General features: G+C 37.8%; 692 protein-coding genes, 32 tRNA genes, 6 pseudogenes, 1 CRISPR repeat array and 1 riboswitch (1 of these 732 cut by a window edge). Of the genes and pseudogenes, 298 read left to right on the forward strand and 432 right to left on the reverse strand.

What is annotated here, in order from left to right; translation table 11 throughout:
- The 7 genes from CZ809_RS02620 to CZ809_RS02650 all read left to right on the forward strand — a co-directional run.
- Nucleotides 1-926: the 3' portion of an ABC transporter substrate-binding protein gene (locus CZ809_RS02620; protein ID WP_080156541.1), read on the forward strand. 394 nt of this gene lie to the left of the window's left edge; 926 of the gene's 1,320 nt are visible here — the last part of the coding sequence; its start codon lies beyond the left edge, outside the window; it ends in the stop codon at nucleotides 924-926.
- 141 nt (nucleotides 927-1,067) lie between these two features.
- Nucleotides 1,068-1,733 carry a response regulator transcription factor gene (locus CZ809_RS02625; protein ID WP_080155874.1) on the forward strand — a complete coding sequence of 222 codons (666 nt, stop codon included), beginning with the start codon at nucleotides 1,068-1,070 and terminating at the stop codon, nucleotides 1,731-1,733.
- Between the two features lie 16 nt (nucleotides 1,734-1,749).
- Nucleotides 1,750-3,141: a sensor histidine kinase gene (locus tag CZ809_RS02630; RefSeq protein ID WP_080155875.1), complete on the forward strand. Its 1,392-nt coding sequence runs from the start codon at nucleotides 1,750-1,752 to the stop codon at nucleotides 3,139-3,141.
- Nucleotides 3,142-3,452: 311 nt separating this feature from the next.
- Complete coding sequence (locus tag CZ809_RS02635) at nucleotides 3,453-4,982, forward strand: cytochrome c peroxidase (RefSeq protein ID WP_080155876.1); 1,530 nt, start codon at nucleotides 3,453-3,455, stop codon at nucleotides 4,980-4,982.
- 178 nt (nucleotides 4,983-5,160) lie between these two features.
- Entirely contained in the window at nucleotides 5,161-6,168 is a 1,008-nt protein-coding gene (locus CZ809_RS02640; protein ID WP_080155877.1) for a transposase, read from the forward strand.
- 167 nt (nucleotides 6,169-6,335) lie between these two features.
- Nucleotides 6,336-6,953, forward strand: coding sequence for an HAD family hydrolase (locus CZ809_RS02645; RefSeq protein ID WP_080155878.1), 618 nt, complete (start codon nucleotides 6,336-6,338; stop codon nucleotides 6,951-6,953).
- Nucleotides 6,954-7,138: 185 nt separating this feature from the next.
- Nucleotides 7,139-8,062: an arginase family protein gene (locus CZ809_RS02650; protein WP_080155879.1), complete on the forward strand. Its 924-nt coding sequence runs from the start codon at nucleotides 7,139-7,141 to the stop codon at nucleotides 8,060-8,062.
- A gap of 51 nt (nucleotides 8,063-8,113) precedes the next feature.
- On the opposite strand, the gene panB is transcribed toward CZ809_RS02650, so the two are convergent.
- Nucleotides 8,114-8,905, reverse strand: coding sequence for a 3-methyl-2-oxobutanoate hydroxymethyltransferase (gene panB, locus CZ809_RS02655; protein WP_080155880.1), 792 nt, complete (start codon nucleotides 8,903-8,905; stop codon nucleotides 8,114-8,116).
- 205 nt (nucleotides 8,906-9,110) lie between these two features.
- Here panB and CZ809_RS02660 point away from each other — a divergent pair, with 205 nt between their 5' ends.
- A complete protein-coding gene (locus CZ809_RS02660; RefSeq protein ID WP_080155881.1) occupies nucleotides 9,111-9,521 on the forward strand; it encodes a hypothetical protein in 411 nt (136 codons plus the stop codon).
- A 201-nt stretch (nucleotides 9,522-9,722) separates the two neighbouring features.
- Here the strand turns inward: CZ809_RS02660 and CZ809_RS02665 are convergent, their stop codons facing one another.
- A complete protein-coding gene (locus CZ809_RS02665; protein ID WP_144396159.1) occupies nucleotides 9,723-9,953 on the reverse strand; it encodes a PAS factor family protein in 231 nt (76 codons plus the stop codon).
- A 406-nt stretch (nucleotides 9,954-10,359) separates the two neighbouring features.
- Between CZ809_RS02665 and CZ809_RS02670 the strand changes: the two genes are divergently transcribed.
- The 8 genes and pseudogenes from CZ809_RS02670 to cas6f all read left to right on the forward strand — a co-directional run bounded on the left by CZ809_RS02670 (nucleotide 10,360) and on the right by cas6f (nucleotide 20,572).
- A complete protein-coding gene (locus CZ809_RS02670) occupies nucleotides 10,360-10,614 on the forward strand; it encodes a hypothetical protein (RefSeq protein WP_080155883.1) in 255 nt (84 codons plus the stop codon).
- A 194-nt stretch (nucleotides 10,615-10,808) separates the two neighbouring features.
- Nucleotides 10,809-11,426, forward strand: a pseudogene (locus CZ809_RS02675) (regulatory protein RecX); the annotation flags it as partial.
- Nucleotides 11,427-11,450: 24 nt separating this feature from the next.
- A CRISPR array of direct repeats spans nucleotides 11,451-12,198; the repeat unit is 28 nt; unit sequence TTTCTAAGCTGCCTGTACGGCAGTGAAC.
- Nucleotides 12,199-12,400: 202 nt separating this feature from the next.
- Entirely contained in the window at nucleotides 12,401-13,378 is a 978-nt protein-coding gene (gene cas1f, locus CZ809_RS02680) for a type I-F CRISPR-associated endonuclease Cas1f (RefSeq protein WP_080155884.1), read from the forward strand.
- Nucleotides 13,379-16,648, forward strand: coding sequence for a type I-F CRISPR-associated helicase Cas3f (cas3f, locus tag CZ809_RS02685; RefSeq protein ID WP_080155885.1), 3,270 nt, complete (start codon nucleotides 13,379-13,381; stop codon nucleotides 16,646-16,648).
- A 133-nt stretch (nucleotides 16,649-16,781) separates the two neighbouring features.
- On the forward strand, nucleotides 16,782-18,053 hold the full coding sequence (csy1, locus tag CZ809_RS02690) for a type I-F CRISPR-associated protein Csy1 (RefSeq protein ID WP_080155886.1): 1,272 nt from the start codon (nucleotides 16,782-16,784) through the stop codon (nucleotides 18,051-18,053).
- The gene (gene csy2 / locus CZ809_RS02695) at nucleotides 18,050-18,994 is read left to right on the forward strand and encodes a type I-F CRISPR-associated protein Csy2 (RefSeq protein ID WP_080155887.1); all 945 of its coding nucleotides are present in this window, start codon (nucleotides 18,050-18,052) and stop codon (nucleotides 18,992-18,994) included. The genes csy1 and csy2 overlap by 4 nt, the downstream gene beginning before the upstream one ends.
- A 19-nt stretch (nucleotides 18,995-19,013) precedes the next feature.
- A complete protein-coding gene (csy3, locus tag CZ809_RS02700) occupies nucleotides 19,014-20,012 on the forward strand; it encodes a type I-F CRISPR-associated protein Csy3 (protein ID WP_080155888.1) in 999 nt (332 codons plus the stop codon).
- 5 nt (nucleotides 20,013-20,017) lie between these two features.
- Nucleotides 20,018-20,572, forward strand: a complete 555-nt coding sequence (gene cas6f / locus CZ809_RS02705) for a type I-F CRISPR-associated endoribonuclease Cas6/Csy4 (protein ID WP_080155889.1) — start codon at nucleotides 20,018-20,020, stop codon at nucleotides 20,570-20,572.
- Nucleotides 20,573-21,288: 716 nt separating this feature from the next.
- On the opposite strand, the gene CZ809_RS02710 is transcribed toward cas6f, so the two are convergent.
- Entirely contained in the window at nucleotides 21,289-21,468 is a 180-nt protein-coding gene (locus CZ809_RS02710; protein ID WP_080155890.1) for a hypothetical protein, read from the reverse strand.
- A 243-nt stretch (nucleotides 21,469-21,711) separates the two neighbouring features.
- Entirely contained in the window at nucleotides 21,712-22,143 is a 432-nt protein-coding gene (locus CZ809_RS02715) for a hypothetical protein (protein WP_080156542.1), read from the reverse strand.
- A gap of 428 nt (nucleotides 22,144-22,571) precedes the next feature.
- Here CZ809_RS02715 and CZ809_RS02720 point away from each other — a divergent pair, with 428 nt between their 5' ends.
- The 17 genes from CZ809_RS02720 (at nucleotide 22,572) to CZ809_RS02800 (ending at nucleotide 38,495) form a co-directional block, all read left to right on the forward strand.
- Nucleotides 22,572-24,647, forward strand: coding sequence for a TonB-dependent siderophore receptor (locus tag CZ809_RS02720; RefSeq protein ID WP_080155891.1), 2,076 nt, complete (start codon nucleotides 22,572-22,574; stop codon nucleotides 24,645-24,647).
- Between the two features lie 182 nt (nucleotides 24,648-24,829).
- The gene (locus tag CZ809_RS02725) at nucleotides 24,830-25,603 is read left to right on the forward strand and encodes a DUF3450 domain-containing protein (RefSeq protein WP_080155892.1); all 774 of its coding nucleotides are present in this window, start codon (nucleotides 24,830-24,832) and stop codon (nucleotides 25,601-25,603) included.
- A 1-nt stretch (nucleotide 25,604) separates the two neighbouring features.
- Nucleotides 25,605-26,972 carry a MotA/TolQ/ExbB proton channel family protein gene (locus tag CZ809_RS02730; protein ID WP_080155893.1) on the forward strand — a complete coding sequence of 456 codons (1,368 nt, stop codon included), beginning with the start codon at nucleotides 25,605-25,607 and terminating at the stop codon, nucleotides 26,970-26,972.
- The gene (locus tag CZ809_RS02735; protein WP_080155894.1) at nucleotides 26,972-27,505 is read left to right on the forward strand and encodes a MotA/TolQ/ExbB proton channel family protein; all 534 of its coding nucleotides are present in this window, start codon (nucleotides 26,972-26,974) and stop codon (nucleotides 27,503-27,505) included. The genes CZ809_RS02730 and CZ809_RS02735 overlap by 1 nt, the downstream gene beginning before the upstream one ends.
- On the forward strand, nucleotides 27,502-27,906 hold the full coding sequence (locus tag CZ809_RS02740) for an ExbD/TolR family protein (RefSeq protein WP_036789967.1): 405 nt from the start codon (nucleotides 27,502-27,504) through the stop codon (nucleotides 27,904-27,906). Before CZ809_RS02735 ends, CZ809_RS02740 begins: the two co-directional genes overlap by 4 nt.
- Nucleotides 27,906-28,556, forward strand: a complete 651-nt coding sequence (locus CZ809_RS02745; RefSeq protein WP_080155895.1) for an energy transducer TonB — start codon at nucleotides 27,906-27,908, stop codon at nucleotides 28,554-28,556. Before CZ809_RS02740 ends, CZ809_RS02745 begins: the two co-directional genes overlap by 1 nt.
- Nucleotides 28,556-29,743 (forward strand): hypothetical protein, encoded by a 1,188-nt coding sequence (locus tag CZ809_RS02750; RefSeq protein WP_080155896.1) that lies wholly within the window; start codon nucleotides 28,556-28,558, stop codon nucleotides 29,741-29,743. Before CZ809_RS02745 ends, CZ809_RS02750 begins: the two co-directional genes overlap by 1 nt.
- 233 nt (nucleotides 29,744-29,976) lie before the next feature.
- Entirely contained in the window at nucleotides 29,977-31,626 is a 1,650-nt protein-coding gene (locus CZ809_RS02755) for a phosphoethanolamine transferase (protein ID WP_080155897.1), read from the forward strand.
- 285 nt (nucleotides 31,627-31,911) lie between these two features.
- Nucleotides 31,912-32,541, forward strand: a complete 630-nt coding sequence (locus CZ809_RS02760) for a PepSY-associated TM helix domain-containing protein (RefSeq protein WP_080155898.1) — start codon at nucleotides 31,912-31,914, stop codon at nucleotides 32,539-32,541.
- A gap of 37 nt (nucleotides 32,542-32,578) precedes the next feature.
- Nucleotides 32,579-33,103 carry a DUF2271 domain-containing protein gene (locus CZ809_RS02765; protein WP_080155899.1) on the forward strand — a complete coding sequence of 175 codons (525 nt, stop codon included), beginning with the start codon at nucleotides 32,579-32,581 and terminating at the stop codon, nucleotides 33,101-33,103.
- 14 nt (nucleotides 33,104-33,117) lie between these two features.
- Nucleotides 33,118-33,951, forward strand: coding sequence for a DUF4198 domain-containing protein (locus CZ809_RS02770; protein ID WP_080155900.1), 834 nt, complete (start codon nucleotides 33,118-33,120; stop codon nucleotides 33,949-33,951).
- Between the two features lie 98 nt (nucleotides 33,952-34,049).
- Nucleotides 34,050-34,373, forward strand: a complete 324-nt coding sequence (locus CZ809_RS02775; protein ID WP_080155901.1) for a hypothetical protein — start codon at nucleotides 34,050-34,052, stop codon at nucleotides 34,371-34,373.
- Nucleotides 34,370-34,954 (forward strand): DUF6162 family protein, encoded by a 585-nt coding sequence (locus CZ809_RS02780; RefSeq protein WP_080155902.1) that lies wholly within the window; start codon nucleotides 34,370-34,372, stop codon nucleotides 34,952-34,954. Before CZ809_RS02775 ends, CZ809_RS02780 begins: the two co-directional genes overlap by 4 nt.
- 69 nt (nucleotides 34,955-35,023) lie before the next feature.
- A complete protein-coding gene (locus CZ809_RS02785) occupies nucleotides 35,024-35,932 on the forward strand; it encodes a metal ABC transporter solute-binding protein, Zn/Mn family (protein ID WP_080155903.1) in 909 nt (302 codons plus the stop codon).
- Nucleotides 35,929-36,684 (forward strand): metal ABC transporter ATP-binding protein, encoded by a 756-nt coding sequence (locus CZ809_RS02790; protein ID WP_080155904.1) that lies wholly within the window; start codon nucleotides 35,929-35,931, stop codon nucleotides 36,682-36,684. The genes CZ809_RS02785 and CZ809_RS02790 overlap by 4 nt, the downstream gene beginning before the upstream one ends.
- Complete coding sequence (locus CZ809_RS02795; protein ID WP_080155905.1) at nucleotides 36,684-37,559, forward strand: metal ABC transporter permease; 876 nt, start codon at nucleotides 36,684-36,686, stop codon at nucleotides 37,557-37,559. The genes CZ809_RS02790 and CZ809_RS02795 overlap by 1 nt, the downstream gene beginning before the upstream one ends.
- A 27-nt stretch (nucleotides 37,560-37,586) precedes the next feature.
- Nucleotides 37,587-38,495: an ABC transporter substrate-binding protein gene (locus CZ809_RS02800; protein ID WP_080155906.1), complete on the forward strand. Its 909-nt coding sequence runs from the start codon at nucleotides 37,587-37,589 to the stop codon at nucleotides 38,493-38,495.
- A 74-nt stretch (nucleotides 38,496-38,569) separates the two neighbouring features.
- Here the strand turns inward: CZ809_RS02800 and CZ809_RS02805 are convergent, their stop codons facing one another.
- The 3 genes from CZ809_RS02805 to CZ809_RS02815 all read right to left on the reverse strand — a co-directional run bounded on the left by CZ809_RS02805 (nucleotide 38,570) and on the right by CZ809_RS02815 (nucleotide 40,855).
- Nucleotides 38,570-39,127 (reverse strand): manganese efflux pump MntP, encoded by a 558-nt coding sequence (locus CZ809_RS02805; protein ID WP_080155907.1) that lies wholly within the window; start codon nucleotides 39,125-39,127, stop codon nucleotides 38,570-38,572.
- Between the two features lie 150 nt (nucleotides 39,128-39,277).
- The gene (locus CZ809_RS02810; RefSeq protein WP_080155908.1) at nucleotides 39,278-39,793 is read right to left on the reverse strand and encodes an NUDIX hydrolase; all 516 of its coding nucleotides are present in this window, start codon (nucleotides 39,791-39,793) and stop codon (nucleotides 39,278-39,280) included.
- A gap of 9 nt (nucleotides 39,794-39,802) precedes the next feature.
- Nucleotides 39,803-40,855 (reverse strand): GGDEF domain-containing protein, encoded by a 1,053-nt coding sequence (locus tag CZ809_RS02815; RefSeq protein WP_080155909.1) that lies wholly within the window; start codon nucleotides 40,853-40,855, stop codon nucleotides 39,803-39,805.
- Between the two features lie 340 nt (nucleotides 40,856-41,195).
- Between CZ809_RS02815 and CZ809_RS02820 the strand changes: the two genes are divergently transcribed.
- The gene (locus CZ809_RS02820; RefSeq protein WP_080155910.1) at nucleotides 41,196-41,405 is read left to right on the forward strand and encodes a DUF465 domain-containing protein; all 210 of its coding nucleotides are present in this window, start codon (nucleotides 41,196-41,198) and stop codon (nucleotides 41,403-41,405) included.
- A 58-nt stretch (nucleotides 41,406-41,463) separates the two neighbouring features.
- On the opposite strand, the gene CZ809_RS02825 is transcribed toward CZ809_RS02820, so the two are convergent.
- Entirely contained in the window at nucleotides 41,464-42,342 is an 879-nt protein-coding gene (locus CZ809_RS02825) for an alpha/beta fold hydrolase (RefSeq protein ID WP_235865764.1), read from the reverse strand.
- A gap of 334 nt (nucleotides 42,343-42,676) precedes the next feature.
- Here CZ809_RS02825 and galE point away from each other — a divergent pair, with 334 nt between their 5' ends.
- Nucleotides 42,677-43,696 carry a UDP-glucose 4-epimerase GalE gene (gene galE / locus CZ809_RS02830; RefSeq protein ID WP_080155912.1) on the forward strand — a complete coding sequence of 340 codons (1,020 nt, stop codon included), beginning with the start codon at nucleotides 42,677-42,679 and terminating at the stop codon, nucleotides 43,694-43,696.
- Nucleotides 43,697-43,761: 65 nt separating this feature from the next.
- Here the strand turns inward: galE and CZ809_RS02835 are convergent, their stop codons facing one another.
- Nucleotides 43,762-44,367 carry a DUF2238 domain-containing protein gene (locus tag CZ809_RS02835; RefSeq protein ID WP_080155913.1) on the reverse strand — a complete coding sequence of 202 codons (606 nt, stop codon included), beginning with the start codon at nucleotides 44,365-44,367 and terminating at the stop codon, nucleotides 43,762-43,764.
- A 222-nt stretch (nucleotides 44,368-44,589) separates the two neighbouring features.
- On the opposite strand from CZ809_RS02835, the gene CZ809_RS02840 reads away from it, so the two are divergent.
- Entirely contained in the window at nucleotides 44,590-45,927 is a 1,338-nt protein-coding gene (locus tag CZ809_RS02840; protein ID WP_080155914.1) for a DEAD/DEAH box helicase, read from the forward strand.
- A 101-nt stretch (nucleotides 45,928-46,028) separates the two neighbouring features.
- Here CZ809_RS02840 and CZ809_RS02845 read toward each other — a convergent pair whose 3' ends face one another.
- Complete coding sequence (locus CZ809_RS02845) at nucleotides 46,029-46,601, reverse strand: SPOR domain-containing protein (protein ID WP_080155915.1); 573 nt, start codon at nucleotides 46,599-46,601, stop codon at nucleotides 46,029-46,031.
- A gap of 341 nt (nucleotides 46,602-46,942) precedes the next feature.
- Between CZ809_RS02845 and CZ809_RS02850 the strand changes: the two genes are divergently transcribed.
- Together CZ809_RS02850 and CZ809_RS02855 are read left to right on the forward strand one after the other, a co-directional pair.
- Nucleotides 46,943-47,143: a hypothetical protein gene (locus tag CZ809_RS02850; RefSeq protein WP_080155916.1), complete on the forward strand. Its 201-nt coding sequence runs from the start codon at nucleotides 46,943-46,945 to the stop codon at nucleotides 47,141-47,143.
- A gap of 294 nt (nucleotides 47,144-47,437) precedes the next feature.
- Complete coding sequence (locus tag CZ809_RS02855; protein ID WP_080155917.1) at nucleotides 47,438-48,751, forward strand: anaerobic C4-dicarboxylate transporter family protein; 1,314 nt, start codon at nucleotides 47,438-47,440, stop codon at nucleotides 48,749-48,751.
- Between the two features lie 127 nt (nucleotides 48,752-48,878).
- On the opposite strand, the gene CZ809_RS02860 is transcribed toward CZ809_RS02855, so the two are convergent.
- The 6 genes from CZ809_RS02860 to CZ809_RS02885 form a co-directional block, all read right to left on the reverse strand.
- Nucleotides 48,879-49,826 carry a YeiH family protein gene (locus CZ809_RS02860; protein WP_080155918.1) on the reverse strand — a complete coding sequence of 316 codons (948 nt, stop codon included), beginning with the start codon at nucleotides 49,824-49,826 and terminating at the stop codon, nucleotides 48,879-48,881.
- Nucleotides 49,827-49,947: 121 nt separating this feature from the next.
- Entirely contained in the window at nucleotides 49,948-50,289 is a 342-nt protein-coding gene (locus CZ809_RS02865) for a YdbL family probable chaperone protein (protein WP_080155919.1), read from the reverse strand.
- A gap of 32 nt (nucleotides 50,290-50,321) precedes the next feature.
- Complete coding sequence (locus CZ809_RS02870; RefSeq protein WP_080155920.1) at nucleotides 50,322-50,537, reverse strand: YnbE family lipoprotein; 216 nt, start codon at nucleotides 50,535-50,537, stop codon at nucleotides 50,322-50,324.
- 17 nt (nucleotides 50,538-50,554) lie between these two features.
- Nucleotides 50,555-54,022 carry an intermembrane phospholipid transport protein YdbH family protein gene (locus tag CZ809_RS02875; protein WP_080155921.1) on the reverse strand — a complete coding sequence of 1,156 codons (3,468 nt, stop codon included), beginning with the start codon at nucleotides 54,020-54,022 and terminating at the stop codon, nucleotides 50,555-50,557.
- Between the two features lie 244 nt (nucleotides 54,023-54,266).
- Nucleotides 54,267-55,151, reverse strand: a complete 885-nt coding sequence (locus CZ809_RS02880; RefSeq protein WP_159447927.1) for a DUF4344 domain-containing metallopeptidase — start codon at nucleotides 55,149-55,151, stop codon at nucleotides 54,267-54,269.
- 140 nt (nucleotides 55,152-55,291) lie between these two features.
- Nucleotides 55,292-57,961, reverse strand: a complete 2,670-nt coding sequence (locus CZ809_RS02885) for a bifunctional acetate--CoA ligase family protein/GNAT family N-acetyltransferase (protein WP_080155922.1) — start codon at nucleotides 57,959-57,961, stop codon at nucleotides 55,292-55,294.
- Nucleotides 57,962-58,230: 269 nt separating this feature from the next.
- Between CZ809_RS02885 and CZ809_RS02890 the strand changes: the two genes are divergently transcribed.
- The gene (locus tag CZ809_RS02890) at nucleotides 58,231-59,934 is read left to right on the forward strand and encodes a GGDEF domain-containing protein (RefSeq protein WP_080155923.1); all 1,704 of its coding nucleotides are present in this window, start codon (nucleotides 58,231-58,233) and stop codon (nucleotides 59,932-59,934) included.
- A gap of 198 nt (nucleotides 59,935-60,132) precedes the next feature.
- Here the strand turns inward: CZ809_RS02890 and CZ809_RS02895 are convergent, their stop codons facing one another.
- Nucleotides 60,133-60,642 carry a hypothetical protein gene (locus tag CZ809_RS02895; RefSeq protein ID WP_080155924.1) on the reverse strand — a complete coding sequence of 170 codons (510 nt, stop codon included), beginning with the start codon at nucleotides 60,640-60,642 and terminating at the stop codon, nucleotides 60,133-60,135.
- A gap of 218 nt (nucleotides 60,643-60,860) precedes the next feature.
- Between CZ809_RS02895 and CZ809_RS02900 the strand changes: the two genes are divergently transcribed.
- Both CZ809_RS02900 and CZ809_RS02905 read left to right on the forward strand, forming a co-directional pair.
- Complete coding sequence (locus tag CZ809_RS02900; RefSeq protein WP_080155925.1) at nucleotides 60,861-61,988, forward strand: SPOR domain-containing protein; 1,128 nt, start codon at nucleotides 60,861-60,863, stop codon at nucleotides 61,986-61,988.
- A 224-nt stretch (nucleotides 61,989-62,212) separates the two neighbouring features.
- A complete protein-coding gene (locus CZ809_RS02905; protein ID WP_080155926.1) occupies nucleotides 62,213-63,211 on the forward strand; it encodes a D-alanine--D-alanine ligase in 999 nt (332 codons plus the stop codon).
- A 107-nt stretch (nucleotides 63,212-63,318) separates the two neighbouring features.
- Here CZ809_RS02905 and CZ809_RS02910 read toward each other — a convergent pair whose 3' ends face one another.
- Nucleotides 63,319-64,284: a tyrosine-type recombinase/integrase gene (locus tag CZ809_RS02910; protein ID WP_080155927.1), complete on the reverse strand. Its 966-nt coding sequence runs from the start codon at nucleotides 64,282-64,284 to the stop codon at nucleotides 63,319-63,321.
- Between the two features lie 168 nt (nucleotides 64,285-64,452).
- Between CZ809_RS02910 and CZ809_RS02915 the strand changes: the two genes are divergently transcribed.
- Nucleotides 64,453-64,809 carry a DUF3319 domain-containing protein gene (locus CZ809_RS02915; RefSeq protein ID WP_235865765.1) on the forward strand — a complete coding sequence of 119 codons (357 nt, stop codon included), beginning with the start codon at nucleotides 64,453-64,455 and terminating at the stop codon, nucleotides 64,807-64,809.
- A 50-nt stretch (nucleotides 64,810-64,859) separates the two neighbouring features.
- Here the strand turns inward: CZ809_RS02915 and CZ809_RS02920 are convergent, their stop codons facing one another.
- Nucleotides 64,860-65,384: an ATP-dependent zinc protease family protein gene (locus tag CZ809_RS02920; protein ID WP_080155928.1), complete on the reverse strand. Its 525-nt coding sequence runs from the start codon at nucleotides 65,382-65,384 to the stop codon at nucleotides 64,860-64,862.
- Between the two features lie 98 nt (nucleotides 65,385-65,482).
- The gene (locus CZ809_RS02925; protein ID WP_080155929.1) at nucleotides 65,483-66,088 is read right to left on the reverse strand and encodes an HAD family hydrolase; all 606 of its coding nucleotides are present in this window, start codon (nucleotides 66,086-66,088) and stop codon (nucleotides 65,483-65,485) included.
- Nucleotides 66,089-66,209: 121 nt separating this feature from the next.
- Here CZ809_RS02925 and yciH point away from each other — a divergent pair, with 121 nt between their 5' ends.
- Nucleotides 66,210-66,533: a stress response translation initiation inhibitor YciH gene (gene yciH, locus CZ809_RS02930; protein WP_080155930.1), complete on the forward strand. Its 324-nt coding sequence runs from the start codon at nucleotides 66,210-66,212 to the stop codon at nucleotides 66,531-66,533.
- A 275-nt stretch (nucleotides 66,534-66,808) separates the two neighbouring features.
- Complete coding sequence (gene dtpA / locus CZ809_RS02935; protein ID WP_080155931.1) at nucleotides 66,809-68,263, forward strand: dipeptide/tripeptide permease DtpA; 1,455 nt, start codon at nucleotides 66,809-66,811, stop codon at nucleotides 68,261-68,263.
- 92 nt (nucleotides 68,264-68,355) lie between these two features.
- On the opposite strand, the gene CZ809_RS02940 is transcribed toward dtpA, so the two are convergent.
- A complete protein-coding gene (locus CZ809_RS02940; RefSeq protein WP_080155932.1) occupies nucleotides 68,356-69,420 on the reverse strand; it encodes a threonine aldolase family protein in 1,065 nt (354 codons plus the stop codon).
- 207 nt (nucleotides 69,421-69,627) lie between these two features.
- On the opposite strand from CZ809_RS02940, the gene opgC reads away from it, so the two are divergent.
- The 5 genes and pseudogenes from opgC (at nucleotide 69,628) to CZ809_RS02965 (ending at nucleotide 76,937) form a co-directional block, all read left to right on the forward strand.
- A complete protein-coding gene (gene opgC, locus CZ809_RS02945) occupies nucleotides 69,628-71,151 on the forward strand; it encodes an OpgC domain-containing protein (protein ID WP_159447928.1) in 1,524 nt (507 codons plus the stop codon).
- A gap of 362 nt (nucleotides 71,152-71,513) precedes the next feature.
- Nucleotides 71,514-73,883, forward strand: coding sequence for a cellulose-binding domain-containing protein (locus tag CZ809_RS02950; RefSeq protein ID WP_080155934.1), 2,370 nt, complete (start codon nucleotides 71,514-71,516; stop codon nucleotides 73,881-73,883).
- A 459-nt stretch (nucleotides 73,884-74,342) separates the two neighbouring features.
- Nucleotides 74,343-75,254: pseudogene (locus tag CZ809_RS02955) on the forward strand (ISNCY family transposase); the annotation flags it as partial.
- Nucleotides 75,160-75,571: pseudogene (locus CZ809_RS21605) on the forward strand (secretin GspD/PilQ domain-containing protein). The pseudogenes CZ809_RS02955 and CZ809_RS21605, both read left to right, overlap by 95 nt.
- A gap of 418 nt (nucleotides 75,572-75,989) precedes the next feature.
- Nucleotides 75,990-76,937, forward strand: coding sequence for a hypothetical protein (locus CZ809_RS02965; protein WP_080155935.1), 948 nt, complete (start codon nucleotides 75,990-75,992; stop codon nucleotides 76,935-76,937).
- 635 nt (nucleotides 76,938-77,572) lie between these two features.
- Here CZ809_RS02965 and CZ809_RS02975 read toward each other — a convergent pair.
- Both CZ809_RS02975 and CZ809_RS02980 read right to left on the reverse strand, forming a co-directional pair.
- Nucleotides 77,573-77,788 (reverse strand): DUF3653 domain-containing protein, encoded by a 216-nt coding sequence (locus CZ809_RS02975; RefSeq protein ID WP_080155937.1) that lies wholly within the window; start codon nucleotides 77,786-77,788, stop codon nucleotides 77,573-77,575.
- Nucleotides 77,789-77,828: 40 nt separating this feature from the next.
- A complete protein-coding gene (locus CZ809_RS02980) occupies nucleotides 77,829-78,749 on the reverse strand; it encodes a LysR family transcriptional regulator (RefSeq protein ID WP_080155938.1) in 921 nt (306 codons plus the stop codon).
- 134 nt (nucleotides 78,750-78,883) lie between these two features.
- Here CZ809_RS02980 and CZ809_RS02985 point away from each other — a divergent pair, with 134 nt between their 5' ends.
- Complete coding sequence (locus CZ809_RS02985) at nucleotides 78,884-79,975, forward strand: alkene reductase (RefSeq protein ID WP_080156545.1); 1,092 nt, start codon at nucleotides 78,884-78,886, stop codon at nucleotides 79,973-79,975.
- Between the two features lie 27 nt (nucleotides 79,976-80,002).
- On the opposite strand, the gene CZ809_RS02990 is transcribed toward CZ809_RS02985, so the two are convergent.
- Nucleotides 80,003-80,263 (reverse strand): helix-turn-helix domain-containing protein, encoded by a 261-nt coding sequence (locus CZ809_RS02990; protein WP_080155939.1) that lies wholly within the window; start codon nucleotides 80,261-80,263, stop codon nucleotides 80,003-80,005.
- Between the two features lie 222 nt (nucleotides 80,264-80,485).
- On the opposite strand from CZ809_RS02990, the gene CZ809_RS02995 reads away from it, so the two are divergent.
- From CZ809_RS02995 to CZ809_RS03005, 3 genes and pseudogenes are all read left to right on the forward strand, one after another.
- On the forward strand, nucleotides 80,486-81,124 hold the full coding sequence (locus tag CZ809_RS02995; RefSeq protein WP_080155940.1) for a nuclease-related domain-containing protein: 639 nt from the start codon (nucleotides 80,486-80,488) through the stop codon (nucleotides 81,122-81,124).
- Nucleotides 81,125-81,187: 63 nt separating this feature from the next.
- Nucleotides 81,188-81,343: pseudogene (locus CZ809_RS21095) on the forward strand (DUF6559 family protein); the annotation flags it as partial.
- 153 nt (nucleotides 81,344-81,496) lie between these two features.
- Nucleotides 81,497-82,231, forward strand: coding sequence for a hypothetical protein (locus tag CZ809_RS03005; RefSeq protein ID WP_080155942.1), 735 nt, complete (start codon nucleotides 81,497-81,499; stop codon nucleotides 82,229-82,231).
- Between the two features lie 218 nt (nucleotides 82,232-82,449).
- Here CZ809_RS03005 and CZ809_RS21100 read toward each other — a convergent pair whose 3' ends face one another.
- The 4 genes from CZ809_RS21100 to CZ809_RS03020 form a co-directional block, all read right to left on the reverse strand.
- Nucleotides 82,450-82,620 carry a hypothetical protein gene (locus CZ809_RS21100; protein ID WP_158258910.1) on the reverse strand — a complete coding sequence of 57 codons (171 nt, stop codon included), beginning with the start codon at nucleotides 82,618-82,620 and terminating at the stop codon, nucleotides 82,450-82,452.
- A gap of 331 nt (nucleotides 82,621-82,951) precedes the next feature.
- Complete coding sequence (locus CZ809_RS03010) at nucleotides 82,952-83,650, reverse strand: class I SAM-dependent DNA methyltransferase (protein WP_080155943.1); 699 nt, start codon at nucleotides 83,648-83,650, stop codon at nucleotides 82,952-82,954.
- 128 nt (nucleotides 83,651-83,778) lie between these two features.
- A complete protein-coding gene (locus CZ809_RS03015) occupies nucleotides 83,779-84,549 on the reverse strand; it encodes an endonuclease (RefSeq protein ID WP_080155944.1) in 771 nt (256 codons plus the stop codon).
- A gap of 115 nt (nucleotides 84,550-84,664) precedes the next feature.
- Nucleotides 84,665-84,862, reverse strand: a complete 198-nt coding sequence (locus CZ809_RS03020) for a YwbE family protein (protein WP_080155945.1) — start codon at nucleotides 84,860-84,862, stop codon at nucleotides 84,665-84,667.
- A gap of 188 nt (nucleotides 84,863-85,050) precedes the next feature.
- Here CZ809_RS03020 and CZ809_RS03025 point away from each other — a divergent pair, with 188 nt between their 5' ends.
- Nucleotides 85,051-85,503, forward strand: a complete 453-nt coding sequence (locus tag CZ809_RS03025; RefSeq protein WP_080155946.1) for a protease inhibitor I42 family protein — start codon at nucleotides 85,051-85,053, stop codon at nucleotides 85,501-85,503.
- Between the two features lie 64 nt (nucleotides 85,504-85,567).
- Here the strand turns inward: CZ809_RS03025 and CZ809_RS03030 are convergent, their stop codons facing one another.
- The 4 genes from CZ809_RS03030 to CZ809_RS03045 all read right to left on the reverse strand — a co-directional run bounded on the left by CZ809_RS03030 (nucleotide 85,568) and on the right by CZ809_RS03045 (nucleotide 88,330).
- Complete coding sequence (locus CZ809_RS03030; protein WP_080155947.1) at nucleotides 85,568-85,840, reverse strand: hypothetical protein; 273 nt, start codon at nucleotides 85,838-85,840, stop codon at nucleotides 85,568-85,570.
- A 126-nt stretch (nucleotides 85,841-85,966) separates the two neighbouring features.
- The gene (locus tag CZ809_RS03035) at nucleotides 85,967-86,854 is read right to left on the reverse strand and encodes a LysR family transcriptional regulator (protein WP_080155948.1); all 888 of its coding nucleotides are present in this window, start codon (nucleotides 86,852-86,854) and stop codon (nucleotides 85,967-85,969) included.
- A 123-nt stretch (nucleotides 86,855-86,977) separates the two neighbouring features.
- Nucleotides 86,978-87,751, reverse strand: a complete 774-nt coding sequence (locus tag CZ809_RS03040; RefSeq protein WP_080155949.1) for a helix-turn-helix transcriptional regulator — start codon at nucleotides 87,749-87,751, stop codon at nucleotides 86,978-86,980.
- A 99-nt stretch (nucleotides 87,752-87,850) separates the two neighbouring features.
- On the reverse strand, nucleotides 87,851-88,330 hold the full coding sequence (locus CZ809_RS03045; RefSeq protein ID WP_080155950.1) for a YbhB/YbcL family Raf kinase inhibitor-like protein: 480 nt from the start codon (nucleotides 88,328-88,330) through the stop codon (nucleotides 87,851-87,853).
- 268 nt (nucleotides 88,331-88,598) lie between these two features.
- Between CZ809_RS03045 and CZ809_RS03050 the strand changes: the two genes are divergently transcribed.
- Nucleotides 88,599-88,847: a DinI-like family protein gene (locus CZ809_RS03050; protein ID WP_080155951.1), complete on the forward strand. Its 249-nt coding sequence runs from the start codon at nucleotides 88,599-88,601 to the stop codon at nucleotides 88,845-88,847.
- Nucleotides 88,848-88,946: 99 nt separating this feature from the next.
- Nucleotides 88,947-89,324 carry a cupin domain-containing protein gene (locus CZ809_RS03055; protein WP_080155952.1) on the forward strand — a complete coding sequence of 126 codons (378 nt, stop codon included), beginning with the start codon at nucleotides 88,947-88,949 and terminating at the stop codon, nucleotides 89,322-89,324.
- 455 nt (nucleotides 89,325-89,779) lie between these two features.
- Here the strand turns inward: CZ809_RS03055 and CZ809_RS03060 are convergent, their stop codons facing one another.
- The gene (locus CZ809_RS03060) at nucleotides 89,780-90,319 is read right to left on the reverse strand and encodes a TetR family transcriptional regulator (protein ID WP_080155953.1); all 540 of its coding nucleotides are present in this window, start codon (nucleotides 90,317-90,319) and stop codon (nucleotides 89,780-89,782) included.
- Nucleotides 90,320-90,440: 121 nt separating this feature from the next.
- Between CZ809_RS03060 and CZ809_RS03065 the strand changes: the two genes are divergently transcribed.
- The 4 genes from CZ809_RS03065 (at nucleotide 90,441) to CZ809_RS20995 (ending at nucleotide 93,817) form a co-directional block, all read left to right on the forward strand.
- On the forward strand, nucleotides 90,441-91,043 hold the full coding sequence (locus tag CZ809_RS03065) for a glutathione S-transferase family protein (RefSeq protein WP_080155954.1): 603 nt from the start codon (nucleotides 90,441-90,443) through the stop codon (nucleotides 91,041-91,043).
- 32 nt (nucleotides 91,044-91,075) lie between these two features.
- On the forward strand, nucleotides 91,076-91,585 hold the full coding sequence (locus CZ809_RS03070) for a carboxymuconolactone decarboxylase family protein (protein WP_080155955.1): 510 nt from the start codon (nucleotides 91,076-91,078) through the stop codon (nucleotides 91,583-91,585).
- A 385-nt stretch (nucleotides 91,586-91,970) separates the two neighbouring features.
- Nucleotides 91,971-93,419: a tyrosine-type recombinase/integrase gene (locus tag CZ809_RS03075; protein ID WP_080155956.1), complete on the forward strand. Its 1,449-nt coding sequence runs from the start codon at nucleotides 91,971-91,973 to the stop codon at nucleotides 93,417-93,419.
- A 131-nt stretch (nucleotides 93,420-93,550) separates the two neighbouring features.
- Nucleotides 93,551-93,817, forward strand: coding sequence for a hypothetical protein (locus CZ809_RS20995; protein ID WP_107275545.1), 267 nt, complete (start codon nucleotides 93,551-93,553; stop codon nucleotides 93,815-93,817).
- A 41-nt stretch (nucleotides 93,818-93,858) separates the two neighbouring features.
- Here CZ809_RS20995 and CZ809_RS03080 read toward each other — a convergent pair whose 3' ends face one another.
- A complete protein-coding gene (locus CZ809_RS03080; RefSeq protein ID WP_370738011.1) occupies nucleotides 93,859-95,103 on the reverse strand; it encodes an Nramp family divalent metal transporter in 1,245 nt (414 codons plus the stop codon).
- Nucleotides 95,104-95,555: 452 nt separating this feature from the next.
- On the opposite strand from CZ809_RS03080, the gene rpoS reads away from it, so the two are divergent.
- On the forward strand, nucleotides 95,556-96,434 hold the full coding sequence (gene rpoS / locus CZ809_RS03085; protein ID WP_080155957.1) for an RNA polymerase sigma factor RpoS: 879 nt from the start codon (nucleotides 95,556-95,558) through the stop codon (nucleotides 96,432-96,434).
- Nucleotides 96,435-96,501: 67 nt separating this feature from the next.
- Nucleotides 96,502-97,047 carry a YceB family lipoprotein gene (locus tag CZ809_RS03090; RefSeq protein ID WP_080155958.1) on the forward strand — a complete coding sequence of 182 codons (546 nt, stop codon included), beginning with the start codon at nucleotides 96,502-96,504 and terminating at the stop codon, nucleotides 97,045-97,047.
- A 43-nt stretch (nucleotides 97,048-97,090) separates the two neighbouring features.
- Here CZ809_RS03090 and CZ809_RS03095 read toward each other — a convergent pair whose 3' ends face one another.
- Nucleotides 97,091-97,387 (reverse strand): hypothetical protein, encoded by a 297-nt coding sequence (locus CZ809_RS03095; RefSeq protein ID WP_080155959.1) that lies wholly within the window; start codon nucleotides 97,385-97,387, stop codon nucleotides 97,091-97,093.
- Nucleotides 97,388-97,553: 166 nt separating this feature from the next.
- The gene (gene chrA, locus CZ809_RS03100; protein WP_080155960.1) at nucleotides 97,554-98,702 is read right to left on the reverse strand and encodes a chromate efflux transporter; all 1,149 of its coding nucleotides are present in this window, start codon (nucleotides 98,700-98,702) and stop codon (nucleotides 97,554-97,556) included.
- Between the two features lie 234 nt (nucleotides 98,703-98,936).
- On the opposite strand from chrA, the gene CZ809_RS03105 reads away from it, so the two are divergent.
- On the forward strand, nucleotides 98,937-99,857 hold the full coding sequence (locus CZ809_RS03105; RefSeq protein ID WP_080155961.1) for a LysR family transcriptional regulator: 921 nt from the start codon (nucleotides 98,937-98,939) through the stop codon (nucleotides 99,855-99,857).
- An 88-nt stretch (nucleotides 99,858-99,945) separates the two neighbouring features.
- Here CZ809_RS03105 and CZ809_RS03110 read toward each other — a convergent pair whose 3' ends face one another.
- On the reverse strand, nucleotides 99,946-101,064 hold the full coding sequence (locus CZ809_RS03110) for a 1-acyl-sn-glycerol-3-phosphate acyltransferase (protein WP_080155962.1): 1,119 nt from the start codon (nucleotides 101,062-101,064) through the stop codon (nucleotides 99,946-99,948).
- A gap of 260 nt (nucleotides 101,065-101,324) precedes the next feature.
- Between CZ809_RS03110 and CZ809_RS03115 the strand changes: the two genes are divergently transcribed.
- A complete protein-coding gene (locus CZ809_RS03115) occupies nucleotides 101,325-102,008 on the forward strand; it encodes an AraC family ligand binding domain-containing protein (RefSeq protein WP_080155963.1) in 684 nt (227 codons plus the stop codon).
- Nucleotides 102,009-102,104: 96 nt separating this feature from the next.
- Here CZ809_RS03115 and CZ809_RS03120 read toward each other — a convergent pair whose 3' ends face one another.
- Nucleotides 102,105-102,617, reverse strand: coding sequence for a hypothetical protein (locus tag CZ809_RS03120; protein WP_144396140.1), 513 nt, complete (start codon nucleotides 102,615-102,617; stop codon nucleotides 102,105-102,107).
- A gap of 56 nt (nucleotides 102,618-102,673) precedes the next feature.
- Nucleotides 102,674-103,201 (reverse strand): nicotinate-nicotinamide nucleotide adenylyltransferase, encoded by a 528-nt coding sequence (locus tag CZ809_RS03125; protein WP_080155965.1) that lies wholly within the window; start codon nucleotides 103,199-103,201, stop codon nucleotides 102,674-102,676.
- Between the two features lie 249 nt (nucleotides 103,202-103,450).
- On the opposite strand from CZ809_RS03125, the gene nadE reads away from it, so the two are divergent.
- Nucleotides 103,451-104,287 (forward strand): NAD(+) synthase, encoded by an 837-nt coding sequence (nadE, locus tag CZ809_RS03130; RefSeq protein WP_080155966.1) that lies wholly within the window; start codon nucleotides 103,451-103,453, stop codon nucleotides 104,285-104,287.
- Between the two features lie 87 nt (nucleotides 104,288-104,374).
- On the opposite strand, the gene CZ809_RS03135 is transcribed toward nadE, so the two are convergent.
- From CZ809_RS03135 to CZ809_RS03190, 12 genes are all read right to left on the reverse strand, one after another.
- The gene (locus CZ809_RS03135) at nucleotides 104,375-104,902 is read right to left on the reverse strand and encodes an HD domain-containing protein (RefSeq protein WP_080155967.1); all 528 of its coding nucleotides are present in this window, start codon (nucleotides 104,900-104,902) and stop codon (nucleotides 104,375-104,377) included.
- Between the two features lie 157 nt (nucleotides 104,903-105,059).
- Nucleotides 105,060-105,245 (reverse strand): YoaH family protein, encoded by a 186-nt coding sequence (locus tag CZ809_RS03140; protein ID WP_080155968.1) that lies wholly within the window; start codon nucleotides 105,243-105,245, stop codon nucleotides 105,060-105,062.
- 84 nt (nucleotides 105,246-105,329) lie between these two features.
- A complete protein-coding gene (locus tag CZ809_RS03145) occupies nucleotides 105,330-106,529 on the reverse strand; it encodes an NnrS family protein (RefSeq protein WP_306341416.1) in 1,200 nt (399 codons plus the stop codon).
- Nucleotides 106,530-106,660: 131 nt separating this feature from the next.
- Nucleotides 106,661-107,557 (reverse strand): DUF2861 family protein, encoded by an 897-nt coding sequence (locus CZ809_RS03150; protein ID WP_235865766.1) that lies wholly within the window; start codon nucleotides 107,555-107,557, stop codon nucleotides 106,661-106,663.
- A 19-nt stretch (nucleotides 107,558-107,576) separates the two neighbouring features.
- Nucleotides 107,577-108,236, reverse strand: coding sequence for a response regulator transcription factor (locus tag CZ809_RS03155; RefSeq protein ID WP_080155969.1), 660 nt, complete (start codon nucleotides 108,234-108,236; stop codon nucleotides 107,577-107,579).
- Nucleotides 108,211-109,650 (reverse strand): sensor histidine kinase VxrA, encoded by a 1,440-nt coding sequence (vxrA, locus tag CZ809_RS03160; RefSeq protein WP_080155970.1) that lies wholly within the window; start codon nucleotides 109,648-109,650, stop codon nucleotides 108,211-108,213. Before vxrA ends, CZ809_RS03155 begins: the two co-directional genes overlap by 26 nt.
- Before the next feature lie 171 nt (nucleotides 109,651-109,821).
- The gene (gene pntB / locus CZ809_RS03165; RefSeq protein ID WP_080155971.1) at nucleotides 109,822-111,198 is read right to left on the reverse strand and encodes a Re/Si-specific NAD(P)(+) transhydrogenase subunit beta; all 1,377 of its coding nucleotides are present in this window, start codon (nucleotides 111,196-111,198) and stop codon (nucleotides 109,822-109,824) included.
- 10 nt (nucleotides 111,199-111,208) lie between these two features.
- The gene (locus CZ809_RS03170) at nucleotides 111,209-112,762 is read right to left on the reverse strand and encodes a Re/Si-specific NAD(P)(+) transhydrogenase subunit alpha (RefSeq protein WP_080155972.1); all 1,554 of its coding nucleotides are present in this window, start codon (nucleotides 112,760-112,762) and stop codon (nucleotides 111,209-111,211) included.
- A gap of 374 nt (nucleotides 112,763-113,136) precedes the next feature.
- Entirely contained in the window at nucleotides 113,137-113,412 is a 276-nt protein-coding gene (locus CZ809_RS03175; protein ID WP_080155973.1) for an HlyU family transcriptional regulator, read from the reverse strand.
- A 305-nt stretch (nucleotides 113,413-113,717) separates the two neighbouring features.
- Nucleotides 113,718-113,912: a hypothetical protein gene (locus CZ809_RS03180; RefSeq protein ID WP_080155974.1), complete on the reverse strand. Its 195-nt coding sequence runs from the start codon at nucleotides 113,910-113,912 to the stop codon at nucleotides 113,718-113,720.
- Nucleotides 113,913-114,142: 230 nt separating this feature from the next.
- On the reverse strand, nucleotides 114,143-115,894 hold the full coding sequence (locus CZ809_RS03185) for a bifunctional metallophosphatase/5'-nucleotidase (protein WP_080155975.1): 1,752 nt from the start codon (nucleotides 115,892-115,894) through the stop codon (nucleotides 114,143-114,145).
- Nucleotides 115,895-116,128: 234 nt separating this feature from the next.
- A complete protein-coding gene (locus CZ809_RS03190; protein WP_080155976.1) occupies nucleotides 116,129-116,524 on the reverse strand; it encodes a VOC family protein in 396 nt (131 codons plus the stop codon).
- A gap of 148 nt (nucleotides 116,525-116,672) precedes the next feature.
- On the opposite strand from CZ809_RS03190, the gene CZ809_RS03195 reads away from it, so the two are divergent.
- Together CZ809_RS03195 and CZ809_RS03200 are read left to right on the forward strand one after the other, a co-directional pair.
- Nucleotides 116,673-118,346, forward strand: a complete 1,674-nt coding sequence (locus tag CZ809_RS03195) for a DUF2813 domain-containing protein (protein ID WP_080155977.1) — start codon at nucleotides 116,673-116,675, stop codon at nucleotides 118,344-118,346.
- A 171-nt stretch (nucleotides 118,347-118,517) separates the two neighbouring features.
- The gene (locus CZ809_RS03200; protein WP_080155978.1) at nucleotides 118,518-119,516 is read left to right on the forward strand and encodes a sensor domain-containing diguanylate cyclase; all 999 of its coding nucleotides are present in this window, start codon (nucleotides 118,518-118,520) and stop codon (nucleotides 119,514-119,516) included.
- A gap of 96 nt (nucleotides 119,517-119,612) precedes the next feature.
- On the opposite strand, the gene CZ809_RS03205 is transcribed toward CZ809_RS03200, so the two are convergent.
- The 15 genes from CZ809_RS03205 to rlmF all read right to left on the reverse strand — a co-directional run bounded on the left by CZ809_RS03205 (nucleotide 119,613) and on the right by rlmF (nucleotide 133,022).
- Nucleotides 119,613-120,167 carry a DUF3833 domain-containing protein gene (locus tag CZ809_RS03205; RefSeq protein WP_080155979.1) on the reverse strand — a complete coding sequence of 185 codons (555 nt, stop codon included), beginning with the start codon at nucleotides 120,165-120,167 and terminating at the stop codon, nucleotides 119,613-119,615.
- 53 nt (nucleotides 120,168-120,220) lie between these two features.
- Nucleotides 120,221-120,718 (reverse strand): chalcone isomerase family protein, encoded by a 498-nt coding sequence (locus tag CZ809_RS03210; protein ID WP_235865767.1) that lies wholly within the window; start codon nucleotides 120,716-120,718, stop codon nucleotides 120,221-120,223.
- The gene (locus tag CZ809_RS03215; RefSeq protein WP_080155980.1) at nucleotides 120,715-121,230 is read right to left on the reverse strand and encodes a DUF2878 family protein; all 516 of its coding nucleotides are present in this window, start codon (nucleotides 121,228-121,230) and stop codon (nucleotides 120,715-120,717) included. Before CZ809_RS03215 ends, CZ809_RS03210 begins: the two co-directional genes overlap by 4 nt.
- The gene (locus CZ809_RS03220) at nucleotides 121,230-122,468 is read right to left on the reverse strand and encodes an SAM-dependent methyltransferase (RefSeq protein WP_080155981.1); all 1,239 of its coding nucleotides are present in this window, start codon (nucleotides 122,466-122,468) and stop codon (nucleotides 121,230-121,232) included. The genes CZ809_RS03215 and CZ809_RS03220 overlap by 1 nt, the downstream gene beginning before the upstream one ends.
- Nucleotides 122,469-122,482: 14 nt before the next feature.
- The gene (locus tag CZ809_RS03225) at nucleotides 122,483-123,313 is read right to left on the reverse strand and encodes a DUF1365 domain-containing protein (protein WP_144396141.1); all 831 of its coding nucleotides are present in this window, start codon (nucleotides 123,311-123,313) and stop codon (nucleotides 122,483-122,485) included.
- Nucleotides 123,306-124,580, reverse strand: a complete 1,275-nt coding sequence (locus tag CZ809_RS03230; RefSeq protein ID WP_080155983.1) for an NAD(P)/FAD-dependent oxidoreductase — start codon at nucleotides 124,578-124,580, stop codon at nucleotides 123,306-123,308. The genes CZ809_RS03225 and CZ809_RS03230 overlap by 8 nt, the downstream gene beginning before the upstream one ends.
- Nucleotides 124,577-125,323 carry an SDR family NAD(P)-dependent oxidoreductase gene (locus CZ809_RS03235; protein ID WP_080155984.1) on the reverse strand — a complete coding sequence of 249 codons (747 nt, stop codon included), beginning with the start codon at nucleotides 125,321-125,323 and terminating at the stop codon, nucleotides 124,577-124,579. Before CZ809_RS03235 ends, CZ809_RS03230 begins: the two co-directional genes overlap by 4 nt.
- Entirely contained in the window at nucleotides 125,320-125,757 is a 438-nt protein-coding gene (locus CZ809_RS03240) for a nuclear transport factor 2 family protein (RefSeq protein ID WP_080155985.1), read from the reverse strand. Before CZ809_RS03240 ends, CZ809_RS03235 begins: the two co-directional genes overlap by 4 nt.
- A gap of 22 nt (nucleotides 125,758-125,779) precedes the next feature.
- A complete protein-coding gene (gene phrB, locus CZ809_RS03245; RefSeq protein WP_080155986.1) occupies nucleotides 125,780-127,276 on the reverse strand; it encodes a deoxyribodipyrimidine photo-lyase in 1,497 nt (498 codons plus the stop codon).
- A 25-nt stretch (nucleotides 127,277-127,301) separates the two neighbouring features.
- Complete coding sequence (locus CZ809_RS03250; RefSeq protein ID WP_080155987.1) at nucleotides 127,302-128,102, reverse strand: MerR family transcriptional regulator; 801 nt, start codon at nucleotides 128,100-128,102, stop codon at nucleotides 127,302-127,304.
- Between the two features lie 46 nt (nucleotides 128,103-128,148).
- On the reverse strand, nucleotides 128,149-129,096 hold the full coding sequence (locus tag CZ809_RS03255) for a YbgA family protein (RefSeq protein ID WP_080155988.1): 948 nt from the start codon (nucleotides 129,094-129,096) through the stop codon (nucleotides 128,149-128,151).
- Nucleotides 129,097-129,294: 198 nt separating this feature from the next.
- On the reverse strand, nucleotides 129,295-129,882 hold the full coding sequence (locus tag CZ809_RS03260) for a YceI family protein (RefSeq protein ID WP_080155989.1): 588 nt from the start codon (nucleotides 129,880-129,882) through the stop codon (nucleotides 129,295-129,297).
- Between the two features lie 51 nt (nucleotides 129,883-129,933).
- The gene (locus CZ809_RS03265) at nucleotides 129,934-130,479 is read right to left on the reverse strand and encodes a cytochrome b (protein WP_080155990.1); all 546 of its coding nucleotides are present in this window, start codon (nucleotides 130,477-130,479) and stop codon (nucleotides 129,934-129,936) included.
- 166 nt (nucleotides 130,480-130,645) lie between these two features.
- Nucleotides 130,646-131,740 (reverse strand): YdcF family protein, encoded by a 1,095-nt coding sequence (locus tag CZ809_RS03270; protein WP_080155991.1) that lies wholly within the window; start codon nucleotides 131,738-131,740, stop codon nucleotides 130,646-130,648.
- A gap of 259 nt (nucleotides 131,741-131,999) precedes the next feature.
- Nucleotides 132,000-133,022, reverse strand: a complete 1,023-nt coding sequence (gene rlmF / locus CZ809_RS03275) for a 23S rRNA (adenine(1618)-N(6))-methyltransferase RlmF (protein WP_080155992.1) — start codon at nucleotides 133,020-133,022, stop codon at nucleotides 132,000-132,002.
- Between the two features lie 260 nt (nucleotides 133,023-133,282).
- On the opposite strand from rlmF, the gene CZ809_RS03280 reads away from it, so the two are divergent.
- The gene (locus tag CZ809_RS03280) at nucleotides 133,283-134,416 is read left to right on the forward strand and encodes a transporter substrate-binding domain-containing protein (protein ID WP_144396142.1); all 1,134 of its coding nucleotides are present in this window, start codon (nucleotides 133,283-133,285) and stop codon (nucleotides 134,414-134,416) included.
- Between the two features lie 85 nt (nucleotides 134,417-134,501).
- Here the strand turns inward: CZ809_RS03280 and viaA are convergent, their stop codons facing one another.
- Nucleotides 134,502-135,959 carry an ATPase RavA stimulator ViaA gene (gene viaA, locus CZ809_RS03285; RefSeq protein ID WP_080155993.1) on the reverse strand — a complete coding sequence of 486 codons (1,458 nt, stop codon included), beginning with the start codon at nucleotides 135,957-135,959 and terminating at the stop codon, nucleotides 134,502-134,504.
- Nucleotides 135,960-136,019: 60 nt separating this feature from the next.
- Entirely contained in the window at nucleotides 136,020-137,675 is a 1,656-nt protein-coding gene (locus CZ809_RS03290) for an ATPase RavA domain-containing protein (protein ID WP_080155994.1), read from the reverse strand.
- 398 nt (nucleotides 137,676-138,073) lie between these two features.
- Here CZ809_RS03290 and CZ809_RS03295 point away from each other — a divergent pair, with 398 nt between their 5' ends.
- Nucleotides 138,074-138,895, forward strand: a complete 822-nt coding sequence (locus CZ809_RS03295) for a phosphate ABC transporter substrate-binding protein (protein ID WP_080155995.1) — start codon at nucleotides 138,074-138,076, stop codon at nucleotides 138,893-138,895.
- A gap of 111 nt (nucleotides 138,896-139,006) precedes the next feature.
- On the opposite strand, the gene CZ809_RS03300 is transcribed toward CZ809_RS03295, so the two are convergent.
- The 3 genes from CZ809_RS03300 to CZ809_RS03310 form a co-directional block, all read right to left on the reverse strand.
- The gene (locus CZ809_RS03300) at nucleotides 139,007-139,864 is read right to left on the reverse strand and encodes a sulfurtransferase (protein ID WP_080155996.1); all 858 of its coding nucleotides are present in this window, start codon (nucleotides 139,862-139,864) and stop codon (nucleotides 139,007-139,009) included.
- An 8-nt stretch (nucleotides 139,865-139,872) separates the two neighbouring features.
- On the reverse strand, nucleotides 139,873-140,433 hold the full coding sequence (locus tag CZ809_RS03305; RefSeq protein ID WP_235865768.1) for a nucleotidyltransferase family protein: 561 nt from the start codon (nucleotides 140,431-140,433) through the stop codon (nucleotides 139,873-139,875).
- A 76-nt stretch (nucleotides 140,434-140,509) separates the two neighbouring features.
- On the reverse strand, nucleotides 140,510-141,361 hold the full coding sequence (locus CZ809_RS03310) for a DUF5718 family protein (protein WP_370738014.1): 852 nt from the start codon (nucleotides 141,359-141,361) through the stop codon (nucleotides 140,510-140,512).
- A 197-nt stretch (nucleotides 141,362-141,558) separates the two neighbouring features.
- Here CZ809_RS03310 and CZ809_RS03315 point away from each other — a divergent pair, with 197 nt between their 5' ends.
- Together CZ809_RS03315 and CZ809_RS03320 are read left to right on the forward strand one after the other, a co-directional pair.
- Nucleotides 141,559-142,686 (forward strand): S1 family peptidase, encoded by a 1,128-nt coding sequence (locus CZ809_RS03315; protein WP_080155998.1) that lies wholly within the window; start codon nucleotides 141,559-141,561, stop codon nucleotides 142,684-142,686.
- 108 nt (nucleotides 142,687-142,794) lie between these two features.
- Nucleotides 142,795-143,733, forward strand: coding sequence for an NAD(P)-dependent oxidoreductase (locus CZ809_RS03320; RefSeq protein ID WP_080155999.1), 939 nt, complete (start codon nucleotides 142,795-142,797; stop codon nucleotides 143,731-143,733).
- Nucleotides 143,734-143,811: 78 nt separating this feature from the next.
- On the opposite strand, the gene CZ809_RS03325 is transcribed toward CZ809_RS03320, so the two are convergent.
- Nucleotides 143,812-144,285, reverse strand: a complete 474-nt coding sequence (locus tag CZ809_RS03325; protein WP_080156000.1) for a DUF1097 domain-containing protein — start codon at nucleotides 144,283-144,285, stop codon at nucleotides 143,812-143,814.
- A gap of 240 nt (nucleotides 144,286-144,525) precedes the next feature.
- Here CZ809_RS03325 and nagZ point away from each other — a divergent pair, with 240 nt between their 5' ends.
- Nucleotides 144,526-145,530 carry a beta-N-acetylhexosaminidase gene (gene nagZ / locus CZ809_RS03330; RefSeq protein WP_080156001.1) on the forward strand — a complete coding sequence of 335 codons (1,005 nt, stop codon included), beginning with the start codon at nucleotides 144,526-144,528 and terminating at the stop codon, nucleotides 145,528-145,530.
- A 55-nt stretch (nucleotides 145,531-145,585) separates the two neighbouring features.
- Here the strand turns inward: nagZ and CZ809_RS03335 are convergent, their stop codons facing one another.
- The 4 genes from CZ809_RS03335 to CZ809_RS03355 form a co-directional block, all read right to left on the reverse strand.
- Nucleotides 145,586-147,151 carry an EAL domain-containing protein gene (locus CZ809_RS03335; protein ID WP_159447929.1) on the reverse strand — a complete coding sequence of 522 codons (1,566 nt, stop codon included), beginning with the start codon at nucleotides 147,149-147,151 and terminating at the stop codon, nucleotides 145,586-145,588.
- A gap of 909 nt (nucleotides 147,152-148,060) precedes the next feature.
- Entirely contained in the window at nucleotides 148,061-148,540 is a 480-nt protein-coding gene (locus tag CZ809_RS03340) for a hypothetical protein (RefSeq protein WP_080156003.1), read from the reverse strand.
- Between the two features lie 157 nt (nucleotides 148,541-148,697).
- Nucleotides 148,698-149,384: a VC0807 family protein gene (locus CZ809_RS03345; protein WP_080156004.1), complete on the reverse strand. Its 687-nt coding sequence runs from the start codon at nucleotides 149,382-149,384 to the stop codon at nucleotides 148,698-148,700.
- A 243-nt stretch (nucleotides 149,385-149,627) separates the two neighbouring features.
- A complete protein-coding gene (locus tag CZ809_RS03355) occupies nucleotides 149,628-150,392 on the reverse strand; it encodes a hypothetical protein (RefSeq protein WP_080156006.1) in 765 nt (254 codons plus the stop codon).
- Nucleotides 150,393-150,953: 561 nt separating this feature from the next.
- Here CZ809_RS03355 and nagA (CZ809_RS03360) point away from each other — a divergent pair.
- The gene (gene nagA / locus CZ809_RS03360) at nucleotides 150,954-152,087 is read left to right on the forward strand and encodes an N-acetylglucosamine-6-phosphate deacetylase (protein WP_080156007.1); all 1,134 of its coding nucleotides are present in this window, start codon (nucleotides 150,954-150,956) and stop codon (nucleotides 152,085-152,087) included.
- Between the two features lie 96 nt (nucleotides 152,088-152,183).
- Here nagA (CZ809_RS03360) and CZ809_RS03365 read toward each other — a convergent pair whose 3' ends face one another.
- The gene (locus CZ809_RS03365) at nucleotides 152,184-152,597 is read right to left on the reverse strand and encodes an NADH:ubiquinone oxidoreductase (protein ID WP_080156008.1); all 414 of its coding nucleotides are present in this window, start codon (nucleotides 152,595-152,597) and stop codon (nucleotides 152,184-152,186) included.
- A gap of 880 nt (nucleotides 152,598-153,477) precedes the next feature.
- Between CZ809_RS03365 and CZ809_RS03370 the strand changes: the two genes are divergently transcribed.
- From CZ809_RS03370 to CZ809_RS03385, 4 genes are all read left to right on the forward strand, one after another.
- Nucleotides 153,478-154,095 (forward strand): hypothetical protein, encoded by a 618-nt coding sequence (locus tag CZ809_RS03370; protein ID WP_235865833.1) that lies wholly within the window; start codon nucleotides 153,478-153,480, stop codon nucleotides 154,093-154,095.
- 229 nt (nucleotides 154,096-154,324) lie between these two features.
- Nucleotides 154,325-155,242: a polyprenyl-phosphate transporter gene (locus tag CZ809_RS03375; RefSeq protein ID WP_080156010.1), complete on the forward strand. Its 918-nt coding sequence runs from the start codon at nucleotides 154,325-154,327 to the stop codon at nucleotides 155,240-155,242.
- A gap of 180 nt (nucleotides 155,243-155,422) precedes the next feature.
- The gene (locus CZ809_RS03380; RefSeq protein WP_080156011.1) at nucleotides 155,423-156,016 is read left to right on the forward strand and encodes an SCO family protein; all 594 of its coding nucleotides are present in this window, start codon (nucleotides 155,423-155,425) and stop codon (nucleotides 156,014-156,016) included.
- A gap of 457 nt (nucleotides 156,017-156,473) precedes the next feature.
- Nucleotides 156,474-156,737, forward strand: a complete 264-nt coding sequence (locus CZ809_RS03385) for an Lpp/OprI family alanine-zipper lipoprotein (RefSeq protein WP_080156012.1) — start codon at nucleotides 156,474-156,476, stop codon at nucleotides 156,735-156,737.
- 250 nt (nucleotides 156,738-156,987) lie between these two features.
- Here the strand turns inward: CZ809_RS03385 and CZ809_RS03390 are convergent, their stop codons facing one another.
- The 3 genes from CZ809_RS03390 to CZ809_RS03400 all read right to left on the reverse strand — a co-directional run bounded on the left by CZ809_RS03390 (nucleotide 156,988) and on the right by CZ809_RS03400 (nucleotide 159,892).
- Nucleotides 156,988-157,893 carry a L,D-transpeptidase family protein gene (locus tag CZ809_RS03390; protein ID WP_080156013.1) on the reverse strand — a complete coding sequence of 302 codons (906 nt, stop codon included), beginning with the start codon at nucleotides 157,891-157,893 and terminating at the stop codon, nucleotides 156,988-156,990.
- Nucleotides 157,894-158,184: 291 nt separating this feature from the next.
- Nucleotides 158,185-159,318, reverse strand: a complete 1,134-nt coding sequence (locus tag CZ809_RS03395) for an acyl-CoA desaturase (RefSeq protein ID WP_080156014.1) — start codon at nucleotides 159,316-159,318, stop codon at nucleotides 158,185-158,187.
- Nucleotides 159,319-159,409: 91 nt separating this feature from the next.
- Nucleotides 159,410-159,892, reverse strand: coding sequence for a hypothetical protein (locus CZ809_RS03400; protein WP_080156015.1), 483 nt, complete (start codon nucleotides 159,890-159,892; stop codon nucleotides 159,410-159,412).
- A 144-nt stretch (nucleotides 159,893-160,036) separates the two neighbouring features.
- Here CZ809_RS03400 and msrP point away from each other — a divergent pair, with 144 nt between their 5' ends.
- From msrP to CZ809_RS03425, 5 genes are all read left to right on the forward strand, one after another.
- Nucleotides 160,037-161,050, forward strand: a complete 1,014-nt coding sequence (gene msrP / locus CZ809_RS03405) for a protein-methionine-sulfoxide reductase catalytic subunit MsrP (protein WP_080156016.1) — start codon at nucleotides 160,037-160,039, stop codon at nucleotides 161,048-161,050.
- Nucleotides 161,050-161,721, forward strand: coding sequence for a protein-methionine-sulfoxide reductase heme-binding subunit MsrQ (gene msrQ, locus CZ809_RS03410; RefSeq protein WP_080156017.1), 672 nt, complete (start codon nucleotides 161,050-161,052; stop codon nucleotides 161,719-161,721). Before msrP ends, msrQ begins: the two co-directional genes overlap by 1 nt.
- Nucleotides 161,722-161,912: 191 nt before the next feature.
- Nucleotides 161,913-163,256 (forward strand): MATE family efflux transporter, encoded by a 1,344-nt coding sequence (locus CZ809_RS03415; RefSeq protein WP_080156018.1) that lies wholly within the window; start codon nucleotides 161,913-161,915, stop codon nucleotides 163,254-163,256.
- 438 nt (nucleotides 163,257-163,694) lie between these two features.
- The gene (gene pflB / locus CZ809_RS03420; protein WP_080156019.1) at nucleotides 163,695-165,992 is read left to right on the forward strand and encodes a formate C-acetyltransferase; all 2,298 of its coding nucleotides are present in this window, start codon (nucleotides 163,695-163,697) and stop codon (nucleotides 165,990-165,992) included.
- 276 nt (nucleotides 165,993-166,268) lie between these two features.
- Nucleotides 166,269-167,741 (forward strand): DASS family sodium-coupled anion symporter, encoded by a 1,473-nt coding sequence (locus CZ809_RS03425; RefSeq protein WP_080156020.1) that lies wholly within the window; start codon nucleotides 166,269-166,271, stop codon nucleotides 167,739-167,741.
- A gap of 96 nt (nucleotides 167,742-167,837) precedes the next feature.
- On the opposite strand, the gene CZ809_RS03430 is transcribed toward CZ809_RS03425, so the two are convergent.
- Complete coding sequence (locus CZ809_RS03430; protein WP_080156021.1) at nucleotides 167,838-168,860, reverse strand: methylenetetrahydrofolate reductase; 1,023 nt, start codon at nucleotides 168,858-168,860, stop codon at nucleotides 167,838-167,840.
- Nucleotides 168,861-169,121: 261 nt separating this feature from the next.
- A complete protein-coding gene (gene cutA / locus CZ809_RS03435) occupies nucleotides 169,122-169,436 on the reverse strand; it encodes a divalent-cation tolerance protein CutA (protein ID WP_080156022.1) in 315 nt (104 codons plus the stop codon).
- A gap of 301 nt (nucleotides 169,437-169,737) precedes the next feature.
- Between cutA and CZ809_RS03440 the strand changes: the two genes are divergently transcribed.
- Complete coding sequence (locus tag CZ809_RS03440; protein WP_080156023.1) at nucleotides 169,738-170,094, forward strand: YibL family ribosome-associated protein; 357 nt, start codon at nucleotides 169,738-169,740, stop codon at nucleotides 170,092-170,094.
- Nucleotides 170,095-170,263: 169 nt separating this feature from the next.
- The gene (locus CZ809_RS03445) at nucleotides 170,264-170,371 is read left to right on the forward strand and encodes a hypothetical protein (RefSeq protein ID WP_045036908.1); all 108 of its coding nucleotides are present in this window, start codon (nucleotides 170,264-170,266) and stop codon (nucleotides 170,369-170,371) included.
- An 11-nt stretch (nucleotides 170,372-170,382) separates the two neighbouring features.
- Here the strand turns inward: CZ809_RS03445 and CZ809_RS03450 are convergent, their stop codons facing one another.
- The 3 genes from CZ809_RS03450 to CZ809_RS03460 all read right to left on the reverse strand — a co-directional run bounded on the left by CZ809_RS03450 (nucleotide 170,383) and on the right by CZ809_RS03460 (nucleotide 172,881).
- A complete protein-coding gene (locus CZ809_RS03450) occupies nucleotides 170,383-171,141 on the reverse strand; it encodes an SDR family oxidoreductase (RefSeq protein ID WP_080156024.1) in 759 nt (252 codons plus the stop codon).
- Nucleotides 171,142-171,247: 106 nt separating this feature from the next.
- Nucleotides 171,248-172,447 (reverse strand): enoyl-CoA hydratase/isomerase family protein, encoded by a 1,200-nt coding sequence (locus CZ809_RS03455; protein ID WP_080156025.1) that lies wholly within the window; start codon nucleotides 172,445-172,447, stop codon nucleotides 171,248-171,250.
- Nucleotides 172,448-172,599: 152 nt separating this feature from the next.
- On the reverse strand, nucleotides 172,600-172,881 hold the full coding sequence (locus CZ809_RS03460) for a hypothetical protein (protein ID WP_080156026.1): 282 nt from the start codon (nucleotides 172,879-172,881) through the stop codon (nucleotides 172,600-172,602).
- A 255-nt stretch (nucleotides 172,882-173,136) separates the two neighbouring features.
- Between CZ809_RS03460 and CZ809_RS03465 the strand changes: the two genes are divergently transcribed.
- Complete coding sequence (locus CZ809_RS03465; protein ID WP_080156027.1) at nucleotides 173,137-174,264, forward strand: hypothetical protein; 1,128 nt, start codon at nucleotides 173,137-173,139, stop codon at nucleotides 174,262-174,264.
- A gap of 66 nt (nucleotides 174,265-174,330) precedes the next feature.
- On the opposite strand, the gene CZ809_RS03470 is transcribed toward CZ809_RS03465, so the two are convergent.
- The 6 genes from CZ809_RS03470 to ppiC form a co-directional block, all read right to left on the reverse strand.
- Complete coding sequence (locus CZ809_RS03470; protein ID WP_080156028.1) at nucleotides 174,331-174,678, reverse strand: hypothetical protein; 348 nt, start codon at nucleotides 174,676-174,678, stop codon at nucleotides 174,331-174,333.
- Nucleotides 174,679-174,960: 282 nt separating this feature from the next.
- The gene (fliB, locus tag CZ809_RS03475; protein ID WP_080156029.1) at nucleotides 174,961-176,145 is read right to left on the reverse strand and encodes a flagellin lysine-N-methylase; all 1,185 of its coding nucleotides are present in this window, start codon (nucleotides 176,143-176,145) and stop codon (nucleotides 174,961-174,963) included.
- A 134-nt stretch (nucleotides 176,146-176,279) separates the two neighbouring features.
- Nucleotides 176,280-176,750, reverse strand: a complete 471-nt coding sequence (locus CZ809_RS21000; RefSeq protein WP_144396143.1) for a hypothetical protein — start codon at nucleotides 176,748-176,750, stop codon at nucleotides 176,280-176,282.
- 122 nt (nucleotides 176,751-176,872) lie between these two features.
- The gene (locus tag CZ809_RS03480) at nucleotides 176,873-177,382 is read right to left on the reverse strand and encodes a superoxide dismutase family protein (protein WP_080156030.1); all 510 of its coding nucleotides are present in this window, start codon (nucleotides 177,380-177,382) and stop codon (nucleotides 176,873-176,875) included.
- Between the two features lie 481 nt (nucleotides 177,383-177,863).
- Nucleotides 177,864-178,313 carry a GNAT family N-acetyltransferase gene (locus CZ809_RS03485; protein WP_080156031.1) on the reverse strand — a complete coding sequence of 150 codons (450 nt, stop codon included), beginning with the start codon at nucleotides 178,311-178,313 and terminating at the stop codon, nucleotides 177,864-177,866.
- A gap of 672 nt (nucleotides 178,314-178,985) precedes the next feature.
- Nucleotides 178,986-179,267 carry a peptidylprolyl isomerase PpiC gene (gene ppiC / locus CZ809_RS03495; protein ID WP_045036901.1) on the reverse strand — a complete coding sequence of 94 codons (282 nt, stop codon included), beginning with the start codon at nucleotides 179,265-179,267 and terminating at the stop codon, nucleotides 178,986-178,988.
- Between the two features lie 262 nt (nucleotides 179,268-179,529).
- Between ppiC and CZ809_RS03500 the strand changes: the two genes are divergently transcribed.
- Genes CZ809_RS03500 through CZ809_RS03510 form a run of 3 tightly spaced genes read left to right on the forward strand, consistent with a single transcriptional unit; the run spans nucleotide 179,530 to nucleotide 181,803 of the window.
- The gene (locus tag CZ809_RS03500) at nucleotides 179,530-179,820 is read left to right on the forward strand and encodes a PepSY domain-containing protein (RefSeq protein ID WP_235865769.1); all 291 of its coding nucleotides are present in this window, start codon (nucleotides 179,530-179,532) and stop codon (nucleotides 179,818-179,820) included.
- Nucleotides 179,817-180,476 carry a response regulator transcription factor gene (locus tag CZ809_RS03505; RefSeq protein WP_080156034.1) on the forward strand — a complete coding sequence of 220 codons (660 nt, stop codon included), beginning with the start codon at nucleotides 179,817-179,819 and terminating at the stop codon, nucleotides 180,474-180,476. The genes CZ809_RS03500 and CZ809_RS03505 overlap by 4 nt, the downstream gene beginning before the upstream one ends.
- Nucleotides 180,466-181,803, forward strand: a complete 1,338-nt coding sequence (locus CZ809_RS03510; RefSeq protein WP_080156035.1) for an ATP-binding protein — start codon at nucleotides 180,466-180,468, stop codon at nucleotides 181,801-181,803. The genes CZ809_RS03505 and CZ809_RS03510 overlap by 11 nt, the downstream gene beginning before the upstream one ends.
- 95 nt (nucleotides 181,804-181,898) lie before the next feature.
- Here CZ809_RS03510 and CZ809_RS03515 read toward each other — a convergent pair whose 3' ends face one another.
- Nucleotides 181,899-182,195 carry a hypothetical protein gene (locus tag CZ809_RS03515; RefSeq protein WP_235865770.1) on the reverse strand — a complete coding sequence of 99 codons (297 nt, stop codon included), beginning with the start codon at nucleotides 182,193-182,195 and terminating at the stop codon, nucleotides 181,899-181,901.
- A gap of 236 nt (nucleotides 182,196-182,431) precedes the next feature.
- Here CZ809_RS03515 and ltaE point away from each other — a divergent pair, with 236 nt between their 5' ends.
- Together ltaE and CZ809_RS03525 are read left to right on the forward strand one after the other, a co-directional pair.
- On the forward strand, nucleotides 182,432-183,439 hold the full coding sequence (ltaE, locus tag CZ809_RS03520; RefSeq protein WP_080156036.1) for a low-specificity L-threonine aldolase: 1,008 nt from the start codon (nucleotides 182,432-182,434) through the stop codon (nucleotides 183,437-183,439).
- 216 nt (nucleotides 183,440-183,655) lie between these two features.
- Nucleotides 183,656-184,123, forward strand: a complete 468-nt coding sequence (locus CZ809_RS03525) for a DUF2753 family protein (RefSeq protein WP_080156037.1) — start codon at nucleotides 183,656-183,658, stop codon at nucleotides 184,121-184,123.
- 11 nt (nucleotides 184,124-184,134) lie between these two features.
- On the opposite strand, the gene CZ809_RS03530 is transcribed toward CZ809_RS03525, so the two are convergent.
- The gene (locus CZ809_RS03530) at nucleotides 184,135-185,841 is read right to left on the reverse strand and encodes an SgrR family transcriptional regulator (RefSeq protein ID WP_080156038.1); all 1,707 of its coding nucleotides are present in this window, start codon (nucleotides 185,839-185,841) and stop codon (nucleotides 184,135-184,137) included.
- Between the two features lie 363 nt (nucleotides 185,842-186,204).
- Here CZ809_RS03530 and CZ809_RS03535 point away from each other — a divergent pair, with 363 nt between their 5' ends.
- Nucleotides 186,205-186,945: a nitroreductase family protein gene (locus tag CZ809_RS03535; RefSeq protein ID WP_080156039.1), complete on the forward strand. Its 741-nt coding sequence runs from the start codon at nucleotides 186,205-186,207 to the stop codon at nucleotides 186,943-186,945.
- 99 nt (nucleotides 186,946-187,044) lie between these two features.
- Complete coding sequence (locus CZ809_RS03540; RefSeq protein ID WP_080156040.1) at nucleotides 187,045-187,431, forward strand: hypothetical protein; 387 nt, start codon at nucleotides 187,045-187,047, stop codon at nucleotides 187,429-187,431.
- 229 nt (nucleotides 187,432-187,660) lie between these two features.
- On the opposite strand, the gene CZ809_RS03545 is transcribed toward CZ809_RS03540, so the two are convergent.
- The 6 genes from CZ809_RS03545 to CZ809_RS03570 form a co-directional block, all read right to left on the reverse strand.
- Entirely contained in the window at nucleotides 187,661-188,245 is a 585-nt protein-coding gene (locus CZ809_RS03545; RefSeq protein WP_080156041.1) for a hypothetical protein, read from the reverse strand.
- Nucleotides 188,246-188,814: 569 nt separating this feature from the next.
- Nucleotides 188,815-189,720, reverse strand: coding sequence for an AbiTii domain-containing protein (locus CZ809_RS03550; protein WP_080156042.1), 906 nt, complete (start codon nucleotides 189,718-189,720; stop codon nucleotides 188,815-188,817).
- 145 nt (nucleotides 189,721-189,865) lie between these two features.
- Entirely contained in the window at nucleotides 189,866-190,294 is a 429-nt protein-coding gene (locus CZ809_RS03555; RefSeq protein ID WP_080156043.1) for a hypothetical protein, read from the reverse strand.
- A 630-nt stretch (nucleotides 190,295-190,924) separates the two neighbouring features.
- Nucleotides 190,925-191,527, reverse strand: a complete 603-nt coding sequence (locus tag CZ809_RS03560; protein ID WP_080156044.1) for a putative adenosine monophosphate-protein transferase Fic — start codon at nucleotides 191,525-191,527, stop codon at nucleotides 190,925-190,927.
- The gene (locus tag CZ809_RS03565) at nucleotides 191,520-191,975 is read right to left on the reverse strand and encodes a YhfG family protein (RefSeq protein WP_232599583.1); all 456 of its coding nucleotides are present in this window, start codon (nucleotides 191,973-191,975) and stop codon (nucleotides 191,520-191,522) included. Before CZ809_RS03565 ends, CZ809_RS03560 begins: the two co-directional genes overlap by 8 nt.
- A 319-nt stretch (nucleotides 191,976-192,294) precedes the next feature.
- Complete coding sequence (locus CZ809_RS03570; protein WP_080156046.1) at nucleotides 192,295-192,729, reverse strand: Ivy family c-type lysozyme inhibitor; 435 nt, start codon at nucleotides 192,727-192,729, stop codon at nucleotides 192,295-192,297.
- 243 nt (nucleotides 192,730-192,972) lie between these two features.
- Here CZ809_RS03570 and CZ809_RS03575 point away from each other — a divergent pair, with 243 nt between their 5' ends.
- The 3 genes from CZ809_RS03575 to CZ809_RS03585 all read left to right on the forward strand — a co-directional run bounded on the left by CZ809_RS03575 (nucleotide 192,973) and on the right by CZ809_RS03585 (nucleotide 195,984).
- Nucleotides 192,973-193,494 (forward strand): hypothetical protein, encoded by a 522-nt coding sequence (locus CZ809_RS03575; protein ID WP_080156047.1) that lies wholly within the window; start codon nucleotides 192,973-192,975, stop codon nucleotides 193,492-193,494.
- A 191-nt stretch (nucleotides 193,495-193,685) separates the two neighbouring features.
- Nucleotides 193,686-194,225: a heme NO-binding domain-containing protein gene (locus CZ809_RS03580; RefSeq protein WP_080156048.1), complete on the forward strand. Its 540-nt coding sequence runs from the start codon at nucleotides 193,686-193,688 to the stop codon at nucleotides 194,223-194,225.
- Nucleotide 194,226: 1 nt separating this feature from the next.
- Nucleotides 194,227-195,984 (forward strand): ATP-binding protein, encoded by a 1,758-nt coding sequence (locus CZ809_RS03585; protein ID WP_080156049.1) that lies wholly within the window; start codon nucleotides 194,227-194,229, stop codon nucleotides 195,982-195,984.
- 24 nt (nucleotides 195,985-196,008) lie between these two features.
- On the opposite strand, the gene mrdA is transcribed toward CZ809_RS03585, so the two are convergent.
- Nucleotides 196,009-198,015 carry a penicillin-binding protein 2 gene (gene mrdA, locus CZ809_RS03590; RefSeq protein WP_080156050.1) on the reverse strand — a complete coding sequence of 669 codons (2,007 nt, stop codon included), beginning with the start codon at nucleotides 198,013-198,015 and terminating at the stop codon, nucleotides 196,009-196,011.
- A 232-nt stretch (nucleotides 198,016-198,247) separates the two neighbouring features.
- Between mrdA and CZ809_RS03595 the strand changes: the two genes are divergently transcribed.
- Together CZ809_RS03595 and CZ809_RS03600 are read left to right on the forward strand one after the other, a co-directional pair.
- Complete coding sequence (locus tag CZ809_RS03595; RefSeq protein ID WP_080156051.1) at nucleotides 198,248-198,862, forward strand: 3'-5' exonuclease; 615 nt, start codon at nucleotides 198,248-198,250, stop codon at nucleotides 198,860-198,862.
- A gap of 130 nt (nucleotides 198,863-198,992) precedes the next feature.
- On the forward strand, nucleotides 198,993-200,039 hold the full coding sequence (locus CZ809_RS03600; protein ID WP_235865771.1) for an endonuclease/exonuclease/phosphatase family protein: 1,047 nt from the start codon (nucleotides 198,993-198,995) through the stop codon (nucleotides 200,037-200,039).
- Between the two features lie 110 nt (nucleotides 200,040-200,149).
- Here the strand turns inward: CZ809_RS03600 and CZ809_RS03605 are convergent, their stop codons facing one another.
- On the reverse strand, nucleotides 200,150-201,601 hold the full coding sequence (locus CZ809_RS03605; protein WP_080156052.1) for a DEAD/DEAH box helicase: 1,452 nt from the start codon (nucleotides 201,599-201,601) through the stop codon (nucleotides 200,150-200,152).
- A 170-nt stretch (nucleotides 201,602-201,771) separates the two neighbouring features.
- Entirely contained in the window at nucleotides 201,772-201,972 is a 201-nt protein-coding gene (locus tag CZ809_RS03610; RefSeq protein ID WP_080156053.1) for a DUF2986 domain-containing protein, read from the reverse strand.
- Between the two features lie 194 nt (nucleotides 201,973-202,166).
- Between CZ809_RS03610 and CZ809_RS03615 the strand changes: the two genes are divergently transcribed.
- Nucleotides 202,167-202,787 (forward strand): DJ-1/PfpI family protein, encoded by a 621-nt coding sequence (locus tag CZ809_RS03615; RefSeq protein WP_235865772.1) that lies wholly within the window; start codon nucleotides 202,167-202,169, stop codon nucleotides 202,785-202,787.
- 25 nt (nucleotides 202,788-202,812) lie between these two features.
- On the opposite strand, the gene CZ809_RS03620 is transcribed toward CZ809_RS03615, so the two are convergent.
- The gene (locus CZ809_RS03620) at nucleotides 202,813-203,139 is read right to left on the reverse strand and encodes a DUF1840 domain-containing protein (RefSeq protein ID WP_080156055.1); all 327 of its coding nucleotides are present in this window, start codon (nucleotides 203,137-203,139) and stop codon (nucleotides 202,813-202,815) included.
- 172 nt (nucleotides 203,140-203,311) lie between these two features.
- On the opposite strand from CZ809_RS03620, the gene CZ809_RS03625 reads away from it, so the two are divergent.
- Nucleotides 203,312-204,754 (forward strand): hypothetical protein, encoded by a 1,443-nt coding sequence (locus CZ809_RS03625; RefSeq protein ID WP_144396144.1) that lies wholly within the window; start codon nucleotides 203,312-203,314, stop codon nucleotides 204,752-204,754.
- A gap of 12 nt (nucleotides 204,755-204,766) precedes the next feature.
- On the opposite strand, the gene CZ809_RS03630 is transcribed toward CZ809_RS03625, so the two are convergent.
- Nucleotides 204,767-205,261, reverse strand: coding sequence for a hypothetical protein (locus tag CZ809_RS03630; RefSeq protein WP_080156057.1), 495 nt, complete (start codon nucleotides 205,259-205,261; stop codon nucleotides 204,767-204,769).
- Between the two features lie 252 nt (nucleotides 205,262-205,513).
- Between CZ809_RS03630 and CZ809_RS03635 the strand changes: the two genes are divergently transcribed.
- On the forward strand, nucleotides 205,514-205,696 hold the full coding sequence (locus CZ809_RS03635; protein WP_080156058.1) for a hypothetical protein: 183 nt from the start codon (nucleotides 205,514-205,516) through the stop codon (nucleotides 205,694-205,696).
- Nucleotides 205,697-205,770: 74 nt separating this feature from the next.
- On the opposite strand, the gene aroG is transcribed toward CZ809_RS03635, so the two are convergent.
- Nucleotides 205,771-206,823: a 3-deoxy-7-phosphoheptulonate synthase AroG gene (aroG, locus tag CZ809_RS03640; RefSeq protein ID WP_080156059.1), complete on the reverse strand. Its 1,053-nt coding sequence runs from the start codon at nucleotides 206,821-206,823 to the stop codon at nucleotides 205,771-205,773.
- Between the two features lie 451 nt (nucleotides 206,824-207,274).
- Between aroG and CZ809_RS03645 the strand changes: the two genes are divergently transcribed.
- From CZ809_RS03645 to CZ809_RS03665, 5 genes are all read left to right on the forward strand, one after another.
- Nucleotides 207,275-208,012, forward strand: a complete 738-nt coding sequence (locus tag CZ809_RS03645) for an amino acid ABC transporter ATP-binding protein (protein WP_080156060.1) — start codon at nucleotides 207,275-207,277, stop codon at nucleotides 208,010-208,012.
- Nucleotides 208,013-208,022: 10 nt separating this feature from the next.
- Complete coding sequence (locus CZ809_RS03650) at nucleotides 208,023-208,823, forward strand: amino acid ABC transporter permease (RefSeq protein ID WP_080156061.1); 801 nt, start codon at nucleotides 208,023-208,025, stop codon at nucleotides 208,821-208,823.
- Between the two features lie 26 nt (nucleotides 208,824-208,849).
- Complete coding sequence (locus CZ809_RS03655; RefSeq protein ID WP_080156062.1) at nucleotides 208,850-209,665, forward strand: transporter substrate-binding domain-containing protein; 816 nt, start codon at nucleotides 208,850-208,852, stop codon at nucleotides 209,663-209,665.
- A gap of 2 nt (nucleotides 209,666-209,667) precedes the next feature.
- Entirely contained in the window at nucleotides 209,668-210,606 is a 939-nt protein-coding gene (locus CZ809_RS03660; RefSeq protein WP_080156063.1) for an ABC transporter permease subunit, read from the forward strand.
- Between the two features lie 391 nt (nucleotides 210,607-210,997).
- Nucleotides 210,998-211,810, forward strand: coding sequence for a DUF2797 domain-containing protein (locus CZ809_RS03665; protein ID WP_080156064.1), 813 nt, complete (start codon nucleotides 210,998-211,000; stop codon nucleotides 211,808-211,810).
- 87 nt (nucleotides 211,811-211,897) lie between these two features.
- Here the strand turns inward: CZ809_RS03665 and CZ809_RS03670 are convergent, their stop codons facing one another.
- The gene (locus CZ809_RS03670; RefSeq protein WP_080156065.1) at nucleotides 211,898-212,608 is read right to left on the reverse strand and encodes a putative ATP-dependent zinc protease; all 711 of its coding nucleotides are present in this window, start codon (nucleotides 212,606-212,608) and stop codon (nucleotides 211,898-211,900) included.
- A gap of 96 nt (nucleotides 212,609-212,704) precedes the next feature.
- Nucleotides 212,705-213,595 (reverse strand): phosphotransferase, encoded by an 891-nt coding sequence (locus CZ809_RS03675; protein WP_080156066.1) that lies wholly within the window; start codon nucleotides 213,593-213,595, stop codon nucleotides 212,705-212,707.
- A gap of 601 nt (nucleotides 213,596-214,196) precedes the next feature.
- Here CZ809_RS03675 and CZ809_RS03680 point away from each other — a divergent pair.
- The gene (locus tag CZ809_RS03680; RefSeq protein WP_080156554.1) at nucleotides 214,197-215,843 is read left to right on the forward strand and encodes an ABC-ATPase domain-containing protein; all 1,647 of its coding nucleotides are present in this window, start codon (nucleotides 214,197-214,199) and stop codon (nucleotides 215,841-215,843) included.
- 193 nt (nucleotides 215,844-216,036) lie between these two features.
- Nucleotides 216,037-217,335 (forward strand): DEAD/DEAH box helicase, encoded by a 1,299-nt coding sequence (locus tag CZ809_RS03685; protein WP_080156067.1) that lies wholly within the window; start codon nucleotides 216,037-216,039, stop codon nucleotides 217,333-217,335.
- A gap of 123 nt (nucleotides 217,336-217,458) precedes the next feature.
- Here CZ809_RS03685 and CZ809_RS03690 read toward each other — a convergent pair whose 3' ends face one another.
- Nucleotides 217,459-218,478, reverse strand: a complete 1,020-nt coding sequence (locus CZ809_RS03690) for an HAD family hydrolase (protein WP_235865773.1) — start codon at nucleotides 218,476-218,478, stop codon at nucleotides 217,459-217,461.
- A gap of 96 nt (nucleotides 218,479-218,574) precedes the next feature.
- Nucleotides 218,575-220,425 (reverse strand): beta-ketoacyl synthase, encoded by a 1,851-nt coding sequence (locus tag CZ809_RS03695; RefSeq protein ID WP_080156069.1) that lies wholly within the window; start codon nucleotides 220,423-220,425, stop codon nucleotides 218,575-218,577.
- Between the two features lie 164 nt (nucleotides 220,426-220,589).
- Here CZ809_RS03695 and CZ809_RS03700 point away from each other — a divergent pair, with 164 nt between their 5' ends.
- The gene (locus CZ809_RS03700) at nucleotides 220,590-221,570 is read left to right on the forward strand and encodes a GlxA family transcriptional regulator (protein ID WP_080156070.1); all 981 of its coding nucleotides are present in this window, start codon (nucleotides 220,590-220,592) and stop codon (nucleotides 221,568-221,570) included.
- A 79-nt stretch (nucleotides 221,571-221,649) separates the two neighbouring features.
- Here CZ809_RS03700 and CZ809_RS03705 read toward each other — a convergent pair whose 3' ends face one another.
- Both CZ809_RS03705 and CZ809_RS03710 read right to left on the reverse strand, forming a co-directional pair.
- A complete protein-coding gene (locus tag CZ809_RS03705; protein WP_080156071.1) occupies nucleotides 221,650-221,931 on the reverse strand; it encodes a hypothetical protein in 282 nt (93 codons plus the stop codon).
- Nucleotides 221,932-222,191: 260 nt separating this feature from the next.
- On the reverse strand, nucleotides 222,192-222,806 hold the full coding sequence (locus CZ809_RS03710; RefSeq protein WP_080156072.1) for a histidine phosphatase family protein: 615 nt from the start codon (nucleotides 222,804-222,806) through the stop codon (nucleotides 222,192-222,194).
- Between the two features lie 442 nt (nucleotides 222,807-223,248).
- On the opposite strand from CZ809_RS03710, the gene CZ809_RS03715 reads away from it, so the two are divergent.
- On the forward strand, nucleotides 223,249-225,135 hold the full coding sequence (locus CZ809_RS03715) for an FAD-dependent oxidoreductase (protein ID WP_080156073.1): 1,887 nt from the start codon (nucleotides 223,249-223,251) through the stop codon (nucleotides 225,133-225,135).
- 96 nt (nucleotides 225,136-225,231) lie between these two features.
- On the opposite strand, the gene CZ809_RS03720 is transcribed toward CZ809_RS03715, so the two are convergent.
- From CZ809_RS03720 to CZ809_RS03740, 5 genes are all read right to left on the reverse strand, one after another.
- Nucleotides 225,232-225,522: a putative quinol monooxygenase gene (locus CZ809_RS03720; RefSeq protein ID WP_080156074.1), complete on the reverse strand. Its 291-nt coding sequence runs from the start codon at nucleotides 225,520-225,522 to the stop codon at nucleotides 225,232-225,234.
- 3 nt (nucleotides 225,523-225,525) lie between these two features.
- Nucleotides 225,526-226,179: an oxygen-insensitive NAD(P)H nitroreductase gene (gene nfsB / locus CZ809_RS03725; protein WP_080156075.1), complete on the reverse strand. Its 654-nt coding sequence runs from the start codon at nucleotides 226,177-226,179 to the stop codon at nucleotides 225,526-225,528.
- A gap of 130 nt (nucleotides 226,180-226,309) precedes the next feature.
- Nucleotides 226,310-227,161 (reverse strand): patatin-like phospholipase family protein, encoded by an 852-nt coding sequence (locus CZ809_RS03730; protein ID WP_080156076.1) that lies wholly within the window; start codon nucleotides 227,159-227,161, stop codon nucleotides 226,310-226,312.
- A 215-nt stretch (nucleotides 227,162-227,376) separates the two neighbouring features.
- Nucleotides 227,377-227,637 (reverse strand): ATP-binding protein, encoded by a 261-nt coding sequence (locus CZ809_RS03735; protein WP_080156077.1) that lies wholly within the window; start codon nucleotides 227,635-227,637, stop codon nucleotides 227,377-227,379.
- Nucleotides 227,630-228,214: a molecular chaperone TorD family protein gene (locus CZ809_RS03740; RefSeq protein ID WP_235865774.1), complete on the reverse strand. Its 585-nt coding sequence runs from the start codon at nucleotides 228,212-228,214 to the stop codon at nucleotides 227,630-227,632. Before CZ809_RS03740 ends, CZ809_RS03735 begins: the two co-directional genes overlap by 8 nt.
- Nucleotides 228,215-228,382: 168 nt before the next feature.
- On the opposite strand from CZ809_RS03740, the gene CZ809_RS03745 reads away from it, so the two are divergent.
- Genes CZ809_RS03745 through CZ809_RS03755 form a run of 3 tightly spaced genes read left to right on the forward strand, consistent with a single transcriptional unit; the run spans nucleotide 228,383 to nucleotide 232,310 of the window.
- Nucleotides 228,383-230,827 carry a DmsA/YnfE/YnfF family dimethyl sulfoxide reductase gene (locus tag CZ809_RS03745; protein ID WP_080156079.1) on the forward strand — a complete coding sequence of 815 codons (2,445 nt, stop codon included), beginning with the start codon at nucleotides 228,383-228,385 and terminating at the stop codon, nucleotides 230,825-230,827.
- The gene (locus tag CZ809_RS03750; RefSeq protein WP_080156080.1) at nucleotides 230,827-231,456 is read left to right on the forward strand and encodes a DMSO/selenate family reductase complex B subunit; all 630 of its coding nucleotides are present in this window, start codon (nucleotides 230,827-230,829) and stop codon (nucleotides 231,454-231,456) included. The genes CZ809_RS03745 and CZ809_RS03750 overlap by 1 nt, the downstream gene beginning before the upstream one ends.
- Nucleotides 231,456-232,310, forward strand: a complete 855-nt coding sequence (locus CZ809_RS03755; protein WP_080156081.1) for a dimethyl sulfoxide reductase anchor subunit family protein — start codon at nucleotides 231,456-231,458, stop codon at nucleotides 232,308-232,310. The genes CZ809_RS03750 and CZ809_RS03755 overlap by 1 nt, the downstream gene beginning before the upstream one ends.
- 96 nt (nucleotides 232,311-232,406) lie before the next feature.
- On the opposite strand, the gene CZ809_RS03760 is transcribed toward CZ809_RS03755, so the two are convergent.
- From CZ809_RS03760 to CZ809_RS03775, 4 genes are all read right to left on the reverse strand, one after another.
- Nucleotides 232,407-232,796 carry a DUF2541 family protein gene (locus CZ809_RS03760; protein WP_080156082.1) on the reverse strand — a complete coding sequence of 130 codons (390 nt, stop codon included), beginning with the start codon at nucleotides 232,794-232,796 and terminating at the stop codon, nucleotides 232,407-232,409.
- Between the two features lie 297 nt (nucleotides 232,797-233,093).
- On the reverse strand, nucleotides 233,094-233,384 hold the full coding sequence (locus CZ809_RS03765; protein WP_144396145.1) for a hypothetical protein: 291 nt from the start codon (nucleotides 233,382-233,384) through the stop codon (nucleotides 233,094-233,096).
- Between the two features lie 20 nt (nucleotides 233,385-233,404).
- Nucleotides 233,405-233,665 (reverse strand): hypothetical protein, encoded by a 261-nt coding sequence (locus CZ809_RS03770; RefSeq protein ID WP_080156084.1) that lies wholly within the window; start codon nucleotides 233,663-233,665, stop codon nucleotides 233,405-233,407.
- Between the two features lie 279 nt (nucleotides 233,666-233,944).
- On the reverse strand, nucleotides 233,945-234,973 hold the full coding sequence (locus CZ809_RS03775) for an ion channel (protein WP_080156085.1): 1,029 nt from the start codon (nucleotides 234,971-234,973) through the stop codon (nucleotides 233,945-233,947).
- 233 nt (nucleotides 234,974-235,206) lie between these two features.
- On the opposite strand from CZ809_RS03775, the gene CZ809_RS03780 reads away from it, so the two are divergent.
- Nucleotides 235,207-237,804: a hypothetical protein gene (locus CZ809_RS03780; RefSeq protein WP_080156086.1), complete on the forward strand. Its 2,598-nt coding sequence runs from the start codon at nucleotides 235,207-235,209 to the stop codon at nucleotides 237,802-237,804.
- A gap of 1,078 nt (nucleotides 237,805-238,882) precedes the next feature.
- Here the strand turns inward: CZ809_RS03780 and CZ809_RS03795 are convergent.
- The 13 genes from CZ809_RS03795 to CZ809_RS03855 all read right to left on the reverse strand — a co-directional run bounded on the left by CZ809_RS03795 (nucleotide 238,883) and on the right by CZ809_RS03855 (nucleotide 251,213).
- Nucleotides 238,883-239,125: a hypothetical protein gene (locus CZ809_RS03795; protein ID WP_080156089.1), complete on the reverse strand. Its 243-nt coding sequence runs from the start codon at nucleotides 239,123-239,125 to the stop codon at nucleotides 238,883-238,885.
- A gap of 129 nt (nucleotides 239,126-239,254) precedes the next feature.
- On the reverse strand, nucleotides 239,255-240,490 hold the full coding sequence (locus tag CZ809_RS03800; protein WP_080156090.1) for a RidA family protein: 1,236 nt from the start codon (nucleotides 240,488-240,490) through the stop codon (nucleotides 239,255-239,257).
- Between the two features lie 112 nt (nucleotides 240,491-240,602).
- Nucleotides 240,603-242,309 carry an urease subunit alpha gene (ureC, locus tag CZ809_RS03805; protein ID WP_080156091.1) on the reverse strand — a complete coding sequence of 569 codons (1,707 nt, stop codon included), beginning with the start codon at nucleotides 242,307-242,309 and terminating at the stop codon, nucleotides 240,603-240,605.
- Complete coding sequence (ureB, locus tag CZ809_RS03810; RefSeq protein ID WP_080156092.1) at nucleotides 242,302-242,628, reverse strand: urease subunit beta; 327 nt, start codon at nucleotides 242,626-242,628, stop codon at nucleotides 242,302-242,304. The genes ureC and ureB overlap by 8 nt, the downstream gene beginning before the upstream one ends.
- Before the next feature lie 9 nt (nucleotides 242,629-242,637).
- Nucleotides 242,638-242,940, reverse strand: a complete 303-nt coding sequence (gene ureA / locus CZ809_RS03815) for an urease subunit gamma (RefSeq protein ID WP_080156093.1) — start codon at nucleotides 242,938-242,940, stop codon at nucleotides 242,638-242,640.
- Between the two features lie 647 nt (nucleotides 242,941-243,587).
- Nucleotides 243,588-244,253: a YoaK family protein gene (locus CZ809_RS03820; RefSeq protein ID WP_235865775.1), complete on the reverse strand. Its 666-nt coding sequence runs from the start codon at nucleotides 244,251-244,253 to the stop codon at nucleotides 243,588-243,590.
- A 194-nt stretch (nucleotides 244,254-244,447) separates the two neighbouring features.
- On the reverse strand, nucleotides 244,448-245,554 hold the full coding sequence (locus tag CZ809_RS03825) for a polysaccharide deacetylase family protein (RefSeq protein WP_159447930.1): 1,107 nt from the start codon (nucleotides 245,552-245,554) through the stop codon (nucleotides 244,448-244,450).
- A 512-nt stretch (nucleotides 245,555-246,066) separates the two neighbouring features.
- Entirely contained in the window at nucleotides 246,067-247,086 is a 1,020-nt protein-coding gene (locus CZ809_RS03830) for a transposase (protein WP_080156555.1), read from the reverse strand.
- 166 nt (nucleotides 247,087-247,252) lie between these two features.
- A complete protein-coding gene (gene efeB / locus CZ809_RS03835) occupies nucleotides 247,253-248,494 on the reverse strand; it encodes an iron uptake transporter deferrochelatase/peroxidase subunit (protein WP_080156096.1) in 1,242 nt (413 codons plus the stop codon).
- Between the two features lie 13 nt (nucleotides 248,495-248,507).
- Nucleotides 248,508-249,410 carry an EfeM/EfeO family lipoprotein gene (locus CZ809_RS03840; RefSeq protein WP_080156097.1) on the reverse strand — a complete coding sequence of 301 codons (903 nt, stop codon included), beginning with the start codon at nucleotides 249,408-249,410 and terminating at the stop codon, nucleotides 248,508-248,510.
- Nucleotides 249,403-250,239, reverse strand: coding sequence for an FTR1 family iron permease (locus tag CZ809_RS03845; RefSeq protein ID WP_080156098.1), 837 nt, complete (start codon nucleotides 250,237-250,239; stop codon nucleotides 249,403-249,405). Before CZ809_RS03845 ends, CZ809_RS03840 begins: the two co-directional genes overlap by 8 nt.
- On the reverse strand, nucleotides 250,236-250,583 hold the full coding sequence (locus tag CZ809_RS03850; protein ID WP_080156099.1) for a cupredoxin domain-containing protein: 348 nt from the start codon (nucleotides 250,581-250,583) through the stop codon (nucleotides 250,236-250,238). The genes CZ809_RS03845 and CZ809_RS03850 overlap by 4 nt, the downstream gene beginning before the upstream one ends.
- A gap of 72 nt (nucleotides 250,584-250,655) precedes the next feature.
- A complete protein-coding gene (locus tag CZ809_RS03855) occupies nucleotides 250,656-251,213 on the reverse strand; it encodes an iron transporter (protein ID WP_080156100.1) in 558 nt (185 codons plus the stop codon).
- 351 nt (nucleotides 251,214-251,564) lie between these two features.
- Here CZ809_RS03855 and CZ809_RS03860 point away from each other — a divergent pair, with 351 nt between their 5' ends.
- The gene (locus tag CZ809_RS03860) at nucleotides 251,565-252,311 is read left to right on the forward strand and encodes a substrate-binding domain-containing protein (RefSeq protein WP_080156101.1); all 747 of its coding nucleotides are present in this window, start codon (nucleotides 251,565-251,567) and stop codon (nucleotides 252,309-252,311) included.
- On the opposite strand, the gene CZ809_RS03865 is transcribed toward CZ809_RS03860, so the two are convergent.
- The 3 genes from CZ809_RS03865 to CZ809_RS03875 are packed head-to-tail and all read right to left on the reverse strand — an operon-like array spanning nucleotide 252,283 to nucleotide 255,049.
- On the reverse strand, nucleotides 252,283-253,050 hold the full coding sequence (locus tag CZ809_RS03865) for an ABC transporter ATP-binding protein (RefSeq protein WP_144396146.1): 768 nt from the start codon (nucleotides 253,048-253,050) through the stop codon (nucleotides 252,283-252,285). The genes CZ809_RS03860 and CZ809_RS03865 overlap by 29 nt on opposite strands.
- Nucleotides 253,050-254,048 carry a FecCD family ABC transporter permease gene (locus CZ809_RS03870; RefSeq protein WP_080156102.1) on the reverse strand — a complete coding sequence of 333 codons (999 nt, stop codon included), beginning with the start codon at nucleotides 254,046-254,048 and terminating at the stop codon, nucleotides 253,050-253,052. Before CZ809_RS03870 ends, CZ809_RS03865 begins: the two co-directional genes overlap by 1 nt.
- Complete coding sequence (locus tag CZ809_RS03875; RefSeq protein WP_235865776.1) at nucleotides 254,045-255,049, reverse strand: ABC transporter substrate-binding protein; 1,005 nt, start codon at nucleotides 255,047-255,049, stop codon at nucleotides 254,045-254,047. Before CZ809_RS03875 ends, CZ809_RS03870 begins: the two co-directional genes overlap by 4 nt.
- A 369-nt stretch (nucleotides 255,050-255,418) precedes the next feature.
- Between CZ809_RS03875 and CZ809_RS03880 the strand changes: the two genes are divergently transcribed.
- The 4 genes from CZ809_RS03880 to CZ809_RS03895 all read left to right on the forward strand — a co-directional run bounded on the left by CZ809_RS03880 (nucleotide 255,419) and on the right by CZ809_RS03895 (nucleotide 261,601).
- Nucleotides 255,419-256,699, forward strand: coding sequence for a dicarboxylate/amino acid:cation symporter (locus CZ809_RS03880; RefSeq protein WP_080156104.1), 1,281 nt, complete (start codon nucleotides 255,419-255,421; stop codon nucleotides 256,697-256,699).
- 241 nt (nucleotides 256,700-256,940) lie between these two features.
- On the forward strand, nucleotides 256,941-257,792 hold the full coding sequence (locus CZ809_RS03885) for a cysteine hydrolase family protein (protein WP_080156105.1): 852 nt from the start codon (nucleotides 256,941-256,943) through the stop codon (nucleotides 257,790-257,792).
- A 432-nt stretch (nucleotides 257,793-258,224) separates the two neighbouring features.
- Nucleotides 258,225-260,222: an LTA synthase family protein gene (locus tag CZ809_RS03890; RefSeq protein ID WP_144396147.1), complete on the forward strand. Its 1,998-nt coding sequence runs from the start codon at nucleotides 258,225-258,227 to the stop codon at nucleotides 260,220-260,222.
- Between the two features lie 335 nt (nucleotides 260,223-260,557).
- Nucleotides 260,558-261,601, forward strand: a complete 1,044-nt coding sequence (locus tag CZ809_RS03895) for an oxidoreductase (RefSeq protein WP_080156107.1) — start codon at nucleotides 260,558-260,560, stop codon at nucleotides 261,599-261,601.
- Nucleotides 261,602-261,877: 276 nt separating this feature from the next.
- On the opposite strand, the gene CZ809_RS03900 is transcribed toward CZ809_RS03895, so the two are convergent.
- From CZ809_RS03900 to CZ809_RS03925, 7 genes are all read right to left on the reverse strand, one after another.
- Entirely contained in the window at nucleotides 261,878-262,426 is a 549-nt protein-coding gene (locus tag CZ809_RS03900; RefSeq protein WP_235865777.1) for a hypothetical protein, read from the reverse strand.
- A 410-nt stretch (nucleotides 262,427-262,836) separates the two neighbouring features.
- Entirely contained in the window at nucleotides 262,837-263,439 is a 603-nt protein-coding gene (locus CZ809_RS03905; protein WP_080156108.1) for a putative adenosine monophosphate-protein transferase Fic, read from the reverse strand.
- A complete protein-coding gene (locus CZ809_RS03910; protein ID WP_235865778.1) occupies nucleotides 263,432-263,887 on the reverse strand; it encodes a YhfG family protein in 456 nt (151 codons plus the stop codon). The genes CZ809_RS03905 and CZ809_RS03910 overlap by 8 nt, the downstream gene beginning before the upstream one ends.
- Before the next feature lie 660 nt (nucleotides 263,888-264,547).
- Nucleotides 264,548-265,420, reverse strand: coding sequence for a RelA/SpoT-related domain-containing protein (locus CZ809_RS03915; protein ID WP_080156110.1), 873 nt, complete (start codon nucleotides 265,418-265,420; stop codon nucleotides 264,548-264,550).
- Nucleotides 265,417-267,315, reverse strand: a complete 1,899-nt coding sequence (locus tag CZ809_RS03920) for an NACHT domain-containing protein (RefSeq protein WP_210434262.1) — start codon at nucleotides 267,313-267,315, stop codon at nucleotides 265,417-265,419. Before CZ809_RS03920 ends, CZ809_RS03915 begins: the two co-directional genes overlap by 4 nt.
- Nucleotides 267,296-267,538 (reverse strand): hypothetical protein, encoded by a 243-nt coding sequence (locus CZ809_RS21290; protein ID WP_210434263.1) that lies wholly within the window; start codon nucleotides 267,536-267,538, stop codon nucleotides 267,296-267,298. The genes CZ809_RS03920 and CZ809_RS21290 overlap by 20 nt, the downstream gene beginning before the upstream one ends.
- A gap of 719 nt (nucleotides 267,539-268,257) precedes the next feature.
- Nucleotides 268,258-269,103 carry a hypothetical protein gene (locus tag CZ809_RS03925; protein ID WP_080156111.1) on the reverse strand — a complete coding sequence of 282 codons (846 nt, stop codon included), beginning with the start codon at nucleotides 269,101-269,103 and terminating at the stop codon, nucleotides 268,258-268,260.
- Between the two features lie 680 nt (nucleotides 269,104-269,783).
- Nucleotides 269,784-269,884: riboswitch (TPP riboswitch) on the forward strand.
- 108 nt (nucleotides 269,885-269,992) lie between these two features.
- Between CZ809_RS03925 and thiD the strand changes: the two genes are divergently transcribed.
- The 7 genes and pseudogenes from thiD (at nucleotide 269,993) to thiE (ending at nucleotide 275,634) form a co-directional block, all read left to right on the forward strand.
- Nucleotides 269,993-270,835, forward strand: a complete 843-nt coding sequence (gene thiD, locus CZ809_RS03930; protein WP_080156112.1) for a bifunctional hydroxymethylpyrimidine kinase/phosphomethylpyrimidine kinase — start codon at nucleotides 269,993-269,995, stop codon at nucleotides 270,833-270,835.
- Nucleotides 270,825-271,592: an ABC transporter ATP-binding protein gene (locus tag CZ809_RS03935; RefSeq protein WP_080156113.1), complete on the forward strand. Its 768-nt coding sequence runs from the start codon at nucleotides 270,825-270,827 to the stop codon at nucleotides 271,590-271,592. Before thiD ends, CZ809_RS03935 begins: the two co-directional genes overlap by 11 nt.
- A 70-nt stretch (nucleotides 271,593-271,662) precedes the next feature.
- A pseudogene (locus CZ809_RS03940) lies at nucleotides 271,663-272,388 on the forward strand (ABC transporter permease); the annotation flags it as partial.
- Between the two features lie 64 nt (nucleotides 272,389-272,452).
- Entirely contained in the window at nucleotides 272,453-273,415 is a 963-nt protein-coding gene (locus CZ809_RS03945; RefSeq protein WP_370738012.1) for an ABC transporter substrate-binding protein, read from the forward strand.
- 11 nt (nucleotides 273,416-273,426) lie between these two features.
- Nucleotides 273,427-274,140 (forward strand): thiaminase II, encoded by a 714-nt coding sequence (gene tenA, locus CZ809_RS03950; RefSeq protein ID WP_080156114.1) that lies wholly within the window; start codon nucleotides 273,427-273,429, stop codon nucleotides 274,138-274,140.
- Nucleotides 274,133-274,966, forward strand: coding sequence for a hydroxyethylthiazole kinase (gene thiM, locus CZ809_RS03955; protein WP_080156115.1), 834 nt, complete (start codon nucleotides 274,133-274,135; stop codon nucleotides 274,964-274,966). The genes tenA and thiM overlap by 8 nt, the downstream gene beginning before the upstream one ends.
- Nucleotides 274,963-275,634 (forward strand): thiamine phosphate synthase, encoded by a 672-nt coding sequence (gene thiE, locus CZ809_RS03960; RefSeq protein ID WP_080156116.1) that lies wholly within the window; start codon nucleotides 274,963-274,965, stop codon nucleotides 275,632-275,634. Before thiM ends, thiE begins: the two co-directional genes overlap by 4 nt.
- A 109-nt stretch (nucleotides 275,635-275,743) precedes the next feature.
- Here the strand turns inward: thiE and CZ809_RS03965 are convergent, their stop codons facing one another.
- Nucleotides 275,744-276,064 carry a YkgJ family cysteine cluster protein gene (locus CZ809_RS03965; protein WP_080156117.1) on the reverse strand — a complete coding sequence of 107 codons (321 nt, stop codon included), beginning with the start codon at nucleotides 276,062-276,064 and terminating at the stop codon, nucleotides 275,744-275,746.
- 239 nt (nucleotides 276,065-276,303) lie between these two features.
- On the opposite strand from CZ809_RS03965, the gene CZ809_RS03970 reads away from it, so the two are divergent.
- Both CZ809_RS03970 and CZ809_RS03975 read left to right on the forward strand, forming a co-directional pair.
- Nucleotides 276,304-276,951 (forward strand): MarC family protein, encoded by a 648-nt coding sequence (locus tag CZ809_RS03970; protein WP_080156118.1) that lies wholly within the window; start codon nucleotides 276,304-276,306, stop codon nucleotides 276,949-276,951.
- A 211-nt stretch (nucleotides 276,952-277,162) separates the two neighbouring features.
- Complete coding sequence (locus CZ809_RS03975) at nucleotides 277,163-278,767, forward strand: ABC-F family ATPase (RefSeq protein ID WP_080156119.1); 1,605 nt, start codon at nucleotides 277,163-277,165, stop codon at nucleotides 278,765-278,767.
- 153 nt (nucleotides 278,768-278,920) lie between these two features.
- Here CZ809_RS03975 and CZ809_RS03980 read toward each other — a convergent pair whose 3' ends face one another.
- On the reverse strand, nucleotides 278,921-279,895 hold the full coding sequence (locus CZ809_RS03980; RefSeq protein ID WP_080156120.1) for a Gfo/Idh/MocA family protein: 975 nt from the start codon (nucleotides 279,893-279,895) through the stop codon (nucleotides 278,921-278,923).
- A gap of 148 nt (nucleotides 279,896-280,043) precedes the next feature.
- Between CZ809_RS03980 and CZ809_RS03985 the strand changes: the two genes are divergently transcribed.
- The gene (locus CZ809_RS03985) at nucleotides 280,044-280,544 is read left to right on the forward strand and encodes a peptidylprolyl isomerase (protein WP_080156121.1); all 501 of its coding nucleotides are present in this window, start codon (nucleotides 280,044-280,046) and stop codon (nucleotides 280,542-280,544) included.
- Between the two features lie 100 nt (nucleotides 280,545-280,644).
- Here CZ809_RS03985 and CZ809_RS03990 read toward each other — a convergent pair whose 3' ends face one another.
- The 4 genes from CZ809_RS03990 to CZ809_RS04005 form a co-directional block, all read right to left on the reverse strand.
- Nucleotides 280,645-281,013 (reverse strand): DUF3703 domain-containing protein, encoded by a 369-nt coding sequence (locus tag CZ809_RS03990; RefSeq protein WP_080156122.1) that lies wholly within the window; start codon nucleotides 281,011-281,013, stop codon nucleotides 280,645-280,647.
- Nucleotides 281,014-281,071: 58 nt separating this feature from the next.
- Nucleotides 281,072-281,389, reverse strand: a complete 318-nt coding sequence (locus tag CZ809_RS03995; RefSeq protein WP_080156123.1) for a YbjQ family protein — start codon at nucleotides 281,387-281,389, stop codon at nucleotides 281,072-281,074.
- Nucleotides 281,390-281,487: 98 nt separating this feature from the next.
- Complete coding sequence (locus CZ809_RS04000; RefSeq protein WP_080156124.1) at nucleotides 281,488-281,769, reverse strand: hypothetical protein; 282 nt, start codon at nucleotides 281,767-281,769, stop codon at nucleotides 281,488-281,490.
- A 135-nt stretch (nucleotides 281,770-281,904) separates the two neighbouring features.
- Nucleotides 281,905-282,225, reverse strand: coding sequence for a hypothetical protein (locus CZ809_RS04005; RefSeq protein ID WP_080156125.1), 321 nt, complete (start codon nucleotides 282,223-282,225; stop codon nucleotides 281,905-281,907).
- 338 nt (nucleotides 282,226-282,563) lie between these two features.
- Between CZ809_RS04005 and CZ809_RS04010 the strand changes: the two genes are divergently transcribed.
- Nucleotides 282,564-283,685, forward strand: coding sequence for a TDT family transporter (locus tag CZ809_RS04010; RefSeq protein ID WP_080156126.1), 1,122 nt, complete (start codon nucleotides 282,564-282,566; stop codon nucleotides 283,683-283,685).
- Between the two features lie 70 nt (nucleotides 283,686-283,755).
- Here CZ809_RS04010 and CZ809_RS04015 read toward each other — a convergent pair whose 3' ends face one another.
- The gene (locus CZ809_RS04015) at nucleotides 283,756-284,655 is read right to left on the reverse strand and encodes a DMT family transporter (protein ID WP_080156559.1); all 900 of its coding nucleotides are present in this window, start codon (nucleotides 284,653-284,655) and stop codon (nucleotides 283,756-283,758) included.
- A 221-nt stretch (nucleotides 284,656-284,876) separates the two neighbouring features.
- On the opposite strand from CZ809_RS04015, the gene CZ809_RS04020 reads away from it, so the two are divergent.
- Both CZ809_RS04020 and CZ809_RS04025 read left to right on the forward strand, forming a co-directional pair.
- Nucleotides 284,877-286,343: a C69 family dipeptidase gene (locus CZ809_RS04020; RefSeq protein ID WP_080156127.1), complete on the forward strand. Its 1,467-nt coding sequence runs from the start codon at nucleotides 284,877-284,879 to the stop codon at nucleotides 286,341-286,343.
- A 217-nt stretch (nucleotides 286,344-286,560) separates the two neighbouring features.
- Nucleotides 286,561-287,694 (forward strand): ribosomal protein uL16 3-hydroxylase, encoded by a 1,134-nt coding sequence (locus CZ809_RS04025; RefSeq protein ID WP_080156128.1) that lies wholly within the window; start codon nucleotides 286,561-286,563, stop codon nucleotides 287,692-287,694.
- A gap of 67 nt (nucleotides 287,695-287,761) precedes the next feature.
- Here the strand turns inward: CZ809_RS04025 and CZ809_RS04030 are convergent, their stop codons facing one another.
- The 16 genes from CZ809_RS04030 to tssB form a co-directional block, all read right to left on the reverse strand.
- Complete coding sequence (locus tag CZ809_RS04030; RefSeq protein WP_080156560.1) at nucleotides 287,762-288,436, reverse strand: DUF3313 domain-containing protein; 675 nt, start codon at nucleotides 288,434-288,436, stop codon at nucleotides 287,762-287,764.
- Between the two features lie 273 nt (nucleotides 288,437-288,709).
- Complete coding sequence (locus CZ809_RS04035; RefSeq protein WP_080156129.1) at nucleotides 288,710-289,822, reverse strand: NADH:flavin oxidoreductase; 1,113 nt, start codon at nucleotides 289,820-289,822, stop codon at nucleotides 288,710-288,712.
- 373 nt (nucleotides 289,823-290,195) lie between these two features.
- Entirely contained in the window at nucleotides 290,196-293,738 is a 3,543-nt protein-coding gene (gene tssM / locus CZ809_RS04040) for a type VI secretion system membrane subunit TssM (RefSeq protein WP_080156130.1), read from the reverse strand.
- 18 nt (nucleotides 293,739-293,756) lie between these two features.
- On the reverse strand, nucleotides 293,757-295,208 hold the full coding sequence (tssA, locus tag CZ809_RS04045) for a type VI secretion system protein TssA (protein WP_080156131.1): 1,452 nt from the start codon (nucleotides 295,206-295,208) through the stop codon (nucleotides 293,757-293,759).
- Nucleotides 295,209-295,217: 9 nt separating this feature from the next.
- Nucleotides 295,218-295,919, reverse strand: coding sequence for a type VI secretion system-associated protein VasI (gene vasI, locus CZ809_RS04050; RefSeq protein WP_235865779.1), 702 nt, complete (start codon nucleotides 295,917-295,919; stop codon nucleotides 295,218-295,220).
- Nucleotides 295,889-297,424: a sigma-54 interaction domain-containing protein gene (locus tag CZ809_RS04055; protein WP_080156132.1), complete on the reverse strand. Its 1,536-nt coding sequence runs from the start codon at nucleotides 297,422-297,424 to the stop codon at nucleotides 295,889-295,891. Before CZ809_RS04055 ends, vasI begins: the two co-directional genes overlap by 31 nt.
- Before the next feature lie 5 nt (nucleotides 297,425-297,429).
- Nucleotides 297,430-300,045, reverse strand: coding sequence for a type VI secretion system ATPase TssH (gene tssH / locus CZ809_RS04060; RefSeq protein ID WP_080156133.1), 2,616 nt, complete (start codon nucleotides 300,043-300,045; stop codon nucleotides 297,430-297,432).
- 9 nt (nucleotides 300,046-300,054) lie between these two features.
- On the reverse strand, nucleotides 300,055-300,849 hold the full coding sequence (gene icmH, locus CZ809_RS04065) for a type IVB secretion system protein IcmH/DotU (protein WP_080156134.1): 795 nt from the start codon (nucleotides 300,847-300,849) through the stop codon (nucleotides 300,055-300,057).
- 5 nt (nucleotides 300,850-300,854) lie between these two features.
- Entirely contained in the window at nucleotides 300,855-302,189 is a 1,335-nt protein-coding gene (tssK, locus tag CZ809_RS04070; RefSeq protein ID WP_080156135.1) for a type VI secretion system baseplate subunit TssK, read from the reverse strand.
- A 1-nt stretch (nucleotide 302,190) separates the two neighbouring features.
- A complete protein-coding gene (tssJ, locus tag CZ809_RS04075; protein WP_045038347.1) occupies nucleotides 302,191-302,655 on the reverse strand; it encodes a type VI secretion system lipoprotein TssJ in 465 nt (154 codons plus the stop codon).
- Between the two features lie 21 nt (nucleotides 302,656-302,676).
- Nucleotides 302,677-304,050 carry a type VI secretion system-associated FHA domain protein TagH gene (tagH, locus tag CZ809_RS04080; protein WP_080156136.1) on the reverse strand — a complete coding sequence of 458 codons (1,374 nt, stop codon included), beginning with the start codon at nucleotides 304,048-304,050 and terminating at the stop codon, nucleotides 302,677-302,679.
- 13 nt (nucleotides 304,051-304,063) lie between these two features.
- Complete coding sequence (gene tssG / locus CZ809_RS04085) at nucleotides 304,064-305,089, reverse strand: type VI secretion system baseplate subunit TssG (RefSeq protein WP_080156137.1); 1,026 nt, start codon at nucleotides 305,087-305,089, stop codon at nucleotides 304,064-304,066.
- Entirely contained in the window at nucleotides 305,053-306,819 is a 1,767-nt protein-coding gene (tssF, locus tag CZ809_RS04090; RefSeq protein ID WP_045040419.1) for a type VI secretion system baseplate subunit TssF, read from the reverse strand. The genes tssG and tssF overlap by 37 nt, the downstream gene beginning before the upstream one ends.
- A 2-nt stretch (nucleotides 306,820-306,821) precedes the next feature.
- Nucleotides 306,822-307,259 (reverse strand): type VI secretion system baseplate subunit TssE, encoded by a 438-nt coding sequence (gene tssE / locus CZ809_RS04095; protein WP_045038344.1) that lies wholly within the window; start codon nucleotides 307,257-307,259, stop codon nucleotides 306,822-306,824.
- A 4-nt stretch (nucleotides 307,260-307,263) separates the two neighbouring features.
- Entirely contained in the window at nucleotides 307,264-308,736 is a 1,473-nt protein-coding gene (gene tssC / locus CZ809_RS04100; RefSeq protein WP_080156138.1) for a type VI secretion system contractile sheath large subunit, read from the reverse strand.
- Between the two features lie 38 nt (nucleotides 308,737-308,774).
- Entirely contained in the window at nucleotides 308,775-309,272 is a 498-nt protein-coding gene (tssB, locus tag CZ809_RS04105) for a type VI secretion system contractile sheath small subunit (RefSeq protein ID WP_080156139.1), read from the reverse strand.
- A gap of 492 nt (nucleotides 309,273-309,764) precedes the next feature.
- Here tssB and CZ809_RS04110 point away from each other — a divergent pair, with 492 nt between their 5' ends.
- The 5 genes from CZ809_RS04110 to CZ809_RS04130 all read left to right on the forward strand — a co-directional run bounded on the left by CZ809_RS04110 (nucleotide 309,765) and on the right by CZ809_RS04130 (nucleotide 316,124).
- Nucleotides 309,765-310,118 carry a PAAR domain-containing protein gene (locus CZ809_RS04110; protein ID WP_080156140.1) on the forward strand — a complete coding sequence of 118 codons (354 nt, stop codon included), beginning with the start codon at nucleotides 309,765-309,767 and terminating at the stop codon, nucleotides 310,116-310,118.
- Between the two features lie 283 nt (nucleotides 310,119-310,401).
- A complete protein-coding gene (locus CZ809_RS04115) occupies nucleotides 310,402-310,920 on the forward strand; it encodes an Hcp family type VI secretion system effector (protein WP_080156141.1) in 519 nt (172 codons plus the stop codon).
- Nucleotides 310,921-311,030: 110 nt separating this feature from the next.
- Complete coding sequence (locus tag CZ809_RS04120) at nucleotides 311,031-313,073, forward strand: type VI secretion system Vgr family protein (RefSeq protein WP_080156142.1); 2,043 nt, start codon at nucleotides 311,031-311,033, stop codon at nucleotides 313,071-313,073.
- The gene (locus CZ809_RS04125) at nucleotides 313,049-313,633 is read left to right on the forward strand and encodes a DUF4123 domain-containing protein (RefSeq protein ID WP_159447931.1); all 585 of its coding nucleotides are present in this window, start codon (nucleotides 313,049-313,051) and stop codon (nucleotides 313,631-313,633) included. Before CZ809_RS04120 ends, CZ809_RS04125 begins: the two co-directional genes overlap by 25 nt.
- A gap of 16 nt (nucleotides 313,634-313,649) precedes the next feature.
- Nucleotides 313,650-316,124, forward strand: coding sequence for a LysM peptidoglycan-binding domain-containing protein (locus CZ809_RS04130; RefSeq protein WP_080156144.1), 2,475 nt, complete (start codon nucleotides 313,650-313,652; stop codon nucleotides 316,122-316,124).
- A 68-nt stretch (nucleotides 316,125-316,192) separates the two neighbouring features.
- Here the strand turns inward: CZ809_RS04130 and CZ809_RS04135 are convergent, their stop codons facing one another.
- A complete protein-coding gene (locus CZ809_RS04135; RefSeq protein ID WP_080156145.1) occupies nucleotides 316,193-317,185 on the reverse strand; it encodes a formylglycine-generating enzyme family protein in 993 nt (330 codons plus the stop codon).
- 55 nt (nucleotides 317,186-317,240) lie between these two features.
- Nucleotides 317,241-318,362, reverse strand: a complete 1,122-nt coding sequence (locus CZ809_RS04140; protein WP_080156146.1) for a type VI secretion system ImpA family N-terminal domain-containing protein — start codon at nucleotides 318,360-318,362, stop codon at nucleotides 317,241-317,243.
- Between the two features lie 365 nt (nucleotides 318,363-318,727).
- On the opposite strand from CZ809_RS04140, the gene CZ809_RS04145 reads away from it, so the two are divergent.
- Nucleotides 318,728-319,246, forward strand: coding sequence for an Hcp family type VI secretion system effector (locus CZ809_RS04145; RefSeq protein ID WP_045038862.1), 519 nt, complete (start codon nucleotides 318,728-318,730; stop codon nucleotides 319,244-319,246).
- 157 nt (nucleotides 319,247-319,403) lie between these two features.
- On the forward strand, nucleotides 319,404-319,757 hold the full coding sequence (locus CZ809_RS04150; protein ID WP_080156147.1) for a hypothetical protein: 354 nt from the start codon (nucleotides 319,404-319,406) through the stop codon (nucleotides 319,755-319,757).
- 253 nt (nucleotides 319,758-320,010) lie between these two features.
- Here the strand turns inward: CZ809_RS04150 and CZ809_RS04155 are convergent, their stop codons facing one another.
- The 8 genes from CZ809_RS04155 to CZ809_RS04190 form a co-directional block, all read right to left on the reverse strand.
- Complete coding sequence (locus tag CZ809_RS04155) at nucleotides 320,011-320,292, reverse strand: hypothetical protein (RefSeq protein WP_080156562.1); 282 nt, start codon at nucleotides 320,290-320,292, stop codon at nucleotides 320,011-320,013.
- An 89-nt stretch (nucleotides 320,293-320,381) separates the two neighbouring features.
- Nucleotides 320,382-320,852, reverse strand: coding sequence for a pyrimidine dimer DNA glycosylase/endonuclease V (locus CZ809_RS04160; RefSeq protein ID WP_080156148.1), 471 nt, complete (start codon nucleotides 320,850-320,852; stop codon nucleotides 320,382-320,384).
- A 62-nt stretch (nucleotides 320,853-320,914) separates the two neighbouring features.
- On the reverse strand, nucleotides 320,915-321,391 hold the full coding sequence (locus tag CZ809_RS04165; protein ID WP_159447932.1) for a prolyl-tRNA synthetase associated domain-containing protein: 477 nt from the start codon (nucleotides 321,389-321,391) through the stop codon (nucleotides 320,915-320,917).
- 312 nt (nucleotides 321,392-321,703) lie between these two features.
- The gene (locus CZ809_RS04170; protein ID WP_080156150.1) at nucleotides 321,704-321,952 is read right to left on the reverse strand and encodes a DUF3297 family protein; all 249 of its coding nucleotides are present in this window, start codon (nucleotides 321,950-321,952) and stop codon (nucleotides 321,704-321,706) included.
- Between the two features lie 84 nt (nucleotides 321,953-322,036).
- Nucleotides 322,037-322,432 carry an ACT domain-containing protein gene (locus CZ809_RS04175; protein ID WP_080156151.1) on the reverse strand — a complete coding sequence of 132 codons (396 nt, stop codon included), beginning with the start codon at nucleotides 322,430-322,432 and terminating at the stop codon, nucleotides 322,037-322,039.
- Between the two features lie 85 nt (nucleotides 322,433-322,517).
- Nucleotides 322,518-323,084 (reverse strand): sugar O-acetyltransferase, encoded by a 567-nt coding sequence (locus CZ809_RS04180; RefSeq protein WP_080156152.1) that lies wholly within the window; start codon nucleotides 323,082-323,084, stop codon nucleotides 322,518-322,520.
- Between the two features lie 142 nt (nucleotides 323,085-323,226).
- The gene (gene msrA / locus CZ809_RS04185) at nucleotides 323,227-323,721 is read right to left on the reverse strand and encodes a peptide-methionine (S)-S-oxide reductase MsrA (protein ID WP_080156153.1); all 495 of its coding nucleotides are present in this window, start codon (nucleotides 323,719-323,721) and stop codon (nucleotides 323,227-323,229) included.
- Nucleotides 323,722-323,898: 177 nt separating this feature from the next.
- Nucleotides 323,899-324,456 (reverse strand): carboxymuconolactone decarboxylase family protein, encoded by a 558-nt coding sequence (locus CZ809_RS04190; protein WP_080156154.1) that lies wholly within the window; start codon nucleotides 324,454-324,456, stop codon nucleotides 323,899-323,901.
- Nucleotides 324,457-324,766: 310 nt separating this feature from the next.
- Between CZ809_RS04190 and CZ809_RS04195 the strand changes: the two genes are divergently transcribed.
- Nucleotides 324,767-325,354, forward strand: coding sequence for a TetR/AcrR family transcriptional regulator (locus CZ809_RS04195; RefSeq protein WP_080156155.1), 588 nt, complete (start codon nucleotides 324,767-324,769; stop codon nucleotides 325,352-325,354).
- Between the two features lie 493 nt (nucleotides 325,355-325,847).
- On the opposite strand, the gene CZ809_RS04205 is transcribed toward CZ809_RS04195, so the two are convergent.
- On the reverse strand, nucleotides 325,848-326,489 hold the full coding sequence (locus CZ809_RS04205; protein ID WP_080156157.1) for a glutathione S-transferase family protein: 642 nt from the start codon (nucleotides 326,487-326,489) through the stop codon (nucleotides 325,848-325,850).
- 216 nt (nucleotides 326,490-326,705) lie between these two features.
- On the opposite strand from CZ809_RS04205, the gene CZ809_RS04210 reads away from it, so the two are divergent.
- Nucleotides 326,706-327,320 carry a hypothetical protein gene (locus CZ809_RS04210; protein WP_080156158.1) on the forward strand — a complete coding sequence of 205 codons (615 nt, stop codon included), beginning with the start codon at nucleotides 326,706-326,708 and terminating at the stop codon, nucleotides 327,318-327,320.
- Nucleotides 327,321-327,411: 91 nt separating this feature from the next.
- Here CZ809_RS04210 and CZ809_RS04215 read toward each other — a convergent pair whose 3' ends face one another.
- Nucleotides 327,412-328,443, reverse strand: coding sequence for a cytosolic protein (locus CZ809_RS04215; RefSeq protein ID WP_080156159.1), 1,032 nt, complete (start codon nucleotides 328,441-328,443; stop codon nucleotides 327,412-327,414).
- 234 nt (nucleotides 328,444-328,677) lie between these two features.
- Between CZ809_RS04215 and CZ809_RS04220 the strand changes: the two genes are divergently transcribed.
- The 3 genes from CZ809_RS04220 to CZ809_RS04230 all read left to right on the forward strand — a co-directional run bounded on the left by CZ809_RS04220 (nucleotide 328,678) and on the right by CZ809_RS04230 (nucleotide 331,652).
- On the forward strand, nucleotides 328,678-329,856 hold the full coding sequence (locus tag CZ809_RS04220) for a MerR family transcriptional regulator (protein WP_080156160.1): 1,179 nt from the start codon (nucleotides 328,678-328,680) through the stop codon (nucleotides 329,854-329,856).
- A 5-nt stretch (nucleotides 329,857-329,861) separates the two neighbouring features.
- The gene (gene rsgA / locus CZ809_RS04225) at nucleotides 329,862-330,899 is read left to right on the forward strand and encodes a ribosome small subunit-dependent GTPase A (RefSeq protein WP_080156161.1); all 1,038 of its coding nucleotides are present in this window, start codon (nucleotides 329,862-329,864) and stop codon (nucleotides 330,897-330,899) included.
- A gap of 87 nt (nucleotides 330,900-330,986) precedes the next feature.
- On the forward strand, nucleotides 330,987-331,652 hold the full coding sequence (locus tag CZ809_RS04230) for a DUF305 domain-containing protein (protein WP_080156162.1): 666 nt from the start codon (nucleotides 330,987-330,989) through the stop codon (nucleotides 331,650-331,652).
- A gap of 63 nt (nucleotides 331,653-331,715) precedes the next feature.
- Here CZ809_RS04230 and CZ809_RS04235 read toward each other — a convergent pair whose 3' ends face one another.
- Complete coding sequence (locus tag CZ809_RS04235) at nucleotides 331,716-332,303, reverse strand: pseudouridine synthase (protein WP_235865780.1); 588 nt, start codon at nucleotides 332,301-332,303, stop codon at nucleotides 331,716-331,718.
- A 323-nt stretch (nucleotides 332,304-332,626) separates the two neighbouring features.
- On the opposite strand from CZ809_RS04235, the gene CZ809_RS04240 reads away from it, so the two are divergent.
- From CZ809_RS04240 to CZ809_RS04250, 3 genes are all read left to right on the forward strand, one after another.
- A complete protein-coding gene (locus CZ809_RS04240) occupies nucleotides 332,627-333,007 on the forward strand; it encodes a hypothetical protein (protein ID WP_080156164.1) in 381 nt (126 codons plus the stop codon).
- A gap of 122 nt (nucleotides 333,008-333,129) precedes the next feature.
- Nucleotides 333,130-333,333 (forward strand): hypothetical protein, encoded by a 204-nt coding sequence (locus tag CZ809_RS04245; RefSeq protein ID WP_080156165.1) that lies wholly within the window; start codon nucleotides 333,130-333,132, stop codon nucleotides 333,331-333,333.
- 2 nt (nucleotides 333,334-333,335) lie between these two features.
- Nucleotides 333,336-333,872: a protein disulfide oxidoreductase gene (locus CZ809_RS04250; protein ID WP_080156166.1), complete on the forward strand. Its 537-nt coding sequence runs from the start codon at nucleotides 333,336-333,338 to the stop codon at nucleotides 333,870-333,872.
- 101 nt (nucleotides 333,873-333,973) lie between these two features.
- Here the strand turns inward: CZ809_RS04250 and CZ809_RS04255 are convergent, their stop codons facing one another.
- A complete protein-coding gene (locus tag CZ809_RS04255; protein ID WP_080156167.1) occupies nucleotides 333,974-335,464 on the reverse strand; it encodes a cobyric acid synthase in 1,491 nt (496 codons plus the stop codon).
- A 140-nt stretch (nucleotides 335,465-335,604) separates the two neighbouring features.
- Here CZ809_RS04255 and CZ809_RS04260 point away from each other — a divergent pair, with 140 nt between their 5' ends.
- The 3 genes from CZ809_RS04260 (at nucleotide 335,605) to CZ809_RS04270 (ending at nucleotide 338,592) form a co-directional block, all read left to right on the forward strand.
- A complete protein-coding gene (locus tag CZ809_RS04260; protein ID WP_235865781.1) occupies nucleotides 335,605-336,492 on the forward strand; it encodes a CPBP family intramembrane glutamic endopeptidase in 888 nt (295 codons plus the stop codon).
- Nucleotides 336,493-336,582: 90 nt separating this feature from the next.
- Nucleotides 336,583-337,677 carry a nucleotidyltransferase family protein gene (locus CZ809_RS04265; protein WP_080156169.1) on the forward strand — a complete coding sequence of 365 codons (1,095 nt, stop codon included), beginning with the start codon at nucleotides 336,583-336,585 and terminating at the stop codon, nucleotides 337,675-337,677.
- Nucleotides 337,678-337,791: 114 nt separating this feature from the next.
- Nucleotides 337,792-338,592 (forward strand): alpha/beta fold hydrolase, encoded by an 801-nt coding sequence (locus tag CZ809_RS04270; protein ID WP_080156563.1) that lies wholly within the window; start codon nucleotides 337,792-337,794, stop codon nucleotides 338,590-338,592.
- Between the two features lie 83 nt (nucleotides 338,593-338,675).
- Here the strand turns inward: CZ809_RS04270 and CZ809_RS04275 are convergent, their stop codons facing one another.
- The 3 genes from CZ809_RS04275 to CZ809_RS04285 form a co-directional block, all read right to left on the reverse strand.
- Nucleotides 338,676-339,494 carry an alpha/beta fold hydrolase gene (locus tag CZ809_RS04275; RefSeq protein ID WP_080156170.1) on the reverse strand — a complete coding sequence of 273 codons (819 nt, stop codon included), beginning with the start codon at nucleotides 339,492-339,494 and terminating at the stop codon, nucleotides 338,676-338,678.
- A 103-nt stretch (nucleotides 339,495-339,597) separates the two neighbouring features.
- Nucleotides 339,598-340,935 carry an MATE family efflux transporter gene (locus tag CZ809_RS04280; RefSeq protein WP_080156564.1) on the reverse strand — a complete coding sequence of 446 codons (1,338 nt, stop codon included), beginning with the start codon at nucleotides 340,933-340,935 and terminating at the stop codon, nucleotides 339,598-339,600.
- Between the two features lie 133 nt (nucleotides 340,936-341,068).
- Complete coding sequence (locus CZ809_RS04285) at nucleotides 341,069-341,647, reverse strand: nucleoside triphosphate pyrophosphohydrolase family protein (protein ID WP_080156171.1); 579 nt, start codon at nucleotides 341,645-341,647, stop codon at nucleotides 341,069-341,071.
- Nucleotides 341,648-341,933: 286 nt separating this feature from the next.
- Between CZ809_RS04285 and CZ809_RS04290 the strand changes: the two genes are divergently transcribed.
- The 4 genes from CZ809_RS04290 to CZ809_RS04305 all read left to right on the forward strand — a co-directional run bounded on the left by CZ809_RS04290 (nucleotide 341,934) and on the right by CZ809_RS04305 (nucleotide 345,688).
- Nucleotides 341,934-342,674 (forward strand): glycerophosphodiester phosphodiesterase family protein, encoded by a 741-nt coding sequence (locus tag CZ809_RS04290; protein WP_235865782.1) that lies wholly within the window; start codon nucleotides 341,934-341,936, stop codon nucleotides 342,672-342,674.
- 340 nt (nucleotides 342,675-343,014) lie between these two features.
- Nucleotides 343,015-344,370: a cation:proton antiporter gene (locus tag CZ809_RS04295; RefSeq protein ID WP_080156173.1), complete on the forward strand. Its 1,356-nt coding sequence runs from the start codon at nucleotides 343,015-343,017 to the stop codon at nucleotides 344,368-344,370.
- A gap of 159 nt (nucleotides 344,371-344,529) precedes the next feature.
- Entirely contained in the window at nucleotides 344,530-345,255 is a 726-nt protein-coding gene (locus tag CZ809_RS04300; protein WP_080156565.1) for a DUF4336 domain-containing protein, read from the forward strand.
- Between the two features lie 166 nt (nucleotides 345,256-345,421).
- Nucleotides 345,422-345,688, forward strand: a complete 267-nt coding sequence (locus CZ809_RS04305; RefSeq protein ID WP_080156174.1) for a hypothetical protein — start codon at nucleotides 345,422-345,424, stop codon at nucleotides 345,686-345,688.
- A 35-nt stretch (nucleotides 345,689-345,723) separates the two neighbouring features.
- Here CZ809_RS04305 and CZ809_RS04310 read toward each other — a convergent pair whose 3' ends face one another.
- On the reverse strand, nucleotides 345,724-346,593 hold the full coding sequence (locus CZ809_RS04310) for a LysR family transcriptional regulator (protein ID WP_080156175.1): 870 nt from the start codon (nucleotides 346,591-346,593) through the stop codon (nucleotides 345,724-345,726).
- 115 nt (nucleotides 346,594-346,708) lie between these two features.
- Here CZ809_RS04310 and CZ809_RS04315 point away from each other — a divergent pair, with 115 nt between their 5' ends.
- Together CZ809_RS04315 and CZ809_RS04320 are read left to right on the forward strand one after the other, a co-directional pair.
- Nucleotides 346,709-347,776 carry an HlyD family secretion protein gene (locus tag CZ809_RS04315; protein ID WP_080156176.1) on the forward strand — a complete coding sequence of 356 codons (1,068 nt, stop codon included), beginning with the start codon at nucleotides 346,709-346,711 and terminating at the stop codon, nucleotides 347,774-347,776.
- Nucleotides 347,777-347,827: 51 nt separating this feature from the next.
- Nucleotides 347,828-348,856: a DUF2955 domain-containing protein gene (locus CZ809_RS04320; protein ID WP_080156177.1), complete on the forward strand. Its 1,029-nt coding sequence runs from the start codon at nucleotides 347,828-347,830 to the stop codon at nucleotides 348,854-348,856.
- A gap of 467 nt (nucleotides 348,857-349,323) precedes the next feature.
- Here CZ809_RS04320 and CZ809_RS04330 read toward each other — a convergent pair whose 3' ends face one another.
- From CZ809_RS04330 to modA, 5 genes are all read right to left on the reverse strand, one after another.
- Nucleotides 349,324-350,091 (reverse strand): hypothetical protein, encoded by a 768-nt coding sequence (locus tag CZ809_RS04330; RefSeq protein WP_080156179.1) that lies wholly within the window; start codon nucleotides 350,089-350,091, stop codon nucleotides 349,324-349,326.
- Nucleotides 350,092-350,822: 731 nt separating this feature from the next.
- Complete coding sequence (locus CZ809_RS04340) at nucleotides 350,823-351,116, reverse strand: Bor family protein (protein WP_080156180.1); 294 nt, start codon at nucleotides 351,114-351,116, stop codon at nucleotides 350,823-350,825.
- A 176-nt stretch (nucleotides 351,117-351,292) separates the two neighbouring features.
- Complete coding sequence (gene modC / locus CZ809_RS04345; RefSeq protein WP_080156181.1) at nucleotides 351,293-352,393, reverse strand: molybdenum ABC transporter ATP-binding protein ModC; 1,101 nt, start codon at nucleotides 352,391-352,393, stop codon at nucleotides 351,293-351,295.
- Nucleotides 352,393-353,082, reverse strand: coding sequence for a molybdate ABC transporter permease subunit (gene modB, locus CZ809_RS04350; protein ID WP_080156182.1), 690 nt, complete (start codon nucleotides 353,080-353,082; stop codon nucleotides 352,393-352,395). Before modB ends, modC begins: the two co-directional genes overlap by 1 nt.
- A gap of 199 nt (nucleotides 353,083-353,281) precedes the next feature.
- On the reverse strand, nucleotides 353,282-354,055 hold the full coding sequence (gene modA, locus CZ809_RS04355) for a molybdate ABC transporter substrate-binding protein (RefSeq protein WP_080156183.1): 774 nt from the start codon (nucleotides 354,053-354,055) through the stop codon (nucleotides 353,282-353,284).
- Nucleotides 354,056-354,368: 313 nt separating this feature from the next.
- On the opposite strand from modA, the gene CZ809_RS04360 reads away from it, so the two are divergent.
- Nucleotides 354,369-355,775: an amidohydrolase gene (locus CZ809_RS04360; RefSeq protein WP_080156184.1), complete on the forward strand. Its 1,407-nt coding sequence runs from the start codon at nucleotides 354,369-354,371 to the stop codon at nucleotides 355,773-355,775.
- A 92-nt stretch (nucleotides 355,776-355,867) separates the two neighbouring features.
- On the opposite strand, the gene CZ809_RS04365 is transcribed toward CZ809_RS04360, so the two are convergent.
- Nucleotides 355,868-356,497, reverse strand: a complete 630-nt coding sequence (locus CZ809_RS04365; protein ID WP_080156185.1) for a class I SAM-dependent methyltransferase — start codon at nucleotides 356,495-356,497, stop codon at nucleotides 355,868-355,870.
- Between the two features lie 175 nt (nucleotides 356,498-356,672).
- On the opposite strand from CZ809_RS04365, the gene CZ809_RS04370 reads away from it, so the two are divergent.
- Nucleotides 356,673-358,727, forward strand: coding sequence for a hybrid sensor histidine kinase/response regulator (locus CZ809_RS04370; RefSeq protein ID WP_080156186.1), 2,055 nt, complete (start codon nucleotides 356,673-356,675; stop codon nucleotides 358,725-358,727).
- A 55-nt stretch (nucleotides 358,728-358,782) separates the two neighbouring features.
- Here the strand turns inward: CZ809_RS04370 and CZ809_RS04375 are convergent, their stop codons facing one another.
- Together CZ809_RS04375 and cqsA are read right to left on the reverse strand one after the other, a co-directional pair.
- Nucleotides 358,783-359,931, reverse strand: a complete 1,149-nt coding sequence (locus CZ809_RS04375) for a M12 family metallo-peptidase (protein WP_080156187.1) — start codon at nucleotides 359,929-359,931, stop codon at nucleotides 358,783-358,785.
- A gap of 297 nt (nucleotides 359,932-360,228) precedes the next feature.
- Nucleotides 360,229-361,396, reverse strand: a pseudogene (cqsA, locus tag CZ809_RS04380) (alpha-hydroxyketone-type quorum-sensing autoinducer synthase).
- A 210-nt stretch (nucleotides 361,397-361,606) separates the two neighbouring features.
- On the opposite strand from cqsA, the gene CZ809_RS04385 reads away from it, so the two are divergent.
- The gene (locus tag CZ809_RS04385; RefSeq protein ID WP_080156188.1) at nucleotides 361,607-362,263 is read left to right on the forward strand and encodes an HAD family hydrolase; all 657 of its coding nucleotides are present in this window, start codon (nucleotides 361,607-361,609) and stop codon (nucleotides 362,261-362,263) included.
- Nucleotides 362,264-362,339: 76 nt separating this feature from the next.
- On the opposite strand, the gene CZ809_RS04390 is transcribed toward CZ809_RS04385, so the two are convergent.
- Genes CZ809_RS04390 through CZ809_RS04400 form a run of 3 tightly spaced genes read right to left on the reverse strand, consistent with a single transcriptional unit; the run spans nucleotide 362,340 to nucleotide 365,886 of the window.
- A complete protein-coding gene (locus CZ809_RS04390; RefSeq protein ID WP_080156189.1) occupies nucleotides 362,340-362,909 on the reverse strand; it encodes a PqiC family protein in 570 nt (189 codons plus the stop codon).
- A 2-nt stretch (nucleotides 362,910-362,911) separates the two neighbouring features.
- Nucleotides 362,912-364,552: an intermembrane transport protein PqiB gene (gene pqiB / locus CZ809_RS04395; RefSeq protein WP_080156190.1), complete on the reverse strand. Its 1,641-nt coding sequence runs from the start codon at nucleotides 364,550-364,552 to the stop codon at nucleotides 362,912-362,914.
- 11 nt (nucleotides 364,553-364,563) lie between these two features.
- Nucleotides 364,564-365,886 carry a paraquat-inducible protein A gene (locus CZ809_RS04400; RefSeq protein ID WP_080156566.1) on the reverse strand — a complete coding sequence of 441 codons (1,323 nt, stop codon included), beginning with the start codon at nucleotides 365,884-365,886 and terminating at the stop codon, nucleotides 364,564-364,566.
- 820 nt (nucleotides 365,887-366,706) lie between these two features.
- Between CZ809_RS04400 and CZ809_RS04405 the strand changes: the two genes are divergently transcribed.
- Nucleotides 366,707-368,098, forward strand: coding sequence for a diguanylate cyclase domain-containing protein (locus CZ809_RS04405; protein WP_158258945.1), 1,392 nt, complete (start codon nucleotides 366,707-366,709; stop codon nucleotides 368,096-368,098).
- A 54-nt stretch (nucleotides 368,099-368,152) separates the two neighbouring features.
- Here CZ809_RS04405 and CZ809_RS04410 read toward each other — a convergent pair whose 3' ends face one another.
- The 3 genes from CZ809_RS04410 to CZ809_RS04420 form a co-directional block, all read right to left on the reverse strand.
- Nucleotides 368,153-368,575, reverse strand: a complete 423-nt coding sequence (locus CZ809_RS04410) for a PACE efflux transporter (protein WP_080156192.1) — start codon at nucleotides 368,573-368,575, stop codon at nucleotides 368,153-368,155.
- Nucleotides 368,576-368,689: 114 nt separating this feature from the next.
- Nucleotides 368,690-369,685, reverse strand: coding sequence for a RelA/SpoT domain-containing protein (locus CZ809_RS04415; RefSeq protein ID WP_080156193.1), 996 nt, complete (start codon nucleotides 369,683-369,685; stop codon nucleotides 368,690-368,692).
- Between the two features lie 162 nt (nucleotides 369,686-369,847).
- On the reverse strand, nucleotides 369,848-370,060 hold the full coding sequence (locus CZ809_RS04420) for a KTSC domain-containing protein (protein WP_080156194.1): 213 nt from the start codon (nucleotides 370,058-370,060) through the stop codon (nucleotides 369,848-369,850).
- Nucleotides 370,061-370,263: 203 nt separating this feature from the next.
- Between CZ809_RS04420 and CZ809_RS04425 the strand changes: the two genes are divergently transcribed.
- The 4 genes from CZ809_RS04425 to CZ809_RS04440 all read left to right on the forward strand — a co-directional run bounded on the left by CZ809_RS04425 (nucleotide 370,264) and on the right by CZ809_RS04440 (nucleotide 375,078).
- Nucleotides 370,264-371,253 (forward strand): CobW family GTP-binding protein, encoded by a 990-nt coding sequence (locus CZ809_RS04425; protein ID WP_080156195.1) that lies wholly within the window; start codon nucleotides 370,264-370,266, stop codon nucleotides 371,251-371,253.
- Nucleotides 371,254-371,369: 116 nt separating this feature from the next.
- Nucleotides 371,370-372,755 (forward strand): TldD/PmbA family protein, encoded by a 1,386-nt coding sequence (locus tag CZ809_RS04430; protein ID WP_080156196.1) that lies wholly within the window; start codon nucleotides 371,370-371,372, stop codon nucleotides 372,753-372,755.
- On the forward strand, nucleotides 372,755-374,098 hold the full coding sequence (locus CZ809_RS04435) for a TldD/PmbA family protein (protein ID WP_080156197.1): 1,344 nt from the start codon (nucleotides 372,755-372,757) through the stop codon (nucleotides 374,096-374,098). Before CZ809_RS04430 ends, CZ809_RS04435 begins: the two co-directional genes overlap by 1 nt.
- A 179-nt stretch (nucleotides 374,099-374,277) precedes the next feature.
- Complete coding sequence (locus CZ809_RS04440; RefSeq protein ID WP_080156198.1) at nucleotides 374,278-375,078, forward strand: TOBE domain-containing protein; 801 nt, start codon at nucleotides 374,278-374,280, stop codon at nucleotides 375,076-375,078.
- Nucleotides 375,079-375,134: 56 nt separating this feature from the next.
- Here CZ809_RS04440 and CZ809_RS21110 read toward each other — a convergent pair whose 3' ends face one another.
- Together CZ809_RS21110 and CZ809_RS04445 are read right to left on the reverse strand one after the other, a co-directional pair.
- Nucleotides 375,135-375,287: a hypothetical protein gene (locus tag CZ809_RS21110; RefSeq protein ID WP_158258944.1), complete on the reverse strand. Its 153-nt coding sequence runs from the start codon at nucleotides 375,285-375,287 to the stop codon at nucleotides 375,135-375,137.
- Between the two features lie 353 nt (nucleotides 375,288-375,640).
- On the reverse strand, nucleotides 375,641-376,375 hold the full coding sequence (locus CZ809_RS04445; protein ID WP_080156199.1) for a beta-ketoacyl-ACP reductase: 735 nt from the start codon (nucleotides 376,373-376,375) through the stop codon (nucleotides 375,641-375,643).
- Nucleotides 376,376-376,606: 231 nt separating this feature from the next.
- On the opposite strand from CZ809_RS04445, the gene CZ809_RS04450 reads away from it, so the two are divergent.
- Nucleotides 376,607-377,524, forward strand: a complete 918-nt coding sequence (locus CZ809_RS04450; RefSeq protein ID WP_080156200.1) for a LysR family transcriptional regulator — start codon at nucleotides 376,607-376,609, stop codon at nucleotides 377,522-377,524.
- Between the two features lie 67 nt (nucleotides 377,525-377,591).
- Here the strand turns inward: CZ809_RS04450 and CZ809_RS04455 are convergent, their stop codons facing one another.
- Nucleotides 377,592-379,547 carry a DEAD/DEAH box helicase gene (locus CZ809_RS04455; protein ID WP_080156201.1) on the reverse strand — a complete coding sequence of 652 codons (1,956 nt, stop codon included), beginning with the start codon at nucleotides 379,545-379,547 and terminating at the stop codon, nucleotides 377,592-377,594.
- Between the two features lie 744 nt (nucleotides 379,548-380,291).
- Here CZ809_RS04455 and CZ809_RS04460 point away from each other — a divergent pair.
- From CZ809_RS04460 to CZ809_RS04475, 4 genes are all read left to right on the forward strand, one after another.
- On the forward strand, nucleotides 380,292-382,304 hold the full coding sequence (locus tag CZ809_RS04460) for an exoribonuclease II (protein WP_080156202.1): 2,013 nt from the start codon (nucleotides 380,292-380,294) through the stop codon (nucleotides 382,302-382,304).
- A 109-nt stretch (nucleotides 382,305-382,413) separates the two neighbouring features.
- Complete coding sequence (locus CZ809_RS04465; protein ID WP_080156203.1) at nucleotides 382,414-382,980, forward strand: DUF1415 domain-containing protein; 567 nt, start codon at nucleotides 382,414-382,416, stop codon at nucleotides 382,978-382,980.
- A 131-nt stretch (nucleotides 382,981-383,111) separates the two neighbouring features.
- The gene (locus CZ809_RS04470; protein WP_080156204.1) at nucleotides 383,112-384,368 is read left to right on the forward strand and encodes a GGDEF domain-containing protein; all 1,257 of its coding nucleotides are present in this window, start codon (nucleotides 383,112-383,114) and stop codon (nucleotides 384,366-384,368) included.
- 391 nt (nucleotides 384,369-384,759) lie between these two features.
- Nucleotides 384,760-384,915, forward strand: a complete 156-nt coding sequence (locus CZ809_RS04475; RefSeq protein ID WP_235865784.1) for a hypothetical protein — start codon at nucleotides 384,760-384,762, stop codon at nucleotides 384,913-384,915.
- Nucleotides 384,916-385,048: 133 nt separating this feature from the next.
- Here CZ809_RS04475 and CZ809_RS04480 read toward each other — a convergent pair whose 3' ends face one another.
- Nucleotides 385,049-385,348 carry a PepSY domain-containing protein gene (locus tag CZ809_RS04480; protein ID WP_235865786.1) on the reverse strand — a complete coding sequence of 100 codons (300 nt, stop codon included), beginning with the start codon at nucleotides 385,346-385,348 and terminating at the stop codon, nucleotides 385,049-385,051.
- Between the two features lie 314 nt (nucleotides 385,349-385,662).
- Between CZ809_RS04480 and CZ809_RS04485 the strand changes: the two genes are divergently transcribed.
- Complete coding sequence (locus CZ809_RS04485) at nucleotides 385,663-387,048, forward strand: class II fumarate hydratase (RefSeq protein ID WP_080156207.1); 1,386 nt, start codon at nucleotides 385,663-385,665, stop codon at nucleotides 387,046-387,048.
- Between the two features lie 187 nt (nucleotides 387,049-387,235).
- Nucleotides 387,236-387,742, forward strand: a complete 507-nt coding sequence (locus CZ809_RS04490) for a hypothetical protein (protein ID WP_080156208.1) — start codon at nucleotides 387,236-387,238, stop codon at nucleotides 387,740-387,742.
- A gap of 126 nt (nucleotides 387,743-387,868) precedes the next feature.
- Here CZ809_RS04490 and CZ809_RS04495 read toward each other — a convergent pair whose 3' ends face one another.
- The gene (locus tag CZ809_RS04495) at nucleotides 387,869-389,608 is read right to left on the reverse strand and encodes an amidohydrolase (protein WP_080156567.1); all 1,740 of its coding nucleotides are present in this window, start codon (nucleotides 389,606-389,608) and stop codon (nucleotides 387,869-387,871) included.
- 230 nt (nucleotides 389,609-389,838) lie between these two features.
- Between CZ809_RS04495 and CZ809_RS04500 the strand changes: the two genes are divergently transcribed.
- Nucleotides 389,839-390,162: a hypothetical protein gene (locus tag CZ809_RS04500; protein ID WP_080156209.1), complete on the forward strand. Its 324-nt coding sequence runs from the start codon at nucleotides 389,839-389,841 to the stop codon at nucleotides 390,160-390,162.
- Between the two features lie 61 nt (nucleotides 390,163-390,223).
- Here the strand turns inward: CZ809_RS04500 and CZ809_RS04505 are convergent, their stop codons facing one another.
- Nucleotides 390,224-390,562 (reverse strand): hypothetical protein, encoded by a 339-nt coding sequence (locus CZ809_RS04505; RefSeq protein ID WP_080156210.1) that lies wholly within the window; start codon nucleotides 390,560-390,562, stop codon nucleotides 390,224-390,226.
- A gap of 251 nt (nucleotides 390,563-390,813) precedes the next feature.
- Here CZ809_RS04505 and CZ809_RS04510 point away from each other — a divergent pair, with 251 nt between their 5' ends.
- Together CZ809_RS04510 and CZ809_RS04515 are read left to right on the forward strand one after the other, a co-directional pair.
- Nucleotides 390,814-391,533 (forward strand): HAD family hydrolase, encoded by a 720-nt coding sequence (locus tag CZ809_RS04510; protein WP_235865788.1) that lies wholly within the window; start codon nucleotides 390,814-390,816, stop codon nucleotides 391,531-391,533.
- A gap of 403 nt (nucleotides 391,534-391,936) precedes the next feature.
- Complete coding sequence (locus CZ809_RS04515) at nucleotides 391,937-392,722, forward strand: DUF2076 domain-containing protein (protein WP_080156211.1); 786 nt, start codon at nucleotides 391,937-391,939, stop codon at nucleotides 392,720-392,722.
- Nucleotides 392,723-392,874: 152 nt separating this feature from the next.
- Here the strand turns inward: CZ809_RS04515 and CZ809_RS04520 are convergent, their stop codons facing one another.
- The gene (locus CZ809_RS04520; protein ID WP_210434264.1) at nucleotides 392,875-393,339 is read right to left on the reverse strand and encodes a septal ring lytic transglycosylase RlpA family protein; all 465 of its coding nucleotides are present in this window, start codon (nucleotides 393,337-393,339) and stop codon (nucleotides 392,875-392,877) included.
- Between the two features lie 513 nt (nucleotides 393,340-393,852).
- Here CZ809_RS04520 and CZ809_RS04525 point away from each other — a divergent pair.
- Nucleotides 393,853-394,206, forward strand: a complete 354-nt coding sequence (locus tag CZ809_RS04525; protein WP_080156213.1) for an SMR family transporter — start codon at nucleotides 393,853-393,855, stop codon at nucleotides 394,204-394,206.
- Between the two features lie 109 nt (nucleotides 394,207-394,315).
- Here the strand turns inward: CZ809_RS04525 and CZ809_RS04530 are convergent, their stop codons facing one another.
- Nucleotides 394,316-394,936 (reverse strand): DUF1294 domain-containing protein, encoded by a 621-nt coding sequence (locus CZ809_RS04530; RefSeq protein ID WP_080156214.1) that lies wholly within the window; start codon nucleotides 394,934-394,936, stop codon nucleotides 394,316-394,318.
- 346 nt (nucleotides 394,937-395,282) lie between these two features.
- On the opposite strand from CZ809_RS04530, the gene CZ809_RS04535 reads away from it, so the two are divergent.
- On the forward strand, nucleotides 395,283-397,136 hold the full coding sequence (locus CZ809_RS04535; RefSeq protein WP_080156215.1) for an ABC transporter ATP-binding protein: 1,854 nt from the start codon (nucleotides 395,283-395,285) through the stop codon (nucleotides 397,134-397,136).
- A 268-nt stretch (nucleotides 397,137-397,404) separates the two neighbouring features.
- Here CZ809_RS04535 and CZ809_RS04540 read toward each other — a convergent pair whose 3' ends face one another.
- The 25 genes from CZ809_RS04540 to CZ809_RS04660 all read right to left on the reverse strand — a co-directional run bounded on the left by CZ809_RS04540 (nucleotide 397,405) and on the right by CZ809_RS04660 (nucleotide 415,763).
- Nucleotides 397,405-397,800, reverse strand: a complete 396-nt coding sequence (locus CZ809_RS04540) for an MbcA/ParS/Xre antitoxin family protein (protein WP_080156569.1) — start codon at nucleotides 397,798-397,800, stop codon at nucleotides 397,405-397,407.
- A gap of 733 nt (nucleotides 397,801-398,533) precedes the next feature.
- Nucleotides 398,534-400,153 (reverse strand): hypothetical protein, encoded by a 1,620-nt coding sequence (locus tag CZ809_RS04545; protein ID WP_080156216.1) that lies wholly within the window; start codon nucleotides 400,151-400,153, stop codon nucleotides 398,534-398,536.
- The gene (locus CZ809_RS04550; RefSeq protein ID WP_080156217.1) at nucleotides 400,150-401,010 is read right to left on the reverse strand and encodes a baseplate complex protein; all 861 of its coding nucleotides are present in this window, start codon (nucleotides 401,008-401,010) and stop codon (nucleotides 400,150-400,152) included. The genes CZ809_RS04545 and CZ809_RS04550 overlap by 4 nt, the downstream gene beginning before the upstream one ends.
- Complete coding sequence (locus CZ809_RS04555) at nucleotides 401,003-401,899, reverse strand: hypothetical protein (protein WP_080156218.1); 897 nt, start codon at nucleotides 401,897-401,899, stop codon at nucleotides 401,003-401,005. Before CZ809_RS04555 ends, CZ809_RS04550 begins: the two co-directional genes overlap by 8 nt.
- Complete coding sequence (locus tag CZ809_RS04560) at nucleotides 401,886-402,437, reverse strand: hypothetical protein (RefSeq protein WP_080156219.1); 552 nt, start codon at nucleotides 402,435-402,437, stop codon at nucleotides 401,886-401,888. Before CZ809_RS04560 ends, CZ809_RS04555 begins: the two co-directional genes overlap by 14 nt.
- Nucleotides 402,438-402,446: 9 nt before the next feature.
- Nucleotides 402,447-403,988 (reverse strand): phage tail-collar fiber domain-containing protein, encoded by a 1,542-nt coding sequence (locus CZ809_RS04565; RefSeq protein ID WP_080156220.1) that lies wholly within the window; start codon nucleotides 403,986-403,988, stop codon nucleotides 402,447-402,449.
- A 1-nt stretch (nucleotide 403,989) separates the two neighbouring features.
- Complete coding sequence (locus CZ809_RS04570) at nucleotides 403,990-404,652, reverse strand: phage tail protein (protein WP_080156221.1); 663 nt, start codon at nucleotides 404,650-404,652, stop codon at nucleotides 403,990-403,992.
- Nucleotides 404,636-405,832 (reverse strand): baseplate J/gp47 family protein, encoded by a 1,197-nt coding sequence (locus CZ809_RS04575; protein WP_080156222.1) that lies wholly within the window; start codon nucleotides 405,830-405,832, stop codon nucleotides 404,636-404,638. Before CZ809_RS04575 ends, CZ809_RS04570 begins: the two co-directional genes overlap by 17 nt.
- Nucleotides 405,829-406,155: a DUF2590 family protein gene (locus CZ809_RS04580; RefSeq protein ID WP_045029628.1), complete on the reverse strand. Its 327-nt coding sequence runs from the start codon at nucleotides 406,153-406,155 to the stop codon at nucleotides 405,829-405,831. The genes CZ809_RS04575 and CZ809_RS04580 overlap by 4 nt, the downstream gene beginning before the upstream one ends.
- Nucleotides 406,148-408,019, reverse strand: a complete 1,872-nt coding sequence (locus CZ809_RS04585) for a phage tail tape measure protein (protein ID WP_080156223.1) — start codon at nucleotides 408,017-408,019, stop codon at nucleotides 406,148-406,150. The genes CZ809_RS04580 and CZ809_RS04585 overlap by 8 nt, the downstream gene beginning before the upstream one ends.
- On the reverse strand, nucleotides 408,016-408,210 hold the full coding sequence (locus CZ809_RS04590; RefSeq protein WP_080156224.1) for a DUF6890 family protein: 195 nt from the start codon (nucleotides 408,208-408,210) through the stop codon (nucleotides 408,016-408,018). Before CZ809_RS04590 ends, CZ809_RS04585 begins: the two co-directional genes overlap by 4 nt.
- On the reverse strand, nucleotides 408,210-408,467 hold the full coding sequence (locus tag CZ809_RS04595; RefSeq protein ID WP_080156570.1) for a putative phage tail assembly chaperone: 258 nt from the start codon (nucleotides 408,465-408,467) through the stop codon (nucleotides 408,210-408,212). Before CZ809_RS04595 ends, CZ809_RS04590 begins: the two co-directional genes overlap by 1 nt.
- Nucleotides 408,468-408,478: 11 nt before the next feature.
- A complete protein-coding gene (gene lysC / locus CZ809_RS04600; RefSeq protein WP_235865790.1) occupies nucleotides 408,479-408,667 on the reverse strand; it encodes an Rz1-like lysis system protein LysC in 189 nt (62 codons plus the stop codon).
- Between the two features lie 16 nt (nucleotides 408,668-408,683).
- Nucleotides 408,684-409,034 carry a DUF2570 domain-containing protein gene (locus CZ809_RS04605; RefSeq protein WP_080156226.1) on the reverse strand — a complete coding sequence of 117 codons (351 nt, stop codon included), beginning with the start codon at nucleotides 409,032-409,034 and terminating at the stop codon, nucleotides 408,684-408,686.
- The gene (locus CZ809_RS04610) at nucleotides 409,009-409,581 is read right to left on the reverse strand and encodes a lysozyme (RefSeq protein WP_080156227.1); all 573 of its coding nucleotides are present in this window, start codon (nucleotides 409,579-409,581) and stop codon (nucleotides 409,009-409,011) included. Before CZ809_RS04610 ends, CZ809_RS04605 begins: the two co-directional genes overlap by 26 nt.
- The gene (locus CZ809_RS04615; protein WP_080156228.1) at nucleotides 409,578-409,781 is read right to left on the reverse strand and encodes a hypothetical protein; all 204 of its coding nucleotides are present in this window, start codon (nucleotides 409,779-409,781) and stop codon (nucleotides 409,578-409,580) included. The genes CZ809_RS04610 and CZ809_RS04615 overlap by 4 nt, the downstream gene beginning before the upstream one ends.
- 5 nt (nucleotides 409,782-409,786) lie before the next feature.
- A complete protein-coding gene (locus tag CZ809_RS04620; RefSeq protein WP_080156229.1) occupies nucleotides 409,787-409,984 on the reverse strand; it encodes a TraR/DksA C4-type zinc finger protein in 198 nt (65 codons plus the stop codon).
- A 2-nt stretch (nucleotides 409,985-409,986) separates the two neighbouring features.
- A complete protein-coding gene (locus CZ809_RS04625) occupies nucleotides 409,987-410,445 on the reverse strand; it encodes a phage protein (protein WP_080156230.1) in 459 nt (152 codons plus the stop codon).
- Nucleotides 410,446-411,570 carry a DUF2586 domain-containing protein gene (locus CZ809_RS04630; protein ID WP_080156231.1) on the reverse strand — a complete coding sequence of 375 codons (1,125 nt, stop codon included), beginning with the start codon at nucleotides 411,568-411,570 and terminating at the stop codon, nucleotides 410,446-410,448. It lies immediately after the preceding gene.
- Nucleotides 411,567-412,211, reverse strand: coding sequence for a phage virion morphogenesis protein (locus CZ809_RS04635; protein ID WP_080156232.1), 645 nt, complete (start codon nucleotides 412,209-412,211; stop codon nucleotides 411,567-411,569). Before CZ809_RS04635 ends, CZ809_RS04630 begins: the two co-directional genes overlap by 4 nt.
- The gene (locus tag CZ809_RS04640; protein ID WP_080156233.1) at nucleotides 412,212-412,703 is read right to left on the reverse strand and encodes a phage tail protein; all 492 of its coding nucleotides are present in this window, start codon (nucleotides 412,701-412,703) and stop codon (nucleotides 412,212-412,214) included.
- Entirely contained in the window at nucleotides 412,700-413,158 is a 459-nt protein-coding gene (locus tag CZ809_RS04645; protein WP_080156234.1) for a head completion/stabilization protein, read from the reverse strand. The genes CZ809_RS04640 and CZ809_RS04645 overlap by 4 nt, the downstream gene beginning before the upstream one ends.
- A gap of 100 nt (nucleotides 413,159-413,258) precedes the next feature.
- Entirely contained in the window at nucleotides 413,259-413,957 is a 699-nt protein-coding gene (gene gpM, locus CZ809_RS04650) for a phage terminase small subunit (RefSeq protein WP_080156235.1), read from the reverse strand.
- A 3-nt stretch (nucleotides 413,958-413,960) separates the two neighbouring features.
- Nucleotides 413,961-414,974 (reverse strand): phage major capsid protein, P2 family, encoded by a 1,014-nt coding sequence (locus tag CZ809_RS04655; RefSeq protein WP_065167598.1) that lies wholly within the window; start codon nucleotides 414,972-414,974, stop codon nucleotides 413,961-413,963.
- On the reverse strand, nucleotides 414,975-415,763 hold the full coding sequence (locus CZ809_RS04660; protein ID WP_080156236.1) for a GPO family capsid scaffolding protein: 789 nt from the start codon (nucleotides 415,761-415,763) through the stop codon (nucleotides 414,975-414,977). It lies immediately after the preceding gene.
- Nucleotides 415,764-415,938: 175 nt separating this feature from the next.
- On the opposite strand from CZ809_RS04660, the gene CZ809_RS04665 reads away from it, so the two are divergent.
- The 3 genes from CZ809_RS04665 (at nucleotide 415,939) to CZ809_RS04675 (ending at nucleotide 419,039) form a co-directional block, all read left to right on the forward strand.
- Nucleotides 415,939-417,702, forward strand: a complete 1,764-nt coding sequence (locus tag CZ809_RS04665; protein WP_080156237.1) for a terminase large subunit domain-containing protein — start codon at nucleotides 415,939-415,941, stop codon at nucleotides 417,700-417,702.
- Nucleotides 417,699-418,706 carry a phage portal protein gene (locus CZ809_RS04670; protein ID WP_080156238.1) on the forward strand — a complete coding sequence of 336 codons (1,008 nt, stop codon included), beginning with the start codon at nucleotides 417,699-417,701 and terminating at the stop codon, nucleotides 418,704-418,706. Before CZ809_RS04665 ends, CZ809_RS04670 begins: the two co-directional genes overlap by 4 nt.
- Before the next feature lie 81 nt (nucleotides 418,707-418,787).
- Complete coding sequence (locus CZ809_RS04675; RefSeq protein ID WP_080156571.1) at nucleotides 418,788-419,039, forward strand: Ogr/Delta-like zinc finger protein; 252 nt, start codon at nucleotides 418,788-418,790, stop codon at nucleotides 419,037-419,039.
- A gap of 6 nt (nucleotides 419,040-419,045) precedes the next feature.
- Here the strand turns inward: CZ809_RS04675 and CZ809_RS04680 are convergent, their stop codons facing one another.
- The 7 genes from CZ809_RS04680 to CZ809_RS04710 form a co-directional block, all read right to left on the reverse strand.
- Nucleotides 419,046-419,252, reverse strand: coding sequence for a hypothetical protein (locus CZ809_RS04680; protein WP_080156239.1), 207 nt, complete (start codon nucleotides 419,250-419,252; stop codon nucleotides 419,046-419,048).
- Nucleotides 419,253-419,328: 76 nt separating this feature from the next.
- On the reverse strand, nucleotides 419,329-421,662 hold the full coding sequence (locus CZ809_RS04685; RefSeq protein WP_080156240.1) for a hypothetical protein: 2,334 nt from the start codon (nucleotides 421,660-421,662) through the stop codon (nucleotides 419,329-419,331).
- A complete protein-coding gene (locus CZ809_RS04690; protein ID WP_065167605.1) occupies nucleotides 421,659-421,886 on the reverse strand; it encodes a hypothetical protein in 228 nt (75 codons plus the stop codon). Before CZ809_RS04690 ends, CZ809_RS04685 begins: the two co-directional genes overlap by 4 nt.
- Nucleotides 421,883-422,257: a hypothetical protein gene (locus tag CZ809_RS04695; protein ID WP_080156241.1), complete on the reverse strand. Its 375-nt coding sequence runs from the start codon at nucleotides 422,255-422,257 to the stop codon at nucleotides 421,883-421,885. The genes CZ809_RS04690 and CZ809_RS04695 overlap by 4 nt, the downstream gene beginning before the upstream one ends.
- A gap of 26 nt (nucleotides 422,258-422,283) precedes the next feature.
- Nucleotides 422,284-422,559: a phage replication protein B gene (gene repB, locus CZ809_RS04700; protein WP_080156242.1), complete on the reverse strand. Its 276-nt coding sequence runs from the start codon at nucleotides 422,557-422,559 to the stop codon at nucleotides 422,284-422,286.
- A gap of 14 nt (nucleotides 422,560-422,573) precedes the next feature.
- Nucleotides 422,574-423,095 carry a phage regulatory CII family protein gene (locus CZ809_RS04705; protein WP_080156243.1) on the reverse strand — a complete coding sequence of 174 codons (522 nt, stop codon included), beginning with the start codon at nucleotides 423,093-423,095 and terminating at the stop codon, nucleotides 422,574-422,576.
- Nucleotides 423,096-423,233: 138 nt separating this feature from the next.
- On the reverse strand, nucleotides 423,234-423,446 hold the full coding sequence (locus CZ809_RS04710; RefSeq protein ID WP_045029659.1) for a hypothetical protein: 213 nt from the start codon (nucleotides 423,444-423,446) through the stop codon (nucleotides 423,234-423,236).
- Between the two features lie 93 nt (nucleotides 423,447-423,539).
- On the opposite strand from CZ809_RS04710, the gene CZ809_RS04715 reads away from it, so the two are divergent.
- From CZ809_RS04715 to CZ809_RS04735, 5 genes are all read left to right on the forward strand, one after another.
- Nucleotides 423,540-424,151 (forward strand): helix-turn-helix domain-containing protein, encoded by a 612-nt coding sequence (locus tag CZ809_RS04715; RefSeq protein ID WP_080156244.1) that lies wholly within the window; start codon nucleotides 423,540-423,542, stop codon nucleotides 424,149-424,151.
- A gap of 32 nt (nucleotides 424,152-424,183) precedes the next feature.
- A complete protein-coding gene (locus tag CZ809_RS04720; RefSeq protein ID WP_080156245.1) occupies nucleotides 424,184-424,699 on the forward strand; it encodes a helix-turn-helix domain-containing protein in 516 nt (171 codons plus the stop codon).
- A 115-nt stretch (nucleotides 424,700-424,814) separates the two neighbouring features.
- The gene (locus tag CZ809_RS04725; RefSeq protein WP_159447934.1) at nucleotides 424,815-428,126 is read left to right on the forward strand and encodes a COR domain-containing protein; all 3,312 of its coding nucleotides are present in this window, start codon (nucleotides 424,815-424,817) and stop codon (nucleotides 428,124-428,126) included.
- Between the two features lie 883 nt (nucleotides 428,127-429,009).
- On the forward strand, nucleotides 429,010-429,438 hold the full coding sequence (locus CZ809_RS04730) for a hypothetical protein (protein WP_080156247.1): 429 nt from the start codon (nucleotides 429,010-429,012) through the stop codon (nucleotides 429,436-429,438).
- A gap of 217 nt (nucleotides 429,439-429,655) precedes the next feature.
- Nucleotides 429,656-430,681: a phage integrase gene (locus CZ809_RS04735; RefSeq protein ID WP_080156248.1), complete on the forward strand. Its 1,026-nt coding sequence runs from the start codon at nucleotides 429,656-429,658 to the stop codon at nucleotides 430,679-430,681.
- A 334-nt stretch (nucleotides 430,682-431,015) separates the two neighbouring features.
- On the opposite strand, the gene CZ809_RS04740 is transcribed toward CZ809_RS04735, so the two are convergent.
- From CZ809_RS04740 to CZ809_RS04750, 3 genes are all read right to left on the reverse strand, one after another.
- The gene (locus tag CZ809_RS04740) at nucleotides 431,016-432,515 is read right to left on the reverse strand and encodes an AAA family ATPase (RefSeq protein ID WP_080156249.1); all 1,500 of its coding nucleotides are present in this window, start codon (nucleotides 432,513-432,515) and stop codon (nucleotides 431,016-431,018) included.
- Nucleotides 432,516-433,166: 651 nt separating this feature from the next.
- Complete coding sequence (locus tag CZ809_RS04745) at nucleotides 433,167-434,546, reverse strand: D-alanyl-D-alanine carboxypeptidase family protein (protein WP_080156250.1); 1,380 nt, start codon at nucleotides 434,544-434,546, stop codon at nucleotides 433,167-433,169.
- 565 nt (nucleotides 434,547-435,111) lie between these two features.
- Nucleotides 435,112-435,996, reverse strand: coding sequence for a LysR family transcriptional regulator (locus CZ809_RS04750; protein WP_080156251.1), 885 nt, complete (start codon nucleotides 435,994-435,996; stop codon nucleotides 435,112-435,114).
- 101 nt (nucleotides 435,997-436,097) lie between these two features.
- On the opposite strand from CZ809_RS04750, the gene CZ809_RS04755 reads away from it, so the two are divergent.
- Nucleotides 436,098-436,460 (forward strand): DoxX family protein, encoded by a 363-nt coding sequence (locus CZ809_RS04755; protein WP_080156252.1) that lies wholly within the window; start codon nucleotides 436,098-436,100, stop codon nucleotides 436,458-436,460.
- Between the two features lie 34 nt (nucleotides 436,461-436,494).
- On the opposite strand, the gene CZ809_RS04760 is transcribed toward CZ809_RS04755, so the two are convergent.
- Nucleotides 436,495-437,205 carry an SDR family oxidoreductase gene (locus CZ809_RS04760; protein WP_080156253.1) on the reverse strand — a complete coding sequence of 237 codons (711 nt, stop codon included), beginning with the start codon at nucleotides 437,203-437,205 and terminating at the stop codon, nucleotides 436,495-436,497.
- A gap of 215 nt (nucleotides 437,206-437,420) precedes the next feature.
- Here CZ809_RS04760 and CZ809_RS04765 point away from each other — a divergent pair, with 215 nt between their 5' ends.
- Together CZ809_RS04765 and corA are read left to right on the forward strand one after the other, a co-directional pair.
- Entirely contained in the window at nucleotides 437,421-438,308 is an 888-nt protein-coding gene (locus CZ809_RS04765; protein ID WP_080156254.1) for a LysR family transcriptional regulator, read from the forward strand.
- A gap of 480 nt (nucleotides 438,309-438,788) precedes the next feature.
- Entirely contained in the window at nucleotides 438,789-439,742 is a 954-nt protein-coding gene (gene corA / locus CZ809_RS04770) for a magnesium/cobalt transporter CorA (protein WP_080156255.1), read from the forward strand.
- Nucleotides 439,743-439,872: 130 nt separating this feature from the next.
- On the opposite strand, the gene CZ809_RS04775 is transcribed toward corA, so the two are convergent.
- A complete protein-coding gene (locus CZ809_RS04775; protein WP_080156256.1) occupies nucleotides 439,873-443,211 on the reverse strand; it encodes an Ig-like domain-containing protein in 3,339 nt (1,112 codons plus the stop codon).
- A 537-nt stretch (nucleotides 443,212-443,748) separates the two neighbouring features.
- Here CZ809_RS04775 and CZ809_RS04780 point away from each other — a divergent pair.
- From CZ809_RS04780 to CZ809_RS21240, 4 genes are all read left to right on the forward strand, one after another.
- On the forward strand, nucleotides 443,749-444,042 hold the full coding sequence (locus tag CZ809_RS04780; protein ID WP_080156257.1) for a hypothetical protein: 294 nt from the start codon (nucleotides 443,749-443,751) through the stop codon (nucleotides 444,040-444,042).
- A gap of 243 nt (nucleotides 444,043-444,285) precedes the next feature.
- Entirely contained in the window at nucleotides 444,286-444,468 is a 183-nt protein-coding gene (locus CZ809_RS04785; RefSeq protein ID WP_080156258.1) for a hypothetical protein, read from the forward strand.
- A gap of 250 nt (nucleotides 444,469-444,718) precedes the next feature.
- Nucleotides 444,719-445,021, forward strand: a complete 303-nt coding sequence (locus CZ809_RS04790; RefSeq protein ID WP_080156259.1) for a hypothetical protein — start codon at nucleotides 444,719-444,721, stop codon at nucleotides 445,019-445,021.
- 19 nt (nucleotides 445,022-445,040) lie between these two features.
- On the forward strand, nucleotides 445,041-445,187 hold the full coding sequence (locus CZ809_RS21240; protein WP_162841591.1) for a hypothetical protein: 147 nt from the start codon (nucleotides 445,041-445,043) through the stop codon (nucleotides 445,185-445,187).
- On the opposite strand, the gene CZ809_RS04795 is transcribed toward CZ809_RS21240, so the two are convergent.
- Nucleotides 445,184-445,612 carry a hypothetical protein gene (locus tag CZ809_RS04795; RefSeq protein ID WP_080156260.1) on the reverse strand — a complete coding sequence of 143 codons (429 nt, stop codon included), beginning with the start codon at nucleotides 445,610-445,612 and terminating at the stop codon, nucleotides 445,184-445,186. The genes CZ809_RS21240 and CZ809_RS04795 overlap by 4 nt on opposite strands.
- Before the next feature lie 287 nt (nucleotides 445,613-445,899).
- A tRNA-Ser gene (locus tag CZ809_RS04800) sits at nucleotides 445,900-445,990 on the reverse strand.
- Between the two features lie 246 nt (nucleotides 445,991-446,236).
- Here CZ809_RS04800 and CZ809_RS04805 point away from each other — a divergent pair.
- The 3 genes from CZ809_RS04805 (at nucleotide 446,237) to norW (ending at nucleotide 449,461) form a co-directional block, all read left to right on the forward strand.
- The gene (locus CZ809_RS04805; RefSeq protein WP_080156261.1) at nucleotides 446,237-446,569 is read left to right on the forward strand and encodes a hypothetical protein; all 333 of its coding nucleotides are present in this window, start codon (nucleotides 446,237-446,239) and stop codon (nucleotides 446,567-446,569) included.
- A 207-nt stretch (nucleotides 446,570-446,776) separates the two neighbouring features.
- Complete coding sequence (gene norV / locus CZ809_RS04810) at nucleotides 446,777-448,297, forward strand: anaerobic nitric oxide reductase flavorubredoxin (RefSeq protein WP_080156262.1); 1,521 nt, start codon at nucleotides 446,777-446,779, stop codon at nucleotides 448,295-448,297.
- Between the two features lie 18 nt (nucleotides 448,298-448,315).
- On the forward strand, nucleotides 448,316-449,461 hold the full coding sequence (norW, locus tag CZ809_RS04815; RefSeq protein WP_080156263.1) for an NADH:flavorubredoxin reductase NorW: 1,146 nt from the start codon (nucleotides 448,316-448,318) through the stop codon (nucleotides 449,459-449,461).
- A 100-nt stretch (nucleotides 449,462-449,561) separates the two neighbouring features.
- Here the strand turns inward: norW and CZ809_RS04820 are convergent, their stop codons facing one another.
- The 17 genes from CZ809_RS04820 to CZ809_RS04895 form a co-directional block, all read right to left on the reverse strand.
- Nucleotides 449,562-450,038, reverse strand: coding sequence for a hypothetical protein (locus CZ809_RS04820; protein ID WP_080156264.1), 477 nt, complete (start codon nucleotides 450,036-450,038; stop codon nucleotides 449,562-449,564).
- 176 nt (nucleotides 450,039-450,214) lie between these two features.
- Nucleotides 450,215-450,306 (reverse strand) — tRNA-Asn (locus CZ809_RS21115).
- Between the two features lie 296 nt (nucleotides 450,307-450,602).
- Nucleotides 450,603-450,678 (reverse strand) — tRNA-Asn (locus CZ809_RS04825).
- 6 nt (nucleotides 450,679-450,684) lie between these two features.
- Nucleotides 450,685-450,769 (reverse strand) — tRNA-Tyr (locus CZ809_RS04830).
- 9 nt (nucleotides 450,770-450,778) lie between these two features.
- Nucleotides 450,779-450,854 (reverse strand) — tRNA-Thr (locus CZ809_RS04835).
- Between the two features lie 53 nt (nucleotides 450,855-450,907).
- Nucleotides 450,908-450,984: transfer RNA gene (locus tag CZ809_RS04840), tRNA-Asp, on the reverse strand.
- Between the two features lie 41 nt (nucleotides 450,985-451,025).
- Nucleotides 451,026-451,116: transfer RNA gene (locus CZ809_RS04845), tRNA-Ser, on the reverse strand.
- A 1,378-nt stretch (nucleotides 451,117-452,494) separates the two neighbouring features.
- Nucleotides 452,495-452,570, reverse strand: a tRNA-Asn gene (locus CZ809_RS04850).
- A 6-nt stretch (nucleotides 452,571-452,576) separates the two neighbouring features.
- Nucleotides 452,577-452,661 (reverse strand) — tRNA-Tyr (locus tag CZ809_RS04855).
- 9 nt (nucleotides 452,662-452,670) lie between these two features.
- Nucleotides 452,671-452,746 (reverse strand) — tRNA-Thr (locus tag CZ809_RS04860).
- 53 nt (nucleotides 452,747-452,799) lie between these two features.
- Nucleotides 452,800-452,876 (reverse strand) — tRNA-Asp (locus CZ809_RS04865).
- Between the two features lie 41 nt (nucleotides 452,877-452,917).
- Nucleotides 452,918-453,008 (reverse strand) — tRNA-Ser (locus CZ809_RS04870).
- Between the two features lie 440 nt (nucleotides 453,009-453,448).
- Nucleotides 453,449-453,533, reverse strand: a tRNA-Tyr gene (locus CZ809_RS04875).
- A 9-nt stretch (nucleotides 453,534-453,542) separates the two neighbouring features.
- A tRNA-Thr gene (locus CZ809_RS04880) sits at nucleotides 453,543-453,618 on the reverse strand.
- A gap of 50 nt (nucleotides 453,619-453,668) precedes the next feature.
- Nucleotides 453,669-453,745 (reverse strand) — tRNA-Asp (locus CZ809_RS04885).
- Between the two features lie 40 nt (nucleotides 453,746-453,785).
- A tRNA-Ser gene (locus CZ809_RS04890) sits at nucleotides 453,786-453,876 on the reverse strand.
- 104 nt (nucleotides 453,877-453,980) lie between these two features.
- Nucleotides 453,981-454,889, reverse strand: a complete 909-nt coding sequence (locus tag CZ809_RS04895; RefSeq protein WP_080156265.1) for a LysR family transcriptional regulator — start codon at nucleotides 454,887-454,889, stop codon at nucleotides 453,981-453,983.
- A gap of 106 nt (nucleotides 454,890-454,995) precedes the next feature.
- Here CZ809_RS04895 and CZ809_RS04900 point away from each other — a divergent pair, with 106 nt between their 5' ends.
- Nucleotides 454,996-455,316 (forward strand): monooxygenase, encoded by a 321-nt coding sequence (locus CZ809_RS04900; protein WP_080156266.1) that lies wholly within the window; start codon nucleotides 454,996-454,998, stop codon nucleotides 455,314-455,316.
- A gap of 9 nt (nucleotides 455,317-455,325) precedes the next feature.
- Nucleotides 455,326-455,697: a hypothetical protein gene (locus CZ809_RS04905; protein ID WP_080156267.1), complete on the forward strand. Its 372-nt coding sequence runs from the start codon at nucleotides 455,326-455,328 to the stop codon at nucleotides 455,695-455,697.
- A gap of 534 nt (nucleotides 455,698-456,231) precedes the next feature.
- On the opposite strand, the gene CZ809_RS21120 is transcribed toward CZ809_RS04905, so the two are convergent.
- The 7 genes from CZ809_RS21120 to CZ809_RS04930 form a co-directional block, all read right to left on the reverse strand.
- Nucleotides 456,232-456,321, reverse strand: a tRNA-Asn gene (locus CZ809_RS21120).
- Between the two features lie 310 nt (nucleotides 456,322-456,631).
- Nucleotides 456,632-456,721, reverse strand: a tRNA-Asn gene (locus CZ809_RS21125).
- 290 nt (nucleotides 456,722-457,011) lie between these two features.
- A tRNA-Asn gene (locus CZ809_RS04910) sits at nucleotides 457,012-457,087 on the reverse strand.
- A gap of 6 nt (nucleotides 457,088-457,093) precedes the next feature.
- Nucleotides 457,094-457,178: transfer RNA gene (locus CZ809_RS04915), tRNA-Tyr, on the reverse strand.
- 9 nt (nucleotides 457,179-457,187) lie between these two features.
- Nucleotides 457,188-457,263: transfer RNA gene (locus tag CZ809_RS04920), tRNA-Thr, on the reverse strand.
- Nucleotides 457,264-457,316: 53 nt separating this feature from the next.
- Nucleotides 457,317-457,393, reverse strand: a tRNA-Asp gene (locus CZ809_RS04925).
- A gap of 40 nt (nucleotides 457,394-457,433) precedes the next feature.
- Nucleotides 457,434-457,524, reverse strand: a tRNA-Ser gene (locus tag CZ809_RS04930).
- A gap of 300 nt (nucleotides 457,525-457,824) precedes the next feature.
- Here CZ809_RS04930 and CZ809_RS21470 point away from each other — a divergent pair.
- From CZ809_RS21470 to CZ809_RS04950, 5 genes are all read left to right on the forward strand, one after another.
- The gene (locus tag CZ809_RS21470) at nucleotides 457,825-457,953 is read left to right on the forward strand and encodes a hypothetical protein (RefSeq protein ID WP_268877578.1); all 129 of its coding nucleotides are present in this window, start codon (nucleotides 457,825-457,827) and stop codon (nucleotides 457,951-457,953) included.
- A 209-nt stretch (nucleotides 457,954-458,162) separates the two neighbouring features.
- Complete coding sequence (locus CZ809_RS04935) at nucleotides 458,163-459,164, forward strand: porin (protein WP_080156268.1); 1,002 nt, start codon at nucleotides 458,163-458,165, stop codon at nucleotides 459,162-459,164.
- 66 nt (nucleotides 459,165-459,230) lie between these two features.
- Entirely contained in the window at nucleotides 459,231-461,384 is a 2,154-nt protein-coding gene (locus CZ809_RS04940; protein WP_080156269.1) for an ExeM/NucH family extracellular endonuclease, read from the forward strand.
- A 165-nt stretch (nucleotides 461,385-461,549) separates the two neighbouring features.
- On the forward strand, nucleotides 461,550-462,083 hold the full coding sequence (locus CZ809_RS04945; protein WP_080156270.1) for a hypothetical protein: 534 nt from the start codon (nucleotides 461,550-461,552) through the stop codon (nucleotides 462,081-462,083).
- A 193-nt stretch (nucleotides 462,084-462,276) separates the two neighbouring features.
- Nucleotides 462,277-462,492: a hypothetical protein gene (locus CZ809_RS04950; RefSeq protein ID WP_080156271.1), complete on the forward strand. Its 216-nt coding sequence runs from the start codon at nucleotides 462,277-462,279 to the stop codon at nucleotides 462,490-462,492.
- 20 nt (nucleotides 462,493-462,512) lie between these two features.
- On the opposite strand, the gene CZ809_RS04955 is transcribed toward CZ809_RS04950, so the two are convergent.
- Nucleotides 462,513-462,603 (reverse strand) — tRNA-Ser (locus CZ809_RS04955).
- A 204-nt stretch (nucleotides 462,604-462,807) separates the two neighbouring features.
- Between CZ809_RS04955 and CZ809_RS04960 the strand changes: the two genes are divergently transcribed.
- The 3 genes from CZ809_RS04960 (at nucleotide 462,808) to CZ809_RS04970 (ending at nucleotide 464,922) form a co-directional block, all read left to right on the forward strand.
- The gene (locus tag CZ809_RS04960) at nucleotides 462,808-463,515 is read left to right on the forward strand and encodes an SDR family oxidoreductase (RefSeq protein WP_080156272.1); all 708 of its coding nucleotides are present in this window, start codon (nucleotides 462,808-462,810) and stop codon (nucleotides 463,513-463,515) included.
- A 156-nt stretch (nucleotides 463,516-463,671) separates the two neighbouring features.
- Entirely contained in the window at nucleotides 463,672-464,556 is an 885-nt protein-coding gene (locus CZ809_RS04965; protein ID WP_080156273.1) for a DMT family transporter, read from the forward strand.
- A gap of 111 nt (nucleotides 464,557-464,667) precedes the next feature.
- Nucleotides 464,668-464,922, forward strand: coding sequence for a hypothetical protein (locus CZ809_RS04970; RefSeq protein WP_080156274.1), 255 nt, complete (start codon nucleotides 464,668-464,670; stop codon nucleotides 464,920-464,922).
- A 64-nt stretch (nucleotides 464,923-464,986) separates the two neighbouring features.
- On the opposite strand, the gene CZ809_RS04975 is transcribed toward CZ809_RS04970, so the two are convergent.
- The 5 genes from CZ809_RS04975 to CZ809_RS04995 form a co-directional block, all read right to left on the reverse strand.
- Nucleotides 464,987-466,030, reverse strand: coding sequence for a histone deacetylase family protein (locus CZ809_RS04975; RefSeq protein WP_080156275.1), 1,044 nt, complete (start codon nucleotides 466,028-466,030; stop codon nucleotides 464,987-464,989).
- Nucleotides 466,030-467,061, reverse strand: coding sequence for a polyamine ABC transporter substrate-binding protein (locus tag CZ809_RS04980; RefSeq protein WP_080156276.1), 1,032 nt, complete (start codon nucleotides 467,059-467,061; stop codon nucleotides 466,030-466,032). Before CZ809_RS04980 ends, CZ809_RS04975 begins: the two co-directional genes overlap by 1 nt.
- A gap of 215 nt (nucleotides 467,062-467,276) precedes the next feature.
- Complete coding sequence (locus CZ809_RS04985) at nucleotides 467,277-469,214, reverse strand: monovalent cation:proton antiporter-2 (CPA2) family protein (protein ID WP_080156277.1); 1,938 nt, start codon at nucleotides 469,212-469,214, stop codon at nucleotides 467,277-467,279.
- Between the two features lie 2 nt (nucleotides 469,215-469,216).
- Entirely contained in the window at nucleotides 469,217-469,834 is a 618-nt protein-coding gene (locus CZ809_RS04990) for an NAD(P)H-dependent oxidoreductase (protein ID WP_080156278.1), read from the reverse strand.
- Between the two features lie 107 nt (nucleotides 469,835-469,941).
- The gene (locus tag CZ809_RS04995; protein WP_080156279.1) at nucleotides 469,942-470,889 is read right to left on the reverse strand and encodes an AraC family transcriptional regulator; all 948 of its coding nucleotides are present in this window, start codon (nucleotides 470,887-470,889) and stop codon (nucleotides 469,942-469,944) included.
- A 210-nt stretch (nucleotides 470,890-471,099) separates the two neighbouring features.
- On the opposite strand from CZ809_RS04995, the gene CZ809_RS05000 reads away from it, so the two are divergent.
- Complete coding sequence (locus tag CZ809_RS05000; RefSeq protein ID WP_080156280.1) at nucleotides 471,100-472,251, forward strand: iron-containing alcohol dehydrogenase; 1,152 nt, start codon at nucleotides 471,100-471,102, stop codon at nucleotides 472,249-472,251.
- 108 nt (nucleotides 472,252-472,359) lie between these two features.
- On the opposite strand, the gene CZ809_RS05005 is transcribed toward CZ809_RS05000, so the two are convergent.
- On the reverse strand, nucleotides 472,360-473,037 hold the full coding sequence (locus CZ809_RS05005; RefSeq protein ID WP_080156572.1) for a Crp/Fnr family transcriptional regulator: 678 nt from the start codon (nucleotides 473,035-473,037) through the stop codon (nucleotides 472,360-472,362).
- A 193-nt stretch (nucleotides 473,038-473,230) separates the two neighbouring features.
- Between CZ809_RS05005 and CZ809_RS05010 the strand changes: the two genes are divergently transcribed.
- Nucleotides 473,231-474,040: a methyltransferase domain-containing protein gene (locus CZ809_RS05010; RefSeq protein ID WP_080156281.1), complete on the forward strand. Its 810-nt coding sequence runs from the start codon at nucleotides 473,231-473,233 to the stop codon at nucleotides 474,038-474,040.
- Between the two features lie 83 nt (nucleotides 474,041-474,123).
- Here CZ809_RS05010 and CZ809_RS05015 read toward each other — a convergent pair whose 3' ends face one another.
- Nucleotides 474,124-474,591, reverse strand: coding sequence for a GNAT family N-acetyltransferase (locus tag CZ809_RS05015; RefSeq protein WP_080156282.1), 468 nt, complete (start codon nucleotides 474,589-474,591; stop codon nucleotides 474,124-474,126).
- A 299-nt stretch (nucleotides 474,592-474,890) separates the two neighbouring features.
- Between CZ809_RS05015 and agaV (CZ809_RS05020) the strand changes: the two genes are divergently transcribed.
- Genes agaV (CZ809_RS05020) through agaF (CZ809_RS05035) form a run of 4 tightly spaced genes read left to right on the forward strand, consistent with a single transcriptional unit; the run spans nucleotide 474,891 to nucleotide 477,484 of the window.
- Nucleotides 474,891-475,364, forward strand: coding sequence for a PTS N-acetylgalactosamine transporter subunit IIB (gene agaV / locus CZ809_RS05020; protein ID WP_080156283.1), 474 nt, complete (start codon nucleotides 474,891-474,893; stop codon nucleotides 475,362-475,364).
- 12 nt (nucleotides 475,365-475,376) lie between these two features.
- Complete coding sequence (agaW, locus tag CZ809_RS05025) at nucleotides 475,377-476,153, forward strand: PTS N-acetylgalactosamine transporter subunit IIC (protein ID WP_080156284.1); 777 nt, start codon at nucleotides 475,377-475,379, stop codon at nucleotides 476,151-476,153.
- On the forward strand, nucleotides 476,143-477,033 hold the full coding sequence (gene agaE, locus CZ809_RS05030) for a PTS N-acetylgalactosamine transporter subunit IID (protein WP_080156285.1): 891 nt from the start codon (nucleotides 476,143-476,145) through the stop codon (nucleotides 477,031-477,033). The genes agaW (CZ809_RS05025) and agaE overlap by 11 nt, the downstream gene beginning before the upstream one ends.
- Nucleotides 477,034-477,043: 10 nt before the next feature.
- Nucleotides 477,044-477,484, forward strand: a complete 441-nt coding sequence (agaF, locus tag CZ809_RS05035; protein WP_080156286.1) for a PTS galactosamine/N-acetylgalactosamine transporter subunit IIA — start codon at nucleotides 477,044-477,046, stop codon at nucleotides 477,482-477,484.
- A gap of 65 nt (nucleotides 477,485-477,549) precedes the next feature.
- Here the strand turns inward: agaF (CZ809_RS05035) and lptA are convergent, their stop codons facing one another.
- Nucleotides 477,550-478,038, reverse strand: a complete 489-nt coding sequence (lptA, locus tag CZ809_RS05040; protein ID WP_080156287.1) for a lipopolysaccharide transport periplasmic protein LptA — start codon at nucleotides 478,036-478,038, stop codon at nucleotides 477,550-477,552.
- 286 nt (nucleotides 478,039-478,324) lie between these two features.
- Between lptA and CZ809_RS05045 the strand changes: the two genes are divergently transcribed.
- The 5 genes from CZ809_RS05045 (at nucleotide 478,325) to CZ809_RS05065 (ending at nucleotide 482,728) form a co-directional block, all read left to right on the forward strand.
- Complete coding sequence (locus CZ809_RS05045) at nucleotides 478,325-479,374, forward strand: HlyD family secretion protein (RefSeq protein ID WP_080156288.1); 1,050 nt, start codon at nucleotides 478,325-478,327, stop codon at nucleotides 479,372-479,374.
- A gap of 12 nt (nucleotides 479,375-479,386) precedes the next feature.
- On the forward strand, nucleotides 479,387-480,373 hold the full coding sequence (locus CZ809_RS05050; RefSeq protein WP_080156289.1) for a DUF2955 domain-containing protein: 987 nt from the start codon (nucleotides 479,387-479,389) through the stop codon (nucleotides 480,371-480,373).
- Nucleotides 480,373-480,837, forward strand: coding sequence for a MarR family winged helix-turn-helix transcriptional regulator (locus tag CZ809_RS05055; protein ID WP_080156290.1), 465 nt, complete (start codon nucleotides 480,373-480,375; stop codon nucleotides 480,835-480,837). Before CZ809_RS05050 ends, CZ809_RS05055 begins: the two co-directional genes overlap by 1 nt.
- 178 nt (nucleotides 480,838-481,015) lie before the next feature.
- Nucleotides 481,016-481,678 carry a DUF1007 family protein gene (locus CZ809_RS05060; RefSeq protein ID WP_080156291.1) on the forward strand — a complete coding sequence of 221 codons (663 nt, stop codon included), beginning with the start codon at nucleotides 481,016-481,018 and terminating at the stop codon, nucleotides 481,676-481,678.
- Between the two features lie 21 nt (nucleotides 481,679-481,699).
- Nucleotides 481,700-482,728 (forward strand): nickel/cobalt transporter, encoded by a 1,029-nt coding sequence (locus CZ809_RS05065; protein WP_080156292.1) that lies wholly within the window; start codon nucleotides 481,700-481,702, stop codon nucleotides 482,726-482,728.
- 132 nt (nucleotides 482,729-482,860) lie between these two features.
- Here the strand turns inward: CZ809_RS05065 and CZ809_RS05070 are convergent, their stop codons facing one another.
- Both CZ809_RS05070 and CZ809_RS05075 read right to left on the reverse strand, forming a co-directional pair.
- Entirely contained in the window at nucleotides 482,861-484,165 is a 1,305-nt protein-coding gene (locus CZ809_RS05070) for an MATE family efflux transporter (protein WP_080156293.1), read from the reverse strand.
- A gap of 112 nt (nucleotides 484,166-484,277) precedes the next feature.
- A complete protein-coding gene (locus CZ809_RS05075; RefSeq protein WP_080156294.1) occupies nucleotides 484,278-484,496 on the reverse strand; it encodes a hypothetical protein in 219 nt (72 codons plus the stop codon).
- A gap of 257 nt (nucleotides 484,497-484,753) precedes the next feature.
- Here CZ809_RS05075 and CZ809_RS05080 point away from each other — a divergent pair, with 257 nt between their 5' ends.
- On the forward strand, nucleotides 484,754-485,233 hold the full coding sequence (locus CZ809_RS05080; RefSeq protein ID WP_080156295.1) for a GNAT family N-acetyltransferase: 480 nt from the start codon (nucleotides 484,754-484,756) through the stop codon (nucleotides 485,231-485,233).
- A gap of 29 nt (nucleotides 485,234-485,262) precedes the next feature.
- Here the strand turns inward: CZ809_RS05080 and CZ809_RS05085 are convergent, their stop codons facing one another.
- On the reverse strand, nucleotides 485,263-486,612 hold the full coding sequence (locus CZ809_RS05085) for a sensor domain-containing diguanylate cyclase (protein WP_159447935.1): 1,350 nt from the start codon (nucleotides 486,610-486,612) through the stop codon (nucleotides 485,263-485,265).
- Nucleotides 486,613-486,993: 381 nt separating this feature from the next.
- Between CZ809_RS05085 and CZ809_RS05090 the strand changes: the two genes are divergently transcribed.
- Nucleotides 486,994-487,067 (forward strand) — tRNA-Gly (locus tag CZ809_RS05090).
- 131 nt (nucleotides 487,068-487,198) lie between these two features.
- Here CZ809_RS05090 and CZ809_RS05095 read toward each other — a convergent pair.
- The gene (locus CZ809_RS05095; RefSeq protein WP_080156297.1) at nucleotides 487,199-488,488 is read right to left on the reverse strand and encodes a GGDEF domain-containing protein; all 1,290 of its coding nucleotides are present in this window, start codon (nucleotides 488,486-488,488) and stop codon (nucleotides 487,199-487,201) included.
- A gap of 662 nt (nucleotides 488,489-489,150) precedes the next feature.
- The gene (locus CZ809_RS05100) at nucleotides 489,151-489,639 is read right to left on the reverse strand and encodes a hypothetical protein (protein WP_080156298.1); all 489 of its coding nucleotides are present in this window, start codon (nucleotides 489,637-489,639) and stop codon (nucleotides 489,151-489,153) included.
- Nucleotides 489,640-490,113: 474 nt separating this feature from the next.
- On the opposite strand from CZ809_RS05100, the gene CZ809_RS05105 reads away from it, so the two are divergent.
- Complete coding sequence (locus tag CZ809_RS05105) at nucleotides 490,114-490,773, forward strand: acyl-homoserine-lactone synthase (protein WP_080156299.1); 660 nt, start codon at nucleotides 490,114-490,116, stop codon at nucleotides 490,771-490,773.
- A gap of 59 nt (nucleotides 490,774-490,832) precedes the next feature.
- Here the strand turns inward: CZ809_RS05105 and CZ809_RS05110 are convergent, their stop codons facing one another.
- The 21 genes from CZ809_RS05110 to CZ809_RS05205 form a co-directional block, all read right to left on the reverse strand.
- Nucleotides 490,833-491,135, reverse strand: a complete 303-nt coding sequence (locus tag CZ809_RS05110) for a hypothetical protein (RefSeq protein ID WP_080156300.1) — start codon at nucleotides 491,133-491,135, stop codon at nucleotides 490,833-490,835.
- Between the two features lie 264 nt (nucleotides 491,136-491,399).
- The gene (gene hypB / locus CZ809_RS05115; RefSeq protein ID WP_080156301.1) at nucleotides 491,400-492,473 is read right to left on the reverse strand and encodes a hydrogenase nickel incorporation protein HypB; all 1,074 of its coding nucleotides are present in this window, start codon (nucleotides 492,471-492,473) and stop codon (nucleotides 491,400-491,402) included.
- 1 nt (nucleotide 492,474) lies between these two features.
- Nucleotides 492,475-492,816, reverse strand: a complete 342-nt coding sequence (gene hypA, locus CZ809_RS05120) for a hydrogenase maturation nickel metallochaperone HypA (RefSeq protein ID WP_080156302.1) — start codon at nucleotides 492,814-492,816, stop codon at nucleotides 492,475-492,477.
- 11 nt (nucleotides 492,817-492,827) lie between these two features.
- Nucleotides 492,828-495,203, reverse strand: a complete 2,376-nt coding sequence (gene hypF, locus CZ809_RS05125; RefSeq protein WP_080156303.1) for a carbamoyltransferase HypF — start codon at nucleotides 495,201-495,203, stop codon at nucleotides 492,828-492,830.
- Nucleotides 495,204-495,221: 18 nt separating this feature from the next.
- Nucleotides 495,222-495,809: a HupE/UreJ family protein gene (locus tag CZ809_RS05130; RefSeq protein WP_080156304.1), complete on the reverse strand. Its 588-nt coding sequence runs from the start codon at nucleotides 495,807-495,809 to the stop codon at nucleotides 495,222-495,224.
- Nucleotides 495,810-495,916: 107 nt separating this feature from the next.
- Nucleotides 495,917-496,750 carry a formate dehydrogenase accessory sulfurtransferase FdhD gene (gene fdhD / locus CZ809_RS05135; RefSeq protein WP_199190760.1) on the reverse strand — a complete coding sequence of 278 codons (834 nt, stop codon included), beginning with the start codon at nucleotides 496,748-496,750 and terminating at the stop codon, nucleotides 495,917-495,919.
- A 49-nt stretch (nucleotides 496,751-496,799) separates the two neighbouring features.
- Nucleotides 496,800-498,875 carry a sigma 54-interacting transcriptional regulator gene (locus CZ809_RS05140; protein WP_235865800.1) on the reverse strand — a complete coding sequence of 692 codons (2,076 nt, stop codon included), beginning with the start codon at nucleotides 498,873-498,875 and terminating at the stop codon, nucleotides 496,800-496,802.
- 320 nt (nucleotides 498,876-499,195) lie between these two features.
- A complete protein-coding gene (fdhF, locus tag CZ809_RS05145) occupies nucleotides 499,196-501,340 on the reverse strand; it encodes a formate dehydrogenase subunit alpha (RefSeq protein ID WP_080156306.1) in 2,145 nt (714 codons plus the stop codon).
- A gap of 59 nt (nucleotides 501,341-501,399) precedes the next feature.
- A complete protein-coding gene (locus CZ809_RS05150) occupies nucleotides 501,400-501,948 on the reverse strand; it encodes a 4Fe-4S dicluster domain-containing protein (protein ID WP_080156307.1) in 549 nt (182 codons plus the stop codon).
- A 258-nt stretch (nucleotides 501,949-502,206) separates the two neighbouring features.
- A complete protein-coding gene (gene hycI, locus CZ809_RS05155) occupies nucleotides 502,207-502,701 on the reverse strand; it encodes a hydrogenase maturation peptidase HycI (RefSeq protein WP_080156574.1) in 495 nt (164 codons plus the stop codon).
- 32 nt (nucleotides 502,702-502,733) lie between these two features.
- Entirely contained in the window at nucleotides 502,734-503,183 is a 450-nt protein-coding gene (locus CZ809_RS05160; RefSeq protein WP_080156308.1) for a formate hydrogenlyase maturation HycH family protein, read from the reverse strand.
- The gene (locus CZ809_RS05165; protein ID WP_080156309.1) at nucleotides 503,180-504,019 is read right to left on the reverse strand and encodes an NADH-quinone oxidoreductase subunit B family protein; all 840 of its coding nucleotides are present in this window, start codon (nucleotides 504,017-504,019) and stop codon (nucleotides 503,180-503,182) included. Before CZ809_RS05165 ends, CZ809_RS05160 begins: the two co-directional genes overlap by 4 nt.
- The gene (locus CZ809_RS05170; RefSeq protein ID WP_080156310.1) at nucleotides 504,019-504,567 is read right to left on the reverse strand and encodes a formate hydrogenlyase complex iron-sulfur subunit; all 549 of its coding nucleotides are present in this window, start codon (nucleotides 504,565-504,567) and stop codon (nucleotides 504,019-504,021) included. The genes CZ809_RS05165 and CZ809_RS05170 overlap by 1 nt, the downstream gene beginning before the upstream one ends.
- Nucleotides 504,568-504,575: 8 nt before the next feature.
- Nucleotides 504,576-506,330 carry a hydrogenase large subunit gene (locus CZ809_RS05175; RefSeq protein WP_080156311.1) on the reverse strand — a complete coding sequence of 585 codons (1,755 nt, stop codon included), beginning with the start codon at nucleotides 506,328-506,330 and terminating at the stop codon, nucleotides 504,576-504,578.
- Between the two features lie 9 nt (nucleotides 506,331-506,339).
- Nucleotides 506,340-507,293: a respiratory chain complex I subunit 1 family protein gene (locus CZ809_RS05180; protein ID WP_080156312.1), complete on the reverse strand. Its 954-nt coding sequence runs from the start codon at nucleotides 507,291-507,293 to the stop codon at nucleotides 506,340-506,342.
- On the reverse strand, nucleotides 507,293-509,224 hold the full coding sequence (locus CZ809_RS05185; protein ID WP_080156313.1) for a proton-conducting transporter transmembrane domain-containing protein: 1,932 nt from the start codon (nucleotides 509,222-509,224) through the stop codon (nucleotides 507,293-507,295). The genes CZ809_RS05180 and CZ809_RS05185 overlap by 1 nt, the downstream gene beginning before the upstream one ends.
- Entirely contained in the window at nucleotides 509,221-509,835 is a 615-nt protein-coding gene (locus CZ809_RS05190; RefSeq protein WP_080156314.1) for a 4Fe-4S dicluster domain-containing protein, read from the reverse strand. Before CZ809_RS05190 ends, CZ809_RS05185 begins: the two co-directional genes overlap by 4 nt.
- Nucleotides 509,836-510,200: 365 nt before the next feature.
- On the reverse strand, nucleotides 510,201-512,042 hold the full coding sequence (gene selB, locus CZ809_RS05195; protein ID WP_080156315.1) for a selenocysteine-specific translation elongation factor: 1,842 nt from the start codon (nucleotides 512,040-512,042) through the stop codon (nucleotides 510,201-510,203).
- Nucleotides 512,042-513,451 carry an L-seryl-tRNA(Sec) selenium transferase gene (selA, locus tag CZ809_RS05200; RefSeq protein ID WP_235865802.1) on the reverse strand — a complete coding sequence of 470 codons (1,410 nt, stop codon included), beginning with the start codon at nucleotides 513,449-513,451 and terminating at the stop codon, nucleotides 512,042-512,044. The genes selB and selA overlap by 1 nt, the downstream gene beginning before the upstream one ends.
- 99 nt (nucleotides 513,452-513,550) lie before the next feature.
- A tRNA-Sec gene (locus tag CZ809_RS21130) sits at nucleotides 513,551-513,642 on the reverse strand.
- A gap of 205 nt (nucleotides 513,643-513,847) precedes the next feature.
- Entirely contained in the window at nucleotides 513,848-514,447 is a 600-nt protein-coding gene (locus tag CZ809_RS05205) for a hypothetical protein (RefSeq protein WP_080156317.1), read from the reverse strand.
- A gap of 62 nt (nucleotides 514,448-514,509) precedes the next feature.
- On the opposite strand from CZ809_RS05205, the gene CZ809_RS05210 reads away from it, so the two are divergent.
- Entirely contained in the window at nucleotides 514,510-515,631 is a 1,122-nt protein-coding gene (locus CZ809_RS05210; protein ID WP_080156318.1) for an SEL1-like repeat protein, read from the forward strand.
- A gap of 121 nt (nucleotides 515,632-515,752) precedes the next feature.
- Here the strand turns inward: CZ809_RS05210 and CZ809_RS05215 are convergent, their stop codons facing one another.
- From CZ809_RS05215 to CZ809_RS05260, 10 genes are all read right to left on the reverse strand, one after another.
- Complete coding sequence (locus tag CZ809_RS05215; protein ID WP_080156319.1) at nucleotides 515,753-518,512, reverse strand: hypothetical protein; 2,760 nt, start codon at nucleotides 518,510-518,512, stop codon at nucleotides 515,753-515,755.
- A gap of 17 nt (nucleotides 518,513-518,529) precedes the next feature.
- On the reverse strand, nucleotides 518,530-519,051 hold the full coding sequence (locus tag CZ809_RS05220) for an OmpA family protein (RefSeq protein ID WP_080156320.1): 522 nt from the start codon (nucleotides 519,049-519,051) through the stop codon (nucleotides 518,530-518,532).
- Nucleotides 519,052-519,068: 17 nt separating this feature from the next.
- Entirely contained in the window at nucleotides 519,069-525,650 is a 6,582-nt protein-coding gene (locus CZ809_RS05225) for a hypothetical protein (protein WP_080156321.1), read from the reverse strand.
- Between the two features lie 140 nt (nucleotides 525,651-525,790).
- Nucleotides 525,791-529,057, reverse strand: coding sequence for a beta strand repeat-containing protein (locus tag CZ809_RS05230; protein WP_235865804.1), 3,267 nt, complete (start codon nucleotides 529,055-529,057; stop codon nucleotides 525,791-525,793).
- Nucleotides 529,058-529,145: 88 nt separating this feature from the next.
- Nucleotides 529,146-529,628 carry a DUF11 domain-containing protein gene (locus CZ809_RS05235; protein WP_080156322.1) on the reverse strand — a complete coding sequence of 161 codons (483 nt, stop codon included), beginning with the start codon at nucleotides 529,626-529,628 and terminating at the stop codon, nucleotides 529,146-529,148.
- A gap of 466 nt (nucleotides 529,629-530,094) precedes the next feature.
- Nucleotides 530,095-539,007 carry a GEVED domain-containing protein gene (locus CZ809_RS05240; protein WP_080156323.1) on the reverse strand — a complete coding sequence of 2,971 codons (8,913 nt, stop codon included), beginning with the start codon at nucleotides 539,005-539,007 and terminating at the stop codon, nucleotides 530,095-530,097.
- Between the two features lie 159 nt (nucleotides 539,008-539,166).
- Nucleotides 539,167-550,908 carry a GEVED domain-containing protein gene (locus CZ809_RS05245; RefSeq protein ID WP_080156324.1) on the reverse strand — a complete coding sequence of 3,914 codons (11,742 nt, stop codon included), beginning with the start codon at nucleotides 550,906-550,908 and terminating at the stop codon, nucleotides 539,167-539,169.
- A gap of 500 nt (nucleotides 550,909-551,408) precedes the next feature.
- Nucleotides 551,409-574,208, reverse strand: coding sequence for a GEVED domain-containing protein (locus tag CZ809_RS05250; RefSeq protein WP_144396150.1), 22,800 nt, complete (start codon nucleotides 574,206-574,208; stop codon nucleotides 551,409-551,411).
- 245 nt (nucleotides 574,209-574,453) lie between these two features.
- Nucleotides 574,454-575,101, reverse strand: coding sequence for a helix-turn-helix transcriptional regulator (locus CZ809_RS05255; RefSeq protein WP_080156326.1), 648 nt, complete (start codon nucleotides 575,099-575,101; stop codon nucleotides 574,454-574,456).
- 295 nt (nucleotides 575,102-575,396) lie between these two features.
- Nucleotides 575,397-575,597, reverse strand: coding sequence for a hypothetical protein (locus CZ809_RS05260; RefSeq protein WP_036792228.1), 201 nt, complete (start codon nucleotides 575,595-575,597; stop codon nucleotides 575,397-575,399).
- Between the two features lie 622 nt (nucleotides 575,598-576,219).
- On the opposite strand from CZ809_RS05260, the gene pdxY reads away from it, so the two are divergent.
- Entirely contained in the window at nucleotides 576,220-577,077 is an 858-nt protein-coding gene (pdxY, locus tag CZ809_RS05265; RefSeq protein WP_080156327.1) for a pyridoxal kinase PdxY, read from the forward strand.
- A 75-nt stretch (nucleotides 577,078-577,152) separates the two neighbouring features.
- On the opposite strand, the gene CZ809_RS05270 is transcribed toward pdxY, so the two are convergent.
- From CZ809_RS05270 to CZ809_RS05295, 6 genes are all read right to left on the reverse strand, one after another.
- Nucleotides 577,153-577,932 carry an ABC transporter permease gene (locus CZ809_RS05270; protein ID WP_107276078.1) on the reverse strand — a complete coding sequence of 260 codons (780 nt, stop codon included), beginning with the start codon at nucleotides 577,930-577,932 and terminating at the stop codon, nucleotides 577,153-577,155.
- Nucleotides 577,929-578,606: an ABC transporter ATP-binding protein gene (locus CZ809_RS05275; RefSeq protein ID WP_080156328.1), complete on the reverse strand. Its 678-nt coding sequence runs from the start codon at nucleotides 578,604-578,606 to the stop codon at nucleotides 577,929-577,931. Before CZ809_RS05275 ends, CZ809_RS05270 begins: the two co-directional genes overlap by 4 nt.
- A 209-nt stretch (nucleotides 578,607-578,815) precedes the next feature.
- Entirely contained in the window at nucleotides 578,816-579,025 is a 210-nt protein-coding gene (cspE, locus tag CZ809_RS05280; RefSeq protein WP_080156329.1) for a transcription antiterminator/RNA stability regulator CspE, read from the reverse strand.
- Nucleotides 579,026-579,506: 481 nt separating this feature from the next.
- Nucleotides 579,507-581,498, reverse strand: a complete 1,992-nt coding sequence (locus CZ809_RS05285) for a bifunctional metallophosphatase/5'-nucleotidase (RefSeq protein WP_080156330.1) — start codon at nucleotides 581,496-581,498, stop codon at nucleotides 579,507-579,509.
- Nucleotides 581,499-581,657: 159 nt separating this feature from the next.
- Nucleotides 581,658-583,064: a cytochrome-c peroxidase gene (locus CZ809_RS05290; protein WP_080156331.1), complete on the reverse strand. Its 1,407-nt coding sequence runs from the start codon at nucleotides 583,062-583,064 to the stop codon at nucleotides 581,658-581,660.
- Nucleotides 583,065-583,441: 377 nt separating this feature from the next.
- Nucleotides 583,442-585,283 (reverse strand): hybrid-cluster NAD(P)-dependent oxidoreductase, encoded by a 1,842-nt coding sequence (locus CZ809_RS05295; protein ID WP_080156332.1) that lies wholly within the window; start codon nucleotides 585,281-585,283, stop codon nucleotides 583,442-583,444.
- Nucleotides 585,284-585,481: 198 nt separating this feature from the next.
- On the opposite strand from CZ809_RS05295, the gene CZ809_RS05300 reads away from it, so the two are divergent.
- Nucleotides 585,482-586,054 carry a cytochrome b/b6 domain-containing protein gene (locus CZ809_RS05300; RefSeq protein WP_080156333.1) on the forward strand — a complete coding sequence of 191 codons (573 nt, stop codon included), beginning with the start codon at nucleotides 585,482-585,484 and terminating at the stop codon, nucleotides 586,052-586,054.
- Nucleotides 586,055-586,125: 71 nt separating this feature from the next.
- Here CZ809_RS05300 and CZ809_RS05305 read toward each other — a convergent pair whose 3' ends face one another.
- Nucleotides 586,126-586,890 (reverse strand): TerC family protein, encoded by a 765-nt coding sequence (locus CZ809_RS05305; protein WP_045035459.1) that lies wholly within the window; start codon nucleotides 586,888-586,890, stop codon nucleotides 586,126-586,128.
- 623 nt (nucleotides 586,891-587,513) lie between these two features.
- On the opposite strand from CZ809_RS05305, the gene CZ809_RS05315 reads away from it, so the two are divergent.
- On the forward strand, nucleotides 587,514-588,365 hold the full coding sequence (locus CZ809_RS05315; protein WP_080156335.1) for an NAD(P)H-binding protein: 852 nt from the start codon (nucleotides 587,514-587,516) through the stop codon (nucleotides 588,363-588,365).
- 103 nt (nucleotides 588,366-588,468) lie between these two features.
- On the opposite strand, the gene CZ809_RS05320 is transcribed toward CZ809_RS05315, so the two are convergent.
- Nucleotides 588,469-589,140, reverse strand: coding sequence for a glutathione S-transferase N-terminal domain-containing protein (locus CZ809_RS05320; RefSeq protein ID WP_080156336.1), 672 nt, complete (start codon nucleotides 589,138-589,140; stop codon nucleotides 588,469-588,471).
- A 138-nt stretch (nucleotides 589,141-589,278) separates the two neighbouring features.
- Here CZ809_RS05320 and CZ809_RS05325 point away from each other — a divergent pair, with 138 nt between their 5' ends.
- Nucleotides 589,279-589,875: a uracil-DNA glycosylase family protein gene (locus CZ809_RS05325; RefSeq protein ID WP_045035455.1), complete on the forward strand. Its 597-nt coding sequence runs from the start codon at nucleotides 589,279-589,281 to the stop codon at nucleotides 589,873-589,875.
- 160 nt (nucleotides 589,876-590,035) lie between these two features.
- Here the strand turns inward: CZ809_RS05325 and CZ809_RS05330 are convergent, their stop codons facing one another.
- A complete protein-coding gene (locus CZ809_RS05330; protein ID WP_080156337.1) occupies nucleotides 590,036-592,285 on the reverse strand; it encodes a nitric-oxide reductase large subunit in 2,250 nt (749 codons plus the stop codon).
- Between the two features lie 194 nt (nucleotides 592,286-592,479).
- On the opposite strand from CZ809_RS05330, the gene CZ809_RS05335 reads away from it, so the two are divergent.
- Together CZ809_RS05335 and CZ809_RS05340 are read left to right on the forward strand one after the other, a co-directional pair.
- Nucleotides 592,480-593,508: a sigma 54-interacting transcriptional regulator gene (locus CZ809_RS05335; RefSeq protein ID WP_080156338.1), complete on the forward strand. Its 1,029-nt coding sequence runs from the start codon at nucleotides 592,480-592,482 to the stop codon at nucleotides 593,506-593,508.
- Nucleotides 593,509-593,571: 63 nt separating this feature from the next.
- Nucleotides 593,572-594,081, forward strand: coding sequence for a MerR family transcriptional regulator (locus CZ809_RS05340; RefSeq protein WP_080156339.1), 510 nt, complete (start codon nucleotides 593,572-593,574; stop codon nucleotides 594,079-594,081).
- 25 nt (nucleotides 594,082-594,106) lie between these two features.
- Here the strand turns inward: CZ809_RS05340 and CZ809_RS05345 are convergent, their stop codons facing one another.
- The 6 genes from CZ809_RS05345 to katG all read right to left on the reverse strand — a co-directional run bounded on the left by CZ809_RS05345 (nucleotide 594,107) and on the right by katG (nucleotide 600,205).
- A complete protein-coding gene (locus tag CZ809_RS05345) occupies nucleotides 594,107-594,640 on the reverse strand; it encodes a GNAT family N-acetyltransferase (RefSeq protein ID WP_080156340.1) in 534 nt (177 codons plus the stop codon).
- Nucleotides 594,641-594,890: 250 nt separating this feature from the next.
- The gene (locus CZ809_RS05350) at nucleotides 594,891-595,898 is read right to left on the reverse strand and encodes a transposase (RefSeq protein WP_080156341.1); all 1,008 of its coding nucleotides are present in this window, start codon (nucleotides 595,896-595,898) and stop codon (nucleotides 594,891-594,893) included.
- A 243-nt stretch (nucleotides 595,899-596,141) separates the two neighbouring features.
- Nucleotides 596,142-596,672 (reverse strand): phosphoribosyltransferase, encoded by a 531-nt coding sequence (locus CZ809_RS05355; RefSeq protein WP_080156342.1) that lies wholly within the window; start codon nucleotides 596,670-596,672, stop codon nucleotides 596,142-596,144.
- 46 nt (nucleotides 596,673-596,718) lie between these two features.
- The gene (locus tag CZ809_RS05360) at nucleotides 596,719-597,078 is read right to left on the reverse strand and encodes a VOC family protein (protein WP_080156343.1); all 360 of its coding nucleotides are present in this window, start codon (nucleotides 597,076-597,078) and stop codon (nucleotides 596,719-596,721) included.
- Between the two features lie 39 nt (nucleotides 597,079-597,117).
- Nucleotides 597,118-597,486 carry a hypothetical protein gene (locus CZ809_RS05365; RefSeq protein WP_080156344.1) on the reverse strand — a complete coding sequence of 123 codons (369 nt, stop codon included), beginning with the start codon at nucleotides 597,484-597,486 and terminating at the stop codon, nucleotides 597,118-597,120.
- 532 nt (nucleotides 597,487-598,018) lie between these two features.
- Entirely contained in the window at nucleotides 598,019-600,205 is a 2,187-nt protein-coding gene (gene katG, locus CZ809_RS05370; RefSeq protein ID WP_080156345.1) for a catalase/peroxidase HPI, read from the reverse strand.
- 416 nt (nucleotides 600,206-600,621) lie between these two features.
- On the opposite strand from katG, the gene mltC reads away from it, so the two are divergent.
- Together mltC and CZ809_RS21135 are read left to right on the forward strand one after the other, a co-directional pair.
- Nucleotides 600,622-601,746: a membrane-bound lytic murein transglycosylase MltC gene (gene mltC, locus CZ809_RS05375; protein ID WP_080156346.1), complete on the forward strand. Its 1,125-nt coding sequence runs from the start codon at nucleotides 600,622-600,624 to the stop codon at nucleotides 601,744-601,746.
- A gap of 93 nt (nucleotides 601,747-601,839) precedes the next feature.
- Nucleotides 601,840-602,007 carry a hypothetical protein gene (locus CZ809_RS21135; protein ID WP_159447936.1) on the forward strand — a complete coding sequence of 56 codons (168 nt, stop codon included), beginning with the start codon at nucleotides 601,840-601,842 and terminating at the stop codon, nucleotides 602,005-602,007.
- 76 nt (nucleotides 602,008-602,083) lie between these two features.
- Here CZ809_RS21135 and murQ read toward each other — a convergent pair whose 3' ends face one another.
- Nucleotides 602,084-602,989, reverse strand: a complete 906-nt coding sequence (murQ, locus tag CZ809_RS05380) for an N-acetylmuramic acid 6-phosphate etherase (RefSeq protein ID WP_080156347.1) — start codon at nucleotides 602,987-602,989, stop codon at nucleotides 602,084-602,086.
- Nucleotides 602,990-603,124: 135 nt separating this feature from the next.
- On the opposite strand from murQ, the gene CZ809_RS05385 reads away from it, so the two are divergent.
- From CZ809_RS05385 to hcp, 4 genes are all read left to right on the forward strand, one after another.
- Nucleotides 603,125-604,015, forward strand: coding sequence for a MurR/RpiR family transcriptional regulator (locus CZ809_RS05385; RefSeq protein WP_080156348.1), 891 nt, complete (start codon nucleotides 603,125-603,127; stop codon nucleotides 604,013-604,015).
- Between the two features lie 236 nt (nucleotides 604,016-604,251).
- Nucleotides 604,252-608,166 (forward strand): AsmA family protein, encoded by a 3,915-nt coding sequence (locus tag CZ809_RS05390; protein ID WP_080156349.1) that lies wholly within the window; start codon nucleotides 604,252-604,254, stop codon nucleotides 608,164-608,166.
- A 153-nt stretch (nucleotides 608,167-608,319) separates the two neighbouring features.
- Entirely contained in the window at nucleotides 608,320-609,843 is a 1,524-nt protein-coding gene (gene norR, locus CZ809_RS05395) for a nitric oxide reductase transcriptional regulator NorR (RefSeq protein ID WP_080156350.1), read from the forward strand.
- Nucleotides 609,844-610,022: 179 nt separating this feature from the next.
- The gene (hcp, locus tag CZ809_RS05400) at nucleotides 610,023-611,684 is read left to right on the forward strand and encodes a hydroxylamine reductase (protein WP_080156351.1); all 1,662 of its coding nucleotides are present in this window, start codon (nucleotides 610,023-610,025) and stop codon (nucleotides 611,682-611,684) included.
- 71 nt (nucleotides 611,685-611,755) lie between these two features.
- Here the strand turns inward: hcp and CZ809_RS05405 are convergent, their stop codons facing one another.
- From CZ809_RS05405 to luxC, 8 genes are all read right to left on the reverse strand, one after another.
- Complete coding sequence (locus CZ809_RS05405; RefSeq protein WP_080156352.1) at nucleotides 611,756-612,358, reverse strand: GTP cyclohydrolase II; 603 nt, start codon at nucleotides 612,356-612,358, stop codon at nucleotides 611,756-611,758.
- 65 nt (nucleotides 612,359-612,423) lie between these two features.
- Nucleotides 612,424-613,515: a bifunctional 3,4-dihydroxy-2-butanone-4-phosphate synthase/GTP cyclohydrolase II gene (gene ribBA / locus CZ809_RS05410; protein ID WP_080156353.1), complete on the reverse strand. Its 1,092-nt coding sequence runs from the start codon at nucleotides 613,513-613,515 to the stop codon at nucleotides 612,424-612,426.
- Between the two features lie 238 nt (nucleotides 613,516-613,753).
- Nucleotides 613,754-614,458: a flavin mononucleotide reductase LuxG gene (gene luxG / locus CZ809_RS05415; RefSeq protein WP_080156354.1), complete on the reverse strand. Its 705-nt coding sequence runs from the start codon at nucleotides 614,456-614,458 to the stop codon at nucleotides 613,754-613,756.
- Nucleotides 614,459-614,474: 16 nt separating this feature from the next.
- The gene (luxE, locus tag CZ809_RS05420) at nucleotides 614,475-615,596 is read right to left on the reverse strand and encodes a long-chain-fatty-acid--protein ligase LuxE (RefSeq protein WP_080156355.1); all 1,122 of its coding nucleotides are present in this window, start codon (nucleotides 615,594-615,596) and stop codon (nucleotides 614,475-614,477) included.
- A 253-nt stretch (nucleotides 615,597-615,849) separates the two neighbouring features.
- Complete coding sequence (gene luxB / locus CZ809_RS05425; protein ID WP_080156356.1) at nucleotides 615,850-616,827, reverse strand: luciferase subunit beta; 978 nt, start codon at nucleotides 616,825-616,827, stop codon at nucleotides 615,850-615,852.
- A 42-nt stretch (nucleotides 616,828-616,869) separates the two neighbouring features.
- Entirely contained in the window at nucleotides 616,870-617,943 is a 1,074-nt protein-coding gene (gene luxA / locus CZ809_RS05430; protein ID WP_080156357.1) for a luciferase subunit alpha, read from the reverse strand.
- A gap of 38 nt (nucleotides 617,944-617,981) precedes the next feature.
- Nucleotides 617,982-618,902 carry a fatty acid reductase transferase subunit LuxD gene (gene luxD / locus CZ809_RS05435; protein ID WP_080156358.1) on the reverse strand — a complete coding sequence of 307 codons (921 nt, stop codon included), beginning with the start codon at nucleotides 618,900-618,902 and terminating at the stop codon, nucleotides 617,982-617,984.
- A gap of 12 nt (nucleotides 618,903-618,914) precedes the next feature.
- Nucleotides 618,915-620,351, reverse strand: a complete 1,437-nt coding sequence (gene luxC, locus CZ809_RS05440; RefSeq protein WP_080156359.1) for a long-chain-fatty-acyl-CoA reductase LuxC — start codon at nucleotides 620,349-620,351, stop codon at nucleotides 618,915-618,917.
- A 474-nt stretch (nucleotides 620,352-620,825) separates the two neighbouring features.
- Here luxC and CZ809_RS21540 point away from each other — a divergent pair, with 474 nt between their 5' ends.
- Together CZ809_RS21540 and CZ809_RS21140 are read left to right on the forward strand one after the other, a co-directional pair.
- Nucleotides 620,826-620,954 (forward strand): sodium:solute symporter family transporter, encoded by a 129-nt coding sequence (locus CZ809_RS21540; RefSeq protein ID WP_442437220.1) that lies wholly within the window; start codon nucleotides 620,826-620,828, stop codon nucleotides 620,952-620,954.
- A 63-nt stretch (nucleotides 620,955-621,017) separates the two neighbouring features.
- A complete protein-coding gene (locus CZ809_RS21140) occupies nucleotides 621,018-621,176 on the forward strand; it encodes a hypothetical protein (protein ID WP_159447937.1) in 159 nt (52 codons plus the stop codon).
- 266 nt (nucleotides 621,177-621,442) lie between these two features.
- Here CZ809_RS21140 and CZ809_RS05445 read toward each other — a convergent pair whose 3' ends face one another.
- Nucleotides 621,443-621,814, reverse strand: coding sequence for a hypothetical protein (locus tag CZ809_RS05445; RefSeq protein ID WP_080156360.1), 372 nt, complete (start codon nucleotides 621,812-621,814; stop codon nucleotides 621,443-621,445).
- 422 nt (nucleotides 621,815-622,236) lie between these two features.
- Here CZ809_RS05445 and cspE (CZ809_RS05450) point away from each other — a divergent pair, with 422 nt between their 5' ends.
- Nucleotides 622,237-622,449, forward strand: coding sequence for a transcription antiterminator/RNA stability regulator CspE (cspE, locus tag CZ809_RS05450; protein WP_005372751.1), 213 nt, complete (start codon nucleotides 622,237-622,239; stop codon nucleotides 622,447-622,449).
- A 149-nt stretch (nucleotides 622,450-622,598) separates the two neighbouring features.
- On the opposite strand, the gene CZ809_RS05455 is transcribed toward cspE (CZ809_RS05450), so the two are convergent.
- The 3 genes from CZ809_RS05455 to CZ809_RS05465 form a co-directional block, all read right to left on the reverse strand.
- Nucleotides 622,599-624,974, reverse strand: a complete 2,376-nt coding sequence (locus tag CZ809_RS05455; protein ID WP_080156361.1) for a Lon protease family protein — start codon at nucleotides 624,972-624,974, stop codon at nucleotides 622,599-622,601.
- A 220-nt stretch (nucleotides 624,975-625,194) separates the two neighbouring features.
- On the reverse strand, nucleotides 625,195-626,073 hold the full coding sequence (locus CZ809_RS05460) for a 6-carboxytetrahydropterin synthase (RefSeq protein WP_080156362.1): 879 nt from the start codon (nucleotides 626,071-626,073) through the stop codon (nucleotides 625,195-625,197).
- Between the two features lie 171 nt (nucleotides 626,074-626,244).
- Nucleotides 626,245-626,931 (reverse strand): hypothetical protein, encoded by a 687-nt coding sequence (locus tag CZ809_RS05465; protein ID WP_080156363.1) that lies wholly within the window; start codon nucleotides 626,929-626,931, stop codon nucleotides 626,245-626,247.
- Nucleotides 626,932-627,214: 283 nt separating this feature from the next.
- Between CZ809_RS05465 and CZ809_RS05470 the strand changes: the two genes are divergently transcribed.
- Nucleotides 627,215-628,696, forward strand: a complete 1,482-nt coding sequence (locus CZ809_RS05470; protein ID WP_080156364.1) for a C69 family dipeptidase — start codon at nucleotides 627,215-627,217, stop codon at nucleotides 628,694-628,696.
- An 82-nt stretch (nucleotides 628,697-628,778) separates the two neighbouring features.
- On the opposite strand, the gene CZ809_RS05475 is transcribed toward CZ809_RS05470, so the two are convergent.
- The gene (locus CZ809_RS05475; RefSeq protein ID WP_080156365.1) at nucleotides 628,779-629,054 is read right to left on the reverse strand and encodes a hypothetical protein; all 276 of its coding nucleotides are present in this window, start codon (nucleotides 629,052-629,054) and stop codon (nucleotides 628,779-628,781) included.
- Between the two features lie 275 nt (nucleotides 629,055-629,329).
- Here CZ809_RS05475 and CZ809_RS05480 point away from each other — a divergent pair, with 275 nt between their 5' ends.
- Entirely contained in the window at nucleotides 629,330-629,569 is a 240-nt protein-coding gene (locus CZ809_RS05480; RefSeq protein WP_080156366.1) for a hypothetical protein, read from the forward strand.
- Nucleotides 629,570-629,647: 78 nt separating this feature from the next.
- On the opposite strand, the gene CZ809_RS05485 is transcribed toward CZ809_RS05480, so the two are convergent.
- Together CZ809_RS05485 and CZ809_RS05490 are read right to left on the reverse strand one after the other, a co-directional pair.
- Nucleotides 629,648-630,049 (reverse strand): hypothetical protein, encoded by a 402-nt coding sequence (locus CZ809_RS05485; RefSeq protein ID WP_370738013.1) that lies wholly within the window; start codon nucleotides 630,047-630,049, stop codon nucleotides 629,648-629,650.
- 204 nt (nucleotides 630,050-630,253) lie between these two features.
- On the reverse strand, nucleotides 630,254-630,460 hold the full coding sequence (locus tag CZ809_RS05490) for a DUF3283 family protein (protein ID WP_080156368.1): 207 nt from the start codon (nucleotides 630,458-630,460) through the stop codon (nucleotides 630,254-630,256).
- A gap of 438 nt (nucleotides 630,461-630,898) precedes the next feature.
- On the opposite strand from CZ809_RS05490, the gene deoD reads away from it, so the two are divergent.
- Together deoD and CZ809_RS05500 are read left to right on the forward strand one after the other, a co-directional pair.
- On the forward strand, nucleotides 630,899-631,609 hold the full coding sequence (deoD, locus tag CZ809_RS05495; protein ID WP_045035434.1) for a purine-nucleoside phosphorylase: 711 nt from the start codon (nucleotides 630,899-630,901) through the stop codon (nucleotides 631,607-631,609).
- A 199-nt stretch (nucleotides 631,610-631,808) separates the two neighbouring features.
- On the forward strand, nucleotides 631,809-633,299 hold the full coding sequence (locus CZ809_RS05500; protein WP_080156369.1) for a lactate dehydrogenase: 1,491 nt from the start codon (nucleotides 631,809-631,811) through the stop codon (nucleotides 633,297-633,299).
- Between the two features lie 179 nt (nucleotides 633,300-633,478).
- Here the strand turns inward: CZ809_RS05500 and CZ809_RS05505 are convergent, their stop codons facing one another.
- Nucleotides 633,479-634,462: an HAD family hydrolase gene (locus CZ809_RS05505; RefSeq protein WP_080156370.1), complete on the reverse strand. Its 984-nt coding sequence runs from the start codon at nucleotides 634,460-634,462 to the stop codon at nucleotides 633,479-633,481.
- Between the two features lie 473 nt (nucleotides 634,463-634,935).
- On the opposite strand from CZ809_RS05505, the gene cspE (CZ809_RS05510) reads away from it, so the two are divergent.
- The 4 genes from cspE (CZ809_RS05510) (at nucleotide 634,936) to CZ809_RS05525 (ending at nucleotide 639,889) form a co-directional block, all read left to right on the forward strand.
- Nucleotides 634,936-635,148, forward strand: a complete 213-nt coding sequence (cspE, locus tag CZ809_RS05510; protein WP_060997435.1) for a transcription antiterminator/RNA stability regulator CspE — start codon at nucleotides 634,936-634,938, stop codon at nucleotides 635,146-635,148.
- 631 nt (nucleotides 635,149-635,779) lie between these two features.
- Nucleotides 635,780-636,730, forward strand: coding sequence for a transaldolase (tal, locus tag CZ809_RS05515; RefSeq protein ID WP_080156371.1), 951 nt, complete (start codon nucleotides 635,780-635,782; stop codon nucleotides 636,728-636,730).
- Between the two features lie 80 nt (nucleotides 636,731-636,810).
- Nucleotides 636,811-638,805, forward strand: coding sequence for a transketolase (gene tkt, locus CZ809_RS05520; RefSeq protein WP_080156372.1), 1,995 nt, complete (start codon nucleotides 636,811-636,813; stop codon nucleotides 638,803-638,805).
- A gap of 772 nt (nucleotides 638,806-639,577) precedes the next feature.
- On the forward strand, nucleotides 639,578-639,889 hold the full coding sequence (locus CZ809_RS05525) for a cation diffusion facilitator family transporter (RefSeq protein ID WP_080156373.1): 312 nt from the start codon (nucleotides 639,578-639,580) through the stop codon (nucleotides 639,887-639,889).
- Between the two features lie 134 nt (nucleotides 639,890-640,023).
- Here CZ809_RS05525 and CZ809_RS05530 read toward each other — a convergent pair whose 3' ends face one another.
- Nucleotides 640,024-640,467 carry a bifunctional diaminohydroxyphosphoribosylaminopyrimidine deaminase/5-amino-6-(5-phosphoribosylamino)uracil reductase RibD gene (locus CZ809_RS05530; RefSeq protein ID WP_080156374.1) on the reverse strand — a complete coding sequence of 148 codons (444 nt, stop codon included), beginning with the start codon at nucleotides 640,465-640,467 and terminating at the stop codon, nucleotides 640,024-640,026.
- Nucleotides 640,468-640,622: 155 nt separating this feature from the next.
- Here CZ809_RS05530 and CZ809_RS05535 point away from each other — a divergent pair, with 155 nt between their 5' ends.
- The 3 genes from CZ809_RS05535 (at nucleotide 640,623) to CZ809_RS05545 (ending at nucleotide 643,841) form a co-directional block, all read left to right on the forward strand.
- Nucleotides 640,623-640,919, forward strand: a complete 297-nt coding sequence (locus CZ809_RS05535) for a hypothetical protein (RefSeq protein ID WP_080156375.1) — start codon at nucleotides 640,623-640,625, stop codon at nucleotides 640,917-640,919.
- Nucleotides 640,920-641,216: 297 nt separating this feature from the next.
- Nucleotides 641,217-642,548: a peptidoglycan DD-metalloendopeptidase family protein gene (locus tag CZ809_RS05540; protein WP_080156376.1), complete on the forward strand. Its 1,332-nt coding sequence runs from the start codon at nucleotides 641,217-641,219 to the stop codon at nucleotides 642,546-642,548.
- Between the two features lie 240 nt (nucleotides 642,549-642,788).
- Nucleotides 642,789-643,841, forward strand: a complete 1,053-nt coding sequence (locus tag CZ809_RS05545; RefSeq protein WP_080156377.1) for a succinylglutamate desuccinylase/aspartoacylase family protein — start codon at nucleotides 642,789-642,791, stop codon at nucleotides 643,839-643,841.
- Nucleotides 643,842-643,942: 101 nt separating this feature from the next.
- Here CZ809_RS05545 and CZ809_RS05550 read toward each other — a convergent pair whose 3' ends face one another.
- The 6 genes from CZ809_RS05550 to CZ809_RS05575 form a co-directional block, all read right to left on the reverse strand.
- On the reverse strand, nucleotides 643,943-644,512 hold the full coding sequence (locus tag CZ809_RS05550; protein WP_080156378.1) for an NTP transferase domain-containing protein: 570 nt from the start codon (nucleotides 644,510-644,512) through the stop codon (nucleotides 643,943-643,945).
- Entirely contained in the window at nucleotides 644,505-645,485 is a 981-nt protein-coding gene (locus CZ809_RS05555; RefSeq protein ID WP_080156379.1) for an XdhC family protein, read from the reverse strand. The genes CZ809_RS05550 and CZ809_RS05555 overlap by 8 nt, the downstream gene beginning before the upstream one ends.
- 74 nt (nucleotides 645,486-645,559) lie before the next feature.
- Nucleotides 645,560-646,831 (reverse strand): cytochrome c, encoded by a 1,272-nt coding sequence (locus CZ809_RS05560; RefSeq protein WP_080156380.1) that lies wholly within the window; start codon nucleotides 646,829-646,831, stop codon nucleotides 645,560-645,562.
- Entirely contained in the window at nucleotides 646,828-647,358 is a 531-nt protein-coding gene (locus tag CZ809_RS05565; RefSeq protein WP_080156381.1) for a (2Fe-2S)-binding protein, read from the reverse strand. Before CZ809_RS05565 ends, CZ809_RS05560 begins: the two co-directional genes overlap by 4 nt.
- Nucleotides 647,355-650,198 (reverse strand): xanthine dehydrogenase family protein molybdopterin-binding subunit, encoded by a 2,844-nt coding sequence (locus tag CZ809_RS05570; protein WP_080156382.1) that lies wholly within the window; start codon nucleotides 650,196-650,198, stop codon nucleotides 647,355-647,357. Before CZ809_RS05570 ends, CZ809_RS05565 begins: the two co-directional genes overlap by 4 nt.
- A 494-nt stretch (nucleotides 650,199-650,692) precedes the next feature.
- Nucleotides 650,693-651,229, reverse strand: coding sequence for a Dps family protein (locus CZ809_RS05575; RefSeq protein WP_080156383.1), 537 nt, complete (start codon nucleotides 651,227-651,229; stop codon nucleotides 650,693-650,695).
- A 254-nt stretch (nucleotides 651,230-651,483) separates the two neighbouring features.
- On the opposite strand from CZ809_RS05575, the gene CZ809_RS05580 reads away from it, so the two are divergent.
- On the forward strand, nucleotides 651,484-652,407 hold the full coding sequence (locus tag CZ809_RS05580) for a M14 family metallopeptidase (protein WP_080156384.1): 924 nt from the start codon (nucleotides 651,484-651,486) through the stop codon (nucleotides 652,405-652,407).
- 65 nt (nucleotides 652,408-652,472) lie between these two features.
- Nucleotides 652,473-652,949: a methylated-DNA--[protein]-cysteine S-methyltransferase gene (locus CZ809_RS05585; RefSeq protein WP_080156385.1), complete on the forward strand. Its 477-nt coding sequence runs from the start codon at nucleotides 652,473-652,475 to the stop codon at nucleotides 652,947-652,949.
- Here the strand turns inward: CZ809_RS05585 and CZ809_RS05590 are convergent.
- The 8 genes from CZ809_RS05590 to CZ809_RS05625 all read right to left on the reverse strand — a co-directional run bounded on the left by CZ809_RS05590 (nucleotide 652,946) and on the right by CZ809_RS05625 (nucleotide 659,984).
- Entirely contained in the window at nucleotides 652,946-653,167 is a 222-nt protein-coding gene (locus tag CZ809_RS05590; protein WP_235865806.1) for a TIGR02450 family Trp-rich protein, read from the reverse strand. The genes CZ809_RS05585 and CZ809_RS05590 overlap by 4 nt on opposite strands.
- Entirely contained in the window at nucleotides 653,167-653,826 is a 660-nt protein-coding gene (locus CZ809_RS05595; RefSeq protein ID WP_080156387.1) for an HAD family hydrolase, read from the reverse strand. Before CZ809_RS05595 ends, CZ809_RS05590 begins: the two co-directional genes overlap by 1 nt.
- A gap of 157 nt (nucleotides 653,827-653,983) precedes the next feature.
- Complete coding sequence (locus tag CZ809_RS05600) at nucleotides 653,984-655,141, reverse strand: N-acetylneuraminate epimerase (RefSeq protein ID WP_080156388.1); 1,158 nt, start codon at nucleotides 655,139-655,141, stop codon at nucleotides 653,984-653,986.
- Between the two features lie 46 nt (nucleotides 655,142-655,187).
- Nucleotides 655,188-655,655, reverse strand: a complete 468-nt coding sequence (nanQ, locus tag CZ809_RS05605; protein WP_080156389.1) for an N-acetylneuraminate anomerase — start codon at nucleotides 655,653-655,655, stop codon at nucleotides 655,188-655,190.
- A 64-nt stretch (nucleotides 655,656-655,719) separates the two neighbouring features.
- Entirely contained in the window at nucleotides 655,720-657,198 is a 1,479-nt protein-coding gene (locus tag CZ809_RS05610; RefSeq protein WP_080156390.1) for a sodium:solute symporter family protein, read from the reverse strand.
- A gap of 42 nt (nucleotides 657,199-657,240) precedes the next feature.
- Complete coding sequence (locus CZ809_RS05615) at nucleotides 657,241-658,137, reverse strand: N-acetylmannosamine kinase (protein WP_080156391.1); 897 nt, start codon at nucleotides 658,135-658,137, stop codon at nucleotides 657,241-657,243.
- Entirely contained in the window at nucleotides 658,134-658,850 is a 717-nt protein-coding gene (locus CZ809_RS05620; RefSeq protein WP_080156392.1) for an N-acetylmannosamine-6-phosphate 2-epimerase, read from the reverse strand. Before CZ809_RS05620 ends, CZ809_RS05615 begins: the two co-directional genes overlap by 4 nt.
- Nucleotides 658,851-659,114: 264 nt before the next feature.
- Nucleotides 659,115-659,984: a MurR/RpiR family transcriptional regulator gene (locus tag CZ809_RS05625; protein ID WP_080156393.1), complete on the reverse strand. Its 870-nt coding sequence runs from the start codon at nucleotides 659,982-659,984 to the stop codon at nucleotides 659,115-659,117.
- Between the two features lie 284 nt (nucleotides 659,985-660,268).
- On the opposite strand from CZ809_RS05625, the gene CZ809_RS05630 reads away from it, so the two are divergent.
- On the forward strand, nucleotides 660,269-661,162 hold the full coding sequence (locus CZ809_RS05630) for a dihydrodipicolinate synthase family protein (RefSeq protein WP_080156394.1): 894 nt from the start codon (nucleotides 660,269-660,271) through the stop codon (nucleotides 661,160-661,162).
- A 75-nt stretch (nucleotides 661,163-661,237) separates the two neighbouring features.
- Here CZ809_RS05630 and CZ809_RS05635 read toward each other — a convergent pair whose 3' ends face one another.
- The 14 genes from CZ809_RS05635 to agaR form a co-directional block, all read right to left on the reverse strand.
- Nucleotides 661,238-661,915, reverse strand: a complete 678-nt coding sequence (locus tag CZ809_RS05635) for a YoaK family protein (RefSeq protein ID WP_080156395.1) — start codon at nucleotides 661,913-661,915, stop codon at nucleotides 661,238-661,240.
- Nucleotides 661,916-662,363: 448 nt separating this feature from the next.
- Nucleotides 662,364-663,971 (reverse strand): NAD(P)/FAD-dependent oxidoreductase, encoded by a 1,608-nt coding sequence (locus CZ809_RS05640; protein ID WP_080156396.1) that lies wholly within the window; start codon nucleotides 663,969-663,971, stop codon nucleotides 662,364-662,366.
- A gap of 262 nt (nucleotides 663,972-664,233) precedes the next feature.
- Entirely contained in the window at nucleotides 664,234-664,980 is a 747-nt protein-coding gene (locus tag CZ809_RS05645) for a carbohydrate-binding family 9-like protein (protein ID WP_080156397.1), read from the reverse strand.
- A gap of 124 nt (nucleotides 664,981-665,104) precedes the next feature.
- The gene (locus CZ809_RS05650) at nucleotides 665,105-666,157 is read right to left on the reverse strand and encodes a glycoside hydrolase family 88/105 protein (protein WP_080156398.1); all 1,053 of its coding nucleotides are present in this window, start codon (nucleotides 666,155-666,157) and stop codon (nucleotides 665,105-665,107) included.
- A 12-nt stretch (nucleotides 666,158-666,169) separates the two neighbouring features.
- On the reverse strand, nucleotides 666,170-666,925 hold the full coding sequence (gene kduD, locus CZ809_RS05655; protein WP_080156399.1) for a 2-dehydro-3-deoxy-D-gluconate 5-dehydrogenase KduD: 756 nt from the start codon (nucleotides 666,923-666,925) through the stop codon (nucleotides 666,170-666,172).
- Between the two features lie 85 nt (nucleotides 666,926-667,010).
- A complete protein-coding gene (gene kduI / locus CZ809_RS05660; protein ID WP_080156400.1) occupies nucleotides 667,011-667,841 on the reverse strand; it encodes a 5-dehydro-4-deoxy-D-glucuronate isomerase in 831 nt (276 codons plus the stop codon).
- Nucleotides 667,842-667,916: 75 nt separating this feature from the next.
- Complete coding sequence (gene nagA / locus CZ809_RS05665; RefSeq protein WP_080156401.1) at nucleotides 667,917-669,071, reverse strand: N-acetylglucosamine-6-phosphate deacetylase; 1,155 nt, start codon at nucleotides 669,069-669,071, stop codon at nucleotides 667,917-667,919.
- 2 nt (nucleotides 669,072-669,073) lie between these two features.
- Nucleotides 669,074-669,517 carry a PTS galactosamine/N-acetylgalactosamine transporter subunit IIA gene (gene agaF / locus CZ809_RS05670; protein ID WP_080156402.1) on the reverse strand — a complete coding sequence of 148 codons (444 nt, stop codon included), beginning with the start codon at nucleotides 669,515-669,517 and terminating at the stop codon, nucleotides 669,074-669,076.
- Between the two features lie 85 nt (nucleotides 669,518-669,602).
- Nucleotides 669,603-670,496: a PTS system mannose/fructose/sorbose family transporter subunit IID gene (locus CZ809_RS05675; protein ID WP_080156403.1), complete on the reverse strand. Its 894-nt coding sequence runs from the start codon at nucleotides 670,494-670,496 to the stop codon at nucleotides 669,603-669,605.
- Nucleotides 670,486-671,256: a PTS N-acetylgalactosamine transporter subunit IIC gene (gene agaW / locus CZ809_RS05680; RefSeq protein ID WP_080156404.1), complete on the reverse strand. Its 771-nt coding sequence runs from the start codon at nucleotides 671,254-671,256 to the stop codon at nucleotides 670,486-670,488. Before agaW (CZ809_RS05680) ends, CZ809_RS05675 begins: the two co-directional genes overlap by 11 nt.
- 42 nt (nucleotides 671,257-671,298) lie before the next feature.
- Nucleotides 671,299-671,799 carry a PTS N-acetylgalactosamine transporter subunit IIB gene (gene agaV, locus CZ809_RS05685; RefSeq protein ID WP_080156405.1) on the reverse strand — a complete coding sequence of 167 codons (501 nt, stop codon included), beginning with the start codon at nucleotides 671,797-671,799 and terminating at the stop codon, nucleotides 671,299-671,301.
- A gap of 29 nt (nucleotides 671,800-671,828) precedes the next feature.
- Complete coding sequence (locus tag CZ809_RS05690; protein WP_080156406.1) at nucleotides 671,829-672,992, reverse strand: SIS domain-containing protein; 1,164 nt, start codon at nucleotides 672,990-672,992, stop codon at nucleotides 671,829-671,831.
- 4 nt (nucleotides 672,993-672,996) lie between these two features.
- A complete protein-coding gene (kbaZ, locus tag CZ809_RS05695) occupies nucleotides 672,997-674,292 on the reverse strand; it encodes a tagatose-bisphosphate aldolase subunit KbaZ (RefSeq protein ID WP_080156407.1) in 1,296 nt (431 codons plus the stop codon).
- A 50-nt stretch (nucleotides 674,293-674,342) separates the two neighbouring features.
- Nucleotides 674,343-675,119, reverse strand: coding sequence for a transcriptional repressor AgaR (gene agaR / locus CZ809_RS05700; protein ID WP_080156408.1), 777 nt, complete (start codon nucleotides 675,117-675,119; stop codon nucleotides 674,343-674,345).
- A 396-nt stretch (nucleotides 675,120-675,515) separates the two neighbouring features.
- Between agaR and CZ809_RS05705 the strand changes: the two genes are divergently transcribed.
- Both CZ809_RS05705 and CZ809_RS05710 read left to right on the forward strand, forming a co-directional pair.
- Nucleotides 675,516-677,069: a sulfatase family protein gene (locus tag CZ809_RS05705; RefSeq protein WP_080156409.1), complete on the forward strand. Its 1,554-nt coding sequence runs from the start codon at nucleotides 675,516-675,518 to the stop codon at nucleotides 677,067-677,069.
- Between the two features lie 102 nt (nucleotides 677,070-677,171).
- The gene (locus CZ809_RS05710) at nucleotides 677,172-677,900 is read left to right on the forward strand and encodes an oligogalacturonate-specific porin KdgM family protein (RefSeq protein ID WP_080156410.1); all 729 of its coding nucleotides are present in this window, start codon (nucleotides 677,172-677,174) and stop codon (nucleotides 677,898-677,900) included.
- 91 nt (nucleotides 677,901-677,991) lie between these two features.
- Here the strand turns inward: CZ809_RS05710 and CZ809_RS05715 are convergent, their stop codons facing one another.
- The gene (locus CZ809_RS05715) at nucleotides 677,992-678,909 is read right to left on the reverse strand and encodes a DUF808 domain-containing protein (RefSeq protein ID WP_080156411.1); all 918 of its coding nucleotides are present in this window, start codon (nucleotides 678,907-678,909) and stop codon (nucleotides 677,992-677,994) included.
- Between the two features lie 772 nt (nucleotides 678,910-679,681).
- Between CZ809_RS05715 and speA the strand changes: the two genes are divergently transcribed.
- Both speA and speB read left to right on the forward strand, forming a co-directional pair.
- Complete coding sequence (speA, locus tag CZ809_RS05720; RefSeq protein WP_080156412.1) at nucleotides 679,682-681,601, forward strand: biosynthetic arginine decarboxylase; 1,920 nt, start codon at nucleotides 679,682-679,684, stop codon at nucleotides 681,599-681,601.
- Nucleotides 681,602-681,704: 103 nt separating this feature from the next.
- On the forward strand, nucleotides 681,705-682,622 hold the full coding sequence (gene speB / locus CZ809_RS05725; RefSeq protein ID WP_080156413.1) for an agmatinase: 918 nt from the start codon (nucleotides 681,705-681,707) through the stop codon (nucleotides 682,620-682,622).
- Between the two features lie 112 nt (nucleotides 682,623-682,734).
- On the opposite strand, the gene CZ809_RS05730 is transcribed toward speB, so the two are convergent.
- Nucleotides 682,735-683,094 (reverse strand): diacylglycerol kinase, encoded by a 360-nt coding sequence (locus tag CZ809_RS05730; protein ID WP_080156414.1) that lies wholly within the window; start codon nucleotides 683,092-683,094, stop codon nucleotides 682,735-682,737.
- 127 nt (nucleotides 683,095-683,221) lie between these two features.
- Nucleotides 683,222-684,829, reverse strand: a complete 1,608-nt coding sequence (gene eptA, locus CZ809_RS05735) for a phosphoethanolamine transferase EptA (RefSeq protein WP_080156415.1) — start codon at nucleotides 684,827-684,829, stop codon at nucleotides 683,222-683,224.
- Between the two features lie 261 nt (nucleotides 684,830-685,090).
- Here eptA and CZ809_RS05740 point away from each other — a divergent pair, with 261 nt between their 5' ends.
- A complete protein-coding gene (locus CZ809_RS05740) occupies nucleotides 685,091-685,498 on the forward strand; it encodes an NUDIX hydrolase (protein WP_235865809.1) in 408 nt (135 codons plus the stop codon).
- 152 nt (nucleotides 685,499-685,650) lie between these two features.
- Here the strand turns inward: CZ809_RS05740 and ygjK are convergent, their stop codons facing one another.
- From ygjK to CZ809_RS05755, 3 genes are all read right to left on the reverse strand, one after another.
- Nucleotides 685,651-688,281, reverse strand: a complete 2,631-nt coding sequence (gene ygjK / locus CZ809_RS05745; protein WP_080156417.1) for an alpha-glucosidase — start codon at nucleotides 688,279-688,281, stop codon at nucleotides 685,651-685,653.
- 683 nt (nucleotides 688,282-688,964) lie between these two features.
- A complete protein-coding gene (locus CZ809_RS05750; RefSeq protein WP_235865810.1) occupies nucleotides 688,965-689,969 on the reverse strand; it encodes a tetratricopeptide repeat protein in 1,005 nt (334 codons plus the stop codon).
- Between the two features lie 57 nt (nucleotides 689,970-690,026).
- A complete protein-coding gene (locus CZ809_RS05755; RefSeq protein ID WP_080156418.1) occupies nucleotides 690,027-691,346 on the reverse strand; it encodes an anaerobic sulfatase maturase in 1,320 nt (439 codons plus the stop codon).
- A 231-nt stretch (nucleotides 691,347-691,577) separates the two neighbouring features.
- On the opposite strand from CZ809_RS05755, the gene CZ809_RS05760 reads away from it, so the two are divergent.
- The gene (locus tag CZ809_RS05760; RefSeq protein ID WP_235865837.1) at nucleotides 691,578-692,333 is read left to right on the forward strand and encodes a formylglycine-generating enzyme family protein; all 756 of its coding nucleotides are present in this window, start codon (nucleotides 691,578-691,580) and stop codon (nucleotides 692,331-692,333) included.
- A 20-nt stretch (nucleotides 692,334-692,353) separates the two neighbouring features.
- Here CZ809_RS05760 and CZ809_RS05765 read toward each other — a convergent pair whose 3' ends face one another.
- The 9 genes from CZ809_RS05765 to CZ809_RS05805 form a co-directional block, all read right to left on the reverse strand.
- Nucleotides 692,354-693,253, reverse strand: coding sequence for a LysR family transcriptional regulator (locus CZ809_RS05765; protein ID WP_080156420.1), 900 nt, complete (start codon nucleotides 693,251-693,253; stop codon nucleotides 692,354-692,356).
- An 80-nt stretch (nucleotides 693,254-693,333) separates the two neighbouring features.
- Nucleotides 693,334-694,671, reverse strand: coding sequence for a BatD family protein (locus tag CZ809_RS05770; protein WP_080156421.1), 1,338 nt, complete (start codon nucleotides 694,669-694,671; stop codon nucleotides 693,334-693,336).
- On the reverse strand, nucleotides 694,671-696,374 hold the full coding sequence (locus tag CZ809_RS05775) for a vWA domain-containing protein (protein WP_080156422.1): 1,704 nt from the start codon (nucleotides 696,372-696,374) through the stop codon (nucleotides 694,671-694,673). The genes CZ809_RS05770 and CZ809_RS05775 overlap by 1 nt, the downstream gene beginning before the upstream one ends.
- A complete protein-coding gene (locus CZ809_RS05780) occupies nucleotides 696,367-697,464 on the reverse strand; it encodes a VWA domain-containing protein (RefSeq protein ID WP_080156423.1) in 1,098 nt (365 codons plus the stop codon). Before CZ809_RS05780 ends, CZ809_RS05775 begins: the two co-directional genes overlap by 8 nt.
- Nucleotides 697,454-697,990, reverse strand: coding sequence for a DUF4381 domain-containing protein (locus tag CZ809_RS05785; RefSeq protein ID WP_080156424.1), 537 nt, complete (start codon nucleotides 697,988-697,990; stop codon nucleotides 697,454-697,456). Before CZ809_RS05785 ends, CZ809_RS05780 begins: the two co-directional genes overlap by 11 nt.
- Entirely contained in the window at nucleotides 697,990-698,925 is a 936-nt protein-coding gene (locus CZ809_RS05790) for a DUF58 domain-containing protein (RefSeq protein WP_080156425.1), read from the reverse strand. The genes CZ809_RS05785 and CZ809_RS05790 overlap by 1 nt, the downstream gene beginning before the upstream one ends.
- Before the next feature lie 8 nt (nucleotides 698,926-698,933).
- Nucleotides 698,934-699,932, reverse strand: a complete 999-nt coding sequence (locus CZ809_RS05795) for an AAA family ATPase (RefSeq protein WP_080156426.1) — start codon at nucleotides 699,930-699,932, stop codon at nucleotides 698,934-698,936.
- 84 nt (nucleotides 699,933-700,016) lie between these two features.
- Entirely contained in the window at nucleotides 700,017-702,212 is a 2,196-nt protein-coding gene (locus tag CZ809_RS05800) for a tetratricopeptide repeat protein (protein ID WP_210434274.1), read from the reverse strand.
- A gap of 229 nt (nucleotides 702,213-702,441) precedes the next feature.
- A complete protein-coding gene (locus CZ809_RS05805; protein WP_080156428.1) occupies nucleotides 702,442-703,989 on the reverse strand; it encodes an arylsulfatase in 1,548 nt (515 codons plus the stop codon).
- Nucleotides 703,990-704,373: 384 nt separating this feature from the next.
- Here CZ809_RS05805 and CZ809_RS05810 point away from each other — a divergent pair, with 384 nt between their 5' ends.
- Nucleotides 704,374-705,945, forward strand: coding sequence for an arylsulfatase (locus CZ809_RS05810; protein ID WP_080156429.1), 1,572 nt, complete (start codon nucleotides 704,374-704,376; stop codon nucleotides 705,943-705,945).
- A gap of 65 nt (nucleotides 705,946-706,010) precedes the next feature.
- Here the strand turns inward: CZ809_RS05810 and CZ809_RS05815 are convergent, their stop codons facing one another.
- Both CZ809_RS05815 and dbpA read right to left on the reverse strand, forming a co-directional pair.
- Complete coding sequence (locus CZ809_RS05815) at nucleotides 706,011-707,801, reverse strand: cation:proton antiporter (RefSeq protein ID WP_080156430.1); 1,791 nt, start codon at nucleotides 707,799-707,801, stop codon at nucleotides 706,011-706,013.
- A gap of 249 nt (nucleotides 707,802-708,050) precedes the next feature.
- Nucleotides 708,051-709,436, reverse strand: coding sequence for an ATP-dependent RNA helicase DbpA (dbpA, locus tag CZ809_RS05820; protein ID WP_080156431.1), 1,386 nt, complete (start codon nucleotides 709,434-709,436; stop codon nucleotides 708,051-708,053).
- A 365-nt stretch (nucleotides 709,437-709,801) separates the two neighbouring features.
- Between dbpA and trhO the strand changes: the two genes are divergently transcribed.
- Both trhO and CZ809_RS05830 read left to right on the forward strand, forming a co-directional pair.
- Entirely contained in the window at nucleotides 709,802-710,782 is a 981-nt protein-coding gene (gene trhO, locus CZ809_RS05825; protein ID WP_080156432.1) for an oxygen-dependent tRNA uridine(34) hydroxylase TrhO, read from the forward strand.
- Between the two features lie 162 nt (nucleotides 710,783-710,944).
- Nucleotides 710,945-711,262 carry a fumarate hydratase gene (locus CZ809_RS05830; protein WP_080156433.1) on the forward strand — a complete coding sequence of 106 codons (318 nt, stop codon included), beginning with the start codon at nucleotides 710,945-710,947 and terminating at the stop codon, nucleotides 711,260-711,262.
- Between the two features lie 111 nt (nucleotides 711,263-711,373).
- On the opposite strand, the gene CZ809_RS05835 is transcribed toward CZ809_RS05830, so the two are convergent.
- Entirely contained in the window at nucleotides 711,374-712,243 is an 870-nt protein-coding gene (locus tag CZ809_RS05835; RefSeq protein ID WP_144396167.1) for a glycerol kinase, read from the reverse strand.
- Nucleotides 712,244-712,684: 441 nt separating this feature from the next.
- Between CZ809_RS05835 and CZ809_RS05840 the strand changes: the two genes are divergently transcribed.
- From CZ809_RS05840 to CZ809_RS05860, 5 genes are all read left to right on the forward strand, one after another.
- Nucleotides 712,685-712,990 carry a PTS sugar transporter subunit IIB gene (locus CZ809_RS05840; protein WP_080156435.1) on the forward strand — a complete coding sequence of 102 codons (306 nt, stop codon included), beginning with the start codon at nucleotides 712,685-712,687 and terminating at the stop codon, nucleotides 712,988-712,990.
- A 91-nt stretch (nucleotides 712,991-713,081) separates the two neighbouring features.
- Entirely contained in the window at nucleotides 713,082-714,386 is a 1,305-nt protein-coding gene (locus tag CZ809_RS05845) for a PTS sugar transporter subunit IIC (RefSeq protein WP_080156436.1), read from the forward strand.
- A gap of 28 nt (nucleotides 714,387-714,414) precedes the next feature.
- On the forward strand, nucleotides 714,415-714,726 hold the full coding sequence (locus CZ809_RS05850; RefSeq protein ID WP_080156437.1) for a PTS lactose/cellobiose transporter subunit IIA: 312 nt from the start codon (nucleotides 714,415-714,417) through the stop codon (nucleotides 714,724-714,726).
- Nucleotides 714,727-714,742: 16 nt separating this feature from the next.
- Nucleotides 714,743-716,053 carry a 6-phospho-beta-glucosidase gene (locus CZ809_RS05855; protein ID WP_080156438.1) on the forward strand — a complete coding sequence of 437 codons (1,311 nt, stop codon included), beginning with the start codon at nucleotides 714,743-714,745 and terminating at the stop codon, nucleotides 716,051-716,053.
- A 55-nt stretch (nucleotides 716,054-716,108) separates the two neighbouring features.
- A complete protein-coding gene (locus CZ809_RS05860; protein WP_080156439.1) occupies nucleotides 716,109-717,095 on the forward strand; it encodes a LacI family DNA-binding transcriptional regulator in 987 nt (328 codons plus the stop codon).
- A 71-nt stretch (nucleotides 717,096-717,166) separates the two neighbouring features.
- Here the strand turns inward: CZ809_RS05860 and CZ809_RS05865 are convergent, their stop codons facing one another.
- From CZ809_RS05865 to CZ809_RS05880, 4 genes are all read right to left on the reverse strand, one after another.
- The gene (locus CZ809_RS05865; RefSeq protein ID WP_080156440.1) at nucleotides 717,167-718,171 is read right to left on the reverse strand and encodes a DUF6929 family protein; all 1,005 of its coding nucleotides are present in this window, start codon (nucleotides 718,169-718,171) and stop codon (nucleotides 717,167-717,169) included.
- A gap of 442 nt (nucleotides 718,172-718,613) precedes the next feature.
- Complete coding sequence (locus tag CZ809_RS05870) at nucleotides 718,614-720,101, reverse strand: DHA2 family efflux MFS transporter permease subunit (protein ID WP_080156441.1); 1,488 nt, start codon at nucleotides 720,099-720,101, stop codon at nucleotides 718,614-718,616.
- An 8-nt stretch (nucleotides 720,102-720,109) separates the two neighbouring features.
- Nucleotides 720,110-721,258, reverse strand: a complete 1,149-nt coding sequence (locus tag CZ809_RS05875; RefSeq protein WP_080156442.1) for an HlyD family secretion protein — start codon at nucleotides 721,256-721,258, stop codon at nucleotides 720,110-720,112.
- A gap of 46 nt (nucleotides 721,259-721,304) precedes the next feature.
- On the reverse strand, nucleotides 721,305-722,702 hold the full coding sequence (locus CZ809_RS05880) for an efflux transporter outer membrane subunit (protein ID WP_080156443.1): 1,398 nt from the start codon (nucleotides 722,700-722,702) through the stop codon (nucleotides 721,305-721,307).
- An 80-nt stretch (nucleotides 722,703-722,782) separates the two neighbouring features.
- On the opposite strand from CZ809_RS05880, the gene CZ809_RS05885 reads away from it, so the two are divergent.
- From CZ809_RS05885 to dcuC, 3 genes are all read left to right on the forward strand, one after another.
- On the forward strand, nucleotides 722,783-723,721 hold the full coding sequence (locus CZ809_RS05885; protein WP_080156444.1) for a LysR family transcriptional regulator: 939 nt from the start codon (nucleotides 722,783-722,785) through the stop codon (nucleotides 723,719-723,721).
- Nucleotides 723,722-723,924: 203 nt separating this feature from the next.
- On the forward strand, nucleotides 723,925-725,256 hold the full coding sequence (locus CZ809_RS05890; RefSeq protein ID WP_080156445.1) for a ferredoxin reductase family protein: 1,332 nt from the start codon (nucleotides 723,925-723,927) through the stop codon (nucleotides 725,254-725,256).
- Between the two features lie 399 nt (nucleotides 725,257-725,655).
- The gene (dcuC, locus tag CZ809_RS05895) at nucleotides 725,656-727,035 is read left to right on the forward strand and encodes a C4-dicarboxylate transporter DcuC (RefSeq protein ID WP_080156446.1); all 1,380 of its coding nucleotides are present in this window, start codon (nucleotides 725,656-725,658) and stop codon (nucleotides 727,033-727,035) included.
- A 177-nt stretch (nucleotides 727,036-727,212) separates the two neighbouring features.
- Here the strand turns inward: dcuC and CZ809_RS05900 are convergent, their stop codons facing one another.
- A complete protein-coding gene (locus CZ809_RS05900; RefSeq protein ID WP_080156447.1) occupies nucleotides 727,213-727,872 on the reverse strand; it encodes an inorganic diphosphatase in 660 nt (219 codons plus the stop codon).
- Between the two features lie 590 nt (nucleotides 727,873-728,462).
- On the opposite strand from CZ809_RS05900, the gene CZ809_RS05905 reads away from it, so the two are divergent.
- The gene (locus CZ809_RS05905) at nucleotides 728,463-734,189 is read left to right on the forward strand and encodes a P-loop NTPase family protein (RefSeq protein ID WP_080156448.1); all 5,727 of its coding nucleotides are present in this window, start codon (nucleotides 728,463-728,465) and stop codon (nucleotides 734,187-734,189) included.
- A gap of 403 nt (nucleotides 734,190-734,592) precedes the next feature.
- Here the strand turns inward: CZ809_RS05905 and CZ809_RS05910 are convergent, their stop codons facing one another.
- From CZ809_RS05910 to CZ809_RS05940, 8 genes are all read right to left on the reverse strand, one after another.
- Complete coding sequence (locus tag CZ809_RS05910) at nucleotides 734,593-734,991, reverse strand: hypothetical protein (RefSeq protein WP_080156449.1); 399 nt, start codon at nucleotides 734,989-734,991, stop codon at nucleotides 734,593-734,595.
- Nucleotides 734,992-735,221: 230 nt separating this feature from the next.
- The gene (locus tag CZ809_RS05915) at nucleotides 735,222-736,133 is read right to left on the reverse strand and encodes a site-specific integrase (RefSeq protein ID WP_080156450.1); all 912 of its coding nucleotides are present in this window, start codon (nucleotides 736,131-736,133) and stop codon (nucleotides 735,222-735,224) included.
- 341 nt (nucleotides 736,134-736,474) lie between these two features.
- Nucleotides 736,475-736,566 (reverse strand) — tRNA-Asn (locus CZ809_RS21145).
- Between the two features lie 99 nt (nucleotides 736,567-736,665).
- Nucleotides 736,666-736,741, reverse strand: a tRNA-Asn gene (locus tag CZ809_RS05920).
- A gap of 6 nt (nucleotides 736,742-736,747) precedes the next feature.
- A tRNA-Gly gene (locus tag CZ809_RS05925) sits at nucleotides 736,748-736,822 on the reverse strand.
- A 19-nt stretch (nucleotides 736,823-736,841) separates the two neighbouring features.
- A tRNA-Tyr gene (locus tag CZ809_RS05930) sits at nucleotides 736,842-736,926 on the reverse strand.
- Between the two features lie 9 nt (nucleotides 736,927-736,935).
- Nucleotides 736,936-737,011: transfer RNA gene (locus tag CZ809_RS05935), tRNA-Thr, on the reverse strand.
- A gap of 48 nt (nucleotides 737,012-737,059) precedes the next feature.
- Nucleotides 737,060-737,150: transfer RNA gene (locus tag CZ809_RS05940), tRNA-Ser, on the reverse strand.
- A gap of 532 nt (nucleotides 737,151-737,682) precedes the next feature.
- Between CZ809_RS05940 and CZ809_RS05945 the strand changes: the two genes are divergently transcribed.
- Nucleotides 737,683-738,705 carry an acyltransferase family protein gene (locus CZ809_RS05945; protein WP_080156451.1) on the forward strand — a complete coding sequence of 341 codons (1,023 nt, stop codon included), beginning with the start codon at nucleotides 737,683-737,685 and terminating at the stop codon, nucleotides 738,703-738,705.
- Between the two features lie 304 nt (nucleotides 738,706-739,009).
- Here CZ809_RS05945 and CZ809_RS05950 read toward each other — a convergent pair whose 3' ends face one another.
- Together CZ809_RS05950 and CZ809_RS05955 are read right to left on the reverse strand one after the other, a co-directional pair.
- Nucleotides 739,010-739,189: a hypothetical protein gene (locus tag CZ809_RS05950; protein WP_080156452.1), complete on the reverse strand. Its 180-nt coding sequence runs from the start codon at nucleotides 739,187-739,189 to the stop codon at nucleotides 739,010-739,012.
- 457 nt (nucleotides 739,190-739,646) lie between these two features.
- The gene (locus CZ809_RS05955) at nucleotides 739,647-741,005 is read right to left on the reverse strand and encodes an NCS2 family permease (RefSeq protein WP_080156453.1); all 1,359 of its coding nucleotides are present in this window, start codon (nucleotides 741,003-741,005) and stop codon (nucleotides 739,647-739,649) included.
- 490 nt (nucleotides 741,006-741,495) lie between these two features.
- Here CZ809_RS05955 and CZ809_RS05960 point away from each other — a divergent pair, with 490 nt between their 5' ends.
- Both CZ809_RS05960 and CZ809_RS05965 read left to right on the forward strand, forming a co-directional pair.
- Nucleotides 741,496-742,800: an L-cysteine desulfidase family protein gene (locus tag CZ809_RS05960; RefSeq protein WP_080156454.1), complete on the forward strand. Its 1,305-nt coding sequence runs from the start codon at nucleotides 741,496-741,498 to the stop codon at nucleotides 742,798-742,800.
- A gap of 536 nt (nucleotides 742,801-743,336) precedes the next feature.
- Nucleotides 743,337-744,659 carry an SLC5/6 family protein gene (locus CZ809_RS05965; RefSeq protein WP_080156455.1) on the forward strand — a complete coding sequence of 441 codons (1,323 nt, stop codon included), beginning with the start codon at nucleotides 743,337-743,339 and terminating at the stop codon, nucleotides 744,657-744,659.
- A 95-nt stretch (nucleotides 744,660-744,754) separates the two neighbouring features.
- Here CZ809_RS05965 and CZ809_RS05970 read toward each other — a convergent pair whose 3' ends face one another.
- The 3 genes from CZ809_RS05970 to CZ809_RS05980 all read right to left on the reverse strand — a co-directional run bounded on the left by CZ809_RS05970 (nucleotide 744,755) and on the right by CZ809_RS05980 (nucleotide 748,415).
- The gene (locus CZ809_RS05970) at nucleotides 744,755-745,645 is read right to left on the reverse strand and encodes a DMT family transporter (protein ID WP_080156456.1); all 891 of its coding nucleotides are present in this window, start codon (nucleotides 745,643-745,645) and stop codon (nucleotides 744,755-744,757) included.
- Nucleotides 745,646-745,884: 239 nt separating this feature from the next.
- Nucleotides 745,885-746,430: a 3'-5' exonuclease gene (locus tag CZ809_RS05975; RefSeq protein WP_080156457.1), complete on the reverse strand. Its 546-nt coding sequence runs from the start codon at nucleotides 746,428-746,430 to the stop codon at nucleotides 745,885-745,887.
- A 95-nt stretch (nucleotides 746,431-746,525) separates the two neighbouring features.
- On the reverse strand, nucleotides 746,526-748,415 hold the full coding sequence (locus tag CZ809_RS05980) for an acyltransferase family protein (RefSeq protein ID WP_080156458.1): 1,890 nt from the start codon (nucleotides 748,413-748,415) through the stop codon (nucleotides 746,526-746,528).
- A gap of 322 nt (nucleotides 748,416-748,737) precedes the next feature.
- Between CZ809_RS05980 and CZ809_RS05985 the strand changes: the two genes are divergently transcribed.
- The 11 genes from CZ809_RS05985 to CZ809_RS06035 all read left to right on the forward strand — a co-directional run bounded on the left by CZ809_RS05985 (nucleotide 748,738) and on the right by CZ809_RS06035 (nucleotide 761,942).
- Nucleotides 748,738-749,517: an AraC family transcriptional regulator gene (locus CZ809_RS05985; RefSeq protein WP_080156459.1), complete on the forward strand. Its 780-nt coding sequence runs from the start codon at nucleotides 748,738-748,740 to the stop codon at nucleotides 749,515-749,517.
- 326 nt (nucleotides 749,518-749,843) lie between these two features.
- Nucleotides 749,844-750,902, forward strand: a complete 1,059-nt coding sequence (locus CZ809_RS05990; RefSeq protein ID WP_080156460.1) for a PTS fructose transporter subunit EIIC — start codon at nucleotides 749,844-749,846, stop codon at nucleotides 750,900-750,902.
- Between the two features lie 60 nt (nucleotides 750,903-750,962).
- Nucleotides 750,963-751,277: a PTS fructose-like transporter subunit IIB gene (locus CZ809_RS05995; RefSeq protein ID WP_080156461.1), complete on the forward strand. Its 315-nt coding sequence runs from the start codon at nucleotides 750,963-750,965 to the stop codon at nucleotides 751,275-751,277.
- Nucleotides 751,278-751,556: 279 nt separating this feature from the next.
- The gene (locus tag CZ809_RS06000; protein WP_080156462.1) at nucleotides 751,557-752,399 is read left to right on the forward strand and encodes a helix-turn-helix transcriptional regulator; all 843 of its coding nucleotides are present in this window, start codon (nucleotides 751,557-751,559) and stop codon (nucleotides 752,397-752,399) included.
- A gap of 99 nt (nucleotides 752,400-752,498) precedes the next feature.
- A complete protein-coding gene (locus CZ809_RS06005; protein WP_080156463.1) occupies nucleotides 752,499-752,921 on the forward strand; it encodes a hypothetical protein in 423 nt (140 codons plus the stop codon).
- A 243-nt stretch (nucleotides 752,922-753,164) separates the two neighbouring features.
- Nucleotides 753,165-755,627 carry a beta-mannosidase gene (locus CZ809_RS06010; protein ID WP_080156464.1) on the forward strand — a complete coding sequence of 821 codons (2,463 nt, stop codon included), beginning with the start codon at nucleotides 753,165-753,167 and terminating at the stop codon, nucleotides 755,625-755,627.
- Nucleotides 755,628-755,782: 155 nt separating this feature from the next.
- On the forward strand, nucleotides 755,783-757,447 hold the full coding sequence (locus tag CZ809_RS06015; protein WP_080156465.1) for an ABC transporter substrate-binding protein: 1,665 nt from the start codon (nucleotides 755,783-755,785) through the stop codon (nucleotides 757,445-757,447).
- Nucleotides 757,448-757,593: 146 nt separating this feature from the next.
- The gene (locus CZ809_RS06020) at nucleotides 757,594-758,580 is read left to right on the forward strand and encodes an ABC transporter permease (protein ID WP_080156466.1); all 987 of its coding nucleotides are present in this window, start codon (nucleotides 757,594-757,596) and stop codon (nucleotides 758,578-758,580) included.
- Between the two features lies 1 nt (nucleotide 758,581).
- On the forward strand, nucleotides 758,582-759,604 hold the full coding sequence (locus CZ809_RS06025; RefSeq protein WP_080156467.1) for an ABC transporter permease: 1,023 nt from the start codon (nucleotides 758,582-758,584) through the stop codon (nucleotides 759,602-759,604).
- Entirely contained in the window at nucleotides 759,604-761,001 is a 1,398-nt protein-coding gene (locus CZ809_RS06030) for a M17 family metallopeptidase (RefSeq protein ID WP_080156468.1), read from the forward strand. The genes CZ809_RS06025 and CZ809_RS06030 overlap by 1 nt, the downstream gene beginning before the upstream one ends.
- 14 nt (nucleotides 761,002-761,015) lie before the next feature.
- Nucleotides 761,016-761,942, forward strand: a complete 927-nt coding sequence (locus tag CZ809_RS06035) for a glycosylasparaginase (RefSeq protein ID WP_080156469.1) — start codon at nucleotides 761,016-761,018, stop codon at nucleotides 761,940-761,942.
- Nucleotides 761,943-762,040: 98 nt separating this feature from the next.
- Here the strand turns inward: CZ809_RS06035 and CZ809_RS06040 are convergent, their stop codons facing one another.
- The 12 genes from CZ809_RS06040 to CZ809_RS06095 form a co-directional block, all read right to left on the reverse strand.
- Complete coding sequence (locus CZ809_RS06040) at nucleotides 762,041-762,319, reverse strand: hypothetical protein (RefSeq protein WP_045038514.1); 279 nt, start codon at nucleotides 762,317-762,319, stop codon at nucleotides 762,041-762,043.
- A gap of 341 nt (nucleotides 762,320-762,660) precedes the next feature.
- Nucleotides 762,661-763,365 carry an immunity protein TsiV2 protein gene (locus CZ809_RS06045; protein ID WP_080156470.1) on the reverse strand — a complete coding sequence of 235 codons (705 nt, stop codon included), beginning with the start codon at nucleotides 763,363-763,365 and terminating at the stop codon, nucleotides 762,661-762,663.
- Nucleotides 763,349-766,471 carry a toxin VasX gene (locus CZ809_RS06050; protein WP_080156471.1) on the reverse strand — a complete coding sequence of 1,041 codons (3,123 nt, stop codon included), beginning with the start codon at nucleotides 766,469-766,471 and terminating at the stop codon, nucleotides 763,349-763,351. Before CZ809_RS06050 ends, CZ809_RS06045 begins: the two co-directional genes overlap by 17 nt.
- Nucleotides 766,461-767,312 (reverse strand): DUF4123 domain-containing protein, encoded by an 852-nt coding sequence (locus CZ809_RS06055; RefSeq protein WP_080156472.1) that lies wholly within the window; start codon nucleotides 767,310-767,312, stop codon nucleotides 766,461-766,463. The genes CZ809_RS06050 and CZ809_RS06055 overlap by 11 nt, the downstream gene beginning before the upstream one ends.
- Nucleotides 767,309-769,336: a type VI secretion system Vgr family protein gene (locus CZ809_RS06060; protein WP_080156473.1), complete on the reverse strand. Its 2,028-nt coding sequence runs from the start codon at nucleotides 769,334-769,336 to the stop codon at nucleotides 767,309-767,311. The genes CZ809_RS06055 and CZ809_RS06060 overlap by 4 nt, the downstream gene beginning before the upstream one ends.
- Nucleotides 769,337-769,446: 110 nt before the next feature.
- Nucleotides 769,447-769,965, reverse strand: coding sequence for an Hcp family type VI secretion system effector (locus CZ809_RS06065; protein ID WP_080156474.1), 519 nt, complete (start codon nucleotides 769,963-769,965; stop codon nucleotides 769,447-769,449).
- Between the two features lie 312 nt (nucleotides 769,966-770,277).
- Entirely contained in the window at nucleotides 770,278-772,743 is a 2,466-nt protein-coding gene (locus CZ809_RS06070) for a GH92 family glycosyl hydrolase (RefSeq protein ID WP_080156475.1), read from the reverse strand.
- Nucleotides 772,744-773,002: 259 nt separating this feature from the next.
- Nucleotides 773,003-775,492 carry a GH92 family glycosyl hydrolase gene (locus CZ809_RS06075; protein WP_080156476.1) on the reverse strand — a complete coding sequence of 830 codons (2,490 nt, stop codon included), beginning with the start codon at nucleotides 775,490-775,492 and terminating at the stop codon, nucleotides 773,003-773,005.
- Between the two features lie 325 nt (nucleotides 775,493-775,817).
- Nucleotides 775,818-776,972, reverse strand: coding sequence for a M20 aminoacylase family protein (locus tag CZ809_RS06080; protein ID WP_080156477.1), 1,155 nt, complete (start codon nucleotides 776,970-776,972; stop codon nucleotides 775,818-775,820).
- A 65-nt stretch (nucleotides 776,973-777,037) separates the two neighbouring features.
- Nucleotides 777,038-778,012: a DMT family transporter gene (locus CZ809_RS06085; RefSeq protein ID WP_080156478.1), complete on the reverse strand. Its 975-nt coding sequence runs from the start codon at nucleotides 778,010-778,012 to the stop codon at nucleotides 777,038-777,040.
- Nucleotides 778,013-778,152: 140 nt separating this feature from the next.
- Nucleotides 778,153-778,941 carry a maleate cis-trans isomerase family protein gene (locus tag CZ809_RS06090; RefSeq protein ID WP_080156479.1) on the reverse strand — a complete coding sequence of 263 codons (789 nt, stop codon included), beginning with the start codon at nucleotides 778,939-778,941 and terminating at the stop codon, nucleotides 778,153-778,155.
- Between the two features lie 66 nt (nucleotides 778,942-779,007).
- A complete protein-coding gene (locus CZ809_RS06095) occupies nucleotides 779,008-780,174 on the reverse strand; it encodes a M24 family metallopeptidase (protein ID WP_080156480.1) in 1,167 nt (388 codons plus the stop codon).
- Nucleotides 780,175-780,507: 333 nt separating this feature from the next.
- Between CZ809_RS06095 and CZ809_RS06100 the strand changes: the two genes are divergently transcribed.
- The 3 genes from CZ809_RS06100 (at nucleotide 780,508) to dpaL (ending at nucleotide 782,828) form a co-directional block, all read left to right on the forward strand.
- Nucleotides 780,508-781,185, forward strand: a complete 678-nt coding sequence (locus tag CZ809_RS06100) for a helix-turn-helix transcriptional regulator (RefSeq protein ID WP_080156481.1) — start codon at nucleotides 780,508-780,510, stop codon at nucleotides 781,183-781,185.
- Between the two features lie 13 nt (nucleotides 781,186-781,198).
- Nucleotides 781,199-781,585 (forward strand): RidA family protein, encoded by a 387-nt coding sequence (locus tag CZ809_RS06105; RefSeq protein WP_080156482.1) that lies wholly within the window; start codon nucleotides 781,199-781,201, stop codon nucleotides 781,583-781,585.
- Between the two features lie 70 nt (nucleotides 781,586-781,655).
- The gene (dpaL, locus tag CZ809_RS06110; protein WP_080156483.1) at nucleotides 781,656-782,828 is read left to right on the forward strand and encodes a diaminopropionate ammonia-lyase; all 1,173 of its coding nucleotides are present in this window, start codon (nucleotides 781,656-781,658) and stop codon (nucleotides 782,826-782,828) included.
- A gap of 57 nt (nucleotides 782,829-782,885) precedes the next feature.
- On the opposite strand, the gene tpx is transcribed toward dpaL, so the two are convergent.
- Nucleotides 782,886-783,383: a thiol peroxidase gene (tpx, locus tag CZ809_RS06115; protein ID WP_080156484.1), complete on the reverse strand. Its 498-nt coding sequence runs from the start codon at nucleotides 783,381-783,383 to the stop codon at nucleotides 782,886-782,888.
- A gap of 380 nt (nucleotides 783,384-783,763) precedes the next feature.
- Here tpx and CZ809_RS06120 point away from each other — a divergent pair, with 380 nt between their 5' ends.
- The 6 genes from CZ809_RS06120 (at nucleotide 783,764) to CZ809_RS06145 (ending at nucleotide 789,059) form a co-directional block, all read left to right on the forward strand.
- The gene (locus CZ809_RS06120) at nucleotides 783,764-784,786 is read left to right on the forward strand and encodes a HoxN/HupN/NixA family nickel/cobalt transporter (RefSeq protein ID WP_080156485.1); all 1,023 of its coding nucleotides are present in this window, start codon (nucleotides 783,764-783,766) and stop codon (nucleotides 784,784-784,786) included.
- 265 nt (nucleotides 784,787-785,051) lie between these two features.
- Nucleotides 785,052-785,390 carry a TehB family protein gene (locus CZ809_RS06125; protein WP_080156486.1) on the forward strand — a complete coding sequence of 113 codons (339 nt, stop codon included), beginning with the start codon at nucleotides 785,052-785,054 and terminating at the stop codon, nucleotides 785,388-785,390.
- 12 nt (nucleotides 785,391-785,402) lie between these two features.
- On the forward strand, nucleotides 785,403-786,035 hold the full coding sequence (locus tag CZ809_RS06130; RefSeq protein ID WP_080156487.1) for a deoxynucleoside kinase: 633 nt from the start codon (nucleotides 785,403-785,405) through the stop codon (nucleotides 786,033-786,035).
- A 450-nt stretch (nucleotides 786,036-786,485) separates the two neighbouring features.
- Nucleotides 786,486-786,728, forward strand: a complete 243-nt coding sequence (locus CZ809_RS06135; RefSeq protein ID WP_080156488.1) for a hypothetical protein — start codon at nucleotides 786,486-786,488, stop codon at nucleotides 786,726-786,728.
- Between the two features lie 253 nt (nucleotides 786,729-786,981).
- On the forward strand, nucleotides 786,982-788,133 hold the full coding sequence (locus CZ809_RS06140) for an iron-containing alcohol dehydrogenase (protein ID WP_080156489.1): 1,152 nt from the start codon (nucleotides 786,982-786,984) through the stop codon (nucleotides 788,131-788,133).
- Between the two features lie 449 nt (nucleotides 788,134-788,582).
- On the forward strand, nucleotides 788,583-789,059 hold the full coding sequence (locus CZ809_RS06145) for a hypothetical protein (protein ID WP_080156578.1): 477 nt from the start codon (nucleotides 788,583-788,585) through the stop codon (nucleotides 789,057-789,059).
- A gap of 237 nt (nucleotides 789,060-789,296) precedes the next feature.
- Here the strand turns inward: CZ809_RS06145 and CZ809_RS06150 are convergent, their stop codons facing one another.
- The 5 genes from CZ809_RS06150 to CZ809_RS06170 form a co-directional block, all read right to left on the reverse strand.
- On the reverse strand, nucleotides 789,297-790,457 hold the full coding sequence (locus CZ809_RS06150; RefSeq protein WP_080156490.1) for an ABC transporter substrate-binding protein: 1,161 nt from the start codon (nucleotides 790,455-790,457) through the stop codon (nucleotides 789,297-789,299).
- An 18-nt stretch (nucleotides 790,458-790,475) separates the two neighbouring features.
- On the reverse strand, nucleotides 790,476-791,405 hold the full coding sequence (locus CZ809_RS06155) for a porin (RefSeq protein WP_235865812.1): 930 nt from the start codon (nucleotides 791,403-791,405) through the stop codon (nucleotides 790,476-790,478).
- A 667-nt stretch (nucleotides 791,406-792,072) separates the two neighbouring features.
- The gene (locus CZ809_RS06160) at nucleotides 792,073-794,748 is read right to left on the reverse strand and encodes a molybdopterin-dependent oxidoreductase (protein WP_080156580.1); all 2,676 of its coding nucleotides are present in this window, start codon (nucleotides 794,746-794,748) and stop codon (nucleotides 792,073-792,075) included.
- 385 nt (nucleotides 794,749-795,133) lie between these two features.
- A complete protein-coding gene (locus CZ809_RS06165) occupies nucleotides 795,134-798,046 on the reverse strand; it encodes a GH92 family glycosyl hydrolase (protein ID WP_080156491.1) in 2,913 nt (970 codons plus the stop codon).
- A gap of 260 nt (nucleotides 798,047-798,306) precedes the next feature.
- On the reverse strand, nucleotides 798,307-800,832 hold the full coding sequence (locus CZ809_RS06170; protein ID WP_080156492.1) for a GH92 family glycosyl hydrolase: 2,526 nt from the start codon (nucleotides 800,830-800,832) through the stop codon (nucleotides 798,307-798,309).
- A gap of 872 nt (nucleotides 800,833-801,704) precedes the next feature.
- On the opposite strand from CZ809_RS06170, the gene CZ809_RS06175 reads away from it, so the two are divergent.
- From CZ809_RS06175 to CZ809_RS06190, 5 genes are all read left to right on the forward strand, one after another.
- A complete protein-coding gene (locus CZ809_RS06175; protein WP_065193308.1) occupies nucleotides 801,705-802,022 on the forward strand; it encodes a PTS fructose transporter subunit IIB in 318 nt (105 codons plus the stop codon).
- Nucleotides 802,023-802,050: 28 nt separating this feature from the next.
- Nucleotides 802,051-804,546 carry a phosphoenolpyruvate--protein phosphotransferase gene (gene ptsP, locus CZ809_RS06180; RefSeq protein ID WP_080156493.1) on the forward strand — a complete coding sequence of 832 codons (2,496 nt, stop codon included), beginning with the start codon at nucleotides 802,051-802,053 and terminating at the stop codon, nucleotides 804,544-804,546.
- A gap of 264 nt (nucleotides 804,547-804,810) precedes the next feature.
- Nucleotides 804,811-804,963 carry a hypothetical protein gene (locus tag CZ809_RS21150; protein ID WP_158258953.1) on the forward strand — a complete coding sequence of 51 codons (153 nt, stop codon included), beginning with the start codon at nucleotides 804,811-804,813 and terminating at the stop codon, nucleotides 804,961-804,963.
- The gene (locus tag CZ809_RS06185) at nucleotides 804,960-805,895 is read left to right on the forward strand and encodes a DMT family transporter (protein ID WP_080156494.1); all 936 of its coding nucleotides are present in this window, start codon (nucleotides 804,960-804,962) and stop codon (nucleotides 805,893-805,895) included. Before CZ809_RS21150 ends, CZ809_RS06185 begins: the two co-directional genes overlap by 4 nt.
- 9 nt (nucleotides 805,896-805,904) lie before the next feature.
- Nucleotides 805,905-807,365, forward strand: a complete 1,461-nt coding sequence (locus tag CZ809_RS06190) for a sodium:solute symporter family protein (RefSeq protein ID WP_080156495.1) — start codon at nucleotides 805,905-805,907, stop codon at nucleotides 807,363-807,365.
- Nucleotides 807,366-807,406: 41 nt separating this feature from the next.
- Here the strand turns inward: CZ809_RS06190 and CZ809_RS06195 are convergent, their stop codons facing one another.
- Nucleotides 807,407-808,336 carry a helix-turn-helix transcriptional regulator gene (locus tag CZ809_RS06195; protein ID WP_080156496.1) on the reverse strand — a complete coding sequence of 310 codons (930 nt, stop codon included), beginning with the start codon at nucleotides 808,334-808,336 and terminating at the stop codon, nucleotides 807,407-807,409.
- A 467-nt stretch (nucleotides 808,337-808,803) separates the two neighbouring features.
- On the opposite strand from CZ809_RS06195, the gene CZ809_RS06200 reads away from it, so the two are divergent.
- Nucleotides 808,804-810,036: a serine/threonine protein kinase gene (locus CZ809_RS06200; protein WP_080156497.1), complete on the forward strand. Its 1,233-nt coding sequence runs from the start codon at nucleotides 808,804-808,806 to the stop codon at nucleotides 810,034-810,036.
- 313 nt (nucleotides 810,037-810,349) lie between these two features.
- Here the strand turns inward: CZ809_RS06200 and CZ809_RS06205 are convergent, their stop codons facing one another.
- Both CZ809_RS06205 and CZ809_RS06210 read right to left on the reverse strand, forming a co-directional pair.
- Nucleotides 810,350-812,629: a patatin-like phospholipase family protein gene (locus tag CZ809_RS06205; protein WP_080156498.1), complete on the reverse strand. Its 2,280-nt coding sequence runs from the start codon at nucleotides 812,627-812,629 to the stop codon at nucleotides 810,350-810,352.
- Nucleotides 812,630-812,768: 139 nt separating this feature from the next.
- On the reverse strand, nucleotides 812,769-814,769 hold the full coding sequence (locus CZ809_RS06210) for a replication initiator protein RctB domain-containing protein (RefSeq protein WP_080156499.1): 2,001 nt from the start codon (nucleotides 814,767-814,769) through the stop codon (nucleotides 812,769-812,771).
- 1,338 nt (nucleotides 814,770-816,107) lie between these two features.
- Here CZ809_RS06210 and CZ809_RS06215 point away from each other — a divergent pair.
- The 4 genes from CZ809_RS06215 to CZ809_RS06230 all read left to right on the forward strand — a co-directional run bounded on the left by CZ809_RS06215 (nucleotide 816,108) and on the right by CZ809_RS06230 (nucleotide 821,294).
- Nucleotides 816,108-817,322, forward strand: a complete 1,215-nt coding sequence (locus CZ809_RS06215; RefSeq protein ID WP_080156500.1) for an AAA family ATPase — start codon at nucleotides 816,108-816,110, stop codon at nucleotides 817,320-817,322.
- A 7-nt stretch (nucleotides 817,323-817,329) separates the two neighbouring features.
- Nucleotides 817,330-818,304, forward strand: a complete 975-nt coding sequence (locus tag CZ809_RS06220; protein WP_080156501.1) for a ParB/RepB/Spo0J family partition protein — start codon at nucleotides 817,330-817,332, stop codon at nucleotides 818,302-818,304.
- A 101-nt stretch (nucleotides 818,305-818,405) separates the two neighbouring features.
- Complete coding sequence (locus tag CZ809_RS06225; RefSeq protein WP_080156502.1) at nucleotides 818,406-820,535, forward strand: tRNA(Met) cytidine acetyltransferase TmcA; 2,130 nt, start codon at nucleotides 818,406-818,408, stop codon at nucleotides 820,533-820,535.
- Nucleotides 820,536-820,547: 12 nt separating this feature from the next.
- On the forward strand, nucleotides 820,548-821,294 hold the full coding sequence (locus tag CZ809_RS06230; protein ID WP_080156503.1) for a phosphatase: 747 nt from the start codon (nucleotides 820,548-820,550) through the stop codon (nucleotides 821,292-821,294).
- The last annotated feature ends 287 nt before the right edge of the window (nucleotides 821,295-821,581 follow it).

Raw genomic sequence — 821,581 nt, forward strand, 5'->3', positions numbered from 1 at the left:
CATCGGTTATTCATGGATTTTTTTACAATAAAACTATTTTTTCAGAATTAAAACTTCAGGTGCCAGCAACGACTGTTGAATTTAAACATGTACTTGAAAAAATCAAACAAAGCCAACGTTATACACCTATTGCTTTAGGCACCAAAGACAAATGGGAAGCCGCAACGATGGGGTTTCAGAATATAGGTCCTAATTATTGGCAGGGTGAAGATGGGCGCTTAGGCTTAATTCAAGCACAAGCACGTTTCTCTGATAGCCCATATCTGAACACTTATCGCGCTTTAGCCAATTGGACACCGTATTTAGGCAGTAATTATCAGCAACGCAGTTATGCTGAAGCTATTGAGTTGTTTAAAAACGGTCAGGCTGCAATTTATCCAACAGGTTCGTGGGATATATCTACTTTTGCTAACAGTGTCGATTTTGGTGTTTTTCCACCTCCAGTCGTTAACAAAGGAGATGAATGCTATATCAGTGATCATACCGATTTGGGGATGGGACTAAACACTAAATCAGAGCAAAATGCAGCAGCAACGGCATTTCTACAATGGATGACAACCGCTGAGTTCGCAGAATTATTAACAAATGGTATTCCTGGGTTTTTCTCGTTATCTAATCACTTTTTCGATGTTAACCATCCTATTGCCAATGAAATGATGATGTGGCGTAACAGTTGTGATTCTACCATTCGTAATTCAGCTCAAATTTTATCGCGTGGCAAACCCGATTTTGAATTGCAATTATGGGAAACCAGTGTGGGAGTACTAAATGGCACCATGACCCCAGAAGAAGCGGTAATGACGGTACAAATGGGTTTAAATAGTTGGTATCAACCACAACGTGAAGCGAAGACCTTAGCTGAAATGTGCCAAGCACTAACACTACCCATAACGGTTTCCCCACCAGTGGTTAATAATTCGTTGTAGTTAGGATGGGCTTAATTGAGTCAACAATCACTTATTTGAATTGGCTAACTATACGGAGAATAACGTGATTGTTGATGCATGGTTGATATATACAGGTTAAGCATATTACTATGCTGATGTTTTTCTTTTGGATGATTTATTGTGTCAAAAATATTAGTTGTTGATGATGATATACAGTTGTGTGAATTGCTGACTGAAGTGCTAGAAGATGAAGGTCATGATGTCAGTTGTGTTCATTGTGGTGAGTCAGCAATTGAGTATCTACAAAATAAAGGCGTCGACTTAGTTCTATTGGATGTGATGTTACCTAATCTTGATGGAATGCAAGTTGCGCGTCGTATTTGTCAGCGGTTTGCGACCCCTATTTTGATGTTAACCGCATTAGGTGATGAAGCAACCATGCTTGATGGTTTACAAGCAGGGGCAGATCATTTCATTACTAAACCGTTTAAAGTACCTGAATTATTGACGCGTATTAGTGCTATTTTACGGCGTGTAGGGCTTGAACGTCAGCGTCATAATATTCGCTCTGGTGAAGAAAATATGGCAGCAGAAATGTCACGTTTACCATTAACTAGCACAGAAGCGGAATTATTAGAGTATTTAATCAAGCATGATGGGATTGTGGTATCAAAGGCCGAATTACAAAAACAAGTGCTTAAAAAAGAATTAAGTCCATTTGACCGTAATCTTGATATGCATATAAGTAATATACGCCGTAAAATTGTATTAGCGGGTATGTCTAAGTTACATATTAAGACCGTGCGTGGCCGAGGTTATAGTTATACCGAAAGTGTTAACCAGTAAATTAAAGGATCATTAAGTGGAAAGCCTTTCCCAGCGTAAAACGTGGTATAAACCGCATCAACAACATGGCTTGGTTGTACGACTTTTTTCGTATTTTACGGTGAGTTTATTATTAATATTACTGTTGCAAAATTTAGCTGAAATTGCCTTAGTTAAAACAATGCTGCACGTACCAATGAAAGTGCAGCAAAATATACGAGTAATGGCAGAGCAAGCCCAGCAGTTAATTGATACAGGTAATAAACAACAACTGGGTCAATGGGAAAAGCAACAACCTTATTACTTATTTGTGTTAGATAAAGATCAACATGAAATGGGGGATAGAAAAATGCACCCTCATTTTGCTTTCAAACTGACTTATGCCCGTGGAATTAATGCTATTTTAGATTCTCGTGTTAATCAGCCTATATTTGCGATCCCTCTAAAAGATGGCAATCAGCTAATGGTGCAATTACCGTATCAATTACATCCTGCCAAATATTTTTCATTTTATTTTGGATTAATTCAGGTCGTGATTGCCGCATTAATTCTTTTGATGTTTTCATTTCTTATTGCTCGTTATTTACAGCGTCCATTAAATACTTTGCGAGAGGCGAGCCGTAGCCTTGCGAGTGGTGATTTTTCTGTAAGGGTAGCCAATACAGTGAGTGATAGCACCATTGAATTTAAATCACTTGCTGCTGATTTTGATGAAATGGCCGAAAAGATTCAGATGCTATCAGAACGTCAACGCCGCCTAATTCGTGATGTATCACATGAACTACGTACTCCATTAGCTCGGCATAACTTATCATTACATTTAATGAGAAAACGGGTTGCGTCTGAACATCAACATCTTGTTGATAGATTAGAGCGTGAAGCTGAAGAGATGAATCAATTGGTCAATGAAATTTTAGAATTTAATCAGCTTCAAAATACCACCGATAATGCGCACTTGATTCCAATTGATGTTGAGAGTTTATGTTTAACCACTGTGCCCGATATTGAGGCTCTATTAGGGGCACAACAGATATTAACTATTGGTATTGATAATGATATACCGATGGTACGAGGTGACAGTCGGTTGATAGTTCGAGCTATCAGTAACTTATTAGGAAATGCGATTAAATATGCGGGGAAAAATGCGCATATTAGTCTTAACTTAGCGCTGGTGGATATCGAAGGGCTGCAATTTGTACAATTGAGTGTCGAAGATGATGGTCATGGTATAGCACCACAACATCTTAAACGGATCTTTGATCCATTTACTCGTATTGAAGGTGCTCGAGATAAACAATCAGGAGGTTATGGGCTCGGTTTAGCGATTGTTAAAGAAGCAATGACGGTAATGAATGGAACCGTGAAGGCGAAGAATCGTCACCCTCATGGCTTGATAATTCAATTGTTATTACCAGTAATGAATAAATAAGAATATCATTTGAATAATTATTACTTATTGAATGTAAAGATGAAATTTATAGTTTAGTTTTTGTAGATTGGTTATATAGTTATTAATCTATTTTGTCGATTAAGTGATTAATTAATGCACTGCTTTTTAAAAAAGAATAGATAATGATTATTTTTGTGTTTTTATGATGTGTATTTTTCATTAACAACACAAAATATTCTGATACATGATATTGATTTAAATCAAGGTATTTGTTTTTTTTGTGATTTAGTTATTTTGATTATTCTGCATAGGTATATATTGCTGGCGGAAGTTTTCAAAAGAGTAATATCATGATTAATAAGAAATATATAAAAAAAGCAATTGTGAGTGCAGTAGCATTAGGTATCGTTGGCTATGGTGTAATTGTATACGCTGTGCATAAAGAAGATGTCACTTTAGCGAATAAACGCTTAGATGCTTTATCATTACATAATATTGATGATCTATCCGCACAAGCGATGCGATTATTAGCTGAAAAAGGCTGTGCAGATTGCCATACGATCAATAGCCCATTGCCTTTTTATGCTAAATTGCCAGGTGCGAAACAAACGATGCAAGCAGATATTGATAAAGCTAATCAATCGTTTGAACTTGCTCCTGTTGTACAGGCAGTTGAGCAACATCAAGCAGTAAATCAAGTCGCGCTTGCTAAATTAGAGTTTGTTCTTAACAATAACTCAATGCCAATTCCTAAATATTTAGCTATACACTGGCCATCAGCATACCTCAACAGTGCTGATCGACAGTTGCTGTTAGATTGGATCAAACACCAACGTCAACAATATTATCCAAACCCAACTGCAGCACCACAGTTTAAGAATTTGGCTATTCAACCAATTCATACCGTATTTAAAACAGATCCAGCGAAAGTTGCATTAGGGTTATCGCTTTACAATAACATCCACTTATCAGCTAATAATAAGTATGCATGTTCAAGTTGCCATTCTATCCATACTGGTGGTACCGATAACTTACCAACCAGTTTAGGTATTAATAATCTTAATGATCCTATGAATGCGCCAACCGTTTATGATTCTGCATTTAATATGAGTCAGTTCTGGAATGGTCGTGCCGCAGATTTGGCTGCTCAAGCGGCTGGCCCTATTTTTAATCCCGTTGAAATGGGATCAAAAAATTGGGGCAATATTATAGCTAAACTTAAGCAAGATCCTCAGTTAGTTAAATTATTTGATGCCTCGTATAAAGACGGTATGACAGGGGCAAATATCACCAATGCGATTGCTGAGTATGAGAAAACATTGATCACGCCTAATAGCCGTTTTGACCAATACTTAGAAGGTAATTTAAGTGCATTATCACCTGAAGAAATTGAAGGTTTTAAATTATTCTTAAAAACAGGCTGTCAAACTTGTCACGTAGGTCAAAGTATGGGCGGGCAATCATACGAGAAAATGGGTGTTTATAGTAGCTTCTTTGGTAACCTTAAGGGTAAGCATATTGAGGGTGATAAAGGGCGCTATTTAGTTACTCATAATGAAAAGCAAATGCATTATTTTAAAGTGCCTAATTTACGTAATATAGCAATAACTGGGCCTTATTTCTCTGGTGGTCGCGCAGCGACATTATCTGAAGCGGTTAATGCAATGGCGAAGTATCAGTGTAATACTGATTTTACACCAAAAGACACCAAAGCGATGGTTGCTTATCTGAAAACGTTAACAGGTGAATATCAGGGTAAAATGTTAACTAACCTTAATTGCCATGATGTGAATGGTCAGCAAGTGTGTAATAGTGCGAAAGATCAAGTTTGGAAACAAGTGACAGGACGTAAATTGCCTACTGAAATGCCGCTTAACTAAAATTAATATTGATAATAGCCGCCACGTTATATGGCGGCTTTTTTGCTTTCGGACTTAAAATATTAGGCTTTTACGCCACCATAAATATAAAAAACAGTGGACAGCCATATTCTTGATATTCTTGCACATCAATAATGAGTGACTACACTTAAGCTTCAAGTTGCTTATGGTGAAACGAATGACAATTTCAAGACGAAAATTGATAGAGCCTCAAATTACCCCTTTTTATCATGTAATTAATCGCTGTGTGCGTCGTGCTTATCTGTGTGGGGATGATCCGTATAACGGTAAAAACTATCAACATCGTCGTGGTTGGATAGTAAATAAAATCAAACAATTAGCAGCTGTATTTTGTATTGATATTTGTGCTTATGCCGTTATGAGTAACCATTATCATTTAGTGCTAAAAATAGATATTGAGCAGCAACAAAAATTAACCCCAGAAGAAGTAATATCACGTTGGTTACAGTTATTTAGCGGCCATCCTATCGCGGTTGATTTTTTAAAAGATGGGCAAATAGCCGCAGATAAACAACAAGCATTATCAAATTTAGTGGCTGAATGGCAACAACGATTAGGCAGTATTAGTTGGTTTATGCGTTGTCTTAATGAAGAAATCGCGCGAAAAGCCAATAAAGAAGATCAATGCAAAGGTGCATTTTGGGAAGGACGTTTTAAATCTCAAGCGTTGTTAGACGAACAGGCATTATTATCTTGCATGATGTACGTAGATTTAAACCCGATCAGGGCTGGCGTTACACCGTCATTAGAACAATCAGATTTTACCTCTATTCAGCAACGTATTCGTGAACATCACCAAACGAAAACATCGACACAACAATCATCATCAGATATCTCTCGTTTTCAATTATTACCTTTTGTTGGTGGTGAACATCAAGCTAAAAAAGTGGGTGTTAATGTCACTTTTGCCGATTATCTTGAGCTTATTGATTGGACGGGTCGATTTATTCGAAATGATAAAAAAGGGTTTATTGCACCCAACCAACCAAGAATTTTGCAGAAAATGGGTATAACATCAGATGCTTGGCTTGAGCATAGTGAACAATTTATGGAACATTATGCCAACGTGAGTGGTAAATGGTCTCAAATGTGTGCCTTCAAACAACGCGTTGGTGGGCAGTGGTGCAAGGGAAAATCAGCAAGCCACCAGTTACATCCAAGTTAGATGTGTTTATCTTTATTAGATAATGATACCGCGATCACAGCCAGGATTGTGGGTGTTGTCGATCCTGTTTTAAATTATTGTCGAGTATTTCTCATTTTAAAATATTAACTTCAAGTATTATTTTAAATAAATTGTGTTTAATTATTGTTATATAGAGGAGGTGAATAATGACGACTAATAACATTAAAAATATAGTGTTTGATATTGGAAATGTAGTTGTACGTTGGAATCCACTTGAAATTATTAAGCTAACTTTTGGTGAAATAGAATACCCAGAACAATTAACAAAAACTATTTTTCATAGTGAGTTATGGGCAGCGCTGAATAAAGGCGAATTGACTGAATCAGAAGCTAAAATAAGATATCAAGAGCAGCTTAAGTATTCTAAAGAGGATATTGAACGGTTATTTTATTATATAAAGCAAAGTCAAATTCTTTTATTTGGCTCTGTTGAGTTGATTAATAGGGTAAAACTAGCTGGCTACAATATTTATGCTTTGACTGATAATGTTGTTGAAATTGTTGATTATCTTAAAAAACAATATGATTTTTGGCCAATGTTTGATGGTGCGATTGTGTCTGCTGAAGTGGGATGCTTAAAGCCGCAGGTAGCAATATTTCATTGTTTACTTAATAAATATAATCTTCAGGCATCTGAATCTGTATTTATTGATGATATGTCACCTAATGTTGAAGGTGCTAGAACATTAGGTTTTTCTGCTATTCAATTTAAAGATTCAATACAATGTGAGTGCGAATTAAAATCGTTGGGGGTTTCTTTTTAGTCAACTGAGGTTTATATCAAAATAAAAAGATTTGGCTGTCCAATGAGAAAAGTACGAGATTATCGATGGTTAAACGAGAGGTTAGCGTTGATTTTTAGGTGCTAATTTATATGGCTGTCCACTATAGTCATCTCTATAGTATAGTGATGTAGCGACATGGATGTAATTAACGATAGGGAGTACGGATGAAAAAAGGTTTTGATATTATTGGTGCTCCCTTTAACCAATTAGGGTGTGTAACGACGGATAAAAATACGGTTGATGGTCTTCGTGAAATGGATGAGGGATCATGGGTCGGGCTTACTGATTGGATTCAAGTCAGAACACAACGTTGGGCCTCAGATATCATCGATATTGGTGATGTTGCGGTAACGTCTGATGTTAAACATTTCATTGATCATGGCGATAAAGACAACGCATTATTGAATTATACAAATAGTCTGAAATCAACGTTGTTAAAGAGTTATCAGAATAACCGCATTCCAATTACAATTGGTGGCGATCATTCTATTGCGGTTGGAACATTACAAGCAACGATGGAATTTTTCCAAAAAGGGAAAGGTAAAAAGGTTGCTGTTGTTTGGGTTGATGCACATGCTGATATCAATAATAGCTTAGACAGTAATTTGCATGGAAAACCGCTGGCATTATTAATGAATCAATACCCATATAATGAATGGAATATGCCTGCTGATATTGCAATTAATCCTCAGGATGTTTATTACATTGGTATTAGAGATGTTATGCGAAATGAGTTCGATTTAATAAATGAATTGAATATTACTAATTATGATATGGCATTTATTGAGGAACATGGATTTAATAATGTTATAAAAAGCTTAATGACAACATTGGAACAAGACTACGACCATATTTATTTATCATTTGATTATGATGCGTTAGATGGTTGCATCTTTCGAGCCTGTGCAACTCCAAATGTAGGTGGTTTAACCGCGAGAGAAGCATTGCGTCTTGTTTATATGCTTGCTTCTAGCCCTAAATTTATTGGTGCTGATTTTGTTGAGTATATGCCAGAGCTTGATGATAATGGAATATCTAAAGAATTAATGGTAAAACTTATTGATGCTGTATGGGGATTTCGATCGTAATAGATTCAATAAATAAAACCGATATGGTTAATCGGTTTTAAATTGTTTATTTTAGAAACTGTGTTTGTCATCAGGGAACGTTTGTTGTTCCACTTCTTCGCGATATTTTGTTACAGCCGCTTCAATTGAACCTGTTTCTGCGAGGAAATTCCTTGAAAAACGTGGAATATAATTAGCTGATACACCTAAGATATCGTGCATAACTAAAACTTGGCCATCGGTATCTTTACCTGCACCAATACCAATTACTGGAATATTGAGTTCAAGTGTAATTTGTTGGGCTAATTTAGCGGGTACGCATTCTAGAACTAACACCTGAACACCTGCTTGTTGTAACTGTTGAGCATTTTCCATTATTTCTGTGGCTTGTGCTTCTGTTTTTCCCTGAACTTTATATCCACCATATATATTAACAGCTTGTGGCATTAAGCCTAAGTGTGCACAAATTGGTACTGCCCGTTCTGTTAATATTTTAACAGTATCGATTAACCAACTACCGCCTTCAACTTTTATCATATTAGCTCCCGCTTTCATTAGCTTGGCGGCTGATTCGCATGCTGTATTAGGCGTGTGATAACTCATAAAAGGTAAATCTGAAATAATAAATGCATTTGGGCTTCCTGCTCTCACGCATTGTGTGTGGTAAACCAAATCATCAACACTGACATCGAGTGTTGTGGGTTTTCCTTGTATAACGGAACCAAGGGAGTCTCCGACAACCAATACTGGTATGTTTTGTGAATCAAAGACCTTTGAAAAACTTGCATCATAAGCGGTGATTGCTGCAAATTTTTTACCTAATACTTTCCAATTATTTAAATCTGAAATGGTGATTTTTTTCATTAGTCATTCTTTTTTGTGGTAAAAAAATGATGCTAACATGTCTTAATGTGTGTATATATTTCAATTAAGACAGACCACATTTGTTATGTGACAGCTTAAAATGTGTTATCCATCTTGTTTTTATTCGATATGTATAATATTTGTCAAAGTGAAATTAAGTATCGAGATATAAATAAATACGCGTTTATTTTTACTAAAGTAATATATGAAAGATAAAATAGTTAAATTGGGATTTATCGCTGCAGCCATGATGAATATCGGTGGTGTGTTAATTTTTTCTCGTTTATTTACTAATTCAGTTATTAATGATTTTGACCCTGTTGTTATGTCCAATTTTGGGTTGTTAATGATTGTTATCTGGGGATTGGCATATTTAGGTGCGGCATCAATAACATCTAATCTAAAGTGGTTGGCAGGAGCATTTGTTATTGAAAAATTAGTCTATGTAATATCGTGGATCTGTTGGTTTAAAGGTCATGATCTGAGTGCTGTTTATGATCAAGATTTATTTGCCGGTATATTTTATAGTATCTATGGTGCTAATGATTTTGTGTTTATGATATTTTTCTTGTGGGTGTTTTTAGCACAAACTAAAGTATTAAAACCAATAGCATAATGTTTTATACGACTTCGTATGTGACACTGTAAAGTTTGATGTTCGTAAGAAGAAACGCCTAAGGCTAATAACCTTGGGCGTTTCCGTATGTAGTTGATACGTTTGAACAATACCATACAATGATATTGTTTTTATCTGAGAGCTTTGTTTCCTCAACTAAATAGTGATTACTTTTTTATATTGTTATTAATCTTCGTTAATTTATTTTTCAGGTGTCTCAAGCGCTTTAATAGCGATATTAACTGTGTTGTTAAAATCAGTATTATTTTCTAGCATTCCTGAGCTTGCAGGTCCAAGTGCATTTGAATATAAGTCGCGTTGCTTGTTTAATGGTAGATCTAATTGGTCGTATAAATTTTGACGGATTTTTGCATGTTGTTCTGGTGCATTGTTTGATAGATCGACCAAAGTGTCATAAATAAGATTAGCGATATTATTCATAGTAACTCCTTAATTACTTAGTCGTTTATAGTTACGTTATATCGACTAAATATCTGGGATATTAGTCACATAACGCATAAGGATGTACGCAACTGATATATTAAAGTGATTATTTCGCACATCCATTCCTATGCAGTATTCATTTTATTTAAATAACGTAGCGCGTTACTTCATTATCTTAGTTCATGATTTGAAATTTTCGAGTGTAAGTTATTAAAGTCTTGATGATTTTTAGCCATATGCGTCTTTATTGACGGTTAAGGTTTAATGATGTCTAAAAGTGGAGGCTTAATGTCTGCTATTTTAATCAAAAAAGAACGAAGCATAATAGTTAGCTTCTTTCATTATCAGTATACAATGGCGAACTAAAGGTACTTTTGCTTCAAAGGAATTGACTATGTTATGGTTTTTAATGATAACGTTACCGTTGGTGTTAGCGGGCGTTCATCAGCTATTTTTGATCTTAAATCTTTATCCTCGTAATAATAGTGTATTTATTATTCCTGCCATTATTATCAGTTACTGCATTTTTGCTGTTCATTCAGTATTTGATCGTGATGCGTTACCCGCTGTAATCATTGCTATTTACTATATTGGCTTAACCGCGATTACAGTTCGAGCAACGATTCGACGATCAGCTGTGTTTAAATAATATTTTCATTCGAATTTTTATTATCAATAAGGGTTAATCATATGAAAAAACCGTATCCAGCAAAAACTATCCAGAATGTGATTAACAGTGCGATTTATCATCTCAATTTACGTGATCATACCGAGTATGAACTACGAAAAAAATTAGAGGCCAAAACAGAGCAACAAGATTGGATTGAGACTGTGTTGCAACAAATGAAAGATTTCGGTTATGTAAAAGAAGATCTTCAATTTGCACTGCACTTTAGTGAGATGGCTTTCTCTAATGAACATGGACAACAGTACATTAAACAGAAATTAAAAGGTAAAGGTATTCCTGCAATCATCATTGAAGAAGCATTAATTGAGATTATGGAGAAAAAACAAGTGTCTGAACTTGATATGATCAAAAGTCGTTTAGATAGTTATGATGATTTTAGTCAAACCACCAAAGAGAAAATAACCAACGATCTCACTAAGCGAGGGTACAGTTTTCAAGATATTTCAAGAGCGATTGCTGAACATGATGCTGCCGATACGCTATTAACTAAAGCTAAAATCAAAGGCATGAATGCGGATCTTGAAACCGAAGTATTGAAATTGGTGAGAAAGCTCAAAGGAAAAACAGTGATTAAGCAAGAGCTTAAAATGAAACATGTTGATATTACTAATCTTGAGCAAGTCTTCTATGATTTAGAGGAAGCGGGTGAGGTCGATTTTTATGAAAATTGCCAACTTGTACTAGCAAAAAAAAGGTTTGATTTATCGAATTTTAAAGACAAAAGTAAAGCCTATGCGTATTTGTCATCAAAGGGTTATAACTCAGATGAAATCAAAGAAGCAATGGCTGCAGTAAGTAATTAAAACTGCCTGTACGGCAGTGAACAACCTAAGCTTAACTTCTGTCAATGCCATGATTTTCTAAGCTGCCGGTACGGCAGTGAGCGATTTTAGAGACGAGCGGCGCTATTGGAAAATTTTCTAAGCTGCCTGTACGGCAGTGAACCGGTGATGATTATCAGTGTGCAAAATACGTATTTTCTAAGCTGCCTGTACGGCAGTGAACTCTAGCCACAAATTAAGCTCGGCTTTGTCATTTTTCTAAGCTGCCTGTACGGCAGTGAACCTTTTTTATGTGATACATTCCCCAATTCATACTTTCTAAGCTGCCTGTACGGCAGTGAACATCTATCATCTGGTAGAGCATTTATAGAATCTTTTCTAAGCTGCCTGTACGGCAGTGAACCCCAAGCCAATATGACGGTGGTATTAAGCGGTTTTCTAAGCTGCCTGTACGGCAGTGAACAGGTGTGCAGAAAGAGCCCGCGAATAAACACGTTTCTAAGCTGCCTGTACGGCAGTGAACGAAGGCTTCAAAAACCAAATAGCAGGAAAGGCTTTCTAAGCTGCCTGTACGGCAGTGAACCAGCAGCATTGATCGGCAACTGTTGACCGCCGTTTCTAAGCTGCCTGTACGGCAGTGAACAAGCTAATAATTCACGATTCGGAGCTGGATTATTTCTAAGCTGCCTGTACGGCAGTGAACGTCGGCCTGAAATTACAGTGGAAGCAAACCAGTTTCTAAGCTGCCTGTACGGCAGTGAACTGAAGCTTAATTAGTATAAGTGATTGCTTATAGAAGCTAAACAGTAAATTCCCACCAAATACCCTTATTTAAACTGATATTTTAAGTCGTTGTTTTATATAGTATGAGTTGTTATCAAATAAAAAAGGGTATTTGTGATTACACTCTAAACGAATTATACGCATTATGTATATAATTCGTTTTTTTATTGTTGGTGATTGCTATGTGCGCTAAGTCTTTCACACCGAGTGAGCTAAAAACGATTATTCATTCTAAACGTGCCAATCTTTATTATTTACAGCATTGTCGCGTGTTAGTGAATGGTGGACGGGTTGAATATGTCACTGACGAAGGTAAGCAATCTTTATATTGGAATATCCCCATAGCAAACACGACCGCCATTATGCTTGGAACTGGTACATCGATTACTCAAGCTGCAATGCGCGAATTAGCTAAAGCTGGCGTGCTAGTCGGTTTTTGCGGTGGTGGCGGAACGCCGTTATTCTCAGCTAATGAAGTTGAACCTGATGTTAGTTGGTTAACACCGCAATCTGAATATCGACCAACAGAATATCTTCAATGGTGGGTGAGTTTCTGGTTTGATGACTTTAAACGTCTAGAAGCGGCAATACTTTTCCAACGAGTCCGATTACAGCAAATTAAAAAAGTATGGTTATCAGCAACCATGCAACGCGATAACAATTTCATTATTGATGCCGAAAAACTAGAGCACATTTTATCTACGTTTGAAAATAAACTTAGTCATTGTCAAAACAGCACTGACTTATTGTTATTAGAAGCCGTCATGACCAAAGCCTTATATAAACTCGCAGTCAATACAGTGCAATATGGTGAATTTACTCGTTCTTCGCGAGGAAATAGCACTGATATTGCTAATCGATTTTTAGATCATGGTAACTATTTAGCTTATGGTTTAGGGGCGACCGCATGTTGGGTTATTGGATTGCCACATGGACTCGCCGTTCTACATGGTAAAACTCGTCGTGGTGGTTTAGTATTTGATGTTGCTGATTTAATAAAAGACGCGATTGTGCTCCCAAATGCTTTTATTGCCGCAATGGCAGGGGATGACGAACAAGAATTTCGTCAACGATGCTTGAATGGATTTAGAAAAGCCAATGCATTAGATGTGATGATCGATGCGATTAAAGACACAGCACAAGCGGTTGCAAAATTATAAATGAATATTCTTCTTATCTCTCAATGTAATAAAAAAGCCCTTGATGAAACCCGTAAAGTGCTGGATCAATTTGCAGAACGTAAAGGTGATCGTACATGGCAAACGCCGATTACGTTAGAAGGCTTAAAAACATTACGTCAATTATTAAAGCAAACCGCAAGGCGGAATACTGCGGTCGCTTGCCATTGGATTCGAGGCGCAAATAATACCGAACTAATGTGGATTGTCGGTAATAAACGTCGTTTCAATGAACAGGGTACAGTACCCACAAATACAACTGAGCGTAATATTCTGCGTTCGGAAGATGAAAATGGCTGGCAAAGTAACTATGCTGTTGCATTAATGGCATCACTTGCGGGTTTATTTCATGATGTAGGTAAAGCTAACAGCTTATTTCAACAGAAACTAACGGGCAAAGGGAATATTGCTGAGCCATTGCGGCATGAATGGCTATCGTTGTTAGTTTTTCAAGCATTTGCAAAGAATAAAACCGATGATCAATGGCTAACAGAATTAGCGGATTTATCACCACAAAAAATTAGCAAGATTGTTAATGATGTGCACTATACCCCAGCGTTGTCACCGTTTATTGGCCTGACCGAATTAGCAAAAACGATTGGATGGTTAATTGTTTCTCACCATCGCTTGCCGACTTATCAACTGTCAGACTTTAAGCCGACAATTGGTGATTCAGATGATTGGTTAGAACAAAAACTGTGCCCTGAGTGGAATGCAAAAAATCATAAAAACCCTGAGTTAATCGCAAAAATAGCGGATAACTTTATTTTCCCTCATGGTATTCCACTACAAAGTCAAACATGGCAAAACAAAGCGCAACAGCTGGCGAAACGAGCATTAGCACACCCGAATTTGCGTCATTTTGGACAATGTGAGAACGCATTTCCACTGCATATGGCACGATTAAGTTTAATGCTTGCTGATCACTGCTATTCATCAAGTCAGCCTGTTGTCGCTTGGCAAGATCCTCTCTACAAAGCTTATGCAAATACCGATCGTAAAACGGGGAAATTAAAACAAAAATTAGATGAGCATAATATCGGAGTAGCGCAGTTAGCCTATCGATTAAGCTTAGGCTTACCAAAATTACGCTTGAGTCTACCTGCGATTACTCGTCATTCGTTATTTAAAAAACGTACCACAATTAATAAATTTCGCTGGCAAGATAAAGCCTATGATCTGGCGTGTTCGGTGCGTGATATTTCTGAGGTTCACGGCTTTTTTGGGGTCAATATGGCGTCAACGGGGTGTGGTAAAACCTTTGCCAATGCGCGAATTATGTATGGATTAGCCAATCAACAACAAGGGTGTCGATTTAGCATTGCTTTAGGACTGCGAACATTAACCCTACAAACAGGGGATGCACTCAAAGATCGTTTAAAACTGGATAGTGATGATTTAGCTGTGTTAGTCGGATCGCAAGCTGTTAAAGATCTGCATCAAAGTAAGCTCACAATTCAGCAAGAAGCAAAAGCACAACAAACAGGCAGTGAGTCGGAAACGTTATTTTCAGAGCATATGTATGTTAGTTATGACGGTAGCCTTGATGATGGTCATCTTAGTCAGTGGCTCAAGCAAAAACCAACTATTCATAAATTGGTCAGTGCTCCGATTACGGTGAGTACCATTGATTATTTAATGCCAGCCACAGAGGGTACGCGAGGCGGGCAGCAAATTGCACCTATGTTGCGATTATTTACAGGGGATCTGATTCTTGATGAGCCTGATGATTTTGGCTTAGAAGATTTACCTGCATTATGCCGTTTAGTCCATTGGGCTGGCATGTTAGGTTCACGAGTATTACTGTCATCAGCGACGTTAGCACCGTCATTAATTACTGCTTTATTTAAAGCCTATTCTCATGGTCGCCAGCAATATAACCATAGCCACGGCATTACCGAAACAACAGTACAATGTGGCTGGTTTGATGAATTTAATGCGCAATCAGTTTGTATTGATGATGCTGATTTCAAACAACAACACACGCAGTTTATTACCCAACGAGCAAAAACACTGAACCGTAAATCATTACCCTTACGCCAAGCTGAGTTAATGCCTTTAGACGCGGAAAAATTAACGCAAACCGATGCGGTTAATTATCTATCAAGCCATATTCAACAGGCGATTTACACTTTAGATGAACGGCATCGCCAAGTTGCACCAAACGATAAAACCATTTCGATTGGCTTAGTTAGAATGGCAAATATTGAACCCTTAATTGCGGTGGGTGAGTCGTTATTATCAATGCCGACACCAGATAATACCTGTGTTCATTATTGTTTTTATCATAGCCAGCATCCCATGGCAGTTAGAGCGCATATAGAGCAACAGTTAGACACGGTGTTAATGCGCGATCCTGCAGATTCACAAGCAATATTGGATTTACCTCAAATCAAAACTGCATTAGAACAACAGCCTCAACAACATCATATCTTTGTGGTGGTCGCCACTGCGGTGGCAGAAGTTGGGCGCGATCATGATTATGATTGGGCAGTGGTTGAACCCAGTTCAATGCGGTCGATTATTCAGTTAGCCGGGCGTATTCAGCGTCATCGCCAATGTGTGCCTAATTCACCCAATATCATGATATTAACTAAAAATATTAAGGCATTATTAGGTACAGATGTTGCGTATTGTAATCCTGGTTTTGAGCTGCCTAAAAATGATCTAAATAAAGGACATTTGCGGTTAAATCAACATGATTTGACTAAATTGTTAGTCGCTGACGACTATCAGACTATCTCTGCTTACCCACGATTTGTGGAACCAGAACCATTAAAGCTACCATTTGGTTTAATTGAGTTAGAACACTACGCATTGATTTATACCTTATTTAAAGACAGTGCTAAGAAGGTTGAATACTGGTGGTTGCAACCGTATTTACACTTATTTGGCGAATATCAGAGCCAAACACGGTTTCGACAATCTCTACCGCAAACGGAATATTATTTCTTTATCGATGATGACGATCAAGCGCTGAGCATTAAAGTGCGTGATGAATACAGCGGTGAGTTTGTTAATAAAACCGAGCTGTTTCATCTTGCGGCGATAGACAATATCGCGAATGGAAATCAAGCGTGGTTTGATTGTCAATACAGCGCAGTGTATGACGAGCTAAGTGACATCTTTGATAAAGACAGTGAGCAGATCAGTGAATTATTTGGTGGTATAAACCTTAATGATTCGAATAAAACCCCACGATTTCATTACCATCCGTGGCTAGGAGTGTTTGAGGGGAAATATAGGACGTAAAGGTATTATTTTTTCTTTGTTTTGTAGATAATTCCTCATAAATGCATATAGATATATGTTGTAGCAATGTTTAACTTGATGCTTATATCGTTAGGTTTATATTTGGCGTGGTAAATTCGGCTCTGGAGTTGCTATGCAAATTGAAATCAGCATGTTAGTTCAAGCGTACATTGAACAACGGCGACAAACAAAATCAGATGAAATAGAAAAGAAAAAAAATGTCAAAAATGGAGTGTCGGAAACAGAATTAGCTAATTTAAATGAACTTATAAAAATTATTAATCAAGATTTTGAAGTTCAAACATGGCTTACAAATGCCGCCGTTAGAGCAAAACAAATCAGTTTAGCAACCCATGCCGTCAAGTTTACTCATGGCAGTGCAAAAGGCAGTAATATCTTAGCATTAGCCTTGAACACTGATGCTCCATATCTTGATTCTTCAGCAATAATAGCACCTGCCGTTGATGCCGTGGGTAATGCTGCTGCGCTAGATGTGGCTAAATTACTCCAGCTTGATGATGGTAATGCCACATTGGCTATTTATTTATCACAAGGGGACGATCATGTTTTACGTTCTTTGGCGAGTAGTGATGAGCAATGCCAATTATGGGCTGATGGGTTGCGTCAAGCATTAGAAGTTAAAACACCCAGTAGCCATACCTTAGCCAAACAAATATATTTTCCTGTTGGTGATAATCAATATCACCTTATTAGCCCGTTATATTCATCAGCCTTAGCCCATGAACTATTTCATCAGGTACAACATTCCCGTTTTAGTGATGAGATGAAAGTTGCCAGAGAAGCGTACCGTAAAAAGCAACCGAGTGATGTTGATGTGGTGCGTTATTCGAATTTAGCGGTAACCATTAGTGGTGGTTCAAAGCCTCAAAATATCTCGCAATTAAATTCAAAACGTTACGGTAAAACCTATTTATTCCCTTGTACTGCGCCTGATTGGAAAAGCCAATATCAACCACCCATGTTTGGTTCAAATTGGTTTGATAGCCGAGAAGTGGGACGTGATACCTATTATCTAATTAAATTACTGGCTGAATTTTTAGTCAAAGTAAAACTCTTAGATAGCAATATTCGTATTCGTCAACGCCGTGATCGATTAGCTGATCAAATCCTTGATAGTATTTTAACCTTGGCGGCTAGCCATCAAACAAATACGCGAGGCTGGAGTCAAGATAGTGAATTATCACTTGCCCAACAGTGCTGGTTAGATCCTCAAGCCGATCATCTGTATGACGGCGATTGGCAAACGGAAGTCAGCCGTGATTTTGGTTTATGGCTTAATAACCGTTTAGAAAAGGTTAGTCAGCAACAATTAATGTTAGGCAGTGAGGCATTGCAGCATTGGCAAACATTATGTCATGACGCTATTCGTGAGGCAGGACGATGAGTTTATTTATTATTAAAAATATGCACATTGAAGGTGCAAACGCGATTGCAGGCTTTACTTATGGTTTTCCAGCGATTACTCAATTTTTAGGGTTTGTGCACGCATTATCACGCAACGTTAAGTTTCAATATGGGATCAGTTTTGATGGCTGTGCAGTGATGTGCCACCAGTATCAAGTGCATGCTTATCGGGGCAGTGATTGGGATGATTATGGTTTTGCATTAACTCGTAATCCTTTAGCGAAAGACGGTAAAACAGCACCTATCGTTGAAGAAGGGAAAATGAACCTTTGTGTATCATTACTAATTGAATGCAAAGGTTTTAGTGGCGGTAACAGCGACCAAGAACAAAGCATCATTGACGCTATAAAAACGTTAGCATTAAGTCAACGTTGTGCTGGTGGACATATTACCCATATTGAAGCGTGTCATTTTAAACCAATGCCGAATGAGGCCAGTGGTTGTCGTAAACTTTTACGACCATTGTTACCAGGGTTTATTTTATGTGATCGTAGCGATTATCTACAGCAACATAATGAAAGTAATGATCAAAATATGATCATGAATTGGCTCGATTTTAGTGCCTTACGTTACCGTTATGAAACGCTGACGGAAAGTGACAGTGTAGCGGCAGAACAGGGGCAGTGGGAACGTGTCAATAAGCCTCAAAGTGGCTATTTAATACCACTGATGATCGGCTATAAACAAATTAGCGAGGTATTTGATGCCGGAGTGGTGGCTAATGTTCGTGATAACACAACCCCATTTGCGTTTACTGAAGCGGTTTATAGTGTCGGTGAGTGGATAGGCAGTCCGAGTCGGGTTGAATCTATCAATCAAATCTTATGGCGTTATCAATATCGTTCACCGTATTACTTATGCCGCGCCCAACAATCTATTCATTCTATTGAAAGTAATGAAGATTTAAACGTTTATTATTAAATTCCCAAGGATGTATACAATGATAACCAAGTTAACCACACCATCAGTTTTAGCTTTTGAAGGCAAATTGGCTTGTTCAGATGCCGTTATGGCTGCAGGTAATTGGAATGAAATAGCCACTAATATAAATTGGCGGCCTATTGCTGTGAATGAGAAATCAGTGCGTGGTACGATTTCTAATCGCATGAAAGGGCCAAAAGCAAATGATCCGGCTAAACTAGATGCTGAAATTCAAAAGGCAAATTTACAGACAGTAGATAATGCCGCATTACCGTTTGATTGCGACACGCTCAAATTGACTTTTACGTTGCGTGTACTCGGTGATTTAAATGTTCCTTCTACGTGTAATAATCCTGATTACCAAGCGGCATTAAGTCAATTGATTAAAGGCTATGTTACTGATCATGGGTTTAAAGAATTAGCGACACGTTATGCTACTAATCTTGCTAATGGTCGCTTCCTATGGCGTAACCGTGTTGGGGCTGAAAATGTGGTGGTAACAGTACAACACCAGGATCAACTGTGGACATTTGACAGTTTAGATTTCAGCTTACGTCAATTTACAGTTGCGAATGGTGATTTAGCCGCATTATCACAAGTGATTGAACAAGGTTTATTAGGCGAAAAAGCAACCTTATTAACGGTGACTGCTTTTGTACAATTAGGTCATGGTCAAACAGTATTCCCATCTCAAGAATTAGTCATGAATACGGGTTCTGGTGATAAGAGTAAGTATCTGTATCAACTAAATGGTCAAGCGGCAATGCACTCCCAAAAAATTGGTAATGCATTACGCACCATTGATACATGGCATCCTGAAACAGATGAAGTTGGACCGATTGCCGTTGAACCTTATGGTTCAGTAACGAATCGTGGTAAAGCCTACCGTCAACCTAAAGAAAAAACGGATTTCTATAACTTACTAGATAACTGGTTATTGAAAGACAAAGCGCCTGAATTAGATCAGCAACACTATGCTATGGCGATGTTGGTGCGTGGCGGCGTGTTTGGAGAATAGCTATAATGTTGTATTACATTGATATTCAAGTTCAGCCTGATTTAGAGACCTCAGCACCAGTATTAATGAATAACTTATTTGCAAAATTACACCGTCAGTTAGGCACTGTAGGTAATGGAGAGGTGGGGATCAGTTTTCCTCATGCACATAAAACATTAGGCGATACGTTACGCTTACATGGTTCTCAAGCTGCACTTGAAAAAATGATGGCTGATAGTTGGCTAAAAGGATTAAGAGATTATACCTGTGTTACTGCTATTACTGCGGTTCCGAGTAATACAAAAGGTTTTCAAACCGTAAAACGAGTACAAGCAAAAAGTGCTAACAATAAGCGTAAACGGTCGATTGCTAAAGGTTGGATCAGTGCAGATGAAGCGATTCATGCGATCCCTGACACCGCAGAGCGTAAGTTAACGTTGCCTTATATCCAAATGCAAAGCTTATCTAACCAGAACGTTATGCGGGTATTTATTGAGCATAGTAAGGTTGTAAGTGATGCAACGGATGGTGTATTTAATAGTTATGGATTAAGTGCTACGGCTACAATACCTGTATTTTAAGTTTGTTTTAATCGTAATCGCTGCGATAGGTTAGGTGACTATTTAATCTTTTTTTTTGATTTTTATTTAACTTAAACAATAGCTTATTGTAATTGAGTTCATTGTTGTACTGTTAACTTAGGGAATATACAAAATATCATGTATTGTACTACTATGTTTACTGTCGTACAGGTAGCTTAGAAATAACAACACATCTTGTGTACTGCTGCACAGGCAGTTGAGAAACTATTGACTCGATGTTTGTTCACTGCCGTACTGGTAGCTTAGAATATTTACAGATGCCTAGACATGATAGGTTTTATACACTGCTGTACAGGCAGCTTAGAAAAATTCAGAGCGCTGGCGTAGATAACCTCTAATGATCACTGCCGTATAAGCAGCTTAGAAATTGAACCCAAGCTTTCGTTCACTGCCGTACAGGTAGTTTAGAAATGATGCGAACAATCAGGGGTTAGATTGCATTTATGTTCACTGCCGAAATAGGCAGCTTAGAAAGAACTTGGCAGGTTTAACCATGATATCAATAAGTTCACTGCCGCACTGGCAGCTTAGAAATTTACACCACAGATTTAGGTGCTTATTCTGGGTTAACTGCTGTACAGGCAGCTTAGAAATCAATATGCGCTTCTATAATTTACAGTGACCTTTAAACAGGAAATTATACGACACTAAATAGTATAAGGTTGAATGATGTTTTCTTACTCATTAAACGCTGCTTACTGATTATTCTCATGTTCAAACTCGACCCACGCTTTTTCCAATTCAATTAGGCTCGCTGCAATCTCACCGTGGCTTCTTTTTTGAATGATTAATTGTCTAACGTGTTTTTGCTGTATAAAAATATGCTGACGTTTATTATCTATAAAGTAATTTCGCAATCCTTTTGCCTGATCCATATACTGATACCCAATATAAAACGCTGTATATTAAAATAGTACATTTATTGTGGTTATTCTCAAGTGTTTGATGGGCTGAATGGATAGTTCGTGCGTTTATTTGCTTATGGCGTATCAAGACTGAAACAGTTTATGCCATTATATAAAGGGGAAGGGATGTAACAAATTATACTAATTTTATATATTGGGTCGGCTAGAGAAGAAATACCCGCCATTAAAGCTTAATAACGGGTACAGATATCGCTATCGAATAACGTTTTTGAAGTGCTTCTTACGTGTAAATAAGAAGTCTACATCTGGCGGGAAGTCTTTATTGTTTTTAGCATGTGTCATCATGTCAAAGACTTTAAATTCCGCTAAGACAGCAAAGGAATAAGGGACAAATTCACCTTCGCCATTTGCTTGTAAAGTAGGATCGTAATACTTACCATCTTTAAAAATAATCGCTTGGTCAATGATTGTTGCTTCATTACAGCGATAACCTAAAACATAGCGATCACCACGACAGTAAATCACATTCATATAACTGTTATAGAATGTTTCATCTTCAGTGGTTGTACAGGCCGCTAATACCTCAGGATCCATTGCCTCTACCGTTACAATACGGACTTTCTCGGCAATAAAATTGCGTTCTTCTAGTTGTTGATGAATAGCTTCAAGACTTAATTGAGTCACTTTTAATACCGCAGAAATCAATAAAAACGGCCGAATTATACGCCCGTTTGTTCTGAATGTCTTCGAAAAAACAGTATTGAGTACGGAATAATTGTGTGTTCTAGGGCGCGCAATCCTTTCTAATTTGAGAATAGGTTGTAATTATTGATAACGAATTGATTATCAATTGTATTTATTGACAAAAAATTTACGAATGCAAAGAATGTAAATTTAATGCAAATGGTAATGGTTATCACTTATATTCCTGTTTGCGGTTTGGCTGCAGTGGCACAGATGCCAAGCAATCAAATCACCTTAAAGGTGGATGAGTTCAGGTACTGAGCATCTTCAAAAGCTAGCTGTTGTTAGTTTCTCAAGATGCAGTAATGAAGAACACCCATCTACATTGGTTTTATTCTCAAAGATACGGTAATTGGAGATAACGGAATATGTTTTCTAAAAGTCAGCTAACACTATTGATTGGTGCAGTATTATCAGCGCCGATTGCTCACGCAGAAATCACAGATACAGATGAGCACATGGTGGTCACCGGGCGTGATTATGGCTATAAGGCTGACACTAATTCGACCGCAATGCGAATGGAGATGACACAACTAGAAACGCCAGGACAAGTTGCCGTTATCGATGAGAAGCTAATTGATGAACAGCGTGCAAGTACCTTAGGGGAAGTGTTGCAAAATGACGCAAGTATTTCAGCGGGTGGCACCAGTCGTAACCGTGAGCGTTTTTCTTTACGTGGTTTTGAATTAGGCAGTAGTAGTGGTTTCTTACGTGATGGCCACCAGCATTGGTCGCATTACCGCCAACCAGTTGAGTTATTAGAGCGTGTTGAAGTTATGAAAGGCCCTGCGGGTTTGCTTTATGGCCAATCAGCACCTGGTGGCTTAGTCAATATGGTGTCAAAAAAGCCAACCTATGAAACACAAATGAATTTCAGCCAAGATGTGGGTTCAAATAATCATACCCGTAGTGTGTTAGATGTCAGTGGTTCACTTAATGCTGATCAAACACTGCGTGGACGCGTAGTATTAGCGAAAGAAGACTACGACTCATGGCGTAAGTTCAGTGATGGTTCAACGCCATCAACAGATCGCTTTGTTGGCGGTATGTTCCTTGATTATGATGTTAATGATAACGTGATGGTGTCATTACATTATGATCGCACTCAAGATAAGGGCAGTGTAGATTCTGGCGCTTATATTGTTGATGGTAAGCCAGTTATGGGCCGTGATCATGTGTGGGACGCACAATGGTCTGAAATTGATAACGATGTACAGAATGTTGGCTTTGATGTTAAAGCGCAATTGAATGATACATGGGCATTGAATACTGGTTTTAATTACCAAGATTTTGTTCGTAACGATAAAGAAAGTTACCCTAGTTTTAGTAATTTTGAAGAAAATGGCACCATTAAACAAGGTGGTAGTGATCGCCATGATGAATGGGCATTTAAAACCGCTTACACCGATTTTGTGGGTGAGTTTGATACGCTAGGCATGCAACATCAGCTATTAGTTGGTGCGAACTGGTTAGGTTATAGCTACGACCGTTTCCAGCGTTCATTTGATTCAGTCGATGTTAAGCCAGGTCAAACAACACCTACACCAGTATATTCAAATAAAGATCCAAAAGTGTCTAATTCTTCATATGATGCATGGGGTTTCTATGCGCAAGACATGATCACCTTGAATGATAACTGGCAAGTGCTGGCTGGCATCCGTTTTGATCGCCAAGTGAAGAGTGGCATTGCTGAAGAAGCAGTATCACCTAAATTAGCGGCAATTTATCATCCTGCAGAGAATGGCTCTATTTACTTAGCTTATTCTGAAAGTTTTGAGCCTCAAGGTGTGGTGTCTTCTGATTACACCAATGCTGGTGATAACCTTGATCCTCTACGTGGTAAGCAATATGAGCTTGGCACCAAGTGGGAATTATTGAATAAACGTTTATTTGCAACAGCGGCAGTATTTAATATTACGCAAGAAAATTCAAAGATTGCTGTTGGACCTGATAATAATCAAACACTAACTCAAGCGGGTGAACGTGTACATAATGGTGTCGAGTTTGCGTTACAAGGTAATATTACTGAAAAACTAAGCATGAATGCTTCTGCAATGTACCTTGATGCGGAATACACTAAAGATCAGAATTATGAAGGTAATCGTCCTGTTGATGTGCCTGAGTTTGCTGCGAGTGTGTGGTCAACCTATAACGTAACACCTGCGACGGATGTAAACCTAGGCGTTATCTACGAAGGCTCACGTTTTGGTGATGCGGCGAATACCTTTAAGAAAGACGGTTATACACGTGTTGATGTGGGCGTCGCTCATACTTATAAATATGACGATAAATTGGATATCATTGGTCGTGTAAATGTAGAGAATTTATTTGATACTGATTACATGGCGGGTGGCGGTTCAACCAGTAAAGACTATGTGGGCGCAACAGGTGTAACCCTGGGTGAAGGGCGTAACTTTATGGCAACCATTGAGTTTAAGTATTAATAAGTAAGTTGAATATTTAAGGGGGAGTCTTAACTTCCCCTTGTTGCGATCTGAATGTGGTGGTCTATAAACTGTTAATCATAATAGTTATTGTTTATAGTTCGCCAACTTTGCGGTGCTTTTTATTTTTAACACCACTTTTTTGTTTTTTGGTTATTACAGATAACGATTGATTGAATATTATGAATTTTATTAAAACGAGCCTGGCTATTGTTATTCTCAGTATTACTTCTGGAGCGCATGCTTCTAGTCTTGATAATGCACGTTCGATTGAAAATAGTACTAATACTGCATCAGCAGTGAGTCAGAATAAAATAGACAAAAGTGCAGATTCAGTCTTAGCAATGAAAGCCAGTATGGAACAGCTGCAAGAAGAAGTGAAAAACTTAACGGTTTATCATGATCACCTTGCGCGATTGGTAAAAAATCAAGCGCAAGAAGTGACGTCTATTGATCAACAAATCACTGACATTAAGCAAACCCGTCAAGGTGTGGTGCCATTGATGTACCAAATGATTGATGGCTTGAAGACCATTGTTGAGCACGATAAGCCGATTAAACGTCAAGCGCGTTTGGTGCGAGTGGGTAAACTTGAAACCATGATGTCACAAGCCGATATTAGCGATGCTGAAAAATTCCGTCGTATTTTAGAAGCTTATCAAATTGAAATGGATTACGGCACCAAGCTTGCTGCTTATCAAGCAAAAATAACCCTTGCTGATAATAAAACGATTGAAGTGAATGTGTTGCATTTAGGTCGCATTGCTTTGGTTGCCCGTAGTTTAAATGGTAGCCATTACTGGAGCTGGAATACAGCCGCGAAACAATGGCAGCCTGTTGACGCAAGTGAGGGGACAAATATCGATAAAGCATTTGCGATTGCTGATAACCAAGCTGCACCAAGTTTAATTACCTTACCTGTTTCAGGTGTATCAACTAGCGTAGAGAGTAAATAACATGAAATTAAAAACGTTAGTTGCCGCATTATGTATTGCAAGTTTGCCATTGACCGCAAATGCAGAATCTGTAGTAAAGCAAGCACAACAAGAGCATAGCCAACAGGCTCAGCATAATGTTCAACGTGAAGCGGGCTTTAATAGCACTCATCATAATATTAAAGCGCAATACAATGCGTTATTAGCTGAACGTAATAAATTAAAGGCTGCTACAGAAGTATTAAGTACAACTTTTAGTGCTAATGAACAACGTTTAGCGACGTTAGAACAACAATTACGGCTAGAAAGTGGCAGCTTAGGCGAGTTATTTGGTGTTGTACGTCAAACCGCCAAAGAAGTACAAGCAGAGCAACAACATGCTGTAACCGCGATTGATAACAGCCAAGATAACGCCGTTGTGAATGAGATTGTCGCAGCGAAAGTCTTACCATCAATGGTGCAATTGCAAGGTTTATGGCAAGCAATGACTGATCAGATCGTTGCGAGCGGACAAATTGCGAAAGTCACCGTGCCATACATTAACGGTGATGGTGAGCAAAGTGATATTCAGGCATTGCGTTTAGGCAGTATTGGCTTAGTGGGTGATAACGGCTATCTCAATTGGGATGGCAGCCAACACGTGGCAATGGCGTATTTACAGCAACCTGAACATGCACCGACATTGGCTGATTACGATCAACTAATATCAACAGGTAATGACATGCTGGTGGTCGATCCTTCACGTGGGGTGATGCTAGAGCAATTAGCCCAAGCACCGACATTAATGGATCGTCTGCAAGCAGGTGGCGCAGTTGGCAAAATCATTCTATTACTACTGGCTATTGGTGCAGGTATTGCGATTTTCCGTGGTGTGAAATTAGCCATTATTCGTCAACAAATCAAAACACAGCTAAAGCAACCTTCTAAGCCGGGTAATAATCCACTGGGTCATATTCTAGCGGTTTATAACAAAGAGCAAAGCCGCAGCGTTGAAGCGTTAGAATTGCGTTTATTAGAAACGATTGTTGATGAACAACAAGGGCTAGAAAAAGGCCTGTCAATGCTGAAACTGTTTGCTGCGTTAGCGCCGATGTTAGGTTTGCTAGGTACAGTAACAGGTATGATTGAAACCTTCCAAGTGATCACTCAGTTTGGTAATGGCGATCCAAAAGTGATGGCGGGGGGTATTTCAATGGCATTGGTGACCACGGTTCTAGGCTTAGTGGCGGCAATGCCATTGCTATTGGCGCATAACATTTTAAGTTCTCAAGCTGAAAATATTCGTATGATCCTTGAAAAACAAGGTATTAGCTTGGTGGCGGAACAAGCCGAGAAAAATGACCACCGTGGTATTAAAAATTCTGGCATAACAACTGAACAGGCCGCCTAATGGATAGCAGCGTATTACAAACGTGGTGGTTATCACTGTCGCATTTTATGGCGCAAGGCGGTGTGATTTTATGGTGGTTAGCCGCTGTGGTTGCGGTGTTGTGGTTATTGGTGTTTGAACGGGTTATTTACCTTGTGTTTTACTTTCCACAACAACAGCAACAATGGATAGTATTATGGGCAGCACGTGCTGATCATCAATCTTGGTATGCTCATGCAATTCGAGATGGCTGGTTGAGTGATGCTAAAATAGCATTAAACAAAAACCTTAATTTTATTAAAGTGTTAGTCGCTATTTGTCCCATGTTAGGTTTACTTGGCACGGTTACGGGTATGATTTCAGTGTTTGATGTAATGGCAACCCAAGGCAGTAGCCAGCCACGATTAATGGCGTCAGGAATTTCACTGGCGACATTACCAACTATGGCGGGCATGGTGGCAGCACTAGCGGGGATGTTTATTCATGCTCGATTGGCAAAAGCGTGTCAAATGCGTGAGTTAAAATTAGAAAAATCATTAAGGAGTCAGCAATGAGACTCAGTCGTCGCTCGTCAGTGCGTGAAGATGCACAAATAGATTTAACCTCGATGTTAGATATCGTTTTCATCATGTTGATTTTCTTTATTGTTACTAGTTCTTTTGTGCGTGAATCAGGGGTTGAAGTGAATCGCCCGCAAGCAAGCCATGTGGTTAGCCAAAAAGATGCGGGTATTTTTGTCGCTATTACCGCAGCAAATGATATTTATATTGATAAGCGAGTTGTTGATGCCGAACGTGTGCAAGCAACACTTGAGCACATGTTAACAGAACAACCTGATGCCGCATTAGTGATTCAAGCTGATGAACATGCCTATAACGGTACGGTCGTTAAGGTGATGGATGCTGCAAAAGGTGCAGGGGTGAAGAATATTGCTTTGGCGGCGGAGAAAAACTAATGATGCGCATATTAATGGCGTTGCCATTGGCGCTCGCGGTGGCTTTAGGTCTGTTTACACTGATGGCATGGATGGTCGATAACGGTAATCATCAATCTCAAGATAATGCACCGCCGTTAGCGTTTAATATGGTGATGGTAGAACACGAACAAGCACCACAGCGTCGTCAGCGTGTTGCTCCACCACCGCCAGAAACGCCAACGCCACCACCTGAAGCGCAACCGTCGCAGTCACAAGCGGCAACATCAACGACGATGCCAATGGCGTCAATTCCTAGCTTAGGTTTAGATACGTCTATTCATGGTTTAGCAGTTAACGCGCCTAAATTTACTGATTTCAGTAGTGCAGCAGCAATAGGTGACGGATTAGGTAAATCTCAACAAGCGATGCCTCTTTATCGCGTTGAGCCGCGTTATCCATCTCGAGCTTTACGTCAAGGTAAAGAAGGGTATGTGGTGCTTAAATTCACCATTGATACTCAAGGTCGACCAATCGATATTGCTGTTATGGATGCCAAGCCTCGTCGTTTATTTGATAAGGAAGCCATTCGTGCATTACGTAAGTGGAAGTACCAACCACAAGTTGTTAATGGCACCGCAATGGCACAACAAGGGCAGACAGTACGTCTTGAATTTAGGTTGAATCAATAATGAAAAAGATTGCTTTTATTGTCGCGTTAACCTTATCGGCCTCACTGCCATTATCAAATGCTTATGCAAGTGGTGGTCAGTTATCACAAGCGACAGCCAACAAGGTACAACGCGCTAATGACTTACAATTAAATGATAAGCTTACTCAAGCCATTGCACTGTTAATTGAAATGAACCCACGTTCTGCTTACGATAAAGCGTATGTGCAACGAATGCTGGGGGTGTTTTATTGGCAGCAAGGGAAACAGTCACAAGCTATTTCTTTGTTAACAAAAGCAGTAAACAGTGGTTTGTTGCATGATGATCAAGCATGGACGACTGAACGCATGTTGGCTGATGTTTTGTTATCAGAAGCTAAATATAGCCAGGCGCTACCGCATTATTATAAGTTGACTAAAAATATTCCTGCTAAGCAAAAAGGGGATGAATTGTGGCTTCGGATTGCTCAAGCGCATTACCAGCAAGCACAATGGCAGCAAGTTTTAACAGCGATGAAGCATTATGATGGTTATCGTCTTAAAGACGCAATGTCACCGTTATCGATTAAGCTTGGGGCACAGTTACAACTTAAACAGTGGCAAGGTGCTTCGGCAACATTGAATCGTTTAATCGCACTTGAACCAAATAAGTTAATTTGGTGGCAGCAATTAGCCAGTATTCAAATGCGAACAGGTAAAAATGCGGATGCATTAGCGACATTAAAGTTAGCAAAATATCAAGGGGTGGCACTGAGTCAGCAAGATCTTAAAGTATTAGCGCAATTATATGCTCAGCGTGGTATTCCAGAACGTGCAGCGGAACAAATAGCCGCATTGAAAGATGCCAATAGTGATAAGACGTTATTAATTGAACAAGCTAATTACTGGCAAATGGCACGTGAATGGAATAAAGCTATCGCATTGTGGGCAGTAGTAGCGAATAAAGATAACCATTATCGCTGGCAGTTATCACAATTGCTATTGCAAGAAGGACATTATCAACGAGCACTAACTGAGCTTAATCGTGTTAAACGTAAAGATAAACGCGCTGATGTTGAATTAGCAAAGGTACGTATTTATTACAAATTGAATAAATTCGATCAAGCTATTATTCATGCTAAGCAAGCAAATAACATTCAGGCATCGTCTGCCGCCAAAAGTTGGATTAAATATTTAGACCAGATGCGACAGATGGATGTAAGCGCTTAATAGCTAGTGCAATAAACTAATAAGGTATTATTTTAGAAAAGCGAGTTATTAAGCTCGCTTTTTTTATATAGAACAGAAGCTTCTTTCTCAGAAATATCATTAACTCTTCAATAAATATACACTCAAAGCATAGTTATTTAGTGCTACTATTTACATAGGCATATAGTATACTTGTGCGCATAAAAATCGTCATTGGCTGACATTTCGTTGTGTTATTATTTTAGGTTAGATAAATGAAGCGTTCTTCTTCTATTTTTAATAAAGAATTAAATTATAATATATTGGTTTTTTTTATTGCTATATATTTTGGGATTGTCTTAAATATTCCACTATGGCAAAAGTTTTATGAAATACTATCAAAACTAGAAATCGTGAGTGTGGGTTTTATAATATCACTGCCTATCTTTCTTATTGCTGCGCTTAACATTATTTTTCAACTTTTAGCGTGGCCTTATATTGGGCGTTTATTGTTTAGTGTTCTTACCTTTATTTCAGCTATAACAGCTTATGCATCCTATCATTATGGGATTATTTTTGATTATGGAATGATGGAGAATATATTTGAAACCAATAGTGGTGAGGCACTTTCTTATCTAAGTTTATCTGGTTTTATAACTATTTTCATTCTTGGTATTATTCCTTGTTTATTTATTATAGCTATAAAGGTAAAGAAGCAATCTTTTATTAAAACATTTGTAATATATAAAATAATATCCATTGTTGCATCTATTATTGTTATTGTATTAATTGCTGCCTTCTTCTACAAAGACTATGCGTCTGTAGGGCGTAATAATAAATATCTTAATCGAGTAATTAACCCGTCATATGTTTATACTGGTATTAAATATATTGATCGAACTTATTTAACTAAACCTATCCCTTATCAACACATTGGCACTGATGCTAAGTTGGTAACGGCAACAACATCTAATGGTAAACCGACGTTGTTTGTGTTTGTTCTTGGTGAAACCGCACGCTCTCAAAATTATCAAGCAAATGGCTATGAGCGCCCAACGAATCGATATACTCAGCCTGATAATATGATTTCATTTAAAAATGTATCATCTTGTGGCACCGCTACAGCAGTCTCTGTTCCTTGTATGTTCTCTGCAATGAATCGCAGTAACTATAAAAAAGCGATTGCCTATAACCAAGATACATTTATTGACATTCTGCATCGCGCTGGCATTTCGATGTTGTGGAAAGAAAACGATGGCGGAGATAAAGGCGCAGGTGATCGTATTCAAAAAATAACCTTGAATCATAGTACTGAAGATCCATTATGTGATGGTGAATCATGCCTTGATATGGCGCTATTGAATAATTTCGATCAAGAAGTGGCGAATATGAAGGGCAGCAAGTTTATTACGCTACATATAATGGGAAGTCACGGACCAACATATTATAAACGTTACCCTAAAGATCGCGCATTTTTTAAGCCGGACTGTCAACGTGCTGATATTGAAAACTGCACTAAAGAACAAATAGTAAATAGCTATGATAATACAATTTTGTATACCGATTATATGATCAGTCAATTGATCCAAAAGTTAAAAGGTTACAGTGATAAATATAATACAGCGTTGTTTTATATTTCAGACCATGGTGAATCACTAGGTGAGGGCGGTTTATATTTACATGGCACACCTTATAGTTTAGCGCCTAAATACCAAACAACTGTGCCAATGATGGTGTGGTTCTCTAACGGTTTTACTCAAGATCGCGGATTAAATCTAACTTGCCTTAAAAGCCTTGCCACTAACGCGAAGCAAGGGGATTATTCACAAGATAATGTCTTTAGTTCCATGTTAGGTATTATGAATGTGAAGACGTCTGTTTATAAACCGAAGCAAGATATTTTCCGTCAATGTCGTACTAATTAGACAGTTTATATGGATCAACGTTAAATATTACCCCTAATGAACTTTTATTAGGGGTTTATTTTTTTATAGCCTTTATTATCCTCGCACCTCGCACCTCGCACCTCGCACCTCGCACCTCGCACCTCGCACCTCGCACCTCGCACCTCGCACCTCGCACCTCGCACCTCGCACCTCTATTTCGTAACGCGTTTCTAACCAACGTAAACAATGTAAATTGAATGCCAATAAGAACGATTATCAATTAAATTATCATTATTCCAGTTACTCTTATGCATGATGTTAGTGATGGTGTTAAAAAATAAAGCCGTGCAACTATGGGCGCGACGTTTACATATTTATATTTCAATGGCACTACTGCTGGTGGTGTTATTTTTTGCTATCACAGGCATTACATTAAATCGACCGCATCTTTTTGTTAGCCAATCACCAAATGTGGTTGAGCAACAACTTGTAATTCCTAATGAGTTATTAGCGTCAGAAAAAGGGCCTTTTGCACCAAATCGCTCTGCATTAATAGCATATCTTGCCAAGCATGGTGAGGTTCGTGGAACACCGTCAGCTATAGATATTTTTACAGATATCGATGGTGATGAGTTAGTCGAAGGTGAAATTTCACTGGATTATAAAGGCCCTGGTTATAACGCCACGGTATTTATTGATATGACAACCGCACAAGCCACTATTGAAAGTACCCATTATGGTGTGATTGCAGTGCTTAATGATCTCCATAAAGGGCGTAATAGTGGTGAGGTTTGGCGCTGGTTTATTGATATTACTGCAGTATTAATGGTGTTGTTTGTTTTAACTGGCGTGTGCTTGTTGATCCCAAAAAAGAAAACTTTTCGTACTTCATTGAAATGGATGGGGTTGGGCTCTGTGGTGAGTTTACTGATTTATATTGTTGCTGTGCCATAAGCCAGTATTTGATTGTCGATTTTATTGAAGGTTCATTATGACCGTGTTTCACATCATCAAAAAACCATTATTGGTCGCGTTATTGTTAACACCATTGGCCAGTGCAATAGCTAAACCCGTACCGGAAGCAGCACAACTAGAAGTGAATTTTGCGCTACCGGCTATTGATACCACCATGTATGCCCGTCCTTATGTTGCGGTTTGGATCGAAGATCAACAGCGTAAACCCGTACGTACAGTGCAGTTATGGGTCGGTAAAGATGAGTGGTTAAAAGATTTACGCAGCTGGTGGCGAAAAGTCGGTCGTTATGATCGTGAGTTAGTTGATGCGGTAACGTCAGCCACCCGTCCTGCTGGTGAATATAAATTTGTCTGGGATGGTTTAAATGATAAAGGCCAACGTGTTGAACAAGGTAATTACATTTTCTACGTTGAAGTTGTGCGTGAACATGGTGGTCGCAACTATTTACGACAAAAAATTGAGCTAGGCGAAAACGCGTTTAGCCATGTTATTGCACCGACAGAAGAAACAGGTGCTATTCAACTTAATTATAAACTTTGAGTAATAGTAACGTTATGAAAAATAATAAAATAAAAGCGTTTTCTCTGGCATGTGCGGTGATTGCAGGCTTAACGGTATCAGCAACAGCAAATGCACACCCTCGTTGGATATTACCTTCACATTTTACCGTATCAAAAGAGGGGGGGGATTGGTTATCTTTTGATGTTACCGCTTCACATGGCACGTTTGTTTATGATAAGCCAGCAAGTACAGAAACAGCTGAAGTGATCATGCCTGATGGGCGTAATGAGCGTCCTAATTTTACTATTCGTGGTAAACGTCGTGCTATTTTTGATTTTTACTTTGAAGAGCAAGGCACACATAAAATTCAAGTAAATCAGACGCCAGTATATTTTACTCAATACAAAGCGGGTCGTCGTGACACTGTGAAATGGATCGCAGCTAATAAAGTTGAGCGTGATGCTGTATTACCACCAAAATCACGTGACGTTGTCACTCAAGTGGGTTACACCCGTGCTGAAACATACGTAACCGTAGGTAAGCCAAGCACTAAGGCAATGGAGATTACGGGCAAATATTTAGAGTTGCTTCCGATCACTCACCCAGCCGATATTATTGAGGGTGAGCCAGTGACATTCCAATTTTACTTTAATGGTAAACCACAAGCAGGCGTTGTAGCGGAAGTAACCCGTGAAGGAACGTTATACCGTAATCATCAACAACAGATTGATGTTATCAGTGATAAAGACGGTAAGGTGACTTTCACACCTGAAATTGCGGGTCGATATATTATGAAAGCGAACTACCGCGGTGATGTTGCTAATAACCCAATGGTAGATACTGCTAACGTTAACGTGCATATCACTTTTGAAGCATCGCTACACTAACTATTTATCAATGTGCTGTTTCTGATCTAGATACAGCACGTTACCTTTACCCACAATGTGTAACCTACACCCACTACATGGGCAGGTTTGAGGTTGTTATGAAAAAGCAGTTACCGATGATCACGTTATCAATCTTAACGTTAGGATTATTTTCAAGTGCCGCTCATGCACATTTTCCATTAATGAGTTGTTGGTTTGAAAGCGATAAAGTGGCATGTGAAACTGGCTACAGTGATGGCAGTAAAGCAGTTGATTACAACGTTAATATGTATGATTACGATGATAATTTGATTGCTAAAGTAAACACCGATAAACGTTCTATTGCTGAATTTTCTAAACCTGAAACTGATTTCTATTTAGTGTTTGATTCCGGGCATGAAAGTCCAGTAGAAGTCGATGTTGTTGAGATTAAAGAAAAATGATCCGCCAAGCCGTATCTTCAGATAATGGCAGTAAGGAAGGGAAATGGGTTGGCGGTATTATCGTTTCTATCCTGTTACTTGCCACGGTGTTGTTACCGTATCACCAAAATAAAACAAAAATACAACCATTGGATGCTCATCAAATTGCGGTCACTGAGTTAAGTTCAGAAGAACTCGCGATGGTAGCTGAGTTGCGTTTGGCACATGAAGAAATTCGGAATTTACATCAAGATAGCCGTGAATTTGAACATCAGAATCATTGGCCAAATATGGCTGAGTTATCTGAATTATGGTTAGCGCCATTTATTGAAGATAAAAGTTGGGAGCGTAAAGGCCGTCATCAGTGGCAGCATATTAATGACGCAATTTATCAAGGTTTGCGCCGTGACAATCAGGGGGCATCTTCCGTTATTCTTAATAGCAGTCGCCCTGAACCTGATATTTGGTTGGCTCTTTCTAAACAGACAACACCACTGTTCACTAACAATGATGGTGCTTTTGAACCGCAACAATTGATTGATCAAGGTTGGACACAGATTGTGTTTAATCACGACAGTAATAAACAAGCGTTAGCGCATTAACCTCTTTTGTTTTACTTATCGTGTATTGCTTGCGGTGTATTCATTTCTTAACATTGAAGTAAAAATATTATGAAAATAGTCATTAAAACAGCATTAACAGCTGTTGCATTATTCGCAAGCTTTTCGAGTATTGCCGCTGAAAAATTAACTATCGGTATCACATTGCAGCCTTATTATAGTTACGTTAAAGCGGTCGTTGGCGATAAGGCCGATATTCTTCCTCTAGTTGATGCAGGTTTTAATCCGCATAACTATTTACCACAACCTAATGATTTACGTCGTTTAAAACAAATGGATGTAATTGTTGTAAATGGTATTGGTCACGATGACTTTGCTCTGAAAGTGATTGATGCGGCTCAACGTGATGATTTAGTGGTTATTAAAGCCAACAATGATGTGCCGTTACTACCTGCAATGGGGCAGTCTGTAGGTGATGGTGCGGTAAACCCTCATACCTTTGTTGGTTTATCAACCACGATTCAAAAAGTGTATACCATTGCGAATAAGTTGGCTGAGCTTGATCCTGACAATGCTGCGGAATACCGAAAAAATGCCCGTAGTTATGCAAAAACATTTCGATTAATGAAACGTAAAGCCATGCTTGCACTTGGTGATTTAGATACTTCAGGAATGAAAGTTGCGACAACGCATAATGCTTACGGTTATTTATTACAAGAATTTGGTGTTGATGTCGCGGCAGTGATTGAACCAGCACATGGTGTTGAACCCAGTGCGAGTCAATTACAAGAAACCATCGAAAAAATAAAGCAATCAGGTATTGATGTATTGTTTTATGAATTAAATATGCCTAATCGTTACGTCGACACCATAGAAAAAGCAACGGGAGTGAAGTTATACCGTTTTTCACATATGACGCACGGCGAATATGAAGCGAATAAAGTAGAAATTGAGATGCAGCAAAACTTAACCACATTAGTTGAAGCAATGCAATTTGCTGTTAGTAAGGATCAAGCATGAGTTTTGGTCCTCGCATTGAGATTGCAAACCTTGAGCTGCAATACGGTGAAAACCATATTTTATCTAACATCAACCATAGTTTTGAAGCAGGGCAATGCCATGTTGTGATGGGGCCTAATGGTGGTGGGAAAACATCGTTATTACGGTCAATTTTAGGTTTAACACCGTTCAAAGGCAACGTTGATATTTTATGGAATGATGCTGCCAATAATGGTAAACCCGGCTCCGTTGGTTATGTGCCGCAAAAAGCGATGTTTGAACAAAGTTTACCGTTAACAGTGATGGATTTTATTTTATTAAATTTAACCCGTTCTCCTTTGTTTTGGCGTAAACGTCAACAAGATAAGTTGTTTGCATTAAGCCAACTAGAACGTGTCGGTATGGCCAATCGTGCTGATCGACGCATGGGGCAATTATCTGGTGGTGAACAGCAACGGGTTTTGTTTGCTCAAGCGTTATTGGATGATCCTGATTTATTAGTGCTTGATGAACCGACAACGGGCATGGATGAGCAAGGAGTTCGTTATTTAGAATCATTAATTCATGAATTTGTTGCGCAAGGAAAAACTGTATTAGCGGTTCATCATGATGTAACCGCAGTTCGACGCCTTGATGCGCAAGTACATGTGGTTAATCGTATCGTTGTTGATTCTGGTCATCACTCTGAAGTGCTGGTTCCTGAAAAAATTGAACGGTTATTTAATCATTACAGTCATGCGCCAATTGTGGCAAATCAACACGAGGTTGCGTAATGGAGTTATTACGTCATTGGGCACAACTGGGGGTTGATGCGGGATTGTTAAGTGACAGCTTTTCATATGTCTTTATGGTTAATGCTATCGTTGCCGCACTGTTATTAGGTCCATTACTCGGAGGGTTGGGTACTTTAGTTATTGCTAAGCGACTAGCCTTTTTCTCTGAGGCAGTTGGTCACGCGGCATTAACAGGGATCGCATTAGGAGTGTTATTAGGTGAACCGCCAGAAAATCCCTTTATCGGTTTATTTAGTTTTTGCATGATCTTCGCGTTACTGCTGCACTTTGTTCGTAATCGAACTAATGTGCCTTACGATACGTTAGTCGGTGTATTTTTAGCATTAGCATTAGCCGTTGGTGCTGCATTATTGATGTATGTGGCGCGAAAAATCAATATTCATATGTTAGAAAATGTTCTGTTTGGTTCAATTCTAACCGTAACAGATCAAGATTTATGGGTGTTATTAATAAGCTGTAGTTTAATTATTATGGTGCTCATACCAACATTTAACCGAATATTATTAACTTGTATCAGCCCTGACATTGCACGTATTCGAGGTTATAAAACGAATTTTTATGATTATCTGTTTGTGATCATGATAACCCTCGTCACTATTGCATCCGTTAAAATTGTGGGGGCGGTGCTGGTCGGTGCTTTACTGCTTATTCCTGGTGCAACAGCACGTTTATTGACTAAAAATATGGGTAGCTTTGTTTTGTTGTCATCGTTATTAGCGACCATAAGTTGTGTGATTGGTACTATTTTACCGATGGAGCTTAAATTACCTATTCCATCAGGAGCGGCAATTATTATTGTTGCTGCTACGTTCTTTTTAATCGCCACCTGTTACCGCATTGTTCGTAAAGGGTAGTTGCTGTATTTTGTTTAAGGAATCATCATGAGTCATCTCCAGCTTCACCCAATACGTTCACTGATTCAATCGGTTTGTGCTGTTGCTATTATTGTGAGCGGCAGCAGTTATAGTCATTCAGCAAAAGCAGAGGATATTTTAACTGCAACGCCCGTAACTTATATGTTGGCATCTGAACTGACCCATGACACAGGTATAACGACAAAATATCTGCCTCCTAAACGTTACGGTGTGTCACGATTACCGAATTGGTTTGCTTCAAAAGGTGACATTGTAACGCAAGAGGCCAGTAAAGATGCACAAGCTGTCGTGACATTAGGCGCTGTTTGGCCGCAAGACCCACTTTATATCTATGCCCGCCAAGGCAATATTAATATTATTGAAATTGATGCATCACAGGCGATTTCACCACAAGGGCAAGGTATTGCTGCATTACGTTTAGATGACGGTTCAGTATCAATGTATTCGTGGTTAAATCCGACAAATTTAAGTCGAATGGCTGCTATTGTAAGTGATGATTTACAGCGTTTATGGCCGAATAAAGCGCAACAAATTGAACAAAATCAACAGCAACTGATGGGGGATGTTCGTAAGTTGATTAATGCTCAACAACAAGTGCTAATGGATGCAGAAATTGATTCAGTAGTCTTATTATCAACTGAGCTTGAAGATTTCGCGTCTGGTAACCAGCTCTTTGTTGTGGATCGTTTAACCAAACCTGAACTTGAGTGGACAGTAGCAGATAAACAAAAACTGACAACATTGTTAGCAGAAGATAAAGCATTGTGGTTATTGAGTACAAAAAAATTAACCTTATCTCAGCAGGCTTTATTGCCTAAAGGTACATCTGTACTCATTGTTGATAGTGTTGATCGTTGGGGTCGTGTTGGTATTAATCATAGCGAGCCACTAAAACGCTGGCAGATTAAATTATAATCTTAGAAATAGAAGCCCAGATTGTTGTTTTACGAGATAATTGCTGGGCTTCATACTATTTAAGTGTATTTGTTTTAAAACGAAAAGAACAAAGACAGAATACCTAATAAAATCAGTAACCCGCCAGAGATCAAATCGTTATATTTTCCCACCATTTTTCCTATCACACTATCGCCAATATTGTTACCAGCATAAGTGAGCATCATGCCTGTAATAAAGGTCAGTGCGACAACCAAATAAATACTAAGATGAGTAATACTACCTAAAATACCCACGCCAATATTATTAATTGAAAGTAATAAACCTAGCATTACTGCACCTTTAAAATTTAGCACAGTGCTTTGCTTTTCTTCTTTTTGTTGCTGTTTTTTTAGCATATCGGCACAAATGAACCACGTTCCCATTAAAATGAAAATCACAGAACCTAATTCATTAGAGACTTGATGAGGGATCAGTTGGGTTACTAATTGTCCACCAAGCATAGAGATAAAGGTAACTAATGCAGTAATAAAAGCAATGATTGCATTAGATACAAGTGGGATCCTTTCATTCTTTACGCCATAAGTTAGGCCAATAACGAAATTATCGAGATTTGATGAAAGGGAGAATATCAAAGCGAGTAAGAAAGACACGATAGTTCATCTCGTAAAAATGCTTTTATAAACTGAAATGCAGTTTAACGCGATGTATTTGTGTGAATAGTAATTTTTCAGATATGAGCGAGATTAAACATATTGCGCTATTTATTATCGAATATCGCAATATGTTTATATTTATTTTTTTTAAATAAAGCCTGAAATCCGTGCCTTTAAAAAAGCCGCTAAGGTTTTGTTGTCTTGGATGTGGTTATCTGCAATTTTTTGTTCTACTTCAGCGACAGATAATGTCACAACATTAATGATTTCATCATCATCTAGTTGGCCTTCGGTTGCTGATAGCCCTTGAGCAACATATAAATACTGTATTTCATCACAAAAACTAGGCGCTGGAAGTAATTGACCAAGAGGGTGCCATTGGCTAGCTGCGAGGTTAGTTTCTTCTGCTAATTCACGTTGTGCACAAATGAAAATGTCTTCTTTTACTTCAAGCGTGCCTGCTGGAAATTCATATAGCCATTGGCTGACTGCTGGACGGTATTGATGAACAAGTACCAGATCACCATTATGATCTATTGGAATAATAATCACAGCACCAGGATGTTTTATACTAGTACAAGCTATTTCTCTGCCATCGGGTAGCAAATGCGGCTGTTCTTCAATACTAAAACATTTCCATTGGTAGTGTTTTTTTATGCTCATTACTATTCTCTAATCGTTGGTTGCTATTTGATTATAGCCCCAACGTTTTGCCCGCATCAATGCACTTTCGGCTTTGATGTAGTCATAGCTAAAATCTTGATATTCAATGTTAGTAATACCGATACTTACGGTGATCTTTATTTGGTGTCCAGTCGTTAGTTCTAATATCCACTGACTAATTTCATCACGAATTTTGATGGCAAATTGTTCCGCTGCTTGAATATCGGCATCTGGAATAATGATACAAAACTCTTGGCTACTTAAACGAGCAATATGCATATTATCCCCACAGGTTTCACGTAGGAATTTAGCCATCATCATGAGTGTTTTATCACCAGCATCAAGTCCAAATCGGTCATTTACTTCTCTAAATTTATCAATATTTATTAATAACATTGAAATATCGCGGCGATAACGCTTACAACGAGATGATTCGTTTTGATACAGGGGCAGTAACCCTTCACGATTGAGTAAACCGGTGAGGAAATCATTGGTAGTGGTTCTTTTCACTTGCAAAATAGCATCATAACGATGACGAGATAATAAAAAGGCCATGACAAAGATAATAGAATATGCACATATGTTTTGAAGGGCAGATGAAATCTGCATATGTTTGTTCGTTATTTCGGACACACTCAATATGATATACAACAGCCCAAAAATAGTACTATACCAAGCAGCCGTTCTGATTTGTAAAGCGAAAAAACTTAATAATGGAATTGTTAAGCCGATGGTATTACTGATATGACGAGCACCAGTAAAATAAAAACCAGTTGAGCAAATAAGTGTAGTAGCGATTAAAAAGATCCAAAAAAGAATAGTGGCAGAAAAGAGGGTTCGATTTAATGCTGCAAGGGTGTAGCACAATGTCATACCGAGTATACCGACGACAGTAAAATAATGTGCTTGTTGTGAGACGAAATAAGTAAAGGCAATAATGGCACAGATGGCGCCAGCAAAAGGAAATAATAAAGAAAGTTGTTTTTTTAATGTTTTCTCACTCAGTTCAATATAGGCAAAGTTTGTAGCTTGCAGCTGAGTACTTTTAATCAATGTAACCATGATATGAAAAAACCTTTATAACAACATTTGGACAAATACAACACATTGTACATTTTTTTGGGAAGTATATCAGTATTGCGATTGATGTCTAATTATTTTTTAACTTTAATGTAAAATAATATTTTAAAAAGAGATCTTGTTATCGTAATGAATGCGAAAGATGTGGTTTTTAGGTATAACTGTATGATATGGAAAGTATAAAAATGGATTTTATCTATGATGTCTATTTATGAGAATACAAACTTTTTAGCTTGAATGATTAAAAATGAGATCTACTCCCATGAATAATTATTCTAGTTTAGTATAAATAAAGTGTGTTTTAAAATGAGTAGGAGCGACAATGTTTCCAGAATATAGAAGCTTAATTACATCACTAAAAGGTCATGATGTGCATTTTGATCGTCTATTTAAAAAGCATAATGAATTAGATGATAAAATTAATGTAATGACTTCCGCAAATGGTTTTGATGAAACGCTCATTGAACAATTGAAAAAAGAAAAGCTGTTATTAAAAGATGAAATCTTTGTTTATTTACAACAAAAATCATAATAAATAAAAAAAGAGAAGCGTGGTCGGCTTCTCTTTTTTATTGCAGCTATATTTAGATTTATAACGATGATAAGAAATTATCAATCAAATCAGCTGTTATTTGAGGTTGCTCGTTAGTAATACCATGTGCTGTTTTTGGTAATACAATGATAGGTGCTTGAATATATTTACTTAGTTTTATGCCACTATTAAGCGGAAATATTTGGTCATTTTGTCCCCATATAATAAGCGCTTGAGGCAGTTTTTTAGGATCATATTGTTGGATTCGATCTCTGTCATTAGGCAATGTTTTAATTAATTGTGTTCGTTGTGGCTTCCATTGCGAAAAGTAATCAAGGTAAATTTGATTTGCAATAAAATCAGGGATGCGCTTTTTCTCAATAAATACGTTGTCATAAAGACGTTTAACATCATCACCACTGTTGGGCACAAATAACTCTTCTGGCGAGTTAATACCTGCGCGTTTAACTAAATCATCTAAATCGTCATCACTAAATAATGGGCCTGGGCTAGCAATGATCACTGCTTTATTGATGCGTTCAGGTGTCAACATCATGTCATAGGTGATAAAACCACCATAAGAAATACCCGCGACATCTACTTTCTTTAGCTGTAACGTATCAACTAATTGCCAAATAGCATTCGTTTGGGTTGAGAGTTGTGCGGCATTATCACTGTATGATTCACCAAACCAGAGTAAATCGGGTGCAATTATATGGTACTTTTTACTCAGCTGTAGCATTTCAGCTTTCCATGTCGCAGCCGCAGTACCGCCAAAACCATGCAATAATAATAGAGGCTGACCTTGACCACCTTCCCAATAGGTTAGTTTACCGCCTTCTTTGAGTGTTATTTGGTGCTTGCTAAAGCCTTCTTTCTCTAAAGATGACTGATCGTGTTCTGTTTTCCAACGAACAACTTCACAGCCAGTAGTCATGAAAACTAATGTCCATAAAAGGATAAAATAATGTATGAATCGTTTCATAGGTTGCTCTAATAATTGAAAAACGAACTAATTATACGATGTTTTATTGTTGTTGGTAAGAATATTCATAGCTAATAATAAAAATAAAAATGTGAAGTCTGTATTTGTTTTTTGAGTTAGCATTATGTCAAAATTCAATTTTATGTTAATCAGTATGTTGCTAAAGAAAACAATCGATAGCATAATCTTTTTCTATAATAAATTTTTATATATAATCGTATTATTGCCATACGAAATATGTATTAATATTTAGATCGAAACTACGTATTAACGACTAGGAGACACTATGCGTGTATTAGTTACTGGTGGTATGGGCTACATTGGTAGTCATACTTGTGTACAAATGATTGAAGCGGGTATGACCCCAATTATTGTTGATAATTTGTATAACAGTAAAGAAACCGTATTAGGGCGCATTAATAACTTAACTGGCGTAACACCTGCATTCTATAAAGGTGATATTCGTGATCGTAAATTTTTAGACAGTGTTTTTGCTGAAAATGATATCGATGCGGTAATTCACTTTGCGGGACTAAAAGCCGTAGGCGAGTCAGTAGAAAAGCCACTAGAGTATTACGACAATAATGTTAGTGGTACATTAGTGCTTGTTGAAGCGATGCGTGCCGCTGGTGTTAATGCAATTATCTTTAGCTCATCAGCAACAGTTTATGGCGATCCTGCATCTGTGCCGATCACTGAAGATTTTCCAACAAGTGCAACTAACCCATATGGCCGTAGTAAGCTAATGGTAGAAGAGTGTCTTGCTGATATTCAACATGCATATCCTGAAATGAGTGTGACATTACTGCGTTACTTTAACCCAGTAGGTTCGCATAAATCAGGCACTATGGGTGAAGATCCACAAGGTATTCCTAACAACTTGATGCCATTTATTTCTCAAGTAGCTGTTGGTCGTCGTGAGTTCTTATCTGTTTTTGGTAACGACTACCCAACAGTTGATGGTACAGGTGTGCGTGACTACATTCACGTGGTTGATCTTGCTGATGGTCACCTTGCAGCATTAACACACAAAGGCCGTGAAGCAGGCTTACACATTTACAATTTAGGTACTGGTAACGGTAACAGTGTATTGCAAATGGCAAAAGCATTTGAAAAAGCTTCTGGTGTAGAAGTGCCTTATAAGATTGCACCACGTCGTGCTGGTGATATTGCTGAATGTTGGGCTGATCCTGCGAAAGCAAAAGCTGAATTGCATTGGGAAGCAAAACTAACACTTGATGATATGACGCAAGATACTTGGCGTTGGCAGTCAACAAATCCAGATGGTTACCCTGACGCAGAGTAATTCTAGATTGGATTAAATAAAAAGGCGCTAATTTAGCGCCTTTTTTTATGAGGAAAGAATAGACATTAATAATGTTTATTAGTGGTAGCATAGGGTTTCGCTACAAAGAAGATGATCAAACTAGCAATAGCGCCAAGAGTATCGGCTAGCATGTCTTTTTGCGCATCCCAAATATCACCTTGGGATCCTAGAAACTCAATACCTGCTTCGCCACCAGCACTGGCGGCATACCACCATTCAACAATTTCATAAGCGGCGGCTGTTGCCATAATGGCAAATAAACCAAAGAGTGCAGCAATGATTGGTTTGCAATGGCCTTTACGTACTAAAAATTCGGCGACTGGAAATGCATATAAACCAATTGAAAAATGTGCAAAGCGATCAAACTGATTACGGTTTGAATCTAGAAGGTGGTTAATCCAATCAAAAGGGACATTTGCAAACGTGTAATGGGCACCAATATTATGTAATACCAGCCATATTGCCATTAACGTGTAAGCAAGGTTACTAAACACAAAATAACGGTAGCTGATCACTAAAAATAAAAATACGATGACGAGAGGAATAGCTTCTGCAATCCATACTGCACGAAAAGCAGGATTAAGGCCAAGCGCAATAAAAAAGATGATATAGCACAGCGCTAACCATTTTGGGTATTTGTTCCTAATCATTTCAATTCCTTATCATTAGTATTGATCCAAAGGATAACGTTTTTGATGTAGTTATAGCAATAAAGATTATCAATATGTTAACGCAGGTGAGGTGCGTTATTTTAGGTTTTTTAAAGTTGGTTTGTGTTATAATTTCCAACTAATGTTTTCACAATATTGTGATATTCATCATATTTGACAGTACACACTCATAATCTGAGTTGTTTTTACCGGAGCATCATTTTGCATTTTAAAGATCTTGGCTTAGACCCACGCCTATTAAAGAAACTGACTCATTTGGCGTTTGATCGAGCAACCGAAATTCAACAAACGGCAGTCCCTGTTGCTATTGCAGGCAAAGATATTTTGGCATCGTCGAAAACGGGTTCCGGTAAAACTCTGGCATTTTTATTACCTGCGATGCAACGTATGTACCGTAGCAAGCCATTTACTCGTCGTGATCCTCGTGTTCTAATTTTGACGCCAACGCGTGAATTAGCAAAACAAATTTTTGCACAGTTACGCACGCTTAATGCGGGAACACCGTACGATGGCACATTGATTGTTGGCGGTGAAAACTTCAACGACCAAGTAAAAGCATTACGTAATGATCCGATGTTTGTTGTTGCAACTCCTGGTCGTTTTGCTGATCACCTTGAGCACCGCAGTACACATCTTGATGGCTTAGAAATGCTGATTCTTGATGAAGCAGACCGTATGCTTGATCTGGGCTTTGAACCTCAACTACGTCGTATTAACGAAGCGGCTAACCACCGTCGCCGTCAAACATTGATGTTCTCAGCCACGATGGACCATGTTGATGTTCTTGATATGGCTTCTGAAATGTTAGATAACCCTAAGCGCATTTCAATTGGCCACTCAGCAGAAGAACACACAGATATTACTCAACGCTTTATTTTGTGTGATCACTTAGATCATAAACAAGCATTGCTTGATAAAGTGTTAGAAGTAGAAGATTACAATCAAGTTATTATCTTTACTGCAACACGTGCTGATACCGATCGTCTAACCGCTGAGTTAAATGAACGTAAATTAAAAGCTGTTGCACTAAGCGGTAACTTGAATCAATCGCAACGTAATAACATCATGAGCCAGTTTGAGCGTAATTGTCATAAGATTCTTGTGACAACAGATATCGCCTCTCGTGGTCTAGATATTGATAGCGTATCGCTTGTTATTAACTTTGATATGCCAAAACATGCTGAAGAATATGTTCACCGTGTGGGCCGTACTGGTCGTGCCGGTAACAAAGGTGATGCTGTTTCATTAGTTGGTCCTAAAGACTGGAAGAGCTTTAAAGCGGTTGAAGCATTCTTGAAACAAAAGATTGAGTTCACAACAATCGAAGGCTTAGTTGGTAAGTTTAAAGGTCTTAAACCGGTACCGAAGAAGAAGATTGTTAAGAAAACAACAACGAATAAAACGGGTACTGCTAAACAAACGCAAGCACCTAAAGCGAAGAAAAGAGTTGATAAGCGTTTTTACGAAAACCAAGCTGTGGGTAATGATGTCTTTATCCCTAAGAAAAAACGCAATACTGATGTAAGCCAAGATGACTAATAGTTAATGATTCAATAATCGTTAACAAATAAAAAACCAGACTGAGTGTCTGGTTTTTTTTGGCTACAGCATTGGTTGCAGCAAGAAGTGTCGTTATACGATTAACGTAATTGGTACACTTGACCTTCTTTATCAGCTTTAACAGCAGCAAAGCTTAATACGAATGGACCTTGCGCTTGAACAGTTGCTGGTAATGTTTGAATTGCTTGTTTTGCTTCTTCACGGGTTGCAAAATTACCGTAAGTAACTGCATACCAGTTACGACCTAGTGCATGTTTCCAGTTAACCCAAATTGGTTGATCGCTAGTGATTGGCTGAAGGTAACCACGTAGGTTACGTTCTTCACTTAATGCTAAAATCTGAATGGTAAAGTGTGAAGGGTTAATATCGCCAAACGCTTGATCGTTGGTCATTGATTCTTCATCAGCAAGATGTGCATCATCATTATTAATGTAATCACTATCAATAACTGGCTCATTAGTTACTGTTGTTTCAGGAGCAACAGTTTCAATTGGTGCTGATGTTTCTACTGGTTGTTGTTGACACTGTAGGTTTGCGCTATCAACTTTAGACGGTAACAGGTAACCAGAATCACAAGGGCTATCAGATGAAGCACAACCAGATAATGCGAATAGACCTAATACAACTGCTGCCTTTAATGGACGAGATGTCATTGTTTTCTCCGAAGAATATTTAATAATTTGTAAATGTGGTAGCAGTATTCATGACTTTTCATGACGCAAATATCACTATTAACAAATGTCTTTATACTTAGAATGTATTGTAGCGAAAAACGGCAAATAATTGACATGATAATTACAGATTACAGGTTAAATGTATGTTTTTTAATCAAGTCAACTATTCCAAATGAGAATAGGTTATATTCTCTTGAATAATTGATGTTTAAATAGGGCATATATTTTTTTACTCTTTCATAGAGGGAAACGGTATTTTTAAAACTCAAATCATTAGTTAACATATTAATAACAAGCTGAGTTTTGAATGGATCGTTTTTATGAAAGCATGGTTACTTAGAATACATGACCGTAAACGACTGATTATGGCAACCGTCGCTGCAATGTTATTGGTGGCAATTTCTTTAGTTACGACAGGGTTTATCAGTGCATTATGTGATTTAAGCGCATTTGCTATTTTATTCACTGTTGTATGGTTAAAGGTGTGTGAATCACAGCCCCGATATAAGTCGAATGAGTAATTAATTCCTTATGTAAAAATAAAAATTAAGCCCTAATAAGATGTTATTCCTATGGAGAGTGAGATAATTCCACAAGGAATAATAGGTAAAAGCAAATACAATAACGCAACAATTATGCAAATAAAACAGAACATACAACCAGTTAATCGTTTATATTCATACTTTTATTGATATATATTTTAATAAAATGTGATTAGGTGCTAATTATTGCTTCTATATAAACTTTATTATCAGCACGAATTTTTACTGAATATTACATCAGTAATGTAAACGCTGTTATTAGGGAGTATAGATGTGTTTATTATTGAATTTTTGATTGTATTGGTATGTATCTTAGTGGGTGCACGAATCGGTGGTATCGGTTTGGGTGTAATGGGGGGTATCGGCCTTGCAATTCTAAGCTTTGTTTTTGGCTTGCAACCAACCAGTCCACCAATTGATGTAATGTTAATGATCATGGCAGTTGTTGCGGCTGCGGCTGCAATGCAAGCGGCGGGTGGTCTTGAATACTTAATTAAAATTGCGTCAAATATTCTTCGTAAAAATCCTCGTCATATTACATTTATAGCGCCGCTAGTGACTTATATGTTCACTTTTTTAGCGGGTACAGGTCATGTTGCTTACTCTGTATTACCTGTTATTGCTGAAGTGAGCCGTCGCAGTGGCATTCGTCCAGAACGCCCACTTGGTATGGCTGTTATCGCATCTCAGTTTGCGATTGTTGCAAGCCCGATTGCTGCGGCTGTTGTTGCTTTAGTTGCTTTTCTTGAGCCTCAAGGTATTACATTAGCTGATGTATTAATGGTAACTATCCCAGGCACATTCTGTGGTTTAGCATTAGCGTGTGTTGTCGTTAATAAAATGGGTAAAGATCTAAAAGATGACCCAGAATATCAACGCCGTATGCAAGATCCTGCTTTCCGTAAAGAAATGGAACAAGAAGTTAAAGTAGAAGAGATCGTTATTAAACCAGCAGCAAAGAAAGCGGTTGGTCTATTCTTATTTGGTGCGTTAGCTGTTGTTATTATGGGTGCATTCCCTGGACTACGTCCTAACTTTAATGGATCTGCAATGGGCATGGCACACACGATCGAGATCGTGATGCTAGCTATTGCAGCTTTGATCATCTTGATCTGTAAGCCTGACGGTAATGTGATCACACAAGGATCTGTTTTCCATGCTGGTATGCGTGCGATTGTAGCAATTTTTGGTATTGCATGGTTAGGTGACACATTTATCGCTGGTCACAGTGAAATGGTGAAAGAGGCTGTGTCTGGCTTAGTAGAAGTTGCACCATGGACGTTTGCATTTGCTCTATTTGCATTATCTGTGATGGTTAATAGCCAAGGTGCAACAACAGCGGTACTTGTGCCAGTTGGTATTACACTTGGTTTACCACCTGAAGTTATTATTGCGACGTTCGTTGCGGTTAACGGTTACTTCTTTATTCCTAACTACGGCCCTATTATTGCTTCAATTGATTTTGACCGTACTGGCACAACAAAGATTGGTAGTTACATCTTTAACCATAGCTTTATGATTCCAGGTTTATTAAGCATGGTATTTAGTATTATCTTTGGCTTTATTTTCGCAAGTTTTGTCTTGTAAAAAGCAAGGTAAATATAACGTAAAAAATAAAGTAGATTAAATAAAAAACCTCTATATCTTCATGTTGGACATTGAAGAATAGAGGTTTTTTTATGTCAATATAAAAGCACTATTTTATTAATGTTGGTTAAAGAAATAGCTCAATGTAAGTCAATGATGCAGTACCAATTGCTAACCAAAGGATAACACCCAGTAATAAAGGCTTATGTCCTGCATTGCGTAATTTGCTGACGGTTATACCTGAGCCAATTAAAAATAGGCACACTACTAATAAACGTTTTGATGCATCAAAGATAAGAATATAGGTTGAGTGAAATTGTGGAATAAAATGCGCAATTAAGATAGCTAGGCAATAAAACACAATAAAGTAAGGAATACTGATTTTCTTACTGTCACCTTTAAACATTAAAGCACTGCCAAACGCGACAGGAATGATCCATAGTGCACGTGCCAGTTTTAATGTTGTCGCAGTTTTTAGTGCTTCATCCCCATAAGAGCCCGCCGCACCTACTACTGATGATGTATCATGAATGGCAATGGCAGCCCAAGTACCAAAGGCATGTTGACTCATTTCTAATAAATGCCCAACCGCAGGGAAAAGGAAAAGCGCCATGGCGTTGAGTACAAATACAGTGGCTAATGCTAATGAGGTTTGGTCATCACGCGCATTAATGGCAGGCGATACCGCAGCAATGGCACTACCACCACAAATAGCCGTACCCGCAGCGATTAAATGGCCGGTTTTTTTATCCAACTTTAAAAAGTGCGTTGCTAGCCAACCCAAAAATAAAGTAAAGAAAATAGAAGAGATAATAAGCCCTAATCCTTGACGGCTCGCTTCAATGGCTTCGTTTAAATTAATTCCAAACCCTAAACCAATAATGGAGTATGACAAAAGTTTTTTGGTTAGAGCAGCAAGATTAAATTGGGTCGGTACGAAACCAAAGCTGGCTAAAGTAAAACCAAGAATTAATGCAATGGGTGAGCTAATGAAAGGCGCTAAACATATTATTGCAGCTAATATAAATATAATATCAGCAGGACGTAAGTTTCTAATTTTTTGATTTAGGGTCATTTTTATGGTTGAGATGGGTTATTTATAAGATCTCGAATTATACGCACGTCATTCTATTTAGTTTAGTTAAATATTTTTAAACGAGGGTTAAGGGATATTGAATATTCATTGATGCTGATTGTTATTTTTTTTGCCATGAACCGTGGCTGTTTTGATAAAAATGACCGGCTTGGGTTTTTTCTATCGCTTTATGGTACGCCCGCTGTTTGACGGTACTTAGAGATAAATCATGCGATTGGCTAATGGCTTGGTATGTCTCTTGTCTATGGCTATTAACTGAGTTTATAAGTCGACTTACATCAGCGTTATTACTCGATTTAATCGCAGCAATAAAGCCCGTGTTTGTTTCACCGACTAAGCCTTGTTGTTTGGCTTGCTGCAATGTAATTGCAAGTACAGTGCTTGAATTGAACAACAGTAAATAACCGCCAAGTAACACAGCGTAAAGGGATGACGATTTCATAAGGTTACCTTAATATTGAATGACAAAAACCATTAAAAGACGGCTTTATTATCAAATAATTGTTCTATTTCTCGATCAACTTTTATTTTGATTTCATGTTCAATTTTAACATTAAGATTAACCTCTATTGGTTTGTCTGATGCTGCAACTTGTATGGTTGGCGTACACCCAATAAGCAATAGAACGATGATAATAGCAAATACGTAATGCAAATTGGGCTGGTGCAGTGTTGCTTGAAAATAGTTCATGCTGATAACCTTTAATGCTATGGGTGGTTAAAATGCTCACTAATTTTTTGCTCGACATTTGAAGCATTTAGCATGTTAATTGTTCTAATAAGTTCAAGAATATTATCTTCAATGGCTACGTTTATGTTGATTGGGCGACCAGATTGAAAATCAGGGTTATAGCCTTTGAAATGAGATTGTGTTTTTAACACGCCATCTTTAGCATAGTTAACTTTTATGGCTAAGGTACGATAATGGTAGTTTTTAAGTATTTCACTGACCATTAATGGACTTTGATGACCGACAGCTTTGATTTTCTCATCAATGACAGATCCTGCAATATAGCGTAATACCCCCCCAGGGTAGCGAGAGTGAAGTGTGGCATGATGAATCTCAAAGTGACCATCAACCATTGTGATCGGGATCGTACCATCAAGGATCCCTGTGAACTCAATGCTTTCATGATCAATAAGATCCGCTGCTTGTTTAATGTTAAGGCCAAAGACAGTGATGGGTATGGGCGTTAGTTTATGCAAGTTAGTAAGGCTAATATTATGTGCACTGACACTTCCACCCAGTAATGCGGCTGATATTCGATGTAATGTATATTGGTTTGTTAGCGTATTAATATCAATGAGTAAACTAGGGTTAGTGAGTATGATGCCTGCATGTAGTTGTTGTGCAAATAACGAAATAGGATGCAGGGTTTGAATCCCTTGAGGAGAGAAAGCAATATTAGCACTGCTTTCTAATTGAGTAATATTAATGCCGTAGTAACTGCCTGAAAGTAGATCTGTTGCAACTGTTGCGTTGCCGATGATGTGGCTATTACGATCAATAATAAATGAAGCGCCGTAGGTGATATTTCCGTCTGTAATATCAATCGGTAAAGTTAATGCTGGAAAGTAGTAGTTTTTTAAACTATTGGCTGGTGTAAAAGCAATGGTCTGACGGTGTAATTTAACATGGGTTTTTTGGGTTGTGAGATCAGCGTTAATATCCATTTTTGCTAAAATATCATCATGACGATTGGTCAAGGTCGCGTTAACGTTAAGTGTCTTATCTGCTAAATGGAATTTCCCGTACAGTGTACTTAACGGAAATAACTGTTTACGATTACGTTGAGCGGCATCCATGATGATTTTAAAGTGACTTGAGAATGTTGTCGGTGTTGGGGGAAATGTGTTTTTTATGGATCGGTTTTTCAAAAGAGTATCGTTTAATGGTGTCTTTTCAAATAAGAACTCATGGCGTAATAAAAATTGGCTTACATCAATGTGGAGTTGCGCTTTATAGTCAGTAATCGGTAATGTTTTTTGTGTTTGATGACGGGTTGCCAATTTGGCGGTTAGCTGTGCCTGAGTTTGTTGAGGTTGGTATAACGTCAGGGCAATGCGATCCTGCTTTTTTTCAAACAATCCAATTAATTGATTTAAACTGAAATCAATATCATCAATCTTATTACTGGCTAAAGTCGGAATACCTTTAAAGGTAAGCTTTTTGGTTTGTAAATGTGCGTGTTGTAATTGTGATATCAAGTAATTATTAGCCCACGTGGCTTTTATGTTTGATCTAAAAATGATGTCATCAACTTGACTATCAACGACGGGTCGTAATGTATTGATACTAGCATTGATCTTAGCGTTAAGGTGACATTGCAAGTTAGGGTACAAACAATTGAATTCATTAATAAGTAATTGCAGTTTAGATTTCGTTTTGGCGTTGTTAAAACTGATGGTTTCATTTTTATCACTTAAAGCGAGACTAAAAAGCTTATTTTGATAATTGATATTAAAGTTTATTTTACCATCGCTGTTCATTTGAATATTCGCGACATGTTTGGGGGCATTATTATGGCGTTTGGTTTTGTCTTTAGTAGCAAAGAACGGAGCTTCAAAGGCATATTTATTGAGTTCAATAGTAAAAGATGGCGGTAATTCAATACCAATCAAGTAATGGGCATCAACAATTTTGTTATTAATAACCATGGGATGAAAAGGTTTAGATAAACCACTCACAATTTGCTTCGCATAAAAGCGTAATGGGCCGTTTATTTTAGCGTCAGGAACATCTTCAAGCCCTAACCGATCGGTAAATTCTTTGGTGTTTTTGAAGTTAGCATTGCAATTTAAATAGTGTGGTAATGGCTGATGAAAAATGACTTTAATATCACAATTAAGGTTATTACCGTCACTTCGAGTCATTATGGTGTGAGCACGAGCGTCTGTTTTTGATAGATGATAAATATTAACATCAAGCAGGTATGGGTGTGGGCTTAACGCTTTTCCCTTAACAATAAAACGCGCTTTGGTCTTCTTTTCTGTCGCTATATTTAAATCTTTAGCTTGTTGATCTATTTTCTGACGCGCTTGTTTTCGACGTTGGCGTTGTTGTTTATTCTCACTGGTAACGGCTGAAGGCTTATCAAATGTAATTGTGCTGTGGTTGATGTTTGCAGCTGTTGCTAGGTTTGCCATTGTGGACGATGCCGCTGCTGTTGGTGTTTCTAAAATGACTTTAGCATCAATTAATAAATCACCATAAGTTAGTGCATTTACTTTTAATTTTTTAATGGGTAAACGAGCAAGATTAGCAATAGCTTGTCCGAGATGGATCCCTTTGCTATCGATGTCTGTGCGATTGATAAACGCGGGCAAATATTGAGGTTGTTCGAGCTTTACTGTTTTAGCCGCTAGTACCATTGTGGGTAAACTACGGTTAAGATCAAACGTTAACGATAATTGAGAGATAATTTGCTCAGTTAGTGTGTTATTTAGTGTTTCCCATTGCGGGTGGATAGATGCAATAGTAACGGCAACAGGGGTTTTATTATCTAGCCATGCAATTGAGAACTGGCTGTTATTATACAATAAGGAATAATGTGGTGAGGGCTGAATATGAGGAAAGAAAAGGCTCAATTTACCTTTACTTGAATGACCTGAAATAACCAGATGTGGATTATGACTGATAGTGACATCAACCTGTTCTAAAATTTGGGTTGCAGCGGCTTCTTTACCATCACTGTGTGCCGCTGACGTGGTCACCTTACGAGCATGGGCGTTAATCGCGAGCGGGTATTTAAAATCAACAAATCTAAACGTAGCATCAAAAAAGTGGATATAACGTAAATAAAGCTGTTGTTTTTCGAGTATCGCAGTGGCCGTTGGGGAAAGCTCAATTTCATATTTCTTTGCAAATAAGCGATAACTGCCTTCATCAAGGTCATTATTAGGATCTGTTTGATGTTGTAAAGCAAGCTGGTGGAAGGTGACGTTGTAACTGAAAATGCGTAACGAAACATGTTCTGCATGAAGACCATTGTCATAACGCAGTCCTTTAAGATCAGTGATCGTTACATGGTTAATGTGCAACCATATAAGACCAATTATTGGCATCAGTAGTATCAATCCCAATAGCGATAACCCAATTTTAGTGCCGCTACGTAACCGCGACGTTTTAGCCTCCGTTGGTGGTGATGGCGTAATATTGTGCTCAGGCGATTTCACAGCGATAGGTCACCTTATGAAAAAGAATAATGTCGTTATTAGTAATAAACTACCGATAAACGATAAGGTGTAATGATGATCATTTACCTCATCTTTAAACATATACCAGATTCTACTATTCGTAAGTCATCCGCTTCATTAATTCAATAGAATTCACTATAAAGTGACTAATTATTCTTATCGTTACAAAATATACGGTGTTACATCTTTTAGTTTGAATTTCTATGCGCTTTTATTGTTGGCACTAATTGTCTAAATAATACAACCATCCTTGATAGGTGGTTGAATAAATACCGTTACATTGCCTTTGTTGCTGCTGGCGCTGTGCTAAAGGGAAAGAATCAAACAAACGTTGGTAACGAGCAGGATTACTGCCATAGACCAAACACAAAATATGCTGATAACGTTGTTGGCTAAGACTATGTTGCTGAATAAAATTGTTATTTCTAAGGTTCGAGTTATTTAAGGCTTGAGTACTAAATAAGCGACTAGCATTAATTGCAATGTCATCACCTCGATGAATATCATTAAGTAGCAAAATAACCACAAAATTATCGACGGTTGTTTCACTATTGCCTAATACGGGAATAGCACGATCTAGAATATAAGCATGGCCAATCTCATGCAGTAGTGTCAGTAATAGGGCATCAGTTGTTGCCTGATAGCGTTGTTGTTGGGTTGGATAAGCACCTGTTTTCGATACATGTTCTAAAAGTTGATCAATATATTGGTAAGGGATCTGGATTTGTCCTTTGGTTGAATCAAAATTAGGTCCTTTAGCGCTACCAAAAACGATATTTAAGCTAGGGGCAAAAATATACCGCGTCTGACTTAGTTGTTTAATGGTTGCGAGGATAGAGGAGTGTTGAATGATGTCTTTTGCTTGTTGTTGTTGGGTGTTAGCGGGCGTGAGAAAGACAAAGTTAACCGTAGGGACAGGATCTAATGCTAATCCATAGCTACCGCCGGTTGGTTGGTCTGTTCCTGCGTAACTAAAGCAAGAGAGTGTCAGGCAGAATAAGCCGTATATGAACTTTAGTGGGGATGATAACTGCGAAAATGTTGGATTAGCCTTTGCACTCACCTTTTCACCAACCAGTTGATCAAAAGCGATAAAATGTTTATTCACGATGTCACCTCATACTGCTATAGATGTATCATAAGTGATAATTATAGCGGATGAGACAATAGGTAACGCTGTAAAAACATTAAATCACCTTATTTATAACTATTAATGATTCACTGCATGTTGTTTTATATTGGCTGTGCTTATTTTAACGGTAATAGCATATCAACGATACCATCGGCCAATTGCACATCAATTTCAAACCCCATTTTTTGCGCGAGAGTGATCATGCCTCGATTGGTCGGCATTGTCATTCCGGTTAGAGTATGAAGCCCGCGTTGTTTAGCATAATCAATAAGTTTGCTCATTAACATTCGTCCTAAACCTGCGCCTTTAAGATCAGAGCGAACAAGAATCGCAAATTCAGCATCATTATTGTTGGCATCCGATAATGCACGTGCAACACCGATAATCATTTCATCATAAACCGCCACGAAGGCCATTTCACGATCGTAATCGATTTGGGTAAATTTGGCTAAGGCCTCATGATTTAATTCTCCCACATCAGAAAAGAAGCGTTTATATAGATCCTCTTCTGATACTTGGCTTATAAAAGCTTTATGGGCAGGTTCATCTTCCGGTAATATTGGGCGAAGTAATATTGATTTACCGTCTTTAAGCTGGCATTGCTGTTCATATTCTTTAGGATAAGGACGGATCGCTAATCGTTGTTGAATATCACCATTAAATGCAGCGATATCCATAGAGGCATCAATGATCGTTAATTCGTCACCAGAGATCAGTAGTGGGTGAATATCTAATGCACTAATATCAGGGCAATCAATGACCATTTGTGAAATAGTCACTAGCAATCGGCATAGTGCGGGAATAGATATCTTTTCTAAACTGCTGCGCTGCTTTATTTTGTTACGCTTTAAGGCATTAATGACCATATAACGGGCAAGTGCCATATTTAGCGGCGGTAGCGCAACCACGGCATCACGTTCAATATCCCAATGAATGGTTTCTTCGCCCAACATGATCACAGGCCCAAAAACAGGATCGTTATGGACACCAATACGCAATTCTTGCGCACCGGAGCGGTTAGCCATACGTTGAATCAATAAGCCATCAATTCGTGCACTTGGATAGTGTAAAGCGACGCGAGATAAGATGGCATCGGCGGCATTAGCCACTTCATTGGCATTTCGTAGATATAAAACAACGCCGTGGATCTCTGATTTATGACGAATATCGGGAGAGCGTAACTTCACAGCCACGGGATATCCAATCTGTTCGGCAATATGTACCGCTTCAGCGGCATCAGAGGCTATCCATGTTGGCAATGTTGTAAAACCATAGCTTTCTAGTAACGGTCGTACTTCATGAGTTTCAAGGTGGTAAATATTTTGCTGAAGTAAACGTTGTATTTCATGGCGAACATAATGCGGGTCTGCGGTAATGTCACTGACTGATACAGGAGTCTCCATTAACTGACGTTGATTACGGCGGTATTCGACTAAATGCATGAAAGCTGAAATCGCACTTTCAGGTGTACGATAAGTCGGTAAACGCGCTTGAGTAAAAAGACTACGCGCGTTGGTCGCTTCATTTTCACCTGACCAATTGGTTAAAATGTTAAATCGTTGACTGCGAGGATGCTGGTGGAGGATATCAATAATGACTTTGGCGGTGTTAGTGCTATGAGCTATCGCTGACGGGCTATGTATAATAAGTAAGGCATCAAAATCATCGCTGTCCAATAGAATATTAAGTACTTGTTGGTAACGTGCAGTATTAGCATCCCCCATGATATCTATCGGGTTTGTCTGTGACCAATAACAAGGCAATACTTGTGACAGCTTTGTTATTGTTGCCGCACTTAGTTGGGCTAATTTTCCGCCTCTGTCTGATAATGCGTCTAGTGCCATAATAGCAGGGCCACCACCATTGGTGAGAATCGCTAATCGTTCACCGCGTAACGGTACTGAATGGGCCAGTGTTTCAACCGCAGCAAATAGATCATGGGTTGTATGTACGCGTAACATACCAGAGCGTCGAATAGCGGCATCATAAATTTCATCAACCCCATGCTCACCATTGGTATGTAATAAAGCGGCTGAACGTCCAGCGCTTGTACGGCCACTTTTTAATACTAAAATACGACGGTTTCTTGCTGCTGCGCGGGCTGCTGACATAAATTGGCGCGCATCTTTAATATTGTCGATATAAAGTAAGATTGCTTCAGTTTTTGTATCTTGGCTTAAAATATCAAGTAACTCGGCAAAATTAATGTCGCAGGCATCTCCTAAAGAAATAAAAGTAGAAAAGCCAATTTGTTTATTCTGTGCCCAATCAAGAATAGTGGTACACACTGCTGCTGATTGTGAAATAAATGCGATATTGCCTTTATTAGCACGAGTAGGGGTGACGGAAGCATTTAAGTTCAACCAAGGTAAAATTATCCCCATGCTATTTGGGCCAATAATACGCATATTATAACGCTGTGCATTGGTAAGCATTTGTTGCTGGTGGCTAATAGCTTCTTTGTTGTTAGTATGAGGAGCCATACCCGCGGCAATAACAATCGTTGCTTTTATTCCTTTTTCCCCTAGCTGGTTAATAATATCGGGAACAAGCTCTGCGCGAGTACATACAATAGCAATGTCTGGAATAATGGGCATTGATTCAATGTTGCGATAAGCCAGAATTCCGGCAACTGCAGCATACTTTTGGGTGACTGGAATAATTGGCCCGGAAAAACATTCTGATAACAAATTACTAACAACTACATGACCAATTCGATTGGGATTATTTGATGCACCAATGACGGCAATACTATGTGGCTTAAAAAAATAAGTAAGGTTGTCCATACTGTATGCACTTTATATTTACATTTCTGACATTTTATATAGAAATATGAAGAATGTATCTATTTAGTGGCTATTATGTGACTTAAAATCGATAAAAGGAAAAGATAAGCGGGTAATTTTAGGTGTTTATATTCTATTTTGAATACTATTATGCCTATAAGTATTATTACGTATTTATATTGATAAACACACAATTATTGTATTGATAGTGTTAATATTGTGTGTCTTAATATATGGGTAATTAAAGCTCTAGGTGTTAAACAATTAAGATGATTCATGATTTATATTTTAGATATCAACCCAGATACTATAATGGTGAGATATACTCTTATGAGGCATTATTAAGAAGCCATATACACAATTTTAATGTTGAGGATTTTGTGTATTCAATTCAATGTTCAGCTCATTTTGATTTGAATATTATTTTGAAAGTACTTCAAGACAGAAAATCATTGCATATTTGCGATGATGTTTCCATATCATTGAATATCTCGATTGCAAGTTTACTCGATAATGATTTTATAAATCAATGCTTGGATATTTTTGAAACGGAGAAAAATATCACATTAGAATTAACTAATCATGATAAAACAGATAATTTCGACGCTATCCAAAAAGCAATATTACTTCTTAAAAATAAAGGGGTTAGGTTTGCTATTGGGGATTTTGGTAAAGGATATTTGAATACGGATAATTTCTTATATCTTGATGTAGATTATATAATTTTAGATCGTAGATTGATAAATAATATCAATGACAACTACATTACTTATTCAGTGCTTAAATCAAAATATGAATATATTGCTAATGTCCTTGGTAAAATTGTAATTATTGAAGGCATAGAAACATTTGAGCAATTTAATTTAGTAAAAGAATTTGGTGATATGCTATATCAAGGATTTTATTTCTCTCAAGCGATTGATATTAGTAAAATTCGGAAAATAGTTAATCCTCGATCTTTAAAAAAAGCACCTAAGAAAGAATTTTCATTAAAACTAGATCAAGCTATTTTTGACTTAAATCGGTCTCAAGATCCTGAAAACATACAAAAAGCTATTAATCAAATCAAAGAAATAGACAAATATAATATTATTGGATTAACATCTAATACGTTTGATCTACATAGTGAACGTCAACGGATCAATCAAAATTATCGTGAAATTACAAAAAATAAAACAAGCTCACATTTTTTACTTGCCGCATCATTAGTATGTGGTTGCGATGGCGCTGTTGTTATTCGTGATAAAGACGGCAATGTCATTTTTAACAATGAGAAATTTATCAATTTTGTTGGTATTGATCTTGTTGATATACCTGTAGAAGAAGTATGTGAAAAAATTACAGATTATCGTAGTTGCTTAAATGTTGATAATGAACTTTTATCTAGTGACTCGTGCTTTATGATGGCTGATGAGGTCATTGAAACAAAAGATAATAGTGAGCTTGTTCATACATATAGGCAAAAGGTATCTCACTTCGGCCAACATTTCATTATTTGTTCTGTTTATGGCACCGTTGATTCTATCGTTGTCGATCCTCTGACTAATTGTTACCAAAAGAATTATTTATCATCAAACTATATGAATCAGTATAAGATTTTAGTTTTTATTGATTTAGATGGCTTTAAAGAGATTAATGATACATTAGGACATTATGTTGGTGATGAAGTCTTACGTGATTTTTCTTTAACAATGAAAGATTTATTACGAGATTCTGATGTGATGATACGTTTTGGTGGTGATGAATTTGTTATTCTATTAAATAGTCATGTGATTAAAAACGTTCAGCAACGAGTTGAACAATTAAGACAAAGTATCGAATATTATTTTAGTCAGAAAAAAATACAACTTAGTTTTTCTTATGGGATAGCTTCTTTAGAAGCCGGAGTTGACTTAGCGCTTAAGCGAGCTGATATTGCAATGTATCAAGAAAAAGCATTTAGAAAAAGTAAGCGACAATCTTTATTGGCATAATATGATTGTGTTCTAACTTATAGAGTAAACCGAGTTGTCTCTATAATATTACGTGCGTATTGGATATGATTAATTAGTATAAATATCGCTTTTATAAAGCTAACAAAGTGATACACGTAAATATAAAAAAAAGAGATCATATGATCTCTTTTTTTGCTGGTGGATAATAAAGCTGGTGGCTCAATTATTATAAGTAGCTTACACCTGGTAACGGCTTTTATCACCGATATCAAAATGTAGCGGCATACGCCATTTACTAAAGGCAGCAAATGCAAGTAATGCAGCACCTACCATAGCAAAGCCAACCCCAATATTTGCAGCATTAAATACGAAGCAGAACCAAAAACCGGCTAAAGCAAGAGGGGTTAATAAGAGTATTTTTACTTTAAAGCAGAAATATTCTTTTATTGAAAGTGCGCTAAAGACAAATAAAGCAGCACCTAAGGCTAATGGTTGCCATAAGCCCGCGATAAACCAGATTGCTGAGAATAAGCCCGCGCCTTGGATTAGCCAGCGAAAACGTTTGTCATAAATATGAACAGTTGTTGATGCTAATAAAGCGACCATAACTAGAAAAGGGGTTGCGGCATTGGTTTCTGAGCCAATGATTGTCATGATAATAGCAGCAACAGTGAATGCAGATCGGTATAGGATAACGGTTAGTTTATCAAGTATATCGAGTTCGCATTTAATATGTGGATCAGCCATTGAGGCTCCTAGGCAGTAGCAGAAAAGGTGGGTGATATTATTGTTAACAAAACAATATTTATTGTGAGCATGGTAACATAAATGCTTTTCGATTGATCAATCGTTATGATCTGTTTGATCGTAATCAAAAGCTACGGCAAACTATTATAGATCCTTTGTCATTCAATTGTTTTGATGATGAGCACCCCAATATTCGGTTGAGAATAAGAGAGAATAAAATGAAAAAAATTATCACATTGAGCCTGTTATCGAGCTTAGTGGGGTGTGCTCAATTGATGCCGCCAAAAACATCATTACAAACCCCGATTGAAACCATTAATACAACACAATCGACTGAAAAATTTGTAGAACCAACGGTCGTTGCTGAGTTAGATAAATCCGTTAAAACAGACCCTCTGTATCAATCGATAGATTCGATTGCCGTCAGCGAACAAGTTATAAAAGAGCAGCCAGCCGCAAAGGCCACACTAACAACTGAAAACACCTCAGAACCTACTGCTATTGAAGAAACGAATGAGCTAGCAGTAGATACAACAACAGATGTTGATGCCGCTGCCACAGAGCCAGCCGAGAATACTGCAACAGATGTTGATTCAGCTGCCACAGAGCCAGCCGAGAATGCAGCAACAGATGTTGATTCAGCTGCCACAGAGCCAGCCGAGAATACAGCAACAGATGTTGATGCCGTAGCCGTAGAGCCAGCCGAGAATACAGCAACAGATGCTGATGCAGCTGCCGTAGAGCCAGCCGAGAATATAACAACGGATGTTGATGCAGCTGCCGTAGAGCCGGCCGAAAATACAACAACAGATGTTGATGTAGTAGCGATTGAACCTGCCATAAATGCAGTGACGGAGATGGATGCTGCATCTATTGAATCAGCTGTGAATGCGGCAACAGAAACAGATAATACGGCGGCAGTCGCTATTACGACAGCGACTGTAACTGATGAACCTGAACCAATTGAGTCATCAAATGATACTACTGTGGATGATCAAACTGTTGTCGATGACCAAGCCTCGGCGAATGAACCCATAGCAGCTGATGATGAATATAAAACAACGGTTATGCATGGTTATAGTGTGCAGGTTACCGCATCAAGAGATGAACAATCATTAGTGACATTGCTGTCGTTATTAGATAGCCAGCAACCAGCTTGGTTAAATAAGAAAATGATTAATGGTAGTCAGGTTTATACTTTATTATTAGGGCATTACTCTGATCATGAACAAGCAAAAGCGGCATTAGCCTTGTTACCTGAAGCTTTACAGAACAATGGCGCATTTGTGAGGAATTTTTATGAGATTGAACATACTCGTTCACCACAATTGAAGCAATTACAATAATTCAATAGTTAATAGCAGATAAATGGTGGTTTAATCACCATTTTTAGCACAAACTTCGCATGATTTAAAAATAAATCACGATAAGATGATGTAGAGGGTGCATTCGCATTCGTTTTTTGATTACTATATTCAGCAGTGAATGCCTTATTCTTTTTGACCTTGGTAGTGTATCAAGGCTTTTGTAATCTGCATTGTATTGTGATTGGTCTAATTAAGGAACGATAATGAGTTCTATCCATGTATTATTATTATGCGGCGGCGGTAGTGCTGAGCATGAAGTTTCTCTCGTGTCTGCAAACTTTATTGAACAACAATTAAAAGCGATTGATGGCGTTAGCTATACACGTGTTGAAATGACTAAAAATGAAGGTTGGTTAAATGAAAACCAACATTCTTGTGAATTGAACTTAGATAAAACATTATCAGCTGTCGGTGAGCAACCTATCACGATTGATTACGTGATTCCTTGTGTACACGGTTTTCCTGGTGAAACAGGAGATCTGCAATCACTGTTTGATTTAGCTGGTTTGCCTTATTTAGGTTGTGGTGCAGAAGCAAGCACGAATTGTTTTAATAAAATTACCACTAAATTATGGTTTGATGCGCTAAATATTCCAAATACGCCCTATGTTTTCTTGAGTGAGAACACTGAAGAAGCACACCAGCAAGCGTTAGCTGCATTGAATAAATGGGGTAAGGTCTTTGTTAAAGCGGCGTGCCAAGGTTCATCTGTAGGCTGTTATAGCGTCGCAAACGCAGAAGAATTACGTACAGCTGTGAATAATGCATTTGGTTACTCTAACCAAGTGCTTATTGAAAAGACAATTAAGCCTCGTGAGCTAGAAGTTGCTGCTTATCAATTTGGTGATCAACTAATCATTACCAAGCCGGGTGAAGTATCATGCCCAGATGATAAGTTTTATAGCTATGAAGAAAAATATAGCACAGACAGCTTGTCAACAACTCAGGTTGAAGCGCGTAATATCACTGAAGAACAAATTGAAGCTATTCAGCACTATGCGCGTAAAGCGTTTGAGCAAATGAAGCTGAAAGATTTATCTCGTATTGATTTCTTTTTAAGTGAAGACAATGAAATTCTATTAAATGAAATTAATACTTTCCCAGGTATGACGCCAATTTCAATGTTCCCTAAAATGCTAGAGAACTATGGCCATGACTTTACAGACTTTATTGAAAAAGCGATTAAAAACGCCGTTAAGTAATATTTGACCCAGTGTTTTATTAGCCAACCTCTTATTATACTTTCAACGAGAAAGAATACAGGGTTGGCTTTTTTTATGCCATGTTAATGCTGTTTACTGAGCCTGTGTTATTTTCCATTTTTATTGGCAAATTTCTTTAAGGTGTTATCTCGTTTAGCACGTTGACCTATATATTGAGCGGGCATAGCAGGGCTTCGCCATCGACCTTGATGCTGTATTTGATGAATAGACAACCCCGCATCGGCTAAATCTTGACTTGCTCCCACCCGTGGTGATTGACCTGAAAAAATAACATCCGCCGGCAGATCTAGTTCTTGGCTCGCTCGTCTGAAAATTCGATAAATAGATGAATGATCGAGTGGATTATCACCAATATTGTTATGTCGATCTATACGTCTAAAAACAAAACCACTATCAATCATGGATAATGTTAACCAACGATTAATCGCTTGAGAGGCCACATCACTTAAGGCAATTAAGGTTCCATTCACCGACAGGGTAATTAAGCCTTCGGGGGTTACTTCAATGTCATTGATGGTTAGTGCTGTTACTTCTGAACGTTTTAGCATAGCTTCAAAAGTCATCGCCCAAATAGCCATATCTCGTACATCTTTGGCTTTTGTTGAAAGAATAAAAACATCAAGAAGATCGTGTAAATGATTATCACGAAAGCCCTGAGCATTAGTGTAATCATCATGTTTATCAAGACGTTGTTTATGCATGGCGAGTTTAATTTCATTACTTAAACAGGGATTAGGTAATGCATGACAACGGTGCACCAAACTAATAGTGACAATGTAACGTTTAAGACTGGCTAACTTACGGGTTTGTGCCATTTTTTCTATATAGCGATGAACAATCTCAGCTGATGCTGGTAATGCTGACGCTTGATGTTGTTCACAAAAAAGTAAAAAATTATTCCAATCATTTTTAAATGCAACCAAAGTATTTTTGGCATATTGTTGGTGTGTTAGTCGTTGCCAAACGGTAATGGACTCAGCAATGGTTGAAAAGTCAGTAATACTTGCATTACGAACAGTTTCATCTTCAATAACAGTGATCTTCTTAGCCATAACACCTCTAATGCACTATAACTTTATATGATATTGATAATAACAACGATCATCGAAAAACGAAAGAATTTTTATAAAAAGCTATCCTAGCTATTTAATAATTAATATTATATAAATAGTTAACATAATGATTATTAAAGAAACTCATACTTTAATAAGGTTGGGGATATGACAATTAAAAAACGCCTTTTTCATCGTGGTTATACTATTGAAAATAGCACTGGGCTTACATCAGACTGGAAAACAACCATTAATGGGCAAACCGTCAAAGGAATGATAACCAACATTAAAAAGAGTGTAGATTGGTGGTGCGATACCAAGGCTTTTGTGCCGCCAGAAAAATTTAATACTCATCCTCAGGTAAGGCAATCAACTGTAATAGCTAAATCTGAACAGTATCGAGGTATTGTTTTAAAAAATGATAGCGGTAAAGCCAATGAGTGGTACGTCATGGTGCGCGGGCAGTTAGTTAAAGGTGATATTGTTTCAATAAAAAAATATTTAGATAGAACGCTTACAGCCTAAAAAACAGTGCCTATTGATTACAGGCACTGATTTAGTTATTTGTTGAAGAATTAATCATCATCGTCGTGTTTTGATACATCAACTAAATAACGGCCATCTAGCCAGTTCCGGCCAATAAGTAATTTATACTCTAGTTTTTTACGATCACGTAAGTTGACTGGAATTGCATGATTTTTACCATTCCAAACTAGATCCATTACAACAGCATAGCGACGCTCAACACCTTGAGCGTTACGTATCTTACTGATTTTTATTATTTTGCTTGTGTGTGTTTGTTCTTGCCCTTGTGCATTTGCTGTTTTGAAGCTGATCATTTTACCCAGGTTTTCTTGCCAGCTTTTTTTGGTATCGTTAGGGTTATTATTACCATCGATAACGTGTAAATCATACGCATTAATGGACGTAGTATTTGCTCCCGTATCAATACGCGCCTTGTAATCCATATCAAGATCTTTAACGTAAATGGTCTCAACAGGGCCAACAATGTACTTTTCATCACACTGGTTGTCAGCATAGCTCATGGTTGATAGTGTTGCCGCAGCAACGAACATGGCAGACATAAAAACTTTTTTCACATAAACTCCTGATCTTATTAGCTCTTCATTCATAGATAATAGACTGGGTGGTAATAACAATGTTCAATTTTATGTAAAATTTAGGCAATTATTTGAATTTAATGTAGAAAAAGTTGCTTTTCGATTTGCTGGAAACATGATGTTGTTTGGTCAAACTGAATAGTATTAAAACCGAGTGCTGATGCTATTTGAATATTCTCACTATTATCATCAATAAACAGACTTTCTTGTGGTGTTAATTGATAACGATCGCAGAGCCTTAGAAATATTTCTTGTTCTGGTTTCATGACTAATTCTTTGCCTGAAACTAAGCCACCATCAAAAAATGAAATAAAATGATGCTTTTCATACAGTGTATCAAAAAAGGCACTACACATATTGGTCAGATAATAAAGTGAGTAGGGTTGTTGTGTTAATTGATTAAAGAGTGTTTCTGTTTGTTGTATTTTGGTCAAACTCAATTGAATATGTGCGATAAAATCTTCTATACGTTGTGATGATATTTGAGTTCGGGCTGAAAATTTCGGGATCACCTCCGCAATAAGCATTGTACCACGATCAAGTGATAGCCAATCAGGATGTTGAAGTACATCACGCAGCAATATTTCTCTCTCTGATGGTGATGTGGTGAAACTATTAACAATATGGTGTGGATTCCATTCAAATAGTACTGCGCCAAAATCAAAAATCACATTACGAATCATAAGATGTTCCGTTAGAGTACCATTTATTGATAGTATTGGTTCATGAGTATTTCGCAAGATTGATGTGCTAACTTTTAATGTTATTCACACAATCAAGCAACCAAGTGAGATAAATTGCACAATGAGTGATAATAGCCGTTTAGTTTTCTCAACCGAAACTGGTCGAATTAAAGAAGAAAAAGAACAACCTGTACGCCCAAAAGGTGATGGTATTGTTCGTATTCAGCGAGAAACAAAAGGACGTAAGGGCAAAGGAGTTTGTATTGTTTCAGGTCTTGATGTTGAAGATACCCAACTGAAGCTCATTGCTGCTGAATTGAAAAAAGTGTGTGGCTGTGGTGGTGCAGTAAAAGAGGGTAAAATTGAAATTCAAGGTGATAAGCGTGATGTAATAAAAGCGCACCTTGAAAAGAAAGGCCATACAGTTAAATTAGCTGGCGGTTGATAGCCAATTATATACGCTAAAAATCTGATTGGTCAGTAGTTTATATGAGGCAATAATTCAAACGATTATTGCCTTAATTCTATTCGTTTATATATATAACCACCAGCATTGTAATGTTATCTATTTTAAATTCCGCTATTATTTCTAATTTCAACCTTCCTCTTAAAGATATAAACCCTATTCGATAATATCTATTTTTGAATCAGTCTCGCAATCCGCATTTTTAATATAACGACTACTATTAAAGCAATTGCGACTGATTTAAGGAAGACTGTATGTCAGATGTGAATGTTTTTAAACAACCTAAACCGTTTTATCTCATATTTTCAGTAGAGTTCTGGGAGAGATTTGGGTTCTATGGCATGCAAGCCATTCTTACTGTATATATGGTCAACATTCTTGGCATGTCAGAAGCCGAGTCATTTACCTTATTTGGTGCATTTTCTGCGTTAATATTTGGTTCAGTAGCGATTGGTGGGTGGGTTGGGGATAAGATCCTTGGTACGAAACGGACCATTACTCTCGGGGCGTTTGTTCTTACTATTGGGTACTCTTTATTAGGGCTATCCGCAGCGGGAGGGTTTGGCGGAAAAGAACTTATCTATATAGCAATGGGTTTTATCACTATGGGTAATGGTTTATTTAAAGCCAACCCTTCAAGTTTACTTGCAAAATCTTATGAGGAAAATGATCCGCGTCTTGATGGTGCATTTACCATGTACTATATGGCGATTAATTTAGGTTCATTTTTCTCAATGCTATTAAGTCCTTGGATAGCTGAAAAAATGGGTTATGGCGTGGCTTTTGGTGTGAGTGCGATTGGATTATTAATTACTATGGTTAACTTTATGGTGATGGGCCGAATCGTTAAAAACATTGGTTCAAAACCTGATATGTTGCCCGTCAATAAACGTTATTATTTCGCAGTTGTGGTTGCCACTGTCGTGTTGAGTTTTTTGAGTGCGTTTCTATTACAACACTTGTTTTACGCTCATGCCATTTTGGTTGTAGTCGGAATTACAATAGTGTTTATTTATTTCAAAGAAGCATTTAAAACCCAAGGTCTAGAAAGGGCTAAAATGTTTGTCGCTTTTGTTTTAATGCTACAAGGTATTGTCTTCTTTGCGCTGTATTTTCAAATGCCGACGTCACTTAACTTTTTTGCTATTCATAATGTCAGTCATGATTTATTTGGCTTTAAAGTAGAGCCAGAACAATTTCAAGCGCTGAACCCATTTTGGATCATGATTGCGAGTCCATTATTAGCCATTCTTTATAATAAACTCGGTGAACGATTTGCGATGCCGTTTAAGTTTGCATTTGGAATGGTGTTATGTAGTTTGGCTTTTTTAATTTTGAAATTCTCAACTGGGTTTGCAAATTCACAAGGGATCATCAATTCAAATTGGTTAGTGGCAAGCTATTTATTACAGTCACTAGGGGAGTTGTTAGTGTCAGGGCTAGGGCTCGCTATGATTGCCCAATTAGTGCCACAACGCATGATGGGATTTGCTATGGGAATGTGGTTTTTAACATCAGCTACTGCCGCTATTTTAGCTGGCTGGATTGCAAGTTTAACGGCTGCGCCAGAAGGGGTTATTGAACCAACTCAAACTCTTGTTCTTTATGCGGAAGTCTTTGGTGAAATTGGGTATGTTACCGCTGCTATTGCTATATTTACATTACTTATTGCGCCAAAATTAACGCGTATTATTCAAGGTAAAGCGTAGTGTTATATGACTAACTATACTGTAACTATAAATGTGGTGTGAAGAATAACAGCAATCATATTAGGTGATTGCCGTTATTCTTTTACTACTTACTACTTACTACTAGCTGCAAGTACATCAATAAAAGCGTCAATATCTTCAGCTTTGGTTGCAAAATTGGTTACTAAACGCGCGACACCATCACCCCAGCGATTGGCTAAAAACTCAAAGCCATGTTCATGTAAGGTTGCAATCGTCACTGGAGACATTTTACAAAATACAATATTTGTTTTTGACGGGTGGAGTAGCTCAACACCATCGATGTTCAGAATACCGTTACGTAATTTTGTAGCCATTGCATTCGCATGTTGTGCGTTGTTAAGCCATAAATTATCGGTAATATAAGCATCGATTTGTGTTGATAGAAAACGCATTTTAGACATCAAATGTCCCGCACGTTTACGGCGATATTCGATCTCATTTTTTAAGCTAGTATCAAATAAAACAATTACTTCTACGCCAAAAGCACCATTTTTCGTCGCACCAAAAGAAAGGGCATCGACACCCGCTTTCCATGTCATTTCAGCAGGTGTGCAACCAAGGGCATCAATAGCATTAGCAAAACGTGCGCCATCCATATGGTATTTTAAATTGTGGCTTTTACATACATCACCAATTGCGCGAAGTTCATCAATAGTATAAACGCTACCAGTTTCAGTCGCTTGGGTTACGCTAACCACAGCTGGTTGTACGGTATGAACATCCCCAATTTTTAAAGTAGCACGTTGACTCAATGTTATAGGGTCAATTTTACAATCATCCCCATCAATCGGCAGAAGCTTTACGCCATTACTGAAAAACTCCGGCGCGCCACATTCATCATTATTAATGTGGCTATTTGGATGACAAAGCACCGCTCCCCAAGCTGGAGACATTGCGGCTAAACATAAGCTATTAGCTGCTGTTCCTGTTGGCACTAAAACGACCGCAACATCGGTTTCAAATAACGCACTCATTTTACGATCTAATTGTAACGATAAATCATCATTACCATACGGTGTGGCATCACCAACACTATATTCAATAAGGTGTTGCAATATTTGAGGTGATACACCTGCAATATTGTCACTGGTTAAGCCGATGGGTTTTTTCGAGGTCGTTAAGGTTGAGCTTGTCATTGTTGTCTCCATACAGATTGAATTATCAATATACCTAATTTAGCGCGAAAGATAAGCAATATTATTATTCTAGTTTTGTAATTACCTGACTATTACAGTGCGAAATGTGGTGCTTCATCCAAGCTTGAGATCAAATGGCAATGAAAGATATAAAAAGGCATGTTTTTTGATAAAAATACGCCAATACAATTATTTAGAGTAACGATAATGAAAAGGATAGCAGCGTTAGATAGTATTCGAGGTTTATTACTATTATTAATGACAATCAATCACTTAATATGGATAAGTGGCGGGTATTCTGTCATTCAAAATGTGACTTTACAGCCTTTAGGGCAGTTTGGTGCTGCTGAATGTTTTGTGTTTATTTCTGGCTTACTTGCCGGGGCTATATACAGTCGAGAATCATTAACCAATACCGAGACTATCACTAAGGCATGGCACCGAGCATTTAGTATCTACCGTTATCATATCGGTTGTTTGTTGATAGTGTTTGCATGGATTCTTATCGCAGCATATTTATTACCATCAGCTTTACCTATGCTTGAACACAGTGCACAGAATGTATTAGAAAGCCCCTTTAAGACATTGATAGCCAGTGTTGTGTTGGTTAATCAACCTAACTATTTTGACATTCTGCCACTCTATATTATTTTCATGTTGTTGTTGCCTGTGCTTATTATGGCATACCGTAAAGGGTTAGGGTGGGCGGTTGTTAGCATCAGTATTATTCTCTGGATTTTTAGTAAAGAGCTTAATACAACAATATTGCTGCCTTTATTCTCGTTTGTTTTTTCGAGTTTTAAACTACAACTGGGTTATTTTAATCTTTTTGCATGGCAACTATTGTTTGTCGGCGGATCAACCCTTGGATTTATGTTACAAAATAAAACATTACGCTGGCAGCATCCTGCTTTAACCGTTATTGCCGTGATTATTGCAACGGGTCTTTTTGCTGCGCACTACGGTGTATTCAGTGATTATGGTATTCAGCGGTGGATGTTGTCTTCATATGCGGATAAACCTGAACTTGGTTGGTTACGGACCTTAAACATCACCGTATGGGTTTATTTGATTGCTGTTATTATTCAACGTTATCCTAATGCTCTTCATATTAAAGCATTAAGTTATATTGGCCGTCATTCATTACGTGTGTTCAGTTGGCAAGTTGTTATTGTCTATTTAAGCGCACCGTTACTGCATAATCTTCGTTTAGAATCATATTACATGCTACTTATCATCGCTTTTGCTGCAACATTATGGATAGCAGCATTGCTGTCGGAAAAACTAAACACACATACAGTAAGTCGCTTACATTGGGTCAGTGGCTTTAGTGTAATGTTGAGTTTCATCATGCTTGGTAATATTGTCAGCGCAGAAGGTGTTTCCCCGTTAACAATAAAAGTTACCAATATTAATGATCCCAAAACATCAGTATTAGTATTGGTTTACGATGAAAAAGATGATTTAACCCAATATCCCTCGGTATATTCAAATGCCTATTCGCCACAAAAATTAGCACAAGGAGTCACAATAGGTGCATTACCCTCAGGGAATTATGCGGTACTTGTATTTCAAGATAACGACGGTGATTATAATTTAACAATAGGTAACAATGGTATGCCTATTGAACGTTTTGGTTATTCAAACAACCCACCATTAGATACACCAGTATCAATGGAGCAAGCGAAATTTGCTCATAGAGGACCACAAACTCAAACCATTAATTTTTAATATGGTTTAAAACAGTGCACTCAATTAACAATAATTGAGTGCTGCCATTCGGTGATTTTTGATAAAAAGGGCACTTACAACAGTTAGCTACAGCTTTTATTGTTTAGGCTCAATCTCACATTTATAAAATCCATACTCTCTTCTTACTGTTTTTTTCTTTGATCAAACGATCATATTTCATTGATATTGAGTGGTTGCATATTGTGGCTTTTAATTTGCAATGATAAATAAGTTAGCAAGTAATTAAAAAACTGTTACATAAGGTGCTGTATTTATAGCCAATGAACAATATTTTTAGCCAATAACTACTCAGATTAGATTTTTGATCTATTTAAATGCATGAACATAGAAGGAATTAATTTGTGAGAAAAATAAATAAAATAACAATAGCGATATTCAGTACTATGCTTAGCGGTTATGTGTGTGCGTCTGATGTTAATCAGATATCAAGTGTTGCACCTTTGGCTTCTGCGGGATTATGTGATGAATTTAATGTTTATCCTGATTGGACGCGGGGTGATCACGCTGGTACTGGCGATATAATGGTTAACAAAAATATTGCTTATTCTGCTGTTTATTGGACTCAATCAGTTCCTGGAAGTGATAGCTCATGGACTCTACATCTTAATTGTGATGGATCTGAGCCAGGTACTGCGGCTGTACTTTCATTACCAAATCCAATGGATCCTGTACGCCTTGAAGTTGCTGGATGGCCAAATGATTTTGTGGTTGCGAGCCCAACATCAACGGCACCGCCAACAATAACTATTGCAACGAGTGCTACTGAAGATCTTGCTGATGTTAATAAGTTAACCGCTAAGTTTGTTTCTATCATAGAGACGGCGACACAAGCAGGGCGTTCATCTGTCATTATTAGCAGTGATGTGCTTGATAAAGCAACATTAGATAAAGGTCAGTCTCTGGGTGTTATTGCGGTTAAAGAGGCATTACTCAAAGCCGTAGATACAACCGCAGCTAGCATTGATATTGATAAAATTAATGCCCTTAGTGATGATTTGAAAGGTTGGTCACAAGCTCACAACTTAATTCTAACCACGCTTGCTCCTGAAGCGAGTTTTGGTTGGTCTTTCAGCATTGGTGATTTTGCATTTGATACCCATTCTGGTCGCCAATCTGTGTGGAATGCTGCATCAAGTGCCACCGCAGATCTATTAAATACTCTCGATGTTTACAAAGCAGAGTCATTAACCAAAGCTGACTTTATTAGCTTTACCAAATCAACAACAACGGCTGCATTATCAACTGAGCAATGGCACAACGCACTTGAATATGTAAAACAAGTTACGGATTATATTAAGACGCCTGCAATGCTTGCTAATATTCCAACCGAGCAAGCTGCGAATTATTTTATGGGTCAAACAACACGTGATCAGCAAATTCGTAAAGCGGCTCACAGCAATATATTTGCGATTTTATTTGATAAAGACAGCGCAGATTTAACCAGTAAAATTGAAACTTACCAAAGTGCGAAAGTGCCATTATATTACGTTGGTGAAGAACTCGAAAAAGGCTCATTAACACGTATTGAAGCACTTAATACTGAGTTAACTAATGCCTCAGATGTCATGGATAATGAAGCCTTCCTCTATGAAACTCCGCAATCACAATGGGTGCCATCGACCGTTTATAAATGGAATGACTTCCTTGATGGCCTTAATGCGATGCACAATATTGGTGTCGCGGGTAATAAGTTCTGGTTATTGACTGATGAAGCAGATGATGCCACTAATATTATTTATGCCAAAGTCGCCATTGCTGCGTTCTTAGCACAAAGCATGCAAGAGACAATCCGTTATAACGCATGTGATGAAAACAATTGGTCTGAAATTAAATATGGCGCACCTGCCGATTACCCAATGTCAGCGAGTTGTGGTCAGTTAGGTCAAAAATACGCAGACTACGGTGTTAACCCAGTATCAGGTTTAGATTATGCCTATTCTTGTCCGCGTGATAATAAAATGGAAGTCAGTGCGTTAACCCATGCAAAATGGTACGGCGCACCAGCACCTGTATTTGCAGCTCCCGATGCCGTATTAGAAGAGCAAGGCTTGCTGGTTAATGGTCATGTAGGACGCTGGACTAACAATGGTCATTGTAATGCAGTGCCAGACAAAATCGATACTTCAAAGCAAGTATGGGAACGTGATGAGTGTAAAATCTACGTTGGTCAAAAAGCTGGTACGTTCTTATGGGATGGCAGCAGCCAAGAAAGTGTTGAGGGCTGTGGTTGGTGGGGACGTGGCGTTATTCAAACCACAGGTCGTCAAAACTTTGGTACGTTAAACCATTATTTAGGCCGTTCACATGTTGATCCTGCAACAATTGGTCAAACCATTGATGGTGTAACAGTTGAAGCGCCACCTGTAAACCCGCTATATGCTGATCTTGATTTCTGTTCAAACCCAGGCTTAATCTGTAGTTCTGAGAAGAATAAAGAGATCAAATGGATTGCAGGCTTATTCTATTGGGTAACATCAGTGCAAGCATACTCTAATGAAGGTGGTGATTATGCAGATTGGAACTATTACAACGAACTGAAAAAGTATGTTAGCGGTGGCCTACAAGGAACTGAATTTATTGATGATGTTTCTGGTATTGTGAACCGTGGCTGCCCAGATTCAACTTGTTCTACAGGTGATGTTCATAACATTAAAGAACGCCAAGCCAACTTTAAGCTAGTGCTACAAAAATTAGGACTTAACCCACAGTAAGCAAAATAGTTGCTGTATTAAGTTTGTAATAAATTTAAACCCTGTTTTTCGAAACAGGGTTATTTTTTGCGTTTATATTGTGGTGATCTATTTTGTAAACCTGATCAAATTAGGTTTAATAATTACATGTTTCTAAGGGGCTACCGAATACAGAATGTCTGAGGTAGCATCTTAGAATAAGTGTTAATTATGTACTTTATGGTAAATAGCGAATACTGTTAAATACACAATCAAAAAATTGCGAGAGAGTGTATTTATCTATTATTAATCAATATCCTATGTGTAGCTGTATGATGTTATCAATGCCTGATATCCTATTTAACATAAGGTACATAATGCGCACTGAATGTGTAAGTCCCATTTAGAAATGTCCGGTTTTAACCCGTTAGAAATGTCATGTTGAACTATCTTCAGATCATAGGTTTTGCTATGAACTGGAATCAATAAATGTTGCTCACTATGACTGAAAATGATTTAAGCCGAATAAAAGTTATTCAAGATGTTTGTGATAAACAAATTACTGGTGTTGAAGCTGCCCGTCGACTTAACTTGAGTTGTCGTCAAGTATCACGATTAGTAAAACGCTTTACTCAGTTCGGTGCTGGCGGATTACTTTCACAACAACGCGGCGTGCCAAGTAATCATCGTTATGATGATAATCATAGGCTGCGTATTTTAAATCTCATCCACGAATATTACTCAGACTTTGGACCCACGTTAGCACGTGAAAAATTGATTGAACGTCACAATATTAAAATTGGATTAGAAACCTTACGCCAATGGATGATCGCTGATGGCTTTTGGGTACCACATTTCAAACGTAAGCCTCGTGTTTATCAACCTCGTCATCGTCGTGATTGTTATGGTGAGTTAATTCAGATAGATGGCTCACATCATGATTGGTTTGAAGGCCGCAGTAACAAATGTTGTTTGTTGGTTTTCATTGATGATGCCACCGGCAAACTGATGAACTTACGTTTTAGTGAAACAGAATCTGCGTTTGATTACATGGTCGCCACGCGTGAATATGTTGAACACCATGGCAAACCCACTGCTTTTTATAGTGATAGGCATGCGGTATTTCATGTCAGTAAACGGGATGCAAAAACCAACCGTATGACTCAGTTTGGTCGTGTATTGCATGACTTAAACATTGAATTGATTTGCGCAAACAGCTCTCAAGCCAAAGGTCGTGTTGAGCGTGCCAACAAAACCTTACAAGATCGCTTAGTCAAAGAAATGCGTTTACAACACATTGATAATATTGAACAAGCTAATGCGTGGCTCCCCGACTTTATCACTGATTTTAACCGACATTTTGCTAAAGCTGCTCAATATCCTAAAAACATGCATCGACCATTACGTGAATCGACACGTAGGTGTATCACTACGAGTAACACCGCATATCATTGGTGATACGGTATTGATGGACATTAACCAAACATCAAGCAGTGTCAGCAATAGTGATATAGCAAGCGACATCATCACCAATAACCGCCAGATACAGACAGTGATTCAAGCTAAAGATGGTCAATCAATCATACTTGGTTGGTGAGGAATCAAGAAATAATGATACGGGAGTGCCGATTCTAAAAGATATACCACTAATAGGCTCGCTCTTTGGTTCTACATCAGACAGAGAGAGCAATAATCAGTTATCAGTATTGATAAAGGCCACTATTATTTAGCTTTTAAAACTTTGTGGTTGGAGGCCAAAACTAAAAGCGCGTTCCCCACTCCATTAGGATTGTGGATAACGCGCTTTTTTGTTATCCACATGACGGAATATCTAATCATTACGTGTACGTATATAAAACAAATCTTATAAATTAACTTTTAAAACAAGTTGCATAATGTTAAATTTGTGCGCATACATAGGTGGTTGGCTATCTATGATTTTGTATCTATTTGACTTGTAGGAACTTTAAGTGTGTTGGCAATGTTAAAGTTAATATAGGCTAGGAATTAATTTCGAGTAAGTTGGATTCTTATTAAGTACAAAATCAAGTAATAGGAATTGTTATCAATTATGTGTGTTTTTTATTTTTCATTTAAATTAAATATTGATCATGATTTATTCTTTAACTAATTAATTAGGAGTTTTAAATGGCAGTTATTCAGAAAAAAAAAGTAACTAAATCTATAGGTTTTTATCATTTACGCGTAAAAAAATTAAGAACTCCAGTGAATGATCCCGTGTTTATGGGGGTTGATAACTTTATTAATGTAATTAATTTTATTAGAACTCTCCCTAATGAAGAACGTCTTGTGGATATTGAAATGAAAGGACGAAAAAAATTTCATTTTTTAAAGGCCATAAATGTTATTACTCAAGATTGTTATCATCTTATTTTTTCTTCGGCTAAATATGAATATAGACCGCCCGTAATTGATAAACAAACATTAGAAACAAAAGATAATCCACGAAGCATGACTGAAGGCGATGAGGAACTTACCCATGTTAAGTTATATATTAAAAAAGATTATGTTTTATTATTAATAGAAGAAAGAATAAACGGTATTACAGCAAGAGGAATTACTCAGTATTTTAATGATTTTAAACATATATTTGTTACTGGCCTTAAAAAAGATTTTGAGAATCAGCCTAAAGATATACAATTACTTTTAGGAGATAAGCCTGATGGTAGTTATAGATTCTCTACTGCATTTGTTCCTAATAATAATTTCACGGTAGCTCTTCATGATGCAACAAAAATTGGATTTGGTCATATATATATTGAGAAAGATCTAATACATGGCTCTGAGTTCGCTAGATATTCTAATAAAATGAAAACTTATACTAGTGATTTACAAATAACATTAAAAGCGACTGATGATTTAATTGATATGCTAGATGATTACTATAATGAGTATACAAAAGGAACTTCACACATAAATAGAATGAAAGTTGAGGTTTATGATGATTTAGGTAAGAAATCAATTATTGATACAGAGTTATTCAAATTAAGGAAAACTATTGAAGTTGAAACAAATATTATTGATGGTGTAATTATTTCTGATGAAATGTTTATAGAAATGAGCACATTAATATGATTAGTCAGCCAAAAATGTATTGTGAATATGTACACCCTATAAAAGATTACTTTATTATATCTCAAAGGAATGAGTTAACATTTGAATGGGGGATTTCATTTTTTTTATCTTTTGTTTTGTATTTTTTCGTTTATGAAAACATTAAAGTTTCAGAGTTAAAAGACATAGCGTCTCTAATTGTAAATTGTTTAGCTATATTAATTGGTTTCTCAATAACTTGTTTGACAATATTAGCATCTGCATCAGAGAAAAATATCACAGACCTTAAAATATCTATGACAGAAAGAGTGTTAGATAACAAAAAAATATCATTATATCGACTGCTAGTTATAAACTTTATTTTTTTATTATTATTAGAGTTATTTAATCTTTTATTTAACTTTATATTTATATCTGTTTCTAGTCTTGACTCTTTCAAAGATTACGCTGCTATTTTTTATGGTTTTATTACTGTATTTACATTCTCAATATTTTTGCTTAATATAAGGAACATAACTAACTTTTATTTTATATTATCTAGATGATTAAGTGTTGTCCCGAGGTTTTATTATACCCAACATTTTTTTCGTTTAAATGTAATTATTAATAGTCTTTGTATTATTATCGAGCCAGCCTAAGCAACAGGCTCGATAATATTATTTTAACTTTTTAAGCATCCTAGCTGTACGTAATACTTCTCGTTGAAAACGAAGTTCATCAGCTGCCCCTATCTCTATAAGAGCATTACCCATAATGATCCTATTTGGTGTTAACGGCCAACCATTAGGGGTAATCAGCTTTCCTTTAGATATCTTCCAGCCCAGCCAATCATCATCAAGGGGTGATAATTCACGATAAGCGTACATTCTCATTAAACGTGTTGCCCACGATGAGTAAAAATAATAACGACAACTACCCTAACCTTTCCGCAAATCGCGCTATCAAGAAATCAATAAACAGTCGCAGCCGTTTGGGTTGGTATTGGCGGCTTTGGTAAATCACATTTAAGTCTGCACCGGCTGATGATGTCGATGCATTGAAGTTCTTCATATATCCATCAAGCACGGTGACCAGTCGCTGTTGTTTAATGTCTTGCTCAATATCTAAAATCGACTTTAATGCTATACCTGCGCTATCTAATGCCCATTGACGAATCACTTCGCCATCATCTGAGAATCGTTTGGGTAATACGGTTATAACGTTGTGTTGGGTGTCGTCGCTAAAATGCCATGTTTTCAGTTCTTCATTACTGCGTATCATGGCTAAACAATGATGATCAGCGAGATCTTGCGGTGTGATCGGTGTGCCTTTATTGGCTAAATATTGAGGTGTTGCACACAATACGCGTCTGCTGGATGCCAGTTTGCGCGAGATTAGGTTGCTGTCTGCCAGTTCGCCATAACGGATAACAATATCTATGCCTGATTCCGCTAAGTTGGTGAGTTTATCGTCTAAATATAAGTATGGCACAACGTCGGGATATAATTCGCAAAACGCTGAAATTATAGGTGATATGTATTGCTTGCCTATGTCTCGGGGCGCTGCGATCTTTATCGTTCCGCGCACTTCTTGGCTACCGGTTTGGAGTAAGTTTTCTGTCTCTTTAACGCTGTCGATAATCTCTAAGCTGGCTTGATGATACATTGCGCCAGATTCTGTTAAAGAGAGATGCCTTGTACTGCGATTGAGTAACTTAACCCCATAGCGATCTTCTAATGCTTGCAGCCTTGCGGTGACGGTTGCTGGTGATAATCCTAGCTCTCTTCCTGCTGCCGCTAAGCCTTGGTTTTTGACGATGCTGATAAATAACGTCATGTCAGAAAACTTATCCATGCCCTTTCCTTGTGTTTATTGTTCAGCTCACCCGAATAATCATTTTAAATTTTACCCAATTATCAAATTCTATCAAATCAATATACTGACACCATCAAACAAGATTAGACAGAAAGGAAATGAAGATGTCGATGATGAGCAAGCTTTTTGAACCAACACAGCTTAAATCACTGAATTTACAAAACCGTATTGTGATGGCACCGATGACACGAGCGCGTAGTAGTCAACCGGGTAATATTCCAAACGTGATGATGGCGAATTATTATCAACAACGTGCCAGTGCAGGATTAATTATCTCGGAAGCAACCCAGATCTCAGATGATTCACAAGGCTATTCGTTCACTCCAGGTGTCTATACTGATGAACAAGTCGTTGGCTGGAAAACGGTGACTCAAGCGGCAAAAGCGAAAGGTACGGCAATGTTTTGTCAGCTATGGCATGTGGGCCGCGTGTCTCATCCTACCTTTCAAGATGGTGGTAAACCTATTGCGCCATCAGCACTTAAACCAGTAGAAACCAAAGTGTGGATTGCTGATGAACAAGGTAATGGCAACATGGTTGATTGTGTCGAACCAAGAGCAATGACCCAAGTAGATATTGAACGAGTGGTAGCTGATTTTGCTCATGCTGCGAAACGGGCGATTGATGCAGGCTTTGATGGTGTCGAAATTCACGGTGGTAACGGTTATCTTATCGATCAGTTCTTACGTACTAATTCTAATCATCGTACAGATAGTTACGGTGTCACTAGAGAGAACCGTATTCGTTTCTTATTAGAAGTCGTTGATGCGGTAAGTCATGTGATTGGTGCGCATAAAGTAGGTGTTCGACTTGCGCCTTTCATTACATTTAAAGACATGAATTGCCCTGATATTGTGCCGACCATTTTAGAGGCGGCAAAACAGCTTCAAGCCCGTGATATTGGCTATTTGCATTTGTCGGAAGCGGATTGGGATGATGCACCAGTGATCCCTGAGCAGTTTAGAATTGAGTTGCGTGGCTATTTCACCAATACGATCATTGTCGCGGGCAGTTATACTCAAGCGCGGGCTGATGAAGTGCTAAATAAAGGCTATGCTGATTTGGTTGCGTTCGGGCGTCCGTTTGTTGCTAATCCTGATTTTGTTTCGCGGTTACAACACCAACAACCGTTAGCTGAATTGGATGGTACTACGCTGTTTGGTGGGAATGAGCACGGTTATACTGATTATCCTGCTCTGGGTTAATCAAACCAACGGTTAACACACTGATGTTTACCACTCTTCACTCCATTTTTGAGTATTAGTTTGTGGCTCTGCGGTGGTATTACGAGGCTGAAGATGTAATTCGAGATCTAATGCTGCCAATAGTTTAAATAGTGTTTCTAGTTTTGTACCATCGGGATTATTTTCAAACGCTGATACTGTATTTTGTTTGATACCGACCAATTTAGCGGTTTCGCTTTGGGTGATATTACGCGTTTTTCGTTGATCTCTTACTGCATTTGCGAGCATTTTTGCTGATGTTATTTGCATCGGGTCACCATACTATTTATATCCGCTATAGGGGATATTTGAATTTTATCCCTTACAGCGGATAAGTTATATAACCAATTGACTCTTTTATCTTTATATCATGCTTAATAATCAGTCGTGTTGAATCACAGTGTTTAAAACATATAAATCTTGATGCATTAATTTGATGGTAAGTTTTTGTATGCAATGATAAATTTATGCTCATATTTTATGAGGTTGATTATGTTTAGTTTTTGGTATGTATTGGGTTTATTTGTTGCTTTCATTTGCGGCATTGTCTTTTATCATAAGAAACAGAAAGGATACACCCTAAACATTGGTGAACGTCTTGTTTCAAAAAGCGTAAATTCCTATTTAATACATGAGCAAGTGACAGGGATTGTCGTCAATAACGTGACTTTATCCATTGATGGTAGTACAACCCAAATTGATCATATTCTGATTTGCACTAAAGGCGTATTTGTCATTGAAACTAAGCATTATAGCGGTTGGATTTATGGTGATGCTAAACAGAAGCAATGGATGCAGATCTTATTTAAAAAGCGCTCACGGTTTCAGAACCCTATTCATCAAAATTACAAACATATCAAAGCAGTTCAAGCCCTATTCGATTTTGTGCCAACTGATCAAGTTAAGTCGTTAGTGGTGTTTACTGGTGATGGCGAATTTAAAACGCCACGTCCAAAAGATGTGGTGTTATTAAATGGTATTAGAGATTGGATGAACAAACATGAAGATAATGTAATGAGTTTAAATCGGATTCAGTTTTGCTATGGTCGTTTGGCGTTTTTGCGTTTGCCTGATAATGAGCAGACAGATAAATTACATTTGCAGAATTTGTCTAAGAGACAGGCTTTATAATGAATACAAATCCGTGGCTAACACTTCATGTTGCTAATTGTTCACGGTTTTATGAAGGGAATTCTGAAATTTTTACGTAATGATGTGTCACACTATTTCTTTGAAGGAAATGATTACACTGGGCAGGATGTGCTTAATCTTCTTGTTTTCGGTGGATGGAAAGGTGGTCAAATAGATGATGACATGTCAAACCGCTTTGGTATGGGGAGTCGTTATTAACGTTCACGGTAGCTACTCTACATTTATTGCGCCTTAATTGTTTCTATACTCGCAATATCATTCAAGCCCTATTTTCTACCATTCCATTCCATACAATGCAATAATATGCTTCGTGTTTATTAAGGACTGTGTGATATTAATTCAAGGATGAATATGAAGTATAACAAACTGCTTTTAATGGGCTTTATGCTTATTAGTTGCCCTTTATTTGCCTCAGAAATCTATAAGTGTTCTGTTGATGGTAAACTAACGTTTCAAGATTTTCCATGTGAAGAAGCTTACGATTATGGAATGAGTGAGTTTGCGACTTTTGATGGTTGGAAATACGGTATGAATATTTTAGCTTTCAAAAAACAAGCTAAAGAAAGGCAACTCGCTGTTAATGTTGGCTCTTCATTTATCTATGGTAAATATAATGAAAAACACATTAATAGTAACCCTGATGCACGAACCTATTCTTACAGAGCAACTGTTGCAGGAGAAAGTGCAAACATCAGTTTGTTTTTTACTCGTCAATCTCAAGCACTTTATCAAGTAAACGTTACTTTTTTCGTTAGCGGTCTACCCCCAGAAGAAAAAAAGTATTTCTATGCCAGTTTAGTTAATCATCTTAGCTCTAAGTATGGTCAATACATTGAGGCAAAAGATTATCCTATTAATGTTAATCCACTTTCAAAGGTATTCTTAAATAATTTGGTTGGAACAGAAAAAGTATGGGGTTCTAATTCTGATAGTGTGATCTCTCTCTCTGGGAATGCACCTTCAATTATCGCTTATAAGCTCGATTACAAATTTATTCCTCTTTTAAACAAAAGCATAAAAGAAACCACTCAAGCAATAATGACGCATACTGATAAAAATTTCTCTGTTGGTGCAGCGATACTATAGCCATCATTTATCCGCTATAGGGGATAAATAACAGTAGCAATAATGAAAACGGCTTGATCTACGTTGAACAATAAAGTGGTTAAAAGTCAGTGCGGATTTTAGGAGAAATGCTGCTTGCGATGGGTATGCGTGAGTAACAATGGCGGTAATGACACGGTTGACTAACCTACTACTATTGTCGAAATAGTAGTAGGCCAAACGTCATGAATAGAAAGATTCTATTCTTCAGTTTCTTTAAGCTTACTAAGCTCTATTTCAATTTTTTCAATTTCGGCAGTGTAACGTGCTTTACTTGCACCATCTCTAGTAGATTTAGACATGGCTTGTAACTTAGAAAGCTTTTTTGTAAGTGTAGCTAATTGATTCTGGGTTCTACGATTGCTGCTCATTAATAAATGGTACTCCGATAAATGATGTTATTTGTTGTATTACTACGGTTAAATTATATATCAATACAATAGTTTAACTAAGTAAATGCTCAATGCTATTGTATTTCTAGCTCGTTACATTTATAGCGTAGCATATAAGACTACAAATAATGAAATATTAATATAGTTTAGTTTGTTTTTGATAACTAACGCTTGTTATCAATGCTATCAGTGGTCGATAATTCCACCAAGATCATAACATTGGCATTACGAATATTGGTTGTTGTTAACAATTTATAAAAAGCAGAGGCAATACGTGCATCCATAATAAGATACACAGAACTAAAATTAACTAGACTTTTACTGCTTTGATAAATAGGAAGTTTGGCTTAGTTGATAAGAAATGATAGGTTTTTTCGCAAATCGTTTTTGCTTGTTCTAACACCTGACCTTCAGTTAATGCGCTGATCACCAAGCCATTATTTGTCAGTGCGGTGGTTATCTCACTTAATGCGCGACGATAAAATTGGACTTTAACGGGCTCGCCAACGGTATTCCACATATCCGTTATTAGTTCACGTTGAAAATAATTATCAGATGCAGAATCGTTGAAATCAGCAAAGGGATGGTGAGTTGAAAATACAAATTCTCCACCCTGCTTTAGAATGCGGCTAACATCTGCACATAACTTATTAAGGTCTGCAAGATAATGTATCATCAAGGCACTAATAACCCGATCAGCACTACCCGTCTCAATTACTGCTAACCCTTGTGATATGTCGATGACATGGGTATCTACCTGTGTGCCCAGTTTGGTCTGCACTATCTCTATCATCTCTGGTGATGCGTCAATGCATGTTACTTTAGCGGCATGATTATCAATAAAATATTGCGCATAAACACCAGAGCCACAGCCAAGATCAACAATATCAAGCCCTGTAACGTTACCGATTAGTGACGTCATACTTGGAAAATCATACATGGCGTTGTAAATATTGGTTTGAATCATGCCGTCATATTTAACCGCATGTTTTGAATATAACTCAGACATTGTGATCCCTTTTTATTACAATGAATTTATTGCTCTATTGTAATCGCTATTGTTGAGTTGTCATAAATCAAATATAAAAAAATCCACGTCGTTAAACGTGGATTCAGAAAAAGGTGAATACGTTAATATTAACCAATATTTTTGCAGCGTGAAGCTAAGATAGGATCAACATTGCCTTGAATCTTTTGGATTTTAGTGGCGCGTTGGCATTCCCATTTTGATACTGGGTATTGTTTGTCCCATGCACTCATAAGTTGACGTTGTTGACGGCTCATTTTGTAGCTTGGGTATACCGCTTCAAAATACATGTAAGTTCGTGCGATAACACCACGAGCGCGTTCTGGTGGCTGTGCATCATGGTCTTTTTTATCAATGATCATGTCGCAGCTACCAAATGAACGGTAGTCTTTGCTAACTGTTTTAGGCAACATGACGTAATTGTAATTTTGACGAGCCGCGTTAACCGCACCTACCGCTGGATAGAGGTTATAAAGGTCTGATTGCATTAAACGGTATTCTGCGTTTGCTTTTTCAGCACACTTACGACCTTTAAATGATTTACCTTTGCTATCAACACACACTTTTGCGCCTTCACGCCATTCTGAAAATGAGCGACCAAAGTTCTCCGCTGGCACAACATGCTCAGCCTCCCAACGTTTAACGCGCTTTTTATACACGTCTGTCGTAAAGCCTGATGGTAAGGTAACGTATTTTTTATTATTAAAATCAGCACCACAGTAAATAGTTTTCATATCAACAGGGTTAGTATAAATCTGCTGTTGCATGATTTTTTTTGCTTTGCTGAATGATTGGTTAGTTGTGTTACCTTGTGGCGATTGTGCAAATGCAAGCGTCGGCAATAGTGCCACACTGAGTAGAATAATATTAGTTCGGTTCACGGTGTTCTCTTTTTTATTAGGCGCGTTTAATTCGTCAATAGACTGACGCGGTGAAATACCAAAGCGTTATAGTTTTGGCCTAGTTATTTAAAAATTAGTAATAGTTAAACGGGGCTTATTCGGAAACGATCACTTTTACACGCCCTACATCGCCTGAGGTTAGACGTACTTTAATACCATGTGGGTGTGTGGGAGAATTAGTGAGGATTTTCTCTACCGTACCTGATGTTAGTTTTCCACTACGTTGATCTTGCTTTAATACAATTTGTACATCTAATCCAACGTGAATATTTGAACGGTTAGTGCCTGACATATTGACTCTTTTGTTTTTAATTTTTGAAATTGTATTATTGAGTTTTTACAGTAAAACGCAACTTAATATTAAAAGATGATTATTTAATATACACAATTAACGGAAGTAGCTTATTGATACAGCCTTGAGTAAGGGTTTATTGCTAGTATTAAAAGATAAATAAGCCAGATAAATAAAGGTCAAAGGATATGAAATATATTGGATTAGTCGCAGCTTTAGGATTGATGAGTTTCAATGTGGCTGCGGCAGAACAAACATCACAACCAACCTGTGATGCGGGTTTTACAAGCATTGTAACGGGCAACTATAGTAAAACACCACAACATACTTGCTTGCCAACCGATAATAAACAAGCGGTAAAAATTAAGCTTAATCAAACTTTTCAGTTAAGCCTACCAGCAAGTCCTTCTACGGGTTTTTCATGGGCATTACGTTCTATGCCAAATGCATTGATGCTATTGAGTATTGATTATCACAACTCAGAGCAGTGTCAGAAAGGCATGACAGGTTGTAGTGGTTTAAGAACTTACACTTTTAAAGCGGTAACAAAGGGAGTCGGTGAATTAAAATTAAATTATGGTCGCTCTTGGGAAAAAGAAGATTGGGAAACTAAAACTATTACGATTGCTGTCCATCAGTAATAGACGTGTTATTTATGCTAATGTAAAAACAAAGCCCTTTTGATTGAGGGCTTTGTATATAAGACTACTGTTTAAGCGCGGGACAATCTTTTGGAAGTAACTGTTCGGGTATTACAGGCCCTATTCCCATATCCGCTGTCCAACCTTTTAATCCTCCAGTTTTAGGATCAAAATCACTGCATTTATACGGCTTGTTTTTTATTAGCGTTGCTGGTGTTGTCTGTTGCGCTGTCGTGCCGTTATTTTTGGTCTGCTCACTTTTGATCATTGTAAACACTAGGCTACAGATTACGATTCCGCCAAGTACCACCAATGCAGATTTCGTTGATTTTTTCATGGGCGATCCCTTTTTGTAAAATACGGGTAATTATTTATCTTCCATTTAATATTTATTTTATAGAGAAGATCAAATTATGTAATTAAACATACCCGTTATTGCTTGTTTAATCACCAATTTAATTATTTATTGACATAATGATGTTAATAATGAGGTCACGGTTTGATAACGAATAGGTAATTGGCGGTGCTGTTTTTGAATAATGAAAAGTTGTTCAGTGACTAACTTTGGGGGGGATACAACATACAATTTATGCTTATTCGTAAAATGGTCAATGGCACTTTGTGGTAATACGGTAAAGCCAATACCTTCCGCAACAGCAACTAGAATCTGATTTAGTTGATTGATGTAACTCGTGATTGGTAATTGTTCGATTTTAACTGCGGCTAAATGTTTATGACCACAATGTAGAAAGTATTTAGATAAATAATATTGTGCATCAGGATGATCAATAAGGCCGCAGGTTGTTAGGGTTTCATCTGTAAGATTATGATCTTTGTAATGTAGCGGTAAGACTAAACATAAGGCTTCTTGTCCGATTAAGGTGGTTTTAAAGAGATCGTTTACTGGTTGTTGAGTAACAATGCCCATATCTATCGTATTACTTTCAATGTTATCTAAGATTTTATGATTAGGGGCGGCTTCTAGATGAAAATGCAATTTAGAATGTTGCTGCTGTAAGTGTAATAACTGGGGATATAACGATAATGCAAATGAGCCTGAACAAGCAAGCTTGCAGGTGCCTTCATAAGGACTGTCTGTTTGTAAGTCATTCATTAACGTTTGATATTGGTGTGTTTGCTGCTCGGCAAATTGATAAACTCGCAACCCTTGTTCGGTGATTTCAAATTGTTTGTTATAGCGTGTTATAAGTTCATAACCACAAGCGTGTTCTAATTTTTTGATGTGTTGGCTAACACCTGGTTGTGTCATATGTAAAAGATCAGCGGTTTGAGTAAAATGCCCGGTTTCGACTAGTGTTTTAAAGGTTGTTAACCATTGCGGATTTATCATCTGGCGCTCGCATAAGATCATTACAATAAATTATGATAAAAAGAATAAATGATAACTGTATTCTTATCAATTATCTTATGCAGTCACTTATTTTTATCGTTTATTACAACTGTCTATTTAAATCTAAGTCATTGTTTGTTGGTATTCTTTTAGTGATAAACCAAATTGTTTCTTAAACCGCTGTGCGAAACGTGTTTCTGACTGGTAACCACATAACTGTGCTAAATCAAGTTGTGTATAATGTTGTTGCTGTAATAGTGTCAATGCATAACCCATTCGCAACTCTGCTAAAACTTCTCGAAACTGGGTGGATTCTTCACGTAAACGTCGAATTAATGTCGACTTACTTAATCCTAAATGCTGACAGGCTGATTCAATACTATGATGCTCGCTTGGTTGCTGTCTAAATAACTCTACCAATTTGTCGCGCCATGATAAATCTTGATAACTAAACAGTTGATGAAGCTTGCCGATATTGGCTAAGTATTCAAAGAAAGCATTAACCAAACACTGCTGAACGTTACACGGTAATGACTTTGGCATGTTAACCAAGTTCATAAACAGATACTCACCTTCTTCATCAAACAAGTAATTGGGCGCAGTATTATGATGAGAATGTTGGCGAGAACGTTGAATAAGAGCTGTACTAGGTCGCGTTAAAAAGCACAATTGTAATGATGAAAAAGTGTTTTTTGAGGGCTCATTAATAAATGTATGTTGTGAATGACCGGCCGTTAGCAACCAATTATTACGATCTATGCTTATCCAATCATTTTGCCATTGCAGCTTTTTGACACCGGTTTGCACCCAAACTACCGATGGATAAATGAAGGGTACATTACGTAATGATTGTGATTTTTGCCCTGTATAATAGATGCACTGAACAACTGAAGCCAAACTATTCCCCTTTATCGATCTGCTATTATTAATGCTATCAATCAAGAAAGCCCCATAACATTTTACTATTACTGAGGCTTTTCTTTTTAATCAACATTATTAGCGTTGGTAATGCGCTGTAATGGTTGATTTAGCGAGTGCTGTACCATTAAGCATGAAACTGACTAATGCACATGAAGCATCATCAGGTACTTCTAGCTTCTCACATGGTAATGCCCATACTGTAAAGACGTAACGATGAACACCATGACCTTCAGGAGGACATGCGCCGCCGTAGCCATTAAAACCATAGTCATTACGCATTTCTAAACCAGCGGCAAGATGTGAAGATGCCCCTTCAGCTAATTCCTGTGTTGATGCTGGAATGTTAATTACTTGCCAATGCCAGAAACCACAATCTGTCGGTGCATCTGGGTCAAAACATGTTACTGCAAAACTTTTTGTACCTTGGGGTGCATTTTCCCAAGCAAGTTGCGGTGAAATATTATCGCCATCATTACCAAAACTATTAAATGAAAAACGCTTTTCGTGGTGTTGACCTTCAGTAATACTGTTACTTGTCATTGTAAATGTTGACATGATTATATGCTCTATTTGTTGTCGATGGCATTACTATACGAGTTTTTTGTGATTTATTTTCACCTTTAAGTGTCAAATTAACGCTTAATTATATTATTTTTGACTCTTTTTGTGTTTTGGTGATGTTTTTATCTGTAAATAATATGATGAATAGAGAATTAGGTTAATAAGCTCTTCCAATCAAGACCATAAATAAATTGAATTGTCTAGATAACTATACTGTAATTATAATCAGTGTTATTTTATCCAGTATAATAGATGGACTTATATGCGTATTGAATTAATGCTTAACAAAAATAATGTGCCTGAAGCTACTTTTTGCCAGGTTGAATCCGAATTTACTCGACGTATGGCAATCTCATGGCCTGATGCATTAGTACGTGTACGTTTAGGCGGAAGTAATGAAATAAGCGTATTGGGTGGTATAAAAGAAGATAAACAACAAGTTGAATTACAACTCGAAGCAATGTTTGATGAAGCTGAAGATTGGTTAGAACAACCAAATTACGATATGTAATACGTTATAATTGCACATTGAGCTTACTAAATTGATACTGATGACGTTACTAATAAGTGTTTATAATAGGTTTATTGTTATTTATTGGTAGCCTTTATTATGAATACATTTATTTCAAAAGACATTTGGTCTGATTTTACCGTTGATCCTGAGTTTCCAGGATTTAGTTTTCGAGATACAGATGAAAGTAATACCAATTGTGTAACAGCATTACTTGAACGTTGGAAAGCCGGCACAGTGGAAGATGCTCACCATCACCCACATGATGATATGTCTATTATTGTAACGGGCGAAATCGCTATTCAATTTCATCTTCGTGTTGATGGTGAATTAGTAAATGATGGCGAACCGATGATCTTAAAAGCAGGTCAAACTGGTTATATCAAAGCAAACCGAATCCACAGTGTTGTCTACACCACTGATTGTGACATGGTATATATCCAGAATAAAACCTTCGGTTTTGAAGTTGATAAGTAATTATTAGCAAAATTGTTGTATAAAAAACTCTCATTCTTTTTCTTTAAAGTGAGAGTTTTTTTAGATAAAACAATGTGTTGATTAATACTAGCTTTGGGAAGCATTAGCAATAATTTAGAAAAAAAATGCATCACTTATTTTTATTTTGTGGTTTTTATCGCATGTTATTAAAACTATTCTGACTCAATCATTTAATCCTATATATTGAACATATGTTAAATAATATGGTGTGTTTATGTATATTTTAATAAAAAATTTCGTCTGTCCAAAATGTGGACAATCAGAATATCTCGAAGGCAAAAGTATCATTTTATGCATTTGTGGCTATCGTACTGAGTACCTTAGAAAATAATAGCAACGCATTTACACTCAGATAGAATACCGCTCAATATTCTTATTATCTCGAGTGGTTATTCTTTTATGGTGTCTAAGTACAATGCTGATTGTACTTCGTTTTATTTCATAAGATTACGTATAATTTCTTTTGTATCTGAAATTAATGTTACGTCTTTATGTGCGATTAATTTAACAATGAGTCCTTCATAAAGTAATTCAATATGAAAAGCTAACTGAGAATTTTCAATGCCCAATGCAGTCAATCTTTTTTGCGTTTCAATGTAAGAAGCCTGCTTATGCTTCACTGCTAACTGATGCAATGGATGCTGTGCATCTGAAAATTCTCGACAAGCAACCATAAAGATACAACCATAGAATTGTTGGTTAGTTATTAACATTTCTAATTCACTAAATCGAGCCAAAACTAATTCTTTCTTATCCTCAATAACATTCCATTCTTCAGCCCAATTTTGTTGAATATTATGGCTAAACGAAGTTAATGCCTCGATTACCAACCCCTCTTTATTGCCAAAGTTATTATAAATTGTTTTCTTAGATATTTTAGTGTGTTCAGCAATCGTATCAACCCCCGTCAGAGTGATACCCTCTTTTTGTGCTAGTTCTAGAAAACCCGTAATTAATTTCTGCCGTTTGGTCATTTGTTATATTGCCTTATTTATTCGTTATTTTTGATTATACACAGGTCTGTATAAAAATGATTGTGTTTCAAAAAAAGTAGCTTATAATATTTTACACAGACTTGTGTAAAAAGAGATTAAAATGAAAATATATAGCTTTCCATATTCCTTACCTAGCTACCGTACGCGATTGGCTGCATCACTACTTGGTTTTAATATTGAAGATCAAATTATTGACTTGAGTAAGAACGAACAAAAATCACCTGAATTCTTAGCGATTAACCCTCTAGGTAAAGTTCCGGTCATGACAGATGATCACTTGATCGTCACTGACTCAATGGCTATTTTGCGTTACTTAGCGAGAAAATCTCAAACTGAGCATTGGTATCCAGAATCAGATATTGCAACCGCAGCTAAGATTGATTCGCTATTATCTTTAGTCAGTAATGAATTATATGAAGGAATTGAAAAAGCACGATTAATTACTGCTTTTAAAATGTTACCTGAAGAATTATTGCCACAATGTGAAATGATAACGCATGGCGCTTTACAGATCTTAAACACTCAATTAGAAGGTAACGTATTTTTAGTTAACGATACGCCAACCATTGCAGATATTGCTGTTGCTTCAACACTGCTCTTTATTGATGAAGCTTCTTTTAGTTTAGATAACTATAAAAATATTCAAAATTGGCTTAATAACATCAAATCATTAGCTGGGTTTATTCAACCAACGTTTCTTTAATTTATTTACATTCATAGTATGAGTATTTATTTATGTCAGTAATTGATGATCAAATAGCCCTTCTGTCATCGCTGTTAACAAAGCAAACAGATCTAACAAATGATAATTTAGTGTATGCAACTTGGGCGGCTGCTTTAAATTCTCAAAGTAAGTATGTTGTTGAAAATATTAGTAAACAGATCAAACGTCCAGATGTGGATACGTTACAAGATATTGAATATGCTATTTCACGAATGGGTGTTACTAACCCTTATTTTATTGCGAGACAATTTGTTGATATCAAACAAGGTGGGTCTTTAAATAGCCTTCATTTTCAACCATTACACGCATTGAATATAAAAAATGAAACTGCTTATCATTATGCGTGTGTCGTTGTTTCGCTAATGAATGGTGGCCATATGTGTCTTGCTTCTCACGTGAATAGTTTGCTAGAACGTAATGAAACAGAGCAAAGTATTGATGCTGCGATGCGTCTTGCAGCAGTGTGCTGTTCGCTCTCTAAAAGAACATTTATCGATGATATTTTAAATAATAATCACTAGTTATCTGTCTTGTTATGCAACACTCATATCATATAAATTTCGTTATCATGATATTAAATAATCCCCCTTAGATACGGTTTAGTATTACTTTTTAATATGACACCGTATCTGATCTATGATCTATGATCTTTACTCTTCTATTATTCCCTACAAACACCCTTAAAGTTACAGCGTAACACTTTAATATGGTTTAACATTTCCATACATTACCCGTTAAAATGAAAATTTAGCCTCTTTTTGGTGGTTGTTTTTTGATCAAAAATAACTGTGTTTATTGATTTTGATGATCTTGCTATTTTTCGCTAAGTAACAGATTTATATGGTTTTAATTTGTCAGTCTTATATAATATCCCTTATAGCAGATCAAGAATAAAGACTATAATCAATGACGATCGACCCTTCAAACGCGCTAGTACATAACGACTTTAATCTTAGGCAGGGAACACTACGACAACAAACCGCAGTCAGTCAGCAGATCCGTCAACGGGATCAGTTTTTAACAAATCCAGCATTAGCGTATATTAATTCATTGGCCGCGACTGATACGACCGGTGGTCAAGCAAATGCTCGTTACACAATAGAAAGATTTGGTCGATTTATGTTGGGATCAACCTTCGATCGAATGGATTGGATCACACTATTAACGAGCCCTACTCTTATTGAAAAAGCAATGGCCGCCTTTCTTATCCATCGTGCAAAAATAAAAGCTCAGATGAAGGGGCTATTTTATGATCCACAGCGATCACTAAAAAACTTACACATTAACCCCTTAAAAAAAGCACTTTTCACTGTGGGTGATTATTTTTATCAACAGCAACAGATTTCAACAGCCCAATACAAAACCTGGCAATATGCTATCAGTAATTTTTCAATTAAAAACCACCCTTCTATTAATTTAGAACAAGGTTGGCTTCCTGCTCTTATTACGGAAAAAACATTAGCGATTGAATTTACGTCTCAAGCGAAAATTATGTTGGAAGCATTCAGTTGTTTTTGTATAAGGTCATGTATAGAAAGAATGGATTGGTATAGTGTTCTTTATGCTCCAGTTCTACAAACCTCCATGCAATCTTTTTTATCTTCACGCTTAACGATGAAAAGTAGTGATAGAAAACAAGATTATGCACCGGCTACGGCTGATAATTTATTAAGAATGTTACGTGGTGTTGCTTACCATGCTTGGTTATCGGAATCGATTTCGATTGAAACCTTACAACGAATTAAGGCTATAAAGCTGCCGCGAGGCTCACGGCAATCAAGTGGACGTTATTTAAGTTATTCAGATGTTGACCAAATATCGGCACTAACTTTAACACAATCGAATAAAATAAAAGCATTAAGAGACAATGCCATTTTTTGGTTAATGTATGAATCAGGTTTACGTCGTGCAGAAGTCATTGGGCTTGATATCAATGATATTGACCTTTATTTATGCAAAATACGTGTTATGGGTAAAGGTAATAAAGAACGCTATGTCCCTTTTTCAAAAAGTAGTGATCTTTATGCCGCTATTGAAAAATGGCTTAATATCCGTTCTCAACATTCACCACAAATATCTACTTTCTTTTGTGGTGTTAATCGGTACCAGCAATTAACGTCACAACGTTTAACAACTCAAACTTTAAATGATCTTTGTAAACATATTCATCTATTGGGGTTTTCTCGTCAAATATCCCCCCATGATTTTCGTCACTCAGTCGCAACGAATTTATTACGCTCAGGGTATGATTTATTATTAGTTAGTAAGTTTATGGGACACAGTAGTATTACAACAACCCAGCGTTATGACCGTCGAACTGATGATGAATTACAAGGTGTAACTCCAGGTCGTTAATACCTCACACTATAGAAATTTTGTTTCAATATTTATTGTGAAAAATTGAGCCTAAGTATAATAACAGCATCATATTCTGCTATATATTAAAAGAAATGTTATCGTGTAAAAAATAACAAATTGGATTAATTATGTTGATATTTATACGCACATTATTATTGATGTTGTTCATTATTTTCACGGCATCAAGCTCGGCTCTAACACTTCAACAGTATACTCAACAATATGCTTTATTACCTTGTACAGGGTTAGAGACTCGAATAGATAGCTTTAAAAAAAGGTTACCAATGATGTTATCGACAGCATCAAAAAGAGAATATGAAGATTTAAAACGAGAATATAAAGCACTTAATGAATTATATAAGAAAAAGAATTGTCATAAACGAAACTCCCGCTAATAATATTAACGGGAGCTAACAAAGGACTTATGATTGTAGTTTTAAGCGAGTAATGTATAACTTAAATATAAGTTTAATGCTAATACAATAGCGACAATAACTAAGCCTAATATAGAAACAACTTTATTATTTTTGTATTTACCCATAATGACTTTGCTGTTAGTAAAGTATAATAATGGAATGATTGCAAGTGCAATACCAAAGCTAAGCACCACCTGGCTCATGACTAAAATCTCAGTAGTATTAACCGCTAGAGCGATAACGATAAATGATGGGATCATAGTGATTGAACGACGCACCCACATTGGAATACTAAATTTAACAAAGCCTTGCATTACAACTTGACCAGCCATTGTGCCGACAACTGTTGATGAAAGCCCTGATGCTACTAACGAAATACCAAATAAAACTGATGCTGATTTACCCACTAACGGTGTTAATGTTTTATATGCTGTTTCTATTTCAGCAATATCTTTATTACCAGAATAATGAAATACTGCGGCGGCCATTGCTACGATAGCGATATTAACAAACCCAGCAATAACCATTGCAATTAATACATCATATTTTGTTGAGCGTAACCGTGTTGAAACTTTTTCGCCGTACGTATTTTTAAATAATGCTGAATGTAAATAAATAACATGTGGCATTACTGTTGCACCAAGAATACCTGCGGCTAAATATATTTGGTGAGGACTATTTAATGTTGGAACAATTAATCCAGTAACTAAAGCATGTGATGCTGGCGGTGCAATAAATAATTCAAATATATAAATAACGGCAACTAATAATAATAAAGCACCAATAACGACTTCGAGCGGTTTTTGGCTTTTGTTATTAAGCATTAATATCATCATTGTTGCGATTGCTGTGATAATAGCCCCTTCCATTAAGCTAATACCAAATAATAATTGAAAACCAACAGCAGCACCAATAAACTCGGCAAGATCGGTTGCCATCGCTATTATTTCGGCTTGAATCCAATAAGGACCAACTGCCCATTTAGGAAGATGATCTCGTAAATGTTCGGCTAAATTTTTACCTGTGACTATCCCTAATTTAGCTGACAGATATTGAATCAACATCGCCATTAAATTAGCCCACAGAACGACCCATAAAAGTTGGTAACCAAAGGCTGAACCCGACTCAATATTTGTAGCAAAATTACCTGGATCAATATAACCAATAGCAGCAATAAATGCAGGGCCTAATAAAAGTAATTTCTTTTTTAACTTTAAGCTAAATGGGGTTGGCTGCATATAAAGTGCAATAGATGCTTTATTCATAAGTGACTCCTTTGTCTTGAGCCTACTTTACTTAAGATGCAAATGAGAATCAATATCATTTAATTAATAAATATGAGTGCTTATGTTTCACTTATGGTTTTTTCTATATTAATAGTTAATACCTATTGGTATGATTGCTATTTTAATTTGAGATTGTAAATTTTATCATTTTTAATGTTAAAAATGTCATCAACATCAAAAAATTGTGATCATTTGTCAAGAATAAGTATTAGAGTGTTTTATCTTTTTAAAAAGATCGATATTGTCGTCTTGTTGATTTATATATCCTTAACGCATTATAAATAGAAAATGTTAATGCTTATCAAATATATGTTTGTTTTATTATTTTAAATAGTCATATTTTTGTAAGGTTATTTATTGATAATAAACATGACAGTATACGCTATTGCTACAACTATGATGCGAAATGGATATTTAAAAAGGGATGTAATATGGAAGCTGAAGTAAATAGTAAAACACATGCTTTTGAAAATGATGTTATTCAATTATATCTTCGTGATATCTCGATGAAACCACTTCTCTCTAAAATTGAAGAAATTCTTTATAGCCGTAAAGCCCTAACGGGAGATAACAGTGCTAAGAAGGTAATGATTGAGAGTAATTTACGTTTAGTGGTGAATATTGCTAAACGTTATCGTGGTAGCTCTATTCAATTTAGTGATCTGATTGATGAAGGTAATATTGGCCTTATCACTGCGGTAGATAAATTTGATCCAGAAAAAGGATTTAGATTTTCAACGTATGCGACATGGTGGATTAAACAAACGATAGAACGTGCAATCCATAATCAAAGTCGAACAATTCGTTTACCTGTTCATGTATCAAAAGAAATCAATACTATTTTACGGACGCATAAAAGTTTATTGCATAGTCAAAATAAAGAGCCAAAAGATGAAGATGTCGCGAAAACGCTAAACCGTGATGTTGATGATATTACCACCCTATTATCTTACGATGCTCCGATTATATCTTACGATCAAACAATCAACGATGATGCTAATTCACAATCGCTAGCTGTCTTTCTTGCTAATGATAAAGAATTACAGCCTGATGCACATTTAGATGAGATGGATATTAAGCATATAACTACCTCTATTCTTGATTCCTTACCACCTCGAGATAAGGAAATCATTTGTCGTCGTTTTGGATTGCTGGGTTACGATTCACAAACACTTCAAGAAGTGGCTGATGAAGTAGGATTAACCCGTGAGCGTATTCGTCAATTACAAGTTATTTCATTGAAAAAACTCCGTAATTATTTACAACGGGATAATTATGATATCTCAATACTATTTGCTGACACAGCATGATAGATTGTTTACTATTATTTAAAAGAGCGCATCAGGCGCTCTTTTATTGTTCTAGTTAAGGTTTGTTATGCATTTAAAATCATTATTGGTTGCAGGTTCTGTCTTATTCTTTTCAGGTTGTGCTAGTTACGGTGTAACTGAAAATGAAATGCAATCTTACTTAAATAAAGAAACCCAATTTAATCATTCAGTTGGTATTCAAGGGTTAGCTTATGCAACGGGCAAGTTTGATAATATTAAAGTAGGAATTGGACGAGTCGCTAAAAATAAAGTCAATGTCGCAGCGACGGCAACGGCTGATTTAGAGTTAATGGGACAAGCGACTCAAAATATATCAATTAAAGCGAATTTTAGTGCTATCCCCTATTACAACCAAGATCAAGGTGCTATTTACTTAAAAGATCTAAATATTGAATCATTAGATGTTACACCGCAGAGGCTAAACAATGTGTTAACCAAACCAGTTATCACGCCTATTGTTTCTTTCTTAAGCCAAATTTTATCGACAAAACCGGTGTATAAACTGAATGATAATGAAATAGAACAAGCTCTTTTGAAAAAAACCAAACCTGAATTAGTGATTGAAAACCATAAATTAGTTTTAGATTGGTAATAAATAACTGTGCATATAAAAAGCTCTTAATATAAGAGCTTTTTTATTGACTATTTTCTGATTGTTTTAAAATATGCTGATTTAAGGTTTCATCCATCATTTTTACTGACCTTTCTGCTTCAAAAGAACGCTTCATTGCTTCTGCTGCATAATCCCTCATTGACGGCGTTTGACTAGTAATAATAAGCATAAGAACAAATATAATTGTAGCAACTGACAAAATAGCGACGGTGTATATTCGTCGAGTAATACGAGCTTCACTTTGTTTAATTTCTGCTTTTACTGCGCGTAGTACATCATAGTTGGTGATGTTTAAACGTATTCTTTGGTTTTTATCCATTTTAAACATTCAGTTTAATTAATAACAGGTTATTTTAACAAGCTAATCTGAATTTAAGCTTACGTAAGTTTAAGTTTGTAGATGATGGTATATTTTATTCAAAGTAAAAAGTTATAGTGCGTTAGGTGTTATAAAAAAAGCAGAGCTATTACACTCTGCTCCGTTATCAATAAGCTATAATTACAAATATTAATAATAAAATAGCTAATAGCCACACGGGGCATTGGTACTTTTTAATTAAAATATACCCTATAACAACGGCGATAACGTCAGTAATTGATTTAACTGAACTCGTTACTACCGGATTAATAAGTGCACTTCCCAATAAACCCACCACACAGGCATTTATTAATAAAATTGCTTGTATTAAACGAGGATGACTAAATAATGCTTTCCAAGCAGGAAGAAAAGCAAATAGCAATAAACTACCAGGTAGAAAAACCGCAACAGTTGCAATGATACTCCCCCAGAGAGGCATTGCTGGCATAGCTGAAGCACCTAGGTAACTGGCCATCGTAAACATAGGTCCAGGTACTAATTGTGCTGAAGCATAAGCACTTAAAAAGGTATTATCTGTGACCATACCATCAAGCATTGGTTGTAATAATGGTAACACCACATGCCCACCACCAAAAACAAAACTGCCCGCTTGATAGAAAATAGAAAATAATTTAATACTATCGTTTGTTGCTGCAATAAAAGGTAATAATGCTAATAACCCTAAAAAAGTTATAACTAATCCAATATGTGGTCGAATGGGCTTAATTAAATGCTTATTAACTACTGGCTGTGTTTTAAATGACCATAAATAACCCACTATACTAGCAATAATAATAGGGAATATTTGACCGAGTAAACCATCACTGAACATTAACCACGTCATGGTTAATAATGCTGTTGTAATAGTTGGGATAGAAGTTAAATTCTTTTTTATCATTCCCCATAAAGCATCAGTAACAACCACAACCGCTAATAATTTTGCAGCGGTAATAATCTGTTCAACAATAACAGAGCTACCAAATTTATTATTTGCAACAGCAAGGAAAGTTAATAATGCAAACGATGGTAAAGTAAAACCAATAAAAGCAGCAATCGATCCTATATAACCTGCTTTTTTATATCCAATATACATTCCAAGCTGGCTACTCGCTGGGCCGGGTAAAAACTGACATAACGCAATAGCTTGTGTGAAATCTTCATCAGTAAGCCATTTTTTCTTAACGACAAACGCTTGCTGAAAATAGCCTATATGCGCTGCGGGGCCACCGAAACTACATAGCCCTAACACTAAAAACTGCCAAAAAACCGTTACCATTAATCACATCTCCTATAGTGAAGTCATGATTGTAACGATTGTTCTTCTATTACTAAAATCGTTTGTACAGATACATATCATTAATATAATCGATGTTTAATTTCTTTATTGCGTCATATCATTTTCATAATGCACATAATCCTCTATGATAGAAATCATATTCTTCTTATGTAATAACAAGCAAAGTCATATACAGTTCTCCTACTTTGCTTTTCTCTTCAAGAGTCGATGCTTATGTTAGAAAATCTTCAACAAATGGTCATCTTGGCAGCTATCGGCCATGAGCAAAATTTCACTCGAGCAGCAGATAGATTAGGCATCTCTAAATCTCAAGTCAGTAAACAAGTGCGCTTTTTAGAAGAACGCTTAGGGTGTCAGTTAGTTCAACGCAGTACGCGCACGGTTGCGTTAACTGAAATCGGTTTACAATATGCGGATTATGGCCAGCAATTAGTTGATACTGTTAATGAAGCTGAAGCAATGGTCGCAGGCTACCGTAATGAGATTAAAGGCGTGCTTCGAATTGGCATAGCCCAATCTTTTGGCAATATTCACATTACCTCCGCTTTAGCTGAATTTCAAAAAAGTAACCCTGAATTAGAGTTAGAAATTAGTCTTTTTGATCATCGTCCTAATCTATTAGAAGAAGGTTTTGATTGCTGGATAGCCATTCATGAGCATCCGCCTGAAGGTATGGTAGCCAGAAAATTAGCGACATGTGAGTTTGTTGTAGTCGCATCACCCGATTATATTGCTCAACATGGCCAACCAGAAACACCCAGTGATTTGCGTCGCCATAACTGTATTACTTATCAAAGCCGTGAACGTAAATATGTTAACTGGGCTTTCTCTCGTGATGGCGTACAGCAATCTATTCGTGTTCGAGGGAATTACCGTATAGATAATGCCCCCGCAGTGTTAGACGCCGCGGTGAGTGGCTTAGGGATTGCCTATTTATCGACTTATCTAATGACTGATGAGCTGGATAACCATAAATTAATTCAGTTACTTCCCGAATGGAAAACAACGGTCGATTTACCTATCTATGCTGTTTATCCACGTAGAAAGTATTTAGCACCTAAAGTACGTTGCTTTATCGATTTTATGGCAGAGCGAATGGCACAAGCTCCGTACAAGAGTCCACGAGTGATATAAAACTTATTATGTTTTGATGATGCTATTACAGTTATCGAGAAACAAAAAACGCGACCGTGATGGCCGCGTTTTTATATTTAAAGGAACGTTATTCTGCTACCGTTTGTTTCTTTTGCGCAGGTAAAGCATACATTCGACGTAATATAGCCTGTACACCTTGAGGTTGATCTGCCAGTTTCTGGGCAAATAATTGCTCTTCTTCTGCCGTTACTTGATCAGATTCAATCTCTGCTGCGATATAATTCGATGGAAATAAATGATAATTTTCAGTTATTTGCTTATCAATTATAGCTGCAAGTTCATCCGGTGTTTCTGGTGCATCAGTGATTACATCACCAAAGCTGATATGAATACGGCGTTTCTGACCAACAATGCCTTGTACGATACTTTCAATATCTTCAAATTCAGATTTTTCATAAGTACCAGTGGTTTCTTTTTGGTAAAGCTCTTGGGCTTTAGCTAAATCACAGGGATCATTTTCATATGAAATAGAGACAGGAACGATATTTAAACCACTCATAAACTCAGCAAAAGGTAATTTTTGCTTACGTCCTTCCATAAAAAACATTTTTAGAATGGCTGGATCAGTTTTATCATTGCCGTCTTTTGCTCGACCTTCCTTTTGTGCAATCCAAATATTATTGCCCGTCATTAAGGAATGTGAAATATAACTAGAAAGTAGGCCTAATGACTTCATTAATTCACGCGGCCCCTTTGATGAACGTTTCACAATAAAACTCTTGTTCAAACGCATCAATTCAGTCGCACATGGCTTTTTAAGCAGGTTATCGCCAATTGCAATGCGAACAGTATTGAAGTTCTCATTGAATAAACACCAGTTCACCATCGCAGGATCCATCGCAATATCACGGTGGTTAGAAACAAATAAATAAGCTTTATTTGGATCTAATTTATTTAATCCTGTTGTCGTTACACCGTCACAAGAATGAGCAATGGTTGCACGCATATACTTAGCAACATAGTCTTGCACATCTTTAACACTTGCAACGTTTGACCACTTTTTAACAAGAAAACGTTTAATTAACGGAATAAGTAGCCAGCCAAACATACCGGATGCATGAGGAAAGCGGTATTTTAAAATAGCATTGATAAAATCTCTATCATCAATAAGGCGTTTGATAGCCCCTTTAACTTCGTTATCGTTGTAAGGGCGGATTTCTTTATAAATATCGTTATCTATACACACAATAATGCTTCATCTTGAAAAAACTTGGCTATTCTACTGATAAATGTTGTTTTACCAAATAACCTACGTCAATAAGGGAAATGGTTGGAGGTCTAACCACATGATGTCGTTGAAAATTCAACCACTATTAATTATTAAAACTACAATTTAATGCAAAAGTGACTAATCATACACTGATTTTAACTATTGTCGCCTATGTGTTGTTGACGAGGTAATAAAAACAGCCGAATATGTGCAAGATATCGAGCTAGAGAGACATTATGAAACAAGCCATTGAGTTTTCTAAAAACGAACACCCTTTTCTTTTCGTCGGTTCTCGTCGTAAAAGTAACAACGCCTATTTTATTGTTGTTACTAGCGGCAGCATATTAATACGGTTGGGTAAACATGAACACCTCGTATCCAAAGGACATGGCTTTTGGGTTCCCTTTGATTGTTTACATGCGGTAACTATTTTACCTGGCACGCATTTTTTCAACGTTGCTTTTTCAATTCGCCTGCGACAGCCTCTCTGCCGTGAAACCGGCTTCTTTGTGGTTACACCACTACTTGATGCTCTGCTAATTGAACTGGAAAAACAGCCAGCAGAAAATCACGACTGGGATGGTGTAGAAGGACGCTTACTTAAAGTGATAGCGGATCAAGTATCCACCCTATCAGCGTCAACACAATCGTTATCACCAGCTATCAATAAACAGTACCATAGTGCATTGGCATTATTATTTAATGGCAATAAAGTCACTGAAAAATCGGCTGTTCAAGCAATAGAGCCGGTATTAGGGATGACCTTAAAAGAATTTGAAGCTTGTATCACTATGCGTGAGACAGTGAAGCTAATCCGTTCAGGAAGAAAATTACCGCAAATAGCAGCCCAGTTAAATACATCCGAAGTCCTGCTGGACGCTCTTGCAATGGCTATTTTAGGTAAACCCTTTCAAAAATAAAACTGACTCTACAAAATAATGCCCATTATCGTAATGGGCATTATTCATCACGTCGAATGACGCTAATCAATGGTTATAACGTAAGTAAACATGCGTCTAATTAAGCGGCACATGAACCTGTACTGAGATGCCATCATCTACACTACTCTTGGTATGCCAGCGATAATCCAATCGTACACGTGTACTATCATCATTGGGATCACCAAAACCTAAGCTCATTTGAACGCCATGGTTAAGTACCCACTGTTCGGCATCAACAATATCTTCAACGTTTTCGTTGTCATATTGTCTTGGTAACCAAAATCCCAAGCCATAATACATTGAATCATTATATTCAGTAAAAACAGGATGATCAGCAAAGTCGTCACTCCAGTGATTCCAAAACTCACTGGTGTTATCAACCTGATCTTGTTTCCAATCATTAAACCGTTGTGATCTAGAATAAGGATCATCTTTAACCTGCAAGAAAGGGATACTATCTGCATTATTCGATAATCGACATACGGAATGATCAAACTGAAACAATTGATCTTCTGTTTTTATGGTGTTATTTGGCGTCAAGTCACATGGAAAAGCATATGCAGATGATGAATAAATTAAGTTACTCATAATAATAAGTATCAATGCTTTAATTTTATTCATATGCAATATTAATTATCCATCCATTAATCAGTAAATTTAAACCGCTCATCATTCATCAGCATCATTTTCACCGTAGGCGTCGTGTACTGAGTAATATCATGATTATGTGCCAATGCCTCTCGTATAACGGTACTACGTACCGGAACCGTTTCAGGACATGCCATTACTTGCCAGCGTTTAAGAATTTGCTCTGCTTTATAAAAGCGATGAAAACTCATAAAATTATCTGGGCCAATCACAAAAGTAATATTTGCCTCGGGGTACTTTAATTGTAAAGCTTCAAGTACGGCAAACGTTGTGACTGCATTATCATCAACCGCTATTTGTTGCTCTAATGTAGATAATTCTAGATTACTTTGTCCAATATCACTGATGAATGCACCCACAAGATCACATCGAGCCTTATAGTCGAGCATTACTTTTCCCCAAGCATGCTGATAACTAGGAAGTAATAACACCTTATCAAACTGCCCTAGTCGCTCTAGCACCGAGCGGTGACCTATACTCGGAGGATTAAATGCGCTTCCAAAAACTGCTAGTGTCTGTTTCATATTTCAATCAACTAACCTCTTATATTGCAAAACCAGCCAAATACTATCGCTATAGCGAAATGTTCCTTAGTATCGTACTGTTTTAACGCTAAAACGGGATTATTTTAAATAATTTTACGCTTGAGCATTGATCCTTAGTTAGAGTTATCGCATGATTTTGGTAAAGGTGTAATGGCTGAGTTCTCATTTTTCCATTATGCCGTTTTAAGTGATTAATATTTGGGCAAAAGCCTTAAGGATTCATTACCCATGGAACAACTTATCCGTGAACAAATGCGCGTACTTCCTACTATCGATGTTGAGTTTGAAATTCAACGCCGTGTTGCTTTCATCCAGAAAAAACTCAAACAGTCTGGTTGTAAATCTCTAGTACTCGGTATTAGCGGAGGTGTTGATTCAACAACTTGTGGCCGTCTAGCACAACTTGCTATCAATGATTTAAATACAACAACATCGAGTAATGATTATCAATTTATCGCGGTTCGTTTACCTTACGGTGAGCAACAAGATGAAGATGAAGCACAACAAGCTTTAAAATTTATTCAACCTAGTCAATCTGTTAGCGTAAATATCAAAGCAGGTGTTGATGCACTGCATGCCAACGCATTATTAGGATTAGAAGGCACAACTTTAATTCCAACAGATGCGGCTAAAGTTGACTTTGTAAAAGGCAATGTTAAAGCGCGTGCACGTATGATTGCTCAATATGAAATTGCAGGCTTAGTTGGTGGGCTTGTGATTGGTACCGATCATTCAGCAGAAAACATTACAGGCTTCTACACTAAATTTGGTGATGGTGCTTGTGATTTAGCCCCTCTTTTTGGTTTAAATAAACGTCAGATTCGTGCTATTGCCGCGACGTTAGGTGCACCAACCCATCTTGTAGTAAAAGTACCAACGGCTGATTTAGAAGAACTAGCACCACAGAAAGCAGATGAAGAAGCGCTATTGGTGACTTATGACCAAATTGATGACTTCCTTGAAGGTAAACCTGTTGATGATTTTGCTCGTGAGCGCCTAATAAGCATTTATCGTGCAACGCAGCACAAACGTCAGCCTATTCCGACAATTTATGATATTGATTGATTCAGTACTCACTGCGATAGTTCGTTGAGACAAAAACAAAAGGCCTAACAAGATGTTAGGCCTCTATATTGCTGAATAGCGAATAATTTACTTACATGGCTCAAGTTGAGGTTGATCGATAATGAGTGCATCCAGCTCTCTCCATAAATCATCACAAAGATTAGGGCGGTATACCGCTTCTTTAAACGCAGAATGCTCGTGTTGATACATTTTATAATGGCGTGGTGAACTTTTTCTACTTGAGCGCACATTAGACAAACGATCACAAACTTTCACTATTAGCGCTAAACGTGCAGCATCATCTTCAATATTTAAAGCGGATAAGCGTTGGTTAATTTCTAATTTTCTTTTCGCGCGATCTTCTAATTTCACATCAGTAACAGAATTAACTGCATCAGCAATAGTAAAACCAAAACGATCAACCAATTCATTAAAATTAGTATCCGTATCTTCGATTACATCGTGTAATTGAGCTGCAATCATTGCATCAACGCCAAATGGCTGTGCAAGTTCTGCTACGGTATTAAGATGAACGGCGTATGGGAGTTCGCCATATTTTTGGTCACCATGGCGTTTTGTTGCAAATTCTTGTGCAGCTAAATAACGACTATCCATCACTTTATCCTCGGTACTTTCTTATTATATTGACTCATTGTAGAAGTAATACATTCCTTGTTACTAGTCATTTATTTGGAATAAAATAATTCAAAAATAAAAAAAGAGCCTTTCGACTCTTTTTGTTTTTTAGATAGTTACGAATGATAACTCAGGGTTATTCTTCTTCATCTGCAGGAAGTTCGCCCGCAGCCTGACGACGCTTCATATCCGCTTCACGAATCTCATTAGCAACAATCATGATAGCTTCGCCGCTACTGATACCTGTAGCCATAAGATCATGAATACGCTCTGCGGCTACTTGCTGCTCTGAGTGTGTTAATGTCGGCGTGTGATTATACATATCATTCTTCTTAACTTCGTAAACGGGTAGGTATTCTAGGAGTAAAGTGAAACAATGTCACTGTTTATCCTCACTGAATACAAATTAACCTGGATGACCATCAACACGTGTTTTGGTTAATACTGGATAATAAACGATCGTAAAAATAGTAAAGGCAATCACCCATAAAACAGCTGAAATAACATACGCATCCATAGTCGCTATCGGCATAATCACCACTAATAATGTACGCGCCAATAATGAACCAAATAAACTTATAAAGGCAATAACCATCCAACGACCAACCTGCAACTTCCTACCAGTATGGCCTAATGAAACACGTGCCATCATTGCCAGTATCATCGCACCAATGCCACCAATAGCAATAATATGAATGCCTATTGTTGGATTCATATTATGGTTAATATAACTTCCACCAAGCCATGCTAAACCAATGATCATTGATAAGTAAGCCCCATGTAGCGACCATAATAATGGTACTGTTATTGTTTTATAACTACGCCAGCGGCACATGCGAACTAAATTAGTTACCGCTGCAATAAGATAAGTTGCCGCTAATATAGATGAAGGAACCGTAACCGGGAAAAGTGTGAATATTAATAATATCCAAATAGGTATTAAGGCTGCATATTCCAACATTGATATACGAGTAATTGTTTCCGTTTGTGTTCCTCGTGAAGTGAAAAATGGAATCACTCGACCACCAACGACAATAACAACCGCAGCAATAATAGTTAACGTTGTTAATGCGATTGCTTTTAAATCATAAGGAATAACTTTGAGCACCATTAAATGGTATTTGACGTTGAGTAACGTAAACATAATAAGAACAGGGACAAAGAACACGTTACGCCATTGCTTAACCTTGAAGATAGGTTTTGCTAAAAAAATTGTAGCTACAATAATCCAAGCACAATCAATAACCATCCATAAATAGCTTGGTGTTGCAAACATAAGCCCTAAACGCGCAATAAGCCATAATCCAAATAAACAGGCCAGCTTTGTTCCTTTAACACCAGTCTGCCCTGTCCATGTCTGTACTGCTGTGAGTAAGAAGCCAACAATAACCGCACCTGCAAATCCAAACAGCATTTCATGGCTATGCCACCATAGCGGGTTACCATACATAAATTGACTAATATGCGTATTACCAGCCCATAACAATCCCCACAATGCGATTGAAATAACGGCATAAACAGCTGCACCGATAAAAAATGGACGAAATGCGAGCCTAAATAAAGGGGGGATTTTTTCTTCTTTTGCTCGATCGATAATTTGCATCATACTACCTCACTATAAACATGCATAAATTATACATGTTTATAGTGCTATTTCTATACTTTCTCGAATTAGTTTTATTTATATGAAATTAAAGTAAAAAAAATGGCTACCACATTACTGTAGTAGCCATTTTATTATCCATTATCTTCATCATCATCGCCAACATAGTCAACAGGGCGAGTGATTCGTTGAATGTCGAGGATCGAAATTTCACCTTGCCAGCGTGTTTTTACAACGCCAACACTGAGCCAATAACGCCCTTCAGGAAAGTTTAATTTCGGTAACGTTGTCGGCCAATCAGAATCTGATTCTTGACTCCAGATAGCGTGCCATGTTGTATCGTTAAGATCATACAGTTTCGTGCTTAATGTCGGTGCAGGACAATTACCACTATTCTTATTAATATTATCAATACGCCATGTTTTACTGTCTTTCCAACTGATCTCTTGTTTATCTGCTGGTGTGGTTAAAACAATCCATCCAACCCAAGCCGGTTTATTCACCGCTGTAATTGAGAGTTTATATAACCCCGCAGATACGGGTTCATCTAGCCGTTGTGATTCAACAGAAAAATAGCCACCATCATCAATAAATGGTGCACCTCGTAATAACGGTTTATTGGGCCATTTAGTCAGACTAATATTGGTGATATCACTACGTGTAAGACCAACAACAGATATCTTCAGCAGTTGCTGATTAAGATTTTGCTCTGCTTGGCGTTCAATCGATAACTTAGGAAGCCATGTCGGTAAAACTTTACGTTCAAGACTATGGCCACAGTCTTCACTAATGGCTAAATTAAGTAATTGATCAAGATTATTGGCTTCAACACTATTAGGCGATTGTTGCCATGCTTGAATGATGGTTTGAAAAACAGCCGCGGTATCATCTTCAAGTAATTCTTTATGCGCCATCGTATAAAGATCTTTTGAAATGAACCAATCAGATGCAGCAAATGCACTCGATGAAAACAACGTCGAGTGCACTAACAATAACCCCATAAACCAGCGTTTTGGCTTATTTATTCTCATGGAACGCGGTACCTAAACCTTATGGTTTCATTCGGTATCCAACACCACGTAATGTTTCAATCTCGATATCTGGCAATTTTTGACGCAATTGCAAAATATGAGTATCAACAGTACGGGTTGTTGGGTAATGATTGTAGCCCCACACTTGATCTAATAGTTCATCACGAGTAAATACACGACCTGCATTTTTAGCTAGGAACACTAATAGTTCAAATTCGGTACGCGTTAATGTCACACTCTCATCACCGTGAAATACTTCACGACTTTCTTGGTTAATACGAATATTACCAACAGAGATGATATTAATGGCAGCCATATCGCCATCTTCACCACGTAGATGCACACGCACTCGTGCTAAGAGCTCTTCTTCAGCAAAAGGCTTGGTTAAATAATCTTTTGCACCTGAATCTAACCCGATCACTTTATCATTGATAGAAACCATTGCTGTTAATAGAATAACAGGAACATATTTCTTCTTTAACCAACCTGATAAGTAGTCAAGCGAATCACCTTCTGGTAATTGACGATCAAGTACAACAAGATCTGCATCACGCCATAATGCATCAACTTTAGTGGCACAATCAGCATATAAGCAATTGTATCCAGCTTGCTTTAAGCAATCGAGTAAACCATCAGCAAGGTTCCGGTCATCTTCAACCAGCAGCAGAGTTTGATTCACACGGAATCTCCAAAATAAACGTTGTAGGTGGACCAATAAGTTTCATTCGCCCCCCCATTCTATTAATCATCGATTCAACAATTGTTAAACCCAGACCTAAGCCTTGAGAACTAACAAATGGTTTTCTTAAACGGGACCAATCTTTTGCACTTAGTTGCCCTTCATCTTGAACAACTAATTTCAAAGTCCCATTTTTATACGATGACGATAAGCTAACAGGCACTACGCCATATTTATGAGCATTGGATAGTAGGTTATCAAGACAGGTTCCTAGCCAATAAATATTAACAAGGACACTTCTATCTTCTTCTAATTTTAGTATAACGTCATATTTTTCAGCAATATAACCTAACCATTCATTTAATGACTCTACGTTTTGAACACTTAACTGTTGTTGGTTTGCTTGAAGGTAATCTTTACTCGCTTCTGCCAATTGACGGAGTCGACGAGAATCTTCAGTTAAACGGCGGAATTCGTCATATAACCCTTCAGGCAATTCGTCAAAATGACGTCTAAAACCTTCAACTGTCATTGCTAAACTTGCAATAGGTGTTCGTAATTCATGCGTTAATATTTGTAATACTAACATACGCTCTTCCATCGTTCGACGACGGATGCGGAATCGATAAATTACCCAACTCAATAGCAAACCAGCATTCATCACAAGTAAACCTATTAATAAATAGTAAGTTACATGTGATTTATTATCTTCTCGCCAACAAATATTGCCATTTTTCGCAAGACAAAAATCATTTTCATCTAAACGTTTAAAATGTAATTGATAGCGATTAAGCATTTTCGTCCATGTTACTTGGCCAAAAACACGGTATTCATTATCATTACGAACCCAAAGTTCGCCATTTGATATAAAAAATTGCGCACCAGAAATAAATGCATGGATCTCATCATTATTCATTCGCTGCAATCGGCCTAAAATCGTTGTTGCCGCTGCAATTGGGCGTTCTTTTATATGCAAATACTTACTGTATTTTATCGCCATATCCGGATGTTTTTGAATATAACGGTAAGCATAACTACCACCACCGGGGTGAATGTACCCTGAACGTACAAACCAACTCGACGGTAATTTTGTTTTAAAACAGATAGCACGAGTAAATACGACTGGCTGAGTAACCAATGGTGATAACGGCCATGGTCCCTTACAATTTAATGAATTATGGTACAACTGACGTAATGCATTCAGTGGATATTCATTCGTTTGCGGTAATAACGTTTCAGGTACTAGTAAGGGTCCTGGGTATAAGCTCTGAAGTTTACGAAAATCGTATGTTGCTAAAGGCTTATGTTTCAATAGATCAGAACGAACCGCATTTAACCGTTCTGGAAATGTTTGGGCTTCCGCGAATGATGCAGAAGAAAAAAATAAAGAAAAGACTAACACATACGTTTTCATGCTTGTAGCTTAACATTGTAGAACCGTGTTTTGTCAAAAAAATGTCAGAGCAACAATTACTTAAAACACTAGCCTTTGCTTATAACATTTAAATTTAAAATACATTCTATTATTTATTGAAAAAAAAAAGCCACTCAACCCTGAGTGGCTTTAATTATAGTACGGATATTTTTATAAATGTTCAAGAATAGATAGACATGACGCTTTCGCATCACCAAATAACATTTGGCTATTTTCTTTAAAGAACAATGGGTTTTGAACGCCCGCATACCCCGTATTCATTGAACGTTTAAATACAATTACATTACTTGCATTCCACACTTCAAGAACAGGCATGCCAGCAATTGGACTATTTGGGTCTTCCATTGCCGCAGGGTTTACGGTGTCGTTAGCACCAATAACTAATACCACATCAGTTTTAGGGAAATCGTCATTAATTTCATCCATTTCTAATACGATATCATACGGTACTTTTGCTTCAGCCAGTAATACGTTCATGTGACCAGGTAAACGTCCTGCAACAGGGTGAATACCAAATCGAACCTCTATACCTTGTGCACGCAGTTTATCAGTGATCTCATGTACAGGGTATTGAGCTTGTGCAACCGCCATACCATATCCAGGAGTGATAATAACTGACTTAGCATCTTTTAGTAATTCAGCCACTTCTTCTGCTGTTGTCTCACGGTGTTCACCATATTCTTCATCTGACGCAGGTGCTGCACCATCAGAACCAAATCCTCCGGCAATAACACTCACAAAAGAGCGGTTCATCGCTTTACACATAATGTAAGAAAGGATGGCGCCCGAAGAACCAACTAATGCACCCGTTACAATCAGAAGGTCGTTTGCAAGCATGAAACCGGCTGCCGCTGCTGCCCAACCTGAGTATGAGTTAAGCATTGACACTACCACTGGCATATCTGCACCACCGATAGAGGCAACCAAGTGGTAACCAAATGCAAATGCAATCAATGTGACTAGGATCAATGCCACCATTGAGCCTTCAGCTTTCACAAACCACACTAGCAATGCAGCAGAAACAAGTAATGCTACAAGGTTAAGTTTATGGCGATGTGGCAACTGAAGTGCAGATGATGACACTAAGCCTCGTAACTTAGCAAAAGCGACCAATGAACCGGTAAAGGTAACTGCACCAATGAATACACCAAGGAATACTTCCACTAAGTGAATATTAAGCAGTGCGCCTTCTAGCGGTTGATGGTGTAAAAAAGTATTAAAACCAACCAGTACCGCTGCCATACCAACAAAGCTATGAAGCATTGCAACGAGCTCTGGCATTTCGGTCATTTCTACTTTTTTAGCGTAGAAAATACCAATTGCACCACCAATAATCATTGCCAGAATGATCCAAACTGTCGCTTGCGAATCTGGTCCAAAAATAGTGGCTACTAATGCAATCGCCATACCCGCAATACCGAAGTAATTACCTTTTCGTGCGGTTTCTTGCTTGGACAGTCCAGCAAGTGACATGATAAACAATACGGCAGCAACAATGTATGCCGCTTGTACGATTCCTGCAGACATGTATTACTCCTTATTTATCTTTACGGAACATTTCTAGCATACGTTTAGTGACGGTAAAGCCACCAAAAATATTGATACTAGCAATGAGAACAGCAACAAAAGCCAACACGGATACGATTCCGGAGCCTTGTCCTATTTGGAGTAATGCACCTACAATAATGATGCCTGAAATTGCGTTTGTTACTGACATAAGTGGTGTATGTAAAGAGTGGCTAACGTTCCATACAACGTAATAACCAACCACACATGACAATACAAATACAGTGAAGTGAGCAAGGAACTCAGGTGGCGAGTAATGACCAACCCATGCAAATAATGCAATACCTGCCGCCATCATGCCGTATTTCTTTATCGGTGACATAGGCTCAGCTTTTTTAGGCTGTACTTTCTCTACCGTTTTCGGTTTTTGCGCAACTGCAGAAACTTTAATTGGTGGCGCAGGCCATGTGACTTCACCCGCTTTAATAACGGTTAAACCACGTAAGACTTCATCATCAAAGTTAATATCAATCGTACCGTCTTTTTCTTTACACAGTAGTTTTAATAAATTAACTAAGTTAGTACCGTATAGTTGCGACGCTTGTGTCGGTAAACGGCCAACCATATCGGTGTAACCAATAATTTTAACGCCATTTGCAGTCGTAATAACTTTATCGGCTTCAGTGTAAGCACAGTTGCCCCCATTTGCTGCCGCTAAATCAACGATCACACTGCCCGACTTCATCGAGTCAACCATTTCTTTAGTGATCAATTTAGGTGCAGGACGACCAGGAATAAGTGCTGTTGTGATGATAATATCAACATCTTTCGCTTGCTCTGCATATAAACGCTCAGCCGCTTGGTTGAATTCATCAGACATTTCTTTAGCGTAGCCATCACCCGTCGAAGTATCTTCTTTAAAATCGACTTCGAGGAATTCTGCGCCCATTGATTCAACTTGCTCTTTCACCTCAGGGCGAACATCAAACGAGCGAACAATAGCACCTAAACTTCCTGCAGCACCAATAGCAGCAAGACCAGCAACACCAGCACCAGCAACTAACACTTTTGCAGGAGGCACTTTACCTGCCGCAGTAATTTGTCCTGTAAAGAAACGGCCAAATTCATGTGCAGCTTCAACGACAGCACGGTAACCTGCGATATTTGCCATTGAGCTTAATGCATCTAAGGCTTGCGCACGTGAAATACGTGGCACTGAATCCATCGCCATGACATTAATGTCTTTAGTGGCTAGCTTTTCTAATAATTCAGCGTTTTGCGCCGGCCAAATAAAGCTAACTAGGCTCGCACCCTCTTTTATTAAATCAAACTCATCAATGCCTGTAGCTGGATTCACCTGTGGAGCATTCACTTTTAAAATAAGATCAGCTTGCCATACGGCTTCAGTTGTTGCTAATTCAGCACCAGCAGCTTCAAAAGCGGCATCATCAAAGCTCGCTAATGCACCCGCTCCATGTTCAACAACAACGCTGAACCCCATTTTTAATAACTGCTCAACCGTTTTAGGTGTGGCAGCAACTCGCGTTTCATTCGCGAGGACCTCTTTTGGTACACCAATCTGCATTATTATTCCCTGAACATTGGCTATAGATAAATATTTTGTATCGAACCTTAAAAGCAATAGCAAGCTTTTTACAGTTAAAAACAAAAAATTCCACAAATTTCATTAATAAATAACATTATTGTCATTTTTTCATGAAATATAAGCACCTTTTCATCCATGACAAAGAGGTTAAAAAATATGTATTACATAATGTTAGTCATATTAACTAAGTCAAAAAAACAACTCAGCAAATATATCTATTAATCTTGCTTTAAACGTATTAAAAACAAAATATATTTAACAAAATAGCAACACTTAGCTACTTATTTTTAGTGCTAAAAATAAGATACCCAGCAACAAGCACGATTGCAATGAAATATGTTGTATATGTGGATTTATTTAAACATTCGCTCACCCGTTTGATCGATAAACATTTGTGCTTTTTTTAACATAAATGTTTCAGCATCAACACGTGACGGTAAAATATCAGAACGTATAAAGTAGTGTGTCTGCATTGTGTCATTGATTTGTTTACAAATACGCCCAGCAATACGAAACTGCCCACCTTCCTTTTGAGGCTCGGGATAAATCAAATAACCATTATATTCAATGGGTTCAATTGTTGTTTCAGTTGTGGTCTTTTTACCAAATAACCAAGAAAATAATCCCATTACTACCTCATGTTAATTTATCAATCGTCGCTTTATTAATCTAAGGCTATGTTTTATCCATGATACCTCTAGCCTCAAACACACTAACTTCTATTTTTACTTATCAATATAAACTATTTTTATATCATAAAATCAATACTATATGCTTTTATCTTTATCGAACATTAGTTTCTAAATCAAGATAGTATGACACCATTATTACAGGCACAAAAAAACCAGCACATTAGCTGGTTTCTTATTTTCTCTATTCGTAAGCAAAGCAATCAAACTGCTTACCTACTTATACCATTAACCATAAAAAGTAATTAACGGTAAAGACCAATATCTTTTTGAATATGTAATGGTAAATCAGAAACATTACGTAATGTTGGCGTTGAAACTGAACGGCTAAATAGAATATCACGAGCGTGGACTAGTAGGCCTTTCAACGTCAATGAATACGTTTTTTGATCATTCATTACTGCTGTTGGAATAGAATCGAAATCAAATACCTGTGCCATACTGCCTCTTCGGATTAGCCGTTATCAATGGGATTGGCAGCATAATAACGTAATGCTAAAGCGCTTTAACAATGACATTATTTAGCAATTAGGATTAGATAATCTAATCTAAAATACTAAAAACAAATAGATACCACCAGCACAGAATATCTCACTAAAAAAGCTAAAACACGCCATATTAACAGTGATTAATGCGGTTTTTTAACTCATAAAATAATAACTAATAAGGGTCAATTCTCACGGTTATCACATGGAATAAATACCGTTAAATTTTCACTTGGTTTATCAAACGTGCACTGCTGTTTTGCAAAGGCTTCAAATGCATCAGCCATTGTGACATTAAGGGCTTGAGGCTCTGTTACATAATCAAGCAAGGGAGCATATCCTTCTTTACCTGCCGCGGTATACCCTGATGACACAGAGGTATAAACAGCATCATCATCAACCGCCAACCATTGCCCATTAGTGTAATATTCTAAGCTTTCAATCCGTTGACCGCTTGGCGCACCACAACGATACACATAACGTAAATCTGCCACATAAGGAAAACTACCGTCACCCGTTCCTTCAATGTCATTATTAGTCGCATTATCAATCGCACCTTCAAGCGCTTGACGAATACGTAACCCACGTACGCTATACATCATAATCCCTATCGCAAAGGGTAATAATCGTCCCGCTACATCAGCAGGCGTTATCTCTCCTGGATTAAATGAACACCTTACGCCACCAGCATTATGAATACCGAAATCAACATGATGACCAAGCTCTCTCGCTTGCCAAACAAAACTTTTTACCACCCAAGGCGCAATATCACTCGGGCCTTTTGCATCCGGAACTCTAATATGACGAAGAGGTTCATTAATAGACGCGATTTTATCCGTTTGTAATGCGCGCACAGCAGGACGGTAATGTTGATTTAGAATGTCTTCTATGCGTGGATCTTTTACCACAAACCGAATATTGGGCTGATTTAATAAATAATCACGAACTTTATTATGGTTATCATGATCTAAATGTTGAGTCCGCCCTGCATCAATCGTAAATTTACGTCCAAGTAGGAGTTGATTACACCCGGTCGCACTTTCTACACGACCATCAGCACTAAACGCGATGGTTAATTGACCAAGAGCTAACGCATTACAACCAGCTTGAACAACGCAAGTATTATTAACCATGAAGGCATAAGTATCTGTTTTACCATATCCAACATTAGTAAAATCGCCTTGCATCGTATGAGAATGACCGCCAATAATGGCACCAATACCCTCAACCTCTTGGGCTAATGATAAATCACGGTCGTAGCCTAAATGACTTAACACAATAATTTTATTAATGCCTTTTTCTTTAAGCAATGCAATTGTATTTTTAGTCACCGTTGCTACATTACGAAAAGATGTATCAGGATCAGGATTCGCTATTCCCGCCATATTTTCAATCGCTAAACCAAAAATAGCCACGGGCTCACCATGCACATTCTTTATCAAATAATGCGCTGATTGTGTCGCATTATCATAAGCATAAACATTGTCTTTATTACGCAGAGGATTACGCTTTGTTTGATCTTCTTGCGATAAATCCCAATTGCCAGCTAATAATGGAAACGCCGTATGATCAAGAAAATCAGCAACAATGTCATTGCCCATATCAAGTTCATGATTACCTAATGCCATTGCCTCAACACCAATAGCATTGAGCAAAACTGCATTAGCCATACCTTTATAAAGCGAAAAATACAATGTGCCTTGAAAACAATCACCCGCATGTAAGAACATAAATTCACGTTGATGAAGTAATGCTTCACGCTTAATTTCAGTCACCGCAGAACAAAGACGTGAAAAACCGCCACAACTGGCATAAACCGATGTCTCTGAATTTAATACATCAGGTGAAAGTGATAAGGAAATCGCAGAAGGCTCAAAATTAGAGTGTGTATCATTAATATGAGCAAAAGTGATTGTTGCTGCGTGATTAACAGTCATAATAATTTCAGTTCCTCCAGAACCATCGGTATTACCTAACGACTGATTTATAACGCTCACAGCATTACAAAAATAAAGTTCGTCACTAAATAAGAAACCAAATTACATACAATGACATAAATATGAGATCTTTATCAAAATATACCATCTTTTCAGGAAAAACACTGAGTGAATAGCCTCTTAACACAATAGTGCTCATTTTTATTCACTCAGTGAAGATAACATTCTTAATTATTACAGGTAGCGACCATGGCGTTGTAGAAATTCAATTTTGTAACCGTCAGGATCTTGAACAAAGAAAAATTTCGCCAATAAAACACCATCTCGAAAAAATTCTTTAATTTCTGCAGGATTGTAAGCTAATGCCACCAAGTTTTGATGCTCAGCTTCAAGATCATCCACAGCAACGGCAATGTGACCATAACCTGTACCATGTGTATAAGGTTCCGTTGTCCCCTCATTCCATGTTAATTCAAGTTCCATGTCATTTTCATCATTGCGTAAGTACACCAAACTAAAACCATCAAAATCTAGTCGTTGTGCAATATCTAAGTTTAATGCTTTTTTATAGAACTCTAGTGATGCGTCAAGATCAATAACACGAATCATAGAGTGAATAATTTTAGCCATCTGATCGTCCTTTATAATTGTTTTCATTAAAAATTCATGCGGACTATAGTATCTTTTTTAATTTGAACATTGTATCAATAATGTGAGCAAAACGATCCCTTTCTAATAATCTCTGCGCTATGTTGTAAAGAAAGAAGAAGGAAAAATCATGCATTTAGAACGTATTGAAATCGCGGGTTTTCGAGGTATCAAACGATTGTCACTGTCATTTGATGAATTAACCGTTCTTATCGGAGAAAATGCATGGGGGAAATCATCACTGCTGGATGCGTTAAGCTTGGCCTTATGCCCAAGTGCTGAATTTTACGAAATGAAGTTCTCTGACTTCCATATTGATCATGCTATGGGCCATGAGCGTACATCTTCCCTACAGATAGTTCTTCGTTGGCATGAAGATTATCAAGGTGAATACCGTGCTCGACGTTATCGTGCTTTTGATCCTTTCTGGAATAAACAACATCATTTAAAACATCTTTATGTTCAGATCGATAGTCACATCAAAAACGATAAAATTATCACTCACCGTCATTTTTTACATACTGATGGTCATATTATTCAACATCCAGATACCGATAAGTTTTTACGTCAATTAATGGTCTTGCATCCAATCGTAAGAATTCGTGACGCGCGCCAATTAGAATATGGTAATACCTCTACAATTCCTACACACAATGCTACCACTGTACCACCAGCAAAAAATCGAGAATCCGAACGTATTCAACGCCGGCTTGATAATACATGCCGCCGTTTAATGACACAGCCAGGGCATGTGAGCGCGGCTGAAATAAAAAGTAGTATTAACACATTACGTTCATTAGTTGATCACTACTTTGCCTTTGCACCACATACCCGTACAAAAGCCGAGCCTCATACTTACTATCCATTAGAAAATCAATATGACGATCAATGTCTCAATCCGTTTGATCAACTTGTACAACCTAGAATGACCAAACAAGCGAAATTAATTTTAATGGGCCTACTTAACGCCTATATTCGTGCCCGCGGTCCCGTTGATCTAAAACGTATATCGCGCCCAATCATGATCTTAGAAGATCCTGAAGGACGATTGCACCCTATCATGCTCCATCAAGCGTGGGCATTTATACAAAATATGCCGATGCAAAAAGTATTAACAACCAATAGTCCTGAACTATTAAGTGTCGTTCCACTAACAGCCATTAAACGTCTACAGCGAACACCACAAAAAACGGTGGTGCATGGCGTAAATAATGGTGAACTTAATAAAGATGATATTCGTAAAGTCACCTTTCATGTCCGTATGCATCGCCCGAGTGCGTTTTATGCACGCGTCTGGCTTCTTGTTGAAGGAGAGACGGAAGTATGGCTCTTTAATGAAATGGCACACCTCACAGGACATAACCTTGTCGCTGAAGGTATTCATGTGATTGAGTTTGCTCAAAGCGGGCTAAAACCACTGATTAAGCTTGCTCGTTTATTAGGGATTGAATGGCATCTTGTCGCTGATGGCGATCCTGCAGGACGAAAGTATGCCGATAAAGTGAGAGCATTATTGAATAATGACAGCGAACGCGAGCGTTTAACCGTGCTCCCCGCGAAAGACATTGAACATTTCCTCTTTAAAAAAGGTTACGAGCCCTTATTTCGCCAACTTGCTAATATTTCAGATAATGACCAAATACCCATTCGAAAAATCATTTATCGCGCCTTAAAAAAACATGCCAAGCCTGATGTCGCTTTAGCTATCGTACAATATACTCGTGAGTCAGATTCAGACAAAATGCCATTATTAATTCGTTGGGTGTTAAAAAGAGTAATAATAATGGCAAGAGGTATAGTTTAAATGAATGAATACACTTATATTAAATGAATATATATAAGTTATTTAATGATAGATCACGAAATAAATATAATTATAAATAAATAGCATTCCTATTATTCATAATAATTAGTATAGTATGTTTCATAAAGGGATTTTAATTATTAATTTTATCTATACCATTAGGAATATAATGTGTCAGCTGAATTAATTACAGCATATCGTTCATTTAACAAAATACTGAAACGTTTACCGGTAGATAAATCGCTGGCAGACATGCTATCTCAAGTCATTGAACTAACAGAAGAAACCTTTAATAGTCGTCAAACATCGATCTTTCTTTATGATGATAATGAAAAAAAATTCACCCCATTTATAAATAAAGACAGCCATTCAATCTGTAATGAACGTTTTATGGTTAATCCGGCTCAAATACATTTTGAACACATCTGTGCAAAAAATAAACTTATTATATCCGAAAACATAACTAGCACTAATGAATACCGTGAATATTACAGCCTTAAGACTATTAATAACTTTAATTTTTGTTACGGCCAACCTATTTTATCATCACAAAATAAAATTTTAGGTATTATATATTCTCATTGTCCTCATCATTCTTCAATGACAGATAATGAATGTGAATTGCTTGATATGGCAGCAACCGTTTGTTCTATCTCAATAGAGAAAAACATAAAAGAACAAGAGCTTGATTATCTAGCTTCATATGATTTTTTGACTAACATTTGGAACCGTCGTGCGTTTTATCATCAAATAAATCAAGCTATTATCAATATAAAACGGAAAAATGAATACCTTATTATTTTCTATCTTGATATCAACAAATTCAAGATGATCAATGATAAATATGGGCATCATTTTGGTGATCGCATTCTCAAGAAATATGCTTCTAAGCTACGGAAAATCAGTAATGATACAACCGGTGTGGCTCGTTTAGGGGGCGATGAATTTATTGTTTACAGTGAAGTAAGCACTCTGGTCGATGCCAACATAAAAAAAAGAGAGGTTTTATCTGAATTACAACAAATAGAAATAGATGGTGTTTCTATTACGGCATCTATTGGTTCATATTGTATTCATTCAAAAAATATAAATAACACTAACATTGACAGTCTAATTCATAATGCAGATATGTCTATGTATAGCAACAAACATTTGTCACGGCCATGTTAGTCATATTTAATCATTCATTTATCATATTTAAAAGTACCACCAGATCCGTATTATTTTATTGTCTCTCTTTTCGTTTTTATAAAATAAGGGGGGTTATTATTTTTGAAAAAACAATGTCACAGAACCGACAGTGATCCCCCATTTTTTCATTTTAGCCACATTAAACAGCTGATTATTATCTTGATAGAACATCCAATCTTCAAAGTTAATATGGTATGTCGTGCCGTCAATATCCATCGCTAATACATATTGCCAATGTAAAGCATTCCCTTTCTCATAACCAACGGCTTCACCGACAACATCATCAGCAGTACCAATATACTGACCATTGGCTTGTTTCGTAATCGTCCATACCCGTTGTTGGGTTTCTTTATCATCAAAAACAAAATCCTCAGTAAGCACCAGTTTATTGCCAGTAATCACACCATTGAGTTCAACACTAAATCGGCGTACTTGCTGCCCTTTATAATCTTGCACCATTCCCCAGGCTTGACTCCGTCCTTCAAAGAACTGAAATAAATTAAACTTAGGTTCAGCATGTTCGTAATCTTCAATCGAGGCAGTACACCCGTTGAGTAACAATGCTAATACGCATCCAAGTAACCACTGTAAGGTGATGTATGAGGTCTGATAAATAGAATGAGAAGCCATAATCTGTTCCTCTTAACTTGCTATTGTCAATAATCAGTGTATATAACCTAGGCTTACTGACCAATGAGCTGCAAGCGTAACTTAGGGTATGCAGTGTCGGTTGATAACCAAATTCCAATAAAAGCGTTACTTAATGCTGTAGACAGTGGTTTACCGAGCGGTTTTCCTGCTTGATAAAAACGGCCCTCGGTCGCATTTTTTACAAACACTAACCTATCGCCCTGTTTTACGTTCGGCCATTGTTGCGCTAACTGATTAAGCCATTGCTGTCGTTGTTGTGACGAAATACCTAAATGTTGCCATTGCTTATCTGTTGCAATAAGAAGATCTTCTTTATCAATATCGCGTAAATAACGAATAATCAGAGCCAAATTTGGATCACTTGCAACATATTTACCCGATGGGGTTTTAAGTTGGGCGATATATATCTGCCACCAGCCCCATTTGAGTGTTGATTCCCCCACCGTCGGCCATGTATACCATGCTGAAGCCTGCACTGATGAGCAGAAAAAAGTCGTCATCAACAGTAATGCCATTAAAGAACTTTTCATACTGATCCTCTGTTGCTCATTCGCCGTAATAACCACAGTAAATAACCACTATAGATGCTCCAGACAAGTGCAATACCGATAAACGTAACAAGTTCACCATAAGGCCATATCACCGCACCTAATGTTAATCCCGTCCAATAACTAACAGCGCCACCAAGACTACCGCCAATAATCACGCCCCATAGTGGTAACCTTTGAACTTGCTCACGCATAATCCACACCATTGAGGTAAACCCTAGCCATAATAAGATTAGCCATAACGGTATAAAATAGCCAAAAGGTGCAAACAACGGATCAGTAGGCAAAGGAAATTGCATCACTCCTAATTGAAACAGAATGTAATCGCCACCAATACCAATAACACTTGCCAATAACGCGTAAGGAAAACAGCGACGATAGAATAACCAACAACCAATAAGCAGTGACATCAATAGCGTCACATACTGGTATTGCCCCCATACGGCGAGTAACCAAAACAGATTAAATCCAAGGCCTATCGCAAGATATTTCATTATTCACGCCACAGAGGACGACTAGCAACTAACTGAATGGTACTGATACTGCGTTCCAGAAATCCCCCTTCGCAATAACAGAAATAGTAGCGCCACATACGCATAAACCGTTCGTCATAACCGTAGTGGTGTAAGACTTCACTGTTTTTATTAAACATGACATGCCAATCAGCTAATGTTTTCGCGTAATCTAAACCAATATCTTTAATATCACGTGTTACAAAATCACTGTGTGATGTTAATTGTGACTGTAATACACTAATTGATGGCAGGAACCCACCGGGAAAGATATGTTTTTGAATAAAATCAACATCTTTGCTATAGCTTTTATAACGTTGATCAGCAATGGTTATGGCTTGAATAGCAAACAAACCATTAGGTTTAAGTAATGATTGGCATTTCTTAATATACGTGGATAAGTACTGCTTACCGACGGCTTCAATCATTTCAATTGACACTAATTTGTCATATTGACCCGTTAAATCACGGTAGTCTTCCAATAATAAAGTGATCTTATGCTCAAGACCTGCTTGTTTAACTTTCTCTTGCGCCCATTGGTATTGTTCCTTAGAAATGGTCGTAGTAGTGACATGGCAACCATAATGCTGCGCCGCATAAATTGCCATTCCCCCCCAACCCGTGCCTATCTCTAAGAGATGATCATGCTCTGTCAGCCGTAGTTGATCACATAATCTTGCCATTTTATTAATTTGAGCCTGAGCAAGCGTATCTGATGCAGTTAAATACACACCCGCGGAATATAGCATTCTGTCATCAAGAAAATGTCGATATAAATCATTACCTAAATCGTAGTGCGCCGAAATGTTATCTTTCGCATTATCTTGACTGTTTCTGCGTGAAAAATGGTGAAATTGTTTAATTAACCGAGTTATCCAACCAACTTTAGCTTCTATTTTATCTAGCGTCGTCATATTGCGAGCCAGAATACGCACCACATTGGTTAAATCAGGACTATCCCACCAACCATCAATATACGCCTCACCAGCGCCAATACTGCCATCAGTTAATAAACGTTTATAGAAATGAGGGTGTATGACTGTAATACTCGCTTGCAAACTTGCTTGCTTATCGCCAAAGAAATGGGTATCTCCGCCTTGTTCTGACAATGTTAACCCAACATCTGATAGCTGACGTAATATCGTAAAAATTAATCGACGTGACCGATCATGATTAAATAAACCTGTTGATGTTGCCGGCTCTAACTCACTTCTAAGCATAGTTTATTCCCTTACTATTCATTGTCATGATGAGGATGATCATAAATTGGTGCCCCTTTACGCCACAATTTAAAGGCTTGCCAATATATCCCTACCACTACTTTAATCGTCATCATTGGTGTAACGAACAAATGCCGTAGTAAAATTGCAGTCGTAAATGGCTGCTTTTGCATCGCTAATGTGGCATCAAAGACTTTTGTTGGAACCTCAACGTTATGATTGCTATTTTCATCAAATCTTTTTTCACCCTCCCGATGAAAGCTATCTTTTTTAGAATGTACCTCCAAGTGAATCTTGACAATGCTATCAGGGATGGCCAACTGCCAAACATAATCTTGATCCATAGGATTAAACGGGGAGACATGAAACGCTTTGTCATCAATAAAATGCTTTTGTTGCCAATATTGCTTGGCGGGGATCGCATAATAATGACGTTGATTCCAAGGTGTATTACTCACTTCAGCGAGAACATATTGCCAACATCCTTGTTGATCAAAAACGTAATACATATTCAATGGACTAAAATACAATCCACCATAACGTAGATGACATAACATGCTGACCTTGCCACTGATACGTTCACCCGTCAGTTCAAAAATTTTATTCTCAACTGACAAGTTAATATTTTCAGCGCCACCAATATAGTCTTGACGACGAAAACGAGCAAAATGAAACCATGACCGCCCAAAACACGTTACCCTGTCACATAATGTATCAATTTCATCAACGTCGAGATACACCATAAACATTGAATAGCGAAAACGGTGCAATACGGGCGTAAAGCGTCGATGCCTAACATGGCCACTATAAATGCCACTATTGATAATAGGCACAACCTTACTCATACGCATTTACACCATCAGCATGTGTTATTGCCTCAATAACATCTAACGCACTTTTAACGCCATCTTCATGAAATCCGTTATACCAATAAGCACCACAGAACCATGTATTATCTAGACCATTAATCAAATGCCGTTGTTGTTGCGCTTTAATACTACTGAGATTAAACACCGGATGAGCATAAGTAAATTGGCGTAATATCTTACTGGGATCGATAGCTTGCGTTTGATTTAACGTGACACAAAATGTTTCAGGAGCATCAATACCTTGTAGAATATTCATATTATAAGTTAAGGCAGGAAGCTGGTGGAGTGACCCATTACCCGTTAATGGTAAATGATAATTCCATGAGGCCCATGCAGCTTTCGCATCAGGTAAAATGCTGGCATCTGTGTGTAAGACAACATCATTATCTTGATACGCCATGGCTGATAACACCTGTTGTTCATTTACAGTACTATCAGCTAACAGTGCTAATGCTTGATCGCTATGGCATGCAAAAATAACATGATCAAAAACGTCCACACTGTTATTAACGGTGATGTGAATTTGCTCATTAATACGACTCACCTGCTGTACAGGAGAATTTAATCGAACGCAGGAGCCAATTTCTAACAATATTCGTTGCACATATTCACGTGAGCCACCAGGAATGACATACCACTGTGGACGATTAACAATATCAAGTAAGCCATGATTTAAGAAAAAACGCAGAAAAAAACCTAATGGTATATTGCGCATATCGGCCAATGATGATGACCAAATTGCAGCGCCCATCGGTAAAATATAATTCTCCGTAAAATAATCACTCAAACCATGCTGTTGTAAAAAATCACCTAACGTTTGCTGTTGCTCAATATCTTCATAAGCCGTTTGTTTTGCCAAGCGATTAAATTTAGTGATTTCATATAAGAAGTGAAAAAACTGTGGTTTAAATAGATTCTTTTTCTGAGCAAACAGTGAACTCAACCCATGACCATTATATTCCAAGCCATTATTTTCATTATGAACACTAAAACTCATTTCACTGGCTTGTCTTTCAATATCAAGCTCTGTTAATAACTGTTCAAAATTAGGGTATGTACGATCGTTAAAAACAATAAACCCCGTATCAATGGCGTATCGACCACTCGCAACCTCAACATCTACTGTTGCTGTATGCCCACCAGCATAATCATTGGCTTCAAATAACGTAATACTATGTTGATGGCGTAAATACCATGCTGAAGTTAACCCTGAAATCCCGGATCCTATAATTGCTATTTTCATGACGCATTCCTTGTCATCCGTTGAATAATAATTCGCTGTAAAGCAACAGGAAATAAAGCAATCGCTTTCAGTAATAAGGTGAATTTTATCGGAAAATGTATTTCTGCTTGTTGCTTCTCAATACCTTGACGTATCTTAAGGGATGCATATTCACAGCTAACAATCATCGGCATTGGAAAGTCATTTTTATTGGTAAGCGGTGTTGCAACAAATCCTGGGTTAACCAAAGTAACCGTCTTAACCTTGTCTTTTAAATCTATCGCTAATCCATTAGCTAAGTAAGATAGAGCTGCTTTTGAAGCGCCATAAGCTTCAGCACGGGGTAAAGCGGTATAAGCAGCAGATGAACTAATAAAGACCAAATGTGTTGTAGCGGTAAATCGAGATTGCATTGCATCTAAACAGTGAATAATGCCAAAAAAATTGACCTCAAATACACGCTTAAATACATCACTCTCAATCACACCATTATCGATATATTCACAAGTGCCAGCATTTAAAATAATGTAATCAGGTAATGTTTCAATTTCGGCTAAAACTTGCCTTGTTTGCTCAAGATTGGTGACATCAAAAACTAACGGGGTTATTTTTCCTATCGAGGTTGCATCAAGGTTAGTGACTAATTGTTCAAGTCGTCGTTGATTTTGACCACAAGCATAAACATGCCAACCACTATTCGCATAATCTGTTGCTAACTGCTGACCAATGCCTGAGCTTGCACCGGTAATAAGTACCTGTTTCATTGGCCTAACCTCGTTTTAATAGACGTAATGACATAACCAATAACAGGTAGCCCTTCATATAGCATCGCCCCTAAATCAAAAAAATCACGATGATAAATGATCTGTTGCTGTTTAATGGTTAGCTGAGTACAACCGTCTAAGGTGCGTTGCTTCCCTTGCTGTAACTTTGGATGAGAAAAAATCATTGTCCATTGTAAAAACGCACAATCGCCATCAACAACCGCTTGATTTATAGTAAAATTACAATAATTAATATTGCTGTAAAGCGTGGTAAAATAATGCTGCAATGCGTCAATACCAACAACATGGTGGGCAGGATCTTCAAATACAATCTCTGAGTGATAGACATCATTGAGCAGTAATAAATTGTCTTTATTAAGCTGACAATAAACCTCAATAAACCTATTAATTACTGTATTATTGGTTGTAACCATAATAATGTCCTTATTATTCTATTTATGCCTCACGCTGGTTGTCATACTCAGTTTTAGCTTGCTTATAACTCTCAATCGCTAACAACCGCATTTGTTTATGATCAACAATCGGCAACGGATAATTCACACAACCAAAACCAGACCATAATGATGGTGCATGGATATATTTATCAGGAACAGATTCAAGTTCGGGGATCCATTGACGAATAAACTCCCCTTTGGGATCAAACCGTTCACTTTGCGTGGTGGGATTAAAGACTCGAAAATACGGTTGAGCATCAGTTCCCGTTGATGCAGCCCATTGCCAGCCGCCATTATTTGAGGCTAATTCACCATCAATCAGCTGCTGCATAAACCACTGTTCACCAATGCGCCAATCACACAACATATCTTTAGTTAAAAAGCTTGCGGTGATCATCCGTAATCGATTATGCATCCAACCTGTTGTTGCCAGTTGTCGCATTGCTGCATCCACCAACGGAAATCCGGTTTGTCCTTGTTGCCAAGCATGAACATGATCGCTATTTTCTAACCATTGCACATTATCTGTATATAACTGAAAAGGTTGGTTTTTACTTAAACGTTCATCACTATCAAGCAAGTGATTGTAAAACTCACGCCACACCACTTCACTTAACCAGACAAAAGCACCGTTATCTTTATTTATTTCAACACATTGCGGTAAAGTTTGTAGTAAAGCAGCTAAACACTGACGGGCAGACAAAGCACCAATGGCCAAATAAGGAGATAAACAACTGGTACCATCAATGGCAGGAAAGTCACGTTGTTGCTGATAATATTCAGCTTTAGTTTCACAAAACATCTGTAATCGTTGTTGAATAGTTCCTTCATCAACCGGCCATAAGACACTGTCTTGTTTGAGGTAATTAAAGGTTTGAAGATTACAGTTAGCGTCAATATTGCCCGCAAGAAGATCAGCACATTGCGCACTAGGGGTTACGGTGTCACTATTAGTAACGGGCTGATAATTATGCATTAAAAACTGTGTTAACCATGCGTTTCGGTATGGTGTAAAAACCTTATACATTTGTTGTTGTTTCGTAACCACGCTACCTGGAGGTAAGACACAAAAATCATCACTGCAATACCACTGTTTATTTTGCATTAATAAAGCATGCTCTACCGCACGATCTCGTTGTTTTTCATTCCAACCATACTGGCGATTACAATACACTGCATTAATTTGGTATTGCTGACACAAGTTAAGAATAATGTCAGTTGCCGCAGAAAAATCATCCCCTTCAAGGATTAATAATGGAATATTGATATCATTAAACTGTTGCTTAACAACTTGCAATCTGCGCTCAATTAAATCAATTTGCCGTCCTGAAACATAATGTTGATACCACTGCATTGGGGTTGCAATATAAACTGCAATAATAGGTAAACCAGACGCTATGGCCCGATTTAAAGCGGTGTTATCCGTAACTCGTAAATCAGCCCGCAGCCATACTAATGCATGACCCGTTATTGTTGATAATTGAGGCTCAGTATTCATTCTATTATCCCTATGGCATGTGCTATTACAGTCCGTGAATTATTTTTATACTGCCAACAAAATACAGCTTCACGCCTGTTTCTTGTTGCACCATGTCAATATCAGCCAGTTGACGTCGACTGAGTTTAGTCTCGCCCACGACCACAAGATTAACGATATTACGTTCACGTATACACGCAGAGAGACCCGTTAATCGTCCTGATAAATTTGGCATAATAGTGACACCGTCACCTTTATAGCACCATGCTAGTCCTTGTTGCCAAATCTTATAACTGTTGCATTTATCAAAACTAATCAATAAGCACGTTAGTTTCTTTTCATTGTTTATTTTGGTAATAACATTAATAAAACAGACAGTTAAAACAGATATCCACAAACTTTTTTGTATTGAATATAAAGGATTATCTTGATGCTCAATAACAGCACTCACCTCGGGTAATAAGCGCTGTTGAATCACCTCATAGGGATAAATTTTTAACGCTTCATTAATTAAACGTTCTAATTTAAACCCATTTAATGCTTGTACTGCGGCAATAATATCGTCCGTAATGTCTAATACTTGCTGTCGCTCTAATATTGGATCAGCATCGCCAGCTAACAAGGGTTTCACTTTTCCAATAGAAACCCCTTTAGCTAACCAATTAAGGATCAATTTAATTTTACTTATATCGCTTTCAGTGTATAAACGGTGACCTTGAGAGGTACGCTGAGGGACCAAAAGACCATAACGACGTTGCCATGCTCTTAATGTTACAGCGTTAACCCCTGTAACATCAGAAACCTCACTGATTGTAAATAATTTAGTATCTTCAGTAAGATCACCCATAAAACCTCTTAAAAATAATTACAACTGTCACTAATACCTACTGATTTTACAATGCATAACGTAACTTCAAACTTTCAGGATAAAGATCTAAATATGCTTGATCAGCGAGATAACTATCAGGATAAACCGTTAGGTGGTGGTTAATCAGAGTTAATGGCGCAATTAATGGTAAAAGCCCTTCTCGATAGCGCATAATGACATCACGCAATTCGGCTTTTTGAGGTTTATCAAGATCACGCTTAAAATACCCCTGAATATGCATTAATACATTGGTGTTATTTTTACGGCTAGCTCTATTTTTTAATGCATCCATTAAGCGTTGGCGGTATTCAACAAAAAAAGCATTCAAGTCATCCCACTTATGAATATCAGAAACAAAAGGGCCTAATACGCGATAAGATTGTGGATCATGCGCCATCAAACACAATTTATAGCGAGAATGAAATTTAATAATATTATCGCGTGTTATTCCCCCTGCAATAGAACGGTATAAATCATCAAGCGCGTAAATACGGAAGATGAAATTTTCACGTAATACAGGGTCTTGTAAACGACCATCTTCTTCAATCGGTAACCACGGCATTTTATCCATCAACCGCTGGGTAAAAATACCGACGGCTCCCCCTGGGATTGAATTACCATTATCTAGATATAATTTCACTCGCTCCATACCACAGGTTGGTGATTTAGCACAAACAATATAACCGCGTAAATCGTTAAAGCTGGGGATTTGATTATCTGCAAATGCAACCATATCATCTGTATAATCAAGGGTATGATCTTTAGTACCAACCAAAGCAATACGATCACCGTTATCTTGTAAACGAATCGTAGGTCGTGGAACGGTCATTCCAATACCAACCTCTGGACACACTGGCTTAAAGTCAAAATATTCACTCAATTCTTCGTCAGCAAAACGGTTACGCTTATGCCCACCATCGAACCGTACTTTTTGTCCCAATACACAAGCACTAATACCAACAGGAATTCCCATATTGCCTCCAAACCAGTACAACAAAGTTGTACAAATGTTAAAAGTTGTATAGTTAATGTAGCCAAAATAAATTGGTTGTACAACTTTTTTTGTTGTACAACTAAATGACAAAAGTATTAGTAAACAATAACTCTAAATTACAGCCATAAAAAAACGACCATCAGGCCGTTTCATCATGTATTGTTTTTTACTCATTGGCTAAAGACGAATCCCCTCAACATTTAACTCTAATTCAACTATCGTAGACGCGGGACCTAAATCTGTTTCAATATTATAATCTTTCAACGCAATCATTGTTGTACCAACAAAACCTCGGCGATAGCCGCCCCATGGATCATTACCAGCACCAATATTCTTAACATCAATCGTGACAGGTTTTGTCACTCCATTTAAGGTTAAATCTCCTATCATAGTAGCTTTACCATTACCGAGGTCTTTAAAAGAGCGACTGACAAAATTCGCCTGAGGAAACTTATCTACATTTAAAAAATCTTTGCTACGCAGATGCTTATCACGCTCTGCATGGTTTGAATCTACACTTGCTGTTTCAATATTGACTGTCACTTTTGATGCTTCAGGTTGATTTTCATCATAACTAAACTGGCCATCAAATGTATTAAAGCGCCCCACTAACCAGCTGTATCCTAGATGCTGAATTCGAAATTGAATAGAAGCGTGAGAGCCAGAAGTATCTATTTTATAATCGTCAGCTAAAGCGACAGAAGATACACATGCCGCGGCCAATAATGTTACAGAAATCAAAGAGGTTAAAAGGCATTTTTTCATCATAATCTCCATTTATGTTGTGATATGTCTAATCAAATAAATCCATTATTGTTAAGCTTTACCTAGCATGCGCTTTAATGTGTCATCTTTATCTAAAAAATGATGTTTTATCGCACCAATAGCATGCAATAGTGTTAAACCAATCAAAATACAAGCGCCATACCAATGAATAACACCTGCGATATCTTCTTGATTTTTAATGTTTGTTAACGTTGCAGGCATATCAAACAAACCAAAAACACTAATAGCACGTCCATCTGCGGTTGAAATCAGATACCCACTAAGCATCACTATCATTAACACACCATACAGTGCCCAGTGTGTGTATTTTGCAAGCCATTTCTCCCATTTTGCATGGGTTGAAATAGCCACAGGTGAAGCCGTTAACATTCTAAATATCAGCCTAATCCCTACAAAAAATAGTAAGATCAAACCAATACTCTTATGTGTGTCTGGTGCTGTTTTATACCAAGCATGATAATAATTTAATTCGACCATCCACCAGCCAAGAGCAAATAACCCCATTACGGTTAATGCAACGAGCCAATGAAGCCATATAATAACGGGATGCCAGTTCTTATGCGGTCCACTTTTCACGACTATCTACTCTCTCCAAATCAAAATGCTAAATACGCGATCAAATCCTTGCTTAAATAATAACCAAATTAAACCGTTCTATGCGTTTTTTATCGTTATTTTTATTTGAGTAAAAAAAAGCGATCATCAAGATCGCTTTAATTTACTACATAGAAACTCACTAATATTATCTTTGCTCTAAAGGATATGAACGATAACTCCACATTCCATAAACACGTAAAGCATCACGATAGATCCCTAACAACTCACCATCAGTTGGAACTTTAAGTTCTTCTAATGGACGATCGTTAGCAGCATAGGTATCAAATAAAATCCCTTTAGGGCCCGTTTGCCAGCTCGCCACTTCAAATAAAGCTTGTCCTCGACGAACATGACTTGCAGAACTAATAATTGTTGCATGATCAATATCATGACGAGCTAAGGCATAACTGCTGTATAGTGCGTTTTCCACCGTACTTCTCGCGTAATTATCTTCAATAATACGAGATTTTTTTATCCCATTTTTTACCAGCCAATCAGCCATCAACTTACCTTCAGTCTTGTGATTCTTAGGTACGCCACCAGTCACTATGATGTAAGTATTAGGATCGCTTTTCGCCATCGCGAGCGTTGCATTTAATCTATCAATTAAGATTTCATTCATACTACCATCATGATTTAAAGCATAACCCAAAGTAATAATAGCATTATTGCCTTTCGCTGGTTTTTTAATTTTATTACTTAATGGCGTCGCAACGATTCTATCAATGGTAGACATGATTTTTTTCAAATCAGCAACACGCCCATTATTTAGCTGTTCTAACGCATTTAAATGTTTGGTTACTTCGCTTTTATTACCTTTAAAATTTTGCCAAATAACAAGATATGAATGCGCATCAACATCATCAGGTGCTACATCTAATATTTGAGTAAACAGTTCAATAGCCCGGTCAACATTACTGTTATAAATCTGAGCATTAGCCGCAGAAAATAATAAATCAACACGATAAGGTTCAAGTTTATAAGCATCAAGTAAATTGTTCGTGATCATCTCTACATTGCTTGGCATTTTTGCCGTAAAGCCAGCATGAGAAATACGGGCTGGATTTTTAAATATTTGGTAAGCATCATTCAGTAATTGATCAACCACCTGACGTTGAGAGGTCATTTCGGTGAAATTAGTCTGTGGTTGAACCGCATCTAATACAGCCATGCTTGGCGCTGAATAAAAAGAGCTAGAAAGGATAGCGACCAAAGAAAGAGTTAAGAATGTGCGTTTCATAATAAATCCAACTGTAAAACAAAAAACGTATTTTATGTTCTATAAGGTTGCTTTTTTGTGCATAACATCGTGTTTCTTTTGTCTATTTTATATATCTTTACAAAGTATGAACCAATATCAACATTACGCCATATAATTAAAATATAGACTAAGCAACGTCATTTAATCACATTCAATATTAAGCTTTGACTTAAACAGCCATAAAAAAAGCGACCATCAAGGTCGCTTATTATCAATACGAATATATATTACAGAAACGTTATGCCCAGCGTTCTGCTTGCCACTCTGCTTGTTGTTCTTCATTTAAGAACGTCCATGCAACAACACGCGAGATTTTCTGACCTTGTGACATTTCAATGGTTTTCACTTGGAATGCGCTTACTTTTTCAAGTTGCTTATAAAGCACACCAAGGTTTTCTTTCTTAGAAACAAGTGTTGTAAACCAGAAACATTGTGTCGCTTTGGTTGCACTTTGGTTGATCATCTTTTTAATAAAACCAACTTCGCCACCTGTACACCACAATTCAGCCTTTTGACCACCAAAGTTAAGCACTGGCGTTGTTGACTCAGATTTCGCATTAAATGCCGAAAGCTTATTACTACGACCATGGGCTTGACGCTTTTTATTTGAGTTAGTCGCAAGGTTACGCACTTTGCGCTCAGATCCAGCCATCGCTTCCGCTTCTGAACCGTGGAACGGTGGGTTACACATTGTAAAATCAAACACTTCTTCATCGTTGATCATATCAGTAAAGATATTATCAATATTATCTTGAAGACGGATCTGAATAGCGCCCTTTAAGCTCTTATTATTTGCCGCAATAAATTTAGCTGACTTAACGGCTAACTTATCAATCTCAGAACCAACAAACTGCCAACCATACACACGATGGCCAATAATAGGATAAACACAGTTTGCGCCGATACCGATATCTAAACCGCGAACACCTTTACCTTGTGGTACGGCACCACCATTAGATTGTGCCAATAAATCGGCAATGTAATGAATATAATCAGCACGACCAGGGATCGGTGGGCACAAAAAGCCCGCAGGAATATCCCAGTAGTCAACATGATAAAAATGCTTTAATAACGCTTTATTCAATGTTTTTACTGCGAGAGGATCAGAGAAATTTACGGAAAGATCGCCATAAGCATTTTCACTAACATATTGCGCTAACTCAGGCGTTGCTTGAGTTAATGTCGCAAAGTCATAACGCGCACGGTGTGGGTTACGTGGATGTAGGCCTTGTTTAGGCTGTGCGGCTTTCTTTTGGGTCATCTTTGCTACTCGCAGGAATCAAATATAATTAAGCGGTGCATTGTACATGTTAAAGCTCAATAGCCTTAGTATATTAATGATCAAATGCACAAAAAAAACACAAACATATATACAACACCTTTTGTTATTAATAGGATTAACATTACCATTAACCTATTGATAACAAACACAACCCATTAATTCAAATTAACAATAACTAAGATTATAACTATTATTAAATACGTATACTTAACAATCACCTGTTTGCTAGGAATGATGCTATGACAATGACGACTCCATCATCTCAGCTATATTACTCATATTTACACGCCTTATTATTCATATCAGCTATGGGTGTTTTGACACTATTATCTTCACCAAAAATACAAGCTGAAGAATCAATTAATGATAAAACATTACTCGTGGGTACTTATTCTTGCCCACCTTTTGTTATGATTGATAAACCCGATGATTATCAAGGGCTAACGTTTTTATTATGGGACAATATAGCAACCAATCTTAATTTAAAATACCGTGTTAAAGAGCTACCACTCAAGGAATTATTAGAAGCCGTTGCCAGTGGCAAACTCGATGTCGGTTTATCTTGTATCTCTATTACGCCAGAGCGTGAAGAGTTATTGGATTTCTCTCACTCTTTTTATGAAACTAATCTAGCCATAGCTGTAAAACAAAAAAGCCACTGGGAAACATTCACTGGCATTATTTTTAATAAAAAACTATTGCAGATATTAGCCATTGTTGCGATTGCCGCTTCAACCGTAGGTGGTATTTATTATTTACTTGAACACCGTGTAAATGACAAACTTTATTCAATGCAATCACGTTCAGCACGGTTAGTCGAAGGATTTATACTTGGGTTATTATTTATCACTAAGGGCCCGTTTAATTATTACGAATTTAAAACATTAACCGGACGTGTGGTCACAGTATTACTTGCCGTTTTTACTACCCTATTTATTGCTAGTATTACAGCCGTGCTCGCAAGTTCATTTACGTTAGGCTTAATCAATAATGATATTAAAGGCCCAAATGATTTAGATAATGTTCTAACAGGAGCAAAAGAATCATCTACCTCATCAGAATTCTTAACTAACCATAGTATTATTCACAAAACCTATCCAACCGTATCTGACATGTTAAGCGCGCTAAATAATGGTGAAGTGAATGCCATTGTTTATGATGATGCTATTTTAAGATATCAAATTAAAAAAGCGCAAAGCAAAGGAGTATTTGAACAATTACAAGTACTTCCATACCAATTTGAGAAACAAAATTACGGAATCGTACTCGGTGAAAATAGCCCTTATGATGAAGAAATTAATCGAGAGCTACTACAATTTAGAAAAAGTAATCAATGGAAAAAAACGTTGATCGAATATTTTAAGATCAAATAATACGACATATAGTTATTTAAACAGTAACAACAAAAAGGAGTACTAATGTACTCCTTGTTTTATCTATAACAAATTAGAGACACACTTAACGCCGTTTAAATAAGCGTCCAAGTTGGCTTAATGTTGATGGATGATAAGACCAACAATGATCAAACAATTCTAATAACTCAGGATTGCCATATTTCGATAAATTCACAGCATGAAAACGGTTTTTCTGCTGCTTTAACTTCTGAACTCGCGATTGCATTACTTCAGGTTGGCTTGGTGCAATAAAGTCAGATAATACGACTAAATCAGCGTTTTTATATTTACCCGCCGCCATCAGATCAATTGATTGATCAAGTACTGGTCCTAAATCTGTACCACCATGAAAGGAATACGATAAAAAGTTAACTACTTCATGTAAACCATCTTGTTTTGTCAGTTCGTAAGTGATCTGTTGTGTTGAAAACATAATGACAAAGCAATCACGCTCTTCAACAAGGGCTATTTGCATCAAACCATAAGCCAATGCTTTAGCGCAGTTTTCTGGATAACCCGACATCGAACCTGATGCATCAATGCAAACAATAAAAGGACCTTTAGGTTGATCAACCTGCTTGGTTTGTCGTTTAAAAGCTTTTACTTTTCGCAGCTTACGTTGAGTCCCCTGCATGCGATAATTCATTAACCGTTTATCCGCTAAGTGCTTATAAAAAATCACTTCAAGCTCAGGGTAAGCTAAAAACATCGCTTCATTCGGTAATAGCTTGGTCAAATCATCACTTTCATGGATGCCAACAATATCATCGGTGACATTGTCACTTATTTCTTCCACCAGCTTCATTTGTTCTGATTTCACCCGTTCTTTATTAGGATCATCAACTTCACTGGCCATACGACCTAATTTTTCAGCTATTTCTTGAAGGCCATTATTCTTTTTTAAGAATGCAGCAATTTTCTTCATCACATCAACATCAGTTTTAGTCAGCTTCGCTTGTGCCATATCCCACAAACGTCCAGCTTTACTGACATCACCAGCATCGGTTACTGTCGCCATTTTTTTCATGGTTTCAATACGTTGATACAAATCTTTTAATAACTGATCTTTTTGCTCTTCAACTTCAGACTCTTGCGCTTCTCGCAATGCATGAGCTAAATAGTCATACCATTTATCACAAAAGAAACGTTGAAACATGGGGTTATGTTTACTTTTTTCTGTTGCAAGTAAGCTTTTCGCTTTGAAATAAAAAGCGGATTGCCCTTCTAATTGCTTAACAATTTGCTCTGAGTGGGCAAAAAAATACTCTTTATTCCATGTGCAGACTTGTTGGTATAAATTAATCTCATCACTGAATTGTTCGACAACCGTGCCTTTAGCAGTTTTTCGAATCATTTGGCCACGCCACTTCATGATCTGATTTTTCATCGCCGTTTTGACACCAGGGCTTGCTTCTGCTGCCATAAGAAGTTGTGGCCTAACCATAACTTCATGGACAGCAGTATCAATAATACCTGACTCTGCAAGCATCAAAGCAAAATTTAACCCTTCAGATACTGGCATAAGCATCTATCCTTTACTTTATTTTTCATCACTCATAAAAAGTTGTTTTTAAATTAACAATCATTGTTGTGAAAAATAATCATCCATGTGAGTAATTCTAAAGGCACTCTTTTCGGCCGTTAATTTCAATTCAGCTACTTTATCAACACAGTCATTAAGGCTTTGTTCTATTAATGTTGGAAAATCGCCGCTGATAAAATTATGCGGTAATGCACCATGGAACAACGTCCGCGCTTTAATCACATTATGCTCAGAGTCCGTAATCTTAGCCATTGCTTGATCAACCAATTGTTGCCATTGTTGCTGTTGTGAGCTTGTTAAGCCTTTATTACCAGTAATACCAACAAGAACCGGACGATTAGCAATGTCTTTAATGACTAATTGATTTTCAGCGTCTATCTCAAACTGTAGTCGACATAAATGGGTATTTTTATTTACAAAGCCATAAATATCACATTTTCCTGTGCGAATTTTTTTATCAAACTCATCCCCATCAACATACACCCAACGACTATCACCCAATTCTTGCTCTGATACCGAAGTATTAGGTTGTAACATTACTAACTTAATCATACGAGGATTGTTATTGATATTAAATCGCGTTGCTGTTGCAAAATTATATTTAAACCATTCTTTACGCATCGTACTTTCACGCGTAAAGCTAACGACTAATTGGGTGCAGATATCTTGGTTAATATTATCAATAATCACATGAGCTTCTTTGGCATCAGCAATAGCATCTTGTTGATTAAAAGCATGTTTAGTCGCAAATTCTTTCATAATACTCACAATCACATTACGTGATTCAGGGCTATGCCATAAGCAATCTTGCAATAGCAACAAATCTAACGGATTGATATGGTCACGGCCGTTAAAAAATGCACTCGCTTTTAATAAACGTACTGATTTTTTCCAGCGGCGATCAGAAATATAAAGCTCACTATCCGTTGTTTGTTCAATACTTTCACCAGAATGCGCTTCTATCATTGATTTTAACTGATAAATTTTTTCAAAAAGGGGATCAGTTAATGTCACATCCTCAATATGTGCTTGCCAGCTATGGTATTCATCATCTTTGATAGTTAATGATGGATCAATCGCTGTTAGCGTTGCACCATCACCCATAAGCATTGATTTGAAATTGCGTTTTTCTTGAATTCGGTTAACAAACACGCGTACTAACATACGGTCATATAACGCGTCTAAACCACTGTCTGCATCGGGTAATTCGTTTGATGCAGTAATCAACAATCGCATAGGTATTGGTAAAATATCCTGACCATTTTTAAATGTTCGTTCATTCACTACGGTTAATAAAGTATTAAGAATAGCAGGTCCCGCTTTCCAGATTTCATCGAGAAAAACCACTTGAGCTGTCGGTAAGTAGCCATCAATTAAACGCACATACTTACCATTATCTTTTAATTCCTGAATAGATAATGGTCCAAATACTTCTTCAGGCGTTGAAAAACGTGTCATTAAATAATCGAAAAATTTACTGTCATCAAACGCTTGAATTAATCGTTTTGCAATTAAGCTCTTTGCAATACCAGGAGGGCCTAACAGGAACACACTTTCGCCAGCTAGCGCGGCTAATAGACATAATTTGATGGTTTCTTCACGTTCATAAACACCATTAGAAAGCCCACTGATCAGCTTTTGAATGCGTTCTGATAAAATGGCTTTATTCGGTGCTGCTGTTGCTACTGTAAGCATATATCCAACCTTGAATTCTTTTCTTACCCTACATGGTGTACCGTAAACAGTGTTTAATGGCTGAAAACCACACCTCTACGTTGTTGTCTCTTTACCGTTATAGCATGATTTTGTGCGCTGATACATCTTATACGAACTTTTAACAATAAGGTGTCATGTTAAAAACAAGCTATAAAACGAACATTGCTATATAACTACGTTAATATAGATATGGCTTAATAAATTTATTATACAAATCATTGTTATACCAAATTTATTTTCATTTTATATTTCTTTTAATACTAAGTTAAACGTAACTTGAATAGAGTTAAGTTAATAAAATCGCTGTTTGAGTTTCATATTATCGTCATATATACGTAATAACATATTTGCTTATCATTCACCAATGGAGCAAAGCAATGCTAATCAAGGCAACTACCCTATGGGCTCTTTGTACAACACTTGCATTTAGTGCTCAAGCTAACACTACCGTTACCGTGACTGGCTCAACATCAGTCAGTCATATTATGGATATTTTAGCTGAGCACTATTCAATACAATATCCTAATAACAAAATTAATGTACAAGGTATCAGTTCATCCGCTGGTATCGTCGCATTACAAACGGGTACTGCTGAAATAGGCATGAGTTCACGTATAATTAATGCAGATGAGCTTGATGATAACTATACAATTACCCCTATCGCACATGATGGAATTGCATTAGTCGTTAACCCTGCCAATCCGATTAATAATATCACCCACTCACAAGTTAATAATATTTATCATGGCATAACAAAAAATTGGCAACAGGTAGGTGGTAATAATGAAGAAATTGCAGTTGTGAGCCGTGAGAATGCATCAGGATCTCGATTTTCGTTTGAGCACTTTATGCAACTCACTCAAAATGTGGCAGGATTTACCGTATCAGACATCAATCCTGAGGTATTAGTGGTAAGCACTAATGGTATGGTCAAAAGTTTAATTGCACGAAATCAACAAGCGATTGGTTATTTATCTTTTGGATCAATTGATAGCTCAATTAAACCATTATCTTATAATGGAGTAACGCCCACTATTAGTAATATCCATTCAGGTGAATATAAGATGGCTCGCCCATTTTTGATTATGTATAAGAAGCAAGGACTATCAGCGAACGCTGCGAAATTTATTCAATTTTTAGCATCTGATGATGCAAAAAAAATCATTAATAATAATGGTTATATCGCAGAATCATCATAATTGCCCCTTTTAAAACAAGCATGGCTTTTAGTGAAAACACCACTAAAAGCCAATGCTAAGTTCTAGTTTTAAATCATAACTCTTTGCATTATTTGGATCGGTTAACGACAGTTATTTCACCACTGGATACTTCTCATTTGCGCCCCATTCTGTCCATGAGCCATCATAAACAGTGACATTGTCACGTCCACTAAGTTGCGCGGCTAGAGCTAAAATACAAGCCGTAACACCAGAACCACAGCTAAAAATAAGTTGTTGATCGGCAGTACTCAATGCATCAAACTTCTGCTGTAATTGTTCAACGGGCAGAAAATAACCATCGGTTAATAACTCGCCAAAAGGTAAACTTTTCGCATTTGGCATATGACCACTACGAAGCCCAACACGCGGTTCTTTTACAGTGGCGAGAAAACGTGCTGTAGGACGTGCATCAATGATTTGAATACAGGTATCATCCAGTCTTTGACACAAAGTATCGGCATCAATCACCCAACTAGATCGATATTTAGCACTGAAATCCCCAATCGCATTAGTCATTGGTACACCCGTTTGCGTCGCATAACCCGCCGCTAGCCAAGCAGGTAAACCCCCATCAAGCACCGACACATTATCATGTCCCATCGCCTTGAACATCCACCACCCACGTGGTGCTGAAAACATTCCTTGGCTATCATAAATAACAACATGGCTATCATTATTCACGCCTAATTTTGCGCCTTCTTGAGTGAATAATTCAGCTGATGGCAACATATGCGGTAAATCAGTATTCGGTGCTGCTATTTGATGGTTAAAATCAAAAAAACGTGCCGTTGGGATGCGAACCTCAATAAACTCTTGTTGCGGATCACGCGGCACATCAGGCATAAATGCACTAGCATCTAGCACTACAATTGATGCTGCCAACGAGCTATCAAATAATTGCTGATGAAGCCAAGCAGCAGACACTATATTATTAACAGGCGATACCATAAAAATCCTTAGGAATAATCCGCAGTTAAAATTTTTAACCTGGGCCACAATACCTGCCACTTTTTGTCTCGAATACGCTGTTGATAAACGGCAGGTCTTGGGTAATGTGGATTGATGCTAACATGTAATGACCAGTTATGCTCTAGTCCATATGCTGCAGTAAAAATTAATTGATTATCAACCAGTAACCGTACCCCAACACATGTGGGAACTTCTACCCAGCGAGATATGGCATCTGCACTATTTTTATAAGGTGAATGTTGATGCTTTAAATGCATTCTTGCTTGGTTTTTAACTTCCCAATTAATCATAGGTAATTGCTGTTGTAGCAATGCGGCATAATGCGCTTCAGTTACTAATGAGCAGTCATTAGGATCAAAATACACCACATCAACATCATTTAATGGTGTCATCGGTAAATGATGTAAGTGATCCCAAATAGCATTACGAACAAACCCAGCAGCTATAAACCAATCTGGTAAATTCAATGTTTGTACAGCACGTAAACATGCCATTCTAAGAGGATCTGCTGCTATGACGATGGCAGTATTTGAGACTAAGTCAGCCATATATTAAGATCCTTTACGGGCGCATGTTTATAAATAACAATAGATATAAGCAGTAACATCTGTACCTAGTAGTAAGTTACGATGTAACAACCTGTTGAATTAATACTGACATACCATCATCATTAGTTAGATCATGAGTTAATGCCATCTGCATGATTTCTTCAGCATTATAGCAATTGCCATCGTAGACAACGACGATACTAGTATCACCCGCTTGTAAAAAATGGCTTTCACCATAGGGTGTATAACGAGTCGCTCCAATGCTGATCACTGCTTGAGTTGGATACTGACTCTGTTCTAATAAATCAGCAATATTTTCAGTCGGTCCAACATCTTGCTGGTGGTTCATTCGTTCAATAATCCAATCTAATAATGTGTCATGAAAATAACTGTAACCAACCACGGCACTGTCTTCACCATAACGATGAATTTCACCGTCACGACAATGGAAACTCGCGATACGGTAACGGTCTAAAACACCACCCGCAGAAAAATGATCGATAGCAATAAGATGATCGCTCATGCCTTTACTATTTATACCCCAGTTTTTCTTTTCACTGATTTTTTTCGCATGTGGTTTTCGAATTGAACAATCGTTATAAGCACTAAATTGACGTGGAATTAAATCTGATACCGTTTGACGGCTATCATCAGCATTAGTCGTATATATAACATCACAAACCAATGCCACTTCAGGTTCAATTTGAAGATTATCAGCATCGTTAGGAGGCGTGATCTGTGTAGAAGATAATGGGTATGTTGTTAGCAATCCAGAATTAATATTAGGAAGATAAAATGGAAAAATAGCTTTTGGCTGTGTCACTTCTTTTACTGCAACCGTAACAAAATCCGCAGCTTCACCCGCCTGTTCTAAATGCCCCGCAAAATTGCCTGCTACACCAAAACCAATACATTGATTAAACACGATTTATCCATCAATAAGCAAAAAATAGTTGCTTATGATAATCAAAATTTACGTCATTTTCCGTTATCAAGTTAACAATTATTCCAACTCAATAAACAACATTCTCATTTTTGATTCAACTTTAGTCACAATTTCATCAGCCAGTTAATCTTCCGCTAACTACACTGAAGATAATGGGAAAGGTAAGATAAGGAAGAATAATGCGTTTACAAATAAAACAAAACATAACCCGTTATTTTTTTATATTCTTACTTATAGTAACGAGCGCTCATCATGCAATTGTATTTGCAGCACAACCTACACCAAAAGCAATAAACAGTAATCCAGCTACGCGTTATGCGCCATTATTATTACCGTGGCAAGCAGCAATAACGTCATCAAATGTAACCTCTGTTTTATGTGGCGCCGTTATTATTGATGAATATTGGTTAATTACCGCCGCTCACTGTACCAAAAATTATATTCGTCATGTTATTGCTGGAACTTCAACAATTCCTCGGCAAAATTCGCAACAACTCGATGCCAAATATAAATTCACCATCGTACATATTATAAATCACCCTAATTATAATAAGGAAATATTTGCTAATGATATTGCATTAATCCGTGTTAATAGCTCTTTATTTACTGTTGCTAAACCTATTGTTATTGCGTCAGTAAATGAACAAATAGCAGCTAATAATATTTTTGATAATAACTGGGTAATACATCAAAACTCAACAGCAAATCTCATTGCATCAGGCTGGGGGAAATCCAATAATGACAGTAAAATAAACTACCCTAACCAATTACAATTAATAACATTAGCCGGTGTTCCTGATCAATATTGCAATGGCCTGCAAGCCAACAAATCACAAATCATTTGTGCTGATTCAAATATTGATGGCCTTCTAAAAGACGTTTGTAGTGGCGACTCTGGTGGCCCTTTAATTTGGCAAAACCAACAACATATTGCTAATAGTGACTTTGGTTTACGTGTACTTGGCATCGTTAGTAACGGCGCTCTGTGTGAACAAAGGCTCAATAATCCAACACAGCAGTACCAACAACTGCATGGACAATATACCGAATTAGCCGCATTACATATTTGGATTGAAGACACTATTAAGCAATATGACAACCTGCCCCACTTTTCTTTAGCCACACACTATAATTCACCTAATTACAAGTACGATCCATTCATCCTTGTCGATGATTACCCTCAAGACCAAGATCTTAATCTATTATTAGTTTCAACTCAGCCTCAATCTGCTGGAAATATACCAATTAAAGTTTTGATTATACTTGTAGCAATTGCTTTATTTCGAAAAAGAATCAATTTATTATAGAAGTGTAGATCTAACTGTCTATTTATGAATAATAAAAAATACATTATTGTCATCGATAATTATTACGTAATAATAGACCTACATTGATATTTAAATGGATATTATTAAATGGATTTCTTTCCCATATTTCTAAAAATAAATAACAAACAAATCTTAGTTGTTGGTGGTGGCGACGTTGCTTGCCGTAAAGTTGATTTATTATTAAAAGCACACGCAAATGTTACCGTTGTATCACCACAACTACATCCGCATTTGCAAGAGTTATTACAACAGCAACTGATCACACATATCGAGCAACCTTATCAGTCATCACAACTTAGTGGTGCAGATCAAGTGTGGGCAACAACTGACTCAGCAGCGCTTAATCATCAGATTTACCATGACGCAAATGCATTAAAAATCTGGACTAATGTTGTTGATGACCCAACATTTTGCGACTTTATTACACCATCAATGGTTGATCGGTCTCCAATTCAAGTTGCCATTTCTAGTGGTGGTGCATCACCCGTGCTAGTACGTTACTTACGTGAACGTTTAGAAACCTATTTACCACAAAATTTAAGTTTACTCGCATCATTCTCAGGCGAACAACGCCAACGTATTAAACAACATTTCACTACCGTAGATGAACGCCGAAAATTTTGGGAACAATTTTTCAGATTAAGTGTGGTAGAAAATGCCCATACAACCGAAGAATTAGAAGTGGCTTTTCAACAATTATTAACTGAGAAGAACCAATGTGGTGGAAGCATCTACCTTATTGAAACGGGGCATGATCCTGAATTACTCAGTCTTAAAGCATTACGATTGATGCAACAGTCGGAATATGTTCTTTACCATGACGATGTAGCTGATGTGTTTGTTGATCTATGTCGACGCGATGCTGATCGTGAACGCTGTGATCATAAAAATATTCAAGCTCTCACTGAAAATCTTACCCAGCAAGGCGTGCGAGTTTGCATACTTGCCACTAAAGATAACCACCGTCCAGGTATCAAAAAATACTGTGCCAACCATAATGGTATTTTCGTACCCATTTTTGGTTGAAATATTGTCACACAGAACTAAAAACGCAGAACCGAAGCTCTGCGTTTTTGTTATCAATACTTATTCATTGCCATATTTTTAGCTATTTATTTGCTCATAATTCGGTGATAATTTTGCATGTAGCCATATACCCGTTGTTTTCATCAAATAACCAAAGATAACACCAACAATAAGAGACGGAATCACGAGCTGCCAATCACCCGCTGCTGCAAATGTTGCACAAGAACCAATGAATGTACCAGGGATAAAGCTTAACCAGTGTTTCTTTGCTTGAGCACACATCATAAATGCGACAAGAGCTGTAATGACATAACCAATGATTTCTATATTAATCATGCTTGATAGCTTAATAATCACCATAGCCCAAAAAACACCACTTAGGTTAGTCGCAATGCTTAATCCAACCCCTTTCAGTCCATCTCGTTGCAAAGCAAAGTATGTTGTACAGCCTAAAAAGCCCCCCCAACTCAGTAATCCTAAAGAAACAGCAACCCAGCCCCATATTCCAGAAAGAATACCCGTTGTTAAAGCAATCGCAATAAGCAAAGACATCATTGATCCCGCATCAATTTTCAATGGTGCGTAGTCTATATTAACCAGAGCTGCACTTGAAACGATTTAGATCACATTCAGATAAATAATCTTACATTCAGTTACCATTTAAAGTGATACGTATCACTGCTTAATTTTCTGTATCAATAACTAAAAAACACAATAAAATCCAGATTAAAAATTGCGGTTATAGCAAACTATGATAATTTGTTCGTTCTATTTGTTTGCTGGAGTGTCTTGATGGGACCTTTAATGCTTGATGTTTCAAGCTATGAACTTGATGCAGAAGAACGTGAAATTATTCAACACCCTACTGTTGGCGGCATTATTTTCTTTGCTCGCAACTACGATAATCGCGATCAACTTCGAGCACTGATAAAAGATATTCGTAAAACAGCAAAACGCCCTCTTATTATTGGCGTTGATCAAGAAGGCGGACGTGTTCAGCGTTTTAGAGAGCAATTTTCTATACTGCCACCGGCTCGTGCATTTGCAGAATCAGACAATGGTTTAGCACTTGCAACAACCGGAGGATGGCTAATGGCCGCTGAATTACTGGCAATGGATATCGATATCAGCTTTGCGCCAGTATTGGATTTAGGTTTTGATTGTAAAGCCATCGGCAATCGGGCTTTTTCTGATAATCCGGCCGATGTTATTCGTTATGCCTCTGCTTTTATTGATGGTATGGCAACCGCAGGTATGGCAGCGACAGGGAAACATTTCCCAGGCCATGGTGGTGTAATTGCAGATTCACACCTTGAAACTCCATATGACTCACGTGACAACATCAAGCAACACGATATGACTGTATTCACGGATTTAATAAGCAACAATAAGCTTCAAGGGATTATGCCTGCACACGTCGTATTCAATGCTTATGATGAACGACCTGCAAGTGGTTCTGAATATTGGCTAAAACAAGTACTTCGTCGTGATTTAGGTTTTAATGGCGTTATCTTTTCTGATGATTTAAATATGAAAGGTGCTGATGTATTAGGTACCTATGGTGAACGTGCTGTTGCCGCTCAACAATCAGGTTGTGATATGGTTATGTTATGTAATAACCGTGAAGGTGCAATACAAGCATTAGATGGATTACCACAGACTCAAGTTTCTATCTTAAATTCATTATTGAAAAAACCAACACCTGAATTTAATGCATTAATGCAAACTCGTGAATGGAAACAAGCACACCAATCTATTGCACACTTAGTCGATACGTGGAATAACAAAAATAATTAATTGACTAAAATTATCGCACTTTATTCTTCATTTTAATTGGAGAATAAAGTGCCTTTTAATTATTAACTTGATCTTGTTTGTAATAGTCATGAAATTGTTCAAACTTTAATGGTTCTGAGAAATAGTACCCTTGTTGCAAATAGACACCATTATTTAACAAATATTCAGATTGTTCTTTAGTTTCAACACCTTCAGCTATCATTTCCATACCTGACTTTTTACCAAAAGCAATAATTGAATCTAAAACAGACAGTCTATGATCAAACGTACCTATGGTATCAACAAACATTTTATCAATCTTTAAGCTTTGCAATTTCAAATGTTGTATATAACTAAAACTGCCATAGCCTGTACCTGCATCATCTAATTTGACATTGATACCTTGAGCCTTCAAATAATCAATAACAGCCGCTGCTTTATTAAGATCAGTAAATGACATTCTTTCTGTAATTTCAAAAGCAATTAATTTAGGCGAAATTGATGACTTAATAATTAAATCAACAGCTTTACGCATATGCAGTTTATTTTCTAATTGCTCAGGAACAAGATTAATACTGATAATTCCCGAGCTTTTATTCCAATCTAATGAACTTAACTGTGCTAATGTTTTTTCAAGCAAAATATCAGTAATATGTATAATTAATCCGTTGCTTTCAGCATAAGGGATAAATTCATCAGGAGAAATTAATTCTTTTTTGTTAAACCACCATCGAACCAATACTTCACAACCATACATTTTATTATTTTTAACATTAATAATAGGTTGATAATAAGGAATGAATTCTTTACGCCCTATCCCTTTTATGATTAATGAATGTAAAGATAATTGGTGCTTAGCATAAGTGTTAATGACAAAGAAAACGAGCAAACCAATTAGCCCGCCAATAATAAATAATAACGGTTTTAAATCCATAGATATAAGTGATAACAATTGAGGGTCAACATAATTTTTTAATATTAAACTGTTTTTAAAAACTTCTATATTTAAAGCTTGTTTTGATAGAACATTTTCATCATCATCTTGAGAGTGTAGTGTTTTATTATTATTTGGTATTGAAACTACAGTTAAGATACAGTCATCACAATGTTTATTACGCGTAACCTTTGATATTATTGGTTCAAAATCAATAGAAACTTTACCCTTGGTATCTTCCCATACTAATGAAAGTATTGATTGTTCTTTGTTATTATCAATAGCCCATAACGAGATGTTATCTTGAAGATTTTTAATAAATATAGCTTGAGTGTGATGTTTAGGCTTACCATTAAAACTTGAACAAACAATATTATCATGCGTTTTTATATCAATATTTTTAATATAATATTTATTATATGTTTTTGTTTTTATATATTTACGATCACTTTTACTACAATCAAAATTAATATTATTGACTACATCTGTTATAAGTTCATGATACTCACCAATATTTGTACTGTAGTTATCAACCAATTCACTAGACATAGTGTCTAATTTAGAAGACAATTGTTCTCTCGCAATATAAGGCGATAGCAAGGTGAAGCTTATAGCCATAAATATAATGATGAATATAGCTACTACCATCATAGTACCAGCATAATCCGCTATTAATCGACTTTTAAACCATGATTTTATTTTATACAAGTCACTCATTATATTTATAATGTTACTCTACTTTTAATACTTCCTATTATATTGCAAATATTAACTGATATTATTCTTATCAACAATAATAATATACATACATTTAGAACGGAAAGGAGTGGTTTTATATTAGTTTATTTTATATGACAATGATTATGTATCAAAAATGCATAAAAGTACCATTTGGTACTTTTACCATATCATATTAACGATATTTACCATAAATGTTACTTATATCTTGCGCTATAAACTATCTTTTGAATAGTCGACAGATTTTGAACATTTTTTTCTCTCTTTAAAAATAATATAAAACGCACCAACAATAAACGCTACGGTGAGTATAATTTCCATAATTGACCTTTATATCTGCTAAAACAAAACCAACTGATAATTTCCAGTTCATAAGTCATTGGAATCTGATTATCGCTTGGCTCAAATCCTCCAATAACTTACATGATTGTACTAACAACAGCTCAAATAAGTTATAAAGTTGTGACAATTTACGGTTAAAATTTACGTTCCGCACAACATTTTGCATAAAACTCACGTTATATCTAACGTTATTGAGTATGACAATTCACAACATCATACTTTGCCAAATTTATCGAATTATAAATTCAACACAAACAATATGAACATCAACTCACATTGCATCTATATGCTTAGCCTTGTACGTTATTAATGGTGTGCAATAATATTCCCTACCTAAATAATAGTCATAGATTCCAATTTATCTCATTGATCATTAGCGCAATATCTCACATTGGTATAAAACAACTCTTATTAACTATAGTATTGAATACAATGAAAATCTTATTTTTGATAAAATAAGATTTTATCAGGTGAGAATTAATAAGATTAAATTGTTATTTATCATAATGTTAACAAACAACATTCATATTGATTTTATTATTCTTGGCGAATCAATTCTAATCGCTCAACATCAGTGTAAAATGCCACCATTTTTATACGGCTAATTGCGTATTCAAAGCTACTTTTTTGACACATCAAATGCTGCGATGAAGCAATCCAATCTCGAGGATGCTGTACCCTTTTATTATTATATTGCTGCTCTAATTCAGTACAATTTGCATATCGCTGGCAAGCATCATACCGTTCTTCTTTTAGCGCTAACCAATGAGCTTCAAATTGATATAACGCATTATGCAATTCATTCAGATTATCATTTGTAATTTTACCTTTGAGGGCATTAACTTGTTGTAATTGTAAAGAAATAAAGTCATTAAAATAATCCTTAGTTTGAGGGGCTAAATACGTACCACAATGCTCTCCTTGGCGAATATTGGTACTTTTATTTAATTCAGCAACATCAGCTGATGAACATGCTATAACTAAAAATAATGTACAGAGTAATGAGAATGGCTTCATATTACCCTCCAATAATAAGTATTAACACCAGTATGACTTACTCATTGTTGGACTGCTTTGATTATGCCAAAGTTCTTATAATTAAGATTTTTACATACAAAAAAGCCAGCAATGTTGTTAGCATTACTGGCTATTATTTGTTTTAACACATTATAATTTATTGTGTTTTAAATATTTGTACTGTTTCAAGCTTAGTCATTTTACGAATTTGACGCCAAACAAAATAGAATATTCCAATCATCATGAGCATTGAAGGAATAGCAATAACGGGGTAACTTAATAACGTCATACGACCAAGTTCTTCATTAAATGCTTCCGTTCCAGCCGGACTTGTTACTATTACTGTTGCTAAAATATAATTCATAACAGAAGAAAAAACGAAGGTACTTGCAAATAAATAATTAGATTGAACTAGGCAACGATCAAAAGCTTGTTGTTGATCATATTCCATTAGCTTTTGCTTAATTAAACCTAAATTTAAAATGCCTTCATTAAATATCATTTTAGTGACAATCGGATATTTCGTAAAAGTTGAACCTAGAACAACAACGCCAATAATACCGGGTATTAATGCTTCTTTCACTGCCAGCCATTGTGTATCAAGCTGTAAAATACCAATACCACCAGTAAGTAAAACACTCACAATACCAAGTATTGCTATAAAGTTGAGTTTCTTATTTTTTAATAATTCATAGCTACCAAATGCTACAGGAAAAGCCAAAGCAACTAATAATGCCCCTACGGAGCCTAAACGATCATCACCACTCATTTTCATTAAAATGATTGATGGAACAACAACGTTAAAAATAATCTCATTTAACGGATTTGCTTTCTTTTCAGCCATAATTCCTAATAATTTCCTTTATTCATAATTATGTCACTTTGAATGGAGCTCAACATAAATACGTTAATTCCGTACAACTCTTCTAAAATTATCGTTGGTATTATAGTAATTTTAGTAAAAGCTATAGAAACTGCTCTTTCTTTGTTTTGATTGTTTCGTTTATTATCATAACTGTAAAGCACAATATCGTTACAAATCATTAAAATATTCTTCAATAAAGCAACGACATTAATTTAGTCATCATCAAAAACTACCATTAACCGCTAAACTAGCCATAACAGCTAAAGTACATGCACACGCTAATATTGCTAACACGGGTTTAGTTTTAGTTAATAATGACATTAACCATAGCCCTGTTGCGGCCACCAAGCATCCCACACCTACCATGCGCCAGATAAATGGCAATAAAATCCCGGATTGGGTTTGTTCAACAAGTGTTGCTAAATCTAGACATGCAACAATAAAGACAATAACACTAATCAATGTACCAAATAATGGTAATCCAACATTCAGAGGATCAACTTTATGCTGTGCTTTGATTAGCATTGAATGTGCTAACAGACTTCCGCCAAAACCAACACTGAAAACCGTTGTGATTATATTGCCAATATGGCCATTACCAGCATTAAAGCTTAAAATATCGACAACATAAGCAATACTCCACAATAGCATGACACCGATAATAAGCTTACGCGATCCATCTTTTCCAATTAGACGATTTTCACACAAACTATAAATTAACGTTAAAGCGACAAACACTAAAACAAACACAACCATATTCGCATTGGTGGCAATGCTACTTGATGGTAATGCCATTAAAGTCGCTTCACGTATTAACAATGAAGCAATCAATAGCCAACTAATGAAAGGTAACACTTTCATTACTCGATCATGTTGTCCAAAACATAATTTACCCGACAGCATTACCCCACCAATAATGATGAACGCCCCTATCGAAAATTGCTCTAACACTTCAGACAATAATATTGACCAATTATTCCACTGCATTTTAGCTCCTAACACAGCTTTACTTAGACATAAGATATTGGTCGATATAACCAACGTCATATATCATAACGTATTTTAGTAAATGGCTATTTTGCCTAATTGTCTGAATGAGTGCAAAAAGCTTTGGTACAAAAGAACAAATTTACTCACTAAAATAAGCACTATAAGTATTTATAAAATCAATTAAAGCAGCAGATAACAACAGTCTTATCTATAAAAGCATATAAATTTCAGTTTCCTACCATAAACCTCATTCAGTTACAGGATAAAATTTACTTTTGTATGATCTAAATATAAAAAAAGATAACGATCAGAGAATTTTTAGCATTTAATAGGATAAAAGATTGACGAAGGATGATTGAAACAGGTATCTTATTTTTTATAGTGAAATAAGATTTAACATGCCATAAAAAATCTCATTTCAACCCAATTATTCGGTGCTCTATCTATCATGTGTACATGTATTGCTCTTATTTAAATAAGGCACACTCGATATAGAGTAAAATCACCACTTTGCCTGCTAATTTATCACCAGGCTATAGAATTAAAGTGAGTAATCAGATGTTTGCAATTATTAACACCAACGTATTCGATGGTAAAACTATTCAAGAAAACCAAGCCATCTTTATTGAAAACGATCTTATTTCACGTATTGTTCCAATGTCTGATGTATCAGAAAGTGAATTACCACAAGAAACGTTTGATGCAAAAGGCTTACTCGCATCACCAGGCTTTATTGATGTACAACTAAATGGTTGTGGTGGTGTATTACTTAACACTGCTATCTGTAAAGAAACCCTTGAGACAATGAATCAAGCCAACTTAAAAGGTGGTACTACACAGTTTCTACCTACATTCATTACCAGCGATGCTGAGTCAATGATTGAAGTGCTTGATATGGTTGGAGCAATGGATGATCGCTTACAAAAAGGCGTGTTAGGTTTGCACCTTGAAGGCCCTTTCATCAGCACAGAAAAGAAAGGCGCGCACCGCGAAGAATTTATTCGCGAATTAGACAAAAATACGGCTAAATATCTTGCTGATAATGCAGATAAAATTTGCGTATTAACCGTTGCACCTGAGAATACTTCACAAGAAGTTATCGATATTGTTCGTAATGCAGGTATTACCGTATCATTAGGTCATACTAATGCAACTTACGAGCAAGTTGCAGAGAAGGAAGGTCTAACTATGGCCACTCATCTTTATAATGCAATGACACCACTAGGCTCTCGTGAACCAGGCGTTGTTGGTTACATCTTCGATAAAAAACCACATGCAGGTATTATTGTTGACGGTATTCATGCTTCTTACCCATCAGTACGTATTGCCCACGAAATTTTAGGTGAGCAACTATTTATGGTAACTGATGCCGTTGCTCCAGCGGGCACAGATATGACTGAGTTTGATATGGCCGGCTTACAAGCTTACGTAACTGACGGCAAATGTCATTACAAAGACGGTACAATCGCAGGTTCAGCGGTAACAATGGAACAAGGTCTAAATAACCTTATCGATCACGTTGGCCTTTCTCGTGAAGAAGCATTACGTATGGCTACATTGTACCCAGCAAAAGCAATTAAAGTTGATAACGAATACGGCTTACTAAAAGCGGGCTACAAAGCAAATATCACATTGCTTTCTGATAATAACCAAGTTCAGCACGTTTACCAAATGGGTAAAAAAGCATTCTAATTTAAGTTCATAGCTTAAAGTAATAAAAAAGCAAAAGGCAGTCATTCAATAAATGGCTGCCTTTTTAGCAATGCGTTTTAATTTTGATGATTACATCTACGATGATGTTGTTGGAGTTATCATTGTTACTGTACGCTTTATTGGCGTAGAAAAAACGACCGTGTTACGTTTTTCAGCAACAGACATTTGATATTCTCGCAATTTGAAATAGCCGTAACTCACCACGATAGAGAAGAACAAATAAGACAGTGAAAATACAAAAGGTGAACTAAGCAAATTAGCCTTAACAACCCAGATTACGCCAATCACAGTAATCACTAATTTCGCCATCATCGCCACAAGTAACATAAGTAATGCTAATTGCGGATAACGTGTCGCACGAAAAGCTAACCAATACGCCGTTCCTATCGCGATAGCTGCAATACCAAAGCCTGCCATAAACGAATGGAAATGCTCACCAGATAGTATTCCAGCAACGATAGATAACAAGATAACTAATCCAAATATCATATATCCTCACTTATAATATCCACAAAACATCTCGATGTAGTCTCTAAATGTATTTTCTCACCTAAAGATCAACTTGTATATATGGAGTAAAAGATTCCATTAATGGCACTGTGCGTTTCTCAGTTGCAAAAAATAACCTAAGCAATTGTTATTAAATAATTATAGACGACAAATCAACTGATAAAATACTTAATAACGATAGCGATACTTTATTATAAAAAGACTATTTTCAGTCATTAATACCATAAAAACAATATAAAGCAGTTTTTTCCACACCAAAGAAGCCAGGGATATGCCGATTTACCCACATTTAATCGTGAATATTAGATTAGAGGATTTATTTTTCATCATTAACGAAAAAACCGCTATAAGCATGGATAAACTTATAACGGCTTCAAAAACTAATGAATAACAATGAGCATGAATATACTAATAGCCAATGTTATTGCACCCACAGTTAGTAATAATTCAAAGATATGTTTGGCCATATTACACCACGTGTTCAGTTACAACGTAACTTATTGCGGTTAATTAATAGCCTCGACTTCTTATGGTTAAGCGAGGTATTAACCTTTTATTTCTGTAATAATAGTATAATTATGAATACTAAATATTAGCTGAACAACTCACATCTGAATGTTAAATATTATATAGAAATGCACGCATTCGATTAATTTTTATCGTCACTAAAATTGCGACAAAATATACACAATTGTTACTTAAATAACATTTTTAATCATATTGTTATTTATTATCCATCGCAAATCACATTAATAAAATTGCTATTTATAATTATAAATCACATAGTTAAGTTAATATTGGCTGTAATATTATCATTTATATGCACTTACTTTACTCGCTATCTGTTATTTTTTATGTTGTGACGAGTTTGGTAACAAGCTCAACACTGGCTGCCCCCATCAAAACAGTGATTAAATTATCACCAGTTCCCATAACACAACATACTGTCGAATTACCTTTAAATGAGTATCATGCTTTAGAAATCTTAGCATTAAAGAAAGTAAGCAGCAGTCAGGTTCCTCGTCCTTATGAGATCCTATCAACTAACGATAAAGTGATGAACGATATCAATCACAACAACATTCGAGATGACTATGAACGACTCTTACTCAGCCAATACCAACGACCTGAATATGTTGCTATGGGTATTTTAGCAGCAGCGCACTGGGACAGGCTCCTCGCAACACTTAATCAAAAAGATCGTATTCTCTCAATTACAGCCCTCAGTTTAATTACAAATAATATTGCTATTAATCAATGCTATTACTCATTACAACAGGTAGATAATACCTTGATATCACCCATATTAAATTATTTTAATACCGACCAGCAGCTAGTCATTAAAGATAAAGCAGAAGAAAAACTATTAGCTATTATAGCCACATCCCCATTCACTATTACCTTTGAACCACAACCTTGTCAGAGATTTACACTCTTGGCCGAGTCGATGTTACAAACTACATTCATCCCACAGTGATTGTGGTTATATATCAATAGGAATGTAAACTTACCGGCTAAATTGACACAAAAACGACACGACAATTAATATACTGTGTCATCATAATTAATTAAACAATATCCACTATATGTATATTTCTTTTTATATACATAGAAAAATACTATATTTATGATTTAATAGTGGTTTTTAGTAGTTCGCTGTATAATGTTCGACCTAAATTATTCAGCTATCACAGTTACGGAATCCAATGAGTAAAATATCAACCTTTTTAAAAGGCATGGCGATGGGTGCAGCAGATGTTGTCCCTGGCGTGTCAGGCGGTACTATCGCATTCATCACCGGCATTTACGATACGCTGCTTGAAAGTATTCGTCGTATCAATCCAAGCTTAATAAGAATAATCCGCAACGGTGGCATTAAAGCCGCATTTGAGCACGTTAATGGTACCTTCTTAATCTGTTTATTTGGTGGCATATTAACAAGTATCTTTACGTTAGCGAAAGTGATCACTTGGATGCTCCATACTCATCCAATTCCATTATGGTCATTTTTCTTTGGCTTAATTATTATTTCCGTTATCCATATGCTTAAGCAAGTTGAAAAATGGAATATTGGTAGTTTTATAGCCATTATTCTTGGTGTTGTATTTGCCTATGGTATTACCGTACTACACCCTGTAGCGATGGATCCTACGCCATTAAATATCTTTATTGCTGGCGCTATCGCTATCTGTGCAATGATCTTACCAGGTATTTCTGGTAGCTTCATTTTACTCCTGCTTGGTATGTATGCTCCTATTCTTGCGGCTGCAAAATCAGTGGATGTATTCACACTTGGTTTATTTGCTGTTGGTTGCGTTGCTGGTCTGTTGACGTTCTCTCATGTACTGTCATGGATTCTACGCAATTACCGTGATCTTGCCCTAACGCTACTAACAGGCTTAATGATTGGTACTTTAGGTAAGATTTGGCCTTGGAAAGAAGTGCTAACATGGCGTACAAATTCACACGGTGAACAAGTGCCACTACTTGAGCATAACTTATCACCATTTAATTATGAGAATGTAACGGGTCACCCTGCTCTACTTGGTTATGCTATCGCTGCCATGATTTTAGGTCTTGCCGTTGTTTGGGGTCTTGAAAAATATGCTGAACGTAATGACTAATTGCCAGTAGCCTCAAAAAACATTTAAAGAGTAGCCGCCATGGCTACTTTTTTTATTCTTTGAATCTTATCCATGCCGTTACATCACAAAAAATTACTCTGCACCTACCTTTTATAAACATCTCTATTCATAATTCATTTATGCCACATAGATTATCAGGAAACATTTAAGGATGAATGGATGAAATACCAATGGTTAGTTCTTGCTTTGGCTTTAGTTGCTGGACTGTTTGCCCGTTACATGATGGACAGTAACGATCCAGAAGTTGCACGTGAACCCTACTACCCAATGAATTATTTGGAATCAGGTACAGAGGTTATTGATTTATTTGCCCCTGAAGACGAACGTATTCGTTTAGTCTATTTTGGCTACACACAATGTCCAGATATCTGTCCAACCTCGTTAGCTGTATTGTCAGCAGCTCTAAAGGCAATTCCACAACAACAACGAGATAAATTATGGCCTGTTTTTATTAGTCTTGATCCAATGCGTGATTCAGCAGATAAAACAGCTCAATATGCGGCTTATTTTGACCCGACTATTACAGGGGCAACAGGGACAGAACAACAAATTAAATCATTAGCAGACACATACGGCGTACTCTATATTAAAAACGAATTAAATAATTCCGAAATAAAATACGTCATTGATCACAATTCTTATTTTTATTTTTTAAAACCTTCCGGTGAGTTAATTAAAAAACTCCCTCATATGGCTAGTCCTGCTCAATTAATTGCAACGATTCCGATAATAACATCATCAATAACTGAGTAATAAATGAATAAATAGAACTAAGACATAGATCATAATAGTCGACATGATTCATATCTATTATATTTAATACTTAAATGATCTATTTTTTTAATTGCATAATATAAATAGCACTTATTTTTATCACTGCTTTTTTGCTCGTTTTTTAATCTATTATGTTATTTATTTGAGTATTTGCAAAATTTTACATTTCCCTGACTTTAGGTACTATTAAAAACGAGAAATTACTTGTAACTCCTTATATTAAGCGGAGTTATGCTCAAGCCAATTTAAATATAAATGCAAAAAAACGGTTAAATATGTACTTTTTTTATTCAAAAACGCGACAGATATCGGATTTTTTTTTCTTTGCTGAAAAAAATTAATGAGCAATTATAACAAGTTATGCCATAATGAATTTGCCAACTCAAACTTTATTCAACAGTTGTAGTGGCTAAATCAATATGGAGATTATATAAAAATGAAACGTACTGTATCTATCTTAGCTGGTGTTTTACTAAGTGCTTCTCTTGTAGGTTGTTCTAGCTCTGATGAAGTAAGTCAAATGCAGCAACTAACTAACAAAGTTGACACACTGTCTGAGCAAGTTAGTGCGCTACAAGGTCAACAAGACCAAATCGTAGGCGCAGTAAATGATTCTCGTGCAGCATCTGACGCAGCATACCAAGAAGCAATGCGTGCTAATAAGCGTATCGACCACATCGCTGGTTCATACACTAAGTAATCAATACTTAGCTATAAAATATCTAAAGAGATGGCTTATGTCGTCTCTTTTTATTTGTCTATCTTTACAATAATAATTATAAATAACCCTTCTCAATTCCAACCACATTATCTCAAATAAAAATAAAATACAGATCACAATAATATAAAGTTAATACATTATTAATGTGATTATCATATTTTATTTTTCAAATAATATGCAAAAAAAAACGAGATAATATTATCTCGTTTATATAGTAACAACGGGCTTACTATGATTTTAAAATTACAGGAAGACCTGATTGTTTATCCAGTTCTGAATATAGTCGTTTCGTTGCCTTAGTATCACCTTCTACATCTTTTAATAAGACTTCTGGTGCATCAAGACTTTTCTTAACCCCTATCTGAGATTCGCTCTTTGACAGTGGTGAATGTACTTCTACAATTAACTCACCATCAGGATCTCGTGACGTTTTTACGGGTTGATTAATAATTTGAACTTGAGTACCAAGAGCTACATGTGGAAACAGCCACTCAACATCCCAAGGGTTCATACGAATACAGCCGCCACTAACACGCATACCGATACCAAAATCTTTATTGGTACCATGAATAAGGTATTCGCCATGACCGTAGGCCAATCGCATTTTATAATCACCCAATGGGTTATCAGGCCCTGCGGGAACCACAGCCGGAAGAATATCCCCTTTTGCTGCATGCTCTTTACGGATTGAGGCTGGCGGTGTCCATGTTGGGTTTTTTACTTTTTCACTGATGGAAGTAGTCATACTTGGTGTTTCACGACCAACGCGACCAATACCAATAGGAAAAACGTACACAATAGAAGCATCATCTTTTGGAAAATAGTAAAGACGTAATTCAGCAAGATTGACCACGATGCCTTTATGAGCAACATCTGGCAATATAACTTGGGTAGGTATTTGTAATAGCTTTCCTGGCTGTGGTAAAAAAGGATCAATACCTTTATTTGCGGCCATCATTCCAAGAAAACCCACGTTATATTTATTTGCAATATCAGCAAGGCTATCCCCTTGCTTTACTTCGTAATATTCTGCTGTACCAACGATATTACTACCATTGGTTGGTAGCTTATATTCAATTGCATGCGCTGCGGATGAAGCTAAACATGTGAGTGACAAAAGTAATGCGCGGTACACGACAATATCTCCGGTTAAGATCTTACAAACATTCAATCATGGATGTAAAACGCTGTAATTAATTATACATACAATAACTATATTTAATTATTACATGTGTTTTTAAGCTTTACTGCCATACTACTTGATATTATTTTAATCTACTAGTTTATCGGTAACAGTAAATCTACAATAATATTGATCACAACAAACCAAGGAACAGCATGATAGTGTCATTTGATTATAACCTCTCATAAAAAAGAGCTGTTAAATCTTGGTAAGACCTAACAGCTCAATCAGTATTTTTAAATATTAAACAGTATATTGTTGGAGTAAATACTTCCATTCTCGTCGCTGTTGATTTAATTTCTGTCTAATCAACTCATACTGTTGCATAAATTCAAAGTTTTCATAATTATTTGCTAATTTTTTTTGCTTTAAATCTATTAAGCGTTTATTTACTTGGTAATAATCAGAAATTTTACTCATTAAGGATTCATATTCAAATTGTAATTGTTGCAAACGCGCACTGTTATTTGGTAATGATTTCAATTTGTTCTGTAACCGCATAAATTCCATTTTTGTCCGCGTTTTTTCTATCCTATCTGCTGGTGTTACTTTTAAATTTGTTGTCCAGCCAAGCCATGAGCAACTTTTGATCAACCATTTTGTTGGATCAAATTGCCACCAGCAAATGCCGTTGCGGTAATCATTTTCAAAAATATGATGATAATTATGATAGCCCTCACCAAATGTTAGCCATGCAATAATGCCATTATCACGCGCACTATTTCTATCGGTATAAGGTTGAGATCCCCACTTATGAGCCAATGAATTAATAAAAAAGGTCGTATGGTGACTTAATACTAATCGCAAAACACCAACAAACAACAAAGCTCCCCATAAATTACCAAGCAATAACCCAACCACAACAGGCACCCCGATATTCATGATGGCGGCTAATAATAAGTAATACTTGTGTTGCCAGACAACGATAGGATCTTGTTGTAAATCAACACAATTTGAATAATCATGATAACGGCTAGCTTGATATTGTCGTAACATCCAACCGATGTGACTATAGAAAAATCCTTTTTTAGCTGAGTATGGGTCTTTGTTATTATTATCTACATAACGATGATGAATTCGATGATCAGCACACCAATGTAGAATACTATTTTGCAAAGCAAATGCGCCGCCAAGAGCAAACATCATTCGCAAAAAACGATTTGCTTGATAACTTTGATGTGCCCATAAACGGTGGTAACCCGCTGTAATTGACATACCACAACAGCAAAAAGCCACGATGGTCATCACGACAAGCGTAAGATCGAGGTTATAAAAATAAAGGTATAGCGGCACACCAATAATCGCGATTAAAAACGTGAGCGTAAATAGAGCTACATTTAACCAAATAATAGGCGGTTTTTGCTGTTGAGGTATCATCCTTGTTCACCTTATTTTCAGCGTACACATGTAAGCCACATTATACCGACCGCTTGAGTGATTCAACTAACCACCACAATTAGCGTTATTACTACGCCAATAATGTGATTCCCACCACATCAAAACGAGCATTTATGCAACGATAACTGGCTTCTGAAGCTTGATAATAACCTGCAGGCATTGATTCTTTTAGCCCTGCGTCTACTAACGTATTATATTCCTCTCGTGTCATGATGACATATTCAAGATGCTCATCAATAATCGTCTTAATATTGTCAATCGTTGCTTCATCATCACGTACTAAGGTTTTTAAATACCCAGTGAGCACCGATAACGGCATTATCATCTCTCTTACAAGCAATTTCCGTTCCTGAATATGATGCGCCGCAACCGTTCGTTTACCAATATTAAATATCTGTATCCAATCGGGTTTACCTTGCTTTGTCACTAATCCATGTTGGTAGCAATAATATGACTCTAAAAACGTTCGTAAATGACTATACCGCTCGGAATAAACTTCTAAATAAATATGTTGTAATTCAAGATTAGCATTAAAGTTATTGATCTCATTCATATGTATTCCTTTTATTTGCTTGTTTTTGTTTGTTATTTTTCCAAATAATAATAAAAACCAACTATTTTTGAAATTTTTATTATTCGATTACGGTCTATTCAAATAACGATAATTATCATTTTGAATATTACCAATAGGCCGCTTATGCAAATAAAAATACGCCCTCGTTGGGCATTAACGGAAAGCCAAATCACACCAGAAGATATCTATCATCAACGGCGCTCTATTTTAAAAAAATTAGGGATTGCAGCAGTTGGATTACCATTATCAACCAATGCCCATGCTGGCCTGTTTGATTTTATCTCATCTTCAGAAGAGCCTGCAATTGATCATCGTCGACAATTAGCAGGAACAACCTCGTCATTATCGAATGCAGCATTGTCACTAACACCAGAGGATAAAATTCTTCATTATAATAATTTTTATGAGTTTGGAACTGACAAATCATCGCCAGCGGTACGTGCAGAAAAATTCATCACTGATCCATGGAAAGTTACAATTGATGGGATGGTAAATAAACCATTCACACTCGATTATGATGACTTATTTAGCCAGTTTACCTTAGAAGAACGTATCTACCGCTTACGTTGTGTTGAAGCATGGTCAATGAATATTCCATGGATAGGTTTTAGCTTACGCAACATCATTAAAAAAGCCGATCCACAACAACAAGCAAAATACGTCGCCTTTGAAACCTTATACGATCCTAAGCAAATGCCAGGGCAAGCCTCATCACGACTTGGTGGCGGTATTGAATACCCCTACGTAGAAGGCTTACGAATTGATGAAGCCATGCACCCATTGACCATGATCTCAGTCGGATTATATGGCAAAACATTAGCCCCGCAAAATGGGGCTCCTTTACGGCTTGTCGTGCCATGGAAGTATGGTTTTAAAAGTATTAAATCAATTGTACGTATCCATCTTACCGATAAACAACCACCAACGACTTGGAATCGTTTAGCACCGAGCGAGTACGGCTTTTATGCCAATGTTAATCCTGAGGTTGATCACCCACGTTGGAGTCAAGCCAGTGAACGTTTTATCGGTGAAGGTAATGTCTTTAGTAGTCGTCGCCAACCCACATTAATGTTTAACGGCTACGCTGAAGAAGTGGCAGCGTTATACAAAGGTATGGATTTAAAAAGGAACTATTAATGCTCACTCAACATGCTCAAAAGTACCGCCTCACCCCTTCTCGTGTCTTAATGATAAAAGTCACTATCCATACAGTGTCTTTATTTTTTATCGTAATACTAATTTACAACACTATTAACGGTGGGTTTGGTGCTGATCCAATCAAGGGCATAGAGCATTTCACTGGTAAAGCAGCATTAAATACATTGATACTGACACTATTGTTATCACCTTTAGCAAAGCAATATAAACAAGGAGGACTGATACGTCTAAGACGATTACTCGGCGTATACAGCTTCTTTTGGGCTGCACTTCATCTTAGTGTCTATCTTGCACTGGATCTGAATTTTGATTGGTCTTTATTAGGCAGCGAGATAATAAAACGTCCTTACCTTGCCATTGGTGCTATTAGTTGGATTATCTTATTATTATTAACACTTACCTCTACACAATCGATGCAGCGTCGCTTAGGCAAACATTGGCAACAACTGCATAATTGGGTGTATCTCGCTTTACTATTAAGCCCTATTCACTACTATTGGTCAGTAAAATCAGGATTGATTGAGCCAACAATTTACTTAGGTGTTTGTGCCTTGCTGTTATATTGCCGTAAACAAAAAATCATGAAATGGTTTACCAAAAACACCAATCAATACCAGACTAAATCAGCGGCAAAAAACACCAACCGCTAGATATTCAACTATCAAATCCAAAAGGAGTGCAATGTCCTCCTTTTGGTCTTTTTATTTAATAGATAATAATATCAAAATCACGTGATCCCGACGCATAAATACAGTTAGTTGGATTGACTAACCCCATGTAGCCACAGACAATACCAACAATTTTTTACATTTAGTGCTGCGGTTCACATGGAAGCTGTCCAATGACAATATCAACATCCCAACCATTATCTTTACGTGATGATTCAATCTTTCGTCTTTTTTGGCGCTATACTTTACCTACCATCGCAGCAATGCTTATTACGGGGATCTATGTTGCCGTTGATGGAATGTTTGTTGGACATTTCATCGGGGAAGATGGCCTTGCCGCTATTATGCTCGGTTACCCTATTGGTTCTATCCTTTATGCTATTGGTGCCATGATTGGTATGGGATCATCTGCTTTAGTCTCAATAAAAATGGGAGAAGATAATACTCAACAAGCGCGTCATATTGTTGGTAATGCACTGACACTTTGTATCATTACTGGCCTTATTTTTTGCTCGTTAGGGCTGATGTTTGGGCAAGATATTCTCATTTGGATTGGGGCAAAGAATCATATTTTATCAATGGCAACAGACTATCTATTTTGGTATTTCACTATGGGTGGGTTTGCTATTGTTTCAATGGCTTTTTCTGCATTATTGCGTAACGATGGTCAGCCTAATCGCGTAACATTGATCATGATCTTAGGTGGCATATTAAATATCTTTCTCGATTGGTTATTTATTGTTGTCATTCCTTGGGGATTAACCGGTGCCGCAATTGCTACCATGCTATCGCAGGCCGTTACCTGTATCTTATGCCTACAACACTTTTTCACCGATAAAACACAATTACGTATTGGCAGAGATAGCCTTAAAATAAAATGGGATACTGTATTACAAATACTTAAATTAGGCACATCCAGTTTATTAATGTACATGTACCTATCTGTGGTATTAATTCTACATAGCAAAGCTTTTCTATTAGTAGGAAAACCCATTCATGTCGCCGCTTACAGCATCGTTAGTTACACTGAGGCATTCTTTTATTTGATTTTTGAAGGTATCGCACTAGGCACTCAACCCCTTGTCAGCTTTAATACCGGAGCAGGTCTTAAAGATCGCGTCATTAAAATTCGAAACCTTGCATTTGCCATGACCTTATTGATAGCCGTTATTGGTGTCATTACTTTATATAGTATTCCTGATGCCGTAGTGTATATGTTTGCAGGTAATAATCCGCTCCTTCAACCTGAAGCAGTGAAAGGTATGTCGCTCTATTTTTGGGGGCTGCCTTTTGAAGGAGCATTACTCATAGGTGCAACCTACTTTCAGGCGATAAATATGCCTAAAGAAGCCTCTCTATTAACAGGGGGGAAACTCATTCTAATCACAATTATTATTTTTGTGCTGGCGCATACAATTGGCGTTACTGGTGTTTGGCTCGCGTTACCTATTTGTAGTGCTTTGCTTACACTATGGATGGTATTTAGACTACGTAAACTCTCCAAAACTATTGCGTAAATAGAATATTAACCCACTGTTATTATTATAAAATCGTCATTTAATTATAGCTGACGATTTTATGGTTCAACGATCCCCACGATACAGCCTTACCTACGATATAGCCCTATCTACATCATAGATTTCTTCCGCCACAGAGCACTTATAACAATATAATCAAACAATCTATGCGTAAAAATCATAGCCAAAATGAAAACCATTCATTTTACTCATATAGATATTAGTCATACTATTCTTTCAAGATTTAAAGGCAGCATATCACACCCAAATATGGTTCAAGATAATGGCAATAATAAAAGCCAACCTATTAATATTGAAAGTAATAACCAGCACCTCAATCAACATTTATAACATTGAATAAATGGCACTTAATCAAAAAGAGAGCAATAAACAGCATTGCTCACTCGCATTCAAATTTTTATTATAGAGGTAAGTAGTATGACAATCCCAACAACTGACATGCTTGAAGCATGGCGTGGTTTTAGTAAAGGCGAATGGCAAACTAGCGTTAATACACGTGACTTTATTCAAACTAACTATACGCCATATGAAGGTGATGAGTCTTTCTTAGCCGAAGTAACCGAGACAACTACTACGTTGTGGAATGATGTGATGGAAGGCATCAAGCAAGAAAGCAGCACTCATGCTCCCGTTGATTTTGATACAGACTTACCTTCAACCGTTACTTCTCATGGTGCTGGCTATATTAATCAAGATCTTGAAACCATTGTCGGTCTACAAACAGATAAACCACTAAAGCGTGCAATTATTGCCAATGGCGGTATTCGCATGGTGAAAAATTCATGTGAAGTTTACGGCCGTGAATTAGACCCAATGGTTGAAAAAATCTTTACTGATTACCGCAAAACACATAACAAAGCTTGTTTTGATTTATACACCAAAGAAATTTTAGCTTGTCGCCGTTCTGGTATTATCACTGGTCTACCTGATGCCTATGGCCGCGGTCGTATTATTGGCGATTACCGTCGTTTAGCCCTTTATGGTATCGATTTTCTTAAAGCCGATAAAATAGAGCAATTTAACTCAACTCAATCTTTCCTTGAACAAGGCCAAGATTTAGAAAAAACCATGCGTCTACGTGAAGAGCTTGCTGATCAAGTTCAAGCATTAGAAGATATTCGCACAATGGGGCTTACATACAGCATTGACATGTCTTTACCTGCCCGCACGGCACAAGAAGCCATTCAATTTACCTACTTTGGCTACCTTGCGGCGGTTAAATCACAAAATGGCGCAGCGATGTCGCTTGGTCGTACATCAACATTTATTGATGTCTTTGTTGAGCGTGATATCGCTAATCGTTTAATTACCGAACAACAAGCACAAGAAATGGTGGATCATTTCATCATGAAACTGCGTATGGTACGTTTCCTACGTACACCAGAGTACGATTCATTGTTTTCTGGCGACCCAATTTGGGCAACAGAAGCAATGGCAGGTATGGGTGTTGATGGTCGTACATTAGTCACTAAAACCACATTCCGTTACCTACATACTTTACATACAATGGGTCCTGCTCCTGAGCCAAACATGACTATTCTTTGGTCTGAGCAACTGCCTATCGCCTTTAAGCAATACGCGGCAAAAGTCTCCATTGAAACATCGTCTGTTCAATACGAAAACGATGATCTAATGCGCCCTGATTTTGACAACGATGATTACGCTATCGCATGTTGTGTAAGCCCACAGATTGTTGGTAAGCACATGCAGTTCTTTGGTGCGCGAGCCAACCTTGCTAAAGCATTACTGTATACCATCAATGGTGGTATTGATGAGAAATCACAACAACAAGTAGGCCCTCAGGTTGCTAAAATCACGGATGAAGTGCTTAATTTTGATACGCTAATGCCTCGTTATGATGCCATGCTTGATTGGTTAGCGACTCAATACGTCACCGCACTTAATATTATTCATTACTCTCATGACCGTTACAGCTATGAAGCGTCACTAATGGCATTAATGGATCGCGATGTTCGCCGTACTATGGCTTGTGGTATTGCAGGTCTTTCTGTTGTCGCTGACTCATTAGCAGCCATCAAGTTTGCTAAAGTAACACCGATTCGTGATGAAAATGGCGTGGCTATCGATTTTGAAATTGAAGGCGATTACCCTAAATTTGGTAATAACGACGCTCGTGTGGATGATATCGCTTGTGATTTAGTTGAACGCTTCATGAAGAAGATTCAAACAATGCATATGTATCGTGAAGCAATTCCAACACAATCAATCTTAACCATTACCTCTAATGTTGTATACGGTAAGAAAACGGGTAATACACCTGATGGTCGTCGTGCTGGTATGCCATTTGGTCCTGGTGCGAACCCAATGCATGGTCGTGATGAAAATGGCGCCGTTGCTTCATTAACATCAGTATCAAAACTGCCATTCGCTTATGCAAAAGATGGTATTTCTTATACTTTCTCTATCGTGCCAAATGCATTAGGCAAAGATGAAAATACACAAAAGCAAAACCTTGCAGCATTAATGGATGGTTACTTCCACCACGAAACAGCAGGTGCAGCAGACGGTATTGAAGGTGGCCAACACCTAAACGTGAACGTATTAAACCGCGACACATTATTAGATGCAGTTGAACACCCAGAGAAATACCCTCAGCTAACTATTCGTGTATCAGGTTATGCCGTACGTTTTAATTCTTTAACACGTGAACAACAGCAAGACGTAATTGCTCGTACATTTACCAGTAAAATATAACAGCAGCAATAAAGATAGCGATAAACAAAATGGCATGACTACCTAGTTTTGTTTGTTATCTCACGCCACTTTATACTTAAATAAGGTGGCGTTTTCTTTTTACCGCACATTTACGAACCCTTCCTTGCAAAATCCACCTGTTGCATAAAAAACACGCTATTATGAATAAGAAAAACCAATTTTTTGATATTTATATCGCATAAATAACATATTAAGTAGGAATTATTAAAATCACATATACCATATAGACATGCACAACAACATAACTAGAAGATCATGACTACAACTGCCGTTAAAGAATCATTACCACCACCAGAGCCTTTCTTTGCTATCAAAATTATTCCCACCATCATCATTGTATTGCTCAGTACCCTCAGCTGGCACTTTATCGATATACCATCCGAACTAAATATTGCAGCCTTTCATACTGCTATTATTTTTATCGCCACCATTGTCGCCATCGTTGCGAATGTCTTACCCACTGGAGCTGTTGCTGTTATTGCAGTTTCCGCTTATGCCGTTCTTCATGCAGGAGGAGAAACATCAGCAAAAGCCGCAATTATGGCAGCCACCAGCAATTTTAATAATGTCCTTATTTGGTTGATCGTCATTGCCTTTATGATTGCTCGTGCCTTTGCTAAAACAGGCCTAGGTAAACGTATTGCGCTTATCTTGCTTAGTTGGTTTGGTCAGTCTTCTTTACGTATTGCTTATTGTTTAGGTGTGGCTGATTTTCTTATCGCCCCCGCTACACCCAGCAATACCGCTCGTTCAGCTATTATCTCCCCTATTGCCGATTCACTTGCAAAAGTCATCAATAAAGATGATCGCAAGTTGGGTCAATACCTTATTTCTTCAGTAAGCGCTATGAACGACGCATCAGCAGTAGGTTTTCAAACCGGGTTTGCGGGTAACCTTGCTTTAGTCGGAATAGCTGCCTCGGTTGCTGGCATTAATATGACCTTTAGCCACTGGGCACTGTATTTATTACTACCAGCAGCAATTTTACTATTAACGATCCCCTTTATTCTGTTTAAATTTATTAACCCAGAAACAAAAAAAACGCCACAAGCTCCAGCTTATGCAAAACAAGCTTTACTGCATTTAGGTCCTGTTAGTGTTGCTGAATGGAAATTAATCGCGGTCTTTATTGCATTAATTATTATGTGGGTCGGTGGACAGTCTCTGCATCTACACTCAACCACATCAGCATTTATCGGTTTATCTGCCTTATTAATCTTAGGTGTTTTAAATTGGAATGATGTCAAATCAGAAAAAGGCGCATGGGATACGCTAGTTTGGTTTGCAGTATTAATGGGAATGGCAAGCCAACTAAAAAAACTCGGTTTTACCGCTTGGGTGGGTCACGGCGTTTCTGATTTAATCAGTCAATATATGGGCCATGCTAGTTCCACACTGATTTTAATTGTCATGATGATTTTCTATCTTGTAACCGCCTACTTTTTTGCCTCAGGAACAGCAAAAGTTGTTGCTTTAGGTCCGGTGATTATTGGTTCTTTAATGGCTTTAGGTGTTAGCCCTTTAATCTCAATTTTAGCCGTAGCAGGAATTACAAATATAGGCTGTAACCTTACAACCTATAGTCATGCACGTAATCCATTATTAATGGGTTATCAATACCATAACGATAAACAGTGGATGAAAATTGGTTTAATTATCTCTGGCGGCGGTGCCGTAATATTTATGACTTCAGGTATTATTTGGTGGTCGATTTTAGGCCTTATGTAAGCCATTAATACCATCATCTCAGCACACAAATAGCACTAATAAAAAGCCCATACCATGGTAAATCAGTATGGGCTAACTTTCCTGTCTTCGCTATGACTAAATCAATGCAATTGATGCACTCGCTTTAGCTTGTAATGTTCGAAACTCATGTTTAGCTAAATGACTGTCCATTGATGCTCGAAGTAATTTATACAATAAAATAGACCCATCAATTTCTTCTTTACGATTGGTTAAACTTTCAATATTGAGCCCCAATGGTAAATCATATTCAACCACTGCATCTAAAATTTGATTAAGGCTATTGCAGCACATTTTAATCGATTCATGTAATGGATTTGTCGCATTTAGAATACGTAAACTGGTTGCCTCAGGCACACTCACACCTAACCATTCAATAAACTCTAGTGTCTTAGCACTACCACATGGTGAAAACGTTAATAAAATACGCTGAGGTTTAATACCATCTTGCTTACATTCAATCGCATAACGAGTCAAAATATCAATCGTTGCCTGAGTGTCATAAATAGCTTGAGAGATAAAGAAATTACACCCTTGCTGGTATTTTTCAATTAATCGGGCATGTTCATTGCCTTTCTTAGCATGACGTTCAGCAATCATAATGCCACCAGTAAAAAAGTTATTCTGATGTTCTGCCAATGCTTGATACGCTGTCGATAACGGCAACGATACTTCATTTTTTGCTGATGGACTTCCAACTAACACAATGTCACGTACTTGATATTCATGCCACGCTTCATTCAGCCATTCATCAAATGCTTCTGTTTCCGATTGCACCACACTTTTATAAGTAATTACCGGACACCCAGTTTTCTTATTAAGTAACGATGAATAATAACGAGGATCATGAGTCGATTTGAATGGGAATGGGCGTGGTTTTTTTGTCCGCGAAACTTCATCTTGAATGTCATACACAATCAAACCATCAATCGCGAGATCTTTAATACGATTCACTAATCGATCTGCAATGCCTTCAACTTCATCTAAAGGCGTATTTGTTTTTGGCGGCGTTGTACCAATAAAATAAACACCGCGTGTAATATCGTTATAACGCACACGAAGTTCAGATTCTGCATTTGTCGCTGACGCTTGATTTACCATTAATAATCACTTCCATGTTTTGTCATCGGCCCTAAATGTAGCCATAAATCATTAAACCGATGATGACAAATATTTCCTAACTATAGCGCTATTATGTTGCGCTATCGTTAACATCCTTGTATTAAAACTATTATAACTTCCAGAAAGATACTAATTATTTAAATGCATAAATTAGTTTCTTTTTCAAACACCTTGTTTCCTTTGTACCTAATCACTCTCTATAAATCAAAATATATCCGTTTTATTTTCAATCATATAAAATCACATGCAGGTCTGATCTATCCATGATAAGTAATCAACGGAACCTTTTGTTATCGGTAGTTGGATAATTTCAGGCGTTTCATAAAGGTGGTGTTTTACTATGATAGCTTGCACCTGCTCAAACAGATTCTTTTTAGTCTTAATGATTATTTGCTGCTCTTGATCACAGTTAATCTTCTGTTTCCAATGGTAATAACTTTTAATCGGCATAACTTGAATACATGCCGCGAGGCGCTGTTCAAGTAGAGCATTAATGATTGTTTGACCATTTTCATCATCTGAAAATGTAGTAACAATGACGCAATAATTTGTCATTTTTTGTTCCTTCTAAAAACTCATGTATTAAATTAATAATCAAATATTAGTGATAAATGTTATCAGAGCGATTCATAGCCATCGTTTTTAGCCAAAATTGTTGATGGCAATTAATGGCAGCGATATATCTAAATAGAGAAAGAGGCATATATCTCCATAAAAATGCAATTTTGAGCAAAAATAGTTGCTGGATAGCGATCCAGTTATCAAAAATATAATGTATACTAGCGGCAACTCAATACCTATTCATCGTAAACACTACGATTTAGTGTATTGCGAGTGTTAATACAAAGGTAATGAAATGAATTTAAACCAAGAGCTTCAAAATCTTAACAATCGTATGGACAAGTGCCAGCGTAAACTTGCTGCTGCTATTCAACGTGATGATAAAGTTATCATCAAGCAGTTTAAAGATGAGCTTCTTAGCCTTAACAAAAAAGCGCAAAACGTTAAACACCGTAAGTCAACAGAAGTAAGTGGCAAAAGTAAAGATGTAAAATCTCTTGCTTTTAATCGCGTGTTAACAAAAGCAGAACAAGCAGACATGGGTAAACTGAAAAAATCAGTAAAAGACCTTGTTGTTGTTCACCCAATGACGGCACTTGGTCGTAGCATGGGTATTAAAGCTGTTACAGGTTACGCACCAAAAGCATTCTAATATCTGTTTACAAGGTAACTTATAAACAAATATTGCCGAAAGGCATAAAAAAGATCGTCATATGACGATCTTTTTTTATGTCAAAAATACAGTCATACCTCAATATTAGTGCTCATTCATCCACAAACTGAGGTAGAATATATTCCTTCATCGTTATTTGGACTTTCCAATGGAAAAATTAATGCCTTATATGGCAAAATTCGCATTTGGCCTATCAATGATCATGTTTGTTGTTGGTGGCGTTTTAGCATTAGTTGCACTATATAACCACTTTTGAGTAGACTTTGATTACAATCGTAATCCACCGTCAATCTCAAGTACCCTGCCGGTGAAATAATCATTTTCTATAATAAATCTCACCGAATGGGCGATTTCTGTTGGCTCACCAATACGTGCTAATGGAACCATCGCCAACATACGTTCAATCATGTCATCGTTAATTTGTGCAGCCATTGGCGTATCAATCAGACCCGGTGCAATTGCAGCAACTCGAATACCATATTGTCCGAGCTCTCGCGCCCAACCGACAGCCATTGTCGTTACTGCCGCTTTTGATGCAGCATAGTTTGTCTGGCCAATATTGCCAGCACGAGCCGCACTAGAGATATTAATGATAACGCCTTTGGTTTCATTTTCAATCATCCACTTAGCCGCTTCTCTGCCGCATAAAAAAGTGCCTGTAACGTTAACATTCATTACAGTTTGAAATTGATCCAATGACATTTTACTAATGCCGGTCTGGTCTTTCTGCACCAACAAACCATCATCCAAGATACCAGCATTATTAATTAGAATATCAATATGCTCAAAATCTTCCATAATATGAGTAAAGGCTTCTTCTACCTGATCTTCACTTGTCACATCCGCTTCATAAATTCGCGCCATGCTATTAAGCATATGACATTGATCTTGTGTTTGTCTTAACCCTACTGTATTCACATCAATTAAAGCGAGCTGTGCTCCCATCTGTGCAAGCGTTACAGCCATCATTTGCCCAAGCCCTTGACCTGCGCCAGTTATGACAATAACACTATTCTCAATGTCCACGTTAATTCGCTCCTAAACCTGTTTATACATATATCAAAAAACACTGATTAACATTAACAATTCGAAAAAATAGAGAAAGCACAACACTGTTTCATTATTCGAATAATCACATTAAATCAGTTAATGGATTTGCTTGTTGCTGCCATAACGGCATAAATAAACTATCAACTAAGCGTATGTCTACTGTTGAAATAGTCTTATATAACCACTGAGGCTGAGCGTCTTTATCAATAAGTCGCGCTCTTACACCTTCTTTAAACTCTCCCACTAATCCACATCGAACAGACAGAGATAATTCCATCTTAAAGCATTCAGCTAAGCTTGCTTGTTGGTATTGTTGCATTTGCTGAAAACAGATGTGAGCTGATAATGGGCTTCCATTGGCAAGGGTTTGTTTTGCTTTTTCAAGCCAACATCCCAACCCGTCAATAGCATTAATTTGTTGGTAAACAATCTCAAGCGTTGGTGCCACACATGCTGCTTGAATTTGTGGAAAATAAGGAATCATTTGGCTTGGTGGACGCTGACGTTCAGAATCTATCGCAATCTCAGTTAATATCTCTGTTACAACCGCTGAAATTTGATTTTCTACTACATTTTGCCACGGATAATGCTTCAACTGTTTAATCAAACACTCGCGATCTTTATCAACGATAAGGTGATCAGCCATTGCTAAATCAAGCGCATCACTGGCATTAACATCAGACCCTGTTAGACCTAAAAATAGTCCTATTCCGGCAGGAAGCTGATTTAAAAACCATGTTGCACCCACATCTGGATATAAACCAATATTCATTTCAGGCATTGCTAACGACGCTGACGGTGTAACAACGCGATGACTAGCACCAATAAAGAGTCCCAATCCGCCGCCCATCACTAAGCCATTTCCCCAAGCAATAATCGGCTTCGGGTAACTATGAATCAAATAATCACAACTATATTCAACGGTAAAATAATCAATCAAAAACGGCTTTGCTAAATAGCTATTATCATTGTTAGCACGATGAATGTAATCATCAACTGTTGGCGTCGTCACTTGCTCTACAGCAGTCAAAGCAGGATCATTTTCAATCGCATAATAAAGCGCTCGAATATCAGCGCCAGAACAAAATGCTTTTTCTCCAACCGCTTGAATCATCACACTCACAATTTTTTCATCATGTTGCCAATGCAATAGTTGTTGTTGAATCGTTCTAAGCATTGTCAGTGTTAGTGCATTTAATGATGACGCATTATTCAGTTCTAGCACACCAATTGCATGACCACTGCCACATCGAATTTCAAATATATTTACCGTTCCAGTCATCCTTAAACCTCTTTTAAAATCCATTCAATTAGCAATAATATGCTATTTATAGCCTCTCACTGAATGATAGTTAAGAAATAGTGTTGAAAACAGAGTTTTCAATTTTATTACAGCGTATACTAATGTAAGGCAACTATCCCATAACCATATGATTAACAATTATAATCTTTAGATTTCCTAACTTCAGCTTCACATTCAGTGACAGCATCCCATAATAACTTTTCGCGTATGTGCTGCCGCTCTAAATTAGCATTAATACCATCAATAACATTTTGATCCATTGGACCTAAATAATGATCAGTTGTATCCGTAATAATGACGCGAAGTTCTTCCATTGTTGGTAAACGATTATTCGATTCTTCAAAGTCGTCAAAGATGTCATTCACTTTCCCTGACACCTCTTGTTTGATTCTTTTAAATTCTGAACTATCCATATACACCTCCAGAAAAACAACAATAATAATAGTAATAAACGATCGATTAAAAGCAATTGCTGGATCGCATTTATTGTATTAATCTATCAAAAACAAACAATAAACATACACTGTTAATCATATCACTTAACAAAATAACCATAGGATATTACTCTACACTATATGTATTTAGACCTATTTTCTTAATCAGTATAGTTGTCGTATGCGAGATAAAAATGAAATTTATACGACAAAAAATAAGGATATGACACTCAGTTGAAGACTCTAAATCACACTATTCGGTTTTATCTCTCGTTACCATTGTCATTGTGTGTGTTCTATACAGCGACAGCTAATGCAGCCCCTCTCGCTCAAAATTCCTTAGACAAGAATCAGACAGAAACCAGTGTATTACCGCAGACAACAACACCAAGTAACGACACTAACGACGACAATACACCGTATAAAATGAAGCAATGGATTGATAGCTCTCAACAATCAATGACCGATTCAGTACACACCGTCGGAGAATATATAGATCAAAGTCTAACTAAAGATGAGAATGAAGCCGAACTGACCAATCGCAGTTATCTTCGTATTCGTCAGCGGGCGATATATTCATACCGAGGTAAATTAGAAAATGATTTCAAGGTTTACTTTAAACTCGATTTACCGCACGTTAAGCGTGATTGGAAATTAATCTTGGATTCAGAGCCCAGTGATTATGACAGCCTAGAAAGTAAACAACGGGGTATCGCCTCTGGCAGTAAAACCCAAAATGGAGACACTGTTGGTGGCTTTAGACTTCAAGATGCACAATTTGGTAACTGGAGCTCTGATTTTGATATTGGTATTAAGCTCAAATTCCCTATCGATCCTTTTGTAAAAGCTCGCCTGACTCGAGTGGATAATGTCAGTAAAAACTGGACAACTCAACTTGAACAAGAGGTGTTTTATTACCATTCAAAAGGTTTTGGATCTCTCACTCAATTAAGCGGATTTTATGCACTAACTTCCGACCACAAAAATATTTTTAGAACCACAACCAGTGCACAATATTTACAAGAAGATGATAAATGGGAATTGGTACAACAATTTAATGTTTATCAGCGAGCAACAGAAAGGGATTTATTTGAGTATTCAATGGGAATAAGTGCAGATACCGATGAAATGAAAGAAATCACTAACTATTGGGTATCGGCTGAATGGAAACGACGTGTGTATAAGCACTGGCTTTATCTCGCGGCACGACCACAACTTGAATTTCCGCGAGATTATAATTACCACGCTAACTTAGGTATTATGATTGAACTTGAAATGTTCTTTTCTAAAAACCGAAAAATTGATGAATTAGGGCGTTATATTCCAAAACCTGTTAAACAACGTAACCTCACTGAACAATAAGAAAAAACACCGTTAAGCGATAGAATAATCCTCATGCTTAACGGTGTTAATTACGATCTATTTTTATTATTTTTTCTGATGTGAGATAGGCATTGTATCGTTGATAATTACAGGGCCTAAACCAATCACACAACGTTGATAACCTTTTTTCCAGCCTTCGATATACTTCATTTTTTCAACACCCTTAAGATCATCAAGGATTGTCTTTGATGGCTGCCATTGATTCTTAAGCGCATCTTTACATCCATCATTATAGCCATGTTGAATAAATTGCTGGTTCAGTGTAAGAGGCTTGGCTGTTTGCGTAGCGGTTTCTTTTACTGCCGTCGTTGCAGAAGATGTAGATGTTAACGCTGACGAGCTACATCCAGACAAAAGTGCAAACATACCAACTATCGCCCATGAATAACGCATATCTTTACCTTACAAATCAAAGTTAGCTATTTGGGCTCATCATACTCCAATATCCTTTAATGGAATATTAATCTTATTGTATTCTGCTTAATAGGTCTTTTAGTACACGATTGGCTGATTATTTTTTAAACATATTTTTAATGTGCTTAGTTCCCATAAAACCTACCCTATTCATTGTTTGATAAGAATATTAATAATAGAAAGTCATATTAAAAAATAATAGATAGAATAAAGGCTAGAACAAACTAGCCCATTTAAATGATAGGTATTCTATTTAATCAATTAGCTATTTTTTATTAATAATAAAGGTAATATGGTATTATTAGCTTTAATTTCATTACATATTTCATTAATGTTTTTCATGAAATCTTTATTATGACTACGAATACGATGATAGGTTTGAAAAACTAATATAACATCATCATCATTAAGCTCTCGCATTGAAGAGATTGCAGATAATACCCCTCGAATAATAAAAAAACCCACAATCAAGTCGCTATAAATTTTTTGCATATCTTTAGCAGGAAAATCATTTTGATAAAAAACATAAATAATATAATTTATCCAAATATGTGTATTTTCTTTAAAATAATTAGTGTAATTATTGTTAAATCCATATTGTAAAATCTTTTTTTGTTTATCACTATCGCCATTTGCAAGGGATAATGATTCTATTAGTTGCTTATGGATACTATCAAATCGTTCATAAGCGATAATTAAGTTTCTTTTTGACTCAAGATCAATACGAAAGTTAAATATTTTAATTAATAATCCAGCTTGAATATCAGATGAAGTTTGTTGATTATCATATAGTTGATTAAAATTATTATTATTAATTTCCTCACAGCAAAGTAATAAACGTTTCTGAAGTTCATCTGGTTGATTAGTATAAGGAGCAATTAAACGCAATGTCATACCAATATAAGATAAACGTTGTTCTAAGCTAGAATTATTTATAAATAAAATATCAACAATAAAATGTTGGACAGTATTATACCAAACAGGACGAGAATAATTATTAGCTTTAAAGATATCATCAGGATAATTTTCTTGATGAAATTCCATTGCTGCCGGATTTAATAAAATCTGTCTGGCTGCCTCTGGGCATGACAACGATAAATTATGTTCTTTTTTATGCCCACGAATTGTTGATATTCGTGGGTAAGATTGGCAAGTATTGGACAAACGCTTATGCCCATGTACCTTATGAACCTCACATAAACCATTATTTTCTCTAAAAGGACAAACACCATTATTATCTAATTCTATTTTAGCATAATAAGGTGATTCTCCTTTAGTTCGAAGAATTACTTTAGCAGCCTTATTTTTTAGCTCACTTTTCTGTGTCATAAACTGATATGTTGATTTATCAATCGAAATATCCCAACTATGACAGCAATGGTCTTCACACTTATCCGCGATACATGAAAAATTTTTTATATACTCTGGTGTTATTATCATTTTCATAAACGTGCAATTCTTATACTATTGGTTAAATTATCAAAACAATAGTATAAGTAATTATTTGCGATGCAATTAAAAGAAGCTAACGATGTTATGTTTTTCACATATTCATTACTCATTCTAAAAATACAACCGTACTAAATGTGCTTTTCCCTAGTTACAATCATATTATTTATTAACAGGACAACAAAAAGAAAAATAAATGTCACTAAGGCTACAGGTACACCATATTGTAGAGACAAACTGCACAAGGTATATACGCTTGATGATATTAATGTTCCAGAAGAAAAACTCGATAAAACAATCACATTAATAACAGTTAATCCCGTAAACAAGCTCACCATGCCGAGAGTTTGGTATGACTGTCTTTTAATTGTAAACAGTTGATTAGTCCGTGTCGCTTCAAATAGAAACTTCTGCCCTAAAGAATATGACACCAACAATAATAACGTACTGTAAAACAAAGAAAACCCAAAAGTTGAAATCGGATAGAGTGCTTTACTTGAACCCAATAAGTATACAAATTTTGCCGCTTCTAAAGCACTATAAAAAACAATAGCTGCTAATGAGTAAAATACTATCTGGCGTATAAGTCGATGTATGTTCATTCTAATAACCTAACAAAACCTGAAAATAATACATGCTGTTAAATGCTTTAGATTTAACCCCTTTTATAACACCCACAAAAAAGCGCCGAATTATCAGCGCCTTCTTAAAACGTTATCGTGTATTATTTTATCACACCACAGACCATACGTGCACCACCACCACCAAGCGGTTGAGGATGATCTGAATGGTTATCCCCTCCAGCATGAATCATTAATGATCGCCCTTTCAAATCTGATAATTTTAATCGAGGGGCTAGCACTGGCTGAACAGCAGCACCTTTATGATTAACATAAAGAGGTGGTAGATCTCCCAAATGATTATCATCGGTCCATGAGAAACCATGCTTATCCGTTTTCATTGGATCATAATGGCCACCAGCGCCACCACCTAAAACAGTTTTACCCATTTTTTCAGTCGTATCACATGAAGGGTTTGTATGCACATGAAAACCATGTAATCCTGTTGGTAAGCCTTCTAAATGTGGCGTAAAAACAACACCATATTTTGTTTGTTCAACAGATATCGTCCCCGCCATAGCCCCAGAGCTAAGATCTGTCATCTTAACCGAGAGATCAGCAGCACTTACATTAGCAGAAGCTAAAATTAAGGCAGAAAGTAGTATTTTTTTCATGGTTATAATCCTTATAGAAATCCATTTGATACTTATTAGTCCATAACGAGACTATACATTATTAGTGGCATTTTTTTACTCATCAAAAGTACCTGTATATAATGAAAATGTATAATAGCGAATGCTTATAAACTTAATAGGAATTAATAATGAAATTTTCAAGAAAAAACGATTACTCTAAAAGCCATAGCAATGATAATATTTTTATCACTTTAATAAAAAAAACAGATGATAGTACTAAAAAAGACAATTATTTTTGATAATGAGATAAATCATTAATTTTATTGGATGATGTGAGAATAAAATATTTCGAAAAAAACAACAGCGGTAGTTCACAGGGGTTCAATTTTTAACAATTAACAAAATAATAAAACATATGCAAATTTGAAGTAGAAAACCTCGAAATAATTTCGAGGCTTTTATCATCATTAGAGACAATATTCATCAATCGTAAGTAATAATAAAATCTAATAGTGGTGATTTATTTTAAATGTTTTAAGTAAGTAAAAAACTCAACATCTTTCTCGTAATCATTTTTTTCATATAAATTTTGAGCTTTAAGATTATCAACAGCAGTGCTGAGCATAATAAACGATGCATCAGTTTCTTTAGCTAGCTCATCAGCCTGATTGAGGAGTAACTGAGCCACACCATGACAACGTGCAGATTCGGCAACAAACAAATCATACAGTAACCAAGTACGATTCATTTCTAATGAACAAAATAGTGGATATAGCTGAGTGAAGCCAACATAGTTATCATCTTTATCTACAATATAATAAATCACTGATTCATTATTCGATAAACGCTCTTCTAGATATTTTTGTGGATTCTTTCCTGAATAATCAACATGGTAAAATGTTAAATACTCTTCATATAATGGTGCTACTTTATTTAGATCGTCTAATGTTGCTTTTTTTACTGTAAACATAATAATACACCTCAATTTTTTGTTTATTAAATTCCTTAGCTCTGCCACATTCAATTAAATTATATAGAATATAAGATTTACAATATGAGTTACAAATATAAATTCATCTTTTATGGGTATATCCGCGTATAATATATATATGAGCTAATATTTACCACTCAACGCCTCAATCACGTCGGAGATGATAATAAATATTATATTGCTTAGTTTTATATTTTACCTAAAAATGCGTCAAAAATGACTCATTTAATTAAAACTTATTTAATGATAAATGTATCTACACTATCGTATTTAGATCGAAAAACACCAGCAATATATTCATTATTTTCACCGTTAATATAAGCAAACAACGAGCCATATTTCCTATTACCCTTTTAATTATAATCGTTGTTATTTGACCATTTTTAGGATCAACGTCTAAATTAATACACTCATAAGCATTAAGTTTAACGATCAATGAAATCTGGTATATTTTAGCGTTTACATTCACCACAATAAAATAATTCCTCGGCATCTAACTATTAATAGCAGTAATAGTTATCAACTAAGGTAGTTTTTAAGCACAGTATTAATAATGCTCAGCATCAAAGATGTGATTAGTAGAAAGAAAAAAGGAAGGATAGTAATTAACTGCTAATGGCAGGCATAGAACCTGCCGATTAGCATCACAAACTACGTGCGGTATAAAACCTTAATAATATGGTAACCAAATTTCGTCTTAATCGGACCGATTGGCTCTAGCACTTTGCCGCTAAATACGGCTTTATCAAATGCCGGTACCATCGCACCTTTTTTAAACTCACCTAAATCACCACCTTTTTTACCTGATGGACAAGTAGAATATTTTTTAGCAAGCGTCTGAAATTTAGCACCTTTTTTAAGTTGCTCTAAAATATCATCGGCTTGTTCTTTATGTTTTACCAAAATATGGAGTGCTGCTGCTGTTGAAGCCATGCTAATAAACCTATTGTCGCTATACTAATAAAGGGCTTGCTAATGTGATAATTATCGCATTAGTTGGTACAAAATGCTAATGCCTCTCGTTATATTATAACATTAAAAAGGTGAAAAAATTTAAAGGCTTACAAATTAAAGAATCCATTTATAATGGTACTATTCATTTTCCATTCATGGCGACTTAGTTACAGTTATAAATATGAAAAAACATTGCAAATATTTATATCTAATTGGATTTATCAGTCTCATAAGTTGTCAGGTGTTTGCCTCCCCGACGGCTGATATAGATGAACATCACGATAATGTTATGGATGCAGTAGCCCAAGGACTCATTCAGCCTTTTTCTGCATTACAACATAAAGTCCAGCAGCAGTTATTAGCCCGTATTATTCGCGTCGAGTTAGACAAAGATGTTGATGAATGGATTTATGAATTAAAGCTTATTGATGGTAACAACAATATAATTAAAGTCGAGTATGAAGCCCGTACTCTTAAAATGATAGAAATAAAAGGTCGCCATCTTGAAAGCGTCCTTAAGGTTCCAAAATGAAAATTCTAGTTGTTGAAGATGATGTAACATTAGGCGAGCAAGTTGTCGCAGGTTTAGAACAAAACGGTTGGGTTGCTGAGCACTCCATAGATGGTATTGATGCACTTTACCGTGCAACCTCAGAGCCATGGGATGCAATTGTGCTTGATTTAGGCTTACCCAAGCTAGATGGCATTACCGTTTTAAAAGGCATTCGTGAAGAAAACGTTAACTGCCCAGTGGTGATCCTAAGCGCACGTAATGAGCTAACACAACGTGTTGATGGCTTAAATGCAGGTGCTGATGACTATCTCACCAAGCCATTTCAAATGGTCGAGTTAGTGGCACGCGTACGCGCCCAATTACGCCGTGCAACCGGTAATGTATCACCCGTTATTCAAGCTGGCGATTTAAGCTTAGATACCCGTACCTCAAAGGTAACCTGGCAAGATAATGTCATTGATTTAACAGCACTTGAATTTAAAGTGCTGTCATACCTAATGCACAATACAGATAAAGTAATCTCTCGAACTGAACTCGTTGAACATATTTATAAGCAAGATTTCGACCGTGATTCAAACACCATTGAAGTGTTTATTGGCCGTATTCGCCGCAAAATTGGTAATGACGTAATCAAGACAGTACGTGGTCTTGGATATCGTATCAATGCTAATTAACCTACCCAAAAATCGTCAACCCAGTATTCGTAACCGACTGCTCATTGCTGCAGCAGTCTGGTTATTGGCGATTACATTAGCAGCGGGCTACCTTGTCCCTACTTTTATAAAAACCTACTTAATTGAACAAGAGAAGTCACAGCTCTACCTTTACATGGATCAAATTACAGCCCAAGTCGATATTGATAAGCATGGTCAACTGTTTGTTGATGGTCGTCTATCAAACCCTCGCTTTAATTTTCCATATAGCGGCTTATATTGGTCATTAAAGCTTAATCACCAAGTATTGCGCTCGCGTTCATTATGGGATACCACCATAAAAGGTAATGCGCAAAAAGGTTTTGAAGGTCCTAATAACCAATCTCTCATTGTTGTGAAACGTAAATTCAGCTTACCCGACAGTGATTACCCTATCGAATTATCGGTTGCGGTAAATCAAGATAAGCTCCTTAAAACATTACAACAATTAACTCATGGTTTATGGATTATTCTTATTATCATGGCAATTGGTATTTTAGTCTTAACAACCTTACAAGTCAGTTGGTCGTTATGGCCATTACGTAAACTGCGTAAAAACCTTATTGAAGTTCGAGAGGGCCATTCAACTGAACTTACAGGGCTTTATCCTGTTGAAATTCAGCCTGTGATTGATGACTTAAATGCACTCTTGTTTCACTATCAAGAGCTACTGCTGCGTGCAAGAAACCACTCAGGTAATTTATCCCACGCACTAAAAACCCCGATTGCGATCTTAAATAATGAAGTATCGTTATTAGATCCAACCACACAGGCCAAACTTGCCCCTGCGCTGCAACAATTACAACAGCATATTGATTACCACTTAGGCCGCGCACGTATGGCTGGTGCAATGAATATTCTTGCGACAAAAACAGCGTTATCACACCGTATTGATGCTATTTCATTAGCGATGGATAAAGTCTATGCGCATCGCGGTGTTGTATTAGTCAATGAGCTAGATAGTGATGTGGTGATTGCGGTTGAAAAAAGTGACTTAGATGAAATGATCGGTAACATTATTGAGAATAGTTATAAATGGGCAACGAGTTTAATTCGCGTTTATCAAGAACCCATTGTCGATGGTCATATCGTGTTAGTGATTGAAGATGATGGACCGGGTATTGCTCGTGAAAAATGCAAACAAGTATTAAAACGCGGTGTTAGATTAGATGAAAACACTCCGGGTACAGGACTTGGGCTCAATATCGTTAACGAGTTAGTACACAGTTACCGTGGCGATTTAGTGTTAACCAATAGTACTCTAGGTGGTTTAAAAGCCATGCTTTATTTACCAATTCCTCGTAAGTAAACCTTAGCTATTAATAACCATCTATAACAAGCCCTACAACATATCATGCTTGCAGGGCTTAATTCGCTTGCTTTACCATCTATTTTTCCTAGAACCTACAACGCACTCATTAAAATTTCAAAATCTTCTTGTGCTGATTCAATCAAACATTGAAGCTCTTTTGCATCTTGATTAGTGAGATCCAATTGCCAACAAACCTGCTCGGCTTCACGACACACTAGCAATGTTTTCATGCCAGCTTTGTTGAACCACAATTGCGAAAAATCTGCTTCACAAAGGGCATCATCTTCCGTAATAACCACTTCTAACTTCCCTGTAGGAATAACACGTACAGAGGCATTACCTTGCTGATTGCCACACAAGGTAAAGTTTCGTTGCTCAATTAACATCATCGTTTTCTCCTTGTCTCTTATTAAAATGAGTGCACTACACCCAGCCACATAACATCTCTAAGTGTAGATTCATAAATTGAGATTAGGGGCATTTTTGCTTCTATTAATAGTTCTATCATTTCATATACTTGATTCTTCATACTAACAAGTTCATCAGAAAGATAACTTTTGTTATAGATCATTCAAATAACGCAGTGATATATTAAAAAAACACAACAAAGGAAGATAAAAATTAAATGATAGATTTTCGCTCAGATACAGTAACTCGCCCATCAGAAAAAATGCGCCAAGTCATGGCCTCTGCCCTTGTTGGTGATGATGTTTATGGTGACGACACAACCGTTAACGATCTTGAGTTATGGGCCGCAGAACGTCATGGTTTTGAAGCGGCTATTTATTGCACCTCAGGCACCCAAGCCAACTTACTCGCATTGATGGCACATTGTGACCGTGGCGATGAATACCTTTGTGGTCAACAAGCACATAACTATAAGTTTGAAGGTGGCGGCGCAGCAGTATTAGGTTCAATTCAGCCTCAACCACTAGAAAATGATGCTGATGGTAGCATTCCATTCTCAAAACTAACGGCTGCTATTAAGCCATTGGATCCACACTTTGCGCGTACTAAACTACTTAGCCTTGAAAACACCATCAATGGTAAAGTGTTGCCATTAGAATACATTCAGCAAGCGCGTGAGTTTGTTAATCAACACGGCTTACAAATGCACCTTGATGGTGCGCGTGTTTATAATGCCGCTGTTGCCATGAACGTGGATATTACAGAGATCGTCAAATACTTTGATTCATTTACGATTTGTCTATCTAAAGGCTTAGGTGCGCCTGTCGGCTCTTTATTACTTGGTGATAAAGCCTTGATAGCCAAAGCTCGCCGCTGGCGTAAAGTGCTGGGTGGTGGCATGCGCCAAGCGGGTATTATTGCCGCAGCGGGTAAATTAGCATTAACTGAAAATATTGAGCGTCTTGCTGACGATCACCATAACGCACGTTACTTAGCAGAGCAGTTAAATACTGTTGAAGGTTTTAGCGTAAACTTACAACATATCCAAACCAATATGGCATTTGCGAAGGTCGATCAACACATTAATCAAACCCAACTGATCGCAACCCTAAAACAGCAAGATATTTTGATCAGTGGCGGCAATCCAATGCGCTTCGTTACTCATCTGGATATCACAACAGCAGATATTGACACCTTTATTGCCGCACTAAAAAGCGCTTTGTAATAACCTGTTAATTAGCTAACAAAACGAATAGCCCATAATACACAACTGTGAATATGGGCTTTATTTTAATTTTAGAAATGCATCACAACCCAGCAAAGAAACGCTAAATTTATCTCTCATCTTTACGATCCTAAACTACCCTTAATAAGTAGAATTTAAAATAGATAAAAATACAGTATAAGCTGTAGCTTCAAGTCGCTAAACAAGGATGAATATATGGATGATTTACAATTATGGGTTGCCACCATAAAAACATGGTACAGCGAAAATAATCCACATAATCTTGAACCTCTTATCGCGATCATTAGCGCTACCCCTGCGAGTTTATTTACTGCACCAGAGATACATCAAAACAAGCAAGATAATCATAAATATGAAGAAGCGTTGGCTTATTGGCTTGATGGGTGTCAAAAAATCAGCCAGTTTCATCGCCAACAACAACCAGAACTCGCCTTTACTTATCTCCAATTACCTTATGCCAAGTTACAAGCGCTTATCTGCGATCCGCAGCAAAGTGCCACCACAAAACGCTGGAGTTTAAAAAAACTCGATAGCATCATTGTGAAATTATTAGAATTTTGCCAATGCCAACAACCGCAACACTGGCAACAACAAAGTCGTGATTTGATCGATTTACATGTTATTTTTATGGCGGCACAACAACACCTTAATCTTAGATATTAAAGCCATTATTATTACGATGACTGAGGCTTACTCCATACAGATTTAAAATCAAACCAGCCGAGTAAGTTCGACTCCATTCCTTGTAACTGTACGTTGTCATCTACGCCAAGCCAATTATGGAAAAGTGGAATAATCTGTCCTGTTTGAGACAATGTTTCACCAATAATATCACTGGGGAACTTAGCGGTTACCGTTGAACGCCATTCACTGATCACCTGCTGTAATTGCTTAAATTCAGCATTTGGCATTACACGTTTAATATGATTAAAATTATGTAACCACGCCAAAATAGCATCACTACGATTGCTTCCCAGACTCATGCCATTTAACCAAATATCAATTTTTTCAGCATGCTTTCCTAAAACGATATCTTCATAGCTTAATTCCATTATATTGAGCCGAATACCATCTTTCATCAGGATTTTTTCAATCAAAGAAGCAACATACGGATAGATAGGGTGCTCATGTTGATAAGCCAATGTCACCACTCTTTTATGCGGTATAACAACAGCTTCAGGTAATTGTTGCGTATGAATCCAACCAGGTAATAACCCATAAGCATTAAACAGTTTAAAATCCCCTACCTGTGTTAAATCCATCTCACGCATTACATTTAAACTATATAACCGCGATTGAAAATAACGTAGCCACTGAGGATCTTGCGCTAAACCAGAAATACGGTTCAACAATAAGAAGGTGCAGCCTTGATCCATGGATAAACGTGATGAAATATGAACATGTTGCTCAAGTTTATCCCCCAATGTCGGTTGTAAATAACACGCTGCAAAATGATTTAATATCCACACTTCAACCACATCACTTAACGCTCTAAAACCAAAGTAATGCTCAAACGCTTCCAACTTAAATCGTTGTTTATCATTAACTGCTACTTTATAAGGACCAGTACCTATCGGAAACTTTTCATAATTAGGCAACGATGCATGATTAGCTGGCTGAATCATTGCGCAGGTATTGGCTAATAAATCAGGAAAACGGAAATCATCTTGAGTCAGGTAAAAATCAATAATATTAATAAATGGTGACGACACTTTGTCGATATGTGCAAACAAAGCCAGTTGCTTCACTTCTGAAAAAGTAGCAAAAATATCGTTACTATCAAGTAATCGACCATCATGAAACCGAATGGCTGGCCGTAAATAAAAGCGCCAATGGCGGGGTGTTATTGCATCCCATGAATGAGCAATATCACCAATAACGGTTTCTTGTTCCCCTTTTTCCTCATTTAGCTGCGTTAGACCACTGAAAATTTGCCTTACAAGATGTTGTTCTGAACGACGTAACGGCTTTAAAGGTGTGATATTTTCAAAGCTACGATAATAAGGTAAACGAACAATTTGCTTGCCTTGATGATGTGAAATACCCAACTGTTCTTGAATCAATTGCACCAATTTTTCAGCATTATGATCTAAGGCAACTAATGCTGGCTCAAGCTTTCCTTCTGCAACCAATTTACGGGCATGATTAAGCTGTAACTCACTGTCTGTATTATTAAAAATAAGCCGCGACTGCTTACCTCGACCAACGGCAGGTTGCCAGTCAACCCAACCTTTTTCAACCATCTTATTGATCACCATCCGCACGTTACGACGCGTACAAAATAAGACTTCAGAGATATCTTGTAAATTAGTCTCGATGCTATTACCACCAAAGTGATTATAAAGACGTTGAAATTGCAATTTAAGCCGTTGACCACTCATAAAAAGGGGAACCTTATTTATCGATTTATACTCTTTTAACTTTTCTACTTTAACTTAAAATAGAACATGTCAAAACAAAAACGTGTCATCACAGAGTAAAATTACGCATGTTAACTCTGTGGCGTTTAATGTACTGACAAGGTTAATGAACATTGTCTACAATGTGTTCCCCCAAACCATTGTGACTCCTGAGTGATCATTAATAACACTGGTTGATGTTATAGCTTTATAGTATCAGCCAGTCTTTCCTCTTTTCTTACATCAAACTTTGTATTCCAACACAAACATGGCGACAGAAGTTGCTAATTAAATCAAATATAGGTAAAAACATACTTATCTATTCCTTTATAACTCATTCTCATCATGCCTGAATCTATTTCTCAACCTTACGATTTTTCCTCTTTAGTTCATAGTCGCCGTTCGGTACGTAAATATGATTTAACAGCCAAATTTGATCATCAAGTAGTTACTCGTGCTTTAGAATTAGCCGCCCTTTCACCTAACAGTTCCAACATGCAGCTGTGGCAATTCCACCGCGTGATTAATGATGATAAACGCCAGCAATTAGCCACACTTTGTATGGGTCAAAATGCAGCTAAGACTGCAAATGAATTAGTCGCATTTGTGATCACACCTGATAAATGGCAACAGCGCACACGTATCAATGCTGCTCACATTCGAGAAATGTTTAAAGGCCGTGATGATAAAGCCTCTAAACGCGCCCTTAAATATTACGAAAAGCTGATCCCGTTTGTATATCGCAACGATCGATTTGGTCTTTTGGGCTTAGGTCGTCGCTTAATCTGCACCTTTTTAGGTAGAAACAAGCCAATGATGCGTGAAGTGAGTAAAGCAGATTTACGGGTTTGTTTGCACAAAAGCAGTTCACTGGCAGCAATGACATTTATGATGGCAATGCGTGCAGAAGGCTATGACACGTGCCCAATGGAAGGATTTGACTCTAAACGCGTTAAAGCCTTACTAGGCCTTAAAAATAGCGATGAAATTACCATGATTGTTAGCTGTGGCAAGCGCACAGATGAAGGTATTTATGGCGAGCGTCAACGGATTGATAATCAAGAGATCATCATTACGCATGCTTGATAGTTTGACTCATCGAATACACAAGCAATAAAATACAAAAGCGCATGGCATTAATGTTCTGTTATATGCGCTATCCCTTGGTTAGTAAGAGTAATTCAAATGTCTAATGTCGTTCAGCTTTCTATGTTCAGTCAGAATAAAAAGACGAACACTCCCCCACAAGCCAAATCATCAAGCCCTAAAGCATTGAGGGAACAGGCTGTATTACAACAGCAGAATCGTTGTTATTTTTGTGGCACACGTAAAGAAACCAAAGATCTTAACTGGCTTAATCAGGTTGGCTTTAAACAAAAAGCACATGTTGTTTGTGGTAGCTGTAGTTCTGATGCTAAATCGCGCCCAATGGATGAACTGCGAATAATTCTGGCACTAAAAGCAATGGATTTTAGAACCATTAAGATTCAGCAATATCTTGAGTTAAGAGAGAAAGGCATTCATATAGATGGCGTTCGTGATTACAAATTCTACTTTGAAACTATTGAGTGATGATAAACAAGAAAGACGCCAACAAAAATAATGGCATTAATGCGTAATAATTTAAGAGGGTCTAATTATAAATCAATGAATTAAACTGATGGGTTCACGCCAAGGATAACGCTCGGCATCTTTGCAGCATCACCCTTCATGATATTCGCAATATCTACTTAATATAAGGTTGCTCGGGCTTATCCAATACTTGAACAGGTGTCGGCTGCGCGACACATATCCTTATTTGTTAGCTTATATTTTGCCTTAATCTAAAATGAGAATACGTTTTCTTTCCGCTAATTATCTCATCAATTAACTCTTGATTAATGATTATTTTAACGCTGTAAGCAGTACCATTAAGCATGAAAATTAATGTTGCTTTCATTCCAGAAACAAGAGTGTCTGGTTTTAATCCAATAGGATTTTTTTGTAAAATAATTCGATTTGTTGAAATTTCAAATAATTCAGCTATTGGAAATTCATAAGATTCCCCAATAGTTAACCCTCGCTCAAATAACGTAGGAAAAACAGCATCATAATGACATGATTTTTGAAACCACTCATGGACATAATAAAGTTGACTTATTGAATAACAATCACTTTTAAACCAAGAACGATGTACCTTTATTTTAATTTCATGAGCAAGTAAACGTTCAGCTGTAGAAGTAGATGTGATAATCAAACGATTTTTATGGACACTAGGAAATAAATTACAGACCTTCGCAAGATTTTTTGACAATTGATATGAACGAAATGCTGCAATAGCGCTCGCACTAGCAGCAAAAAAACTCAATAGCGATATTACTACGCTGACCTTTTCAGTTAATGACAATTTTACCCTTCCTCTCAAATTCAATTTATATAAGCTAACAACTTATCCAAATTTATTCTTTAAATGGAGACCCATATTTATCTCGTAATAATATAAAAGCATTATAAATCAGATATGTTTTTAGTTATTAATCCCGATAGTAATCACACAATCGGATACTCGCCGTTTAGTTTCCAGTTTTTTACTCTACAACGCGCTAATAGTAGATTCCCTATCTCGTTCGTAACCTCACTGTAGGGAATGACGGGGTTTGGTATGCACTCAGCCCATTATACGTCATCTCGGAAGTTGAGGAACGAAGCTATCCGTGATCTATTCACCACGGGATTGAGCCTTAAAGACACCAACAAAAATAGCAAAAATAATGGCATTAATGCGTAATAATTAAAGAGGATCTAATTATAAATCAATGAATTAAATTGATTGGTTCACGCCAAGGATGACGCTCGGCATCTTTGCAGCATCACCCTTCATGATATTTTCAATATTTACTTATATAAAGTGGCTTGGGCTTGTCCAACACTTGAATAGGTGTCGGCTGCGCAACACATATCCTTATCTGTTATACATTAAAATCCATAGTACTTGCCGATAGCTGTAGCCAGTAGACTACCAGCGGCACCGACCTTAACATCCCATAACGTAGATGCTGCTTTAGATACCATAGTGCCCATCCAACCCGATACGGATGAACCAAAGTTACCAGATTTTACTTCCGTACTACCTTTATCGGTTTCTATTGCAACTTGAAGTGACTCTATATCCTCATCACTAACTTTATTTTGTTTGAGGACTTCGATTAAGGAAGCCATATCATTTTTGTTTACAGTATTACGAATAGTTTGAGTATTTGAATCACCAACTACGATAGTGGCATTATCACCAAAAACTGCATTGTTAAATAAATCTGACACGCCAACCTCTTTAGCTCTTGTTTTCATATCACTCAACGCCATTTCATTTGGAAATTTTTCAGACAATTCCAAGACGAAATCTAAGAGTCGAGTAGTAACCTCTGTCAATATTTGCGTCATCGCACCAGCAGAATGAATAGCCCAAGCGGTTTCTACACCATAGCTATCATCAAAACCCTCAGACAGGAGTGGATAGAACTCAGGTGCGATACTTACCTGTAAATTTTCTTGAGTTGAATACTGCTCGACAACAACAATACTATCCATCAAGTATTTAGTGTCTAGCCTTTCACGTATTTCATCATCTAAGTGCATCAAAGGCAGAGTTTGATTCTGGTATCTATATACAGAATTACTCAAATTGCCTTTAACTGTAAGATGTAGTTTCCTATAGGAGGGAACAGACTCACGATTTCCATATCCTCTGAGCTCACTATCAACCCAATCGAAAAGCTCTTTCTCACCTAACTGGTGAAGAAGTACTTTTGTTTTCAACAATGCTACTTTTAAGTTGCTTTCGCCAGAGCTTAACAACTCGATAATTTCTTCGATTAACTTCATTTACTTACCAAACTCAAATTTGATGCATAACGCCTGCATAACACGTTTGCTACGATACAAACTTAGCTGAATTTTACTACCTTAATCACTGAAACTAAAGGCAAACCGACAACGCCGAATGTAGCAAATCGTGTTGATGCATTTGTTATGCGCGTTCTAAACGTACCATGACTCTTTCAAAGAATTTGATATTCGAGTCACAAGTGAATGGTCGCCACAAGCTTTCCTTATTTGGAACACTTGTACTTAACTGTCTAAAAAGACTATGAAATTCAGAGTCAACAGAACATACATGGGTACCTTTAAACTCATCAAATTGATGTGCGGTCAGATCTATAATTACCTTATTTTCAACGACAACCCAGTAATGGATGCTACCAACTTTTAGCTGTTCAGTTTCATTCTTTGTATAAACCACATCGGCAATACCACCTGACTGCAAGTACAGAGCAAGCATTTGACTTGTAGCTTCACATGAACCATTTGGGAAAGAACATAGCTCACTATCTAAGTATTCTGAAGAGTTCAATTCATCTTCAAATGCTGAACAAAACTTCTCTACCAACTCAATCAACAACCGACACCTCTCTTTATTATTACAATTAAGCGCATAATAACTTATTATATTAACAACTTACCCGAGTTTGTTCTTTGAACCTACGCCCATATTTATCTTCTAATAATATAAAAAGCATTATAAATCAGATACATTTTTAGTTATTAATCCCGATAGTAATCACAAAATCGGGCACTCACCGTTTAGTTTCGGTTTTTCTACTAATAATTAATATAAGAATATTGGGCAGAAGTATATTTAGTTTGAAAACTCAACGCGCTGTGAGTAGATTCCCTATCGCCCTCGCGGGCATTCACTGTAGGGAATGACGGAGTTTGGTATGCACTCAGCCCATTATACGTCATCTCGAAAGTTGAAGAACGAAGCTATCCGTGATCTATTCACCACGTGATCGAGCCTTAAAGACACCAGCAAAAATAACAAAGACAATGGCATTAACACGTAATAATTAAAAAGGTTCTAATTGTAAATCAATGAATTAAATTGATGGATTCACGCAAAAGATAACGCTCGACATCTTTGCAGCATCACCCTTCATGACATTCGCAATATTTACCTATATAAAGTGGCTTGGGCTTGTCCAACACTTCGAATAGGTGTCGGCTGCGCGATACATGTACTTATTTGTTAACTGCGCTTTTCAGCTTTAGTTACACAAACAGAAAATAGCTCTTTCATTGGCGCATAATTACAATGATAACCATGGATATTTGCAGTTACCCATTGTTCAGACGTAATACCAGAAAAATTAATATTGTAACCACAGTTAATTGCAATGTGTTCAAACAACAAACGTTGGGTGCGACCATTACCTTCACGAAATGGATGTAAAACGTTAATATCGCAATAATACTCAGCTAATTTAGTAAGAAATTCATCGAATGATAGATCAACTAAATACTTATCTTTTTCTAACATTGAAAAAAGATTATTCGCTTCTTTTCCAATTCTAGCAACATTGCAGAAGCGTGTATTTCCTTTTGAAATATCAATTGTTCTTAACTCGCCAGCCCATTCAAATAGATCAGAGAACAAGATACGGTGAATTGAACACAAATAAATAAAGTCGTAAGGAGGTAATTGAAACTCCACATACATTGCAGCTAACGTCGTTAAATCACGCTCAGCAGCCTCTAATACTGCTTCATTATTAATATTGAGCTTATTAACTAGAACCGTACTATTTTCGTAAGTATAAGGATCATGTGTTGTTCCATATTTATCAGCCATTGAGCGCCTCTAACGAATTTACGTTTGAGTATTTATTTAACAATATTTGACGTTGTTGCTCTCTATCGAGTGATAAATCGAAATCACTAGCAATATCATGCCCTTCTAAACGCATACTTTCTTTAAAGTTATCCATTTTGACTTGCTCGAAATAGGCATGTTTATCTTCATAAGAAGAAAGTATTGAATTACTAGGCATCACTAAATCAATATTATTAAGTTGAGATTGAATCGCTTTCCCTGATTCAAAAACACCCCAACTATTAATAGAAAAATGAAAGGTTCGACCTTGACGCTTTCTTTCAATATTTAAGCCTAAGTTTTCAATTAGTGAATTAACTACAGATTGTACTTTACGTTCAGAGATCCCAGTAGCAGCAACAATAGCTTGAGTATTTGGAGATTCTAATCGTGTCATTGCAGCTAAAACTAATAATTCGTACTTCATGCTTACCTCGCACATTTATGCGGAAATAATATTAGTCTACAACTCAAAGAGAATAATTACCATATATTGAAAGCTACAGTTAACGCCCAACAACGCGCTGATAGTAGATTCCCTATCTCGTTCGTAACCTTACTGTAGGGAATGACGGGGTGAGTTGGGCATTCACTAGTAGGAATATTTATATTTCACCACAGAGATACAGAACACCCATATCTATCACTATTCAATAAAGATTTCAGCTTGTGGTGAACAAACAGAGCCCTCAGTACAATACTGAACGCTCTCTTTCTGATAGCCACTAATTGTAGCGCGGTGATTTTTATTGCCAGTTAGGGTTTTGGCTTAAGGCTTGTGTGAATACATCTTTCACTTGCTGATCCGGCTCACCAATATATTGATATGTTGCGTAAATACTGGGGGTATTCAATGCATCAGGCACATCTTTCACATGCACAATCATTGAATATTTTTTATTATTATCAGTCGTTAAAGTGATCATAAAATCACTAGCACAATCATGAGGTTTACAAAAAGAAACAGCATCATAAGTATGACCGCCCATAACAATAGCTTCTAATGGCGAAGTAACGGTATTGTCTTTTATCCAATCAGGAAGTTGCTTTTCAACACTCGCTACCGATTGAACTGCATTTGCTGTCGTCGCTTTTGCTTCTGTTTGGAATGATGACGTGTGCGAAAAATCACACCCTGCCAGCATCACACTCATCGCTGCTATTAACACTAATTTTTTCATTCTGACTCTGATACCTAATAGTTAGGTTTATAATTAAAATATAAGTAATCAACATCATATAGCGATATTCTTGGTAACAACCATTAGTTTATTCTTTTAGATGCACTTTAAATGTTAATAGCGCATACTTTGTTCAATCACAAAGTAAAACTACGAACGTTTTTATCGAAAACAATCAAATAGCATACCTTATTACCGTAATTTAGGTTATGGTATCGGCAATTGAATAAAAGAAGTGATGATATGCCACTAATTACAGAAAAACTGATTACTTTAAAAAACGCGTGGATGGCTAGCCATATTACTGATGCTGAATTTCCAACCCCATTAAGTGAACAAGGTTTACATCTGTATCAACTCGCACACTCAGAACTGTCTACGCAGATTATTGACTCAATTACCTCTCCAACTGAATCATCGTTAACCTTTTATCCTGTAGATTGTCATCCCCTTACTATTCGCTATGCATTAGTGTATTCAAGCTACTGGCAACAAGAAGAGCAACAACAAGCTATTGTTGAATACTTAACTCAAATTATGTTTGAAGCTGATGAAAATGCACAACTTTATGTGGGATTTTATAATGGTAAACCTGCAGCAACAGGTATGATTTATACTGATATTAACGATGGTGACAAAGTAGCTTTAGTCAGTGATATACATGCACTACCACTTCCAAATCAAAGCCAACTAACGCAAGACATGGAGCAATATTTATTAGATGTTGCTCAACAAGCCGCGACAACTGTAGTACTTCAAAAATAATAAAAATATCAAGATGTAACCATATTGCATCTTGATACTTTATATTGGCGACCTCTAAAAAATACGATGTTCTCGCTCCGTATTTTTGACGCATCGATAAACTCTGCCATAATATTAATACAATTCTATTTATAGTAGCTGGTTGCATAATGGCTATATTAATTAAATACAATTAGATAATAAGGAATGATATGAAAGGAATCATTTTCACAGAGTTTATTACGATAGTAGAAGAACAATTTGGTTTAGAAATAAGTCAAAAAATGTTTGATCATGCTAATGATACGGGAGTTTATACTGCTGTTGGTAGCTATGATCATCGACAATTAATTAGGCTAATCATGAGCTTAAGTCACATTACTAATATTCCCGCACAACAACTTCAACAAACCTATGGTCGGCTCGTTTTTCCAACATTGTTAAAAACGCTCCCTATTCCCGATATTGAAAGTGATGATACTTTCAGTTTTATCGAAAAAGTGGAGCACCATATTCATATTGAAGTTAAAAAACTCTACCCTGATGTGACGCCACCTAAATTTGTTTTTAGCAATAAAACACAATCAACAATGACAATGGATTATCATTCAGCCCGTTGTATGGGGCATGTTTGCATGGGCGTATTAGAAGGCTGTGCTAATTATTTTAATCAATCATTAACCATCGCTATGCAACCAATGAATACATCACAAAGTCATGTCAGATTTTCATTAACTCTCACTGGTGACTAACATGGATGCCAAACGCCATATTATGTTATTAGAACGCAAACTAGAACGAGAACATGCATCTCGTATTATGGCTGAAAAATTATTAGAGATGAAAAGTCGTGAACTTTTTGAGACTAATAACATATTAGAAAAATCATTAGAAAAACTACGTTTACAGGCAGAATTAGATTCCGCTCAACTAGCTTATCAAACAAAAATAGAAAACTTGCTCCTTACTTATGCACGGTTATTCCTCAAGCAAGCACCTTGCCGTGAAAATATTCAGCAATTAATCGAAAGCCTCATTGATGGCTACTACATTACTGCCTGTTATATTTCTATCATGCCTATTGAAAACATTACTATTAGTGGTGATTATTGCAGCGGTCGAGAACAAATGTGGGTTCCACCAGCGGCACTTAAAAATCAGATTTCATTATGGGACCCAACCACCAACCTTTACTGGACGGCATTGATTAATAACAACGATATTGTGGGGTATTTTGCGGCAAGAATATCGGCACCAATAAATAGGATTACAATTATTCAGCAACATCTAGCACTTTTTTGTGAATTATTCCGTTCCGCCATTGGTCGTCAAATAACGCTTAGTCGAGCTATTCACGCGCGTCAACGTGCCGAAGATTCAGAACAATCAACCCGTGATTTTTTAGCAATGATTAATCATGAATTACGCACACCGCTTAATGGTTTATTAGGCACTGCTGAGCTATTACAAGATACCGAACTAAACCAAAATCAGAGTAAGTTATTAACAACATTAAATCATTCAGGTGAACTACTTCGCGCGATTATTAATGATTTACTTGATTACAGTAAAATCAATGCAGGCATGTTAGAGCTCATAGAAAAACCATTCGATAGCCATTTATTAGTCATCAAATTAAGAGATATATTCTCTCATCGTGCTTTAGAAAAACGGTTAGATTTTACTATCGACTATGACACTAGTATTCCGCGTTCAATTAATGCCGATGAAGATCGTCTTAAACAAATTTACGTTAACCTCATTGCTAATGCGATAAAGTTCACCCATCAAGGATTTGTAAGAGCGAAATTTAGTTGGAAAAATAATTGCCTCATCTTTACCGTAGAAGACAGTGGTTGTGGCATTGAAAAACAACAACAACATAAGTTATTTAAACCATTTAGCCAGATTGATATATCAAGTAAACGCAGCCATGAAGGTACAGGTTTAGGCTTAGCGATATGTAAACAGTTATGCGAACAAATGGACGGTAATATTACCTTATCTAGCGAAACCAATAAGGGCACAACGTTTTCAGTATCATTGCCATTAACAATAAGTACACTTGATGAGACACTATCGAATCACCCTCCTATTTCACATGAAGCATTACAACAATTAAATATTTTGGTTGTTGAAGATTTAAAAACCAACCAAATGATTATTCAATTAATGCTTCAAAAACATGATATTAATGTCACGATTGTCGATAATGGCCAAACAGCATTAGAGATTATTGCCGAGAAACCATTTGATATTGTACTTATGGATTGCCGTATGCCGATTATGGATGGGTATTGTGCTACCAAAGTATTACGTAAACAAAACTTCACCAAACCCATTATTGCACTAACAGCAGGCACAACAACGGCCGAACGAGAAGCTTGTATTACTGCGGGTATGGACGATATTTTATGTAAGCCTTACATGGCAGCAGAATTGCTGGCAATGCTTAATTTATGGTGCAATACCTCACATCAACGCCATTTAAGCCATGAGTCAAACAACTAACATCATGGCATTAATACCATTAAATTAATGACTATGAGCCACTACAGATACGGTCTTCGTTGCAACCTTAGATACATTGCTTGATCCTGCAAGTGATGGCGATGGTTGTTGCACTAACTCATCAGATTGTGGACGTAATGTTGGTTTTAGTAAAACATACTCCATGATATCTCGTGCAAATGGAGCAGCATGCCACCCCCAACCACCATGTTCTAACACTACAGTCACTAAAATAGTGGGATCATTAGCAGGAGCAAAACCCGTAAATAAAGCGTGATCTTTAAAATGCTCAGCAACTTCATTCGCGTTGTAATGTTCAGTATCCTTCATTGAATAGACCTGACTTGTACCTGTTTTACCCGCAACTTGGAATGGCATATTTTGGAACATTTGACTGGCTGTCCCTTTTTCTACAACAAGCTCCATGCCTTTTTTAATGATCGCCCAATCTTTTTGAGGTACAGAGCTAAGCGGTTTAAAATCAGTAAAAGTAACAGGCTGTTGGAGTTTACCGTCAATGATATCTTTCAATAAATGCGGACGATGCTCAACCCCATCTTCTGCAATAACCGATGTGGCTTTGGCTATCTGTATTGGCGTCGCAGTCCAGTAACCCTGGCCAATCCCAAGTGGTACCGTATCCCCTTGCATCCAAGGATGATGAAAACGTGCCATTTTCCAAGCTCGCGTTGGCATAATACCGGTTGAATCTTCATCAATATCAATACCTGAATGCTGACCATAACCAAATTTAGTCATCCACATTGATAATCGATCAATACCTAAATCATACGCCACTTGGTAAAAATAGGTATTCACTGATTTTTCAATCGCTTTATAGATATCAACATTGGCAAATCCTTGCACTCTGTCATCTCTAAATTTACGGCTTTTACTGTTAGGAATGCGCCACCAGCCATGATTGTTACGAACAGTATGTACTGTGATAACCCCTGTTGTTAACCCTGCCGCAGCTAACTCAGGTTTGACGGTTGAACCCGGTGGATATAAACCTAATGTAGCACGGTTTATAAGTGGACGTGCAGGATCATCCAACAATGCGGCATAAGCTTTTGAGGAAATACCATTAACAAACAAATTCGGGTTATAGCTCGGACTTGAAACCATAGCTAAAATCGCCCCATTTTTGGGGTTCATTGCCACGATAGCACCGCGACGAACTTTGGTTACCATTAAGCCTGTTGTAGGATCTTTTTGCTGTAGTGTCAGTAATTTTTGAGCATAAAGTTGTAGATTAATATCAAGCGTTAATTTGAGATCTTTTCCAGCCACCGGTGGAATATAAGATAATGTGCGTACAACACGGCCATGACTGTTAACTTCAACTGTTTCATAGCCAGTTTTACCATGCAGTAAATCTTCATAGTAGTGCTCAATACCTAACTTACCAATAGTGCGAGTTGCCTTATAATTATCGAATTTACCGCTCTTTTTTAAAGCAGCAATATCACGATCATTAATTTTTCCGACATACCCTAATAAATGCGTTAATGAGGCGCCATAAGGATAGTAACGTTCTAAATGAGCATCAACATCAACCCCTGGATATTCAAATTCATTAACCGAAAATACCGCCACTTGTTTATTGTTCATGTGCGAAATAAGGGTGACAGGTTTAAATGCTTGTACTTGTGATTTCGCTTTATTGAAAGCCACTATCTCTTTATCTGAGATGCCTAATAATTGTTGTAGTTGAATTAATACTTGTGATAAATTTTTTACTTGGTCTGGAATTATTTCTAATGAGCAAACGGGAATATTATCCGCTAATATCACCCCATTACGGTCATAAATACGACCCCGATTAGGCGCGACAGGAATAAGTTTAATACTGTTGTTATTTGAGCGCGCTTTATATTCACTGTAATCTTCTACTTGTAAATGATAAAGGTTGGCAATTAATACACAGGTTAAAATCAAAATACCAACAAAAGCTTGAATCGCTCGTCGAATGAATAAGGCTTTTTCTTGCTTATGATCGCGAATCTGGCGGTAGCGTTTGTTTTTCATAGAACGTTTAATTGACTCATAATCGAGGGCGATAAATTGCTAATCGTCAAATATAACACCCTATTGATACTTTTATAGAATACAAAATGTCATCTAAGCCCAATAATGAATAAAAATACATTTATTTGTTTAAAAATACAGCATTAAAAGTGGCATAAAATTGACTGGTTGCAATTTACAACTGAACGGATAACGCTACAATACTATTCTTCTTATCGTTAAAGATTTACAAATGTTTAATTCTCGTTCTGCCAATAGCGTTATCGTACTCGACTTTGAAACCACAGGCTTATCACCAACCCAAGGTGATCGAGCAATTGAGATTGGTGCTGTTAAACTTGAAGATGGTCAGGTCGTCGCGCATTTCCAGCAATTAATGAATCCAGGCTTTAGAGTCAGCAGTTTTATCGAGAGCTATACTGGCATTAGTAACAATATGCTCCGTACTGCCCCTTGCTGTGAAAATGTCATGGCTGAATTTGCTGATTTTATTGGTGATGCAAACCTTGTTGCTCACAATGCCTCTTTTGATCAGCGTTTTTTAGATGCAGAACTGGCGTTAATTAATCGAAAATATAGCGATCAATTTGCGTGTTCTATGCTTATTGCACGACGTTTATATCAACATGCTCCAAACCACAAACTGGGCACATTAGTTGATTATAAACATATTCATCATGATGGCGTCTTTCACCGTGCATTAGCCGACTCCGAAATGACCGCCCGCTTATGGTTAGCAATGATTGACGATATAAAACATCAATATGGTGTTGAAGACGTATCGTTTGGGTTAATGCAAAAATTTGCTAAAACACCCAAAGCCAATATCAATAAATTATTCAATTAACGTGCATTAATTTACTTATATCAAAGCACCACTGTCATTAAGACCTCACTCTGGTATGCTACATATCAATAATTTAACGAAATCATAGAGCCGAGTTATACAGTTCGGCTATAGTTATTGAGAGTGTAGAGTGTCTGACGTAAATCAGCCTTCTTATGAAGTGCCATTACCCACAGTTAAAATTACCAGTTTTAACTTATTGAATTATCTTGAGCCTCCGATGGCTTATTATGATTTTCAAAATATTTATACCATGGAGCAGTGGCATAAAAAACAAGCATGGATAACACGATTTCTTGATAAAAATCAACCTGATATTATTGGTTTTCAAGAAGTCTTTAGTAGTGAGAGTCTACAATCTCTGTTGGAAAAAGCAGGTTACCCTTATTATGCGGTAATCGATTCTCCCACAGTGATTGATGATTTTATCTACCGTAGCCCTGTCGTTGCCATTGCTTCTAAATTTCCGATCACTGAAGTCGCAGCAGTTACAGCAGATCAACAAGCCGCAACATTACTTGGGTTAACGGATTTTCATTTTAGCCGTAAACCACTTAGAGCCACGATTGATATTCCTCATATAGGCTTAACTGACTGCTATATCACCCATTTTAAATCAAAGCGATCACTATTTGATGATCCACTTCCTGATACCATTGTGCCATCAAACACTGCATTATCTCGTTTTGCAGGCCAACGCTTAGGCAGTTGGGGCTCAGCTATGCTACGTGGCACCGAAGCAAATTTATTATTATTAGCGATTCTAAAACAACGTGAATCAAGCACGCATCCAATGCTACTTATGGGGGATTTTAACGATGAGATTTCAAGTTCATGTTTAGAACAACTTATCGCTGGAAATGTGTTTGGTATGTCAGACAGTGATATTGAACGTTTAATTGGTTATTACCGCTTATACGATAGCTGGACCTTATTTACCCAAAATACAGAACAAGCCACACTGCCTCGCCCACCAACACACTATTTTGGTGCTAAAAGCTCTGTGCTTGATTATATTTTATTATCCCAAGAATTTAACGCCCAATACCGCGGTTCATTGTTTGAAGTTAGCGATTATCATACTGAAGATAAACATCTTGTTAATAGCAGTTTTGATGAAGATGGTTATAGCACCGATCATGCTATTCCATGTGTGACATTGTCACTTAGATCTTAATCACTTCGAATAAATACACATAAAAAAACCAACGCTAATGACAGATTATCATTACACGCTGGTTTTTATTACAACGACTCCACCCTAACGGCTTAAACCGTCAGCGGATATTAGTTAGCTGTTGTTGCTGCTGGCTTACGGCTACGTTGAGGAGCGCGACGACCATCAGTCTTTGGCTTTTCATCATTGTAACGACGCGCTGGTTTGCCATCAGTTGCTTTAGGTTTAGCATCTGTTGGACGCGGCTTACGTGCTGGCTTTGCGCCTTCAGCACGTGGAGCATCATCACTACGTGGCGTGGGTTTACGACGCGTAGTTGGCTTGCCGTTTGAACGTGGACGTTTTTCGCCATTCGCTGTAAATGATTGCGGTTTCTTTGGCTTTTTAGGCTTCAGTGGACGCGTATCTAACTTTGATGCTGGCAGTTTGTTGGTTGGTTCAAAACCTTCAACAATTTCACGATCTAAAATTTGCTTCGTTAGACGTTCAATGGCAATCAAATCACCAAATTCATCAGCACATACTAATGAAATCGCCTCACCCACACAGCCAGCACGACCAGTACGACCAATACGGTGAACGTAATCTTCTGCTACGTGTGGTAGATCGAAGTTCACCACTTGTGGTAATTGTTCAATATCAAGACCACGTGCTGCAATGTCTGTTGCAACTAGCACACGAATAGCACCTGACTTAAAGTTAGCTAACGCTTTAGTACGTGCACCTTGGCTCTTGTTACCATGGATTGCAGCAGCTGAGATACCACGGCTTTCTAGATGCGTTGCTAGACGATTTGCACCATGCTTTGTTTTAGTAAAGACTAATACTTGCTTCCAGTTACGTTCACTTAATAATTTTGTTAATAAGTTCGCTTTTTTCTTTTGATCAACAGGACAAATCCACTGCTTCACTGTCGGTGCAGTTTGGTTTCGTGGGTTAACGTCGATCTCAACAGGATTATTCACTAAGCCTTTAGCGAGTTCGCGAATTTCATCAGAGAACGTTGCCGAAAACAGTAGGTTTTGGCGTTGTTTTGGTAATAGCGCTAAAATTTTACGAATATCACGAATAAAGCCCATATCTAACATACGATCAGCTTCATCTAACACTAAAATTTCAATATCACGAAATTTAACCGCATTTTGACTATGTAGATCCATCAAACGGCCAGGTGTTGCGACTAAAACATCAGCACCCTTACGCATGCGTACCATTTGTGGGTTAGCTTTTACGCCACCAAATACAACAGCAGAGCTGATTGCTAAATTTTTGCCGTATGTTGCAACACTTTCACCAACCTGAGCTGCAAGCTCACGCGTAGGTGTTAACACAAGTGCGCGAACATGGTTTGAACGAGCAGGTTGACCACTAGATAATTTTTCTAGCAGCGGCAATGTAAAACCTGCTGTTTTGCCTGTACCCGTTTGTGCCGCCGCCATGACATCCTTGCCTTCCAAAATTGCTGGAATTGCTTGCGCTTGAATTGGGGATGGTTTTTCGTAGCCTTGCTTTGCAACGGCTTCAAGAATTGGGGCGGATAGGCCTAAAGAGGCAAAACTCATAGCATCTCTCTTTGTATAAATTAAACGCATAATAGCGTAGTAGATTGCTCATCTAATGATAAGCAAGCAATCATCCTATAAATATTCATAGGCATGATGCGAAAAAACAGAAAAACGACCAAAATCATGTTTCTGTTTAAGATATAAAATTCATGTTTTTTGACTATTGACTAAAGCGCAGATTCAGTATCACTATCAACAGTAGTATCAGATATTACATCTGCAGTTTCAGTAACCTGTGCAGCTTCGTCATCAAGCTTGGCACGTTCTGCTTTAGAAATATAACGAGGCTTATTGCTTTTATTAAGCTTAGCATTCGCCTTCTTCATTCTCTTTTTTAATGTTTCGTTAATTTTTTTCTTTCTATTCATAATCGTGTCAGCTGTTATTTTGAGCCATTTTCAAACAGGGAGCTGATTGTAATCATTCGTAGCTGAATAACAAGCATTATCCTCATAATGCAATTATAAATGCCAAATTATCATCTCCAACACAATGGATCATGATGAATTGGGCTATTACTAATAGCATCGACTAATAACATTAGGTTTATTGCAAGGTATATATGATGTTAGAACGACAAACAGTAACGGTATTACTTTTTGAACAATTTGAATTACTTGATGCATTAGGTCCACTGCACATGTTTGGATTATTACCTGAACATTATCAATTACAAATAATCACAACGAATGGACAGCATGTTACCAGTACGCAAGGTATTAATATGCAACCAACATTAAGCTTTAATGACGTAATCTCTGCAGGAATTTTGATTATTCCAGGTGGGGCCGGCGTTCGTTTTGCAGCTCATAACAAAGATATTTTAACTTGGTTAAAAAAAATAGCGCCACAACAACACATTATCTGCTCAACCTCAACGGGCGCAGCATTACTTGCAAATGCAGGTTTGCTCGATAATAGTAAAGCCACCACTACCCAAAAGAACCTTGATTGGGTATCTCAATTTGGCAACAATATTCAATGGCAAACATCAGCACGTTGGGTGCGTAATAACAATATTTTTACGGCATCAGGCTGTTCTGCCAGTATTGATATGTCATTAGCTATTATTGGTCATCAACATGGCGATTCGCTTGCCCGTCGCATTGCCGCAGATACTGAATATTTGTGGCTCAATGACCCAAATGATGACCCTTTTGCTCCCCTGCATTTAGTCAAATAGACACGCTATAAATAGCTAAATAAGGTTACTGCCACATCACATAACTTTTAGCTAAAATAGCCGCTTTTAATAGCTCTATCAGCGGTACTGCGCGCACGCTAATACCAATCTCAGGTTCTTTCTCATCCTCATCATCCAGATCAACCACTTGCTGTTGCTCTTGAGTTGCACATTGCTTTGCTGCTGCACCAATGAGATTTTTTTCTAAATTAGCCAGTGCAAGCTCAACATCTTCTGCAATGATCGCCCCAGGTATATCCGTTGTGTATTCCATCATCTTAATTAATGATTGAGCAATATCACCAAACATGGTGACATCATTGTGTGCTTTACAGCTAAACGTAACGAGCATTATTGCCTCCAATCTATTTATGATCACTTATCTTATTTAAACATTTAACCACATAAACACTTTTATCACATTAGAATCACACCATGTTTCACAGGTGATAAACGCAACTAAGCATACGCTTGTATATACTATCAATCTCGGTATAATTCATCTTATTGATTAGTAATTGTAAATGCAGTGGAATATGAACATCTTGCGCAATTTTTTTATTATGTTATGCATGGTTGCAGGCTGTGATAAAGAGAGCCATATCGATTATTCTTCTTTTAATATCCAGCCTGAAGTTATTCCGGATCAAAAACAACAAGGGTTTATTATTACTAATAAATGTAGCCCATTTAAAACACCGCTAGATTTTAAAAATCTCGAATACACATCCAAAGCATTAATTAACTCAAATTGGTTATCTAACCCACATTATCTTGAAGATATTAATCATCTAATTTACCAATTTAACCAAACACATATAAAAAATGCGAATATTTTTATTCAAGCACTTAATAATAGCGCATTAATATATAAAAAAAACATGATCGAAGTTAATATTATAAAAAGAAAACTTCAAGCAGACATCGATGCTAAATTAATGTATTACCAACAAGAACTAGCATCTATTAATTCTCATCTGGAAATTATAAAAAAAGATGAAAAACAACATCTTAATGAAATAAAAACCATAAAAAACAAGATCCAAGAAAAACAAAAATATTATATAAAACTACGTCGTTCGCTTAAACATGAGTTACAGACTATATTGCTTGATGATGATCTCACTTTTGATCTAATCTCAAATATTAAGTTTAAATATAAGACAGATAAAACACTTCATTGTTCAAAATACTTAGGTGAATATCAACAAATCACATTCACATCACCTGACACTTGTATTTATTATAATAAAGAAGAGCTTATAAACAAAATACCCCAACAATATCAATCACAAGTAAATATTGTTATGAATACATACGTACCAAAGTTATGGAAGACAATGGTACTACTTAATGGTTATTTTGAATCAACTTATAATAAACAAGTCTTTGATCATTATTTACAGAAAGATCTCATGATTGCTAATAATAATTTAGCTATCAAACGAACAATTAATATGGGACGACAATCTCAACATGCTATCGATAATTATGTTGAACAGTACAACAAATTAACGATGGCTATGGCAAATAACATCGATAAAACCCTACTTGACGATCAGAACAAAGTTAACATTTCAAGTATGGCATTTTATGAAAAACTATCACCGCTACGACTAGGCAATAAGATCAAAGATCCTATCGTTAATTTTGCGATACTCTATAATAATAAAGCGTTAGTAACTAAATTAACGCAAGAATACGCAACAAAAATTCTTAACGAATACCCTCAAGAGTTAACGTTCAGCATCGCTAATAACGGTAATTTTATACTTCCAAAAATACGAGAAAATAATTACAAAATAGTTATTGATGTCAAAAAAAGTTACAGTGTCATTTATAATGGGCATAATACGTTAACGCCACCAAAAGACTTCAGTCAACAAACCCCTAATACAACCTCTATGGGGTATAATCTTAACCAAATAATCAGTCAGCAATTATTTAAACAATGGTATAACAGTTGATATAACGTTAATTTAGAAACCAAAGCTTTTTGCTGTTTTTATCCATGCCACTGCCACTATAGGATCTTTATTTGCCTCTGGCAACGTCTCAATAATATGAACAATTATTGCACTATTACTGCTACAATTTGCATCATAAGGTGCAATGGAGGTATAGAATAGTGGCTGATGTGAATCAGATAAAGAACACCAATGATTAACTAACTCTCCACCTCTTTCACTGCATACCTTTAATATAAAATGTTGATAATTTATCATTTGTTGTTGGTATGAATTATTACACCAAATTTGTTGATAATCCATGTAGCCTAATGTGGGATGATAAACAATATTCTGCTGTGGTTGTTGATAAACCGTTTGCTGATTAATGTAAGTTTGGATCGTTGAAATGACACTGAGGTGCGTTGAATGCAGGTTATTAGCATAAGTCACATTTGTATGCCCCCCCAATAAAAGCGTTAACACCAATGCACTCTTTAGGTTAAATGTCCATTTTTGACTACGCATCATCTTCTCCTTACTCAATGATAAGAGATGAATCTCGACAAATTTGATGACGAACAAAATATATCTTTTATTATTAATAACAAAACTGAAAAATAACAGTCTTCTTAATAAACAATAATAACAAATAGTGTCCTATTTAGTGTACATCTTTAAGCATAATTTCGCCTGTTCTCAACAAATTCGCATACACTTAAATAAGTGACAACTTGTTTTCATGATATTACTTACCGGGAATCGTCTCTTGGAGTCATTATGAATAAAAAAACACTTATTGCTGACACTCACGATATTTTTAAAGCTTTTATCAATAATGGCTTACATCAGCATTATTGCATCTATTGCCAATTTCCTTTTAATCCTAACTTACTTAATCGCTACCACTACGGTAAACATTATGATATTGAATTTAATGATGGTTATCGATACTACCAATAAAAAAGCCCCGACTCTATATAAGCAGGAGCTTTAAAAAATATGTTTATTTACAGCGTATTAAACAATTAACACCACTATTTTTGACGACGAGTTCTGACATCTGCGGCAAGTTGGCGTAATACTTTATCAGTATCGTCCCAACCAATGCAGGCATCAGTAATACTTTGACCATAAGTCGGTGTTTTACCATCAACGATATCCTGACGACCTTCGACAAGGTGACTTTCAATCATCACCCCAAAAATGGCGTTATTACCGTGAGCAATTTGTTGCCCAACATCTTCAGACACAATCACTTGTCGTTGATATTGTTTTGAACTATTCGCATGGCTGAAATCAATCATCAATTTATTACGTAAACCTGCATCTGCGAGTTGCTGCATAATGGCATTCACATCTTCAGCGCTGTAATTAGGTGCTTTACCGCCCCGTAATATAATATGGCAATCTTCATTACCCGCAGTGGCAACAATCGCAGAATGGCCATATTTTGTCACTGATAAAAAGTGATGAGGCGCACTCGCTGATCCGATAGCATCTGTAGCTATTTTAATATTACCATCGGTACCATTTTTAAAACCAACAGGACAAGAAAGCCCAGACGAAAGCTCACGGTGCACTTGGGATTCTGTTGTTCGAGCACCAATCGCCCCCCAACTTATCAAATCCCCCATATATTGCGGCGTGATCATATCTAAAAACTCACCCGCTGTTGGCAATCCTAAATCGGTAAGATCCGCTAATAATTTTCGACCAATACGTAAACCATCATTTAGCTGGAAGCTATTATCCATATAGGGGTCATTGATAAGCCCTTTCCAACCAACGGTTGTACGTGGTTTTTCAAAATAAACTCGCATAACAATTTCAAGATCGCCTTTAAGCTCATCTCTTAATGTCTTCAGCTTTTTACCATATTCTAATGCCGCTTCAGGATCATGAATCGAACAAGGGCCGACAATGACTAATAACCGGTCATCTTCATCATTGAGAATGTTATGGATTGATTTACGTGACTCATAAACTGTTTTAGCCGCGGTATTAGACGCAGGAAATTTCTCTAACACTGCAATCGGTGGTAAAAGCTGTTTGATTTCACTTATACGAATATCATCCGTCTTATGCATATACTTACTTCCTATAATTCCTTTTAATACCCAACGATTAGCCTACAGAGACAAATAACCATATAATATTAATTCTGATACATTTGTTTAACTTATCTTTTAAAAACTAAGAGTGCAAACGGTTATTGAATCAAAAATCGCATCAATTTTTCCATAACACTGTAAGCTTCTGCATCATTTCACATATAAATGACAATATATGAACAGAAATATCAAAAATACAGAATATATTATTACACTAGAGAATAGAAACACTGTAAAATATACTTATAAAAATTATTAGCGACCAAATTTGTTATACATTAAGAAATATAGACACACTCAATGTATTATTAATATATCATTGACCAAAATTAACATATTAATTCAATAATTCTGTATTCTTTAATCATAAAAAAACATAACTAAAGATCATATAAATAGATGCCTATTAAATTTAAGGAGTGCAACGTTGCTTGAAAAAAACATAATCACATTTAATAATGTTGACAAATGGTATGGCAATTATCATGCACTCAAAAATATTAATCTTTCTATTACTAAAGGTGAAAGACTGGTCATTTGTGGACCATCAGGTTCAGGTAAATCCACATTGATTCGCTGCATAAATGGATTAGAGAAATACAATAATGGTGAGATAACAGTCGCTGGGCATATATTAAACCACAAAGAACTTCATACTATTCGTGGCCAAGTTGGCATGGTTTTTCAGCACTTCAATTTATTTCCTCATATGACGGTTTTAGATAATCTTACATTAGCCCCTCGTCGCGCATTGAAAATGTCAAAAGTTGACGCAGAGAATTTAGCTCGTAAGTTTCTAGATCGTGTCAACATCGGTCATCAAGCGGATAAGTTTCCAGGCCAACTGTCTGGCGGTCAACAGCAACGGGTAGCGATTGCCCGTTCTTTATGTATGAAACCCAATATATTGCTTTTTGATGAGCCTACATCTGCCCTTGATCCGGAAATGATCCGTGAAGTTCTTGATGTTATGAAAGAACTCGCCGATGATGGTATTACTATGGTTTGTGTAACGCATGAAATGGGCTTTGCTCGTCAAGTTGCCGATCGGGTTATATTTATGGATCAAGGTGAAATTGTTGAAATAGCACCTCCAACGCAATTGTTTGATCGTCCTCAACATCAGCGTACACAACAATTTTTAGAAAATATCCTTAGCTATTGAGATCAAAATAATGACCCACAACACACGATCTCGAATTCCTAAAATTATCGCCATCGCCTTACAAGTAATTTGTGTCGCTTCTATCATCATGTTGCTACTCAATAGCGGTGCTAAAGCCATGCATTATCACTGGCAATGGTACCGTATTCCTGAATACCTTTGGTTTAAAGAAGATGGCCAATGGTATCCTGGTGACTTACTTGAAGGCTTAATGGTAACGCTGAAAATATCAAGTATCAGCTTAGTCTGTACTATTGTTATCGGCTTTATCACCGCGTTATTACGAATGTCTGACTCTATTGTCGGGCGAAGCCTTGCTCGTGGGTATATTGAGGTTATTCGTAGTACACCATTATTGGTTCAAATTTACCTATTATATTTCGTTTTTGGCCCAGTATTAGGAATTGATCGCACTACAACTGCTATTTTAGCGCTGTCTTTATTTCAAGGGGCTTATAGCGCTGAAATTTTTCGAGCTGGACTACAAGGGATCCCTCGAGGTCAGATTGAAGCAGCAGAAAGTTTAGGTTTATCACAAATTGATAGTTACCGATTTGTTGTTATTCCACAAATGTTTAGAAAAATAATTCCACCGCTCACAAATGAAGCGGTATCGTTAGTAAAAAATTCTTCTATTGTAAGTATTATGGCTATATTTGATCTTACAACAGAAGGACGGAATATTGTCGCAGACACAGCGATGCCATTTGAAGTGTGGTTCACTGTGGCTGCAATTTATCTTTGTATCACTTTAACATTATCAGCATTAGCAGTTTGGCTAGAGCGCCGTTTAAGTATCCCTAATCATTAAATTTATGCACATCGATGGAGAAAGCTATGAAACGCTTTATTGCGGTACTCGTTACCGTTTTTACTTGCTTATTAGGGGCTAATAATGCCTTTGCTGCAGACGACAGTAATGCGCTACAGCAAATTAAAGAAAGCGGTACGTTACGTGTTGGTTTATCAACATTTGTTCCTTGGGCTATGCGTGATAAGCAAGGCGATTTAATTGGTTTTGAAGTTGATGTTGCTAAGCGTTTAGCGGCTGATGCTGGATTAAAAGTTGAATTTGTACCTACCGCTTGGGATGGTATTATTCCTGCACTATTAGCAGGTAAATTTGATGTCATCATTGGCGGTTTAACCATTACTCCTGAACGTAATATGAGCGTGCTATTCACTCACCCATACTCATATTCTGCGGTTCAAATGGTTGCTAGCAAAAAACTAGCATCAAAAATGACAACAATTGCTGACTATAATAAACGCAGTGTGACAATTGCCGTTCGTAGTGGCGCTTACCCAGTCCAAACTGCACGTAAGTTATTCCCGAAAGCAAAACTACGCCAGTTTGATGATGAAACCCAAGCATTCCAAGAAGTGCTTAATGGTAATGCTCAAGCTGCATTAGCATCAACGCCAACACCTGAGCAAATGGTCATTAAAAATCCAGAAAGCTTATTTATGCCATTTAAAAAGCCTCTAACACGTTACGCAACCGGTTTTGCGATTCGTCAAGGTGACTTTAACTTGCTAAATTTCCTTAATAACTGGATTCAAGTACGTACAGAAGATGGCTGGTTAAACAATCGTTACCAATATTGGTTTAAAACAACTGATTGGCAAAACCTGGTTAACGAGAATAATTAATAATGACTGTCGCTAAAACGTCAGGTGACAATACAATACAGGAGGGTTTACGCCCTCCTGTAAAGCGTCGCTTTAATTTCAAACTAAATAAACTCGATATCTTTTTACTGATTGTTATTGGTTGTTTTCTGAGTTGGCTAGCTTATCGTTCGTCTATTGGTATTCACTACCATTGGCATTGGCGTCAAGCATTTGAGCTTATCTTTACTTGTAGCCATCATGGTGGCTTACCTTATTTTATACAAGGTATCATTAGCACCATTCGTGTTAGTATTTGGGGCATGATTTTTGCCGCTACATTTGGTTTATTACTCGCACTCGCTAACCTCTCATCATTTAAAATAATGCGACTTATCTCAAGTAGCTATATCCAGTTACTGCGTAATATTCCGCCGCTTGTGTTTGTGTTTATTTTCTATTTTTTCATTTCAAATCAGTTAGTTCCACTGCTCGGCTTAAGCGGTATCTTTCGCCACTATAATGGTCAAGAAAACGCCTTACAGATTATTTTATTTGGACATAGTAACCTATGGGAAAACTTATTTTCAGGTGTGCTATGTGTAGGATTAATTGCAGCGGCTTATATAGCTGAGATAATTCGTTCAGGCATTAATACTATCAGTAAGGGGCAATGGGAAGCGGCAGATTCACTTGGCTTGTCAACCTATAGTCGATTTCGATTTGTTATATTCCCACAAGCATTAACAGCTATTGTTCCGACACTAGCGGGACAATTTATATCAATCGTAAAAGATTCATCCATTATTTCATTAATTTCAATACAAGAGCTTACTTTTACTGGTTCTGAAATTGCTAACTCATCTGGGTTTATCTTTGAAATATGGCTTATCGTTGGTGTTGTTTATTTTTTATTGTGCTTTAGCTTATCACTGCTATTTAGCAAGCTAGAAAAACACAGTTCACGTCATTTACAACATTAATAAATATTTATTATAAAACCCAAGAATAGTCAATATTCTTGGGTTTTCTTGTTTTTTAACTTTCATTTTGTAATAACGTCTTCGATTGAATTTAATAAGTATAAATATAATCATATCATTACTAGATTTATTATTTGTAAATATTATGGATCTGCTTGCTACTTACTATTTTTATATAAGCATTTATTAGCCTCTTAAATTTATTTTTCATATTTGCCCCCTCTATGACAATAAATGTATATTCACTTAATTATAGCTACTGTTTATGTAATGAGATCAGAATCCGCCTAATTATAGGGTTTGCGATTCAATATCAATCATCGCAAGATATTTAGGTCTTGATACCAATCACTGATACACTCAGAACAAACAATTAATGGTGAGCACGAGCATGCAAGGTACACTCAGTAAAATGAAATCATCTCTTGGAGATATCGTTGATTACTATCTCCCTGTTGGCGATCAACAACTGCATCTTAATCCCTATATTGGTAAGCAATTAACGCTCACTCATACAGGCAATATCTTCTGCTGTTCATGCGGAAAAAAGACAAAAAAAAGCTATTCTCAAGGGCATTGTTTTCCTTGTATGAAAAAGCTAGCTAGCTGTGACATGTGCATCATGAAACCAGAAACTTGTCATTACGCTGAAGGAACTTGCCGTGAACCACAATGGGGTGAAGAAAATTGCATGGTGCCTCACTATGTTTATCTTTCTAATACATCAGCCCTTAAAGTTGGCATCACTCGTCATACTCAGCTCCCAACTCGCTGGATTGATCAAGGTGCAACTCAAGCTCTTGCGGTATTAAAAGTAAAAACCCGCCAAATATCAGGGCTCGTTGAAGTTGCTATCGCTGAAATGGTGGCAGATAAAACCAATTGGCGCACAATGCTAAAAGGCAATAATGACGATATCGATTTACAGCAACAAGCGCAGTTACTGTTACCACAAGTAAAACAAAAATTAGCTGAGATAACGGCAGAATTTGGTGAAGATGCTATCGAATATTTGGATAATAGCATTGTGGATATTCATTATCCTGTTGATCAGTTTCCAACCAAAATAGCGTCACATAATTTTGATAAAGAACCCGTAGTCAGTGGTATTCTCGAAGGGATTAAAGGTCAGTATTTATTGTTTGATACCGGCGTGATTAATATACGAAAATTTAGTAGCTATGAAGTTATCGTTACTGAATAAAGCACACTAATCGGTAACAAAAAACGGCATTGATCTTAAGTAAGATCAATGCCATTTCTTATCTTGTTAACTTAATATAAAATGAAATTACTTTGCTCGCGGCTGAACGTATTGGCGTTGGCTATTCTGTATCGCGATATCTCGCATAAAGTTTTCACCTAAAACAACCCCATTACCACCTGCAATTAATTGATATTCAACTTCATCATTACGATCCCCAAGTTTTGTTCGTAGTGACACAACAGGTAATCGTTTTTTATCTTCAGATTTTGACCATGATTTCACTGGGTATTTATATTCTTTGCCTTGAAAATTAAACTTCACCCAATTATCACCATCACGCTCAAATTCCACTAAATCTTTAACACCAATTCGAGACGTTGTTGATTTAGGATCAATATAAGCAGAAACATGTTTGGTACCCGATAATATTAGTACCCATTCATGGTGACCTAAAACTAACATGCCATCTTTGGTGGTCTTTTTTGTGGCCGCCTTTTGCTTATGATCAACAGATGCTAACTTAGCTGATGCGGTTGAAGCCGTAATTTTATCTGTTGTCACATCCTTTTTAACTAAAGCCTGTTGATGCTTTTGGGATGCTTTTTTTTCAGCGGCGGCAGTTTGTGCTTTTGCCGCTGCTTTTATCTCAGCAGCCGTCACCATTGATGCAAATGCTAATGGTTTGGTAATTGGCTTAGCTACCGATGCTGTTGTTTGTTGCTGATCGTCGACAGGTAATTGTTGAGCACAACCAAAAAGAAACAAGGTTAATAAACCTACTGCCGTTTTCTTCATAAATCACATCTTCCTTTACATTTTTACAAACCATAACTAACCATAATACGTAGATTCACGTTATGCCAAATAATTCTATATCGTTAAAGTACGTCGTTACTGCACTGCTGATTCATATAATGAAAACTTATTCGTTAACCATTGTTCATTATACCAACCCATATTGCGACTATGCTTAGCATCATCCCATAGACTAAAAAAATGACGACGCTCTTCAAAACCATCATCTAAATGACTTTTTTCTAAGTAGCGTTCTGCAATATGTAAATCACTACGCACATCAAATAAATGAATCACATCCAATTCTCGATGTTTAAAACCACTGTCACAAGGGTCTAATAATCCTGCAACTTTGAACGTGGTAGGATCAAATAACACATTCGCAATATGACAATCATCATGTACAAATGACGATGACTCATGGGCAATTGGTGCTAATATTTTGGTCCTATTTTCCCAAAGTTCTGTGAATTTTTCTTTTAACTTCGAGCTGAAAGGGGAACCTGTACTCATTAAATAGTGATAGACACTTCCCATCCAATCATCAAATGCTGAACTTAAATTTTGGCTAAATTGACCATTTGAAAGTTCAAAACCTTGTGGATGCTGATGTTCATGTAGCGCTAATAAAATATCAGTATAATCTTCTCTGAATGTCATCACCGCTTTAGAATCTTCTGGTAATTGATGTGCAGAGACACCGTCTAACCAATCTAAAACGATATAGTCATAGCCTGCTTCTCGACCAAATAAATAAATTTCAGGCACAGGGCACGACACAATTTTACGTAACTGCTCTAAACTCGCCACTTCTTTACCAATTCGACCTACTTCACGCGAAAATTTGACCACAATTTTCGACTTCCCTGAGGCAAGAAAAACTACCCAACCATAAAAGGTTTCCTGAATATCACACACATCAGCTTTGCGACGAAACATTGAAAAAAAAGCGTTTTCGGCAATAGTTTTAAGCTGTGGTTTATTCATAGTTGTTACCTTGATAATCATTGTTACATAACACAGATAAATTATACCAAAAAGGAATAACTCATTGGTTTTATGTAAGTTTTCGTTGTTTTATGTTTTAAGAATGCATCATAACAGCAAAGATAACCAGTATTGAGTGATAGAAAAGACGAAAATAGTTTACTTTTACTTACAATTTCATTTTTAGTGCTAATAATCACTTCTAATAAACAATATTTTAGTGTTCTAAACTATATTTAAATGTTCATATAAATATAATTAATTTATCACCCCAAAAAAACCAAGAATAAACATATATATACAAGGAATTAATATGCCTTTTGGGTATTCAACGCCCTATTGGTGCTATTTAATGATGATATGGCTCATAAATAAAAGCTTTGCTTCATAACGATCACTTCAGCATTAGTATTATTTTGTTAGCGTAATATTACTTTACATTTTGTTATTTCTTCGTTTTGAAACAATCGACGCTTAAAACGTTTTTTTGTGACCTAGATAAAGTTTTCATGCTAAAAGTCAGTGTTTAGTGTAATATCCAGCGACTAGAGCCAACCACATTATGCGCTCTGTATTTAATAACGAACGATATCGGGGCGATATGCAATTACTCGAAGCCAAACTCCATAAAATTGACCGTCATAACTACCGTAGCTATTCAAGTATGCGCGGTGAATATCACTTTGTTGATTTCGACTTTTTTATCGATACCGTTCAGTCGGATCCTTTTGCGCCTGCTTCTCGCGTTCGTGCCCGTCGCGCTTGGTCATTAACTGACCTTGAATGGCTACGTGAAAAATCGACTGATTATCAACGTGCAGCTCGTGATTTTATTGCACGCTTCTTTGCTGAATTATCCCAGCAAGATAATGCTGTCTTAATTGACATGCCTGGACAAACCATTCTTGATCGCACTTCAGTTGTGTTTGATGAAGAAGGTATTGAATTACGTTTCCGCATTAATATGCCCGCTGATGGCCGTACTATTATTGCGAAAAAAACCCTTAATCTACTGACATTCTACTTACCAAAGATGATTCGTCGTGCCACTATCGCGCGTGAATTACCCATGGATGAGTTACAACGTCACTGTGAAGCGGTTGAAGATCAAGTTGCGCTACGAAGCCAGCTTAAACAACACAAATTATTAGCCTTTGTCGCTGATGGCAGCTTATTACCTCGCCTTGCTGGTAATAGTGATTTACCACTAACGGAAGCAGTGCCATTCCTAAGCCCTGATAACTTAGCGGTTGAACTAGAAGCGCCGCATAAAGGCAAAATACGCGGTATGGGTATTCCTGAAGGTATTACGCTTATCGTTGGTGGTGGCTTCCATGGTAAATCAACGTTGTTGAGTGCTATTGAACGCTCAGTATATGATCATATTCCTGGCGATGGCCGTGAGTACGTTGTTACCAATTACGCTGCGGCTAAAATTCGCGCTGAAGATGGTCGTTGTGTTCACAATGTTGACCTATCACCTTACATCAGCAACTTACCAATGGGTAAAGACACAACTGCTTTTAGTAGTCAAAATGCGTCAGGCTCAACGTCACAAGCATCATGGTTACAAGAATCAATTGAATCAGGCGCTGAAGCCTTATTGATTGATGAAGACACATCAGCGTCTAACTTCATGATCCGTGATGAACGTATGCAAGCACTGATCTGTAAAGAAGATGAGCCAATAACACCATTGGTTGACCGTATTGCACTATTACGCGATCAACACAACATCTCAGTTATGTTGGTAATGGGCGGTTCTGGTGACTATCTTGATGTTGCTGATACTGTCATTCAAATGCACAACTATGATGCTGTTGATGTGACAGAAAAAGCACGTGCTGTGGTAGCTTCTCACCCAACACGTCGTAAGCAAGAAGGAACAGAAGTTATTGTTCATCCTCGCACACGTCAAATAAACCGCAGTGCATTACAAGCAATGCTAGAAGAAGGTAAATTCCGTATTCAGGTTAAAGACAAGACGTCTCTTCGTTTTGGTCGTGAATACATTGATTTACAAGCATTAGAGCAAATAGCTCACTCTAGCCAGCTATTAGCTATTGGGTACCTATGGTTCCAACTAGCACAAACAAAAGGTTGGGAAAAAAATCCTACTCGTGCGTTTGCCAATATGTTGCACGATAACTGGGCTGATATGATGCCTAAGTATGGTGAAATGGCTAAACCTCGCGTCATTGAAGTTATGGCGGTATTAAACCGTATGCGCAAAGCTGAATTTAAGTAAGCTTTTTGTTCTATCAATGATGCTATCAACCCCGCGTAATGCGGGGTTTATATTAGCTCAGGATACGGTAGCGCAATAATCTACAATCTATTATAATACGCGGTCATTTTATTCGCGGATTACATTCATAAACTGACCATAATCATTAGTTTATGAATGTAATCGGCATAGGCCGACAGTTTAGGAACACAGCATGTCATTTTTATCTCAAGGTTTTTCTCCAGAGCTTGTTAAAGCATTAACCGATATTGGTTACGAGAAATTGACCCCAATTCAGCAAAAAGCGATTCCTCAAGCGCGACGTGGTGCTGACATTTTAGCATTAGCACAAACAGGGACAGGCAAAACAGCCGCTTTTGCATTACCTATTATTCAAAAGTTGTTGGACAAACCAGCAACAAAAAGCCGTTTTAACGTTCGTGCATTAATCCTTGCACCAACGCGCGAACTCGCAGAACAAATCTCAGTTAACATCAACGATTATGCTAAATACACCAACATTAATTGTACGGCTGTTTTTGGTGGCAAAAAAATGGCAACACAAGAAAAACGCCTAGAACAAGGTGTTGATATTCTAGTTGCAACACCGGGTCGTTTAATTGAACACATGGAACAACATAACGTTTCATTAGCTAATCTAGAATGTTTAGTATTTGATGAAGCTGACCGTATGCTTGATATGGGCTTTATCGGTGCGATTCGCGTTATTCTAGAAGATATTCGTACTAAGCCACAAACTATGTTGTTCTCTGCGACATCTTCTGCACAAATGAACGCATTAGCAGCAGATATTCTTCGTAAACCGCAACGCATTACAGTTACACCAGAAAACAGTACTGCTTCTACAGTGGCTCACGTGGTATACCCTGTTGATGAAGATCGCAAACGTGAAATGCTATCTGAATTAATTGGTAAGAAAAACTGGCCTCAAGTACTTGTATTTGTAAACTACAAAGAAACAGCTAACCAACTGGTTAAAGAGCTAAAACTTGATGGTATTAAAGCGGTTCTTTGCCACGGTGACAAAGCACAAAGTGCTCGTCGTCGTGCATTAGAAGAGTTTAAAGAAGGTAAAGCACGCGTAATGGTAGCAACAGAAGTTGCTGCTCGTGGTTTAGATATTCAAAACTTGCCTTATGTTGTTAACTACGACATGCCATTCCTTGCAGAAGACTATGTTCACCGTATTGGTCGTACAGGTCGTGCTGGACAAAAAGGTAATGCAATCTCGTTTGTAAGCCGTGAAGAAGAACTAACCTTAGTTCAAATCGAACGTTTGATTAATCAACGTATTCACCGCGTACAATTAGAAGGCTACGAGCCTAAGAGCCGTGAAGCCTTAGTTGAGCGAATGAACACTAAAGCTGCTTACCGTGATCGTGCAGGTCGTCAAAACAACCCAACACAAGATCAATCAGCCGCTGAACGTCGTGCACGTTTACGCAAAGCTATTAGCAGTAAAGCAACTAAAATCACTCGTTTAAAGAAGTAATTTAAACAAGACTAAACACGATAAAGCCGAGCTAAGATTACTCTCTTACTCGGCTTTTTATTGTTTATTCACTCATGCATTTTAGCAAAAGCGTAAGCACTGCATCATCAAGTCATTATCTAACTATAATGGGCGACGTTCCGCTTTAGTTGGAAAAATTCGACACCAATCTTGTTTCATATCAACCACTTGCCATTTATGCTGTTGTGCAGCTTGCATTAGCTCCGGCGTAAATTTACCTTCAAAAGAATCAGCACCATATTGCCATTCACGCTGACTATCAGTGTGATGAATCAGCATACCTAAGCTTGCCCCTTTTTGAGAGGTTGTCCATGAGAGCATTGCTTTATCACCCGTCGAGTTACCCACCGCAAGAATAGGACGCTTACCAATGATCGTCGCAATATTGATCGCCTTTTGCGGACCATCATCAATGTACACTAGCTTATCATTCTTAATTAATGACCCATCTTTATAGGTATAACCAAATGCAGTACCAATCACATTTTCAGCAGGAATGTGATAAATAGCTTCACTCCACGGCTTTACAAATGCACCACCAGCACCGGTTACAATAAACACCTTAAACTGATGCGCATGGAGATAATCAATCAACTCTACCATCGGTTGATAAACAAGATCGGTATAAGGACGCTTAAATCGTGGTGATTGCGCTGTTGAAAGCCAATTTAAGACATCTTTATTATATTGTTCCGGTGTTAATCCTGCTTGTGATGTAGCAAGAATAGGCAGTAATGCCCCCCAACCTTTTGCAAAAATAGCTTTAGTGTCGTTATCTAATACCCACTTATACGGTGTTTCTGTTTTCCATTCAGGGTGCTGCGCACTCTCATGCTTTATTTGACTAAAGGCAAACAAAAACTGCGTATAAGTTGGTTTTTCAGACCACAAGGTTCCATCATTATCTAATACCGCAATACGGGCACTGGGTTTTACAAAATCAGGATTTCCAACGGTTGTTACTTCATTGACAAACTGCGTGATCGCACTACGGCTAGCACTGTTATTCCATAATGGCAGCACATCGCCATTATTTGAACATGTCGCGCTATAAGCAGACGTTGATACAGCAAGTAAACTGGCAACACCAATCCATATCGCTGCTATTTTTTTTCTAGTCACTAACCTATGATCCTTGTTGTTCTTTTTCATCGTAATAAAAAGCAGGTCATAAATAACCTGCTTTCTTATTTCTTATTTCTTATTTCTTATTTAATTCTAGTTGTAATCGGCGTAAGGATTAACATTGTTCAATACGATCGCGTGTTCAAACTCAGACAATTTTATCGCATCAGGTGTAATAGTAACTGAATGTTCATCCATTACTGCTTCACCAAATTGATAACGAATGGTTTCTTGCCCTTGGCATGCACTAGCATCATTATGGGTTGTTACCGCTTTAACTGCCTGATTACGCACCTGATAAGCAGCCATTGCATCAGTACCATATTTCGCGGTTAACATTGCAAGTGTTTGTTGAGGAGATAACACAAGCCCTGAAGCATTATTACCACCAAAGCCTTTCGCATTAAGAATAACGGCTTTGTAATCTTGGCCACAATCACCCGCAAAGGTGTGCTCAGTAAGAATATTCAGATTTGAACGATGAACATCATCAGCAACATGATCAATGGTATTAATCGCAGGTAACCAACCGTATTGCCACACACCTAATGAAGCCACAAGCTGATCGCCTGCTGCTGCACTCATTGAATGGCCTACATATGATTTAATGGCTGCAACAGGCCAGCTTTCAATACCAAATGTTTTAGCAACTTCATTAAGAATATGACTTTCAGTCACGCGGTTTTGAGGAGTACCCGTGCCGTGTGCTTGAACAAATGTTTGTTTTACGCCCTCTTCACCAAGAATAGCTTTTGCCAATGCTGCCGCTTTCGCAACGGTGACATAGTTACCCACTCCTGGCGCTGAAATTGACTTTTTATTGGCATCAGCATTTACAAATACATCAGCCACAGAGCCATAGATATTAGCGCCTAATTCAAGAGCCAATTCATCTTCCATCAACACCACAAATTGCGCTGATTCTGCCATGGTAAAGCCCGCATTTGACGAAAATGGACGACAAGCACGACGATTATCAACACTATCAGTACCATCAAGTGCTTTTAATTGTTCATCTTCTGCCAGTGCACCCATCACACGGAAGCCTTCCATTATTTCGGGAACAACGGGGGCTTCTGCATTACCAACAATAACAACTTTCGCTTTGCCATGTTGAATATCATGCATACCTTGACGTAAATTATATAAGAACGTCGCACACGCCCCCATATTTGTGCCCGTTGCGCCAATGCTATTAATCACATAACCATTAATAAAGTCAGCAGGCATTTGCGCTAATGATAATGCCATCATCTTAGAACTTACACGACCGCCAGTAAGATGCGCCGCAATCATACCACCCAATGAGTTATCATCAATTTGTGCTAAACCACTGCCAGCATAGACTGACACTTCATCAGGCTTGATATGGCGAAGCACATCATCCCATTCAAACCCTAACGAGTTAAGTGCATCAGAAGCACCATAGACAGTCAGCGCCAAACCTCGTGGATGGAAGCGAGAGTTATATAATTTGCTAGGATCAAAACCAGCTGGAATATTACCGCCACTAGAAACAGGAAAAGTAACACGCCCTTCAACTAATGCATCAAAATTACCATTCACAGTAATAACGGCTTTTGTACCTTGAATATCAACCTGCCAATTACTTGGAATATGATTAGGTAATTTCGATTTACGTAAAGTAAAGGTGATTTGATCATCGGCTGAATTGAGATTCGCTTTATATTGATAGAGCAAATTATCAGGATCAAAAGAATCAATACGGCGTACACAAGTACCCGCTTTAATTGCAGTAATAATATCTTCAGTAATAGCGCCATCATCACTCAATCCCATTCGACGAGCAAGATCTTGCCATGTTGACTGCATTGCATCTTCAGATAGCACATCAGCAATCATAAGTTTGTAGTTATGAAAACCAGAACTGCGACCAGCGGCATTAATGCCACCCAAACCAACAATTAGCGGTAATTTTGCCATTTTAATATCCTGAGATCGATTTAATACACCGTTTGAAACAGAATATCAGCATTGACCTGTGATTCATTCTGCATTTATGCCAAAATCACTGACATTTCAGCCAGAAGTGTGAAAACATTACAATGATGTGTGTTTTATGCACAATTATAGTCAGAGGTGGAATAATGAAAGTGGGTTTTATACTTTTTCATAGGGCATTAATTACGGGAATTTCACTTAGTGCTGAGATGTTAACCAGTGCAGCTAGCCTTCGAGATCGTAAGACACAACAACAATCTCCTTTTGAAATTAAACTCATTGCTTCTACTCTTGAATCTCCAACCCTCACCGCAGGTATTCGTATTCAACCGAATATTACCTTTGAAGATCCATCTGATTTTGACATTATCATTGTGCCGCCAATGTGGGGGAACCCTATTTCATCACTATCAAAACACCCACAAATCCCTGCTTGGCTTATTAAGCAATACCATAATGGCGCACAGATCATTGCGACAGGTACTGGTGTAACTTGGTTGGCTGAAACGGGGTTATTAAATAATCAAACAGCAACGACTCATTGGTATTTTTATGATAAATTCTCACAGCGTTATCCACAAATAAAACTTAACCGTCAAGCCTCTATTACTTCAGCTAACGGGCTTTACTGCACTGAAAGTATTAACTCACAAACCGAGATGGTGTTGTATTTGATCTCTAAATATTATGGGCAAAAAATTGCCAACACTATCGAAACCCATTACGGCCACGAAATCAGTAAATCAGGTCATCAACCTTTTTATGAAATTGGCGGTCAGGTGCAATTTGATGAATCTATTGCTCAAGCGCAAGATTGGATGCAGCGCTATATGTCACAACCATTAACCTCGAAACAAATTGCACAGCATTGTGAATTACCCCTTCGTAGCTTTAATCGTAAATTTAAAGATCAAGTTGGCCAAGCCCCCCATCAATATCTACGAAAAATAAGAATGGAAACAGCCAAAGAGTTATTGCGTGATTTTGGAATGTCATTGTCTGATGTATCTGAGCAAGTAGGCTATAAAGATCCGTATCATTTTTCTACACGGTTTCAAAAAGAGTTTAATATTACGCCATCGCAATACCGTAATATGGTTAAAGCAAAAGCCTATAACGTTCAATAACTGTCGCTGAGTACAAACAAAAACGCCTAGCAATAATAGCTAGGCGTTCTGGATATAATCAGTGCTTATATGACGTCGACTAAAACTTTCGGCTAGTCACATCTTCGCATTCACCATCAATCACATTTGCTGTCGTTTGACGTTGCTGACGGAAAACACTGTTCATGGTTTCATCTTGGCCAGCAAAGCCTTCTGTAAAATTATTTTCTTCGTATTGCATGCCTTCAGCTGCAAGTTTACGTTTAATAAATGGCTTCGCAATCATTGCTGCAATACCAAGAAACAATGCCATAATGGCAGCAAAAGAAACTGCAAATAAACCGACTACAACAGCAAAAAAACCAGTAAGTAAATTTCTCATGGACACGCCTCTCTAAAATTATATCAATCAGGCCATTAGGTTATCCTAATGTTTATCTCATACCTGATAAGTCTGCTTATTCAAACATTTATTCAATACTTTTATTATCTATTTCAATAATAGCTTTCTATAAATGAACCAACAATGAACATAAGCATAAATTCGTTATCTAAACTGTGTTTTATTATACTTTATGCAGAAATGAAAGATAATTTTTATTAATAGATAAAACGTTACTATTAGTTTGCTGTTATGGCTACTTAGACGGCAAAGGCAGCGACACTGTGGATATCACACTGAATACGACTGATTTTATCGTTAGCTAATAAGAAATAAGCATCTTGTGGTAAATCTTGAGAGAAAACTTCATTGTAAGTCATGCCGACATAAACACCACGAAATACAGCGCCTGTTAACCCATGAGAAACAACAATGACATTTTCTGGCACTGAAACATCAGCCAGAAAATCTTCAATACGATCTTTAACGGCATAATAAGACTCAGCATTTGGTGCCATTAAATACCAATCACGTTGTTCACAAAGACGTGGCTGTGTTGCTTTAATATCAGGAATATATGCTTGTTCCCAATCACCTAAACAAAATTCTTGTAAGCGTGCATCTTGTACAATCTCACTTACATCAATACCTATTTGTTCAGCAACGATTGCAGCAGTTTGCATCGCACGGCCTAATGGGCTGGAATATATTGTCCATTGACGCTTATTTGCTAATTTGTTTTGTAGAGATAAACCAATCGCAGCAGCTTGATGTTGCCCCAAGTCTGTTAAGTTAGAATTACAATGTCCTTGTAAGCGCTGTTGTGCATTAAAAACTGTTTGACCATGACGTAATAAAAATATGCTTTTTGACATTGTGCCCCCTTGCGTGAGCTTTAGGTTATACCATCAAGGCATTCCCAACAATAACAAACCTAAAAACAAACAGTAATAATTCAGATTTCTTATGATTAGCCCTTAAGTTTATTACAAATAAAATTCCCATAAAAACATCACATAGCAAACGATTACCTATTTTAATCATTTGATTTTAAATATAAAAAATAAAAACACAACCGACAATAGCTCTCTTTATACCTCCAAGGCATCATGCTATGATGCCGTCCCTATTTAGCCAACGAACATATAACAGACAATTTAATACGCCTAACCTCTGCTTTGTTATAAGCAATTCGCATCTTTGGCTTATACGGATATAGCCTTTAAGTAATTCATAAAATAATTAAAAATCACTGAGAAACACTAACGATATCAATACAACTTTGTTCTCAGTCGATAACAAGAATAGAGACTATTAATGGTAAATATCATTATTGACGGTAACACATTCAAGGTAAGTCAACGTCTAACCTTGCTCAAAGCTGCTGAAGAATGTGGCATTACAATCCCATCGCTATGTAATATTGACGGTTTTCATCACAACTGTGACCTATGCGATGTTGAAATAGAACACCACGGCACAGTTAAAGCATGTCGTATTCATCCGACTGAAGGCATGGTCGTTACAACAACATCGACCGCATTAATTCAACGTCGTAAACACGCGCTGGAACAGATTTTATCCGCACCCAATATCAGTTGTAGTGTTCCTCCTTGCCAAGTTGCTTGCCCAGCAGATGTTGATATTCAATCTTATCTCTATTTTATTGCAACCAATCAACCTCAAAAAGCCATTGAAGTCATCAAAAAAACACTACCAATGCCATTGTCTATTGGTCGTGTGTGCCCTGCTTTTTGTGAAGCGAAATGTCAGCGTAAATTGGTAGATGGTTCGATTGCGATTCGACAAATAAAACGCTATGCCGCAGATATTGATTTAGCATCATTACATGCTTATACCCCAATAAAAAAATCCACTAAAGCGCAGCATATTGCCATCGTTGGTGCAGGTCCTGGTGGACTAAGTTGTGGTTACTTCTTAAGCAACGAAGGTTACAACGTCACTATTTTTGAATCAATGCCTCAAGCTGGCGGTTGGTTACGTTACGGCATTCCAGAATACCGCTTACCTAAAGCTATTTTAGATCAAGAAATTGACATCATGTGCCGTAATGGTATGACGATTGAAACCAATAAAAAGCTGGGGACGGATTTTACGCTATCATCATTACAACACAACTATGATGCCGTCTGTTTAGCAGTTGGTGCTTCACTCGCCAGTGAAATGCATTATCAAGGAACCGATCTTAATGGGCATTATCTTGGGGTCGACTTTTTAAAAGATCAAATGCTTGATAAGCACTACACCATTGGTAAAAAAGTGGCTGTTATCGGTGGCGGCAATACAGCAATTGACTGTGCACGAACCGCTTTACGTTTAGGAGCAGACACAACCCTTATTTATCGTCGCACCCGTGATGAAATGCCGGCTGAAGTTTATGAAATTGAAGAAGCAGAACACGAAGGGGTTAAATTCCTATTTTTGACCAATCCAGTGGAAAATATTGCTGATGACAATGGTCATATTTGCCAAGTGAAATTAGAAACAATGGCGTTAGGTGAACCGGATGCTTCTGGACGTTGTTCTCCTAAAGCGACAGGTGAATATATCTATGCTGAATTTGATACAGTGATAGCGGCTGTGTCACAAAAAACTAATACTGACTTTTTAGCTAACGAAACCACAGAGCTACCAATGAGTCGTTGGAATACGCTCAATACCGATGAGCACACCATGTATTCTGGCGTTGATAACATCTTTGGTATTGGTGATTTTCGTCGCGGCCCAGCCACTGCAATCGAAGCTATTGCCGATGGCCGTAAAGCAGCTCAAGCAATCGATGTGCAATTTGGTGGCAACATGGAAAAACTCTACACTGAGTCATTCCGTGAGCGCAATGTGGCTCGTGGGCATTTAATTCGCCCTGATCATGTCGATAAACTTAAAAATATTATGCGCTCATTACTTGCAGATAATAATTCAACAGATATTGAAGCTCAGCTTGAACATGCCTTAACACACGTTATGCGTAATCAAATGTCAGAGCTGCACGTAAACGCACGTCATTTAAGTTTTAATGAAGTTGAGAAAGGCTATAGCCACCAAGCGGCAATAAATGAAGCAAAACGTTGTTTAAGTTGTGGTTGTCATGATGGTAATGACTGTAAATTGCGTCATTACGCGACCGATTATCATGTTGATAAGCAATTGATCATCAGTGGATTACGTCCAATAATAGCTTAATAATATTTAGTCATAACAAAATTTTAGTGATAAAAAAGCCACTGCCAGTGTTTGTTGTAACAGCAAACACAGATAGTGGCTTTTATTTAAGCTAAATTAGCCAACCAAATTCATTGGACGTAATTTCACATATTCAAATAATTTATATTCTTCCGCTGTAGTTAGAAAATTCATAAAGTGTGTGCTTTCTAAATGCTCATCAAGATGTGCTTGAGAAAACCACACTTCTTGCATTACAAATAAACCATCGACGTTTTGATCAGCGAACAACTGGTAGCTCTCACAACCTTTTTCTAAATGCGTCGGTGCAATTAGCGACTCTAATAGTGCTTGTGCTTTTTCAATACAGTTTGGGTTTGCTTTAATTTCAGCTAATAAATAAATCATGGGTTAACACTCCGTAAAAATTTGTTCATCATGCCAGCGTGACTTAGGCACATTGGCATTAAAATCATCCGCACTATGGTAGCCAACAGGCACTACCACTAAACTAGTAAAACCTTGCGCGCTAAGATTAAACTCTTTATCTAATACATCACAATCAAAACCTTCAATCGGCACCGCATCAATCCCCATGGCTGCAACACCTAATAATAGTGAACCAATATTCAAGTACACTTGTTTTTGCATCCATTGATCAGCATCACCTAAGGTTTTTCGATGTAAATCAACAAAGAAATTACGTCCATCAACCATGCGCTGTTTTGATTGTTCATTAGAGAAACGGCCATCTTGCTGTTCAGACGCTAATAAGTCATTTAGATAATCATCATCAATAGCTGTTTTTGAGCAAAAAACGAGCACATGTGAAGCGTCCAACATTTTAGGCTTATTGAAAACATAAGGGCCTTCAGCTGATTTTGCTATACGCTGCTTGGCATCATCGGTTGCTGCGACAATAACATGCCAAGGCTGTGAATTTACACTAGAAGCACTTAATCGAATCAACGCTTTAATTTGTTGTAATTGATCATCATTCAACTTACGAGAAGGATCAAAAACTTTGGTTGAATAACGCTTTTCCGCAGCATCAACAATGCTCATATTATTTTCCTAGTACAGTATATTCCTTGAGTTCATACCATACTCTCTCATGGTAAAAAGGAAAACCTATCTAACTACCCGATTTTCCAAACTCATATTGAATATCAAATAACACTCTGTCACACATCAATTAACTTAATGCTTGCTCATCATTGATCATCTTAAACCCAGCTTGGCGACCCAACTCATATCCAGCGTTTAATTTATTTACATCACGTGTTAAACGTTTAATCAGAAAATCTTTATTTGGTACAATCGCAGTAATACGGCAATCAGCAGGTGGATTACGGATAAAATACAATGCTTTATTATACCGAGATTCTTTTGTAAGAAATTCTTGCCCAAATACAGGTGTTGTTTTGAATATTTTACGTGTTAACCACGGAACTTGATGACTATGAACAAAATTAGCCTGTGCATGAGATAAAATAACCGTAATATCACGCGCACCACGACGATAAGCTTCAATAACAGGAATAGGATCAGCAATACCACCGTCACTCATGGCAATACCATCCACTTTGGGGAAGTTACGGTAAACAATGGGTAATGCACATGTTGCTGTCATCAAGCTTTGTAAGTTATCTCGTTTCACTTCAATATAGTCAGCATCACCAGTAACAATATTTGTTGTTGTCGCAAATAAAGGAATACCTTGGCTTTCATATTTATCAATTTCTAATGGCAGATTGTTAATACTTTCAGACCATAACCAATCAATATCGATAAGATTGCCGCCTTTAGCAAAACGAAAATAATTAATAAATGACTTACTACGCGCATACTCAGTGATGACTTGATAATTACGCTTATGGTTTTTACATAAGTAACCCATTAGCACCATTGATCCAGCAGACACACCAATCGTAAAATCAAATGGGTTATAATTTTTTTCAAGAAATGCGTCTAAAACACCCGTAGCAAAAATACCACGCATGGCACCACCTTCAACAACTAAAGCACGCTTAGGTGTATCAGTCATAAACATTTATCCTTATAAGTCATGAACCAATTAACATTTAATTGCATATGGAATTAGAATATCAATATAAGGCGAATATTACTGCACCGAATAGCAGAAAATGCCTCTTTTTATTGCATCCTTAATTTTCATGGGTATATAGCAACTAACAATAGTATGTTTAGTCAATATATACGCTATTTCAACTTATAAAAATAAAGTAAGGCCAATGCTTATTACTCATTTATTGTGATTGCATTGATAAAACAGGCATCAATACATCGTTTACAATGACGACACTTTGCAACATCAATCGTTGGCTTTTTATCCGCCAGCCATAAGATCGCCTGCTCTGGGCAAACATCAACACAACTTTCACAATAACCATAAAGATTATCGCAAGTATTGCTGATTAATAACCGTGGTGGTGATTCTATTGGCTGACGTGCGAAGTGCGTAAATAACTGACGCCGACTATATTGCTTTGATTCACGCATTAAAATAGATCTTACCTGGCACTATTTCGGCATTAAACGTTTTTGCAAGAGCCACAATAAAAGCTTGGCCTAACTCAGCCAACTCTCGGTAAGCTCCAGTAGGAGCAACCTGTTGAAGTAGCGCTAAATAATGTGGAGCCCAAGGCAATAAATGTTTGGATAACAACTCAGTAACCGCATCCAAATTGTTATCTTCAATTAAACTTGCGATCACCATTAACATAAGTCCAAATTGATCTTCTGGTTCATTATGGCTCGTTTCAAATTTGATGCCGTATTGTTGTAAAAATTGTCGAAAATGGAGCGTTGAATCACCAAAGACCACCGCTTCTTTATCTAAATAAACTGATCCCCACGGCGGTGCTTTCATCTCCCCTATTCCGGTGAATAACTCATCATGCCAGACAGATAATGTATGGGGATCCGTTGCCGAAATTGCCGCTATCGTGGTATCAAACTGAGTAAAACCAGTATGATCCAAGCTTAATACCGCACTAAGGCCTACCGTTTCATACTGGCTGGGGTGGTAATAAAATAACCCACCAATAACTCGGCTCAATGTTTTTATATTTTCCATATCGCTACAAATGAACATCATTTCTCATAATCTATTAATTTACATCATTAAGTTAATAATGCTTTGAAACTATCTTACATATATTGACGCAAAACAATAAATGATAATTTCATGAAGGCATACTTTCTCCCCTCATAAAATAAAAAAGCAATGTCTTAAGGGGATAATGTGACAGATTCAAAAAAGCCACTTAGCGTCAGTCGTCGTAGCGTGCTAAAAAGTGGTTCTTTATTAGCAGCCGCAGCTGGAGGAATGTCCCTACCATTCACCAGCGTTAAAGCGATTGCTAAAGAAACCCCAGCAAAGCCCGATGAGAAAATCGTTTGGTCATCATGTACGGTGAACTGTGGTTCTCGCTGTCCTTTACGTATGCATGTCGTTGATGGTGAGATAAAATATGTTGAAACGGATAACACAGGTGATGATGTTTTCAACCATTCTCACCAAGTCCGTGCCTGTCTACGTGGCCGTTCAATGCGTCGTCGTGTCTACAACCCTGATCGCCTTAAATACCCATTAAAACGTATCGGCAAACGTGGTGAAGGTAAATTTCAACGTATTAGTTGGGATGAAGCATTCGATATTATTGGCAATAGCTTAAAACATACCATTAAAGAATATGGTAATGATGCAGTTTATCTTAACTACGGTACAGGCACACTTGGTGGCACTGTGACGAAAAGTTGGGATCCATCTAGCACGCTAATTGCACGAATGATGAACCTTTGTGGTGGTTACCTAAACCATTATGGTGACTACTCAGCTGCCAATATTGAACGTATGAGTGACTTTTTCTACGGTTCATTTATTGATAACAACAGTGTTGATGATGTACAAAATGCTGATTTGTGCATTATGTTTGGTAATAACCCAGCAGAAACACGTATGTCTGGTGGCGGCCAAGTTCATAGTTTTGTTGATGGCCAGCAAATCAGCCATACCCGCACAATTTGCATTGATCCTCGTTACACCGACACCGCTGGTGGCCGTGAAGATCAGTGGGTTCCAATTAAACATGGAACAGATGCCGCATTATGTGCCGCTATTGCCCATGTATTAATTACTGAAAATAAAGTTGATCAAGCTTTCCTTGATAAATATTGTGTTGGCTATGATGCCAAAACATTACCAGCATCAGCGCCTAAAAACGGCAGTTACAAAGACTATATTGTCGGTAATGGCGATGATAAAACACCAAAAACGCCCCAATGGGCTGCGCCTATTACCGGTATTCCTGCTGACATTATCATTAAATTAGCCCGTGAAATTGGTAACTCAAACCGTACTTACATCACTCAAGGTTGGGGATTACAACGTTCAGCTAATGGTGAGCAAGCTTGTAAAGCTATCATGATGCTGTCGCTTCTACGTGGCCAAGTGGGTCTTCAAGGTGGTGGTACAGGAGCACGAGAAGGTAGCCATAGTTACCCATTTGTACGCTTCCCTAAAGTCGCCAACCCAGTGAAAGCCTCTATCCCGATGTTCCTTTGGACTGATGCCATTTTCCGCGCCCATGAAATGACAGATAAAACAGACGGAATCTTAGGTGCAGAAAAACTCAATAATCCAATTAAATTCATTTGGAACTATGCTGGTAACTGTTTGATAAACCAGCACTCAGATATCAACCGTACCCATGATATTCTACAAGATGAAAAAGCATGTGAAATGATCGTTGTTATCGATAACCACATGACATCATCCGCTAAATATGCAGATATTGTTCTGCCTGACTGTACTACATCAGAACAATCTGACTTCTGTATGGACGGTGCTGCTGCATCTATGCCTTATTTCATCTTCGCTAGCCAAGCCATCAAACCCCGTTTTGAATGTAAGCCAATCTACGACATTATGTCTGGTGTGGCTAAGCGTATGGGTGTTGAAAAAGCCTTTACTGAAGGACGTACTCAAGAGCAATGGTTACAGTGGATGTATGCTGAAACTGTTAAGCAAAATAATGACGCAAATTTACCTGATTACGACACAATGCGTAAACAAGGGATCTATAAGAAACAATTTGATCGTCCGTATGTGCCATATGAAGATTTCCGTGCTGATCCCATTGCCAATCCACTTGCAACACCATCAGGGAAAATTGAAATCTATTCCGAGCAGCTAGCAGTTATAGCAAAAGAATGGACCCTAAGTGACGATGAGAAAATTACACCGATCGCTGAATATCACTCAACATTTAATGGTTGGGATTCAAAAGATCGTGAGCAATTCCCACTGCAGTTAACGGGTTTCCACTACAAAGCTCGTGCCCATTCAACTTATGCTAACGTTGATATTTTAAAAGCCGCAGCACCACAAGAGTTATGGATGAACCCTATTGATGCGACACCTCGTGGCATTAAAAATGGCGATCTTGTCAGTGTGCGTAGTAAACAAGGTGAAATGAATGTTCGCGTAAAAGTGACGCCTCGTATCATGCCCCATGTCACTGCACTTGGCGAAGGCGCTTGGTATTCACCTAACAGCAAAGGTGTCGATCAGGCTGGTTCAATTAATGTATTAACCACTAGCCGTCCAAGCCCGCTGGCGAAATCTAATCCATCTCACACTAACCTTGTTGAAGTGAAACTTGTGAAAAGCATGGGAGTTGCGTAATGACACCGAAAAAACAATACGGCTTTTACATCGATTCAAGTAAATGTACTGGTTGCAAAACTTGTCAATTATCATGCAAAGACAATAAAGATCTAGGTATTGATCGTAACTTTCGTCGAATCTATGAGTATGTAGGGGGTAACTGGAGTGAAAACAATGGTGTATTCCGCCAAGACGTTTTCTCTTATTACCTGTCAATTTCATGTAATCATTGTGATGATCCCGCTTGTACAAAAGTGTGCCCATCAGGTGCAATGCATAAGCGTGAAGAAGATGGCTTAGTGGTCGTCAATGAAGATGTTTGTATTGGCTGTAAATATTGCCATATGGCATGTCCTTATGGCGCACCACAATATAGCGAAGAAAAAGGTCATATGACCAAATGTGACGGCTGTTTTGAACGCGTCGCTGAAGGATTAATGCCTATCTGTGTCGATAGTTGTCCATTACGCGCAATTGAATTTGGCGAGATCGGTGAATTACGTAAAAAATACGGCACTAATGCTAATTGTGCACCATTACCTGATTCAAATATTACCCATCCAAACTTAATCATTAAGCTAAATCCAAATGGTAAGCCCGTTAATGATACCAGTGGATTTCTGCAAAATCCTCGGGAGGTAAAATAATGTTATATCCTGAATTACCTTTAGTCGTGTTTACTGTGCTGGCACAAACTGCTGTTGGTGGCTATATCACTATGGCAGGCCGTTTATCCCAAATGGACTCAACAGCAAAACAGCGTCAACCGCTGGTGCTTAGTATGTTTATTTTATGGGCATTTATGGCGATAGGTTTCGCGGCATCAACCATGCACCTTGGTAGTCCTTTACGTGCATTTAATGCGTTAAACCGTGTCGGTCACTCTGGTTTATCAAACGAGATCCTAACCGGTAGCTTATTCTTTGCTTTAGGTGGTATTTATTGGCTTGCTGAACTGTTTAAAATTGCGAGTGAGCATGTGTTAAAAATTGCCCGTATTGTTGTCAGTATTGCTGGTGTTATTTTTATGGCAGCGATGATCAAAGTCTATTTGATCAATACCGTTCCAGTATGGGATAGCAGTTTCACTTACGTCGAGTTTATTGGCACCGTATTAATGTCAGGTGTATTACTCGGTTACGTACTATTAAACCTAACAGGTGCAACAACCCCAACGTTAAACGCTAAATTAGCTACATTCGGTGTCGTTATTATTTCACTTCATCTAGTGATAACAGCTTGGCAATTAGTGAGTATCGCTGAAATAACAACATCAATTCAGACGGGTGCTGAACATTTAGCCATTTATTCAGGATCAATTATTACCCGTTTGCTATTGCTCGTTATTGCGGGTGGCTTATGGTTATTCTCTGCATTTAAATCATCTCAGACAACATCGGTTACTGCCTTAAGTAGCCTTGCTTTTGTGATTATGTTTGCAGCAGAAATCATCGGACGCGGAGTGTTTTACGGCTTACACTTCACCGTCGGGCTATTATAATTTAATCGATTATATCTGGCTTAAAACACCCAAATAAAAACAACGCCATATTGTCTCATCCTTTATGATAAAGATAAGACATATGGCGTTTTTTAGTTAATCTTTTTGACGGCCGTAAACTTTAACGCCTGCACGAGTACCATCAGAATTCCCGTACACTTCTAGCTTCTTCACACAACGTTTGTATGAAAATTTACGCCAGCTCGTTTCTTGATTTTTCTTCAGATCCCGATGGAAAGAAACATTACGCGTTTCACCATTTCTAAATGTTACTTTAATACGTTCAAGGTGTAAGTTACGTTCTGCTTTTACTTTAATCGCGTCGGTATTACGGCACACGACTAATGGTATTTTTGCACCATGATCACCGATTTCAAGCAAAATCGTGCGACCAAGCGTTATTTGGTCATAAGCATGTGCTACTGACATGCAGCCAAAGAAACTTACAGCAACAAATAGATAAGAAACCGCTTTTTTTATATTCATGATCTAATAAATAAATGAACGAGAAATGGCCGCTATCGTAGCGTAAATTCTAAAAAAAACGAGTAAACAATTAGCGATCAAATAAACCAGCGATCACACATTAACCTCATCAATATTTATTAATGCGTCAATATTAACTATAAAAAATAACCAGTATGGATTTTTATCATTAATCAATCACATGAAAAACATTAATTTCACTTATTTAACAAAATTAACGCATTTTCATTCAAAAAAAACGATGAGTTATCAGATAACTCATCGCTATTATTAGCCTATTTTTAAACAGCTGTTTTATTATTTATAATATGATTTAACAGCTCGAAAACTTGCCACAAAGGTGAGCCCTGCGGTAATAAGAGGAAAAACAAACATCAACGGTTTTAGTGTTGCCATTATAGCCATAGCAGGCTCTGTTGTTGGTTGATAAAGTGGAACATAGTAGATAATGCTATAACTTAGGCATAATGTTATGACTAAAAAAACGGTGGCGACAATCACACCAAATACCCATGATTCATCAGTCAACTGAGCAAAGATTCTTCCATAACGTTCAGCGCCTGATTTACTTAGACCGACCAATTTCACTATCCTTCATCATTATTCAGCTAATTACGGTATAAGGTAACAATATGTTGAGATCCAAACTCAACCATATCACCATTAACTAAGGTTACTAAGCCAATCTCAGCACTATCGTCAATCACTTCCCCTTTAATAACGTCAAACTGACACTCAATAATTTTCACTTTGATTTCATGTCGATTTGAACGTAGTTTTGCTGTTTCCCCTATTTCAATAGGCTTGTAAATATCAACAGGTGCTTTACCAAAAAAAGATCTTGGCCCTTTCACATCATCCCACTGCATCGTCATTTCCTTATGATGAATACCGACAAACTTAGCTTTGTTTCTATTTTATATAACAGCAATAATTTATATAATTATATTTATTATCACTTTCATTCAGTATTTAATTAATAATCTAAAACTAATATTTATATATGCCCTAAATACCACATCCTGTTAATCATTAATAAACATTACAATACAAACCTAGTGGCATATTAATATCTGTTAATTGATTAAGAGTATATTAAACAAAATCTATTCTGTGATTAATCCCACAAAATCACCACGCATTAAGTGCTACCAAACTAGATCAACAATACGTTCATCTGCAATATAATAAACAATATCGCCAGCTTTAAGTATCGTCGTTAAGCTAGGATTAATTTCACAGACTTTACCTTGTTGCTGCACTGCAATTATGATAGCTTCATGATGTTTTTTAAATATGTAATATATTGATTCTAAAGTAATATCGTTAATATCAACCGGAACTTCAATTGAGTATTGAGTTTGACCTTTATGTGCACTTACCAACTCTGAATGAATAAAACTTGAGCCTTTATCTATAACAGATTTAGCCACTAATTCTGTGGATAACGAAGATATACATTCTGAGTTAGGACAGTATTTATGTAACAAATCACGCTTAATCGCATCATCAAAGTGCGCCACCAAATGTGCATCACTATTTTGTTCTGCAATAAATAAACTCACGGTTAATGTCGCGTCATCTAAATCAGTATCAACAATTACTGCACTTGCGGTTGAAAGGCTAGCACGCTCCATTTCAATAGCATCTGTAAATGAATTAACCCGCACAAAATATATATCTGTATCAAATGGTGATTCATCATATTCACAAGAGACAACCACTACTTCACGTCGCCCTTGCTCCTCCCTTTTTAACATTTCAAGTAAATGAGGAGTTCGACGGCTATTAATGCCTATAACAATAATATGATTTTCTAAATTCAAATTTTGTTTACCTCTTCGATTTGCTCGCCAAAAATCAGTAAAAAAAACAGCTATTTTACCAATCGATAATGCGAATAATCCCACACCACAGGGAATAATAAATAAGGCTGCAAATAACTGTCCTTGTGCTGTTATTGGACTTAGATCACCATAGCCAACGGTACTACTTGTCGTCACCATATAGTAAATAAATCGCGCAACTTCATCTGTTAAATGCACTTCATGGGTAAACACTAATCCGAGCCAGCTAAGTACCACATACCCACTGACAAGTAACATTAATGTGTATCTATTAATGGCCATAAAATGCTTATCAATGATCTGCTTTATGACCTTTAATAGTGTATGCATACCCTTTCCCTTTGATTTACATAATATTCATAGTGTAGCGAATACTAACGTCGCTGTATGTTGCTATAGATACTATTTGTTACATAAAAACATATGCAACAAGTACAAAAAACATAGCGACAGTAAATGTATAATATTATACGATAGTTTCCATATAATTTTATTATATAAAGTTTTTAAAAATTACATTTCACTAACAGTAATTAAAAACCATTTAATATCAAGGTGTTAATATGAATATAAAACTATTGTCAGCTGCAATTTTATTGGCTACTTCTGGATCGTTGTTTGCAACTGAAACTTATGATCCAAGCAAAAGCTATTCAGCTAAAGAGCAAGTACAATTTAACGACAGCATTTTTGAAGCTCAGTGGTGGGTTAATCCTAGTGAATCTCCAGCAAATATTACTCAAAATGCATGGGAATCCCCGTGGATATTTATTTCAAAATCAGAATCAAACACTATCCCTGAAGAAGTATTACCCCCACCTCCTGAATCTGAAATAACACCTGAAATTGATACAACAAATCAGGTTAAATACGTTCAACTTATGAATGAAATGGCATCAAAGATGATTGAGCGTGTTAAAGAACTAAAATCATTTGCCAATAATCCAGAATTCTATTTCTTTAAAGATGGTAAAAAATACATTGAACTAAACGGTATTAATTACGAAATAGATCAAGAACATGGCACTCCTATTGTTCCGCTAAGAAATTGGGCTGATGACAGTGCTACCCGTAATTTATTTAGTTTCTTCGATCAAAGCTGGGAGTTTTCAATGTATGAAGGCGGCGTTGTTGTCGCTAATAAAGATTGGGGTAACTACGACTGGAATAATGGCTGTGTACTTGAATATTTACCAAATGGCCATTTAGACAGTGATTATGTATTAAATGAAACACTTACCTGTTTTGTTGGCTCAGAAACCCATGAGAAATTAGATGCAACTCACCTTGCACCGTATAAATTTGGCGTTAATGCAGAATACGCTAACATGGTATCAATTGAGCAACTTGGTGATAAACTTATTGTTGCTCAGTCACCTACAGCCGAAAATAGTCAAAACGATGTACCAATGGTAGGTATTTATGACACCAAGGCAAACACAACAACTAAAATCTTTGGTATTAATAAAGAGCAGCCATACAAAGGTTTAGACGATTTACGTAGCTACAACTCACAACTGTTTGTTTCTGCTATCAAAGCACATAACCGTATTGACGTTTTTAGTGGTGAGAATAGTCAATACCAGTACTCTTATGCCATCAAACATAATGGCCAGGCTAAAATTGCTATTAATGAACAATACATTTTGGTTGCGGACGCAGACAAGATCACTGTTTATCAACATATTCCAGCGATGTTAGGTGAAATAAAGTCACTACAACCATTAGCTTACTTGGCTTATGCACACGGTCAAGCTTCATCACTGGAGTTTATTGGATCTAAATTACTGGTCGGTGGTACTCAGGGCTCTGCTATTTATGATTTATCTACACTCTCTCAAGGTATGACAATACAACCTATGCACAATAACCTTGGTGCTATTGAAGCAATGGATGCTAACGATAAATACATATTTATTAAAGAAAATAATGGTCAATATGTAGAATCAACAACCCGTTTTGCAATGTATGACATACAACAATTTATAGCTAATGATTATCAATTAAAAGACGCAGAGAAAGCGGTTTATTTAATTGACCATTTCTGGGTAAGTGGCCATGATTTGTTGGTTCGCAATAATGAGATTGTTGCTTTAACAAATACGATTGTTGAAACTGTTACCTTTGATAAATTAGACACACTTGAATTTACACCAAATGCGTATGTACCGACAGCACAATTAGACTTTGACGCTCTGCCACAGACAGCCAATGTACGTAAAGTATTGCAACAAGGTTTAAGTGAAGGCCACTGGTCACTTTCGGCTAATATCGGTTCAATGGTAAATGTGCGTTTAGTTGATCGTAATACCGTTGAAATTACAAACTTTACTGAAGTTGATCTGCAAAACCTGGATCTTGATATTCGCGCTCATAGTCAACACAATTGGGTACGCTTGGCTAATTTAAATAAATTGCCAGCATATACACGTATTACGTTACCTATTACGGATCTTAACGTCGATAATAGCTTTAATACTGTCGATGGTGGTGGTGTTTATAATTATACCAAGATGTTAAGTACACTTGACGGTAAGGGAAATACTTACGGCCATTATGGAACTCAACACCTTATTGATTCACGTTTTAATACTGCGACAAAACACCCGCTGTTAGATAAATTAAACAACATTACGGCCACTTGGGACATTACTTTTACAAATAGTCTCATTACAAACCCTACAGCTGAAAAAGCGTGGGATGCTAACAGTGCCAAACGTCATATTGAACTAATCACCAACGTTGCTTACATTTTATCTAGCGATAAATTTAGAACAAAGCTAATGAATTATAAGCAAACTTATGGGCACGATATGTTCTTATATGGCACAACATTTAAGACCGAAGCACAGTATGCGGATTTACTAGATAAGACCTTAAATTCAAATGGTTTTGTTAATTATCGTAAGCAAACTGGGTTCCAAGATATTTATAGTTTTGGTAAAAGTGCTGGTACTGTATTTGGTTTATCTGATACTGAATTAGATAAAGTCGAACATGGTGAAATGTATGATTTTGCTTTGTACCTAGGGGAGCAAATTGGTCGCAGTTGGTATGATGGCTGCCCTCCTGTTCCATGTAACTGGACTGAAATTCACTTTGCTAAACTGTTTGTTGATGTATATAGCGAGCTAGTTAAAGCCGGTGAATTGCCTTATTAATATTCTCTTTAGTCAGTAGAATAGACATTGCATAAGGGTGTGGCACGTAGTCATACCCTTTCTCCTATCTAACCATATAATCATTGTATTCTATCTACTTTTTGATTTTTAGTATGAACTTTAACCATAAATATGGTTTTTCGCTATTTTGATTTTATCTTTTAATATTTATTTTTTTGTGAATTATTTAGATATTTGCGTGTGTTTTTTTACTTATCATTACCTTATAAGTATTTTTTGAATTAATATCTAACTTAATATAAATTATTAATAATTTGTCTTCATTTTCTAATTTGCAATAGATAGATAATTAGAATTACAATAAAAAAACAATATCTTTATGTCAAATCAATAAGAAATATTAACTATGTATTTTAAAGTCACAAATTTAAATAACACCTCAGATATTGAACTTAAATTTAGTATTTTAAATAACTCTAATCTCATTGGGTTATCTGCATCTGAACGTTATAATTGTATTCGGTTAGTTCTTGCCATTTTAGACTCATCAATACAAACAATTACAGATATTTCATTTGATAAAGTATCCATTTTTATTAATAAAGACGAAATAATACATATCATAACTTATACTCAATTAACCAATAAACTTTGCTATTCTAGTAAACAATATAATGATAACAATCACCCTGCTATTTTAAATTTTATTGAATAAAAAGCAGTATGCCGATAACTATTTCATGAATAATTATCGGCATACTATTTTTTATTATTTAATACTATCAGTGATTTTCTATTTTCTCAGGATAATAATACTCACCTTTATCATCATAAGCTTGACATTCAGAACAAATAGACACAGTTCTAAAAGACACAGAACTACACTCAAGACATTGAATTGTTTGATTTTTACAATTCCAATATACGTCTTCATCGGCAGTCGTTGTACCAAACTGTTCAATTGACGCTAATATGTAATGATCTGTTATTTTTAGACACTCATTACATTTTATTTGATGCTTATTTTTATCACAGCTTATAACATTCGTATCATATATTATATTCATGTTTATATACTCTAGATACTTTTGTTTCTTTATTACTTACACAGACAAATCTATTTTACATTTTCTTGTTTATCTAACCATCTTAAAATGGTTGAATGTGCAATTTGTATGTTCGCATTTGTCATTAGCCATCGCTGAAGTTCAGCAACACTCGCCCCGGCTTGATAAAGCTCTAACAATTCAAATTTAAACTTATCAAGTCTAGATACTCTATTAATCGATTTCCGATTACGAATTGCTTTCGTTTGCGCTTTCAGTGCTAATAACTCTGATGCTACATTAAAATCAGACATTAACTCTCCACTTATAATAACTGAATGGTTAAAAAAATAATACGTAGTCCACTATATCGCCTCAAGAAAAGCATAATTTCTTTAACATGAGGCGAATTTTTAATACTTTAGTTTATATAATGCTCTATATTATTGCGGTGGTGTACTTTCACAATTCGAAACAATCACATCTATTTGAATTAGAGCATCCATTGGAATCGCTGATACCCCTATCACCGTTCTGGCAGGAAGCGCTTCTTTGAAAAATGATGCATAGATTTCATCAACAAGCTCAATATCCAGCATATTTTTAAGCTGAATATTAACTTTCACAATATCATCCATAACATGATCAACACTTTCAATAATTGCTTTAATATTATTGAGGCATTGCTTTGTTTGCGCTTGTATATAGCCATTAACAACCGTCAATGTTTCAGGATCTAATGGCAATTGGCCTGAAATATGGTTGTAATGAGAAAATGCAACTGTATGCGAATAAGGCACAGTTGGGGCATTTACACTATTATTCGCCTCGATAACAAGTAGACGGCTATCTTCAGGTAGTTGTGGCGGCGTACCATCACCATGCGATACAACAGTATCAATCTGTAATAGTGCGCCTGCTGGTAAATCCTCAACGACGATAAAAGTTCGGGCTGGAATATAATCACCAAAAAACGTATTACAAACATCATTGATAACATTAATATCTTTAATATTCTTAATATATATTGTTGTTTTCACCACATCATCAAGAACATGATCAATACTGCTTAATATCGTATTAATATTATATAAACATTGCTTTACTTGCATTTTAATATCACCAATAATAATTTCATTCGTTTTAAAATCTATCGGTAATTGAGCTGACAAGTTATTATAATGAGAAAATGCAACTGTTTGCGTTGCCATCTTATCATTTGGTGCTTTATCCGTATTTCTAGAGACTTTAATTAATGCACAAGGTTGCTGTGGGGCCGTTCCCTCACCATTTGAAATTAACGCATCCATCTGTATTAATGCATCATTGTCAGGTAAAGATGCGACGACAGCGACAGTACGCGTCGGTAAAATATCATTGAAAAACGTTTTGTATACTTCATCTACTATCTTAATATTTGAAATATCTTTAACAAAAACATGAAGTTTAACCACATCATCCATAGTGTGATCAATCTGTTCAACAATAGCTTTAATGTTATTTAAGCATTGTGTTGTTTGTTCTTTTATACCGCCAATAACCATTTTCCCCGTATTAGGATCTAACGGTAATTGAGCCGATATATTATTGTAATGAGAAAATGCAACACTTTGAGTTGAGGCTGAATTTTTTGGTGCATTTTTCGTGTTTCGTGAATTTTTTATAATATTATTTGCCATATTATATTTATCCTAAAATAGTTTATGTATTATTATTTGTTTTTAATTATTTTATAAGGTAAATAAGAAAAGCAGAGTATATAAAGTAAATTTTTCCATTACTCACTTTCATCTAAAATAACATATAGTTTTGAGCTAGTGGTAATTCATGCATTGGTTCACATTCTAAAAGCTCACCATTTGCCCACACACTAAACGTTTTAGGATCTACTTTAATTTCAGGCGTACAATTATTATGGATCATATCTTGTTTAGAGATATTACGAGTATTCTTAATACCACTGATAATTTTCTGTAACTGCAACTTTTCAGGAAGCCCCGCATCAATCGCTGCTTGAGACATAAACGTAATTGACGTCTTCATTTTTGCTTTCCCATAAGCGGCATACATTGGGCGATAATGAACGGGTTGTGGTGTAGGTAACGCACCATTTGGGTCCCCCATTTCGGCCATTACAACCATGCCACCTTTAATAATCAATGACGGTTTTATTCCAAAAAAGCCAGGGTCCCAAAGCACAAGATCAGCAAGTTTTCCACATTCGACCGAACCCACATCATGAGATAAACCATGAGTAATAGCAGGGTTAATCGTATACTTTGCAATATAACGTTTGATCCTATTATTATCTGATTTACAAGAATCACCATCTAATGCACCGCGTTGAATTTTCATTTTATGCGCTGATTGCCAAGTCCGGCTAATAACTTCTGCAATTCGGCCCATAGCTTGAGAATCAGAGGTCATTAATGGAATCGCCCCCATATCATGCAAAATATCTTCAGCCATCATAGTACCCTTTCTGATTCGCGATAATGCAAAATCTAAATCTTCAGGTATTTTGGGGTCTAAATGATGACAAACCATGATTAAATCTAAGTGTTCATCAACGGTATTGATCGTATAAGGCATTGTAGGTGTAGATGATGACGGAATGATATTATTCACGCCACACGCTTTTAAAATATCAGGCGCATGACCACCACCAGCACCTTCAGCATGATAGGCATGTATAATGCGATCTTCTAGAACATCTACTGTATCTTCAAAAAAGCCACTTTCATTTAAGCTATCAGTATGTATCGCAATTTGAATATCATATTCTTCAGCCAGTTTTAAACTTGTATCAATTGTTGCAGGTGTACAGCCCCAATCTTCATGTATTTTCAAACCAACAGCGCCGGCTAAAATATGCTCTTTTAATGCTTCAGGCTCACTACTATTCCCTTTACCTAATAAACCCACATTAATTGGAAGCTCATCAATAGCTTCAAGCATGCGATGCATGTTCCACACACCAGGAGTCATATTTGTTGCAAGACTACCGGCAACAGGACCTGTACCGCCACCAATTAATGTTGTTAAACCACTGGATAACGCTTCTTCTACCTGCTGTGGACAAATAAAGTGAACATGCGTATCAACACCACCGGCAGTAATTATTTGCCCTTCACCTGCAATAACCTCAGTGTTCGGACCAATCACAATATCAATATTCTTTTGAATATCTGGGTTACCTGACTTTCCAATCCCAACAATACGACCGTCTTTAATACCAATATCAGCTTTAACAATTCCCCAATGATCAATAATAACCACATTGATAATGACAACATCAACACAATGCTCACTAGTAAGTTGACTCTGCCCCATGCCATCACGAATAACCTTACCACCACCAAACTTCATTTCTTCGCCATATTGCGTGAAGTCTTGCTCTATTTTCGCCCATAACTCAGTATCAGCTAATCGAATGCTGTCACCAACGGTTGGACCAAACATTGAAATATAATCATTTTTTTGAATAATATTAGTCATTTTTTTGTCCTGCTTTTTGTACAAACTTCCCTTGAAAACCTGCGATGTTTTTGGCTCCAGAAAATTCGACTAACTCTACATCCATTTTCTGCCCTGCTAATACTCGAATAGACATTCCGGCTGCAATATTAAGGTGGTAGCCTTTTGTAATTTCACGATTGAATTTCAGTGCATAATTTGTTTCATAGAAATGATAATGTGAACCAATCTGAACAGTTCTATCACCACAATTTTCAATAGAAATAGTTATTGTATTTCTATTTTCATTAATACAAATTTCTTTTATTTGTTCATTACAAACAATTTCACCAGCAATCATTGCTATCTCTTATTTAATTGGATTATGTATAGAAATTAATTTCGTGCCATCAGTACAAGTACATTCAACTTGAACATTTACAATAAGATTCTTAATTCCAGGACGAATATCATCTGCACTTAATAGCGTTGTACCATAATCCATTAATTCAGCTACAGTTTTACCTTCCCTTGCTCCTTCCACTATCATTCCTGAAATATAAGCAACGGCTTCCGGATAATTTAATTTCAGATTATTCTCTTTACGCATCTTAGCTAACAAGAATGCTGTAAATAACATGAGTTTATCTTTTTCTCTTGGGGTTAACTTCATTGATTTATAGTCTCAATATTTTAATTAATAATGAAAATTATTTTATTTTTATAAAATTCAAATCAAGCGCTAATATTAATCTTGTTTAATATAACGTAATACAATCATTGCTTAAATATTTTATATAACGTGTCAGAACGTCAAATAACAAGAACAGAATTCTATGCCATCAAAACTTACAAGCGTATTAATTCAACACTTATAATAAGGACATAATTAATCACGCATATTTTCACATCTACAGATATATTAACTAGTTATAAGCTCAACTAGATTAAATAATTAGAGGGTTTTTGATTACACCTAATATTAGGCTTAATTGTCCTTTCGCAAATAAATTACATCTTTATTTAATATCTAGCAAGCAATATATATACACGAATAATTCCGTATTTTACATTATGAGCGCAAAGCTAAAAAATGCGCTTTAATAATAAGAAAAATATTATAATTAGATCATTTTTATTCTTTTATATAAGCAAAAAAAAATTAATAATTAAATTATTCGAAAAATATTAGCCGTGAGAATAATAAGGAGCGTTAACAAACAAAAAAATTATTTTAACTTTAAAAACATACAGTTACAAAAACAAAAAAATGTTAACTATAATATAATTAAACACATAAGCATTAATGCGCATAAAAACCTAATCTTCATTGGTTAACTCTTTTAACCAAAAAAGTAGTCCTGCAATACACAAACATAATATGGTTGGTACGACTAATGCGTAGCTTAGTGAAAACGCCATCAATTGACTACCAACAATCGCACCAATGAAAATAGACAACCATAAGCAAAACTGTTTTATAAAGACGTTTTTGTCACCTTGTCCCAATAGTAACATTGCTAATTCTCGCCCAGTGTTAGCGAGAAAGGCCGTTGCAAAGGTTAATGGCATCGCTTTGCTGATCGTGATCCTGAGTGCGATATTTTGTAACCCCATCGCAAAAGCCAGCACAAAGTTAGTAGCCATCGGTATGGTAATTTTTTCAATAAAAATAGCGCTGCATAACAATATAGAAACAGCACTCATCACCAACCAACGATAGTTTTTTTTCTGCAGTACCGCAATCATTTCACCAACAGTGATCCCTGTAACAAACAGCAAAATTACACCTATATAAGCCATTGATTGACCATATTGATGGTTAGAAAGCAGCATCGCTACATGCGTTGTATTACCACTCATAAAAGAGACAAATAAACCATTTTTAAGGTGAATAAAACCAATAGCATCAACAATACCCGCTAAAAACAATAACAAAAAAGGCATCGTCGCAAGAATTGCAGACTTAATTACTGATATATTCAATGGCTTATAAGGTTTATGGTGATAACAATAAACTAAGTATTACATTAATTTTAGATATTTGACATACAGCTAAGTAGTAACATGTAGAGAGGATAAATATTAGGCTAGGAGTTGCCAATATTTTAATCGAAAGCATCAAAAAATGGTGAGTACCAACATGTACACACCATAAGATCATAAAATAAAAAGTGGTCTTATTTACTCAAAAACATTTCAATTTGGTCATGAGTAAGATCAATACCCATCTTATAATAATCACTGATCTGACTTGCCGTTACAAAATAAGTGTTTGGATATGTTGATTTAACTTCATCAATAAATGCATTTAAGCCAGCAACTTCAGCAGAAATTGATAATGACTGACGATGCAAATAGATGCCAAAAGGTGGTCGTGACGCGTCATTATAATGATTTAAGAAGTTTTCCATCCAAATATTTTTCGCTTCATCTGTAGAACAACTTTGATTACAAGCACCAAATACAGTATCCATAACATTTACAATTTTACCGTTAATGTATTTGTAGCCCATAAATAATTGATTACTTTTAGGCTGTGTCGCTACGGTATATTTAGGATAACCACCATCTTCCCAATTAAACTGCTCTTTTTGAGTAAAATCACAATGTACGTTATCCCAGCCACCCGCTGTTGATGTACAGTGGCGAACCCCCATTCTTGGTAACGTTTTCTCTGGCGGCGCTGACAGTGAAGAATCATAGTTAATATTTAGTTGATTCATTATTCCTTGTAAATGGCTTAATGAAACATTCTTATTTTCGCGATCCCAACCACTGCTGTTTGTATCTAAAAATGGCGCTCTAAAGCCTTTGATTTTATCGCTAGGAACCCCTGATGCCACCAAGAAGTTATAATTATTTTTTAGCTCATTTTCAATTTGAACTTGTGTTAACGGCTCACCTTGATTTCCTGAAGCAATAGCTGGATGAGAGTAAGTATGTAAAGCAAACTCATGTCCTTTTTTGTATAGATTATTGATAGATTTAGGATTACTCACGCATTGAGGATTACCCGTTGTCAACCCATCATCATTAACACAAACGATATCAAGCATGGATTCATCATATATCCACCCGCCAGCTTGCTGTACAACATTGACATAAAATGTTACTGGAATAGAACTATTCAATTGAGCAACACTTTTTTCCATCTCCTGATTCACACCGTCATCAATACTAATAACAACAAATTGTGGCTTACTCGTATCAACTGATGCAAAAGTAGAGAATGAAACTGATGTTAATAAAAGACATGCTAAGCGTTTGTTTTTCAAGTGGAACATAATGACCTTAAAAATATAAATAAAATTCGTGGGCATCATATATTAGTATGCATCACGTTCAATATTATATATGTAATAGATTATGTCGATTAAGATTTATATGTAACATTTAGCATATTGATGGTGTTAAGTGTATGATTAAACTAATTATGTTATTTATTAACAAGTGTAACTGCTTTCATATCTAATACTGATGAAGATATCGAAAACTACGAAAACTGGACTGCGAAAACTGGACAGCCATATCTTTTCTAGGAAAAAACCAATACAAATCTACCTAATTTAACTTCAATCGTAAAAGAAGAAAAAAAGAATAAAGGACAGCCATAACTTTTAAATAGTTAAATCACTATAAATACAAGTAATCACAAGATAAGAATATTAGATAAAGCTTTAAAAATGGAAATATCTACTACACGACAATAAAAAGTACACTATTTCCTGTATAGCAAGATCGCCAAAACCCACAATAAACAATTATTGCGGCAATAAGCTTCTACAATACGATAAATTTAGTTAGGGTGTAATCGTTGACTCGCTCTTTTACCTTTACACCAACGGCCACCAAAATGTTGTTGGAATGCACACATTCTCGACCATTTACCGCTAACATTAGTATAATGCGCCATAAAGTCATCGCTATTATCTAACCACGCTTCCTCACTGACACCAATTTGTTGTAATAATTTAGGTTGAGTGACTGGAATAGAGCCTTTTTTATCCTCACGAATACTACGTCCGGTCCAATCAATCAGCTCTAAATAATCAGCAAAATCAAATTGTATCCCTACCTGCTTAGCCTGATGTTCAGCCCCAACAAAAGGCAATAATCCAATTTTAGAACGCTTAACTGATGATGAATTTGAAGCTATTTTTTTTATTATAGCAGTTTGATTATACTCCACGATTCGCTGTTGAATTGAAGTAAAATCAGAATCTTGCAACGTTGTTGTTAATCCTGCACGGATGGGATTTAAATCAACATACATCATGCAAGAGAGCAATGCTTGTTCGTCTAACAACGCTTGAGATTTAAATCGCCCCTCCCAAAATGATCCAGTACAATCATCTTCTTTGTTGGCTTTACGCGCAATTTCTTCATTTAAACACCGCATAAACCAACTAATACTGCCTAATCGTGACTGCCATTCTGCAACCAATGTTGACAATGCTTGTTTCTTATCTACACCAACATCACCATTATTAACAAAATCTACCGCAATAGGATGGCCATTAAATAGCTGTAACCAACGGGAAATGACCTCTTGAGGTGATAGCGCCTGTTGTTGATGTATATCGATCTTTAATACTAAATGATAGTGGTTATTCATAACTGCATAAGCACAAACATCAATACAAAAAACCTCAGACAATTGCTTGATTTTACTAACGATCCAATCACGTCGATGTTGGTAATTTTTACCACTATACGGATCATCACCACATAAATAAGCCCGCCTAACACAGCGATTAATAATATGATAATACGGAGTAATTTGAGGTTCGATCAATTTACGTCTTGAGACTGTCATTTCTTCTACCATAAGCAACATGAAGCTTAAGTGTAGTGCCTTATCGAAAGTCTGCACTATTTTGGCTGTCCATATGACTAATACAAGTTCCTCCCTCGCTTTCATATGTATCTATGAGTTATGGCTGTCCTTGTTTGTTGCTTTTGTTTTTGTATGGCTGTCCATGTTAAACAACCTCACTAAACAATGGTTGCCCAAGATATTCATCACGTTTTACTCCTGGTAGTACAAAATAGTAACTGCCGCCAAAGGGTTTGATATAACGTTCTAGCGGTTCGCCATTGAGCCTTTTTTGAGTATCAATAAAACCAAATTGAAGATTTTTCTGGTAGGACATAAAAATAAGCCCCATATCTAACATGCCAAACGTATTTATGCCAAGTGAGTAACTGTAACTACGACGACGTAATTTTGCCGTGTACCTATCTGGATTACGAGGCTCAGCTCTGCGCATGTGTGAATTAAACAAAATACGATCCCCGTGTGGGTCTGTCTCATATTTAGGCGAATCATGCTCGTACTGCATTCCAATAGGAGCACCTGTTATTTTATGGCGACCAAAATCATTTTCTTGATCTTCTAAGGGTGTCCTATCCCAAAATTCAAGATTAAAACGGATTAAACGCACCGCTTGGTACGAACCACCAACACACCAGTTAGGTTCTTTATCTTTATCCGTAACCCATACTAATTCATCCATCAAATCAGTATTATCAGCAGGAGCATTACCAGTACCATCTTTAAACCCAAACAAATTTATCGGTGTTGTTTTATTATCAATATCACGTGACGGTAAAAAACCATCCATTTTCCAACGTGGAACTATATACATACTCGTATGCTGTAAAATATCACGCAAAGCATAAATCACACTCTCAGGACTATTTGCACAAATCTGCAACCCGATATCCCCTCCGCACCAATGAGAATCAAGTTGGTCATTAGGAAAGCTTTTCATTGCTACTAGGTAACGCGGCTTTAATTGCGTTAATCCAAATCGAGAATCAAACAAGCTCGCCCCTAAGGAAACTGTAATGGTTAATGAATCAGGATCTAAGTGCCCGCCCAACATTCCAGACTCTAAAGGAGGCATCTTATCAATTTTATTCACAGGTAAATTTTCAGATTGTGTCAGATAAGCAATTCGAGCCGTCAGCACTTTAAAGAGCATCTTAAGTTCAGCTAATGTCATTGCTGTTACGTTAAAACTAATAAAGGAAACATTTTTTTGCTCTTTCGTAATCACTCCAGCTTGATGTAGGCCATGAAAATCAATCTGTTGTTTATAATGACTTTCAGCCTCACGCTCTTGTGCCGCTATTGTTGGAACAGTAAGAACAGCACTACCAATCGCCAATGTTTTTAAAGCATTACGTCTAGATAAATTAAAACTTGATGGTGTTTTCATTACATCTATTTCCTTATTTTAAATACTCATACTTGTAATACACATCAAGGTTTAATGTTGCCCTTAGTGTTGCTAATAAATAAGCTTGTTGTGTTAAAACAGAAAATAACGCTGCTTTATCTTTTAAACTTAAATCGTTATAAGGTTTATACTCATTGGTATTAAGTTTATAGCTCTCTATAATCCCAATTATTTTTATATAGTTTTTCATTATTGGCATTGATGTTGAGTGTGGTACGAATAGCATGATGCCATCAAAAATATATTTAGAACCTTCTACATTAGCGGCAATATCAGTCAAATCAGAATTACTGTAGATATTTTCTTTACCAGCAAGCTTGGTTTCTAATATCATTTCAATAAAATCAGATGACGACTGAATCAGTTTTACAATATCAACCTGTTCTGTTTCAAGTCTTCGTTTTATGTCATTTACATTCATCAATAATTCATCAACAGCGCTCAAAGTCGCTTTAATGTTATGTTGATCAAATAATAGATATTCAACCAAATGAAAACCCTTGAAACGGTAGTCTGTTACGCCATCAAGAAAGTCACTAGAGCGCGAATTAATAATCCGATCAGTATGACCAAATAATCGAATAATAAGCCGAACAGTTTCATAATATTGATGTGCTTGAATGTAAGCCTTCTGAGCTTTGATCACATGACTATCTTTTAAGTTCTGCTTTAAACTATTTAGCTGTAAAATCGTATTGCCAATATTTTTAACCGCATAGGTCATGTATGCCGTGGTTATTTTTCGGTATTTTTCAGGTGTAGGAATATTACCTTTAGCAATAATAATCTCATTACCTGTTTGTGTAGGGGATCGTAAAGCCTTTGCAATAACGTTTTGTGAAAAAAATAGCCCAAACATTAAATAAACAATGGAAATACTTGCTTTATTACGCATGCTTTTTTCTCCGTACAAACAAGGCTGCAATAACAACCCAATACGAAACAAAAACAATAACACTAAGCCAAATAGGTTGTGAACGATAACCAAAAAAAGCATTTAGTAAATTGCCAACAATACCAGAATCATCAATAAATCCGGTCGTATTCCAAGCCGGTAAATAAAGAAAGTCAGGAATAGAATAATCATATTCAAGAAGTAGATTGATACTCTCTTCTGCGCCTTTAAGTAATAGTGACACTGCAAGGAATAACAATAAAACACCAGTAACATTAAAGAACACTCGCCAAGGAACATGATGATTTATCAATGAAAACAGATACAATGTCAACGCAGCAATTACGATTCCCCCAGCGACTTCTGCAAAGAAATCAACAGCATTATTCGTATTAAGAGACATGATAAAACCAGAAAGGAACACGACTATTTCACTGCCTTCACGAGCAATCGCAATCGCAACAATAAAAGTTACCCCCCACCAATTTCGTTTTTCGGTTTTCTGTGCTAATCCAGAGACAATGTCAGATTTCATCGAATGACTATGGCTATTCATCCAATAGACCATCTGCACAATTAACACACAGGCACTAAGCTCCATAAATATCATAAACAACGATTGGCCAGTGTCATTTAAAACATTAAAAACGCCATAAATGAGCAGTGCCAATAAAATAGAGCAGCTAATACCAATAACTACCCCGCCCCACAGATAACGTAACCCATTACGGCTATCAATATGCTGTTTAATCCAAGCGTAAATAATGCCAATTAATAACAAAGCTTCTATACTTTCACGCCAAATTACAAATAAGATTTGTCCCTTCATTGGCCTGGCTCTTTAGCTATGATCTTTCCGTGTGGTTGGTTTAAATGAAAGTCATCAAAAAAGGTATACGTTCCTTGTCTAAGCGGAGCAATAATCACGACAGAACTCGCGCCTGGCGCTAACACCTTTTCTTTTCGTAATTGAGTACTTTCAAATTCAGCGGGTTGGTTACCTATATTTGAAACTTTAATACGAATAATTTTATCAGTCGGTACATTTAAAACTGGAGGGATAAAGTCACCATTATTAATTTTCAAATAAACTGTATATTTTTCGGCAGCGTAAGCAGATATTGGTAAAAATAAATAAAATGATAGAATAATAAGTGATAAATACTTTTTCATTTTGCCTCAATATTAACTTAATAAACAAAAATAAGGGAAGCAGATCCTTCCCTTGTTATTTACAGATGAATATTAATAACTGCCTTTACGTCCAACACCTGCATAATTAAATTCCCAAGATACATCAAAAGGCTTAAACCAAGGTGCTACACCGGTTTCTTTATCAATATGGCGGAAAAACGGTGCATTTTTATTATATGATGGTGGATAAATGGTAAAGCTCACTTTATATTTTCCTTTTCCATCAAGTTTAATATTTTTACCATAATGAGGACCATCACTGGCAACCATTGGCATAAACATACCCGACTGAGTGGTTTCTTTCTCTCCTAATTTAGTGACCGAATATTTAATAGTTAAATATGGAATCCAATCTCCTTCCGCAAATCCATTTGGATTTTCATCAACGGAATGTATATCTGCCTCTAAATGAATATCAGCCTTATCCGCGGATAATTGGTCCATATTATTGCCAGCACCTTCCATATCCATAGTAATTGGCTGTAAATAAACCCCTTGAATTTCCATTCCATCTTTAATTGTGGGCTGGCCTAAAGGGTATTCTTGAGAAATGGCAGTAGCTGAAAACAAAATTAAAGCCGATGTGATTACGATAGGTGTTTTTTTCATTATCTATTCCCTGATTGACTACAATAAAGATGGTAATGATATTGATTATCGTTACGATCAATCAACCATTATCGTCAAATCGGAATGAAAACTAAGTTTTACAAAAAAACACAATTAACCATATTGTTTTACCTAAATTAACGATTAGATATTTAACAATCAATGAATTATGTTATTAATTTAATAAATAATGATATCCCCCTTAGCGTAATAAATATCGATAACTAGTTAACAAATAATCTTTTTATAAATACGATTTTATTAGTAATAAATATTATACATAGCGATATTTTAAGCATAATATATTCCTATATTGTCAATCACGCTATTTTAAACGATTGGATACCTATTATGAATACTCGACAGCCTGCTATAAAAATTTTCGCCGCAGGTAGCCTTAATACAACAATGACTCAAATAAAATCACAATTGGAACAATTAACCCAACGTTCAATAACATTTACTTTTGGCCCTGCGGGCTTATTATGTAAAAACATACAATCAGGCATGGACTGTGATCTCTTTCTATCTGCAAATATGGCTCATCCACAACATTTACAATCCATTACGACAATGAAAAACATAATGCCTTTTTGCCACAATAGTCTTTGCTTAACCATTGCCCGTCGTCATTATCAACCACATAAAACATGGCTCGATTATATTAGCAATCCAACATTGCTATTAGCCACATCAACACCAAACTGCGATCCTTCTGGCGACTATACGTGGCAATTATTTGATAAAATAGCGCAGTACAATAAACCATTAAGTGACCATCTAAAAAAAGCAGCACTACCTCTGGTTGGTGGAGTTAATACGTTAACCGTACCTACAGGGTACACCGCTGCATCGTTTCTTATTCAGCACCATAACATTGATATATTTATTGGTTATTCTCACTATCAATCGATTCTAACAAGTGATCCTGAATTAATAGTGATCCCTATTCCTGTTCAAGATAATATTTTAGCAACTTATGGCCTTGCATATAATGATGATGTTGCTCTTCCTATTGTTAATTACTTACTTTCAACTTCAGGGCAACACTGTCTTCAACAAGCAGGTTTTAATTCAATCCATCAAACAATGGAATAATGGTTTGATAAGGTTGTTGATCAACAATAAAAGTCGCTTGTTTAGTATTAACACCATAAGCTTGTTGAAGATTAGATAGATTTAATATTTTCTGACAGTCATCAAATAACCATTCTCCTTGAGGCAATAATAACAACGCTTTATCTGCGACTAAGAAAGCATGACTAGGATCATGAGTTGTGAATATTACACACTTATTATCTCGGCGAGCCAATGTTTGCAGTAATTGCAATACTGTTTGCTGATTATGTAAATCTAATGCTGATGTAGGTTCGTCTAATGCAATCACAGCACAATCAGCCACTAATGCGCGAGCAATTAAAACCAACTGTTGCTGACCACCTGACAACTGCGTAAAAAGACTATTAGCGAGTGATGAAATACCTAAATCAGCCAGCGCAGCTAAAGCCCGTTTTTCATCATCATCGGATGGTTGAAAGAACAACCCTATTTTTTGCGCCAACCCCATTAATACAACGTCAATCACATGATAACAAAAAGCAAATGCACACGACTGTGGTACAAAACCAATTCCACCGCGAACAGAAATATCACCAGCAAGCGTCGATTGAATATTAACAAGGTTATGTAATAGTGTTGTTTTTCCTCGACCATTAGCCCCTAAAATGGCACATACCTCACCTTGATGACAGACAAAATTCATTGGTGAAAAAAGCGGAACATTCGGTCCAAATTGTAATTGATTAACCGTTAAACAAATCTTCAAATGTGATGTCATTATTGTTGGCCTCTTTTTTCTCTGGCCAGTAAAAAGATAAATAATGGTGCCCCCAATAACGCCGTAATAATACCTAAGGGAATTTCAGCCTGACTTAGTGTTCGTGCAATATCATCCACAATAATCATAATCCCTGCCCCCATCCAAAACGACATAGGCAATAATCGTCGATGATCAGCACCTACAACTGACCGCGCTAAATGTGGAACAACTAATCCTATCCAACCAATACTTCCACTAACGGCAACTTGAGCCGCAATTAATACTGCACACAATAATAATACCCATTGTCTTAATCGAGTGGCCGATACACCTAACGATCTGGCGTCTGTATCTCCTAAGGACAAAATATTAATACGCCATCGTAATTGGTATAACACGCCGCCAGCGAGAAATAGTGGTATTAATAGTAATACCACTTTGTGCCAATTAGCGGTTGCAAAACTGCCTAATAACCAGAAAACAATACTGGGTAATTTTTCTTCAGTATCAGCAAGGTATTGAACTAAATTTACCAAAGCCGCAAAAATACCACTTAAAACAATCCCAAACAGAATTAGCATTAATCTGTCATTTTTGCCTAATAAATTGGCCAATACATAAATGATCACCAGCGCTAATAAGCCAAAAACAAACGTCGCCCCCATCATTAAAGCCGTAGGAAAACCAAGTAATATCGCTAAAGTGCCACCAAATGCAGCACCAGAACTCACGCCTATAATATGTGGATCAACAAGAGGATTATGAAAAACACCTTGTAATATTGCACCACTAAAGGCCAAACAACCACCAACACAAAGTGCAATAACAATGCGAGGTAAACGAATAGACCAAAGAACATGATTAGCTAAACTATCGTTTAAAAATGGATGTAAAAACTCATGTAAAAGTTGAGATAGTGATAACGGGTATTGGCCTAACATTAATGAAAACATTGCAATCATCGTAACGGCTATTAACGCAATGATAATGTCTTTTTTATATAACGAATTTTTCATTGAATATAAGCAGTACGATAAAACTGACGGTAATAACGCTGAACTTTTTTATTTAAATCAATATCTTTAAATAATTTAGGGTACAGTTTCTTTGCCATCCACCACTCACCCAATGCGATAGCTTCTGGCATAGGGTATCCCCACGCTTTAGCATATTCAGGCATCAAATAAATTCGTTGATTTTTAACCGCAGTAACCCACTTAAAATTAGGTTCATGATTAATTTCTGTTATCACATCAGGGAAACGATGCTGAACAAAAATAACCTGTGGGTTCCAGGTTAAAATTTGCTCCATCGCAACTTGGTGATAGCCTTTTAATGTCGATGCTGCAACATTATCGCCACCAGCACGCGCTATCATCACCCCTGTATATTTCCCTGAGCCATAAGTGCTTAAATCCGGGTTTGCCATATAAACATGAATTCGCTGACTAGGTTTAATTGTCGCTAACCGCTGCTTCAATTGATTTTGCTGTGCAAATGTAGCATCAATCAATGCCCTACCTTGCTGAGGCTTATTAACCACCGCGGCAATTAGCTGTACTCCTTCAACTAACCCTTGATCATAAGCCGATTCGTCGTCTTTTAACGTTGGATTTAGCTTATTCCGTTCAGAGTTAGGAGCATGACGTAAAGAAATAGCAATAATCGGAATCCCTTCACTTTCAATCTGCTTAATCATTTCAGCGGGAGCGTAATTAGCAACAAAGACCACTTGAGGACGCGTTGCTAAAAGGCTCTCGATATTAACCTGAGTTAAGTCCCCTGGCGTGGGCATAGTAACCAGTGACGGTGCTAAACGAATATAACCTTCACCTAGTTGTTTTTTCCAACTACGTTGAATACCAACAACCTTATTTAAAGCATCTAATTGATTAAGAATATTCAGCGTTTGATGCTGTAAGACGACAACACGATTAACATTATCGGGTATTTCAACCGAACGCCCTAGTTGATCGATAATATGGCGAGCAGCATAACTAGAAGGTGAATTAATCAATAAAAAAAGGAATACAGTTATGTGTAATATATGATAAAGCGGAGAAAAAAGCTTATTTTTAAACATAGATTCAGTTCACTAAAAAACGATATATACAAAACTATACATCGATATTTTTAATCTTTCAATTTAATTTATTCAACGTGGCTTTTTATAATCAGTTTTATATAAGATAACTAATTATATAAATCTATCTTTTAATTATAATTTATAAACATCTTTGAAAGAGAGCTAACTTACACACTCATGATAATTACTTATTAAAGTGATAATTACTATTAATTATTATTATCAAAATAATGACGTTAATATTTCAGCGATAACAAATAAGTTCCCATAAAATATTCATAGATTTATAAAAAGGACCATATGAAAAGCATAAACACATTAACTAAATATATTTTAATATTTATGTTATTAGGAATTGGTGTAGGATTTATTATTAATCAATTAGTTGAACCAAAAATACAGCAATCCTGGTCTGACAACATCACATTACTAACCGACATTTTTTTAAATTTAATAAAAATGGTTATCGCACCACTAATATTTTGCACATTAACATCAGGAATAATGAAATTAAAAGATCTATCAGCCATTCGTAATATTGGTGGAAGAGCAATTTCTTGGTTTATTATTGCATCGGTATTATCAATCTTCATTGGCTTGATCATGGTTGTATTAATTAAACCAGGTTCAGGTATGAACTTAATTTCAGCTAATGTACAATCACTGAATATTGATACCAATAGTTTATCATTTAGAGCATTCATTTCTCATATGATTCCAACCAGTATTGTTGGTGCTATGGCGAATAATCAGATATTACAAATTGTCATTTTTTCTTTATTTTTTGGCGTCGCGGGAGCATCCATTCCTCAACAACAAAATGAACAATTAGTATCATTATTAGAAGCTATTTCTAATACCATGCTAAAAGTGACCAATATTGTAATGCTGTTTGCCCCTTTTGCTATTTTTGCTTCTATTTCAGCCATTATTGCCACTCAAGGTTTAAATGTTCTTTTAAATTACACTCAATTTATTTTTGGATTTTACACAACCATTTTGATTACTAGCCTGATTTTAATTGGTCTTGGCTATATCTTTATCAAACAACAAGTGATCACCTTAGTTTCAATGCTAAAGAATCCCATTTTAATTGCGTTCTCTACCACAAGTTCTGAAGCAGCCTATCCAAAAACATTAGAGCAATTAATTAAGTTTGGTTGTTCTAAGAATTTAGCCTCTTTTGTACTACCGTTGGGATACTCTTTTAATCTCGTTGGTTCAATGTGTTATTGCTCTTTCTCAGCCATGTTTATTGCACAGGCATATAACATTTCGCTGTCTAATTCAGAAATATTCACTTTAATGATCACTCTCATGCTGGCATCAAAAGGCATTGCTGGTGTTCCACGTTCTGCCCTCGTTGTGTTAGCGGCAACACTACCAAATTTCCATATTCCAGCGTCAGGGATCTTATTACTAATGGGCATCGATCATATTCTAGATATGGGTCGTTCAGCCATTAATGTATTAGGTAACGGCATTACAACGGCAGTGATTTCTCATAATATCGAAGGATTACCAAATCAAGATCGTGATTTAGACGATCCTTTACTTGAAGCTGCAAAAGTTAATAGTTAGCCAATGTAGACTGTTCCATTATTTAATAAGGGTTGTTTAGCAGCCCTTTTTTCCGATTATTTACCTTAACCCCCACTCCAGTCATGCATCATCTTTATCAATTACACTAAACGTATACATCCCTCTATTTCATGATTGAGATAACGATGTTATTTCTTTTCAATTACCGCTCACCCACGTATATTTAGTCCACTTTTTTACCATCTGTCGCTCAATACCTCAAAGCATAAAGGAGTATGCCATGCATCAAACAATAACATCATTACTTATCATTGATCCTCAATACGACTTTTATGATGTTCCATTACATGAACAACTCACTTTAGGTAACCAGCCAACTGCGATCCCACCTTCTCTTCCTGTTCCTCACTCATGGGAAGATGCACAACGGCTTGCTACATTTATTGATAACAAACAAAAGAGCATTAACAATATCGTTGTAACCCTTGATAGCCACCATAAATACGATATTGCTCACGCGGTTTATTGGCAAAATAAGCATGGACAACATCCTGCGCCATTTACACTGATTAGCCATCAGGATATTGTCGATGGTTTATGGCTACCGACCAACTTAGAACTTCTTGATCACGTACTAGAATATACTCAATCCCTTGAGAAAACAGGAAAATACAGCCTGCTTATTTGGCCAACACACTGTGTCATAGATTCAGTAGGACATACCATTGTTGCCCCAATTCAAACAGCAATTAATGCTTGGGAAAAACAAACCGCACTTTTACATCACACCATATCTAAAGGTGAAAACCCGCATACAGAACACTATGGTGGTTGCGAAGCCGAATACCCACTACGCGATGATATAAAAACTCAGTTTGATCCCCAATTAACAGCACTAGTCGTACAAAGTGATCGCATCTTTATTTCAGGACAAGCTCTATCTCACTGCGTCGCTAGTACCGTTGAACAAATGGTCGATAAGCTACCACTTGCTGACATAAAAAAAATAACCCTCCTTATTGATACCACCAGCTCTGTTGCTGGCTTTGAACAACAAGCACAAGCCTTTGTTGAAAAAATGATGGCTTTAGGCGTTAACATTGCTAACACAACGGATATTGTGCCAAGTTAAAAAAAACAAATACTACTTATTTTTAAATAAAAAATCCGAGATGATAAATATTCTCGGATTTTAAGATTTAAATAACGACAACAATATGACCATAATAGGCAATACGGAAAGTTCTGCCGCTGCAAGCACATCTGTTACAACACCACTGAGCAAAAGAATAAAAACAGCCACTACACGTTGTGATAAAAAGCATTAGAATAAGTAATGCTTTAATCATTAACTAGCAATGAATATCCTGCCTAATTACAAAGAGTTTCAACAAGCACCAATACAATAAACGCTCATAAAATATAGATATTAGAACAATCTATTCTCAATATAACGTTAATATTTATTTATTAATGATAATTTTATCTATAATGAAACTTTTTCTAAAATTAACTATCAAACTATCCATTTGAAACAAACCGAAATTATTTAAGTAGTTAATTTATGGATTTTTTTTCCTTGTTAGATCTAATCAAGCAGATAACTGGTGTAATGTTCCCTATAGTTATGTTTTTTATTTCTGGCATTATCATATTAACAATTTCACGCACCTTTTTATGTATTTGGCAAAATGAACGTGTTTCTAATGCACAGGGTTGGAGAGTAATATTTATTTCTGGGTTGCGCATGGATATTGTAAGTATGTGCTACTTGGTCATATTACCTTGTCTTATCACACCTCTTATTATTGGCGTTCCTTATTTAAATCATATTTGGTTAATTATTCTTTCTTTATGGATCACATTAGGATTATGGCTATTAGTTTATATGGAAGCAGCAACACCATTTTTCATTAAAGAATATGATGTACGCCCAAACCGCCTATTTGTTGAATATCTTATCTATCCCAAAGAAGTGATGAGCATGATGTGGAGCGGTTATAAACTTGAGTTAGCACTGGGTTTAATCATTTCATTAACAACACTTTACTTTGGTTGGATATTCTCAAACTATCTTATTCAAGACCTCCAAACACCCAATTGGTACTGGCGTCCTATCATTGCCCTAAGCAGTGTTGCTTTATGTGTAATAGGTGCACGTTCGACATTCGGTCATCGTTCTATAAATCCATCCATGATTGCCTTTTCACATGATAACCTCATGAATGATTTTCCATTAAATTCAACATATTCAGTTCTGTATGCAATGAAACTAATGCGCAAAATAATTGACTCATCCACTATTTATCCCCCAATGGAAAAAGAAGACATTATTCAGACTATAAAGGAAAATAGTCAATTACCCGCAGACGCTTTCAATTATCAGCCACTACCAACACTTGCCTACCACAAAGCAAGTAATACAGGTAAACGTAAGAACATCGTTATTTTGCTACAAGAGAGCCTTGGTGCGCGTTTTGTCGGTGGATTAGGAGGCTTACCATTAACGCCAAATCTCGATCTATTAATGCAAGAAAGTTGGAATCTAACTCGACTGTATGCCACAGGGACACGTTCAATTCGGGGGATTGAAGCTGTTACTACTGGCTTTTTCCCAACGCCAGCTAATGCCGTTGTAAAATTACCTAAAAGTCAAAATAATTTTTATTCAATGGCTCAAACACTTAAAGATGAAAATTATCATACTCAATTCATTTATGCTGGCGAAAGTCATTTTGACAATATGAAAGGCTTCATGCTGGGTAATGGTTTTGTTGATATCCAAGATTTACCCACATTTCATAATCCAGAATTTATTGGATCATGGGGCGCGTGTGATGAAGATCTTTACAACAAAGCACATCAACAATTTAGTATGCTTTCTCAACAAGATAAGCCCTTTTTTAGCTTAGTATTCACAACAACAAATCATTCACCTTATGATTATCCACAAGACAAAATAGAGCCTTATAATCAACCTGCAACCACGCGAGAAAATACCGTTAAATATTCAGATTACGCACTGGGTAAATTTCTAGAACAAGCTAAAAAATCAGATTATTGGGACGACACTATTTTTGTATTGGTAGCGGATCATGATTCGCGTGCTTATGGTGACCAAATAGTACCAATAGACTGCTTCCATATTCCTGCGGTCATTTTTGGTGGCGGTATTTCTGCATGTGAGGATAATCAATTAGCCAGTCAACTTGATTTACCACCAACGTTATTATCAATGGCTGGCATTAATGCTTATCACCCAATGATGGGTAATGACCTCACCAAAGAAGTAGAACAACATAAGCAAAGAGCCATCATGCAATACCACAATAACTTTGCATGGCTAAACAAAGATAACCATGCTGTTGTCTTTCAGCCAAACAAAGATCTAATGACCTTTCACTATGAACCGACAACCCATGCATTGATACCACATGAATTACCAGACAGCGAAATAAAAACAGCGAATGCATTCGCGTTATGGGGCAGCTTGTCTTATAAACAAGATTTCTATCAATGGGATAAAATAAAGGCTGCACAAGCTAAAAACACTCAAAATTAATATACCCGCCGCTTTAAGACTTAAGGACTGCCATATATTTGAACACTTTTATGGCTGTCCTGTCTTTCCTATTCTTGAAACAAAGAGTAAAATGTAAATTAGTACCGATCATCTAAACAGCGATGACATTTACAGCTCTAATCTATAATCCTATGGCTGTCCTATCTTTTGTCCTTTTTAGCTTTGCTAATTAATAAGTGTTTGTGCATTATTGTACCCGTCGTTTAAATTTCAAAACGCGTCGATAAGTGATTATAGGTGAGTCACATCATCATAACTCTTCTTGCTAAATCAAATAACTAACAGCTTTTATCCAACAACTGAGCGTGACTATTATGACCTTTTCTTCCATCAAAACCGCTATTATTGGCTACGGCTTTTCAGCAAAAACGTTTCATATTCCCTTTATTAACACCTTACCAGAATTTGAATTTACAGCGGTAAGCACCCGTAATAGTGAAGCAGTAAATCGTGACTGGCCCAATGTACAACATTATGAATCTGCGCAAGATTTATTGAACCACTCTGATGCTGAACTTGTCATTATCACAGCCCCTAACGACGTCCACTTTGAGCTCGCTAAACAAGCACTTGAAAACGGTAAGCACGTCATCATAGAAAAACCATTTGTAACCAACATTGCCGATGGTGAAGCATTAATTGCCCTTGCCGCAGAGAAAGACCGAATCTTGAGCGTGTATCACAATCGCCGTTGGGATGGTGACTTCTTAACAATTAAAAAGATGATTGAAGAAAAACGTTGTGGTGAGTTAAAGCATTTTGAATCTCATTTCGATCGTTTTCGACCAGAAGTTCGTCAACGTTGGCGTGAACAAGCCACCAATGGCGGTGGGCTTTTGTTTGATTTAGGCTCGCACCTTATCGATCAGGCACTGGTACTATTTGGTATTCCTGATGCGATTACCGCACAATGCGAAATCATGCGTGAAGGTTCAACAAATGTCGATTACTTCAATATTGTTCTGCACTACCCTAATCATTTAGCGACCTTACATGGTGATTTATTCAGTGCTGGTCCAAACAAACGTTTTACGGTGAAAGGCACGCAAGGAAGCTATGAAAAGAATGGCTTAGATCCACAAGAAGCGCGTTTAATTGCAGGCGTTTTGCCTAACAAACCACAATGGGCAAATGAAACACCAGAACAATATGGTCATTTCTATAATGCAGATAGTAGCGAAACCATTACAACTGAGTCTGGTTGCTATCAACAATACTTTCAAGAACTGGCATTAGCGATTAACACTAATACAGCGCCACCCGTAACCGCAACAGACGCGTTATGGAATATCAAACTGATTGCACTTGCAATGGAAAGTAGCCGCCAAGGCAAGACGCTTACTATTGATAAATGGTGATAGTGGTTAATTAAGACAGCCATTCTCTCTATCAAGCCAAAGGCAGGACAGCCATATGTTTACATACTTTTATGGGTGTCCTATATTTCTTCATAATTAAAGAGGTTCTAATTATAAATCAATGAATTAAATTTGATTAGTTCACGCCAAGGATAACGCTCGACTTCTTTTCAGCACCACCCTTCATGACATTCGCAATATTTACTTATATAAAGCTGCTTGGGCTTGTCCAACACTTCGAATAGGTGTCGGCTACGCGACACGTATTCTTATTTGTTAAACTTCAAACATATGATTTGCTGAACCTTTTCCCATTCGAGCATTATTTAAATTAAGCGTACCAGTACCATCGTTAAAAGCATAAAATGCTGAATATTTACTCAAGATATCTTCTAACGCTTTAAATTCAACCATATCAGAAGGCTCTATAACCCATATTGAAGCTGTAACATATGCAGGGTTAGTTTTATTTATTTTACAACAATACTTAAAATCAGCTAAATGTTCGATTAAAAACCTTAACCCTCCTATAAAAGTTTTTTTATCCGCTAATTGAGCTTCAAATGCAACAACCATTGCCATTTTTGAATAATCAAGATTACTTGAGTCCAATTCTTCAACGTTAGAATAACTTATCGCATATGACCCTTCAGGAAATACCGTAGGGTCTGTTTCCATGATATGAGAAATAGCTTTTGGTGTTGGAAATTTAAACTCAATACTTTCAGCTGAACCTAATAAGGTAAGCGATGTCAATATCACTCCTGTTGTTTTCTTTGCCCATTTTTTTAGCTGATCTTTACTACTAAAAACTTTCCTTTTCAATTTGAACTCCATACTCAATAAAGAGATTTAACGCCGTAATAACACATACGAACGCCTTACTTACAAGCCAAAGATAGGACAGCTATATTTTTATTTTAAAAACTCAACGCCCGGCAAGTAGATTCCTTATCGCCCTCGCGGGTATTAAGCCACAACATATCCCATCTATGCGCTATTTAAAAAAATGACGGTCGTTGAACCATTAACACTTTTATGGCTGTCCTGTCTTTCACTTATAGAGTACCGTCAGAATTGTTCAAAATGGATTACAAAAATTATGGGTGTCCTATGTTTTTTCTCTTTTCAGTATCACCTTTCATAACATTCCCAATATTTATTTATATAAAGTCGCTCGGGCTTTGTCCAACACTTCGGATAGGTGTCGACTGCGCGACGCATATTCTTATTTGTTAACTGCGCTTTTCAGCTTTAATTACACAAACAGAAAACAGCTCTTTCATTGGCACATAATTACAATGATAACCATGGATATTTGCGGCTACCCACTGCTCAGAAGTAATGCCTGAAAAATTAATATTGTAACCACAGTTGATTGCAATATGCTCAAACAACAAACGTTGGGCACGACCATTTCCTTCACGGAATGGATGTAAAACATTAATATCGCAATAATACTCAGCTAACTTAGTAAGAAATTCATCGTATGGTAGATCTACTAAATACTTATCTTTTTCTAACATTGAAAATAGATTATTTGCTTCTTTTTCAATCCTAGCTACATTACAGAAACGTGTATTTCCCTTTGAAATATCAATCGTTCTTAACTCGCCAGCCCATTCAAATAGATCGGAGAATAACATATGATGAATTGAACGCAGATAGCTGAAATCGTAAGGAGGCAATTGAAACTCTATATACATTGCAGCTAACGTTGTTAAATCACGTTCTGCAGCCTCTAATACCGCTTCATTGTTGATATTGAGTTTATTAACAAGAACCGTACTATTTTCGTAAGTATAAGGATCTTGTGTTGTGCCATATTTATCAGCCATTGAGCGCCTCTAACGAATTTACGTTTGAGTATTTGTTTAACAAAATTTGACGTTGTTGATCTCTGTCGAGTGATAAATCGAAATTACTAGCAACATCATGCCCCTCTAAACGCATACTTTCTTTAAAGTTATCCATTTTAACTTGCTCGAAATAGGCATGCTTTTCTTCGTAAGAAGAAAGCATTGAATTACTTGGCATAACTAAATCAATATCATTAAGTTGAGACTGGATCGCTTTCCCTGATTCAAAAACACCCCAGCTATTAATAGAAAAACGGAAGGTTCGGCCCTGGCGCTCTCTTTGAATGTTTAAGCCTAAATTTTCAATTAATGAATTAACTACGGATTGTACTTTACGTTCAGAAATACCAGTTGCAGCTACGATAGCTTGAGTATTTGGAGATTCTAATCGTGTCATTGCAGCTAAAACTAATAATTCGTATTTCATGCTTAACTCGCACATTTATGCGGAAATAATATTAGTTTACAACTCAAAGGGAATGATTACCATATTTGAAAGCTAAATTAACAAAGAAGCAGTTAACAACTTATTATATTAACAACTTACCCGAATTTGTTCTTTAAACACGCGCCCGTATTTATCTCGCAATAATATAAAAATCATTATAAATCAGATACATTTTTAGCTATTAATCCCGATAGTAATCACAAAATCGGGCACTTGCCATCTAGTTTCTGGGTTTTCGACTAGTAGTCGTCAGCAGAACATAGGAAAGACATATCTTTATTTTAAAAATTAAACACGCGGTTAGTAGATTCCCTATCGCCCTCGCGGGCATTAAAACAGTCAAGTCTCATCTATGCGCGATTTGAAAAAATGACGGTCATTGAACCATTAACACTTTTATGGCTGTCCTGTATTTCCAACAAAATAGGGCGTTTTCCATCTAGTTTCTGGTTTTTTGACTAATAGTCGTCAGCAGAATACAAACATAGGACAGCCATATCTTTATTTTAAAAACTCAACGCGTGGCAAGTCGATTCCCTATAACCATCGAGAGTATTAAAACAGTCATGTCCCATCTATGTCCTATTTAAAAAATAACGGTCTTTGAAACATTAACACTTTTATGGCTGTCTTTTCTTTTTATATTTCTAATTCATCTAAGATTCTTTTTATAGGATAAGGCATAATATCTGAGATACGAGAATCCTTAATAAAATAATAGTTTGCTATATAAACCAAACTATTTATGTTAATAGGGATGTTAATATTTCCATTTAATATTTTTAATATTAATTTTACTCTATTTAGGCGGTATAGTTTTTTTCCTATATCATCTTTATTAATAATATCTTCAAGAGCTTGAGTAAGCTCATTGCCAGTTCTAAGTCTAAACTTATTTCTTAACATTGGAGCCCACTCTCTAGACTTATAATGCCTATAAGCAAGATCTTCAAATAACCTCATCATTCCCCATTCAGAAGTTTCTAAACTAGCAAATATACCGTTTAATGCACGACTTAAATCATTATGATTATTCCAGTCAGATTTACATTTATACCTTAAATCATGTTCAACTTCATGCCAGCCTTCAGATAATATAGTTCTAAATTGAACCTCAAACGTCTCATCAACCAACTTATTACTACGTAACACTTGACTATCGTTAACTATTTCTTGTGGAAGCTTAAATATAAAATTACATCTTGTAGCTTCAAATTGAGTTATATTTGTAACATCTACTTCTTGAGATATAAATGTATATAATTTAGCTATTGCTTTTTGAGCTATTTTTAAATCATCAGGAAAATATAAAGCAATTCGGATACCATAAAGGTCTTGAATTTTCTTTCCTGCTTGAGAATAATGCCCCTCTCCTTTTAATTTTATTTTCTCATCTATTGATAATGAGGTCTTCGCTCTTGAAAAAACTCGAAAGAGAAGTCCTAATCTATTAAGTTCTTGCTCTATATTCCTATGTAATATTTTCACTAAAACTTCTTCATAATTCTTCATTGTGTTCTCCCTAGAGCTATTTTTATTTCTCCTATAAGATCTATATTAATTTCAAGGAATGATCTTTTATCTGGTACAGATAAATAACCTGCTTTCTTTAGCTTTTCAATAGACTGTAAAATAGCATAATGATTAAATAATTTATTCTTAGTACATAATGCACCAATAGCTCTATGCTTATGAAACGTTTGACTTCCTCTTGGATAAAATTTCTCTAAAACATATATATCACATTTATTAAACTCATCCTTACAATCATTACCCTCATCTACTTTTATCGGATTAATAAGATTGATAAAATCATTATCATCACTACAACCCAAAAAATGAATATTATTACTACAATCAGTAGATTCACCAACGACTGTACATTGATAAAAACTGCTATTAATAAATGTTGTACTCTTAATATTTTCCACATGAAAATGACAGCTTGAAAATTTACAACCTATAAATACAGTCTCTTGAATATCAGCTAACTTACCAAGATGAATGTCAGATATAGCTAATTCTTCAACCGTTTCACCATCTAAATCCATTCGCATTTCATCTGTCAATAACTTGTTATATTTAACCTTGTCACAACCATTAATAAATTCTAAAACAAACTTAAGTGACTCCCATAATATTTGTCGTTCTTCTTCAGTCCTTGGCAAATAAGCTTGAATAGCAGGTTCTATAAATCGTTTATCTCCATCCCATTCCATTGTAGAGTCCTCTATAATAGAATCAGCACAGAAATTACCTAAAACAAATTCATTTACAAATCCTATTCCTTGAGAATCAATACTCTTACGATCTAGTAAAGCATGACTAGTTAACTTATTTACTAACTCATCTGTCGTTGGTCTAGTCTCAGCAGGATAATGTTTCCTTGATGTTTCAATTAATGCTTGATTATGGTCTAATATTAGCGCATATATATAGTCTCTTGACTCACTAGTATAATCAAACTGTATCATGTCATCTGCAATTGTTCTTAATATTTTATATTGTTCTTTTGGCTCCATCATCAAATCTTGTCGCTTTCTTTCACGCTCCATCATCGAATCAAAATATTTATCTACTAGTTTAGTCGAGTCTTGACTCACTTGATCAAATTCATCATTAGATATACATCTTAAAAAAGAAAGTAATACTGGATTCGAAAGATTTTCAATAGGGAAACCAGCCTTTGAAATACGATCTAACCTCTCGGAGGATAACCAATCTTCAATACAAGGCTCTTGTATTCTTAACCTTATTACATCAAAATCATTTTCGTGTTTATCAATCCAATGATGAAATTCATCACCATCAAATATAGCTGTACGTCTAGTTGTTAATACAACTTTTGCTTTATCCGTGAGGAGTTCACTAATTGTATCAAGCATTGGTTCTGTTGTTTCATAGTTTTTACTATCATCAGTTGCTGATTCATGTAATAGCTCATCAAAACCATCAAGAATTACTGGGACTTTTCCACTTTTTATTTCAGCTCTAACAAGCGATGAACTTAATAATGGAAAACTTCTATCAATTTCATCTAAAAGAACATAGCGAAATATTTTAGCCTGTCTGTTTCGTGATAATTCAGAAAAAAGTGGTAATTGATACTCTTTAGTATTAGTGATTTCTTTAACTAATTCATAAGCTGAGCAAGTTTTTCCAAAGCCAGCTGCTGCTTCAACCAAGAATAATATAGGTTTAGGTGTATCTAAACGATCCAATATTTCTTGAATTACAGTAAGGTTTCCCTCTTTATTATTTACATAATATTGAGTTTTAATATATGTATAAGTTGCTTTGTCTGAATGAATTTTTACTAACGAATCAGTAAACTCATCATAGTCTCTAATAAGCCTTTTTCTTGTGGACTCAATATTAAAAAAGCCATTAAATAATGGCTGTCTCAACTTCATCTACCGATTGATATTGTTTTGTTTGGCAAGCATAACCAAGATCTTGAAATTCCTTCAATACTCTAGAGGCATCAACATTATTCTTTAGTGGTATTATATCTGCGTTATGATAATGACCCGTTCTTATTGAAAAGATAGCAACATTTTCATCTAAATTAGGTTGCACTTCAAAACCATATCTTTGATAAGCTTTTTTTAACTTCCCTATATCTAACACGTTAATATTTCTTTAAAAAACCATCAATACGCCATTATCGCATACAAGCACTATTTTGCTCAATCAATAATTATAAGCCTACATATTTCTCAAATTAATAAATAGAAAATCAATATTTTACTTCTAAATCTCAACACACTATGTGTAAATTCCTGATCATAAAAACAACCACAAACAAGACAGCCGGCTTTTATAGCTATCCTGTTTTCAATTTTTCAATTTTTCAATTTTTCAATTTTTCAATTTTTCAGTGGAGAATAAGCATTAAATAGCAGCTGTCAGCACTTAATATGAAGATACAAATTACCTAGAACATAGGACAGCCATACCATTATTTTAAAAACTCAACGCGCGGCAAGTAGATTCCCTATCGCCCTCGCGGGTATTAAAACAATCGTGTCCCCATCTATGCCCCATTTGTAAAAATGACGGTCGTTGAACCATTAACACTTTTATGGCTGTCCTATCTTTAGAGTACCGCCATGGATTACGATAGTTATGGATATCCTATGTTTTCTTAACGCGTAATAATTAAAAAGGAACTAATTATAAAACAATGAATTAAATTGATTGGTTCACAACAAGGATAACGCTCGGCTTCTTTTCAGCATCACACTTTATAATATTTTCAATATTTACTTATATAAAGCCACTCGAGATTGTCCAACATTTCGGATAGGTGTCGGCTGCGCGACACATATCCTTATCTGTTAAGCGTTCTACATGAGTACCATTAGGTTAGGAACTTTATCTCCCATATCACTTGGTTCCACCTGAGACAACATCGTATCAAAAACATCGATAAGCGCCTGATTTTCAACTTTTTCAAAACTCGTTAGTTGACTAAGAACATCATCGAAGTTTCTTTTACAATCGGAAATATTTTCGGGAATTGGTAATATTCCTTCATCTATTTTTCCTTGAATGACTTCTAACTTTTCTAACCAGAAGCTGAGATGATAATCGCCAATTTTTTCTTCTTTGCGTAATTTACTCAATAATTTTTGAGCTTTCTTACCTTCACCATTTTTTGTCAATGCCAACAGTAACTTATCTAGAAGAAACATATCGTTGTCGGAATTACCTTTTATATCACTAAGATCTAATATTGAACTAAGAACCCTGACCCTAATAGAAGGTAAAAATGTAGAAAACAAAACGGCAGTAACTTCTGTTTTACGGATACCACCATCTTTCATCAAATCTATCAGTGCATAATCGAACAAAGACAATGCCTTAACGATTATTTTATTTACTTCAGATTCTTTAATCGTTTTACTAGGGTTGTAGTGGGATGCGATATCACCGAATTGCTTGATCAAATTTAAAGCATCTATTAACTCGTCAGAGCACCATTCTCTTAAAATCTTAATTTTCTCACCAAGAGATAGTTTGTTGAACTTGTCTTCACCGACTTTTTCTTTTGCATTAGCACTAAAAAACAAATCGATCATCATTTCTGCATACCATCTAGCGGTACTTGCTTTTGTTTCAAGAGATGTTTTTTCTGAAACTAAGTCATAAAGTCGATGGTGTCCGACTTTGGGAACCAAATGATCTTTCATTGATATATATACTCCATAAAACGCTTAACAACTTATTATATTAACAACTTGCCCGTATTTGTTCTTTGAACACGCGCCCGTATTTATCTCGCAATAATATAAAAATCATTATAAATCAGATACATTTTTAGTTATTAATTCCGATAGTAATCACAAAATCGGGTACTTGCCATCTAGTTTCTGGGGTTTCAACTAGTAGTCGTCAGCAGAACATAGGACAGCCATACCTTTATTTTAAAAACTCAACGCGCGGTTAGTAGATTCCCTATCGCCCTCGCGGGCATTCACTGTAGGGAATGACGACTGCTGTTTGGGTGTATGGGTTATCTGAAAGAGTGAACTTAGGAACATAGCTGAGGAATATAAGGCAGCTATATCTTTACTTTAAAAACTCAACACGCGGCAAGTAGATTCCCTATCGCCCTCGCGGGCATTCACTGTAGGGAATGACGGCTATTGTTTTGAGTGTATGGGTTATCTGAAAGAATAAACATAGGAGCATAGTGGAGGAACAATTGAAAAAATGACGATCGTTGATACATAAAAAACTACACCCCATCACAACAATAAAACATTCACCAATTTAATATATTATGTATTAACAATCTCGCGTAGTATTCGTAACGTGTTATTTCTTAATAAAATAGAGTGACAATTAAATTATTCTGAATTAGGATAATTGCCATTAGTCGGGGGGCGTTAAGCTGAGATCACTGTAATGGTGGGACCCGTTGAACCTGAACCAGTTAACACTGGCGGAGGGAACTAACTATCAACGGATTATCAACGTTAATAGATGCAAGCTGAGTCAACTGCACACTCTCATACCGCAGTTTACACTTCCTCGCTTGATAACTTGTTCCTCATGCTAGCGCGTAAGGAATGAAGTATGTCACACACCCCATCATCGCATCACACAACTACCCCTATTGTATTGACGATTGCAGGATCAGACAGTGGCGGCGGCGCAGGTATTCAAGCTGATATTAAAGCCATTTCAGCAACAGGTAGTTATGCTTGCTCGGTTATTACGGCGATTACCGCCCAAAATACGCAAGGCGTTAGCGGCATACTTGCCATTCCTCTTGATATGGTTGAGCAACAGCTGGACGCCGTATTCAGCGATTTAAATATTCAAGCCGTCAAAATTGGCATGCTCGCCGACAGTGATATTATTCGACTGGTTGCGGCTAAAATTCGTCATTATCAACCGAAGTTTTTAGTCATTGATCCAGTGATGGTTGCCACAAGCGGTGATGTGCTTTTGCAACAACATGCCATTACTACCCTCAAAACAGAATTACTGCCACTGGCTGATATTATTACCCCTAACCTACCAGAAGCTGCTGCATTAACGGGTTTAGACATTCCACAATCACTGGCTGATATGCAAGCGATGATCAGTGCGTTACGGGAGATTAATCCTTATGCAGTGTTACTCAAAGGTGGACATTTAGAGCAAAGTAGTGATAGCACTGATTTACTCATTCTCACCACTGACGTTATTGAGCTCACTACCCCTCGCATTAACACCAACAACACTCACGGCACGGGTTGTACTCTGTCTGCGGCTATCGCATCTTATTTAGCTCAAGGCAATGATCTTACAACGGCAACTACCTTGGCTAAACGCTACATTACTGCCGCCATAACCGCTGCCGATGAACTCAATATCGGCCATGGTCACGGCCCTGTGAATCACTTTTTTACAGGTCATCATCATGTGCGCTGATCTGGAAATCACCATTACTAATGGCAGTTTACGCTATCACTCAACGAAAAATGACCAGCAAAATAACGCGGTAATTGAAAACCTAAATTTAACCATTGCCGCTAATAAATGGACTTGTCTGGTCGGTAAAAGTGGCTGTGGTAAAAGTACGTTGATCAAATTTTTAGCCGGATTACTCACCGAAAGTACCCAATGGCAAGGTCAACTGATTATTTCAGATAATCAGCCTTTAACGGGACGAGTCGCTTATATGGCACAACAAGATCTGTTATTGCCTTGGTTAACGGTATTAGACAATGTTTGTATTAGCAGTAAGTTCGGTCATCACGATTCAATACCCAATTTAAAACAACGGGCAATGACATTATTAGAACAGGTTGGTTTAGCCGATAAACATCAACTACTACCACAACAATTATCGGGCGGTATGCGCCAACGAGTAGCTCTTGCGAGAACACTGTTACAAGACCAACCGATTGTATTGATGGATGAACCTTTCTCCGCATTGGATGCCGTCACCCGTTATCGCTTGCAAGATCTATTTGTAAACTTACTCAAGCATAAAACCGTGGTGCTGATAACCCATGATCCTCAAGAAGCGATTCGATTAAGTGATCAACTGTATATTTTGCAAGGCGAGCCCGCTTTTGCGACTGCGTTATCGTTACCCACATCATTACCACCACGGCGCTTTGATGCTGAATCAGCCAGCCACCAGCAACGTATTTTTGACATATTGGCACACGATCATGACTGATATTACCCGTTTAATCGCTACCAAATCGCCGCGTCAACAGCGGCACCCACAGCGTGAACTGGCAACACCGATACGATTACTGATCAGTATTAGCGTTCTACTTGGGTTATGGCAACTCACCGTGATGGTGTTTCACTTGCCGAGCTTTATTTTACCGCCACCACTGGCTGTAGCGCAGCGATTAGTCTCCCGCTATGACGTTCTGTTAAGCAATACATGGGTGACCAGCCAAGAGATCATTCTAGGGCTGATACTCGGTTTATCATTAGGGCTATTTTTTGCCTTACAAATGCTGCTGTTTAAGCCCGTTAAACGATGGTTATTACCATTACTGATTGCCAGTCAAGCCATCCCTGTGTTTGCTATCGCTCCGGTATTAATGCTGTGGTTAGGCTATGGCATTGGTTCTAAAGTAGTAATGGCAGCGTTAATTATCTTTTTCCCTGTCACCACATGCTGTTATGACGGCTTACGTAATACCCCCACTGGTTACCTTGAATTATCAGCCACCATGGGCGCAACTAAATGGCAACAACTTAAATATATTCGCTTTCCTGCTGCTTTACCTGCCTTAGCTTCTGGCATTCGAGTCGCGGTGGTTATTGCTCCGATTGGCGCAGTCGCTGGCGAATGGGTGGGCGCAAGCAAAGGCTTAGGCTATTTAATGCTGCAAGCCAATGCACGGATGATGATTGATGAAATGTTCGCAGCGCTATTTATTTTATCGCTGTTATCAATATCGTTGTATTTCATCACGGACAGATTATTAAAACGCCTGATCCCGTGGCAACCGTAAACCCCGCTTAAATAGAAAAATGTAACCAGTACTCATTTAATACTTAATATTTAAAGGATCTATTGTGAAACGTATTTTGTTAATTACTTCAACAATGTTATTGCTGTTTGGCCTATCGGTGAGTGCAGAAGCTGCAACCGCTTCCCAAAAGCTCACCAAAGTAAGCCTAATGCTTGATTGGTTTGTTAACCCAAATCATGGTCCGATTATTATTGCTCAAGAACGCGGGTATTTTAAACAGCATGGAATCGAGGTTGATATTCAGCAACCTGCCGATCCATCATTACCACCGAAATTAGTCGCCGCCAATAAAATCGATCTTGCCGTTTCTTATCAACCCAATTTAACGATTGATGTCGCTGCTGGCTTACCTTTAATTAAAACCGCCACTCTAATTGCGACACCGCTTAATACATTGATGGTATTAAAGAAAAGTGGCATCACTGATTTATCACAACTGAAAGGTAAAACCATTGGTATTTCAGTCGCAGGTAATGAAGATGCAACTATTGGCACCATGCTTGCTGATCACGGAGTGAAACTAAGCGATGTCAATATCGTTAATGTCGGCTGGGCGCTATCATCTTCATTAGCATCAGGGAAAGTTGATGCTATTTGGGGTGGATTACGTAACTTTGAAACCAATCAATTAGCGTTAGAGGGCTACCCGACTACGTCCTTTTTCCCTGAAGAGAACGGTATTCCTAGTTATGATGAATTGATCTTTGTTGCCAACAGCAAACATTATAACCGCCAAGCGATCACCGCTTTTAATACTGCTATCGCACAAGCAACCACCTATATCATCAATCATCCAGATGCTGCGTGGAAACAGTTTATTCAATACGCACCCGATACGTTAGATAACAAGCTTAACCATAATGCATGGAACGACACTTTAACGCGGTTTGCTTTGCGTCCTGCGGCTGTCGACTTTAAACGCTACGATGATTACGCCCAATTTCTATTTAAACACCACGTTATAACGCAACTGCCTCAAGCTAAAAATTATATTGGCAGCTTCTAAGGAGAGATCACATGACATACCAAGATTTAATTGATGCTTGCCAACCCCAGTGGACCACCTATACCCAGCACCCATTTGTGATGCAACTTGGCCAAGGTACACTGCCCCACCATTGTTTTATGCATTATTTAAAGCAAGATTTTTTATTCTTAAAACAATATGCACGCGCTTATGCATTAGCGATTTATAAAGCTCGCACCTTAGCCGATATGCGTCGAGCACTACCAAGTGTGACCGCTTTATTGGATCATGAAATTGCGCACCATATTGATTACTGTGGCGCTTGGCATTTAACCGAACAAGATATGGAACAAGAGCCAGAAGATGTCGCAACAGTCGCTTACACTCGCTATGTATTAGATGCAGGTATGCAAGGGGATATCATTGATTTATATGTCGCCCTTGCGCCGTGTGCGATTGGTTATGCTGAAATTGGCAACTTGCTGGCTAATGATACAAAAACCGTGTTTGACAATAATCCCTACCATAGCTGGATTGCATTATATAGCGGTGAAGAGTATCAACAAGGAGTTGCCACCGCGACGGTATACCTTAATAACCTCCTTGCAGAAATTTCGCTACACAGTCAACGAGGTCAGCAACTGGTTCAAACCTTTAAAGTCGCAACCGAAATGGAAATCGCGTTCTGGCAACAAGGGCTCAATGCCGGAACTAGCAACACAAGGGCTATTAACCATAAATCAGGAGCTGTCGATAATGCATAACTCATCACAACACACAGCGACTTCAGCTTCATTAACTGAAAGCATTATCACGGCACTGGCGCTGGTCAGAGAACAAAAACCATTAGTAGTTAATATCACCAATTATGTAGTGATGAATAATACTGCCAACGCCTTATTAGCCATTGGTGCGTCACCTATTATGGCGCACTCACGTCAAGAAATGGCTGAGATGATGCACATTGCAGGATCATTAGTGATCAATATTGGCACCCTTGATAGTGAATGGATTGAACGGATGCTATTTGCCGTTGAACAAGCTAATGCCAATAATAAGCCGATAGTGTTAGATCCTGTCGGCTGTGGCGCAAGTGTATTACGCACCCAAACTGCCCGCACTCTGGCAGCGAATGCCAATAATCTGATCATTCGTGGTAATGCATCTGAAATCATTGCCCTTGCAGGTGAAACCAGCCAAACCAAAGGCGTTGATGCGCTTGATAGCAGTGATACCGCATTAACCGCCGCACAAGCATTAGTCGCACAATACCAAGCTAATGTGGTTATCTCAGGTGAAGTTGATTATGTAGTGACAGCGTCACAGACCATCAGCCTTCGCAATGGCCACCACATGATGCCTTATATCACTGGTATGGGCTGTTCATTAACCGCATTAACAGGTGCATTTGCGGCTATTGGAGAAACTTCAGGGCTGGCAGCTACTGCAATCTATGCCATTGTCGGTGAAATCGCCGCCGAGCAATCAGCAGGCCCGGCATCATTACAACTCAATATTATTGATGGTTTATATCACATCAGTGCTGAGCAAATTCAGCAGCGACTAAATATGGCAGTAGTAGCGTCATGATAACCCGCAATCACAATCCTTACTTATTGTATTTAGTGACTGACGATCAGCAGAGCCTCAGCAGACTTGAACATGTTGTCCGTGAAGCCGTTGCGGGTGGTGTAACAATGGTACAAATTCGTGAAAAACACGGTGATGTACGAGCATTTATTCAGCGCGCTCAAACCGTTAAAGCGATTCTGCAACAGGCTTATACGACAACAGGTCGTCATATCCCCTTAATCATTAATGATCGAGTAGATGTTGCCTTAGCGGTGGATGCTGATGGGGTACATTTAGGCCAAACGGATATGCCTGTTGCACTGGCTCGACAACTGTTAGGGAAAGATAAACTGATTGGACTGTCAATTGAAACTGAGCAACAACTCACCGACTGCGCCAGTCTACCGATTGATTACATTGGTCTCAGTGCTATTTTTGCAACAGCGACTAAAACCAATCTGATCACTCATTGGGGATTGGAAGGTCTGCAACGTACAGCAGCAATATGTCCATTTCCGATTGTGGCGATTGGTGGCATTAATCACACTAATTTGACTGAAGTGATGACAGCAGGAGCTGATGGGGTTGCGATTGTTTCAGCAATAAGTCATGCCGACAATCCTTGCCAAGCGACAACAGAAATATTAGCTGCTATAAGCACGAATAAACAACATCAAAATAAATAGAATAACGTTAGTTTCTACAATAAATATAAATAACAAACAATAATCAAGGTAGCTGAATATACCTTGGTTATTGTTTGAAAGATTATATAAAATAGCGATCGACTTACTTTTAATCTTGCTGTGGTGCTCGTGGTGGCATTGTCGCTCGTTCAATACTGCACTCATACGAGCCCATTTCAAACTCACGGCAAATCCACGGTCGATTTTCATAAATAGTACAAAGCAAAGTATCGCGATCAACAGCGGCACACCAGCCATCATCAAGGCGTAGCATCACTTCACCGCCCCACTCATCAATATCAATGTATTCTTCAGGTACACCTGTGTCTGTAATGATCATTACTTCCAAACGGCAACAGCATGCTTGGCACGTACTGCAAGTCATGGTTGGATCAGGTTCAGTGCTTATATTGGTTATATCTATGGTCATATTTATCATCGCCATGTTTTCTTGCGCGCATAGTAACGCAAACCTCTATTAAAAACACGGGCATCGTAGCAATGGTTAATATCGCTATTCATTCAAAATGTAATATAAAAATAAATATCCCCCCTATTTTAGTGATTACTTTTATATTATTCACTTCCTATATAGATTTACGTTCATAACCTAAAAATCCATGCTATTGTAATAAAATCAATAACAAATTTTTAACCAAAAGGATGGTTATGCACGATATTACTACAATGACAGTCACGGTATTTATGGGTTTCTTTGCCATGATGAATCCCATTGCCAATACCGCTGTTTTTGTCGGCATGACAGGAAGTCAAACGCCAGAGCAACGTAAAAAGACCGCCTACAAAGCCCTTACCGCCGCTTTTTTTATCATCGCCACCTTCTGTCTTTTAGGTAAAGGGATCTTTGAATTATTCAGTATTACCCTACCAGCTCTACGATTATCCGGCGGTATTTTAGTCTTTCTAGTCGGCTATCATATGTTACAAGGTGATAGTTCAAAAATGCATTCTGAATCGAAAACTGATGATACTAACGACGAAAAAGACATTTCTATTTCGCCACTGGCATTACCGATTCTTGCAGGCCCAGGTACTATTGCGACAGCGATGAATTACTCAGCTTCAGGTTCATTTCTACATACAATCATTACAATTGTGGCTTTTGCAACCTTATGTTTAATTACCCTCGTATGCTTTCTTTATGGTCCGAAACTGGTTGATAAAGTCGGTGAAGCGGGGATCACAATTACCACGCGTCTAATGGGATTGATTTTAACGGTTATCGGTATGCAAATGTTAATTCAAGGCGTACATGATGCTTTCTTGTTGTTTGATACTGCTAACTTAGCGAAATAATCCACTTAAATTCATCACCCTTCCTCTTGATAACAGCCTTAGTCTTTCTTTTTACAAGGCTGTTATCTTACATTGGTTACATTTTCGCCCTCGACATTTACAAACAAACTTCTGTATAATGCGCCCCCTTACACATCATCTCTGTTTTCGTGCGTCTTCTTTTGGCTGTTACTGCCAAAAAATCATCGAATAAAACTGCTAGGAATACCTCTTGATATCTACCGCAAACATTACAATGCAATTTGGTGCTGAACCATTATTTGAAAATATTTCAGCTAAATTTGGTAACGGTAACCGCTATGGCCTTATCGGTGCTAATGGTTGCGGCAAATCAACCTTTATGAAAATTCTTAGCGGTGCGCTTACACCAAGTGCGGGCAACGTGTCTATCTCTCAAGGACAACGTTTAGGTACCCTAAGCCAAGACCAGTTTGCATTTGAGCAATACACGGTTGTGGACGCGGTTATCATGGGTGATGCTGCATTATGGAAAGTAAAACAAGAACGTGACCGTATTTATTCTCTGCCAGAAATGACAGAAGAAGACGGCATGGCTGTGGCTGAACTTGAAAGCGAATTTGCTGAAATGGATGGCTATACGGCAGAAAGTCGTGCCGGACAGTTACTTATTGATGCGGGTATTGATGAAGAACTGCATTACGGTTTAATGTCACAAGTAGCGCCAGGTTGGAAATTGCGTGTGTTATTAGCACAGGCATTGTTCTCAAACCCTGATATTTTGCTACTTGACGAACCAACAAACAACTTGGACATTCACACTATTAACTGGCTTGCAGGCGAGTTAAACCAGCGTAAATGTACCATGATCATTATTTCTCACGACCGTCACTTCCTAAACTCTGTGTGTACTCACATGGCAGATATCGACTACGGTGAGCTACGTATTTACCCAGGTAACTACGAGAAATTCATTGAAGCATCAACGCTAATTCAAGAGCAACTATTATCTGAAAATGCGAAGAAAAGTGCTGAAATCAATGAGCTACAAGATTTCGTAAACCGTTTTGGTGCCAATGCTTCAAAAGCAAAACAAGCAAGCTCTCGCGCTAAGAAAATGGATAAAATCAAGCTTGATGAAGTGAAGTCTTCAAGCCGCTTAAAGCCATCATTACAGTTCAAGCCGGGTAAAGCACTTTACCGTCAGGCGTTGATTTTAGAAGAACTGGCTCATGGCTTTGATGGCGAAACCTTATTTGAAGGTGGCGACTTAATCCTAGATGCGGGCTCTAAATTAGCTATCATCGGTGAAAACGGCGTTGGTAAAACAACCATGCTACGTTGTTTAGTCAATGAACTAAAACACAACCATGGTGTTATCAAGTGGTCTGAAAATGCTTCTATCGGCTATTGCCCTCAAGATAGCTCATCTGAGTTTAACAATGATTTAGGTATCTTTGATTGGATTTCGCAATGGCGTACAAAAGATCATGATGATCTCGCCGTACGTAGCATTCTAGGTCGTTTATTGTTTACTGCTGATGATATTAACAAGAAAGTAAAAAACTGTTCTGGTGGTGAGAAAAACCGTCTATTATTTGGCAAACTAATGATGCTAAATATTAACGTTCTGGTTATGGACGAACCAACGAACCACATGGATATGGAAGCAATTGAAGCGCTAAATAACGCCTTAAAAGTGTACGAAGGTACGTTAATCTTTGTTAGCCATGACCGTGAATTCGTCTCATCGCTAGCAACACGTATTATTGATATTCGCGATAAAAAAGTGGTTAACTTCCACGGTACATTTGACGAATACATGTCAAATCTTGCCCTTGAAGAAAAAGTCGCTTAATAACGCTGATCAGCAAGTTATGCCATTGGTATAACTTGCTGTATTTCTTTCATTACTTTTACTGCTTTTGTTACTTTTACTTTAATAAAACTTATTTAGTTGCACATCGCGCACAAAGTGACAACGTCACTCATCTATATACACCCTATCATACTAGCTTGCTACTATCTGTGACATTACCCATCCAGTATGAGCTGCCGTTACGCCTGTCGATGGATGCTGTTTACCTTCTAGCAACTGTTTACGCATATTATCCACATGATACAACTGAATATTAGTGGGATTTTCAATCACGATCTGCTGTTGTTTATCGGCGGTGATCACCTCTATTGGCGCTTCATCAAATACTGAAAAATGTATTTCGCCTTGGCTACCATATATCACTACTTTATCTTGGCGCGAATGACCACCAAAATTCCAACTACCACAGCCCGTCACCCCATTTGTATGTAACCAGCATGCACTCACAGCATCTAATGCAGTATACAAGTGCTGTTGATTAATGCCTACGCCTTTTACTGTTGCAAAATCACCTAACAAATACGCGAACAAATCTAATCCGTGACTCGCAAGATCATCAAAATATCCACCAGCAGCAATCATTTTATCGGTGCGCCAATTGTATTGTTGTGAAAGATCCATTGGATTTGCGGGTTTATTCAAATGCCAACTGATATGACGTATATCGCCAATGTCACCATTTTCAAGCAACTGTTTTACATGATTAAAACGCGGTAAGGAACGACGATAGTACGCAACAAACAAAGGTATTTCTGCCGTTTCAAATGCTTCAACAATAGATTGGCAATCGGCATAACTGGGAGCAAGAGGTTTTTCAACACAACAAATCTTCCCCGCTTGTGCAACTTTTAACGCTAACTCCTTATGGCTATCAGGAGGAGTTGCGATATAAACCGCATCAATCGAAGGATCATTAATTAACGCATCAGCATCCACATAAACCGTCGCGATATTATGTCGCGTTGCGTAATCATGAGCTAAGGCTTGGTCGCGACGTGTAACCGCCGCTAAGGTGAAATTTTCCACTTTATGGTAAGCAGGACCACTTTTCACTTCGGTTACTGCACCACAGCCAATCATGCCCCAACGGATCATGTTCGTGTTCATTATCTGAGTCCTTTTGATTTTCTTTATAGCGTTTGTCTATTAAAAATAGCGAATTCCAACGATAACCAGCATATATAATCTGTGTTAACTACAGTTTATGATATAAATTACGTATACTGCGAGCAACCATCTTAACTAGATAATCCTCATGACTAGTATTACTTTGATCACCAATGTCGGCAATATCGACATCAGCCTTAATAAACAAAAAGCCCCAGTTACTGTACGTAATTTTATTCAATATTGTCGTGACGGCTTTTATAACGATACCATTTTTCATCGTGTTATTAATGGCTTTATGATTCAAGGTGGTGGTCATACTGCTGATTTACTCGAAAAGCCAACTCGTGATCCCATTGTAAATGAAGCAAATCGTGGCCTTAAAAACACGTTAGGCACCATTGCAATGGCCCGCACTGATGCGCCGCACTCAGCAACCGCACAATTTTTTATCAATCTCGCGGATAACGATTGTCTTGATTACACAGCAACAACTAATAATGGCTGGGGATATACGGTTTTTGGTGATGTGACAGCCGGAATGGATGTGGTCAATCATATCGCGCAAGTAAAGACCACAACGATGCAAGGGCATGAAGATGTTCCATGTGAAGCTATCGTTATCAATCAAGTGATCATTAACGAATAATGAGTGATCTTTCGTATAATTAACTGATTGTATTGATAGATAAAGGGATAAAGAGGGAGCGAATGATGATTATCACCGCTCCTACTATTACTGTGGTTAATTAGCGTGATAACGATTTTGTTTTCAGAATAATCTCAGCGTGTTCTGCTGATATCGGCATCACTTTTAATGCATGTACATTACTGCCACCGGTGTTACCAATTGGCGCGCTATCAATAGCAGTTAAACATACCGCGCCAATAATGCGCACCAACTGGCCAGTAATTTCTTTAAAATCACGCTGTTTTAATGCCCAACATAACATTAAGTAATGTACCTTTACATGCCAATATGTGGATTCTTGCCCAAGTACATGTGCATTTTCTAAATGTCGAAATGCCGCCGCTACATCACCTTTTTTCTGAGCACGATACGAACGCATCATTTCTCTTTTAATATAAGGTGCGATATTGTGACTAAAATTACTCATTGTCCCTCCGAGTCATTATTCATCCTTAAATAATTAGCCTACAATGGTTGTTTTATTATTATGGTTGCAATGTTACTGCTGTACCAAATGCTAATAGTTCGCACGAACCGTCCATGATTGCACTGGTTGTAAAGCGAATACCGACAACAGCATCTGCACCTAATGCTGCGGCATCCTCTTCTAACCGTGTCATCGCTTGGCTACGAGCTTCATTAAACATCTCGGTATATCCTTTCAGCTCACCACCAATAATCGTTTTTAAACCTGCCATAATGTCACGGCCGATATGCTTTGATTGCACAACATTACCCGTAACTACACCCAGTATAGCGGTAATCTCATGCCCAGGAACGGTTTCAATTGTTGAAAAAATCATTTTGTGAAACTCCTCTTAAAATCACGCACTCAATATTCATCAATAAAATACACGATCATGCTCAATCACCACTTATTTTGTACTGATTGAGCATAATATTATCTCTTGTTAGTGATGGCCTTATACCCACAGATAAGCAAGTTAATCATGGCTGTAATAACATTAGAGTTATTGTATTCTTCCATTACATAAATAAAGTTAGACTTAAAATGCGCAACCGCTTCTGCGCTAGTGTCAGCAAAAATCACATCATCCTCAATCTCAAACCCGGCTGCCAATAATTGTTGTTTCTGCGTTATAAATTGCTTATCCGCCATATCTAAATAGGTAAATTTCTCGCGATTTGAATGCGGTAAACAAAAAAACTGATATTTAGCCATCACATATTCACTGCTATCATTGATTATTCATTAATAGCATATTTTCATCACTAAAAACGTATTTTTCATTACACTATTTTGATTTATCGCACAAAAAATAATAGCGCTATAAATTTAATAAATAAGCAGTTATTTTTATAAATCACTACAACTGCATGTTACAGCCGGAAGATAAGTCATTTTATTATCACGGAATAACATCATTGCAGTATTTATTATGGCTAAGATATCATTCTCATTTTTAGTTAATGGCTGCTCATAAACCCAACCACCACAGCCATAACCCACAAGTGGCAAGCTTTTACTGTCTATCGATTGATCTTCAGCGATCTCTATAACAATAGTGGTCGAGGTTGATGATAAGCACCATGAATAACCTTGTACTTCCCCATAACCTGTTATTTTTGAATCAATATTAATCTCACCACAATAGTTTTCATTGTTTATTTTAATCATTATCTTGGCCTACTTTTATTATTAACTCAGAGTATAGAGCGCATCATGTTTACTATCATAAGGAACTTTAAATACAAAAAATAACAAAATATCAATTTATAAGTATGCAAAAACAACCACATACTTTAAGTTAAACTTAACCTATCTTTATTTATATTCAAATTTACAAAATAAAAAATAGCGCTATAGTTTATATATCGTTGAATAAACATAACAATACAACTGCTGTAGTTGATCTTTATATCGATATTTAAAGATAGAGGTAATGTCATATCTCATCTAAAAAGATAAATCCTATACGCTATTAATCAATGACACTTTCATTAAAAAGTATATTTATGTCCACAAATAAACAACAAATCGAGCTACAAAAAGAGATGGGACCTAATTGGTTTGCATCCGTTATGGGTACTGGTATTATCGCCAATGCAGCTGTAGGTTTACCTTTTATAGGCAAAGACTTAGTAGGATTTGCAACCGTCGTTTGGTTAATTGCTTTTGCAATGCTGATCGTTATGACTATCGTAAAAACTTACCAAACAATTGCTAAACCCCATATCATTAAACGTCAATTTAACGATCCAGTGATGTCCCAATTCTTTGGTGCACCACCGATGGCATTTCTCACCGTTGCTGGCGGTACGTTATTATTAGGCCCTCACCTTTTCGGACAACATCTAGCCCTAAATATTGCTTGGCCACTCTTTTGGATTGGTACTATCAGCGGCATTATCACGGCCATTATTATTCCTTACCGTTTATTTACTCATAATGAAGTTCATGACGATGCCGCTTTTGGGGGGTGGTTAATGCCCGTTGTTCCGCCAATGGTATCAGCGACTATTGGCTCAATGTTCTTATCCCACATGGCGCATTCTGCAGCACAACAAAGCTTACTTTATGGCATGTATGCCTGTTTCGGTATGAGTTTAATGGCGTCAGTAATTATTATTACTTTGATCTGGAGCCGTTTAGCACACGCAGGTACGTCAGGTAGTGCTCGTGTGCCAACGCTATGGATTGTATTAGGACCTCTAGGTCAATCAATTACTGCGGCGGGTTGTCTGGGTACAGCGGCGATGTTTACTGTCAATGAGCCTATTGCGAGTGCAATGAATGTGATGGCAATTTTATATGGCGTGCCTATTTGGGGCTTTGCGATGTTATGGTTCTGTGTCGCAGCATTGTTAACCCTACGTGCTATGCGCCGTAAAATGCCATTTGCATTAACATGGTGGGCTTTTACCTTCCCCGTAGGTACATGTGTAACAGGCACAACACAATTAGCACTTCATACTGGTTTACCTGCTTTTCAATGGGCGTCCATTATTCTATTCGCCTTCTTGATTTTAGCATGGGTCACCGCTGCTTTAGGAACATGCAAAGGCTTTAAACACGGTAAGATTTTTAATAATCCAACCGCTGTAGTGCATATTAAATCGAAAAAAGGCAATAACTGATAGTCAGCACATCCTGTGATATTTAATGGTTATTAATTACATATCACAGGATTATTTGAACAACAGGAACTTAGGCTGCCGTTACTTTATTAGCACGTAAGCTTCCAATAACATTCACTAATGCACCTATGACTATCATTGAACCTCCCGCTAACGTCCATGCTGACGGCACTTCACTAAAGACTAACCAACCTAAAATGATCGAGAACACCACTTGAATATAAGAATACGCGGTTGCTTTACTTGCCACTTCTACTTTCATCGCTTTGGTTAAGCCCACTTGACCAAACTGGGTAAAAATACCCACGAAAAGTAATAAGAACATCGCCTCTGTAGTTGGCATAACAAAATCATCGCCCAGTAATAGCACTGATAATGGCAGGGCAATCAATGGGAAATAAAGAATAATTACCGAACTATCTTCCGTGCTACTCAACCGCTTCACAATAATATAAGACACCCCACTACCAAATGCCCCTAGCAGTGCAATACCAATACTAAATAATGGTAACTGCTGAACATGATCTAACGTCAGTCCTGGCCCCACCATCAGTAATAACCCCATAATTGAGCACAATATACAAATAATGGTACTTATATGGATTTTTTCTTTAAGGAAAAGGATCGCTAACACCGCCGTAAAAACAGGATTAAGGTACTGTAAAATGGTTGCTTCGGCTAAAGGTAGCGTTGAGACCGCATAATATACACAAATTAATGACAATGAACCTGTAATACCACGGGTGAGTAATAGCTTGCGATTATTACCCCAGATATCAATCCGTTTACGTTTAACATCAGCGTAGCTAATCAGCAATGATACCACTGCACGCGCAGCAACAATTTCAAACACCGGAATACCATAAGTATGGACTAATTTCACACAGCTCGACATTAATGCAAAGGCAAACGCTGACATCAGCATATATCTGACGCCAACAGGTATTTTATTCAAAGAAAAATTGGGCATAGGAAGCAGTTCATTAACATAAACGACCATTTTATGAAAATAAACCTCAACCTCGCAAGTGTTATATCACTCACCACCTTTTATGATTTGAATTATTATATTGGTGCTTACGGCTGAAAAATGAACTGAAAATTAACAAGATGAGATTGTCATTACTGATATGGTCATTTATTCCAACAAGCATAAAATAAAAATCAATTTTATAAACTTAATTAACGACCATGAAAAAACTACCTTTATTAGCATGTGCAATTGCCAGTTTACTTGGTACTCAAGCGGCAAGTGCGTGTACCACTCTGCTTGTTGGTGATCAAGCTTCAACCAATGGTGCCTATTACATGGCACGTAATGAAGACTATAAAGCAATCTGGGCGAAACACTTTGTTCTTCACCCCCATGCAGTAAATCAAAAAGGCGAATTCCATTCCAATACTGATGGTTTTACTTATCCTTACCCTAAAGTGTCATTGGCTTATACATCAATGCAGGATTGGGATACTCATGATAAAACCATGGGTGAAGTGGGTTTAAACTCAGCAGGTGTAGGGATTACATCGACCGAAAGTCTGACTAACCGAAAAGCCGCACTGGCCGTCGACCCTTATAATGTTAAAAATGGTATTAATGAAGATTCAATCGAAAATGTGATTTTACCTCGTATTCACAGTGCTAAAGAAGGCGTTGAGTTACTAGGTAAAATCATTGAAGAGCGAGGAGCATCACAAGGCTTTGGGGTTGGATTTATTGATAAAACCGGAATTTGGTATTTAGAAACAGGCAGTGGTCATCAATGGATGGCACGTAAAATTCCTAAAGATGCTTATTTCATTTCAGGTAACCAATCACGTTTAAAACAATATCTACCGAATAACAGTGATTATCTCGCCTCTCCAACATTAGTTTCTTTTGCTGAACAACATGGTTTGTATGTTGCAAAAGCTAATCAACCTTTTGATTTCCATGATGCTTATGCCACCACTGGCGGCCAAGAAAATATCACTTATAACTACCCTCGCGTATGGATTGCACAACATATTCTAAACCCAAGCCTTAAAACACAAATTGATCGCGACCAACCAAACTACCCAGTCTTCTTAACACCGACACATAAAATCTCCCTTCAAAAAGTGGAAGAAATTATGCGTAATCATTATCAAGGCACTGCGATGGACCCATATGCAAATGCGGATCCACTCGGTCACTATCGTCCAATTTCGGTATTCCGTTGTGCTGAATCACATATCATTGAAGTACGTCCAAACCTACCGATTGCGATTGGTGAAACAGAATACATTAATCTGGGTATGACTGCGCTTGGGGTTTACATTCCTTTCTATCAAGGAACCACTGAAATTCCATATGGTTATGATATCGGTACAGATGTCGCGAGTAATGATTCTATCTTCTGGGATATGCGTAAACTACAAACCTTAGGTATGGCGAATTGGAAACAAAACGAACCTATTATTCGTGCTGCCTACGATAAATACGAAACTGATACTGCTATTGCTCAGAAAATAATGGAACAAAAATACCTTAGCCTTTATAAGCAGCATCCAGAACAAGCGACAGCTTTAATTAATAAATTTGAAAAAACTGCCACAGATAATGCATTAAAAGTTACCAATGAATTGTTTACGACACTAACTCAAAAAGCAGATATGGCGTCACACTTCGCAGGGGCATAACCTGAAACGTAACCTAATGTATAGTTTGAAATTGCATTAAACCTTAGTACTTATTTAACCTTTAAAAGCGTCATTGTTGGCGCTTTTTTGTTACATTCAGCAAGGGCTCATGCTTGATCTTAATCTTCCCCACCCGCGCCCCCATCAAAAACAAATCATATCCCCACTAACGGATTACGTTATAATCACCATCCAGCTCAACAATAAATAGAATAATATGTACCAATTGACGTTTTCATTTGAAGAATTTCTTGCCGAGTTTTGGCAAAAGAAACCCACCATTATCAAAGGCGGTTTTAAAAACTTTGTCGATCCTATTTCAGCAGACGAACTCGCTGGACTGGCAATGGAAGAAGAAGTTGATTCGCGTTATATCGCTAAATTAGCCGACACTTGGGATGTGCGTCATGGACCGCTGACTTTTGATGATACACCCGCAGATAATTGGTCATTCATTGTTCAAGCGGCAAACCATTGGCATGAAGGTGCTGCGCAACTGATCACTCCATTTCGTCAGTTACCCGGTTGGTTACTAGACGATCTAATGATCAGCTACTCAACCCCTGGCGGTGGTGTTGGTCCTCATATCGATCAATATGATGTATTCATTACTCAAGGTTCAGGTAAGCGTCATTGGCGCGTGGGCCCTAAAAAAGACGATTACGAAGAAGAATGTCGCCATCCAGCATTACGTCAAATAAAAGGTTTTGAGCCAATTATTGACGATATTTTAGAACCTGGTGATATTTTATATATTCCGCCAGGTTTCCCGCATGATGGCTACGCAATTGAAACATCAATGAGTTTTTCCGTAGGCTTCCGTTCACCAAAGAAACAAGAACTATTGAGCAGTTATGCCGACTTTGTGATTGCGAATGATATTGGTGATGTGCACTACCATAATCCAGCATTACCAGCTCGTGCTAACAACGGTGCTATTTTGGCAGAAGAAGCCAAAGATCTAGAAAACATGATGCGTAGTGTGCTGGATCACCCACAATTATTAAAACAATGGTTAGGTGAGCATCTAACACAAAATCGTCATGAACTTGATGTAATGGCATCTGAGCCGCCATGGCAAAATAACGAGACTTATCAGTTCTTAGAAGACGGTGAAGCATTTAAACGTATTGGTGGTTTACGTGCGTTTTATCATCCCGATCAAGCTCACCTTGTCTATATTAATGGTGAACAATATCAATTACCGCCAGAGTGTGCTGATGCCGCTAAATTATTGTGTGATGAAGAACAAATCACTCATGCACAATTAGGTGAACAACTTGATAACCCAGCATTTCTAGCCATGTTAACCCAGCTAATTAATATTGGTTATTGGTATCCTGTTGAATAACTAAATTAAAAAAGCGGCTATTAATGAATGTTAATCGCCGCTCTTTTATTATTTTTATATTAGACAATTACTGTTTATATTGCGCCAGAGTCAGAGATAATCGCTTTACCCACCAATTAATTGCATCTTTAATATCATCAGAAGAATCAATCATCGTACTCAAGTCTTTATTGCCGCTTTTACGATCAATCGCCGCCATAATTGGCTCACCAGTTGTCGCATCACTGATCAATATTTCCATTGACGCTGAACCAACATTGGTATGCTCACCTGTAAGCACTTTTGAAATGGTTGAGATCCCCAACCCTACAGGTAATACGCTACTTGTGATCGCTAAAATAGGATTAGGTGTTTGCACATTGGTGATCGCAATCGTCACCCGTAATGTTTTAGGTTGTGGCTTTTCAACAACGGTTAGCTTTGTATTTAGCGATTTTAACTGATTGATAAAGTAATCTTTTATCATAATAATGTCAGCTTCTGATAAGTGATCACTTTTTTCTTTATCAAGCACGATATACACCTGATCATAAATAATATTATCGTACTGCGCTATTTTACGTTGCAGTGAACGCTGATTAAATATACCCCGTTGTGCCCACACTAAATCAACCCCATCCTTTGGGCCTTGGCGAAAATCTTCAAAGGTTGTAAATGTCTTTGGTTTCACTATTTGGTGATTATTAGCACAACCACCTACACCTAAAATAACGAGCATTAATAACCAAATATTGCTTCTCATTGCTTCACCTTGCATCCATGTAGTGAAAATACAGTACTCCATACTATAAATTAATAATCAACATGATGCAAAGGTAATAGTACTGATCTCTGCTGATTGAGCAGCACAAAATGAAAATAATTTGTGAGGATCTCTGTTAATGATAAATAATACCAAACGTTCACAAATATTCATTTTAGGTTACCTCTTCAACCAAACGCATCCAATAATACCAGTAAAAAAAAAGCTAACACATAGGTTAGCTCTTTTTAATTATTCAAATGAAATCATTAGTTATAAGCGGGCTAATTCTGCTTTGCGAGTTTTATTTGTCACACAGAAATTACCACGACGAGTACGGCACTTTGAACAACGTTCACATTCAACGTCAGCCTTATACCCCTCTAACCAACGTTTAATTAACTTAGGTTCAGACAGTAATGGGCGTGATAATGCGAAAAATTCAATACCTGTATTATTCGCCATCGCTTCAATAGCATCAAACTCACTTAAGCCACCAACAGTAATCACTGGCACATCAACATCTTGGCTGATCACATCACCGTATTGGTGGAAGTAACCTTCAGCTTCAATGGTGTAACCGTCGTAAGACTCGCCCACCATAGTGTCAGCCTTGCCATGCACGTTACCTGAAATAATAATCGCATCCACACCAACCGCTGCTAGCTTTTTACAAATAAGACGCGTATCAGCAAACGTTAGTCCACCATCAAAGAATTCAGAGGCAGTTAATTTCACCAAAATCGGAAAATCATCGCCGACTAGCGTTCTAATTTTCGCGTAAATTTCTAATAGAAAGCGCATACGATTATCAAGGCTACCGCCATACTGATCATCACGTTGATTATAATACGGGCTTAGAAACTGGTTAATTAGATAGGTATGTGCCGCATGAATTTCAACACCATCAAACCCCGCATCTTGAGCGCGTTTAGTCGCTAATGCAAAAGCTTCAACAATATAATCAATGTCAGCTTGAGTCATAGTCTGGCCTAATGTTTGAGTGCCTTTCTCGCACACCGCACTAGGTGCAAAGATCACCCGCTCGCCAAGGTTGTAAGTGGTTTTAGTGCCACCATAAGCCAGTTGCATCACGATTTTAGAATCGTATTGATGAACAAGATCAGTCAGTTTTTGATATTCTTCGATAAACGAGTCGTTATACATCCCCATCATGCCAGCATTGGGTTTTTCTTCTGCGACAATATTTGCATAACCCGTTACGATCAGCCCCACTTCACCTTGTGCAAGCTCTTCATAAATAGCATAAAGCTTATCGGTCATATGGCCATCTTCTGTTGCCATATTTTCCCATGTTGCACTACGAACAAAGCGGTTTTTTAATGCCATGTTGCCAATACGGGCTTCTGTAAATAAAGTACTCAAATCACGTCCTCTTAAATATCATGTCGTCTTATTTTCACCAACGCCATAAAAACAAAAAGAACAGCATTATTGAGCTGTTCTTTTTTATGTGTTGTTATCATAAACGCTAAGCTGACATGAATAATACCGTGACTACATCTAAAAATCTTTAATCTGGATTAAGATAATGTCAGTTGTATCGACTATGATCCCCAGCCATCCTGATAATTTAATATGCTACAACACTTAAATATACTTGTTAATTATGATGTTAAAATTAAACTAAAAATTATCGTAATATTTTACCTAAGAATATATAGAGAAAAAGCTGCACAAGGCAGCTTCTTCTATCATTAATAAATCAGTAACTTTAATATCTAAAATAGATACTTAATTAATAAAGTGTCTTACTCAATTTAAAGTTCTTAAATAATGATGATGTGAATGGATTAGCGTCCTCTTCCGTATTTAGACGGTAAACAACATTGCCGCCGTTGATCGAAAATCTATAATCAATACTTGTTTCACTCGCACTTACAACCAGCCCTTGCTCAAGAAGACGGAAAAATGCCCATGGCCCTTGAATCGTAATAGCTCGCGGTGATAAATTCGCCGATGCTGGTACTAATGATAATTTAGATATCGAAGAATCCCGTAATGTATTGGGCCAAATGAGTTCTACTGGCCGACGAGAACCATGACTATATTCAATATATTGTCCATCAACATTAATAACGCTACGACGTTGGTTAGCACTTAAATTAATAGGTTCAAGTGTAAATTCAACATCCAAGATTCCTTTACGATTAAAAAATGCTTGCTGAATCTTTTTCGCATTGGCAAATTGCTTCAGTACATCACTACGTAATAAGGATGACTTATTAGTACTATTCGTATCCATTGAGAGCTTGTCATCAATGAATAATTTCAGCTCATTATTATAAAAATTATCCAATGTACCATTAGGTGCAAAGAAAGCTTCAAAATCCTTTAACGAGACATCTTTCGATGTATTATTAAATGGATAGCGAGACATTAACTTTTGTTGATATTCCTTATACACATCACTTTGCCAGCGTACTTCAACATACTTAATCGCTTCTTGTTTAACCACATACCAACTTTCTTCTGCGATCTCTTTAACTAAATTATCAAGTGGCTTGGGTAAATTAGTTGCTATTTGTTGAAGTGTATAAATAGGATCATTGTCTTTTAATGCAAGCCTATCTTTTGTTGCTTCTAAAGCTGCTTTACCCCTATCCGGTGCATCTTGAATCGCTTTCATATAATGATAAAGTTGCTGTACTGAGGTCATCACTTCTTGTAAATACGCAGGTTGTTTATCATTGTTATCTAATATTAAATCTATATCAGTAAACGGGGTTGCGATCATTGACGCTACTTGATATTGCGGTGACGTCATTAACGCCAAACGCGCTTTATCATTTTCAGGTAATGTTGGAAATAACTGCGTATTTATATCAACAGTTTTAATAAAGCGCTCTATTGGCTGCTTATGTCCAACTATATTACTCAAAATAGTTACAGCTTCATTAATGTCTGAAAAATATTTAATTTCAATATTATTTAATGCTAATTGCCATGTATTCACATAATCATCAACATACAAATCACGAATTTTCTGGCGTAACACTTGTTTATCTTCAGCACTAAATTTAGCGACGGTTGACTCACCTAATACCCAACTATCAACAAGCGCAACATCAGACAATGACTCAACTTTAGGTAAAAAATAGCTATTAAAGCCTTTTTTAGTCAATAACTGTGGAATGTTTAGAGCATCATCTTCTATATGCTGGCCAAACACAATTTCAAACACTGGACCAACTGATTTTTTAATATTTAAAGGAGCACCAAGCTCTTGCTCTGCTGTATGCTTTAAATTGTCATAAACACGATCAGCTAAGTCTACAGAACTAAGATCTTGTTGAGTTCCTTCAATTAAATTATCGTATGGCTTCATGACTAAAATCGCATTTCTATTATCATCATTACGAAGGCCTTGAAGATCAGTGTACTCTAATGAATAATTTAAATGCGCAAGCAATTGTTCTTGAGTTTTAGCATCATTAGGAAAAGCATGCTGCCAAATCTTTGAAAAATATCGACTTACAACATCATCTTGTCGCCCACTGCGATCGGTTAACATTCGAAATACTCTCAATGCTGATAACTCTTGTTGCTCTGAATTAGCATCATTAATATCGACAGCAAGTTGTTTCATTAATGAAGGCAAGAATTTAAATTGTAATAGCCCTAAATAGGTTTCTTCAACTTTTGGTCCAATCTTATGTCCTTGATAGAGCCCCATATCAGATACAAACTTAGGTTTATCTTGAAATACTCCAAACTCTAGTGTTGCTTGACGGATTGAATTTAATGATGCTAATAACTCTTGTTCTGAACGCATTAACTTAACGTTTGAATATTCATTTTTAAATTGATTAACTTGACTCAGTACTGCATTTTCATGAGCAATATTTTGAGTATAATAACGCTGCCATCCACCTATCAATAATACAGATGCAATACTACATGCTAATACTGACATCCAGAGTACTTTTGCTTTATGTCTGATAACACGTAAACTGTCAGATGCAATACCCGCTTCTGGATAAATAATTTCATTAAAAAGTTTCTTTACAAAAAAAGTGGTCGAGTTTTTAGAGTGTTGTGCACTATTAATCGTATTTGATAAACCGTAACGACGAGATGCGGCATCAACGAACACATTAGTTGGTACTCCTTGCTGATAGACAGACATAAAGTAAATACCACGAATTAATGCCGGTGTTGAAAATTGATCACTTGCAAAAGCATCTTTTAATAACTGCTTTAATACATCATGTAACCCAGCTACTTGACGAGAAAAGCTGTAAATAGCACTACGTTCTTCAGTATCAACAGCATGACGTAATACAAAGGGTAACGAATCGTTAACACGTTCAATAAACTGAATATAATTTTGATCAAATTCAGTTAGCCAATAATCGAAATCTTTTATAGTATTAAGAGAAAAAGTAAAACCCATTACTTCTTCTCGCTGACTCTGAGTATAGTTACGGAAATAGGGATCAAAACCATGCAACAAATCTAATTTTGTCAGCGTAATATACACGGGCATTCGTGTTGATAATATCTCCATCAACTCACGTAATCGAGCTCGTAATAAATTAGCGTATGCAAGACGTTCAGCAACAGTTGAACTCGCAAGATGCTCAATATCAAGAGCAATAACAACCCCATTTAATGGCCGTTGGGAACGCGTTTTTTCTAGCCAACTAACAAAATTAAGCCATAAGCGTCGTTCCATCTCTCCGCTATTCTTTTCTTCATTTTGACGCTGCGTCAATAATTCACCATCAGGATCAATCAATACGGCGTCATCACTAATCCACCAATCAAAAGAATATGGATTTTCACTTTTTTTCCCTGATGCACGCATGACACTAGAAAATACAAAATTCTGGTTAGAACGATTAATCAGGCTTGTTTTACCTGCATTTTCTAACCCTAATACCAAATACCAAGGCAAACTATATAGATAGTTACGTTTATTTAAATTTTGTTTTAGCTCACCCATAACTTGGTTAAGTTCAATCTGCTGACGCTCTTCTAACCGTTTAATAGGATCTTCAACTAATCTCTCTTCGTGTGCTTTATCTTTATTTATACGTTGTAAACTATGCCATTGCATCAAGCCCCATACCGTAAAACAACACAACGAAAAAATAATGCTCAAGACAACACGAGATGTGACTGTCGTTAAAGGTTGCTGACCTTCAATGTCTAACCAAGGTCCCGCCCACCAGATAGCAACATTTATTAGAATAAATGTTGCTAACATAATCACAGGTAATGATGTTTTAAAACTTGAAGCAAGCCTGAAGCCGATTGATCTTATTAAATTCCACATTTTATATTTTCCCTGTGGTTATTCTGCTGCAATATTATTTTCAATTTGTTTAATTAATGCGGGTTCCCATTCTGTAACCGACATTGCATTTACTTGATGATGTAAAGTCTGATATTGCTCTGCTGCCATTGCGGTCAATGAATTAGCCTTCATCACATCGGCTGATAATAGCCGCCAATAAAAGGCATCACGTGGTTCTGTCGCTTGTGATAATCCTTCATTTAACATTTGAAGAGATGGTGCTATTCCCTCTTCTTGTGCTAATACAAGTGCCTCATTTCTTTTATCATTCCAACAACCAACTTGGTTAACTTCTGCGATATTAAAATTTCCTACAGAGCTATCTAACCACTTCAAGGTCAATTCGCTAATAAATGGAACACCTCCTTTAAATGAATAAGCTTTCAATGCTGGTAATCGTTGCATAAAGCGTTGTAATTCTTCTTTAATAATCGAAGACCATGAATCTTTTCCTAGCGCTGTTGCTATGCGATAACTTAAAAAATGTCCATCTAACCAATAAGGGGCTTTAGTTAAACTTTCTTCGACTCGGCGCCACAATTCAATATCAGCTCCGCGCTGTAAGCCTTCTTCATAATCGCTAATACGATCCAATAAAACAGGCATTAACTGTGTTTCTCCATTAACATTAGCATCAGGTAAACTCTGGATTGAATACCACATTGCAAAACGGCGAATACGAATACTTAGCATCACTCCGTCACAACCAAGATCAGAAAGGCACTCAACCGCTTTCAAAAGTGATATTTTGAAATTACGATCATTACTACTATCGATATCTAAATTCGGGATTGGTGCGGATATCTCTGATATTAAATTCGAAGCTGCCATCATATTATTAGATAAATCTAACCCTGAATTTAAAATTGCTTTTGGCGTTTCAAATTTATGGGTACTATTAACTTTTTCTAATTTATGGTGTAAACGTGCATTAATATCATCAACAACGTCTACTGGTAACATCAGCTTTTCGGCATGCAGATAGAGATCTTGTAATAACGTTTCTAATTCTATTTTAAGTTCAGTATCAAACAGACTACTATCTAACTTATCGGCAGCAACATATGTTCGCTGACAAATTTGATTAAAAAACTTTTTACGGTGAACAGCACCACGTTCACCTGGTCTTGGCTGACATTCAAGCCAAAAACACGAGATAAAATCGACCAACACACCAATAGATAAAGTGAAGCGTTCAGGCGTAGGTTTATATTGCAGGCACTGTATTAACACTGTCAGTAATTTGATATCTTTCGATTTTGTTGAGAGTAAATTTACGGCACTCTTTTCAACTTTTTCCCATTGCACTTCGCCATGAGCGAGGGAGCCAACTTTCATCATCTGACTATCAATAAAATTTAGCTGAGGATCATCTTTCAAGCGCTCACCAACAGGATTGTCTGCCATTATTGGAGTAAGCAGTTGCTCTCTAAAACTTGTCATTGACATTTAATACTCCTACCAACGACAAATTTCTCGCATTGGCTTAATCGCCTCAGCAAGATTTTTATTATCAAACTCTACATTATCAATACCGGCTATATCTGAGCGTAATATCAATTGTGGAGCAGAAATCATCGCCTTTATTGCATCAATTGCGGGTATTCCACGGCCAGAACGCAATAAATAACCACTGTCATCACTGATCCAATCTTGCGTTACAACAGGAGAACCAGGGATTGATACAGTAACTTTTCCCGCTTTAATTGGGTGCGGTAAAATTAATTGAATACGCGTTATTTTTTCAAAACAAGATAACATCAAAATTGGAGCCAATTGAGTCTTAGATTGTGACGAAACATTTATTGCAGTTACAGTTAACCACATACGTGAAAAGTCATTCCCTTCATCTTGCTGATTTAAAATAAATCCTTCTTTTTCTCCACGATTTTTTTCACTATTAACAGCTCGTATCCATGATGGAGGGTACTGAACAACCTCATTACCTATCAATAAGTTAGATATTACTGGCGTATTTAAAACACTATCAAAACAGTGTAGTCTTTCAAGCTTTGATTCAATATCTCGGCATTGTTGAGCCTGCTCTAACGTAGTCAATAGATTTGGTTGCGCAACCACTAAACTGGGTACGAAAGCCAAACTTAGCGATAGTACTATCCATTTCATTATCATCTGATCTGGATCTCCAATTTTTGACATTTATGTGCCAATGTTCGTTTAGGTAAACCTAAACTTGCCGCAGCTTTGGCACGATCACCATTGTATTGTTCTAATCGATTGCGAATAATGGCTTTTTCGTAAACTTCTAAAGCGGTACGTAAATCATTAATCATTGAAAAATCATTATCATTAGTAACAAGCTTCTCCACTTCCATTTTTATACCCAATGGAAGCTTGGTGGTAAATGCTGACTTTTCAATCAACACTCCACATTGAGTTTGCACACAAGCAAATTCAATTAATGACCGTAATTCACGGACATTGCCCGGATAATCCAGACTTTTAAGTTTATTAAGTGCCGAAAGTGACAAGCCTAAAATATTGCGTTGTTCACGATCGTTATATTGGCGAATAAAATAAGTTGTTAATTCATCAATATCATTTAATCGACTATTTAAATTTGGTACCAATAATGGATATTGGTATATACGATAATAAAGATCTTGCCTAAAGCCGCCGTCATTCACGCTTTGACGTAAATTAACATGGGTTGCAGCAATTAAACGAAAGTTAGAAGATTGTTCTTTATTCGATCCTAATGGGCGGTACTGACACGTTTCCAATACACGTAATAATTTAGCTTGCAAAGCTAAGGGCAACTCACCCATCTCATCGAGAAACAATGAACCACCATCAGCTTGAGCAATCAATCCCTTACGGCTAGTCAATGCACCAGTGAATGCTCCTTTCTCATAACCAAATAATTCACTTTCAAGTAGATTCTCTGGTATTGCAGCGCAATTAATAGCTACAAAAGATTTATTACGACGAGATGACAAACTATGTACTGCTTTTGCTACCAGTTCTTTACCTGAACCAGTTTCTCCCTGAATAAATACCGTAAGATTAGAACTAGCAGCCATTGCTATCTGCTCTCGCAGCTGTTCCATAACAGCACTATTTCCAATCAACTTACATGCCATATCTAACCAAGCATTTTTTTCCTGTTGCTGCGCTTTTAACCGTACAATAGAATCACTCAATTGTTGTTTATGCGAATTTTGCATATCCATATCTTTGAGTAACATCCACTGCGCCACAAAAGCATCACTAAACTCGTGCCAATTGTCGTCTGTCAATAATCCATTAATAATATCTTGCTTACCGATCAATACTTGAATTGCAGCAATTTGTTTATGACTATTAAATAATGGTGCAATTAATAAACTACTATTAATATCAACCAGTTCAGCTAATTGCTTAAATGCTTTATTCTGTTGCCAATAAACCAACCGATTATGATCAAGTAAAATCAATGATGCTTGTTGTAAGACATGAGAAAATGGATGATCAAAATCATTAACATCCCACACCCAATCTGTATTATCAGAAACAGATAAGGCTCGACCATCCTCTGTTGGATAAACAATATAGCTAGCCGTTAACGCTAATTCCTGTTTTAAGGCAGTGTTATAAAACTCAGTCAGCTTTGCTCTATCTCGATAGCTAATTAATGCAGATATGTAATGAAGCCATTGTTGCATAACAATTACTCCACTTCGCCACTGAACTGCCCATTTTCAACCGTTAAACGAATACGGTTAATGGCCTCACGGTGCGCAAGTCGATTCAATAAGGCTAAAGAAACGGGTGGTAACATTTGACCTTCAATAATGGCTTCTAACATACGCGCACCATTTTCTGCACGTGTCGCCCGACGTAAAATCTCTTCAATTAGACAAGGCTCAATGATCACCTCAGCTTTATAACGCGTTGTTAATAACTTCTCTAATCGTGATAACTTACCGCGGACAATCTGTTCCAACACCTCTTTATTAAGTGGTAAATATGGCACGACTTCCATACGAGCTAATAATGCAGGCTTAAAAAAAGCTGCTAATTCTGGATATATTTGCTCTTCTAATAGCTCAGGACGAGCGGCATAATCGACTATCGTTTGATAACCAAGGTTTGAGGTTAAGAAAAACACAATATTTTGACAATCAATAATACGACCTTCACCATCCGCTAATTCGCCTTTATCAAAAGCTTGATAAAATAAATTCAACACTTCAGGGTGCGCTTTTTCAACTTCATCAAGCAACACTATTGAATATGGCTTTTTTCGCATAGCTTCAGTTAGAACACCACCTTCACCAAAACCGACATAACCAGGAGGAGAGCCAATTAAGCGAGAAACAGTGTGCTTTTCCTGGTATTCTGACATATTGATAGTAGTTAAGAATTGTTGCCCACCATACAGTTGCTCTGCTAGTTGTATCACTGTTTCTGTTTTACCGACGCCACTAGGACCAACTAATAAAAAAGCCCCTTTTGGCCGTCCTGGGCGACGAAGATCAGCACGTGCAGTTAACAAATGACGATGGATCCCTGCAATTGCCACATCTTGCCCTTTAATCGCTTTTCCTAAAATACGAGGTAATTCAGTTATTTTAGTTAATTCATCGGTATTCATCTGATCAACAGGTACTCCTGTCCAATCAGCAATAACTTGGGCAATTTGCGCTGCATCTACTTCTGGATAAATAAGCAATTCATCATGTGGAATTAGCTCTAGTTGAACATAAAGATCCACTAACCTATTTCGTAACTCATCAGCAGATAACTCAAGCTTATCCGTTACTGCTATTGATTCAGGAGAAAGAACCTGTCGACGCGTCTCAATAATATCAGCCACTAGTATTTTCTGTTGTTGCCATGCTTGATACAACGACTCACATTCAGCTTGTTCTGTATTTTCAGTTTCAATCAAAACAGCTAAACGATCTTCATCTATCGATAATCCTAATTGCTGCTCGCGATGGATCATCTTTATTTCTAACTGGCGCTGATGATAACGGCTCTCTATTTCTGAAATACGTCGTGGTGGCGCACTTAAATTAATTGCGATACGCGCACAAGCGGTATCTAACACATCAATCGCTTTATCGGGTAGTTGACGCCCAGACACATAACGAGCTGACAACTCAGCCGCTGCACGTAAGGCATCATCACTAATCAATACATTGTGTGCATTTTCATAAACACTATGAAGACCACGCATAATATCAACAGCTTGCTCTGTTGTTGGCTCATCCAGTTTTACTAATTGAAAACGACGCGTTAATGCCGGATCTTTTTCAAAATACTTCTTATATTCTTTCCATGTGGTCGCCGCAATCGTACAAAGTTCACCACGAGCTAAAGCTGGTTTCAGTAAATTAGCAGCATCACCACCACCTTCTTGATTACCAGCCCCTATCATTGTATGGGCCTCATCAATAAATAAAATGATAGGGGTCGCCGAATGCTTTACCTCATCTAATACTGATTTTAGACGTTTTTCGAATTCACCCTTAACCGAAGCACCCGCTTGCATTAAACCTAGATCAAGTGCCCATAATTCTACTTGTTGCAGTGATTCTGGTACTTTTCCTGCTACAATGCGCGAAGCAAGCCCTTCAATAACGGCACTTTTACCAACACCTGCATCACCCACAACAATTGGATTGTTTTTACGACGACGACACAAAATATCAATCATTAAATTAATTTCATTATCACGACAAAGCACAGGATCTAATTTTCCTTGACGAGCTTGTTCAGTGAAATTTGAACAAAAACGAGCAAGAGTACTATTGTCATGACCTAAAACTGCCGTCGCTTTTCCTGACGTCGAATCAATCACAGCGGTCTCTGATGACTCCACGACTAAAGACGCAAATTGTTTACGAAATGATTCACGATTAACATTTTCAAACGCTTTAATTAAATTGAAGGCTAAATAACGATCAGGACGAATTAATGCCGTTAAAAATATAATACCTGAACGTAATTCAACTTCATTCATTTCAGTTGATGCAAGTAACCATGCTTCTTGTAATAACTCCACCAGCAAAGGTGAAAAAGAAGGATAAGTATCGTTACCTATTTCATGTGGCATTGCGTCACCACACATTTGCTTAATAATGTCATTATTTAAGCCAGCATGGTTTATTAAAACTCGCACATCAGATAATGGGTTTTCTAAAAGAGAAAATAAAAAATGTTCAAAAGTCACCTCATTACTTTCACGGCTCATACACAATGCTGCCGCTTGTTCTAATGCAAGTTTAGTTTGTGCATTTAATTTATTAATTAGCACAGGAAGTTCAATTCTGATCACGGTAATATCCTATTGAAGAATGTGATTAAGCTGCGTTAAAACATCGATTGATTTATTATTTAATAAAACTGAATACACAATAAAAATAACTATCCAAGATAAAGAAAATCCAGAAAATATAGTCCAAAGAGGTATTTGCTTGGTTAACTTATATTTTTTAGCAGCCACGTGCTCTGTAGCAAATGTTAAAGCCTGAGGCTCTTTATCTTTTAACCGACGCAAAATTTCATAAAGGTTGGCAATAACTTTATCAAAAGCTTCTTTACCGTTATTCATTACCTTATATCTACCTTCAAAACCTAATGTTAGGCAAAGATAGATAAACATAAGTAACTCTTGGTATCGTTCTGGTTCTGCCTCTAGCCGTGAAAGAACAGAAAAAACTTTTTCTCCGCCCCATGTTTCATTATGAAACCGAGTTAACAATGAATGTTCAGCCCAAGCACTATCCGCCCCCCAAGAGGTACTCATTACTGCTTCATCAATAAATGAACATAGAATATAACGATAAGCTAAAATAACAGCATGCTCATGGTCGGCTTCGGTTAGCTCAACGTCAATCGCTTTAATTTCTTCAACGGCTTGATGATAAATTACTTCAATATTATCGCAGCTTCCCAAATGACGAATACGTAAAGCCATACCTAATAACGGTGTCGCTGCATCAATAAATAAATTAATGCTATTACCACGTAACTGAAACCAAAAATCTTGGTCTTGATTAATATTGTTTACATTATCAAACAACAAATCATCATAGCTACTTTCGCGAATATGATTAGCTTTCTTCACTACACTATCCATAGTAATTAACTCCTAATCGCCCAAAATTGAAGATCAAGATCAGGGAAATCACCCGCAACATGGAACGCAAAACCACTCGAATTAACAAACATTTCCCATGCTGCACTGGTCTTATCAAGCTGAAAATATGTATAACCAGCATGGTAAGGCAACTGACGCGGGGCAACAGGCAATGGTGATAATGGAACCCCTGGTAACTGCAAAGAAATAAGTTCACGTATTTTCTCAACAGATGCTATTTTTGTTTGTTGCATAAATAGCTTACGCAATTCATCCTGAGGCATACGAGCACGAACCGCCAATATAAATTCTGCATCTGTAACAAGGTTAGTATCTTGAATCGATGCCACCATAAGGCCATATTTACGCTTATGTAATTGGATTGATACCGCACGAGGTTCAAGTACAATACTTAACGCTTGGCGCAACATTGACATAACCGGAATAAATGAGTATTCAGGCATATCATGATCATAACTACCAAACTCTGCTGCCACCCGACTTTCATCAGTAAATGTTGCAAGCTCGCCACAAATAGACGTCAGCTCTTGATATAACACTTCCGGATGAACATTACGCAAATGCGCAATATGCTGTAACTTAGGTTGAGTTCGGTTTAACATTTGCAATAACATGAAATCAGCGACATCCGCGACCCCACCTTGGTTTGATAAGCCAATGCGTGATGCAATATTTTTTGCTCGCTCCCGCATTAATCCTGCAATTTCACCAATGAAGCGTTGCAAGCGAGGTACCGCTTTTACATTAAGGTGACAAGGAATGAAATTATCATCTAACATCACACTGCCATCTGGCCGTTTTTCTAAAATACGTGCGATAGCAATAGAAGCATATGCACTACGATCATCTTTACTTAGCATTAACTTAATACTTGTCGAACTAACATCAATCAAACAACTATCACCTTGTATAGATTGAATATCTCTCACTTCTTCGCGCTTCGATTTATACCGCATCATATTAGTAGAATCATTCCAACTTACTTCAGCCAGAGAATCACTACGTAACGGAATAGCTAAATAAATAATTTGATTAGCCAGTGAACTATCTGCTATCTCTAATGCATCAGGTAACAAATCTTGTTGGGGGATATTAAAAGACGTACCATCAGGCATAATTCCGACGACTCGTTCTATTGCAATACGACCAAAACTTAAGTATTCCAAATTTAAACTTAATTCTGTTATGCCATATAAATATAAACTAACAGAGTTAAGTCTTTCATCGATCACGCTTTCAAAATAGCGTTGCTGCTGTTGAAAATGTTGAGGCTTTATAAATAGCCCCTCATTCCATATAACTCGGCTTCTAGATGACATATTACTCAACCCTGTCCAACATCACTTGATTATTTTTTATGTAAATAAGTAGATGATAATCTCTACCCAATGTTTTTACTTTTACCGATTTTTTCCAGTCACTATGATCACTATCTGAAAAAAATGCCATTACACCGATATAGCGAGTGTTTTCATCTAATTTTATTTTTTCAATAAATTTGAATTTATTGGGTAACAAAACATAATCATAGTCACCAACATAATTACTTTTTAATGCCTTTTTATAATCCAACGCTAATTGATCATAAGATGCCGAATTAAACATTGAATCATCTTCAAGTTCAAAAACTTTTAATTCAACAGAAGATGCTTCTTCATTATTATTTATATTTATAGAATCAGTGGTCACCATACTTATGGTTACGGTGCTAGGCTCTAAAGCTGGATCGTATTTAGAACTACATCCCACTAGAAATAATAACCATATATATATAACAGCATGCATCAAATAAGAGATCTTCACCGTCTATACCTCCTGCTGTTTCTCTCGCAGGTTCTTGTCATAAGACTGATCAAAAATTTCCCAAAACAACTTTTCAAAACCATGTTGACGATTTGATGTTAGTTCTTTGTGGTAACTCTGATACATATCCCAAGCCCATGCTTCAGATGACACATTCATTGTTTGCCCTGGACGGCGATAACGTAAAAAACGACGCATTAAAACTTCAGGTGAAAAGGCTTGTATAATCTGATTTAAGGCATCATTAATAGCAATATGTACTGCTTCGTTATGATCTTTAACAGTACGTAAACTTTCTTCAATCGCAGCAGGAGCGGATAAATGCACTAAGCTACGCTGATTATCAAACATAACCTGTACAGTATCTTCATAAGTCAATCCTAATCGCAGAGGATTATCTTCAATCGGTTGTAGATTTTTGTTCATTACACCATAGCGACTAGTATTGACCTGTTGGTGAAGTTCAATCAGTCCTTTTACCGCAGCCTGTAATGACGCTCCTATTTCTTCAGAAAGCATTTGCATTTCAGCAAGATTATCACTGTTACTTGTTCGTACACCCAACCCACGAAATAATGGACCTGTTAATAAATGATTTTCGTCATTTATTACGGTAGATTGATTATTGGAGTAAGAAAAGTTCCGACTCATTTCCTCTTCAAGTAAATCCAGCGTGTTATCGTCCATTATCTTATCCTTGTTAATATATGTTGCTGCGGTGAATGACGTTGAATCCTCATATGGATTCGATTTAAAGCCACTCAACGAAATAGCTGAAGTGGGATCACGGTCGGTATCTGCTTGAATTGTCCTATCATGACCAAACCACTGCTGTTGACTATCGAGTAATGATTCGGTCTTCGATTGCGAATGCTGTAGCGCCGATTCAGTCTCTAGATTGCGTCTTAATACATCTAATGCCGTTAAAGGATCATCAATAGACAACTCTTTTTCTTCAACTGTTAAATCTAGCTCTTCACCAAACAAATCAAGATGTTTTGAGTCAGAGATCATATGTTCTATGTCTCTATCCCTGTCACTAAAGGTATTATCTATAGAGACACGAATCATATAAGGACCAAGGGAGATAACATCATTTTCATTTAATCGAGCATGTTTATCCCAACCAATAGCCATTCGAGCGTCATTAATATACGTTTGGTTAGAAACATCTGTTATACAAAAATATCCATCTATTAATGAGATACGACAATGAGTCGACTCTAACCTTCCTTTACGATCTGTAAGGCACCAGTCACTTGACGAGCTTGAACCAATCGTTCCACCGCCAGCAATAAACTCTTTTGTTGCAGATAAACCTGGTTCTAAATACTGTGTATTAGTGATTTTTAATTTCAGTAGTGTTTGTTCAGCCATGCGTTTATCCTTTTTACTGACGAACTTGAATACAAACGTTACGATCTTTATCAACTTGACCTAAAAAAGAGGACCAACCTAGCGACATTGTTGAATTTTTCCCTAACTTTAATAATGGCACTTCGTCTTCTTTGAGTTCTAACTCCAAATCAAATGCCATCTGTTCACGAAGAATGAATTCAACTAGCTTACAAAATGATTGATATTCTTTACCCGAGGGCAAAAAATCGTTAAATCGTTTTTGAGTCAACCCTTTAATTTCAATAACAAATTTACCAGTGCAATCTCGAACTGTTGAACCGATGATCGTACTTTCACCTAACGCACTGTTTGCCATACCGAGACACATACGCTGATGAGTAGGGATAACAACACTACGCTCTTCCCACTGCCGAATAGAAACATCCTCTAAATCAAAACAATGTGAAATAATCCCAGCAACAACTTGAGGAGATCGACTTCTGCCGGCTAATGTACCTGCATAAGACAGCATCTTTCCCCAGTTAATAGCCGTTTCACCACGTAATTCATCATCAGCAAGACCAACAAAAGCAAATAATTGTGATGAAAATCCGTCACTTGCATTTTCTTGAAAACGAATGTAATAGCGGTATTTACGCCAAATGCGATAAACCAACGCCAATAACCGATTATTAAAAAAATCAAGAAAATGACGACGTACACCGGTTTCACTTTCTGTCGCTATTTGTTCAAGTAAAAACCCAGGCAGAGGCGATTGCGCACCATTTAGTCCAAAAAAATTAGTTTCAATACAAAAGCCGCCTTGCTCTAATAACTCTAATTTTGAAATATCGCTAGCCGCAAACCCTAAACTCGGATTAGCTTTAAACAATAAACGACAATTAGTTTCCCAACCTTCACTATCAGGATCTTGATCCGCTAAACGTTGTAATAACTCAACTAATTGATAAAAATCATAAGAGCGAGCTTGTTGTTGTAATATCGCTACTTTTTCTGATGTTAAATCGATATCATCAAACATTAAATCAAGGGTTGTAGACCCACTTGTGTTCCCCATGAATACTGTTCCTGATTCACACTATTAATCACAATAAGCTCATGAAATGAATTTATGCTGGCATATAAGGAAAAAAATCGGCTCAATACACTGCCAAATAAATACAAATCACCTTCAGAACTGAAAGCCTCTTGATTAAGCTCTAACTCAGATTGTAAACCCCTGACAGGTAACCCTTTGATAATTCTATCTATTGGTTTAGATGTTATTTTTACAATTCCATCAAGACGTTGTTTTGAAACACGCTCAGCTTGTCGATCAACAAGTGCTCTAAAATCATATGCACGTAACACAGAACACAATGCATCTTTCGATAATAATGAAAGATAATTAAGTGATAAATTAGAAATCAACGTCCACAATAAACTGCCATCTAAAGTCGGCCTTAAAGGTTGCGTTGGCTCCGTAATATTAAAAAAAGTCGCAAACGATGGTGAACTATTGGTCGGAACACAAATATCCCCCAAACCTAATTCCAACGGTAACTGTCTATTAGTACAAGTTAGTTGTAATGAGATAGCTTCACTAAATCCGATCCCTTGAGTTTCATCACCACGCACAAACGAAATATAATGATCAAAACCATTATTACGCATACTGTCTTTAACTCTGGCACGATAATAAAGAGCTAAGCGATGACGAGAACGCTCAATTTCATGCTGAAAGCTTTCAAAAGCGGTATAAACTCGTTTTTGACCTCGCACTCGCGACTCATGTGCTTCTTGTCTACCTTGTACATGATCAATACTAAATATCTCAAAATGTGCAGGAAAACGACTTGACGGTATGATCTTATATTCAGAACGTTTTCCCGTAAGATCGATAGGATCAGCATCGTGAGCAAATAAATTAATAACGGGTGTACAAAATAATTTAAAACATTCGTCACGAACACGAACATCCGTAGGCAATGTCTTTGAAAATACAAACCGAATATGGAACACCTTCCCCATATCTGAAGTAATAAAGCGATCTAGATTTTCTACATCACCAAATAAAAACGCATCAGGAAACGTTAAATATTCTTGTAAAATTCGATAACCTTCATACACATTCTTTGGATATGGCATCACCGCATCAGCACTATCAAAACCACGGCTTCTAAAATGTGATGCCGGAATAGAAAACTGCTTATCGCCACAGATTAATTCAATATGTGATAAATAATGATTCAGCCATAAATAAAGCATCTGTGCACTGTAATGCTGACCACCAAGAAAAAACTGCAATGTTTTAAGATTAATATCAGCTAAACTTTGCTCACCTAACACATTTAATTGCAAATCAATAGTCGATGATTCGCGACTATGTGTCGTCATCACATCAGTAAGCTTTAATGGATAAATATCTATATCCCGACACGTTTTAAATCGACATACAGTTTCAGCCACAGGTCCACTATCAACATCAGTATTGGCTTTAATTATTTGACGAACACTGATCGCTTTTTCGATCGGTAAAAACTGAACAATACTAAAACTAGGTACTGGCCGTAAATAATTGGGCCATAGCATATTAATAATCGAGTGTGTTAACTCTGGAAATTCATCCTCGACCTTTTCCCGTAAGCGAGCTGTTAAAAAAGCAAATCCTTCTAATAACCGTTCAACATCTGGATCTGTATTTTTCCCTTGCAAAAAACGGGATAGCTGGGGATGCACTTCTGTAAAAGCTCCCCCTTGCTCTTTTAAAAAAGCCAGTTCATCTCTAAAGTATTTTTCTTGTGACAAAGTCAAATTACTCGGTATTTACGACAGTTATCCAATAGCAAATCAATACGTACTGATTCATGCAGCGCACTAGAATTTATGCTTGCTGTGATATGGAAAAAAATATTTAACGGACTTCCATTATCAGGTACATATCGGATATCAATCTGTTTTAATCGCGGCTCATAACACTCAAGACAACGCTGAATGGCTGATTTAATCTGAAATGCTAAATCATGTGTTCCCAATGCTGCATCATTAAAATCAATCAAACCTAACTGTGGCGCACTCATTGCTTCACCAAGTCGGCTGTTAAGCAATTGCGCCACATTTCGTTTAATTGAATCTAATATTTGCTTCGTGTCAGGAGCTTTCGTCATTGTCATTTGAGGTGCATCAGTCTCTAATCGTTCAAAGAGACTGACACCATAAGCCCTATCTGCTAGCTCAATATAAGACATTCAGTTATTCTTGATCTAAACGACCAACCAGCGATAACTCAAAATTTGCTCCCATATATTTAAAGTGAGGCCGTACAGATAATGCAACTTGGTACCAACCGGGATCGCCTTCAACATCGAGTACTTCAATTTTTGCCGCACGTAATGGGCGACGGCTACGAACATCAGCCGGTGGATTTTCTTGATCGGCAACAAATTGCTTGATCCAAGTATTTAATTCACGCTCAAGATCTTGACGCTCTTTCCAAGAACCAATTTGTTCACGTTGCAGCACTTTTACATAATGTGCGAGACGGTTAATGATCATCGTATAAGGTAGTTGAGTACCTAACTTAAAGTTCATTTCAGCTTCACGTCCCTCTTTTGTATTTGGGAACGCTTTTGGTTTTTGAATTGAATTAGCAGAGAAAAATGCAGCATTATCACTACCTTTACGCATAGTTAATGCAATGAAGCCTTCTTCCGCTAGTTCAAACTCTTTACGATCACTGATCAATACTTCTGTTGGGATCTTAGCTTGCAGCTCACCTAAAGATTCATATAAATGAACAGGAAGATTTTCTACTGCACCGCCACTTTGAGGACCAATAATATTTGGACACCAACGGTACTGGGCAAAGCTATCAGTTAAACGAGAAGCCAATGCAAATGATGTATTACCCCATAAATAATTATCATGGGAATCACTAACATTTTCACGATAGTTAAATGTTTTTGCTGGGTTGTTATTAGGGTCATATGGTGTACGTAACAAGAAACGAGGAGCGGTTAGTGCGAGATAACGCGCGTCGTCAGAATCACGTAATTGGCGCCACTTAATATAACGAGGACTATCAAATGTTGCTTTTAAGTCTTTAATATTTGGTAATTCTTCGAAAGATTCGATACCAAAAAACTCAGGTGCAACACCTGAAATAAAAGGAGCATGGGCCATAGCACCAACAGCACCCACATATTGTAATAATTTAATATCTGGAGATGATGGAGTAAAAGCATAGTTACCGATGATTGCACCAACAGGCTCACCACCAAATTGACCATAACCAGAAGAATATACATGCTTGTATAAACCAGATTGAGCGGTTTCTGGCGCAAACTCAAAGTCGTCTAGTAATTCTTCTTTGGTTACATTTAATAATTCAATCTTGTTATTTTCACGGAAATCAGTACGGTCAACGAGCATTTTCACACCACGCCACGCAGATTCAATTTTCTGAACAGACTCGTTATGCAAAATCTCATCCATTTGAGCACTGATTTTACTATCAAGTTCAACGAGCATTTGATCAACAAGCGCTTTATTAACTTGATCAACACCATATTCGCTACCTAATAGATTTTCTATAAAAGCAGCAACGCCTTTCTTCGCAATATCGTAGCCATCATCACTCGGTACCATACGAGTTTGAAGCATAATTTCATCAAGTAAACTACTTTGAGTTGCACTTGATAATTCAACGTTTTTTTGTACAGACATTTATCAATCCCTTAAAAGAATGTTAGCAACAGAAAGGATTACTTTTCTGCTTCTCCACTGACAATTTTCAGCTCACCTAATAACTTTTCACGAGACTCTTGAGACTCAATAAGTTCTTGAAGTCGAGAACGAAATGCTGGAATATTTCCAAGTGGACCTTTTAAAGCAACTAACGCTTCTCTTAACTCAATTAATTTTTTTAATTCAGGCACTTGCTGACTAATTGCATCAGGGGAAAAATCATCTAATCCTTTAATAGAAAGTGAAATAGATAAATCGGAATCATCATCAGATAATTTATTTTTAACGGCTGTCGTCAGCATTAAACTACTTTCACGCATAACTGATTCAAAATTATTTTTATCAATTGATACAGTTTTACGATCTTCAATTGCAGTATCTTCAGCATGACCTTTGAATTCACCAACCACTAACGTTTTTAATGGTAATTCAACTTCCGATTGTGTTTCACCAGAATGAGGAACATATTTAATATTAATACGTTCTTTTGGTGCTACGCTGCCTTCTTTCGACATATTTTTTCCCTGTTATATTTATTTTTTAAATCAAACTTAGCCATTTGAAATTGCATAATGATAGCCTTATGTTGCATAAGGATCGAAGCGGATTAAACCTCTATTATCATAATCATTCAAGCATCAATGACCAGAAATGCATACAAAATACAAATACAAAAAAGAGAAAGAAATTAATGAAAAAAAATTTTTTACAAAAAATATATTTATATTACATAAAGTTAAGAAAACCATCCTATCTGTTTACTTAATTTTCCCCTAACTTCACAGTTAAAACATAACACATTGATTTAAAATGTTTATTTTAAAAAAAATGACAAATCACTCGAGTAACTTCACAAAAATGAGATTTATACAAAAAATAAGAATCAACACTAGTAAATTGCAACTATATACAACATAAAATAAACATGAACATTAAATAGGCAAATTATTGCTCCTATTTTTAATGTGTTACGATAATTATCTTCATAACTTAGGAACAGTAATTAAATGAATGATGTCATCACATTAGGCAGTAAAACATCAACGGGTGGAGCGGTAATATCAGGTAACTCAAGTGTAATGATAAATGGGCAGCCAGTTGCGCTCATTGGTGATACAGCAACTTGTCTGTGTGGTCGGAAAAATTGCAAAGGCCAGGGACCAATCGTGGCTCAATCACCTCGAGCAGCCAATGTTAATGGCGTTAATTTTGCTCGCGTCGGTGATCTTGTCAATACAGGGTGCGGTAGTTGTTTTCTTACTCCAAGCTCACATGCTGTTAGTCTTAGTACCAACACAGCTAAACCAGCAAATATGGGAAACAGCATCAAAATAGGAAACAACGTGCACATTAATGGCTAAATTAGATATTGATCTCATCTATCACTATCAATGGCTTCGAATAGTGCTGATAGTGACTTTTTTATACTTTCAAATATTTGGTTCATTTAAATGAGCAATAACTTGCCTAACGAGCAAGTTATTGCCCACCTCAAGCAACTTCTTGCCCAGAAAAACTCAAAACACTGCAACATTTAAATTAAAACAATATAAAACAATCAGTTAAAAAACAAAAGCAACATGGCACACTTAATGCTTATACATCAGATATTCAATTTGTTTTTTAGCATATAAGGACATTACAATGCCAACTCCATGTTATATCTCTATCCAAGGTCGTACTCAGGGCAACATCACTGCGGGTGCATTCACTGCAAATTCTGTCGGCAACATTTATGTTGAAGGCCACGAAGACCAAATGTTAGTGCAAGAGTTTAAGCACATTGTTACCGTGCCAACTGATCCACAATCAGGTCAACCTGCTGGTCAGCGTGTCCATAAACCTTTCAAATTTACCGTGGCATTAAACAAAGCTGTGCCGTTGATGTACAACGCATTGGCATCAGGTGAAATGCTGCCAACGGTTGAACTTAAGTGGTACCGCACCTCTGTTGAAGGTAAGCAAGAGCATTACTTCACAACTACGTTAACCGATGCAACGATTGTAAATATCGACAATCAAATGCCACATTGCCAAGATTCAACTAAAGCTGATTTCACTCAACTTATTGAAATCTCAATGGCTTACCGCAAAATTAATTGGGATCACACTGTCTCTGGCACATCGGGTGCTGATGACTGGCGCGCACCGTTAGAAGCGTAAGTATCACATAACTATTGCCCGCACTGTTATCCAGTGCGGGCTTTTAGCGTTTATGTCTTTGCTAAGGCATTTTTTGATCGCTTTAGCACAGGCTTAATTGAGGCAATATCATGGCACAACAAACAGGATTACAATTTACCTTTACCGTTGAAGGGCTTGACGCGTCAACATTTGCTGTGACTGAATTTAAAGGTAACGATACGTTGTCTTTGCCTTTTTCTTTTACGATCGATTTAGCCAGCCGAAACTCAAGTTTAACGCCGCTTGAAACCATTGATCACAATGCAAAATTGACGGTTTGGCAGCACGGTGAATTACAACAGCAATGGCATGGTATTGTGCGCCAATTTTCTCAAGGCGATACCGGCCACAGCCATACAATCTATCAAGTTGAATTTGTGCCACCTTTGGCGCGATTAGCCTTGCGTCAAAATAGCCGTATTTTCCAAACACAAACGGTGCCTGAAATTATCTCTATTTTGCTGCAAGAAATGGGGATTAATGATTATAGTTTTGCAATCAGCCGCCAATTGGTACAACGTGAATATTGCGTACAATACCGTGAAAGTGATTTAGCCTTTATCGAGAGAATTGCCGCAGAAGAAGGGATTTTTTATTACTTCAATCACGACAATAAGAAAAACACCCTCATTTTTAGTGATGATACTCAACATGCTGTCAGTCTCGTTGAGCCTCTGGTTTACAATAGCCGCAGTGGGGGTAGCAGTAACGTGCCTTTTATTCGAACTTTTGCGCGTAATACTCAAATTTGCTCATCATCCGCTCAGCTAAAAGACTACAGCTTTAAAAAGCCGGCTTATAGTTTTTTGCAAACATCAGCAGCTAAAGAAGCAGATTATCAACAAGCCACGTATGAGCACTATGATTACCCCGGTCGTTATAAAGATGATGCCAGTGGTAAACCTTTTGTGCAGTTTAGAATTGAATCTCTTCGACGCGATGCTCAGACCGCGAATGCTAAAACTAATGTACCCACTATTCTTCCCGGCGTGAAATTTACGCTACAAGAGCATGATGATGACACCTGTAATCGTGACTGGTTGATCATTGCCGTCACCCATGTTGGTACTCAACCCCAAGCATTAGAAGAAGCCGGCGGCGAAGGCGCAACAACCTATAATAATGAGTTTGTTGTTATTCCCGCTCATCGTCCTTGGCGTCCGCCGTTTAATGCCAAACCCACAGTTGATGGCCCACAAATCGCGCTGGTTGTTGGGCCTGAAGGTGAAGAAATTTATTGTGATGAATTTGGGCGAGTCAAACTTCAATTTCCTTGGGATCGTTACAGTAACAGTGATGATAACGCCAGCTGTTGGGTACGCGTTTCACAAGGTTGGGCGGGTAGCCAATATGGTATGGTTGCCCTGCCTCGTGTTGGCCATGAAGTCATTGTCAGTTTTTTAGAAGGTGATCCTGATCAGCCGATTATCACTGGCCGTACTTATCATGCTACTAACCAGCCCCCTTATGAATTACCTGCTCATAAGACCCGCACTGTTTTACGCACTGAAACCCACCAAGGTGATGGTTATAACGAACTGCGTTTTGAAGACCAGGCAGGTAAAGAAGAAATCTACGTTCGAGCTCAAAAAGATGTCAATGTCTTAGTTGAAAACGACCGTACCGATAACATTAAACATGATTTACACCTTGATGTAGAAAATGAACGCTTTAGCCATATCAAAGTGAATGATCATTTAACGGTTGATGGTGAAAGCCGCCAGCATGTTAAAGGTGACTCTACCCTCACCGTTGATGGCAACCTACACATGAAACAAGGTAAAGCCTTGTTACTCGATACGGGTAATGAAGTGCACTTAAAAGCAGGCAGTAAAATTGTCATTGAAGCCGGTGCGGAGTTAACCCTTAAAGCTGGCGGTAGCTTTATCAAAATTGATGCATCTGGTGTGTCAATATCGGGGGCTGCAATTAACCTCAATTCAGGTGGTAGTGCAGGCAGTGGCTCCGGCTATGCAGGTGTTTCGCCGTTATTACCAGGTGCGGTTGAAGCGGCTGTGGCATTAGTTCCTGCTTCTTTAATTAATTACTCTGCAGTACTTCAAAGCGGAGCTTTATTTGTAGAGTTATGTACATGTGGAGGTGGTACATGTCCGATTCATTCTCCAAAGTAATGGAGCTAAATTCATTCACGCCAATAGAACTGAATCATTATCAATACGCAATTATTGAACCGCAACTATGCCCTGATATCTTTAAGTGGTGCTATACCTACGCAATAGATAATCCTATATTTGAAAAAATTTTTGAAGAATCACCATTTCAATCTATTGCTGATGGGCCAATCCTTCTTCAGTTAAACGATATAAATCCTGATTTTTATCAATTGATATATGACAAATCAATGCACTCACCCATCGGTTGTTTTTTAACATCATCGTTAACTATGAATGAATTGCTTCAACAAATTAGAGGTCGTCTAACCGCGAATACCTCTTATGGCGAATCTTTATTTCGTTTCTACGAACCTCGTGTTCTTAATGCATTAATTACGGTATTAAACGAAGAAGAAAAAATAAACATTTTTTCCGGTATCGATAACTTAATTTGGTGGGATAAAGGCTGGAAGCACTTCTCTCCTCCTCAGCATCATGAAGGGAAGTTACGCTCTCAGTTTCAGTGGGTTATCAGCGATCAACAGATTGATAATATTAATAAATTTCTAGCATCCTAACAGGTATTATTTTCTTATGACAAACATATACACCGTTAAGCCAAATGACACTCTGTTAGGTATTGCGATCAAAAACAAGATTAGCCTTGTTGAGCTGTTGGAGTTAAATCCCCAATACCAACCCAATCCAGATCTAATAAACATCAACGATAGTATTACCTTACCAAATCAGGAAAAACCAAGCTCAATAGAACTAAAGCCTGTTGAACCTGTAAATATGAATCGACCAACAGAAGGTGGGTGTGCCATTGCAAGACCTACCTGTAAAGGGATAGAAGTATATGATGTTATATTCAAGACAGGAGATAAAACTAAAGAATACTTGTTGTTAGATAAACATGCTCAAGAATTACTTGAAGAAGAGATTTCATATACTCAACAACTGATTGATGGATATGAGCAAATATTGCAAAAAGCGCCTGAAAACAATGCAAATCAAGATTCTGCCGCTGTTGCTGAGCATAAAGCCATGCGACAAAAATGGTATAACATGGCTATTTCTTCAGGAGCTCTGCCTGTTAATACACAAACTGAAGCACAACCAACGCCTGAAGATGATCCTTTTGTAAATACAATTGGCATCAAGCGCAGTGATATTAATAAGAACACAGCACAAGCAAAAATAAATGAACTAGAAGAAAGAAAAAAAATTATAAGAACGGTTATTACTTTTGAACCAACAGAGATAACACTCGTTGATGCTTTAATCTCAGAGATCAATACAGAACTGAAGCGGCAAGAATACTATATAAAAGCAGTGGCTAGTACTGATGAATCCTCAGTAAAACAAGGTATTAATCCAAAAAACTTCACATCAAAAGATGTAGCACTAACGAATAAAAAACAAGGGATTATTGAAATCTTTATCGTTTCACAAAATAAATTGGTTTACATACGCCAAGATTTTATGGCACGAGAAAAACCTTTTTGGCGTCATTCAGAAAACCATACCCACTTGAATCAAGCTGTCTCTAGCGGCAATTGGAAAGAAATGGGTAAGGCAATATCATCAGATATTACAAATGGCATGACAGATGGTATTAAGAACACTATTGACGGCCAATTCGAAGGTAAAATAATAGGCTGGCAAGTCCCTGGCTATAAGCTCAAAGAATGGAAAGCAAATAAAGAATTTAAAGATGCCAACGGCGAAACGGTTTATGCCGTCAGTGCGGAAGCGCAATTACTAAGATTTGCAGCACAAGCTAGTGTAAAAGGTGATTTTAATCTTAAACAAGCTAAATTTGATCTCGGCTTTGCCGCTGAGTCTTCCGCTTCATTAGCAGAAGGTGCGGTTACATTTAATAGTTACTTCCCACATGAAAAAGGTTACTCCGCACTTATTACTTATACTGATGCTGACAGAAAACCTGCCTTATACCCTCTAGGTCACTTTAGATGTAGCGCAACATTAACATTAAGTTGTTTAGTGACCGCTATGGTTAATGGAAAAGCTATGATCAGTAATCAGGCTGAGAAAAGTGCGGGAACTGGGGTTATTTTCTCACCTCACCCTACGATGGCAGTAAAACCTTCTGGGCAAATAGGTGTTAGTGCCGAAGGATTTGCTGGTGCTCAAGCTGGCGGGCAATTAAGTGGAAAGGTAGAGTGGCTAACCCCTCAAAAGATGGGTACTACCGATTTTTCAGCTTTAATTGAAATTAAAGCTGAAGGCAATGTGGCGTTTGGGCTTGGTGCTGGGGTTGATTTTCAGATTCGATTAGATAGAGGTAGCTTAGAAATCCATTGTAGTGCGCGCTTAGTATGGGGCCCAGGAGCGTCCGGCGGTTTTGGCACCTCGATTGACTTTTCACAGTTATTTGAATTGGCAAAAATTATTTGGGAAGCGATTGATACTATTGGCTACCGTATTATGGGTAATATAAATGAAGAGGCTTACACTTATTTATTTCGAGCCGCTTTTAGTGCATTTACAGAAAAAGATTTCAAGCCAATAGAAGATGCAATAGAAATTGGCACTAGAAAAATTGATACTTGGTGGTTGGGCCGCATAGATCATATCAACGAAAATTTATTCATTTCAGATGAAGCCAAACGTTTAACAAAACGGATTTTAGATAGAGAGCGTAAAGTGTTGAGTGGTGTCAGTTTAAAAGTTCTTCCTCCTGAAACGGTGGGAATGATGCTCAATACCCTAGTACATACATATTGGCTTAATCTTGAGGAGGAGCAAGAAGCAGCAATTTATGTGTTATTAAGCGGAACTATTCGTTCTTGGCGCAAGTTTGTTGAAGTGTTAGCCCACATGAATGTCGAAGGTAAAAAACATAGTTCAGATGATGCGCTTGTGAAAAACCTACAGCGAATAAATTATATCTTAGATGGCGACCAACAAAAAGAATTTAATCAATGGATAGCTCAATTAGCGAGTGTAAATTATTTAGATAATATGGGTATGATCCCTTCAACTCCATTCACCATTTATGATTTCCAACATAGAAAACAAAAGAAAAGAGAATTAAAAATTTAATTTGGAGCTGCCGACAATAGCCAAGTGTTATTATCGGCACTAACTAAATACTACTTTACTGGTATCGTTTACTGCAACGCGCAACGGAAACCAATTGATGAGTAATATTCATCTTGAACTATATCTTCACCTGTTCTGTAAGTAGTTAAGTCCCAACCTCTCATGACCTTTTTAGATCCTGTTGATGGGCCTTGAGGATCGAGTTCTGAGGATTGTTGATAATAATCTTTGCTATACCAATCATTGACCCATTCTTGTGTATTTCCAGACATGTCATACAAACCAAGTGGATTTGGTGGATACAATTTGACCTTATACCTATCGCTTATGTCCCCGATATTCCACTCATCTTTTGTGTAATCGACATACCTACCATCAACTAGATGCCTACCATTTTTGGGTTGGAGATAACCGTTGTTGGTAGCATAGTATAGATGCTTTCCACGATTTCTTGCTGCATATTCCCATTGTGCTTCTGTGGGTAAGTCAATCGGAGAACCTGTTAATTCACCCAGCCATAAACAGTAATCTTTTGCCTCTTGCCAAGTTTTAGTCGGTGTTGCTCTATTTTTGAACTTTTTATCAGTAAAATCATACTTCTCCCTATCTTCAGCATGGACAACTGGCAGATTCTGCGCCCTTTTAAAAGCATCAAAACCGTGATAAGTCGTTTCATGATTTGATAATGAATAGTTACTTAAGGTCACTTTATGTATAAAGTTAGAGCCAGTTTTAAAATTGGAAATAGTCGTATTACACTTAGCATCTGGCGACCAATCCATTCTATCCGTAGAAATGGGGTTACAAGGTGCTTTAAATGCGCCCATCATAAAAGTCCCTCCCTTAATAAACACCATGCTTTCTAGTGATTCGACAGCAACAGCCACGATTTGATGTTGAAGTTTGGTATCTGCATCAGGGTAAAGCTTTTTTACTTTCGCTTCTATTTGATTGATTTTTTCAGCTGGTACCGTTTTACTGGTTACTGAAGCCGTTGTCTCTCCATTACATGCTGTTAATACACATGCGCTTATTAATATACTCAGATATTTTCTATACATCACTTAACCCAACCTTCCTTATTCGTATCCATCCATTAAACAACACTCATAGCCTTTAAATATTTTTACTTAGACTTTCTAATTGTGAAAATTTTAATGCTAAGCCTTTTATTTCACTATCAAGTTGTTGAAGCTCTTTTTGTACTTCTGGCTGATTTTTATTAATTATTTGTTGCTCAATATAATCAATTCTGCCATAAACAGGTGATAAACCAATCGCGTAATCGTTGAGATCTTCTGATAATGAGGCCATTTTATTGTTTCGGCTTTGGCTCATTGTTTGTTGTAAGTTTGCAATATTGGTTCTGGTAAGCTTAAAACGTCGATATTGTGTCTCAAACCGCTCTTGAATATCGGCAATATGCGCTTGATTAGGTTCTATTTGTATCTCATTTGCTGGGCGTAAAGATAAAGGAATACTCAGTGATTTATTCACACTAGACACAGGGAACGAATCTTGATGATCCACCTTAGGCGTTGTGAGCTCTAAATACCCTTTAATCACAAAAACTGATAATCCTACTAGTAAACCTAAGCAAAATATCCAATATGGACGTATGCGGTGTTTATTCTTATGCGATGGTAATTCAGGCGGAATATCATCCACCTTATCCATCTGCTTTTCTTCAACTAACGCTATTGGCTTTATATTCCCTTCAAGATAATCGACATGTTCAAAAATCACATAGCTAATGGCTTCTAAATCAGGAACATGTTGAGGATGGACATCAAGAAACAGTTCATAAATTTCTTTACAACAACGCTCACAACGATAAAGATCTTTTAACTGTGACTGTTTCGGTTCTAATCGACGTAAGTCATCACCTAATCTGGCAATCAACCAACGATAGAGATCTGCACATTTTATGAGATTAGCATCGTTATTATTATAAAGGTGCATCAGCGCAGCAAGTTGAAGTTCAAGACCATTAGCGAGCCCACCTATCCCACTCTCTTTTACTAATGCTGTCGTATAATAAAGTGTCGTCAGAAAGTTTAATCCGTCAGTGCGAGCAAGATCCTCACACAACCTCTTAACTTTATCCCAATCGATTTTTCCATAGGATGGATTATTAAGGCGATTAATCTCATCTCTAATCAATTGATATCTTGTTGAATTTCTAAGTGTGCTTTCGTCATCCACAAACGTAAATTGTCGACCTTGATAAAAACCCATCGTACTCAATGGTTACTACTCCCCATAAAAATAGATCAAACGCTGTGACAAAGCACATATGTTATTTCGTACTACCTACAACGAGCTATATTAAGCAATTATCAAGCCAATAGTGGAAATAACAAGCCATTGAAATTAAAGAAATATTTTTCTTCACATCCATTTCAGGCAATAACTTGCTCAATATGAGCAACATCTTGCCCGTTGAGCAATAAATGGCCCGGCATAAGCAACAACTCGCCCACAGCTATTTCCACTTAAAACAAACAGCATTAAAAACAATAAGTTATATTAAATTAAATCTTGGCATGCATCCTGCTTTAAGTACAAATACATTCTAACTTATTAATATAAAGGACATTACAATGCCAACTCCTTGTTATATCTCTATCCAAGGTCGTACTCAGGGCAACATCACCGCAGGTTCATTTACCGCTGATTCAGTCGGTAACATTTACGTTGAAGGCCACGAAGACCAAATGCTAGTGCAAGAGTTTAAGCATGTCGTGACCGTGCCAACTGATCCACAATCAGGTCAACCTGCTGGCCAACGTGTTCATAAACCTTTTAAATTTACTGTGGCATTAAACAAATCTGTACCACTGATGTACAACGCATTGGCATCAGGTGAAATGCTGCCAACAGTTGAGCTTAAGTGGTACCGCACTTCTGTTGAAGGTAAGCAAGAGCATTACTTCACAACTACGTTAACCGATGCAACGATTGTAAATATCGACAATCAAATGCCACATTGCCAAGATTCAACCAAAGCTGATTTCACTCAGCTTATTGAAGTTTCAATGGCTTACCGTAAAATTAACTGGGATCATACGGTTTCAGGCACATCTGGTGCTGATGACTGGCGCGCCCCGCTAGAAGCGTAAGAATCAAATAATTATTGCCCGCACAGTTATCCAGCGCGGGCTTTTATATCTTTGTTAAAACATTATTTACTGTTATTACAGAGGATCCGCTAGAAATTAGCCCTATATATCCTGACCTCATTAGCATGTATTTACTGTAAGTAACCGTATTATTAATATGAATATCATTAAATTTAAGCTTGGCAATATTACTTATCAATTTACCGTTTCAAAACAGCAAGAAGCGTTGTTATCATTAACAGATGAAGTCACTATCGATCTAGCGACATGGCAAGGATTTTCTGAAGCATTAGATGCCTCTATTTTAAAAGCTATTCCTAAAGCGCTAACACCTCCATCAACACAAGAAATTAAGCATGCCCAAACTATTGCACACGAACTAAATCTCTCTCTACCAGAGAATTACACTAAACAAGTTATCGTATGCCGACAATTTATTCAGCAGCACCTTATTGCTCATCAACGGTTATTATCAATGTTTAATAACGTAAAAGGTAAATTACTAAAATAGCAATTTAATAACTAATACGATTAATGCAACTAATAGATACGGCGATTATTATAATAAAAAATAGATCAACAAAGATTAATATATTGATTTGCAAATAAAACTAATAGCGTATCGTTCGTGTTTGTAGTATTGAATACAGCCTATAACGTTATACTTGAGGTATAAATCTCAAGTACTTTTATAATAATTGGAATTTCATAAGAATTGGAACTCAATAATAAAAATAACTTTCTTATTAAGTCCCAATAAAGAATTAGATAATCTTAACACCTTCCGTTTCAAGCACACTATTTGCACCAGCACGATCGATGATCTTAACGAGAACAGATTGAATAGTTTCATCTTCTCGAACATCATTTTCACTCACAAACTTTTGTTCTTGAGGCTCAGCGCCTTCTGCAAGCGTAAAGGTAACAACTACTTCCGTTGCAATATTCGATGTTTTACCAAAGTAGGCAAAAGAAAGCTGAGGGTAACCTTTAAAGCCTTTTTTAACTTGTTTTGCGATACGTTTTTTAGCTTTATCTACATTCATCATTAACCCTTGCTTATTATCGAATAAAATCAAAATGGTACCAAAACATAATACGTTGATTATAGCGACGATAATACTTAAATTATGCATTAAGCAGCGTAAAACCACTCTGGAGGAGATCGTTTGGTCCATTTAGCAAAGGCTGCCTTGTCACCACGATAAAAATTACGATAAGCCTCAATCGCATTCGCTTCTACTTTATAATCATTTGGCATGGCCTGAGCAAATGGCGTTAATCCTATAGCATCATACGAATGACGCTCAATCTCTACCAACACCGCAATTGATTTATGATCAGTTGTTTTATTGTACCTAAATTTATATTCTTTATTTAATGCTAACGTTAATGCTTTTAACCAGAGAAAATTATCATAAGATTGCTCAACCCAAAGCACGCAGGGATGATTCATATGGGTTGATTTATACGGTGTCGTAAATCCTTTTTTATTAAGCGCCGTACATAAAAGCTGCACGCTTTCTAAAATCATTTTAACCACATGCTGATCACAATGATATTGAGCACATTTTTCAATATCATGATCTAAAATAAAAATATTCATCACATCATCCCTTATTGAACATACTAATAGCTTAGCTCAATATAAAATGCTGCTCGTGGATTTTATATCTCTATTTCAGTGTACTGACGTTGATAATGCGCTAACAGTTGCTGTATTCCCGTTATCGGAATCTCTAATGTTGCAGTATTTGTAAAGGGATGACACTGTATGGATGAGTAATTAAATATACTTTTATCAATAATTAATTCAACCGCTGCTTGAGTATCTTTAACAATATCCAAAATAGAAATAGAGCCAGCACTGGTGCCTAAGTATTTCTCTAAACGGTTACCAGAAGCAAAACTTAACCCTGAAACGTTTAATATTTGGCTTAATCTTTTAAAATCAACGGTTTTATCGTCCATCATAATAATTAAGAAATGACGATTACCTTTCTTATTTTTAATAAACAGATTTTTGGTTGCTGCACCATCAATATCTAAAGCTAATAAGTGCGCTTGCTCACAATTAAACACCGCAGGATGCTGAAACTTTTTATAATCAATGCCTAGTTCATCAAGTATCTTATATATATTCATGCTTAACTCCATTTTAGCGAATATTTAAATACTTTATTACTATTTCATTTATTACCCTCTAAGTAAATATGAATAATAACCAATAACAAGTATCGAACTAATCGCGATAAATCAGCCGCAATGTATTTTTAATAACCAGGGAATTTTAAATACTAAGAGAATGTAAAATAAGGAAGGCATGCAGTAGTTTTTTATTGATCAAATAGGGCCTAATCATTATTAGACCCTAAGATCATCATATCGATTGCTACCTACACGGTAAACAATGATAGTAATGCAGTTAACGGTCAACCATTAACTCAGTGCTGCATCTTACTTATAAAAAGCTTCAACAGTGCCTTTTAGCGTAATAAGCATTGGGTTACCGCGACGATCTAATGCTTTAGGTGACGGTACTTTTACCCAACCTTCACTGATGCAGTATTCTTCAACATCAAAACGCTCTTTACCGTTAAGTAGAATGCCAATTTCGAATTCAAAAGCAGCTTCTAGGAAGTGTGGGCTACGAGGATTACCAGAAAGGTGATCAGGTAAAGTTGGTCGTGATGTAGTATCGGTCATGATGGTGCCTGTTGAAAATAAAAAGTGCGCTATTGTAGACAATCTCGGACTAACGCTCAAGAGCTGTATTAATAGAACTAAAAACTAAGCATTAAATGACTGCAATGCAATCATAGCCGCATCTGCTTTCGTCGCCTGAACAAAAATATGATCATGGTAATAAGCAGCAACTACATTCGCGCTAATATTATGCTCGGCTAACTTCGCCGACACCGCAGCAGTTAGCCCTACCGCCTCTAAACTTGAATGAACCGTTAATGTAATTTGACGAAAACAGCCACTAAACGCTAATTGTGCCTTCTCTGCTACCTTTTTTTCAAGGATCAGCGTTAGCCCTTCCGCTTCTATAAACGTAGCTTTTGGCTGCAAATCAACATACTCTTTTAGCTCACCTGTAACCGTACAGAAAACAAACTCTGACTCGACTAAAGCAGGTTTCATTGAGGCTAACAATTCACTTAACTCTGTAATACCTGACATAACTTATCTCTCTCCATGATAATTACATATCAATAAATGTTTAACCCATATTTGATTAAACATTTATCGCATTAAGCTCATATCTTTATACAGAGATTGACTGAGTTTCAAGTGTTTTTGTTACTCGACAAGGATTCCCAACCGCTACACTATTAATTGGAATATTACGGGTTACCACGCTACCCGCCCCTATCACGCAATTATCACCAATGGTTACCCCTGGTAATATCGACACATTGCCACCAATCCAGACATTATTACCAATGCTGACACTCGCGCCATATTCTTGATGTTGACGTTCAATAGGATCTAAAGGATGCGTAGCCGTTGAAATCATCACATGGGGACCAATCAGCACATTATTGCCAATCGTGACTTTGCAGACATCAAGAATAGTTAAATTATGGTTTGAATAAAAATTACTGCCGACTTCAATGTTATAGCCATAATCACAGAAGAAATTTGGCTCAATGTGAGCTCTGTCTTTAATGATCAATAATGCTTTTAATATCGCCATTTGATCTTCAAGCTGCGTAGGATCAGCGATATTAAAGCGATGACAAACAGATTTAGCATGCATTCGATCAGCAAAGAGTTGTTCATCACCCGCGTTATAAGCAAGGCCAGCTAGCATTTTGTCTTTTTCGTTCATGGTGACTTTCCAGAGTAAAATAAAGCCACCATTAAAGTGTATTTCTCAATTTTAGTATGTGTGCTATTACTCAATTATGAAAAATCACTCAAGTTAAGTGCCATTATTTCAATCATATAATGACACTTATTATTTATAATGATTACTCAGGTAATACCCAATCCGGACGAGGGAAATGACAGGTATAGCCATTGGGTTGATGCAACAAATAATCTTGATGTTCAGATTCAGCATGCCAAAAATCACCAGCAGGCACGACTTCCGTCACAATTGGTCCCGGCCACACACCAGAAGCATCCATCCGTTTAATCAGATCTTCGGCAATGATTTTTTGCTCATTAGAGGTATAAAAAATAGCTGAGCGGTAAGATGTACCAAGATCATTGCCTTGACGATTTACGGTCGATGGATCGTGTATTTGAAAAAAATAAGCCAGGATTTTAGTAAAACTGGTCTGCGTGGTATCAAAGATAATCTCAATCGCTTCCGCATGAGTTCCATGATTGCGGTAGGTCGCATTTTCAACATCACCGCCCGTATAACCGACCTGCGTTGCAATCACGCCCTGCTGACGACGAATAAGATCTTGCATACCCCAAAAACACCCACCAGCCAGTATTGCTTTTTCGAGACTCATATCATTACTCCTATTGCCACATTGCGTGAACTTATGACTTTTCATACAACCATAAGTTGATATTTATCGCAATTAGAACTTGAAAATACCACTTACAAATTAGTGATGGTTGTGTGAGCGAATATCATTGATGAGTTAGCTAGATAGCTAACTCATTGTTGGAAAAAGCAAGCTAGATTAATTACGTTTTTTAGCCCAAGCAAACTGTTCAAACATAGGGCCTACTGGTGTTTTAGCTACATGATTGGTGTAGTTACTGATCACTTTTTGCGATAGACCTAGGATAATTTCAAGTACTTGCTGCTGGCCGTAACCTGCTGCAAAGAATGCATCCATTTGCTGGTCAGACACGTTACCGCGTTCACGAACCATCGCTAATGTGAAATCATGCAATGCTTGCAGTTTTTCTGTTGGCATTGCCTCTTCATTACGCAGTGCTTCGGTTAATGCAGGATCAACTTTCATCGAGTGCGCAATAGCAGTATGTGCTGGTACACAGAAAGTGCACTCATGCTCTACGTTAATAGTTTGCCACACAACCGTTAGCTCTTCTGCATCAAATGAGCAATTCATAAATATCTGGTGAAGCTGTTGGTACGCTTTCAGTGTTTCTGGCGACTCTGCCATTACCGCAAATAAGCCAGGTACTGCGCCCATTTGTTTTACAGCACCTTCTAGCATTGGTTTACTTTTTTCTGGCGCGGTTTCTACTGTGTGAAAAATAAATTTGCTCATTTTCAATACTCCAATCGTTGTTCAAAATAAAGGAAAATATTATGTGATACTCCACAAAAAGAAGCCGTCTTCCCTACCTACGAATTGAACTATAACGAAAACTGAACGATCGTTCAAGCAGCAAATTGAACGACCGTTCAAAACACTAACCACTTCATCTTTATCATACTGATTGTAAATGATTTATTTTTCTAATTTTGTATTTCTCTTTAATCAACAGGCATAAAAATAAGCAAATTAATCTTTACCTCGTCACCCACTACCACTACAATTGAACGAGTGTTCATATATAAATTTACAAGATCATATTATGGCAAAGACAGCAAAATTTGACCGCCAAGAAGTAATAAACAAAGCCACCAATTTATATTGGAAAAAAGGCTTTCACGCGACATCAATGCGTAACCTGCAAGACGAAATTGATATGCGACCGGGAAGTATATATTCAGCTTTCAATAGCAAAGAGGGATTATTCAAGGAAGTACTGCGTAACTATACCAATATCGGGCTTACGCAAATTGAAGCGTTAAGAAATATGTTTGACACTCCTATCGAAGTATTAAAGGCATTTGTCAAAGCACAAGTTATCGACACCCAAACTAATGCGCCAAATGGTGTCTGCATGCTTGCCAAAACCATAGGAGAATTAACGTCAGAAAATCAAGAACTAATCGATGTGACTAAAGATTGTCTTAACGAAATTTTACTGGAATTTACTACGCTGATTAAAGAAGCCCAAGCGCAGGGAATTATAGATTCAACTAAAGATGCTGAAGAATTAGCAAGCTACGTGCAAATTCAAATAACGGGTTTGCGTACCTTCGCTAAAGTAAATAATAATGAGGCATTACTTCACAGAAAAATAGACGATATATTTAACAACTACCCGTTTGCTTAAGTGTTTCCTAATAAATACCTAATGTTACAAAACCTATTAGGAATCCAAATGAAACACCCCACACATCTGCGTTTGTTTGCATTTTTATAAATTTACCCCATATGTACTTATTCTCAATCATCACCAATAGGGTAATAATTGGAACCAAACACATAAAAAGCATGGTTTTATCTAGCAGAAAAGGAAATTGACCAAGCAATAAACTGTGAAAACTATCGCACTGACGAGCCAGCCAATAACCGACTACCGACCCGACAATACTGGGAATTATACATTTCTTTGGTATCAAGCCAATAATCCTTCTTTGTTCTTTTTATAAACGAAAAGTGAGAGATGTGCTTGGCGTTCACTCTGCCCAAGATTCACATATCGGAAGTCGAGTTACGAAGCTATCCGTGATCTACTCAACACGTGATCAAGCCTCAAAGAAGACAATTAAATTTTACGTAGAAACATAAATGATTATTTGAACTCGCTTATTAATATAAATTAACTACCCCCGAAACGGAGCAAGATCAATCCCTTCTATCTTACAAACAGCCTTTATTGTTGAATCGTCACAAAGGCATTTTAAATAAGCAGCAAGGTTTTCAAACATTAACGGGGATTTTTCGATTGGTAACGACCACTGTGCCAACATAAATAAAAAATAATCACATGCGGTTAGCGTATCCCCAATAAGATATTGGTTATATTTGAGTTGATTATTAATAATAGCTAGGGCTTCTGCAATTCTCTCGTCTTGTGCAGCAATAATATTGGAAATGGTTGCTGTATCATTTGTATGGCGATGTGGATAGTAACGTACCATTAGTTCGGCTTGTAGCGTGTTATTTAAAAATGCTAACCATTGATAAAATAGAGGGCGCTTAGGATCTCCCACCGCCGGCATTAAATTTGATTGAGGATGCAATTCACAAAGATGAATACAGATAGCCGAACTTTCAAAAATAGGCTGTTCACCAATAACTAATGTAGGGATTCGGCCTGCTGGGTTTAACTTCAAATAATCTGCTGATTTTTGTGCATTAGACTGCTTATCAACTAACAACAATTCATAATCTACATTTAAGTGATGTAATAAGAAGTGAGGTGCTAAACTGGCATTATTGGGATAGTAATAAAGCTTGAACAATATCGACTCCTTGTCTAATCGTTTTTTATTAATGCATTACATTAACTCACCCTATAGATTACAAGTTAACCATTCAGTTAAAAGCGCGACTAAATAACCTTATTTTTTTAAATTTTTGCGAGCTAGGCGACAAAACACCACTACTAATCGTTGTCTAATCTCACCCTATAAAATTATTTTAATAATCATACGATTGTACAGCTAACGAAGATAGATATGAACAATATAACGATAGCACCATCACAAGCTACAATAGCATTAACAACAGATTTGCTTATTACTCAAGTAAACGCTGAACTGACCTTACAGCCCCTTGATTTAGTCAAAATAAAAGGCTCATATTCACAATTTTTTGCTTACTTTGAGGCCAAATTAGCACCCTATATTGATGGCTGGGTTGATATGGTGAACCGCGATAAGACTACTTTGACAAACCTGAATAGTGACTATGGCTATTTTGCTTTTGCACATTATCTCGCACGTCAATACGATCCTACACGCTGGTCAGAAGAAGTGATGGTGATGACGAAAGGCTTTATTAATATTACTGATAAAAAGCTTTCTTTTAATCCTATCAGCATTCATCATATTTACGATTATCTGATGACAGAATTATTGGATATGAATAATTTAAAACACCAGCTACGCCATTTATTGATTACCGATAATATTAACTATTTATACCGTAACACTCCACCTTGCATTCACCGATATGCGGTTGACGATTCAGAAAATATAGCAAAACGTATTCAGCAGAATATCTGTTTCTTATTCATGTTATATATCAAAACAATCGCGACAACGACAAAATCAATCATTAGCAGTAAATAAGCACTGATATCAATCTCCACATCATTCCTGATGTTTTATATTAATGAATGATGTGGTGATAGTAATCAGTAACAGTCTTAACGGGATTATCTTACAGTAGCTGTCTTAGTTTATGTTCAACTAATGGGTCGTTAGGAACCAGTTGTTGCGCCATTTCTAGTAATTGAATCGCATCTTGTGGATGATCATCTTGATGTTTCAAGGCTATATCAATCAAAGGTTGTACATCAATTTGAGCTTGATGCTCTTGTACATGCGCTTCTTTTTCATCAATCAAAATATTATGTGCTTTACTCAATAACCCTAATCGGTGTTCTGAATATGCATTGGCCTTACTTAGGCTTTGATAATAATCTTCTTTAAAGCGTAATGTTTTTGTTTGTTGACGAAACTGAGCAATATCAAGTTGCTGATGGCGAATAAAATCAACAGCGACCTGCTTATAGAAACCAAACTTATTAAGGTAAGTAGCATGCGTGCCGTGTCCCATTCCAAACACACGTAAATGGGTCAATTCTGGATAACGTTTGGCATGTAAGCGATCGATATTATTGGTGGGATCGTAAATGATATAGCCTTTAGCTTTACCTAAATCAAGATCGTGGTAATCCCCTTCCCAATCAAATTGCTGCGCCAGTTCAGTACTAGAACGACTATCCCACGGGGCGATGGTTTTATTCTTGGTACTCACTGGATGAAATAATAAAACTTGATCAAGTTGCAATAAATTGGCAAAAGCACCCACCGCAAAACCACCACGACTGAGACCATAGCCTAAGCGATAGCTAAACGGTTCAAGCAACGTAGTTAACTGTTCAAGAAAGAAAATTAAGTTACGACTACGAAACCAATTACTCTTTCCTAAATGTTGAAAAGAGATAACATTCACGTTCTGTTTTTTAGCGAGGTGGAATCCCCAAGGTGCAAAATTCTCATCAATATCTTGCTGCTGTACGTTGGTTCCCGCAGGCGAAAATGTAAACAGTAGCGGCTTATTTACATCAACAAACTCATACTTAACAAACACATCATCAAGTAAGTCCCCTCCTGACATTGGAAGTTGCGCTTGCTGCTGTGAACGAGAGTGTGTTAGCCACTCATCTAACCAATACAATAATTTCATTTTACCCACCTTTAAAAACAACCGCGGGATTGTAGCAAAGATAGGCATTAAACGAAAATTTTAGTTAGAACACTAATTATTTAATTTAACTTGCTCGATTTTAAAGATAAAAAATATTCCATACGGTTTTTTATTTTTTAATGAAAAATAAACCAAATAATATTGACCTGTCTATAGCTTTACACTTCATACTAGCCAAATATTAACAATACACATATACACATCGGATCCGTCATGTATTTGATTTCAGAATTAGCGACTAAAGCAGGAATATCACGTACCACGCTACTCTATTATGAGAAGCAAGGGCTGATTAAAGGCCACCGACTGGATAATGGATATCGTCATTACAGTGAAAGCGATTTGCAACGGTTATTTTTAATTAAACAACTTCAAAGTGCAGGCTTGACGCTAAAAGAATGTCAAAGCTGCTTAGAAGCAAAGTTGGATAAAAGTATCTTGTCAGAACGGTTAACTCAACTGACAGAAGACATTCAAAAAAAGACCCAAGCGCGTGAGTTGTTATTAGGGTTACTTGGGGAACGATCACAGCGAGAATTACATAGTTCTTTAAGTAAAAGTGCACCCAATGTCCACCTTAACTGGCTCAACACGCAAGGCTATGATGAAAAAGAAGCTCTCAGACTAAAGTGGTTATCAAAAGACATGAATGAACACAATGCGTACATGAACGATTTTATGACAATATTTACACCATTAGAGCAATGGGCTCCGGGTAGTAAACAAGATACCTTAAATGCCATATCACTGATGCCTAATCAGCAAATGCGCCGTATTTTAGAAATTGGCTCAGGCAAAGGCGGATCGACAGTATTACTGGCTAACAATACCAAAGCACATATTACCGCGGTAGATAATGAACCCGTTGCAATTGAACAACTTAATCAAAAAATCAAAGACTCACAATTGGTCGATCGTATATCACCTGTTTGCGCATCAATGACAGCTCTACCCTTTGAAGCCAAGAGTTTTGATGCTATTTGGGCTGAAAGTTGTGTTTATATTATGGGAATGGAAAATGCACTTCAACAATGGAAACCGTTATTAAAAGATGATGGTATTCTGGTCGTCAGTGATTTGGTTTGGCTTACTGATATGCCTGATGAAAACGTTAAACAATTTTGGCTATCCAATTATCCCGATATTCAAACGATACCTACAAGACTCAAGCTATTTCAGGCTCAAGGTTATGACGTAATTGATCATTTTTCACTGGGGCTAAACGCTTGGGAAAATTATTGGCTACCATTAAAAGCAAGGGTTGAAGCATTACAACCAACCATGCCAACCTCTCAAGCATTACTGGATGTAGAACAAGAAATTGGTATTTATGAAACCAGTGTTGCCAAAGATTTCACCTATCATTACTTTATCGTAAAACCGAGTAAATAAAGCTTATGAGCACACCATCATTAGTTGATTTAGGTTTACGTCCTTTTTTCCAACAACAATTATCGTTAGAAGAAGTCGCAAACTGTTTCCTTGGACGAATCATTGAACAACATAAATCCGACGTGATTATCTTAGCTGGTGATGATGCACTAAGATATAAGCTACCACCAAATTTTGAGGCAATATGTGTTGGCGACTGGGTGGTTTTTAATCAAAACAGATTGGTTCGCGTTCTTGAAAGGCAATCCCTTTTTCAGCGAAAAGCCGCAGGTAGTAGCCGAGACCGCCAACTTATTGCAGCAAACCTCGATGTGGTATTTATCGTTAGCTCACTTAACGACGATTTTAATTTAAATCGAATCGAACGTTATTTAGCGCTGGTAAAAGAAACCCATGCCGAGCCTGTTGTGATCTTAACCAAAGCTGATTTATGTGATGACGTAGAAGATATTCGACAACAAGTTCAACAGTTAGACTCACTGTTAAGTGTTCACTGTGTTAATGGGCTTGCCCACAATAGCCTCTCCGTATTAAAAAGTTATTGTCAGCGTGGTAAGACCGTCGCCTTTTTAGGTTCATCTGGCGTGGGTAAATCGACACTGGTCAATAATCTACTTAACCATAATGAAATGGAAACCAATGCGATACGAGAACAAGACAGCAAAGGACGTCACACAACAACGTACCGTACTATAAAATGGCTACCTGAAGGCGGGCTGTTGATGGACACCCCTGGAATGCGAGAACTACAACTTAGTGATGTAAAAGAAGGGATAAAACTCACATTTGCTGATATTGAATCTCTCGCTACTGCATGTCGTTTTAAAGATTGTCAGCACCAAAATGAACCCGGCTGTGCGGTAGTAAAAGCAATCGCAAACGGCGAATTATCGACAAGAAGATTGAATAACTTTCATAAACTATTACGCGAAGACGCTCATAATAGTGCGACATTGGCACAAAAAAGAGCAAAAGATCGCACCTTTACTAAAATGGTCACCGCCATTCAAGATCAAGCGAGGTCGATAAAAAAATTCAAATAAAAGAAAAAACAGCATAATCATCTTGACCTTCCCTGTAATGGAAGCTTTATGCTGTCATTCTAATAACAAATACATATCGAGCTCATCATGAAAAAATTATCTTTAGCTATTGTTTTATCAGCACTACTTTCTACCACTGCATTTGCAAGTGAAAATGTGGTCGATCACAGTCATGCAATGCCAACTAAATCAGTCGTTAGTCTACAAGCATCACAAACAATGATGAAAGACTCGATGGCGGCAATGTCAGGTATGCATACGTTAAAATTAACCGGTGATCCTGATTTAGATTTTGTAGCGGGTATGTTGCCTCATCATGAAGGGGCTATTGTGATGAGTGAATCAATTCTACCAACACTGACTAACCCTGCGGTGCATAAATTAGCACTTAATATTATTAAATCACAAAAAGAAGAAGTGGTTTATATGAAGCATTGGTTAGCCACACACAAAGAAATACCACTAGCACAACGTGATATTGCTAACTCACAAGAAATGATGACCAAATCAATGAAAATCATGCACAACATGATGGAAGTTAAATTAACTGGTCATCCAAATGTTGATTTCATTGCGGGTATGATCCCTCACCATGAAGCAGCAGTAGAAATGGCAGAAGTCATCATGCCTTATCTAAAAGATCAATCAACGAAGACTCTCGCACAAAGTATTATCAAGTCACAACAACAACAAATTAGCTTTATGAAAACATGGCTAAAAGATAATACACCAGCGACAGTGCCTGCGAAGTAAATAAGATCACACTTACTTATACATAAATCCGACTTAAATAAGTCGGATTTATTTTATCTGTTTTTAATCAATCGAAAACTCTCGATATTGACCACTTTCAAGCCCAGCTACCGATAAGTGTCCTACCGATACACGATGCAGTGCTAATACTTCATTTTGAAAAAAGCCAAACATACGTTTCACTTGGTGGTACTTCCCTTCAACCAATGAAAGCCGTGCTTGATACTCTGAGACGATCTCTAAATGCGCGGGCTTAGTGATGATATTCTCATACCCAAAATAAATACCCTCTTTGAACACGGTAATATATTCTTCAGTAACAGGTTTTGATAAAGTCACTTCATATACTTTTGCGAGTTTGGTTTCAGGTAAACTTATTTGACGTGACCATGTGCCATCGTTAGTTAACAACACTAATCCTGTCGTATTAAAATCTAACCGCCCAACAATATGTAATTCATCTTTTTGAGGATGATCAATTAAATCTAATACAGTTGTATGCTTAGAATCTTTGGTCGCACTGACAATACCTTGCGGCTTATTCAACATAATATAAATCGGTTTATTATCTTGAAGGCTGTGACCATCTAATTCAACATGCATAAATTGAGTCACTTTCTGATGCGTTGAATGTGCGGCTTCTCCATCCACGATGATCCTTTTCTGAGCAACCAAAAGACGAGTGTCTGATATAGAGTAAATACTATGTTGACTTATAAAACGATCGAGTCGAGTGGTAGACGATTTCATAACATAACAATATCCGCAGTATGTAAAAATGCATTCGAAAATGTACTTTTTAAGAAGTGAACATCTTTACATATAACAACAAAAATAGAACAGCTATATTTTGAAAATTAATGTTCAGGTGTACTTGATGTTATTTACTTTTAATAACACTTTAAATATTGATTAATTATCATGGGCTAAATATGATATTATTCTGTTAAATATTTCACCACAGAGTTAATTTTTTGAAATTCTCACTCTTACAATATAAGCGTCAAACTCTCGCTTCATGGTCACTGATTTTAGTGAGTATTGTGCTATTGGTGTGTATTTCTCAAAATTTAGGCCTTTCTACATTATGTTCTTTAACGCCGATAACTGACGCAACTGAACAGCTTCAATCTCATCCACAAACGCACTCAGATCTAGAAACGCAATGCAGTAATAGTGAGCATCTTGTTAATGCCAACACGATTAACATTGATTTTGCGATTCCAATGTTTATCCTCGCCCTTGTTATTATTGCAGCGATATTAAAGCAATCGGGTGTTAAGTACTTCCCTCCTGAGCCAACAACCTCCTATGGTGTACGGCGACATTTAGCTTTTTGTACCTTTCAAGAATAAACACAATCAGGGTCTGAAGAACGAGCATTATTACGCCTTAAAAAACCAAGGCATCATAGTGTGTGATAACAGCCCCTCCTAATACTTATATCTTTTTATATAATTATTCACGGAGCAACATTGTGTTTAAAAATCAAATTATTAGTACTGTTTTATTTACGGTATCGTTAGTATCAGTGCTATTTCTAGCGACGATCCCTGTCGCTACACCATCGCTAAAAACAGGCATGTTAACCCATCCACCAGCACAACTCTGTTTAATACTAACGGAATTACTCAATCACGATACGGTGATTCAAACACTAGAATTTGGAAGGGGGAAATAATAATGACAACTAAAAAAAACCAATCTAAAAAAGCGACCAATATAGCAACTAAGCTATGGCTAAAAGCAAAAGAAATCATAAAACTGGTGCTCATTTTATCACTCTTTTTTATCGCTATAGATGCTTGGCGCAGTAAAGATATGCCATCAGACGTGATCCCTACATTAGCGGCAAATACACTGGATCAGGAATGGGTTGATATTAAAAAGATGAGTGATGAAAAACCCGTATTACTCTATTTTTGGGCGACATGGTGCTCAGTGTGTAAATTTGTTAGCCCTAGTGTTGATTGGCTTGCGGATAATCATCAAGTGGTATCGGTTGCGGTTACATCTGGCGAGAACCAACGGGTTGCCCAATTTATGAAGTATAAAGAATACAATTTCCCAGTCATCAATGATCCAACAGGTAAAATTGGTCGAGAATGGGGCGTTACTGCGACACCTTCAATCATAATCATTAAAAATGGTCAGATTTCGTCAATAACAACCGGAGCAACAACCCCGATAGGCTTATGGTTACGGCTGATTTTTACTTAGCTCGTGATATAAATCATGTCATAGTTACTACCAACAATGGTTGTTGGTAGTAACTTATGCAATAACTATCGTTGTAAAATAAGCTGTGCAAAATAGCCTAATTAACGCTTAAATTTATCAGCCCATTGTGGCCATATAGCCGCGAGATCCATGTGCTGTTCGATAGTATCTGCAATACGATCAATGCCTTGCTGACGAATTTCATCAAAATCAGGAGTTTGGGTCGCTTCTAAACCAGCCCAACGTAAAATAGCATCACATGCACCTTGTTGTTCGAAAATACCATGCAAATAGGTGCCAAACACGTGATCATCACAGCCTAATTGACCATCAGGACCATCTGTTAACTGTAATGGTGCATTGGCACTCACACCTTGAGTAACACCCGCATGAATTTCATAACCTTTAACGGTAACAGGCATTTGATTAGGCATGGTTAGTGTGCCCTCTGTTTGTTGCAGGCATTTGTTTTTCTCAATGGTGGTAGCAATAGATAAATACCCTAAACCTTGGCTAACCCCCGCTTCACCTTCAATCGCATGCGGATCAGCAATGGTTTCACCTAACATCTGATAACCACCACAAATACCCATCACTTTGCCGCCTAAACGCAAATGACGTTGGATCTGTTTATCCCAACCTTGTTCACGTAAGAATGCTAAATCACTGCGAACGCTTTTGGTACCTGGAATAATGATCAAATCGGCGGCAGGAAAAGGCTGACCTTTGCCGACAAACTGCAAGTTAACTTGCGGATGCATGCGCAGGGGATCAAAATCAGTATGGTTACTGACGCGGGTTAAAACAGGCACTACCACCTTTAATTGATGATCAGCGGCATCAACTTGTTGGCAGTTAATCGCATCTTCAGCTTCTAACATTAAGCCATGTAAATACGGTAACACGCCTAATACTGGCTTACCTGTTTTTTGTTCTAGCCACTCTAAACCCGATTCAAGTAACTTAATATCACCACGGAAACGGTTGATAACAAAACCTTTGACACGCGCTTGTTCTGATTCAGACAATAACGCTAACGTGCCATAGATATGGGCGAACACCCCACCGCGATCAATATCTGCAATAATGATCACCGGCACATCGGCTTTTTCAGCAAAGCCCATGTTTGCCACATCATTTTCACGTAAGTTGATTTCAGCAGGACTACCCGCACCTTCAATAACAATGGTTTGGTATTGTTGTTGCAGCAATGCGAATGATTCCATGATCGGCGTCATTACCACTTTCTTGTAGTTATGAAAACCCACAGCATCCATATCAGCTAAAGCGTGACCTTGTACGATCACTTGTGCGCCAACATCGGTATTGGGTTTAAGCAATACCGGATTCATATGTACACTAGGCTCAATACCACAGGCTTGAGCTTGAACGGCTTGTGCTCGCCCAATCTCACCGCCATCTTTGGTCACAGCGCTGTTTAATGCCATATTTTGTGATTTAAACGGTGCCACACGAATACCTTGGCGTGCCAACACGCGACATAATCCAGCTACCAGCACACTTTTACCTGCATCTGACGTCGTACCTTGTACCATTAATGCACGTGTTGTCGATTGTAATGTATCCGTCATTTCCTAATTCCATATTCATATAATAAAAGTGAGTAATCGCAGATCATCGTTATCTATATCGAATTAACCATCTTAGCTACTGCTCATATTTGGTAATAAATCATAAAAAACAAGTTTGAATAATCATCAATCTGGTGTATATGATAACGATTATCATTTTTTATCACTTCTTTTTTATGAATTATCTTATTTTACCGACCATGTTGGTATGGCTATTGTTGGCAATTAGCATCGGTTGTGCGTTAACAAAAACAACTTCTTGGCGTATACCACTACTATTGTCACTGATCACAGCCGTAACGTTTAACGTTTTAACAGTTATCGGTGCAGCCATTATGATCAGTGGTATTGCTATTGCCAGTTTTACTGCTCGGCAACAATCTAAGCCCTTAATCTACGCGGGTCATACCATTGTGATTTTGTGGGTCATCGGGCTAATTCTACATTTATACCCTGGTATCAATAATTTGTTGGTGCTTGATCACGTCAATAGTGGCCCACTTAGTCGATCATTTACGCTTTACTTTAATATCGATAAACCCATACTTATTTTTGCACTGCTACTACTCGTGCCCAATATAGTAAGCAATAACGAATATAACTGGCATCATCTTTCGCTCTCCCGCATGCAAAAAAGTATTATTGGTGGCGGATTAATCACATTACCGTTATTAGCATGGGCATTACAACTGGTACAGCCTGAATTCACTTTACCGTCATGGTGGTGGATCTTTGCTATTAATAATCTCATTTTTACTTGTGTCGCTGAAGAAGTACTTTTCCGTGGTTATATTCAGGGACTGCTATGTAAGAAATTAGCTCCACCTATAGCGATTATTATTGCGAGTGTTTTATTTGGATTTGCACACTTTGCTGGTGGTCCATTGTTTATCGTAATTGCGACACTGGCTGGCATACTTTATGGTTTAAGCTATTATTGGACTAAGAAGATAACGGTCGCTATCGTGGTTCATTTTGCATTTAACTTATTTCATTTAGTCTTTTTTACTTACCCACTACCCTTGTAATAATGCAAAATAAAAAAGAAGTCTTATCCCTTCTTTGAACACAGCACCGTGTGCTTCAAAAGCATAAACAGGGATAAGGAACAGGATGGAATGTCACAATTATTGCTTATAGATGTTCTCAATAATCCAACACTATTATTGAATGCTAATCATAAATGCAGTTATCAGATCATGACTGAAGCCCGCCACCTCTCATTATTAGGGCAATTAAAGGCGTGTTGTGAGCGGGCGAATATCGAACACGATCTTCCCCTCCACACCCAACAGCAATTACTGTCTGGGTTTCACAGCTACCAAAAACAACAACAGCAATTGTTACTTGAACATCAATATCTCACTGAGCACTTACAAGGGGTTATTAGTTCATGGCGCTACTTACGCGGTAGCGCCTTGCAATTACTTGATAACGATATGTTTGCTGGCAGAATTAAGCATAATATTGATATTTATGTTCCGCAGCAACACGTTGCCAATGTAGAAAAAGCACTGTTAAACAATGGTTGGCGTTATAAAAATATTGCTGATTATGAAGAAACGTTTTATCGTCGTTGGGCACAGCAAACCACGCCATTGATCCATAAACAAAGGCGTACTGAGCTGGCAATTCACTTTCAATTATTACCTAAAACATTAATCAACAAACTCGACCCAACCCCTTTACTCCACCACCACTTATCACCGCCATTGTGTGAACCTGCCACATTATTATCGCCAGATGCAATGGTACTTCATCAAGCAATTATGTTATTTCACCAAATGGATTACCATTATGGCTTACGGGATATTTACAGCCTATATTTGCAGTTTGTTTTCTTCAGTAAAGACCCCACGTTTTGGCATAATTTAATTCAACTTCACCAACAAGTCGGCAATGATAATAGCCTTTATCTTGCGGTCAATTTATGTCACCGCTTATTTGATTTATCTGTGCCTGATAATGTATGGGCATATTTTAAGCAACATAAGTTAAACCGATTATCCTATTGGTTCTATCAACAACATTTTATTGATGCCTTTCTCTACCAGTTTCCTTTGCATCGCAACATTGGTTATCGTGACGCCGTAAAATCACTGCGTTTTCGTGGCCGTTTAAAACAAATGCCAGTCTACTGTATTGTGCCGCATATTATTAAACGATTAATTGTTAATAGTATTCCGCATGACGATGAAGAAGTGATCAACTAAATACGACTAACTTCCAATTATCATTCTTTGATACCTAATAAGACAGGCACGCGTAAGAATTCTCATGTTACTATGCTAAGCCATTCTCAAGGAAGGAAGAAGAATTTGGATAACATGCTGTTTTACAAAACATACCCACATAAACAAAGTAAAGAGTGGGTCGTATTTGTCCATGGTGCGGGGGGAAGCTCTGCTATTTGGTTTAAGCAAATAAAAGCCTATAAACAGCATTTTAATTTATTGCTCTTAGATTTGCGTGGTCACGGTAAATCTAACACCATGTTTCAGGATGTGATGGACAATCGCTATACCTTCAAAATGGTGACTAAAGATATTATAAATGTGCTTAATCATCTTAAAATTGAGTCGGCTCACTTTGTTGGTATCTCATTAGGAACAATCATTATCCGCCATCTGGCTGAACTGGCGCCAGAGCGAGTACAAACAATGACATTAGGTGGCGCGGTAACACGTTTAAATACACGCTCTCAAGTGTTAATTAGCTTGGGGAACTTAAGCAAACATGTTCTGCCTTATATGTGGTTATACCGTATATTTGCTTATGTAGTGATGCCACAAAAAAACCAGCGTCAATCACGTCATTTATTTATTCGAGAAGCTAAAAAGCTTTGCCAACAAGAATTTAAACGATGGTTCAAATTGGCAACGGATGTTAACCCGATTATGAAATACTTTAAGGAAAAAGAACTCGCTATTCCGACTTTGTATTTAATGGGTGAACATGACTACATGTTTATTAAGTCTGTCAAAGAGATGATTAAACGTCATCAAAATAGTGTGTTAACCCAATTATCAAATTGCGGCCATGTGTGTAATGTTGAACAGCCAGAAGCATTTAATCATCATTCAATTGAGTTTATTCAATTGCACAGCCAACCATTACCGGCCCACTAAAATAATAAAACCCAGTGAGAATTGAATCTCACTGGGCTTAACTTATACTGTACTGAAACACGCTTTAGTTAAGTAAACCGAGCTTACATCACCACCACTTTATTTAAAAAACGCTGCAATTGAGCGGTAACAAATTGTGGTTGTTCAAGGTTACTAATATGCCCAGCCTCAGGAATCAGCACATATTCACTACCATCAATTGCGTCATGCATTAATTGTGCTTCAAGTGGTGGGCGCGGATTATCTTCTAAGCCTGACATAATTAATGTCGGAACCGTAAGTTGCTCGATATCATCAAACGTATCACGACGCCCAAACACCATGCGTCCCATCTCAGACACTGCCACCGCGCGATCCCCTTGTAGCTGTGCAAGAGAATTACGGAATTCACTCACTAACTGCGGATTATGCAAGTGACCATCACGACGGAAAAATAATGGTGCAATCATATCGATCAATGGCGCAGGAACATGTTGCTGATCGCGTAAAGTATCTAACATCGCAAAATATCTCGCGTGCAATACTTCAGGCTCATAACCTAAGAAGGTATCCATTAGTACTAATGCCGTCACTCGCGCAGGCGCTTTAAGGGCTAATTCTGCGCCCCACATCCCCCCCACGGACAAACCAATAACAGCAAATTTTTCAATCTCTAAGTGATCCAATAATGCCAACACGTTATCAGCATAATCACGCAATGTTCGTGTTGCTGATGGCGCACTGTCAGAGCCACCATGCGCCCAAAAATCTGGCACAATACAACGGTAATGTTGGCTTAATACCGCGATCTGCGGTGCCCACATTGCACTATCCCATAAATAGCTGTGACCAAAAACAAGCACTGGCCCTGTTCCTTGATCACGGTAAGTCATTTGCTGACCATCAATAGCGAATGTTTGCATTGCAGGTATCCTTTCTTGATTCACATATCGTGAATATTAATTCGTTATTTTATTATTAAGCTAAGATTATCCATCTGAATTATCACGCACATTATCATAACCGTTACGCCATTGATGTAACTCGATACTTATTTCTAATGTGGACTAATCCTTGGCGATAGAACACCCACGCGCAGAGTCCAGCGGCAATATTACCCAACATTGCGCCAGTGAACAGCCCTGACAAACCTGCGAAATGCGCACCCAACCATAATACGGGCAAATAACACACAAATAATCGTAATGCAGAAATCAATAAAGCTCGCATCGGTAATCCCATGGCATTACAAACAGAAACCATCAGCATGCAAACCCCTAATGCACCAAGACTAATAGGCACCCGCGTTAAATGGATCATCAAAATGTGTTGTACCGAACTATCACTGGTTAATAGCTGGGTTAACGACGGCGCACTTAAAAAGAGCACGATCGCGATAACCACTTGCCATATCAATACAAATCGCACCGCTATCATGATCAATTTTTCAATACTGGCAATATCTTTACGACCAAGTAAACGTCCCACCATCGGTGGCATCGACATGGTTAATGCCAAAACGATAACCAGTGAAAAGAACTCTAATCGTGATCCTAATGCCCAAGCAGCAACGGTTGCCGCACCAAAACTAGCCACTAATTTTGTTGCTAAAATGGCAGAAACAGGGGGTAACAATTGGCTTAACATTGCTGGAGCCATGATATGAACTAATTCTTTGATGGCTTTATAAACGGCCAATCCACGCCAGTCAAAACTCAACCATTGGCGTTTAAATAATAATGGAAACACCACCAGCATACCGATGCTAAACGACACAATAGTCGCCCATGCCGCACCATTAATACCCATATTAAAGGTAAACATAAACAGTGGATCTAAACCAATATTTAGCACACTGGTGATCACCATCATAATGCCGGGTAACAAGGTATTACCGTTGGCACGACAAATACTGTAGGCAAAGTACACCATCGAACCGCACCATGCACTTGTTAGCCATACGGGCCAATAGCTATCAATAACACCAAAAACATTATCAGGCGCACCAAGTAACCATAACAACTGATGTCGGCCAAACCAGATTGCCGCACACAGCGCCATGATGCCAATATCGCCAAGGATCACCACTACCCCGCCTAATTGACGCGCACGATGATGATCATTATTACCTAATACCCGTGAAATTAAGGCGGTGGTTGCAATTCCTAATCCCACTTGTAAACCAATGACTAACATTTGCATCGGTAAAGTAAAACCTTGCGCGGCTAACGGTAAAATACCAAGTTGGCCAATAAACGCACTGTCGACTAACTGAAAACTCATCAGTGATAATACGCCAAAGAGCATTGGCCATGTCATGGTAAACAATTGATGAGCTAAACTGCGGGACGCTGGAAGTGTCATTGTTTTTACATTCATAATAACAACTTAAATAAAACGTTAGTAACGAGTACAACGCATCGATTTTCGACTTGGTACTGATTACCAATAAAAAATCCCCGCCATAGCGAGGATCAAAAATAACTTTAGATGTGAATTAACGAATAACTAATTTAACAAGATCAGCCGGACGGTAATAAACAGATTTCAAAACTTTACCGGTGCGGATCAGCTTACCATTGACTTCAACATCTTGTGCACATTTAGCAATGATATAATCACCTTTGGTACTTGCCATCAATGCAACACCTTGCTCGGCGTAAAAAGCTTCAGTCTCGTCATACTGCTGCTGGCTACGGCATACTTTGCTCATGTTGCTTGAGTGGACTTCATTCCAACAATCAATGAATGTAAATCCTAAACGCTCAGACATCTGCAATAAAATATCAATCAAGTAACTGATACCAATATTATCAGTGATTTTTTTATCACCTAAATGTACTAAACGCCCCATTAATACATACACCGAATCAACAATCGCGTCAGCTTGCTCAACCAATGAATCAGCTTCAGCAAGCTCTGTCATTTCTTCAACAGCTAATGAAGTATGTAATGCATCAGCTTGAGCATCTAGGCTCGCAGGGGTTTCAATATCTAAGTCAAAGGTAGAACGAAACTCTCGAATATCGCTGTAAAGGTGATCGAAAAGGGGTTGGTCTAGCGCAGAAAGCTTCATTCGAATATCCTTGTTTCAGATTTAAGGGAAGAGATTATTTTATTACTCACAGCGCAAGGTTATGCTTAATAAAATAACACGACGGGCAAAGATACTAATCCAATCTCGCACCAGATACAAAACCAATCACCTAAAATCTGTTAGCTTGATGACAAAATAGACTTAACCATTATAGCAATGAGTTAAAACGTAACAATTGAGATATCATTATTCGTATTTAATCACTTGCGAATTAAAGGAAAGCCAATAAAATTTCAACCGTAACTCTCTATGTTGAGATAATAATATGTATGTTGGAGAAGTGATGATTGCAGGTCACCGTGGCGCGCGCGCAGTTGCCCCAGAAAACACATTAATATCCATGAAAGCCGCGGCAAATGCTGGCGCTACATGGATTGAAACGGATACCCAACTTTGCGAGGATCTCATTCCCGTTATTATTCATGATAAAAGTGTCCGTCGTTGTACCAATGGTTCCGGAAGTGTGCGTCATAAGCCACTCAGTGAGCTAAAGCAATTAGATGCAGGAAGCTGGTTTGCTGCTGAATTTGCCGATGCTACCATTCCAACATTGACAGAATTACTGCAAGCTTGTGATGATTATGGCTTAAATATCAACCTTGAAATTAAAGTCCATTATGAGGAAGAAGTTGAGCTTCAAGTTCGAAAAACCATTGAAACAATTAAAGATTATGGTTTCGATACCGATAGGCTCATTTTATCTAGTTTCTCTTATAACGCAGTAAAACACTGCTTAAAACTATGGCCTGAAGTTCGCCGAGGCTTAATCATTGAAGACTGGGTGCCAGACATCGCTCGTTTAGATGCCAAACTTAACCTATACAGCATCCACTTAGATCACCACTTACTCAATGAGAAGTTGGCAAAAGAAATTACGGATGCAGGGAAAGTACTACAAATATGGACCATGAATGATCCTCAGCAAATAGATAAATTTACCCGTTGGGGTGTTAGCACTATTATTAGTGACAACCCTGGTTTATTAATCTCAGCAGCAAAGCAATAATCATCACCTCTTAATATATTGTTCACGAGTCAATGAATAGCCAATATTGACTCGTAACAAACCTCACTTTCATTTCCTCTTATTCTTTTTACACCCCACATATTGATTTTCATCTATATTTTATACGGCAGTTTTATTACCACTAAAAGTGGAACTTTACATTTCAAAACAATATAAACAATTTATGTTTGATATCATTAAAATGTAAAAATATGTTTATAGAGAATATAAATTAAACCCCATTTATTTATAACTCTCTTTTATTACACACAATATCAGATAATTATGCCAACAACTGTCTAACGACAACTTATTTGATGCCTAGTGGAGCACATTATTCATGTCAGCTTATGACACCGTCTGTATAATGGCAGCCATTGCTGTCTTTATCTCAATTATTAACCACCGTATTGGTAAGTTTCAACCAACCATTGCCATCACTGGCTGGTCAATTGCAATATCACTGACTCTCTTAACACTCAGTAAATTAGGCTATATTCCTCATAAAGAGGAACATGAAGTCATTCAGATGATACAAGCAGTCAACTTTGATGACTTCTTACTCAAAGGCGTATTAGGCTTTCTCCTTTTCGCTGGTGCATTAAATATTCAATTGCCTCACCTTAAAGATCAAAAATTTGAAATCACGTTTTTAGCACTTATTGGCACTCTTTTCTCAACCTTCTTTATTGGGATTGTGTTATGGGCGTTATTTAAGCTTTGTACTATTGATATTGATTTTATTTATTGCTGCCTATTTGGTGCTTTAATTTCACCAACCGACCCTATTGCTGTATTAGCGATAGTTAAAAAGCTTAATGCTCCTCAACGTATTTCAACTCAAATAGAAGGCGAATCGCTGTTTAATGACGGTGTTGGCTTGGTTATTTTTGTTACCTTATTTGAAATTGCATTCAGCAAAACAGCGCCAACAGTCGCTAGTACTGCGCTATTATTTGCCCGTGAAGCATTAGGGGGTATTGCATGTGGTGCGGTTATTGGAGTGGTGTTCCACTTCTTAATTAAAAGCTCACATGACAATATGTTCCGCTTAATTTTAACGATTCTAATTCCAACATTTGGGTATGTCGTTAGTGAACATATTGAGGTCTCTGCACCATTGGCGATGGTGGTTGCGGGTATTATTATTGGTAACTGGACTCGTAATTCAATCTCAGAAGAAGCTGCGCATCAAATATCACATTTATGGGAACTCGCTGATGAGATCTTAAATGCGGTCTTATTCTTATTAATTGGCTTAATGATGATCACGTTCACCTTCCATGCCATTGATATCGTAGCAGTAGTGATTGCAATTCCATTAGTACTACTGAGCCGTTACCTCAGCGTAAAATATTCTTATAAAATCTTTAACCGTTACCGTACCTATAACCCATTATCGATTAAAATTCTAACATGGGGTGGATTACGTGGCGGTCTAGCGCTTGCGATGGCAATGGCGATTCCAAGCGGCATTCCAATTGGTTTTAGCCCAGACATTGATGTAAAAGAAATCGTGGTGTTAATGACTTATGCTGTAGTTATTTTCTCTATTATTGTGCAAGGTTCAACAATTACACCAATGATTTACAAAGCGAAAGCAGAACAAGAGAAAATGGATCACACACCAGCAAATTCTGCATCAGCAGTGAACATTTCAAATACCACAACAGAAACTAATACAACTAACAGCTAACCAGACGCGATTGTAAGCTCAATTTAATAGCCACTGTTGATCACGGTGGCTATTTTTTATGTTGTTATTTTTATTCAACAAATACGTAACAAAAATATTGACCATCGCTAAATTAGTCATATGATAATAATTACCTATTGATAAATAGTTATGACGCTTATGAGCAAGGATTGCACTCTCGTTGAATGGGCTACAAATCGTATTTGGTATTGTGATATGCCATACCGAGTAGCCGGTGCACCTATGGGTCACCGAATGACCATTATTCGATTAGATAACCATAAACTCTTTATCCATTCCCCCGTTGAAATAACAGCAGCCTTACAACAGCAACTTAGCCAACTGGGTGAGATTGCCTATGTGGTAACGCCTAATAAAAACCACAATATTTATCTCTCTGATTGGTGGTTAACTTATCCTCAAGCGTATTTTTATGCTCCTCCGGGGCTAGTATATAAGCGAAGCGATCTTACTTTTGATGGTGCGCTTAGTAGTCACACCCCCTCCCTCTGGCAAGGACAATTACTACAAACGGTAATCAGAGGCAGTGACAGCATGGAAGAAATTGCTTTTTGTGATCCACAATCAAAAACCCTGATTGTCGGTGACGCATTAGCATGGATGGTCGACAGTCATCACCCTCTCACCTTTGCTCTTGCTGTAATTAATGGTTGTTATTTTCATCCAGCAATGCCTTGGTATTGGCGGATCACCTTTCGCAATCACACCCAATTACGCCAATCAATTCAAGAAATCCTAACATGGCCTTTTGATCGTATTATTTTGTCTCATGGGCGGGTGATAGATAACAATGCAAAAGCTTATTTTTCCGCCGCATTTCAGTGGGTAATACCGCATAAATTAAACATCACACCAGTTCAATAAATAGAAACACGCATATTTATCGGCTATTTAAATGTATAAGCATTAATTTATGTGCAAGATCAATATTGCTCTTATTTTGAAGGCGCATAGTAATAAAATAACGGTGGAAACACGCTCTTATTTATTCTTTATGCAATAACAAACCGTCGAGGTTAGGAGTTAATTAATGAACCTTTTTAAACTTTACTCTCGAGATATTCTTGGTCTTGGTGTCGTTGGCTTTTTTATATTAAGTATTCTCGGTGTTATTTTTGGGACAATTGCATTCTTCAACTATGCCAGTGGTAACACAGCATTAGCTGCGTCAAATGTGCATTTAGCGTTATCACACATTATCTTTGTTATTCCCGCACTGATCATCGGTCACTATATCAACCGCCCAGCTTGGGTTGCAGAGGTAGATAAAATTAAATTTGCACGCGAAATACAATGATCACACACAAAAATAACCCTGCTTCATCGTATTATTTATTGTTGATCTGCAAATCTCTCACGTAACATCGTCACCATTGCGCGCGTTTTTTCTGGTAAAAAACGCCGTGATGGGTACACCACTGTCATCATGATATCGGAGTAATTAACATCCGTTAGCACTTGCACTAACTTTCCCTGCTGTAAAGACTCTTGCATTAAAATGTTAGGTAACAACGCGATTCCCTGCCCTAAAATAGCCATCTGCTGAATCATATTAATATCTTCAGACATTAACCGTAACCGTGTTCCCTCTTGCAGCAACGTTGAATTATAACGGCTCGCTAATAGCCAATGCTGTTGCAGCTCAGCCGTTGATTTAGGCTCCGTATGCTTTTTTAAATAATCAGGTGATGCAAATAAACCATTACTAGAGGTCAAAAAGGCTTGCTGTACATAATCTAAATTAATAATTTCAGCCATATTCGGCAACAGTTGAAGATCAATATTTTCTCTTTCTAAATCAACACTTTTCTGCAAATATAATAACTCTATCCGCACCAATGGAAACTGACTAGCATAATTATCTAGCACTTCAGCAAACATCGATGATGCAATAAAAGATGATGTAGCCGCTAAGCGTAGAACCCCTTGCAAACTGTTTTGCTGGCTTTCAAGTAAATTAACAGCATGGTTCACTTCCGTTAATGGTTGATTGATATGTTGATACAATAAGCGCCCATTTTCGGTTAATTCTATGTGGCGGGTAGTACGAATTAATAACTGACAATGCAGCGCTTTTTCTAATTCTTGTAAGCGCCGGCTAATTTTTGAACGTTGTAATCCATGCGCTGTTGCCGCAGCACTGATTCCACCATGACGTACCGTTAACATGAACAAATACAAGTCATCCATTGATGCTTTCATTATGCGTTCCCACATTGTCCTATATTTAGCTCATAAGTGTGACATTTGTCGCAGTATTCTAGCAAGTTAATTTTTCTTATACTGATCAGCTTGATTGTGATCACTGGAATATCTCATGCCTAATTCTCATACTACTTTTCAACATTGGATGCGGTGTCTAATTGTTATTTTTATTTTATTTATGGCCTATATTGTTATTGCAGATAGGTATGTACCGTTAACCAGTGAAAGTCGTGTGCAAGGTTATGTAGTACAAATTGCACCTGAGGTTTCAGGCACAATCACACAAGTAAATATTAAGAATAATCAGGCCGTTGTTAAAGGTGAATTATTGTTTAGTATAGATGATCAAAAATACCTTTTAGCGGTAGATCAAGCGCAAGTTGCTTTAGAGCAAGCACATCAACAAGAGCAAGCTCTGTATGCTCAAGCCAGTGTTGCTAAAGCCAATATTGCCACCAGCCAAGCAAATTATAATAATGCCCATAACGACTTTAACCGCATAAACAAATTAGCGAAAAAGAAACTGGTTTCAGCGTCAATGCGTGATAATGCTTATGCTAAAAACCAAACAACCCAAGCAAATTTAGCCGCAGCAAAGCAACAAGCTGTTGTCATACAAACTCAATTGGGCGCTAAACACGGCCAAAGTACTATTGTACTCGCGGCTGAAAATGCCCTTGCACAAGCTAAACTTAATTTAGCCCATACAAAGGTTATTGCACCCAGCAATGGCGTAATCACCAACCTGCAAGTTGATGTTGGTACGATGGCAAACACTAACCAACCTATGCTGACCTTTATTCCAACCGATTCAATGTGGGTTGCGGCAGATTTTAGAGAAAAATCAATAGCTAACTTTCATTCCAAGTCAATGGCTTATGTCGCTTATGATGCTTTGCCTGGCCAAGTATTCCCGCTCACTATTAATAATCGTGACTTTGGTGTTGCCGCGGCACAACAAGTCGCCAATGGACACCTAACAAGTATTGAAACCAGTAACCGTTGGGTACGAGATGCGCAGCGAGTACGAGTCAATTTCATCAGCCAACAGCCCTTACCACCGCAATTATTCGTAGGTTCACGTGCGACTGTTGTTGTCTATCCGCAAAACAATCCGGTATGGCAATTATTAGCAAAAATAGAAATCCATTTAGCCAGTGTGCTGCATTATATTTACTAACCCCAACAATAAGTTAAAGCGATTAATTATTAATTTTCGGAGTCATAACTTATGAAAACAATGCGCCTTTGGTTTGGTTGTGTCGTGGGCTTAGCAATCAGTATGATCTTTGGGTGGTCGTACGGTTTTTTTATTGCCTTATTACCCATTAATATCATGATGAATTCAGATAGTTGGCATTGGGATAGCTATGTCCAATTAGTGATTGGTGTGGTGTGGGTGACGCTTGAAGTCAGTTTTATTCATGGTTTTTTTCAGTCATCACCACTGCTATTAACCATTGTCGTCGGCATATTCTTCCTTGAAAAATGTGTTGCGATGAGTAACAAGAATAGCTATTTGTTTGGCTTTATTGGACTACTTGTTGGCTCAATAGCGCTTAACTTTGCCAGCTACAGTAGTTTTGATTTAGAAGACTTTTCAATAACGTTATGGTGTAGTGCGATTGCAACGGTACCAGTCTGTGCGCTGGCTTATTACTTTTTTCCAGAACCCACAACTGAAACAACAATAGATGCCGTAAGTGACACCACCAATAATGTTCAACGTTACGATCATATCGGCATGATAAGACAAACCGCACTAGGCTGGATCATCGCTATGCTTGCATTTTTGGTGTTTCAATTTGGCGATCTGAATGATTCATTATCGGCGCAAGCATCTATATTGATCGTACTTTCACCGATGACATTAATTGGCTCACTGGCGGCATCAAAAATACGCATTATAGGAACATTTCTAGGGTGTTTAGCGGGGTTATGTATCCAAATAGGACTCTATTCATGGGCTGATAATGGAGTGTTATTTATTATGGCTTACGCGATTGCAGCAGGATTTTTTTGCTCTTGGCTTGCCCTTGGCACCATCAAATCTAGCATTGCTTTTTCGGCTATGTCGGCATTAACGGTTCCCTTAACGACATCACTGATTCCCGATCAAAAAGATGCCGTATTTGCTATTTTCTATCGCTTTAGTTCTATTTTGGTTGCCGTCATTTTAACCTCAATGGCTATTTGGATTATTCACCATTTTCTAGTACGAGTGATCAAATCACCCAATGAACATTTTAGTCACGGCTAAGATTTTGTTGGCACAACCATAACTTGATATTGGCTCTTTTTATAGCTGAAGTGGATTATAAATTGGATCATAACGTTAACGTTCTGGGTAATTCAAATTGCGAGGGGTGAAATCAGCTCTCACTTTGGGGCATTTTTTAGTTAGCCATTCTGACTAACTAAAAAGTGGACAGAACTGAATTACGTTTTTTATCCGATATCTACCTTTCGAATAACTTTAAGTATCCCAAAACCACAATTAGCCGCCCAACTATGGCAATTACCCCCCAAAATCTGCCAGTTGCTCATTTCCTGAGATGATCTTCTTTATATTGGATTCGTACATATTTCCTCTAGGTGACGTAACACCCAGTCAAGGGGTGAGCAACGCTATACCGAAGCCAGCGCACTCCGCCTTAACCAATAAATTCCACGCATAGTAAAAATGCCACGCGTTTAGAATCACTCTTAAAAAAGTTTATTAGCCATCTACTTAGATGCTTTCAATTTGTCTATTGCTACTAAGATTCTTTTTACCGCATCTATGGCTTTTTGAGGTTCATTACACTCACTAGCCAAAATCCTTTCAACATGTACACCTTCATGCTGCAAAGTCCTTACTCTTGCTTGTGCTTCTGCGGGCGTTTCCTGGTGTACGGTATCACCGTCGATTTCAACAACCATCGTAATTCCATTATGGACTATTACAAAGTCAGGCTCGATTCGGCTATACACTTGCCCACCGCGAATAAAAACAGGCAATGGTGAAAAAGATACACCTTCTGACTTTAGTGCCCTGTAAAAATGAATTTCTGGTTGTGACCTAAACAACAAACCATCAGTCGTTAGAGGTGCTACATTATCTGAACGCACACGACCTTGGTTTGTAATTTTGCTACCTGATAGCCAAGCTGACGCTTTATCACGCCATTGAGGGTCTTCTAGGACAGCTGGTATAATTTTTACATTCGACAATATGTCATTTTCAAAATTTGACAAGAACACACCCGCATTCTGTAAAATTGTATTCTCAATTTCTGCCAAATCTGATTCTAATTGTGGATACAAATTAATTGGAACATGTAGATACAAAGTGTACTGAGTTATTCCACCGTTCCAGTTATCATAAAGAGTCTCTTTGACTTCCGGAGATGAATACGTCAATACAGCAACTTCTCGAGCTGCACCCTTTGCAGCAAACAATCTAGCTAATGTTCCCAGAATCGATTCTGGATCTGCAAAAAAACGTGTTTGCATAAATTCTCCAACAAATGGCTAAAAGTGTATTAACGCATTGTTTCTACACTACTTAACAACTAAATATTTAGGCGGCTATACTTTTGCTGTGCATGCGGTGTCATTACCGCAGTATCGTTTGTTACTTTTGAAGGCTGTAAGCTAAGAGTAAGATAAAAGGTATAATTAAAACTAATCCAAAATCACGTTAATACGATATGAATGAGTATTAGGTCTAACTAATAAAGGGGCATAAATGAGTTAGCCAAGTAGCTAACTCATTTGTGATCACCAAGCGATTCTGTCGTACCTTAATTACCAAGCGACTTTAAAGCCCAAAATTGATCAAACTTTTTTGTATCTTGACAATTTTTATTGTGGTCGATCAGACTATCTTGTTAGCCGACAGCTAACCGAGAATATTGAGATAGTGGCGAGAGTCAGCGCGGTGATTAAAGGCCAGATAAAACAAAACCGCCATGCTCGGCGGTTTTATTAGCGATAGCACGACGGTTATTAATCAATGAAGGTTTCAAAAGGTAAATTGAAATACTCACTGAAACCTTTTGCTTGAGCTAAATAAATAGTTCTTTTGCCATTTAAAATATCGCTGATCACGCTTTGAGGCGCGATATGTTTTAAATCAGATTGTTTAAGCACCATAATGAAATTTAATGTACCACTACAAATAGACTCTTTAAACGCAAAAAGCCTCCACTGCGGGAGGCTTGGTATGATGCTAATACTGACTATTACTTACAGAATACGCGGGCTTGACGTGGTGTATAAATACCAAATGTAACGACACTCAATAGACCGTTAACAAACGTTTGTTGCACTTCAACTTTAGCCACGTTATCAGCACCACCACATAGCTTCGCAGCATCAACAGTTTTATGTTGACCAATACCTGAAACGAAAAATGGTTGTGATTTATTTAATTCAGCTGTTTTTGTTTGTGGTGCAGGTGACATAATAAATGTTTGGCGTGCACAACCTGTCATAACCGTCGCTGCAATTACTGTTGCTAAAATTACTTTTTTCATTAAGTTAACTCTAAAATGGATAAATAAAAGTGATATTCATTTAATCACATAAACAACAGTTAACATATTCTTTTGGAGTATAATTGTAATATAAATTCACACGCTTAATTCTCGCGGTTACATTTTAACCATAAGTGGATAATAAATATATAAATCATAGCGTTATTTATAAGATGTTAAGCTAAATCATCTTTAGTAACACTCACACCTTTTATCTGAGCAAACACCTGATCACCGACTTTTAGTGCTAATTCATCCGCTGCCCATGCGGTAATATTGGCCCATAAATGGGTTTCACCAATACGTAATTTAACTTCCACACGTTCATCATTAGCGTAATGAATCTTATCAACCCTTGCCGCAAGAATATTACGAATACTGCTCGCTTGAGGATAATGACGCGCAATTGAAACATCATTAGAAAATATACGTACCCGCACCCACTCCCCTCGTTGATGTGGCAACTGTGTCACCCATAATGAGGCATCGTGGCTCAACATTACTTGTGTTAAGGCATAACGAGGATGGTTAATATTTACTCGCGCACTTAATAGTGAACTCTGCTCTTTTGCAGGTAACCACGGTCGCATTTCAGGAGAACTCCACACAGAATTCACATGCCCTGAAATCAGTACCTTGCCTTGGTTTAACATCACCATTGAATCCGCTAAGCGTAGAATCTCATCTAAACTGTGGGTCACATAAATAATCGGTGTATTGACCTCTTTAGCTAACTTCTCCAAATAAGGCATCAGTTCTTGTTTACGTGGCATGTCTAATGAAGCTAAAGGCTCATCCATTAATAACATATCGGGTTTAGTCAATAATGCTCGCCCAATGGCTACCCGTTGCTTTTCACCACCAGATAACGAAGCCGGATAACGTGATAATAACGGTGCAATACCTAATAAATTAACCACATCATCAAAATGTTGTTGATCGGTATGTTTAACGCCGTAATTCAAATTACCTTTTACCGTATAATGTGGAAACAAACGCGCATCTTGAAATACATAACCAATATTACGTTTATCAGCACTTAACGCTATACCTTGCTGGCTATTGAATAATACACGATCACCAAGCTGAATATAGCCATTATCTGGATGACTTAATCCACTCAGCACATTTACTAAAGATGTTTTTCCTGCACCTGAGCGTCCAAAAATGGCCGTGATCCCTTGCATCGGCACATTAAGATCAATGGCTAACGCAAGATCACCTAATTGTTGGGTAAAGCACATTTTTAATCTTTTTTGCGCTGTTTTCGTACTCATTACGCAGCCCCTAATCGTTTTCTTGCCACGCGGGTTAACCATTCAGAAGCAAACAATGATAATAATGCAATCACAATAGCGACAATACATAAGCGTGCCGCTTCACTTTCAGCACCGGGGGTTTCAATAAAGGAGTACATCGCCAAAGGAATGGTTTGAGTTTGACCCGGAATATTTGACACAAAAGTGATCGTCGCGCCAAACTCACCTAATGCACGCGCAAAGGCTAGAATTGTCCCCGTCAAAATACCAGGGATCATTAATGGTAAGGTGATGGTCATAAACACACGAGTAGAAGATGCACCTAGCGTGCGAGCCGCTTGTTCTAACTTCTTATCAACACCTTCTAAAGCTAATCGAATTGAGCGTACCATTAAAGGAAACGACACCACCGCAACAGCTAACGCAGCACCGCGCCAACTAAAACTGAACGTAAACCCAAACCAATCATACAGCCACTTGCCCACCATGCCTTGGCGACCCATAGTGATCAATAATAGGTAACCGATCACCACAGGTGGTAGCACTAACGGTAAATGAATCAGTCCATCGAGTAATGATTTACCCCAAAACTGGCGGCGTGCCAATAACCAGGCACAGCCAATCCCTAATGGTAAACTGAAAATTACCGCGACACTGGCAATTTTCAAACTTAAAAATAACGCTTCTAATTCATATTCAGTGAGCACTACCAACAATCCTGTAAAAACTTTTATTCGTTATAGCAATAGCATAGGTAATCATTTACCGTCAGTCAGCAATGATTTGATTTCTGTGCTTTATTCGCTGTATTTTTAAACACAATCAAAGGTAAAACATAAAAGGTACTAAGCTTTCACTCAGTACCTTATCGTTAACCTATTACTATTATGCGTTTAATCGATCACGCTATTTTTTTGTAACCTGATCAAAGCCATAAGATTTGAAAATTGCTGCGGCTTGAGGCTGTTGTAAATACTGGTAAAAACCTTTAGCTGCTGGTGTCACATTGCCTTTCACTAGCGCCATTGGATATACAATCGGTTTATGTGAATCAGCGGGGAATTGATACACTGTTTTTACTTTTTTAGAAATTTCAGCATCTGTTTTATAGACAATGCCCAATTGAGCTTCCCCACGTTCAACTAACACCAGCGCTGAACGCACATTATTGGCACTGGCTAACAGTGGTTGTGCTTGTTTCCATAAACCTAAAAACTCTAATGCTTGTTTTGCATAAATACCGGCAGGCACATAGTTAGGATCACCAACCGCTAAACGGGTGCCATCTAATGCCTTGGTTAAATTCCAGCTCGCGCTAACATTCACTTTATTTTGTGGGTATGCCAAAGGAGCAACCATCACTAAGCTATTTTTAACGATATCTTTACGGGTATTGGCCGCTATAGCCCCCTGCTGCTCGGCATAATCCATCCATTTTTCATTCGCAGATAAATAAATATTAGCAGGTGCACCTTGGCTAACTTGGCGTGCTAAAGTTGATGATGAAGCAAATGATAATGTGGTTTCAACACCTGTTTGCTGTTGATATTTTGCCGCAATGGCATTTAACGCATTGGTTAATGATGATGCAGCAAAAACAGTAACATTATCAGCAGCGAAAGCGGGTTGTGCAAAAAGAGATAATACAGCAGCAGTAATAACCGCAGATTTAAGTGACATAACAACCTCCATAATATTTCGATGTATAGTAATGTACATATCGATATTTACCAAGCATAAATTTTAATTCCTAGAGCCAATACTTCCCTTTTCCCTGATTCAAACTTATGTCATGTAAAGCTTAAAAATTCACAAAACAGCAAAAAGCAATCGATTACCAATCTGATAATTGAGCATTTTTACACCCTTTATTTAAAAATTCAGGTTTTCAATACGATCTTCGTCACAAATAAAAGTAATGCATAAAATAGTTATTTTCATTCATTTATTGCTCTGTATTATCAGCAAAAATCCATCGTTACGGTAATACATAATGTTTAAGAAGACTTTACTTGCTGTTTCTTTAGCTGCAACTTCGCTTATTAGCCCATCTGCTTATGCCATCGAAAATGTCGACTTGTTAATAACAAATGCGACAGTCCTCACCATGGATCAAGATAAAACCGTCTTTGATAATGGTTTGGTCGCAGTAAAAGGCAATAAGATTTATGCCGTTACTGATGGTACAAACATAAAAGAATACCAAGCAACTAAAACTATTGATGCTGATGGTGACATTGTTATGCCTGGCCTAATTAACTCCCATACTCACGCCTCAATGACCGTTTTCCGTTCAATGGCTGATGATGTGCCCGATCGATTACACCGTTATATCTTCCCATTAGAAAAAAAATTAGTTTCACGAGATATGGTGCGTATTGGCGCACAACTGGGTAATGTCGAAATGCTAAAAGGCGGCGTGACCACTTACGCTGACATGTATTACTTTGAAGATGAAGTGGCTAAAACCGTTGATCAGATAGGTATGCGTGCCATCTTGGGTGAAACCATTATTCAATTCCCGGTGGCGAGTGCTAAAACACCGGAAGATGGTATTAAATACACGCTCAACTTTATTGAACAATATAAAGATCACCCGCGTATTACACCAGCATTTGCACCACATGGCCCTTATACAAACTCGACTGAAACGCTGCAAACCATTGCCAAGCTATCGTTAAAACATGATGTGCCCGTAATGATGCACCTTGCAGAGTCTGATCGTGAGCGTGAAGTGATTGCTAAGCGTTCTGGCGGCTTATCCCCAATTAAATACATGGAATCGATTGGCGCACTTAATTCAAACTTCTTAGCCGCGCACGTCATTGATGCTAATGATGAAGATATCGCTATTTTGAAAAAGCACGATGTTGGTGTCGCCCACAACATGAGTGCCAATATCAAATCAGCCAAAGGCGTCGCACCTGCATTGAAGATGTTTAACGATGGGTTACGTATTGGTTTAGGCACAGACGGCCCAATGTCAGGCAATACATTAAGTACGATTGATGAATTTAACCAAGTAGCGAAAGTTCACAAATTAGTCAATAAAGATCGCGCGGCAATGCCTCCAATCAATGTGATTGAAATGGCCACCATTGGCGCGGCACGTGCATTACACATGGAAGATAAAATTGGTTCTTTAGAAGTGGGAAAACTGGCTGATATTATCGTGATTGATACCAAAGCACCCAACATGATCCCGGTTTATAATCCATACTCTGCGTTAGTGTATTCAGCGTATGCTACCAATGTTAAGCACTCAGTGGTTGACGGTAAATTGCTTATGGAAGATCGTAACATTCTGACGGTGAATGAAAAAACCGTGCGTGATGAAGCATTGAAATTTGCTGATGTAGTACGTAAAACCGTGGTTGAGAGCGGCGAAATAGTACAATAACACGCAAAAAAATGAGTTATGAGAAAAGAGTGTCGTGCACTCTTTTCTCTACTTTATGCTTAGTTCTTAGCACATAAATCACATAGCACTAATTACTCAGGTGCTATACGCGCAACACCTCTAATGGTTGGCTGCACGACGGCAATCATTTTACGCATTTTTTCATATTGAATATCTTCAATCACAAAGCCTGCATCAATGATTGACTGCTCTGTATTTCGGTTAAGATGGCAATTATCTGCAACTCGACGCCAAATAAAATTAAGTCGTTGTTGCCAATGATAACAACGAGAATTTGGCTCGGCGGCAACATGTTCTAAAAAAATGAAACGCCCTGTCGGTTTGAGTACCCGTTTAATTTCTTGTAATGATGCAGCCACATCTTTAACCGAACAACACACTAATGACACAAAAACATAATCAAAAAAGTCATCATCACTATCAATATTTTCAGTTGAACAAGATAAAACAGTCGCTTTAATATTCGATTGTGAATGTAATTTTTGCTCTAATTGCATTCGCATATGTTGATCTGGTTCAGATAAATAAAGCGCTAATGACGATTTTTGTGGATAAAGGCCTAAACTCGCTCCAGTTCCAGCACCTATTTCTAATACATTACCATCTACATTTTCAAGCAACGTTCGACGCCATTCCACCAAACAAGCTTCTTCGGTATATTTCATTACATTGTCATAAAATAAAGCAGTAAAGAAAGACATTACAACGCTCCAAAGTGATAAGTGGCTACCTTAACACTTTAAAAAGTGACAAACAGAGTTTTTAACTAATCTTTATTGTTAACAATAAAATATAACAACAAAGGAGTAAAAACTTGCCAACGATTCACCACACAGATAACATTAACAATAGTCATCCGTAGTCATGTGAAATGTAATGAGCATTAAGCAAAGAATAACCAGCGCTTACCGCTATATCGAGCCAAATCTATTTTTTATAGGATTATTTGGTTTTCTCGGCTTCCCTGCTTATTATCTTATTTGGGCTTATGTTTTCCCCCAGCCCTATGAAAATTTACCATTACGGTTAGTTTGTGCCGCATTATTTTTGCCGTTTGCGATTAAAAATCATATGCCAAGCTTATTTTCTCGTTATAAAGAAAAGCATTTTGTTTTTACTATATGTTTTTGTTTACCTTTTTTCTTTTGCTATATGATGATACGCAATGAATGGTCTGTTGAATGGATCATGTCTTTTATGGCCGCTATTTTTCTGTCTATTATTATTATCTATGATTGGCTAATTATTCTAATATGCACCACAATAGCAGCATGCAGCGCTGCCTTATTGGGCTATCTATCGATGGGCAATATTGGCATTGGCTTCCATTATTCATACCTTATTGTGTTTAGCTTTTCTTATTTCACAGGTATCTGTTTTAATTACCGTAATCGAATTGAAATTGAAAGTAAGCAATTATTCTCACGATCATTTAGTAGCGGTATCGCCCATGAAATGCGTAATCCCCTAGGTGCTTTATACGCCTCTCAAGAAGTCTTATTAGAATTACTTCCTGAAACATTAACCAATGATCCCCAACAACATCGACTGATCTCAAATGCTGAAATACATAAATTACGTAATATTATTCAAGACAATATTTCAATAATTAATAATGGCCATAATACTATCAATCTTTTACTTAATTCTATTGATAGTCAAAAAATATCACCTCATTCTTTTCAATACCTTTCTATTAATGATGTGATTATTGACGCACTTAATGTTTATGGCTATCAACAAAAAAGTGACCGCCAATTAGTCAGTTTTCAAATAAACAAGGATAATCTATTTTTTGGTAATGATATTTTATTGCGCTATGTTATCTTTAATTTATTAAAGAACTCTTTTTATTATAAAGATAAACTAAACTTTAAAATTGTCATTTCTGTTTATAGTAAAAAAAATGAAACAATTATCAGTGTTAAAGATTATGGGAAAGGTATTCCACTAACCGCGATTAAAAATATTTTTACCGAATATTATACTTCAGGGAAAAAGAACAATTCAGGTTTAGGGTTATCTTTTTGTAAAAAAGTCATTACAGCTTTTGCTGGTAACATTGAATGTTATTCAACTGAAGATATTTCAACAACGTTTATTATTCGATTACCAAGCGTAACATCTTCAATCGTTGAAAAAATGAAATATGACCTAATGTGTCATAAAAAAATATTATTCTTAGGTCGTCAAAATCAGTTATTAACAGATATTAGTCATCTTGCGTTCTTTTATAATTTCACGTTGTATTATAAACAAGCATCGACTTACGACATTACTGACATTAATGCAATTGATTATGATTGCATCGTTATTGATATGCATTCAATTCAAAATGAATTATTAATGAAACTGTATAACCATATAACGACAACAACAATAAAGATGATACTAATCCATCATTTAAATGATACTAAAGAAATAGTGTTATCAAAAATTTATCAGCCCTATTTATTTACATATGACCATATTGATGAATTACAGAAGAAATTAAGCACTCAAATTTTTACACATAAAACACCAGTAAATGACGTATTTAAAACAATCAATATAACCAAAGCTAAAATCATGCTTGTTGATGACAATATTTCATTACGTTTGTACTCAGGTATTTTATTAAAAAATGCAGGTTATGAGGTTGTAGAAGCAGACAATGGACGTACAGCCCTCTCTTATCTACAAGAATCTACAGTTGATCTTATTTTGATGGATTCACAAATGCCGATCATGTCAGGTATCGATGCGACCAAAGAAATCAGAACTAATCTTCAATATTCTGCACATCAAGACGTTCCTATTATCTGTTATTCAGGATCTTTAGATGAAGAGCATAGAAACCATTTAATCAATATTGGAATCACTGACTTTTTACTAAAACCATCATCAAAAACAACGTTATTAAGTATCGTTCACAAATGGTTAAAGGTATAAATTCACCAATAAAAAGTAGGTATGATTTCATACCTACTTTTAAAAAATGACTTAATTACATTATTTTACGACGGCCATAAGCCACCAGCGACATCATCATCACCCAAAATAGAGATAAGCTACCACCTGAACCTTCTTTTTTATCATGATTTAATGGCCACTGTGTATTGTGATCCAATAGGTTAATATCCGTTGGCACTACTTCATCTTTAGTCACGGCAACTAAGTACGTACCTTGATCAGAAGCAGCGTTATCAAACAATGGATATACTTGATCAAAAGGTAATGTTAACGTCGCAGTTTTACTGCCTGCGCTAAACCATACCTCTTTAGGTGCTAGAGCGGCTTGTTGCTTACCACTGACTTTAGTCGCAACATAAACCATTGCTTGCTGCGCGTTATCAATATCTTTGCTTCTAGTAAGTGTGACTTCAAATTGTTGAGCATTGATATCTTCGCGTACTTTTGCAGCTAATGTTTGTACATTCGTTAATGGCGTAAGGCCTTTTTTTGCAATAGCCGTTTCATTTAATAAACTCACGACATCACCACGACCTTGATCACAACCAGCTTGACCATTGATGAACGGTAAGCCATTTGCCGGGTTATAGCTGCTAAAGCCAGACATTAAACTGGTTGTTCCTTCCGCATTACATTGTTTGGTGCCGTAAGCGTTTTTAAACAGAGCATCAGTACTATCAACAGTATTCGCTTCAGTATGCTTAGCGCCAAAAGTATGTCCAACTTCATGAGCATAAACAAATTTATAACGACTATTTATTACACTATCAGCACTTAAGATCAATTGAGCATTATTCATTGACTCTAGATCTTCAAATCCTATTGGTGAACGTGCATGCCCCTTGGTTGTATTTGAAACCTGTGATGCAAAAGTCGTTAGTGTATTACTAATAATACTTGGGTCATTTGCGATCATTTGTTTAATATTGTCAGAAACTTCTTCAATGGTCTCATAAGGATAGTCAAGGTAACTAATAGTAGCCGGTGACAATTTAATATCAATATTATAATGATTCCAAACTCGGTTCGCTTGCTTAATATTTTGATAATGACCAACAGCCCATTGTGATGCAACCTCTGTATGGGCAATCTCTGTTGGTAAAATTAATGGTGACTCAAACTCAGCAGCATTTACACTTCCTGTAAACATAGCTAATAATATACATAATTTTTTCTTTTGCATGAGTATCCCTTAAAATAACATCTGCATGTTTATTTTATTTGGTTAAATAATTAATCGTTAATCTTGTAATAAATACTACAGCTGCAAAAAACAATATCAACAATTAATTAAAATAATCGTATTCATTACTCATTAAAGTATTAATATCGACTCAAAAATACATTAGAAGTATATATTTAATAATATAAAAAACTGTATACTTAAAAACAAATAAGCCCACTAAATACTATTAGCAGGCTTAATATTATTTACTATTTTAATACCATCTATTTAGCTATTGGAACATATTAGTAATAATTATGATGCTAATTCGATTTTCATCAAATAACACGCTTGTAATATAGCCTCTATTTCTTGATCTGTTAATTCACTATTGACAGAAAAACGAATAAGATTTTTATTTTTTGGTGTTGCGGGCGCACAAAAAACAGAACCAAAGATATTCATATTTTCTAAATGATCACGCATTATTTCAGTATTTTCTTCATTACCTGTTTCAAGAGCAATAATTTGAGATTGGCTTTGAATATTAAATCCAAGTTGGATTAAGCCATGACGTAATTTGTCAGCTTGCTCTACCAATCGTGAACGGCGATCATCACTGTTTTTAATAACATTCAATGTCGCCTCTAATACTGCAATTTCATGAGGTAATAACGCAGAACTAAAGATAGCAGGACGCGCAACAAACGGTAATGCTTGCCCAATTTTGTGACTACACAATATCGCCCCTGCGCGATAAGCAAATGCTTTTGCTAAACTAACTGTTATAAAATCAACATCATCGGTTAAACCTAATTCAGCAACGAGCCCCGCACCTTTTGGTCCATGAGTACCTAATGAATGTGACTCATCAACCAAAATAGCACAACCATAATCTTTGGCTAACGCGACAATCTCAGTTAAAGGCGCGACTGTACCTAAGGTACTGTAAACAGAATCAACTAAAATAAGTCCTGGGCCATTACGCTTTATTAGCTTTTCTAGATGACGAATATTATTGTGTAAAAAGCTATGAATCTGCGCTTCTGCAACCCGAGCCCCTTCCCATAATGACATATGAGCAAAGAAATCAATGTAAACTGGCGTATTAACAGGCAAAATTGTTTGAATTAAGCCCACATTCGCCGCCCATCCAGATTGAGACAATATACAATGCTCAAAGCCAGTATAACTCGCCAACTGATGCTCAAATGAATGATCATCTTCTTTATGTAAAAATATAGCGGACATAACAATGTCTTTTTTATTATTACTGAGCGACTCTATATATGCTTCTCGAATGTGATCATGATTAGAAATGGCAAGATAGTCATTACTCTGTAATAACACCCCATTTTCTGTTGGTTTTTTACCTAAAACTAAATGTTGTTGGTTTTTTCGAGGATAAATAAGTTCTTCAAGATGAAATTCAATTTTTTTTTATAAAGTCTGGTAGTGGCTTAGATAGGTTATGGTTTGTCATGGTATATTCCTTTTTAATTAAAATAATATTATTTACATATTTATAAATAACGAAGATATATTATTATCAAATAAAAAATACACAACCTATTATTTGCTCATCTTATAAAATCATCCTGATAAAACAATTATCATTATTTGTTATATATAACCTATTCTGAATTTTAATATTATGAGAGACTACCTAAAAAATAACCACACTGAGAATATGATGAAATATAGTGCAGCAATTTTTGATATGGATGGATTACTGCTTGATACCGAACAAGTGTGTATGACTGCTTTTAAGCAAACATGCTGTGAGATGGACCTTCCTTTTAAGCAAGAGGTTTATCTTTCTATGATTGGACGAAACCAAGCTGGGATTAAACCTATCATTAAGCAAGGCTACGGTGATATGTTGGATTATAGCCTTTTTCACCCTCGCTGGATGCAGCACTACCACGCCGTTGTTGAACATCAAGCCATTCCCGTTAAACACGGTGTCATCGAATTATTAAACTGGCTACAAGCCCAAAAAATCCCCATGGTTGTCGCCACTTCCACTCACAAAGCACTCGCACAGAAAAAACTTCATCTCGCTGGATTATCAACATACTTCTCACATATAACCTGTGGCGATGAAGTAACTCAAGGTAAACCTCACCCTGAAATATATTTACTCGCGGCACAACGTCTGCATGTAGAGCCTAATCAATGTATTGCCTTTGAGGATTCAAATAACGGCGTCAAAGCGGCAGTCGCTGCCAATATGGCTACGTTACAAATTATCGACCTTGTAGAGCCTGATACTGAAACTCGCGCTTTAGGACATGATATTTTTAACACTATGGATGATGCATTAACGTTTTTACAAACACACCAATAAAGCGTAACTACCACATTAAAAGTAATAAAAAAGCCCACAAGCTATTAACCTGTGGGCTTCTTTTTAAGTGAATATATTACTTCACTGCATTTGCTATTTGAGTTGTTAATTCACCAACCGCAGTTGATAGCGCTTCAACTTGGGCGCTATAACCGTCTTTAGATAATGGCACACTAAACTCAAATGGATGCACTGTTTGCAGGTCACCACTAGCACCAATGATCATCCACTCACCAGCCACATTAGCGACACCTGTATATACACCATTAAACTGGTTAATACGTACCTGTAAACGCGGTGCTCCCACTGTTGATAAGGTTGGTGTTAGCTGTGTTGCCCATAAACGATGTTGCTTTTGGCGTAAGTCATGAGTAATGCGACGTGTTAGCTGTTTCGCTAATGCCTCACCCCATAAGTTTTGCTGTGCTTCCACTATTTCTGTTGCTGACGTTTGATAAACTAAGCCAGTACCTGATAAGTGTGCTGCAACTTCAACCGGACGCACAATCAATAATGGTTGATTATTGGCGTGTGATACGGTCAATGTTTTACCCGCGGGCAACAAGAAGGTATTTATTCCTTCAGGTGCACTACTACAACCCGTTACGGCTAAAGTAGCCATTGCGATGATTAACCACTTTTTCATTATTAACGACCTCCAACAGGTACTGGATCTTTTGTTTGCTCATCACCAAACACAAGTGAATTTGGTTTTTCATTTAGTTGGCGTAACACAGGTTGTAATTCAGTCATCACTGCTTCAAAACGTGTTAATGCACCTTCAAGGTTCTGATATGGTGCTGCATCAGGACCAAACCCATTGAGTGTTGTCTGAATCTGTTTTAGGCTCGCACGTACATCACCAGGTAATGCTTGTGTGTCTTTTTGCTTTAATAAACGATCTAAATCATTGATCGTTGTTTGCATAGTCGCCATGGTTTTTTCAGATGCTTTTAACGTTGCCGTCATTGAGTTTAAAGTATCTTCAACAGGCAGCTTATTAAATTTCGTTAATAAGTTTGTTAGTTGCTTCTGTACCTCAGCTAAATCACCAGCTTTAGTTGGGAAGATATCATAACCATCATATTCCAATGCTTGAACTGGCTTTTCACCTTTATAAACATCAGTGCCAACATACAATGCACCAGTCAATAAATTACCGGTTTTCAATGTTGCTCGTAGGCCTTTCTTAAATTCTTTTTCAAGATTGGCATGCAATGACGCTAAAGTACCTTCATCAGTATGATCATAAACACGACCAAGATCGATGCGTACTAATACTGGAATCTGCTTACTGGTAAAACCTTCTTGGCTTGTTGGTAAACGTAATGGCACTTTTTGTACTGTACCAATTTGAATACCGCGATATTCAATTGGAGCGCCAGCTTTTAAGCCACGAATAGATTCACTAAATAGCATCACAAAATCAAGATGTTGTTCAAACGTCTTCTCGCGAACTTCCGCTGTATTATCGTATAAACGGTAGTATGATTTTTGCTTCGCTTGTTGTGTACCTTGGTCATCAATCGGCGTAGAGAATGTTACGCCACCTGTAATTAATGATTCTAATGAGCCAATTTTAACATCAAAACCTTCAGCACCAACTTTCACTTGGACACCAGAAGATAAGATGAAGTTACTACTGGTGCGTACTAAGCGATCGTAAGGTTCAAAAATAAACAATTGGTAATTAGCGCGTTTACTATTGATGTCAAAACCTACTTGTTCAACACGACCAACAGTAAATCCGTCATAAAGAACTGGATCACCAACACCTAATTTACCCGCCTGACGACTGGTTAAAATAACACGTAACCCTTTTGCATCCGCAGGAGCAACTGGCGGAACATCAAGTGCAACAAAATGATGCTTATCTTCTTTACCTTCACCTGGTTGCATTTCAATATATGAACCAGAAAGCAAAGTATCTAAGCCAGATACACCACCTTTACCGATGCGCGGCTTAACCACCCAAAATAGCGTGTCATTTTTAAGCATGCGCCCTGTATCGTTATCCATTTGAGCTGTCACGGTAATGTAACTATAGTCTTCACTTAATTGGACTTTGGTTACCACACCCACTTTAACGTTCAACGATTTAATCGCGGTTTTACCCACTTCAATGCCTGATGCATTTGGCAATCGAATCGTAATGACAGGCCCTTGGCTATTTAGATATTGAACAAACATCCAAATACCAATGCCTAACGCAACCAATGGAACAATCCATATTGGTGATACTTGTTTCAAACGTTGCACTTTAGCCTCAACCGGCTGGTTATCACTCATAATCTGCTTTCTCATTTATGTACACTAGGCACTACTGAATGGGATTCAGTAGCATCTAACTCTGAATCTTGTTTATACGACTTACCTTTAGGTATCCAAAATACCCGCGGATCAAAACTCATCGCTGATAACATTGTAAATATCACCACCGTTGCGAAACATAACGCCGCAGGACCCGGTGAAATTGCCATCACATTTTGTAACTGTACTAAAGCCACCAAAATAGCAACAACGAAAATATCAACCATAGACCAACGACCAATAAATTCGGTTAAACGGTATAATTTTAAACGTTTAATTGCGACATGGGCGGAATTATCTGCTTGCTTACCCGCACAAAAGTAGAGCCATGCTAAGGTAAACATTTTTGCCATAGGAATAAAAATACTGGCAATGAAAATAACTAATGCAATCGGCCACGACCCCATTTTCCAAAGTAATACAACACCGCCTAAAATCGTAGAGCCTTCAGTTTGACCTAAACTCACGGTGTACATCATTGGATATAAGTTAGCGGGAATATAAAAAACGATGGAGGCAATTAAATATGCCCAAGCAAATTGCAATGAATGGGTAGCATCAAAGACATGTAATCGGCTATCACAACGTAAACAACGTGCGTGATGGGTTGTTGGCATTGGATTTATTTGATTACAAGCATGGCACCCAACATGGTTATGATCCATATGTGTATCACCATCATGAACCCCTGCTACGGGAACCATGGCAAAAAACTGATCCCACAACCACGTTCTATCAACTAATGAAACACATTTAACGACTAATACACTGTAAAGACAAAACGCCCAAAACGAATTCCCTAAGCCTATGTGAGCTAATGCGGATATTTTAACAAGGCTCACTAACACGCCAATTAAAAATACATCAACCATTAGCCATGGCTGGATTTTAAACAATACTCGGCATAAAAATTTAAGCCAACTACGCGCATGAATCACATGTCCAATATTCTTTACTTTGTGGGCACAATAATAAAGGTAAAGAACTAACACTATATATGCCGCAGGAAACACAATAACGGTTGTCATTAATAAAACTGCTAAAACACTATTTTCAAAATGCTGCAATGTTTCCGCCGCATTTAACAGTGTAATTTGATGCCCCATACCATTTACAGTAAAAGATAAAAATGGAAATGAGAGGCTTAATGCTAGCATGATCAAACACGCGATACCGTAAGCAACTGGACGTTGAAAAGGTAAACTAACGGTTTTGATTAAAGTATGACCACAACGAGGACACGTCGCTTTTTCACCTTCATTTAAATTCGGGATATCAACGACTAACCCACACTCTTCACACGCAATCATCATCGATTGTTGCACGTCAACCGCCTTTCGTGCGAGTTTACTTTGTTTACTCAACGTACATCACCTATGACAAATAAATCTGATAGTATAGTTTACTAACATGTTAAAAATCATTTTCAAAAAATAGACAAATGGTCAGCAGTCTTTCGCTGAGCCCCCCAAACCGCATTATTATCACATCCTAAATCTATATCGCTACATATGATTATTTTAGAATATGCCAGTTATTCCATCATTCTAAAACGCAATCCAATAATTACAAGTAATGCATTAAACATCAAAAACTTAACAACAAAAGTTGGCTAATTAATATAATTAATCCTTATATATTGTTTAATATAGTTAGATTATTTATGATTAGTTATCATTATCTTTACTATGAAATTTTATTTTGAACGGTATACATTATAACAGTATTCTCGCTCTATGCTGCATTACATTTACCAACAGTTAATTTTTACTTATGCTCTTCTTCTAATAACAGAATTATGCTACTTAGTTTAATAAAGCACAAATCTCCAATAAAACGCCTTTTTTTCACACAAAAATACTGCTTATTGTAAATTTAACCACTTTTATCCCTACTTATGATTTGAAATCATGATGAATTGTTACAAATAAAGACTATTCATCTGTATTTCAAACACAGTAATATAGTATTTCATTAAGTATCAATATATTATCCGATAAAAGACACCACAACATGAACATTAGCCATAGTATTAGAAAGAAGATCACCCACTACATTTTACTATGTCTAAGCTTATTAGTTATATTCAATATAGGCTATTGGTCCTATAACCAATATACTAATATTCAAAAGATGCTGACACGAAATCAGACCGTCACAGAGAACAATGTATTAACGATTGTTAGTAAACATACTGACTTATTAACAGCAATATCGAATGATACCGTCATGCAGGATCTATCATTACAGTTACCCCAACGAATTGAAATTATTCGCCCCTATCAACAAGCATTTAATATCGAAACATTAGGTATTAGTGACATGAAAGGTAATGCTGCAACAACTTACCGAATGAATGCTGAAAATATAAACTATCGTCATTATTTTCAGCAAGCAATACAGGAAAAAAGATTAACGATTAGTAACTTAATCTACTCTCCTATCTCTAATAGCTATGTTTATATAATCTGTAAGCCGTTTAATAATAGCATTAATGAAGGCACTATCTTTGCATCAGTCTCTTATGCTGATATCAATCACGCCTTAACTTATCAAGAAAACACCAGCATCAAAAATAATATTCTCAATGATTGCAAAGACACCAGTAATAATTGTAAGAACACGAATACACTCAAGAAAAATAATATTTATTCTTCATTAAATAACGAACAAATATCACATAACATTAAGAATAAAAACACATTTAGTTATCATGTTATCAATAATAAAAATCAACTTGAAATATTATCATTACATCCATTAAAAAATACACCTTGGTATTTAGTTACAACACTTAACTATAATCAATATTTAAAAGATAGAGTTCTTTTTATGATTATTAATATTTGTATCTCTGTCATTGCATCAATCGCTATTGGCTATTACCTAATGAAAAAAGTATCTATCATTACATCTCCGATAGATGCATTTATTAAAGAAAGTACCTCTATTGTTCCAATTCAATCACCATCTAAAAATAGCAATATCGATATAAATCATCATTTTAAAAACATCATTAACACGACTAAAGATGGTGTCTATTGTTCTCGAACAAATTTACTGAATCGTAAGTACTTTATTCAACATGCAAACATTACGATTCAAAAACGTCATCAAAATTTAGCCTTACTTTTTATAGACCTAGATAACCTTAAAACCATCAATGACACCTTAGGTCATTATTACGGTGATGATGTTATTAGTATCTTTGCCCAACATGTGAAGTCATTTTTTAATAATCCAATCGATTTAATTGGTCGTTTTGGTGGGGATGAATTTATTGTATTAACCAGTGGTTTCAATAATGAAACAGATTTAATCAACATATTAGAAACTCTGATTAGTCAGCTAAATGGTTCCGTAAGTAATGGTGACATAGTCATTCCGTTTTCAGCATCGATTGGTGTTGCCGTAACAGATAATCAAACACGCGATATCGAACAATTGATCAACAATGCAGATCAAGCGGTTTATGACAGTAAGAAAAAGGGCAAAAACTGTTACAGTTTTTATGTTAACCATTAAAAAAGCCCCTAATGTTATCATCAACATTAGGGGCTTTTTTTACATTATTCGGTATTAATCTTGTGGTACTACTGGCACTGGAAATAAGCGGTCATAAGCAATGTTGTACACATATGCATAAATGAGATAGAAGAGTACCATTCCAATATCAAGCACAAAAGCTTCCCATAACGTCACTTTTAGCGCCCAAGATAAGATAGGAATCGTAACAAAAAGAAGTCCAGCTTCAAATCCAATACTATGAAGAATACGAACAATTGTAGTTTTTACCGTTGTTTTATAACGACGATAAAGCATACGATCAAACCATATATTGTAAATATAGTTCCAACCCGTTGCTAAAATTGAAAAAGCAATCCCGACTACGCCAACATGACTACCATCAAACCCGAATTGGCTTAATACACACACCAATAAAATTAAACCAATAACTTCAAAACAAATCGCATGGCGAATACGATCCAACCGCGTTCTCATCAAAAATTCCCTCAGTACATGTATTTTTATAATCGATAGCTTTTCTGTATACGGACTATAAATGTTTTTTTGCTATTAACAAGCTAGAACCTATCCGCAAAAGAGATAGATTAACTATTTGTCTAACAATTCCGAAGCCTTATAGCTGCGCTGAGTTACCATAGTTGACGACGATAGCATATTTAAATTCATGGATTGTTGTAACGCTTTTTTATCCGCCTGTAATTGCATGACTTGCTGGCGAAGTTGATCAATAACTAATTGATAATTATGTTGTTTTTCAGCTTTCTCTTCTAATTGTTGAAATAAATCTTCAACGTCAAGCACACTTGTTTCGGTTCTATTTTTTGATACGATTAATGCTTGTTGTCGTTGCTCAGCCTCAATAGCAAGCTGTTTTACAAACGATCCCATTTCATCAGCAGATCCAACAAGACGATTAAATATTAATAAAAAAGAACAAATTTCTGCATCAGTAGAAAAATTGGGATAACGTATTTTATGATCTATTTCTGTCCATGCTTCTTCAAAAATAGTTCTCACTTGTACTTCAGTAAAAATACGTCGGTGTTGTAGTTCACTACCAAACACATAATGTAATGATCGATAACCTGCTGGATGTATTTTTACTGTAATATCTGCGGGTAATTCAGCCGACACTTCATCATCACCATTTCGAACATAATAAACCGGTGGCTCTTCATATTGCCACTTACTCATTAAATAATCATGAATAGCTAACCCATCATCTTTAAATAAATGTAGCGCACGTACGCCAATAAGATCAGTAACAATGGCGTCATAATTATACTGATTAATACCGAGATATTTAGCTTTAAACGTCGCACTATTAGGTTGTGTTTTTCGAACAATTTTCTCCATCAAATGCTGTGGTTTTTTCACTCGCCAACGAACAGAATGAACATGAGAACATTGCTGAATAATGCGTGCATATGATTCTGCGGTAACATTCAATGCCTCGGTTCGTTGTTCATGACACAAACCAATTGCTTTTAATGTCGACCATGAAATTTGGCTTGCTTGCCACTGCTGTTGACTAATTCGATTCTGGTGAAGAAACTCATCTTCTGTCAAAGAAGCAATACTCATGTTGACTCACTTATTGATAAATAACATTACAGATAAAAACGAACGAACAATTACTTATTGTTGTGTTTGTTATTTTAATAAATGAGTTAAATTATTCTTTTTACATATATTTTTCAACTTAATACGAATATTAAAATGATAACAAAGTTACCACTAATAATATTAAGACTGCAGTGAATAACTTGACCGAATAACCTGCTGGTAATACTCATCAATCGATGTGGCTAACGAAAAATGATAAAAAGCATATAGAGATACATTAGTATAAACTTCGTATTCACCGCGCTGGCCAAAATCAATATAAAGGCAGTCATTACTCGCATCATGCCCTATTTTTTTTATCACATCAGAACTCACAATAAACCAATTAATCATTCATATTCACTCGTTATTATTTGAATAATTAATCATGCCAAAAACGTTATAACATACCTACTTTTTTTTGCTTTTCATCATTTTTGCAGCCAAAAACGGCACTTAACTAACGCTTCTCTCAGTTATACTAGTCACTTTAGGGCTGCTCACGTAAACTGACCGTATTATTTTGGTACTTAATCGTTTAGGAATTGAGTAAAAACATGAAACGTATTCCAACAAATATTATTACTGGCTTCTTAGGTGCAGGGAAAACGACCTCTATTCTTTCTTTGCTCGCTCGCAAACCTGAACATGAAAAGTGGGCCATTTTAATTAATGAATTTGGTAATGTTGGTGTCGATGGTGCTATTTTAGAACAGCAAGGGGCAATTATTAAAGAAGTCCCTGGTGGCTGCATGTGTTGTGTGGCAGGTTTACCTATGTCTGTAGGTATTAACGCATTACTCGCACAAAAACCTGACCGCTTATTGTTAGAACCAACAGGCCTCGGTCATCCCAAAGAAGTCATCAATAAGTTAACCTCTGAAAGCTACCGTAATTATGTTGATCTTCGAGCAACCATCACAGTGGTTGACCCTCGCCATTTTGCTGACAGTATTTATACTGATAACGCTAATTTCCAAGATCAACTTGCATTAGCTGATGTTGTTGTTGCCAACAAAATCGATCAGTGTGACGATTTTGATTTATACACATTCCAAACCGCAATGGAAAAAGCAGAGCCTAAAAAAGCCCTAATCGCAGAAGTAGATCATGGTCGTCTTGAACTTGAGTGGCTAGACATTGAACGTATAGAACGTCAGGCACAGCATAGCCACCACCACCATCACGATAATCAAATGGAACCATTGCCAGAATTAGAGCTCGCTCCTGGTCAGCAGTTTATTCGTAAAGAAAACCATGGTCAGGGTTATCACAGTTGCGGTTGGTTCTTCGCAGCTGATCAATTATTTGAATTTTCAAAACTATTTAGTCTATTTTCTAATCTTAATGCTAATCGTGTTAAGGCTGTAGTGAATACTGAAAATGGCTGCTTTGCCTTTAACGTGGTCAATCAAGTGGTATCGGTTAATGAACTCTCGCTAGAAGGCTTTGAATCACGCATTGAAGTGATCGATAGTGAAGTTCTACCGTGGGATGAACTAGAGAATATTTTATGTTCAATCACTGAAAACACAGTAGCTAAATAACCCTATTGATCCGTACTTATCGATTCATTGCTCATACCGATTGCAGTAATAGTGAGAAATTTTATCACTTTACTGCTAGGTTATAAAATAGAGCTCATAAAAAGAAGGGAGCACAAATGCTAAACCCTAATACTGCTAAAACCGTCATTGATCACGCGCTATTTCTTGGTGCCGATTTTGCTGAATTATTTGTCGAACATCATCAATCAAGTTCAGTCCAACTTATCTCGGCTGAAATTGATAAAGTTAACTCAGGCATTGATTTTGGCATTGGCATCCGCCTATTCTTTGGCCATAAAGTCCTCTACGGTTACACCAATAGCACCGATGAAGAAGAGTTAAAACGTGTTACTTCTTTACTGGCTGCAAAAGATAAACGCGACCAAATATTAACGGCGGGCTCTTTCGATTTAAGCCGTTATGACAATAAACATAGCTGTCAATTACCGCTAAGCCAAGACACCAATATGGCGGCTAAAATTGCCTTCTTACGCCAAGCGGATCAAGCTGCTCGCGCTGAAAACGAAAAAATCGCCCAATTTATCGGTAGTGTTGCACAACGTGAACAGCAAATTGAGATCTTCAATTCCGATGGCCTTCATATTGGCGATACCCGTCATTACACCCGTATTTCTGCTAATGCTGTTGCACAAAATGGTAGTGAGCAATCAACAGGTTACGAAGCACCTGGCGCATTTACAGGATGGGAATTTAACACCCATCTAGACGCACAAAAACTGGGATATGATGTGGCACAACAAGCCATGGTTAAACTGTTTGCTGACGCCTGTCCATCTGGTGAAATGCCTGTCATCATTGGTAACGGCTTTGGTGGCGTTATCTTCCATGAAGCCTGTGGTCACTTACTTGAAACCACTTCTGTTGCTAAAAAAGCCTCGGTTTTTTACGACAAAATGGGCGAAATGATTGCTAATTCTGTTGTTAGTGCTGTTGATGATGGCACCATGACCAATCAATGGGGTTCCATCAATATTGATGATGAAGGCATGGAAACCCAACGCACTCAATTGATTAAAGACGGTAAGCTAACTAGTTTTATGGTCGATCGTATGGGTGGGCTAAAAACTGGCTTTGAACGTACAGGTTCCGGTCGACGCGAGTCTTATAAGTTCGCCCCTACTTCACGAATGCGTAATACCTTTATTGAACCGGGAACAAGCACTCTTGATGATATGCTTGCGGGCGTTGAACATGGTATTTATGCTAAGAAAATGGGCGGCGGATCAGTACAGCCAGGTACGGGTGAGTTTAACTTTGCCGTCCAAGAAGCATATTTAGTTGAAAACGGTAAAATCACCAAGCCACTAAAATCAGCCACATTAATCAGCACCGGCCCTAAAGTACTAAAAGAAATTAGCATGATAGGTAATGATTTTGCCCTTGCCGCTGGCATGTGCGGATCTGTAAGTGGCTCAGTGCCAACAACCGTCGGTCAAGCAGCATTGAAAGTGGATAATATTCTTGTGGGAGGTGGCAACTAATGACAGATCAAAATGCACTACAACAGGCCATCGATTACGTCCTTGATCGTGTTAAGGCACATAATGCCGAAGCTGATGTTATTGCAAATCGCAGTAACAATTTTTCATTAAAAGCTAACCAAGGCGAACTGGATGAATATAAAGTAACATCTGGTCAAGTCATTGGTGTACGAGTAGTTAAAGATCAACGTACGGCCACCAGTTACTCAGAATCACTTGATATCGCTAGCCTTGATTTAATGGTAAATAATGCGCTAATTAATGCTGAATATTCTCAACAAGATCCCCATCAGAACATCAGTTGTCTTGATAGCCGATTAGCGACAATTGAACCTGAAGTGTACCAAATAGAAACGGCAACTGTTGACGACAAAATTGCACTTGCGTTATCGTTAGAGCAAGGTGTAGTGAGTAAGCCTAATGCGACCAGCGCACCTTACAATGGTTTTGCTGAATCAGATAGCCATGTCATTTTAGCCAACACCCAAGGCACATTATGCAGTCATAATGAACGTTCAACATATTGCTATGCTTATACTTTATATGAAAAAGATGGTAAACAAGCCATGCATGGTGGTATGTCATCAGGACGTTTATTTCATCAGCTAGATTCAACATATTGTATTAACCACGGCTACGACATGGCACAAGCACTATTAGATGGTGCTCCCATTGCCAGTAAGCACTACTCGGTAATATTTACCCTTAGTGCTTTGAGTAACCTCTTTTCTGCTTATGGCATGTGTCTATCAGGACAAGCAGCAATGAAAGGGATAAACCCTTGGCGTGATGCGCTTCATACTCAAGTTGCAAGCCCACTGCTAACTATTACTGATACCGCGTATGTAAATGGCGGCTTTGCAATTAAAGCATTTGATAGTGAGGGATTTGCAACCCGTGACACATTATTAATTGGTGAAGGTAAGCTTCAGAGCTTATTACACAATAGCCACACTGCGAGTTATTTTGGCATCGAGAATACAGCCAATGGTTCCCGTTCAGCCAAAGGTGGATTAGGTGTCGGTGGTTCTCATACCGTTATTCAAGCAGGCAGTAGTTCCGAAGCAGATATTACCGCTGGTGAATACCTTGAATTAGTTGAATTACAAGGCGTTCACTCAGGTGCTGATGCCGTAAGTGGTGACTTCTCATTTGGTGCTAGTGGTTTTCTCTGCCGTGACGGACAACGCGTACAAGCGGTTCGTGGTATTACTGTTGCCGGTAATTTCTACCAAATGATCAAAGAAATTGATGCCGTAGGAAACCAACTTGATAATGACTATAGCCGCAGTTTCTATGCTCCTAAAATACGCTTCTCTCGCTTAAATATCGCAGGGAAATAATACAATTTAACCTGATTAAACCTTACTGATGTTCTTCATCAGTAAGGTTTTTTTTTGCGCCAACTCAAATACTTGTCCATTAGTATCGTTACAACTAACAATCCCTATTATTAGATTTAAAATCTTTCACAAAATGCGATAACATAGAAAAAACACCTAATAAGAATGAGAATAAGACCATGAATCTTACTGCCATTGCAACACTACAAATGAATAATAAAATGTTTGCTAACCCACGTCGTATTGCACTCTTAAAAGCCATTGATACAACGGGTTCTATCAGCCAAGGAGCTAAATTAGCAGGCATTAGCTATAAAGCCGCCTTTGATGCAATTAAAGATATGAACACCAGCAACGAACAACCGTTAGTTAACTGTGAGAAAGGTGGTAAAGGCGGTGGTGGCGCAACCCTAACGCGATTTGGTCAACGTCTGATCCAGATGTATGATCTGTTAAATAAAATTCAAGATATGGGCTTACAAGCGCTTAATGATGAAAATGCACCTCTTGATAGCCTGCTCGGCGTTATGAGTCGTTTCTCACTACAAACAAGCGCGCGTAATCAATTATTTGGGCATATTAGCGCCATTGAAACCCATGACCTATATGATGTGGTCACTATTGCGATTACTGAGCAGCATCAGATTCAAGCAACAATCACCCATGGCAGTACCTTGCGTTTGCACCTTAAGCCTAACAAAGATGTGGTGACATTAATTAAAGGGCCAGCAATTACGGTCTGTAGTGAAGAAAATCTTATTCATGGAAAGCGGGATCGGTTTGATAACCAATTGCTTGGTACACTTACCGCAATGAAACAAGATAAGCAATCAACTGAAATCACAATTAGCTTAACTGATGAAATTAGCATTTGTGCTTTCGTTGACAACCAAGATTTAATGGATGAAACGTTACGGTTAGGTATGCCTATTTACGGCTTATTTCATTCAACTCAGGTTATTGTTGCGAGTATGTGCTAAAGAATAAATTGATAATAATAACCTTATGCTCAAAGGAATGAGCTTATTATCAATCCTCATTTTATATCTTGTACACCCACACTACATTCACCTGAAAATGCATTGTAGTTAAAACCTTTTCTTATACAGTCAGTAAAACGTGCATAATCTTCATATTGCTGAACAACGATCAATCCGCAGGCAATAAAGACAAACGCTAATGTCGTCATATTCCACCAAATTTTTTTCTGTTTAAGTGAACATAAAAAAAAGGTGACGGATAATGGAACGCAAGCAATACTTATAAACCATAGTGTAGCCGATGAAAATATCATTATGAAATACCAGTAAAGTGCAATTTACGCTACTAGCATTTTAACGCTTTTTATTAATTAAACCTTCACTTTAATTTCAAAAATATACTAATTTTACCGTAAACTAACATAAACAAAGAAACATTGATAAATATGATGCTTATATAACCATACCCTTAGCGTGATAAATATAAAAAGCATTGCATCTATTAATATTAACAATCAATAGACACAATGGTTTTAAAACAACGCTTAATCATAATCAATCACTAAATAACCAGTCCACCATCGACTTTTAATACTTGTCCCGTAATAAAACTTGATTGTTTACTCGCTAAAAATAATGCGCAATTCGCAATATCTTGTGCTTTACCCATACGCTTTAATGGTGTTTTTGATGTCATATGATCAATCACCTTTTCAGGTAAGTCGACCGTCATTGGTGTTTCTATAAACCCAGGAGCAATACAATTTGCACGTACTTGTGCACCTTTACGCGCAAACTCCTTTGCCCATGACTTCGTCATTGCAATCACACCAGCTTTAGTGGCGGCATAGTTAGTCTGACCTATATTACCGTCGGTTCCCACAACTGACGACATGGTAATAATTGAACCACTGCCTGTTTGCATCATCGTAGGTGCAATCGCTTGGGTCATATTAAATACCCCTTTGAGATTAACATCCATGACCAAGTCCCAGTCAGCCTCTGTCATTTTATCGATTAAATTATCACGTGTGATGCCAGCATTATTCACTAAAACGTCAATATGCCCATATTGTTCTGTTAACTGCTTCACAGCATCTGCAACCCCTTGTCGATCACAAACATTAAGCTCTAAAGCGGTCACATTAGGAAACTGTTGTTCTAGATCCGCCATCATGCCCATATTCATATCACAAGCAATAACACGGGTTGCGTTTTGACGAGCAAAGGTTTCAACAATACAACGGCCAATTCCTTGAGCCCCACCTGTTACAAGACATACTTTACCTGCTAACATATTTTTCCCCTCTTTATATTTATTATCATCCTATTACACAAAGTAAAACTAAGTGCTTAATCTTCATTCTAGATAACTCTAGCGAGAACATTAGGCCTAATATCACAAGACACAATTGCATAAACAAGATAATCGCCATTATTACCACTATTATTAAGTGCAACATGAGGCATATTAGTATACTTTATTCATCGCTTATTTTTACTTTTAATTGTTGTCGTAAGGAAAACGATGCTAAATAAAATTATCTTTTTTCTGCATGTTGTACGGTGCCAATCTGTCACAGAAGCAGCAAAACAATATGGTATTTCAGCATCAGCAGGAAGCCGTTGGATCACTGAACTTGAAGAAATGATGGGCATCAGTCTGGTAAAACGAACTACGCGCAAAATTTCTGTCACACAGGCTGGGCAACACTTATTTCAACGTTTCACGCAGATTAATAATCAAATCACCGATGTACTTAATGAAATACAAAACCTCAGCCAAGAAGATAGTGGCACCATAAAAGTCGCCTGTACTCCACTGTTTGCCAAGCATTATTTAAGTGTCATTATTGGTGAATACGTCAGTGATAACCCCAACATTAATTTTGTCGTTATTGAAACGGCTTTTGAAGTCGACAATGTGCATGAAGTTGATTTTGCGATACGCGCGAATGCGACTTATCGTGGTTTTCAAGATAAAGACAGTTTATTGGTAAAACGAACCCTATTCCGTGAGCCACTAAAAGCATGTTGCTCACCTGCTTATATTGTGCGTTATGGGCAACCCGTTATTCCTAACGATTTAAAAAATCATTTATGTTTATTTGCAACCACGCTTGTTGGTGGAAACCGTTGGATTTTTGAACAAGATGGAGAATATAACTCAGTACAGATTTCACGTACCGTCGAAGTTGATGACAGTGAAATTTTAAAAAGTATTGCACTTTCTGGTGGGGGAATTGCGTATTTGCCTTACAGCTTGATTCAAGAGGATTTACAGCAAAACAATTTAGTATCAGTGCTTAATGACTATATTAGCAGTGAGTTTGAACTGAGCTTATATTACAAGCCCAGAAAATACATGCCAGCTCGCTGTGCTAATTTTAAAGAATATCTATTGAAACGCGTCGCAGACATTAACCTTAGCCGTAATGTAAGTTGATACCCTCAAAAAAAAGACATAAAAAAGCCAGACTTTCGTCTGGCTTTTTTTATTACGCTAGCGCAAATTAAGCGTCAGTGCGAGGCTTACGGTCGCCCGCTGGACGTGCTGCTGCACCATCACGGTTGCCACGGTAGCCACCACGGCTGTCGTTGCCACGGTTGCGATCGAAACGACGTTCGCCACCGCGCTCACCGCCACGGTTGCCTTCGCGATTGCCGTCACGGCTACCACGATGACCAGTACGCTCACCGCCACGGTTACCGTCGCGATTGCCTGTACGTGGACGATGTTCACGTAGTACTTCACCTTCAACAACAACTGCTTTAACGTCATTCTGGCGAATACGTAGTTTCTTCAGTTGTGCTGCAACTTCTGCTGTCATCTTCTTAGGAAGTTGAACAAAAGTATGTGAAGGAGCAAGTTTAATTGCACCGATGAACTCTTTGCTTAAGCCAAGTTCGTTTGCAATTGCGCCAACGATATCTTTAACTTGAACGCCTTGCTCACGGCCAACTTGTAATTGGTAAGTATCCCAATCAGCGCTGTTGAAAGTGCGACGTTCGCCACGCTCACCACCACGCTCACCGCGACGTTCGCCACGATCAGGACGGTCACCACGACGATCACTACCACGGTCATCACGATCACCACGACGCTCACGACGTTGTGATTCACGCTCGATAGCTGCGATCATTGGATCTGGACCTTTATAGAATAAAGGACGATTACCTTGTTGGCGCTGAAGAAGCATTGCTGCTAGTGTTGCTGCGTCAACATCGATTGATTCTTGTAGTTTTGCTACTAGTTCAACGAATGCATCAACATTTGTTTGTTCTTTCTGTGCAGCTAGTTCTTCACCTAAACGGTTTAGACGAGATGCAGCTACTAGATCACGTAGAGGAAGTTGGATTTCTTCCATACGAGACTTAGTAACACGCTCGATAGTACGTAGCATGCGGATTTGGTTAGTACGAACCAATAGGATCGCTTTACCTTCACGTCCAGCACGACCAGTACGGCCGATACGGTGGATGTATGACTCAACATCAAATGGGATATCGTAGTTGAATACGTGTGTGATTCGTGCAACGTCAAGGCCACGAGCAACAACGTCAGTTGCAACTAGAATATCGATCACGCCACGTTTGATATGATCAACAGTACGCTCACGTAGCGACTGAGGAATATCACCGTGAAGTGCCGCAGCTTTAAAGCCACGAGAAGATAACCAATCAGCTAGACGCTCAGTATCTTGACGAGTACGAACGAATACGATTGATGCATCAGTATCTTCAGTTTCAAGAAGACGGCTCATTGCTTCGTCTTTCTCTACGCCTTTAACAACCCAAAATTGTTGAGATACTTGAGATACAGTACGGTTCTCACCTGCAACGTCAATGCGTGCTGGATCACGTAAGAAACGATCAACGATTTCTTTAACGATTGGAGGCATAGTTGCAGAGAAAAGTACACGTTGTGCAGTTTCTGGTGCTTGTTCCATGATCCAAGTAACGTCGTCAACGAAACCCATTTTTAGCATTTCATCAGCTTCATCAAGAACGAAAGTAGATACTTCGTCTAGGTGAAGTTGCTTACGTGAGATAAGGTCTTTAACACGACCAGGAGTACCAACAACAATGTGAGCACCATTTTTTAGTGCACGCATTTGATCAACGATTGAAGCACCGCCGTAAATTTCAAGAACCTTAAGGCCTTTGATATTTTGACCAAGTACTTTAATTTCTGCAGCAACCTGAATTGCAAGCTCACGTGTTGGAGCCATAACAATAGCTTGTGGCTTATGCTGAGAAAGATTTACTTTGTTCAGTACAGGCAACGAGAACGCTGCTGTTTTACCAGTACCAGTCTGTGCTTTACCAAGCGCATCCGTACCAGTTAAAAGTAGAGGTATTGACGCCGCCTGGATAGGTGTAGGCGATACGAAACCCATAGAGTCTAGTGCGGATAAAAGCGTGTCGGCCAAATCTAATTGGCGAAATTCTGTAACAGTTTCTTGCATTGGGATCCCAATATATGATCAACTTAAAAACGGGGCCCCTTTGCTACAGAGGGTTCTGCAACAGCAACCACTAGCACGGGCCTCGACTAATAGGGGGCGTATTGTGGGCTAATACTGGATAAAAAGCCAGAAAAAATTGAACAACGTCACAAAATAACTCACAAACAACCATTTATTGAACAAATAGTACATCTGATAAACATTTTAGAACTTTTCATCGATTACCAATTAACTATGTTGTTGAAAATAAGAGCAATAGTTAACCTCGCTACCAAACTTAATCTATTAAACTGAGTTTTGACATTAGATTAGGGTAATCTTTTATTAGCATTTTTATATTGCCGTTTTTTTTGTTCCTTCTTTATATAAGTGTTCTTTTTGATTTTTTATGCTTAGCGAGCACTCTTCGACAACACTCACCTTTAGTTGTTGTTTTTTAATGAATTTAAATAAACAAATTAACATTGCTTTATATAAATTTAGTGCTACCAAAATATAAAAAAGCTATATATGCCGTTTTAAGGTTCTTTTCTGTTTCTAGCCGATATTTTCTTTATTATTTATATTTATCATCATATGTTGTTATTAAATATTTACTTTATGACACAAACTGCAAAATATGAAACGTAACTCATTGATTGTAAGATAAATCATGATGTAAGATGAAAATTAAAACAGTCAAATCTTGGTTTTAGATGACCAAAAACGTATAGTGTCTATGTCGATAATCTGAGACCAGACATAATGTTTCAAGATAACCCGCTGTTAGCACAGCTAAAAAAGCAAATACAAGAAACACTTCCTAAGAAGGAAGGTTACATCAAAGCGACCGATCGTGGCTTTGGCTTTCTAGAAACTGATAACAAAGAAAGCATCTTCATTCCACCGGTATACATGAAAAACGTTATGCACGGTGACCGTGTTATCGCCGTTCTTCGTACCGAAAAAGAGCGCGAAGTTGCTGAGCCACAAGAGCTTGTTGAACAATCTATTACACGCTTCATTGGCCGTGTAAAACTGATTCGTAATCGCCTACATATCATTCCAGATCACCCACAGTTAAAAGAAGCGATTAGAGCACGTGCCGCAAAAGGTATTAATCCCGAAACCTTAAAAGAAGGTGATTGGGTTGTTGCTGAACTAACTCGCCACCCTCTTGCTGGTAGTAATCAACCATTCTTCTGTGATGTCACTCAAAAAATCACTGACAGTAATGACAAAATTGCACCTTGGTGGGTAACACTTGCTCGCCACCAGCTACCTAATGCAGAGCCAGCACCACAAGATAGCTGGACCATGCTTGATGAAGGTATTGAGCGCCAAGACTTAACTGATTTGCCTTTCATTACTATTGATGGTGAATCAACCAAAGACATGGATGATGCCTTATATACTGTCGCTAAAGATGACGGTAGCTATGAAATCACCATTGCGATTGCTGATCCTACCTCTTACATTGCCGTTGGCGATAAGATGGATGATGAAGCGCGTGAACGTGGATTCACTATTTATCTTCCAGGCCGCAATATTCCAATGCTGCCACGTGAGCTAAGTGATGAGTTATGCTCACTTATCGAAAATGAAAAACGCCCAGTTCTATGCTGCCGTGTTTCTATCGATAATACGGGTGTTATTCAGAATGACATCACTTTCTTTGGTGCATGGATCAAATCTCAAGGACGTTTATCTTACAACAATGTGTCTGATTTCCTTGAAAATGGCCATTGTGATGACTGGACACCAAGCGCTGTTATCGAACAACAAATCGTTGCTCTACAAGGTTTTGCAACGTTACGTTCTGATTGGCGCATGGCAAATGCCGTGGTGTTCCCAGATCGTCCCGATTACCGCTTTGAGTTAAGTGAAGATAACGATGTTGTCGCTATTCACACCGACTTACGCCGTATTGCTAACCGCATGATCGAAGAAGCAATGATCACCGCCAACATTTGTGCGGGTCGTGCTTTACAAGAGAAATTTGCAACGGGTGTGTTTAACGTTCATAGCGGCTTCAATCAAGAAAAACTTGATGCTGCAATGGAGTTCATCACCAATGCAGAAGCACCGTTTACTAAAGAAGAAATAGTTACTTTAGAAGGCTTTAGTGCATTACGTCGTTGGTTAAACACGCTAGATAGCACCTATCTTGATAACCGCCTACGTAAATTCCAAGCTTACAGTGAAGTGGCTAATACACCTGCGCCTCACTATGCAATGGGTCTGGATGTTTACGCTACATGGACATCACCTATTCGTAAATACGGCGATATGATCAATCACCGTTTACTAAAAGCATTAATCACAGGCAATGAGCCAACACAAAAGCCTGATGATAATGTAGGTGATGAGATTGCTAATCACCGTCGTCACCATCGCATGGCGGAACGTGACGTGTCTGATTGGCTATACGTGCGTTTACTTAAAGATGCAGTGAAGAACGAAACCGTCTTTAAGGCTGAAATCTTTGATATTAACCGCGCAGGTATGCGTGTACGCCTACTTGAAAATGGCGCAGCAGCCTTTATTCCTGGGTCGCTAATTGTTGATAACAAAGAGCGTATTGTATGTAGCGGTGAACTTGGCATTATCAACATTGATGGTGTTAAAGAATACCAACTAGGTGATACTTTTGAGGTGAAGCTAGCGGAAGTTCGCGCAGCAACACGTCAATTAGTAGCAAAACCTGTACAACAGTACCCAGCACCAGAAGTAACATCAGTACCGGAACAAGCAACAGACGCACCACAAAAAGCATAACGATGTAAATCGGCTTTTATAACAAAACAAAAGGCCAGTGAATGCTGGCCTTTTTTACATCTTACACACTATTATTCCAATATAAATAATTCATAGAAGTCAGCTCTCAATGTCAAATCACAGCTCAGAAAAAATCCAGCTTATCGAACAACAAGTAAAACAATGGCTTGAAGATGTCGTCATCGGCCTTAATTTATGCCCTTTTGCCGCAAAGCCTAATCGCAATAAACAAATTAAGATCTTTGTGAGTGAAGACGATAACGAAAATGATCTGCTTGAAACAATTTATATGCAGTTCAAAGAATTAGATGAAACACCACCCGAAATACTAGAAACGATTCTAGTGGTCGCCCCCTACTTATTTGAAGAATTTGATGACTACAATCAATTTCTTGATCTTGTTGAAGGCTTAGTGGTTCAATTAGGAAAAAGCGGCACCTATCAAATTGCCAGCTTCCACCCTGATTACTGCTTCTATGGTGCAGAACCTGATGATGCAGAAAACCTCACCAACCGCTCACCCTACCCAGTATTTCACCTTATCCGTGAAGAAAGCATGGCTAAAGTGATCAAGCACTACCCTAATCCAGAAGCAATCCCTGATCGTAATATTGAATGCGTTGAAAATTTAACGCCAGAACAAATGCGTCAGTTATTTCCTTATTTAATCAAATAATAGATCGCTTTTTCTTAACGTTATAACCTTAAACGTCGAAGTCATAAAATAGCGACAATATTCAATTATTGTCGCTATTTATTTGTTATCTTAATAGCCCATTACATCTTCTGCTTAGGGCTCATTGTTAAATGCTGTCATTGTTTCGTCAACACTCACCCAATTTACGCTTTATACTGCCCTTGCTTATCACTGTACTCATGGTTATTTGTTACCCTTTATTCACCCCTTTTGTAGTGAGCTACTCACAACTGTGGGTTAATCTTCCTTTTATACTACTGGGTGCGGTTATTATTCTCAGTAACAAACAACCTCAAGCGCAAAGTGGGTTTATTGCTATCGTTATGTTGGTTGCTTACTGCGTTATTTTATATTGGCTACAAACGTCATTAGCAAATACCGACACTAAGTTAATTTTTTGTTTGTTAGCGACACTATTACCCATTAATCTTTTATTGCTGCGCTTTATTACCCTACCTAAATTACTGTCTTGGGGTACTGCGGCATTATTGTTATTGGTGATGATTCAATGCAGTATTGGTGCAACTATCAGCTATTTTTATCATACTGATTTTGAAAACTGGCAACAGATCCACCTTTTTACCTATCACAATATTTCATCACTGCCGTTAATTTTAATTCTTTTTAACCTTGCTGTGTGTTGTAGCACAGGAGCATTAGCCGTTAAATATCATCGTCGCATTGATCGTCATATTTTTGTATGCAGCTTATTAGCGACCACCACTTTTATTTTTTTTCATTATCCATTTATATCAAGCAGTGCTTTTATTCTATGCGCTGTATTTCTGTTAATTGATCTTGGTTATAGTCACTACCAACAAAGTTTTCGCGATCCACTCACTCAATTAGCAGATCATCGCGCCCTTGCACAAGCGCTCCCCCTATTACACCATGATTGTACGATTGTAGTACTAGATATTGATAACCCAACCGCCATCATTGATAAACATCACCCACAAGCGATAAGTGATATACAAGCTTCTATTGCCGCCATCTTAACGGAGCAAACTCAACTATCGCCACATCTCTATTTTGTCGCACAGCAATTTATTGTGATTTTTGAGCATAAAAAAATAACCGACTGTCAGGCCATAATAGAACAACTGCAACACGCTATTGGCTCAGAAAAACACACGATAGCGCCCATAATAATTGAACCTCAGCCACAACAAACAGCAACAAAAGTAAAAAAACCACGAAAAAAAGCCATCAAAGTCAGTGTTAGCGCAGGGATGTGTAGTGCGAATACCGAGCAAACAGCCGCAGTAGTATTACAACAAGCCATTGAGGTATTACGCATAGCACGCCAAAAGAAGAAAAAGCAGCAAATCTACATCGCAGAAAATAATGATGACACATTATGTTAACGATAAAGATCACATAATAAAAAGCCCGATAGAAATCGGGCTTACTAAGAATTTACGAGTATTGGCGTAAAATTAGTTAAGAGGAAAGCGCAAGAATAAAAGTAATGTTAGCGTTTTCAGCGGCCATACTCATGCTAACAACTACATTCACCGTTATTTATAGCACAATGTTCACACATAAACGCATCATTTAGTTAACAAGGCACCGCATAGCCACTAATCTAAATAATATGAGCGAAAACATAAACCACTCGATAAAAACAGTACAATAAACACCTACTTATTTGCATCAATTCATTGTTTTACATTTTGGTATAAAATAATAAGAGGCAGTATTGAACCGTCACTCAATGGGAGGATTAAAATGAACAACCAAGATAGAATCGAAGATATGGAACAGAAAATATCTATTGCCTACCAAGAAGGTCATTTTGAGCAAGCAAAAGCCCTTGAAAAGACACTCAAGCGTGTTCGTGGTCATCATAATTTATACGATGAGAACGATCCATACTCCCTAGAAGGCCGAATATTTAACGATGACGAATAGCATATCAATGGATAAGTAAGGACCATCACCATTACTTATCCATTGCATACTTTATGACACATAAAAAACTCACTTTGCTTTGATATTGAAGCCGCAAATCATCAGTATTCTGCAACACAGAAATAGACGATTGCTATGGTGTTTCTACTCCATGTCTTTTCTCATGCAAAATCACACCAGTATATAAATCCATCTCTAGTTCAACCGATTCACCTATTTTGTTACGCGCTTTCACTGCAATTTCATTATGCTTTCGTTCGATCTTGATCATTCTAAAATCATAATAACCGTCAGATTCAAGTTGCTTCATGGCACTCGGCACACTTAGCATATTAGCCGCGCTGGTATCTACAGGATCAGCATGAGTAATATAACTTTGTAATAAGCAACACATGCTACTACTAATAAATAACACCTTAACACTTCTGATCACTTGTCCCCCTTAATAGCACACTTGCTAAAGTTAACATTAACCTTCTCAATATTATCTCTCTTATGTGAGAAGCAAGAATTGCACCAATAATTATAAAATGACTTATCTGTTACTGTTATTTACCTTAGTGAAACTATTATAAAAAGCGCCTAATAATAAAAACAATAGCTGTGTATTCGCAAACTATGATATCAATAAAAATTCGACCAAACAGTGGCCTATAATAACTTATCGTCTCATGGTAATAAGTAACGATAGTGTCAGAACCACATCCATTACCGTTTTGGAGCATCATCAATTTAAAGGATAACATTATGTCAGAATTACATCGTATCGAAACTGATAGTATGGGTGACGTTGAAGTCCCGCAAAACGCGTTATACCAAGCTCAAACACAACGTGCTATCAATAATTTCTCTATCAGCGATTTAACCATGCCAGATGCTTTTATTCAGGCACTCGCCTATGTAAAGCAGGCAGCAGCACGTACCAACCTTGAACTACAATTAATTGATGATAAAACAGCCCATGCCATTATTGACAGTTGCCAGCTAATTATTGATGGGGCTCACTCGGATCAATTTCCCATTGATGTATTCCAAACCGGATCGGGTACCAGCTCTAATATGAATGTTAACGAGGTGATTGCAACACTAGCCTCACAACAATTAGGCATAACAGTCAGCCCTAATGATGATGTTAACCGTGGTCAAAGCAGTAACGATGCCATTCCAACAGCCATTCAAGTCAGTGCCGCTATCACCTGCCACCAGCAACTATTACCCGCATTAAAGCATTTAGAACAAGTACTAGCACAAAAAAGTCAGCAATTTAGTCATTGTGTGAAAACAGGTCGTACCCATTTAATGGATGCAATGCCGATTACACTAGGACAAGAATTAGGTGGATGGCAAAGCCAAATTGAACATGCGCGTAATGGTATAGAACAAGCATTAGACACCGTTTCTGCACTTGCGCAAGGAGGGACAGCTGTTGGTACAGGTATCAACACCCATCCGCATTTTGCAGCCATATTTACAAAAAACATTGCAATTGCAACCGCCGTGCCTTTTACAACCAGTAGCAATTTCTTTTATAGCATGAGTAGCCAAGATGCTGTAGTTGCTTTATCGGGGCAGTTAAAAACCCTCGCTGTGGCAATCATGAAAATATCTAATGACCTACGTTGGATGAATTCAGGCCCTCTTGCTGGCCTAGGTGAAATTGAGTTAGAGCCATTACAACCCGGTTCATCGATTATGCCGGGAAAAGTAAATCCAGTGATCCCTGAAGCTGCGGCAATGGTGGCAGCACAAGTGATTGGTAACGACGCCACAATCACTGTCGCGGGTCAATCAGGCAACTTTCAGCTCAATGTAATGCTGCCAGTTATTACCTATAATTTACTGCAAAGCATTAGTTTATTAGCAACCACTGCCGTTCAACTAGCAGATAAAGCAATAATGACCTTCACTGTCCGTGATGAACATATCAAACAAGCATTGAGTAAAAACCCAATTCTTATCACCGCGTTAAATCCTGTTATTGGTTATTTAAAAGCGGCAGCCATTGCCAAAAAAGCCTATAAAGAACAACGTCCTATTATTGATGTCGCAGAACAAGAAACAGATTTAAGCCGCACTGAACTTGAATCATTGTTAGATCCTAAAAAGCTTACCGAAGGCGGTATTGCGAAATAAGTTCCTTTTAATTAGAAATATAAAACATTGTTCAGTTTTGAAATGTTAGTATAATGAATGTTAGTCTTAAGCAATTAATCATTGCCGCTACTTGTCCATGTGTAAAACTGGATGTAACGTATAATATAAATAGACGCCAGTTCAACACCTTGTGCTGGGTATCTCTGACAAACAAAGAGCATTATTAATGAAAAAATTTGTTTTAGCCGCAGCTATCGCGTCAACACTATTTTTAGCAGGTTGTAGTGATAAAGTTGACGAGTCCACAATTACTAATGTTGTTCAAACAAGCCAGTACGAGCAGCCTAATCTAGGTATTACTGCAAAAACAACGCCTTTTGAAGTAAAAAACCTCAAGATTACTAAAGTATTGCTTGATACTAAAACAGACTACAAAGCAGAAGTAAGCTACGACTTAGTTGCAAATAAGAGCTTAGACGAGTTTAAGAGCTCAATGAAAGCACTTGCTGCTAAACCACAAGCACCAGCAGCAAATACGACCGATACTACTGCTGATACGACAAAAGATGATATGACATCAGCACTGCATACATTAAAAAATAATCTAGCAGCAGAAGTAATGGTTGTTGCATTTAGTGCTAAATACGGTGATTTCAAAGCAGGACAAACCGTTGATACGATTAATGAAACCGTATCAATGAAGAAAGTAAATGATCAATGGGTTAAAGATTAATTCTCTAACCATAAATCATAAAAAACCGCCTCTTTGAAGGCGGTTTTTTTATCGCTTTTATTTATAACTGTACTTTTTATTAAGTACTATAAATTAAAGCTCTTCTTTCAAGATTTTCATTAATGGTTATTTATCAATTGGAAATAATTTCCCTTCAAAAACAGTACCATAAATAGGAATATCTTTTAGCTTTTTCAACTCAACTTTATAAGGGTCTTGTTCTAAAATGGTAAAGTTTGCAATCTTACCTGTTTTGATACTACCCAAGTTCTGTTCTTGTCCCCAAGAGTAAGCCGCTTCAATCGTAATACCACGCAATGCTGCATCACGAGATAAAGCTAAATCAGGACGCACGACGTTCCCTGAGTTGGTAATACGTGTGGCAGCGCTCCACGCTAATAGTAATGGATCAGACGGTGCCATTGGTGCATCAGAATGAAGAGAGACTGATATGTTCTCTTTCTCAATGGTGGCTAAACGTACCATCGCATGAGCACGTTCTTTACCTAAACCAACCTCACCAAATTTTTCACTAAAACCTGTCACGTAATAAGGATTTACGCTAATAATTGCGCCAAGGGATTTTAGCTTCTTAATTTGTGCATCGGTTGAGTTAGCAAAATGAATAATGGTAAAACGGTGATCTTTACGTGGATATTCTGCTTGGCGCTTTTCTAAAATACCAATAAGCTTCTCAACCCCAAGATCACCATTTACATGTACTAATACTTGGTAATCATTTTCCCAGAAGATCTTGGTAATCGCTTCCACATCTTCTGGTGTTTGAATCCATTCACCATGATGTCCATCTTGATAGCCGTCTTTCATTTTCATTAATTGTGAAATGATCGCACCATCAAATAACAATTTAACTTGTTTATCAAAATAACGAACTTTACCCGTTTCTGGTAGTGTCGTTGTAATACGCTCCACTTCTTTTAATACACCCTCTTTTCCTTTTGTGAAATAAGGTGTTTTACTCTCAGGTGTAAAAAACGAATACATAGGTGTTGATTCACTGCCTAACACATCAAGATAAGTGTCAATCATATAATCAGGAATAAAAGCACCAGGCTCATTATAAGCCGTCACACCTTTTTGGTGTAACATGGTTACCATTTGCTTTAATCCAACAGTAAAACGTTCTTTATTGGCAAGATCTGTTGCAATGCGTGGTAATAAATAAATTAATGCGCCACCTTCTAAGAAATGTCCTTTCTCTAAATGAACTTGATCCGCGACTTCTTTTCCTAACTTATCTACATCCGCTTGGTTTAACTTATATTTTTCAATAAAAGCTGAATTGACATAAAACTCATGCGCAGAGCGATGCCATACACCAATCGGACGGGTGCTTGAGATCTTATCCAACTCTTGACGTGATAATTCGCCATGGAAATAGTTATTAAAACCCCATGTCCATAATGTTTCATTAGGATCTTTTAATGCTTTTTCTTGAGCCGTTAGCGCAGCAATATAATCCTCATGATTGGTTACTGCTGGCCATGTTTTATTAGGTAACTGCCACTCTTCTGGCGCAATAACGGGCATGTTTAATGTCAATGCACCTAAAAATGGGTGTAAATGCTGTTCAATAAAGCCAGGCATTAGCACTTTGTCATTCAAATCTATCTTTTTAGAATCTGGATATTGTTTTAGTGCATCTTTCTCAGAACCAACGTAAACAATTTTGCCATATTGACTCGTTACCACAGCTTCTGCTGTTGGTTTTGCCTTTTCCATCGTAATAATTGGACCGCCATAAAAAATGGTTGTCTCAGGTGTTGTTGATGGGGCCGCAAATGCCGAGTAAGAAATAACTGAAGATAAAAATAATAAAGACGAGGCTATTTTAGTCTGTTTCATAAACATGATTTATCCTTAAATCTAACGTGTCTTAAAGATATACTATCTCATTCAAAAAAACGAATAATTAATTGATTTTAAAACATTGTTTACAGTTAATTATTCCCGTCTTATATTAAAAATGCCTGTACTATATTGAATATGATTATTTATATTTAAAACTAGAGACAAGTGACAAACTCAGTTAAAGTTATTTATAGATAGATTAGTATTATAAGGAAGAATATACGATGAATCTTGCTCAAGCTGTACTGACAGTACCCTCACATATGGTGCCCGGTGGTATGCCGCATCCGAATCTTAAGCAACTGGGGTTTAAAGATTTTGAGCGTTGTTCTATCGTCGATAAAACAAAGCTAACGCAATTTAAATTTTCAGTGCCCGCCTTAAATGCTACCGAAGACCAATTCGACGAAGCTATTGAGCAATTTATCTGGCTTTTTGCCAAAGGCACGCCTTATGTTATCGATAAAGAATTTAGCGATAATACACCTGATAGCCACCACCGTTATTACTACACCAATAATAAACGTGTTTGCGAAGTAATCCGCTAATTATATCTGTTAATGGCCAATCTATCGTATTGATTTAGATTGGCCACCCCGCCTTAGGCCATTACAACTGTGCTAAGGTGCCATTATCAGATTGCATTCGTAGCCAATCACCGTCAGCTTTTAATAATAGTAGCGTGCCATCTATATTGACTGACTTTTCAGTTAAGTGATTAAGTTGGTGGGTATTATTTCTAAATACACGCTTTAAATTTGTTCCTAAAAGCGTGTTCATATAATGTTGTAAAGCAGCGTCTTTTTGAAACACCACGGTGGTATTATCCGCTAATTGAATCTGTATTTGCTCAATATCAGTAACAACAACCTGCTGTTGTGCCAATTCAGAGGCAAGATCTAGATCATTAATACAACTCGTTGTAATAATCACTACAGTATTACTCATCGCCATTTCCTATTGAAGAGACATCTATCGTTAACGATAAATTACACCCACCACTACAAAAATAACATAAGATCATTTTTATATTGCATAACCCTGTAGTACTCAAAAAATGCTCGCCACGAACAAGTTACGTAATCAAATGTAGTAAAAACAACATCGGAACATCATAAAAGTGTCATCGTTATTTCCTACTCTGATGGCTAATTACACACTAACTATAAATATAACAACAAAGAAAGAAGGAATTACACTTGTCATTTACCACTCAGACGATAACCAATAACAACATAACGATGCCATCTTACCTTGCTATTTTTGACTTAGATGAAACCCTTATTGCAGCAGACTCAGCCCGCCTATGGAGCCATTTCCTTGTTGAGAAAGGGCTAGCGCCTGTTACATTACTCACACATGAAGCCACCATGATGATCGCCTATGCTAAAGGCACGCTAGATATGAACAGTTACATGACCACGACACTTGAACCACTAAAAGGGAAAAGTCCTAACGAGATAAAACAACTGGTTGATGACTTTATTCAAGACATTATTATACCAGCAATATATCCACAAGCACTTGATCGTATCGCATGGCATCGCAAACGAGGAGATCATATTTTGATTATTTCTGCGACAGGCGAGCATCTGGTAAAACCAATAGCAACCGCCCTTGGTATTGATAATGTTATTGCAATTGAAATAGAACAAAATCAAGGGGTATATACTGGAAAAACAACCGGAATATTAAGTTTTAAAGAAGGAAAAGTTGAACGTTTAAAGTTATGGTTACAACAACAAAAACACAGCTACAAAGGCAGTTATGGTTACAGTGATTCAATCAATGATTTACCATTACTTAGCTTGGTAAATAAGCCTTTTGCTGTTAATCCTGATCCAATATTAGCCATGCATGCTCAGATGCAAGAATGGACGATCATGGATTGGCGTCACGACAACAATATTCTTCGTTAACGGCGTTCTTCCCCTTTCGTTATATTAGCGCCCACCTTCTCAAAATAAGCAACACGATCACTATAAAAAACGCACAATAATGAGAGCCGATTGCTCATCAAACAATAAATAGTATCATTATGCTTGATAATACATTTATCAGTACCCATTTACAGATAGTAACAAACTAAATTAAATTTCTTGTAGCAAACTATAGATGTAGTACAGCGAACGTAATACAGTATTCGCGCATTCTATTTCGATTTACAAATTATGATGGTGTATTCATCACCTATTCAACATCGGTATGGGAATACTATAATTTGTGAATAATCTTATTTAGCAAGGCTGATGTTAGCGAAACGACCATCAACCAAGCAACGGTACACCCTACCACTGACAGGGTATTGAGAAGGTAATTATAATGACTCCACAAGAAAAAGAACTTATTCAAAGCGTTGCTGCTAAGCTTCAAAAAAGCCCTGAAAGCAAGAAAGATGCAGAAGCAGAGCAATTTATTAACACTGAAATTGGCGCACAGCCTGATGCTATCTACAAACTAACACAAGCGGTTCTTGTGCAAGAAATGGCATTAAAGCAATTAAAAGAAAAGAACGATTACCTAGAGAAAAACGCTGAATATTATAAAGAAGAATCAAACCGTGGCACCATGAGCCGTATGTTTGGTGGTTCTCGTCAAGCGCCTCCACAGCCTCCACAACCCCCTGTTCGCCAACCAAGTGCTTTTGGTGGTTTCATGCAAACAGCAGCGGGTGTCGCGGCGGGTATGGTTGCAGGCAGCGTGATCAGTAATATGTTGTTTGATGATAAGCCAGCTGAAACAGCAGCGGCAGATCCAGCACCAGCAGCTGACGCGGCAACAGATACTTCAGCAACAGACACAGCACAGACGGATACAGCAGCTGACGCAACGACTGATCCACAAGCTGATAATGAAAGCTTCTTAAATGATGACTCAAACAGCTTCGCTTCTGACTACACCGGTGGTTTTGGTGATGCAGGCTTTGGCGATAACAATGGCGGCTTTGGTGATTCAGGCTTCGGCGGTGATGATAACGGCTTTGGTAACTCAGGTTTCGGTGACGACAGTGGTTTTGGCAACGACGACACCTTTGCTAACAATAGCGGTTTTGGTGATACCGACGGCGGCTTTGGCGGTGATTTTGGTGGCGACGACGACGATTTCTAATCGCTTTGTCCTGACCTACAATAAAGAGCGCTTATGCGCTCTTTGTTTATTATATAAGCCAGCTCTCAATCTCTCGCCATGCTTATTTCACCACCCTTCTGCTGCAAGCATTACCTCAGTATCCTGACACCAGCTTACAAAAAATATTGCGTTTATTTTAAAATTTCCATCGTAACGTTTAATACGCCAGTGCGAGGATTACCAATGGCTTTAAATGCAGAACTTGATAAATCAATCATACGCCCACGAATAAAAGGCCCACGATCATTAATAGTAACAATCACACTTTTATGATTACTGGTGTTGGTTACTTTTACTCTTGTACCAAAAGGCAATGTACGGTGGGCAGCGGTAAGCTTACCTTGATCAAAAATTTGTCCACTCGCTGTCTTTCGCCCTTGAAACATATTGGCATAAAAAGACGCTTTGCCATAAATCACCTTTGATGAAGATGTTGGTGCTGATATTTGTGTAACCTCTTTCTTATACTCAACAGGTTTTACGATCAACACTGGTCGTTGTGGTTCAACTTTTGCTGTTTTATCAGGTATATCTGATGTTGCACACCCAGACACTATAATCAAAAGAACCGAACTTAAACCCCAATTTCGTATCATAGACCTATTCATACTAATGACCTCCACCGAACATTATGATTCAGCTGTTTAGTTATACATCAATATAAAACAGCTAGTGCTTACTAAATTCTATCACCAAATGTACGTAAAAATGGAACGAATTAAAATTTACGATTTTTAAATAAAAAAAACCGACATTATTAATAATGTCGGTTACAAAAAGGAAATAATAAAACATACTGTTCTCGCACCATCTTTTATTTCTACGTCCATTGTAAAAATAAGCAATGACAATATATACAGAGCAAGCTGCATGCCAACGTCTATTTTTTAGTGATATAAATAAAATAGCCACTAATAATATCCATTACCGCCATTGTCATAATATTAATATCCTTTATACGAATATAATTTATATATAACCGTGCAAAATGCATTGCATAACTCTGTGCATTATTGAAACAAGGTAAATATAAATTACGTAACTTTACCCTAGTCGCGCACCACAAAGCCCTTTAAAATGCCCGTTTTCAATCAATACAGATATATTTTATGTTTAAGTTATTAACGTCAATACCACCATTGGTCGCATTATCAATTGCCATCATTTTTGAAGTCATTGCCACTTCGTTTATACCCAAAGCAGAGCAATTTACAAAACTGGTACCCAGTGTGATTATTATTACAGGTTACGCGATTGCGTTTTTCTTATTATCTGTCACCGTAAAAACCATGCCAGTGGGAATTGTATATGCAATCTGGAGTGGTTCAGGCATTGTTCTGGTCGCAACCATTAGCTATTTTGCTTATGGTCAACGCTTAGACTTACCCGCTATTATTGGTATTGGATTAATTATTGCGGGTGTATTAGTGGTTAACCTTTTATCAAAAACTGTTTCGCATTAACCCTCTCAATTAAACCTTTATCGTTGTTTTCATTTAAAGCTAAACAGGAGAAGCCTTAACTTCTCCTCTGTTTTTAACACCAATACAGCAACCACCAACACCGCGGTAATTAATACCCAATAGAAGCAATAAAATTATGTAGCCAGTGCTGCCCTAGTGGCGTAAATACAATAATAAAAACACTGATATTAATAAAAATTGTTAGCCATAAAATAGCTTTAAACGGTTGTTTTTGTGATTTATGCCGCAGGATTTTCTGCGCCCATAACGCACCAGGCCAACCACCAGCTAATGCTAATAAATGCAAGCTCGCTTCTTTGGTTCGCCATGCCTCTTTGCGTGCAGCTCGTTTATCATGGGCATACACAGCAAAAGTCACAATACTTAAACAGACATAACCAATTAATACCCAATACGGGCACTGAAATAACCATACACACAGGCTAACCAATCCAAGGAACAACACACTGAATCCTTGGGCCTTACTCATTGGAGCCGTATATTTATCTAACCCAGAATGAGGCTTAACAAATTCAACAGCTTGTGCAGCTTGCTTACCTTTATTATCCCTACCCAATTGATAATGTACACTTTCATTCACTCTAGGGTGGCTTTGGCGATCCACTAGTGCGCTGATATGAAAAAACACATTCTCACCACCCGTTTGAGGTTGAATAAAGCCAAAGCCTTTTTGATGATTCCATTGCACAACCGTGCCTTTATATTTCATGCTTTACCTATTGTTTTACACTGTAAACAGAACGAAGATTAATTAACGATGAATAATAGATAACACCATGAATTACTGATGCTTTATTATAACAATTATCAATGAATACTTTGTTTAATAACGGCTATAACGACATTACACTGCCGTAAACCTTTTTTTGCTATCAAGTTAATACTTTCATCATTAAAAATATCACAATTGTTGAGTGCAATTAAAGTAATGCATACAATAGCAACACACCCTCTTCCATTATTGTTATTAAAATAATTGTCGTAACCACGGCTTAATATTCATCTATACATCTCGTTAATTTGCTTATTGCGCCTTTCATCAAATTAGGTGAACCATGTTTAAACGCTTTGAAAATTTCACGGAAGCATTTCCCAAACAAGACCCAGAGCAACCACCACAAGGTATTATTGCTTTTTGTCGTTACTATAGCCGAGGCTTTGAAAAGCCATTGCTTATAATGGCAATCCTTAGTGCAACTGTTGCTATTCTCGAAGTTGTGTTATTCGGTTTCATGGGAAAACTGGTTGATTGGCTGACAGAAAGTGATCCACATACTTTTCTGGCTCAAAATGGTACGAGTCTGTTTTGGTTAGGGTTGGTTATTTTGGTCTTAATGCCAACACTGGTATTAATTTCATCGTTAATTACCCATCAATCATTATTGGGCAACTATCCGATGTCAATTCGATGGTTAGCACACCGTTACTTGCTCAAGCAAAGTGTGTCGTTCTATCAAGATGATTTTGCTGGTCGTATCGCGACCAAGGTTATGCAAACCTCACTTGCGGTGCGTGAAACAGTAATGAAAACCGCTGACGTATTTGTCTATGTCTCGGTATATTTTACGTCATCGTTAGTCATTCTAGCCCAAGCTGACTGGCTATTAATGCTACCAATGTTATTTTGGTTAGCCGCTTATGTGTGTATTCAACTTTATTTTGTACCTAAACTTAAGCACATTGCAGCAGAACAAGCAGACGCACGTTCAACCATGACGGGCTCAATTGTGGACAGCTACACCAATATTTCCACAGTTAAATTATTCTCTCACGATCAACGTGAAACCGAATATGCTGAAAAAGGCATGAAAGGCTTTTTAAGCACTGTTCATAAACAAATGCGGTTAGTAACAGGGTTTAACTTCTGTGTTCAATTAACTAACTATACCCTGCTGTTTGCCATTTCTGCGATCTCGATTTATTTATGGATGCACAGTGCAATTCAAGTGGGTGCGATCGCGATAGCTATCAGCCTTGCATTACGCATCAATGGTATGTCGATGTGGATCATGTGGGAAGTGGGCGCATTATTTGAAAACATAGGTACGGTTGTGGATGGCATGAAAACTTTATCAAAACCAATTGCGATTGAAGATGCCCCTGATGCAAAACCATTAGACGTCACTCAAGGTGGTATTGAATTTGATGATGTTAGCTTCCATTATGGCGAAAATAAAGGCGTGATCAGCCATCTTAACCTCAATATTAAACCCGGTGAAAAAGTGGGTTTAGTCGGGCGTTCTGGCGCAGGTAAATCAACCTTAGTTAACCTATTATTGCGCTTCCATGATGTTGAAGGCGGACAGATACGTATTGATGGCAAAGACATTACCTCTGTCACTCAAAATTCGTTACGCTGTAACATTGGTATGGTTACCCAAGACACCTCATTACTGCATCGCTCCATTCGTGAAAACATACTCTATGGCGCCCCTGATGCTGGTGAAGAACGTTTATTAGCGGCAACACACCAAGCACATGCGCATGAGTTTATTGAAACGCTCACCGATTCTTTTGGTAATGTCGGCTATGATGCTCAAGTGGGTGAACGTGGCGTTAAACTTTCAGGAGGACAACGTCAGCGTATTGCTATTTCACGGGTCTTACTTAAAAACGCTCCGATATTGATTCTAGATGAAGCCACATCAGCATTAGATTCTGAAGTTGAAGCCGCAATTCAAGACAGTCTTAATAAATTGATGCAAGGTAAAACCGTCATAGCCATTGCCCACCGTTTATCGACCATTGCCGCGATGGATCGTTTGATTATCCTTGATAAAGGCCAAATCATTGAGCAAGGCTCCCATGCTGAGTTATTACAGCAAAATGGAATTTATGCACAATTATGGGCGCATCAGACGGGTGGGTTTATTGGCGAGCAAAATAAACCAATAAAAACAAAAACTTAGATCCAAAACACTTGTAAGTGGCGATAAAATGGCGATAAGTTGATGATTTCATTTAATAACCAAATACTAAACAGGTGGGTTTATTGGCGAGAAAAATAAACCAACAAAAACAAAACTTTAGACCCAAAAGGCTTGGGAATGGCGACAAGATGGCTACAGTTAAATATTCATATAATTGATCTTATTTACTTCAGCTATCTTCTCTCCATCCCAAATCATTTCCAAAAGGTTGGATTGTATAACACCATAAACAGGCTATCTTCTATCCCTATAGCTCACCTCTCAATGCATCAACGCGTCGTGCAACTTCATATAAATCACCAAACTTTCCTGATTCAATAATTTCCAACGGTGAACGACCTGCAAAATAATCATTATTATTTTTCATCCCCATAAAATTACTGATATTGGCAGGATTACTAAATACAAGACGTAATGCTTGATGCATATTTAATATATAACTGACACGTTCTAATTGATCATCACTTAACTTAATTGTTTCAGGCGTTGCTTTAAATTTATGGTATGACGATTTTGATAACTTTAAAATATTTTGGCTTTGTTGGTTTGTGCATCCCCATGACGATAGAATATTATCAGCAGCTTTAAATCCTATCCTTGATAATGCCTTTGTCTCAAAACCATTACGTTTTGCTAAACCCATAATAAAATTCTCGGTTGACGTATATTTAAATTTAGTCGGTTTAATATCACTATAATTTAATACACCTTTTTGCAAAAACAAATCGCCCTAAAAAAGATACTAGTCCTTGTTCTATAAGGATTATCTATTTTACACCCTGATCCTTATTCGTGATCAACGTGATCATTAAATCTCACGTAAAACATAACTAATCATTATTAATCAATTAGTTATGTTTTTACATGATCATTGACGTGATCATGATTTTTGCAATTCTTTGCATTTTTTTTCATTCTTCGCAATTTTGATTTTTCCCTTAAAGCCAGTATTGACGCGGGTTTAAGGGCTATTTTTACTGAAATAAAATTGAAAAAATTTCAAAAAAATACACATAACGCGGAGGTGGGATGAGTGCGGATTCCGTGGGCTAGGCGCTATTTTTCGTGACAAAAAAAACCACTCAATATTGAGTGGCTTGAATAATACTCTAGTCCGAAGATGGTATGTCATCAGGGAGCGTTTGAATATGCCCACAAATACAAATAATAGTATGTTCCCCTTCAAGGTATTCTGACTGTCCACAGACTTCACAGACATATAGTTCATTTATCTCTGACATAGGCGGCCTCCTTTGCGTTTACACTTTATTAACCTTTAATTTAATTCAGTAACATTTCAGAAGGTAATTGCTACGAACATCACAATTTATCGCGCTGAGAATCAGCATTGTTACACTCAAAACGATAAGCCAACCCTATGCTTTAATCATGGGTATTAATGTTTCTGTAAGATCTTTTACTTGATTTGATTGTGATATAAATTGACTCGACTGATCAGGTGGCTTGCTATTATGAGTATGATTAGCACTCGTTGTGGCTATCGCTTCCGTTACGGCCATTAAGCGCTGCAGTAATTGCAGTATATTTGTTTCACTATTACCTAACCAAGTTTGTGGCGCTTGGTAATGTTGTGTTTCTCCCGCCACACTACGACGTAAGCCCCCGATAATATCAACCAATTCTCCTGCTGTGGCAGTATGTAAATTACCTAACGTTCCTAACTCAATATTATCCCCTGCCATAATTTCAACGTTACCTAACGATTCAATGACTTTACGACCAATATCTTCATAACTAAGTCCATCAACCTGTACCGTTTGTTGTCCAAATGTTCCTATATAACGATCTGCAATATCCTGCTTAATCATTGCATCATCAGTTTGATAGCCATCTGTTGCTCGATATTGATGTCCGTTAGGGGTGGTTCTTTGAAAGACTTCAGCACGCTGTTGTAATAGTTGCTCATCTGGCGCAATGTCAGGCAGTGACCAACCATAACCTAATACGGTACGAATAAAGGCTTTATCTGTACGACCATAAGCAAAAGCTAATTCAACCATCGTACCTTCTGTTGGCGTTGCCATATTGCCTTGTTCATTACCTCCAGCACCAACAGGTAACGGTAAGGCTTTGTACACTGGTACCGTTTTATCTGGCTGGCCATTTTCATCAAGAACTTGTACATCAGCCGCATAACGAGGGCGAAAAGGATCATTGAGTTGCCCCGCTGTCGCTTTATCTGTAACCGCCACAACGACACCAAATTTTGGTAAATGATAACCGGCGGCTAATTCAGGAAAAGCCTGACGAATTTGACGTTGTTCTGGGGTTGTTTGCCCTGTCGATGTTCGCCATGTCAGTGTCATCTCATCCCCAACTACAACGACTTTTTGTATCGCTTTACCATTTACTTTGGCATGTGGTCGAATCGGCGGAAATAACATACATTGCATGACATTACCGCCAGCACTGGCTGTGGTTAAGTCTGGGGGAATGATGACCGGTCGTTGAGACCATACAGTATCATGATAACTACCTAACCAAATAAAACCATCCGGCTGTTGATACCATGTAAAATCAGTGATCTCAAAGGCTCGGCCAATATTATTCAATAATTGATAACCGCTACCCTGGTGAGAAAAATTAGCAATGATTTTATCTTGGTAATGACTATCACTATTTTGTGGTAACACAAATTGTAAGCCGGTGTTATCAGTGATAGCAGCCAATATCTCCGGAATAGTCGTATGTTGAAAGCTGACTGATTGCTGGCTATCAAGTAAAAAACAGAGCTCACGAATAATAATTCTATAATAGCCGTTTTCATTCGGGGTCACTTGTGTAACGAATCCTGAAAACCACTGTGCAATAGTAGAACCGGCTATCCCTAAATCAATGCGCACACGTTGACCTTTTTCAACATACCCTTTCACCGTTAGTGCGCCACGCCCTCCAGCATTAGCTTCTAATACTAAAGTATGATCATTTGTGTCCCGCAATTGGCCGTCAATAAAAACGGAATGAATAAACTTCATTTCAACGTTTCCCATATTTGATTTTGCAGTAAAGAGGCTAAATCACCTTGGCTTTTTCCCGTTACTGATTCGATGAGTCCCTGTGGTAGCGTCGGTATGTTATCGCCTAATTGCTGTTGTACCGTATTCACACTGTCCATGAGTCCATCAGGCAATACATCTGCCATTCCATCCTTGACTTGCCCCATCATAGATTCCAATAATTGCTGTTCCATCACCTCACTAGGTGATTCAACCTCAACAAGCCTAAATGTAACTTGCCATGCTCGAATATTTTCTTGTTCTGTTGCAGTAATACGGCCAGAAAAACGGACTTTTCGAATATTAAGTACTCGTGCTATATCACACCCAATAGTGTATGTTTGTCGCACCACACGGGTATGTATTTCTTTTTTAACGACAATGGGTGCCGTCTCTTTTACTTTATGGCGGGTACTTTCGACCCACTCTTTTTCACCACTGCTATTCGTTGTCCAATGCCCATAAGAACCTACGTATTTTTCAGTTATCCCACCGCCTTTTTTAACCGTAACAGTCTCTGTTTTTGTTTGCTTGGCCATCGCTAATGTAAACAACGTTTCAAGTTGATCACGTTCATTAAAAGGAACGAGCCCTGTCACCGCTAACACTTTACTTTTATCCCCTTGCTCTGCGTAGCTGGACGAAGAAGATTGCGCTGATAAATCTTTATCTTTAAGTTCAAAGCTCGGTGAAATGCGGATTGCTTTTAAGGCAATAGACTTTCCTCCAAGGGTGAACGTCGGCACATTGGCACGACTCCATGGAATAGCTGGCACAGTATCTAAAACACTATCAAGAAAATCCGTCGCATTATCTGTAAAATCAAAATCAAACATTCAGTACTTCCCTTAGAAAATCCATTTTTGTAGGGGCTAAGAACATCACCGCAACACTGAACTTATCTGTTGTATTGGGTACCGTCTGTACTTCGAGCTCTGCCGCTATGGTTTCAACACTGCCTTGTGTCGCAAACACCCATGTTTTAGCCGTATTCTTTTTGAGGTGATTAATATCATCCGTTAATTGCTGTAACACTTTTTGTCGTTTGGCTGCCAATTGTTTGAGTTTAGTGATGGGAGTTTCTCTGTCTGCGGCCAAAGATTCTAATTGCGTAATTTGAGCACCTTGCCATTGCAATGCTTGTCGTAAAGGAGAGTTATTTAATGCACTAATAGGTTTGAATCGAGGAACAGCATCAACGGCGGGCGTTAACATCCGTTCTTGTTTGATGATGAGCTCTGCGGCTAATCGACGTTGTAATGCCAATACATCAGGTAACGGTAATACTTTACAAAAAGCCTCTATGTTAGCGTGATAATCTGCCAGTGTTTCGGCTGTGATTAACACCATCAAGGCATATTGTGAGGTTAACGGCCGATTATCATCCGCTTTATCTTTCAGCTTAATAGATAACGTATTAATCGCATTTGAAGCTGATAAAAAATGCCCATTAGATTCAACTAACCCCACCCCGTATTGATAAGGCGTCACGGTTAATACTTGCCCTGATTCTAATAACGCATCCAGTTTTTGCCTGAGTGACAATATGCCTTCTGCTTTAACCGATAACGTATTACGTTGATAAGCTGCATTGCTTGATATTGCCGATAGCTGATTGAGTCCTTGCTGTGACTGCGCATTAATTTGGTTAATAACAGCTTCCGCATCAGATTGAATAGTGGCCGCACTCGGCGACCACTGTAGTTGTTTTTCATTCCATGCCATAAGCTGGCTCTTGTGGTAATGATGGCCATGGATTTTCATCTTGAATTTTTTTACGTAATGCTAATGCTTGTTGGACATATAACGCTGATTCTTCTTTTAAATCTTGTGTTTTTTTGATGGATGCCTCAGCCAACAATGGATCAACATATTGGGTAAATAAAGCACGACGTACATCATCTACTTGGTTGTAATCATACTGATATTGTTTTTCTAAATTCGTAACCCATTGCCCATTAATCCATTCATCAAATACTGTAGTGGGTTTCTGCTCAGTATAGATTTCTGGTAGAGGACCAAGTTCAGTGATCTCAATGGCATGACCATCACTTTGACTAAAAACAGTTACCCCGCGATAATCTTCAACATATTCAGTCTTATTACCTTGATTGCTCAATAAAACAGCACACCCCGTTTTTTGAGGCAATGGCTCAAACGTAATACTATGTTGTGGAAGATGATAAATTCCACCACGAAAAATGGCGATAAGCGGAGATATATTCACTTCTTTTGTTATTGGTTCATATTGCCAATATTTCATTCTTCATCCCTAAATAAAAATAGCCATTGAGCGTGCCAAATTACTCGGCCGCGCTTCACCTTCGCCATCAGTTGCAACCATAATTAATGTGTCACCAAAACTGGATTTATTAAACATTGGTGGATTAAGTCCATTAACCCATGCATAACCTTGACGATCTCCTGAAGGACCATCAAAATAACTTAATCCATCGCTCTCATACCGTTCAGTTGAGCCCGTTTTTCCTATACTTAATTTATGATTGTGACTTTTATTTTGAGACGTTTGATGACTATTTAAAGAACGCCCCCTATCAACTCCTCGTCCCTGATCAAGTACACGTAAAAACTCACCCCGCACATCACCCGTATTAATCACACCATTACGTACTAAATGCGGATAAATTTGCGCTAATCGCCAATATACCGCAGCAGGTAAATCAGCCCCAATTTCCATCACGGCTTCTTCTGGAGCTGCCTCATTCAACCAATAAAACGGCATCCCAACGCGCCCACCCGTTTTAGGGATCCAATAGAACGGCTTGGTTTTATCTGTCCAACCATCATGCCGATTAGCTGGATTATCGGGGTTTTGTCCTTTAATAGGTTGATTGTGATAACACTCCCATACCTTTCGTTGCCCATTAATCATCGTTGTACAGGTATCGAAAGGGAAATAAACACGATGAACGTTATAAGGTAATCCCTGCGCAAGTCCTGATAATGGCATCTGACGTGCATCGATAATGCTACCATCAGCCGAGATATCCGTTATTTTTGCCACATAATGATCACCACCATCCACCACATTATCCGTTAATGCTGTCGCGCTGACCTTTAATTCAATGGCATTAGACCAAGCACCAAGCACCGTGCCTTGACGTGAAACCGACACCCAAATTGACGTTGGTTTTGTACTAATAGTCAGTGTTTGATTTTGTGCTAATACAGCACGTAATCCACCGATGTACCCAATCCCCGCATTAACAAAATACTGATCGGTATTGGTCGCTTTAGTAACAACAAAACCATCATCAATAAAAGCATCATGTCCATAGACATCGAGTGCTTGTAAACGAACATCTTCATCAATACCGATTAAACGAGCGGAATAATCAATCTGCCATGTTGCGGCGGTGACTGTTATTGCTGCAGCTGTTGCTGCACCGTCGTATTCCATCAGCATGGATTTCACTAAAGAATTACCTGTGGTGCCGGTAAGGTCATCAGTTGCGGTTTTTGTTTCCGGTAATTTCCATACAATCATACCAATACTGTTACGATCATCTTTATCAATTAAGTACATCGCATTAAAGGTGAAATCGCCCATCGTTGTATCCATGACGATGGAATACGCTAACGCATTGGTATTAATCTTGCCTACTTGGTCAATAACTTGTTCATGAACAATCTGATCATGAGTGGGTAAGCCAGTATCACGTGGAATAGGTTGCGTTAAGTCCAAATCAAGAATATTCGCTAAAACAATTTTATTAAGCGTGACAGGGTCACCACTGGCAAGTTTCCGTTGTAAGTAAGTTTCAAAAGAAAAGGGGATCACTGTTTGTGCCATGTTAGTTCCTTAAACGTGCACTAAATATCGATTGTTCACACTCAATCGCTGTTCTTGTTGGAGTAATAACGGTGCTGATAACATCAGCCGCTATGTAAGTTTGGGTTGAACATCCCCATTCTCCACCTCGCCAATTACCAACAACCGGATAGGTCACCTGAAACCGGTAACGTCGGCAGGTTCTGCCATAATGATGGATAATCGCCATCATCAAATCTGCATTGTTCGCTAAATCGCTATCACTTAGCTCAATATCAATCACATCCCATGCGATCGCATCTTGGCGCTCGTGAATTTGAACCCAACCAATGCCTAGTCGAGTAAAAATACCTTTAAACCCCGCCACCTCGCCGGCATCTTTTGCATTAATAAAAGCAAACGCGACCCGCTTGCGGTATAAATCCAACGGCTCATGTTCAAACCGAACAATATCACGCTGCCATGCAATGAGCCCCAACACGCGTTCACTACAGGTCAATGGGTCAAGTTGCTGCAAAGGCAGTTGTAACCCGTTTTTAATATATTGAAAAAAAGCCGTGATACCGCGAGTAATAAAATAAGGTTCAATCACTGTCGTCACTAACGTCTTGCCATCTTCCCAAAAAGGCACCTTTGCTGCAGGTAAATCAGGCATGGCTTTCATCGCGTCATGCACCGATTTCATTTTTCACCTCGATAGACAAGGTTGATATCACCGGTATTGATAACCCACTTTGGATCATTGTTTTATTAATGGTGATTTGTTTAACCGTGGGCATCGCGTTATGAATTTCACGTATCATTTCAGAAAATGAGAACAACGATTGTGCATAAGTGCGTGTCATATCCGGAAAAGCATCGTTTTCACGAAAAGCAGCGCGGATACGAAATTCAACCTCCGCCTGTATTGCAGTACGTGCTTCTATCTCAAGATTGTTAGTCACATACACCACAACGGTTAATACTTGTGGAATACGAGGTAATGCCTTACAAGTGAGTAAATCACCATGGCCGTGATAGCCTTGGTGATTGATATAATCATTAAGCTGATCCAATACATGTTGAGGCGTTTCCCCCACTTCCATTAAAATCAACGCATCTGCTGAACCCGGTGCTGTATCCCCAGTATTTTTAAACCAAATCAAATCAGGACGAATACCCGCCACGCGAGAAATAATGGCGCGGTAAGCGGCATCAATGTGATAACGACCGACAGTTGAAAAGGCATTACGACTGCGTAAACACAATTCATCATCGCCTTCAATATCGGCGCCTAACTGTACAATCCAATCGGTAGGATTTGTCACACTCTCAATACCGGCGACAGCGTCTGGTAAAATATTAAAATACCCTGCAGCCAAATTATAATTTTTGCCTGCTACTGATGCTTTACAGGGTATCAATCCTGTCAATTTACCCATCGGGATCAGCACATCATGTTGAACATGTAACCGATAGACGTGATCATCAATACGCTCTGTCGTTACTTCTGTACCCGCTTTGATCACGACTGCTTGTTGCTCATCTTTTTTAGTAAATGCAATATTCCCCACTGTAAATTGAGCAGGTTTACGGGTGGTATTCGTTTCCCATGCTTTTAAATCAGCAAAAGCGCCGGTGGCCGTTGCCGTAAACATCGCAGGTAAAACATTCTTAGCCAATAACTCATTCACTAACCACAATACCGGCGTTACCACCACAGCACGTACCCAGCGCCAAAACGGTGACATACGAGAATCATTAGATAACGTACTGCCTGCATCTTTGACCGCTTTAGCAAGCATGGCCGCTAAAGCTGCTTCATCCGTAGGAATACCGGCTTCTACCAATAATGGGTCAAAATCAACGTCTGGTCGTATATTCAAAACTGCATCCTTGCGTTAATCACACCAAAGTCTTTCGTCTCTGCCGTCAATAGGTAGCGACGCTGACTTTCTTCTATACACCGTGCGGTGCCAGCTTTAATTCGATTATCTTGTTCAGTCAGCAATTCGATACGCGTCATCACATCACACCGATAAGCCACTGACCGTTCACCCTGCAGTTCTCGTGCTAAACCACTTTCCATAATGGCATGTTTAATATCTTGCCCAATTGACCAGCGATTATTCGTTAATTGGGGTTGATGCCCCGCATCAATCACCCATCCCCCTGCCATCACTAAGATATCAATCTGTTGTTTATCCATGTTGTAACTCTGCTTGCTCGGTGATCTCTGCAATAGTCATCTGTGGTTTCTGCTGAATAACCGTGATATCACCAGTATGAGTAACATTCCCACCTTGATTGCCTTGAGAAGCCATCACTTGAGAAAGTCCACCACTTGGCACTGCAGTTACTGATGCTTTTTGTTTTAGATATTGGCTTGCTGTGCGCTTAGTCTCACTATCGTCGTCACTTGAAAACGGCCATGAAAACGATGGCATTTTAATAGACGTTAGAGCTTTTATCTTATTTAAGAGTTTATCTATCATGTTCAATGCAAACGTAGCTGGCGTGGTAATAACGTTAAATATTTTGCCTATGGTTTCTCCGACATTACCCCCCAATTGGATAATCTCAGCCATATCCCCTTTGGCACTATTAAGAACAGGAAACCATTCCATTAATTTTTTCACAGCAAAACTAATAGCTTCACCGATAGTGATAAAAATGCCTTTAATAGGAGCAATAACAGCTGTCAATCCCGATGTTTTCATAAACCCCTGATAAAAACCGTCAAAAAAGGCTTTGATATAATCCCATCCCCAAATAACAACCGCGACTAACGCTGCAATCGCCGCTACCGTTAAAGTAATTGGACTCGTCAATACTGCCATCGCAACCCCTAATGCCCCGGTCATAAACGAAGCGACACCACACGCGACACCAAATCCCACTACCGCCATCGCGGCATACCCTAATAAAGCCGTCAACTCTGGGTATTTATCCATATAGGTCATCAGTACAGTAGCGCCGTTAGCCATCATTCCCGCGATACGAGCAAAAGCGGGCATAATCAATCCACCGGCGGCGGCACGAATAGCAAACCATGCATTCTCAAGCCGCTCCCATTGGTCTGTTTGTTTCTTTGCCATTTTTGTCGCAATATCCATCCCCTTAACCTGACCTAACGTATTAATATTGGCACTCAGTTCTTGGGTTTTATCGGCTAATGCTTGAATAAATTCCACCGCCTGTTTATTACCAAACGCTTTTTGTAAGGTGGTAAAATCTTTGGTACCCATATGGCTTAAATCCCCAAACTTACGTTTAAGAAGATCAAGAATTTTCACCGTGGGTAATAGCTTGCCTCGGCTATCAGAAAAAGACAGACCCAAGGCTTTTTGGGCTTTCGTTGCACCTGCAATGAAGTTTTGGTATTTCGTCGCTGCTTCGCTGCCTCCCATCGAAGCACCCAACATACCTAACACCCCCATTTGCTCTTGCATTGATGCCCCCATAGCCGTGGCACTGGAGCCTAAACGTTCAAACGCTTGTGACATTTTGTCACCGTCCATTTTAAACATCTTCACCGCTTGCGCCGTCATGCCTGCAACACGGTTAACCCACGTACTTTTCCCTATCTCATTAGCTTGGTTTTGAAAAATTCCGTACATCGTGCCCATATAACTGGTAATGGTTTTGGTATCGGATTTCGTCGCTGCAGCAAGAACGGCCGACGCTTTGGTAAAATTAGCCAGTTCATCACCTTTCAGCCCACCAATAGCAGATTGAATATCATAAGAGGCTTCAACAAATTCGGTTGCTGATTTGCCATATTCCACCGCAAAACCTAATGCGGTTTTCTTGAGCTTTGCCATGGCCGTTTCCGTCGTGCCTAAACTTGATAACTCTCCCATACGACGATCCATTTCAATCGCAGGCATTAACGCTGATTGAACAGCAAGACCTGCACCGGCAATGCTTAACGCCCCGCCCGCCATTTTTTGAAACCCAGCTTTTGTCGATTCGCCCAATTTTTCCACAGAGCCTTTAATGCCTTTTAGCGGTTTAGTGACTTTGTCTATCAAGCCAACTTGCAGCATTAATTTATCTAAACCACTGCTCATTCGTCTGCCCCCATGAATGCTTTACCGATACCATTAGCAATGGCAATACTTTGACCTTCAAGTTGATGATGATAGAGCCATAATGCCTTGCCAATAGTCTCTGTATCATCTGGGCTATGCGGTAGCATCATGTCTTTAATTGCTAACATTTGTCCCAATGCATTGGTTTCTAATGCAGCGGCAGACGCCATTATTTTTTTACCGTGATCTCTAAGTCAGGAGCAAATTCATCATTGATGACCGCCACTAATGACAATGCTGCACCAGGTAATAAAATCAGCGTGTCTAAATCCACTTTCGATTCAGGTACCACAATACGTTTAAGGTAATTAATCGTAGGGGCAACCTTATCGTTCATCCCCAATTTATTGATGTAGTCGTTATATGCCTTTAACGTTGGGGCAAAGGTGATTGACGTATTTTGAACATCCAATGTTACGTGTGTCATAAAATTATCCATTAAGGTGTTAAGGTCATCGCTTGGTCAGCGCGCCATGTTAAATAATCATCCACTTGGCGAGCACAATCGGCTAACGCCACTTTTAACCTAGGTACATCATCCGCCGCCGTTTCTGCTGGCGTCTTCCCAATCACTTGCGGTTTATGGCAACGGGAAATCAAGCCTAAAGGTGGTAAGAGAGTGATCACACTCACTTGTGTATTTTCAATAGGACTGCTGCAGCCGCTTAATAACATCATCAGGCCAAGGACGTTGATAACACGCCTCTTTTTCCAGTGCATGACGCAGTGCTGTGGTCGTTTCACGAAGTGTGGCCTCTTGGTGTAATTGCTGTTCACGGCGCTGAGTTAACAGTATGTCCAATTGTGTATTTCGTTGGGTTAAGGCCTTTATCTGTGCCTGATTAACTTGGTTAGCTAAATGGGCATTATTGGCCGTCGCTTTCGCTGTCACTAATTCCGTTTTCGTTTGAGATAAAGCCAAAGCAAACACCACAACTGAAACGGTGAGCCCAAACCCTATAAACGTTTTAATCCACTGCCACACAACGATCATATTCATGTCCTCGACGGGTGATCAGTCCTCGTAATTTCTTGCCGCCGCCATACACCCACCGAGGTAATTCACGGCATGCTGCAGCATAATCCCCTTGCTTCACTAATTTACCGATAGTCGTACTGGTACCATCACGATTACGTTGGAACCGCGTACAACCGGTATTAAAAATAAAACTCACAAAAGCATCATATTGCCCTTGGCTTGGTGTCGTCGGTGCAAGTTGATTGATGCACCGTTCAGCCGCTTGAACATTCCGCACAAAGTCTTTCGCAACCTGTTGTTGTGTGATTGTCTCCCCTGTCACGTTTACCGTATTACCAATACCATTAGTAAGTAAGTCAGCAGGACAACGATAAGGATCTTGACGGCACCCTTCAGCATTAGCTATCAGTAAAAGCCCTTCCTGACTCACCGATAAAACACCTAATGATTGCCCATCGATCACAACGTCCCCTACAGCATCATTACCTTGAGTGACAACGCCCCCCGTCACTAAAGCGACAATGACGGAGACAGCACACACGACCTTTTTGATATGCTTCATTTCTTAAAAAAAATCCCTTTTTCTTTTGCAATTCGTTGCATCACGCGTTTGTGCCAAATATTGGCAATTAATGCCACGACACCCACTAAGATAGAGGTGAAAAAATACCAATCTTCTAATTTCATTGAACTGGACATGACCCCTAACACCGACACCATATAAGCAACGTTATTAGTGACACGGTCAAAAAGTTCGTGCATTGCGCTTATTCCTTTTCGCTCTGGCACGATGCGCAATATTGGCAACCCTGCACAGCATCCTGCCGCGCTTTGGGAATAGGGTCGCCACATTCTTGGCATTCCATTGCACTGGGTTTGTTTGTGTTCTTTTTAATCTGCAAATTAGCGAGCAGCCGTTCTCTTTCTTGCTGCTCAATCACAGCACCATAATCGGCAAAGTCCATGATCAAGCCACCATATTACGGGTATCGTCTTGGCTCAGATAAGGCACCCCATCAATATGAATAAAGTCAGAACTGGTTACTGCCCCTTTTAATTTATGGGTTAACACGTCACTGCCTTTTGATTCAAAATCCAATAAGTCTTCAACATTGAACTTCACCCCAAAGGCTTCAATATTCAATTCTTCTGCGCCGGTGTTAGCATAGAAACTGACATCATCAACAGGTAGTTCACGAAAACTGCCCGCCTTACGCGCGGCATCGATCACTTGCTTAATGTATTTAGTTGAAATCTCTAGCTCTACCGTGGCAGAGACATCACCCGCCACCCAACCATCAGGAATACCGCGTGTACTCACCGCTTGGCTATTATCGGTAATACTGACCGTGCCTTTTTCTACATGAATAAATTCACCTAAAATCTCAGTATCAAAACTGCTCCCTGTTATGCGTTTTCCGCCCATTTATGCATCCTCTGCTAACTGCAAATCCAACATTAAGTTGATTTCAATTTGTTTAGGGCAATCAATGGGAGTAACCACGCCATAAATACGGACTTTCGTTTTTGTTACCCATTGAATGTTCATATCATCGTTAACCGGTGGTGCAATTTCCCCAACAAATAACACACCGGCTATCGTGGTCGATTTCGCCATTACACGCATATCACGTAAAAAATACCGCTTAGTGCTGGCAATACTGGCAGGGGTAGAATTCAACGAACGATCACCAATACGAGCAATGGCACGCACCCGTAATTTACGTGCGACTTTATCCATGATGCGACAGTATTCCACCACTTGATAATCGCCACCTTCCACATCGAGCATGCGCCCATCAGCCCAATAAACCCCATCAAAATCAGGCCACCACATTGGGACACTAATCCGGTTTTTTTCAAGGTTTTGTAAACTGGCAATAGGTAACACTTCTGCAGCACTGTCTACGGGTAACGTCATATCACCCAGTAACGCCCCTGTTTTTACTCGGCAAGGGGTATCGGCAATCGTCACGGCGCGGTTACACAATCGCCCTGCTAATTTACCTACCGTGCCATCGGTGAAAATTTGAGGGACAAGCATCACGCCATCAGCCGCTAAGGTGGATTGTAATGACACCACCGCCGCTTCATATTGCGCCCACGTTTGCGTTTTCTGATCGATACCTTTGACTGACAACATCACTCGAACAAAACGTCCCCACTTTGAAATCAAGGTTGAGCGTAGTGCTTGTGCTTTTGTGATAGCCGCCTTTGCATCAATGCCAATCGGATCACACAGCACAATCATTTCAAATGAATCGGTCAGCTGCGCTTGCTGTGCAGCAACAGTCCAATCATCATCGGCCTGTATTTCCATAACGGCTGCAGTCCAGTTTTGACCTGCATTTAATAATGCCGCCTTCACTTCTTGTTTTAATGGGGTGTCTGCTTTCCCCAAAACGGCATCAAGATCCGTTTGACTCGTGACTTGTTGCAACACATTAGGTTGTTGCGTACCGGTGCCAATAAATAAAAAGTGGCGTTCTACTTCCTTGAGCTCACCACCCATCATATTGAGCTGGTTAACTTGTACTGTCGGCCATGTCATCGTTGACGATTCCTTTTCAACTCTTGTTTAATTATTAAGTTCACTTGCCGGTCATCAATCGCAACCAATTGCCGTACAGGTAAACGAATATCCCATTCCTGTTTGGTTGGTTTATCGGCCAATAAACGTATAATCAACCCGGCTTTACCTTGATTAAGATGACTAATAATCCACTTGAGACTGGGGCGGCGACCTTTCTTACTTTTTCCTTTAATGCGATAACCCAACGCGATTAATTTTTTAGCCTGTGCGCGTGTCGCTGGCGCTTTATAATCAGGTTTACCATGGATTTTTGCTGCTAGCTTTGCCGTAAAATGCTGTTCAATACCATGTTGATGCTGAAAAGCGGCATTCGACGCTACATTGTTTTTCCATGTCATGATCACCTTGTCGGTATCAGGTATCGCAGTAAACTTGGAGGCTAATTTACGCATCATCCGTTTTTTCTTACCGCTTTTACGCCCGACCCATTTTCGTCCTTGGGGATCACGCTGCGCTCGCATCGATGCTTTATTGGTTTTCACCACTTCACGACCAATACGGCGTAATATTTTTCGTCGGGTCGCTGGCTGAAGGTTCAATAACTGTAATTGTTCCAATACATTGAGTAAGCTTTTACTCGGTATTGTCACACTCAGCATTTAATGACTTCCTACTGCAATATCACCATGCTCAGCCGCCCATTCTTTATGGGGGGCTAACGTCCATTTTTGCCCCATATAATCAATCACTCCCTGTGGGTCGAGGACAATATCAACCGGCTCAATAAACTCAATTTCAATTGATACGGTACTCGTGCGATCTGTTTCTGCTTCATTATCAAACGTTGGTGCGTCAAGCCCATGATCATCACGATAAAGGTCATGGTCATAAAGCCATGCCATCACATTGGCAAACAACACTTGAGGGTCAAACTCTGTAAACGGAAACCGCTCAAAATCAAACACCGCCGTGTATTTCATCCAATAGAGTGTCATTCCCCCTGAGCCATAACTTTTCGCCCCTGTTACTGGGGTGATTTCTGTCATCCACGCATCCATGTGGTCATGAAATTTTTTAGGCAGTACCTGATATAACCGTTGAGTCACACCTTGTAGGTAATAACCTTTCTTTGATTGAGGCTCGACACTCATAGCAACATCGCCGAAGCGCGACGCTTACCAAAAATAGTGCGTATATGCACTTGGCTTTCAGCCAATAAACTCTCTCGAGTATCAGGCTCTCGTTCAGCGACCGAGTCCCCTGCTTTACGCATCTGTCCCGTTGCGTATTCAGGGAGTAAATCAGCTTTCGCTCTCGCAAAAACAGCCGTTTGGTATAAGTGGCAAAGGCGGTTAAATCCTTGCATTGTGGCGCCTCCTTGCACCGCCTCTGCGCTGTTATAGCCTTGTTCAATTTGTCGTTGTTGATACGGTGCTAATTCAATATTTACCTGTTCAACAGCGGCAAAAAGTAAGGCAGCAATTTTCTCTGGTGCCATATCAGCAGGCACACCACGACGGGCTTCAAAATCACCAACATGAATCGTTGGCCACCATTCTTGATGAATTTCCGTCTCTTGGTAATCAATACCTTTTCCAGAAAACATGGCTGCATTACCTCTTGAGTTGCGCCCTGCCTTGCTTTGTCACGCATTCAGCAATATCTGCTATTAATGAAAAACAAGCGGGCGCAATGGTTGGGAGTGGTTACATTTTCTCTAATGCCCGTAGGCGCATCGCTATCTTATCTATTTGGGTTTTCGCCCCGCATTTAGGGTGAATGTCCATGGCTGTTTCTAATAATGTTTTTGCCTGGTGTAGTTGTTCTATGTCACCAATACCGGTGGCAACCGCTTTGCCGCTTTCATCCCGCAATAACTGTAACCCTGCGAACTTGTAATACTTTGCGGTTAACGCTTCATTTAAGCGCCATACGTCCATAACTTTTTCAAATACAGCCGAAAAATACGGTTCAACACTGTTGCCTTTTTCCGCTTCTCGTTCAGACCATATCAATACCTCATCGGCAATAAAGGCAGGCCAAGTCCGTTTGGCGATGGGCAACCCTTGCCCCTGCGTAATCGCTATTAATGCCCATTCAATGGCGGTATCAAATTGCTCAGTATCAAATAGCCACACCACAACATATTGAAAAATTACATCTTGGTTCACTTGCTTTGAGGCAAGGTGTTGCTCTGCCATCGGTCTATATTTAGGCAGTAACACCGTTTTTTTAAACTCAATTTTGTCACTAATACGACCAAGCATTTTTAGCTGCGCTAAATCTTGCTCAAGGGCAATGTCATGTAATTGCTGCTTGTCAGCGAAAGAATAATGTCCGTTATCAACCGTTATATGCTGAGCATCAATCTGTTGGTGATATTGCTGAATCGGTGATAACCCCATCTGTTAACCTTCTGCTGGTTTAGGACCAATCGTTACATGCGCTTCATCAAACGAGGCATACGCTTTAGGCTCAGCAACGGCATACCCTTCCATGCGCCAATACGTACTTTCAAACGCTTCACGATCTTCAACATCTTGAGCTTTACGTTTACGGGTTCCTTTTTGAGTATTAATAATCAAATTTTTAGGAATAGTGACCGTCATTCGTTTACTCGGGAAAAATGGCGGTGTTAATGCACGTCGACCGGCAATCGTGTTTGCCAATTGTTGCGCGGCATTTTTCTCTGTTGGGGTGGTTGCTGCGTTCAATAGACGCTGTTGCTCTGCGGCCACTAAATCAGAACCGACATACACCACTAAACGCGGGTCATTTTGGAAACTCGGATCAATACACGAGTGAATCAAGTCAGACGCCATCGCATCGAGTGATTTATACGTGCCATTGGTGGGGTCTAAATAAACATCGACTTCAATGACTTGCTTAGGGTGTTTCTCTTTCACAAGCTGTTGCCAGCCTTTATTGACATCTTCACCCAGAGGATGGGCTTTAGGGTCTGTATCTTCAGACACACTGACACCATTAAAGCCAATACGGATCATATCAAGCGCAAAAGATTGATTAGAGGTTTCATTAATCAAACGCATGAACTCACCCGCACTGCCCGCATTCGCCCACACACATAACAATGACCACGGTAACGCTGCACACGAATCTGTTTTAATCAGCTCGTACTCATTACCATCAACGCCAACGGTACTTTTAAAACGCCCTGACGATTTACGACCGGTACGTAATGTATTAATACCCACATCGACCACTTGACCTTTAATCTGATCAACATCTTGTGTCGTAATGGCTTTAAGAAAATCCACAGATTCCAATAACGCTTTACGTAGCTGGGTTTCTTTAGGACCGGTTATCGCAAACTGTTTAGAGGGATCACTGATGCCATATTGCTTTGCCAGTTCTGTGGCAAATTCTTCAACATATTTTGTCGCTAATACATTCAAACCCATTTAATTAAGCTCCACTTGTTCTGTACCATGATCGCCGTGGGGCTCTTGACCTTGAGGTTCTTGGCGTTTAAATGCTTCAAACTCTGTTTTCAGACCTTGCAACGTTTCATCTAATTGGTTGTATTGCGCCAATGTCACCATTGCAGGTGCTTCTTCACCCTGTTTATCTTCTGGTGCTAACGGAGCTAATGCACTGAACATCGGTTGTAATTGTTCAGCTAATGCTGTGGCTGTTTCTGCCGCAAATGCTGCCCGCTCTTCTGGGGTCATGTCTGCTTCCTTGCTTTCTGGTTTATCAGAAGAAAACAAACGATGAAATAAACCCGCTTTTTCTTCTGTTATCTTGTCAATCTCAAGCCGTAAGGGTGTAGAAAAAATCACACCCTGTTGCTGTTGGTTAAAACTCAGCTTATCCGTGCCGGTTGATGCTGGGCTATCTGTTACCGCTAAACCAATCAAATAGGCTTTTCCTGTTTTTTGAAAATCAGGATGCACCTCAATACTGGTATAAAGCATCTGCCCTTGTTCATTGGCGAAAACTAATCGACTATTCGGTGATAAACGTGCAAATAACGTAGTTTCGCCTTCAACCTCTTCTGCTTTAACCTCCAGTACTTCACCATAATTACCCCCCCATCGAGTATGCTCAGGCCAAATCAAGGCGGCATATTTTTTGGAGTTGTACGTTTCAGCCATGTCAGTGATCCAACTTGCTTCTATGGTGCGGCCATCGACGGTTTCACCTGCAGTAGCAATTCGCACCCAGTCCGTTGTTATCTTCCCTGCCATTACATACTGTGCCTTACTTAATTAATGATGTTTCTTTTCCCTGCAACACAAATATACGCAACCAAAAACATTAGATCACTCAATTGCGTTCAAGTGCATTCGGATATGCAACAAAATAGAAAAACACCGAACACAAACCCGTCAAAAGCGTTACCGTTACAGGTAATATTGCGTCATGGCTTATTCAATTGAAATAAAAGAGGCAGCGAAACGACTTTATTTGAAGTTGTTAACGCCCAAAGAAATTGCTGCAGAATTGCGGCTTAATTCGTCACGCATTATTTATCACTGGGCTGATAAACATGGGTGGCGCGATTTGTTACGGGAAGAGCAAGCCGACGAAGCGATAGCCCGTCGTTATGCTTTGTTAGTCGGTTTACCTGAAAAAAATGACATGCAGCTCAAAGAAATGAGCCTATTAATGGATCACCAACTCAAGCTCAAAAAGCTCCGTGGGCAATCCCTTTATTCAGACAATGAACAAGATAACAATCATCCTCCCGTTTCATCCCCTCGACCCAATAAAGAGAAGAAGAAAAAAACAAAGCCCACCCCAAATGATGTTAGCCAATTAACAGCCGCTGACTTTACTGAATGGAATGACTCCTTATTTGCTTATCAACAAGTGATGCGGGCGAACCTTGGGGAGCGTATTCGTAACATCCTCAAATCACGCCAGATTGGCGCGACCTATTACTTCGCAGGGGAAGCGTTTGAAAATGCAGTATTAACCGGTGATAACCAGATATTTCTAAGTGCATCAAAAGCACAAGCCGAAGTATTCCGCCGCTACATCATATCGATGGCAAAAACCTTTTTCGATATTGAACTTAGCGGTAACCCTATGGTGCTAAAAACAGCCCATGGAAATGCAGAATTACACTTTTTATCGACAAACAGTAACACCGCGCAGTCATATCACGGGCATGTTTACATCGATGAATACTTTTGGATCCCGCAATTTAAGAAGCTCAACAAATTAGCCTCTGCGATGGCCACCCATACTAAGTGGCGCAAAACGTATTTCTCAACCCCATCAACAAAAGCCCACCCCGCCTATGGTTTTTGGACTGGTGATGAATGGCGACAAGGTCGTAAAGCACGAGAAACTATTGAGTTCCCTAGCTTTGAAGCCATGCAAAAAGGAATTCGATGCCCTGATAGGCAATGGCGCTACATTGTTACCATTGAAGATGCAGTCAATGGTGGCTGTACTCTTTTTGATATTGACGAACTACGAGACGAATACAATAAATCAGATTTTCAAAACCTGTTCATGTGTATATTCGTCGATGACAGCCATAGCGTCTTTAGTTTCAGTAAACTTGAACAAGCCATGGTGGATGCCAGTCATTGGAAGGATTTTAAACCGACAGCAGCACGGCCATTTGGTAACCGTGAAGTATGGCTAGGATATGATCCAAGTCGAACCCGAGACAATGCCAGTTTAGTGGCAATCGCTCCCCCTATTCTTGCCCCTGAAAAGTTCAGGTTATTAGAGAAATTCTCATGGCGTGGACTGAATTTCAAATACCAAGTCAATGAAATAAAGAAGCTCTTTCAACGTTATAACGTCACTCATATTGGGGTCGATATCACAGGTATTGGTGCCGGCGTATATGAATTACTTCAAGAAGCTTTTCCGCGCGAAACCATGCCGATTCATTACAGTGTTGAGGCAAAAAACAGATTGGTCATGAAGATGATTGATGTGATTGAAGATAACCGTTTGGCTTTTGATGCAGAGCATAAAGATGTCTTGATGTCATTTATGGCCATCACGCGTACCGCCACGGGCAGTGGAAATGCAATGACCTTTAAAGCCTCACGCGATGCAGCTACCGGTCACGCTGATGTATTTTTTGCTATCGCGCATGCTATCGCCAAAGAGCCCCTAAACCAAAAACAACGTAAATCGACATGGACAGTAACTCAATGACGGAAACAACCAAGAACAAACCACTACATTTTAGCTTTGGTGGTGTTGAAAACACACTAGGCAACAGCATGGCCGACTACATGGGGGTCTTTTATGATGCTTTTAGTGAGTTCTATACGCCACCAATTTCACGGATTGGCCTTGCTAAACTACTTTCAACCAATGGTTATCACTCTGCAGTCGTGCATTCCCGTGCCAATATGATTTCACGCCGCTTTATTAGTGGCGGTGGATTACGTAAACGCCAAATGAAAGCTATCTGCCAAAACTATATCCAATTTGGTGATTGTCACATACTTAAAATACGTGATCGTGTCGGTCGTATTACACGCTTGTATCCATTGCCATCAATGTTTATGCGTCGAAAGAAAAATGGTGATTGGTTGCTATTACAACAAGACGGTAAACATATCCTTTATCCCGCGAACGACATCATTTTTATTGCTCAGTATGACCCTTATCAAGATAAATATGGGGTACCTGATTATTTAGGCGGCGTGCAATCAGCGCTACTTAATAATGATGCCACCATGTTTCGCCGTAAGTATTTTCTTAACGGGGCGCATATGGGATTTATCTTCTATGCCACGGATCCCAACTTATCTGCAGAAGATGAAGAGGAAATGAAAAAAACCATCGCAAGCTCCAAAGGCGTCGGCAATTTTCGTTCTATGTTTGTTAATATTCCGAATGGCACAGAAAAAGGCATTCAACTCATTCCCGTGGGTGATATTGCGACTAAAGATGAATTTAAAGCGATCAAAGAAATAACAGCACAAGACGTGTTGGCCGCACACCGATTCCCCCCTGGTCTTGCAGGTATAATTCCAGCCAATACAGCAGGATTAGGCGACCCTTTAAAATATGATGTTGTTTATCAACAAAACGAAGTGATACCTGTTTGTGACATCATTACAGATGAAATTAACAATGATAAAGAAATAGTATCAAACCCTAAAATACAGTGTCATTTCGAGACTAAAAATAACACTCTAGACGGTTAATTTATTAATAAAATCATATTAATAGCACTCATTTTAATTTAAAATTAGAGTGATATAACAGTGAGGATTATTCATATGGCTATGCGCATTAAATGTAATCAATGTGGTAAAAATGCTCGAATCAGTAAAACCAATTGGTTCTCAACAGATTCTGCCGATTTATATTGCTCATGTTCAGATCCTGAATGTGGACACTCTTTTGTTATGTCGCTTGGTTTTAGTCACACACTTAGCCCTTCAGCAAAAAATACGGATGAACTAATTGTTTCATTAATCAAAGTATTATCACCTGAAAAAATAAAACAATTGCAGAATCAATTATCAATGTTCTAGCTAGAATTACCTCATTGCTTTTATTTCATCCGCTTTTTTTAGCAACACCATTAAGCGCTTTTTCTTGCGCGCACTAAATTCTTGTTGGTGATCCATAATTACCAGATTTGCTAAGTAATAGCCTATCTCTGCTTTACTATTTTCATCAGTACTCTGAGCAATAGCCTCAATAATAAAATCCATGGCTTCTGTTAATTGTTCGTTTTTATCCATAGGAATACCCTCACAAACTACTGTATTAATATACAGTAGTATTGGTGCCTATGTATAGTTTTCAGGTATATATACATTAAAAAACAGGCATCCTATTATTTTTATTTATGCATCCTAAGTCGTTTTCATGCACAATAGTCATACAAGTATCCCAGTCGTCACAATCAGTTTCCAACTCATACCTATTTAAAAATGACGTCCAATAATCCAAACTTGAACGCTTTTCAGATAACGTTGAAGAATAATGGCGCCAATAGCTACGCTGTTGTTTTAATGTATTTGCCATACGTAATCTTGATAAGCGAGCATAGTTAATATCTTTATGTACATTATCTAAACGGTTATCGAGATAAGCTAAACGCTCTAACTGCTGATCTGTAATATCCAAATTATCTTGTAATGCAGCATGCTCTTCCTTCATCACTTCAACTAGCGCTGCTTTGTTCTGTTCTAATTCAACTTTAATAGCTTCATTTCGTGTATTGGCTTGCCATTGGCGATTATTAAATGCCCATCCTAAAAAATCATCAAACTTTTGTGTGGCGTTATCACCCATAAATGTAATTTGATAATGGCCTACAGCAATAACACCGCGTTGACGTTTAGCATCTTTTGCTTCCGTAATTGCCTTATCACATTCAAGCATTCTAGCTGTTAGCTTTTCAGCCCGTTGCGCTTTAATTTCTGCCGTTAATTTCTTATTATTCTTATTAATTTGGTAATATTTTTTGGCTTTATTAAGTTTAATTTGAGAATACATAACCACAGCATTGTAATGTGCATTACTACGTGCCAGTTTCTCTTCACATTCAGCAATAATTGCGGCCATATTATCAGCGATGAAGCTGCCCATTTCTTTCCAACCTTTGGCTCTTGAAACGGCACCGATACCGTAACGGTTCCCCCTAATCAAACCTTGATTACCATCACTTCCCTTAGCTGCATAACCTACTGCTTTCACTAAATACGAAGCCCCCGCTTTAGCATGCTTAATACGTTCTATTTTGGCAAAACCATTACCCCAAATACGCTCTAACCGTCCGACCCATGCAAAAAAGTGGGTTTTAGGTACTTGCCAACGTAATAAAATATGAACATGGGGATTTGGCTCTCCATCTTCATTAGCTGGCATTTCTGCTACCCAACAATAATCCAGAGGGACTGCACCAATTTTAAATACGTCTTTCTTTATTTGTTTACAACGAGGGTGCTGAATTATCTTATCTTTACAATCACCACGACGAATAGGTGTAAAAGAACCATCAGCAATAACATTACCGCATTTTGTACCTGCAGGTTTTACTCGTTCCTGTCCTCGCTTTACTCGAACAGGCATATAATCAGGCGTCCAACCACGTTGATACATCTTCTGTGCTAAATCAATAAAGCGACTGACTTCAGTACCAATACTTGAATCAGGGTGATAAGCACGAATTTTTGTCCATGGTCCACTTGCTCTGATACTGGGATCACCAATATCAAATATCTTACGACCAAAATCATCAACCTCACCAGTTGGCTTAATCGCTTCTTGGTTAATGGCGGCCAGCTCACCTTCTTTTCCCATATCATCTAACCATGAAAATAAACCCGAAGCTTTAATACGATACGGCTCTCGGGAATGAGGACTCATAACAACAATAGTTCCCCGAACTCCTGGTTTAATTCTATTTTTAGATTGGGGTTTACTGGTAAGAATTTTCTCCCGCTGTTCTTCAGTAAACGTTAACGTACCAAAGGTAGTGTAACCACCACGTAATGCTTGAACATACGCACCCGATTCAAACACTTTACGCACGGCACCATCTGTTAACTTATCCGTAAACCTATCACCAGATTGAGCGGGTGGCATAGTTGATGGCCGAGATTGGGCTTGTAATCGAATACGCCATTCATTTGACCAACCACGATGAAATAACCGAGCCATAACAGGTGCATTTTGAACGAATCCATGTGCATTAAGACATCCCATTGGATCGTGTTGCCAATTAAGATTAATCGGCTCAAACGGTAATGGTTTAGGTGCGAGTTCATACCTGACATTCTCACCACGGTGAGCTTTCACTTTTTTAAACAAATACCCCCATTGCTTAAGGCGTTGCTTCTTAGCTCTTGTTGTCGCTTTAGCCCCTTTTTGCGCTAATTCCTCCCTTGTCGGACTTTTGCGCCGCTGGACAAGGCTATTACCCCCAGCCGCTTCGCGACTGCCCTGCGGGGCAAAGTTTCGTGGAAATCTTGGATCAAAATAATGTAATGCTTGTTTTAAAACTTTATCGTTTGAGTGATCTTGTAAAAAGAATTCAGCTTCATTGATTAAGTTCGGTGATGCACCAGTACATAATCTAATTTCTTGAGTTGAAAAAAATCCGGACATAAGCCCGGATAATTTATTTTCTGAAAATTTCATCATAACTGAGCAAACTCCTGTGTATCACACACCAAAAATCCACCTTGGTTATTTCCTTTAACAAGTACACCATTGATTTCAAATTCGCATTGCAATGATATTTTGGCAGATTCAATCGCTAAAACGCGACGTTCAAATTCACCCAAAGATAAATTCATTACCTCTGCCGTTTCATTATCACGAACAAAATCACCGTCTTTATTAATAAACGCTGCTAAATAATTCATGCATATTGCTCGCTTTGTAATAAAGCATGCTGCTGTGCCAACTCAATATTGACTAGAACCTGATCTCTATATGAGAGTAATTCATCAACTAAAGTGGGTGATTGCAATGAAACGCTAATATCCACATCATTTTCTTTTATATATTCATGAATATTAAAATCAATAACACCGCTTTGTGATGAAATATTATATGAATCAATATTTAATGTGAGGAATAGTTTGTGGTTTTCTCTATGCTCAAAGACTAACTGTGATAATTCAGTAATTAAACGTGCTGCAGGAGATACTTCTCTATACTCATGTTTAATTAAACGGTTTAATTTATTTGCATCGATTGCAATTTGTTGCGCTTGTTCTAATAACTTATTCATACAGCCCCCTAAATAACCTAACGTATTTATCTAAAATCTTTCAATGAACGATTAGCTAATGGCTTTAATGCATCTGCTAATGTATTGATGGCACGATGTAACTTCGCCCGCGATACTTCATCCATATCAGCAAGGGGCATGTTTATATGCGCTTTAGTTAAACGAGCAGCTGAGCAGATAGCTCGTCTAAAGTCTTCTGGTAAATTGTCATACACCAAACCGGCATGTGACTGGCTACCAAACAAGGCATGTATATTGGCTAATGATTGTTCCACTGTCGGAATACGTTGAGCTTGTGCCATAATTATCTATTCCTTTATGCCCAACCGGGAATGGGTAAACCGTTCATCACCGCGTCGGTACACATCGAAATAAATGGCGTAGTACCCTGACAACGGTTTTCAACATCGTTCATCAATAAAGCTAATTCACGCATAGCAGCTTGAGCTTTAGTGACAATTTGATTTTTTCTATGTCGCGTTAAGCGTTTAGTACTTTCAGCTTCAGCAAGATGGCGGCTTATATCACCAGTGTGACTACTGATCGCCATTGCGGCCATAACAGGTGATTTACCCTCACCTCTCGACGGTAAACGTACTGCCGTTAAATCCAAATCCAGCAACACGCTATTGACGAGATCACAATTCTCACTTTGTTTAGTAATAAGCATCAACTCACGCACGGTTAATTGATGTGGTTGATTAGGGTTCAGTTTGTTCCGAAGAATCTGTGGTCTTATTGCGCACTCCATTGCGATTTTCTCTAGGTTCTCTTTCTCAGCAAACCGGATAGCTGCACTTTCAAAAGCATCGTGTTTAACGGGATCAGCGGCATACATTGTTATCGACCTTGAATATGCAACAATTCAAATGAGCAAAGCAGACATGATTTATCAGTCAAATCCGCTTTACCTCCTTAATCTATGACTCATAATTAGTTGGTCTATGATTTTTAATAAGGCATTTGCGTACACACGCTACCCCACTTGAAGCTCTGCTTCTTTTAAAGCAAGTTGATGCATGGCAACCATATTGATGAGGGGCTTTTCACGTGGTAGCTCTTTCTTCTTAATGAAGATTCGGCCTTTACGGATGTAATCAATAACAGTGCCCTTTGCCATCCCTGTAAGGATGCAATATTGGTCAACCGTAACAAATGGAGTGGTTATTGCTATTTGATATTGCAGCATAGTGGTATCCTAAGAAGTTATGAACGTTTCACTCGTTACTTATCGCCTTCACTCGATACAAAAGTAACTCACCGGAAAGATTATAGGACTCAAATGACTAACAATCAAGATAAATTGAAGCGCTTTAATTATTCAGGCGGTAAAGATTACATTATTAAATTGAAGTCAATACTTAGTGAGACTACTGACACAGGACTCGCAAGAAGACTTGGAATTCCAAAAGGTACTATTTCGACGTGGTTGCAGCGTGATACGACGCCATTTGAAATATCTATTATTGTTCATTTGGCTACAGGATTATCATTAAGATGGTTACTTCTAGATGAAGGTGAACCTTTCCAAGTAAATTCAGCTGAAAACACTCAATCAAAAACGTTTATTCGAACCAAATTACAGAATGGTGTATTAGTTGAAGACGGTGGTGATGTCAGCTTTGATATAACATTACTGAATCATTACGACATCGATATTCAAAATACCAAAATCATTGAAAATGGTTTTGAATTACTTTTTGTTAATACCCAAGAAGTAAACCCAGCGTCTGGTCGATACTTAATTGATATTGACGGATCTCTTTCAGTTAATCATTTACAACGTTTACCGGGTAAGAAGTTAGCGATGAGTTTTGGGGATTCTTCAATTGAGGTTGCGGAGGAAGATATTAGAGTGATTGGTCGTGTTGCATTAGCTATATGCAAAGAGTAAATAAACAAAATATTCTATTACGGTAACTCTTGATGACTATATCTCAACCAGAAATTAAGACATTTAATTACACAGGCGGTAAGGATTTCACCACTAGACTACTAACAGTTACTGGTGCATCTAATCTCAGTAAGCTTGCACAACTTATTGGTGTTCCGAGAACAACAATAGCGACGTCGCATCGACGAGATATGATCCAACATGAGATTATCGTTAGAATATGTCTAGTTACAGAGGCATCTTTAAGATATTTAACATTAGATGAGGGAGAAAGATTTAAGAAAACAGAAAAATCTTCAATAAAAACACTTCTTATAGAAAAAAGATTAAATAGGAATTTAGAAACTAAAGGTCATATACCTTTAAATTTAATTCCTCTAGAAGAGTATAACTTAGAGGAATCATCAACAACAGTTGTAGAACAAAAAAGTAGCTTCTTTTTTGTTAATACACTTGAGACAAATACAACATTAGGTAAATACTTAATAGATATAGATAGTTCGCTATCGATTAACCATCTATATCTATTACTAGATAAAAATTGGTGATGAGTTTTATAGATTCTTTAATTCAAATATCACAAGAAGATATTAAAATTATTAGTCATATTGTTATGGCAATAAATAATGATCTTTTTAAACAACTCTAATGGGTCTACTACTTATGTTAGAAAATATAAAAAAATTCGCTCTCTCAATTTTAAGAGACACTTATGATGGCTTTGTGATTTCAGATGAAAATAACAACGAATTGTATAAAAAAGGAGAATATTATTTAACTACAATTATAATTGATGATTCATTTAATATTATTTATATAGATACACGCGAACAAATTACAAACATCTTAATATCTGCTAATGAAATTATAAAAACAGCACAAGAATATAATTTAACTTTAAAATTAAAAACATTACCTGGATATTATGACATTAATTCATTATCACTTTTATCCGAATATAAAGATCAAGACAATATCCTTTTCAAAGTAAACACAGAAGAAAAAACAGATATATCTTTTTTAAATGAAAAAGTTAATCTTACACTATCATTTGACGATGAAAAAAAAATCAACACAAATAATATACTTTTCCCAAAAAAAATAAATTCTTTATCACTCCATGTAGATAGAATAAATGATAATAAAGAAAGCTCTGTCAATCATTCGCTTAAAAACTTAAAAGAATTATCAATCTATAATTTTTTTGCGTTTATCAATTTAGATCAGTCATTAATTGAAGATATTTTCAATATAAAGTCATTAAAATCTATTACATTACCCGTCAGAAACAATTTAAATATAAATATAAATATAGAAAATGAAAACTTAGAAAAATTTAATCTATTTTCTTCATTTAGTGGTAGATTAAATAAAGAAAAAATCAACCTAGAGATACACTCGAAAAATTTAATACACCTAAAGTTATCCTCTGTAAACATAAAAAATATTGATGATTTATTGAAAAATAAGAATCTCAATATCCTTGATTTAGAAAATTGCAACCTCCCTCAAGAAGATATATCACAATTATTTAAATTAGAAAAATTAGAATCTCTATCAATTATAAACCAAAAAATAAAAATTGACCTAAAAAGTGATTGTAATAACCTATCAGTATTAAAGTTGATCAACACTGGCATAGAAGATCTTGATTTTATTGAAAAAATAAAAAACCTAGAAGTCTTAACATCAGACCAAAATAAATTAGATAAATTTCCAGAAAAGTGGAATTTCAATATAAATAAAGTAACGATATCAAAGTCAAATATAGTTAACATACCGAAAAAAATTGCAACTCACTACTCTATAAATATAGCTAATAAATTATCAAGATTTGAATATTTAGGTATTGACACATTAAATAAAGAAGACCGTAGTCCTGAATTAATAATATCGCAAAATCCTATTGAAAACCCACCGTTAGAAATCATAAAACAGGGTTCTAATGCTATAAGTGAATATTATGATTCAATGGAAGGAGAAACCTCAACTCTAAATGAAGCAAAAATAATATTTGTTGGAGATGGTGCAGTAGGAAAAACATCTTTAATGAAACGTCTTGTAGATAATAGTTTCTCTTCTTATGAAGAACAAACTGATGGTATTGAAATTAGTTGTTTAAATATTAAAGCTCCAAATGGAGATATAATAAAAGCTTCAATTTGGGATTTTGGTGGTCAACAAATACTACAAGCTACACATCAGCTATTTCTATCTAAAAGAAGTATTTATGTTCTTGTTGTTGAAGATAGAAAAAATGACCAACATAAAGATCAAGATATCGATAAATGGTTAACACAAATAAACAGCTTAGGTGGAAAACCACCAATTTTAGTAGTTAAAAATAAAACTGATGAGAATCCTCACAGTGATATTCAGACACAGAAATTAAAAACTAAATTTAAAAACATTGAAAATTTTCATGAAATTTCCTGTAAAACAGAAGATGGATTAAAAGGCCTCAAAGAAGAATTAAGCCATCTCGTTATTAACTTATCAATGAGAAGAATTGAATTACCAACAAATTGGCTAATAGTAAAAAATGAGCTAAAAAAACAAGCAGATAAAGAAGATCTATTATATCTACATGATTATAAAAAAATTTGTGCAGAGCATGATATAAAAAGTAAACTAGCTAAAGATACATTATTACAATTACTTCATGATTTAGGCTCTGTCATTGCCTTCAAAGAATTATCTTCTCATAATACTGCAATATTAAACCCTCATTGGATAACAGAAGGGATATATGCGCTAATACGTTCAGATTCATTAGCGGAAAATAATGGTATAATAACGACAAAACAAGCACAAAAAGCTCTAGATAATTATACTGAACATCAACGTTTTGATGATAAAGCGCAATACATTATTGATGCAATGAAAACTTTTGACCTATGTCATATGACATCAACACAAGACGAATTTTTGATACCATCACTACTCCCCCCGCAGATTGACTTAAGTGATTTCAATTTTTTTGACGATGAACATCAAAGTATAAATTTTATTTTTAAATTTGATCATTTACTTCCACCAGCTCTTATCCCAATATTTTTGGTTAAAATTCATGACAGTATTTCAGGTAATCGTCGCTGGAGGACAGGTGCTATATTGAGGCCATCTTATTGTGATGCCATAGCTAAAATTGACTCTGATAGCGTTTCTAAAGAAATTCAGATTAAAGCAATAGGTCCAGATAAAAGAGATTTATTTATAACGATACGATCTATAATAAAAGAGCTAATTTATAGATTAGCGGATCCAAAAGAAATTGGCATGAATGAGCTTATACAATTAGATGATACTGATGAAAGAGTAAGCTATGATGAACTACTAGGCTTACAAAATATGGGAATACATGCATACCACTGCGGAAAAATAGGGCAAACATATCTTGTAACTGATTTATTGGGTGAGATTGAACAAAAAGAAGATACAGATAGAGCTCTTCAAATATTACTAAAACAAGGTAACGGGTTAATCAATTTTACTATGAATAATGATATCACCAATACCGCTAATGGCGGAACAGCGACAAATACAGTAACAACAACACAAACTGCGACTGCGACTGCGACTGCGACTGCGACTGCTATAAAAGCAGAGTTACGAGCATTTAAAGGGCAATCTGAATTTGTTATTGATGATATCGTAGACGATATCAATGATCTAACTAGTAGTGATCGCGTCTTAAAAGAGCACGCATTAAAAGAATGCCAAAAGGTATCTAATGCTATTGATGAATTAGACAAAAATGTATCAGATCAAGAAAGCGCAGACAAAAACCTTAAACACTTCGCTCGAGTTGAAAACTTTTTAACTAACGTACTCGCTAAAACAAATAATGTTGGTAAAGTTATTGATAAAGCTGGTGATATTTATTCACAAGTTGAATCCTTAGCTAGTAAATATAACAATATAGCATCAAAATTAGCGATGCCTTTAGCTGTACTAACAGGAATTGGAAGCTAACCTTTAAACTGAATAAATCGAAATATGTATCGTTGATAATTACACCAACGATACATATATAATCTTTTTAGCATTTAACACTAAATTGATAGTTATTTTGAAATGCCCCCTATTTATCCTACAGTGAATGCTATCAACAAGGATAATAAGGCAAACGCATACACAAACTATTGTCCAATAAAGATGAAGCTATCCCCTTTGAATATTTCACTATGTAGAAGATTGAAAATGAACTTTTACTAAGCAACTTCTATTTTAGGTATACCCAAACGAAATCATCCCCTCCTCCAGTTTGCCTACACTCTAGAAATTTTAGAAACCACCTATAACAAACCAATTAAAGAAACTAACTTAAATTGAACTAACAAGTTTTGCTTAAATTTAGAAATGTAGCGCTTTAACCCTGATTATGAAGCGCAATGGCCTTTGAAACATCCTGTAACAAAATCAACAAACCATTAACTACAATTTATTGTTAATATCAATGCAACTAGTATCTTAAAAAAAGACTTATAACCTTCAATTAAGTTGAAGTGTAATTACGAAGTGCGGATTAAATGGATACTGTTGAATACAGCCGTTTTTAGCGAAAAGCAATACTAGGCGAGTGATCTATTTTTGTGGTCTTAAAATCGTTTTCAGGGGCTATTTGGGTCACATCAGACTGATAAGCGATTTATGATTCGATGGATTGATATAAACACCTTAGATTTAAAATAAATCTAAGGTGTTTGCCTGATTGTAGATTTACTAAAAATAAATAGAAAATATTTAAGTAACTGAATTTTTATTAATGAAATTATTTTTTTTAAGATAATTGAGCAGGCTTATTTTGTGAGGCTATTAATATGTTTTTTTTCCTAAAAAGTAACGAGGAGGTAATTTGCTAGTTTTAAAAATAATAGGAGGACTATTGGTTCTGGCACTAGCCCTCTTTTTACTATTCATCTTCGATGAGCGCTGTGATGAAAAGTTTGGGCACAGATTCTTTAAATTTTCATCATTTATTATCTTAGCTGTTTCAGTTGGAATAATGCAGATAGGAAACATGTGGTACGAGAGTAGTCTAGAAAGTGGTAATGATACACTAAACGGTTTAGTGTTAATGATCGTCGGAGGATTAATATTGTTAGGTGTTGTTTTTTATAATCTAAAAGAAACAAACTTTGTCTACGGGTTGTTTGGGTCAACAATACAGATATCAATATTTGGCACATTAGCGTTAATAAGTCTACCTGTTTTTGCTGTTTTTGCTGTACTTTCAATCATAGGATCTTTTGCTGCACAACCAGTTTATCTTGTAAATAAGTAGATTTTTAGTCTTATATGACAATTATATTTTTTGTCTAAAAATTGGTTTGTTTATTAGTGCGCATAAATAGAAATAATGTTAAATAACCGCCCTTTTGTGGCGGTTTTTTCCATTCCCCTCCACATCACCTCACTTCTGTTTTATTCGTTATAAACAAACATTGCTTTTTCTTCAAAAAATAATACTGTATATAAAAACAGTACTATTAGGGTTGATTATGTCAGTAAGGAATTTAAAGGATAAAAGTAAGAACCCTTGGCTTTGTGAATGTTATCCTCAAGGACGAGAAGGTAAACGTATCCGTAAGCGCTTCTCCACTAAAGGTGAGGCCACTACTTTTGAACGTTTCACCATGCGAGAGATTGAGGAAAAACCTTGGCTTGCTCAAAAAACTGATAACCGCAGACTATTAGACATTCTAAAATTATGGTGGTGCTTACATGGTCATTCCGTAAAAACGGGAAAGCAAACTTATAACATCATCAAAATATTTATCCAAAAAATAGACAATCCGCTTGCTATAAAATTTACAGCTCAAGACTATCTACACTATAGATCAACAAGACAAAGTCACCACTCAACGCGACCTAATATTGTCATTGCTGCAGCAACACATAATATAGAGTTAAAATCATTACGGGCTATGTTCAATCTATTGATTAAATACAATGAATGGAAACTTGAAAATCCGCTCAAGAATATTCAATTAATGAGAAGTTCTGAACGAGAATTAGCTTTTTTGTCTAAAGAACAAATACCATTATTTTTAGACAAAGTTGCCAACGATAAAAGCCCATTATCAAATGAAATTCTTATTGCTATAAAAATATGCTTATCAACTGGCGCAAGAATTGGTGAAGCATTATCTTTAAACCATTCGAATATTACACATCAAAAATTAATATTTACAGATACGAAAAGTAAAAAAAACAGATCTGTTCCTATTTCATCAATGTTATACGATGAAATTATTAATGTTTCCCCAAAAGCAGGGAATATTTTCACGGTTAGTTATTACGCTTGCTGGGAATGTGTTAGACGGGCATTACCACCTCATGTCCCCAAAGGACAAGCAACACATATATTAAGACATACATTTGCAAGTTATTTTATGATAAATGGAGGTAATATCCTCGTACTTCAACGAATTTTAGGACATTCAAAAATAGATCAAACAATGGCCTATGCCCATTTTTCACCAGATCATTTAATGGAAGCAGTTAGATTAAACCCATTAACTTAAGTGGCGACAGAGTGGCGATAAAACTCATTTGAAGTCACTTTTACTCATTAAAATAACTCATTTGACTAAGTGTAAAACTCAAAAAACAGCCCCATTCTAATACAATCAATAAGTTACAAACATTACAACCCAAAAAGAACGAAACGGGTGGGTTTATTGGCGAGCAGGATGTTTCTGACAGCGCTGATGATTTGAATCAGAATATATAACTGTATTTGATTTTTTATAACACCAAGCCGCTGATTAGCGGCTTTTTTTATTATGTGCTTTATGGTGATGTTTTTATTTGTGGCTTGAGCTAATAAGTATTGGGAGAGATATTGGTAACTCCCTGTTATGCAGCAGCTCCCCTAGGTTCCAAAAGCGGTTGTATTTGGGCACTTAACCAAGCTTGGACGTCTGCTGTATACTCTAACCATTCAGGTGTAGTAGCAACTAAATCTATAACTTTCGCTAAACCTACACCTCTGTCTAATCCCAACCTGTCAATAATGTCATTGATATACTTGTGACTCTCATCAGCTACTACAATTTCATTAGCTGCATCTATGATCTCTTGGTGCTCTTCGTTATCTGTAAAACCAAGATTTGATATTATGTTGTGCAAATATGGCTCTGGCTTTATATTGTTAGGTAGTTGATATTGTTTAATAACTTCCATTGCCTGAGCCTTGTAGTTCTCAGCTAAATCATCAGTTCCAGTAATCACCTTATTTAGGCGTTGGATCTTTTCATCATCAGTAGAGTAAACATCACCATCAAGAACAAATAAAGTACTAGAAATATCTTGATTACTAAAAAGTAAACCAGATACAGCTGTAAAGCTATTGCTAGCAGCCCCAAAGCGCTGAATCGATACTAGTCTTTTGCCACCCAGTTTTGATGCCACTTTGGTCACAATTGCCGCAGACAAATTATCTTCCACAAACACTTCAATAGGTTTAGGTTGATTACCTGTTAGTCGATTTATGGCATCTGGAGTTGTTTCATTGAAGCACAATGTCTTATTGGAGGTACTGAGTAAATGTCTAATATTTACAATATCGGACAGTGCGATAACTGACTCACGATGTGTGGTAAATACAACTTGTAAAGATTTTTCGGTAGCACGCTCATAGATGACATTAATTAGGGACATCATTGCTTTATCATGTAGAAGCAAGTCTAACTCATCAATTAAGATAAGGGCGTTTTTAGGTGCATTGAATAACGTTTTAAGGATATGGAAAACTTTTTGTTCGCCAGCGCTCATACTCAGGGCTGAGTATCTTAGACCATCAACTTCAACACCCATAAAATCTTTTCCTGATGCGGTGTGAACATTATATTTTAAATATCTGCGATTAAGAATTTGTGATGCTTTTTGTAAAATGGTAACAAACACATTCTCTGATACTTCACTCGTCGCATAATTTATTTTTGTTTGCTTTTTTTCCATTTCAATCATTGGCACACACTTTTCAATACCAATGTAAAACAGATCTCGTTCAGGGCGACGCGCATAAACTGGCATCCAACGGCGCGTCTTTTCATAGATAGTTTTTACGTTATTATGAACTGTAGGACCATCACGATACGAATGAATGATTTCAAGATATGAGTCATCCCACAATGCGTCAGTATTTGGAAGGAAAAAGTTGCTAAACTTATGATTTTCACCACTATCAATTGGCTTGTAAGCGCTAGCTAATATATGAAGCACTGTTGACTTACCATTGCCATTCGGACCAAGAATTGCGGTTACAGGAGAACCAGTGAAATCAATCTCTAAATCTATAAGATTTTTAAGTTTTCGAACTTTCAATAATTCTAACTTTTGCTGACTTGCGACCATTAACAAAACTCTACATAACTGAATCTGCGGTATTTTATATGAATAAATGAATTTTTCACATAACGGCATAACACTTCAAACACCGGACGAAGTTTTATCATAATCGATATAACCTTTCTGTATTATGAGCTTAATTGCATTTTACACCTAATTCTTTTTATCTTTTGTGGAAGGGAAAACATGACAGCCATATATTTTGAAAATCGAGGTACGAAAGCTATCCGTGATCTATTAAGCACGTGTTTGAGCATTCAAGATGCCAACAAATATAAAAACTCTACAACGCGCGGGTGGTAGATTCCCTATCGCCCTCACGGGCATTCACTGTAGGGAATGACGGAATTTAGGCACAGGCATTACTGTAAGGAATGATGGCATTTGGACTCTGCATATATTGTAGGGAATAACGACGTTTGAACACTACATGCATTGTAAAGAATAACGGAGATTGGACGCTGCATGTGTTGTAGGGAATGACGAAGTTTGAACACGGGCATGAGTTGTTGAGAATGGCAGCAGCGAGAGAAAAAGTTATGGGTGTCCATTATTTTTATGGGTATTGTTGTACCTAAATAAAAGCCAATACCTTATTCACTTTCGACTAAGAGTATTGGCTTTATTTGTATGATAGCTATTGCGGTTGTTTTAACGTTACAGACCGAAAGATGCTAGCAAGTTATGGAAATATAATGAGATACTTGCCCAAGTTCGAGTGAACCAGCCGCCTTGTTGAACGCTGTTGAGCGCGACAAGTGGCTTTGATTGAATAACGTTATCTTTATAGGTTACGGTAATTTCGCCTAATTTCTCACCCTTCTCAACCGGTGCTTTGATATCACGGTCAATTTGAAGCTTAGTTACCAGACCTTTCTCATCAACACTGGAAGGAAGAACCAAGGTTAGTGGCTTATCAAGGCCTAGAGAGACAATATCTTGTTTTCCTCCCCAAACCTTTTGTTCAGAAAGCTTACTGTTTGCTGCATACAAGGTGTCTTGCTTGAAGAAATGGAAGCCGTAATTAAATAGTGCCTTACTTTGAGCGGCAACATCATTCAGTGATTTTGTACCTAGAACAACGCCAACCAACTTCATTGGGTTATTTGGTATCTCAGCAGAACTTACCAGCGAGTAACCCGCGGCTTCTGTACTGCCTGTTTTCATGCCTGTCGCATATTGGTAAGTGAACAATAAGCGATTGAAATTTGGTTGACGGATATGATTGTATTCAAAATACTTTTGACTGAAAAAATGAAAGTATTGAGGGTAGTCGTTCATGATGTGCTGTCCGAGCAGCCCAAGATCATAAGCGGTTGAGAAATGTGCTGGCGCTGGCAAGCCCATAACAGTTGTGAAGTGGGTATTGTGCATACCTAACTTAACGGCAGTCGCGTTCATCATTGCAACGAATGAAGATTGCGAGCCAGCTACGTAATTTGCCAAAGTGACAGCGGCATCATTGCCTGATTCAACAATGACACCTGAGATAAGATCTTTTACTGAAACAAAAGAGCCAGGCTTTAAGAACATTCTTGAGCCACCCGTACGCCACGCGACTTCTGGTACTTGTACTTTTGAATCTAGTGAGATTACACCGTCAGCCAGTTTTTGCTCAACAATGTACATTAGCATTAACTTGGTGGTGCTGGCTGGGGCCATACGCATGTTGGCATCGTTAGCAGCAATAATCTGTCCCGTATTGGCATCCATTAAAATGAAAGCGCGTGCTTCAACTTGAGGTGAGAATATTCCTGCCTGAGCCCATTTTTGCACCAGTGTTTCTGGAATCCCATTATTGCCACCAGCTCCTACGGGTGCAGAAGGCACTTGTATATTTTCTGGAATACTGGTTTTTACATCAATAGCACCAAAGCTATTAAGTGGAGCTTGAGCTGCTTTGTATTGCGTTGCCGCGAAGTACTCACTATTAGGCATAGTGTTCATTGCATCGTTGCTAGGTGCGGCAAATACGGTACTGGAGGTAAATAATGCAGCGATGGTTGCTGCTAATGAAAGCTGTTTGATTATTATCATAAGAGTATTTAATTTACAGTTACTTACTAAAAGCGCGATATAAAAAAGCGACTAGATAGAATACTGACTTCGCTGAGTAATTAATGCCCTGCAGAGTCTATCCATCACTACCACAAAAATGGTGAGTGCTTTTTCGTTCTTGATCAGCGTTGCAATGACTTTGGTTACAAATCGCATTTATATAATGATGTTCCGATCATTATGCGAACATAACCTTAATCCCGTTGATAGCTATATCCAAATGATGGTGCGTAAGTTCTGCTTTCTCTGCAGATCATTTGAACCTCATGTTAGTTATAGCCTCTCAATATATTGTCTATTTCCATCTTACCAGCAGATCCTTTATAGAAACCTGAACGGTAATGATGTTTATACTGAATAAAATTCGGCAAGTCATTCCTTTAGGCTATCGCTTAGGTTTTGTGGGAAATAACGACATTTGAATACAGCCATGTATTGTAAAGAATACTGAAGTTTGAACACAGAAAAGCGTTGTAGAGAATAAAGGTCGTTAAATACCGCGTAAGAATAATAAAACGCTATAAAAATAAATGTATCTACAGAATCAAGAATTAAAGTAATCCACTAAAAAATCAATAAAAGCACGAATCCGTTGGGGTTGCTGTTCTGCGTCTTTATAGACCATATACATGGGTAATTTTTGAGTTTGATATTGTGTCAGTAATAAAACCAACGCACCAGATTGTAGCTCTTGTTCTACCATCCATCTTGGCATCGCCGCTATGCCTTGACCTAATTTAGCCATTTGAACTAACATCTCAGGATTATCACTTCTAATTTGCTCATTAACCTTTATTTTTACGACTTCTTTGCCTGTATTGAAACGCCATAGATTTGATGGTGTCGATAAAGAATAAGTTAAACATTTATGCTGACGTAAATCGTCGATATCAACAATGGCTGGAATCGTTTTTAAATAATCAGGAGATGCAAAGTACACCAATTCATTATCCAATAACCATTTGGCTTTTAAACCTGAATCTTTAAGGTAAGCAGCACGTATGGCTATATCAATATTGCCTTCAAGTAAATCAACAAATTTATCAGACACTGAAACATCAACGGTAACTTGTGGATGTAAATTTAAAAATTGATTAAGAGGCTGAGACAGTAACTGGGTGCTAAAAGCACTTGGCACTGAGAGCTTTAGTACCCCAGAAATGGTTGCCTGTTCTTGGCGTAAATTAGATTCAAAACAATCCATTTCATGGGTAATATTCAACGCTAAACCTAAATATTGTTGCCCACTCTCAGTAAGGCTAATCGCACGAGCATGCCGATAAAATAAGCTTACGCCTACTTGTTTTTCTAACCAAGCGATTTTCTTACTTACCGCACTTTGCGTCGTATTGAATTCATTCGCTGCAGCGGTAAAACTCCCTAAATGAGCAACTCGAGTAAAGACTTTTAAACAATCAAATTTATCCACAACACATTCCAGTTTGGAATCATAATAAGCGAAATACTACCCTTCTTAATCTCCAATTGGAATGCTTTAATAAGCTTATCGTTTATCAAGGAGTTTTCATCATGCTATTTATTCAAGGTCTACTCATCGCATTTTTCTTATTCGCAAGTTCAGTTAAAATGTTTGGTTGGGTAAAAGTCATCTTTGAACCGCAATTGGCCTTTTTTCGTCGTTATGGACTTAACCGTAGCATAATGTTTATTGTCGGTATTATTGAAGCAATAGGGGCAATAATGCTGTTAATCGGAATGATAATGGTCAGCCCATTAATCAGCACTATCGGGGCTACTTTTATTATATGCGTATCAACGGGAGCAATGTTCTTTCACTTTAGATTTGATACCGTAAAAGATGCTATCCCTTCAATAATAACGTTAATATTATCTATTATTGTCGCCATATCTATGATTTCAGGACCGATTTAACATCAGAAATTATATAAGTAAAAATAACCGAAAATTAATGTAGCTTATTATTAACGGTTATCAAGGCACCACTTAAATAGGTTTTATTAGGTTGGCTTAAATCAATCATCAAATCTGCAAGATCTGATGGGTGTACCCAAGTAGTAGGATCGGCATCAGGCATAACTTCACGATTTATAGCTGTATCAACAATCGTAGGTAAAACTGCATTTACACGCACATTTGATGATGCCCCTTCTGCGGCCAAGCTCTCTACCAATGCATTCAATGCGATTTTTGAAGCCATATAAGGTCCAAATCCTGCGGGTATATTACGTACAGTATCTCGAGCTGATACAAACATTAAGCAACCGTCACCTTGAGCCTCCATTAATTTAAACACTTCACGTCCAAAAACGAATGCGGTCATAAAATTAACATTAAATAGATCCACTACTTTATTAACATCAATATCTTTCCAGTAGCTCCATGTATATATTCCAGAACAATGAAAGTAAGCATCAACATGGCCCAAAATATCAGCAGCTTTTGCTACCAATGTTTGACTTTGCTGTTCATCAGTCAGATCTCCCAATAAAACCGTAATTTTTCCCGAGTATTTACGTTCTAAATCTTTGGCTCTATTTTCATCACCAATGCGGCCAATCGCTATGATATGGGTTCCTGTCGCGGTCAGTTTTTTAATTAATTGTTGTGCCGTTACAGAAAAGCACGATGCAATAATAGCGGTATTTATAGAATTCATTTTATTCTTCTCTCAATTAATCAGAATCTGCATATTAATGATAATAACCAAAGACATGAACCAACGTTCAGGCAATATAGTTTTGCTTTAAAAGCAATTATGTAAGCATTAATGTTTAAAAAGTGCATCAATAATATAAGATAAACATGTACTATCTTGGTGATGAACAGTATTTCGCCCCTAAAAAAATCAACTTTATTATATGAGTCATTAATATGAGCCTTTTCACTCGCCTTGCTTATTTCAATTGTGTCGTAGAACAAGGTTCCATATCCAAAGCAAGCCAAGTTTTCGATGTTCAACCCTCATCTATTTCAAGACAGCTTTCTGCTTTAGAAGAAGAATTAAATGTTCGAATATTAGATCGGACAACACGCAATGTTGGCGTAACTGAAGCTGGATTGATATTTTATCAATATTCCAAACGTATCATCGCTGAATTTGACGAGGCGAAACGTGCGGTAAATATTGTGCACAACTCACCTAAAGGTCGACTTAAAATCAGTGCAACGGTGGCGTTTAGTGAAAGTAAAATACTGCCACTTTTACCTTTATTTAGAAACGCATTCCCTGACATAAAAGTTGAGATTGAAATTACTGAAAGGATCGTTGATCTAATTGAAGAAAATGTCGATGTCGCTATTCGTAGTGGTCGATTACCCGATTCTAATTTAATCGCTAAAAAACTCATGAATAATCATTTTATACTTTGTGCGAGTCCAAGCTATTTAGCACATCGAAGTATGCCTAAAACAGCCGCAGATTTAGCCCAACATGATTGCTTGATCTATGGATTTAAAGGTTGGCATAATTGGTATATCTTAAATAATAAACCATCAAAAATAGAGATTCCCTATTACATGGAGATCAACTCTGTTAATGGCCAAAAGCAACTCATATTAAACGGAGGTGGTGTCGCTCTACTACCACAATGGGCGATAGATGAAGAACTAAACAATGGCAAACTAGTACAACTGCTCCCTCAATCGACATTCAGTCCATGTCACTATGAAACAAGCACCTATGCGATTTATCAACATCGGCAATTAATCTCAAGTAAAGTACGCGTCTTTTTAGATTTTCTGACTGAACATTTTAGCTAAATGCTACGCTTAGACGGATATTTAACCTTTAATAACAATAACCCTACTTAGTTCCACATTTAATAACGCAAAACAACAATCTCTCTTTATAATTAATTAAACAGATGGTTAATAAACCTTAATCGTGCATGAATGGAATTTTGTCTTAACACACCGAGAAGAAAATCTAATGTTGCAATAGCGTAACTTGAACCCTTTTCCAGTCAGACGTAACATGCGCACACCATTATTTAGAGAGGACACCGCTTTGAACACACCCAGTCGGTACTGGAATGAGATTTTTCCTCGTTAATCTGCCCTCTCTCGCTTTTGCATGTGAGTTGGCAATCTTTAACTGCCAGCATGCGCAATCCCTTATGTTCATTGCTTCTGTTTAAATCTTATTATTCCAGTTTTGTATTGGTAGATCCTGTATTTATCAGTTTCAAATCGTGTTTTAAAGTGTTCTTTATATCATCGCCATTAGTGGAGATATGAGACATGCTGAACGCATACACATTAAACGACCTACGTTTACAACGTTTAGATTTAGACGCCCAAGATCCTATTTCATCAGCATTATGGGTTGATCTCATCGAGCCCAATGAAGCAGAACGAGAACGCGTTCAAGAAGAGCTAGGTCAAGGCCTTGCTACACGTCCAGAACTAGAAGACATTGAAGCCAGTGCGCGTTTCTTTGAAGATGAAGATGGCTTACACATTCACTCTTTCTTTTATTTTGAAGATCTGGATGATTATGTAAGTAATGCGACAGTCGCTTTCACCATTCGTGATGGTCGCTTATTCACCTTACGCGAACGTGAATTACCAGCCTTTCGCCTTTATCGCATGCGTGCTCGTACACAACGTTTACAACAAGGCAATGCTTATGAGTTACTACTCGATCTATTTGAAACGAAAATAGAGCAACTTGCCGATGTTATTGAAGATATTTACAGCGAACTAGAATCAATTGGTAAAACCATTTTAGGCGGCAACAAACCCGGTGCTAATTTTGATCAAGCTTTATCACATCTAGCAAAACAAGAAGATGCGGGATGGAAAATACGCTTGTGCTTAATGGATACTCAGCGAGCATTAAGCTTTTTAGTCCGCAAAGCGCGTTTACCTGAAATTGAATTAGAACAAGCTCGTGAAGTGTTACGCGATATTGATTCTTTGCTACCGCACAATGAATCTTTATTCCAAAAGGTTAACTTCCTGATGGATGCGGCAATGGGCTTTATTAATATTGAGCAAAACCGCATTATTAAAATATTCTCTGTGGTATCGGTTGTATTTTTACCACCGACACTGGTTGCATCAAGTTATGGTATGAACTTTAAGTTTATGCCTGAGCTTCACTGGGAACTCGGCTATCCCTATGCATTAGGGCTGATGGTGTTGGCGGGGTTTGCACCTTACTTATTTTTCAAACGTAAGGGTTGGCTATAAGCCACTATTTATTCTTGCGACACGACTGATTGTTTATAAAAAAAGAACCCTACTTCAAAGCAGGGTTCTTTAGTATTTATAGTCAATCTTCACTGACTGACAGTCTAAAATAACTGTTATTTGCTAACCGTTATAATTGTGGGTTTAGACCTAACTTTTCTAACACTAGCTTAAAGTTAGCTTGACGCTCTTTCGCATTATGCACTTCGCCAGTCGAACAAACAGAATCTGGGCAACCACGGTTCACAATACCTGAAACATCATCAATAAAATCAGTCCCTTTTAAGCCACCATCAACGTACTTTTTCAGTTCGTTATAGTAATTCCAATCTGCATATTGACCACCTTCATCAGAATATGCTTGAACCGATGTTACCCAGTAGAATAAACCTGCAATCCATTTGATTTCTTTGTTCTCTTCAGAGCTACAAATTAAGCCTGGGTTCGAACAGAAATCCAGATCAGCATACAATGGGTTTGCCGGTGGTGCTTCAACTGTTACGCCATCAATTGTTTGACCAATCGTTGCAGGATCAACATGTGAGCGACCTAAGTAATGGTTAAGCGTACCAAAGTTCTGGCGACCCGTAGTTTGAATAACACCACGTCCCCACCAGCCACAACCTTCAACACTTTCTTGGCTACTACCATCCCAAAGGAATGTACCTGCTTTTTGACCAACATACGTTTTACACGTATCGCGTTCCCACACTTGCTTTGAGGTATCCACTTTCTCTGGTACATCATTACAGTGACCACTGTTAGTCCAGCGACCAACACTGCCATTAACAAGCAAACCACGCTCTTCTAATACAGCATTAGGCGCTGCAAATACTGGAGCTGGTGCGCCATACCACTTAGCATGTGTTAACGCGCTCACTTCCATCTTGTTATCACGAGGACAAGAATATGCGTAATCTAAGCCTGAATTAGGGTTTACACCATAATCTGCATATTTCTGACCTAACTGACCACAACTTGCTGACATCGGATAGTCTGCGGGTGCACCGTATTTAACTTCAGACCAGTTATTCTCATCACACGCATTGTAACGAATAGTTTCTTGCATGCTTTGAGCTAAGAATGCAGCAATCGCAACTTTGGCGTAAGTGATATTCGTTGCATCATCTGCTTCATCATTTAATAGCCAGAATTTATTACCTGCAACACCAATGTTATGCATTGCATTTAGGCCATCAAGGAAATCATCCCACTTATAAACGGTAGATGGAATCCACTGTGATTGCGGTGTTTCATAAAGGAACGCTTCATTATTCATTACATCAGCAGCGTTAGTTAATTCACGGTTAAGTGCTTCAATACGCGTTAACGAACCTTTTTCTAACTCTTTACCGACATAATATAGTGGCACTTTTGTTTCTTGGTAACGTTCAATTTGAGCGGTTAAGTTAGTGGTATTTTTATCAAACAATAGCGCAAAAACATTACTGTAAGCTGCTTTACGAATTTGTGCTTTATGTGTTGTATCACCCATAAAGTAGTTAGCGGCTTGATCTGTTGGTATGCTCGCCAGCATAGCCGGTGTCTTTACGTAATCAGTAACTTGCTTCACATACTCTAACGCATTATGCCATTGATCACTTGATAATGGCGCTGTTGTACTTGATTTAGTAAACACAACAAAATCAGCTTTAGTTGCGCTATCAGCTTTATAAAGTGCTAACTTATCTAATAGATCAGCCGTATGATTAGACGCTGCATCCCATACTGACTGACGGCCTGAATGAGTATTAAAGGCAAAATCACCAATCGTTAAAGACCAACCAAATGTCGCTTCTGGCGCAAGTGTAGATACAATCAAATTGTACGCTTGTGCCCAGCCTTTTAGATCATTGCTCAGAGCATTGATAGCATCAATATCAACTTTGCTGCCCGTACTATCAACGGCTTTGATTAGTGCTTCTTTAACCGCAATATTTTGTGATGATAAAGTCTTATCTTGTGTTGCCTTATCAAGCACATCACTACTGATAATAATCGATGCAGAATCCGTTTGAGTCGCTGTTTCAATCATCGATACAAACGATGCTGCTAGCTTATCAACATTGGTTAAATCTGCACTACTGCTTGCTTCAAAAGTTAATGTCGCAGGAGCCGTTGAAGATGGACTTGCAACGACAAATGTATTTGGCCAACCAGCAACTTCCAAACGAACAGGATCCATCGGGTTTGGTAGCGAAAGTAATGGCGCAGTGCCGGGCTCTGAACCATCACAGTTTAGGTGCAGCGTCCATGAAGCATCACTGCCTGGTGCTGTTTGCGTCCAGTAAATAGCAGAGTAAGCGATATTGTTATGAACCATAATGTCGCCCCCTGTCGCATGATCGCCACGCGTCCAATCAGGGTAAACATTAAACTCTTCACATAATCCACCTGGTGGTGTTACTGGTGGCTCTACTGTTTCTTCTTTAACGGTAATAGTTAAACTTGTGTTTGAAGAAAGAGCTTGTGCATCCGTTGCGATAGCATTCAGGGTTACGCTACCTGTTTGAGTCGGCTGCCAGTCACAACTAAATGTACTTGCTACAGCGGCATCAAAGGTACAAATTTGTTGGTTATTCGCATTAACAACCAATGTCGTTAGATCTTTATCTACATCTGACGCGCTAATAGAAATAGAAACTGTATCCGTTTTATTAACGGTTGAACCATTAGCTGGAGAAACAAAGCTCACCACAGGTGCGGTAAAATCTTCATTAGTTTCAGCGTCGATTTTCACAGAAACCGATTGCTGTTCTATTTTTTGGTTATTTTTATCAAACACAAAAACATTAATTACTGCACTACCCGCTTCATTTGGCGTCCAAGTTTGCGTGTAAAGCATATTACTTTGATCAATTGCTTTTTCTGCTAATTTAGTACTATTAACCCAAAACTCAACTTTAGATGCTAACTCACCCTCAATGTTGGCTTTGATTACAATCGCTTCATTAACCTTCAGCAACTGACCCGCCATTGGCGATAAAATAGATACTTCTGTTACATCAGGCTCAGGAGACGGCTCACCAGAACACTCAGTTAAAGCCCAAAACCATGAATCAGCACTTGGTGCTTCCCAAATACCTGGGTTATTTTGAGCAATAAAGCACTGGCCGTCATAGGAGACAACATCGCCATTTTTGACTTGTGTTGTGCCAGGAATGAAAGGAATAATACCGTCAAGATCTGGGTTCGGATTAGGTTCAGGCTCAGGATCTGGAGTCGGGTTTGGATTGGGCTCACCAGTACATTCAGCAGACTCCCAAAACCATGAATCAGCACTTGGAGACTCCCATATTCCAGGGTTATTTTTGGCAATAAAACATGCGCCATTATAAGAAACCACATCACCATTTTGAACTATTGTTTCTCCAGGAACAAAAGAAACAATACGAGCGTCAGCTGCATAAACATTACTACTAAGAATAGCGCTAAATAGAGCTGCTGTTATTTTATTTATTTTTTTCACTTAACTTCCTAAGTATGTCCACTCGTTTTAACAAATCTAAAGCTCTCATCCTCATAAGTACCGATTGTTGTATTCCATACAACTTACTTATATTTAGCCTTTGTTTTCACTAATGAAGCGTTACTAACCAATATAATTTTATACATTGTACAATTAAAAATTATAGCTATCACTAGATTAACTAATAGATTATGTAACAAACAGTTAAAGTGTTGCACTAAATGTAACAGCCGCTATCCATATCCTTTTTAAGCAATTACCCTTATCTAATAAAAGGCTTACGTGGAATAAAACGGGATTTTAAAATATCCTTTCAATTAATAATTGGTTTTTATTTTTAGTTCAAATATGAAATTATTTAATTTTTACTGCTGAATAATACATCTGACATCGATGACAATTGCTTAATCTCATTTGATAATGAATAACGTATTATTAAAGATTAAAGCTTTTTGTCGGTTGGAAATGAGGTAACATAGTGCCATCACTGCTAACGTATTAGATAGCAATTTTCTGAATGAGATTAAGGTAAAATCAATGGATTACCAACATTACTATGAAGCTATGATCGAAATATTGGTTGATAATTTTGATACGGATATTGGTGAGTACAATGGTAAAATTGAGCTGTCTGTTGATGAATATAACGACAGTTGCACCATTGCCAAAGAATTTAATGTCGCTTATAACCCAGAACACACAGTATTAGAAGTGTTACAACAATCAACGCCTGAAGTCGCTGAAATAACATCTTATATTGTTTCAGCCCCTGCATTAGGTTGTCTTATTGATTATTTAGAAGATGAATTGATTGTTGATTTTGAAGATTAATCCTCTTCGCTAACACCTTATTTTAAAAAGCTAACAGTTATTGCTGTTAGCTTTTTTATTAGCTCAATACTTATATAGCCACAATGACTATCCTTAGGCACATAGTTAATGTCTTACAGGTAAATTTATCATTAAAGGTCTTAATTATTATAAATATCAATTGAAGATTAATTTTTGTTCGATACCATAAGACAACCAACTACTCATAATTGCTATCCCATGACAAATAGCATAAGGCAAAGGATGCAGCCCAAAATCTATATCAAACTAGAAGGTATTACTTGGAAAGTGACCACGAATGGCCAATGGCTACCACTGAGTCCATCTGAAACGATTGATATTGAATTACCTTTCATTTGTGAGCACACACATTTTAACGATATTATCAGTATTCATTTTAATGAAAGCGAGATCTTGACGGACTAAGGCTAGCACATTTCCCCTAACTATCACTCAATATTCATACCGTACTCGCTGTTACTACAGCGGGTTTGAGAAAAAATAACATCTAACGCTTTTATATCCACAACGTCTTTATATATCCCAATGATTGATGTAATTAATCTCTTCACAGCACTAATAATGTAGCTAGCTTCTCTATTCACATACCGGCACCTGATATAAAAAGCTCACCTCTTATAATAACCATGACTTTCACATTTTCATGGATAAATTAATGTTAGATTCTGACCTTAAAATATCTCAATGGCGGCAACAACGTAAAAAAGGGCTATTTAATTTTATCATAAGCCATTATTTTTTAGGAGGTTTAGGTTTCTTAGGAGGAAAAACACTGGAAAGATTATCATTCTCTGATGATGATTTAGATTTACTGTTCGCCAAAGAATTATTAATCACGTTTATGACTCTTAGCATTATAATTCCATTAGTTGGCCTTTTTTTTTGGTACTGGAATGAACGTAAATATCATCGCCATAATGAAAAATACAATTCACATACTACCGAAAAAAAATCATGACTAAAAAAGGATTTTAATAATGAATACCCGACAAAAAATTGCTCTCGGACTAGGCTCAGGATTACTTATCGGTTCCGTTGCAACAGTATTGCCCACTTTTCAATTTGGTTGTTTTGTACTCGGATTAATCTTATTCAATTACGTTATTCTTACTAAGAAAAACTAACGTTTAGCAATAACAGCAAATTTATATTGGCACAACAATATCACAGGCATAACGCAGGCAGTAGTCGTAATAATGTCACTTAACGTATGGTACTTCAGATACATCATTAAAGCGGCATAACCCACCATAGAAAGCACCATCCCCCTTCTTAATTTGGGGGTATATACAAGAAAGTAGCCAATAAAAACAAGCGCAATGGCGGTATGGGTACTGTAATCCAAATTAAATGCTGGCCAAATCCCCAACGCATTATCAAAAAACATAACTGCATAAATAAAAGCCGTTGAGAGCAAGACTCCACTCAGCGCGAATAACCCACTTCTCATCCCCTGCTCACGTCCTAATTGCACCATGCTAATAACGCATATAATGACGATCATTGGAGTATAAATATCAGCAACAAAAGCCCATTGTTCAAAAGTCATTATTGGTATTTTCCAAATAAATAATACCTATATTCACATAGATAATGGGGTATTTCATCTGTTTTAAGTGCGAGGTGCGAGGTGCGAGGTGCGAGGTGCGAGGTGCGAGGTGCGAGGTGCGAAAATTTAAGTTAACTTTATAGTACCAGTCAAATAATCAAGTTATTTAGTAAGGTTGGTTTGGACATTAGTGGATTTGAACCCGCTTTTATTGCACCAATTAAATACATCGCTATTTTATTCAGACGCAAAAAAGCCAACATCTAAATGTTGGCTTTTTAAGAATTTGGCGGAGAGATAGGGATTTGAACCCTAGATACGCTATAAACGTATGCTGGTTTTCAAGACCAGTGCTTTCAACCGCTCAGCCATCTCTCCATGCGGCGTATAATACAATTCACATTAGCTACTGTAAACTAAAAAACGGTCAACTGATTAATTTTAAAACGTTTTTTAATGTATTTTACCTAACAGATACAGTTAGATAACTAAAACCATTCATCTGTGGTTATTAAATGCACACTTTCTATATTTCTCTTTTAGCGTTGCTATCTTTATTTTCGTTATCTCAGTAGTGATCCGTTATAATAGAAATAGTTATCTCATTATTAGACTGAAAAACACATGGCAAACAAACCAGACTTTACGGAAGAAGAATACCAAGCTTTTGCTCAGCTAATGGATTCCTATAATCGAACCTTTGCAATTTCACTCACCACCCTCCTTTTGTCTATTCTAGGTTTTATTATTGCTGAAACTCAAATAGGTTACGTCATCACTGATACTATTCGATGGGTATTTGGCTTATTGGTTGTATTACCTTTAACGATTACCGTTATTGGCTCAAAACGGGATTTTAATAATTTGGCATTTAGCATGCCAAAAACAATTCTCTATTCAGCACTTAATGCAGTAAGCCTAATTACTATCGTTGCGCTGGTTTTTAACCTTAATTAACACTTCTCATCCTCTCCTCCATTTATTTGATTCCAATAATGAACCGCCAACTCACTGACGGTTCAAAATAAATAAACCACTAATACAATGATAATAAACAAATAAATCATAACGTGCATTTTAAATGACTCTTTTGCATTGACAGATATTTCTTCGAGGCATAACATGCATTCAAAATACAACTTAAAGCGTTAGAGGAATTTTAAAATGGCTGTTCATGTTAAAAACAATATTACTTGGGTTGGACAACGTGATTGGGAAGTACGTGATTTTCATGGCACAGAATATAAAACAACCCGTGGTACGAGCTATAATAGTTATCTAATTCGTGAAGGCAAGAATGTGCTCATCGATACCGTTGATCACAAATTCACATTAGCTTTCCTACAAAATTTAGAACAAGAAATTGATCTTAACGACATTGATTTTATTGTTATTAACCATGCAGAAGAAGATCATGCTGGTGCGCTAAGTGAATTAATGAGCCGTATTCCTAATACACCTATCTATTGTACTGAAAACGCAATTGACTCAATCGTTGGTCATCACCACCACCCAGAATGGAACTTTAACACCGTAAAAACGGGTGACACGCTTGATATTGGTAATGGTAAAGCATTAGTGTTTGTTGAAACGCCAATGTTGCACTGGCCTGATAGTATGATGACTTACATGACCGAAGATGCAGTTCTATTTAGTAATGATGCTTTTGGTCAACATTACTGTGATGAGCGTTTATTTAATGACGAAGTTGACCAAAACGAATTGCTTGATCAGTGTTTACGTTATTACTCAAATATTTTGACGCCATTTAGCCCACTTGTTACCAATAAGATTAAAGAGGTTCTAAGCTTTAACCTTCCAGTTGATATGGTTGCCACTTCACACGGTGTCATTTGGCGTGATAACCCAACTCAAATTATTGAAAAATATCTTGAATGGGCTAATCAATATCAAGAAAACCGTATCACTATTTTCTATGATTCTATGTCAAATAACACCCGTATGATGGCTGATGCTATTGCCCAAGGGATCACCGAAGAAGATGATCAAGTCATTGTGCGTATTTTCAATGTTGCTCGTCATGATAAAAATGAAATTCTTGCTAATATGTTCCGTTCTAAAGGGGTACTTGTCGGCTCATCAACAATGAATAACGTCATGATGCCTAAAGTTGCTGGCCTACTAGAAGAAATCACAGGCTTACGTTTTAAAAATAAAAAAGCAGGTGCCTTTGGTAGCTACGGTTGGAATGGTGGTGCTGTTGATCGTATTCACGCGCGTTTAACTGATGCTGGTTTCTTCACGACTATTGGTCTTAAAACCAAGTGGCGTCCAGATGGCAAAGCATTACAAGAGTGTCGTGATCATGGTAAAAAAATCGCTAAAGAGTGGGCTCAAAATGAACGCCCTTATGATCATTACACACCTTTCACTACCGAAGTAACGCCAGCAGCAACAATACAAGTCGCGATTGATGCTCCTGAAATAATCGAACAAGCAAGTGTTGTTGAAGTAGAGCCAACAACAGAGACAGCAGTTAAATGTTGTGCACAAGCTGCAGGTGGCCAGAAAATGTTATGCACGGTTTGTCAGTGGGTTTACGATCCTGCACTTGGTGAACCAAATCAAGATGTTGCCCCTGGTACTGCTTGGGAAGATGTGCCAGATAGTTTCCTATGCCCTGAGTGTGGTATTGGTAAAGAAGTATTTGAACCTATTAACTAAATGAAATGAGAGCTAACAATGTCAAATCCAATTATTGTCATTGGTAGTGGCTTCGCTGCTTACCAATGGGTGAAATCGTTTAGAAAACTGGATCAACATACTGCCATTACTTTAGTAACCGCGGATCAAGGTGCTGATTATTCTAAACCAGAACTAAGCCATGTCTTTAGTCGTAGCCAACAAGCAACAGATCTTATTAAACAAACTGCCGCTGAGTTTGCAGCAGAATATAATATTAAGCTAATAACAAAAACGGCTATTAAAGAAATTAATACCACACAGCAATGGGTGTATTTTAATCAGCAACAATTGCATTATTCTTCATTAATAATTGCCACTGGTGCTACTTCATTTATACCAACATTTGCAGGTAATGCGACAGATAAAATCATCACATTAAATAGTCTGTCTGAATTACAACAAAATCAATCACAAATAAATGCCGCAAAGCATATTACTATTTTAGGTGCGGGTTTAATTGGTACTGAAATCGCGATTGATTTAGCCACCGCTGGTAAACAAATTACATTATGCGATAAAGCCGCTGCCATGATGCCCGCTTTACTGCCAGAATTTATTGCCGCAGAGTTGTATCAAATATTAAGTCAAAAAGAAATAGATCTTCAGCTAAACGCTACCATAAATGAAATTAATTCTGATGGCAAAAAGATGATAATTTCACAGCAAGGTAGAGAAGATATAAATACAGATATCGTTATTGCAGCGATGGGACTAGCACCAAGAATTGATTTAGCAAAACAAGCCGGAATCAGTACTAATCGAGGTATTATAGTTAATAATATGCTACAAACCTCCGCTAATAATGTATACGCTATTGGCGATTGTGCTGAAATCAATGGTAAAATTAGTGCGTTTATTCAACCCATCATGTTATCAGCGATGGCACTGGCTAAAACATTAGCAGGAACACCGACGCCATTATCACTACCACCAATGTTAATTAAAGCAAAAACGCCATGGTTGCCATTAAGTTTAGCGGGGATCACAACCGCTATGGATATCCATTGGCAAGTTGAACGAGATCATGAAGGCTATATTGCAAAGGCACATACAGCAGATCAGACTCTTATTGGATTTATCGCTTCTCATAATAAACAAAAACAAGTATTTGCATTATTAAGACAATTACCGCCTGCATTATAAATGTAATGGCAAGCAGCATTATTGTTGTTTGCCATTTTTATACTTGATATATACTACTTACTATTGTTAATCATCCATTCTATTTTTATAACTATCAAACTTATCTATCGTTGCAATGTAATGACTCAAGCATTTCACCATGAGGTAAACCGTGGTACTCAATATGATAAGATCGCTTATGTTCATCAAGATTATTCTCTAAGTTTTTTAACATAAGAAGTGCCGTATTTCGACTACAAAAAAATGCATCGACAAAAGTAAGTAGTTCACCACACTTAAGTTTTATCAGACATAATGTCAAGGAAGGTAACTTATCAATCATTTTTTTTATGGAATCACTAGGATCATTACCAATTGCTGTTTTCACATCATAAATATGTATTTCTGGAAATAGTATTGTATCTTTAGCAATTTCTTGTTCAAATAAACTTTCTATAATAAAAGCCGCATCATTAATATGTACGGTTTTTATACATTCATCAAACTCAGATAAATAATTTATTAACTTATTGGGCTCTTTAATGAATGAATTAATACAATCTAATGTATCATGATGGCTATGATTAAAATTTTTCATCATTTTGTCCTTATATTATTCTTTCTATATTAAATACCTATATTTAATGAATTGATAGTAACTAAAATGGAAATTACCTTTATAAAAAATAAAATATCAACGACACTAGTTGATAGTAAAAATTATTTTAGCAATAACAATACATAACCAATATTATCTACTGTGAAGTCTCTATTTGGCTTCACTCTACTGGACTTGAACCAGTGACATCTGAATTAACAGTCCGCTAATCTTCCAATAAAGAAGCACCAACTGAACTAAGAGGGAATTGTATGGTGGTGGATCAAGTACCCGGCACTGTCGCAACCTCAAAACCTAGCACACCAAAATCCAGACGTAAAAAAGCCCGCAATTTCTTGCGGACCTCTCTATTTGGCTTCACTCTACTGGACTTGAACCAATGACATGTGAATTAACAGGCCGCTAAGCTCCCCAATAAAGAGTACCAACTGAACTAAGAAGGAATTATATGATGGTGGGAGTTAGCTTCACACATTCTCGCATTCTCGAAGCATCAAAATCCAGACGTAAAAAAGCCCGCAATTTCTTGCGGGCCTCTCTATTTGGCTCCCTCTACTGGACTTGAACCAGTGACATACGGATTAACAGTCCGCCGTTCTACCAACTGAACTAAGAAGGAATTATATGGTGGTGGGAGAAGGATTCGAACCTTCGAAGGCAGTGCCGGCAGATTTACAATCTGCTCCCTTTGGCCACTCGGGAATCCCACCGAAATTTAATGGTGCCGACTACCGGAGTCGAACTGGTGACCTACTGATTACAAGTCAGTTGCTCTACCTACTGAGCTAAGTCGGCACAAAATTTCGTTACATAGCATGTTAATATTAATCAACACTATGTCTTTATGTTGGCGGAGCGGACGGGACTCGAACCCGCGACCCCCGGCGTGACAGGCCGGTATTCTAACCAACTGAACTACCGCTCCAATTCTTTATGAAATTCGATTTAAATCAAACTTCTAGAATATGGCGGAGAGATAGGGATTTGAACCCTAGATACGCTATAAACGTATGCTGGTTTTCAAGACCAGTGCTTTCAACCGCTCAGCCATCTCTCCAATGCCGCGTATAATATAGTGCGACCCTTTCCTTGTAAAGCAATAATATTAAAAAGCTTTTTAAGTGATCACCAATTAATCAAAGCTTATTAATATCATTCAATTTGGTGTTTTATACAACAAATCATAAGCCAATATAATGGGGTGACTAGATTTCAAAAGGATCACCCTCCATAACAAATGACAGCAAGATCTCGCCAATAAAGAAGCACCAACTAAACTATGCCACTTCATGGTGGGATCTAGCACTTTACACTCTCGCAGCCTCGAAACTCGAAACTACATTGACTAAAATCCAGACGTAAAAAAGCCCACAATTTCTTGCGGGCTTCTCTATTTGGCTTCACTCTACTGGACTTGAACCAGTGACATGTGAATTAACAGTCCGCTAAGCTCCCCAATAAAGAGTACCAACTGAACTAAGAAGGAATTATATGGTGGTGGATCAAGTACCCTGCAACCTCAAAACCTAGCACCTAGCACCTAGCACCTAGCACCTAGCACCTAGCACCTAGCACCTAGCACACCAAAATCCAGACGTAAAAAAGCCCACAATTTCTTGCGGGCTTCTCTATTTGGCTTCACTCTACTGGACTTGAACCAGTGACATCTGAATTAACAGTCCGCTAAGCTCTCCAATAAAGAGTACCAACTGAACTAAGAAGGAACTATATGGTGGTGGATCAAGTACCCTGCACTATCGAAACCTCAAAACCTATCACCTAGCACACCAAAATCCAGACGTAAAAAAGCCCGCAATTTCTTGCGGGCTTCTCTATTTGGCTTCACTCTACTGGACTTGAACCAGTGACATGTGAATTAACAGTCCGCTAAGCTCCCCAATAAAGAGTACCAACTGAACTAAGAAGGAACTATATGGTGGTGGATCAAGTACCCTGCACTATCGAAACCTCAAAACCTATCACCTAGCACACCAAAATCCAGACGTAAAAAAGCCCGCAATTTCTTGCGGGCTTCTCTATTTGGCTTCACTCTACTGGACTTGAACCAGTGACATGTGAATTAACAGTCCGCTAAGCTCCCCAATAAAGAGTACCAACTGAACTAAGAAGGAACTATATGGTGGTGGATCAAGTACCCTGCACTATCGAAACCTCAAAACCTATCACCTAGCACACCAAAATCCAGACGTAAAAAAGCCCGCAATTTCTTGCGGGCTTCTCTATTTGTCTTCACTCTACTGGACTTGAACCAATGACATATGAATTAACAGTCCGCTCAGCTCCCCAATAAAGAGTACCAACTGAGCTAAGAAGGAATTATATGATGGTGGGAGAAGGATTCGCTTCTTTATCATTCAACAGTTGCCAAATTTCAGACGTAAAAAAGCCCGCAATTTCTTGCAGGCTTCTCTATTTGGCTCCCTCTACTGGACTTGAACCAGTGACATACGGATTAACAGTCCGCCGTTCTACCAACTGAACTAAGAAGGAATTATATGGTGGTGGGAGAAGGATTCGAACCTTCGAAGGCAGTGCCGGCAGATTTACAATCTGCTCCCTTTGGCCACTCGGGAATCCCACCGAAATTTAATGGTGCCGACTACCGGAGTCGAACTGGTGACCTACTGATTACAAGTCAGTTGCTCTACCTACTGAGCTAAGTCGGCACAAAATTTCGTTACATAGCATGTTAATATTAATCAACACTATGTCTTTATGTTGGCGGAGCGGACGGGACTCGAACCCGCGACCCCCGGCGTGACAGGCCGGTATTCTAACCAACTGAACTACCGCTCCAATTCTTTATGAAATTCGATTTAAATCAAACTTCTAGAATATGGCGGAGAGATAGGGATTTGAACCCTAGATACGCTATAAACGTATGCTGGTTTTCAAGACCAGTGCTTTCAACCGCTCAGCCATCTCTCCAATGCCGCGTATAATATAGTGCGACCCTTTCCTTGTAAAGCAATAATATTAAAAAGCTTTTTAAGTGATCGCCAATTAATCAAAGCTTATTAATATCATTCAATTTGGTGTTTTATACAACAAACCACAAGCCAATATAATGAGGTGACTAGATTTCAAAAGGATCACCCTCCATAACGAATGACTGTAAGATCTCACCAATAAAGAAGCACCAACTGAACTAACTGGGGATTATACGGTGGTGGGATCTAGCACTTTACACTCTCGCAGCCTCGAAACTCGAAACTCGAAACTACATTGACTAAAATCCAGACGTAAAAAAGCCCGCAATTTCTTGCGAGCTTCTCTATTTGGCTTTGCTTTTCAGGATTTTAACCAGTGACATATAATTAACAGGCCACAACTTTTTCCAATAAAGATCACCAGTAGAACTAAAAATATGGTGGTGGGAGAAGGATTCGAACCTTCGAAGGCAGTGCCGGCAGATTTACAATCTGCTCCCTTTGGCCACTCGGGAATCCCACCGAAATTTAATGGTGCCGACTACCGGAGTCGAACTGGTGACCTACTGATTACAAGTCAGTTGCTCTACCTACTGAGCTAAGTCGGCACAAAATTTCGTTACATAGCATGCTAATAAATAACACTATGTCTTTATGTTGGCGGAGTGGACGGGACTCGAACCCGCGACCCCCGGCGTGACAGGCCGGTATTCTAACCAACTGAACTACCACTCCAATTCTTTATGAAACCCGATTATATCGCATTTCTAGAATTTGGCGGAGAGATAGGGATTTGAACCCTAGATACGCTATAAACGTATGCTGGTTTTCAAGACCAGTGCTTTCAACCGCTCAGCCATCTCTCCAATGCCGAGAATAATAACGGCTTCCAGTTACTCTGTAAACTCTTTATTTATAAAGAATAACTCAAGCGAACAGCCTTTGTTCAATTCGATCCTTCTCTGTCCAATTATGAGTATTGTTTACGTCGATGACTGGCTGACTGCAATAATATGTCATAAAAAGCTTTCGCTGCTGGACCTGTCTTAGCTCCTTTGGGAAGCGTTAAGTGCATCGGTACTTGGTACTTTTGTGCATGCTCTACTTCAAGTACAACCACTTGAGTTTTATTCCTATCCCTCACCATATGCTCCGGTATACGACAAAAACCAACACCTTGCTCCACCGCTTGAAATGCATGAGCAAAATTGTCAACAGTAATACGTTGTCTCGACTTCAACCAACCAACATCTTGCTGATGTTTTTTTGTCGGTTCATAACCTAAATCTCTAATCACTATTTGAGGAAGTGTCGATATTTCAGCAAGAGATACTATATTTTTTAAGGCTAACGGATGAGTCACAGCGACTATTGGCACCATTGTTATAACACCAAAAGCTTCTGCTGAATAATTTGTTACAGGTAAATTAATAATTGAAATATCGGCTCGCTCATTAATTACCATATCTGTGGTTTTTGTTAATGATGTTTCAACGACTTGAACAGATGTTGCACCATTAATATTTACGTACTGTTCCATCGGCTTATAAAGCCAAGCTAAATCACATAAATGGTCAACAGCAATGGTTATTTCAGATTCAAACCCTTTGGAAAGCTGCTGACTTATATTTTCCAATTCACGCGCTTGCTCTAGCATCGTCGTTGCACGCCGTAACAAAGATTTACCGTCTTCTGTTAATACTGCTCGACGTCCTTGAACCTCAATAAGAATAATACCTAATTGTGATTCTAGCTTTTTAACTGAATAAATAAGTGTGGTATGGCTTTTGTTTAATACAATTGCTGCCGCTTGAAAACTACCTGCACGATCGATTTCATATAATGTTAACCACTGGTCTAACGTACTTTTAAGTCTCATATGTCTAATTTTTTCACACTTAAATGCAATATTATGAACTTTTCTGTTTATTTTTTATAGACAATAATGAGTAAAACACAAACTCACACATAAAAGAGACAATCTGATGGCTAAATTACTACAAGTTGATTTCGAATTTAATGGGCCTTTTGGCGAAAATATGACTGCGGCATTGACGGAGCTTGCTAAATCTATAAATCAAGAACCAGGTATGATCTGGAAAATTTGGACTGAAAATGCACAACAAAAATTAGCTGGCGGTATCTACCTTTTTGAAACTGAAGCAACAGCAAAAGCCTATTTAGCGATGCACACAGTACGCTTACAACAATTAGGAGTATCTGAAGTACGTGGTGTTATTTTTGATATTAATCAACCACTGACTAATATTAATCAAGGCCCAATAACTAACACCATCCAGCACTAAAACTATAACATGACTAACAAAACGTTTTTAACATTCCACGGCTATATTTATTTACTATTTGCATTAGCGCTTTTTTTTATTCCTAACATAATATGGCCGATGTATGGCGTTGAAATAAATGATAAATATACTTATTTTTTATCCCAACACACTACAATATTTTTAGGCGGTATTGCCGTAATTAACTTACAACTAAGAGAAATTGAGTCTGGTACTACTGCAAAAAAACTGTTCATTGCATTATTAACGTTAAATATTTTAGGTGCTTTAATTACTGTTTATGCTGGCATAACTGGAATTTTTGTTGGTTTCGGATGGAGTGATCCTGCATTTTTCATTACTCTTTCGATTTTCACCTATCTACAATTTAAAAAACAATAAAGAGCACCAACTAAACTAACTGGGGATTATACGGTAGTGGGATCTAGCACTTTACACTCTCGCAGCCTCGAAACCTCACTTCATCAAAATACAGACGTAAAAAAGCCCGCAATTTCTTGCGGGCTTCTCTATTTGTCTTCACTCTACTGGACTTGAACCAATGACATATGAATTAACAGTCCGCTCAGCTCCCCAATAAAGAGTACCAACTGAACTAAGAAGGAATTATATGATGGTGGGAGTTAGCTTCACACATTCTCGTATTCTCGAAGCATCAAATTTCAAACGTAAAAAAGCCCGCAATTTCTTGCGGGCTTCTCTATTTGGCTTCACTCTACTGGACTTGAACCAGTGACATCTGAATTAACAGTCCGCTAAGCTCCCCAATAAAGAGTACCAACTGAACTAAGAAGGAATTATATGGTGGTGGTTCAAGTACCCTGCAACCTCAAAACCTAGCACCTAGCACCTAGCACCTAGCACACCAAAATCCAGACGTAAAAAAGCCCGCAATTTCTTGCGGGCTTCTCTATTTGGCTCCCTCTACTGGACTTGAACCAGTGACATGTGAATTAACAGTCCGCTAAGCTTCCCAATAAAGAGTACCAACTGAATTAAGAAGGAATTATATGATGGTGGGAGTTAGCTTCACACATTCTCGTATTCTCGAAGCATCAAATTTCAAACGTAAAAAAGCCCGCAATTTCTTGCGGGCTTCTCTATTTGGCTTCACTCTACTGGACTTGAACCAGTGACATCTGAATTAACAGTCCGCTAAGCTCCCCAATAAAGAGTACCAACTGAACTAAGAAGGAATTATATGGTGGTGGTTCAAGTACCCTGCAACCTCAAAACCTAGCACCTAGCACCTAGCACCTAGCACACCAAAATCCAGACGTAAAAAAGCCCGCAATTTCTTGCGGGCTTCTCTATTTGGCTCCCTCTACTGGACTTGAACCAGTGACATGTGAATTAACAGTCCGCTAAGCTTCCCAATAAAGAGTACCAACTGAATTAAGAAGGAATTATATGATGGTGGGAGTTAGCTTCACACATTCTCGTATTCTCGAAGCATCAAATTTCAAACGTAAAAAAGCCCGCAATTTCTTGCGGGCTTCTCTATTTGGCTTCACTCTACTGGACTTGAACCAGTGACATGTGACTTAACAGACCGCTAAGCTTCCCAATAAAGAGTACCAACTGAATTAAGAAGGAATTATATGATGGTGGGAGAAGGATTCGCTTCTTTATCATTCAACAGTTGCCAAATTTCAGACGTAAAAAAGCCCGCAATTTCTTGCAGGCTTCTCTATTTGGCTCCCTCTACTGGACTTGAACCAGTGACATACGGATTAACAGTCCGCCGTTCTACCAACTGAACTAAGAAGGAATTATATGGTGGTGGGAGAAGGATTCGAACCTTCGAAGGCAGTGCCGGCAGATTTACAATCTGCTCCCTTTGGCCACTCGGGAATCCCACCGAAATTTAATGGTGCCGACTACCGGAGTCGAACTGGTGACCTACTGATTACAAGTCAGTTGCTCTACCTACTGAGCTAAGTCGGCACAAAATTTCGTTACATAGCATGTTAATATTAATCAACACTATGTCTTTATGTTGGCGGAGCGGACGGGACTCGAACCCGCGACCCCCGGCGTGACAGGCCGGTATTCTAACCAACTGAACTACCGCTCCAATTCTGTATGAAACTCGATTAAATCAAACTTCTAGAATATGGCGGAGAGATAGGGATTTGAACCCTAGATACGCTATAAACGTATGCTGGTTTTCAAGACCAGTGCTTTCAACCGCTCAGCCATCTCTCCAATGCGGCGAATAATATAGTTGGTGAAGCTAACTGTAAAGTAAAAATCGTAAAAAAAACATCAACTGCACTTTTATCAATCAATCATGACTAAAAACAATCAAAATAAGATCAATAAGCTCATAATCCTAGAATTTCATCTATATTTATCGATGATTTAATGATTAAGATTCACTAGAGTTACACAATAGATAACGATGTAAAAATCGTTACACAACATAATAGTTAAAATTTACATCCTTGTTACTTATTAATGATGCAGGTAAACTTAACCTCATTGTTACTCATTCTGGTCTTATAAATGATCACCATAAAAAACATCGCTGCTTTAATACTAATCTCTATAGCGATCAGCGGCTGTTGCCAATCTCAAGGTACAGTTATTCAAGCCCATGGTAATATTGAAACAACACAGAGTATTCACCGTTAACTACCCTTTCGAGCCCTATCACTAAAATCATTATTTAACTCAATAATTAATACTTTGATCTTGCTCCAAATTTAAATCAAAAAGCAAACGTTTGCTTTGTTACGTATCACACTTCCATTCGATATATGCATTTGACATCATTAATTACTACATCAAGGTTATTCCTTGGGGGTATTTTATTCGCAGAAATTAATCTGTGAGTAAATCAAATGAAAAAAGAAATATTGGCGATTGCTATTTCATCCCTGCTTATGAGTAGCTTAGCTCATTCTGCAACTATTTATAAAAAAGATAATGGCGATAGATTAGATATCTATGGTGGCGCTGAAATTGGCGGAACCATTGTCACAAATAGAGATAAATCCCCTTTTGGCGACAAATCTAAATCCTATGTTGATGACTCTTTTGGAACCATTGGTATAAAAGGACAAACTAATAAATTTTATGCCAAATTAGAAATTGATGCAGAACGCACTGATTGGACTTATGAAAATAATTTTAGATTAGTCATTGATAAAGCTTATATCGGATATTTCTTAACAGATAAACAAACAGTCGAATTTGGACGAACAGATACAGCCTATGATCACTATGATGCTTTTGGCGATTTCTCAAATGAATTAGCCGACGAAGTATCAGAAGCGGGAGATCAAGATAATACGATTAAATACCGTGGTGAATTTGGCGCTTTAAAAGTTGGAATTTCATATTCAGCAAAAGGTTGGGATTACGAACAAGACGCGCAATCAATGTATGATGAAAATGGCATATTTTTAGGGAAAAAAGGATCATACGTAACTGATTCTCGAGAAGGTGAAGTTATAAATGGCTATGCTGGCTATTTTACTAACAATCTCACCATTATAGCTGCTGCTGAAACCGTCCATAATCGTGGTGAATTATATTCATTACACGGCAAGTATAAAATTAACAAATTTGCTATTGGTGGGTTTACCTCTTATTCCGACCGTGATGGTGTAAACAAAAATAGCATGACCTATGTATTATCGGGCTCTTACGACATTACAAGCCAATTAACAGGTTATATTGTAGGTAATATTTACAATGACGATAATAACGACAAAGATGACCAACATGTTGTCGTTGGTACGCAATATATGTATGCCAAGAATGTAAAACTCGTTGCTGAAGCTGCAATGGGGGGTAATACAGGTACACTAGGTTATTTAAAAGCATATTATTGGTTTTAAATAACATCAGATATTTTAACTCATTGAATGATACTTATATATTGTTATACACATGGAACGTAACTCATGAAAAAAAATATTTTAGCAATAATTATTGGTGCCACCATTTCATCATTTAGTTTTCAACTATGTGCTGCTGATAATCAAAATGAACTAAAAACATTATCCATTCAACAGATTCAAGGTAATGACGAATACTCTCCTGTTGACGGCATTGATGTTCCTAATAAACAACATGTATCCACTTACCGCTATAACGTTAAAGGGATTATTACTGCTATTCAGCAACACAATTTAGGTAAAGATCTGCAGCAAGGCTTTTTCATGCAAGCCATGACGGATAATAATCCTGCAACTTCTGATGGTATTTTTGTTCAAACAACAGCAATTAATAACTTAAAGGTAGGACAAGAGATAAACCTTACTGCCAGAGTTAGTGAAGATTATCATTGGACTAAATTAATTGATGTTGCAGACATCCAACTAAGTAAAGTTGATAATAAATTACCACCAGTAACCGTTTTAACATTTGATGATGCCAATAAATTTGATTTAGAACGTTACGAAGGAATGCTAGTACGCATTAATGAGAATTCAGATCTAAACGTCACGAAAAATTATGGTTTTGATTTTAATTCATATCGTAACAACATGTTACTTTCACATGGGACTGTAAACGTACACCCTAATCAAACACAAGCACCAACAACCTCTCATACATATCAGTCCAATGATTTATTAGTTATTGAGTCTTTTACCAAAGCTGCAAACGGTGATATTCCTTGGTACCCAACCTTTGGTAAAGATAACGGCACCGGAACAACTGATAATTATATTCGTATTGGTGATGTCGTTAATGGCTTAGAAGGTGTAATTGGTTATTCTTATGGTGATTACCGTTTCTATGTCACGAATAAAGCTGATACAAATACATTTATTCATACAAATGATAGAACCTACGCGCCAGAATTAAAACAAGGCGGTGATTTACGTATTGCTAGTTTTAATGTTCTGAATTACTTCAACTCTCCCTTTACAGGTGAAACTCAAAACCCGCTAAAACAAAATAGAGGGGCGACAACTCAAACCGAATTTGATCTTCAAAGCAGTAAAATAGCCAATGCCATTGTACGTATGAATGCTGATATTGTCGGTTTAATGGAAATTGAAAATAATGGCTTTCAATCGGATTCTGCCGTTAATGATCTCGTAACTAAAATTAATGATCGCATTAAAGATCCCACTGAGCATTATGCGTATGTAAAACCTAATAATGATGAAAAATTTGTTGGCGGTGATGCCATTTCAAGCCAAGTAATTTATAAACCAAGTAAAGTCACATTAGAGCAATACCGTATAATAAAAATGCCAGAGCAACATGCTCCTGAAGTTAAATATACCGATGAAAAAGGTAAACAAAAAATAGAAAGTGGTAGTAATCATCAACGTGATACTATTGCTCCAACCTTTAAAATCAAAGGTACAGATAAGACGTTAACCATCTCTGTTAACCATTTTAAATCCAAAGGTTCTACTTGCTGGGAAGATGTTAACACTGGAAAACAACTTGATGCAGATAAACAAGGCTCATGCGAAAACTTGCGGGTTGCTGCCGCAGAACATTTAGGTGAAATATTAGCTAAAATTCCAGGATCTAAAGTTATTATTGGCGATCTAAATTCGTACGCAAATGAAGATCCTGTAATAATATTAACTAATCGTAATAATGTACCTAAAGATCATACTATCAAAGCTGCAGGGTATACCTATATTGGTGGTAATCAAGAAACTGGAACACCATTATATGGACCAGAAGGTAAAGTGATTAATAAAAGTTATGGTTACACTAATATCATCCGTCAATTACATCCTGATTCATACAGCTTCTCATATCAAAATAATATTGGTACATTAGATTATATTCTATTATCACCGGATCTAAAAAGTAAGGTTATCGATGCTAAAGATTGGAATATTAATGCTGGAGAAACTACGTTATTAGAATATGCAGATAAAAATAATTGCAATAAAGGCACATGTTCTCCTCGTTATAAAGATATTTACCGAGCATCTGATCACGATCCGGCTGTCATGGATTTAAAAATTACAAAACCAGTAAAAGATGAAACAAAAGATAAACACTCAGGCGGTTCAACAGGTTTAATGGGACTAATCTCCTTATTTGGAATATTTCTATTAAGAAAAAAGAATAATAAATAACCAATATAAAAAGAGGCTGAGTAAGCCTCTTTTTTTTGGAAAGTAATATTACTGATAATTCTAATAATTATTGATTTCTTCATACTTGCAATGTGATGCTTATCATAAAATCAAATCCTACATAGTGATGTAATCATGCTTCGTCTATTTTAGGATACTAATTACATGCTGAGTTCTACAAAATCACTTTCAATATCATTAAATAAAGCATGGATAAAACCTTTTCTTTATAAATCTGATGTTGAAAAAAGAATTCGTTCCTGGTTTGAAAAGTATAAAACAACCTGTATTCTTGAAATTGAAATAAAAGAAAAAATAATTTCAAGCCCTAAAGTTAGAGTTACAATTGAATATAATAAAATATCAAAAGACACTCATATTGATAGTGAAAAATTAGCAAATATGATTGAAGATCAACTATTCGATTTCTTTGAATATAGAAATATAATAACAATTGATGAAATCATTAAAAAAATACCATTCGAAGACTCACCACAAGATTATTGTCATTCATTAATAATGAAATCATTAAAAAAAGAAATAATTATTGATGACCAATTTAATTTATTGGATCTTAATCATAAATATCCATCAGAATATGATTTACATCGCTTAACTGACTTAAAAGTTGAACGGTTATTATTTCTATCACATATTATAAAATACAATATCAATGTGCATAATGCGTTAGCTATTTAATACACTCAACCACCATCAAAAACAGACTAGCCTTCAACATTTTCTCATCTCGATGGTCGATATATCAAAGCCTCGTTATCATCAACGAGGTTATTCTACAACATACTGATAATCACTCCCCTATTACGCAAATTAAATACATCACTATTTTATTCAGACGTAAAAAAGCCAAATTCTAACGGCTTTCTTAAATTTGGCGGAGCTGATTTGGGTATTAGAGGATTTGAACCCGCTTTTATTACACCAATTAAATACATCGCTATTTTATTCAGACGCAAAAAAGCCAAATTCTAACGGCTTTCTTAAATTTGGCGGAGCTGATTTGGGTATTAGAGGATTTGAACCCGCTTTTATTACACCAATTAAATACATCGCTATTTTATTCAGACGCAAAAAAGCCAACATCTAAGTGTTGGCTTTTTAAGAATGTGGCGGAGAGATAGGGATTTGAACCCTAGATACGCTATAAACGTATGCTGGTTTTCAAGACCAGTGCTTTCAACCGCTCAGCCATCTCTCCATGCGGCGTATACTATAGCGGTCAGTATTATCTGTAAAGGTTTTATTCTATAAAGGAATTTAAGCGAGCGTTTATTACACTGATAATTGAATTTTAGCTGCTTTATCACTCCCTGCATATTACAGAAGGTTAGCTATAATTTAATTTAGCAGCCATTGTTACAATATTGATAAATAATAATATTACGATTTCAAGGAAGATCTCATGAATGTATTAGTTCTTGGTGGCACAGGTGGTATAGGGTTAGCGATCGTTCAACAATTGTTACTCATTAAACCACATGCAAACATCCATGCGACTTTTTTTCACCACCAGCCTCAATATCAACATTCACAGCTACATTGGCATCAATGTGATATTACACTTGAGAATCATATTAAAGCACTAGCAAAACAACTACCTCAACTTGATGTCGTGATCAATGCTGTTGGTATGCTCCATACAACTGAGCATCAACCTGAAAAGTCTATTCAACAATTTGATACGAATTTTTTCCAAACCAACATTCAAACGAATACACTACCTAGCTTATTAATTGCCAAACATTTTATGGCGGCATTAAAAACATCATCACGCAGTTATTTTGTGACTATTTCAGCCAAAGTTGGCAGTATTGAAGATAATAAATTAGGTGGCTGGATCAGTTATCGTAGCTCAAAAGCCGCACTTAATATGGCTATTAAAACTATTAGTATTGAATGGCGCACCAAACTTCCCCATTGTTGTGTTATTGCTTTTCACCCTGGCACAACCGCAAGCCAACTCTCAAAACCATTTCAACGTAATGTTGCGCCCCACAAGTTATTTACCCCCTCTTATACTGCACAATGCTTATTGAGCTTATTAGCACGACTCACACCACAAGAAACGGGGCAATTTTTAAGTTATGACGGTAACACCCTTCCTTGGTGATAGCTTTTAAGCATAAACAATACCGATAGAACACATTTTATATTATTATACATAATGTGAAATTCATCATAATATACAAGCTTATTAATGCTGTTATTTGCGTTTCTTAACCTCAATCAGTACCACTTATTCTCCTTGTTTATTGCGGTAGGTATAATGAAAAAACGTTCTGTTGGCTTTGCTATGACCATTTTAATTATTGGTAATTTGGTCGCTGTACTTTCTGATGCACTAATAAAAACCATGGGCAAAGATGCCGCAGTATTCCAATTTGTCTTTTTCCGCCAATTATCAGCGGTAGTGATCCTGCTTCCTTTTTGTTTACGCGCAACCAAACAAAGTTTTTTAGTCGGCTTAAAATGGCATTGTATGCGTGCTCATGTGTGGTTATTAGGCGCAATATTTATGGTTATTTCTTTAAATACGCTACCACTAGCGACAGCCAATGCTATTTTCTATGCTGCACCCTTGATCATGCTTCCGTTAGCCGTCATGGTTTACGGTGAAAAACTCAGTCGTTATTCTATTGCTGCGGGGATCATCGGTTTTGCCGGCGTGTTAGTTATTGTACGCCCAACAGACATTAGCTGGGCAGCATTAGCCGCGCTCGTGGTTGCATTCACGATTGCTGTAAATAACCTTTTTATTCGCAAATTACCAACCCAACAAAGCGTAGCCCAAACATTGTTACTCACAAACTTAATAGGTATGCCTGCATCACTCGCACTAGCATTATGGGAAAACAAACCATGGGATTGGTCACCTTTGATTACCGCCTCTGGTTCTAGTGCATTAATTTTAGTGTATGCCGCCACATGCGTAGTGGCTTATCGAGCAGCAGAAAGTAATAAAATCGCCAGTGCTGAATATAGCGGCTTAATTGGTGCCGTGATTGTCGGCTATTTCTTATTTAATGAAGTGCCAGATGTAACAACCTTAGTAGGAACAGTAATGATAATTGCGCCATTATTGTGGTTAGCTAAAGTTGAAAGAAAGCAGCATAAAAAAGATTCAATTCAAGCGATTGCTGTTAACGAATAATACAATCTTTCATTGCAGAACTTTCTGCATACAAAGGCTAAGACTCGGAATATGCTATTTTCAGCCACAAGTTATATGTGACTTTAACGTTACTTACATAGGATATCAGTAATGAAAAAAGCACTAAAAATTAATAACATTTATATCAATATGGAAACGATTGTAGCCTTTGATTTAAATTATAAAATAGATGGTCATCGTGCTCTTTATCTATTAACAAATAGCACTGAATTGCCTTTTTTAGAAATTGAAGAAAACGATATAGCAACCGATGATGATACTGACTATCAAGCTCAGAAAGTCATATCAAGTGAATATAACCGAATTAAGCGTGAGTTATGCGTTTATATGGGGATTGTTTTATAAATAAAAAAGCGATAGCCATTCGACTATCGCTTTTCATCTTGCATAATTTTAGATTACGATAAACTTAAACGAGTGCTTTATTAAATCCATCAAGGACGGCAACGGTATTATGGCCTAAGTCATCAACCGCGTAGCCCCCTTCAAAAACAAATAGTGTTGGAATATTTAATAAGCCAATCATCCAACCAATATTTTGATAATCATTACGCATCAATTTAAAGTAACTAATAGGATCATCGGCGAAGGTATCCATACCCAATGATATAACTAACGCTTCAGGTTTATAGTCTGCAATGCGAGTTAATGCTTGCGCTAATACTGGCTCATACACCGACCAATCAGTTGTATGTAGCGGTAATGGCAAGTTTAGATTAAAGCCTAGTCCCTCGCCTTCACCTTCTTCATCAGCAAAACCTAGATAATGTGGATAATCATAATCAGGATCGCCATGAATAGAAGCAAATAACACATCATTACGATGATAGAAAATACTTTGCGTACCATTGCCATGATGGTAATCAATATCCAGGACTGCAACTCGCTTCGCGCCTTGACGAATAAAGCTCTCTGCTGCAATAGCCGCATTATTAGCGTAGCAATAACCCCCCATCAAATCAGAAGCCGCATGATGACCAGGGGGACGACATAGCGCAAACGCGGCATGCTCACCTTGTTTAATTAAATCAACACCAGTTAGTGCACATTCAGTTGCAGCAACAATTGCTTTCCAAGATCCAGCAGTAATAGCAGCGGTCATATCAAAGCTGTAATACCCTAATCGACCTTCGATATCTTTTGGAATACGGTTACGTAAATGACGTGCAGGTGCAAAACAGTATGGCGACGCATCATGTACACCACCAAACGCTTCTACCCACTGATCCCAGCAGCTAGCAAGAAAATCAACATAATCATCAGTATGAACCCAACGCAGTGGCGCATCACCATAACTATTGGGTTCAACCATCGTAAAACCACCGTGGTTATTTAGCGCACTCAGCACCATGTCGGCACGTTCTGGTTTTTCAAAACACGGCGTCGCTTCACCATTTAAAAATTCAAAACGTACATGGTGCAAACGTTGTTTTTCAGTGTAGATAACTTTCATTATTTCTTTAACTCCATCCAGTAACGCTGGTAGAGTGCCGTCGCATCACCAACATCCGCTAGAAATTGACCTTTTTGCTTAATCGCTTTTGGTGGAAAGATAATCTCACTTTGACGAATAGTATCAGGAAGATTATTTAATGCTTCTAAATTAGGCGCAGCATAGCCAATTTCTGTGATAATTTTAGCTTGGTTCTCAGGCTTTAATAAGAAATTAATAAATTGGTAGGCCGCATCTTTATGCTGACTGGCAGCGGGAATAACCATGTTATCCATCCAGAAAATAGTACCTTCTTGAGGATAAGCAAATTTAAGTGCTGGATTTTCATTTTCAGCACGTACCGCAGTACCGTTCCATTGCATTCCAACTGACACTTCACCAGCAATATAAGGAATGTGTGGCGCATCTGAATTAAATACTGCCACATTTGGCATCAATGTTTTTAATGTTTCATAAGCTTGTTTAATTTCAGCTTCATTACGGCTATTAACACTATGACCATTCATAATCAATGCCATGCCAAACACATCGCGTGGATCGTCAGTTAATAACACGTTACCTTTAAATTCAGGCTTCCACAGATCTTTCCAGTGTGTGATCTGGTGGCTATCAATGCGATCACTATCATAACCTAATGCGGTACTCCCCCAAACATAAGGCAATGAATACTGATTATTGGGATCAAATGATTGATTTAAAATCGTGTTATCTAGTTTAGAAAATGCAGGGATCTTGCTATGATCTAATGTCGCTAATAAGCCTTCATCAGCCATTTTAGACACGTAATAAGTAGATGGGAAAACTAAATCATACCCTTTACCGTCGATCATTTTGATCTTGGTATACATCGTTTCATTACTTTCAAACGTTGAATAGTTAACCTTGATATCGGTTTCTTTCGTAAACTGTGTCAATAATTCTGTTGGTAGATATTCTGACCAATTATAAATATTTAATGTTGTGTCAGCGAGAGCAGGTTGAGCAACGAAAGAGCTAAGTAGAAGCGATGCAAGTAGATTCTTTTTAAACATTTCACCTATTACCAATATTCAAATAAAGCTCGAAATAAGCTTTCCCAGCTGACAATAACATAAATAAATTTAAGCAGTTATTTAGAAATTGTATGCAAATGCTACATAGATATGAGTTCAATAATATAAAAAAAAGACGCTAATGATTAATCAGTTAGCGTCTTATTAACTTAATTGCATGTGTTATTTGAGCTCAAGAATCTCACCCATCAAGGTTAGTTATTCTTATTCGCCTGCATTTGTTCTGCTTCTGCAATAAAATTCTTCGGGGGCGGTGTCCAACCACGTTCTGATTTAGTATGTTTATCAGTACGCTCTTGTTTCATGGCTTCACCTAGCGTTTGTTCTAATTGTCTAAACAGCTCGACATAAGAAGCATTAAAACGATCTTCTTCGGTACTATCACGCCATGTTTGATACAGCAACTCTTTACTCTTTGCTTCAGTCTCAACAAACATTTCTTTTTGCTGCTCTGCTCTAAACGGGTGTACACCGAGCTCTTTCAAAGCTTGTGCACCCATCGCTAATGCCGAACGGTAGGTCTCACTAATCACATAATCCGCACCAGCACAACGTAATGAGTAATGATGACCTCTATCATAAGCGCGCGCTAATACACGAACATGCGGGTAAGTCTGTTTAATATAATGAACTAACTCTGTCGCGCGTTCTTGATCGTCAATGGCCACAACAAACACTTTGGCATCTTCAATACCAGCGGTATGCAATAAATCATGTCGCGTCGCATCCCCAAAAAAGCTCTTAATATCAATTTGACGCATATTATCAATTTGAGTCACAGAGTGATCGAGTACCACGGTTTGCATGCCATTTGAGGTCAATAAGCGATTCACAATCTGACCAAATCGACCAATACCCGCAATGATGACTTTTCCTTGTTCATCAATTTCATCCGCTTCGCGTTCATTTTTAGCCGCACTAAATCGGGGTAAAATGACTTTATCAAATAATATAAATAACCCAGGGGTTAAGAACATCGACAATGCCACGACTAATGATAATGTCTGACCCAACTCAGCAGGTAATACATTGTTTTGGACGGTGTAGTTCAATAATACAAACCCAAATTCACCCGCTTGTGCCAAACTAAGTGCAAATAGCCATCTATCACTGCCTTTCACTTTAAAAACAAACGCTAATATTAGTAATACCAACGCTTTAATCAGCATTACACCCAGAGTTAATCCAATAATGGTACCAAACTGATCAAACAAAATACCAAAGTTAATCCCAGCGCCAACAGTAATAAAGAATAATCCCAGCAATAAGCCTTTAAACGGTTCAATATTCGATTCTAATTCGTGGCGAAATTCACTGTTTGCCAGTACTACACCCGCAAGGAACGTACCCAACGCTGGCGATAATCCAATTAAACTCATTAATGTGGCAATACCAATCACCAACATTAATGCTGTAGCTGTAAAAATCTCACGCAAACCAGACGCAGCAACAAAACGGAATAATGGCCGGCTAAGATAATGCCCACCAACAACAACTCCTGCAATGGCAAGGATCACCACAATGGCATATCCCCATCCGGGCAAACCTGCGACTAAACTCAGTTCTTCATGATGTTCAGCAGCGGTCGCCATGGTTGATTGTGCTTTTTCAACTAATTCAGGCAATGCCAATAGCGGAATTAATGCCAGCATCGGAATAACGGCAATATCTTGAAACAGTAACACTGAAAACGCACTTTTTCCGCCTTCAGTTTTACTTAACCCTTTTTCATTAAAGGTTTGCAATACAATCGCCGTTGATGACAATGAAAAGATCAAACCAATGGCTAAGGCATAAGTCCAACCAAGTCCTAATGCCATAGCGATTCCCATCACAACAGCCGCGGTCACCACAACTTGTAGTCCACCTAACCCCAATAAGCGATGGCGCATACCCCATAGCATTTTAGGTTCAAGCTCAAGACCAACGATAAAGAGCATCATCACCACCCCAAACTCAGCAAAGTGCTGAATAGTAGTGGTTTCACTGCCAACCAATCCAATTACAGGGCCAATAACGACACCGGCAATTAAATAGCCCAGCACAGAACCAAGCCCAAACCGTTTCGCAATCGGCACCGCAATCACAGCTGCGACTAAATAGATAAATGCTTGTAAAAATATTCCCGTCATAGCTACTCCGTGATCACAATATCAAGACTATGATTTAATTTTGATAATTTACTCGCAACGTCATAATCAAGCTTGTTCTCTGCTATTGCGATTAATACGCGACGCCAATTTTGTAGATGTTTGGTGATCCGTTGTTCTTCCGTAGCTGTGCCTGCACCAAATAACGCAAACGGAGCCAAAAACTCCATCCCCGTTAATTCAGCCATTTGTTCTAACGGCTGTAACAATTGTCGAATCGTAAAATGGTTAAAACCTTCTTTGCGATAACTTGATTCAGAGCCACCAGCAGTTAGCGCACAAAAGAATTTTTTACCTATTAATTCTTTACCTTCACTGCCATAAGCAAAACCATATTCCAACACCAGATCTTGCCATTCTTTTAATAACGATGGCGTGGAATACCAATACAATGGAAACATAAATACAATCACATCATGATCGCGTAACCGTTGCTGCTCTTTATCGATATCAATACGGAAATTGGGGTACTCTGCATATAAATCTACGGTAGTAACGTGATCAAAACCTTTAGATGCATTAAATAACGGTACATTGATTTCAGAACGGTTTTGTGACGGATGAGCAAATAGAATCAGCACTTTTTTTTGAGAAGCAGACATTATTTTCCTTATTATTGTTGTCTTATCATTGATAAATAGTACGCTAATAAAACATTATATTATAAAAATCTATCATGATTGCATATCAGCGATACTATTTAGACATACTACCGAATAAATCCTGCATTTTCATGAATTTTACTTGGCGGTAAACCAAAATACCGCTTAAATTCACGGCTAAACTGCGCAGGACTCTCATACCCCACCAGTCCCGCTGCAATATTAGCAGCCATACCTTGTTGTAAGATTAACGTCTTGGCATTATTTAACCGTATTTTCTTAATGTATTGCAGTGGTGGATCGGTCACGACCTGTTTAAACACTTTATGAAAAACAGACACACTCATTCCAGCCATTGCCGCTAACTCATGCACTTGTAATTTAGTATCATAATGCAATTGTACATAATCTATTACCGATGAAATTTTAGCTAACGCACTATCTTGTTCACAATATTGCGCTAATAAATACCCTTGATCGCCTTGCAGTAAATAATAAAACAACTGCCGAATCAGTGATGGACCAACAACCATCGCATCAAGAGGATCGTGCAATACTTCTAATAATTGCTCGACACTGCGATACATGCGTTCTGTCATCTTTGCGGTTGCCACACCACAACTGCCTTCATAATTAAATGGATATTGCTGCTCAGATTCAATCATGGTGACTAACTGACGAATAACAGTTAGATCAAAATCGATATTAATTCCAATCAATGGCTGTTGTTGTGAGGCAAAGGTCTCACAAACAATAGGATAAGGTGTCGTAACTAATAAGCATCGTTGTGGATCGTAATTAAATTGGTGTTGATTTAAATGACCAGTTTTGTGACCTTGAATAATAATAACAATACCTTGCTCATACATTTGTGGGCTATGTTTGTGATAACTATCAATTCTAAATAACCGTATTCCAGCAAGATTGGTGTCTACACGACCAGATTGATGCGCTAAGCCATAATACTCACATAACGAATAGGCCAAGGTAATTATGGATGTTGGTATGGTGGTCGGTTGGGATGCGGTTATCTTTGCAATGCTTCCACTTTTCATGGTTATCTACTCACAGAATCATTTCAGTCACCTTAGCAGACATTTACTATTAATAGCAGCAACAAAAGAGAAATAGGCAAGCATTAAAGAGAATTATGTATTAAGTAAATACGTATTATCCCCTAGACTGGAGACATCTAAGGTACTCAGTATCTGATAACTAAAATCATTATAATAATCAGCTCAGCTTGCTGTTCTAAGGAAAATAAAATGGATAAGTTTACCTATCAAAGCCCTACAAAAATTCATTTTGGTGAAGGTCAAATTGCTGAAATTGCCAATGACATTCCGAAAGATAAGAAAATCTTAGTTATCTACGGTGGCGGCTCAATTAAAAATAACGGCGTCTATGAACAAGTTGCCGCAGCACTAACAGGCTTTAATTGGAGTGAGTTTTCAGGCATCGAGCCAAATCCACAATATGGCACCCTAATGCAAGCCGTTGCTAAAGTGAAAGCAGAAGGCTATGACTTCTTATTAGCTGTTGGTGGTGGTTCAGTTGTTGATGGCACTAAATTCATTGCCGCAGCAGCATGTTATGAAGGCGCAGATCCATGGGAAATTTTGCATGATCAAGCACCAATAACAGCTGCGTTACCTATCGGTTGTGTATTGACATTACCAGCAACAGGCTCTGAAACTAATGGCGGTGCTGTGGTTTCTCGTGGTCACGATAAGCTGTTCTTTGGCTCAGCATTAGTGAAGCCTACGTTTGCTATCTTAGATCCACAAACCACATTAAGCCTATCACCTCGCCAAGTGTCTAATGGTGTTGTAGATGCTTTTGTTCATACCATGGAACAATACTTAACTTTCCCTGTGAATGCTAAAGTTCAAGATCGTTTTGCTGAAGGTCTATTGTTAACGCTTATCGAAGAAGGCCCGAAAGCACTAGCAACTCCAGATGATATCGCGGTTCGTGCCAATATCATGTGGTCTGCAACGCAAGCGTTGAATGGCTTAATTGGTGTGGGTGTTCCACAAGATTGGGCTACACATATGATTGGCCATGAACTTACTGGTAACTACAGTATCGATCATGCCCGTACATTAAGCATCGTGCTACCTGCGGTAATGCAAGTTTGTCGTAAAGAGAAACAAGCAAAATTAGTTCAATATGCAGAACGCGTATTTGGTATTACTAACGGCACAACTGACGAGCGTATTGATGCAGCAATCGCACGCACGATTGCTTTCTTTAAAGAAATGGACGTTCCAACCTCACTGGCTGATGTTGAACTAGGCACTGCTGATATTGATGTATTAGTTGCTAGCCTTGAAAAACATGGCAGAACAGCACTAGGTGAACAAGGAAAACTAACGATTGCAGACAGCCGCAAGATTTTAGAAACCGCGCTGTAGTCATTACCCAATATTATTACCATAAATAAACCATAAATAAAAAGGCTAGGTATTTTATATCTAGCCTTTTTATTGGGAACTTCAATATTATGTACCTTTTACTAACGGTTAGTGATAGAAGATATCAGCGGTTAAATTTACTGACAGGCAAAGCACTGCAATATCTTTAATTTGAAAACTATTACCATGTTCAATTAATTGCCCTTCATCTTTTAAACGTTTAATCGTTCTTGATAATGTCTCAGGGGTCATACCTAATTGCGTAGCTAATAATTTTTTTGTTATCGATAAGCTGATTTTATTATCTTTGGTTGATTGCTTTTTATATATCTCAGCCAGTTTCATCACAAACCGTTGATTCGCATTTACTTGCGTTAAAATATTAACCTCATTGACTAAACTATGAATTTTATTGGTCATATACTCCATAACGCTGACAGCAAGCTCTGGTGTTTGAGAGACTATTTTTTTTATATCAGTATGTTTATATATCGCTAAAACAGAATCTTGCTCTACCCTTGCCGTCATTGGGTATTGACGAGGTGACATAAACATCGCCATTTCAGCAATCACATCACCCGCAAGAAAAACATTGAATACCTTCTCTTCGCCATTAGGCATTAATCGATAAAGTGTCACTTTCCCTTTTTCAATTACGTACATACGATTAGCTTCTTTGCCTTGATGAAACAGTATCGTACCAGCCTGATAAAATCTTTTCTCTTGCAGTAATGCCAACGAGGCAAGTTGTGTTTTACTCATTAAAGAGATAATGGAAAAGTTCATCTTACCGTCCTCTACTTGATAATTATCAAGATGCATTTTAAATGCATCATTGTATGATAATGATTATCATTTTAGATTCAAGCTTAGAAAGGAACTTTTTATGGATGACATTAGTGTAACTTTTCGCTGGATAAGTTTTATCTCAATACTTCTACTTTTTGTTCCTATTCTTTTTCATTAGGATACTAAAAATATGCCGAATAAACTTATGATGCCAGGTGAAAACCAACAACCTGAAAAACGACCAGGCCATTGGTTACTTGCGCAAATAGGAAAAACAGTACTCCGCCCAGGTGGACTATATCTCACCAATAAAATGCTCACTCAACTTAATATTACGACAAGTGATGATGTTATCGAATTTGCGCCAGGGGTTGGATTAACGGCACAAATAACGCTAACGAAGCGACCTAAAACTTACATCGCAGTAGAGCAAAATGAGCAAGCAGCAGAAATTGTCCGTTCTTATCTCAATGGCGATCATCAAACCTGCCATATTAATAGCGCACAAGAGACTCAATTGGGCTCAGAAATTGCTTCAATTGTATATTGTGAAGCAATGTTAACCATGCAAACAAGTACCCGTAAAAAGCAGATTATTGAGGAAGCCAATCGACTATTAAAAACTAATGGCCGCTTTGGTATTCATGAAATGTGCATCATTCCCAGTGATATTGATAGTAACAAACAGCGTTATATTCAAAAAGTATTAACAGAAACTATTCAACATCCAGCGAAGCCACTTACTCCGAAAGAATGGGGGCAGCTTCTTAATGAGTGTGGCTTTGAAATAGAATATGAAGCGATTGCTCCGATGCATTTATTGGAGCCGGCTAGAATGCTGCAAGATGAAGGGGTTATTGGGTGTTTTAAGATTTTTAAAAATTTAGCCACAAAGCCTGATGTCAGAAAACGGGTTTTAAATATGCGAAATGTTTTTCGACAGCATAGTGATAACTTAGCAGCCATTACTTTTGTAGTTAAAAAGAAGCCATTAATTTAAATATATAGTTAAAAAAAGCCCCCCTATCATTGAATAAATAATAGGGGTTTTATTTAATATATTACTATTTAAGCAACTGCGAATTAAGCGGTGGTTTTAAAACATTGGCGGGTGACATCACCCCAGTATTCATCGTGATAAATGTCTTCAACAAATACTTCATTGGTGTAACTACCAATCGCGCGTCGCCAAAAAGCAATCGCATTATCAGCGCCTGCAATCTGCTTGCTTTGCCATAGACCCGGCATCATATCAAATAGCGTATGGGCAAAACGTTGACCAGCTTTGTTCTTACGAAATACGGGTACAACGTAAAAATCACACACTTCGTAATGATCAACACTCTCGTTAGCAATAGCAGCTAATCCTGCGGGTTTACCTTCGATATACAATAAATAGCCAGTGACATTACCCTCAATTGGAGTGTCTAAAGCAAACTTACCCTCATCATCAGGCATTTTCTTCGTTAACGGTGAAAATTCAGCTTCATAAGCTTGAGTTAAATTTAAATAGATCGCTAGATTGCTGGTATTAACTTTTACTAATTCCACTGTGTATCCTTTTTTGTTGGTAAATCCTCGTCATAGAATACCGCATATAACAAAATCAAACAGCTTCATCTGCTCACGTCATAACACATCTGATCAATTAACATTCATATTCATCAAGTTCCTGATGCTTTATTTATTTAGTGACACACATCAAAAGCAAAAGCACAAAAACAACAAAACGAAAGATTTATATTTTCGAATAACTTCGAATTGTGACTTGAAATACAAAATATGATTTAAAAACATGTTTTCATAAAAATAAGAAAGAAAGTGAAAACCAAAATAACAGAGGTCTATATATGCCAAATATAGTGTTAAGTCGTATCGATGAACGTTTAGTTCATGGTCAAGTGGGTGTGCAATGGGTTGGATTCGCTGACGCAAATATTGTTGTTGTTGCCAATGATGAGGTTGCCAATGATGAAATACAGCAAAATCTGATGGAAATGGTTATTGCTGATGGTATCAGTATTCGATTCTGGACCCTTCAAAAAACAATTGAAACCATTCATAAAGCTAACGATAAACAAAGGATTTTACTTGTTTGTAAAACACCAACAGATTTTCAGCATCTTATTGAAGGTGGTGTACCCATTGCTGCGATTAATGTCGGCAATATGCATTACTGTGCCAATAAAAATCAAATAGCGAAAACAGTCTCGGTTGATAGCGATGATATTGCCGCGTTTCATTACCTTAAAGATCATCAAATTGCATGTTATATCCAAGGTGTTCCAACAGAAACAGCAACGGATATTTTTACTCTACTGTAAAAGGATAACGTCATGGAAATAGGATTTCTACAAGCAGTACTACTCGGTATTCTGGCCTTTTTCGCAGGGCTAGATTTATTTAATGGCTTAACACACTTTCACCGTCCCGTTGTTCTTGGGCCTCTTGTCGGACTGATACTTGGCGATCTTCAAACAGGTATTTTAGTTGGCGGTACTTTAGAACTGATTTGGATGGGATTAGCCCCACTCGCAGGCGCGCAACCACCAAATGTCATCATTGGTACTATCGTGGGCACAGCTTTTGCTATTACAACAAAGGTTGAACCCAATGTGGCCGTTGGTGTAGCAGTGCCTTTCGCGGTTGCCGTACAAATGGGAATCACTTTACTGTTCTCAGCAATGTCTGCCGTGATGTCAAAATGTGATCAGATGGCAGGAAATGCAGATACTAAAGGAATTGAAACTGTTAACTATTTAGCATTATTAGTGCTTGGGTCTTTCTATTTCCTATGTGCATTTTTACCTGTGTACTTTGGTGCTGAACATGCGGGAACTATGGTGCAAATGCTACCTCAACAACTGATTGATGGTTTAGGCGTTGCAGGAGGCATCATGCCTGCGGTTGGTTTTGCAGTATTGATGAAGATCATGATGAAAAATATTTACATTCCTTATTTCATCCTTGGATTCGTTGCCGCAGCTTGGCTACAACTGCCTATTTTAGCCATTGCCTCTGCCGCAACAGCGATGGCAATTATTGACTTCATGCGTAAACCCGAACCAGCACAACAAACTAAACCACAAGAGGATTGCGAAGATGGTATCTAATGCTCACACTCACCCTGCAACTTCTATTCCTGCCGAAAACCCTGATGTACGTCCAGCACCTGGTATTGGTGAAGATGAATACGAAGATAAAAGCACAGGCGCAGAACTCACCTCTGCTGATATAAACCGTATGGCATGGCGTTCAATGCTACTCCAAGCATCATTTAATTATGAACGTATGCAAGCTTCTGGTTGGCTATATGGCTTATTGCCCGGTCTATCTAAAATTCATACCAATAAAGCTGACTTAGCCAAATCAATGAAAGGTCATATGGGGTTTTTCAATACTCACCCATTTTTAGTGACATTCGTCATGGGTATTATTTTGGCAATGGAGCGTTCAAAACAAAACGTTAACAGTATCCAAAGCACGAAAATAGCCGTTGGCGCACCGATGGGAGGTATTGGTGACGCTATGTTCTGGTTAACTTTATTGCCTATTTGTGCAGGTATTGGTGCCGATCTCGCTTTGCAAGGCTCAATCATGGGGGCTGTTGTATTCTTATTGTTATTCAATAGCGTACATTTTGGATTACGGTTTGGACTCGCTCACTATGCTTACAAAATGGGGGTGGCTGCAATTCCAATGATCAAAGCAAATACTAAAAAAGTAGGTCATGCTGCCTCTATTGTCGGAATGACCGTTATTGGTGCATTGGTTGCCACTTATGTTCGTCTATCAACAACTGCTGAAATTGAAGCTGGCGATGCCGTTGTGAAATTACAGGCAGATGTACTGGATAAGTTAATGCCTGCATTTTTACCTTTGCTATACACCTTACTTATGTATGCCTTAGTCAAACGGGGTTGGAGTCCATTAAAACTTATTGGTGTAACAGTTGTAATAAGCATAGCTGGTCGTTTTAGTGGCATACTTTAAGGAATAAACCATGATATCTATAATTATTACAGGCCACGGCGCTTTTGCATCCGGTATGGAACAAGCCTTAAAGCAAATCATTGGTCATCAGCCTCAACTTATCTGTATCAATTTTTCAGAATCCATGAGCACTGCACAATTAGATAAAGAAATAAAAATAGCACTCAGCCAATTACCACTCGATGATGGCGTTGTTTTTATGACAGATCTATTGGGAGGCACGCCTTTTAGATGTGCATCACTTCTCAGTCAGCATAATGAAAAGATAAAAGTATTAACGGGCACGAATCTACAAATGGCAGCAGAAATGCTACTTGAGCGAGATGAATATACTTTAACTGATTTTTGCCAACAAGCATTAGCATCAGCACATAGAGGAATAACAAGTTTAGATGAACAATTTCAGCAACAAAAGAAACCCAAATTAATTCCTGAAGAAGATGGTATCTAAAAACATTAAAAAAAGCACCGATAATTCGGTGCTTTTTTATAGTGACGGTCTGCTCTAAAATATATTTACTTCGTTTCCGGTAATAATTTGGTTTTAACTTGCTGAGATTTAGTTCCCGTCGCCTTCATAAACTGCGCTTTAAGATTATAACTGATGGTATTGGCGCGAATAATATTCCCATCTTGGGTTATTTTAGCGTTTTTCTTTAATACCATCATGCTATCAGAAGGGGTATAGATGCCATAACTCGATTCACCATTAATGACTTTGCCATCTTTCATTACACGTTTGAAGTGAGCAGGCTTGCCATACACTTCAATCGTTTTTAATTCTTTAGTTTTCGCATTAAGTTTAATCACCGCTTTATCTGCTTTAATGGTGATGCCACCTTGAACAATATCTACTTTGCCGATTAGTGTTGTCGTATTATTTTCAACATCAACATCTTGAGTAACAGATGATAATTGGATAGGTAGTGCTGTTTCTGCCGTAGCAGCCAAAACAGAGGTACTCAAAAGTAAGAGTAAAGTCGCAGTAAATAGCTTTTTCTTCATTATTTATTATTCTCATCATGTGATGCTAATTTTGCCACGATAATACCAAGGAATTAAAGACGCTATTGCTTCTCTTCTTACGCACTTAAAATATATCGCTCTTTTTATATTCTAACTTATTTTTACAGTTTTATCTTAAAGCTATTTGTTTGTTTCACTTCATGCCTTATCGCTAAATATATATTCCATATAATCAATACGTTATAAATACACATCAAATTATTGTTGCACATACAACAAAATAAGATTAAATTACATCTATTATTGTTGTATAGGTTACAAAAAAATGAAAGAAAAATTTTATCAATACCTTATTTATAGCGTACTCACTATCATTGCGTGTTTTTCCCTCTTTTTATTGATTAGTGATAACATTGCGCCCTTTACCACTCAATCAACTTTATACCGTGCTGTTGCCAATATTTCACCGCAAGTTTCTGGTGTGATCACCAATGTGGCGGTTAAAAATGGCCAAACAATCGATAAAGGAGAGCTACTATTTAACATTGATCCTACCCCCTATGCACTTAAGGTGCGTCAGGCTCAAGCAGATTTAGCCCAAGCAGATCAAAACTATTCCGCACAAACACAGCAATTAGTCACTGCAAATCAGCTGTTAAAACAACGTCAATTACAATCACATAATGCCGCTATTTCACTCACTAGATTTCAGCAATTAATTAATAAAGGCTTGGTGACTCATCAACAATTTGATGACATACAAACACAAGCAGCAGTTGCAAATAGTGCTTATCAAGGTGCTAAAGCTGATGTACTACGCATAAAAGCCCTGCTTAATGGCAAATCTAACAATGCTGCAGTTAAATTAGCTCAGGCTAAGCTAGCTCAAGCTCAATTAGATTTAGCACATACCCATGTGATCGCCCAAACCACAGGCACAATCACCAACCTACAACTACAGGTGGGAAGCTATATTAATCAAGGTACGCCTGCTCTGTTTATCGTTAATGAAAACAATGTCTGGTTAAGCGCCGATTTTAATGAAAAAGGAATGACCCAATTACAACCTCAACATATGGTTTATATTGCGTTTGACGCCATTCCAGGCAAAGTATTCAAAGGTGAGATAAGCAGTCAAGATCGGGCTGAATTTGATGCTGAAAACCCCAATAACCAACTATCAACAGTAGCAAATGATAAAAATTGGATCCGTGAATTACAAAAAATTCGCACTCGTATTACGGTTAATGATCTTGATCCTGCTTTAATTTCAGGTGCCAGGGCCAGTGTTATTGTTCAAAGCAGTAACCCAATTATCAATACAATAGCGCAAATATGGATCAAGCTAGTCGCTATTTTTCACTATATTTATTAGTGAGTAAGGCATATGACATTTAATAAAAGTGATACCAATAATGCGTTACGAATTGCGTTAACCATCACCTTTTGTATGCTAATAGGTAAATTAGCCAATTTTAATTCGCCAGTTTATTTTGCACTTTATCCAACACTGTTAATGACCAAAGGGCGTCAATTTTCATGGGTTGGTATTGGCCGAATGTTCTTACCTACGTTTATCGCCGCTAGCACAGCGTTAATTGTTAGTAACTTATTTTATAACCATCCTTTTATTATTTGGACGATCAGCTTATTTTTCTTTGATTTTATGCGGCGTCGAGCCAATACGCCTGCAAAATTAAATCAATTATTAATGCCAACGTTTAATTGGATTTTAATCATTATTTTTGCTCAACATACTGATATGAATATGGCAATGAGGATCCATGAAATATTATTAGCAATGATCATTACCGCTGTAATAGCAAAAATAATGATAAGGCTATTTCCTATCACGGCCCAACAACCACCATTAACTCCTATGCCCATGTTTAATGTCAGTTATCGACACCGATTTATCACATTAACTTTACTGGGGATCAGCGTTGCGTTTCTTATGATCGTTGACTTAATTTCAGCCACATTTTGCCTAGTACCCGTTATTGCTGCGGTTACACAGTTAAACCGAACTAACTATGTAAAAACGGTAAAATTACGTTTTATCACTCAAATTGGAGGTTGTGTGATTGCTCTGATTTTTTCAGTTTTGATGATGGGACATCAAACCATTATTCCTTACTACGCTTTTATTCTTGGGGGGTTGATATTTGTTCTAGCATTGATGATGACTATAACTAACGGTATTGCGCGTGACATTCATGCTGATACCATTTTAGCGACAGTATTACCGATCCAACTCTATTTAGGAAATAATAGCTTTAATTTGAACAGTACCTTTCTACGCGGGTGGGAACTGGCGGTAACTTTAGGTATATTGTTTTTAATCCATTTCTTAAGTTCGACCAAGAGATCCTAATGAATTCTGTTATTACTAATATACCTGAATTGGATAGTAGCCTAAGTTTTACCATTGGAATTACTTACAAACAATTTAGAACCATTGCTAATCAATCACTTAATTCAAAATTTGATATCACTTTAGAAATGCTAGGTGCATTACGAGTATTAGATCATTTAGGTGAAATACCTCAACAGACCGTCGCAGAAGCATTACAACGAGAGCGATCAGTAACAAAACGTTTAATCGATAACTGCATTAAACGAGACTTAGTTGAAGCAAAGAAAAGTGTCGATAATAAAAAAGCACGGTACTTGGTGCTTACTCCTAAGGGATTAACGGTCAAGCAGCAAGCTGATATTGTCATTAAAGCCATTACACTTGATTTTTATGCTCCCCTTAATGCACAAGAATGTGAACAGTTATTATCTCTTTGCCGTCGACTAGTAAAACCTGATTTTATTTTAGGCAATGACAATTAATCTACCTAATAAAGCAATGAGCTGTTAGTACTCTATAGTTAACAGCTCAATACTCTTCAAATAATGCCCATATCTTCACCTAGATTCATTAATAGCTCTATGTTATAACATAACAAGAATATTGCTATTTACCAGAATTATTGTCACTCATCAAATGATGAATATGGAGCCTACTTAGATGCGTTTGAATGCCTTACCCTGTTTTATATTATCCATCGCTGCGTTATTACCCCTAACCAGCCAAGCGCATCCCCACTCTTGGATTAATATGAAAACCTACATAGAGGGAAGTAGCACTCAAATTACAGGGTTTAAGATGGTATGGACATTTGATGCCATGACGACTGCTTATATGCTGGATGGCGAAGACATGTCGCCAGCAAACAAGCAGCAAACACTGAAAGATACAGCCCAATCAGTGATGGAAAACATGAAAAATGCGCACTATTTTACTTATTTTTATGATAATGAAACGCCAATTAAATACCATATTCCAGCCGGTGGCGAATTGGTTAAACCCCGCGCAAAAGCAACACTGACTTTTGAGTTACCTTTATCAAAGCCAAAAGCTATCACCAAAGATTCGTTGAAATTATTAATTTTTGAGCCAAGTTATTATGTTGATATGTCATGGGGTAATAAAAGTGACATTATCCTTTCTCCAGAACTAGCAAAAACATGTCGTTTTACATTAGTAGAGCCAAACCCAACGCCAGAACAAGTAACTTTTGCCATGTCACTTCCAGCAGATGCTGATCCTGATAATCAATTAGGGCAAGTGTTTACGCAAACAGTAAAATTACACTGCGATATCAACACCACTGCGCCTTCCACCAAATAGTTTTAATTTAGGATCTATCCAATGAAATCCGACTATCATTCCCCTGTAGAGGTTGATAATAATCCTCCACTATCATCTTGTGCTCATCATCAATCGCATGAACACGCTAAAATTCATCCAACACCTGTCTCATGGTTAGCCCGTATAAGTGTGTTACTGCTGTTTGTGGCTAGTGGCTATATGTTATGGCAGCAATGGCCAGCACTACTGATGGAAAGTATTAAATGGCAACGCGACATTAATGGTCAGTTAAGTGATTTACTCTATGATGCACAACAAAACATAACCGCCGCTTATTCATTAGCAGGCTTGAGCTTTCTGTATGGTATTTTTCATTCGCTAGGCCCCGGTCATGGTAAAATGATTGTCACCACTTACCTCGCCACTAACCCTGCAAAAATAAAGGCCAGTTTAGTAATGACAGTGGTATCAGCATTTGTACAAGCGCTGGTTGCCATTACGTTAGTCAGTATTTTATTAATATTTTTTAAATCCTCAATGCGACAAGTCAACGATGCCGCAGATCAATTTATTAGCTATAGTTTTATGGCCATGCTGTTACTTGGAGCGATCGTTATTTACCGCAGTCTAAAACAGGCATGGCAACTTAGAATGCAACAACAGCACCATAACCATAACCATAACCATAACCATGGTAGTGAATGTGGTTGTGGTCATAAACACTTTGCTAGTGCAGATGAAATTAATAACGCGACCAGTTTACGAGAATATATTGTCATCATCTTCAGTATTGGTATCCGTCCCTGCACTGGTGCTATTTTAGTGTTGTTATTTGCTAATATGGTTGGACTGTATTGGCTTGGCGTTATAAGTGCAATACTCATGGCAGTGGGAACAGCACTGACCACATCAGCCATTGCATTATTGACCTTATCTGGTAAGAAAATCGTCAGCCGCTATTTAGCCACCAACGAACGCCAACGAACAATGACTGGTATTATTCTAAAATTATTCGGGGGCATATTGTTGGTGTTGTTAGCCATCATACTACTTAACGGTCACAGCTATGGTATGTCGCCCGTCTTATAATCAAAAGATACCCAACAGAGCGACTAGGTTGATCTAGAAAATAAAAAGGTTGAGTGGCTATCACTTTCAATAAGAAAGAAATAACAATACACTCAACCTTTTTTATTGGCTCACATCAGGAGATTTAATCACTCAATCAACACTAACACCTTGTCGTCGATATTCACGTAAAATCTGCTGCTCTGCCACGGTCGATAAAATAAACATCATCACATACCCAAAACCCAGCGCCACAATAATTGCCACCACATTGGCAGTAAACAGTGCCAGCAGATAATAACTTACCACCAAAGTAACGATGCCACTTAATCGAATCATTAAACTCAATGTAAATTTACCATGAGCTTTGATATACGCTAACTGGTAAGCATTAAGCATCATGAAAATAAAGAAAATAGAGAAATGAAATAATACAATCTCTGCACCTTTATATTGTGTAGGGAAAATAAACCCAACAATATCTTTACCACCAATAAGCATAACCAAGAAAAAGCTCACACTCACAATGACAGCTAATCGGTATACCCAACGACGAATAGCACGTATTTGAGCATGCTCACCTTTACGTACACTTTGCGATAATTCAGGTAATACAAATCGATAGATAGGAAATACGAATAACATTGTCATATAAGTAAATATCGGTCTAACAACCACTTGAAAATCACCTAACTCATCTAAACTAAAATGGGTGATCGTTAGTAGAACCGCCGCATAAATCATTAAAATACTGGCTCCGGCTTCTAAAGATGCCGTGAAACTTTTGCGGACATAATTACGCATATTAGGATCAAGCTGCACCGTCGTTAACGGTTTTGTCGCTATCTGTTTTCTACGTTTCCAATACATGAAATGAGCAACAATCAATGAAGAAACCATTACACTATAAAAAAGAGAAGCTAACGCAGTAAAGTGTAAAATATAGTAACAACACACAAAGGTAATAACATTTGATGTCGGTTCAATCCATGTCACTTTATTTGAAACATCGTATAAACGGTACATAGCGATTAAATTGGTAAAGTATATTTTTAACCCCATACCAAAAATAACGCCAACCATTTCAAAATAGCCAACATTTATATGTAATTCATGTTTTATATAGGGTAAAACTAAACCCCATGTAATAAGTACAACGATAATCAAACTGAAGCGGAATATATTGATAATATCATGATCATTGTGTGTCTGACTGTAAGTAACAACCATTGATGATCGAAAGCCCGTCATTAAAATTAATGATAATGACACAATATCAATAACACTATTAAATAGTGCTAAATCGTCTTTTGCTACCCACTGTGCCAACCAAACTTTAAACAAAAAACCAATCGAAATACTGGCTAATGTTGCCCAAATACCCGCAACAAATGCTTTTTTTAATCGTGTCAATGTATCAACATCATCAACTAAAGGAATGGCCTGCGGCTCTTTCATACGTAATAACTGTAGAGAAACATATTAATATGATACTGGATTTTTCAAATGAGATCTAAAGCGAATAACGGATTTAATAATTACCGCTTAAAAAACATTATTATTAACTGATTTATAATGGTTTTATTTCACCAACTAACGCATAAATCATTTCAAATTCAACACAATATCGATCTAACTGATGTAATAAGAAATTTAGGTTTTTATTTAACCCATGATTCACACAATAACGAATCGTTTTTTCCGTGCCTTTGATTTCAAATCGAGCAATAATTAATCGATATTTTAATTGTTGGTGTGGTAATAAGAAAAAACCTACGAGGGAAGCCATCTTGAATCCAAAGAATAATATAACGTAATATCTCTCTGCATTCTAACAACTTTTAGAATATAATTAATAAGTTAAAATGAAATCAAAATTCTTAAAAATATATTATAAGTTCACCTAAATATTAACTTCGATATCAGCGTATTAAAATCACCCATTCAATTTTGGTTACAATTTATTCCATATTAAGTAAGATGTTCGGATTGTAATCATAACTATGGCTAGGTATAAGTAGTGCTTATTCTAACTATGAGAAACTTATGAAAATAATCCCCATCCAGACATCACATTGGCAGCAAATCGAATATATTCAACATTTAGCCTATGGTGATGATTTTTCAGAAGCTATTGAAGTATTAAAAAGCAAAGTTACAATATCACCACAAACGTGCTTTGTATGTATCAATGAGCAACAGCATGTCCTTGGGTATCTCATTAGTCACCCTCATCATAAAGGTTCAACACCTAAGTTAGATCAACTAAGTACACCAATTGAGAGTAATCACCTACACCTACATGATTTAGCAATCATTACCTCGGCTCAAGGACAAGGATTACCAAAATTATTGCTTAGCCATCTATTTACTGTACTTGAAAATTTGGACTATCAGTCTATTTCATTAGTTTCAGTTCAAAATTCCGCAGCATTTTGGCAACGATATAATTTTATTACTGATAACAGCTTAACTACACCTATAAACTACGGTGATAATGCAATATGTATGTCTCGCTATATATAAATAAATTTAATCATTATTATTTATAAATCTTATATAGTAGTAATTCGGTTACGGCCATTATTTTTTGAATGATAAACAGCTTTATCGATATTTTTAAGCACTATCTCAATTTGATCATTTTGTGGTGAGAATGAAGTTAACCCGATAGAAACAGTAATATGAATAACTTGGCCGTCATATAAAAAAGAATGCTTATTAACAGCCCTTAAAATTCGATAACAGACATCTTCAGCATGAATGTTACTGGTTTTCTCCATAAATAAAATAAACTCTTCCCCCCCCCAACGAGCAATAACATCTGTCGTTCGTATGTTATTTGAACAAATACTTGCAAATACTTTTAATATTTCATCACCTGCATCATGTCCATAAGTATCATTAACCCTTTTAAAATGATCAATATCTAAAAAGGCAATACTATGTGTTGCTGTAATATTTGAAAAAAATATTTGCCTCAGTACGTTATTCATATATCTACGATTATAAATATTAGTTAGCTCATCGGTAAAAATAGCAAGTTTCAGTATATTATTTGCATCACTAATATGGCTATGCGTCAATAAAAGCTGCCGCTCTCGCTTGTAAATATAAAAGAAAAAAGACAACACCGTTAAATATAATATAATACGAATAATGACATGCTTTTGCTCATTATACTTATCATTTTGCATTGAAAACAACCAGTTACCATTAGGTACTGGTACATTAAAAACAGATATTGGTCCCTTTTTCGTATCAATAATATTATCAAATATTGTTAGCATTTCGCCATCAGGATCAAACCCCTGAATTTTATAAGATAAGTTTTTAAAAGGTAACTTATTACTAAGACCTTCCAGATCACTGATTGCAATAATAAACCCTGTAAACTTTGACTTCTCATTAAAAATAGGCAACCGTAAAATAAAAGATAAACGATTATTTTGAATGAGCCTTATCGGTCCAATTAAAGTAAGCGATTGATTTTTAATCGATAATGAGACGCCTTTATGTCTTTTCTTTAACCGATTTAAGTTATGACCAACTGCTGAGTTATTTTTTGAATAAGGATATGTAAGTTGAATAATCCCCAATGGTGCAAATTGTAACTCAGAGACACTACTGTTGGTTGTCATAACCTCTTTTGCTAATATATTGAATTGAGAAGAATCATAATTTGTTGATTTAAATAACAAATTAAATGTTTTTAACGTAATAACCATATTATTGATTTCATTGTTAATAATCTTTGATACGTCTTGTTCAAAGACTAAATCATTTTTCTTACTCAATAGCTCAAATTGTTTTTTTTCATTTAAAAAAAACATTTCAACAACGATCAACGTTAACAATAAAGAAATAACTATTGCTACACTCGATGGGGTAATTTTTAACTTCATTATTAATACTTCAGGATGCATTAAAAACTAAGATGAAATCATCACATAGCTATTAGCTTATGTTTATAATTACATTCATATGCTTGTATCAGATATACTATCCCATATACAAGACAATGAATATAAAATACTACTAAAATACATATTTCGTCACAATTTAAACATATTATGATAAAACTTTAGGTGCGATATTCTTTAAAGACATAAAAATGCAGCATAATTTATAAAAATATAACTTTACATTAAATTCATTTATTGATGTTATTTTAAACAGTGAATATTAGATATCATACATTTTGTTCATATATTTGTACTAATTACACTAATTACCATGATTTCTATTGACCTCATAACAACAAATGTTTATTGTTTTCATATCAAGCGGATATCGTATAATGGTATTACCTTAGCTTCCCAAGCTAATGACACGGGTTCGATTCCCGTTATCCGCTCCAATCTTAATTTTATTTCTACTTGTTTTATTATTATAAGAACAATTATTCCTCTTCCTTCCTAAAATAGAACCTCTTAAATAATCATTAAATTTACTCGCACTCCTATATAAAATAAATCACCACTAATCATATTAATAAGCAGTAATAGTATACTTATTTCGCCCAGTTTTTTTTGATTGATAAAGAGCATCATCAGCATATTTAAAGGCCTCAGATAATATAATATTACTAGATGATAAAAAAGATCCGATAGATATCGTAACATCTATATCACATATTTTTTGATCACTTATAGCATGTAGCAGCGCATTTAATTTTAAATGTAACCGAGTAATATTAACAATATCATCTACTAAAATAACAAATTCTTCCCCACCCCATCGAATCCCAATATCTGACTTATTAATAGTAGCCATAATTCGATGAGATACTTCAGTTAACACATAATCGCCCATTTGATGACCATAAGTATCATTTATTTTTTTAAAATAATCTATATCGATAATAATCAAACAACTGACAATACGATTATTATCATTAAAGCAATCTTTCCTATAAAATCCCGTTAGTTTGTCTTTTTTATTTTCATTGATATTCTTCCGTAAAAATAATATGAACTCATACACTACAGATAAAAAAGTAAAAACAACTAGACAGATTAATGAAAAAAACCAATAGCTTCTTTTTATTGGAATTTTCATTGCCTCAAAATATTTTTGTTTCACTATAATATTATAAATAAAATCATCTATTTTTACTGTTTTATCTAACTTAAAGTTAGTCATATTTTTATGATTAAAATTTCTGAAAAAATCATTCAAAAAATCAGCCTTTATATCTAATAACAATATAGAATCTATTTTTCTTTCTAAATATAATGGATAATATATTGTTATTAATTTTTCATTTGTTTTACATTGAAAGAATGGTCCTTCAACTCTCATTGTTCTATATATAATTAAATTATAACGCTCTAAGTTACGTTTAATATTTTCTTTTTTTAATAAAAAATTAAAATATTGATTACCTATATTATTTCTTTCATCTACTTTACTCTTACATTCATTCCTATATGGCTTAATGTACATATAATTAGGATAAACATTTGCGACAGACCATAAATTACCTTTAATGATGCTATTTTCGTTAATCATATAAAAGAAGTTATCAATCGTTTCAGAAATATCTTTTACTTTATTATCAATAGGTTGCTTATTAAAAATTAATAGCTCTTTGGAATTCTCACCTTTTATTAACTTAGAATTAAATACATTAATTTGATACGTATAAATCGTATCTGTTAAGTATCTAAAATATTCTTCAACTTCATTTTCAAGTTTGGCTTTTTTTATCGCTGTAAAATTAAAAGTAATAAAAAAAGAAACTAATAAAATCAAAAAAAATCTATACATTTTAATCATAATAACTCATATGTAACAATGAAACAAAATTACCATATTAATTTTTACATCTTTTCAATATGTATTGGTATACCCTAAAAATTATATTAATATAGGTTATTACCTATATTATCTAACAAATATAATTAAACGCATTAAAAACAAAACATTTAATTAACAATAACATTACTTGTAAAATATATATTATTGCCTTTATGATTAAGGTTAGTACGTGTGTATTTAAACATTTCGTTTTTTAAAATAGATTAGAATTTAAGAAAATGATAAGGATTAATATGCATAAGCAATATCTTCCACATCTTTTTATCAAAAGTAATATAACTTCAATATATTAACTTAATAGAAAAACACCTGATTCTGACTAATAATATATTATTTATAAATTAATACCTATATCAATTTTACATATATTAAAACCAACCTTATCATAAAAATGAATTATACAAGCTAAAACAAACGCTTATATAATGTATTGTACTCTCTATTATTTTTCTTATCTGTTTATTATTCCAGCAATAAACGATAAATATTTCAATATAATGATAATAATATCAATTAACAATTCTCATTATCAAAATACAGAAACCAATAAATGAAAAAGCGATATCAATATAATTAATATCGCTCTTGATCTTCATTTGATATGCAACGGCACGTACAAATTAAAATATAGGTTCTGTTTTATTCCACGATTGCACAAATCCTTGAGCTGAAATCTTAAAATCTAATTCTGTTTTTTGGTTATATATATTGACAAAAATTTTATGAATCTTGACTGTTTCTGTATATTTAAACTGCGTAATTAAAAAAGCAAGTCCTTCATTTGTCGTGGGAGTATAAACCCAATAATTTTTACCATCTTTCGGTCTACGACAAATCTTATCCATTTCTACTTTTTGGCCATTAATCGTCATTAAGACAATTTTATCTAACCCATTTTTATTACATTGGCTCAAAAATCGCTCAAAGCCATTATTATTATACTTTGCCTTATAAAGCGAAAAGAACACTTTTTGTTGTCCCCTTTGCTCATCAATTAAAGACGATAAAACATAATGCCCATCAATCCCTGAAGAATTCCATTCTGATGCATTTGCATGAACAGGCAACATTGTGGCACAAGTCCAAGCAAACCAAAAAAATTTACTCATATTATTCCTTTAACATCAATAAAATAAACAATACCAGCACGACATTGTTTTATCCAAAATTAAATCTTATGGCATCAGTATTTAAAAAACATATCAATATAATAACGACTAATAAAATAATGAGAATAGTTAATGAAAACGAATCAGGCGCGATCACAAATATATATTCAACACTATTTAAAGCAGCATTATTTTTGCGATGAATGACAAAATTGCAAACGATAAACAAGGATATAAGTCTTATTGCAATCGTATTCATTTATCGATTTGATAAAAAATAAAACCCCATCAAAAATACTTTTACAACATACAAGTATTGCTTATTAATACTAAAATGGCGCATAATACACAAATGGAAAAACAGACATCGATTTTATTTGATGATAGTCACACTATATACATATCGATGCATTAATTGATAAATGAACACCTTATCATTCATCTATAAATTATCTTTATTAAGTCGGTTATTGAATGTACACAAGTGTAATCAAAAATTTAGCTATTCCTTTAGGCTCACAGCCACAAGAAATATTGCAGAACAATTTTCTACAATTCATTGATGAGCATATCCATTTAAATGGTGATAGTAATTTCTTTGCTACATTAGTCTCAGCTCGTATACAGACGATTAATCACTTAATGCCGTTACAAACCGATAATCTATACCACTGTATTACTAGTGATTATGCCCAAGCTATAAATGGTGTAGTGCCACTGGAAGATCTTGCACCACATTATATTGAAATAGAAAAGCAAGCCATTTCGTTATTCGGCAATATTTTATGTTGTTGGGCTGAGTATGAGCATTACTGTATTATTCAACGGGTAATTAAATACCCATTAACAAAAAACAACCCACCACAGGTGGTAGATAGCAATGATAAAAATATAGTGGAAGTTGTTGCTAACATAGAGAATGATACGCGCTTGTTTATCACGCCGTATTGTGACCTTCCAATGACGTTAAGTAATGCGATTGCATTAAAAACCATTGAAAATTTCGTGAAGAAAAAACAATGTTACGAACTACTTTATTTTTTAGCGCTCTCGGTTAATGGTGAATATATGATTCAATACTATTATGAAAAAAATACGTTGTTTCCCACCCTACTAACAACAACACATGTCTAGAGCATAATACATACAAAAAATGCTCATACTGATAATAGTACGAGCATCTTAATTTTCACTTACAGGCCAGTCCACATCGCAGCACCTGCGGCCCAAACTTCAACATAGTTGGCATTGCATCGAAACTTTAAATAACCACGATTATTATCTTTTTGATAATTAACATATACCCAACCACGGTTATCTTTCGACTTATTATCCACACTGTTATCAGACATTGCGCTAACGATATAATTTGTTTTAACAGCGATCCGTTGTTGACACATTTCAATATCTTTAACTGTCGGCGGTTGACGTGTTTCAGTCGTAATATCACAGCCGGCTAATAATAATAATGCGGTCACAAAAGCGTATTTTTTCATTGGCTACTTACGTTGTTTATCATCAAGATTATTGCTAATGAGAGGCATAACGTAGGTGCACGCTTAGGCTCTGTTAGCTTGTTTGCGCGGGATTCTATAGATAAATAAGAAAAATGATAGTAATACTTTGTCTGTTTGGAAAAATTTTTGAACATTATCACTAATTAACTTTAATTCATGCTTATCAACAGATAATATTTAAAATGCTGCCTGTATATAAAATATATTTACAGCATTTTAAAACAAATAATATTCGCGAAATAATTACAGTTGTTGTCGGTTTTCGTTTAACCAATTAAACCATGCATCCATTCCTTCACCTGTTTTTGCTGACAGTTTAATAACTTGAATTGTAGGATTCACTTTACGTGCATTAGCAATACAATCATCTATATTGACATCAACATAAGGTAATAAATCAACTTTATTGATAATCATTAAATCAGCAGCTGCAAACATATTTGGGTATTTAAGCGGTTTATCCTCACCTTCCGTCACGGATAAAATCGCAACTTTAGAGGCTTCACCGAGATCAAAGCTTGCAGGGCAAACTAAATTACCAACATTTTCAATAAACAAAAAACCAGGTTCATTAATCGCAAGCTGATGATAGGCATCATGGATCATTTGTGCATCAAGGTGGCAACCTTTACCGGTGTTAACCTGAATAGCAGGAACAGCGGTTGCTCGAATACGATCAGCATCGTTGCTAGTTTGTTGATCACCCTCGATCACAGCACAAGCACACTGATCTTTTAATGTCATTAATGTTTCGGTTAATAAGGTTGTTTTACCTGAGCCTGGACTTGATACTAAATTTAGTACTAATTGGTGGTTTTCAATAAAATGCTCACGATTATGTGCTGCTAACTGATTATTATTACCTAGAATATCCATTTCTAATGTTAATAACTGTCGTTGTGATACACCAGCAACATGCACTTCAGCTTCACCCTTACCGTAATGTAAATCACCAGAATCTAAACACTCAGGTTGATGATCTGCATGATGATGATCATGACTATGGGCGTGGTGATGATCGTGGTCATGCGAATGTATATGACCCTTTTCATGCTCATGATGATGCCCATCCACATGTTGCTGCGGCATAACGCCCGCAGGCAATGTATAATGAACATGATGATGAACATCACCTTGATGATGATAATGGTGATGAATCACAACTGATTGTGGTACTTCTACCGCTAATTGATCGTTATGCTGATGTGAATGTTCATGGTGATGATGATCATGGTGTTCATGAGCATATTCGTGAGAATCCTGTTCGTGAGAATGACCTTCAATTCTGCTATCACCGCAGCCGCATACGTTACACATATTATTCAACCTCGATATGTTTAATCATTAATTCTTCTCCAGTTTCAACATTAAGTTGATAACCGTGACAGCGCGGGCAACTCACCCCTCGCTCAGGAATTTCTACATGTTGCTGGCAATCTAAACACCATACACGAGCAGCAATAGATTCAATCTTCAATTGGGCGCCTTCCGCAATCGTGTCACGACAAGCAAATTCAAACCCTGTTGCTAATGCTTGAGGTTCAATACACGACAAAGTACCAATGGTCAGGGTTACACTAACAACACGCTTAAACCCTTGTTTCTCTGCTTGTTCAACCACGGTATCAACCGTATTTATACTTAGTGATAGTTCATGCATTTTAGTGGCACCTATGGGGTAATAGTTGAATCTAGTGGATGGTGAAGCGCATACCATAACTGTCCCGCTGCGATTGCACCGTCATTTGATGGCAGTTTTTCACCACAATATAACGGTTGCGATAGGACAGAGAACTGGTGATAAATTTGATCCATCAATACTCGGTTTTGAAAAACACCACCACCAAGAACAACTGCGTGGTGAGGATGTTGTTTCGCAATCGTGACAATCATTTTAGCAATAGCCATAAACACACTATGTGCTAAGCTATTAATCCATATTTGATGCTGTATATCATTGATTTCACCAACAAGCGGCACTACATGTGCAAATAATGGCTGCCAATCAAAGATACCGCTGTCTGTGATCTGAAAAGACAATGGAATATGGCATAGATCTTGTTTAGCCGCTTGTTCTAATAACAGCCCACATTGACCTTCATAATTAACCTTATCAATCAACCCAAGTAAGCAAGCCCAAGCATCGATAAATCGTCCCATTGATGAGGTATAAGGTGAACGACTACCACTTTGCCACAACCGATATAAATTATTGAAATAGCTATCATTCCAAGAAGAAAAAGCATTTAACTGCATCACTTTAATATCATCAAGACAATAGCATTCAAGTAACATTGCAAATAATAGTCGTGCAGGCTCTTTTATTGCTTTTTCACCACCAAGAAGACGGAAAGGACGTAAATAACCGATACGTTGATAGTCTTGGCACGATGCTAGTAACACTTCACCTCCCCAAACCGTATCATCATCACCTTGACCTGTGCCGTCAAAAGTAAAACCAATCACCGGTTTGGTTAAATTAAATTCAGCCATTACAGCCAAAATATGCGCATGGTGGTGCTGTACTTGTAATAAATTTAATGGGATTTTTGATTCAGAAATCAATTTCTTGGCGTAGATTGATGAAGAGTAACCCGCATGTTTATCGCACACAAGTTGTGGTGCCGTCACTTGATATAGCTCTTGTAACTCAGTCACAGCTTGTTGATAACGCTGCTCAGTATCAAGATTGTTAAGATCACCAATATAAGGTGATAAAACCCATTGTTGAGGTAAAGCTAAAGCTATCGTAGATTTTTGTTGTGCGCCTAAAGCTAATGTCATCGTCTCAGCTTTATGACCAAAATGGCTATAGGGCGCATAACCACGCGCCATACGTAGAGTACGTATTTTTCCACCAGCATAATGAACGACACTGTCATCACAGGCATGAATAATGGGACGATTATGATCAAGTACACTATCAATAACCCCCCAAAATTGGTGTTTAATTTGCTCAATATCTGTCGCAATTGGCATGCCAGAAACATTCGCACTGGTCATGACTAACACGGCGGTTGCATTAATGTCAGCTAACGCGGTAAACAATAAATAATGCAAAGGAGTATAAGGTAGCATAACCCCTAAATAAGGCACATTAGGTGCAACATTCGCAGCAACACTCACACCAGACGGGGTGCCATGAATAGTTTGATATTTATGCATTAACACGATCGGGCGAGCCTGAGCATCCAATGCTTGCCACTCCATCGCATCACCAATGACTAATTGTTGTGCCGACGTAATATCTGCAACCATTACCGCTAATGGTTTTTGTTGACGATGTTTAATATGGCGCAATTGTGCAACAGCATCAGGATTGGTGCCATCACAAACAAGGTGAAAACCACCTAATCCTTTAATCGCAACCACCGCCCCAGCTTGAAGACGTTTGGCTAATTGATTAATGGCCGCTTGCTGGGTTAATTCATCTGATACAGCGTTATCATGATAATCAATAAACCGTGTCCATGGTCCGCAAACAGCACAACTTATTGGCTGAGCATGGTAACGACGATCAAGGGGATTTTCATACGCTTGTTGACAATCATGACATAATGCAAAGCTTGCCATACTGGTTGCTACGCGGTCATAAGGTAATGATCGCGTAATACTGTAACGAGGGCCACAATGAGTACAATTGGTAAAAGGATAACGATAATAACGCGAAGTAGGATTCATAATGTCTTGTTTACAGGCATTACAAAGCCCTTGATCGGGAGAAACACACACTGTAGTACTATCACAATACTGGCTTTTCTCGATACTAAATAATGTTGGTTTTTCTGCGTTGAACCATAATGATAATGGCATCACTGTCATTTGATCTATACGACTTAATAGCGGTGCTTGTTGCTGAAGTTCAATAATAAATTGTTCAAGGTTTTCAATCTTACCTTGAGCATCTATCTTGACGCCTTCTGAATCATTAATTACCCATCCAACAAGCGCATATTTCAGCGCCAGTTGGTAGACAAAGGGGCGGAAACCGACCCCTTGTACAATGCCGGTAATATGAATATATTGTCGTGCAAAGTTGTCTTTCACTGCGATTTTCCAGCTAAATTACGACAGCATTAATATGCCACCAAAGGCTGCCATAACAACACCAACTACACGCATTAAACGTTGGTTGATTGTTGATGTCATGACGAACTTACCTAATGCAATACCTGACACATGTAAGATTGCCGTTGCTACAATAAAACCACTGAAGTATTCCAGTGCTTGTGCGTCAAGCGGCATTTCCATGCCATGTGCCATACCGTGGAATAGTGCGAAAGCCATTACTAAGCCCGTTGCCACTTTCTCTGACATACGGCCACCAGCTAATAACATTGCCCCCATACCAATAACAGATAAAGCAATACCCATTTCAATGCCCGGTAATACCATGCCCGCAACACCTAATGCACCACCGATAACCATAATTCCAATAAATGCCATAGGTAAACGTGATACTGCTTTACCGCCCATTAATGCAGCTAATAGACCCACACCAATCATTACGGATAAGTGATCAAGACCTGTAAATGGGTGAACAAAACCGGTCATAAAACCCGTTGTTGTATGGGGACCTATGTGACCTGGGTGTGCTAAAACGAGGGGTGAAAAAAGAGTAAGCGCACTGGCAACAATATGTTTAAGTTTCATTTATTTTTGTCCTTAGTGTAATAGAATGAAAACCCGACCTAACGGGGATTTATTGCTAATGAATAATAAGCTTATTCATTAACATTAAATTCAATACCTAAGCGTGATTAAATCATTCCTATAATGCGCTCAGAATGCGTATAAGCATCTGCACGGCCATTACGACAATGACCCAATAACGTCAGGTTAAGTTTTTCCGCTAAATCAACGGCCATTTTGGTCGCTGATGAAATCGCTAATAATACTTCAACGCCTGCTGCCGCTGCTTTTTGAACCATTTCAAAACTGGCACGACTTGTGACCAATACAGCGCCACCGGTTAGCTGTTGTTGATGAATACACCCCACCAATTTATCTAATGCAATATGACGACCGACATCTTCAAAAATAGCAGCGACTTGACCTTGGTTATCGATATACACCGCAGCATGAGCAGAGCCTGTTAGTTGATTCAATTGCTGCTTGCGTAATAATTGTTGTAAGACAGGATCAAGATGACTTAAATCAAATTGCACCGATGACGGCACAGGTGCTAATACACGGCATACCGTTTCTAATTTTTCTTCACCACAAATACCACACCCCGTCAGCCCTGCTAATGAGCGACGTTTTTGCTGTAAACGTACAACACAACGGTTAGCAATGGTAACGTTAATATTGATGCCATCGCATGTGGGTGTCATCTCAATATCATGAATATCACGATGGTGATCAATGATCCCTTCTGATAACGAAAAGCCAATCGCAAACTGTTCTAAGTCATTAGGCGTGCACATCATGACGGTGTAAGCAACACCATTAAAAGCAATGGCAACCGGCGTTTCTTCAATAATGTAATCAAGTTCATTGCAATCATTTTTGCCTTTACGGTAACGTACAATAGGACGTTCACTTGCATTACAAAACATCGATTCCGGTAACGCTTCAAAGGTGTTCAACATCTTTTTCCTTTACTTATCTATTACGATATTTATTTTTTATTTATAATATTCAATTGATTAAACGAAAATCTTGACTATTCAAACCCATTTTTTGCATGCGTGATAACAATGTGGTTCGCTTTAAACCCAACTGATTCGCCGCACCATTAGGACCTGCAATAACACCACCACAATGAATTAATGCATCGACTATCATTTGTTTATCAATCATCGGTGACGGTAATTTAACATCAGCGGGCAATACAACATCTTGTATCACAGGCTCGACTGGCGTAAGAGTTAACATTGATGGTGATGAAACCAATTCTTGGGTTGGCACGTTAAGCACATGACCTCGTGTCAAAATAACTGAACGTTCGATCACATTACGTAACTCACGCACATTACCGGGCCATGAGAATTGCTGCATAATATGCATATCTTCAACCGCAATAGAGGTAATATTTTTACCCATTTTTTTTGCTAACTCTCGCGTAAAATGTTTTACCAATAAAGGAATATCTTCTGCTCGTTCTCGTAACGGCGGAATCTCAATTGGAAAAACATTTAAGCGATAATACAAGTCATTACGAAATTGTTTTTGTTGTACCATGTCTAATAGGTTCACATTAGTCGCCACCACAATACGAACATCAATACTGATCAACTGATTTTTACCAACACGCTCAATTTCATTTTCTTGCAAAACACGTAATAATTTAGGCTGTAACTCCAATGGCATATCGCCAATTTCATCTAGAAATAGTGTGCCTTTATGCGCTTGTTCAAATCGCCCCACACGTTGAGTTACAGCACCTGTGAATGCACCACGTTCATGACCAAACAATTCACTTTCAAACAAACCACTCGGGATCGCCGCACAATTCATCTTTACCATGTCAGTTTTACTGCGATGACTCATTTTATGGATCGCACGTGCAATCAACTCTTTACCTGTACCAGATTCACCTAAAATTAATACGGTACTGTCACAGCTTGCTACTAATGCAACTTGCTCTAACACTTTATTCATCACTTCACTTTGACTAATAATGTCATCGAAAATAGCATGCTCGTCATAGCTCTCTTCAATGCTGATAAACTTAGTCTGTGGTCGATGCGGTGTTGCTGATTGATGCACTTTTATACTGTGTATAGCCAATGCAACACGGGCTGATATTTGCTTAAATAACTCAATCTCCGTCTGCTGAAATTGTGTTTCTACTGCCTTGACATAACAGATATAACCGATCGTTAACCCTCTAAATATCATAGGTATAATACAAGCACTTTTAGCCTGTGATGAAAAATAGGGACTATTATCATCATGGTTTAATTTATAAATATCAGCCGCAGTCAAAATAACAGCTTGGTTATTTTGAACCGCATTCTTAATCATACTGTCATCGGTAAAAAAATGGCATTGATAATCCATTTCACCATTAATATCAACATCACCACCAGAATATTGATTATAGTGGCCGTCTTGAGACTGTATAATTGATAGTTCATTCATTCCAAAACGTTGATATAAAAAATGCAATAATGAACCAATCAGTTCTTTTTTTGAACTCTGATTAATAACCGCATTTGTAATATCAACTAAAAACTGGAAATCTTTATGCTCATTACTTAATTGCTGAGTGAGCGATGATGCAATTTGATGTTCAAGAATATGTTCGATCATTGCAGCAACCATATTATTGAACAGTTTAAATTGTTTTTCTACATCATCATGATTAGGTAGACGAAGGTTAATATATTCAATAGCACCTAACTGTTGGTTTGCTATTAGTAGCGGTATTTTACAGTATGTTTGGATATTAGTGTATGCCGGATGAAGAGATAATTGAGGAAAAGTACGATAAAGCTCTTCACCATTAATGTAATGGCTATATTCACACGATACAACATGATGAAGACTTAAACTATCTTCTGAATAATCATAACGTTGGAACTCTTTATCTGCATTTTGATAATATAAAATTGATTGAGCACTTATGTCATCTTTTAAAATAATATTAACACGATCAGCATCAATAAATAATAAACGTTCATTATTTAGAAAATTAATCACACCTGAAATGTCATTTATAGACAATAATGCCTTAGAAAAGATCATTAAATCGCTTTCAAAGTTTTCCATGCTAACATTAACTCTTACTGATAATATGGCTCGAATAGCGAATAAAAATCCAAGCATTTGTTATACAATTCTCAATCATTTTAATAACCAAGTATTGATCCATATCAATCAATAATTATTAACAACAGTATCTTTAAAATAAAACGAATAAAAATTAAAACATTTGAGCTGACAAATAAATTAAAACAATGATTTTTAATAACAAAAAATATAAGGAACCAAGATAAAAATAATCAATCTTTTATCTTGGAAACCTTATTTTCATTTATGATGCTATATATTGTATATAAAACATAACAAGTCTTATTTACACAACATTTTTATGCATTAGCAACATGGTTTTTCAAACGTGCTTTTAAATTACTGTATTCAGTTTGTACATAATTTTCAGCCCATGGCTGATCATCAATGTTCTCTACTTTAACCGCACAGTATTTAAATTCAGGCGTATTTGAAATAGGATCGACATGCTCAATGGTTAATTCATTACATGCGCCAATCCACCATTGGTATGTCATGTAAACCACACCTCTGTTTACGCGCTCATTGTAGTTAGCACGCGAGATAACTTTGCCGCGACGAGAAGATACCCACACTAATTGTTGATCATCGATCCCCAATGCTTTGGCATCATTCGGGTGCATTTGCACATAACCAGGTTCATCAGCCAATGTTTGTAGTGCAGAACAGTTACCTGTCATTGAACGACAAGAATAGTGGCCCACTTCACGTACAGTTGACAATACCAATGGATATTCGGCATCAGGTTGCTCTAGCGGCGGACGCCAATCAGCACCAATGAAGATACCTTTACCCGAAGGTGTAGTGAACTTGTTGTCTTTAAATAAGTAAGACGTACCTGGGTGATCTTCTGTTGGACAAGGCCATTGTACAGATTTTAGATCAGCCATTTTTTCATACGTCACACCGGCATAATCAGGACATAACGCACGTAGTTCATCCCAGATTTCTTCAGTGTTATTGTACGACATAGGGTAACCCATGTACGTTGCTAACAAACTAAAGATTTCCCAGTCAGGTTTCACATTACCGGTCGGAACCACTGCTTTATAGAAGCGTTGGAAACCACGGTCAGCACTACTGTACACGCCTTCATGTTCACCCCAGCTTGTTGCAGGGAAAATAACATCCGCAAATTCCGCTGTTTGAGTCATGAAGATATCTTGAACGATAACCAATTCCATTTTACGCATAGTCGCGCGCATGGCGGCAAGATCAGCTTCAGTTTGTGCTGGATCTTCACCAAAGATATAAAACGCTTTACAAATACCTTCATCAGCCTTGTGGCCAACTTCAGTCAGACGGTAGCCCGGCTTACCTGAAAGCTCAACACCCCACGCTTTTTCAAACTTTTCGCGGTTTGCATCAATGTTTACGTCTTGATAGCCAGGGAATTGGTGCGGCAACATACCCATATCACAGGTACCTTGAACGTTGTTTTGACCACGAACCGGACCACAACCTACACCAGGACGGCCAAAGTTACCGGTTAACAGTGCAAGACCCGCTAAACCACGAACCACGTCAACTGCCTGACCGTACTGAGTAACGCCCATACCCCATAGAATCATAGCTTCAGGTGCCGCAGCGTAAGTACGTGCAGCCAAACGGATATCCGCAGCTTTTAGACCTGTTACTTCTTCCACTGTTTCTGGCGTGTAACGTGAAGCAATTTCACGGAACTCATCAAAACCTTCAGTGTTGTATTGTACGAACGCTTTATCGTAAAGATTTTCTTCGATAATCACATTTGCTAACGCATTAACAAGTGCCATGTTCGAGCCGTTCTTTAACGCTAACCATTGATCAGCAACACGCGCAGATTCGATCTTACGTGGGTCACATACAATAATTTTAGCGCCATTTGCACGGGCTTTTAAAATATGTCGTGCTACAACTGGGTGAGAATCAGCCGCGTTGTAACCGAAGATGAGTAAGCATTTAGTTTGTTGAATTTCGGGAATCGCGTTACTCATTGCGCCATTACCTACTGTTGTCTCCAGACCGGAGACTGATGGTGCGTGTCACACCCTAGCACAGTGGTCAACATTGTTGGTTCCGATCACCGCCCTTGCGAGTTTTTGCATCACATAGTTGGCTTCGTTACCCGGACCGCGGGCTGAACCTGTTGTCATTATCGCATCTGGACCATACTGCTTTTTAATTGCCATTAGCTTATCGCCGGCAAATTGAATAGCTTCGTCCCAAGACACGGCTTCTAAGGCTGACTCACGTGTACGGCGAATCATTGGTTGCTTCAAGCGTGGCGTTAATAAGTTGGTATCGTTGAGGAAATCCCAACCATAGTAGCCTTTCAAACAAAGTTGGCCTTCATTGGTACGACCCATTGCTGGTTCTGCTGCCACGACTTTGTTATTTTCGACAACCAACTTTAGTTTGCACCCAGTACCACAGTAGGGACAAACAACAATTGATTTTTTCATACTAACCTTTTTGGCTATAATTGTTATTAATGCGTATTTTAAACCAAGGGTTTATAACACTAACGAATGATTGCTACAGCATCATTGAGCGCTGCTGCTTCACGTTTTTGCTTGCTGGCTTCGGTCAATGTTTCAGGTTCAATAATCTGAATCGCGTTTGTTGGACAGACTTCCACACACGCAGGACCAGCATCACGATGGGAACACAAGTCACACTTTAATGCTTGAGACTGAGGAACCATGCGCTTAAATAACGACGCGCCTTTGGACTCTTCAACCATTTTAGTCACAACATTCATTGCGCCGAAAGGACAAGCGATGACACAGGTTTTACACCCGATACAACGTGACTGAATCACTTTCACATAACCATCTTCTAAAACGATGGCATTATTAGGGCAAACCTGAGCACAAGGTGCATCATCACATTGACGACACATAACTGGTGTTGTTACATGCGCATTTTTCACCAAGGTCAAACGAGGTGTAAATTCTACTGCATCAACACCAGTAAGCATTCCGTCTACTTGGTGAGAAACAACACATGCAATTTCACAGGTTCGACACCCAATACACAGATTTGGATCTGCAAAAACAAACCGGTTCATGGTCTATACCTTGTTAATGTCGATACATCACAGCATAGTGTTATGCTACGATACTTTATAAGCATTTATTGTACCAAAAATATCCACAAATCGAATTTATTTTTAAGCCAATGAAATATAGTTAAAAAAAAAGAAAGTGCGAGCACTGTCACGCTTTCTTTTTTTAGAGTGTCGATAATCACTTTCTATTAATCAAATCCATCGTCATTTTTCGTCAATACTATCGACACTTTATCGACACCGACTAACAGCGATTACTTAGCAATGCTCAAAACCACCCGATCCTTGCCATTCAGGTAAACGCTGATAAATAGTTTCAACCGCGGTTTGCACCATCTCAGTTAATGGAAATGAAAATGCGACAATCGCAGGCTGAATACCCACAAAAATAACCTCAGGCACAAAGGTTTTTAAATCATCAATCAAAAAATTGAGCGGTAAACTATGGGTCGAGACCACATACATATCGACAATAGTTTCTGGATCAATAATTCTCACTTCTCCCGCCTGTTCACCGATATCAGCCGCATCCACCACAATCACTCGTTGCGGTTGAGCTTTACGAATAAGGTGCAAACAATCTTCAGGCATCGAGCCGCCTTCAAGTACACTCCAGCCTGTAATCGGATTATCTTTGATCATTTTTGCTAATAAGGGTCCTGCGCCATCATCTCCCATCATGCTATTACCCACGGTGAGTACAATATTGCTGACAGACAAATCAACATCATCGTTAGAGACACTTTCGCCCATCACTGTTGACAAATTCACTTCCTGTAACATAGTTAGCGTATTCCTCGAATCATCATATACATGGTCGGTTCACGGTGAATATCCCCAAGCGCGGTAATAAAATCACGAGTCAATTGCTGTGATCGCGCATTTTGAGTTGAACTATCAATCCGATCAAACGCTAATGCCAGCATATTAAGATGTTCAGGATAAATGGTGATTTCACCAAACACAAAATAGCCTTTCATTTTATTAAATGCTTCACCGTCTTGTGGTAAGCCACTGATCCAATCTAGGTATTCATCACCTTCACATTCAATTACGGCCTTTAAACAATCGACCACACCTAAATGGTGACCGATCGCCAAACTGTAATACATGATCTGCTTAGCTTCTTCTGGCACATCATAGCTCTCATCAACAAACTTACGTCCTAAGGTATAAAAGTAGACGTGGCCTTGATAATGACGCGACTGTGTTAATTCCACTAGAGCAGCACTCATTGGTGACAACCTTCACACGATGCTTGACCTTGTTGTGTGCTCGGGCATGCTTCTGAACCTGTTAATGCTGTCATGGTTTTTGATAGCAAAATATTCACGATTTCAGTAAGTCGCGGATCATCTTTAGTTGCAAGGTAAGCACTGATTTTTTGATCAACGTCATCGGCACTACAAGTAGCGAGTACATTCATAACGTCATCAGCAATACGTTGTCCTTGCACATAACCTGCAAGTACGCGTGCTTGACGCTCAATCATCACTTTAATATCCAATGGAATTTCAGTGTGTTTTAAACTTGCCTTTTGTACTTCAGGTTGATGCACTTTGGCTTTTAATTTTTGATCAAGTAAACCCAGTGCAACCGCAAACCCATAAATGGTCGCCGCGGGGGTCGGAGGACAACCAGGAATATATACATCTACGGGAACAATTTTATCCGTACCACCCCATACACAATAAAGGTCGTGGAAAATACCACCATCACAACCACATGCACCGTATGAAATCACAATCTTAGGATCAGGTGCTGCTTCATAAGCACGTAATGCAGGTGCACGCATAGCACGAGTTACTGAACCGGTATACAGCAAAATATCAGCATGACGTGGAGACGCTACAATTTTAATACCAAAGCGCTCGGTATCAAAAATAGGTGTCGTGGCCGCAAAAATTTCGATCTCACATGCGTTACAACCACCGCAGTCAACTCGGTATACATACGCTGAACGACGAATCTCCTTGATCAATGCATCTTTTAGCTTTTGGCTATTCGGTGGCAATTCAACAGGTACGGTTTGAGTGTGGGCTGTGCCGACTAATTGTTTAATACCTTTCATTACTTTTGATCCCCAAGGTAACGTAGGTGACTGACATTTTCGCTATCTAGCATATTGTTACGACGACGACATTCAGGGCATGTTTCAATTTGCTTACGGCGCTCTTGAAGTTGCTCACCCGTTACACCACTGTGTGCTAACGTATCTAAAACATATTCAAGTAACTTACGTGCCACAAATGGACGTTCACATTGACGACAATTTGCTAACGTAAATACCGCTTCATCATAAAGATCGGCTTTACTGGTTACCGCTAACTCAAAATTCTGAGTCAATTTAATCGCATGAGTTGGACACACTTCTTCACAACGGCCACAGAAAATACAGCGAGCGGTTGACAGTTCCCAACGACGAGTGCCCGCTTTGGCATCTGTTTCCATGATCAAAGCATTGGCAGGACAAGCACGCGTACATGCACCACAAGATAAACACTGATCAGCGTCTAATTCTGGCTTACCACGAAAATCTTCATTCACTTCCATCGGAGCAAAAGGATATTTGGTGGTAACTGACCCTGTTTTTATTACCGTTTTTAATAACTTAAACACATGACCTCCTAAAGCTTGAATGGCGAGTTCTTGCGGTCAATGCTGTATTGCTCAATCGCTTTATAAGGAACTGTTTTACTACGTTGTTTTTTAGTATCAACAATAGTTACACGGTCAGTACATGAGTAACATGGATCTAAGCTACCAATGATTAACGGCGCATCTGCCACAGTGTTACCACGTAACATATAGCGTAATGTTGGCCAGTTAGCATATGTAGCCGCACGACAACGCCAGCGGAATAACTTCTGATTATCGCCGGTCATGCTCCAGTGAACGTTTTCACCACGTGGTGCTTCAGTAAAGCCCAATGCGAATTTATTCGGTTTATAGTCAAAGCCTTCAGTTAAAATCGCACCTGGTGGCAAGTGATCCAAACCGTATTCAATCACATTTAATGATTCAAACACTTCGCGTACACGTACCATTACACGAGAGAATACATCACCATTTTCCATCACTTGGATATCAATCGGTACGCTACCGTATGACTCTAATGATTGGCCATGCACAATACGCACATCACGGTTAAAACCACTCGCACGGATCAATGGACCTACAGGGCTGTAATCACGTGCAATTTGCTTTGATAAAATACCCACACCTTCAGTGCGGCTACCGATATTTGGTGTCGCAAGTAGCACATCCACCAGCTCAGAGAACTTCTGACGGACTTCTTTCACCATCGCAATACCTTGTACGCGCTGCTGTTTTAAAAAATCACGACGTACGCCACCAATTAAGTTCATGCCATATGTTTTACGGGCACCTGTTAGTAACTCAGCCAATTCCATGGTCTTTTCACGCACACGGAAAAATTGCATAAAGCCAGAGTCAAAACCAACGAAATGGCTTGATAAACCAATGTTTAATAAGTGACTGTGCAGACGTTCAACTTCAAGTAATACCGTACGGATCATCTTGGCGCGGAATGGCACATCAACCGATAATGCATTTTCAATGGTATTGCTGTAACCGACACTATGAGTAAAACCACAGATACCACATACACGGTCAGTTAACTGTGCCACTTCATGGTAACCCATGCGTGTTTCAGCTAATTTTTCCATACCACGGTGAACGTAGAACATACGGTAATCCGCATCAACAATGTCTTCACCATCAACGAACAAACGAAAATGGCCGGGTTCATCCGACGTAATATGTAATGGACCCACAGGCACGATACGGTTACTGTCGTTACCTAGCTGATTATCAAACTGATAGGTTTCAGTTTCTGTTGTTGGTTGTGGACGCTGACGGTAATCCATTGCATCTTTACGCAATGGGTGCAGGTTTTCAGGCCAATCATCGGGTAGAACTAAACGACGTTCATCAGGCAAACCTACTGGGCGTAGACCGTACATATCACGGATTTCACGCTCGCCCCATACCGCAGCAGGAATGGTTGGAGTAATAGAGATAAACTCTTGGCTATTAGCATCAACTAAGACTTTTACCGTTACCCAGCTTTTTACTTCACCTTCCATAGAAAGCGCATGATAAACCGCAAAGTGACCATTAAGGCTACGTTCATCATTACCAAAAGTAACCGTTAACCAGCCGCCTTGATCGTAGTAAAGCCATTTCATCACCTCAACCAACGAAGTCATTTTAACGGTGATAGTCACTTGGTTTTCGGTCTGCCACTCTTCATCAATAATTGCGGATGGAAAGAAATGATTCACACCATCGACATAATTTTTACCAATACGACCCGCTTGTGGCTGCGAGTGAAATTGTTGAGATGTATTGTTTGTCATATCTATTACTTACCAACCAAAAATTAAAAATATCAGTGCCAATACAGCCACTAAAAACGCAGGGAAAATCGTACGGTGAATTTGAGTAAAACGTACACGTGCCATGGTGTTTTCAACTAAACCAGCAATCAAGAACACCATAAACAATTTAATCAACAAAATGATGGAAGCTGAAAATAAGCCACCAAAACTTAAGCTGCTTGCTTTACCCCAAGGAATGAAAATCGCAAGGAATAACTGCGCAACAACAAGTTGTTTTAAACCTAAACCCAATTTCACCATCGCCAATGCAGAACCTGAGTATTCTGTTACTGGACCTTCTTGAAGCTCTTGCTCTGCTTCTGCACTGTCAAACGGTACTTTGCCCATTTCGATAAACAATGCAAACGCACATACAAGACCTGCAAGAATAACGGTTAATGGATGCTGCCAATGGTTATTCGCTAACGCGTGGCTGATATAACCTAAGTCAGTGGTACCAACACTTAACGCAACCACGACAATTGCAAGAATTAGAATTGGCTCAACTAAGATACCCAACGTCAATTCACGGCTACTACCGATACCTGCAAACATACTGTTTGAATCGATACCTGATAATGCGAAGAAGAAACGGAAAATCGCTAACAAGTAAATATCGGTAATAATGTCACCCGAAATTGGAAACGGTGACACTTGAGTAACGGTAGGCAGTGCCATGCCAATTAATAGCATTGTCACTACAAGTACCCATGGCATTATCCAAAAAATAAAACCAGAGTTTGCAGGTGCTACCGATTGGCGACGCAATAATTTGGCAATATCACGGTAATCTTGTAATACACCAGGCCCTTGACGCGAATGAATTTTAGCGCGAATAACGCGAGAAAAACCCGTTGCCAGTGGCGCTAACATCAGCATTAAAATAGCTTGGACAATCGCTAAAACAATCCAACCCGCTGTTGGCATTTCAAGTGGGGACATTAGAGACTAACTCCTGAAATGAGAGGAACAAACAACACCACAATCACCACCGCAATAACGCAGAAGCGACACACTTTACGACTATCGAGTGTTGGATTTTCACCACCTTCACTTAAATGAGGCAATACAAAACGCTCAGTCAATGATGCTTGGCGGTTGTTATAAATAAAACCAAACATATTACGCATCGGACGGGTAATACTTGCAGCAGAAACCGTCATACGTTGTTCGTATTGGTAACCACACGCCCAAGGATCACCTTGATGACGACGAGCAAGACGACGTTGACGGAAAGCATAAAGTAACGCAGCAGGTACTAAAGTTAATAGTGCCAGTGCAATGGCGATGACAGGTGTTGAAAGGATCGCTTGATCAGCAACCGCAGGATATACCGTTAAACCATGAGCAACCGCTAATGGTGCCATATTTAACATTGATGAAGCAATTGATGAGAAGTAAGGTGCTATCCATGGTGCACACACGCCTAATACCACACACAATATTGCCAGTGATGTGGTTGCGGTGATCATTGCAGGACCCACTTCTCGAGTATTGGCTGCGCGTTCTGTTTTAGGTGCGCCAGTAAAACAAATACCGTATACCTTCACAAAACACATACATGCTAATGCGCCCGTAAACGCAAGCATTACCATACCAAATGGACCAAAGACTAGGTTTGCAACTGTGCCAACTTTACCCATGCTAAATAGCGATTGGTAAATAAACCATTCTGAGACAAAACCATTTAATGGCGGCAATGCACAAATTGCTAACGTACCAATCAAAAATGCTGCGGCTGTTTTAGGCATTGTTTTCGCCAAACCACCCATGTCATCCATTTCTTTGGTATGCATACGAAATACAATTGAACCAGAGCCTAAACATAACAGGCCTTTGAACACTGCGTGGTTTAATAAATGATATAGACCACCAAGAAGACCAAGCAATGCTAATACTGGATGATGTGAAGCAATACCAATCATACTCACACCCACACCAATTAAAATGATGCCGATATTTTCAATAGTATGGTATGCCAACAATCGTTTGATATCGTGTTCTGCTAGTGCATACATTACGCCAAGCACAGAAGACACTGCACCAAAGATTAACACCAAGAAGCCCCACCATAATTGGGTTGCGCCAAGGAATAAAATCGCAAACTTCAAAATACCGTAAATACCAATCTTAACCATCACACAAGAAATCAAGGTTGAGCAGTATGACGGTGCAATCGGATACGCTTTAGGTAACCAGCCATGTAAGCCAATACCAGCCGCTTTAATACCAAAACCAACTAAGGCTAATAAGAACACTAGAGATGCCGTTGCTCCAGTAACAGGGTTATGCATGATGGCACTAAACTGATAACTATCGGCATGAGAAGCAACGATCATAAATGCCACTACAACTAAAAAACTGGCTGCATGATCAGCAATAAAATATTGCAAGCCTGCTTTTTTACTTGTCGCACTACCATCACTAGTAATAATTAACCAAGAAGCCAGTGAAATGATCTCCATAAATACAATAAAGACCATTACATTGGCTGACACCACAAGCGCTGTCATCGCTGCGGCAAAAATATTGAACAGGACATTAACCTTCCAACCACCTTTGCCGTAGTATTCTTCTAAATAGTTAATTGAATAAACTGAAGCTGCCATGGTTACGACTGAAATGACCACCACCATTAGTGCTGATAGCATATCCATACTAAACCAATGACTGATCGCCGCCGTCGCATCCGCTGTATCGAAACCCGAAACAATCGTGCTTACCCCTGCAATGATGCCAAACAATCCACCAAATGCACTGATTACTCCAGCAATACGTAAACTTTCTTGCTCATGTTTACGCCCCTGATACGATAAAATCGCAGCCACGGCATAACTAATTAAAGCAAAACAAACTAAAACTAATGGGCTCATCGTGTTACTGCTCCACCTTTGGCTGACGCTGAACTATCTGCCGCGCACACACGTTTAATATCACGTGTTTTCGCGATACTTGCTTCATCAATCAGGATTATCGCTTGCGTTGGACACACTTCAGCACACGCGGGTCCTTGTTCTCGAAAACCACACAAATCACATTTAACCGCAATGCTTTTTACTCCTGGTTCCCAAGCAAGAATATCTTGACCAAATGTACTTGGAATAGAAGTTGAAGGATTACTTGAACGGATAGTGGAAGGGATATAAGTATCGTAGCTATTTGCCATCGCAATAGGTCGACTACCATCAAATGCGATTGCACCAAAAGGACAAGCAACAGCACATAAAGTACAACCAACACACAAGGTTTCATTAAGCATGACACGATCTTGTTGCTTGGTGATCGCTTGTACTGGACATACTGTGGCACAAGGTGCATCTTCACAATGACGACACATCACAGGCGCTGTGGCATCATCAAGTTTAACCACGGTTAGGCGGGGATGGCTTTGCAGTCCTTGTTGTTTATGTACTGTCGAACAAGCTGCCATGCAGGTGCCACAACCAATACACTTCTCAGGATCTGCAATTACAAAGCTTTTCATTGTCTACCTAGTCAATCGCAAAAAAACCTATTAAAGCAAGAAATATGCCACACAAGTATAATTTAAATAATAACTATAATATCAAAAGCTTAAAAATACATAATGGTAAAAAAATACTTTCTTAGATAACAATATATTGATTGTGGTGCCGTCAGCGGTAACTTCGACACAGCCATGTCGACACACTTCGACAGTCGAGTGTCGAACCATCATCTTAAAGAGCGGCGTCTATATCAGAAAAAGTACCATACGAAAAAGCCCTCTACCTATATTTCACATAAGTAAAAGGCCTTTATTGATACTCTAGATAGGATGCTGCATGGTATTAACAACGTTGCTTGCTAGCCTATATTTACCGCTATCTGTTAATGCCATGCTTTTAAAATAATGCGATCATCATCATCACGTTTAACCCAACCATCTTTTTCCATTCGGTTCGCTAGCGGAATAGAATATTTACGACTGAGATCGGTACGATCTTTAATATCCGTCATGGTAATACGATCATGGGGTTGATGATCTGCAATTACCGCTTTCACAAGATCTAAATATACCCCCATATCAAAATAGATATTTTCATCAAGCGCGGTAATGTATTTTTGGTGGCTTAATTGACGTAACCACTTTTTACCACCGACAATTTTGACTTTATTTAACTCAAGCCCAGCTTTGCCAAACTGACGAATTTGATGCAGAATATTAAGCGCATCTTGAGGTAAATCGTCTTCATTATCACCTTGTCCAACACACCATTTACCGTAACTTAAATGCACTTTCTGTTGTTGCTTTAAACGCTGCATAATCAGTTCAATCACGGCGTCATTGATCCGTAACCGACTGCATAATTCCGTCGAAGCCATAGAGATACCGCCACCCAGTAATGTTTCAACTTGTTGCGATATATCTGTTAGCCATTGGTTGTCAAAACAAAATGGTGCAATAAATGTTTGTTGTTCCGTTGGTTTAAAATCAACGTCATGACATTCAAAATAACCTTGTAGCACTAACAACATCTGTCGTTGTGACTCTGGCTGTAATTGATGCGGTAAATTATTTAGCACGTCATATAGACGGCGTTTTTGATAACCAAAAATATAATCAGTCCACACCACTTCTGCGCCATGCTGTAAACCACTGCCACCTTTTTGGATCATCGCCAATCGTTGACCAAATAATAATGGCATTGGTTTTTCAAACACTAATCGAGCTAGCTCAGTATTGGGGATATAGCTCAGACGTGCTGTTCCGTGCCATGTTCCCATCGCCACTTCCACTTGGCGTTGTTTTTTAACTTTTAACTTTGTCGCTGTTTTAGTTAATCGTACAATACATTGATCACGCAAGGTGATGTGTTGATTGATACCGGTAATCAACTGCCCTCTACCAATATCCTTACGGCCAACCCCTTTAACATTCACCGCGACACGGCATGTTGCTGAAACTGAGGTTAATTGCTGGTGATAAGCCTGAATTGATCGCACTGTCCCAACAAGGTTTGATGGATGACACCGTACTTTATCGCCAATCGCTAATTGTCCTTGCGCGAGTGTACCCGTTAGCACCGTACCAATTCCGTTAACAACAAACACCCGATCAATATACATCAGAGGATCTGTCGCAGGCTCAAGCACTGCAATATCATCACTGTTTGCTGGCGCGATAACTTTATGACGTGCAATGTTGACCTGTACGGTATCAATTAAAAGTTGGCGCAGCGCTTCAATGTTATCTTTCTTTAATGCAGAAACAGTCACAATTTCAGGTAACAACCCGCTACGTTCCATGACTTGTTCTAACACTTGGTCTTCTATTTCAGCTAATTGCTCTGCATTGACTTTATCGCGTTTATTAATACAAACAACAATATCTTCAATCCCCATCGCATGTGCAACATCAAGGTGTGAAGTGGTCATTGGCATCCAACCTTCATCGGCCGCTACCACTAATAACAACACATTTAAATGCCATACGCCCGCGACCATATTACGCAAATAACGTTCATGTCCTGGTACATCAACCACACCAATAGTATTGCCATGATCATCTTGAAAATGCGCAAAGCCTAAATCTTGGGTCATGCCTAATTGCTGCTCATGAGGACGGGCGGTGATCATGCCTGTTAACGCTTCAATCAACGCAGTTTTACCATGGTCAACATGCCCAGCAAGACCAACTACGGCTTGATATTGTGTCGATATTACCGCCATTATTTAGCCTCAGTATTTGTATAAGATTGAATATAACCGTCAAGTTGAGCAATAAAGTCGATATGATCGCTATCTAATAAAGTCGCGACATTTAATAGCAACTGATTACTATTAACATAGCCAATTATCGGGATCGGTAATTCACGTAGCGCATCTAAATGCAGTTGTGCTTTACCGGGTAAGGTAAGTTTAAGACCATAACAAGGATAGGTTTCACTAGGAATGGCACCGCCACCGACTTGCATCACCAGAGGAACAGCCTGAGCATAAGATTTCCATCGTAGCGCCCATTGTTGAGCTAACGTTTGACTCACTTTAGCGCGATCTAACGCCTGTTGCGCGACACCAAAAGCCGCAGGATCACGGTTAAGTTTCTGGACTAATAATTGCTCAAGCATGGATAAAACAATTCGTCCCGGACGGAAGGTACGCATCATCGGGTTTTTAGCTAATTGTTGGCAAAGTTTTGGGCACCCTGCAATAATGCCCGCCTGCGGTCCACCAATGATTTTATCACCAGAGAAACAGACTAAATCAACGCCCATTTGCAAATAGCGTGGTAATGACACTTCACTTTGGGCATATTGTTCAGACGATAATCCAGAGCCTTGATCGATCACTAATGAAACATGCTCAGGTAGGCGTTCAGCCACATCCTGAATATCTGGCGATTCAGTAAACCCCTGCATTGAAAAATTAGACTGATGTACCATTAAGACCATCGCAGTATTTTCAGTGATCGCATTAATATAGTCATCACTGGTGGTAATATTGGTGGTGCCAACTTCAACTAACTTACAACCAGAAAGGGCTAGAATATCAGGGATACGAAAACCACCGCCAATTTGAACTTGCTCACCGCGAGAAACAATCACTTCTTTACCCGCAGCCAACGCATGCAGCACTAAGTAAACTGACGCAGCATTATTGTTTACAATTACACAATCTTCAGCGCCAATCCAACTCTGGATCAAGGTCGGTAATAAACCATTACGATCACCACGTTTACCATCAGCTAATTTCAACTCAAGGTTGTTATACCCCGTATTAACTGCTTTAACGCTGTCCCAAATTTGTTCGTTAATTGGAGAACGTCCAAGATTGGTGTGCACTGCTATACCGGTAGCATTCATTACTCGTTGTTGGCGACGACGATATAACTGACGGCAACTATCAAGCACTAAGGCCATAATATCGAGATCATTAACACCTTGAGTTTTAAAATCAGGGTGCTGACGGATAGATGCAAACAGTTGACGCAGTGTATTAGTTACAACTGGGCGACTTAATAAGCGCACATAATCAGTTAAATCTGAATGCTGAAGAAGTTGTTCAATTTGAGGTAAACGGTAGTTGATTGTTGGAGCGAGTGATGCAGAAGGTAGAGCTGGCGATGTTATTGTCGTCACGATAAGTTCCTTGGCTGAATTGCAGACAACAGCACTCATACCCTAGCCCAAATAGGCAAAGTAACGAGTGTCAGAGGAACCATTTAAACGCGCGAAAAATGGCGGAAGAGGCAGGAATTGAACCTACCAAAGCTTATACAGCTCACATCGGTTTTGAAGACCGAGAAGGCCACCAGACCTCATCTCATTCCGAAATTCTTTTGCATCATAATGTAACTATCATCGTTATTATTTGATTTATATCAATTCGTAGCACAAATACCACTATACCAATAAAGTATTTATTTGAACGTGTAATATTTCATCATACAAAAGTTAAATTCCGTTATCATTATGAACAAAAAAAGCCCTACGCTACCGTAAGGCTTAAACAAAAAAGATAATATGTTTATTAAGTTATCTTACAACCCCATTATCTTGTAGGTTTTCAATTAGAATATGTGTTAATTCTGAAATAATATCGTTCATGTTATTAGGGTCAACAGACTCTGATGATGTTGACCAAATAGGCTTATGGCTTTTTGTATCAAACAAGGTAAATTCAACATTCACAAATTCATAAGAAACCGTATAACTGTCATCATAAATATAGCTATACGAACTATTATAGTAATTATGGAATGATAAACCGCTGCTATATCCACCATAGCCATTACCTGGATAACGAATATTTTTATCTTCGATGTTAACTAACTTCGCAACAAAAACTGTTTGGGTGCCATTTTTCTGAATATAACTCGATAAGTCCGCTTTTGATGGTAATTTATTAGGGTATATTTGAGAACTCGATACAGCATTAACTCCCTTACTTTGTAATTCTTTAACCATATCATCTTCAAATATTCGTCTAACACGTAAATTATCTGACATCGCAACCACTAATGAACTTTTTATCGGAACATTTGAATAATTTCTATCTACCCACGATGAGGTTAAATTACTAGAAGCACATGATGTTAATAACATTGTTAATATAAAAATAAAGATTGAACGCATAATACATCCCTTTAAGTTATGTTCTAAAATTAACAATAGTACAGGGATAGGAGAAAGCAATAATGAAAAAAATGATAGTATCAAGTTTAATAATACTTTGTGGTTGTAGTGCTGAAAACAATGATTCAAGTTTAACAAACGGGCCTGAATTAAACAAACCAACCTCTATTTCAAAAAATAAAGCACTACAAACACTCTCACCATTATCTCAATCAATATTAAAGATTGAAAACACAGAAACATCTAAACCTGAGAAGGAGAATGAAATAAAAAAAATAGAATTTATGGCAGAAGATGATCCTGATGCAATGATTTATTTAGCCGCATTGTTCGAAGAAGGTGAATTAGTCACAAAATCAGAACAAAAAGCACGATCACTATATAAAAAAGCAACAGAGCAAAATCACCTCCTTGCTCGTTATTATTATTCACTAATGCTGATCGATGGCAGAGGTGGCAAAACTGACTATGTTAATGCTGAATCAAACTTACTAATTAATATTAAAAATCAACATGCTCCATCATCTTACTCATTAGGTTATTTATATTTCATACAAGAAAGACATCAAGATGTAATTGATATTTTAAGTAAAAACGATAATGCCAATAATGAATATTCAAATTATTTATTAGCCATTTCATATTTAGAATTAAATAAAAACACACAACAAGCGATTAATTTATTACATAACTCAGCTAAAAAAGATCATCCTTATTCTCATTTAGTATTAGGTGACATCTATCGCCGAGGACTCTATGACATCGAAATCGATACAGCAAAGAGTTTTAAACATCTTAATATTGCAGCAAAGCAAAATAATCCTAAAGCCTTATTTGATTTGGCTACATTAAGTTTGGAAAATTTATCGCTTATTGAAAATGATATTAATATTGCAATAGAGCAATTAAAATCGGCAGATAAGAATGGATACCCTTCTGCCAGTTTTGAATTAGCAAAGTTATATGATCAAGGAGATCTTCTCGAACAAAATTTTGATAAAGCTATTTATTGGTATAAACGTTCAGCTGCTCAAGGAAATAATAGAGCAATGTATAATTTAGCCAGTATTTATATAAATGGCGATGGTGTCGATATCTCTATTGAAGAAGCAAAATATTGGCTTATAGAATCAGCTAAAAATGGTAATAATCGCGCTAAAGAGATTCTTCAAAACGGAGAATAAATAATTTTTATTGTATGATAATAAAAGCCCAATAATTATATTGGGCTTTTATAGTTTTACGAATAAAAAAACTTGCTTGATATAACATCAAGCAAGTATTGCCGTCACAAGTAAACGATAACTAATTATCAATACGAACACTAAATATGAGTTCTTCTGACTCACCAGGAGAAACACTTCCTATTGTTCCTATAATTGCGCCTGTAGAACCATTTGCAATCGTATTGATTGAACCTTTTGAAATACTCGGTAAAGACCCAACTACATTAAATGTTGTATAAGCGGGTGTGGCATCGGTTAAGGTCACGTTACGTGCCTCTTCAATGGCGATATTCTCTGTTGTTAACCGATACATAATGCATTGACCAGGTGCAACAGCAAAATTGGTCGTCACATAAGTACCAGAATCTGATACACCATTACAATCTAAATCAGGTGTTTGTTCTTTCGTTACTTTCATGTTTGTATTTGCAACTGTTGTTGTATCGATAATTTGCAATGTGCCACAACTTACAGTGGTTTCGACAGTCGTAATATTATCCGTTCCCTGTGGTGTATTCGCAGGCACAAAGACCTTGATAAATAAGACCTTCTGAGCACCACCAGCAAGAGAAGCCACTGACGTTATCGCATTATCAGCCCCTGTCAGTATATTATCGCTATCAGTATCTTCATAAATAACTGTAGAAAAACCAGCTTCTGAATTCGCTACAGTTAGCACAATATTTAAGAATTCATCATTGGTGTTATTGTTTAAAATATGTTTATACACAATGCTTCCACCAGCAAACGTTACACCATTTGAATTTGGCGGACCAAAGGCCAGACATTGATTATTATTATCAACAGTCACTGCATCATATTTAATGTCTTCTGCGCCAGTTGTTGGAGAAAAGACTTTAAAATAAACATCTTGAGTGGCAGATTCTGCGTCTACAGGAACGGTCACGTCAGCATAAACAACGACCGCATCATCAGGACCTAATACTGGAATATTGGTAATAACTTCATTCTCAGCATTTTTAAACACAACAGTCCAATCTGCAGGCATGGTGTTAACAGCAAAATTTGAGCCGCTGTATTGCAACTCATAACTTTCAGCTGCATCTGACTTATTAGTTACGTATAAAGTAAACCGAGTGGTTGCACCAGGTATTGCAGTATTTGTTGTAACAGCCGCAGCTTCAGGACCTGCACCATAACCACAATTATCGTCAACGGCATCACAGCTATCCTCAACTGTTAGCCCTGTTTCTGCTCTCACATTATTGGTTAAATCAACGGTACTCGCGACTATTTCTCCCAAACGATCAATAACAGTATTTGTTTTCGAGGTATCGTTTGACGATCTTGCACGCTTAACCGTCTGGTATGGTCCACCTATAGCTGAAGCAGGGAGCGTTGCAACCAATATGACTTTATATCCACACACTCCATTACTGTCAGTCACTAAGTATGATGGACAGGTTTCGCCTGCAGCAGGAATAACGCCGGTATCTGGATTACTGTCATTATCAGTATCTATTAATGGTGTTACACCATCACTTTTATATAAGAAGAAGCTAGTACCACTTGGAAATGTGGAAGATTCAATAGTGACATTAAAAATATCTTCATCATTACCCGTATTCCAGATGTAATTGGTAAAACTAACCCGTGCACCTTGCGAAGCAGACGCTACTTCAACAATCTCATGATTGGTGTCATCAAGTGCATCACAATTATTATCGGTACCAACATCACAGCCACCATTGTTAGCAATAACCGCATAATTAGACGTAATTAGAAATGGCACTCTATTGGTATTGGTTGAATCTAACTCACCTGCATCAACAGTACCGTTATTATCTTCATCAAAACCATAAATACCTTGGTTATACAATGTGGTTGCAGAAAGGCCTGAATCGATATTAACTTCAAATGTTATCGTCGCTGATTCATCGGCAGCTAAACCATCCATTACAAATTGAATTTCATCATTATCAGAACAAAGCCCACTCGGTGCAATACAAGTTGTAAAGAGTAAATCTTGATCGCCTGTTGTTTCACTTCCACCGATTGTTGCACCAGAAGCTGTGATTGTTGTTCCTGATAAACTCCAAGATACCGCGCCATTAAAACGCATCCCTTCGGGCAGAACATCCTTTAAAATCACACCATTAGTCTGTAACGGATCCATATCCGTAAGACCCACATTCGTGTATGTAAATGTTACCGTATGTGGCCCACTTGGTGATGCACCGACATTGGCACTTAATGCTTTTGAAATTTCAATAATCGGTAAATTAGTTGCAGTTACAGTATCAGTATTGGTCTGTGTTCCCACGCCACCATTTGCCACAGAAATACCATCAACACTCACCGCTTGGCTAGTTGCTGTCACCGTTAGCGCATCCGATGAATTAATTGTCGCTGCAGCATCAATATCAGCCACAATAACAAATTCAAAACTTTCACCCGCCGCTAGAGGACCAATTACAGAACCTGACGCTATTGGTGATGAACCAGGATCAGCAACACCATCGTTATTTTCATCAGGATAAATAGTTGCAGCACTAATAACAGAAGCAGGTATCACAATATCAAGTACAAAAGAATCGGTGTTATTACCGGTATTCGTTAATACATGATTGAATGTCACCGTTCGACCCGGTGCGCCCAACTTAGATTGATCATTAATCAATGTCAGTGCCGCAACAGGCTGAACAAGGGTTTCAACTAAATTAGATGTTGTGCTACGTAAAATATTGGCACTATCACGATACGTAGCACCAGCTTGATTTTTAATCACTGTACCAGATTCAGTCAAAGCCATTACAGCGAAACTGGCACTAGCAACAACGGTTATACCTATTTTGGCGATTCCCTTGAAGACATTCATATGAAGCTCCCCCTTCCCTATTGTGCACTAGAATGACTAGCCACTGCGTTGTATTGCATACTAACCGGGTTAAAATCAGCATCTAAAAGAATCAGTTGCGTACGGCGATTTACTCGATTACTTATTTTATTATTTGAAACAATAAACGGTTCCCTTGATCCTGAACCTAATGTCACTATACGGTGTTCAGCAAGCCCTTGACGTTGTAAATAATTTGCAACAACGTCAGCGCGTGCCTTTGCTAATTGATCGTTATATCCTGCTTTTCCTGAATTATCAGCAGAACCAATAACAGCCACATTTAATGTAGGATTAGTTTGCAATAATTGTGCCGCTTGATCTAATGCATGTTGTTGTTGTACATCTAACGATTTTTTATCAAAGTCAAAATTAACGACGGTTGGCCAATAATGACCGTCGATAACTGTTGTTGTATTGCCACAAGCAAGATCACCATAGTCGGCATAAATAGCTTCATTAGAAACACAGCCTGAAATCCCTACACTTAAAAATAATAAAGAAGTTGTTAATAATTTCATGATTACATTCCTCACCACTATTCGCTTAACCAACCAAATAAGTCTTCATCAAGCTTAAACATCATTTCAAAGTAAAAACCTTGTAAGTTATAACCTTGTGGGTCGAGGTCATTATCATCAAAACCTATTACGTTATAACCAATACCTGCACGTAGATTTTTCATAACAAGATAGTTCAAACCGACACCGAAAGAATAACGGCGACTATCAAACCAATCAGTACCTAACATGCCGCCATGTACATCAAGATCCCAACGACGGTTAATATAATAAATTACACGACCATCAATAATTGTTGCCACAGAATCATAGTCTTGTTCATATTCAGTGAAATCCTCCCACTTCAGCCCAACACGTCCCGATATTGTCCAATCTGGCGATAGTTGATAATTCTGGTGGGTAGATAAAATATGTGCGGTACGCGTGCTGTCATTACGCTCTGTTTTCCACTCATAAGCACCTAACATATGGTAACGATTAGTTAATCTAGGACGATAAGCAAAACCTAAACTGAAATGATTACTCCATGTATTTTGTGCATTTTCTTTATCAATATAACGGTACTCTTCACGTACAAGCCCACTCCAATCTTGACTTAAACGCGTGACCCAAGCACCCAAAATTCCATAATAATCTTCAGTATCACCGTGACGATATTCTATACGGCCCGTAGTTTTATAATTAGGATTACGTACATCAGCTAAACCTAATGACACCGCAACACCAGAGGTTCCTTCGCCTTCAATAACTTCAACATATTCAATCGCAGGATCAACACTGATACCGGGAATTACTTCAAACCGACCACGATAACCATTAGCTAGCTCAAGGCTACGACCATCTGATGCACCACGTTGTCTAAACTCATTAAACGTACTACCACCATGAAGCCAATCAACATCGATACCTGCCGTAAATAAGCTTGTTGAACCACTGCCTAAATTACTAATGCCGTCTAAAGAATCAATATACTCATATTGGGTATATATGCTGGCTTGCTTATGTACTTTCCAATCCGCTTTTACATTAAAACGACGCTTGCTATCATGACCAAAACTCTGCTCATATTCAGTGTCTAACCGACCTGGACGTCCCCACAAACTAAATGTACGACCCAGCCCCACAATTGCGGTGGTATATTCTTCTGAATCTGTTTCGGTTTCATTTTTAATATAACGAGAGCCTAAACGTGTTACCCATTGAGAGCCCAAAATCTTGCTATCTACCGTTGCCCCAATAGACTGTTGCTTTTCTTTATGAGCTAAAGATTCAGAGTGACTGGCTTCAATGTTTAGGTTCATTAAGCCTGTTAACTTCTGACGATGGCGAAGACGAAGTTCTTGACGAGCTGGCGTTACACCACCAGTAGTATTAGTAAACCCTTCTTCTGCATAAACATATTCAAGCTCAGTCGCTGCTTGAGCGTGCCAATCACGATTAAGTCTAAGTTTATATGCCATACCATTTTTAAGTTTTTCCTGAGTATCAGTAGTTAACGTACTGGCACTTTCATCACCCTTATGGGACATACTCGCAACAGAAGCGGTTATTTGCGTTTTATTATCAAAATCATAGTTAACCCAAAGGCTACCAATGTCATAACCTTCAACATCATTGTCATTATATTCGTAGCTCAGACCGGCAAGTAAATAAGGGGTGAATAAATAAGAAAGTCTTGCGCCTGCAACGGTATAGGCATCACCATCACCATCCACATCATAGGCGACTCTCACTTTGATAGGATTGAGATTAGGATCGTAACTAGGAATAACACGATTAAATCGCATATCACCAGTGAAATAGTCAATGGTATAGTCAATATAACGGGTTAATAGCTGCTGATTTAGAACAAGACCAGTATTATCTCTGTCATACGTAACCAAAGTTACCGTATCAGAATGACGCACAATGCGTGTGTCTCCGATACTATAAAACATTGCAGTACCGTTACCATTAAACTCAATCACTTTATGTAAATCTTCAGGACGCGCACCATATAATTGTGCGGTAATTTTCCCATCGTTATACATACTATTGAAGCCATTAAGAATCTGACTTGTACGTCCAATATCAGACTCATCAGTTCCATCAGCGGTACTATAATCGCCCCACATTGCGAAATGGCGTTCTTTTTCAAGTTTCACATAGAGCTTACTGGTACTACGAGCATCATAACCTTTAATACTTGCATCACCTGGAATTGGGTAATAGCTGTCTGGTGATATTTCGCGATAAAATTCTTCATCAGACTTGTCACTGTCATAACTTAACGTTAAATGCATACCACCTTTAATATTACCTTTAATAAAGGCGGCGGCTCTTTCGTCATGACTATAGGTTTTATTTTCATAACCGTCTAATTGAGCAGGCGGTCTTTCTCCACTAAAACGGCCATAACGTCCGGTATAATTTACAATACCTGAAACAAATAACGGACGTTTAGCGGCAATTTGATAAAGTTTGATTTTGTCAGAGAAGTCTTCAACTGACGCTTGGATATTAATTTGGCCCGTATTTTCAGTACTGCGTAAATAAACGGTTTTTTCACCATTAATAACACGAACTTGATGACCCGTTTCATTCTCTTGAATATCAGGGTCTAACCAAGTATCACCTTGATCTGTATCTAGCGTTACAAAGTAAGTACCACGTGCCAAATTATTATTTTCATCGTACAACTTAATAATAACAGGAATAACAGAACGACCACCGTCAGCACGTAACACATCACCATCAGCGACAACACTTATACGTTTTGCAGACTTTGGATGAGAGAACGTTTTTCCTAAAACAAGACGCTCATTACCAAATGGATCCACCGTTTTAATTTCAACAACGTTATCACCATCGTCTAATGGAATACCATACCAACCAACAATTTGAGCATTCTCACGTTTATTAATAATACGTTCGCCTAATTGATCAACATTGATTGCATTACCATTAACATACAATGTTGGTTCAACATCACCTCGAATAACGGCAATGAAACGGCCATCATAGCTATAATCATTGGTTGGCCAATACCATGCCCCTGATTCTGCTTCTGCTCGAGTAATATTTTTTGCTTCATCTTCAGGTAATGGGATTGCTTCTTGTAGAATATTATCAATTCTAAACTTGGCTTCTTTAGGAATATTATTGTATGCCGTTGGTACAATTTCAGTTTTAATTTTATAAAGCGATAATGCTGTTCTCAAATCATTCAGCTTTTCTTGTGAATCACTAAAGCCAAAACGAATAGATGATAATTTATCAGAGCTTGGATAAATATAAGCTTCATCTTGTACGGCTTTTGGATATAACAAAATCATCTTAGCTAGGTCACCTTCATCACCTTTACGTGACTCTAACGCATAACCTTTAAATACAGTTAAAGAGGAAGTAGATGCTGTAGTTTGAGATACATTATCAGCAGCAGTTGACGGTCCACTAATTACACCTGACTGTAACTCATCCGCTTTTAATGCTTTTGGTTTAGCGTCATATTGTAATCCTTTAAAATTCTCTGATGTTTTAAATAACCAATCACCATTTATATTAGTGTTTCTTTCTTTTAATTCTTGATAAACCGCTTCTTGATTTTCTACCGGACATGGCGCGACAAAATCAGCGCGATGCATTTCACCACGTCGCATATCAACAAATCGAGAATCACCTTTTCCTGCATTACGCGTGTCTGTTGGCTCTAATTCAATGCCTAAAGGTAGGGTTTGTTTGTCAACTTTCATGACATGATTACCCGCCTTAACACCGAACATTGAATACTGGCCGTTTTCATCAGTGATAACATAATCACCCGTTTCTAAATATATTTTCACTCCACCAATAGGCCACATTTGATTTTTCATGATGTCGTTACACTGTGCATCAACAAAAACTTTACCGAAAATAATGCCTCTATCTGACATCACGCCAGTTTGCGTTACCTTAACTTGGTATTTATCAATATTAGAAGTAATACGGGAATCAGTCGTACCACCAAAGGTCGCTGCATTGACATAAACAGAGTTGATACCATCTGAATCTATAGCACCAGCTGTTAGTTGCAGAACATAGGTTAATTTATAGCTACCATTTTCAGGCGGCTGTGTACTACCACTTAATGTTCCAATATCAAAACGGTAAGTGTAAGTATCAATTCGAACCGGATCTTTATAAGGTTGATCATTTAATCGAGTACTGCCTTCCATATATTTAAAGCCATATGGCATTGAATCAAAAACTTGTGCATCAAATAATTGACTGTCTGGCAGGTTATTTTTAATGGTTACTGAATATTTAACGAAACTACCAATTTCTGCGTTATCTTTATCAGCATCTTTTTGAATCGTTAATCTACGATCTAAGCTTTTGGGATCCAAAGGTATATCAAACGTTTCAACTCTATCCCTAACCGTAATTGGGAATAGACCTGAATTTTCAATATCATCATTACCATATGGGCCATATGACATCGGGGTAACGTTGTGAATATTAAAATTTGCTAATGTTGTATAAGCAGATGGCCACACATGCGTTTGTGGTGGCTCAACCGAAATATAATATTGATTACCATCAATAGGGGCTAATTTAGGAAATAATACTCGACCATCAACATCAGACATCACTTCAGCAACAGGAGTGAGACCATCAACATTTGGAACTCGTACTTTTGCTGTTGGTGCTACATTATTTTCTGTTTGATAAAACTTCACTATCGCATTTTCTACACCGTTAAAATTAGTCGCATCAAATACTACAAATTGAGGACTTATGTACGCTAAATCAGTCAAAATGATTCGGTTATTATTATTAGGATCAAAGACTTCAATCACTAATTCATCATTTGGATTTGACTGAATTTCACAGTCTACGGCAGTTGAACCATTAAGGCCAAAACCTGTAAAGTTAATTGTTCCATCAATATTCGATAACAATTCTGTACGAGTAATTTCACCTGTACGCCATGGAATAGCAATATCTTCTAAACAGTGGTTACCCCCAGGGCGAATATAATTATCTTTTGGTGATACCGCATGCACAGGAATAACACTTCTGAAAATACCAGTGTTAGGCCCTGTTTCAGCAAAAATCCAATAAAAAGAATCACCTTCCGTTGAACGTAATGTCACGGGGTAATTAGAAGAACTTGGGCCAATAATATCAATCGTTGACGCATGTTCATTACCTTGAGGAAGGATAATTTGAGCATGAATACCATCAAATTTTGAATCAAATCCAGCTGAACTTGAATGATAATAAAAGTTTGTAGGAATAAAATGTTCGTGATTACTGTATAAAATTGTAAAAGCACTATTTGGGTCTAATACAGTATCGTCAATAAGTTCGAAATCAATTAAATTATCTTCTTCTTTACCTACTAACGTATTACATACTTCACCACTTCTAGTGATATTTTCAGCTGTTGACGATAAGTTAACTTCTGCTTCACTGTATATTTTAAATGGTACGGTTCCACGTACATCATTAACTTGTGCATAATAAGTAAAATGTCCTGATGTATTTGGCTTCATATAATCAGGTTTAACTAAAAAACCCACCTTTTCTACATTACCTGATCCATCCCAAGAGCTATATTCATACCAATCTAAATTATGGTCATCTTGTTCAAAAATAAAATTATTATTAATTCCGACTAATACCACACCGCCATCAAAATTGTATTCAGGAGAAATTAAGGTTATTGGTGAATGATCTTTAGCAGGCTGGCCATTAATCACTTTATCTTGTAATAAAGAAATATTAGCAGGAAGCTTTACTGAAATTAACACACCAGTATGGCTAACTTTCACTTGTGAGCCTGCTGCTTCTGATTGAACAAAAATATTATACGGCAGTGCTGCCGATTCAGGCTTGGTGCGACCAACACTGGTATAATTAACTCTAAAGTCAATTTCAGAAAGTGATGTCACTTGTTGCTGACAAATAGGTGAATTTTCAATCGTTAGATTAACGATTGGTCCATTAATAACGGTAAGTTTAGTCGAACTGGTTTTTTCAACTGAAGGTTCATTGATTGATATAACAACAGTATCAATATTATAGAAGTCGTTGTTTTTGTCTGTTGTTGGAAGCTCGACAGTATAAACAATATTAATAGATTCACCCGGCTTTAACTGGCCAGAAATATATTCTCCATCACTATTTTTATTAAGCTCTGGCTCGCCAGGATCATGAATACCATTGCCATTAGTGTCAAAATATATTTTTATATTATCTGCATTTGGTGATGTAAGATCCCCATTATCATCAGTTAGATTATTAACATTAATAATATAGCTATCTTTAATATTACCAGTATTAGTTACTGTGTGAGGAATACTAACAATAGAACCAGGTGGAACATTTTTTTCTGTCTTATTATCGCCAGATGTATTAGGCGATAATGAAACATCATATACTTTTTCAACTTTAATATGAGATATATTCGAAAGCACTCGAATATTCTCACCCGTCGTTGAGTCAAAATAAGTCATGATGGCCTGATTCATTATTTTTGTACCAGCATTAGTTAACCCAAAAACTGTTGAACTCACACTTAATAATATAAAAACAATGAGGTACTTCATTTTAGTTATTACATCTAAGAGGGCCATAAGCACTCTCCAAAGGCTAGTAATTCAAAGATATGGATATAGGCTTATTGAACTTACTTGATTTAATTATTTTCAAATATATTTAAAATAAGCTCAATAAGCCCCCCTACAAGGTAGGGAGGACTAGGTTATATTTGCTATTAATCAATCTTCACTACAAAGTTACCGACAGCCTTATCACCAGGAACAAGTGTTCCTACAGTAAAGGTAACTGAATTACCGCTTACCGCACCAGTAACGTCAGCACCAGTAGTACCATCAGGGTTACATAAAGGACCTAAATCATCAGTCTCTAAAGGATATGTTGCATCAGCAAGTGCTACAACAGTGCCTGAATCGGTCGTATTACGACAACTTACTAAGCTACCACCCGCATGAAATTGAGAGTACTCAGTTAATTGGTCTGTAATAACAGTATTGAGAGCATTTGATGTACCTTCATTGACTGCAATCAATTTCCAAACAACACACTGTCCAGGTTCAACATTCGTTGTTTGCTCTTTTAAGAAGGTCTTATCAGTATCAGCAACACCATCACAATCAGTATCTAAATCAGCATACTTATAAAGACGGACCTGACCTTTAACAACCTCAGAGTTATCTTGACCTTGAGCAGTCACTGTTGGATCTGTTGTTGATACAGCAGTAATTGTTGTTAGGTTATTTGTACCAGATGTTGCATCTGTTGGTGCAAATACAGTGACTTCCATTGGAATGGTTTCACCAGGCTCTAACGTTAATGTTGGAACTGTATCTGAGCCGTCTGTTGCATCACACGCTACTTCTACACTTACACTAGAACCATCCGCTTGCTGCACAATAATTGGCGTCGTTACAGGATCATCACATAAGTTACCAACTTCAGTATCAGGCACACCATCACCATCAGTATCAACAGTAATTGTATTATTAAATCCAGTCATATTATTGCCTGAACTTAAATCAACGGTTTCAGTTGTATTACCATTGTTACCTAACGTGTGGTCATAAGTAACACTACCACCTGGTTCGATTTGGTTGCTTAATGATGCAGGCGTAATATCAATACTGGCATCAGTTGCGACATCAAATGCTTCAACTTTACGGTTAGATGCATTAGATGCGTCTGATGTAGCAACAAGTGAAATGATATAATCCATATCACCATCACTATTTGCATCAATCGCTGCCGTTTGATCACTGTCAGCTAAAGCTTGAGTTGGATCAGAAGAAATAGTAATTTCAGCATTAACCCACAATACAGCACCTGCTGGAATAGTTGGTGTTGATGTAATCACATTCCCCGTTGCTGCAATATCTACCGTACCATCTGCATCAATATCAATACCATTATGCTTGAATACTACAGTCCAGCCCGTTGGTAATGCAGTTTCCCAACTTGTACCGTTATAACTACCTTCTGCACTTAATAGGAATGAATCTGAACTACCGCCTTCATTGGCAATATAGATAGGCGCAGTAACCGTTGAACCTAAAGGCTCATCATTAAACACCGTAGCTACATCTGCACTAGTAAGAACGCCACCCGCAAGAAGCACAGGATCGACATCTACAGCAGGATCAATAGTAGTAATTGGTGTATTAGCAATATCAACAGTAGGACCTGTAATATTATCTAAACGCTCAGTTTTACTATCAGTCTTAGTTGCATCATTGAAAGAAGTTGCCGTTGTTGTTGCTTCAAATGGTGTTGGAGAATCAGCAGCATCTGATGGCAGATTGGCAACGACACGGAACAATGTCTCATTACAATTAACAGTAATACCATCAATAGTTACAGCGGCATCGATACATGTTGAAGGATTAACAGGACCACTATCAGGTGTTACATTACCGTTAGTATCAACAAGTTGTGCTGTACCATCCGCATTCCAATATTCAAATGTTGTTCCTGTTGGAAAGCTAACATTTGCAGTCGAAAGATCAAAACTATCGGTAGTATTACCATTATTAATGATCTTATTATAGAAGAATACTTCACTACCCGCAGCCGCTGAATCTACTGTCTGAATATTATCATCAGTACCATCAGAGTCACCACCACCTGATGTTCCTGTTTCAGTACCAGTATCGGTAATACCTACACCAGTAGTCGTCGTTGTAGTCGTTGTAGTTGGGTTTGATGGATCGGGACCTGCAGTTGTAGGATCTGGATCATTACACTCACCAGCATCATCGTAATCACCATCACCATTAAGATCTGAACATGAATAAGCAACGTTACCTATTTCGGTGTCGCCCATCATTGTTTCAGGAGAATATGCTACATAAAAAGTCATGGAGATAGTTGTATTTGACGCTAATTGATCATCAACAGCATATACACCAGGTACTGCGGTATCGGTTGTATTACCGTTACTGTTAAGATCTAAGCCACCATCAATTTGATTTTCAGCGGTATCATTAGTACCATCTTGGTCTAAATCAACTCCATGTGTAGATTCATCAACTAAATTAGCTGCAAAATCAATCGGTGTATCACCATTAACAGTTAACAAACCACTGCTTGATGCATCATATAACCCACCCGTACTACTCGCGACATATACTGTTCCTTCAGGAATACCATCAAAGATAACCACATCTTTAGCGTCTGTATTACCTGTATTAGAAACGGTTACTGTGTAACGAATTAAACTTAACTCTCGGTTTGTACCACCATCACCATCTAAATCAATACCTAATGCGGTTTCCGTACCAACATTCTCTAAGTGCGTCGCTGATTTGGTAATATTAACCACAGCATCGTTAGTCACTGTAATTAATGATGCGTTAGTATCAGGTAAGGCATCATTGTTATCACCAATATCAGTGACAGAGCCATCAATAGGAGCAAGTGTACCATCATGAGCTTCTGCTTCTAATGTCACACCAAGTGTATCGCCAGGAACGGCTGTTGTAGGCACTGCTGCTGCAAGCATTAAGTTCATTTGCTCACCAGCATTTAGAGTAACAGTATCACCAGAAGTAAATTCGGTTTCACCCGCATCTGGTTGACCATTATTATTTTCATCATTGAAGAGCTTCAATGTGGTAGCATCAATCGTATCCGTTCCTCGCGTATCAGTTCCTGGAAGATTCTGCGCAAATGTTAATGTATAAGTATCAGCACCATTACCTGTATTGGTTAATACATGAGGTAAATATACAGTTTGACCAGGAGAGCCTGTAGTATTGAGATCCTGCTCAATCGTTGCACTATAAATCTGAGCTACAGTTACAACCGCTTCATTCGATGTCGCGGTATAACTATTTCCAGATTCATCTTCATAGGTTACTGTTGCTAAGTTTTTAATATCAGTTCCGGCGGCAGTAGCTGCAAGGGCTTGGCTAGATAGTAAACCTGCACCTACCGTTATGAGTCCCGCCGCAACCCATACACTTATAGGTTTTAAATGCGTATTCATAAAGTGGTTACCTTTTAAGGTCATTAGTTTAATTACGATGTGTATAAATACCCTTGCAAAAACGCAGGGCGGTACATTTACTTAACGTTTATTTAACTTCGATGCGATAAGCAAAAACTTGTTTTTCCTTAGCATTAATAGGTGTTAATGGTATCCAGCGAACTGCGGTATATTTTTCAGGTGGAATAATAACCTCAACTTTTTTTCCATCTTTCATTATTTCGCGTTTCACTGGCTCTTCTTCAAATGTTTTACCTCCATCAATACTAACTAAAAAATTCGATTTAATTTTTGTGTTACTTGTATTGGCAATATAAAAAGTATTTTCAGGAATAGGTCCTGTAATAATTAAGCCATTCAAAGGCTTTTCGCTATTATTTGTGTAAGTTAACTTATATTCGATTTTATCTTTTGGTACGGCTTTCTCTGCTTTTACTAATTTTTCCTCTCCTTTATCATTTACTTCAACTATATATGCATCCATTTTACTTACTAGTAAGTTATCATCTTCCGCATAAACAGAAAAAGACATCATCAAACAGCCAATCACTATCAATAATAAATTTTTCATATTACACCTCATCCTTTATGATCCATGAAATATATATAATGCGATAAGCATGCCAATAATAAATATTTTTACATCATTAAAAAACAATGAGTTAATCACATACGTTTATTTAAAAAGCAAAATAGAAAATTAATTATAATTTTGCGAATCATTATTTAAATGCGAAATAAAAATTAAAAATATAAAGTTATAACTATTGAACCATAAGATAATTTTTTAAAAGGTAGAACATTTTACATAGCGTGTATTATAAAAATAACAACTTAATTTAAAATAAATCCAACATCAATTTCTTACGTAAAAACGATTATTAAATATCAATTTGTTTGATGATTTTATTGGTTAACTTCTTAATTAAACAACAACTGTTTTATATTTAACACATACTACATTTATCAATGTAAAAAAGAACCATATCGATATTTTATCGTATGGTTCTTTCCTAAAATATTAGTCAATGATGATATTATTTTATTTTTATTAAATAAACAGCGGTTCCTTGATCTCCTGGAGCTAAAGCGCCCGTCATATTCCAGCGCACCTCCCCTTCATAATCTACAATATTTGCCCCATTAGTAGTAACAGGTATACAAGTGAGTGACGTTGGCACATTACCCGAGGTACAATCTATTGCTTGAGAGAGCCCCGTATAACTTGGCGTACTATCAAAAATACTTAATTCAGTTAGATCACCATCTCCAACGTTAGTAAAGGTTATAACGTATTCCAATATATCCCCAGGGCGGCCATTATTACTCACTCCAACAGCCGTTCCTTGAGTAATATTTCGTACCGTTTTCTCCAGCTTTAACTCGCCGGCACCACGGAACGTCGCTCTGATGGTATCTTTATCTAACACTTGACGCGTAATACTGTGTCCTGTTCCAACACTATCACTAAAGATCATATCTGCTGCTATATCGTAATGATATTGGGCATTAAGTGGCGCATTCGCTGGCACAAACACTTTACTGAGTAAACATACTGCTGTATTACCATTTACTACTGTCGGATTAATAACTTGAGCATCCGCACCATCTATTATTCCATTACAATTATTATCTAAATAAAGAATGGTACTCCAACCGTCATTTGCTGGAGCAACCTCTGGATTTATAATGGAAAAGTTCACACTTCCCGAGGTTGCAGCTGTAAACTTATGTGGGAATAATACTGCCTTTCCGGGTTCAACTTCACTGAAATTATCAGGCTCCATTCTTGGCTCACGTACCTTACCAAAATCAAGACTACTGATATCATCCCCCGCACTGGCGTTAACAGCCATCTGACTATCAATCACACTGGTACTGGTTACTTGTGGGATCGCAGTGACATTAGCTTCACTGATATCAATCCAATCTGCTTGTTTAATCACATCTAGTAGTAAGTTTTTACCTGAGAAATCCACCCCAAGAATAAATTTATAGCTACCATCACCCGATGTAGTGTCCGTAGCTATCACATCACCCGTCGTCACTCCCGTAACACCAGCATCATTAAACGTTACGGTAACAGTAAAGTTACCTAAACCTATTTCAGTGCCGTCTTGAATACCATCGTGCGCTGCTATTGCGCCACCATTATCTTCAAACACCACACCACTTAAAACAATACGATTAAGCAATTCAAATAAATGATCTTCAACTTCACCATCAACGGCTGCACCATCAAACGTATTACAACTGTTAGCAACTGAGCATAAACGTACTCGCATCACAGTATTGCCATTAAACCCTTCTGCACTAGCGGCATCTAACGTTATTGCTATATTATTATTTCCTGCTGTAACAGCTTGATCATTAATTAATAATTCATTGCTATCAGCAAAATCACCATCATTATTTAAATCAACCCAAATACTCACAAACCCATTACCCACTACTTGAATCGGTAATGTGGTGCTGGTTTCTACAATAATTTGAGCGGGAATATTCAGATCCTCATCATCCTGCCCATGAGTATCATCACCCGTTGCATCAGCACTGATCCACTGTGTAAATTCAGGATCCCAACGAGAGCCAAGCGCTAAATCTGCCACGCCATCTAATGCCGTATCTAAATAAGCATGGCTGGCTTGGCCATATGTTGTAGCTGCATCACCATAATCGGTCGAATCATAACAACCAGCACCATCATTACCTTGCAAACTACTATTATTTGACGCTACAACAAACTCTATTTCAGCGGTTATTACATTGATGCGATAGACTACAGCACGCTCATTTAAGTCAATAATCCCATCTTGATTTGAGTCATGATTTCCGCCATTAGTCATGGCATACAAATTAATAGAGTTATCCATAATCAATGCCCCCGCTTGTAATTTCCCATTCGAATCCACAGTCGGTTTACCACTAAGATAAATCAAATCCTGACTGATAATACTGCCGGTATTAAGATCAACCTGATATAACTTCTCACCTCGTAAATCAACAAGATAGGCTTGTCCATTTTGACTACTTATGGCCAAATCTGCACCTACATCAATAACAACACCAGTAAAGGAGTCATTCATGGCACTAATATCTAATGGAATAACGGTAAATGTTTGGCTATTAAGATCAATCTTAAACATGGAATTCCATCCCGTTCGCCAAGCGATAAGATAATTACCATCCGTCGTAACATCACCAGCGGTTGAAGCGGTAAAATTAAAGGTTGTCGATGAATAACCAATATTTCGTAATGCATCACCAGCATTAAATGAAAAGGTTTCACCATCACTAAGACGGCTCACTGACGCAGCATTTTCTGCTCGCATTTCACCCAAATCAATAAAGCTAGTACCCGTTTTATCGGTCACAAACAAGTGATGATTACGATTGGCTGAGGTCATATCGGTAAAGGTGCCGTAAATCAAGCCATTAACTCGATTAAAACCAATAGCATTTATATTATTAATATTGGTTTGATTCGTAATCGAAATGGGATCTACAATATTAGAAAAAGTAATAGGATCAGACGTTGCATCCAATGACGTATAGGCATAATCACTACTACTCACCGGCTTAATTGTCTGTAAAATTAAATCACATTGATTATTTCCCACCAGATCTGATATCAACACCCGATAATCTTCGACTTCACCGTCATTCGCTAAGCCTACGGGGCTATCACAACCGACATCACTGCATAAGCGAACCCGTAAATAACTGTAACCAACAATAGCACTCGCTGGTATCGGTACACTAAAACTGTTATTACCTATTAATGCTGAAGCTTCAATAATGATTTGTTCGCCTGTATCATCCCAATCCCCATCAAGATTAAAATCAAGCCATGCATATAAACGTTGTCCAGTACTGGTGCGCGCCGCATCTTCAACAACATTCACAGTAATATCAAGGCTTTCACCTTTCGTCGCGGATAAAACAAGTGAAACACCATCTTCATCATCAAAGTTATCGTCATCATCAGCAGTCGCACCTATATTTTGCAGATCACCTAAATCAGCATCCCACAAATTACCCATGCGTAAATCGATAAAGCCATTGTCATCACTGTCTACCTGCACATGCGCCGCACCATCATTTTCATAAGTCGTGGTGTAGTTATTTATTCCAGTACCAACCGTTGTATCAGGCGCGTCACCTAAATCACTCCCTAATACATTGGGCGCTTTAGTAAAACACCCTTTTTGAAGGTTATAACCATCACCAGTACTGCCCGTAAAACCAAACCGCACCATGTTATTACCAATATCATTACGAATATTACGAGTGAATTGACTAACCATGATGCCATCAAGATAATAAGTAAATTGATTGGTCGTTGGGTCCCATTCAAATTGCGCAATATGATAGCGTCCATCTTCTAATTCGCCCCCAGCAACAGACGTGGCAGGAACAAGGGTATTAGCAGCATCAGGGGTATATACATCACCATTAAGATAAACGGCTGTATGGTCAATAAATTGCCCTCCTACCGCATCGTCGGTAGCACCAATAAAGGTGTTATCAAAGGTATCGAACTCAAATACGACAGATGGCGAAACAGGGGTTGCACCAAAAATATCACCAACCCCTAATCCACCACCAAAGGCACCAAAGGCATTCAGATCTCGTGAATCCGCAGATAGCACAAACGTCATGCCATCAGCACCACTTTCAATTCCATTGGGACATCCGGTATTACACGTTCTATCACCTAAATACACCGCTAATTCGGCATACATGGGTTGGTTCAAGTCAATATATTCATAACTCCACAAATACCCTTGTTGATTAGTGGTATTAGGGGTTACAACATATTCACCATTTGCGGCTAAATACGCATCGCCGCCTTCAAATACAACCGGAGCCTCACAAATATTAGGTTGGATTGTATTTGAAATAATAGGGGTTACGATATCGGTATCATCTTCACCATTACCAAAACCATTATTGGGGATTGAATCATTATCGTTGATACTGGTTTCTATGATTTCGGCATTGATTGCAGGTGCCGTAAGTGACTGAGGTGCTAAACGAATAACAGCATAATCATCAAACCCTAACCCTATAGCACCGAGATCTAACTCTCCTGTTAATGGATCATAGGTGGTGATTTCCGTAACACCATCACCGGCATAAGCTTTAACAAAGCTGTACCCAGCTGGAATAGGAAGCGTTACTTTAGTATTAAGTGCTACCGTTGCCCCCATGTTTTCAACACTAACAACAACGTTAAAGGGAATACCTAAAGTTACATTCACACTAGGATCCATCGCTAACATTAATGCCAAATCACCCGGTGGTTTTAATGAAATTAAATGATCTTCAACTTCACCATCACCTGAACTTCCTGTTGGACTATCACACGTTTCCGTACTCGAACAAATCCGTAAACGGACATAGGTATCAATAATTTCAACATCAGCTGGCACGGTAAAGTTAAGCGTACTGTTACCCGAAGCAGCCACAGCAACTGTTGCGGTCTCATCTGCATCAAAGACACCATTTACGTCAAAATCAATCCAGCCATAAAGGTTATCACTGCCTGATGTAACCACAGGAACCGTCAAAGACAAACTATCCCCGCCGACTAAAATAGAGGGGATACTCGGTTGAATAAACCCATCTTCATCATCAGGTGTTACCCCATTAGTATCATCACCATCAGCGGTAACTGTCGGTTGGCCATCATTTTCATTATCAGGCGTGTTAGCTCCTAAATATGGCAAACCAACCTCAGTTTGATGTCGAGGTCCATCTTCTGTCAATTCAGTGAAATAGCCATCTGAAGTCGGTGCATCAGCCCAATCTAGAGGTACTGGAGCATAACGACAACGCGCACCATCATTACCAGCAGCTGATGCATTCGTTTGAGAAAATAACGTCGCCGTATAGCTACCTGCTGGTTTTGAGCCATTCAATACATCAACACGATAGATTCGGCCGGGATTTGGATTTTCTGAAATATAGAAATACCCTTGATCATCAAAATACATCGCACCATATGGTCCATTAGCGATTCCAGGTAATACGCCCAATGAAGTACGAGCACCTGTCGTAGGATCAAATCGATATAGTATTCGTGAATTATTGCTTGGAACAGAATAAATAAAACCATCAACCGGATTAAACGCAATATCAGCATAATTTAAACTCGTCGTCGGTAAGGTTCCAACTTGAGTTAAATAAGTTTCACTGTTTGGATTGGTATCAAATAAATAGAAATTACCGTCATTGTGCGCATATAAAATACCATTATCATCAATATCACCATTATTAGCAGCACTTGGCATAGTTGAATTAAAGATAGGTAATGAATAAGTGTTATAGGCATTATCAAATAGATTTAAAGTATTCGTTCCTTGTATTCCAGCCAGTGTATTTGTCACCATTGAATACCCGACACCAGAACCAGCAGTTACGGGTGACGTCAATAAATTAACCGATCCTGTCGCTAAATTAATGGCATTTAATTGGCTAACACCACCACTACTTTGAGTCAAATAAGCGGAAGATGAACAAATATCAAAAGAGTTAATAACAAAATCAGCAAAGTTTATATCAGTTAAAGCGCCACCTATTGCTGTAACCGTCTTAACATTGGCACTGCTCGATTGATATGTAGCAGGATCCCCTATAGTACCGCCAACATAACTACCTGTATTGGTATCTAATATAGGCGCCGTTGGTGGACAAGTTGGAGACGCAATATTGGTTTCATTAATAGCTTCATAGACTTTATAAGTGCCCGTAGCCCCAACAGTCAGAGTATATGCTCCCGTTGTTGCATCTGCCGTCGTTGCATAACATAGGCTTGTCGAGGGATTGTAGGCGACGATCGGAACTCCAATACCTAACCCAGTTTCGGTTCCATCTTTAATACCATTGGTTGCCGTACCACCACCATCGCCATCATCATTAAATACAAAGCCTGATATTTGTTGTGCGACAACGGTAATAAGATAATCTTCTACCTCACCATCATCTGCAAGCCCTATAGATGAATTACAATCAACATCAGAACAAACTCGAACACGTAAATAAGTATTACCAAGTATTGCATTTATCGGAACAGCTATCGTATAACCTTGAGTAGAACTCGTCGCTGCTATATCTGAAATAACCTGTTCATCACTATCAAGCCAATCACCGTCTTGATTCCAATCAGCCCAGGCATATAATCGTAAACCGGTTAACGTTGATTCAGGATCTTTTGTTATTGTTATTGAAAGATCACTATTACCACCACGAACAAAACTATTAACCCAACTAACACCATCCTCATCATCACTGTCTAATATATCATCTGCATTTGCCGCGATATTTTGTAATGTCCCGTCATCACTATCCCATAACGTACCTAATACAATATCATTTTGATTATCCGTATCAGTATCATTAAAAGCATGGCCTGCACCACCATCATCATATAATGTTTGATAATCACCCGTAGTGGTTCCAGTCGATGTATCTGGCGCATCACCTAAATCATACTCATCCGCTTGAAATATCGCGCCACCTAATGTACTAAACAACAAACGCACTGAGTGCATAGATGCATCATTTACAACACCTAATCCCCACTGAACCCCAATACCATTATCAGTACCAGGATTAGTATTTAAAGTATTATCGAGTAAAAATGGCGCCGCATTTAAATTAGAGTCAAGCATAGTGGAATAAGGACCAGAGAAATAACGATCCCAAGATTTATCTAATTCCATATACCCCATAAATTGATCAGTCGCAGTATAGTTTTTGGTTACACCAACTAATGAATATGGTCCTGTATCTGGTTGATAATTTACTGAATTATATGGAATCGCAAATGCAGCGCCTGCATCACCACCGTTTAAATACGTATCGAACCCTTGTGCTAGTCCAATATTAGAACTATTCGAACCATCTGCTGATTCTAAACAATAATGTTGATCAAAAAATTCATTACCATTTATATAAGTTATTTCGGTCACAATTTTTATATCATTACTATCATAAATATTATTATTATTTCTGTCCCAATATCGTGATGACCATACAGAGAAAGGATCAACTTCAGTTCCAACACCACTGACGGTACTCATTAAAAATTCTTTATAATTACAATATTCGCCGACACTACCATCATTAAGATGCATGTAAGGAAACGTACCACCACAGCTATAAGGTGACTGCTGATATGATTGTTGCTGACCATCCTTAAATACACCATTCCCCCCTGCGGCAATGTGATGAATAATTAATGGTGATCCATTAATTATTTCATATTGACTGTTTGTTTTTGCTGTTGCACCAATTAATTCAGAGGTATCACAATTCACAACTGTATCTCGCCAATCAATATTTCCTCCTGAATTCACATCAGCATCATTATCGGGAAAGTTATCATTCTGAGTATTATCAAAACTACCATTTACATCAGCAAAGTTATCCCCATTATCATAGTTATTATCTAAACCATTAGTACCTACTGTACCCGATAAAATAAGGCCAGCTTCTGTTGTATCATCGCCGCCTTGGTTATCAGAATCCAAGTCTAAATAATCTGGATTGTCAGTAGTATCTGTATTGACGGGTGTTAACCCACTTGTTGGAGTATAAGCTGTATTTAAACCATTATTTGCTGTGTAATTTGCAGGGGTATCATTGTTAGGAGATATATAATTCGTGGTTGTCTGCGCTTCGATATTATCCGGAATACCGTCGCCATCAGTGTCCAAATCGATATGATTATAAATACCGTCATTATCAACATCATCAGACACGCAAGTCGTGCGTAATTTAATCGGAGAGCTGTTTGATTGTGAGGTCGAATTTGAATAAGTAAATGTTATGCTAGAAACAAAATCACTAGACATAATAGACCATTGAGAATTAGCAGCAGAAATGTGTCCGCCTGTTGATAAGGGTTGGAAACTAACAGAGCTTGTATTATTACCAACAACGTTTTGTAATTCTGGTGAAGTCCCACCTAATCTTGCATGGGTAATGGCGGGATTATAGACCGACAAAGTCGCGCCAGTAACACTAACTGACCATTCATCCGAACTGTCAAACCAATAAAAATCATCTGATTGAGATAGAGTTAACTTAACTGGATCAGCAAAAGTAATGGTATAAACCATCTGTTCACCAACCCCTCCCGCCACAGATAATCTTATTTGCCCTGTATTTGTTCCTTCTGGTGAGCCTGCACTCGTACCGCTTAAAACACCATCAAATATTGTTGTTGACAGTGGCATATTTGATTCATCCGGTGAGCCCGCTGTAATACCTGATAAATCAAGAGGTACATCAACCTCACATACTATTTCATCAGTATCTAAAATACCGTCATTGTCATCATCAATATCAATTGCATCATCAACTCCATCACTATCGGTATCGGCTAAAACAGCTGAATAATCAAAATACCAAGATAATGGTGTAAACACAGTTTTTTGATGGCCAAACGCCATTTCTAGATCCCAATCACCACCTTGGCTGCTATGCCCCGTTTTATCAATAGATGCTCGTACAGAAATCTTTGATATTTCGGAAAATTTTGATAATAATTTTTTCCCTTTTTCATCCTTTGCTAAATCACAACCTAAGAAATTAATAACACCATCAGAACCTAATAATGAGCCTATTTTTATTATCTCACTTTTATATTTTTCGATATTTTCTAATGTAATAATATCTCGACCAAATTTAATTTTTCCAGCCGTCCCATGAGCCCATAAATCAACAATCTTTGATTGTGGTTGTTGTTCTAATTGAAAAATAAAATTAGATATATCTTTAATTTTTAAATACTGTAACGAATGCTTACTAAAGAAATCATTCGATATCAATTCTTGATCAATAATAACCATTTTTAAAGGCAATTGATTATTATTGTTTTTAAGTAAAAAGTAACCCAAGATCAATTGTATTATAAACAAAAAATATATAGACTTTTTCATGTCACTTATCCATCAATGAACATAAGATGTCTATTGCATAAATAACGCCAACTTAACTAACGTATATAAAATAGCTGTATTCCTTTTTCCATATACTAATTATTAATAATGATTATTTAAAATTATATTGCAAAATAAAACTAAGCAAATATATTTCTTTTATTGAATCGCAATATGATAAATGACAGAACCTTGAATGCCTGGTGCTAAAGAACCTGTCATATTCCACCGAACTTCACCTTCATAACCCGCAGCATTTATTCCATTCGCAGTAACAGTTGCACAAGTGAGTAACGTTGGGACGCTACCCGATGTACAATCTATTGCTTGAGATAATTCTGTATAACTTGGTGTACTATCAAAAATACTCACTTCAGTTAAATCGCCATTCCCTACGTTAGTGAAGGTTATAATGTATTCCAATATATCCCCAGGGTAGCCATTATTACTCACTCCAACAGCGGTACCTTGAGTAATATTACGCACACTCTTTTCAAGCTTTAACTCACCGGCACCACGGAACGTTGCTCTGACGGTATCTTTATCTAGCACTTGACGAGCAATACCGTGTCCTGTTCCCACACTATCACTAAAGATCATATCTGCTGCTATATCATAATGATATTGAGCATTGAGCGAAGCATCTGCAGGAACAAACACTTTGCTGAGTAAACAAACTGCTGTATTACCATTAACAGCAACCGGATTAATTATTTGTGCATCAACACCATCGATTTCGCCATCACAATTATTATCGAAATACAGTACAGTATTCCAGCCGTCATTTGCTGGAGCAACCTCTGGATTTATGATGGAGAAGTTCACACTCCCAGCCGTAGCTGCAGTAAACTTATGTGGGAATAACACTGCTTTTCCAGGTTCAACTTCACTAAAATTATCAGGTTCCATTCTTGGCTCACGTACCTTACCAAAATCAAGACCACTGATATCATCCCCCGCACTGGCATTAACAGTCATCTGGCTATCAATCACACTGCTACTAGTCACTTGTGGAATAGCGGTAACATTGGCCTCGCTAATATCTATCCAATCCGCTTGTTTAATTACATCAAGTAGTAAATTTTTACCTGAAAAATCAACACCCAGAATAAATTTATAGCTACCATCCCCCGACGTAACATCTGTGGCTATCACATCCCCCGTTGTTACCCCTGTTACACCCGTGTCATTAAAGGTAACGGTGACGGTAAAGTTACCTAACCCAATTTCAGTGCCGTCTTGAATACCATCGTGCGCTGCTATTGCACCACCAACACCATTATCTTCAAACACCACACCACTTAAAACAATCCGATTGAGCAATTCAAATAAATGATCTTCGACTTCACCATCAACGGCTGCACCATCAAACGTATTACAACTGTTAGCGGCTGAGCATAAACGTACTCGCATTACAGTATTGCCATTAAACCCTTCAGCACTGGCGGCATCTAACGTTATTGCTATATTATTATTTCCTGCTGTAACAGCTTGATCGTTAATTAATAATTCATTGCTATCAGCAAAATCACCGTCATTATTTAAATCAACCCAAATACTCACAAACCCATTACCCACCACTTGAATCGGTAATGTAGTACTGGTCTCTACAATAATTTGAGTAGGAATATTCAGATCCTCATCATCCTGTCCATGGGTATCATCCCCTGTTGCATCGGCACTGATCCACTGTGTAAATTCAGGATCCCAACGAGAACCAAGCGCTAAATCTGCCACACCATCTAATGTCGCATCTAAATAAGCATGACTGGCTTGACCATAACTGACAGCTGCATCACCATAGTCAGTTGAATCATAACAACCTGCACCGTCATTACCTTGCAAGCTGCCCTCATTTGATGCTGTCAAATACTCAACTTCTTGAGTCATCACGTTAATACGATATACAACAGCACGCTCATTTAAATCAATGGTGCCGTCTTGATTGGCATCATGATTACCACCATTCGTCATCGCATAAAGACTGATTGCATTATCAATCACTAACGCCCCCGCTTGTAATTTTCCATTCGTATCTGGCGTTGGCTCTGCACCAAAATAAGTTAATGGTTGCGCTGTCACTGCTCCCGTCGAAATATTGATGCTATAAAGTAGGTCCCCATTTAAATCGACTGCGTACCCAAGTCCTGATTGACTGCTTATCGCTAAATCAGCACCTACCTCAATCGCACCACCACCATATGACCCCCCCATGGTGGCAATGTCGAGTGGAACAGTTGTAAATGTCTGTGTATTAAGATCAATCTTAACCAAGGAATCCCATGAGGTGCGCCATACAATCAGATAATTGCCATCAGCAGTGACATCACCAGCAGTCGGAGCACTCAATACAGTAGAAGTAGAACTATAGCCGCTATGACGCAGTGAATCACCGGCCGCAAAATCAAAACTTTCGCCATCTTGTAAACGACGAATAGTGGTTGCAGATTCTGCTCGAATTTCACCAAGATCAATAAAGCTAGTACCCGTTTTATCTGTCACAAATAAATGATGAATTCGATCTGCTTGTGACATATCGGTAAAGGTACCGTAAACCAACCCATTGACCCGATTAAATCCTAATGCATTAATATTATTTATATTAGTCTGATTTGTAATAGCAATAGGATTAACAATATCGGTAAACGTGATCGGATCGACCGTCACATTCAAAGAATTGTAACTATAATCTGTTGCCGCAACAGGTAAGCGTGTTTGTACAATAAGATCACACTGATTATTGCCTACCAGATCTGATACCAACACACGATAATCTTCGACTTCTCCGTCGTTAGCTAAACCAATAGGGCTATCACAACCAACATCGCTGCACAAACGTACTCGCAAATAACTGTAGCCTACGACCGCACTCGCGGGGATCGGTACGCTGTAATCGTTATTCCCTATTGCAGCACTAGTATCTGCAATAATTTGCTCACCCGCATCATCCCAATCCCCATCTAAATTAAAATCAAGCCATGCGTATATCCGTTGCCCTGAACTAGCCCGCGCAGCATCTTCAACAACATTGACTGTAATATCAAAATTCTCGCCTTTGGTTGCCGCTAGCACCACTGACACACCATCTTCATCATCAAAATTATCATCATCATCAGCAATAGCACCAATATTTTGCAGATCACCTAAATCGGCATCCCACTCATTACCCATACGTAAATCGATCAAGCCATTATCATCAGTGTCGGCCTGAACATGTTGCGCACCATCATTTTCATAAGTGGTTGTGTAATTATAAATACCAGTGCCGACACTAGTATCAGGCGCATCACCGAGATCAGAACCTAAGACATTCGGTGCTTTAGTAAAACACCCTTTTTGGAGGTTATAACCGTCCCCAGTACTACCCGTAAATCCAAACCGCACCATGTTATTACCAATATCATTACGAATATTACGAGTGAATTGACTAACCATGATGCCATCGAGATAATAAGTAAATTGATTGGTCGTTGGATCCCATTCAAATTGCGCAATATGATAGCGTCCATCTTCTAATTCACCCCCAGCAACAGACGTGGCAGAAACAAGGGTATTAGCAGCATCAGGGGTATAGACATCACCATTGAGATAAACAGCCGTATGATCTATATATTGCCCGCCAATAGCATCATCAGTTGCGCCAATATAAGTATTATCAAAGGTATCAAACTCAAATACGACAGATGGCGAAACAGGGGTTGCACCAAAAATATCACCAACCCCTAATCCACCACCAAAAGCACCAAAGGCATTCAGATCTCGTGAATCCGCAGATAGCACAAACGTCATTCCATCAGCACCACTTTCAATTCCATTGGGACATCCGGTATTACAGGCTCTATCGCCTAAATACACCGCTAATTCGGCATACATTGGTTGGTTCAAATCAATATACTCATAACTCCACAAATACCCTTGCTGATTGGTGGCATTAGGAGTCACAACATATTCACCATTTGCGGCCAAATAAGCATCGCCGCCTTCAAATACAACCGGAGCCTCACAAATATTTGGCTGAATAATATTGGATATGCCTGGAGTTACTGTGTCGGTATCATCTTCACCATTACCAAAACCATTGTTTGGCGTAGAGTCAATATCACTAATACCCGTTTCAATAATTTCCGCATTAATGGCAGGAGCAGAGAGATCTTGTGGTGCTAAACGGATCACTGCATAATCATTGAACCCAAGACCAATAGCCCCTAAATCAAGCTCTCCTGTAATGGGATCATAGGCGGTAATTTCAGTAACCCCATCACCGGCATACGCCTTAACAAAACTGTATCCTGTTGGAATAGGTAACGTCACTTTAGTGCTATAAGCAATGGTTGCACCTTTATTTTCAACACTGACAACCACATTAAATGGGATACCTAGTGTTACATTAACTCCAGGGTCCATTGCTAAAGAAAGTTCAAGATCGCCTACTGGTTTTAATGATATAAGATGATCTTCTACCTCACCATCTGCCGCACTCCCCGTTGGTGAATCACAAGTTTCCGTACTTGAACAAATACGTAAGCGAACAAAACTATCGGCCAACTGAACATCCACAGGCACAGTGAAATCCAATTGTTCATTACCTGAAGCGGTAACCGTTACGGTTTGTCTTTCATCTGCATCAAAGGTACCGCTAGCATCAAAATCAACCCAACCATAGAGATTATCATTGCCTGAAGACGTTACAGGTATTGTGAGTGATACTGTATTTCCTGAGACCAAAATTCCATTAATGGTAGGTTGAACGAAGCCGTCTTCATCATCTGGCGTTAATCCATTAGTATCATCACCATCAGCAATATTTGTTGGTTGGCCATCATTTTCATTATCTGGCTCATTAACGCCCAAATACGGTAAACCAACCTCGGTTTGATGACGAGGACCATCTTCACTTAACTCTGTTGCGTAACCATCAGCCGTAGGTGCATCGGCCCAATCCAATGGCACTGGTGCATAACGACAACGAGCGCCATCATTACCTGATGCAGAGGAACTCGTTTGAGAAAATAGTGTCGCGGTATAACTGCCAGCTGGTTTTGATCCATCTAACACGTCAATACGATAAATACGACCTGGGGCTGGATTCTCAGAGATATAAAAATAACCTTGATCATCAAAATACATCGCTCCAAATGGTCCAGATGAAATACCAGCAAGAGCTCCTAACGAGGTTCTCGTGCCTGTTGTAGGATTAAAACGGTACAACGTATTACTGGCCGTCGAAACGGCATATATCTGACCATCGATCGGATTAAAGGCGATATCAGCATAGTTCAAACTTGTCGTCGATAAGGTTCCAACTTGAGTTAAATAGGTTTCACTGTTTGGATTGGTATCAAATAAATAGAAATTACCGCCATTATGCGCATACAGAATACCATTATCATCAATATCACCATTATTTGCTTGGCTTGGCATGGTCGAATTTGATATTGGTAATGAATACACATTATAAGCGTTGTCTAAAATTGTTAGGGTATTGGTTCCTTGCAACGCCGCTAATGTATTGGAATGAATCGAATATCCCAACGCTGACCCTTGAGTTACTGAAGGATCAAGTAACGAAACATCTCCAGTTGCTAAATTTACAGCATTTAGCTCGCCAGATTGTGATAGATACGCAGATGTCGAACATGTATCAAACGAATTAACAGCAAAATCACCAAAATCAACGGTTACGACAGATCCTGAAGACACATTAACTTCCACAACATTTGCCGAACTTGACATATAAGTTACAGGGTCAGCTATTGTTGCATTGATATAAGTGCCTGTTGCTTGGTCTAACGCACCAACTGTTGGTGGACAAGTTGGAGAAACTAAGTCTGTTTCATTCGCGGCTTCATAAACTTTATAGGTGCCAGTTGATGGTACATCAATGGCGTATGCACCCGTTACAGGATCAGATGTTGTTATATAACAAGTGGTTGTTGCCGTATTATAAACAATAATAGGAACCGCAATGCCTAACCCCGTTTCCGTCCCATCTCGTATACCGTTAGTAATAGTACCGCCACCGCTACCATCATCATTAAAAACAAACCCAGAAATAAACGGATTAATAGTAATTGGATGATCTTCTACTTCACCATTGGATACCGAATCATAAGCACGATCATCACTGCCTAAATTATCGACATCGGTTAAAGTATGATTAGTAATTCTCAAACGAATATAACTGTCACCAGCAACTCGCTGTAACCCCGTCCAACTGAGTGATGCCATACCATTTGCTGTCGCTGATGTATCATTACAAGCGCTTGAGGTATATTCAGAAACTTCAAAGTCACCATTACTATTAGCATCAACCCAAGCATGAACCGTTGCGCCTAGATCACCACTACCGCTACTAAAATCATTACAGACAATATTAAAACTTAAATCACTGCCTGATAAACTCAATGTTCCCGCTATAGCATCTTCATCATCAGGTACTGTCCCTTTGGTATCATCACCTGAACCATCAAAGCTAGTATCAGTCCCATCACCAAAGGCATCAGATTCACTGTCAGGACCCGTACTTCCTAAATAAATTGTGCCATCAATAGCATGAGATGGTCCATTTGATGCCGCTCGGGTTTTATAATCACCTAGCGTTGTACCCACATTGGCATCAGGTGCATCACCATAGTCACAAGCTAATCCATTAGTTGCAACAACGGTTATTTCACCAAAAATATGTCGCTGAGAAGCGGGATCATTGTTATGCCCAGTATGCGTAAAATAAATACCATTATTCGGGTCAAAGGTTTGATCACCAGTAATAACAGGCGATGTTTCAATGATAGAACCATCATCGTTCATCGTAATAGCTTGCATGGTGACGCTATTATCGCTTTGAACAAACATCTTTAAGCGATAACGTTTATAAGATGTTGTCATAAAACCAGCAGAATTTCCCATCACGGTCACAGGTGATTGGCTATAACTGGCAACAGTGGAATTAGATCCATTCCAAAGAGCATCTACACCTAAATAGACCGCATTATCACCGATCAATATTCCGTTCATATTGGTATGATCAGTAATCCAAAATAGTGCATCTCCATCCCCTGAATTTAGGTTTCTGAGTCGCATTTCTATCTCAATGCCAATTGGGTAAGTAATTTGTTGGTTAGGCGCTAAAATTTCCAATTCAAATCGTTTCGATGGTTGCCCACTGCCAGCCTGTGAATACAGTTCGTCACCGACAATACTGGTTCCCGAGAATCCATCAGCAGGGTTATCGTTATAACCATCAAGCTGAGTTATTTGCTCACCCGTTTCAGCATTATTCGATACAGCACAGTAAACTTGTGGAAGCGTAGGTTCAATTTCAGCGATTAAAATCTGATCTTCTACTTCACCCGCACCACCATTACCAAAGGAACGAGGATCTTCATCACTTCCTGTCGCACTATCTGTTAAAATTTGATCACTGATTCGAACACGTAAATAATATTCATCCATTGATGATAATGCAGGTAAGGTACTCCACAACATAGATGTTCCAACATTTGAACTTCCAGTCGGAATGATAATAGGATCACCTGCACTCACACCACCATCAACCAACTCATCTTTATCAAACGTACCGCTATTGTCCCAATCCACCCATGCATATAAATAAGCATCAGCTCCTGATGAATTATTGACTAACTGATTATAGGAAAAAGTCGTACTGGTTTCATAGAGCTGAGTGATACCTAGAGAATCTTCATCATCAGTTCCGTCTAAATCATCGCCATCGGCACTGGTTGATTGTGTTCCCTCCAATTCACCGTCAGGTGCTGTAGTACCGATAAAAATAGCCCCCAGAACTACGCTATGGTAAGGGCCATTATCGCTGGAAATAGTACGATAATCGTTATTCCCGACGCCTATGCCTATGTCTGGGGCATCACCAAAGTCCGCCAATACTGAACTATCACGCCAATCAACATCTCCACCAGAATTTACATCGCCATCATTATCAGGGAAATTATCAGCTTGGGTATTATCAAAGCTACCATTTACATCAGCAAAATCATCACTATTATCATAGTTATTATCTAAACCATTTGTACCCACAGTACCTAACAATGTTAATCCAGCTTCAGCTGTATCATCACCACCTTGATTATCTGAATCGAGGTCTAAATAATCAGGTTCATCCGTAGTATCTGTATTAATAGGCGTTAACCCATTTGTTGAAGTATAAGCAGAATTTAAACCGTTATTTGCAGTATATGTTGCTGCATCATCAGTATTTGGTGGAATGTATCCGAGGGTTGTTTGCGCTTCAATATTATCTGGAATCCCATCTCCGTCGGAATCGAGATCGAGATGATTTGGGATGCTGTCATTGTCAGTATCTGTCGTTATACTAATACATGGTTGAGTTATATTTGTTATAGTAAATCCATCAATTGCTAAATAATTACCTTCCGTAGCAGCTAATGGTACGATATCTAATATAATACTAGGTGATGTTGTTGTGGCAACAAAGATAAATGAATCAGATTCCCATGCTTTTAAATTATTACCATTATAAGTTAATATATCAGATAAATATTGCACTCCATCTATCGTCCAACGAAAACGAGCTTGTGTATTAATGGGGGTTATACCAAAAATTCCGCCAAATACTTGGATAAAGCTCACTTCGACGCTATCACCGATATTAATACCTTCAGATACTGGGATTTCCGTAATAATTGATTCATCAATAAGACCATTATATAGTGCCATGAAAACCTCTCCATCTGGCGTTGCGGAAACGCCATTCAAAGCTCCAAGCCAATGACCACTACCATTTAATGAAAACGAGCCTTGCCATGTATCTGCTGTACCCACAAGTTGATTCCATCCTGAACCTCCTGTCGTACTATTTAAAGTACCTTGATCACTTTCAAACCAAGCAACACTTTTTGCACCTTCAAATGACTCGCTAAATACAGTAGAACAACTAAACCCTTCCTCTGTATCTAAAATTCCATCATTATCATCATCAATATCAATATCATCATTCACTCCATCATTATCCGTATCTAATGGGACAACAACAGGAGGAGTCGTCGCAGTTACAGTAATAATATGATCTTCAACTTCACCACTGCCTCCTGCATTAAACGAACGCGGATCTTCCAAACCACCACTTGCCCCGCCTAATACAAGTTCAGTCTCTGATATACGAATACGAAGATAATGCTGATCACCAACACTTAATCCACTAATACCAGACCAATTTAAAGATGATGAAGTAGCAGCATCTGCGATGTTAATTTGTCCATCAGTACCCAAACCATTTGAGATAAATTCATCAACATCAAAGGTACCACTATTATCCCAGTCAACCCATGCGTATAAATATGCAAGAGAACCTGTTGAATTAACAACATCAATAGTTTCAGTAAAGGTTGTTGCGGTATCTTCTATGGTTAAACTCGATACACTATCTTCATCGTTTGTCGCATCATTATTATCGCCATCTGCGGTTGTTACACCAGCTCCGAGAGCATCGGATTCTTCATCGGTGGCATTCGTACCAATAAGTAATAACGTTGAACTAATATGAGATGGGCCATTATCTGCTAATAGTGTTCGATAGTTGCTAACTCCAACACCAACACCTGAATCAGGAGCATCACCATAATCTGCAAAAGTAGAAGTTACCGCTTGAGTCGCAGAAAATTCCGAGGTCTGACCTGCATAAAAAGCCCCTGCACTATTACTATCTGATAATGCAATAGCGCCTATTTGAGCACCAGAAGAAACACCTGATACCGTAACTGTACCGCTGAAAGTCCCATTGGTTTGATTCGTTAAGCGACCAAGATAAGCAGTACCCTCACCATAAGTTAGACCGGTTATTTCGTTACCAATGCTGGGCATAAAGCTCCAACCACCTACAGGACTTGGCGTATTTGATGATGTACTAGTATCTCCAACTCCTGATGTAATAACGTAAAATTGTAATTCATAACTATTTTCTTGAATTGCAGTACCATTACACATAGTTCCTTCAACAGTTAATGTATTGCCATCAATCGTTGCCGCAGTAATAACGGGAATACTAGGTCCTGTTACTGTTGGAGTTCCGTGATAGGTTGCTAAATAACATCCGGTGCTATCACCTTGATGTGAATTGGTATCAATACCATTATTCTCACCCACATCAATCGCAATACCACCATTACCACCAAACTGATTTTGACTAACTTTTATTGCTCGACTAGCACCATTCGCTAAATCGATACCATTTACATCCGTTCCGCCATTAATAACCTTATTATATTCAGCATTAATATGAGCGCCATAACCTAAAGAAATACCCGATTTAGGGTACCACTCTGAATTACGTGAATTATCATAGTTATTATCACTTTTAATATAAAATCCACGGGTATTGGTGACGGTATTTCGTAAAATATCTAAGTAAGAGCTTCCCGCGGCATTATCAATACCTGCAAATCCTGCATTATCAACATAATTACCTTGTACGGTTAAAGCATTCATCCCTCGATCAAAAACCATTCCAGAACCATCAACATTAATAATATAATTATCAGTAATAACAAATTTTGTTCTAGAATCAGTTGGCCCCGTTAAATACCAAATAATAATGGCGGCATCCCAAGTATTATTAAAATAGTTATTATCTATTTTCCCGAATGTATCGTAATCTTGTTCAGCGCCCCAATTAATACCATTATTAATAATCACACCACGATAAAGTTGATTATTAGCATCATTTCCATTGGGTAAAACACCAATAACATTATTTACAAAGTCAAAATTTTGAATACCATCAGGAGCAAAAAAAGCAGGCCCAGCAACTGTACCATCACTATCATCGGCATAAATAGCAATATCACGAATTGTGACATTATGAACATTTGTCGCTAACTCAATACCTGCACACCCAGTCCATGTTGAACTTTCATCAGCAGGCTCTTGATAAAAACTCCGCTCACAATTATCAGCAATATGATTAATAGCAAAATCAGGTGCATCCACTCGACTAATTGAACGGCTGTTCCAATCAGCACCAACCGTGGTTATTGTACCGAGAAGAGTTGAATCAAGCTCACGCAGTAATGTTGCATCAGAAAAATCGTGAGCAGTACCATCAATCGTAATGTTACCTTCAGTAATGGTTGGAAAAACCACCATTGCAAAATCAAAGTCTTGGTTTTCTACCTCCCACCACGATGTGCGATTAGGAGGGACCACGGGTACAAAACGCATTGTATTTGCACCACTATAAGCATTAGCGTTTAATAAAAATTGCTGATAAGAACCAACACCATCAAATTCTGTATTTACAACAACATTGAAGCTAAAGCCAAAACTTAAATTGCCAAGATTATAATCAAGATACAACCCCGTAATATGTTCACGAGTTCCTGCATTTGTTGTAACGTCTCCCCCTGTTGCTGTTTTACCACCATAACAAACATCAAAACTGTGAGTGGCATTCGTGGTTAAAACACTCCCCCCAATACCATCCGCACAATATGATTGTATGGCAAAAGGCGTCGGGATTGTGCTTAGAGCCTCTATACCAATGGTTTGTTCTGCAACCAAGCCACCGCTACCATTACTGGCGGTTGTCGGTGTATCAGCAGCAACCCAATACACCGCATTCGCTAATCCAGTAAAAGAATAGCTACCATTAGCATTAGTGATATCTGTTGCAACAACGGTATCTCCGCTATCGGGTAAATTATCGCCATCATCTAGATAAATCGTTACAGTAACACCAGGTAAACCGCGCTGATCTCCAGAGTTATCATTTAAAGTAACATCACCATCAGTTAATCCATCACCAGTGATGTCCTCAAAGACTGTTCCTGTAACAGAGGCTGCTAATGCACTATTACTAATAAAAAAAAGTAATAAAACAAAAACATTTATTATATTCCATCCTTTGAACATAAACACCTCAAAGTATTAATAAAGAAAACATACCTATAATTATTTCAACCATTACAACTCAACAATCTCATGTCATTTATATGGATATAATGGAACAAAGAACAACTAATAAAACCAAGCATCATCCATGCCAAAAAAAAACCATTTTAAAACAAGCAATATATTATGCTTATTTCAAAATGGTTTTTATTTTTAGAATATTTATTGCATAACAAGACTGTGGTACAATAATATCAAATTAGAGCTGAACTTTAATATTAACAAGAGCTGTCATACTTTTAAATATTCTGAGAACTACGATAAAATAAAAATACCGATAATAAAATATTCAAAATCCCAACTGCATTAATTAACATTTTCCTATCAGGCTAACGAGTATTAGTTACTTAAAGAATGAATGTGGTGAGATTAATCACCACAGCATTCTTATATAAGCCATTTACTATTGAATGGAAGTAATGACTAATGCTAGCAATTAGCTAACATTAGTACTGTTTCCACTATTTGATAGTAACTTGATAAATAACAGTTCCAGTTTCACTAGGATTTAAGGCTCCGGTCATTTCCCAGCGTACTTCACCTTCATAACCCGCAATATTTGCACCATTTGGTGTTAATACATTACATGTTAAACCAGCAGGTAGAACACCAGATGTACAATCAATCGCTAACGTTAAGTCAGTATAAGCAGGTGTAGTATCAAATATTGTGACTTCTGTTATTGGCCCACTCCCCACATTGGTAAACTCAATAGAATATTCTAAAATATCACCCGGTTTACCGTCATTACTGGTACTTACACCAGTCGCTTGAGTCAGATTTTCCACTGTTTTATTAAGCTTCAACTCACCAGCACCAGCGAAAGTAGCACGAACAGTATCGGTATCTATCACTTGTCGAGTAACATCATGACCTGTTGCAACACTATCCTCAAACGTCATATCAGCTTGAATATCATAATGATAAAGCGCATTTAATGGTGCATCAGCAGGAACAAATACTTTACTGATTAAACAAACACTACTATCACCACTTACAGCGACAGGGTTAGCTATCTGACTATCAGCCCCATCAATTGAACCATTACAGTCATTATCTTGATACAGTATTGCGCTCCAACCGTCATTTGCGGGCTCCGTAGAGATATTCATAATGGTAAAGTTAACACTACCTGCGGTTTCAGCTGTAAATTTATGACTAAAGAGCACTCCTTTACCCGGCTCAGTTTCAGTAAAGTTATCAGGCTCCATACGCGGTTCTTTCACTTTACCGAAGTTTAAGCCCGTTAAGTAATCACCCGCAGCGGCATTAATTAACATCTGACTATCAATAACACTGGTATTGGTGACTTGAGTAAGCGCTGACACGTCAGCTTCACTAATATCAATCCAATCAGCTTGTTTAACCACCTCAAGTACAAGATTTTCATTAGCAAGTGATACTGGTACGACTAATAGATAGCCACCATCACCCGAGGTCACCGTTGTTGCAACAACATCACCAGTTGTAAATCCACCAGCACCTGTGCCGTTATAAATAGCACGCACAACTGTATTACCAATACCAACTTCACCACCATCAAAAATACCATCATGAGCCGCGGTTGCGCCCGAGATACCATTATCTTCAAACACAAAACCACTGAGCACAATCTGATTAATTAACTCAAATTGATAATCTTCTACCTCACCATCAGCGGCTTCACCTATTGGAGAATTACACGTTGCTGCCGTGCTACATAAACGAAAACGAACAAATGTATCGCCGTTATAACCTGCGGTAAGCCCTGCATCTAAATTGAAATCAAGATTCGTTGTGGCTGCTGTAATCAATTGGTCTTCAATAATCATCTCGCCAACATCAGCAAAATCACCATCGCCATTCAGATCAATAAATACATTTAAGAAACCCGCAGCTTGTGGCACAGATACGGTCACTGGAGTAGATGTTGCAACCGTAATACTAGCAGGAAGAGTTACGCCATCTTCATCATCAGAAGCTTGAAGATCATCGCCTGTTGCATCAAGGGAGAACTGACTAACAAACTCACTGTCCCAATTAGCACCCAACGTGAGATCTTGGTCGCCATCAAGCGCAGCATCACCATCATTGCCTGTATCAGAGTAATTATGGAAAGCATCACCGTAAGAAATAGGTGCATCACCATAGTCTCGTGCGTAGTAACAACCAGCAGCATCATTACCTTGAACCGAGACATCAATACCTTCAGTTACAAACATCAACTCACCAGTAATCACATTCAATTGATAAACTGCCGTCTTATCAATCAGATCGTGAGCATTATCACCATCGGTATCGTGATCACCACCATTAGCAAAGGCATAAAGCATAATACCATCATCCATAATGGTTCCCCCCGCCCCAGCACTACCGGTATTCGTCACAGGAAGTAACCCGTTGAAGTTCAGAGGATTTATTGTCACAGCTCCTGTAGTTGGATTGATTTGAATATAGTTACCACCTGGTAGATCAACACCATATAACATACCGTCATTCGAGCTGAAGGAGAAATCGCCACCCATAGCTGGTGTTGAAGACAATGTGATCGTCGTAAACGTCTGAGTATTTAAGTCAATACGAACTAGAGAGTCCCAATTCCCATTCATAATGTAGAGATACTGCCCATCAGGTGACACATCACCTCGAACAGGATAACTAATATTTGAACTACCGCCTAATCGAGATAATATTTGATTATTAGCAAAATTAGAGGTTCCATGTATCGAATGAATAATACTCTGTACGCCATCAGATCGTATCGTACCAAGAGAAACAAATTCAGTACCATCACGATCCGTTACAAATAAAATCACATCGTCATTAGTAGAGCTTCCATCAATAAAAGTACCGTAAAACAAACCACTTAGGCGATTAAAACCAATAGCATTAATATTTTCAGCATTTGGATAACCATTAATAACAATAGGACTCACAATATTATTTAATTGGGCAGGATTGGTGGTTGGATCAAATTCCGCAAAATCATAACCACTGGTATTATCGCCTTTGGTTTCAACAATAATGTCACAAGTATTATCACCATTAAGGCTTGACACTAATACTCGATAATCTTCGATCTCACCATCAGGTGCTGGCCCAATAGGATCTGGGAAGACATTACCATCAGCATCTAGTGGCGTATTTGTTGTTGTATTAAAATCAGAACTAATACGTAAACGATAACCCACCACACTGTTACTGATATTTGCCCCAGAAGTACCCACATTATTCCATGTCAATGTTGCTGATGTGGCACCATTTGGCACGATAACCCATGCACTTTCATCATCATCAAATGAACCACTATTATCAAAGTCAATCCAACCAGATAAATACGCATCACTGCCTGTTGTATTTACCACAGGAACGGTTTGCGTCACAGTAGGACTTGATACATCGGCAGTAATTAATGCACTTAATACATCTTCATCATCAGGAGCAGTACCGTTATTATCATCACCTGCATAATCAGCATCTGGCTGACCATCATTTTCATTATCTGCCGCTACCGAACCAATATATAACCCTGTTTCTTCAGTTAAATGACGAGGACCATCATTAACCAACGTTGTAGGGTAACCAGTAGTTTCAGGCGCATCACCAAAATCTAACGGCAGTGGAGCGAAACGACAACGCGCACCATCATTTTGGCTGGTTGCAGCATTTATCTGAGTGAAGTTGACTGCACTATAACCACCAGATGGAAGACTTGGGTCTGAAATATCAATTCGAACAATACGGCCAGGATTTGGATTTTGAGCTGCGTAGAAGAAGCCTTGATCATCAAAGTATACCGCACCCCATCCAGTGCCAGTTTCGCCATTAATACCAACGTAACCCAAATTAATTTGCGCCCCTGTTACAGGATCAAACTTCACTAAATTTCCCGTAGGCGTTAAGGTATAAAGCATATTGTCGATAGGATTAATCGCCATATCAGCCATCACTGGAGCAGAAACTGTAATTTCACCAATTTGCTGTAAGTAAGTACTGCTATTTGGATTAACATCAATGCGATACATACTGGTGCCGCTATTATGCATCAGCAATAGAACACCGTTATCATCGATATCACCACTGTTATAGTTATTGATTGCCATCGTACTTCCTGTAATTGGTAACACGAAGGCAGATCCTGCACCATCAACCATTAAAACAGTGTCTTTATTTTTAATGTTATCGCCGATGAGTGTATTGGTAATAAAGTTATACCCCGTACCACCAAAGACACCAGTGCCTGTTGGCAGAACATCATCATATAATGGTGTTACTGTACCCATAGCCAAATTAATACTAGTAATATCGGTTGGGCTATTACGCAACAAATAACCATCACTACTACAAGTTGGGAACGTCACAATCGTGAAATCAGCAAAGTTAACATCACTCACATCCGTTGTTAACGCAACTGATTGAATGTTAGGTGAGCTAGAATGGACATTGATTGGATCACCAATTGTCGCGCCAGCATAACCACCAGCATTTGGATCTAGCGTTCCAATGGTTGGTGGACAGGTTGGATTAACTAAATCAGTTTCAAGTGCTGCTTCATAAACTTCATAGTTTCCACCAGGAATAGTCATTGAGTAAGCACCCGTTATTGCATCCGCTGTGGCAACAAAACACTCACTGGTTGTGGTGTTATAAGCAATCACCGGAACAGCAATACCAAGACCCGCTTCTGCTACATCTTTAATGCCATTTAAAGTTGGGGCGGTACTGCTGTCATCAAAGACAAAACCAGACAGTTCAAAGCTACACACGGCAGGCGCTGTTGGTAATGTCGCAGTATTGATCACTTGACCATCGCCACCGTCATCGCCACATAATAACTGCCCAGAACATGTTGCAGTACCTGCACTGACATTAGCAGTAGCACCTGAACTATTAAAGATAGCTGCACCACCACCGCCACCAGCAGAGCGACCATGACCACCAGATGAACTTGCACCATTACCACCGACAGCATTAACGGTTAGTGTTGATAGAGATGCACCATCGGTGTTGTATAGCAATACAGAGCCACCCGCACCACCACCACCGGGGCTATCGCCACCAGCATTTGGTGAAGTATTACCATTGGCATTAATAGTACCTGTTCCTGTCACTGTATTAGCTGTGATATATACGATACCACCACCATCAGCGCCATCACGACCGACACCATTATTTTCTTGACCTGCACCGCCACCGCCACCAAGAGTTAAACGAGTAGGATCAGCCAGCCCAATACCTGTACCTGGTTCTCCCGGATAAAAACTGGTTGAACTTGAATAATTGCCGCCTCTACCACCAGGGCCAACGTTACCACCACCACCACCACCAGAATTAAAGTTACCACCACCACCAGCATTTGCTGGCGCGCCGATACCATTATCACCATCGCTATAGCCTAAACCACCAAGACTCACTGGGGTTCCTGCAATACCTTCACCCTTACCACCATCGATATTGGTTACAGCCATAACGTAATTAAGTCCGGTCGCAATACCATTGGCGGTATTTTTTGTACCACCACGGAAGCCTTTACCGTTAACGTCAATAATATTGCCATTAAGATCTAATGTTCCATTGACATATAACGACACAATACCGCCACTAGAACCATCCCAGTCAGCAGACGTAACCGTGCCAGTTAAACGTGCATCTTCATACATTGGAATACGTACAACTTGGAAAGAACTATTTCCGTCAGCAGTAAAGTTATTCGTTAAATTTTCACTTAATACTAAAGTCGGATCGGTAAAGCTAGCAACGGTCGCAAACTCATATTGCCCAGTCGTACCATAATCCGTCCAACCACTGGCATACCCACCTGCAACACCATTACCATAACTATCGGTATTAGTGGTATCAATTGAGGCATTTTGCATTTGAATGATCATCACTCGATCACCTGGATTTAAGGTCTCTGTCGTATTACCTGTTGCCGTACCAAGCGTAATACTATTCGTGCCAGTTAATGCATTTGCCGTTGCTGGGTAATAAGTATTAACCACACCCGTAATATCAACAGGTGTACCTGAAACACCTTCAATATTGCCAGAGTTCAAACATTGCGCTATCACAACCGCAGGGGTTATTGGTTGAATTGGTCCTTTTAAAATTGGAATTTGATGATCTTCAACTTCACCATTAATAGCCGTGCCGTTGTAATCATCAACAGTTAATGTTTCAGATGTAATACGAAGACGCATGTAGGTTTCAGTTGCAACAGTAGTGGTATTTATTGAAGGGAAACTTAATGACGCACTACCATCAGTAACTGCATCGGCATCAGTACAAGCCGCTAGAGCAAATTCACCACTATCGGCAAAATCACCATCAGCATTAAAGTCAACCCAAGCATAAACATTTGCACCCATATCTGCGGTGCCATTATGATCATTACAAATCACATCTTGAGTAAAGCTCGTAGCACCTTGAGATAAGAAACCAACTGTAGAGATACCATCTTCATCATTGATATTTAGCGTATCATCATCGGTTGAATCACCATTATCATCAACACCGTCACCAAAGCCATCACTATCACCGTCACCAATAACAGAACCCAAGCTTAATGTCGTATTACCAATGCGATGACGCGCACCATTACTGGTAAATAAGGTGTTATATCCTAAGGTTTCAGGCGCATCACCGTAATCATAAGCAACATCAAGAATGATACGATGATCTTCAACTTCACCGTCATTCGCTACATCATGAGGCGTTGAACATACCGTTGTGGTTGAACAAATACGAACACGAACATAACTACCGCCATCAAGCACATCATTCGGTGTCGTAAAGGTTAATGTAACGTCCGTATCGTCATTCACTGCCGTAATACTCACTGGCGTTGCAGCTTCAGTCGCCACATCAAACACACCATCACGATCAAAGTCTAGCCATGCATAAACAGTGGCATCAACATCAGTATGTACCCGTACAGTTAAGGTTTCTGTGCTATTTGGCTCTGCCGACATTACAGCCGGAATAGTTACACCATCCTCATCATTAACACCCGCTAAGTCATCATCTTGAGCAAGGCCATTATCATCGATACCATCCACAAAACCATTAGCTTCAGCATCCGTAGCATTGGTACCAAGGAAAATGGTTGCACTAGGAATATGCATTGGGCCGATGCCCTCACCACTGGCATTAGTACGATCGGTTCCATAGGTATCTGGCGCATCACCTAAATCAAATGTACCCATGACAATAAGATGATCTTCAACTTCACCATTAGTGGCGATTCCACCCATTGACGATGTTGTTAACACATCATTAGTAATACGAATACGTGAATAGGTAACTCCTGCCGTTAATCCTGTTAGCCCTGTCCAATTAAATACATATTGCACTTCTGAAGAGGCATCAGGTACGATTTGAATTTGCCCTTCGCCAGCCTCAAAGGTACCACTTTGGTCAAAATCAATCCAAACAGCGAGATAAGCAACTGATCCTGAAGTATTTGACGCTTCAACGGTAAGACTATAATCACTCGCATTAATGTTTATCGGTGAAATGACATTAACGCCATCCTCATCATCAGGGGAAGCATTGGTATCATCACCATCTGCTGTTGCTGTTGGTATACCATCAGACTCACCATCACTGGCTTGATCACCAAGGAATAACGACGTATCACCATAATGGAATGGACCACCGCTTCCCGCTAAGGTTAAATACGTATCTGGCGCATCACCAAAATCAACATTGTCTGACACAGAAATCGCATACCCTTCAACTTCACCATTGGTTGCTTCACCAATAGCAGTACTACAGTCAGTGGTGGTATTACAAATTCTCACACGAACATAAACAGTATCACCATTGGTAATAGCCGTTGTGATTGGCCATGTCAGTACTTTTACAGTATCAGTTTCGCCATCAGCAACAGCGATAGTCTGCATTTCAGATGCTTCTAGATCACCATTTTTATTCCAGTCAGCCCACGCATATACATTACCATCGGTACCCGTAGTATTGGTGGTAGTAACACGCACTGAATATTGAGTAGCGGTACTCGATAACGGTAATATCTCGACACCATCATCAGTATCACCATTGGCTGCAACCGTTGCATAGGCGTCAGTTTCACCATCTGGCGCCGTACCCATAAAGATATTGGCACCAAGTTGGTGACGAGGACCATCAAATTGGAAGGCTGTTACATAATCACCTGTCGCAGTGCCTGCCCCTGAATCAGGTAAATCATCAAAATCAAGCTCTGTATTTGAACAATTGCCATTCACATTGGCATCATCTGCTAACCAATTATTACGCGCTAAGAACGCACTTTGATCTTCGTAGTAGTCATACACAAAATCCATTAACGCTTGGTAAGGCGTAAGATTGCTTGAATAGTAATTTGGCGTGAAATAGAACTGACGCTCACCAGAACCAACCCATGGACCTGTATGCGTACGAGGATATCCATAACCACCGGTTGTGGTTGGATCATATGGAATCAACCACGCCATCGCATCAACATTATTACAAGAGCCTGTTACCGTTGGCAGCGTATAAATAACACTACGGTGATCAATACCCGTAATCGTTGATAGCGTACCCGTAGTTGCTACTGTTGCTTGGGTTGATAATGCACCAGGGCCATCAGATGGATGGAAACGAGGTAGTGTTGTTGGTCCAGCATACCCTGCAAAACCCGTTGCACTTGTACCAGGGAATCCTACTTGTTGTCCCATGTATGCATTAATACGGGTCGTGGTTGCATCAGCAAATGTATCACCTTCAACAAGAGACAGTAGCACACCACCTTGATTACGATAATCTAATAACGCATCAATTTCTGCGGTTGTATCAGGGCTGGTTCCACCCGCTAGATCTGATTGATAAAGAATAAATTGATAATCACGTAACGTGAAATCAGTGGTAATATTATCTGTCGGAACAAGAAGATCGTAAGTTACATAACCAACCCCATAATTATTTTCCATGAGAGCAACAGTATTATTTGCCGTATTGGGTAATGTATATTCAATCGCACCTGAATCTTGCTGAATTAACATGTGGAAGGTGACTTTATGATAATGATCTTCTATCTCACCATCAGTCGCTGTGCCTTGTGAGCGTTCATCAATGGCTGTCGCGCCATCATCAACTAATGTATCGGTTGTTAAACGTAAACGAACATAACTATCACCAACATTACCGCCTTCGGCATTAGATAGATTAGTCCAAGCGACACTAATTGGAAGATCCGTTGCACCATCAGCAACCGCAACGCTGGTATACTCATCAAGTTGGAATTCACCATCTAAGTCATGATCAACCCATGCATGCAGTGTTGCTGCACCGCCAGTGTTATTTGTTACCGTGGTATCAAATGACCATGTTGTCATTGACGGAGAAAGAACAGGGAAAGTCGGAACAGTTTCATCCGCCGTAGCATTATTATCATCACCATCAGCTGCCACACTTGGTTGACCATCAACATCAGCATCAGCCGCTGTCGTACCTATATAAAGGTTTGTTGAAGGCGCATGATTGGCACCATTATTTGTAGCTAAAGTATGATAAGCATCTGGGGCATCACCCCAATCTTGAGCGGTTAATACTGAGATTCTAAAGTCTTCAACCTCACCCGATGTTGCGGTGCCACCAGCATCAGAAACCGTTAAACCATCACTATTGGGCGCTAAACGTGCTCGTCCAAAATAATAGCCCGCAGTCACAGGTGTTAAACTGTTCCAACTAGGGTTATAAACAGTATTGGTTCCGTTTGAAGTCGCACTAATCACTTGCCCTTCAGCAGCATCAAAGACACCATTTTGATTCCAATCAATCCATACAATAAGATCCGCATTTGCACCTGTATTATTAAGTACATTTGCATCCAATGTATAACTGGTTGCGCTTAAGGCTAATGTCGGTAATGAAATACCATCTTCATCAGCAGTGGCTGTAATATCATCAAGTAACGCATCACTACTTCCATCAGCATCTTCACCATCAGTGGTTGCTGTACCTAAACGTAGCGTAGTACTAATAGGATGAATTGGACCACCGTCAGCAAAACGAACAAGGTATGAATCAGGGGCATCACCACCATCATATCGAACGCTATCACTCAATAAATAGTGATCTTCTATTTCACCATTTGATACGCCACCATAAGAACGAGGATCTTCATTAACGCCTGTTGCACTATCGGCTAATAATTCAGAGGTAATACGCACACGCATATAGCGATTTTGACCCGCGGCTAATCCTGTTGTTGCCGTCCAATCCAACTCAACAGAACTATTTGTTAAGCCTGTTGAGGTGACAATTGCGCCACCAGTACCTGTACCATTATCAACAAATTCATCACGATCAAAACGACCATTACCATCAAAATCAATCCAAGCATAAATATAAGCATCACTGCCTGTATTATTCGTCACCATAGCATTTGCACTATAGCTACCTTGGGTTGTGGTTAATGGTGGTAAAATTAAGCCATCTTCATCATCACTAGCTGCAATATCATCGCCTGATGCTTGAAGTGCTATCGTCGGTGTTTGAGCATCATTATCTGCATCTGGCACTGTACCCATAAACAGATTGCTATCAACACCATGGAATGGCCCACTATCTGATTGGGTTGTACGGTAATTATTCGCCCCGACATTCACAGCCTCATCAGGTGCATCACCGTAATCAAACTCACCCACAAAGACCATGTAATCTTCAACTTCACCATCTAATGCTTGGCCAGCCCAATCATTAGCGGTGAGATCTGTCAGGTAGCTAATTCGAATACGTAATGCCATCGAGCCATTTGTTAAGCCTGAAATACCATTCCATGTTAATACTGCGGTTTTAACACCATTAAAATATGGAATATTATCAGTGCTAAATGGCGCATCACCTGTCGTATCATAATTAATGGTTGATACAACTTCAGCAGCACTAAACTCACCATCTTGATTAGTATCAAGCCATGCGACTAAGGTTGCCGGATTACTGGCAAGCTCAGAATTACGTAAAGTAACAGGCACACTATAAGAGGTGGCTGCAATCGCAATATTTGCTAATGGTTGAGATAAACCATTCTCATCATCACTGCCATTGTTATCATCCCCAGAAGCATCACTGGTTGGTTGACCATCTGTGTCTGCATCAATCGTTGCCGTACCAAGATAAACGGTGGCACTATTGCTACGTCCGTGGAATGGACCATCACTGGCACTTAAGGTTTGATAAGTATCAGGCGCATCACCCATATCTTGATCACCGATATAGATTAAATGATCTTCCACCTCACCATCGCTGGCACCAAATAATGAACGGGTATCTTCTGCTGCACCACTGTTACCGTTGACTAATCCATCAGTTGTTAAACGGAAACGGGTTAACGTAAAGCCTGTTGCTATACCCGTAAAGCTGTTCCATGTAATATCAACCGAACCATTAGTGCCCGTAGGTACGATAACTTCGGCCACTTCATCTGAACCAAATTGACCATTACGATCCCAATCAATCCAGCCATACAACGTTGCATCTTGTCCGGTATTATTGGTGACATTAACTGCTGCGGTATAACTGCTCGGTACAGGTGAATTATCTAATGCACGTAACGTAACGCCATCTTCATCATCACTGCCTGTGGTATCATCACCATCAGCTTGAATTGGACCACTGCTTGGATTAGCATCAGCTTCACTATCAGGCACACTATTACCAATATAAATATTATTATTGATAACATGATATGGACCATCATCAACTAAACGAGAACGGTAATCGCCCGATCCTGCTGCGGTTCCAGCTACACCATCTTCAGCATCACCAAAATCTAGCGCCCCGATATATATTTGATGATCTTCCACTTCACCATTAATTGCCTCTCCACCCCAATCATTAGCGGTTAAAACAGAGTTAGTTAAACGTAGACGCATATAGGTGCTACCTGCGGTTAATCCACTGATTCCGGTCCACGTTAATTGGGTTGTTGGCGTTGCACTAGTACTGGTATTGGTTGCATTTACAATCGAGGTTAATTCAGTAAACTCGCCAGCATCAGCAAAATCACCATCTTGGTTAAAATCAATCCAACCATATAAATGTGCATCACTGCCTGTCGCATTATAAAGAGGAACACCAACAGTATAAGTAGTATCTGCAACGGCTAAAATTGGGAATGGCGTAAGATCATCGGCATTTTCATCATCAATACCGTCGGTATCATCACCTACCGCACCATTAGATGGCTGACCATCTTGATCATGACCATTGTCGTGGGTAGCATCACGAATATAGAGGTTAGCATTATTGTGAATATGGTAAGGGCCACCACTGGTATATAGAGTGTCATAAGTATCAGGGGCATCACCACCGTCATAGGTTTCTACTCGAATATAATAATCTTCAACTTCACCATCACCCGCGCCACCATAAGAACGTGGATCTTCAACTATGGCGCCATTTTCTGTGTCAGCTAATAAATCAGTTGTAAAACGAATACGAATATAAACATCAGTACCTGTTGCGATGCCTGGGAATGTATTCCAACCTAAGTTTGTTGTTGTATTAGTGTTACCGGTATTAATTTCTCTAGGCTCAGCGGTATTACCACCAAAGAATTCATCACGATCAAATCGACCATTGCGATCAAAATCAATCCAAGCATACAGGTACCCTTTACTGCCACTATTATTGGTTACCGTCACAGGAATATTGTAGGTCGTATTGGTGTTGTTTAATGGTGGAATAAACGCACCATCTTCATCATTACTGCCCGTAATATTATCGCCTTGAGCAAAGGCAGTAGTTGGGTCATTGGCATCACTTTCACTATCGAGTAAAGCACCCATCAATATCGTATTATCGATACCATGATAAGCACCATTGTCACTCAAAGTGGTTCGGTAGTTATTAACACCTATGTTAGCCGCACTATCAATGGCATCACCAAAGTCAAATTGACCGACATAAACGACATAATCTTCAACTTCACCACCTTGGGCAATACCACCCCAATCGTTGGCGGTTAAACTGGTATTAGCAACACGAATACGCAGCCCCATTGAACCTTGTGTTAATCCTGAAATACCGTTCCAAGTCAATGTCACTTTATTGGTTAAGTTATTACTGCTGGTTGGCAAATTATCAGACGCAAAGGTAGCATTACTAAATGGTGTACTTGTTGCAACGACATTTAGATCATCGACAACCTCATCTGCACTAAAGCTACCATCTTGATTGGTATCTAACCAAGCGACTAACGTTGCATTAGAGCCCGAGTAGTTGTAAACCGCAAGATCAACACTGTAGCTAGTAATACTGGTAGCAACTGTGGTCAATGGCTCAACTAATCCAGTCTCATCATCAACACCCGTATTATCATCACCTAATGCCGCTGCATCTGGGTACGCTTGATCGTCATCATCAATATTATTAGCACCTAGATACAGGTTACTAACATAGTAATGCGCCGGGCCGCCACTAACAGGTAAAGTTAAGTATGAATCAGGTAAATCACCTAAATCTGTGTTTTCAGCTGTGACAAAGAAATCTTCCACTTCACCATCTTGAGCGGCACCTAACGAACGCTCATCAACGGTTGCTGTTGCATCACCATCAGTGAGTAACTCTGTTGTTAGTCGTAACCGTACGCCATAAGTACTTGCATCTACTAATGCAGTGTCTGTCGTAAAAGTAACGGTATAAGTCTCTGTCCCCGTACTCGCAGGAATAGTTATCACACCATTATTAATCGCTTGGGTTGAACCAAGGCTATTAATTGATGCTTGTGCAATCTCATCACTTTCAAAATTACCATCACGATCCCAATCAATCCATGCATATAAATATGCGGTAGAGGTTGAACTGTTTGTCACCGTAATATTGGTGTCATAATTATCACCTGCATCTAAATCAGGTAAGGCAATATCTGCTAAGGCATTTTCATCATCAATCCCTGTGACATTATCACCTGTGGCATCAGTACTCTGTGGTGTTGCGCCATCAACATCAGGCGCTACAGTGCCTAGATATAGATTAGGCTCAGCGGCAACATTATGATAAGGCCCACCAAAGGTTAAATTCGTTTGATAATTATTCGCCGCCGTTGCTGAAGAAGTATCGGGTAAATCACCTAAATCTTGACCACCAATTTGAATCATAAAGTCTTCGACTTCACCATCTGACGCACGGCCACCAACATCGGTCGTTGTTAATGGATCGGTCGTTAAACGGAAACGAATAAAGGTATTACCGACAGAGAGATTTTGCATCTGATTTGAATCAAATGAATAGGTATAAACACCATTCTGAGCCGTAGGAATAACATCAACTCGGCCTTCGATTTCATCAAAAATACCATTACGGTTACTGTCAATCCAACCTGCTAGGTAAGCATCATTACCTGTTGTATTACGTACTGTGAGCTCTAAGCTATGGCTTGAACCGTTAATCGGAATTGAAGTTAATGGTTGGCTGGTACCATTTTCATCATCACTGCCATTATTATCATCACCAAGAGCATCAACAGACGCTAATACAATTTCATCACCATCAATAGTTGAAGTACCTAAATACAAGTTGGTGTTATTGGTAATAATATGGTGAGGACCACCTAATAAAGGATCAACTAGATAACTCGCAGGCGCATCACCTAAATCTTGTAGGCCGAAGAAAATACTATGATCTTCAACTTCACCACCCGCTTCACCGCCTAATGAGGAAATATCACTGATTTGCCCCACTAAACGGTTAGTTAAACGTAAACGCACAAATGAGGTTGTGTTATTGGTAACGGCAGGAATCGTCGCCCACTCAAGTTCTACTGGCGTATTACTTGATCCCGTTGGCACAACTGCAATTTGTCCTTCACTATCATCAAATTGACCATTTCGATTGAAATCAATCCATACTGCCAAGGTGGCAATATTACCCGTCGTATTTGTAACTGGCACAGTAATTTTGTATGAATCCATACCATTAAATAATGGCGGTAATGTAATTGGTCCTTCATCATCGGTTGCATCAAGATCATCGGCAGTTGCGGTTATATCTTGTAATGTTCCATCATCAATATCAGGCGCCGTATTACCAATATACAAACCATCTACGAATAAATGATAAGGGCCAAAATAGTTATAGAGTGTTTGATAGTTATTCGCCGCCGTTGTTGAAGAGGTATCTGGCGCATCACCAAAATCGGGATCGCCTACATAAACATAATGATCCTCAACTTCACCATTTTTGGCAATTCCACCCCAATCTGTCGCCGTTAAAATATCAGATGTTAAACGAAGGCGTAACGCCATATCACCTGTTGTTTGCCCGCTGATACCCGCCCATGTTAACTGAGTCGTTGGGGCTGTTTGTGCTGAAGTATTCGTTCCATTAACAAGCCCTTCAAGTGAAGCAAACTCGCCAGCATCATCAAAATCACCATCTTGATTTAAATCTAACCAAGCATAAAGATTTGCGTCAGCCCCTGTTGCGTTATAAAGCGGAACCCCTACGGTATAACTGGTATCCGTCAATGTTAAAATAGGAAGTGGAACTAAACTGTCAGCATTTTCATCATCAGTGCCATCGTTATCATCACCATTTGCAGCAGCCGTTGGTTGTCCATCTTCATCATGATTATTATCATGGGTTGCATCTCGAATATATAAATTCGCATTGGTATGATAATGAGCTGGACCGCCGTTACTGTATGATGTTTGGTAGCTTTCAGGTAAATCACCACCATCATAGGTATCGACACGTAAATAATAGTCTTCAACTTCACCATCAACCGCACCACCAAATGAACGTGGATCTTCCGTTGTTCCTGTAACCGCATCACTTAATAACTCACTGGTTAAACGAACACGAACATAAACATCGGTGTTATTAGCAATACCAGGGAAACTATTCCAATTAATATTGGCGACAAAATTAGACACGCCTGAATTTACAACTATCGGCGCGCCCGCAGCACCACCCGCAAATTCATCACGATCGAAACGACCATTACGATCAAAATCTATCCATGCATAAATATATGCATCGCTGCCTGTATTATTGGTTACAACCGAGCGCACCCCATAATTAGTCACTGAGTTATGTAATGGCATAATAAAGACGCCATCTTCATCATCACCATTGACATCATCATCGTCACCCAATGCCAGTATCGCAGGTGCATTGGCGTCATTTTCTGTATCAGGTACCGCAGCACCTAAATACAAATTATTATTCAGACCATGATAAGGGCCGCCATCATTTAACGTCGTACGATAATTATTAGCTGCAACGCCATTTGTAGTATCTGGCGCATCACCAAAATCATAATCACCAATAAAGATTTGATGATCTTCTACTTCCCCATTAAGAGCAAAACCGCCCCAGTCACTAGCCGTTAACGTGTCATTAGTTAAACGAATACGAACATAAGTACTGCCTTGGGTTAAGCCACCAATACCATTCCAAACTAACTCAGTTGTCGGTGCCGTTTGATTTAAGGTATTGGTACCATTAATGATGTTTTCTAGTGAGGTAAATTCACCCGCATCAGCAAAATCACCATCTTGGTTTAAATCAATCCAAGCATAAAGATTAGCATTAACGCCAGTTCCATTATAAAGCGGAACTCCTAACGTATATGTCGTATCTGAAACACCCAGCAATGGAATCTTTGTTAAGGAATCAACATCTTCATCATCAACACCATCATTATCATCACCATCAGCACCTACTGTTGGCAAACCATCGGTATCATGAGCATCATCATGGGTTGCACTACGAATATAAAGGTTGGCATTAACATGATAATGGGCAGGGCCATCACTTAGGTATAACGTGTCATATGAATCTGGCGCATCACCACCATCATAGGTATCAACACGAATATAATAATCTTCAACTTCACCATCTGTAACACCACCATAAGAGCGAGGATCTTCCGTTGTACCTGTTACTGAATCGGATAATAAATCAGTAGTAATACGGAACCGTGCATAAACATCAGTATTCACCGCAATACCAGGGAAACTATCCCAAATGGCATCAAGTGTGGCACTTGTTGTTCCTGTTGCTATTGTGATTGGAGAACCAGCTGCGCCCCCTACAAATTCATCACGGTCGAATCGACCATTGCGGTCAAAGTCAATCCACGCATAAAGGTAAGCATTAGCGCCACTATTATTGGTTGCTGTTACCGGAAGAGCATAAGTCGTTGCGGTATTGTGTAACGGTAAAATAAAGACACCATCTTCATCATCACCGTTCACATCTTGATCATCACCTAATGCATATATGGCTGGTGTATTAGCATTATTTTCAGTATCTGGCGCGGCAGCACCTAAATAAACAGCCGCATCTAAACCATGGTAAGCACCTTGATCATTAAAGTTAGTCCGGTAATTATTCGCACTCACTCCGCTTGCGGTATCTGGTGCATCACCAAAATCAAAATCACCAATAAATATTTGATGATCTTCAACTTCACCATTTAAAGCGATACCACCCCAATCATCGGCCGTTAAAATATCACTGGTTAAACGAATACGAACAAAAGTACTACCTTGAGTTAACCCTGAAATACCCGTCCAAGTTAATTCGGTTGTTGGCGTTGTTTGTGCTGAAGTATTGGTACTATTCACAAGATTTTCTAATGATGTAAATTCACCAGCATCTGCAAAATCACCATCTTGGTTAAAATCAATCCAAGCATAAAGATGAGCATCGGCACCTGTTCCATTATAAAGTGGCACACCTAAGGTATAGGTAGTATCTAATACCCCTAATAATGGAATACGCGTTAGAGAATCCGCATTTTCATCATCTGTTCCATCGTTATCATCACCATCACCATTTGGCGTTGGTTGGCCGTCGGTATCATGAATATTGTCATGAGTCGCATCACGAATATACAAGTTGAGATTATTGTGATAATGCGACGGACCATTGCTGGTATATAACGTATCGTAACTATCTGGCGCATCACCACCATCATAGGTATCAACCCGTAAATAATAATCTTCAACTTCACCATCAGTGGCAATACCAAATGAACGCGGATCTTCGGCAGTGCCTGTCGCTGAATCAGTTAAGACATCAGAGGTTAAACGTAAACGAATATAGACATCAGTATTAATGGCAATACCAGGAAAACTATTCCATGAAATAGTGACGTTACCATTGTTGGTGCCTGTCGGTACGGTTATCGGAACTCCCGCTGCGCCACCAGCAAATTCATCGCGATCAAAACCTGTTGTACGGTCAAAATCAATCCATGCATAAATATATGCATCACTACCAGTATTATTGGTAACCGTAACAGGTAAATCATATGACGTTGCACTTGAATGAAGTGGAATTAACAGCGCGCCATCTTCATCATCACCATTGGCATCAAGATCATCACCATCGGCACTGTTGGCGGGATTATTCGCATCTTGCTCAGCATCAATAGCGGCACCGAAGAACAGTTGGTTGTTAAGACCATGACGAGGGCCATCATCGTTGAGCAAAGTACGGTGATTATTAGCAGCAACACCTACGCCAGTATCTGGCGCATCACCAAAATCATAGCTACCAACAAGAACATAATGATCTTCGACCTCACCATCAGGTGCAGCACCGCCCCAACCTGTATTAGCTAACCCTGCGGTGGTATAACGTAAACGCAGTGCTGCATTACCATCACTTTGTCCTGAAATACCCGTAAACGTTAATGTAATCGGTGATGATACTGTTGTACCTGTTGGTACTGTTACTGCAACATATTCTGCCGCTTCAAACTGGTTATTTTGATTCCAATCTAACCAACCATAAAGGTAAGCATCAACACCAGTATTATTACGAACTGGCACTTGTACAGAATAATTGGTCGCTGTTAACGGTAAAATAGGGGTTGGAGTACTAAAGGCATTTTCATCATCACTGCCAGTGAGATCATCACCATCCGCATTTGGCGTTGGTTGACCATCCCCATCACTATCAATAGTTGTATTACCAATATAGAGATTACTGATATTACTTAAACCATGGTAAGGACCGCCGCTAAGTCCTAACGTATCAAAACTATCTGGTAAATCACCAAAATCTTGATCGGCAACTTGTAGAGCATAATCTTCAACTTCACCGCCATCAACATAACCATAAGAGCGTGGATCTTCAACAGCCCCTGTCACAGCATCAGTTAGTGCAACCGGCGATAAACGTGTACGTAAATATACCGTGGTATTATTAGTCGGTGGTGTAATTGTCCCCCAAGATAATGGCATCGCGGTTGCACTTGCACCATTAGCAACAACTATCGCACCACCTGGACCTGCACCATTTGAAATAAACTCATCACGATCAAATTCACCATCACGGTTCACATCTAACCATGCATATAAATAAGCATCAGCACCTGAAGTATTCGTCACCGTTGTTTGCGTATTATAAGCCGTTGCACCACTGGTTAACGGTTGAATCAATAAACTGTCTTCATCATCAATACCGTCAGCATTATCACCTGATGCGGTGGTATTTTGTAAACCATCAACTTCGGTATCAGTTGCGTTTGCACCTAAAAATAAATCATCATCAATAGAGTGACGAGGGCCATCATCAGCTAACGTGGTTCGATAATTACCAGTACCAATTCCCACACCAGTATCTGGCGCATCACCGAAATCAATACTGATGATCACTTCGCCATAGTCTTCAACTTCACCGTCAATACTTGAACCGTTCGGTGTATTACAATCACCAGATGAACACAAACGGAAGCGTGCATAGGTATTGCCTAAAATAGCATTCACAGGCGTCGTTATGGTATAAGTTGTCATACCAACGGTGGCAGTTGTATTACTAATTACCTGTTCGTTTGCATCATCCCAGTCACCGTCTCGGTTCCAGTCAATCCAGCCATAAACATGGAAGCTAGTACCTGCATAATCAGGATCTTTACCAATTGTAACCTCAATATCACGGTCACGATTGAGCACATAAATACCATTCGCAGTCACGCCATCTTCATCAGCAAGATCAACTAAATTATCACCATCGGCGATACTAGTAGGTTGGCCATCAATATCAGTATCTAATAACACCCCTAAAAACAGATCGGGGTTATTATCAGTATCACCATCAATAACAATATGGTTGGCACCACCATTAGCTCTTAATGTTTGGTAATCACCCATTGCGGTTGACATCGATGTATCAGGTGCATCACCCCAGTCTTTATTATCAACATCAACAACAATATTGGCACTAAATTCTGAAGTATCTTGTAATTCACCACTCCCACCCGTTGTCGTACGTTGAGCAATGACAGTAATTTCATCGCCAACATTAATGCTCGACGTTGCAAATAAACTATCAAACGTTGAACCTGATTGGCCCGTAATGCTGCCTAAATATGTTAAGCCTTCACCTGCATTTAACCCATCACTACCCAATTCACCGGTACCAACACTCGCTTTATAGACTTCAAAAGTAAATTCACCCGTGGCACACATATCACCAATAACACGTAGATTTGCACCTTCTAAAAAAGCATAAGTAATTTGTGGGCGAGCTACATTATTATTGGCACCTGTTCCGGTGTCGTTATTACATAAATCAGTATTTAATGAAACGCCTTCACCCGTTGCGAGATTATGAAGGTCAATGGCATTATCAGTATTATTATCAAAACTATTTTTAGTAATTAAATACCCTTCAATATTGGTATTACCATCAATAGAAACCCCTGAATCACCATTATTATGAATAATATTACATTCGATTATCGATAGCTGACCACTTTGGAAATGCACTCCATTATCGTCCGCATTTTGAATGTCATTACTGGTGATAGTTTGGAATAAATCAACATTTGATGTATTACGTTGATATATTGCATCACTGGTTGCATCACGCATTATATTACCAGCGATATTAAGATAAGCAGGCACACCGTAACGAATATAAACATTGTGATACGGTGTTGCAGTGGTCGAGGTTGAACCCAATAATTGATTTTGTATTACTTGCCAATTAACAACATTGGTTTGGCTATTTAGATTATTTAAGGTGATATTATTATGCGCTGTTTTTATTGCGTTATAACGAATAATACCACTGTCACCATTAAGCGAGCCATTACCTGCATTTGCAATCGCAATACCCGCACACCCTAATGATGTACCACAGGTTTCTTGGCCAATAACCGCATCATTACCCGCAGGATCAATACCAATTAAGTTTTGCTCAATTAAGGTGTCAGTAATGCCCGCCGAGTAAATATTAATACCTAAAGAACCACCCGTCAGAGAGACATTTCGTACTGTCGTATTATCCGCATTAATAATTAATAATTCAGCGGCATAAGCACTGGCGTTAGTTGGCATATCAATTTGTAATTCAGGCTTCGCTAATGCAGGAATGGTTTCAACACTACACCCATCAGAGCTACCGACGGTTTGCGCTTCTGAATAATTACCTGAATTTGAATCGATGATCGTTGTACCGTCAGCATTGCTGTATGCCGTACCATCAATGATAGTATTTGCGCCATTAGTACCCGTTATTGTAGTTAAAGAGGTCGTTGGAGAAACAACCCACCAATCGCCAGCAGGATCAGTATCGTTTGCAGGAACTGTTGGTACAAAACGCATTTCATTAGCGCCAACAATTCTGTTGGCATTAATAATAAATTGATTTAAAGAACCTTGCGCTGATGTATTGGTATTAGTAACAACGTTATATGAGAAACCAAAATCAACATTGGTCTGATTGGTTGAAGTAAATGATAAATCAACCTTAGATATGTGTTCACGCGTGGTTGAATTGGTGGTTGCATCAGCACGATCGCCATCAATACCACCATAACAAGCGCCAGAAGCCGTTAAAGGTATGTCGCCAGAGGTTGCATCACCATTGCTATCACAAAAAGCATTGGTATAGGTATTACTTGCCGCATAAGTTTGCTCTGAAATCGCAGTGCTGTCTGTTGGTGGTGCTGTTGCGACAAAATAGGTATCAATCGGTAATTCAGTGAAAGAATAAGCACCACTTGAGGTAGTCACTTGTTGTAGATAAGTATCGCCCGCACTCGGCACACCATCATTATCATCGTCTCGGTAAAGTCTTACTATTACTTCATTTGGTGTTACGCTATCAGAGGATATATCACTATCGCCATTTTCATCTAAATAAACCGTACCGCTAATATCAAAACAACCAATACAGAATCGATAATCTTCCACTTCACCACTATCAACTGTGGTTGAAATTGTTGACGTCGTTAACGCTGCATTTGATATTCTAAACCGAGAAAAAAAATAGCCAGTATTACTTCGATCTGCCACATCAACAATATAATCGACATTACACGTAAAGTTAGATCCTGATGTATTAGTACAATCTGCATTAGAAGAGCCCGCAGCAGGAACCGTTATCGCGACACCTTCATCAGCTTGAAAGGCATTATCTTGATCCCAATCAACCCAGCCAACAAATGTACGCGGTGAGCCAGTATTGTTATAAACGCTAGCAGAAACTGAAACGGCCCCTGTGCCGGCATCAATTTCAGACTGAGGAAAACCAGTTATACCATCATCAAAAGTATCTGAATTTGCTAATGCACTATTGCGATTTGCAGTTTCAAAACTAACATTCGTCCCAAAACGCAAATTAATTCCGGTTAAATCGACATTATGACGAGCAACGCCATAACTACTTGGTGCATCTGTTGCTTCGAAGTTACACGCATAACCAGAGGTATTAACTCTTACACCACCGTCATCACCCGCTCCGCCTGATGAACCACCCGATGCTGGTGTTTGGGTTCCTTCAATTTGAATACTGGTAATCGATGTCATCCAAGAAGGTAATAATATTTGTGAACTATGAGGATATTGACCAAAACTTGTTACACCAACATTACCGCCACCACTCAACATTGAAGCGCCACCTTGTGACGATAAAGTTGCATTATTTTGGCTATCACTTGGGGTCACTAATTCAGCAACGGTAGTTCCATTAACCTTAACCCGTATCCTGATTGTTTCTGTAAAATCACCACGGCTAGTCCACTGATTACCGTTGTTCCACCCCCAATTGGCACTAATAATTATTCGACCACCAGAGCCAGTACCGCCGGTTAAATTGGTATTATAAACCCCGATATTTCGGGTTCCCCAGCCATTACCGCCATCACCATCAAAATAGTAATTACCGCCAGAAGTTGTCGGTGAAGCGTAACTTTGAGAACACTGTTGAGCCTGAGCAATCGAGGTGTTGAACAACAACCCGCCACAAAAGCAAACAAGCATTAATACTCTACGGATAATTTTCATCTTTTCCATAACTCAACCAACGTAGTTAATCAGGGAACGAAAAAGAATGCAAAAACCACGCCTGTTATTTAAGCACGTTTATTGATGGGGATTAATGAGTAGCGGAAGGTCTAAAATAAGCAGAGTATCAATTAAAGAAACATCATGAAAAATATAAAAAAACATGTTTTTTTAAAATAAAAACGTTATCGATTATTTATAATAATAAACAATGACACTATCCGATGAAATAATGTCATTGTTTAATTAAATATTTAATTTGCACGTATTTCTCGCAAATAGCGATAAATAGTATGAATGGAAATATCCAACCCTTTTGCTGCTATTTGAGCACTGTCTTTGAGATCAAAAATACCAAGATCATGTAATCGCGTTACAATTTCTCGACTTTTCTTTGAGGGCGGGATCGAACTATCACTCGTTACCTGCTCACGAACATTTTCAATCGAACTATGCATCATTTCATCACTATTACGCGCAAACGTTTCTGCGGTAACACCATGATCACAATAAGTACCGATTGTTGGCATCAAACTATGGATCATAGACTGAAATGGTGCATCTAAATCAAAGTTAACACAGAGTAAACCAATCGCTTGCTGCTGCTTATTACGGATCACGGTTGTTAATGAACGTAACATTCTACCGTCAGGCGCTTTAGTAATATAAGCGTCAGAAACATCTTTACCTTCATTTAATTTAACTAATGCAATATTAGTGATCGGCGCACCAACTTCACGTCCCGTAATATAGCCATTGGCAATCTTCATAATTGACGGATTACGCGCGTCTAAACAATGCAATAAGACTTCGGTATGCTCCCCCCACATTGCTGCAATCCCATCAACAATATTTTCCATGGCGCGAAGAATATCATAATCACTTTCTGTCAATTCATGCATTTTTTCTACCTTTTCTAAGCATCAAACCACTCAACAAACAGCATTATTATCTTATCAATATTTCAGCAGACATAATATCAATGATTACAGTATATGTGTTTTCTATTCGATATATTAATATCTTACCAATATACATCAAAATGATACCAGTATTATAAATACTAATATTTTAGTGACCTATTGTGATTAGTATTATCATGACTAAAATAAAAAAATCCCGACCTAGGCCGGGATTATTTATTTAATTATGGAAGAACATTTACATATAAAGTAAACATTCAACTCATTAACTAAATTAGATAAAACGGATTTTAACCGCTTTAAGCTTATTACTTGAATCATCTAACGTAAATTCAACCATGCTACCAGATGAAGGCTGTGAACGACTGCAAACTTGAGACGCGTCAAAACGAATATCGCCACCAAGATCGCTAGTAATTAAACCAATTTTTTCAACTGGGTTGAAGCTACGAATAATACCTGTTTGTGAAGTCATAGTTTATATTTCCTTTACGCCCAAATATTGCTTTCTTATCAGCATTTATATTTGAGGCTATCAATTTGAGTTTAAATAGTTATATACCAAATAGTTAATTAACCTTGGTATAGAGCTTTACTCATTGACCTACTACTTCTTAACTATAAGATCACCCTTCTTATAGCTTTGCACTGCTACTACGTTTGCAACATAAACGGATAACAATGATTAGAAATGACATTGTGGTTTTATTTAAAACACATTAGGTCTGAGTAACAGACGAATCGAACATTAACGCCAAATTATGATGCTGTAAATATTTTTTTAATCAAAAACGATAATAATTTGTGGATAACCACTGAACAAAACAATAAGCAACTGTTTTAAAACAAAAAAATAACAAACAAAAAAATAAATAAAAACACTGAATATGTTCAAAAAACACACAAATCACTAATAAAACATATTTCAATTACATTATTATTTCTATTTAACCTAAAATAAAAGAAATTATCATCCTTTGTTGAACAATAAATAGTCTGCATTTTTGAAAGGAATAATTACGATATAAAATGACTAGGTTTCTGATATCAGCACATGTAAAGTATACCGATATACACGATGGTTATAAGGAACCTCGATGAAAGGTATTCTATCAATACAGTCACATGTTGTTTACGGTCACGCTGGTAACAGTTCTGCAGTATTCCCTCTTCAGCGTATGGGCTTTGAAGTTTGGCCATTACACACAGTACAATTTTCTAACCATACTCAATACAAACAAGGTTGGACAGGTAAAGCTTTCCCTGCCTCTGATTTGATTGAACTCGTTAAAGGCATCAACAACATTGATCAGCTTAAAAACTGTGAAGCAGTCCTTACCGGATATCAAGGTAGTGCTGATCAATGTTTAGCCATTATTGATACAGTTAAAACAGTAAAACAACAAAACCCTAATGCTATCTATATCTGTGATCCTGTTATGGGTGATCCAGAAAAAGGATGCATTGTTGCTGACGGCATATCAGAACACCTTATTAATGATGTAATGCCACTGGCAGATGTTATTGTCCCTAACCAATTTGAACTTAGTCAGTTTGTTGGCATGACAATCAATACACTGGAAGATGCTGTTAAGGCTTGTCAGCACGCGCTAACACTCGGCCCTAAAATAGTGTTGGTAAAACATCTTCATAGTTTATCTACTGATAAATTTTCGATGATGCTAGCAACAAAAGAGGGCTGCTATCTAGCACAACGTCCACATTTGGCATTTGATAACCAGCCTGTTGGTGTGGGTGATTTAATTTCAGCATTATTTACCGGTGGTTTATTAAAAGGCTGGTCAGCAGAACAAGCCTTTGAGCATGCCCATAATGCTTGTTATGCCGTATTAAAAGAAACTCACCGCCGTGGCGAATGGGAACTGCAAACAATCGCCGCTCAAGATGAAATTGTCGCACCGACTGAAATTTTTCCAATTACAGAAATTAAATAAATAACCCAGTCATCAGATTATAAAAAAAGCAGCTTATAACGCTGCTTTTTTTATTCTTATTCTTATTCTGTTAAATTACAACACATTACCATAATCATCAAATGAACGACGTTTTACAAGTGTTAGTGTCGTCGCAACAGAAAGCACACCGGATACAAATATCGCTACCATGATCACTAACTGGTATTTAACAGCGACCAGCGGCATTGCTCCGCCTAAAATTTGTCCCGTCATCATACCCGGTAGGCTCACAATACCTAACGTTGCCATTGAAGCTAATTGTGGCGCTAATGCCGCTTTAAAAGCCGTACGAATAAAAGGCTGAGCAGGATTAGGCGCTCCCATCGTTAAATAATATTGATATTCTTGATGATTCTCTTTCAGTAAACTTCCCCAACGAGACAATGCCAACACATTCGCAGTTAAGCTATTACCTAATAACATCCCTGCTATCGGGATCATATATTGTGCTTGCCACCATGGTGAAACTTGAATAACCCCCGCCAAAACCGCAGGTAATGCCACCGATAATGCGATAACTTGCCCACAAATAACGGCGGGGATCACGCGAAATAGGTTTACATCAGAACGTTTACAAATGGTGTAGCTGGCAAACAATGCCATGACAGTTAACCAAATCACGTTAAGGCTAAGACTTTGCCAACCAAATAATGTATGTAAATAAATCCCAACGACAGATAACTGTAAAGTCATCCGTAATACAGACATGATCAGTGTGCGACTTAATCCCAATTGCCAACGCTGAAATAAGAGTAATGGAATCAGTAATAATAGGTAAAACCCAGCCATAGCTGACCAATGTAAATCGATAGTATGATTAATGGTTGCGGTCATTGGTCTATTCCTGATTCAATATCCATATTGTGTACCTGATCAGCTGTCGCAAGCCATACCGGATCATGAGAAACCGAAATACAGATAACATTTAATGCTTTCACTAATGAAATAATTTTATCTCTCGCCATAGGATCTAATGCTGACGTAGGCTCATCCATTAACCACACCGAACGTTGCATCATCACTGCTCGTGCAATGGCTAATCGTTGCTTTTCACCACCCGATAATAATACGACATCTTTATCAAGCTCAACTATCAGTCCTGCATCAGTTAATGCTTGTAAGCAATCAGACTCTGTGGGTTTTACATGAGGTGATTGCATTGCCTTCATATGCCAAGGCAATAGTAAAACCTCTAAGACAGTATCCGCTCCCATCACTGGTTGTTGTGGCAAGTAGCATATTTGTTGACGCCAAAATGGTAATGACCCACTATCAATACCTTGTTGCTGATAATTAAAAGAGCCATTTTGTGGCGCTTTAAGTCCAGCAATAACTTGCAATAAGCTACTTTTTCCACAGCCAGATGCACCCGATAACGCTAAATGCTGCCCTGGTAATAAATCAACCGTTAATGACTCTACTTGTACATTTTCAAAACCTGATCGTAATTGAAAAAAGCGTAAAGCATCATAAGAGATAGACGTCGATATTGAAGATGAATTTATCATGGCAATTAACACAAATAACGATTGAGAATGATAAGTGTATAAAAACCAAAAAATTACTCAAATGGTTTACGTTAATGATCGCTATGAATCAGATCGATACAGGCAGTATCAATGATATAGATGGGAGAATTACATTTGATACGTAAAATACAAATAAAAAAATACCGACACAATGTCGGTATTTTCAAAACTTTTAACGTAAGTGCAAATTAAGCAGCTTCAACGTTTGCAGCTTGAGGACCTTTCTGGCCTTGTTCAACGTCAAAAGAAACCTTCTGACCTTCAGCTAGCGTTTTAAAACCTTCGCCAGAGATAGCACGGAAGTGAACGAATACGTCAGCACCGCCGTTATCTTGAGTGATGAAACCGAAACCTTTCTCTTCGTTAAACCACTTAACGATACCAGTTGATTTAGACATGACTGTCTCCAATATTTTATTAAATAATTCGCAAAATTGCGTAATGTAGCCAGAAAAAGAATTATTTATAGTTTATGAGTGGAAAGCTTCATGACACTGGTAAAGCGCTACAAAGAAAGTTTTCTAAAACATAATGTTACATATAAATAGGTCTGAATTACAGGCCGAGCTCTATACTAATGAAATTAATCCTATTGTATAGCCTTTTTTTTAATTTTTAACGTTCTACAAACAAAAATTTTATTTTTTAATGCTTATTCGAGATATTATACGCTAAAAAACAAGCTGATTATTTGCACTAAAAAACATCAACACTATGAAAATATTAATATTTAAATTTACTACTTATACTTACATGCCAATAGAACTTCAATAAATAAATATGAACAGTTTTTTACTGACTGTCGTTTACTATTAAAATAACCCACAAAAAAGGCAATATGCCGAAACATATTGCCCATGATTTGATCTTAAATAACGCTTATTTCGTTACGATACGATCGAGTGTGACTACTGAATACGATAGTGGGACCAATTGATGGCGAGTTTGTCCAACATAATCAATAAAGGCTTGTGCATCGGTATCACAATCAGTGTTTGCCGCTTTACAATCAGGTGCTTTACCTTGATAAATAACTTGATATTTATCACCCTGTTTTTCAATCTTTTTAACCTTGTAACCCACTAATTTTCCATTCACATCAATAAGATCGATACGATTAGAATGTTTATTTTGAGCAGTAAATATCGGAGTCCAGCCATCGTTACCTGTCGCATTATAATTATTAATCACGACATTGTAGGTTTTGTTATCTTGTAATGGTGTCCATACAGGGTGTTTTTCAGTACCCGACATCACATCAACACTGATTAAATGGCCCGCTTTATGTGCCTTGGTTTCATCAAAAGTATAACGAATATGACCGCCGTATGGGTATTTACCCGCATGTGCGCCTTCAGGTAACGTCGCGGTGATTGTATCTTGTAATAATTGCTTAACCGTTGAACCTTTTAATGACAACACTGATAAATAATTAGAAAACGGTAACATTTCTAAACGGACATTACCTTCACGGTATTCGCCTTCATTAATATTAGTACGAATACCGCCCGCACCAATTAGTGCAAAATCAACCTTTTTACCTGTTACTTTTTGAACTTGCGGTAAATTAGCCCAATAATACTGGCTTTCTGCAATTAATGGCGCAACGGCTGAACCATGCTTATCCGCTGCACCACTATCTCCAGGGCGACGCTCATGTATAATTTCAGTCGGTACTTGAGCAATGATGCTACCATAGGCTTTTTCTACAGCAGGTTTGTATTTAGTATCGATTTCATGACGAAGCTGACTATCTTCATTAATAATAACGATGTTCTTTTGCTTAGCGATAAACTGTTCTACTTGTGCCGTTTGTGCCGCAGTAAACTTGTCTTGTGGTTTACGATCTGATTTATGATAAAACACATCGTTACTTAGTAGCGTATTATGCCCAGCGCAGTTGGTTACTTCACCTTGACTGTTAAAGCTAACATTTACCTTACCGATAGCTTCTGCATATTTTCCAGCTTGCACAATACAGGTTGACGCTTTGCCATTTGGATTTTTCACCATTTGTGCATAAGGACCAAAATTACTCCAACCGATATTCGTGAAATCGCCTAATAATGTATGAGAGTGACCACCAACAATTAAATCAATACCGTTCACTTTTTCGGCTAAAGCAATATCCGTTGCATTACCAATATGAGTTAATGCAATAACGTCATTAATCCCTTTAGATTTAAGAAAATCAACCGTTGATTGTGCTGTTTTTACTTCATTAAGAAATTTCACATCCCCCGTATGTGGGGCAATATTTGGCATATCTTGTAAAGATAAACCAAATACAGCAACTAAATTTTTATGCTTTGGTAAGTTATTAATATCTTTTACAACGGTCTTATGATCACCATCAAAGGCAAAAATTTGATAAGGTAAAATATTTGTCTGCCCATTGAAATTAGTGTCATGGCTAACATCAACATTTGTTGCAATAATAGGGAAATCTAAACTACTCACAAAACGATTTAATTTTTGATTATTAAGATCAAATTCGTGATTACCTAATGCCATGCCATCTAACCCCATTTGGTCAAGAAGATCAGCATTCATCGCACCTTGGTTTATTTTAAAATAAGCACTACCTTGGAAAGCATCACCGGCATCTAAAAACAACAAACTCTGGTTATTCTTTTGTGCTTGCGCTTTATATTGTTTAACCATTGCTTGCAGGCGAGGATAACCACCAAACTCATTAAAGACTTCAACGCCATCAGCAGAAAAACTCGACTTTACCGGATCAAAATGCGAGTGAGTGTCGTTAATATGAGCAACAGTAAGTGTGAAAGGTTGATGTTGAACGGCAGGTGTTGTGACACATCCAGAAAGAGCTAGAGTGATCGATAGTGCGATAAGTGGCTTACTAAACATACGAAATCCTTACTACGTTGTAATCGTTTGCGCCGCAGCATACTCCACATTAAATTCCTTTTCAGCATTATGCGTCAAAATAATATTCTCTAAATTTGAATTTTTATTTTGACTGATATAAAACGGCTTCTTCACTAAGAAACCGTTTCTATAGCAAATTTATTGCAACAATTTACCGTTATACTCACCAGTTAACGTTTTGAGATAAGCCGTAATTTTATCAATCTCATCAGGGCTTAATTTCACACCAACTTGATACAACGCCATATCATTTACCGCTTGCTCTAATGTTTTCGCACTCGCATCATGGAAATAAGGGGCGGTTAATGCAATATTGCGTAAAGTTGGCACTTTGAAGCGATGCATATCGTTGTCATCTTTCGTGACGTTAAAACGACCACTATCAACGTCAGTAATATTACCTCGATCACCAAAGTAGTCATCTTTAAGCCCCATGACTTCAAATGATAAGCCCCCCATCGCCTGACCACTATGGCATGTTTGGCACTTATTCTGTTTAAACAGCGCATAACCTTGTTGTTCTTTTGTTGTTAGCGCAGTTTTGTCCCCTTTTAGAAATTTATCAAACCGACTATTTGGTGTAACTAAGGTTTTCTCAAACTCAGCAATCGCATTAGTAATACTGTATTCACTGATCCCTTTTTGTGGGTAAATAGCATCAAATTGTGCTTTAAGTGCGGAATCTTGATCTAATTTGTTAATAATATTCGCCCACGACCCGGCTCCCATCTCAATCGGATTCATCGGCGGCCCTCCCGCTTGAGCTTGTAAATCATTTGCACGACCATCCCAGAATTGATGAATATTAAACACAGAGTTAAATACTGTCGGGGCGTTGATTGGCCCTTTTGAACCATTAATTCCCGTTGAGGTTTTTAGGTTATCAACCCCGCCCGTTGTCAGACTATGGCAAGTTGAACACGCAACAGTATTATCACCAGATAAACGGGTATCATGATAAAGCACTTCACCTAATTGTACTTTCGCCTGATCCACTTTAAATGTGGCAGAAATAGGCTGCACAGCATCATTTTGATACTCACTGCTCACGAGAGGATCTGAATAATATTGGCGACGTTCTTGCTTAACCCAGTCTAATAAAGTATTGGTTTCTTGCTGTGATAAATCTGAACGCCAGTGCATTAATAAAAATTGTTTCGGTGGCATTGCATGGTCATTTAACACTGATTCAAGCTTGGCTAATTCAACCTGAGAAACAGGGGTATTATGCTGTACTTGCTCCATAAGCATCGATATATTGAACTGGCGTAAAGCATGATCAATATCGCGCTGCATCAATTGTTTAGCTCCTGGAACATCCGCATAAAATGGCATTTCACTATTTTTTGTATGGCAGTACTGACAACCATTTTGGTTAAAGATATTAAAAGCTTGCTGTGAAAGAGGATCGGCTTTAACCAAATTTGTTTGAGATAAATAGTTTTTATGTCGTGTTTCATCGCCTTGATCAACGGCATATACCGTCGCTAAATAACCTGCGATACCCGCACTGATCGCGCACGCAATATATGATGATTTTTTCATTAAGATTCCCTCTAAAGATATTTTAAAAGAAAATAATCGCTTCTAAGGAAGAGTTCAAAACGAAAAAAACGGATGCTTTAATTGAGAAATTCGATTAAATATTATTTCACGCGTAAATTAACAATATATTCTTTTAATATCATGAGGATAATAATTACTGTTAATAATTAACAAATAAATCGGCTAAATTTAACTTATGGTTTTATTGTTTTAGATCAATTACTGAAATATTCATTATTTACTGTTTAGTGCCGTTTATTTTTAAATATCACCACCAATAAAGCATCCACTATTTTAATTTTAAATAACAATTTATTAAACAGTAAAATAAAAGAGCAATGACAATAATATCAATGCTCTTTTTTCAAGATAAATACTTATTTTGTTATTTTAAGATCTGTTTTAGGGATACAACAACATGCTAATATTTTACCTTGCTGCCTTTCTTGCGGTAATAACGCAGGGACATCAGGCTGTTCAACCTGCCCCGAAGTTAAAGTTACTTTACACGCGCCACAAAAACCAGCACGACAGTTATAATTAATTTCAACACCCGCTGTCTCTGCTTGTTCTAATAACGTTTGCTGATTATTACCCCTAAAAATATAACCATCAATATTAAGCTTTACAGCTTGTTTTGGTGTTGATGATCCACCTAAAGGACCAAAAGCTTCTTGATGATAACGCGCAGGAGATACGCCCATTTTCAATAATAACTTTTTAGCCGTATCCATAAAGGCATTGGGGCCACACACAAACACTTGGCGCTGATCTAAATCGCTGATCATTGCTAAATGGCTCAAACTTAGTCGCCCTGACTCACCTTGCCAATCTCGTCGTGGCTGACTAAGCACAATCCGTAAATCAAGTGATGGGTGCATCTTTTCAAGTTGATGTAATTCTTGTAGCGAGGGAATATCCGCTTCAGTGCTGCATTGATGATAAAACACAACATCACGAATATTATCGTTATCAGATAAATACCGCAGCATAGATAGCATCGGCGTAATACCACTTCCCGCAGACAATAATAATAACTTATCAGTATGAATCCCTAAGTGGAAATCACCACCAGGTTTATCAGCAGCAAGTACATCCCCCACTTGAAAATGCTGATGTAACCAATTAGATATTCGGCCATCATCAATTCGTTTTACTGAAATAGCATAACGCCCAGGGCGAGACGGACTGGAAGATAACGTATAGTAGCGAGTAATAAACTCACCATTAATCTCAAGTTGTAATGGCAAATGCTGCCCTGGTAAATAAGGCGGTAACGGTAATTGCTGATGAGACTCAAACCAAAACGTTGTAAAATCAGCGGCAATGTCTTCTCGTTCAACGCAAGTAAGTAATAACTTAGTTTCAGCATTATCAACATAAACTTGTTTGGGTTGCGTTTCTAAAACTTCAATGACATCCCCTGCGCGAATCATACCTTCATTTAAAGCCACTAAATTTTGTCCAAAAAAGACATCTCCTGCCGCATCAGCGCGAAACGTCGCCATGGTTTTTAATGGTTCTTTTAGCGCATTAAACTCGCCAGTTAGTGGATCTACAGTTGTTAGAATACACCGCGCACAAGGTTTAACAATTTCAAACTCAACCTCACCAATGCGGATCCGTTTCCATTCATCTTCAGCAAAGGCATCAGTATTAGACACCACTAAATTAGTTCTAAACTGCGCCATGGTGTGATGGTCACGACTACGTTCATTTAACGCAGCCAATGAGGCCTCACTGATGACCAATAATGGATAGCCATCGGCAAAACTAACATTATGACCAATTTTTGAGCGTACTCGATTAGATTGTTGACCACAAAAAAGTAACTGCACCGAATGACCAATAATATCGCTGAACCATTGATTCGCGATCATCGTTGTTGTGTAAGCACTAAAATTATCATTCCACACGGTTGCAGATGCATCAACCATTGCAAAATCAGCATACTGTAAAACTAAATCGGTTTTATTTGGGTGTTGCAGCACTAATCCTGTCATCGTTAGTGTTGCAGTGATTTTTACCATTTGTGGATATTTACGGGCAGTGATCATCGCACCTTCGTCACTCGCTACCATAAAACGACGATCAAAGGCTAACCCCTGCTTTTCTACCCAAGCGTGAGATTGTGTTAATGCTGCTGTCGATTTTACTGGATAAACATGTATCTGTGATAATGTCGGTACGACTAAGGATTGGCTCACGGGAATCTCCATATATAAAAACAATATTAACAAAACCTAGAGTAATTATTTAATATTCACAGACAAATAGACACCCTTATCATTATTAATGAATAATTATTTTTCGTTATGACAGTAATTTATTACGTATACAATTTTACAGCTTATGCTAAATTTATAAAAATTCCGTTTGTATTATTCATACTATCAATATTGTTATTTGGAGACGCTATGCCCCTTTTACGTTCTTTTTGGCGTTATATTACCCACTACTTTCCTAACGTTGGTTTGCGTCATCTGCATACCACGCTTGCTGGATTAATTATTCTTCAAATATTAAACAGTAATTTAGTACATATGACGCATGCTGGTGCCGTAAAAGTAGGCGTGTCTAATACTATTTTCTTGTGGTTGCATATTATTCTTGGCTCATTAACCGTACTTGCTACCATTGGTATGATTATTTTCATGCTAACTAAACAATCATTTAGACAATTTTTCCCGTATCTTTTCGGTGATAATGCTGTTTTAAAAGATGATATAAAGCAGATAATGAAAGGAAAGTTACCTGAACCTCGTGAAAAAGGCTTAGGTAATATTATTCAAGGTTTAGGTATTGGTGCATTAATCCTAATTGAAACGGCAGCATTAGTTTGGTTAGTATTATGGTTAAACCACTCTCCTTATGCCAACGAAGCACGTGAAATACATAAATCATTAACAGGGCTAATTGAAGCTTATTTAATTGGTCATGGCGGCATGGCACTACTGCATTTCTTTGTGGAACGTAAACGCTTTAGTTAATGTTTAAAAGAAAGAAATAAAAAAGACAATAAAAAACGCAGAGCTTCTAGCTCTGCGTTTTTATTTGAGGCTTATTTGGCTTTTACCGCCCAGCCACAAGGTTGAGGATATATTCGTTTAATTATTTTTTTATTCTGTTTTTTAAGCAAAATATGACAAGTTTCGATAATTAAACCAAAGGCCATCGCAAAATACACATATCCTTTGTTCAAGTGAATAGCAAAACCTTCCGCCATTAACATACCGCCAAGCATAACCAAGAACAGCAGTGCTAATGTTTTTAATCCCGGATAGCGCATCACATAATCGTTAATTTTCTCAGCACATAGCACCATAATAACTGCTGACGCTAAAATAGCGGCAACCATCAGTGGAACTTCACTGGTTAAACCCACCGCAGTGATCACAGAGTCCATTGAGAAAACCGCATCAACCGCGACAATCTGCAATAACACTAATGCTATACCGGCTCTGACTGTGCTTGCTTGTTGCTGGTGAGCATGACTAAAGCACATCCACAATTCTTTTAAGCTTTTCGCTAATAAGAAAGCACCACCACCAATCATGATTAAATCACGTCCAGAAAAATCATAATTCAGCACATTGACTAATGGTTGGGTTAACGACATTACCCAGCTAATAGAGAACACTAAACCAATACGCGCAGCAACAGCTAATGCAATACCAAGATTACGGGCCATTTTACGTTGATGTACAGGTAGACGTTCACAAAGTACAGAGATGAATACGATATTATCGACACCTAAAACCACTTCAAGTGCAAATAGGGTCGCAAAGATCATTAACGCTTCAGGTTGAAGGAATAACTCTAGCATTGAACAAACTCCATAGAAAAGGAGTTAGGAATTAAAGAACAACTCGAGGGGTCGTCCATATGTGTTTTGATACCTCAATAAAGAATGAAGCTGTATTTGAGCAGTAAATACAGTAAATGAAAACCTCTCAAATGTAACCAAATGTAATGAGTTTTGTTTATAAAACCCACCTTAGTATGTGGCACCTATTGATGATGAGTTAATATTAAAAATGTTCACTAAGTGTATAAAATTAATAAATATGCCTACCCGTTCACTTTTGCGTTATATGCAAAAGTATTTTAGTTTCATCGTTATTGCATAATAAACAGCAAAGGTTCATATTACATACATCTTATTAATTTAATAAAAATATCCACCTAAAAGTAATGTAAAGGATTATTTATGGAAGTTACATTTTTAGGATATATAGCGTCAGCATTCATTATATTATCGTTATTGATGAAGAATATAAAATTACTCAGATATGTAAATTTATTAGGCTGTAGCTTATACGCTATATACGGTTTAATCATACAATCATGGCCTGTATTTGCTATGAACTTCATCTGTGTAGGCATTAATTTATATAGAATATATACATTAAAATATGAGAATAAAAAACTGAATAAGGAGAACTACTTATGATTTTAATTACAGGTGCGACTGGTAATCTTGGTCAATTAGTCATCAAAGAGTTACTAAATAACAAAGCTGAGTTTGTTGCTGGTGTTCGTAATATTAATCAATACAATGGCCATCATTGTAATCTAGAATATATTGACTATGACAATCTCAGCGTAATGAGAAACGCATTTAAAAATATTGATACTATCATCTTTATTTCAGGTAACGCTGAAACCGAGCATAGAATACAACAACATCGAAATTTAATTGATGCGGCCAAACAAGAAAACATTAAACATATTATCTATTTAAGTTTTATCACTGTTACTGATCCTCATTCCAAATTTTCATTTACACGCCAACATATTGATACAGAGAGCTATTTAAAAGCATCAGGTATAAGCCATACTATTGTACGTAGTTGTTGGTATATGGAAAACATTAAAACAGAAATAATCAATGCATTGGACAATCAAGTTTTTATTGATAACTCAAACACAGGTAAAATAAGTTTTATTTCTCGACAAGATGTTGCAAAAGGCTTAGCTCAAATTGCTATTAATGTAAATCTACAAGATAGAATCTACACCTTTACTGGCTCCGCTGCGTATTCTATGCAGAATATTGTAGATTTAATGAATGCCAATTGTCATAAACAAATCAAATATGCACTTTATTCTGATAACGATTATAAAAAACGCTTAATTGATGCTAAATTACCCGAATTCTTAGCTGAAGCGATCACATTAAACCGTGTTGATATTGATAATGGTGATTATGCATTTATCTGCCAAGATGTTAATTTTATTAATAAAAAGTTACCATTAGATATAAACGACTATATTTTCTCTATTTGTTGCACACATTAAAAATATAACAATAATTACTAACAAAAACAGCTACCACTTATCACTTGAAAATTGAGGAGGTTTTAATATAAATCTCCTCAATTTTTTTGTTGTCCTTAAATAATTATTGGTTATTTTTAATATTTAAATAATGATAAGTATCCAATCCCTTTATTGTTTCTGGTCTCGCACAACATCGGGCAACCCAATCAGTAATATTTGAATAAATACTCATATCAATGACGTCTTCAATATTATAGAAATTAATGATCCAAATAATCCACGGAAACATTGCAATATCTGCTATAGAATATTTATTATCAACAAGAAATAATTTATTATTAAGTTCACTATTTATATAATTAAGAACAATAATAGTTTCTTTTAAATATCGTTCACGTGGATAAGGATCAATAATTTTATCATTATGATAAGTAGAAAAATGCCCATAAGCACCAAAAACAGTGCCTTCTGTACTTGCTTGATAAAAAAGCCACTCTATTGTTTTTGTTCTGCTTATTATATCGTTAGAAATAAAATCATTATACTTATCAGCCAAATACAATAAAATTGAACACGATTCGGCAATAACATTCGATTCCCCATTAGGATATTCTTTATCTATTAATACCGGTATTTTATGTCGGGGATTTACAGCTGAAAACGTAGCCGAAAATTGTTCGTTTTTAGTAATATCTATATTAACCAAAGTATAATCTAGTTTTAGCTCTTCAAGTAAAATAGGTATTTTTATCCCATTAGGAGAGCCAATTGTATAAAGTGTAAGATTTTTCATTAATTCACCTATTTTTATAATTACACAGAAATTCAATTAAATTGTTCTTGTATAATCATATTTTAATTTTAAAGTATTATCATAGTAATAAATTATGATAGTATTTTGTCATCATTCAATTTCTTTAAGGATTAAGTTATGGAACTCGATAAACTCCTGATTAATATACGTCAATGTGAAATTTGCAAAGGTAAATTGCCTTATCCGCCAAACCCATTATTACAAGTTGGTTATAAAGCTAAGATATTAATATTAGGGCAAGCCCCCGGAGAAAAAGCACATTTTAAAAATACATTATTTGATGACATGAGTGGAGAAAGATTACGCTCATGGTTAGGGGTCAATAATGACGATTTTTATGATAAAAACATCTTTAATATTATTCCTATCGGGTTCTGTTATCCGGGAGTTATTATCGTGGATGGTAAGCGAAAAGGTGACAAGCCTCCCCGCCCAGAATGCAGAGCAACATGGCATCCGGTTTTATTACCAAAATTAAATAATGTTGAACTGGTTATTTTATTAGGTAAATATGCGATAGATTATTATTTAGGTAAGAAAACGGCGGTTACTACCGAAGTATTCAATCAAAAAAACCGTGATAATAATATTTTTGTCATTCCTCATCCTAGCCCAAGAAACAATATTTGGCTTTCTAAAAATCCCGCATTTGAATCCACTATCCTTCCAATTTTAAAGCAAAAAATAGCAACAATTATTGATCACCACCAATAAAAAACACATCTTTAATATTGTAAAATATGAGTACAATCATTTTTGCTATCATTTATTTTTATTCCATTTAAATTTATATAGTAAACATGCTAAAAAAAGAGGTATTAAATTATAATACCTCTCGATAATAACTATTGAAATATCACTTTAAATCAAAACATTATCTTACATCGGCAACTTTATTTTGAAATATTAACTTAACTAAAAATAGTGCTAATATAATGCCCCCTAGACTAAATAAAAGATCGCCAGGCATTCTAGCCCATACTAAATGTTGAACTAATTCACTGTGTATTACCTCAGGGCTACGCGCATACCAATAACCATGATTAATAACAGCAAAGAATTGCACAATACCGACGGGTAACAAAGAAAAGACCAACATCGCGCCTAATCCTAAATTCAGAGTCCAGAATACATATTTTAAAAGTTTTTCACTCCACAGTTTTCGCTTACTACTTATACCACGTAAACAAATAAGCATTAAGCCGATACCCAGCATGCCATATACCCCCATGAAAGAACCATGCGCATGAGCTGCTGTCGTATTAAGACCTTGAATATAATAAAGTGAAATCGGTGGATTAATTAAAAAGCCTAAGATCCCTGCCCCCACTAAATTCCAGAACGCAGTGGCAACAAAAAACATAATTGCCCAATGATAGTTGTGTATCCAAGGTGTTGTTTTTAAATAACGATAGCTCTCAACCGCTTCAAATCCGATCAGAGCTAACGGCACAACCTCTAAAGCAGAGAAGATAGCACCCCATGCAACAATGGATGTTGGTGTGCCTGCAAAATAAAGATGGTGCAATGTACCTAATAAGCCACCCGTTAAGAAAATGATAGTGGTAAAGACCACAGCACTATTTGCAGTTTTCGCTCTAACTAAACCAAGACGTACAAACATAAGTGCAATCACAGATGTAGCAAAGGTCTCAAAGAACCCTTCAACCCATAGGTGAACCACCCACCAACGCCAATACTCAGCCATAGCTAAATTAGTATGTTTACCCTGTAATAGCCCTGCGCCATAAAATAGGCCAATTGCTACACAAGATGAATAGAGTACTAAAATAACCGGACGATCATTGCTGTTTTTAACCAAACTAGGATAAATAGCGGCGGTGACTAACGCTAACCAAACTAACAAACCAATAAATAGCAATATCTGCCATACACGGCCCAGATCAATATACTCCATTCCCTGATGACCAATTAAGAAACTGGTATCTAAATTGAAGTATTGTTGAATAGCGAACCATTCTCCAGCCATCGAACCGAAAACAATAAAGACCAACACAACCCATAACACGTTCACACCTAATCGCTGATATTTAGGCTCATGTTTTGATAGTGATGTCGCAATATAAAGGCCAGTGCCTAGCCATATTGTTGCGATCCAAAAAACAGCCAATTGTGTATGCCACGTTCGAGTTAAAGAATACGGCAATATTTTAGCTAACGGGATACCATAAAAGTCTTGGCCTTCAACAGAATAGTGCGCGGTAATTCCACCTAATACTATTTGTAGTAAAAATAATGCAATCGCCGTAATAAAATATTTACCAACAGCCTTTTGAGACGGTGTAGGCTTGATATTAATTAATGGATCTTGCGATGGAATAGCAGGAAGCGGGTCATGACGTAGCGCTGCTTGATACCACGCAAGGCCACCAATCCCCATTAAAAGTACAACAAGACTTAACACTGACCACACGATATTATCAGAAGTGGGTATATTGCCTATACTAGGATCATACGGCCAATTATTAGTATAACTGTAGTTTTCATTAGGGCGATTTGTTACCGCAGCCCAAGCTCCCCAGAATAAAAAAGCATTAAGTTCTTCACGATGTTCACGCGATGGAATGGTGTTATTTTTCATTGCATAATCTTGGCGAAGCTTATCTAAGCTTTTATCATTACCAAAAAGTTTGATGTTATGAGCAATAACTTCATCAATAGCCAGCCCACGATCGTTCGATATGGTGATCACTTTTGTTGTTGGATTAAAGCTATTCTGCCTAATCTCGTCTCTTATTTGCTGCTGTAAAAACGCTTGCTTAGGATTTGCTAACGTCGCATATAATTGCCCAAACTGTTGTTTCGCTAAGATGTTAAGCCATGCTTGATTCTCACGGTGAAGCCAATCCGCAGTCCAATCAGGAGCCACATATGAGCCATGCCCCCAAACAGATCCTAATTCATGCCCACCCATAGAACGCCAAACTAACTCACCCTGCTCTATATCTTTTTTAGTGAAAATTACCTTACCTGATGTCGTTACGACTTTTGACGGAATCGGAGGTGCTTCTTGATATATTTCGCTTCCTAAACTTAATAAAACAGCAAAAGAGATAAAACAAATAGCGAATAATACTATTACACTGGCCTTTAATCTGCTCAAAATGGTGTCCTCTAAAATCAAAGTAACCACTTATAGGCATAAGCCATGCCAACAATTAACATTATGATTTAAATGCAATTTATATCAATAAACAGTCATAAAGACCAAACAGCTCATAGTACTAATGACACCAACATGGTTATAATGACATTATAAATACATGTTATGGGTAAATGAGGAAATAAAACCTAGGTATGTCTAATATTGTTAATAAAAATCATATAGTTAAACATTCAAAACGGGAAATAATAGGATTTTCAGCGGCAGCAAAAAAGCTAAAACAAGATATAGAAATAGTCTCTAACAGTGAATTAAATGTTTTAATTCAAGGCGAAACTGGCGTTGGAAAAGAATTAGTTGCCGAAGCTATCCATCAAAAATCAAATCGCTTTTTATCAAATATGGTATATCTCAATTGTGCAGCCTTACCTGAAAATATCGCAGAAAGTGAACTTTTTGGACATATAAAAGGGGCATTTACTGGTGCAATAAATAACAGAATTGGAAAATTTGAACTCGCCAATAAAGGGACTTTATTTTTAGATGAAATTGGCGATTTATCACTAAGATTACAAGCAAAATTATTACGAGTACTACAATATGGTGATATTCAACGGATAGGGGCTGATACCGTATCCCATGTCGATGTCCGTATTATTGCAGCAACTAATGTTGATTTAATCAAAGCAATTGATAACCATACTTTTAGAGAAGATCTCTATCACCGCCTAAATGTTTACCCAATAATAGTGCCAACATTACGCGAAAGAATGACTGATATTTTACCTATCGCCGAATATATTTTAGAAAAAATTAAGCATGAATTAGTTCTTTATAAATTATATTTGACGCCTCACTGTATTCATTTATTAGAAAGCTATAGCTGGCCTGGCAACATACGTGAATTAGAAAATAGCTTATATCGAGCAGCATTAGTGGCTAAATTTGAACAATGTAATAAAGATATCTGCATACATGCTAACAATATTTTAGTGAATAATGAGACAGATCAACCTTTAACTAACGTGCCAATTGAAGAAAATATTAAAGATAATAAAACACATTTATCACTGCGTGAAGCTACTGAGATTTTTCAATATCAATATATAAAGAAAACACTGGCACAACAAAAAGGAAATTGGTCAAAATCAGCATCAGCACTACAAGTTGATTGCAGTAATTTACATCGACTTGCCAACAGGCTAGGACTTAAGAATAATTAAGTTATTGACCCGTCTATAAGGCTAGGGTTCAAGATGTAGCTTCGCTCAAATAATGGGGAATATATGCTTACGGTCACTCATATCGCAAAACAGTTCGGCGTTTCTCGTACCACTATTTTGTATTACGAAAAAGAAGCGCTTTTGATGCCCGCTTACCGTTCTGAGAATGGCTACCGCTGGTATGGCGACAAAGAAGTTCAACGCTTAAAAACAATTACCTCTTATCGCTCGTATGGTCTGTCTATCGCAAGTATTCGTACATTGTTAAATCGAAACGCAGAATCTCAAACTCAGATATTGAAAGATCATTTCAATGAATTAGAGAAAGAAATTCAAAACCTACGCGCACAGCAAAAAGCTGTTGTGATGCTGCTTCAAGAACCGAGTTTATTAGAGGAAAATATTGTGAATAAAGATCGTTGGGTAGAAATAATGGTTGCAGCAGGATTCACTGAAACCGATATGATTAAATGGCATCAAAAATTTGAAGCACTAGAGCCACTAGAGCACCAGAAGTTCCTAGAGTCACTGGGAATTTCTAGCGATGAAATCATTAAGATTCGCGCGCTATAAAATAAGAACAACCTCAAGGATGAGGTTATCCACATAAATTATATTCATAAAAAATAATGTTTTGATTATTCTCTTCCAACGCAACAAAACCTACTTTTTGAAGTAACTTTTTCGAAGCCTCATTTTTCATATCTACACCACCAATTAGTTTTTCAGCCCATTGGTTATCACGGCAGCATTGAAGTAAGCCAATCAGTAATTCGCTACCATAACCTTGATACCAATGAGATTCAGCTAATAAATAACCTAAATTAGCTGTAGCAACATCTGATTCAGAAAGGAAAACAAAGCCAATAATCGAATCACAACCTTTATGCTTAACTGAGCATAAATGACTTTCTGATAACATTCTCATAAGCCAAGTTTCGGCTTTTGATGTAGTATTAATTTCATGAAAATAAGGTGGTAACGATTCGACAACCGAAGCAGAAAGTAAACTAATAATCTCTGATAATAAGATTGATTTCATTAATTCTGACATCGAATAAAAATCAACATTTACAACCTCAAGTCTAGTTGTCGTAAATGCTAGAGATGTAAATTTAGATTTATTTATCACACTGCCACCATAATGAAACAAAGACTCGACAACTTAACAACACAACGTTGGACAGCCAAATATTTTGTTATAAAATAGAGCCCCTAAAAAATAAACTATTCCATCAACAACAAACTCTTTTACTATAAAAATTACGGCTTGTTATTTATATTCTTTGTTAAATCAATGCTGTTTCCATATTTCAGGATCAATAAAACCCACAATCCTGACGGTTATTGTAGTATTTTTATCTGATTATAAGAAACTATATCTATTTAGGGTGCAACTGGTGACTCGCTGATTTTCCTTTGCACCAATGCCCACCTGCATGTTGTTTGAAAGCACACATTCGGGACCATTTGCCGCTTACATTGGCATAATGTTCCATAAATTGTTCACTATGCTCAAGCCAAGCATCAGGCGTTATTCCCAATTGTTGCAAAATCTTTGATTGGCTAGATGCAATAAAACCTTTTTTATCATTTCGAATACAACGGCCAGTCCAATCAATAAGTTCGAGATAATCGACAAAAGCAAAATTTATCCCTGGTATTTTCTCCTGATGTTCAGCACCAACAAAGGGTAATAATTGAAAGTGACCTTTATTTGATGGTGATTGTTTAGCAGAAGTTTTCAGTTGCTGATATTCACGAATGCGCTGCTGAATTGAAGTAAAATCAGACTGTTCGAGTGATGGTATAACGCCAGCCCTAATCGGATTTAAATCAACATACATCATGCACGATAATAACGCTTGTTCATCTAGTAATGCTTGAGATTTAAACCGTCCTTCCCAAAACGCCCCTTTACATTGATCTTCTTTATTGGCTTTGCGGGCGATTTCTTCATTAAGGCAGCGCATAAACCAGCTAATACTGCCTAATCGTTGTTGCCATTCAGCCACTAAATTTGATAATGCTTGTTGTTTATCTGCGCCTATTTGCCCTTCTTTTAAGAAATCGACCGCAATAGGATGACCATTAAATAACTGTAACCAACGCGATATTACCGCTTCTTGAGTTAGCTTTTGTTGTTGCTCTGTATCTATTTTTAGCACCAAATGATAATGGTTACTCATCACCGCATAAGCACAAACATCAATACAAAAAACAGCTGCTAATTGTTTGATTTTATTTACTATCCAACCACGACGATGGTGATAGTTTTTGCCGTTATACGGGTCGTCGCCGCACAAATATGCACGCCGCACACAACGATTAATTACATGATAAAAAGGCGTAATTTGAGGCTCTATCAATTTCCGTCTTGAGATTGTCATTGGCTTTACCATAAGCAACTTGAAGCTTAAGTGTAGTTACTCATGGTTAATGTGCAAGGATATGGCTGTCCTTTATTTTTTTGGAAAATGAACACACATCAAATGTAACTAAATATAATGGATTCATTGGTTCTAGCTAAAATAACACCTCTATCTATTCAAAACGTTGGGTAGGTATGACGAGGTATTATTTAGAAAACAACTTATGGGTGTCCTATTTTTTTCTCAATTTTTTCCTCTCTTTTATTTCTCGTTTTCATTAACCAATTTTGAGACATAAGGCACGTTTCTTAATTTGTTTTGCCACGGTAAACCATAACCTACAAGCAAATCATCATTTTTCATTTCATACGCAAAATATTGAGGCACAGCAATATCAACCCGACTTGGCTTAACAAACAGTGTCGCGATAGATAATGAATTAACGTGATAATTATCTGAAATATGCTGGATTAAGCGTTTCATGGTACCACCCGACTCAATAGCATCATCAATCACAATCACATCTCGATGTTCAATATTAATATTCTGATGATAAACAATCTTCGAATTATTATTACTATCACCGGGTGTATGTGGACATGAAATATAATCCATACAAATATCAAACATTAATTCACGAACTAAATCTGCTGTAAACAATATACCACCGGGAACCACACTAATAATGACCGCATCTTGAAAACGTTCATTCAGCTTTTTAGCAACAATACTTACACCCTCTTTGATTTGCTGCTGGCTTAAAACCAATTCACCAATATAATTATTTTTCATCAAACATCCTTAATTTTTATTAACTGAGTGACACCATCTTTATTTGTTATAGCGTTCTAATCGCCATTGGATGAACGGCACTTAATTCCAATAAATTCCAAAGATTACCGTATAGATCTTCGAAAACGGCTACTGTCCCATAATCTTGAACTTGTGGTTCACGAACAAATTTAATGCCGTCAGAAACCATACGATTATAGTCTCGCCAAAAATCATCTTGCTCTGGTTTTGATGCGCGTGCCAACTCCCTTGAACCAGGAGGCGAAATAACCACCCACCGTTTATCTTGCTCAGCCTGATAAGTATCTTCAACCAATTCAAACTTCAACTTATTCACATAGAAATCAATGGCTTCATCATAATCTTTCACAACTAAAGCAACATGGATGATTGACTTTTCATTAATATTATCCTGTTATTTTCTTACATCTAAATGCTAACAATATTATACGAAATACTGCATCTTCTTTTTTGTCACTAAAAACAAAATAATACCACCAATTAAACCAGACAGTGAGCCAATTAGCCCAACACCAATATACAGGTTGATTAAAAGACCGAAAATGACAACAATATAAAAACCATATATTGCTCGCTTTTTCCACATCCATATTCCAATCGCTAAAAATACATTAAGCAGGCACACGCCACCTAGTAAATAAACTAACCCTAACGATATATTTGGAAATGCTGTTATAACCATGTCTGGATTTAAAAAATAATTAAATACAGACAAAGCATTTGCGATCACCATTAAAACCAAGAATGCTGTTAACCAAAAGCCACGCTTTCTTTCTTCAATCACTGCTACCATTCAATTATCTCCCTCAGATTTTATTAAACTCATAATAGCTTATTATATTAATAACTAGCTCAAATTTATTCTTTGAATCCGTAACATCTTTTTCTCACAATAATACAAAAACATTATAAATCTGATACATTTTTATTTATAGAATCCGATAATAATCACAAAGTGAGGATTGGTTATTATTCGTCATCTCGGAAGCGAAGCATGAGCTATCCGTGATCTATTCATCACGTGATCGAGCTTAAAAGACATCAATGAAATAGTAATTCTACAACACGCTGATGGTAAATTCCCTATCGCCCTAGCGGACATTTACTGTAGGGAATGACGTCAGGTGGTTTGTATTCACTATAGGGAATGACGGTGGGTAGTTCGCATTCATTGTAGGCAATAAATGCCGGGGGAAGTTTGATCGTTATAGTAGAAAAATAACGGAGTGGGCAATAACAAAATAACGCCCATAAAAAAAGAGGCGCTGATAATCAGCGCCTCTTCATTAAAGATTATTGAGTAGTGATACTACCGAATTGTAACCTTATTTTTTAAGGTCAAAACGGTCAGCGTTCATTACTTTAACCCATGCATTGATAAAGTCATTAGTGAACTTATCTTCAGCATCAGCACAAGCATATACTTCAGCGATTGCACGTAGTTGAGAGTTAGAACCAAATACTAAGTCAACACGTGTTGCCATCCACTTCTGCTCGCCAGTCTTACGATCAGTACCTGCGAAGATATCTTGGTCAACAGAAGTTGGTTTCCATACTGTTGCCATATCTAGTAAGTTTACAAAGAAATCATTAGTTAATGTTTCTTTACGGTCAGTGAACACACCGAACTCACTACGTTGGTAGTTGGTATCAAGAACACGCATACCACCGATTAGTACTGTCATTTCAGGCGCTGTTAGGGTTAGTAACTGTGCGCGGTCAAGTAGCAATTCTTCCATTGCAACTGTGTATTTTGCTTTTTCAAAGTTGCGGAAGCCATCAGCGATAGGCTCCAGAACAGAGAAAGAATCTACATCAGTTTGTGCTTGTGTTGCGTCAGCACGACCAGGTGTAAACGGTACAGATACATCATTACCTGCTTTTCTAGCAGCCATTTCAATACCAACACCACCAGCAAGTACGATTAAGTCAGCTAGAGACACTTCTTTTGCGAAGTTTGCCTTAATGCTTTCAAGTACAGTTAATACTTTATCAAGCTGAGCTGGTTCGTTCACTTCCCAATCTTTTTGAGGCGCTAAACGAACACGTGCACCGTTAGCACCACCACGCATATCAGAACCACGGAATGTAGATGCTGATGCCCATGCTGTAGATACTAACTCGTGTACAGATAAGCCAGATTCTTCGATTTCAGTTTTTAATGCTGCGATGTCTGCATCATTAACAACATCATATTCAACTGCAGGAATCAGATCTTGCCAGATGAACTCTTGTGTTGGAATTTCAGAACCCAAGTAACGAGCACGAGGACCCATATCACGGTGAGTTAGTTTGAACCAAGCGCGAGCAAATGCTGCAGCGAATTGTTCTGGGTGCTCATAGAAACGACGTGAAATTTCAGCATAAACAGGATCAACACGTAGTGAAATATCTGTTGTTAGCATTGTACCTTTGTGCATACCTTCGCCGAATGCATCTGGGTATTCATCACGGCCGTCTTTAGCGATCCATTGGTGTGCACCTGCTGGGCTCTTCTCTAATTCCCACTCATGGCTAAATAAGCTATGGAAGAAGCCAGTATGGTTCCATTCTGCTGGTGTTGTTGTCCAAGTAACTTCAAGGCCACTTGAAATTGTATCAGCAGCATTACCACTACCGTAGCTTGATGCCCAACCAAAACCTTGTTGTTCGATACCAGCCGCTTCAGGTTCTGCACCAACGTGCGCTGCATCACCAGCACCGTGTGTCTTACCAAATGAGTGACCACCAGCGATCAATGCAACAGTTTCTTCATCATCCATTGCCATACGAGCAAATGTTTGACGAATATCATCAGCAGCAAGTAGTGGATCTGGGTTACCATCTGGACCTTCTGGGTTTACATAGATAAGACCCATCTGAACAGCTGCTAATGGATTTTCTAGCTCACGTACTGCATCACCTTTTTCGTAACGAGTATCATCAGCTAACCATGTTTTCTCTTTACCCCAATAAACGTCTAGCTCAGGTTCCCAGATATCAACACGACCACCGGCAAAACCGATTGTTTCAAAGCCCATTGATTCTAGAGCAACGTTACCCGTTAGGATAATTAAGTCAGCCCAAGAGATTTTATTGCCGTATTTTTGCTTAATAGGCCAAATTAGACGACGAGCTTTATCAAGGTTAACGTTATCAGGCCAGCTGTTTAGTGGCGCAAAACGTTGGTTACCAGTACTTGCACCGCCACGGCCATCAGAAGTACGGTAAGTACCAGCACTGTGCCAAGCCATACGAACAAAGAAAGGACCATAATGACCAAAGTCTGCAGGCCACCAATCTTGAGAATCAGTCATTAAATCACGAAGATCTTGCTTAACAGCTTCTAGATTTAGTGTTTTAAATGCTGCTGCATAATCGAAATCATCACCCATTGGGTTTGATTTAGTATTATGTTGGTGAAGTAAACCTAATTTAAGCTGATTTGGCCACCAATCGCTTGGAGAGGTACCATTACCTGGATTAATTGAAGGATTAACCGCTTGTGTATGATTGAATGGGCACTTTGACATTATTATTATCCTAATTTTTCGTATGATTACTGATAATCATTAAACATCATATTTTGTATAAACATAGCCTAATCAAATAATATAGTAACGTTATTTTTGTGGGTAAATTTAAAATCTAATAAATTAAATTTATCACTGAAGTAAGTGGCTTGTTTATTCGTTAGGTATAATTTATAGCACTTAAAGAATTAAAGACAATACTCCCTATCTATCAATTCAATAGACAATAGTTATCAAAAATAAACACCCCGTATATTTAAAAATTTCATCGCCACCATGAAAAAATTAGCCCCCAATACATGCAGAGCTTAGGTAAACTAACATCTTATAATTAATGGTATTTTTGGTTCTCATACCACAAAATACCATTAATATTTGGAAGGAAGATCTATTATTTATAATAATTAGGGATAATAATGAAAAAAACTTGGCTTACAATCGTAGCGTGTTTATTTACAGTGTCGTGTTCAACATCACCAACACCTGATTGTATTTATAATTGTGCACCATCAACGAATATTGGAAATAATAACAACAATAATAATTTCGGTGCACTCACTGAATCACAACGCCAAGCATTACTGAACTACCTTGAAAGCCAAGTTAAAAAACAATGGGGCGACGATAATTATTTACAGGCGGGTAAACACCGTTATGTGAAATATTTTGATGGTTATCGTACCCGTGCACACATTGATTTTGATAACGGCAAAATTTATGTTTCAACGGTAACTCAACATGCACCGCAACACACCCTTAAAAAAGCGATTGAAGAAACATTATTAATGCCCGCAGATCCATCTCAAGTTGACATCTTTAGTGATAAACCCATTCCACTTAATGGTAAACCTTTTTTGCTAGGCCAAGTGAAAGATCATCAAAATCAAAATATTCAATGGCCTTGGCGTGCAGGTCAATATGCTGACTACTTAATTGCAAATAAATTGAAGACCCAACAACTCCAACGCGGTACAGCATACTATGTTGAAATTAATATGGTCGCAGATCACCTTGAGCAACGAGAATATCAATATGCTGATCTGATTCGTCAAGCCGCTAAGCGTTACGATATTGATGAAGATCTTATCTACGCTATTGTAAAAACAGAAAGTAGCTTTAATCCTTATGCCGTGAGCCATGCAGGGGCTTATGGATTAATGCAGGTCATTCCTAAAACAGCAGGGGCTGATGTATTTAATCTGGTAAAAAATAAACCTGGGATTCCAACTAAAGAATACTTATTTAATCCAGCCAATAATATAGATACTGGAACAGCGTATTTTTATATTTTAAAAAATCGTTACTTAAAAGAAGTTCAGCACCCCACTACTAAACATTACACTATGATTTCTGCTTATAACGGTGGCACCGGTGGCGTACTGGCAACCTTTGATACCGACAGAAAACAGGCGATGGTGGATCTTAACCAGTTACAACCCAATCAAGTTTACTGGGCGTTAACCAATAAACACCCCAAAGCAGAAGCTCGACGCTACTTAGAGAAAGTACTCAATTTTCAAAAAGAATTTGAAGCAATGTAATGGATAGGATATGACATTACGATAACAATAAACTCATTGTCTGTGTATACTGTATAAGCATACCTTTTTGATGTAAGTATTTAGGGATAAAATATGATCATTCTATTAGTACTATTCATTATATCGGCATTAACACTGGTTATTTCACTGCGTTTATGCCGATTTAACGATAGTCCGAACGAACAATCAGTCAATACCACACCAGCGTCACCACCGCCGATATTAGAACAAAAACAACAAATATCGGAACAATTATTATAATCAAAGTTAAACACACACAATGCTCAAGTGTGTGTTTATATAATTTCTCAGCCCAAAGCTATTTCATGATTTTAGCTTAGTTAAGTTCCGCAATTGCAGGACGAATATAACCTTTATTGCGCTGTAAAAGTGCTTTCGCTGTCTCGCTATCAATCCCTGTTAATACCATCACAATCGCTGTTTTACAGTGGCCATCACATGCATCTAAGGCTACTTCTGCTTGCTCACGATCACATTCCGTCGCTTGCATCACAATCTGCTTTTGACGTTCAACTAATTTAGCGTTGGTCGCTTCTACATCTACCATCAAATTGCCATAAATTTTACCCATTCGAATCATTGCGCCAGTTGTAAGCATATTAAGCACTAACTTTTGGGCAGTGCCCGCTTTCATACGTGATGATCCAGTTACAACTTCAGCGCCGACAACTGGTGTGATCACAATATCAGCAGCAGCCGTCATTGGACTTTGAGGATTACAACTTACACAAGCGACAGTCGCCCCCACAGAACGCGCATACGCCATTGCCCCTAATACATACGGCGTACGTCCACTGGCAGCAATACCAACAAGTACATCTTTGGCAGAAAAATGGATGGCTTTTAAATCATCAGCGCCCATTTCAACATTATCTTCTGCATTTTCAACTGCTTTTAAAATCGCTTGATGGCCACCTGCAATTAAACCGACCACTTGTTCTGGCGCACTGCCATATGTCGGTGGACACTCACTTGCATCAAGAATACCTAAACGGCCAGACGTACCTGCACCAATATAAATTAACCGTCCACCTTGTGAAAATGCAGTAGCGATAGCATCCACAGCTTGAGCAATCGCAGGTAATGTTTGCTCAACAGCCAATGCGACTTTTTTATCTTCATTATTGATAACTTTCAGCATCTCTAACGTTGATAATGTGTCTATCGCTTCACTGGCATTATTTCGGCTTTCAGTGACTAATTTCGTTAAATCAATTTGCATGGTAACGCTCTAAAATCAATAACATTAGTGATAGCATAACGTATTCATGTTGCGATTAAATAATAATTTCACAATCAAACGACGGCCGAGCAACCAATAGCAACAGATAAATACAAAATCATCATACTTTTATTTATGGCTATCGATTATGCTAATAGCATCACCTCAATACCAACCAAACCTATGACGATTCTTGCTAATATTGCCAATATCAAATCACAGTTATCACCTAGCGCCCAGAAAATTGCAGCTTTAATATTACAACACCCAAAATCCGTGGTAACGCTGTCATCGCAGCAACTCGCACAGCAAGCTAATGTTGGTCAATCAAGTATCGTTAAATTCACGCAAAAGCTAGGATTTAAAGGGTTTCCAGCGTTCAAAATGGCAATGATTGAAGAATTGGATCGTCAACAAGCCATTGGCAGTGATCCGCAACAGCTACCCAACCAAATTAGCCCCAATGATAGCGTTATTACTCTCGCGCAAAAATTAGCACATCAAAAAACTGATGCCATCATTGAAACGACAAATGCCATCGATGAAGCCTCATTTCACCATATCATTGCGCTATTTACCCAAGCGCAGCGTATTCAATTAATCGGTTTAGGTGATGCCGCAGGGATTGCGAAAGATTTTAGTACTAAATTACTGACACTAGGCATGGCAGTAATTACACAACAAGAGCCCTCACTTCAGATCATCATTACCCACACACTACAGCCAAGTGATATGCTGTGTGTCATTGGTGAAGAGATCCACCAGCCAGAGATCATTCAGGCTACACACCAGGCAACAACGAAAGGTGTACCATTAGTGGCCTTAACTTCCCACGACTCCAGCACATTGCGACAAGTTGCACAATTTACACTGGATACCTTAGCGGTAAAGACATCAATGTGTAGTCATACTCAAAAATACAATTATTCAATTGCATTACAAGCAGCCCAACAGACCTTAACCGATCTATTATTTATGGCTCTCGCGCAACAATCGCTTAAAAACTCACCAACGAATAATCTTTAATCGTTTTTAAAATCAGCACTACGACATTTTTTTGTTAAAAACGCGAAAGTTATGCATTTATAACCATGAAAATACGAAAAAAGAATGGAACCACAGACATTGCGAAATGTCACACTGTATAATGGCTTTCATAAATAACGCTCCAGCGATAACAAAAATAAAAGTAAAACACCATTTTTACGAATAACCGCTGCTGGATTTATCTTTCATGACTACGGATAGAAACTGAATAAGTAATGACTCAAGATACCCCAAAATCAACTCCAGTTGTCCATAAAAAAAAGACCGTAAAAAAAGTGGCCTTATGGGCAATGATCGCATTCTTAACGCCCATCATCACAGTATCTGGCGTATTAGCTTATGGCGTTAAACTTGATCTGAGCTCACATCGAAATGAAATTAATCAATGGCTAACCAAGACCCTTGATAGAAAAACAGATATCAAAGGAAATATGACTGTCACCCTGTCATTTAGCCCAGAGATTGAATTAAGTGATGTTACCATTGCGAATTTAACATCAATGCCATGGCAGCCAATGCTAAAATCAGGCTATATTGCAGCCAAAATTTCAGTATTGCCATTATTAAAAAACACACTGAAAATTGATTACATTAATCTTAAAGATATCTCATTAAACTTACTACGAGATCAACAAGGTAATGAGAATTGGTTGTTTAATCAGCCGACTACATCACCAAAAAACACCCAATCATCGTCACTTAAATTAATTTTAAGTAACAATATTATCGCAGACAAAATTCGTCTTAATTATGAAGACCAAGTTAAAGGAACCTATTACAGTGGTTATCTTGATCACCTTGCGCTAACCAAACCAGATAAATGGTTATTAGTCGCTAAAGGCGATGCTATGGGCAGTGAATATAACCTTTCACTGACGGGTGATTTACAAAAACTGATCAATAATCAACATGGTCAATTATTTGCCAAAGGCAGCTTTGCAGGTGCTGAAGTCGATATTGATGCCAACATAACCCCATTTAATAGTGGTGATGATTCAACGGCTAATATCAGTTTACAGTGGAAAAATACTAACCAAATTTCAAACCTCTTAGATCTTGATTTAAAGCATGTTGCCCCTTTATCGATGACCACTGAACTCAGTGTATCCAATAAAGGTATTGCCTTTGAAAATATTCAAATACACAGCCCTATTACCTCTGCTGAGGGATATATTAATGTTCGTTTTGCGCAAAATGCTCAACAGCTAAACATTATTAATGGCAAGTTAGATATTCCAGAGATTGATCTTCGCCCATGGCTACAACCGCAACCACAAATGATGCGTGCATCAATGTATGCCGCAGCACCACAACAATCACCACTACAAAAAGCATTGGATCAGTGGTTAGTTAAAACGCGTACTCACTTCGGCTTGACCATCGGTAAAATCAAAGGTCTTGGTACACCTGTTAACACGATTTCACTTAACATTGATGGTGAAAAAGGCAAATTATCTGCACCAATGGCAGCCAATATTGCTAATGTTGCTTTTAAAGGCAATGCCCGTATTAATGCAACGCAATGGACATCAAAAGTAGATGTTACGTTAGGCGCTAAAGATTCACCATTAGGTGAAATGGCTGGTTGGATTTCAGGCTTACCCAATGCAACGGGATACCTTAAAAATGCGCAACTGAAACTCACAACGGAAGGTACCAAATTACAACAATGGTTAGATAACAGTCAGCTTGGACTTACTATCAGTCATGCTAATATCAATTGGGGGGCTAAAGCGTCATTTGCCATTGATAAAGCGCAATTACATTCCGGAATGTCACAGCCGTTCAGCTCAAATATTAACGGTAAAATCATGGATATTCCGGTTAAGATTACTGCCAAAACGGGCACATTAGCCGATATTATTAATCATCGCACTTGGACACCATCACTGCACTTCTCAAGTCCAGTTTTAGATATAAAAGCACAAGGTAAGTTAGTCAATACTGACTGGCAGCAAGGCAGTTGGTTTGACATTAACGTTCACAGTAATGACGTTGGAAAACTAAGTCCATGGCTCAATACTCGTGAAACCATGCATGGTAAACTTAATTTCAAAGGTAAGCTAACCAATAACGGTCAATGGCTGGATCTTGATATTCCTGATATCACGCTACTTAACAGTCAGGGTAAATTAAATTTACAGTGGCAATCTTTACACGATCAGCCATTTTTAAAATTAAATAGCCAATTCAATACACTTGATTTTACTCAATTAAGTCAGTTTATTAATAAGACCAGCTTACCTAAAGTAGAACAAACGGTCCCTACCCAAGGCGTTAATCTTGATGTGCCTATTCTGAGTAACAAAATTATCATTGCAGATGCCGATGTGAATTTACGTGTTAATAAAATGCTGTGGGCACAACAGCAAGTTGATGATATGGCATTTAAAGGTCAAATCCGTAACGGTAAACTCAGTACATCACCGTTTAGTGCGCGTTATGCAGGCAGTGTTTATAACGGTGATATTGCCTTTGATATTAATAATCAAACCATTAACTCACAGCTACATTTAGCGGTAAACAAACCTAATATTGGCCGTATTTTACATCAATTTAATATCGTCAATAATCTCGGTATGAGCTTAGATAGTGCCAAACTTGCTGTTTCATTATCAGGTCGAACATTGTTAGAGTTAATGGAACAAGCAAAGATAGATGCTAAACTCAATGGTGGTAAATTAAGCCTATCAGACAGCTACACTGGTAAAGCATTTGATATCGCATTGAACCAAGGCCACTTTATTACAGGGCCGAATACGGCGACTCATCTTACCCTTGATGGACAAGCGGCCAATAAACCCGTAGCAATCACGCTTAATTCAGTATCATTGAAGCAAGCCAATGATGGCCGTAAGTCAATTCCAGTTAAACTAAATGCCAATATTGGTGACATTAAGTTTGATGCTCAATCACAGGTTGTATTACCGATTGATCCTAAAAAACTGAATCTAATCTTTGAGGCAACGACCCCAAACTTAAACCGCTTTGATGATTTCACTGGCATAAAATTACCCCCTTATGGACCCGTAAAAGTCGCCGCATCATTATCAATGGATAAGATCGGTTACCACCTGCGTGACATGTTAATCAAGGTTGGTAGCAGCACTCTTAAAGGCCGTGGTGAGTTTTTACCACCGCTTAAAGGTGATGGTCGTCATCGTCCTGATATTAAATTGGCACTTAATGCACCGTTTATACAGATCAACGATTTCAAGCTGAAAAATTGGCAAGCATGGTTACCTGCTAACCAAAAAAACCATAAGCTTACCGTTAAAGATCAGCCCGTAAATGTCATTAGTCCGCAGGGATTAAATTTATTCAATGCAGATTTTAAACTAAACGTAGGCAATGTACGTTCAGGTAAAGATTGGTTAGGTGCTGGTAGATTGGATTGGACCTTACATAATGGTCTATTAACGCTGAAACCATTACATATTCAATTACCCGGTGGTGATATCAATATTGATGGTTCTGTTGCGCCTAAAGGTGATAAATTTGCTATTAAACTCAATGGACTGGTGAAGAATTTTGATTACGGCATTATCGCCCGCCGTATCGATCCTAAAACTGATATGCACGGTAAGATCAGTGCTAAATTTGATTTAAGCAGTGTTGCTAATACACCAGAAAGCTTAATGAATAATGCCAATGGTTTTATTGGGTTTGCGGCATGGCCTAAAGCTTATCAAGCTAATCTTATCGATCTGTGGGCGGTGAGTTTAGCTGATGCCGTATTACCCACCTTTACCACCAAAGATAACTCGGTACTTAACTGCGTTGCTGGCGGATTTAATATCCATAATGGCAATATGAAACAACGTGATTTATTACTTGATACCTCACGCATTCAAGTACATGGCGCATTTAATGCCAGTTATAAGAAACATGACTTTAACTTGTATCTATCACCACGATCTAAAAGAGCACAAATATTTAGCCTTCAAACCCCTGTAGAAGTGCATGGCACGTTTGAGAAGTTTAATCTTGAAATACCGCTCTCTGCCATTTTTGAAACATCGATACGGTTTACAACCAGCCCTGTCGTGGCGCCATTACAATGGCTGTTTGAAAAACCGATTGCCGCTAATGGCAGTGCGGAATGCCAGCGAATTTGGCAAACACAATAGGCGCATTATCTCCCTGTAATGTTAAAAGATGGATTTTATAATCCATCTTTTTTTTATTTTGTTGTTTTAAAATAAAGAATCACCACCTTGGTTATGATGTAATAAAGACATCAACTTTATTGTTATCACATCATTAGCATCAACAAGGTTATTATGAATTCAAAACTCGATAATGTACTGCTTAATATCGCGCTCAACCTCAGTGCAAACCTTGCTAATAAACAGCATTATCAGCATCTTATTGATGGAATTGATCAAGTTTTCCCTTGTGATGCCAGTGCATTATTTATACTCGATAAGCAAGGTTTATTAACTCCTGTTGCCGTTAAAGGATTATCCCCAGCAGTATTAGGACGTCGATTTTATCCTCAAGCACACCCACGTTTAGAAGCCATTATGGCCAGTAAACAACCGGTCCGTTTTGATGCCGATTCACCATTGCCCGATCCTTTTGACGGTATTTTACTTAATGAACAACAAACCATTGATATTCATGATTGTTTAGGTTGTAGCTTATACGTTGAAGGACAATTGGTTGGCGTCTTAACATTAGATTCATTAACCGTTGGCGCATTTGATGATATTGAAACCGTTGCCATTGAAACCTTTGCGGCTTTAGCGGCGGCAACGTTACGTAATATCGCCCAATTTAATGCACTGAAAGATCAAAATAAAAAGCAAAAATCACTCACAAATACATTGATCCAACAAGCACGCTCACAGCAAGGTGAAATGGTTGGCATTAGCCCTGTAATGCAACGGTTACGTACCAATATTGCCACCGTTGCAAAGTCTGATTATGCGGTGTTGATCAGTGGTGAAACAGGCACAGGCAAAGAGTTGGTAGCTCATGAAATTCACGCTCAATCTGCACGTGCAGATACGCCAATGATTTATGTTAACTGCGCCGCACTACCCGAAGGGCTCGCTGAAAGTGAGATGTTTGGTCATGTAAAAGGGGCATTCACTGGCGCAAATAGCCATCGCGCAGGTAAATTTGAATTAGCCGATGGCGGAACTCTATTTTTAGATGAAATTGGCGAGTTACCGCTACTTTTACAAGCAAAATTATTACGCGTGATCCAGCAAGGTGAATTGCAACGGGTTGGCAGTGACCAACATTTACACGTTAATGTACGGATTATCGCCGCAACTAACCGACAATTAGAGACAGAAGTCGAGCTTGGTCACTTTCGTGCTGATTTATATCACCGCCTTAATGTCTTTCCTATCTTTGTGCCTTCTCTACGTGAACGTCATGATGATATTCCCGTACTCGCTGGTTATTTACTTGAAAAAGTGCGCCATCAATTTAATATACCTAATCTACATATTCATCCCAAAGTATTAAGCATGCTTGAAGCGAAGTCATGGCCGGGTAATATTCGTGAATTAGAACATACACTTACCCGAGCAGCATTACGTGCCATACAAGATGAACAAAAGACTGTAACTAATCAATATTTTGATTTACCACCAACCAATGATGTTAAAAACACATCACAATTTTTCCCTGAACAATCACAACCAATGCGACAATTAGTTGAAAATTATCAAAGGCAGTTAATTGAACACACGCTTGAAAAAACAAACAAAAACTGGTCAAAATCGGCAGAATTTTTACAAATGGATCGCGGTAATCTCTACCGCATGGGAAAAAAATTAGGTATTAAATAACAACACCATCAAACTAATGATGTCATATATACAACGATTATGATGTATTTATAACATCATCAATAAATGGAAATATAAAAAAAATACTTAAAAACAATAACATAAAAGGTGGCACGGTTAATGCTATATGGCGAGGAGATAATATTTATAATTAGATAATCAAACGCTGGAGCTTTTTCATGTTTTGTATTCAATGTGAACAGACAATAGAAACACCGATTAAAAAAGGCTGTTCTTACGCCGCAGGTATGTGTGGTAAAACGGCTGAAATTTCAGATCTACAAGATGTGTTAGTTTATACCTTGCAAGGGGTATCATACTGGGCGGATCTTGCACAAAAGTTTGATATTGTTGATGATGAAATTAACCATTGGGCACCACGTGCATTCTTCTCGACCTTAACCAATGTTAACTTTGATCGTGATCGCATTCTAGCGCTAACAAACCTTGCTGCAAGTTATAAGGCACGTTTAACACAAGCCGTAACAGCAGCAATGACACTGACACAACAGCCATTACCAACCCTACCCGCAGTGGCTACATTTGAATTACCCGATAATATTGACGCTATCTTAGCGTTAGCGCCACAAGTTGCCGTTAACCGCGGCTATGAAACCATCAATGAAGATGTGATTGGCTTACGTTTATTGTGTTTATATGGACTAAAAGGCGCAGCGGCTTACATGGAGCATGCGCGTGTATTAGATCAAACTGATAATGCTATTTATGCACAATACCACCACATCATGGGCTGGTTAGGCACAGATCCGACTGATCTAAATGCATTACTTGAGTGTTCAATGGAAATTGGTCTGATGAACTACAAAGTAATGGAAATGCTTGATTTAGGCGAAACCAATACTTTTGGTCACCCAGAACCTAGCCAAGTTAACGTTAAGCCAATTGAAGGTAAATGTATTTTAGTCTCAGGTCATGACTTGCACGATCTTGAAAAGATCCTGCAACAAACTGAAGGCAAAAATATTAACGTTTACACCAATGGTGAAATGTTACCTGCTCACAGCTACCCTGAACTAAAGAAATACCCTCACCTAGTGGGTAACTACGGTAGTGCTTGGCAGAACCAACAGATTGAATTTGCCAATTTCCCTGGCGCCATTGTGATGACATCAAACTGCCTAATTAACCCTAATGTAGGTCAATATGCAGATCGTATTTTTACACGTAGTATCGTGGCATGGCCTGGTGTGGCGCATATTGAAGGTGATGATTTCACTCAAGTTATTGATTGTGCTTTAGCATTAGACGGCTTTAAACACACTGAAATCGAACATATGATCACGGTTGGCTTTGGTCGTAATGCGCTAATGGCAGCCGCACCTGCTGTTATTGATCAAGTTAAACAAGGCAATATTAACCACTTCTTCCTTGTTGGTGGTTGTGATGGTGATAAAGCAGAACGTAGTTACTTTACTGATTTTGCAGCACAAGTTCCTCAAGATTCACTGATCTTAACTTTAGCTTGTGGTAAATATCGCTTTAATAAAAATAACTTTGGCGACATTAACGGTATTCCACGTTTACTCGATGTAGGCCAATGTAATGATGCTTATTCAGCAATTCAGTTAGCCCTCGCATTAGCGAAAGAGTTCGATTGTGGTATTAACGAATTACCACTGACATTAGTGTTATCTTGGTTTGAGCAAAAAGCGATTGTGATTCTACTGACCTTGTTTGCACTAGGCGTTAAAGGTATTTATACCGGTCCAACAGCACCTGCATTTTTAACCGATAACCTGCTTGCAATTATTGCTGAAAAATTTGATATGCGTCCGATCTCAACCCCAGAGGCAGATCTTAAAACTATCTTAAGTGCATAAACTTAATCTAATTTATGTTTTTAAATAAAATAAGCCCCGCCCAAAACGGGCTTATTTTATTCATGAAAAGTTCAATATTTATTAAAATTAAAACGATGATGACCATGAGAAACTTTCGCTTTTAAATATTCTTTATTACCTTCTTTTAAATGAGCTTTAGTGCCCACAGCTCCAACAATATTTATACCATTTTTCTGTAACCCCAATATTTTATTAGGATTGTTCGTTACCAAGCGTATATGCTTAATACCAAGCGCTGCAAGCATTTGAGCGGCTTCAGAAAATTCTCGAAAATCATCATCAAAACCTAAATAATTATTCGCTTCATAAATATTTACACCTTGACTTTGTAGCTTATAAGCATCGATCTTATTATAAAGTCCAATTCCACGGCCTTCCTGACGTAGATACAAAATAATTCCACCTAGCTTAGCCATATTTTCAATGATTTCATCTAACTGCTCTCCACAATCACAACGTGATGAATGAAACACATCGCCAGTTAAACACTCAAAATGTATACGAACTAAAGGAACCAAGGTTTTTTCTGCATCTTTAAAAATGAGTGCTATATGTTCTTTACCCGATTCAAGGCCATTAAACGAAAACAACTCAGCAGGAGTATTACTATTAATACCTACTTTTAAAGATACTCTTTCCCTAACATTGACCATCATATTCCTAATTATTTCTTATATAGCCTAAAATAAAGGAGCTTTCATTTTCAATAACCACCAACCTAATCGCACACATACTCAACGATCTTCAGGCCAAAACCAGAAAATGAATGATAAAGCTGACGACTAGATGATAATAAGCACATTTTTTTAACACCAAGATCTAATAATATTTGTGAGCCTAATCCAACCTGATGTGATTGACTATTAAAAATAGGCATTTCTTTCTTATCCAAAGCTAGATTCTGAATTTTACTAATTACAATTTCTGGATCTTCTTGTTTAGTAATTATAACAAGGACACCATTTTCAGAACTAATACGCTCCATCGCTGCAGGTAATGTCCATCGCGTTGATCCTATTTGCAGAATATCTTCAAATGTATCTTGTAAATGTACTCGCACTAAAGTTGGAGAATTAGGCTCAATATTGCCTTTTTGTAACGCATAATGAATTTGATGATTAATTTTATCTCGATAAATAATCATATTAAACTCACCAAATTCAGTATTTAATTTACACTCAGAAATACGCTCAATCATGGTTTCATATTTATTTCGATATTCAATAAGGTTGGCGACAGTGCCTAACTTTAAGCCATGCTTTTTAGCAAAGAGTTCTAACTGCGGACGTCTCGCCATCGTACCGTCATCATTCAATATTTCAACAATAACGCTTGAGGGCTCTAACCCTGCTAGACGCGCAATATCACAACCAGCTTCAGTGTGTCCAGCACGAACTAATACACCGCCATCTTGAGCCATTAATGGAAAAATATGTCCTGGCATAACAATATCTGCTGCAGTCGCTGTTGCCGCAACGGCTGCTTGAACAGTACGCGCTCTATCATTGACTGAAATACCAGTTGTAACCCCGGAAGCCGCTTCAATAGAAATAGTAAACGGAGTAGCAAATTTATCGGTACTGCTCTTTATCATCAACGGCAATTCTAATTGCTGGCAACGTTCTTTTTTTAATGTCAGACAAATTAAACCACGACCGTAAGTTGCCATAAAATTTATTGCTTCAGGCGTGACTTTATCTGATGCAATTATAAGATCCCCTTCATTTTCGCGATCCTCGTCATCCATTAATATAACCATTTTCCCTTGCCGAATATCCTCAATAATTTCTTGAGTTGTACTTAACGTCATAATCACTCCTTTATTATTTCATATTGAAGAGAAACTTATATCCAATATATCGATTGAAATTCAACCACCAATGAATATTTAAATATCATCTAATTTTAAAATTAATTAAAAACATACCAACAACTCTATTTATTGGTTGTGTTAAAAACCAAAAATAGAGTTATTACATTAATCGACACCAATATTATTTCAAATAAAAGTTAGGATATAAGTTATATTTCATTAAAATAAATTAATATCACAGATATGCAAAAGCATCGGAAAACATTTTATCCGTATCAGCTTTTTTAAGTAATGTTAACTTTTCACGAACACTACGCGTCATACCTTGCGGGCCACAAATATAAATATCAAAATCTGATAAATCACAAAAATCTTCTATAACTGCATCAATAACATTGCCTTTTTTTCCATACCAACTATTATCAAAATTTTCTAAAACAGGTACGTAACTGACATTATTAAAATCACTAGAAAGAGCTTTTAATTGAGAGTCCGCATATAATAAATTAATATTATTAACCCCCCAATAAACATAAATAGAACGCGATAATTTTCTATTTACACAATTACTAAGAATACTATTAATATACGATAGTCCAGTACCTCCGGCAATAAGTAACAATGGAGAGTTACTGTCTTCACGTAACCAAGCATTACCATAAGGTGCATCTATCTGTATCTCAGAGCTATTCACAAAAGCACCTAAAAAATAAGAAATAGATTTAACGGCGGTGTTTTTTACTGAACTGCCAATATGTAACTCTATAAGCTCATTACATGTAGGACAATTAGCAATTGAAAAAGGTAATTGTTTACCATCTAAATATGCTAAAATATATTGTCCTGCTTTAAAGTTTAGACACTTATCAGGCTTAATAAATACTTTGAAAATGTTGCATTCAGAAGCTTCAATTTTAATTACTTTACAATATAAAATCATAAATCTTCCTTATAGGTTATTTTAAACCTGATGCCATTGATAACGAACACCCTTTCTGTTCCCTTGTCTTCAAACGACGGACGATATCAATCGTAGTACCTTGGTATGGATCTGAATCTTTAATAGTATGAATAATACCAATATCATCAGTAACGATAAATGTTGGATAACTCGTTGATGATGCATCCATATAACTAATAAGGCCCTCTTGACCATCTTTAACTGGCTTTAGCGTTACAGGATCAAGGGCACGTGCATAAACCCACGGCGGAACATGCTTACGCTGATGATTATCTTCAAAGAAACATGTATTTAATTCTACCTGATTAAATGTATCTCGAATCTGGCTTTCATGTGCTAGATGGAAAGTTTCCATTAATAGTTTATTAAATTCTTGACGATTTAGTGCTTGTTTTTGCTTGGTTTTCCAACCACCACCAGTAATAATAAATATACGATTGCCAGCATTAAACTCAATCTCATTTTCTTTCATGTATTGGCATAATAAGTAAATGAAATATGGAGGCCCAATTAAACAAATACCTTTTCCTTTACTATAAATTTCTTTTAAACTTTTAATTGTAAGTTCAAAATCTATTTCATCATTATTTACAGTAAATGTAGTTGGATATAATAACTCAACCAAACTCATTACATATTTAAACCAAACATTTTTAGCATTAAAACGATCAGGTCCCATATTAACAAGTTCTAGCTGATTTTCATGAAATGAACCAAGATATTTCATTCCGTAATTTACAGAACCAAGTAAACGCTCAATACTTATACGATCACGAGCAATATGACTTTTTACACCACTAGTACCACTACTGGTAAACCAGTTTTCAATGTTAGATTCATCTGCTGTACATATTTTGGCATATTTAAACATTGAAGTAGGAAAAACAGGAATAGCATCAAGTGATGAGATATTGTCATCAACATCCAAAGCATTACAGAAAAACTTATAATCTTCATTATTATGATAGTGGTAATAAAATGATTCTAAAATTAATTTCTTTTTTAAAATTTCTTGTTGTTCATAAGTAATATCAAGTGGTGAAGATATAAAAATAACATCATCAATCTCTGTACTAACAATAATATCTTTTTCATAACCATCTAACTCAATAGTCATATTCAATCCTACTTAAAATGTATTTTAAATATAATGACAGAACTTTAAATTAGCACCGCCATTATATTTAGCAATGATTACAAGCTTATGGTTATTAATACTAACCACATTATGAATAGTTGTATATTAATCAATAATGGATAATTTCTTAATAAATTACTTGTCATTTTGGATTGTTTTTGTTGGGGTTTATTATAAAAAATTAACAAATAAAACGTCGAAATTTAATTTACTCATAATAATACCAATTATTTTATAAATTATTTTGGATTTTATCATTAACTATATTAATTACTTTTATAACATCATCATGGTTCTTCATTGATTCAAAAGAAAGTAATACATTTTTTGAACCTGTTCGCTCTAACGCGTGCAATGTTGATTCATAGTAGTCATTATCTGTACCAATCGCGTGTTGACTAATAAGCTCGTTGATTTTTTGTTGCGAATTTAAGTGGGGATATACTTCGGAAATATAACTTGTTAAATAAATTGCTGCTTCTCGATAAGCAACATCACGATCATTATTTATATTTACAAGCAGTGGGAACTGATGCTCAACATTAGAAACGTCAACATTATGCTTTGCTGCAATATCTAAATAACGTTTATAAAAAATCTCCTTCTCTTCAAGGCTATCACTCCAACGATATGTTAATGGAAGCGCTTTTTTAGCAGCCCATTCAACAACACCCATACTAGAAGCCAAAATATATTGCTTCATTTTCTCTTTACTTAAGCAATGAGGATTAATTGATATACGAGGGAAGTTATAGAAATCATTATTAGCTTGGCAATAATTAGTTGTGATTCCTTCATTAATAAGCTCATAGCAAGCTTCAAATTGTAGTTGTTGTGAGTCACGTTGACGTTTAAAGAAATCCATCTCAAAATCAGTAACACAATCACTTAGACCTAAAATAAAACGACTGTCTGATATTTGATCAAGTAAACTTGCTTCTTCTGCAATACGAACTGGATGGTGTGTTGTAATGACTTGATTTAAAGAACCAATATGCAAGCGTTCAGTTAATCCCAATAGAAAGCTTGCAGCTGTCATTGGTGCACCAACAATACCATTTTTAGAAAAGTGGTGCTCGTTTACTAAAGCTGTCGTAAAGTTTTTATAGTCTTTATCAACTAAAGATACAATGTTAATCATATTATCTAAAACTGTTTCTGACGATGTATTTTCAGGCTGAAAGTTGAGGAAGAATAATCCAAAATTCATATTATATTCCTTATATTATTTATTAACGTTAGTCTTAGTGATTTATTTTGGATCTTTTAAAAATGGTGCAACTTGTGTCATGAAAAGTTTCATAGAGGCAATGATTTCTTCCTCTGAGCCATTAGCTTCAAACCCAAGGGTAATATTTGTAATACCTGTTGCATCAATATCACGCTGAATAATTTCAATACATTTTTCAGGTGTTCCTACAGGGTTTAAATCATGACTATAATCAACACGACGTTTAGTATTAGTATGTCCTTTAAGAACAAAATCTTTCCATTGACCTTTATGATAATCATAACCACGGGTCTGATTACTTTCACTAAAGATGTTAGTCGCATTTACGTATGAATCATAAAAATTACCCAAGAACTCACGGCACACATCTTCAGCTTTTTTACCATCTTCATCTACAGAACAGATGAGAGCCATACTATGATCAATATTTTTAATGTATTCTTCACTGTAACCACTATCTCGGGCAACAGCATGATAAAGTTCCATTTGAGCTTTCTTTTCACTCGTTGTAATAATCCAACTAAGCACCATAGGTAGGCCACGCTCAGCAAGCCAAGTCGTTGTTGCTGCTGATTCGGCAGTCATACATGTAGGAATTTTCGCTAAATATGCTTCCGGATAAACCTTTACATCTGGGAATTCGATGTTTTTACCATCAGTATGAAGTATACCTGTTTTTGTACCATCCATAATCATGGTATGAAAATCTTCAGTGATAACACGAGAATCTTCCATCGTTACACCAAAAACACGGAAATCTTTGTGGTACAAGCCACGTACAGCACCAAAATTAAAACGACCTTTTGACATTTGATCTAAAAGTAATAAATCTTCTATCTGACGAGCTGGGTGAGCGGTTGGAAGAACAATGCCCATAGTACCAACTTTTAATTTGGTGGTTCGACCAAGTAAGTTAGCACAAGCAACAAACAGGTTACCTGTTAATCCAAATTCAGTAAAATGATGTTCCAAAGTCCAGTAAGTATCAAAATTTAGTTCTTCTGATACAATGCCTAAACGAACAAAGCGATTCATAATTTCTTTATGTGTCTCACCTGGTGGTTGATATGAGAAAAAGATATTCCCAAACTTCATAAATATATTCCTTTTGATGCTTTATGTCTCAGTTATAATTAAGCTAATAATTTACTTTGTATTTTATTTTTTAAACGACGTTCATTTACTGTAACAATAGTTAGAGTTTCAAATTGCGGTTCAGTAATCTCACTCACTAATCCTACTAAATTACTATCTAACGCAATTGCAGCTTTAGTAATTGATTGATAGAAATTTCTTAACACAATTAAATTCTCACCTAAATCATGTGATGAACCTATTAAAGAGTAAATCTTTGTTTTATCTGAACTGATATTTCGTATTAATTCTTCGACTTCTTGCTGTTGTACCCAATTATCACCATTTGCAATAAAAGCAATAAATGGAAAGTTTAAATTTTTCGTTTTATTTATAGTTGAATCTAATGTATCCCAATTATTTTCAAAACAATCAGTAACAAATACTTTCGAACCAAGATTATATCCATCAAAATCTAGATCTTCTGGTATTTCATCAATATCCATCTGCAAATAATCATATTTCAGTGCTTTTTCAAGTGTATTTCGTAAATTAACCACACCAACAGCGGTAATTAAAAAAGACAAATTAACATCAGTAACAATATCATAAGCAATTCGAGCAGAAAGACTTGATGCAATTAAACCGACCTGAAAAATACCATACTCAGATTTCAACCAATCAATAACGGTTAATAAACTTTCTTTGCCTACTGACATCGAAAATTTATCAATTTCACCACTACTTAATCCAACATGATTAAGCGAATCATAACGAATAACATGAAATCCATTGGTTGATAAATATTGTGCTAAACCTGCAAAATGATCCATTCTTCGAGCAAATCCAGAAGCAATAACAATCGTGCTATTTCTCTTATCACATTGATTTTTAGGAATAGTTTCCCAAACACGTATATGACGTTCGTTGTCAACTTTTATAATATGATCTATTGGTATAGAATTGTTTTCACTTTTCATATTAATTCCTTTTTATGGTACAAAGACTAAAAACTTATCTTCTTCTAGATAGCGTGTTTGTTCAATTTTCACGGCTACATCTTTAGTTGTATATGTATAAGGTCTTTCATGTGAAATATATTTAACTAACCGTTGAAGAGGTCTCATACCATCATGCGCACCACCAACACGGAAAATATTATTCATTCCAGACTCAACAATACGCTCAGCGCCATGAGCTGCTAGAATATCTCTATATTTAAATGATGACTCCCAAGGAGTAACTGTTACAGTTTGAGTAATTCTATTTTCTATATAAGGTATTATTTCTGATATATCGGAGACATGATGAATATATGTAGTTCGAGCTAATGGCTGATTACCAAAAGATCCTAATGGTGATTTCACAAGTAGCCAAGATTGATTATCACCTTTCTCAACTTTATATTTTGCGAATTGACACTCTTTTTCAATTAATGAAAATGATGCCTTTTCATCAAATGTTTGATCGCCTTTTGGCAAGATAGCCATATATCTATCTAATTGCTCTACAAGCTTATCAAAAAATGCATCAATGTTATCGCCAATATAATAGATATCTTGGGTTGAAAAACAGGCCTGCTGATCATAAAAACAAATATCATGAGCCACACCAATAGCAGAAGCTGTAATATCTATAGGATTATCAACAATCGCAATACTTTTTTTCGGACCAAATTTTAATATGTCGACGTTTACTGGTGTATGTTCTGTTGCCCATTTAATTGCATCATATCCCCCCCAACTAACAACAACATCAGCACAATTCATTATTTGTTGTGGGATTGCAATATCTTCGCTATGAGACCAATACATTACCGACATTGAGCGGCTAATTGGGTGGTGTTCATCTGTATCAATAAAACTTAAAGCTAATGCCATTGCCGTAAATGGATCAGTCGATGATGTTTTAATAATACATTCATTTTTAGTTAGAATTGCTCTAATAATAGAAGTGACCCCAGATAGAGGGACATTACCGGCCAACAAATGAACTGATTTCCCTTTTGGGATCGTCTTAACATAACAATCACCCTGAGGCAACCATTCATCTACAATATGCCGAGAGCCTAAATCGGTTTCGACAATATCATATAAGGCACTTTTTGAGCTCAAGATCATTGAGATCCAGTTAGCTTCTAATTTTGCCATTTCAGGTGAATATCCGAGAAACGTTACTAAGTCGCGAATATATATTAGTCGCCGAGAATAATTTTCACTTTTCCACTTCTGACCAACAGTATATAAAAAATTTACTATCTGATTGATATTTAAATTTTTTTTTATGATTTTTGATTTAATATTCTCAACATCATCTTGATTAATGATAGGGATACTAACTTTATTGTTATTAAGTATCAGTTCATGATATTCATGTTCTGAAGTATCTCTCTCTACACCACCAATAATCATTGGAATTTTCTTAATCATACAGCCCTCTAAAAACCAATTGCACATACCACTTCAGCATACAACCTTGCTGCATAGGAATGCGATATAGACTAGCTAATTCAAATAAGGGATGTAAAGCAAATTCGTAACATGTTAACACAATGTTCTTTTTATTGAATTAATGTCACATTTTTAATGAGAGACTCTGTTGTTTATTAAATTACGTCTATATTTATATGCCTTTAAATATAAAATAATAAAAGTAATATTAGATATTATCCTAAATAATTTAACCACCAATAAATAACAAAACAAACTGATGCATATACTTGATTTTTAAAATAAAAATAACATTTAAAAATCAAAAGAATAGAAACAAAATCTCGAACAAAAAACAACCATCACATTAAAAAAATAAGAATTTCTTTTTATATACGTTCATCTACAAAAGAATTATCTTTCCAAAAAAATATTGAATTTATTACAAAAAATACCATCACGCTCGTAAATGGCATTGATAATCATACTCTTAGGTTAATGACGGCATTAGTTATCCTTATCTTCTTTACACTTTATGCAGCCGCAGGCTTTGTGAGTGGTGCTTTCTTAATTCAAACCTTATTCCATATTCCTTATATATAAGCAGTATGGATCGGTGCAATATTTTTTGATGTAAAAGGCATAAGTGTTGCTCGAAAAATTTGTATGAGTTGGATGGTGGTTTCTTTAGTCGGTGCATTTGCCGTCGGTATTACTGGCGCAATGTATTACTCAGGTGTACATCATAACTTCAATAACGAAATGATCTTTTTGGAACTTGCCAAAGGCTTATTCCCAAGGTGGATTGCAGCTCATTCAGCATGATCAAATTCAACTCTCTTTAGCTTATACGAAATTATTCCAGCTTTCTTAATTAGCATCTATTGCGTTAGTTGTGGTGAGTTTAAAAGGTGAAAAACCCAATGAAACGACTTTACGTCATTTTGATGAGGTTAATAAACACGGCCAAAACCTGCCTCTACAACAGTAGCAAAAATCGGTCACCGTTACCGATAAACAAAACCCGCATGATACTCTTATCATAAGAGAATCAGTGCGGGTTTTTTATCATCAGTCATTATTTATAACGATTAAATTTCTTTCATCGCTGAAACGACTGATGGATCATTAATCAAGTTAAATAATAGGCTTTTAGCCGCTGTTCTCTGCGCATCAGACAACACTTTCTTTGGATTTTCTCGCGATTGAATCAGAATATTTGTAATGAATTTGCTGTTTGTGCCAGACAACTCATAAACAAAACGTAGCGTATCAAGCAATTCAGCCTGCGGTAAACTATAAACAGCCATTTCACAGCTAAGACCATCCATCGCAAGGAAGTTATTCACTACCGCCTTACGCTCAGCCTTAAATATTTCTTTTGCTTTAAACCCATCAATAAGTGCTTGCACTCTTTCAGCGATAGCAACAGGTACTTCCATTGTTTTAGTTTCATAAGTCATTATTGCTTCCCCTGTTTGTGTTCAGTTCTTTTATTAATATACTATTTGTATATCCCATAAGCACGAACGATTATGAATACTCCAAATCATAGTGTCATATTAGGCTTTGTTCTAAAAACTAACACACAAAATCAATCAATAATTGATACAAACAGCCATTGTTTTAATATTTTGTGATTAAGTTTTTTTAAAAAAAGACAAAAAGATGTGTACATCAGCAACACAGCTGCTATTATCCGTCTCGCTCTGTTGTTTAAGAGTTATTAAATGCAACACCAAGTAACAGTTAAACTAAAAGCTACAGTGACGTTTTCGTTTTGTATCTCTGTGTTTCCCTTGTATTGGCAGTAACATTAATAATTTAACCACGTAGCACATCGCATTTTAGCGGTTAATTAATCTCAACTAATAAGGGACATCTCATGTCTAACAAAACAACTGGTCTAGTAAAATGGTTTAACGAAGAGAAAGGTTTTGGTTTCATTACTCAAGACAACGGCGGCGCTGACGTATTCGTTCACTTCCGTGCTATCGCTTCTGAAGGTTTCAAAACTCTTGCTGAAGGCCAAAAAGTGTCTTTTGAAGTAGAGCAAGGCCAAAAAGGTCTTCAAGCTGCAAACGTTGTAGCTCTATAATTTATCTTTTTTGATAAATGAAAAAAATGCTGGCTAAGGCCGGCATTTTTTATGCCTGTTATTTGGCATTTATAAAAAGAAAAAGCCAACAATTCTCTCGTCGGCTTCAATATGTATTATTTACAGCACATCATCGTTCACATCACGAACTATCGGCGCAGGGAATTAAGTTTACTTTGGACTAAACCAAAGACAGTATTTGATGGATAAAAACCGTGTTCAGCTTCAACACCTACAGCATTACCTGTAAATATTTCAATCGCTTGTGAAACATGATTAATCGCCCAAATAGTAAACTCACCTTTTTCAACTGCGTCAACAATATCTTTACGTAACATTAAATTATGTACATTTGACTCAGGAATAATCACCCCTTGTCCTGGCGTTCTCCCTTTAATGCCACACACATCAAAAAAGCCTTCAATTTTCTGATTCACACCACCGATTGGCTGAGCTTCACCAAACTGATTCATTGAACCTGTGATCGCGATATCTTGCCGTAATGGTAATCCAGAAAAAGCAGAGACTATCGCACACACTTCCGCCATGGATGCACTATCACCATCAACACCACCATAGGATTGCTCAAAGGTCAGATGGGTGGTTAATGGTATCTTAGCTGTTTTACCAAACACGGACGCTAAGTACGCCGATAAAATCATCACCCCTTTTGAGTGGATATTACCGCCTAATTCAGCACTGCGTTCAATATCAAACACTTCACCACTACCATAAGCCGTTGTCGCGGTAATACGACTCGGTGCGCCAAACTGATAATCAGAGGTCGCAATCACCGATAGCGCATTTACTTGCCCCACCGCATGTGAGTGAACATCTAACAAAGTAGTTCCGGTTACGAAACTTTGCATCACATGATCTTTTAAACGACTAACACGCAATTCTTGATTGAGCATCGCTTGTTCAACATGACTGCTGCGAATCATAGTGGCATTAGATGCTCGCGCAACGTAATTTGTTTCACGTAATAAATTCGCAATATCAGCCGAGTGTAACGATAGCTTATTTTGATCATCTGCTTGGCGCGAACTGTATTCAATGATGCGCGCAATGGCTTTACGATCACAATGCAGCATATCGTTATCATGCACAATGCTGGCAATGAAACGTGCATAATGCTCTTCTGAAGTATCATTACGCGGCATATCATCTTCAAAATCAGCGGTTACACGAAATAGTTCTTTAAACTCAGGATCATAATGTTGTAATAGTTGATAAGTTTGATAATCACCAAACAGAATAATTTTCACATTCAGTGGAATCGCTTCTGGTTCTAGTGAAATGGTGCCAGACAGTGTCACCTCACGTTCAAGTGAGCTTAAATTTAGCTTTTGTGCGCGTAAAGCACGTTTAAGCCCATCCCAAACATACGGCCGCTCTAGCACTTTCACCGCATCCATCATCAACACGCCACCATTGGCACGATGAAGACTACCTGCTCGAATTAATGAAAAATCGGTGAAGACAGTACCTTTATAAGTGGCGTTTTCAACATAGCCAAAGATAGAATGATAACTGGGGCTCTCTTCAACCTCGATTGGAAATTTACGGGTATCAGATTGATGTACCAACACATTAACTTGATAACGGCGTGGCATTTTTTTATCTAATGAGGCATAAGCGAGTGCCACTTGCTCTTCATTTTCTTCTAAGAAAATATCAATGTTATCTAAGATATCTGCATACATATCAGCTAAATATGCTTTTACATCGACAACTTTTTTATATTTGAGCTGCAAATCTTTAATGCAATGACCCACAACTTCTTGAGCAATATTTTCATCCAGCTTTTGCTGTTTATCTGAATATTGTTCTTCCCATTCAGTCAGTTTTCGCACAATGCCACGTAGCTCAACTTCTAAATCATTAATGGTATTTTCAAACGTTTGCTGGTCATCAGCCGATAATGCCGCAAAGCTATCTTCGCTATGGGGCTCTTTACCGTTCATCGCCACTAATTGATAATCACCTTGGGTTGTGATTGAAACGCTAATACCGCGTTCTTCTGCACTTTTCGTTAATGATTTTAAGGTGGTCTCTTGTTTTGAAGCTAATTCTGATTTTAATTTTTCAGCACGCGAATAATAAAGTTCATTATCAAACGCTAAAGGAAACGCTTTGACTAACCGCTTCATTAAGCTTTCAATGTCTTTTTTAAAGCTACACCCTTCCCCTGCGGGTAGTTTTAGCACTTTCGGGCAACGTGTATCGCCAAAATTAGACACATAACACCAATCATACAGTGCATGGCTATTACCATTTGGCTCATGTCGATTTAGATAACGCATCACCATGGTACGCTTACCTAAACCATTACGACCAATGGCATAAATATTGTAGCCTTTCTCTTTTATCGACATCGCGAATTCAACAGCATGTTGAGCGCGTTCTTGTCCTACTATTTCATCTAATGGTGTAAGGTGCTTGGTTGACTTACACGCATCACTCAATCCGTTTAGGGCTGCAACTCGATACAGCTTGTCACTGGTTAGAGGCGCTAAAGGCATAATCGATCCCTCTCATTTATGACACTTATTCTAAGTTTACGCACAAATAACTGACTATTAGGTGATAGAGACTATATTTAGTGCGAAAGATCTCACTATTACACTGATTTTGCTTTAATTTTAACCAAAAAAAAGCCCAATCCAATATTTGTATTACTACAAATACCACATTGAGCTTATTTTTTATGCTTTATATCAACTACATGATCAAAAGAGACCTTTAGCCTATGCTTGCCATCGCACCTTTACCTACACCTTCGTAAGCAAAAACATCCAAACGATCAGTTGCCGTTAATTGTGGCTTAATTTGCTCTGCAATGTAGCTAGCAAGTAACTCAACGGTGGTGTCTGTGGCTAAAATTTCCGTCACTGATTTAGCAATCGCTAATTCAAATTCCCCTTGCGGCGCGGTATAACGAAAACCGTAATGGGTATCGTCATTAATATTAACAGCACTGCTTAGCGTTAATTCGCTAACACTGATCACATCTTCTTGTGACCCTAAATAGATATCATGCCAGCGTTGCGCCCATTGCTGTTCTAATTCAGCATTGCGTTGACCATTAACCACTAACTCGACAGGTGAGCGGTGACCGTGAGCAATGCGTTGACAATTACCATCATGTTTTTTTAAGCCGTGGCTGTAATGATAAAACGCGCCGTCAATCTTTTCGTGACGTAAGGTTATTTCTAATCCTTGCACATTACTAGGTAAATGACCCAACAATAATTGCTGTACATACTCAGTCACACTTTCAATAGTGATTGCATCTGTATCAATAAAGCAAAAAGCTTGCTCAGGACTATGCAGATGAATAGCGTGCTGATCACTGACTAAATCAACCGTCATATAATCCGCTTTCGTTGCTGCGGCCTGAATAGCGGCAGAGGCTGAAGGGATCAATAATCGGTGATCAACATACTGATCAACAAGTTGCTTAATTTGTTTTTTTACGCGACTGAAATCAAGCACCATGCTCATTTCATTCAACTCACCCGACATCACCACATCAAGGATCCAGCTTTCACCCACCATTCCCCGTTGTGGACATAAGTAAGATGCGTCAATTACAGTGAGGTCTCTAACGAATAGCTTCAAGGTGAAGTCCTTTATTGATAATGGTTGTCGTTTACTAGGGGAATGCATTATACGCGGCTCAACGAGTGAGTAAACCTTCAGTTTTCTTACCCTTTAATAAAATGTCCCAGTACAGTGATAACACCCTTATATTGTCGTGATAGCCACACTGGAACATCAACAAGCCATGCTTTAGAAGCGATAATTTAATGAAGCATAACCTGTTAGCACACTTTTTATTTGTGACGCGGCTTTATTAGATGACCATGGTTTAATATCTTCACCTTGAGTCGCGGTATTACGCATCCCCATTTCGGCTGAAATATGATTTGAAATTCGCCAAGCCACACCCGCTTGAACACCAAGCACCTGCCCAGATTGACTATGCGAGCCATAATTTTGGCCTTTAAGATCTGCGGTCATGTACCCTAAATGCGCACCGATAAATGGATTAATCGCCTTGCCTGCACGGAAAAAATAATCGGCATTTAAAAGGTGTAATGTCACATCAGTTTCAATTGCCTTAGCACCCTCAAAATCAGATTGAGTACTCATTTTTTGCCAACTGTAATAAATACGGCCAGAGCCACCCGCGGTATAAAAACCAAGATCGACACCAATAAATCCAGCGGCATCAGGTGCTGAAAAACGATTGATCAGCGTAGTGTTATTACCATTAACACTACCCGCAGTCATGCTGATATCACTGCTACCGCCAGTTAAACCAACAAAGTAATGAGTGCTATCATCAAATTTAACTAACGGGATCGTCGAATTATTATCAGTAACAGGTTGTAATACAAAAGGTTCAGCAGCTTGAGCTGAAGTTGATAATAATAGCGAGGTGAACGCACTAATAATAAGTGTTTTATTGTTCATGACTTAGCTTTGTCCTCTTATTGTTATAGTAATGACATTATATCAATGATATTTAATGTAAATTTTCATTTTTATCATACCTGAATAATTGATCAATCCCGAGTAATAACATCACAACTAATACCCATAAATACTCTTACATTTATATTGCTAACACTTGAATAGGTTATAAAACTGAAAAATAATTATACCAATTAGAGACATTTAAAAGTGATATTCATCACAAAATAAAGACAACTTTCCCCGTATAACAGATCAATTACCCACTTAACTAATGAATAAAATGAAAAAAATACCGTTTTTAGCATCAGCGATAACCACAGCATTGACCGCTGTTATCGCGTTTCCAGCAAGTGCTTGTACAACTATTCTTGTCGGTAACCAAGCCACAACTGATGGTTCTTACATTATTGCTCGTAATGAAGATTACCAAGCCACTAACGCTAAGCACTTTGTTTTCCATCCAGCAGAAAAAATGCAACAAGCTGACTTCCATGGTAATGCCAACAACTTTAGCTACCCAGCAGCTAAAAATGCATTGCAATACACCTCAATGTCAGACTTTGACACCAATAATAAGAGTATGGGCGAAGTTGGTTTTAACTCAGCAGGTGCCGGTCTTTCAGCAACAGAGACCATTTATAATGGCGTTAAAGCACTAAAAGCTGACCCATATATTACTCAAACAGGGATTGGTGAAGATGCCATTGAAAATGTGATTTTACCCCGTATTCACTCTGCAAAAGAAGGCGTAGAGTTACTTGGTAAAATCATTGAAACTCAAGGTGCAGCAGAAGGCTTTGGTGTGGCATTTGTTGATAATACGGGTATTTGGTATTTGGAAACGGGCAGTGGTCACCAATGGATGGCTGAAAAAATTCCAGCTGATAAGTATTTTGTATCCGCTAACCAAGGCCGTTTAAGTACCTATTTACCAAATAACCCTAATTACATGGCATCGCCAACATTAGTCAGCTTTGCCGAGCAACATGGTTTATACAAATCAGAAGCAGGCAAACCTTTCAACTTCCATGCTGCTTACTCACAAGACACACCTAACGATGTAACATATAACTATCCACGAGTGTGGACTTTGCAGCATATGTACACTCAAGGATTAACCACCAAGATCGACCAAGGTACTACTTTCCCTGTATTTCTAAAACCAACCAAGAAACTCAGTGTTGCCGATGTTGAACAAGGCTTGCGTAATCATTACCAAGGAACATCTCACGACCCATACTCAACCCAAAACCCTAAAGAAGCTTACCGTCCAATTTCGGTATTCCGTACTCAAGAGTCACACGTATTACAAGTACGTCCAAATTTACCGACTGCTATTGGTGATGTGGCATACATCTCGTATGGCATGACAGCACTTGGCGTTTACTTACCTTATTACCAAGGCATGACAGAAGTGCCTCATGCATTAACTATTGGTACAAATAAAGCCGATAGTGCTTCTGCTAACTGGGCTTTCCGTAAACTACAAACACTTGCGATGACGAACTGGAAAGTATTCTCTCCAATCGTACAAACCGCTTATCATAAGTTTGAAGTACAAACAGCATCAAAACAGCGTGAACTTGAGAAGAATTACCTTAAAATTTACAAGCGCCAGCCTAAAAAAGCACAAGCGTTAATCAATGATTTTGAGAAAACAACGGTTGCTGATGCATTAGCCTTAACCGAACAATTAACTAATACATTATTTACTCAAATGACCTACACCACCGATATGACATACCATTTCGAAGGTGCGTAATCATTAATGATAGCGTTAATTAACCAACATTAAGCGTCGCTTTATAACAAGAAGATCACTCAGAGATCTTCTTGTTTTTTATCTATCGTTCTGCTTCGTTGGTCACGAGGGGGGTTAATATTCGTTTCATACCATAATAAACGGCAATCATTGGTAATAGTAAAATAACAATCGCGATCCCATAGCTGATACCAGCTGGCACCCCCATTCCCCAACCTAATGTAAATGCTATTCCACCAATAGCATCCTTTATTGTATCTATAAATGAGTATTGGCTAATAAGCAAAGGTAGCCATGGTAAAATCAAGATACCAACGCCAATACTCACTATTTTTATTTTAATACCTTGTTTTAACATATGCACCTCACATTTGAACGGTGTTTTATTGTTAATTAAAAAACACCATTAAGTAACAATATTTCAAGTCACATTATTATTTCAAAATAATTAACTGACTTAGTGCTTAATTATTACAATTGAGTAAAAGTAATTTAAGTATTCATCCAATTATCATTGATTCAATATTGATTATAATCAGTGCCACATAACAGCAATACCGTTGCTGTTATTCAATCGACTTTCCTGTGTATTTCTACTTGCTTATCAGCAAATATTTCCCATTGGAGGGCACAATGAATCAACAACGCGCAGAGAATCTTTATTATTATCTTAGAGAACAAAATACACCACAAAAAGAAATGAATGTGGTGATCAAACAACTTATTGAAAATTATAACATTAACTTATATCCACTCGATCGTCGTTACCGTGCACGTATCGGTTATTCCCCTAATCGTTATGACATTAATAGCTATGGTACCGCAGGATCACGCACTATGAATCAAACTCGTGGCATGCAAAAAACACAATAAAAAATCATAAAAAAACCCCAATAATTGATTATTCAACTATTAGGGTTATTGCTTAATAATCAGTATGTTGCCACTTCATTATTTCAGACGATCAACAATAAGTGGCACTAAAGATGTATAAGCATACCAAGTTGCCGTAGCAATGATTACGGTCCATACAATGCGAGAAACCCATTGTGTTCGTTGCATATGGCGCGAAGGATCAGGTTCACCACAATGAGGACAGAAATGTGCACGACGAGATACCGTACCATCACAAGCTGGGCAATCAGTCAAACGCTTAGAACGAGACTTTGTCATAATTTCAGTCGCTATGTTGTCATCACCAACATCTGAGCGCGATGCGGGTTGGCTAAAATCAGGGGTATTCGCCGGTGGCGCTTTATGCCCAGAACGTTTTTCTGCATGTAAAGAAAATGATAATTCCGGTTTATTGGTATCATTATCATCATCAAGAGCAGAAAATTCAGTTGTCTTCACTATCATTCACCATTTGATTAATTTCCATACGCATAATACGCAATATTAAGCCAATAATCTCCATTTAAGCTGATATTAGTACGCTAATAGTACTACACTACAAAAATTAATCAGATATCATCTGATGAGCAAAAATCGCGATTATGCTAAAGCGTCGATAAATAATCATTTCTACCCTAACGTTTAACAAAGCTATGCAATGAATTAATTCACCCCCATCAGGGTTTTATATTTCGTAATGGCTTGCTGGCAAAAATCGCGTTCGTCATCGTCTTCAATATTATTGGTTAATTCAGCAAAAGCCTCATACCCTACTTTGCCATTTTTTACTTTCCATACCGCATAAGACGCTTGCTTATCTAACTCGATACGCATTCTTTCGCTATCTGACAATTGGGTTAAATTATACATATTATTCTCAGCCTACTTTTTTGTTAATTCTACCCAAGATTCGAATCAAGAAGAACCCTTTTCAAACTTGATTATTGTTATGCCTATTTTGCGCTTTAAAAGCAATCTATTGACACTTTTACTTGTGTAATCCATTACATTTTAAACAATGCCTATTTTTTAGCGGTAAAGAATAAAAACCACCAATCAAAAATAAACCCATTATTTATTATAGGTTTAAATATTATTACGCACATTTTTACACTTAATCAAACACAAAAAAGAAAACGATACCCTTAACACTTTCAACAGATTTGGTAATCAACGGAGCTAAAATAATAAAACAGCCTTAATTTTGTGACTTAGATCTCAAGATCTGAATATTTTATTCCATAAACTACTACCATAAATTGAAGCACAAACTCTGCTTCTGATAACTCATAAACCTAGGAGCTCTTCATGGCTACTCCACATATCAATGCCGAAGTTGGCGATTTTGCAGAAACAATTTTAATGCCTGGTGATCCACTACGCGCACAGTTTATTGCAGAAACTTACCTAGAAGATGTAAAGCGTGTATGTGATGTACGCGGCATGTACGGTTTCACTGGTACTTATAAAGGTAAGCCAGTATCAGTAATGGGTCATGGTATGGGCATTCCATCATGTTCTATTTATGTACACGAGCTAATCAAAGATTTTGGTGTTAAAAACATCATCCGTATTGGTAGCTGTGGCGCTGTTCATGATGATGTTAAGTTAATGGATGTTATCATTGCAATGGGTGCTTCAACTGACTCTAAAGTTAACCGCATTCGTTTCGCTAACCACGATTTCGCGGCTATTGCTGACTATCATTTATTAGAAACAGCAGTAAACCAAGCACGCGCACAAAATGTTGCAGTTCGTGTTGGTAACGTATTCTCTGCTGATTTATTCTACAGCCCAGAAGTTGGTCTATTTGATAAGATGGAACAACTAGGTATCCTTGGTGTCGACATGGAAGCGGCTGGCATCTACGGTGTTGCAGCAGAGCTTGGTGCTAAAGCACTGACTATTCTAACAGTGTCTGATCATATCAAACGTGGTGAGAAACTAAGTGCAGAAGCACGTCAGCATTCATTCAATGAAATGATGAACGTAGCGCTAGAAACGGCAATCAATCTATAATCTGTTACTGTGGTCATAGACCATTTATAATAGAAATTCGATATAAAGTGGAAAACGTATCTTTGAATATATTTTCCACTTTTTTATACCCGCTAATATTTAAAATATTCAATAATTTGATAATGCTAACAATATCTCTATATCATTATTTCACTTAGGTATAATTACGTCTTCTTAAACCGCAACTAGGCAATGCTCTATGACTTCATCCTCACTATCCACGACGCTGGATCAGTTGCCACCTGCTTGCGATAATATTCAGCTAAATTATTGTAAAACTGTCGCCTGTGCTAATTTTAGTCGTACTGATCCTAATTTATATGTACTACAAAACAGCAATCTCCAACGCCCCGTGCTTATCTGCCGTGAATGTGGTGCTTTTCCGCCTGTCATCAGTAATTATGATGTGGTCGCTGAAAAACAACGCTTAAAACTAGAACAAAATAGTGGTTTAGCCGCTTGTTCAAATAAGCACTGTCCTCATCATGGCTTACCTGTTCTCACCTACCGTCAGCATTATCATGCTTTTGGCTTTAGTGGCGAACGTCAACGTTATCGCTGTCGAGCCTGTCACCACACCTTTGTCGATCCTTGGTCGAGCAGTAATAACAAACACCAGTTACAACAAAAATTATTGGCATATTTATTTACGGGTTATACCGTACGGGAAATTTGTCGACGTTTGGCGATGAACCCAAAAACGTTTTATGATCAACTGAATAATATTGCGGCACGTTGTCGTCATCAATTAACCATTTTTGATGCCCGTTTAGGTAAACAATCACAAGCTCGCCAACTAGCAACAGATCTGACCCCATTGCAGCCTCAAAGTAATAATGGCGTATTATGGGTAGCAACCGCTGAAGTTAATTCAGGCTATGTGATAAGCCAACACGTCAATTACCAAACACAATCCGTAGCCACCTCGGTCACTCATCATGATGCTTATTGCAATGGAACCCGTTTTATTGCCCCTCATAACGACCATTATCCATCAAGTGCAGCACCATTATCACAAGGTCTACTGGCCCATATTGATACCACTTATCGCCATATTTTAGCCCGTAAAAATATGGAGAACCCACTTAGTGCCCAAGTCAACATTAATTACCCAGCTAAAGGCTGTCTAGTTCGTCCTCAATATACTGTATATAGTCACTTTTTATACTTGCATGAATTGCTCAATCACAATACGTCGACCTTAGCCGTGTTTATGCCGCAAGAAACGTTATTACGTTCAGCGTGTTTATCTATTTTTATTGACCGCATAAATAACCATACTATTGACCCACTTTATGTAGTTGAAGATCAGCAATGGCAACACGGACAACAGGTTGAAAAAATTGATATCGTATTAATGGGATGGTGGCGAGATCGGTGGGCATTTAGTCGTAATAAAAGCGGAAATAAAGGCATCTGTCATCTTGGTGGTAATAAAAAAGATCAACAACGCTGGTTAACGATTGCCACTCATCGTGCAGCAACGGCTTATCAACAACGTTTTTATGATCAATTTAACCATATGATTAATGAGCCACGACGTAAACTGCGTCCCGCCAGCTTATTACCATTATTGGACATTTATCGTGCTTGGCATAATCTTTGCCATCAAAATAAAACCGGAATAACCCCAGCTCAAACGCTGGATTTAATGTCATCACCAATGACACTTGAACAGCTATTGCGGTAACAGTGTTGCTATATATTTAGAAGGAACATCAGTGTCATCAGGTAATGATACATTTTCTAATTGAACACTATGGATGCAGGTCGTCTACACAAAACTTCATTTAGCCACCATTCTTACAAAAAAAAGCTCGAACTAAAAAATTCGAGCCTTTGTTGTTTTAACTGAGTGGCAATTAGACGTTAGTACACTTCACACCAATCTGATTTCATGTCGATCAATGTCCAGTCACCTCTAGAATTCGCTTCATCTAATGCTTTATCGAGTTTACCAACATGGGATTTACGATCGTACTTCCACTCACGCTCAGCATCAGTATGGTGAACAATCATTGCCATTGAATTTGGTTGGCTCGTTGCCCATTGCATCATCGCTTGATCACCATCTGAATTACCCACCGCTAAAATAGGCTTCTTACCTATAATATGCTGAATATTAGTGACCTTTCCGGCTTTATCATCAATGGTCAAAATAGATGCATCTTTAGTAACCGTCGGTTTACCATCGTTGTAGCTATAGTTATATTTAAGCGCGCTACCAATGATCTGCTCTGAAGGGATGTTGTAAGCTTGTGGCGCCCATGCCCTCATAAAATCAACGCCGCCACCCGACACAATGTAAGTCTTAAAGTCATGTTGCTGCAGATAAGTCAGCATCTCTTTCATTGGCTGATAAGTAAGAGCAGTATACGCTTTGTTAAAGCGTTTATCTTTTGCGGCCTTCAGCCATTGTTTAACTTCTTGTTGGTATTGCTCAACCGTCATACCAGAATGGGTCGCCATAATGATTTTCAATAACCCTTCTTCACCACTGCCAAGAACACTCTCAATATCTCCTTCAAGTACAAACTTAAATGGTGCTTGCGTTTTCCACTCTGGGTGCTCAGACGCCATCTCTTTTATACGATCTAATGCAAAGGCAAATTGAAAGTAATAAGGCTTTTCCGACCACAGCGTGCCATCGTTATCAAACACAGCGATACGATCCTCAACCGCGACGAAAGTCTTGGATTTGGCTTTAGTGGCTTGCTCCACAAAGTCTACAATAGCGGATTTACTCTCACTATCTTTCCAAGAAGGGAGCAATGTAGCATCACAATCTTTAGCAAAAACTGAGAAAGAAAAGCTTGATAAAATCGCGACTGACAAGAGAGTTATTTTATTCATAGCACCACCACGCTGTTGAATGAATTGCTGAGGTTAATTACATTGATTCTAGTTCGTTGAAGCTGATTTTCCATTTATAAACACTATAACCAATGTTTATATTGCTATTAAAACAGCCGTATTTAGCAGTATTGATCTAACATGCACTACAAGCTCGCAATGTACATAAAACAGAAAAATAAAGACTATTATTGTCCATCAGTATTTCTGGCACCAAAAACACAGCAAGAACTTTTTTACTCCTATTGATAAAAATAACTGTACAAAAAACGTACAGCTGTTATTATCAGCCTCGTTTTGTTGTTCAGGACGTTATTAAATGCAACACCAAGTCACAGTTAAACCTTCAGCTACAGCAACGTTATCGTTTTGTACTTCAGTGTTTCCCTTGTTTTGGCAGTAACATTAATAATTTAACCACTTAATACATCGCATTTTAGCGGTTAATTAATCATCTATATAAGGGGCATCACATGTCTAATACATCTACTGGTTTAGTAAAATGGTTTAACGAAGAGAAAGGTTTTGGTTTTATTACTCAAGACAACGGCGGTGCTGACGTATTCGTTCACTTCCGTGCTATCGCTTCTGAAGGTTTCAAAACTCTTGCTGAAGGCCAAAAAGTGTCTTTTGAAGTAGAACAAGGCCAAAAAGGTCTTCAAGCTGCAAACGTTGTAGCCCTATAATTTATCTTTTTTGATAAATGAAAAAATGCTGGCTAAGGTCGGCATTTTTTATATCTGCTATTTAGCCTACCTTCGCTATTGTCACTTAACTCCCCCCTACATTAGTAAAGCCAATACCAACCCATTATTAAGTGAATAAGGTTTAAAACGTATTACCCCATCTATCGTCCTTTTCAAAAATTCACGGTAGAGGATGGTGAAAAAAGACTTTAAATGCAGTTAGTCATATTTTTTTTGATTGCTATTATGTAACATTTATTCCGCCTTATTTAATAAACAATTAACTTATACATCATTACTATCGCGCGCAAATGATCAATAACCAGATCAAATGTTCGACTCATGAAAAGTAAAAAAGCACATATAGTTCATAACAAAAGCCTAAATAAAATTTGAAACTGCTTTTATTGCGATCTGAATATGATTTATTCCCATTTTAAATTGACAAAAAAGCCAAAAAAGACAATTATCAATCCATCAAATGCTCCAGTGCATTCCATATGCTCACTCTGTGGGTTAATGGTCATCATTAATGTACTTAGAGTAAGTATTAATTCTTTTGAACATGGTGCCATTTAAGGCTATAACTAATGCCATCATGACATAAGCCCTATACATAAGGTCGATAGATATGAGCACAAAATTAGAACAACTACGCGCACTAACTACTGTTGTTGCTGACACTGGTGATATCAAAGATATCAGCAAATACCAGCCTGAAGATGCTACAACAAATCCATCATTGATCTTAAAAGCGGCACAAATTGCTGAATACGCTCCTTTAATTGACCAATCTATTGCTTATGCAAAAGCACAAAGCAATGATAAAGCACAGCAAATCCAAGATACTTGCGACATGCTTGCAGTAAACATTGGTAAAGAAATCCTAAACGTTGTTCCTGGTCGTATCTCAACTGAAGTTGACGCACGTCTTTCTTTCGATACTGAAGGCAGCGTAATTAAAGCACGTCACCTAATCAAACTTTACAACGATGCTGGCATCAGCAACGATCGTATTTTGATTAAACTAGCGTCTACTTGGGAAGGTATTCGTGCAGCTGAGATTCTTGAAAAAGAAGGCATCAACTGTAACCTAACACTTCTATTCTCTTTCGCTCAAGCACGTGCATGTGCTGAAGCTGGCGTATTCCTAATTTCACCATTCGTTGGTCGTATTATGGATTGGTATAAAGCGAAAGAAGGCCGTAGTTTTGAAGCGCAAGAAGATCCAGGCGTTATCTCTGTAACTAATATCTACAACTACTACAAAGAACACGGTTACAATACAGTAGTTATGGGCGCAAGCTTCCGTAGCATTGGTGAGATTCTAGAGCTAGCAGGTTGTGACCGTCTAACTATCAGCCCACAACTTCTTCAAGAACTTGAAGATGCAACTGGTGTTGTTGAGCAGAAACTACTTCCAGCAACAGAGCTAAAAGCACGTCCTGCTGCTATGACTCACGCTGAATTCCTATGGGATCACAACCAAGAAGCAATGGCAGTTGAGAAACTAGCTGAAGGTATTCGTAACTTCGCAGTAGACCAAGGCAAACTAGAGACAATGATCGCAGATCGTCTTTAATCGCTAAGCACTATTTCAAAAAGCGGCTCCTAGAGCCGCTTTCTTAATTTAAATTTACTTAATATTTTGGTGGAAACACTATGGAACATAAAATGTTAGCTAACGCTATTCGTGCTCTAAGCATGGACGGCGTACAACAAGCAAATTCAGGTCACCCAGGCGCACCTATGGGTATGGCTGATATCGCAGAAGTTCTTTGGCGTGGTCATATGGACCATAACCCACAAGACCCTAAATGGGCAGATCGCGACCGTTTTGTATTATCAAACGGCCACGGCTCTATGCTTATTTATTCTCTACTTCACCTAACAGGTTATGACCTATCAATTGACGATCTTAAAAACTTCCGTCAACTGCATTCAAAAACACCAGGTCACCCAGAATACGGTTACGCACCAGGTGTTGAAACAACCACAGGTCCTCTAGGCCAAGGTATTACTAACGCTGTTGGTATGGCGCTTGCTGAAAAAGCAATGGCTGCACAATTCAACCGTGAAGGTCATGATATCGTAAACCACAACACTTACGCTTTCATGGGCGACGGTTGTATGATGGAAGGTATCTCTCACGAAGCATGTTCTCTAGCAGGTACGCTAGGTCTTGGTAAGCTAGTTGCTTTCTGGGATGACAACGGCATCTCTATCGATGGTGAAGTTGAAGGTTGGTTCGCTGACGATACAGCTATGCGCTTTGAAGCTTACGGCTGGCACGTAATTCGTAGCGTTGATGGCCACGATGCAGCAGCAATCAATGCCGCTATTGAAGAAGCAAAAGCTGAAACAGCTAAACCTACTTTGATCTGTTGTAAGACAATCATCGGTTTTGGTTCACCAAACAAGGCAGGTTCTCACGACTGTCACGGTGCTCCACTAGGCGCTGAAGAAATCAAAGCAGCACGTGAATTCCTTGGTTGGAACCACGGTCCTTTTGAAATTCCAGCAGACATCTATGCTGAGTGGGATGCAAAAGAAGCAGGTAAAGCAAAGCAAGCATCTTGGAACGAGAAGTTTGCAGCATATACAGCAGCATTCCCTGAGCTAGCGTCTGAGTTTACTCGTCGTATGAACGGTGGTCTACCTGCTAACTGGGAAGCTGAAACAAGCAAAGTTATTGCTGATCTGCAAGCAAACCCAGCTAACATTGCATCACGTAAAGCCTCTCAAAACGCACTTGAAGCATTTGGTAAACTATTACCTGAATTCATGGGCGGTTCTGCTGACCTAGCACCTTCAAATCTAACCATGTGGTCTGGTTCTAAGTCAATCACACCAACAGATGCTTCAGGCAACTACATTCACTACGGTGTTCGTGAATTTGGTATGACTGCAATCATCAACGGTATGGCACTACACGGTGGTTTCGTTCCTTACGGCGCAACATTCCTAATGTTCATGGAATACGCACGTAACGCACTACGCATGGCTGCTCTGATGAAAGTTCAGAACATTCAAGTGTACACACACGATTCAATCGGTCTAGGCGAAGATGGTCCAACTCACCAACCAGTTGAGCAAGTATCATCTCTACGTCTAACACCAAACATGAGCACATGGCGCCCATGTGACCAAGTTGAATCTGCTGTTTCTTGGAAATACGCGATTGAACGTAAAGATGGTCCAACATCTTTAATCTTCTCTCGTCAAAACCTAACTCAACAAGATCGTACTGCAGAGCAAGTAGCTAACATCGTTAAGGGTGGTTACATCCTTAAAGATTGTGCTGGTAAGCCAGAGCTAATCTTAATTGCAACAGGTTCTGAAGTGGGTATCGCAGCAGAAGCATACGCAGAACTAACAGCAGCTGGTCGTCAAGTACGTCTAGTTTCTATGCCTGCTACTGACTTATTTGATAAGCAAGATGCCGCTTACCGTGAAAGTGTTCTACCAGCAGACGTTACAGCTCGTATTGCTATTGAAGCGGGTATTGCTGACTTCTGGTACAAGTATGTAGGTCTTAACGGTCGCATCATCGGTATGACAACATTTGGTGAATCAGCGCCTGCTGAAGAGTTATTCAAAATGTTCGGCTTTACTGTTGAAAACATCGTTAACAATGCTAAAGAATTACTAGCATAAGTTAATAGTTAATAAGAACCGTATTTGTTGTTCTTAAATAACGAATCTAAAAATGGTCTAACAAATGTTAGGCCATTTTTTTATCTGTTTTTTATGACCTAAGTGTTACTTCATAAGTATTGCTTCATAATCATCCGCAAACAGTCATTATTTTCTCGTTATTTAAACGGAATCCACTCCCCAAAAAATAATTTCAACTGATATCCACAATAAATTTCACCTTGTTGAAAGACAAAAGGCTACTTACTGTATGATAAAAACTATCAAAAATTAACCCGACATTCATTTCTTAAGCATGATATTTTTAGAATTGAGTTCTTTATCACTATGATTACGAGCCTTTAGTAGTAGCACTCGGTGCTACTTTTTACATTCATTTTATAGGTGACTATTTAACATTTACTTCACCCTATTCATCGGGTGGATAGAATATTTGACTATAAAGCTCACTAATCATAATAAATAGCTATTACTTAATATTAATACCTTTTAAAAACAAATAACTGCTTTGTTTACTCCACAAAAAAGTAATTATTATTAATAGCTATGTTTCCATTTTTATATACTAATATAATAATAAAACTCTATGTTTAATTAAATATCTACATAATGATTTTTGCTTCTTATACCCATTTTAAATATTCAGCAATTATCAAAAATAAAATATTTGATTATAAAAAAGTATATTGTTCAAATTTAAAATAAGCGTAAATTAAACCCCATAGACAGACACAAACTTATTATTAACGCTGTTTATTGAAGGATTAAGAATATGAGTCATAATAGCCAAGAACATCAAGGTTCTCAAAAAGGTCATCAACATACAGCTGAAGCTGAACATGTGAAGATGGAACGTCGTTACGGTGAAGAAGTAGAACACAAACATGACCGTGACCACCATGAAGTACGTGACCATGAAAAAAGCCACCCACACACTCAACATGGTGGCGATCCTGTAGGTCATAAACACCCAGAACAAACTCATGGCGACCGTCATGAACATGACGAACACCGTCATCACAAAACTAAAGAGCATGATCATAAAGAATCATCTCGTGAACATCACAAAACTTCAACTAAATAATTAATTATTTAAGTTTACGTTTTTATTCGTGATATTTTAAAAGCCGATTTAATAGTGGTAATAGTTTTATTATCCATTTAAATCGGCTTTTGTTTTTTATTTTAATACCAATGTTTTTTAAATAAAAATTTATTTTATATTTTATTTAATAAATACGGCGATATAAAGTCAAAAACCTCTTGCTCACACAAACCAACACTTACGTCAATTCCTGCCTGTTTTAACACATCAATACCTTTACCACTATTTCGTGGATCAGGATCAAGAGTAGCAACTACGACTCGCTTTATCCCTTTTTCAACCAAAGTATGTGCACAAGATGGTGTTCGACCAACAAACGAACAAGGTTCCAAAGTCACATAAGCGGTCACATAGTTAAGTGGCGATGCATAATTTGCTAATGCCATCGCTTCTGCATGATGACACCCCGGTGATTGCGTAAAACCTTCACTCACAATTTCCCCATCTCGCACTAACACACACCCAACAGGTGGGTTAGGACGACAAGCTGGCAATGCTTGATGTGATAATGCTAATGCACGCTGCATAAAGCTGATTTCTTGCGCTAAATCTGTCATAACAACTTCACTTTAATAATCACAGAGTATCTATTCTATACCGAAATCAGGCCAACCGTTATGTTGAAGCCATGAATGATAAATGAATCAATGACTCACCCTCAATTCAGGTGCCATAGGTTTAAATACCCGTTCTGAATAACATGAGGTTTTTCATGAAACGATTAATAATAACGTTAGCATTATCGCTAGCACTGCATTCATTCTCAGCATTAGCATCAATGCCAACCACCGCCACACAACCCCCGTTAACGACTCAACATATGATTGAGTATATAGATCATACTCATCAACTAACGGCTGCAGAAAAAATTCAAACCGACGTAGTAAGTTCAATCAATACTAATAACTACTTACAGATCAATTCCCATAGAGATCCGCATTTAGAACAACGAGAAGTTATACTGCGTCCTAAGAAAAAACACACCAGTCACTATCAAAGCCATAGTTAATATAAATAATCATTAAGATAATGAAATATTGTCTTTTTCTCTAAATACTCTATTCGCCCAGCTTAATATTGCATCAATCAACTGGGCGAAATTGCCTTTTCTGCATCTTTGACAAGTAAAATACCTTATACTCATCATTTATATGCTTTCTAGCTGTAATTATTGAGAAATTAAGTAAAAAAATAGCGCCTACAGCATTAATTCATTTAGGGTTCAGAAAAGCTATGTTTTGATACCTATTCGCCAAATAAGCCAAGTGCCAGGCACTTATTAAAAATAAAAGAACTGACGAGTATTATGTTTACGTTTAAAACGACAGTACTAACTAATTTTGTAAACTATCGCCTTATTAGCCTTTTTGGGCTATCAATTATCACTACTGCTGCCGTATTATCAATTAACACCACATCATCAACACGCCATAATGAAATACAACTGCCTTTAATAACTAATCCTCAAGTTGTATTAAATACTCTAAAACCAGCCGCAGTGATCAAAAACATTATATTGCCACCTACTTATGAATATGAAGTAAAACAAGGCGATACACTGAGTGAAATTTTTTCTCGTTTAAATTTGCCACAATCAGATGTCAAAAACATCATGGCTGCAGATTTAAATAGCTTACAGATTGATAACCTACGTCCCAATGATATTTTACGATTTTGGGTAACAGACACAGATCATCGATTAAATAAACTCCAACTGCAATTTAATGTCGCGCATACGATTGACTATACACGAGATAAAAATAACGACTTTGATGTTAAAGAAGTGACCTTACCCGGAGTATGGCGTGAAAAAGTCATCAATGGTGATATTAGTGGAAGTTTTAGCCTTTCAGCGAGAAAAGCGGGTCTAAGTAACAGTGAGATCAGTGAAATCATTGCTATCTTTAAAGATAAGTTGAATTTTACACAAGACGTAAAAGCAGGTGATCGTTTTGAAGTTGTAAGTAAGGCCAAATATGTCAATGATCAAGCAAGTGGTGATACGGAACTTCAGGCAATTCGTATTTACACCAAAAAACACCAATATTCAGCTTATTTAAGCAGTGATGGTAATTTCTATGATCAAAATGGTGAAAGCTTACAGCGCGCATTTTTACGCTATCCAACAACGAAACGGTTCCGTATTAGTTCACAGTTTAACCCTTATCGTCGCCACCCAGTAACAGGACGTATTCAACCTCATAACGGGGTCGATTTTGCAGCCCCAACAGGAACACCGGTATTAGCGACCAGTGATGGTGTCGTAACTCGCGTGACAAATCACCCTTACGCTGGTCGTTATGTGGTAATCAAACACAGTGCTAATTACAGTACCCGTTATCTGCATAATAGCCGCATCTTGGTCAAAGTCGGTCAACGTGTAAAACGCGGTCAAAAAATCGCATTATCTGGTAGAACTGGACGTGTTACTGGCCCTCATATTCACTATGAATTGTTAGTACGTGGCAAACCTGTTAATCCATTAACAGCGAAGATTCCACTAGCCGCATCGGTTTCACATCAACAAAAGAAAGCCTTTGAGCTTGATGTGGTGCAATACAACCGTTTAATGCAGCAGCCATTGCCACCGAAAGAGAGTGAGATTCAAGTCGCTAGCAACGAACCAAAAGATTCGTAATTACCCTATAAAAGGCATTGTTGACCCACAGCAATGCCTTTATTAAACATCACTACAACAGATCCCTTTCACCTTAGATACACTCTGATACATTTATGTTACTTAAAATTCAATTAAACGTGATATTGTTCCTGTTTTAAAATGGATTTAATGATTATTCTCAGACTGTTATAACGCAGTGCCAATACGAAAACATTAATTAATCGTTATCTCTCAATAGCCCATATACAGGACGTATCTATGGCCACAAAAAATATCCCGTTTGAATTTGCAGATCTTATGGTTGAACCGGGAAGCCATGCCAATTGCGAACTTGAAATTGCTCGCCTATATACTCACTCCCCATTATCAGTCTCTGTTGATATTCTGCATGGAAAACATCCAGGTCCAGTATTACTGATCAATGCTGCTATTCATGGTGATGAGCTCAACGGTATTGAAGTTGTACGTCAAGTTATTGAAAAAATAGATTTATCAAAACTACACGGCACTATTATTGCGGTACCTGTCGTTAACGTGTTTGGCTTTATTCATAAATCACGTTATCTTCCAGATCGCCGAGATTTAAACCGTTGTTTTCCAGGCGCAGAACGCGGTTCCATCGCAGGCCGTATGGCGTATCAATACTTTAATCAAGTTGTACGCCGAGCTACTCATGTGGTTGATTTGCATACCGCCGCTATTTATCGTACAAACTTACCACAAATTCGTGCAAATCTTGATAACCCACAAGCAAAAGCAATGGCAATGGCATTTGGCTCTCCGGTAGTGGTTGACGCCAGCCTTCGTGAAGGCTCATTACGTGCCGCAGCCGAAGAATTTAATATTCCCGTGATCACCTTTGAAGCAGGTGAAGCACTTCGCCTTGATGCCCATGCCGTTGGTTCAGGTGTACAAGGTGTATTAAAAGTAATGCAGCACTTAGAAATGTTACGTACGAGCCGCAGTAAAAAAATAGTAGAGCCAATGGTGCCAAAGGCGACACGTTGGGTACGTGCTGATTCTGATGGCTTACTACGCTCACACGTTGCATTAGGTGAAAAAGTAGATAAAAACCAAGTTATTGCGACGATCAGCGATCCTGCTGGTAGTAATCAAATAACAGTGATTGCACCACAAGGTGGCATTGTCATTGGTCAACAAACACTACCACTCGTGAACGAAGGTGATGCTATTTTCCACATTGCGTTTTTTGAAGAACCTGATGGCTTAGTAGAAGAGCAAGTTGAGTCTTATCTTTACGATGCGATTGAAGAGCTTGATGATGATTTAAAATGGGGCATGACCAGCTAATACATCATTATCATTAAAAGATGTCTATAAATAAAGTACAAACAAAAAGAGAAGCATTATTAGCTTCTCTTTTTTATGGTATTTATTTTGTAACTTACTGTTTATTTGCATGTTCGAAGTAATTGCTGATATTTTTCAGGTGTATCAATATCATGATAAATACCACTTGATGCATCTAACTGTAAATATTGCTCTTCACCTGTTTGTAATACTTGTTTCATTTTCGCCGTCGTCGGTAAAGCTAAAATTTGAGGAATTAACGCAGCATCAATTAAAACGGGATGCCCTGTTTGTTGCTTATTACCAGGAAAGACCACTCGCTCATGACGCATTTGCGATAACAGCGAAAATACCTGCGGATCGATACAAGGCATATCGGCATGAGTAATAAAAAACCATGAACTGGTTACCGCTGCAATTCCCTTTTGAATAGAGCTTAACATGCCTTGTTGATAATCAGGATTCACCACCACAAGAATATGTGGCTGATGTTGGTATTGCTGTACCAATTCATCGGCGCGATAACCGGCAACGACTATTACTTTTGAACAAAAGACCAAGGCGTGTTCAATAGCAATATCGAGTAGTGTACTGTCACGATAAGGTAGCATAGGTTTCCATGCCCCCATTCGTGATGACAGCCCCGCAGCCGGTATAACACAATCAACCATGGTGATAATGCCATGAATCACAGTCAATGCCGTTTTTTACTGCGATAACTTCTGCGATCACGGCAATGGCAATTTCAAACGGGGTCTTACTACCAATAGCAATCCCAATTGGCGCATGTAATCGTGCTAATTGTGACTGTGTATATTCACCAATTCGCATTAATCGTTCACGACGACGAGCACTGTTCGCATGTGAACCTAATGCACCAATATAAAACGCATTGGACTCTAATGCTCCCATCAATCCCATGTCATCAACACGAGGATCATGGGCAAGTGCTAACACTGCGGTATAAACATTGGTATAACGCTCAACAAAAGCATCCGCAGAGCACCATTCAACATCAATGCCCCCTTCTGCCGCTGTCCAACGCCAACTTTGACTGTAATTTTCACGAATGTCACACAATCTTACAGTAAATCCCGCTCTCACGGCTAACCGTGCAACCTCTTCACTGACTTGGCTTATACCCAATAATAGTAATTGCCAATGTTGCTGGTAATGCACCGTTAACCAGGGGGAAGGATATAGCGTAGTATCTGTACCACTGACAATATTACGTTGCTCTGTCTCAATATTAATAGCACGAATAAAGGCAGGCGTTTGTTCCGCTGCCGTTAACCAACTATCGACTAAATAACAATCATCAGGGTATAAATGTTCAATTAATAAAGAGATGTGACCACCACACGGCAGTTCATATTGGCTACCATTTGCGGCTAAATGGGTACCATAATCAAACACTTGTAGTGGTTTATCTAGCTCATGTTGTTGAATTAACTTCATAAAAGCATCTTCAATACACCCGCCGGATACCGATCCTGAGCGAATGTCACCATCAGTAGCAAATAAAGCGCCAACAGGACGAGGAGCCGATCCATAAGTGGACAAAATAGTACATAACCACACTGATTTCCCTTGGTGTAGCCATGTCTGACAATCTAATAATACGTGTTTATCTAAGGCATTCATAAGTCGTCTATCACTTTGTTTACTATAACAACAATACCGAAGTTAGCCTGCAATAATGCAGGCTAATCTTAAGCTTAATCGTTAGCTAATTGCTTTTTAACTGCCGCGACTTGCTTTGCGGTGGTCGTTGTTACTTGTGAAGAAAAACGTTTATGCAGATACGTTATCAAATCAGCCATTTGTTGGTCATTTAAGCTATTTTTATATCCAGGCATAGCATAATAAGTTTGATTCTGACTGTAACTTTGTCGCTCAATACCATTATTTAACACAGCTACCGTATTGAAAATATTACTGTTTGCAATAGTCGCATTATTTTCTAACGCAGGGGCCACATTTGGTGTCCCCTGACCATTTTGACCATGGCAACCAGAACACTTATCCATATAAATACGGTATCCTGGTAGTTTAGTATCAAATTGTGATGTAACAAGTGACGTTAACTTAGGTTGTGCCACAGCCGATTGTGGTGGTTGTGTTTGATTCAATAAATAACTGGTTATTGCAGTAATATCATGATCGTCCAGTTGAGTTAGACTATGTTTCTCAACGATGAACATATCATTAAACGCAGTGCCTTTCGGTGATTGTCCTGTTTTTAAGAACTGGGCTAAATTATTAAATGTCCAATGTTCTTGAGCAAGATTTTTTGAGGTAATATTAGGCGCATTAAGATTATTAACTACCGCACCTTCTAGTGCGTGTTGTTGCTCCGTTGCCATCATAAAATTACGCGGAGTATGACACTCACCACAGTGGCCTAATCCTTGCACTAGATATTTACCACGATTCCATAATGGCGTTTTATCCGCGGTAGGTGTAAAGGTCGGTTTATCAAACGCGATAAGATTCCAGACTTTTAATCCCATACGAATATTGAACGGGAACCCAATCCCATTTTCTCTATTCGGTTGAGTCGCAGGTTTGGTTTGCATGAAATACGCATATAACGCGTGCATATCGTGATCGTTAATGCGGTGATACGACGTATAAGGCATCGCAGGGTATAAATTACCTTTAGGTGCAACACCATTACGCACCGCATCAACAAATTGCTGATAACTATAATTACCAATACCGTGCTGTTTATCACTACTAATATTAGTTGAATATAAGGTGCCAAAAGGTGTGTCAAATGCACGCCCACCACCATAAACTTGACCACTATCAATAGTATGACAACCACTGCAATCACCCGCAGCCGCTAAGTATTTACCTTGCGCGATCAATTGTGCCATGTTTTCGGATAATGGCGCTTGTGTATCCGTTGATTCGGCTTGTGCATACACTGCGCCGCTACTTAATAATAAACCACAAATGGCACTGATTTTTAAACTCGGTTTCATTTGACTAACCCCGGCTGTGACAGTACTAAATCTCGCAAACCAACATAGTATTTACGGTAACCAGAACAACGGCAAATATGTTTTTTTAATGCGTTTTCAATCACATTCTCAACCTGTTCTTTATCGACAGGTTGCTTGGCTAATTGCTCAACTAATACGGTTGATTCATTAACAAAACCAGAAGTACACCAACCACATTGAAAAGAAAAATGATCCACAAATGTTTGCTGTACTGGGCTTAATGCTGTGATCTGCCCCATTAAATTACGTTTTGCGTGACCTTCGACGGTACGCAGTTTTTTGCCGTTAAAATTACCAACACCATTGATACAAGTACGTTCCGTATGCGAGCCACCATCGGCATCATCCACAATGATAGAGCAGGCGTGACAAACACCAATACCACAACCAAACTTAGTACCAGTTAACCCTTGATATTCATGAAGAAAATCAATCATTTTCACTGATTCGTCAACATCAACTGGACCGACAACATTACCGTTAATAGTCATTGTTACAGTGATCATGCGAGTGCTTCCTTAATATCATTTGCGGTTACAGGTAAGTGGTAAAAACGTTTATTAGTAATTTGGTAAAGTGCTTCAGTAACAGCCGCGACAATTGGAATCATCACCACTTCAGCAATACCTTTGCGCTGATCAGAGTTATTAAATGGCGGCAAAATAGTATGATTCATTTGCCATACACCCACATCTGTCGCTAATGGCACCTGATAACGATTGAGGTTCCAAGTACCATTACCTGGACCTTCTTCACCTGGTGGTAAGTATTCGTGCAATACATGCCCAATCCCCATCACCAAACCGCCTTCAATTTGACCTTCAACCAACTCTTTAACGATCACTTTACCTGCATCAAGCCAAGTTTGAGTGGCAACAATTTCAACTTTACCTGAGCCTTCTTCAACCGCTAATTCGACCAAGACTGCACAAGGGGCGTAATACACCACCATTGCATTATTTAAAACAGTCGCTGGATAGTTAACATTGCTACGGTCTAATAAATGCCAGCCATCACTGGCCATTAATTTTTTCTTATTCGCATTAGCACCATGGCCATATTTCACTGCCATTGCATCTAATTGATACGTTTTTGTCTGTCCTTCAACAGTGAAATCTGCATCCACCCAGCCCCAACGGTTAAATGTATGCACCATTGCACCGGCCACTAAACCTTGCTGATGAACATGCCGTGCTAACATATCAAGAGGTAATGGCTCCATCCCTTTAGCACTTAACTTACCATCAACCCAAACAGCATCTTCCATTGCACCAAAATCTATCGCAGCCAGATCACCGCTGTAATACAACTTAGTCCAAATAGCTTTTGCCGCAGGCCATAATCCGTATTCAAAAATTACTTTCGCTGCATTTTCTGTTGCTTTAGATTGGAAATAAGCCGACGTTGATGCAGACGATGCATAAGGAATCGTTGGTGTCCAACGTGGATTTTGTTGCATTTTATCTTGGTAGGCTTGACTCATCGTAAATGGTGATTGAGTATTGATCATCTGTAACGGATCCCAACCATGCACTTCAGCAAGGTTGATAGTATCAGCAGGACGGCCAAAATAATCAGCTAAAACAGCTGCTTGTGATGTTTGTGCGCCAGTGCCGATTTCCACCGCAGAAATACCCATCACTAAACGACCGTTTTTATCCATTTCAATATAAGTTGAAGGTGCATCATCACCCGCACCATAATCTTTAGTACAAATGGCAAAACCCGTACCAAAGCGTTTATTTGGATATTTCGCTTCATAGGTTTTACGGCGTTGTTCACGCTGGGTCCACATTTCATGCTGCTGTGCTTGTTTTAATATTTCAGCATAATGTTCAGTGCTGGTTGGTACCGCACCTTGGGTATTCAATTGGCCCGTTTGAATCGTATTACGAAGTCTTAAATCAATCGGATCAATATTGAGCAATTGTGCTGCTTCATTAACCATCATTTCCATGGCTGACATTGTCTGTAACGTACCAAAACCACGCATAGAACCTGATGCGGGGTTTTCAGACACATTGGCAACAGCGGTAATATCATTTTTAGGGAAATAATAAATTGACTGCAATGCACTCGCGCCGACTTCAGCAACAACAGAGCTGAAGTTTTCACGGCCACCGCCATCAAGATCCATGTAACTCACAATCCCTTGGAATTTACCGGTTGTTTTATCAATCGCTAATTGGTTGTGCATCTTAAAAGGATGACGTTTTAAACCTGATTGAAACTGTTGGAAGCGATCGTTCGCCATACGTACAGGATGTTTACTGTACATCGCAGCTAATAAACCGTAATAAGGCAAGATAGAGTGATCTTTACCACCAAAGCCACCACCAATAAACGGGGAATGCACAACCAAGTTCTTCACTTTACCTGCAAGAGGACCATTGTTAAGCATCTTGGTTGCAAAGCCAAAGAAGTTAGCTGGAGATTGCGAAGACGGAATGGTGTGCATGGTCTGAGTTTTAGGATCAAACCACCCATTAAAGCATTCTGGCTCTAAGAACATCGGATCAATAAATTGAGTTTGATAATTACGATCTAACACAAAATTATTATCATCTTTTAAGCTTGCTTTAATATCGTCAGCAACCGCCATTTGTTGCTCTAATGCTGTACCGAGATGATTGGGTTGTGGCCAAAATGGTTTATGATCAACATAATTAGGGAAATTAACACCATTTTTTAATGCGCTGTATTTATCAGGCAATACACCTGCCGTATTACCTTGCTCACGAGTAATACGCCAGACTCCCCACGGATCTTTCTCTGTTGCGACTAAAGGCTGTTGCTTACCATATTTAATAATTTCACTATTAAACTGCAATATATTTTTAGCGCGATGATAAGTAAGAAAATCATCAAAAATAAGTAACATAACAGCCTGACCAATATAATCAGGCATAGCTCCTTCAGCCACTAACATATTTGTGCCATAAAATTGTGGCAATTCAATTTTATCTTTAGTTAATGTTGCTGCTGTAACAATATTACTAGGTCGAGCATTTGCTGATAACAGACTTAAATCAACACCTTGATAAATACGATCAGCACGATCGGCACGAATATAAAAAGCCCATGACTGCTCACTTGGCCAACCGTCAATATCGGTTGATCGTAAATCACGTCCATACACTTTTTCACCCGTCACTTTAGCAATAGCATCACTTCGAAAACGTACTTTAAAATCAGATTTCCAAGATGATGCTAATTCAGGAGCAACTAAACTATTACTCCCATCTAAATTAAGATTAAATCGGGCTAAAGCGGGGACTGTATAAACGCAGATACCAGCAATGATACCATGTTTAATAAAACTCCTTCGCGAAAGTTCCATTGACATGATTAACTCCTTTAACGTTCTCGTTATAATTTTTATATTATTTCAAATCTAAAATTCTATTTCCTGCTAAACCATTACTAATGGAATGGTCATTAACAAAAAATAAGAATAGCGAGTTAAAATTACTATTTACGCAAAATAGATATACCTAGTATTGCGTATTTTATACTTCCGCATCATATACACAACAATGAATTAAAACCAAAAATATGAATACTTATTTAAATTAAATAAAGACAACATAAAAACAACAACAAGGTTTACATTCGATAATTTTTTTTGCTAAACAGACAATAAATAAACTATTTTCACAACGGTAAAGAGATCTTTATTCAAAAAACAACAAATTTCAAATTAATATTGATTTATAAGTTATCAAGTTAGTCTATTAAAGTATCGTCATTTTTATGACGCTCAAACCATATATAATAAAAAAGGATAGGTTATTAAACCTATCCTTTTTTTATCTAGTAACAAATTGATTAATTTTTATATCAATGACGGTATGATTCATAAAGGAACCAGACACGACGCTCTGTTTCATCAATCCAATTATCAATCATACTCACTGAAGAAAAATCATTACGTTCATCACATAAAATATGTGCGGCACGAAGTTCAGCGGCTAATTGTTTATTATCTTCACACAACTCAGCAAGCATATCTGCGGGCTCAACATAGTCAGCATCGTTATCTAAAATGCGCTGCATACGAGCAATTTCACCAATTGAACGAATAGTACGACCACCAATTTTACGTGCACGTTCAGCAATATCATCAGTCATTGCAAATAACTGAGTACTTTGCTCATCTAACATTAAATGGTAATCGCGGAAATGCGCACCACTCATATGCCAATGAAAGTTTTTGGTTTTCATATAAATCGCAAACACATCAGCTAAAATTGCAGTTAATGCGCCACTGATCTCTTTAGTCGCGTCTACACATAGATCTGTAGGTGTGGCTAGAGGACGAGTGAGATGTTGTTTAGCATCTTCAATTTGAACTTCATTCAAGATTGTAGTACTCATCGTCTTATCCTTAGTAATAATTTTGTGAACATCATTACTATAGGCTGTTTGATTTGTATGACAATAGTGAGTACCAGCAGATAAATGCAACCTAATTTTACTTTCTTCTCGATTAATAGTATTAGTTTTAATTCAGTATAATTATAAGTATTTCTATTTTTTTGAAATGATAATTAGATAAAATTTGCTTAAATATAGCCAGCTGTTTACCCTCTAAAAACAGACACCTCAATAATAATGATATAGGTAACACAATGGACAATTCATTTGGATACGCAATTGGTACTCCGGGAATAAAATGGAGCGCCACAGAAAAAGCTGCATGGTTAGCACAAACCACCATTAAACGTAGTTACCTTGAGCAAGTTGTTTCCCACATTCATACTTTAAGTGAAAAATTCGATGTTGAGCAATATGGTGCACTGTCTTACTCACCTGAAAAATATCCACTATTTGTCATTAAGACTCGCCATTGGGATAACGCAAAACCAACGATCTTAATCACGGGGGGTATTCATGGTTATGAAACTAGTGGTGTTCATGGTGCATTAACGTTCTTGGCACAAAAAGCACAACAATACAGTACTGATTTTAATATTATGGTCGTGCCTTGTGTAAGCCCATGGGGATATGAAACGATCAATCGTTGGAATCCTAATGCAGTCGATCCAAACCGCTCATTTTATGCAAATAGCCCAGCAGAAGAATCTGCCGCATTAATGAAGCTCGTTCAAGCTCAGCATACACATTTTCTCGCTCACCTTGATTTGCATGAAACCACTGATAGTGATGAAAGTGAATTTAGACCAGCGCTTGCCGCACGTGATGGTAAAGAATATATCGCCGATATTGTACCTGACGGTTTTTATGGCGTCGGCGATACTGAAAACCCACAACATGACTTTCAAAAAGCCATTATTGATTCAGTGCGCCATGTTACTCACATTGCCCCCACTGACAATGATGGTAATATTATTGGAGAGCCAATTACCCAAGAAGGTGTGATTAATTATCCACTAAAAGCATTAGGTTTATGTGCTAGCGTAACTGACGCTTTGTATACTTCAACGACTGAAGTTTATCCAGATAGCCCTCGTGTTACAGATCAAGAGTGTAATATGGCCCAAGTAGCGGCCATTATTGGTGCTCTTGAATATTTAAAACACCACCAGTCGTAAGCTCTTTTTTATCCACTCTAAAACGCGCTATACTGATTATTTAGTGTAGCGCGAAGGTTTTTATTATGTGCACTTACTTCAATACGATGGACTCCCCCATTGGATGCTTAACACTGTACGCTACTGACCATGCGTTAACAGCTATCCTCTATCAAGATCAAACACCGCAACCTGAAACAGCAACCTATATGCCACAACACCCATTATTAGTTGAATGTGAACAACAATTACAACAGTATTTCACAGGGACTCGCCAACAATTTGATTTACCATTGGCACCTAAAGGCACTGATTTTCAGCAACGTGTATGGCAATCGTTATGCACAATCCCATATGGTGTGTGCTGGAGTTACCAGCAACTCGCTATCTCAATTGGTAATATTAAAGCATGCCAAGCTGTTGGAATGGCAAACAGTAAAAACCCGTTATCCATTGTCATTCCATGCCACCGCGTTATTGGTAAAAACGGTACATTAACTGGCTATGCTGGTGGATTAGATAAAAAACAAACACTGTTGGCTTTAGAGCAAGAGCACGCCTAATTCCAACCGATAATCCAAGTTTGGTCATTTTTTAAATCATGCCAATCAATATCATACAGTTTATTTGTCATTACAGCTTGAATAACACATTTTTCTACTTGCTGATTTTCATTAAATAATACTGTAACTATCTCAAAATGTTTTTCTTTATTATCTACAACCACTTTCGTCCATTTGCTATGAAGTAACGCTTTGGGATTCACTGGATTCGTCATCATTAATTTCCTGACTGAACATTCGTTACTACCCTAACATGCTCACGCTGTAACATACATGCTTGCTCACGTAAAATCTCCGTCAAGGAATCTAGCCGTTGAACCACTATTGATGCCTGATCAGTAAAAGGCAAATCGTCACCATTAGTCACTAAACATGATGGCATATTTGCGCGAAAAGCAGCTTGTAAATCATAAATATAATCACCAACATAGAGTATATTTTGTGGTGCAAGTTGCCACTGTTGAGTAATATCAAGTAAGGCATCTGGTGCGGGTTTTGGTGGAAAATCTTCACGTGAAACAATACGATCAAATTGCAATTGATGGTGCTCTATCTTCAGTTTTGCCGCTTGAATACAGTTACGTGTGACCACTGCGGTAGGTATATTTTGCTGACGAAGATAAGATAGTAAAGCGTGACAGCCGGGCATAATAGATGACTGACGAGCATCTATAATTTCATGTTCGATGACTTTATCTTCGAGCTGCTTACGGTGAGTTGCATCGGGAATATCAGCAATATATTGCAATAGATCGATATCTGCTGCGCAGCATAATTGTTGGCGTAACCAATCAAAATCTAATGCTGAACTTACAAGTGTGTTATCTAAATCAAAAATAACACCACTGATCATATTGTAAGGGATTGGGGTATACATGCCATTCTCCATCATCAATAACGCAATAATAACAGTGTATGAACATATGCACTTGGTGGCAATTATTGACCTTTAATTCAGCGAGTATGATCACGTCTTATGTTATACCTCAAGCTACTTAATAAAACAGTAGCTTGAGATTAAGGTTAAAATCGAATCAATCAATAATACTCACCTTCGATTGCTCATAACGTAACAGATACACTTTTGCTTGTGGTTTGCCCGTGCCATTTTCTCCCCCCACCATCAGGACCCCTGCTGGAGTAGAAAAAGATGCACCATAGGCTAACCCTTGTGGCAATTTCGTGGACGCTAACGCCCATTTACCACCACGGTAAGTATAAATATCCTCACTCCAATGTTTACTTAAACCATCATGAGCAAACCAATCACCTTGATCAGCTTTTGCTCTTGCACCAATAAAATTAGCGCCACCAGCAACAATTAATGAACCTTGATTTATTCCTGCATAAGCGCCAGCAACACCTTCTTGTAATTGACCATTAGCAGCATCAGGTAAAGGTGCTAATGATTGCCAATTAACGTCATCCCCTTTAATGGTCACTGTTTTCACTATTGGTGTGCGTAAACCGGGTTTAATCTCACCACTGATTAGAGTAATGCGATCTTTATCCCCAACCAATGCTGCCCCACAATTTGCTAAATACGGACTGTTGCCTTTTGTCGACCAAGTATTGCTATCGGTATGGTAAATCTGAATAGCTTGATTCCAATGATAAGATTCAGGTGCGCGATCCATAAAATCAGTGACAGTTTGTTGCCATTTTTGGGGTTCGGCTTGTTTATCAATGGCAGTAATAGCACTCAAATATTGATCAAATTGCGGCTTATTATAACCACCAAAAATAGCAATTTCGGTTTGATTAAGAGGATAAGCCGCCGCTCCTAACAGACCCACTGGTGTTTGTGTATTTTGCTTACTCCAAGTGTTATTTTGAATATCGTAAACATAGACGCTATCAAAAATAATGGGAGATTTATCGGTTACCGCAGCTTTACCCGAGCCTGAAAAAATATAAATTTTTCCATTAACCGCCGCCGCCGTTGCTTGATCGGTTATCGGGCCAATAAAATCAGCTAATTTTTGCCACTGAGGCTGACGACTTGCTGTGTCCATCATATAAAATGACTGACCAGCAGTGCCTAGGCCAACATAAACAATATTATCAGCTTGCGCACTAATGCCATTTTTGATCGGTTGCGGTAAATCCGGCCACAATTGTTGTGCAGTAACGCTAGTAGATAAAGACAATAAAGCACACACCATTGCGAATCGAGTACATGATTTTTTCATAACATCTCCCATCAATGCTAATCATCAATACAATCACATCAAGTAGCTACTCACACAAACATTGTTGATGAATTTTAATCACCACTTTTTTAATCATCATTGGGGTCGTAATAACGCACCCTGGTTTATGTGGTTGCTGTGGAAAAATGGCTAAAAACATACCCGGCTTTAATAATAAAGAACTAGTATTTGGCATGGTTTCAACTAACGCAAAATCATTGTCATGATCATAATCAGTTGCAGGAATGCAGTCAGTTAAATTGAGTGACACATCTATACGTTCTTCACCACTGATTAAGTATTGAAAATCAATATATTGTTGATGAACCTCTCCTTGTTTAGCTGCCGCAGCTTGAGTTTCAAAACTCATCACATTAGCAAAAATACGATCACCATCTATCTCATAGCGGCCATTCTCTAACTGTGCTAGATCTTGTGTATTTATAAAATTTATCGCTTGTTGAAAAGCCGCAGGCAATGCATGTAACGGCTGTTTAATTTCACCAAAAATCATTTTCTTATCCTTTTATAAATAAAAAGCGGAAAAGCATCCGCTTCTCCGCTTTGTTTTAAGTTTATTATTCAGTCACTATATTCAGTTCTTCAGCTGACTTACTTTTAAATAATGGGGCCGTGATAAAGCCCACGATGACCACCATTAAAGTACCAATCACACCATAGAAGAAGAAGTTCAGGTCAGTAAAGCCACGTACAATTAACACAGCAACAACCGCAGCAATCACACCACATAATGCACTCCCCGCATTAGCGCGGCGAACAAAGATGCCCAACATAAACAGACCAGTCATAGGACCGCCCATTAAACCGATTAAACTATTAAATGCATCCCATATTTGACTTTCATTACTTTTAATTAAATAAACAGAAGCAGCAACACCTAAAATACCAGCAATAATCGTTACAACTCTTGCCATGTTAAAGCTCTGCTGCATATTTTTTTCTTCGCCAAACCGGTTATAGATATCTACAGTGTAACAAGCAGAAATACTATTTAAACTGCTTGAAATACTTGATTGAGAAGCTGCAAAAATAGCCGCAATAATTAACCCTGCAATACCCGCAGGCATTTGAGAAATCACGTAAAACGGTAGAATACCTCCTGTATTAAAATTCTCAGGTATCAATTGTGAATTTTGACTATAAAAAGCATATAGCGCAGAACCAATAGCAAAGAAGAAAATAGGCACACAAGCAACTAACTTAGCATTAGTGATCAAGGTCTTTTTCGTTTCTTCAATAGAATCAGTCACAATGTAGCGTTGTACTACATCTTGGCTCGCAGTAAATTGCTGTAAACTAGCAAATAAGAAACCTATAATTAATACAGGTAAGGTACTTTCAGTCCAACTCCATTCAAAACTTGAACTTGGGAAATATTTATCTTGTTCAGCACTTAAACGGAATACCTCAGTCACACCGCCATCAACATGAAAACAAATAGTAACAAAAATGACAACTGCAGCGACGGACAGCATAATACCTTGAATCACATCCGTCCAAATAACCCCTTCAATACCGCCAAGGAAGGTATAAACAATACATAACACACCGATTAAAAATACGATCGTCAGAGGATCAATATGTACAAATGGCATTAATGCAAGTGCGGTTAAATAGGTAATAATCGCAATGCGCCCAATATGAAATAACATGAATGACATACTGGCAAACAAGCGCATCTTAATATCAAAGCGACGTTCTAAATATTCATATACTGAGGTTAAATTGAGTTTTCTAAAAAAGGGAATATAGAAATAGAACACTAACGGCAGAATAAGAATAGCCACATATTGGCCGACAAGGAAAGTCCAATCCGAAGTGTAAGCCTTGGCAGGAATAGACATAAAAGTAATCGAGCTTAATGTGGTTGCAAATACACTGATTCCCGCCGCCCAACCTGGTATTCGGCCTCCAGCTTTAAAATAATCATCTGCTGATTTCTGACGGCGAGCAAAATAAACACCAACCAACATGACACCAATTAAATACGCGAACAATACGATGTAATTGATCGTACCAAATGCTTGAATTTCCATATAAGCCTCACCATTTAGGGGTTGAGAGAAGATAATTAATTTCTATATATGATTTTCTTGTCGTGCAAACCAATGAGCTGCACCTAACAAACCTGCATCACCACCTGCCTGAGCGGGAATGATATGAGGTCGATAAAGTTCTGGTTTTTCATTTAGATATTGTTGAATATATTCACAATAATGAGGTGCAAGACCCACACTGCCGCCAATAACCACCGCATCGAGATCTAAGCTAATTGTGAGGTTGGCAATTAATTCTGCGACTGCAGCGGCTGAAGAATGAATAATACTTATTGCATCTTCATTACCGTCAAGTGCCAGTTGATAGACCTGTTGCCCATTACATGGACGCTTAAATAAGGCACTACCAAGTTCACCTATCGCGGTACCTGAGGCCACTTTTTCTATACAGCCTTGACGACCACAACCACACACAGGGCCATTAGCATCAACAACCGTATGTCCAATATGACCACTAATACCCCGAGCACCCGTTTGTAATTGTTGATTCAACACTAATCCACCACCGATACCGGTAGAAATAGTAATAAACAACATGTTGTGAGTATTGTTATTAGGCGTTAGCGAAATAAATTCATACCATGCCGCGGCTTGGGCATCGTTCATTGCATATGTCGGTAATTTTGTAATACGCTGAATATCATCAACTAATTCAAATCGATTTAAACCGCCTAAATTAGCGGGATTTAATGCCGTTAAAATCCCGTTATTAATGATTCCCGTAGAAGCAATAGCAACAAAATCAGCATTCGCGATAAACGGGGTTAATAAAGAGACTAAGGCTGCTGAAAACACCGCGGGCTGTTGTGACTGAGGCGTAGCTATTTGATGACGATCTATAATCTGGTTAGTTGCACAATTCACTAGTGCCGCAGCTATTTTTGTGCCACCAATATCAACCGCTAAACAAACACTCATGCAATATCCTTAACACGTAATTGATCTGCGGTTGCAGCAGTATTTACCGCTTGTTTAAACCATTCGCAGATATGTTCAATACGCGTAATTGCCGAGCCAACAGTGACGCAGTTCGCTCCCGCAGTCATTGCTTTAGCTGCTAATACTGGTGAGTTATAACGCCCTTCAGCCATCACAAAATAACCACGTTGGTGTAAAGCCATGACAAGCTCTAAGTCAGGTTCAGCAGGCACCTCACCTTCGGTATAACCTGATAATGTTGAACCAATAATGTCGGCACCTAATTGATGGCACATATCCCCATCAGCCAACGTTGCACAATCAGCCATTGCTAAACATCCATGTTGATGAATAGCATTAATTAAATTTTCAACTGTTTCTGGACGTTGGCGTTGCGTACCATCAATCGCAATAATGTCAGCACCAGCTGCAGCAAGATCAGCAACATCTTGTACAAAAGGTGTAATTCTTACTGCTGAGTTATTCAGATCTCGTTTAATAATACCAATAATAGGTACAGCCACATGTGGACGTGTTGCTTGTAAATTTGCAATACCTTCAATACGTAAACCCGCAGCACCACCTAAAACCGATGATTGCGCCATTGCCGATACAATCTGAGGCTGATCCATAGGGCTATCATCAACAGGCTGGCAAGAAGAGATAAAACCATTATTTATATGTGCAAGAAGTGTTTGTGAACGCTTAACCATGATCGTTAGCTCCAAAAATATCAACGTTATGAAGTTTGACTCCATAATGTCGATATCATTGGAGTGACGCAATAATGAACTTTTTAAATAGAGATATATTGCACACTCTTTGCCTAAAATAACCTCAAAATCACGATGTAAATCACAGTTAAAAATAATCAATTCGTTGTGATTAATGTTTAATGAATAACCAGTAAGGCTACTTTACCCCCATAAAAAAAGGCCACATTTGAATGTGACCTTAATAGTATTTCTGGTAAAGTTTTAATCTAGCGCTTGGGTTGTTTTATACTTCTGCTGCCGTGTATGTTGAGGATTGTCACGAACCAGCAATGTATAAAGCATATCTAATACAAACAGTTGCGTTATTTTAGTACCAATAGAATCCCCTTGCAGTTGCCCCTGACGATTACCATTAATTAATACATAATCAGACAATTCAGCCAACGGCGATAATGGATTATGCGTCAGCGCCACAGTAATTGCGCCACACTCTTTGGCCAATGCTAACGCTTTAATGGTTTCTTTTGACGTTCCGGAATGACTAATACCAATCGCAACATCATCACTGTTTAATAATGCAGCTTTCATATACATAAAATGATTATTGGTTAACGCATCGACATCAAATCCAATCCGCATAAGTTTATTTTTCGCATCTTCTGCAGTAATGCCAGAGGACCCCACGCCAAAAAAATAAATCCGTTTTTGTTGCTGTAAAGCACGAGCCACCGCTTCTAATTCAGAAAAATCTAATAAATTTAATGTTTCACCTAAGACATTATTGATCGTCTGTTGTAACTTTCGACCGATATGTTCAGCATCATCATCTGCGGTTAATTCGGTATCAAGCATGTGCTTCTCAGTATCATGAGGTGTTGCAACCTCAATCGCTAACTTCATCTTAAGATCTTGAAAACCTTTAAAATGGAGTGCCCGACAAAAACGAATAATACTGGCTTCGCCAACGTTAGCTTGCTGAGCGAGTTCTGCAATTGAAAGTTCAGTCACAGGTTGAGGTTGTGCTAAAACATAATCAGCGATTCGACGTGCCGATGGTGTCAAGCTATCACGTAGACTACCTAACGTATCTAAAATTTTACCCACTTGAATTGCATCTGTTACTGCATTCATACGTTATCCTTGCCATTCTTCAGCTTAGGTGGCGATCTTTATCGTATTATCATTATGAAGTTTTACTCCAAAATCAAATCCAATCATCATTTCGATCCAAAATAACGACAAAAAGATATTTTATAAATTTAAAAAATCAATTAATAGCAATAGATCACAGTTTCTATTAAAAGCCCTAAAAGTCGTTTCTTTTTTATTGCCAACCTAAATTCCACTTCGTATGATAATGCAACTCCAAAAGAATTACACTTTAGAAGTAAAACTTCACAACAAGGATCTGAGACATGGAAAAGCTAACAGGTTTAATTGCAGCCCCTCATACGCCATTTCTAGCTAACGGTGAAATTGACTATGTCGCCATTGATGCTATTGCTAAGCATCTTATTGATACCAATATTGTGGGTGCTTATGTATTAGGTACGACGGGCGAAGGTATTCATTGCTCTGTGGCAGAGCGTAAAGCAGTTGCAGAACGGTGGGTACAGGCAAGTGTAGGTCAACTAAAACTGATCATTCATACTGGCGCGTTAAGTATTGCCGATACACTAGAGTTAACTCGTCATGCCGATCAATTAGACATCTATGCAACTTCAGCTATCGGCCCATGTTTCTTTAAGCCTAATAACGTAACTGATTTAGTTAATTACTGTAAAGCTGTAGCAGAGGCTGCTCCATCGAAAGGATTCTACTACTATCATTCAGAAATGAGTGGCGTAACGGTTGATATGGAACAATTCTTAATTGCTGCTGATAAAGTGATTCCAAATCTATATGGGGTTAAATTTAACAGCACCAATTTATATGAATACCAACGTTGTTTACGTGTTTGTGATAGTAAGTTTGATGTACCATGGGGTGTTGATGAGCATTTCCCTGGCGCATTAGCGGTGGGAGCAATTAGTGCTGTCGGCAGTACCTACAATTATGCTGCGCCTCTTTATCACGACATGATTGATGCTTTTGCTCAAGGCGATCATCAAACGGTGATCAATAAAATGGACAATGTAATTGCACTTATTCGTGTCTTAGTTGAATACGGCGGTGTCGCGGCAGGTAAAACGGCAATGATGCTACATGATATTGATGCAGGTAACCCACGCCTACCATTACGCACATTAACAACCGAACAAAAACAGGATGTTATATGTAAAATGCGCGATGCCATTTTAGTGGCTTAGTTATTTTTCTCCTATAAAGAAGCCAGCAAATAATTGCTGGCTTTTCATCATTTACAGTGTGAATTAAGGCCAATATTACAGTTCAGTATCAATTGGGGTTGAGCGATGGGTATATTCTATATAAAACAAAGTGACAGCAATAAAGGAGGTTAATGCCAATGCTGGAAATAATGAATATTGGGGAATTGTTTGCATTATAAACCCGCCATTCATTGCACCTGAAATCAAAGAACCCCATAAACACAGGTATTGCATCAACCGTTTACGATCACCTTGCCCAACAATTGCCAGTGCCAATAGACGACCAATATTAACTAAATATCCAGTGGCATACGTAAGAGGAATTGATTTTTCTATCGTTAATCGTAATGCGATATTTTGCATCCCCATGCCATAACACAGAATAAAATTAATCGCTAAAAAAGGCAGATAAGACTCCATGATAATGGCAAATATCAGCACAACCGAAACGGAAGCCATCACCACACCTCGGTAAAATCGACGCCCAGATAAGGCAATTAATTCGCCAGACATGGAGCCGATAATAAAAATACCCAAGATTGCAATATAAATGGCTGCTTGAGGGCAATCATGATAACTCAGCATCATTCCCATATGAGTCGAATTACCACTCATAAAAGAAGCAAACACGCCATCCTTTAGATGTAAAAAACCAACCGCATCAACAGTGCCAGCAATAAACAATAACAAATATGGCATTAATGATAAAAAGAACCGCCTTTCATTTAACATTTACTCTGCATATCCGACTATATTTCCATATTATGACTATCAGTAAACCCTTAGCACTCTATTAATCAAAGAGGCTATTTACCCTTGCTAATCGCTATTGTAACCAAATATTTCAGCATAGCTAGCAACTTCAGTTTAGTGACGCAAATCACATAATAAAAATAAAAATCTAACCCAATATTATTGGATTTTGATACCAATGATCAGTAAAAAAGGCAGAAGGATGCTATTTTTTGCATTCAAAACAAGGAATTAAAAAACTTAATCGTTCGCATTATATTAATGCAATATTTTGACGTTATTTTATTTAATAAAGAAAAAAATAAGACAACAACAAGCAGAAAAAAGAGGTTAAGAGAGTAGCGACCAAGAGATCATCAATAAAAATAATAAAAGGTGCAATAACATTATGCTGATTTACTGTTATTACACCCTTTGATTTAACTAATTATGCATTTAACATATCAAGCGCAATAGCTTCGGCAACTTTAATACCGTCGATGCCTGCAGATAAAATACCACCCGCATAACCTGCACCTTCACCACCAGGATATAAACCTTTAGTATTAATGCTTTGGAAATCTTTTCCACGTTTAATTTGTACAGGAGAAGATGTACGCGTTTCAACACCGGTTAACATGCTATCAGCATGTGAAAAACCTTTGATCTTTTTATTGAACGCAGGCAATGCTTCACGAATCGCTTCGATAGCATAATCAGGCAAACTGCTGCTTAGATCAGTGAACTTAACATTTGGCTTGTAAGACGGTTCAACATCACCCATTTGGCTAACTGTTTTACCCGCTAAGAAATCACCCACACATTGTGCTGGCGCATCATAGCTACTGCCACCAAGAACATAAGCATTACGCTCTAGCTTACGCTGCAAAGCAATACCTTGCATTGGATCATTAGCAAAGTCTTCAGGTGAAATACCGACAACAATCGCACTGTTAGCATTACGCTCACTACGTGAGTATTGGCTCATACCGTTGGTTACTACTGACTCAAGCTCAGAGGTTGCTGCAACCACAACGCCACCAGGACACATACAGAAACTATAAACTGAACGGCCATTTTTACAGTGGTGAACCAATTTATAATCCGCAGCACCTAATAAAGGATGACCTGCATTTTTACCAAAACGTGCAGCATCAATAGTTTCTTGTTTATGCTCAATACGGAAACCAACTGAAAATGATTGCGCTTCAAGGTGGACACCTTTGTCATGTAACATCTTGAAGGTATCACGCGCACTGTGGCCAATCGCTAATGCAACGTGCTTAGATGGAATTACTTCACCAGTTGATAAAGTAACGCCAGTAACTTGATTATCTTCAATATTTATTTCTTCAACGCGAGTTTCAAAACGAATCTCACCGCCAAGTTCAATAATTTTACGACGCATCTTCTCAACCATTGTTACCAATTTGTAGGTACCAATATGTGGCTTACTTAGATAAATAATTTCAGCCGGTGCGCCCGCTGCAACAAATTCTTGCTTTACTTTAAGACCCAGAAAACGAGGATCTTTGACTTGACTGTATAATTTACCGTCAGAGAATGTACCTGCGCCACCTTCACCAAACTGTACATTTGATTCAGTGTTGAGTTCACGCGTACGCCAAAAACGGAAAGTATCTTTTGCACGTTCGTGTACTGATTTTCCGCGCTCTAGAATAATAGGCTTAAATCCCATCTGCGCCAAAATAAGTCCAGTAAATAAGCCACATGGCCCCATACCAATAACAATTGGGCGCTCGGTGATATTTTCAGGCGCTTGAGTCACATATTTATAGCTTGTATCTGGTGATGCTTTCACTTGGTGATCGTTAGCAAACGTCGTTAGTAATTGCTCTTCATCAACGTCTTTTAAAGTGATATCTACAGTGTAAATCAGATAAATATCATTTTTTTTACGGGCATCATAACCACGTTTAAAGACATGAATATCAACTAGTTGGTCTTTATTTATCGATAACTTGTTGATGACAAAATCATGTAAAGCTACTTCACTATGATCTAACGGTAATTTAACTTCATTAATACGTATCATTAAGTCCACTAACTCGATTGGGAATGCAATAAAAATATCTCGGAGAGAATAAACCTAGCCGCAGATGATGGTAGATTTATACCTTAGCCAAGTATTATCTCACAGACTTTAGTGTTTATCCCAATATTTGCATTATATTCGCCTCGAAAACATCACGATAAAAAAACAAAAAGATACCTAGAATCAAAAAAGGCTTATGCCATATGATATAAATATCGGCATAAACCTTATTTTTTAATAACCTATAATAAATTAATAGCTATTATTTCACTAACTGACAATGACCAAATGTTTGCGGGTTGTGAAAGTTAGGTTTAGGTGTTTTGGGATCGATCCATGTCATCCAGCCCATATCCAACTTGCCATCGGCTTGTTGAGTGAACTCTGCCCGCATTAAAGCACACAATAATTGCGTTTGTTGTTTATCCTGCCATAGCGCTAAATCAGTCAATGTTTGCAGTGGTAATTTACCTTCCACAACATAACCGCTATCGGTTAAACTTGCTTTGGTTTCTAGACCTTTCCATGTCCAATTACTGTCTAACGATGCGCGTTTTTTATTGGTCATATCATAGCTTGCTTCTGCACTAAACACGCGCGCTTTAGGATCAATTTCCATGGTGTAATAACGGGATAAGTTAGCATCTTTCGCTAAGAAAATTTCAACCCGATCAGAATCTAAAATTGCTCGCTCAGGATCAGTCCCAATAGCGACATTTGCATCTGTAACTGTGTATTGAAAATAGAGTGAATCTGCATTCCACACCGCCTTAAATTCCGTTGCAGGTGCGGGTGTATCACGCCAAGGAAAGGTAAAATCAGTTAACGCTTGGGCTGATTTCCATTCATTATCATGAGCGATACCATCAATAACAGGGGCAACCTTGGTATAATTAATGTTATATACCGCAGCAACAGGTTCAACTGTTGGAGTCACTGTTTCAGCAACCACATGGTAGCTTGTCATACTCGCAGTCACAGCAGCAGCTATGATGACTAACTTATTCATTACAATATCCTTATTTATCGTTTTTCAACTAATCCGCAATGAAGTATAAAAAAGCCGACCTGACGAGCAAATCGGCTTGACGTTACCTAGCTTTCACCAACTTACATTGACGTTATTTTTTTATTTATGACACTAAATCAGCAACAGCGGTGGCAGCTAATAAAAACGCCCCAGCACCGTAGTCAATATTATGTTCAAAGGCGACATCACGTGGGTTAAACGCAGGTAATTGTACCCAACCCATCATGCCGTTATCGTGAATACAGGTTTGTAAGGCCGTCCATGAAGTCTCAACCACTGGCATGTAGATATCAGCGTCAAGGTGACCTTGCTTAATACCCCATGCTAAGCCGTAACAGAACAGCGCTGTAGCACTGCTTTCTGGGGCAGGGAAATTTTCAGGATCGAGTAAACTTGTACGCCAAAAACCATCCGCTTGTTGATATTTAATCACTTCGGCAGCCAGTGAGGTAAATAGCGCCAAATACTTTTCACGCTGTGGGTAATCGTCAGGCATACGGGCTAATAAGCGGGGCACTGCGGCTAATACCCAGCCAATGCCACGGCTCCAGAATACTTTATTACCGTTAGCTTCACGTAATTCACCACCATTACCATCAGGAATATAACGATAATCACGGTAGAATAGCCCTGTTTCAGGATCGAGTAGATGCTCAACTGAATCCCAAAATGCAGTATTCATGTAATCAAGATACTTAGGATCACCTGTGCGTTGGGTTAATGCAGCAAATGCGGGCGGTGCCATAAATAATGAATCACACCACCACCAATCTTTACGACCCGCTTGTGGGCTCTCAACCATAAGATCTAACGCTTTAATGGTTGGCTCTAACGCTTCAATTTGATCAATTAATGGATAAACATCAAGGTAGGCTTGGCAGCAAATATGATCATCAGCAAAACGATCATTAGGCCCAGGACGAAAACCGGTATGGAGAGTATAATTCATTACCCCATCAAGGTATTCATTATCATCCGTTGCTAGCCACGCTGCGGAGACACATGACCAAAATACGCCACGTTCCCAATCCGTATCTTTAATAAAACGGGTTTTACCGCTGCGACGAATCACACTGCGAGTCTGGTGTTGTGCTTGGTAACGATAAACACGCTTCATTGCCGTTAAAATCGTTTCTTTTGAACCTAATGCTGCCATGAAATGCTCTCCTTAGCGTGCTAACCAACCACCATCAACCGCGATGGTGTAACCATTAATGTAATCACTCGCACTTGATGCTAAAAAGACTGCCGGGCCTTCTAAATCTGACGGTAAACCCCAACGATTAGCAGGAATACGCTCTAAAATTGCCGCGTTGCGATCTGCATCGGCACGAAGTGCTTCGGTGTTATCTGTTGCCATATAACCAGGAGCAATTGCATTAACATTAATATTGTATTCAGCAAGTTCAGTGGCTAATGCTCGGGTTAGACCCATAACTGCAGATTTACTTGCGGTGTATGACGGTACGCGAATACCCCCTTGGAAAGATAACATTGAAGCGATATTGATGATCTTGCCGCCATTGCCTTGCTCAACAAAACGTTTAGCAACCGCTTGGGATAAGAAGAACAGGGTCTTTTGGTTAATGTTAATCACATCATCCCAATCACTTTCAGAAAATTGAAGCAGATCTTGACGACGAATAATACCAGCATTGTTAATAAGAATATCAACATGACCCATCACTTCTACCGCTTCTGCAACAATGCTTTCAAGCTTATCTTGCTGCATAAGGTTGGCGGTGATGTAATGGAATTTACGTCCTAATGCTTCAATTTGTGCTTGAGTTTCAGGCGCTGCTTGATGACCAATACCCACAATATCAGCCCCTGCTTTTGCAAGTCCTAATGCCATACCTTGACCAAGACCTGTATTACAACCAGTCACAATCGCAACTTTACCGCTTAAATCAAACATATTCATCGAGTTCTATCCTTGTAAAGTAGCGCCAACGCTAGCCAGCACTACTTGCTAAATAAATTAACGCGTTACGGTGAAAAACTAAGGCTTATTTAAGATCGTTCATCGCGACATGATCCATATCGTGGAAGGTTTGGTTCTCACCTACCATGCCCCAAATAAAGGTATAAGACGCCGTACCCACACCAGAGTGAATTGACCAACTTGGACTGATCACTGCTTGCTCATTACGCACCACGATATGGCGCGTTTCTTGGGGCTCACCCATGTAATGGAACACGATGTTGTCTTGGCTCATATCAAAGTACAAATACACTTCCATACGACGCTCATGGGTATGACATGGCATGGTATTCCACAGGCTGCCAGCAGCCAGCTCAGTCATGCCCATTAATAGCTGGCAAGTTGGTAATACAGAGGGGTGTAAATACTTATAAATAATACGAACATTGCAGTTTTCTTGGCTACCAATTTGCTCTGGTGATGCATCTTCACGGGTAATTTTACGGGTTGGGTAGCTATGATGAGCAGGTGCGCAATTTAAATAAAAACGCGCAGGTTTATCGGCAACGACACTTTCAAAACGAATATCTTGTGCGCCCATACCAACATAAATAGCTTCGCGTGCGCCAATTTCAAAAGTCTCACCATCAACAATCACTAATCCTGGCGCACCGATATTAATCACACCTAATTCACGACGTTGTAAAAAGTAATCAACACCAATCTCTTTACCACCTTCAAACACAATAGCCGCAGTCGTCGGCACGGCCGCACCCACAATAATGCGATCGATATGGCTATAAGTAAGATTAATTTCACCGGCTTGAAACATATTTTCAATTAAGAATTGCTCACGAATACCCGCAGTATCTAATTGCTTGGCATGCTGACTATGAATTGGTTGACGAATTTCCATGAAAAACCTCTTAAATCATTACATTATTCAGTATCCATACCATCAAAATACGGCATAAATACTGACGAATTATTGCTATTGATGCGATGTTGGGTAATACCACTCACCGTCAATTAACGTTGCTTGAATTTCAAATTGCGTATTAAGCACGGTAAAGCTGGCGTTGTAGCCTGTTGCTATCGCACCTAATTGATGATCAATGCCTAAATATTTTGCAGGCACAGCGGTTGCCATCTGAATCGCTTCCCACTCAGGAACATTGGCTAACATAACCATATTGCGAATGGCTTGATCTAAACTACACGTGCTTCCTGCCAAAGAGCCATCATCAGTACGCGCTTCACCATTGGTCACGTTAACCATCTGCGCGCCAAGTTGGTACTTGCCATCATCAAGGCCACCAGCACGCATACAGTCAGTAATTAATGCCATGCCTTGATAGCCTTTGATACGATAAGCAAGTTGCATCATCACTGGGTGAACATGAATACCATCAGCAATCAGTTCAACTAACATATCGTGATAAAGCACCGCCCCTGCACAACCAGGTTCTCGATGATGTAAGCCACTCATACCGTTAAATAAATGCACACCACAATCCGCTCCATGTTGGTGCGCTTGGGTTACTTGTTCAAAATTGGCATTGGTATGTGCTATCGAAGTTTTAATGCCGTTATCGGTTAACCATTGAATCGCTTCATTAGCGCCGTCATACTCTGGTGCTAACGCAACGCGTAATAATGAATCTGCAGCCACTTCTTTTAATTCTGCTAACGCCACAATGGTTGGCGCGGTTAAGTATTGAGTTGGGTGTGAACCACGGTGAGTTGCAGTAAAATAAGGTCCTTCAAGAAAGCTACCTAATAACGTGGCACCTTGTTGTGGCTGCTCACAGTAATTACGCACCACCTGTAAAGCCGAAACAATATTCTGCCACGGTGCGGTAACGGTTGTTCCAACCCATGCCACTACGCCTGTAGCAGGTAATGCTTGAGCTATGGTTTGTAAAGCTTGTGGTGTTGCATCCATAACATCAGCGCCTGCACGGCCATGAATATGAATATCGATAAAACCAGGGACTAATGTTTGATCTTCTAATTCAATCACTTCACAATCAAAAGGTCGGCTATCAGTAACGCATTCAACCTTACCGCTATTCACTACAACATAGTGGTTATAACGGATCCCTGTGGGGGTGAATATACGTTGTGGATGAAGTGCAAAACGCATAATTACAGTCCGTCTTCACATTCAAGTTCAGCTGATTGCGTCATCATATTATTAAGCTCACGACGCATGTCTTTCATGCATGACATACCAATATCAAGCAAGGTATCAACAAGATCGGTTAGATCAGCATCATCACGCTCAAAGGCAGCATTGGCGATCATCGGTAAATTCGCACCACCAATAAGTTCAACATTAGGGGTGTCCATCACAATAGCTAGGGCGCGATTGGCAGGAGAACCACCAGGAATATCAGTTAAAAACAACACTCCATCACCGCTATCCACATCCGCAGCCGCTTGGCGTAAAGCCTGTTCTAGCTCATCGGTAGACATGGTTTCAACAAAATCTACATATGTCATTTGTTCTTGCTCACCCGCGATAGCACGAACAGCCGACTCCATACCTGATGCAAAGTTAATATGCCCTGAAACAACGATACCAATCATGATTCTTTCCTTGAATATAAGGGGGAACGATGCCCCCCTTGAGACTATTGATAATGACAAATATCAATACAAAACAATTTATTAACTACAAAATACCGATTAGATGGCCTATTACACCTGCCGCTAGTGTGCTGAAAATCAACACTGGAGGCTTAGCCCAGAATCCTGTACCTTTCACCATTTTAAGCATGAAGAACACCAGCATCAGTGGCAGAATATTCGGCATCACTTTGTCAAATAATGCGGTCTGTAAATCCACCACCTTCCCTCCCAGTTCGAGGCTGAGGGTGGTCTGCACCTTGATAAAGGTCGCGGAAAGCGCACCAATAACAAAGATACCCATAATATTGGCGGCTTTTGCCAATTTCTCGGTTGAATCGCTCATGTTAACCATCGCGGCAGTACCCGCTTTGTAACCCATGAACATCAAGCCAAAGTAAACCGCAAAGTGAACAATTTGGTATAAGAAGAAGAACACAAATGGACCAGCAATAGACCCTTCCATTGCAATTGACGCACCTAATGCAAGCGTTAATGGCATCAATGTCATGTGGTCGATAGCATCACCAATACCACCTGTTGGTCCCATTCCCGCCACTTTCATTACGTTAACGGTTGATGGTTTTTCTTTGTTCTCTTCCATCGCAATTGCTGTACCTAATAAGAAGGTAAACAGCTTAGGTGAAGCATTGAAAAACTGCAGATGGTTCTTTAATGCTTTCGCCAAATCCGCTTTATTATCACCATGGATTTTCTTCAGTGCTGGAATAATTGAGTAAGCAAAACCACCCGCTTGCATACGTTCAAAGTTGAAGTTACCTTCCATGAATAAACCACGGATTGCACACATCCACAGGTCTTTCTTGGTGATCACTTTTTGTGGCGTGGTATCTTCATATGCATCGATATCATCAACCAAATTGACATGTTCTTGCGTGTTTTTATCGCGAAGTGTTCCCGCTGTGATATCAGATGCCATCTTCAAATTCCTCTGCTTGGTTGTTAGAGCCGCCGTTGTTTGAACCGCTAAAGAAGTAGTACAGTGCTGCAATTGAAGCACCGATTATTGCAACCGCCATAATGGGTAGTTTTAAGTAAGTTGTCATAACGAAGCCAATGAAGAACACCCCTGCCACTTCTTTTGACCACATGATTTTCAACAACATCGCAAAACCAATCGCAGGAACCATCTTGGCACCAATACCTAAGCCTTCTAATAATGCTTTTGGTGCATTTTCATCAATCCAAGTTGCTGCATGTTCACCAAAGTAAACTGTGATAAAAGCGACGAAGGCATACAACAATGCACGTAATGAGATCGTTGTAATCAGAAGCTTATCAATGCCAGCAGAATCACCACGCTCTGCAAAGCTATCAGCTTTACCCATTGTGAATGATGTCATTGCAAAGAAACCGATAACCAACATCTGCATCATTACTGCAATCGGCATACCTACGCCCATTGCCACTTCTGCTGATTGACCCGTCATCACTGCAAACGCAACCGCAGCAATCGTACCCATTGTTACATCGGGTGGCTGAGCACCCGCATTAGGCACTAGACCTAACCAAGCAAGTTCTAACGTCGCACCTGCAATCAAACCAATTTGCATGTCACCCATGATCAAGCCCACAACTGGACCTGTAATAAGCGGACGGTGAATATTCAATGCAACATCGTATTTATCGATACCGCAGAAAAATGCCCACACCGCTACTAACGCAGCTTCTAAAAACATGATTTATTCCTTTTTACACGTTTGGCGTTTGACTATCGCGATTTAAGCAGCGCTGGTAGCCAGTTCAAGTACATTGATTGGTTTCTGATCAGGCGTATTTTGAATGGTACAAGTTACCCCTTTTGCAACCATGCGTTCAAAAGCATTAATATCTTTATCATCAACGGAAACTGTCTTATGAATCTGACGCTTACCTTCGTGGTAGTGCATATTACCGACATTACAATGGGCAATGGGCACACCACCTTCAACTAACCGAGCAACGTCAGTTGGGTTATTACATAAAATAAAAATCTTTTGTTGAGGAGAAGCCTTACCGATGACATCAATTGTTTTTTGGATTGAGAAGAAACGCACTGCGTATTCCCCTCCCGCTGATGCTTTCATTCCAGCTTGCATAAAAGCCGCGTTAGGACCATCTGCTGCATCGTCATTAGCCACTAAAATAAGATTAGCGCCTGAATGTTTACCCCAAGTAATACGAATTTGACCATGTAACAAACGTTCATCAATTCGTGTCCATACAATATTTGGCGTTGTCATGACTGTTCTACCTTTCGTAATTATTTAAATTAATTAGATAAATCGTGAATAGTAACTCCTTGTACTACACGGTTTACTTCACCAGTAGGACATGGGTTATCAGGTGTATTTCCTAACGCTAGCGCACGATGAAAAGCATACATTTGCGCATATAGCATATAAGGGAAAAGTAATTCGATGTCCGTTGCGGCTTCCATGCTAGAAACGCGAATAACATCAGCACGTGTTTCAATCTCATCCGCTTGTGCTGTAATCGCTACCACTTGCGCTGCAATATTATCGCGGCAAATTTCAGCTAACAGATCAAGGTCATATTTACGGGTATATGAATCGTTACTAATGAACACCACAATCATCGTGTTCTGATTAACAATCGATTTTGGTCCGTGGCGGAACCCTAATGGCGAATCGTATGTAGCAACAACTTTGCCAGCGGTTAACTCAAGAAGTTTCAATGCCGACTCTTGAGCTAAACCTTGTAAACCACCACTGCCTAAATAAATAACCCGCTCTAGTTTCTGATCAGCAGTATCCTTTATTTGGCTATTCAAATCTTTGATCAAACCCACAGAACACTTACAAATGCTTTCGATTTCTTTCGTGTAATCGTTGCCATACATTAAAATCGAAAAAGCAGCCAGCATCATTGATGAAAAACTTGATGTCATGGCAAAAGATTGATCATTGGTCTCGGCTGGCATCAGAAGTGCAAGTGATTGCTTATCACTATCGCAACACTTGTATAACTTTCCATCAGCATTACAGGTCAGTACTAAATGAAAACATTCGGTTAATGTTTGATTGGCAAGTTCAACCGCAGCCACACTTTCAGGGCTATTGCCAGAGCGGGCAAACGACACCAATAACGTAGGAATATTTTCGGCAAAACACTGCTTAGGATTAGAAACAATATCAGTGGTTGACATCGCTTCAACACGACGTTGTAAACGCTGAGTCAACCCTAACGCTAATGAACGTCCGGCAAAGGCAGACGTACCCGCTCCCGTTAAAACGATGCGCAGATTTGGGTAACTATAGACATGGTCCATAAAGTGCTTAATTTGTGGTTCACACTCACGCGTAATTGCAGCTGTTTGCGCCCAACAAGCGGGTTGTTGATTGATTTCTTTCGCTGTCCAATAACCAGATAAACATTCTAATTCAGCGACTGAATAACCTAAATATTGTTCCATGTGTTTAAACCTCTGCGATTAATTTTTCAGTACATGCTTGAGAGTAAGCACGTAAAACTTGACGAATAGTGTCTAATACCAACGCTTTAGGATCTGATGAGATTAAGCCTTCACGCAGATGTTGAAATTGCTGTGGCATATATTGACTAAGAAGGGGTAACGGAATATCAACTCGAGATAAATTTCTAAATAAGGTTGCTTGGGCTTGATTAATCACACTATCAGGCCAGTAATAACGCATGCGATCACTAAAGCTAAAGCAACGTGAGAAGCGTTGCTCTGATTCGTTACCATGATAGTATTTTTGCCAATGCTGTGGCGCTTCACACATTTGTGCTTCAATGCATTCTCTTAAATTTGAGCAATGCGCCTTAGGAATAATTTCAGCTTCTATTTCACATAAATTAAATAACGCTTCACGCATAGCAAAAGTTAAAGCTGGGCCCACTTTTAAAATCGCAAAGTGGTCTTGTACTAATTGACGATAAGCGGCATGAGTTTGATAGTCTGTCGAGTGCGCTTCAAATACCATATGGGGAAAATTATCAACCACGCCACTTAATTGATTCGCTTTCTCTGGGCAATAATCAATAACACCAGTATGATCAAATTCAACCCCAGGTTGCACCACTAAACCAACCACACGCGCCCAACAATCGGCAATACCAGCCTCAGTAAATGCACGTTGATGAGTTTCGATTGTTTTCATTGCGGCTTGCGGAGAGGTAACTTCAACAGTATTTAATGTTTCAGCTGCGCCACCAGGTACAGGAACTTCAGTACCAATGACATACACTAAATCACTATAGCCAAAAGATGCTATCGCTGTTTTTTCAGCTATAGCCCCCAAACGAGCGGCACGTTCAGCAACGATATCATCAGAAAGAGGCATCGGATCATCAGCACAAGACATGCTGCAATCGAGGTGGATTTTCTTAAAACCAGCAGCAACATAAGCAGCAATTAAATCATCGGCATTCACCATCGCATCAGTTGCAGTAAGGTGTTGCCAGCGATTAGGGCCTAAATGATCGCCACCTAAGATAAGATTTTCGGTAGGAAAATTGAATTTTTCAGCCATGGCTAATACAAAGTGACGAAAATCAATGGGTGTCATTCCGGTGTAACCACCAAATTGATCAACTTGATTTGACGTCGCTTCGATTAATAAAACTGAATTGTCGTCCAACGCTTGAGAAAATGCCGCTTCAATAACCAGCGGGTGTGCAGAGCAAACAGCATAAATACCATTGTTGCCGCCTGCTTTATGACGTTGAACGAGAGTTTGTAGCGTGTTCATTCATTAACTCCACAATCATCATCTGTGATGTGATCATGGAGTTAAGTCAGTCAGTGCTCTTTTTCGACAATAATAACTTCTACTTTCATTTCACGAAGACCAGCTAAATAATCTTCAGGAATATCTGCATCTGTTACTAAGATATCAATATTTCCAAATTCACGAATCATGTGACAGCTACGTTTACCAAATTTGGTTGAATCAGCTACCGCAATCACTTGTTCAGAAATTTCACACATTAAACGATTGAGGCTTGCCTCTTGTTCACTGTGCGTAGTGATACCAGCTCGCAAGTCAAAGCCATCGACCCCTAGAAAAACTTTATCAAAACGAAAGTTCTTAAGGCCGGCTTCTGCTAGTGAGCCCGAAAAAGATAACGCTTCTTTACGAAGTACGCCACCTGACATTAACACTTCAACACCGGGTGCTGAAGCCAACTCCATAGCCACATCCAGACCATTAGTCATGACAACAACATTTTCCATGCTTTTTAAGCTGGCTGCGATTTCACGCGTTGTTGTCCCTGAATCTAAAATCACAGTGTCACCATGATGAATAAGCTTGGCAGCAGCTTGGCCAAGGAGAGATTTAACTCCCGCATTATGCCGACGCTTTTCATGAATAGTTAATTCAGCAATCACACCTGAGTTAGGAATTGCTGCACCATGAGAGCGTACAACATAACCATTCTTTTCCAAGAAGCTCAGATCACTGCGAATAGTGACACTGGATACATTAAATTTTTCAGCGAGATCCTCGACACGGGCTTTTCCTTCTAGATTCACCACGTTGACGATTTCCATTCGCCTTTCAATTGCACTTTTCACTTTTGTCTCCTTGTGAAATCAACCAAAATTACTTTCACTTGATTTCGAAATAAGCTTACACCTAAAAAATAAAGCCACAATGCACTAAGACAAAACTTTTGATCTCTTTCACATTCTTTCGTTATCTTTCATTGGAACTTATGCATACTTGCGTAAGTGTTTCTATCATATAGAACGAAAGTCAATAAACCAACCATTCATCCTTTCAATTTATAAAATAGAGCTGAAACTCCATAATATTTACTGCAATAAAACAAGTAATTACATTATTTTACTTTCACTTGCTTTTTATGTGATCGATTACACAGTCACTAAGCTTTCGTTAGCTTACGATACGAAGCAAATCAAAAATACATAATCCAATCGTTTATATTTACTATTAATAAGGATTCGTTGATGTCTATCTCACGTAGAGGATTACTGAAAGGTATGGCAGCCAGTGGCGCTGTTGCTGCAACCTTATCAGCCGGCTATACCCAAGCTGCAACTGCACCAACGTTAAGCTCGAAGAAGTCATTAAAAAAGCCCAATTTAGTCATTATTTTTCCTGATGAGTTTCGAGCTCAAGCATTAGGTTTTATGCAGCAAGATCCATCAATGACCCCCAACATTGATAAATTTGCGCGTCAAAGTGCAGTATTACGTCAAGCAGTCTCTAATTTTCCACTCTGTACGCCATTTCGTGGCATGTTAATGACAGGACAATACCCTTATCGCAATGGTATTCAAGGTAATAGCCACACCGGTGTTGAAGGCCAATTTGGCGGTAAAGATTTTGGTATCGAACTGAAGAAAAATACCCTTACATGGTCTGATGTGCTTAAAAGACAAGGCTATAGCATGGGTTATATTGGTAAATGGCACTTAGATGCGCCACAAGCTCCGTTTATCCCTAGCTACAATAACCCTGCTGAAGGACGTTATTGGAATGATTGGACAGCTCCAGATCGTCGCCATGGTTTTGATTTCTGGTATGCCTATGGCACCTATGATAAACACATGACACCAATGTATTGGACCAATGATACGACCCGCGATAAACCTCTACGAATCAACCAGTGGAGCCCTGAACACGAAGCTGATATCGCAATTAAATATCTACGTAATGAAAATGGTCAATACCGTAAACAAGATCAACCGTTTACGCTTGTGGTTTCGATGAATCCACCACACTCGCCTTATGATCAAGTTCCACAAAAATATTTAGATCGCTTTAATGGAAAAACATCTCAGCAATTAAATACTCGTCCAAATGTTAAATGGGATAGCGCTTACCAAGAAGGTTATGGCCCACAGTTTTTCAAAGAATATATGGCAATGGTCAATGGGGTTGATGAGCAATTCGGACGCATTATTGACGAGTTAGATCGCCTCAATCTTACCGAAGATACCTTAGTGGTGTTCTTCTCTGATCACGGCTGTTGTATGGGCTCAAATGGTCAACCGACTAAAAATGTTCATTATGACGAAGCAATGCGCATTCCAATGATCTTCCGTTGGCCTGGCAAGCTTAATCCACAACAAAATGATCTGTTATTTTCAGCTCCAGATATTTACCCAACCATGCTTGGTTTAATGGGCATGGAAGATCTGATTCCAGATACCGTAGAAGGGACTAACTTCGCCAATACATTACGAGGCGTTGAAGGTGATAGTAAGCCAAGCTCTCAATTTTATACTTTCATGCCTTATGGCGGTCAATCATACGGACGCCGTGGTATTCGCTCGCAACGTTATACCTTAATGATTGATAGAAAAATTGGTAAGCCATTAACCTATGTGCTGCATGACAATCAAATAGATCCATACCAAATGGAGAATATTGCGGCCACCAATCCAATGCTTATCGACAAATTAATTACTGAAGAATTAATGCCATGGCTTGAGCACACTGGCGATCCATGGCGACCAACAACGGTACCAGCACACACTGCGAATGCTTATTTATAACCGTAGTCATAACAACGCGTAATACCACTTTTTATTATTTTTTACGCTTTCTCTATTGAACAGAGAAAGCGCAACAAAACTCATACTAATTAAGGACAATCTATGAATACCATCACTAAAGTAATCCTTGCGACTACCCTTTTTTCCGCAACCAGTTTTAGTTATGCCAATGATTACAAAACAACGATTGAGTATCGTCATGAGTACCGTGATGGTACCAACCGTCATGGCGATCGTATTAAAGCATTTTTAGATACGGGTAAGAATATTGGTTTTGAATTAGACGCGCGTTATAACAATGACCAGCAAAATACCATGTTTGACGGCATGACAATGAATGGCTCTGAGTTTTCAGCGTTTTACTACAAAAAGCTCAGTGATAATATCGTTGGTATTGGTGGTCTTTCACTTGATTTCACACCTGATGGTCTGGTCTATGTTCCTTACGCACGTTTAAACTACCGCTTTGATAACGGTATTCGTGTTCAGGGTCGTTATAAGTGGAAATTGTGGGACTACAGCATGAATAATGCGGCGGGTGAGTCTTACGTATCAAAAATTCAAGAAGTTGATCTATGGTTAGGCTACAACACCAATAATTGGGATTTCCAATATGAATTTCAAATTTGGAAAGAAATGGAAAGCGCAGCTCAACCACAATTTGATAATAAAGACACCAACTACCTACATAATTTCCGTTTAATGTACACCTACAAAACAGTAGAAGGCACAATGTGGCGTCCATTCGTAGAAGTGGGTAATGTTAGCCAAAGTCGAGTAACAGACAATCGTCAAACTCGTTACCGTATGGGTATTAAATACACATGGTAATAATCTAAACTAATAACAAACAAAAAATGCCAGTGACTTATCATCACTGGCATTTTTATTTTATAGGGTTTAGGTTTTTAACTGCTATAAATTAATGAGTTGATTTTCCACGGATCTTATTCACGATAGTGACAACAATCACCACGATAGTACCCGCAATCACACCCACAACGCCATTCAATAACGGTGTCATAATACTATGAGAACCAGGAAAAACAGCCAATTGTGCTATATGTTCTACCACTGTGTGTATTTGTGGAATGCTATGAACCACAATCCCCCCTCCCACTAAAAACATCGCAATAGTACCAACAATCGCTAATGTTTTCATAAGGTAAGGTGCAACATTCACTAATAGCGAACCAAAGCTACGCTGTAAGCCTGCGTCTTTACTGTGATTAACCAAATACAGTCCCGCGTCATCCAGCTTTACAATGCCAGCAACTACACCATAAACACCGGCTGTCATTACAAATGCAATTAAACTCACCACTATAGCCTGGGTTAAAAACGGGTGATTTTGTACAGTTCCAAGTGCAATCACAATAATTTCAGCCGACAAAACAAAATCAGTTCTTATTGCACCTTTTATTTTGTCTTGTTCATAAGCGACCAAATCAATCTCTTCGGTTGCTACTTGTTCCTGCGCTTGTTGTGTTTCTTCATCACCATGAGAAAATAATTTCTCTGCAATTTTTTCTACGCCTTCAAAACATAGAAATAAACCGCCAAGTAATAACATTGGCATAATTAACCATGGTGCAATAACGCTAATTAATAATGCCGCAGGGACTAATATTAATTTATTTTTAAATGAGCCTTTAGCAACGCCCCAAACCACAGGTAACTCTCGCTCAGCGCGGACACCAGATACTTGTTGGGCATTGAGCGCCAAATCATCACCTAATACACCAGCGGTTTTACGTGCTGCCACTTTGGTCATTAATGCAACATCGTCAAGAACGGTTGCGATATCATCAAGTAATGTTAATAAACTTGCGCCAGCCACTGCATACTCCTCACTAAGAACCCATACGGTTCTAAATTAATAATTTCGTATTTATAAATATAATAAACGGATTAAAGACATTGTTTGTAACCAAGTATTACCATTATATACTATTTACTCCAGTTAATTTTCAATGAGAATAGTTTGGTTTTACCTCACTAAATTGCAGCGATAAGTCATTAATAAATAAACTAGAATAATAATAAAACACCCCGTAATTATGCTGGCTTAATTATTTAAATATTGGTTTTGCGGCGCAATAATCATCTTTCATGATAACGATAAATCTTTTTTGTTTGCGCTAAAAACGATTCAATTGTCTAATCGCAACGCACCCATCATTGGTTTGAGGTGTAGACTGAGATTGCATCGGGCATTCTTATTCCCTGTCATACTGTGCTTGTTGTAACAGCACTACCTTTAAGGGTAATGACAATGAAAACTCTCGCAGCATTATACTCGAGGGCTTTTTTTAGCCTCAATAAAGTATGCGATAACGCAATAACTAACGCCAAACCTAATCAATCAAGAAGAACATCCCGCTTGTTCATGACTTGCAATGATGATTCCAGCTCAGGTAGTCCCAGAAGCTTGTAATTGAAAATGCTATACGCTCTTTGTGGCGTCATTAGATTTCAATAACAACATACTTTTATTCTGACCATTATCGCGTCAGGCATCACACTATTTCGATATTTACTGCAGCCACGCAGGGATGTTTATCATCTGTACTTTATGGCTGGCGTATTTTCGCTCAGGAAGAGATTAAACAATGAGTGATTGGACAATTAATAATGCCCGTAATGTTTACAATACACCTTACTGGGGTCAAGGTTACTTTGATATAGCGCAAGACGGTTCTGTTATCGCCCGTCCCGATGTTAATAACCCAACCAATACTATTGGGCTATCACAACTTGCTGATGAATTAATTGCGGCAGGCGCGTCATTGCCAGTGTTAGTTCGTTTTCCCGACATTCTTCATCATCGCGTTGACAGCCTCTGCGGTGTTTTTAATCAAGCCATTGAAAATTATGGCTATCAAGGTGATTACCTTGCGGTTTATCCAATCAAAGTTAACCAACAGCAAGAAGTGGTTAGCGAGATTTTAAAAAGCCAATATGCCAAACAACAACGTCAATTAGGTTTAGAAGCGGGCAGTAAGCCAGAGCTTATGGCTGTGCTTGCCATGGCACAAGAAGCAAGTTCGGTGATCGTGTGTAATGGCTACAAAGATAGAGAATACATTCGATTAGCTTTAATCGGTGAAAAGCTAGGTCACGAAGTTTATATCGTGCTAGAAAAGCTCTCTGAACTAAACATCATCTTACAAGAAGCAGCTGAGCTTGGTGTAACACCTCGCTTAGGTATTCGTGCTCGTCTTGCCTCTCAAGGTAAAGGCAAATGGCAAGCTAGCGGTGGTGAAAAATCTAAATTTGGTTTATCTGCATCACAAGTATTAACGGTTGTTGACGCTCTACGTCAACGTGACATGCTTAATTGCTTGCAGCTATTGCACTTTCATTTAGGCTCACAAATCGCCAATATCCGTGATGTACGCAATGGTGTTGGCGAAGCTGGTCGTGTTTATGCTGAACTTAAAAAATTAGGTGCTGGCATTTCTACCGTTGATGTGGGTGGCGGTTTAGCGGTTGATTATGAAGGAACACGTAGTCAAAGTAGCTGTTCAATGAACTACAGCATCAATGAATATGCAAACAATGTAGTCTATGTTTTAGGTGATATTTGTAAAGAATACAATATGCCTATGCCGCGTATTATTTCCGAATCAGGCCGTAATCTAACCGCTCATCATGCGGTTTTAATTACCGATGTAGTGGGTATTGAAAGTTACAAAGTAGAATCGATCAATCCCCCCGCTGAGGATGCTCCGCATATTTTGCATAATATGTGGCGTTCTTGGAAAGAGCTAACCGAACATACCGATCACCGTTCATTGGTTGAGCTTTATCATGATAACCAAAGTGATTTAGCTGAAGTTCACTCTCTCTTTGCCGTTGGCATGATCAGTTTTATTGATAGAGCATGGGCTGAACAAGTCAGTTTACGTTTATGTCATGAATTAGCTCAAACACTGTCAACCCAAAACCGTGCTCATCGACCACTGTTGGATGAATTACATGAACGTTTAGCAGATAAGTTTTTTGTAAACTTTTCTCTATTTCAATCATTACCAGATGCATGGGGCATTGAGCAAGTATTCCCTATTTTGCCATTAAGTAATTTGAATAAAGCCCCTGAACGCCGTGCCATTATTCTTGATATCACCTGTGATTCCGATGGCACAATTGATCAATATGTTGAAAACCAAGGCATAGAAAGCACCCTACCCGTACCAACATGGAGTGATGAACAGCCTTACCGTATCGGTTTCTTTATGGTTGGCGCATATCAAGAAATTTTAGGCGATATGCATAATTTATTTGGGGACACCGATACTGCTGTTGTGCGTTGTACTGCAGATGGTCACTATAATATTGAGAAAATAGATCGTGGCGATAATGTCGGTGATGTATTACGTTATGTACACTTAGATGCTAATGAATTCTTACGTCAATATCAGCTAATGGCAGAGCAACATCTTGCTGAAAATGAACGTGAAGCAATTCTTAAAGAACTGGCCGATGGGCTTAAAGGATATACCTATCTAGAAGATGTTCGCGCTATTTAAGACTAAAAACTTAGTCGCCCTATTTTAGAACACCCTATTACTATAAAGGTAGTAATAGGGCTTTTAGTGGGCCTTCCGCCCTATATTGTTGTTGGAGAAAACCATGGCAACACTCGCTAATTACCCAGATTATTCTTTATACGCCAACGCTTTTGGCTTTTTACGTCAACCATTAGATTTTTCGCCAATGTCCTCTGATGCTGACGTTATTATTACTGGTGTACCGTTTGATATGGCAACCACGGGTCGTTCTGGTAGTCGTATGGGACCGGGTGCAATACGCCAAATTTCAACCAACCTCGCATGGGAAGGTAAACGTTGGCCGTGGAATTTTAGCCTTTTAAAATCAATTAAAATTGCCGATTGTGGTGATTTAGTATTTGATTGTGGTGATGCTGGTCAAATGTGTGAGCGCTTAGAAGCTCACGCAAGCGGCTTATTAGAACAAGGAAAAACACTGCTTACTTTTGGTGGTGATCATTTCATTACTCTGCCGTTATTGCGTGCTCATGCTAAACACTTTGGCAAAATGGCATTAATTCACTTTGATGCCCATACCGATACTTACGATCAAGGCAGTAAATTTGATCATGGCACGATGTTCTATCATGCACCTAACGAAGGATTAATTGATCCGACACATTCGGTGCAAATTGGTATTCGTACCGAACACAGTGACAAACTAGGTTTTAATGTTATCTCAGCCGACACCGCCAACGATTGGAGTGTGGCGCAGATTGTTGAAGAGATAAAAGTGACCGTTGGTAATATGCCAGTTTACTTAACGTTCGATATTGATTGCTTAGATCCGGCTTACGCACCAGGTACAGGTACGCCTGTTTGCGGTGGAATAACATCAGATAAAGCGCTAAAAATCATTCGTAGTTTACAAGGCATTAATTTGATTGGTATGGATGTGGTTGAAGTATCACCTGCATACGATCATGCCGATATTACAGCATTAGCAGCCGCAACTATTGCCACGGACTTATTGCATCTTTGGGCGACACAGAAACAATAAATCATGCAATATGATAGTCACGTAATAGGGTAGCTACGTAATAACATAAAAAAATGCCAGTATTTTGATGATTAAAAATACTGGCGTTAATTTATAACTCGATTAAGAGTGGCTATAAAAACAAAATACTGCCCCAAATAATAGCCACCAGCACTAACGCAACAAAGACCGCAGCCGAGCCAATATCTTTTGCTCGACCACTTAATTCATGACGTTCAGGCCCAATACGATCCACTACGGCTTCAATCGCTGAGTTAATCAATTCAGCAATAACAACAATAAATAACGAGCTAATCATCATTAATCGTTCAATTTTTGTTACTGGCATAAAAAATGAAATAACAGTCATCACAACTAATAAAATACTTTCTTGTCGAAAAGCCGCTTCATTAATCCATGCCGCCTTTAAACCTTGTATCGAATATCCCGTCGCATCAATGATACGTTTTAAGCCCGTAGCACCAGGTTTCATCGTTAACTCTCTTTATTTTTTATTATAAGTAAATAACTCACTTGCGGTAAATAATACCCTTTGAGCAATGAAATAAAAGCAAAAATAGTCTTACTGCACTTTTTACTTATTATTTCGTCAAAAAGCCCTATTGCCGACACTGAGCAAATATATCTAATTTAGCATCGTAAACTTTTGTTTTAACATCCATCATCCCCAATAATGAATGGAACAAGTTATCCTGTGAAAAACCACCAGCCGTTGCTTCACGTTGTAAACATTGACGATTTATATGCTGACTGTGTTGATAAGCAGGTGACAACCATAAAATTAATGGCACCGTCGTTTGTTCTTTTGGCGCAATGGAATACGGCAACCCATGTAAATAGACCCCATCTTCACCTAATGATTCACCATGATCTGCCATATAAATCATGGCAGTATTGGCTTTACTGTCATCTTGTTTAAGTATATCAATCACACTGCTTAAAATATGATCGGTATATAAAATCGTATTATCGTAGGTATTTGTCACTTGCTTACGACTACACTCTTGCAAATTACTGGTATTACACGTTGGTTTAAATATTTTAAATTCAGGTGGATAACGGTCATCATATGTTGGACCATGACTACCAATAATATGCAAAACAATAAATGTATCTTGTTTGGCATCATCAATTTGTGCCTGCAAATTTTTAAGTAAAACCGCATCATAACAAGTACCATCATGGCAAAGCTTAGGATCAACATCTGCATTAATAACAACATGCTTCACCCTATCGCACACCCCTTTACAACCACTATCATTGTCTTTCCAAGACACATCAATACCTGCACGTTGTAAAATATCCATGGCGGTATCTTGATGACGTGCAGTGATAGCATCGTAATTGGCTTTATTCATCACAGAAAACATACAAGGTAATGATACTGCAGTTGCCGTACCACACGATTTTACATTTAAAAAACTAATAACATTACGTTGAGATAAACCTGGGTTAGTCTCTCTAGCATACCCATTTAATGAATAATTCATTGAACGAGAAGCCTCACCAACGACCATTACAACAACATTATGTTTATCACCTTGATGGGTATTTTGAGCATCTAATCCAATCTGAGTAAATGGCATTTTAGCTTCAATGAGCTGGTATTTAGTGTAACGGAAAGTGGCTGAAATATAATTGGTTGGATTAATCAGCGCTTTAATTTCAGAGTGGTTGCGTACTAATGACGCATAATCTTTATAATAACCCGCGGCAATAACAACAATAACTAATAACGAAATAATAATACTTAAACTACGAGCAATTAATTCTTTTACTACAGAACGATAAATAACCTTAATTCGACATAATATAATTATAGGAAAAAGAGCAATAACAACAATCCATGCAAAACCAGCCATAGAAAAATAACTGTTCGCTTCGGCTGAGTTTGTTTCAAATACATTAACAATCATGCCATAGTCAAAATACGCCCCATAGTTGTACATGGCATATGTCGCTAAGCTTGAAAAGAAAATCATTATTACGAGTAATGGTCGTTGTATCCATGGCCATAATAATAGATTAAAAATAATGTTTAATGCTGCAATAATAAACAGTGGAATGGTCGCAATAAAAACCACATCATTAGTGCTGCTTTTTAGAAATAATTCACTTAAATGTTTCCATAAAGCAATGTTTTGTATCGCAGCAAAAAAGACAGCAACGAGTAATATATATTTGATGCTGGTTAAACGAAATTTCATTATGGAGTATTCCTAATATTTCATAACGATCACATAAACTACCAGCACATTTGTGGTGAAAAACCGCTGGTAAGCATAAAGCCAACCGTGGCTATCATTGTTCCATTTAAGAGCGATGATTATGCCTATAAAGATAACTAATAGACATGCATCTAAACAATATGGTTTGAAGCATTAATGAAAACATAGATTGATATAATAGTAGCTCATTTTTTTATATTTATGAAAACTGTTACACTAAAAGCAGTAAAGGAGAATACTGTGAATACACCTCAACCTATTGATAAACTTGCTTGGCTTCATATTGACCAACGAAAATTACTGGCTGTACGTTCATATGGAAAAGCACTCTATTATATTCCTGGCGGAAAACGTGATCCTGGTGAAACGGATGCTCAAGCATTAATACGAGAGATACAAGAAGAGCTATCCGTTGATCTCGTGCCAGAATCGCTATGTTATGCCAATAGCTTCCAAGCGCAAGCCCACGGTAAAGCACAAGGTATAATGGTTAACATGACTTGCTACTATGCTGAATATAACGGCGATCTATTACCAGCCTCTGAAATTGAAGAAATTCGATGGATCAATACTAATAATACCGACATTAGTTCAAGTGCAACATTAATGATCCTCGCATATTTGAAAGCACAAGATTTAATCGATTAATATCCGCCAAATTCCGCTATTGGTCATGATGAAATCATCTATATAAAAAACGCCAATACACTGACATGTATTGGCGTAATTTAAAGGGGTACAAGGGGAAAAGTACCCTGCTTCTACTCAATAAAGCTTGTATTCAGTAAAGCTTAGTTGCTCTATTTTAGAAAATCATTGTAAAGCATATATAAGTGCGCTGAGCTCCAAGAGAAATTATTCGCACCTTGTACGGCTCCCGTTTCTGGGTTGTAGTTTTCTTGAATTGGACGATCAAGCGTTAGACCTTCTGCATTTTTAAATAGCTTATTAACCATCTCATTCGCTTGTGCGGTATAACCATAGTTCGTCATGCCTTTAACACCAAAATAGAATTGATCAACCCACACACGGCCACGCCAATAAATATCTGCACCATACGCTGGGTTATCTTTTGCTGCTGTACCTAATGGCACTTTAGTATTAAATTTCGTGGTATCCATCATGTTTTTCACAACAGCAGCGGCAGTCATATCATCAGCCGCACCATTAAACAGTGGTGACCAACCTTCCGCCCCCATACCACGCGCAACAATCGGATTACCCGCACAACCATTATTTAATTGCGCAGCTTCAGTAGGATTTATATTAATGTCATAGTAAAAACCAGTGGTGCTATCAAACATACATTGATTAATGTAGTTTTTCGTTTCCACTGCTTTTGCAGTAAAATCAGCCGCTGCATCATTACGACCTAATGCAGTCGCAATTTGTGCTAAGAATTTATTATCGCTGTACCAGTATGATGCTTGGTCAACAGATTCTTGCATTAGTGAATAACCCACTAATTGACCACTATCATCACGGTTTTCACTAAACTTAACCTGCCAATCTTTCTTCGCTTGGTTTAATTTAGCCGTATTATCTTCATTCGTATTGGCATACGTTACTTGTTCACCATTCACAGCATAAGTATTATCAAACCCATGTTGTTTATGAGCATAACGACCAAGCTGATCAATAAGTGCAATTTCACTAAAGTCAGTTAGACCTTGAGCATCAGCAATAGTATCAATAAAACCAAATACTGCCGCATCATCTCGTCCTGATTCCCATGACGCAGCGGTTTGTGCTGGGCTATGGATATCAATATAATTAAATGATTCTAATAATTTATTATATTCAGTAATACCTTTAGCTGGAATCCAGTTATCAGGATCAGCCGCCGTTTTATATTCATAAATTAATTGTCCATCTTCAGTTGTATGCGCAGGATCAACCGCGGCACCATATTCAGGAATACCGTTACTATTGGTGTCACGCGCTGTTAACCACCAGTTATGGTAATCAACTAATTTAGGGTACATCTCTTCCAACCACGCTTGAGCATCATCAGCACGGTTATATTTATCTTTTAAGGTTGTATAAACTTCCCACACCGCCCATGACGCTAATGATGGTTTAGTATTACGTTCATTCCATGACTGCGAATCATTCATTTCAGTTAAACCAAGCGCATCACCACGCTCTTTAGACATGTTCATACCAACCACATCCAGTAGATAGCCTTTATCATAAGGACGTAATATATCGTCGGCTTTTACTTGATGTTCAAACACGGTACGAATGTTATTCATCGCTAAATCAGGGTTAAAATGTGCCATCGCATACGCTTGTTTCCAGGTATCCCACGGCCATGTTAAGTTACCAGAGAACCAACGTGCAGTTACTGATGGTGTCACCGTATCGTAGCTAACAAAACCAGCAGGGCTACGCCAGTTACCCGTTAAGGTTTCTATCGCTTTAACAGCAACGCGCTCTTGTTCTGAGGTCGCATTTTTATTAACAAGACCATTAGTTAGATAGTTTTCCCAACGGGTAGTGCTTGCGTTGATGTAATGGACTGGGTTAGACAAAATATCTTTAACAATTGGCTGTTCTTTTTGCCATTCTGCTGCGGTCAGCGTATGACTAAATACGGTATAAATAGTTTTATTAGCAACAGCACCAATATTAGCCACTGATTGGTACTCTAAACCATTAATATGGGTGTCTGCGGTGATGTTACGCTGAATATTAAACGCAGAAGATCCACTGGTACGCACCATCCATGAATCACGTTCTTTACCAAAAGCAATATCAATGTCACCGCTATCATTCGATGTCATTACACGGGTCAAATTAGGTAATTGTTCAGCAACCGTAGACTTGTATTTAGGATCAGGTTTACCATCTTTGGCATAATAACCGTCAACCAGTTTACCGTCCCACACGAGTTCTAAATTTTCACCCGTCGTATTAGTAATAATCGTTTCAACAATCGATGAGCGTGAAGATACAAACTGTAACTTCATTTCAACTTTAATACCGTCGGCTGTCATTGTTTGAATTAATGCGCCCGGAATACTATGAGCCTCCGCGCTAAAATCTACTGGCTGACCTGCTTTTAATATTGATAACTTATCAAAGTATTCGGCGACAGAGGTATTATATTCTTCAGTAATAGCTGTCGCACCAAAGCCACCTTTATTTTCAGGGTGTGCTTTTAAATCCGGTAATAAATGCCCATGCCATGCACCGTCATCATGCAGTGGTGTATACGCCATATGACCACCGACACCCACTTCAGCTAAATGTTGAGGTGTCCCAGTTCGATCAAGAATATTCTTAAATTTCAATGCTATCTGTGGTTTGTCTTTCTCTTCACTGATTGAATTTACATTATCATCAGTATTACACCCAGCAGTAAACATTAACGAACTCACAGCCGCTGCTAATAAGGTTTTTTTTGCTACCGTCGATTGTTTAATCATTTAAAATCCCCCGAGATTTAATGATGAGCTGCATCTTATAATTATTCGTACAGCTATTTTTTTATGGGCAGAATACAACCCGTACTCTGCAATTGCGGTGGATAATAAAGGTAAAAAAAACAACTAAAATTGAGGTAAATCACGTTTATTATTTTACTAAAATAGAGCACAAAAAAATGACAGAAACATTTTGTAACACTTTTTATTAAAAAAAGAGCTTATATAGGAAGGAATATCACACTATAAAAACAAGACCTAAAAGGAATAAAAAATTCAATTATTAATAAGCTTATAAAATAAGCGTGAGGCTATTATTTATCCTGAAAATCATGTGATGCTGATACAAAAAATCAGTTCAATAAAGAAGATGAATGCGATCCTCTATCCAAAAAAATAATAACACCCCCCAAAAGCACTTTATGTAACTTTTGTAACCATTTTTAGTAAATAACGTAACAGTTAAACAATCATTTTTTTAATGAAAATGTGAAGTTCATCACTGGCAAAAATGATCACCAACGTACAACTATTACGTTTATTTTATATATTAGTTATCTCTGTGACCGTTTTTATTGAAATACATGCTATATAAAAAATAAAAGCCGAGTATTTTACTAATACTCGGCTTTAAGATAAAAACATAATGATGTCTATCTATTTAGTAAATTTCATTGATATCAACATCATAAATTACGACGTTTGTTTAGTTCTTCAATTACTGACCTCGGTGCTACTTTTGCTAGCTCCACGATACATGCATTCGCTTTTTCATTACCATGTCTAATATAAATATCACACAAAGCATACAGTTGTTCTGGTGCACCAGAAATCAAATAGGCTTTTTCAAATGATGCTATCGCTACAGTTACATCAATATCTTGATGTAACACACCATTAAGATACCAATAATAGCTATTATTATTCGCCAACGAAGTGGCTATTGTCATTGATTCAGCCGCTGATTTTTTTTGCTTTAAACGCACTTGAGTCAATGCTTTTGCATAATATAGACTCGCATCTTTTGATAATTGCTTAGTGGCTTTATTTAAAACAACCAAAGCCTCTTCATCTTGATCTTGAGCACGATAATTATCAGATAAATTCAGCCAAATTTGGCTATTTTGCGGATCACGTATGACTAATTGTTGATAAATAACGTCTGCTTTTTTCCAGTCACCATGCCAACGATAGGCATCAGCCATTAACAACTGCTGCTCCGGTTGATGCTGCAAATACGCGACAAGATTCTGATATGGCGCTTCCATTTTATGTTTCTGATCGGTACTCATCGCCGAGTAATTACGTAACAAATTTACCGTAGCAGCCCGACGAACACTTAACTCTGGATCATTTAAAAGTGGTGCAAGCAGACGCCACCGATGTTCAAATTTATATAAGTTTGCCCCTGTAATTGCGGCTTGACGAAGAACAGGGCTCGGTTCTTTCAAAGCACGAGCAACAGCAACTAAACTGTTTTGATTAGGATATTGAGCTAATTGACGCAGTGCTTCGGCGCGTTTTTCAATCGTTTCATTTTTATTTTGAGCAATATATGCAAGTTGTTGTTCTATTGGCATATTCTGAACTTGATTTGCAGCTGTCGCATCGATGGCAGCATAGGACGGAATAGAAAAGCTCAACACTCCCATTAATCCTATCACTGCATATTTTTTTATCGTATTAGTCACTGATAACACTCCATACTATAACCGTCTTGATCTACCGCTATTAAGCAGAGAAAAATATTAAAATTTAGTATGATAAACAGCCGCACGTTGTGCTTGTAATCGCTTGGCATCACTGTATTTACCTTGCTGCACCGAATGTCCTAACATATTCAATATATAAGCAATTGATTTATCTGCATGAGCAAAGAATTTTTGCCAACCCGCACATAAATAATTTAACCCCGGCTCACCGCCTTTGGTCTTTATGAATCGATTTTTAGGACACTCACCATGACAAGCAAACTTATACTCACACTGTTGGCACTGTGTTGTCAGCGTTTTCGCTTTTGCAAACCCAAATTGTTGTTGCTTACGGCTATAAGCCAATTCATCTAATTTCTGATGGTGAATATTGCCAATTTTATATTCAGGATAAACGTAGTGATCACAAGAGAACACATCACCATTGTGTTCCATTGCCAAACCTTTGCCACAAATTTCACCTAGCGTACACAATGGGTTTTTTCTCCCCATCCATGTCTCCACACTAGCTTCAAAATATTGAACAAACACTTTACCTACATCGTTCTTCGTCCATTCATCAAACACAGCAATTAAAAAATCACCCCATGCTTGATCTGACACGCACCAAGGTTCCATTATTGATTGCTTATTACCGGGTATTAAACGTTTATCACCTTGACACAATTGAGCACTAGTCTGTTCCGTTTGAGGCGCAACAGTTCGAAAACTTTTTTGTTCAACAATTGGAATAAACTGCATTTGAGGTGATTTAACCACATCGCGTAAGAAACGGTACACGTCAAGAGGGTTGCGGCTCGTGAGATTATTAACACACGTTAATGTGGCAAATTTCACACCATATTGATGCAATAAATCTACCGCTTTCATCACTTGCTTAAATGTGCCACGACCAGCTTTATTGGTACGATACACATTATGTAATAACTCAGGACCATCAATACTCAGTCCGACCAAGAAATTATTTTCCACCAAAAACTCACACCATTGTGGGGTTAATAATGTGCCATTGGTTTGAAGGTCATTGGAAATAATAACGCCTTCAGGTTGATATTTTTGCTGTAATACCACAATCTTTTTAAAATAATCCAAACCTAGCAATGTCGGCTCACCACCTTGCCATGAAAAAATAATTTCAGGGGTGTTTTGACCTTCAATATACTGCTGAATATAGGTTTCTAGCGTGGCATCATCCATTTGTGGAGAACACCCTTTTTTGTAGTCAAGTAAGTCTTCTTTGCTCAGATAATAACAGTAAGTACAATCAATATTACACACAGCCCCAATGGGTTTGGCCATAACATGTAATCGCTTCGAGGCTTTACCTTTGTACTGAGGACCTTGAGTAATAATCATTCTAATTCCTATTTTATAACAAATTTAATAATACAAACTCGTCTAATATTTTTATCAATTTAAATAACAAAACAAGTTCTAACATCATAATAAACAAAAAGAACATACAAATTAGTTATATGTATTATTCCAATTTAGAAAGTTCTTTCACTGTATGATAAATGGTCAATCATTACTGTTGAGAACATCATGTTTAGCACTTCTTTTTTGCCCACTATCAAAATATCATTAATGACAATGTTACTAAGCTCACAGCTAATAGGTTGTGCTGAAGCGCCACCGCACCCAATTGCTCAAGCGATAGATCACAATATGGTTTATGTCAGTGGCGGTAGCTTTTTAATGGGATCAGATTCAAACCAAGCTAAAAAATCAGAAAAGCCGACGCATGCTGTTACTCTCAATGATTTCTATATTGCTAAGTTTGAAGTCACCCAACAATTATTTGAATCGATCATGGGGTCGTCTTTAAGCTATTTCCAATCCCCCAATATTCCGGTGAACAATTTAAGTTGGCAACAAGCTAATTATTTCATTAAAAAACTCAACCAAATCACAGGTGAAACATACCGATTACCAACGGAAGCTGAATGGGAATATGCCGCGCGAGGGGGTCAATTAAGCCGAGGTTATATTTACAGTGGATCTAATAATATTGAAGATGTGGCGTGGTATTCAAAAAATGCAAAAAATAAGGCTCATCAAGTTGGAATGAAACAGCCCAATGAACTAGGGTTATACGACATGACAGGCAATGTCGGAGAATTTGTAAGTGATGCTTATGATGATAATTTTTATCGTTATTCTCCACAAACTAACCCAACAAATTCGCGTCAAGAAGCCAGTGGGTTAGCCCATAAATCAGTCCGTGGTAGTAGTTTTTCTTATGACGCTAAAGAATCTCAAAACTACCGGCGTGATTTTGCTAGCCAATCTATTATCATGTCAGATATAGGGCTGCGCTTAGTAAAAGACGTAAAAAAATAATGATAAATAGCACAGCAGCATTATTCAGTTAATGCTGCTTTTTTTATTTGTTGTCTTAACCATCGATGACCACTATCAGCAGTACGACTTGGATGCCAAATCGTACATAAATCATGTTGTTGACCATCAAACGGTAAATCAAGCGCTTTCAATTTATAATACGCACCTAAATCATCAATCGCAGATTGTGGCAACATACCAATCATATCTGTTGAGCCAATAATAGGCATCATTTCAAATGCACCAGCCGCTCTTATAACAATATTTCTTGCCTCAAGTTCACCAATATCATCCGCATTCAACAAACTACTACGACTATGCCACCGTGAGGCTGCAACATGCTCTTCACTTAAAAATTCAGCTAATGAAATAGAATCACCAATACGAGGATGATTTTCACGACAAACAACCCGTAACCTTTCGGTATAAATAACTTCAGACTTTAAAACTGTACGTCCACGAAGGGCTAAATCAATGACTAAGTCATAGCGCTGTAAGCGTAAATCAGATTCAAGATCTTCAGTAAATTGAGGATGAACTTCTAACGCAATATTAGGCGCACATAACCGAATTTGTTGCATTAACTTAGGTATTAATGAATAACTCACGGTCGACACAACCGCGATAGAGAAAATACGATTCGATATTTTAGGATCAAATTCTCTCGATGCAGACAAAGTCGATGTGAAATTTTTTAATGCAGTCGACATTGCAGGGTAAATATCAGTAGCAAAGACTGTCGGTTCTACGCCTGTGGTATTACGATGAAATAAAGGATCATTATAAATTTCACGTAACCTTTTAAGTGCTTTACTGACCGCGGGTTGGCTAACATTCATTCGTGATGCGGCTTTAGATAGATTCTTCTCTTCATAAATAGCCACAAAAATAGGTATAAGGTTAAGCTCTGTACTTTTCATAAGGATTGATATTACTAATCTAATTAATATTACTGTATAACGCAGCCAAGAAGAGACAACAGCTCCATCTCATTTCTGTGTTAATGCTCTTTATTTTTCTTATATTTTGTACGTTGTTTGTTCAAATGAGGAAAAACAGGCTTGGGCTTACACTTCGCACGGATAGCATTCAAACCTCGCCCTGATTGAGTAATCTGTTGCCATAAAAACAGTGATAACTTTTTTGTAATACCGTTCGATTGAAACTGAGTTGCATCTTGTTGCCAATCGACAGTGTCACAGTATTGCTTTAATTGTAACTGATCGTTATGACGTCTTAATGCACGGTAAAGTAACACTCTCACTTGGCCCCACCGTTGATGCTTTATTGCTTTTGCATAGATAAACCAAGCCGGTAACGGGTGTGTTTTATAATAGGCGACGGTTTTAAACGCTATCATCACTATCGCCACAATAGCTGTTACTAATGTGACCAACCAATGCCAATATTGATGCAACCATGAACTGACTGTATGAGATACATGAAAAGATTGCCCTTCAAGCTTAATAGTTTTTAAAGTTTGAGTCTCAGTATCCCACCACGTTAAATGAGTAGCAGGAAAGCTTACTTGCCCCCCATTTTGAAGTACATAAACAGTCGATTCTTTTCGTTCAGAAAAATAATCACCACGGGTTTGTGAATCACTTAATTGATTGGGTTGAGGATATATTTGATAATCCGCAGTCGCTATTGGTTGAATCAGTTTTGGAATCAGCATTGCTAAGGTATTTGACCCTTTTACAATCAAGGTACGCGTGATCGCATCTCCTGCTTTTAATTCAGGGTTAGATTGACTCCATTGCTGCTCAACCGAGAAATCTCGCCCTGAAACCCATACCGATTGATCACTTAATAATCCTGATGGAATAATAGCGGAGAACGCCTGTGGTTCGGTATATAAAACCCCTGTGGCATTGGTTGAATTAGGACGTGACACTTGTACCGTTACAGCCGTTGAGGGCACCACAAAATGTCCCTCAACTTGAGGATATAATGTTATTTCCCAACGTTGATGGGTCCAGGTAATCCCCTCTTTTTTTTCGGTAAAATTCATCGCTAATTGATTGCGCTGTTTAGCCACCACATTGGGTATTTCAATCGGTGCGATTCGCGTTCCACCAGTAAACCATCGCGGTGTAATCACTTCGATATAGAGAATAATCTGTTGATTAACGGCATAGGTTGGCGTCTTACTGTCTTTTGTTTTGTGAATATTCTCTGTATCACTTAACCATGTTTTTATTGTCACTTGATCTGATTTATCAAGCATATTGGCTGTGCTTGCTTGTGCATTAACACTTATCGACAGCAATATAAGCATAACCAAAATATAGACAACGTAGCGCTGAAAATAATGGGGAGCATTATAGGGGGGCATTATTTAATCTCCTCATTAGGCACATCTTTTATATCCACTGATTGCGAACGAAGCTGCAATTGAAATTTAGCACGTAAAAAATACTTAGGATCAGCTTCTACGCGACGTAACCATTTATCAGCCAGTGCTTGACTACCTAATATTTCGTTCGCATTAAGCGTCTCTTTTGCCATCATTGCAGCATCCACTTTTTCATCAGCGCCATCCCCTGTTTTAGGCTTATCATCACCTAATTCAAACGACTCTTCAGGACCATCAGTGCTGCCTTTTTGGCTTTCACTGATACGATTTACTTCATCAACGATGCCTTGCATAATGGCTAAATTGTTCTCGACCTGTGCTTTTAATTCCGTTTCAAGTTCACCGCTATCAAGCAATAACTGATAAAGATCACGCGCAGCAACATATTCTCTTTGCCTTGCGAGGGCATTCGCAGCATTAAAAAGACTTTGGGGTGTTTTTACTTGTAAAAAAGTACTGTGAGATAATTTATATTCACCCGCATAATAATAAGCGATGCCTTTTTTAAGAGGATCTTGATAACGCTTTGCTGCGGTTAAATAATCAAATTGATTAAAATACCATTGCCCTTGTTGATCCGGCGTCAACCAAATATTCATCCACCAATGTACTGTTTTATCCCACATCGTCACATCGGCTATCGGCTCATTTGTAACCGCTTTTAGGCTTACGGTTTCCGCATAAGTGATCGTTGAATAAAAACTTGGAAACACAATAGCGGCTACTAAACACCACTTGACTAACCACCCTTTTCTAAACCATAACAACATCAATAACATCACGGGAAACAGCAAAAAATACCCCATGTCTTTCCATGGCATTGCAGATTCATTATTTAACTGCATATGGCGTTCAATATTACGGTTAAGTGCCTTGATATCACTATCATCAATGGTCACTTCCACTACGCTCCCTTGCGTGTTTTTTGCGAGGGACTTAAGTGATGCCAAATCAAGAGGTTCATTACTGACGCGGTCTTTATTGCCCGCCGCTAACACCAATAATTGATGAGGACTGACGGCAAAATAATCTTTAAACGCTTCAATTGTTACCGAATTAACGGCGTCAGTAATGAGCAATACCGTACCTACATTTTCAGTACTTAGTTGCGGTTCAATTAACGCTAGCGCTGTTTCGGCGCTCTTGCCTTTTACTGGCATAATATCAGGCTGAATCGCCGCTAAAAAAGGCGCAAAAACAGCATCATCTTTGGTTAATGGCATCGCTAAATGCGCTGAACCTGCAAAAACGACTAATCCAGTTTTCCCCCCCTGACGTAATGCAATTAAATCTCGAATCTTTTGTTTCGCACGTTCTAAGCGATTAGGGGCAAGATCTTTTTGTAACATAGATTCACTGTTATCAAGCACAATCAATAAAGCGGCTTTATCTTCCCCAAAAGGTGAAGCTTCACGTTCCCATGTTGGACCCGCACACACAATAATGGCCACCAGCATGGATACACTTAACAACTTCAGCGGTAATTGTTTTTTCCAACCACTATCACCAATGGTTAAAACTTGACGCAAATGTTGCGGTAGTTGTTGCTGCCATTCATTGTTTGAATCTTGTTTCCAGCGTAAATAAATCACAATGGACAAAGGAACCAAGAGCAATAACCACCATGGGCGAATAAAATGAAAATTATCGACAATTTGTTGCCACATCAGGGAATTAAACATGTTTTTCTCCTGAGTATAGCGTGGTTTTATTTAACGATGGTGTCAACTGTCGCCTCATCGTTGCAACCCCAAATCCAAACAGATACATCACCACAATTAACATAATTGGATATTGATGAACCGACTTTTTAGGTCGATATGTGGTGCTTTCATATAACTGTGGCTCTAATTTACCAATTGCCGCATAAGCTTGTTCTAACTCATTTCGATTAATGGCTTGAAATGCTTGCCCTCCAGATACTTCCGCAACCCGATTGATCACATCCATATCTAATGCTTTCTCACCAACTGTTGTAGGATCCCCCATCGCAATCATATGAATACGAACATTTTTAGCCGCAGCAACTTTAGCGGCATCAATCGGCTCAACATAGCTACCAGTATCATTACCATCAGTTAATACAATCGCGACTTTCTCTCGGGGTTTCTCATTTTGGTGTTGGGAGTCAGTTGAAGTAGAAAGTTCAGCAGATGCACTTTGTTCAAACACTTTAATCGCGAGCCCGATTGCATCACCCAAATGGGTACTTTGACCAGCCATTGCCACATCAGTTTGATTTAAGAGTGCTAACCATGCTTTTTGATCGGCTGTAAACGGTGTTTGTACAAATGCTGCGTCACCAAATAAAATCAGCCCTAAGCGATCTCCTTGACGCGTTGTTGCAAAATCAGCTAATACTTCTTTCGCTGCATCTAAGCGCGATATTTTTTGAATACCGCCATTATCAGATGCTGTTTTTGAGACAAAATCTCGCTCAGCCATTGAACCGGATAAGTCTACAACCACCATCACATCTCGCCCTAGACTTTCTCGTGTTTGTGGTGGCCCTAAAATAGTCGGATTAGTTAATGCAAAAATTAATAAGCACCATGAAATAATAAGCAAGGCTTTTTGCCAATAACTGGCTCTTAACTGACCTGCCCCCTCAGACGGTACTTCATCTAACGCTTGGACTAGCACATCAAAAAAAGGCACTTTTATCGCTGATTGACGGGTGCGATAAGCGGGAATAAACCAATAAATAATAATCGGTAATGGTAATAGCCATAACCAATATGGATTCACTAACTCCAATTGACTAAACAACATTTTGGCCTCCATTTTTCTTTAAATGAAGTTCACCATGTTCGACTAACCATTGCTGGCATAATGTCATTAGTGCTGATAATTCTTGCTTGGATAATAGACACTGTTTTTGCACCAAAGACCGCATCCACTTCTGACCAAGATCATCATTAAAGAGTGTAGTTTGTGGTGAGCGATACTCATCTAAATCATTGAGGAATTGGTCACCAAAAGTATTGTTTTTTTGAGGGTTAAGATAAATTAATACCGCCTTCATCACTTCAAATACATCTAAAGGCAATGATAATGGCATACTGGCGCTATTTATTGAGGCTTGCATGACGCTCATCAGAGCCATTGCTTCTCGGCGGTAACGGTTATTCCACCACAACCTAATCGATTGAATAACATAATATAAAGCAACAACAATCAAAATAGCCGCAACAATTTTCCAGCCAATAGTTTGAGGAAACCAGCTCACATGATCAGGTATTGTCACCTCACTCATATTTCTTAACATGTAATTACTAGGTGGCGCATGAATGCTCATTATCGGCCTCCAATTGCACGTTTAAATTGTTCAAGATGATGACCCGACGTATCTGCTTCAATCAATGGCAGCCCTTTTGTCGCCATCAGTTGAATTAATTGCTCTTTCTTTAAATCTTGATGTTTACCTAAGCCTTTATTGGCTAAGTCAAACCGCTTAGCATCACTTAAATTAAGTTGATACGATCCATCCCCCACCACCCAATGGCTGTATTGCGATGGAAACTGAGATTCAAAAGGATCAGAAATTAATACCCCTAATACATCATTATGTTTTTGTAGATGTTTCAGATGGGTAATTTCATCAACCGTGGCTCCATGCCAATCACTTAAAATAATGATGGTGGCTTCTTTGAGTTTCAAACGACCTAATAACGTAACAAATTGAGTAAATCCAACCTCATAGTTATCATTACTGCTGACATCAAGCGATTGATTCACATCAGACAATAGCTGTAATCGATGCAGCAGATCAGCTTGAGATCGCTTTGGCTTTAACCAATGTATTTGATGAGGGGTATTAATAATAAAACCAACGCGATCGCTGTCTTTAAGAATACGCCATGCGGTCAATGCCGCTAATTCTGCGGCAACCACAGATTTCATGGTATCAATGGATGAAAAGAACATACTACTGCGTTGATCGACACAAATAATAAAATTACGATCTTTCTCTTCGGTATATGAGCGAACATGGGGTTTTCCCGTTCGCAGCGTCACCTTCCAATCAAGATTACGAATGTCATCCCCTAATTGGTAATGTCGTAACTCTTCAAAATTTAACCCCCGTCCTCGAAAAATAGACGAATGGCGACCCGACAACGCTGTACCTGCTTTTAAATTGGGTAATAAACTGAAAAATCCCGCTTGAGATTGTAATTTAATTAGTTGGCTATATTCACAATGAATACGGCTATCTGTGCTTTTTTTACTCATAAAAAGCCCTACCCAATAACAACATAATCCAACAATTCATCTATCACTTGTTGTTGAGTCACACCATCAGCTAATGCGTCATAGCTCAACGTAATCCGATGTCCTAATACCGCGTGCGCCATTGCTCGAATATCATCAGGTTCAACATAATCTCTCGCTTGTAGCCATGCATAAGCACGGGCACATTTGTCTAATGCAATTGAAGCGCGAGGACTTGCTCCCACCTCTATCCAACGAGAAAGTGACGATGCTAAATAACGTTCAGGTTTGCGCGTTGCCATCACTAACGCCACAATATAACGTTCGCTAATTTCAGATATTTCCACCAGCGCAAGCTCAGCTCGTGCTTGCATCACAATGGAGGGATCTAATTGAATATTGGTATTAGTATGATTTTTTGTAATCTCAGCGGTTAACTTAGGATCGGTTTCTTCACCGCGCACAAGACGAATAATCTCAAGTTCAGCGTCATCATCAGGGTAATCAACGCTGACCTTCATTATAAATCGATCCATTTGCGCTTCGGGTAGTGGATACGTTCCTTCTTGTTCTACGGGGTTTTGCGTTGCTAACACCATAAAAAGTTCTGGTAATACGTGCGTTTTATCACCGACGGTTATTGTTCTTTCTGCCATCGCTTCCAATAACGCCGCTTGAACTTTTGCGGGTGCGCGGTTAATTTCATCAGCAAGCACAATACTATTAAAAATAGGTCCTGCTTGAAAATGCAATTGCGGTTTACCATTTAATTCTTGATAGACTTCAGTTCCTGTTACATCGGAAGGCAGTAAATCAGGTGTAAATTGAATTCGTCCAAATGAGGTCTGCAAATTATCCGCCAATGACTTAACTGAGCGTGTTTTTGCCGTGCCGGGTAATCCTTCAAGTAAAACGTGTCCCTGCGTTAATAACCCAATAACAAGTGCACGAACCACATCGGATTGACCAATCACCGATGCCTCGACTTGAGAGATAAGCGTTGTAATAGCCTGTTGAGTTTGATTCATGTTTTCTCCTTATGCCCACTTACCTGATGATTGACTACGTATTATCTTAATCAAATCCGCCATAACTATTGGTTATAGACCTCATCAATAAAGCCGTTTTTTGAGTGCATCAATGACATTTTTAGGGGCGTATTGTTCCAACTGAGTAATACAGACTTTTGCTTGTGATGATTTCGCTTTTAACAACAGATCACACTGGGCAAATAAATGTTGCGGATTTGCACTTAAACTGAACGCTGTTGCTAATGCAGTTGCTGCTTGATTGGTATTACTCTGTTCTAGAGAAAGACCATAAACATACCAATATTGCGCATTTTGAGGATCAACGGCTGTCGCTTGTTCAAAATAAGTGGATGCTTGTGCTTTGTCGTTTAGGCGTAGTAATGCAAGACCTGTGCTATAGCGTAATACCCCAGATTTAGGTTGCGCGGTGATCCCTTGTTGCATTAATTCAATACCTTTAACTTCATTGCCTTGCGCTCGATATAAATCAGCAAGATTGACATAGCTATTAACAAAATAAGGCTCAACTTTTATTGCCTTTAAATATGCCTGTTCTGCCTTTTTAAATTCTCCCTGAGCACGATAAACATTGCCTAAGTTCGTCATTCCAAAGCCTCTGTCGGCATTAAATAATTGAATTTCAATGTACTCATCTAATGCTGGAGATAACTTTTCTCGCTGTAATGGGTTCCACTCTGGCCAATATGCCGCTAATGCTCCTGCCGCTTCCGTTCGTACGCCAAGTACCTTATCGGTTAATAACGGCGATAATATCTGCCACCGATCGTAAGCTGAATATCCAGCGGAGCCTTGAATTGCGCCTAAACGTATTAATGGATCGTCATGTTTTATCGCCCGCCCCAAAGCTACGACCGTATTCTTACTTGGAAAAGCACCTAAGCGCTGTAATGCTGAACCACGAATGATCCCCGCTTGTTTTATATCTTGAGCGGTGTAAGACAGTGCATCACCTGCGCCTCGATAATTAATATCTGCGGCATAAAATGCGACCGCAAAATGTTGTTGATTTCGATAAGGTGAATCAGGGAACCATTGACCAACGTGTTTATCTGCCCAAGCATCATCTTGTTGTTGATGACATTGAGTACAGACATTGGGGGTACCAATATTTTTACTTAAATCAGGACGGGGAATTTGCCAACTATGATCACGCCGTGCGTCCACTCCCATATACGTCGTTTCAGGCATATGGCAAGTGGTACATTGTGACGCTTCCGTGTTTGCTTTATGAAAAGTATGTTTTTCGGGCGTATATTCAGATGCTATATGGCATTGACTACAGACGGCCTGCTCAGGAATCTCTAATTTGGTTGAATGCGGATTGTGACAGTTGGTACAAGTTACCCCTTTTTCAGCCATTTTTGACTGCATGAAAGAACCATAAACATAATCTTCATCATAAATCTGACCATCATTATGGTATAACTCAGACGTAATTAAGCTCGGCAAATAACTGTCTAGCAGTGAACCTTTAACGTGGGCTTGGTCTTCATTTAATTGCACTCGACGACTATGACATTGCGCACACACCGTTATTTGATCTGTAAGTTGAATTTCTTTGGGCTGCAAAGTTGAATGCCCTTCTTTAAACACCCATTCTTTGACAGACTTACTTAAATCACGTTCAAAACCATAATGAGCCGTAGTGTTTTTTTGCTCACTTTTAGCCCATGAAATATGATCACTGGCAGGCCCATGACAAGCTTCACAACCAACGTTTATTTCAAACCATTGGGTGTTATAAGTATTCGTTTTAGCATCATAATTTTTCTTAACATCGGTAGAATGACAATCTGCACACATGAAGTTCCAATTCTGGCCAGTGTTAGTCCAATAAAACGCGTCTGTATTTTCCATTTCAGGATAAAGATGATACCAACGCTGTCCTCCTTGCTCTTGCGCTCTAGCATCCCAAGCAAATGGAATCAATTGAATACGTCCATCGTCAAATTCCACCATATATTGCTGTAGTGGTTCAAAGCCAAAAGTATAACTAATTTTATAATCATGAAACTGGTTATCAGGCCCTTCAATATTGACCCAATATTGATCGCCTTTAGTAAAAAAACGATTCACTTTGCCTTTAAATGTAAACGTTACATCATTAAAATCACCCAACACACTGTTTTTATCAGCGTGTTTCATCGCCATGTCATGATCAGACCCTTGCCATGCCTTAACTTGATCGTTATGACAATCAATACACTGATCACTACCTACAAAATCCGCAGCAAAAGCCGTTGATGTCAACATCATTAGACTTATCCATACTTGGCAAAAAATAGCGAATACTGTTTTATCAATCATATACATCCTTGTATTGATATTAACTAACCCTTTGTATTTAAAATATATTATAGCGATACTTCAGATATAGCTTATATCGGATGAATTTTCCATTTACATTAGTCTTTATGTGAATAAAAGCGGCTTATTCTAGAATGAAAATGGGCCCCGAAGAGCCCAAATATTAGTCAATGCTTAATTACTTATTATGCGGTTGTTGAAGTTTTTCCATTACTTGATCCAAACTAAAACTTGCCGCTTTTTGACGTGGTGGAAACTCTTTAAAGGTTTCTAGATATTTGCCTACATACGCTTGTGCCGGAACAAACATATACGCGTGATCTAATAACCAATCATAGTAAGTATTTGACGTCACATCAGCCACTTCGTATGGGTCCATACGTAAATTAAATAGTTTAGGCACACGTAAGGTCACAAAAGGTTCAGCCCAGATTTGAAGAGTACCTTTCGCGCGTTGCTCCATGAACACGGCTTTCCATTTGTTATAACGCAGCGCCGCTAAATCACCATCATCGGTAAAGTAGAAGATTTCATCACGACGTCCTTTGTCTTCTTTTCCTGTTAAATAAGGTAAGAAGTTATAACCATCAAGATGGTTTTTAAAACTCTTATTACCGAGTTTAGTGCCATCTTTTAGCTCTTCTTTAATCTTGTCATTACCTGCTGCGGCTGCAAATGTTGGTAGCCAATCCATGTGGTGCATAATTTCATTGGATACAACACCAGGCTGAATCTTACCCGGCCAACGAACCATTGCAGGAACACGGTATGCGCCTTCCCAGTTGGTATTTTTCTCACTACGGAACGGTGTTGTACCCGCATCTGGCCATGAGTTCATATGAGGGCCATTATCAGTTGAATAAAAGACAATGGTATTATCTTTAATGCCTAGCTTATCTACCGCTTTTAATAATTCACCAACATGGTTATCGTGCTCAACCATACCATCAGCATAATTACTGATACCGGTTGAACCTTGAAGCTCAGGCTTCACGTGGGTTCTAAAGTGCATACGAGTTGCATTCCACCACACAAAGAAAGGTTTATCCGCTTTCACTGCCCGTCCCATGAAATCAATCGCGGCAGCCGCCGTTTCATCATCAACCGTTTCCATACGCTTACGGGTTAATGGGCCGGTATCTTCGATCTTACCGTCAGCATAAGAATGGATGACACCACGAGGGCCAAATTTTTTACGAAATTCTGGATCTTTAGGGTAATCAATATTTTCAGGTTCTTCCTCGGCATTTAAGTGATAAAGATTACCAAAAAATTCGTCAAAACCATGGTTTGTAGGTAGCATTTCATCTTTATCACCGAGGTGATTTTTACCAAATTGCCCCGTCATGTAACCTTGAGGTTTAAGTACTTCAGCAATGGTTGCATCTTCGGCTTGTAAACCAATATCAGCGCCAGGTAATCCGACTTTACTTAATCCAGTACGAAGCACCCCTTGCCCAGTAATAAATGTAGAACGTCCAGCGGTACACGATTGCTCACCATAATAATCGGTAAACATCATTCCTTCTTTGGCAATACTATCAATATTAGGCGTTTTATATCCCATCAGACCAAAGGTATAAGCACTAATATTAGATTGCCCAATATCATCGCCCCAAATAACTAATATATTTGGCTTTTCTGCTGCAACAGAATAGCCAGAAGCGCCCATCAAAACGGCCGCTAAAATACTTAATCGGCGTTGAGTTCCCTTTCTAACTGTCATATAAACTCCTGTATACACGAGTAAAAAACACCTTTAAATGTATAGCTCAGAGAGTACATTTTAGCTAACATAAATTAACACACAGGTCACATTTAACAGCGAAAAAATGCAATAAATAACGCCATTACTGACAATCTTATTAATATCAACAAAATAGATTAGCAATATCCTAAGTACCTATTAAAAATAAACTTATATCACCAAAACATGAGATAAAGCTCTCACTTTTCAGCAATATCACGCTCATCGTAAAAACATATAAAACCAATAAAAATCAATATTTTAATAGAAATAATAACTTTTGGTTATAACGCCTATAAAGCGACGCATTTTTATTACTCACTTAGAGTACCTAAAATTAATCGCAACTAATGGGACTTATGCATGGCGAATCACCTTAATAAAATTGCACTTAGTATTGGACTACTTGCCGCGTCAGGATCAGCAATGGCTGCATCTCAACCGAATATACTTGCCATTTTTGGTGATGATGTCGGTTATTGGAATATCAGTGCTTATAACCAAGGCATGATGGGATATAAAACCCCCAATATTGACAGAATAGCTAATGAAGGGGCACTGTTTACCGATCACTATGGACAACAATCTTGTACCGCTGGACGTGCCGCCTTTATTACAGGTCAAGAACCTTTCCGTACCGGTTTGTTAACTATCGGTATGCCTGGATCGGAGCATGGCATTCCTGATTGGGCACCAACTATCGCTGATCTATTAAAAGATCAGGGTTATATGACAGCACAATTTGGTAAAAACCATTTAGGCGATCAAGATAAACATTTACCAACCAACCATGGCTTTGACGAATTTTTTGGTAATCTTTATCACTTAAATGCCGAGGAAGAACCTGAGACCTATTACTACCCTAAAGATCCAGAATTTCATAAAAACTATGGCCCTCGTGGTGTAATCAAATCTTATGCTGACGGTAAAATCGAAGATACCGGACCAATGACACGTAAACGTATGGAGCATGCCGATGAAGAATTCCTAAGTTCTTCTTTGGCCTTTATGGAAAAAGCCGTTAAAGCTAATAAACCATTCTTTATCTGGCATAACACTACACGTATGCACGTTTGGACACGATTGCAAGAAAAATACCGTGGCGCATCAGGTGTCAGCATTTATGCAGATGGCATGATGGAACATGATGATCAAGTGGGTATTTTATTGGATAAACTTGATGAGCTCGGCATTACTGATAATACTATCGTTATTTATTCCACCGATAATGGCGCTGAAACAGTAACGTGGCCTGATGGCGGTGCTACACCATTTTATGGCGAAAAAGGCACAACATGGGAAGGCGGTATGCGTGTGCCTCAGTTAGTACGTTGGCCGGGCACAATCAAACCTGGAACTAAAATTAATGAAATGATGGCACACCAAGATTGGCTTCCAACCTTACTTGATGCTGCTGGTGTTCCAGATGTAAAAGAAAAACTGGCTAAAGGCTATAAAGCCAATGGCAAAGAATTTAAAGTTCATATTGATGGTTACGATTTCAAACCACTATTTGAAGGCAAAGTAGATAAAGGACCACGTGAATCACTGCTTTATTTCACGGCTAATGGTGAGTTAAATGCAGTGCGCTGGAAAGATTGGAAACTGAATTTCGCCGTAATGGATGGCAATATCTCAAATGCCGTTCGTCAATCACCAAACTGGCCTCAGATTATCCATCTACGTGCAGACCCATTTGAAAAAGCGCCTCATGAATCTGGAATGTATCTACGTTGGATGGCTGACAACATGTGGTTATTCGTACCCATGCAAGACGTATTAGGCCAATTCTTTGAGACCCTGCCTAATTACCCAATGCAGGTAAGTACCCAAATGAATCCTGCTGCCATCAACGCTGAGTCACTTGGATTAAAAGCGAAAATGCAGCAATTAGATAAGCTGCAACAACAAATGGAAAAATTAAACATTAAGTAGTTAATTACAAACAATAAAAAAGCACCATTTCGGTGCTTTTTTTATTTTATCGTAAAAAATAACTGCTATGCCGACTCTTTAACTAAAGCGACAATCGTCCATCCCGCTTTTGCTTCTTGCGTTGAAGTGACGGTAAACGGAACAATATTTTGCTTTAAATCAATCGCAAACAATGGAATAAGTGATGAACCTTTATACTGCTGAAAATAATCTTCCAGTGTAAAGTTATCACTTAATTTAGTGTGTTTAATTTCTCCACCTTGGTTAATTAAACTCGCCAATTTTTTATAACTGATATCATCGCCAAATAGAACCGATCCGCTGTGAGCTTGAGTCGCAGAGTGCTTCTCTAGGCCACTATTATGCCGACGACCATTTAAACGAAAAATATTACGTTGTCCAAAATCTGTTTCATAATGGCTGGCGGCAACTGCATTAAAGTGTTTATCTGGAGTAAGTGCTAACAAATGGCCCACCCCAATTAAATCCAAATATTCATCAGCATGACTAGAGACCGCATTACCATAATAGGTTTCTAAACCGGCCATTCGAGCTGCGCGAATATAATCCCAGTTAGAATCCGTCATCACCACTCGACAGTCGTATTTTTTAAGCGCTAATCCAATTTCTCGCGCAACATCATTAGCGCCAACAATTAAGAAGCCCTTTGGTGATGGTTCAGCAACCCCTAATAAACGAGCAATAGGACGAGCAGTTAAACTTTGTAGTACCACCGTGCCGATAATCACCATGAAAGTAAGTGGTACTAACAGTTGAGCTCCAGCAACACCATCATCGATTAATTTCAATGCAAATAAAGCTGAAATTGCTGCGGCAACAATACCTCTAGGTGCAACCCAAGCTAAAAATAATTTTTCTTTAAATGCTAACTGACTAAACATTGTCGAAATAAAAATAGACGCAGGTCTTGCAACTACTTGAATCACCACAAATAACGTAATAGCCCCCCAACCTAATGCATGGAAATCAGCCAATTGAATACGGGATGCTAGAATTAAAAATAACCCTGAGATTAATAAAATAGTCAGGTTTTCTTTAAAGTGAAGAATATGGCGAATATCAACATCTTTTGCATTAGCAAGCCACATACCCATAACGGTAACAGCTAATAATCCAGCTTCAGATTCAAGCACATTCGCGCCAGCAAACACGCCCAACACAACGGCCAATACAGCAAACGGTTGTAAATATTCTGGTAAAAGATGATTACGCAGCACATAAGCGATAAACCACCCCGCTACAGCACCAATGACGAGTCCAACCAACAGCATTAAACCAAAGACTTCAAGGCTGTGCATTTGGCTACTAGAAACAATAAACTCGTATACGATCACCACAAAGATCGCCCCAATAGGGTCAATCAATATTCCTTCCCAACGTAAAATATTGGCAAGTTTAGCTTGTGGTCTTACTGTCCGTAATAAAGGCACTATCACTGTTGGCCCCGTTACAACAGTCATAGAGCCAAACAGGAACGCCAATGACCAACTGAAATCTAATAAATAGTGCGTTGCAATACTGGTAATAACCCATGTAATAATCGCACCAATAGTAACAATACTTTTTACGTTTTTTCGCACCGTTTTTATTTCAGCAAAGTTTAAGGTTAGGCTCCCCTCAAACAAAATTACGGCCACGGCTAATGAAATCAGTGGAAACAGTAAATCACCAAACAGAATATTAGGGTTAAATATGCCTGTCACAGGGCCAATTAATAAACCAGCAATAAGCAATAATAAAATCGCGGGTAATTTCATACGCCATGCAAGCCATTGACATCCAAGCCCTAGTACCCCAAGGCCTGCAATCGTCAATCCAATCATTTCTTGATGCATAAATGGATACTCTTTAAAAAATACAACACAAATAGCAGCACGATGTCATCCCCTTAAATCATTAGCTTGAGAATGCTAATTTAGAGACAATGTATGCACATACGCTACAATTAAATCACAATACAGATACAATAAACTAGCAACCATTATGATTATTCTGTTTTACAATAACAAAAAAGCCGATGGTGGCTTTATTTACAAAGCACAACATCGGCATAATTATAATGGTTATAAGGGCTGGTATGTCAGTTAACGTAGTTGACGTGAACGGAAGTTACGACCTTTAATACGACCTTTTTCTAATTTTTGTAAAGCCTCACGAGCGACCTCACGTTTAACTGCAACATAAGCACAGTGATCAAATACATTGATCTTACCCACTGCTGCGCCCGCAATACCTTTATCACCTGTTAATGCGCCTAAAATATCACCCGGACGTACTTTTTGCTTCTTACCGCCATCGATCATTAACGTGATCATTTCAGGACGGAAAGTCGGTTGATCTAATAAATTACCGGCAGGTAAAGCTTCGCCTTCAATGTCACGATCAAGGTAATCTTCAAGTAATTTAACTTTGTAATGCTCTTTATCGCTAAATAATGAACATGCAATACCTTTACTACCCGCACGACCAGTACGGCCAATACGGTGAACGTGCACTTCTGTATCACGTGCTAAATGGTAGTTAATTACCATATCAAGATTATCAATATCTAAGCCACGAGCTGCAACGTCAGTCGCCACTAGGATTGATTTACTTTTATTAGAGAACAGAACTAAAGTACGATCACGCTCACGTTGTTCTAAGTCACCATGCAATGCAATAGAACTGAAGCCAAAGTCTTCTAAGTCATCAGACATCTCTTGTGCTTCACGTTTGGTGTTACAGAAGATCACACATGATTCTGGACGATGCTGATTCAATAATAAACGCACAGCATCTAAACGCGCTTCATTACCACTTACTTTGTAAAAGTGCTGTGAGATACTGCTATCGTCATGGCTAGATTCTACTTTTACTTGCACTGGGTTTTTCATGATGCGCTTTGCAATAGAAGCAATTTGATCTGGGTAAGTTGCACTGAATAACAATGTTTGGCGATCACTTGGAGCAGCATCAATAATCACGTCTAATGAGTCTTGAAAACCCATTTCTAGCATACGGTCAGCTTCATCAAGCACTAACGTGTTTAGCTCATCAAGGCATAAGAAACCTTTTTGAACATGCTCTTCAATACGACCAGGCGTACCCACAATAATGTGCGCACCGTGTTCTAATGAACCAATTTGAGGTCCAAATGGCATACCACCACATAAAGTCAGCACTTTAATGTTATGAATAGCACGTGCTAAACGACGAATCTCTTTAGCCACTTGATCGGCAAGTTCACGTGTTGGACATAATACTAACGTCTGTACACGGAAACGTTTTACATTAAGGTTATTTAATAATCCTAAGCCAAACGCTGCGGTTTTACCTGATCCTGTTTTACCTTGAGCAATGACATCCTTGCCATCAATAATAAGTGGAAGACTCTGAGCTTGAATAGGTGTCATTGCTTCATAACCTAAAGAGTCTAAGTTACTCAATAGATCAGAATGAAGATTTAAGGTAGAAAATGCCGTCTGACTCAAAATGATGTCCTGTAAACGTCAACATACCCATCTCACCGTAAAAAGAGGTGTCGATATGCTGTTTAATATAAGGTTGCACGCTATAACACATGCATAAGGGCTGCGACACTAACAGCTAATGACTACGCTGACAATGCTATAAATAAACACGCTTATTTTAGCAAACATAATTTATTTTTGAAAATGCTACCACAGCAGTCCTAATTAGCACTGGCAACCCATCAATAATCCCCCTTTCTTGGCTGACGTTATCCCTGTTACGTATTATAAAATCGCGGCTCATATATACCCGACCAATTTAGTCAGGTATACTGTTTTTCATAAACGTTATCGATTATTACGCCCAATAAAAACAAGGAAATATCATGAGTCAGTATGTTGTTTGTGCTCTGTATAAATTTGTCGATCTAAAGCATTATCTTACATTGCGTCAACCCATGCAGGATCTGATGGAAAAGCATCACATTCGAGGCACCTTATTACTGGCAAATGAAGGCATTAACGGTACTGTTGCCGCTGATCGTAAAGGCATTGATACATTATTAGCATGGTTAAATGCTGATGCCTCCCTCGCAGGTATTGTTTATAAAGAGTCACTTTCGAATTCTCAGCCGTTTAATCGTTGTAAAGTAAAGATCAAAAAAGAGATCGTAACGCTAGGCATTGAAGGGATTGATCCTCGCCATGTTGTAGGCACTTACGTTAAACCCAGTGCATGGAATGATCTTATTGCCGATCCTAACGTATTGGTTGTAGATACTCGTAATGATTATGAAGTTAAAATCGGAACATTTAAAGGCGCAGTTAACCCCAATACCAACACATTCAGAGAATTTCCTGATTATGTTAAAAAAAACATGGATCCGACTAAACATAAAAAAGTCGCGATGTTTTGTACTGGGGGGATCCGTTGTGAAAAATCCACTGCATATATGAAACAACAAGGCTTTGAGGACGTTTACCACCTTGAAGGTGGCATTTTAAAATACCTTGAAGAAGTTTCACCACAAGATAGCTTATGGCAAGGTGACTGCTATGTATTTGATGGCCGCGTCGCTGTAAATCATCAATTAGAACAAGCTGATTATGATATTTGTAACGCGTGTCGATTACCTATTACCGTCGCAGACAAACAATCGAATTTATATGAACAAGGTGTAAGCTGTCCTAAATGCCATGGCCACCACTCTTTGCAACAACTGGCACGATTTAGAGAACGTGAAAAACAGATCGCTTTAGCAATAGCACGCGGTGAGCAACATATTGGTGCTGAAAGTAGCTACCATAAAACACTTCGACGTACAGAAAAGTTGGCTCGAAAAAAAGAACAACGAGGCCAAGATTAACCTCAGTTAATGCAAGTTAAGTTCACTACGTGAAAAATTGCACAACCTACGTTGCTGTGCGATCATAATATTATCGATTTGAGATATCGCTACTCTACCAACGTCTATTATTATTGATGGGTAGAGCAGCTGTGATCCCCTTTACAGCAGGAATTAACCTTTATGAGTCAACAAGACAATGACCTCATCAAAGCAAGTGAAAATAACTTACAAAATGAATTTAATACTCCCCAATTTCAAATTGCTCGAGTACTGAGTATTACATTTAATGTCATTCTAATTCTTGCTCAAATAAAATTACTCAAAGACCACGAAATTGATATAAAAACCTATGGTGTTTTCATTTTTTGTAATATCAGTATATTAGTTAATATCCTTGCACCAAGGCTAACAAAATTAACACTAAAACAAGTAGGTAAGTACACAGCAATACCAACTATCATTAGTGTGTTTTTATTTCTTAGCCAAACCTTCGCTTAGATAGACAATAAATATCTGATTAATCACCTAACGAAATTAAGTGATTAATCAGCTATTGAGTAAAACGATAACAATTAATATTATAACGGTTATTCTCTTTTACTCTTTCCTTTAATAAGCTTTTATATCAAATTTTAATAGCATTCGAGGTAACACATCATCAAGGTTTTGCACATCATTATCATTTAATTCAATGAGATTGAATCCATACTTTGTATACAGATCTTGTTTTATTTTCTTACGACTAGCATATTTAGGATCATCTTCTAATCCCCAAAATTCAATATATACCTTGCCAGTTGGAAGATAAAAATCACAATATAAATCTTCTTCAATCGGTAATTTTCGCTCATAGGCATGTACTATACCCGCCATATATAGCCAATTATCAATCAGCATTTCAGCTTTAGAGCGAACATAATGACCATCAGCGGCACGGTGTTTCGCTTCAAATTTTTGTCTAAAGTTAGATACGGAATTATCGGTACTTTTAACCTCTGCATTTATGCCTGTAATTTCATTAACAGAATGCAGTAAACTGCTATTTTTTAGTACTGTTTCATCCCATATTACATAGGGGATACCCGTACGTGAGTCTTCTTTTTGAACACCACCTAATCGAGAGCCAGATTGACTGACTTTCCAACCTTTTACCGCTTTATTGATCCAGCCTAATTCATCAAGTATTTGGTTTATCTTCTGTGATGATAATTTAAAATGGGTACTTATTTGAGTTGCTGATAGTTTTTTCCCATCAAACAATGGCGTAGTAATAATTTCTAATGCTTCAGGCCAAACGATATACTGTCCAAACTGAGATGATTGTTTATATTCCCCTTGTGCGGCTTTACCAATATCTGTTAACAACCATTCTTTATTATCACGAATAATATAACCAGCTTCAGCTAACTCACTAAATAAATTCTTAGCAACCAACCCCTTTGCTTTTGCTAACTGCGACGTTGATATTTTAGATGTCATCATACTCATCACCATAGTTAAATTTATAATAATATTAACTTTAGTGACCAATAGTTATAAGTAAAAAAATACACTAATGTCACTTTCGACATGCATTCACTATAAAATTAGAGGTGTATCAAAAATATGACTATTTAAAATCCTAAATAATATGTGTTTTGATAATACATATTATTCCCTGACGCTCACAAATACTCATTCAAGGCCAATGAGTTATCTAATCTCATGCTTTTTACCACCGTTAATTAATAGATTAAATATAAGCTATCTTATTTAAAATTCACCAACATCAAAATTAAACCTTTATCACACAAATAAATACCCAAAAGGCATTTATTTATAAAATGGTGATTTTAATCACAAAACGTATTCCTTATAAACCTTATTGTAATCGCAAATGAGAGCGCTCTCATAACCAATCAAATCACAAAAGGCATTGAAATGAAAAAGATTTTACTTTGTTGTGCAGCAGGTATGTCAACCAGCATGTTAGTTAAGAAAATGCAACAAGCTGCAGAAGAACGTTCATTAGCAACGATGATTAATGCTATTTCGATTGCTGATATTGAAGATCATTTACCACAATATGATGTGGTATTACTTGGCCCTCAAGTTAAATATGAACTGGCTCGAATTACAGAACTTGCAACACCATTAAATACACCCGTTGCTGTTATTAATATGATGGATTACGGCACCATGCGGGGCGATAAAGTATTAGATACAGCCTTAGCTTTAATTGGTTAATTTATACCTCTTCTTTATTTTTATTATTTTAGTATCAATACAGCACGGCTTATACCGTGCTTGTAGGATTTATTATTGAAAGGAGTTCACTATGGGCCTTTATGTTTCGATGATGAACATCGTTGAAAATAAAATAGCACCCATTGCAGCTAAAATTGGCGGTCAACGTCATATTATAGCCATTCGTGATGGTTTTATTTCAGCCATGCCTTTTTTAATTATTGGCAGCATTATGTTAATTGTTGCTAACCCACCTTTTGATGCTGATACTCAATCATCTTTTGGTCAATGGTGGCTCCATTTCGCAAAAAGTAATTGGGACATAATTACTATGCCCTATTTTATGACAATGGGGCTCATGGGCATTTTTGTCAGTTTAGGGACCGCATATAGTTTAGCTAAATCATATAAATTAGATGGCCTAACCGCAGCGATGTTATCATTAACCGCTTTCTTATTGGCTGCCGCACCACAAATTCAAAATAAAATGTCGATGGACTTTCTTGGTGGTGAAGGGGTATTTACCGCAATAATTTGTGCATTATGGTCTGTTGAGTTAATTCATTTATTAAAAAAATACAACATCACTATCAAAATGCCAGAGCAAGTACCACCAGCGATTGCACGTTCATTTGAATTATTGTATCCCGTTATTGGTATTATGATCACGGTGTACCCTATTAGCTTATTCTTACAAAGCCAATATGGGTTATTACTTCCAGCGGCAATCATGCAACTGTTCCAACCGTTAGTCGCCCTCGGTGACACCCTACCCGCAATCTTAATCGCTTTATTAATTGCTAACTTATTATGGTTTGCAGGGATTCACGGTGACAATATTGTAACCGGCCTTCTTAACCCTATATTTATGGCAAACCTTGCCACTAACGCTGCTTTAATGTCAAAAGGCATGGATACCACGCAAATATTAACCGCCCCTTATTGGTCATTTTATATTTGTGTTGGCGGGTCTGGTTCAACATTAGTCTTAGCATTTCTTTATCTTCGTAGCCGCTCCATTCATTTACGTACCATTGGTAAACTTAGTGTTATCCCTGCCATCTTTAATATCAATGAACCGCTAATTTTTGGTTCCCCAGTAGTAATGAACCCATTACTTTTCTTCCCATTAATTATTGTTCCGATGATCAATGCAACTTTGGCTTATTTTGCTCTGCATTTAAATCTCGTTCAAAAAATGATTGCAATGGCACCATGGACAACGCCTGCTCCTATTGGCGCAATGATTTCAGCTGCTTGGGATTACCGCGCATTTATCTTAGTTATTGTACTGATGGTGATTGATACCGTTATTTGGTATCCATTCTTCAAAGCATATGAAAAACAATTAGTTGAACAAGAAATCGACACGACGCCTGCTATGGCTAATGCCTAAGTATTACATTGTTATTAAAGGAAATATCATGGATATCGAACAAACTATTATGGAATTATTGGTCACAGCAGGCAGTGCTCGAAGTGCATCATTAATGGCCATTCAAGCCGCAAGAAAAAATGATTTTGAACAAGCACAACATTTCATCGATGAAGCCAAAGCAGCCATTAATCAAGCCCATAAAATTCAAACAAATTTAATTGGTCTTGATGAAGGCGAAGGCAAATTAAAAGTGACCTTAATCGTCGTCCATGCTCAGGATCATTTAATGAATGCCATGGTGATTCAAGATTTAGCACAAGATTTTATTGAATTGTACCGTCGTACTTCTGCTTTATAAGATAAGGAATAACAACATGAACACAGCAAAAATTGCCATTATTGGTGGCGGCAGCAGTTATTCACCTGAACTTATTGAAGGTATTATTCAACGTTGGCAACAAATCCCATTGCATGAGATCGCATTAGTTGATGTTGAAAAAGGCCACAATAAAGTAGAGATCATTGCCGCATTAACACGTCGAATGTTAGATCATAATGGGCTCTCAGATGTTACCGTCAGCGTGCATTTTTCCCCAGATGAAGCCATCAAAGGTGCTGATTATGTTCTAACCCAATTTAGAGTCGGTCAACTACCTGCACGTGCCGCTGACGAACGATTAGGGCTAAAATATGGATTACTAGGACAAGAGACTACAGGCGTCGGCGGCTTTGCTAAAGCCTTACGTACTATTCCGGTTATGCTTGATATTGCTAAAAAAGTGGAACTACTCGCGCCAAATGCATGGATCATTAATTTTACTAATCCAGCAGGTATTGTTACCGAAGCAGTCTCACGTTATAGCAATGCAAAAATTATTGGATTGTGTAATGTTCCCGTCACTATGCACCATATGATTGCGACCATGCTGAACGCTGATTATAACGATGTACAGCTGCGTTTTGCGGGTCTTAACCATATGGTCTGGGCACACGAAGTCATATTAAAAGGTGAGAATGTCACCAACAAAGTGATTGAAATGCTTTGTGATGGTGCTGCACTTACCATGAATAATATTAAAGAAGAACCTTGGTCGCCTGAGTTTTTACGCGCATTAGGAGCAATTCCATGCCCTTACCATCGTTATTTTTATCAAACACAAACTATGTTACAAGATGAAATAAAACAAGCAGCTAATGAAGGCACACGAGCCGAACAAGTCATGAAAGTGGAACAAGAGCTATTTGAGTTATATCAAGATCCTAATCTTGATCATAAACCAGAGCAACTAAGCTTCCGTGGTGGTTCATTTTATTCAGAAGTTGCGATTGAACTTGTTTGTGCTATCCACAATAACTTAGGCACACGATTAGTGGTAAATACCACCAATAATGGTGCAATTATCGGCTTACCTGATGACGCCGCCATCGAAACAGATTGTATTATCGATAGCCAAGGCGCTCATCCCTTAGCCTTTGGACATTTACCTGATTCAATGCATGGATTAACCCAACAAATAAAAGCGTTTGAACGGTTAACTATTGAAGCCGCAGTTCATGGCAATAAAGAAGCGGCATTATTAGCATTAGTCACCAACCCTTTGATTGGCGATGCGCAATTAGCACAACCTATCTTAGACGACATACTTCGCATTAATGCTCAATACCTACCTCAATTTTCTCACTAACGATATGTATAGGAATGGCTTATTATGAGTCATTCCTATTTAAAAGAGATAATTTATGGTTACATTAGAAAATGTTGCAGCCCATGCAGGCGTTTCTCGCGCAACAGTATCGCGAGTAGTAAATGGTGACAGTAACGTTAAACTTGCTACTCGCCAACGAATAGAACAAGCAATTAGCGATCTTGGCTACAGCCCTAACCCTGCCGCTCGTGCGTTAGCATCCAGTCAAAGCCAAACCTTAGGCTTAGTCACTACCTCCTATCTTGGTGGTTTCTTTGGCATGTTAATGAATAATGTCCAAACAGAAGCCGATAAAAGCCATAAACAATTACTTGTCACACAAGGGGGAGGAACCGCAGCCAATGAGCTCAAAGCGATCACTAAATTATATAACATGCGCTGTGATGGTTTAATATTACATGTGCGTTGTATGACTGATCAGCAACTTATCGATTTATCGCAAACACATGCTTTTATTTTATTAGATCGACTCGTAATGGGCCTAGAAGCTCGCTGTATTAGCTTTGATCATCACTTAGCTAGCACACTCGCTACCCAATTTCTTATCCAACATGGTCATCGTCATATTGCTTGCATTAGTGGATCACAAACTCGCACCTCCAGTCGATTACGCTATCAAGGATTTATCGATACTATGGCGGCTGCAAAACTAACACCTATCGCCTGTATTTCAGGTCAATATGATTTACCTAGTGGCTATGATGCGTGCAATCAATTGCTTCAACAGCCTCTACGGCCAAGTGCGATTTATTGTTGTAACGAAGAAATGGCGTTGGGGGCATTATTGGCGATATCTGAATATGGGTTACGCATTCCTGATGATATTTCATTAATTTGCTATGACAGTGGCGAACGAGCAGCATTTATTTCACCCAAATTAACCAGTCTTCATTTTCCTATTGCAGAAATGGCAACCATGGCAACAAAATTATTAATTAATCCAACCCGCATATGTGCTGCTTTTGAGCCTACTATTATTGATCGGGGCTCAGTGAAATGTCTTCCGCTATCAACGAATTAATCAGACAACCTCTTAAATAAAAAGCAGTAATAATAAACTATTACTGCTTTTTTATTTAATCCATCAATGGCTTATTTATCAATAGTAAAAGTAAAGAATTGACTGGTGCCATTATCATTGTCACTCACGATGTAACCACTCGCTTTTTTATTTGTTTGGGTTTCAATCGCAATAGATTCCGCTTTTGTAATAATCGCTTTACCGTTATTTTTCAGCTCTTTAGTATAGCCAGTTAAATCAATTGATGATTTATTTGCTAAGGCTTTCAATGGTAATACACCAACAAAACTCCCCTGAATCGCGCCATCGCTGATGCTGCTATTATTATTACCTTCAACGGATGCAGTAAACAGCATGCTATCAGCATCTTTCCAATAATCGGCACCAGAGAAGCAAGCCTGTACACCATTAATTTTAGGCAATTGAACTTGATATACTTTTAAAGAAGGCAATGCTTGCGTTTTACCTTCTAAATAAGACATTAATTCATTTTTATCCATTGTGAAAATGGCATTTTTACCCTCATTACCTCTATTAAAGATAAAGATTTCATTACCAGTGCTCGCAATACCTTCAATATTGATTTTTTCTTGTTGAGTAAAGTTTGCTGCTTTATGCAGTTGAGCATATAAGTTAGACAGTGACAGTTTTTGATTTTCACCGCCATTGACAGGCATCAAATAAGCTTGCTCACGTAATACGGCTTTACTACCAGAACCCATCACTAAGTAATAAGGCTTATTAAGGTAATTAACCATTGTCATTGATTCAAAATCAGGCTTTATTTTGTAATTAATACGATTTTGTTCATTAACAGGAAAATGCTCAATCAATGTTTTGTTATTAATTTTAAAATCGTTATTAACACTAAATAGCCAAGGTGAATCATCACCTACAACCATGATTTTACCATTATTCACAACCATGCCAGAACCTGAAGAAAGATTATGATTAATGGTTGAATTCGCAATATCAAATGTAAATGAATGCGATGAATCAGCTGATGGTGAACAACCTGTAACAAGTAATGTTAGAGCGCTAAGAATACTAACTGTTGCTATTTTTTTGATATTCATTGGTATTTACACATTGAAATATTTGAGAGTAAAAAAATATTACGCTCATAATTCTAGCAAAAAAAGATATGCAAACATATATTCTATAAAACGCACTATAAAATAGCTTTAAAATTTAGTAATAAGCAAAATTTTAATACTAAAAATAATAATTGTATCTATATTATGTTTTGTTAATTAATTGAATTTTAAAAATATTATTGTTATCAATGCCAATATATTCACAAATAAACCCGATTATCAGTATAAATATTCTTTCTGGTTCTATTTTTATTCAATCCGTTTATTTTTAATACAACCAGAGATTTATCACCAAAAATAGATCTATATTGCGATGTTTTTTATCATTATAAAATGTATAAACGCCAACAATAAAAAGAGTAACCATAATAAATGGTTACTCTTTTTTATAGGATCTTCGTATAACGGTTACCCTAAATAATTAATGACGCACCGGTTTTGCTAGCCATACTAATGGAATCAGTAATAAACATAAGATCCCTGACAACCAAAATAAATCGACCGTTGACATCATATAGGATTGCCGAGTAATGACATTATTCACCGCATCAAGGTTATTGCCCATTGAATGAATAAACTGACTGACTTGATGATTAGCAACCGTAAATCCTTCTGCAATACGTGAATGGTGAAATTCCATTCGTTGATCCCACATCGTAGTAACAATTGATGATGAAAAACTACCAAATAAAGTCCGGAAGAATGTTGATAACGCGACCGCATTGGCTATTTGATCAGGTTTAACACTATTTACAATTAAATTTTGCAGTGGCACAAAAAAAGCCAACGTTGCCGCACCCTGAATCAATTGTGGCATCATAATATAATCAAATGAAGCCGCTAAATTATAAGTGCTTCGCCAAAATCCAACCACAGAAAAAATCAAAAATGCATAAGTTAAAATATAACGAATATCTATTTTTTGAACTAATTTACCAATAATAGGCGCACTCACAACCGCTAAAATACCGACGGGTGCTGTCGCATAACCTGACCATGACGCGGTATATCCCATCACCCCTTGTAACCACAGCGGTAACAATACTGTAGAGCCAAAGTAAACCATATACCCTAAGCTCATCACAATGACCGCAATCGTGAAATTTCGTTGGGTAAAGAAGCGAAAATTTACCACCGGGTTATCATGATACCATTCCCAAATGATCATACAGCCCCAAGAGAGAACAGCGACAAATGTTAATCCTAGAATTAAATTAGATTGGAACCAGTCATGATCTTTACCTAAATCAAGCATCATTTGTAGGCTACCCGCCGCCACTACTAATAGCCCAATTCCCATATAATCGACGCTTTCACGTTGGATTTTTGTTTCTTTACCTTTGAGTAGAAAAAACACTAACGCACTCGCAATAATACCGATAGGGGCATTAATGAAAAATATCCATGACCACGAGTAATTATCAGTTAGCACACCACCTAAAATTGGCCCCATAATGGGTGCAACAACAACCGTCATTGACCATAACGACATCGCTAAACCGTGTTTTTCTCTGGGGAAATTTCGCAATAAAATACTTTGTGATAACGGTGCTATCGACCCAGAAATAGCCCCTTGAATCACGCGGAAAAAAATCAACATTTCAATACTGCTCGACATGCCACATAGCATCGATGCAATAACAAACCCCATAGTAGCAAAGATAAATAATTTTACTTCACCAAAACGACGACTTAAAAACCCCGTCATTGGCATTGATATCGCATTTGCAGCACCAAACGCGGTGATCACCCAAATACCTTGATCGGTTGATACACCAAGATTACCCGCAATAGTTGGAATCGCGACATTGGCAATTGATGTATCTAAAATCATCATGAAAGTTGCCATTGATGTCGCTAAGGTAATCAATAGCAGTTTAACGCCTTTTAGTGGCACAGATTCATTCATTACATCACCTAAGCTTTAATAAGGCGGTTAACAAATGTCTCTACTTTGTTATCAACAACAGCCAAGCGTTCGTTCGTGGTCTTCTGTGCACTTTCATTGGCGGTAAACACAGCATAATCAAACGGTTTCGTCACTGTCGTTTTGGTGTCAACGGTCACTGTCATTGACATACCAACACGTAATGGATGTTGTTTAATTTGTTGTGAATCAATGTAGATACGGACAGGTACACGTTGAATAATTTTAATCCAGTTACCCGTCGCATTTTGAGCAGGAATTGCTGAAAATGCACTACCCGTACCAGCGCCAATACCCGCTACAACACCGCTATAGGTATATTTATCACCATAAAGATCAGACTTAATGGTAACGGGTTGTCCTGGCTGCATATTATGTAGCTGTGTTTCTTTAAAATTAGCTTCAACCCAAACATTATCTAATGGCACGATAGTCATTAGTGCTTGGCCTGCTTGAATTTGTTGACCCACTTGCACACTACGATTAACAACCATACCGCCTTTAGGCGCATAGATAGTGGCATTTTGTTGATCAAGGTAAACATGACGTAATTGCGCAATCGCCATTTGAACTTGAGGATTATCTAAAATGTTTTCTTGCGGCAATAATGTTTGTAGCGCTTGTAATTGTTTATTTAATGCAATTAAGTTTTGCTCTTTAATCATGACCGTATTTTTAGCATGCGATAACACTTCAGCTAATACTGAGCCATCTTTATCGCCCCCAATTCGACGCTTATAATCTTGCTTCGCTTGGGCTAACATAACTTTTTCTGCTGCTATTTGTGCTTTTAACTGCGCTATTTTCAAATAATTACTTTGTACATCGCGAACCGTATTTTTAAGGTTAGCTTCCGCTTGTTGTTGCTTTAATAACAATGGATTACGATTCAAGGTGACAAGCTGCGCACCTTGCTTAACTTGTTGAGTATCATCAACGTTGATGGCATTAACCGTGCCAGCCTCTTGTGCCGTGATCATTATTCGCTGGCCTGCAACATAAGCATCATCTGTACTTTGTGAGGTAGTCGGCATTAATAAATACGCAGCGCCTGCTGCTGCAATAACAATAAGCACAAAAACACTCATAATAGTATTGCGCTTTTTTTTAGAAGTAGAATTAAGCGGTTGATTTGTCATATTGAATCTCATCTTATTTATTGTGCTAGGTGACGGTAGTTTATTGTTAAGCGTGATAACCACCACCGAGGGCAACAATAAGTTGTAATTGATTTTGTAACGTAGCGTTATCAGCATTCGTGGTTTGAATAACCTGCTGATGCCATTTTATTTGTGCATTATTCATTTCTGAAAAGCTGGCTAATCCACGTTGATAGCGATGCTTAAAAATCATATAGGCTTGCTGATATTGCGTGGTTGATGCCACGGTAAGCGCTTGTTGTTGTAATGCTTCTTGTAAATTAACAATCGCATCAGAAGCTTGTTTTACAGCCGTAAGAACAGATTGGTTATAAACCGTCACTGCTTGATCATAATGAATATTTGCCGACGCATAATTAGCATCACGTACGCCACCGTCATAGAGCGGTAAGGTTGTGGCAATGGTTGCACCACTTAAAAACAGATCGGCTGGGTTCATCGAAGATAATTTTTGAAAAACGCCCATGACCATTAAATTCATATCAGGATAATAAGCTGCTTTAGCTTGTTTTATTCCTTGTTGATTCGCTTCAACCAACCATTTATTCGCAATAATATCCGCGCGACGCCCCAATAAATTCATTGGAATCGTCGTCATGGTATTCAATTGATTTATTGGGTGTGCATTTGGCGTTAATAGCGTTCCCAATTGCTCTGGCGTTTTAGCTAAATATAACGCTAATTGGTTTTTTGCTAATTGCTGTTGAGTAACCGTCATTGAAAGCTGTGCTGATAACTTATCAAGATCGCCTTGCTGTTGAAATAATTCAGCTTTGCTTGCGAGACCACGTTTAATTTGATCGCTAATAACGGCTTTTTGCTTATTCGTTTCACGCAACAACAGCTGAAGATTTTGCTCTAAGCGGTAATTATTCTGTAAAGTAAAATAACTACTGCTAATAGCCGCAGACAACAGTAACTTCGCTTGTACCGCTTGCGCTTCTAATGATAATTTTTGATTGGTTGCAGCAGCAATGATTGCCTTATTTTTACCCCAAAAATCAAATTGGTAAGAAAAAGAAGGCAGCAACATTCCTAATGCTGAATATTCTGCATTATGAGGGGATAAAGAATCTAAATTTGCCCCTATTGCCCCACCACTAATATTGAGATTTACGCTTGGTTTATCACCCGCTTGAGCTAAAGCAACCTGCTGAGTGGCTAATTCAATACGCTGTTGGGCTTGCTGCAAGGTTAAGTTATTCGTCAACCCTAATGTAATTAATTGGTTTAATTGCAGATCATTAAATTGAGTCCACCAATCCGTTTTTATGTCGCTAAGATCACGCTGATATAAATGAACTTGTTGGGCGGTTAGTAGTGAATGATGTTGTGGTTCAGAGGGTGGAATCATACTACATGCCGATAATAGCAACACCGCCGCCAAAGAAGATGCGGTGCGAGTGATATAAAATGCTTTCATTTTTCGTCCTAAATTACTTTATGGTATAAAGTATAAAGTGGAATCGATTGTTGTTATATACACTACAAAGGAAAAGACTGTTGCAGACAAAAAACAATAAAATTGGCTTTGATTTAAACACGATCGCAATATTCGCACGCGTAGTTGAACGCCAAAGTTTTACGCTAGCGGCGACTGAATTAGAATTAACAAAATCAACAGTAAGCCGAAAAATTGCAGAATTAGAACGTTATTTAGGAATTAGATTATTAACTCGCTCAACACGCCAATTAGTGTTAACAGCTGAGGGAGATACTTTTTACCGTTCTTGTTCACAGATTCTAGACGTCTTAGAACAATCTGAACTTGAAGTCACCGCGAGTCACGACCTAGTCTGCGGCACCTTAAAAATGGTCATGCCCGTAGAGGTAGGAAAAGGCTTTTTTGGCGATTGTATAAAAGCATTTATGGCTTTACATCCTAACTTAAAAATACATCTTGAATTATCAAACCGTAAAGTTGACCTTATTAAAGAAGGCTTTGACGTTATGATACAAGTTGGCGAAATTGAAGATTCATCATTGATCGTCAGAACGTTCCATCATTCAACACGCGTCTTAGTAGCAAGCCCTCAATACATAGCACAGTACGACTTACCCCAAAGCTTGGCCGATTTAAAAGCGCCTCATCAACAAATTAAAATGATCAGTAGTGTTCGTACGGGGAATAAAAATGTATTAGAAGGCCTACCTTATCGTTTTAAGGTCAATACATTAAGCGCCGCATTAGATCTCTGTTTAGATGGTTTTGGAATTACCTACATTCCAGAATTTTTGTGCCGTAATCTTATTACTGAAGGAAAATTGGTCCATATTTTACCCAGCCTTTATGCCTCACAAGTTCCTATTCCCATCAGTTTTATTTATCCAGAACGCGATTTAATGCCTCGACGGTTACGTGCATTTATTGATTTTACAATCACACGTTTCCAAGATGAAATTCAGCGACGTAATCAGGAAACAGCTAATCATTCCAAATAAAGTATGTTATTAACGGAGGGGTTATCAAAGAGTAATCTATTTATTAATATCAATGACCATAATACTATTTTAAAGGCGTCATAATGGCTCCTTTAAAATAAGTAAAATAAAAACAATCAAACTTTGCATAGATATACGTATATTGACGTCGCTTTACATCGCAATAGGTAACATAAAGCTATCGTTTATATAGGCACAAAGTCATGACAACAACTCGCAATTTTATCTGGGCAATGATTGCCACAATATCAGCCTTTTGGTTTGCGATGGAACCGCAATTATTTACTTCAACCAATCTCTTTGAATGGCGATCTTCCATTATTCAATACTCCGGCATTTTATCTTTGATATTAATGTCCATCACTATGATATTAGCCATGCGTTTATCTATGGTTGAGAACTGGCTTAATGGCATGGATAAAGCTTATCGAGTACACAAATGGTTGGGTATCAGTAGCATCGCACTCGGTATCTCACACTGGTTATGGTGCCAAGTTCCTAAATGGCTGGTAATGTCTGGCGTATTAACAAGACCGGTTCGTCAGCATAATTCAAACCCAGCGGCAACTGAGTTTAGTTGGAATGCGTGGGTCAATAATTTACATGGCTTTGCTGAAAATATTGGGGAGTGGGGATTTTATTTACTATTGGCCTTACTGATGATCTCGCTATGGGCCACGGTAAAATATAAACCCTTTAAATTATCACACCGCCTAATGTCAGTTGCCTATTTACTTATCGTTGTTCACTCAGTATTACTACTCAAGCATGCTTATTGGGGAGAACCTATTTATTACCTCACATTCGGCTTTGCTTTTATTGGCTCTATTGCGGCAATATATAGTTTATTGGGTTTTGTCGGACGCAGTAACCGCCACGCTGCTGTTATTGTCTCGACGCGTTATTTTCCACAAGCTGAAACAATGGAATTAATATTAAAACCAAAGAGTGCTTGGCAAGGACATACAGCAGGACAGTTTGCATATTTACGGTTTGGTAATGAAGATCCACATCCATTTACCATTGTTTCAGGCACTACCGACCCCGAAATACGTTTTTTAATTAAAGCCTTGGGGGACTTCACTACGGGATTGTACGAACGGGTAAAAATAGGTGATGCAGTAATGGTTGAAGGTCCCTATGGCCGTGTTAATTTCGACCTTAGCAAGCCACAAATATGGATTGCTGGTGGTGTTGGTATCGCTGCTTTTTTCGCTACCTTAGAAACACTTAAAGGAAAAACGAACAATCCTCAAATAGATTTATTTTATTGTTGTCGAGGTATTGATAATAACTTAGCTGATGAGTTGTACTCTCTGACACAGCAAGCTGGCGTAAGGTTAAACGTAATAGATACCCTCCATTCACCGCGATTAAATATCAACGACATCGCAACTCAATGCGATAACGTAAATGATTATGATTTTTACTTTTGCGGGCCAGAAATCTTTTCAAAAACATTAAAAAAAGAGCTCGGTGCACGCTCCTTTGATATTGAGAAAAATTACCACGAAGAATTATTTGTGATGCGCTAAAAAACACATAAAAGAGATGACATATTCCTGCTATATATATCAATAATATGGCGGCAAAGGTAACGCGTCTCTTTTATTTTCATCGTGTAATCACATATTCTATAAATAATGAAGCTATGTTTTTAATTATCTCGATTTCATCATCCATATAAGTCTCAAAATAGATATAACATAATAAATTGATATTCACGGCATCTTTTTATTTCAAACAGTTAACATAATAACAACTATTAATGGTTACTGATAAACAATCAAACAACATTTAAAATGCAACAATGCGATTAAGATCTAACTTATTATTAAAGTAATTTTTGTTAGTTATTTATAAGATAATCATCAGCGTTTTTTTACTTCAATTAATAAATAATTATTCCATCTGTCTTTATCAATGAGAACAACATGGAATATATTTTTACACTATGTATAGTTGGGCTTGTCGCCTACTCAATGTTAAAAAAATTCAATCCCCAAGCAACATTAATTACCGCAGGCTTATTGTTGCTGGCTTACGCATCCATATCAGGAATTGCACCTGTACTTGCCGATGGGAAGACGCAAGGCGCACTATTTTTTGACCTCTGGCAACGTTTTACAGAAATCACCAATACCCGTTTAGGCAGTGTCGGTCTAACACTTGTCTCTATTGCTGGTGTTTCAACCTATCTAAACCACATTGGCGCATCTCAGGCATTGGTGAAAGCCACATCTCGCCCAGTTATGGCGGTAAAAAATCCTTATATCCTGTTGATACTCGTTTTAATATTTGTATCTCTAATGTACGTATTTATTACTGGTGCAACATCGTTATCATTACTCTTAATGGGCACACTTTACCCAGTATTACGTAATGCGGGTATTAGTGCGAAAACAGCCGTTGCTACTATCGTTATTCCAACAGCATGGGAATATGGCCCAGGGCAAATTAATGCGGTTATTGGTGCCAATACAATCAATGTTGAAATCATGGATTTTGTGGTAAACCATCAAACCATATTTCAAGCTATGCTACTTATTTTAATTCCTTTGGTTAACATTGTATGGCAACGTCATTGTGATCGTATTGACGGTTATAACCCATCAGAAGATAGAGGTAAATATTTAGAAACGCTAGAAAAACAACATGATGACAATGATATAGTACCTAAATTTTACGCATTGCTTCCCGTCTTGCCTTTTATCTTTTTATTTGGATTCTCAAGTATGGTAATGCAATCTATTACCATGACAATTCCAATTGCGATGATGTCAACAATCAGTATTTGTATCGTAATAGAAGCAATAAGATTTCGTTCAATTCAACGTGCCTTTGATAATTTTGAAGCGTGGCTAAAAGGTACCGGAATGATATTTGCGAGCGTATTAACGTTAATGATTGCGGCTGAATATTTCTCTGCTGGTTTAACTAATATTGGCGCCATCAACACACTAATTGATACCGCAAAATCATTTGATCTTGGTCCAAGCGGTATTGTTATTGTCTTTTCTGGCTTTATTTTATTAACCGCATTTATTACTGGTTCAGGCAATGCCCCTGTAATGGCTTTTATTCCTATCGTACCTCAAATTGCAACTAACTTTGGTGTTAATCCCCTACTTCCATTACTGCCTATTTTATTTGCAGCGGGCATTGGCAGAACAATGTCACCAGTTGCTGGGGTCATTATTACCGTTTCAGGCATGGCAGGCCTAACACCGATTGATGTTATTAAGCGTACCAGTGTTCCGATGTTAAGCAGTATGGTGGTTGTGTTAATTATGGCGGTTATTCAATACTCTTAATTAGCCCCATAATAAAAAATGATTCCCATCACATATGGGAATCATTTCTTCATTTAAATTCACCAATAAATAATGCAAGCTCCACACTCTATAATCACAATATGACAGTCAGCCAAAATAGTTAAGATAAGGATGCGCTGACAATCGTTTTTAAATCAAAAAGTCATCTTTCCTATTCTAAATTTCTTTATAATATTTAGCTGCTTTATCAAGCACATCTAATGCCTGTTGCTTAGATAGTACACCTTGAATATCAACCTTTGCACCAGCACCTTTATAATTAGAGAACCATGTATCAATGATTGTTAATACGCCAGGATATTGCTGCTGTAATTGCTTTATAGAATGAACATTCTTAAATGGTGATTGCTCAGTTACAGGAACCGCAATTAATTTATCATCTTGTTCACCGTCATCTAGCATTTTAAGACCACCAATTAAGCGAACTTGTGCGACACTTCCTTGCACCATTGCCGAGCCAAGCACTAACACATCTAAAGGATCACCATCGCCACCTAAAGATTTAGGTAATGCTGTATTAGGAATCGTGCCATAGTTACTTGGGTAACCAAGATAATGCACAATCCGTGGTTGGCCATTTTTAAACTCCCAATTAATCACTGAGCCATCAACTTTACTCACTTCCCATTTTTCATTGCTTCCAGTAGGAATTTCAATGATGGCATTAATTGTTCCATTGTTATTTTTCGCGGGCGTTGCTGACAAATAATCTTGATCGGCTTTAATTGTATAAGTATCAACTTTTGAAAAGTTTGAGTCAGCAAACGCTGATGAACAACTAAGTAGCAGACTAATAAACGCAATGTGCTTTTTCATGAGTAATTACATATCCATTAAATAAGTTAACTTATCTTCTTGTAATTAAATGAAAATAAAATGACATAATTATGACGTTTTAAAGTACTTTTGTTAGACATAGCTTCGTGTAAGTGATGGGGATAGAGAACGCATTGTTATCACCTCTTGGTTCAATTTAAGTTGGTTACGTTGATTGGTTTGTTATAGATGGTTTCTTAAATACTACAATGCGGGTTGAGGGGTAATGTAGACTGGTTTCGCTGGGGTATACCTTAAATGACAAAATAGCTTATTTCGTCATTAGGCGTTTTTAGATAGCAACTAAAAGTTAAAGTTTTCATTAATAACTACCGAGAATTCTCGACAGTCTAATTGTTATATAATTTGCAACAGTTGTTTGGGTCGAAGGTTCTTTCTTAGCATTAAGGTCCAATAATGTGCATTGGCACACATATTTTTAGTTCTGGCTCTTTACGTTCGGGGATAAACTACTCCCGCATTTAATAATATCCAGATATAACTCCGCTGTGCTAATAGTGACCCTAATAAGAGTAGTTACTCCTATCCTTGTCATTCGTTAGAAAGCTTATACATAAAGGATCTCTCTTTTGACAAGACTTTCAGGAATAAAACCATCTCAATTGACACGAGTTGGATACACATATCAAGATCTTATGTGTATCCAGATACTGATAAATTGGTATCACGAGCCAGAAAAATACCAATGGATAAGTATTGAAGATAGCCAAGGGCTAAGTGGTGTAAAAAGCCTTGACGATGTTATTTGTTTTACACCTAGTGGAGAGTATGAGCTCTACCAAGTCAAATTCACAACTGATTCAACTCGTGATGATCTAAGGCTTGATTTTGATTGGCTATTAAAGAAAAAACCGAAGGGTACTTCTCTAATTGAAAAATGGTCTGCTGATCTTGAAAGGTTTAGCGATTCAAATGTGATATCGGTTGCTAAACTTATTACAAATAGGAAACCCGACACCATATTATCTAATTGTCTTCATGGGAACAAGATCGACTATAACCTGATTCCAGACGAAGTAAAATTTAAAGTATCAACCCAGCTTGGCGACGAACGAAAATCCATAATATTCTTTGAAAACCTAATCTTTGAACACAGCCAACACGAAATCGATGATTTAGAGCTCAAACTTCAGGACTCATTAGTTCCCGATCATGCAAATAATGAAAGCTGGCTTCAGCTATTAAAAACAGTTGAGCGTTGGGCCACTCGAAAAAACGAGCCGTCCCCAGACGGGAGAATTTGTCTCGAGCATATTCGTGAGATCTTATCCCTTGGTTCAAAAAGGACTATATCTCAGTTTTTTGAGGTGCCGGGAGGCTACATACCACCTCTAGAAGAATTCCATAGCGAAATAATTGAAAGAACTACCAAGCCTGGTTGCTCGGTTATCTCAGGTCTTCCTGGCATGGGGAAGAGTACATATCTTTCTTTCTTGACCGACCAACTTATAGAGAAGAAGACACCAGTAATAAGGCATCATTATTATTTGTCTCCACATTTTATTGGAGATAGGATTGCCTTCAATAACGCTGCACAATCACTACAAAGTCAAATAAAGATCCTATACCCATCTGATTTTAATAGCGATGAACTTGATCCTGAAAAATTAGAACTGTGGATTCGCAAGGCTGCTGATATAGCGACTGAAAGTAATGAAATACTTGTCGTTATCATTGATGGGCTAGACCATGTTTATCGTGAAAGATCAGATATCAATCAACTTGAACACCTAGTTAATCGAATTGATCCACTCAAAGAAAAAATTTGCTTACTCTATGGTACACAACCAATAAGTGATGAATATTTACCTAATTCATTATTACGATCAGCACCAAGAGATAAGTCATGGCTCGATATTCCAGCTATGGGATTAGCTGCCATTAAGGATAGAGTAGACTTCTTGGTCTCCATTAAAGAAATAGATGTTGTTGGTGTGAATGAACACAGAAAGCAAGAAGTTATAGAAATATCGCAGGCATTACTAAATATTTCAAAAGGATATCCCCTTCATATTATTTATTCTCTAAACAGCATGAAGTTGGCTAGAAATAAAATCAATAAATATGACGTGGAAAAGCTTCCAATCTGCCCTGATGGGGATATACACGCATACTATGAGAATTTGTGGGTTTCACTATCTGAAAGTGCGAAAGAAATTCTCCTTCTTATTGCTAATGCTGACTTTTCATGGCCGGATAAAACGCATTTAGGATTTTGTTTTGATGACAGTCTTATTTTTAGAAATAGCTTTGCTGAAATTCAACATCTCATTGAAAATAGACTTAGCGGAATAACACCATTTCATAACAGCTTGTTTGTTTATCTAAAGCGAAAAGATGCCTTCTCCACATCAAAAGAAAGGTTAAATACGAAATCAAAGGTCTGGATCGACCGGCATGCCCCCGAATACTGGAAATGGGGTTGGGATTGGATAATTCAAGCAAATTTAGGGAATGCGACTCCTCTACTACAGGGGATCACCAAAGAATGGCTCGTTCGCTCACTCTGTAAAGCATATCCATTAGAGCATATAGAACACATAGTCGGGGTTGCTGAAAGTATAGCCTTTGAACAATCACTGTATTCTGAGCTATTGAGACTTCGAATGTTGAAAATGAGGTTGTTGAATGGCCCTGAATTTCAGATACAGGATTTTAGTCAATTTTTGGATTGTTCACTTAACTGTTCATCAGATAATTTTGGGCTTCTTTGGAGAGCCGATAATCTGAGGATTATTCCTGATAAGGAAATTGTAATCGTTGCTAAGCATTTACAAGGAAAAAATGAAAAAATAGTTAAAGATTGCGAAAGAGAAATTTATCGCAGGATACAATTTTATGCCAGATTAGAGGATTCTGAACGCTATCAGACATTAAATAGCCTTGTTGATGACTATTTACAAGTCTTGATGAGCTATGATAATCCTGATTTAGAGCTCATCAATGAGTTTTATGAAAGACTTACCGATAAGTCATCGTCCTTCACAAGGATCGTAGAACTACTTGTTCAATATGGGCATAGACATTTACTATTAGATTTATCTCTCTTTGATATACCAAAGGATATTTCTTCAAAAATAATTGATGAGGTTGTTTTGGCAGCTTGCATTGAAGGTGTACCATTAGAAGAAACCTCCCAAAATCTTAATATTTCCAATTCTAGCTTAGGCTTACTCCATTTAATGCTAAATGGAAAAGATATTGATTCTGAAGAAGTCACACAATTAGAGTGCCCAGAGAGGTATGAAGACGCCACTTATAATCTTTTCTATCAGTACTTCTTCAATACTCTAGCTCACAGGTTTAGTAACTCGGTAGTTATTGAGAAACCGTATTTGGTTGAGCCGAATACGGTCGAAGAGTTTATAAAAAACTCGTGGATGACTTTTCAATATACATCAGCCACTATCGCTAAAAAGCTTAAGGCAGGAGATAAATTCGAAGTATCGGAGCTATATAATTGTTTCGTCATTCTTGAACTACCAGATCAATTCCGAGTGGGTTATAAATTAACGCCCGTATTATTCAATATAAGAAAATCTTTAGCCAAGATAGCCTTACATCTAAATATTATCTGTGACTCGATTGATGAGTTTACTATGCTCAATGACAGTGATTTTTCGATGCTTACAAAAAGTCACTGGTGGGATTCGTATGTGTTTTTCGATGTTGCTGCTCAAAATTCGATTATTAGCTTTCCTAAAAAGACTATATCTCAAGTATTTCATAAGCTCTTTGATACAGAGATTCATCGAAGAGAAGACACAGCTACACTAGCAAATGACAGTCTTGAAATGGGAATTTTGGCAAGTAAGTACGGACTTCACGATGAAGCTAACTTATTTCTCCAGCGTACAGCTTTGAATATGGTCGGGTATGGTTATAGAAAAGACATTACTTTACATGAAGTTTTTGAAGTCATTGACGAGTGCTCAAACTCGAATTTCCCTCAAGTACCTGACTGGTTGAGGCGTGTAGCAACATTTACAACAGATGTTTTTGATTTTTCAGAACGAGAAATAAGGCATATTCCAAATTGGTACACAAAATTATTAGCAAAACACAACCCAGAACGTCTGGTTGATGAATTTGACTATCATTTGTCAGAAGAAAATTGGCATCGAACAGATGTTATTCTTGAGAATATAATCAAGACATTTCCACTGACTACACAATCAGAGTATTCATTTCTACGTTGTATGACCACGGTTGATGCACTCAGAGCATTAAAAGAAAGGGCTGAGGGGAACGCAACACTAGACAAAATTTATCAAGAGCAATGCAAAATTATTGGTGGTATTCCCCCACTTCCTAGAGAACTAAATTCGACAGAACATGAAGAAACACCTGAATTCTCCAACGTTAAGGCTATCCAGCCGAACAACTTGGATGAATTAAGTTCTACTTTGCACTCCATATCATACAAAGTTCGCAAAAAATTTATCATAGATTGGATAACGCACTGGAAAGAGCAAGGACAGGGTGCCATTATTCTCAATTCGTTTAACGAATATTATGAACAAGAAAAATCAGACTATGAGCTTAATAGGTGTTTGCATGAAATATATTTATTGAGTAAAACGATTAATGGCAAGACAAAAGCATATACATGGGCCATTAGAGATATAAATCTTAATAATAGCTGGAATCGTTATGCTTACTCTCAGTCAGAAGAATCATTAAGAGAATATGGTTCAACATATAAGAACAAATGGGAAAGTATTTTACGAGATACAATGTCGCCAGGTTCATCGAAGGAACAAAGAAACGAGGCAATAATTGTCCCCTCGACTCAACTTGTAACTTATTTAGTTGCCGCAGGAAAGTTGGAACTTGCTGCTGAAATTACAGAGGCCATGGTTGGCAGTCTTGAGGGAGATATTGCACATCTTCCACTAAATGAGCTGTATTGGTATAAGCAACCTATTGAGCAAAGAGTTGCCCCCTTACATCTAATTTATCTTCATTATAAATGGCCTGATCGCTATGCTAGACTCCAAACGGCAAAGCAAATCTCAATACTCTTGCAAGACGATACTAATACTGAATTTCGTTCGCTATATATCCAATATCTATCAAAACAGCAGTATGAAGTTGATATCGTAGATTATTTGTCAATTCTCTTACTTATTGAAAAATCTCCCTTTAACACAGGAGATATAGTTCAAAACATACGTTTTCCCTCTATTATATCAGATGAACTGATATCAAATCTGGACTATATCGATGCAGGAAGGGATGATTTAACACCTTTATATTCTCAGTTTTTGGAAGATCTAATTCCAAATAAAGCAAAGTATGAAAGATATGCCAATGGCCTTTTATTTAGGTACATAACGATTATCGAAAAGTTGGAAAAAGAATATAATGCTCCGCTAGTTAAGCATTTTCTTCTTGAATGGGAACAAATTCAGAAAAGACATTCTTGTCATGTTTTCAACCCCTATAACTTCTGTAGCGATCAGTTTTCTTCTCGAGACAATATTAGGTGTAGTTTTTCATGGACTGCAGAATCATCAATATTATCTGCGTATACTAGGACGTTGGCTTACGCTATCGCTCAACACTCTATCCCTGAAGATATAGCTTTGATGCATGCTGAAGAAGTATTGCCCTTTGGCTCTATTGCAATAAACATCTCACCTTCAGAACCGCCTAAAATCTGGCCTAGGTTAGACGATTTAAAGAAGGATGATCTTTTACCTGGTCAAAGTGAACTTGATCAATACCTTTCCCTGATAGCCAATTCGGACGAAATATTATTACATGCCAATGGCCCTGTTCTCAGAAACCATACTGGCGTTTGTATTGATCTAAGGATCATCTTAGTTTCTATATATGATACCGAAATGCTCAACCCTCATTACATATTCGATTCAATTGATCGTGGGAATACTGAAGAAGGTATATTTCCTTTAGCCAAGAAGACTTACCCATCTTCCTTTGGGCGATGGGAAATTGATTGGCTATTTAGAGGCTATTTCCGTCCTACTTATTGTGTTGGAGATTTACCAATAAACTCAGTAACCCAGAATGAATCCAGTGTAGAATATTTTGGCGGTACAGTAAGTAATGGTGTCTGGAAATATTGGGTAGATCACTGGTATCCAGCGCATAGTGTAGAAATTGGTAATTCATTAGGAACTTATATGACTGTACCTAAAGATTTTTTTACTAAGTTAAAAGAACATACAGATAACAATTATTATCTAGTTGCTAAAATGACTTGTGTTGACAGACGTGAATACATACGTGATGAGGGCGCCATTATAACCTTCGCCATTCAATCTATTTAGGAATCACTATTCGTAATGGTATAGAGTTTCCTTTGAGGTATAACATAGTTATTCTTGAGTCAGATTCTGGTACTAATAAAAAGATATAGCGTCAAAAATTAAATTTTGGCGCTGTTTACATATCGTACTATTTTGTTCAAAAATCAGCTTACTTTCAAGTCGCTTGTGAAAAGCGCCAAGCGATTCCGTCATAACCAACTTCACAAATATTATGCCATATCGACGAACTTCCTCACCCATTTCACATAACATCTGTTACATCTACTAAATTTAGAAATGCCATATTGAACTATTTTCAAATCATAGGCTTTTCTATGAACTGGAATCAATAAATGTTACTCACTATGGCTGCAAATAAATTAAGCCATTTCTATCTTATGTTGTTATATTTATTCAATAACACTTAGAAAATAACATTATTATCTAGCTCAAGATAAGGTGATGAAAGTGAAATTACTTTAAGTCTCTTACCTGAATCAACTTGTATATCAACACTAACGACGTGATTATAAATCAGGCAATAATTACAGGTTAATTCCACTTGCTCATACTCAAATTCACAACCATTAGCACAAAGCCAACCTTTTTGTTGTACTGGAATAATGGGAAAACGTCGAGAAACAACAACAGATAGCAATTGTGTTGTTATATCCATTGTAAAAGATGTTATACAAAAAGTGTTTAATGAATATTCCCCGTTAGCATTTAGCCCTGTAACAGTGGTTTCAAACCCATCTGATACTTGTAATAATATCGATCCTTCAAGCTGCACTTTTTTCATTGCCAGTATTTTCTCTATCATCTCCATTTCCTTCCTTTCATTTTTTAATCACGAAAAATACCTTAGCGAGCGAATTAATCGTTACGCTATTCTCGGCACTTTCGCAATGACCTTGTCATAATGACCATTGTGTCAATGTTGATTAACTACATGTTAAATAAGAACATAATCATGTTTCATCTCTTTTTATATTAAATAACAACAATAAAGAAGGAATAGATGGTAGATTCGTAGGCAGTGTTGTTACTGGGTTAACAACAAGAGGACTTCGATAACTTGACGCAATGGTCATAATGACAAGTTTTAGATAACTTTAGGTTTATTTCTTGGAATCGATGTTTTGAACGATTTAAATACCGCTCTGTCATTGATAAATTGCCTTTGCCATGGCCATGACCAATCCAAATGGATGCTGCAAAAACATCATTCATTAAAGTTGCAACTTTCTGAACCGCTGATTTTCGGCAAGAATGCAATCCTAATTTAATATCTTTTAATTTATTTTTTAATGAATAACTTATTTTTTTTATTACGTTGTAAACACTTTGTCTGGATAAAGGCTTATCTTTGTTTGTGATTGATTTATTACGAATGAGTTCATCTCGAGGAAATAAATATGTACGCCCTTTGTGTTTTTTTAATCGTCGAGAAAGCATTTGTTCTATAGCTTTAAATGATGAAAAATCGATTTGCCGAGAGTGGGATGGCAAGGTTCTTCTTAAATAATTGTAAATTTGAGGTTTTTCTTTATCGTAGTAATGCTGTTTTGCTTTTTCATAAGCAACACCCAATTGATATTCTTCTGCTATAAAACCCAACTCATCTAGCGAAGTTGCCAACCTGATAATCAACGATGCGTTTAGGTCGACCATGTGTTTTCGTAGCCATTGCCTCCCTTTTATATTCCATTGTTTATCAAGGTGCTGGTTAACTTTTCTGGTTAATTTCGCTTTGTCGGCTTTTGTATTAGATAATGTTATTCTTTTCTCTTTTAAATTGATCTGTGAAAATTTCAACTCCCTACATTCTATATTTCTCAAGCCAAAAGTGACACAAAGTAGAAACATATCAAACCAAAAATTATCTATTTTTTTCGCTTGCTTTAAAAACTGAGGAATTAATTTATCAGGAATTGCATCAACGGCTAAAGTTCTTTCATTCATCTTAAACTCTCCTAACGGTATTCAATATCACATATTTAAATTTAGCCCATTTATCTATTTTTAGACATTATTATACCGCGACTATAACTGCAGATTAAAATTAGTTCGTTAATTTGAGGTAATACTTGTTGTGACTAAATGGGACTTGAACTAGGGATAAATACAGAAATACTGGACACCCATAACTTTTTACTTAGATAGTGTCATTCCAAAAAAAGAATGCGGGTGATGATGATAAGAAATCTACCCACAGTGTGTTGAGTTTTTAAAGTAAAGATATGGCTGTCCTATGTTTAGTCCAGACGTAAAAAAGCCCGCAATTTCTTGCGGGCTTCTCTATTTGGCTTCACTCTACTGAACTTGAACCAGTGATACACGGATTAACAGTCCGCCAAGCTTCTAATAAAAAGCAACCAACTGAGCTAAGAGGGAATTGTTTAGTGATGAAATCTGATATCTTGCACTCTCAAAAACTATTTTTACTAAATTTCAGACGTAAAAAAGCCCGCAATTGCTTGCGGGCTTTTCTATTTGGCTCCCTCTACTGGACTTGAACCAGTGACATACGGATTAACAGTCCGGCGTTCTACCAACTGAACTAAGAGGGAATTGTTTGGAGCAGGTAGCGGGAATCGAACCCGCATCTCAAGCTTGGAAGGCTGGAGTAATAGCCATTATACGATACCTGCGATGTATCTTTACAAATTATGGTGGTGGGAGAAGGATTCGAACCTTCGAAGGCAGTGCCGGCAGATTTACAATCTGCTCCCTTTGGCCACTCGGGAATCCCACCGAAATTTAATGGTGCCGACTACCGGAGTCGAACTGGTGACCTACTGATTACAAGTCAGTTGCTCTACCTACTGAGCTAAGTCGGCACACTAATTTCTTTTTTTACTACCAAGTCGAAACTTGATAACTAAATATGGCGGAGAGATAGGGATTTGAACCCTAGATACGCTATAAACGTATGCTGGTTTTCAAGACCAGTGCTTTCAACCGCTCAGCCATCTCTCCGTAAGTGCGGTGAATATTATAGTCATCTGCTGTATCTGTAAAGCGAAAAAACACAAAAAAGTTCCAATCAAACAAATTTTAACCATAAAGTATAAAATAAACACATTGCATTGATTATAGAAGCTTATTTTTCCTGTTGATAACGTTACATTGATAATTATCATCGTCGCTTAAGTACAATTAGGTAAGTTTTTTATTACACTTCATTGTAGCTTCATCAAAATGTTACGTTTAGACAGTGCTAATTATGACTTCTATATTACGTAATCACATATAAATAGACCTAATCTCAGGCATCTTTAATAATTTATGATTTTTTATATTGATTAACAGAATTCAAAATAAGCCAGTTTATCGAATAAATTAGACAAAACAACACATTTACCCTACAAATGATAAAACTAAAAACATTAACTTAGATTATGCTTTTAAGTGTATTTCATAAACAAAACTTGTATCTGGGTTGTCTTTATATCGTCGAGTGTTAACATATTTTAAAGATTACTATCAACTCAATATAAAGAGATTTACAGTGTACCTATCTATACAATACTTACGGGCTTTAGCAGCAATAATGGTGGTTATTGCTCATTCAAACCATAAGGCAATGATTTACAACATCGATCTTCTGAATTTCGTCAAAATTGGCGGAGGCGGGGTTGATCTGTTCTTCATTATCTCAGGTTTTATCATGTGTTTAACTGTAGATAGAAATCGACAATCCTTTACTTCATTTATGAAATCCCGTGTAATACGTATTGCACCTTTATATTGGATTTTAACTTGTGTCGCTTTAACCATTTACTTAATTAATCCGGCCTTAGTCAATTCTTCGTCTTCACATTCAACGTCTATATTCTCTTCTTTTACTTTAATCCCTAATGGACATCCATATTTAATCAATAATGCATGGACATTAAGCTATGAATTCTTTTTCTATTTAATCTTTGCTTCCTTCTTATTTTCTAAAGACAAACAAAAATTATTTACATCGATTGCTTTAATTATTTTAGTGATTGTAGGTCTTATATTCCCACCTGCACATCCAAAATGGGTTTTAAACCCAGCCACATTTATTACAAATCCAGTTTTAATCGAATTTGTACTAGGCATCGTTGCATATAAAATCATAACTAATAAAATGATTTCAATGAAAATGGCAGCTATAGCAACAATAGTGGCATTGATATTACTGATTGCTCATAATTTTGATTGTTCACTTTTACCTACCTCATTAGGTCGTGTTATTACCTATGGTATTCCAATGTTCCTATTATTTATTGGGTTCGTTTCTTTAGAATCAAAAATGCCAAAAATTAACCTACTATATCAATTAGGCATGTCATCATATGCACTATATCTAGTACACCCATTTATTATTTCTGGTGTTACGATCGTAATGCGTAAGCTAGGCCTGATCAATATTGGCCCACTTTATGTAACAGCATTAGTCGTTGGTAGCGCCATTGCTGGTTTCTTATGCTATAAATTTATAGAAATGCCAATTGACCGCTTCTTAAAAACAAAGATCAAAAATAAACCAGTTACTGCATAACAAAGTAAGTCATACCATCACAGGGGCGTTTTCTACGCCCCTTTTTACTTTTTTGAATCAAAGATAATTATCTTATGCCTGCTTTGTTTATAGAATGGATGAATTTTTTAGGAAGTTTACTCACCTTCATTCACAATTTACTTGAGCTCTTTCAGTGATTTCTCGTCAATATCAGCAATAAATCATAACCAATTGATTAATATTAAATTTACATTGTAAATAAGCATAAATTAAAGTTAAAAAAATGGCGTTTCTATTAAGTTAATAGAAACGCCATTTCTAAATTTCACTACCATATTGGTATTTATGCAAACTTCATTTCTCCATTACTATCAAGATAAAGTGCCGCTTTTTCTTGGCCAATCAATTGTGCAGCATAAGACGGTGTAACAGCGCGTAATTCACCTTTCGTTGATAAAAAAGTTCCTTCCCATGCTTGATCACGGTATGTACCTGATTCTAAAATTTCAATAACAACTTTCATGGTTAACCTCAACGTTTAATAAAAATAAAATAATGACCAACCCCTAAGGCAACTCATCTTTTTTAAATCTACCAGCATTAAATTAATTGTCATCCCATGTAAATTGCAACGTTAGATACATAAATAGAGAGCATGAAAAACCATTCTTCGTTAATTACCTTCTAAAATGCGTTAGCGTTTCTTTTCATGCTTAGTCACCAACAACAAAATAGCAATAACATATTGAATTTAAATAACATAGATTTAAATTCGTATTATAAATACGATCCGATATTATTTAAACTCAGCATTGATAACCTATCAATGTACTGAGCAACAATGATAACCACAGATCATGTAAAGCAAGTTTTCATTTTTGATCAATACAACAGACCAAAATTGGAAGTTAACTATTTTATTCAATAAAAAAACCCGCGTTTAGTACGCGGGTTAATGATAACAATATAATTTTATTCGCTTAAATAGCCCAACCGCCAGCGTAGAACACCACTAATGCGATTGCGATAATAACCGTACCAATATTTAATCGTTTAAAATCACCAGACACAACGCGACCAATAACCAAACTCACAAAACCAAGCATAATACCTGTAACAATATTGCCTGTTAGCACAATAAAGACGGCACATAACAACCCAGATAACGCATCAACAGAGTCGTTCATATCTAGCTTGCTCACATTACTTAGCATCAATAAACCTACATACATTAAAGCTGGCGCAGTTGCGTAAGCGGGAACTAAATAGCTTAAAGGCGCTAAAAACAGCATGAAAACAAACAAGAGTCCAACCGTTGTTGCCGTTAGACCTGTTTTACCACCGGCAGCAGTACCCGCAGCAGATTCAATATAAACCGCTGCTGGAGAGCCTCCAACAAAACCAGCAAAAATACTACTTACTGAATCGGCAGTTAACGCTTTACCGCCACTAATGATATTGCCACGTTCATTCAATAAATTAGCTTGGCCTGCCACCGCTCGAATCGTACCTGTCGCATCAAAAATAGCCGTCATCACTAACGCAAGCACTGTCGGTAAGATCACGGGGTTAAGCGCACCCATAATATCTAAGGAACCAACTAAAGAGCCTTCACCACCAAATGTAGGCAGTGCAAACAAGCCATGGTATTTCACATTAGGATCGAAAATGAGACCAAAAACTGAAATAGCAATAATGACGAGCAAAATACCGCCAGGTACTCGACGTTTTTCAAGACCTATAATTGCAGCCAACCCTACCAATGACATAATCACAGGCAATGACATAAAATGGCCAAAAGCCACCGGTAAGCCTGCTTGTGGATTCTTGATAACCAAACCCACACCATTAGCGGCAATCAATAATAAAAATAGTCCAATACCAATACCTGTACCATGTGCAATTCCTGTCGGCATATTTCTCATGATCCAACCACGAACACCCGTCACAGTGATCAGCGTAAATAGAACCCCCATTAAAAATACAGCACCAAGAGCAACAGGAATGCTGACCCCTTGTCCAAGTACTAAGCTAAAAGCAGTAAAGGCAGTAAGCGATATCGCACAACCAATGGCCATTGGTAATCTCGCCCACAATCCCATCAGTAATGAACCAAAAGCTGCAACTAAGCAGGTTGCAATAAAAACAGCACTTTGATTAAAACCAGCCGCACCTAACATGCTTGGTACAACAATGACTGAATATACCATTGCTAAAAAGGTCGTTAACCCAGCGATAATTTCTTGTTTAACACTGCTACCACGCTCAGATATTTGAAAATAACGATCTAAGCCGTGCGCTGGTAAACTTTGGGTATTGGATCTATTGTCAGCAGACATGATGTCTTCCTATAATTTTCTAGTTTCAAACCGTCATCACTGGCCATAATTTATTACTGCGCCAACGCAAACGTTTACGTTTTCAAAAAAAGAAAAGGCTGAAGTGATTATCTTCAACCTTTATATGATCTCTACCTGAGGATGATACCTAAAAAGTAACCTCTACCGCCACTAGAAACTACTTTTTTTTGCCTATTTAAAATAACAGACTTACAGTTATCATAAAAATCCCTTATCGCCTTAATGAAAAATACTACCAAAAAAACCGTGATCTACGCATCATATATTCCACAAGAAATCTAATTAATAGTAATTAATTCTATTTAACCCTGCTATAAGTAATGATTATACAATTTTTTTCTTTACAACTAGACGTATACTCAGCAGCACGAACAAAAAAAGACTATTAGCTGATTATTGACTCTGCAAATATCTCAATTTGCTTTATCCATAATTTTTGACTCTTTATATAGAGCGTTAGGTGATTGCAATGAAACATACACTTTGGCCTGCATTTATTGATGTTGTAAAACGCGATGTTGTACCAGCTCTTGGCTGTACTGAACCCGTATCCGTTGCATTAGCAGCAGCAATTGCCGTAAACAAACTTAATATTAATCATCAACAAATTACCGGAATTGAAGCGTTCGTATCGGCTAATTTAATGAAAAATGGTATGGGTGTAACTGTACCTGGTACTGGAATGGTCGGGCTAGAAATCGCCGCAGCGACGGGTGCTATTGCAGGCGACAGTCAGGCGCAATTAGAAGTTCTCAAAAACCTTACTCCTGAAGATGTTGCTATTGCAAAAGCGATGCTTGATAAGAAATTAGTAACCGTTAGTGTTGCGGATGTCAGTAATATTCTGTATTCCAAAGTCACCGTCTTTAGTGGCGATCGCTCTGCAAGCGTCATCATTGCAGATACTCACACTCATATACTTGCAATAGAAGAAGACGGAATAACAACTTACATTGCTGATCCAAAAAATACGACTCACTTGGCCAAAGAAAAAGTTAATACCAATCCTTTCACTGATGCTTGTGCTCAAGATATTTTTGACTTCGCAACACAAGCACCATTAGCAGATATTAGCTTTATTGAGCAAGCTTACCAGCTCAACAATGCACTTTCGATTGAAGGCTTAGCGGGTAACTATGGCCTTCAAGTGGGCGCAACTTTTCAGCGTAATATTGATCGAGGCTTGCTATCAGCAGGGCTATTAACAGACGTATTACTACGTACTGCAGCAGCTTCTGATGCTCGAATGGGTGGCGCCATGAAACCAGCGATGAGTAATTCTGGTTCAGGCAATCAAGGTATTGCTGCGACTATGCCGGTGGTAGTCGTCGCTGAATTTATCAAGGCGACTAACGAACAATTAATTCGTGCTTTAATGCTGTCACACTTAATGGCAATTTATATTAAAAGCCATCAAAACAAATTATCTGCCTTATGTGGTGCAACAACGGCTTCAATGGGCGCAGTTGCTGGAATGACATGGTTGCTTGGCGGTAATATTCAGCAAATCAGCGCTGCAATCAATAGTATGATTGGCGATATTGCTGGCATGATCTGTGATGGTGCAAAAACCAGTTGTGCAATGAAAGTATCATCATCCGCAGGCTCTGCCATAAAATCTGCATTAATGGCACTTGATGGTTTTAGTGTTACAGGAAATGAAGGCATTGTTACAAACAATGTTGATAGTACTATTCGCAATCTTTCAGCATTAGCAAATGGTTCGATGACACAAACAGATGTTCAAATCCTTGATATCATGATTAATAAATAACCACACATTCAGCTAACTTGTGGATAAATCCTCTAGATATACATATAAAGCTAGATAACTCAGTTGCTTTTTTATCATTATCTAGAGGACTATATTGTCTTATTTCTTCGTTCATAAGCAAAAAACAGTAAAAACAGCATTTCCCCCTCCTTTAATATTCTATTTGACTATAAGTTATTACTTCTAGTTATTTAAAAGCCACTATAATAGCGTGATAATTCCCTCCATAAACAGCGTAAACACTATTAGGCAAACCACTTTATTGACTTAAATAAATCGCCCTACCCTATCTTTGTTGTAACGACATTGAGTGCGTTTTATCTATCCGTTTTTTTCTGATAAGTGGTTCTAAAATATTTAAATAACATAAAGTTAAAGCCAAATGCATGAGCCATGAACACTCTTTTTAGCTTCTCTTTCGTTATAATTTAATTGCTTTATATTGCTAGAAAGACGCGAACTAGATTGGCGATCCTGCCACCAAAATAATAAGCCAAACACTGTGTTTAGGTTAATCATTCAAGGCTGACATTACTATGAACCAAACAGTCAATAATTCCCCTTCAACAGCGAATACGCCGTTGCATGTTCGTGCCAATATGACGCTTGAACAATGGCAACAGGCGATAAAATTTGACAATGTCGACATCGGTTGGATTGTAATGAGTATCGGCATGGCCGTTGGTGCAGGTATTGTATTTTTACCTGTCCAAGTAGGGGTTATGGGATTATGGGTATTTTTACTTTCAGCTGTGATCGGTTATCCAGCCATGTATTTATTCCAAAAGCTCTTTATCAATACTTTGGCTGAATCAAAAAAATGTACGGATTATCCTGGTGTTATTTCTGGTTATTTAGGTAAAAACTGGGGAATTGCGTTAGGTATTCTTTATTTCTTAATGTTAGTGATTTGGGTCTTGGTCTATGCATTAACCGTGACCAATGATAGCGCCTCATATCTACATTCTTTTGGTGTAACGAAAAACCATCTTAATCATAATGTCTTTTATGGGTTAGCACTGATTAGCTTACTCAGTTATATCGGTTCTAAAAGTGAAAAAATCTTATTTAAAATATCAGGCTTTATGGCTGTCACCGTCTTGCTATTAGTCGCGGTTATGGGGGTATTATTAGTCCCTCAATGGAGCCTTACCAATATTACTCCCGTTGAAAATTGGGGCTTAATGTTGAAAAATGCCATTATTACATTGCCATTTACCCTTACATCAATTCTGTTTATTCAGTCATTGAGCCCAATGGTTATTTCTTACCGTTCACATGAAAAATCCATTGAAGTTGCACGTTATAAAGCCACTCGTGCGATGAAAATTGCATTTACTATTCTCTTTGTCATTGTCTTTTTCTTTGCAGTGTCGTTTACTTTTGCCATCAGTCAGACTGAAGCTAAACATGCGATGGAATTAAACATTTCAGCACTCGCAATGATTGCACATTACTTCCCTGGTAGCTCTGCGACAATTGTTGGTATCGTGATCAATATCTTTGCCGTTGTGACTTCATTCTTTGGTGTTTTTCTTGCCTTTAAAGAAGCCTGTCGCGGTTTAGCCATGAACCTACTTGAACGTAAATTTGATCCAAGCAATATTAATATCAATTTGGTGAATAAGCTTACCACTGTATTTATTATTTTAATTGCGTGGGGTGCGGTTGCTTTAAACTTACCGATTCTATCGTTTACATCAATCTGCTCTCCAATATTCGGTATTGTAGGTTGTTTAATTCCTGCCTATTTAGTGTATCAAGTACCACATTTACATCAATATAAAGGCACAGCAACAAACCTTATCATCATCACTGGTATCTTGCTCTGTATCTCACCGCTATTAGTGTTTATCTAAACCGTCACATCCTCATAAAAACATGACGCTAAAAAAATGCCGCAGTATTAACTGCGGCATTTTTATTTGTACATTAGTGGAATATATCTGTGTACTTATACAGTAACTGCTTCAACTTGTTTTTTCGCTTTAACACGTTTCTGTGCCATTGCCACACCAGATAGCACCATAATGCCACCAACATAATGATAACTTTGTAAATGTTCGCCTAACATAACACTAGCAATGCCGGCAGCCATAATCGGCAAAAGATTCATAAACATCGCTGTTCTATCTGCGCCTAGGCGTTCAATACTTTGCATCCATAACCAAGGCGCCAACACTGATGCTAATAATGCTGCATACATAATTAAAGGTGCGGCAGCAGCAGTAATTGCTATTCGATGACTGGTTAACAATAGAGGTGTTAGCATCATCACTGCAAATAGGCATTGAACATACACTGAGTGCCAATTTGAAATCGGCATTTTCCAGCGTTTTAGTAACACGCAATATAACGCGTACACCACCGCAGCTAACAGCATTAAGCCATCACCCTGTTTAATCCCCTGGCTGATCAAATTACTAATATGACCATGGCTTAACATCAAGACCAAACCACTTAATGATAAAACGGCACCAATAAGCGCAAAAGGAGATAAACGTTGGCCAAGTAATGGCACACTTAAAAACATACTGACTAGTGGCACTAATGAAATAATTAATGCGATATTGGTTGCGCTTGTGGTTGCCGCGGCAAAATATCCTAACGACTGATTCAATACCATACCTAGTAAAGCTAAAAAAGCTAACTTAGCTAAATACGGTTTAATGATGACTCGTTCACGCCATACCGACTTAGCTAAAAAAGGGGTTAATGCCACTAAAGCAAAAAACCACCGATAGAACGAAATCGCACCGGGGTCGATGACACTGAAGGCCATTTTGTTAACAATCGCATTTCCGGCCCAGATCGCAACCGTAAAAAGAGGGAGTAAATAGAACATTTTAAGCCTTAGATAAAACAGTTATTTCAATAAGGGAGATTGAAATAGAGGACGACGCTATTTTGTCACTTCCTATGAGAAATATATATTCGTAACCAGACATAGAAAATGCTTAGTCGGACATTTATTAATGAAAATGATAAAACCCTAACCACCTTACTCTGTTGTCACAAGTAATATGCTTAGGGTTTTAAATTGAAGACTATATGTGAGTTAGCGACTGATTATTTATCGCTCGGCTATGACTCTTTTTCACAGAACATAGTTGCTGCTAATCGCGCAAGATTGTAAGCATCAACATAGCCTGAGTGTTGACGTCCTTCCCAAGCCACACCGGCAATCTCCATTGCAGCACGTTGCCCTAAGCGCTTATTGGTGACATGACGTTGTAATTTAAATAATGTTGCTAAATTTAAATACTCACGAAAAGGCTCTTTCAATTCTTTTGCAGCGCACTCTTTCTTTAAAATACGGTCATCATGACCCCAAGCACCATAAATCTTATGCCGACCACCAAATTTTTGTTCAATCGAACGTAAAATAGTCGCTAATGGCTTACCATTTTTTTCAATTAGCTCAGGTTTAATCCCAGTTAATTCGGTGCAAAATGGTGAAACTTCATCATGTTCAGGTTTTACATAATGCTGTGCTCGTCGCACAATACGGCCCGTATTTAGATCCAGTTCCGCCACCCCAATTTCGATGATTTCACCAGTACGCGATGTGCGGCCATCATTCCAACAACACATTTCGAGGTCAAAACAGACAATACGATCAAAATTCATTAAGCTATCCAAGAGTTACGGGGTAAAACGGGCGCAGATAATACCATTTTGTCACTTCAGGTTCATCCTTGAACCCCAGATTATTATCTTCAATATTACATCACTATCTGCGATACAATTTTATCAGCCCCTTGCTGCGTCGCATGATGAGCATCATAGTATAACGGTTGTGAGTCTTGAATCGCATAACAATTACGGCCATCACAAAATTCTTTTATAGGATCAATAAAATGCACATTGCTTGGATAGTGAGCCTGCTGGAAATGCCGTAAAATATCCTTATTTCGCTGCTGATAATATGCAAGGGAAACAGATTTCACATCATTAACTGTATTACTAACCCAATAATTTTCATAAAATAATTTACTAATACTACGCCCCATTTCAGGCTTAGGTTTTATCACGTACACATTTTTTTTTGTTTTAGCTAATTTCAATACTAACGCATCAAACGATGTTAATATTCCCGCATATTCCGGCATTTTTTTATGTGATAACCGAGGGTATATTCCTCCATTTTCACCATATAAACCCGCTGAATAACGATGAATCAAGACCACATTTTGGATCTGCTTATTTTGTAAAATATAGTCAGCCGCTTCATTATACCAACGAGAGCAAGAACTAAAATCATTACCTTTTCCATAAGAAGGAATACACCCTGCGAAACTAAAATGTTTAACGCCTTGATCTGTTGCTTTTAAACGTTGGGCTAACGCATAACTAATACTAATCGCATGGCTATCGCCAAGCACTGCCCAATTAATATCATGCCCATAATACTCACATGCTTTAGTTGGATCTTGATAATCATAAATATGACAATTCACTCGATTAGGCGTCGATTTAATATCTTTTACGATGTTATTTACACTAACTGGAAATCTATCGATAGCAAAACCATTATTTTTAAATACTATCGCAGCTGCTCCCCCCACAATAATAATTAGCCATAAAGGTTTACTCATGGTTAACTGACGTAATAATGATGGCGATTTAAGCGCTACTTTGCGATTTTCAATATAGGTATAACTCAAATAACCCAAGACTATTGATACAGGTATCCCTATAAATTCAAAAAAAGGTATTGATAAATAATAGCCCACCACAACAATTGGCCAATGCCATAAATAGATTGAATATGACCATGTACCTAGGCGCTGAAAAACAGCGTTATTAAAGAAACCACCTTGATAATTAGCCACAATAATAAGAAAGGCACCTTCAACAGGCATCAAAGACAAGTACCCCGGCCACATGTCTTTTTCGCTCATCGTACTATAAGCAGCAATAATCAACATGACGCCTAACCACTGGCAATACTTCTGATTCTTTTCATTGAGCTGAATCGGATATAAATAGGCTAAACCGCCTAATAGCATCTCCCAACCACGCGCTGGCAATAAAAAATAAGAATACGTTGGGTTTTGGTAGCTCACATACACATTAAATAAAAAGCCACAGCCCGTAACAATTAACAATACTCTTTTTATACTATTGAAATTTAATATTTTTTTTAGAATAACCAATAAAATTGGATAAATAATATAAAATTGCCATTCAACAGAAAGCGACCAGGTATGCAATAACCATTTTTCATGAGATGTTGCATCAAAATATCCAGACTCTTTAAAATAAAAAATATTGGAGATAAAGCCACTACTGCCTGCAATGTGCTTACCCAATATTCGATAATCTACAGGGGTTAAGTAAAACCAACCTAATATTAATAAAACGCTGCACACCACCATTAATGGTGGAATGATACGATTCGCACGTGCAATATAAAATTGAATAATAGAAAATTTGTTATTATCTATCCCTCGAAAGATAATACTGGTCATTAGAAAACCAGAAATAACAAAAAAAACATCAACCCCAGCAAAACCACCGGGAATGCGGATCCATGGTGGATTGAAGTGATAAAGCACTACCGCAATAACTGCAAGGGCACGTAAGCCATTAATATCGGCTCTAAATTTCATAATATTCCTATACAGCTAACATATTGATGACGCTGAAAAATGAAGAACAAGAAAATAAACGATAACCTTAATTTTAATGTCATAAAAACAACAAATTTGACAATTACTAACAATATTTAAAGCTCAAACAAACAACATGCATATGTATAAAATATAACATCAGCACTAAAGGTGCTCATGGGTTATGCTCTTTAGGAGGGATATTGATATAACTAAGAAATAAACCGCATCATAAAAGCAATTACTTATCTCAAATTGTTTCTTTCTTCTCTCTCTTAGTGGCTGATATACTTAATACTTAATAACATCATTTGGATTCATAATGACCATTATTTATAACCCAATTATTGACAATAATAATCCACCTGATGATATATTTTTTGTTCATGAAGTTTTTGAACCTGACACCAGTACCCTCTACCATAGTCATTACTGGGGTCAACTACATCTTGTTACTAATGGTATTATTGAACTGAGTACTCACAATAATCGTTTTTTAGCACCGCCTCGTTATGCATTGTGGATACCAGCCATGATTGAACATAAAAGTTACATTCGTCGTAGCCTTAATTATTGTTCAATGAATGTGTGTTCACCGTTATCCGATCAACTTCCGGCTTATCCATGCTTACTTGAAGTCACTGATGTAATAACCGCTATTATTGAAGATCTGCGCCAACGTCAGATTATGGTTGCAACAACCGAGCAAGATAAACGCTTAATCACAGTATTATTTGATCAGGTGCTATTGTGTAAAGAACACGACCAATTTCTGCCCACCAGCGAAGATAAACTATTACAACCGATCCTTATTGAGTTAGAGCATAACCCAACCAATAATTTATCACTCACCCAGTGGGCACAACAGCTACATACCACAGAGCGTACATTGGCACGTCATTATAAAAATAAATTAGGCATCAGTTTTACTGAATGGCGACAGCGACGTAAATTTATCTATGCATTACATTTACTGCGCCAAGGCATGTCAGTCAACGAAACGGCGTTAACATTAGGCTATCACCAAGCCTCCCCCTTTATTACCTTATTTAAAAAATATGCAGGTGCCACGCCAGATCAATATCGATTACGGTTAGATTAATCCACCTTCATCAAACGCTTATAGCACTCAAGTCCCCTATAATTCCCTGTATAAAGTGCTTTTCTTGTTACTGCAACCAAAAATAAACACTATCAGCGCCTGTTCTGTGCGCTAGATCTCCTTATCTTGACCTTCAACCTGAGAGTTAAATCACATCTCATTTGGCTGGTTACAAATGTCCAGTAAATGCGCGCTTTATCCCATATCGAGAATAGCTTCTGCCACCCATAATAGCTCCAACAAAACGGCTTACTGCCATCTTAAACCTGTTATGTTCTTGTCCTTATCCGTGGCCAACATCGTCATAACGAAATGGAGTTATTCTTATGAAAAACCAATTATCGCAATTAAAGCGGCACCTCTTAACTGGTACTAGTCACATGCTACCTTTCGTTGTTGCGGGTGGTGTATTACTTGCCTTATCAGTAATGCTAGGTGGTAAAGGTGCTGTACCTCAAGGTGTTTTCCTTGAAGGCCTTTGGGACATGGGTATCGCAGGTTTCACTTTATTCGTACCAGTGCTAGGTGGCTACATTGCTTACTCTATCGCTGACCGTCCAGCACTTGCACCAGGCATGATTGGCGCTTACCTTGCAAACCAAGTTAACGCCGGTTTCATCGGGGCAATCATTGTCGGCTTCATTGCAGGTTACGTCGTACTACAACTAAAACGTATTCCGCTATCTAACAAACTAAAAGCCATCTCAACTTATTTCATTCTTCCTATCGGTGGTACGTTCATTGTTTCAGGTCTAGTTATCTGGGTTATCGGTGCTCCGATTGCAATGGCAATGGAAGGCATGAACACTTGGCTACAAGGCATGGCTGGCACCTCTAAAGCTTTCTTAGGTGCCATTCTTGGTGGTATGACAGCCTTTGATATGGGTGGTCCAATCAACAAAGTTGCTACTCTATTTGCTCAAACACAAGTTGGTACTCAACCATGGTTAATGGGTGGTGTGGGTGTTGCTATCTGTGTACCACCATTAGGTATGTTCCTTGCAACTCTATTATCACCTAAGCGTTACTCTGATGAAGAGCGCGAAGCAGGCAAAGCGGCTGGCATCATGGGCTGTATCGGTATCACTGAAGGTGCAATCCCGTTCGCTGCTGCTGACCCAGTACGTGTAATCCCGTCAATCGTTGTCGGTGGTATCGTTGGTAACGTTACAGCATTCTTGTTCGGTGTCCTAAACCACGCTCCTTGGGGTGGTCTGATTGTTCTTCCGGTTGTTGATGGTCGTATCTTCTACATCGTGGCTATCATTGCGGGCTCTGTAACGACGGCACTCATGGTTAACTTCCTTAAAAAGCCAATTGCAGACCGTGAAGAAGATAAAGCACAAGCTGCTGCATCTGATGACCTAGACCTAAGTTTTGATTAATAACATCGCATTCATTTATCAACGCGTTAATCGCATTAAATAACAAATTTGGAGATTCACATGAAATTATTAGCTATCACTTCTTGCCCATCTGGTGTTGCACATACATACATGGCTGCTGAAGCACTAGAAGTTGCCGCAAAAGCAAAAGGCTGGGATGTTAAAGTTGAAACACAAGGCTCTATCGGTATCGAAAACGAAATCACCATGAGTGAAGTCGCTGACGCTGATATTATTATTCTGACTAAAGATATCGCCATTAAAAACGAAGAGCGTTTCGCAGGTAAGAAAATTGTCCGTGTAGGCGTGGCTGATGCAGTAAAGAAAGCACCACAAATCATGGATAAAATTGAAGCGCATTTAGCTCAAGCTTAATCATGCGATAAGGCACAATTAAATGTGTGCCTTATAATTTACCCGTCAAATAAAGCCACCTTAGATCACGTTATTTAAGGTGGCTTTTTATATAACAGCTAAAACAGCCTCATCATCAAAATAAACTGGCATCAAGATAACAAATTCAAGAGCATTATATCGCAATCAACCACCAGCTAACTGATAATACTCATATTCATACATATAGTGCTTTTTTAGTGGTCTTTAGTCATTCATCAGTCCACGTCCATACTGAATAACAATAAGTAGACGCAAGACATGCATAATATTTTTATTGATTTGCTTGATAGTGCCATTTCTGATTTTGAATCTTTAAATAACATTTGGTTTGCTGGTGACTCGTTACCACCGCTAGAATCAAGTTATCAAGTTAACTTTCCACGACTTGAACTGGTATTTAAAGGCCGTTATGCCAATACCTTTGATAATCAACAATCAAATGTAGCAGATATCACTCTTGGCGTTGGCGAAGCATTATTCATTCCTGCCAATGCATGGAATAAACCAGATTGGCAACACGAGTGCTCAGTATTAAGTTTATTGTTTGGCAAGAGTCAACTTGGCTTTAGCTTGGTCAGTAAGCGAGAAAATGAAGACGGATTTTATGATGTGCAAAAATACAGCGTACCGCAACGCAGTAGCCATGCTATCGATCATATTCTCAATGCCTTATCAAGCTTAACCCATGAAAAGAAAAAACAACCTGCTGATAAATTTCTATTAATAGCTTTGCTGTGTTATTGCAAAGACATGCTTGAAATGCCAACGGCTGACTGTACCCGTCGTAGCCAAGATTTATTTAAAGGCATCTGTATTTACGTCCAAGAAAATTTTCACCGTAATATTAACCGTAATACGGTTGCTGAAAGGTTTAATATCTCACCCAATCACCTCTCGCGCTTATTTCGCCAAGAAGGCCATATGCGGTTTGCCGATTATATCGCTTGGGTACGTTTAGAACGGGCTAAATTCATGCTAAAACGCTACAACTTCCGTTTAGAAGAGGTGGCAAATCGGTGTGGTTATCATGATTCCAATTACTTTTGTCGTGTTTTTAAACGTAAAACAGGCAAGACACCAACAGAATACCGAGTGCATTAAAAAATAAGGCAAACAACTGAATATTTATATTCTATATTTGCCTATTTCTATTAAAGCGAATAAGCATAAAATTATCCGCTTTAATGGTTTATTACATCAATGAAAAAATCACTGCAAGCCTTGATCGTTCTTTGCGCATGTAACATTAGCTTCTCTGCTTTTGCTAATACAACACCGGCCATGGAATCACCATTATCAATTCCATTTTCTCAGCAGATCCATAGCTATCAATATTCTGGCGTCGTTAATAACGATGTTACTAATGACTTCAGTTTCTACGGCCATCAAGGCCAGAAAATCACTACCTTAGTAACAACTGATAGCGCGAAATTATGGGTGACAATTAAGCATCCACAGATGAAACAAGCGGTCGACATTTCAGCTATTTCAACTAACCCTAATCAGCGCGATACTTATACTTTACCTTTTACTGGTCAATATCATCTTAGTATCGGTGAATATCACGCCATCAGTAAACGTAACTCAAGCCAAAACTACACGCTAAAAATCACTTTGAATTAAAGTTTATAGCCACTTAAAACAAATGACATTGAAATCAATAAATCTCGATGTCATTTGTTCATCAAACATAATGACAAATCATCCCCGCCAGCCATATCCTCAACCTATCACAGAGTATTTAACACGGTCACATATCCATCAATTGGGTACATAAGTCCAGTTACAACGCCTTTTGTCCACTGCTAATTTTTTAACGAGCGTAATACACTCTTACTTTATTCGCGCAGTTGACAGGAGTCTCACGTGTCGCATATTTCATTAGATGGTCAGTGGCTACTCACTTCCCCACAGCATTCACATATTTCTATTCCATGCTCACTGCCTGGCGATGTACATTCAGCGCTCATTCAAGCGGATTTACTGCCACAACCTTATTTCGGTTGTAATGAAGAATTAATTCAATGGGTCGGTGAAAGTGAGTGGCAACTAACAACAGACTTCACACTCACAACCGAGCAACTAACTGCAACCGCCATCGATTTGAATTTATCGTTTGTTGATACCATGGCTATCGTTAGCATTAACGGTACTCAGGTATTAACCTGTAGCAACATGTTCCGTCTTTATCAGGTTAATGTTCTGCCCTACCTACAACAGGGTGTAAATCACATCAGTATTGCATTAGCGCGTAATGATAGTGAAGCACAACGACGTGCAGAAAAACTACCTTTCCCCGTGCCATGGGCGGTCGGTAATAATCAAATTCCACACATGAATACTCTGCGTAAAACCCAATGTCACGCGGGCTGGGATTGGGGCATTTGTTTATTATCAACAGGGGTATATAACTCGCTAACACTCACCCCTGTTTATGACACTCGCTTACACCATGTTAGAACCCAACAAGCATGGCTACCCAATGGCGATTGTGAAGTCACAGTTAACATTGATTGTGAAATACTGGGGGGAAGTACGGAGCAAGCACTTGATATTAACTTTGATAAGCAAGTACACACTATCGCTATAGATAATATAAACAATGGCACTCAAACCGTTACCACCACTATTATCGTAAAAGATCCACAGCGCTGGTGGCCTGCAGGTTATGGCGAGCAACCATTGTACCCATTAACGGTTACGCTTAATAATCACACCATCACCAAAAAACTTGGACTACGTGAACTCACATTAGATACACAAACCGATGCTATTGGTAGTGCAATGACATTTGTGGTTAATGGCAATGCGATCACCGCCAAAGGTGCTAATTGGATTCCACTTGATGCCCTACCCAGCCGTCAAACTCCTGCACGTTATCGTCAACTATTAGAAGATGCAGTTGCCGCTAACATGAATATGATCCGTGTGTGGGGCGGTGGCATGTATGAGCATGATATTTTTTATGAGTTATGCGACGAACTCGGATTATTAGTGTGGCAAGATCTGATGTTTGCTTGCGCCTTGTATCCATCAACCCCAGAGTTTTTAGCTGATGTTGAATTAGAAATTGTTGACCAAGTAAAACGCCTAGCGGATCACCCTTCACTGGCATTATGGTGTGGTGATAACGAAGTCATTGGCGCAATTGGTTGGTATGACGAATCTAAACACAATCGTGAAAAATACGTAGTGAATTACGACCGTTTAAACCGCATGCTGCAACAAGTAGTTGAACAGTACGATCCTAGCCGTCGTTTTTGGGCAAGCTCACCGTGTAATGGCGAACTCGATTTTGGCGATGCATGGCATGACGATAACCGTGGCGATATGCATTTCTGGGATGTATGGCATTCAGGTAAATCGTTCGATGCCTACCACAGTGTTAAACCACGTTTTTGTTCGGAATTTGGTTATCAATCATGGCCATCTTTGCCAACGGTAAAAACCTTCGCCGACAGTGAAGATTGGAATGTCACCTCGCCGACATTTGAACAACACCAAAAGAACGGTCGTGGTAATAGCATTATGACCGAAATGTTTACTCGCTATTTCCGCTTTCCCGTTGGTTTTGCCAACATGTTGTATTTAAGCCAAGTACAACAAGCAATCGCCATTAAAACAGCGACTGAGTTTTGGCGCGCCCATAAACAACATTGCCGCGGTATTCTCTATTGGCAACTCAATGACTGCTGGCCGGTGAGTTCATGGTCAAGCATTGAATATACAGGGCGTTGGAAACAACTCCATCACCACGCAAAACGTTTCTTTGCCCCTGTGATGGCGACATTTATTCAACAGCCGCAACAACCTCTAACACTGCATGTGGTTAATGATCATCATCAACCAATGCCAATTAGCGGAACAGTGATCAAGGCAGATTGGCAAGGGAATGTCCTCGCCACATGGCAACTAGACACCCAATTAGCTACTGACAGCAGTGACATTGTATGGCAAACAGAAGACATCTTAACCGCCTCTGAAACTAAACAGGTGTTTTACCATGTTAGTTTAACGGCCGCTGATGGCAGTGTGACTGAAAATACACATTACCCATGCTTGTTTAAACACGCACAACTGCAAAATCCAACCATTAACACAGAATGGCATCAAGATAATGAGACTATTTGGCTAGAACTCGACACTGACTGCCCGGCATTATTTGTTGAACCACAACTTGAATGCCAAGGTCGTTTTAGTGATAGCAGTTTTACTTTATTACCAAGTCATATTACAGGCACGAAGCATCGCCTTTATTATATTGGTGATTGTGATCTTAATACATTAAAACAGCATTTAACCTTATATCACCTTCGAGGAACCTATTAGTTTATAAAGCTTCCACAATAATATAAATAACAGCAACAGATACGCATATTTTTATATGTGTATCTTGTTACGACTGCTATTTATTAATAAATACTATCTATTTTCATCATGTTTATACGGAATTTATCTTCTCATATTTATAATAAGGAATTTTCATGATCAGAAATAAAACCCATACTTTAGCGCTAATAACACTAGCAACATTGTGCGCTCCAAGTTCTTTTGCCGCTGAAAAAAATCAATTAACGATTGTGGCTGATTTTTATCCCACCATGATCCGTAACTTTAATCCGTACTTAGCGACAAATTTACGTACCACAACCGATTTTATTTATGAGCCTTTAGTTGTTTTTAACCAAATGCACGGCAATAAACCGGTAATGCGGTTAGCGAAAAACTACTATATGTCTGACGATTTGATGCAAGTCACATTTGAAATTCGCGACGGCGTAAAATGGTCAGATGGAACGCCATTTACCGCTGATGATGTAGTGTATTCATTCCAACTTATTCATGATAAACCTGAGCTTGATCCGAAAAGCATGGATCGCTGGATAAAAAGCATCCATCAGCAAGATAACAAGGTTATTTTTGAATTAACTGAAGCCAATTCTAATCTGCCATTTGAAATTGCTTCGATCCCTATTGTGCCAAAACACATTTGGAAAGACATTGAAAAACCTGAATTATTTACTAATGAAAACCCAGTAGGTTCAGGCCCATTTACTGAAATCGATACCTTTACACCACAGCTTTATGTGCAATGCCGTAACCCTAATTATTGGGATAACGATAACCTAGAAGTCGATTGTTTACGCGTACCGCAAATTGCCAATAACGATCAGCTATTAAATAAAATCATTAAGTCAGAACTTGACTGGACCAGTGCCTTTATTCCTGATGTTGATGCACTGTATGCCGCTCGAAATCCAAACCATAAATACTGGTATCCTGCAGCAAGTACCCAAGCTTTTATGATGAATTTTAAAACGCCGCACCCAGGTAATAATGAAGCGATCAATAACCTTGATTTCCGTCGCGCGTTATCAATGGCTATTGATCGTCAAAAAATCATTGATGTCGCTTTTTATGGCAACGGCATCGTTAATGACTACGCATCAGGCTTAGGTAAAGGCTTAGAATTCTGGGCTGATAAAGATATTTACAACCAATACAAGGGCTTTAACACTTACAACATTGATAACGCCAAAGCATTATTAGCAAAAGCAGGCTTTAAAGATATTGATGGTGACGGTTATGTAGAAACGCCTACAGGTAAAAAGATAGAAATTGCAATTCAATCTCCAACCGGCTGGACTGATTTCAACAACACCGTTCAACTTGGGGTTGAGCAGTTACAAATGGCAGGCGTTGATGTCAAAGCCAAAACCTCTGATTTTGCGGTCTATAACCAAGCCATGACCAATGGTACTTATGATATGGCTTACACTAACTATTTTAACGGTGCCGACCCTTACCGTTACTGGAACAGCGCCTATCATTCTCGTTATCAAGAAGGTGCGAGCATGCCACGTTTTGCAATGCACTTCTTTAAAAATGCTGATTTAGACCAGTTACTGGATAATTTCTACAAAACTGCGAATCAGGATGAGCAAATGGTTATCGCCCATAAGATTCAAAAAATTATTGCCGAAAACCAAATCACGATTCCAGTCATGTCTGGCGTTGATGTGTACCAATTTAATGAAAGTCGTTATACCGGTTGGTGGAGCACAGACAACCCTAAAGGTCGTCCTTTAGCATGGGCGGGCGTTCCTGAGCGTTTATTACACGTATTAGATTTAAAACCAAAAGCGTAATACCAACCATACCGTTATCTTTTGATAACGGTATTTATTTCGCTGTGATATCAGCCCAAATATATAAAGCTACCGTTATTTATTTAACGGTCGCTTTCAATATTTAGTGCTTATTAAATCAAATATCTTTATTAGGAATAAATACGATGGGCTTTTTCTTTCGTCGATTATCATTTTATTTTGTCGCGTTATTATTTGCAGCCACATTAAACTTTATATTGCCTCGCGCCATGCCTGGTGATCCCGTTACGATGATGTTTGCTAATGCTACTTCACACGTTAGCCCTGAACGTATTGAAGCCATGAAAAAACTGCTTGGCTTTGTTGATGGCCCTTTATATGAACAATACTTTTCTTATCTTGCCAATATATTTACCGGACAATGGGGAACCTCCATTAAGTTTTATCCATTATCGGTTAATGATCTGCTTGGTAGTGCCATTGGTTGGTCATTATTTCTAACCGGAACTGCGGTTGTTTTATCGTTTTGTATTGGCTCAGTAATGGGTATTTTTGCCGCTTGGCGTCGTGGCAGCTATTACGATACATTTATTTCGCCAAGTACGCTGGTGGTGCAATCTATCCCGTCAGTGGTTATTGCGATGCTGGTGATGTTCACCTTTGCCATTGGCTTAGAATGGTTCCCGATTGGCAATGCTTACACCTCTGGCACTACGCCTGATTGGTCAAGCTGGGCATTTTATAAAGATGTCATGTATCACGCTGCCCTGCCGTTGTTATGTGCCACTGTCAGCCAAATTGGTGGCTTTTTAATTAGCATGCGTAACAACATGATTAACTTGCTTAATGAAGACTTTATCACCATGGCAAAAGCCAAAGGATTAAGCGAACATCGCGTGATTTTTAACTATGCCGCTCGTAATGCCATGCTGCCAAGCGTGACCGCACTATCAATGGCCTTAGGTACTGCAATCAGTGGCCAGTTAATTGTGGAAATGATCTTTAACTACCCCGGTCTTGGGACGGTGTTATTAAACGCTATTCACGCCCGTGATTACCAAGTGCTTCAAGGGCAATTATTACTGATGACCTTATTTATGTTGTTCTTTAACTTTATGGCCGATCTATTAATTGTGCTGTTAGACCCACGTCTACGTAAGGGAGATCGATAACATGAAAGGTATTATTCAATTATTAATTCGTAACCCTAAGTCATTAACTGGACTCTGTATTTTAGTGGTATTTGTATTAGCGGCTCTGTTTGCGCCAATGATCACTAACCATGCACCAGATAGAGGAACAGGCAACCCTCATGAATACCCAGCTTTTGTAGTAAAAGCCGCGCAGAATAATCCTGATGGTTGGATAGCGAAAAACTTAGCCACCAATAAACGTACCTTATTAATGTCAAAAAAAGCTGATCATATTTTAGGGACTACCCGCATGGGGCGTGATGTGTGGTCGCAATTAATTTATGGCGCACGTACTTCACTGGCCGTTGGTTTAGGCGCAGGTATTTTAGTGTGTTTTCTGGCAACCTTAATCGGTGTTTCAGCTGGATATTTTGGCGGTAAAGTTGATGAAATTTTAACGGCTGCCATGAATATCATGTTGGTGATTCCACAATTACCGTTGCTATTTATTATTGCTGCGTTTATTGGTCAGGCTGGGCCATTTACGATAGCGATTGTGATCGCCATTACTTCATGGGCATGGGGTGCGCGAGTGGTGCGCTCTCAAACGCTATCTTTACGTGAAAAAGAATTTATTCGTGCCGCAGAAGTATTAGGTGAATCACCGTGGCGCATTATTGCCGTTGAAATTCTGCCTAACTTAATGTCGATTGTTGGTGCTAGTTTTATAGGCTGTGTATTGCTCGCGATCATGACTGAAGCCAGCTTATCGTTCCTTGGTCTTGGTGATCCAAATGCCATCAGTTGGGGTGTGATGCTATATAACGTCCAAACTTCATCGTCGATGCTGATTGGCGCATGGTGGGAAATACTTGCACCATGTATGGCGCTTATTTTTATTGCTATCGGTTTATCGTTATTAAACTTTGCCGTCGATGAAATTGCCAACCCTCAGTTACGTTCTCACAAAGGCATGCGTCGTTGGCAACAGCGCAGTGATGCAACCCTTATCGATACTCAAACCGAAATGCCTCACCCTATCGCTGATGGTGGAATCAAATAATGAAGAGTAACCTATTAACTTTAACTTTTAGTCGTGAGCATCAATGCGATCAATTAACGCGAACGCTTCATCTGACCTTGAGTAAACATTCAACATTAACCGTTAACCAAGATGTGAATGATTTTAATGCTGAGATCAGTAAGCGCGTTATTGATGTTGCCGATATTCAAGATGTTGGCTATTTAATCGCGACTACATTTATGCAAGCAACCACGCTTCAATTGTGCATAGATGCCGATATTGCCACTCGTTTTGAACGTCAGCAATGGCTGAAATGGCTCTCTTTTGGTTTAGCGTTATCAAATTATCATTATCGCCACAGTAACAGCCCATTGTTAACCCCAATACTGGCAGATTTCACCTTATTGAATGCTGATGCTAGTGATAACACAGCCTTTGAAAATGGTAAAATTCTTGCTCACAGCCAATTGATTGCACGCGAGTTAACCAATAAACCGGGCAATATTCTGTATCCACAATCCTTTGTCGAAGCTGTAGAAGCATTAGCGATTAACAATATTGAGTTATCTTATCTCAATGATGCAATGATGCTTGAACAAGGCTTTGGTGGCTTAATGAGTATCGCTCAAGGCAGTGATCGCGAAGCACGTTTATTGTGCCTCGACTATCATCCTCAAGATCCCAAATTTACCATAGCTTTAGTCGGTAAAGGCGTCACCTTTGATTCCGGTGGTATCAGCATTAAACAACCGCGGTATATGAGCACCATGAAAGTTGATATGGGCGGTGCAGCGGCGGTTGTTGGTGCACTTAATGCTATTGCACAACTGCAATTACCTATTCGAGTGATTGGCTTATGTGGCTTGGTTGAAAACATGCCGTCAGGTAAAGCCATTAAACCCGGTGATGTGGTAACGATGCTCAATAAAACCAATGTTGAAATCATCACCACCGATGCCGAAGGGCGAATGGTGCTAGCGGATGTATTGCACTATGCTCAGCAGCACTACCAACCTGATTATTTAGTCGATATTGCAACCTTAACAGGCGGTACTGGTATTGCACTTGGTAAAGCCTATGCCTCATTGATGGGTAATGATAATAATTTAATTACGCGTGCTCAAACAGCAGGTCAAGCATGCTCTGAACCGTTATGGCCAATGCCTACCGGAGGTATGTTCACCACCGCACTTGAAAGTGACTTTGCTGATCTGCGCCACGGTAGCGAAGAGCCTGACGGTAGCCCATGTGTTGCCGCTACCTTTTTAGAACACTTTATTCAACCTGATCAAAAATGGATCCATATTGATTCAGCCGCAATGTCACTGGGTATGAATCACCGTAAAATTTACCCGAAAGCCACAACGGGCTACGGCACTTTATTATTAACCGAGCTTTGCCAACAATTGATCTTGCAAGATCGGTTGCACCAATAACAAGGACGTTGAACATGATCTTATTAGCAAACTCAGAAGCCTACCCAGGCATTGAAGCATCAGCACGTCGCCTGCAAGCAGGTGAAGAAGGCTTACGGGCTTTAGTTGAAGGCATTAAGCTGGTGGAATTAGATCCACGGGTGCGTACCGTGGGCTATGGCGGCTGGCCTAACGTATTAGGCGAAATGGAATTAGATGCATCGGTAATGGACGGTGACAGTTTACGCACTGGCGCTGTTGGTGCATTAAAAGGTTACATCCATCCAATAGAAGTCGCCTATAAGGTGATGACCGATCTCAACCATGAAATTTTAGTTGGTGAAGGTGCGGCTATTTTTGCCAATGAAATTAATGCGGTTGCTGGTAACAATCTTATCGAAGATTCAAAGCAAGTGTGGTGGGAAAAGCTAGAGCAAGCCATGACACCTGAGCAACAAGCGGCATTTCCTAATGTGCCTCTTGCGCCATTATCAAATAATGCCACCGATCCTGAACGTGTACGTGACACTACCGTCTTTTTAAGCAGTGATATTAATAACAAAATTACCGCCGCCACATCAACATCAGGTTGGGCATGGAAATACCCCGGTCGGTTAGGTGATAGCCCAATTATTGGTGCTGGCTCTTATGCCGACAGTCGTTACGGGGCTTGTGCGTGTACCCATACAGGGGAAATGAGTATTCGTTGTGCAACTGCGCATGCGGTAGTGCTGTATATGAAAATGGGCATGAAACTTGATGATGCCGTCTATGAAGCTATTCAAGATCTTGATTATTTAAAAGATGGCTATACTGAAGGCGTCACTATTCATGCAATTGATTGCCATGGTAATCACAAAGTGGTGAGCTTAAATTGTCCGGGCAATATTACTTACTGGTTGTGGCAAACAGGCATGGATAAGCCAGAAGAGCGCCAAGCTGAAGTGATCATGACTAAGTAATTATTCTCATCGAAAAGAGAATACAGTGACACTAAGATCAACAACACCCTGCTAAGATCATACTTACAGGGTGTTGTTATATAGCAACGGTCATTTCATTATTTACATTTATTAAGTACAAATCCCCACAGCTTTTGCCATATCATATCGAGTTGATTATAAGGTACATAATCATAACGAAAGGCTTTGCTATCATCTTCTGCAATACTTTTTACATACTGCTTATTATCGGTAGTGACAATTTTCGTAAAACCACGCGTATAAGGCGACACTTCACGTTCAAGAAAACGTAAAGCTTGGCGAGGATCCGTCGTCACTTTTATAATATCAGGATGATGAGATAAGCCATGAGTGATCTTTAACTTAAACCTTGTCATTGTTGCCGTCCTTGAAACGATTGAGATACTCAACAACCGTGAAAATGGAAATATAAAAAAGAAATTCAAATAAAATATACTCGCTCTTGTTTCTTTTAAATATCAGCAATATGTTTCAATTTGTATGAAAGATAGGAAGTTGTAACAAAGGCTATCATTAAATAATAAACAACGAAGTATTATTAAAAATGAGGCAATCATAGCGGGTTTAATCTGGCAACTGACTAATCCTGAATTCAAATGGAAACACTTTTCCCTTAAGATCATTCTCCATATCTGTGCCAATAAAACAAACCCCGCCCCCAATAAAGGGCGCGGGGTTTGTTATTCTTAAAGGTAAGTTAACGCACTATTTCCAGAATAATAGGCCGAGCTTGGAATTTAGCATCTTTATATATATCCATAAACTCTTCTTCAAAGGTGTCGTTATATTGCTTGATGACTTCAATAATTGGCACAAGTTTCTCTTGAGGAATGATTAATTTACAGCCAGCCATAGAGTTATGCGAACATAAAGTATAATCTTCTTCTCTAAAATTTAGTAATTTAGCGTAGCCGTCAAACAAGCACTGATTCTTATATGGTACAGAATGAAAGTTTGTCATCGTAAATGACATCAATGCTGCGCCGCCAGCCCCCACAAATGCCATCGGTCCAATGAATATTGCCGCAAACACACAAATAGCGCAGCCAACCCATGCCGAGCGTCTTACTATGGTATAAGCAATCTCAGGAATTATCTGCTCACTTGTTGAGTACATCCCGTACTGATTTATCGCGTAATAGTGGCGCTTGTCTGCATGTATTAAAAATCGGCCCCAAGGAGCTCCACAGCTACCTAAAAAAATTAACATTCCTGCGGCGATTAAACCTGTATTACCTTGAAACCAAAAAAATGATACAACTGCTAAAATTATACAAATGCCAAAACTTGCGTATGCTATTTTTGTACGACCATGATCAGGATTAACTATTAACTCCCATTCATAGACAGGAGGAGTTGCATAGAGGCGTTCAAACTGTTGCTCTTTACCGAGTGTTTTCATTGGTTTCTCCTGTTGTTGGAAGTTTGATACCGGCTACGCCGTTAGGAGCAATAATTACGTCTTTGGTTTTTTCTAAATCAAACGTTCCCGTTTTGTTTAAACGCCCTGCGTAACTTTGGCAATTATGTGTCCATGCTCTGTCATAGTTTATGGCAATAACAACAGTATCACCTTCATCATGGGTCACAGGAACTGCAATATAAGAGACACCGTTTGCCGTTTTCTTCCGTTTAGCTTGAGAGACATCAATCATCACTTTCCGCGGTTTATTCATTTCTTCTTGAATGACGTGAGGAGGCGCATAACTCAAATTTATATTTTTAGACTTTTTCTGTACAACGATTTGTAAATCGTAATGTTGCTTCTCATCATCGAAGAGATAAGAGGGCAAATATATATCGACATTCTTTTTAGTCAATTCGATCTTAGGCTTCCAGATGATATTTTCTAGCTCCATTAACTCTTGTTCTGGTGTTTGTGTTTTTGGTGAGTTACCCCAAGTTGAACCTTGTAACCACTTTTGCATTTCATTTCGATGAAAATAATTATACAAACCCGAGAAGATTAGGTAGGCAATACCTGCATAGAATAAGGCACTGATCATCCAAGCAGCCACAATTTCGCTTAGTACAGCACCACGTACAAAGTTTACTAATTGATACCCAGAAACATAACCTTGAAGACCTAAAGCTAAGCCTTTACTAGTTAGGATTATTTGTTCAAAAAAATCATCCGATTTTTGAATTTGCTTTACGGTTAAATAGGCTTCAGAACTGGCTGCAAACAAACCAAAGATAGCGGTTACTTTCGCCGCAGCCACAAAGCGTTTTATCACCACTTGTTGTTCAATGTTACTAGCTGATCCAATTGCTTCTCGAACTGACTTCTCAATAAGTGTTTTTGGTATCACTTGCGCATCACGCCCCACTCCCGCAAATGCAGAGAGGGTCCACGATATCGTTGATGCCAATTCGATATACACATCGGCTTGCTCTTGGGTAGAACTCGCACTATTAAGTTTAGAGACCACTTGCTTAGACACAACCGATAAATTCCAAAGGTTGCAAATTGCTGCGAATCCACCAATAACAGTGCCTGCACCGTTAATACTTTCCATTGATTGGCCAATACGAGAACGAAGCCCTACAATTGACGCAGTCAGTTTCTCACGCACCGCAGTATTCATGGCCTCTGTTTCAAACGTGATCAATAGTGGCATTTCTTGTGCGATATGATTTGCGATTTGTTGTTTTGTCTTCGCCAGTGCATTACGCATTGCGGTTGTATTCTGGGAATGTAACTGACCAGATTGACGCTCTGCTTGTTGAAGAAAGGGGGTTAACGTCTTATTAAACTTCGCCAATTGCGTACTATAATCTGAAGAAATTTGAATTTTATTCTCTTTGCTCACTAAACTTCGAGCGACAATAAGCTGTAGTCCAGAAGCCAACCCATTTTTACCTGAAAAATGGTATGGAAACAGACTATCCATCAGTCCTTTCCAAGCTGAACTGCTTGCCTTTGAAAATGCGCTTTTTGCAGCAACGAGTGTTGCCTTTATCGCATCATCGGTGTCAGGAATACGTCCATCAACAAGCAATCCGTAGCTTTCACCAACACGAGAGGCCATATTGGTAATATCACTTGAACTTGAAAATGATACCGCATCATTCGATATTTGCGTATGGATCACAGATTGAAATTCAGGGCTGTAATAATAAGGCGCCAGTGCCAGTAGTGACTGTTTTTGGGCGGCTTTCCACTCCTTTGATACAGAGGTCATTAAAGAAAATAATTGTGAGAACAATTGATTGAGGAAGCTTTGTCCCTGTTCACTTTCAATATCAATACCGACGCGTAATGCATCTTCTCCCAATGATATTAACGCATTGTCGAGATCTTCAATTAACGGTGCTGCTTCACCTTCTAGTTTATCTAGGTCGTTATACTTATTGGTGAGGAACGTAGACATTAGCTCCCAGTTGATTTCACCAATATTTTTTTCTCTACTTTTGAAGTGTTCAATATCTTTATCTGTTGGAGTGTAACCATAAGTATTTTGGAGTGTATTTAGTGCAGCGCTACGTACCGTCTCAGAAGATAAGGCATTAACAGCATTAGCTTCACTCCCATATGGTGTTTGCTTCAGTGGGAATTGATAGCGTAAGTACTCATTTAAAGCAGCCTCAAACTTTAATGTCTCCAATGGACTGTCTTTTAGTTTACTTTTCAATGCCATTGGCGCAGTTTTTGGGTCATAAGGTACACGTGCAATAGAACGGGTAAACTCTGACATCAGCAGTTTGTGTTTATCTGTATCACTACCAAAGATATATTCTTTCTGTGCTTGAAATGTGCCTAATTTCAACGCAATGTCGGTAATATCAGCCAATGGATCTTCTAGCGCAATGAATAAACCATCATTAACATTAGCATTTGGAAGGGCTGCTTGATAAGTCGGGGCTGTAATCGCTGTTTTAGTTCGACTAAACTCACCCTCAGACGTAGACGTGTCTGCCTTTAATGGTGTCGAGGTGATTGAAAAACCATTAATGATATCTTGACTAACAGAGCCAATATCAGCCACTGAAGACTCAAGATTTTTCGCCATTCCAGCATGAGGCCCATTCATTCTCCGTTTAAATGCCGAGATGTTTAACGGCCGCATCCATTTATTACGGTATTTTTCCTCATTACTGAATAGCGTAACAATACGTGGCGTCCAAGCTTGATGCGCGTAGCTAAGCCAAAGCGTATCATCGGAGTCATAGGTTAAACATGATGAACAAGTGCCGCCGTCATGTTGAGCCGTAAAAATTTCACCTTCAATTTTATAGGTATGAAGTACTTTCAGTTTTTCACTAAACACATACAGCCAACCATCACGAAGCTGACGAAGCATATAGTGTTGATGAAGTTTAAAGGTCGGCTTCCAATGAGTTCCGTCAGGTAATGAATAAGAAGGTTTTTCTCCCATTGAACCATCAATAGCATACCGAACCGGAATAATACCGACTTCTGTAGCTTGTAGCGGACAGGCTCCCGCAGGTGAACTAGGGCTAGCTGACCCACCAATTTCTGCGGCATTATAAGCATCACTTGACATGAGAAACCTCCTTATGGGCGAGTTCATCAGCTTTTGCTACTCGCATTGACGGTGTTTGCGCTGATGGTGTTTCTAATAATTGCTTGATGTGAGGGTAGCGATCAGTCTTCAACACATTCTCTCCAAGTAATGCGAGAATATTAAAAAAATGAAGGACATCAGTATCTGTTTCAAACTGCATATCATGGGCATTTTGCACCCATTCCTTTATCCAAAGTAAAGGATAATTGTGTTGTTGAAGCGCCTCAGGAAAGTAAGTACTCAAATGTTGATGTACTTTTTCGACGGTATTACGACGAGTGATATCACCTAATTGTTTCCACTGTTGATCTGATAAGTGATAGGCCTTAGGTTTCTCTCTAATGTCTATTTTTTCGTCATGACAAAGAGAAATCCATCCCTCGCGGGTTGGCAACCAAGCTTTGGATATAGCAGCCCATATGTGACATTCTTGATCGTTTAAGATCACATTCATTGCCTCTGGTTGGCCAACTTTAAAAAAAACCTTAGAGCCATATGGCGAAAGAACCTCAAAGAAGTCCGATAGTATGATGGCAAGCTGGTCGATATTGGCATCACTACTAATGATATATCCCACATTTGCCTGATTATATTGAGTAAACCAAGACATTGCGGTTGGTGTTAGCTTAATGATGAATGGTGATACTTCTCTTAATGGTAAAAAGCGTAACGGGCAAATAGCTTGAGGTTGCAAATCTTGTTGCAGTAATAACAACTCAAGTTTTTCAATTTGGCTACCATCAAGAATAAGAAAACACGCTTCATGACTAAGGATGTCAAAGTCGGGGATCGGCTTAGGGAGTTGAAGGCTAAAACTCATTGTGCATTCTCCATACACACTTCACAAACGGGTACTTTTCCCTTCATGGCCTCAAGTTGCTGCGGCCAATTTATGAGTGTTATTGCAGCTAATGCCACGGCAGCTTCAACCGCGCCGGGTAATAACGGTGAAACACCCGCATAGCCTGAACCACTGCCCGCACTCCCTCCTGAGTTTAAATTCACTGCCGCCCCGACCAATGACACACCCGACGCGTCTATTTTGATAAAGCTACCGCCTGCTTTTAATGTAATTTCAGCACCAGCTTCAATCACAACTTTATTACCGGCTTTAATATGAATCTCATTCCCCGCATCGACTAATATCGCTTTACCCTGCTTAAGATGTAATGTGCCGTCGATCATCAATGTTTGATCACCTTTAACATGGTGGCGACTTTCACCATCAACCGTTAAATGATCATTTACTTTGATATGACTAAAGCGTTCATTTTCTACATCAAGGTGTAAATCATGTTTAATGTTGTCGGTACGGTCATTTTCAACTAAGACATTGACATCTTTTTGCGCTCGAACGTAGATTTCTTCTTTGCCAGCTTGGTCTTCAAAACGCAGTTCGTTATAGCCATCACCTTGGTGGGTTTCAGTGCGTAAAACAGTGCGGGTCTTATGAGCAGGTAATTCATAAGGAGGCTGATTGGTGGCGTGATAAGTACGGCCAGTGATGATCGGTTGATCAGGATCTCCTTCTAAAAAACTGACAATCACTTCATGGCCTACACGAGGCAGGGCAACCATACCATATTGGCTACCCGCCCAACCTTGTGAAACTCGCACCCAACAGCTGGCGTTATCATCGCTGTTACTGTAACGATCCCAAGGAAATTGAAGTTTGACTCGCCCAAATTCATCACAATAAATTTCTTCACCCTCAGGCCCAACAACCATCGCGATTTGTGGGCCATCAACGGTGGGTTTGGCATTAAACGGCGGACGCCAAGGGCGATGAGCTGCAATGACAACAAACTCATTATTATAGGTTGTTGCTCCTTCGCCGCCGGCTTCTTCTAATGCTTGGGGTTGAGTACCAACATGGGTGACGGCAATGATCAACCAGTCACGGTTACAACTGTCATCATCATGCTCTTGCAGCGTAAACTTTACGCCGGGAAGAATAGTCGGCACATTACTTTTGGCATTCGCGGTTTGGGCATCGCGTCGAAGTGATTCAATTCGAAACTGCACAAAGGGCTTACCACTGGCATCATCTTTATAACGACCTGGGTAATCATAGTGCTCATACGTGGCTTGTTGATAATCCGCTTCTTTGGCTACTGAAGTTTGCAAAAAACTATAAGCTGGTTTTTTAAAGCTGTAGTCTTTTAGCTGAGCGGATGATGAGCAAATTTGAGTGTTACGCGCAAAAGTTCGAATAAAAGGCACGTTACTGCTACCACCACTGCGGCTGTTGTAAATCAGAGGCTCAACGAGACTGACAGCGTGTTGAGTATCGTCACTAAAGATAAGAGTATTTTTCTTATTGTCGTGATTGAAGTAATAAAAAATCCCTTCTTCCGCGGCAATTCTATCGATAAAGGCTAAATCACTTTCACGGTATTGTACGCAATATTCACGCTGTACTAATTGGCGGCTGATTGCAAAACTATAATCATTAATCCCCATTTCTTGCAGCAAGATAGAGATAATTTCAGGCACCGTTTGTGTTTGGAAAATACGGCTATTTTGACGCAAGGCTAACCGCGCCAAAGGTGGCACAAATTCAACTTGATAGATTGTATGGCTGTGGCCGGTATCGCCTTGAGAGAATTGGCGCACAATACCATGCCATTGTTGCTGTAATTCACCGTGCTGCCAAACCGTCAATTTTGCATTGTGATCAATGGTTTCAAGCGGCGTTAAACTTGAGTTTCGGCTGGCTAAATCGATCGTAAAAGAAAAAGGCAAAGACAACGTATCGTTACCTTTAAATTCAGTCACAGCAAATGTTGACGCGTCAAGCCCTTCAACGGTAAAGGTAAATTGTAATCCTGTTTGTTGTGCCATGATATTGCCTCAATTAAGCCTGTGCTAAAGCGATCAAAAAATGCCTTAGCAAAGACATAAACGCTAAAAGCCCGCACTGGATAACAGTGCGGGCAATAGTTATGTGATACTTACGCTTCTAACGGTGCGCGCCAGTCATCAGCACCCGATGTGCCAGAGACAGTGTGATCCCAATTAATTTTGCGGTAAGCCATTGAGATTTCAATAAGTTGAGTGAAATCAGCTTTGGTTGAATCTTGGCAATGTGGCATTTGATTGTCGATATTTACAATCGTTGCATCGGTTAACGTTGTTGTGAAGTAATGCTCTTGCTTACCTTCAACAGAAGTGCGGTACCACTTAAGTTCAACCGTTGGCAGCATTTCACCTGATGCCAATGCGTTGTACATCAACGGCACAGATTTGTTTAACGCCACAGTAAATTTAAAAGGTTTATGAACACGTTGACCAGCAGGTTGACCTGATTGTGGGTCAGTTGGCACGGTTACGGTATGCTTAAATTCTTGCACCAGCATTTGGTCTTCATGGCCTTCAACGTAAATGTTACCAACAGAATTAGCAGTGAATGCATCTGCGGTGATGTTGCCCTGAGTACGACCTTGGATAGAGATATAACATGGAGTTGGCATTGTAATGTCCTTAAAAATATTGGAATTTCATTACTTTTAAAGCAACTTCCATACCACATTAAAAAATAACAATAACATATTGAATTGTAAGCAAATAAAAATAAAAATAATGATTCAACTAATACTCTGAGCAAGTTATTGCCCAGGATCGAGCAAACTATTGCCTAGCGAGCAAATTATCGCCCACATTTACGCTTAGCAATATAAACACCAAATCAAAAGCATAAAAAAGGCCAAGTGCTATGCACTTAGCCTTCATTAAAAATCATCAACCTATTTTAAGACGATATATTTTCATTTAATTTTCGTTAATTAAAATATCGCCTGCAATGCTTGCTTCTTATCACCTGTCATCACAAAACGTAATTCGCCACCGGCTTTGATGTCACTGTGTTTAAAGGTTAGGTTAGCACCTAGCTGTTGACCATTAATGGTGACTGACTGCACATACTTATTCACTGGGCTATTATTGTCAGCCACAATGGTAAATTCACCGCCTTTCACATCAATCGCAACCTTATCAAACAATGGACGACCAATTGAATAAGTAGGATCGGCTGGCGTCACTTGGTAAAAGCCTAAAGCACTCATGATGTACCATGCTGACATTTGGCCGACATCTTCATTACCAATCAAACCTGTCGGTTCAGTGGTATAGAACTGATTCATTATTTGATCTAAATATTCTTGTGCTTTCCAAGGCTCATCAGTCAAATTATATAAGTATGGAATATGGTGCGATGGCTCATTACCATGCATATATTGACCAATATAACCGGTTAAATCAGGCAGTTCTTCACCAGTATTTGAAGAGCGAGCAGTAAACAACTCATCTAAGTCTTCACGGAATGATTTTTCAGGTGTCATATCCGGTTTATTTTGAGCAACATCAGCAGCATAAATTTCTTGCTTTAGACGCTCAAAATCATGCATTGGCTGGAACTTCCACTGCCATGCATTACCTTCAGTAAAGGCAAATTCATCAACAAAATACGGATCAAATGGTAATAGTGGGCATTGCTCCATTGCTTTGCTACTACCATCCGTTTGTACCACATCTATCATCACACATTCATCTTTGCGCGACTCATCAATAGGCTGATTAAATTGTGATGCAGGTTTATTCGGACTAACACTTAATGGGTGATTCTTCGGACGTAAGAAGCCACTAACTTTATCCCAATGCTGCAACCAGTTATCAGCACGGCTTAAAAACTCGTCTTGCAGTTTTACATCACCTGCCATACGCGCAATTTCTGATACTGCCCAATCACCATAAGCAAACTCTAAGGTATAAGATGCTGAGTTCCAGTAGCCATGATGAACATATTTATTTTGTTCATAAACCTTCACTTGCACCACATTTGCAGCACCAATGTTTTGATCGTCAGTCCAATCTGGAAATTCACTTTTCTCATGATAACGCGCGGTGAATTCTGCCGCCTCTAATGCATCTTGCGCATTCACCTTTAAATCCTTTGCCATTGCATCAGCAATAATTGAAATGGCCGGAAAACCAATCATCGTCCCCGTATAATGGCCTTGTAATTCCCACTTAGGTAACATACCGCCATCTTTATATTTACGAATTAAATCATTGGCATATTCTGTCGCGCGTTGTGGATTAATGATAGTTTGTAGGGGATGGAAAGCGCGGAAAGTATCCCACATTGAATACACTGAATAGTTAGGTGTATCCCCAGCGTCTTTAATTTCTTGGGTTCGCATTGCACGATATTGACCATCCACATCTTGGAAAATCATTGGCGCAATAGAAGCATGGTATAGGGCAGTATAGAAAATCTGTTTTTGATCTTCAGTGCCACCTTCAACTTCAACCTTGGCTAACTCGTTATGCCATGCCTGTTGAGATTGCGCTAACACACGATCAAAGCCCCACGCAGGTACTTCTGCATTAAGGTTTTTCTCTGCGCCGTCAATGCCCGTAGGAGATAGACCCACTTTTAATTCTAATGGTTGATCTGTTGGCGCAAACTCTAAATAAGCGATTGTTTTAACCGCTTCAATATTATCATTATTTAATTTAACACTCGTTTCAACCCCATCAATTAATGCGGTTGCTTTCACAATCGGTTGATTAAATTTAGCATAGAAATAGACATGTTGATTGTTTGCCCAACCATCTGAACTACGTTGACCTCGAATAGTATATTCATCAATTATTTCAATATTACCGACAGTGGTACGATTACCCCAACTCTTATTTAGAGTATGATCTAAGTCGAACTTAATAAATGGAGTAGTCCCTTCAGCGAAGGTATATTTATGATAACCCACACGTGCTGTTGTGGTTAATTCCGCTTTTATATCACCACGATTTAATTCAACAGAATAATAACCCGCTTCTGCAATTTCATTCGCTTTATCAAAGGTATTATAAGTTGCGTTATTTTTTTCAGTAAAAGGCAAGACTAATATGTCACCTAAATCAGTGATGCCCGTCCCGCTTAAATGGGTATGTGAAAAACCATAAACAGGAATATCTTGTTGTTTTCCATGATCAAAATAACCCGCAGCAGAGCCCCAACCATCCATCTCAGTATCTGGGCTTAACTGTACCATTCCCGATGGATATACCGCACCAGGGAAAGTATGACCATCAGCACCAGTACCAATAAAAGGGTTTACATATTGTAAATATACGTCTGAAACTGGAGTAATATTATCTTTAGATACCGATGTATCATCAGAATTACAACCAACTAACCCCATCGCTAATGCAATAGAAAATGCTATTGGACTCAGTTTATTTATCATTATTATCGACCTATATTATTGATAGTTGGGTAACGAGTTAGATAAATATCAACTCACTTTACATTCGATTAATAATAAAAATAAACACTCTATTTAAATAGTAGCAAAAAGGCACATTTACTGGATTTTTATCACCAACTTATATTTTAGTGACATTGGTTCAACGTAATAATCAATAATATTAATATATAAAAAAGCAGCCATTAAATATAAATGACTGCCGATTATTTTCTTTATTTATTTGTTTAGTTAACTCTAATTATTCAATGAATGAAGCTTGCATAGCCTGAGATTTATCACCTGTCATCACAAATTTAAGTTCACCACCTACTTTAAATTCGGAGTGATTAAAGAACAAACCGTTATCTAACTGCTTACCATTAATTGATACCGATTTTATATACATATTATCATCGGCATTATTAATCGCTTTAACGGTAAAGAAACCGTCTTTTACAGGTAAACGTACTTCATCAAATAATGGCCGTCCAACAGTATATATAGGTGCTGCTGCGTTAACTTGATAGAAACCCATTGCAGACATCACATACCATGCCGACATAGAACCAACATCTTCATTACCAATAATGCCAGCAGGTTCTGCAAAGTACATTTCATCTAAAATATAATCGACCACTTCTTGGGTTTTCCAAGGTTCCGCGGTCCAATTATAAAGGTATGGAATATGATGCGATGGCTCATTACCAAAGGCTACTTGGCCAATCATTCCCGACATATCGGCTGTTTCTGTACCTTCACTACCGGCGGTAAAGGTCGCATCTAAGTTTTTCGCAAACGCAGCTTGCCCACCCATGACCTGTTGCAGACCTTTAATATCATGCGGTACAAACCAAGTCCATTGCCATGCATTACCTTCTGCATAAGGACCTGATTCATGAGCCGTATTATACGGATCAAATGGCGAAATAAACTCACCATCAATGGTTAATGGACGCATAAAACCAGTTACGCCATGCTTGGCATATTCAGTTGGATTGTTATCAAAGTAACGTTCAAATGCTTTTGATCGCGCTAAATATTGTTGCTCAATGTCAGTATTACCCGCAGCTTTAGCAATTTGTGCAATAGCCCAATCATAAAATGCATTTTCTAAGCCGTAAGATACCGATTCTTTAATATTTTCAGCATTTTCATTAGCGACAGGCACAAAACCTTGTTGCTGAGAAAATTTGATGGCATCAGGTAGAACACGTTTTAATACATCAAGATCCCACTCTTGCGCTAATGTTGCATAGTTATCATAAGTGGATGATTCAACCGCAGCTTGCAGTGCTTGTTGTTTTTCTTGTTGTGTAAATTCATTCGGAAACTTGGTGATCGCATCAGCAATAACAGCAACCGCGGGATAACCAATCATGGTGCCTGTTTCATCCCCTAGATGTTCCCACTTAGGCAATAAACCACTTTCCCGCCATTTCTGAACCATATTCTTGGCATATTGAACGGCACGTTCAGGCTCAGTAATGGTTTTTAATGGATGTAACGCACGGAAAGTATCCCATAATGAATACACCGAAAAGTTTGGTTGTTCAGGCGTTGCTTGACCATAAGCAATAGAATACTCACCTTCGCCATTACGAATTGAACCTTTACCCATGCCTCTAAACTCACCACTAACATCTTGATGCACTTGAGGGGCTATTTTTGTATGGTAAAGCGCGGTATAGAAAATTTCTTTTTGCTCTGGCGTACCACCTTTCACATCAAAATTTAATGCTCGTTGCCATTTTTTAACGGCACTGGCGCGAGCTTCATCAAATGACTGATGAGCTTCTGCATCATGGTTTGCTTTAGCACCATCAGCACTCACGGCAGAGATTGCAACTGCGGCATTAACAACTTGGGTATCACCAGCTTCAAATTCCACATATGCGGTAACATCAGCTTTAGTACGCTTCACTGGTTTACCCGTTTCATCATGAAGTAACACTGATGCATGCTCGGCAGTTAATCCATCAACAGGCTTACCGTTAGCCAGAATAACAACGTTCTTGATTTTTTTATCAAAGGTCGCATAGAAGAATATTTTTTGATTTTTAGCCCATCCAGAAAAATGTGCGGCATCTCTTTCACCCGTGATCGTATAACCATCATCACTGACCGTTAATTGATTACGTAATGACGTAGAGCCCCAATCACTGTTTAATATAGAATTTAAATCAATTTTTAATTTCTGATCAGTATCTTGAGGATAAGTATAACGATGGAAACCAACCCGTTCAGAAGCAGTTAGCTCAGCTTTAATATCATTGTCTGCAATTTCTACGCTGTAATAGCCAACTTCAGCATGTTCAGTTGTTTTATCCATTTTCACTGAAATAGCGTTACGGTAATCATCATTATCTTCGATATATTTTTGATTATCTTCAGTAAACGGTAAAAATAGAATATCGCCTAATCCCCCCATACCAGTACCGCTTAGGTGAGTATGAGAGAAACCAAATAACGTATCTTTATCGTAATGATAACCTGATGAAGAATGCCACCCCATCAATTCAGTGTCGGGTGAAAGCTGCATCATACCTTCAGGTACCACTGCCCCCGGAAAAGTATGACCATTAAAGCCAGTACCAATAAATGGGTCGACAAATTTAGTGTTACCCGTTAACTCAATCGCAGGTTGATCTTTATCTGGCACAATGGTCGTATTATTTATCGTTTCGTTATTACACCCAGCTAATACTGCTGCGACCATCAGTGCCAAAGGCATTATTTTCATTGTCGACATATCCATTCCCTAGCTTATTTCGTTAGCTGTAGATTGTTATATCGACAACTACGATTGAAAAATTCTAACTGAATTATCAATAAACTTAGTGATAGGATATATAGGATTAATTACGCATTCACTGGCTTTTTGTAACCGCAATTATTCGCTGTGACATAACGCATATTCCTTTAAAGCTCTCTTTGGACTCAATATCACAGTTTTATTTTTCTTGCATAAAAAGTAGTTAATAAAGTTTAAGGTAATAGATTTTATTGAAGAATAAAAAAACGGCCTAAATTAAAAGCCGTTAAAATTAAAAGTTTTTAATCACTAGTTATATTTATTAATGGTTAGCTAATTGTTGCTCAACAAGTGTCTGCCAAAAATTAACACCATCCATAAGAATATTATCATTAAAGTCATAATATGGATTATGCAAAGCAGTGCCGCCACACTCCCCCACACCATTACCAACTAAAATATAGCAACCTTTAGCTTCTCTAAGCATAAAAGAAAAATCTTCACTAATTGTAAAAGGCTGACAACTACCATTCACTTTATCAACACCTGCCACAGTAATAGCAGCATTAACTGCATGAATTGTTTCTTGTGGCGTATTAATTGTAGATAAAAAACTATTATTAAATTTAAATTGATAGTCAACTCCTGCAGACATGCATTGACCAGCAACAATGCGTTCAATTGCAGCTTCTATTTTATGCAAGGCAGAATCTGTAAAACTACGAGTATCTCCTTTAATAGTTACTCGTGATGGAATCACATTAACAGTACCATTTGTAGCAAATTCTGTAACAGAGATAACAGCCGTTTCATCAATAGCACTAAGGTGACGGGAAACAATTGTTTGTAATGCCACTACAATTTGGGAACCCACAACAATAGGATCAGTCCCCATATGTGGCATTGCAGCATGTCCACCAGTCGCAATAACTTCTATTTCAAAACTACTCTCACTTGCCATTAATGAATGCGGACGAGTAACAAAGTGTCCCGCAGGGATCCCCGGTAAATTATGCATTGCATAGATAGCATCAATATTCCAACGTGTAAATAAACCATCGGCAATCATAGCCTTAGCTCCAACGCCATGCTCTTCACCTGGTTGGAAAATAAAATACACCGTGCCATCAAAGTTACGTGTTTTTGCTAATTCATGCGCAGCACCTAATAACATTGCAGTATGACCATCATGACCACAAGCATGCATAACACCGTCATGAACAGAACAGTGAGCAAAAGTATTTTTTTCACAGATATGTAATGCATCCATATCAGCACGAAGCCCAATAGATCGTTCACTATCACCACATTTTAAAATACCAACAACACCTGTTTTTCCAATATTACGGTGTACTTCTAAGCCAAACTCTTCTAACTTTTCAGCAACCATTGCAGATGTCATTTCTTCCTCAAAGCCGAACTCTGGATGCTGATGAATATGATGGCGCCACTCTATAACTTTAGTATTAATGGTCATTACTGTATTCCTTTAGTAACACAAGCGCAGTCGTTATCTATTATCGACTGCGCGTTAATATTTAATTATGCTTTTTGAGGTTTTAATTTATTCACTTTTTGTTCTGTTGTTTCTTGTTGTTTATTATTACCAAACTTCATAAACATCATCATTGAAATAATCACGACAGCTATTGCAAGTAAACGCATAGGAGTTACGGATTCACCAAGAGCAAAAACAGCCAGGACAAAAGATGATAGAGGCATTAAATTTAGTGCCATTCCTGTTCCATCAACACCAACACGCTCCATAGCATAAATATAAATTAAATAACTGATACCTGAGATACCAACACCAAGAATCGTAATACAAAGGATTCGTAATGGTGAGCTAAAAATACCTAAGGCTGAACTTAAATCTGCATTTGTTACAAGAAGATATAACCCGAAACCAATTGAAGCAAATACAAATTGATGGAACATTGTTGCAACAGAACCATATTTCTCAGCTAACTCAGCACGAGCATAGGCCATTGTGGCAAAACTGGCAGCACTTGCAAAACAGATTAAATGACCAATATTGAAACCATTTGTTTCTGATTTTGGATCCATAACCAAAATAGCAACACCAACAAAAGCACCTAATGCTGCGACCATTTGTAATGGAGTAAATCTTGCATTATGACGAAAGAAACCAACGGTTAAGATAAGAATAGGAATTAAACCTTGAATAACACCATTTTCTGATGCTGTAATATAATCAAGAGATAAAAATGAAAAGAAACTAAAAGCACCTTGTCCGATAATACCACACGCTGCTGACCATATAATATCGTGGCGATTTTCCCAATTTAATTTAAATTCTTTTTTCGTTGTTAATTTTCCCGTTGCTGTACCAACTTTTAAAATTAGAGCAAGCGTCATAAATGCAATAGTATAACGGGCCCAAACAAGTACTTGAGCATCCATTACTTCAAGAATAGGTGTTCCTACAATCCATGGAATCCCCCATAAAAGCCCAATAAATATTGCAGCAGTCCAACCCATTGTCGTACGGTTCATAATTTAAATCCTTTATTATCCATTAAATTTAAGACGAACGTCCCCACAGGCTGAATACTTCAGCTTTATTCCATTGATTAAATAAGGACGATCGGTAACCTATAACTTTAGATCTTGGTACGGTAGAAAATATTATTAGGTTATTCTAAATAGGGGTTATCACTATTTAATAAACGTCCATATCCAGGACAGCAAGCAGTTTTTCCAGCCAGATCCATAGCATGCCAAAACATAGCTGAATTACTGCAAATAACAGGGATCTCAAAGCGATCTTCTATCTCTTGAATATGGTCGAGCACACGTAAATTAGTACAAGACATAAAAACAAGGTCAGCGCCTGATTCTGGTAATATTTGTTCTAGAGCTGTTATCATCGACTCTTTTGATACTGTAGTAATATCTGTATCACGTTCAATGCCTAATGAGCCTAATACAACAACATCAAACCCTTCATCTTTAAGCTGTTGATATAATGGGTAATTAACTTCAGTTGGATAAGGAGAAAAAACCGCGATCTTTTTGGCTTTTAAGTGATTAAATGCCGCTTTAGCAGCTGTCCATGGGTTCGTCGCTGGAATATTATCTCGGTTTTGCGTTAGTAATTGTCCAACTCGTTCTTCACCAATAATAATAGATGCAGAAGTACAACCAAAAGCCATTACATCCATTGGTAAACCATTTGCAATAAGATCTGAACCTTCACTAATACCATTAGCAATATTATCCAAAGCTTCAGGTGTCATTTCACTATTATAAAAAACACGAGTACTAAATACGGCAGCTTGTGTTCCAACTAATTTAGCCCAATCCATCTCTAAAGAGTGATCAGTACTTAATTGTACCAAACCAATATGAGTACGATTAATTCGAGGTGCTGCAATATAATCTAATTTTTTTTCAAATTGTTTAAATTCATTAATTGTGTTCATTCGTAGGGTCTCTTCTTGTCGATATTTTTAGGGCTAATAATAATTAGCCCTTATTATTGTTATATTTTATTTAATTATAATTAGTTCAGGTTCAGCACGTTCAGAAAGCCATTCCGCACCATTTTCAGTAATGACAATATTTTCTTCATGAACCATTGATTTACCAGGGGCGTAAACCATCCCCGGTTCTAAAGTCATTACCATTCCAGGTTTTAATAATGTATTGTCTGTTGCCGTATTTGATGGACGTTCAGTTAATTCCATTCCTAAACCATGGCCTAAACGACCAACGTCATTACCTAATGCACCATTAGCTTCTAGTACTGACCACATTGCATTATAAATATCTGATGTTGTCGCGCCTGGTTTAACCGCTTCAAATCCTTTGGTTGTTGCATCATATACAGCACGATAAGCTGCTTTAGTTTGCTCACTTGCAGAACCAAAAGCCCAGTTACGATCAAAATCAGAGAAATAACCATCGCGTACTGCACCAGTATCAATAATCAGTACATCACCATCTTCAATAACACGATCAGTTGGTCCCATAATAATGCTGTCATAGCCATCGGGGCCTGAGCCAGCAATAATATATGGGCATTCATCAGCACCTTCCATCAACATATCAATACGGAAACGTTTACAAATTTCACGTTCTGTCATTCCTGATTTAGCATATTCAGGAACCTTGGCAAAACCAACATTCGTAATACGACAAATTTCCTTTACCTTTGCAATTTCAGCTGCAGATTTAACTTGACGAATTTCATGCATCGGCAATGATGCATCAACAAATGTTTTTTTCACTAATGTCGTTAACTTAAGGTAATTATTAACAGGCATACGTAGATGAGATTCAATACCTAATGTCGCACCAACACGACCAAAACGACAAGGTAATGAATTTAAAAAGCTGGCAACAAGGCTAATTCCATCATCTTCTGGTCGAGGCGATGGCCAAGTAATAATATTATCAATCCAAGTCCCCGCCATACCACTTGCACCTATCTCTGGAATGATAGCAGTAGGCTTACCTTCAGCAGGAATAATTAAGAACCAAGGACGAGTTGGGCTATGCCAAAATTGAGTATGAAAACCTGTAAAATAACGAACATTTGGCTCTGTGGTTAATAGCATTGCATCTAATTTCAACTCACGCATAATCTGCTGCGCTTTCATTGTACGTTGTTCAAACTCAGCGACTTCAAAACCACGCATTAAATAGTCGTTCATTATCTTATTCCCTATTACATTCAGTCTTTTTAATTACAACTTGTCTATACAAGTTGCAATAAAGTTAACAATTGTTGACGTTGATAAGGAGTTTACGTATTTAAATGCAAAATAATGTGACCAAACCACCATAGTTAACTTTTGTGACTTTAAGTTTTGATTTTTGAATTAAATTGGTGATAAAAGTCAACTTTTGTAAACTTTAATGATTAAAATTATTGCCTATAGTCTAAAAATAGCTTCTTATAGTTCACGAATTTAGATTTTAGAGTTGATATAGACTCTTCTTTACATCAAACTTAAGTCAACTTAAGTTAACCAAAGTGCGTAATGATGAATAAAAAAACAGCAAATTCACAAGTAACAATATTTAGTGAAAGAGACAAAGAAATTTTATGTTCTTATTTTCGACTCGCCGATACGATTGCTGATTTTATTGGGCCTCATAGTGAGGTTGTTATTCATTCATTCGAACATATTGAAAAATCAGTCGTTAAAATTGTGAACGGTCATCACACAGGAAGAAAACTGGGTTCGCCGTTAACAGATTTAGGATTGAGAATGCTCAGCGCATTTGAAAAAACAGGTGAAGTAACACCAAAAAGCTACTTTACTCAAAGTAAAGATGGCGCTTTACTTAAATCAACAACATGCATGTTGATGGGAGAAAATGAAAAACCTATTGGTATGTTCTGTATCAATATGAACCTATCTTTTCCTTTCCCTGAAATAATAAAAACACTTATGCCTGATATGAATCACCCCAATATTACTGTGAGTGAAAATTTCAGTGCGAGTGCTAATGATGTTATTGATCATGCTTTAGAACACGCCATTATTGATGTTGAAAACGATACCTCTATAAATCTAAAAACAAAGAATAAAACGATAACGAAAATATTGTTTGAAAATGGCATCTTTGAATTAAAAGAAGCAACAGCAATAGTTTCAGAACGATTAGGTATAACTCGACACGCTATTTATAAATATTTGCGTGAGTTTAAATCATAAAAAGAGATAAATAATGAAAACTCAAATACACACAGATTCAGCGCCTGCAGCAATTGGTCCATATTCTCAAGCATTAGCATTTCAAAACATTGTGTTTACTTCAGGTCAATTACCTCTTGATCCTGCGACAATGACATTTGCAGAAGGTGGCATTAAAGCACAAGCTCACCAATCTCTAACGAATTTAAAAGCGATTTTAGAACAATCAGGTGCATCAATGGATAGCGTATTAAAAACAACATGCTTCCTTTCTGATATGGAAAATTTTGCTGCATTCAATGAAGTCTATACTGAATTTTTTGGCACAGAAATGGCACCAGCTCGCTCATGTATCGAAGCTGCCCGATTACCTAAAGATGCTCTTGTTGAAGTAGAAGCAATTGCTTTTATTAATAAGTAAGCATTTATAAAGGCAAATAGAACCCGCCATTTGCCTCTTTCTTCTACGTATTTATTATAAAGTGAACGCCATGCTAAACGTATCAGCTAACCGACATTATAACGGTAATAAAAGTGTTTTATTTACTCAGAAAATAGCTCAAGAAACACGTGCTTTTCATCAACAAATTGAAGGCTACAGTCCAACACCATTAGTTTCATTGCCTCACTTGGCTGCTTATCTTGGTGTTAAAGCGATCCTAATAAAAGATGAATCAAAACGCTTTGGTTTAAATGCTTTTAAAGTACTTGGTGGATCTTATGCATTAGGTCGTGTTTTAGCTAAACATTTAAATATTAATATTAATGAAATTGATTTAAAAACAGTCGCTAATAAATTAAAACAGCCATTAGTATTTACAACTGCAACAGCAGGAAATCATGGAACAGGAGTTGCTTGGGCCGCTAGGGAAATGGGGCAAAAAGCAGTTGTTTATATGCCAAAAGGCTCCCCCCAAGCAAGTGTTGAACGTATTCAAGGATTAGGTGCTGAATGCATCGTTACAGATGTTAATTACGACGATACAGTGCGTTTAGCCAATAAAACAGCTGAAGATAATGGTTGGATGCTGGTTCAAGATACTGCTTGGGATGGTTATGAACAAATTCCCACTTGGATTTCTCAAGGTTACATGACAATGGCAGATGAAGCGATTGATCAGGCGGAGAATGCTAACGAAGGCTTACCAACTCATGTCATGCTGCAAGCCGGTGTTGGTGCAATGGCGGGGGGAATATTAGGTTACTTAGTGGATCGTTTAGGCTCCGAAAATATAAAAACGATTATTGGTGAACCATCAGCCGCTGATTGCATTTACCGTTCAGGGAACAAGGGTGAAATGGTTAATGTAACAGGGGATCTATCTTCTATTATGGCAGGTCTTGCTTGTGGCGAGCCCAATCCAATAACATGGCCAATTTTACGAGATAGTAGTCATACATTTATCTCAGCAGAAGACAGTATTACTGCTTTAGGTATGCGTATTTTAGGTAACCCACTACAAGGTGATAACTGCATTGTTAGTGGTGAATCTGGCGCATTATCAATGGGTATTCTTTATCAATTAATGACAACAGAATCAGGAAAAACTGAAGCTAAAAAAATGGGCTTAAATAAAGATGCTGTGGTTATGATCTTTAGCACTGAAGGTGACACCAATCCAATCCGTTATCGCCGTATTGTTTGGGAAGGTTGTAATATCTAATCAATAACATCAATAAATAAAAAACCCTCTAACCTATAAGCTAGAGGGATTCTTTTTTTAGCGTAAAGCCATCATTGCTGCTTCATAATTAGGTTCATGTTTAATCTCAGCAACGCGTTCACTGTAAGTCACTTGACCATCTTCATTTAAAATAATCACAGCACGCGCAGCTAAACCTTTTAATGGCCCTTCATTAATATTTACACCGTATGCTTGGGTAAACTGAGGCTCACGGAAAAATGACGCTGTTTTAACATTTTCAAGCCCTTCTGCAGCACAGAAACGACTTGCAGCAAATGGAAGATCGGCTGAAATACAAACTACAACCGTATTATCAACATCCGCCGCCATTTTATTAAACGCGCGTACACTCATCGCACAAATAGGCGTATCAACACTTGGGAATATATTTAAAACAACCTTCTTTCCTTTAAGTGAACTCAGTGTCAAATCACCAAGATCTGCACCACAAAGTGTAAACTCTGGTGCGGGTTGTCCTGCTTGTGGGAATTGACCTAATACTGATAATTTTTTGCCTTCAACAGTTACTGACATAACATTCACCTTTTTATTCTTTTAAATTATTTTTGTATTTAAAGAGCCAAAATATACTGTGCTACTTTTATCGATATAACAACCATTAAAAATTAAATACATACGTCAAAGGGATGTTTATAATGACGGATAACGTATAACCCACAAATAAAAAGTGGCTTTATTGTTAATAACAAAAAGATAACTCAATGATAAAAAACAAGAAAATATTATAAATTCAATACATGGACAAAGATAACTATCAAAAGTAAAGAGAATGATAACTATTATTAAAACAGAAATATTATATTTAGTTTACGCTGTTAATAAACATTAATTTTCACTCATCCTCTTAGCGTAACGTTCTAAACATAATCAATAAAGACTAGAGACTAAATATAATGAAAATCAGCGATAATACGAAAAAAAACGCGATATGGCTGGTATCTAGCCTTATTTTGATCAATATAATAGTGTGGGTAATTGCTGTACTTGCCTTCTATCAACACCCTGCAATGCTTGGTATGTCGCTATTAGCATGGTCCTTAGGTTTACGCCATGCTGTAGATGCTGATCATATCGCAGCAATTGATACCACCACTCGAAAAATGATGGAACAAGGTAAAAAACCCATCACCATTGGTACTTTTTTCTCGCTAGGCCATTCAACTATTGTAATGCTAGCCGCGGCAGCCATTGCGTTAACCGTTGGTACATTTAAGTCAAAAATCCCTTTTATCAGCGATATTGGCGGCATTATAGGTACTAGCGTTTCTATTTTATTTTTATTAATTATGGCCTATATCAACCTTAGAATTTTTCTTTCAGTCTATAAAAAATTCAATGCTTATAAACAAGGTATTCGCCCAACAGATGCGGATTTAAATATTCAATTAACCGGTCCATTAAATAAACTTTTCCATTTTTCATTCAAATTTATCAATAAAAGCTGGCACATGTATTTTATCGGTTTTCTGTTTGGCTTAGGCTTTGATACCGCTACTGAAATCACCTTATTAGCACTATCAGCAACCAATGCCTCTCAAGGAATGAATATCTGGTTAATTATGATCTTCCCGGTCTTATTTACTGTCGGCATGTCGTTAATTGATACTCTTGATAACCTAGTAATGCTTGGCGCCTATGGCTGGGCATTCTCAAAACCATCACGTAAGCTTTACTACAACATGACCATTACAGGTATTTCTGTGATCGTGGCGTTGATCATTGGTGGCTTAGAAGCATTAAGCGCCATTGCATCAAGTTTAAAATTAAGCGGCTCGTTTTGGGATGGCATTAATACCATGACCGATCATTTTGGTATCGTCGGTATTGGAGTCATTGCGATATTTATTGGCTGTTGGATACTGTCTATTATTAATTATAAGCTACACAGTTACGATAAACTTGATCAACCAATTTAACCGATTAAATTAAAAATAAGAGGCCGTATTCTCCGTGGCCTCTTATCTATACCTAACAATAGAATTTCTCTCAACTTAGATATTTCCATTTAAAAGTACGACTTCACTATCATAACCCAAAACAATTCGATTCATTAACTCCTATAAAAACAATATATTAGATAAAAAAATAATAATCCACATGATAATAATTATCATTTAACTTGAAACTCATCACTAAAGATGTATTATTAATACATCTTTTAGACGTTAACGGAGTGTACCTATGAGCCATTTAAGAATACCTAAAAATTGGACAATTCAACGGTCAACAGCATTTTTTACAAAGGAAAATGTACCGCCAGTACTCTTGTCGCATCACAACACAGCGAAAGATGTCTTTGGTCAGCTATGCGTCATGGAAGGGCAAGTGGTTTATTATGGCTTTGCTAATAGCACCGCAACAGAACCAGAAGTGCGTGTAGAAATAAATGCAGGTCAATTTGCCACAAGTCCACCTCAATATTGGCACCGTATTGAATTATCGGATGATGCTCAATTTAATATTAATTTTTGGTCTGATGCAGATAAGAAAAGCGAAGTCTTATTTTCAGGTAAAAAATAGAGAAATAAGTATATGCAGAAAGCTCTCATTATATGTATTGAAGGCAATATTGGCTCAGGTAAATCGACTTTATTACCTAAACTCGCAGCAATGCTACAAGCCGTCACTATTTTAGAGCCCGTAGATACAGATCCAGAATTTCAACGATTACTAGGATTATTTAGCTGTGATCCATCAAATGTTAATGCTCGCAATAACTTTCAGTATTACATAACAACGCAACGATCTAATTTATTAAAAAACTTAAATCCTAATAAGCGTTATGTTATCGAACGATCTTTATTAAGTGATCTCGTATTTACTCATGCTTGCATGTCAAACTACGAAAATACCGTTGAAGATGCCGCCAAACATATGGATTGCTATAAACATTTAATTGCTAAAATCCACGACTACCCAACAATCGATTATTGTATTTATTTAAAAACCAAACCTGAAATTGCTTATCAAAGGATGCGAAAAAGAGCTCGCCCTGAAGAAATGACCTTATCATTACGTTATTTGACTGATCTGAGTGCATTTCATGACGCCGTATTACCTCAAGCTTGTCATAAAATGGGAACGACATTAATCGAAGTTGATTGGGATAATCCAAATGCGATGGATTTACTAAGAGTTAAATTATCTGGCTTGAATTTAGAATAATTATATTATGAAGATTAAGTAATATAAAATTAAGAAATACATCTATTATTATCCTTCTCCCGATTTCATGTAATAACTATTATATGAAATCGGAGCTACTGCCTTTAACCTCAATTCACCGTGTAAAATTCAAAAATATACCCACCAGAAAAATCACTATAAAAGCAGAAATTTAATTTACCTTCATGATTAGTCACCTCACATGATCATTAGAATATAAAAATAACCAGAAGCTCACTTCATACTTAAAAAATTATTAACGCTTATTGGGATTTTATCTATATTCCAACAAACTACCGACCATATCCTTTTACCACGTCAATCATTACAAAATGGTAATAATCTTTTTCATTTTGACGTTATTGTTTTGTTTTTGGTAATTGTTAATATACCCCCATCAAAACGCAAACAGCGTTGACAAACAATTATAAATATAAGGTTATACGACTCATGAAAACAGTTATTAAAGCAATTATCGCTACCGCTATTATCGCTACTTCTTACACTGCATCTGCACGTGATGGCGCATTCACAGGTAATGTTAGTTTCAACAACAAAGCTAATAACACTGTGATTGCAAGACATTACGCGGTAAATGGTACTACTGACAAATCACATTCAGGTATTGTCATCACAAATAAAAACACTCAGATGACGTTTGCAGAAAAACTACTCTCCGCAGCGGATAAGTAATAGTTTTGCAGTAGGTAATTACACTTAACGTACAATTTCATTATTACTTATAAGTAAAAGTGTTTTGGTTTTATATTTATTGTTACCAAAATAGCAAGGTGTAAAATAATCATATCGACACCAATCATAACCACTAAGTTCGATATGGCATATTACATCATCAGTCGTTTATAACATGACATCAAATAAATTCAGACTTATGGCTATCGCGGTAAGTCATTATAAATTAATCAATAATTATCGGAGCTTTACTATGAGCAATGTATTTTACATGCCACCTGTCACCTTAATGGGTCCTAATGCAATTCAATCTCTAGGTGCTGAATTAGCGTCAAAAGAATTGAAAAAAGCACTTATCGTTACTGATAGTGTGTTAGTTGAAGTGGGTCTGGTTAGTAAGCTAACAGATGAGCTAACAGCACATAACCTTGATTACGTTATCTATGATGGTGTGCAGCCTAATCCAACAGAGAAAAATATCGAAGATGGTCTTGCCCTATTGGCTGAAAGCAAAGCAGACTTCGTGATTTCATTTGGTGGTGGTTCATCACACGATACAGCAAAAGGTATTGCGCTAGTTGCAGCTAACGGGGGTCATATTCGTGATTACTCTAAAGGTGTTCACTTATCGAAAAAACCACAACTGCCATTGGTAACAGTGAATACAACAGCGGGTACGGCATCAGAAATGACAGTATTTGCGATCATCACTAACCAACAAGATCAAACTAAATACCCAGTAGTTGATAAGCACTTCACCCCTATTATTGCCGTTAACGATTCAGAACTAATGGTCGCAATGCCTAAGTTCCTAACCGCAACCACAGGTATGGACGCATTAACTCACGCTGTTGAAGCCTATGTTTCAACCGCTGCAACACCAATCACGGATGCATCAGCCATCAAAGCGATTGAGTTGATTGTTAATAACTTAGAAGCAGTAGTAAGTAACGGTCAAGACCGTGCAGCTCGTGATGCAATGCAGTACGGTGAGTACTTAGCGGGAATGGCATTCTCAAATGCTTCTCTCGGTTACGTGCACTCAATGGCGCACCAATTAGGTGGTGTTTACGACCTGTCACACGGCCTATGTAACGCTATTCTACTTGCTGAAGTGTCACGCTTTAATGCCAAACAAGTACCTGAGCGTTTTGTTGATATCGCCAAAGCAATGGGGATTGATACGGCAACGATGACACAAGAGCAAGCAGTTAACGCAGTCCTTGAAGCAATTGATGGTTTATCAGCAGCAGTTGGTACTAAACAACGTTTAGCAGATCTTGGGGTTACAGAAGATAAGCTCGCATTTATGGCGCAAAACGCCCTAAACGATGCATGTTCTTTAACTAACCCACGTAAAGCTAGCCTAGAAGAAATCGTTAATATATTTAAAGCACGGATGTAATTATTCTGACTATCAATAATTACAGACTTTAACAAACAAAAGACTACTGATTTATGATTAGTGGTCTTTTTATATTATTAATTTTCTTAAATGATTATTTTTCCAAGCTAAGACCTTACATATTGTTATCCTTTATAAATTAGAAGTATATTTCCCTCACATACACGCCAAAAAAATAACACCAACCAGAAACATACAAATATTAAATATATTATTTTTTAAAAGTAATATATTTAATATTTCATTTCAAATCGCCAGCCATCATTTTTAATAAAATTGAAAACAAACATTTAATTAATAGTAAACAAATAACCATACCAACACTTACAAATAAATTGTAACATTATTATATCTATAATAAAGAAAGGTAAAAAAACAATTACAAACTATAAACACCCAATTCCATATAGCTATGTTTTATATTTTATAAGGACATTTACACAATGAATATTTTAAAAAAATTAAACTTCCAAATAATTCCTGTTCAAATTTTTCTTTTCGCCTTTTGGTTTAAAAATGGATTTATTGATAAGTTTTTTGGTGTAACCATTGCAGCATTCAACCCAACAGAGTCCAATAAAGGCGACTCATGGGCTGGGTGGGAATCATATATAACAGGAGGCTGGAATAAATCAGAGGTAGCACACACACTGTTTACTCCTGCATATGACATTTTATTTCCAGTCATCATTTTTCTTCAATGTTTACCTGCTGTTATGATTATAATTGCTATCCTAAAATGTGAATTTATGCATAATGAAAATAATGACTTAACAAAACGAGCAGCGACTGCATCACTATTCGTAACCAGTGTTTTACTCTTTAGTCAAACCATTGCGGGATCATCTGATGGTCAGTATCTATGGCAATTATTAGGTCTAGGTATGGTTTTAATTATGTATATAAAAGCGATTAGCAAATCATAAGATTGATTTAAAGCCTCTACTATAGGGGCTATTTTAAAATAATAACTAACGCTTAGTTGTAAACAATCTTATTATAAACCATTTAACCTAATAAATATTTATTCAGATTATATAAATTAATTACTATATAAGAACATTAACTTATATTTATTTTATAAAAAAACCTACTAATTTTATTATCAACAGGCTTTAAGTCTTCTAATATTAATACTCAATATTTATTTAACTAAACAGAAACTACTGTGTCATTACTTCAAAATTACTGATCCCAAAAATACCTTTCACATCATGATCACCAAGCTGTTTATTCATTTCCTCAAAGGTACGCTCAGGATTGAGATCGTTAAATAATTCAGGGCGAATCCATTTAGCGAAATATTCAAGAGCAACAAGATTATAAGGCGAGTTGTAAAACGGTTTATAGACAGCGTAAACATCCTTAGTTTGGAATGCTTTGGTTGCTTTTAACCAATCACGAGACATCAGCAATTTAGTTTGATCTGTTATAGCCTGAGTGTTCATTGCATAACCTAATGGAATGCCATGGGTCGCTTTACCTGTTTTCTTCTCAATCCACCCTGCTGACTGCATAATATAAACATCCGTATTGGCGGTAATGATTGTTTCCGGTGACATTACTCCTTTATGTGCCCCTTTTAATGGCTTTGTTGCAATATTTTCAGCTTTTAATAGAGTAATAAAATCACTCATATTGCCACCAGAATAGGTATCACAGCAAGATTCAAAGGTATAGCCTGCTGCCGTTTCAAGAAAGACATTTTTTGATTTAATTTCAGGATGTTGTGCAATTACATCCTTAATATGGTTTAAGTGTTTAAGGTAATAATCAGAGAAGGCTTGACCTCGTTGCTGCTGGCCTAATGCAGTTGCAACAGTGGTCACTGAGTTTAAAGTATTGGCAATAGTTTTTTCACGGAAATCAGCAGTGATCACCTGAATACCTGCCGCATCTAGCTTGTTAATCAATCCCGTTGACTGGGCTTTTTTAGCACTATCTAAACCAATAATCAGCACATCAGGTTTAGGTTTCATGTTAATAAAGGCTTCAGCATCAAATTGCCCTTTACTGATTTTACCAATGCTATATGCCTTCGCTAACGACGGATAACGTTTAAGGTAAAGATCATACATGCTAGGGGCTGAATTTTTCATATCATCACGCATTGCGACTAAATGCTTACCAGCGTCTTTACCGTAAACGATTTCTAATAATGGAAAGTTACGGGCTGTGCCCAGTGCAATATACTCAGGTTGATGATCTAACGTAATCGAGCGACCAGTAATATCGGTGACCGTCATTGGATAATCTGCGGCAAAGGCAGAGCAAGAAACAATAGCGCCAAGAGCTATAGTTAACGTCTTTAAGCGAGTTTTCATAATAAAACCTTTTGAGAGTTAGAAGTCGTAACGAATACCAATCATTTCTTGTACGTCGTTCTTTATAGTGTCGACATTAATGGCGGCATAGGTTCTAAACTGACGATTCCACCTTGCGGTAATATCAACATTGGCCGCACGAGTGTCATTCGCATTCTCAAAATTCAATTCACCAAATCCGATAGTCGCGGTATATATTGAACTGAATTTATACGCAGCGACAACATCATAACCGTTACCCGTTTCACCCTTAACCTTCTGTTTAGTATACAAAGTACCAAGATATAATTTATTTAATTGATAACCTAATCCAATATCAAATTGTTGTTTTGATTGCCGTTTAACTTTAGTTTGCTTGGCAAAACCGATCGCAGTAGTGAATCCAGTATCGCCGATTGTTTGAGATCCGGCGACAGAGAAACCATGATCAAAATCACCTTTTACTTTACCTTCAGCTCCAGCATAGTTTGCGCTTAAAGTGGTTCCGAAGTCGTTGGTATAAGTAGTAGCAACACTGTTAGCGATACGCTTACCAACTTTAAATTTGTCAGCGGCAATCGCACCATAGAACGCTTGAATATCGGTAATATCTGTAACAACACTCATAGCACCATCTGTCTTACCATATACAAGAGTTGCATAGCCATTATCTAAAGCGGCTTTAATACCAACATATAAGTGACGTGTTTTTTCTGATTCAGCTTTAAATTCTTGTTCAAAAACACCAATACCGTTAATAGTATCTGTTAGTTTCGTCTCACCCGAAATCTTAATTCTCGCTCGACTTAAATCGCTAATATCATGATCTGCATTTTCAGATCGCGCTTCAATTCGACCACCAATATTTAATTTTGAATCGTCTGTTTTATAAATAGTTGCTGCATTTATGGTGCCACTTGCTGTTGCCAGACATAACAACCCCAGAGCAAGTTTATTGTTATTAATCAAAAATCACCTCAGTCAATTAAGCATCATTTGATGTTACCTTTCGGTAAAAGAGAATGAGAATAATAATCATTTAATAATAGTTGTCAAATTTTGTTCTCTTTTTTATTCTTTAAAAGTATATTTATTCACTAGAGGAATGTTCATTTAACGAATTTCAATCGTATAATTTTATACATTTAAACACTGGAGGCACATTCGTATCGTTAGCACTAACAGTAAGAATTACATCATCCACCAGCGAATATTTGATGGCAAATACGCCACAAAAAAGGCGAAATAATAATGTGGCAGAATTACTAATAACCCCATAGCTTAAAATTATTTAATTCAATAAGATAGTTCTGATAATTTGAATATTAACTGATAAAAAAAACCAGATAGTCACTAGAATGAGCGTTAATAAACGCTGTTATTTTAAGAAGAGAAACGGGAAATGAAATCGAAGAGAAGGACTGCCTCGTAAGCTAATTGTTCAGGATTAACTTAACGAGGCACAAGATTTTCGTAGCCAAACAAATTTATTATGAATCATAAGGCTTAACAATATCGGTTGTTTTATTTTGTGGCATTGGCCTCATAATCTACGTTTTTTTATAAAAAAAATCCGAACACTCCATTGAGTTGTTCGGATTTTAATCATATAAAATCAATATCTAATCTAAATTTATTACGCTTTTGCAGCGTGTTTATCTAAATATTCTAAGACAAGTTTACGATCAGCTGCATTTAAACCCGCACGAGGGAACATACTTTGTGTGATCCCTTCCCACTGTGCACGAGTATGTGCTGATGGATTAGGTGCCGCATGACACATAGTACAACTTGCATAGAAAATTTCTTGACCACGACTGATCTTCGGTGCTTTTTTACCTGCATTTGCTTTATGAAGTAATGCAATACGACCATCGATATTAAGATCAACCATAGGTAAAATAGAACCATCATTTGGTCCTGTTGGTTGTTCGATCATTGGTGGTTCATAGGCTTTATTTGGTGAACATGGATCGGTACATTTTTTATAATATGCTAAACAAGTATTCGCACTTGTACCTTGGCTTAGTCCGCCACATGATTGATCCGATGTAATAATATTAATCTGACCACTATTACAACGACCTAATTTATCAAGTTGCATCCATGCGCCTTCATGTAGACATGCTACGCCTCGACGAACTTCTTTTGATAATTTAGCACCACACAGTAATGCACCACGATCATTGTGTAACTCAACCAAATCACCGTCTTTAATGCCTTGAGCATGCGCATCTTGATCGTTAATCAATAAATACTGACGTCCATCAACACACTCATAACTATTGGTATCTGCGTTTGCCATTTGTGAGTGTAAACGCATCCAAGGATGTGGGCTCAAAATATGCAATTGCCCTTCTTTAGCATTACCTAAAAACTCGAACGGTTGCATATAAGTCGGTACTGGTGGGCAGTCATCCAACTTCATTTTAGCGATAGATTCACTGTATAGTTCGATTTTACCTGATGGCGTATGTAATGGGTGTTTCTCTGGATCATCATAGAATGCACCATGACGTTGCCAGTAATCTGCTTTTTCTGGGGTTGGCATAACAGTAACGCCATCTTTCCAGAATTCATCAAACGGTTTAATTTTCGCAGCAGTTGATGACTCATAAGCTGTTTTCAGCAACGTCATCATATCTTTACCCGTAGTATATTTATCTTCTACGTGGAAAATCTTCGCTAAACGGCGGAAAATCTCATAGTCATCTAGACTTTCACCATAAGGTTCAATCACTTGCTGCATAGCATAAACTTTATTATTACTGTATGTGCCACCAGAAGTAATATCGACCCGCTCTAAAGCACTGGTTGCTGGTAAAACAATATCAGCAAATCGCGCTGACGCACACCACCATGTATCTTGACAAACATAAGTCTCAACTTTGTCATTCATTGCTTTGATTAAAGCATTAAGATTTTGTTGGTGTGAGAACAGGTTATTACCTGAGTTGTATACCATTGATATATCAGGGAATTTTAAAGTTTGACCATTATAAGTAAATGACTTACCAGGATTACGTAACATTTCAGACTGAAGTACAACCGGACAACCTGCAGAAATAGGATTAAAGCCTTGACCTAATGTTACAGGTAATGATGCACCTGATTGTGGCATACCGCCGTTACCATAGTGCCAGCTAAAACCAAAACCTTCGCCAGGTTTACCAATTTTACCCGCCATTGCTGCAAAGTTAATAATCGACCAGTGGATCATCTCACCGTGATCAGCTCGTTGAACGGCCCAACCTGCTGCAATTTGGGTTTTTTTAGATTTAAATAATACGGCTAACTTTTTAATTTCATCAGCGGGAATACCCGTAATTTTAGCTGCCCACTCAGGTGTTTTAGCTACGCCATCTTGTTTACCTAATAAGTAATCAAGATATTGCTCATAACCTACAGTATATTTTTTCAAATATTCAAGATCTGCTAATTTTTGATCTTGTAAATGGAAAGCCATCGCATTAAATAGTGCAGTGTCAGTACCTGGAATAATTGATACCCATTCACTGTCTAAATTATGATCGGTCGTGGTACGTTTAGGGTTAATGGAAATAAACTTAATCCCTTTTTGTTTCCACTTAAGCCAATGGCTTTGCATTTGATGATCAGCAACACGGAATTCAACACGGTTGGTTTTCCAAGGATCACTACCCACTAACACAAATACTTCAGTGTTTTCTTCAATAACAGGCCAAGCTGTTTGTGGTGAATATACTTCCATATCACCGACAATGTGCGGCAAAATAACGGTTGAAGCACCCGCAGAATAGTCACCGATAGTGGTGCTACAACCACCAATTAAATTAAAGAAACGACCTTGAACAACAGGTGGGCGTAATAAGCCTGTATTTGACCAACCATCATAAGATGAGTCAAAAATACCTTGGTTACCTTTGTTTTCAATTGTGTGCAGAATAGCACTGGCTGTTAATTGTAATGCAGTGTCCCAACTTACTCTAACAAACGGTTCTTTACCGCGTAATTCAGGTTTTGTGTCACCACCTAAATTTTCTAAATATGATTTACGCACCATTGGATATTGGATACGTGTTTTATTGTAAGTTCGGCTTAATAAACCTTCTAATAACATTTCAGTTGGCAGTGGATCAATTTCTTTACGAGGTTGAATACCAACTAATTTACCGTCTTTTACTACACCATAGAAAGGTCCCCAGTGGCTTGCACTAGGAATTAAAATTGTATCATCAGCAAATGCAAAGTTAGCGGGGAATAGTGTTAAACCATTTGCTGCAATAGCCGTGGCGATAGCTGATTTTAGAAAGTTACGACGAGAAATAGACATAATATCTCCAATTGCCATTTATATTCTAAGCGCCTTGAAAATAATGACATTAAACGCATTGAACTCAATACTTATTAATGACAATAAATTACTTGCCGTCAATCATACTTATTAACAATGCATAATCTATCAAATATTTTTAATAGCTTTATTATTTTATTTATATATGTGGATATATCATGAATATTACGCTTTATTTCAATTTAAAATAAATCTTAAAATAACAAACACTGATTCTATAAATGGATTCATAATCAATACAATTTTTGATATTGATTATGATTTGAATATTAAAAAGAGGAATAAAAAAATCCCACGGTAGTTAACCGTAGGATTTGAAGAACAATAACTATAAATAATTTTTATGCTAAAAAAGCATAACTCTTTATCGAGCACCAACAGGTAGTGATTTCTCGTGTAAGAACTCACCAATTCCAGTATCTGGTGGTGTAGAGTCAGCGGCAGCACCCCACTGTTTATTTGGTGTATCACCCATCGTAAACACTAGGTCACCACCGTACATAATCTCATCATGAGTAAGGTAGGTACGATTAAACGTCTTACCATTAAACGTTGCGTTTTGAATAAAGATATTTTCACGACTCACGTTCTTTGCGACCACATTAAACGACTGTCCGTTGCCCACATCAATGGAAGCAGTTTCAAACATCGGTGTACCAATTTCATAAATACTGCCTGCATTCACTGGATAGAAACCTAGCGCACGGAACACAAACCATGAAGAAAGCGTACCAAAGTCATCATTACCACAAATACCATCAGCAGTGTTGTCGTAACAAACATTGGTTGAGGCTGCAATCGCCGCTTGAGTCTTCCACGGCTGACCCACGTAGTTATACAAATAAGACACATGCAGATCAGGTTCATTACCTTGTACGTGTTGACCTACGTTACCAGTATTAAAGACAGGGAACTGGTTATCACCTGCATTACGATCTGGATATGTTGACCAGTACTCATCTAAACGTGCCGCAAATAATTCGCCCTCTTTTGCTTCAGGGTTAAACTTACGATCCGCTTGAGTCATCAAATCTTTTAGACCATGAATATCATGTTGCACACTAAAGAAGTATTGCCAACCGTTTGACTCTGAGAATGCCCAGTTAAACATGTCAGGACGCCAATCTTTACCAGCATTTCCACCGGTTACAGGATCTGTCCAGTTCTTATCAATAAATTGGCCATTATTATCACGCGCTTTAAACCACCCTTTCCACGGTGTATTTGCTTCGCCACCAAAATCGAACTGTGCTTGCCAGTTATTTGAGCGATTAGCAAATTCGGTATAACGTGGATCATCTTCGCCCAACACCAAGGCAATGGATTTTGCAATCATCCAATCATTCATTGAATATTCAAGTGAATATGACGCTGTCCATGAATCTTTAAAAGGTGAGTGCTTACCGTATGAGTCCGTTTCTGTATCATGGAGCTGTGCTGGCACCCAACCATTTTTTTCATATTCTTTAATCCATGACACACCTTGGCTCGTTTTCCCGCGTGCATCCGTTACCATGGCGGTAATTAAGCGCGCTTTAATATCATTTTGATCTGCCTGACTAAAACCAAGTTCTGTCATTCGCGCATCAAGGATGCCTTTTGCCAATACATCATAAATAACCGGGGTTGAGTGCATCCCCATCATCATGCCGGTTTCATTACCTTTAAATGTCCATTCAGGTAAACGGCCTTTACGAGATTCGCTCGCAGTACCCGCCGCATCAAGAGGCGTAAATTCTTCTTCTGCATAAGAAAGCATTGATAACACAACATCCGCTAATGCATTAGGGGTAAATATTGATGCTAGTGGTTGTACATTACGGTAAGTATCCCACAGTGAGAATGTGTCATAACGAGTAAAGTCAGCTTTACCATCATTGTTGGCATCGGCTAAACGAACATCATCCACTAATGGCGCTTCTTTACCCCAAGATGGACGACCATTTGGATAAGCATTACGACCTTGGAATGCACGGTAATATTTACCATCAATATCTGAGTGCGTTGTTTGACCTAGGAAAGCATGGTACATCGCAGTATAGAAAGTTTGCTTGTAGGTTTCATCACCTTCAACTTTTACTTTACCCAGTAATGCTTCCCACTCATTGGTGGCTTCTAAACGTACATCATCAAAGTTTTTATTATCAACTTCAGTTAGATTCAAGAACGCTCCCGTTAATGGCGCTTTATTGGTGCCATCATTACCAATCGCAGTACTTGATAACGCCAATTTTGCTTCAACGGCTAACCCTTGTTTTTCAGTATCAAATTCAACATAAGCGCGAGCATATTGATATTTACCAAACACATCACGATCATTAACCGCATCATAGGTTTGAGAGCCTTTAATTGACCCTATTTCAGTAAAGTCAGCTGGCGCATTAACGTATTGTTTGGTCTCTTTATCATAATAAGCAAAACGGACATTTTTGATCGGTTGATCAAACTCCATCACAAAATATTCTTTCTGAGAGGCTGCCCAACCATCAGATAAACGATGGCCAATCAAACGGTTATTTTCTTTATCCCAACGAATAAAAGAATCAGAAGTGTAATCCCAGTTAAGCTTAAATCCGGTATTAACGATAATTTCAGATTTTGTATCGCGTGGGAACGTATAACGGTGCACACCAACACGATCAGACGCTGTCAGTTCAGCAGTAATGTCATAGTCAAGCAACTCAACCTTGTAGTAACCCGCGGTCGCCTGCTCATCTTTATGTTTAAAATGGGATGCTTCTAAATTGAGGGTCGCTGAACCTTCATTGATCATAAAGTCTGAACGGGAGTTAATTGGCATTACCAGAATGTCATTTAAGTCCCCAGCCCCCGCGCCAGATAAATGAGTATGAGAAAAACCACTGGTACGAGCGTCATGATAATAATAGCCAGAAATATACTCCCAGCCATTAGAGCCATTATTCGGGGACAATTGCACCATGCCATTAGGGGTAGTTGCACCAGGGTAAGTATTACCTAAATTACCAGTCCCTATAAATGGATTAACGTAGCGGGTGACATCCATGCCCGATAAATCAACCGGAATATGAACCCCCATATCAATAACTGGGTTTTCTGTACTTGGTTTATCATCACAATCACCGTCCCCAGTCGGTGGACAAACGGGCTTATCCCCTTCGTCAACAGGAGGAAGAGTGCCATCACCATCAGGGACAGTAACATTAACATCAATATTATGCGTGTCGTCATCACAAGCCGTTAAACCCAATGTTGCAGCAATAACAGCCATTGAAAGTAGGGTACGTTTGAATTTCATTTCAAATCCTTTTCTAATTTATATATTATTTTTTAACACTGTTATTAATAGTCATTAATAAAAAACCATTAGCGACCACGCTGAAATAGACAGTATTTAAGAAATAAATAAAACAATGTAATTTAAACCCACCGTTTAATTAATATTGAAACGTAAATATCAATGATGATTAAACAATGAATGATATAAAGAAACGAACAGTATTGAGAGGCAGACAAATATAATCAACTTTGTCTGCTTCAAATATAACTAATATTAATTTATTTAATTGTTGGCTTTTTATTGGTCATCACAAAGTGTAATTCGCCACCAGCCATAATTTCACTATGAGCAAAAGTATAATGATTACCCAAGGGCTTTCCATTAATAGTGACCGATTCAACATAGATATTATCAGGGCTATTATTTTCAGCCGTTATCGTAAATTGACCGTCATCAATATCAAATTTCACTTCATCAAACAGTGGTCGCCCAATAGTATAAATCGGTGCGCCAGGATTCACTTGATAGAAGCCTAATGCGCCCATAATGTACCAAGCTGACATTTGACCTACATCTTCATTACCAATTAAACCCGCTTTGGTTGGGTGGAAGAATTTTTTCATCGCCTGATCGACATATTCTTGGGTTTTCCAAGGCTCTGCCGTCCAGTTATACAAGTATGGCACGTGATGATCAGGTTCATTACCCATGATAAATTGACCGATATAACCTGTCATATCCCCTTGAGAGGTATCGGCTTTATCATTTGCAGTAAATAACGCATCTAAGTTCTGTAAGAAACCTGCCTCACCGCCCATGGTTTGTTTTAAACCAGCGATATCATGCGGTGCAAACCAACTCCATTGCCATGTATTCCCTTCCGTGAAATCTTGACCACGATGCTCGGCACGGTAAGGCCAAAAAATATCAAATGATTTAGCATCATTAATATCACAACCCTCAGGTAACGGCGTAATTGGATCGCCTTGACCGTCAATGGCACATGATGGATAGTTATTTACCCATGAACCATCATGATTTTTAGGGCGCATAAATCCAGTTGCACCGTATTTAGCATATTCAGCCTTATTGAGATCAAAGTAAGGCTTATAAGCTTGTGAACGTGCTATATAACGTTGATATTGAGCATCATCACCTGCTAACTTAGCGATTTGGGCAATACACCAATCGTAGTAAGCATTTTCTAATCCGTATGACACCGATTCATTGACTAATTCATCGTATTTATCTTGGGCGATACCACCATCTTGAGGTTTTTTCTTAGCGTCCGCTGGCACATACCCGTGTTGCTCAGCATATTCACCATGACGGGTCATGACCGTAAAACGTTTATCACCATTCCACGCATCTTTATAAGGCACCCAATCTTGTGTAATAGTTAAATCAAAGTTAGCTGACACATCTGCCGCTTTAAGTGCTAATTCAAAATCTTGTTGAGTAAAAGCATCAGGGTATTTCACCATTACATCGGCAATCACAGAAACCGCAGGGTAACCGACCATTTCACCGGTGTAATCAGAATGCAATTCCCACTTAGGTAATACACCACCAGTTTTAAATTTATTCATCAAATCATGGGCGTATTCAATTGCACGTTCTTTATCTATAATGGTTTTAAGTGGATGAGCAGCGCGGAATGTATCCCACATAGAATACACTGAATAGTTAGTAAAATCGGCATCAGCTTGATGGACTTTGCCATCCATACCACGGTATTTACCATCAACGTCTTGATACACAAACGGCGCGACATAAGTACGGTAAAGCGAAGTATAGAACATGGTCTTATCGGCTTGGGTTCCCCCTTTAATGGTGAATTTATTTAACACCTTCGCCCATTGCTGTTGGTTGTCAGCCACAACCTCATCAAAATCATAACCGTTGTCGTCAGCTTGTAAGTTGGCCATCGCACCATCAATACTGGTACCAGAGATGGCAATCTTAACCGTGATAGGCTGATCACCGTCACCAAAGTTAAGGTGGGTCACCACATCACGTACTCGATCACGTTTATCGCCGTAACCTTGATAATCGGCTAATCCAACTTCTGTTGCAGCAGTTTGCTTACCTTCAACATACGCCATGTGACCACTAAACGGTTCTGAAAACTCAGCATAAAAATATACCGTTTGCCACTGACCCCATTCATTACTGGTACGCGCCCCCGCAATAGCATTATCTGCCACTTTTTTATAATAAATACTGCGAGAGTGATTACCGTATTGTTCGAGTAACTCATGTTGTAAATCGATCTTTACTTTACGATCGGCACCCGCTGGAAAACTATAGCGCTGAAAAGCAACTCGATCCGTTGCTGTTAATTCAGCTTTAACTTTTGTTTCAATAAGATCAACCGCGTAATAACCCACTTTTGATATTTCAGTTTGCTTATCCATCGTAACAGCGGTTGAGTGAAAACCGGTATAAGGTAAAAATGCAAAATCATTAAGATCCCCTTTACCTGCACCCGAAATATGGGTGGTGCTAAATCCTGATAATTGATTTAAATAGTGATGATAATCAGATGGTGATCCTTTCCCCTCCCAATTCGTCGGATTCCAGTTATCAGGGCTTGGTTGGATCATACCTTCAGGGGTTACAGGGCTAGGATTAACATTGCCTAAACCATCCGTGCCAATCAAAGGATCAACATAGTTAAGTACCGCTAATGTTGGCAGATTATCGTTTTTATCCGTTGATGATTGGGTTGAATTATCATTATTACAGCCGACAAGACCAACAGAAAGAGCAATTGCTGCTGCGACGATTGACAGTTTAAACATGGTTTTCTATCCCTATTTTTTAATTGCACCACACTCTTACTGAGCAAGGTTGATATTATTAAAACAATTGGATCAATAAGATTAAATAAAATCACTATTCGTTTTATTTACTCAGTGTCATTTCACTTAGTTATTGACTCGCATTATTAAAAATAAAGAATTATGGCGATATAGGATAAATTACGCATTCACTGTATATTTGTAACAACACCTAATCGCTGTGAGTAGGCTCTCATTGTTATATTGCGATATTTTGACTCAATATCACAGTTTGCTATTTTTGTTTAAATATAATTAATGACCATATTTAATTTATATATTATCAAACATCATCATTATTATTTAAAGAAGACTGCGTGATATCACATAAAAAAAGATTAGATAGAATAGTGCTATTAAAGTGATATTTATCCACTATTTATATTTTTAATTTAAGTAATAATTAACCCAGCGTTTAAAATATAAAATATTGTCATTATTTTCCCGAACAATGACCTTTAGCAGCATGCAGTCCCCCGCTCATGCTGCCTTTTTATTATTACGTGATGACAACCGCTCTTGTATTTATTCATCTTTTCTTCTTAACACCACATTCTAAGCACTATCAATTAATAATAATGCCGTCATTCTTCCCTTAATAAATGCAGCCAACCATCATCAAAGTACTATTACCTTTCAACACCCAACGCACAAAAATGCTAATCATTACTGAGAACATTCACCAAAAATGCAATGAGATCCTTATCACGGTTGGTTATTACGGTTACAAATGTCCTATAAAAGCGTCGTTTCTCTTCTATCTTGCTCTCTATTAACTGCTTATATTTATGCCATTGCCCTAGCATTACATTATCTAACAGCAGGAGAGACATATGAGAGTTGTCGCGATTACCGCATGTCCAACAGGGATTGCACATACCTACATGGCAGCCGACAAGCTCACTGAGACAGCGAAAAAACTCGGGATCACAATAAAAGTCGAAACCCAAGGAGCAATGGGAGTAGAAAATCGCCTCACCGACCAGGATGTTGAGCGTGCTGATATTGTTATCCTCGCAGCCGATATTAATGTCGAGCAAAGTGACCGTTTTACAAAACATCGCTGTCTAGAAGTTTCTATTCAAGATGCATTGCAGCATCCACGACGTATTTTTTCTCAATGTCAGCAACTGCTATTAGCTCACCAATAACATTAAATAAATTTAAGGCGTATTATTTATGACTCACCAATTTCAGTTTCAATGTGTATTACCTAATGGCATTCATGCGCGTCCAGCAAACCATTTAGAACAACAGTGCCGTCAGTTTGAGTGTCAAATTACGCTAACCAATCACCGCACTAACAATTCAGGTGATGCAAAAAGTGTTTTGGCATTAGTGGGTACAGATACGCTATTAAATGATAACTGTACCTTAAGCTTTGATGGTGCAGACAGTGAACAAGCATGTCAGACCCTTCAAACTTACATTGAACAACAATTTCCACATTGTGATGAAGCATTAGAAACGTTATCGGATGAGAGCGAAATCGTGTTACCGCAATCATTATTACGCCACCAGCCCCATTTGATCACCGGTAAACGTCTTGCCCCAGGTATTGGTTGTGGTGTACTCGTTGCAATGAGCCAAATTGATCCACAGCAATTTGCGACAACAACCCACGATAACAATGAAGCCCAACGTTTTGAGCAAGCACGAGCACAAGTTAGTACTCACTTAAATAACACCATTGCTAATGGTTCACACCATGAACAAGAAATCACTAGTGCGCATTTAGCCATCATTAACGACTCAAGCTTCATTGATGGCGTAACAACACTGCTAGCAACCCATTCAACGGCTAATGCTATTTTGGCAGTGATGGAAAAACTGTGTCATCAACTTGAACAGTCAGCAAGTAGTTACTTACGTGAACGCGTATTGGATATCAAAGATGTATCAATTCAACTATTAACCGCCGCTTACCCAACAGTACTTGATAACCAAGCTGAATTTTCACTCCAGCTACCAAGTATTGTGATCGCCAACGATTTAACCCCAAGTCAATTTTTAGGGCTTGATAAAGCGTTACTGCAAGGCTTGGTGTTAACTCATGCTGGTAGCACTTCACACACCGTAATTTTGGCACGTGCATTTAATATTCCAACCTTGTCAGGGATTGAAATTAAAGACTGTGCGGCGGCATTAAATCATCATGTTTATGTTGATGCTCAGTTAGGGGTACTGGCTATCGAGCCTAGCAATGAAGTTAGTGGTTACTTCGATCGTGCCATCACATTGGCGAATACACTTAAACAACAGCAAAGTCAGTATGCCCACCAGCAAGCAGCCACTCAAGATGGTCACACGATTGAGGTCGCTGCTAATATTGCCTGTTCAGTCGAAGCGGATAATGCGTTTGCACAAGGGGCTGAAGGAATTGGTCTGTTCCGCACTGAAATGCTGTTTATGGATCGCCAGCAAGCACCCGATGAAGAAGAGCAATTTAATCATTACCGTGAAGTATTAACCGCCGCCAATGGTAAACCAGTGATCATTCGTACCATGGATATTGGTGGCGATAAGCCCATTGATTACCTCGCCCTACCCCATGAAAACAACCCGTTCTTAGGTTACCGCGCGGTACGTATTTACCCGCAGTTCTTAGCACTGTTCCATACCCAATTAACCGCGATTTTACGTGCATCAGTGCATGGCAAAGCCAAAATCATGATCCCGATGATTCAAAGCATTGAAGAGATCCGTTGGGTTAAGCAACAACTAGAAATCGTTAAGCAACAACTGACAGCACAAAATATTGCTTTTGATGCTGATCTGCAACTGGGCATCATGGTTGAAATCCCATCAGTGGCATTTATTGTTGATTTATTCTGTAAAGAAGTCGATTTCTTCAGTATCGGTTCAAACGATATGACCCAATATTTATTAGCGGTTGATCGTGATAACGCCAGCGTATCAAAACTGTATAACAGCTTAGCCCCTGCTTTCCTACGCTTATTGAAGCAAGTAGTTACTACTGCGCATACTCATGGTAAATGGGTAGGCTTATGTGGTGAACTTGGCGCAGACAGTAAAGTATTACCATTATTAGTCGGTGCAGGTCTTGATGAAATAAGCATGAGTGCCCCCAAAATTGCGGCGACCAAAGCACAGTTGACCGAAATTAATTTTGCAGATAGCCAAACCTTATTTGCAGAAGCGTGTGAGTGCGCCACCATTGAAGAAGTTGAAGCATTACTTGAACAACGTCATGCTCAAGCACAAGTTAAACCAATATTAGTTCAGCAATGTGTATTTAAAGCCGCCGATTTTGCTAACAAAGAAGAAGTGATCCAAGCGCTAGTTGGTAACTTGGGTATTCAAGGCCGTACAGATGAAGTGTATAAGCTTGAGGAAGATATTTGGGCACGTGAAGCCGTATTCTCTACCGGTTTAGGACATGGATTTGCAATTCCACATACGAAGTCTGACCATATTCGTCATTCTAGTATCAGTATTGCGCATCTCGATAAACCGATTGATTGGATGTCAGATTCTGGTGAAGTTGATTTTGTTATCATGCTAACCCTAAACAAAGACCAAGGTGATCAACACATGCGTATCTTTGCCGGGCTTGCACGTAAACTTATTCATGAAAGTTTCCGTGACAGTTTACGTCAGGCTGAATCACCAGAAGCCATTATTGCCATTATTACTGAACAGATTGGCTTATAATTTAAACGTAAGCTTATCAATATAAAGCTCCTCTCTTGAGGGGCTTTGTCATTTTAAACCTCGATTCAAATTATCAACTCCCCTGTTCTTTCCGCTTAATACCTAAAAATGACCAAGATCTCATTTAAACATAGAGAGCGTTTATTGGTTATTTTATAGCAGCTTTTAGCTAGTTCATTCGCTCAAAATCATCAATTATTGTCATTAATAAATAATTAGCATTTCCCTTAATTACTCCCCCCGCCTAAATATAAGGAAAGAGTAATGCAAACAGGTTATTGGGCAATTGATGCTTTTATTATTGCCAATATTATCCTCTGGATCACGGTGACAGGTATTTTTATCTATCAACAACATTCCGGTGGTGGATCATTGGTAAACCAATCAAATAGTACCCATTCAAGGAGTAGAAAATGAACCCTAAAACGCTTGGATATACCACGATGATTGTTTCTGCCACCCTTATGGGTTGTGTTGGCTTGTTCTCACGTAATATTAATACCAGTGGTGATGTCATTGCATTTACACGGATGATCGTCGGTGCTATCTGTATTTTTGCCATTATGCTCTACCAAGGTAAAGCGCAACAATTAAAAAATATAACCCTGACCCCAGCCGTCATAACCAGTGGCGTCTGTTTAGGATTATGCTTAGCCGCATATGTCTCCGCCACCCAATATACAACCTTAGCCAATGCGGTATTTTTAATTTATACCGGCCCTGTTTTTTCAACTATCCTCGCTGCGATATTCTTAAAAGAAAAAATTTCAGCCCTGACTGCATCGATGTTAACCGCAGTATTTATTGGCTGTTTGTTTATTATCGGCATTATCAGTTATAACCCTCACACTGGGTTGACGTTATCGCTGTCGTTTTCTAAAGAAAATATGATCGGGGATATTCTGGGATTAATGTCAGGTATCGGCTATGGCTTGTATTTATTCTTTAGTCGTTACCGTACCGATATTGGTTCAGACTCGCGTTCATTATTTAACTTTTCATTTGGTGCGATAGCCATTGCGATTTGCTTTATCATTAATCCCCCATCATTAGCAGCAATGGATGGCACCTCATGGCTATGGCTACTATCAATGGGGTTCTTTATTGGTTTTGGCGCACTATCATTATTAACCATTGCCGCTAAACATTTAAAAGCAGCGGAATTAGCCTGTATATCTTATTTAGAAACGGTTGTCGGTGCAGGACTGGGGATTTTAGTCTTTAGTGAATCATTAACGGTTTTACAAGCCATTGGTGGCGTATTGGTGATTGGTGGTGGTATGGGAGAGATAGTGATTAATATCATCAAGAAACGGGCGTTATCTCATAAACCGCTACCACAATCATAAGGTGATGCTATGCACACTTCACTCAATTGGGGGCTACTCCTAGTAACCGTAACAATTATGGTTGCTTTAGCTCTGTACAGTAATAAAGTCATGCACAGCAGCAAGGGGGAAGGTGGTTTTTTACTCGCCGCAAATTGCTTAGGCCCTTTTATTGGTGCCTCAACCATTGTTGCGACTGCATTCTCTGGTTGGGGATTCATGGGCTCTCCTGGGGTTGCGTATAAATATGGTGCGATTGAATTATTGGGCAATTTCTTCTTTGCCCCCGCGATGATTTTCGCGGTACTATTTTGTGCGCGATTTTTACACCAAAAGGCCCAAACCATGGGGACCTTGACGATTGCGGAATATATTGCAGCCAGTCATGATGGTCCTCAAAGTGTCAAACGGGTAACTCAAGCCTTCTGTGCCATTATTACCATCGTACTATTACTGATTTTCCTTGTTGGCCAAATAAAAGCCTTAGGGTTATTAGCGGGGCCATGGTTGGGTATCAGTCACACCAGTGCATCATTGATTATGGTGACGATTATTATTATCTACACATCAATCGGTGGGCTTGCAGCGGTTGCTTTTACTGATACGTTTATGGTGCTCGGTATGTGCTTATCAGCCATTATTATTATGGTGACCATTTTTACTGATCTGCCACCTTCAGTGTTAATCGAACAACTGAATGCCATCGATAAAAACTTATTAGCGCCGCAAGATTCAGGCCCTTATGGTAGTAGCCGCTGGCATGTATTAATGGTTCTACCGTATGCGTTTATCTACAGTGCTACCCTGCCCTATATGTCGATACGGTTTATGGCTTTTGCTAATACCACTAAATTACACCATGTAGCGGCTTATATGACCCCTATGGCGTGTTTATTAAGTTTGGTTCCTATCGTTGGCTGCTATATTCGTGTAAAAGTACCAACCTTAACGACCCCTGACGATGCCATGCCCGTCTTTCTAACCCAATTTCTATCACCGTCCTTGTCCGCCATTGTGACCTTGTTTATTTTATTTGCGATGAAATCAACCGCGAACTCAGTATTACATGCAATATCTGGTGCAGTTTCTCATGATTTACGTCAAGCATTGTGGCCCCAATCATCACTAACAGCAAAACAGTTGTTACTACTCAATCGTAGTGCAGTACTCGGACTTGGCACTCTCGGATTTATTATCATGCTGTTTGCGCCCCCGTTTATGCTTTCTATGTTAGCAATTTTAGGATCAGGAACATTAATGGCAGCATTAGTTGCACCAACGTTATTAGCCCATTGGTTACCTAGTAATATTTACGCCGCATTGAGCGCATTAGTGATTGGTTTTTTTAGTGGCTGCCTACTGTTTGTTGAATTTCATTTTGGCTGGGTTGAGGCACCGCTTTATGCTTCATTTTTAGCTTGTTGTAGTTATGCGCTGGTGGCTAAATGCTGCCAATATCAATTCATAGCCAATCATCTTCGACACCTATAACGAAGCAACAAGAGAATAATTTCCCCGTTATTCTCTTGTTATTAGGGCGCAATCGAAGCACTGGTTTGCCAATGATGTAATTGCTTTTGTAATTGCCCTTGTATTGATTGAGATGTATCGATATTTTCCCGTAATGATAAATGATTCACTCGATAATGCCGCGGTGTTACATGTAATAACGTTTTAAACTTTTCATTAAAATTTGATAATGATGAAAATCCGACTTCAGCACCAATATGTGCAATAGTCCAATCTGTTGAGACTAAATATCTTGCTGCTTGTTTCACCCGCTGTTCAATTAAGTATTGTCGAAACGTCACCCCTAGATGAGTATGGAAAAAACGTGAAAACGTACTTTCCGCCATGTGTAATTGCTGGGCGACAATAGTAACAGTTAATGGCTCAGCAAGATTTGTCGCAATATATTGCAATACAATATCAACCCGATTTTCGGTTCTTTTGGTGGTAGAAAAAGTAATCGGGTGGCTTTCTAAGCATTGCTGCGATGGTGTTTTCGTTAACTGATCCAGTAGCATTAATATATTCAGTAGCTGCTTAAAATCAAAGGAGTTTTCTATATTATCCATAATTTCAAATACAGTTTCTAACCCCCCACTATCAAATAACAAACCTTGTTTCGCATTATCCAGCATGTTTTTTATATTGGTAAATTGAATACTATCAATAAAAGTTTGCCCTAAAGCATTTAAACGAAAATGCAGTACGTCTCCCGCACTGTCATTATTATTTAGCGCTTCACCACTTATTTTAAATGGATTGAATGGTGCGATTAAGACTAGCTGTCCAACAACTAATGGTATATCAGTGGAGGACAAATAAAGAGTGCCACCATTTTGTTGGGGGCGAATCAATATATAATCAGCTCCAAAAATAAACTGTTTATTCTCAATCAATGGCTGTAAATCGAACATTAAAAATTTAGGTGTATTTGCAATGACCCTTTGATACATAACCTACCCTCCTTGAATCACTCCATTATTACAATTTTATGCCACAGAGCTAGATGCTTTAGTCCAAAGTGAGCGGCTATTCACTGGCACGATATAGTCTTTTTTAAATTATGTGATATTCCATCGAGCTTTTTAAGTAATAACTGAAATGAGCATATTCAGAGTGCCATAAAAATCGGTCAGAGCCATTGTTATGTGTTATCCCCACTAAAAAGTGATAACAACCGCTATAAATACCATCATCAGCATATAATCGACATTTATCGGCATAACTTCGCTATAAAATCAGTTTTAAAGGCGCATTATAAAACCATTGAAGAGCACAACTCATGATCTTCAACAGCGAGAGGCAGCGACATAACACATTGTTAAATAGAAGAATAAATATTCGTTATCGTAAGTAAAACTAACAATGTGCCAATACACACTGTTTCAATACAACTATTCGTTCTCATGGAGAATTTGCAATGAGTATTTCAAACGATTTTTATCCAAATGCTTCTTTACCGCTTGAGCGCAAAGAATCAGGTGTGCCTTATGTTAGACCGGGATTACATGTCGAGTCTTATAACGATTTTGATCCTCTTCGTCATGTTATTGTTGGTATTGCTGATAACCAACATATTCCAGAAGCTTGCCCCGCTAGTAATGAAAAGATCCCTGCTGATTCACCAATGCGTGGTAGTAAAGCAGGTCGCCGTACTCAAGAGTCCATTGATCGTGCAAACGAATGTTTAAATGGTTTTGCGCAGATCCTTGAAAACCGTGGCATCATTGTTGACCGTCCAGGCGCCGTTGACTGGCATGATCGTATCAATACTCCCGATTTTTCAATCAGCTCAGGCTTTGGTTGCATGCCTCCTCGTGATTGCTTGCTTACTATGGGTAAAAGTATTCTAATGGCACCCATGAGCTTTAGAAGCCGTTATTTTGAATATTTGGCATACACTGATCTTCTTCGTGAATATTTTGAATCAGATCAAAAATGTATGATCGAACAAGCACCACGCCCACGTTTATCTGACGATAGTTTCCGTATGGATTATGTTGCTGCTTATGAATATTTATCTGATGAAGAAACAATGGCGCGTTCATTAAATAAAGAATACAGCACCAAAGAAACAGATATTTTATTTGATGCCGCAGATGTCATGCGCTTAGGTAAAGATATCTTTGTTCAACATGGCTTAACCACTAACTTAGCCGGTATTCACTGGATCAAGCGTAAATATGAGCCAATGGGATACCGTATCCATACATTAAGTTTTGCAGATAATCACCCAATTCATATTGATGCTACATTCTGTCCTTTACGCCCAGGTCTAATGTTGCTTAATCCACATCGGCCATTATTTGCCGGCCAACGTGAAATTTTTGAAAAGAATGATTGGCAAATTGTTGAAGCCGTTAAACCTGCATGGGATAACCCACCACCACTTTGTTATTCAAGTACGTGGCTATCAATGAATACATTGATCATTGACCATAAAACAGTGTGTGTTGAAGCCAGCGAAAAAGCACAAATGGAGCAATTTGATAAACTCGGCTTTAACGTTATTCCGGTTGATTTACGTGATGCGTATGCTTTTGGTGGTGGTTTACACTGTGCAACGGCTGATGTATGGCGTGAAGGTAAGTGTGAGGATTATTTCCCTAATCAGTTTAGTGGTTCACATAATATTGAGCATTGGGAATACTAAATAATCATCCTATTATTCGCCCTTTATTAATTACTATTATTAAGGGGCGTTTTTGTGCGTGTATTCAATCAAATTAATAACAAAAAAAAACGAGCCTCAAGAGACTCGAAAAAATCATATAATACTTTTAAATATTTTATTGTTAATCTATTTATATCCATATAAACAGAAAATAAATAAATAAAAGCAAAAAGTGTATCGCTAACGATTATCAACTAAATTCACTTTAATTTGTCAAATATATGTAAAGTATTAAATGGATATTCACAATTGAATATCCATCGTTAATAAATAAACATTAATACATTTATATTTACAATGTCCCTCCGAGTGAAAGGTAGAATGAGCTTTCACCCGTGGATGTCTGACCATAACTTAAATAAACAGGCCCTAAAATGGAATCTACGGCAACATACACACTGCCAGCAGTAATCGCACTGTGCCAACTCATGGCTGATGTGCGATCCCATACGCCACCTTTTTCAAGTGAACCGCCAACATATACCGGAAACTTAAATGCTCCAAAATTATTATCAATAACACGATAACGGTATATTAAACTGGTTAAAGCACTATAACGACCATTTAACTCATAACGATGATAGCCCGATAAATTAAATAATCCGCCAAGATCTTGAGCGTAGATAGGTAATAAATTATCAGCATCTGAACCAGCAGTTTTTATTGAAAATACCATTGTATGCTTATCGTATGTGAATGGTTTAATTATCGATAAATTATAATATACCGTGTCACCAGACTCTGATTCACCTGACGTTGGTCGACGTAAGGTATTACTATAGCCAATCTCACCATTTAAATAAGAACCATAAGATGGAAAAAAGAAGCTATCTAAATCATCATAAGTAAGATCTAAATATGGTCCATATAAATCATAGTTTTCTTTACTATCCAATGCTGATACCGCAATACTACCTGTTTGACCTTTATACCCTAATGTTAATGCTGCCCATGGTCTTATATTCCATCCCATTTCAGCGTAAGCATTAGTTTGATTATATTTCGCATCAATATTTTTTAGATCTTCTGTATTTAAATTATAAGCATTAAAATTATCAAATCGACGAATTTCATTACTCGTTGCAGCGCCAAAAGCAGTAAAGAAATGTTGTTGATAATCTATCGGAAAATATAGTTCAGTTGAAATATCCTTCCAACTCCCCAGTTTCCACTCAAGTAACCACTCTCCACCTTTATCGGTAAGATCAGTATAAATATATTGTGCGCCAAAAGAAAAATCAGATCGGCTTTCAAAATCATCTTCAAACGCCAGTGTAAAGTTTAAGTATCCAGGCCCCCAAGATTTTTCATTAATATCCATCACTAAAATATTTTTATTATCTTTTTGCTTTATTGAATAATTAATTCGCCCATAGATATCTTCACTCTGTAAGCGTTTCACAGATTGTTCTAATTCATTATTAGAAATCACTTTACCTGTTTTTAATTCTAGTTGTGCTAATAATGTTTTATCAGGTAAATTAGTATTATTGATGATTTCAATATCATCAATAAAATATGAGTCATGTGCAGATAATTTCACTCGTCTCATATTTTTTTCTTCATTATATTTAGCATAATCAGAAGTTGATAATTGATAGCGTAATAAACGAGGAAGTGATGCTTGGGCTATTTTCCGTCCCGCTTGATAAGCCTGATCTAATTTATCAAAATCAGCTGCAGTCATAAAAGAAACATTGGGTTGTAAATAAATATCATTCGGCTTCATTAAGCTTTTCTGATAATCAGCACTGGCATTAGTCATAAAGGTCGTTAACTGTGACACAATATTTAAAGCGCTGTCTAAATCTTTTTTAGGCATTAAACTATCACGTAAATCCACCGCAATAATAACCTCAGCGCCAAGCTGCTTTGCCACATCAACAGGCATATTATTAACGACCCCACCATCAACAAGTAACTTACCATCGAGGTGAACGGGTTTTAATGCGCCAGGCACCGTCATTGATGCTTGCATTGCAGTGGCTAAATTACCAGAGTCAATAATAACAGGGGTTACCTTCGTTATATCCGTCGCAACACTGCGGTATGGAATAGCGAGTTGATCAAAGGTTTTTAATGCCGGTAAATTAACGGTAAGTTGGCGTAAAATAACAGCGAGCCCTTGGCCTTGAAATGCACCAGGCCGAGATTTAAACTCACCATTAATATCCAAACCTAAATCAGTATGTAATTGATAAGTATCGCCTTGTTTCTTTCTTCGTAACGATAGATCATTACGACTAGCCCTATCGATATAACCCGTATTCCAGTTAATATCAAATGTTCGTTGTTTAACTTCGTGAGCAGACAGCCCCATGGCATACATGCCACCGACATAGGCCCCCATACTCGTACCAGTTACAATATCAACTGGAATACGATTTTCTTCAAGAACTTCCAGTACGCCAATATGGGCCGCACCCTTTGCACCACCGCCACTAAGCACTACACCAATTTTAGGACGCTCAATAACAGGACGATCTGCTGTTGCAGCATAGACATTAACAGTTGATGTACTCACAAAAATACAACATAAAATACTGCTAAAATTCTTTTTACTAAACAACATCGTCTAACTCCGCTAACAATAATACTTAGTATAACGTAATACACATCAAAGTATTACGTGTTAACCCTTTAGCAGTATTAAAACAAAAAGAGCGTCGATAAACACGCTCTTTCTCTATTCAGCTATCACTATTTATATTTTAAATTCCTTTTGCGACATCATCTAAGGCTGTTAATACTTGATCGGTTATATGACCTTCATGAACCAATTTACATACTTTTCGACGAACGGCTAAACCTGAAATTAAGCGTTCAATAGATAAATGGCGTTCATCTTGACGACTATTGTACAGCTCAACCGTTTTACTGAGCGTTTCATAACTAACACGCTCCCCTGCGACATGAAGCCAATCAAGCTTCTCTAAATACCCCTGACACTCTTCTGTAATCGTAGTAGCTGGATGACCAGTCATTGCAGACAACGCCGTAATACTGCGTTGTAGCGCCTCAGAAGAGGTATATTTAGATAAAACGATAGTAAGTTCATCTGCATTTATTTCAACTAAATGCTTACGCAGCTTAATACGACGTCCTAACCGCCCTCGAGGTCGAGGTTCTTTACGTTGGATTGGTTCAAATTCGCCATCAATAATCGCGGATAACTGATCTAGTGCTTGTTTAGGCATAATCTCATTACGTAATGGATTTGGCATCGTTGGTGCCATATTACGTTTGCCTTCATTAGTGGTTTTCGCACGAGAATAACGAATAACTTCTTCAGCATCAGATTTAATATCTATTCGATAATCCGTATAACGTTTATCAACATCATCAGCCGAAATCGTTAAATGATAGCCCCATAAATTAACCGCAAACATCGTCTCGGTCACTTTACCTTCTGCCAATTTTTTTAATTCACGAATAATATCCGAAGAAAAACGACGCCATTCAATATTTCTAGCAAGCTTTTGATTCAATTCACTTAATAGCATTGAATCAACAACGCGACGTGACATACGACTTCTGAAAAAGGTGTATAACTGAAACACTAAAGTATGTTGACGTAAAATCTCAGGTGGAAACAAGAAGAAATAATCACGGGTGAGTAATTCATCAAAAAAGGAAGGTTCCCACACTAAAATATACAAGTTAGGTTTGATGCGAATCTCACCATCGTCACCTTCTTGAGGCGCTTCTTCTGATGCTGTGATCGTACGAGCAATAAATCTAAACCGATCACTTTTAAAACCTTCTGGCATATTTTCACTCAGCCAACGACCGGTTAATTCATGCAACTGAAAATCTGTAAATTCGATACGATCAATACTTTCGCGAATAGAATCACGAGCAGGGCCACTGTCTTTTTTACCACGTAAAGCTAAAATATCAGTGATATAAACAGGGGTTTTATTTGCCATTGAGCGGAGTTGGATCTCATAATCCGCAAGATGATGATCGTGATATTGTACGGTTAGCGTAAACAACGCAAATAACGTCATAAGATCATCAACAGTCATGATCGATTTTGAAGATCGTGTTTCAATGATCGCTTTGGTGCCACTGATCGCAACCATTGCTTTTTGATAACTTTTCTTTGTTCGTGGTGGCGCTAAAGCTTGATCGATAATACCAGCCCAACTTGTTGGTGATACCACAATTTGATCGGCTTCATCTGGCATCGATGGTGGAGTACCTAAACCATATTCAGTCAATAAGCGACGGTTAACATGATTTTGGGCTAATGCCTTAGACCGCTTTTGTTTTTCACGTTGCTTAAATTGATCTGATAGTAAACTACCAGTACCAAGCTGAGAGATGAGTAGTGCTGGATTAATAAAGTGATGCAGCATAGTTTTACCAGCAAGGCCTTCTTCAAATCGCACTGGCTGTTGATTAAATAGCCCAACACTGACAGCTGCCCGTAAACGTTGCTGAATAGCAGCGCGGGTTAACTGGCCTTCTGTTGCTTCAATAAGTTCAGTTGTTGAAACCATACCATCTTGGCTTGATAAGCCACGTAATGAAATTAAATTCAACAGTTCGATAATACTTTTGGTTACACCTTTAAAATGCTGGTATTGGGGTAACCAATCAACCAAATTTGCAGGGATCACAAATAAATGACCATCTTTGTGTGATCTTGGCGCTTCGATCAATATCTTATCAATCGGATTTTTTTTAGTATTTCGAACGGAATTCATTTGTCATTAGCCGTAGAAGCATCATCTTTCCGTAGAGATTAATAGAAAAAGATCAATAAATAAAGTTTTTTATTTAAAGATTTTAAAACTGATCTTTATGATTAAATCTGATCTTATTGATTATATGATCTAATGATCAGGTGAGAAAATTTGTTGTAACTGTATGTTTATAATGATTATTATTTTACAGGCAGTTGGAACGATGATCAACAGAAGTACAGAAACATGATCATATAGCGCTAGAAAGCATGATCATCATAGCACTGGAAAGATGATCATTATAAAGCTGAAAACATGATCATAATAATAATGAAAGCATGATCATCATTGATTATCACCTTTTCCACAAAGTTATCCACAACTAAGATGTGAGAGCACGTATTTATTGGTGTTGATTGTTATTTTCAGTGTTATCGATAGCCTTTTTTTACTGGAAAGATGATCATGTTGGTGTGTTTTCAAGTTTTTGGGGCATATTTATGCTTGTATTGCTTCTCGCAAATGCTTTTTTAAGTTGAATTGACACTTAATTGAGATGACATTCAACGTAAACCAATGTGGATTTGTCATGTATCCGCCATTGGATCAATGATCATCGTGTATTTGGTGTATTTCAATTCTCCATATTGAAGAAATTAAGCGGTTGTTTAGTAGATTTTAAATGACAGCTATGAAGCCCCAACCCTTATTGAATCAGCGTTCCCCGTAGTTTATCTTCAATTTTACATGCTTCCGTGTTGTTAACTCAATAATTGTGATCATTGAACTTTATCTTGATCATTTTTCCGCTATTAAGTGAGTCTAAAAGTACGGTTTACAGGTCTATATTAGCAATTATCTTTGCTTGATCATCGTTTCATCTTTTGTTCTTCTTTGTTGGAACAATGATCAAGTAATCATGAGCTTTTATGAATTCACTGAATATGATTTCAGGTTGTTTTTAGTGTTATTTTGCTTTTTTTTACTTTTTACTAATGAAATTGGGTGATTTCACTAGCAAATAGAATAAAATCTTTCATCGACTCTTTTTTATATTGAAATGACATTATCCGTAAATTATCACTATTTTTTCATTGTTCCGCTAATAATGCAGATGAGTTGAATTTACATTGTAAACTTGTGACACTGTAACAGTTTTGCGAAATGGGTTTAATGAGGTAGATTAGGTTGGATTTTTGAGTAGATTGAAGTCTAAAAACCTTATTTTTTTATGCTTTTTGCATTAATCGATGTTTTTTAGTTGAGATTGGTATCACATGTTTTTGTTCAGCTTTTTATTGTTTACAGTGTGTTTTATTGTACAATAGAGGCAGTCTATTATCATGGCGAAGAGTACTAATGAATAGGGAACAGACGATACAAAATTTGCTCAATATTGCAGAGCAAACTAAACAAGTACAAGCGGATCGTATTGAAATTGTTTTAGAAGAGCGTCGCGAGGAAGTTTTTCCACCAATGTCAAAAGCATTAATGGAAACGCGCTCAGGTTTAACTCGTCGCAAGTTAGATGATGCAATTTCACGTATGGAAGCGACTGGGCATCAATTTACAAAAAATAAAGCAAATCACTATTCAATTACCCTTGAAGAAGCACATCAGTTGATGGAGTCAGCAAAAAAGCCTGCTTTTTATCAACGAGAAGGCGCTGGACGTAAACCTTGGGTGGTGAATGTCCAGAATCAGAAAGGTGGTACTGGAAAATCGATGACAGCGGTGCACATCGCTGCTTGTTTAGCCTTAGATTTAGATAAGCGTTACAGAATTTGTCTTATTGACCTTGATCCTCAAGGATCGTTACGTTTATTTCTTAATCCATTGATTAGTATAGGTAAACAAGAGACTATTTATTCAGCAGTGGACGTAATGTTAGATAACGTGCCGGAAGGTGTGTTAACAGATAAGCATTTTGTAATGGATAATGTGGTAATGCCAACCCAATATCCGAATCTTAAAACCATTGCAGCTTTCCCTGAAGATGCGATGTTCAATGCTGATGCATGGCAAGATTTGGCTGTAAATCAAGATCTTGATATCGTGCGTTTACTTAAAGAAAAAGTGATTGATCCGATTGCTGATGAGTTCGATATCATCATGATTGATACGGGTCCTCATATTGATCCATTAGTTTGGAATGCAATGTATGCATCAAATGCGTTGATCATTCCTTGTGCTGCTAAACGTTTAGACTGGGCATCAACCGTTAACTTCTTTCAGCATTTACCCACTGTTTATGAGATGTTTCCAGAAGATTGGCACGGATTAGAATTCATTCGTCTGATGCCAACGATGTTTGAAGACGATAATAAAAAGCAAGTTTCAGTATTAACCGAAATGAATTACTTGTTACGTGAGCAAGTAATGATGGCGACAGTACCACGAAGCCGCGCTTTTGAGACATGTGCAGACACTTATAGCACTGTTTTTGACCTTACTGCGGCTGAATTTGAGGGCGGTAAGAAGACCCTTTCTACGGCTCAAGAAGCCATTCAGCGTGTTGGTCTTGAATTAGAACGTGTTATGCACAGCCACTGGGCAAACTTGAACGAGGAGTAATTGACAGATGGCAATTAAAACTACAGATCTTAATGCACGTTTATTTGGTAAAGCCGATAAACGTCGTGCGACCAATGTTACAGAAGCACAAACAGCAGCCCGTGATAAAGCCGCTGTGATTGAATTAGCTGTTGCTGGCGAAGATACTGTTGCTTTTGAATTAGTAAAAGTAAACGCAGATGATATCAGCACACAAACGATCGTTTTTGCTGAAAATGCGCGTGAGCAAGCTTTTTTAAATGAGCATGCTCTTGCTGATATTTTAGTAACGTTAAAAGATCGTGGCCAGCAATATCCCGCCGTTGGTCGTTGGCTTGATGATGGTCGTATTGAAGTATTAGACGGTAGCCGCCGTCGTATGTCTTGTATTATTGCTCATAAAGATTTTCTAATTTATGTCGCTAAAGGCATCAATACTGAGCATGCTAAATTTTTGTCCGATGTTGCGAACGCGCATAAGCCATTATCTTTATTTGAACGTGGTAAAGAAATGCAGTCGCTGTTAGATACTGGCAAAGTTGCTGATCAAAAAGAACTGGCTAAGTATTTACAGTGCAGTGAAGCATTAGTGAGTGGTGCACTAAAAGCTGCAAGTTTACCGATGGAATTATTGATGGCTTATCCTAGTGTGGGTGAACTTGGTCGTCCTACTATTGTTAAACTTCACCGTATTTTCTTTGGTTTAAATCACGAACAACAGCAACACATGATTGCTGATTTGAGCGGTGATAATGCAGCATTGTGGAAGACGATTAACGCACAAGGCATTAGCCGTATTACGCGTGAAGTAACAGGTAAATTAGAACAATTAGGTGAGCAATTACATCCTAAGACAGTGATTGAGAAGCCAACATCGCAAGATTTAATTAAGGGTAAAGTCTCTTATATGCGTGATGGTGATAAGTTACAGCTTAAATTGAAAAAGATGAGTGATCGTCAAATCAATGATGTACTGGCTTATTTAAATGATTATCTAAAGTAACGTTTATTTTACTTAATAAAAGCCACGCAATTATGCGTGGTTTTTTTATGCCTGTTGTGGCTGTGTTATGATCTGTAGGTCATTTATTTATGGATCTATTTATGTCGGCGCAGTTAGATATTTTCTTCGCTCAACTTCAGCAACAATTATCACACCATTTTTGTCGTCAGTTAATTGTCTTAGAAGGCGATTGCGAATGGGCAACGACAATGGCAACTGTTATTGGTAAGCACTTTTCACAACGATTATGGGCTGGGGATAATGCGCCAATGTCATTTGTGCCTTCATCTCTTAAACAGTCAAAGCAATGGCTTGGGCAAGAGTTTGATATGGTGGCTATCAACGCATTAGATGGATTGAATGCAAATACACTCGGTGCACTTTCTGGCACCGTTAAAGGTGGGGGTATTCTTGTTATTATTACGCCACCAACATGGCGACTTGCTAATATTAGCTCTCATTTTTATCATCGTTTAGGTCGTTTGTTTTTAGAGCCTGAGGTTATGCTTATTCAGCAGTCACAACCTGTCGAGTTATTATCTTTAGCTGTGATACCTGATGACTTATCTTCTTCTCAAATATTTACGGATGCTAATGTTCAACGAGGGTGTTTAACTGCAGGCCAAGTAGACGCAGTGGATGCGATTATTAAAGTTGTGACCGGCCATAGTAAACGTCCATTAGTGTTGTCTGCTGATCGTGGTCGAGGTAAATCGGCGGCGCTTGGTATTGCTGCTGCTGAATTATTACAAACACGAACAATTAAAATCGCTGTTACGGCTCCTTCTTTTGCTTGTGCGGATACGGTATTTAAACTTGCTAAATTACGCTTAGCAACGGCGCTACAACCATATCGACATCAATTACATTTTGGCGCTAGCCAGTTAGAATTTGTAGCCGCTGATGAAATAGTTAACCGCGCATCAGAATTTGATTTTATTATGGTGGATGAAGCTGCCGCTATTCCAGCATCTATCTTAATGGCGTTACTTTCTCATCATAATCGATTAATTTTTGCGACGACTATTCATGGTTATGAAGGCACTGGGCGTGGGTTTGAAATTAAATTCAAACAACAATTAACAATTAAAATGCCACAGTGGCGCAGTTATCATTTAGAACAACCTATTCGCTGGGCTGTAGGCGATCCGCTTGAAGCTTGGATTTTTAAAGCGTTGTTATTATCCGCCGAAGCCCCGAATTGTACTGCGCTTGATGTTGGTTCTGATGTCGCTGCGATTGAATATTCTGTGTTACCGACCTCTGAATTAGCGGCTAATGAAAACTTATTAAACCAACTGTTTGGTTTATTGATTAACGCCCATTACCAAACCTCGCCCAATGATATTCAACAACTGCTAGATGATCCTGAACTATCACTGATTGTTGCGTTACAAGCGAAGACAATTATTGGTTGTTGTGTTGTGTCTAAAGAAGGTGGATTTGATGCTGAACTTGCACAATTAGTGATGCAAGGTAAACGTCGTCCACAAGGGCATTTATTGGCTCAATCCTTAGCGGCTCATTTAGGTTATGCGATTGCGGCCGAGCAGCGTTGTTATCGTATATTACGTATTGCTGTTGCTGATAGTTTTCAACAACAAGGTATTGGTACCCATTTGGTGGACGCTGTTTTACAACAAGCACAGAATGAAAACATTGACTATATCGGTACAAGCTTTGGTGCGGCTAATGAGCTTGTGGATTTTTGGTGTCATTGTTCATTACGGCCGTTGCGGTTAGGAATCACTAAAGATGCAGCGAGTGGTCTCCATTCTTTATTGTTTGTTAAACCGTTATCAAGCGCTGCGTTATTATGGTTTGATGAGGCGGTTGCTTTGTTCAGTGCATCTTTTATTTGCCAGCGAGTTGAACAATTTAGTCAGCTTGATAGCCAATTGTTTTTTAAATTATATTCTCAAAATGTTCAGCAACCATTGAATTATGGCTTATCACAGATACAGATTGAACATCAGCTACAAACCTTTATTCAAGGTGGACTTGGTTATGATGTCGTGGTTGCTAGTCTTGAAAGTTGGCTCTCACAGTATTTGTTGCAAGATGATTGTGCTTGGAATGATGATGTCGGCTTTGCGGTAGCTAAGATTTTGCAAAAACAAACTTGGTCAGCGGTAGGGGAGCGATATCATTTAGCCAGTCGTAAAGTTGCTCAGCAGCATTTACGAAATATAGTTGCTCGTTATTATTCTTTATCTTCTCAAGTTTATTAGAGGTTTTTCATTATGCAAATTCAAGTTGATACACATACACATACATTATCCAGTGGTCATGCTTATAGTACAATCATTGAAAATGCCCAAGCTGCTGCGGCAAAGGGATTAAAAATGTTTTGTAATACTGACCATGCTTCTTTAATGCCTGGTGCTCCTCATTTCTGGTATTTTGCGAATCAACGTGTCCTTCCTCGATTTCTTGAAGGTGTCGCTGTTTTACGTGGTGTTGAGGCAAATATCAAGAATACTGCGGGTGAGGTCGATCTTGATAATACCGTTTTAGCGAAATTAGATTGGGTGATAGCTAGTTTGCATGAGCCCGTTTTTAAACCGATGACGAAAAGTGATCATACTGAAGCATTGATTAATGCAATACAGTCAGGCGTGGTTGATGCGATCGGTCACCCTGGAAATCCTAATTATGATTTCGATTTTGAAGCCGTCATTCGTATTGCCGCTAAGAATAATGTGTTAGTTGAAATCAATAACTCATCATTGGGCCGCTCTCGTGTTGGTAGTGCACCTCGATGTGAAGATATTGCTGCACTAGCAAAAGAACTTGGGGCTCGAATTACGACAGGGTCTGATGCTCATTTTGCGGCGGATGTTGGTAACTTCTCAAGCATTAAGACTTTGTTAGCACATGTTGATTTTCCGCAGGAATTAATTGTGACTCAATGCCCTGAAACATTCTTAGCATTCTTAACTGAGCGTGGAAAGTCTGTTGCTGAACAATATGAAAATCATAAATGGTGATCAGATAATGTTTTGGTTTACAGTGTAAACTGAGACTTAATTATATTTACAGTGTAAATCGTCATATTAATTTACACTGTAAATATTATAATTCTAGCCAACAACTACAGCCAACAACTACAGCCAACAACTACAGCCAACAACTACAGCCAACAACTACAGCCAACAACTACAGCCAACAACTACAGCCAACAACTACAGCCAACAACTACAGCCAACAACTACAGCCAACAACTACAGCCAACAACTACAGCCAACAACTACAGCCAACAACTACAGCCAACAAC

The sequence above is a fragment of the Photobacterium piscicola genome, assembly GCF_900166965.1.
GTDB classification, from domain to species: domain Bacteria; phylum Pseudomonadota; class Gammaproteobacteria; order Enterobacterales; family Vibrionaceae; genus Photobacterium; species Photobacterium piscicola.

Coding starts and splice junctions, on each gene's coding strand:
- CZ809_RS02755 (WP_080155897.1), top strand. CDS start 29,977: ATGAAGCGTTCTTCTTCTATTTTTAATAAAGAATTAAATTATAATATA.
- CZ809_RS03415 (WP_080156018.1), top strand. CDS start 161,913: ATGACAATATCAACATCCCAACCATTATCTTTACGTGATGATTCAATC.
- tssE (WP_045038344.1), bottom strand. CDS start 307,259: ATGTCTTATATTGAGCTAGCAGATAGGGCTTATGGTGTCAGTCTCTTT.
- CZ809_RS03240 (WP_080155985.1), bottom strand. CDS start 125,757: ATGGTTACAACCAATAATACAGTAATTAATAGGTTTATTGAGGTTTAT.
- CZ809_RS04300 (WP_080156565.1), top strand. CDS start 344,530: ATGAGCAAGGATTGCACTCTCGTTGAATGGGCTACAAATCGTATTTGG.
- tssK (WP_080156135.1), bottom strand. CDS start 302,189: ATGTCATCTAGAAGCCGAGTTATATGGAATGAGGGGCTATTTATAAAG.
- CZ809_RS02860 (WP_080155918.1), bottom strand. CDS start 49,826: ATGACCCTAAATCAAAAAATTAGAAACTTACGTCCTGCTGATATTATA.
- CZ809_RS04760 (WP_080156253.1), bottom strand. CDS start 437,205: ATGAATTCTATAAATACCGCTATTATTGCATCGTGCTTTTCTGTAACG.
- tssB (WP_080156139.1), bottom strand. CDS start 309,272: ATGTCGAAAGAAGGCAGCGTAGCACCAAAAGAACGTATTAATATTAAA.
- hcp (WP_080156351.1), top strand. CDS start 610,023: ATGTTTTGTATTCAATGTGAACAGACAATAGAAACACCGATTAAAAAA.
- CZ809_RS05470 (WP_080156364.1), top strand. CDS start 627,215: ATGAAAAAAATACCGTTTTTAGCATCAGCGATAACCACAGCATTGACC.
- CZ809_RS20995 (WP_107275545.1), top strand. CDS start 93,551: ATGTTGATATTTATACGCACATTATTATTGATGTTGTTCATTATTTTC.
- CZ809_RS04370 (WP_080156186.1), top strand. CDS start 356,673: ATGAGCATTAAGCAAAGAATAACCAGCGCTTACCGCTATATCGAGCCA.
- CZ809_RS05570 (WP_080156382.1), bottom strand. CDS start 650,198: ATGTCAATGGAACTTTCGCGAAGGAGTTTTATTAAACATGGTATCATT.
- CZ809_RS05540 (WP_080156376.1), top strand. CDS start 641,217: ATGTTTACGTTTAAAACGACAGTACTAACTAATTTTGTAAACTATCGC.
- CZ809_RS06150 (WP_080156490.1), bottom strand. CDS start 790,457: ATGAAAACTCGCTTAAAGACGTTAACTATAGCTCTTGGCGCTATTGTT.
- CZ809_RS04160 (WP_080156148.1), bottom strand. CDS start 320,852: ATGAATATTTTTATTTTAGATCATGATATTGAAAAATGTGCTCAATAT.
- CZ809_RS03855 (WP_080156100.1), bottom strand. CDS start 251,213: ATGAAAAAAACACCTATCGTAATCACATCGGCTTTAATTTTGTTTTCA.
- CZ809_RS03365 (WP_080156008.1), bottom strand. CDS start 152,597: ATGATATTTGGATTAGTTATCTTGTTATCTATCGTTGCTGGAATACTA.
- CZ809_RS06095 (WP_080156480.1), bottom strand. CDS start 780,174: ATGAACGACTATTTAATGCGTGGTTTTGAAGTCGCTGAGTTTGAACAA.
- CZ809_RS03430 (WP_080156021.1), bottom strand. CDS start 168,860: ATGGTAAATCAAGCGTCAGCGACAAATGCAGAATCTGAACTTCGTGTG.
- CZ809_RS05300 (WP_080156333.1), top strand. CDS start 585,482: ATGCCCCTTTTACGTTCTTTTTGGCGTTATATTACCCACTACTTTCCT.
- CZ809_RS02765 (WP_080155899.1), top strand. CDS start 32,579: ATGACCGTGTTTCACATCATCAAAAAACCATTATTGGTCGCGTTATTG.
- CZ809_RS02890 (WP_080155923.1), top strand. CDS start 58,231: ATGATTCATGATTTATATTTTAGATATCAACCCAGATACTATAATGGT.
- CZ809_RS03185 (WP_080155975.1), bottom strand. CDS start 115,894: ATGACTGTTAATCACGCAGCAACAATCACTTTTGCTCATATTAATGAT.
- CZ809_RS02775 (WP_080155901.1), top strand. CDS start 34,050: ATGAAAAAGCAGTTACCGATGATCACGTTATCAATCTTAACGTTAGGA.
- CZ809_RS02660 (WP_080155881.1), top strand. CDS start 9,111: ATGAAAGATAAAATAGTTAAATTGGGATTTATCGCTGCAGCCATGATG.
- msrA (WP_080156153.1), bottom strand. CDS start 323,721: ATGAGTCTCGAAAAAGCAATACTGGCTGGTGGGTGTTTTTGGGGTATG.
- CZ809_RS06220 (WP_080156501.1), top strand. CDS start 817,330: ATGGCAATTAAAACTACAGATCTTAATGCACGTTTATTTGGTAAAGCC.
- CZ809_RS04450 (WP_080156200.1), top strand. CDS start 376,607: ATGCTAAATAAAATTATCTTTTTTCTGCATGTTGTACGGTGCCAATCT.
- chrA (WP_080155960.1), bottom strand. CDS start 98,702: ATGGTAACGGTTTTTTGGCAGTTTTTAGTGTTAGGGCTATGTAGTTTC.
- CZ809_RS06170 (WP_080156492.1), bottom strand. CDS start 800,832: ATGTTTAAACTGTCAATCGTCGCAGCAGCAATTGCTCTTTCTGTTGGT.
- CZ809_RS04615 (WP_080156228.1), bottom strand. CDS start 409,781: ATGCACGAACTTTTTGACCGTGTCACTAATAACGTTGCTTATATGGTG.
- CZ809_RS05755 (WP_080156418.1), bottom strand. CDS start 691,346: ATGATTATTACTCAAGGTCCTCAGTACAAAGGTAAAGCCTCGAAGCGA.
- CZ809_RS06045 (WP_080156470.1), bottom strand. CDS start 763,365: ATGAAAACACTCGGTAAAGAGCAACAGTTTGAACGCCTCTATGCAACT.
- CZ809_RS03825 (WP_159447930.1), bottom strand. CDS start 245,554: ATGTTCCACTTGAAAAACAAACGCTTAGCATGTCTTTTATTAACATCA.
- CZ809_RS04275 (WP_080156170.1), bottom strand. CDS start 339,494: ATGCAAACATTCGCTATTGATGGTCAGCAAATGACTTACCGTGATCAA.
- CZ809_RS04570 (WP_080156221.1), bottom strand. CDS start 404,652: ATGAAATCGGTGCATGACGCGATGAAAGCCATGCCTGATTTACCTGCA.
- CZ809_RS03635 (WP_080156058.1), top strand. CDS start 205,514: ATGAATAAAAAAACACTTATTGCTGACACTCACGATATTTTTAAAGCT.
- CZ809_RS05245 (WP_080156324.1), bottom strand. CDS start 550,908: ATGTTCAAAGGATGGAATATAATAAATGTTTTTGTTTTATTACTTTTT.
- modA (WP_080156183.1), bottom strand. CDS start 354,055: ATGTCACTTAAATCTGCGGTTATTACTGCTGCTGTATTATCTCTTTTT.
- CZ809_RS03115 (WP_080155963.1), top strand. CDS start 101,325: ATGAAACAAGCCATTGAGTTTTCTAAAAACGAACACCCTTTTCTTTTC.
- vasI (WP_235865779.1), bottom strand. CDS start 295,919: ATGTCAAAAATTGGAGATCCAGATCAGATGATAATGAAATGGATAGTA.
- CZ809_RS03075 (WP_080155956.1), top strand. CDS start 91,971: ATGACGATCGACCCTTCAAACGCGCTAGTACATAACGACTTTAATCTT.
- CZ809_RS05060 (WP_080156291.1), top strand. CDS start 481,016: ATGCGTTTGAATGCCTTACCCTGTTTTATATTATCCATCGCTGCGTTA.
- agaV (WP_080156405.1), bottom strand. CDS start 671,799: ATGACAACGCCAAATATTGTATGGACACGAATTGATGAACGTTTGTTA.
- CZ809_RS03470 (WP_080156028.1), bottom strand. CDS start 174,678: ATGCGTTATTCATGGGCGATAGTTGGTATGTTTGCACTTTTGTCTGGA.
- pqiB (WP_080156190.1), bottom strand. CDS start 364,552: ATGAGTGATAACCAGCCGGTTGAGGCTAAAGTGCAACGTTTGAAACAA.
- efeB (WP_080156096.1), bottom strand. CDS start 248,494: ATGAAAACACCATCAAGTTTTAATTTATCTAGACGTAATGCTTTAAAA.
- luxG (WP_080156354.1), bottom strand. CDS start 614,458: ATGATTTTATATTGTAAAGTAATTAAAATTGAAGCTTCTGAATGCAAC.
- CZ809_RS04620 (WP_080156229.1), bottom strand. CDS start 409,984: ATGGACTTTGCCGATTATGGTGCTGTGATTGAGCAGCAAGAAAGAGAA.
- CZ809_RS04155 (WP_080156562.1), bottom strand. CDS start 320,292: ATGAATGTAGATAAAGCTAAAAAACGTATCGCAAAACAAGTTAAAAAA.
- CZ809_RS05085 (WP_159447935.1), bottom strand. CDS start 486,612: ATGAAGTTAAAAATTACCCCATCGAGTGTAGCAATAGTTATTTCTTTA.
- CZ809_RS03315 (WP_080155998.1), top strand. CDS start 141,559: ATGCGTTTACAAATAAAACAAAACATAACCCGTTATTTTTTTATATTC.
- CZ809_RS02915 (WP_235865765.1), top strand. CDS start 64,453: ATGACAATTAAAAAACGCCTTTTTCATCGTGGTTATACTATTGAAAAT.
- CZ809_RS04565 (WP_080156220.1), bottom strand. CDS start 403,988: ATGGCACAAACAGTGATCCCCTTTTCTTTTGAAACTTACTTACAACGG.
- CZ809_RS03990 (WP_080156122.1), bottom strand. CDS start 281,013: ATGAGTAATTTTAGTCACAATATCGCACCTTATATTAAAAGAGAAATG.
- CZ809_RS05185 (WP_080156313.1), bottom strand. CDS start 509,224: ATGAGCCCATTAGTTTTAGTTTGTTTTGCTTTAATTAGTTATGCCGTG.
- thiM (WP_080156115.1), top strand. CDS start 274,133: ATGCATAACTCATCACAACACACAGCGACTTCAGCTTCATTAACTGAA.
- CZ809_RS05405 (WP_080156352.1), bottom strand. CDS start 612,358: ATGGTCAATGTTAGGGAAAGAGTATCTTTAAAAGTAGGTATTAATAGT.
- CZ809_RS06085 (WP_080156478.1), bottom strand. CDS start 778,012: ATGAACCGTACGACAATGGGTTGGACTGCTGCAATATTTATTGGGCTT.
- CZ809_RS04400 (WP_080156566.1), bottom strand. CDS start 365,886: ATGATGATTGCGTGTGAAGAGTGTGGGTTAGTCGTTGATATCCCGAAT.
- CZ809_RS02645 (WP_080155878.1), top strand. CDS start 6,336: ATGACGACTAATAACATTAAAAATATAGTGTTTGATATTGGAAATGTA.
- CZ809_RS02835 (WP_080155913.1), bottom strand. CDS start 44,367: ATGATTAGGAACAAATACCCAAAATGGTTAGCGCTGTGCTATATCATC.
- agaV (WP_080156283.1), top strand. CDS start 474,891: ATGCCAAATATAGTGTTAAGTCGTATCGATGAACGTTTAGTTCATGGT.
- CZ809_RS21240 (WP_162841591.1), top strand. CDS start 445,041: ATGAATACCCGACAAAAAATTGCTCTCGGACTAGGCTCAGGATTACTT.
- CZ809_RS03885 (WP_080156105.1), top strand. CDS start 256,941: ATGCATCAAACAATAACATCATTACTTATCATTGATCCTCAATACGAC.
- fdhD (WP_199190760.1), bottom strand. CDS start 496,750: ATGTTGAACACCTTTGAAGCGTTACCGGAATCGATGTTTTGTAATGCA.
- selB (WP_080156315.1), bottom strand. CDS start 512,042: ATGGCGGTAATATCGACACAATATCAAGCCGTAGTTGGTCTTGCTGGG.
- rlmF (WP_080155992.1), bottom strand. CDS start 133,022: ATGACCCAAAAGAAAGCCGCACAGCCTAAACAAGGCCTACATCCACGT.
- CZ809_RS03985 (WP_080156121.1), top strand. CDS start 280,044: ATGACTAGTATTACTTTGATCACCAATGTCGGCAATATCGACATCAGC.
- CZ809_RS04415 (WP_080156193.1), bottom strand. CDS start 369,685: ATGAGTATTGCTTCTTTGACAGAAGATGAGTTTCTTCACCAGAATCGA.
- CZ809_RS03035 (WP_080155948.1), bottom strand. CDS start 86,854: ATGATAAATCCGCAATGGTTAACAACCTTTAAAACACTAGTCGAAACC.
- CZ809_RS04180 (WP_080156152.1), bottom strand. CDS start 323,084: ATGAACGAAAAAGACAAAATGCTAGCTGGCCTTGCTTATAACGCGGGT.
- tssJ (WP_045038347.1), bottom strand. CDS start 302,655: ATGCATGCTGTTATATATATATGGTTATTATTTCTAGTGGGATGTAGT.
- CZ809_RS04740 (WP_080156249.1), bottom strand. CDS start 432,515: ATGGTCGCAAGTCAGCAAAAGTTAGAATTATTGAAAGTTCGAAAACTT.
- CZ809_RS05130 (WP_080156304.1), bottom strand. CDS start 495,809: ATGAAACTTAAACATATTGTTGCCAGTGCGCTTACTCTTTTTTCACCC.
- icmH (WP_080156134.1), bottom strand. CDS start 300,849: ATGGATAGTGTAGTGAAGAAAGCTAATCATATTCGCGAAAGTAGCTAT.
- CZ809_RS03605 (WP_080156052.1), bottom strand. CDS start 201,601: ATGAGTTTTGCCTCTTTAGGCCTATCCGCCCCAATTCTTGAAGCCGTT.
- CZ809_RS04745 (WP_080156250.1), bottom strand. CDS start 434,546: ATGATAATAATCAAACAGCTTTCATTAGCAGCAACCATCGCTGCATTA.
- CZ809_RS02730 (WP_080155893.1), top strand. CDS start 25,605: ATGAAATTAAAAACGTTAGTTGCCGCATTATGTATTGCAAGTTTGCCA.
- CZ809_RS04505 (WP_080156210.1), bottom strand. CDS start 390,562: ATGAGTAATACTGTAGTGATTATTACAACGAGTTGTATTAATGATCTA.
- CZ809_RS04170 (WP_080156150.1), bottom strand. CDS start 321,952: ATGACCGATACTACATCACGACCAACTTTACCTGATCACCTTTCTGGT.
- CZ809_RS03735 (WP_080156077.1), bottom strand. CDS start 227,637: ATGCGTGAATCAAAGCAATATAGTCGGCGTCAGTTATTTACGCACTTC.
- CZ809_RS04290 (WP_235865782.1), top strand. CDS start 341,934: ATGTATGTTGGAGAAGTGATGATTGCAGGTCACCGTGGCGCGCGCGCA.
- CZ809_RS03625 (WP_144396144.1), top strand. CDS start 203,312: ATGCAGTGGAATATGAACATCTTGCGCAATTTTTTTATTATGTTATGC.
- CZ809_RS04670 (WP_080156238.1), top strand. CDS start 417,699: ATGACGGAAACAACCAAGAACAAACCACTACATTTTAGCTTTGGTGGT.
- CZ809_RS03050 (WP_080155951.1), top strand. CDS start 88,599: ATGCGTATTGAATTAATGCTTAACAAAAATAATGTGCCTGAAGCTACT.
- CZ809_RS02745 (WP_080155895.1), top strand. CDS start 27,906: ATGATGCGCATATTAATGGCGTTGCCATTGGCGCTCGCGGTGGCTTTA.
- speB (WP_080156413.1), top strand. CDS start 681,705: ATGGCAACACTCGCTAATTACCCAGATTATTCTTTATACGCCAACGCT.
- CZ809_RS03425 (WP_080156020.1), top strand. CDS start 166,269: ATGACTACAACTGCCGTTAAAGAATCATTACCACCACCAGAGCCTTTC.
- luxE (WP_080156355.1), bottom strand. CDS start 615,596: ATGACTATTGAGTTAGATGGTTATGAAAAAGATATTATTGTTAGTACA.
- CZ809_RS02720 (WP_080155891.1), top strand. CDS start 22,572: ATGTTTTCTAAAAGTCAGCTAACACTATTGATTGGTGCAGTATTATCA.
- CZ809_RS05765 (WP_080156420.1), bottom strand. CDS start 693,253: ATGAAAAGTACAGAGCTTAACCTTATACCTATTTTTGTGGCTATTTAT.
- kduI (WP_080156400.1), bottom strand. CDS start 667,841: ATGGAAATTCGTCAACCAATTCATAGTCAGCATGCCAAGCAATTAGAT.
- CZ809_RS02735 (WP_080155894.1), top strand. CDS start 26,972: ATGGATAGCAGCGTATTACAAACGTGGTGGTTATCACTGTCGCATTTT.
- CZ809_RS05505 (WP_080156370.1), bottom strand. CDS start 634,462: ATGAATAAAATAACTCTCTTGTCAGTCGCGATTTTATCAAGCTTTTCT.
- msrP (WP_080156016.1), top strand. CDS start 160,037: ATGCAAATAAAAATACGCCCTCGTTGGGCATTAACGGAAAGCCAAATC.
- CZ809_RS05555 (WP_080156379.1), bottom strand. CDS start 645,485: ATGAATGCCTTAGATAAACACGTATTATTAGATTGTCAGACATGGCTA.
- CZ809_RS04515 (WP_080156211.1), top strand. CDS start 391,937: ATGACTCCACAAGAAAAAGAACTTATTCAAAGCGTTGCTGCTAAGCTT.
- cas6f (WP_080155889.1), top strand. CDS start 20,018: ATGTTGTATTACATTGATATTCAAGTTCAGCCTGATTTAGAGACCTCA.
- norW (WP_080156263.1), top strand. CDS start 448,316: ATGTCAAATCCAATTATTGTCATTGGTAGTGGCTTCGCTGCTTACCAA.
- CZ809_RS05340 (WP_080156339.1), top strand. CDS start 593,572: ATGCTTACGGTCACTCATATCGCAAAACAGTTCGGCGTTTCTCGTACC.
- CZ809_RS04585 (WP_080156223.1), bottom strand. CDS start 408,019: ATGAGCAGTGGTTTAGATAAATTAATGCTGCAAGTTGGCTTGATAGAC.
- CZ809_RS06185 (WP_080156494.1), top strand. CDS start 804,960: ATGAACCCTAAAACGCTTGGATATACCACGATGATTGTTTCTGCCACC.
- CZ809_RS04425 (WP_080156195.1), top strand. CDS start 370,264: ATGAAACGTATTCCAACAAATATTATTACTGGCTTCTTAGGTGCAGGG.
- luxD (WP_080156358.1), bottom strand. CDS start 618,902: ATGAAAAGTGAAAACAATTCTATACCAATAGATCATATTATAAAAGTT.
- CZ809_RS03865 (WP_144396146.1), bottom strand. CDS start 253,050: ATGACATCACATTTGAAGATTTGTTTAACGGTTAATCAATTACAATTT.
- CZ809_RS06130 (WP_080156487.1), top strand. CDS start 785,403: ATGCAGAAAGCTCTCATTATATGTATTGAAGGCAATATTGGCTCAGGT.
- CZ809_RS05290 (WP_080156331.1), bottom strand. CDS start 583,064: ATGAAAAAATCATCATATATTGCGTGCGCGATCAGTGCGGGTATCGCA.
- CZ809_RS05730 (WP_080156414.1), bottom strand. CDS start 683,094: ATGAAACCTGGTGCTACGGGCTTAAAACGTATCATTGATGCGACGGGA.
- CZ809_RS05590 (WP_235865806.1), bottom strand. CDS start 653,167: ATGATGACGAATCCAGTGAATCCCAAAGCGTTACTTCATAGCAAATGG.
- CZ809_RS04475 (WP_235865784.1), top strand. CDS start 384,760: ATGGAACAGAAAATATCTATTGCCTACCAAGAAGGTCATTTTGAGCAA.
- CZ809_RS06030 (WP_080156468.1), top strand. CDS start 759,604: ATGAAGAGTAACCTATTAACTTTAACTTTTAGTCGTGAGCATCAATGC.
- CZ809_RS03385 (WP_080156012.1), top strand. CDS start 156,474: ATGAAACGTACTGTATCTATCTTAGCTGGTGTTTTACTAAGTGCTTCT.
- pntB (WP_080155971.1), bottom strand. CDS start 111,198: ATGTCTGCAGGAATCGTACAAGCGGCATACATTGTTGCTGCCGTATTG.
- CZ809_RS05205 (WP_080156317.1), bottom strand. CDS start 514,447: ATGCGTTCAATCTTTATTTTTATATTAACAATGTTATTAACATCATGT.
- CZ809_RS05320 (WP_080156336.1), bottom strand. CDS start 589,140: ATGAAAAATCTTACACTTTATACAATTGGCTCTCCTAATGGGATAAAA.
- CZ809_RS03680 (WP_080156554.1), top strand. CDS start 214,197: ATGCAATTACTCGAAGCCAAACTCCATAAAATTGACCGTCATAACTAC.
- CZ809_RS05705 (WP_080156409.1), top strand. CDS start 675,516: ATGTCTATCTCACGTAGAGGATTACTGAAAGGTATGGCAGCCAGTGGC.
- CZ809_RS02990 (WP_080155939.1), bottom strand. CDS start 80,263: ATGCAAATAACATCAGCAAAAATGCTCGCAAATGCAGTAAGAGATCAA.
- CZ809_RS02895 (WP_080155924.1), bottom strand. CDS start 60,642: ATGGCTGATCCACATATTAAATGCGAACTCGATATACTTGATAAACTA.
- CZ809_RS03295 (WP_080155995.1), top strand. CDS start 138,074: ATGCTAATCAAGGCAACTACCCTATGGGCTCTTTGTACAACACTTGCA.
- ppiC (WP_045036901.1), bottom strand. CDS start 179,267: ATGGCTTCAACAGCAGCAGCACTCCATATTTTGGTAAAACATAAAGAA.
- CZ809_RS04375 (WP_080156187.1), bottom strand. CDS start 359,931: ATGCAAAAGAAAAAATTATGTATATTATTAGCTATGTTTACAGGAAGT.
- aroG (WP_080156059.1), bottom strand. CDS start 206,823: ATGCATAAGACGGATGATATTCGTATAAGTGAAATCAAACAGCTTTTA.
- CZ809_RS03700 (WP_080156070.1), top strand. CDS start 220,590: ATGAAAGTGGGTTTTATACTTTTTCATAGGGCATTAATTACGGGAATT.
- CZ809_RS03775 (WP_080156085.1), bottom strand. CDS start 234,973: ATGCATACACTATTAAAGGTCATAAAGCAGATCATTGATAAGCATTTT.
- CZ809_RS03720 (WP_080156074.1), bottom strand. CDS start 225,522: ATGATTTATTTATTAGCTGAAATTAAAGCAAACCCAAACTGTATTGAA.
- agaW (WP_080156404.1), bottom strand. CDS start 671,256: ATGTTTTTAGAAGCTGCGTTAGTAGCGGTGTGGGCATTTTTCTGCGGT.
- CZ809_RS04115 (WP_080156141.1), top strand. CDS start 310,402: ATGCCAACTCCATGTTATATCTCTATCCAAGGTCGTACTCAGGGCAAC.
- CZ809_RS03585 (WP_080156049.1), top strand. CDS start 194,227: ATGGATGCCAAACGCCATATTATGTTATTAGAACGCAAACTAGAACGA.
- CZ809_RS02750 (WP_080155896.1), top strand. CDS start 28,556: ATGAAAAAGATTGCTTTTATTGTCGCGTTAACCTTATCGGCCTCACTG.
- CZ809_RS05620 (WP_080156392.1), bottom strand. CDS start 658,850: ATGGTTAAGCGTTCACAAACACTTCTTGCACATATAAATAATGGTTTT.
- CZ809_RS05815 (WP_080156430.1), bottom strand. CDS start 707,801: ATGCATCAAGAAATGATTGGATTGACGATTGCAGGCCTTGGGGTACTA.
- speA (WP_080156412.1), top strand. CDS start 679,682: ATGAGTGATTGGACAATTAATAATGCCCGTAATGTTTACAATACACCT.
- CZ809_RS05005 (WP_080156572.1), bottom strand. CDS start 473,037: ATGAACTTTTCCATTATCTCTTTAATGAGTAAAACACAACTTGCCTCG.
- CZ809_RS05615 (WP_080156391.1), bottom strand. CDS start 658,137: ATGAGTGTTTGTTTAGCGGTTGATATTGGTGGCACAAAAATAGCTGCG.
- CZ809_RS03550 (WP_080156042.1), bottom strand. CDS start 189,720: ATGAAGTTAATCGAAGAAATTATCGAGTTGTTAAGCTCTGGCGAAAGC.
- CZ809_RS05390 (WP_080156349.1), top strand. CDS start 604,252: ATGACTCAAGATACCCCAAAATCAACTCCAGTTGTCCATAAAAAAAAG.
- CZ809_RS04580 (WP_045029628.1), bottom strand. CDS start 406,155: ATGGATAAACAACAGATTGATATCTTAGTGATGGCAGGGGGATGGGTG.
- CZ809_RS03655 (WP_080156062.1), top strand. CDS start 208,850: ATGAAACGCTTTATTGCGGTACTCGTTACCGTTTTTACTTGCTTATTA.
- CZ809_RS03455 (WP_080156025.1), bottom strand. CDS start 172,447: ATGACTGGAACGGTAAATATATTTGAAATTCGATGTGGCAGTGGTCAT.
- CZ809_RS04265 (WP_080156169.1), top strand. CDS start 336,583: ATGTCACAATTATTGCTTATAGATGTTCTCAATAATCCAACACTATTA.
- CZ809_RS04520 (WP_210434264.1), bottom strand. CDS start 393,339: ATGATACGAAATTGGGGTTTAAGTTCGGTTCTTTTGATTATAGTGTCT.
- CZ809_RS05805 (WP_080156428.1), bottom strand. CDS start 703,989: ATGACAGTTAGAAAGGGAACTCAACGCCGATTAAGTATTTTAGCGGCC.
- CZ809_RS06135 (WP_080156488.1), top strand. CDS start 786,486: ATGAAAACAGTTATTAAAGCAATTATCGCTACCGCTATTATCGCTACT.
- murQ (WP_080156347.1), bottom strand. CDS start 602,989: ATGCAAATTGATTTAACGAAATTAGTCACTGAAAGCCGAAATAATGCC.
- CZ809_RS02995 (WP_080155940.1), top strand. CDS start 80,486: ATGTTTAGTTTTTGGTATGTATTGGGTTTATTTGTTGCTTTCATTTGC.
- tssG (WP_080156137.1), bottom strand. CDS start 305,089: ATGGGGAACACAAGTGGGTCTACAACCCTTGATTTAATGTTTGATGAT.
- panB (WP_080155880.1), bottom strand. CDS start 8,905: ATGAAAAAAATCACCATTTCAGATTTAAATAATTGGAAAGTATTAGGT.
- CZ809_RS03905 (WP_080156108.1), bottom strand. CDS start 263,439: ATGGCTGATAAATATGGCACAACACAAGATCCTTATACTTACGAAAAT.
- CZ809_RS02825 (WP_235865764.1), bottom strand. CDS start 42,342: ATGACTACTGGCTGTGAAGTTGTTCGTTGGAAAACAGAACACGATCAG.
- CZ809_RS03020 (WP_080155945.1), bottom strand. CDS start 84,862: ATGTCAGGCACTAACCGTTCAAATATTCACGTTGGATTAGATGTACAA.
- CZ809_RS05560 (WP_080156380.1), bottom strand. CDS start 646,831: ATGAAACCGAGTTTAAAAATCAGTGCCATTTGTGGTTTATTATTAAGT.
- CZ809_RS04110 (WP_080156140.1), top strand. CDS start 309,765: ATGAATGATGTCATCACATTAGGCAGTAAAACATCAACGGGTGGAGCG.
- CZ809_RS03175 (WP_080155973.1), bottom strand. CDS start 113,412: ATGGGATTATTTTCTTGGTTATTTGGTAAAAAGACCACAACTGAAACA.
- CZ809_RS04430 (WP_080156196.1), top strand. CDS start 371,370: ATGCTAAACCCTAATACTGCTAAAACCGTCATTGATCACGCGCTATTT.
- CZ809_RS04465 (WP_080156203.1), top strand. CDS start 382,414: ATGTCAAATCACAGCTCAGAAAAAATCCAGCTTATCGAACAACAAGTA.
- CZ809_RS04525 (WP_080156213.1), top strand. CDS start 393,853: ATGTTTAAGTTATTAACGTCAATACCACCATTGGTCGCATTATCAATT.
- CZ809_RS04805 (WP_080156261.1), top strand. CDS start 446,237: ATGGCAAACAAACCAGACTTTACGGAAGAAGAATACCAAGCTTTTGCT.
- CZ809_RS04610 (WP_080156227.1), bottom strand. CDS start 409,581: ATGAAGCATATCAAAAAGGTCGTGTGTGCTGTCTCCGTCATTGTCGCT.
- CZ809_RS21000 (WP_144396143.1), bottom strand. CDS start 176,750: ATGAACATACATCGACTTATACGCCAGATAGTATTTTACTCATTAGCA.
- fliB (WP_080156029.1), bottom strand. CDS start 176,145: ATGAAAATGATAATAACACCAGAGTATATAAAAAATTTTTCATGTATC.
- hycI (WP_080156574.1), bottom strand. CDS start 502,701: ATGGGCGAAAGTGTCTCTAACGATGATGTTGATTTGTCTGTCAGCAAT.
- CZ809_RS05140 (WP_235865800.1), bottom strand. CDS start 498,875: ATGGAAAACTTTGAAAGCGATTTAATGATCTTTTCTAAGGCATTATTG.
- CZ809_RS04660 (WP_080156236.1), bottom strand. CDS start 415,763: ATGGCAGGGAAGATAACAACGGACTGGGTGCGAATTGCTACTGCAGGT.
- CZ809_RS06040 (WP_045038514.1), bottom strand. CDS start 762,319: ATGACAAGGTTTAAGTTAAAGATCACTCATGGCTTATCTCATCATCCT.
- tpx (WP_080156484.1), bottom strand. CDS start 783,383: ATGTCAGTAACTGTTGAAGGCAAAAAATTATCAGTATTAGGTCAATTC.
- CZ809_RS04330 (WP_080156179.1), bottom strand. CDS start 350,091: ATGCAAACACGTTTTTTTGCAGATCCAGAATCGATTCTGGGAACATTA.
- CZ809_RS04560 (WP_080156219.1), bottom strand. CDS start 402,437: ATGAAATATTGGCAATATGAACCAATAACAAAAGAAGTGAATATATCT.
- CZ809_RS05235 (WP_080156322.1), bottom strand. CDS start 529,628: ATGAAAAATTTATTATTGATAGTGATTGGCTGTTTGATGATGTCTTTT.
- CZ809_RS03215 (WP_080155980.1), bottom strand. CDS start 121,230: ATGAAATATCTTGCGATAGGCCTTGGATTTAATCTGTTTTGGTTACTC.
- CZ809_RS04680 (WP_080156239.1), bottom strand. CDS start 419,252: ATGGATAAAAACGAACAATTAACAGAAGCCATGGATTTTATTATTGAG.
- CZ809_RS03235 (WP_080155984.1), bottom strand. CDS start 125,323: ATGAAACAGGTACTTATTACCGGTGCAAGCTCAGGCATTGGTCAGCAG.
- CZ809_RS05550 (WP_080156378.1), bottom strand. CDS start 644,512: ATGGTTGATTGTGTTATACCGGCTGCGGGGCTGTCATCACGAATGGGG.
- CZ809_RS05595 (WP_080156387.1), bottom strand. CDS start 653,826: ATGTATACCCCAATCCCTTACAATATGATCAGTGGTGTTATTTTTGAT.
- gpM (WP_080156235.1), bottom strand. CDS start 413,957: ATGGGGTTATCACCGATTCAGCAATATCACCAACAGATTGATGCTCAG.
- CZ809_RS04550 (WP_080156217.1), bottom strand. CDS start 401,010: ATGTTTGATTTTGATTTTACAGATAATGCGACGGATTTTCTTGATAGT.
- agaF (WP_080156286.1), top strand. CDS start 477,044: ATGATATCTATAATTATTACAGGCCACGGCGCTTTTGCATCCGGTATG.
- CZ809_RS03510 (WP_080156035.1), top strand. CDS start 180,466: ATGCTAATTAACCTACCCAAAAATCGTCAACCCAGTATTCGTAACCGA.
- CZ809_RS05630 (WP_080156394.1), top strand. CDS start 660,269: ATGGAAAAGCTAACAGGTTTAATTGCAGCCCCTCATACGCCATTTCTA.
- CZ809_RS21135 (WP_159447936.1), top strand. CDS start 601,840: ATGATCATTCTATTAGTACTATTCATTATATCGGCATTAACACTGGTT.
- lptA (WP_080156287.1), bottom strand. CDS start 478,038: ATGAAGAAAAAGCTATTTACTGCGACTTTACTCTTACTTTTGAGTACC.
- CZ809_RS03395 (WP_080156014.1), bottom strand. CDS start 159,318: ATGATACCTCAACAGCAAAAACCGCCTATTATTTGGTTAAATGTAGCT.
- corA (WP_080156255.1), top strand. CDS start 438,789: ATGCTGAACGCATACACATTAAACGACCTACGTTTACAACGTTTAGAT.
- rsgA (WP_080156161.1), top strand. CDS start 329,862: ATGAGCACACCATCATTAGTTGATTTAGGTTTACGTCCTTTTTTCCAA.
- CZ809_RS05860 (WP_080156439.1), top strand. CDS start 716,109: ATGGTTACATTAGAAAATGTTGCAGCCCATGCAGGCGTTTCTCGCGCA.
- ptsP (WP_080156493.1), top strand. CDS start 802,051: ATGACTCACCAATTTCAGTTTCAATGTGTATTACCTAATGGCATTCAT.
- CZ809_RS04975 (WP_080156275.1), bottom strand. CDS start 466,030: ATGAAAGTTATCTACACTGAAAAACAACGTTTGCACCATGTACGTTTT.
- CZ809_RS03650 (WP_080156061.1), top strand. CDS start 208,023: ATGACCCACAACACACGATCTCGAATTCCTAAAATTATCGCCATCGCC.
- CZ809_RS03580 (WP_080156048.1), top strand. CDS start 193,686: ATGAAAGGAATCATTTTCACAGAGTTTATTACGATAGTAGAAGAACAA.
- kduD (WP_080156399.1), bottom strand. CDS start 666,925: ATGAATATGTTTGATTTAAGCGGTAAAGTTGCGATTGTGACTGGTTGT.
- CZ809_RS03755 (WP_080156081.1), top strand. CDS start 231,456: ATGTTATATCCTGAATTACCTTTAGTCGTGTTTACTGTGCTGGCACAA.
- CZ809_RS04280 (WP_080156564.1), bottom strand. CDS start 340,935: ATGACACTTCCAGCGTCCCGCAGTTTAGCTCATCAATTGTTTACCATG.
- CZ809_RS02925 (WP_080155929.1), bottom strand. CDS start 66,088: ATGATTCGTAATGTGATTTTTGATTTTGGCGCAGTACTATTTGAATGG.
- CZ809_RS03445 (WP_045036908.1), top strand. CDS start 170,264: ATGGAAAAATTAATGCCTTATATGGCAAAATTCGCATTTGGCCTATCA.
- CZ809_RS21100 (WP_158258910.1), bottom strand. CDS start 82,620: ATGAGCAGCAATCGTAGAACCCAGAATCAATTAGCTACACTTACAAAA.
- CZ809_RS04985 (WP_080156277.1), bottom strand. CDS start 469,214: ATGACGGGAATATTTTTACAAGCATTTATCTATTTAGTCGCAGCTGTG.
- CZ809_RS03120 (WP_144396140.1), bottom strand. CDS start 102,617: ATGAGTAACTTAATTTATTCATCATCTGCATATGCTTTTCCATGTGAC.
- CZ809_RS03620 (WP_080156055.1), bottom strand. CDS start 203,139: ATGCTCGTTACGTTTAGCTGTAAAGCACACAATGATGTCACCATGTTT.
- CZ809_RS05070 (WP_080156293.1), bottom strand. CDS start 484,165: ATGAAAGAGCCGCAGGCCATTCCTTTAGTTGATGATGTTGATACATTG.
- CZ809_RS03915 (WP_080156110.1), bottom strand. CDS start 265,420: ATGAAGAATTATGAAGAAGTTTTAGTGAAAATATTACATAGGAATATA.
- CZ809_RS05965 (WP_080156455.1), top strand. CDS start 743,337: ATGAACCAAACAGTCAATAATTCCCCTTCAACAGCGAATACGCCGTTG.
- CZ809_RS03090 (WP_080155958.1), top strand. CDS start 96,502: ATGCATTTAAAATCATTATTGGTTGCAGGTTCTGTCTTATTCTTTTCA.
- CZ809_RS03715 (WP_080156073.1), top strand. CDS start 223,249: ATGGTAAATATCATTATTGACGGTAACACATTCAAGGTAAGTCAACGT.
- ureB (WP_080156092.1), bottom strand. CDS start 242,628: ATGATTGCTGGTGAAATTGTTTGTAATGAACAAATAAAAGAAATTTGT.
- ltaE (WP_080156036.1), top strand. CDS start 182,432: ATGATAGATTTTCGCTCAGATACAGTAACTCGCCCATCAGAAAAAATG.
- CZ809_RS03630 (WP_080156057.1), bottom strand. CDS start 205,261: ATGCGTAGTCAAAAATGGACATTTAACCTAAAGAGTGCATTGGTGTTA.
- CZ809_RS06210 (WP_080156499.1), bottom strand. CDS start 814,769: ATGAATTCCGTTCGAAATACTAAAAAAAATCCGATTGATAAGATATTG.
- CZ809_RS04555 (WP_080156218.1), bottom strand. CDS start 401,899: ATGGCATGGAATGAAAAACAACTACAGTGGTCGCCGAGTGCGGCCACT.
- CZ809_RS03170 (WP_080155972.1), bottom strand. CDS start 112,762: ATGCAGATTGGTGTACCAAAAGAGGTCCTCGCGAATGAAACGCGAGTT.
- CZ809_RS06120 (WP_080156485.1), top strand. CDS start 783,764: ATGAAAATCAGCGATAATACGAAAAAAAACGCGATATGGCTGGTATCT.
- CZ809_RS04005 (WP_080156125.1), bottom strand. CDS start 282,225: ATGATTAAAATAAACAATGAAAACTATTGTGGTGAGATTAATATTGAT.
- CZ809_RS05955 (WP_080156453.1), bottom strand. CDS start 741,005: ATGTCTGCTGACAATAGATCCAATACCCAAAGTTTACCAGCGCACGGC.
- CZ809_RS05640 (WP_080156396.1), bottom strand. CDS start 663,971: ATGATACGTATTAATGAAGTTAAATTACCGTTAGATCATAGTGAAGTA.
- CZ809_RS03740 (WP_235865774.1), bottom strand. CDS start 228,214: ATGGAAAATATAAAAACATTGAGCCGAGTTATTGGTGGGTTATTTTAT.
- CZ809_RS04635 (WP_080156232.1), bottom strand. CDS start 412,211: ATGCTGAGTGTGACAATACCGAGTAAAAGCTTACTCAATGTATTGGAA.
- CZ809_RS03880 (WP_080156104.1), top strand. CDS start 255,419: ATGAAAAGCATAAACACATTAACTAAATATATTTTAATATTTATGTTA.
- dpaL (WP_080156483.1), top strand. CDS start 781,656: ATGCTAAACGTATCAGCTAACCGACATTATAACGGTAATAAAAGTGTT.
- CZ809_RS02870 (WP_080155920.1), bottom strand. CDS start 50,537: ATGAACTATTTTCAAGCAACACTGCACCAGCCCAATTTGCATTACGTA.
- CZ809_RS03140 (WP_080155968.1), bottom strand. CDS start 105,245: ATGTATAATCACACGCCGACATTAACACACTCAGAGCAGCAAGTAGCC.
- CZ809_RS06190 (WP_080156495.1), top strand. CDS start 805,905: ATGCACACTTCACTCAATTGGGGGCTACTCCTAGTAACCGTAACAATT.
- CZ809_RS05530 (WP_080156374.1), bottom strand. CDS start 640,467: ATGACAGATTTAGCGCAAGAAATCAGCTTTATGCAGCGTGCATTAGCA.
- CZ809_RS05980 (WP_080156458.1), bottom strand. CDS start 748,415: ATGAAATTTAGAGCCGATATTAATGGCTTACGTGCCCTTGCAGTTATT.
- CZ809_RS05010 (WP_080156281.1), top strand. CDS start 473,231: ATGCCGAATAAACTTATGATGCCAGGTGAAAACCAACAACCTGAAAAA.
- CZ809_RS05480 (WP_080156366.1), top strand. CDS start 629,330: ATGAATCAACAACGCGCAGAGAATCTTTATTATTATCTTAGAGAACAA.
- norV (WP_080156262.1), top strand. CDS start 446,777: ATGGCTGTTCATGTTAAAAACAATATTACTTGGGTTGGACAACGTGAT.
- CZ809_RS03750 (WP_080156080.1), top strand. CDS start 230,827: ATGACACCGAAAAAACAATACGGCTTTTACATCGATTCAAGTAAATGT.
- CZ809_RS04390 (WP_080156189.1), bottom strand. CDS start 362,909: ATGAAAAAGTGGTTAATCATCGCAATGGCTACTTTAGCCGTAACGGGT.
- CZ809_RS05610 (WP_080156390.1), bottom strand. CDS start 657,198: ATGGAAATTCAAGCATTTGGTACGATCAATTACATCGTATTGTTCGCG.
- CZ809_RS05810 (WP_080156429.1), top strand. CDS start 704,374: ATGGCGAATCACCTTAATAAAATTGCACTTAGTATTGGACTACTTGCC.
- CZ809_RS04940 (WP_080156269.1), top strand. CDS start 459,231: ATGAAAAAAAATATTTTAGCAATAATTATTGGTGCCACCATTTCATCA.
- CZ809_RS04270 (WP_080156563.1), top strand. CDS start 337,792: ATGCTGTTTTACAAAACATACCCACATAAACAAAGTAAAGAGTGGGTC.
- CZ809_RS04695 (WP_080156241.1), bottom strand. CDS start 422,257: ATGAATAAGTTATTAGAACAAGCGCAACAAATTGCAATCGATGCAAAT.
- CZ809_RS05285 (WP_080156330.1), bottom strand. CDS start 581,498: ATGTTTAGTAAGCCACTTATCGCACTATCGATCACTCTAGCTCTTTCT.
- CZ809_RS05790 (WP_080156425.1), bottom strand. CDS start 698,925: ATGAGTAAAAAAAGCACAGATAGCCGTATTCATTGTGAATATAGCCAA.
- CZ809_RS04715 (WP_080156244.1), top strand. CDS start 423,540: ATGACTAACAATCAAGATAAATTGAAGCGCTTTAATTATTCAGGCGGT.
- CZ809_RS04675 (WP_080156571.1), top strand. CDS start 418,788: ATGCGCATTAAATGTAATCAATGTGGTAAAAATGCTCGAATCAGTAAA.
- CZ809_RS04485 (WP_080156207.1), top strand. CDS start 385,663: ATGTCAGAATTACATCGTATCGAAACTGATAGTATGGGTGACGTTGAA.
- CZ809_RS05500 (WP_080156369.1), top strand. CDS start 631,809: ATGACTTCATCCTCACTATCCACGACGCTGGATCAGTTGCCACCTGCT.
- CZ809_RS05915 (WP_080156450.1), bottom strand. CDS start 736,133: ATGAATGAAAGAACTTTAGCCGTTGATGCAATTCCTGATAAATTAATT.
- CZ809_RS02820 (WP_080155910.1), top strand. CDS start 41,196: ATGTTTCCAGAATATAGAAGCTTAATTACATCACTAAAAGGTCATGAT.
- CZ809_RS03025 (WP_080155946.1), top strand. CDS start 85,051: ATGAAATATATTGGATTAGTCGCAGCTTTAGGATTGATGAGTTTCAAT.
- CZ809_RS05315 (WP_080156335.1), top strand. CDS start 587,514: ATGATTTTAATTACAGGTGCGACTGGTAATCTTGGTCAATTAGTCATC.
- modC (WP_080156181.1), bottom strand. CDS start 352,393: ATGAGTACGAAAACAGCGCAAAAAAGATTAAAAATGTGCTTTACCCAA.
- CZ809_RS02985 (WP_080156545.1), top strand. CDS start 78,884: ATGAGCAAGCTTTTTGAACCAACACAGCTTAAATCACTGAATTTACAA.
- CZ809_RS05975 (WP_080156457.1), bottom strand. CDS start 746,430: ATGAATTTTGATCGTATTGTCTGTTTTGACCTCGAAATGTGTTGTTGG.
- CZ809_RS05210 (WP_080156318.1), top strand. CDS start 514,510: ATGAAAAAAATGATAGTATCAAGTTTAATAATACTTTGTGGTTGTAGT.
- CZ809_RS03220 (WP_080155981.1), bottom strand. CDS start 122,468: ATGCTTAGAAGTGAGTTAGAGCCGGCAACATCAACAGGTTTATTTAAT.
- CZ809_RS03440 (WP_080156023.1), top strand. CDS start 169,738: ATGAATTTAAACCAAGAGCTTCAAAATCTTAACAATCGTATGGACAAG.
- CZ809_RS04945 (WP_080156270.1), top strand. CDS start 461,550: ATGCTGAGTTCTACAAAATCACTTTCAATATCATTAAATAAAGCATGG.
- CZ809_RS03925 (WP_080156111.1), bottom strand. CDS start 269,103: ATGAAAGATCATTTGGTTCCCAAAGTCGGACACCATCGACTTTATGAC.
- CZ809_RS06035 (WP_080156469.1), top strand. CDS start 761,016: ATGATCTTATTAGCAAACTCAGAAGCCTACCCAGGCATTGAAGCATCA.
- CZ809_RS03105 (WP_080155961.1), top strand. CDS start 98,937: ATGTTAGAAAATCTTCAACAAATGGTCATCTTGGCAGCTATCGGCCAT.
- CZ809_RS05385 (WP_080156348.1), top strand. CDS start 603,125: ATGGCTATCGATTATGCTAATAGCATCACCTCAATACCAACCAAACCT.
- CZ809_RS02710 (WP_080155890.1), bottom strand. CDS start 21,468: ATGGATCAGGCAAAAGGATTGCGAAATTACTTTATAGATAATAAACGT.
- CZ809_RS05000 (WP_080156280.1), top strand. CDS start 471,100: ATGGATAAGTTTACCTATCAAAGCCCTACAAAAATTCATTTTGGTGAA.
- CZ809_RS02740 (WP_036789967.1), top strand. CDS start 27,502: ATGAGACTCAGTCGTCGCTCGTCAGTGCGTGAAGATGCACAAATAGAT.
- CZ809_RS05585 (WP_080156385.1), top strand. CDS start 652,473: ATGTGCACTTACTTCAATACGATGGACTCCCCCATTGGATGCTTAACA.
- CZ809_RS04405 (WP_158258945.1), top strand. CDS start 366,707: ATGCTGACACGAAATCAGACCGTCACAGAGAACAATGTATTAACGATT.
- luxB (WP_080156356.1), bottom strand. CDS start 616,827: ATGAATTTTGGATTATTCTTCCTCAACTTTCAGCCTGAAAATACATCG.
- CZ809_RS06230 (WP_080156503.1), top strand. CDS start 820,548: ATGCAAATTCAAGTTGATACACATACACATACATTATCCAGTGGTCAT.
- CZ809_RS04305 (WP_080156174.1), top strand. CDS start 345,422: ATGAACCTTTTTAAACTTTACTCTCGAGATATTCTTGGTCTTGGTGTC.
- hypA (WP_080156302.1), bottom strand. CDS start 492,816: ATGCATGAACTATCACTAAGTATAAATACGGTTGATACCGTGGTTGAA.
- CZ809_RS03910 (WP_235865778.1), bottom strand. CDS start 263,887: ATGAAATACGAATTATTAGTTTTAGCTGCAATGACACGATTAGAATCT.
- CZ809_RS03205 (WP_080155979.1), bottom strand. CDS start 120,167: ATGGCTTCTCATTCTATTTATCAGACCTCATACATCACCTTACAGTGG.
- cas3f (WP_080155885.1), top strand. CDS start 13,379: ATGAATATTCTTCTTATCTCTCAATGTAATAAAAAAGCCCTTGATGAA.
- CZ809_RS05490 (WP_080156368.1), bottom strand. CDS start 630,460: ATGTATAATTTAACCCAATTGTCAGATAGCGAAAGAATGCGTATCGAG.
- CZ809_RS05275 (WP_080156328.1), bottom strand. CDS start 578,606: ATGATAAATTCATCTTCAATATCGACGTCTATCTCTTATGATGCTTTA.
- CZ809_RS03305 (WP_235865768.1), bottom strand. CDS start 140,433: ATGGCTGACTTAGTCTCAAATACTGCCATCGTCATAGCAGCAGATCCT.
- CZ809_RS05075 (WP_080156294.1), bottom strand. CDS start 484,496: ATGGCTTCCCTCGTAGGTTTTTTCTTATTACCACACCAACAATTAAAA.
- CZ809_RS05100 (WP_080156298.1), bottom strand. CDS start 489,639: ATGAGTAAATTTTTTTGGTTTGCTTGGACTTGTGCCACAATGTTGCCT.
- CZ809_RS05625 (WP_080156393.1), bottom strand. CDS start 659,984: ATGAATGCAGTAACAGATGCAATTCAAGTGGGTAAAATTTTAGATACG.
- CZ809_RS03965 (WP_080156117.1), bottom strand. CDS start 276,064: ATGACCATAGATATAACCAATATAAGCACTGAACCTGATCCAACCATG.
- CZ809_RS02670 (WP_080155883.1), top strand. CDS start 10,360: ATGTTATGGTTTTTAATGATAACGTTACCGTTGGTGTTAGCGGGCGTT.
- CZ809_RS04410 (WP_080156192.1), bottom strand. CDS start 368,575: ATGAGAACGCGGTTGGATCGTATTCGCCATGCGATTTGTTTTGAAGTT.
- CZ809_RS05055 (WP_080156290.1), top strand. CDS start 480,373: ATGAATTCTGTTATTACTAATATACCTGAATTGGATAGTAGCCTAAGT.
- CZ809_RS02910 (WP_080155927.1), bottom strand. CDS start 64,284: ATGGCTAAGAAGATCACTGTTATTGAAGATGAAACTGTTCGTAATGCA.
- CZ809_RS04545 (WP_080156216.1), bottom strand. CDS start 400,153: ATGAAGTTTATTCATTCCGTTTTTATTGACGGCCAATTGCGGGACACA.
- CZ809_RS04535 (WP_080156215.1), top strand. CDS start 395,283: ATGTTTAAACGCTTTGAAAATTTCACGGAAGCATTTCCCAAACAAGAC.
- CZ809_RS02790 (WP_080155904.1), top strand. CDS start 35,929: ATGAGTTTTGGTCCTCGCATTGAGATTGCAAACCTTGAGCTGCAATAC.
- vxrA (WP_080155970.1), bottom strand. CDS start 109,650: ATGAAAACGTATGTGTTAGTCTTTTCTTTATTTTTTTCTTCTGCATCA.
- CZ809_RS02635 (WP_080155876.1), top strand. CDS start 3,453: ATGATTAATAAGAAATATATAAAAAAAGCAATTGTGAGTGCAGTAGCA.
- CZ809_RS05475 (WP_080156365.1), bottom strand. CDS start 629,054: ATGTTAAAACAAGGTATTAAAATAAAAATAGTGAGTATTGGCGTTGGT.
- CZ809_RS03190 (WP_080155976.1), bottom strand. CDS start 116,524: ATGGCTAAAATTATTCACTCTATGATTCGTGTTATTGATCTTGACGCA.
- katG (WP_080156345.1), bottom strand. CDS start 600,205: ATGTCAAAGTGCCCATTCAATCATACACAAGCGGTTAATCCTTCAATT.
- CZ809_RS02770 (WP_080155900.1), top strand. CDS start 33,118: ATGAAAAATAATAAAATAAAAGCGTTTTCTCTGGCATGTGCGGTGATT.
- CZ809_RS03850 (WP_080156099.1), bottom strand. CDS start 250,583: ATGAAAAAGTATTTATCACTTATTATTCTATCATTTTATTTATTTTTA.
- CZ809_RS03595 (WP_080156051.1), top strand. CDS start 198,248: ATGTTTAATTCTCGTTCTGCCAATAGCGTTATCGTACTCGACTTTGAA.
- CZ809_RS03535 (WP_080156039.1), top strand. CDS start 186,205: ATGCCTGAATCTATTTCTCAACCTTACGATTTTTCCTCTTTAGTTCAT.
- CZ809_RS03065 (WP_080155954.1), top strand. CDS start 90,441: ATGAAAATATATAGCTTTCCATATTCCTTACCTAGCTACCGTACGCGA.
- CZ809_RS03005 (WP_080155942.1), top strand. CDS start 81,497: ATGAAGTATAACAAACTGCTTTTAATGGGCTTTATGCTTATTAGTTGC.
- CZ809_RS05465 (WP_080156363.1), bottom strand. CDS start 626,931: ATGAACAATAAAACACTTATTATTAGTGCGTTCACCTCGCTATTATTA.
- cas1f (WP_080155884.1), top strand. CDS start 12,401: ATGTGCGCTAAGTCTTTCACACCGAGTGAGCTAAAAACGATTATTCAT.
- CZ809_RS06105 (WP_080156482.1), top strand. CDS start 781,199: ATGAAAACTCAAATACACACAGATTCAGCGCCTGCAGCAATTGGTCCA.
- CZ809_RS05080 (WP_080156295.1), top strand. CDS start 484,754: ATGAAAATAATCCCCATCCAGACATCACATTGGCAGCAAATCGAATAT.
- CZ809_RS03260 (WP_080155989.1), bottom strand. CDS start 129,882: ATGAAAAAATGCCTTTTAACCTCTTTGATTTCTGTAACATTATTGGCC.
- CZ809_RS05255 (WP_080156326.1), bottom strand. CDS start 575,101: ATGCATGAATTGACAGAAAGTGATTATGATATTCTTCGCGCCATGGAA.
- CZ809_RS05305 (WP_045035459.1), bottom strand. CDS start 586,890: ATGCTAGAGTTATTCCTTCAACCTGAAGCGTTAATGATCTTTGCGACC.
- CZ809_RS03660 (WP_080156063.1), top strand. CDS start 209,668: ATGACTGTCGCTAAAACGTCAGGTGACAATACAATACAGGAGGGTTTA.
- CZ809_RS05830 (WP_080156433.1), top strand. CDS start 710,945: ATGAGTCAACAAGACAATGACCTCATCAAAGCAAGTGAAAATAACTTA.
- CZ809_RS05160 (WP_080156308.1), bottom strand. CDS start 503,183: ATGAGTGCTGCTCTAGTGGAATTAACACAGTCGCGTCATTATCAAGGC.
- CZ809_RS03980 (WP_080156120.1), bottom strand. CDS start 279,895: ATGAACACGAACATGATCCGTTGGGGCATGATTGGCTGTGGTGCAGTA.
- CZ809_RS04625 (WP_080156230.1), bottom strand. CDS start 410,445: ATGGGCGGAAAACGCATAACAGGGAGCAGTTTTGATACTGAGATTTTA.
- CZ809_RS06015 (WP_080156465.1), top strand. CDS start 755,783: ATGATCAGAAATAAAACCCATACTTTAGCGCTAATAACACTAGCAACA.
- csy1 (WP_080155886.1), top strand. CDS start 16,782: ATGCAAATTGAAATCAGCATGTTAGTTCAAGCGTACATTGAACAACGG.
- CZ809_RS02760 (WP_080155898.1), top strand. CDS start 31,912: ATGGTGTTAAAAAATAAAGCCGTGCAACTATGGGCGCGACGTTTACAT.
- CZ809_RS03935 (WP_080156113.1), top strand. CDS start 270,825: ATGTGCGCTGATCTGGAAATCACCATTACTAATGGCAGTTTACGCTAT.
- CZ809_RS04710 (WP_045029659.1), bottom strand. CDS start 423,446: ATGCTGCAATATCAAATAGCAATAACCACTCCATTTGTTACGGTTGAC.
- CZ809_RS05565 (WP_080156381.1), bottom strand. CDS start 647,358: ATGATCACTGTAACAATGACTATTAACGGTAATGTTGTCGGTCCAGTT.
- CZ809_RS04230 (WP_080156162.1), top strand. CDS start 330,987: ATGAAAAAATTATCTTTAGCTATTGTTTTATCAGCACTACTTTCTACC.
- pflB (WP_080156019.1), top strand. CDS start 163,695: ATGACAATCCCAACAACTGACATGCTTGAAGCATGGCGTGGTTTTAGT.
- CZ809_RS03150 (WP_235865766.1), bottom strand. CDS start 107,557: ATGAGAATAAATAAGCCAAAACGCTGGTTTATGGGGTTATTGTTAGTG.
- CZ809_RS05950 (WP_080156452.1), bottom strand. CDS start 739,189: ATGAAAGTTGTTATTGAAATTTTAGAATCAGGTACATACCGTGATCAA.
- CZ809_RS04315 (WP_080156176.1), top strand. CDS start 346,709: ATGCCTAATTCTCATACTACTTTTCAACATTGGATGCGGTGTCTAATT.
- CZ809_RS03615 (WP_235865772.1), top strand. CDS start 202,167: ATGATGTTAGAACGACAAACAGTAACGGTATTACTTTTTGAACAATTT.
- CZ809_RS03760 (WP_080156082.1), bottom strand. CDS start 232,796: ATGAATATAAAAAAAGCGGTTTCTTATCTATTTGTTGCTGTAAGTTTC.
- CZ809_RS05050 (WP_080156289.1), top strand. CDS start 479,387: ATGACATTTAATAAAAGTGATACCAATAATGCGTTACGAATTGCGTTA.
- CZ809_RS06100 (WP_080156481.1), top strand. CDS start 780,508: ATGAATAAAAAAACAGCAAATTCACAAGTAACAATATTTAGTGAAAGA.
- CZ809_RS03250 (WP_080155987.1), bottom strand. CDS start 128,102: ATGGGTGATCTTACTGAAGATACTAAATTATTTACAATCAGTGAGGTT.
- CZ809_RS04895 (WP_080156265.1), bottom strand. CDS start 454,889: ATGAGACTTAAAAGTACGTTAGACCAGTGGTTAACATTATATGAAATC.
- CZ809_RS03515 (WP_235865770.1), bottom strand. CDS start 182,195: ATGATGTTAATTGAGCAACGAAACTTTACCTTGTGTGGCAATCAGCAA.
- CZ809_RS03995 (WP_080156123.1), bottom strand. CDS start 281,389: ATGATTTTTTCAACAATTGAAACCGTTCCTGGGCATGAGATTACCGCT.
- CZ809_RS06160 (WP_080156580.1), bottom strand. CDS start 794,748: ATGTCTATTTCTCGTCGTAACTTTCTAAAATCAGCTATCGCCACGGCT.
- CZ809_RS03675 (WP_080156066.1), bottom strand. CDS start 213,595: ATGAATAAACCACAGCTTAAAACTATTGCCGAAAACGCTTTTTTTTCA.
- CZ809_RS02975 (WP_080155937.1), bottom strand. CDS start 77,788: ATGAGAATGTACGCTTATCGTGAATTATCACCCCTTGATGATGATTGG.
- CZ809_RS03525 (WP_080156037.1), top strand. CDS start 183,656: ATGGATGATTTACAATTATGGGTTGCCACCATAAAAACATGGTACAGC.
- CZ809_RS05545 (WP_080156377.1), top strand. CDS start 642,789: ATGGCCACAAAAAATATCCCGTTTGAATTTGCAGATCTTATGGTTGAA.
- CZ809_RS05775 (WP_080156422.1), bottom strand. CDS start 696,374: ATGTTTAATTCCCTGATGTGGCAACAAATTGTCGATAATTTTCATTTT.
- CZ809_RS03255 (WP_080155988.1), bottom strand. CDS start 129,096: ATGGGAATTCCTGTTGGTATTAGTGCTTGTGTATTGGGACAAAAAGTA.
- CZ809_RS03845 (WP_080156098.1), bottom strand. CDS start 250,239: ATGAAGGGACAAATCTTATTTGTAATTTGGCGTGAAAGTATAGAAGCT.
- CZ809_RS04690 (WP_065167605.1), bottom strand. CDS start 421,886: ATGAATTATTTAGCAGCGTTTATTAATAAAGACGGTGATTTTGTTCGT.
- CZ809_RS02810 (WP_080155908.1), bottom strand. CDS start 39,793: ATGAGCATAAAAAAACACTACCAATGGAAATGTTTTAGTATTGAAGAA.
- norR (WP_080156350.1), top strand. CDS start 608,320: ATGAATTCAAAACTCGATAATGTACTGCTTAATATCGCGCTCAACCTC.
- CZ809_RS03485 (WP_080156031.1), bottom strand. CDS start 178,313: ATGTTTACAGTAAAAAAAGCAACATTAGACGATCTAAATAAAGTAGCA.
- CZ809_RS06020 (WP_080156466.1), top strand. CDS start 757,594: ATGGGCTTTTTCTTTCGTCGATTATCATTTTATTTTGTCGCGTTATTA.
- CZ809_RS06200 (WP_080156497.1), top strand. CDS start 808,804: ATGAGTATTTCAAACGATTTTTATCCAAATGCTTCTTTACCGCTTGAG.
- CZ809_RS04705 (WP_080156243.1), bottom strand. CDS start 423,095: ATGTATGCCGCTGATCCCGTTAAACACGATGCTTTTGAAAGTGCAGCT.
- tssC (WP_080156138.1), bottom strand. CDS start 308,736: ATGTCTGTACAAAAAAACGTTGAATTATCAAGTGCAACTCAAAGTAGT.
- CZ809_RS03125 (WP_080155965.1), bottom strand. CDS start 103,201: ATGAAACAGACACTAGCAGTTTTTGGAAGCGCATTTAATCCTCCGAGT.
- CZ809_RS03840 (WP_080156097.1), bottom strand. CDS start 249,410: ATGCGTAATAAAGCAAGTATTTCCATTGTTTATTTAATGTTTGGGCTA.
- CZ809_RS05840 (WP_080156435.1), top strand. CDS start 712,685: ATGAAAAAGATTTTACTTTGTTGTGCAGCAGGTATGTCAACCAGCATG.
- CZ809_RS04665 (WP_080156237.1), top strand. CDS start 415,939: ATGGCTTATTCAATTGAAATAAAAGAGGCAGCGAAACGACTTTATTTG.
- CZ809_RS04125 (WP_159447931.1), top strand. CDS start 313,049: ATGTCCGATTCATTCTCCAAAGTAATGGAGCTAAATTCATTCACGCCA.
- CZ809_RS03780 (WP_080156086.1), top strand. CDS start 235,207: ATGAATATAAAACTATTGTCAGCTGCAATTTTATTGGCTACTTCTGGA.
- CZ809_RS06050 (WP_080156471.1), bottom strand. CDS start 766,471: ATGTCAAGTGATGCTTATAATGCCGCAGAAATTGGTGGGTCAGCTAGC.
- CZ809_RS04320 (WP_080156177.1), top strand. CDS start 347,828: ATGAAAACAATGCGCCTTTGGTTTGGTTGTGTCGTGGGCTTAGCAATC.
- CZ809_RS05910 (WP_080156449.1), bottom strand. CDS start 734,991: ATGATAGAGAAAATACTGGCAATGAAAAAAGTGCAGCTTGAAGGATCG.
- nanQ (WP_080156389.1), bottom strand. CDS start 655,655: ATGATTTTTGGTGAAATTAAACAGCCGTTACATGCATTGCCTGCGGCT.
- CZ809_RS04540 (WP_080156569.1), bottom strand. CDS start 397,800: ATGGGTTTAGCAAAACGTAATGGTTTTGAGACAAAGGCATTATCAAGG.
- CZ809_RS03830 (WP_080156555.1), bottom strand. CDS start 247,086: ATGACAGTCTCAAGACGTAAATTGATCGAACCTCAAATTACTCCGTAT.
- msrQ (WP_080156017.1), top strand. CDS start 161,050: ATGCTCACTCAACATGCTCAAAAGTACCGCCTCACCCCTTCTCGTGTC.
- viaA (WP_080155993.1), bottom strand. CDS start 135,959: ATGCCAGTATCTGAAGGGTTAAATTTTGCTTTGATGCTTGCAGAGTCA.
- CZ809_RS04720 (WP_080156245.1), top strand. CDS start 424,184: ATGACTATATCTCAACCAGAAATTAAGACATTTAATTACACAGGCGGT.
- CZ809_RS03195 (WP_080155977.1), top strand. CDS start 116,673: ATGCATTTAGAACGTATTGAAATCGCGGGTTTTCGAGGTATCAAACGA.
- galE (WP_080155912.1), top strand. CDS start 42,677: ATGCGTGTATTAGTTACTGGTGGTATGGGCTACATTGGTAGTCATACT.
- CZ809_RS04000 (WP_080156124.1), bottom strand. CDS start 281,769: ATGGCTAAATATCAGTTTTTTTGTTTACCGCATTCAAATCGCGAGAAA.
- tenA (WP_080156114.1), top strand. CDS start 273,427: ATGACATACCAAGATTTAATTGATGCTTGCCAACCCCAGTGGACCACC.
- CZ809_RS04900 (WP_080156266.1), top strand. CDS start 454,996: ATGGCTAAATTACTACAAGTTGATTTCGAATTTAATGGGCCTTTTGGC.
- CZ809_RS05065 (WP_080156292.1), top strand. CDS start 481,700: ATGAAATCCGACTATCATTCCCCTGTAGAGGTTGATAATAATCCTCCA.
- CZ809_RS04250 (WP_080156166.1), top strand. CDS start 333,336: ATGACAACTAAAAAAAACCAATCTAAAAAAGCGACCAATATAGCAACT.
- CZ809_RS06195 (WP_080156496.1), bottom strand. CDS start 808,336: ATGTATCAAAGGGTCATTGCAAATACACCTAAATTTTTAATGTTCGAT.
- CZ809_RS03045 (WP_080155950.1), bottom strand. CDS start 88,330: ATGTCAACATTTACAATGACAAGTAACAGTATTACTGAAGGTCAACAC.
- CZ809_RS05045 (WP_080156288.1), top strand. CDS start 478,325: ATGAAAGAAAAATTTTATCAATACCTTATTTATAGCGTACTCACTATC.
- CZ809_RS03570 (WP_080156046.1), bottom strand. CDS start 192,729: ATGAAAAAATTAGTGTTAATAGCAGCGATGAGTGTGATGCTGGCAGGG.
- CZ809_RS04655 (WP_065167598.1), bottom strand. CDS start 414,974: ATGGGTTTGAATGTATTAGCGACAAAATATGTTGAAGAATTTGCCACA.
- CZ809_RS06070 (WP_080156475.1), bottom strand. CDS start 772,743: ATGATAAATAAACTGAGTCCAATAGCATTTTCTATTGCATTAGCGATG.
- ygjK (WP_080156417.1), bottom strand. CDS start 688,281: ATGATTAAACAATCGACGGTAGCAAAAAAAACCTTATTAGCAGCGGCT.
- CZ809_RS03340 (WP_080156003.1), bottom strand. CDS start 148,540: ATGAAGCCATTCTCATTACTCTGTACATTATTTTTAGTTATAGCATGT.
- rpoS (WP_080155957.1), top strand. CDS start 95,556: ATGGAAGCTGAAGTAAATAGTAAAACACATGCTTTTGAAAATGATGTT.
- luxC (WP_080156359.1), bottom strand. CDS start 620,351: ATGATTAAGAAAATTCCAATGATTATTGGTGGTGTAGAGAGAGATACT.
- CZ809_RS21150 (WP_158258953.1), top strand. CDS start 804,811: ATGCAAACAGGTTATTGGGCAATTGATGCTTTTATTATTGCCAATATT.
- CZ809_RS05960 (WP_080156454.1), top strand. CDS start 741,496: ATGAAACATACACTTTGGCCTGCATTTATTGATGTTGTAAAACGCGAT.
- CZ809_RS03135 (WP_080155967.1), bottom strand. CDS start 104,902: ATGGATAGTCGTTATTTAGCTGCACAAGAATTTGCAACAAAACGCCAT.
- CZ809_RS06175 (WP_065193308.1), top strand. CDS start 801,705: ATGAGAGTTGTCGCGATTACCGCATGTCCAACAGGGATTGCACATACC.
- CZ809_RS06205 (WP_080156498.1), bottom strand. CDS start 812,629: ATGTTGTTTAGTAAAAAGAATTTTAGCAGTATTTTATGTTGTATTTTT.
- CZ809_RS05800 (WP_210434274.1), bottom strand. CDS start 702,212: ATGATGTTGACATCAACGGCTTTTGCTGCGGATTTTGTAGGTAGTGAT.
- CZ809_RS05325 (WP_045035455.1), top strand. CDS start 589,279: ATGGAACTCGATAAACTCCTGATTAATATACGTCAATGTGAAATTTGC.
- CZ809_RS05645 (WP_080156397.1), bottom strand. CDS start 664,980: ATGAATAAGTTAGTCATCATAGCTGCTGCTGTGACTGCGAGTATGACA.
- CZ809_RS03890 (WP_144396147.1), top strand. CDS start 258,225: ATGGATTTTTTTTCCTTGTTAGATCTAATCAAGCAGATAACTGGTGTA.
- CZ809_RS05600 (WP_080156388.1), bottom strand. CDS start 655,141: ATGAAAAAATCATGTACTCGATTCGCAATGGTGTGTGCTTTATTGTCT.
- CZ809_RS04190 (WP_080156154.1), bottom strand. CDS start 324,456: ATGAGCAAATTTATTTTTCACACAGTAGAAACCGCGCCAGAAAAAAGT.
- CZ809_RS04990 (WP_080156278.1), bottom strand. CDS start 469,834: ATGTCTGCTTCTCAAAAAAAAGTGCTGATTCTATTTGCTCATCCGTCA.
- CZ809_RS05690 (WP_080156406.1), bottom strand. CDS start 672,992: ATGGAACAATATTTAGGTTATTCAGTCGCTGAATTAGAATGTTTATCT.
- CZ809_RS04960 (WP_080156272.1), top strand. CDS start 462,808: ATGAATGTATTAGTTCTTGGTGGCACAGGTGGTATAGGGTTAGCGATC.
- CZ809_RS04055 (WP_080156132.1), bottom strand. CDS start 297,424: ATGCAACAATGGCTTCATTACATATCTGCATTAATTAGCTATCGAGAT.
- CZ809_RS02885 (WP_080155922.1), bottom strand. CDS start 57,961: ATGGACAACCTTACTTATTTTTTTAAGCCACATAGTATTGCCGTCATT.
- CZ809_RS02865 (WP_080155919.1), bottom strand. CDS start 50,289: ATGAAATCGTCATCCCTTTACGCTGTGTTACTTGGCGGTTATTTACTG.
- tal (WP_080156371.1), top strand. CDS start 635,780: ATGAGCACAAAATTAGAACAACTACGCGCACTAACTACTGTTGTTGCT.
- CZ809_RS03860 (WP_080156101.1), top strand. CDS start 251,565: ATGAATACTCGACAGCCTGCTATAAAAATTTTCGCCGCAGGTAGCCTT.
- CZ809_RS03060 (WP_080155953.1), bottom strand. CDS start 90,319: ATGACCAAACGGCAGAAATTAATTACGGGTTTTCTAGAACTAGCACAA.
- CZ809_RS05220 (WP_080156320.1), bottom strand. CDS start 519,051: ATGAAATTATTAACAACTTCTTTATTATTTTTAAGTGTAGGGATTTCA.
- CZ809_RS06060 (WP_080156473.1), bottom strand. CDS start 769,336: ATGGCACAACAAACAGGATTACAATTTACCTTTACCGTTGAAGGGCTT.
- CZ809_RS05350 (WP_080156341.1), bottom strand. CDS start 595,898: ATGACAATCTCAAGACGGAAATTGATAGAGCCTCAAATTACGCCTTTT.
- CZ809_RS05900 (WP_080156447.1), bottom strand. CDS start 727,872: ATGAAAAAGCACATTGCGTTTATTAGTCTGCTACTTAGTTGTTCATCA.
- CZ809_RS03010 (WP_080155943.1), bottom strand. CDS start 83,650: ATGTCTGAGTTATATTCAAAACATGCGGTTAAATATGACGGCATGATT.
- CZ809_RS04965 (WP_080156273.1), top strand. CDS start 463,672: ATGAAAAAACGTTCTGTTGGCTTTGCTATGACCATTTTAATTATTGGT.
- csy3 (WP_080155888.1), top strand. CDS start 19,014: ATGATAACCAAGTTAACCACACCATCAGTTTTAGCTTTTGAAGGCAAA.
- tssA (WP_080156131.1), bottom strand. CDS start 295,208: ATGTCAATGACAAGTTTTAGAGAGCAACTGCTTACTCCAATAATGGCA.
- CZ809_RS03290 (WP_080155994.1), bottom strand. CDS start 137,675: ATGCTTACAGTAGCAACAGCAGCACCGAATAAAGCCATTTTATCAGAA.
- CZ809_RS05880 (WP_080156443.1), bottom strand. CDS start 722,702: ATGAAAGCATTTTATATCACTCGCACCGCATCTTCTTTGGCGGCGGTG.
- CZ809_RS04735 (WP_080156248.1), top strand. CDS start 429,656: ATGTCAGTAAGGAATTTAAAGGATAAAAGTAAGAACCCTTGGCTTTGT.
- CZ809_RS06215 (WP_080156500.1), top strand. CDS start 816,108: ATGAATAGGGAACAGACGATACAAAATTTGCTCAATATTGCAGAGCAA.
- trhO (WP_080156432.1), top strand. CDS start 709,802: ATGAGTCAGTATGTTGTTTGTGCTCTGTATAAATTTGTCGATCTAAAG.
- CZ809_RS04255 (WP_080156167.1), bottom strand. CDS start 335,464: ATGACGGATACATTACAATCGACAACACGTGCATTAATGGTACAAGGT.
- CZ809_RS04970 (WP_080156274.1), top strand. CDS start 464,668: ATGAAAAAAGCACTAAAAATTAATAACATTTATATCAATATGGAAACG.
- dtpA (WP_080155931.1), top strand. CDS start 66,809: ATGTCAGATGTGAATGTTTTTAAACAACCTAAACCGTTTTATCTCATA.
- CZ809_RS04385 (WP_080156188.1), top strand. CDS start 361,607: ATGAAATATAGTGCAGCAATTTTTGATATGGATGGATTACTGCTTGAT.
- CZ809_RS04795 (WP_080156260.1), bottom strand. CDS start 445,612: ATGACTTTTGAACAATGGGCTTTTGTTGCTGATATTTATACTCCAATG.
- CZ809_RS03080 (WP_370738011.1), bottom strand. CDS start 95,103: ATGAATAAAGCATCTATTGCACTTTATATGCAGCCAACCCCATTTAGC.
- CZ809_RS05180 (WP_080156312.1), bottom strand. CDS start 507,293: ATGTCCCCACTTGAAATGCCAACAGCGGGTTGGATTGTTTTAGCGATT.
- CZ809_RS05985 (WP_080156459.1), top strand. CDS start 748,738: ATGACCATTATTTATAACCCAATTATTGACAATAATAATCCACCTGAT.
- CZ809_RS05870 (WP_080156441.1), bottom strand. CDS start 720,101: ATGAATGAATCTGTGCCACTAAAAGGCGTTAAACTGCTATTGATTACC.
- CZ809_RS04455 (WP_080156201.1), bottom strand. CDS start 379,547: ATGCAAGAAACTGTTACAGAATTTCGCCAATTAGATTTGGCCGACACG.
- CZ809_RS05635 (WP_080156395.1), bottom strand. CDS start 661,915: ATGTTAAATGAAAGGCGGTTCTTTTTATCATTAATGCCATATTTGTTA.
- phrB (WP_080155986.1), bottom strand. CDS start 127,276: ATGAATACTGAGCCTCAATTATCAACAATAACGGGTCATGCATTAGTA.
- CZ809_RS04495 (WP_080156567.1), bottom strand. CDS start 389,608: ATGAAACAGACTAAAATAGCCTCGTCTTTATTATTTTTATCTTCAGTT.
- CZ809_RS04360 (WP_080156184.1), top strand. CDS start 354,369: ATGTTTAAGAAGACTTTACTTGCTGTTTCTTTAGCTGCAACTTCGCTT.
- CZ809_RS02785 (WP_080155903.1), top strand. CDS start 35,024: ATGAAAATAGTCATTAAAACAGCATTAACAGCTGTTGCATTATTCGCA.
- thiE (WP_080156116.1), top strand. CDS start 274,963: ATGATAACCCGCAATCACAATCCTTACTTATTGTATTTAGTGACTGAC.
- CZ809_RS02905 (WP_080155926.1), top strand. CDS start 62,213: ATGAGTTCTATCCATGTATTATTATTATGCGGCGGCGGTAGTGCTGAG.
- CZ809_RS06225 (WP_080156502.1), top strand. CDS start 818,406: ATGTCGGCGCAGTTAGATATTTTCTTCGCTCAACTTCAGCAACAATTA.
- CZ809_RS04025 (WP_080156128.1), top strand. CDS start 286,561: ATGTACCAATTGACGTTTTCATTTGAAGAATTTCTTGCCGAGTTTTGG.
- nagA (WP_080156007.1), top strand. CDS start 150,954: ATGTTTGCAATTATTAACACCAACGTATTCGATGGTAAAACTATTCAA.
- CZ809_RS03225 (WP_144396141.1), bottom strand. CDS start 123,313: ATGAGTAAGGTTGTGCCTATTATCAATAGTGGCATTTATAGTGGCCAT.
- CZ809_RS04645 (WP_080156234.1), bottom strand. CDS start 413,158: ATGTTTTCTGGAAAAGGTATTGATTACCAAGAGACGGAAATTCATCAA.
- nagA (WP_080156401.1), bottom strand. CDS start 669,071: ATGCGTTTTGCACTTCATCCACAACGTATATTCACCCCCACAGGGATC.
- cutA (WP_080156022.1), bottom strand. CDS start 169,436: ATGACAAATTATTGCGTCATTGTTACTACATTTTCAGATGATGAAAAT.
- CZ809_RS04790 (WP_080156259.1), top strand. CDS start 444,719: ATGTTAGATTCTGACCTTAAAATATCTCAATGGCGGCAACAACGTAAA.
- CZ809_RS03180 (WP_080155974.1), bottom strand. CDS start 113,912: ATGGCACAGGTATTTGATTTCGATTCTATTCCAACAGCAGTAATGAAT.
- CZ809_RS03770 (WP_080156084.1), bottom strand. CDS start 233,665: ATGCAGTGGGATGATGTGAAAGGGCCAAGATCTTTTTTTGGTAAAGCA.
- CZ809_RS03685 (WP_080156067.1), top strand. CDS start 216,037: ATGTCATTTTTATCTCAAGGTTTTTCTCCAGAGCTTGTTAAAGCATTA.
- CZ809_RS04460 (WP_080156202.1), top strand. CDS start 380,292: ATGTTTCAAGATAACCCGCTGTTAGCACAGCTAAAAAAGCAAATACAA.
- nadE (WP_080155966.1), top strand. CDS start 103,451: ATGGAACAACTTATCCGTGAACAAATGCGCGTACTTCCTACTATCGAT.
- CZ809_RS21110 (WP_158258944.1), bottom strand. CDS start 375,287: ATGACGACATTAGCGTTTGTCTTTATTGCCTGCGGATTGATCGTTGTT.
- CZ809_RS04630 (WP_080156231.1), bottom strand. CDS start 411,570: ATGACATGGCCGACAGTACAAGTTAACCAGCTCAATATGATGGGTGGT.
- CZ809_RS05250 (WP_144396150.1), bottom strand. CDS start 574,208: ATGGAAAAGATGAAAATTATCCGTAGAGTATTAATGCTTGTTTGCTTT.
- CZ809_RS04685 (WP_080156240.1), bottom strand. CDS start 421,662: ATGATGAAATTTTCAGAAAATAAATTATCCGGGCTTATGTCCGGATTT.
- CZ809_RS03460 (WP_080156026.1), bottom strand. CDS start 172,881: ATGGATAGTTCAGAATTTAAAAGAATCAAACAAGAGGTGTCAGGGAAA.
- CZ809_RS02900 (WP_080155925.1), top strand. CDS start 60,861: ATGAAAAAAATTATCACATTGAGCCTGTTATCGAGCTTAGTGGGGTGT.
- CZ809_RS06125 (WP_080156486.1), top strand. CDS start 785,052: ATGAGCCATTTAAGAATACCTAAAAATTGGACAATTCAACGGTCAACA.
- CZ809_RS04120 (WP_080156142.1), top strand. CDS start 311,031: ATGGCACAACAAACAGGATTACAATTTACCTTTACCGTTGAAGGGCTT.
- ureC (WP_080156091.1), bottom strand. CDS start 242,309: ATGACTAATATTATTCAAAAAAATGATTATATTTCAATGTTTGGTCCA.
- CZ809_RS05225 (WP_080156321.1), bottom strand. CDS start 525,650: ATGGCCCTCTTAGATGTAATAACTAAAATGAAGTACCTCATTGTTTTT.
- nfsB (WP_080156075.1), bottom strand. CDS start 226,179: ATGAGCATTGTTGATGCTGCGGAAAAGCGTTATTCAACCAAAGTTTTT.
- CZ809_RS04010 (WP_080156126.1), top strand. CDS start 282,564: ATGTCCACAAATAAACAACAAATCGAGCTACAAAAAGAGATGGGACCT.
- cspE (WP_060997435.1), top strand. CDS start 634,936: ATGTCTAATACATCTACTGGTTTAGTAAAATGGTTTAACGAAGAGAAA.
- CZ809_RS02640 (WP_080155877.1), top strand. CDS start 5,161: ATGACAATTTCAAGACGAAAATTGATAGAGCCTCAAATTACCCCTTTT.
- CZ809_RS04470 (WP_080156204.1), top strand. CDS start 383,112: ATGCTGTCATTGTTTCGTCAACACTCACCCAATTTACGCTTTATACTG.
- CZ809_RS06025 (WP_080156467.1), top strand. CDS start 758,582: ATGAAAGGTATTATTCAATTATTAATTCGTAACCCTAAGTCATTAACT.
- CZ809_RS03380 (WP_080156011.1), top strand. CDS start 155,423: ATGAAATACCAATGGTTAGTTCTTGCTTTGGCTTTAGTTGCTGGACTG.
- CZ809_RS04780 (WP_080156257.1), top strand. CDS start 443,749: ATGGATTACCAACATTACTATGAAGCTATGATCGAAATATTGGTTGAT.
- CZ809_RS03320 (WP_080155999.1), top strand. CDS start 142,795: ATGGATTTCTTTCCCATATTTCTAAAAATAAATAACAAACAAATCTTA.
- CZ809_RS04490 (WP_080156208.1), top strand. CDS start 387,236: ATGAAAAAATTTGTTTTAGCCGCAGCTATCGCGTCAACACTATTTTTA.
- CZ809_RS04165 (WP_159447932.1), bottom strand. CDS start 321,391: ATGAATATATATAAGATACTTGATGAACTAGGCATTGATTATAAAAAG.
- CZ809_RS02940 (WP_080155932.1), bottom strand. CDS start 69,420: ATGACAAGCTCAACCTTAACGACCTCGAAAAAACCCATCGGCTTAACC.
- CZ809_RS03270 (WP_080155991.1), bottom strand. CDS start 131,740: ATGAAACGCACATTCTTAACTCTTTCTTTGGTCGCTATCCTTTCTAGC.
- CZ809_RS05365 (WP_080156344.1), bottom strand. CDS start 597,486: ATGGTAGCAGTGATTGAAGAAAGAAAGCGTGGCTTTTGGTTAACAGCA.
- CZ809_RS21140 (WP_159447937.1), top strand. CDS start 621,018: ATGAGTTGGATGGTGGTTTCTTTAGTCGGTGCATTTGCCGTCGGTATT.
- CZ809_RS02965 (WP_080155935.1), top strand. CDS start 75,990: ATGGCAGTTATTCAGAAAAAAAAAGTAACTAAATCTATAGGTTTTTAT.
- CZ809_RS05785 (WP_080156424.1), bottom strand. CDS start 697,990: ATGAGCATTCATGCGCCACCTAGTAATTACATGTTAAGAAATATGAGT.
- CZ809_RS03710 (WP_080156072.1), bottom strand. CDS start 222,806: ATGTCAAAAAGCATATTTTTATTACGTCATGGTCAAACAGTTTTTAAT.
- CZ809_RS03610 (WP_080156053.1), bottom strand. CDS start 201,972: ATGAATAGAAAGAAAAAAATTAACGAAACATTAAAAAAGAGAATGAAG.
- CZ809_RS05890 (WP_080156445.1), top strand. CDS start 723,925: ATGACAACAACTCGCAATTTTATCTGGGCAATGATTGCCACAATATCA.
- CZ809_RS04605 (WP_080156226.1), bottom strand. CDS start 409,034: ATGATCGTTGTGTGGCAGTGGATTAAAACGTTTATAGGGTTTGGGCTC.
- CZ809_RS04310 (WP_080156175.1), bottom strand. CDS start 346,593: ATGAAAGCATCAATGGATGACTTGTATTTGTTCATGTTAACGGTACGT.
- CZ809_RS04175 (WP_080156151.1), bottom strand. CDS start 322,432: ATGTCAGGTATTACAGAGTTAAGTGAATTGTTAGCCTCAATGAAACCT.
- CZ809_RS05990 (WP_080156460.1), top strand. CDS start 749,844: ATGAAAAACCAATTATCGCAATTAAAGCGGCACCTCTTAACTGGTACT.
- CZ809_RS05580 (WP_080156384.1), top strand. CDS start 651,484: ATGGACAATTCATTTGGATACGCAATTGGTACTCCGGGAATAAAATGG.
- tssM (WP_080156130.1), bottom strand. CDS start 293,738: ATGTGGAATTTAATAAGATCAATCGGCTTCAGGCTTGCTTCAAGTTTT.
- CZ809_RS05535 (WP_080156375.1), top strand. CDS start 640,623: ATGAAACGATTAATAATAACGTTAGCATTATCGCTAGCACTGCATTCA.
- CZ809_RS04530 (WP_080156214.1), bottom strand. CDS start 394,936: ATGAAATATAAAGGCACGGTTGTGCAATGGAATCATCAAAAAGGCTTT.
- CZ809_RS05760 (WP_235865837.1), top strand. CDS start 691,578: ATGACAATGTTACTAAGCTCACAGCTAATAGGTTGTGCTGAAGCGCCA.
- CZ809_RS06140 (WP_080156489.1), top strand. CDS start 786,982: ATGAGCAATGTATTTTACATGCCACCTGTCACCTTAATGGGTCCTAAT.
- agaE (WP_080156285.1), top strand. CDS start 476,143: ATGGTATCTAATGCTCACACTCACCCTGCAACTTCTATTCCTGCCGAA.
- CZ809_RS05650 (WP_080156398.1), bottom strand. CDS start 666,157: ATGGCAGCATTAGGTTCAAAAGAAACGATTTTAACGGCAATGAAGCGT.
- CZ809_RS03540 (WP_080156040.1), top strand. CDS start 187,045: ATGTCTAATGTCGTTCAGCTTTCTATGTTCAGTCAGAATAAAAAGACG.
- CZ809_RS03665 (WP_080156064.1), top strand. CDS start 210,998: ATGCAAGGTACACTCAGTAAAATGAAATCATCTCTTGGAGATATCGTT.
- CZ809_RS05770 (WP_080156421.1), bottom strand. CDS start 694,671: ATGCCCCCCTATAATGCTCCCCATTATTTTCAGCGCTACGTTGTCTAT.
- CZ809_RS05855 (WP_080156438.1), top strand. CDS start 714,743: ATGAACACAGCAAAAATTGCCATTATTGGTGGCGGCAGCAGTTATTCA.
- CZ809_RS06075 (WP_080156476.1), bottom strand. CDS start 775,492: ATGTCGACAATGAAAATAATGCCTTTGGCACTGATGGTCGCAGCAGTA.
- CZ809_RS03670 (WP_080156065.1), bottom strand. CDS start 212,608: ATGAAGAAAACGGCAGTAGGTTTATTAACCTTGTTTCTTTTTGGTTGT.
- CZ809_RS03055 (WP_080155952.1), top strand. CDS start 88,947: ATGAATACATTTATTTCAAAAGACATTTGGTCTGATTTTACCGTTGAT.
- yciH (WP_080155930.1), top strand. CDS start 66,210: ATGAGTGATAATAGCCGTTTAGTTTTCTCAACCGAAACTGGTCGAATT.
- CZ809_RS05240 (WP_080156323.1), bottom strand. CDS start 539,007: ATGAAAAAGTCTATATATTTTTTGTTTATAATACAATTGATCTTGGGT.
- CZ809_RS05850 (WP_080156437.1), top strand. CDS start 714,415: ATGGATATCGAACAAACTATTATGGAATTATTGGTCACAGCAGGCAGT.
- CZ809_RS03325 (WP_080156000.1), bottom strand. CDS start 144,285: ATGTCTTTGCTTATTGCGATTGCTTTAACAACGGGTATTCTTTCTGGA.
- CZ809_RS04130 (WP_080156144.1), top strand. CDS start 313,650: ATGACAAACATATACACCGTTAAGCCAAATGACACTCTGTTAGGTATT.
- CZ809_RS04755 (WP_080156252.1), top strand. CDS start 436,098: ATGCTATTTATTCAAGGTCTACTCATCGCATTTTTCTTATTCGCAAGT.
- CZ809_RS04295 (WP_080156173.1), top strand. CDS start 343,015: ATGTCAGCTTATGACACCGTCTGTATAATGGCAGCCATTGCTGTCTTT.
- tkt (WP_080156372.1), top strand. CDS start 636,811: ATGGAACATAAAATGTTAGCTAACGCTATTCGTGCTCTAAGCATGGAC.
- CZ809_RS04420 (WP_080156194.1), bottom strand. CDS start 370,060: ATGATTAATTGGTTTATTGTGAGTTCTGATGTGATAAAAAAAATAGGG.
- CZ809_RS03895 (WP_080156107.1), top strand. CDS start 260,558: ATGACCTTTTCTTCCATCAAAACCGCTATTATTGGCTACGGCTTTTCA.
- CZ809_RS05780 (WP_080156423.1), bottom strand. CDS start 697,464: ATGTTGTTTAGTCAATTGGAGTTAGTGAATCCATATTGGTTATGGCTA.
- CZ809_RS03095 (WP_080155959.1), bottom strand. CDS start 97,387: ATGGATAAAAACCAAAGAATACGTTTAAACATCACCAACTATGATGTA.
- dcuC (WP_080156446.1), top strand. CDS start 725,656: ATGGAATATATTTTTACACTATGTATAGTTGGGCTTGTCGCCTACTCA.
- CZ809_RS03870 (WP_080156102.1), bottom strand. CDS start 254,048: ATGAAAAATTCGTTATATAAAAAAGACATTATCATTGCGTTAATAGCC.
- repB (WP_080156242.1), bottom strand. CDS start 422,559: ATGGCACAAGCTCAACGTATTCCGACAGTGGAACAATCATTAGCCAAT.
- CZ809_RS03560 (WP_080156044.1), bottom strand. CDS start 191,527: ATGGCTGATAAATATGGAACAACACATGATCCTTATACTTACGAAAAT.
- CZ809_RS03695 (WP_080156069.1), bottom strand. CDS start 220,425: ATGGCAAAATTACCGCTAATTGTTGGTTTGGGTGGCATTAATGCCGCT.
- CZ809_RS05175 (WP_080156311.1), bottom strand. CDS start 506,330: ATGACAAACAATACATCTCAACAATTTCACTCGCAGCCACAAGCGGGT.
- luxA (WP_080156357.1), bottom strand. CDS start 617,943: ATGAAGTTTGGGAATATCTTTTTCTCATATCAACCACCAGGTGAGACA.
- CZ809_RS04150 (WP_080156147.1), top strand. CDS start 319,404: ATGAATATCATTAAATTTAAGCTTGGCAATATTACTTATCAATTTACC.
- CZ809_RS04215 (WP_080156159.1), bottom strand. CDS start 328,443: ATGAAATTATTGTATTGGTTAGATGAGTGGCTAACACACTCTCGTTCA.
- CZ809_RS05295 (WP_080156332.1), bottom strand. CDS start 585,283: ATGGAGATTCCCGTGAGCCAATCCTTAGTCGTACCGACATTATCACAG.
- hypB (WP_080156301.1), bottom strand. CDS start 492,473: ATGTGTAACGTATGCGGCTGCGGTGATAGCAGAATTGAAGGTCATTCT.
- CZ809_RS05260 (WP_036792228.1), bottom strand. CDS start 575,597: ATGACTTCACAAACAGGTATTATTCGTAGCTTCAACCCAGTTGAAAAA.
- CZ809_RS05525 (WP_080156373.1), top strand. CDS start 639,578: ATGAGTCATAATAGCCAAGAACATCAAGGTTCTCAAAAAGGTCATCAA.
- CZ809_RS06005 (WP_080156463.1), top strand. CDS start 752,499: ATGAAAAAATCACTGCAAGCCTTGATCGTTCTTTGCGCATGTAACATT.
- CZ809_RS04820 (WP_080156264.1), bottom strand. CDS start 450,038: ATGAAAAATTTTAATCATAGCCATCATGATACATTAGATTGTATTAAT.
- CZ809_RS02850 (WP_080155916.1), top strand. CDS start 46,943: ATGAAAGCATGGTTACTTAGAATACATGACCGTAAACGACTGATTATG.
- CZ809_RS03355 (WP_080156006.1), bottom strand. CDS start 150,392: ATGCAGTGGAATAATTGGTCAATATTATTGTCTGAAGTGTTAGAGCAA.
- CZ809_RS03970 (WP_080156118.1), top strand. CDS start 276,304: ATGCACGATATTACTACAATGACAGTCACGGTATTTATGGGTTTCTTT.
- CZ809_RS05835 (WP_144396167.1), bottom strand. CDS start 712,243: ATGACATCTAAAATATCAACGTCGCAGTTAGCAAAAGCAAAGGGGTTG.
- CZ809_RS04260 (WP_235865781.1), top strand. CDS start 335,605: ATGATAACGATTATCATTTTTTATCACTTCTTTTTTATGAATTATCTT.
- CZ809_RS03030 (WP_080155947.1), bottom strand. CDS start 85,840: ATGAAAAAATCAACGAAATCTGCATTGGTGGTACTTGGCGGAATCGTA.
- CZ809_RS04995 (WP_080156279.1), bottom strand. CDS start 470,889: ATGAAAAGTGGAAGCATTGCAAAGATAACCGCATCCCAACCGACCACC.
- CZ809_RS06055 (WP_080156472.1), bottom strand. CDS start 767,312: ATGAGTTTTAGCCTTCAACTCCCTAAGCCGATCCCCGACTTTGACATC.
- CZ809_RS03345 (WP_080156004.1), bottom strand. CDS start 149,384: ATGGCTGAAAAGAAAGCAAATCCGTTAAATGAGATTATTTTTAACGTT.
- CZ809_RS02800 (WP_080155906.1), top strand. CDS start 37,587: ATGAGTCATCTCCAGCTTCACCCAATACGTTCACTGATTCAATCGGTT.
- CZ809_RS06065 (WP_080156474.1), bottom strand. CDS start 769,965: ATGCCAACTCCATGTTATATCTCTATCCAAGGTCGTACTCAGGGCAAC.
- CZ809_RS05165 (WP_080156309.1), bottom strand. CDS start 504,019: ATGAAAGGTATTAAACAATTAGTCGGCACAGCCCACACTCAAACCGTA.
- CZ809_RS03505 (WP_080156034.1), top strand. CDS start 179,817: ATGAAAATTCTAGTTGTTGAAGATGATGTAACATTAGGCGAGCAAGTT.
- CZ809_RS05230 (WP_235865804.1), bottom strand. CDS start 529,057: ATGAATACGCATTTAAAACCTATAAGTGTATGGGTTGCGGCGGGACTC.
- CZ809_RS03145 (WP_306341416.1), bottom strand. CDS start 106,529: ATGATGCAAATTATCGATCGAGCAAAAGAAGAAAAAATCCCCCCTTTA.
- deoD (WP_045035434.1), top strand. CDS start 630,899: ATGGCTACTCCACATATCAATGCCGAAGTTGGCGATTTTGCAGAAACA.
- CZ809_RS04905 (WP_080156267.1), top strand. CDS start 455,326: ATGACTAACAAAACGTTTTTAACATTCCACGGCTATATTTATTTACTA.
- CZ809_RS04980 (WP_080156276.1), bottom strand. CDS start 467,061: ATGTTTAAAAAGAATCTACTTGCATCGCTTCTACTTAGCTCTTTCGTT.
- CZ809_RS04210 (WP_080156158.1), top strand. CDS start 326,706: ATGAACAATATAACGATAGCACCATCACAAGCTACAATAGCATTAACA.
- CZ809_RS04135 (WP_080156145.1), bottom strand. CDS start 317,185: ATGTATAGAAAATATCTGAGTATATTAATAAGCGCATGTGTATTAACA.
- CZ809_RS04365 (WP_080156185.1), bottom strand. CDS start 356,497: ATGTCTTTCTTTACTGCTTTATTTTATGACAATGTAATGAAATATACC.
- CZ809_RS04030 (WP_080156560.1), bottom strand. CDS start 288,436: ATGAGAAGCAATATTTGGTTATTAATGCTCGTTATTTTAGGTGTAGGT.
- CZ809_RS04725 (WP_159447934.1), top strand. CDS start 424,815: ATGTTAGAAAATATAAAAAAATTCGCTCTCTCAATTTTAAGAGACACT.
- CZ809_RS04785 (WP_080156258.1), top strand. CDS start 444,286: ATGCAGCCCAAAATCTATATCAAACTAGAAGGTATTACTTGGAAAGTG.
- CZ809_RS03230 (WP_080155983.1), bottom strand. CDS start 124,580: ATGAAAATAGCAATTATAGGATCCGGGATTTCAGGGTTAACTTCAGCA.
- CZ809_RS05355 (WP_080156342.1), bottom strand. CDS start 596,672: ATGAAAAATAATTATATTGGTGAATTGGTTTTAAGCCAGCAGCAAATC.
- CZ809_RS03795 (WP_080156089.1), bottom strand. CDS start 239,125: ATGTCTGATTTTAATGTAGCATCAGAGTTATTAGCACTGAAAGCGCAA.
- CZ809_RS05150 (WP_080156307.1), bottom strand. CDS start 501,948: ATGAACCGGTTTGTTTTTGCAGATCCAAATCTGTGTATTGGGTGTCGA.
- CZ809_RS02725 (WP_080155892.1), top strand. CDS start 24,830: ATGAATTTTATTAAAACGAGCCTGGCTATTGTTATTCTCAGTATTACT.
- CZ809_RS05335 (WP_080156338.1), top strand. CDS start 592,480: ATGTCTAATATTGTTAATAAAAATCATATAGTTAAACATTCAAAACGG.
- CZ809_RS04020 (WP_080156127.1), top strand. CDS start 284,877: ATGAAAAAACTACCTTTATTAGCATGTGCAATTGCCAGTTTACTTGGT.
- CZ809_RS03800 (WP_080156090.1), bottom strand. CDS start 240,490: ATGGCAAATAATATTATAAAAAATTCACGAAACACGAAAAATGCACCA.
- CZ809_RS04595 (WP_080156570.1), bottom strand. CDS start 408,467: ATGACACACGTAACATTGGATGTTCAAAATACGTCAATCACCTTTGCC.
- tagH (WP_080156136.1), bottom strand. CDS start 304,050: ATGGCTGAACAAACACTACTGAAATTAAAAATCACTAATACACAGTAT.
- CZ809_RS04445 (WP_080156199.1), bottom strand. CDS start 376,375: ATGTTAGCAGGTAAAGTATGTCTTGTAACAGGTGGGGCTCAAGGAATT.
- CZ809_RS04015 (WP_080156559.1), bottom strand. CDS start 284,655: ATGCCCAATTTTTCTTTGAATAAAATACCTGTTGGCGTCAGATATATG.
- CZ809_RS05710 (WP_080156410.1), top strand. CDS start 677,172: ATGAATACCATCACTAAAGTAATCCTTGCGACTACCCTTTTTTCCGCA.
- CZ809_RS05445 (WP_080156360.1), bottom strand. CDS start 621,814: ATGACTTATGAAACTAAAACAATGGAAGTACCTGTTGCTATCGCTGAA.
- CZ809_RS04935 (WP_080156268.1), top strand. CDS start 458,163: ATGAAAAAAGAAATATTGGCGATTGCTATTTCATCCCTGCTTATGAGT.
- CZ809_RS05970 (WP_080156456.1), bottom strand. CDS start 745,645: ATGTTCTATTTACTCCCTCTTTTTACGGTTGCGATCTGGGCCGGAAAT.
- CZ809_RS03300 (WP_080155996.1), bottom strand. CDS start 139,864: ATGGTATCGCCTGTTAATAATATAGTGTCTGCTGCTTGGCTTCATCAG.
- CZ809_RS03730 (WP_080156076.1), bottom strand. CDS start 227,161: ATGACTGATACACCTAAGCGTGCTTTAGTTGTTGAAGGTGGTGCCATG.
- CZ809_RS05675 (WP_080156403.1), bottom strand. CDS start 670,496: ATGGCATCTGATATCACAGCGGGAACACTTCGCGATAAAAACACGCAA.
- CZ809_RS05110 (WP_080156300.1), bottom strand. CDS start 491,135: ATGAAAAAATACGCTTTTGTGACCGCATTATTATTATTAGCCGGCTGT.
- CZ809_RS03530 (WP_080156038.1), bottom strand. CDS start 185,841: ATGAGTGGTCAACGGCTTAAATTGCAATTTCAACGTCTTTATAATCAC.
- CZ809_RS05270 (WP_107276078.1), bottom strand. CDS start 577,932: ATGACCGCAACCATTAATCATACTATCGATTTACATTGGTCAGCTATG.
- mrdA (WP_080156050.1), bottom strand. CDS start 198,015: ATGAAAAACAAACGCTACCGCCAGATTCGCGATCATAAGCAAGAAAAA.
- CZ809_RS02795 (WP_080155905.1), top strand. CDS start 36,684: ATGGAGTTATTACGTCATTGGGCACAACTGGGGGTTGATGCGGGATTG.
- CZ809_RS05215 (WP_080156319.1), bottom strand. CDS start 518,512: ATGAATGTCTTCAAGGGAATCGCCAAAATAGGTATAACCGTTGTTGCT.
- CZ809_RS21470 (WP_268877578.1), top strand. CDS start 457,825: ATGATCACCATAAAAAACATCGCTGCTTTAATACTAATCTCTATAGCG.
- CZ809_RS04145 (WP_045038862.1), top strand. CDS start 318,728: ATGCCAACTCCTTGTTATATCTCTATCCAAGGTCGTACTCAGGGCAAC.
- thiD (WP_080156112.1), top strand. CDS start 269,993: ATGTCACACACCCCATCATCGCATCACACAACTACCCCTATTGTATTG.
- opgC (WP_159447928.1), top strand. CDS start 69,628: ATGAAAAGGATAGCAGCGTTAGATAGTATTCGAGGTTTATTACTATTA.
- CZ809_RS04640 (WP_080156233.1), bottom strand. CDS start 412,703: ATGAGTGTCGAGCCTCAATCAAAGAAAGGTTATTACCTACAAGGTGTG.
- CZ809_RS02980 (WP_080155938.1), bottom strand. CDS start 78,749: ATGGATAAGTTTTCTGACATGACGTTATTTATCAGCATCGTCAAAAAC.
- CZ809_RS03400 (WP_080156015.1), bottom strand. CDS start 159,892: ATGAATGAGATCAATAACTTTAATGCTAATCTTGAATTACAACATATT.
- CZ809_RS05095 (WP_080156297.1), bottom strand. CDS start 488,488: ATGATTAAAATGTATAGATTTTTTTTGATTTTATTAGTTTCTTTTTTT.
- CZ809_RS05875 (WP_080156442.1), bottom strand. CDS start 721,258: ATGACAAATCAACCGCTTAATTCTACTTCTAAAAAAAAGCGCAATACT.
- cspE (WP_080156329.1), bottom strand. CDS start 579,025: ATGTCTAAATCAACTGGTATCGTTAAGTGGTTTAACGAAGAGAAAGGT.
- CZ809_RS04500 (WP_080156209.1), top strand. CDS start 389,839: ATGAATCTTGCTCAAGCTGTACTGACAGTACCCTCACATATGGTGCCC.
- CZ809_RS02845 (WP_080155915.1), bottom strand. CDS start 46,601: ATGACATCTCGTCCATTAAAGGCAGCAGTTGTATTAGGTCTATTCGCA.
- eptA (WP_080156415.1), bottom strand. CDS start 684,829: ATGAAATTTCGTTTAACCAGCATCAAATATATATTACTCGTTGCTGTC.
- CZ809_RS03280 (WP_144396142.1), top strand. CDS start 133,283: ATGACAATGACGACTCCATCATCTCAGCTATATTACTCATATTTACAC.
- CZ809_RS04140 (WP_080156146.1), bottom strand. CDS start 318,362: ATGGGTTTTTATCAAGGTCGACAATTTACGTTTGTGGATGACGAAAGC.
- cspE (WP_005372751.1), top strand. CDS start 622,237: ATGTCTAACAAAACAACTGGTCTAGTAAAATGGTTTAACGAAGAGAAA.
- CZ809_RS04590 (WP_080156224.1), bottom strand. CDS start 408,210: ATGGCGTCTGCCGCTGCATTAGAAACCAATGCATTGGGACAAATGTTA.
- csy2 (WP_080155887.1), top strand. CDS start 18,050: ATGAGTTTATTTATTATTAAAAATATGCACATTGAAGGTGCAAACGCG.
- CZ809_RS05795 (WP_080156426.1), bottom strand. CDS start 699,932: ATGAATCAAACTCAACAGGCTATTACAACGCTTATCTCTCAAGTCGAG.
- agaW (WP_080156284.1), top strand. CDS start 475,377: ATGGAAATAGGATTTCTACAAGCAGTACTACTCGGTATTCTGGCCTTT.
- CZ809_RS06165 (WP_080156491.1), bottom strand. CDS start 798,046: ATGAAATTCAAACGTACCCTACTTTCAATGGCTGTTATTGCTGCAACA.
- CZ809_RS04765 (WP_080156254.1), top strand. CDS start 437,421: ATGAGCCTTTTCACTCGCCTTGCTTATTTCAATTGTGTCGTAGAACAA.
- ribBA (WP_080156353.1), bottom strand. CDS start 613,515: ATGACGTTAAGTACAACTCAAGAAATTATTGAGGATATTCGGCAAGGG.
- CZ809_RS02815 (WP_080155909.1), bottom strand. CDS start 40,855: ATGGTTACATTGATTAAAAGTACTCAGCTGCAAGCTACAAACTTTGCC.
- CZ809_RS02780 (WP_080155902.1), top strand. CDS start 34,370: ATGATCCGCCAAGCCGTATCTTCAGATAATGGCAGTAAGGAAGGGAAA.
- CZ809_RS05105 (WP_080156299.1), top strand. CDS start 490,114: ATGTACACAAGTGTAATCAAAAATTTAGCTATTCCTTTAGGCTCACAG.
- CZ809_RS06080 (WP_080156477.1), bottom strand. CDS start 776,972: ATGACCATTAATACTAAAGTTATAGAGTGGCGCCATCATATTCATCAG.
- pdxY (WP_080156327.1), top strand. CDS start 576,220: ATGAAAGGTATTCTATCAATACAGTCACATGTTGTTTACGGTCACGCT.
- CZ809_RS03070 (WP_080155955.1), top strand. CDS start 91,076: ATGTCAGTAATTGATGATCAAATAGCCCTTCTGTCATCGCTGTTAACA.
- CZ809_RS05995 (WP_080156461.1), top strand. CDS start 750,963: ATGAAATTATTAGCTATCACTTCTTGCCCATCTGGTGTTGCACATACA.
- agaF (WP_080156402.1), bottom strand. CDS start 669,517: ATGATTGGTATCGTTGTTTCAGGGCATATTAACTTTGCATCAGGTATG.
- CZ809_RS04340 (WP_080156180.1), bottom strand. CDS start 351,116: ATGAAAAAAGTAATTTTAGCAACAGTAATTGCAGCGACGGTTATGACA.
- mltC (WP_080156346.1), top strand. CDS start 600,622: ATGAAAAAAACTTGGCTTACAATCGTAGCGTGTTTATTTACAGTGTCG.
- CZ809_RS03375 (WP_080156010.1), top strand. CDS start 154,325: ATGAGTAAAATATCAACCTTTTTAAAAGGCATGGCGATGGGTGCAGCA.
- CZ809_RS03565 (WP_232599583.1), bottom strand. CDS start 191,975: ATGAAGTACGAATTATTAGTTTTAGCTGCAATGACACGATTAGAATCT.
- CZ809_RS04435 (WP_080156197.1), top strand. CDS start 372,755: ATGACAGATCAAAATGCACTACAACAGGCCATCGATTACGTCCTTGAT.
- CZ809_RS04440 (WP_080156198.1), top strand. CDS start 374,278: ATGAATCTTACTGCCATTGCAACACTACAAATGAATAATAAAATGTTT.
- CZ809_RS05190 (WP_080156314.1), bottom strand. CDS start 509,835: ATGAAAAGCTTTGTAATTGCAGATCCTGAGAAGTGTATTGGTTGTGGC.
- CZ809_RS04195 (WP_080156155.1), top strand. CDS start 324,767: ATGGCAAAGACAGCAAAATTTGACCGCCAAGAAGTAATAAACAAAGCC.
- CZ809_RS05845 (WP_080156436.1), top strand. CDS start 713,082: ATGGGCCTTTATGTTTCGATGATGAACATCGTTGAAAATAAAATAGCA.
- CZ809_RS04285 (WP_080156171.1), bottom strand. CDS start 341,647: ATGAAGCTTTCTGCGCTAGACCAACCCCTTTTCGATCACCTTTACAGC.
- nagZ (WP_080156001.1), top strand. CDS start 144,526: ATGGGACCTTTAATGCTTGATGTTTCAAGCTATGAACTTGATGCAGAA.
- CZ809_RS06090 (WP_080156479.1), bottom strand. CDS start 778,941: ATGAACACAATTAATGAATTTAAACAATTTGAAAAAAAATTAGATTAT.
- CZ809_RS03480 (WP_080156030.1), bottom strand. CDS start 177,382: ATGAAAAAAATACTACTTTCTGCCTTAATTTTAGCTTCTGCTAATGTA.
- CZ809_RS05865 (WP_080156440.1), bottom strand. CDS start 718,171: ATGAATATCAAAAAAATAGCAACAGTTAGTATTCTTAGCGCTCTAACA.
- ureA (WP_080156093.1), bottom strand. CDS start 242,940: ATGAAGTTAACCCCAAGAGAAAAAGATAAACTCATGTTATTTACAGCA.
- CZ809_RS03705 (WP_080156071.1), bottom strand. CDS start 221,931: ATGAGAAATTTACTTACTGGTTTTTTTGCTGTTGTAGTCGGTTTATTT.
- CZ809_RS05575 (WP_080156383.1), bottom strand. CDS start 651,229: ATGAGTACTACAATCTTGAATGAAGTTCAAATTGAAGATGCTAAACAA.
- CZ809_RS05455 (WP_080156361.1), bottom strand. CDS start 624,974: ATGCCTTTAGCGCCTCTAACCAGTGACAAGCTGTATCGAGTTGCAGCC.
- CZ809_RS03575 (WP_080156047.1), top strand. CDS start 192,973: ATGCCACTAATTACAGAAAAACTGATTACTTTAAAAAACGCGTGGATG.
- CZ809_RS02650 (WP_080155879.1), top strand. CDS start 7,139: ATGAAAAAAGGTTTTGATATTATTGGTGCTCCCTTTAACCAATTAGGG.
- CZ809_RS04220 (WP_080156160.1), top strand. CDS start 328,678: ATGTATTTGATTTCAGAATTAGCGACTAAAGCAGGAATATCACGTACC.
- CZ809_RS03210 (WP_235865767.1), bottom strand. CDS start 120,718: ATGAAAAGTTCTTTAATGGCATTACTGTTGATGACGACTTTTTTCTGC.
- kbaZ (WP_080156407.1), bottom strand. CDS start 674,292: ATGAACACGCTACAAACTCTCGTTCAACGTCATAAAGCAGGCGGCAAC.
- CZ809_RS06000 (WP_080156462.1), top strand. CDS start 751,557: ATGCATAATATTTTTATTGATTTGCTTGATAGTGCCATTTCTGATTTT.